This window comes from Streptomyces sp. NBC_01283 (assembly GCF_041435335.1).
In the GTDB taxonomy this organism is placed as follows: domain Bacteria; phylum Actinomycetota; class Actinomycetes; order Streptomycetales; family Streptomycetaceae; genus Streptomyces.
Genome location: NZ_CP108430.1, coordinates 7,716,908 through 8,637,629, shown reverse-complemented (window position 1 = coordinate 8,637,629; position 920,722 = coordinate 7,716,908). Strand labels below are relative to the sequence as shown.

Below are 920,722 nucleotides of genomic sequence, written 5' to 3'. Positions count from 1 at the left end.
CAGCGTAGGCGTCCGCTACGGGGCCTACGAGCGAGTTTCCCGGTGCGCACAAGCGCTCTTCCTGGTCACACACCCCTCGACGATCAAGCGGACCTGTGGTTAGGGTGCGCCGACGGATGAAGCGATGGGGAGGCTGGCATGGCCGGAACGGACGACGCAGTCGCCGCCGAGGACGACGCGCTGTACGTGCTGACCGCGGTGCTGCTGACACCCGCGAAGTTCCCGAGTGTGCTCGGTGACGACTATCCGGAGGCGTGCGCGGCCCTGGGGCTCTCGCCACTCGCCGACGGGTACGGCCTGGTGCTCGGTCAGGACGGTGAGGGCGCCCGGTGGACCGTCGTCGTCGACGACGTGTCGCTGGTCGCCGTCGCCATCGCCTCCTGGGACTGCGGCATGGAGTACGACCTGTCGCCCGACGAGCGTACGGTGGTCGCCGCCCTGCCCGGCTGGCCGCTCGCGGTAGCCGTCGCGGCGCCCAACGTGCCCGCGCCGCACGATCCCGAGCCCGAGGAAGCGGATGAAAAGCCGCTCTCACCTCCTCAGTCCGACACCTGGGGCCCTGCTCAGCGTCGGCTCGGCGCCGACGAGATCGCGCTCCAGTGGGCGGCGTGGCGCGAGCAGATCGACGACGCCGACTTCTTGGCCGACAGTGCCGGGGCGGACGCGGCGCAGGAGAGCGAGGACACCGGCCCGGAGAACGGCGACGCCTCCAAGGCCGGTGCCGATGCCGACGGCGACGCTGAAGCCGCTCAGGCTCCCCTCACGGGCGTACGGCGCGTGCTGGCGGAAGCGCGGGCGTATGTGAGCACCCCTCCGCCTCTTGGCCGCGTGCGGTCCTCTTTCGCCTCGGGGGAGGCACGCATCCTTCGTGCCGACGGCCCTGGCTGGTCCATGGTCGCCAGGACCGACGACATCGCGTTCGTGCTTCTCGACGAAGAGCCGGGCGAGGTGCTGCCGGTGGGCCGCGGCCCCGAACTCCCCTGGCTCCTGGACGCGCTCGACAAGATGGCCGTACGCCCCTCCTGACACCCCTGGCGGCCCTGGCCCTCTGGTCCAGGGTCACGTCATGGATGCTGCTCGGAGGCGAGGAGGAACGCGGCGATCGCCGTGTCGTGGTCCGGGTGATCACGCAGTGCCGCCAGCTCGTCGCGCCAGGTCTCGTCCCAGCACGTGGCCCGGCCACCGACACGCACCAGCGCGAGCGCCATCACTCCGGCCGCCGGGGTCCCCCGCTCGCGCAGCAGACGAGCGGCCGCGAGCAGGGCGCCACGCGCACGTGGCGTCGGGGCATCGAGATGGAATCCGCTCCCCAGGGGCAGCCGTTCGGGGCGTTCCTCGATGAGATCCAACAGCCGCTCCCAGCGCGCCGCATGATGTACGCCGTGGCGCACGGCAGCCAACGACGTGTCCCATGTCAGGGCCGCCGCGTCGGCGTACAGGCCCACCGCGTGCAGCGACAGGGCCAGGGCGTCGGCGATGAGGAGCGTCCGGGCGGAGCCCTGACGGACGCGGATGGCCTCAGCGACGCCGGAGAGCCGACGGAGCCCGTCAGCGCGCGCCCGCGGATCCGGCGTGACGGCGAGTTCCTGAAGCCGCCGGATGACGTCCTTCAGGATGGGGCCTCCGACCGGCCCGAGGGGGAACCAGGCCAGCTGCTGTGCGGCCGCCTCCCACGCCCGTCGACGGCGCCCGGGGTCCGTCGCGACATCGGCGACGGCCCGCATGGCGTCGGCTGATTCCGGTGTGAACCAGGCGGGCAGGGCGCGGCACGCGGCGACCACGGTCTCTTCGTCGCCGTCCCTCACCAGCCGGGCCAGGAAGTCCGCGTAGGCCTCCCGCGCGGATTCGCTCACGGGCTCCACGCGCGCGTGGACCACCGCTTCCCGTACGGCGGGTTCGTCCGCCGCCCGAGCCAGCCGGTCCGCGATGGCGGGACGGTCGATCGCGGCAAGGAGGTGGCGCGCGACGACGGCGCGTACGTCGCGGTGTTGCCGCGGCGTGTCCCAGGCAGCCACCAGGGCGTCGAAGGCCGCGGCGCCGCTGAGCACGCCCAGGGCTCGGACGGCTTCCTTGCGGGAGCCGACGGGCGCATCCGCCGCACAGGCCACGGGCGCGAGCAGGGCGCATGCCTCCCGGTCCGGCACCGCCTCCAGGAGTCGGCGGACGGATGACATGGCGGCCCTTCCCCGGACGCCGCTCGTCGCGGCGTGCCGCAGCAGGGCGGCCAGGAGTGGCTCGGTGGCGGGCGGCAGGCCGTCGTGAGCCGCACCGAGGACGTCGCCCAGTGCGCCAAGTGCCGCCGCGGCGACGGGCTGTGGCGCTGATTCCGCGAGCCTGGTCAGCAGCGCGGGTTCGCGTACCCGCGCTGCCGCATCGGCGCGGGTACGCAGGGGAGCCAGCTCGTCCGCTGCCACGCGCGCGTGGTGTTCGTTCCACGCATGGCGTTGTTCGGGCAGCCAGCGGCCGGTGATGCCGCTGTGCAGCCCTGCGGCCCAGGCGACGGCTCGGGGGCGTGCCCGGCCGCTGAGCCCTTCCCTGGCGGCGAGCAGCACCGGGTCAAGCAGGTCGGTACGCCGGGTGACGATGGTGCGCAGGATGACCGGCACCAACGCGAACGATGCGTCATGGCTGATCAGTTCGGCGCTGCGTCGCTCCCGCAGTTCCGCGGGACCCGCCCAGGCGGCTGCGGCGCGGGCGGCGATCTCCGGATCGTCGGACTCCCATGCCGTGGCTCGCACCAGGGCGTCGAGGTCCGGCAACGCGGTGAGGTACGGCGCGAGGAGTTCCGCGAGGGCGGTGTGGAGATGGGGGTGCGCCGGTGTGCCCGGCGACGACGCGGCGGACCAGACGGCACGTGCCGCCTCCTCGCCGATGCGCAGCGGCGTGACTGTCGTGCGGGAGCGCGGGTCGGACACGACGTGGCAGAGCAGGTCCGTCGTGTAGGCCGCACGGTCCAGCCTGCCGGTCGCCGCGGCGCTCTCCGCGGCACGGCGGAGCAGCTTTTCCACTGCGGCCAGGGTGTGGCTGGTCGAGTCGCGGGACTGGACGGTGGTCAGTGCCGCGTCGCGCAGGACCCGGTCGGGCAGCGCCGCGAGAAGACGCGGGGGCGCCCCCGCGAGCTGTTGGAGGGCGGCCCTGCGTACCTCCTCCTGGTCGTGCCAGGCCCGCTCGCAGTCTCCCGCGATCCTGGCGAACTCGGCCGGGTCGCCTTCGAGTTCCGCGCAGGCGAGCAGCGCGGGCCACCCCATCTGGCGCTGGTGGATGCGGTGTTGCCCGGCCATGTCGCGCAGCACCGGCTCGCCCAGGGCGAGCGGGAGCCCGACGGCAAGGCGGCTCAGTGTCCATTCGTGACGTGCGAAGCGCTCCACCCAGGGCATGACGAGCGCCGCCCTGTCGGCCGGCTCCAGGGCCGTGAGTGCGGCCGTGGGCAGGCTCCGCACCGAGCGGGGTCGGGCGGTGCGTTCTTCGACGAGGAGACGGCGTTCCGGTGCGGGCAGCAGCGCCAGGAGGCCGTCGGGTTCTATGTCGTGCCGCCCCGGCCCTCGGTGGCGTGGCTGCGTCACGGGGCATCGGCGGGCGAGCTCCACCAAGTCCGCGGGCGGGAGTGCGCGCAGGGACCGCCTTGTGGCGGGCGGCAACACCCCCACGCAGATCCGTAGTTCGCGAGGAGATCCATCGGGGCCGGGTCGGGCCGCGCGCAGGGTTTCGAGGACCGCGGCCGGACGACGCAGCAGCGTGCGGGCCGCTTGCGGGGTCAGGAGATCCGGGGCCCGCGCCAGGAGCAGCAGCCCTGCTTCCGGGTCTTGTTCGGCGGCCGCGCTGGCGAGCGCACGGTCGCGGCCCGTGAAACGCGAGCGGTCGCGGGCTGCACGCCTCTCTCCGCGGGTGACGAGAAGTTGGGCCACGGCGAGCGGCGCGGTGCGGGTCAGCGCGCTCAGGACGCCCACGGGCGGATCGAGGCGGAGGAGCCATGCGCCGACCGTCTCGGCGGGGCATGCGGGCAGAAGCCGGGCGGCAGTCCCGTGCGCCGAACCGTTCGTGGACCTCGGGCAACAGACGTGCGGCGAGGGTGTGCCGCCGACTCAGGCGCAGGACGCGGTAGGTCTCGTGCCGTGCCGCCCCGATGTCGCTCAACGCGAGCTGTTCCAGGGCTGCTTCCGGCACGGGTAGCCGGATGGCGGCCGAGAGGGCGCGGCGGCGCAGGAGGGGATCGGCGAGGGCTTCGGCGATGGCGGTCAGGTCGCGCCGGGCAACGGCCAGGAAGAGGCCGATGTGCCGATCGTCAGGGGTGCCGACGGCGAGAGCCGCACGGAGTGTGCCGTACGCGTCCTCGGTGAGCGCACGGGCGTAGCAGGCGAGGGCGCTCATGCGGGCCGGGAAGGGCAGGGGGCCGAAGTGGGCCTTCAGCCAGGCCGACGTCAGCGGCGCGGGAGTGGGCTGCGGCTGGGGGGACGGCGTCCGCGACGCCTCGTATGCGGCCATCAGCGATCACTGTGGGATCGCCGGGCCTCCTTTCGGAAAGTCATGTGCGCCATGGTCGCCGCCGAACTTCTGGGGCGCAATGGGTTTTCCGCTCGCGGTGCCGCCATGGCAGGACCGCGAGCGGAGAAGCCGTCAGCCGCTCCGTGCCGAGTGTCCGCTCATCGGTGTGGTGCCCGCTGCGCGGTGCCGGGTCAGTGGCCGAGCTCCTTGCGTGAGACGCGGCGCAGCCTGCGCCGCTGTCCGGGGTCGAGGGACAGATAAGCCGCTGCCGGGACCCCGAGCACGATCAAGAGGGCGGCCCACCAGGGCAGCCAGATCAACAGGATGAGGCCGGCCGCCACACCTCCTGCGGCGATCTTCGCGTTCTTCGACATGTGTGTCGCCTCCTTCGCGGCTGCTGCCGCTCTCTGTCTTGAGAAACGGGCCCGGACCGCTCACGGTTCCAGATGCTCCCCTGATAGATCCCTGAGGGGCGACCCTGACGTAACCCTGAGGAACGCGGCGCGTCCGTGCGGCTACTCGACCCTCAGCGGCTCGCCGACCTCGTACATGTGGCGCAGTACCTGGCGGTAGGAGTCGATGAATCCGGCCTCGGTGTACGGCATGCCCAGCTCGGCGCAGTGGGCGCGGACCAGGGGCTGGGCGCGCCGCAGGCTGGGGCGGGGCATGCTCGGGAACAGGTGGTGCTCGATCTGGTAGTTGAGTCCGCCCAGGAACCAGTCGGTCAGCGCGCTGCCACGGATGTTGCGCGAGGTGAGGACCTGGCGGCTGAGGTGACCCCATCGCTCCCCGTCGGGGTCGGGCATCTCCATGCCCTTGTGGTTGGGCGCGAAGGCCAGTCCGAGGTGCAGGCCGAAGAGCGCCTGATGGATCGCGGCGAAGGCGAGGGCGTGGCCCACCGGCATGGTGACGAGCAGGAGCGTCAGGTATCCGACGAGGTGCGCGACCAGCAGGAAGCCCTCAAGGACGCGTTCGCGCGGTGCCTGGCGGCGCAGGTCCTGGAAGCCGTAGATCTTCATGGCGATGCCCTGGAGCAGCGTCAGCGGGAAGAACAGCCAGGCCTGGTTGCGGGTGAGCCAGCGCTGGAAGCCCACACGGACCTTGGCCTGCTTGCTGGTCCAGACGAGGACGTTCGCTGCGACGTCGGGGTCCTTGTCCAGGTGATTGGGGTTGGCGTGGTGGCGGTTGTGCTTGTCGTTCCACCAGGCCGAGCTCATGCCGAGCAGGAGGTTGCCGTGAATGAGCCCGATGGCGCGGCTCACGCCGCGGTCGCCGGTGATCTGGGAATGGCCCGCGTCATGGCCTATGAACGCCGTGCGGGCGCACAGGACGGCCAGGACGGGCGCGAGGAGCAGCACCCACCAGGTGCCTCCGACGAGGAACATGCCCGTCACCACGGCGGCCAGTGCCATGGCGTTGATCGCGATGGTGCGTGCGTACCAGCCGGTGCGGCGGCCCAGGAGCCCCTGCTGCCTGACGGTGCGCAGGAGAGGCGCGAAGTCGCTCCCGGCGGTCTGCCGTGTGGAGGTGCCTGGGGAACGCTCCGCGACTGCTGCGGCGGCCTGGGACATGGTGAGGTCTCCGGTCTCTGACTGGATCGGGCTGACGTGGCACAACGTATGAGCCCGTGACCTGGGGCAACCATGGCGCCTTCACCCCTCTTGAGAGGGGGCCAGCACCGGCCGGAAGGGGGGTTAACTACACCCCCCGGGTCGAGTGAGGTGGATCACTCCACGATCGCTCACGTCTTGGGTGCGACGTGCTGTAATCTCGGCCGCTCCAGACCCAGTAGTCAAGTTTGAGGAATGCGCCATCGCCGTGCCCAGGCCCTCTGCCGCGTCATCTTCCGAGATCTCTGAACTGTCCCGCTGCTCCGTCCTGTTCGTATCCGCCGACCCGGCACGCACCGCCCGGGTCGCCTTCTGGCACCCCGAGGGGGACGCGCCGCCCTCCTGCTCCGCGGGCACCGTCGAGGAGCTGACCGTCGCGCTGCCCGGCGACGACGGCGCCCGGCTCGGCGACGTATCCGCAGTGGTCCTTCCGATGCGCGCGGCTCTGCCGGTCCTGACACGCGCGCGTGCGTCGGCGGGCGTACACCCGACGGCCGCCTTCTGGGGCACGGCGGGCCTGCTGGCGCTGCAACTCGCCGCGCGCGGACTGCTGTTGCCCGGACTGACGCCGAGCGATCACGACGCATGGCGCTCGGGTCCGCTGGGCGCCGACGATCTGCGACGCCTGCGCGACCTCGCCGCCGCGATGCCCCCCGCCGCGCACGCCCTTCCTTTGGAGGGCGGCTCCGAGCCGCTGCGGCTGCCGGAACCCGAGCGACTGCTGCGCCAGTTCCTGGACGCGGTGGCCGACACGCTGCCGCGCTCCCCCGCCGCATCGCTGGCCGCGGGCGCTCCTGCCTTCGCCTCTCCCCAGCCCCAGCACATCCCCGAGCAACGCCCCTGGGCCACCGATGTCGCCGCCGGGCACGACGCCGGCGTACGGATCTCGTTGCGCATCGAAGTGCCCGGCCTGGTGTCGGACACCTCCGACGGGTCCCGGCTGCCGTTCCGTGCCGTGCTGCAGATGCACAGCGTCAGCGACCCCTCGCTCGTCGCCGACGCGGCCGAGGCGTGGGCCGGTGCCGGCCCCTCGGGACCGGCCTTCGGGTCACGATCGCGGATGGACGCCCTGCTCGCACTGCGACGCGCCACGCGTGCGTGGCCGCCCCTCGCCCCCCTGCTCTCGGCCACCGTCCCCGATGCGATCGAGCTCGCCGACGAAGAAGTCACCTCGCTCCTGGGCGAGGGCGCCCGCATGCTCGCCACCGCGGGTGTCGACGTGCACTGGCCCAGGGAGCTGGCGCGCAATCTCACCGCGCGCGCGGTCATCGGCCCGCCCGACGACGAGACCAAGGAGCCCGACAAGGCGTCGTCGGGCACGCCGTCGTATCTCTCCGCCGACGCGTTGCTCACCTTCAACTGGCGGTTCGCGCTGGGGGGTCAGCAGCTGTCCCGCGCAGAGCTCGACCGTCTCGCGGAAGCCAACCGTCCCGTTGTGCGCCTGCGTGACCAGTGGGTGCTCATCGACCCAGAAGAGGCACGGCGCGCTCGCGACCACCAGGACCACAAGGTCACGCCGATCGACGCCCTGAGCGCCGTCCTGACGGGCACCACCGAAGTGGCCGGGCGGCAAGTGGACGTCCAGCCGACGGGCTGGCTCGCCACCCTGCGCGAGCGCCTCGCGGACCCCGAGGGCATGGAGCCCGTCGGCCAGCCCGAAGCGCTCGCCGCGGACCTGCGCGACTACCAGCTACGCGGCCTGAACTGGCTGGCCCGGATGACCTCCCTCGGCCTGGGCGGCTGCCTCGCGGACGACATGGGCCTCGGCAAGACGATCACGCTCATCTCCCTGCACCTGCACCGGCAGACCGACAGCGAGACCGCGGGACCCACCCTCGTCGTCTGCCCCACGTCCCTCATGGGCAACTGGCAGCGCGAGATCGAGAAGTTCGCCCCCGGCACCCCCGTACGCCGCTTCCACGGTGCTCAGCGCAGTCTGGAGGACCTTACCGACGGGGAATTCGTGCTCACCACGTACGGCACGATGCGACTCGACGCGGACAGCCTGGCGCACGCTCCTTGGGGCATGGTCGTCGCCGACGAGGCCCAGCACGTGAAGAACCCGTACTCGGCCACGGCCAAACAGCTGCGCACCATCGGCGCACGCGCGCGCGTGGCGCTCACCGGTACCCCCGTGGAGAACAACCTCTCCGAGCTGTGGGCCATCCTCGACTGGACGACACCGGGCCTGCTCGGCAAGCTCGGCACCTTCCGCACCCGCTATGCCCAGGCCGTCGAAAGCGGCAAGGACCCGGCAGCCGCCGAACGGCTCGGCCAGCTCGTACGGCCCTTCCTCCTGCGCAGGCGCAAGTCCGACCCGGGCATCGCACCCGAACTGCCGCCCAAGACGGAGACCGACCGCGCCGTGTCTCTCACCACGGAACAGACAGGTCTCTACGAAGCCGTGGTGCGGGAGACGCTCGCCGAGATCTCCGGCGCCGATGGCTTCACCCGACGCGGTCTGATCGTCAAGCTGCTCACCGGTCTCAAGCAGATCTGCAATCACCCCGCGCAGTACCTCAAGGAGGACAAGCCGCGGATCGAGGGCCGTTCCGGCAAGCTGGAACTCCTCGACGAGCTGCTCGACACGATCCTCTCCGAAGACGCGAGCGTGCTCATCTTCACGCAGTACGTTCAGATGGCGCGCCTCATCGAAAAGCACCTGGCAGCCCGTGGCACCCCGACCCAGTTCCTGCACGGCGGTACGCCCATCGCGGCGCGCGAGGCAATGGTGGAGCGCTTCCAGGACGGCGAAGTCCCGGTCTTCCTGCTGTCGTTGAAGGCGGCGGGAACCGGTCTGAATCTGACGCGGGCCGAGCACGTCGTGCACTACGACCGCTGGTGGAACCCCGCCGTCGAAGCACAGGCCACCGACCGGGCGTACCGCATCGGGCAGACGCAGCCGGTGCAGGTGCACCGGCTGATCGCGGAGGGGACGATCGAGGACCGCATCGCCGACATGCTGCTGCGCAAGCGGGAGCTGGCCGACTCGGTGCTCGGTTCCGGCGAGGCGGCGCTGACGGAACTCACCGACGCCGAACTGTCCGATCTGGTGGAGCTGCGAGGGGGGACTCGATGAGCGACGACCTGTACGACGAGCCGAACGGCCAGAGCCATGGGGACGGCCGTCACGAGGAAGGCGTGGGCGAGCACGAGCGCACCTTCGCCGCGCTGCCGGCCACGCACGGTCGTGGGTTCGCGCAGAGCTGGTGGGGCCAGGCCTGGCTGAAGGCACTTGAAGACACGGCGCTGGACCTCCAGCAGTTGAAGGCCGGACGCAGGCTCGCGCGCGCGGGAGCGGTGGGCGCGGTCTCGGTGCGCCCCGGCCGCATCACCGCGGTCGTCCAGGACCCTGACGGCACCGCGCACCGCTCCGATGTGCTGCTGCAGCGGCTCAGCGAGGACGAATGGGACCGCTTCCTGGGCATGGCCGTCGAGCGGGCCGGGCACATCGCTGCGCTGCTCGACCGTGAGATGCCGCCGCACCTGGTGGAGGACGCGGCGGCAGCGGGTGTCGAACTCCTTCCCGGCATCGGCGATCTGGAGCCGGAGTGCGACTGCGACGCATGGGACCACTGCGGTCACACCGCCGCGCTCTGCTACCAGGTGGCCCGGCTGCTCGACCAGGATCCGTTCGTGCTTTTCCTGATGCGTGGCCGTGCGGAGCGCGGGCTCCTTGACGAGCTGCAGGTACGTAGCGTGGCGCAAGCGGAGGCCGAGGAGACGCCCGCCGAGGATCAGGAAGGGGCCCAGGAGGGCGTGTACGCCGACGAGGCGTACGCGGAGGGGAGCATCCTGCCCCCGTTGCCCGACCTGCCGCCGCTGCCGCCTGAGCCGGGCCTGCCACCTTCACTCGACACGGAGGCGGAGCCCGCGCCCGGCCTCGATGTGGCGGCACTTGAGTTCCTTGTGGCGCAGGCAGCCGTGGAGGCGCACCGGATGCTGGCCGAGGCGCTCTCCCCAGGGCACGAACAACAGCCGATAAAAGGCGAATTGACGCCGGATGAGGATGCCGTGCGCCTCGCCGCCACGGCTCCGGCGTCGGTGACCGCCCGCCTCGCGACCGCCGCCGGCCGCGGCAAGGACGGCCTCGCCATGGCCGTGCGGGCGTGGGGGTACGGAGGTCCTGCCGCACTGTCCGTCCTGGAGGAGGAGTGGACGCCTGAGGCAGACGCGCTGGCACGCGCGCGAGCGGCGCTGGACGCTGCCTGGGACGACGGGGAACGTCCGCAGCTGCGGGCTGCCCGCAATCGCTGGACCGTGGTCGGTGGCGATGCCCAGCTGCGGCACAGCGCGGATGGCCGCTGGTGGCCCTACCGCAAGGAGCGCGGTCGCTGGACCCCAGCAGGCCCCGCGGCCCACGACCCCGCGACGGCCCTGGCCGTGGTGACCGGCGGCGAGTAGTGCGGACAGGCCCGGTGCGAGCGTTCCACACGCCCGCACCGGGCCCGGGCTCAGCCCTCTCACCAAGCTGCCCGAAGTCGCTCGCTCCCCGACACGTGAACGCCCCCCTGCACCCTTCCACGCGGCCGGAATGCGCGCGGCGGTCACCGGCGTATCCACGCCGCTCACGCACGCGCCGGGAACACCGGCGCGTGCACTCCCCCTGACCAGCGATTGAGCGCGGGCATGACACCCGGGAGGGTGGATCACACCGGTTCCGGGGGATCCGACCGCGACTGGCATCCCCCGGCCCGCAGGGTCCCGGAGTGATGGAGTACGTCAGCGCGATCCAGCCGAAGGGGGACGACAGGGCCAGGCGCCCAACTGCCGCTGACCGGCCCGTGGGTGCCGGCGGCGCCTCCCACCCCTCGCGGGAGGCGCCGTCAGCACGCCCCCTCACGTTCACCTTCCTGCCTCCCTGTGTTCGCGGCGACGGCGAAGTCTGATCGCTGTCACCGAACACTTGCGCCCCTGGAGGCACCCATGTCCCCGCACGCCGCCCGTAAGCGTCGCGTCCGCCGATCCGTTGCCGCGGGTGTGCCGATCGCCGTGCTCGCCGCGATCGCGGTGACCGGAACCGCCATGGGCACCCAGAGCGGCGGCAAGGAGAAGGCGCCTCGGATCACCTCGACGGCAACGCTGGGCGACATACCCCTGGGGACGTTCAGCAACTCCCTGCTGCCCGACACGGTGAGCGACGACCGCGCTGTGGATCTCGGCGGTATCGGCAGTGACGTCTACCCTGCGGGCCGCAAGGGCGAGTTCTGGACGGTCACCGACCGCGGGCCGAACGGTCAGATCAAGGTGGACGGCAAGAAGCGACGCACCTTCCCCGTCCCCGGATTCGACCCGGCGATCGTGAAGATCCGCGTCTCCGGTGACACGGTGAAGGTCATCGACGCGCTCCCGCTGACGACCTCCTCCGGGAAGCCCGTCACGGGACTGCCCAACCAGAAGGGGCGCGATGAGGCGCCGTACGCCTACGATGCCAAGACGGCGCTGCCCTATGACCCGAACGGCCTCGACACCGAGGGCATCGTGCGGGCGCACGACGGCAGTTTCTGGCTGGTCGACGAGTACGGCCCTTCGCTCGTCCACGTCTCCGCGCGCGGGAAGGTCCTCAAGCGCTACGTCCCCGAGGGCCTGAAGCTGTCGGGCGCCGACTATCCGGTCGTCGAGGCGCTTCCGGGCGTCCTGCTGCACCGCAAGGGGAACCGCGGCTTCGAAGGGCTCGCCCAGCTCCCCGGCGGGGATCTGGTGATGGCACTCCAGAGCCCTCTGTCCTTGCCGGACGAGGATGCGGGTGAGGCGTCGCGGGCGACGCGGCTGCTGCGCTTCTCGCCGAAGAAGCAGGCGGTCACCGCCGAGTACGCGTACCGCTTCGACGCGGTGGACGTCGTCGACCCGGACGAGGACGACACGTCCGAGCTGAAGATCTCCTCCGTGGTCGCCGTGGGGCGTGACCAGCTCCTGGTCGAGGAGCGGACCGACAAGGCCGCGCGACTGCAGACGGTGAAGCTGGACCGCCGCGCAGACATCCTCGGCGACCAGTGGGACGACGCGGCCACGAAGCCTTCCTTGGAGCAGCTCGACGACCCGGCGGCCTCCGGAGTGCCCGTCCTGAAGAAGCGCCTGCTGGTCGACCTGGGCGGCATCGACGGTGTACCCGACAAGATCGAGGGTGTGGCCCGCGTGAACGGTCACACCCTCGCTCTGATCAATGACAACGACTTCGGGATGACGGACGGGGCGGAGGCGTTCGACAAGGAGGGCCGACTCGTGGACAGCGGCGTGGAGACCACGGTGACGTACGTGCGGCTGCCGAAGGGCATCTGATTGCGCGCCCACTCCCGTTGCAACGCGACGATCAGGACTCCGGGTTGATGACGTCCGCCCTCAGGAAGTAGTAGGGCGCTTCATTGCCCGCAGCGTCCGCGCGTGAGGGGACCAGCGAGTCGAGGCCGCTCGGCAGTTCACTCGGCAGATTGCTGGGCAAGTCCGACGGCAGGCCGCTTGGCAGGTTCGAGGGCACCTCCGTGGGCAGCTCGGAGGGGATCTTCGACGGGATGCTCAGCGACGGGGTGGGCTTGCCGTCCGAGCTCTTGCTGCTCTCGGAGGGGCCCTTCTTGTCTCGGAGCCGTCGCCGCTGGTGACCACCAGGACCACAGCGACGACGGGTCCGATCGCGAGGAGCACCGCAAGCAGGATGAACGGCCCGCCCCGCCGCCCTGACGGCCCACCTGGCGGCGGAGTGGGCGGGAATCCGCCTCCGCCAGGGGGCACACCGCCGCCTCCCGCAGGAGGCCATCACCCGCCGCCCGGTGGCGGGCCGTACCCTCCGCCGGGCGGTCCGTAGTCGCCGTCGCCCGGAGGGGGGGCGAGTCACCCGGCGGAGGGGGAGGCGGTGGCGGTCCGGGCGGCATGGCCATACCGTCAAAATTCGCCTCGAAAGGGTCAGAATGCGGCCCCTGTGCGGAAGTTGCTCCCTCCGGAGTCGAGGCGGAGTCGAAGTCTCCGGTCAGCCCCGCGCCCCAAGAAGATGGTCCATGGCCAGCTGGTCGAGGTGTTCGAAGGCCATGCCACGGTCCGCGGCTGCCGTCACGTCGAAGTCCTCGAAGGCACCGCGGTCGGCGAGCAGCCCGGAGAGGCCGTCCTCGGCGGTCGGCAGGGACAGCTCGTCCAGGCGGGATGCCCGCAGGGCCTCCCGGACCTCCGGGTCGGCGCGGAACGCGGCAGCGCGCTCCCGAAGGATCAGGTAGTTGCGCATGCAGCCGGCGGCCGACGCCCACACACCCGCGTAGTCCTCCGTGCGCGGCGGCTTGAAGTCGAAGTGCCGCGGCCCTTCGTAACCGCCCCTCTCCAGGAGGTCGACCAACCAGAAGGCGCTGCGCAGATCACCCGCGCCGAAGCGCAGGTCCTGGTCGTACTTGATGCCCGTCTGGCCGTTGAGGTCGATGTGGAAGAGCTTGCCCGCCCAGAGCGCCTGGGCGATGGAGTGCGGGAAGTTGAGGCCGGCCATCTGCTCATGGCCCACTTCGGGGTTGACGCCGAACAGCTCGGAACGCTCCAGGCGCTCGATGAAGGCGAGGGCGTGGCCGACGGTGGGCAGCAGGATGTCGCCGCGCGGCTCGTTCGGCTTGGGTTCGATCGCGAAGCGCAGGTCGTACCCCTGCTCCGTCACGTAGTCGCCGAGCAGGTCGAAGGCCTCCTTCATGCGGTCGAGAGCCACGCGTACGTCCTTCGCCGCACCGGACTCCGCGCCTTCCCTGCCGCCCCACGCGACATAGGTGCTGGCGCCGAGCTCCACCGCGAGGTCGATGTTGCGGATGGTCTTGCGCAGCGCGTAGCGGCGCACGTCCCGGTCGTTGGCGGTGAATCCTCCGTCCTTGAAGACGGGGTGCGTGAAGAGGTTCGTGGTCGCCATCGGCACGACGAGGCCCGTCGCGTCGAGCGCCTGCCGGAAGCGCTTGATGTGCGACTCGCGCTCGGTGTCCGTGGCCCCGAAGGGGATCAGGTCGTCGTCGTGGAAGGTCACTCCGTAGGCACCCAGTTCGGCCAGGTGCCGCACGGAGTCGGCCGGGTCGATGGCCGCCCTGGTCGCGTCGCCGAACGGGTCCCTTCCCTGCCAGCCGACGGTCCACAGGCCGAAGGTGAACTTGTCCTCAGGAGTGGGCTGGTACGTCATGTGCGGCTCCCTGGATGACTGGTGCACGGCTGTATGGCCGAGTCGGGCACGACTGCGTGCCCATGTATGGCTGCCGCGACTATTTCGTCATGGCACTTAACAAATTAGTATCCGAAGGCATCCCTGGGAAGGTCGGACGGAAAGAAGTCCGGGCGCGCCCGGAAAGAGCCGCGGGAACGGAGACCCCCGATGTCATCAGCGCCAGCAGCCGACGGGCCCCTCGTCGTCGGCGTGGACAGCTCCACGCAGTCCACCAAGGTCCTGGTCGTCGACGCCGCCACCGGCAAGGTGGTGGCCAGCGGTCAGGCCCCGCACAGCGTCAGCTCGGGGGCCGCCCGCGAGAGCGACCCCGAGGAGTGGTGGAACGCCCTGTGCGCGGCCCTGGACCAGTGCGGCGGCGCGGCGCGCGAGGCCGCCGCGGTATCCGTCGGCGGCCAGCAGCACGGGCTCGTCACACTGGACGCGCATTCCAGGCCGGTACGTCCCGCGATGCTGTGGAACGACGTGCGCTCGGCGGCGCACGCACGCTCGCTGGTGGACCGCCTGGGGGGCCCGAAGGCGTGGGCCGAGCGCGTCGGCAGCGTGCCGGGCCCCTCCTTCACGGTGACCAAGTGGGCCTGGCTCAGCGAGCACGAACCCGAGGCCGCCCGCGCCACCGCGGCCGTGCGGCTCCCCCACGACTACCTCACCGAGCGCCTCACGGGATGCGGCACGACCGACCGGGGCGATGTCTCCGGTACGGGGTGGTGGGCGTCGGCGACAGAGGCGTACGACGAGGAGATCCTGGGGCTCGTGGGTCTGGACCCGCAGCTCCTGCCGCGCGTGGTCCGCCCGGGTGAGGTCGCGGGCACCGTACGCGGGAGCGGCGAACTTCCCTTCTCCAAGGGCACGCTGGTCGCTCCGGGGACCGGCGACAACGCGGCGGCGGCACTCGGGCTCGGCCTGCGCCCCGGCACCCCGGTGCTGAGCCTGGGAACGTCGGGCACCGTGTACGCGGTCTCCACCCGGCGCCCGGCGGATCCGACGGGCACGGTGGCCGGCTTCGCCGACGCGCGCGGCGACTGGCTCCCGCTGGCCTGCACGCTCAACTGCACCCTGGCCGTGGACCGGGTCGCCGCACTGCTGAGCCTCGACCGTGAGGCAGTGGAGGCGGGCGGCGCCGTCACCCTGCTGCCCTACCTGGACGGGGAGCGCACCCCCGACCTGCCGCACGCCTCAGGGCTGCTGCACGGGCTGCGGCACGACACGACTCCGGGGCAACTGCTGCAGGCGGCCTACGACGGCGCTGTGCACTCTCTGCTGGGCGCCCTCGATCTGGTCCTGGACACGGACGCGGACCGCTCGGATCCGCTCCTGCTCATCGGCGGCGGAGCACGTGGCACGGCCTGGCAGGACACCGTACGTCGGCTCTCCGGGCGGGCCGTTCAGGTGCCCGAGGCCAAGGAGCTGGTCGCACTCGGTGCCGCCGCGCAAGCCGCGGGCCTCCTCACGGGCGAGGATCCCGCGGCTGTCGCCCGGCGCTGGGGCACGGCCGAGGGGCCCGTGCTGCCCCCTGTGGAGCGGGACGAGGCGGCGCTGGCGCGGATCGCCGGGGTAGTCTCCGACGCGGCGCCGCTGCTCGACGCCAGGGGCCACGAGGACGTACGGCCGTGAGGACGGAAGAACAGGGACTGACGGGGGTATGACCGCACCACCGCACGACGCGCACCGGGGCACGTCCGGAGTTCCGCTGCCCGACACCCAGCGGGGGATGCGCCGCCGCAACCTCTCGCGCGTCATGCACGCCGTCGCGGCGCACGGGCCGCTCTCCCGTGCCGCCGTGGCCACCCGGGTCGGTCTGACACGGGCCGCCGTCTCCACCCTGGTGGACGAGTTGATCCGGTCCGGGCTTCTGGACGAGCTGGGCCCAGAGCGCCCCGGCAAGGTGGGGCGCCCCGGATCCGCGCTCGCGGTCAGCGGAAGCGGACCGGCCGGCATCGGAGCCGAAGTGGGCGTCGACCATCTCTCGGTGTGCGCGGTCAACCTGCGCGGAGAGGTACGCGCGCGTGCCGTGCGGCAGGGAGACAACCGGGGGCGCGCCCCCCAACCCGTTCTGAAGGAACTCATCGCACTGGTGCGGCAGGTGAGCGACGAAGCCCATCTGGCAGGACTGCGCCCGGCGGGACTGGCTGTGGCGGTCCCGGGCCTCGTCGCCCGCGGCACAGGGGTGGTGGTGCGTGCCCCCAACCTCCACTGGCACGACGTCGACCTCGGCGCGCTGCTGCCGGGCAGTCTGCCGCTGACGGTGGACAACGAGGCCAACTTCGGCGCCTTGGCAGAGCTGTGGCTCGGCGACGAGGTACCCCAGGACTTCCTCCACGTGTCCGCGGAGATCGGCATCGGCGCCGCACTGGTCGTCGACGGGCAGCTCCTGCGCGGGACACGCGGCTTCGCGGGCGAGCTGGGCCACGTGCCGGTGTGGCCGGACGGTCCGGAGTGTCCGTGTGGCGGCCGTGGCTGCCTGGAGCAGTACGCGGGCGAGGAGGCGGTGTTGCGCGCGGCAGGCCTTGACCCCGGTGCGGACCGCGTCGGACTTCTCGCGGAACGCGCCGAGCGGGGCGACGAGGACGTACGAAGGGCACTGCGCGGCGCGGGCGCCGCCCTGGGCATCGCGCTCACCGGTGCGGTGAATCTGCTGGACCCGCGTTCGGTGGTGCTCGGCGGAGCCCTGTCGAGGCTCGCGCCGTGGTTGCTGCCGTCGCTGGAGGTCGAGTTGGGGCGCCGCACGGCGGACACGGCGTGTGCTGTCGCTGTGTCAGGTCTGGGCCCGGATGGCCCGTTGCTGGGGGCGGCGCACTCGGTCGTACGGGCTGTGCTCGATGATCCGGCAGGAGCGGCGGCATAAGGGCCGCTGCCCCCTCGGAGAGCGCTGGATGGATCGACAGCCACTTCCCTCCTGCCTGCCGTTTCCTTGTTGCCTGCCGCCGCCTTGTCAGCGCCACTGCGGTCCCCCGACGAAGTGCACGTCATACCTGTCATGCAGCTCATCCATGCTGTCCCACTCCGCCTCGCCTCGCGCGATGCGCCCCAGCTGCCGGAAGTACCCGAACCGTTCGATTCCTGGGGTGAGCACGGCGAAGAACTCCGCCGGGCCCTCGGCCGCCGCTCCGAAGGCGTGCACCATGCCGGGCGGCACCACGATCAGGCCGCCCTTGTCCACGGCCGTCAGGGCGCCGTCGATCAGGAACTCCATGGTGCCGTCGAGCACATAGAAGAGCTCGGTGGACAAGCGATGGTGATGCGGGCGCGTGCCGTCGGCGCCCGCCGGCAGCACGAGCCGGTTGGCCCCCAGGAGCCCACAGGTCGCCCGGCTGTCCTCCAGCAGTCGGAACCGGCCGCCTCCGGGCAGGGGCACTTCCTCCGCGTCTTGTGCGTGGACGATCAAGGGCTGTGGGTTGCGGGGCACGTCGTACTCCTCGGGCACGGTGGGTGGTCTTGAGCACCAGTCCATCGCGGGAACACAGCGCGTCCAAGAAGCTGTTCATGAAGGCAGTGATCACCTGAGCCGATGAATGCGCACGGGTGGACCGGATACGGGAGGGGCGACGACGGCTGTGGAGCTTCGGCAGCTCGAGTACTTCGTGGCGGTCGCGGACGAAGGCGGCTTCGGGCGGGCGGCGGTGCGGCTGCACGTCGTACAGGCCTCGGTGAGCCAGCAGGTTGCCCGTCTCGAGCGGGAGTTGGGCCTGCGCCTCTTCGACCGGACCACCCGTCGAGTGGGGCTGACAGCGGCCGGGGAGCGGCTGCTTCCGGAGGCGCGGGCCGCGCTCGCGGCCGCTGCACGTGTGGGGCACGTGGCTGCCGAGATGCTCGCCGCCGGTGAGGGCATACTGCGGCTCGGCACCACCAGGGCGTTCGCGGAGCGCGTGTATCCGGCCCTCGACGTGCTGGCGGAACATGTTCCGGGCCTTCGGGTCCGGTTGGTGCAGGAGGCCCGTGAGCGGCGTATCGGGGCACTGCGGAGCGGAGAGTTGGATGCTGCGCTCGTCCGGGGAGGCGGACCGCTGCCGGGCCTTGAGATGCTGACGGTCTGGGACGATCCGCTGATCGTCGCACTGCCCGCGAACCATCCGCTGGCAGCCATGCCCCGTCTCGAACCGGCCGATCTCGCGGGCCTGCCGCTGCGGTTGGCGCCACGGGAGCGCAACCCGGCGTTTCACGATCTGGTGACGGGCTTGCTGCGGACATCGGGCATCGACATGCCGGCCGGACCGCACTTCACCACCTTGCAGGAGACGCTGGCAGCGATCGCCACGGACTCAGATTGCTCGATGAGAGGGGCGGCCTCCTGGACGGTCTTCGACCTTGTGGGTGATCTTCCCCCGGCCCGCCGTATCGCCTTCCGGGCGCTGCTCGGCGCGCGCTCGCCCGTCAGCCTTGCCGTGCGACCGGGGCCGCTGTCCCCCGCGATCCGCCACCTGCTCAACGCCCTGGGGGCCACGCGTGCGCGTGCTCAGTAGGTACTGGACTCCATCCCCATGGCTGACGCGGCTTGAGTCTCCAGTAGGGGGAGACACGAAGGTGGGGTCATGAACGGCGACACGCTCTACTCGATCGGTGATCTGGCACGGCGGACCGGCCTGACCGTCAAGACCGTCAGGTTCTACTCCGACGCGGGGATCGTGCCGCCGGCCGACCGCAGCCCGGCCGGCTACCGCCTGTACGGCACCGACGCCGTCACCCGCCTCGACCTCGTACGCACCCTGCGCGACCTGGGTCTTGACCTCCCCACCATCCGGAAGGTCGTGGACCGGGAGGTCTCCCTCCCCGAGGTTGCCGCAGCACACGCGGACGCGCTTGAGGTGCAGATCCGTGTGCTGCGCCTACGGCGAGCGGTGCTGACAGCGGTGGCCAAGCGCGGTTCCACCCCTGAGGAGTTGGATCTCATGCACAAGCTGGCCAAGCTCTCCGAAGACGAACGCCAACGTCTGATCGACGACTTCCTGGGCACCGTATTCGACGGCCTTCACGACCACCCTGCCTTCGCGGCGGTCACCCGCTCCCTCACGCCCGAGCTACCGGACAACCCCGAGGCCGAACAGGTCGAGGCTTGGGTGGAGCTTGCCGAGCTGTTCCAGGATCCGGGGTTCCGCTCCACCATGCAGGGCATGGCCAGGGATCTGGCGGCCGACCGCGCCCAGGACGACAGCACCGGCCTGCCACGCATCCTCGCCGAGGCTGTACGCGCGCAGTTCGCCCCGGCCTTGGCGGCAGGCATCGATCCAGCCTCGACCGAGGCCGCATCGATGGTCTCGGCGCTCGCGGCCCACTACGCGCACATCCTCGGAGTCCCCGACGACACCGCCCTCCGCCGGCGCCTGGTGTCCCGCCTGCAATCCATGGACGACCCCCGACGCGACCGCTACTTGACGCTGCTCGCGGTCATCAACGGGTGGCCCGCGCCCGAGAGTCTGGCGCCTGCGCTCGACTGGGCCATCGCGGCCCTGCGCGCACGACTGCCTCAGTAGTGGGCCGGGAAAACGCGGTCTGCACCGACGCCCTCACCGTGCCGCCGGAGCAGACCGAGCCAGCGCCCCGGCGATTCCTCGGCGCCTACCGGCGCCTGAAGGACGTACCCGGCTTCTGGCGACTCGCCTCGATCGGCATGGCGTCGAAACTGCCGTCCGGCATGGTCGGCCTGAGTCTGCTGCTCCTGGTCGCCCGGGATCACACGTACGGAACCGCAGGTCTTGCGGTGAGCGCCCTGGCAGTGGGCCAAGGAGTCACCGCTCCCCTGCGTGGCCGTCTCGTCGACCGGCTCGCACCGTGCCCGGTCCTGTTGGGTTTTCTGACCGCATACCTGATGGCCTCTGCCCTGCTGGTCCTGGTGGTGAGCGGCGGCGGGTCCGTCGGCGCGATCTTCGCGCTCGCCGCAGCCATGGGGGCGAGCGCGCCTCCTGTCGGCGTCATGATGCGCTCGGTCTGGCACCGCTCCATGAGCAGTTCCTCGAACGCCGGGTTGCTGGCGACGGCGATGGCCCTCGACTCGTCGATGATGGGAGCCGCGCTGATCAGCGGTCCTGTGCTCGCCAGTTGGCTCAGTCTGTCGGTCTCACCGGTCGCCCCGTTCGCAGTCGTGGGGCTGCTGACCGCCGCTTCAGTCGGCCTCCTGATCAACTCGCCGGGTCCGCCTTCACGTTCCGCTCCGCCCACACAGTCCGCTCGGTTCGGGCATTGGCTCGGTCCCCTGACGTCCGCCCCCTTGCGGCGCCTGCTGGCTTCGGACGCGCTCTTCGTCATGGCGGTGACCGCGGTGGACGTGGTGCTGCCGATCTACGCACGGGAGTACCACGCGGCCGGGTTCACCGGCCTGTACCTGGGGATCCTGTCCATCGGCAGTGTGCTGGGCAGCCTCGCTCTGGGCGCCGTTCCGACTCTCCTGTCCCACGACCGCAAAGTCTCCGTACTCCTCTGTGTCTTCGCAGCCGGGGCCGGCGCGCTGACGTTCGCCTCAGGCTTGTCGCCTCTTGCGGTGCTCCTGGCCTGCCCGCTGGCCGGGCTGGTGATCGGATGCACGTTCGCAGCACTGCGTACGACCGGCGGCGACCTCGCCCCCGAAGAACGCATCACCGAGGCGATGTCCTGGTTGAGCAGCCTCGACATGGTCGGCGGCGCGCTGGGCGCGGCGTTGTTCGCACACATCGCGGCGGACCAGGGAAGCCGAGTCGCCCTGCTGCTGGTTCCAGCGGCCGCCTTGCTCGCCGCAGCGATCGGGTGGAACACGCGTGGTCGGCAACCGTGACGGCTCCGGGAAACCGAACCGCCGTAGCTCGCCCAGCAGTATGACGTTCCGGTGAACCGAGCATCGCCCTCATGTCCCACGGGCAGAAATCGCCAGACTGGACTGGCTGTACTGACCGAACCAGCCGGACTGACTGACTGACTGACTGGACAGGGTGGGCAGGGTGGACAGGGTGAACCGGAATCGGGTGCTCCCGAGAGGCCGGGCAGATCTGCGGGAGAGGCGACAGCGATGGAAATTGATCGGCATGCCCACATCCTGAGTGGCACCAGCGACGAAGCCGCGCGTCACTACGAACGAGCGCTGGACGCACTGTTGTTCTTCCGTAGCGAGGTTGCTGACGAGGCGCAGGCAATGGTGGCAGCCTCTCCGGATTCCGCGATGGCGCACGTCTTCGGCGCCTACCTCGGGCTTCTCGGCACCGAGGAGAAAGAAGCGGCCGATGCCCGTCGTTCCTTCAGCGCCTTTCGAGGTGCGGTCGATCCTGCCGGGCTCTCGCCTCGCGAGAAGATGCACGCGGCCGCTGCCGAGACGTGGCTGGAGGGAGACATGCTGCGGGCCGGGGAGATCCTCGGCGAGATCAGCACCGAGTTCCCCCACGACGCCCTAGCCCTGGCCGTCGGTCACCAGATCGACTTCTTCACCGGGGACGCGCAGCGGTTGCGTGACCGGATCGGTGGCGCACTCTCCGCATGGGACGGTGATGACCCGCACTTCGGTCCGCTGCTGGGGATGTACGCCTTCGGGCTCGAAGAGGCCGGGCACTACGGCCACGCGGAGGAGATCGGACTACAGGCGGTCGAACGTCACCCACGGGATGTGTGGGGCATCCACGCGGTCGTCCACACCTACGAGATGCGAGGGCTGTTCGGCCAGGGGATCCGCTACATGGACGCGCGGGCCGAGGACTGGGCCGACGGCAACTACCTCTCCGTGCACAACGCGTGGCACTACGCCCTGTACGCGCTCGAGGCGGACAGCATCGAACGGGTCCTCGGCGTCTACGACAGCACTCTCCACAACGAGGCGTCGGAGGCCATCGCCATGGAACTCCTGGACGCCTCCGCCCTGCTGTGGCGGCTGCTCCTGGTCGACACCGACGTCGAGTCCCGTTGGACTGCCCTCGCCCAGGCTTGGGCCGGGCGCGATGACGGCGCCTACTACGCCTTCAACGACGTCCACGCCGTGATGGCGTACGCGGGGGCGGGGCGGCTCTCGGATGCCGAGCGACTGGTGAAGGACCGCGAGCAGTGGCTCGCCCGGACCGACACCTCGGTGTCGAATCACGCGATGACACGCAAGATCGGCATCCCGGTGTGCCGTGCCCTCATCGCCTACCGGCAGCGGCAGTACGCCCGCGTGGTCGAGTTGCTCGTCCCCATCCGCTACCACCTCAATTCCTTCGGCGGCAGCCACGCGCAGCGCGATGCCATCCAGCGGACGCTCGTGGAGGCGGCCATCCGTTCCGGCCGTCACGACCTGGCGCGGACTCTGCTCAGCGAACGGATCAACTTGCGCCCCATCTGTCCCTACAACTGGCGGGCACGTGCCAGGCTGGCCGACCGGCTCGGAGACACGGCTCAGGCCGCGACCGCCCGCGCCCGTGCGCAGGAGCAGGCCGCTGCGGGTGCGGCTGCCTTGAGCTGAGTACGGCCCGGGCATCCCCTCGGCACCCTCGGGTTTGTCGTCCTCGCGGCACCCTCAAGAGTGACCGCGTTATCCACAATCACGGTGCTGTACACAGATTCAGTCGCTGCTCTTCCGACGCAACCGGCCGTCGCCGTAACGTAATTGACGCGGGACACCATCGCCCTGACGGCGTTTCACGTCCCTGCGGATCGGGGGATTCAGGTGGCGGGAGCAAGCCGTGCTGGCTGCGTCGCGGGGCCATCGGGCCGCACGAGGTCCCGAGATCCCCACGGAACGACAGAGGAGAGCAGCCCAGCCATGAACCAGCCCCGGATCCTGACCGTGCGGCCCGAGCCGGGCGAGTACGCCTGGACGTCCGGCGGTGCGCCACCCGTGGCGCGAATCGCTCCGGGTACGGTGCTCGACCTGTACACGGAGGACTGTTTCGCGGGAAAAGTGCGCTCGAAGAACGACCTGGTGTCCGAGTTCTGCCAGTTCCCGTTCCTGAATCCGCAGACCGGCCCCTCCCACGTCGAGGGGGCGGAACCGGGCGACACCGTAGCCGTGCACTTCGTGTCGATCGAACCGGCCCGCGACTGGGCGGCGTCCACCACAGTCCCGCTCTTCGGGACGCTCACCTCCACCCACACCACCGCATCGCTCCAGCCTCCGCTGCCCGAGACCGTGTGGATATGGCAACTCGACCGGGACCGGCGCACCGCACATTTCAGCGCACATGACGGCGACTTCGAGATCGTGCTGCCGATGGATCCGATGCACGGCACGGTCGGCGTCGCACCGGCCAATCTCCAGGTGCGCTCGGCCCGCGTTCCCGATGCTCACGGCGGCAACATGGACATTCCCGAGATGCGGGCAGGCGTCACCTGCCACCTCGGGGTGAACGTGGAGGGCGCGCTCCTGAGCCTTGGTGACGGACACGCCCCGCAGGGCGAGGGAGAAACCTGCGGAGTCGCCGTCGAGTGCGCGATGAACACAGTCGTGATCGTCGAACTCCTGAAGGGGATCACCACACCCTGGCCGCGCCTGGAGTCCGACACCCACATCATCTCCACCGGCTCGGCACGTCCGCTCGAGGACGCCTTCCGAATATCCCAACCCGACCTGTTGCAGTGGCTGGTGCGGGACTACGGCTTCAGCGAGCTCGACGCGTACCAGTTCGCGACCCAGACCGTCGAGTCGCCGCTCACCAATGTCTGCGACACCAACTACACGTGCGTGGCCAAGCTCCGCAAGGAGTGGCCGCCCGCGCGCGAAACTCACCGGGGGCTGCACGCGCGGCTGCGAGAGGCGGCCGTGCTGTTGCCCCACTGAGAATCCAGCGGTTCCCCCCACCGAGAGGCAGGCCAGCCATGGATCGAGCAAGACGTTTCCCCAGCAGGCGCAGGCTGTTGCAGGGAGCGGCCCTGGCCGCTGTCCCCACCGCGCTCCTCCCCGCCACCCGCGCCACGGCCCGGCCTCAGGCGGTCGACTATCCGCTCGCCGAGTGGGTTCCGGCGAGCAGCTCCAACTACACGGCCGCCAACCGCCCCAGCACCTACCCCATCGACTACGTGATCGTCCACGTCACACAGGAGACCTACGCCGACACACTCGCCATCTTCCAGAACTCGGCGAAGAAGGTTTCATCCCACTATGTGGTGCGCTCCAAGGACGGACACATCGCCCAGTGCGTCCGCGAACGCAACGTCGGCTGGCACGCGGGCAACTGGAACTACAACACCCGAAGCATCGGCATCGAACACGAAGGATGGGTGGATCAGCCCGAGTATTTCACCGACGCGATGTACGAGCAGTCCGCGCTGCTGACCTCGGCCATCTGCGATACGTACGACATCCCCAAGGACCGCAAGCACATCATCGGGCACGTCGAAGTGCCCGGCACCGACCACACCGATCCAGGGGTGCACTGGGACTGGACGCGATACATCCGCCTGGTCAACTCTGCCTGACCTCGGCCGGCTCGAACCGCGGCGATCGCTGAGGCGCTTGTCGGGCTCGCGTCAGGGCGCGTGCCGCAGCGGTTGTCGGGACACGCTCGCGGGGCGACCATGGCTGCACCCCATCGCCGTCCCGGGAGGCCGAGTTGACCGAAGCATGGGTGGCGCCGGAAGCCGGTGCCGATCCTGCCGAGCGGGTGCGGGTGCTGCGGCGCGCCCACGAGAGGTTCACCGAGGCGGGGACGCTCACGCAACCGGTGCGTTCCGTGGTGGCCGAGTCGTGGCGGCGCTCGGCCAGGGCGAGGGTCAGCCCGGAGGACACCGGCGCGGCGGTCGAGCTCACCGACGGGGATCTCGGTTCGTATCGGGCCGAGCACCCCCTGGCCGGCGTGATGCCGCTGTTCCGTGAGCTGATGGGCACGTTCGCGATGGACGGTGAGCATCTCCTAGCGGTGTGCGACGCACAAGGCAGGCTGCTCTGGGTCGAGGGACACTCCGCGACCCGGCAGAAGGCGGGGCGGATGAACTTCGTGCCGGGTGCGCGGTGGGCGGAGTCCGCGATGGGGACGAATGCTCCGGGGACGGCGGTGGCGGTGGACCGGCCGGTGCAGGTGTTCGCGGCCGAGCACTTCATCCGGCGCGTCCAGCCGTGGACGTGCGCGGCGGCCCCGGTGCACGATCCGCGGACCGGGCGGCTCCTCGGAGCCGTGGACATCACCGGGGGCGACGGACTGGCGCATCCGCACAGCCTCGCCTTCGTGCAGGCGGTCGCTCGGGCGGCGGAGTCTCAACTGGCCCTGCTGTCACCGCCGATGGCGAACACGGAGACCGTGGGTCTCACCGCGCTCGGCCGTGACGAGGCGCTGCTGCTGACCGGCGGTCGCAAGGTGCGGCTGAGCCGCAGGCACAGCGAGATTCTCGTCCTGCTCGCCCGCCACCCGGACGGCCTGACCGGCGATGAGCTGCTGTGCGCGCTGTACGAGGACGAGTCGGTGACGCCGGTGACGCTTCGGGCCGAGCTGGCGCGGCTACGGCGGCTTCTGGGGCCGGAGCTGCTGAGGTCACGCCCCTACAGGATCTCGGTGCCGGTCGAGTCGGATGTCGACGCCGTCGAGCGCCGGCTCGGTTCGGGGGCGGTCACCGCGGCCGCCGCCGCGTACGCGGGTCCGCTCCTGCCCGCTTCGCAGGCGCCTGCCGTGGCCCGGCTGCGGCGCAGGCTCGCCGATCAGCTGCGAGCTGCCCTCATCGCACGCCGCGACCCGGATCTCCTGGCGGACTGGGTGCACTCCCCGTGGGGGGAGGACGACCTTCCGGTCTGGCGAGCGCTGGCGCAGATCCGGGCGACGCCACCGGTGCTGGCGCGGCTCAGGGAGCTGGATGCGGAGCTGAAGAACGTGAGGCAGGGGGTGGGGATCGAACCTGCCGGGCGCATGCCTGCCGGTCCGACGCCTGCCTGAGGGGCGGGGGCGCAGTGTGTGGGTGCGGGGTTTCCTGGCAATCGAACCGACGGTCAGCTTCCGCAACGTACCTGCAACGTCCGCGCTCCTACTCTCCGGGGCGAGAGCTGCCCAACGGCGGGCAGCCTTCCCCGGGAGGCCAGCAAGATGACCCGTTACGCAGCGCCCGGCACCGATGGCGCAGTTGTCTCCTACCAGGCCCGCTACGACCACTTCATCGGCGGCGAGTACGTCGCGCCCGCCCGTGGTCAGTACTTCGAGAACCCGAGCCCGGTCAACGGCGAGCCCTTCACCGAGATCGCCCGCGGCACGGCCGAGGACGTGGAGCGTGCCCTGGACGCGGCGCACGCAGCCGCACCCGCATGGGGCCGCACCTCAGCGACCGAACGCTCCGACATCCTGCGGAAGATCGCCGACCGCATGGAGGCGAACCTCGAACAGCTCGCGGTGGCCGAGAGCTGGGAGAACGGCAAGCCCGTACGCGAGACGCTGGCCGCCGACATCCCGCTCGCCATCGACCACTTCCGGTACTTCGCGGGGGCCATCCGCGCGCAGGAGGGTTCGCTGAGCGAGGTGGACGAGGACACCGTCGCGTACCACTTCCATGAGCCGCTCGGTGTTGTCGCGCAGATCATTCCGTGGAACTTCCCGATTCTGATGGCGGCATGGAAGCTCGCACCCGCCCTCGCGGCGGGCAACGCGGTCGTACTCAAGCCCGCGGAGCAGACTCCGGCTTCCATCCACTACTGGATGAGCCTCGTCGCCGATCTGCTGCCGCCCGGTGTCGTCAACATCCTCAACGGCTTCGGCGTCGAGGCGGGCAAGCCCCTGGCCTCCAGCCCACGCGTCGCGAAGGTCGCCTTCACCGGTGAGACCACGACGGGGCGGCTGATCATGCAGTACGCCTCGGAGAACATCAAGCCGGTGACGCTGGAGCTGGGCGGGAAGTCGCCGAACATCTTCTTCGACGACGTGTGGGACCACAACGACGACTTCCGTGACAAGGCGCTCGAGGGCTTCACGATGTTCGCCCTCAACAACGGAGAGGTGTGTACCTGTCCGTCGCGTGCCCTCGTCCAGCAGGGTCACTACAGCGAGTTCATGGAGGCGGCGGTCGCCCGCACCGAGCAGATCGTGCCGGGGCACCCGCTGGACACCGACACGATGATCGGAGCCCAGGCCTCCAACGACCAGTTGGAGAAGATCCTCTCCTACCTGGACATCGGCCAGCAGGAGGGCGCCAAGGTACTGACGGGCGGTCAGCGAGTGACGTATGAGGGCGAGTTGGCCGGGGGCTACTACGTCCAGCCGACCATCTTCGAGGGTGACAACCGCATGCGGATCTTCCAGGAGGAGATCTTCGGCCCGGTCGTCTCCGTCGCGTCGTTCAACGACTTCGACGACGCCATCAAGACCGCCAACGACACGTTGTACGGCCTCGGCGCCGGGGTGTGGACGCGCGACATGAACACTGCCTACCGGGCGGGCCGCGCGATCCAGGCGGGCCGGGTCTGGACGAACTGCTACCACGCCTACCCCGCACACGCGGCGTTCGGCGGCTACAAGCAGTCCGGCATCGGCCGCGAGACGCACAAGATGATGCTGGAGCACTACCAGCAGACGAAGAACCTCCTGGTGTCGTACTCGCCGAAGAAGCTGGGGTTCTTCTAGGGGTACGAGAAGAGGCGCCTGACGGCAGGCCGGCGTCCGAGTTCCGGCGTTGCCGCCCCCGCGCCCACTGACACCCCCTACATCGTGGTTGCCGTGGGGCGGCGCTTCAGCCCCAGGCATCCGAGGCAGAGCCGCAGCTGTGCAGGTCGTCGCGGCCCTTCGCATAGGGTCGGACCCACGATGAACAGCAACGATCCGTCCGCCGCGCCGTCCAAGGCCGACAAGGCGACCGTACGGCGGCACAACCTGAGCCTGGTGCTGCGCACGGTCCATGACGCGGGTGAGGCGACGCGCGCCGGGGTTGCCGCGCGGGTGGGGCTGACCCGGGCCGCGGTGTCCTCGCTCGTGGATCAGCTCCTCACCGAGGGGTTCCTCACCGAGTGGGGCAAGACGTTCAGCGGACAGGCGGGGCGGCCGGGTACGGCACTGCAGGTGGCGCGGACCGGGCCCGCCGGGCTCGGGGTCGAGATCAACATCGACTACGTGACGGTGTGCGTGATCGACCTCGCCGGCACCGAGCGCGTACGCCTGGTGGAGCGCACCGACAACCGGGGCGCCCCGCCCGCCGCGGTCCTGGCGCGGGCGGCGCGGCTCGCATCACGGGCCATCGAGTCCGCCGCGGAGCAGAAGCTTCGCCCCGTCGGTGCCGAACTGGCACTGCCCGCCCTGGTCTCCGGTGGTTCGGTGCGGCAGGCGCCGAACCTGGGCTGGAACCGGGTGGCCGTGGAGGGGCTGTTCGCGCAGGCGTTGACGGCGCTGCATCCCACGCACCGCGCACTGCCGGTCAGCGCCGACAACGAGGCGAACCTGGCGGCCATGGCCGAGCTGTGGTTCGGCGACAGCGACGACCGCGTGACCAGCTTCATCTACCTGACCGGCGAGATCGGTATCGGCGGCGCCCTGGTGATCAACGGTCAACTCCTGCGGGGCGCCCACGGGTTCGCCGGCGAGATCGGGCATGTGGTGGTGGAGCCGGACGGTCCCGAGTGCCGCTGCGGTGCGCGGGGCTGTCTGGAGCAGTACGCGGGGCAGGCGGCGCTGTTGCGGGCGGCGGATCTCGACGAGAGCGCGGGCCTGACCGGGCTCGCGGAGCTGGAGCGCAGGGCGCGTGAGGGCGAGCCGCAGGCCCGGCATGCGATCGAGGAGGCCGGGCGCCGGCTGGGCCGGGTTCTCTCGGGTGCGGTGAACCTGATCGACCCGGACGCGGTGATTCTGGGCGGTGTCTTCCGCGACCTCATGCCGTGGCTCGCCCCCGCCGCCGACGAGGAGCTGACCTCCCGTGTGGTGTCGGGCCTGTGGACGCCGGGCAGCAAGCGGCTGCGTGCCTCGTCCTCGTCCGGTGATGCGGCGCGGGGCGCGGCCGGGCGCGTGGTGCGCGAGGTCCTGGCGGACCCGGCGGCGTACGTGGAGCGCGTGGCGGACTGACGTCTCGGGCCGGTCGGAGGCCTGGCGCCGTCGGTCCGCCGCGCTCCGGGAGGGTGTCAGCCCCGGTGTGCCGCGATCAGCTGCCGATACCAGTGGTAGCTGTCCTTCGGAGTGCGTTGCTGGGTGTCGTAGTCGACGCGTACGATCCCGAATCGCTTGGCATAGCCAAGGGCCCACTCGAAGTTGTCGAGCAGCGACCAGACGTAGTAGCCGCGTACGTCGACGCCCGCGTCCATGGCGGCGCGCAGAGCCGTCAGGTGGCTGTGCAGATAGGCGACGCGGTCCGGGTCGTGGACGCCGCCGTGCTGGTCCACGACATCGTGCTCGGCCGAGCCGTTCTCGGTGATGTGGATCGGCGGCAGGGCCTCGCCGTAGGTGTCCTTCAGCGCGGTCAGCAGGTCGGTGAAGGACTCGGGCACCACGGGCCAGTTCATGGCCGTGCGCCGCACCTCCGGGTAGGCCATCTCCTGGTAGCGGTTGTCCGTGGCGACACGCTGGGCGGGGTCGGGCTCGCGGTAGGGGGCATCGGCGACGACGATCGGCCGGTAGTAGTTGATGCCGAGGAAGTCCAGCGGCTGGGCGATCAGATCGAGGTCCCCGTCGCGGCGGAAGTCCTGACGGGTGATCAGCTCGCCCCAGGTGTCCTGCTCGATCGCCGGATAGCGGCCCGCGAGGATCGGCTCCGTCCACACCAGGTTGTGCTGGGTGTCGGCGCGCACGGCGGCCGCGCGGTCGGCGGGCGTGTCGTTCGCGGGCACGTTGCGGTCGAGGTTGAGGGTGATGCCGGCCTCCCGGACACCGGCCGCGCGCAGCGCCTTCATCGCCAGGCCGTGGCCGACGAGCAGGTGGTGTGCGGCGGCCAGGGCGCCGGTGCCCTCCTGGGCGCCGGGGGCGTGACGGCCGACGGAGTAGCCGAGGAACGCGCTGCACCATGGCTCGTTGAGGGTGATCCAGCGGGGTACGCGGTCGGCGAGGTGCTCGGCGACGATCTGCGTGTACTCGCCGAAGCGTTCGGCGGTCTCGCGCACGCGCCAGCCGCCTTGGTCTTCCAGGGCCTGCGGCAGGTCCCAGTGGTAGAGGGTGGCGGCCGGTTCGATGCCGGCTTCGAGGAGTTCGTCGGCGAGCCGCGAGTAGAAGTCCAGGCCCTTGGCGTTGGCGGGACCGGATCCGGTGGGCTGGATGCGGGGCCAGGCGATGGAGAAGCGGTAGGAGTCGACCCCCAGGCCGCGCAGCAGGGCCACGTCCTCGGGGTAGCGGTGGTAGTGGTCGCAGGCCACGTCGCCGGTGTCGCCGCCGTCGACGCGGCCCGGGGTGTGGCAGTAGGTGTCCCAGATGGAGGGGCCGCGGCCGTCCTCGTGCGCGGCACCCTCGATCTGGTACGAGGCGGTGGCCGCGCCGAAGACGAAGCCGGAGGGGAAGACGGGCAAGTCACTCATGAATGGCCTTACTTGGTGTACGTGGCCTACTTGACGGATCCGCCGGTGATGCCGGCGGCGATGTACTTCTGGGCGAGGACGAGCAGCACCGCTGCCGGGATCGCGGACAGGACGGATGCGGCCATGACGGAGCCCCAGTCGCCGACGTGCGCGCCGATGTACTGGTAGATGCCGAGGGTGACCGGCTTGACGTCGTCGGTGGTGTTGAGAGTGAGCGCGAACATGAAGTCGCTCCACGCGTACAGGAAGGAGAACAGGCCTGCGGTGATCAGGGAGTTGCGGCTCATCGGGAGCACCACCTGCACGAAGGTACGCAGCCGGCCCGCGCCGTCGACTTCGGCGGCCTCGATGACCTCCCTGGGGATGGCCACCATGAAGGACCGCATCAGGACGATGGCGAAGGGGATGCCGAGCGAGGCGTCGGCGAGCATGAGGCCGAAGTAGGAGTTGACCAGGCCGAGATCGACGTAGGCACTGTAGAGCGCGTTGGCGATGACGATGCCCGGCACCATCTGGGTGATGAGCGTGCCGAAGACGATGGTGCGGGTGCCGCGGAGGCGGAACTGGGCGAGCCCGTAGGCGGCGGGGGCGGCGATCGCGAGGCAGATGGTGACGGCGCCGAAGGCGACGGCGAGCGAGGTCAGCAGGTGGCCGCCCTGCTCGCGGATCGCGGAGGTGAACCCGGACAGGTCCACCCCGTGCGGGACGGGCGAGACCTCCAGGAGGCCGGATGTGGGCTGCAGGGCCGTGTTGAGCATCCAGTAGAGCGGGAAGAGCATCACGCCCAGGATGAATACGCCGACGACGGTGGCACCCCAGCGGCGCTTCGCCCTGGTGGCAGGCGCTTGGGCGGCGGGTGTCTGGGTGACGGTGGTGGTCGCCATGCCGGTCACTTCCCCTCGGAGCGGTTGGCCCGCAGGTAGAACACCGCGAAGACAGCGGAGATCAGGATCAAAACGTTGCCGACGACGGCGCCCGCGCCGAAGTCCAGCTGCACGAAGGAGTTCTGGTAAGTGAGGGTGCCCAGGGTCTGGGTGGAGTCGGCCGGGCCGCCGTCGGTCAGGGCGAGGATCAGGTCGAGGATCTTCACCGTCGACATGAAGCCGAGGACCAGCACGACGGTGATGACCGGCTTGAGCAGCGGCAGCGTGATCGAGCGGAACGTGCGCCAGGCGGACGCGCCGTCCAGGGACGCGGCCTCGTACAGCTCCTTGGGGACCTCCTGAAGACCTCCGTACAGGATCACCATGTTGAAGGGGATGCCGATCCAGATGTTCACCAGGATGACGGAGAACAGGGCCATGCCGGGGCTGGTCAGCCAGGGTGTGGCGCCGCCCAGGCCGAAGGTGTCGAGGAAGGAGTTGAGGACACCGGTGTCCTGGTCCAGGATGCGGCGCCACACGATGCCGGAGACGACCATCGGGACGAGCCAGGGCAGCAGGATCAGCGAGCGCAGCACGCCGTTGAGCGGGAATCTCTTGGTGAAGAAGACAGCGAGCGCGAGGCCGATGCCGAACTGGCCGATCAGGGAGCCGATGGTGAAGACGACGGTGTGCCACAGCGCCTTGCCGAACAGGTCGTCCTGGAAGACCTTGCTCCAGTTGTCGGTGCCGTTGAACGGGGCCTTGCCGTCGAAGAAGGTGGAGGGCGAGTAGTCCTGGAAGCTCATCAGGACGTTTCGTACGAGCGGGTAGCCGAAGAAGAGCGCCATGAAGATGACGGCGGGCGCGATGAAGCCCCACTGGGAGAGCCTGCGGCGGCGCCGGGCGCGTGCCGGGCCGGGCTTCTTGACGGTGGTCGCCGGGTGATCGGCGGCGGGTGCGGTCGCGGAGGCTGTGGTGGTCGACATGTTCGTCACGTCACTTCCCGCTCGTGGCGCGCTGCTGGGCGCGCTGGAGCGCGGCCTCGCTGGACTGTCCGGTGAGGGCGGACTGGAAGGCGCTCTGCAGGGCGAGCGACACCGACGACCAGCGCGCGCCGACCTTGGCCGTGCGCGAGCGCGCGGTGGCCACCTGGTCGGCCAGAGCGTCGAGTTCGGGCACTTCCTTGCGCCAGACGGCGGCGGCCTTCTCGTTGGCGGGGACCATCCAGCTGTTGCGCGCGTAGCTGATCTGCTCCTTCTCGCCGGCCATGCAGTCGATGATCTTCCCGGCGGTCTTCTCGCGCGCGGTGTCACCGGTCTTGGGCACGGTCAGCACGGCGCCGCCGAGCGGGCCGACGGAGTCGCCCCCCGCCTTCGGCACCGGGATCCGGGCGATGCCCCAGTCCAGGTTCTTCTTGGTGTTGAGCGTCTCGACCTGCCACGGACCGTTGATCATCATTGCGGCGTTGCCCGCCATGAACTGGTCGTTGACGTCGGCCTGGGTCCAGTTGACGGTCGACTTGGACAGCGAGCCGTCCTTGATGAGGCTCTTCCAGTAGTCCAGCGCCTGGGCGACCTGCCTGCTCGCGAGATGCGACTCGTCACCGCCGTTGGACCACATGAACGGCGTGAACTGGAAGACGCCGTCCTCCGCGCCGCCCGCGCTCAGGGCGATGCCGTACTGCTTGCCCTGGGTGAGCTTCTTGGCGGTCTGCCGCATCTCGTCCCAGGTGGTGGGGACTTCGAGACCCGCCTTCTTCAAGGTGTCCTTGTTGTAGAACAGGGCGAGGGTGTTCACCGTGCGCGCGGCCCCGTAATACGTGCCCTTGTAGGAGCCGAAGTCGACGATGCCCCGCGGTATGTCCTGGGTGGACAGGCCCAACGTGCGCAGGTCGATCAGTCCGCCGGCGTCGGCGAACGTCGGCATCTCGGAGGCGTCGAACTGGATGACGTCCGGCAGTGACTTCGACGACGCCATGCGCAGCGACTTCGTCATGACCTGTGCGGCCGGCACGCTCTGCTGCTCGATGGTGATGCCGAGCCGCTTGCTGCAGCGGGACAAGGTGGCGGCGTCCCAGCCGTGATACGAGTCGTCGGTCGACGAGTTGAGGACGGTGTAGACGTCGTCGTCACGCTGCTGGCCGCAGCCGGCGAGTGCCGTGGTGGCCACGAGCGCGGAGACAACGGTGAGCGGGACCGTCGCCCGCCGACCGGCACGGCGGCGCCTGACACGCGCGCGCTCCGGTATGTGTGCTGCTGTCACGGTGGTTGCCCTTGCCTGGGAGGGGTGGCCGACCGGCGGGACGCCCGTGTCCCGCCGGGGGTGTTCGCAGATCCCGGTACGGCTCCGGCCTAGTCCGTACGGGCTCGATCGCGGGGTGCGGAGGTCAGCGCGCGCCGAGCAGGTGCTCCATGGCGAGCTGGTCGAGGCGTTCGAAGGCCATGGAGCGCTCGGCGGCGGCGTTCACGTCGTAGTCCTCGTACGCACCCTTGTCGGCCAGGAGTTCGGCCAGGCCCTCGGCGGCGGTGGGCTGTGCGAGCTGGTCGAGGCGGGAGTCACGCAGCGCCTGCCGCACCTGGGGGTCGGCCCGGAACGCGGCCGAACGCTCCTTGAGGAGCAGGTAGTTGCGCATGCAGTTCTTCGCGGACTCCCACACGCCGTCGACACCGTCGGTGCGCGCCGGCTTGAAGTCGAAGTGGCGCGGCCCCTGGTAGCCGGCGCTCTCAAGCAGGTCGACGAGCCAGAACGCCTGGCGCACGTCACCGGCGCCGAAGCGCAGGTCCTGGTCGTACTTGATGCCGGTCTGTCCGTTGAGATCGATGTGGAAGAGCTTGCCCGCCCACAGGGCCTGGGCGATGCCGTGCGGGAAGTTCAGGCCCGCCATCTGCTCGTGACCGACCTCCGGATTGACGCCCACGAGTTCGGGGCGCTCCAGGCGCTCGATGAACGCCAGAGCGTGACCGATGGTCGGCAGGAGGATGTCGCCGCGCGGTTCGTTCGGCTTTGGCTCGATCGCGAACCTGAGGTCGTAGCCCTGCTCGACGACGTACTCGCCGAGCAGGTCGAAGGCCTCCTTCAACCGGTCGAGCGCGACGCGCACATCCTTGGCACCGCCGGACTCCGCGCCCTCACGACCGCCCCAGGCGACGTACGTCGTGGCGCCCAGCTCCACCGCGAGGTCGATGTTGCGGATGGTCTTGCGCAGCGCGAAGCGGCGTACGTCGCGGTCATTGGCGGTGAAGCCACCGTCCTTGAAGACGGGGTGGGTGAACAGGTTCGTGGTGGCCATCGGCACCGCGAGCCCGGTCTCGTCCAGGACGGCGCGAAACCGCTTGACGATGGCCTCGCGCTCGGCGTCGGAGGAACCGAAGGGGATCAGGTCATCGTCGTGGAACGTCACGCCGTACGCGCCGAGTTCGGCGAGGCGGCGGACCGATTCGACGGGGTCAAGGGCGGGGCGGGTGGCATCGCCGAAGGGATCGTTGCCCCGCCAACCGACGGTCCACAGACCGAACGTGAACGTGTCTTCGGGGGTGGGGGTGAAGCGGTCGGACATGGTGCGGCCCTTTGCTGCGAGTTTGTTTTCTGACATGACTAATACGCCACGAAGCGCTTCGACGCTAGACCCCGGAGTCAACTTCACACCCTGCAAAGGCGTCGATACCTGGCGCCATCAGGAATCGAAGCGCTTCCGCGATCGCACCGAAAAGGGTCCTTGCCGTTTTGTTTTCTGTACGATCAAATGGCACGGGCAGCTGCTTCGCCTTCAAGATCGCAAGCCAGTCGAGGGGCTCCGCGCCACCGCCCAACGTCGTCGTCGGCAGGGGGAGTTCGCCGCGTTCCGCTCCACGGCAACACCCGGCCCGCCCCGTCCCTCTCGACCACGGACTCGACCACGGACTCGACCAGGGACTCGACCAGGGACCTGGGACCGGCCGCCCCTGCCTTCGACGGCTCCTTCGATCCGAACTTCCACCCCGCACCACCCTGAGGAAGATCATGAAGTTCACCGACGGCTTCTGGCTCATGCGCGACGGGGTCGAGGCCTCGTACGCGACCGAGGTCCGCAGTGTCCGAGCCGACGCCGACCGCTTCACCGCCCACGCCGCGATCAAGCGCGTCGAGCGCCGCGGCGACACCCTCAACTCCCCCCTGCTGACGGTCGACTGCTTCTCCCCCGCCGAGGGCGTCATCGGCGTCCGCACCACACACCTGGCGGGCAAGCGCCACCTCGGCCCGGAGTTCGGCCTGCCGGGCGCCGACACCGGGGGCGGCCAAGTGCGCCGCGACGGCGACATGATCGAGCTGACCAGCGGCCCCCTCACCGCACGCCTGGACCGAGCCGCGCCCTGGGCGCTGTCGTTCCATGACGCGGACGGCCGGGAGATGACATCGGCGGGCCGCAAGGGCACGGCCTTCTTCACCACCGGCGACGGCGCCCACCACATGGCCGGGCGGTTGGCACTCGGCGTCGGCGAACAGGTCTACGGCCTGGGCGAACACTTCACGCCGTTCGTCAAGAACGGCCAGGTCGTGGACATGTGGCAGGCCGACGGCGGCACGAGCAGCGAACAGGCCTACAAGAACGTCCCGTTCAGCCTGCACGTCTCCCCCGCCGGCGCCTACGGCGTGTTCGTCAACCACCCCGGCAAGGTGAGCTACGAGATCGGCTCGGAGTCGGTCGGCCACATGCAGTTCAGCGTCGAGGACCAGACGCTGGAGTACTACGTCGTCGCGGGCCCGACGCCCAAAGACGTCCTGCGCCGCTACACCGCGCTCACCGGCCGCCCGGCGCTACCGCCGGCGTGGTCGTTCGGACTGTGGCTCACCACCTCTTTCACCACGCAGTACGACGAGGAGACGGTGACGTCCTTCGTCGACGGCATGGCCGAGCGGGACATCCCGCTGAGCGTGTTCCACTTCGACTGCTTCTGGATGCGCGAGTACCAGTGGTCCGACTTCGAGTGGGATCCGGACGTCTTCCCCGACCCCGAGGGCATGCTGGCCCGGCTCAAGGGACGGGGCCTGAAGATCTCCGTGTGGATCAACCCGTACATCGCGCAGAAGTCCGCCCTGTTCGACGAGGCCGCCGCCGCGGGGTATCTGGTGAAGCGGACGAACGGCGACATCTGGCAGTGGGACCTGTGGCAGGCGGGCATGGCGCTCGTCGACTTCACGAACCCCGGGGCCTGCGCATGGTTCCAGGCGAAGCTGAAGGTGCTGCTCGACCAGGGCGTCGACTGCTTCAAGACCGACTTCGGCGAGCGCATCCCCACCGACGTGGTCTGGCACGACGGCTCCGACCCGGAGCGCATGCACAACTACTACACGCACCTGTACAACCGCACCGTCTTCGAACTCCTGGAAAAAGAACGCGGCACGGGCGAGGCCGTCCTGTTCGCCCGCTCGGCCACGGCGGGCGGCCAGCAGTATCCGGTGCACTGGGGCGGCGACTGCTGGTCGTCGTTCGGTGCGATGGCGGAGTCGCTGCGCGGTGGCCTGTCACTGTCGCTGTCGGGCTTCGGCTTCTGGTCGCACGACATCGGAGGCTTCGAGGGCACCCCGGACCCGGCCGTCTTCAAGCGCTGGCTCGCCTTCGGCCTGCTCTCCTCCCACAGCCGCCTGCACGGCTCCAGCTCCTACCGGGTGCCGTGGGAGTTCGGTGACGAAGCAGTCGACGTGACACGGCGGTTCACCCGGCTCAAGCACAGGCTCATGCCCTACCTGTACGGCGCCGCGGCCGAAGCACACCACACCGGCGTGCCGCTGATGCGGCCCATGCTCCTCGAGTTCCCCGAGGACCCCACCGCCCGCGTCCTGGACCGGCAGTACATGCTCGGCCCCGACCTGCTCGTCGCCCCGGTCTTCTCGGCCGACGGCGTCGTCGAGTACTACCTGCCCGAGGGCACCTGGACCCACCTCCTGACCGGCGAACACGTCCAGGGCCCGGCCTGGCGCCGCGAGAGGCACGGCTTCGACAGCCTGCCCCTGTACGTCCGCCCGGGAGCGGTCCTCCCGCTCGGCTCCGACACACAGCGACCCGACGGGGACTGGCTCGACGGCCTCACCTTGCTCGTCACCCCCGACGCACACCAGGTGACGGTCACCGTCCCCGACCACGCCGGCCGCCCTGCCGCCGCTTACCAGGTGACGCGCGAGGCGACCGACACGACGGTGACCGTAACCCCGCCGGAAGGACACGGCACTCCACACATGGTGGTGTCGGCCGACCTGTGAACCCGGGACCCAGGGTGATGCCTCCGTCATTGACGGGGGCATCACCAACCAAGGTGCAACCCTTGAGTTGACTTGGCGTACCGCCGGCCCTGCGCGTCCGAGTGCACCTCGTCGAGCCGGCCCCTGACGAATGGAGGTTCAGGCGATCGCGCGGCGAGTGGACGCGCAGGATCACAACACCCGTGCCGATGAAGCCTGTTGGCGGGGCCGACCGGGGGGGGGCGCGGTGGATGTACGAGGGCCCGCTCGCGCTGGACCGGACGGGGTCGTTCGGGTACACGGTACGAATCCTCCCGGCGCACCGACTCCTCTGCGAGGGAGCCGAGTTGAGGCTGGTGGCGGTGGAATTCGAGGGCACGAGACAGCAGGCGGGAGCACTGACGCGATGAACGCCCAACGGGCGGCGTCCGTTTCGGACGCCGCCCGTTACGTCACTGACCCGGGGCTACTTGACGTTGACGCCGGTCCAGGCAGCGGCCACGCGCTTGTACTCGGTGGAATTCGCGCCGTACAGGTCCTTGGCGGCTCTCAACGTGCCCTTACGGGCCGCCTTGTAGTCGGTGGTCGACGTGAAGTACGTCGTCAGGGCCTTGAACCAGATCTTCTCGGCCTTGCCGCGTCCGATGCCCAGCACCTTGGAGCCGTCGGCGGTCGGCGAGTTGTACTGGACGCCATTGATCCGCTTCTTGCCGCTCCCCTCGGACAGCAGGTAGAAGAAGTGGTTGGCGATACCCGAGGAGTAGTGGACGTCGACATTGCCCGCGTTGGCGTTCCACTTGTCCAGGGACTGACCGTCCTTGCTCGGCTTGTCCATGTAACGCAGCGGGGAACCATCGCCGTTGATGTCGATCTTCTCGCCGATGAGGTAGTCGCCGACGTCCTTGGGGTTCTTGGCCTTGAACTCCACGGCAGCGGCGAAGATATCGGAGGTGGCCTCGTTGAGGCCGCCGGACTCGCCGCTGTACTCCATGTTGCCGGTCGCCGAGGTGACACCGTGCGTCATCTCGTGGGCCGCGACGTCGATCGAGGTGAGGGGCTTCTTGTTGCCCTCTCCGTCGCCGTACGTCATGCAGAAGCAGCTGTCGTCCCAGAACGCGTTCACGTAGCCGTTGCCGTAGTGGACGCGGGAGGTCGCGCCCTTGCCGTCGCCATTGATGCCCTTGCGGCCGTGCACGGACTTGTAGTAGTCCCAGGTGAGCTGGGCGCCGTAGGCGGCGTCGACGGCGGCGGTCTGCGCGCTCGAAGGCTTGCCGTTGCCCCAGACGTCGTTGGCGTCCTTGAAGAGCGTGCCGCCGCCGCTCTCCGCGTGCTTCAGGTCGAAGGTGCGGTGACCGCCTCGGGCCTTGTCTGTCAGCTCGTAGCCGCTCGTGACCTTCTTGGAGCCGACCGTGACCTTGCCGCTGTACTGGCTGTTGCCGGTGCCGTTCTCGATGGCCTGGTACTGGTACAGCTTCTTCCCGCTCGCGGCGTCCGTGATGACGTGGAGCCTGCTGGGCGTGCCGTCCTTCTGCACGCCGGTGACAACGGTCTCGTACGCGAGGACGGGCTCGCCGGAGGCGGCCCAGATCACCTTGCGCGGGGCCTGCGCGTCGGCCTTGGCGGTCTTCGCCTTCGCGGCGGTCGACTCGGCGGACTTGGCGACGGAGGACCTGCCCAGCTTGGCGTCGGTGGAGGCGACCTTCACGGTGGCCTCGGTAGCCTTGGTGACGCCCTTCAGTTCGCCGTTCTTGGCGGTGTGGACGACGAGGTCGCCGCCGAGGACGGGCAGGCCTTCGTAGGTGCGCTCGTAGCGGGTGTGCGTGGTGCCGTCGGCGTCCTTGATGACGTCACGGACGACGAGCTTCTCCTTGGCACTGAGGCCGATCCGCCCGGCGGTCGCCGATCTCTCGACGCTCGCGTCCTGGAGGAGGTCCGCGCGGGCCGACACCGAGAGGGCGACGGGGGAGCCGGACGGCCCGGTCTCCTTGCCCGGCTGGGCGGAGGCGCCGGTGGTCAGTCCGGCGGTGAGCAGCGCTCCGGCGGCCACGGCGGTGGCGATCGCGAGTGTCGAACGCTTACGGGATATATCAGAGATCACGCGGGCTCCATCTGTGGGGGCCCGGGAGGCATGGAGGGCCGCCCGGAGCAGAAAAAGACGCGATGCGGGCGTGCAGCGTGTTGCTGTACGTGCAGCGTGTTGCGGGGGAGCGTGTCATTTGAACCAGGTACATGTCAGTCTTTTGGCTGGATGTTGGCCAGAAATAGTCCGTTGAACGATGGTCGACATACGCAATGCGAACAGATCATGAACATCGTCGGCCTTGGCAACACGCCAGCCACGCCGCAGAGTTGATTACCCGCGGCGGCGACGCGCCTCGGTAGGCGGAGCATCTGTGCGGGGTGAGAATTACGGACAAGCCATGTCAACACTTGATGTAGCCCGTGCCCCGCGCAGCCCTCGTGGCCCTGTCCTGCACCTTCAGCTTCCAGATGCCGTTGGCGGCTCGGACGAGGCGTTGACCGTGCAGGTCACCTTGACCTTGTCCGTGGGGTCCGAACTGCTGGTCCGCTTCAGCGGGTCGACCGTGCCGTCGGCGACCTCCAGGTCGACTTGGAGGTCACCGAGACGCTGACGTCCAGAGGGGCGAGGTCCGCGGCGTTCTCGGAGGTCTTGCCGCCGGGCTCCTCCCTGCCGGAGCGGGCACCGACGTTCCCGGCGGCCCAGACGTGCGCGACCCGCCTTGTCTTCGGTGCTGGTCGTTCCGTACAGCTCACCGGCCACCGCGAGCGTCCCGGTGCGGGCCGCCGCATCAGCGCGCACGACGAAGCCCCGCCGTCTGCTCGGCGGGGCTTCGTCGTGCGCACGGTCAGCCCACGCTGACCATCCGGGCCTTGCTCGGCACCCCGGCCGAGTTGAGCGCGAAGAGCAGATAGCTGCCGGGCAGCGCCACCCCCGGATCGGAGGGGACGTTGAGGGTGTACGAGGTCGCGCTGTCGCGGGTGAAGGTGAGCGGTACGCGCCGCTGGTCGTTGTCCGTGGAGTGGGTCGCCGCGCCCGCCCGCACCAGGACGAACGAGGTGACCGCCGAGTCAGCGGTCACGGGGACGGTCGCCCCGTTGGCCACGCGGGCGGGCACGGTACCGGTGATGACGGGCCGGGTGCGCTCGGTGCCGTCGGCGTTGAGCAGGTAGGGCGGGGTGAAGACGGCCCCGTCGGCGTGGTTGGTGGCGCAGTCGCCGCACAGGCCGCCGCCCCCGGAGAAGATGCGCCCGTCGGGCAGCAGGTTGGCCACGCTGTGGTAGTTGCGCGGCACGGCCATGCTCGCCATGCGGGTGAACTGCCCCGTCGCCGGATCCCAGATCTCCGGTGTGAGCGAGGAGGTCCCGTCGCTGAACGGAACCGGGTAGGACTGCCCGCCGAACACGGCGACCTTGCCGTCCGGCATGACCACGCTGTTGCTGAAGGAACGGGCGAAGTCCATGTCGCCGGTACGCGCGGCCACCGGAGTTCCGCCCCCGTTGAGGTCGATGGTGTACGCGCGTCGGGTGGCCGTCGTGTTCTCGTACGCGGTCGCACCGCCCAGTGTGAGGAGTTTGCCGATGTCGTACGCGACGGCGTTGCCGTTCATGGCGTCCGCGCTGTCGGCCCGCGTTCCGGCGGCGGTGACGGAGCCGTCCCCCTGGGTGGAGATCCAGTTCATCTGCTTGCTCGGCCCCAGCTGGAGGATCCGGCCGCCCGACGTCGCGTGCAGCCACTGGTGGTTGTCGGCCCGGTAGGGGCCCGCCGGGTCGGCTGTCATGGTGTTGGTCACCGGCACGCCGGGCAGTTTGCGCCAGGTGCCGGAGGACGGCGACCAGACCTCGCCGTTCTTGCCGCCCTGGCCGCCGCTCCAGGAGCCGCCGAGGACGAAGGCGTCGCCGTTGGAGAGCAGGGTCATGGCCTGGTAGCCACGAGCGATGTTCATGTCGCTGGTCGCCGACCAGGCGTCGGTGGCCGGATCGTAGATACTGGCCCGCTCGGCGTTGCTGCCGCCGGTGACCAGCACCCGGCCGTCCTTCAGGACCGCGATGCCGGGGCAGAACATGTCGTGGCGGGTGTTGTCGACCCGTCGTTGGGTGACGGTTCCGGTGCCGAGATCCATGATCGCGGTCTGGGTGTAGCCGTTGCTTCCCCCGAAGCGGTCGACGCCGTACGCGGACCAGGCGAGCAGCTTGTTGTTCGGCAGCAGGGCGGTGGCCACGGGAACCAGCGGGAATCCGGTGACCCGGCCCCAGGAACCGGCGGTCGCCGGGTTCGCCGGAGTGCTCAGACGCAGCTCCGCCGCCGAGGACCACGGCCCACGCCCGCCCGCCTCCGTGGTACCCGTCAGGCGTACGTACCGCGCGCTGACGGTGCGGGAGAAGGTGGCCCCCTTGACGGTGTCGTCGTCCTTCCAGGTGCCGCTCGCGACGGGTGCCCCGAACGTGGTGCCGTCCGTGCTGGTCGTGACGGTGTAGGCGCCGATCCGGCCGTTGGCTCCGGACCTGCGCGGCTGGTAGGTGAGAGCCGAGACGTCGCGGGCGCTCTTCATGTCGATGGTGATGCTGTGCGGCAGGGGCACGGCGGTACCGGAGTACCGGCTGTGCCAGAGGGTGTCCGGATCGCCGTCGAGGACGTTGGCGGCGGGGTTCGCCGAGGCGCTCACCTCCTCGTCGCTCGCCGTCGCCGTCCACCCGGCCCGCGGCAGGTCGACCACGGAGGCGGGTGAGCCGGGGTCGCCGAGGAGGTTGATCTCGGCTGCGGCCGACCAGGGGCCGCGGTTGCCGGCCTCGCTCGTCGCGGTGAGCCGCACGTAGCGGGCGCCCTTCGCGGCGAAACTCAGGGTCTTGGCGGTCGCGTCGTCGCCGAGGGTGCCGGAGGCGACGGCGGAACCCCAACTCGTGCCGTCGGCGCTCACGTGGAGGACATACGAACCCACCCTGCCGTTGGCGCTGTTGGTGCGCGGCTGGTAGACGAGTGCGGATACGACAGCCGTCCGGTGCATGTCGACGGTGAGGGTGTGCGGAAGCGGCGCGGCGGTGCCGCTCCACTTGCTGTGCCAGATGGTGGCGTTGCTGCCATCGAGCACGTTGACGGCGCGTCCGTTCTCGGACGCGGTCTCCTCGTCACTCGCGGACACGGTCCAGCCGTCCCTGGGCAGGACGGGTGCGGTGGGTTCCATGGCGTCGGCCGGCACCACGGGCTCGTGCGGCGCCGCCATCGGGTGCCGGGGATCGGGAACTCCGGCGGCGCCGGATCCGGCGGCCGCGATGACCGGGCTGCCTCCGGTCAACGGAAGCAGCCCGGCGATGACGGCGGCGAGCGCGAAGGCTATGAGGCCGGTGGATCTGAGTCTGGTGTGCGGAAAGGATGTGAACAGACGAGTCAGCATGAAGGCCCCCCGGGGATGCGCGACAGGCGCGCAGATGAGGGCATGACCATGCCAATAGGGTGCAGGGATGTAAAGGGCGTTCTCCCGCCAATCGGCTGATCTCCGCAGCCGCGCGGCGAGCGGGCGCACCCCTCGCCGCATTCACCGTCGTGGCCCGCCGTCCATCGAGGCGCCGCGCATGCTCGCGGAAGCGCACAGGCTGATGTGCCCTGATATCTCATCAGTAGGGGACACACACATAGGTGTCGTGCCCACAGCACTCCAAATGCGCTTGTGGAGGCAGAGGTTCATCGGAACCCGGCAGGTCGCGGGCGTCCACGCGGCAGGCGGGCCGCCGGCCGAACGCGGGCCCGGCACGGCCGCCGCTTGGACCGCCGCACCCAGGGCAGTCATGGGCACGACAAGGCCCCGGGCACGGTGACGGGCATTCTCGGTCGGCGCCGACCCAACGGTGGCGCCGACCCAACGGTGGATCCGGCACCGGTCGCCACGTCACGGGGCGTGTTCCCTGCTCGGCTCTCGACGGGAGAAGACCGTGACCGTATTACGCCATCGAAGACGCAGTCACTCACGGAGCGGACCATCGCCCCGCGCGGCAGGCTTCCTGCTGGCCCTGTCCCTCATAGGTGTCGTCCTGGTGTCTCCCGCGCAGGCGCGGGCGGACACCACCTTCTCAGCGAAGATCGACTTCGGTACCGCCACCACCGTGCCGGTGAGCGGCCACGCACTCGACTACGGACAGGCTTTCGGCGCCCGTACCGGCCCCGACCAGGGCACCGGCCTCACCTACGGCTGGGTGGGACTGTCCAACACCACCCCGCTCGACCTGACGGGCAACGGCCGGGACAGAGGCACCGCCGAGCCCGACCGGCTCCTCGCCACCCTCGTGCACATGCAGCTGCCCGCCTCGTCGGCCGGCGTGAAGACCCCGGGCCGGTGGGAAATCGCCGTACCCAACGGCACCTACACGGTGACGGTCGCCGTGGGCGACGCCACGAGCGTGGACAGCTCCCACGCGCTCCAGGTCGAGAACCAGAACGCGGTCGACGGGTTCGTCCCCACGTCCACCACCAAGTACCAGACCAGGACCGTTCAACCCACCGTGGCAGACGGCCGGTTGACGATCAGTCCGCTCGGGGGAAGCAACACGAAGATCGCGTACGTGACCGTCGCCCCGCTCGCCGACTCCGCCGTGCACCCGGAGGTCAGGACGGTGACCCCGACGAACACGGCGACCGGCGCGGCACCGACCGGCAGCGTCGTCGCGGACCTCCGCCTGGTGGGTCCCGGCGTCGACGCCGCGACCCTCACCGCCAGTACGGTCACCCTCAAGGAGTCGGTGACCGGGGCAGCCGTGCCCGCCCACGTGATCACCAGCGGCGGCGGCGACGTCATCAACCTGTCGCCGACGACGGGGCTCAAGGCGAACACCCGCTACCGCTTCTCGGTCACCAGCGGCGCCCGGGACCTGGACGGGCGGAGCTTCACGCCATGGAGCTCGGTGTTCACCACCGGGGCGGGCACCGGCACGGGCACCATCGCCTTCGACAAGGTGGCCACGTCAGCGACGGGCAGGAGTTTCGCCTCCGTGGTGAAGGGCCCCGACGGCAAGCTGTACGCGTCCACGCTCGACGGATACATCATGCGGTACGCGATCGCCGCCGACGGCACCCTGAGCGGGGCGGAGACGATCTCCACCGTGCGCACGGACGCAACGGCCCGCGGCCTGCCGGGAGCACCGAATCGTTCCATCATCGGGATGGCGTTCGATCCCTCCTCGACGGCGGCCAGCCCCGTGCTGTGGATCACCTCCAACACCATGTACGCCGGAGGCACCCCGAACGAGCCGGACTGGTCCAGCAGCATCGCCAGGCTGAGCGGTCCAGGCCTCGGCACGTACACCGAGGTGATCAGCCGTCTGCCCCGGTCCGTGAAGGACCACGAGACCAACTCCCTGGCCTTCGGCCCTGACGGCGCCCTCTACGTGACGCAGGGCGCCAACAACGCCATGGGCGCCGCCGACCCGACGTGGGGCAACCGCCCCGAGCACCTGCTCAACGCCGCCGTGCTGCGCCTCGACCCGGCCAAGCTCCCGGCGTCCGGCGCCGTCGACGTGCGGACCGAGAGCCCGGGAACGTACGACCCGTTCGCCGCCAACGCACCACTGACCCTCTACGCGACGGGCGTACGCAACGCCTACGACCTGGTGTGGCACACCAACGGCCACCTCTACACACCCACCAACGGGTCCGCGGCCGGCGGCAACACGCCCGCCACGCCCACACCGCTGCCCGCCGCCTGTTCCCGCCGGATCGACGCGGCGACGGCCGGGGCCTACACGGGTCCGACCGTGCCGGGGATCACGTCCAACCCCGTGGCGGAGACCGACTACGTCTTCGACGTGAAGAAGAACCGCTACTACGGGCACCCGAACCCGGCGCGCTGCGAGTGGGTGCTGGCCGGGGGCAACCCCACCTCGGGCACCAGTCCCTTCGAGGTCACCGGCTACCCCGTGGGCACCCAGCCGGACCGCAACCTGGACACGGCAGGAATGTACGACGCCGGGCTGCACGCCTCCGCCGACGGGGTCGTCGAATACCGCGGCAACGCCTTCGGGGGCGCACTCAAGGGCAAGCTCCTCGTGGTCCGTTACAGCAGTGGCCAGGACATCGAGGTGTTCGGCGTCGACGCGCAGGGGAAGCTGTCGGCGCCCACGACGGGCATCACCGGGTTCACCGGATTCCAGCAGCCGCTGGACGTCACGGAGGACACGGCCAAGGGCACCCTGTACGTCACAGAACAGGGCGCTTCGAAGATCACCCTACTCAGGCCCAGGGTGTGACGCCGACCGCGCGCCTCGATCCGGGCCAGGCGCGGACCAAGCATCGCCGAAAGGCATCAGCCCAAGGGCAGCTTCCGTCGCACTGCACCAGGATGAACACAGCGCACGTGCATCACCCGCAGGTGAACTGCCGCCCAGCGCATCAGGACGTCAGGGCCGCAGACCCCAGCCGCAGGACCAACGTGCGGGCACCCGGACCGGATCCGTGGTGGGTGGCCCCAGCGGCAGCAACGCCCCCTGCGGGCACTTGAGGCGTTCGCGGACACCTCAGGAACGCTGAGGCCCCCTGCCAGGACCTGCCCGGCGGGGGCCTCAGCGCCCATCACGTGTCACGACAGCCTTATGTCTGCCTCGGAGGCACAGTGACCAACATTCTGCGGGGCATCATGGATCGCCTCGGCGTCGACAGTCGCTTTCAGCTGGGTGTGGCCTTGGGGACGAGGATGATGGACAGCCGCACCCCGATGAGCGGACACGGTATGAACCCACCCGAGCCGGCGCTGCGACCCGGCCGGGCTGTCCCTCGTCCCTGATATCCGCCACGGTCTGTTGCCTTGGGCCGCAGAGACAGGCTTCTGATCGCCATCGCCCGCTGCTTGACGGTTCTGTTGCAGGTCGCGTTCCCGTTCATCTTGTTCGGGCGGCTCACATACCCGGTCCTGCGTCTGCTGTTGGGCATGCACCCGGGTATCGCCGTGCTCATGGGGCTTCCGCTCTTTTCCGGCGCGATGATCGTGGCGGACGCCGTGTTCCTGCCGGACCGCTTCGGCCGGCACCTGGGACAGCTAGTGCGGCGCGTCGGCCAGCGGGCCCAGGTCGGGAAGGCCCAAGCTTCGCCCCGCGGCGAGGTGGCACTCGTGCCGCCGCAGCCCGCACCGTCGAGCCGATGAGGGCTCTGCGGTAGCTCGGTGGTTGTCACCGGGGCCGGTCGCGGTGTGCGCCCCGGCAGATGGCCTTCGCCCGCGTCGCCGGGGGGGGTGCCGCTGCTGGGGCTACTTCTCGCAGCTCAGGTCCCGCGTGGGGAGCCGTCCCGTCCGCAGGTAGGCGTTGACGCGCTCGTTGACGCAGGTGTTGCCGTACTCACCGTACAGGCCGTGCTGGCGGGCGCCCTTGACGGTGAGCAGCCGGGAGCTCGGCCACTGCTCGCGCATGGCCTTGGCGTCGGCGTAGAGGGTCCGGGGGTCGCCGGTGGCGTTGATGAGCAGGGCCGGGACGTCGTTGTCGAGCACGGTCGGCGCTTCGGCGGGCTGGTCCCAGAACTCGCAGGGAGTGATGTTGTTGGCCAGCGGTCCGGTGAGGGGGAACTGTTCACGGGACTTCTCGACCGCGCGCCAGTAGTCGGCGACTCCGCGCCGCTCGGCCACGTCGCCGCAGATGATCGCGGTCATCTGACTGGCGGGGGCCGAGCCTGCCCCGGTCAGCAGGAACTCCAGCTGACCGGCCAGCCTTTCTGACGGTTCGACCGGTTCCCGGTCGGCGGCGCGTGCCAGGAGACGTACGGTCGTGGCCAGGGCGGCGCGCTCCTCGTCGAGGTCGCTGGCGAGGCCGCCGATGAAGAAGAAGGGAAGCGCGTGCTCGTCCAGCAGGTACGCGTCCCCGATCCGCAGCGGATTCCGTGCGGCGGCGTCGAGGATGTGTTTCACCGTCGCCAGGACCTCGGCGCGCGTGGCGCCAAGACCGTAGGTGGTGTGCCGTGCGGCGGCCCACGACGCCCACGCGCGCAGGGCCGCTTCGTTGGCCGCCTCGGAACCGCGCAGCAGGGTGTGGCTGTAGCGCTTCGGGGAATTGACGCCGTCGAGCACCATGCGGTCGGTTCTGCCGGGGAAGAGCTGTGTGTAGACCTCTCCGAGGTAACTGCCGTAGGAGTAGCCGAGGTAGGACAGGGTGTTCTCGCCGAGGGCGGCGCGGATGATGTCCATGTCGCGGGCGGTGTTGCGGGTGGTGACGTACGACAGCACGTCGCCGTGGGTACGTTTGCACCGCCCGGCCAGCTCGCGCGCGATGGAAACCTCCTCGCGGTATGCCGCCAGGTCGGCGCCCGCGGAGCGCAGGGGTGCGGAGCCGAGGTCCCAGCCGCAGTCCAGCGGGGTGCTCCGACCGACGAAGCGCGGGTCCATGCCGATCAGGTCGTAGCGGTCGGCGACCTCGCCCATCACCTTCGACTTGGTCACCGGCATCCGGAGGCTGGGGCCGGCCGGTCCTCCGTCGTTGAGCAGCAGCGGGCCGATGCGGTGGGCGGTGTCGGTGGCCTTCAGGCGGGATATGGCGACGGTGATGGTGCGACCGCCGGGGTCGGTGTAGTCGAGCGGCACGTTGATGTCAGCGCAGTCGGCGCCGGCGGCGTCCAGCTCCTGGCCCTCCTCGTCGTCGGCGCCGAGGGCGCAGGCGTGCCAGTCGACGTGCTGGTCGTGGAAGCGGGCGAACGGGCCCGGGGTGGCGGGGGCGGCGGCGGTCGTCGCGGTGGCGGCGGCGACCAACGTCACGCACGCTGCAAACACCTTGATGCGTCGGGAAGTTGGCATGCCCACACGCTAGGAGGGCGGACACCCCGGCACACTCCGGGAGAACCCCGAACCCAGGTGGGGTTGTCCCCCCCGGCTCCTTGAGGAGCGGCGGCGCGAAGGCGTACGCGGCGGTGGCGAGTTGTGCCAATCCTCCGGCGGGCTGCTGCATCTCGCCGAGCGACACCAGGCCCTGCCTGGATGTCACAACCTGTCAGGGCTTACGTGCCACCGCCCCGTACATGGCGATGGCCCGGTCATCGATGCTGTCCTGCTCGGAGCCCGGCTGCCACTTGTGAACCTGGGTGACGCCAGGGTCGACCAGGGACATCCCGTCAAAGAGGGAGGTAGCGGTCGGCAGGTCGCGCAGCGCCATGGGCATGCCCTGCTGGGCGTACTCATCGGCCACCCGGCCGACCTCCTCGGGCGCGAAGTCGGCGGTACCGATGGTCATCGCCAGGAAGCTGCCCGACGGCAGCGGTTCGAGCAGTCGCTGCACCAAACGCCGGTCGTCCGGCGGCAAGATGAAGTGCAGTATTCCGATGACCATCAAGCCGACCGGCTCGTTCACGTCGATCAGCGCACGGAATTCGGGACTGTCCAGGATGGCTTCCGGGTCGTGCATGTCAGCGTCGATGTAGGCGGTCGCCCCCTCGGACGAGCCCTGCAGGAGGGCGCGGGCGTGAGCCAGGACGATGGGGTCGTTGTCGACGTAGACCACACGGGACTCCGGTGCCACCTCCTGCACCACCTCGTGCAGGTTGGGGGCTGTGGGCAGTCCGGTGCCGATGTCGAGGAACTGCCGGACACCGCGTTCCTGGGCGAGGAAGCGCCCGGCACGGTGCATGAACCGCCGGTTCTCCAGCATGTGCACGGGCAGCGCCGGCCAGTGCCGGCACATGGCGTCGCCTGCCTCTGCGTCGACAAGGTAGTGGTCCTTGCCTCCCAGGATGTAGTCGTACACCCGCGCCGAGTGCGCGGTCGAGGTGTCAATCCGATCGCCTGCGCTGTGCATGGGCCCGCTCCGCTCTTCACCGCTGACAATGCGCTTCAAACGCTACAGCTGGTCGAACCGTGGCTCGACCAGCACGACACACCAGCACGGCGCACCAGCACGGCACCAGCAAAGGTCTTTCCCCACTTGGTTGGAGGTTGGACGAAGTGGGGGTCTGTGGAGGTCAGTTGCCGACGGCAGCGGTAGGGGCCACGAGGACATGGAGGTGCTCGTCGTGGAGCTGTCCGTCTCCGAACCGCTTGGCCATGGGCATCGTGTACGCGAGGTCGAATCCTGCCTTCTGGGCCACTCTGCAGGAGGCAGGGTTTTCCACACCGTGAGTCAGGGCGAGGCGCGTGAGTCCCAGATCGCTCAGGGCCCAACTGACGACGCTGCGCACGGCAGCCGTGGCCACTCCCTGCCCGCGTGTCCACGGGGCGATGCGGTAACCCACTTTGGCTCGCGCGTGCGCGCGGTCGATGCCATGCAGGGCGATGTTGCCGGCATAGCGTCCGCTGCCGTTGTCGATGATCGAGAAGGTTGCGTGAGTACCGTCCGACCAGTCCGCGCCGGCGAGACAGTCCCTGACCGCCGACGCCGCGTCGGTGATCTGGCAGCGAGGATTCCACAGCCGGACATCCGGGTCGACGCCGAGCGCGAGAACCTCCATGTGCTCATCCACACTCGGAGGGCGGAGCCGGAACTCTCCAGCGGTCAGAGTGAGAGGCTTCAGTCGATCGGCAGGCACCAGTTGATCATGCCAGGCAGTCGGAGAACCGGTGATGGCACCCTGCGCACGGCGGTCAGGGCAGCGTCGGCTCAGCGAGGTACTCCCCCACCGGCGGAAGCCAGGAATCCGCTCCGCCATCAACGACACCCACGCAGCCCCCGCGACCTCCAGCGGAGACGCCTCGCGGGACGCAGCCTGCTCGGCTGACTCCCCGAGCTTGATCTGCCCCGCCGGGAACTGCCACACCAGATCACCCTCCGGAACCCGGCGGCGGATGAGGAGCACCGTGCCCTGGTGCGCGACCACCGCACCCGCGATCACCCGATCCATCGGCAACCGCACCTCCCTCCCGAATAAGGGTTGTTCACGGCATGGCGCCGCCCGCGCGCGGACATCATGCCGCCATGAGCGACAGCGGCAACGGCAACGGCGCGAAGAAACTCTCCACCAAAGCCTGGGTGTGGGGCGGGCTCAGCACCGCCACGTTTGTCGCGCTCCTCGTCTGGGGCCCCTGGTGGATCGAAGGACACCACCTGAAGGACGGCGAAGGCGAGTTGGTCTCCGGCGCGGGAATCATCGTCACCGGGTTCCGCACCATGCTCATCGCCATCGCCGCCGGCGGCTTCACCGCCGCCGGGCTCTACTACACCCGTGAGAGGCACCGGCTTGAGCGCAACCAGTTCGAGCACGCCCAAGAGCAGTTCGCCGAGAGCCAGCAGCAGTTCCAGACCACGCTTCGCGAGACGCAGAAGCGCGACGAACAACAGGCCAAGCTCACTCGCGAAGGGCAGGTGACCAGCCGCTACGTCGAAGCGATCAAACTGCTCAGCTCACAGGATGACACGCAGCGGCTCGGTGCCATCTACAGCCTCGAACGCATCATGCGGGACAGCGAAGCCGACCATGACACGGTCGTCACCGTCTTAGCGGCCTTCATTCGCCAACACGCGGGGCTGGGCCTTGGCATACCGCGACCCGGCGAAGCCGTACAAGCTGCCGTCACAGTGATCGGGCGCCGCCCCAACCGGAATGAAGCAGCGCGGCTCGACCTGAGGCGGACTGACCTGACGGGGCTCGACTTCGAGCGCGGCAACTTCCGGCGCGCACGCCTGAGCGGAGCCGACCTACGGGCCGCCAACCTTCGCCGTACCGACCTTTCCGGCGCCTGGGCACCCGAGGCGGATTTCCGGCAAAGCTACGTAATCTCGACGACCTTCGAAGGCGCCAACCTGCGCAACGCTCACTTCTCGACAGGAAACATCCCGGTGGGGGTGCGCGAGTTCGACCAAGTCATCATCGATCCAGAGGCCGGAACCAACACTGCTCCCGAGGAAGAGCAGTCCTGAGAGTGGATCACACCGCCCCGGCGCCCAGCGTTCTGTGTCGCCTGTGGCAGCCGTCACTACAGCGAGTTTGCCGCCGTCGGATACATCTCGCTCGGCCTGGGCAAGCAGGCCGATCACGAGAGGAAGCGGGCGGTGGCGCGGTCCGCGTCCGGAGCGGTCCGGTGCGCGCCCCGTCCCGTCCCGCTCCCCCGCGGTTTGGCACCTTCCACAGGACACGCAGATCGATCTGAATGTTCGTTTACTGGGATCTCCGAGACGTCCGTTGCCGGCAGTAGACGCTCACGCCCTCCGGCGTGCGGCGTGCGGCGTGCGGCGTGCCACACAATCGGACCGAGTGAAAGCTCTTCGTCAGAAGCGCCAAACACACCACTATCCGACGTCGAAGTGACTCGTCGCCGGACAGGTCACTCTGATCAGCCGCCCCTCCGCCGTGCCGATCACCAAGTCTCCGTCAGGACCGGCGCTCAGGCAGGTCGGGGTGTAGACGTGCCCGCCGAGGGTGAGCGTCTCCCGCCGCATTACCGTGCCCTCCGCTGCTCGCAGCGTAAGCAGCTCGCAAGCCCCCGCACCGCCTCCGGCTCCGATCACGGCGTGGACGAGACCGCCGTGGACGTCGACCCCGGTGATCCGTGTGTCGAAGCGGTGGGCCCAGACCACGGCGCCGCCCGGGTATGCGCGTCGTACGAGGTGGGTTCCGTCGCGCGCCGTGCATGCGTGAACGAGTCCTGGGCCGGCGTCATCGTCGACGTATACGGCGGGACCGCCGCGCAGATGCGGGCCGAGAGTGTCGTTCCATGCGAGCGGGAACAACCGCTCGATGCCGTTGGGGTCGGCCCGTACGACCCACTTCTCCAGCAGTTCCGTCCGCACGTCCTCGCCTCCGACCCCGTAGAGGCAGAGCAGGTGGGGGGAGCGCCGCACCGGGAAGTCGTAGGAACTGTCGCTCTCCCCCAATGCCAACGTGGCCAGCTGTCGCCCGGAAGGCGTGAGCACGACACCCTCGTTCGGCGGCCAGCGCGGCCCGGGGAACAGCTCCCGCGAGTCCCGGGCCACCCAGGCGCCATCCGTGCGCGCGGTGACAGCGACCGGAAAGTCCAGGCGGAGTTCGGCGAGTTGAGTGCCGTCGGCGAGGGCGAACCGGTACAGCAGGGTGCGCCGGTCGCTGCTGTCGCCCTCCAGGACGGTGATCCAGGCGCTCTCCTCGTCCGGAGTGACGTACAGCCGACAGCCGTTGCGTTGGCGCCGGCTGTCGGGCAGCGGCACGGACCACCGCGGGGTGCCCTCCGCGGACCAGCACTCCAGCAGTGTCCCGGTGTGCGCCACGAGCATCCGGCCGTCCCGCAGCACCTCCACCACGGCTGTCCCAGGCCGCCGGGTCCATGCGCGGCCCTTCTCGGCCGCGACCTCGGCGAGGTATCGCTGAGGTTGGTCGATGTCCGGGCCTTTGATGCTGTCCCAGTCGACCTCCACCGACACCTGCGGCCAGGAGACCTGCGCCGCGAGCACCTCGGCAGTGGTGTGCTGCCAGTCGTCGTTCTCGGCGACGGATCGCGTGTACGTCACTCGGCCCAGGTCTTCGTAGTCGACGACCGGCCGGGCGAACGTCACCTCCAGGCGGCGCGCGTCCCGCCAGTGCAGGGCGGTGACACCGGCCCCGGCGACGGCCACGTCGGTACGGCGCCGGGTCTCCGGCTCGTACAGGTGGAGCCCGCCCCGCAGTTCGAACTCGTCGCCTTCCTCCGTGCCCACGGCGAGAACGGGCAGGTCGGGGTGGAAGACGAACCCCTCGATGCCCTGCTCCAGCACGACCTGGTCCCACAGCGCGAGATCGCTCGTCCGGTAGACGACGATCCGACCGAGGTCGCCACGTCCGCTCGCTTGACAGCTGACGGCGATCCAGCGGCCGTCCGCACTCACGTCGGTCGTGTAGGGGTGGCCGATCTCAGGGAACGGGCCGTCGGGTATCAGACGCATCGCAGGAGCGTACCGGTCCATGATCCCTGGCGATCGATCCGGTCGCCGTCACGTCCGGTCGCCGTCACATGCGGTCGCAGACCTCCCGCTTCCCGTCAGACCCGCCCAACACCGCCCGCCCCCTTGCCCGAAGCGCCTGCCACCCGGCCCTCCGCATGGTGGGCGACCGGGCACGTAGGCTCAACACCGGGGCAGCGCAAGGTACTTGAAAGGGGGGAACGTGAGGCGTGACGAGCTGATCCGGCCGGTTGCGGAGCTGTTGAAAGAGCACGCCGAGCGAGCGCCACGGCGGGTCGCCTTCGCGGACTCCTCGCGCCGCGTCACCTACGCCGGGTTGGAGCGTCGCACCCGTGCGCTGGCGGCACACCTCACCGGGACGGGGCTCCGTCGAGGCGATCGCGTCGCGATCTGCCTGGGCAACCGTGTGGAGATGGTGGAGAGTTGCTTCGCCGTCCTACGGGCCGGGATGGTCGGCGTACCGCTCAACCGCGCTCATCCGACGCCGAGCTGACCCGCTTCCTTCAGGACAGCGGCGCCGCCTACGTCATCACGGACCCCACGCACCTCGCGCAACTGCGGCACCTGGGGCCGCCGTACGACCGTCTGGGCGTCCTGGTCACCGGCACCGAGCCGACGCCTGACGGCGGTGGCCAGTTGTTCGAACGTGCGGCCACCACGAGTGAGCGTGCCGCGGAGGCGGAGATCGACCTGCTCGGGCTCGACGATCCGGCCTGGATGCTCTACACCTCCGGCACCACCCATCGGCCCAATGGCGTGCTGTCCACCCAACGGGCAGCTCTGTGGTCCGTGGCCGCCTGCTACGCCCCGCACCTCGGCCTCTCGCCCGACGACCGCGTGCTCTGGCCACTTCCGCTGTTCCACAGCGTCAGCCACTCGCTGGCGATCCTGGGTGTGACGGCCGTGGGCGCGAGCGCCCGGATCGCCGGCGATCCGGCGCCGTCCCGCGGTCTGCCGTCGCCGGGCGGTCTGCTTCCCGGCGTATCACCCGTCGTTCGCATCGGGCGGCGGAGACTCCCGGGCTTCCACGGCTCTTTCCACGGTGACCTGGACGTCCTGGAGTTCCCGCATCCCGGAATCGGCACCGGCGCGGCCGTACCGGAGGACCGCGTCGCGCTGGCGGTGCGCAGGCCGAGAGCGTGCTGCGGCACACCGGGGACGGGCCCTTCGTGATCGTGGGGCGTTCTGCGGGCGGGAACCTCGCGCATTTGGTGACCCACCACCTGGAGAGCACGGGCCGGGCTCCGACGGGCCTGGTGCTCCTGGACACCTACCGCATCACGCCGGCCAACAGCGGCACGGACTGGCTGCTGTCCCTGGCCGCCCCGCCACCACGCGCCCCCGGACGAAGCGTTCTCGCCACCGACCCCTCCGCCCGTCTCCGCACCGACTTCACCGGGGACGACGACGCCGCTCTGGCAGCGATGGGCGCCTACAACCGGATCTTCGTCGACTGGACCCCGAGCCGATCGCCACGCCGACGCTCCTGATCCGCGCCTCGCTCCCCACCGGCGACCGTCTGACGATGATGCGGGAGCACGCCACTACCACCGCGGCAGCGATCCGCGACTGGCTCGACGGACGAGCGACGAAGCGAGTCCGGTGAAAGGCGGGCCGGCTGGGCCGCCACGAGGGGCGCCCTAGGCATGTGGCAAGGCAAGCGATGAGTTCGGACGGCCGAGAGGGTCTGCCCTTGTATGACTCGGATCATCGCTGACATCTCGGTCTCGCTCGACGGCTTCGTCACCGGGCCTGACCCGGGCCCCGACAACGGTCTCGGCACCGGAGGCGAGGCCCTGCACACCTGGGCATTCTCCGACGACCCCGAGGACCTACGGGTGCTGCGCGAGGGGACTGCCCGCTCGGGCGCCGTCGTGCTCGGCCGCCGCCTCTTCGACGTGGTCGACGGGCCGAACGGCTGGGACGACAAGACCGGCTACGGCGCCGGTGAGGTCGGCAAGCCCGCGTTCGTCGTCGTGACGAGCTCACCGCCGGAGTCGACGCGGCTCACCTCCCTCGACTGGACGTTCGTCACCACCGGTCTGCGCGACGCCGTCGGCGCCGCGCGCGAGCGCGCCGAGGCGGCATCCAGGGCCAGCGGCAGGGATCTCGACGTAGTCCTGATGGGCGGCGGCGCCACCGTCGGATCCGCGCTCGATGCCGGGCTGGTCGACGTGCTGTCGCTGCACCTTGCACCCGTCGTGCTGGGCGCCGGGACGCCCCTGTTCACCGGCGTGGCGCCGCGCGGGCTTGTGCAGCGGAGCGTGACCTCGACATCGACCGCCACGCACCTGGTCTACGACGTCCTCTGACGGCCTCTTCCGACATTCACTGTGGTGGCGGCGCGTCCCTCTCCGCTCCAGCCCCTGCCGATGCGCGCGGTGTCGCGGGCAGTTCCACGGCGACGCGGACCCCGCCGGCAGAGCGCGGGGTGAGGGTGAGGGTGCCGTCGTGTGCCTGAGTGATCGTTTTGACGATGGCCAGGCCCAGGCCGACGCCCGCGTGGTCGGTATGTACGCGCTCGGTCCCGCGCTGGAAGGGTTCGGTGAGTGTCGAGACCAGCTGTGGGGTGAGCTTCTCGCCGGTGTTCTCGACAGTGAGCATCACAGTGCCGGGGCGGGTGCCGCGGGCGCTGGTGTTGACCCACACGGTGCCCTGCTTCGGCAGGTTGTGGACGATCGCGTTGTGCATGAGGTTCGTGATCAACTGCAGCAGGAGCGCCTGTGATCCGATCGTGGGGGTGATGTCGCCGCCGGTCTGGACCGTGACGCCGTGCTTCTCCGCGAGGGGCAGGAGTCGTTCGGCGGCTTCCTCTGCCATGAGGGACAGGTCGACGCGTTCACGGGTGAAGGACCGCTGACCGGCGCGGCTGAGCACGAGCAGCGCCTCGGTGAGGTCGATCGCCCGGGTGTTGACGGCATGGAGGCGCTCGATCACTTCACCGGTATCGCTGTCCGGGTCGGTGCGGGCCACGTCCAGAAGCGTCTTCGAGATCGCCAGCGGGGTGCGCAACTCGTGCGAGGCGTTGGCCGCGAATCGCCGCTGTTCGGCGACGTGGGCCTCAAGCTGTACGAGCATCGTGTCGAAGGCGTCGGCGAGTTCGCGGAACTCGTCATTGCGGCCCGGCAGCCGGATGCGGTGCGAGAGCGATCCGTTCGTGACCATGCGTGTCGCGTACGTGATGCGCGTGAGGGGGGCGAGCATGCGGCCGGCGAGGAGCCACCCTCCCAGAAGCCCGAACACCAGCAGGAACGTCAGCGCGACGGCGGCGATCGGGGCGAAAGCGCGCAGGACAGGTATGCCGTAGTCGGGCTCGAAGCTGAGCCCGACGTGTCTCACACGGGTCAGGAACACCCACGCGGCCACGAGCAGCATGACCCCTGCGACCATGACGAATCCGGCATAGCTGAGGGTGAGTTTGACGCGAACGCTCATTCCAGGCGTCCTATCCACAGTCGGCTCCCTCGTGTCCGGACTCCGGTTGCGTGTCGATGCGGTACCCGACGCCCGGCGTCGTGGCGATGATCCAGGGTTCGCCGAGACGCTTGCGCAGGGCCGAGACGGTGATGCGTACGGCGTTGGTGAACGGGTCGGCGTTCTCGTCCCACGCGCGTTCGAGGAGTTCCTCGGCGCTGACGACTCCGCCCTCGGAGGCGACGAGGACTTCCAGTACCGCGAACTGCTTCCTGGTCAGCGCCACATAGCGACCGTCCCGATAGACCTCCCTGCGGAACGGATCAACCCGCAGCCCCGCGATCTCTCGCACGGGCGGCCTGCTGTGGGCGCGTCTGCGGTCGAGTGCTCTGAGTCGGAGCACCAGTTCCCGGAGTTCGAAGGGCTTCGTCACGTAGTCATCCGCTCCGAGTCCGAACCCGGAGGCCTTGTCGTCGAGCCGGTCGGCCGCGGTGAGCATGAGGATCGGCATGCCGCTGCCGCCCTCGACGATGTGTTCGGCGATCTCGTCACCGGAGGGTCCGGGGATGTCGCGGTCGAGGACCGCGATGTCGTACGTGTTGATGCTCAGCAGTTCCAGAGCGGTGTCGCCGTCGCCCGCGATGTCGGCCGCGATCGCCTCCAGGCGCAGGCCATCGCGAATCGCTTCTGCCAGATAGGGCTCGTCCTCGACGATCAGCACACGCATGTCACCGATGTTATGAGTCGGCACATATCGTCCGCGTATCGAAAACCGCATACGTGGCGACAACACCAAGCTGCCTTGACTGGCAGCATGATTCGAACCCCGCCTTTAGCCTCGCCAGCAGCGCGAACAGCCCGACCAACGCGAACAACGACCCGCCTGATCCGCCGGGCCCTTGTCGTCGTCCTGATGGCCGTCATAGCAGTGATCACCGCGGTTCTCGGCTACCAGGTGTCGAAGTCCGCGCCCCACGCAGCCGCATCGCCCTCGCATTCCCTCGGCAGTGAGGGCCGTGGTGGGCTCGGTGCGGCCGACGGTGTCGTCCCCGACGGCGTGACGGTCTTCGATGACGCGGTTCCGGCTGTGGCCCGTCTCGACACGGATCTGCTCATGACCCTCCGCCGGGCTGCCACGGATGCCTCGGACGAGGGAGTCGAGTTCTACGTCAACAGCGGCTGGCGCTCCCCGGAGTACCAGCAGCAGCTCTTTCGCAAGGCGGTCGCCAAGTACGGGTCCGAGGAGGAGGCCGCCCGATGGGTGGCCACCACAGCGACGTCTCCGCACGTGTCGGGGGACGCGGTCGACATCGGGCGCTCCGATGCGACGGCGTGGCTGTCCCAACACGGCTCCGGATACGGCCTGTGCCGGATCTACCGCAACGAACCCTGGCACTACGAACTGCGCACCGACGCGATCACTGACGGCTGTCCGCGGATGTATGCCGACCCCACCCAGGACCCGAGGATGCACCAGTGAACGGCAGTGAACGAGGACAGACAATGACGCACGCGGACGCGGCGGAGACCGACTCGGGCAGCGTCGGCCGCCCTGATACCAGGCACTCGAATACCGGGCACTCCGATGCCGACCACCCGGAGACTGGTCACGGGATCTGGATCTGGCGCGCGCGCATCCGCCGGGCGCTCCGCATCGCCGGCCGGCCGGGGCCCTGGAAGCGGGGGCTCGTTCTTGCGGGGCTGGCGCTGCTGCTGGGCCTGCTCATGCTGACGCACGCGCGGATCACGGACCGCGGGGGCATCGGCAGCCTGGTGGAGACCTTCCTGCCGTGGTTCGGCCTGTTCGTTCCGGTGCTGCTGGCCGGGGCGCTGTGGCGCCGTTCCGCCTCCGCGATGATCGCGCTGCTGCTGCCGGTCGTGGTGTGGCTGAGCCTCTTCGGGGGTCTGCTCACCGACAAGTCCCACCCGGGCAGCGACCTCACCGTGGCCAGCCACAACGTCGGCGCCGAGAACGCCGATCCGGTCGGCACCGCCCGTGACCTGGCCGCCTCCAAGGCGGACGTGCTGGCCCTGGAGGAGATCACCGCGGAGGCGAAGCCGCTGTACGAGAAGGAGTTGGCCAAGACATACCCGCACCACAACGTGATGGGCACGATCGGCCTGTGGAGCAAGCTGCCGCTCTCGGACACCCGGCCGGTCGACATCAAGCAGGACGTCGGACCGCTGGCCGGCACCAAGCCGGAGGACGTCAGGATGGCCGACAGCCGGGCGCTGCGTACCACCGTCGCCACGGACCAGGGTCCGCTGGCGGTGTATGTGGCCCACTTGGGGTCCGTACGCGTGGTTCCCGGGGACGGCTTCGGGACGGCCGGCCGGGACCGCAACGCCAAGGCGCTCGCCGAGGCCGTCGCCGCCGAGCCGAACAAGCGGATGGTGCTGCTCGGCGACCTGAACGGCACCACGGACGACCGCGCTCTCGCCGGCCTTACCTCCCAGCTGCGGTCAGCCCAGGACACGGCCGGGGACGGCTTCGGCTACAGCTGGCCGGCAACGTTCCCGGTGGCACGGATCGACCAGATCCTGGTCCGCGATGTGGAGCCGAGGAGCTCCTGGGTGCTGCCCGCCACCGGCAGCGACCATCTGCCGGTGGCAGCCGGAATCAGTTGGTGAGTGCTCCTGCTTCGCCAAGGATTCGGCCTGCTTCGCCAAGGATTCTGGACGAGCCTCCCCTCGGACACTCCTCCCGTCCCTGGAGGCCACGTCCGGGTCACGGTTCCGTTGAGTGGGTGTACCGCGGTTGTGCCGAGCCCGGGGACGGCGGATTCTGTAGGGGATGAACGGGGCTGGTGTGGCGCCATGACGGCATCGAACGCGGAGCAGGAGGCTGACTTTCGTGGGCCCCTAGACGTCACCAGGGCTGCCACGGCGGTCGTCGACGCCCAGGACACGGTCATCGGGTGGAGCCCCGCGGCCGAACGGCTGCTCGGCTATCAGCCGCAGGAGATCGTCGGCCGGACCCTGGCCTCGTTCCTGTCACCCGGCCCCGCGCCCTCTTTCCTCCCTCTGCCTCCCGAGTTCCGCGGGCACGAGCTGCACGTCGCCCGGCACCGGGACGGGCGGGAGCTGATCGTCGCCACCGCGGTGTGTCCCCTGCCCGGCGCCGGGACGGCGGCGCGCGTCCTCGTCGCGACGGAACTGAAGGATCTGCGGCTGTGGGAATCCCGGCAGGCCCTGCTGCAGGGGCTCGCCACCCAGTCCCCCGTCGGCCTGGGCATCTACGACACCGACCTGCGTCTGACCTGGTGCAACACGGCGTACGAACGAGAGATCGGACGCCCGTTCGCCGAGTTCCGGGGCCTCCGGGCCGATCAGCTGTACGCCGGGGGAAAGTTCGTCACCAAGGGACATCCGCCCACGCTCGAAGCGGTCATGCGTCATGTGCTGGAGACCGGCGAACCCTTTCTGGACCTGCACTTCCAGGGCCCGCCGCCCAGCGACCCGGAAACGGACCACCTGTGGTCCTGCGCCTACTACCGGCTCCAGGACGCCGACGGACGCGTCATCGGCGTGTGCGAGGACGCGTTCGACATCACGGACCGCTACAAGGCGCAACGGCGCCTCGCCCTGCTCGTCGAGGCGGGCCGCGGAATCGGAACCGCCCTCGACGTGCGGGTCACCGCCGAGAAGATCACCGAGGTGGCGGTACCGGAGTTCGCCACCACGGTGACCGTCGACCTCGCGAAGGGGGTCCTCGAAGGCGAGGTGCCGGCCACCAGCGGCGCGGCGGCGACGTCTCTGGTGCGCGTCGCCCGCTGCTCGGCCGAGGAAGCCGGTGCCGAGCGAGCCGACGTCCGGGCAGCCGAGGAGAATCCCGGGCAGCAGCCCTCCCCTGCTCCCCCTGCCGAACACCACTCCGTGGAGTACCCACCTGGTTCGCCGCAGCATCGCAGCCTCGCCTCGGGTGGGCTCGTGCTCGACGAAACGGTCCTGGTCGTGCCACTGCGGGCCGGGAACAGCACGCTGGGCCTTGTCACCTTCATCCGCGACTCCGGCGGGGCCACCTTCGACAGCGGTGAAGTCGCGCTGGCCGACGAGCTGGTCGCCCGTACGGCCGTGTCCGTCGACAACGCCCGCCGCTTCACCCGTGAACGCACCGCCTCCCTCGCCCTCCAGCGCCAGCTGCTGCCCCAGCACGTGCCCGAGCAGTCAGCGGTCGAGCTGGCCCACCGCTACCTGCCCACGGACGATGTGACAGGGGTCGGGGGCGACTGGTTCGACGTCATCCCGCTCTCCGGAACCCGGGTCGGGCTCGTGGTCGGCGACGTGGTCGGCCACGGCCTGCAGGCAGCCGCCACGATGGGTCGGCTGCGCACGACCGTACGGGCCTTCGCGCAGATGGACATGGACCCGGTCGAGCTGCTCTCCCGCCTCGACGACCTGGTGGCGCAGTCGACGGAGGAGCAGCGCAGCGAGCTGGGCACACCCGACGGGACCTACGCCGATGTGACCACCGGGGCGACCTGCCTCTACGCGGTCTACGACCCGGTGTCACGGCGCTGCGTCATGGCCAGGGCAGGTCACCTGCCGCCCGCGGTCGTCACCCCGGACGGTGCGCCGACCTTCCCCGATCTGCCGGCCGGTCCGCCGCTGGGCCTGGGCGGCCTGCCGTTCGAGTCGTTGGAGATCGAGCTGCCGGTGGGCAGCCTGCTGGCGCTCTTCACCGACGGCCTGGTCGAGGCCCGCGACCGCGACATCGACCACGGACTCGACACCCTGGCAGACGTACTCAGCGACCGGCACGCCTCGCTGGAGGAGCTGTGCGACCGGGCCGTTGGACAGCTCCTGCCCAGCGGCTCGACGGCCGACGACACCGCCCTGCTGCTCGTCCGCACCCGCGAACTCGACACCTCGCAGGTCACCGAGTGGGAGCTGCCCCCGGAGCCCGTCGCCCCGGGCCGGGCCCGGGAGCTTGCGACCCAGCAGCTGCACGACTGGGGTCTGGAGGAGCTGTCGTTCGCGACCGAACTCGTCGTCAGCGAGCTGGTGACCAACGCGGTCAGGTACGCCGAGGGACCGATCCAGGTACGCCTCATCCGTGACCGCACCCTGCTGTGCGAGGTCGCGGACCAGGGCCACACCTCGCCCCACCTGCGCCACAGCGGCGACGAGGACGAAGGCGGGCGCGGGCTGTTCATCGTCGCGCAACTCGTCCAGAGATGGGGAACGCGCTACACCCGCTCCGGCAAGACCATCTGGACCGAACAGGCCTTCCCCGCCGAGCCGGGGTGAGAAAGGCGCCTGACGTGGCCTTGGCCCGTCAGGCGCCTTCTCCCGTTGCGCGCTCAGCCGTTGAAATGCTCAGCCGTTGAAGCGTTCCGGGTCGGGGCCGGTCCGCTCGTCGCGGTTCAGTGCCGAGATCTCACCGATGTCCCCCTCGCTGAGCTCGAAGTCGAAGAGGTCGAAGTTCTCCTCGATGCGCTTCTGGGTCACCGACTTGGGGAAGACGATGTCGCCGCGCTGGATGTGCCAGCGCAGGGTCACCTGTGCGGGCGACTTGCCCACCCGCTGCGCGATGCGGTTGATGGTCGGGTCGTCGAGCACCTTGCCCTGCGCGATGGGCGACCAGGCCTCGGTGGCGATGTCGTGCTCGGCGCCGAAGGCCCTGACGTCGTCCTGGGTGAGGTAGGGGTGCACCTCGATCTGGTTGACCGCGGGCACCACGTCGCTGCCCTGCATCAGCCGACGCAGGTGGTGGGGCTGGAAGTTGGAGACTCCGATGGCCTTGGACCGCCCTGAGCGGTAGATCTCCTCCAGGGCCTTCCAGGTCTCGACGAAGTCGCCCTTGCCGGGCAGCGGCCAGTGAATGAGGAAGAGGTCGAGGTAGTCGAGGCCGAGGTCGTCCATCGTGCGGTCGAACGCCTTGAGTGCGTCGTCGTGCGCATGGGCGTCGTTGTTGAGCTTGCTGGTCACGAAGATGTCGGCGCGGTCGATGCCGGAGTCACGGACTGCCTGGCCGACCTCCTTCTCGTTGCCGTACATCTCGGCCGTGTCGATGTGGCGGTAGCCGGCTTCCAGCGCGGCCAGCGTCGTCTCCCGGGTCTCCTCCGGCTCGATCTGGAAGGTGCCGAAGCCGAGCTGGGGGATCTGCACGGCGTTGTTGAGGGTGATGGCGGGTACTGCGGTCACGGTGGCTCCTTGCCTTGCTGGTTTCGCGATCAGCGGTCTGTTTGGTCAGCCGACTGTGCGTGCGGAGGCCTGTACGGGCACACGGCTGCACGTACAGAAGGCCGTACGTGCAGAGGGCTGTATGTCGATACGCCTCTCCGCTCACTCGGCCGCAAAACACACGTATGGTCAGTGTTTGTCCCGCCGCGGATGACCGGGTTCGCCAGCGGACCGGCGGGACGCGTTCGGGTCGTTCAGCCTGCGATTCCGCTCAGCTCCGCGTCGGGCGGCAGCACCGTGACGAGCTTGCGGTTCACGAACTCCTGCATGCCGAGCTTCGAGAGTTCACGCCCGTAGCCCGAGCGCTTGATGCCGCCGAACGGCAGGTCGGGCTGGGTCGAGGTCGGGTGGTTGACCCAGACCATGCCGGTCTCCACGCGCTCCGCCACCCGTCGGCCGCGCTCCACGTCCGCGCAGAACACGGAGCCGCCGAGGCCGTACTGGCTGTCGTTGGCGAGGGCGATGGCCTCGTCCTCGTCGGCGACGCGGTAGATGACCGCGGCGGGCCCGAAGAGCTCCTCGGCGTAGGCACGCATCCCCGGCTTGACGCCGGTGATGATCGTCGGCTCGACGAAGGCACCCGGACGGTCGATCCGGTGGCCGCCGGTGACCAGTTCCGCCCCTTGGTCCACCGTCTCGCGGATCTGGTCGGCCAGGTCCGATGCCGCCTGCTCGGAGGAGAGCGGGCCCAGAGTGGTCGCCTCGTCGGCGGGGTCTCCCGGGCGCAGCTCCTCGAACTTGCGACGCAGCCCGTCGACGAAGTCGTCGTACACGTCCTCCAGCACGATGAACCGCTTCGAGGCCACACAGCTCTGGCCGGTGTTCGCCATCCGGCCCGCCACCGCGGCCCCGATCGTGCGCTCGAGGCCCTCACCGTCGAGAACGATGAAGACGTCGCTGCCGCCGAGCTCGAGGAGGCTGGGCTTCATGTTCCGCCCGGCCCGTTCGGCGACCTTGGATCCGGCCCCCTCGCTGCCGGTCAGGGAGGCTCCGCGGACCTTCGGGCTGTCGATGATGCGCGAGATCTCCTCGTGGCTCACGAACAGGTTCGTGTAGACGCCCTCGGGGGCCTCCGCGTCACGGAAGAGCGTCTCCAGGGCGAGGGCGGACTGCGGGCAGATGCCGGCATGCTTGACCAGCACGGTGTTCCCGAGCACCAGGTTCGGCCCCGCGAAACGGACCACCTGGTAGAGCGGGAAGTTCCACGGCATGACGCCCAGCAGGACACCGAGGGGCTCGCTGACGAGGTACGCCTCCCCCTCCTCGACGTCGAGCGGCTCGGCGGCGGCGAAGTCCGGCCCGTGCCGCGCGTAGTACTCCAGGATCGACGCGGCGAGGTCCACCTCGCCGCGGGCCTCGGAGATGAGCTTGCCCATCTCCAGGGTGATGAGCTGGGCCAACTCTTCCTTGCGCTCCTTCATCAGGCCGGCGGCGCGTCCGACGAGGGCCGCGCGGTCCGCGATCGGGCGCTTGCGCCATGCGTCGAACGCGTCGCCCGCGGTCTCGACCGCCGCATCGACTTCTTCGCCCTCGATGGCCGGGAACTCCACGAGGGTCTCCCCCGTGTACGGGCTCACGGTCGCAAACGAACTTTTGCGCTGATCTGACATGAACTCTCCAGAGCGACGGGTGAGGGCGGTGCGGGCTCAGGACGGAACGCTGCGTTCCGGCCCCATCCCGGGGTACCCGACCTCACGAGGCGCAAACAGTTCATATGCCAAAAAGGGTGCGTAAAGCCCTCTGCGGGAGTCGGCCAGACGGTGCGCGCCGGACCTCACTCCCGGGTACCCGCCCGGGCCGCGGGACTCACATGAATCCGCAGGTCGCCGAACCGATGGGACGGCCAGTCACGCGCGTATCCCGGCGGCCCCTCCTCCTCCGTGGCGAGCGTGGCTGTTGGCGTCCGCCGTGCGGTCCGGAGGAAGTCCTCCCGGGTGGTGTTCGCGTTGTGCCCCTGGGTCTGGGCGGAGGAGCACCCGGCGTAGAAGGCGATCGGGAGCGCCTCATATCCGTTCAGGACGCAAGGCGGCCGTACGCCGAGCCGGTGCAGCTCGGCTGCCGTGCGGGCCCACTCCTGCCGCCCTGCGGTGGACCGGGCCACGGCGTCCTCCAGTACCACGTACTGCATGGCCAGATGCCCGGCGAACGCCAGAGCCGCCAACGTCACCGCCGCCGGACGCCAGGCCCGGGGCGCGGCGTTGACCAGGTGAACGAGGGCATCGGCGACCGGGATGGCGAGGAGCGCGTAGAACGGCAGCAGGAAGCGCGGCGCGGCGTATCCGATCATGAACAGGTACGGGATGCTCGCCGTCATGGCGCAGGCCAGCGGCAGGAGCGTGCGCGCGGTGCGCCGCCCCTTGACCGCGACGGCGAGAGCGACGGCGGCGAGCAGCGGCAGGGCGAACCACCACGCGATCAGCTGCGGGGCCGGGAGCGAGCTGTCGCACGGACGGCACAGGGTCTGGCCGCCCAGGCCGCGCAACTGGTCGAGGACGGCGATGTTCCAGCCGAGGCCGCCCTGGATCCGGGAGGCATCGGCCAGCCGCGCACCCAGGCCGCCGAAACTGACGTACGCCTCGGCCACCCAGCCGACGGCCCCCGACCCCAGGCCCACGACGAGGGCCGCCAGAAGGCGCGGGCGCCGCCACCGGCGTACGCACACCAGGAGTACGAACAGCGGGAGGACCACCCAGACGGCGTCGGTGGGCCGCATCCACGCCAGCAGCGCGGCGCTCGCCCCCGCACCCCACAGCGCCGCCCGGTCGTGGCGGTCGGCCTGGGCGCGCAGGAAGCAGCCGACTCCGGCGAGGGCGCCGATCGCGACCCAGTAGTTGGGCATGACCTCCGGGCCGTAGAACACCGTCACCCAGAGCGTCGCGAACAGGACGCCCGCCAGGACGACCACCCGTTCGGGGAACAGCCCCCGCCAGATGCGCAGCGCCAGGAAGAGGCCGAGGCCGGACAGGACGGCCAGATAGACCCGCAGGAGTGAGGTGGACGACGACCACGAGGCGATCGGCGCGGCGAGCAGGGAGATCCCGCGGGAACGGGGGGCGCTGAAGAACGCCGCCGGAGTGTGACCGCTGACCTGGCTGACGTACACCGCCTCGTCCCACCCGAGACCCATTCCGGGCCGTACGAGGACCAGTTGGAGCAGTGTGAAAGCCGCCGCCACGGCAGCCAACCCGCCCAGGCCTCCGACGCGGCGCGGAGTACGGACCGCCGGCGTCGGACCGCGGCTCTCCAGCCCGACGAGCGGGGCGTTCAAGGTCTTGACCATCGCCTGCCTTCCCCTACACGCAGCAGGGCTCCCCTTCCGGCCTGCAGGGCGCAGGACGGAAGACATAAGTAGGAAAAACGTGGACAAATTAACCCGGGTAGCTCGGGAGCGCAGCGCGAAGATCCGGTACGGGGACGACGGCGGGGACAGGACCGGTGAGGGCGGGCATGAGAAAAGGCGCCTGATCCAGGCCTCCGCCCGTCAGACGCCTGATGGCGTTGAGCACCCCCCCCCCCACGACCGACGGGGTGGCCTCCCCGAAGGGAAACCACCCCGTCGGCCATGGGCCGAACCTCACACCCTCACGGTGCTACAAGTGTCAGGTCGATAAGGCGACTCAGCGGCACAGCGCCGATTCCACGACCTTGTCGACGTGCGCCCTGCCCGCCTCGTCGTCCAGCTGCATGGTCACCGCGACGTTGGCGGCGCGGCCGTCGTCGGTGGCTCCGCCCCGGGTCTCGTATCCCGGGAAGCTGCCGCCGTGACCCCAGTAGAGGCCGTCACCACACGGGAGCGGCTTGCTCACGATCCCCAGGCCGTAGCGGGCACCGGGGCCGAAGGTGGCTTCCGCGGGGAGGGTGGAGCCGCGCATCTGGGCGAGCTGGGCCGCGGGGAGGAGGCCGCCGCCCAGGAGCTCGGAGTAGAAGCGGTTGAGGTCGGAGTTGGTGGAGATCAACTGCCCTGCGGCCCATCCCCAGGAAGGGTCGATCTCCGTGATGTCCTGGAGGGGCGCGTCGGCCGCGTCCCGGTAGTACCCGTGGGGATGGGGTCCCCGGATGGTCGTGTCGCGGCGGTCGGGGAAGTAGGTGTTGCGCAGCCCGATGCGCTTGATGATGCGCCGGTCCAGCTCCTCGGCGAGGGAATGCCTGGTGACCTTCTCGACGATCAGGCCGGCCAGCACGTAGTTCGTGTTGCTGTACTCCCACTTCTCTCCGGGATCGGACTCGGCCTTGTGCTGGAGTGCGATGTCGACGAGCTCGCGCGGGGTGAAGTACCGGGGTTCATCAAGGTACTTGCTGTAGTTGGGAAGTCCGCTTGTCTGCTGGAGAAGGTGGCGGACGGTGATGCGTCCTCCGTCGATGTTCTCCCCGCGGACGAGGCCCGGCAGATAGGTGTCGACCGAGGTGTCGAGGCCGATCTTCCCTTCGGCGACCAGTTGCAGCACGACCACCGCGGTGAATGTCTTGGTGTTGCTACCGATGCGCACCCGGCCATCCCTGGGCACCTTGGAGCCGGTGGCCAGATCGCCGACGCCTGCGGTGTAGTTGCGGGTGTGGCCCTTGCGGCCTTCGCCGTCCTTGACGCCGGCCAGCGCGGCGGGCAGGCCATCGGTGTGCACAAGCCCGTTCAGGCCCTGTTGGACGGTGTCGACGGTGTCCGGCCGCGCCGCGGACACCGCGGGCGGCGCCAGGGCACCCAGCGTCAGGACACCGACGGCCGCCGCGGCCACGGCCGGAACGGCCCTGCGCAGACCGCCCTGTCGCCTGGAGGTCTGCCGGGGGGACTGCCGGGGGACCTGACTGGAGGAACCCGACCTCTGCAATACCTGCTCACGCACGCGCCAACTCCTACGGGATCATGGGAAACCAGCGGCATTTCTGCCGGTCCCAGCATTTCCGGAAGCGCCGGTCCGGAACGATCCTGCTAGCCGCCCGGCCCGGGTGGGGCTATCCCCCGGTACTCCGGTCCTGTCTCGCGGCGCTCCCGCCCGGGTCCGGCGCTCGGCATCTCCCTCCCCCTCCCTCTCCCCCGCCGCTCAGCCCGCGATCGAGTCCAGCTGTTCGGCCGCGGGGCGCAGCGCCCACAGGTCCCCGCCGGGTGGCGTCTCCAGCTTCGGTACCGCCTTGCGGGCGGCCGCGTCCCCGGCGTCGGCCGCCGCGTGCACGACATCGCTGGCGGCGAACCGGTGGAAGTCCAGCTCGGGGTGCGGCCACCGCGCCGCCCCCGTCGCCGCGGGCAGGAGATAGCCGACGGCCTTGAACAAGCCCTGCCCGTCGGGGCCTTGGTGCGACCAGAGGTCCACACCCACGTGCCGGCCGATGGCGGCGAGCCGTGTGTAGGCGACCAGGTCGAAGGTCGAGTAGTGCCAGCTCCGCGTCCGGGCAAGCTCCTGCGGCTGGCTGCCGTCGCCCGCGATCTGGGGGTCGATGCGGCGGGTGCGGGCGTCGCTGACGGTGCGGCGTGCGAGCGCCGTGTCGCCGGTGGCGTAGGCGAGGGCGGCGACCTGCATGTCGTAGAACGTGCCGTGATTGTTCTGCGCGGCGTCCTCCTGCTTGCCGAAGTCGCTGTCGACGAGCCAGCCGAGGAAGTCCTTGTTCCACTTCGTCATCGCGGAGCGGTCGCTCCTGGACCAGCCGGGTGCGCCCGTGCCGAGGATCGCGATCGCGTCGACGACGCTCGTGTACGACTGCGAGAAGTCGATGATGCCGATGGCCCGGCCGTCGTACTTGCAGGGGATGAACTGTGCGTGGTCCAAGTTCGGGTTCATCTTCGTCGCCGGATCGAGGAACCAGGTCCGCAGGACGGAGGCCGCCTTCTCGGCGTACCGCTTCTTTCCCGTGTAGTACCAGGCCAGCGTGAGGTCGTACGTCGAGTCGAAGACCTTTTCCACGTCCTGGCGGTCGGTCCCGGTGTCGACCTCGGGGTTGCGCTGCCCGTCGCGCTGTTCGTACGGGCAGCCCCACGGGTTGTCGGCCGTCGGCGTCTGCGTGGGCCACCAGTAGGGCGCCTGACTCAGGTAGTCGTGCACGTCACCGCCAGGTGCGGGCTTCGGCTTGTCGACGACCGTCCAGGGTCCCTGCCCTATCCAGGCGTCGGCGCGCGCAGTCAAATCCCTTACGGATCGCTTGAGTTGGGGGTCGCCGTGCTCCAGGCGGAGCTTGGTCCACTGGAGCCGCTCACCGTCGAGAACGGCGGTTCGCGGGGCGTCCTCGCGGGCGGAGGCGTTCGCGACCGGCATCACGGCGGAGGCGAGGGCCGCCACCGCGGTGAGCAAGGCGCCGAACCGCACCCGGGATCTTCCGCGCATCACACACTCCAGTCACGAGCTACGAATGACGAATGACGAGCGGATCAGATATGTGAACAACGTTCGCCACCTGGACCGGGTGAGCGTAGAACCCGCGGGCCGCTCAGGCAACGGATGTGACACGACGGCTCGTTGGCGACTCACGGGGTACTCACATACGGCCGGCACCCTCGCTCGCTCACGCCCGGCGTCGAGGAACCGGCTTCCATATAGGACCTGTTCTGGCCTATATGCCTCTTAATGTGGTCCTGACCGGCGGGACAGGAACATCGGAAGGCGGAGACCATGACTTCGAACGAGCTGACCACCAACCCTGAGCCGACGGACACCCCGGCCGTCACCGGTGAGCGCGCCGAGTGGCTGGAGACCCTGGCCAAGCACCGGCACTTCCTGCGCTTCACCGCCCGCGACCTCACGGACGAGCAGGCCGGGCTGCGGACCACCGCGAGCGAACTGTGCATCGGCGGCCTGATCAAGCACGTCACCGGGGTCGAGCAGTCCTGGGTGGACTTCATCCTGAACGGACCGGCGACGATGCCGGACTTCACATCCATGACCGAGGCCGACTGGGCCGACCGGGCGGAGGGCTTCCGGATGCTGCCGGGCGAGACGCTGGCCGGTGTACTGGCCGACTACGAGGAAGTGGCCCGCAGGACCGACCAACTGGTGGCCACCCTCCCCGACTTGGACGTGACGTGGCCGCTGCCGAAGGCTCCGTGGTTCGAGGCCGACGCGCAATGGTCGGCCCGCCGGGTGCTGATGCACATCGTCACCGAGACCGCCCAGCACTCCGGCCACGCCGACATCATCCGTGAGTCCATGGACGGCGCGCAGAGCATGGCCTGAGGCGGGCCCGCCGACCGCGCTCTTTGACTGATTTTTCAGTGGCGCGGCGGTGAGCCACTCTCCTGCCGCGGCCAGGGCGGGCGCCGGGGCCGTCGGCTGCACCTGGCCGAGGAGGGCCGCCACCTCCTGCACCCACACCAGGGTTGCCCTGACGAGGGCCTCCCTCAGCGCCTCGCCGAAGACGGCGCTCGCCCGCGGCTCGCCCCAGGCGGTGCTGTTCTCCCTGACCACCTGGGTGTCCTGCAGCTCCAGGAGGAGGACTCGTCCAGCTCCGCACTCGGAGCGGCCGTTGACCTTTGACTGAATTTTCAGTCTGTGCCAGAGTCGTCGAACCGTCGAGTGGCCGCACCGTGCTCGGCGCGCGTCCTGCCATGTCGATGGATAGCTTGGTCCTCATCACGATGATCGGAGTTCACCGTGTCCCCCCTCGTCCCCTCCCGCCGCTCGGCCCTGCGCACGCTCGGCGGGATCGGTGCCGTCGTCCTGGGCGCGTCGGCCTGCGGTCCCGGTGACGAACTGACGGGGGCCGCGAGCACCGCCCGCGACACGGAGGCCGAGGGCCTGCGCATGGAGGCCGAGTGGGAGAACCACGCCCGCACCTTCATGTCCTGGCCCGCCCTGGAATCGGTGTGGGGAGAGGACCTGCCCTACGTGCGTGAGGACATCGCCCGCATCGCCCGCGCCATCGCGGAGTACGAGTACGTCGTGATGCTGGCCAGGCCCGACCAGCAGAAAGCCGCCCAGAAGGCCTGCGGGCGCGACGTCGAGGTCATCCCGCTGGCCGTCGACGACCTGTGGGCCCGCGACACCGTGCCCGTGTTCGTGGAGCACGACGGCGACGTCGTCGGCGTCGACCTCAACTTCAGCGGGTGGGGCAACAAACAGGAGCACACGAACGACGCACGCGTCGGCCGCACCCTCCTCTCGGCGTACGACATCCCGCGCAGGAAGGCGCCCCTGGTAGCCGAGGGCGGCTCCTTCGAGACCGACGGCGAGGGCACCCTCCTCATCACCGAGAGCTCGATCGTCAACGACAACCGCAACCCGGGTAAGAGCCGGGACCAGATCGAGGCCGAGATCAAGCGGACGCTGGGCATCAAGAAGGTGATCTGGCTGGCCGGCGTGCGCGGCGAGGACATCACCGACGCGCACGTGGACAGCCTCGTGCGGTTCACCGCACCCGGCGTGGTGCTCCTGGACCGGGCCTTTCCCGGCATGCCCGCCGATTCCTGGTCCCGCGCCGCCGACCAGGCCAAGTCCGTGCTCGCCAAGGCCACCGACGCCAAGGGCCGCCCCTTCGAGATCATCGACCTGCCGCAGCCCGACCTGGACAGGATCACCGGCGAGGGCGACGACTTCGTCTCGGCCTACGCCAACTTCTACATCGCCAACGACTCCGTCTTCCTGCCCAGGTTCGGCGACCACAAGGCCGACAAGCGCGCCAAGAGCATCCTGCAGGAGCACTTCCCCAAGCGCGACATCGTGCAGATCCCGATCGACACCATCGCCTCCGGTGGCGGCGGCATCCACTGCTCGACGCACGACCAGCCCGGCAAGCCCGTCGACTGAGACCCCGTCAACCGAGGGGGTGGCGTCAGCGACACCCCAGGTCCGGGCCTCAGACCTCCTGTCTCACGGCCCTCGTCGGCGCAGGCTTGCTCCCGTCACCAGCGAACAGTCCGGCGGTTTCCCCGCCGGTCACCGACGGGAACGGGGGGAGACATGATGACCGGTCATACGCGGCGGAGGATTCTCCAGGGGGCGGCGCTCGCGGCAGCGGGCAGCGTGGTCGGCGGGTACGGGCTCGGCCAAGAGGCCGCGGCGTCACAACGTCAGGCCGACGGCAAAAGCGGCGAAGGGTCTCTCCCCTTCCTGAAGGGCGCCTTCGCGCCGGTCACCGAGGAGTTGACCGCGTTCGACCTGAAGGTGACGGGCCGCGTGCCGCGTGACCTGGACGGCCGCTTCCTGCGCACCGGCCCGAACGCGCTGGGGCTGGAGGACCCGCGGGCCCATCACTGGATGCTGGGCGACGGCATGGTGCACGGGGTACGGCTGCGGGGCGGACGCGCCGAGTGGTATCGGAACCGGTGGGTGCGCTCCTCGCAGGTGGCGAAGAAGCTGGGCGAGAAGTACCCGGGCGAGGTCCCGCCGGACGACTTCGCGTGCAACACGCACGTGATCCCGTACAAGGGACGGATCCTGGCTCTCCAGGAGGGCGGGCCGCTGCCGTACGAGCTGGACGGCGAGCTCGGCACGGTGCGACCGTACGACTTCCGCTCCACGCTGCGGGGCGCGTTCACCGCGCACACCAAGTACGACGCGGCAGCGGATGAGCTGCACGCGGTGGCGTACTACCCGACCTGGGACCACGTCCGGCACATCATGATCGACCGGACCGGCCGGGTGGCGCGGAGCAGCAGGATCCCGGTGCCGGACGCGCCGATGATGCACGACTTCGCCCTCACCCAGAAGTACGTGGTGATCGTGGACGTCCCGGTCACGTTCGACGCGGCGGCGGCCGGGGCGGGGGCGGCGGTGCCGTACGTCTGGAACGAGCGGCACCCGATGCGCGTCGGGGTCGTGCCGCGGGCCGGCGGCGCGACCCGCTGGTTCGAGATCGACCCGGTCTTCTACTCGCACACCCTCAACGCGTACGACCAGGGCGACTCGGTGGTGGTGGAGTACACCAGCATGCCAGCCCCGTTCTACGTGGCCGGGCGGGGCAACGGCGGCCCGTTCACGACCGGCACGCCGACGCTGGACCGCTGGACGGTCGACCTGCGCGCGGGCCGGGTCCGCTGCTCTCGCATCGACGATCTGCCCCAGGAGTTCCCTCGCGTCAACGAATCCCTGGTCTCGCGCAGGCACCGCTATGGCTACACGGTGAGCGCGGCCGAGATGTGGCGCGCGTACGAGACGGTGGACGGGGTGCCGCCGGATGACAAGTTCAGCAACTGCCTGGTGAAGCACGACATGTTGCGCGACAGCAAGGAGGTGGTGCGCTTCCCGAAGGGCGCGGCGGCGAGCGAGCCGGTGTTCGTGCCGCGCCGGGGCGCGCGGGACGAGGACGACGGTTACCTCCTCTCCTACGTGCACGACCCCGACCGCGGCGCCACCGACCTGGTGATCCTCGCGGCCCAGGACTTCACGTCCCACCCGCTGGCCCGCGTCCACCTGCCGGGGCGGGTGCCGCTGGGCTTCCACGGAAGCTGGGTCGGGGAACTGTAGCCGCGTTTGAGCACTAGGGGCCGCGGGTCTCGGCCGGTCGGCCGCCGCCGACCGGCCGAGTCCGTCAGTTGCCGCCGGTGCCGATCGTCGCGCCGACCGCGTCCAGTGCGGTGGTCACGGGCTGGAAGAAGGTCTCGCCGCCCGCGGTGCAGTCGCCGCTGCCGCCCGACGTGAGGCCGATCGCGCTGCCGTCGGCGGTGAACAGTGAGCCGCCGCTGTCTCCCGGTTCGGCGCAGACGTCGGTCTGGATGAGGCCGCTGACGGTGCCTTCCGGATAGTTCACCGTGGCGTTGAGGCCGGTGACCACACCGTCCTGGAGGCCGGTGGTGCTGCCCATGCGGGACACCTCCTGCCCGACCGCAGCCTCGGCGGCCTGCGTGATCTCCACTGTCTGACCGTCACCAGTGTCGACCGTGCTCGGGGCCTCCGTCGCCGCATCGTCGTACGTGACCAGGGCGAAGTCGCCGTCCCCGGGGAACGTCGCGGCCTGGACGGTTCCGATGGCAGCGCCGTCCTGGGCGTCCGACCAGCTCTCGGCGGCCACCCCGCAGTGCCCCGCGGTGAGGAAGGCGGGGGCTCCGTCATCGGTCGTCACGTTGAAGCCGAGCGAGCAGCGTGCACCGCCTCCGAAGATGGCGTCACCGCCCGCGGCGAAGGGCTTGAACTCTCCCGCGGACTTCTGGATGCGGGCCATCCCCGAGCCGAGGGATTCGACGGTCGACTCCAGCTTGTCCCAGCGTTCGCCGGTGACGGTGCGGTCGGCCGTGACCACGATCCGGTTCGTCTTGGGGTCCGTGGCCCACGCGGTTCCGGCCATGGTGGCCCGGCTGCTCAGTGTCTTCGCGGCTGCTCCCAGTTCACCGGCGCTGTTGTCGACGCTCCGCGCCACCGCTCCAGCTCTCTTCACCTGCACGTTCACCGCGTTGTCGTCGCCCACGACGTTGACGACCAGCTGCTGCTTCGCCTCGTCGTAGTACGCCCCGGCGTACGCGTCACCGAGCTGCGAGGCCAGCGGCTCGACCAGTTTCGTCGCCGATGCCGCGCTGACCCTCTTGACAGCGGTCCCTGAGGCGGTCTCCGAACCGGACTGCGAGGCGTTGGCCTGTTGCAGCAGGACGGCCGTCGCGACCATGCCCATGGCCGCCGCCCCTGCCAGAAGGGCCTTCCGCTTGGGTATTCGCTTGTGCCTCAACTCGTCGCCTCCTGTGGGGGGTCCCGTGGGGGATTCCGCATCCGGTCACCGGCCGAAGCCGGTGACATGTCCGGCCCTAGATACGGGTGCGACGGGAGTTGTGTTCAGCGATGACCGTGGGAAGCCATGACCTCGGCAAGCCATGCCTCGGCGATCAGCCGGTGGCCGCGCGGACTCGGATGGACCCCGTCGGGAGCCAGGGCCGCCGCACCGCTCTCCTCGGCGGCACGGGGCAGGAGCAGGTCCGCGCGCACCAGTTGGGCGTCGTTGCCGCGCGCCGCGCGCAGGACGGCTTCGGTGCGGGGGGCCAGGTCCTCGTGCCAGCTCTCCTGCTCCGGGGTGACCGGGAGGAGGAAGGGGGTGATGACGACGAGCCGGGCGGACAGCTTCTGCCGGGTGTGCGTGAGGATGCGGTCCAGGCAGGCCTCGAACTCGGGGACCGGGCTGGGCAGTTGGTGGTCGTAGCGCCGCCAGGTGTCATTGATGCCGATCTTGACCGTGACCACGGTGGGCCGCGGGGCGATGACGTCGGTGGTCCAGCGGGATTCGAGGTCGTACACGCGGTGGCCGTTGACGCCTTTGTTGATGACCTCGGGCACGGCTCCTTCGCCGCCCGCCTCGGCGCGCAGGGCCTGCGCGATCTCGCGGACGTATCCGTTGCCGAGCGAGGTGGGATCCGTGCGGTCGCGGCCCGCGTCGGTGATGGAGTCGCCGATGAACAGGAGTTTGTCGTCTGCCGTGATGTGCATGTGCGTCTGCCTCCTCAGTGCGAGCGCCCGGCCGGTCTCGCCGGCCGCTCCGAGCGCCGGGCCACCGTACGTCGCAGTGTGTCGGCCTCACGCCTCAGCAGGGCGGGGTCGCTGCCGGGCACGAACTCCAGGAGGGCGTCGGGGTGCGGGTGTTGTTCGCTCAGGTGGCCGAAGACGGCCGTCCACAGCTCCTCGCGATCGGCCAGCGGCAGTCGGTGGTTCCCCGGCCACCAGGAGAAGACGTGCACCCCGCTGACCCGGTCCCCGAGTTCGGCGAGCCCGGCCAGCGCCTCCTCGTCGGGAGCGTCCAGCGGCGGCTGCCAGTACGTGCGCAGATTGGGGGCGCCCACTTCGTCCAGCAGCCGGAGGGTGGAGGCGACGGTGTCGGTCAGGGTCTTCGCATGGAACTCCAGGGCGAGTTCGAGGCCGTGGTCGGCCCCGATCCCGGCCGCCTCGCGCAGCCGGGCCACGGTCCCCTGCCGCTCGGAGGCCGTGACCTCCCGCGATCCGGTGCCGCCCGCCCAGACGCGCACCCGGGGCGCACCGAGGAGCACCGCGGCGCGGGCGAGCGCCGGGAACCCGGCCAACTCGCCCGCCCCCGCGCGGAAATACGAACCGTACGAGCAGCAGGCGAGCCCATAACGATCGGAGACATCACGGACAGCGCGGACCGTGTCCCGCTCCCGCGGAGGCGCGTGTACGTCCGCACCCCACTCCACGACGTCGAGCCCCGCGTCCGCGGCGCGGCGCGCGACCTCGGCGGCGGGCAGGTGCCGGAAGGTGACGGAGCAGAGCCCCAGCCTGCTCACGGCCGCGCTGTCCCCGCTCATGCCGCGTTCGGGCCCACGTCGGCCACCGTGAGGGGGCGGCGCAGTGGGGCTGTCGTCGCGTACTCGTCGGCACCGATGTCCCGTGTGCCGCCCCGCGGGTGCCCGTCGATGTCATCGGTCACGGCCGGGCTGCCGAGCGTCGCCTTGCCGATCGCCGGACTGCCCGCCGAAAGCCGGGACACACCGTCGGACTCCTTCCGCAGCAGCGGGTCGACCCGCGTGAAGCCGGCCGTGGGAATGTTGCCGTTGGCCGCACCGCCCCACAGGATGTTGCTCTGCCAGGTGAAGCCGGTGGTCTTCCCCATCGCGACCAGGCTGCCCGAGTCGCCCACCAGCAGGTTGTCGGCGATGACCACCTTCTGAGGCTCGTACTCCCGGGTCTCCCCCGCCAGGGTTTCGGCGTTGCCGACCAGCGTGTTGTGCACGATCACCGCGCGGTCGCACGCGTCGTTGCCGCGCCGCTCCTCGGGCGTCTCACCGGAGTTGTGGTCGCGGGTACTGCCGCTGCCGACCACCAGCGCGCGCCCGGACAGGCCCGCCACGAAGTTGTTGAGGACCACGTGGTCGTTGCCGTAGAGACGCAAGCCTTCCTTGCCGTCGAGGAGGTAGTTGCTCTCCACGCGGGTGCGATTGCCGTGGCGCAGGACGATGCCACCGGCGCTGTCGCGGATCGTGTTGTAGCGGACGGTGTTGTCCGAGGACTTCACCGAGATGGCCTCGGGGTCTCCGTCGCAGCGCTCGAAGAGGTTGTACTCCACGATGGCGTGGGCAGCGGAGAGCGCGCGGGGGCTGACGCCAAGGCGGATGGGCTCCCCTCCGTTCGCACCGGCGAAGCTGTGGTCGGAGAAGTGGTTGCGCAGGATGTGCACGCGCTGGGCCATGGCCGTGCTGCCGGAGCCCTCCACGCAGAGGAAGACGCCGAGGGTGGTCTTGCCGTGGAAGTGGTTGCGGTCGACCTTGCTGTCGTCCGCGCGCACCATCACCGAGTGCAGGCCCTCGATGTCGGCGAGCCGGAAGTCGTTGCGGGTCAGCCTGATGCGTGAGCAGTTCGCCGGTATCTCCAGGGTGGTGCTCTGGCGGAATGCGAAGCCGCTGACGGTGATGTTGCTGGAGTTGCTGAAGGCGAAGCCGCGCTCGCCGCGGAGCACAGCGCCGCCGCGGGACGCGGCGGAGATGGTGATGGGGGCGTCCTGGGTGCCGTTCTTGCCCGTGACGTTGATGGAGGTGCCGGACGGGACGGTGTAGGTGCCGTCGGCCAGGACGATGCGGGCGCCGGGTGCGGCGCTGTTGATCGCCTTCTGCAGGTCGCTCAGGGAACTGACCGTGGCGGACGTCCCGCTCTCGGCTGCGCCTGCCGTGCGCAGAGCGGCGAGCGGCACGGCGGTGAGCGCTGCTCCTAAGGCCGTGCCGGTGAGGAAGGTGCGGCGTTTCATGTTGCCTCCGTGGGGGGTGCTGGGTGGACAGGGACTTCACGGGTGGAAGGGAATCCGGGGCGGCTTCGGCCGACGAGCCGTCAGCCGGCCGCCACGGGGTCCAGATACAGCTCGATCACCGGCACGGGTGTGTCGGGGCGCTGGACCGGGAGTTGGAGGGTGAGGGTGCCCGCGGGCTGTCCGCCCATCTCGGTGTTGAGGGCGGGCTCGCCGGGGGCGATCTCGATCCGGGTGATCTCGGAAGCGTCGTTCAGGAGTTGGGCGTAGCGCACCCGTCCAGCGAGTCCCGGCAGGTGCAGATGGCGCAGGGGCCAGGAGAACAGGTGGACGTAGAGCCGGTCACCGCGCTGGGTGTAGCGGCAGTCGGCGGGTGCGGTGTACGGGGACGGGCCGCAGCCGCGGAACGCCCGCTCGTGCAGGTCCGTCCAGCGGCCGAGCTCGCCGAGGGTGCCGACCGCGCGCGGGTCGAGGTCGCCGCGGCCGGTGGGGCCGACGTTGAGCAGCAGGTTGCCGCCCTTGGACACGCCGTCCACGAGCATGCGGATCAGCAGGTCGGCGCTCTTGTGGTCGAGGTTGTCGCGGTCGTAGCCCCAGCTGCCGTTGAGTGTCTGGCAGGCCTCCCAGACCACGGGCCGCCCGTCCTTGGTCATCGGGCCCGCGGGCTGGTACTGCTCGGGGGTGACGAAGTCGCCGGGTAGTCCGGTCCGGTCGTTGACGAGGGTGTGCGGCTGGAGTTCGCGGATCATCTCCAGGAGCTTCGGCGCGTCCCAGTCGTCGGGGCCCTTGCCGCCCCACCAGTGGCGGCCCGCTTACGAGAAGTCGAAGAAGAGGTAGTCGACGCGTCCGAAGTCGGTCAGCAGCTCGCGGACCTGGCCGTGCAGATAGCTCCGGTAGTCGCGGATGTCACGGTCGGCGGTGGCGGCCTTGAACTCCTCGTCGTCGCGCTGGGGGTGGGTGCCGTCCACGGGGAACGACGGGTGGTGCCAGTCGATGAGCGAGTAGTAGAAGCCGACCTTGAGCCCCTCGGCGCGGCACGCCTCGACGAACGGCCGGACGAGGTCGCGGCCGTACGGGGTCTTGGTGGCCTTGTAGTCGGTGAGGGCGCTGTCCCACAGGCAGAAGCCGTCGTGGTGCTTGGTGGTGAGCACGACGTACCGCATGCCTGCGGCCTTGGCGGTCCGCGCCCACCGGACCGGGTCGTAGCGGTCGGGGTCGAAGTGGTCGAAGTACACCTGGTACTGCTCGTCGGAGAGCTGCTCCCGGTTCTTGACCCACTCGTGGCGGGCGGCGAGGGAGTACAGGCCCCAGTGGACGAACATGCCGAACCGGTCGGTGGTGAACCAGGTGGTGTCGGGGGCTTCGGTCGGGCTCACGGGGTGTCGCTCCTTGCGGTCGTGGGTGCTGCGGCGGACGGGTTGCCGGGGTGGCTCAGCCCTTCAGGGCTCCGGAGGACAGCCCGTGCACGAAGGAGCGCTGGAAGAACAGGAAGACGATCACGGAGGGCAGCAGGGCGAGCAGCGAGGCCGCGAGGACCACTCCGGGCGTGACGTCGGGGTCGATCCGCAGGGTGCGCAGCGCCAGCGGCAGCGTGTAGGAGGAGGAGTCCGTGGCGACGAGCAGGGGCAGCAGGTACTGGTCCCAGATCATCGTGAAGCCGAAGACCCCGATGACGCCCAGCGCGGGCTTGCACATCGGCAGAATGATCTGGGCGAAGATGCGCAGGTCACCGGCGCCGTCGATACGCGCTGCCTCTTCGAGCTCCTTGGGCACGTCCTTCATGAACTCGGTCATCACCAGGATGGAGAATCCCCAGGCGCCCAGCGGGACGATCATTCCCGCGAGGGTGCCGATGAGGTTGAAGTGGACGACCGGCAGATCGGCGAGGATCAAGGACAGCGGCAGGGCCAGGATCTCCTCGGGCAGCATCAGCGTGGCGAGGATCGCCACGAGGGCCACCGTCATCCCGGGGAAGACCTTCCGGGCCAGCGCGTATCCGGCCAGGACGGAGACGGCCACCTGGAGCAGCAGGCCGAAGCCGACCACGAAGAACGAGTTCAGCAGGTACGCCAGCACGCCCTGGTCGAAGGCGATCCGGAAGTTGTCCAGGGTGGCGCCCGAGGGGATGACGCTCAGCTGGGTGGGGTCCTTGACCTTGCTGAAGGCGCTGACGAGGAGGGCGAGCAGCGGTCCCGCGAAGACGATCAGGACCAGGAGGTACGTGACGGCCTTCAGGGCCCGCCCCGCGGTGCTCCGGCTCTCGGTCAGGCCGAGTGCGGTCTCGGTCGGCGCGTTCATTTGCTCTCCCTGCGGCGCACGAGGTGGACGACGATCGTCAGGATCAGCGTCATGACGAACAGCAGGACGGCTCCCGCCGCTCCGACGCCGAGCCGGTTCTGTTCGAGGCCGAGCTTGTAGATCAGGGTCATGACGACCTCGGTGGAGCCGTCGGGCCCGCCGTTCGTGAGCAGGAAGACCTCGGTGAACACCCGCAGTCCGCGGATCGCGGCGAGGATGAACAGGATCGAGAACACCGACCGCAGGCCGGGCACCGTCACGTGCCACACGCGCTGCAGCCTGGAGGCGCCGTCGACCTTCGCGGCCTCGTAGAGACCGCGGTCCACGCTCGCGAGCCCGGCGAGGAAGATCATCATGTCGTAGGGGGCCCCGCGCCAGATGCCGGTGAGCATGATCGACACGAGCGACGAGTCAGGGTCGTTGATGAACCCGGAGGGGCCGAACCCCACCAGGCCGAGGACGGAGTTGAGCATGCCGTCCTCGGTCGGGTGGTACATGATCCGCCACAGTTCGGCGACGACGGCGATCGGCACCACGACCGGCAGGAACGCCGCGGAGCGCACGATGCCGAGGCGGCGGCCCTGCCCCTCCATCAACAGCGCGAGCGCCAGGCCGAGGAGCATCGAGCCCGCCGTCTGCCCGGCGGCCAGGACGACGGTGTGCCAGGCGGCCTCGCGGAAGCCGTCGGAGCCGAGCACGGTGGCGTAGTTCTGGGTGCCGACCCACCGGTTCCCGAGGTAGGGCTGGACCTCCTGGAAGGACATCGTCAGGGCGTTGGCCATGGGGATGAACTTGAAGTACAGGAAGAGGAGGAGCGCGGGCGCCAGGAACAGCCACGGCGTCCACCACCGGCCGGCTCGGCGGCTGCGCCTTCGGCAGCCCGCGGCACCTGCGCCGCGGTCCGCGGGTCCCGCTGTGCGGGCGGTCCCCCCTCCGCCGCCGAACGGAGCGCGTTTCACCTGGTCGAGGCTCATGACGCGGCGATTCCCTGTTCCTGGAGGATGCCGGCGAGCTGCTTGTCGAGGTCGCGCAGCTCCTTCTCGGTGTTCAGGCCGCAGTCGGCCATCAGGGCGTTGATGGTCTCCGCGGTGGTCTGCCGGACGGCGGTCCAGTTCGGGATGGAGGGGGCGTACCGGCCCGAGGAGCGGTACACCTCGGCGTAGGTCTGCCAGCGGGGATCGGGGCGGACCTTGGAGACGTCCACCGTCTTGTTGACGGGCAGTTGTACGGTGAAGCCGGTCTCGCCCTTCATGCCTGTGCGCTGCCCCTTGGCGGAGACGGCGAAGTCGGCGAAGGAGTCCTGGCCTGCCCGGTTCGCGGAGCCCGCCATCAGATAGACGGAGCCGCCCTCGGCGAGCACGGTCGCGTCCCTGGGGCCCTTGGGCATCGGCACGACCTCGTACTTGTCCTTGCCGAGCACCTCGTCGAAGCGGGGCAGGAGGTAGGGGCCGACGGCGAACATGCCGGTCCGTCCCGCCTCGAACGTCTCGTTCGTGGGCGGGGTGTCCATGGTGACCGCGCCGGGCTGGATGGCCTTGCCCTCGCAGCCCAGGTCGCGGAACCACTGCACTGCCCGCACCGAGTTCTTCGTGGTCATGGCCGGCCGGTACTTCCCGTCCCCGGCATCGGCGATGAAGTCTCCGCCCGCGGCCCAGAGGAAGTTGGAGAAGTACCAGGAGGCGTAGCCGCGTTTGGTGGACAGCGGGGCGGCGAGGCCGTAGGTGTTCTTCTTTCCGTCGCCGTCCGGGTCCTTGGTCGTGAAGGCCTTGGCCATCGCGGCGAAGTCGTCCCAGTTCTGGGGGACTTCGAGCTTCAGCTTCTCCCGCCAGTCCTTGCGGATGAGCAGCCCTGTGGCCTGCGCCGAGTACGGCAGGCCGAACTGCTTGCCGTCCAGGCTCTTTCCGGAGTCGAGGCCTTGCGCGGTGATCTCACCGCTGCTCTTGATCTTGTCCAGGTCTATCTCACGGAGCAGACCCTGGCTGTGCATGGCGCCGAGCTGTGTCACGTCGTTCATGACGATGTCGGGGAGGTCCTTCTGCGCGGCCCGCTGCTGCAGCTTGGTCTCGAAGTCGTCGAAGATGGCCGTGACCTTGACCTTGAGGCCGGTGGACTTCTCGAAGGCGGCGGCCAGGGCGAGCGTGCCCTTCTCCCCCGGCCCGCCCGGTGTCGTCCTGGTCCACAGTTCGAGCGGCGCCTTGGAGTCCTGCTCGACGTCCGCTCCCGCGGGACCTGATGTACAGCTGGTGAGGATCAGTGCCGATGCGAGGAAACCCGCACCGATCCACCGCGATCTCTGCATCACAACTCCCGTTTCACTGCGTCACAGCCGCCCCTAGTAAGCGCTTGCCGGGGACGCTAACGGGGCGGCAAATCCCGGGTCAATACTCCGATGAATACAAAATTTCCTGATCGACCCACCGAACGCCGTACGCACACTCCCCCTGTACACCACCCCGCGGCGGACCACGCCGCCATAGGGGTGAGGACCTTGAACTCCCGCCCGCCGACTTCAGGTTCTCGCTGCACAGGGCATCGACCCCACGCGTTCACGGCGCGTACACGCGCTGCACGCTCCCCCGACAGGCCGTCCGGGGCGCAGACAACCTCGGTTTCTCCGGAGAGACTTCAGCCATCCACAGTCATCCGATGTATCGTCGCCCGGAGCGGCGAATTTTCGAAATTTCGAACAAGCTGCGCCAACCTCCCACACCCAGACGGACTTTTCCCCACAGGCCCACACGCCCCACCGGCCACCGCGCCGTGGAGCCATATAACTGATGGGCCGTCAGATCAGCAGCCGAGGAGCGTCATCGACATGGACGAGACAGCACGCCGACCGACAGCACTGCTGGTCATGGAGGAGGAACGGAGGGGTGACGTCTATCCGCCCGAGGTGCTCGCCGGCATCGACCTGCTCGTGGGCCGGCAGAGCCCACCGCTCACCCGACAGCAGCTCGAAGAGCACCCCGGCGTGCTGCGCGACACCGAGATCCTGCTCACCGGCTGGGGCGCTCCCGTCCTCGACGCCGCCTTCCTCGCGCAGGCCCCCGCGCTGCGGGCCGTGCTCGTCGCGGCTGGATCCGTACGGCACTTGACGACGCCCGCCTTCTGGGAGCGCGGCATCCCGATCGTCTCCGCGGCAGCCGCCAACGCCGTCCCGGTGGCCGAGTTCACGCTCGCGCAGGTCCTCCTCGGGCTGAAGCAGGTCCACCGCATCGGCCGCGACATGGCCGCCAGCCGCCGGTTCCCGCACGACCCCGAGGTGCCCGGCGCCTACCGGTCACGGGTGGGTCTGATGGGGCTCGGTCACATCGGCCGGCTCGTCGCGGCCCATCTGCGCCGCTTCGACGTGGACCTCCTCGCCACGGATCCCCTCACCCGCGAGGCCACGGCACAGGAGATGGGCGTACGGCTCGTCGGCATCGAGGAGCTCTTCGCCACCTGCCACGTCGTGAGCCTCCACGCGCCGCTCCTGCCCGAGACCCGCGGCTCCGTCGGAGCTCACCTGCTGAACTCCCTGCTGCCGGGGGCGACTCTGATCAACACGGCCCGGGGCGCACTCATCGACGAGGCGGCGATGACGGAGGTCCTGCACGCCAGGCCCGACCTCACCGCCGTCCTCGATGTCACGCACCCGGAGCCCCCGGCCGAGGACTCGCCGCTGTTCACCCTCCCGAACGCCGTCCTGACGCCCCACCTCGGCGGTGCGCTCGGGGCCGAACGCCAACGGCTCGGACACCTCGTACGCGACGAACTCAGGCGCTTCCTGCGGGACCAGCCCCTCCGCCACGCGATCGACCCCGCCCATGCCGCGTCCCTGGCCTGACCCCCGGACTGCCCGCAGGCTACGGGGCCGTCGACCCGGCCGACCGGAGTCTCTCCGCCAGTACGCGGCAGCGCTCGCCGAGTTCCGGCGGGTCCAGCACCTCGAAGTCGTGCCCCAGCAGGAGCACGTGCATGAGCACGGCGTCGAGGCGCTCGCCACCGCTCAGCACCTCGCAGCACCCGCTCCCCCGTGGTCGTACGACCGCGGCCGACGCCGGAATCTGCGCACGCACCGTGTCGGCCTGCGCGTGCACGAGGAAGCGCGCCTGATGCGGATAGACCCGGCTGGCCACCCCCTCCTGTACGTAGGCCGCCGCGTCGGGTGCCTCGCGCGGGCGGAAACGGAAGGTCCGTGCGGAGGCGTCGGTCATCCGGTCGACGCGGAAGCTGCGCCAGTCGTCCCGGTCGAGGTCGAAGGCGAGGAGATACCAGCGCCGGTCGGAGGCCACCAGGCGGTAGGGCTCGACCCGCCGCCTTCCCACCTCATCCTTGGAGGGGTAGTCGAATCCGGCCTCGACCTCGTCACGGCACGCCCTGGCCAGCATCATGAGCACCTCCGGGTCGACGGGCGCGCGGCCTCCGCCGAAGAACTCCACCGACTCGGAGAGCGCGCGTACCTCGTGCCGTAGCCGTGCGGGCAGCACCTGGTCGAGCTTGGTCAGCGCCTGGAGTGCGGCGTCTCCGGCACCGGCGACCGCGCCTCCCGCGCCGGCGAGCAGCGAGACCGCGGTGGCGATCGCCTCCTGGTCGTCGAGGAGCAGCGGCGGCAGGTCCCGCCCCGGGCCGAGCCGGTAGCCGCCGCCCACCCCCTGGCCCGCGTGCACCGGATAGCCGAGCGTGCGCAGCCGGTCGACGTCACGCCGTACGGTGCGCGCCGTGACCCCGAGCCTTGCGGCGAGCTCGGGGCCCGTCCACATCTGGCGTTGCTGCAGCAGACCGAGCAGCGTGAGCACCCGCTCCGTGGTGCCCAGTTCGTGGTCGCGTGCCCCGTCCATGCGCCCAGACTGCCAGGGATGGCGGACCGATGCTGTCCGCCATGGGTGTCACGGTGGCTCCATCAACGCAGACGGACTCAACTGGAACCGGACACCGCGCGAGCAGCGTGAGGCCCGCTTGAGTTGTCCGGCCCATTTGAACTGCCTGCCGCACCTGAACTGCCCGCACACGAATACCGCCGCGATCGGAGCAAGCCGATGAGCCGTCACATCCAGATCACCTTCGACGCCCATGACCCGCGGGCTCTGTCGTCCTTCTGGCGCGACGCGTTGGGTTACGTCCACCCCGGCCCGCCCGGCGTCGACCTTCCCGATGGCGCCGACCCGCTCGCGGCGTGGGGCGACTTCCTCGCGCGGATCGGCGTACCGGAGGACCAGCGCAATTCGAGGTCGGCCATCGAGGACCCGGCGGGGGACGGTCCCCGCGTGTTCTTCCAGCAGGTCCCGGAGGACAAGATCGCGAAGAACCGCGTCCACCTCGACGTCCGTGCGGCTCCCGGACTGCAGGGAGAGGAGCGCATGGCGGCACTGGAGGCCGAGTGCGACCGCCTCGTCGCACTGGGGGCGAAGCGGGTGCGCCGTGACGAGCCCGCTCCCCCGATGGGCGCCGGTCACATCGTGATGACCGACCCCGAGGGCAACGAGTTCTGCCTGGACTGACTCCGCCCTCCCACTCCGCCCTCCCCTCTGTCGTGACGGTGCGTGACGGCTGGACGGGCGAGGTCTCCTTCTCCCGCTTACGTTGAACACAGAGGCCCACACCGTCTGTGACACCGGTGGGCGCTGCACCGACAAAGGAGTGGTCATGGCTGACAAGGGCGGCATGGACAAGATGAAGGGCAAGGCCAAGGAGATGACCGGCAAGGTCACGGGCGACCGCGGCAAGCAGGCCGAGGGCAAGATGGACCAGGCGAAGGGCGACGCCAAGAAGGCCATGGGCGACGTGCGCGACCGGGCCGAGGACGCGCGCGACTCCATGAAGCGCCGCGACGACGCCTGACCTGACTTCACCGAAGCCCCCGCCCACTCCCGTGCGGGGGCTTCGGCCGTTGCGGACGGCTCCCACCACACGGCTCTCCCGGCAGGTGGTCCGGGCCTGCTCTAGGCCGCCACGATGAATCGCTCCGGTCGGCACAGCGTGTCGGACGCGACAGAACCGCCCTCCGGATGGGCGTGCGGCATCGTCGGCAGCGCTCGTACCCGCGGCGGATCACCGCCCAGGTGCGGGCCAGAAGACCGGCGGCCCGCGAAGGAGAGCAGATCTGGTGCGCGGTATGCGCGGAGCGGGACCGAGTGCGCTCGCGGTGGTGCTGCTCGCCCTCCTCGGCGGCTGCGGCAGTGTCCAGGAGCGCGCGGACTCCGCCTCTGCGGCGGTGGCCCGCTTCCAGGAGAACCTGCGTACGCCGGACACCACGCGGGGCTGCGCGGCGCTGGCCCCCGGGACCCGCGAAGAGCTGGAGGAGAACACCGAACTGCCGTGCGCACGTGCGCTGTCCGATGCGGAGCTGCCCGAGGCGGACACGGCGGACGAGGTGCGCGTCGTCGACGTGTACGGGCGTCAGGCCCGGGTCGTGACGAACCGCGACACGTTCTTCCTGTCGTCCTTCCCCGGCGGGTGGAAGATCACGGCAGCCGGGTGCACCGTGCGCCGGGAACTGCCGTACCGGTGTCTGATCAAGGGCGGTTGACGGGTGCGGGCATTGTTCACGCTGTATGTCCTGATGGTGACCGGAGGCCTCGCCTACTGCCTCACGCTGGGGCTGATGCAACGATGAGACGGTTCGGGCGGTTCCTGCGGGACAACGGGCTGACCTTGGTGTTCGGCGCGGGATTCGTGCTCACCCTGGCCGGCCAGGCCATCGCCGGGCACGCCGACTTCAACAACCATCTCGTCGACGAGCAACTACAGCCGGTGAGCTTCGGCGGCTATCTCCTCACCTCCGACTTCGCCGTGGACGTGACGGAGAACTGGCAGTCCGAGTACCTGCAGTTCTTCCTCTACATCTTCGGCACGGTCTGGCTGCTCCAGCGAGGGTCGCCCGAGTCCAAGAAGCTCGACAAGGCGGGACTTGAGGCGGACGAGGACCAGAAGGTGGGCCGGTACGCGAAGCGCGACTCCCCCCGCTGGGCAGCCGCGGGCGGCGCACGGCAGGCCTGGTACTCCCGGTCACTCGGCACACTCATGTGCACGTTCTTCCTGTTCTCCTGGCTGGCACAGTCCGTCACCGGCGTGGCCGCGTACAACGAGGAACACCTGCGGGAACTCCAGGCACCGGTCAGCTGGTTCCAGTACCTGGGCGCCGCGGACTTCTGGAACCGCACTCTGCAGAACTGGCAGTCCGAGCTCCTCGCCGTCGGGTCGATGGCCATCTTCTCCGTCTATCTGCGCCAACGCGGCTCACCGGAGTCGAAGCCGGTCGGCTCCGCCCATGACTCGACCGGGGTCGAAGGCGGCTGAGGCCGCCGGTGGCGAGCCCCGTCGATCAGTGCCGGCCGTCCGCCGGTGCGTAGGGCGGGATCGCCGCCTCGCCCGCTGCCGCGCGCAGGACGTCCTTGAGCATGTCCGGGGTCAGCCGGCCCGTGAACGTGTTCCGTTGGCTGACGTGGAAGCAGCCGTACAGGGTGACCGGGCCCTGGCCGGATTCCCCGGGTGTGCCGGCCGCCTCGGAGTGTCCTCCGGTTGCCTGCGCGTCCGCACGCTCCAGGGTCACCCGCGTGCCGTGCGCGAACCGCGGCCGCGGCTTCGGCACGCGCCACCCCGCCGCGGCGAACGCCGGCAGGGCGGCCTGCCAGCCGAACGCTCCCAGAATCACCGCCGACCGCAGCCGCGGCCCCAGCAGCTCCAGCTCCCGCACGAGCCACGGCCTGCACATGTCCCGCTCACCGGGGGTCGGCTTGTTCTCGGGCGGTGCGCAGTGCACCGGCGAGGTCACCCGCACCCCACGCAGCGTCAGGCCGTCGTCGATGGAGACAGCCAGCGGGCTCGAAGCGAGGCCCAGCTCGTACATCGCCTTGTACAGGACGTCTCCGGAACGGTCACCCGTGAACATCCGGCCCGTCCTGTTCCCGCCGTGCGCCGCGGGTGCGAGCCCGATGACGAGCAGGGAGGCGTCCGGCGGCCCGAACCCTGGCACGGGCCGGGCCCAGTACGTCCAGTCCATGAAGGCGGCCCGCTTGACCCGTCCCACCTCCTCCCGCCACGCGACGAGGCGGGGGCACGCGGCGCACCCCGCGATCCGGGCGTCCAGCTCGTCCAGCGCGTTCACGCGGACCCGAACAGCGCATCGTCGGTGGAACGGACGATGCGCGCCTGCATGTTCCGTTCCATCATCTGCAGCGCGGCGGCGGCGAGATCGCTGTGGATGCTCGCGCAGGCATCCTCGGCCACGACCAGATCCAGGTGCCTGATGTGGGCGTCGAGTGCCGAGTAGAGGATGCACTGCTCGGTCACCTGACCGCAGAGGAGCACGGAATCGATGCCGCGCTGGCGGAGCAGGTACTCCAGCGGGGTCTCGTAGAAGATCGAGTGCCGGGCCTTCACCACGAAGAGCGTGTCGCCGTCGGGGCGGATCGGAGCGACCAGCTCGGCGTGCGGGCCGCTCAGGACCATGTCGAGGAGCTCGTCGTGGTGCGAGCGCCATAGACCGAAATTGTCATTGGCGTAGATCACCGTGATGTCCTCGGCCCGCGCCCGCTCGATCAGCCTGCGGACGTTCGGCAGCACTTCCTTGACCGACCTGCGGAGGGTTTCCGCGTCGGGGTGGTCGTACATGTTGATCATGTCGACGACGATGAGAGCCTTCACAACCATGCCCCGAGTCCATCACGCGCCACACCCGTATCCGCGTTTGCCCCGCCTGAGGGCGCGGTGGCGTCTGCCTCACGGCTTCACCCGTAGACGGTGGGCGTACGTAAATGGTTGGCGCGGCATCCGGATTCGGCGGGATGCTCCCAAGTGTCCGGATCCTGTCGGGAGAGGGAGTTGTGATGACCGCTGGCATGTCGGAGCCGTCCGGGTCGCGGCCCGAAGTCCGTGTGGCGGGCGGAGCGGTGCGCGGACTGCGGGAGGCGGGGGTGTCAGTCTTCCGCGGCATCCCGTTCGCCGAGCCGCCGGTCGGCGGGCTGCGTTTCGCCGCGCCACGGCCCGTACGCGGCTGGGACGGAGTGCGGACGGCGGCGTCGTTCGGACCGCCGCCCCCGCAGGGCGGCCACTTCGGCATGGACGTGCTGGCCCGGGAGGTGGTGGGCGACGACTGGCTGACGGTCAACGTCTGGTCGCCGGAGCCGGGTCCGGGCGCGGGGCTCCCGGTGATGGTGTGGATCCAGGGCGGCGCCTACACGATCGGCATGTCCGGCCTTCCCGAGTACGACGGCGGCCGCCTCGCCCGGGAGGGCGGCGTCGTCGTGGTGACGTTCAACTACCGGGTGGGCCTTGAGGGTTTCGGGCAGATCGAGGGGGCGCCCGCCAATCGGGGACTCCTCGACCAGGTCGCCGCCCTGGAGTGGGTGCGTGACAACATCCGGGCCTTCGGCGGCGATCCGGACCGCGTCACGGTCTTCGGTCAGTCCGCGGGCGGCGGGTCGGTGGCCGCGCTCCTGGCGATGCCGCGCGCGACCGGGCTCTTCTGCCGGGCCGTGGCGCAGAGCGTGCAGGGCACGTTCTTCTCGCCGGAGCTCGCCGCCGACATCACCACGGCCTGCGCCGCCGAACTGGGGCTGCGGCCCACGGTGGAGGAGATGTCCACGGTGGATCCGGCCCGGTTGTCGGCCGCGGGTGACGCGGTCGGCGCCAAGATGGAGCAGTGGGCTGATCGCTGGGGTCCGGTGGCGCACCGGTCGATCACCTTCTCTCCGGTCGTGGAGGGGGATGTGCTGCCGGTGACGCCGTGGCAGGCACTGGCCGACGGCGCGGGACGTGGCATCGAACTCCTCGTCGGTCACACCCGCGACGAGCAGCGGCTGCTCACCGCACTCGACGGGCTGCTCGGTCAGGTGACACCGGAACAGGCGGAGACCGCTCTGCGTGTCTTCGGCCCCGGCGGCTCCGCCCTTGACGGCGATGACGGCGGTGACGGCGCACGTCGCTACCGCGACGCCTTCCCGGCCGCGGGCCCGGACGAGCTGCACGAACTGGTCCAGTCCGACTGGGTGTTCCGCATGCCGAGCCTCCACCTGGCCCAGGCCCAGAGCGAAGCCGGTGGCCGCGCCCACGTCTACGAACTGACGTGGTCCGCCCCGGGTATGGGCGGTGTGCTCGGCGCCTGTCACGGGCTCGACGTGCCGCTCGTCTTCGGCAACCTGGACCGCGGCCAGCCCGCCGCGCTCATCGGCGAGGGTCCGCCCCCGGAGGCGGCCGAGCTGTCCGCTCGTATGCGTGCCGCGTGGACGGGCTTCGCCACGAACGGCGACCCCGGCTGGCCCGCCTACGAAGCCGAGCGGCGTCTCGTGCGGCTCTTCGACACCCGGCCGAGTGTCACCACGTACCCGGAAGAGGCCTCGCGCCGGATCTGGCAGGACCACACGTTTCCGGTTCTGCGCCTCCTCTGAAGCCTCTGGGGCGGGGCGGCGACCGTTCGTCGCCGCCCCGCCCTTGCCGCTCACTCGTCGACGGCCGAGCCGAACGCCGCGCGGGTCGCCGGGGCGCCGAGGGCGGCACCGCCATAGGACCAGGAGCCGTCCGCCACCAGGCCCTTCGTGCTCGCGGGCAGCACCCAGACCGCTCCGTCACGCGTGTTCTCGCCGGGAGCCGCAGCGATCAGCTCGGAGCGGCCGTCGCGGTCGGTGTCGGCGAGGCGGATCTGCCCGCCCCACCCGTCGCTCTCCTCCACCACGCCGGGAACGTACGCGGTGTTCTGGTCGAAGGACTGCGCACCTGTGCCGGTCAGGCCCTCGGCCGAGCCCCGCAGCAGCCAGACGGCGCCCGCGTCCCGTACCGTCCCCACGTCCTCGCCGGAGGCGCCGACGGCCACGTCCGCGTAACCGTCGCCGTCGACGTCGTCCACGGACAGCTCGCCGCCCCAGTCGTCGCCCTCCTCGGCCGTGCCCGGAACACCCGGGGAGTCCTGCGTCCACCACTGGGGCGCGTTGTCCGGCTCCTGACCGACGGGGCCTTCCTCGCCGCCGTAATAGACGCCCACCAGACCTCCGTTCGCGCCCTGCGGCTGGTCGGCGGAGGTCTTCGACTGACCGACGACCAGGTCGTCGTACCCGTCGTTGTTGACGTCGCCCGACGCAGTGCCCAGGCCGCCGTTCAGGTCGCGCTGGTGGGTGACAGCGCTCTCGCCGCCCGCGAAGACGGACGACCAGCCCTGCTTGTAGCCGTCGTCCGGGCTGTAGCCGGAGATGACCAGCTCGGCGTAGCCGTCGCTGTCGTAGTCGCCGGTGGTCAGATAGCCGGGCTGGATGGCGGTTCCCGCGGGGTGCTCCGTGGTGTCGACCGAGTCGGTGTGGTGCAGCGTGCCCCCCTCGTAGGTGAAGAGCTGGGCGCCGCGCCGGTCGAGCACGGCGACCATGTCGTTGGGAGTGGTTCCGGTGAAGCGGGCCGCGGTGACGGACATCCCGAAGCGGGCGCCCTCCTCGGGGGATGCTGCGGCGAGGTTCAGCACACGGTCGGTACGCAGTCCGGTCTTCGAACCGAACAGGACCGTCACACGGCCTGCGTTCTCCGTCTCTCCCACGTCCTCGCCGGGAGCGCCGATGAGCGCGTCGTCATATCCGTCGCCGTCGAGGTCACCCGTGGCGACGGCCGAACCGAAGGAGTCGTACGTCTCCGAGCTGCCGGGCACACCGGCGGTGGACTGGCTGAACACGGCCGTACGGGCCTTGGGGACGCTGTTGTTGACGCCGATGCCGTTGGCCGCGCCGTACTGGACCGTGACGTACCCCGCGCCCTCCTTGCCGCTGACGGTGCCGTCGGGCGCGCCGATCAGGACGTCGTCGTAACCGTCGCCGTCGAAGTCGGAGTTGCGGTCGGCGGCGCTCGTGCCGCCCGGCACGCCTGCCAGGGCCGAGGGGGCCGCGGCGATGCTGACCCCCGTCAGGAGCAGGAAGGACGCGGCCGCGACGGCCGCGGACGTCTTGGTGCGGCGGGATCGGAAGGTGGTGCCGGTTCTGGTGCTCGTGTCGGTGCTGGCATCGATGCTGGTGCCGGTCTCGATGCTGGTGCCGATGTACGTGCTGGTCATGGCCTGCTCCCCCGAAGGTCTGATGACGCATGCATGAGCGCAAAGATCCGGGCATGTGGCGCTATCACTCGGTAAGTGCCCGTTCCTCACTGACGCCCAGTTCGACCTCGGAAGCCGTAAGGGAGTTGTGGTGCTCGCCGTGGGCGTGACACACCAGTGACATACGTTGCGAAACACGGACCTCAGGTCTCGGGCCTCGGGCCTCGGCGGCCCAACGGTCAATGGCCGCCGGTGAGTTCGCCGCTGAGCTTCTCGTGGAGCTGGGCACTCGGCCTGTTCAAGCCGATGATCTCCACCGTCTTGCCGCGCTGCGCGTACTTGGTCTCGATCGCGTCGAGGGCGGCGACGGACGAGGCGTCCCAGATGTGCGCGGCCGTCAGGTCGATGACGACCTGGTCGGGATCACCGGCGTAGTCGAACCGTCCGACGAGATCGTTGGCGGAGGCGAAGAACAGCTCGCCGGTGACGGAGTAGCTCACGCTGCCACCGTCAGGGGCAGTGACGGCGGTGACCTGGGCGAAGTGGGCGACGCGCTTGGCGAAGATGACCATCGCGGTGACCGAGCCCGCGACCACGCCGACGGCGAGGTTGTGCGTGGCGACCACGCACGCCACCGTGACGACCATGACCGTGATCTCGCCGGCGGGCATCCGTCGCAGCGTCTTCGGCGCGATGGAGTGCCAGTCGAAGGTCGCGAAGCAGACCATCACCATCACGGCGACCAGCGCGGCCATGGGAATGTCGGAGACGACAGGTCCGAAGACGATGCACAGGACCATCAGGAACGCGCCCGCGAGGAAGGTCGACAGGCGGGTACGGGCGCCGGACACCTTCACGTTGATCATCGTCTGGCCGATCATGGCGCAGCCGCCCATGCCGCCGAAGAAGCCGGTGACGATGTTGGCGATGCCCTGGCCGATGGACTCACGGGTCTTCGAGGAGCGGGTGTCGGTGATGTCGTCGACGAGCTTCGCGGTCATCAGGGACTCCATCAGACCGACCAGCGCCATGGCGAGCGCGTAGGGCGCGACGGTCGTCAACGTGTCCATCGTGAACGGCACATCGGGCAGGCCCGGCACCGGCAAGGAGGACGGCAGCTCGCCCTTGTCGCCCACGGTCGGCACCGCGATTCCGGCGGCGACCGTGATCACCGTGAGGATCACGATGGACGCGAGCGGCGCCGGGATCGCCTTGGTGATCTTCGGGAAGAACACCATGAGGGCGAGCCCGCCCGCGATCAGCGGGTAGACGGGCCAGGGCACGTCGTGCATCTCGGGGACCTGTGCCATGAAGATCAGGATGGCGAGGGAGTTGACGAATCCGACCATCACGCTGCGGGGCACGAAGCGCATCAGCTTGGCGACGCCGACCGCGCCCAGGACGATCTGGAAGACCCCGGCCAGGATGACGGCGGCGACCAGATAGCCGAGGCCGTGCTCGCGGTTGAGCGGGGCGATGACCAGGGCCACGGCGCCGGTCGCCGCGGAGATCATCGCGCGGCGTCCGCCGACGATCGAGATCGTCACGGCCATGGTGCAGGAGGCGAACAGGCCGATCGCGGGGTCGACCCCGGCGATGATCGAGAAGGAGATCGCCTCGGGGATCAGCGCGAGCGCGACCACCAGACCGGCGAGCACCTCGGTGCGCCAGACCTTCGGGTCGGACAGCCAGTCGGGGCGCAGGCCACGCAGCCGGGCGGCCGGGGACAGTGCGGACGTGGACAAGAGAGGTACCTGTCGTGCTCGGGCAGCGCCTGGCGTCACCCGGGGCGTGCGGAAAAAGAAGGGGGAGGACCCCAACGTTACGGTAGAGATTGAGGGTGGCCGCGACGGCCCCGATGACTGACGGGGAAGGCCGGGCGCGTGGGCAGCGAGCACCTGCAGACCGGTGAGGTCGCCGCACGGACCGAGCTGTCGCCGCGCACGATCCGTCATTACGAGGACGTCGGCCTGGTCATCCCTTCGGCCCGTTCCCAGGGCGGCTTCCGTCTTTACACCGAGGACGACGTGGCCCGCCTGGTGGTCATCCGCCGCATGAAACCACTCGGTTTCACGCTGGACGAGATGCGCGATCTGCTCGGCACCACCGACCACCTTGAGTGCGGCGATGAGCTGGCGCCCGCGCAGCGCGAGGAGCTGGTGGCGCGGATGTGTGATGTCGCCGCCCGCCCGGCCGGCGTAGGCGCGCACCAGGTCCGTCATCAACAGGGGCTGGGGATAGACGGAATGGCGGCCCATTCCTCGTGAAGCCCGCGCGGGGCCGCTGCTCGATGAAGTCTCTGGTCGCGCCGCGGAGGGCTCGGGAGGCGAGACGAGGCCCATCCGGGAATTATGACGCGGACACGACGAACCGTGAGACCGCCCCGGGCGGTGTCCGCGGATCCGGGCGGCGGGCATCGGATGTGGTGCGACAATCTGCCCGAGACCACACCCGTGCCTGATCACCGGGTGCGTCGGTCTCGTTGCGGGAGGCGCCGGTCACGGACGTCCCCGGGGCAGCGGCGCTCCGGCGGACCGGCGGTGGGGAGGAATCCATGGTGGTGGAGTGGCGGTACATCGCCAAAGGCGTGCGGGTCGTTCCCGAACCTGTGGCCACACCCTTCATCTGGACGGGAGCGTATGCGGGCGCCTTCGTCCTGGTGACCGTGCTCGATCTGCTCGGTGCGCTCGACCGCACCGGGATCGCGCTCGCGGCTCTCTCCGTTCTGGCCGCGCTGCTCGGACTGCGGGGCCGTTTCGTCGCGGCACCGGGGACGGCCCTGTTGTGCTGGGCGCTCCTCAATGTCTTCGCCACACACCCCACCGGGGAGATCTCCTGGGCCGGGCACCGCGATCCCCAGTGGATCACGTGCCTGCTGGCCGCGGCTCTTGTCGGCACGACGGCGGGACGCGTGCTGCACGCGCGCGCCGCGTACCGCCGCATCAGCCCGTACGACGCCACGGGCTGACCCGGACACCGTCCACGTATCCCGACCGGGGCCGTCGAAATCCGTTTCCCGCGGTGCCGCGATGCTCTTACTGTGGCGCGGTGACGACTCAAGTGATCGTTCTCAACGGCGGGTCCAGCTCCGGGAAGTCCGGCATCGTGCGGTGCCTGCAGGCGGTGCTGCCGGATCCGTGGCTGGCCTTCGGCTGCGACACGCTGGTCGACGCGATGCCCGCGTCCATGCGGACCGCGTCGGAGGGAATCGAGTTCGCCGCGGACGGCGAGGTCACCGTCGGCCCCGAATTCCGGACGCTGGAAGCGGCGTGGATCGAGGGGATCGCGGCGATGGCCCGTGCCGGAGCCCGGGTCGTGGTCGACGAGGTCTTCCTCGGCGGTGCGGCGTCCCAGGCCCGGTGGCAGAAGGCACTCGGTGATCTGGGGGTGCTGTGGGTCGGCGTCCGCTGTGACAGCGCGGTCGCCGCGGGCCGGGAGACGGCGCGGGGCGACCGGATCGCAGGGATGGCCGCCTCCCAGGCCGAGATGGTCCACCGCGGCGTGCTCTACGACATGGAAGTGGACACGACGCGCACCGAATCCCTGGAGTGCGCGCGGGCCATCGCCGCCCACGTCGACTGAACGACAAGCCCTGGCGGCGGTCATGCGCCCGTAAGCGCTGCGACGACCCGTTCGGTCATGTCCTCCCGGGCGTTCAGCGGGGTGGGGGTGTACGAGAGGACGAAGCGGCGCCGCTGATCGCGCGTGGAGAAGATCCGGGTGCGGTAGCCGTACCACTCGCCTGTCTTCCCCCAGAAGGTCACGCCGTTCACCGTGGCCTTCTGCAGTCCCAGGCTGTAGCGCGCCGGGCTGCCGTCCAGCATGCGCACGTCGACGGGTGGCAGGGTGAACAGCTTCTCCATGGCGGGTGACGGCAACAGCGCGCCGCGGAACAGTGCTTCCAGGAACCGGGACAGGTCGTCGACGGTCGAGACCAGCTCGCCCTCGCCCCAACTCGACGACGGATTGCAGACGGTGACGTCCCGCAGCGATCCGTCGGACATCCGCAGATATCCGCGCACGTGGGAGCCGTGCAGCCGTACGTCGTCGCCCGGTATCACCGTCCGTGCGAGCCCCAGTGGGCGCAGCACGCGCTCGTCGATCACGTCTCCGTAGCTCCGGCCGCACAGCCGCTCGACGAGCAGAGCCAGCAGGACGTAGTTGATGCCCCGGTACTCCTGCTTGGTGCCCGGCGCGAACTTGAGCGGACTCTGGGTGACTGTCCCCACCAACTCCTCCGGCGTCCACTGGTCGAATCTGTGCCGGAGGACCTCCTCAGGAGTGTCGGTCTCAGGCAGCCCCTGGTGATCGGGCAGCCCGCTGGTGTGGTTCAGGAGCTGCGCCACGGTGATGCGGGCGGACTCCCGTGGGAGCAGTCCCGGAAGATACCGCCCGATCGCGGCGTCGAGCTCCACCCGGTGCCGGGCGGCCAGTTGCAGGACGACGCAGGCGAGGAACACCTTGGTGATGCTGCCCGCGCGGATTTTGTCGTAGGCCTTCACGGCACGGCCACTGGCGAGGTCGGCCACGCCTGCGGAGCCGTGCCACGAGCCCTCCGAACCGGCGACCCACAACTGCGAGGACGTCGCCGGTGGACGGGTGAGATCGGAGACGGCCGCCCGCAGCCTGTCCGGATCGAGCGGCGGGAGCGCGGCGTCGTCGACGGTGCCGACCGAGCCGGTGGGCTTCGCGGCTGCCCGGGCCACGGTGGCCGGTGTCGCCGCGAGAAGCGCCCCGGCCAGGGCTCCACCGACCAAGGACCGGCGCGAGGGGGGATTCGATGTCATGGAGATCATCCTGTCGAAGCCGATCCCGCCCGCCATCAGGGATCACCCCGAATCCACCCCTGACTGCCCCCTGATCGCCCCTGCAGCGCTCTCTCGAAAGGCTGAGGCTGAATGGCTACAGATGAGGCCGACGGTAAAGCTGACACTGATTCGTATTCGATCCAGGGATTCGATGCCACAGTCCCGTAAATGCCGAATGGCGTCCGAGGCACTTGATGCCTCGGACGCCATTGGGGTCAGTGGGGCGGTGAATTCACGCCCCGGCGCGGGTCAGTGGCCCGGGCCCAGACCGCCGTAGTAGCCGCCGAGCTGGTCACGGTAGGCCGGGTCGCCCAGGTGCTTCTCCTTGTCGAACTCGGGCGCGTCCTTGATCTGGTCCTTGGTGCGCGAGACCAGGATCTTCCGCGCCTCGTGGTCGATGGCGGTGACGGTGCTCGCGGGCAGCAGCACCTCCTTGCCGAAGATCCACACTCCGGTGTCGACCACGATGTACTGGTTGGCGACCTCGTTCGAGTGCTTGTCGACCTTGCCGATGTGGCCGTCCGCGGCCTCGACCTTGTAGCCCGTCAGATCGGCGTCCGGGCCGTGCCCGGCGGTGGGAGCGTAGCTCCAGATTTCGTTGCTCATCGAGAACTCCTCAATTGGTTTTCCCTGAAACGCAGGGATTCGCATAGCGGGAGGAGATGATCAACCTCCAACGCATCGGGTGCCCTGCCGGAAAGGGGCCAAACAGAAACTTCCGGCCGACTCACCAAGTCCGGTTCCGCCGTGGCTTCACCTTGATGTCACAGCAAGTCGCGGGGCACCGTTTCATTCCAGGTGCGCGAGAAAACCCTCCGGTCACCCTCGTAACCGTCCAGGGTGGCGTCCACCCGGAACTGGTCCTCGTCACAGCTGAGTACCGTGCGGGTCTCCACCCGTACGTCCCAGTCGTCGCGCCGGAAGGACATCGTCCAGGCCGACTCGCCGGTGGCGGAGGTGAAGTCCTCGGCCAGCGAGGTGTAGCGCTCATAGGCCCGGCAGCCGACGTCGAGGCCGATGTCCTCAAGACGCACCGTCCCCCGGTCCTTGACGATCTCCAGCTCCGCGGCGTAATCGACCAGATCACGCTTGACCTGCCAGCGTTCCTCGGGGGCGACCAGCCGGACGGGGCTCCTGGGCCGCGTGCCCTCCGGTTCGTCGAAGGGCTGGTCCGGCAGCGCGTCGGGCTCCGCCAGCGGGCGGACCGGGAGCGTCAGGGTGCTCGACGTCTCGTACACGGTCAGGAGCACCGGCTTGGGCGGTGGCCAGGCCAGCGGCCAGTACGAGGTGGACAGGGACACGCGGATGCGGTGACCCGGCGGGAAGGCCTGGGCGACGCCGTTGAGCGGGATGACCGCGCGGTAGCGGCGCCCGGGTTCAAGGGGACGCGGATCGCTCTGCGTCTCGCTGCGGGTGAGGTTGAGCAGGCCGTAGCTGACGCGGGTGGCGCTGCCGTCGGGAGCCACGTCGGACAGGCGGGCCGCGACCATCGCGACGGGTTCGCTGACGCTCAGGTCGAGTTCGACGCAGGGCGAGCCGAGGATCTCCGTGCGCTCGGTCAGCGGCTCGGTCTGGAAGACCAGTGAGCCGCCGTCCTCCTCACGCTGGTCGTAGGGCAGGTCGGGGGGCGCGTTGTAGGAGGCCCACTTACCGCCGAACTGGCCCACGGAGAGCGGCGACTGGACGGAGAGCCCCTCGCCCGCACCCGCTCCCTCTTCCTCCGGCCCTTCCGGGAATTCGGTGTACTCGGCGGATTCGGGAGTCGTGTGGGTCTCGGAGACCGGGTCGGATAGACCGTGCCGGGTGAGGCGCCGCACGACGGAAGTGATGTGCGGCGAGGGCCAGGACGGCTCGCCCACCCAGCGTCCAGGACGTTCCTCGTACGACGTGGAGGGCGGCACGCTGTCCTGCATCCACGTACGCAGCATCGGTCCTTCCATGACGCCGTTGTCGACGCCCTTCAGCCAGTGGTCCCACCAGCGCACCACTTCCTGGAGATAGCCGATGGCGGGGCCCGGTTCACCGAGATGCGGGAACTTGTGGGACCAGGGGCCGATCAGCCCCTTGCGCGGCACGTCCAGATTGCCCAGGAGGCGCGTCACGGCGTTCGAGTAGCCGTCCGCCCAGCCGCTCGACGCGAGGACGGGGCAGCGTACGGCCTGGTAGTCCTCGCAGACCGAGGCGTGCCGCCAGTAGTCGTCGCGCCGCTGGTGCCGGAGCCATTCGAGCACCCAGGGGCGGGTGCCCTCCATGCGCTCGTGCCACATGTCGCGCCACCGGTCCCCCACCATCGCGGGGTCGGGCGGACAGGTGCCGTAGGCGAACATCGTGCCCGCCTCGGCGAGGTTGTCCGACAGGAGCGCGCCGCCCATGTAGTGCATGTCGTCGGCGTACCGGTCGTCGGTGAAGGACGCGATGACGATGGCGCGCAGGCTCTCCGGCTGCCGCGCGGCGACCTGGAGGGCGGCGAAGGCGCCCCAGGAGATCCCCATCATGCCGGTGGTGCCGTCGCACCAGGGCTGCTCGGCAAGCCAGGCGAGGATGTCCTCGGCGTCGGTCTGTTCCTGCTCCAGGTACTCGTCCTTGAGCACCCCTTCGGAGTCGCCGGTGCCGCGCAGGTCGACGCGTACGCAGGCGTAGCCGTGCCCGGCGATGTAGGGGTGGTGGATGGAGTCGCGCTCGGCGGTCAGGTCGCGCTGCCGGTAGGGGATGTACTCCAGGATCGCGGGGACGGGGTCCTGGTCGGAGGACGTCGGCCGCCAGATGCGGGCCGCGAGGCGGGTTCCGTCCGCCGCGGGGATGGAGACGTTCTCCTCTTCCTTTGTCTCGTACGGAAGGTCGCTCACATAGCGCAAGCCGGTTCGCTCCTTCGTGTTGCGGCGGTGCTTGGTTCAGTCGTTCTTCGTGTCGCGGCTGCCCGGTTCGGCCTCGTCGAAGGTGAGGCCCAGGGCCGCCACGCACTGGTCGTACTTGGCCCGCATGTCGTCCTCGTTCTCCCCTCCCGTGAAGATGTGGGCCAACTCGTAGCTGTAGCTGTCCTGGTCGCACACGTCCGACAGGCGCTGCCCCTCCTCGACGAGCACGTCGATGCGCACTCCGGGGATGCGGCGCTCGATGCTCTCGATGTCCTTGCGGGAGGGAACATCGTGGACGGTGGCGTCGGCGAACCAGCGGTAGTACCACTTGGCCGCCGTGTCGTACCCGCCCTGTCGGTGCGGCAGTGCGGGATCCCTTCCCAGTGCGAGGCTCAGCATGCAGTGGTGGTTGGGCACACCGTCCACGTATTCGAACATCTCCGCGTGGGACTGGGAGTGGCGCGGGTTGATCTCCAGCAGGTTGAGCTCGTCGGACCGTGGATCGTAGAAGTACTCGATGCTGAAGGTCGCCGCGTCCATGCCGATCTGCCGCATCACCCGCTCCGATACGTCGCGCAGCCGCTCAAGGACGGGCTCGGGGAGCCGGGACGGGTACTGGTGGCGCAGGAAGCACGACGAGTCGGGGTACTGGATCGAGTCGAGGATGCCGTAGACGGTGACCTGGCCCTCGTGGACGTAGCCCTCGACCGCGACCTGGATGCCGTTCAGCGCGCCTTCGGCCAGGCACACCTGCCCGCCGACGTCGGCCATCTCCGGGGGCAGCTCGACGCGGGCGAGTATGTCCTCGAACGGCCGCCCGATGCGCCCCATCCCCTCGCGGATGCGGTCGGCGGCCTCCGTGAACTCGGTCTGGTCCCCGACGCCGTAGGCGAGCTCCGATGAGTAGGACAGCGCCGGCTTGAGCCACATCGGGAAGTCCATGCCCTCGGGCGGCTTGGGATCGGCGCTCTCCATGTCGACGCGGCCGAACGGCGGATGCGCGTCGGTGACCCTCTGCTGCTCAAGCCGGCTCCAGTACTTGTGCTCGCACTTGACCACGGAGTCCAGACTGGTGCTGCGCGTCCCGTAGCGCTCGCTGAGGATCGGCACGAGCGTGCTGACGGGGAAGTCCCAATAGCCGACGATCGCGTCGATGTGGCCGTCGAACGCGTCGAGGATCCGCTCGGCCTCGGCGAGCAGCCCGGGGACCGACACCTCCCCGCTCTGCAGTTCGTCGACGGTGAGCAGGGGGTGGAAGACGTACTCCTGCGCGTTCGGCACGGCGCGCAGCGTCGGCAGATTGGTCTCGTCGAGGCCGAGAACGAAGATGTTGTACGGCATGGCGCCCTTTCGTTGGTTGGGGTGCCGACAGCTGTTCCGCTGGTGTGGCAGGCATGCCGCGTACCCACGCCGCGGTGGCGCAATCAGCGCCCCTCCGCGCCCCGGCGCCGCTCCCACGCCCGGCGGCCGCCCCACGTGTGCGTCACCGTTCGCAGGGCACCAGGGACGGACGACAGTCGCGGGAGCGAGCCCCGAGCACCAAAGGAACCCATGAGGCCAGAGAGGCAGGCAGTCGGTCCGGCACGTCACTGTGCGTCATCACCCGAGTGGTGGCGGGCGCGGGAACAGCGGAGGGTGGTGGGAGGGCGGAGCAAGGAGGGATTTCGCCCGGCCGGCCCCCGAGACGACCGGAGGAGCGTGATGATCGCCGATACGACCGCAGGTGCGGCCCCGGGACATCTGCTGACCCTTCCCGGGGTCTACGCGCCGCAGGACGACACGGGTCTCCTCGCCCGCGCACTGTGCCGCGAGGACATCGGTCCGGGCACGGATGTACTGGACCTCGGCACCGGCAGCGGTGCGCTGGCCGTCCACGCGGCGCGGCTCGGTGCCCACGTGACGGCGGTGGACATCGCCTGGCGTGCCGTCCTGACCGCCCGCCTCAACGCACTGGCGGCGCGGCAGCGCATCACGGTCCTGCGGGGCGACCTCACGGCCGCCGTTCCCGGGCGGTCCTACGACGTGGTGACGAGCAACCCTCCGTACGTTCCCTCCCCTTCCCGCCACCTGCCACGGCGCGGTCCGGCGCGGTCCTGGGATGCCGGGCAGGACGGCCGCGCGGTGGTCGACCGGATCTGTGACGCGGCTCCACGAGCACTGCGCCCCGGGGGCGTGTTGCTCATGGTCCACTCGGCTCTGTGCGGGACCGATGACACGTTGCGGCGCCTGTCGAAGGCGGGCCTGGAGACCTCGGTCGCCGACCGCACCGTGATTCCGTTCGGTCCGGTCCTACGCTCGAGGCTGGCCTTCTTGCGCCGGCAAGGGCTCATCGAGGGCGACAAGGACATGGAAGAACTGGTGGTCATCCGTGCCGAACGCACCTGAACCCACGCCGAACGCACTTGACCCCGCGCCGACCACACGGGACCAGCGGCCCCGCCGCGTCACCATCGACCCGGAGGGCCCGCTGCTCGTCGAGGGCCCCGTCGAGGTGGTCGCGGACGACGGCAGCGTCATCGCTTCCCGACGTTTCACCGCCGCGATCTGCACCTGCCGCCGCAGCCGGACCTACCCGTGGTGCGACACCAGCCACCGCCGCCGCGTACAGGCCGATGACGAGACCTCGCCCGAACACGCCGACCCGCATACCGACACCGAGGATGCCGAGAACACGACGGGGGATGAAGCACCCGATGTCCGTTGAAAGCGCCGCGAAGGCCGAGCACGCCGAGGACACAGAGAACGCCGAGAGCGCCAGGAGCCAGGCCGCCCCCGGCGGTGTCCGCGAGTCGCGCCGGGCGAGCCCCGCCCTGCCCGAGCCCCGCGGCCCGCTGTCCCGCCTCGTGATCAGCACGCTGCGTTCCGGCGGGAGTCCCGGTCCGCTCCCCCTCGACACGCATGACGCCGACCCCTACGGGGACGATCTCCAGCTCGCCCTCTACACCCTCTACGAGCTGCACTACCAGGGCTTCGACGGCGTCCGTGACGACCTCGAATGGGATCCCGAGCTGCTGGGCCTGCGCCGCGCGCTCGAAGGGCGCTTCCTGGGTGCCCTGCGCGCCAACTGCCGTTCCACGGACAGTGCCGAACGCGCCCTGGCCGACCTCCTGGTGGAGCCCATCGGCCACAGCCCCGCCAGTGTCAGCCACCATCTCCAGCGCGACGGCGAACTGTGGCAGCTGCGGGAGTACGCGGCGGCACGCTCGCTGTACCACCTCAAGGAGGCCGACCCGCACGCCTGGGTCATCCCCCGGCTGCACGGCCGGGCCAAGGCGGGCATGGTGGCCGTCGAGTTCGACGAGTTCGGTGCCGGACGCGCCGAGGACATCCACGCCCGGCTCTTCGCCGACCTGATGGAGGACCTCTCGCTGGAGACGGCGTACGGGCACTACCTGGACGCCGCCCCGGGCGAGGTGCTCGCGACGGTCAATCTGATGTCCCTGCTCGGCCTGCACCGGGCGCTGCGCGGCGCGCTCGTCGGGCACTTCGCCGCCGTGGAGGTGACCTCGTCCCCCGGCTCACGGCGCCTTGCCAAGGCCATGCGCAGGTGCGGCGCGGGGCGGGCGGCCGAGCGGTTCTACGACGAGCACGTGGAGGCCGACGCGGTCCATGAGCAGGTGGTGCGCCGTGACGTGATCGGCGGCCTCCTCGCCGGCGAACCCGGCCTGGAGTCCGACGTGGTCTTCGGCATCGAGGCCACGGGCTTCCTCGAGGACCGCCTGGGCGCACGGCTCCTGGCCGCGTGGCGCGACGAACGCAGCGCTCTGCGCACTCCGTTGACGGCAGTCGGCTGACCCAGGAGGACGACGGCGGGGGTTACCTCCCGCGGCCGGTCGTGGTCTCCCCGCACACTCTGCCGATCTGGGTCAGCGCCTCCCGCAGGCTGGTGGGCCGCAGCGCGCCGCGCACCGCAGGACCTGCCCACCCGGGCCCGCCGAGCATGACCACGGGACGGCCGCGGGCACCGCGCACCCCCCACCGGGTATCGGCGATGTGCCGGGCCAGCGGGACGCTCGCGGTGGAGCGGGCCTGTGCCCACAGCACGACGACGGGCGGGCCGGTCCTGCGCACGGCGGCCGCGACCGCCTCGACCGGCACGGCCGCGCCGAACATGCGCTGCGGGAAGCCCAGTTCGCCCAGCGCCGCGCTGAGCGCCTCCAGCGGGAGTGAGTGCTGTTCACCCGGTACGCAGGCCAGCACGAGGGGTGTGTTCGCGGCGGGCGAGCTCGGCGGGGCCTCGGCGACCGGGGCCGTGGCGCAGCGGTGCAGGGTGCGGGAGACGTGCCAGGACAGCAGGTGCTCGACCTCCACGTAACGGTCGCCGGCCTCTTCCCATTTGCGACCCACCGCGTGCAGCGTCGGCACCATCACCTCCTGCCACGCGGTGATCAGACTGTGGCTCGCCACGGCGTCGTCCAACAGGTCCTGCACGGCGGGCGCGTCGAGCCGTACGGCGGCGCGCGAGAGACCGCGCCGCCGGCGGACGAACGTGTCGGGTGACGGCGTCGCGGCGGGGCGTGCGGGCCGTCGCTGTCGCGGCACGCCGGCCCGCACGGGAGCGGGCTCGGCTCCGGTGTCCGGGGCGAGGCCGGCGCCGCTGCCGGATTCGAGCAGCTTGAGCGCCGCTCGGGCGGCCTCGGCCGGGGGCACCCCGGAGGAGGTGAGGCGGCCCATCTCCTCCACCATGGCGACGTCCCGCTCCGACCAGCGGCGGTGGTGACCGGCATCGCGCCGGGCGGGGCCCAGGCCGTACCTGCGGTCCCAGGTCCGCAACGTCGTCGGTGACACCCCCAGCCGCCGTGCCAGGGCACCGGTGGTGAGTCCGGTGCGGGCCGACTCGCTGTCCTGACCGCGGTGTTGCCCCTCGCTCATCCGGCCACGATACGACGCACAACCGATGCGAGTTGCCGTGCGTGAGCGGCTGTTCCCAGGATGACCGGATCGCGGCCACGACGACGGCGCGACTGCCCGTTTCCCTTCGGTCGTACGGCGATTGTGATCGCCAGAGGAGCTGACGAAGCGTCGATGAGCACACTGGTGCGACAGCCGGTGCGTTCCCCGGTCGGGGAGCGGGCCACGGATCTGGCCAGGGGCCTCGCCGGTGGAGACGAAGCGAGCCTCGCCGCGGTCTACCGCAGGTGGGGGCCGCTGGTGCATGCCCTGGCGCAGCGTGCGCTCGGCGACAGCCGTGACGCGGAGGACATCACGCAGCAGGTGTTCCTCGCCGCGTGGCGCGGCCGGGCGGGCTACCGTCCTGAACTCGGCAGTCTGGCGGGCTGGCTGACGGGCATCACGCGGCACAGGATCGCGGACGCGCTCAACGCGCGCACCCGGCGTGCGGCGCTCGTCGAGGGCGCGCAGGCGCAGTACACCGCCCTGGATCACCGCGCCCAGGCCGACATGGACTCGACGGTCGTCGACCGGACTCTGCTGGCGGAGGAGTTGGCGAGGCTGCCGGTGCCCCAGCGGACGGTGCTGCGCCTTTCGTTCTACGAGGACCTGACCCATCCGCAGATCGCCGCGCGGACCGGGTGGCCGCTGGGCACGGTCAAGAGCCATGCCCGGCGCGGCATCCACAGTCTGCGCGTCCGCCTGGAGGACGGAGGGGAAGACCGCTGAGAAATCTCGGGCTCCGGTGCATCCAGGCACCCGGCTACGACGGAAGCAGGTAGTAGGTCGTTGAGCCTGAGGTCGGCAGGATCGCCCAGACCCTGCATCCTGTTCGGCCTCAGCGGAGTCGGTGCCGCTGAGGCTGTCGCCGTCACCCCCGAGACGGCGGCCGAACGGGCTGTGGGCGGCGCATGTGTCGGTGGCGCCGCCCACAGCCGTCGCTCGCTGCTCCCTGCTCACCCCTCGCCGCTCAGGCGGCGTACCCCTTCGGCGGGATCAGGGTGGCGAGCTGGTCGAAGGAGAGCCAGTAGATCTGGTTGCCGCCGAACGACGCGGGGTCGGCGATGAGGACGGTGCGGTTCGCGTCGTCGTAGCCGATGACCGTGAAGTAGTGGTAGATCGTCTGGTCCGACGGGTAGCCGGGCGGCTGGTTGCCGGGCGGGGCCACGATGTTGGTCACCAGCGGGTAATTGTTGTCGATGTCCAGGACGATGTCGTTCCACAGCAGGTCCTTCTGGGCCTGGGTGGGCGGGTCGTTCGGCATCTCCTTGGTCTCGTACCAGCCGGTGCCGAGGTTGGCGTTGAGCACGCCGGTCACCTGGCTGATGTGATCCGTGCCGGCCTCGGTGGTGCCGAGCTGCGCGGCCAGAGAGCCTTGGCTCGGCGGGGCGATCCGTGCGGACAGGGCGATACGGGTGGCAGCGGGACCGCACCAGTAGCCGGTCTCCTGGACCTGGTAGTCGACCGGGAGCGTGTGTGCGCTCCCGGTCCGCGCACCGCCGACGCGGAGCCTGGTGCCGGGCTCGTTCTGTCCGCTGACGACGGCGGTCCCGGCCTTCGAGCCGTGACCGAGCACCGCTATGCCGTGCGGGCGGGCGGGGTCCGCCTGGGCGGCGGCCGGGGTGACGAGGGCACCGACCGCCGCCACGGCGATCGCGGTGGAGACAAGTCTCTTGCGCATACGGGCTCCTGGTGATGTGAGGGAAGTGTTCAGGGGTGTGCGAGAGGCGAGGCTTCCTGGTGTCTCTAGTGGGCCCCGTGGGGGTCAGGGGATCGGCGGGACCGTGGGCCCCTCTTGGGCGAGCAGGTCGCGGGCGAACTGCTCCCACTGCGCGTAGCGGTCGGGAAAGGCGGACACCTGGACGGCCTGGCAGACGTCGCCCGGGGGCATGGTCTGCCAGCCGTCGATCTGGATCAGCCCCGGGTTGCTGCCGAAGGGGGCCACTCCGTAGAAGGACTTGGATGAAGTGGCGACATCGGTGATCTGCTCCGGGGTGCCCCAGCCGGTGCTCGGGCGCTGCTGGAAGATCCCCAGGGAGTCGTGGTCCACCGGCGTCAGGTAATTGACGAACTTGGACTCCTGCATGGCGGTCATCAGCGCGATGACCACGCCCTGTTCGGGGATCTGCGCACCCTTGCCGACGCCGATGACGGTGCGTGCGTTGGCGAGTTCCTCGGGCCCGAGGTCGGCGGCCGTACGGAAGGTCCGGTGCAGTTCGGTGTCGGGCGCCTGCTGCAGGGCTCTGGCGGTCGGGCCGTCGACGGAGCCGGTCCGGGGCAGGCCGTGGCGCTCCTGGAACCATTCCAGACCGTGCCCGGCGGACACCTCGGAAGTCTCTGAAGCCGTGGGGGGCTCGGAAGCCTGAGCGATGCCGGGCACGGCACCCAGGGTGCAGGCCACGGCGAGCGAGGCGGCCACGGCCGCGCGGCGGGTGAGAGTACGAGTAGTGCGCAACGCCACTCCTTCATCGGATCGTCGATGCGTCCCCAGGAATCGCGCCGTGCGCGGGAGTTCGCACGTGGACGCGCGTTGAACGGCGCGCGCGGGGCGGGGTGTTGAGGACGCAACGCGGTGGGGGGATGCGTGTGCAACAGCCCGGCCAGCTTCCTTGCATGCCCATGCCAGGCGCAATCGATGAAAGCCCAGACTTACGAGCCGCAACTGCGCAGCAGTGCGCGCCCCTCCGCCGTTGCGACATGAAGCGACCGTCCCGCCCTGCGGACGGTGGTCAGCAGGCCGGCCGCGCGCAGCACCTTGACGTGCTGGCTGATGGCCGGGTGGGTGACCGCGAGGAGACGGGCGAGCTCGACCGTGGACGAACCGGTGCGGGCCGCCCTGAGGACCGCGGCGCGGGTGTGGCCGATGAGCGGCCCCAAGGCGCCGTCGTCCGGACGGACGGGGGGTGCGGGGTGGGGCGTGGAGTGGGTCCAGTCCATCGCGTGGTCGATGGGATACACCAGGACGGGCGGCAGTTCGCCGTCGGCGAGCGTGACAGGCGTGGGCCAGCAGAAGAACGAGGGCTGCAGGGTGAGCCCTCGGCCGTCGAGCCGCAGCTGATGGTCCACGGGATAGTCGGCCTCCAGCACCGGCGGGTTCCAGCGCAGTTGAGGCCCAAGGCCCGCCAGGAGCCCGTCCGTCCCGCCGTCGAGGAGGCTGTGCAGGCGAGTGATGCGGTCGGCGTCGATCTGGGCATGGATGCGGGGCCAGAACGGCGCGAGCGCCTCCAGGTGGTACGTATGGAGGGCTTGCCCCAACTGCCGCAGAGCGGCGGCGTCGCCCTGCGCCAGCGACTCCGTCCAGCCCGGGAGCCGGCGCGATGCGGCCACCCGTGTCAGATCAGTGCGCAGCCGCGGCCGGGGCGTGCGCACGAGCGTGTCGACCGCCGCGTGGAGCGTCTCGCCTGCTCCGTGGGTGGGCGTGAGGAAGTCCGGGGAGCAGCCGTGCGGCGGGAGGAGGGGCGAGAGGAGTCGGCAGCTGTCCGAGAGGCGCGGCCTCGCCCACTGCCGCCAGGCCCCGAACACCCTTGCTCCGTCGCGCCGTTGGAGCGTCTGCACACTGTTGCTGATCTCCCAGAGGAAGTCAGGGCCCGATGCGACCCGCACCCGCGCCAGGTCCTCGGCCGTGAAGTACACCCGCAGCATGGCCCGCCTCTCCCCCTGTGCCCGTGCCCGGTCCCGTGGTCGCCGCGTCGCCGCGCGGCAGGGCTCCAGGCGATCGCCGTGGGGCGGTTGCTGTCAAGAGAGGCGGCTGGTGCCGCGACCCTCAAGTTCTGCTCTGAAGCGGCGAGGGAGAGGAATGTGCGCTCCCGCCGTCGGGCACCACAGCCGAAGGACGGGTGCCCGGATGAGGGGGTGGGGGCATGCGGATGCACTTCGAGCGGGCCACGACGACGACAACGGCGGGTAAGCGAACGGCACTTGGCCTGTACGAGGTCGCCTATCTGGCGGGTGGGCCGCGGCGCGTGGTGGAGTGCGTGGTGATCGCGCTTGCCGAGCGCGAACTGGTCAGGCTCAGGGCCACACGCATACACGCCGTGGACGCCGTGGACGTGGAGTTGCCGGAGCAGCTGGTCGAGCGCGCCCTGGTCATGGCGTGCCCGAGCAGCCACAGCACGGCGTCCGTGTGCGCCGACCTCCGGAAGTCCCCTGAGGTGGCGGAGATCGGCGGCCGGCTCGCCGACCTGGGTCTGGTGACCAGGGTCCCGGCACCAACTGACCCGGGTCGGCCAACAGCGGCTCCGGACGGCGGAGGAGGACGAGAGCCTCCCGGCCTACGTGTTCGCCGGGGCCGGGGTCCTCCCCCAGGGCACGGTCCGACGCGACTGAAAAGCGCCGTGCCTACTGCGGCACGTTCAGGACGAAGTCGAAGTCGGCCTCCTTCGCGTTTCCGACGGTGCGTACGTTCATGAGCAGCCGGGCGTCGAAGATCGGGTCCGTGTTGTTGCGCGGCTCTCCGGGGAAGTACAGCTGGGTCGTGAGCACCGGGCGTCCCGGGGCCTGCACCTTGACGTGCAGGTGCCGCGTGCGGCCCGGGTAGAGGCCGGGCACGATCGTGGTGAGTTTGAACGCGCCGTTCGCGTCGGTGAACTGGTGGCCCCGGAAGCGGTACCCCGTGTTGTCGTACGTCCCGTAGGTGTCGGCCTGCCAGAAGTCCATCAGGACCCGGGAGACCGGCCGGCAGGCGCGCCCGAAGACGTAGCCGGTGACGGTGAGCCGTACGCCCGGGGTGCCGGGCTGGAGGAGCGAGGTGCGCTGGGGCGAGTTGGGTTTGAAGTACGGCCCCTCCATCTGCGGGGGTGTCGGGTCGTCGCCGTCGTCGCAGGCCGGGGTCGCCTCCGGCAGCACGCCCCGCTCGCCGGCGGTGCGGGCCAGTGCGGGGACGCCCATGAAGGCCACGGGCAGGGACATGCCCACCGCGGCGGCCGCTCTCAGGACGGTCTTGCGGCTGGGGCCGCCGCCGTGGGATCCCTTCGGCTCATCGGTCCCGCCGCCGTCTCCTATGCCGTCTCCGGTCGTGCCGATCTCGCGCTCCATCGCTCCTCCTGAGGGGGGTGGGGTGGGTTCCGGATCGGCTCCGAAGCTATGCGGACGGCTGAGCGCGGGCGATGGACTCAAGTCGGTGGTCGTGGTGAATATCGCCGCGGCCGCGCCGGAAGTCCCCGGGGCTCGCGCCGGTCTCGCGGCGGAAGAAGCGGCAGAAGTAGGCGGCGTCACCGAAGCCGATCCGGCCCGCGACCTGACGGACCGACAACTCCGTTCTCAGCAAAAGGCGTTTGGCCTCGTGCACGCGGGCCTGCCGGATCAGTTCGCCGGGCGTGCGGCCGGTGGACGTCTTCACCGCCTCGCTGAGGTAGCTCTCGGAGACGCCGAGGTGTCGCGCGCTCTCGCGCACGGACCAGAGAGGGCCCTCCGGGGCGCCGAGCAGGGCCACGAATGCGGCGGCGACGGAGCCGGGCCGGGTGTGCGGGGCCGGTGTGACGGCGTCCGGACGGTGTGCGGGCAGCCGCGCCGCGCGGACCACGAGTACGTGCAGCAGGGCCCGCAGCACGCTATGGAATCCGTCGGCCCCGGCACGGTACTCACCGTCCAGCTCGGCGACGAGGCGCGAGGTCCCGTCGGCGGTCTCGTCGCGGAGTTCGAGCCAGGAGCGCCGACCGAGCCCGCGCAGTGCGTGGCGGTCGGCGGGGTGGTCCAGGAGGAAGTCGTCGGTGAAGAGGATGACGCTTCCCTCCAGGCCGGTGACGTTCTCCCAGTGGTGGACCTGGCCGGGGGCGATGAAGAAGAGGTTCGGCGGCCGCAGGGCGAACCCGGCCAGGTCGACGACGTGCCTGCCGGTGCCGCCCGTGACGTGGACGATCTCGTGGAAGGTGTGCCGGTGCGGGAACGCCGCACGCGACATCGGCCCGATGGTGTCGAAGGTGCCGATGGCGAACGGCAGCGCGTTGGGCATCGGCACTTCCAGGCGGTGCGTCGGCATCCCTTCCTCGCCGGGTAATCCGCTGTTCCCCTCTCCGGGCAAGACCGTTGTGCCGCGCATGCGTACGCTCCTCACCACGACCGATAGCTGGTCCAGACCAGCTGGCTCCCCCACCATGGCACGCCCCGTCACCGGCGGGCAGAGGTCGGCCACGGTCCGCCACTGAGCCGGGAGCGGCTCCCGGCGTGACAATGGGGGTGCGGAACACGCCTGCCGTTGCGGAGAGGGGGTCCACGGATGCCGTACATCACTGTCACCGCTCTGAGCCACCCTGGGCTCGTACGCGATCACAACGAGGACAGCCTGGCCGTCGGCCCATGGACGCTGTGCGGGACGATGACCGAGAACCCGCAGACCCTGGGGTTCCCGCTCGGCAACCCCCTGGTCGTCGCGGTCGCCGACGGCATCGGCGGCCAGCCGGGCGGCGAGGTGGCCAGCGGCCTGGTCGTGCGGCAGCTTGCGGCCATCGGGCCGTCGCTGGACGGCGAGCAGGCCGTTCATGACGCACTGATCGCCTGCAATCACGCCGTGTACGCGGCTGCCGAGCGCGATCCGGAGCTGACGACCATGGGGACGACGGTCGCGGGTGTTGTCCTCCTGGGGAAAGAGCTGGTCGTGTTCAACGTCGGCGACAGCCGCGTGCTCGACGTGAGCCTCGGCCGCGAAGACGGCGCGCTCCGCCAGGTGAGCGTCGACGACAGCCCGCCGCCCGCGCCCGGCCGGCGCACCACGTCGATCGTCACCCAGGCGCTGGGCGGTGCGCTCCGGTTCAGCGCGATCACCCCACACGTCAGCACGTTGCCGCTCGTCGGGGGTGAACGTTTCCTGGTGTGTTCCGACGGCCTGACCGATCCCGTGCCCGAGGACACGCTGAACGAGCTGCTCACGGCCCACGACAGCGGCCGGGCGGTCTTCGAACTGTGGAAGGCCGCCATCGACGCCGGCGGCCCCGACAACATCACTCTCGCGCTGATCTCGGTCGTCGACGACGAGTGAGGCCGGGTCCGCCGAGAAGCCGCCGGTAAGCCAGGGACTCCTGATGCGATCACGTACGCTCGCCGGATGGCGAAGTATTTTGACGTGCACCCCGACAACCCCCAGTCGCGCAGCATCAGCACCGTGGCCGACAGCATCCGGTCCGGTGCGCTGATCGCGTATCCGACGGACTCCTGTTTCGCGCTCGGATGCCAGCTGGGCAACCGTGACGGCCTGGACCGGATCCGCAAGATCCGGAACCTCGACGATCGCCACCACTTCACCCTGGTGTGCCAGAACTTCGCGCAGCTGGGTCAGTTCGTGCACGTCGACAACGACGTGTTCCGTGCGATCAAGGCGGCGACGCCGGGCAGCTACACCTTCATCCTGCCCGCGACGAAGGAGGTGCCGCGCCAGCTCCTGCACCCCAAGAAGAAGACGGTCGGCGTCCGGATTCCCGACCATGTCGTCACGCAGGCCCTGCTCACCGAGCTCGGTGAGCCGCTGCTCTCCAGCACCCTGCTCCTGCCCGACGAGGAGGAGCCGCTCACCCAGGGCTGGGAGATCAAGGAACGCCTCGACCACGTCGTGGACGCCGTCGTCGACTCGGGCGACTGCGGCACGAGCCCGACCACGGTCATCGACTTCTCCGACGGCGAGGCCGAGATCGTGCGCCGCGGCGCGGGCGACACCTCGCGGTTCGAGTAGCCGCTCCGGGTCACCGCAGGCCGGTGACCCGCATCGTGATGTTCAGGCGGCCCGAGGTCAGTCCGGTGGCGGGGTCAGCGGTGCCCTCGTGGACCTTGGGCACGCCGTGGAAGACGTAGCGCGAGGGGCCGCCGAAGACGAACAGGTCGCCCGAGGCCAGTTCGATGTCGGTGTAGGGCTTGGTGCGGGTCTCCGTGTTGCCCACGCGGAAGACGCAGGTGTCGCCGATGGACAGGGACACCACCGGGGCCGACGACCGCTCGTCCTTGTCCTGGTGCATGCCCATCCTGGCCTGCCCGTCATAGAAGTTGATCAGCGCCGTGTCCGGGGTGTAGGTGTCCGGGGTGTAGGTGTCCGGGGTGTAGGTGTCCGGGGTGCGGTCGGCCGCGCCCGACGCGTCGCCGTACGCCGCCGTGAGCGCCCGGCGGCCCAGCTCGACCAGCCAGTCCGGGAACTCCGCGACGCGTCGGCCGTTCACGTCGTCGGCGGTCCGCGTGTAGCGGTACGGCTGCCAGTGCCAGCCCACGCACACCGTCTGCACGGACATCACCCCGCCGCGCGGCAGCTCGGTGTGGCGGATCGGCACGGGGCCGGTGGCCCACGCACGGCACGCCGTGACGAGTTCGCGCTGCTGATCCAGGGTGAGCCACTGCGGCACGTGCACCGCTCCGGGGGCGATCTCCGTGGTGGGCCGCGGGATCAGGGCGCTCACGGGGTCACCTCGGCGGGCAGCCGCGTGGTGACCCAGCGGTGGCGTACGTCCCAGGTGGCGCCGTAGGCGGTGGCGCCGCGCAGGCCGTGCAGGACGTCGTCCCCGGCGAGGGCGGGGACCCGGGAGTCGTGCAGGGAGGCGAAGGCGTAGCTGCGGGCCGGGTCCCAGTCGGTGGAGTGGCGCAGGCGGCGGGCCAGCTGGGCGAACCCGAGGGGGGCCGCGGCCAGTACCCAGGCGTCGGGGATTTCCGCGGTGAGCCGGTGCGCGGGGCGCAGCCAGGACGCGGCGGTCTCGGGCCAGCTCACCGTGGCGAGGACCGTGCCGCCGCGGGCCGTCCACGCGGTGGCGAAGGCTTCGGCGGCGGCCCGGGAGGCGGCGTCGCGGCTGTGGCCGACGGTGACGGTCTCGATCCGCGCCTTCGGGAGGGTCAACAGGCGGATGAGAGCGGCGAGTTCGGCTTCGGTGTGGGCGGCGGGCGCGGGCAGGTCCGCGTGGGCGGCCAGCTCGGCGGCGCCGATGAGGGGTGAGCGGGAGGACTCCCGCTCCTTCAGGATGCTCATGGTGTGCCGGTGCTTTCTGGGTCTGCTTTCCAGCGAGCGTACTGAGCGGGCAGACAGACCGCACAGGGGCGGTATCCGGCCGCGATCGCGGTGGCCTCGTCGGGGAAGAACACCCGGTGGGTGGCGTAGGGGCCGCGGGCGACGGCCCGCAGGGCGGAGGGGCAGTCGAGGCGGCCGTACAGGCGCCCTCGGCGGTGCCCGCCCAGGGTGCCGGGTATGCCGCTGGGGTACGGCTTCCCGTCCGGGCCGCACAAGGTGTACGTACGCGGGCCCGGCTCGCCGCTTGCCCGGGAGGGGTTCACGCCGCGTCGTGGAAGACCAGGCCCAGTGCGTGCCGGCGTCCGGAGCGGACGGTGCTCACGCCGTGCCGCATCGGCCCGGTCGACCAGCCGCGCTTCGAGGCGACGGGCCGGTCGCGGGTCGTGAAGACCAGCCCGTGCCCCTGCGGCAGGGTCGTGGACGATCCGCGGGACTGGGCGCGGGGACGCTGCTCGGTCATGATGAACTCGCCGCCGGTGAAATCGGCTCCCGGGGCGTCGAGTCCGACGACGACCTGGAGCGGGAAGAGCATCTCACCGAAGACGTCGCGGTGCAGGGCGTTCCAGTCGCCGGGTCCGTAACGGAGCAGGATCTGCGCGGACTTGGCCTGCCCGGCCGCATGGCACATCTCCACCCACTCCCCCAGTCTGTCGGGCCAGGGGGCGGGCTTGCCGAGCCGCGCGGCCCAGTCGCGGGCGATGGGCAGCAGCCGGGGGTAGAACGCCTCGCGCAACTCCCGTACGACATCGGGGAGGTCGTGGGTGAAGTAGCGGTACTGGCCGGAGCCGAAGCGGTAGCGGGCCATGTCGATGGTGGAGCGGAAGCGGTCGGTGTCGTCGTACAGGGCGGCGATGTCGCGGCAGGCCTCGGGAGTCAGGAGCCGGCCGGTGAGGGCGTGGCCGTGCTCGTCCAGCTCGGCGGCCAGCGCGTCCCAGTCCCCCGCCGCGACGCGTTCGCCGACGCGGCCGGCCGCCGGGTGAGCGGTGGTGTCGATCATGATGAGGACCCTTCGTGGTCGTGCGGGTCAGACGAGAGTGGGCTGCAGGGCGCCTTCGAGGGTGAGGAGCCGGACCTTGCGCTCCACGCCGCCCGCGTAGCCCCGCATGGAGCCGTCCGCGCCGATCACGCGGTGGCAGGGGCGCACGAGGAGCAGCGGGTTCGCGCCGATCGCGGCGCCCAGGGCCTGGATCCGGCCGCGGTCCACGCCGATCCGCCCGGCGAGTTCGCCGTAGGTGGTCGACGTGCCGTACGGGATCTCCTCCAGGGCGCTCCAGACGCGCCGCTGGAAGTCCGTGCCGCTCGGGGTGAACTCGATGTCGAACGAGGCGAGTTCACCGGCGAAGTAGGCGGACAGCTGTCGTGCGATGCCGGAGAAGCGGTCGCGGTCGTGGGCCCAACTGCTGTGCACGGCGGGTGCGTTCTTCTGTCCGGGCATGGACAGTGACGTCAGTGCCACGCCGCCGTCCGGTGTCGGTTCACCCACGAGCAGCAGTTCACCGAGCGGGCTGGTGATGGTCGTGTGGACGGTCATCATGACCTCCCTCTGCTTCCTTTTCCTGGCTTTCCTTGCACCTCAACAGTGCGGTGTCGCAGGCACGCATGCTGGCGGGATTCGGACATGGCGCCGGCGTCAGCGGGCGTTGTGGAAGATCACGCCGAGCGTGTTGCGGTGGCCGGACTCCACGGCGTTCGTGCCGTGCCGCATGGGGTGGCGGCGGTAGCCGTTCCGGCCGGGTACGGGCCGGTGGGGGAAGACGATGTCGCCGTAGATGTCCTGGTGCAGGCAGGCGTAGTCGCCCTCGCCGTAGTTCAGGATCAGCGGGGTGGGGCGCCGTTGACCGTTCGCCGCGCACTCGGCGCTCAGCTCGTCCAGCGTGGGCGGGAAGGTGCGCTCGCCGAGGCGCGGGGCCCATTGGTTGGCCATCCACGCCATCGGCGGACACCACGGTCGAGCGGAACAGGCCTGGGCTGATTCATGTTCCCGGTCCTTGGCGGGCCGGGGCAGGGCTGCCCCGGCCTACTCGATGCTCGCCGGATGCGCCTGCGGGCGCTGGCGGCATTCGGACGCGGCGTTCATGGTCGCCTGCGCCTTGGGTACCTCGGATGAACCCGGGGTCCCGGTCCGCTTCTGCCGCCGCGTCATGCCCACTCCGACGAGTACGACCGCCATCCCCGCGGCCACCCGGAAGCTGAAGGCCTCGTCGAGCACGATGGCGCCCAGCGCGACGGAGACCACCGGAAGGAGGTACCCGACGGTCGCGGCGTTGGTGGCGCCCTCGTCCGCGATGATCCGGTAGGTGAGGTGGAACGTGATGCCGGTGGCGAAGATCCCCAGGATGACGACGGCGATCAGGGCCGTGGGGTCGACGTGGACCGTCTCCAGGCCGCCGACCGGCAGGGCCAGCGCCGTCAGGCCCGTCGCCGCCATGAGCTGGGCCGCGGAGAGCGACAGCGTGGGCATGCCCTTCCCGACGAGGTGATGCCCCATGTAGGCGAAGCCGACGGCGTAGCTCGCCGCCGCCCCCACGATCGCGAGAGCGCCCCAGCTCGTCAGCCCTGACTGCTGCCACGGGGCGAAGATCAGCGACGTACCCGCGAACCCGATGAGGAGCCCGGCGAGACGTACGGGGCGCAGTCCTCGTTCCGTGCCGATGCCGAAGCCGATCAGGACGGACCACAGCGGAGTCGTCGCGTTCAGCGCCCCCGCCACCCCGGAGTCGACTGTCTGCTGCCCGATGCTGAACAGCCCGAAGGGCAGGGTGTTGCAGAAGAACGCGGCGACGAAGATGTGCTTCCACGTCGCGCGGCCCCGGGGAAGGCGCTTGCGTGTGCTGACGAGCAGGACCGCCAGGGTGGCCGCCCCGAGAGTGCAGCGCAGGAGTGTGACCTGGACGGGAGACAGGCCGTCCAGCGCCAGTTTGATCCACAGGAAGGTCGATCCCCAGAGGAGGGCGAGCACACCCACCCTCGCCGCTGCCCACGTTCTTCCAGGGACACCGTTCACTGTTGCTCTCCTTGTTCCTTGTTCGGGCCGTTGTCAGCCGACGTCAGGAACGATGCCGCCGACGACCTGAAAGAACAAGCAACAAGTTTTGAACATTCATTAAGCTCAGCTACATCCGTGGTGCCTACTTCAGGACGCTGACCCCGTTCGCCGTCACGATCGCCGCGATGGCCAGCCACTCCACCCAGCCCAGGGACTGCCCCAGGACGGCCATGCCCACCAGCGCCGCGAGGACCGGGTTGACGCTCATGGAGATCCCGAAGAAGCGGGCGTCGACCCGGCGCAGGGCGAGCAGATCGGTGAGAAACGGGACCGCGGAGGAGAGGATGCCCGCGGCGGCCGCGCAGCCGAGGGTGGAGGCCGTCGGCGGGTGGTGGGCGAGCACCACGATGCCGACCGGGAGATAGAGGAGCCCAGAGATTCCCGCCGCCGCTGCCGACCCCTCGACGCCGGGCAGCCGGGCCCCGACCGTGCGGTTGAGCAGGATGTACGAGGCCCAGCAGGCCGCGGCGAGCAGCCCGAGCGCGATGCCGGTGTAGTCCGTGCTGGGCTGCGGGCGGACCAGCGCCACCACCGCGGCCCCCGCCACGACCGCGCAGCCGAGGTCCACCGCACGGCGGGACGCGGCCAGCGCGACCGACAGCGGGCCCAGGAACTCCAGGGTCACCGCGAGCCCGAGACCCACGCGGTCGATCGCGGTGTACAGGGAGAGGTTCATGGTGGCGAAGACCGCCGCCAGGCACAGCAGCGGCCACCACTGCCGCCAGGTGAAGGCGCGCACCTTGGGCCTGCCCACCGCCAGGAGCACGGCTCCCGCGACCCATTGCCGTACGGCCACCACACCGGCGGGACCGATGACGCCGAACGCCAAGGCGCCCGTGGCGGCGCCGACCTGGTTGGACAGGCCGCTGCCGAACATCATCGCCATGCCTGGGAGGCGACTTCGTGAACTGCCCGTGGCCGCCGGGGCACCGGGAGCGGCCTCGACGCCCTGGACGACGGCGGGCACGGCATGGCTCTGAGACGTTCGCATGCACCGCAGGATGCGTCATCCACGTACATACGGAAAATGCATGCGCGTGCTCATCCATACGCTCTGGTTATCCATGCACGCCGGTCATCCCTACACTGCGGTCATGGATCTGGAACTGCGGCATCTGCGCTGCCTCGTCGCCATCGTCGACAGCGGCGGCTTCACTGATGCCGCCGCCGAGTTGGGTGTCTCCCAGGCGGCCGTGTCCCGCACCCTCGGCGGCCTTGAGGACGTCCTCGGGGTGCGGCTGCTGCACCGCACAAGCCGCAGCGTCACGCCGACGACCGCGGGAGTGCAGGTGCTCGCCCGGGCACGGCACCTGCTCGCGGAGGCCGATGACCTCATCCGGGAGGCGACCACCGGACACACCCGGCTGCGCATCGGCCACGCCTGGTCGGCGATGGGCCGCCACACCGCGGAGTTCCAGCGCCGCTGGGCCGCCGAACACCCGGACGTCGAGCTGTACTTGATCCGGACGAACTCGGCGACCGGTGGACTCGCCGAGGGCCTGTGCGACCTCGCCGTCGTCCGTACCGCCTTCGACGAGACCCGTTTCGCCAGCGCCGTCGTCGGTCAGGAACGCCGCTTCTGCGCTCTGGCCGACGACGACCCGTGGGCCGGACGACGGTCCATCCCCCTGGCCGACATACGGGAGCGGACGCTCCTCATCGACCGGCGCACCGGCACCACCACGGCCGAGCTGTGGCCCGAAGAGGCTCGCCCCCCGGTGGAGTACACCCAGGACATCGACGACTGGCTGGCCATCATCGCGTCCGGGCGCTGCGTCGGCCTCACCCCGGAGAGCACCGCCAACCAGTACCGCAGGGACGGTGTCGTGTTCCGCCCGCTGCGTGACGCCGACCCCATCGCCGTGCATCTCATCTGGCGCCGCCACGACCCGCACCCGATGACGCACGCCGCGGTGGCACTCCTGACCGATCTCTACCGCAAGTGAGGCGGCGGACCGTCCGTGCCGAGCTGCAGACCGGGCCGTCCCGCCACCACCGGACCGCCGTTGCCGGGTCCTGCAGGGGGGCTCCCCGCGAGGATCCGCTTCCCCGCGGCTCCGTACACGTGCTTGACGTGGAGCCGTATCACCAGGCGCCGCTCGCGCACCATGGCGGCGCGGAACCCCTCCCAGTCGGGGTGCTCGCCCTGGAACCCCCGGAAGACCAGGGCCAGTTCGTCGGCGACCGCGTCATGCGGATCGGTCACGACCGGCGTCAGTTCGGCGTCGCCCTCGGCAATCATGTACGAGAACCCCGCGCCGTCCGTGACGAGGAAGCTCGCGCGCGGATCACGGCGCAGATTGCGGGTCTTGGCGCGGCTGTCGGTGACCATGAGGCGGATGACGCGCTCGTCGGGGTCGTAGGCATAACCGACGTTGGAGAGTTGCGGGCGGCCGTCGCGTTTGAGGGTGACGAGCGTGCCGATGCGCTGCTCCTGGAGCAGTTCGAGCAGGGCATTGTCGTCGACTTTCCCTAAGTGCTCAGTCATGCGGCGAGAATACGGCGGGCCACGGCTGTCCAGACAGCGGAACCGTCCCTTCTCGAAAACGTGCTGAACCCCAGGGAAAGCACCGCAGGAAAAAGCGATGCCCTCGTCGCCCGCGGGGGATTTGGGCTGACGAAGGCACCGCGTCCGTGGGGTCACAGGTCTACGGGCCCTGGCTCTCTGCGTCCCGGATCTTGGGGCGTCATGTCGTGGCCAGCGCCTCCGTGGGAGGCAGCCTCGCCGCGCGGACCGCGGGATAGAAGCCGGCGAGTCCGCCGATGACCAGGGTCGCGCCGACACCGCCCGCCATCGCCCAGACCGGCACCACGGAGGGCCAGCCCTGATAGGTGGAGTAGCCGGAGGTGACGGCTATGCCGAGCAGGACCCCGCCCAGGCCGCCGAGCGCCGAGAGGAGTAGGGCCTCGCAGAGGAACTGCGTACGGATCTGGCCGCGGGTGGCGCCGAGCGAGCGGCGCAGGCCTATCTCGGAGCGGCGTTCCAGGACCGAGATGACCATGGTGTTGGCGACACCGACCCCGCCGACAAGGAGGGCGACCGCGCCCAGGCCGAGCAGCAGACCACTGAGGGTGTCGTCGGTGGCCTCCTTGGCCTCCAGGACGTCGGAGGGCCGCGAGACGTTCGCCTCGCTGGGGTTCTCCGGGTTGGCGGTGGCACCGAGCACGGACTGGACGTCGCTCACGGAGGATTCCTCGGCGCGGGTGTAGACCGTCGTCGGGTAGCCGTCGAAGTCCAGTTCCTTCTCCGCGACGGGCCAGCCGACCAGCGCGGCCGAGTCCAGGTCGGGAACGAGCTCGTTGGCCGCGAGGATCCCCACGACGGTGAACCACTGACCGCCGAGCCACACCTTCGTGCCGGGCCCGGCCCGGAAGACGCCCAGCTGTTCGGCGGCCTTGGGGCCCAGCACGACGGCCGGGTACCGCTGGTTCGCGGCGTTCAGCCAGCGGCCCTCGACGATCTCCGCGCCCGCCGTCTTCGGCAGGTCCGTACGGGCCGCGTAGACGTTCAGGCCGCCGGTCTCCTCCTTCTTGATGTGGTCGTTGCGGTAGACCTTGGCGCTCGTCTTGCCGATGGCGGAGACCGACTCGACGCCCTTGATGTTGCCGATCATGTCGACGGACGAGTCGGGCAGATGGGCCGCGTCACCGGCGAAGGACTGGCCGGGGGCGACGGTCAGGAGGTTGGTGCCGAGGGCGGCGAGGCGCCGGTTGAGGTCCTCGCTGCTGGAGGTGGAGATGCCCACCACGCCGACCATCGCCGCGATGCCGATGGCGATGCCGAGCGCCGAGAGGAACACCCGCATGGGGCGCGAGCGCAGGCCCGACCCGCCGACCCGCAGCACGTCGGCCGGGCCCATCCGGGCCGGCTTGGGGCGCGGCGGCGGGGCGAGGCGGGGTGGCTCGTGCGCCGGGCCCCGCTCCCCTGTCGTACTCAACTCCTTGGTCGGGCTCATCGCAGGGCCTCCTCGGGGAGCAGCTCGGCCACGTCGGCGGCTTCGGCGGCATCGGCTTCCATGCGGCCGTCCTTGATCCGGACCTCGCGCGGCAAGGAGCCCGCTATGTCCCTGTCATGGGTGATGACCACGACCGTGGTCCCCGCCCGGTGCAGTTCGTGCAGGAGCTCGATCACCACCGCGCCGGAACGGGAGTCGAGGGCTCCGGTCGGCTCGTCGGCGAGCAGCAGCGGCGGGTCGCCGAGGACCGCGCGGGCGATGGCGACGCGCTGCTTCTCGCCGCCGGAGAGCTGGTGCGGCTCGTGATACAGCCGGTGGCCGAGGCCGACCCGGCGCAGGGCCCGCTCGGCGAGTCCGCGCCGCTCGCCGCGCGGCCTGCCGCTGTAGAGCAGGCCGTTGGCGACGCTGTCGAGCGCCGGTACGCCGGGGGCGAGATGGAACTGCTGGAAGACGAAACCGATCGTCCCGGCCCGCAGCGCGGAGAGCTCCCGGTCGCTGAGGCGATCGACGTCGTGCCCGTCGATGTGCACGGTTCCGGTGGTGGGGCGGTCGAGGGTGCCCATGATGTTGAGCATCGTGGACTTGCCCGAGCCGGACGGGCCGACGACGGCGAGCAGCTCCCCGCGCCGGATGACGAGGTCGGCGCCCTTGAGCGCCTCGACCTCTCCGTACCTCTTGGAGACTCCGGCCAGTTCGACCACCGGGTGGGCGGCAGTGGTCACTTGGGGACCCCCACGACCGTGCCGTCGGTGATGCCGGTTCCGGACACCTCGACCATGCTGTCGGAGAACATGCCGACCTTGACCGTCCGCGTCTTCACGTCGCCGTCCGCCTCGACGACCTGCACGGCGTAGCCGCCACCGCGCTGCGCCACCAGGGCGTTGATGGGGACGACGAGCACGTCCTTGCGGGTCTCCGCCTTCAGGGAGATCTTCACGGCGGCGGCCTGGTAGCGGCCCAGGCCCTTCTGGTCCTTGACCTTCATCTCGACGGGCAGGGTGGGCTTGTCGTCGCCGCCCGACTGACCGCCGCCCGAGCCCCCGGAGCCGCCGTCCTGGGAGGGCGTGGTGGGGGTTCCGATGTCGGTCACCTCGGCCTGGACCGAGGTGTCGTCGGGGAGCGTGACCGTCGCCTTGGTGCCGTTCTCGACCATGTCCTCGAACTGCACGTCGAGGTCGACGGTGACGGTGCGTTCGGTGCCGGTCCAGGTGAGGACGGGCCCGTTCGACGGGGCTCCGACCGTGGCCTTCACCTCGGCGACGCGCCTGGCGCCGGGGGCGACCACGGCGTCCGACGGCTGCACGGTCCCGGTCTCCTGGCGGCCCAGGTCGTCCTGCCAGTCCCGTACGGCCCGGGCGGTCGCGGCGTCGTACGTGTCGTCGACGGTGAAGCCGGTGTAGCCGAGCGCGGCGAGGTTCTTCTCCAGAATCTCGACGTCCTTGCCCTCGGTGCCCGTCTCCAGCGGGCGGTAGAAGGGGGTGGAGCCGTAGAGCAGCGGGACCTTCTGCTCCTCCACCTTGTAGGCCGCCTGGCCTCGCTTGACGGTGTCGCCGTCGCCCGGCACCCAGGTGATGATCCCGGCGCCCGCCTTGGAGGGGGCCGGGGCCTGCACGGCCGTCGGATCGCCATAGCCGAGGTTCCCGTCCACGGACTCCGTGCGCGTCAGCGTGGTCCGCTCCACCTCGGCGGTCTTCGGCGGTGCGGAGGGAGCGGCACCCGACGTTCCGGAGCCGTCGTCGCCGAAGACGCCGGTGGTGGCGGCGCCCGCCGCGACGACCACGGCGATCGCCGCGACGACGATCAGCGACATCCGCAGGGGGCGGCGCCTGCGGCCGCTCGCCGGCGGGGGCGGCGTCCCTTCGTCGCCGCCGCCGTCCCCGCCACCGGCCTCGGGGGCGGTCTTCTCCAGGGACGCCTTCTCGAGGGCGGTCTTCTCGGGGTCGTTCTCTTCTCGCCCGGTGCCGACCGCGCCGGGGGGCCGCTCGGACACCTCTCCGGTCTTGTGCAGTTCCAGGGCTCCGGAGCCGTTGACCGCACCACGGACCGGCTCCTCGGCCTCGTCGAACTCCTCTGTCTCCGCGTTCCGTTCCCTCTCACGGGTCTCGTCCGGGGCGGTCATCAGGCGCCGCCGCCGGAGCCGGTGAGGCCGCCGCCGGGCCACTTGTCCTGGCAGGCGATCCTGGCCTTCTGGAACGCGTCACTGCCGGGGTCGATGCCGCTCGCGCCGAAGTCGAGCGACATGTTGCCGCCGTTGATCTCCGGGTCGGGCAGCTTGGGCAGGCCGTTCTCGCGCATGCACTTCGCCCAGGCCGCGACCTTGGCCGAGTCCAGCGCCTTGCCGCCGCCTCCGCCCCCGCCGAGCTGGCCGCCCTGGGGCATCTTGTCGCGGCAGGCCTCCGTGGCGGACTGGAACTCCGGCGAGTTGGGGTCGACGTCGCCGCCCGGCGTGAGCGCGATGCCGCCGCCCGCGTCCTTCTGCGGGTCGGGGAAGCCGGACACGCCGTTCTTGCGCATGCACTGGGAGAAGGCGAGTGCCTGGTCGAAGGGGCTGGTGGGCGAGGCGTCGGCCTTCTTCGGGCTGTCCGAGGACGCGGCCGACGAGTCACCGGAGCAACCGGTGAGGAAGACGCCGGCGACGAGCGCCGACGCCGCGAGCAGTGTCTGTGCGGTTCGCTTGTGTGTGGTGGACATGGGGCCAAGTTCTACGCGGGGACCGGTCACACGGCGGATACAAGCGGCGCCGTCCGTACAGACTCACCCGGCTGTCGGCCCGCCCGCGCGGAAGGCACCCCAACTCGCCTGCGAAGACGGGAACTTCACCGCGGAGGGCAAGGGGCGGGCTGTCCAGGCGGTCGAGGCTCGTCCAGTTCCCCCACCCCGGCGGCACCGCGGTCGAGGAGGTCCACCAGGGTGTGCCTGCTCTTGCCCGACAGTTCCCGCCCCCGCTCCCGGTCGGCGAGGTCGTACAGGGCGGCGACGACGCTGGAGAGATCCTCCTGGAGCCGGGTGAGGATGTCGGCGACCGCCGCCGCATTGGACTCGACGATGTCGCTCCACAGCCGGGAGTCACCGCGGGCGATCCGGGTCGTGTCGCGCAGCCCCTGCCCCGCGAGATGTGCGGCCTCCGGGGGCCCATCACCCAGGCGGGCCGCCATCAGGCTGGCCACCAAGTGGGGTGCGTGGGAGGTCAGCGCCACCGCGTCGTCGTGGGCGCGGGCCCGCATCACGCGGGGCACCGCTCCGCACAGCGCGATCAGTTCCAGGGCGCGGCCGAAGGCGGCCCGGGAGGTGAGGCGGGTCGGGGTGAGCACCCAGGGACGGTCCCGGAACAGCTCCGCGCGGGCGGCGAGAGGACCCGACCGCTCGCGGCCCGCCAACGGGTGGCCGCCGATGTAGCGGGACGGCTCGGGGGCGGTGTCCAGGATCTCCCGCTCGGCGAGAGCCTTGACGCTCGCCACGTCGGTGTAGCTCAACGCGAGCCCACGCGACTGGAGTTCGGCCAGGACGGGGGCGATCTGGCTGGGCGGCACCGCGAGGACGGCCAGGTCCACGGGGCCCTGCGGGGGCTCGGGCCGTCCGGCGCCGAGCACCGCGGCGGCGTGGAGAGCGGACTCGTCACGGTCGGAGAGGTACACGCTCACGCCGCGCAGACGGGCCGCGAGGGCCACCGAGGTGCCGATCAGGCCGGTGCCGACGACGGCCATGGTGCGGATCGTCACGCGACCTCACCATCCCCGTCCAGGCGCTCACGGATCAGCGCGGCGAGCCCGTCGAGGCCCTGCTCGATCCGCTCGTACGTCAACGTGCTGATCGCGAGCCGGAGTTGGCGGAACCCGGCCGTCGCGCCGTAGAAGTGGTGCATGGGCGTGAACAGCACGCCGTGGCGGCGCGCCGCGTACTCCAGGAGGGAGTCGTCGACGGTGAACGGCACGGTGAGCACGATGAAGAAGCCTCCCGTCGGCACGTTCCAGGTGACGTCGGGGCGGCTCCCGAGCCGCCGGTCGAGGCCGTCGAGGACCTGTCGCAGATTGCGCCGGTAGACGTCCGTCTCCTGCTGGTTGGCGGCAACGAGGCTGCAGTCGTGGGCGAGGAGTTTGCCGCCGATCACCGCCTGGGCGATCGGCGAGGTGTTCACGGTGAGCATGCTCTTGAGCTTCGACAGCTCATCGGCGAGCAGTACGTCACCACCGCCGCGGCCGGTCACCCGCTGGTCGGCGACCACGTAGCCGACGCGGGCGCCCGGCATGACGGTCTTGGCGAACGAGCCCAAGTAGACGACGCGTTGGTGCCGGTCGAGCGCCTTCAGCGTGGGCGGCCGGTCGGCGGCGCCGCTCAGGATTCCGTACGCGTTGTCCTCCAGGAGCAGCAGGTCCTCGGCGGCGGCGATGTCCAGGAGCCGCTGCCGGTCGGCGAGCGGCAGACTGACGCCCACCGGATTGGCGAAGTCGGGCGTCACGTAACAGGCGCGGACCCGCTGTCCGGCGGCGCGGGCCCGGTGCAGCTGGACCAGCAGGTCGTCGAGGTCGATGCCGTGCGCACCGGTGCGCACCGGCAGCACGGGCATGTCGGCGAGCAACGCGGCCCCCGTCAGGCCGACATAGGTGGGGCTGGGGGCGAGCACGGCATCGCGGTCGTCGGCGCGCAGCGCGCGCAGCAGCAGGAACATCGCCTCCTGGCAGCCGACCGTGACGACCACGGACGAGGGGTCGGCGTCGATGCCCTCGTCCACGGCGAGACCGCGCGCCACGAGGTCGCCGATGATCCCCTTCGTCGCGCCGTACTGGAACAGCATGCGTGCGGTCTCCGCCTCGCTCAGGCCGAGCCGGGTGCGCAGATGGTCGCAGAAGACCCGGAGGTGTTCGTGGATCTGGGTCACGTCGTAGAAGCCCTCATAGGGGCGCCCGGCCGCGAACGAGACCGCGTCCGGATAGGTGTCGGCGATCTGGTTGAGGAGGTTCATGGACTCCATCGACACATCGGCGAGCGACGCGTGCAGCGTGGCCGCGTTCAACTCCGCGACGGCGATTTCGGTTTGCAGGATTTCCATCACTTCAGCGTCTCCTGACAACAGATCCACAGCAATGGCTTGACAGGTGCGAGAACCGCGAAGGCGGTCGTACCATCGGGTCCGCAAAGAGAATTCCCGCCTCGCGCCTAATGCTGTTCCGGCATTCCGCGACCGGCGCGTCGCGAGCCAGGAATCCACATTCTTCTTCCCACGAGGACTCCGATGACGGATTTACCCGCAACGGCCCCCAACAGTGACCTCACGGATCTCGCGATCGACTATGTCGAGATGTACGTCGACGGCCTGGAGGCGGCGGTTTTCGCCTGGGTCGACAAGTACGCCTTCACGGTCGTCGGCACCGGCGGATCCGGCGAGCACCGCAGCATCGCCCTGCGCCAGGGACGGATGACCCTGGTGCTCACCGAGGCGACCGCGGGACGGCATCCCGCCACCACGTACGTGACCACGCACGGCAACGGCGTGGCCGACATCGCCCTGCGCACCGCCGACGTGTCCGCGGCCTTCGCCGCCGCGGTGGCGGGCGGCGCGCGTCCCGTGCGGCAGCCGACGCGGCACGTGGGCGATGGCCCCGCCGTCACCGCGGCCGTCGCCGGCTTCGGCGACGTGGTGCACACGCTGGTCGAGCGGACAGGGGGCGAAGGCCCCGGACTCCCGCCCGGCTTCGTTCCGGCGCTCGGCTCCCGCGAGGCGCGCACCAGCGAGGCGGGGCTCCTCGACATCGACCACATAGCGGTGTGCCTGAACGCCGGCGACCTCGAATCGACGGCCCGCTTCTATCAACAGGCCCTCGGATTCCGTGAGGTCTTCAAGGAGCACATCGTCGTCGGCGCCCAGGCGATGGACTCCAAGGTCGTGCAGAGCGCGGGGGCCGGAGCGGTGACGCTGACGCTCATAGAGCCCGATCCGCTGGCGCAGCCCGGTCAGATCGACGAATTCCTCAAGAGCCACCACGGCGCGGGCGTGCAGCATCTGGCTTTCTCCAGCAAGGACGCCGTCCGGTCGGTGCGCGCGCTGTCCGCGCGCGGTGTCGCATTCCTCCAGACACCGTCGACGTACTACGACCTGCTCTCCGAAAGGATCGGGCTCAAGTCCCACACCCTGAACGAACTGCGCGCGACGAACCTGCTCGTCGACGAGGACCACGACGGTCAGCTCTTCCAGATCTTCACCGCGTCGGCGCACCCGCGGGGCACGATCTTCTTCGAGGTCATCGAGCGGCAGGGCGCGCAGACCTTCGGCAGTTCCAACATCAAGGCGCTGTACGAGGCCGTGGAGCTGGAACGGACCGGGCAGCGTGTGGCGCGGTGATCCCGCGGCCGCGCGCGATCTGAGCGACGTCGAGCGCGCCGCGGCCGCGGCCCTGGCACCCGAGGTGTGGGACTTCATCGCGGGTGGCAGCGGCCGTGAGCGGTCCCTCGACGCGAACCGGGAGGCGTTCGACCGCATCTTCGTCGCCTCCCGGGTGCTCAGGGACGTCTCGGGATGCACCACCGACGCGACGCTGCTGAACCGCCCGGTGCGGATGCCGGTGGCGGTCGCCCCGGTCGCGTACCACCGACTGGTTGATCCCGAGGGGGAGTTGGCCACCGCTCGGGCGGCGAAGACGGCAGGTGTGCCGTTCACCGTGGCCACCTTGAGCAGTGTCCCCGTCGAGGAGGTCACGGCGGTCGGCGGCGCGGTGTGGTTCCAGCTCTACTGGCTCCGTGAGCGGCAGCGGTCCCTGGATCTGGCGCGCCGGGCCGAGGACGCGGGCTGCGAGGCGCTGATGCTCACCGTCGACGTGCCCTGGATGGGCCGCCGGCTGCGGGACGTTCGCAACGGCTTCGCGCTGCCCGGCCATGTACGGGCGGCGCATCTCGACGGCGGTGCGCCCTCGGCGGCGCACCGCTCCGGCACGGAAGGCTCGGCCGTGGCCGCCCACACCGCCGAGGCGTTCTCGCCCGCGGTGACGTGGTCCTGCGTGGAGGAACTGCGGGCGGCCACCCGCCTCCCGCTGATCGTGAAGGGCATCCTGGCCCCCGAGGACGCGGTGCGGGCCGTGGGCCTCGGCGTGGACGCCGTCGTGGTGTCGAACCACGGCGGCCGTCAGCTCGACGGCGCGCTGCCCGGCATCGACGCCCTTCCCGAGGTCGTCGATGCCGTCGGCGGCGCATGCGAGGTCATGGTGGACGGCGGCGTGCGCGGCGGCACGGACGTGCTCAAGGCGCTTGCGTCGGGGGCGGACGGGGTCCTGGTGGGGCGGCCTCCGGTGTGGGGGCTCGCCGCGGCCGGTGAGTCCGGCGTCCTGCAGGTCCTCGATCTGCTGGCCGCCGAGCTCCGCGACGCGCTGGGGCTCGCGGGCTGCGCCGGTGTCGCGGCGGCCAGGGAGCTGCGTACGGTGCGACTGCCTCAGTGACCGGCTGTGTCGTGTGCGCGTTCGCGATCGTGCTCGGGTCCGGGCTCGGATTCGTCCTCGGATTCGTGCTCGGGCCCGTGCTCGCTCTCGTGGAACGTGATCGCGCCGGACGGGCAGCGTGCGGCTGCCCTGCGCACGGCCCCCGCCACCTCGGGTCCGGGGGCCGGCACGTTCAGCAGAACCTTGCCGTCCTCGTCCGACTGGTCGAAGACCGCGGGGACCTGGGCCATGCAGAGCCCGGAACCCGCGCATCGGTGGCGGTCCACCCGTACGTCCATCTGCTCCTCCTCCGCGTTACCTTCCGCGTTCTCTTGCACCGGACGGCTCTTCACCAGGTCACCGGCAGCCGCTCCACCCCGTGGGCGAGCGCGTGCACGCGGAACGGCACCTCGTACTCGGGCACGGCGAGACGCAGGCCGGGGAAGCGCCGCAGCAGCGCCGGATAGGCGATCCGCAGTTCCATCCGGGCCAGTGCCGCGCCCAGGCAGTGGTGAATGCCGTGACCGAAGGCGACATGCGCCCCCGGCTCGCGTGTGATGTCGAAACGGTCGGGTTCGGCGACCAGCACGGGGTCACGGTTGGCCATCGGCAGCGAGCACAGGACGTGCTCCCCCGCGCTGATGAGCTGCCCGCCGACGGTGACGTCCTCCAGGGCGGTCCGTGGCGTCGGCGCGTGCGGCACCGACAGGTGGCGCAGCAGCTCCTCGACGGCACGGTCCACCGCTCCGGGGTCGTCGCGGACCGCGGCCAGCTGGTCGGGGTGGCCGAGCAGCAGCAGGGTGCCGAGGCCGAGCATGCCCGAGATGTTGTCGAGGCCTGCGAGCACCAACAGGACGCAGACGCCCCGCAGTTCCTTGTCGGTGACCTCATCGCCGTGGTCGCGGATCAGCATGCCCAGGAAGCCCTCGTCGGGATCCCTGCGCTGCCGGGCCACCATCGCGGCGACGTACCGCGAGAGCAGTTCCCCGGCCGCCGCCCGCCGCTGGCGCCCCCGGCCGGGGGCGAGGAAGGCGTGGCAGCGGCGCAGGAAGTCGGCGCGGTCGTCGCGCTCCACGCCGATCAGCTCGCACAGGGCCGCGCCGGGGACGGGGGAGGCGAAGGCCGCGACCAGTTCGGCGGGCGGGCCCGTGCGCTCCATGGCGTCGAGGTGCTCGGTGACGATGCCGGTGACGCCCGGCTCGATCCTGCGCATCCGGCGCAGGGTGAACTCGGGCGTGAGGATCTGCCGGAGCCGGGTGTGCTCGGGCGGGTCGTAGTCCATGAGCTGCCCGATGAGCTCGTCGGGCCGAGGCTGTTCACCCTGTCCCGACGAGGACCGCGCCGAGGCCGGTCCGAAGCGGCGCCGGGTGGAGAACCGCCGGTGGTCGCCGAGGACTTGGCGCACCTCGGCGTGGCCCGTGACGAGCCAGACGGGCACCCCGTCGGTGCCGGGGCCCACGTCGATCCGGGTGACGGGACGCCCCTCGGACAGCCGGCGCAGTTCCTCGGCCGGGCCGAAGCGTTCGCGGCGGGTGTGGACGAGTCCGGGCTCGGTCGTCGATGTCATCGCTCCCCTACCAGGTGACGGGCAGTGTCTCCACGCCGTACGGCGCCTGCGTCCGGAAGCGGATCTCCTCCGGCGGCGTGGCGGAGCGCAGCTCGGGAAAGCGGCGCAGCACCGCCAGATAGGCGCTCTTGAGTTCCATCCGCACCAGGGAGGCCCCGATGCAGTAGTGGATGCCGTGGCCGAGCCCCACGTGAGCGGTGGCCTCACGGGTGATGTCGAGGACGTCCGGCGGGGTGCCGGGCGGCCGGACACGGTTGGCCGCGAACAGCGAACAGGCCACCTGGTCCCCGGCCTTGATCACCTTGCCCGCCAGGGGTACGTCCTCGCGCGCGGTCCGCGGCGATGCGGTCGGGATGATCGACAGGTAGCGGATGAACTCCTCCACCGCCTGGTCGATCAGGTGCGGGCACTGCCTCAACAGACCCAGCTGATCGGGGTTTTCGAGCAGCGCCAGGATACCGAGGCCCAGCATGCTGGCCATGTTCTCGACGCCCGAGCCCATGACGAACGCGGTGAGTCCGACGAGTTCGTCGTCGTCGATGTCGTCGCCGTGCGCACGCACCAGCCTGCCGAGCAGGTCGTCGCCGGGCGCGCGCCGGTTGCGGGCCACGAGTTGGCCGACATACGCGAGATACGCGGCGCCCGCGGTCATCTGCAACTGCCGGCCGCGGAAGGCGGGGCGGCTGACCTTGAGCAGCCGCGCCAGCTCCGCGCGGTCGTCGCGCTCCACGCCGAACAGCTCGCACATGACGAGGCCGGGCACGGGCCAGGCGACGTGCCGCATGAAGTCGGCGGGCTGCCCGGCCTTCTCCATGGAGTCCAGGCAGTCCGCCACGACGGATTCGACGGCGGGCTCCAGGCCGCGCATGCGGCGCACGGTGAACTCCGGGGTGAGCAGCAGCCGGAGCCGGGAGTGGTCGGGCGGGTCGTACTGGATGAGGTTGCCCGCCTGGACCGGCCTGTTGCCGCCCGCGGGCGGGGCCGTGCTGAACCGCTCCGCGTCGCCCAGGACCGCGCGCACCTCGTCCTGGCCCGTGACGAGCCAGCCCGTCGACGAGCTCGCCCCGTCGACGAGTTCGACCTCGGACAGAGGTGCCCGCGCGCTGAGTTCGCTCAACTCGGGAAGCGGGTCGAGGCGGTCCCTGCGGTTGTGCATGGAGAGGTCTGACGGCCGCGCCATGCGCGGACCTCCTTCTGCTCGGCTTCTGCTCGGCTGCTTGTGCTCGGCTTCTGCTGCTCGGCTTCTATTCGGGTGGGCTCTGGGCGGCCACGGGCAGCTGCCAGAACATGCCGTCGGGAGACGGCACCAGACCGCCGCTGAACAGCGGGGCCTCCGCTTCGGCGTCCTCCCCCAGCAGGGCGCGCATCTGGACCTGGCCGCCCTCCTGCATGACCTCGCGCACCACCGACGACTTGAACAGCGGCACCATGCTTCCGTCCTGGCTGCCGGCGAGTTCGTCGACCGCGGCGGCGAACTCCTCGGAGTCCGAGGAGAAGCGCTTGGCGAGGATCTCGGCCTCGGTCAGGACGCGCTCACCGGAGGAGACACCGCCGATGAGCTCGACGAACGACTGGAGTTCGGGCCGGGCGGTTTTGGTGACCTTCTTGGCCTGCCAGAAGTACGAGTCCTCGTCGTGGTGCATGTCGTAGAAGGACAGGAGGAATTCGTAGAACACGCCGTACTCGCGCCGGTAGCGGGCCTCGAACTCCTTCAACGCCGGTTCCTCTTCGACGCGCTCGGACAGCACGCTGTTGATGGAGCGGGCCGCGAGCAGTGCGCTGTACGTCGCCAGGTGGACGCCCGAGGAGAACACCGGGTCGACGAAGCAGGCGGCGTCGCCGATGAGGACGAGGCCGGGGCGGGAGAAGGTCGTCTGGTGGTACGAGTAGTCCTTGCGGACGCGCAGTTGTCCGTACTGGCCGGTGGTGACCCGTGTGGCGTCCGCGAGGTACTCGCCGATCAGGGGGCACTCGTCGACGAGTGCCATGAGCGCCTTCTCCTGGTCGCCCTGGATCTTCTCGGCCATCTCGCGCCGCACCACGGCGCCGACGCTCGTCAGGGTGTCGCTGAGGGGGATGTACCAGAACCAGCCGCTCGGGAACGCGACCGACAGGATGTTGCCGGAGTTGGGCTCCGGGAGCCGCTTGCCGCCCTCGAAGTAGCCGAACAGGGCGAGGCTGCGGAAGAACTCCGAGTACTCGCGCTTGCCGCCCACGCGCTGGTAGACGCGGCTCTTGTTGCCGGACGCGTCCACGACAAACGTGGCGAGCGCCCGGCGTTCGTTGCCGTCGGCGTCGGTGTACGTGACGCCCCTGACCCGCTCGTCGTCGGCGATGACGTCGAGCACGGCGCAGCCTTCGCGGACCTCGGCGCCCACCTTGCGGGCGTGCTTGAGCAGGATGTCGTCGAACTTGGACCGCTCCACCTGGTAGGCGAACGACGTCGGCCCGCTCATGCGCGGGGAGACGGAGAAGGAGAAGGTCCAGGGGTCCGGGTTGGCCCCCCACCTGAAGGTGCCGCCGCGCTTGCGCGGGAAACCCGCCTTGGCCAGTTCGTCCGCGACACCGGTCAGCCTGCACACGCCGTGCACGGTGGACGGCAGCAGCGACTCACCGATCTGGTGGCGCGGGAAGAACTCCTTCTCCAGGACCAGCACGCGCCGCCCCTGCATGGCCACCAGTGCGGCCAGTGTCGACCCGGCGGGCCCTCCGCCGACCACCACCACGTCGAATTCCTCGGAATCCGGCAAGGTCATCCCTCCTCCCCTTTTCTCCCGGACGGGATACCGAATTGCACGGCACCCGACCGAGGAGCCCCATTTTCCCATTGGTACTGACGCTCAATTGAGTCTGAAATCGCCCTGCCCGGGCGTCAAGGCCGTCCATCCGTCAGCGCGTGGACGGCGTTCTTTTTCGGAGTGTTCCGCGTTTCCCGCTTGTGTCTGCGCCCTGTCAGGGACAACAAAGGCCCCGTCATAAAGGTGGTGATCAATGCCATGAGCACGAGGACGGTGAAAAGCGGCGGGCCTATGATGCCCGCGTTCAACGCGACGTTCAGGACGATCAGTTCCGTGAGGCCGCGGGTGTTCACCAGTGTGGCCACGGTCGCCGACCGGTAGGAGTCCATGCCGCTGATCCGTGCCGCCGCGTACGCCGGTCCGAGCTTGCCGATGACCCCCACGGCGAGGATCAGGAGCAGCAGGAGGCCGCCGTTCCCGTCCAGCGATCCGATGTTGAAGGACAGCCCCGTCGTCACGAAGAACAGCGGGAGCAGCAGGTCGGAAGTCTGTTCCATCGGCCGCAGCACGTCCGCGTCCGGCACACCGTCCCTGCGGGGCATCGTGAGCCCGGCCAGGAGCCCGCCGAACACGGGGTGCAGGCCGAGCTCCGCGGTCACCCAGGCGCTGCCCAGGGCGAGGCCGAGCGCGATCGTGAGCTGGTGGGCATGCAGCGCCCTGGAGCGCCGGAGCCACCACCCGAGCACCGGCCGCACCGCCAGGAACAAGGCGGCCACGAACAGGGCGATCAGGAGCAGCGTCAGCTGCCACGACCGGCCGGTGGCGTGCCCGGTGCCGGCGAGCGCGGCGGCCAGGACCAGCCACGCCACGACGTCCATGAGCCCGGCGGCCGTGGTGGCCACCGTGCCCTCGGGGGTGCCCGCGAGCCCCCGCTCACGGACGATGGCCGCGAGCACGGGAAGTGCGGTGACGGACACCGCCACGGCCATGAACAGCCAGAACGCCCTGCCGTCCGCGTGCCCCGGCTGGACCGCGTCGAACGCCCCGTGGAACACCCCGACCGCGCCCGCGCCCAGTCCGGCGGGCACCAGGAACGCGCACAGCGCCACGGTGGCCGCCGCTCTGCCTCCCTGGCGAAGCTGCCGCCAGTCCATCTCGTACCCCACCACGAACATGAAGATCACGATGGCGATCTGTGAGAGCACCGTCAGGAACGGCAGCACTTCCGGCGGGAAGAGCTTCGAGGTCGGGTCCCCGGGCAGGCGGCCGAGCAGCGTCGGGCCCAGGGCGATACCGGCGACGATCTGGCCGATGACCACCGGCTGGCCGCAGCGGCGGGCCAGCGCTCCGAGGAGACGGGAGACGATGACGATGACGGCCACGTCGCCGATCGCCACGGTCACCAGTGATTCGGTGTCCACCTACGACGCCGCCGTCCCGTGCCTGCTCATGTCCGCGACGAGGCTCTTGGGCCGCATGTCCGTCCAGTTCTCCTCGATGTAGGCGAGGCATTCCTGCCGGGTGCCCTCGCCGTGCGCGGAGGTCCACCCTTCGGGGATCTCGGCGAAGGCGGGCCACAAGGAGTGCTGTCCCTCGTCGTTGACGAGAACCAGGAAGGTGCCGTCTTCGTTGTCGAACGGATTGGTCATCGTTCAGTCCTTTTCGGTTGCTGGGTCGATGTGCGCCGGCCGGGATTCGTCGCGCCGAGTTTCTGGGCGACGACGCGCGTGACGCGCGACAGGGCTTCTGGTTTGAGCATGTCGTAATGGCCGACGGGTACTTCGTGCGATTCGATGTCGCCCTCGACGTAGGGGCGCCAGCTCGCGACGGCGTCCGCCACGGTCCGGTCCTCGGTCCGGTCGGCAGCCGCCACGAAGAGCAGCAGGTCGCCGCGGGAGGGGCGAGGCGTGTGGTCCGGCGCGAACCCCGACATGTTGCGGACGACCCTCTCCAGATTGGAGAGAGCCTGCTCGCTCATGCCCGACGACCGGTAGAGGGAGGCCACGTCGCCGCCCTCTCCCTGCCGCAGCACTCCATAGCCCTCCGACTCCTGTCCCTCCTCACCGCGGAACCGCGACTTGGCGGCCCCGCTGCCGGGATAGGCGTCCAGCAGCGCCAGGAGCGCCACTTCTTCGCCCAGTTCCTCCAGGCGGGCGGCGACGGCCTGGGCGATGGTCCCGCCGATGGACCAGCCCAGGAGGTGGTAGGGGCCGACGGGTTGGACGGTGCGGATCTCGTCCGCGTAGTCGGCCGCCATCTCCTCGACGCTGCCCGGCAGTTGATCGGGCCCGGCAATCCCCCGCGCCTGTATGCCGTACACCGGCTGGTCCTGCGGAAGGTGCGGCAGAAGAGCGGCGTAGGTCCAGCTCAGGCCCATGCCGGTGTGCAGGCAGAACAGCGGAGGGCGGCTGCCTATCGGCCGCAGGGGCAGCAGGACGCCCAGGTCGCCGCGGCTCCTGCCGAGGCGCCGCCCCGCGCCGGTGTCCCGCTTCCACGCCTGCTCTTCGGGCTGTACGGCGATGCGGCCCGCGTTCGTCCGCTTCGCCCGTTCGCCGGTACGGAACATGCGCTCGCCCGCGGCGCCGAAGGGGCACGCGACGAACCGTTCGCCCGAGCGTCCCGGGCCGTCCGCGTAGCCGCGGGCCAACAGGGCGCCCGCCAGGTACAGGTCGCCCGCGACACCCGGCGGCACCGGACGCAGGCGTTCGTCGAGCACGAGGGCGCGGGTGTTCAGGACCGGGCTGCCGGTGCGGGGCTCCCACACTCCGGTCGTCCCGGGGCCGGTCCGGTCCTCCAGCCAGACCCCGCCCGTCTCGGGCACTCCGTAGCCGCACACCAATGGCGCGGAGGGGTGCCGCTCCCGCCGCTCCCGCAACTGGTCCACGGTCCGCGGCTCGCCCGTCAGGTCGACGACCAGGGCCTCGGGGGCGCCTTCGAGCAACTCGGGGGTGGTGACCACCAGGATCCCGGGCTCCTCCGCCGCGAAGTCCTGACCGGGTGTGCCGAACCGCACGCTCCCTCCCGCGCAGAGTGCCGCGAGCAGTGGCGTCACGAGCGCCGCGAACGGGGCCCTCGCATCCAGCAGCGGTGTCGCTCCCAACGCCGGGGAGGCATGCATGCGGTACGTCGTGTGGGAGGCGAGCGTGCGGTGTTCCATGACGGCGCCCTCGATGACGAGAGCCGCGTGCCCCGGAAGGGCGGGCCGGGCAGAAAGGGTCTCCTCCGGCAGCCCGTCGGTCTCGTGCCGCGCCGGTTCGTCGAGGACCACGATCCGTGTGGTGGCGTCGGCGGGCATCGCCGCGGCGGACGCCTCGTCGCAGACCAGGATCCCGCCGGCCGCGGGAGCGCCCCCGGCCGAAGTGCTCGCGGGATCCTCGGCGAAGGAGACGGCCGCCCCGGCCTTCAGTACGCCGAGCAGCGCGACGGCCAGGGCGTTGCCGGTGGGCTGCGCCACGGCGACGACGCGCTCCGGGCCCGCCCCCCGCTCGGTCAGCCGCCGGGCGAGCCGCCCCGCGGCGGCGTCCAACGCCTCGTACGTCAGGGAGCCCTGAGGATCCGTGACGGCGACCGCGTGGGGCGTACGTGCCGTCTGCTCGGCCAGCATCTCCACCACGGTGCGTGCCGGAAGCCCGGCCGCGGTGTCGTGCTCGCTCGCCACGAGGCGGCGGGCCTCGTCGGCGTCGAGCAGGACGTCGACCGTGCTCAGGCTCCGCTCGGGATCGGCGGTCACCTGCTCAAGGACGCGGATGAACCGCCGCGCGAGTGCCTGCGCGGTTGAATCATCGAACAGCTCGGTGGCGTAACGGAGTTGGCCGTCGATGCCGCCGAGATCGCCGTCCGGCTCGTACCGTTCCGTGAGGCTGAAGGACAGGTCGAGCTCGGTGGATTCCGCGCCCACCTCCAGGCGGGCGGTGCGCAGACCGGGCAGCTCCCAGGGGTCCCACGGCTCGGCGACGCTGTCGTCGACTTCGAGGAGCACCTGGAACACCGGGTGGCGTGCGAGCGAGGGCGGCAGCTCCAGGGCGTCCACGAGGCGCTCGAAGGGCACGTCGCGGTGTTCGAGCGCCTCTTGATTGCCCGTCAGCACCCGGCCGAGCAGTTCGCGGAACGTGGGGTCGCCGGACGCGTCGGCGCGCAGGGCGAGCGCCCCGGCGAAGGGGCCCACCAGTGTTTCGAGGCCGGATTCGTCGCGGCGCGGGACCCGCGTACCGATGGTGACGTCGGTGCCCGCGCCGAGCCGGGCGAGCAGCATCACGAGGGCCGCCTGCACCACCATGAACGTCGTCGTCCCGTCATCCTCGGCCAGGTCGGCGAGGCGTCCGTGCGCCTCGGCGTCGAGGCGCAGCGGGACGGTGCCCGCCCGGTGCGAGGCGACGGCGGGCCGCGGTCGGTCGGCGGGCAGCTCGATCTCGGCATCGATGCCCGCCAACGTGTCCTTCCAGTAGGCGAGTTGATCGTTGACCAGGCTCTCGGGTTCCTGCTCGCCCTGGAGGAGTTGCCGCTCCCAGAGCGCGTAGTCGGCGAACTGGAGCGGCAGCGGGGCCCGTTCCGGTACGCGGCCCTCGCGGCGCGCGCCGTAGGCGGTGGCCAGGTCACGGACCAGGACGTCGAGCGACGCCTCGTCGGCGGCGATCCGGTGCACCACCAGGAGCAGCACATGATCGGATTCCGAAAGACGCAGGAGCGTCTGTGTCCACGGCGTCTCCTGGCCGAGGTCGAACGCGTGCCCGGCGCGGGCGGCCAACAGCTCCGGCAGCTCCGCCTCGGTCGCCCGCACCACGGCCGGCGCCGGGCGGGACACAGCGACGTCCAGGACGCGCTGCCGCATGGCGCCACCGCGCGCTCCCTCGAAGGTGGTGCGCAGGATCTCGTGGCGCGCGGCGACATCGCCGAGGGCCGCCCACAGTGCCTCCTGGTCCAGCTCGCCGCTGAGCCGCAGCGCCACCGGGATGCGGTCGGTTCCCGCCTCGTCGTCGAGCCGGGACATCAGCCACGTGCGGAACTGCCCTGCGCTGACCGGGACTTCGTCGCGGTTCTCGACCGGTTGCAGCACGGGCCGTGCCTTGGTGGCGAGCAGCCGGGCGACCCCCACCGGTGTCGGCGAGCCGAAGAACTGCCGGATGCCGAGCTCCGCGTCGAACTCCTCCCGGATCCTTCCCGCGAGGCGCATCGCGAGCCCCGAGTCGCCGCCCAGGTCGAAGAAGCTGTCGTCGGGTCCCACCCGCTCCAGGTCGAGCACCTCGGCGAACAGCCGGCACAGGGTTTCCTCGACCGCGGTCCGGGGCTTGCGGCCCGACACGCGCTCGGCGAAGTCGGGGGCGGGCAGGGCCTTGCGGTCGACCTTGCCGTTGCGGGTCACGGGCAGGGCGCCCAGGGCCAGCACGGCGGCCGGGACCATGTAGTCGGGCAGGATCTCGGCCGCGTGGGCGCGGACGAGTTGAGGGTCGATGGTCTCCGTCCCCTCGGGTACGACGTAACCGACGAGGCGGCGTTCGCCCGGACCGTCCTCACGGGCGACGACCACGGCCTGGGCCACGGCGGGGTGGGCTGCCAGGGCCGCCTCCACCTCACCGAGCTCCACCCGGAAGCCACGGATCTTCACCTGCTCGTCCGCGCGCCCGACGAAGAGCAGCTCCCCGCCCTCGGTCTCGCGCACCAGGTCGCCGGTGCGGTACATCCGCTCGCCGGGCAGGTACGGGCAGGCCACGAACCGTTCGGCGGTCAGGCCCCGGCCGTTCCGGTAGCCGTGCGCCAACCCGGCGCCCGCCACGTAGAGTTCGCCGGTCACGCCCGGCGGCAGGGGCCGGAGGAACGCGTCAAGGACGAAGGTACGACGGTGGGGCAGCGCGCTCCCGATGGGGAGTACGGAGCCCATCGCGTCGCCCGGACTCAGCACGTGCCAGGTCGCGCACAAGGTCGTCTCCGTCGGCCCGTACATGTGGCGGACGGTGACGTCCGGGCAGACCTCGCGCACCCGGGCCACCGATGCGGCCGGGACGACGTCCCCGCCGGTCAGCACCTCGCGCAGTCCCGCGAAGCAGTCGGGCCACTCCTCCGCGAGCACCCGGAACGACCCCGCGGTCAGATGCAGCGCCGTGACGCCGCCCTTCACGTGCTCGCGCACCTGCTGGGCATCCACCACGCCGGGATCGGCGACCACCACGCGGCCGGCCGCGACCAGCGGGACCCAGATCTCGAAGAGCGACGCGTCGAAGGCGTGCGGGGCGTGCATGAGGACCGCGTCGTCCGTGCTCACGGACCAGCCGCGCTCCCCCACCAGCGCCGCCACGCTCCCGTGCGGCACCTCCACGCCCTTCGGCTCACCTGTCGAGCCCGACGTGTACATCACGTACGCCACGTCCTGCGCGGCCACCTGGACCATCGGCTGGTCGGTTCCGCACTCCGCCGGCGTCGCCCGCACCTGAGGGTCGTCCAGGGCCACCGATCGCGCCGCGGCCCGCTCCGGCACCACGTGCCGGCTCTCCCGGGTGCACACCACGCGCACCGGAGCCGCGTCCTCCAGGACGAACGCCACCCGGTCCCTCGGCCAGCCCGCGTCCACCGGCACATAGGCGGCGCCCGTCCGCCAGATTCCCAGGAGAAGGGTCAGCAGGTCCGGCGACCGCTCGATCACCACCGCGACGCGGTCTCCGCGCCGCACCCCCATGCCCGACAAGTACTGGGCCCAGCGGCCGGACTCCGCCCACAACTCCCCGTACGAGAGTGCTCGTTCGCCCTGGACGGCCACCGCACGCGGCGACGAGACCACACGCCCGGCGATCAGCTCCGGCACCACCGCGTGCGGGGACCGAAGCACCGCACCGCGCTCGGCGGAGGCCATCGCCCCGACGCGTCCCACGACCACCGTTGGATCTGCGACCACTTGTTCAAGGATCCGCACCAGCGAGGCGAGCGCCGCCGCGGCGACACGTCGGTCGAACAGGTCCGGGCGGTACTCGAGCTTCAGGTGCAGGCGTTCGGCGGGGCCGACGACCAGTGTCAGCGGGTAGTGCGCGGCCTCGCGGGTGAACCCCGCCGGCCTGAGCGACAGACTGTCGCTGTCCGGCGACGCGGCGGCGGCCGGAGGCTGCGGGAAGCTCTCGAACACCAGGAGCGTGTCGAAGCCTGCTCCCGGGCCCGCCGCCCTCTGGATCTGCGGGAGGCCCAGGTGCTGATGGGGCATCAGAGCAGACTGCTGTTCCTGGAGGTCGTGGAACATCTCCACCACCGGTTGCTCACCGTGCAGTTGCACGCGCACGGGCAGCGTGTTGATGAGCAGTCCCACCATCGTTTCCACGCCCGGCAGCTCGGGAGGGCGGCCCGCCACCGTCGCGCCGAACACGACGTCCGTGCGCCCGGCCAGCCGCGCGAGGACCAGCGCCCACGCGCCCTGCACCACGGTGTTGACCGTCAGTCCGTTGGCGCGGGCCAGCTCCGTCACACCCCGCGTGGCCTTCTCGGGGAGGTCTTCGCCCACGTTCTCGGGAAAGACCGGGAGCCGGTCGGGGACGGCTGGTGCCACCAGCGTCGGTTCGTCGGTGCCCGCGAGTGCCGCCTGCCAGGCGTCCTGCGCGGCTGCCGTGTCCTGGCGGCCGAGCCACTTCAGATACTCGCCGTAGGAGGTCGTACGGCCGAGCCGGGAGGCGTCGCCGCCCGCCGCGTAGATCTCGGAGAGTTCACCGATGAGGATCGGCGCCGACCAGCCGTCCATCAGGATGTGGTGGCTGGTGATGACCAGACGGTGCCTGCGCTCGCCGACCCGGATCAGGAGGAGGCGCAGCAGCGGTGGCGCCGCCAGATCGAAGGCCTGGGCCCGCTCGCTCTCCGCGAGGCGTTCCAGCGCGGCCCCCTGTGCGGACCCGCCGAGGTCCGACACGTCCTCCGTACGCCAGGGCAGCGCCACGTCCCGCGCGATGACCTGCACCATCTGCGCGCCGCTCACCTGCCGGAAGCAGGCGCGCAGTGCGGCGTGCCGGGCCAGGAGCGCCTCCCACGATGCCCGCAACCGGCCCGCGTCCACGGGACCGTCGATGTCGAGTGCGGACTGCACGGTGTACACGTCCGGGCCCTGGTCGTCGAAGGCGGCGTGGAAGAGCAGTCCTTCCTGGAGCGGCGACAGCGGCCACACGTCCTCGACCGGTGATCGGGTCATCTCTTCTCTCCTCGGAGCTTCGTTGCCTCGGAGCCTCAGGGCTTCAGTGCGGACTTCAGTGCGGGTTGAATCCGGCTTCGAGCTCCTCGATCTGGCTCTGCGCGAGGCCGAGGAGGGGGAAGTCGGAAGGCGTGTGTCCACCGGCCGTGGGATCGGTGGTGTGGGCGGCGAGACCGCCGAGCATGTCCAGCCAGAGCTGTCCGATGCGTTCCGCCGCGGCGTCGTCGACGGCGCGGCCCGCCCAGCTGAGCGAGACGGTCAGCTCGGGCCCGTCAGCAGTGTCCACGATGGCCGCGCCCGCTTCCAGCGCGTGCATGGACGGCATGTCCGGATCGGCCGAGCCGCCGATCGCCGTGTCTCCGGCCATCTGCCAGGCCTCGACCGTACGGCCGCCGGACGGGTCACCGGCGGTGAACCGGCCCAGGTAGTTGAAGCCGATCTGCGGGCCGGGCAGGGCGGCGAGCACGGTGCTCGTCTCGGGGTTCAGGTGGCGCAGCAGGCCGTATCCGAGTCCGTCGCCGGGCACCGTCCGCGCCTGTTCCTTGACCGCCTTCAGGAGTGCTCCGGCGGCCGGACCGCCGTCCGCCGCTTCCGTCAGGTCCACGTCGGCGACGGCGAGGCGGAGCGGGTGCGTGCTGGTGAACCAGCCCATGGTGCGCGAGAGTTCGGCGCCTTCGACCGGTTCACGGCCGTGGCCCTCGATGTCGAGGAGCACGGGGCCGGGGAGTGCGGGGCCGGGGAGTGCGGCCCCGCCCTCGCCGCGCCAGTGCGTGACCGCGCCCGCGAGCGTCGCCAGGAGCACCTCGTGGACCCCGCAGTGGAACAGCGCGGGGGTGCGGCCCGCGAGCGTGGCCGCTTCCTCCCGTGGGACCTGCCAGGACGCGCGGCGCGTCGTCTCGGCGGTGTCCACCGCCGGGTCGAGCGCACGTCGGCCGATGAGCGGCTCGGTGCCGTCGAGGAGGGCTGTCCACGCGTCGAGCTCCGCCACGCGGTCCGGTCCCGCCGCCTGTGCCGGCAGGAGGTTCGCCCAGCGCCTGAAGGAGGTCCCCACGGGGTCGAGCACGGGTTCCTGTCCCGCCGCCGCGGCCTCGCAGGCGAGGGCCAGGTCGGGCACCAGGATCCGCCAGGACATTCCGTCCACGGCCAGGTGGTGGACCATCAGGACCAGTCGGCCGGTCCTTGCCGGGCCCGCGTCCACCCACACGACCTGGAACATCACGCCCGTCGAGGGGTCGAGGCGCCCGGCTGCCTCCTTCGCCGCACGTTCGGCGATCTCGTCCAGTGATCCGTCCGCCGCGTCCTCGGCGGCCACCCGGGTCACCACGTTCTCCGGGTCAACGGATCCCTGTTCGCCGACGACGAGCCGCGGTTCGGTCACGTCGCCGTTTGTGCCGTCGTCGGCCGCCGTGACCACGCGTGCGCGCAGCATGTCGTGGGTGTCGATGACCGCGCCCACACCGGTCAGGAGTGCGTCATGTCCGAGGCCTGCCGGGGCGCCGATGACCGCCCACTGCGCGAACCGCGGCCGGAGTGCGGGCTCGCCGAGCTCCCGCATCACCGGGGTCAGGGGCACCTCGCCGATGCCGATGTCCTCGACTGCGGTGCGGCCGGAGCCATCGCCCGTTTCCGCCACGGTGGCGAGGCGCTCCGGGGTCTTCTCCTCGAAGATCTGCCGGGGTGTCACCACGAGGCCGGAGCGCCGGGCGCGGGAGGCCAGTTGCATCGAGGAGATCGAGTCGCCGCCCAGCTCGAAGAAGCTGTCCGTGACACCGACCCGTTCCAGATTGAGCACCTCGGCGAACAGGCCGCACAGCAGGGCCTCGGTCTCCGTGCGCGGCTCCCTTCCCGAGACCTTCCCGGCGAAGTCGGGGGCGGGCAGCGCACGCCGGTCCACCTTCCCGTTCGCGGTGAGGGGCAGCCGCTCCAGCGGGACGAACGCGGACGGGACCATGGAGGCGGGCAGCCGTTCGGCCGCGGCGTCGCGCAAGGCGGCCATGAGCTGTTCGGTCCGCCACGCCTCCGTGGGGTCGGTGACGACGTACGCCACCAGCTGGTGCTCGCCGGCCCCGCGGTCGTCGCGCGCGACGACCACCGCCTGGGCGACCCCGGGATGCGCGGCGATGACCGCCTCGACCTCGCCCGGTTCGATCCGGTGGCCCCGCACCTTCACCTGGGCGTCCGCGCGCCCGATGAAGACGAGTTCGCCGTCGTCGGTCCAGCGCACCAGGTCGCCGGTGCGGTACATCCGCTCGCCGGGCACGTACGGGCACGCCACGAACCGCTCGGCGGTCAGGCCGGGCCGCGCCCAGTATCCGCGGGCCACTCCCGCGCCCGTGACGTACAGCTCGCCCGGCGTTCCCGGTGGGACGGGCTGGAGGAAGCGGTCCAGGACGTACACCTGGACGTTGGTCATCGGGCGGCCGATCGGCACCGCGTCCCGGGCCGTTCCCTCGTCCGCCGACAAGGGCGCACTCATGGCCGCGCACACCGTCAGCTCGGTGGGCCCGTACGCGTTCACCATGCGCCGTCCCGTGGACCACCGGTCGACGAGCGCCGGGGGGCACGACTCTCCGGCGACCACCAACGTCCTTAGTTCCGCGGGGAGTTCCTCCTCCACCGCGAGGACGCTCGGGGGCACCGTCACATGGGTCGCCCCCCAGGTGCGGGCCGCTTGTCCGAGCGGCACGTGGGGCGGCAGGGCGTCCGCGCCCGGAACCACGAGGGTGCCTCCCGAGAGCAGCGCCATGCACAGTTCGGAGACCGCCGCGTCGAAGCTCGGCGAGGCGAACTGGAGCACCCTCGCGTCCGGCCCCACCGCGAACCGCTCGATCTGCGCCCGCGCCAGATTGGCGAGCCCCGCGTGCGGCACGACCACGCCCTTCGGCGTCCCGGTCGAGCCCGATGTGTAGATGACGTAGGCCGCGTTGTCCGCACCCAGTGGTCCGGTGCGTTCCGCGTCGTCGACGGGTCCGGGCGTCTGCGCGGCGACTGCCGTGGTGACCTCCGGGTCGTCGGTGACGATCAGGTGACCCGCGAACCCGTCCGGCACCGAGGCCCGCGTCTCCCGCGTGCACAGCACCACCGCCGGGTCCGCGTCCGCGAGCACGAACGCCACGCGCTCGCGCGGGTATCCCGGGTCCACCGGCACGAAGACACCGCCCGCCATGGACACCGCGAGGAGGGCGACCACGGTCGCCGACGATCCCGGTGCCAGCACGGCCACGCGGCGCTCAGGACCCACGCCCGCCGCGATCAGACGGCGGGCCCAGCGTCCCGCTTCGGCCTCCAGCTCCCCGTACGACAGCGTCCGCTCGCCCGACACCAGCGCGACGGCGTCACGCGACCGCACCACCTGCCGCCGGAACAGCTCGGGCAACGTCTCCGCGGCCACCGGGACCCGCGTGCGGTTCCACTCGCCGACGACGAGCTCGCGGCGCGCCCCGCCCAGGACGCCCACCCGGGCCACGGGCGCCGACGGGTCGGCGGCCATCCCTTCGAGCACGCAGCCCAGTGCCGCCACCATCTCCTCGGCCCAGGCACGGTCGAACACGCCGGGCCGGTAGATGAATTCGCCGTGCAGGCGATCGCCCGGCACCGCGATCAGCGTCAGGGGGTAGTGGCCCGTGTCTTCCGGTGTGCCGCCGGGGAGGATGGACAGGGTGTCGGGCGAGGGCTCACGGAGCGGCGGGCGCGGGTAGTTCTCGTACACGACGAGCGTGTCGAACGCGGCGCCGGGGCCCGCGAGCCTGCGGATCTCGGAAAGGCCGATGTGCTGGTGGGACATGAGCGCGACCTGCCGCTCCTGGAGGCCGGTCAGCATCTCGGCGACCGACTGCTCCGCCAACAGATCGACCCGGACGGGGAGCGTGTTGATGAACAGGCCGACCATCGACTCCACGCGGGGCAGCTCGGCGGGCCGCCCGGCAGCCGTCGCGCCGAACACCACGTCCGTACGTCCGACGAGCCGGGCCAGGAGGAGCGCCCAGGCGCCCTGCACGACGGTGTTCACCGTCAGGCCGTGTCCGCGCGCCAGGCCGACGACACCGCGGGTGAGTTCCTCGCCGAACTCGAAGGGCACACGTTCGGGCACGGCCGGCGCGGCGGACGGATCCTCGGGCACCGTCAGCGTCGGTTCGTCCGCGCCCGCGAACTCCGTGCGCCAGGCCTCGCGCGCCGCCTCCTTGTCCTGGCGTTCCAGCCAGGCCAGGTACTCCCGGTAGGAGGTCGCGGCGGGCAGGGCACGGCCGTCGCCGCCTGCCGCGTAGATCTCGGACATCTCGGCGATGAGAACCGGCAGCGACCAGCCGTCGGTGACGATGTGGTGGTTGATGACCACCTGGGCATGACGGTTCTCGCCGAGACGTATCAGCAGCAGGCGCAGCAGCGGGGCCACCGTCACGTCCAGTCGGCGGGCACGCTCGTCCTCGACGATCCGGTCGAGTGCGGCGCGGGCGTCCGGTGCCGGGAGCGCCGACAGGTCGACCTCGTGCCAGGGGAGTTCCACCTCCCTGGCGATGGCCTGCACGGCCTGGCCCGACGCACGCCGGTGGAAGCTGGCCCGCAGGATCGGGTGCCGGGTGAGGATGGCCTCCCATGAGGCCCGCAGCCGGTCCACGTCCAGCGGACCCTCCAGGTCGAGTACGCGCAACCCTTCGTAGAGGTCCGGCCCCTGCTCGTCGAATCCCGCGTGGAACAGCAGCCCTTCCTGCAACGGAGAGAGCGGCCATACGTCGACCACATCCGGTACCGCCGCTTCGAGTTCGTCGACCTCGTGCTGCGCGAGATCGAGGAGCGAGAAGTCGGAGGGAGTGTGTCCGCCCGCGGTGGAGCCGGTGGCGGCATCGGGCGCGGGGGCGGTGGTGTGGGCGGCCAGGCCGGCGAGCAGGTCGAGCCAGAGCCGGGCGAGGTGTTCCGCCTCCGCCTCCTCGATCACACCGGTGGGCCACGTCAGCGTGACCGTCAGCTCCGGACCCTCGGGGGTGTCCTGCACGGCGGCGCCCGCCTCCAGGGCGTGCAGGGCGGGCATGTCCGGGTCGACCGAGCCGCCGATCGCCTCACCGCCTGCGAGCTGCCAGGGGGCGACCGGGCCCGCCGCTGTCTCCGCCGTGAACCGGCCGAGGTAGTTGAAGCCGATCTGCGGGGTCGGCAGGGCCGCAAGGGCCGGTGCGGTGTCGGGGTTCAGGTGGCGCAGGAGTCCGAAGCCGAGCCCGCCGCCCGGTACCGTCCGCGCCTGTTCCTTGACGGTCTTCAGGAGCGTTCCGGCCGCCGGGCCTCCGGTCCGCGCCTCGGCCAGGTCGATCCCGGCCGCGTCCAGGCGGACGGGGTGGGTGGTGGTGAACCAGCCGACCGTGCGCGAGAGTTCGGCGCCCGCGAGCGGCTCCCTGCCGTGGCCCTCCACGTCGAGGAGCACGGACCCGCCCGAGCCGCGCCATTGCGTGACCGCCCCCGAGAGCGTCGACAGGAGCACCTCGTGCACTCCGCAGTGGAACAGCGCCGGCGCGGCGCCCGCCAGTGTGCTCGCGAGGTGCGGCGGCACGGTCCAGGAACGGCGGCGCATGGTGGCCGCGGTGTCGAGTTCCGGTTCCAGTTCCCGCTTGCCGAGCGGGAGTTCGGCCGAGCCGAGCAGAGTGGTCCAGTCCGCGAGCTCGGCGGTCCGGGCCTCGCTGGTGGCTTCCGCGACCAGGACGTCAGTCCACTGCTTGAACGACGTGCCCACCGCGTCGAGCTCCGGCCGCTGTCCGGCCGCCAACGCCTCGCAGGCGGTCCGCAGATCGGGTACGAGGATGCGCCACGACAGTCCGTCGACCACCAAGTGGTGTACGACGAGAGCCAGTCGGCCGGTCCGCTCCTCACCGGCGTCCAGCCAGACGGCCTGGAGCAGCACCCCCGCCGAGGGGTCGAGACGCCCGGTGGCCGCACGGGCCGCCTCGTCCGCGAGCTCGTCCAGTGCTTCGGCCGGTGCGTCCGCCGCGTCGACGCGCGTGACCAGGGACGCGGCGTCGACGGAGCCACGTGGCCCCACGAACAGCCTGGGTCCGTCCGAGCCGTGCTCGTCGGCTCCACCGCCTGCCGTGGCGCGGGCCCGCAGCATGTCGTGCGTGTCGATGACGGCTCCCACGGCGCGGGCCAGCACATCCCGGCCGAGACCTGCCGGGGCGCCGACGATCGTCCACTGCGCGAACCTGCCGCGCAGGCCTCGCTCGCCCAGCGCCCGCATCACGGGTGTCCAGGGGACGTCACCGATGCCCGACGCCGCGGTGGCCGGCTCCGCGCCGACCTGCCGGGCCACGGCCGCGAGGCCCGCGGGAGTCTCGTGCTCGAAGACGTCCTGCGCCTTGAGGAGCAGGTTCGCGCGGCGGGCACGGGCGACCAGTTGCATCGACATGATCGAGTCGCCGCCCAGCGCGAAGAAGCTGTCGTCGGGCCCCACCCGCTCCAGGCCCAGCAACTCGGCCGTCAGCGCGCACAGGACCGCCTCGGCCTCCGTGCGCGGCTCACGCCCGGTGACCTTGCCCGCGAAGTCGGGGGCGGGCAGGGCAGCGCGGTCGACTTTGCCGTTGCGGGTCACCGGGAGGGTTTCCAGGGTGAGCACGGCGGTGGGCACCATGTATTCGGGCAGCGTCGCGGCGACATGGGCACGGACGAGCTCGGGGTCCGGCGGCGGGCCGCTGCCGTCCGGGACCACGTAGCCGACGAGGCGCCGCTCCGCCTGCCGGTCCTCGCGGGCGACGACCACGGCCTGGGCCACGGCGGGATGGGAGGCCAGGGCCGACTCCACCTCACCGAGCTCCACACGGTATCCACGGATCTTGACTTGCGCGTCCGCGCGCCCGACGAAGACGAGTTCCCCGTCCTCGGTCCAGCGCACCAGGTCGCCGGTGCGGTACATCCGCTCGCCGGGCACGTACGGGCACGCCACGAACCGTTCGGCGGTCGGGCCCGGGCGATCCCGGTAGCCCAGCGCCAACCCGGCGCCCGCGACGTACAGTTCGCCGGTCACGCCCGGCGCCACCGGCTGCAGGAACGCGTCTAGGACGTAGGTCCGCCGCCCCTTCATCGGCCGCCCGACGGGCAGTACGGAGTCCATCGCGTCGCCCGGCTCCAGCACGTGCCAGGTCGCGCAGAGGGTCACCTCGGTCGGGCCGTACATGTGGCGGACGGTGACGTCCGGGCAGGCCTCCCGCAGCCGCGCCACCGATCCCGCCGGGACGACGTCACCGCCGGTCAGCACCTCGCGCAGCCCGGTGAAACAGTCGGGTGTCTCCTCCGTCAGGGCCCGGAACTGGCCTGCCGTGGCATGGACGGACGTCACCCCGCGTTTCACGTGCTCGCGCATCCGCGGGGCGTCCACCACTCCGTGCTCGGCCATGACCACACGGCCACCGGCGGCGAGGGGAACCCACATCTCGTAGAGCGACACGTCGAAGGCGTGCGGGGCGTGCATCAGGACCGATTCGTCCGCACTCACGGACCAGCCGCGCTCCCCCACCAGCGCCGCCACGCTCCCGTGCGGCACCGCCACGCCCTTCGGCGTGCCCGTGGACCCCGACGTGTACATCACGTACGCCACATCGTGTGCGGTCACCGGAACGATCGGTCCGCCGGTTCCGTACGCCGCCAGCGCCGCCCGCGTCCGAGAGTCGTCAAGGACCACGACGGGGGCAGCCGCCATGTCCGGCAACCCTCGTCGGCTCTGCGACGAGCACACCACTGCCGCTGGTGCCGCATCGCCCACGACGAAGGCGACCCGCTCCGCCGGCCACCCCACGTCCACCGGCACGTAGGCGGCACCGGCCCGCCAGATGCCCAGGAGCAGCGACGGCAGGTCCGGCGACCGCTCCGTCACCACCGCTACTCGGTCGCCCCGGCCCACACCCAGCCCGGCCAGATGCGCGGCCCATCGGCCTGACTCCGCCCACAACTCCTCGTACGAGACCGCCCGTTCGCCCTCGACGACGGCCACCGCACCCGGCGACGACGACGCCACACGCCCGGCGATCAGTTCAGGCACGGTCGCGGGCGCTGCCACGCGGGATTCCTGTGCCCCCGTGGCGTTCCACTCCTCCACGACCGATGCGCGGTCGGCGGCGTCCAGCGGGGACACCTGTGCCACCAAAAGCGAGGGTTCCACTAGGAGTTGCTCAAGGATCCGCACGACCTGACGTGCGGTCCGAAGGGAGTTCTCCCTGGTGATCAGGTCGGGCCGGTAGGTCACCAGAACGCGGAGCCGGTCGGCGGGGACGATCCCGAGCGCCATCGGGTAGTGCGTCCCCGCCAGGGTGCTCAGCTGGGTGATCGTGACCTCGTCGGCCGCGGGACCGCCGCCCGGTGCGGGCAGCGTGGCCGAGTTCCGCGGGTAGTTCTCGAACATCATCATGGTGTCGAAGGTCGCGCCGGGTCCTGCGAGTTGCTGGATCTCCGAGAGGCCCAGGTGCTGGTGGGCGATGAGAGCGGACTGGCGCTCCTGGAGCCCGGCGAGCATCTCCAGGACCGGCTGACCGGCGTCGAGCCGCACACGTACCGGCAGGGTGTTGATGAAGAGCCCGATCATCGACTCGGCGTCGGGCAGCTCCGGGGGCCGCCCGGCCACGGTGCCGCCGAACACGACGTCCGTACGCCCGGCGAGCCGCGCCAGGACCAGCGCCCACGCGCCCTGCACCACGGTGTTCACCGTCAGCCCATGGGCGCGGGCCAGTTCGGTCAGCGCCCGGGTCCGCTCCGGGGAGAGCTCCGCGGAGCTCACTTCGGGCGCGACGGGTGGCCGGCCCGGGTCCGTGGGCGCCACCAGCGTCGGTTCGTCCGCTCCGGCCAGCTCCGCCCGCCAGGCGGCGCGTGCGGCCTCCGTGTCCTGCTGCTCCAGCCAGGCCAGATAGTCGCGGTAGGAGGCGGTCGGCTTCAGGTGCGTCGCGTCGCCGTTCGCCGCGTACAGCGCGGACACCTCGTTGAGGATGACCGGCATCGACCAGCCGTCCACCAGGATGTGGTGGCTGGTGACGGCGATGCGGTGCCGGTTCTCGCCGAAGCGGATGAGCAGCAGGCGCAGCAGCGGTGCCCTGGTCAGGTCGAAGCGCTCCGCCATCTCGCGCTCGGCCAGACGCTCGGCCTCGGCCTGCGCGTCGGCCTCCCGCAGACCCGACACGTCGGCCTCGCGCCAGGGGAGTTCCACTCGCCGGGCGACGACCTGCACCGCCTCGCCCGACTCCGGCCGGTGGAAGCTCGCCCGCAGGGCCCCGTGCCGGGTGAGGAGCGCCTCCCACGCGGCGCGCAGCCTGTCGACGTCCAGCGGCCCGTCCAGCGCCATGAGCCGCTGACTCTGATAGACGTCCGGGCCTTCCTCGTCGAACGTGGCGTGGAACAGCATCCCTTCCTGCAACGGCGACAGCGGCCATACGTCCGCCAACCGCGGTTCGGCTGCCTCCAGTTCCGTCACGTTGTGCTGCGTGAGGGCGAGGAGAGGGAAGTCGGACGGGGTGTGTCCGCCGGCCGTGGGATCGGCGGTGTGCGCGGCAAGACCTCCGAGGACCTGTTCCCACGCGCGGCCGAGCTCTGCCGCGTCGGCATCGTCGAGGAGCCCGCCGGGCCAGCTCAAGGTGACGGTCAGCTCAGGGCCTTCGGGGGTGTCCTGTACGACGGCGCTCGCTTCCATGGCGTGCAGCGCCGGTGTGTCGGGGTCGATCGAGCCGCCGATGGCCTCACTTCCGGCCAGTTCCCAGGGGGCCACCGTGCTCTTCGCCGCGTCGGCGGTGAAGCGGCCCAGGTAGTTGAAGCCGATCTGCGGGCGCGGCAAAGCCGCAAGGACCGGCGCCGTGTCCGGGTTGAGGTGGCGCAGGAGCCCGAAACCGAGCCCGTCGCCCGGTATCGCCCGCGCCTGCTCCTTGACCGCTTTCAGCAGCACCCCGGCCGCCCGACCACCCGCCGCCACCTGGCCGACATCAACGGCGCCGACATCGAAACGCACCGGATGCACGCTGGTGAACCAGCCGACCGTACGCGACAGATCCACCTCACCCACCTGCACACGGCCATGCCCCTCCACATCCACCAGGACACCCGGAGCCGCCTCCCGCCGCCACAGCGCCACCGCACCCACCAGCGCCGACAGCAGCACCTCATGCACCCCACAGTGAAAGACCGTCGGCGTCCGACCCACCAAAACAGCGGCCCGCTCAGCCGTCACGGTCCACGAACGACGGCGCATGGTCGCGGCGGTGTCCTGTTCCGACCTCAACCCCCGTGCACCCACGGGCTGTTCGGCGGTGCTGCCAAGCAGCACGGTCCACTCCGTGAGTTCGGCCGTCCGGCGTTCGCCGGTCGCCTCTTCCACCAGTGCTTCCGCCCAGGCCTTGAACGGCGTACCGGTCGGGTCCAGTCGCGGGTCCCGGCCTGCTGCCACCGCCTCGCACGCGGCGCGTAGATCCGGCAGCAGGATCCGCCACGAGACGCCGTCCACGACCAGGTGATGCACGACGAGGACCAGCCGTCCGGCACGCCCCGGGCCTGCGTCCACCCACACGGCTCGGACCATCACACCCGCGCCCGGGTCGAGCCTCTCCACCGCCTCGCGCGCCGCCCGTACCGCGACGTCATCCAGCGAGTCCGTCGGCGCGTCCTCCGCACCGACGCGGACGACCAGGTCCTCGACAGGGACCGCACCCCGTTGCCCCACCGTCAGCTTGGGGCCGTCGCCGCCGGTCGTCACGCGCGCCCGCAGCATGTCGTGCGCATCGAGCAGGGTACTCATGCCACCCGTCAGCACATCCCGGCCGAGATCCGCCGGGGCGCCGACGATCATCCACTGCGCGAACCCGCCGCGCAGCCCACGCTCCCCCAGCTCCCGCATCACCGGCGTCCAGGGGACCTCACCCACACCCGCGTCGCGCGCCCGCTCCACGGCCGGCGCGGCACCCCCGGCTTCCGCGACGAGGGCCAGCCGCTCCGGGGTCTTCTCGTCGAAGACCTGCCGAGGCGTCACCACCAGGCCGACGCGGCGGGCTCGCGCGACCAGTTGCATCGACATGATCGAGTCGCCGCCCAGCTCGAAGAAGCTGTCCTCGACACCGATCCGTTCCAGGCCGAGCACCTCGGCGAACAGGCCGCAGAGGGTCGCCTCGGTCTCCGTACGGGGTGCGCGCCCCGTGGCCCGTGCCGCGAAGTCGGGGGCGGGCAGGGCCTTGTGGTCGACCTTGCCGTTGCGGGTGACGGGAAGCTCGGTCAGGGGGAGCACGGCGGCCGGAACCATGTAGTCGGGGAGCGTCCTGGCCACATGGGCGCGGACGAGTTCGGGGTCCAGGCCCTCAGGGCTTTCGGGTACGACGTAGCCGACCAGTCGGCGCTCGCCGGGACCGTCCTCACGGGCGACCACGACCGCTTGCGCCACCGCAGGGTGCGCGGCAAGAGCCGCCTCCACCTCGCCGAGCTCCACCCGGAACCCGCGCACCTTGACCTGCGCGTCCGCACGGCCGACGAAGAGCAGCTCACCGGTGTCGGACCAGCGCACCAGGTCTCCGGTGCGGTACATCCGCCCGGCCGGTACGAACGGGCAGGCCACGAAGCGTTCCGCCGTCAGCTCGGCGCGGCCCCAGTACCCCTGGGCCAGGCCCTCGCCCGCCACATACAGCTCCCCGGTCACTCCCGAAGGGACCGGCTGGAGGAACGCGTCGAGGACGAACACCCGCCGGTTGCCCAGGGGGCGGCCGATGGGCAGCACCGACCCGACGGCGTCGTCCGGGCCCCAGAGCCGCCAGGTCGCGCACAGGGTCACCTCGGTCGGCCCGTACAGATGCCGTACGACCACATCGGGGCAGGCCTCGCGCACCCGGGCAACGGCACCGACGGGAACCACGTCCCCGCCCGTCAGGACCTCGCGCAGGCCGGTGAAGCACTCGGGCGACTCCCCTGCCAGTACGCGGAACGAACCGGCGGTCAGATGCACGGACGTGACCCCGCGGGCCACGTGCTCCTTCACCTGTTCGGCATCCACCGCGCCCGGCCCGGCGACGACCACACGGCCCCCGGCGGCCAGCGGGACCCACACCTCGAAGAGCGACACGTCGAAGGCGTGCGGGGCGTGCATCAGGACCGCGTCGTCCGCGCCCACGGACCAGCCGCGCTCCCCCACCAGGGCGACGACACTGCCGTGCGACACGGCCACACCCTTGGGCACACCCGTGGAACCCGACGTGTACATCACGTACGCCACGTCGTCCGCACCCACGAGCACCGGCGAATCGGCGGCAGCGGACGCGGCGCGCACGGCTCCCAGCACGCGCGGGTCGTCGACCACGACCGGCTCAGGACCGTGTGGAACGACGGGTCGGGTCCTCTCCGTGCACAGCACGACGACGGGGGCCGAGTCCTCAAGGACGAAGCCCACGCGCTCCGGCGGCGAGCCCGCGTCGACCGGCACATAGGCGGCGCCCGCCCGCCACACTCCCAGCAGGATGGGCAGCAGCTCGGCCGACCGCTCCATGACGACCGCGACGCGGTCACCGCGCCGCACCCCCGTGCCCGACAGATACCGGGCCCAGCGCCCGGACTCCGCCCACAACTCCCCGTACGAGAAGGACCGTTCACCCTCGACGGCCGGTGCGCCCGGCGCCGCTGCCACGCGTCCGGCCACCAGCTCCGGCACCAGGCCGCCCGGCACCTCACCCGCCGTGCCGCCCCATCCCTCCACGACCAGGCCGCGCTCCGGCGCCGCGAGCACCCCGATCCGTCCCACGAGGACGGCCGGATCCGCCACCACCTGTTCCAGCACCCGCACCAGCCACGCGAACACCGCGTCGGCGGTCTCGCGGTCGAACAGGTCGGGGCGGTAGTCGAGCTTGCAGAGCATCCGCTCACCGTCGGGCGCCACCACCAGCGTGAAGGGATAGTGCGCGGTCTCCTGACCGACGGCGACACGCACGCCGAAGGTGTCAGGGGACGGGGGCTCGGCGGGCGGGCTCGGATAGTTCTCGTACACCACGAGGGTGTCGAAGACCGCGCCTCCGGAGTCGGCGAGCCCCTGCACCTCGGGCAGCCCGAGGTGCTGATGAGCCATCAAGGAGGACTGACGTTCCTGCAGTTCGGCGAACATCCGGGCGACCGGCTGATCGGCGTCGAGGCGGACGCGTACCGGCAGCGTGTTGATGAACAGGCCGACCATCGACTCGACGCCCGGCAGTTCCATCGGCCGGCCCGCCACGGTGGCGCCGAACACGACGTCCGTGCGCCCGGCGAGCCGCGCGAGGACCAGCGCCCACGCGCCCTGCACCACGGTGTTCACCGTCAGCCCATGGGTTCGGGCGAACCGCACCAGGCCCCCGGCCAGTTCCGCGGGGAACTCGTCGATGAGGCTCTCCGGGGGAAGCGGCGAGCGGCCGGGATCCTCGGGCGCGACCAGCGTCGGCCCGTCCGCGCCATCCAGTTCCGCCCGCCAGGCGGCCCGCGCCGCCTCCTTGTCCTGGCGGCCGAGCCAGCCCAGGTACTCCCGGTAGGACGTCACGGGTGGGAGCCCCGAGGTGTCGCCGCCCGCCGCATAGGCCGCCGAGAGTTCACCGAGCAGCACCGGCATGGACCAGCCGTCCATCAGGACGTGGTGGCTCGTGACGACCAGGCAGTGCCGTTCGACGCCGATCCGGATCAGCAGGAGCCGCAGCAGGGGCGCCTTCGCCAGGTCGAACCGCTCGGCACGTTCCCGGCCCGCGAGCCGGTCCGCCTCGGCCGACGCGGCCTCTTCCGGGAGCCCGGAGAGGTCGGCCGCACGCCACGGCAGTTCGACGTCGCGCGCGATGACCTGCACCGCCTCGCCGGTCCTGCGCCTGCGGAAGCTCGCCCGCAGGGCGGCGTGCCGGGCGAGGAGTGCCTGCCATGAGGCCCGCAGCCGGTCCGCGTCCAGTGGGCCGGTCAGTTCGAGCAGCCGCTGCCCCTGGTAGACGTCGGGACCCTCGCTGTCGAAGGCGGCGTGGAAGAGCAGCCCTTCCTGCAGTGGCGACAGCGGCCACACGTCCTCGACAAGGGATCGGGTCATCGCTTCTCTCCTCAGAGCGAGTTGCTGCGTAGCGCATTGCTGCGTGCGGATTTGCGTGCGGATTCAGGGGCGGGAGTGGGACCGGGGCCGGGCATGACGGCTACGGGATGCCGTCGGCGAAACCGGCTTCGAGCTCGTCGACTTCGTCCTGCGCGAGGTCGAGGAGCGGGAAGTCGGATGACGTGTGTCCGCCCGCGGATGGGTCGGCCGTGTGGGCGGCGAGACCCCCGAGCAGGTCGAGCCAGAGCCGGCCGAGGCGTTCCGTCGCCGCCTCGTCGAGGAGCTCGGCGGCCCAGCCGAGCGTGAGGGTCACCCTGGGGCCCGCGGCCGTGTCGACGACGGCCGCGCCCGCTTCGATCGTGTGGGTGGCGGGCATGGCCGGGTCGAGTGAACCGCCGATCGAGGTTCCCGCCGCGTCGGCGGTGAAGCGGCCCAGGTAGTTGAAGCCGATCTGCGGGCGCGGCAAGGCTGCCAGCAGCGGTGCCGTGTCCGGGTTGAGGTGGCGCAGGAGCCCGAAACCGAGCCCGTCGCCCGGTATCGCCCGCGCCTGCTCCTTGACCGCCTTCAGCAGCACCCCGGCCGCCCGACCACCCGCCGCCACCTGGCCGACATCAACGGCGCCGACATCGAAACGCACCGGATGCACGCTGGTGAACCAGCCGACCGTACGCGACAGATCCACCTCACCCACCTGCACACGGCCATGCCCTTCCACATCCACCAGGACACCCGGAGCCGCCTCCCGCCGCCACAGCGCCACCGCACCCACCAGCGCCGACAGCAGCACCTCATGCACCCCACAGTGGAAAACCGTCGGCGTCCGACCCACCAAAACAGCGGCCCGCTCCGCCGTCACGGTCCACGAACGACGGCGCATGGTCGCGGCGGTGTCGCGGTCCGCGTCCAACTCCCGTTCTGCGAGAGAGGGTTCCCCCGGCTCCAACAGGGCCTGCCACTGAGCGAGTTCGGCGACCCGGGCCTCCTCGGCCGCCCGCTGGACCAGCAGCCTGGACCAGTGCCGGAAGGAGGTGCCCACCGGGTCGAGTCGAGGCTCCCGGCCGGCCGTCACCGCTTCGCACGCGGCCTTCAGGTCCGGCACCAGGATCCGCCAGGAGACGGCGTCCACCGCCAAATGATGCACCACGAAGGCCAGTCGGCCGACTCGGCCCGGCCCTGCGTCCACCCACGCCACCTGGAGCATGACGCCCGCCGACGGGTCGAGACGCTCTGCGGCTTCCTGTGCCGCCTCGTCCGCGATGTCGTCGAGGGTGCCTGCCACCGCATAGGTCGCGTTGACGCGGGTGATCAGCTCACCGGCATCCAGCGAGCCCGGCTCGTGCACGACGAGCCGCGGCCCCGCCTCGTCCGGGACCACCCGCGCGCGGAGCACGTCATGGGTGTCCACGACCGCGCCCAACGCGGCGGCCAGGACGTGCCGTTCGAGGCCGGAGGGAGCGCCCACGATCGCCCACTGGGCGAACTTCGGGCGGACGGACGACGCGCCGAGCTCCCGCATCACGGGCGTCCAGGGCACATCGCCCACACTCACGTCCGGCGTCGTGGGCGCAGCTTCCGCAAGTCCGCAGACTGCCGCGAGCCCGGCAGGTGTTTCGTGTTCGAAGACGTCCTGCGCCTTGAAGAGCAGGTCCACGCGGCGGGCCCGCGCGGCGAGCTGCATCGACATGATCGAGTCGCCGCCCAGCTCGAAGAAGCTGTCCTCGACGCCGACCCGCTCCAGGCCGAGCACCTCGGCGAACAAGCCGCACAGAGTCTCCTCGGCCTCGCTCCGCGGCTCGCGTCCCGTGACGCGTTCGGCGAAGTCGGGCGCGGGCAGGGCAGCGCGGTCGACCTTGCCGTTGCGGGTCACCGGCAGGGCGTCCAGGACGAGTACGACGGCGGGCACCATGTAGTCGGGCAGCGTCCGGGCGACGTCCTCGCGGAGGAGCAGGGGGTCCACTGCCCGGGGGGCTCCCGTCCGGGGGTCCGCCGTCCGGCCGTCCGGGACGACGTAGCCGACGAGCCGGCGCTCTCCCGGGCCGTCTTCCCGTGCGACGACGACCGCCTGGGCCACGGCGGAGTGGGCGGCCAGGGCTGCCTCCACCTCGCCCAGCTCGACGCGGTATCCACGCACCTTGACCTGCGTGTCCGCGCGGCCGACGAACAGGAGCTCACCGGCCTCGCTCTCGCGCACCAGGTCGCCGGTGCGGTACATCCGCTCGCCGGGGGCGTACGGGCAGGCCACGAACCGGTCGGCCGTCGCACCGGGGCTGTCCCAGTAGCTCTGCGCCAACCCGGCGCCCGCCACGTAGAGTTCACCGGTCACGCCCGCGGGCAGGGGCTGGAGGAACGCGTCCAGGACGAGTGTGCGGCGATGGGGCAGCGGGTGTCCGATCGGGAGTACGGCGTCCATCGCGCCGCCCGGCCGCAGCACGTGCCAGGTCGCACAGAGCGTCGTCTCCGTAGGCCCGTACATATGGCGGACCGTGACCGCGGGGCACGCCTTCCGGACCCTCCCCACCGATGCGGCCGGGACCACGTCACCGCCGGTCAGGACCTCACGCAGTCCCACAAAGCTGTCCGGGGCCTCCTCCGCGAGCACCCGGAACGAGCCGGCGGTCAGGTGCAGCGCCGTGACGCCGCCCCGCACGTGCTCGCGCACCTGCTGGGCGTCGACGACGCCGGGCCCCGCAAGCACCACGCGGCCACCGGCGGCAAGGGGGACCCACAGCTCGTAGAGCGACACGTCGAAGGCGTGCGGGGCGTGCATCAGGACCGCGTCCGCCGCGCCCACCGCCCAGCTCCGCTCCCCCACCAGCGACGCCACGCTGCCGTGCGGCACCGCCACGCCTTTGGGGATACCGGTCGACCCCGACGTGTACATCACGTACGCCACGTCCTGCGCGGCCACCGGTGCGGCGAACTCCGCGCCCTCAGCGGTGGCCAATGCCTCGGTGACCTGCGGGTCGTCCGCCACCACCAGGCTCCCGGCGGTCTTCTCCGGCAGCACGCGCCGGCTCTCCGTCGTGCACACCACCGCCGCCGGAGCCGCGTCCGCCAGCACGAAGGCCACCCGCTCCGCCGGTGAACCCACGTCCACCGGCACATAGGCGGCACCCGCCCGCCACACGCCCAGGAGCACGGCCACCAAGTCCGGCGACCGTTCCATCACCACCGCGACACGGTCACCCCGCCGCACGCCCAGGGACACCAGATGCGTCGTCCAACGGCCCGCGCGATTCCACAACTCCCTGTACGAGGTTGCCTGTTCGCCTTGCACGGCCACCGCGTCCGGTGACTCCGCCACCCGCCTCGCGATCAGCCGAGGCACCGACTCATCCACCGAAGGGGACACCGCGCCGGGCTCGGGCAGCGCGTCCGCCACACCGACGCGCCCGACCGCCACGGACGGATCCGTCACCAGGCGTTCCAGCACCCGTATCAGCAGCCCGCCCAGAGCGTCGCCCACCACGTCGTCCACCAGGTCGGGTTGGTACGTCACGTCCACCCGCAGGCGCTCACCGGGAGCGATGCCGATGGACAGCGGGTAGTGGGTCGCCTGGCGCGACGACTCCGTGGCGAGGGAGATCGCGTCGGGTGTGGGCGCCTCAGCGGGCGGGCGGGGGTAGTTCTCGTACACGAGGAGGGTGTCGAAGCCCGCGCCGGGACCGGCGAGCTGCTGGATCTCCGGGAGGCCGAGGTGCTGGTGGGCCAGCAGCGCGGACTGGCGGTCCTGCAGCTCGCGCAGCAGGTCGAGCAGCGGCTGCGAGCCGTCAAGACGGACCCGCACCGGCAGCGTGTTGATGAACAGGCCGATCATGGAATCGGCGCCCGGCAGCTCCGGGGGACGGCCCGCCACCGTCGCGCCGAACACCACGTCCGTGCGTCCGGCCAGGCGGGCGAGCACCAGCGCCCACGCACCCTGCACGACGGTGTTCATCGTCAGACCGTGGGCGCGGGCCAGGGCGGCGAGCGCCTCGGTCGTCTCCCCGGCGAGGTGGGCGGAGCGTTTCTTCGGAGGTGTGCCGGCGCGTGCCGGGTTCGCGGGGCCCACGACCTGTGTCGGGTCGTCCGCTCCGGCCAGCTCCGCCTTCCAGGCGGCGCGCGCGGCTTCCTTGTCCTGCCGGGAGAGCCAGGCCAGGTACTCCCGGTAGGACGTGGCGGGCCTGAGGCCCGAGGCGTCGCCGCCCGCCGCGTAGATCTCGGCGAGCTCGTTGAGCAGGACCGGCGCCGACCAGCCGTCCATCAGGATGTGATGGCTCGTCATCACCAGGCGGTGCCTGCGCTCGCCGGAGCGGATCAGGAGCAGCCGCATCAGGGGAGCCGCCGCCGGGTCGATCCGCTGCGCGCGCTCGTCTTCGGCCAGGCGTTCCGTCTCGGCCTTCGCCGCGGCCTCGGGGAGGTCCGAGACGTCGGCCTCGCTCCACGGCAGTACGACCTCGCGGGTGATCAGCTGCACGGCCTCGCCCGTCTTGCGCCGCTGGAAGCTCGCCCGCAGCGCCGCGTGCCGGGCCAGCAGCGCCTCCCAGGAGGCACGGAAGCGGTCCGCGTCCAGGGGGCCTTCGACCGCCAGGATGTTCTGGACGGTGTAGACGTCGGGCCCCTGGCCGGTGAAGTCGGCGTGGAACAGGAGCCCTTCCTGGAGGGGCGAGAGCGGCCAGACCTCCGCGAGCGCGGAGCCCTTGGCCTGCGGCGCCGGTCGAGGGGCGGCGGGCGCGTGCCCCGTGGCGGGGGTGGGGGTCTTCACAGCGAACGCCCTCCTTCGAGCTCTGCTGCCATCGCTTCGAACTGCTCGACCTCGTCCTGGGCGAGCTCCACGAGGGGGAAGTCGGACGGGGTGTGGCCGCCCGCCGCCGGGTCCGTGGTGTGTGCGGCCAGGCCCGCGAGCAGGTCGAGCCAGTGGTGGCCGACGCGTTCCGCGACCGCCTCGTCGAGGACCGCGCCGTGCCAGCTCAGCGAGAGGGTCAGCTCGGGCCCTCCGTCGGCGTCGCGGACGGTCGCACCGGCCTCCAGGGTGTGTGTCGCGGGCATGGCGTCGGCGGTGGAGCTCCCTATCGCCTCTTCGCCCGCCATCTGCCAGGGCCCGACGGCGTCCGTCCCGGCGGCCGCGGGGAAGCGGCCCATGTAGTTGAAGCCGATCTGCGGGCTCGGCAACGCGGCGAGCGCCGGTCCCGTCTCGGGGTTCAAGTGGCGCAGCAGTCCGTATCCGAGGCCGTCGCCGGGGACCGCCCGCGCCTGCTCCTTGACGGCCTTCAGGAGCGTGCCGACGGCGGGGCCGCCGGCCGCCGCGCCGGTCACGTCGATGCCGGACAGGTCGAGGCGGATGGGGTGCACGCTGGTGAACCAGCCGACGGTACGCAGCAGATCCGCGTCACCGACCGGCTTGCGCCCGTGTCCCTCGACGTCGATCAGGACCGCGCCGCCGGCGCCCCGGCGGGTCCGGACGACCGCTCCGGCCAGCGTGGCGAGGAGCACCTCGTGCACGCCGCAGTGGAAGAGCGCGGGTGTCGGTCCCGCGAGCGTCGCCGCCTGGTGGGCGGGCACCGTCCAGGTCCGGTGGCGCATGCCGGCCGCCGTGTCCCGTGCCGGGTCGAGGGCCCGTTCGCCGAGCGGTGGTTCTGCCCGGTCGCCCAGGAGGGCGGTCCAGCCTCCGAGTTCCGCGACGCGGTTCCCGCCGGTCGCTTCCTCGACGAGGAGCCTGGACCAGCGCCGGAAGGATGTTCCCACCGGGTCGAGCGCGGGCTTCTCCCCCCTGGCCGCCCCCTCGCACGCGGCGCGCAGGTCGGGGGCGAGTATGCGCCAGGAGACGCCGTCGGCCGCCAAGTGGTGCACCACGAGGACCAGTCGGCCGACGCGCCGCGGGCCCGCGTCCAGCCACACGGCCTGGACCATCACTCCGGCGAACGGGTCGAGCCGCAGGACCGCATCGCGCGCGGCGCGCCCCGCGAGCTCGTCCAGGTCGTACACGTCGTCCAGGGCGCCCGAGGCGTGCAGGGCGTCGGGATTGCCCGGGGCGGCCGTCAGTGCGTCCACCGCGTCGATCCGGGTGATCAGGCGCGCCGCGTCCACGGACCCCCGCTCCCCCACCACCAGGCGTGCCCCGGTGTCGCCGTCCGCCACGGCGCGGGCGCGCAGCATGTCGTGCGTGTCGAGTACGGCCCCCAGGCCCGCCGTGAGGACTTCGGTGCCGAGGCCCGCGGGCGTGCCCATCACGACCCACTGGGTGAAGCCGCCGCCGAGGGCGCGCTCGCCCAGGGCGCGCATCACGGGCGTCCAGGTCACCTCGCCCTCGGCCACGTCCGGCTCCGACACACGCCCGGCGCCGAGCCTGACCACGGGGGCGAGGCCTTCCGGTGAGCCGTGCTCGAACACGTCCTGGGCGCTGAAGAAGGCCCCCTCCCGACGGGCACGGCTCACCAGCTGCATCGAGCTGATCGAATCCCCGCCGAGCCGGAAGAAGTTGTCGTCGGCGCCGACCCGCTCCAGGCCGAGGACCTCGGCGAACAGGGCGCAGAGGAGCTCCTCCGCCTCGCCCTGCGGAGCCCGGCCCCTGACGTGATCGGCGAAGTCGGGGGCGGGCAGGGCCGGGACGTCGATCTTGCCGTTCGGGGTGACCGGCAGTGTGTCGAGGGTGAGCACGGCCGCGGGCACCATGTAGTCCGGCAGCGCCTTCGCGGCGTACTCGCGTACCGACGGTCCGTGCACCGTCTCCACATCGGCCTCGGGTCCGGACCGGGTGCCGGTGCCGACCACGTAGCCGACCAGGCGCCGCTCCCCCCGCCGGTCCTTCTTGAGGATCACCACGGCCCGGCCGACGGCGGGATGTCCGGCGAGGGCCGCCTCGATCTCGCCCAGCTCCACCCGGAACCCGCGCACCTTCACCTGTGCGTCGGCCCGGCCGGCGTAGACGAGGTCACCGGCGCCGGTCCTGCGCACCAGGTCCCCGGTCCGGTACATGCGCTCGCCGTGCGCGAACGGGCTGGCCACGAAGCGCCGTGCCGTCAGCCTCGTCCGCCGCAGGTAGCCGCGTGCCAGACCCGCGCCCGCCACATACAGCTCGCCCACCGTGCCCGCGGGCACCGGTCGCAGGAACGCGTCAAGGACGTGGGCGGAGGTGTTGGCGACCGGTCGGCCTATCGACGGTTCGTCGTGTGCGCCGAGGGCGCGGCTCACCGTCGAGGCGACCGTCGCCTCGGTGACCCCGTACTCGCTGTAGATCTCGCGGTTCGCCGACCACCGGCCGCGCAGTTCGTCGGAGACGGGTTCGCCGCCGATGACCAGGACGCGCAGCGCGGGCAGTTCCTCCGGCGGCAGCTGCGCCAGCAGGGTCGGGGTCATCGCGACGTGCGTCACCCGCTCCGCGCGCATCAGGCCGACCAGTTCCTCGCCGGTCGCATGGCGCCGTGCGGGCGGTGCGAGGACCAGCCGGCCGCCCGCGCACAGGACCGGCCAGATGTCCGACATGGAGACGTCGAAGCTGGGCGAGACGAGTTGGAGCACCGCGCTGTCCGCGCCGATGCGGTAGCGCTCGATGCGGTCGTCCACGAGGTTGCGCAGGCCCCCATGGGGGACGACCGCGCCCTTGGGGGTGCCGGTCGATCCGGACGTGTAGATCACGTACGCCGCGTGGGACGCGGTCAACGGTGCGCGCTCCTGCGCGTTTTCCGTCGGACCGTCCGCGTATGCGGCCACGGTCCGGACGACCGACGGGTCGTCCAGGACCACCAGTTGCCCTGGGTACTCGTCCGGCACCACGTCGCGGGTCTGGCGCACGCAGACCAGGACCGGCGGGGCCACGTCGTCGAGCAGCATGCGCAGCCGCGCGGCGGGGAGCCCGGGGTCCACGGGGACGTAGACACCACCCGCGGCCGACACCGCGATGAGCGCGGTCACCAGTTCCGCCGAGCGGTCCGCCAGGACGGCCACGCGCGTCTCCGACCCCACTCCCCTGTCCGTCAAGTACCGAGCCAGACCACTTGCTTGGACAGCCACATCGCGATACGTGAACGAGCGCCCGCCGTCCACCACCGCCACCGCGGCGGGTGTGGCCGCCGCCTGTTCGGCGAAGAGTTCCGGTGCCGTCATGCGGGGCGCGTCCGACGCGGCCGCATTCCGGTCCCTCGCCGCAGAATCGGCCCCTTCGGGCTCGGTGACGATGTCGAGCCGTCCCACCGGCGCCGACGGGTCCGCCACCATCTGCTCCAGGACGCGGCGCAGCGCGGTGATCACGACCTCAGCCCTGTCGCGCGCCACCACGTCCGGGCGGTGCACGAGGAGTCCCCTCAGACGGACGTCGGGGACCACGATCAGCGCCATCGGGTAGTGGCCCCTGTCCTCGGGCTCCCCGAGGGTACGGATGGCCAGGTCGGTGCCGGTTCCTGCGCTGTCCGACGTCTTGGGGAGGTTCTCGAAGACCACGAGCGTGTCGAACACCGAGCCCGGACCGGCCAGTTGACGGATCTCCCGCAGGCCCAGGTGCTGCCGGGCCATCAATGCGATCTGCCGCTCCCGCAGGTCCGCGAGCATTCCGGCGACCGACTGGTCCGCCGCCAGGCTCACGCGTACAGGCACGGTGTTGATGAACAGGCCGACCGCCGATTCGACGCCCGGCAGGTCCGCGGGCCGACCCGCCACCGGGGTGCCGAACACCACGTCCGTGCGTCCCACGAGCCTGGCGAGGATCTGGGCCCACGCGCCCTGCACGACCGTGTTGAGGGTCACGCCCTGGGAGCGCGCCAACTCCGCGACACCGCGAGTGAGTTCGGCGGAGAGTTCGAACGGCACGGGGTCCGGCGCGACCGGCGCCCCGGCCAAATCCTCGGGCGCCACCAGCGTCGGCTCGTCCGCCCCGGCGAAGGCCGCGCGCCAGGCCTCGCGGGCCGCTTCCCTGTCCTGCCGGGCGAGCCAGGTCAGGTACTCCTGGTACGACGCCGTGGCGGGCAGCAGCCGGCCGTCGCCGCCTGCCGCGTACACCTCGGACAGCTCGGCGAAGACGACGTCGGTGGACCAGCCGTCCACGAGTGAGTGGTGGACGGTGACGATCTGGTGGTGCCGGCCGGCACCCAGGCGTATGAGGAGCAGCCGCAGCAGCGGCGCCGCGCGGAGATCGAACTTCTCGGCGCGCTCGGCCTGGGCAAGGCGTGCCACCTCGGCGGGCACCTCGCCCTGCGGCAGTTCCGACAGGTCGGCCTCCCGCCAGCGCAACTCGACACCGTCCGCGATGACTTGGACCGTCTGCCCCGAGTCACGCTGGTGGAAGCTCGCGCGCAGCACCGCGTGCCGGGCGAGCAGCGTCCGCCACGAGATACGTAACCGCTCCACGTCGAGGGGGCCGTCGAGGGCCAGCGTCCGCTGGCTCGCGTACACGTCAGGTCCGTCCTCGGCGAAGGTCGCGTGGAAGAGCAGCCCCTCCTGCAACGGCGACAGCGGCCATACGTCCGTCATGCCGGGCACCGCGGCCCGCAGCCGGGCGGTCTCGTCCTCCGTGAGGTCGTCCACGAGCATCCCGGCACTGTGCACTTGGCCGGTGGTCTCCTGCTGCCCGGACCGGGCGACCGCGGCGAGGGCCTCCGGTGTCGCGTGCTCGAAGACGTCCTCCGCCCGGAAGAACAGGTGGACGCGGCGGGCCCGTGCGGCCAGTTGCATCGACATGATCGAGTCGCCGCCCAGCTCGAAGAAGCTGTCCTCGGTGCCGACGCGTTCCAGGCCGAGCAGCTCCGCCATCAGGTCGCACAGGAGCGCCTCGGTCTCGGTTCGGGGCGCGCGCCCGGTGACCTTCGCCGCGAAGTCCGGTGCGGGCAGGGCCTCGCGGTCGACCTTGCCGTTGCGGGTCACCGGGAGGCTGTCCAGGGTGAGGACGGCGGCGGGGACCATGTACTCGGGCAACGTCTCGGCGATGGTGTCGCGTACGGCGCGGGGGTCCAGGTCCTGCGGGGCCCGCGGGTCCTCGGGGACGACATAGCCGACCAGCCGGCGCTCGCCCTGCCGGTCCTCGCGGGCGACGACGACCGCCTGGGCCACGGCGGGGTGAGCGGCCAGCGCCGCCTCCACCTCACCCAACTCGACGCGGAATCCCCGCACTTTGACCTGGCTGTCCGCGCGCCCTGCGAACAGGAGCTCCCCGGCGTCGCTCTCGCGCACCAGGTCGCCGGTGCGGTACATCCGCTCCCCCGGCGCGTGGGGGCAGGCCACGAAGCGCTCCGCGGTCGGTCCGTACCGGTTCCAGTAGCCCTGCGCGAGGCTCGGCCCCGCCACGTACAGCTCCCCGACGGTGCCGACCGGCACCGGCCGCAGCTCCGCGTCGAGCACGAAGGCCTGCCGACGGGGCAGCGGGCGCCCGATCGGGAGCACGGAGTCCGCTTGGTCGCCCGGCCCCAGCACATGCCAGGTCGCGCACAGGGTCGTCTCGGTCGGCCCGTAGAGGTGGCGGACGGTCACGTCCGGGCAGGCCTCGCGCACACGGGCCACTGATCCGGGCGGCACGACGTCCCCGCCGGTCAGCACCTCGCGCAATCCGGTGAAGCAGTCCGGGGACTCCTCGGCCATGACGCGGAACGAACCCGCGGTCACGTGCAGGGCGGTCACACCGTTCCGCACGTGCTCGCGCACCCGGCGGCCGTCCACCACGCCCGGCCCGGCGATCACCACGCGCCCACCGGCGGCGAGCGGCACCCACACCTCGAACAGCGTCACGTCGAAGGAGTGCGGGGCATGCATGAGGACCGCGTCGTCCGGGCCGACCGCCCAGCCGTTCTCGCCCACGAGCGCCGCCACGCTCCCGTGCGGCACCGCGACGCCCTTGGGCACCCCGGTCGAACCCGAGGTGTACATCACGTACGCCGCGTCCCGCACGCCCACCGGCGTGTGCACGTCGCGGCCGTCGTACGCGGCGATCGCCGCCCGCACCCGCGGGTCGTCCACCATCTGCACGGCGGCGCCCTGCGGGAGCACGCTCCGGCTCTCCCGCGTGCACAGCACCACCGCGGGCGCCGCGTCCTCGATGACGAAGGTGACGCGCGGCGCCGGGGAGCCCGCGTCCACGGGGAGGTAGGCGGCGCCCGCCCGCCAGACGCCCAGGAGCAGCGCCACCAAGTCGGGTGACCGCTCCATCACCACGGCGACACGGTCACCGCGGCCGACACCGAGCGCGGCCAGATAGGCCGCCCACTGCCCCGACTCCGCCCACAACTCCCCGTACGACAGCGTCCGTTCGCCTTCGACCGCCACCGCGCCGGGCGTTGACTCCACCCGTGCGGCGATCAGCTCCGTCACCATCGACGACTCCACCGGTTCCCCCTTCAGGCAGGCGCTCAGCGCTCGTCCGGATCGGCACCGAGGCGCAGGATGTGATCGGCGCCGACGGCCGGCGGCGGCCCGCTGCCACCGAGCACGGGTCCGCTTCCGCCCAGGACGGGGCCGCCGCCGAGGACCGGCCCGTGCAGCACCCGCTCCTTGTGGGCGTCGGGGCCCGCTCCATTGGTGCTGGGGCGGTTGAACTGCGTGTGGTAGAGCTCGGCGTAGAGCCCTCCCGCCGCCAGGAGTTCGTCGTGTGTGCCGCTCTCGCGGACCTCGCCCTCATCGATGACGAGGATCTGGTCCGCCTCACGGATGGTGGACAGCCGGTGGGCGATCACCAGGGAGGTCCTGTCCCGTAACGCGGTGGTCAGCGCCCGCTGGATGGCCGCCTCGGACTCGGAGTCCAGATGTGCGGTGGCCTCGTCGAGCACCACGACGGAGGGAGCCTTCAGGAGCAGCCGGGCGAGGGCGAGGCGTTGTTTCTCGCCGCCGGAGAGCCGGTAGCCGCGGTCGCCGACCACCGTGTCGAGGCCGCTGGGCAGCGACCGGATCAGGTCGCCGATCTGGGCCGCGTCACAGGCGCGCAGCAGATCGCGCTGCGTGGCCTCGGGGCGTGCGTAGGACAGGTTCACGCGGATCGTGTCGTGGTAGAAGTGCGCGTCCTGGCTGACCACGCCGACGACGTCGCGCAGCGAGTCGAGGCTGACGTCGCGGAGGTCGTGGCCGTCGATGCGGACGCTTCCCGACGTCGGGTCGTAGAGCCGGGACACCAGATGGGTGGTGGTGGTCTTGCCGCCGCCCGACGGGCCGACGAGGGCCGTGAGTTTCCCCGCGGGCACCCGGAAGGTCATCCCGTGGAGCACCTCCGCCGTCTCCTTGGCCCGCTCGACCGCCGAGAGGGCGTTGGACTCCAGCGAGGCCAGGGACACGTCGCTGGCGCGCGGATACCGGAAGGACACCTGGTCGAACTCGATCTCCGGCGCGGGTCCGTCGCCCGGCGCGCTGAGGGCGGCCGGGTCCGGCTTCTCCTCGATGAGGGGCTTGAGGTCGAGGACCTCGAAGATCCGGTCGAAGCTGACCATCGCGGTCAGCGCGTTGGACTGCAGGCTGGACAGCTGGGTGATGGGCCCGTAGAGCCGGCCGAGCAGCGCGGCCAGGGCCACCAGCGTGCCGATGCGGAACACGTCGTCGAGCACCAGACGTCCGCCGACGCCGTAGACGAGGGCGGTCGCCAGGGACGCGAGCAGCGCCATGAAGACGAAGGACAGCCTGCTGTACACCGTCCAGACGATGCCGACCTGGCGCACCTCACCCGCCCGGGCCTCGAATGCGGCCGCCTCTTCGCGCGGGCGCCCGAAGAGCTTGGCGAGCATCGCCCCGCCCACGTTGAAGCGCTCGTTGATGATGCCGCCCAGCTCGCCGTTGGCCTGCATCTGCGCCCTGGAGTAGTACTGCAGGCGCCGCCCCACGTAGATGCCGGGCACGATGAAGACGGGGAGCATGGCGATGGCGATCAGGCTGATGAGCCAGGACAGATAGAACATCTCGGCGAGGACCAGGAGCACGGTCAGCACGCTGGTCGCGGAGACCAGCATCGTGGTGAGGGCCTGCTGGGCGAGCATGACGTCGCCGTTGAGGCGGCTGGCGAGCAGCCCCGTCTGGGTCCGGGTGAAGAACGCCATCGGCTGCCGCTGGACGTGCTTGAAGGCCTCGACCCGCAGATCGTGGCTCACGCCCTGCCCGATGCGCCCGGAGAAATAGCTCTGCACGAGCTGCGCGCCCGCGTCGACGACGGCGAGTCCCGCCACGACGAGGGCGACGGTGACGATGAGCCCCGAGTCGTCCTTGAGTATTCCGTCGTCGATGATCTTTTTGAGCAGCAAAGGCGTCGAAACGATGATGAGGGAATCCACCACGGTGGTCATCAGCAGAAAGGCGAACGCCAGCTTGTGCGGCTTCATGTAGGACATCGCCCGGCGCACTGATCCCGGCCGGAGCGATTGCTTCTGGGCCCCTGATTGGGGCCCTCCGACGGTAGGTCCACCAGGTCCTTGGGTGATCAACACGCGACGGAATCCTCCTGCCTCGGCATTACGGAATGGGGCCCGCTGGTAGGTCATGAGATGCACTCACCCGGAGGACGATACCTTTCTGCATTCCCGCCATCCAGGCCCTCAATTGGGCAGGGCAATGTCCGGGAACGGGCAGCACGGAAATCACGGAACGGGCAGCACGGAACTCACGACTTGGACAGGTAAAAGCTTTTGGACAGGTGAAAGCTCACCGAACGGGCACGGTGATGCTCGCATCAAGAATTTCCTTCGTGCACGGGACCGGCGTCCAACCGGGCAATCCGCTCGGTTGGACGCCGACGGTGTCCTACGCCGTCTCGGCGACCTTGCGCTGGACGCGCACCGCGACCTCCGCCCACATCTCCGCGCACTCGTTGGCCAGGTAGGCCACGATCCGGCCGCAGTGCGGCGGGGTCTTGTCGATGATCTCGTCCCACTCCTCCGCACTGATCGTGTGGATGTTGAGCAGCCGCAGCAGGGTGCGGCCCGTCTCGCTGAAGCGCAGCGCCGGGTCCGCGTTGAGGCGCTTGAGGACCGTGGCACGGTCCTGTCCCGCGTCGCGGTCGGGCACGGCGGTGGGTCCGCCGCCGTGCCTCGGTGCGCTCGCGAGGACTTCGCCGCCGCCCCGTTTCCCGCGCTGCGGCAGCGGGTCCTCGCCCCGCATCATCCGGTTGCGTACGTCGCGGACCGTCTCCGGGGAGATGGACGCGACGCGCGCGACCTGACGCAGGGACAGATGCGGCTTCTCGGCGATGAGTTCGCTCGCCACCCTGCGCCCCTCGGTCCCGTTGACCGGGCGCACCCGGCCGTCGTGGCCGATCCTGCTCGCTTCGCCGGCCTGTTGGGCCGGGGCCCGTCTGCGGATCTCCGCGACGGTCCCCGGTGCGATGCCGCTGACGGACGCGATCATCCGGTCCGACCACTGCGGATGCGAGGCGATGATGCGCCCGGCCGCGCTCTTCCTGTCCGCCGTGGTCAGCGGCAGACCGTGCGTGACGTTGGACTCGACGGCCAGCACGAACGCGTCGGCCGTGTCCCCTTCGAAGAACTTCACCGCGATCTTGCGCTGTCCTCGCAGCTCGGCGGCCCGCACGCGGTGCAGTCCGTCGATGACGCGCATGGTCGAGCGGTGCACGGTGATGGGCGGCAGTGGGCTCTGCACCACTGCGAGCGCCTCCACGTGTTCCTGGTCTATTCCGGAAATTCGCGGCGAGTCGGCCGTCGACAGTGAACCGATCTCCACTTCGACGACCATGAGTTGGTCGATCTGCGCATGCCCAGGTATTGCCAACTGAAATCCCCCTAGTGATCTGATGTCTCCCGTGCGCACTTGACCACCCGCCGGTCAGGATCGGCGCAGAGTTCGGGAGAGATCGACCATGAAGTGAAAGCTGACGCGCGCTCAGAAGGCTGGTTCGCCCGGTGTTCGGGCGAAGGACGAGGTACGCGGAAATACATCACCGCCACGCGGTGATGAGCCCGAGCCGCACATCTCTCGTCGCATCGCAGAATTACACCCGCACTCGGCGCCACTTCCCCTCCGTCGGGATTCCGCTCCGTTCCTGAGGTGGAACGAAATCCCGCTGGCCGAACCACGCTCACCCTAACAACGCGCTTATCGGCCTGGTACCCCTCACTAGCAGAATGGATCTAGGGCCGGGAACCCCTATTCACCCCTAGCGGGCGCCGGAACCGACCCCGGCGGCCGCCGCCGGCTGTGTGAGCGTGCGGCCCATCAGCGGCGACATGACCTGGGCGATGTTCGCGAGCTCGCCGATCTCCGCCCGGGTGACGGCCTGATTCCCGTCGCAGAGCGCCGTCTTGGGGTCGGGATGTACGTCGATCATGACGCCGTCGGCGCCGACGGCGAGGGCGGCCCGGGTGAGGGGGACGACGAGGTCCCGGCGGCCGCCCGAGTGCGAGGGGTCCACGATCACCGGCAGGTGTGAGAGGCGCTGGACGACCGGCACGGCGCTGATGTCCAGGGTGTTGCGGGTGGCGGTCTCGAAGGTACGGATGCCGCGCTCGCAGAGCACGATGTCGAGGTTGCCCCGCTGCGCGATGTACTCCGCGGCCATCAGCCACTCCTCGATCGTGGCGCCGAATCCGCGCTTGAGCAGAACGGGACGCCCGGCCGCGCCGACCGCCTGCAGGAGCGCGAAGTTGTGCATGTTGCGGGTGCCGACCTGCAGCATGTCCGCGTAGGGGGCGACCAGTTCGACGCTGGCCGGGTCGATGACCTCGGTGACGACCGGGAGTCCCGTCTCGTCCCTGACGTCGGCGAGTATCCGCAGCCCCCTTTCGCCGAGACCCTGGTAGGCGTACGGGGAGGTGCGCGGTTTGAACGCCCCGCCGCGCAGCAGCGCGGCACCCGCCGCCTTGGCCATGTGCGCGGCGGCCAGGGTCTGTTCGGGGCTCTCCACCGCGCACGGTCCCGCGATCACGGTCAGGGTGTCCGGTCCGATGGGCACGCCGCCGACCCTGATCACGGACCGGTCGGGGTGGTGCTCCCGGCTGACCAGTTTGTAGGGCACCGAGATCCGTACGACGTCCAGGACACCGCGGCGGTTGGACAGATTGAGGGCATCGAACGCCTCGACGTCTCCCACCAGGCCGACGATGGTGCGGGTCACGCCACGGCTGACGAACGCGTCACCGCCCGCCGCCCGCACCAGTTCGACGACCGCGTCCACGTCCTGCTGGGTGGCCTCGGGGGCCATCACGACGACCATGGGGGTTCCTCCCGTTGCTGGGGACAGCTCTGCCATGTCCGGCTGCCCATGCGGACGGGGGGATCCTTCAGGCGCCGCCACAACGTTAGGAGTTCGCGGTCCGCCGCTCAACGTATGACCGGGTCATCGTCCAACTGCTCAATTTCCAGAGCCCGTTGGGGTCGTTCCGTGCGGGGCGGGAAGGAGACCTCCACCACCAGCCCCCCGCCGGGGAGGGCGTGCGCCCCGATCACGGCATCGTGGGCGGTGGCGATGGCACGGACGATGGAGAGGCCGAGCCCGTGATGGCCGTCGCCCGCGGTGCGGCCCAGCCGCTGGAAGGGTTCGAAGAGCCGCTCCACCTGCTCCGGCGGCACCTCGGGCCCGGTGTTGGCCACGGCGACGACGGCCCGTCCCGCGTCGGTGCGAGTGGTGACCTCCACCTGCCCGCCGGGGGTGTTGTAGCCGGTCGCGTTGTCGACGAGATTGGCCACCAGGCGCTCGACGAGCGCCGAGTCACCCGACGTCTCGGCGGGCCCGATCGTGGTCTCCACGCGCAGCCCGCGCCGCCCGGTCTCCCCGCGCGAGGCCTCCACGACCTCCTCGGCGATCACCGCGAGGTCGAGCGGCTCGCGGTGGTCGAGGCCGCGCTCGCTGCTGGAGAGGGTGAGCAGCGACTCCAGGAGGCGGGCCTGCTGCTTGCTGATCTCCAGGAGCCGTTCGAAGTTCGACCGGAACGACTCGCGGGTGGCGTCGCGGTCGATGAGGGACTCCTCAAGGAGCGCGTGCTCCAGCGTCAGCGGCGTCCGCAGCTCGTGCGCGGCGTTGGCGACGAAACGCTTGTGGGAGTCGAGGGCGGTCTCCAGCCGGCCGAGGAGTCCGTCGACGGTGTCGGCGAGGTCCTTCAGCTCGTCGGCGGGGCCGACGACGGCGAGCCGCTCGTGCATGTTCCGGGCCGAGATGCGATGAATGCTGCCCGTCATCGTGCGCAGCGGACGCAGCACGCGCCCGGCGACCACCCAGCCGAGTCCGATCGCGATCACCGCCATGATCGCCAGCGCGATGCCCGACTGGACGAGGAGGTGGTCCATCTCGATCTCGTGCTGTCGGAGCGCCTGGTCGCGCAGTTGCTGCGTGATGTCGTTGAGCTGCACGGAGGAGTTGGACTCGGGGTAACCGAGGTAGAGGCGCCCGGCGGCGCCCGGGTCGAGGACGGGTTCACCGCCGCGGTTCTTGACGAGGACGAGGTTAGCCGGGGAGCGGGCGACGAGCAGATTGGTGATGGCGAGCAGGACCACGCCCGAGGCGACGAACAGCACTCCGTAGAGGAGTGTCAGACGGACGCGTACGCGCCGTGGCAGCAGTCGGCGGGCGAGCGCCGGCAACCGGGCGAAGAGCGTGAACGGGCGCATGGGCACCTCAAATCCGGTAGCCGCCCCGAGGAACGGTCTCGATCACGGGAGGGTCGCCGAGCTTCGGGCGCAGCCTGTTGATGGTCGCCTTGACCGTCGTGGTGAACGGGTCGGCGGCCTCGTCCCACACGCGTTCCAGCAGTTCCTCCGCCGACACGACCCGGCCCTGGGCGGCGAGCAGGTACTCGAGTACCGCGAATTCCTTGGGGGTCAGCGCCAGGCGCACCCCGTCCCGGGAGGCGATCCGCTGCGCCGGATCGAGCCGCAGGTCGCCCTGGACGAGGATCGGCGGCAGCGCCGGCTGCGAGCGCCGGGCGAGCGCGCGGATGCGGGCGACGAGTTCGGCGTACGCGAAGGGCTTGGGGAGGTAGTCGTCCGCGCCGAGGCTGAACCCCTCCACCCGGTGGGCGATCGTGCCGGACGCGGTGAGCATCAGCACCCGCGCGTGCATCGGCTGGGCCGCCAGCGCGACGCAGACCTGGTCCCCGTGGACTCCGGGGAGGTCCCGGTCGAGCACGACCACGTCGTAGTCGACGACCGTCGTGCGTTCCAGGGCGTCCGAGCCGTCGTAGACGACATCGACCGCCATCCCCTCGCGGCGCAGCACGCGCGCCACCGAATGCGCGAGCTCCGCATGGTCCTCGACCACCAGTACCCTCATCGCCCACCCCTCGCTCGGCACGTCACGATCGGCGGGGAGGGATCGCGGGGAAGGCCGCGGCAGAGGCTGATCATGCGGCACCACGTTGCCCGATCCCACGTCACACACCGGTCACAGCTCCGGCGACGGCCCCCCGTCGACGCACTCTCGTGTTCGACCTGCTGCTGTCGAAAGCGTACCGCCGCGGTGGCGGATCCTCCGGTCACAGATTCGCGGACCGCAGTGTGACCGCACGCCGCGTAGAAACGGAAGCGCATTCGGAAGCGACCGCACTCGGTCCGGGAGAGGAGATGCAGGCCGTGGTCATCAGCCCGCGCGGCGACCTGCACCTCCGGCTCCGGCTACACCACGCGCAGACGGTCCCAGGCCCCGCCGTCCTTCCGCCCCTCGCAGCGCTCTTCCCGGCGGCCCCCCTCCCGCCTGCCGGAGCGCGCGACGGGCACGGGACGGAGTTTCGCCGCCAGGTCAGCCCGACGCTGGACGGCGAGCTTGCGGTAGGCGCGGGTGAGGTGCTGCTCGACGGTGCTGATCGTGATGAACAGCTTGTCGGCGATCTGCCGGTTGGTGTGGCCGCGGGCCGCGAGCGTCGCCACGCGCAGCTCCGCGTCGCTGAGCTCGTCGGCCTTGCGGCGGACGCCGGACGGCCACGGCTGCTCGGCAGGAAGGGAGTTACCGGTGTCGGCGACCGGCAACGCCCGGGGGACGGGAACCCCGCACTCCCGTCCCAGCTGCTGCGCCTTGCGGGCCAGCGACCGCGCCTGGCCGCCGTTGCCGAGCTCGCGGTGGGCGCGGGCCAGCTCGTCCGTGGCGCGGGCCAGCTCCACGCGGTGACCGCGCTCCCGCAGGGTCTCGATGGCCTCGCCCAGGAGCACGAGCCTGCGCCCGGCGGGCTGCGCGCTGGCCAGCACCCGCAGCGAGACGCCACGCGTCCAGGCGTGTCCGGCCCGTCCCCCGCCGACGAGGGCCAGTTGTTCCTGGGCGAGCGTCGCTGCCCGGTCGTCGTCGCCGAGCAGCAGATGGGCCTCGGCCGCGTCCGTCCGCCACGGAACCAGCGCGGGCAGGTCGAAGCCCCAGCGGGTCATGAGGTCGCCGCAGGTGTGGAAGTCGTCGAGCGCGGCATAGGGGCGCCCGGCGGCGAGGTAGTAGTGACCGCGCGCCCTGAGGTAGATCAGTCCGTCGGGGGTGTGGAACGCCGTCTCCGGTATGGGGACGCTGAGTTGGGCCGCCGCCTCGTCGAGGCGGCCCATGGCGGTCCTGGTGGCCACCGAGGTGGCGATCGGCGAGGCCACGGCCACGCCCCAGCCCTCCGGCGGAACGAGTGTGAGCGCCAGGTGCGCCGACGCCTCCGCGGCGGCGAGCCCGCCGAGCCGGAGTTCGATGCGCGCCTTGGTCGCGGCGAGCAGGGCCTGCCACATGGGTGCGTGCCGCTCGGCGGCTTCCTTGCAGAGGGTCTCGCACCAGAGAGCCGCGGTGTCCAGACGGTCGGCCAGGACGAGGGAGTTCAGTGCGACGACGAGCGCTGTCAGCGTGCCGTCGTCGAGGCGGGTGCTCTGCAGGATCTGTTCCGCGCGGATCACCACGTCGTCGCCCGCCCCGTCGAGGACCGCCTTCATCAGGGTGGCCGCGCGCTGGTGGGGGCTGCGTGCGGGCGTTCGCGCGCGCCGCTCGTCGTCGCTGTGGCGGGCCCGGGCGCGCGCGGATCCGGGGAGCCCGGGAAATTCGTACGCCATCCAGGCCCGGACGCAGTCGAGCCGTCGCGAGGCTTCGGCGTCCGGATGTCCGCGGGCCTCGGTGCCTGCGCCGTCGCGCTCGGCGGCGCCGAGTATGTCCTGGGCCGGGTCGACCTGGCCGAACCAGAGCAGGTGGCCGACGAGTTCGATGGTCTGGCGGTCTCCGAGTTTGCCGTCGAGTGCGTCGGCGGTCAGCTCGGGCAGGTGCCGGGCGGCGGTCGCCGGGTTGAGCCGCCAGCCGGCCCGGGTCAGCGCCTCCCTGATCGCCACGGACTGCCGTCCGTCGGTGCAGGTGTCGCGCGCGGCGCGCAGGCAGGTGAGGGCCAGTTCGACCTCGTCGTCGGCGAGAGCGTGCTCGGCGGCCTCCAGGAGCGTGCTGAGCGCCCACGGGGCGTCGATCGGCTCGGCCGCGATCAGATGCCGCACCACCACGGTCGCCACCTCGCCGTGCTCGTGCAGCACTTGGGCGACGCGGGCCTCGAGGCGGGCGCGGTGTGCGGGCTCCATGCTCCGCAGGACCGCGGCCCTGCCCGCCTCGTGGCGGAACCAGCCGGAGTCGAGCAGCCCCGCGTCGTTCAGGGCGCGCAGGCTGCGGTGGACCGACTCCCGGCTGGTTCCCAGGACTTCCACCAGTTCGGCGAGCGGCACATCCGGGCCGACCACCGCAAGCGCCCATGCCGTGCGCCGCGTCGACGCGTCGCTGCGGTACAGGCCCGTGGCGACGGCGTGCGCGAAGGCTTCGCCCGGCACGAGGGCCCCGGAGCCGCAACCGCCGCCGTCCGCCACGTGGCGGTCCTCGATCAACGCACGGGTGAGGAGCGGGCTTCCGCCGCCCGTCCGGTGAAGGTCCGCGACCAGCTGGCGCGTCCCCCACCCCTCGCCGCCGAATCCGGAGATCATTTCAGCCACTCCATGCCGCTCGAGTGGCCCGAGCCTGATATTGCGGCAGCCCGGCAGACGCAGCAAGTCAACGTGTAATCGCGTATTTCCGGCCAGAAATCCGCTGTTCTCCCCCAGGACCACCAGAATGCGGCTGGCGTCGAGCCGACGGGCCAGGTACAGGACACATTCCAGGGAGTGGCCGTCGGCATGGTGCACGTCGTCGATGCTGAGCACCACCGGCCTTTCCCTCGCCTGTTCAAGGACAATCCCGCAGAGCTTGGGGACCTCATTCATCACGACGGCGGGCAACACCCCCTCGGCCCGCCGAATCTGCGCGGCCACCGCCATCAGGTCCACAAGGCGAGCCGCCCGCTTGGCGTCAGCGCCCGGCAGATCCGCGCCGAGCAGCAACTGCCCCATCACGCCAAGAGGCAGGTCGCTCTCCGCCTCCGACGCCGTGGCCTGCAGAAACAACGCCCCCGCAGCGGTTGCCCGTTCACCGAAAGCCTGCAACAGCGCGGTTTTCCCGCTGGCCACCGCGCCGCTTACCAATAGCACTCCGCCATGCCCCGCCATGCAGGCGTTGAGCATGCCGTCCATGATCGAGAATTCTTCCTCACGGTCCACCAAGTTCATGAGCCGACTTCTCCCCCGTGCCTGACGGCTGATCCCGGAGCGGCCGGACGGTCAGCCGGTTCTCACCTTTCGACTTGCCCGGTCACTTACTTGAAGACTCTGCCATATCTGAAAATCAACTACCAGCGTCATTTGACTCAATGATGTCGAATAACCGTCGCGAACGCGCCACTTGGCCGAAGACCGGACTTCCCTGTTCCATATCACTGGGAAACTCCTGCGGAATTGCCGATGGTGCGGAAACCGATGGAATTTCGGAAGGACGTCCGAGGTACGAACAAAGGGACGGCAGGGGCAGCGGGCAACGCCCGTGACGGCTGAACCGACAGGACTATTGGCGCATTCGGCACGGCCCGTCCACACGGGGTGTGACTCATTCACCGCCCTCCGCGCATCCGAGTGCCCCGCTCTCAACACCCCATGCCCGAGGTGATGTTGCTGTGGCAGACTGCGGCGATCCAAGCGTCCCGCCGCAGCAACGGAGTACGTCATGACCGCAGATGCGCCCATGCCGACGATCGACACCAGCAAGCCGCATCCCGCGCGTGTGTACGACTGGCTGCTCGGCGGCAAGGACAACTACCCCGTCGACGAGGCGGTGGGCGAGAACCTGCCGCCCGAGGCGAAGGACGCCGCACGTCAGAACCGCGCGTTCATGAACCGCGCGACCGCCTGGCTGGCCACCCAGGGCGTGGACCAGTTCCTCGACATAGGCACCGGGATCCCCACCGCGCCGAACCTGCACCAGATCGTCCAGGAGATCGTGCCGTCCGCGCGGGTCGTCTACACCGACAACGACCCGATCGTGCTGCGCCATGCTGAGGCCCTGCTGGTCAGCCGTCCCGAGGGGATGACCGACTACATCCAGTCGGATGTCCGCGAGCCGCTGGAGATCCTCGGGCATGCCCGCGGCCTCCTCGACTTCGAGCGTCCGATCGCCCTCTCCCTCATCGCGCTCATGCACTTCCTGTCCGACGAGCAGGACCCGTACGGGATCGTGGACACGCTGGTGGGCGCCTTGCCCTCCGGGAGCCACCTGGTGCTCTCGCACGCCTCGTCCGACATCTACCCGGAGCTGGCCGAGCAGGTCACCGCCGAGTACGCGAAGGGCGGCATCAAGCTCGGCTTCCGGAACCGCGCCGAGGTCAGCCGCTTCTTCGACGGGCTCGACCTCGTCGAGCCGGGCCTGGTGACGGCCACGGAGTGGTTCAGGGACACCACGCCGCCGGAGGCGGAGGGCAGCGGGATCTACGCGGCGGTGGCACGCATCCCCTAGTTGCTCGGCTGACGTATCAGCCGGGTACCCGTCCACGCCCCCCGAAAGGTGAGCAGCCCCACTCCCAGGAGCTTGATTGGGGATCAGCGGGGGCGGGCATCACCGTGGGGCAGGACCAGCCGCGCAAGACAGGGCGCGGCACCGGTGAGCGAATGCTGTAGCGAGCACGCCGGACGTCCCAGGGGAGGGAAGTGAGTCGCCATGCGTGCGCACCAGCACGCTGTACGTGCGCCCAAGCGGGTCCATCGGCGCGTCGCCCGTGTCGAGTACGTGCTGCCGCAGGAAGCCGCATCGGCCGGCCGGGCGCGGAAGCTGACCTCCGCGTTCCTGACCCGACCCCGCCGGCACCTGACGGAAGTGGACGCCGAGCGGGTGGACGACGCCACGCTGATCGTCTCCGAACTGGTCGCCAACGCCACCCAGCACGGCCGCAGTCCCTGCCGCCTGCGCCTTCAGGTGTCCGGCGACGAGGTGACCGTCGAGGTCCACGACGCGAGTCCTGTCGGCCCGCGCACGCTCAAGCCCAGCACCGAGCGGGAGAGCGGACGGGGCCTGGCGATGGTGCGTCACCTCGCCGCGCGCCTTGAAGTCGTCGGCAGCGGCCGCCACGGCAAGGCCGTCCGGGCGGTGCTCGCGTAGGGCCGTTCGGGCGGTTCCCGTCCAACGGCGCGGTGAGTCGGGGCGGTGCGTCACGGCCCCGGCTGCAACGTCCTCGCAACCTTGCCCGGAGTTGGCTGGGTCTCCCCCTCGACGGCAGCCCGGTGACCAAGGAGCGGCAGCCCATGACCGATACTCCACGCGTGGAGCTGACCCCTGACGCCGCCGGTCTGGTGCGGCGGCTGCGGGAGGCCCACGGCCCGCTGATGTTCCATCAGTCCGGCGGATGCTGCGACGGCAGTGCGCCCATGTGCTACCCCGCGGGTGAATTCCGCACCGGGAACTCCGACGTGCTTCTGGAGTCGCTGACCGTGGAGGGAGTGGCGGAACCGGTCACCTTCTGGATGTCGAAGAGCCAGTACGAGGTGTGGAGCCACACCCGCCTGATCGTGGACGTGGTGCCCGGCCGGGGCAGCGGCTTCTCCCTCGAAGCCCCGGAAGGCGTACGTTTCCTCATCCGTTCCCGTCTGGTCGGTACCTAGCCACCCACCCTGCACCCGTCCGGCGCTGCCCTCTGGTGCACTTTCTGACCGGCCCTCAGACTGGTGCGGTCGGACGGCCGGAAAGACTTCAGGGGGCATGGGTGGCATCACGGCACACGTACATCGTGGGACGGTTCAGAACGGCGAGAGCGGCGCTCTCGGTACTGACGGCATTCGGCACACTGGCCGGTGCGGCTCTGATGGGAGCGGCACCGGCCGGCGGCGTGGAGGCGGACGGAAAGGCCGCCGCGTCGCGGATCGCGCCTGGTGTGGAGTACTGGCAGTTCGACATCCCGGCCTCCCACGGCACGGCCCGCGCGCACGTGCTCGACGTCGACCTGAGCGATCCGCGCACGGGTGTCGACCTGCTCTATCCGGGTGCGGTGGGCGCGCGCTCCGTCGTCTCCGCGCTCGCGGACGGGGCGGGAGCGGTCGGCGGGATCAACGGCGACTTCTTCAACATCACCGAGACCCAGCATCCGGGGGTCGAGCCCACCGGCGCACCCGTCGGCCCGGCGGTCGCACGCGGCCGGGCCCTCAAGGCGGCGGTGCCGAACGGTCAGCGCTTCGGGCCCGCGATGCCTCCGGGCGTGACCACGGAAGCCGTGCTCGGCGTGGGCTTCGACCGCCGGGCCCGCCTGGACAACCTCCGCCTGGACGGTGAAGTGCGGACGCCGCAGGCCCGGCTGCCGCTCGGCGGGCTCAACCAGTACGCCCTCCCGGTGGGTTCCGTCGGCGCGTTCACCAGCGACTGGGGCAGCACCTCGCGGGTGCGCTCCACCTGCGGCACGGACACCAACCGCGGCGCTCCCTGCAGCACGGACACCCATGAGGTGGCGGTGCGCGGCGGCCGTGTCGTGACGTCCGTCGACACACCCGGCAGCGGTCCGGTGGCCCGCGGCACCACGGTCCTCGTCGGGCGCGAGGCCGGCGCACAGGAGCTGCGCAAGCTCTCCATCGGCGACCGGGTCCAGGTCAAGCACCGCCTGGTGGCGGCCACGTCGCACTCCCCCTTCCGCTTCGCGCTCGGCGGCTTCCCCGTCCTGCGCGGCGGCGCCCCGCTGCCCGGCCTCGACTCCGTCACCTCCGCCGTGCGGACGGCTGTCGGAATCTCCGACGACGGACGGCGCCTCCTGCTCCTCTCCTTGGACGGCTCCCCCGAATTCCGTACGGGACTGACCATCGCCGAAGTCGCCACCACGTTGCAGGGCCTGGGCGCGCGGGACGGCTTCAGCCTGGACGGCGGGGGCTCCTCCACCCTGGCCTCGTCCACCACCCTGGTCGCGAGGGCCCCCGGCGCCGAGGCCGTCACCGTACGCAACAACCCCAGCGGCGGCGTGGAACGTCCGGTGCCGAACGGCATCGGCGTGTTCTCCGGCGGCTGACAGGGCGCGAACGCAGGTGCGGGTTCCCGACAAGTACGGGGTGAGACCGCCGACCGACGGTACGGCTACGGAGGTCCCGTGACCACGGACCTGGACGACGAGGAGCTGCCGGCCCGCACCGCGCGGGACCCGGCAGCCTTCGAACCGCTGGTGGCGCGCCACTCGGCGGTTCTCCACGGCTACTTCGCACGCCGGGCCCCGGCTGCCGCGGACGATCTGCTCGCCGGACTCCCGCCCCCGGTGCCGACGAGCTGATCGCGGCGGGTCATGTCGCGCCGCCGCAGGCTGTTGGTCGCGGCCGTGGCCGTGATCGCCGCCGATGCCGGGGCGTATCCGGTGCTCGACCTGGGCGGCAGGCCCGCGGCCAGTGCGTCGGCCGCCCGGTTCCTGAACGACATGAAGGCCGGCAAGCTCAAGAGACACCCCCGGCGTGCGTCTGGTCGGTGACATGAAGGAGCAAGGGGTGCCCGGGAGTGGCGGTCGAGGTCACGCGGAAGGCCGGGTTCAGCACCGGACGGGAGAAGGGCGTGACGTAGTGGACGAAGGACCGCTGCACCTGGCTGGAGCTGGGCCCGGCCGATCGCGTCGGCTGAGCCCCGGCCCCTGCCGCGTGGGCGTGTTCACTCGGTGTCCCGCACCGCCACCAGACCGTTGAACACGCCCACGTACGCCGTTCCGTCCGGGCCGAGGGTCACCGGCGCCCAGTTGTTGTCGTACGCGATGCCCGTACCGGCGAGCCGCTTCCACTTGGTCGAGCCGGTGCGGAAGTCGACGGCCGTCAGGTACCAGGCATCGATGCCGAGGCTGTTGGGCTCCTTCGTGTAGAAGTACAACAGGCCGTTGGCGGTGGACAGTTTGGGCACGTTCGACGGTGCGCGGACGTCGCTCTCCCACACCGTGTCGCAGCCGCTGCCGTCGTCGCGTACGTCGATCCTGCTGACGCCGCCGACGACGCTGCGCCCGAAGGTGAGCGAGGTGATGTTCTCGTAGCCGTAGTTGTTCTCGACGACGAGGCTGTTGCCCCAGGTGATCAGCGAGTTGTCGGTGGTGGAGGCCCCGGAGCGGAAGACGGGGACCTTGCAGACGAGCCGCTTGTCGTCGGCGATGTCCTCGCCCCGGCGGTAGACGAGGACGTTCATGCGGTCGTCGGCGTTGTCGGTGATGGCCACGTAGTCGTCGTCGCCCTTGCCGAAGAGGTCGGGGGTGGTGCCCGAACCCTGGTTCACCGAGCCGGGTTTGGTGCCCGTCCCCCGGTCGTACGTCTGGCGCCAGACGGCCTTCGGGGTGCCGTCCGCGTCGGCCCGGAAGCTGTAGAGCGCATGGTCGGAGACGATCGACACGCCGTCCTCGGCGACGGAGAACGAGTTCTGGATCTCTTCGCCGTCGAGCCGGACGGAGCGGGTGTCGCCGGACTTGGGGTCGACGGTGCCGACGCGTCCTTGCCGGGTCACCCACCAGATGCGGCCCTCCCAGTCGGGCATCACCGACGTGACCGGGTCACATTCGCCACTCGGGTAGAGATTTGACCAGGTCACGCAGTCGTGCGGGACGTGCGCCGTCAGGTCCCAGTCCTTGTCGACGACGAAGCGCCAACTGCCGTCCGCCGTCTGTTCGTGCGCGAGCCGGACGATGTGCTGCCGGGAGTCGGCGAGGACGAGCCGGTCCTCGTTGTCGAGGTAGGAGTAGGCACCGCCCGAGGTGTCCTTGAAGATCTTCGAGAAGTCCAGGCGCGTGATGGCCTCGACGGTGGAGGGGCGCTGCGGCAGCTTGTACTCGGCGAGCGTCTTCATCGTGTCCGGGTCGAGCAGCTTGACCAGGAAGCCGGTGAACGTGCCGCAGACGGTGACGATGCGGCCGGCCTTGTCGAAGGTGACGGTGGCGCACTCACCCCCGAGCGCCGCCATCTTCTCGCTGCCGACCTGCGGCTTCTTCCCCAGGGGTCCGTTCCAGGGGTAGGTTCCGCTGCCCGCGGCGTCCGCGTGCATCCCGCTGCGGCCGTTGGCGGCGAGATACGGGTGCTGGGGCGGCTGTTCGCCGGGCAGCGGGCGGGCGTCGGCGGGGGTGCCGGTGTACTGGTCGACGAGCCGGTGCCCCGGCGCCTTCGGTATGTCGTCCGCCTGGGCGGGATACGCGAAGGACGCCGCCGAGACCGTGAGCGCGGTCAGGGCGAGGGCAGTGCTGAGGGTTCTGCGACGCGGCATGGGCCGAAGCTAGGGCCAGACCCTTGAAGTGTCCATGGAAAGGTGACAGTTGTTCATGAACACGCAACGATCATGGCTGCAGGCCGCTGACGATGTCCGCGGCGGCCGTGACCCCGTTGTGAATGGTCGGCGCCATGCTCGAACTCGCCAGATAGAAGCCGAGCAGCGCACAGACCAGGGCGTGCGAGAACTTCAGTGCGCCGTTGCGCAGAAAGACCACTGCCAGGATCACCAGCAGCAGCACCACAGAGACCGAAATGGCCATGGGGACAACCTCCTTCGCCGCGTCCACACCGCGGCTCTGGGCCGAGTGTGGCGCAGCGGAGGGACCGTCCGGGCGACCGGCATGTCCTCCGAACGGGTGTTATGTGCCGGGACGTTGCTTCGGCCGGTCCGTATCCGGGCCGGGGGCTACTGCCCGTGGGCGACGAGGAACGCCTCCAGGCCCGCCAGGTCGTCCGTGTTCAAGTGGTCGACGCCGGCGGCGAGGAGCTCGCCCCACACCGCGTCGCGCGCCGGGCCCGGCAGGTCGGGTGTCGCCCAGAAGCGGACGCGCTGCCCGCGCTTGTGGGCGGTGACGACGATGCCGCGCAGCTTGTCGCGCTCGGCGGCGGGCATCGCGCCGACGCCCTGCCAGCTGAAGTTGAGCGTCCAGTTGTCGCTGATCAGCGGGATGAGCGAGGCGGGCGCCGCGCTGCCCAGGTCGGCGAAGCGGCCGTCGTAGAAGGCGCGGCGCGTGCGCTGTGCCTCCATCGGGGCGCGGGCCGCCCGGTCGCCGGAGATCACCGCCGTCACGGGACCGCGGTGCACCTTGCCGTACGAGTACGTGGTGAACAGGTGCCGGTAGCGGCGCAGATGCCGGTCGAGTTCCAGGTACGTCGCCGCGCCCTCGGTCTTGATGTCGATCAGGAGCTGGAAGGGGGTGCGGTGGTAACCGCGGTACACGGAGCCGTGGTTGGCACGGACGCGCGCGGCCAGGGGGCCCAGGTAGAGCGATTCGAGGGTGCGGGTGGGGTCGAGGTCGACCGGGTCGTGCGCGACCAGGAGCTGCCCGTCGACGAGGTAGATGTCGGCCTCGACGCTGCCGAAGCGGTGGTCGAGCGCGTCGAAGAGGGGCCGGGGGTGTTCGTAGTCGTTGTGTGCGTGGGCCCGTATGAGGGGGCGGGGTCCGTGTCCGCGTTCGCTCGCCTGGGCGTACGCGGGGACGGCGGCGGTGCCGGCCAGCGCGGCACCGAGGGTGAGGGCTCTACGACGGGTGATGAGTGCCACGGAGACTCCCGGGAAGGGCGAGGGGACGACGAACGGGCCTCAGTGAGTATGAGGCCATGCTCGCGTCAAGAAACCCCTTCGGGACGGGAGTTGGCGCTATCGACTCCCTGCGTTAACTCCGGCAGACCCACGCCCCCGCAGGGCACCTCGGGCCGCCTCAGGCCACCTCGGGGGCCGCCTTGCGATCGGCTGCCGGAGCGGTCCCCGCCAGCTCGCTCCAGTGGACGGTCCGCTCGCACCACCGCTCAAGGAGCACCCGGTCGTGGCCGACCGCGAGCAGTCCGGCGCCGCTCTCACGCCGGTACTCCTCCACGGCCTGCACGAGTGCCGCAGTCGTCGAGGCGTCGAGCATCGCCGTCATCTCGTCGCAGATCAGCCAGCGCGGCCGGAGCACCAGGGCGCGGGCCAGGCAGGCGCGCTGGAGCTGGCCATCGCTGACCTCGTGCGGCCTGCGGCCCAGGAGGTCCTCGCCGAGACCGACCGTGGCCGCCAACTCGCTCACCCGCGCGGGGGCTTCGCCGCCGCGTCCGGCGGCTCGGAGCGGCTCCGCGATCAGGTTCGTGAGGGTCAGCCTGGGGTCGGCGGAGAGGCGGGGCTGCTGGAAGACGACGCCGAAGGCGGTGCGCTGGGCGCGGGGGGCCCGGTGTCGCCAGCCGCGGGCGGGCTCGCCGTCGATGATGACGCGGCCCGCGTCGGGCTTGTGCAGCAGGGCGGCCACCCGGGCCAGGGTCGACTTGCCGCAGCCGCTGGGGCCGAGCAGTCCGACGGAGGCGCCGGGCGCGATCGTCAGGTCCACGCCGCGCATGACGGGGGCGCGGCGGTCGTATCCGGCGGTGATGGAGTGGAGTTCAAGCACGGGGTGCCTCCAGGACGGCCGCCGTACGGGGATGGTGGCAGGCGACCCCGGCCACGGGCTGCGGCACGGTCCCGCAGGCCTCGTCCGCGCCGGCGCAGCGCGCGGCGAACGCGCATCCGCCCGGCAGTGCGGAGAGTTCTGGCGGCATGCCGGGGATCGGCGTGAACTCCCGCTCCGGGAGGGCGTTCAGGAGGCCGCGCGCGTAGGGATGCCGCGGCCCGGGGTCGCCGAAGAAGTCCTCGGCGTCGGCGAGTTCGACGATGCGGCTCGCGTACATGACGGCGACGCGGTCCGCGATGCGTTCGGCGGCGGCCAGGTCGTGGGTGATCAGGAGCAGCGCGCGGTCCTCGCCGACGTGCTTGCGCAGTTCGTCCACGGTGCGGTCGACGAGGTCGCGGTCGAGGCCCGTCGTCGGTTCGTCGGCGAGCAGCAGCGGTGCGTCGCCGATGAGCGCGAGCGCGGTGGCGGCACGCTGGGCGAGGCCGCCGGAGAGCTCGTGCGGGTAGCGGTCAAGGTGCCCGGCAGGGAAAGCGGCACGCTCGGCTGCCTCTTCGGCGGCCTTGCGCAGCTGCGGGCGGCGGACGTCCGCGAGCTCCCGCAGGGTCTCCTCCAGCTGGGAGCGGACCGTGCGTACCGGAGTCAGGTGCGCGGCCGGGCTCTGCGGAACGAGACCGACGCGCCGTCCACGGACCGTGCGGGCCAGGGTGCGCTCGTCGGCGGCGAGCAGGTCCGCGTCGCCGATGTGCGCGGACCCGGCCGTCTCCGCGTTCTGCGGAAGCAGCCCGAGCAGCGCCGACGCGAGCACGGACTTGCCGCAGCCGCTCTCGCCGACGAGGGCGAGGCACTCCCCCGCGGCGAGGTCGAAGGTGGCGTCGGTGACGGCGGAGACGAAGGTGCCCCCGCGCATGCGGAACCGTACGGAGAGTCCTCGTACGGACAGCACCGGAGGCGGGACGGGTTCGGTCACAGCAGTCACTTTGTGCACGGCGGTCACAGCATCAGCTCCGATCGGCGCCGGGGATTGATCCGTTCCCGCCAGGCGCCCGCGAGGCCCGCGATCGCCAAGGTGGGCACGATGATGAACAGGCCGGGGAAGAGGGTCGGCCACCAGTCCCCGGCGAGGAGCGAGCCGCGCGCGCTCTGCACGAGCGTGCCCAGGCTCGCCTGGTGGGTGGGGAGTCCGAGGCCGAGGAAGGACAGCGCGGACTCGTGCCAGATGGCGTGCGGCACCATCAGGACGGCCGCGAGTCCCGCCTGCGGGAGCACTCCGGGCAGCAGGTGGCGCACGATCACGCGCATCCGCGACGCACCGCCGGAGATGGCCGCGTCGATGTACGGACGCGACCGCAGCGAGAGGACCTCGGCGCGCACGATGCGGGCCGTGGACAGCCAGTGCGTGAGCGCCACCGAAACGACCACCGGCCATACGCCCGGCCGGAACATCGCCACGATGAAGATGCCGAGCAGCAGGTGCGGTACGGATGAGAAGACGTCCACGAGCCGCATCACGACCCGGTCGACCCAGCCGCCCGACGCGGCGGCGAGCGCGCCCACAGCCGTGCCGATGACGGTCGCGACGACGGCCGCCACCACGCCCACGAGGAGCGAGACCCGCAGCCCGTACACGCAGCGCAGGAGGAGGTCGCGCCCCACGTCGTCGGTGCCGAAGGGGTGCGCCAGGGACGGCGGTCGAAGTTTGGCCGCGAGGTTCACGGCCTGTTCGTCGAGGTTCACCAGCGGCGGCACGACCAGGACGGCGAGGACGACAGCCGCGACGAGCACCGCTGAGGAACGCACCCGCCACGCGCGCGTGGAGCGGCTCTTGGAGGCGTCCGCGAGGGGGGAACGCCACATCACGTCAGCCATCGAATCCCACCCTCGGGTCGGCGAGGCCGTACAGCAGGTCGGCCAGGAGGTTGCCGAGGAGCACCGCCGCCGTGGCGAGGACGGTGAGCGCGGCGAGCAGCGGGAAGTCCACGGCGGTCGCCGCCGACACCGTGGCCGCCGCGATGCCCGGCCAGCTGAAGACGGTCTCCACCAGGAGTGCCCCGGTGATCAGTTCGGGCACGCGGGAGCCGATCAGCGTGAGCACCGGCAGCATGCCCGAGCGCAGTGCGTGCCCCAGGAGGACGGTCCGTTCGGCGAGGCCACGCGCGCGTGCACCCCGGACGGGGTCGTCGCCGAGTGCGTCGCCGACTCCTTGGCGTACGTAGAGCACGAACCACGGGAGCTGCGAGATCGCCAGGACGGCGGCGGGCAGCACGAGATGGCTCGCGACCTGCCCGGCGGTCACGGCCGAACTCGCCGTGTCGGTGAGCCCGCCCGAGGGCAGTACGCCCAGCTTCAGGGCGAACAGCCAGACGGCGAGCAACCCGATCCAGAACGGCGGGGCGGCTTCGAGGGTGTACGCGAGCGAGGTCACGGCGCGGTCGAGCCAGCCGCCGGGGCGGCGCGCGGCGAGGACGCCGAGCGTGGTGCCGACGAGGATCGCGAGCAGGAACGCGGTGGCGGCGAGCAGCACGGACCAGCCGATGCGTTCGCCGATGACGTCGGCGACGGGCTGGCGCAGGGTGCTCGAATCCCCGAGGTCACCGTGCACGGCCGAGGTCAGCCAGTCCCACCAGCGCTGTACGAGCGGCTGGTCGACGCCGAGGTTGGCGCGCAGCTGGTCGAGGTTCTCCTGCGACGCGGTGAGCCCGGCCGTGCCCGCGTAGGCCTTGACGGGGTCGAAGGGGGACGCGGCGGCGATCGCGAAGACGCCGAAGGTCACGGCGAGCAGGACCGGGACGGCGAACAGGGCCCGCCGTCCCGTCATGCGCGCCATCGGCCCCCAGGGGAGCTTCCGGAGCGCTGATTTCACTGCTTCGGCTGCCAGTCCTCGACGTTCCACCACGGGCCCGACGCGAGGCCGTGGTCGTGCGGCTCGGTCTGGGTGGTCAGGTCGCCGAAGCGCTTGTCGACGACGTAGAGGTGGTCGATGTGGGTGAGGAAGGTGTAGCCCGGGTCCTTCACCAGCTCGCGCTGGATGGTGTCGTACGCGGCCTGCCGCTTGGCGTGGTCGCCGCTCTCGCGGGCCTTGTCGAGCGCCTTGTCGACCTGGGGGTTGTCGTAGTGGGCCATGTTGTTGAAGCCGTCACCGGCGAGCGAGGACTTCAGGAGCGTGTACTGGTCGAAGTCCGGGTCGGCCGGGGAGCCGCCGCCCGCGAGGACCGCGTCCTTCGGCATTCGCGGCTCGATGACCTCCCACGTACCGGCCTGCACCTCCACCTTGATGCCGAGCTTCTTGGCGTCGGAGGCGTAGGCGAGGGCGTGATCCTGGCGGAGCTTGTCTCCGGAGAGGTACCAGAGCGGGAACTTCGCCTGGACGCCGTCCTTCTCGCGGATGCCGTCCATGCCCGGCTTCCAGCCCGCGTCGTCGAGGATCTTCTTGGCCTTGGCCAGGTCGTGCCCCCGCTCGGTGCCCTTGGTGAACCAGGGGCTGTCGGTCGGTACGGGCCCGTAGGCCTCCTTGCCCGCGCCGTCCAGGATCGAGTCGACCATCGCCTTGCGGTCCACGCCGGTGTCGAGCGCGCGGCGGATTCCGATGTCGCCCGCGACCTTGTTGCCGGTGGGCAGGGTCACCACGCGGTAGTCGAAGGTCTTGGCGGCGTACGACTTCTTGTTGCTGTCGTTCTGGTACTTCTTCGCGAGGTTGGGCGGCAGGATCGCGCCGTCGAGCTCGCCGGCGTCGAGCCGGGTGGCGCGGATGTCGTCGTCCTTGATGATCGCCATGGTGAAGTTCTTGACCTTCGGCGCGCCGCCCCAGTAGCCGGGGTTGGCCTTGAAGGTGAGCTTCTCGCCCTTGGACCACTTCACCAGCTCGTAGGGGCCCGTACCGACCGGCTTGGTGGTGAACTCGCCGGTGTTCACGTCCTGCTTGCCGGCTATGTGCTCGGGCGCGATCGGCAGGACGGTGCGCTCGGCGAACGGCGCATAGGGGTACTTGAGGTGGAAGACGACTGTGTCGTCGCCCTTCGCCTCGACGTCCTTGACGGCGTCGAGCTCGGTCTTGGCGGCGTTGTTGGTCTTCTTGTCGAGAATCGTCTCGTACGTGAAGACGACGTCCTTGGACGTGAAGGGCTTGCCGTCGCTGAACTTGACGCCCTTGCGCAGCTTGAACGTGTAGGTGCGGCCGTCGTCGCCGACCTTGGGGAGCCCGGCGGCCAGCGCGGGCTTGAGCTTCATGTCGGCGTCGTGCGTGAGCAGACCGTCGAAGATCTTGGAGTTGCCGTCCTTGCCGTAGCCGAGGAGCGGGCTCAGGGTGTCCGGTTCGTACGCGATGCCGACGACCGCGGAATCCTCGGCTCCGCCCGCGTTCTTGCCGTCGCCCGGCGCCGAACAGGCCGAGGCGGCGACCGCCAGCGAGGCGGCCGCCGCCACCGCGCCCGTACCCCGTATCGATCGGGCCCTCATGCTCCACACCCCTACTGAAGATCAAACGTTATTGCGAACGGGTCGCAATTATGCCTCATGTAATGGGTGGGTAAAACGTGTGGTCCATACCGAGTGGATCACGGGGGCCCGGTCGACGGTCGAGGTCAGGGAGCCGGCAGGCTCACGCGCGCGGCCAGCTCCTCCCGGTGGCGCCCCACCGTGCCGAGCGCGATCGAGTCGGCCTTTGCCCGCTTGAGATAGAGGTGGACGGGGTGCTCCCACGTCATGCCGATGCCGCCGTGCAGCTGGAGCGCCTCCTCCGCGATGTGCACCACGGCCGGTGACGCGTAGGCCTGCGCGAGGGCCGCAGCGACATCGGCGTCCTCGCTTCCGGCGGCGAGGGTGTCGGCCGCGTTGCGGGCGGCGGCACGGAGGCTCACCACTTCGAGCCAGAGCTGGGCGAGGCGGTGCTTGAGCGCCTGGAAGGAGCCGACGGGCCGGTTGAACTGGTGCCGTTCCTTCGTATAGCGCACGGTCTCGGTCAAACACCAGTCCGCGACGCCCAGTTGCTCGGACGCCAGGAGCCCGGCCCCCGCCCGCAGACCACGCCGTACGGCGGTTTCGGATTCCGGACCGACGGCACGCGCGCGTGCGCCCTCGAAGGTGACCGTGGCGAGTGGCCGGGTGAGGTCGAGCGAGGTCTGCGGCGTGACGGTCACACCGGCGTCGTCCGCGTCCACCGCGAAGATCCCCGCACCCGTCGGCACGAGAAGGACGTCGGCGGCGACCGCGTCGGCGACACCGGACACGCTGCCGTGCAGGGCACCGCTCTCCGTGCGTACGTTGGGCAGGACGCCGCCCGGAGCGGTGCCGAGCGGCACGGCGAGCACGCCGACCGTGCGTCCCGAGGCGAGCGCGCCGAGGAGTTCCCTCGCCGCGTCGCTCTCACAGCCGAGCAGCGTCTCGGTCGCGATCACCGCACTGGTCAGATAGGGCACGGGGGCGACCGCGCGGCCCAACTCCTCAAGGACGACGGCGGCTTCGCGGTGCGTGGCGCCCTGGCCGCCGAAGTCCTCGGGCACGAGCAGGCCCGCGAGACCCATGCCGTCCGTGAGCGCCTTCCACAGGTCGTGGTCGTGCGGCTCGGCGGACTCCGTGCGGGTGAGCACGGCGGTGGCGTCGCAGTGGTCGGCGAGGAGGCCGCGCACGACCGAGCGCAGCGCCTCTTCTTCTTCGGAGTACAGCAGGTCGCGCGGCGCGGGCTGCGAGATCTGCGGGGGCTGCGCACTCATCGGGCGAGGTCCTTCCAGGCGACGTCCTTGTCGGTGCGCGGCTCGGAGGGGAGTCCGAGGACGCGCTCGGCGACGATGTTGAGCAGCACTTCGCTCGTGCCGCCCTCGATGCTGTTGCCCTTGGCCCGCAGATAGCGGTAGCCCGCGTCACGGCCGACGAAGTCGACCTTCGCGGGCCGCCGCATCGTCCAGTCCTCGTACAACAGCCCCTCCTCGCCCAGGAGTTCCACCTCCAGGCCGCTGATCTCCTGGTTCAGGCGGGCGAACCCGAGCTTCATGCCCGAGCCCTCCGGGCCCGGCTGTCCAGCGACGAGCTGCTGGCGGAGCCGCTCGCCGGTCAGCCTGGCGACCTCGGCCTCGACCCACAGCTTGAGGAGCCTCTGATGCAGGTCGTGCGTGCGCAGTTCGGGGCGCTCGCGCCAGGCCTCGACGACCGGGCCGATCATGCCGCCCTCGCGCGGGATGCGGGCGCCGCCGATGGACACGCGCTCGTTCATGAGGGTGGTCTGCGCGACCTTCCAGCCGTCGCCGATCTCTCCGAGCCGGTGCGCGTCCGGGATGCGTACGTCGGTGAGGAAGACCTCGTTGAACTCGGCCTCGCCGGTGATCTGCCGCAGCGGACGCACCTCGACGCCCGGGTCGGTCATGTCGCAGACGAAGTACGTGATGCCGCGGTGCTTGGGCACCTCCGGGTCGGTGCGGGCGATGAGGATGGCCCAGCGGGCGGCGTGCGCGCCGGACGTCCACACCTTCTGGCCGTTGACCACCCAGGTGCCCCCATCGTCGCGGACGGCGCGGGTGCCGAGCGCCGCGAGGTCGGATCCGGCGCCCGGCTCGCTGAAGAGCTGGCACCACACCTCGTCGCCGACCCACAGCGGCCGCAGGAATCTCCGCTTCTGCTCCTCGGTGCCGAAGCGCAGGATGGTCGGGGCCGCCATGCCGAGGCCGATCCCGATGCGGCGCGGATCGTTGTCGGGCGCGCCCGCGGCCTCCAGCTCGGCGTCCACGACAGCCTGCAGGGACCGGGGGGCGCCGAGCCCGCCGAGCCCTTCCGGGTAGTGCACCCAGGCGAGCCCGGCGTCGAAGCGGGCCTTCAGGAAGGCGGCGCGTTCGGTCGCCGCCGGCGGGTGCGCGGCGAGGAACTCCTGTGTACGGCTGCGCAGTTCGACGGCATCCGTCATGCGCCGGCCCCCTCGGGAAGCACGGCCACCCGCCCCGTGGTGACACCGTCGGCGACCCGCTGGACGGCCGCGGCGGCATCACTCAGCGGCACACGCTCGCTGATGAGCGGCTTGATGGCGCCCTTGGCCGCGAGCTGGGTGAGCTCCTCGTGGCAGCGGAGGACGGCCTGTGGGTCCTTGGTGTTGTAGAGGCCCCAGTGCAGGCCGAGGACCGCGTAGTTCTTCACCAGGGCGTGGTTGAGCGCGGGCGTCGGGATGACTCCGCTGGCGAAGCCGACGACGATGATCCGCCCCTCGAAGGCGACACACTTCGTGGACTGCGTGTAGGCATCGCCGCCCACGGGGTCGTAGATGACATCAGCGCCACGGCCGCCGGTGGCTTCCTTGACGGCGCCGATGACGTTCTCCGTACGCCGGTCGATGACCAGGTCGCAGCCGAGCTCGCGCGCGACCTCGGCCTTCGCGGCGCCGCCGACGACGCCGATGACCTTGGCGCCCGCCGCCTTGCCGAGCTGGACGGCCGCGCTGCCGACACCGCCGGCGGCAGCGTGCACCAGGAGGGTCTCGCCCTCCTGGAGGTGCGCGCGGCGGTGCAGGCCGAACCATCCCGTCTGGTAGCCGATGTGCAGCGCGGCGGCCTCTGCGTCGTCCAGGGCGTCGGGGGCGGGCAGCACGGTCGCCGCGTCCGCGAGCGCGTACTCGGCGAAGCCGCCGTACGGGAGGGCCGGGTTGGCGATCACCCGCCGCCCGTCCTCGGTCTCGCCGCAGATCTCCACGCCGGGCGTGAACGGCAGCGGGGGCGTGACCTGGTACTGCCCGCGGCAGAGCAGCGCGTCGGGGAAGTTGATGTTGGCGGCACGGACCTTGAGGAGCAGTTGTCCGTCGCCGGGCACCGGCCGGTCCACGTCTTCGAGGCGCATCACCGCGCTCGGCTCGCCGTTCTGGTGCACTTGCCATGCCTGCATGCGGGGCCTCCACTGGGGCTTTCGTAGACCGAGCTCGGTCGCATACTAAGCGGTCGCTTGCAGGCAGGGGAACCGTCTCGTCAGTCCGCTTTGCGCTTCTCCTGAGCGGGCCGCGCCCTTACGTGCATCCGCTCGCCCTGCGGCCCGAACAGGCTGAGGAATTCCGCGGGCCCCTCCCCCGTCGACCCGAACCAGTGCGGGAGCCGCGTGTCGAATTCCGCGGCCTCGCCCGCCGTGAGGATCACGTCATGATCGGCGAGCACGAGCCGCAGCCGCCCCGACAGGACGTACAGCCACTCGTACCCCTCGTGGGTCTGCGGATCGGGCTGGACGGAGCGGACGGGCTCGAGCACCTTGTACGCCTGGAGGCCGCCGGGCTGGCGGGTCAGCGGGACCATCGTCCGTCCGTTACGGACGATCGGCTTGGCCCGCACCCGGGGGTCGCCGACGGGCGGGGCGCCGACCAGCTCGTCCAGGGGGACCTGGTGGGCCCGCGCGATGGGGAGCAGGAGTTCGAGGCTGGGCTTGCGGTGGCCGGACTCAAGCCGGGAGAGGGTGCTCACCGAGATGCCGGTGGCGGCGGCGAGGCCCGCGAGGGTCGCACCGCGCTCCTTGCGGATGCGCCGCAGGCGGGGGCCGACCTCGGCCAGCACCCCGTCCAGGTTCGCACCGTCGTCGCCGCTGCTGTCCGCCGCAGCCGCCGCCTCTTTGCTTGCCGACCTGTTCTCTGCCTTGCGTTCTGCCTTGTTCTCTGCCATGGATCCATTGCAGTATCGGCAAAGTCGATTGTCAATAATGCACCGACATTGCGACGGTCGTCTCGGCGGGACGTCCGCATGAAGTCCGTACAAGCATGGAGCTTTGAAGCGTTACGCGGTATCGATGCCGCCATGACGGACCACGTGAGCGCAGGCGCGCCGCCGGGGCTCCCGGCACCCGCCCCGCACGGCACGAGCGCGCTGCCCGAGGGGACGTACGACGGGGCGGTCGTCCTCGTGACCGGCGGCGGCACCGGTCTCGGCAAGGCGATCGCCGCGGAGTTCGCGCGGCTCGGGGCGGATCTGGTGATCGCCAGCCGCAAGGAGGAGCGGCTGAAGGCGGCGCGGGACGAGCTCGCGGGCCTCGGCGGGCGGGTGGCGGCCGTGCCGTGCGACATCCGGGACCCGGACCGCGTCGCCGAGGTCTTCGACGCGGCGCAGGACGCGTACGGCCTGCCGGACGTCCTGGTCAACAACGCGGCGGCGAACTTCCCCGTGCCCGCCGAGGACATGTCCCCGAACGCGTGGCGCTCGGTCGTGGACATCACGCTGACCGGGACGTTCTTCATGACGCGGGAGTTCGCCCGCCGCCACCTCACGGCGGGCACACCCGGCTCCGTCATCAACATAGGGGCGTCGTACGCGTGGACGGGCGGCCCCGGTTTCGCGCACAGCGCGGCGGCCAAGGCGGGCGTGCACAGCCTCGTCGAGAGCCTGGCGGTGGAGTGGGGGCCATACGGGATCCAGGTCAACGGCCTGGTGCCGGGTCTGATGCCGCACGAGGACATGACCGCGGACATCCGCGAGAATCTCGACCGGGCCACGACCGCGGCTACGGCTGCGGAGGGCGGCGAATCAGACTCCCGCCGAAGGGAGTTGAGTTCGCGCCAGCCCGCCCTGCGCGTCGGCGCCCCGCGCGAACTGGGCTGGGCCGCGACCTTCCTCGCCTCGCCCTACGCCCGCTTCATCACCGGGCACACGCTGGTGGTGGACGGCGCGAACTGGCAGCGGCGGGGCCTGGTGAGCCCGGAGATGGTGACGGTGCGCGAGCAGCTGGGGCGAGGGCCCTTCGGCCGGTAGCGCCACTCCCGAGGCCGCGCCGGCCGCGACCCCAGGCCGTGGCCGTACCGCCTGCCTCCCACCCGCTGCTTCCGCCTACTTCCCCTTGAACGCAGCCGCCCTGCGCTCCCCCTTCGCCGCGTACCCGGCCCGCGAGTCCTCCGACGTCAGCGTGATCGCCGCGTTCATCGCGACCCGGTCGAGGGCAGCGTCCATCCCCGCGTCCGCGTACGCGTCGATGCCCCGCTTGATGCCCTGCACGGCGAGCGGCGCGTTCGCCGCGATCTCGCCGGCGATCTCGCGAGCCGCCTTGGTCAACTCGGCGACGGGAGTGATGAGTTGGACGAGCCGCAGCCGCTCTGCCGTGGCCGCGTCGATGCGGCGGCCGGTGAGCGAGAGCAGCTTGGCCCAGCCCGCGCCCGCGTCACGCGCGATGCGCAGATCGCCGCCCGCGTCCACCGCGACGCCGATCTGCGCCTCGGGCAGCGCGAACACCGCGTCGTCGGACGCGATCCGCACATCCGCCATCAGCGCGAGTTCGAAGCCGAACCCGAGGCAGTACCCCTGCACGGCTGCGACGATGGGCTGCGGAAGGCCCGCGAAGGTGCGGAAGCGCTCATGGACCCAGCGCAGCCCCTCGTAGTAGTTGCGCGTGCGCTCGGCGCCCGAACGGCCCCCGATCGCACCGCCGTTCTGGGCGGTTACGTCGATCCCGGCGCAGAACGCCCGCCCCTCCGCGCGCAGCAGCACTGCCCTGATCGAATCGTCGAAGCGGATCCGGTCGGCGAAGATGCCGAGCTGGCGCGTGGACTCCCAGCTCCACGCGTTGAGCTTGCGCGGGTGGCAGAGGGTGAGGATGCCGAGGCCGTCCTCGATGTCGAGACGCAGCCGCTCCTCGCCCTCCGGGATGTCCGTGCCGATGGTGTCGATCATCCAGCACCAGCTCCTGCCTACGTTTCTGACGGCCCGTCAGGCATGTGACGTACCGTCAGCGTAGTGGCGGTGGCTCAGCGGCTGAAGACCTCGAACGACACCGCGGGCCTACCGCCGAAGCGCGGTGCCACCCGCTGCGCGTTGCCAGTGAGGAACTCACGGCAGTACTTCTCGGGGTCCTCCTGGGTCAACACCTCGATGTACGTGCGGTGTTCCAGGAGCGAGCGCACGGAGCGTTCGAGACCGGCCGTCGCGTCCGCCGCGTGCGTGGGCGACGAGGAACCGGCGACGGCCACCCAGCGCACGCCGTTCCAGGGCTCAAGTGCGTCCTCCTCGATCAGCTCGGGGAAGATCCACCGGTTGCCCGCGTCCGCGACGGCGTCGAGGGTGGCGCGGCCGACGGCCACGTGGTCCGGGGTGTTCCAGGCGACGCCGCCCCAGGTGTCGCGGTGGTTGAGGGTGATCACAAGCTCCGGCCGGTGCCTGCGGACCGCGGCGGCGATGTCGCGGCGCAGCGCCGTCCCGTACTCGATCACACCGTCCCTGTGGTCGAGGAACTCCACGGTCGACACACCGACGACGGCCGCGCTCGCCCGCTGCTCGCGCTCGCGCAGCGGGCCGCACGTGGCGGGGTCGAGGGTGTCGATGCCCGCCTCGCCCCGGCTGGCCAGGAGGTAGGCGACCTCGCGGCCGCCGTCCGTCCAGCCGGCGATCGCGGCGGAGCAGCCGTACTCCAGGTCGTCGGGGTGGGCGACGACGGCGAGGGCCCGCTGCCAGTCCTCGGGCATGGGCGTGAGCTGGTCGTTCTCGTTCAACGGCTCTGTCATGCCCGCAGCCTAGCTTCGCGGGACCCCGTCGCGGAGGGGTCAGGCCTCCCCCCTGGCGAGAGCCAGGAGCCGGTCGAGGACGCGCGGTGATCCGACCCGCAGCCCGTCGTGCTCGTACTCGTCGGTGACCCAGGTCCGCAGACCGCGGATGGAGCGGGCGGTGCGCAGCGAGTGGCCGGTGTCGACGTACAGGTCGTCGTGGTAGATCGCGGCGGCGGCCGGCACCTCGTTCGCGGCGAGGCGAGCCGTGTCGTACAGGGGCGTCCATCCGGTGCGTGCGGCGAGCAGGTCGGCGGTCTCGCGCAGCGGGCGCAGGGCGGGGTCGCAGTCGAACTGCCAGCGCTGGACGGCTTCGCCGGTGAAGAGGAGCGGCGCGTCCCCGGCGAGCGCCTTGCCCGGGTCGAACTGCGGGAACTCGCCGCGCAGCCGCTGGGCCGACCAGTCGGTGGACCGATCGCCCTGGCCGTAGATCGTCTCGTGCAGGAGGGCGAAGAGCGGGTGACCCCAGTGCGAGAGTGCGGCCTGTACGCCTTCCTGGAACGCGTCGGAGAGCGTGTGTCCGGCAGGGGTCCGCACGAAGGCGTCCTCAAGGAGGAAGTGGAGGCGGTGGCTGCCGTCGCCCATGCCGAGCAGCATGCCGAGGGACTGGAACGCCTCGACGGTGAGCCGGTAGCCGCCGTTGAGCACCGGCTCGTGCTCGGCGAGGTGGGCGGCGATGCGGCGGGCGCGCTCGACGTCCTGGGGGTATCGGGCGTAGTGGGCCGCGGTCTTGCGCTCCATGCGCGGGTAGGCGGCGCGGTAGACGTCGTCCGCGTGGCCGTCGAGCGTGGGCAGGCCGCCGGTGATGATGGCGGTGTTCAGTCCCTCGGGGGCCGCCGAGAGGTAGTGGGTCGCGCAGAAGCCGCCGAAGCTCTGCCCGAGCACGGTCCAGGGGGCGCCGCCGGTCAGCTCGCGCCGGATCAGCTCGCAGTCGCGGACGATGGAGTCGGCGCGGAAGTGCGTGAGGTAGTCGGCCTGCTCACGGGGTCCGCCGCGCAGCGGGAGCGTCTGGCGCGTCGCCGGGGTGGAGCTGCCGGTTCCGCGCTGGTCGAGGAGGAGCACCCGGTAGTCCTGGAGGGCCCTGCCCAGCCATGCCTCCTTGCCCACGAACCGGTTGGCCCCGAATCCCGGGCCGCCCTGCAGATACACCAGCCACGGCAGGTCGCCTCCGTGGTCCCCGTGCGCGCTCGCCACGGCCTCGCGGGCGTAGACCTCGATCCGCTCCCCCGCCGGATCGTCGTGGTCGAGGGGCACGGAGAAGCGGTGGTCGGTGAGGACGACGCCGGGCTGGCGGTAGGAGGCGGTGGCGGTCAAGAGAGCTCCTGGGCGGCATGCGGAACGGGACACTTCGCCCCAGTTCAGCACACCCGTCGCGGACGCGGTCAGCGGGGCGCCAGGCTGGAGCGCCGCACCACGAGCTCCGGCTGGAGCACCACGCGCCGGTGATCGTGCGCCGCGGGGTCGGTGTCCGACTCGGTCTCCTCCAGGAGGAGTTCCGCGGCCATGGCGCCCATCTTGATGGCGGGCTGGCGCACCGAGGTGAGTGGGACGACGGCAGCGGCTGCGAACTCGATGTCGTCGTAGCCGACGATGGCGATGTCCTCGGGCACGCTCACCCCGGCCGCGTACATCGCCTGGAGCACCCCGAGGGCGAGCAGGTCGTTGGCGCAGAAGACGGCGGTCGGCCGCTCGGCGAGACCCAGGACGCGGGCGCCCGCGTCGCGTCCGGCGGCCACGTCGAGGCGTTCGGTGGGCAGTTCCCGCAGCGCCGACGCCGGCAGACCGGCCTCGGCGAGTGCCTGCAGCGCTCCCTGCCTGCGGTCCTTGACCTGGTTGAGGCCGGGCGGGCCGCTCACGTACGCGATGCTGCGGTGCCCCGCGTCGACGAGATGGCGCACCGCGAGCGCACCGCCCAGGACGTCGTCCACGGAGACGGAGCACTCGGTGGCGCCCTCGGCGACCCGGTCCACCAGGACGAACGGGATGGCGTGCCTGCGGAACGCCTCGATGTTGCGCCCCGTCGCGTCGGCCGGGGTCAGCAGCACCCCCCGTACCCGCTGCTCGGCGAAGAGCGCCAGGTATTCGGCCTCTTCGGAGGGGCTCTGTCCGCTGTTGCACATCATGACGCGGAGCCCCGCGTCGCGCGCGGCACGCTCGGCACCGCGCGCGACGTCCACGAAGAAGGGGTTGCCCATGTCGAGCACGAGCAGCGCCATGATGCGGCTCTGCCCCGCGCGCAGTTGCCGTGCGGACTCGCTGCGGACGTAGCCGAGCCGGTCGATCACGGACTGCACCCTGTGGCGTGTCTCTTCGGAGACGACGTCCGGGCGGTTGATCACGTTCGACACGGTGCCCACCGACACGCCGGCGTGCTTCGCCACGTCTTTGATGCCGACCATGCGTCCCCTTGTTCCGTTGCTCGGGCGGTGCCTCGTGCACCACCGCGTGCGATCCCCTCAGAATTTGTACTGGTCGATGTTCTTCTTGTCGAAGACGGTCGGCTCACCGAGATCGACGACGCCCTTGTCGCCGATGGTGAAGGTGCCCAGGTCGCCCGCCTCGAACTTCTCGCCCTTCTTGCCGGTGATCCGGCCGGACTCCAGCGCCACGGCGGTGTGCGCGGCCAGTGCGCCGAGCTTGGCCGGGTCCCACAGCTCGAAGCCCTCGACTGTGCCGTTCTTGACGTACTGGCGCATGTCGTTGGGCGTCCCGAGGCCGGTGAGCTTCACCTTGCCCTTGTACTTCGATCCCGAGAGATACTGGGCCGCTGCCTTGATGCCGACGGTCGTCGGCGAGATGATCCCGGCCAGCTTCGGGTGCTCCTGGAGGAGCCCCTGGGTCTGCTGGAAGGACTGCTGGGCGTCGTCGTTGCCGTAGGCGGTCTTGACCAGCTTCATGTTCTTGTACTTGGGCTTCTTCAGCTCGTCCTTCATGTAGCCGATCCAGGTGTTCTGGTTCGTCGCGGTCTGGGCGGCGGAGAGGATCGCGATGTCGCCCTTGTAGCCGATCTGCTTGCCGAGCAGCTCCACCTGGGTGCGGCCGAGCGCCTCGGCGCTGGACTGCGAGACGAAGACGTCACGGCACCCGGGGTTGGTGTCCGAGTCGTACGTGACGACCTTGATGTCGTTCTTCATGGCTTGCTTGAGGGCGGTGCACAGGGCGCCGGGGTCCTGCGCGGAGACGGCCATGGCGTCCACCTGCTGCTGGGTGAGCGTGTTGACGTAGGAGACCTGCCCGCTGGTGTCGGTGGCGCTGTTGGGTCCTGTCTCCTTGTACGACGACCCGAGCTCCTTGAGCGCCTTCTCGCCGCCCTTGTCGGCGACGGTGAAGTACGGGTTGTTGACCTGCTTGGGCAGGAAGGCGACCGTGAGGCCTTTCTTGATCGCCGCGCCCGGGTCGGCCTTGGCGTTCGACGCCTTGGCCGCGTCGTCGCCCTTCGAGGAGTCCTTGGTGGTGCCTCCGCAGGCGGTGGAGGTGAGGGCGAGCGAGGTGACGGCTGCCAGGGTCACGCAGGCGCGGGTGAGGGCAGTGCGGCGGCCGGAGCGGCGGACGGTTCGGCGGGGAGAGAGCATCGTTGGTCCCTTTCGGACTGCGGACTTCGGGAGGTACGAGGGGTCAGCGGGCGGGAGCCGCGGCGGCGCGGCGGCCCGCTCGGGCGACGGCGATCTGGCGGGCCACGCGCGGCCCGAGCACGGACACCACGAGCAGCACGCCGGTGACGACGATCTGCGACTGCGCGGAGACGTTGAGCAGGCTCATCGCGTTCTGCAGCGCACCGAGCAGGAAGACTCCGGCGATAGCCCCGCCGAGGGTTCCCTTGCCGCCGTCGAAGTCGATGCCGCCGAGCAGGACGGCGGCGACGACGGACAGTTCGAGGCCGGTGGCGTTGTCGTAGCGGGCGCTCGCGTAGTGCAGGGCCCAGAAGACGCCGGTGAGCGAAGCCATGAGGCCGGTGAAGACGAACAGCCACAGCTTGTGCCGCTTGACGCGTACGCCCGCGAACCGCGCGGCCTCCTCATTGGCGCCGATCGCGAAGAGCGAGCGCCCGAAGGGGGTGGCGTGCAGGACGACGACGGCGATGGCGAGCAGCGCGAGGAAGGGCAGGAAGGCGTACGGCAGGAAGGTGTCGCCGATGCGTCCGGCCGCGAAGTCCAGGTACTGCGAGGGGAAGTCGGTCACGGCGTCCGACCCGAGGACGATCTGTGCGATGCCCCGGTAGGCGGCCATGGTGCCGATGGTCACGGCGAGCGAGGGCAGCCCGAGACGGGTCACCAGGAGTCCGTTGACGAGGCCGCAGACGACTCCGAGGAGCAGCACGACCGGGATGATCGTCTCGATGGCCATGCCCGCGTTCCAGAGCGCGCCCATCACGGATCCGGAGAGTCCCGCCGTCGACGCCACCGACAGATCGATCTCTCCGGAGACGACGAGAAGTGTCATCGGGAGGGCGATCAGCGCGATGGGCAGCGTGTTGCCGATGAGGAACGACAGGTTGAGGGCGTTCCCGAAACCGTCGACAAAGGCGAACGACATCAGGAGGAGGACGACAAGGAGAGTGCCGACAACGGTGTCCCAGCGGACGGCGCGCGTGAGCGAGAGCCGGTTGGAGTCAGCCATGGCGTGCGTTCCTCTTCTTCAGGGCCTTGGCGACGCGCAGCGCGACGATCCGGTCGACGGCGATGGCCAGGACGAGCAGCACGCCGTTGATGGCGAGCACCCACACGGAGCTGACGCCGAGCGCGGGAAGCACGCTGTTGATGGAGGTCAGGAGCAGCGCGCCGAGTGCCGCGCCGTAGACGCTCCCGGAGCCGCCGGTGAAGACGACGCCGCCGACCACGACGGCGCTGACGACGGTGAGTTCGTAGCCGTTGCCGGTGGCGGAGTCGACGTTGCCGAAGCGGGCCAGGTAGAGCGCGCCGGCGAGTCCGGCGAGCGCCCCGCACGCGGTGTACGCGGCGAGGATGCGCTTGCGTACGGGGATGCCGGCGAGCCGGGCGGCCTCGGGGTTGGAGCCGAGCGCGTAGAGCTCGCGTCCGCCGCCGAAGTGCCGCAGGTAGTGGGCGACCACCACCAGGACGGCCAGCGCGATGAGCGCCAGGTACGGCACGGCGGAGATCCCGCCGGACCCGAAGTCGACGAAGCCGTCCGGCAGGTCGGATGCGGTGATCTGCCGGGAGCCGACCCAGATGGAGTCGATGCCCCGGATGATGTAGAGGGTGCCGAGCGTCACGACGAGCGCGGGGACCTGGCCGAGGCTGACGAGCGCCCCGTTGAGCAGCCCGCAGCCGACACCGAGCACGACGGCCAGGAGTATCGCGACCGTGGAGTTGCCGCCTCCCTGGAGGTAGTTGCCGGCGGCGAAGGCGCTGATCCCGAGGGTGGAGCCGACCGACAGGTCGACGTTGCGGGTGATGACGACGAGGGCCTGGCCGGTCGCGACCAGGACGAGGATGGTCGCGTTCAGGAGCAGGTCCTTGATGCCCTGCTCGGACAGGAACTCGCTGTTGCCCGCCTGGGTGATGCCGATCATCACCAGGAAGACAAGGAGGATGGCGAGTTCGCGCATCTTGAAGACGCGGTCCACCAGACGGGTGCCCGCGGCCTTCTCGGGGTCCACGGCGGGTGCCGGGCTCTGGGTGGTCACGCTCATGCCGTCCTCCCGGTGGCGGCCGCCATCACGGACTCCTCGGTGGCCCGCGCGCGCGGGATCTCGGCGGTGAGCCGCCCTTCGTGCATGACGAGGACCCGGTCGGCCATGCCGAGGATCTCGGGCAGATCGGAGGAGATCATCAGGACCGCGACCCCGTCGGCGGCGAGTCCGGAGAGCAGTCGGTGCACTTCGGCCTTGGTGCCGACGTCGATGCCGCGGGTCGGTTCGTCCACGATCAGCACCTGGGGTCGGGTGGCCAGCCACTTGGCGAGGACGACTTTCTGCTGGTTGCCGCCGGACAGGGTGCCGACGGCGTCGGCGATGCGCGCGTACTTCACCTGAAGTCGCACCGCCCAGTCGAGCGAGCGGCTGCGTTCGGCGCCGCGGTCCATGAGGCCCGCGCGTACCGTCGTACGCAGTCCGGTGAGCCCGATGTTGCGTTCGATCGACATGTCCATCACGAGGCCCTGGGCGCGCCGGTCCTCGGGGACGAGCGCGAGCCCGGCGGCCATGGCGGTGCTGGGGGCTCCGTTGGTCAGCGCCTTGCCTTGCACCTCGACCGTTCCGGCGTCCCACCGGTCGACGCCGAACACGGCCCGCGCGACTTCGCTGCGCCCGGCCCCGACGAGTCCCGCGAGCCCGACGATCTCGCCCCGCCGCACGTCGAAGGAGACGTCGGTGAAGACGCCCTCACGGGTCAGCCTGCGGACGCTCAGCGCGACGTCGCCCACCCTTGTGTCCTGCTTCGGGTAGAGCTCGTCGAGGTCGCGGCCCACCATGCGGCGTACGAGATCGTCCTCGGTCAGACCTTCGAGCGGCTCGCTCGCGATCAGGCCACCGTCCCGCAGCGTGGTGACGCGCTGGCACAGCTCGAAGATCTCCTCCAGACGGTGCGAGATGAACAGCACGGCGGCGCCCTGTTCGCGCAGGGTGCGGACGACGCCGAAGAGCCGGGCCACTTCGCTGCCGGTGAGGGCGGCGGTCGGTTCGTCCATGATCAGGACCCGGGCGTCGAAGGAGAGCGCCTTGGCGATCTCGACGATCTGCTGGTCGGCGATCGACAGGCCGCGCGCGGGCTGTTCGGGGTCGAGGTCCACGGCCAGGCGCTTGAAGAGCGCGTCGGCCGCGGCGTGCACGGCCTTGTGGTCGACGCGGCCGAAGGAGCGGCGTGGCTGGCGCCCCATGAAGATGTTCTCCGCGACGGAGAGGTCGGGGAAGAGCGTCGGCTCCTGGTAGATGACGGCGACGCCCGCGTCCCGGGCGTCGCCGGGGCCGTGGAACACGACCGGGGACCCGTCGAGCGACAGCTCTCCCGCGTCCGGCCGGTGGACCCCGGCGAGGGTCTTGATGAGGGTGGATTTCCCTGCGCCGTTCTCGCCCGCGAGGGCGTGCGCCTCACCGGCGTACAGCTCCAGGGAGACGTCGTGCAGGGCGCGTACGGCCCCGAAGGACTTGCTCAGGCCCTGCACGGCAAGGACGGGGGGCTCTCTCATGGGTAGCACCGATCGGTCACGAAGGGCATGCGGCTTCTGACTGCGGGAATCACCGGGCGGGCGTCATCGGGGGCACCCGCCGGACACCTGGGGTGAAAGGTTTCAATCAATTTTCAGGGAAGCTAAACCCGCGCCAACTGCCGCGTCAATGGGCATGACTTGAAAATCCTGTCGTGACTTGGTGCACCAAGGCTGAAGCAGCCAAGGGCTCTTGACAGCGGGCAGCGCGCTCCCTAGCTTCGCCTCTCGTGAAACGATTCATCGTCGAGTCGTTACGGAGCCGAATTGTGATCAGCAGAAGACGACTGCTCAGCACCACCGCCACGGCCGCCCTGGGAACGGCGATGGCCCCCGGGGCCGTTCCGGCGGCCGTCGCCGCCCCCTCCGCGGGGGGCCGGGCCCTCCGCGTGACCAGACCGACCGTGGAGTACGTGAGACACCCGCTCGGTCTCGACGTGCCGCGCCCGAGGCTGAGTTGGCCCCTGGCGTCCGCCAAGGAGGGCCAGGCGCAGACCGCCTATCAGGTGCGTGTGGCCACCGCGGCGAACCGCCTCACGAAGCCCGACGTCTGGGACAGCGGCAAGGTCACGTCCGGCGACTCCGTCCTGGTCCCGTACGCGGGCCCCGACCTCAAGTCCCGTACGCGCTACTACTGGTCGGTCCGCGTCTGGGACGCCGCGGGCGACGCGTCCGAGTGGAGCGAGGCCTCCTGGTGGGAGACGGGGCTCTCCGCGGCGAAGGACTGGACGGCGCGCTGGATCGGCGCGCCCGCCTCCCTCGTCGGCGCACCCGCCCTGGACGACGCCTCGTGGATCTGGTTCCCCGAGGGGGACCCCGCGACCAGCGCGCCGGCCGCCACCCGCTGGTTCCGTGGCCGCGTCGATGTCCCCGAAGGGGTCACCGGGGCGCGGCTGGTCATGACGGCCGACGACGGCTGCACCGCGTATGTGAACGGCACGCAGGTGGCGCACACCGAGGCGGACAGCGCCGCCGACAACTGGCGCCGCCCCGCCGTCGTCGACGTGACCGGGCAGCTTCGCGCGGGCACCGCGGTCATCGCCGTCTCGGCCACCAACGCCACGACCGGGCCCGCGGGTCTGCTCGGGCTCCTTGAGCTGACGACCGCCGACGGCAAGCGCACCGTCACCACCGACGGCACGTGGAAGACCACCGACAAGGAGCCCTCGGGCGACTGGGAGTCGGCGGGGTACGACGACGGCTCCTGGGCTGCCGCCAAGGTCCTCGCCGCCTGGGGCTCGGGCCCCTGGGGGAAGGTCGCCGCCAACCACTGCCCCGCCGCCCAACTGCGCCACGAGTTCCGCCTGCGGCCTGGCAGGACCGTCGCGCGGGCCCGCCTGTACTCCACGGCCCTCGGCCTCTACGACGCCTGGCTGAACGGCGAGCGCGTCGGCGACGACCGCCTGGCACCCGGCTGGACCGACTACAACAAGCGGGTCCAGTACCAGACGTACGACGTGACCAAGCAGCTCAAGCCCGGTGCCAACGCGCTCGGCGTGACGGTGGCGGTCGGCTGGTACGCGGGCAACGTCGGCATGTTCGGCCCGCATCAGTACGGCGACCGACCGGCGTTCCTGGCCCAGTTGGAGGTCACGTACACCGACGGCTCCACCGACCGTGTGCTGTCCGGCACCGACTGGCGCGCCGCCACCGGCCCGGTCACCGCCGCAGACCTCCTGTCGGGCGAGGACTATGACGCCCGCCTGGAGACCGCGGGCTGGACGCGCACAGGCTTCGACGACTCGAAGTGGGTCGCGGTGGACGCCGTCGAGAAGGTCAAGGCCGCCGTCGTGGCCCAGATCGACGGGCACACGCGCGTGGAGAGCGAGATATCCGCCCGGAAGGTGACTGAGCCGAAGCCAGGCGTCTTCGTCTTCGACCTCGGTCAGAACATGGTCGGCGCGGTCCGCCTCACCGTCTCCGGGAAGGCGGGCACAAAGGTCCAGTTGCGCCACGCGGAGGTCCTGAACCCCGACGGCACGGTCTACACCACCAATCTGCGGTCCGCCCGCGCCACGGACACCTACACGCTCAAGGGCGGCGGCAAGGAGACGTACGAGCCGCGCTTCACCTTCCACGGCTTCCGCTACGTGGAGGTGACGGGCTACCCGGGCAAGCCGCCGCTCGACGCGGTGACGGGGCGCGTGATCCACACGTCGGCGCCCTTCACGATGGACTTCAAGACGAACGTCCCCATGCTCAACCAGCTGCACAGCAACATCACCTGGGGCCAGCGCGGCAACTTCCTCTCCGTCCCGACCGACACCCCCGCCCGTGACGAGCGGCTCGGCTGGACCGGCGACATCAATGTCTTCGCGCCGACCGCCGCCTACACGATGGAGTCGGCGCGCTTCCTCACCAAGTGGCTCGACGACCTGCGCGACGGCCAGGCCGACGACGGCGCCTTCACCGACGTGGCACCGTTCGTCGGCACGGTCGGCAAGGGCGTGGCCGGCTGGGGCGACGCCGGAGTGACCGTGCCCTGGGCGCTGTACCAGGCGTACGGGGACGCCCGCGTCCTGGAGCAGTCCTGGTCCTCGATGCTGAAGTGGCTCGACTACCTGGAGAAGCACAGCTCGGGGTATCTGCGCCCCGCCGAGGGCTACGGAGACTGGCTCAACATCCAGGACGAGACTCCCAAGGATGTCATCGGCACCGCCTACTTCGCGCACAGCGCCGACCTGGTCGCGCAGGCGGCCGAGGCGCTGGGCAAGGACCCGGCCCCGTACAAGAAGCTGTTCGGCAGCGTCCGTGACGCCTTCCGCGCGGCGTATGTGAGCGACGGCGGGCGGGTGAAGGGCGACACGCAGACCGCGTACGTCCTGGCCCTGTCGATGGATCTGCTCGCCGAGGGCGACCGCGCACCGGCGGCCGCCCGCCTGGTGGAGCTCATCAAGTCCAAGGACTGGCACCTCTCGACGGGCTTCCTGGGCACACCCCGGCTGCTCCCCGTCCTGACTGCCACCGGCCACACGGATGTCGCCTACCGCCTCCTCGTCCAGAAGTCCTTCCCCGGCTGGGGCTACCAGATCGACAAGGGCGCCACGACGATGTGGGAACGCTGGGACTCCATCAAGCCGGACGGCAGCTTCCAGGACGCGGGCATGAACTCCTTCAACCACTACGCCTACGGCTCGGTGGGCGAGTGGATGTACGCCAACATCGCGGGCATCGCACCGGCCGACCCGGGTTTCCGCAAGATCCTCGTCCGCCCGCGCCCCGGCGGCGGCGTGACCGAGGCCCAGGGCAGCTTCGACGCCCTCTACGGACCGGTCACCACCCACTGGAAGACGGACGACGAAGGGTTCCGTCTCACCCTGACCCTGCCCGCCAACACCACGGCGGAGGTGTGGATTCCCGCGGAGAAACGCACGCAAGTGACGCACGACGCGGCGGAGTTCCTGCGGATGGAGGACGGCTGCGCCGTCTTCGCCGCCGCCTCCGGCACGCACCGATTCTCCAACTGACCCACCCCGACCGCTCTTTCGGAAGGCTGCGCGATGACCGCCGGAACCAGCAAGGAAGCCGTGAAAGCGGCACTCACCACCCAGGCCCTGGAGACCCCTTCCTGGGCGTACGGCAACTCCGGTACGCGCTTCAAGGTCTTCGCGCAGCCAGGCGTCCCCCGCACGACCCGGGAGAAGCTGGACGACGCCGCCCGGGTGCACGCCCACACCGGTGTGGCGCCCCGGGTGGCCCTGCACATCCCCTGGGACAAGGTCGACGACTACGCGGCCCTGGCGGAGTACGCCGCCGAGCGCGGCGTGACGCTCGGCGCGATCAACGCCAATGTCTTCCAGGACGACGACTACAAACTCGGCTCGGTCACCAATCCGGACCCGACGGTCCGGCGCAAGGCGCTCGACCACCTGCTGGAGTGCGTGGACATCATGGACGCGACGGGTTCGCGCGACCTGAAGCTGTGGTTCTCCGACGGCACCAACTACCCCGGGCAGGACGATCTCCGCGCCCGCCAGGACCGCCTTTCGGAGGCCCTGCGGACCACCTACGACCGTCTCGGTGACGACCAGCGCATGCTCATCGAGTACAAGCTCTTCGAGCCCGCCTTCTACGCGACGGACATCCCGGACTGGGGCACCGCCTACGCGCACTGCCTGAAGCTCGGGCCGAAGGCGCAGGTCGTCGTCGACACGGGTCACCACGCGCCCGGCACCAACATCGAGTTCATCGTCGCGACCCTCCTGCGCGAGGGCCGCCTGGGCGGTTTCGACTTCAACTCGCGTTTCTACGCGGACGACGACCTGATGGCGGGTGCCGCGGACCCCTTCCAGCTCTTCCGGATCATGTACGAGGTCGTCCGGGGCGGCGGCCTGAACTCGGACATCGCGTTCATGCTCGACCAGTGCCACAACATCGAGGCGAAGATCCCGGCGATCATCCGCTCGGTGATGAACGTGCAGGAGGCCACGGCGAAGGCCCTCCTCGTCGACGCGGACGCCCTGGCGGAGGCCCAGCGGACCGGCGATGTGCTGGCCGCCAACGCGGCGATGATGGACGCGTTCAACACCGACGTCCGGCCCCTGCTGGCAGAAGTCAGGGAGGAGTCGGGGCTCGACCCTGATCCCATGAGGGCCTATCAGCAGTCAGGCTGGCAGGAGCAGATCGTCAAGGACCGCGTGGGCGGCGAGCAGGCCGGATGGGGGGCATGAGCGACATGACACAGCACGCGCAGCATGCACAGCACGCACGGGTCGGGGAACTTCTCGACCGCGCCCACCGGTTGGGCGCCGACCCGCGCAACACGAATTACGCGGGCGGCAACGCGTCGGCGAAGGGCACGGCCCCCGATCCGGTCACGGGCGCGGACACCGACCTGATGTGGGTCAAGGGCTCGGGCGGCGATCTGGGCACCCTCACCGAGGAGGGCCTGGCTGTCCTGCGCCTGGACCGCCTCCACGCGCTCAAGGAGGTGTACGGCGGTCCGGACCGTGAGGACGAGATGGTCGGCGCCTTCGACTACTGCCTGCACGGCAAGGGCGGCGCGGCGCCGTCCATCGACACCGCGATGCACGCCTTGGTGGACGCGCCGCACGTGGACCATCTGCACCCGGACTCGGGCATCGCCCTGGCCTGCGCCGCGGACGGCGAGAAGCTGACGGCCGAGTGCTTCGGCCCCACGGTGGCCTGGGTGCCGTGGCGCCGACCCGGTTTCCAGCTCGGCCTGGACATCGCAGCCGTACAGGCGGCCAACCCCGAAGCCGTCGGCTGCGTTCTGGGCGGTCACGGCATCACGGCCTGGGGTGCCACGGCCGACGAGTGCGAGCGCAACTCGCTGCACATCATCCGCACGGCGGAGGCGTTCCTCGCCGAACGGGGAAAACCGGCCCCGTTCGGCCCGGCACTGGACGGGTACGCCCCCCTCTCCACCGCCGCACGCCACCGACGTGCGGCCGAACTGGCCCCGCGCATCCGCTCACTGGCCTCGCAGGACCACCCCCAGGTCGGCCACTTCACCGACACGGACACGGTCCTCGACTTCCTGGCCGCCACGGAACACCCGCGCCTGGCGGCCCTGGGCACCTCCTGCCCCGACCACTTCCTCCGCACGAAGATCAGGCCCCTGGTCCTGGACCTGCCGCCCACCACACCCCTCCACGAGACCGTCACCCGCCTCAAGGAACTGCACACCGCATACCGAGAGGAGTACGCGGCGTACTACACCCGCCACGCCGACCCGGCCTCACCCGCGATGCGCGGCGCCGACCCTGCGATCGTCCTCGTCCCGGGCGTAGGAATGTTCTCCTTCGGCAAGGACAAGCAGACGGCCCGCGTGGCGGGCGAGTTCTATGTGAACGCGATCAACGTCATGCACGGCGCCGAGGCCGTCTCCACCTACGCGCCGATCGATGAGTCGGAGAAATTCCGCATCGAGTACTGGCCACTGGAGGAGGCCAAGCTTCAACGCCTGCCTCGCCCCAAGCCCCTGGCCACCCGCGTCGCCCTCGTGACCGGCGCGGGCAGCGGCATCGGAAAGGCGATCGCGCACCGCCTGGTCGCGGAGGGCGCGTGCGTGGCGGTGGCGGACCTCGACGCGGAAAGCGCCGCAGCCGTCGCGGAAGAGCTGGGCGGCCCCGACAAAGCCATGGCCATCCCCATGGACGTCACCTCCGAGGAGCAGATCACGAGCGCATTCGCCGCCACGGCCCTCGCCTTCGGCGGAGTCGACCTGGTGGTGAACAACGCGGGCATCTCCATCTCCAAGCCCCTGCTCGACACCACGGCCCGAGACTGGGACCTGCAGCACGACATCATGGCCCGCGGCTCCTTCCTCGTCTCCCGCGAGGCGGCCCGCATCATGCGCGACCAGGCGCTGGGCGGCGACATCATCTACATCACGTCCAAGAACGCGGTGTTCGCGGGCCCGAACAACATCGCGTACTCCGCCACCAAGGCAGACCAGGCCCACCAAGTCCGCCTCCTCGCAGCCGAGTTGGGCGAACACGGCATCCGCGTGAACGGCATCAACCCGGACGGCGTGGTCCGCGGCTCGGGAATCTTCGCTGGCGGCTGGGGCGCGCAGCGCGCGGCGACGTACGGGATCGAGGAGGAGAACCTGGGCGAGTTCTACGCCCAACGAACCCTGCTCAAGCGAGAGGTACTCCCCGAACACGTGGCAAACGCGGTCTTCGCTCTCACAGCAGGCGACCTGACCCACACGACGGGCCTGCACATACCCGTGGACGCGGGCGTCGCGGGGGCGTTCCTCAGGTAACACCGCCCTCCCCCTCCGGCCATCAGCAGCGCACCCGCCCCGGAGGGGGCCGACCCAGCCAAGCGGGCCGCCGCCCGTCTACCCACCCACCCGACGGAAGGGAATGGAGCCGGCGAGGGGCCCGCCGGGGAGGGCCGCGCGGGTCCTAAGCCACCCCTGCGGCCGAGGGAGCCCCTCCGACTCCGGCCGAACAGGCGGTTGCGGACCGACGCGGCCCCAGGGAATCCCGGAAGCCTCTCCAACCCGCAGCCGCGGATCCGACCGGAGGGGACGTGGCGGTATGTCTGCCCGGAGCACGGCAAGAAGGACTCCGGGGCCGAAGCACCCATGCGCTCAAACCGAGATAGCGAGGACGGACATACCGGCGCGGCCCCGCCCCACGAGCCACGACGCGCCCACCGACTACCGGCACACGCAACCGCACCCGCCCCGTCCCCTACGTCCGCACCCGCACCCGCACCAACCTTCAACCCCTGCGAGCCCCCATGCCCAACCTCAACCTCAACCCCCAACCCGGCCAGCACCGCACCCCCCGCTCACCACACCGCTTCGCCGCCATCGACCTGGGTGCCTCCAGCGGACGCGTCATGGTGGCCGAGGCAGGACCCGACACCCTCACCCTCCAAGAGGCACACCGCTTCCCCAACCGCCCCGTCCGCACCGCCGGCACCCTGCACTGGGACGTCCTGTCGCTGTACGCCGGGATCATCGACGGCCTCCGCGCCGCAGGCTCCGGCTCCGGCTCCGCCACCCCCCTCACCTCCATCGGCATCGACGGCTGGGCAGTCGACTACGGCCTCCTCGACGCGGACGGCGTCCTCCTCGGCAACCCGGTGCACTACCGGGACTCCCGCACCGAAGGCATCGCCGCCAAAGCGTGGGCGACCGTCCCTCCCATCGACCTCTACGCCACGACAGGCATCCAGTACGCCCCCTTCAACACCCTGTACCAACTGATCGCCGCCCAGGAGTCCGCCCAACTGGCATCCGCAAGGCACCTGTTGCTGATTCCTGACCTCCTGACGTACTGGCTGACAGGCGAACTCGGCACGGAGCTGACCAACGCCTCCACCACCCAGTTGGTGGACCCCGGAACAGGCGACTGGTCCCACGAAGTGGCGACGCTCCTCGGCGTCGACCTGGGGCTGTTCCCTCCCCTGCGGCAGCCTGGCGCCCCGGCAGGCCACCTGCTCCCCCAGGTCCTCGACGACACCGGCCTCGCCTCGCCCGTCCCCGTGACGACGGTCGCCTCGCACGACACCGCGTCAGCCGTCGCCGCCGTCCCCGCCACGACCGACGACTTCGCCTACATCTGCACCGGCACCTGGTCACTGGCGGGCCTGGAGCTGCCCGCCCCCATCCGCACGGAGGAGAGCCGCGAAGCCAACTTCACCAATGAGCTGGGCATAGACGGCACGGTCCGCTACCTGCGGAACATCATGGGCCTGTGGCTCCTCCAGGAATGCCAACGCACCTGGGAAACCACCTCAACCACCAGCACAGCCAGCGGCACCGGAAGCCTCGAAGCCCTCCTCCGTGAAGCGGCCCGCTCCCCCGCACTCCGCTCCCTCGTCGACGCGGCAGACCCCGCCTTCCTGCCCCCCGACAACATGCCGCACCGCATCGCCCAGGCCTGCGAGGCCACCGGCCAGCCCGCCCCCCGTACCCCCGCGGAGACGACACGCTGCATCCTCGACTCCCTGGCCCTGGCGCACCGCCGGGCCATCGAGGACGCCCAGCGTCTCGCGGACCGGACCGTGGACGTGATCCACATAGTCGGCGGCGGCGCCCGCAACGCGCTGCTGTGCCAACTGACCGCGGACGCCTGCGGGCTGCCCGTGGTGGCGGGGCCCGCGGAGGCGGCCGCGCTGGGCAACGTACTCGTGCAGGCTAGAGCGCAGGGGCTCCTGCGGGACCGCCACGAGATGCGCGCTCTGCTGGCCCGCACCCAGCAGCTGACGCGGTACGAGCCGACCGGCGACACGGCGAGCCACGCGGCGTGGGACGAGGCGTCGCGACGCGTCCCGGCAGCATGACTCCCGCAAAGCGCGCGTAGCGCATACGCTGCAACCATCCGATGACCGACGAGGAGGAACCCGCGATGCGTGTCGCTCTGTTCCTGACCTGTGTCAACGACACGCTCTATCCCGACACGGGCCGCGCTGTGGTGAAACTGCTGACCAGGCTGGGAGTTGACGTCGACTTCCCGATGGCGCAGACCTGCTGCGGGCAGGCGCACTACAACACGGGTTACCGGCACCAGGCAGAGCCGCTCGCCCGTCATTTCTCCGATGTTTTCGGCTCGGAGGAGTACGACGCGGTCGTGACGCCGTCCGGTTCGTGCGGTGCGATGGTCCGCGAGCTGTACCCCCGTATGGGAGAACGGGCCCGTGCCGAGGGCCGCGGCGAGGGCCTGGCGACGACGTTGGCGCCCGTGGTGCCCAAGACGTACGAACTGACCGAGTTCCTGGTGGACGTCCTCGGTGTGACGGACGTCGGGGCGTACTACCCGCACGCGGTGACGTACCACCCGACCTGTCACGGTCTGCGCAGTCTCGGCCTCGGCGACCGCCCCACCCGGCTGCTCCAGGCGGTCAAGGGCCTGGAGCTGATCGAGCTCCCGGGCGCGGACGAGTGCTGCGGTTTCGGCGGCACTTTCGCGATGAAGAACTCCGATGTCTCGGCCGCGATGGGCACGGACAAGGTACGCAACGCCGAGTCGACGGGCGCCGACGCCCTGTGCGCGGCGGACAACTCCTGTCTGATGCACATCGGGGGCACGATGTCCCGCCTCAGGAGCGGCCTGCGCCCGGTCCACATCGCGGAGATCCTTGCGAGCACGGAAGAGGAGCCCCTCGTATGAGCGGCACGTTCGTCGGCATGCCCGCCTTCCCCACGGCGGCCCGCGAGGCGGTGGGCAACAAGACCCTGCGCGCCAATCTGCGGCACGCCACGCACACCATCCGCGACAAACGGGCCCGCGCCGTCGCCGAGTTGGACGACTGGGCGCAGCTCCGCGAGGCGGGCAAGCGGATCAAGGACGAGACGCTGCGCCATCTCGACCGCCATCTGGTCCGGTTGGAGGAGTCGGTCACGGCGGCGGGCGGCACCGTGCACTGGGCGGCGGACGCCGACGAGGCGAACCGCATCGTGACCGCGCTGGTCAAGGCAACCGGCGAGAGTGAGGTCGTCAAGGTCAAGTCGATGGCCACGCAGGAGATCGGCCTGAACGAAGTGCTGGAGGCCGCGGGCATTCACGCGTACGAGACCGACCTCGCAGAACTCATCGTGCAGTTGGGCAAGGACCGTCCCTCGCACATCCTGGTACCCGCCATCCACCGCAACCGCGGTGAGATCCGCGAGATCTTCGCGCGCGAGATGAGCGAGTGGGGCCGGCCCGCCCCCGACGGCCTCACCGACACGCCCGCCGAGCTTGCCGAGGCCGCCCGTCTCCACCTCCGGGAGAAGTTTCTGCGCGCCAAGGTCGGTGTCTCCGGGGCGAACTTCATGGTCGCGGAGACGGGCACCCTGGTCGTCGTCGAATCGGAGGGCAACGGCCGTATGTGCCTGACGCTCCCCGAGACGCTGATCTCGGTCGTCGGCATCGAGAAGATCGTGCCGACCTGGCGGGACCTGGAGGTCTTTCTCCAGACGCTCCCCCGTTCCTCGACGGCCGAGCGGATGAACCCGTACACATCAATGTGGACCGGCACGGCCGAGGAGGACGGGCCGAGCACCTTCCACCTCGTGCTCCTCGACAACGGCCGCAGCGACACGCTCGCCGACGAGGTGGGCCGCCAGGCCCTGCGCTGCATCCGCTGCTCGGCCTGCCTGAACGTCTGCCCCGTGTACGAACGGGCCGGGGGCCACGCGTACGGCTCGGTCTACCCCGGCCCCATCGGGGCGATCCTCAGTCCCCAACTCCGCGGCACCCAGAGCGAGATCGACGCCTCGCTCCCGTACGCGTCGTCGCTCTGCGGCGCCTGCTACGAGGTGTGCCCGGTGGCCATCGACATCCCCGAAGTCCTCGTCCATCTGCGGGAGCGGGTGGTTCAGGGCGGCGAAGTGACGCGGAACGGCACGAGGGCGACGCTGCGGCCCGCGAAGGGGCACGCCGCGGAGCGGGCGGCGATGCGCGCGGCGGGCTGGGCGTTCGGCCGCCCGGGGGCGCTGCGGGCCGGACAGCGGCTGGCGTCCGGGACCCGGCGGCTCCATCCGCGCACGCTTCCCGGACCGGGGCAGGCCTGGAGTGCGACGCGGGATCTGCCGAAGGTGCCCGCCGAGCCGTTCCGTGACTGGTGGCGGCGTACGAATGGCGGACGGGCCGAGGAGGGCGGCAAGAAGTGAGCAGCAGGGACCAGATCCTGGGCCGCGTCCGACGGGCGCTGGCGGACATCCCGGACGACAAGGAGACGTACGCCTACGAACGGGCCGTCCCGCGCGACTACCTGCGCGAGCACGGCGACCGCACCACGGAGCAGACCGTCGAGCTGCTCGCGGAGAACCTCGCCGACTATCGCGCGCTCGTGCACCACTGCACGGACGAGGAGCTGCCCGAGCTGCTCACCCGCCTGCTCGCGGCACGCGACGCGCGGACCGTGCTCGCGCCGCCCGGCCTGCCGCCGCACTGGCTCGCGGCCACCGACGCGACCAGCGTCCCCGACCGCGCCACGAGCACCCCGCACGAGCTCGACGACGTCGACAGCGTCGTCACCGGCTGCGCGGTCGCCGTCGCCGAGACCGGCACGATCGTCCTGGACGGCGGCCCCGACCAGGGCCGCCGGCGCATCACGCTCGTCCCCGATCACCACATCTGTGTCGTACGCGCCCCTGACCAGGTGGTCTCCTCGGTCCCGCAGGCACTCGAACGGCTCGATCCCGCCCGCCCGCTGACCTGGATCTCGGGACCGTCCGCCACCAGCGACATCGAACTGGACCGGGTGGAGGGCGTGCACGGCCCGCGCACCCTGGAGGTGGTGCTGGTGAGCGGAGTCTGAAGGCCGCGGTTAGCGTGAGTGCATGATCCGGTTCGAGCAGGTGAGCAAGCGCTACCCGGACGGCACGATGGCCGTGGACGAGCTGTCCTTCGAGGTCGCCGAGGGAGAACTGGTCACGCTCGTCGGACCGTCCGGCTGCGGCAAGACGACCACGATGATGATGGTGAACCGCCTCATCGAGCCGACCGCGGGCCGCATCTTCGTGAACGGCGAGAACATCGCGGACGTCGACCCGGTCCGCCTTCGCCGCCGTATCGGCTATGTCATCCAGCAGGTGGGGCTCTTCCCGCACCGGACGATCCTCGACAACACGGCGACCGTCCCCGCGCTGATCGGCTGGAAGAAGGCGAAGGCACGGGCACGCGCCGCCGAGCTGCTCGACCTGGTGGGCCTCGACCCGAAGACGTACGGCTCCCGTTACCCCGAGCAGTTGTCCGGCGGGCAGCGCCAGCGCGTCGGCGTGGCGCGTGCCCTGGCCGCCGACCCGCCCGTACTCCTCATGGACGAGCCGTTCGGGGCGGTCGACCCGGTGGTGCGCGAGCAGTTGCAGGACGAGTTCCTGCGGATGCAGGCGACGGTCCGCAAGACGGTTCTCCTGGTCACGCACGACATCGAGGAGGCGGTCAGGCTCGGCGACCGGATCGCGGTGTACGGGCAGGGGCGGATCGAGCAGTACGACACCCCCGGGGCGGTGCTCGGCACTCCGGCGACGCCGTACGTCGCCGGGTTCGTGGGCGCCGACCGTGGCCTGAAGCGTCTCTCGGTCACCGAGATCCTGCCGGAGGACCTGGAGCAGCCGACGGTGGTCCGTCTCGACGAGCCCGCCGCACACGCCGCGGCCCGGCTGCGCGAGGAGGATGCCCGCTGGGGCGTCGTCCTGGACACGGGCGGAGATCTGCACGGCTGGGTCGGCATCGACGAGGTGGCCCTCGCCGGAGAGGGCGGCAGAGTAGGCGACCTGGCCCATCGCATGAAGGCGTGGGTCCCGGTGGGCGCCCCCCTGAAGCAGGCGTTCGGCGTCATGCTCCAGCACGACGCGGGCTGGGTCGCGGTCCTCGACGGGGCCCGCTTCCTCGGCGTCCTGACCCCGGCGAAGCTGCACGAGGCCCTGCGCCGCTCGGTGGACGCGGACGCACAGGGCGTGCCCCGGGATCAGGTGGAGTTCGACTCGGTGGCCGACGCCTGAACCGGGGCGGCGGGCATCACAGCAGGCCCTTCTCCTCCAGGTAGGTCCGTGCCACGTCCTGGGGCAGCCTGCGCCAGCTGTCGACCTGTTCGTTCATGGAGGCGAGGTCCGCCGTCGTCAGTACGGAGTTGAGGCGGCCGAGTGCCTTGGACACGCCCTCGCTGCCCGCGCGGGAGCGGTTCACGACCGGGACGATGTAGTCGGCGTTCTGGAGTTTCTTGTCGTCCTTCAGCAGGACGAGGCCGAAGTTGTCGAGCGTGGCGTCCGTCGACGTGGTCAGGACCATCTGGTCCTGCCCGCTCTGCACAGCCTTCTTGGCCTGTGTCGTGCCCACGCCCTTGGGGTCGACGGAGGTGATGTCGATGCCGTAGACCTTCTTCAGGCCGGGTTCGCAGTACGGGCGTTGCACGCATTCGTCGCCCGCGGCGAGGCGTACCTTCAGGCCGGACTTGCCGAGGTCGCTCAGTGTCTTCAGGCGGTGCTGCCGGGCGTAGGACGCGGTGACGGCGAACGCGTTCTGGTCGACGGCGCTGCCCGGATCGAGGACGGTGAGGCCGCGCGGGGCGGCGAGGCCGCGCAGGGCCTTCATCGTGGCGTCCAGGTCGGGCGAGCCGACCGGCTTCGCGTCCGCGCCGTTCTTCTTGGCGTTCAGCCAGTCCGCGAACGTCGCCGCGTACTCGGGGACGACGTCGATCTGCCCGGATTCCAGGGCGGGTTCGTACAGCTCGCGGTTGGCCACGGAGAGGATCTCCGCGCTGTATCCGGCCTTCTCCAGGAGCAGGGAGTACATCTGGGCGAGCAGATCGCTCTCGGTGAAGCCGGCGGAACCGACCACCAGGTGATGGCTGTCCCCGGGCGGCGCCGTCACTTCGCCCCGGGTCTCCAGGGACGGTCCCGATGAGCAGCCGGCCAGCAGCAGCGCGAGACCGGCCGCGACCGCCGTACCCCGTCCCGCGCTCCGCCGCCTCATCCGGTCTTTCCTCTCCCCCGCGCCCATCCGGGGGCGAGCCGTTCGCCGATCTCGAAGAGCCCCTCGACGATCAGCGCGAACACGGCGACCAGTACGGCGCCCGCCACCACCTGCGGGGTGCTCGCCAGGTTGAAGCCCGCCGTGATGATCCGGCCGAGGCCGCCCCCGCCCGCGAGCGCCGCGATCGTGGCGGTGGCCACGAGCTGTACGGCCGCGATCCGCACCCCGCTCAGGACCAGCGGCATGGCGAGCGGCAGTTCGACCCGCCACAGCATCTGCCGTCCCGTCATGCCCATGCCGCGCGCGGCCTGTACGACGCTGCGGTCGACCCCGCGCATCCCGACGTACGCGTTGGTGAGCAGCGGCGGCACGGCGAACAGGACGAGCGCGACGACGGTGGGGCCCTCTCCCCACCGTCCGATGGGGGTCAGGAGCAGCAGTACGAGGACCGCGAAGGTGGGGACCGCGCGGCCGACGTTGGAGATGTTGACCGCGAGGGCGCCGCCCTTGCCGAGGTGGCCGAGCACGAGTGCGACCGGCAGCGCGATCAGGCAGCTGAGGATCAGGCACACCACGGTGAGGACGAGGTGCTGGGTGAGCCGGTGCCAGATGCCGTCGTCACCCGCCCAGTGCGCCGAGTCGGTGAGCCACTGCCAGGCATCGCTGAGGGTGTTCATGAGCGGACCGCCCTCGTCCACGGAGTGAGGATCCGCTGCACGCCGAGGAGCAGCAGATCGGCCAGTACGGCGATGACGACACACAGCACGGAGGCGGTCAGGACCTGCGCCTTGAAGTAGGTGTTCATGCCCGCATAGATGAGGTTCCCCAGGCCGCCGAAGCCGACGATCGCGCCGACCGTGACGAGGGAGACCGCGGAGACGGTGGCGATGCGCAGACCCGCCATGGCGGCGGGCAGGGCGAGCGGCAGTTCGACGGTGAGCAGCAGCCGGATCGGCCCGTAGCCCATGCCGCGGGCGGCCTGCCGGGTGTCTTCGGGGACGGCGCGCAGCCCGGCCAGGATGTTGCGGACGAGCAGCGTCAGTGAGTACAGGACGAGTCCCGCGACGACGAGGGACGCGGAGAGGCCGTACACGGGGAGCAGCAGCGAGAACATCGCGAGCGAGGGGATCGTGTAGAGGACCGTGGTCAGCGCCAGGACGGGGCCGGCCGCCAGGGCCCAGCGGCGGGCGACGACGGCGAGCGGCACGGCGATGACGAGCGCGATGAGGACGGAGACGGCGGTCAGCTCCAGATGCTGGAGGACCGCGTCGACGATGATCTGGCGGCGGGTGCTCAGATACTCACCGCAGATCCACTCGTTGCGCGCGAGGCAGTCGTCCGGGGGCGCGGTCACGTGTCCATTCCAGCGGGCGGCGGCGGGGGTCGGCGCGTTCTGGTGGCCCGTACGGGCGTAGGGCCGGTCCGCCACCGGTTCACCGCGGATTCGCCCGTACGAGCGCCGGGGCAGGCCCCGCAGCGGCAATCCCCGGATCGGGTGGTTCGATCCGCCAGAGTGAATCGAACGCAAGATCACGGCCTATCGGCCCACCGGCACGGGTCTCCAGCGGCATCATGGCGCGGCATCGAACTTTAGGGCGACACATCGCTCCCGCGTCACCGTTACGTACCACCACTCGGCGCGGTTTCCCGAGCGTCTGTCCGTACCGAAGCCGCCAGGGAGCCCCATTGGAACTGCACGCCAACATTGTCGGTGTTCACCTTGTGTTCGAGCGGGCGGGCAGGGTACTGCTCGGCCTGCGCTCGCCCTGCTCCGCCTACGCCCCCGGGACCTGGCACCTGCCGGCCGGCCATCTCGAACGGGAGTCCGCCACCGGGTGCGCAGTGCGCGAGGCGCACGAGGAGCTCGGCGTCACCATCCATGAGCAGGATCTCCGGCTCGTGCACATCGTCCACCACCGCGACGGCGACGACGGCCGGGCTCGGATGCAGCTCCTCTTCCACGTCCTCGCCCACACCGGCACCCCCGCGATCCGCGAGCCCGACCGCTGCACCGCCCTGGAGTGGTGGCCCTACTCCGCCCTTCCGTCCCCGCTCGTGGACTACACCGCGGTCGCCCTGACCGGCATCGCCGCGGGCCGCACGTACACGGAGATGGGGTGGTCGGCATGACCACACCCCGCAGGACGACGCCCCGGCCCGTGCCGGCCTCGCCCGCTCCCGTTCCGCCCCCTCCGGCAGAGCTCAAGTTCGAGGGGAACCCCGGCAAGAACCCGCTCGGCGAGGCCTCGTTCCGGCACATGTGCTCGCGGCTGCCGTCCGTCCTGGCCCGGACGGCCCGGATGGCCTGGGACACCGACCGGCGGGCCGTGCTCCTTCTTCTGGTCTGCCAACTCCTCGGCGGCGCGGGCGCGGCCGTGCAGCTCGCCTTCACCGCCGCGGCCATGCAGCCCCTCCTCGGCGGCGGTCCGGCCGCCGGCCGCCTGCGCTCGGCGCTCCCGGCCCTCGCGGTCATCGCCGTCGCCGCCGCCGTCACCCGCACCGCCACAGCGTTCTCCTCGTACGCCGACGGGCGCATCACCCCGCGCCTGACGACGGATGCCGACAGCGCCCTGGTCGAGGCGGTGTGCCGGGCCGAGGCGTCCGCGTACGCGCAACCGGGGTTCACCGACCGGCAGGAGGCGGCCGAGACGGGGGTGACCCGCAGCCACCTGATGGTGCAGGACGCGACGCGGTTCACGGCATCGCTGCTCCGCATGGTCACGGCGGGTGGCGTGCTCTCCGTGCTGCATCCGCTGATGTTCCCGCTGCTCGTCCTCGCCGTCGTGCCCGCCGGGGCCGGGGCGGTCCTTTCGGCACGCGTCACCTACGAGACGCACTACGCGAACGTCGGCGACCGCACCGTACGGCAGGTGATGCGATGGTGGTCGACCACCCCCAAGTACAGCGACGAGGTGCGCGCGAACGGGATGTCCGGGTACCTGCTGCACTGGTACCGGACCCTGTCCGCCCGTATCGACCGGCGCACGCTGACCGCCGCGCCCCGGATGCTGCGCATCGTCCTGGCCAGTTCGGCCCTGGGCGGGGTCTTCCTCGTCAGCACCTGGGCCGCCCTGGCCTGGCTCGCCGTGACGGGGCGCGTGGATCTCGCCGACGCGGCCACGGCGGTCGTCGCCGTGCAGACGTCGCTGGCCGCGCTCTCCCAGGTGGTGATCCACGGCGCTGCGATGTTCCACACCAGCCTCTACCTCGCCGACATGCGGTCGTTCCTCGACCTGGCCCACGGACTGGCGCCCCGGCGAGGGGAGTTGACGGCTCCGGCCCAGGTGGCGGAGGTCCGCGTCGATGAAGCGGTTTATCGCTATCCCGGCAAGGACACACCCGCCGTCGACCACGTCTCCCTCACCCTGCGCCGCGGCGAGATCGTGGCCGTCGTCGGCGAGAACGGCTCGGGCAAGTCCACCCTCACACGCCTGATCACCGGCATCTTCCTCGCCGACAAGGGGGCGGTGACCTGGGACGGAGTCGATCTCGCCGCGGCGGACCCGGACACCGTCTGGGCCCGCACGGGCCTGGTCCCGCAGAACTTCGCCCAGTGGCCGCTGCGGGCCAGGGAGAACGTCACGCTCGGCCAGCCCCGCACGGCCGACGACGGACCGGTGTGGGACGCCCTCGACACGGTCGGCATGCGCACCGCGATCGAGGAGCTGCCCGGCGGCCTGGACACCCTGCTGGCCCGCGAGCTCTTCGGCGGCTGCGAGCTCTCCGGCGGTCAGTGGCAGCGGCTCGCCTGTTCCCGGGCGCTCTACCGGCGCCCTCCCCTGCTGATCCTGGACGAGCCGACCTCGCAGATGGACGTCCGGGGCGAACGCGACGTCCTCGACGCGCTGAAGGCCACCGCCGCGGACCAGATCACGGTCGTCGTGACGCACCAGCTGGAGAACACCAAGGTGGCGGACCGGATCGTCGTCATGCGCGACGGGCGGATCACGGAGCAGGGGCCCTACGAGGAGCTGGCCCACGGAGGCGGCCTTTTCGCCGAGCTGCTCGCCCTCTCGAAGGACCGGTAGAGCCCCACATCCCCCATAACTACACATAAGGAAAAAATAAGAGCAGAATGGATATGCGCGACATCCCGCCGCGCGAGGTGATCAGGCCTGCACCAAGCAGAGGAGACGAGTCTCATGGCCGACGTCTCACACAGGGGAGACATAGCCGCTCACCCTGACGTATCCGAAATGCGGGATCGCTACGCCCGCGTACTCGGTGGACACGATGTGGCACTCGTGGACGGTCCTGTGTTCCTCACAGGTCTCTTCTGTGCCATCTCCCCATGGGTGGTCCACTTCACCGTGAACCAGCCCGTCCTCACGACCCACAACCTCATCATGGGCATCGCGATCGGGTTGCTGGGCCTCGGGTTCACCGTGGCTCCGGCCAGGATGTACAGCCTGAGCTGGGCCATGTGCGCCATGGGCGTCTGGATGATCGTGTCGCCGTGGATCGTCGGCACGAGCCCGGACATGGGCGTCATCCTCACCAACGTCATCATCGGCGGCCTCACCCTCCTGCTGGGCCTCGTGTGCACCGCCGCTGCGACGAAGGAAGGCCGAAAGCCGAACACGACCTGACCGAGGAAGGCGAAGAAGGCGAAGGAAGGCCAGGGAAGGCGGGGCAAGGACGCCGCAGCGGCCCCCGGATCGGCGGAGAGCCGGGAGCCGCTGTCGGCTGTGCGGATGTGAGGGATCGCGCGTACACGTCGAGCGTGCCCGCGTCGCGTCAGGCGGCGCGGCTCACGCGCCCCTGGTGGCCGCGGATGATGTCGGCATAGCGCAGACCGCTGCCCTTGACGGTGCGGCGCTGCGTCTCGTAGTCGACGTGCACCAGGCCGAACCGCTTGTCGTAGCCGTAGGCCCACTCGAAGTTGTCGAGCAGCGACCACGCGTAGTACCCGGCCAGCGGCGCTCCCTTGCGGGCGGCGCTCGCGCAGGCGGCGAGATGGCGGATCAGGTAGTCGGTCCGCTCCGGGTCGTCGACGGTTCCGTCGGGGCGTACGACGTCGGGGTAGGACGAACCGTTCTCGGTGACGTACAGCTTGCGCGCCCCGTACTCGTTCGTCAGACGCAGCAGGAGCGTCTCGATGCCGCTCGCGTCGATCTCCCAGTCCATGCCGGTCCGGGGCACTGACTCGCGGCGCACCTCGTGGGCGTAGGGCGCGGGACCCGCGGGGTCGTCGGAGACGACGGCCGGGAAGTAGTAGTTCAGGCCCAGCCAGTCCAGCGGCTGCGCCATGGTGCCCACGTCGCCTGCCTGCTCCGGGAGTTCGACCCCGTAGACCTCCCGCATGTCGGCGGGGAAACCACGGCCGTGGACCGGGTCGAGCCACCAGCGGTTGGTGTGCCCGTCCACGCGGCGGGCGGCGGCGACGTCCTCGGGGCGGTCGCTCGCGGGCTCGACCGTGGAGAGGTTGTTGACGATGCCGATCTGCGCGCCGGGCGCCGCGGCGCGAATGGCCTGGGTGGCGAGACCGTGCCCGAGCAGCAGGTGGTACGAGGCGCGGACGGCGGCGGTCAGGTCGGTCAGGCCCGGTGCCATCCGCCCTTCGAGGTGGCCGATCCAGGCCGAGCAGAGGGGTTCGTTCAGAGTGGCCCACTGGGTGACGCGGTCACCGAAGCGCTCGGCGGCGACGGACGCGTACGCCGCGAAGTGCTCGGCGGTCTCCCGCTCGGGCCAGCCACCACGGTCCTGGAGCACCTGCGGCAGGTCCCAGTGGTAGAGGGTCACCGACGGCGTGATGCCCGCTTCGAGCAGCCCGTCGATCAACTGGTCGTAGAAGTCGAGGCCCTTGGCGTTGGACGGCCCGTCCCCGCCCGGCACCACGCGCGGCCAGGCCAGGGACAACCGGTAGGCGTTGGTGCCCAGTTGTCCCATCAGCGCGATGTCCTCGCGCCAGCGGTGGTAGTGGTCGCAGGCCACGTCGCCGTGATCGCCGTTGTCGATCTTTCCGGGGGTGTGCGAGAAGGTGTCCCAGATCGAGGGGGAACGGCCGCCCTGCGTAACGGCCCCTTCGATCTGGTACGCCGATGTGGCCGTGCCCCACGCGAAGTCGCGCGGAAGTGCGGCAAGGTCGATGAGCTCGGACACGGACGTCCTCTCAGACGGGGATGTTGCGGGGTGATGGGTCACTTGACGGCTCCGGCGGTGAGGCCGGCGACCAGGTAGCGCTGGAGCAGGAGGAAGCCCGCGACCACCGGCACGCTCACGACCAGCGAGGCGGCCATGATCTGGTTCCAGTAGACGTCGTTCTGGGTGGAGTAGCCCTGGAGGCCGATGGCGAGGGTGCGGGTGGCGTCGTTCGTCATGACGGAGGCGAAGAGCACTTCTCCCCATGCGGTCATGAACGCGTAGACGGCCACCGCGACGATGCCGGGGATCGCGGCGGGGACGACGACCCTGAAGAGCGCGCCGATGGGCCCGCAGCCGTCGACGAGCGCCGCCTCGTCCAGATCGCGCGGCACCGAGTCGAAGTACCCGATCAGCATCCAGATGGAGAAGGGCAGCGAGAAGGTCAGATAGGTGAGGATGAGCCCGGCCCGCGAGCCGAACAGGGCGATCCCGGTGGCGTTGCCGATGTTGACGTACATCAGGAACAGCGGCAGCAGGAACAGGATGCCGGGGAACATCTGGGTGGACAGGACCGTCACCGTGAAGACGCGCTTGCCGCGGAACTGGTAGCGGCTGACCGCGTAGGCCGCGAAGACGGCGATCACCACCGAGCAGACGGTGGCCGCGCCCGCCACGACCAGCGAGTTCATGAAGTACTTCGCCAGCGGGACGGTCTTCCAGATGTCGATGTACGGGCGGATGGTGAGCCCGCTCGGCATCCAGCGGAACTTGCCCGACACGTCCTCCAGGGGCTTGAGCGAGCTGGACACCATCACGAACACCGGGAGGAGCACGAAGCCCGTGAGCAGGGTGAGGAAGATCCGCCGCGACCAGAGGAACGAGCGGGGTGCCGCCATCGGCGACCGGGGCTTCGCGGCCCCGCGAGGCCGCGAGGCCATGCGGACGCTAGACATGAGCGGACTTCCTCTCGCGCGACGTGACCCACAGATAGCCGCCCGTCACCGCGAGCAGGAACAGGAGCAGCAGGACGGACATGGCGGAACCGGTGCCGAAGTTCCAGGTGACGAACGAGGACTGGTAGATGTGGATCGAGACCAGGTCCGCTGCCTCGGGCGCCGATCTGCCGAACAGGACGTACGGCGTGTTGAAGTCGTTGAACGTCCAGAGGAACAGGACGAGCACGAGCACCTGGTTGACGGACTTCAGGGACGGCAGCGTGATGCGGCGGATCTGCTGCCACACGCCGGCGCCGTCGAGCGCCGCCGCCTCGTACATCTCCCTGGGGATGTTCTGCAGCCCCGCCATCATGATGAGGAAGGCGAACGGCCAGCCCTTCCAGACCGACACGGTGAGCAGCGCGAAGAAGCTGTTGTCGCCGATGAGCCAGAACGGCGCGCTGTCGGTGAGGCCCAACTGGTCGTGCAGCACATGGTTGATGAGGCCGTTGTCGCGCTGGAACATGAAGCCCCAGGTGATCACCGCCGCGTACACGGGCAGTGCGTAGGGGATCAGGAAGAGCGCCCGGAGGAAGCCCCTTCCCTTGAAGGCCTCCTGCAGATAGATCGCGGCGGTCGTCCCGATCAGCCAGCACAGGCCGACCGAGAGCACCGTGAACGCGCAGGTGACGAGGAACGAGTGCAGCAGCGCCTCGCCCACCGGCGCGTCGAAGTCCACCGACACCTTGTAGTTGTCCAGGCCCGACCAGGGCGCGGCGCCCCAGTCGCGGATGAAGAACTGGGTGAGCTCCTTGAAGCTCATCGAGATGCCGACGACGATCGGCAGCAGATGCACGAGGAGTTCGAGGAGGAGGGCGGGGAGCAGCAGGAGGTACGGGAGGCCGATGCGGCGGAGCCGTCCGGGACGGCGGCGCGGGCCGCGCCCCGGTTCCCGGGCGGCCCCGGACGGCTCCTTGCCACCCTGCACGGTGGTCGTGGTCGGGGTGCTCGGCGTGGTCGGTGTGGTGGGAGTGGTCACGGACGTGTCGCTCACTGCTTGGACATCTGCTGCTGAGCCTTGACCAGTTCGGCCTTCACCGACGCGGTGGTCACCTCACGGCCCGCGGCGGCGTTCGCGAAGAGGTTCTTGACGGCGGTGCCGACCGCGGTCTCGAACTGCGACTCGTTGGCGACCTGGGGCAGCGGCGCGGCGCTCTTGGCGAGGGTGTCGCGCAGGACCTTCAGCTCGGGGCGGTCGAACGCCGGGTCATCCTGCGCGGCCTTGACGGGCGGCACGGAGCCGTAGGACTCGCAGAGGATCTTCTGCTCGGCGTCGCTCGTCATGAACTTCACGAACTTCAGCGAGCCGTCGATGTTCTTGGTGTTCTTGAAGACGGCCATGTTGATGCCGGCGACCATCGAGTTGGTGGCCTTGCCCTGACCCGGCGCACCGGATGCGACGGGCACGGGCGCCACGCCCCACTCGTCGTCGCTCATGCCCTGTGACTTGAAGGTGGTGGCCGCGGCCTGCCACAGCACCATCGCCGTCTTGTCCTTGGCGAAGTCGCTCAGGGACTGGTTCTGGGCGTACTCGGCGTTGCCCGGAGCGATGATCTTGTCCTTGCCCATCATGTCGACGTACTGCTTCACGGCCGCGACCGCGCCGTCGGAGGTGAAGTCGGCCTTGCCGTCCTCGGTGAAGAAGTCGGCGCCGTGCTGCTTTCCGAGGGCGAAGATCTGGTGGATGTTGTTGGAGAGGTTCGCCCCCTCCGCGCCGAGGGCCCACTTGCCGCCCTTGGAGATCTTCTTGCCGTCCTCGACCAGCTCGTCCCAGGTGGCGGGCGGCTTGTCCACGCCGGCCTCCTTGAACATCTTTTTGTTGTAGTAGAGGGCGTACGCCATGGAGTACAGCGGCACGGCGGCCGGGTCCTTGTCCGCCGCCCCGGCCGAGCCGAGCGCGGACTCCACGAAGCGGTCCTTGCCGCCGATCTTGGCGAAGTTCTTCTCGTCCCAGGGCAGCAGGGCTCCGCTGGCCTGGAGCGACGCGCTCCAGGTGTTGCCGATGTTCAGGACGTCGGGTCCCTGGCCCGACGTCGTCGCGGTCAGGATCCTGTTGAGCAGCTCCGACCACGGGACGACCTCGAGCTTCACCTTGATGCCCGTCTTCTTCTCGAACTTGTCGAGTTCGGGCCTGAGGATCTTCTTGTCCGCCTCGACGTTGGGGCCTTGGTTCGACGCCCAGTAGGTCAGCGTCTTCGGCGAGTCGTTGGACCCCCCACCGCCCGTCGTCGAACCGCCGCCACAGGCGGAGGCGGTGAGGGCGAGCGAGAGGGTGGCGGCACCGACGGCGGCGGCTCGGAATCTGCGCATGGCTCCAGGTATCCCTTCCGGAGGGAGTCATGGGTCGGATGGCTCAGCGCCGGCTGGAGACAGCGCCGCGTTCAACTCCTGAATGACCTCATGACTTAATTTAGGACGTGAGTTAAACCGGCGGGGAAGATACCGTCAAGGGGTCGCACAGAACCAACTTCGAGGCAGAGCAGGCCGGAAGGAACCACATGGCTGGGCAGCGCAACGGGCGTACGGTGCACGACCTGCGGCGGGAGAACCGCGCCGCCGTACTGCAGCGGTTGTACTTCGAGGGACCGATGAGCCGCTTCGCTCTCGGCCCCGCCACCGGGCTGAGTTCAGGTTCCATCAGCAATGTCGTGGCCGAGCTGGTGACGGAGGGGTGGGTGGAGGAGGCGGGCAGCGTGGAGTCCGACGGCGGGCGCCCTCGCACGCTGCTGCGGGTCGCGCCCGGCCGCGGTCAGCTGATCGGGGTGGACGTGGGCGAGACCCGCGTACGCGTCGAGCTGTTCGACCTCTCCTTGTCCGAACTCGCGCGCGCGGAGCGGCCGTTGACGCTGAAGGGTCATGACGTCGGCGGCATCGCGGAGCTCATCCGCGACGGGATCGGCGAAGTGCTCGGCGCCGCGGGCGCCGCTGAGGAGGAACTCCTCGGGGTCGGGATCGGCGTGCCCGGAATCGTCGCGCGCGACGGCGAACTCGGTGCCGTCGTGCACGGCCAGACCATCGGCTGGAACGCGGTCCCGCTGGAATCACTGCTGCGGGAGACGGGTCGGGGGCTTGCCCAACTCCCGGCGTCCGTACCGTACTTCATCGACAACGGGGCCAAGACGCTCGGTCAGGCGGAGATGTGGTTCGGCGCGGGGCGCGGGACGCGCAACGCGGTGGTGGTCCTGTTCGGCTCGGGTGTCGGCGCGTGCGTCGTCACCGAGGACCTGGAGCAGGGCCGGGCCCTCGAATGGGGCCACCTCACCGTGCGGGTGCAGGGCAGACGGTGCCGGTGCGGGTCACTGGGGTGCCTGGAGGCGTACGCGGGGGCGGAGGCGCTGCTCGAACGGTGGCGGGAGGCGGGCGGGCGCCCGCCCGGGGCCCCCGGCGACACCGACGAGGAGAGCGCGCTCACCGCCATGCTCGACGCCGCCTACCCTCAGGGCGGCGGCGCGGCCGATCCGACGGCCCTCGCGGTGCTCGAGGAGACCGCCGAGTACCTGGGCGCGGGCCTCTCCGACCTGATCAACCTCTTCCAGCCGGAGCGGATCCTCGTCGGCGGCTGGGCGGGGCTCCAGCTCGGGCAGCGCTTCCTGACCGCGGTGAAGCGCCACATCCCCACCTACGCCCTATCGTACCCGGCTGGGCGGGTCACCATCGGCCTGGGGCGCCTCGGGCCGGACGCGGTGACGGTGGGCGCCGCGACGCTGCCGCTGGCCGACTTCTTCGCGCGGGGCGGGCGGCGCGCCGCGCAGGTGCGCGAAGCCGAACTTCCTGGGTGGCAGACCGCGTTGGAGGGGCGGCAGCCTTCCTAGAGGTGCGCTTGCGGGGTGGGGGCGGCGCTTGCGCGGCTCGCGTCACGCGGCCGGTCGGCGGCGGTCGCGGCCTGGCCGAGGAGGGTCACGGCTTCCCTTGACGATGAGCCGGGCTCGGTGACGGCGAGCACCAGGTGCTGGTCCTCCGCCTGGGGGAGGCTGAGGCTCTGCTGGGTGACCGTGAGCGTGCCGACGAGGGGGTGGCGCATCTCGTAACGGGCGAATGCGTAGGGGTTGACCCGGTGGCCGGTCCACATGGCGGCGAACTCGGTGCTCTTCACGGTGAGTTCGCCGATGAGCGAGGTCAGCAGCGTGTCGTCGGGGTGGCGCCCCGCGACCATCCGCAGATTCTCGACGATGGCCTTGGCCTTCGCCGTCCAGTCGGCGTACAACGCGCGGGTATGGGGGTCCAGGAAGAGCATCCTGGCGAGGTTGGGGCGCTCGGCCGCCCGCTGCGGGCTGTCGGGGCTTACGTGCGCCGCGAACAGGGCATGGCCCAGCCGGTTCCAGGCGAGAACGTCGGTGCGCCGGCCGCTGACCAGCGCCGGAACATTCTCCAGGGTGCTGAGCAGATGGAGCGTGGTGGTGCCGGCCTGCTCGGCCCGCGGCCGACGCGCCGGGGCACGCCTCCTGCCGGCGTCGGCGAGATCGTGCAGATGCCTGCGTTCCGCCTCGTCGAGGCAGAGGGCCCGCGCGACGGCATCCAGGATCTCCGGGGACGCCCCCACCGACTGGCCCTGCTCCAGCCTCGTGTAGTAGGAGGCGCTGACCCCCGCGAGCAGCGCGAGTTCTTCCCTGCGCAGGCCTGCCACGCGGCGCCGGTCGCCGTAGTCCTTCAGGCCGACGTCCGCGGGCCGCAGCTGGCCACGTCGCGCGTACAGGAAGTCGCCGAGCCGGCCTCGTTCACTCATGTCCCCCAGTCTGCACCGGCCCGTGGACGCCAGCCTGACCCTGTCCGGGGTAGGCAGCGGCGGGTCTGGCTGACCTGCGCGGACACGGCGACGGTGGTGGTGATCCGAAGCCCTTTACGCCCCGGCATGGAGCACCCCGATGGAACAGATGAAACACGTGGACGGCCTCACGCGGACCGACCAGACCGAGCAGACAGAGCAGACAGAGCGGATCGAGGAGGTTCGACTCGGAGACGTCACCGTCACCCGCGTCAAGGAGTACTACGGCCCCGTCGACATGACGCCCGAGCAGTTTCTCCCCACCGTCGCGGAGGATGCCTGGCGCGACGACGCCGCCTGGCACGCGCCCCACTTCCTCGACCCGCAAACGAACATCGTCAACTCCGCGGTCCAGAGCTGGCTGCTGCGCAGCGAGGGGAGGAACATCCTCGTCGACACCGGCGTCGGCAACCACAAGGAGCGCCCGTACTCCCCGGTGTGGAGCCACCTGCGCACCGACTTCCTGGGCGGTCTGGCACGGGCAGGCGTCGCCCCCGAGGACGTCGACCTCGTGATCAACACTCATCTGCACGTCGACCACGTCGGCTGGAACACCCGCCTGGACGGCAGGAGTTGGGTCCCCACCTTCCCGAACGCCACCTATCTGATGCCCAGGGACGACTACGACTTCTGGAATCCCGAGAACGGCCACCAGCCGCTGCTCGGCCGCGGCAACCAGAACGTCTTCGAGGACAGTGTCGCCCCCGTGCACCGCGCGGGACAGGTGCACCTATGGGAGGGCGGCCACCGGATCGACGCCAACCTGCGCCTCGACGCGGCCCCCGGGCACACCCCGGGATCGAGCGTTCTCACCCTCGTCAGCGGGACGGACCGCGCGGTCCTCGTCGGCGATCTGCTGCACAGTCCCGTCCAGCTCGTCGATCCGGACCACAACAGCTGCTTCTGCGAGGACCCCGTCGAAGCCCGTGCCACGCGCCGCCGAATCCTGGGCTGGGCCGCGGACCACAACGCGCTCGTCGTTCCCGCTCACCTGGGAGGCCACGGCGCCGCCGAGGTCGAGCGCTCGGGCAACGCGTTCGCCATCAAGGGGTGGGCGCCCTTCACTCCTTACGCCCGCCCGGAGCCGGAGACGGAGGAGGGACACGAGCGGCATCAGGGGTACGAGGGGCATGCGCACCCCGTGGCGCACGAGGGACAGGTGACGACGGCATGAGCACAGAGCACCCTCCAGGAACTTCCTCCGCCACCCCTACCGGAACCCGCACCGCCACCCCCACCGGAACCCGCACCGTGACCACCGCCCAGGGAGTCGTCGCCGGCGCCCGGCACGAGGGCTTCGCGGTCTTCCGCGGCATCCCGTACGCCGCGCCCCCGGCCCGCACCGGGCGCTTCGCCGCGCCGCAGCCGCACGCCCCGTGGCAGGGCGTCCGGGATGCGACGGCGGCCGGGCCGACCGCGCCGCAGGCCGAGCGGAACCTGGGCGGCATCGACATGTCGCCCTACTTCGGCCCCGGTTGGATCCCCGGGGAGGACTACCTCACCCTCGACGTATGGACGCCCGACCGCCCCGCCCCCGCAAGCCACAGCGGGGTTCAGGACCTCGACGGGCGTCACGCCGCACTGCCGGTCATGGTCTTCGTGCACGGCGGAGGCTTCGTGGCGGGATCGACCAGGGCGAGCCTGTACGACGGCACCGCCTTCGCGCGCGGCGGCGTCGTCCTGGTGACCGTCAACTACCGCCTCGGGATCAGCGGTTTCCTCGACCTCCCCGGAGCGCCGCGCAACCGTGGCCTCCTCGACGTCATCGCCGCCCTGCGCTGGGTACGGGAGAACATCGCCGCGTTCGGAGGCGACCCCGGCCTGGTCACGCTGTTCGGCCAGTCCGCCGGGGCGACCCTCACCGGTGCCGTCATCGCCGCGCCGGAGAGCAGGCGCCTCGTACGGCGGGCCATCGTGCAGAGCGGCAGCGGCCTGGGCGCCTTCTCGCCCGAACAGGCCGCCCGCGTGACGAAGGCGGCAGCGGACGCCCTGGGCACCGCGCCGCGTGCCGACGCCTTCGCGGCCGTCCCCGAAGCGCGCCTGGTCGAGGCCACGGCCCGGCTCGGCGGGATCGACCTGCGGACCGCGACCGCGTACGACCCGCTGGTCGGGCTCAGTCCCTTCAGCGTGGTCGCGGACCGCCAGCCCGCCGATGCCGTCGCGGCCGGGGCCGGCGGCACCGGCATCGATCTCCTCATCGGCACCAACGCCGAGGAAGGCAACCTCTACCTCGTCCCCTCCGGCGCACATGCCGCCTCGACGGCAGCCGACGTCCGGGCCGCGGCCGAACGCTCGCACCCCGAACCGGACTTGCTCGTCGACACGTACCGCGGGGCCCTCCCCGGGGCCACCCCCGGAGAGCTGCGCTCCGCCGTCATGGGCGACGCGCTGTTCGGCAAGGGGAGTTGGGCGCTGGCCGACGCTCACGCCGAGCGGTCGTCCGGCGCCACGTACAGCTATCGGTTCGACTGGCGCTCCGGCGCGTTCGACGGGCTGCTCGGCGCCACCCACACGATGGAACTCCCCTTCGTCTTCGGTCTCGACCCGGCCCGGCTGCGCGGCCCCGGCGCACTGCTCGGCCCCGGCAGCCCTCCGCCCGACCTGGCTCCCCGCATGCACGCCGCGTGGATCCGCTTCGCCCGCACCGGTGACCCCGGCTGGGCGCGGTACGACACCCGGCGCCGGGTCACCACGGTCATCGACCGTCGCTGGACGGTGCACGAGGACCTGCGCGGCGACGTGCGCAGGGCCTGGATGCGGTGATCGGTGAGTGTAGGCGGGGGCGTCGTGGGCGGACGCGGGTCGGGCGGTGGGCGTCGCCTGCCGAAGAAGCGATATGAACTCATTGCTCGACCGGGCCGCCGCCTTCCTCTTTCCCGACACCGAGGGCCACCACGGCGTGCTGCCCCCGCTGCTCGTCGTGCTGACCTTCGTCACGGGGCTCGTCGACGCCGTCAGCTATCTCGGCCTCGACCGCGTCTTCGTCGCCAACATGACAGGCAATGTGGTCTTCCTGGGCTTCGCGCTCGCCGGTGACGTCCAGCTCTCGGCGACCGCGTCGCTCCTGGCGGCCGGGGCGTTCGTGGCCGGTGCGTGGCTGGGCGGGCGGATCGCGCCACGGGTCGCGCGGCCGCTGCGGCTGTTCGCGCTGCTCGTCGGGGCGCACGCCGCGCTGGTGGCGGCGGCCCTGCTGCTCGACCTCGCCGTCGATGCCAGGCACGTCCTGATCGTCCTGCTCGCGCTCGGCATGGGCCTGCAGAACGCCGTGGTCGGCAAGCTCGCCGTGCCCGACCTGACCACCACCGTCCTCACGCGCACCCTGACCGGTCTGGCCTCCGACTGGCTCGGCCCGGCATCCGTCCGCAGGTCCGTGTCCGTCGCCGCGATGTTCGCCGGGGCCCTCGCGGGCGGGCTGCTCCAGCTCCACTACGGCACTTCCGCCGCGCTGGCGCCCGCGCTAGTGCTGCTCACCGCCGTCACCCTGGCGGCGGCCCTGCCCGGCGCGACGGCTCCGCGTGCGAGCTGAGCCGTCTACTCCGCGTCCTCGACCAGCCGGGCGAGGTTCGCCAGGGCCATGCGCGTCCCCGTCTCGTTGTCGGCGGCGGGCACGCTGTCGGGGAGCCCTTCGTGCACGATCAGGACATCGGTTCCGCCGTCCGCGTCAGTGAGCGTGGTCGTCATCTTCATGGTGCCGCCAAGGGCAGGATCCTCGGTCTCGAAGGCGAGCACCTCCACCACCTGCTCGTTCGGTACGAGCTTCGCGAAGTGGCCGTGGTACGTGTCGGTGTGCGAGGCCGACTTGCCGGTGCCCGACTCGCCGTCGTAGGTGAGCGAGACACGGAACCGGCCGCCTTCACGGGCGTCGAAGGCGTGCACATGACCGCTCATGCCGTCCGGGACGCGCCATCGAGCGATCGCGTCCGCGTCGAGAAGTGCCCGATAGACGGCCTCGCGGGGGGCGTTCACATGCCCGGACACCTGTGTCGAGTACATGAGAACCAATCTAGGACGACGCCCCCTCCACGCGCCGCCGCACAGCGGTGCTGTCCTCGCCCGGAAGGCGCAAGTGGACGGCCGGAAACCGCGGCGGCCGGCTCGCACGGAGTGCGGCCGGCCGGTGGAGCGGTCCCGGCCCGGACGGTCCGGGCCTCGCGGAAGCGTCAGGCAGCGGCGGGCGTGGCCTGCTCGGTGAGGCGGGAGACGACCTCGGTGAGGGCCGTGACGACTTCGGTGTCGTCGGCCGGGTGGAGCTCGGCGAAGCGCGTCAGGGAGGCGGGGATGGACAGCTTGACGTCCTCGACGACCACGGCACCGGCGATGCCCGCGGCCTTGCGGGCGTCATCCTGCGCCCACACGCCGCCGTACTGGCCGAAGGCGGTGCCGACGACGGCGACCGGCTTGCCGGAGAGCGCACCGGCGCCGTATGGGCGGGACAGCCAGTCGATCGCGTTCTTGAGCACGGCGGGCATGGTGCCGTTGTACTCGGGCGAGAAGAGAAGGAAGGCGTCGGCGTCACCGGCGACCTCGCGCAGACGGGCCGCGGCGGCCGGGACGCCGCCCTCGACGTCGATGTCCTCGTTGTAGAAGGGCACGTCCGCAAGACCCTCGAACAGCTCGACGTCCACACCCGCGGGCGCGTGCTTGGCGGCGGCCTCGGCGAGCTGACGGTTGTGCGAGCCGGCGCGGAGGCTGCCGACGAGAGCGACGATACGTACAGACATGGCGGGACTCCTGAAAAGTGCGGACGGAACTCACATACGGGATACGAATCAAGCGGACCGGGGTCCGTTTAAATTTGTACCACCCATCCGGACCGCGGTCCACTTATCTGCTCGAAGCGTTACGCTGCATTCATGACCGGCTCCGCTCCCCAGCCCCTCCCCTCGCCCGAGAAACCGGGCGAGGCGAGCGGGCTCACCCTCACCCCGGCCGGCGAACCGCCGTCGCTCAGGGCCGATGCCGCGCGCAACCGCACCCGGCTCCTGGAGGCCGCCTCGCAGTTGATGGCGGGATGCGGAGCCGCCCATCTGACCATGGACGCGGTGGCCACCGCTGCCGGGGTCGGCAAGGGGACCGTCTTCCGGCGCTTCGGCGACCGCACCGGGCTCCTCGTCGCCCTGCTCGACCACCGCGAGCAGCAGCTCCAGGCCGCCTTCCTCTCGGGCCCGGCGCCACTGGGACCCGGCGCCCCGCCCCTGGAACGCCTGCACGCGTTCGGGCCCGCGCTCGTCCGTCACGAACGCGACCACCATGAACTGATCCTGTCCTCGCGGACCGATCCGCTGCGCACCTACGCCGTCCCGGCCAACCGGCTGCGGGTCACGCACGTGACGATGCTGCTGCGCCAGGCGGGCGTCGCGGGCGATGCCGAGCTCCTCGCGCACACGCTGCTCGGATCCATCGACAGCGTGCTCGTGCACCACCTGACCGTCGAGCGCGGCATCCCGCTGGAGCGCCTGGACGCCGCGTGGCACGACCTCGTGACCCGGCTGATGACACGGCCTCCCTCACCGGCCTGACACGCGCGCCATCAAACGCCGATCGCGCCGTCGATCCGCTCACGGAGCAGGTCGGCGTGGCCGTTGTGCCGGGCGTACTCCTCGATCATGTGGATGAGGACCCAGCGCAGCGACACCGTGCCGCGCCACCCATCGGCGCCCTCGATGTCGAGGTCGGGTGCGTCCGCCACGAAGCGGTCGGCGAACGCCACCTCCGAGCGCCAGGCCTGCCACGCGGCGGCGATGACGGCCGGGTCCGGGACGGCGCCGTCGAAGTCCTGGTCGGGGTGCGTGTCGGAGCCGAAGAGGAGCGGCGCGTCCTGACCGGCAAGCACCTGCCGGAACCAGCGGCGCTCCACATCGGCGAGGTGCCGGACGAGGCCGAGCAGCGAGAGCGTGGAGGGTGCCACGGACCGCAGGGCCAACTCGGCTTCCAGGCCAGCACACTTCAGTTCGAGCGTCGTGCGCTGGGCCGCGAGGAAGTCGACGAGCATGCCTCGTTCGTCGCCGGTGGTGCGCCCGGCGAGCCGGCCGTCCCGCTCTTCGTCCACGAACAGTTCCGCGCGCCTGCGTCCGCTGGTCATGTCCACCATCCAACCCCGCGTGTCATGTCCGCGGCCAGCCATTTTCGGCGGGGCGGGCGATCACGCCGACGTCGCCAGGAACTGCGTCGCCGCCAGCTCCCCGTACAGCGGGTCGGCCGCCACCAGCTCCGCATGGGTGCCGGACGCACGGACCCGCCCCGCGTCCATCACCACGATCCGGTCGGCCAGCGTCACCGTCGAAAGGCGGTGCGCCACCACGAGGACCGTCACGTCCCGGGCGATCTCTGCGACCACGTCGCGCAGGGCCAGTTCGTTCACCGCGTCGAGCTGCGAGGTCGCCTCGTCCAGGAGCAGGAGGCGTGGCTTGCGCAGGAGCGCCCTCGCGATCGCCACGCGTTGGCGTTCGCCGCCGGACAGCTGGGAGCCGCGGTGACCGACCAGGGTCTCCAGACCCTCGGGGAGACGGTCGACGAGGGTGTCGAGGCGGGCGCGTACGAGCACGTCCCGTATCTCGTCGCCGGTCGCGCCGGGCGCCCCGAAGAGGAGGTTCTCGCGCAGGGTGCCGGCGAGGACGGGCGCGTCCTGCTCCACATAGCCGATGACGGAGCGCAGTTCGGCGAGCGGCCACTCGCGGACGTCGCGGCCGTCGACGAGGACCCGGCCGCCCGTGGCGTCGTAGAACCGCTCCAGCAGCCCGAAGACGGTGGTCTTGCCCGCGCCCGACGGGCCGACGAAGGCGGTCATGCCGGGGCCCGGGATGTCGAAGCTCACGCCGTGGTGGACGTACGGAAGGGTGTCCCGGTAGCGGAAGGTCACGTCATCGAAGACCACGGCGGCGGGACCGTGCCGCCCGGCGGGCGAGGCGGGGTCGGTGACGTCCTCCGTCTCCAGGCGTTCGGCCCGTACGATCCGCGCGATGGCCGCCGAGCCGACCTGATACTGCGAGACGCCCTCGACTAGGCGGGACACCGGGTCGATCAGGTAGAAGAGGAAGAGCAGGAAGGCCACGAGCGTCGAGACGGAGATGGCGCCGGACGCGACGCGGGCGCCGCCGATGCCGAGGACGGCGAGGAACGAGACCTGCACCGCGAATCCGACCGAACTCCAGGCCACCGCCTGCCACTTGGCGGACCGCACGCCGTGTCGCCAGGCCTCCTGCGCGGCGGCCCGCACCGCGGCGGTCTCGCGCTCCTCGGCGCCCGACGCCTTGAGGGTGCGGAACGCGCCGAACGCCCGCTCCAACGCGGTCGAGATCGTGCCGACCGCCTCCTGGGCCCGCTCCGTCGCCCGCGCGATCTTCGGCATCACCAGGGCCACGACGCCGCCGATGAGCACGATCACACCGAGGGTGACGCCGAGCAGGACGACGTCCATCAGGCCCATCATCACGATCGTCGCGACGAAGGTGAGTCCGCCCGCGACGGCGGACACCACGGACTGTGTGGTGACCGCGCGCAGCAGTGTCGTGTCCGAGGTGATCCGGGACATCAGATCGCCGGGCTGGGTGCGCTCCACCTCCGGTATGCGCAGCCGCAGCAGCCGCCCTATCAGGGTGCGCCGGGCCGTGAGCACCACGGATTCGGCGGTGCGTTCGAGGATGTACGCGCCGACGGACTCGATGGCGGTGCCGAGCACCACCAGCGCGGAGAGCAGCAGGATGATCCCGGCGATCGAGTCGTCGCTGCCGAGCCGGTCCACCAGGGCCTTCGCGGCGAGCGGCTGGGCGAGGCCGGTCGCCGCGCCGATCAGCGTGCAGAGGGCGCCGAGCGCGACGACCCAGCGGTGCGGGCGGAAGTAGCGGTACAGCGCCCGCCACGTCTCGCCGGCGGAGAGCCGCTCCTGCCCCGGTCTCTCTGACGTCGGTCTCTCGTGGGCGGCTTGCTCCGGCGCGTTCTTGGTCACGTCGAACAGGACGCCGGTGACGGCTGATCTGCCTGACTGATCTGCCTGACTGATCCGCCCGACCGACCGGTCCTTCGCCCCGTAACCCAGATCGGGACGCGGAGTTAGAAGATCTGTCGAATTCAGTGCAGTGACGATTCTGCACGGCAGTGTGGCGTGGGGCGGGCGGCAGGGCTCGCGGCATGGAAGGGCCCGAGCGTGAAGGGGATGACGGGGCGAGTGCGTGTGCGCGGGGGTGGCCTGATGGGCCGGGCCGAGGAACTGTCGAGACTCCGCCGTCTGCTGGCCCAGAGCAGGCTGGTGACGGTGACGGGAGGCGCGGGCGTAGGCAAGAGCACCCTCGCGGCCCACGCCGCGACGGCGATGGGCAGCCAGCTGACGGACGGCGTGGTCATCGTGCGGTGGTGGGACGGAGGTTCCGCGCGGGGGCAGTCGGTGGCGCGGGCGGTGGTCGAGGCGATGGACGGGGAGACGGGAGTGGGGGCGGGCGGGGGTGAGCTGGGTGCGCTTTCAGGGGGCGGGGGTGAGCAGGGGCCGCCCCTGGCCGTAGGTGCGGGCAGCGGTGGGGAGCTGGATGGTGGCGGTGAGGCGGAGCTTGTTCGGCGGCTTCGGGGACGCCGCGTGCTCGTGGTTCTCGATGACTTCGACCCCGTACGGGACGAGTGTGTACGCCTGGTGCAGTTGCTGCTGCTGCACGCGCCGGGCGTGCGCATTCTCGCCACGGGGCGGCAACCGCTGGGCCTCGGCCAGGAGTTGGTGCTGCATCTCGGGCCGCTCCCCGTCGACGCTCCGGGGACGGAGGAGGATCCAGGGCCCGCGGTACAGCTCTTCATGGAGCGGGCGCGCGGCCTCCGGCGCGGGGAGGACACGCGCACGGACGCAGCTGAACTGCGCGCCGTGAGAGACATCTGCGCCCAGTTGGAAGGCGTACCGCTCGCGGTGGAGCTCGCGGCGGCGCAGACCGCCCAGCATCCGCCCGCGCAGCTCGCGCGGATGCTGCGGCCCACCCAGGGGTGGCTCGGCAGACCGGAGGCACCCTTGCGGCGGCACCGGTCCTTACGGGCCGCCGTGGGCGCGAGTTACGCGCTGTGCGGGCAGGACGAGCGCAGCGTCTGGGCGCGGCTCAGCGTCTTCGCGGGCGAGTTCGACGAGGACGCCGCCGTCCACGTGTGCGCCGGCGGCGGACTCGACCCCGCGCGCGTGGCGTCCTGCCTGGCACGACTCGTCCTGGCTTCGGTGCTCGAACCGGTGCGTGACCCCGGCGGCGTGCTGCAGCCCCGCTACCGGCTGCCCGCTGCGGCCCGCGGCTTCGGAGCCGAACGCCTGGAATCCGCGGGCGAGTCCGCAGCGGCGGCCACCCGCCACCTCACCTGGTACCGCACCGTCGCCTCCAAAGCCCACCAGTTGTGGAGCACCGGGCGGCACGAGCAGGCGACCCTGCTGCTGCGCGACGAGGAGCCGGACCTGCGGGCCGCCCTGGAGCGGGGCCCGCACACCGCCGACCAGAGTGCGACGGCCCTCGGCATGGTCGTGGACCTGTGGTTCTGGTGGGCGGTGTGCGGACACGCCGCCGAGGGGCGCGAGCATCTGCGGCGGCTGCTGCCGCTCGGCCGCGCGGACACCCTGGGCTGCGGGCAGGCCCTGTGGCTGGCCGGCTGGCTCGCGGCGTGCACCGGCGCGCCGGAGGCCGAGGAACTTCTCGGTCAGGCCTGGCGCGTGGCCGTCCTCTCCGGGGACGACGCGACCATCGGCAGGGTCGCCCACGTACAAGGCGTCATCGCGCTGCGCAACGGCGAGACGGAGCGCGCCATCGAACATCTGCGGGAAGCCGCCCACACCGTCCCCACCCACGCCGACCACGGCCCGCCCGCAGCGGTCAGCTGGGCCGAGCTCGCCGTGGCGCAGGTACGCGTCCGCCCGGCCGACGCACTGCACAGTGTCCGCCGCGCGTCGGCCGGCACACAGACGCGGCACGACATATGGACGCGCTCCATGACGCAGTACGCGCACGCCCTCGTCGAGCATCTGCGCGGTCGGCGCAGCCGGGCGTGGCGCCGCGCGCACAAGGCGCTCGCCGGGGTCGTCTCGGTGGCCGGTCCGCTCGGCGCCGACTCGGTCCACCGGCTGATCACCGCGATCGAACAGGGCCCCGCGTTCGGCGGAGTCGAGTGGACCCCTCCGTACGGGTGGGACCCGCCGGGGACTTGAGGCACTCGGGTCAAATTACGTAAAAGACCTTAATCATCTGATTCGTTCATCTTTCCGCGGTCTACACATGGTTCGACCAGGAAGCGAGCGAACGGAGCGGGCATGCACTCGGTCGGCCGAAGGCGCGCGCTGGGGCTGGGACTTGCGGTGACGGCGGGCGTGGGTCTCGCCGGGTGTGGTGCGAAGGAGCGGGGTTCCGGGGATTCGACCTCCGCGTCTCCGTCCGGACGAACGCACGGGGGCGGACATCAGCACGGGGACGGACCTGAGGGAGAGGGCGGCGGCGGGCACGGCGCGCAGCGGAACGAGAGCCCCGCGAAGCCGATCGGCGATGGCTCGACCGCGTACACGGGGAAGCAGCCGAACCAGCCCGCCACGCCCGTCCCCCTGGAGCCGGGTGAGACGCCCCCGCAGTTCGTGATCTTCTCCTGGGACGGTGCGGGCGAGGTCGGCAACGGTCTCTTCCCGCGTTTCCTCAAGCTGGCCGAGGACCACGACGCACGGATGACGTTCTTCCTGTCGGGTCTTTATCTCCTGCCCGAATCGAAGAAACGGCTCTACGAACCGCCGAACAACGCCGTAGGTGCCTCCGACATCGGCTATCTGACCGACGGTCACATCAGAGAGACGCTGAAGTACGTGCGCCAGGCCTGGCTCGATGGCCATGAGATCGGCACGCACTTCAACGGACACTTCTGCACCGGCAGCGGAAGCGTCGCCCATTGGACGCCCGCGCAATGGCACAGTGAGATCGACCAGACCACCTCGTTCGTCAAGGAATGGCGCACGAACACCGGCTGGACCGATCTGGCGTCGCTGCCTTTCGACTACGACAAGGAACTCGTCGGCGGGCGCACGCCCTGTCTCCTCGGCCAGAACAATCTGCTGCCCGTCGCCCGCGAGCGGGGCTGGCGCTACGACTCCTCGTCACCCGGCGGAACACAGCGGTGGCCGGAGAAACGCCTCGGGGTGTGGGATCTGCCGCTCCAGCAGATCCCGTTCCCCGGACACCGTTTCGAGGTCCTGTCGATGGACTACAACGTCCTGGCCAACCGGTCGAAGAATGCGACACGGGCCCCCTCGTACCGCTATCCCGGCTGGCGCGCGCAGGCGACCCAGTCGTACCTGGCCGGTTTCCGGCGAGCTTATGAGACGAACCGCGCCCCCTTCTTCATCGGCAACCACTTCGAGGAGTGGAACGGCGGCATCTATATGGACGCCGTCGAGGCGGCCCTGCGGCGAATGGCAGGCAAGAAGGACGTGCGCCTCGTGTCCTTCCGGCAGTTCGTCGACTGGCTCGACGTCCAGGACCCGAAGGTCCTCGCCAGGCTGCGCCGGCTCGAGGTCGGCGAGCGGCCCCCGGGCGGCTGGAAAAGCTTTCTCGGCAGAGCGACCGAGCGAGGAAACAACAGAGAGATGGAGACAGGACGTTGACCGGTAACCGGTTGAAGCTGAAGTACGCGTCGATGAAGTACGTGTCGGTGGCGGGCATCGCGGCCCTCGCCGTTCTGACGGGCCCCGCGGCGGCCGGTGCCGGCGCAGTGAGCCCGCACACCTCGCACGAGCCCGGCATGGCTCAGACCGCGGCCCCTCGTCCGACGCTGACGGCGAAGTCGACCGTGAGCAGCGTGCGGGCGTGGCAGGACTTCCACGTCTACGGAGTCGCCCGCCACATGCGGGCAGGTACACGCGTCACGCTGCAGCAGAAGCAGGGCAAGCGCTGGGTGTCACTGCCCGCGTCGGTGTACACCGCGCGCAACGGGGCGTACAACATGCGGGTCAAGCTCGGCTGGAAGGGACGCAACTCCCTGCGCATCGTCGGCGGCGGCGCCGTCTCGCCCGTCGTCTATGTGACGGTGCGCTGAGCACGGACGCACGCACAAGAGGTGGGCCCTTCCGTCGAGCGGGAGGGCCCACCTCGTGTCATGCCGGGGCCGCGATCCTCTTCCCGAGGCCGGTCGTCGGCGCGAGCGCGAGCACGCCGACCTTTCCCGTGTGGCGGTTGGCCTGGACGAGGCGGGCGGCTTCGGCGGTGTCCTGGAGGTCGTACGTCACCGACAGGGCGGGCCGGATGTGCCCGAGGTCGAGGAGGCGGGCCACCGCGGCCTGTTCCTGGAGGTTGGCCCCGTGGCTGCCGATGACGCGCTTGAGACGCATCCAGAGGTAGCGGTTGTCGAACTCGTGGAGATAGCCGGTGCTCGATCCGCAGGTGACGACGGCGCCGCCGCGGCGGACCACGAAGACGGAGACCCCGAAGGTCGCCCGGCCGACGTGCTCGAACACGATGTGCGGGTCCTCCCCCACCTCGGCACGGATCCGCTTGCCGAGCCGTTTGCCGACCGCCGCCGGGTCGGCCGGAGCGGTGCCGGTCAGCCCGATCTCCGCGCGGTTGATCACCGCGTGGCAGCCGAAGGCACGGGCACGCTCGGCCTTCTCCTCGCTGCCGACCACGCCCACCGCGATGCCGCCGCCGTTGCGGACGAGCTGCGCGGCGTACGCGCCAAGGCCGCCCGCCGCGCCCCAGATCAGCACGATGTCGCCCTGGGTCATCCGGGCGCCGCGGTCGCTGACCAGCATGCGGTAGGCGGTGCCCGCGCAGAGCGGGTTGGCGGCTGCCTCCTCCCAGGTCAGCCGGTCCGACTTGCGCAGGAGCTGGCTGGCGCGGGCCACGCAGTAGTGGGCGAGGCCGCCGAAGTTGGTCTCGAAACCCCAGGCGAGCTGGCCGTCGCCGAGCATGCCGTCGGCGTGGGTCGCCGGTTCCTCGTCGTCGACGTGGGCGGGGGTGACCACGACCTCGTCGCCGATGTTCCAGCGGCGTACCCCGGCTCCCGTACGGACGACGACTCCGGCGGCGTCCGAACCCACCACGTGATACGGCTGGTCGTGCCGCGCGGCCCATCCTCCTTTCGCACCGAAATGCCGCAGAAAGGAGAACGTGGATAACGGCTCGAACATCGCCGACCACACGGTGTTGTAATTGATCCCGCTCGCCATGACGGCCACCAGGACTTCGTCGGGAGCGAGTTCGGGCATCGGCACGGAGCCGACGTGAAGTGTCTTCCGGACATCTTTGTCCGCCACCCCCCTGAAACTCTCCGCATCCTCCCTCCGCAGATGCGCGGCGGTGAATTCGGCGGGTACGGGAAGTCGGCGCAGGTCGTCCGCGCCGGCTCCCGCGACGACTGCCTCTGCGAGCACATCCATGCGGTTCCTCCTTCGGCTGTCCAATGGGTTGCACAGTGCGGCGGAACACCCGCCCCGCACAAGCGTTCGGCGTCAATTCACCAGGATCGCTAATCGACCCCTGGCTCCGTCATCACTTTCCGAGTAGAGGCCTCCCTATTTCCGTCGCTAATGTCCGGCTCACCCGCACTGGAAGGTGAGGAAATTTCATGACAGAAGAGAGCGCGAACGCCGCTTGGGGCGAACGCATGGGCACAGCCGACCGCGTCGTCGTGGGGGTGTTCGTCGGAATTCCCTTTGTCGCGGTGATCGCGTCCGTGATCGTGCTGTGGGGATGGGGGGTCACCTGGCACGATCTGGTGATCGGAGCGGTGATGTACGCCGTCGCCGTACACGGCATCACCATCGGCTACCACCGCCTGTTCACGCACAAGGCGTTCAAGGCCGCCCGCCCCCTCAAGATCGCGCTGGCGGTGGCCGGGACGATGGCCGTCGAGGGGGACGCGATCACCTGGTGTGCCGATCACCGCCGCCACCACCAGTTCGCGGACCAGCCGGGAGACCCGCACTCCCCCTGGCGGTTCGGCACCTCCGTGCGCGCCCTGCTCAAGGGCATGGCATGGGCGCACGTCGGCTGGACCTTCAACAACGACAAGACCAACAAGGAGAAGTACGTCCCCGACCTCATCGCCGACCGCGATCTGCGCCTGGTGGCGCGCTGGCAGCCGCTGATCGTGCTGTTCTCGTTCGGTGCGCCCGCCGTGGCGGGAGGCCTCTGGGGCGACGGCGGCTGGGACTCCGGCGCCGCCTGGTCCGCCTTCTTCTGGGCGGGACTCGTCCGCATCGGTCTGCTCCATCACGTCACCTGGTCGATCAACTCGATCTGCCACATCAGCGGGGCCCACCCCTTCCGAGTGCGGGACCGCTCGGGCAATGTGTGGTGGCTCGCGCCGCTCTCCGGCGGCGAGTCCTGGCACAACCTCCATCACGCCGACCCGACGTCCGCCCGGCACGGGGTGCTGCGCGGGCAGCTCGACTCCAGCGCCCGGCTCATCCGCCTGTTCGAGCTCGCCTCCTGGGCCAGTGCGGTGCGGTGGCCGGACGAGCGGCGGCTCGCCCGCCTCTCCACCGACGTCAGAGGGCCTGTGAGGGAAGCCCAAGGCCCGCCGCCAGCGTCGGCCACGAAGCCTTGAACTCACGCTGCCAGGAGGGCCAGGCGTGCGAGCCGCCACGGTAGAAGTTGACCGTCGCCGGGACTCCGGCGCGGTCCAGCTGCTTCGCGAATCCGTGTGCCTGGCTCCACAGCGTGCCCTCCAGGACCGCCCCTTCGAGGTTGCCGAAGTCGGTGCTGGGGATGCCGCTGCCCTGGGAGACGTAGAGCCGGGTTCCCGCCAGGCTCTTGGCGAGGGCGGCGGGATTGTGGCGGTTCCAGTTGTCCCGGTGTAGGAAGGGGCTGCCCCAGAGCGCGGAGGGGAACTGGAGCTCCCGGGCGACGATGGCGTTCATCACCGTCGGCATGCCGAGGGCCGTCGTGTCCAGGACTCCGCTGTACGAGGCCGCCGCGCCGAAGGTTCCGGGGTGCCTGGCGGCGAACGCCATGGCGCCGTAGCCACCGGTGGAGACTCCGGCGACGGCACGGGTGCCGTTCGCCCGGTAGGTGTCGCGCAGCAGCCCCGTCAACTCCTCGACCTGGAAGGTCTCGTAGTCGGGGGCGGTGGAGCTGCCGTGGTCCCACCAGTCGGTGGGGATGCCGGTGGGGCCCGACGCCGGGATCACGGTGAGGACGTCCTTGTCGGCGAGGAACTCCTCGACGTCCGTCTCGCGGGTCCAGGAGGTGTAGTCGTCGTGGGCGCCCTGGAGGAGGTAGAGCACGGGCCAGGTGCGGTCCGGCTGTTCCTTGAAGCGGGCGGGCAGGATGACGCGTACGGGGAGCTGTTTGCCCACGGCGGGTGAGTCCACGGTGAGGTCGACGGTGCGGGCGTCGAGCCACTTCTCCCCGACGACGCGCGGACCCTCGGCGGTTCGGGCCGCCGCCGGAGCCGCGGTGGGCGCTCCCAGGGCGGTGGAGGTGCCGAGGGCGCCGCCGGTGGCGAGGAGCGCGGTGGCCGTGGCGAGGGCGGCGAGCTTCTTGCGTGGTCTGCGGTGCTTCTGCGGCATGGGGGTCCTCTTCTCGGGCGGGCGGTCGGGCACGGGAACGGGCAAGGTGAACCGTCAGGCGTCGGGCAGGTCTCGCGTCAGGAGTTCCGCGAGGGTGTCCACGACCGGGGGATCGAGCAGCGAGAGGTGGTGGCCCGGCAGCGGGGTCACCGTGAGGTCGGTGCAGTGGGCGTCCCAGCCGAGGCCTTCGTCGTCCCGTTCGTAACGGGTGTCGCGCACGGTGTGCGGGGCCGGTTCCGTCGCCCGGTAGAGGAGGGTCCGGCCTGTGTACGGGCCGGGCCTGTGGCGTTCGCCGCTGCGGAGGTCGAGGGCCGAGGTGAGCTGGTGGTCGAGCACCGCCTGGGGGAGGTCGACGGCCTGTTCGAGGAGTTTCATGACCAGGGCGATCTGTTCGGCGTCGTCGAGCCGCGCCAGTTCCTCGTAGGGCAGGGCGAGTTGGGTGCGGTAGGTGCGGGCGATGTACGCGGCGAAGCCGGCATAGCGGCGGCGGGCTTCCGCCACGGGGGTCAACCCTGGAGGCACCGGCAAGGGCAGTACGGAGTCGAGGAGCACCAGGGCGCCGACGGTGCCGTGGGGCGCGAGGAGCCGCGCGGCCTCGTGGGCCAGCAAACCCCCGTAGGACCAACCACCCAGCAGCCACGGGCCGTTGGGGACCTTCGCGCGGATGCGTTCCGCGAAGTCCGCCGCGCGGGGCCCGACGTCCTCCGGGGCCGTCAGCCGGTCGAAGCCGTACACGGGGCGGGAGCCGGAGAGGCGTTCGGCGAGGCGTGCGTACACCTCGGAGCTGCCACCCGCCGCGTGGGCCAGGAAGAGGGGGGTGCCGTGGCCCGAGTCCGCCAGAACACGGAAGGGCCCTTCGACGGATGTCGTCCTGGGTTCCTCCCCCACCCAACCGGGAGCTCGGCCCCGCCCCTCGGAACGACGCTCCGGCAGGAGCTCCGCGACCTCTCTCAGCGTGGCCTGCCGCAGCAGCACCCCCGGGTCCATCTCCACCCCGAACTCCCGCTCCACCGCGGTCCGGATGCGCGCCGCGGTGAGCGAGTCGAGCCCCAGGTCGGTGAGCGGGGTGTCGGCGTCGATGCGGTCCGGGGTGTAGCCCATGACGTCGGCCACACAGCCGCGGAGGCGGTCGAGGGGGCCCGTGGCGCGTGCGGGGGCCGGTGCGTGCCGTGGTGTCTCCTGCGGGCCGGGTGCCTCCCCCGCCCAGAAGCGGCGGTGCCGCCAGCGGGGCGTCGGGACGTCGACGACGCGCGCATCTGGATGCAGGCCCTGAAGGGACGCGGGCCCGCCGACGCCTCGTACGAGCAGCGATGCCAGCGACGTACGGAAGGTGAGGGCGTCGTCGGTGCCGCGGCGCAGGGTCGGCAGGATCAGCGAGCCTTCGGCCCCCGCGTCCCGCAGTGTCTCGGTCAGCGGGTGCAACTGCGTGGGGTGCGGCGCCACTTCGACGAACAGCCGGTGGCCGTCCTCGGCGGCTGCGCGTACGGCCTGCGTGAAGCGGACGGGGCGCCGAAGATTGGCCAGCCAGTAGTCGGCGTCGCAGGGAGCGGGGTCGCGCGGGTCGGCGAGGACGGTGGAGTAACGGCGGCAGCCGGGCCGGGCGTGTCGCACGGCGCCGAGTTCCCGGGCGAACTCGCCGAGCAGCGGATCGACGTCGGGCGAGTGCCCGGCGCCGGTGACGCGCAGGGAGCGGGCGAAGCCGCCCTCCCTGGTGACGTGGTCGATGAGGCCGCGCACGTCGTCCGCGGAGCCGGTGACCACGCTCTGCGCGGGGGATGCGTGCACGGCGACCTGCAGCGTGCGGAAGTCGGCGGTCAGGGCCGCGATGTGCTCGCCGGGGCGGTCCACCACGGCCATGGCGCCGCCCGTGAGCCCGGCGAGGAGCCGCGAACGGATCGTGACGACGCGCGCGCCGGTGGCCACGTCGAGGGCGCCACAGGCCACGGCCGCGGCGATCTCCCCCAGGGAGTGGCCGATCACGGCCGCGGGCTCGAAGCCGTACGACCTCCACAGCTCGGCGAGGGCGACCTGCATCCCGAAGAGGGCGGGCATGACGACGGCCGTCGATGTCAGCTCGGCCCCGAGGTCCATGCAGTCCCGCAGGGAGATGCCGGCCTGCTCGCGCAGCAGCGGTTCGAGGCGGTCGACGGCCGCGGAGAACTCCGGCTCCGTGGCGAGGAGTTCGCTTCCCATGCCGGGCCACTGCGACCCGTACCCGGAGAACACCCACACCGCCCCGGGCCCGCCCCCGGACGCGGGCGCCCCCATCACCACCCGCCCGTCGGGCTCCCGTCCGGCCAGGCGGGCCAGGGCCGTGGTCAGCTCATCGCGGTCGCGGGCGACGACCGCCGCCTTGTGGCGGCCACGCCCCGCGCGGCCGGAGAGGGTGCGGCCCAGGTCCGCCGGGCGGACGGAGCGGCTGTCCGGTCCCGTCAGCCACTGGGCCAGCTCTCCCGCGTACGCGCGGACGCGGTCCTCGGTGACGCCGTCGAGCAGGGCCACGGCCGGGGCGGTGAACGCTGGGCGTGGGCCGCGCGGCACGCGGTGTTCGGCGAGGACCACGTGCGCGTTGGTGCCTCCGAAGCCGAACGCCGAGACTCCCGCCCGTGCCGTGCCCGAGTAGCGGGGCCACGGCTCGGGTCCCGTGACGACGCGCAGACCCAGCGCGTCGAGGTCGGCGTGCGGGCCCGGTGCGGTGAAGTGCAGGTGGGGCGGGATCTCGTCGTGGTGCAGGGCAAGGACCGTCTTGATGAACCCGGCGATGCCCGCCGCGGCCTCCAGGTGGCCGATGTTCGTCTTCACCGAGCCGATGAGCAGCGGCTGGTCGGCGGCCCGCCCCTGCGCCGCGCCGAGCGCGGCGGAGAGCGCGGACGCCTCGATCGGGTCGCCGAGCGCCGTGCCCGTGCCGTGCGCCTCCACGTAGTCCACCGAAGCGGCCTCGGTGGCATGGCACTGCTCAAGGAGTGTGCGCTGGGCGTCCGCGCTGGGCGCGGTGAGTCCGTTGGAACGCCCGTCGGAGTTGACCGCGGTGGCCTCGATGACCGCGAGGACACGGTCGCCGTCGCGTTCGGCGTCCGCCAGGCGCTTGAGGACGACGACCCCGCATCCCTCGCCGCGCACCATGCCGTCGGCCGACACGTCGAACGCCTTGCAGCGCCCGTCGGCGGCCAGCGCCCCCGCACGCTGGAAGCCGAGCGTCACCGCCGGGGAGAGGAGCAGGTTCACCCCGGCGGCGAGCGCCATGTCGCTCTCCCCCGCGCCGAGGCTGCGTACCGCGTGGTGCACGGCGACGAGCGAGGAGGAGCACGCCGTGTCGACCGCCATGCTCGGGCCACGCAGGTCCAGGAGGTAGGAGAGGCGGTTCGCGGCGATGCTCAGGGCCGCGCCCGGTGGGGTCCAGGCGCCGATCGACTCCGGTTCCGCGGTGGTGAGATGGGCGTATTCGTTGCCGCTGATGCCCACGAAGACTCCGGTACGGGTGCCCGCGAGGGACGGCGCGGAGAGTGCCGCGTGGTCGACGGCCTCGCGGGCGACCTCCAGGAGCATGCGCTGTTGCGGGTCCATGGCGGTGGCCTCGTCCGCGCCGATGCCGAAGAACTCGGCGTCGAAGCCCGCCACGCCGTCGATGCCCCCGTCACCGAGGAAGCCGCCGTGCCTGCTGAGGTCGTCAGGCAGGCTCCTGCCCTCCCGCACGAAGGGTGCCCAGCGGTCGTCGCCGACGGTGCCCACGGCGTCGCGGCCCTCGCTCAGGAGCCGCCAGAAGGCGGCGGGCGAGGTGACGCCACCGGGCAGCCGGCAGCCGACGCCGATGACCGCGACCAGCGCGTCGGCTTCCGCGGGCGGTGTGCCCGCGGCCCTCCGCACCGACGGCGACCCGCCGTGCTCCGGTTCGCCGCGCGCCACCCGCTCCGTGAGCGCACCGATCGTCGACGCCTCCCAGAGCAGCGTCGCGGGCAGCCGGGTGCCCGCGAGGTCGCTGAGGCGTGCCGTGAGGACGACAGCGTCGCGTGAGGTGAGACCCAGCTCCGCCAGCGGGCGGTCGTCGGCGATCTCGTCGGCCCCGAGGCCGTACCAGGTGCTCAGGCTGTCGACGATGGCGGCCCGGATCTCCGCCTGACCCGCCTGGCTCATCGCGCGTCCTCCGTGCCGCTCCGGCCGTCGTCGCTCCGGCCGCCGTCGCCGAACGCGCCGAGCAGGTAGCGCGCCCGGCCCGCGGCCCGCGCGACCTTGCCGCTGCTCGTCCTGGGCAGCGAGCCCGGCGGGATGAGGAGGAGTTCGGCGAGGCGCAGTCCGTGCCGGGCCGACACGGCTGCCGTGGCGGTGCGCAGGGCGGCGAGCCGGTCCTGTTCCGTGGGCTCCGCGCCCCGCCGGTGCTCCGCGACGACGACCAGGACGTCGGTCTCCGTGCCGGTCCAGGGCACGCAGAACGCGGCGAGCCGGTCCCTGCGCACGAGGCCGACGGCGGACTGCACGGTCTCCTCGACGTCCTGGGGGTAGTGGTTCCTGCCGTCCACGATGATCAGGTCCTTGAGCCGCCCGGTGACGTAGAGCCGCCCTTCGTGGAGCGCGCCGAGGTCGCCCGTGCGCAGCCATCCCGGCTCGCCGTCCCCGCCGGTGGCGTCGGGCGGTCGGAAGCCGAACACCTCCTCCGAGAGTCCGTTCCGTTTCCAGTAGCAGAGGCCGATGTTGGGGCCGCGCAGCAGGATCTCGCCGACCTCCCCCGTAGCCCGTGCGGCGCCGGTGGCCGGGTCGGCGATGCGCAGCTCCTGCCCTGCCGGAGTGCCGCAGGCGACCAGGTGCGTCACATCCGGGTCGGTCAACTCCCCTACGTCGAGGCGACCTTCGGACAGGGCCAACGGATCGCAGGCCAGGACGGTGGGCGGTGCGTCGAAGGTGTCCGTCGTGACGAACACGGTGGCCTCGGCGAGGCCGTACGCCGGGCAGTGCGCCGCGGCGGCGAGTCCCGCGTCGGCGAACGCGTCGCGGAAGCGGTCGACCGTGCCGGCGCGCACGGGTTCGCTGCCGTTGATGAGGACCTTGACCCGCCCCAGGCGCAGCTCGGCCGCCTCGTCCCTGTCGACCCTGCTCGCGCAGTAGTCGTACGCGAAGTTGGGGGCCGCGCTGATCGTCCCGGGGTATGCGGCGAGCAGCCGCAGCCAGCGCACGGGGTGTTCGAGGAAGGCGACCGGGTCCATGAGGACCGAGGGGAAGCCGCCGACGACGGGCGCGGCCACGCTCAGGACGAGACCCATGTCGTGGAAGAGCGGCAGCCAGCCGACCGTCGTGTGGCCCGCCGCCTCGGCCTCGAAGGCTTCGATGGCCTGCCGGGCGTTGGCCACCACGTTGGCATGGCTGATCACGACGCCGGCCGGGCTGCGCGTGGAGCCGGAGGTGTACTGGAGGTAGGCGATGTCGTCCGGTTCGAGCCGCTCGGGAAGGGCGAACGCCGGGGTATCGCCCGGCTGGTCGACCAGAACGACAGGCACCGGCGGCAGTCCGTGTGCGGCCATGAATCGCTCGACCCCGGGAGCCGTTCCCGCGTCGGCCAGCACACAGGACGGCTCGCAGTCGGCGAGGACCGCCGCCAACCGGCCCTCATGGCCGGGGAGTCCGGGGCTGAACAACGGGACCGCGATCACCCCCGCGTAGAGACAGCCGAGGAACGCAGCCGCGTAGTCGAGGCCCTGCGGGAGCAGCAGGGCCGCTCGTTCGCCGGGGCCCGCGATCGCCGCGAGCCGTCCGGCGATCGCGCGGGCGCGGACATCGAGACCCTGCCAGCCGAGGGTGTGGTGCAGGCCGGGGGACGACGGATCGGGGAACTCCACGTAGGTGAAGGCGCGTTGGTACGGCCGGTCGGCGGCCCAGTGCGCCAAGTGGTCGGTCAGCAGGGGACCTTCGGGCGGCTGAGGTGTCTGCGGGGCGGACATGGCGGCTCCAACTGGACAGCGCGGGGACCGGGACGGGCGGCGCGGGGACCTGCACGAGCGGTGCACCAGGTTCCGCCCCGGTGTGACCCGTGAGTAAGACGGGTTGCTGACAGATCGTCTGACAACCTCTGTCACTTCACTGACAAGGCGCCACACCGGATTCGGCGTCGCGGGCAGCAGCGACGGCAGCCGCGGGCCCGGAGAATCCGGCAGCGGAACCGCATCGCGATCGAGGGGAGCCGCACGTGGGCCGGGGCAGGCTGACCGCTCTTCTGGCGATGCTCGCCCTTGCCGGTTTCATCACGACCCTGGACAACACCGTCATCAACGTCGCCCTGCCGACCGTGCAGCGCGATCTCGGCCTGACGGTCACCGACTTGGAGTGGGTGGCCACCAGCTACGTGCTGAGCTTCGGCTCGCTCCTTCCGGCCGGCGGCAGGCTCACGGATCTGCTGGGCCGTCGGACGGTGCTCGCGGCGGGCATCATCGTGTTCACCGCGGCATCGCCGGCGGCCGCCCTCGCGGACAGCGGCGGGACGCTCATCGCGGCGCGTACCGTGCAGGGTGTGGGGGCGGCGCTCGTCATCCCGGCCTCGCTCGCGGTGGTCGCCGCCGATCTGCCCGCCCGCAGGCGCGCCGTGGCGGTCGGCCTGTGGACGGCGGCCCTGGCGGTCGCGCTGGCGCTCGGCCCTGTGGTGGGCGGGTACGTCACCGAACGGTGGGACTGGAGCTGGGTGTTCCTGCTCAACGTCCCCTTCGGCGCGCTCGCCCTGCTCCTCGTACCCGCCGTGCCCCGAGCCGTCACACCCGTGCGCCGCGGCCTGCTGCCGCTCCTGGACCTGCCCGGCGTCGCACTGTCCACGACCTCCCTCTTCCTCCTCACGTACGGCCTGGTCAGGGGCGGCGAGCACAGTTTCAGCACGCCGCCGGTGCCGCTCTGCCTCTGGCTCTCGGCGGCCACCGGGATCCTGTTCGTCGTCGTCGAGTCGCGCACGTTCCTGCCGCTGGTGGATCTGCGGCTGCTGCGCAACCGGTCGCTGAGCGGCGGCGCGGCGGCTCAGGTGCTGTGGGGCATCGGCGTCAACGGCGTGTTCTTCTTCACCGCGCTCTACCTCCAGCGCGTGCTCGGCTTCTCCCCCACCAAGGCCGGTCTCGCTTTCCTGCCGCTGGCGGGCGCACTGCTCGTGACGACGCCGTTCGCCGAGCGCGCGGCCAAGGCGGTGGGGGCGCACTGGTCGATCGCCGGAGGGCTCGTGCTGGTCGCGGGCGGCCTGGTGTGGGTGTCGGGCACGGGGTTGCACGCGCAGTACTGGGATCTGCAGCCGGGGCTGCTCGTGATCGGCGTCGGGTCGGCCCTGACGACTCCCCTGACGGTACGTTCCGTCGCCGATGTCCCCGCGACGCGCACCGGCATGGCTTCGGGTCTGGTGAGCGCGGCCCGTGAGATCTCCGGGGTGTTCGGGGTCGTCCTGGTCGGCGTGGTGCTGACCCGCACGGAACGCACCGCGCTGCGGGACGGCGCCGATCCCCGCAGCGCCTTCCTGGACGGCTACGACACGGGGTTGCAACTGGCAGCTCTCTGCGTCCTGTTGGGCGCCGCCGTCACCGCCACAACGCTCCGGCGCCCCGCCCGCCACCGGCGGTCAGGGACACCTTCCGGAGTCAGACCAACCTGTCCCCCGGTGCGCCAGTGACGCACTGATGCCGTCGCCCCCGAAGCGTCTGGCACGGCGTGGACCCGAGACAGGGCCGCGGGCCCAGCCACGCCGGTGCGATCCGCCCCTCTGCCTCCTTGACGACCCCGCTACCCCCTCGACGAGCCCGTGCCGCCGAGCACGGTCACATAGCCGTCCGGGCCCAGTACCGCGATGTCGCCCGTACGCAGCCACCCACCGGGCAGCAGCCGCCGCGCCGTCTCCGCCGGGTCACCCCAGTAGCCCGCGCACACCTGCGGCCCCCGCACCAGGAGTTCACCGGCGTGCCCCACGGGCAGCTCCACGCCGGGGGCGCCCTCCTGGCCGATGCGGATCTCGGTACCGGGCAGGGGCAGCCCTGACGTGCCGGGGCGGGCGTTGGCACCGCGCGGGTTGGCGAGGACGGCACCTGCTGCCTCCGGGAGGCCGTAGCCCTCGACGAGCACCGCGTCGACCGACTCGCGGACACGGTCGGCGGTCGCGGCGTCCAGCATCCCGGTCAGCCAGGTCCGCACCGTGGCGAGGGCCTCCAACTCGTGGGCCGGGCACCGGAGAAGGCTCCGACAGTCGGCGGGCTCGGCCGACAGGAGGGTCACTTTCCGGCGGCGCGCCGTGCGCAGGAGCGTCTGCGGGCCGGCGGTCGGCAGGAGGACGGTCCGCATCCCGGTGAGCAGCGGGGCGGTCAGGCCGAACAGCAGGCCGTGCGGACGCCACAAGGGCGTGACGGCCAGAGCGGTCTCCCGGCCGGCACGCAACTGGGGGTGCCACAGGGCCAGTTGCTGGGCCGCCGCGACGAGGTTCGTGTGCGTGAGCATCGCCGCGGGCCCGTCGGCGGCGACGTACGCGAGGGCGGCAAGGTCGCTGGGCTCCGGCCCGCGATGGCCTGACTCCGGCCCGCGACCTCCCGGCTTCGGCCTGGCCGGCTTCCGCAGGCGGCCGCCACGCGGCCACTCCCCGCCGGCCGGAACGGTGACGACATCCCGTACGTACGTGTCACCACGCACCGCGTCGATCCGCTCCCCCGCCGACTCGCCCGCGACCACCAACACGGCACCCGAATCGGCGAGTTGATGCCGCAGGGTCTGCCATGAGGCCTCCGGGTCGATCGTCACCGCAACCGCCCCGATCCGCAGCACCGCATGCCACGCCACCGCGAACCACGGACAGTTGGGCAGCACCAACGCCACCCGGTCACCGTGCCGGACACCCAGCGTCCGCAACGTATCGGCGCATGTGCCCGCAGCGCGGTGCAGCCCCCGGAAGCCGGACCGGCGGCCATGGCGCCGGGCCGCCGCTTCGAGCAGGCCGGGGAGCGTGACGTCGGGGACGCGCAGCCGGTGAGGTACCCCGGCGGCGTAGAAGCGGAGCCACGGTCGTGGGTCCGGGGCCGTCACCTGTGGCTCGGTCATGACCTGATCGTGGCGCAGGAGGGCGGGTTCCCACTTGTGCCCCGCGCACAGTTCCCGCCCGGCGGGCTGTGGCTCTGCTGACTATCGACGCCCGATCACCGCTCCGTAACTTCACGGCGTGCGCAGCCGTCCCCCTCGAACCCCTAGAACCCCTAGAACCCCTAGAAGCGAACTCGAATCGAACTCGAACCGACCGAAGGAGCACCCCGTGCACAGGCCACGAGCGAAACGGAAGAAGAGACTGCTCGCGCTGACCTCGGCCTTCGCCCTGGCGGGCTTGGGTCTCGGCGTGCCGACCCTGACGGCGGGCGCCGCCGCGGCCCCGGACGCCTCGGCGGCGTGCGACGCCCCGGACGAGCGGATCTACCAGGTGCCGGGTTCCGTCCCGAGTGATCCCGGCAGCGTCATCGCCTGCCGGACGACCGCGCTCCCCCACGTGCCGGGCAACATCCCGACGCACGCCTGGAAGGTCCAGTACAGCTCGAAGGACAACACGGGCACGCCGGTGGCGGTCTCCGGCACCGTGGCCGTGCCGGACGCCCAGTGGAAGGGGCGCGGCAGCCGTCCCGTCGTGGCCTTCAACCCCGGGACGCTGGGACTCGGTTCGCAGTGCGCGTTCTCCAAGCAGTTGGCGGGCGCCTTCCAGGACGAGTACGAGGGCGAGAACATCGCGGCGCTCCTGAAGGCCGGGTACGCCGTCGCCGCGACGGACGGGGCGGGCTACCTGGACGGCCAGACCCATCCGTACGTCTCCGGCGCCGACGCCGGGCACGCGCTCCTCGACATCGCGCGCAGCGCGTCCGCGATCCCGGGCAGCGGCCTCGACCCGAGGGCGAAGGTCGGCCTGTGGGGCTACTCCGAAGGCGGCGCTGCCAGCCTGTGGGCGGCCCAGCTCGCGGCTTCGTACGCCCCTGAGCTCGACGTCGTGGGCGACGCGTCCGGCGGTGTGCCCGGTGATCTGAAAGTGGTCGCCAAGGGGCTGAACGGCGGCCCGTTCGCGGGGTTCCTGGTCGACGCCGTGCTCGGTCTTTCGGCCGCACACCCCCGGATGCCGTTCGACGAGCTCATGAACGACCAGGGCCGGGAAACCCTGAAGAAGGCCAGGTCGCACTGTCTGGCGGGCACGATCTCGACCCTCGCGGGCCAGAAGATCGAGGACAACACCAAGGACGGTCTCAGCCTGGAGCAGCTCTACGCGCTCAAGGGCACGGACGGCAGGACGTGGGGACAGGTCGTCGACGCCCAGAAGCTCGGCGTCGGCATCGGGCGTCCCGGCTCCGGAGCCACGTACGAGATCGGCTTCCCGGTCCTGCAGTACCGCGGGGCGCTGGAGGAGGTCATCCCGGTCGAGACGGAGGACGCGACGCGCAAGGCGTACTGCAAGGGGAACATCACCACCCAGTGGAAGGTCTATCCGGGCGAGCATCTGACGACCGATCAACTCGCGAAGGACGACACGGTCAAGTGGCTCGGCGACCGGTTCGAGGGCAAACCGGAGTTCGGCAACTGCCTGCTGCCGTGAGTTGTTTCGCACTCGCTGCCTCTTGTCACGCGGGTGACAGGAGGCAGCATCATGTCTGTCCGTCCTCGGTGGGCCGCCACGGACCCGTGACGGTATCTTCACCAAACCTTTGTCCCCCGCGCGCAGAGGGAGCACCCCATGGTGAACGGTTCGACGCCGCCCGCCGGCATACCCTCGGCAGGCGCCCCCGCGTCCGCGGGCACCCCGGCAGAGGAGTCGTACGCCGCGTTCCGGGCCTTCCCCTCGGGCCTCCACGACCATGTGCGGCCGTTCCTCGACGACATCACGTCGGAGGTGGTGCGGGCGATCCGCACGGAGATACCGGAGTACGCCCGGCCGACGGACGACACGTACATGCATGTCGTGAACCGCGGTGTGGAGCAGGCCCTTGAGGGGTTCCTGGCCCGCATGGCCCACCCCGACACCGACTGGGAGTCGGTGAAGGCCACCTACCAGAACATCGGCAGGGGCGAGGCGGACGAGGGCCGCAGCCTCGACTCCTTCCAGTCGGCACTGCGCCTCGGCGCGCGCGTCACCTGGCGCCGGGTCAACGCCCTCGTCGACGCCGACCTGTTGCCGCACACCGTGCTTGCCGCCTTCGGCGAGGCGCTGTTCGTGCACCTGGACGAGATGGCCGCGGCGACAACGGCGGGCTACACCGAGGCCCGGCTGCACGCGGCGGGCGAGCTGCAGCAGCGCCGCGCGCGCCTCATCGACCTGTTGACCGCCGATCCTCCCGCGTCGGCGGAAGCCATCGCCGATCTCGCCCAGGCCGCCCAATGGCCCATCCCGCGCGAGGTGGCCGTCGTCGTCATCGACCACGTCCTCACCCCGGAGACCGTCAGCCCCATCGTGCCGCCGGAGTTCCTCGCCCGCTTCTCCGAGCAGCCCGGCTGCATCGTGGTGCCCGACCCGGAGGGTCCGGGCAGGGCCCGCTCGATCGCCGCCGCGTTACAGGGCCTGCGTGCGGTGATCGGGCCCACGGTCGCCCTGCACGAGGGCGCGCGTTCGCTGCGCTGGGCGCTGGACGCCCTGAGCCTGTCCCGGCGCGGCATCCTGCCCCGCGCGGGCCTGCTGCACTGCGCCGACCACCTGGCGACGTTGCTGCTCTTCCAGGACGAGGCACTGATCGACGCGCTCGCGCAGCGCCATCTGCTGCCCCTTCAGGAGGTGCGCTCACCGCAGCGTGAGCGCCTCGCCGAGACCCTGCTGTGCTGGCTGCGGTGCGGGCACAACGCGAGCGAGGTCGCCACACGCCTCGCCGTGCATCCGCAGACGGTCCGCTACCGCCTGCGGCAGCTGGACGAGGTGTTCGGCGACCGGCTGCACGATCCGGTGGCGCAGTTCGAGATGCAGCTGGCGCTGCACGCGTTGAGCCTGCGGCCCGCCGCCGAGTGACGCCCGCGTCACGTAGCACACGGCTCGCGCGCCTCCGGGCCGGTTTCCTTCTCGCACGAGGTCACAAGTACGCTCTGCGAGCGATGAGTTGGCGCCCTTGGTGGGGTCAGAACTCATACAAAGGGAAACCGAGACACACCGGGCCGCGCACAAGGTTCGCGACCCCCACCCGGAGGTACGACCATGTGCGCCCACCAGCCCCCTTGCCCGCCCGCCGACAGCGCCGACCACCTGGCCGCCCTGATCCTGTCCGCCCACCCCGAACAGGGCTGGAGCCTGCTGTGCAACGGCACCATCGTCTTCGACGACACCGGCGAAATCCTGCCGGACGGACGGGTGGTGGCGGTGTCACGACCGCTCGCTATGGCGGCCTGAGTCCGGTACTCCCGAACGCCCTGCCTACGAGTGCACGGGCGGCTGCCCCGCAGCGCCCGCTCGCCACGAGCGCTCGATCTCCCGCATCAGCGCCGGGTAGACGAGCCACAGGCGGAACGGCTTGATCGCGGCCATGTAGACGGCGCCGAACCGGCCGTTCGGCTTCACCAGGACCGTCATCCGGCCGCGGTAGCCGCCGGATTCGTCCGGTACCCAGCCCAGGTGCATGATCGTGTGCACCGTGCCGTTGGCCAGCTCCGCCGCCCACTCGTCCTTGAGCAGATACACCGGGGTGAGCGGGAACCCGGCGGACTCCGGACCCCTCGGGGCATCGCGCATCTCGTCCGACAGCCGGTCCCGGAGCGAGGCCACCCGCGTGCCCAGACCGGACTTCGGGCGGTCCCAGCCGAACACCGAGCCGATCTTCCAGCGGGCCGCCCACACCACGCGTACGAGAAGCGGCGCGCCCTCCGGGAAGTTGTCGCCCGAGACGGTCTGCTCCACCAGCCGCGGGAAGTCGTCGGGGCCGCCCGGTGTGGGCAGCGCCCACACGTCCTCCACCCGGAAGTCGGGGGCGATCTCATGGATACGCCAGGGGCGTGACGTGTGCGCGCTCTTCGGCAGCTTCATTCCTGAACCTCCGGTTTCATTCCTGAACAGCCGGCTTCGTTCCTGGATCTCCTTGCGGCAGGCCCAACAGGCCCCGCATCGCCCTCTCCACGAGTACGACGTCATGGGGAGCGTGTCCGGCGACACTGCTCACCAGGCCTTCGAGGGTGCCGATGTAGGCGAGCGCGACCTCCCGCGGCGGCGGTCCCGGGGGGATGGCGCCGCTCTCGCGCCCTGCGGCGATCCGGTCGACGCACCGGGTGGTGAGCCGGTCGATGACTCCGGCGAGCGCATGGCCGACCGCGTGATCCTGTCCGGCGAACTCGACGGACAGCGCCCTCATCACCCTGGCCACGTCACGGCGGCAGTACACGGCGTGCCCCCGCGCCATCGCCAGGAGCGCCGCGACGGGGTCGGGCTCCTCGTCCGCAGGCGCGCCGACCTCGGCGTTCCAGGTCTCCTCGACCCACCGCACCACGGCGAGCGCCAGGTCTTCCTTGTTGGCGAACAGGTGGTAGAGGGCGCCACGGGTGTAGCCCGCCTCCGCCGCCACCCGTTCGAGCGCCACGTTGCCGTATCCGTACGTGGAGAACCCTCGCGCCGCCGACTCCAGCAGAGCGCTCCTGGTCCGGGCCCGCCGGTCCGCCTGCTTCTCGCGAGGACGCGCCGGGCTTGCCGTCATCGCCGTGCGGTCCCAGAGGCGGATTCACATACAGACATGTATGTAGGTTACTCCGGGGCGATCGCACCGAGCAATGCCCGCGCGCACAGGTCCCGCACCTGCTCGCGCGGCAGTTCCGGCTCGTCCAGCCACTCCAGGCAGACGGTCACCATGAAGGCGAGCCAGCCGCGCACGGCCAGCCGCAGGGTGGGCAGTTCGTGCGGAGTGGTCGCCGTTCCGGGGTCCGCGGCGAGGGCGGCCAGGATCTGGTCCTCGTGGGCCGCGAGGCCTTCGCGGTAGATCCTGCGGACCGTGGCGTCCCCCGTCTCCTCCGCCCGGTGGAAGGCACGGAAGCCTTCGGCGTGCGACTCGACGTACGCGAGGAACGTGTCGAGCCCCGTACCGATCTGGTCGCGGACCGGGACCCCGGGGACGGCCGCCGTCAGCCGCAGCATGCGACGGCTCTCGCGCTGCACCACGGCGGCGAAGAAGTCGCTCTTGGTCGGGAAATAGTGGTACAGCAGGCCGCGCGACACCCCGGCGATCTCCGCCACCCGCTCGACCCACACGTCGTCGTACGGATTCTGGGCGAAGAGCCGCGCCCCTGCCGAGAGCAGCTGCTCCCTGCGCTCCTCCGTGCTGAGTCTGCGGCGCGTACGTTCCTGCGGGTTCGCGGCCATGAGCGCACTTTACTTGACGCGGATTCAATAGCGGGACCAGACTGGGATCCCTTATTGAATCCACGTACAACAGGCTCAACGGGTCTGCGGCACAAGGGAGATGGCACACATGGCGCAGGTGTCCCAGGCATCGCAGGTGACGGAGGGCGCCCCGCCCCCCAAGGGGTTCCGCAGCGCCGAGCTCGGCTGGCCGCGCCTCGACCTCATCCCGCATCCGCCGCGCCGTCTGCCCCTGATCGGCGACATCCTCGGCGCCCATGTGCGGACGCCCGTACAGGATTCGATGCGGATCGGCGGCAGCCTGGGGCCCATCTTCCGCCGCAAGGCGTTCGGCAAGGAGATCGTCTTCGTCTGGGGCGCCGCGCTCGCGGCCGAACTGGCCGACGAATCACGGTTCGCCAAGCATGTGGGCCTGGGCGTCGCGAACCTGCGGCCGGTGGCCGGAGACGGCCTGTTCACCGCGTACAACCACGAGCCCAACTGGCAGCTCGCGCACGACATCCTCGCCCCGGGCTTCAGCCGGGACGCGATGGCCGGCTACCACCCGCTGATGCTGGACGTGGCCCGGCAGCTGACCGACCGCTGGGACGCGAGTGAGACCGCGGGGCGCTCCGTGGACGTGCCCGGCGACATGACGAAGCTGACCCTGGAGACGATCGCCCGCACCGGCTTCGGCCACGACTTCGGCTCCTTCGAGCGGTCCCGGCCGCATCCCTTCGTGTCGGCCATGGTCGGCACTCTCTCCTACGCCCAGCGCCGCAACGTCGTGCCGCCCGGGCTCGCCCCGCTGCTGCTGCGCGGAGCCACCCGGCGCAACGCCGCCGACATGGCGTATCTCAACCGCACCGTCGACGACGTGGTCGCGGCCCGCCGCGCCGCGCCGGGTCCCGGCGACGGCGATCTGCTCGACCGGATGCTGGAGGTCTCACACCCGGAGACCGGCGAGCGGCTCTCCGCCGAGAACATCCGCCGGCAGGTCATCACCTTCCTGGTCGCCGGGCACGAGACGACGTCGGGCGCCCTGTCGTTCGCACTGCACTACCTCGCGCGCTCCCCCGAAGTCCTGGCCCGCGCCCAGGCGGAGGTCGACGAAGTCTGGGGTGACGCGCAGGAGCCCGCGTACGAGCAGGTCGCCAAGCTCCGTTATCTGCGGCGTGTCCTGGACGAGTCGCTGCGGCTGTGGCCGACCGCGCCCGGCTTCTCGCGCCAGGCCCTGCACGACACGACGATCGGCGGTGAGCACCCGATGCGCGAGGGTGCCTGGGCGCTCGTCCTCGCCACGCTGCTGCACCGCGATCCGGCGGCGTGGGGCGAGCGGCCCGAGGAGTTCGACCCCGACCGGTTCACCCCCGCGGCCGTACGGGCGCGGCCCGCGCATGTCTTCAAGCCGTTCGGCACGGGCGCGCGGGCCTGCATCGGCCGTCAGTTCGCGCTGCACGAGGCGACGTTGGTCCTCGGGCTGCTCCTGCGCCGCTACGACCTGCACGCCGACCCCGGCTACCGGCTGCGGGTCGTCGAGCGCCTCACGCTCATGCCGGAGGGCCTCACGCTACGGCTCACCCGCCGCGCCAGGGCCGCCTAGGGCCGATTGTCAGACCCGTGCGCAAGAGTGGAGGGTCCACCGGTGCCAGCCACCGGTCCTTCCGACCCCGCGCAGAGGAGCTCTCGACATGACCAGCACGCCGACCCCGGAACTGGCCGCCGCCCAGGCCTGCTTGCGGCTGCTGCACACCGCACGTGCCGCACTGTCCGGTCCCTCGCCGGCCGCGGCGGCCTCGCTGCTCGCCGGGCCCATGGCGGAGGCGGACGAAGCGCTGCGCCGCGCGGGCCTGACGGGCAACGAGGCCGAGCTCCTGAACAGGATCTACGACCTCGAGCCCGACCGCCCCGATCCCCGGGCGTGCCCCGCCTCGGCTGGTTCGGCTCCGTCCACTCCTTAGAGTCCTGGAGCTACTCCAGAGTCCTGGAGCTACTCCTTGGAGTCCTGGAGCTACTCCTTGGAGTCCTGGAGCTACTCCGGCCCCGTCGATCGCTTCTGATCCGTCGCTTGCGCGGGATCCGTCGCTTCCTTCGGCTTCCAGGTGAACTTGTCGCCGCCCACCCAGCGCACCAGATCCGGGTCGTCCACGTCGTGCACGACGAGACCCGCCTGAGCGGCCACCTCCAGGACGTCGACGAGTTCCCTGGCCTCGCCGACCACCTCGCCGTCGAGCTCCACGATGCGGAAGGGCGGTCGGCCGGGGTTGACGCCAAGGACCGTGATCCGAGGGTTCGCCATATAGAGGTACGCACTTTCGGTCATGGGTGCAGGCTTCCACGCCGCGGCTCCGTCATGACCTTCACGACCTGCCCGTTCGGCCGCTCGGGCTACGTACCGGTCGCCTCGGGGCGCCCCTGCAACGTACATCCCGAGGACATCCCGGAGACGAAGGCCGAGGTCGTGGTGGTGGGCGGGGAGGTGACGGTGGGGTAGCGCCGGGGCGCCGTTCAGCAGAGCTCCTCGACCGCCTTGACGACCTGACCGGCGCCGTCCTCCGCCCCCATCCGGCGGGCGACGGCACCGGCGGCCTTCCGGTACGTGGGCTCACTCACCGCACGCCGGATCTGTTCGGCGAGGCGCTCCGCCGTGAGCTCCTTGAACGGGACGGGCGCGGTGGCCGCGCCGAGAGCGGCGATGCGCGATGCCCAGAAGGGCTGGTCCGCCATGACGGGCACGGGAATCGCGGGCACCCCGGCCCGCAACGCCGCGGCGGTGGTCCCGGCGCCCGCGTGGTGGACCACGGCGGCCATCCGCGGGAAGAGGAGCGCGTGGGGCACCTCGTCCACGGTGAGGATGTCGTCGCCGCGCGCCATCAGCCCGGACCGTCCTTCCTGGAGGACTCCCCGCAGCCCGGCCCTGCGCAGCGCGGACACGGCCAACTCGCTCAGCCGCGCGCCGTCCCCCGCGGCCATGCTGCCGAATCCGATGAAGACGGGCGGCGGCCCGGCCCGCAGGAAGTCTTCGAAGGAGGCGGGCAGCGGGGTGTCCGGCTCATGGTGCGGCCACCAGTTGCCGACGACGTCGAGGCCCTCGCGCCAGTCCGCGGGCCGGGGCACGACGGCGGCGCTGAACCCGTGCAGGACCGGCCACCGGGCTGTTTCCTGTCGCCGCCGGGCGGCACCTCCGCTCTCCCGGGGCAGCGAGAGGCGTGCCCGCAGGTCCGCGACCGCGTCGGCGTAGACACGGTCGGCCATGCGCGAGGCGAAGCGGCCGAGCGCTCGGTTGCCGGGGCCGCCGAGCGACCTGCCGCCGCTCACCACCGGGGCGAACTCCCGTGTGGGGTGGGTGGGTTGCAGATAGACACCCAGGGCCGGCACGTCCATCGCCTCGGCGAGCTGCCAGCCCAGGGGCGCCGTGGTGGTCGAGAGCAGCAGCACGTCGGCGCCGGGCTCCGCGGCTTCCAGGAGCCCCGCGCCCAACTCCCGCACGAACGCGGCTGCCGTGCGCATCAGCTGCCGGTTTCCGCCGCGGCCCGCGCCGCCGGTATCGGCGGGCAACGGACGAAAGCCGAGCCCGGCCCCCCGCACCAGTGGCGCGAAGGACTCCTGGGTGGCCAGGGTGACATCGTGCCCGGCCTCGCGCAGCCGAGCACCGAGCCCGGTGTACGGGGCGACATCACCGTACGACCCGGCGGCCGCGACAAGGACCCTCATCGCTCCTCCACCCCGTCCGCGACCTGCCCCGCGTTGGCCCGTATCGCCGCATGCAGGAACTCGGCCAGGCCGGGGAGCTGCTCCGAAGGGGGGATGACGAGGGCGTAGGCGCGGGGGTCTGCCGCGTAGTCGGCGGCGATGCGCAGGTGCATGGCGGGTGGGCAGGGTGTGAACCAGCGGCTGATGTGCAGGCGGTGTTCCTCGGCGAGGGCCATGGCCCGCTTCCCCCCGGCGGGCTCGCCCTCGGCGAAGGCCTTGATGAGGTCGGTCCGCCAGGCCGCCGCCTCGCCCATGATCCGGGCCCAGTCCTCCTTGGAGTGGGCGGCGGCGCGGCTCATCGCTTCCCGGTGTCCCGCGCTGTTCTCCCACTTGAGCCCGGCCTCGGTGGCGTAGCTCAGGTCGAAGGTGATCTCGCCGAACACCTCGAACCGCTCCTGGGGGCCGAGCGGCACGCCGGTCTGCTGCACCTCCATGGCCCGCTCGGCCACTTCCACCAGGCGTCCCAGCTTGCCGATCTGCTCCACCAGCGCCTTGTGCCGGGCCCGTAGCTGGTCGAGCGCGTTGGCCTGCGGGTCCTCGACGATCTCCGCGATCTCCTCCAGGGCGAAGCCGAGTTCGCGGTAGAAGAGGATCTGCTGGAGGCGGGCCAGGTCGGCCTCACCGTACAGGCGGTACCCTCCCGGGCTCCGCTCGCTGGGCACGAGCAGCCCGGACCGGTCGTAGTGATGCAGCGTGCGGACGGTGACCCCCGCGAACCCGGAGACCTGCCCCACCGTGTAACTCATGGACCTCGCCTTTCGTCGCGTACAGCCTGCGGCCTGACGTGGCGTGAGGGTCAAGTCACCCGGGTTCGCCGCTCAGCCGCGCCCTCCGCATCGGCCGCGCTCTCCGCATCGGCCGTGCCCGACGATCAGCCGTGCTCGACGGCCGGCGGGGCGAAGGTGATCCGGGTCAGGGAGCCGTCGTCCGCCCACCTCACCTGCACGGTGTCCTCCGTCGCGTTCACCACTGTGGCCGCGTCCGCCAGCGGCTCGGGTTCCGGAGCCGCGGTGAGCATGGCCAGGGACGCGTACACGGCCGTGCCCTGCGCATCGGCCGTGAGGCGCGGCAGGCGGGCCCACCGGGTGAAGGCCGTGCCCTGGGGTGCACGCAGTTCGTCCTGGCCCGTCCAGCCGTGCAACGGGTGGAGCGCGGAGAGCAGGGGCTCCTCGGGGCCCGTCGCCCAGCCCGTGTGCGTGACGCGGGCGCCGGGCGGTGCGCCGACGACGCGGTGCGCGCGCAGTTCGTGGCGCCCCTTGACCACGGTGACGCTCTCCACGGACAGCCCCGGCACCATGGGCGGGCCGCTCACGAAGGCGGGGGTGTGCCGGGACGCGGCCCAGCCCCAGCCGTCGCCCTGCCCGGCGCCCAGCGGCTGGATGCGGGTGCGGGCGCTGCGGACTCCCGCCACCTCCACCGCGAAGTGGTTGTCCGGGGTATTGCCGGGTGCCGTGGGGCCGGTCCGTGTGGAGTAGGCGTGGCGGGCGTAGAGCGGATCCTCGTGGGCCGCCGACTCGGCCTCGTGCGGGCGCGCGTGGTCACTGCCGTGGTTGTGCAGCCGTACGATCCCGTCGGCGCGGGTGCTCTGTACGAGGAGGCCGGGTGCGGGCAGTGCGAGGACCGTGTCGCCGCCCTCGCTGGGGGCGGGTTCCTCCGTGGCGGTCCACAGCGGGTGGCCGGCCGGTGCCAGGAGGCCGACGAACGCCTTCGACGCCCAGTACGGCGAGGCGGGACCGGAGTAGGACTGGAGGGTCGCGTCGTGCGGGCCGTGCCAGCCGAGGCTCAGCAGACCGTCGGCGCCGACGGAGCCGCGGTCGAGGAAGTAGCGCAGGGAGCCGCTGAGGAGCCGTCGCGAGGCACCGGGTGTCAGGGGCGTGTGGCCGGTGAGCGCACCGAGGGCCACGGAGGCGCCCGCGGCGAAGCGGTAGGTCAGGGAGCGGCCGAAGTGGATCGGGGCGCCGTCGGCGCCGAAGAGGAGCCCGAAGCTCTCCAGGTGTGTGTGGAGGCGGGCGCCGTGGGTAGCCAACTGGTCTTTATCAGAGGCCAGTTGGGCGTCCAGCGTCGGGTACAGGTGCAGTGCCCAGCCGTTGTAGTGGTCGAAGGCGCGGCCGTCTCCGTCGGCGTACCAGCCCTGGCCGCGGTACCAGGTCTCCAGAAGCCCGAGTGCCCGCTCGCGCACCCTGGCCGTCTCCGCGTCACCGCGCCCCACCGACTCCAGGAACCCGGCCACGGTGTAGGGGAAGAGGTACCAGTTGTTGGGTGCGGGGACATGGCGTATCGCTCCGCGCAGCCACTCCTCCGCCCGGTCCTGTACGTCGGTGTCGAGCCGGTCCCACAGCCAGGGGCGGGTCAGCCGCAGGCCGAGGGCGACGGACGCGGACTCGACCATCGGCTGGCCCTGGACCTGGTGGTCGAGGATCACCGGCCAGGACTCGGCGTCGTCGCGGCCGGGCGTACGGGTGCCCGCGGCGAGCCCCGACGCGTACCGGTCGAGCCAGCCGTGCGGGTCCTTGCCCTCGGCGCCCGCCACGCGGAACGCGGCGGCGAGGAAGGTGCGGGCGTATCCCTCCAGGCCGTCCGAGCGCACGCCGGACGCGGAGGGGCGGCCCGGCAGGTCGAGCAGGGCGCCGCGGGGTGTCGCCCACTTCCAGGCGGCGCTCAGAAGGCCGTCGGCGACGGCCTCCCAGTGCTCGCGCGTATAACCGGTATGGGGGCTCAACTCCCGGTCGTCTTGAGGCAGTCCGGGTATTCCGGACGGTCCGGGGATGCTCATGCGAGGTAGGCCAGCCTTTCGCGTCGTACGGCATGGGCGAAACCGTCGCCCGCGGCCCAGCGGCCGAGCTCGGTGACGGCGAGATCGGCGAGGCGCCCCCACTCGTTGCCCTGCGAACCCGCCAGGTGGGGGGTGATCATGACGTGGTCGCACTCCCACAACGGGTGCTCGGAAGGCAGGACTTCGGGGTCGGTGACATCGAGGACGGCGCGGACGCGCCCGGCCAGCGCGGCTTCGGTGAGGGCGTCCTGGTCGAGCACCGCGCCGCGGGCCGTGTTGATGAGCACCGCCTCGTGGCGCATCGCGGCGATCAGCTCACGGCCGACCAGGCCGCGGGTGGCGGGCAGCAGCGGGGTGTGGACGCTGACGACGTCGCTGTCCGCGAACAGCTCCCCGATGCCGACCGGGCGTACCCCGAGCTCCAGGGCCTCCCCGTCGGAGACGTACGGGTCGTGCAGCAGGACCTGGAAGTCGTACGGGCGGAGGAGTTCGATGACGCGGCGGCCGATCATCGAGGCGGAGAGGATGCCGACCGTTCGGCCGTAGTTGCCCACGCCGTGCGACAGGCCGAGCCATGCGTCGCGGCGCCGGGTGGCCTTGAACTCCCGCGCCCGCTCCATGACGTGCTTCCCGCTGAGCAGGATCATGGCGACGGTGTACTCGGCGACGGGCAGGGCGTTGGCCGCCGCCGCCGACGACACCTCGATGCCCCGGTCCCAGCACTCCTCGGTGATGTGGCCGCGTACCGACCCCGCGGTGTGGACGACGGCCCGCAGCCGGGGCGCCGCCGCGAGCGCGGCGGCGCCCAGCGGCGGACAGCCCCAGCCGGTGACCAGGACCTCCACGTCGCGGAGCACGGAGCGCGCCTCTTCGGTGGTGAAGTCGTCCAGGACGGTGTCCGGCGCCAGATCGCAGACCTGGCCGAGTGCGGCCAGGGCATCGGGGCCGAGCACGGCCCGCGCCGCGTCCCGGGCCATGGCGAGCGCCGCGCGCGGACGGTGGGTGCCGTTCATCAACACATTCCCTTTCACATGGTCCACATCGTGCACACGGCTCACTTGACCGAGCCGGCCGTGAGACCCGACTTCCAGAAGCGCTGCAGCAGCACGAAGGCGAGGATCAGCGGCAGCACCGCGAGGAGCGATCCCATGATCACCACGGGGTAGTACTCGGGCGAGACGGTGGCCGAACTGTTCCACGTGTAGAGGCCGAGGCTCACCGGGTACAGCTTCTCGTCCGAAAGCATCACCATCGGCAGGAAGAAGTTGTTCCAGATGGCGGTGAGCTGGAAGAGGAACACCGTGACCAGGCCGGGGCCCAGCATCCGCAGGGAGACGCGCACATAGGTGGTGAGCTCCCCCGCACCGTCCACCCGGGCGGCTTCGAGAACCTCGTCGGGCACGTATCCCTGGCTGAAGATCCGCCCCAGATAGACGCCGAACGGGTTGAAGAGGACCGGGATGAACACCGCCCAGAAGGTGTCGACGACGCCCGTGGCCGATGCCATCAGGTAGAGCGGCAGCGCGAGCACCGTCTGCGGCACCATCACCGCCGCGAGCACCAGGCCGAAGGCCTTCTCCTTGTGCGGGAAGCGGTACTTGTCGAAGGCGTAGCCGCAGGCGACACTCACCAGTGCGCTGATCGCGGCGCCCAGGACGGCGTAGAGCAGGCTGTTGGTGTACCAGCGGCCGTAGAGACCGCCGTCCGTCGTGAACAGGTCCTGCAGGTTCCGCACGAAGGAGAAGTCGGCCAGCGAGAAGAAGTCGCTGCTGAACAGCGCGTCGCGGTTCTTGGAGGCGGCGAGCACCAGCCACAGGACGGGCAGCAGGGTGTAGAGCACCGCGATGCCGACCACGGTGTTGACGACGGTGCGGCCCAGGAGGCGGGGGCGGTGCGCGGTGAGGGTGTCGGCGCTCATCGTGCGGCCTCCTTCTGGGAGCGGTTGGTCCAGCGGGTGACGCCGTACGACAGGGCGACCGTGCACAGGAGCAGGATCACCGAGGCAGCGGCGGCGAGGCCGTAGTTGTTGCGGGTGAAGGCCGCGTCGTAGATGTACATGCTGGGCGAGAAGCGCGAGTTGATCATCGGGGACGACTGGCTGAGCAGCATCGGTTCGGTGAACAGCTGCATCGCCCAGATCAGGGTGAACATGGCGACCATGACGATCGAGGAGCGCACCAGGGGTGCCTTGACCTGGAGTGCGGTGCGCACCGCTCCGGCGCCATCGACCACGGCTGCCTCGATCACTTCGCGGGGCACGGCCTGCAGGGCGGCGTAGAAGATGACCACGTTGTAGCCGAGGTTGCTCCACAGGGCGATGTTCACGATCGACGGGAGCACGGTGTTCACCCCGAGGAAGTCGATGTGGATGTCGCCCTTGGAGAGCACGTCGACGACCGGGCTGAGTCCCGGCGTGTAGAGGTACAGCCAGATGAGGGCCGCGATGATGCCGGGCACCGCGTGCGGCAGGAAGAGCCCCAACTGGGCCCAGGCGCGCAGCCGTACGACGCCCGAGTCGAGCAGCAGGGCGAGGGAGAGTGCGCCGATCACCATCAGGGGGATGTAGATCAGGCAGTAGAGGGCGACCAGGCCGAGGCTGCCGAGGAAGGTCGGGTCGGTGAGGACGGCCGTGTAGCTGCGCAGGCCCACGAAGACCGTGCGTTCCGGGCCGAAGCCGAGGCCCGGCTGGTCGTCGCTGAAGAAGCTCAGCCAGACCGCGGTGCCGACGGGAATCAGGAAGACCGTCACCAGCAGGACCAGGAAGGGGGTCATCAGGACACCGCACGCCATGTGTTCACGGCGTCGCGCCCGCGTGCGGCCGCCGCGGGCGGGGACGGGAGCGTCGGCGGTGCGGGTGGCGCGGGCCGGGGGCGCGGTCGTGGTCATCGGGGGTCACCTGCCTCTCTGCTGGTGCTCGGGTACTCATCGGCGTACGGGTGTTTCGGTCGCGCCGGGGCGGCCGGGCCGATCATGTGCTGTGCTCGGTGATGGAGAGGCCAAGAGCCTTGAGGTCCGGCATCGTTCCGTCGTGCGCGGCGTGCACGGCGTCGATGAGCGAGCCCTTGCCGCCGCCGGCGCGGGCGAAGCCGTCCTGCATCACCCGCTGGGTGGCGGTCATCCGCGGGCCCCAGACCCAGCCGTCACGGATCGTCTCGGCCTGCTGCTCGAAGAGGCCGTAGATGTCCTGGCCCGAGTAGTAGGAGCGGTCGAAGGCCCTGCGGCCCACGGCGACCAGGTCGGGGACGGCCGGGTACTGGCTGCTGGTGCCGCTGGAGAGGCGGGCGCGCAGGGCCTCGGGGTGCGAGACCTGCCATTCGATGAACTCCATGGCGGCCTCGGGGTGTTCGCTGTCCTTGGTGACGGCGAACGTGGAGCCGCCGTGAGTGCCGACGACCGGGGCGTCGGGGTCCCACTGCGGGAGCGGGGCGATGGCCCACTGGCCCTTCTGGGCCGGTCGCGCGTTCATCTGCGAGCCCGCGTCCCAGGCTCCGCTGAGCCGGGCGAGGGCCAGGCCCTCACTGAGCTGCGAGTCGTAGTGCCTGCTCTCGGTGGCGTTGACGAAGAGGAGGTCGTCGTCGATGAGCCGCTGCCAGTACGCCGCGACCTTCCGGGTCGGACGGTCCGTCAGCGAGACGTTCCAGGCGTTGTCGCGGGTGTCGAACCACTGGGCGCCCGCCTGCCACGCCCACGCGGCGAACTGGGTGCCGCCGTCGGTGGGGAAGACCGCGATGCGCCGGTCGCCCGCCTTGTCCCGTACGGTGCGGGCGGCGTCGGTGAACTCGTCCCAGGTGCGCGGGACTTGGATGCCGTACCGGTCGAACAGGTCGGCACGGTAGTGCAGCACCATCGGCTCCACGTCGAGCGGGACGGTGAAGACCCGCTTCTCGAAGGTGGTGAGGCCGAGCGCCTGCGGCAGCAGCTTGGCGCGCAGCCGGTCGCTGATGAGTGAGGTGATGTCCCGGAGAACGCCGTCGATGGCGAAGCCGGGGACCTGGGGGTATTCGATGGTGGCCACGTCCGGGGCGTTTCCGGCCCGGGCGGCGTTGCTGAGCTTGGCGTATCCGCCCATGGCGCCGGACGGGATCTGCTGGAACTCGACCTGGATGCGGTCGTGGGTCTTGTTGAACGCGTCGACCACTTCCTGGCTTCCGCGCAGTGCGGACCAGAAGGTGATGCGTGTGGTGCCGCCCTTGCTGCTCGACGTACGGCCCGTGCTGTCCGAACAGGCGCTGAGCGCACCTGCCATGGGAACTGCGGCTGTCACGGCGAGCAGGGACCGGCGGCTCGGTCGACCAGGCATGGGTGCCTCCCGCGGTTCTTGTTCGGGACACGGGAATCCTGATCGCGTGAACGGTGCCGGTCAATAGACCGATCAAAAGAAACTGAAGCGGTCAAACGATCCTGATGTTCGTGGTGGACCCGCGGACCTTGAGCTCCGGCAGCAGCTGCACACGCTGGGCGGGCCCGGCGCCCGCTCCCGCCAACTCGTCGAGCCTGCGCAGCAGAAGCCCGGCCGCCGTCCGTCCCACCTCGTGCTTCGGCGGGGACACGGCGGTCAGCGGAGTGCTGCCGAGCGCGGCCACCACGTCGTCGTACGCCACCACCGAGCAGTCCTGCGGCACCCGCACCCCGCGGTCCATGAGCTGCTGGACGAGCATCAGGGCGTCGACGTCACCGTGCAGGACGGCGGCAGTCGCCCCGCGCTCACGGAGCCGCGCCGCGAGGTCCAGCGGCTCGCGCGCCCGGCCGGGGCCCGCGCCCTCGGCACTGAGCATGATGCTCCAGTCCTCGACGTCGGGCCGCGACGCGGCGATGTCGGCGAAGGCGACCCGCAGGGCGCGGGCCGTCGGGCTGTCGTCGCGCGCGGCCAGGACGATCCGCCGGTGACCGAGCCGGACGAGGTGGTCGACGGCGAGGTGGATGCCGTACCAGTGGTCGGTGCAGACCGAGTCCATGGCGTGCAGCGCACTGCCCGCGCGTGGCCGCCGCTCCATCAGGACGGTGGGCACGCCCGAAGCCGCGAGCCAGGCGTAGTCCGCCTCCTCCTCGGCCTCGGTGCGCCAGCGCGGGGCGATGAGCAGACCCCGCACCTCGTCGGCCAACACCCGCTCGACCAGCGGCCGTTCGGCGCCCTCCACCTGCGGCGCGATATGCAGGGCGACGCGCATTCCGGCCTCGCCGAGGACACCACGGGCGCCGTGCATCGTCTCGTACAGATAGGTGTGGCGCTCCGGCACCATCAGCGCCACGGCCCCGCCGCTCGCCACGGGTGCGGCGGGCGCGGCGTGGTGCTCCACGGGACCGACCGACCGCGCCACCCCGTGCCCGCGCCGCAACTTGCCCTCCTGAGCCAGGTCTTCGACGTCCCGGCGCACGGTGATCACCGAGACCTCGAGATCGTCGGCGAGATCACTCAGCCGCGCCTCGCCACGCGACTCCAAGACGGCGAGTATCCGCTGCCGCCTGACATCCCTCGGCTCCCGCATGCTGCCGGCCCCCTCGCGACGTACCCAACAGGTGTTCGTTTGAGCGTTTCGCTGGAGGATATCGATCGCGGCCCCGTCTGTGTCCAGGTCGGCGATGTTCGTCACTGGCGGCTGAGGGAGCGGGTGATGCCGGCCGCGACCGTGGTGACGAGCACCCAGCCCGTGGCGACCAGCACATACGAGAGCCACTGGTACCAGCCGTCCGGCGCGAAGGCCGGCTCCTGGCCGAAGCCGATGATCGGGAGGAGCAGGTCGAGCGTGTAGAAGACGGGATTGAAATCGGGGGCCTCGTCGGACTTCAGCGGTCGCGGATGGTGCAGAGCGAAGGCGAGCGCACCGGCGAGCAGCAGGACGAGCAGCCATCCGGCGGCGCGCATCGGCCGGAACCCGTAGCCCACCGTCACGTCCTGGAGGTGACCCCACACCCTCGCGTACGCCGGCAGGGTGCGCCGGTGGCGGCGGAGCTTGGCCAGCTGCACGGTGCGGGCGGCGGCCTCGTCGCCCACCGTGCGGTACGCGGCGGCCAACTGCTCGTAGCCCTGCGGGAGATAGCCGCCCGCCTCGCGTTCGAGGAGCGGCAGCCGCTGCTCGGCGGGCAGGTGCGGGGCCAGCCGCTGGTAGGCGAGGCCGTCGAGCTTGACCTGGCCCGGCCACACCTCCGGAGGGACGTGCAGCAGGTCGAGCTGGGAGCGGCGCAGGTTCACGGTGCCCTGGATCGGGGCGGCTTCCCGCAGCCACACCTCGCCGACGACGCAGCTGCTGGCGCGCAGGGCCGTGCCGCCGGGGTGGGAGAGGCGGGCGTGGGCGAGATTGACGTGCCGCGGGATCCTGGCGCCGCTCAGGTTGAGCGTGCCGTGGGCGCGCAACCGCATGGCCCGCAGATCGGTGCCGACCGACAAGGTCTCGGCGTGCAGGGCGGCTTCGCCGGGGGTGCGGGCGCTCAGTTCAGCGTCATCGAGGTTGACCAGTCCTCCCACGGTGGCGCCGTTCAGCCGGACCTGGCCATGGGCCACCAGGCCGACGGCCCATACGTCGGTGCCGATCACCGCGTGGTTCAGCTGCAGCACCGCTTCGGCGGCCTCCGCGGGGTCCGGGGCGGGCGGCTCGTCGGGGGCGGGGCCGAGCTCCGCCCCGTTGGCGAAGAACGCCCCGGCGATCTGGGCGCCCGCGAGCCGCACGGGGCCCGTTATCCGGCAGCAGGTGATCCGCAGGACGAGCTCCACCCGGAGGGTTCCCGCCCTCAGCCCCGGCAGGACCGAGTCGCTCAGGACCAGGGCGCGCATCTGCGCCCCGTACAGGTTCGGCGTCTCCTCGAAGTGACAGGACCGCAGTCGTACGGGGTGCTCGACCGTTCCGTACATGAGGTCGAGCCGCCCGGTGATGCGTGCCCCCTTCAGCTTCATGCCGGCTATCTCGCCGTCCCGCGTCGGCCCGTTGAGCAGCAGCGCCCGCAGCACCTCGGCGCGCACGGTCCGCTCGGGCCCCCAGGAGGCACCGCCCCGGGGGTCGTCGTCGGGGCCCTCGCGGAAGTCGACGCCCTCGCCGAACGTGAACGCCTGCCAGACGCGGTGCTCCGCCGGTGTCAAGTCGGTGATCTCCATCGGCGGGATGCTTTCGTGGGCGCTCCGGACTGTCAACTACGGCCTTGAGTCCGGTTGGTACGGATCGGCTCGGAGCAGTACCGGCCTTAATTAGTAATGGGATCCATTTTCATATAGCCTCGGTGTCGCACCGTCGAGAGAGGACCCGGACCATGGCCGTACCAAAGCGGAAGATGTCCCGCAGCAACACCCGCCACCGCCGAGCCCAGTGGAAGGCCACCACCCCGCAGCTCGTGCCGGTCACCGTCGACGGCTCGGCCTACCTGGTGCCCCAGCGGCTTGCCAAGGCGTACGAGCGCGGCCTGCTGCGCCCCGAGGGCTGACCACCGGCGCGCGCACGGCCCCACCCGCCTCACCGCAGCAGGCGCAGCAGCTGCGCGCAGGCCTCCCCCTCGTCCGCGTGCCGGGCGAGGGGGTGATGCGTTCCGCGTTCGTACGTTCCGGTCTCCCACGCCCCGCCGTCCCCGGTTCTCCGCAGGTAGACGAAGTCGGGAGGCGTGGGGGCCGGTTCGTGGACACCCTCGATCCAGTAGTAGCCGTCGGCGACACCGGCCTCGCGCAGTGCGGCGGGCAGTCCACGGATGTCCATCGGCGCGCTAGCCGTTAGCGGGTTCGAGGTAGCCGTGGTCGAGCAGCCACTTCACGTTCAGACGCTGCCCCTCGCCCGGGTCGAGGAAGACCGGGTCGAGCTTGATCTGCTGGCCGCCGCCGGGCTGCGCGAACCAGGGGGCGATACCGCCCTGCCAGACGGAGAACGGCTTGCTCACCTCGTAGACGCGGTAGTCGCAGGCGACGGCGGCGTCACGGGTGTTGAGGTTCTGCGGGGGTAGCGCGCGCTCGGCGTACGAGTCACCGGCGGGGGCCAGGAACGAGCCGAACTCCGATCCGAAGCGGTCGAGGAGCTCACCCTCCGCCAGCACCTCGGGGTGCTTGTCGACCCGGCCGTTGACCGTCTCGAAGCCGTCGTTCGGCGGGTACTTCCAGCCGCCCGATTCGGCCGGGCCTTCCCAGTACTTCTTCAGGAAGGACAACGGCGAGAGGCCACCCGTCCGCTTCCACCCCTTGAGCAGCGGGCCGACCGGCTGCTGCCACTTCTTGGGGAGCCACTTCGGGCCGAGGCGCGCGTCCTTGTGGAACTCTCCGGTGCAGGGCTCGTGCGGCGCCGACGACGCGGACGGCCCGGCCGCCGTCGCGTGCTGCTTCTGCTCCGCCGCCGTCGCCGTCGCGGTGGGTGCGGCCGCCATCGCGGCCGCCACTCCCAGCGCGGCCAGAACAGTACGTATGCGGATCACTGAACTGCGGTCCACTCGGCAACTCCTCGTATCACCACGGGAAATGACAAACAGCCCGCGAACCGTATCCGAGTGGTGGCTGTCAGTGGTCAACTTCCGGAACGGTGAGACAGAACCGGCCATCGGGTCCCGGTGGCGGTCCGGAGCGGGCCGGCGTTCCCCGCGAGCCGCCGTGAGAGTGGAAGTTCGACGGCTCCCAGGGGCGCGCGGGTGTGCCGCGCCAAGCCCGGCGGGAGGGTGTCGCAAGCTGCGGGCGAGGAGCCTTTCCTATCGCCTGAGGAGCTGGTAATCGACATGCTCGGACTGTTCCGCACGCACCGTGCCGGACGCCTGCTGACCACCTTGAGCTGTGCGTTCGCCGCCGCGTCCGTCCCGCTGTTCCCATGGGGGGACGCTTTCGCCTCGGCCGGGAACGGACCTGCCGACAAAGCCGTGGCCGCGCCGCTTCCCGGTGGACTCGGCCCCTGCGTACCGGGCACCTGCCCGCCGGGCCCGTACCCGCCCGTCACCAATGACCCGGTCAGATTCCGCGACAACGCGATCAACATCTTCGCGGGCGGCGATTTCCGGGTGCGCGGGAGTGCCGCGGAGGCCGAGGGGCGCGTCGTCGTCCTCGGTGATTTCGACCAGGACAAGGCGGCCGGTGCCAGCGCCATCTACAACATCGGCGAGGCGGGCGTCGGCTCCAAGGTCGCGCCTGACGTCGGCACCGACTGGCTCACCACCGGGGGCGACGTCACGATCGCCACGGGCGAGCGGCTTCTCGCGGAGGCGGGGGTCGTACGTCACGCCGGTACGGCGAGCGGCACGATCCTTGCCCAGCGCGTGGTCAAGGACCCGGACGCGGCGGCACCGTACGCCGGGCTGCGCGGTCAGCTCAACGCGGCCAGCCAGTGCTACGCGCACGGGGAAGCCGGCACGCGTACGGCGACCGGTACGGCCAAGCACGGCGGCGGCGAGACGCTGTTCACCGGGGACGGCACATCGGCGCTCCAGGTGTTCAACGTCGACTTCGACCTGGCCAGTGCCAGTGGCGGGCAGGAGGGCATCCGGTTCGCGAACATTCCGGACGGTGCGACCGTCCTGGTCAACGTGCTGGGCACGCGGCGTGTGCTCAACACGTACAGCGGCGGCATCGACGACGCGACGGACCCGCTCAACCAGCTGCGCGAGAGCCTGCTGTGGAACTTCCCCGACGCGACGGACGTGGAGATCAAGGGGACCGGGCAGTTCCAGGGCAGTGTGCTGATCGGCCAGAACTCGTCGGACACGACGGTCAGCGTGCCGGGCATCAACGGCCGGTTCTTCACCACCGGTTCGATCACGCACACCAGCTCGGCGAGTGGCGGAGGCGGCCAGGAGTTCCACAACTACCCCTTCGTCGGCGACCTGCCCGAGTGCGGGTCCACGCCGACGGTGACCGGCACGGTCGAGGTCGCCAAGAAGGACGCGGCGGACGGGAAGGCGCTGTCCGGAGCGGTCTTCGAGCTCTGGCGCGAGACCAACGGAGTCTCCGGCGTACAGACCTCCGGCGCGAACCCCGACACCCAGGTCGACGCCCCGTGCACCACGGACGCCCAGGGCAAGTGCCGCGCGGCGGTGCCGCTCGGCACGTACTACTGGGTGGAGACCAAGGCCCCGAAGGGGTACGACCTGCCCTCCCCGGCCACGTTCGGCCCGCTGGTCGTGACCGAGGCCAATGCGCGCCAGGGCGTCAAGGTGACCGCGAAGAACCAGAAGAAGCCCGCCCCGGAGAAGCTGGGCGCCCTGCACGTCGTCAAGAAGGACCGCACCAGCGGCCGACCGCTCGCCGGAGCCGTGTTCGAGCTGTGGCGTGAGACCAACGGCACGGCAGGCCTGCAGACCGCAGGCGCGAACCCGGACACCCGGCAGGGCCAGGGCTGCGCCACGGACGGCCACGGCCACTGCGACTTCCGCGACCTGCGCCTTGGCACCTACTACCTCAAGGAGACCGCCGTACCGGACGGCTACCGCCTGCCCTCCCCCGCTGTCACCGGCCCGTACCGGCTGACCGAGGACAACGCCACCAAGGGCGTCACCGTCCGGCTGAGCAATGTGCGGGACGACACGGACAAGAAGGGCCGCAGGCGCTGAGCCCCGAGTGAGGCCCGCGTACGGGCGGCTGACGGTCGCTCAGCCGCCGGTGCCGGGCTTCGTGCCCCAGACGTAGATCCGGTCGCCCTTGCGCAGCAGGTCGTAGAGCCTCTTCGCGTCCCGCACCGTCAGGTTCACGCAGCCGCCGGAGCCGGAGGAGAAGAGGTCGTGGCTGGTGCCGTGCAGGGCCTGACCGCCGTTGAAGAACTGGGCGTACGGCATCGGCACCTGGTAGATCGTCGAGAAGTGGTCCCGGTGCTTCCAGTAGATCCGGTGCCAGCCGCGCCGCGTCTCCAGACCGTCCCGGCCGCTGCGCATCGGCACCGGCGCGAAGACGACGCGCTGCCCCACCTGCACCCAGAGGATCTGCCGGGTCAGATCCACGCAGACCACTCGGTACGCGGGGGACGGACAGCCCCGGCGGGCCGCGGGGTCACGCCCCACCTTGTCGGCGACCATCGTCCGGTACGTGCGCAGCGACGCGCTGCCGTCGGCGGGCGAGATGCCGAGCCGCCGCTGCAGTTGCCGGATCGCCGCGCAGTCCTGTGGCGACTGGACCCCGTCGACCGGTCTGCGTAGCTCCCGCTCCAGCTCGCGCTGGTAGGGGGCGGTACCGGCGGTGCACGGGGGCTCGGGAGGGGCGGAAGCCGCGGCTGCGGGGGCGGCGGGCAGGGCGAGCAGCAGGACGGTCGCGGCCAGCAGGGGGCGTGGGAGCGCGCGGGGGCGAGGGCGCGAGAGGGTGACGGGACCAGGACCGGAGAGGGTGCGACTTCGGCGAATCATGTAATCAGATTTGCCGCTTGCTCCCTTTCTAGGCTGGTCTGTTCAGGTTTCCCTCACAGCCCTCGGGCGTGTCCAGAGCGGCGGGCATGACGTCCAGGACGGTGAAGCTGCGGTCGAGCCGCGTGATGCGCAGGACCCGCCAGACGCGCGGACTGCTGCGGACCAGCCGCAGGGTGCGCTGCTTCGAGAGAGTTCTGCCTTTGATGCGTACAAGGAGCCGCAGGCCACCGGCGTCCAGGAACGTCACCTGCCGCAGGTCCACCACCACGTCTGTGTCCGGCCGGTCCAGTAACTCCGCTATGCGCGGCGAGAGTTCCTGATCCGCCCAGGCGTCCAGTTCGCCGCGGAACGTCAGAATGATCGATCCGTCCACCACTCGGTGGTGCAGCCCAAAGCCCGGGTCGGGCGTGCCCATGGTCCACCCCCCATTTTCCCTACACCCCGCATACGAAGAGTTACGACAACGCGAGCGGCGCGGCCCCGAGGCCGGCGCCCGACGCCGCCGGGGTCTGGGGCGGCACCGCGAATGGCATCTACATCTTGCCCGCTCAGGGCCAGTTCATACCTCCGGGTGACATCACCGGCCACCCCGCGGCGCATATTCACGGTCCATCTACCGCAGTTACTCTCCGTATTTCACGCGCTGTGCGCGACACCGGTCGTGCGCCGCGCCGGAGGGGCGTAGACACCTGACGCGACGACCCGCTCCGACGAGAAGGGCCGGATCCGCTCCGTCCAGGGCCTCGGCGACAGCATGTCCGTGGCCCGGATCGCCGTGCCGGGGCCGGCGCAGGACGACGGTGAGCTGGAGGGGATCGCTGACAGCGCCGGAGAAAGACGGGGACGCGGAGCCTTCGCAGGGGCGGGCGAACGGCGGCGATCCTGCCGATGGTCGCGCTGATCACGCCGCTCGGGCGGACGATGCGGAAGCCGTCGGCGACTGCGGGGCGAGACCGGCGCGGTCAGCGGTCGGGGCGTCGATGAAGAGCGCACCGAGGATCAGAGCCGGGGGAAAGAACGGCGTGAATCAGTCGGCCAGGATCCGCGTGAGGGGGCCCGCGGGCCTGTCCGCCCCGCGCGCGCCCTCTCTCCGGCACCATCCTCTCGTTGCACAGAACGCAACTCGGGTTGCACCTCTTGATCGTGCGGAATCTGGGCATCACTCTGTCTGCCACAGACGTCACTACCGACACACTCAAGGAGCGGACATGACGGCAGGGACGAACAGCGGATCCGACGGCCGGTCCGACGGAGGGTCCGAGGGCCGGCCCGAGGCGAACGGCTGGGGCCGGCGCGGGTTCATCGGAGCCGTCGCCGCCACCGCTGCCGCCGCTGCCGTCGCCACACCCGCGCACGCCTCCGAGTCCGCCCTGCACCGCGAACGGCCACCGCGCCGCACCCGGCAGCTCTTCCTCGGCACGTACACCACCCAGTCCGGCGGCGGCAGCGGCGTCGGTCTCGCGACGTACGACGAGGCGACGGGACAGATCACCGGCACCGGCACGCTGACGGGCGTGCCCGATCCCTCCTACCTCTGCCTCCACCCCTCGGGCAAGACGCTCTACGCCGTCAACGAGCGGGAGCAGGGTGCCGTGTCCGCGATCGCGCTCTCGGCCTCGGGTCCCGAGGTCCTGGGCTCGCGTGGCACCGGGGGCGCGGGGCCCTGCCATCTGTCGGTGCACCCGAGCGGGCGCTGGCTGCTCAGCGCGAACTACGGCTCCGGAAGCGTGGCCGTCCACCCCGTCCAACAGTCCGGCGCGCTGGGCGAGTCGACCGATCTGGCCACCCACTCCAGCCCGCCTCCCGGCCCGGGGCAGGAAGGCCCGCACGCCCACCAGATCGTGACCAGCCCGGACGGCGGGCACATCCTCGCCGTCGACCTGGGCAACGACGCCGTCTACAGCTACCGCCTCGACGAGAAGAAGGGGAAACTCACCCAGGTCTCGTACGCCACGCTGCGGCCGGGCGCCGGGCCGCGCCACCTCACCTTCCACCCGTCGGGCCGCTTCGCCTATCTCGCCAACGAGGTCGACAACACCGTGGTCGTCTGCGCGTACGACCCCGGGAGCGGGCGGCTGACTCCCGGCGATCCGCAGTCCACCGGCACGGGCGAGGTCACCAGCTATCCGGCTCAGCTGCTCGTCACGTCTGAGGGCACCTTCGCCTTCCTCGCCAACCGCGGGCACAACAGCCTCACGCGGTACGCGATCGAAGCGGGCGGCGCCCGGCTGCGGCTGCTCGACACGGTTCCCGTCGGCGGGGACTTCCCCCGGCACCTCGCCTTCTCGCCGTCCCAGCGACTGTTGTTCGCGGCCAACCAGAAGTCGGGCTCGGTGAGCGTCTTCCAGGTCGGGGACGACGGCCGGCTGCGCCTGACGGGCAAGCCGTTCGCCGCACCGCTCGCGGTGTGCGCGCTGCCGCTGTAGCGGCCAGCCCCGCCTCCCCGCCTCTCCGATTGCGTCCCGTCGGGACAGGTGTCCCATTGGGACATCACGGGTGTACAGTCGGAGACATGAACAAGGCGACGGAATCCGGCCCAGGAACCCCGGCCACGGACCGGGGCGGCGAGGACCGCAGGCAGCGCAAGGCCCGGCAGACCCGGGAAGCGCTCGCCGACGCGGCCATCGACCTGATCCTGGAACAGGGCCTAGCGGCCGTCACCGTGGAGGCCGTCGCCGAGCGCGCCGACGTCACGCGCCGCACCTTCAGCCGCCACTTCGGCGGCAAGGAGGCCGCGGCGCTCGACTTCACCCGCGCCGACGGCGACCGCATCAACGCGGCCCTGCGCGTCCGGCCCGCCGACGAGCCGCCGTTCGCCGCCTACCGCGCGGCCGTGCAGGACTGGCTCGCCGACCCGGAGTCCCCGGGCCTGCACCGTCGGTCCCGGACGCGGGCGCTGCTCGCGCTCGTCGACACGGAGCCCGCCCTGTTCGCCGCGTACGAACGCGTCCGGGTCGACGCCCAGGACGAGTCCGTCCGGATCATCGCCGACCGGCTCGGCACCGACCCCGCCCGGGACCAGCGCCCGGCTGTCGTGGTCGGCGCCGCCGCCGGAGTCCTGACCGCGGCCCTGCGCAGCTGGGCGCGCGGCGGGCATGAGCACGACGAAGACCTCGCCGCACATGTGGAGCAGGCCTACGCCGTCCTGACCAGGGAGGCCGCCCTCGCGGCTCCCCACATCGGATGAGGAAAGTGAAGAGCACCATGAGCACCACCCCCGTCACCACCGTCCCCGACTACGCCACCGAGTTCGCGGGCAAGACCGCGTTCGTCACGGGCGCCGCCTCCGGCATCGGCCTGGCCACCGCCCGCCGTCTGGGCGCGGGCGGGGCGAACGTCGTCATCGCCGACTACAACGCCGACGGCGCCGAGAAGGCCGCCGCCCAGCTCCTCGCGGAGGGCATCAAGGCCGCCGCGGTCGCCGTGGACGTCACCGAGCCCGCGTCGGTCGAGGCCGCCGTGCGGTTCGCCGTCGACACGTTCGGCGGGCTCGACCTCGCCGTGAACAATGCGGGCATCGGCGGGGAGAGCAAGCCGACGGGCGCGTACGACATCGATGTCTACAACCGCGTCATACGCACGAACCTCGACGGCGTCTTCTACTCGATGCGCTATGAACTCCCGGTCCTGGAGGCCGCGGGCGCGGGCGCCGTCGTGAACGTCGCCTCGATCCTCGGTTCGGTGGGCTTCGCGGGCTCCCCCGCCTATGTCGCCGCCAAGCACGGCGTCGTCGGCCTCACCAAGACGGCCGCCGCCGAGTACGCCGCGAAGGGCATCCGCGTGAACGCGGTCGGCCCCGGCTTCATCGAGACGCCGCTCCTGCAGAACATGGAGAAGGAGGCGTACGACGCCCTTGTCTCCCTGCACCCCGCCGGCCGCCTCGGCCACTCCGAGGAGGTCGCCGAGCTGATCGTGTTCCTGCTCTCGGAGCGGGCCTCGTTCATCCACGGCAGCTACCACCTGGTGGACGGCGCGTACACCGCCCGCTGATCCCCACCCGCCGGCCTACGGCTTGGTGAAGTCGACGTCCTGGGCCCTCGCGACGATCTCGACCTCGTCGCCGAGGGCCCATTCGGCCACCCGGGACACCGTCGCCGCCGGGACCATGTCGCTGATGCCCGCGGCGGCGGGGATGTCCTGCGTCGCGTGCGCGTCGTGCGGCAGGACCACACGGAAGTCCAGGTCGAGGGCCGTACGCGCGGTCGCCGACACGCACATCTCGGACATCACCCCGCAGATGGCGAGATCGCTCACGCCCGCCTCGGCGAGGAGTTCGCGCAGCGGGGTTCCCTCGAAGCCGTCGTCGACGGTCTTGCGGATGACGACCTCGCCCCGGTCGGCGTCCACCGGCAGGTGGATCTCCCAGCCGGGCGTGCCCGGTTCGTCGTCGGCTCCCGGCTCACCGTCGTTCTGGAGCTGGACGACCAGCGCACCTGCGGCGCGGGCCCGGGTGATCAGGTCGGTCGTCCGGTCGAGGACGCGGGCCGCTTCGGGGACGGCGGTGTCGCCCGTGACGAAGGCGGTCTGCATGTCGACCACGATCAGCGCCTGGACGGGGGGTATGGGGCGTGACGCACTCTCACTCATGGTCCACCATCTTGCCGTTCGCCATGATCAGCCGTACATCCCCGAGGGCCGCGACGTCCGCGAGGGGGTCGCCGTGCACCGCGATCAGGTCGGCGCGGTATCCGCCGGCCAGGCGTCCGACGTGGTCGGCGATGCCCAGGGCGTCGGCGGCCTCCGTGGTCGCCATGTCGACAATGCGGTGCGGTTCGATGCCCAGGTGCTGATAGAAGCCGAGGCTCTGGGCGAGGCCGTCGCAGCCCGCGCGCTGGACGCCCGCGTCCGTGCCGGCGATCAGCCGCGCGCCGTGCTCCGCCATCGTGCGGACCTGGTCGAACATCGCCTTGGCCCGTTCCTCGCCGAAGAACATCGGCAGCATCCGCCAGTTCGGGCTGATGGTCGGGCAGATCCGGATGCCCTTGGCGACGATGGTGTCCAGGACGTCCTCGCGCAGGTCGAAGCCCTTGCGCGTCATCCAGGTGCAGTGCTCGATGGTGTCGACGCCCGCCATCACGGCGGCCACGATTCCCGCCGTGCCGTGTCCGTGGGCGGCGACCGGCAGTCCCGCCCGGTGCGCCTCACGGACGATGACGCGCAGCTCCGGGGCGTCGAACTGTCTCTGCCAGGTGGCGGGGCCGCCCCGGGTGAGGCCGCCACCGGTGGCCATGACCTTGATGACGTCCGCGCCGAGCTCGGCGTTCCGCCGGACCAGGGCGCGGATCTCGCCCTCGCCCTCGACCTCACCTCCCAGGAACCAGCAGTGGCCGCCCTTGGTGGTCAGCGGCGTCGTGGCGGCGACGATGCGTGGGCCCGGCACCCGGGACGCGGCGATCTCCTCGCGCAGCCGCAGGGTGAGGCGGCCGCGGTCACCGAGATCGCGCACGGTGGTGACACCGCTGCGCAGGAACTGCAGCGCTCGCTCCTCCATGGCCGCCATGAGGGTGGTGTCGCTGTGCGCGTCCAGGACCGCGACGGGGTCCTTGCTCGCGTCGAAGACCAGGTGGACATGGGCGTCGATGAGGCCGGGCAGCACCGTGGCGTCGGGCAGTGCATACCGCTGCGCCACGCCGCGCGCCAGGGGCTCGACCTCGGCGCGGGTGCCCACAGCGACGATGTCCTGGCCCTCGGTGAGCACGGCGCCGCCCATGACGTGCCGGCCGTTCGGCCCGGTCAGAACCCGCCCTGCCGTGATCAGCGTCTGGCTCGTCTGGCTCATCTCTGCCTTTCCGGAAAGGAGTTGGAGGAGCTGGCGGTGGTGCCGGTCTCCATCGTCCTTCATCGGAGGGCGGAAAGTCCGTCATGAGAGGGCATGAGGGGGGACGGTATGTTCGCGCGGCGTCCTGCGGGTACCCATAGCCTGGGCCGAGTGCCCGCACAGGACGTCGCGGGTCGTCGCAGAACATTGCATAACGTCGCAGAACGTCGCAGGACGGAGGTCAGGGTCTGATGAGCACGGAAGTCACGGTCCTCCTTGTTGCCGCCGCGGTGCTGGTGGCCGCGACGCTCGCGGTCGCGATCGCGCTGCTCGTACGTCTGGTCCGCACGCGCCGCACGCTGCGCGCGGCGGGGCTTCCGGTCGAGCGCCAGTGGGTGTTCTGGGGTGCGGTCGCCTATCTCGTCCTGCCGGCCGATCTGCTGCCGGACCCGGTCTTCCTCGATGACATCGGGGTGCTCCTGCTCGCACTGCGGTCCATGAAGCCGGCGAGTTCAGGCATCGGGGGACGTGGGGCGGAGTAGGGGGCGGCGCAGGTGCCGGGCCTTCGTGAGCAGGATGTGCATGCGTTCGGTCACCTGGGCGACGTCCTCGACGGGCTCGTCGAAGGCGAGCCGGACGTCCGCCTGGCTGCGGGCCTTCTCCAGGCGCAGGGTGAGGGCGTAGCGGTCGATGGCGAGCGGGCGTACGCGGACCACGCCGTGCAGGCTGTCCGCGCACACGAGCCGGGTGAGCTGCTCGACGGCGTCCTCGTGCGCGTCGGCGAGATGGGTCAGCAGCCGCGCCTCGGCCTCGGCCAGCGGATCGGGGGCGGCCAGGGCGAGTTCGTCGAGGTCGATGCCGACGCGGCCGCCGGTCGCGTCGTGCAGCACGGCACAGGTCGGCGCGAAGATGAATCCCTCCCCGTCGGGTACGAGTGACCCCGAGAGCCACAACCGCGCCCGGATCCGGTCCCTGACCGGCACCGGGGAGACGTCGGCGAACTCCACCAGGGTGGACGGTTCACCGCGCGGCGCGCAGATCATCGCGGTGGCCAGCGCGCTGTCCGGGGGCGGCGACAGCAGGAGGATGCCCTCCGGCGTGACGCTGTGCGCGCCGACGAGTTCATCCCTGCCGATCTCCGTGGTCACCGCGCAGGACCACGCGGTGGTGAGCAGGGAGCGAGCGCGTGCCGCTGCAGTGGGCACAGTCGTGCTGGCGTGACGGACACCCATTCTTCAACCTCCATTAGGTAAGCCTTGCCTAACTTATCGGAGATCGCGGAACAGGGCCAGTACGCGAATGACCCCGCGCGGCGAACCACGCGGGGTCATTCGGATGCACCGGGCAGAGCCCCGGTCACGTATGTCAGTTGGCGTCGTCGGCGCGGTCAGTGACCGCGGGCGATCCACTCCGCCAGGTGCGGCGCCTCCGCGCCCACGCTGGTGCTGTCGCCGTGGCCGGTCCGCACCTCCGTCTCCGGGGGCAGCGTGAGAAGCCGGTCCCTGATCGAGTCGACGATCGTCGGGAAGTCGCTGAACGACCGGCCCGTCGCTCCGGGACCGCCCGCGAAGAGCGTGTCGCCGGTGAAGACCGTGCCCAGGGCGGGGGCGTAGAGGCTGACCGCGCCCAGACAGTGGCCCGGGGTGTGCAGGACCTTCAACTCCGTGCCCGCCACGGTGAGTTCCTGTCCGTCGGACAGCTCACCGTCGGGGGTGCGGTCGGGGTGGGTCTGCTTCCAGAGCTCCGCGTCGGCGGGGTGCAGCAGGATCGGCGCGCCGGTGCGGGCGGCGAGCGCGGGGGCCGCGTCGATGTGGTCGTCGTGCGCGTGCGTGCACACGATCGCGACGACCCGGCGCTCCCCGACCACGGCCGCGATGGCGTCCGCGTCGTGCGCCGCGTCGATGACGACGACCTCGCTGTCGTCCCCCACGATCCATACGTTGTTGTCGACGTCCCAGGTGCCCCCGTCGAGGGAGAACGTGCCCGAGGTGACCAGGTGGTCGATGCGCGCGGCCATCAGAAGACCACCACCGAACGCAGGACATCCCCGTGGTGCATCCGCTCGAACGCCTTCTCCACGTCGGCGAGCTCGATCGTCTCCGTGACGAACGCGTCCAGGTCGAGCCTCCCCTGCTGGTAGAGGTCGATCAGCATCGGGAAGTCGCGGGAGGGCAGGCAGTCGCCGTACCAGCTCGACTTGAGCGCGCCGCCGCGCCCGAAGACGTCGAGCAGTGGCAGATCGATGCGCATCTCCGGTGTCGGCACGCCGACCAGGACGACCGTGCCCGCCAAGTCACGGGCGTAGAAGGCCTGTTCATACGTCTCCGGGCGGCCGACCGCCTCGATGACGACGTCGGCTCCGTTGCCGTCGGTCAGCTCGCGGACCGCCTCGATCGGGTCCGCCGAACGGGAGTTGACGGTGTGCGTGGCGCCGAGGCTCTTCGCGGTCGCCAGCTTCTTGTCGTCGATGTCGACGGCGATGATCTTCGCGGCTCCGGCGAGCCGCGCGCCCACGACCGCCGCGTTGCCGACGCCGCCGCAGCCGATGACGGCGACCGAGTCGCCGCGGCCCACGTTGCCGGTGTTGATGGCGGCGCCGATGCCGGCCATGACTCCGCAGCCGAGGAGACCCGCGGCGGCGGGCGAGGCGGCCGGGTCGACCTTGGTGCACTGCCCGGCGGCGACGAGGGTCTTCTCCGCGAAGGCACCGATACCGAGGGCGGGCGAGAGCTCGGTGCCGTCCAGGAGGGTCATCTTCTGCTTGGCGTTGTGCGTGTCGAAGCAGTACTGGGGGCGGCCGCGCTTGCACGCGCGGCACTGGCCGCACACCGCACGCCAGTTGAGGATCACGTAGTCGCCGGGCGCGACCTCCGTGACGCCGTCGCCGACCGACTCCACGATGCCCGCCGCCTCATGGCCGAGGAGGAAGGGGAAGTCGTCGTTGATGCCGCCCTCGCGGTAGTGCAGGTCGGTATGACAGACCCCGCAGGCCTGCACCTTCACCACGGCTTCCCCGGGCCCCGGGTCCGGCACGACGATCGTCTCGATCCGTACCGGCTCGCCCTTCGCGCGCGCGACCACGCCCTGTACCTGCTGCGCCATGAGGTCAGCCCTTCTTTCTTCCGGCGTTACTTGCTCGTCCGGCATCGCATGTTCTTCCCGCATCCTCACAGACCGGGCCCGCTCACGACGACCCCGGACGCACGAGTCCCGATCACCGGTTCCGCCGGGCCCCGATCCACGCGGCGCCACGCCGCCTAGGGTGGGCGGGTGCGCGATCTCGCTGCTCAGGCCCTGCTTCCGGTCAACGCGACGCTCGGCGTGGCGCTCCTCGTGCTGCTGCTCGCCGCGGCCGCCGCGGCGGCCGTGTTCCGTCTCTCCCCCGACGGCTCGTACGGCAGGGCGCGGGAGATCCTCGTGGCCGGGGCGCGGGCGACCGTGCAGCTGGGCGTGGTGTCCCTGGTGATCGGCTGGGTGATCCACCACGTCGGGGCGCTTCTCGCCTTCCTGCTCCTGATGTTCGCCGTCGCCGCGCGTACGGCGGGGCGCCGCATCACCGCCAACGGCACCTGGTGGTGGGCGGCGCTGCCGGTCGCGGCCCCGGTCGTCCCGGTGGTGGCGGGACTGGCCCTGGCCGGTCTGCTGCCGGTGGACGGCATCGCCATGATCCCCGTGACGGGCATCCTGATCGGCGGCGCACTGACCGCGACGGCGCTCGGCGGGCGCCGCGCCCTGGATGAACTCCACTCCCGCAGGGGCGAGTTCGAGGCGGGACTGGCCCTCGGCCTCCTTGCCAGGGACGCCCGCCTGGAGGTCATACGCCCCTCCGCGTCCGACGCCCTGCTCCCCGGACTCGACCAGACCCGCACGGTGGGCCTGGTCACCCTGCCCGGAGCTTTCGTCGGCATGCTCCTGGGCGGCGCGTCCCCCGTCCTCGCGGGCGCGGTACAGCTGTTCGTCCTGTTCGCCCTGATGGCGGTCCAGACGATCGCGGTGGCGATGACGGTGGAGCTGGTGGCCTACGGCCACTTGAACCGGACGGGGCCGGAGTGATCGGCCCGGTCCGGGTGATCGGCGCGGCCCCGTGAAGCGTAGGCTCCGGATCATGTCTGTTTACGAAGATGCAGAGATCGGCGCCCTACAGGGCGGCTCGGCGGACCTGGGCCAGTACCTGGGCAAGGCCGTCCTGATCGTCAATGTCGCCTCCAAGTGCGGGCTCACCCCGCAGTACGCGGGCCTTGAGCGCCTGCAGGAGCAGTACGCGGCCCGTGGCTTCACGGTCCTCGGGGTGCCCTGCAACCAGTTCATGGGCCAGGAGCCCGGTACGTCCGACGAGATCGCCGAGTTCTGTTCGGCGACGTACGGCGTGACCTTCCCGATGACCGAGAAGGTCGACGTGAACGGCGCCGACCGGCACCCGCTTTACAAGCATCTGGTGGACGCGGCGGACGCCGAGGGGCACACCGGTGACATCCGCTGGAACTTCGAGAAGTTCCTGACGAACGCCAGTGGCGACGTGGTGGCCCGGTTCTCGCCGCAGACCGAGCCGGACGCTCCCGAGGTCATCGCCGCGATCGAGGCGAACCTGCCGAAGTAATCCAGGCGCGCGCAGACTAGGCGCGGCACCCCGGCGACCGCCGCGGTGCCGCGCCTTTGTCGTTCCGGGGCAGTGGAGCAGTGGTGGTGGATCAGTGGTGGTGGCCGGCGCGGGCTTCCGCCGTGGTCTTCAGTGCTCCCACCCACCCTTCGAGGCCCTGGGCAAGGATCTCGGTGGCGGCGGGAATGTTCGCCTCGACCTGATCCCCGGCGTGGGTCTCCTCGGTACGGACGAGGACGCCGCCCTTGACCTTGGTGAAGGTCCACACGTGGACGCCCTCGATGCGCAGGCCCTCACCGATCGCCGGGCCGGTCCAGCGGATGCACGCGTTGCGCTTGAGCTGCTTGACGGTGGAAGTGATGTCCAGGCTGGTGGCGGGGGTCGCCGGGTTGGGCGGGATCGGCGTCGTCCAGCGGAACGCCGAGCCCTTGCGGAAGGGGTCATGGTCCAGGCGTTCCACGGAAGTGACCGGGCTCTGCCAGGAGGGCCAGCGCTCCACATCCGTCTGCAGCTTCCAGATCGTGCTCAGCGGCGCGTGGATCACGGTCTCGGTCCCGTGGCGGACGACGGCCTTGGGGTCGACGCCCTCTCCCCGACAGGTGAGGGACTTGCCGTGGCCGGGCTGCGGGGCGGCCCCGGCCGGTATTGCTGCGGTGCCGAGGACGCCGGCGACGGCGAGCGGGACGACGAACAGGGCGGCGCGGACGCTGCCGCTGCGGACACTGGTGCTGCGGATCGCGGGCATGGCGTTCTCCTGGCCAATTGGTGTGCGGGCAGGGCGAATTGAGTGTGGTTGTTCGTCGAGATGACTTGAGTGACCGCTAGAGGCCCCTGCGTTCGTTAGAAGGTATAACGCAATGAGGAGCGGGTGGTCAACAGGTTCAGTGATAGCCTCTAACTAAATCTTGAGCGTGTAGCCCTATGAGTGCCCATGGACGGGGAAGGTGGCGGGCCATGGCGAAGACGGACACGAACACCCCGCGCGAGCGCTATCGCACCCAGGTGCGTGCCGAGGTCAAGGAACATGCGTGGGAGCAGATCGCCACGGCGGGCGCGTCCGCGCTCTCGCTCAACGCGATCGCCAAGCAGATGGGCATGAGCGGCCCCGCGCTCTACCGCTACTTCGCCGGCCGCGACGAGCTGATCACCGAGCTGATCCGGGACGCGTACCGAAGCCTCGCCGACACCGTGCAGGCGGCATCGGCCGACGGCGCCGACCTGGCCGGCCTCGCGCACGTCCTGCGCCGCTGGGCCCTGGAACACCCCCAGCGGTACTTCCTCATCTACGGCACCCCGGTCCCCGGCTATCACGCGCCCGAGGACATCACCGGCATCTCGTCCGAGATCATGGCCACCCTGCTGGACGCCTGCGCGCAGCTCGTACCGGACAGCCCAGCGACACCGTTCGGCGCCCACCTGGAAGACCACCGGGAGTGGGCGCAGGGCCACCCCGCCCCGCCCGCGGCCCTCCACCGGGCCGTGTCCTTCTGGACCCGGATGCACGGCGTGCTGTCCCTGGAACTGTCGGGCCACTTCAGCGGAATGGGCTTCGACCCTGCCCAGCTCTTCGCGGCCGAACTCGACGATCTGCTGGCCGGGTCCTAGGCCTGGCCGACTCCTAGGCGGAACACTCCGAAAGCTTCCGGTCGAGTGCCGCGAGCGCGTCGGCCTCCGCACTGCCCTTCTCGGCGCTGAACACATGCACCACCAGGCCCGTCTCACCGGGCGCGGCCGGCACGTGCAGGGTCTCGAAGTCCAGGGTGAGCAGCCCGGCCGCCGGGTGCCGCAGGCGCTTGCGGCCCGCCGCGCACATCACGACCTCGCCGCTGTCCCAGATGCGCCGGAAGTCGGCGCTGTCCGCGGCCAGCTCGGTGATGAGCGCGGTCAGCTCCGTGTCGTCGGGGTAACGCCCCGCCGCCACCCGCAGCTGGCCCACGGCCTCCGCCGCCCTGTCCTCCCACTCGGGGTGGACGGCGCGTGAGGCGGGGTCGAGGAAGAGGAACCGCGCGTTGTTCCGGTCGCGGCGCCGCGGCTCGGCCAGGCCTCCGATCAGCTCGGAACCGAGGCCGTTCCAGGCGACCACCTCGAGGCGGTGGTCCGTCGCGAAGGCCGGGAGCTCGGCCATGGAGTCCATGATGCGCCCCAGCATGGGGCTGACCCGGGCCGTGGGCGCGGGCTCGCGCCGGGCGGCGGCAAGGGTGGTCAGGTGCCCGCGCTCCGCCGCGTCGAGGCCCAGCGCCCGGGCGAGCGCGTCGAGCACCTCGGGGGACGGCTGGGTGGCCCGGCCCTGTTCGAGACGTACGTAGTAGTCCACGCTGATCCCGGCGAGCTGGGCCAACTCCTCGCGGCGCAGTCCGCGCACCCGGCGGCGACGGCCACCGGCGATGCCTACGTGTTCCGGCGCGACGCGCCCCCGGCGGGCGCGCAGAAAACCGCCGAGTGCCCTCCGGGTGTCGCCGATCCCGTCACTGTTCGTCATCTGGTCCGCGCCGTCCATGGACCAAGTATGCGTGGCCCTGGCAGTACCAGGATCGGCGTTCCGACGGTCGAACAGGGTGCTGGCTGCGCCGCCCGCGCCGGGAGAGCGTGGCGTCATGAACGAAGCCGCTCCGCAGCAGCCGAAGAAGATCCTCGTCGTCAGCGCCCATCCGGAACCCCGCTCGCTCAACGCGTCGCTCGCCGCCTTCGCGGTCGACGAGCTGCGCGCGGCCGGGCACGAGGTGCGGGTGTCCGACCTCTACGCGATGAAGTGGAAGGCGACGGTGGACGCCGACGACTTCCCCGGCCACACCGCGGACCGGCGTCTGCACGTGATGGCCGCATCCGAGCGGGACACCCTGGCCGACCGTCTCTCGCCCGACATCGCGGCGGAGCAGGAGAAGGTGCGCTGGGCGGACGCGGTGATCCTGCAGTTCCCGCTGTGGTGGTTCTCGCCGCCCGCGATCCTGAAGGGCTGGATCGACCGCGTCTTCACCAGCGGCTTCGGCTACGGACCGAAGGTCCCACCGCCCTACAGCGAGGGCATCCTGGCGGGGCGGCGTGCGCTGGTGTCGGTGACGCTCGGCGCCCGGGAGTCGTCGTTCTCCGACCGGGGCATCCACGGGCAGCTGACGGACGTCCTGTATCCCGTGCAGCACGGTCTGTTCTGGTTCACCGGCATGGCGCCCCTGGAACCCTTCGCGGTGTACTCGGCGAACGAGCTGCCGGAGGATCAGTTCGCCGCGGCCAAACGGGAGTACGCGCGCCGCCTCGACGGTCTCTTCACCGACGATCCGATCCCGTTCCGCTCGCTCGTCGGCGGCGACTACGACCACGGGATGCGGCTGCTGCCCGACGTGGAGGCACCCGGGACGACGGGCCTGGGTCTCCACGTCAGGCCGCGCGACTGAGCGACGGGCGACGGGCGACGGGCGACGGGCGACCCGATCGTCACCGGTGTCGCGGCCGTCACCGACGTCGCGAGCCCTACTTGAAGGCGGGCGTGTTCCGGGCAGCCCACTCGGCGAACGCGCGGGGCGGACGCCCGAGGACGCGCTCGACGTCGGGGCTCACCCGCTGCTCCTCGGGGTACGGCGTGCCCAGGAGAGCGAGGGTGGAGTCCACGACCTGCTCGGGCATGAACCGCACCATCTGGGCCCGCGCCTCCGCAGGGCTCTGCTCGACAAAACGCACCGGCTCGCCCAGCACGTGCCCGATCGCCGCCGCCTGCTGCCGGGGCGAGACGGGCACCGGCCCGGTCAATTCGTACGTGGCGCCGCCGTGGCCGCCGGCGCGCAGCACGGTGGCCGCGACCTCCGCGATGTCGGCCGGATCGACGACCGGCAGCGCGACGTCCCCGAACGGCGCGGTCACCTCCCGCCGTTCCCGGACCGATTCGGCCCACTGGAAGGCGTTGGAACCGAAGCCTGCCGGGCGCAGCACCGTCCACTCCAGGCCCGACCCCTTGACGGCGCTCTCGAACTGCGGAGGGTGCCGCAGCGATCCGACGCCCTGCGAGGACAGCAGGACGACCCGCCGGACACCACAGGACCGCGCGGCTTCGAGGGCGCCGTCCACGTTTCCGCCGCCGAGCATCAGCTCGCCGGAGGTCAGCAGGAACAGTGCGTCGGCCCCTTCGAGTGCCGGCTCGAGGCCGACCGGGTCGCCCACATCGGCCTGCCGATGTCGTACTCCCTCCGGGGCATCAGGTGCCGCTGTCCCGCGTGACACGGTCGTGACCTGTTCACCTGCCGCGACGAGGGCCCGTACGAGAGGCCTGCCGACATTGCCCGTAGCTCCGGTCACCACGATCATCTTTTCGCTCCCTGAGTCGAACTGAGTCATTCTGAGTCGCTGTGCGCTGACTCCACGGAAGCTACCGGCGCGGGGATAGTAGGTACCTAGAGGAAAGTAACGGGGAGAGGGGTCATTCGTGACCGACCTCACAACTCCTCTGCTGGACAAGCCTCTTCGCGCGTCCCTGCGCAGGCCTCTTCGCTGGTCTCTTCGTCCGGGGCCTTCGAGGCCGGCGCACCGGACTATCCGTACGTCTTCTTCCAGCGCGCCCGGTGCCGGACATCACCCTGGCCCGCGTCGCTCACGCCGAGCAGCGAGCCGAGTGCGGCCCCGCTGTTCCACAGGCCCACGTGGTCGCGGTGCAGGGTGGCGATGCCGTTCTGCTCCGCGAAGGCCTGAGCTGGGCGGCTGAACCGCGCGGTGGTCACACAGATCGCCAGGTCGGCCCCGAAGTGCACGCGGGAGCCCAGGAGATCGCGCAGGTCCCAGCCCGCGACGGCGCGGTGCGGCGCGTACCGCTTGCACTGGATGATCATGCTCCGGCCGTCCGGGAGCCGCCCGGTCACGTCGACGCCGTTGTCCCCCGCCCCGCCGACCCTGCGGACGTCGGCGCAGCCGTCCCTGCGGCACAGCCCGGCGACCAGGTCCTCGAACTCGGTGCCGGTCATCGCGTCCGCCCGCGCGAGCGACCGGAGCCCCGCCCGCACCGCGTCCTCCTCCCGCCACGCGCGATCGCGGTCGCGCGCCATGCGGTCCGTGCGCCACAGCCACCACAGCACGGCCCCGACGATGCCGAGGAGCAAACCCCCTGCCGCGAAGGGCCGGAGGGGCGACCAGATCAGGATCAGCTCCAGGAGCAGGACGGCGCCGCACACCACCCACGGCTTCCACCGCTTCCAGGACCTCCCGCGCCGCTTCCGCAGCGCCGTGCGCCGTCCCCGCCGAGCGGTCATCAGAGCCCCCTCCGCCGTCCTTGCACAGCAGTGTGGGCAAGGGTGGGCGGGTTCGGGAAGAGGGCACACATACCCGGCCGCCCGCCACCCCCGTACATCCAGCCGGACCAAGCTGACCTGCGGGCTTCGGGCGGCGCTCGTACGGTGACTGAATGGTCATCAGGTACCTTCCGCGCTCCTCATCCGTCCGCACCGCGGCCCTCGCGGCAGCCGCTCTGGTCCTCCTGCCCACACCCGCCGCGGCGGCCACCGAGGAGCCCACGCCGCCCAAGCCGGGCCCCGCGTACTCCTCGGACCTCCTCGACCGTCCGGGCGTCCAGGTCCGGCCGGGCGCCGGGGCCCCTGCCGTGCCGAGCGACGTCTCCGCCCTCTCCTGGGTGGTGGCCGACGCCCGTTCGGGCGAAGTGCTCGCGGCCCATGACGCGCACCGTCAACTGCCGCCCGCCTCCACCCTGAAGTCGCTCTTCGCCCTGACGGCCCTGCCCCATCTGGACGCGGTCGCCCGGCACCGGGTCACCCAGGGCGAGCTCGCCGAGGTCGGGGACGGCAGCAGCCTGGTGGGGGTCGAGGCGGGCCACAGCTACACCGTCGCCGACCTGTGGCGCGGCGTGTTCCTCAGTTCCGGCAACGACGCCGTGCACGTGCTGGCCAACCTGAACGGCGGCTGGCAGCAGACCGTCCGTCAGATGCGTGCCAAGGCACGCGCCTTGGGCGCCCAGGACACCCATGTGGTCTCCCCCGATGGATACGACGCCGCTGGGCAGGTGTCATCGGCGTACGACCTGGCGGTCTTCGGCCGGGCGGGGCTCGCGGACCCGCAGTTCGCCCGCTACTGCTCGACGTCGATCGCCAAGTTCCCGAACGGCAACTGGTCCTACCCCATCCAGAACACCAACCGGCTCCTCACCGGAGCGGACGGCGTGGCACGTTACCCCGGCCTGCTGGGCATCAAGAACGGCTACACCAGCAACGCGGGCAACACGCTCATCAGCGCGGCGCAGCGCGGCGGCCGCACCATCGTCGTATCGGTGATGAACCCGCAGGTGAGCGGCGGCTACCGCGTCTACGAGGAGACCAGGTCACTCCTCGACTGGGGGTTCAAGGCGGCGGGGCACGTCAGACCGGTGGGTTCACTGATCCCCGAGAGCGAGAAGCGGGGCACGGCGCAGGGGCCCGCGCACGCCGCCGAGCTCGCCGCCCACGCGACCGGCAGCGACGGCTCGGACTGGACCGCGATCCTTCTCGTCAGTGCTGGTTCGGCGGCTCTGGTGGCGGGTGCGGTGGTGGTGATCCGGCGGCGGTCGGCTCGCGCCCACCGCTTCTCGGGGCGCCAGTAGCCGAGTGCGTGCACGCGGTGCCTCGGGACCGAAAGGTCCTTGCGGACGTACGAGGTGAGGGCCCGGGTCGTCGTCATGTCGCAGGTGATCCACACATACGTGTCGGCGGGGTCATCGATCAGTGCGGGCAGCGCGGCCCTGACCTCGTCGACCGGATGACCGCCCGCTGCGCGCCGCTCCACCCGGTGCAGATCGTGCACGGCCGGGTCGAGGCGCAGGTCGAGGTCGTGGTCCGAGACGTGCTGCGTCCCCATCCAGAGGGTCGCGGGCACATGGGGCATGGCGGTCACGAGCGAGTTGACGGCAGGGACCGCCGCCGTGTCCCCGATCACCAGGAGCCGGGCGGGCAGCGGATCGGGCACGTCGAAGCCGGTGCCCTGCAAGGTGGCCTCGATCCTGTCACCCGGCCCGGCCTTGCGCGCCCAGTCGCTCGCGCGGCCGTCGTGCAGGGCGAACTCCAGGCTGAACGTCCCGGCGGCGGGATCGGGGTCCACCAGCGTGTACGCGCGCTGATGGTGCCGGCCGTCCGCCCGGTCGAACCACAGGCGCCCCCGCATCGTGGGGTGCACGCCGGTCAGCGCGAGCATGCCGCCGTCCGTGCGCTCAGACCCCGCCGAGCAGCCGGGCGAGATCCTGGTCCAGATCGAGCCGCGCGGCCTCGCGCCCCGCCCCCACCACGGCGTACGTACGGAGCAGGAACCGCCGCAGCGCGACCCTGTCGAACTGCACGAGGGCCAGCCCCCGCGGCGCGTGGAACTCGAGCACCGTGCGCGCCCGGCCGCACGGCCAGATGTGCACGTCGCCGCCGCCCGCCGGGGCGCGGAGCCCCTCCTCCAGGAGCTGACGGCCGAAGATCCAGGTGACTTCCGCCCCGTCGAGGGAGGCCTCCGGCGGGAAGACGATCTGGACGGCCAGCGGGTCGGCCGCCGCATAGCGCAAGGTCACGGGCAGCACACGCTCGCGCCCTTCGGGAGTGACCAGGCAGGCGCGGGCGGGCTGCTCAAGGGTGACGGCCATGATCGGACTCCTGTTCTGGCGCAGCTGACGCTGCTCGCGCTGCCTTCTTCCGTATCTGTTCGAGTCCGCGGAGGGGCGGTTCATTACGCGACACACGAGCCGAAACTTGTGACTTACGTCACGGCTGCCTGTTTCAGGAAGGGGCCCGATCGGGGAAAGGACAACGCATGCTCCTAGCCCGCCTCGCCCACGTCTCGGCCACCGTGGCCACCACCTCCGCCCGCTCGCAGAAGATCGCCCTCCTCGCCGATCTCTTCCGCGCGGCCGGCCCCGCCGATGCGCCCATCGTCATTCCCTACCTCGCGGGCCGCCTGCCGCAGGGCAGGCTGGGCATCGGGTGGAGCCTGCTGAAGGAGCCGCCCCCGGCCGCCGTCGAGCCCACCCTCACCGTCCAGGACACGGACAGCGCCCTGACCGCCATCGGTGCCGTCTCCGGGCAGGGATCCCAGGGCGAACGCAAGCGGCTCGTGCGGGAGCTGATGGGTGCGGCCACCGAAGAGGAGCAGCGGTTCCTCGTCGGGCTGCTCACCGGGGAAGTCAGGCAGGGTGCGCTCGACGCCATCGCCGTGGAAGGGCTCGCCCGGGCGACCGAGGCTCCGGCGGCCGCCGTGCGCCGCGCGGTGATGCTGGCGGGAGCGGTGACTCCCGTCGCCGAGGCCCTGCTCGCGCGGGGGCCGAGTGCGCTCGACGAGTTCCGGCTCAGCGTCGGGCGGCCCGTGCTGCCGATGCTCGCGCACGGCGCCACGTCCGTCACCGAAGGCGTCGCCAAACTGGGCGGGCCGTGCGCCGTCGAGGAGAAGCTGGACGGCATCCGCGTCCAGGTGCACCGCGCCGGGGACGACGTGCGCGTCTACACCCGCACCCTCGACGACATCACCGACCGGCTGCCCGAACTCACCCGTGCCGCAATGGAGTTGGCGGGGGATTCCTTCATTCTCGACGGTGAGGTCATCGCGTTCGACGGTGACGGCAGACCCCGGCCCTTCCAGGAGATCGCCGGGCGGGTCGGATCCCGCGTCGACGTCACCACCGCCGCCGCCGAACTCCCCGTCTCCCCCGTCTTCTTCGACGCCCTGTACGCGGGAGGGCAGGATCTGCTCGATCTGCCGTTCGCCGAGCGGCACGCCCAGCTGGCGCGACTCGTCCCGGAGCCGATGCGGGTGCGGCGCGCCGTCGTCGCCGACCCCGCCGACGAGGCGGAGGTGGCCACCGCGGAGGAGTTCTTCGCCGACACCCTGCGCCGCGGCCACGAGGGCGTCGTGCTCAAGGCCCTCGACGCCCCGTACATCGCGGGGCGCCGCGGTGCGAGCTGGCTGAAGGTCAAGCCGGTGCACACCCTGGACCTCGTCGTCCTCGCCGCCGAGTGGGGGCACGGCCGGCGGACCGGCAAGCTCTCCAACCTCCATCTGGGCGCCCGGCGGCCGGACGGGACGTTCGCCATGCTCGGGAAGACCTTCAAGGGCATGACCGACGCGATGCTCGCCTGGCAGACAGAGCGGCTGCGGGAGCTCGCGGTCGACGACGACGGCTTCGTCGTGACCGTACGCCCGGAACTCGTCGTCGAGATCGCCTACGACGGGCTGCAGAAGTCCACCCGCTATCCGGCCGGCGTGACGCTCCGCTTCGCCCGGGTCGTCCGCTATCGGGAGGACAAGTCGCCCACGGAAGCCGATTCCGTCGAGACGGTGTTGGCGGAGCGCGAGCCATAGCCCCGGAGCGGGACCTCTACCACCAAGTTCTGGCAAAGAACGGGCCTATAGGGTGACCTTAACGCCGTATTGACGCCCACCAGCCAATCAGCAACTAGGGGAAGAGCTGTGTCCGCTTCACGTCTCAGCCAGACGCCACTCCCAGGCATCGGCATCCGGTACGACCTGACCACCCGAGAACATCGCCAGCTCTCGGTCGTCGCGCACCGGGACGGTGCGCGCACCCTCAGCGCCTACCGTGCCGACGACCCCGACGAGTGCGCGCTCTCGCTACGGCTGAGTTCGGGCGAGGCGGACGCGCTGATCGACGCGCTGATGCCCTCGCACCACAGCCCGAACCTCCTGCACACCACCGACCTCGGCCTCGTCGCCGAGCGCATCGAGGTGGCGGGCTCCTCGCACTGGAACGGGCGGGTGCTCGGCGAGACGCAGATGCGCACCGAGACCGGTGCGTCCATCGTGGCCGTGCTGCGCAGGGCCGAGGCCATTCCGTCGCCCGCGCCGGACTTCCGCCTCGCGGGCGGGGACACGCTCATCGTGATCGGCACCCGCGAGGGTGTGGAGAGCGCCGCCGCGATACTCGGGCGGGAGTGATTCGATGCACTCCGCTGTCTTCCTGATCGAATTCGGTGCGATCATTCTCGCGCTCGGACTGCTCGGCAGATTCGCCGGACGGTTCCGCTTCTCCCCGATCCCCCTCTATCTGCTCGCCGGGCTCGCGTTCGGCGAGGGCGGGCTGCTTCCCCTGGGCGCCAGTGAGGAGTTCGTCGCGATCGGCGCCGAGATCGGCGTGATCCTGCTGCTGCTGATGCTGGGGCTCGAATACACCGCGAGCGATCTGGTCAGCAATCTCAAGACGCAGTACCCGGCCGGTCTCGTCGACATGGGGCTGAACGCCGTGCCGGGCGCGATCGCCGCACTGCTGATGGGCTGGGGTCCCGTCGCCGCCGTCGTGCTCGCGGGCGTCACCTGGATCTCGTCGTCCGGGGTCATCGCGAAGGTCCTGAACGACCTGGGCCGCCTCGGCAACCGCGAGACACCCGTCATCCTCAGCATCCTGGTCCTCGAAGACCTGGCGATGGCGGTATATCTGCCCATCATCACCGCCCTGCTGGCCGGTGTCGGCTGGGCCGCGGGCAGTCTCACGCTGGGCATCGCGCTCGGGGCGGCCGGTCTGGTCCTCTTCCTCGCCGTGCGCTACGGCCGCGTCATCTCGCGCTTCGTGTCGAGCGACGACCCCGAGAAGCTGCTCCTGGTCGTCCTCGGTCTGACGATCCTGGTCGCCGGCATCGCGCAGCAGCTCCAGGTCTCCGCCGCCGTCGGGGCGTTCCTGGTCGGCATCGCGCTGTCCGGCGAGGTCGCCGAGGGCGCGCACAGCCTCCTCGCGCCGCTGCGGGACCTGTTCGCCGCCGTCTTCTTCGTCTTCTTCGGCCTGCACACGGATCCTGCGAGCATTCCGCCGGTGCTGCTGCCCGCGCTCGCGCTCGCCGTCGTGACGGCGTGCACGAAGATCGCCACGGGGTACTGGGCGGCCCGCCGCGCCAAGATCTCCGTCAAGGGACGGTGGCGGGCCGGTGGTGCGCTGGTGGCGCGCGGCGAGTTCTCCATCGTCATCGCGGGTCTTGCCGTCACCGCGGGCATCGAACCTTCGCTCGGCCCGCTGGCCACGGCGTACGTCCTGATCCTGGTGATCGTCGGCCCACTGACCGCACGCTTCGCACAGCCGGTGGCCGCACGGCTCTCCCGAAGCCGCAGAGCCACGGCGACGGTGTCTGTGCCGCCTCAGCGGGAGCCGGTCCCGGCCACGGAGGATTCACTCGACGGGCAGGGCACGGGCGGCCGTTCCTGATTCGGGCACGGTGGACGCCGAGGACGGCCATGGCCCGATCCTGTCGGGCGTTGGCCGTCCGCCCTGCTTCCAAGACCGGGACCGCCGCCGAGGATGAAGCTCCGAAGAGTCCAGTCCAGGGGGAACGATGGCGTTGGAGATGCGGGACCGATGCGAGAAGGCGGCCCTGCCCCTCGACGCGCCGGCGCGTATCTGCTCCTACGAGTGCACGTTCTGCGAGCCGTGCGCCCTCAGCATGCGGCATGTCTGCCCGAACTGTGGCGGCGAGCTGGTGCGCCGCCCCACTCGCGCATCGGCGTGACGGCACCGCGGGGCTGAGGGGCACGCACCCCGGGGAGGCTCCGGCCGTGTTCGGCCGGAGCCTTTTCGCGTCGGTCTCACCGCCCCACGGCGTACCCCTGCATCCCCCGCGGGTTGGCCGCCGCCGAGAGCACCCCGGTCCGCGGGTCCCGCGCCACCGCGCACAACCGCCCCTCCGACCAGGGCTCGCCGACCGTCACGTCGTGCCCGCGCCGCCGCAGCTCCTCGATGACCGCCTCGTCCATGCGGGACTCGACCGTGACGTTCCCCGGGCGCATGCCGCGCGGGTAGAAGGAGCCGGGGAAGCTGTCGTTGTGCCAGTTGGGGGCGTCGATGGCGCCCTGGAGGTCGAGGCCTCCGCGGACGGAATCACGCAGTGCCACCGCCAGGAAGAAGTGCACCTGCCACTGGTCCTGCTGGTCCCCGCCGGGCGTGCCGAACGCCATCACCGGTACGCCGTCCCTGAGGGCGAGGGACGGTGTCAGCGTCGTGCGCGGACGGCGGCCCGGCGTGAGGGAGTTGGGTAGGCCCTCCTCCAGCCACGCCATCTGGAGGCGCGTGCCGAGCGGGAAGCCCAGCTCGGGGACGACCGGGTTGGACTGCAGCCAGCCGCCGCTTGGCGTGGCCGCGACCATGTTGCCCCAGCGGTCGACGATGTCCAGGTGGCAGGTGTCGCCGCGGGTCGCGCCGTCCGCCGAGACGGCCGGTTCGCCGGGCACCGGTGAGGTGCCGCTCTTGGCGACGGTCGGCTCTCCGGCGCCCGCTCCGGGCAGGCCGAGCGCGTCGAAGCCGGGCTCGCCCGCGGCGACGGCGCTCGCGTGGGCGGAGAGCTTCGCGGTGCGCCCGCCGGGGCTTCCGGGGCGCAGGTCGTGCGAGGCCTTGTCGTCGATGAGCGTCCGCCGCTCGTCGTTGTAGGCCGCGGACAGCAGGTCGGCGACAGGGACCGTGCCGGCGCCGTCCGCGTCGCCGTACCAGGCCTCGCGGTCGGCCATGGCCAGCTTGCAGCCCTCGATCAGCAGGTGGACGTAGTCGGCCGAGCCGTACGCGGGCAGGTCCGCGAGCGCCGAGGGGAGCACGGCCAACTGCTGGAGGAAGGCCGGGCCCTGACTCCAGCCGCCCGCCTTGCACAGCGTCCAGCCGTTCCAGTCGTACGTCGCGGGGGCCTCGTAGGTCGCCTCCCAGCCGGCGAGATCGGCGGCCGTCAGCGTTCCGGTGTGGCGGGTTCCGCTGGTGTCCATCGTGGGGACGGCAGCCTGGCGTATCAGCGCCTCGGCGATGAACCCTTCGCTCCAGATCTTCCGCGCGGCCTCGATCTGCTCGGTGCGCGAACCGGTGCCGGCCTCCTCGATCACGCGGCGCCAGGTCGCGGCGAGCGCCGGGTTGCGCAGGAGCTCTCCGGGACGGGGGGACTGGCCGCCCGGCAGATAGACCTCGGCCGACGAGGGCCATTCGGTCTCGAAGAGTTCGCGCACCGTCTCGACGGTCTCGCCCACGCGCTCCACGGGTGCGTGGCCGTCCTCGGCGTATCCGATGGCGTACTTGAGAACATCGGCGAGGGACTTCGTCCCGTGGTCGCGCAGAAGCACCATCCACGCGTCGAAGGCGCCCGGCACGGCGGCCGCGAGCGGCCCGGTGCCCGGCACCAGGTCGAGGCCGAGGGAGCGGTAGTGCGCGACGGTCGCTCCGGCGGGTGCGACCCCCTGCCCGCACAGGACGCTTACCTCTCCGTCGGCGGGGGCCACGATGATCGGCACCTCACCCGCCGGGCCGTTGAGGTGCGGCTCGACGAGGTGCAGGACGAAACCGGCGGCGACCGCCGCGTCGTAGGCGTTGCCGCCGTCCTCCAGGACGGCCATCGCGGACTGCGAGGCGAGCCAGTGGGTGGAGGAGACCATGCCGAAGGTGCCCTGGAGAGTCGGCCTAGTGGTGAACAAGAGAGCTGCTCCTAGCGTGCGGTGCGGGTACTGGGGATCGTACGGAGGGTCGGGGCGGCGGCAGCGTCCGGAGCCGTGCCGTCGTCCGCGACCAGGTGGCAGGAGACCTCGCGTCGGCCGTCTCCGCTTCCGGGGAGTTCGCGCAGCTCGGGCACCTCGGTACGGCAGCGGTCCACGGCCAGCGGGCAGCGCGTGTGGAAGCGGCATCCGGGCGGCGGGGCGAGCGGGCTGGGCAGTTCGCCGCTGAGGACGATGCGCTCGCGGGTGCGCTGGAGTGCCGGATCGGGCACGGGCGCGGCGGAGAGCAGCGCCTGGGTGTACGGGTGCTTGGGGTCGGCGAACAGCTCGGCGGTCGGTGCCTGTTCGACGATCTGGCCGAGATACATGACCGCGATGCGGTCGGCGAGGAACTCCACTGCGGCCAGGTCGTGCGTGATGAACAGGCACCCGAAGCCGCGGTCGCGCTGAAGATCGGCCAGCAGATTGAGGACCGAGGCCTGGACGGAGACGTCGAGCGCCGATGTGGGTTCGTCGGCCACCAGGAGGTCCGGGTCGACGGAGAGCGCGCGGGCGATGGAGATGCGCTGGCGCTGTCCGCCGGAGAGTTCGTGCGGATGCCGGTCGGCGTGCTCGGGGCGCAGGCCGACCTGGCCGAGGAGTTCGGCGATACGTGCGCGTGCCGCGTCGCCCTTGGCGATGCCGTGCAGACGCAGGGGTTCGGCGATGATCTGCCCGACGGTCATGCGCGGGTCGAGCGAGGACGAGGGGTCCTGGAAGACGAGGTGGAAGTCCTTGCGCAGCGGGCGCAGGGCGCGCCGCGAAAGGCGGGTCACATCGGTGCCGTTGATACGGACGGTGCCACCGGTGGGTTCGTCGAGCCGCACGGCGCACCGCCCCACCGTGGACTTGCCGCTCCCCGACTCCCCCACGAGGCCCACGACTTCGCCTTTGCCGACGGTGAGCGTGACGCCGTCGGCGGCTCGTACGATGCCGCCGGGGCTGGCGAAGTGCCTTTCCAGGCCGCGCAGTTCAAGAACGGTGGCCGCGTGGCCGTCCGGCGTACGCGGTGGCTGCGTGGGGATCACTGTCCGGCCTCCTGTGGGGTGGGCGTGAGCACGGCGGCGTCCTGCGGGTGCCAGCAGGCCGCACGGTGGGCGGCATCGGCCCCGGCGTCGCGGGAGACCGCCTTGAAGCCGGGCCTGCCCGTCGTGCACCGGTCGTCGGCGTGCGCGCAGCGCGGGGCGAAGGTGCAGGCGTCGGGTTGCGCGTCGAGGCTCGGCACCAGGCCGGGGATCTCGGGCAGCCGCCGCTTGCCCTCGCCGCCGGGGCGGAGGACCGCGCCCAGCAGGCCGCGGGTGTACGGGTGGCGCGGCTCGGCGAACAGCTCGTGCACCGGGGCCTGTTCGACCGGGCGGCCCGCGTACATGACCAGAACGCGGTCGGCGGCGTCGGCCACCACGCCCAGATCGTGGGTGATCAGGACGATCGCGGTGCCGAGCCGTTCCCGCAGGGACTGCAGGACTTCGAGGATGCCCGCCTGGACAGTGACGTCGAGCGCGGTGGTCGGCTCGTCGGCGATGAGGACCGACGGGTCACAGGCGACCGCGATGGCGATCATGACGCGTTGCCGCATGCCGCCGCTGAGCTGGTGGGGGTACTCGTCGACGCGCTGGGCGGGGGCGGGGATGCCCACCAGGTCGAGGAGTTCGACGGCACGCGCGCGTGCCTCCTTCTTCGACAGGCCCTGGTGGCGCCGGAGCACCTCGCCTATCTGCCGGCCGATGGTCAGGACGGGGTTGAGGGAGGTCATCGGCTCCTGGAAGATCATCGCGATGTCCTTGCCGCGGACCCGCCCGAGCTCCTTCTCGCTCGCTCCGGCGATCTCGCGCCCGCCGAGCCTGATCGATCCCTCGATGTGCGCGGTGGGCGGCAGGAGGCCCATCACGGCCATCGCCGTCACGGACTTGCCGCAGCCCGACTCGCCTACCACCGCCAGCACTTCGCCCGGTGAGACGTCGTACGAGAGATGGTCGACGGCGTGCACCGTGCGGGTGTCGGAGCGGAAGGAGACCGACAGGTCGCGCACGCTCAGTACGGGGTGGGTCATCGGGTGGCTCCTCGGGGGTCGAGGACGTCCCGCAGGCCGTCGCCGAGCAGATTGAACGCCAGGGTGGCCGCGACGACCGCGAGTCCGGGGAAGACCGCCATCCACGGTGCGGGCGCGAGGAAGGACTGGGCGCCGGAGAGCATCACGCCGAGGGACGCCTCCGGTGGCTGCACCCCGAGGCCGAGGAAGCTGAGCAGTGCCTCGCCGATGATCGCGGCGGGGATGCCGACGGTCGCCTGAACGGTCAGTGCGGAGGTGGCGTTGGGCAGGATGTGCCGGAAGAGGACGGTGGCGTCGCCGCCTCCGTTGGCGACGGCGGCGGCCACGTAGTCGACGTGCCGCAGCCGTAGTGTCTCGGCGCGGGTGATGCGGATGACGGCCGGGATCTGCGAGATCCCGATCGCGATGGTCGCGTTGGTGAGCGAGGGGCCGAGCACCGCGGCGAGCCCGACGGCGAGCACCAGGAAGGGAAAAGCCAGCATCGTGTCGGTGAGCCGCGAGACCACACTGTCGGTGAACTTGCCGTAGTAGCCCGCGAGCAGGCCGAGCGGCACACCGACGACGAACGCGAGCACCACCGCCACCACGCCCACCTGCATGGATGCCCGCGCCCCGTACACGACTCGGGAGAGCTGGTCGCGGCCCAAATCGTCCGTGCCGAGCCAGTGCGACCAGCCGGGTGCGGCAAGGGCGTTGGCGAAGTCGGGTCGTGCGGGGTCGTACGGAGCGACCAGCGGCGCGAAGAGCGCGGCGAGGACGAACACGGAGGCGATGATGCCGCCGGTCATGGCGAGCCGGTTCTTGCGCAGGGCGCGCAGCTTGCCGCTGTCCGCGCCGGCGGAACGTATCCGCCCGAGTGTGCTGAGCACCGCTGTCGTCACCGGGCACCTCCGAGCCGGATGCGCGGGTCGATGACCGAATACGCCACGTCGACCAGCAGGTTGATGAGGATGTACGCGGCGGAGGTGCACAGCACCACGCCTTGCAGGGTCGCGTAGTCGCGGGTGAAGACGGCGTCGATGGTGAGCTTGCCGAAGCCGGGCAGGACGAAGATCTGCTCGGTGACGACGGCGCCCGAGATGAGGTGGCCGAGCTGGAGTCCGAGCACGGTCACGACGGTGACCAGGGAGTTGCGCAACGCGTGCCCGCCGATGATCTCCCGCCGGGAGAGGCCCTTGGCCCGCGCGGTGCGTACGTAGTCGGCGGAGAGCGAGTCGAGCATCGCCGCCCGCGTCTGGCGCATCACGACGGCCGCGAGCCCGGAGCCGAGGACGATCGCGGGCAGCACCATGCGGCGCAGGTTGTCGAGCGGATCGGTGCCGAAGGGCACGTATCCGGAGGCGGAGAAGACCGGGACGGCGATGGCGAAGCCGAGGACCAGGACCATGCCGAGCCAGAAGGTGGGGACGGAGAGCCCCAGCAGGGCGAGGGCGTTGGCGAGCCACTCCTCGGGCCTTCCGCGCCGCACGGCGGCGACGATGCCCGCGCCGATGCCGACGACGACCGCCAACAGCAGGGAGAGGGTGGCCAGTTCGAGGGTGATGGGCAGCGCGGCGGTGATCGCGTCGGAGACGGGGAGGCCGGTGCGGGAGGAGGTCCCGAGGTCTCCGGTGATCGCGTGCCCGATGAAGCGCCCGTACTGGACGACGATGTTGTCGTTCAGGCCGTAGCTCTCGCGGATGGCGGCGAGCGCCTCGGGGCTGCGCTCCTCACCGGCGAGGGCGAGCGCCGGGTCGCCGGGCAGCGCCCGGATGCCCGCGAAGACGACCATGCTGACGAGGACGAGCGTGATGAGGGACTGGCGGACGCGGGTGAGCAGATAGGACGTCATCGGGCGTACCCCGCAGCCGTGACGCGGACCAGGCCGTCTCCGTAGACGCGGACTCCCGCGACGTCCTTGCCGGTGACGATGTAGTTCTTCTGGCGGTATAGGTAGATGAGCCCGCGCCGCTTCTGTGCGTGTCGCGTCAACTCGTCGTATATCTTGGCTCGTTCGTCCGGGTCGGCCTCGGCGCGCCCGCGCTCGACGAGCCGGTCGATGGCCGGGTCCGAGAGCCCGTAGGCGTTCATCGCGCCGCGCGTCTGGAGGAAGCTGGCGATGTTGCCGTCCGGGTCGAGCCGCCCCGACCAGCCGCTGGTGAAGGCGTCGTAGTGTCCGGAGTCGGTCTCTTCGAGCATCGTGGCGTACTCGGTGGGGCGCAGCGTGACCGCGAACCCCGCCTCCTTGGCCATGGCCTGCACGACCTGCCCGAGGCGGCTGGATTCAGGCGTAGTGGAGACCTTCAGCTCGATGCTCACCGGCGTTTTCACCCCGGCCTCCCGCAGGAGCTTCTTGGCCGTGGCCACGTCCCGCTGGGGGCACTGGGACGCCTTGACGCCCGGGGCGATGGCCGACTCGGGCGAGACGGGGCCGCAGGCGGGCTCGTACATGCCCTGGAAGACGACCTTGTTGATGAGGTCGCGGTCGATGGCGAGCTCGAAGGCCTCGCGGACGCGCGGTTCACGCGCGAGGGGCGTGTCGACGCGGCCGGGCTTCTCGCCGAGGCCCTTCACGTTCCCTACGTTGAAGCCGATGCCCTGATAGCCGAGCGAGGGCGAGTTGAAGAGCTGCAGACCGGGCTCGGTGAGCGCGCTGCGCACGTCGACGGGGGTCATCTGGTCGCCGACCTGGATGTCTCCGGAACGCAGGTTGGCAAGCCGGACGTTGCCGTCGGGTATCGGCTTGTAGATCACCTTGTCGAGGTGGACCTGGTCGGCCGCGTAGTAGTTCGAGTCCTTGGCGAGCACGATGCGGTCGCCGCCGACGCGTTCCACGTACTTGAACGGGCCCACGCAGGAGGGGTGGTTGGTGAAGTTCTTGCCGTACTTCTTGAGGGCGACGGGTGACATCACCATGCCGGAGCGGTCCGCGAGGACGGCCGTGAGAGGCACGTAGGCCTGCTTGAGCGTGAGCTCCACCGTGTACGGTCCGGTCGCCTTCGCCCCGGCGAGCGGGGCGAGTTCGGTGGCGCGCGCCGAGCCCGCGAGGTCGCGGTGGCGCAGCAGCGAGGTGACGGCGGCGTCCGCGTCAAGCCTGGTGCCGTCGCTGAACCTCAGGCCCTTGCGCAGGCCGAAGGTGACGGTGCGGCCGCCCTTCGACGTCTTGGGCAGGGCGGTGGCGAGCTGCGGGATCACGGCCCCGTGCTCGTCGATGTCGTAGAGCTTCTCGCACATCCCGGCGAAGACGGTGCGGCCCACGAGGGTCTGCGCCAGGGTCGGATCGAGCTTGTCCGGGTCGGCGTTGAGGGCGACGGTCAGGGTGCCGCCGTCCCGCACGGGTCGGTCGTCGGTCATGCGCTCACCGCCGACCTCGGTGGCCGAGGACTGCAAGGAGCCGCAGCCCGCCGTCAGGGACATCACCAGGGCAACTGCCGTGAGGGCAACCGCTTTTCGGCGCACGGGTAGGTACCTCCGCCAGGGTGGTTCCGGGCTGATCGTGGACGATCAAGGAATACGGCAGAACGTATTTCGCATACAGTCCGCACACAAGAGGCCCGTCCGGATGCCGGACCGGATTTGATGAAGATTGAATAACCAGGCGCGACAAACAGCCGGGGGCGCCATTGAGCGGACATTCGGCGGACTTTCCGTCCATCGGCGGGCTTTCCGTCCATCAGGGGACGACGCGCCGCGGGCCGGAAGCGGATCGTCTCGCCGGGCCGTTGTCAGTGCGCCGCGCTAGTCTCCGCGCATCTGACCGTTCCACCCCGTTCCGGGAGGTTTTCATGGTCTCGCGCCTCAACCCGTATCTCAGCTTCGGCGGCGATGCCCGCCAGGCCCTTGAGTTCTACAAGGAGGTCTTCGGCGGCGATCTCGCGCTCAACACCTTCGGCGAAGCCGGCCAGCAGGGCACCCCGTCCGCCGACAACATCATGCACGGCATGCTGGAGGCGCCGAACGGCTTCACCCTGATGGGCGCCGACACCCCGCCGGGCATGGACCACACCCCGGGCAACAACTTCTCGGTGAGCCTCAGCGGGGACGACGACGCCGAGCTCCGCGGCTACTGGGAGAAGCTGTCCGCCGGCGGCTCGGTGGCCGTGCCGCTGGAGAAGCAGATGTGGGGCGACGTGTTCGGCATGTGCACGGACCGCTTCGGCATCCCCTGGATGGTCAACATCAGCCAGCCGCAGAGCTGACCGGCCACCCACGGCGCGGCGGGGCCGGACGGGTCCCAGCAGGCCTCGCCGCGCCCCGGTCGCGGGCTCTGAGCAGCACGTCTACGGTGTGACGGGGATGTCTTGTGTGGCGGGGGACGTCTGGAGGCACCGATGGACCGCTCGCCCGCGCCCGAGCCCTTCGAGGCGCTGCAGACCGCAGGATCGTCCGCCTCCGCTCCCCCGCATCCGAGCGGCGGAAGCCATGAACACCGCTGGCTGATCCTCGGCGTCGTCGGCATCGCCCAGCTCATGGTGGTCCTCGACGCGACCATCGTGAACATCGCGCTGCCCTCCGCCCAGCAGGACCTCGGGTTCAGCGACGGCAACCGCCAGTGGATCGTCACCGCGTACGCACTCGCCTTCGGAAGCCTGCTGCTCCTCGGTGGGCGCATCGCCGACCTGGTGGGCCGCAAGCTGGTCTTCCTCGCCGGGCTCGCCGGTTTCGCGCTCGCCTCGGCCCTCGGCGGCGCGGCGACCAGCTTCACCATGCTGGTGGTCGCGCGCGCCCTGCAGGGCGTGTTCGGCGCGCTCCTCGCGCCCGCCGCGCTGTCCCTGCTCACCACGACGTTCACCGACCCCAAGGAACGCGCGAAGGCGTTCGGCATCTACGGCGCCATCGCGGGCGCGGGCGGCGCGGTCGGACTGCTCCTGGGCGGCGTCCTGACCGAGTATCTGGACTGGCGCTGGTGCCTGTACGTGAACCTGATCTTCGCGGTGTTCGCCATGCTGGGCGGCGCCCGGCTGCTGCACGGCGGCAGGCCCGTGGACCGGCCGAAACTGGACGTCCCCGGCACCTTGCTGGTCTCCGCGGGCCTGTTCTGCATCGTCTACGGCTTCTCGAACGCCGAGACGCACGCCTGGGGCGACGTCCGGACCTGGGGCTTCCTGGTCGTCGGCGCCGTCCTGGTGGCGGCCTTCGCCTGGTGGCAGACGCGGGCCGCGCATCCACTGCTCCCGCTGCGGGTCGTGCTCGACCGGGACCGCGGGGCGTCGTTCCTCGCGATGTTCATCTCCGGCGCGGGCATGTTCGGTGTCTTCCTGTTCCTGACGTACTACCTCCAGCAGATCCTCGGCTACACACCGGTCAAGACCGGGCTCGCGTTCCTGCCGATGGTCGCCGTGATGGTGGTGATCTCCGTCGTCACGACCAACGTGCTCGTACCGCGGTTCGGCCCCATGCCGATCGTGCCGCTCGGCATGGGGCTCGCTGCGGCCGCGATGGCCTGGCTCACCGCCCTCGACGTGCACAGCGGTTACGCGGCACACGTGCTGCCGCCGCTGCTCGTCGCCGGTCTCGGTCTCGGCCTGGTCTTCGCGCCGGCGATGAGCATGGCGACCGCGGGCGTCGCCGCGCATGACGCGGGCGTGGCGTCGGCGATGGTCAACACCAGCCAGCAGGTGGGCGGTTCGATCGGCACAGCCCTCCTCAACTCCCTCGCCACGAGCGCCGCGGCCAATTACCTCGTGGGCAAGCAGCCGACGCCCCAGGTGAAGGCCCAGTCCGCGATGGAGAGTTATTCGACCGCCTATACATGGTCGGCCATCTTCTTCGCGGTCGGGCTGATCGTTACGGTCGTGCTGTACCGCAGGGGAGCCCCGGTCCACTCCGAGGCGGACGGCGGCGCGGTACACATGTAGGACGGGAGGGGCGATGGCAACGGCATCCGAGGCTTCACCGACAAAGGACGCGGACGGCGGCGTCGCGCTGGCGTCGGCGCGGGGCCGCTGGGTGCTCGCCTGCGCCGTCCTCGCGTCCGGCATGGCGATGCTGGACGGCACGGTGGTGAACGTCGCCCTGCCCACTCTCGGCCGCGACCTGGACACGTCGATCGCGTCCCTGCAGTGGGTCGTCAACTCCTACATGCTCACGCTCTCCTCGCTGCTGCTGCTCGGCGGGGCGCTCGGCGACCGCATCGGACGACGGCGCACCCTGGTCATCGGCGTCGTGTGGTTCGCCGTCGCCTCGGCCCTGTGCGGGCTCGCACAGGACGCGGGGATGCTCATCGCGGCGCGGGCGTTGCAGGGCATCGGCGGCGCGCTCCTGACGCCGGGCTCGCTCGCCCTGGTGCGCACGTCGTTCCGGCCGCAGGACCAGGCACGTGCGGTGGGCGCCTGGTCGGGGCTCGGCGGGGTCGCGGGCGCGGTGGGGCCGTTCCTGGGCGGCTGGCTGATCGACGGGCCCGGCTGGCGGTGGATCTTCCTGATCAATGTGCCGCTGGCGGCGCTCGTGCTCTTCGCGGTCCGCCATGTGCCGGAGAGCCGGGCCGAAGGCGCCGCGGACAAGCCGTTCGACGTGACGGGGGCGTGCCTGGCGGCGCTGTTCCTGGCGGGCATCAGCTTCGCGCTGATCGGCGCCGCGGGGGACTCGTCGAGGGCGGCCGCGGTCCTGCCGGGGCTCGGCGGGCTCGCGGCGGGTCTCGCCTTCGTCATGGTGGAGCGCCGCCGCCGCAACCCGATGCTGCCGCTCTCCCTCTTCCGCTCCCGCCTGTTCAGCGCGGCCAACGTCATGACGCTGTGCCTGTACGCGGCCATCGGCGGGCTCTTGTTCATGCTGCCGGTGCAGTTGCAGACGACGCTGGGCTACGACGCGCTGCAGGCGGGCACGGCGACGCTGCCGATCACGGTCATGATGCTGCTGCTCTCGGCGTCGGCGGGCGATCTGTCGCGGCGGATCGGCCCCACGGTGCCGCTGGTCGCGGGCCCGTTGATCGCGGCCGCCGGGGCGCTCCTGATGCTGCGGATCGAGCCCGGCGCCGCGTACGCCACGGAGGTCCTGCCCGCGGTGGTGGTGCTCGGCCTGGGGATGAGCCTGTTCGTGGCCCCGCTGACGGCGACGGTCCTTGCCTCGGTGGACGCGGGGCGCGCGGGTCTTGCGAGCGGCGTCAACAACACCGCGGCGCGGGTGGCCCAGATGCTCGTCGTCGCCGCACTGCCCCTAGCCGTGGGCCTGTCCGGTACGGCGTACGCGGATCCGGACCCGCTGAACACGGCGTTCGGGAAGGCTGCCGTGGGCTGCGCGGGTCTGTTCGTCCTGGCGGCGGCAGCGGCGGCGGTCTTCATCCGCCCGCGGCCCGCTTCCTGGCACGAGGACGCGGGGAACAAGCCGCGCTGCAAGTCCCATCTGGGCGTCAACGCACCGCCGTTGGAGCCGGGCAAGGACTGCGCGGGATGAGGACGAGGGCAGGGTGAGGGTGGCTGTGGCCCTCAGGCCAGCGCGTCGGGTGCGTCGCGTACGAACAGCGTGACCGACACGCTCTCCTCGAAGCCGTTGCGCCGCATCAGCGCGGCGGACGCGGTGTTGCGCGACTCGACATCGGTCACCACGGCGGTGGCACCGGCGGCGGTCAGCGTCGCGCAGCAGGCCTGCACCAGATGGCTGGCGACGCCCTGCCCCTGATAGGCGGGGGCGATGGCGATCCACTCCAGGTTCCCCCAGTCCGTACGCTGGTCGAACCCCATCGAGCCGAGGACGAAACCGGCGAGGGCGTCGCCGTCGAGCGCCACCCAGCACGAGGAGGCATCGGCGTCCAGGTGCCGGGCGATCGCCGAGAGCGACCAGGACGTGTACGGCTTCACCGAGGTGTCGTACAGCTCACGCCCCAGGGCGAGGACGTCGGCCAGATGGGTGGCAGCCATCCGTTCGAGGGCGATCGGGGACCGCTGGTGGGCGGCTGCGGCTGACATGGGACCTCCCGGGTGGCGGACGCCGGGACCTGCGCGGGTGCGGGACGGTGACCGGCTGCTTCTCACGCTATGAGGGGCCGGGGCGTCGCGCACGCCAGGACTCACGCCGGGACGCGGCCGGGGCGAACGTCAGAACGTACGCAAGGGGCGGCCGCCGCCGAGTCCCTTGCCGAACCCGAGGAGCCTTTTGGCGGACTGCTGTTGCGACCGCCTATCGTGGTGCGCATGTCCGCTCCTGAGCTGATCCGCATCGTCTCCCGTTCCTCCCCCATGGCGCTGGCCCAGGTGGAGCGAGTCCGCGCCGAACTCGCCGCGCTGCACCCCGGGATCCGCACCGAGGTCGTGCCGGTCACGACCTCGGGTGACAAGTGGATGGGGGACCTCGCGAAGCTCGGCGGCAAGGGTGCCTTCACCAAGGAGGTAGACGCGGCGCTGCTCGCCGGTGAGGCGGATCTCGCGGTGCACTGCGTCAAGGACGTGCCTGCGGACCGGCCGCTCCCGGCGGGCACCACCTTCGCCGCGTTCCTCAAGCGGGACGACATCCGCGACGCGCTCATCCACCCCGGCGGGCGCACACTGGACGAGCTGCCCGCGGGCACCCGCATCGGCACGTCCTCGGTGCGCCGCATCGCGCAACTGGCGGCGTCCCACCCGGAGTTGGAATGCGTGCCGATGCGCGGCAACGCCGGGCGCCGGATGGAGAAGCTGGCCGCGGGCGACGCGGACGCGCTGCTGCTCGCGGTGTCGGGGCTCGAGCGCATCGACCGGATGGACGTGGTCACCGAGGTCCTTTCGGTGGAGACGATGTGCCCGCCGATCGGCGCGGGGATCCTGGCCCTGCAGTGCCGCGAGGAGGACACGGAGACCATCGACGCCGTGTCGGGCCTCGGGGACCCCGAGGCCTGGCGGGAGGCCACCGCCGAGCGCATGTTCCTGCACGTCCTGCAGGGGCACTGCAACTCCCCCATCGCCGGGTACGCCCGCTGCGAGCGGGGCGGCGACCTCTCGCTGCGCGCCCGGGTGTTCACCCCGGACGGCAAGACGGTCCTCAACGCCCACGAGTGGGCCGGGCCGCTCGACCCGGCGACGCTCGGCACGTCCGTTGCGGTCACGCTCCTTCGTCAGGGCGCGCGCGAGCTGATCGACTCCATCGCGCACTGACCCCGCTCGGCCGACCATGATCAGACGGCCGTGATCAGACGACCGTGACCCGCACGCCGTCGGCGGCGATGGCGTCGAGCTCACCCCCGGGCGCCCCGCCGTCGGTGACGAGGGTGTGCACGCCGGCCGTCGGGCAGATCCTGGCGAACGTCGCCCTGCCGATCTTCGTGTGGTCGGCGACCACGACGGTGCGACTGCTGTGGCCCGCGAAGGCACGGTCGGTGGCGGCCTCCAGCTGATCGTGCGTGGTGCACCCGTGGACGGCGCTGATGCCGTCCACGCCGAGGAACGCGATGTCCGTGTGGTGGTCGGCGAGGGTCTTCTCCGCGATGGGGCCCACCAGTTCGTAGCTCTCGCTGCGGGCGGTGCCGCCGACCACGATCAGCGTGACGGTCGGGCGCAGGACGAGGGCCGCCGCGATGTTCACGGCGTTGGTGACGATCGTGACGGGGCCGCGGTCGGCGAGCAGCCGGGCCACCTCCGTGGTGGTGCTGCCGCCGGTGAGACCCACCACCGCACCGGCGGGCACCAGTCCGGCGGCTGCCTGCGCGATGGCCTGCTTCTGCGGGGAGCGCTGATCGATCCGGTGCTGGAGCGGCACCTCGATGCTCAGACCGCCGAGGACCGCGCCGCCGTGCGTGCGCTCGAGCAGCCGCTGGTCGCTCAACTGGCGCAGGTCGCGGCGCACGGTGGCCTGCGACACCCCGAGCAGCCGGGACAACTGCGTGACGTCCGCGCTGCCCTGGGCGGCGACATGCTCAAGTATCCGCGCATGGCGGTCGCTTCTCAGCACGGGGCGAGCATAGCCCCCGTACACCGTTACGAGCAGACTCCCGCAGAAATACTGCGCGTTTCTGCGCGACTGCGCCAAGTGCTCCTCAGTCCCTTTCCCTTGACATGACCGAAACTGCTCGCTTAACTCCCTGGCACGCCGATGCCGAGCACTCGGCGCAGAGGTACGCCTAGCCGGTAGTTGGCCTTGGCCATGAGCCCGGACTGAGTCGCCAGGACCCTTCCGTGTCCGAGGCGGGGACGTGCCCTCAGACATCTGGAGCTCTGAGATGAGCCTCAATCGTGTTCTGCGCAGGGGTGTCGCCGCGTCCGCGGCGCTCACGGCCACCGTGGCCGCCTGCCTGCTCGTCCCGTCCACGGCATCCGGCGCGACCGCCGCCGAGCTGCCACCGGCTCACGCCGGGTTCGACTACCAGATCGGCGGCTCGTACACGCCGCCCGCCGGGGTCGGGACCGTCAGCCGGGACCGGACGGCAGACCCCGCACCCGGCCTGTACAACATCTGCTACCTCAACGCCTTCCAGGTCCAGCCGGGGGCCGAGGGGGACTGGGACCCCGACCTGCTGCTGCGGGACGCCGACGGCGAGGTCGTGTACGACGGCGACTGGGGCGAGGCCGTCCTGGACATCCGCACCGCCGGCAAGCGCGAGCGGATCGCCGCCAAGGTCGGCGGCTGGATCGACGGCTGTGCCGACAAGGGCTTCCAGGCGGTCGAGCCGGACAACTACGACACCTTCACCCGCTTCCCGGACCTGCTGACGGCCGACCAGGCCATGTCCTACGTCTCGCTGCTCTCCGCACACGCCCACCGACAGGGCCTGGCCGCCGCGCAGAAGAACACTCCCCAGCTGGCCGGTGAGCGCGAACGGACCGGGCTCGACTTCGCCGTCGCCGAGGAGTGCGGCGCGTACGACGAGTGCGGCGACTACACCGCCGCGTTCGGCGACGACGTCCTGGTCATCGAGTACACGGACGACGGTCTGCGCAAGGCCTGCGCGGGCTTCGGCGACCGGCTGAGCATCGTGCGCCGCGACGTCGGTGTGTCGCCCGCGGGCGGCGACGGATACGTCCGCCGTACCTGCTGATCCGAGGCCCTTCCCGGCCTCCGCTCCGCGCGGGGTTCCCCCGCGCGGGGTTCGCCCGGAGTCGGGCCTACCGCTTCACCTCCCTGCCATGGACGTTCCGTCCCATGGACCTTCCGCGCCGCAGGCGCACCCGATTCCCTGGAGGCAGTGATGACCGCAGGACCCCGAGCGCCGGGAGGCCCCTCGCGGCGCGGCGTGCTGCGCGCGGGCGGCGCGGCGGCGATCGTGGCGGGCGGTGGCACGCTGGCGGGCTGCGGCACGGGGCCCGCCGACGGGGTCGGCCCCGACGGCCGGGTGACCATCCAGCTGTGGCACGGCCAGACGGACACCGCCGCGAAGGTCATCAAGGGGCTGGTCGCCCGCTTCCAGGCCGCCCATCCGGACATCCGCGTCGACATGGGCGGCGGCGTGCTCGCCGACGCCATGCTGCAGAAGATCACCGCCGCGCTCGCCGCGGGCTCGTACCCCGATATCGCCTACGTCTTCGGCTCCGACCTGGCCAGCGTCGCCCGGAGCCCCGAGGTGGTCGACCTGACCGACCACGTGCGCGAGGGGCCGACACCGTGGCGCAACTTCTGGGCCCCGGCCCGGCAGGCCGTCACCATCAACGGCCGGGTCCGTGCGATGCCCGCGCTCCTGGACTGCCTCGCCGTGGTCTGCAACAAGAAGCTGTTCGCCGAGGCCGGACTCGATCTGCCCGAACCGGGCTGGACCTGGGACGAGTTCACCGACACGGCGCGCCGCCTGACCGATGCCGGCAAGGGGCGCTTCGGCACCGGCTGGCCCGGCACCGGCGACGAGGACACCGTGTGGCGGATGTGGCCGATGGTGTGGGACCTGGGCGGCGACGTGATCGCCGACGACGGGCACGGCATCGGCTTCGCGAAGGAGGGCGTACGCGCACTGGAGGTCGTACGGGACCTGGTGCGCGACAAGAGCGTCTACGTCGACCCCAAGCCCGGCAGCGAGCAGATGTACCAGGTCTTCCTTTCCGGGCGGATGGGCATGGTGCCCACCGGCCCCTGGCAGCTTCCGGACATCACCCAGGCCAAGGTCGATTACCACGTGGTGCCCCTGCCCAGCTTCAGCCGCCGCCCCGTGACCATCTCCGGACCCGACACCTGGACGGTGTTCGACAACGGCACGGCCCGGAAGAGGGCCGCCCGCACCTTCGTCACCTGGCTCAACCAGCCGGGGCCGGACAGCCGGTGGGCCGTCGAGGCGGGCAGCCTGCCGCTGAGCCGCCGCAGCCAGGACCGCCCGGCCTGGCGCGAGCACGCCGCCGACATGCCCGGCCTGCCGGTGTTCACCGACGCGGTCACCTCGGCGCGGGTGCGCCCCGTGCACGCCGCCTACCCCCGCGTCTCCCAGTCCCTCGGGCAGGCGGTCGTCTCCGTCCTGCTCGGCCGCAAGAGCCCCGCCGACGCGGTGCGCACGTGCGCCGAAGAAGCCAACGCCGCCCTGCTGATACCGCGTTGAGGACCGACATGCCGCCACTTCCCCGCCCCCTGACCCTGTCCCCGGACGCCTCCGGCCAACGCGCCCTGCGCCGCCGGCGCCGCAGCGAGACCGTCACCGCCTGGGCCTTCATCTCCCCCGCGGTGCTTGTCATCCTCGGCCTGAGCGTCCTGCCGGTCGTCTGGTCGCTGCTGCTGTCATTCCAGGCCAACGACCTCGTCACGCCCAGCCGTTGGGTCGGCCTCGACAACTACCGGGCGCTGTCCCAGGACCCGCATTTCAGCCAGGCCGTGCGCAACACCCTGCTCTACACCGTCCTGTACGTGCCCTTGAGCATCGTCATCGGACTCGCACTCGCCCTGGCGCTGAACCGGCGGATTCGCTTCGTCGGCCTGTACCGCACCTTGTTCTTCGTGCCGTTCGTCATCTCGGCGACCGCCCAGGGCGTGCTGTTCTCGTTCATCCTCGACCCCGAGTTCGGGGCGGCCAACTCCGTCCTCCACCATCTGGGGATCTCGCCGCAGGGCTTCCTCACCGACTCGTCGCAGGCGCTGTTCGTGCTGGTCGCCATCACGCTGTGGAGCGGCACCGGGCTGTGCACCGTCATCTACCTGGCCGCGTTGCAGGACGTCGATCAGTCACTGATCGAGGCGGCCCGCCTGGACGGCGCGGGGCGACGGCACCTGCTGCGGCACGTGACGCTGCCCGCGCTCTCCCCGGTCAGCGTGTTTCTGCTGCTGTGGCAGACCATCCAGGCCCTTCAGGTCTTCGACCTGGTCTATGTGACGACCAAGGGCGGACCACTCGGCTCGACCACGGTGATCGTCTACTTCATCTGGGAGCAGGCGTTCAAGAACTTCACCGCCGGGTACGGCGCCGCGGCCGCCTACGTCCTGGCGCTCGCCCTGTTCGTCGTGGCCGTCGTGCTGCGCGTGGTCCGTGGCCGTGAGCGCACCCTTCGTACGAAAGCAGCCGCCTGATGACCGCGACCACCACCGTACCCAAGGCCACCGCACGCCGGGCCACCGAGCCCGCCGCTCTGCGCCGGCGCCGCTTCCGGCTGGCCTTCAGCGCCTGGCACGTGCTCCTCGCCCCGCTGGCGCTGCTCTTCGCCGTGCCGTTGATCTGGCTGCTGCTCAGCTCGGTGATGACCAACGCGGAGATCAACCGTTTCCCGCCCGCGCTGTGGCCTTCCGGCATCGATCTGGGCGGCTACCGCTATGTGCTGGGCAACGCCATGTTCCCTCGCTGGCTGCTGAACTCGGCGATCGTCTCCGCCGTCGCCGTCGCCTCCAACCTCGTCTTCGGCGCGCTCGGCGGCTACGCGTTCGCGCGGATGCGCTTTCGCGGCTCACGGGCGCTGCTCGTGCTGATGCTGGCCACGATGGCGGTTCCGTTCCAGCTGACGATGATCCCCACCTTCCTGGTCATGAAGAAGCTGGGCCTCATCGACACCCTGGGCGCGCTGATCGTGCCCTCCCTCGTCACGCCGTTCGCGGTGTTCCTGCTGCGGCAGTTCTTCCTCTCCCTGCCCAGGGAGCTGGAGGAGGCCGCCTGGATCGACGGCTGTTCGAGGCTGCGGGTCCTCTGGTCGATCGTGCTTCCGCTGGCGCGGCCCGCGCTGGCCACGGTGGCGGTACTGACCTTTCTCACCACGTGGAACGACCTGACCTGGCCGCTGATCGCGATCAACCACGACACCCAGTACACGCTGCAGCTGGGTCTCACCACCTTCCAGGGGCAGCACCACACGCGCTGGTCCGCGGTGATGGCGGGCAACGTGCTCACCGTCCTTCCGGTGCTGGTCGCGTTCCTCTTCGCGCAGAAGGCCTTCATCCGCTCGGTCACCTCCAGCGGCCTGAAGGGCTGACCCTCCCCGCTTTCCTCGCTCCTCCCCTCCCCTCCCCTCCCCTCCCCTCTCCTCCCTCCTGTCTCCAGTACGACCCGAAGGAACTCGATGCCACCCTCGTACGACCTACTCGTCATCGGGGACGCCAATCCCGATGTGATCGTGGGCCCGCTGACCGGACCGCTCGCTTTCGGCCAGCGCGAACAGCTCGTCGACGCGGGGTCACTCACCCTCGGCGGCTCGGCCGCGATCATGGCGTGCGGGGCCGCGCGCCTGGGCCTGAAGGTGGCCTTCGCCGGCCGTGTCGGCGACGACGAGGCCGGGCGCTACATGCGCGACGCGCTCAACGCCCGCGGCGTCGACACCCAGGCCCTGCGGGTGGACGCCTCCCGGCCGACCCCGCTCACCGTCGTGCTCACCCAGGGCGACGACCGCGCCATCCTCACCTCTCCGGGCACCCTGACCGCCGTCAGCGGCGACGATGTCCCCGCGGAGCTCCTCGCCGACACCCGGCACGTCCACGCCGCCTCGTACTTCCTGCAGCCCCGGCTTGCCGCCGACCTGCCCCGGCTGCTGCGCACCGCCCGCTGGCACGGCGCGAGCACGTCGCTCGACACCCAGGACGACCCCTCGGGGCGATGGGACCCGGCAGCCCTCGACGCCGTCCTCGGCGAGACCGACATCCTGCTGCCCAACGCCCAGGAGGCCCTGCACCTGGCCGGACTGCCGGCCGGCACCCCGCAGCGAGCGGCCGAACTCCTCGCCGCTCGCGTCCCGTTGGTGGCCGTCAAGAACGGCGCCGATGGCGCCCTGTGCCACAACGGCCACACGCTCCTGACCGCTCCGGGCCTTCCCTCGGCCCCCGTCGACACCGTAGGCGCCGGAGACAGCTTCGACGCCGGGTTCATCGCCGCTCTCCTCGATGAACGGCCCCCGTACGAGGCACTGCTGTTCGCCGTCGCCTGCGGGTCGCTGTCCACCCGCGCGCGCGGCGGCACCCCGGCCCAGCCCACGCGGGACGAAGTCCTCGCCCACACCACCCCGAGCGGAGCGCACGCCTCATGACCCACCCCAAGATCGCCTTCATCGGCGCCGGCAGCGTCGTCTTCACCCAAGGCCTGCTGGCCGACCTCTTCGCCTTCCCCGAGCTGAAGGGCGCCCACATAGCCCTGCACGACATCGACGCCGAACGCCTGACCACGGCACAGGCCGCGGCCGACTACATCTCCGGACACCTCGGCGCGCACGCCACCGTCACCAGCCACGCCGACCGGCGCGAGGCCCTGGCGGGCGCGGACTTCGTCATCAACATCGTGCAGGTCGGCATGGGCGAGGCCACCCGCACCGACTTCGAGATCCCGGCCCGCCACGGCCTGCGCCAGACCATCGGCGACACCCTCGGCGTCGGCGGCATCTTCCGTGCGCTGCGTACCTTCCCGCTCCTGAAGGCACTCGGCGAGGACATCGCGGAGCTGTGCCCCGACGCCTGGCTCCTGAACTACACCAACCCCATGGCCATGAACATCCAGTACCTGACCCGGGCGACCGGCCTGACCAAAGTGGTGGGCCTGTGCCACTCGGTGTACTGGACCATGCGGGACCTGGCCGAACTCGTGGACGTCCCGTACGAGGAAATCACCTACCGGGCGGCGGGCGTCAACCACCAGGCGTGGGTGCTGCGGTTCGAGCACCAGGGCCGTGACCTCTACCCCCGGCTCGACGAACTGATCGCTCAGGACGCGCAGTTGAGGCGCCGTGTCCGCGTCGACATGTACCGGCGGCTCGGCTACTACCCCACCGAGACCAGCGAGCACTCCTCCGAGTACGTCCCCTGGTACCTGCACCACGACAGCGAGATCGAGCGCCTGCGCCTGCCGGTCGGCGCCTACCTCGGCATCGTCGACGAGAACGTGGCCGCCTACCACCACACCCGTGACGCCCTGGCCGCCGGTGAACCGCTCACCGTCGAGGGCACCATGGAGTACGCCCCGCAGATCATCCACAGCATCGTGACCGGCACCCCGCGGACCGTCTACGGCAACGTCCCCAACCACGGCCTGATCGACAACCTCCCCGACCACGGGGTGGTCGAGGTGCCCTGCCTCGTCGACGCCTCCGGCATCCAGCCCACCCGCGCGGGCTCCCTGCCCCCGCAGCTGGCGGCACTCAACCGCACCTACCTCAGCATGAACGACCTGGTGGTCCGCGCCGCCCTCGACGACGAGCCCCGCCACATCCGGCACGCGGCGATGACCGATCCGGCCACCGCGGCGGCCCTGACCGTCGAGCAGATCTGGCGGCTGTGCGACGACATGGTCGCCGCCCACTCGGCCCGTCTGCAGCCGTCCCTGCGGCGCCTGCTGGGCGACCGAACGATCCACTGACCGGTTCTCCGACCAACCGATCCGGCTCCCCCGAATCGATCCGGCTCCCCCGAACAGAGAAAGCACCCTCCATGTCGCTCACACGCCAGGAAATCGACACTCAGCCGCAGTGCTGGGAGTACGCGCTGAAGCAACTCCCCGAGTACGCACAGGCGTTGCCCGCCAAGGGTGAGCGGGTCGCCGTGATCGGCTGCGGTACGTCGCTGTTCATGGCCCAGGCCTACGCCCACCTGCGCGAGGACCTGGGGCACGGACCCACCGACGCGTTCCCCGCCTCCGCGGCCCGGCTGCACCGCCCGTACGACCGCGTCCTTGCCCTGACCCGCTCCGGCACCACCACCGAGATCCTCACCGCCCTCGGGACGGCCCTCCCCACCACACGGATCACCACCCTCACGGCGGTGCCGCGGTCGCCCGCCGCGGCCGCCGCCGACGACGTGATCATCCTCGACCACGCCGACGAGCAGTCCGTGGTGCAGACGCGCTATCCGACCACGCAACTGGCGCTGATGCTGGCCCACTTGGGCCACGACCTCGACCGGGCGCTGACCGACGTGTCCACGGCGCTGAGCGCACCGCTGGATCCGCAGCTGATCGCGGCCGAGCAGATCACCTTCCTCGGGGAGGGCTGGCATACCGGGCTCGCGCACGAGGCGGCGCTCAAGGTGCGGGAGGCGGCGGCCCATTGGACCGAGTCCTACTCGGCGATGGAGTACCGCCATGGTCCCATCGCGGTGGCCGGCCCCGGACGTGCGGTCTGGAGCCTGTCCCCGCTGCCGACGGAGCTCGCCGCCCAGATCGAGGCCACCGGCGCGTACCTCCGGAGCCCGGTGCTCGACCCTCTCGCGGAACTGGTACTCGCCCAGCGGCTGGCCGTGCGGCTCGCCGAGGACGCGGGGCGCGACCCGGACCGGCCGGCGCATCTGACCCGCTCGGTCGTCCTGGCCTGACCGTCGCCCTCACTCGGCCTGGCGCCTGGATTCCGGGGGCTCGGCCGACGTACGTAAGATCGACATCGCGTCACATTTCGATACTTCGACACTTCGATACTTCGACACAAGGACGGGCTGCTCCCGGGCCCGTCCTTGGTCGGCGGAGTCCTTCGCCGGCCATCGCCCCGAACGAAAGCCTCCGATGCACCGCCCGTACCGCCCGTACCACCTGTTCCGCTCGCGCCCGGGCCGGCTGGCCGCCTGTGCCGCCGCCCTTCTCCTGGCCACCGCCTGCTCCACCGACGACGGCAAGGATGCCCCGGCCACGGACCGGTCGGACACCGTGCGCGCACCGGAGGCCGACGCCGTCTTCGACTACCAGCTCGGCGGCCCCTACTCGCCCGCCGACGCCGTAGAGGCGGTCTCCCGCGACCGCTCCGCCAAGCCCGCCAAGGGCCTGTACAACGTGTGCTACGTCAACGCCTTCCAGGCCCAGCCAGGCGACGCCATCGCCTGGTGGAAGAAGAAGCACCCCGACCTGCTCCTGAAGGACGACGGCGGCTCCCTGGTGATCGACGACGACTGGGAGGAGCCGCTCCTGGACATCTCTGCACCTGGCAAGCGCCGCGAGCTGATGAACATCGTCGGCCCGTGGATCGACGGCTGCGCGAAGTCGGGCTACGACGCCGTCGAGCCGGACAACCTGGACTCGTACGAGCGCTCCGACGACCTGCTCACGCCCAAGCATGCCGCCGCCTTCGCCAAGTTGCTGGCCGAGCGGGCCCACAGCCGCGGCCTGGCCATCGCCCAGAAGAACACCACCGACCTCCTTCCTGATCGCGGCCGCATCGGCTTCGACTTCGCCGTCGTCGAGGAGTGCGCGGCGTACAAGGAGTGCGGCGACTTCGCCGACGCCTACGACGACAAGGTCTTCGCCGTCGAGTACACGCGCAAGGACTACCGCAACGCCTGCGACGCCTGGGCCGATCGCCTCTCGATCACCCTGCGCGACCGCGACGTCAGCCCCGAGGGAACGAAGGGGTACGTCTTCGCGCAGTGCTGACCGCCCGGCGAACGGTTGCCCGCTCCTGCCCGTTTCCCCCCTCGCCGTGTCCGAAGAGGGCTTTCGCGGTGCCCGAGTCTCCTCAACTCCCCGTACCCGCAATGGAATTCGAGATTCCATCCACGGGTATGGACCGGAGCCACTACACAGGAAGGTGATGTGCCCACGCCAGAAATGGAGGTATCCGTATGGCGATACGGAACAAGCACCGCAACCGTTTGACGGGGGCCGTGCTGGCCCTCACCACGGGCCTGGTCTGCACCGTCTCGGCGCAGTCGGCCGGGGCCGACGAACCGTCCGACGCTGGACCCGCAGCGCGGCACTGCGTTCTGGACGCGTCCACCGGTGAGCGGGCCTGCTTCGGCACGTTCACCGAAGCGATGGACCGGGCCACCGACGGACGCGTTACCGACGCACCGGCCACCCCACGGGCCGCCGCCACCTCGTCCGCGTTCCGAGCGGAGACCGAGGCCGAGGCCAAAGCCGGGGACGTCATCCAGGGAACGTTCTTCAGCGATCCCGGCTTCTCGGGTGACACGCTCACCATCAGCGGTCCCTCGCTGTGCGAGAAGGACGGCTGGGTCAACTGGCAGTACGACCTCGGCGACGACTGGAAGAACCGCATCTCCTCAGTCCAGCCCTGGGGCAACTGCGCGATCTGGCTCTACCCGGAGCCCGATCTCGGCGGCGACCGCGACGGGCCGTTCGACGAGAACACCGCCGATGTCGGCCAGATGATGAACGACCGCACGCAGTCGATCGGCTTCAGCTAGACCGTTTCCGCGGTCCAGCGCCCGCCGTACCCCCCACCAGCTACACCTTCCCCCCACTGGAGATCACACATGATCACCCGTACCCGTCTGACCGTCCTGATGGCGGCGATGGCCACCGCGGGCGGCCTCGCCCTCGCGCCCGCCGCGCAGGCCGACGAAGAGCCCCCCACCATCCGCGAACTGCTCGACAAGTGCGACAACGGCACCGACTCGTGCGTCTTCCACCCCGACGGCCCCGGCACCGATTCGATGGGCGAGGCGCACCAGGTGGGTGACAGCGCCTACAACTGCACGCAGGACCTCCAGCGTTCGAGCATCTCCTGGGCCGACACGACCGGCGAGTCCAACAGCGTCGGAGTCTCGCTCAGCGCGGAGTACGGCTTCGCCGAGGTCTTCAAGGTGAGCATCGAGACCTCGTACGGGCACACCTGGGAAAGCTCGCACACCGAGACCGACACGACCAACGTCGACGTCCGCCCCGGTGAGGTCGGCTGGGTCACACGTGAGTCGCAGTTGCAGCGCGTCAAGGGCACCTACGAGCTGCACTTCGAGGACAAGTTCCACGGGCACTACATCTGGTACGCCCCCTTCGACGCGACCGGCCCCAAGCCGGACGCACCGAGCACCAAGACACAGCACACCCGCCCCATGACGGAGCAGGAGAAGTCCGAACACTGCGCCTGACGCACGCCGCCCCCACCCCGCACGAGGAGCCCTCAGCCAGGGAGGTGGCTGAGGGCCCGACGATGCTGCACTGACCATCGACAGCGTGTAGTTGAGGCTCGTCTCGTCCGACGACTCAGCCGTCTCGATGACCGGCCCGGACGCGTCGTCGTGCGGCACCCACGGCGGACAGTAGGGCAGTGGCTGCCGAAGAAGCCCACACCCCTGGCTGCTGGCGACTGACGCTGCTGCCCCTATGGCCTCCGCGTGACTCCAGCGCAAGGCCGGTACTTCGCCTCGGAACCGTACGCCTGGTCTCCCGGCGGTCGGCCAGGGCGGGCCGGGCCGAGTCTCCAGCAGCCGATGGCAGGGCTCAGTTCGTGCAGGCGCAGCCGGAAGCCGTCTTGGCCTCGCTGGCCGTGATCCCTGGGGTGGTGGTCTGTTCCGCGGGGGTGCAACAGGCGGTGACTCCACAGCAGGCCTCGGCGGGCGCGTCGGTCCGCCCGGCATCTTGCCGGGTGGCGGTGGTGGGTTTGGTGGCGCGGACGATGGCGGAGTGCATGCCGTCGGCGACCGCGTGGGTGGGGGTGATGTCGATGTCGGTGAACCCCGCGGCCTCCAGGCCCGCGCGGTATTCGGCGAAGGAGAGGGCGCCTGCGATGCAGCCGACGTAGTCGCCGCGCTCGGCGCGCTGCGCGGGGGGCAGCTCGTCGTCGGCGACGACGTCGGAGACGCCGACGCGGCCGCCGGGCGTGAGGATGCGGAAGGTCTCGGCGAAGACGGCGGACTTGTCGGTGGACAGGTTGATGACGCAGTTGGAGATGACGACATCGATGGTGTCGGCGGGCAGCGGGATCGCCTCGATGGTGCCCTTGAGGAACTCGACGTTGGTGGCGCCCGCCTTGCGCTGGTTCTCAAGGGCGAGGGCGAGCATCTCCTCGGTCATGTCCAGTCCGTAGGCCTTGCCGGTGGGGCCGACGCGGCGGGCGGACAGCAGGACGTCGATGCCACCGCCGGAGCCGAGGTCCAGGACCCGGTCGCCTTCGTTCAGTTCGGCGACCGCGATGGGGTTGCCGCAGCCGAGCGAGGCGGCGACGGCTTCGGCCGGCAGGGCGGCGCGTTCGTCGGCGGCGTAGAGGGTGGAGCCGAAGTTCTCGTCGACCTCGATGGCCTGCGGCCCGCAGCAGGCGGTGCCGCCCTCGGTGACCTGGACGGCGGCCGCGGCATAACGCCGGCGGACGGTCTCACGCAGGTCGGTGTCCTGTTCGCTCATGACGTTGACTCCTCGGTGACTGGGTCGGCGGTCCCGGCCCTGACGCTGCTACATTGATGTTCTTCGATGCAACCTTGCGCCCTGAATCGAATGATGTCAATATAGAAGAATGTCAAAACAAGAGCTCGTGGTGCTCGGGCAGGACGCCGAGGGGTGCTGCCCGACGCTGCTCGGCGCCCCGCTGGACGAGGACCAGGCCGCCGAGCTGGCGCCGGTCTTCAAGGCCCTGGGCGACCCGGTGCGGCTACGGCTGCTGTCGATGATCGCCTCGCGCGATGGCGGTGAGATCTGCGTGTGCGACCTGACCCCGGCCTTCGACCTGTCGCAGCCGACGATCTCTCATCACCTCAAGCTGCTGAAGCAGGCCGGTCTGATCGCCTCCGAGCGTCGGGGGACGTGGGTGTATTACCGGTTGCTGCCGGAGAAGACGGACCGGCTGGCCGCGATCCTGACGCGCCCGGACACCCAGTCCTCCCCGTCCCGTGACGAGTCGGTCGGGGCCGCAACGTGAGCGAGGGATCGGCTTCCCCGTCGGGGTCGGTGACCGGACGGCTGTCACTGGTGGACCGCTACCTGGCGGTGTGGATCCTGATCGCCATGGCCGCCGGCCTCGGACTCGGCCGGCTGGTCCCCGGCCTGGGGGACGCACTGGCGAAGGTCACCGTCACCGGTGTCTCCCTGCCGATCGCGCTGGGCCTGCTGGTGATGATGTATCCGGTCCTGGCCAAGGTCCGCTACGACCGTCTCGAATCCGTCACGCGCGATCGCCGCCTGCTGATTCCCTCGCTGGTCCTGAACTGGGTGCTGGGTCCGGCCCTGATGTTCGCCCTCGCCTGGATCCTCCTGCCGGACCTGCCGGAGTACCGGACCGGCCTGATCATCGTCGGGCTCGCCCGGTGCATCGCGATGGTCATCATCTGGAACGACTTGGCCTGCGGCGACCGCGAGGCCGCCGCCGTCCTCGTCGCCCTCAACTCCGTCTTCCAGGTCCTGGCGTTCGGCCTGCTCGGCTGGTTCTATCTGTCCGTCCTGCCCGGCTGGCTCGGCCTTGCGACCACCGGCCTGGACGTGAGTGTGTGGGAGATCGCCCGATCGGTGTTGATCTTCCTGGGGATCCCGCTGGCTGCTGGGTTCGCGACCCGCAAGCTCGGCGAGAGAGCCAAGGGACGCGCTTGGTACGAGTCGGAGCTGATCCCGCGGATCGGCCCGTTCGCGCTGTACGGGCTGCTGTTCACGATCGTGGTGCTGTTCGCCCTGCAGGGCGAGGCGATCACCTCGCAGCCCCTGGACGTGGTGCGGATCGCGCTGCCGCTGCTTGTCTATTTCGCCGTGATGTGGGCCGGTTCCATGGCCCTGGGCAGAGCGGTCGGGCTCAACCATCCGCGGGCGACCACGCTGGCGTTCACCGCGGCGGGCAACAACTTCGAGCTCGCCATCGCGGTGGCCATCGCGACGTTCGGCGCGACCTCGGGGCAGGCGCTGGCCGGCGTCGTCGGACCGCTCATCGAGGTGCCGGTGCTGATCGCCCTGGTCCATGTCGCACTCTGGTCCCGCCGCTTCTTTGCCCACTCCCCCAGTCGGCAGGCCGACAACCCCCAGGCCGAGTCGACCACCGCCCAGGAGGATGCCACCCGTGTCTGACGCTCCCAAGCCGTCCGTACTGTTCGTGTGCGTGCACAACGCCGGACGCTCGCAGATGGCCGCAGCCTTCCTCACCCATCACGGCCAAGGGCGTATCGAGGTCCGCTCGGCGGGCTCGGCCCCGGCCGCCGGCGTGAACCAGGCTGTTGTCGCGGCGATGGCCGAGGTCGGCATCGACCTGTCCGCCCAAGTGCCCAAGGTCCTGACCCCGGAGGCTGTGCAAGCCTCCGACGTGGTGATCACCATGGGGTGTGGAGATGCCTGCCCGGTCTTCCCCGGCAAACGGTATCTGGACTGGCGTCTGGAGGACCCTGCTGGTCAGGGTGTCGAAGCCGTTCGCCCCATCCGTGACGAGATCGAGGGCCGGATCCGGGGGCTGCTGGCCGAGCTGCTGCCCCGGGGGTGACAGCAAGCCGTCCCGTCTCGTGGCGGCGTACTGGTTCCGCACGACCTCGCGATGGCCGAGGGCGATCCGGCTGGCTGCCGCTGATCGGGTCGAAGCCTGGATCGCATCGGTCGTGGCGGCACGTGACAAGCGTCCGGCTTCACGGGAGCCCGCTTTCACCCGCTTCTCATGAGGGCCGGGCCCGTCGATACCCATGGGCCGCTGAGGTTTCCCCACGACGACCAGGCCGCCCGCTAGCGGGAGTTGCACCTCCCCATCTGTCCACGCCCGCCCGCGTACATACCTCCCCCGCCGCCCCCTCACGGACAGGAAATCACCTGTGCCGCATAGCTGAGCCCCGCGCCGAACCCCATCAACAGGATCGGGTCCCCGGGCCGCACCTGGCCGAGGTCGATCAACCGCGACAGCGCCAAGGGCACCGACGCGGCCGAGGTGTTGCCGGTCTCCACGATGTCCCGTGCCACTGCGGCGTTGGTGGCACCGAGGCTCGTTGCCAGGCGCTCGATCATCCGCAGGTTCGCCTGGTGCGCCACGAAGCCCTTGAGGTCGGCCGGTGCGATCCCGGCGCGCGCACAGGCCGCCGCCGCCACCGCGGCCAGCTCCGAGGTCACCCAGCGGTAGACCGCCTGGCCCTGCATGGTCACGCTGCCGCGCCGGTCGGGGATGGCGACGAGACCGGCCTTGTCACCGTCCCCGCCCCACTCCACCGGGTGGATTCCCGCCCGCTCCGCGGCGACGACCACCGCGGCACCGGCTCCGTCGGCGAAGACGGTGGCGGTGTCCACGTCCTGCTGGTCCACCCAGTCGGTCATCCGCTCGGCCCCGATGACCAGGGCGCAGCGGCTGGTGCGGGCGCGGATGAGGCCGTCGGCGACGCCGAGGGCGTAACAGAAGCCGGCACAGGCCGCGTTGACGTCGAAAGCGGCGATGTGCGGGACGCCGAGGAGAGCCGCGACGGACGCCGCGCCGCTCGGCATGGGCGACGGCATGGAGCAGGTGGCAAGGACCAGCAGGTCGACGTCGGCGGGGACGAGACCCGCCGCCGAGAGCGCCTTCGCCGCCGCGCCCGCCCCCATCCCCGTGACGGTCTCCTCCGGTCCGGCGAACCGCCGCTCGCGGACACCCACCCGCCGCTCGATCCACTCAGCCGTGACGCCGAGGCCCTCGCCCAACTCCGTGTTGCTCACGACCCGTTCCGGGCGCACGCCGGCGACGGCCGCGATCCTGGATCCGGTTGCGGCGCCGACTCCGGTTGCGGCGCCGACTCCGGCCAGAGCAGATGAATCGGTCAACATACGGTCACCTCGAGCTGTCGGCGGCGGAGGAACCGGTGGGCACCGAGAATTCAGCCCTCCGGATCCCTGAATGAGGGGCGGTCCTTTTACACGGAGTCGTCAATTCCACTTGGTGAAGATTTTCCCTCGCCTCCGGCCGACTCGATACACGGACGCGAATCGAGAAGGGTGAGCGAATAGAAGGATCGCACTGCGGTTGCATTTCGCCATCCCTGCAAAGGATTCCGCGCAAGCACGGAAACACGCATGCCCGCACCTCGGCGACCACCACCGCGAGACCGGGCCGGACAGCTCCCCTCCTCGCCACGAACGCCCTTGTCAAGACAGGGCGTTGAGCGATCAACTAGTTACGATCGCGATCACTGGAGCTGCCGTCAATAGCGTGAACGGGCTACCGTCACGCCATTCCCACCCCTGGGCGTACTGACGTACATGCGCGTTGAATGCGGTTCCGACAAGCGGCCCCACTGTGGGAGTAGAGTGCGGGACAGGCACGTTCCAACGGCGACCGGCCAGTTCGGACGCTGCCTTATTTACTGTCGAGTCAACGGGGGATTGGCGGTTGCATCAAATAAATCGATCCGATTCCTCCCACGGTGACGACTGGCTCAAGGAGTTGGAGAGCGCATGCACGGGGACATTCAGGTCGGCGGAGGCGTCGAGAGACCAATAGGGGTCGGGGGCGGCCGCCTGGCATCGATGGAGCGGTCCGCTCTGCGGGTGCTGACGCCGAGGGAGCTCGAAGTGTTCGGCGTGCTGCCGGACGGCGAGGGGAACCGGGAGCTCGCCCGTCGGCTCGGCATCGCGGAGCGGACGGTCAAGGCACATCTGACCAGCATCACGAGGAAGCTGGGGCTGCGGTCCCGGGTGGAGGCCGCACTTCTCTCGGCGGAGTGGTCCGACGAACTCCGGGCCGGTCCGAAGGGCCTCGACAAACCGTAGTGACACCCTTAATGACTGATTCCCTTCCGGTGGGGGCGGCGGACGGGCCGCCCGGTCCTCATGCCGGTGCCACGGGCGATCCGCTCGACGCGGCGGACAAGACCGACCTCGTCGACGTGTGGACGCTGCGGATACCGGACCAGGCGGCGGCTGCCGCCGCCCGCGCCGGGATCCTCGACGCCGAAGAGACGGAGCGTGCCGCCGGGTTCCAGGACCCGGCGGCTCGTACGCGCTTCGTCACGTCTCACGTGGGGCTGCGCGTGCTGCTCGGCGCTCGTCTCGGGACCGCGCCGCAGGACATCGTCCTGATGCGCGAGCGGTGCGGAATGGCCGACTGCGAGAAGCCGCACGGGCGTCCCGCCGTCGCCGGTCGCCACGGGGTGCACTTCTCTCTCTCGCACTCCGGCGACTTCGCGTTGTACGCGCTGGCCGCATCGCCGGTCGGGGCCGACATCGACTCCGTGGACGTTGCCGGTGCCGGTCTCGAACGGATGGCCCGGCGCCTGCATCCCGACGAGACGCAGGCCCTCGACACCCTGCCCGCCACGGCGCGGCAGGAAGCTCTGCTCGGCTGCTGGGTGCGCAAGGAGGCCTTCCTGAAAGGCATCGGCACCGGGCTTCCCGCCGGGATCGGCGCTCATCACGTCGGCCTCGCCGAGGCAGTGGCCCCGCCCTGGGCACCGCCGGTGCCCGCCGGCTGGGCGCTCTTCGACGTGCCCGCGCCCGTCGGCCACCACGCGGCTGTCGCCCTGCGTCTCCAGGGCCCCGCCGGACGGAGTCGGCTCCCCACCATGCGTGCCTCCCGACTGCTGCTGGAGTGACTGGACGACAGACGAGGGCCGCGGATCTGCCGCGGCCCGTCGAGCCGGTGGACCTACTGCTCCGCCGCCGACTTGACCACTTTGTTCAGCCGGTGCATCCGGGTCGCCAAGCTCATCCGGCCCTCCAGGCGGAAAGCCGGCGGCTGCCGTCCGTCCACGTCGGCAAAGCCGTACTCGACAGCCAGGTCGCCCGTGCTGAGCACCTTGCCCGTGCGCTCCATCACCTCCGGGTCCGCGAGCAGGGCCGCGATCGCCCTTCCCACGTACTCCGGGGAGTGCACCACCGACGCGGGGCCGTCGCCCATGGCCTCCCAGGCCGCCTCCACCCGTTCCGTGCGCACGAAGCCCGGGTGCAGGGAGAGCGCCGCGACGCCCTTCTTGCGCAGGTCGGCGGCGAAACCCCGGCACATGCGGTCGGAGCCCGACTTGAACACGTCGTAGCCGACCTGGCCGAGGTAGATGTCGCCGTCGGAGAAGCTGATGCCGACGACCAGGCCGCTCTGCTGCGGCAGCATCAGCGGGACGAGCCTGCGGGTGACGTCGTACTGCGCGCGCAGCGACGTCTCGAACAGGTCGTACCGCCACATCGGCTGGTCCCAGAAGGGCGCGTCGAAACGGACCTCGGAGGAGCGTTCGTAGCCTCCCCAGGCGTTGTTGACCAGCAGGTCCAGCTTGCCGTGGTCGGACTGGACGCGGGCGGCGAGCGTCTCGTTGTCCGCGGCCGATCCGTGGTCGCAGCGCACGGCGATGCCCTTGCCGCCGCGCCGGGTGACCTCTTCGGCGGTGTCGTCCACCGTGCCGGGCAGTCCTTCGGTGCGCGCGCCGTCCCGAGTGCTGCGGCCCGTGACGTACACGGTGGCCCCGGCGGCGCCGAGCGCGAGCGCGATGCCGCGGCCCACGCCACGGCTGGCGCCCGTGACCACGGCCACCTTGCCGCCCAGATCCGGCGAGTTCCATTCCTCGTTCACAGCACTGTCCTTCCGTTCGTCCTAGCCGAGGTGCTCCGCCGCGTACTCCAGGCTCGTCAAGTACGCCGTGGTGTCGTCGACTTGTGGAATGCCGTAGCGCTCACGCAGCTCGGGCATGGAGGTGGGCAGCACACCGCCGCTGCACCGGGTGACCTCACTGACATCCCGCAGGACGGCCAGGAAGGAGCGGGTGCGCGGAGCCGTGTTCTCGATGGTGCCCGGGGCGAGCTCGTCGGCGTTCACCACCGGCGGCAGCGTCAGTGCGCGCCCCCGCCCAGCGGCGTGCTTGGCCAGCACCCGCAGACAGGCGTCGATGTCCATGGCCTCCGGGCCGTACGTCACCCAGAACTCGCCCGCGTCGTCGCCCAGTTCGATGGCGCGCAGCACCGACTTGGACAGCAGGTCCTGGGGGACGAAGTCCATCCGGATGCCCGGGTGGGCGGGGATGAAGGGCGCCTTGCCGCGGCCCAGCCAGTCCGACATCAGCTGGACGATCTGACCCTGCGAGGTCCAGCCCGTGGTGGAGTCGCCGATGAGGTTGGTGGGGCGGAATACCGTGTGCCGCACCCCGCTGTCCCGCAGGATCTGCTCCGCCCGCCGCTTGGAGCTGATGTAGTTGCGGCAGACGTTGTCCGCGCCGAGCGGTACGGGCGCGCCGTCCGCGAGGGCGGCGACGAACGCCGTGCTCATGAAGTGGACGGTGGCGTCCGCCCGTTCGGCGAACTCCGCGACCCGCCGGGTGCCCTCGATGTTGATCGGGAGGTACGCCTCGGCAGGCAGGCCCCACTCGGTCAGGCCCGCGGAGTGGATGACGACATCGACCTCGGCGGCGAGCGCCGCGTAGCTGTCCTCGTCGAGACCGAAGCGTTCCGCCGACATGTCCAGGCGCACCGATCGCCCGTCACCCGCCTCCGGCACCGGCGTGCTGTGGGTGGCGACGACGAACCGCGGGCCGTTCGGCTCCCGCAGGAGTGAGCGTCCGACCACTCCGGACGCGCCGGTCAGCAGGACGGTGGGGCGGTCGGCGCCGCTCCCCCCGCTAGGGGTTCGGCTCATGCGCGCGAATCCTTCCAGTCCATCAGCCGTGCCACGGCACGGGCTCCGGCGTACAGGACGGGGTCGGGCGGGAAGGAGGCGGGCGGCTTGCGCCGCTCGTCGTCGACGAACAGGAGCCGCGAGTGATCCGTGTCCTTGCCGAGCGTGAGGTCACGCAGGACCTTGCCGCCGGTGTGGGTGGCCGCGATGCCGTTGCCGCAATAGCCGTACCCGTACAGGATGTTGCCGCCGCCGAGCCTGCCGAAATGCGGGGCGAAGTCACGCACGACATCGGCGGTCCCGCCATAGGCGTAGCTGAACTCCACGTCGCCCCACATCGGGAAGAACCGCATGAACTCGCGGTGGATCTCCCGGTAGACCTCGGGCCGGTTCATGTTCCGCTGCCGCTTGTCCCTGCCGTAGTAGTACGGGGCCGGGCCGCCGGCGAACATGATGCGGTTGTCGTGGGTGAAACGGGCGCAGGTGAGCAGCGACTTGGCCTCGACCAGGCCCTCGCGCCCCTCCCAGTTCACACGTCCCAGCTGCGCTTCGGTGAGCGGCTCGCTCACCATCGCGTACGTCCAGATGGGGATGACCTTCCTGCGGAACGGCGGGAAGGCGTCCATGTGGACGTTGGTGGCCAGGACGACCTTGTCGGCCGTGATCTGTCCGCCGGCGGTCACGACGGTCGGCCGCACACCCGGTTCCACCCGCAGGCAGGGGGAGTTGTCGTAGATCGTCACGCCCTTCTCGCGCACCACACGGGCAATGCCGCGGGAGAGCTTGAAGGGGTTCACAAGCGCACCGCCGGTCCGCATGCTGCCGAGAACCGCGGGCGATCCGATGACGGCACGGGACTCCTCGCGCGGGAGGATCTCGGCCTGTGCGGCGCCCATGCGTTCGGCGAGAGCGCGGTCGTGCTCAAGCCGTTTGAGCTGGGCGGTGTCGGTGGCCACCATGAGGTAGTCGTTGGCCTCGTACTCCGCGTCGACGCGGTTCTTGCGAGCGAACCTGCCGATCTCCAGAATGGACCGGCCGACCGCCTGCGACGCCTCGAGCGCGCGCTGGAGACCGAATTGCTCCACCAGGGCCTGGATGTCTTTGCCGATGGTCGGCGTGACGAAACCATCGGCGCGACCCGAGGCGCCGTAGCCGGAGTAATTCGCCTCGACTATGCGGATGTCGAGTGCGGGCTCGGCCTCTTTGAGGAAATAGGCGGTCCAGAGTCCCGTGAACCCGCCGCCGACGATGCAGACATCGCAGTCGGCTCGTTCCCGGAGGGGGGCCTCGACGCTGACCTTTTCGGTGTCGTGCCAATAGACGACGTGCTTGTACGCGTTCAAATGAGTGCTCCTCGAGAGGACCCGCCGGTGGAGCTTTCGGTCACACGGCTTCGAGGATGATCCTCGACAGGCCCAGATGACGGTTCCTGAAGTGGCCGACCGTGGAGCTCAGATACCGCTCGTAGTGGGCGACGGTTTCCTCGCCGGCCACCTTCACGGCCTGGTCGCGGTTGGCCCGCAGCCGGTCGAACCATTCCTGGCAGGTGCGGCTGTAGTGATCCGGGTCGTTGCGCAGATGGACGACGTCAAAGCGCTTCTCGCTCGATTCGAGTACCTCGGAGAGCGCCGGAATTTCAGACTCCGGGAAGATGATGTCCATGATGAAAAGCAGGTCCCGCACGGTCTGCTTGTCCATCTGGACGTTGTTTCCCTTGATGTTCGTCTGGAGCGCGAGCCTGCCGCCCTTGGGCAGCCAGGCGCGGCAGCGCTCGAAGAACTCGCGGTACGCGGCGACTCGCTCGGCCCGGGACAGGCCGGTGCGCGCGAAATGCTCGAAGGCGCCGATCGAGATGATCGCGTCGTACTGCTCGGCGGGCTCGTGGTCGAGCCAGTTCTCCACCCGCACCTCGGTGCGCTCCAGTGCGAGTTCCCGCAGGTGGTCCGCTTGGCTGTCGCTGAGGGTGAGGCCTACGGCCTGCTCCACGCCGTACGTACGGACCAGCCGTTCGAGGAGGCTGCCCCATCCGCAGCCGACGTCGAGGACACGGCGCGCGCCGGCCGCCCGCGCGCCCTCGATGAGGTGGTCCAGCTTGCGCTTCTGGGCGCTCTCAAGCGTGTCGCCCTCGTCCCACAGCGCGCAGGTGTACGTGAGGTCCTTGTCCAGCCACAGCGCGAAGAAGTCGTTGGAGACGTCGTAATGGTGCTTGATGGAATCCGCGGTGGCGCCCTGGTAATCAAGGACCGTCACGCGGCTGCGCTGCCCTGCTTGGTCTCCTCGGCGAGCTTCACCAGGTCCGCGACCGTCTTCACGCTCGCGGCCCTGCTCTCGTCGAATTCGATCTCGAGGTCGTCCTCGATCGTGTAGACGATGTCGGCTATCTGCAGGCTCGACAGGCCCACGGAGTCAAACGCGGTGTCCTCGTTCAGCGTGTACGAATTCGCCTTGCTGCCGAGCTTCTTGGCAATGCGGACACATACTTCTTCAGCAGTGATCACGGGGCAGCCTTTCCGATGCGCGGTGATGAGATGACCGAGGTCGAGTGAGCCCGCGATCCGGCCGCCGGGCCAGGGGATCGAGAGCGCGATTTCGAGGTGACAGCCTCCGAGGTGCGATCTGAATACGCACGGCTCACCTCGCCCATGCACTCGTCCTTCACCTTGCGGCGGACGGCTCCGGCACGGGAGTTGCCAAGGTACCCACGGAGCCGCCGGACGGCCATTGCCCTAAAGGGCAATGATCATTCTGGGTCGAGTTGTTGCTGGCGAAAAAGGGTCTGAGATGTTTTGCTTACCCCGGCTCACCCACCCGAGCGGCTGCCACACCGCCCAACTGGGCAACCAGAGTTGCGTCCGGTACGAGCGTCCCTTCGCGACCCCCCGAATCTGTAGAGTTCCGAGGAGATGTGAAATGGCTGAGGTAGACCTTTCGGCTGGCACGGTGGAGTATCAGGACACCGGCGGCGAAGGGCCGGTCGTGGTCCTGCTGCACGGCGTCGCGATGGACGGTTCCCTGTGGCGGAACGTGGTGGCGCCTCTGCGGTCCGAATTCCGTTGTGTGGTACCGACGTTGCCCCTGGGCGGTCACCGTCGGCCGATGAAGCCCGACGCGGACCTGTCGATCGCGGGCGTGGCCCGGCTGGTGGCGGAATTCCTCGACCGGCTCGACCTGCGCGACGTCACGCTGGTCATGAGCGACTGGGGCGGCGCGCAGGCCCTGGTCGCGGAGGGCAGGGACGAGCGGATCGGGCGCCTCGTCATCACCTCGTGCGAGGCGTTCGACAACTTCCCGCCGGGCGTGCCCGGAAGCAACCTCCACACCTCGGCGAAGCTGCCGGGCGGCATCAACTTCGCCTTCAAGTCGCTGAAGTGGAAGCCGATGCGCCGACTGCCCATGACCTGGGGCTGGATGAGCAAGCGCCCGGTCCCCCACGAGGTGATGAACGCCTGGTTCGAGCCGCTGTGGACGTCCAAGGAGATCCGCCGCGACCTGCGCAAGTACGTGCTCGGGGTACCGCCGAAGAGTGAACTGCTCGGCTGGGCCGACAAGTTGCGCGACTTCGACCGGCCCGCGCTCGTGGTGTGGGCCGCCGAGGACAAGGTCATGCCGCCCGAGCACGGGCGCAGGCTCGCCGCGCTGCTGCCCAAGGGCCAGCACGTCGAGATCGAAGACAGTTACACCCTCATTCCCGAGGACCAGCCCGAAAAGCTCAGCGCACACATCCGCTCCTTCCTCCTGACGGGCACAGCCGCCTCCTCGTAGGAGGAGCCCCTGGAGGAGTGCCTCCCAGCAGGAGGACGGCATCCCACCAGGGCGGACGACGGAACTCTGTGGCCGCATCCCACTGCCCGGGAGCGGCGGCGAGGCGTGGGGGCGCAGGGAGACGACGTGGAGGACGGCATGGCTGACCCGATGGACGGCAAGACCCGGCGAGCAGCACCGGCCGAAGAGACGCGGGCCGAAAAGGTGCGGGCCGAAGAGGTGCAGGCCGGGGAGTCCGGTTCTGCGGGAGGCTTCGCGGAGCGCCTGGCCGGGCTGCCGCCCGGCCGCCGCCCGGCGGCCCTTCTCGACCTGGTCCGCGAGGAGACCGCGGGCCTGGCGGGGACCGACCCGCTGGACGTCGACCCGGAGCTGGCCTACCGCGACTACGGGTACAACTCTCTCGCGGCCGTGGAGCTGACCAGCCGGCTGAGCCAGGCCACCGGCCTCGAACTGCCCCTCACCCTGCTCTTCGACCACCCGACCGCGGCCGCCGTGGCGGAGCACCTGCTCGACCTGTTCGGCTTCGCCCACGCCGAGGGCGACGCGCCCAAGACGGAAGCAGCGGACGCCGGCGCGGAGCCGGGCCCCGACAACGACCCGATCGCCGTCGTGGGCATGGCGTGCCGCTACCCGGGCGGCGTGACGTCCCCCGCCGACCTGTGGGACGTGGTGGCCGCCGGGCGCGACGCCGTATCGGAGTTTCCGCGCGACCGGGGATGGGACCTCGGCGGTCTCTTCTCCACCGACCCCGAGCAGCCCGGCACCAGCTACGCCCGCACCGGCGGATTCCTGGACCCGGTGGCCGACTTCGACGCGGAGTTCTTCGGCATCGCGCGCCGCGAGGCACTCGCGATGGACCCCCAGCAGCGGCTGCTCCTGCAGACCGTCTGGGAGTCCCTGGAGAACGCGGGCATCGACCCCGGCCGCCTGAAGAAGTCGCGGACCGGCGTGTACGTGGGCAGCAGCGGCCAGGACTACGAGAACGTGGCGCGCTCCGGCCCCGGCGAACTGGAGGGCTACTGGGGCATCGGCTCCGCGGGGAGCGTCCTGTCCGGCCGGGTCGCCTACGCCTTCGGCTTCGAGGGCCCGGCTCTCACCGTCGACACCGCCTGCTCGTCGTCCCTGGTGGGCGTGCACCTTGCCGTGCAGGCACTGCGCCGGGGCGAGTGCACGCTCGCGGTGGCGGGTGGCGCCACCGTCATGGCCACGCCGAAGGTCTTCACCGAGTTCAGCAGGCAGCGCGCCCTCTCGCCGGACGGCAGGTGCCGTTCGTACGCGGAGGCCGCCGACGGCACCGGGTGGGCCGAGGGCATCGGCGTCGTCCTGCTCGAACGCCTCAGCGAGGCCCGCCGCAACAACCACCGCGTCCTCGCCCTCATCCCGGGCACGGCGGTCAACCAGGACGGCGCAAGCAACGGCCTGACCGCCCCGAACGGCGGCTCCCAGCAGCGCGTCATCACCCAGGCGCTCGCCGACGCCGGGCTGCGCCCCCGCGAGGTCGACGCGGTCGAGGGGCACGGCACCGGCACCACCCTCGGCGACCCCGTCGAGATCGACGCCCTCGCGGCCGTCTTCGGCCAGGACCGTCCCGCCGGGCAGCCGCTGCGGCTCGGCTCCCTCAAGTCCAACATCGGGCACAGCCAGGCCGCCGCGGGCGTCGGCGGCCTGATCAAGATGGTGCAGGCGCTCCGTCACGAGGTACTCCCCCGGACCCTGCACGTCGACCGGCCCACACCCAAGGCCGACTGGTCCGACGGTTCGGTGTCCCTGCTGACCGAGGCCGCCCCGTGGCCGCGCGGCGAGCGGGTCCGCCGGGCCGGGGTGTCAGCCTTCGGGGTGGGCGGGACGAACGCTCACGTTCTCGTGGAGGAGTCGCCCGCCGCACAGGCGGAGACGCCTGCCATACAGACAGATACGCCCGCGCCCGAGAGCCGGACCTCATCATCTGAACTCCCCTCCCCCTCCCCCGCCTTCGCGACATCTCCCGTGGTGCCGTGGGTGCTGTCCGCCAAGACACCGGCCGCTCTGCGCGCCCAGGCCGGACGCCTGCACGCCCACCTCACCACCGCACAGCCGGAGGCCACCCCCACCCAGGTCGGCGCCGCCCTCGTCCACACCCGCGCCCATTTCGACCACCGCGCCGCCCTCACCGGCACCACCCGCGCCGAACTCCTCGCCGCGGTCGCCGCGGTGTCCCGGGGCGATGAGGCGGACCAGGTGACCCGGGCCCGCGCCCGTACCGGAAAGACCGTCTTCGTCTTCCCCGGCCAAGGCTCCCAGTGGATCGGCATGAGCCGTGAACTCGCCGCCGCCCACCCGGTGTTCGCCGACGAGCTCAGCGCATGCGCCGACGCGCTCGCGCCCTACACCGACTTCTCGCTCGGCGATGTCCTGAGCGGGGCGGCGGGCGCTCCTTCGCTGGAGCGGGTGGAGGTCGTGCAGCCCGCGCTCTTCGCGGTGATGGCGGCGCTCTCCGCGCTCTGGCGCCGGCATGGCGTCCACCCCGACGCCGTGGTCGGGCACTCGCAGGGCGAGATAGCCGCCGCGTACGTCGCCGGGGGTCTCTCGCTCCAGGACGCCGCCCGCGTCGTGGCGCTGCGCAGCAAGGCCATCGCCGAGATGGAAGGGCGCGGTGGCATGGCGTCGGTGACGGCGTCGCCCGAGCGGCTGCTGCCGCTCCTGCGGGACTGGGACGGACTCATATCCGTCGCCGCCGTCAACGGCCCGTCGTCCCTGACGGTTTCGGGGGAGTCCGACGCGCTGGACGCGCTGCTCGCCCGCTGCGCCGCCGAGGACATCTGGGCCCGCCGCGTCCCCGTCGACTACGCCTCGCACTCCCCCCAGGTCGAATCGCTGAAGGAGCGTCTGGCGGACGTTCTGGCACCGATATCGCCGCGCTCCGGCGAGGTGCGCTTCCTCTCCACGGTCACCGCCGACGAGTTCGACACCAGCGGCCTCGACGCCGACTACTGGTACCGGAACCTGCGCCGGACCGTGCGGTTCGAGGAGGTCGTCCGCGCGCTGCTCGACCAGGGGCACACCACGTTCATCGAGATCAGTCCGCACCCGATCCTCACCTTCGCCGTGGAACAGACGGTGGAACAGACCTTGGTGGAGGCAGGCGGAAGGGAGAGCGGTCCCGGCCGGGGCGGTGCGGTCGTCCTCGGCTCGGCCCGGCGCGAGCAGGAACAGGCGCAGTTCACCGCCTCGCTCGCCGCCTCGCACGCCCACGGGGTGCCCGTGGACTGGGATGCGGTGTTCGACCCGGCCACCGCGCGCGACATCGAACTCCCCACGTATGCCTTCGAGTCCACGCGGTACTGGGCGGCGCCCCGGCCAGCCACGGGCGGCATCGGGGAAGCGGGGCTGCACCCCACCGGGCACCGGCTCCTGGCCGCCGGAGCCGAACTCGCCGACGGCAGCGGGTGGGTGTTCACCGGGCGCGTCTCACGGGACACACATGGCTGGCTTGACGACCACGCGGTTTACGGCACGGTCCTGCTGCCGGGCACCGCCTTCGTGGACATGGCCGTCCTGGCCGCCTCGTACGCCGGGTGCGACGTGGTCGAGGAGCTGACGCTGGAGGAGCCGCTGGTGCTGCCCGATCAGGGCGCCGTCGACCTCCAGGCATCGGTCGGTGCTCCGGACGCCCAGGGGCGGCGGGCGGTGGCGGTCCACTCCCGGCCGGCCGACGCGACGGGCGACGAGGCATGGACGCGCCATGCCGGCGGCTTCCTCGCGCCCGCACCGGCTCAGGGCGACAGCTCTCCCGGCCCCGTCTCCTGGCCACCGAAGGGCGCCGAGCCGCTGGACGTCGACGGCCTCTACGACCGGCTCGCCGACCGGGGCTTCGGATACGGCCCCGTATTCCGCGGACTGCGTGCGGCCTGGCGGCACGACGGTGTCCTCCTCGCCGAGGTGGACGCCGCGGCGGCCGGGGGCAGCGCGGATGCCGGGGGACGTACGGATGCCGGGGGCAGCGCGGATGCCGAGGGGCATGGGGTGCACCCCGCCCTGCTCGATGCCGCGTTCCACGCCCAGCTGACGGAACTGGCCGGTGCCGACGGGGCGTCCGGGCAGGCCTGGCTGCCGTTCACCTGGTCCGGTGTGCGCGTCCTGCGGCCGGGCGCCACACACCTGCGGGTGTCCCTCACCCCGCTCGGCGAAGGCACCGTACGCATGTCCGCGGTCGACGCCGCGGGCCGCACCGTGGTCACCGTCGACTCGGTCGTGGCCCGCCCGGTGGATCCGTCCCGCCTGGCCGGTACGCGCGGCCCCGCCGACTGCCTCTACCGAGTGGACTGGCAGGCGGCACCAGCCCCCGGCCCGGCCGTCACGTCCGGGAATTGGGCAGTCCTGGCCGAGGACGGGGCGACCATGGCGCGCCCGGATGACGTGAGCGGTCCGGGAGTTCCTGCCCCGCGGCTTGCCACCTACCTCTCCCTGTCTCACCTGGCCGATGCGGTGGACGCAGGCGGAGCCGTGCCGGACACCGTCGTCGCGTTCGTGCCCGCGGCGCACGGCACACCCACCGCGGAGGCGGCTCGCTCCCGTGCCCACCACACCCTGGCGCTGTTGCGCGGCTGGCTGGCCGACCAGCGGTTCGCCGACGCGCGCCTGGTGCTGGTCACTCGGAACGCCGTGGCCACCGCTCCCGGCGCGGCCGTCGCCCCCGACCTCGCGCCCCTGTGGGGACTGGTGCGCACCGCGCAGTCGGAGCACCCCGGCCGTTTCATGCTCGTCGATCTCGACGACGCCTCCGGCGATCCGGCACGCGTCCTGCCCCTCGCGCTCGCCGTCGAGGAGCCCCAGGTCGCCCTGCGCGGCGGCGCGCCCCATGTACCCCGTGCCGTCCGGGTCCGCGGCGCCCTTGGCGAAGCGCTCCCCTTCGCCCCGGACGGCACGGTACTGATCACCGGAGGCACCAGCGGACTCGGCGCCCAGCTGGCCCGGCACCTCGCCGCCGAACAGGGCGTCCGGCATCTGCTCCTGGCCAGCCGCCGCGGCCCGGACGCCGATGGCGTGCCGGAGCTGACGGCGGAACTGGCCGGTCTCGGCGCCCAGGTCGCCGTCGCGGCCTGCGACATCACGGACCGGTCGGCGACAGCGGCGCTCCTCGCATCGATCGACGCCGCACATCCGCTGACCGCCGTCATCCACTCCGCGGGCACGCTGGACGATGGTCTCCTGGAGGCGTTGACGCCCGAGCGCCTGGATCACGTGCTGCGGCCCAAGGTGGATGCCGCCCTGCACCTGCACGAGCTGACCAAGTCCCTGCCCCTCACGGCGTTCGTGCTGTTCTCCTCGGTCGCCGGAACCATCGGCGGCTCGGGACAGGGCAACTACGCGGCGGCCAACACGTTCCTGGACACCTTCGCGCAGTGGCGGCGCGCCCAGGGGCTGCCCGCGCTCTCGCTGGCGTGGGGCCTGTGGGCGGAAGCGAGCGACATGACCAAGCACCTCGGGGACGCCGAGGTGGCCCAGTTGAGCAGGTCGGGGCTCGCGCCGCTCGGCACCGCCGAAGGGCTGCGCCTGTTCGACGCGGTGCACGGCACGGAAGACGCGTTGCTGCTGCCCGCCCGGCTCGACCTGGGCGCCCTGCGTGCCCAGTCCCGCGAAGGCTCGCTGCCCGCTGTTCTGCGAGCCCTGGTACCGGCCGCGCAGGGACCCGCCGTCCGGCCGGGCGGGGAGCTGGTCGCGCGTCTCGCGGCCGCCGTGCCCGAAGAGCGGGGCGCGCTGGTGCTCGCGGCAGTCGCCACGGAGGTCGCCGTGGTCCTCGGGTACGAGGGCTCCGGCGCCGTCGACCCGGAACGCCCTTTCAAGGAACTGGGCCTGGACTCCCTGGGCGCGGTGCGGCTGCGCAACCGGCTGAGCCAGGTCACCGGCCTCACCCTGCCGTCCACCCTGGTCTTCGGCCACCCGACGGTTCCCGCTCTCGCCGCGCACCTGGCCGCACTGCTCGACGAACGGGCCGCCGGGGACCAGGCGGAGGGGGCGTCCGGTGTGCACGCGGATCTGGACCGCCTCGCCGAGCTGCTCCCTTCGGTCGCCCAGGCCGAGGTGTCGGCCGTCCGCACCCGGCTGCGGTCCCTGCTCGCGACGCTCGACGACCAGGGCGGCGAGTACGGCGAGTACGGCGACGACAGCGGCGGCCCTCGCAGGGATCGCATCGACGCGGCATCCGCCGACGACCTGTTCGACCTGATCGACAACGACTTGGGGGTGGGGTGAGCCATGTCCGACGATGACAAGACACTGCGGTACCTCAGGCGTGTCACCGCCGAACTGCAGGACACCCGTGCGCGGTTGCGGCAGGCCGAGCAGCGCGCGTACGAGCCGGTCGCCGTGGTCGGCATGGCCTGCCGCTATCCCGGCGGCGTGAACTCTCCCGACGCCCTGTGGGACCTGGTCGCGGCCGGGCGCGACGTGGTCGCGGACTTCCCCGGGGACCGTGGCTGGGACCTGGAGCGGCTCTTCCACGAAGACCCGGATCACCCTGGCACGACGTACGCCAGGGCCGGCGGATTCCTGGAGGGGGCGACGGAGTTCGACGCGGAGTTCTTCGGCATCGGACGCACCGAGGCCCTGGCCATGGACCCGCAGCAGCGGCTGCTCCTGCAGACCGCCTGGGAGTCCCTGGAGGACGCGGGCATCGGCCCGGGAGACCTGCGCGGCTCGCGGACGGGTGTGTTCGTGGGGACGACGGGCCAGGACTACGCGCAACTGGCGCGTACGGGGCCGGACGAGCTGGAGGGCTACTGGGGCATCGGCTCGGCGGGCAGCGTGCTCTCCGGCCGTGTCTCGTACGTCCTGGGGTTCGAGGGACCGGCCCTCACCGTGGACACGGCCTGTTCGTCGTCACTGGTGGGCGTGCACCTGGCGATCCAGGCGCTGCGCCACGACGAGTGCTCATTGGCTCTGGCGGGCGGCGTGACGGTGATGTCCACGCCGGGCGTCTTCACCGAGTTCAGCAGGCAGCGCGCCCTCTCGCCGGACGGCAGGTGCCGTTCGTACGCGGAGGCCGCCGACGGCACCGGGTGGGGCGAGGGGGTCGGCATCGTCCTGCTCGAACGCCTCAGCGAGGCCCGCCGCAACAACCACCGTGTCCTGGCGGTCATCGCGGGCTCCGCGGTCAACCAGGACGGCGCCAGCAACGGCCTGACCGCCCCGAACGGCGGCTCCCAGCAGCGCGTCATCACGCAAGCCCTCGCCGCGGCACGGCTGCGTCCCGACGACATCGACGCGGTCGAGGGGCACGGCACCGGCACCACCCTCGGCGACCCCATCGAGATCGACGCCCTCGCGGCGGTGTACGGACGCGAGCGAACCGCCGACCCGCTGCGACTGGGCTCCCTCAAGTCCAACATCGGGCACAGCCAGGCCGCCGCGGGCGTCGGCGGCCTGATCAAGATGGTGCAGGCGCTGCGGCACGAAGTACTGCCCCGGACCCTGCACGTCGACCGGCCCACGCCCAAGGCCGACTGGTCCGGCGGCGCCATCTCCCTGCTGACCGAGGCCACCGCATGGCCGCGCGGCGAGCGGGTCCGCCGGGCGGGGGTGTCCTCGTTCGGCATCAGCGGCAGCAACGCGCACATCGTGGTGGAGGAGGCACCACTCGACGGATCCCTCGATGCCGGGACGGGCCCCGAACCGGAGACCCTCCCCGTGGTGCCGTGGGTGCTGTCCGCCAAGACGCCGGCCGCCCTGCACGCCCAGGCCCGCCGCCTGCACACCCACCTCACCACCGCACAGCCGGAGGCCACCCCCGCCCAGGTAGCCGCCGCCCTCGCCCACACCCGCACACACTTCGACCACCGCGCCGCCCTCACCGGCACCACCCGCGCCGAACTCCTCGCCGGGCTCGCGGCGTTCGGCGCGGGACACCTGCCGGGCAACGCCGTCCTGGGGACAGCGGCGCGAGCGCGCAAGACCGCCTTCCTGTTCTCCGGGCAGGGGTCCCAGCAGGTCGGCATGGGCAGCGAACTCGCCACTGCCCACCCGGTGTTCGCCGATGCCCTGGACGGGGTCCTCGCCGAGCTCGACCGGCATCTGGAGCTGCCCCTGCGCCAGGTGATGTCGGCCCCCGACGGCACCCCCGAGGCGGAGTTGCTGCACCGCACGGGCTGGACGCAGCCGGCCCTGTTCGCCCTGGAGGTGGCGCTCTACCGCCTCCTGGAGTCGTGGGGTTACACCCCGGACTTCCTGATGGGCCACTCGGTCGGCGAGCTGTCCGCCGCGCATGTGGCCGGGGTCCTGTCCCTGTCCGACGCGAGCACCCTGGTCGCCGCGCGCGGCCGGCTCATGCAGGCCCTGCCCGAGGGCGGTGCGATGGTCGCCCTGGAGGCGACGGAGGACGAGGTACTGGAACACCTGCGCGGCCACGACCACCTGGCCGTCGCCGCCGTGAACGGGCCCCGCTCGGTCGTCGTGTCCGGCGCCGCCCGTCCCCTCGCGGACTGGTTGCGACCATGGCAGGAGCAAGGCCGCCGCACCCGCCGGCTCCACGTGAGTCACGCCTTCCACTCCCCCTTGATGCGGCCCGTGCTGGACGAACTGGCCGCCGTGGCAAGCGACTTGAGCTACCACGCGCCGACCCTGCCGATCGTCTCGAACGTGACGGGCGACCTCGCCGACGCGTCCGCTCTGGCCACACCCGGCTACTGGGTGCGTCACGCCGAGCGCCCCGTCCGCTTCCACGACGGGGTGCGCCGCCTGGAGGCCGCGGGGGTGACGGCGTTCCTGGAGCTCGGGCCGAGCGGCGTACTGACCTCGATGACCCGGCACGCCCTGCACGACCCGGCCGCCGCGGTGCTCGCTCCCGCTCTCGACGGGCACGCGCCCGAACCCGCCGCGCTCATGACGGCGCTCGCCGAACTGCACACGCACGGCGCCTGCGACCTGCGGGCCCTCCTCTCCCGGTCCGCGGCCCGCCAAGTGCCCCTTCCCACGTACGCCTTCCAGCCGCGCCGCCACTGGATCGACGTGCCGCAGACCGTACGGAACACGGATCCCGGCCCCTCGACGGACCAGGTGCCCTCGGCGCCGCCCGCACAGGAGCAGCCGTACCCCGATACGCCGGCGCACCAGGAGCAAGACGTCCTCGACCTGGTCCGCACCCAGGCGGCCCTCGTCCTCGGCTACGAGGACGGCGGGTGCATCGACCCGGACCTGACGCTGCTGGAGCTCGGCATCGACTCGCTCGGAGCCGTCCGCTTCCAGCGGCGGCTGGCTTCGGTCACCGGCCTCGACCTTCCTGCCACCCTCCTGGTCGACCACCCCACCACGGGGGCCCTCGCGGAGCATCTGCGGCCGCTGCTCGCTCCGAGCGACACGAGCGGAACGAGCGGCACGAGCGGTCCCGCCGACACGAGCGGTCCCGCCGACCTGCTCAGGGATCTGCATCAGCGAGGACGGCTCACGGACGCGGTGCCGCTGCTCCAGGCGGCCGCCGCGGACCGCCTCGCCTTCAGCAGGGCCGAACGGCCCGGGAGCCCGCAGGATTCGGTGCTGGTGGCCCACGGCCCGGCCGCGCCCATGGTGGTCTGCGTGCCGTCCTTCCTGGCCGGATCGGGCCCCCACCAGTTCGCGCGGTTCGCCGCCGGGTTCGCCCGCCGTCCGCGGATGTCGGCGCTCACCCTGCCCGGCCTCGGCGCATCGCCGCTGCTGCCCGGCTCGTGGCGGGCGGCGGTCGACAGCCTGGCCACCACCGCCCTGCACACGGCGGACGGCGCCCCTCTCGTCCTCGTCGGGCACTCCATCGGCGGCGCCCTGGCGCACGCCGCCGCCGCGTCGCTGGAACGCGCGGGACACCGGGTCGAGGGGGTCGTGCTGATCGACACGTACGAGCCCGAACCCGCCCAGCAGCAAGCGGTGTTCGCCTGGGCGATGGGCCGCATTCTCGACCGGGACGGCGCGCCCGCCGAACTCGGCGACGACGGCGTGCTGGCCATGGGCGGCTATCTGCGGCTCTTCGACGACTGGACGGCCGACCGGCTGACGGCTCCCGTGCTGCTCCTGACCGCAGAGCAAGGGCCCGACGCTCCCGACAGCGCCGCCTGGCGGTTCTGGCAGTCCGCGAACACCGTCATGCCCGTCAGCGGCGACCACTTCTCGCTCCTCGAGGAGCACGCCGCCCACACGGCACGCACCGTCGAGGACTGGCTTCGAAAGGAACTTTCATGCAGCCCGTCGGCATAGTCGACTTCGGGAGCCATCTGCCCGAGAACGTGGTGGGGCCAGAGTTCTTCCTGAACGAGAACGCCCCGGTTGACCCACTCGCCAACACCCCCTTGTTCCGCGTGCCCCCGACCCGGCACCACGTCGCCCCCGGCGAGCGGGCCGCCGACATGATCGCGAAAGCGGCCCGGCCGGTCTTCGAGCGCCTCGGCAAGGAGCCCGCGGGCCAGGTCGACGTCCTGCTGACGAACGTGCTGCTGCCGGACGAGCCGTTCATGGGCGTCGGCGCCCAGGCCGCGCACGCCCTCGGCATCGATCCCGAGTGGATCGTGGACCTGCACAACGGCGGCTGCGCCTCGTTCCCGTACATGCTCTCGCTCGCCCAGAAGATCATGGCTGACGGAGGAGCACGCACCGCGCTGGTCGCCAACGTGCAGAACACCGCGGGCCAGATGTTCGCCCAGTCCGAGGTGCGCAAGCTGTCGCACGCACCGATTCCCGGAGACGGCTGCGGAGTGGCCTACCTGGAGGCCGGCGCGGGCTCGCCGATCCTTGGCGTGCGGACCCGCAGCATCCCGGCGTACTCCGTGGACCTCGGCATCAAGACCCCGGACGGGCGCAAGTACTGGGAGCCGGGCGAGGGCCAGATGGACATCGGCTTCGACGCCGGCAAGGCGGCGGAGATTCTCCAGCGCGGCAACACCCTGGTGCCCGAACTCGTCGGAAAGCTCTGCTCCGATCTCGGGGAGCAGCCGTCCGACATCGACGTACTCGTCACGAACCAGCCCAACCGGATCTTCCTGAAGAACTGGCGCCAGGCCCTGAAGCTGGACGCGTCACGGCACCTGGACACCTTCGACCGCTACGGAAACCTGTACGGCGCCGCCGTGCCCGTCACCCTCGACCGGGCGGCCCGCGCGGGAACACTGCGCGAGGGCGACCTCGTGGTGATGTCAGGGTTCGCGCACGCCGGGGACTTCGCGGCTGCCGCGGCCGTGCGCTGGAACGGTGCGTCATGAGCCGGCACTCCGAGCGGGCCGGGCAGCCCGGCGAGAGCAAGCCGTCCGACGCCAGGGAGACGTTCGCCCACGTTCAACGCCCCAGCGGAAGCGCGGAGTTCGACGTGATCATCGTCGGCGCGCGCTGCGCGGGAGCCACACTCGGCGCGCTCCTCGCGCGCCGCGGTCTGCGAGTCGCCGTGCTCGACCAGGCCACCGAGATCCGCTCGACCCTCTCCTCGAACATCCTCCAGGCCGACTCCCTGGCGTTCCTCGACCGCCTCGGCGTGATGGGGCAGCTGCGTGCGGCCGGGGTCACCACCATGAGCCACGTCGACATGCGCCTGGAGGAGTTCCGCTGCGTCGCCGCGTTCCCGCAGGAGCCCGGCGACGCGGGCGGCGCGGCGTGCATTCGCCGCGAGGTCCTCGACCCGGTCCTGGTGGACGCGGCCCGCGCATCCGGTGCCGAGGTACGGCTGGGCACCCGGGTGGTCGGGGTGATCCGTGAGGGCGGCCGGGTGACGGGGGTCCGGGCCGTGTCGGGGGGCGTCGAGACACCTCTGAGAGCCCGCCTGGTGGTCGGCGCGGACGGCCGGAACTCGAAGGTCGCCGAGGCGTGCGGCGCGCGCATGTACCACGTGAGCCCCGGCGAACGCAGCTACTACTGGACGTACTTCAAGGAGGCGGCCACCGGCCCCCGCCCGACGTTCGTCTTCCACCGCTGGGGCGATCGGCACATGCTGGGCGGCCCCGCCGACAACGGCCTCTACATCGTGGGGGTCTCCCCGCAGCAGCACGAACGGGAGAGCTTCCGCGCCGACCTGGACGGCTCCCTGCGGGCCCACGCGATGCGCTGCGCGCCGATCGCCGAGGCCGTCTCGGGAGCCACCAGGGCTAGCAAGATCTACGGCATCCGGCGCTTCTTCGGCTACTTCCGTGAAGCGGCGGGCGCCGGCTGGGTACTGCTCGGCGACGCCGGGCACTTCAAGGACCCGGCGGGCGGGCGCGGCATCGGTGACGCCTTCCACCAGGCGCAACGGCTCGCCGACGCGGTCGGTGACGCCATCGGATCGGGCGTCCGGCTCGACCGCGCCGTCGCGGAGTTCGGCCGCTGGCGGGACAGCACGTACGCCGAGTACTACGGCCTGGCGGCGGACCTCGGTGTGGCGGGACCCATCGCGGGCCTCGTCCCGCGGGTCGTGCGCGGGCTGCACGCGCACGGCAAGGTCGACGGAGTCCTCAACCTGCTGAGCCACCGTGCCTCCGTCCTGGAGGTCCTCACCCCCGCCCGGGTGCTCGGCGCCACGGGCGGGCACCTGCTGCGCGCCCCAGGCCAACGTCGCGCCACCCTGGGCGAGTTGGGTCGCCTTGCGACCACCGAGATCCGCCGCCGCGGCGCGATGCGCAAGCCCGTCTTCCAGAGCGGCCCGGTGCCGCGCCCCGTACAACAAGACACGCCCGAACCGGAGCTGAGCCGATGACCAGCACGATCCCGCACACCGCCGCGCGCGGCCAACTGCCGCCCCCGGGCGTCGAGCTGGCCTTCGAGCAGACGGTACCCCGCTCCCTCGCCCACCGCCGGCAGGTCGGCGAGGTGTTCGTCACCGACTCCGCCCAGGGGTCCGACGACGACTTCCACCTCTCCTTCCAGATCCCCCGCGCCCACAGCCTCTGGTCGGACCAACGGTCGGGTTTCCACGACCCGTTGGCGTCCGCGGAGGCCGCGCGCCAGTCCATCTTCGTGCTGCTGCACCGCCATGTCGGGGTGCCGGTCGGCCTGCCCTTCAGCCTCCAGCGGATCACGCTGCGGGTGACGGATCCGCAGGCGTACGCCACCGACGGGACCTCCGCGCTCCAGGGTTACCTGCACTACCGGGTCGCCGAACGTCAGGGGAAGGGCTCCGACGTGGTGAGCATGGTCCTCGAAGGAGTCATGGAGATCGGCGGACGCCCGGCGATGACCCTGAGCGCGGTGCTCGCCTTCATGTCGCAGGACGACTACGACATCTTCCGGGCCTTCCAGCGGGCTCAGAAGCCGGTGGCCGACGCCCGGCTGACACCCGTACGCCGGCTCGAAGCCCCCACAGTGGGGCGCGAGAACCCGCGCAACGTCGTCATCGGCCTGCCCGAACGCGAGGCACGGACACTCGACAGCGCATTCAGCTTCCTCCTGGCGGCCGACCCCCACCACCCCGCCTTCTTCGACCACGAGTACGACCACGTGCCGGGTCCCCTGATGGTCGAGGGCATGCGGCAGGCCGCTGTCGCCGCGGCCTGCCGGGCCGGGGCGATGGCCACCCCGCACGCCCTCGCCGTCGGCTGCGAGGCCGCCTTCCTGGACTTCGCCGAGTTCGAGGGCGACCTGGTGCACGAGGCGGAGGTCGGCGCCCCCGGCGCGGACGGCCGCATCCCGGTGGCCGTGGTCCTGCGGCAGTTCGGCAAGCCGGTCGTCGAAGGCCGCATCGACCTGCTTCCCGACGCGGCCCCGCGTCCCCAATCGACCGCGCGAGCTCACGGAGTCTGATCCATGGCTATGGCACACACAGGTGATTACTCAAGCCGGCGGCGGCGCGTGGCGGTGGTGGGGTCCGGCATCTCCGGCCTCACCGCGGCGCTCCGCCTCGACCTCCTCGGCTACGACGTCGAAATCGTCGAGGCGGAGCGGACCCTCGGCGGCCGCTTCGGCCTCGACAAGCTCGGCGACCGGCAGGTCATGACGGGCGGAAAGAACATCGGCCGCCGGTACCACACGTTCCGCTGGTTCACCTCGGAGCTCGGCGCGGACGCGTACGAGTCCTTCGGTTACAACGCGTCCCGCATCAAGGACGGCGAGGTCCTGACCATCGACAGCGAGCGGCGGGGCCAGACCCTGAAGAACATCCGCCGGATGGGATCGGCCCGCGACTTCGCGCGGATGGCGGCGATGGCGGCACGCATCCGCGCCGACGACCGCAACCGCTTCCTGGGCTCGCGCTACTTCAGCGGCGTGTCGGCCCGCCACGACCACGCCCCGCTCAGCTCGTTCTTCGGGCGTGAGATGACGGACATGCTGGTGCGGCCCATGGTCATCCGCAACAACGGGGCCGAGCCCGACGAGGTCTACCCCGGCACCTTCGGCACCAACCTGTCGATGCTGATGGACCATTACGACCAATTGTCCGGTGGCATCCAGCCGGTCCTGGACGCCTTCGCCAAGCGTGTCCCGGTGCGGCTCGGCGCCACGGTGGAGGGCCTGGAGGTCCGCGACGGCAAGGTCACCGGACTGCGTATATCGGAGGACGGGGCACCCGCGCGAACCAGCGACTACGACGGCGTGGTGCTGGCCACCCCGGCCTACGCGACCGCCGAGATCGTCCGCTCCGCGCGGCCCGCCCTCGCCCGGCGGCTCTCGGACGTGACCTACTTCCCCTCCACCGTGGTGCTGGTCGAGTACGACCGGCCCGTCTTCGGCCACGACGTACGCGCGCTCACCATGGACGACGGGCCGTGCAGCAACGCCGGTTCGTACGGCATGGAGGAACGGCACATCGTCCGCTACACCTACAGCGGGCGTGAGGGCCGCCTGACCGACCTCAGCCCGGAGAACATCGACCGGCTGACCGGTGAGACCGAGGAACGCCTGGTGAAGTACCTGGGGGCGCCGCGCGCCGAGCGCGTCAACCTCCTGGTCAAGCACTGGAAGGCGGCATACAGCGGCTACCTTCCGCACCACGCCGACTTCCTCGCCGAGGTGCGGGAGAGCGTCGCGGGCGTAGCAGGACTGGAACTGGCGGGCGACTACATCCAGGGCGTCTCCATCGAGGCGTGCGCCCGGACGGGCCGTGCCGCTGCCGGCAGGATCGCCACGCACCTCATCTCGCCGTCGGCGGCGGCGTGAGCGGCCCGGCCGACTGGGCGGTGGTCACCGGAGCCTCGTCCGGCATCGGCGAGCACCTCGCCCGGGGCCTGGCAGCCCGCGGGTACGGGCTGTGGCTCGTCGCCCGTTCCACCCACGCCCTCGAACTGCTCGCCAAGGAACTGCGCGACCGTCACGACGTACCGGTGCACGTGCGCACCTGCGATCTCGCGGACTCCGTCGCCCGGCAGGAGCTCGAACAGGAGCTGGCCGGGCAGCCGGTCTCCGTGCTCTGCGCCAACGCGGGCTTTCCCACCTGCGGGCCGTTCAGCGAGAACGACCCCGCCCAGGAGAGTGCCGAGGTCCAGGTCAACGTCGTCTCGCTGCACGCTCTGACGCAGGCGGTGCTGCCGGGCATGCTGGAGCGGCAGAACGGCGGGATCCTGGTCACCGGCTCGACCGCGGGCTGCCAGCCCGTGCCGACGGCGGCCACCTACTCGGCCAGCAAGGCGTTCGCGAACACCTTCGCCGAGTCGCTGCACGTCGAACTGCGCGGCACCGGAGTGAGCTGCACCCTGCTCGCCCCCGGGCCCGTGCGCACCAACTTCTACGCCGTGGGCGGCATGTCACGGCTCCAGGACCGCGCGTTCCTCGCCTGGCTGACGCCCGAGCGGGTCGCCGAGGCGGGCCTGCGCGGCCTGGCGCAGGGGCGCCGTGTGGTGGTCCCCGGGCCCGTCGCCAAGGCCCAGTACCTCGCAGGGCGCCACACGCCGCGTCCCCTGCTCTTTCCCGTGCTGCGGGCGGCCGTGCTGCCCGTCTTCCGCAGCGCGCGGACCAGCTCTCGTCCCCACCCGTCAGTCGGCAGTCCCACCTTCCGCAAGTGAGAGGCACAGGTACATGGACGGCAGAAAGCACCGTTGGTTCATACTCGGGGCGTCGTTGATACCGCTGGTCGCGGTGTTCGGCGCCATGACCCTGCTGTGGAACGAGATCTTCGGCTGGTCGGACGTGGTGGTCCTGGTCATCATGTACGCGGTGTCCGGCTTCGGTATCTCGGCCGGCTACCACCGGATGCTCACCCACCGCTCGTTCGAGACGTACAAGCCCATCCGCGTCGCCCTTGCCACGGCCGGTGTGATGGCCGGTCAGGGTCCGCCGCTGATCTGGGCGGCCCACCACCGCAAGCACCACCGCGTCGCCGACAAGGCAGGCGACCCGCACAGCCCCCACCTGGACTTCGAGCCGGGCTTCAAGGGGACGATGGCCGGTCTCTGGCACGCCCACCTGGGGTGGCTGTTCGACGTCAGCCTCACCTCCGACCCGATGCGCTACTGCCCGGACCTGGTCCGCGAGAAGCCGCTGCGCTGGCTCAGCGAGAACCTCCTCCTCGTCACTGCCTCCAGCGTCGTGCTGCCCGGTCTCATCGCCTACGCCATCACCGGCGGCGACTGGCAGGCCGGCCTGACCGGCATGCTCTGGGGCGGCCTGGTCCGCATCTTCCTGATCAACCACATGACCTACGCGGTCAACTCCGTCGGCCACGTCTTCGGCCGCCGCCGCTTCGAGACCACCGACCAGTCGCGGAACGTCGCCTGGCTCTCGATCCCCTCCTTCGGCGAGGCCTGGCACAACAACCACCACGCGTTCCCGCGCTCCGCACGGCACGGCATGAAGTGGTACGAGATCGACCTCTCCGCGATCCTCATCTGGAGCCTGGAGAAGACCCACCTCGCCTGGAAGGTCGTGCGCATCGACCCCGAGCGCATGGAGATGCGCGAAGCGGGCGTCAGTCGCGTCAACGCGGGCTCGGTGGACAAGAAGGAGCTCCTGGAGACCCAGCAGAACATCGCGCCCATGGCGGAACGCCGCCGCGAGACCCGTGAGGCCGACGCCTCGCTCGTGGACGTGGAATAGCGCGGACGTCGGCCGAGCGGACGAACAGACGGGGATCACATACATGGAGTTCTTCAACGCCCTGACCAACGGGGCTTCGCACGGCGTGCTGCACGAGTGGACGGGCGAGGAGTTCGAGCACACCCCCTGGCGCGACGTCGTCAGGGACGCCCACGGAATGGCCGCCGAGCTCCGCGCCCTCGGCGTCGGGCCGGGGACCCGGGTCGCCGCCATCCTCACCAACACGCCCGACACGGTGCGCGGTCTGCTGGCCGTCTGGCTGGCCGGCGGCGCGGTGGCATCGCTGCCCCTGCCGACCCGCGGCCAGAGCCATGAGGCTTACGGCGAGCAGCTGGTGGCGCTCTCGGCGCGACTCGACCCGACGCTGCTCCTGGTCGACGACTGGCTGACCGCCATGGTTCCCACGGAGCTCAGCAAGGAGCTTCCGGCCCACGGCTGGTCGACGCTGCGTGGCGGGGGACGCATCGAACCGAGCCCGCCGGGCCGGGACGACGTGGCCTTCATCCAGTACTCGTCCGGATCCACCAGCACGCCCAAGGGCTGTGCGCTGACCACCCGCGCCATCGAACAGCAGTTGCAGATCATCCTGCATCTGACCGGCGGTCGCCCCGGCGCCGACACCGTCGCCTCCTGGCTGCCCCTCTCCCACGACATGGGCATGTTCGGCTGCCTGCTGTACTCGTGGGCGTACGACTTCGACTTCGTGCTGTCGTCGCCGGAGCGGTTCGGGATGGCCCCGCGCACGTGGTTCCGGGACATGTCGGAGTACGGGGCGACGATGACGGCGGGCACGAGCACCGCCGTGTACCTCTCGGCCCGTGCGCAGGGCCGAGGGAGCCTGCCCAAGGAACTGAAGCTGCGGGCGGCCGTGATCGGGGCGGAGCGCGTCGACTGGGACACGCTGGCGGCGGCGACGGAGAAGTTCCGGCCGTTCGGTCTGTCCGACACCGCGTTCCAGCCCGCCTACGGAATGGCCGAGGCGACACTCGCGGTGTCCGGCAAGCCGTGGGCCCAGGTGCCCAAGGCACTCGCCTTCGACGGTCCTGCGCTCGTCGAGGGCTCGGTGATCGAGGTGGCACCCGACCATCCGAAGGCGGCCCGCCTCGTCTCCAACGGCCTGACGCTTCCCGGTGTTTCGGTCCGGGCGGGGGGCGGCGGCGGAATCTCGGAGATCCTGGTGTCGTCACCGAGCCTGGCCAAGGGCTACTACGCGGACCCCGACCGCACGGCCGACCGCTTCCAGGAGGGCTGGCTGCGCACCGGCGACCTCGGCTTCGTGCGCGACGACGAGTTGTACGTCCTCGGCCGGGCCGACGACATGCTCTCGGTGGGCGGCCGGAAGATCTACGCCTCCGAGATCGAGTCGGCGGTCGACTCCTTGAAGAACGTCCGCAAGGGCTGCGCGGCCGTCGTCGACGCGGGCGCCTCGGGCATGTCCCGGCTCGTGCTGATGGTGGAACCCCAGGGCAACCCGAAGGACTTCCGCCCGATCGCCGAGGAGGCCGCCTCGCTGGCCCTGGAGAAGGCCGGCGTCGCGCTCGCGGAGTGCCTGTTCCTGGCGCGCGGCGTGCTCCCGAAGACCCCCAGCGGAAAGATCCAGCGCTTCCGCTGCCGCGCACTGCTGGACGAGGGGCGCCTCGAGCCCGTGGCGCGGGTGACGTTCGCCTGACCGCTCCGTCTGGCCTGGGGGAAAACCCCCAGGCCAGACGGAGGAAAACCGCGTTCCGGCGGGTCCTCGCCGAGGCCTAACGTGAGGGTGTCCGGCCCCACCAGGTCTGCAGCAGGAGTTGTGATGATCGAGGCTCAAGGTCTCACCAAGCGGTATGGACCCACCGTCGCCGTCGCCGCGCTGACCCCGCGCGAAGTAGGGGCACTGCTCGAGGCCCGTACGTTCCATCCGGGACGCACCGAGGCCTCCCCTCTGGCGGCGTTGGCCGCCGCGGGCGGCGTCGCGCGCTCCCTGGTCGCCGGTCGCGGGTGGCGCACGCTGGCCCGCCGTGATGGCTGACAGGACACTGGTCTCCATGCACGTCACACGCCCGCGGGTCACCGCCGCCGCTGCCGGCGCCACCACCTCAGGTGCGCCGGAGCACCCCGGGACGCCGCCCGCCGCACCAGGGGCGCGCGCCCTCGCACGCGCTGTGGGGCGCGCCCCCCTCACCCGGCGGGCGTGGGGCGAGGCCGCGTACTGCCTGATCGGGTTCCCGCTGGGGCTCGCGGGCGGGGTGCTTCTCGCGGTGGCGCTGGCGCTGGGCGCGGGGTTCACCGTGTCGGTGGTCTTTGCCGTGCTCGGCGCGCTCCTGTTCATCACTGGGCTTCAGCTGGCCAGGGCGCTGGGCGGCGTCCATCGTCGCCTCGCGGCAGTGTTCCTGGGGGATCGGACGACCGCGCCGCCGCCGCTGCGTCCGGAGGGGCGGTTGGTCAGCCGCCTCGACGCCCGGCTGTGGGACGGGACCGGCTGGCGGTCGGCGGCCTATGTGCTGGCGAAGCTGCCGGTCGGCTGTCTGGGGGCGTATGCCGTCCTGTGGTGGCTCACGGGGCTCATCGACCTCACGGCTCCGCTGCGGTGGGCGGCGTTCGGGCAGCAGCCCGAGCCCGGGTCCCCGGAAGGCATGCCGGTGCTCACGCCGGTTCCCTTCGGTGGCCTGGACGCGGACACCTTCGCCGGTACGTTCCTCGCGGTGGCCATCGGTGTGGCCACCCTGCTGGGTGCGCCCTGGGTGACGCGCCTGGTGACCGACGCCGATCGGTGGCTCATCGGCGCCCTGCTCGGCCCGGGTCAACTGGCCGATCGCGTGCGCGACTTGGAGGAGACGCGAGCCCTGGCCGTCGACGACTCGGTGGCGCTGCTCCGCCGCATCGAGCGCGATCTGCACGACGGGGCGCAGGTCCGTCTCGTCGCGGTGGCGATGAGCCTCGACATGATCAGGCAGCGGCTCAACGCGAGCGAGAGCGGGAGCACCGGCGACGGTGGCGGGCCGAGTGGCGGAGCACTGGATGTCGCTCGTCTGCGTCAACTCGTCGACGGAGCGCACCACAACGCCACCGAGGCTCTCACCGAACTGCGCGATCTGGCCCGCGGCCTGCATCCCCCGGTCCTCGACGACGGTCTGCCGGACGCCCTCGCCACGCTCACCGCGCGCAGCAGCATCCCCGTCGACCTGGTGACGGACATACCCGAACGCCCGACCCCGGCCATCGAGACCATCGCGTATTTCTGTGCCGCCGAGCTGCTCGCGAACGTCATCAAGCACAGCGGGGCCCGGCGGGCCTCGATCACGGTGGCCCAGCTGGACGGGCGGCTGCTCCTCCAGGTCGGTGACGACGGGCATGGAGGCGCGGACACCGGTGCGGGGAGCGGCCTGACGGGACTCGTGCAACGCGTACGTACGGTCGATGGGCGGATGGATGTCAGAAGTCCCGAAGGAGGGCCGACGGCGGTCACCGTCGAGCTGCCGCTGCACGCGTGAGAGCATGCCGCCATGCGTGTCGTGATCGCTGAGGATGCCGCGGTGCTGCGGGAGTTGTTGGGCCAGATGCTCGTGGAGCGGGGGCACGAGATCTGTGCGTCCGTGAGCGACGCGGACGCGCTGCGGGCCGCCGTCGCCGAGCACCGTCCGGACGTCACGGTGACCGACATCCGGATGCCGCCGACACACACGGACGAAGGGCTCCGCGCGGCCATCGACATCCGCCGCGACCACCCTGGCACGGGAGTGCTGCTCTTCTCCCAGTACGTGGAGACGAAGTACGCCACGCGGCTGCTCGCCGCGGGTTCGGCGGGCGTCGGTTATCTGCTCAAGGACCGCGTCGCGAACATCGCGGAGTTCACCGACGCCCTGGAGCGGGTGGCCGCGGGCGGCACCGCACTGGACCCCGAGGTCGTCACACAGCTGGCCGGGGCCGGTCGCCGCGCGGAGGAGCTCGCACCCCTCACCGACCGGGAGCGCGAGGTCCTCTCGCTGATGGCCGAGGGCCGGTCCAACGCGGCGATCGCACAGAGCCTCGTCGTGTCGGCGGGCACCGTCGAGAAGCACGTGGCCGCCGTCTTCGACAAGCTCGGACTGCCCGCGTCACATGACCACAACCGCCGCGTTCTGGCTGTTATTCGGTACTTGCGCGGGTGATCGGGACCGAGCCGTCGGAACATATCGTTCCGAAGGACATAGACATATGCCAGAAGCACCCACGCGTCGTGTGTTGCCAAATCCCTTACGAGCCACCCCCCGCTGTGCGAAAGTCATTAGCGGTCCTTCCCGCCCGTTTGGTCGCACCGCATCCTCAACGGAGCACCTCATGCCGTCCCATGTCTTCGCGGACCGCCCTTCCGCCCAGCCGCCCGAGCGCGGCTCGGTCGAAGCGCTGATCACGCAGACGCGCCGGCTCCGCGGCGAGGTCGACGCGGTGCGCCGTGATGCCGAGCCCGACCAGAGTGACCCCCAGGGGCGCTGGCAGCGCGCCCTCTGCGACCTGGCGGTCCATCAGCTCAACGACCTGGACGAACACCTCGCGCAGTTACGGGACGGACCCGTGCCGTCGGCCGTCGAGCCCACCGCTCCGGCCGTGCCCCCGCCGCTCGAACCGCAGCGCGGCTCGCTGCTCAGCCGGGTGGGCAGCGCGGAGTGGAACCTCCTGAACGACGAGGCGAGCTGGTCGGGCGAGCTGTATCAGATCCTCGGGCGGGACCCGGACGCTCCCCCGCTCTCCCTCGACGAACTGCCCTCCCTGGTGCACGTCGACGACCAGCCGATGCTGACGGCCATGGTCACGGACTGCCTGGTCGACGGAAAGCCGATCGACGGCGAGTTCCGCATCGTGCGCCCCGACGAGGGCGTGCGACAGGTGCACATGATGGGCGAGCCCGTGCTCGCCGCTGACGGCAGCACCGCCTCGATGTGGGCGGTTCTGCGGGACGTCAGCGAGCTGCGCCGCAGCCAGCGGGCGGTGCGCGAGACCCGTGACTCGCTGCAGCGCCAGCGGCACATCGCGCAGACGGAGCACCGGCTCGCGGTCGAACTGCAGGAGGCTGTGCTGCCGCCGTGGCGCGGCTCCCTGCGGTTCCCGCACGGCGGACCCGCGGCGCTCGACCTCGCCGCGCACTACCTCCCTTCCTCGACGAGCTCACTGATCGGCGGCGACTGGTACGACGCGATGGAGCTGCCCGACGGGCAGTTCCTCCTCAGCGTCGGCGACCTCACGGGACATGGCGTCACCGTCACGTCGGGCATGGCGATGCTGCTCGGCGCCGTCCGCGGCATGGCGGTCGCCGGAGTGCGCCCCGCCCAACTGATGGGCTGGCTCAACCAGTTACTGGACAACACCGCACAACCGGCCCTCGGCAGCGCGGTCTGCTGCCAGTACACCCCCGCCACCCGCACCCTCAGCTGGGCGCAGGCGGGGCACCCCGTCCCACTGCTGTTCCGCGCAGGGACAGGGCGCGCGCTGACGCCACCGGCTGGAGTGATCCTCGGGGCGACCTCCGGAGCCACGTACGGACAGGCCGAAGAGCACCTCGAACCCGGTGACCTGCTGTTGCTGCACACCGATGGACTGGTCCCCCGGCGTACCAGGGACGCGGCCACGAGCCGGCTGCTCGCGCTCGCGCCGCGCTTCACGGACACGCGGGGTGCGCAGGACTGCGTGCGGACGGTCATCGAGGAGTTCGGCGTGGCCCCGCGTGAGGACGACGCCTGCCTGTTGATCGCGCGGATCAACTCCTGAGATCAACTCCTGAAGCGGATCAGCTCCTGAATCCGATGAATCCGACTGACCCGTGCCCCCGCTCTGCCGGTCCCTATGCCCGGGCCCGGCTGCCACCTCCGGTCTTGGCCGCCGCCTTGGGCAGGGCCAGCTTGATCTCCTCACGCAGGTCCTGGATCTTCGGGTAGCCCGAGTACTGAGCGGTCAGGCGGTACATCTCGCGCAGCCGGTCCCAGGTGCGGTGCGATGAGTTCGATCCCATCGACACCAGCGCCAGCCGTGCGTACCGGTCGGCCTGTTCGGGGTCGTCGGCGATGAAGCAGGCCGATGCCAGCGAGATGTAATCGAAGATCTGCGAGCGGTCGCGGCCCTTGGACCGCAGGTCGATCGCCTCCCTGGCATGGCGCTGGGCGGTGTTGGCGGCGGACGCGTCGTGATCGGCGAGGGTGCGGAAGGCCAGGGCCTGCATGCCGTGCATGTCCGCCTCGTCGAACATCTGCATCCAGCTCGGCGGGGGCACGTCCCCCTTGTCGGACACGAACAGATCCTCCGCGATGCCGAGGGTGCGGCGCATCGCCTGCCCCTTGCCCATAGACGCCTGTGCCCAGGCCTCGATGGTGTAGAGCATGGCCTGCGTGCGCGGCAGCATCTCCTCGCCCGAGCCCGACTGGGCGAGCTTCATCAGGTCCAGGGCGTCGTCGGGACGCCCGAGATGCACCATCTGCCGCGCGGCCCGGGACAGGGCCTCGCCGGCGCGCGGCCGGTCGCCGCCCTCGCGGGCCGCGTGCGCGGCGATCACGAAGTACTTCTGTGCCGTGGGCTCCAGGCCGACGTCGTGCGACATCCAGCCCGCGAGAACGGCGAGATTGGCAGCGACGCCCCAGAGGCGGCGCTGGAGATGGTCGGGGTGTCGGTAGGCGAGCATGCCGCCCACTTCGTTGAGCTGGCCCACCACAGCCTTGCGCTGCAGCCCGCCGCCGCGGGCCGCGTCCCAGGCCCGGAACACCTCGACAGAGGTCTCCAGTTCCTCGATCTCCTGCGACCCGATGGGGGCGGCCTCATAGCGGTCGAACCCAGCGGGGTCGGCGTGCAGGGGATGGTTGGTTCGGGGAGCGTCGGCAGCGAGGGCCGGATCGGTGTGCAGCCAGTCGTGCATGGCGCTGCTGAGTGCGGAGCCGGCGGCGAGCGCGGCACCCGCGCCCACCAAGCCGCGTCGGTTGAGCATGAGGTCCATTCCCGTGAATTCGGTGAGGACCGCGGCTGTCCGTTCGGGCGCCCACGGCACGCCGTCGGGGTGCTCCACACTCCCGTCGGCCCGCCGTTTCCCCACGCGCCCGTGCCGGACCAGACCAAGATCCTCAATGGTCACGACACGGCCGAGACGCTCGGTGAACAGAGCCGCCAATACCCGGGGAACGGGATCGCGGGGGATTTCCCCCATGTCGATCCAACGCCGTACCCGCGAGGTGTCGGTGGCCAGTTGCGGATGGCCCATGGCCGCCGCCTGCCGGTTCACCAGTCTCGCGAGCTCCCCCTTGGACCAGCCTGTCAGGCCGAAAAGGTCCGACAGTCGGGTGTTGGGTTGTCCGTTCACGTCAAGCCCCCAGGTTCTCGGCTGAGTTGACAGTAACCCTCTGTCAGTTGCTGGGCGACTATTCGCCAGGGTTCGCCAGGGTGCGCCACATGGTGTGCCAGGGGACGCCGGGTGTCAGGTAGGAATGCGCCACCCCGACCCGGCTCGCCGGGGGACATTCCCCAGGGTGCTCCCCGCGGGGCCGGGGCGGGAGGCGCAGCAATTCGCAGGCACACGAAGGGATCTGTATCGCCCATGTACACAGCATCGTCCTCCGTGTCCGCCCCGCCCCGGCCACTGCACAGCCGCCAGCCCGGCAGCGGCCCGTATCTGGAGCCCGCGCGCCCCGCGGCCGGGTCGCTCGGCGCCGGCCGAACGCGACGCGTTCCGGGGCCCGGCACGCAACCGCTCAGCGGGAGACTCGACTTGTCAGGCCCCCAGGGGGCGCAACTGCGCACCGCGATCGCCTCGGTGCACCGCATCTGTCCGGAGTTCAATCCGGTACAGGTGCTCCGCCGCAGCGGACGCACCGTACTGCTGGTGGGAACGACAGGGCGCAGCACCGCGATCGCCAAATGTTTACTGGACCACTCGCCCGTGTGGGCCGAGCGGATCCGGCACGAGATAGCGGCATACCGCTCGTTCGTACGGCACCGCCCTCCGGTCCGGGCCCCGCGGCTCATCGCCGCGGACCCCGAGGACTGCACGCTGGTGATCGAGCGGATGCAGGGACGCGTCGCCGCGCTGTCCCGCCACCCCGTGGAGCCGCCGCCGCGAGCGGACGTGCGACTGGCGCTCAACGCCATCCGCCACCTCAACCGGTGGCGTCCACCGCAGGAACTGTTCGGCAGGCCCATGGACTACGGCAAGCGGATCAACCGCTTCCATGAGCTGGGGCTACTCACCGACCGCGACATGGGCGACCTGCAGAAGCTGCTGCACGGCATCGCGCACTCGGCCGGGCAGCACGGCACGTGGCAGTTCTGCCACGGTGACGCCCTGCTGTCGAACATCCTGCTGTCCCCCGCGGGCCCGGTGTTCGTGGACTGGGAGCACGCCGGCTGGTATCTCCCCGGCTACGACCTGGCGACGCTGTGGTCGGTGCTCGGTGACGCACCGGTCGCGCGGCGCGAGATCAGTCAGCTGGCGCAGGAGCAGGGGCCGGCCGCGCGTGACGCGTTCCTGGTGAACCTGATGCTGGTGCTGACCCGCGAGATCCGTACGTACGAGATGGCCGTGCAGCGGTCGATGCACGATGCGGCACCGGCGGCACCGGGACCGGCCCACTCGGGCGCCGCGCCGTCCGGTGAGGAACAGCGGCTGCTGCTGAGGCGGCTGCACGACGACTGCCAGCTGGCCCGCAGGGCCGTGCGAGCGGCGGTCGGCACCCGCTGACGGGGGACGAGGTCCGCAGTGCGTCTTGGACAGCGGCGCACTGCGGCCTTGTCTATGCCCCCGGCTACTTCCGGGTGACTATGACGTGGTGAACTGCACCGCGTCTACGTCATAGGAGTACAGAGCAATGCGATGAGGCAGCTTTGGTCTGTCGCGGTCCCAAGCAGCCTCCTGCACATGGGAGTTGAATGGTGCCTTAGGTTGATCACCGAACAGCATCAGCCTTGTGAGCAGCCAAACTCGTCCCTTGCATTGCTGCCATGTCTGGAGCGCCGGATCACCCCGTTTCCGTACCGGCCTCACCCGGCGAAGTCCTTGCCCTGCTCCGTACGGGAGCGGCGGAGACCCGCGCCGACATCGCCCGTGTGACGGGGCTTGCGCGCTCGACGGAGTCGCAGCGAGTGGACGCGCTCATCGCGCACGGCTTCCTCACCGAGGAGCCGGACGGCGGCTCGACGGACGGGCGACCCCCACGGCGCCTTCGCCTGCGCACCCGCGAACACTCGGTCGCAGGAGTCGACCTGGGCGCCTCGCACTGCTGGGTCGCCCTGCTGGAACACGCACTGTCGCCGCGCCAGGTGGACCGGGTTCTGGCGGGCGCGGTCCGCTGAAGCACCGCCGGCCCCTCGGCACGCACGCCCCCCGCCCGCACCCCCGGTCCACGGAGACCGGACAAGCACCGTGCAACACCGGCCATAGCGCGAACTGCCCTGTACCGCAGGGCACTTGCGACCGTAACTTCAGGCTATGTCCCTCAATGACACACAGCAGATCGACCGCGCCAACGCCGCCCCCGAGCGCGTTCCGGTCGTGTTCGTGCACGGTCTGTGGATGCTGCCCAGCAGCTGGGACCTCTGGATGGACCACTTCGAGGCCGCCGGGTACGTGCCCGTCGCCCTGTCCTGGCCCGACGACGCGGACACGGTCACCGAGGCCAGGCAGCGCCCTGACGCCCTCGCGGGCAAGACCGTCGGGCGGATCGCCGATCACCTGGCGGGGCTGATCGACGGGCTGGAGCGCAAACCGGCCATCGTCGGGCATTCCGTCGGGGGGCTGCTCACGCAGATCCTCGCCGGGCGCGGTCTTTCCGCCGTCTCGGTGGCGATCGACCCCGTGCCGTTCCGCGGCATTCTGGCGGTGCCGGTGTCGACCGTACGCACGCTGCGCCCGGTGATCTCCAACCCGGCCAACCGGAAGCGCGCGCTGCCGCTGACCTTCGCGCAGTTCCGCTATGCCTACGCCAATGCCGTCAGCGAGCGAGAGGCCAGGGAACTCTACGAGAAGTACGCCGTTCCGGCCCCCTGCGCACCCCTCTTCCAGGCGGCCACAGCCAACCTCAACCCCCGGTCGGAGATGAACGTCGACTGCCGCAATCCCCGGCGCGGCCCCCTGCTGATCATCTCCGGCGAGAAGGACAACGCCGTGCCCTGGGTGCTCGCCAACGGCGCGTACAAGAAGCAGCGGGAGAACTCCGGCGTCACCGAGATCACGGAAATGGCGGGCCGGGATCACGCCCTGACGATCGACAGCCGCTGGCAGGAGGTGGCCGACACGGCCCTGGCCTTCGTGCACCGGTTCGTCTGAGCACCGCTCGCACCACCGCGCCCATCCCCCGAACAGGTGGACCGGACCTCTGACGGCCGGAGTGGTCCGCCCACCGGCCCGCGGCGGTGGCCGCGGTGTTCGTGCTGCTCATTGGTCCAATCCACTGACGCACCGCAGGCCGTGCGGCCTCCTGCGGCGAAACCCGCCGGGACCGGTGCTGACATGGGAAATCCCGTCCCCTGGGCATGATTGACGGATCGTCGGAGAGCCGGTACCACTGACGCACGCCCGGCCCCGCACGCCCCATCACGCTTCACCGTCCCAGGAGGCTGCATTGCGAGGATCCGCCACCGCCCGCACCCCTGCCGCGCACAGACGCGCCGTCAGGACCGCGGGCGCACTTGTCTCCGCCGGTCTGCTGCTTCCGCTGCTCGGTGCCGCCCCGTCCGCCTCGTCGCAGGGTGCTCCCGCCCGGGCGTCGTCGGACTCGCTGCAGGGCGCCTTCGCCGCCGCGGCCGCCGAATACCGCGTACCGCAGAGCGTGCTGCTCGGAGTGTCCTATCTGCAGTCCCGCTGGGACGCGCACGGCGGCGCGCCGAGCGTGACCGGCGGGTACGGCCCGATGCACCTCACCGACGCGCGCACCGCCGTCGCCGGCGCCCCGCACCACAGCGAGGGCGCGGAGGATCCGCGCGGCGACGACTCGCGGGGCGTCCTCAAGCCGAAGGAGTTCACGGCCAAGGTGCCCGAGAACTCCCAACTGCCTGCCCGGCTCAAGACGTTGCCCCGCGCCGCCGAGCTCAGCGGGCAGTCCGCCGAGCGGCTGCGCACGGACCCGGCCGCGAACGTACGCGGCGGCGCGGCTCTGCTCGCCGCCGCGCAGAAGAAGCTCGGCAAGCCGCTGAGCGACGACCCTGCCGACTGGTACGGCGCGATCGCCCGCTTCTCCGGAGCCGACGACCAGGCCACCGCGGCGACGTACGCCAATGACGTCTTCGCCGTCATCCACGACGGGCAGGAGCGCACCACGGACTCCGGGCAGCACGTGACGCTCCCGGCGGTCGGCGGACTGAAACCGGATGCCGCGCAGGTGCGGGGCATGGGGCTGCGTAAGGCGCCGAAGGGCGAGACGGAGTGCCCCTCGACCGTGTCGTGCGAGTGGATCCCGGCGCCGTACGAGGAGTTCAAGGACCCGAACGGCAACGACGACTACGGCAACCACGACCTGGGGAACCGGCCCAAGAGCCAGAGCATCGACACGATCGTCATCCATGACACCGAGGGCCGCTGGGAAGGCGTCCTGAACCTGGTGCAGGACCCGACGTACGTCTCCTGGCAGTACACCCTGCGCTCCACCGACGGGCACATCGCCCAGCACGTGAAGGCCAAGGACGTCGCCTGGCACGCGGGCAACTGGTACGTGAACTCCAAGTCGATCGGCCTGGAGCACGAGGGCTTCCTGACGGCGCCGGACACCTGGTACACGGAGGCGATGTACCGCTCGTCGGCGCGTCTGGTGAAGTACCTGGCCAAGAAGTACGGCATCCCGCTGGACCGCCAGCACATCATCGGCCACGACAACGTCCCGGGCACGCTGCCCTCGACGATCGCGGGCATGCACACCGACCCCGGCCCGTACTGGGACTGGCAGCACTACTTCACGCTGATGGGCAAGCCGTTCAAGCGCACGGCGGGTCCGAGCGGCGGTCTGGTGACGGTGGCGCCCGACTACGCCAAGAACCGGCCGGTGTACACGGGTTGCGTCAAGGCGGGCGACACGTGCCCGTCGCACGGTTCCGCGGCCGTACGCGTCCACACCGAGCCGCGTGACGACGCGCCGCTCATCAAGGACATCGGGCTGCGCCCCGGCGGCGGCGACTCGACGACCGGCGTGAACGACACCGGCGCGCGCCTGTCCACCGGCCAGCAGTACGCGGTCGCCGACCGGCAGGGCGACTGGACCGCCGTCTGGTACCTGGGCCAGAAGGCCTGGTTCAAGAACCCGAAGGAGCAGCCGACCGCCGTCGACGCGAAGGGGCTCGTGGTGACGCCGAAGGGCGACGCCACGGAGGTCCCGGTGTACGGACGCGCCTACCCGGAGAAGGAGGCGTACCCGGCGGGCGTCCCGGTGCAGGCGGTCACGCCGCTGCCGTACAAGCTGCTCGCGGGGCAGAAGTACGCGGTCGGCGACAAGGTGCCGGGCGAGTACTTCTACGCGCCGACGTTCGACACGGCACCGCACAAGGTGGTGCGCGGCAAGGACGTGTACTACGAGGTCCAGTTCGGGCACCGCGTGGCGTACGTACGGGCGGCCGACGTGCAGGTGGCGCGCTCGGGTTCCTAGAGCAGTCGAGGTCGGTCGGGGCCGGGTCCGCGTGAGGGCGGGCCCGGCCCCGACGTAGGAGGGCGTCGGCTCAGTCGAAGACGTACCGCTGTCCTGCCCGCGCCTTGAAGGTCTTCTCGCCGCCCTTCAACAGGCTGCTGCGCACGGTGAGTTCGCGGGTGCGCGTGGCGGTGAGCACGATGCGCGTGGCCCGTCCGCCCGACCACTCGACGTCGAGGCGGGCGCCGCCGCGTGCGCGCAGGCCGCGCACCGAGCCCTCGGGCCAGCTCGCGGGCAGTGCGGGCAGTACCTCGATGACGTCGAACTGGCTCTGCAGGAGCATCTCCACGATGCCCGACGTCGCGCCGAAGTTGCCGTCGATCTGGAACGGCGGGTGGGTGTCCCAGAGGTTCGGCAGCGTCGAGGACTTGAGCTGCTCGCCGAGCATCTTGTGCGCGTGGTCGCCGTCTCGCAGGCGTGCCCAGAAGTTGACCTTCCACGCCTTGGACCAGCCCGTGCCGCCGTCGCCGCGCGCGGTGAGGGAGACCTTCGCCGCGTCGGCCCACTCGCTGCCCGGCCGGATCTGGCGTCCGGGGTGCAGGGCGTAGAGGTGGGAGACGTGCCGGTGGTCGTCGGTCCTGGAGTCCAGGTCGGCCTTCCACTCCTGGAGCTGTCCCCAGGAGCCGACGCGCAGGCCCGGGTCGAGCTTGCCGAGGGTCTTCTCCAGCTCGGCGCGGAAGGCCGCCGAGTCACCGAGCACGCGGGCGGCTTCCAGGGTGTTGGTGAGCAGGTCGTGGACGATCTGCTGGGCCATGGAGTCGCCCGCGGTGAAGTCGCCGTGCTCGGGCGAGTAGCTGGGGGTGACGACGAGGGTGCCGTCGCGAGGGTCGGTGCGGAGGTTGTCGAGCCAGAACTCGGCGGCCTCCTTCATCGCGGGATAGGCGGTGGTGCGGAGGTACTCCGTGGAGCCGCCGAAGCGGTAGTGCTCGTAGAGCTGCGCGGTGAGCCACGCGGCGGCCTCGGGGAACCAGAAGGCAGTGGACCAGTCGTGGACACCGGTGAAGCCGTAGGGGTTGGTCTCGTTGTGCACGACCCAGCCCCGTGAGCCGAACATCTCCTTCGCCGTACGCCGCCCCGGCGCGCGCAGTGCCTCGACGAAGCGGTCGTAGGGGGCGGTGGTCTCGGCGAGGTTGGCGGCCTCGGCGAGCCAGTAGTTCATCTGGAGGTTGATGTTGGTGTGGTAGTCGGCCGACCAGGGCGGGGTCGTGCTGTTGTTCCACACTCCCTGGAGGTTCGCGGGCAGCGAGCCGGGCCGGGACGAGGCGATGAGGAGGTAGCGCCCGTACTGGAAGAAGAGGGCTTCGAGGGCGCGGTCGGCCGGGCTCGCCCCTGCCCCGTATCCCTTGAGCAGCTCGTCGGTGGGGACGTCGGCCGGGGTGGTCTGGCCGAGGTCGAGGGCGACGCGCTCGAACAGGTCGCCGTGGTCGCGCAGATGGCGTGCGCGCAGCGCGGCGTGTCCGCGGGCGACGGCCTGGTCGACGGTGCGGGTGACGCGTGCGTGCGGGTCGTCGCCGCGGTAGTCGGGGTAGGTGTCGGCGTAGTCGGTTCCCGCGGCGAGCGCGAACCAGACGTGGTCGGCTCCGGTGACGGTGATGCTGCCGTCCGCGTTCGCCGTGCGCGTGCCGCCTTGGTGGGCCACGCGCAGCTGGGCCTCGAACGTGAGGCCGTTGTCGGCGAGTTCACCGCGTACGGCGATCCGGTCGCCGTCGGCCTTCACGGTGAAGTCGGCGCGGGGTGAGGTGTGGCGCACGGTGCAGGTGACACTCGCGGGGCGGTCGGCGCCGAGCCGCCCGACGAGCACGCCGTCGGGGTGGGAGGCGAAGAACTCCCGCTCGTGGCGCACCTTTTGGTGGGTGTACGTCACGGTCGCGAGGCCCGTGCGGAGATCGAGGGCACGGCGGTACGTGGCGTCGGGCGCGGCCGGGGCGCCCGGGATGTCGAGGTGCAGATCGCCGAAGGTCTGGTGGGCGCCGTAGCCGCGGCGGGACTGGCCGAGGCCGGCCGCGACCGCGTCGGGGGTGAGGGCGCCCTTCTCGTCCAGCTCCTTGCGCACCGCGTCGAGGGCGTCGGGGCGGGGCTCGCGCCAGTTGCCGAAGTCGTAGCCCTCGCGGGAGCCGGGGCCGCCGGTCCACAGGGTCTTCTCGTTGAACTGGAGCCGCTCCGAGGCGAGGGTGCCGAAGATCATGGCGCCGAGGGCCCCATTGCCGATGGGGAGGGCCTCGCGCTCCCAGTCCGCGGCGGGCTTCGCATACCAGAGCAGCGATTCATCGGAGGTGTCACGTCGCTTATGTCCTCCGCCATCCCCTCCGTCGACTGCGGACGCGGTGCCGGCGAGCACGCCTCCACCCGATGCCAGGACGGCCGCTCCGCCTACGGCGGACTTCATCGTGGTTCTTCGCGAGATCCCGGGAGTCATGACCGGTCACGTTAAAAGTCCGATGACTGGCCTGGCAAGGCGCATGACAAAACCCACCCCTTCAGCAGATGGTCCGGCAGAAGGGGTGGATGCGTGGCCTGCGGTGGTGCCGGGTGTGTCAGCCCTGCTGGAAGAGCTCCGCGGGCAGCGGCTTCAGAAGGGCGTACAGATCGTCGGTGATCGGCCGGTCCCAGGCGGCGATGGTGACGAGGACGCCGTCGCTGCGGTCGAACTGCACGCAGGAGATGCGGGTTTCGGAGAGCTTGAGGCGGCGCACGATGAGGAGGTTGTCGCCCTGCATCACCGGCATGTCCTCGGTGCTGACGACGGTGACCTCCTCGTCGTTCTCCAGCGCCTGCAGCAGCTGGGCCACCTCGAAGGGCACCTCGTCGTCAGCCGTCTCGCGCGCCGGGGAACCCTCGGGCAGATTGCCGATGATCATCGCGGGGCCGCGCCCGCCGAACAGGTCGTAGCGCAGGAAGACGCCCTGGCAGCTGCCGTCGGGGGCGGGGAGCAGGCCCGCGCCGAGGTTGCCGGGCCAGTCACCCGGGTCCATGGCAAGGACATCGAAGTCCGGGCCGGCGGGAGTGGCGGCGCTGCGGCGGCGGAGGAAGGACATGCGCCAATGGTACGTGTCCCGCGGTGCTTGTCGGCGCGGGGGCGGCGCCGGTCCGCGCGGGGCGGCCGACGGGTGGACGGGTGTTCAGGGCGAGGTCAGCGGGGGTGGTGGAGCGCGAGCGCGGCGGCAAGACCGGAGTGGTCCGTTCCCACTTTCCGGTAGACGGCGGAGAGCAGCCGGACGACGGCCGGCTCGTCGGTGTGCATCTCCTCGGCGATGCGGGCGGCGGACGCGCCGCGGACGGAGAGCGTCGCGGCGGTGCGCTCGCGCGCGGTGAGCGTGTCCGTCTCGGTGCCGTGCAGCAGCCGGGGGCGCAGGCCGGCCGCCGCCAGCTCGTCACGGGCCTGCTCCACCAGGCCGTCGGCTCCGCACTGGACGGCCGCCTCCAGCCCGCGGTAGAGCGGGTCGGCGGCGTCCTTGGGGCGGCCGGAGCGGCGCAGTTCGGCGCCAAGACGGACCAGCGCGCAGGCGAGTTCGTACGCCGCGGGCGATCGCTCCAGGTGGCTGACGGATTCCTCCAGGAGCTTGATGCGCGCGGAGCCCGATGCGACGTCGGCGGTGATCCTCAGCGCCTGCCCGACCGCCGACGCGGTGGCGAACCTGCGGGCCCGGCGGACCGCTTCGTACGCGGTGGCGAGCGCGCGCCCGGGGGCGTCGTCGGCCTCGGCGAGCGCGAGGTGGAGCTGCCAGGGGCACCAGGCGGGGTTGCGCATGCCGCGCGGGTCGAGGCGGCGGCCCGCAGCGGCGAGTTCGGCAGCCGCGTCCCGGGTGAGGCCGCGGGCGAGGAGCAGTTCGCCGTGCACGGCCTGGGCGTCGGGGAAGACGACGGCCGCCGGGAAGGGCTCCCCGAAGCCGTACTCCTCGGCGGTCCGGGTGGCCTCGGCGACGCGGCCACGGGCCAGCAGGATCTCGATGAGGATGCCGACGGCGTACCAGTGGGCAGGCGTTCCCGAGCCCACCCGCTCGGCGATCCGCAGCCCCGCGCGCACGAAGTCCTCGGCTTCGGCGAGGCGCCCGCGGCGGAAGCGTACGTACCCGAGAAGCGTGTACGCGAACGACAGGTGGGCGCCGCGCCAGCCCTGCCGCTCGAAGTCGGCGATCCCGGCCGCGAAGAGTTCCTCGGCCCGCCCCGGCCGGTCGGCGTACAGGAAGGTGAGCGCGACCAGGACGGGGACCTCGAAGCCCCGCCCCTCCTCGGCCCAGCCGAGCCCGCCGACCAGGGCGCGCTCGGCGTTGCGGACGGCGGTCTGGGCGGGTTCGGCGCGCAGCGTCGCGTCCCAGGCGCGGAGCCCGATGATGTACCGCTCGGTGAGATCGCGGCCGGGCAGCCGGTCGGCGAGGCGGGCCAGGCGCCGGGAACGGGCGGGCGAGTCGGGTTCGTCGGCGCGGAAGGCGTCCCACATGAACTGCTCGGCGTGCATCCGGATGCGCACCCGCGGATCGCTGGTGAGGCGGATCTCGCGGGCGAGGGCGTCGGAGGCCTCTTCGAGCCGGTCGGTGTGGGCGAGGACCTGGGAGAGGCGGTAGACGATGCCGTGCCGCAGGACGGGGTCGGTGATGGGCTCTTCGAGCGCGGCGCGCAGGTGGTTGACGGTCGTGGCCGGTTCGGTCAGGAGGGACGCGCAGCCGAGTTCGTAGAGGACCGCGGCGCGGTCCTCCCAGGGCGGGGGTTCGCGCAGGGCGCGGGCGAGATAGCGGCGGGCCGCGTCGGGGGCGCCCGCGCGGACGGTCTCGCGGGCGGCGGCGCGCAGCTGCTGCACGACCCAGGTGTCGCCGTCGGGGTGGACCTCGAGGAGGTGGCGTGCGGCGGCGGAAGCGCCGAGCCCCGCGTTGATCACGGACCATGCGGCCTGCCCGTGCAGGGCGACGCGCACGCCGCCGGGGATGGCGCGGTAGACGGCGGTGGCGATCAGCGGGTGCACGAACTCCAGGGTGTCGGCGCCGGTCAGGACCCGGGCGCGGCGCAGGCGGTCGGCGCAGTCGGCGGACTCCCGCTCGCCGATGCCCGCGACGGCCGCGGCGAGGCCCGGGGAGATCGAGGTGCCCAGGACGGCGCAGGCCCAGGCGAACCGGACGGTGGAGGTGCCGAGCCGCTCCAGGCGGGCGACGAGGCCGTTGCCCTTCACGGCGGCGGCGAGATCGCGCAGCAGATGCGCACCGGCCTCGTCGGGGGTCAGCCCGCGGTCGCGCACCTTCGCGGTCAGTTCCACGGCCTCGAACGGGTTGCCCGCGGTGACCGCCCAGCATTCGCGGCAGAACGCGTCGTCGGCGCGGGCGCCGAGCGTGTCCCGTACGAGACGGGCGACCGCGGTGGCGCTGAGCGGTTCGAGTCCGATGGGCCGCTGCCCGGCACGTCCGGGCAGGCCTCTGAACTCCTCGGCATGGGCGGGAAGTTCCTCGGGCCGGTAGGCGACGACGAGCAGCAGCGGGAGGGATTCCGCGCGGGGCGCGAAGGCGGTGAGCCAGCTCAGTGATTCGGCGTCGGCCCAGTGCGCGTCGTCGACCATGACCACCAACGGAGCGCGCTGCACGGCGAGATGGGTGAGCACCCAGTCGAGCCCGTCCCGCAGCCCCTGCGGGTCTGGGGGCGCGTCGTCCGGCGCCGCGCAGAGCCCGAGGGCGGGGCCGACGATGGCGTACCAGCTGCCGAGGACGTCCCGCAGCTCCGCGTCGGGGACGGAGGCGAGCAGCGGCTGCACCAGCTGCCGGGCGACGTGGAAGGCGACCCGCTGCTCCTGGTCGCCGCCGCGGGCCGGCGCCACGGTGCAGCCCTTGGCGACGGCGCGGCGCCGCGCCTCGGCGAGCAGGGAGGTCTTGCCGAGACCCGCACGGCCCGCGAAGGCGATGAGCGCGCCCCGGGACCGGTCCGGGGGCTCCGACCCGTCTTGCGACAGACCGCACAGCTCGGTCAACGCCTCCTCGACCGACGCGAGTTCGCTCTCTCGCTCGAAGAGGATCCGCCTTCCGTGGGTGACGTGATGCACCATGGGACACCCTCCGCCACGGTGATGCGCCGGGCGCCTCCCGCGGCGCGTGTCTTGGCCTTCAGGCACTTCAGATTACGCCCGCGGGGCCCGCCCGGAGCCGATTCGGCAACAGCGGTGAAAAAAGGGGGCATGGTCATCCCACGGCCACCCGCTCCGGACGAAGGGACCTCACGTGACGGTCGGTACCGAGAACGTACTCAACTACTGGCACGGCGGCCTGAGCGAGGTTCCCGACGCGGTGTGGCACCACCCGTCCCTGGAGGTCCTGCTCCTGCCCGACAACGCGCTCACGCGGCTCCCCGCGCGGATCGGCACCCTGGCCTCGCTGCACACGCTGGACCTGGGCCACAACCACCTGACGGAGCTCCCGCCGGAGCTCGGGGACCTGACGTCCCTGAGCCGCTTCCTCTACGTCCACGACAACCGCCTCACGTCGCTGCCGGACTCCCTGGGCAACCTGAAGCGGCTGGCGTACCTCAATGTGGGCGAGAACCGGCTGACGGCGCTTCCGGACACCCTGGGCTCACTCGACGCCCTGGTGGAACTGCGCGCCCAGCGCAACCACCTGACCTCGCTCCCTTCCTCGCTCGGCGCCCTGACCGCGCTGCGCGAACTGTGGCTGCGCGGGAACCGCCTCACCTCGCTCCCCACCTCGCTCCACGGCCTCGCCGACCTGCGCGAACTGGAGCTGCGCGAGAACGAGTTCGCGACGGTGCCGGAGGCCCTGCGTGGCCTGCCCCGCCTGCGGAGACTCGATCTGCGGGCGAACCGCCTGCGGGAGCTCCCGCCGTGGATCGGCGACCTGCCCGCGCTGGAGAAGCTCGACCTGCGCTGGAACGAGGTCGCCGTGCCGGATGAGCTGCTGCGGAGGCTGGAGGGGCGGGGGTGTGTGGTGCTGCGGTGAGGCAGGGCGGCCGGGCGGTACGTGCGGGGTTGCCGGGCCGGCGCGTGCAGGGCGGCCGGACAGACCTGTGTGCTCGGCGGTTTCTCTACCGGGGCTCCGGCGGCACCACGGCCACCGCGCCCTGCGCGTGCAGCAGCACGGCGTTGGTCACCGATCCCATCAGCCTCCCCAGCGGCTTCCGGTGCTGGTGCCTCCCCACCACCACGAGCTCCGCCTCCCGCGACGCCTCCACCAGGATCCCCGCCGCGTCCCCCGGCAGGACCTCCCTCTCGACGCGCACCTTCGGATACCGCTCCTGGAAGGGCGCGAGCTGCTCGCCCGCCAGCTCCGTGTACTGCGCCGCGGTCGCCGCGTCCGCCTCCGCCGAAGTCACGAAGTCACCGGTGGCCGTGTAGACGAGGACGGGCCCGGGATAGGCGCAGACGACCCGGAGCGCCGCGCCCCGCAGCGCCGCTTCCGCGAAGGCGAAGCCGATCGTGTCGTCGTGCGGGGAGAGCGCGTCGAGCCCGAGCACCACGCGCGGCCCGGCCCCCGGCGTGAGCCCTTCGTCCGGCCGCACCACGACTACGGGGCACGCCGCGTCCCGCGCGCACGCAAGGCCGTTCGAGCCGAGCAGCAGACTGGTGAATCCGCCGCGCCCGCGCGATCCGAGTACCAGCAACCGCGCCCCGTCGCCGAGCCGCGGGATGTCCCTCCCGGCGGTGCCCTCCACGACCTCGACGGTCAGTGGCGGCAGGTCCGTCCGTCCCTCCAGGGCAGCCCGCACCCGGTCGACGACCGGGTCGGCGTCCGATCGGTGATCGATGGTCGGCATGTACGGACCGTCGGCCAGCGGCATCGCGTACTGCCGCACGTGCACGACGCGCAGCGGCGCGTTCCGCAGCCGCGCGGCGGTCAGTGCCCATTCCAGGGCGTGGTCGCTGCCTGCCGACCCGTCGACGGCCACGACAACAGGTCCATCGACGGCGGCAACGGCTTCAACGGGCGCTTCGTCACTCATGGCTTCCTCGTCTCCGGCACTGGGCCAAGGTCGACCGGCTCCGCTCCCGGTCCCGGCCTCGTCCAGGAGGCGGGCCGGGGGCAGAGTCCAAAGTCACCAGGTCAGCACGGCGGAAGCCGCGAGCGGCCGCGACAGCCGGAGGCGGGGTCCACAACGCCCCGCACGGCCTACGTCGGACGGCCTACGTCAGATCGAACTCCCCCGCACGCGCGCCGTGCACGAACGCGCCCCACTCCGCCGGAGTGAAGATGAGGGACGGACTCTCGGGACGGCCCGCGTTGCGCATCGCGATGAAACCCTCGACAAAGGCGATCTCCACATCACCCCGCCCGTCGCTGCTCGATTGCCAGTCCGCTGTGCTGAGGTCGAGCTCCGGCTTGTCCCAGCCCGCGAGCGGGCGCTGCTGACCTGCGAGCGGATGCTGCTGAATGGTGCTTTCGGCCACGTCCGTGCTCCTCCCGATGCGTCGTCCGCCCGCCAGCCTAGCTTTCGGTTCCGGTGCCGGACAGGCCGCGGAAGGAGGACGACCGCCCGTCCGGCCCGGCACGCCCGTCACGTCGTGGGCTGCTCCGCGCCGACCAGCCACATGGAGAAGAACTGCGAGCCGCCTCCGTAGGCGTGTCCGAGCGCCCTGCGGGCCCCGTCGATCTGGTGCTCGCCGGCCTGGCCGCGCACCTGAAGTGCCGCTTCGGCGAAGCGGATCATGCCCGAGGCGCCGATGGGATTGGTGGACAGGACACCGCCCGACATGTTGACGGGCAGATCGCCGTCCAGCTCCGTCACGCCCGACTCGGTGAGCTTCCAGCCCTCGCCCTCCTCGGCGAAGCCCAGGTTCTCCAGCCACATCGGCTCGTACCAGGAGAACGGCACGTACATCTCCACGGCGTCGATCTCGCGCCGCGGGTCCGTGACCCCCGCCTGCCGGTAGACGTCGGCCGCGCAGTCCTTGCCCGCCTGCGGCGAGACGAAGTCCTTGCCCGCGTGCAGGGTCGGCTCGCTGCGCATCGCGCCGCCGTGCATCCAGGCGGGCGGCCGGGGCGAACGGGCCGCGCCCGCACGGTCGGTGAGGATCATCGCGCAGGCCCCGTCGGATGACGGGCAGGTCTCGGAGTAGCGGATCGGGTCCCAGAGCATCGGCGATGCCTGGACCTTCTCCAGGGTGATGTCGTGCTCGTGCAGGTGCGCGTAGGGGTTCTTCAGGGCGTTGCGGCGGTCCTTGTAGGCGACGAGCGAGCCGACCGTGTCGGGGGCGCCGGTGCGCCGCATGTAGGCGCGCACGTGCGGGGCGAAGAAGCCGCCCGCGCCCGCGAGGAGAGGCTGCTGGAAGGGGACGGGCAGGGAGAGCCCCCACATCGCGTTGGATTCCGACTGCTTTTCGAAGGCGAGGGTCAGTACGGTGCCGTGGACGCGGCCCGCGATCAGATTCGCGGCGACCAGCGCCGTGGAGCCGCCGACGGAGCCCGCCGTGTGGACGCGCAGCATCGGCTTGCCCACGGCGCCGAGCGCGTCGGCGAGGTACAGCTCGGGCATCATGACGCCCTCGAAGAAGTCCGGCGCCTTGCCGATGACCACGGCGTCGATGTCGGCCCACGTCAACTCGGCGTCCGTGAGAGCCTGTTGGGCCGCCTCCCGGACGAGCCCCGCGATCGAAACGTCCTGCCGGGCGGCGACGTGCTTGGTCTGGCCGATTCCGACGACGGCCACGGGCTCCTTGTTCACCCCACCGCTCACCCCACTCATCACGACTCTCCTTCGAGGACGGCGACCAGGTTCTGCTGGAGGCAGGGGCCGGATGTGGCGTGCGCGAGGGCGCGGTCCGACTCGCCCCGGTGGATGCGGGCCGCGGCCTCGCCGAGCCGGATCAGACCGGCGGCCATGACGGGGTTCGCGGCAAGGGCGCCCCCGGACGGGTTCACGGAGACGTCGTCACCCAGCTTCAGTGCCTTGCGCAGGACGATCTCCTGGGAGGTGAACGGCGCGTGCAGCTCGGCGGTGTCCACGGGCCGTTCGAAGGCACCGGCCCGTTCGGCGGCCAGGCGGCTGGAGGGCGAGTCGGTGAGGTCGCGCACGCCGAGGCTGTGTGCCTCGATGCGGTGGTCGATGCCCCGGATCCACGCGGGCCGCTCGCACAGCTCACGGGCCCGGTCCCCCGCCGCGAGGATGACGGCGGCGGCACCGTCCCCGATGGGCGGGCAGTCGCCGGCGCGCAGGGGGCGTACGACGTAGTCACCCTGCGGCACCGAACCGCTCAGCTGGGCATGGGAGTTGGCGGCGGCGTCCCCGCGGCTGCGTGCGGCGACCCCGGCGAGTGCGGGCTCATCGGCGTCCCCGGCGTCGATGAGGGCCTGCGCCTGGAGGGCGGCGAGGGCGACCGAGTCCGGCCAGAGGGGCGCCACGTAGTACGGGTCGAGCTGCCGGGTCAGTACGTCACGCACCGATCCCGGGGACGACTTGCCGTAGGAGTACACGAGCGCGGTGTCGGCGTCGCCGGTGAGGAGCTTGGTCCACGCCTCGTACAGCGCCCAGGCCCCGTCCATCTCGACGTGCGACTCGGAGATCGGCGGCCAGGCTCCCACCCCGTCCAGCGCCATGGTGAAGGAGAAGGCGCGGCCCGCGAGATAGTCCGACGAGCCCGAGCACGTGAAGCCGATGTCGCTGGTCTTCAGGCCGGTCGAGGCGAGGACCTGGTGCAGGACCGGCATGAGCATCTCCACCTCGGAGAGCTCGTCGGTGGAGCGCAGATGGTCGGTCTGCCCGAAGGCCACGATGGCGATGTCCCGGACGGACCGCATCACCGACGGCTTCGCGGACGTCTTCGCGGGCGGCATCTACACCAGCTCCTTGTACGTGTCGTAGTCGGCGTCCGGCTCACCCGTGGGCCGGTAGTGGTCGGGGAAGCGGGCACCCTCGGTCCACACCGGCTCGACGCGAAGACCCATCCGCACCTGGTCGTAGGGGATGCCCGCGATGCGGGCGTGCAGGGCGAGGTCGGCGCCGTCGAGGGCGATGTGCGCGTACACGTAGGGCACTTCGATGTCGAGGTTCTTCGCCTTGATGTTGACGATGCAGTACGTGGTGACGGTGCCGCGGGGGCCGACTTCGACCCGGTCGGTCGTGGCGACGCCGCAGGTGGGGCAGGCGCCGCGGGGCGGGACGTAGACCTTGTGGCAGGAGGGGCAGCGCTCGCCGACGGTCCGCTGCTCGGAGAGGGCATTGATGTAGGCGGTCTGCGCGCGGCCGGGCGCGTAGGTGTAGTCGAGGCGCGCGGGGGCGACGATGCCGGTGACGGGGTCACTGAACTCCCCCTCGTGCGGGGCGGCTTCGCCGCCTTCCGGCCCTTCGTACGCCTCGAAGCAGGCGATGTCGGTGATGGCGCCGGTGCGCTCGGCGGCCCAGCGGATGCGGACCCGCATGCCGGTCCTGACCTCTTCGGGGCCCGGCGCGTCCAGGGCGTGCAGCAGGGCGGTGTCGGCGCCGTCGAGCTTCACCAGGACCCAGGCGAAGGGCCGGTCCAGGGGCTGCCCCCTGCGGGGTTCATGGTTCCAGGCCCAGGTGGCGACGGTGCCGGTGGCGGAGACCTCGACCAGGTCACGTATCTCGTCGGCGGTCACGGGGTCGTACTCGACGGGCGGGACGAGCGTGCGTCCGTCGGTGGTCCTGACCCCGAGCACGGTGCGCTCGCGCAGCCCGGTCAGAAAGGCGCTCTGCACGGGCCCGAGGGACCGGGTGAACGGAAACTCGACCACGAGAGGCGCACGCAGCACTTCGGGTGAGGGGGCGGATGCCATGAGCAGAACTCCGTTTCTAGGCGATTGGAGCGCCCCGAAGGGGCGCGGGGCTGTATCGATGTGCGGCTCCGCCGCGCGGGCGCGACCAGCCACAACGGCCCCGCAGGCAAAAGAGGAGACCTATGCGCGCCGGAACACCGGGGGCCGTTTCTCCGCAAAGGCTCTGGAGCCCTCCTTCGCGTCAGCGGTGTCAAAGATCGGCCACCCCCTCTTCAACTCCGCCGCCAGGCCGTCCGTCTCGGACATCTCGGCGGCCTCGTACACGGATGCCTTGACCGCCTCGACGGCGAGCGGCCCGCACGCGTTGATCTGCCCGGCGATGGCGAGGGCCTTCTCCAGGGCAGTGCCGTCCGGCACGACATGGCCGATGAGGCCCACGTCCGCGGCCTCCCGTGCCGAGTAGGGGCGCCCGGTGAGCAGCATCTCCAGGGCGTGTGTACGGGGAATCTGGCGCGGGAGGCGCACGGTCGAGCCGCCGATGGGGAACAGGCCGCGCTTTACCTCGAAGAGGCCGAACGTCGCGGACTCGCCCGCGACGCGGATGTCCGTGCCCTGGAGGATCTCCGTGCCGCCCGCGACGCAGTACCCCTCGACGGCGGCGATGACGGGTTTGCGGGGGCGGTGGTGGCGCAGCATCGCCTTCCAGTGCAGATCGGGGTCGGCCTTCATCCGGTCCCGGTACTGATCGCCGTCCATGCCCTTGCCCGCGAGGGCCTTGAGGTCCATGCCCGCGCAGAACGCTCCGCCCGCTCCGGTGAGCACGACGGAACGGATCTCGTCGTCCGCGTCGGCGGCGACCCATCCGTCGTAGAGGCCCACCAGCATCGGCAGCGACAGCGCGTTCTTCGCCTCCGGCCGGTTGAGCGTGAGTATCAGTGTGGCGCCTTCGCGCTGCACAGCGAGATGTTCCGTCCCACCCATGGCCGTCCTCCTTCTTGCCGTCGGCTTCGGACCTGGAACAGGTTGCAGTAGGCGGGGAGCCAGTTCAATAGTTTTCTGACAGTCAGTCAGATTTCTTGAACGAGGGCCCTTCCCACTTGTGGGTGCCTCTGCTCTGATGACCGCCAGAAGAGATGACGCCGGGGTCAGGAGGAGCGGTGGAGTACAACCTTGCCGACCTGTTCGAGTCGGTCGTCGACGTGGTCCCCGACCGCGAGGCGCTCGTGTACATCGATCACCCGGGCACCGGGGCGGAACGCAGGCTGACGTACGCCGAGCTCGACCGGGCCGCCAACCGCCTCGCGCACCACCTGATCGACAGCGGTCTGAAGCCCGGCGAGCATCTGGGGCTCCATCTCTACAACGGCGTCGAGTACCTCCAGACCGTCCTTGCCTGCCTCAAGGCACGCCTCGTGCCGGTCAACGTCAACTACCGCTACGTGGAGGAGGAGTTGGTCTACCTCTACCGCGACGCGGATCTCGCCGCGCTCGTCTTCGACGCGGAGTTCACCGAGCGGGTCGCGGCGGCGCTGCCGCGCACGGAGAAGCTGCGGCATCTGGTGCGGGTGGGGACCCCGCCTGCCGACGCGCCCGCGCTCGACGTGGTGGCCTTCGCCGACGCCGAGGCGGCGGGTTCGCCCGAGCGCGGGTTCGCGGCGCGTTCGGCCGACGACCTGTTCATCATCTACACCGGCGGCACCACCGGCATGCCCAAGGGGGTGATGTGGCGCCAGGAGGACCTGTTCTTCGCCGGGCTCTTCGGCGGTGAGCCCGCGGGTGAGCCGGTGAAGCGGCCCGAGGAGCTGGCGGAGCGCGTCGCTGCGGGCGGCCCCGGCCTCACGTTCTTCCCCGCTCCCCCGCTGATGCACGGCACGTCGACGCTGACGTCGTTCATCGCCTTCAACTACGGCCAGCGGGTGGCCATCCACCGCAAGTACGTTCCCGAGGAACTGCTGCGCACGATAGAGCGCGAGAAGGTCTCCAGCGTGTCGCTGGTGGGCGACGCGATGCTCAGGCCGCTCATCGACGCCCTGCACGGACCGCTCAAGGGCACCGACCTGTCGTCGCTGTTCAGCGTCTCCTCGTCCGGGGCGATCATGTCGGAGACGGTGCGCGCCCAGTTCCAGGAACTGGCCCCGAACGTCCTGCTCCTGAACAACTTCGGCTCGTCCGAGTCCGGTTCCAACGGCAAGGCGACGGACGACTCTGGCCCGGAGAAGGGTTTCCGCCTGGAGGTCAACGAGCGCACCCAGGTGGTGGACCTGGTCACGCACGAGCCGGTCCCGGTGGGCGAGCCGGGCCGCCTGGCCCAGCGCGGCCATGTGCCGCTCGGCTACTACAACGACCCGGCGAAGACCGCCGAGACCTTCTTCCAGAAGGGCGAGGAGCGCTGGGTCCTGCTCGGCGACATGGCCACCGTCGACGAAGAGGGCATCGTCACCGTCCTCGGCCGGGGCTCGCAGTGCATCAACACCGGGGGCGAAAAGGTGTATCCGGAGGAGGTCGAGCAGGCACTGAAGTCCCATCCGGACGTGTACGACGCGCTGGTCGCCGGAGTCCCCGACGAACGCTGGGGCAACCGCGTCGCCGCCGTCGTCCAACTCCGCGACGGGGCTGACCCGTTGGACCTGGAGGCGGTCCAGACCCACTGCCGCACCCGCCTGGCCGGCTACAAGATCCCCCGCGCGGTGGTCTTCACACCCCAGATCCAGCGCTCCCCGAGCGGCAAGGCGGACTACCGGTGGGCGAAGGCGGTGGCGGCGGGCGGCTAGCGCTACGGGGCAATCGGGTGGGTGGGAAAGGATTCGTCGCGAAGCGGCGGGGCAGAGAGGCCGTCAGTCCGCGCAGACCGACCGAAGCGCCCGTCCCAGGGCCACCGTGTGCAGCACGTCAAGCTGCCGCTCACCACGCACCCGTACGCCCGCCAGAACCACGAACCCACGGCAAGACGGCATGGACCGCGCCGACGGCGAGGCGGCGATCCCCCGCACCAGCTCCCCGTTCACCCGGTTGATCTCCTTGCGGACCTCCGCGAGATCGGGCCGCTCCGACGGCGCCTGCGAAGGGTCCGCGTCCCAGCGCCGGTGCAACTCCCGCTGGACCACCTTGTTGGCCTCGATCTGGTCCCGGAAGATCCGCACGGTCGCCTCGGGATCGGCACCCAGCTCCCGCGCCTGCCGCGCGACGTCGTCGAGCACCTGCTTCTCGCGGGCCGGGTCGTCGATGGGGCTGTCCGTGCCGTACTTCGCGGCGGCGACGAGATCGGCGGTGGCCAGGCGCCGGGCAGCGAGATCGGCCAGGGTGTGGAGCCGCGCGTACGCCCCCGCGTGGGCGACCGACGAGGCGGCGACCGGCTGCCGGGCCGGGGCGGCGGCGGCCACCCCGCTCCCGGCCACCCCGCTCCCGGCCAGCAGAGCCGCCGTCACGGCACCGGCGGCGAGCAGACGGCCCGCGGAGGACGAGGCAAGACGCACGGCGATTCCCCTGGTGGTCGGCTGCTCGGGCGGCGACAGCGAAGCGCCGCGGGCCATCGTACGATCACCCGTCGGCCACGCCCTAGTCCTGCGCGAGGAACCCCGCCACCCGCCGCGCGAACCACTCCGGGTCGTCCAGCCACGGGAAGTGCCCGCCGCCGGGCTGCACTTGACGTACACCGCGCGGGAAGAACCCGGCGAACTCCGCCGCGTGAGCGGGGTTGGGGGCACCGTCGTACTCCCCCGCGAGGACGAGCACCGGCGCGGTCAGCTCGGCCAGTGCCGCGCGCGTGACGGGCGGGTCGAAGGCGCCGTCGCCGTAGAACAGGGCGGCAGCCTCGGCGTTCTTCTCCCGCGCGCTCGCCGCCTGGTGCGCCCGCGCCGCGGCGTCCCAGCGCCCGTAGGCGAGGGGGACGATCGCGTCCCACACCTCGGCGGGGTTACGTCCGGCCGCGATCTCCTTCAGCGCGGCCTCGGCCGCCGGGTACCAGGGCTCTCCCCGGTGCGCCGACGCGGCGTCGAGGTGGTCCCGGGCGCCCAGGGTGAGGCCGAGCGACTGGGTGGCCGGGGTGACCAGGACGAGGCGGCGGATCCGCTTCGGGTGGCGCGCCGCGTACAGCGTGGCGATATTGCCGGCCGCCGAATGGCCGAGCAGGTCCACCTGGTCGAGACCCAGGTGCTCGCGCAGCGCCTCGACATCCTCCACGAGCCGGTCGCAGCGGTACGTCGCCGGGTCGGCCGGCACCGCGGAATCGCCCGTACCGCGCAGGTCGAGCAGGACCAGGCGGCGGTGCGCCGTCAGGCCGCCGAGATCGCCGAAGTAGGCGGACGCGCGCATGGGACCGCCCGGCACACAGAGCAGCGGCTCGCCGTCCCCCTTCTCGTGGTAAGCGAGCTCGGTCCCGTCGTATGCGGTGAATGTCGGCATGGGGTGATCATCACATCTCACGCCGCACCCGGACAATGCCGTTCGGCCGCAGCGCCCCAGCTCAAGGCGGCACTGTGCGATCTCTTGACGGCCGCCCCCGGGGCTGGATTACTGACCTTGACGGAAGATCGACGACCGAATGATCGGTCGCCCGTTTGGGACGGGAGAACGGCATATGACGGCCATGCTTGACGCGGCGGAACGCCTCGGACGCGAGGAGCTCGAGGCCCTGCAACTGGAGCGCCTCCAGGACACCTTGCTGCACGCGTACGAGAACGTGCCCTTCTACCGGGCGGCCTTCGACAAGGCGGGCCTGCACCCCGACGACTGCCGCGCACTCTCCGATCTGGCCCGCTTCCCGCTGACGGCCAAGTCCGACCTGCGGGACAACTACCCCTTCGGGATGTTCGCGGTCGAACAGTCCGAGGTGCGGCGCCTGCACGCGTCCAGCGGCACCACGGGGCGGCCCACGGTCGTCGGCTACACCGAGCAGGACCTGTCGATGTGGGCGGACGTCGTCGCCCGCTCGATCCGCGCGGCGGGCGGCCGTCCCGGACACAAGGTCCATGTGGCGTACGGCTACGGCCTGTTCACCGGCGGCCTCGGCGCGCACTACGGCGCGGAGCGGCTCGGCTGCACGGTGATCCCCGCGTCCGGCGGCATGACGGCGCGCCAGGTCCAGCTGATCCAGGACTTCCGCCCCGAGATCATCATGGTCACCCCCTCGTACATGCTCACGCTCCTGGAGGAGTTCGAGCGGCAGGGCGTCGACCCGCGCACGACGTCCCTCAAGGTCGGCATCTTCGGCGCGGAGCCGTGGACGGAGGAGATGCGCCGCGAGATCGAGGAGCGGTTCGCGATCGACGCGGTCGACATATACGGGCTCTCCGAGGTGATCGGCCCCGGTGTCGCCCAGGAGTGCGTGGAGACCAAGGACGGCCTGCACATCTGGGAGGACCACTTCTATCCGGAGGTGGTGGATCCGATCACCGGCGAGGTGCTTCCGGACGGCGAGCGCGGCGAGCTGGTCTTCACGTCGCTCACCAAGGAGGCCATGCCTGTCATCCGCTACCGCACCCGCGACCTGACCCGGCTCCTGCCCGGCACCGCACGCGTCTTCCGCCGGATGGAGAAGATCACGGGCCGGTCGGACGACATGGTGATCCTGCGCGGCGTGAACCTCTTCCCCACACAGGTGGAGGAGATCGTCCTGCGGACACCGGGCGTCGCCCCGTACTTCCAGCTGCGCCTGACCCGCGAGGGCCGCATGGACGCGCTGACGGTGCGGGCCGAGTCCCGCGCGGACACGACTCCCGAGCGGCGCGAGGCGGCGGCACGGGAGATCGCGTCGGCGGTGAAGGACGGCATCGGCGTCTCGGTGGCGGTCGAGATCGTCGATCCGGAGACGATCGAGCGGTCGGTGGGCAAGTTCAAGCGGATCGTGGACCTGCGCGACAAGTAGTGCCCAGGCAATGGGCGCCTACGCGCTGAAGCGGTCCCGCAGCTCCCGCTTGAGGATCTTCCCGCTCGCGTTGCGCGGCAGCTCGTCCACGAAGAGGACCCGCTTGGGTGCCTTGAAGTGGGCGAGCTTCTCGCGCGCGTGGTCGATGAGTTCGGCTTCGGTGACGTCTCCGTTGCGTACGACGACGGCGGTGACCGCCTCGATCCATCGCTCGTCCGGCAGCCCGATCACGGCTGTCTCCGCGACCCTCGCATGGGTGTAGAGCGCGTCCTCGACCTGGCGCGAGGCGACCAGGACGCCACCGGAGTTGATGACGTCCTTCACCCGGTCGACGACCGTGAAGTAGCCCTCCTTGTCCCGCACGGCGAGGTCCCCGGAGTGGAACCAGCCGTCGCGGAAGGCCTCTTCGGTCTCCTCGGGCCTTTCCCAGTAGCCCTCGCACAACTGCGGCGAGTGGTAGACGACTTCGCCCTGTGTGCTGTCGGGCACCTCGCGGCCGCGCTCGTCCACGACCCGCGCCTCCACGAAGAGGACGGGCCGCCCGCAGGAGTCCATCCGCCCCTCGTGCTCGTCGGGTCCGAGGACGGTGGCGAGCGGGCCGATCTCGCTCTGCCCGAAGCAGTTGTAGAAGGCGAGCGCGGGCAGGCGTGCGCGCAGGCGCTCCAGGACGGGCACCGGCATGATCGACGCCCCGTAGTAGGCCTTGCGCAGGCCCCCGAGGTCGCGGGTGGCGAACCCGGGGTGGTTCGAGAGGCCGATCCACACGGTGGGCGGCGCGAAGAGGCTGTCGGCGCGGCCCGCCTCGACCAGCTCGAAGATCCGCTCGGCGGCGGGCGCGTCGATGACCGTGTTCTCGGCGCCGACCGCCAGGTACGGCAGCAGGAAGACGTGCATCTGCGCCGAGTGGTAGAGCGGCAGCGCGTGGACGGGCTTGTCCGTCTCCTTGAGGTCCAGGGCGGTGATGGCGCTGACGTACTCGTGGACCAGGGCGCGGTGCGTCATCATCGCGCCCTTGGGGAGGGCGGTCGTGCCGGAGGTGTAGAGCAGCTGGGCCAGATCCTCCGCTCCCGGCCCCTCCCCGTCGTACGCCTGTGTTCCGGCGAGGCGCGCGAGCAGGGAGTCGTCCGCGTCGCGCAGGGTCAGGACGCGTACGTCGCCGGGCAGTCGCGGGGCGAGGTCCGGGTCGGCCAGTACCAGGGAGCTGCCCGACTGGCCCACGATGTACGCCAGATCGTCGCCGACGAGGTTCTGGTTGACCGGGACATGGACCAGACCCGCCCGCGAGCAGGCCAGGAAGCCGATCAGATACGCGTCCGAGTTGTGGGCGTAGGCGCCGACGCGGTCGCCGGGGCCGAGCCCCTCCTCGCGCAGCACCTGAGCGGCACACGAGACAGCCGCATCCAACTCCGCGTACGTCCAGGCCCGCTCGCCGTAGCGCAGGGCCACCCGCCCCGGCACGCGCCGCGCACTGCGCGTCAGGACGTCGTCGACCGTATTGCTGCGTACACCCGTCATGGCGTGATCCTGTGCCGCGCGTGTCGCGGCGGTCAAGGCTCCGTACGGGGCACGAACCCGGCCGGTCGCGGTACTCGATCAACTGACATACCGGTTGGTACGCTCAACCGCCCTCTTCCTCAGAGCAGTTGGGAGGCTCCATGCGTACCCGCATCAGACGCCTGACGGCCCTCGGCATCAGCCTGCTGACCGCCGCGGCTTTCCTGCCGTCGTCCGCCGCCACCGCCGGTGCGGCCGAGGCCCGCGACGCCCGCCCGTCGGGCCACGGCCTGTCCGCGACCGTCCGCTACACCCAGTACGGCATTCCGCACATCCTCGCCAAGGACTACGAGAACCTCGGCTTCGGCACGGGCTGGGCGCAGGCCGCCGACCAGGTGTGCACCCTCGCCGAGGGATATGTGACCGTGCGCGGGGAGCGGTCACGGTACTTCGGCCCTGACGGCAAGCCCGACGGCTCGCTGTCCTCGGCGACGACGAACCTCTCCAGCGACCTCTACTTCGGCGGCGTCCGCGACACGCACACGGTGGAGAAGCTCCTCAGGCAGCCCCCACCGGCGGGGCCGAGCGCCACGTCCAAGAAGCTGATGCGCGGCTTCGCGGCGGGCTACAACGCCTGGCTGAATCAGAACCACGTCACCGACCCCGCCTGCAGGGGCGCCAAGTGGCTGCGCCCGATCACCTCCCTGGACGTGGCAAGGCAGGGCTTCGCCGTCCAGGTCCTGGGCGGTCAGGGGCGCGGCATAGACGGCATCACCGCCGCGCAGCCACCGGCCGCGAGCGCCCCGGACCGCGCTCCTGACCCCGAGCGCACCGCGAAGGAGGCACGCGAGCTCTTCTCGGCCGACGAGGCCGTCATGGGCTCCAATGCCGTCGCGTTCAGCGGGAAGACCACCGCGAACGGCAGGGGTCTGCTGCTCGGCAACCCGCACTACCCCTGGCAGGGCGGCCGTCGCTTCTGGCAGTCGCAGCAGACCATCCCCGGCGAGCTGAACGTCTCGGGCGGTTCGCTGCTCGGCACGAGCGTGGTGAACATCGGCTTCAACGGCGATGTGGCGTGGAGCCACACCGTGGCGACCGGCGTGACCCTCAATCTGCACCAGCTCACGCTGGATCCGGCCGATCCGACCGCCTATCTGGTGGACGGCAAGCCGGAGAAGATGACGAAGCGGACGGTCGAGGTGCCGGTGAGGGGCGGTCCTCCGGTGACGCGCACCCAGTGGTGGACCCGGTACGGACCGGTCACCACCGGCCTCGGGGCGCAGCTCCCGCTCCCGTGGTCGGCGAAGACGGCGTACGCCCTGAACGACCCCAACGCCACGAACATGCGCGGCAGCGACACCGACCTCGGCTTCGGCAAGGCCCGCTCCACGGACGGTGTGCTGAAGGCATTGCACGACACGCAGGGCCTGCCGTGGGTCAACACCGTCGCCGCGGACCGCGGGGGCCACTCGCTCCTCAGCCAGTCGCAGGTGCTGCCCCGCATCACGGACGACCTGGCCGCGCGCTGCTCCACGGATCTGGGCAAGGTGACGTATCCGGCGTCGGGTGTGGCCGTGCTCGACGGTTCGCGCGGTGACTGCGCGCTCGGCTCCGACAAGGACGCCCTCCAGCCCGGCATCTTCGGCCCGTCGAAGATGCCCACCCTCAAGGACGCCCCGTACGCGGAGAACTCCAACGACAGCGCCTGGCTCACCAATGCCGACCGGCCGATCACGGGCTACGAGCGGGTGTTCGGAACGATCGGCACGCAGCGCTCCATGCGGACGCGCGGTGCCATCGAGGATGTCGCGGCGATGGCGGACAAGGGCGGCCTGACGGTCGAGGACCTGCAGAAGCACCAGTTCGCGAACCGTGCCCCCGCGGGCGACCTCGTCGCCGCCGACGCGGCACGCGCGTGTGCCGCGCTGCCCGGCGGCACCGCAACAGGCAGCGATGGCAAGGCGGTTGACATGCGCGAGGCCTGCGCCGCACTCAAGGGCTGGGACCGGACCATGAACACGGACAGCAGGGGCGCCCTGCTCTTCGACCGGTTCTGGCGCAAGCTGGTCGTCGCCGTGCCGAACGCCCAGCTGTGGAAGGTGCCGTTCTCCGCCGCCGACCCGGTGCGCACCCCGAACACCCTCAACACGGACGCGCCGGGCTTCGCGACCGCGCTCGCCGACGCGGTGACGGAGCTGAGTGGGGCGGGCATAGCGCTGGACGCGCCGCTGGGTAAGAACCAGTTCGTCGTACGGGGCCCGGAGCGGCTGCCGGTCCACGGCGGCACGGAGTCGATCGGCGTGTGGAACAAGGTCGAGCCGGTCTGGGACGCGAAGGGCGGCGGCTACACCGAGGTCGCGCACGGTTCGAGCCACATCCAGGCGGTCGGCTGGGACAAGGGCGGCTGCCCGAAGGCACGCACGCTCCTGACCTACTCGCAGTCGTCGAACCCGAACTCGCCGCACTACAGCGATCAGACGCGGCTGTACTCCGGTGAGCGCTGGGTGACGTCACGGTTCTGCGAGAAGGACATCATGCGCGACCCCCATCTGAAGGTGGTGAAGGTGCGCGAGCGCCGCTGAGCCCTCGCCCACCGCCCCACCCGAAACCGGCCGGGAACGTCCTGGAAGGAGCCCCGTGCTCCCTGGGCGGCCCCGGCCGGTTCCGTTAGAAAGATGGGGACGTGTCTCAGGTGGGACCGTCTCTCAGGGGAGGATCCATGGTGAAGCCATCCGCGTTCCTGGACCGCAAGCTGTCCCGGCGGTTCGCGACGTACGACGACGACGGCGACGGGTTCATCGAGCGCACGGACTTCGAGACGTCCGTGGCCCGGCTCGGCGAGGCCTTCGGCCACGGGCAGGACTCCAAGGCGGTGGCACGGCTGCGGGAGCTGTCCCTGGAGCTGTGGGAGCACCTCGCGCGGGTCGCCGACGTGGACGGGGACGGCCGCATCAGCGAGGCCGAGTACAAGACCGCCTTCGCGGCCGGGCTCCTGGAGACGCCGGAGTCCTTCGACGAGGGGTACCTGCCGTTCCTCGACGCGATCATGGACATCGCCGACACGGACGGCGACGGCAAACTGACCCGGGACGAGCAGGTGCGCTGGTCCGGGGCCCTGATGAACCTGCCGGAAGCGGACGCGCGCGAGGTCTTCGGCCGCCTGGACACGCATGCGGACGGCGCGGTCGGACGAACCGAACTCCTCGAAGCCATCAGGGAGTTCTACTTCGACGACGACCCGCATTCGGCCGGATCCTGGCTCCTCGGCCCGCTCGACGCGTCCTGACGCGACGCCTCCGCCGGCGCCGATCCGCGGCGCCGGCGGGCGGTGAGCGGTGAGCGGTTAGAGCGCGCGCTCCCGGCCCTCCCAGTACGGCTCCCGCAGCCGTCGCTTGTAGAGCTTGCCATTCGGGTCCCGTGGCATGACCTCGATGAAGTCGACGCTCTTCGGCCTTTTGTAGCCCGCGAGCTGGCGTTCGCAGTGGTCGAGGATCTCGGCGGCGAGGGCGTCGTCCCCCGTGTGGCCCTCCGCCACCTCCACGACCGCCTTGACCTGCTCGCCCCACTCGTCATGCGGGATGCCGAACGCGGCGGCGTCCGCGACGGCGGGGTGGGTGAGCAGCGCGGACTCGATCTCGGCGGGGTAGATGTTGACCCCGCCCGAGATGATCATGTCGATCTTGCGGTCGCGGAGGTAGAGGTAGCCGTCCTCGTCGAGGACGCCGAGGTCGCCGACGGTGAAGAAGTCGCCGATGCGGTTCTTCTTCGTCTTGGACTCGTCCTTGTGGTACGAGAAACCGCCGGTGCTCATCTTCATGTAGACGGTGCCGAGTTCACCCGGTGGGAGCGGGTTGCCGTCGTCGTCGAAGACGGCCAGTTCGCTGATGGGCCAGGCCTTGCCGACGGTGCCCGGCCGCTTCAGCCAGTCCTGCGCGGTGGCGAAGGCACCGCCGCCCTCGCTGGCCGCGTAGTACTCCTCGACACATTCGCCCCACCACTCGATCATCGCCCGTTTGACGTGGTCGGGGCAGGGCGCGGCGCCGTGGATGGCGTGCCGCATCGACGAGACGTCGTACGCCGCCTTCGTCGCGTCCGGCAGTGCGAGGAGGCGGTGGAACTGGGTCGGCACCATGTGGGTGTGCGTGCACTTGTAGGTGTCGATGAGGCGCAGCATCTCCTCGGGCGTCCACTTGTCCATCAGGACCAGCGGGTGGCCGATGTGCAGGGCCGCGCCCGCGAACTGGAGGACCGCCGTGTGGTAGAGCGGCGAGCAGACGAGGTGCACATTGCCGTCGAAGGGCTTGATGCCGAAGATGCCGAGGAAGCCGCCGAGGTACGACTCCTCGGGGAGCTTGCCGGACAGGGGGCGGCGAATGCCGCGCGGGCGTCCCGTCGTGCCCGAGGTGTAGTTCATGACCCAGCCGAGCGTGCGGTCGGCGGGGGGCGACTCCGGCTGCCCCGCGAGGAGTTCGGCGTACGGGCGGAAGCCGGGAACCTCGCCCACGGAGTAGCGGTGCGTGGCCGGGAGCTTCGCCTCGTCGGCGGCGTGGGTCGCGGCCTGCGCGAACCGCTCGTGCGCGATCAGTACCTTCGCGCCGGAGTCGGAGACGATCCAGGCGATCTCGGGGCCGACCAGGTGATGGTTGACCGGGACCAGATAGAAGCCGGCCTGTGAAGCCGCCAGGTACGCGGTGAGGAACTCCACGCCGTTGGGCAGCACGACGGCGAACGCGTCGCCGCGCTCCAGGCCCGCCGCGCGCAGCCCGTGGACGAGCTGATTGGTCGCCGCGTGCAGGCGCCGCGCGGTCCACTCCTCGCCGTCGGGCGCGGTCAGGACCACGCGGTCCGGGTCCGCTTCGGCCTGTGCCCAGAAGCCGTTGGGGGGCGTGCTGCCCGGCATGCTGCTCATAAGGACCTCTCCTCCGTCGTCTCGTCAGTCGCGTCCGGCGATGCGGTTCACCCGGTCGATGGCCCGCTCGAAACTACGGGTCAGGTCGTCGAAGACCGCCTGGACGCTGCGTTCGCTGTTCATGCGGCCGACGATCTGCCCGACGGGCGTGCCGAGCAGCGCCTGGACCTCGTACTTCTGGATCCGTGAGACCGCCTCGGCGACCAGGAGCCCCTGCAGCGGCATGGGCAGCGTGCCCGGCCCGTCCGGGTCGTCCCAGGCGTCGGTCCATTCGGTGCGCAGCTGGCGTGCGGGTTTGCCCGTCAGGGCGCGCGAGCGGACGGTGTCGCCCGACCCCGCCGCCAGGAGCTTCTCGGTGAGCGCCCGCGAGTGCATGTCGGCCTCGGTCGTGGTGAGCCAGAGGGAGCCGAGCCACACGCCCTGCGCGCCGAGCGCGAACGCGGCGGCGATCTGGTCCCCGCTGCCGATGCCGCCCGCCGCGAGCACCGGCAGTGGCGCGACGGCCTCGACGGCCTCCGGCGTCAGCACCATGGAGGCGATCTCGCCGGTGTGGCCGCCCGCCTCGTAGCCCTGCGCGACGACGATGTCGATGCCCGCTTCGGCGTGCTTGCGCGCGTGCCGGGCGCTGCCCGCGAGGGCAGCGACGAGTACATCGTGGTCGTGGGCGCGCTGGATGACGTCGGCGGGCGGCGAGCCCAGGGCGTTGGCGAGCAACTTGATCGGGTAGTCGAAGGCCACGTCGAGCTGGTTGCGGGCGACCTGTTCCATCCACCCGGTGATGCGCCAGCCGGACGCCTCTCCTTCGGCGAGTTCGGGCACGCCGTACTTGCCGAGGGTGTCCTTGACGAACTGCCGGTGGCCCTCGGGGATCATCGCCTCGACGTCGGCCTCGCTCACCCCCTCGACCTTCTTCGCGGGCATCACGACGTCGAGGCCGTACGGCTTGTCGCCGACGTGCTCCTGCATCCAGTCGAGATCCCGGGCCAGCTCGTCGGGTGCCGTGTAGCGGACCGCGCCGAGCACACCGAATCCGCCCGCCCTACTGATGGCGGCCGCCACCGCGGGGAAGGGCGTGAAGCCGAAGATGGCGTGCTCGATCCCCAGTTTCCTGCTCAGCTCTGTCTGCATGGGCGCAGGATGCCGCAGCCGCCCGGACGACGGAAGAGATTTTCTGATGCAGTGTCAGATCTTTGCCGGGCGCCCGTGGTTGACAGAGCCGGGCACTGACATGAAAGTTTCAGCAGTCTCTTGTGATCCCGAAAGATAATTTCAGCCCAGGACAGTTTCAGGAGGGGAACAGTCATGGCCGAAGGCAGCGGGGCGGCGTCGGACAGATCGGGTGGCGGGCTGAGCCGACGCCAACTGGGCGCGCGGGTCGTGGCGTTGGGCGGGGCGCTAGCGCTGGTGCCGTTCCCCGCGGGGCCCGCCGCGGCGGCGGAATCCACGACCGGCGACCGGCATCCGACACTGCGGCCCGGCACCCCCGAGCGCGCCGGGCTGCTCGCCGGGCACCTGCGGCAACTGGTCGCCGACGCCGAGCAGTTCCTGGGCCCATCGCCCAAGCACCCCTGGTACGCGGGCGCCGTCCTGCTCGCGGGCCGCGGCGGCACGGTCGCGCTGCACCACCCCATCGGCAAGGCGGTGCGCTACTCGGCGTACGACGAGAAGACCGACACCGGCATCGAGCTGCCTGCCGACCGGCAGATCCCGATGGCCAAGGACACGGTCTTCGACCTCGCCTCCGTCTCCAAGCTCTTCACCTCTCTGCTGGCGGTGCAGCAGATCGAGCGGGGCAAGCTGGGGCTGGAGGCGAAGGTCGCCTCGTACCTCCCCGACTTCGGGGGCGCGGGCAAGCAGGACATCACCGTCCGCCAGCTCCTCACCCACACCTCGGGTTTCCGCGCCTGGATCCCCCTCTACAAGGAGCCCACGCGCGAGGGGCAGTTGCGTCTGATCTGGAACGAGGCACCGCTCAGCCCGCCGGGCACCAAGTACCTCTACTCGGACCTGAACCTGATCTCGCTCCAGCTGGTCCTGGAGGAGATAACGGGCCGCCCCCTGGACGCACTGCTCCGCGACGAGATCACCGCTCCCCTCGGAATGCACCGCACCCGCTACAACCCGCCCGCGTCCTGGCGGCCGAAGACCGCCGCCACCGAGGACGCCCGGCTGCCCTGGTCGGGCCTGGACCGCGGCATGGTGTGGGGGGAGGTGCACGACGAGAACGCCTTCGGCCTCGGCGGGGTCGCGGGACACGCGGGGGTGTTCTCCTGCGCCTGGGACCTCGCGATCCTCGGCCGTACGCTCCTCAACGGCGGCATCTACGGCCGCTCCCGCGTCCTCTCCACCGAATCCGTGAAGCTGATGTTCACCGACTTCAACACCGCCTTCCCCGGCGACGAGCACGGCCTCGGCTTCGAGCTCTACCAGCACTGGTACATGGGCGCGATGGCCACCCCGCGCACCGCGGGCCACACGGGGTTCACCGGCACCTCGCTCGTCCTGGACCCGACCACCGACTCCTTCCTCGTCGTCCTCGGCAACTCCGTTCACCCGGTGCGCAGTTGGCGCTCCGGATCGGCGCCCCGGGTGGCGACGGCCAACCGCATGGCACGCGCCGTCCCCGTACGTCCGGCCCACGGACGCAACGCGTGGTTCTCCGGCATGGCGAACTCGGCATCGGCCACCCTGACCCTGCCACCGCTCACCCTCACCACGGACCGGGGAGAGCTGCGGTGCTCCCTGTGGTGGGACACCGAGCCCGGCTCGGACCAACTGCGCCTGGAGGCGTCCCGCGACGACGGCACGACCTGGCAGCCGGTGCCCTTCACCACGGAGCACAGGGGGTCGGACCCCAGGCAGCACCCCGACGGCACCGCGTCCGGCTGGTCGGGCCGCGTCTGGCACCGGCTGACCGCGGACCTCGCGCGGTGGCGGGGCGAACAAGTGCGCCTGCGCTGGCGGTACGCGACGGACCAGCTCTATGTGGGACGTGGCGCGTACGCCGACGGACTGCGGGTCGAGGACGGCCGCCGTACGGTCTTCGACGAGGCGCGGCCCGCCGACGCGGCGCGGATCGAGGCGGTGGGCTGGACCACCTCGACGGACTGAGGACGCCGCGCCGGGCGGGGCCGGGCGGTGTCCCCCCTGCCCCCGTCACTCGCCCAGAGCCGCCATGGCCGCGTTGTGCCCAGGGATGCCGCTGACCCCGCCGCCGCGCACGGCACCCGCCCCGCACAGCAGGACGTTCGCGTGCCGTGTCTCCACGCCCCAGCGGCCGGTGTCCTCCTGTGCGTAGGGGAAGGCGAGGTCGCGGTGGAAGATGTTGCCGCCGGGCAGGCGCAGGTCGTGTTCCAGGTCGAGCGGGGTCTTGGCCTCGATGCAGGGGCGTCCTTCGGCGTCGGTGGCCAGGCAGTCGGCGATCGGCTCGGCCAGGTGCGCGTCCAGCTGCGCCAGGGTCGACTTCAACAGCTCGGCCCGTACGGCGTCGTTGTCGTGGGCGAAGAGGCGGGCCGGCGTGTGCAGGCCGAAGAGGGTGAGGGTCTGGCAGCCGCGCTCCACGAGTTCGGGGGCGAGGATGCTGGGATCGGTGAGGGAGTGGCAGTAGATCTCCGAGGGCGGCGCGGCTGGCAGCTCACCGGCGGCAGCCTGGGCGTAGGCCGTCGCCAGCTCGCCGTACCCCTCCCCGATGTGGAAGGTCCCGGCGAAGGCCTCGTGCGGGTCGACCGACGTGTCGCGCAGCCTCGGCAGCCGTTCGAGCAGCATGTTGACCTTGAGCTGGGCGCCCTCGGCCGGGGTGGGCGGGGCATCCCCGACGAGGGCGGCGAGTTCCTGCGGTGAGGCGTTGACCAGGACGTGCCGCGCGGCGACGGTGGCTTCGCGCTCGGGCGTCCGGTAGGTGACCTCGGCGGTCCGTCCGTCCGAGTCGACACGGGTGACCTCGTGGCCGGTGGCGAGCTCGGCGCCCGCCGCGCGGGCGGAGGCCGCGAGGGCTCCGGTGAGCGCGCCCATGCCGCCGACCGGGACGTTCCAGTCGCCGGTGCCGCCGCCGATGACGTGGTAGAGGAAGCAGCGGTTCTGCCGCAGGGACGGGTCGTGGGCGGCGGCGAACGTTCCGATGAGGGCGTCGGTGAGCACCACCCCGCGTACCAGGTCGTCGGCGAACCGCTCCTCGATGGCGGCGCCGATGGGCTCCTCGAAGAGCGTGCGCCAGGCCGTCTCGTCACCGATCCGCTCGCGCAGGGCGTCACGCGTGGGCAGCGGCTCGGTGAGCGTGGGGAACACCTGCTCGGCGACGTGGCCCGTCATGGCGTAGAACTCCCGCCAGGCCTCGTACTCGCGCGGACCGCCGGTGAGCCGCGCGAAGGCGTCCCTGGTGCGCGCCTCGCCCCCGCCGACGAGCAGTCCCGCCGGGCTCCCGTCGCGCTCGGTCGGCGTGTAGGAGGAGACGGTGCGGGTGCGCACCCGGAAGTCCAGGTCGAGGTCCCTGACGATCTTCCGCGGCAGGAGGCTGACCAGGTACGAGTAGCGCGAGAGCCGGGCGTCGACGCCCGCGAAGGGGCGGCTCGACACAGCGGCCCCGCCGGTGCCCGCCAGCCGCTCCAGGACCAGGACGGAGCGTCCGGCGCGGGCGAGGTAGGCGGCGGCCACGAGTCCGTTGTGACCACCGCCGACGATGACGGCGTCGTATCGATCGCGAGGAGGCATAGCCCTTGGTAACACGCGGGCGCCCCGTGAGTCAGCGCGGCCCGGCGGCACACCGCGTCCCCGCGCGTCAGTGCCCGCCGGACGCCCGCTGCTGGCGCAGGGCCGCCACCCGGCGGTAGAGCTCGACCGCCTCGGTGCCGCGGCCCAGCTGTTCCAGGCAGTGCGCCTCGTCGTTGCGGCTGGCCAGGGCGTCGGGGTGATCGGCGCCCAGGACCTGTTCGCGGGCGGCGGCGACGCGGCGGTACTCGGTGAGGGCGTCGGCCCAGCGGCCGAGCCAGCCCAGGCCCACGGCCACCTCGCGGCGGCTGACCAGGGTGTCCGGGTGGTCGCCGCCGAGGACCCGTGCGCGGATCGCGCAGACGTCACGGGCCTCGGCCAGGGCTTCCTCCCAGCGGCCCTGACGGCCGAGGTTCACGCCGAGGCCGTGCCGGGCGCGCAGGGTCTCCGGGTCGGCTGGGCCGTTCACGCGGGTGCGGTCGTCGATCAGGTCGCGGTACAGCTCCAGGGCTTCGCCGCTGCGGCCGAGCCTGCCGAGGCTGATGCCCACCTCGTAGCGGGCGGCTAGGGTGTCGGGGTGGTCGGCGCCGAGCGCCCGCGTGCGCGCGTCGGCGACCTCGCGGTACGTCTGGAGCGCCTCGGGCCAGCGGCCCAACTGGCCGAGCGCGTAAGCGACTTCGTAGCGCGTCACGAGGGTGTCGGGGTGCGTGGCACCGAGGACGCGCGCGCGGGCCGTCGCCACGTCGCGGGCCAGTCGGTAGGAGTCCTCCAGGCGGCCCAGCCTGGAGAGGTTGTACGCGAGGTTGTGCCGGCAGCGCAGGGTGTCGGGGTGGTCGGCGCCGGCGGTCCGCTCCCGGACGGCAAGGACCGACGTGTACATCTGGTGGGCCTCGAAGTGCCGCCCCAACTGCCCCATGACGTATGCCATTTCCTGCCGTGCGGCCAGCGTGTCCGGGTGGTCGGGGCCGAGCGTGCGTTCCCTGCCCTGGGCCACGCGCCCGTACTCGCGCAGGGCGTCGGCCGCCCGGCCGGTGCGGCTGAGCGTGAAGCCCACCTCGTAACGGCTCGCGAGCGTGTCCGGGTGGTCGGGGCCGAGAGCGTGCTCCCGCTCGGCGACCACCGCGCGGTGCACCTCGCCCGCCTCGGCCCAGCGGCCCAGACGTCCCAGGCTCAGGCCCGCGTTGTGCCGGCTGACGAGGGTGGCGACCACCTCGGGGGACGGCGTGGGCCGTTCGGGGCGGCGCGGGGTCGCGGCCCGGCGTGCGTCGGTGCGCGGGATCCACTCGCCGGTCAGGCCCGCCGCCGCGTCCGGCGGCGTCGTGCGCAGCTCGGAGGCGCCGTTCGCCTTGTGCCCGGTCGTCATGCCCCGGGTCCACGAGGGCAGCCGCGGCTCGCGCGAGGGCGGCTGCTCCGGACGGTGCACGGGCGGGGTGACGACGGTCGGGACGTACGAGGGGACCGCGCGGCCGGTGACGATGCGGCGCCCCAGTTCGCGCGCGTCGCTGGGCCGCTCGTCCGGTTCCTTGGCGAGCAGGTCGAGGACGATCCTCTCGAAGTACTCGGGCAGCTCGTCGCGGTGCCTGCGCGGCGGCTCGGGCGCCGTGTCGCGGTGGCCGACGAGCACCGCCCAGGCGTCCTCCAGGTCGAACGGCGGCGCCCCGGTGGCGATCTCGTACAGCACGCACCCCAAGGAATAGAGGTCGCTGCGCTGGTCGACCTGGGCGCCGCTGATCTGCTCGGGCGACATGTAGTGCGGCGTGCCCATCGCGATGCCGGTGCCGGTCAGGCGCGAGGTGAAGCCGATGTCGTGGCCGAGCCGCGCGATCCCGAAGTCGCAGATCTTCACCGTGCCGTCCGTGAGCCGCATGATGTTCGCGGGCTTCAGGTCCCGGTGCACGATGCCCTGTTCATGGGTGTACGCGAGCGCGGCGGAAACCTGGTCGGCGATCTCCACGACGTCCGGGACGGGCAGCGGATGCTGTTTGTTGTCCTCAAGGAGCTGGCTGAGGTTGCGTCCTTCGAGCAGCTCCATGACCAGGTACAGGACACCGTCGTGCTCGCCGAAGTCATGGACGACGGTGACGCCGCGGTGCTGCAGCGCTGCCGCGACGCGCGCCTCGCGCCGGAAGCGCTCGCGCAGCACGCGGGTGAAGGACTGGTCGTGTTGTGGCCCCATGGGCTTGAGGCACTTCACGGCGACCCTGCGACCGAGGGACTCGTCGCGGGCACGCCACACCTCGCCCATGCCGCCGCGTCCGATCAGGTCCAGTAGCCGGTACCGGCCCTGGATCAGCCTGGTGTCCGCCATCTCCCGCCGTCGCCCCCGTTGAATCGCTGCGCCCTCCCCGGCCCGTCCAGTATGGCTGGCCGCCTGTCGAGTTTGTACGGGGCAGGCCGTGCGCCGGGCCCGAGCCTGGCCATGGCCCGCAGAATGTGCTTCGGGGGAAGTTGCCAGCGTAGACGTGCGGGAACGGTGCGCAGGATGGTGCCGGTGGTGACGAGCCGCCGGGTCACGGTGGCCGGTGGCGGGGCCGACCTGCCGTACAGCTCGTGGGCGTACGTCGGCAGGGAGGCGTACGCCAGATTCGCCACGCGCCGCCACAGCAGGGCGCGCGCCGGAACCAGGAGGAAGTGCGTCGGCGGGCGCTGGAGGAAGTCGTCGACGTCGCGCGCCTCGGGACCGGCGGCCAGTTCGGGGCGCACCCGCTCGAAGTAGGCGGCGAGTTCGGCGGTCGACGCCGGTATGCGGGCGGGATCGAGACCGACGAGCCGGCCGCTCTCCCGGTGTTCGGCGACATAGCGGTCGGCGAGCTCGTCGGTGAGGCGGAACCCCGACCGGCGTGCGACGTGCAGATAGGAGTCGATCTCGGCGCAGTGCACCCACATCAGCAGCTCGGGTTCGTCGACGCCGTACCGCTCCCCCGTGTCGGGGTCGGTGACCTTGATCATCGTGTGGATCTTCCGCACCCGCGCGCCCGCGTGCTCGGCGACCTCGGTGGTGCCGTACGTGGTGGTGCCCACGAAGTTCGCGGTCCGCATGAGACGGCCCCAGGCGTCCTTGCGGAAATCCGAGTTCTGCATGACGCCGCGTACCGCGCGGGGGTGCAGGGCCTGCAGGTAGAGGGCCCGGATCCCGGCGACCCACATCATCGGGTCGCCGTGCATCTGCCAGGTCACGGACGAGGGGCCGAAGAGCCCCGGGTCTGCCGCCACCGGCTGCCCCGATGAGGATGCCTCGCGCATACAACCACCTCCTGGGCGCAGGCTACGCCGCCGGTGCGCGCGGGCGGCACCGAGGTGATGGTGGTAGCGACCCGCGATCAGTGAGGCGTCAGCTCCGGTCAGTGCCGGGGAGATCCGAGGTCAGGTAGGAGATGACCATGTCCCCCAGCATCTTCCGGTAGTGCTCACGGCGAGGCTCCTCGGTGAGGTCGCGGCCGAAGAGCGCGCGGAAGGTGTGCCGGTTGGAGACCCGGAAGAAGCAGAACGAGCTGATCATCGCGTGCAGGTCGACGGCGTCCACCTCGGCCGTGAACACCCCCTGCTCGCGCCCGGTCTGAAGGATCGAGGCGATGACGTCGATCGCCGGAGAGCTGAGGGAGGCGAGACTCGGTGAGGCACCGATGTGCTGCGCCTCGTGGATGTTCTCGATGCTGACGAGGCGGATGAAGTCCGGGTGCGCCTCGTGGTGGTCGAAGGTGAGCTCCGCAAGGCGGCGGATCGCGGACACCGGGTCCAGATGCCCGACGTCGAGCTGCTGCTCCTCGTGCCGGATGACCTTGTACGCCCGCTCGAGGACCGCCGTGAACAACTGGTCCTTGCTGCCGAAGTAGTAGTAGATCATCCGCTTCGTGGTCCGCATGCGGGCGGCGATCTCGTCCACCCTGGCCCCCGCATAGCCCATGCGGGCGAACTCCTCGGTGGCCACATCGAGGATCTCCCCCTGCGTACGGGCCGCGTCCCGGGTGCGCTTTACGGGCGGGGACGGCGTGGGGACCTCGGCGGCCATGCGGCTCCTCAGGGCGGACTCTTCGGCGCCGGTCAGTCTAACCTCGGGCCGCCCTGGGGCTTTTGTGGCTGAACGAGGGGGCCGCACCCCTGCTTCACACCCCCTGCTGGTGACCGTGCTGGGCGGCGAGCCGTACGGCCGCGTTGCGCGCCCCGTACCCCCGGTAGCCGCCCGTGCGCTGCACCAGTTCGAAGAAGACGCGCCCGACAGTGGCGGTGTAGCAGTGCAGGAACTCCCCGTTCTCGTCCCGGTCGTAGAGGATGCCGAGGTCCGCCAGGGTGGCCAGGTGCTCCGGCTCGAGCTCGTGGCGGGCGTCGAGGTCGTCGTAGTAGTTGGCGGGGATCGGGAGGAGGCCCGCGCCCCGCTCGCGGACGCGCCGGGCGGCGGCGATGATGTCGTCGGTGGCCAGCGCGATGTGCTGGAGGCGGCTGCCCCGGGCGTCCGGCGCGGGCGCGATGTTGAGGACGAGGCGCACACCGCCGTCGGGGGACGCTACGGCCCGGCTGCGCACGAGGCCGTAAGGGTCGGCCAGGTCCAGGCTGTCGTCCGCCTCCAGGCCCAGCACGCCCCGGTGGAACAGCGATGCCTCGTCGAACTGGTGCCAGGGCTGGGTGAGGGCGATGTGGTCGATGCGGCGAACGGCTGGCGCGGTCTGTTCGCCGGACCGCTCCCCCGGCAGAGCGCGCGAGGGCACCTCGGTGAAGTCACCGGTCCAGCTGGGGTGGTCGGACCGTTCCGTGCGGCAGAAGAAGAACTCCGTGCCGTCGGGTGCGGCGACCGCGTCGAGCGGTGCGTCCTGCCGGGCCCGTCGCCTCGGCACCACGGGGGCGAGGACCTCCTCGGCACGCCGTGCGGCCCGCTCCGGGTCGGGTGTCTCCACGCCGATGGCGGTCAGCGCGGGGCCCTGACGAGGGCCGCTGACACCGGTGTTGAGCAGGATGCGGGCGTCCCCCTGGGTCCACAGTTCGACCGGCTTCCAGTGGTGCCGTGCGGTGTGCGCGAAGCCGAGGGACTCGAGGACTCCGCGCAGCGGTTCGGTGTCGGCCGCGGTCAGCTCGGCGAAGGCGAAACCGGAGGGCACGGCCGCGGCGGGGAGCGTGGACAGTCCGGCCGACTCTTCGAGGAGCAGCAGGGAACGGAGCGCGTCGACGGCGGTGGAGGCCGCGCCCGCCTGCCGGAAGACGTCGTTGAACACTTCGAGCGACAGCGGTCCTTGGTATCCGGCTCGTACCGTGGCGGCCACCAGAGGGGCGAGGTCGAAGCCGCCCTGGCCGGGGAAGCAGCGGTAGTGCCTGCTCCATTGCAGGACGTCCATCGCCATCAAAGGTGCGTCCGCCAGTTGAAGGAAGAAGATCTTCTCGCCGGGGATGTCCGCGATGCCCTTGGGGTCCGAGCCGCGGGAGAGGATGTGGAAGCTGTCGAGGCAGGTGCCGAGGGCCGGATGATCCGCCTGCTCGACGATCCGCCAGGCATGGTCGTACGTGCTGACGTGCCGGCCCCAGGCCAAGGCCTCGTAGGCGATGCGGATGCCGTGGGCCGCCGCCCGGTCGGCGAGCAGCCGCAGTTGCTCGGCGGCGAGCCCGTCGTCGTCGACCGACTCGGGGGCGACGCTGGAGCAGACGAGGAGCAGGTCGGCGCCCAGGCGCTCCATCACGGCGAACTTGCGTTCCGCGCGCCGCAGATTGCGGGCGAGTACGTCGGCGGGGACGGCCTCGAAGTCGCGGAACGGCTGGTAGAGGTCGATGCCAAGACCCAGGTCCGCACAGCGCAGCCGCACCTCCTCGGGGCTGAGCGGGCCGCCGAGCAGGTCGTTCTCGAAGATCTCCACACCGTCGAATCCGGCGGTGGCGACAGCGGTGAGCTTCTCGGACAGCGGGCCGCTGAGCGAGACGGTGGCGATCGATTTGCGCATGGTGTTTCTCCTGTCGAGCCGGTGTCAGGCCGCTGCTCGGCCCGCTGTTCGGGGCTGGTGGCAGCCCGGCGTCGGACCGCTGTTCAAGCCGGGAAGGCGGCCAGATCGCCGAGGTCGGCGAGCATCGGCCCGGTGTGCGGTTCGAGCCCGGTGAAGAGCCGGAAGGCGTCGGCCGCCTGGAAGACGGCCATGCCGCCGCCGTCGAGGGTGCGGCAGCCGATGGCGCGGGCCTCGCGCAACAACTCGGTCTCCAGCGGCCGGTAGACGACTTCGGCCACCCAGAGTCCGGGCCTGAGCAGCCCGACCGGCAGCGGCAGACCCGGGTGCGCGACCATGCCGGTCGGTGTGGCGTGGACGAGCCCGTCCGCTGCGGCGAGGCGCTCGGCGACCGCCCCGGTGGGCGCGGACACCGCACGGCCGGGCCCGAAGCGCGAGACCAGTGCGGCGGCGAGACCGGCGGCGCGGGCCGGGTCGGTGTCGACGAGGGTGACCCGGTCGACACCGAGGTTCAGCAGGGCGTGCGCCACCGCGGCGCCCGCCCCGCCCGCGCCGAGCTGCACGACGTCGCCGGTCGGCGCGTCGGCCAGGCCGCGGGCGAAGGACTGGGCGAAGCCGGTGGCATCGGTGTTGTGCCCGATGGCGCGGCCGTCCCTGAAGACGACGGTGTTCACGGCTCCGAGCTCGGCCGCGTCGGGGGCGAGTTCGTCCAAGTGCTCGATGACCAGCTGCTTGCAGGGGTGGGTGATGTTCAGCCCGTCGAAGCCGAGGCGGCGGGCGGCGTGCACCAGTTCACCCACGGCCTCGGGCGCGACACCCAGCGCGTCGATGTCGAGGGTGCGGTAGACGAGGCGCACACCGTGCCGGTCCGCCTCGCGTTCGTGCAGGGCGGGGCTCAGGGAGGGGCCGATACCGGCGCCGATGAGGCCGGTGAGGTACGAGGTCATCGAAGGTTCCTGTGGGTCGGCTGGGCGGGGTCGGTCACAAGGCCGCGGCGGGCGGGGCCCGTTCAGAGGGCGGCGGCCTCGGACGTCGTCACCGTCGGCGCCTTCGCCTCCCCGGCACGCAGGCCCAGCTCGGCGGTGGGCACGCGGTGGGTCTCGCGGCCCGTGGCCACGGCGATGGCGCAGATCGCGCAGAAGGCGGCGGTGAAGATCGCGACGCCGACCCAGCGATCGCCGTCGGGGCCGTCGATCTGGGCCGCGAAGGTCACCGCGAACCCGGCGACGGCAAAGCCGATCTGGGTGCCGATGGCCATGCCGGACAGCCGGACCCTGGCGGGGAACATCTCGCCGTAGAACGAGGGCCAGATGCCGTTGGCCGCGCTGTAGACGACGCCGAAGAGCAGCACTCCGGTCACGAAGACCAGCGGGTAGCTGCCGGTGGAGATCGCCCACAGATAGACGAAGATCATCACTCCGCTGCCCAGCGCTCCGACGAGAAAGACGGGCTTGCGGCCGATCCGGTCCGAGAGCCTGGCCCAGAGCGGGATGGCGAGCAGAGCCACCGCGTTGGCGCTGCCCGCGACCCAGAGCATGCCCGTCTTGTCGAGGCCGACCGCGTCGCTCGTGGCGTACGAGAGGGCCCAGACGGAGAAGATCGTGCTGACCGTCGCGATGAGCGCAGCGGCGACCACCCGCAGCACGTCGGCCCAGTGGTTCCTGAGCAGTTCGGCCAGCGGCATCGTGGCCACCGCCCGCTCGGCCGTGGCCTGCCTGAAGACGGGGGTCTCCTCAAGGGTGCGGCGGATGACGTACCCGGCGACCGCGACGGCAGCGCTCAGCAGGAACGGAATGCGCCAGCCCCAGCTGTAGAGCTGCTCGTCCGGCAGCGCGGCGACCGGCAGGAACACCAGGGTCGCGAGGAGCTGACCGGCCTGGGTCCCGTTGAGGGTGAAGCTCGTGTAGTAGCCGCGCCGGTGTTCCGGGGCGTGCTCCAGCGTCATCGCGTTGGCGCTGGCCTGCTCACCAGCCGCGGACAGGCCCTGGAACACCCGCATCAGCACGAGCAGTACCGGAGCGAGGGTGCCGACCTGCGCGTACGTGGGCAGACAGCCGATGAGGAAGGTGGAGAGCCCCATCAGGACCAGTGTCCAGACCATGATCTTCCGGCGGCCGAGCCGGTCGCCGAAGTGGCCGAGGACGAGGGCCCCCAGGGGGCGGGCGGCATAGGCGACGCCGAAGGTCGCGAGCGAGATCAGGGTGGCGGTGGCCGGGTCGTCCGGGTCGAAGAAGACCTTGGGGAAGACCAGGGCGGCGGCACTGCCGTAGATGAAGAAGTCGTAGTACTCCAGCGCGCTGCCGATCCAGGCGGCGAAAGCGGCCTTGCGTGGCCTGCCCTGGGGCGGCCCGGCCGACGTCCTGTCGGCCTGCGGGTGAGCGGACACGTGAACTCCTCGGGGAGAACAGCAGCCTCTGGCTGGGCGGCTGCGAGGGTGACGATGCTGTTAACGCACTAGGTAGTTAATTAACTTGCGAGAGATGCTGGCCCGCGCCCGGGGCCGTGTCAATACATCCGGCGGAGACAGCGAGAAGCGGCGGGCCGGGCGGCACGCCGCTTGTTTTCGGGAAGGTGCGGACGAACGGATGCCGTCAGCGCCGCACGCGCGGCATCCCGAGGCCGATCCAGGAGATGATCTCGCGCTGGATCTCGTTGTTGCCGCCGCCGAAGGTGAAGATGACGGCGCTGCGGTAGCCGCGTTCCAGCTCTCCGTGGAGGACCGCGCCCGCGGAGCCCTCCTTGAGTGAGCCCGCCGAGCCGACCACTTCCATGAGCCAGGCGTACGCGTCCCTGCGCGCCTCGGAGCCGTAGACCTTCACGGCGGAGGCGTCCTGGGGGGTGAGGGTGCCCTCCTGGACGGCGTTCACCATCTGCCAGTTGAGGAGCTTCATCGCGTCCAGCTTGGTGTGCGTCCTGGCCAGGCGCTGGCGGACCCAGCCGAGGTCGATGACGCGGCGGCCGTCGGCGAGCTTGGTGTCGGCGGCCCAGCGCTGCACGTTGTGGAAGGCGCGGATGGCCATGGTGCCGTGGGCGGCGAGCGTGACGCGCTCGTGGTTGAGCTGGTTGGTGATGAGCCGCCAGCCCTTGTTCTCCTGGCCGACGCGGCGCGATGCGGGGACGCGGATGTTCTCGTAGTAGCTCGCCGTGGTGTCGTGCGAGGCCAGGGTGTTGATGATGGTGCAGGAGTAGCCGGGGTCGCTCGTCGGCACGAGGAGCATGGTGATGCCCTTGTGGGGCGGGGCGTCCGGGTCGGTGCGCACGGCGAGCCAGACCCAGTCGGCGGTGTCGCCGTTGGTGGTCCAGATCTTCTGGCCGTTGACCGTGTAGTGGCCGGTCTCCTCGTCGCCCTCCCGGACCGCCTTGGTCTTCAGGGCGGCGAGGTCGGTGCCCGCGTCCGGCTCGCTGTAGCCGATCGCGAAGTCGAGTTCGCCGGAGAGGATCTTCGGCAGGAAGTACGCCTTCTGCTCGTCGGTGCCGAACTGCATCAGGGTCGGGCCGACGGTGTTCAGGGCCATCAGGGGCAGCGGGACGTTGGCCTGTGCGGCCTCGTCGAAGAAGATGAACTGCTCCATCGGGGAGAGCCCCCGGCCGCCGTACTCCTTGGGCCAGCCGACGCCGAGCCAGCCGTCGGAGCCGAGGCGCCGGATGGTCTCCCGGTAGAACCGCTTCTGCGCGGCGGGGTCGGCATAGCGGGCGTACGCGTTGTCGGGCACCAGCTCGGCGAAGTACGTGCGCAGCTCGGTGCGCAACTGCCGCTGCTCAGGCGTGTATTCGAGGTGCACGGCGCCTCCTGCTTCCGCTGGCTCCCGGGCTCGGGCTTGACGGCGCACACAGTAGAACGCGTTTCAGAAATAGGGAATGGCGGTGACGCATGCCGATGCTCCTGAACAGATCCGCCCCGGCAGCCGAATGCGCTGCCGGGGCGGATCTGTGCCGGCCGAGTCACCTCGGCCGGGAAGGCTGTCTCAGCCGAGGAGGGCGAGAGCCTTGTTCAGCGTGGCGGACGGGCGCATGACGGCGCCGGCCTTGGCATCGTCGGGCCGGTAGTAGCCGCCGATGTCGGCGGGCGAGCCCTGGACCGCGTTCAGCTCGTCGACGATCGTCTGCTCCTGCTCGACCAGGGTCTTGGCGAGCGGGGCGAACGCCTCGGCGAGCTGGGCGTCGGCGGTCTGCTTGGCCAGCTCCTGGGCCCAGTACATGGCCAGGTAGAAGTGGCTGCCGCGGTTGTCGATGCCGCCGACACGGCGGGTCGGCGACTTGTCCTTCTCCAGGAAGGTGGCCGTCGCGCGGTCCAGGGTGTCGGCGAGCACCTGGGCGCTCGCGTTGTCCGTGGTCTGCGCGAGGTGCTCGAAGCTGGAGGCCAGGGCGAGGAACTCACCCAGGCTGTCCCAGCGCAGGTAGTTCTCGCGGACCAGCTGCTGGACGTGCTTGGGGGCGGAGCCGCCCGCGCCCGTCTCGAAGAGGCCGCCGCCGTTCATGAGCGGAACGATGGAGAGCATCTTGGCGCTGGTGCCGAGCTCCAGGATCGGGAACAGGTCCGTGAGGTAGTCACGGAGCACGTTGCCGGTGACCGAGATGGTGTCCTCGCCACGGCGGATGCGCTCCAGGGAGAACGCGGTCGCGTCGACCGGCGACATGATCTCGATCTGCAGGCCGTCGGTGTCGTGCTCGGGCAGGTACGCCTTGACCTTCTCGATGAGCTGCGCGTCGTGCGCGCGGGTCTCGTCGAGCCAGAACACAGCCGGCGAGCCGGTCGCGCGGGCGCGGTTGACGGCCAGCTTGACCCAGTCGCGGATCGGGGCGTCCTTGGCCTGGCACATGCGGAAGATGTCGCCGGTGGAGACGGCCTGCTCCAGGACGGCGTTGCCGGCCTTGTCGAGCACGCGCACCGTGCCGGGCGCGGCGATCTCGAAGGTCTTGTCGTGGCTGCCGTACTCCTCGGCCTTCTGCGCCATGAGGCCGACGTTGGGCACCGAGCCCATCGTCGCCGGGTCGAAGGCGCCGTTGGCGCGGCAGTCGTCGATGACGACCTGGTACACGCCGGAGTAGCTGGAGTCCGGCAGGACCGCGAGGGTGTCGTGCTCGCCGCCGTCCGGGCCCCACATGTGGCCGGAGGTGCGGATCATCGCGGGCATGGAGGCGTCGACGATGACGTCCGACGGGACGTGCAGGTTCGTGATGCCCTTGTCGGAGTCGACCATCGCGAGCTCCGGGCCCTCGGCGAGCTCGGCCTCGAAGGACGCCTTGATCTGCTCGCCCTCGGGCAGCGCGCCGAGGCCGTTGAGGATGCCGCCGAGACCGTCGTTCGGGCTCAGGCCCGCACCGGCGAGCGCCGCACCGTACGCGGCGAACGTCTTCGGGAAGAAGGCGCGCACGACGTGGCCGAAGATGATCGGGTCGGAGACCTTCATCATCGTGGCCTTCAGGTGCACGGAGAACAGCACGCCGTCGGCCTTGGCCTTGGCGATCTGCGCGGTGAGGAACTCACGCAGCGGACCCACACGCAGGACGGAGGCGTCGACGACCTCGCCCTCGAGGACCGGTACGGACTCGCGCAGCACGGTGGTGCTGCCGTCCTCGCCGGTGAACTCGATGCGCAGCGTGTCGGCCTCGGTGATGACGGTGGACTTCTCCGTGGAGCGGAAGTCGTCGACGCCCATGGTGGCGACGTTCGTCTTCGAGTCGGCCGTCCAGGCACCCATGCGGTGCGGGTGCGCCTTGGCGTAGTTCTTCACCGAGGCGGGGGCGCGGCGGTCGGAGTTGCCCTCGCGCAGGACCGGGTTGACGGCGCTGCCCTTGACCTTGTCGTAACGGGCGCGGATGTCCTTCTCCGCGTCGGTCTTCGGGTCGTCCGGGTAGTTCGGCAGCGCGTAGCCCTGCGACTGGAGCTCGGCGACGGCCGCCTTCAGCTGCGGGATCGAGGCCGAGATGTTCGGCAGCTTGATGATGTTCGCGCCGGGCGTCTTGGCCAGCTCGCCGAGCTCGGCGAGTGCGTCGTCGATGCGCTGGCTCTCCTCGAGGAACTCGGGGAAGAGAGCGATGATGCGCCCCGCCAGGGAGATGTCACGGCTCTCCACGGCGACCCCGGCCGTCGAGGCGTAGGCCCTGACCACCGGCAAGAACGAATACGTCGCGAGGGCCGGGGCCTCGTCTGTCTGGGTGTAGATGATGGTCGAGTCAGTCACCGGGTGCTCCGCTCCACGTCTGCAACATTGCTCGACATCAAGATATCTCGTGATCGCCTCCTGCCACGAAGCGGCCCCGCTTCCCGGCCGCCACGGAACGTAGCGGCCGTCACGGAGCGTGATATTCGTTCAGCAGGCCGAACACTCAGCGGGTGAGCAGCAGTGCGTCGCCCACCGCACGCTCGGTACCGTCCGACGGCGAGTTGATCACCTTGCCGTTCACCGCCATGGCGACGGAGCCGCCGCCGTCCAGGGCCATGGCCCGCACCGCGCCGAGCGACTTCATCAGCTCCGCGCCCTCGCCCAGGCCGAACCCGTCGCTGACACCGGGCTGCCGTCCGTCCGCGGCGACCAGGAGCATGCGGCCCTGCCGGTCCACGCCCAGGAGCATGCGCGGATTGCGCTTGATGCCCCAGGTGTACGCGAAGGAACGGTCACCGGCGCGCTCGATGCCGTCCGCGCCGTAGTTCACCGCGACCTTGCCGCCGCGCACCAGCTCGGGGCCGCCGTTGACGATGTCGTCCTGTGGGCCGAGCCCGAGCTCCTTGCCCCGTTCGTCGAGGATCCTCTGGCTCACCTTCAGGGCGCTGCCCGGCGTCGCGTGCGTACGCAGCCAGGTGGCGCCCGCGCCGATGCCCGCGAGGACGCTGCCGCCGTCCGGGACCACGCCGCCGCGCGCCCGCACCTCCCGTACGCGCCCGCTCGCGTCGAGCACCGCCTCCGCCCCCTCCCCCGCCGGGGTGTGCGCGCCGAGTTCGTCGGTGAACCGCACGATCTCGTCGGGGTCGGTGCAGGTCACATCGTGCTGCGGGCGCTCGGTCGGGGAGTCGCCGCCGACACCGCCGCAGTTGCGGATCAGGCCCGGCACGCGGTTGATGCCGTCCACGACCGCCGACGCCGCGCCCGCGCGGACCCGCAGGTCCGTCCTGAGCTTCTTGAACTCCGGGTGCAGGCCGTCGCCGCGCAGCACCGCCGCGATCCGTCCGTTGGTCGCCGCGCTCTGCAACTCCCCGTCGTACGCGGCGATTCCGGCCGCCGCGCCGGGCACGCCGTCCTTGCCCTCCATGACGAAGAAGCCCGCGTTGACACCGAGCAGGGCGCCGTCGGCCGAGGCCATGCCGCTCACCGTCTCGCGTCCCGCGACACCCGTTCCGTACGTGCCCTTCATCGCACCGCCGTAGCGCTTCGGGTCGACGATCGCCACCTTGACCCGGGCGACTCCGGTGCCGGGCACGCCGTCGGCGCCGGTCCACTCACTCACCGCGTCGAACCCGGCGGCGGCCAGGGCCTTCCGCCGGGTGTCGGCCTCGGCCCGCGTGCCGTACTCCCCCACCCGTACGCGCACCCCGACCACGCCCTGCCGGTCGGAACCCCGCGGCCACGCGACCGCCTCGGCACGCGCGCCGAACCCGGCCCCGCGCACCCGCTCGGCCAGCGCCCGCGCGTCCGGCCCGGTGGAGAGGTGAGCGCCGTTCGCGCGCACCGTGACCGTCCAGTGGTCGGCGCCGGGACGGCCCGAGATGCTCCCCTGGTACAGATCGGCCCCGGCGGCGAGCCGCTCATGCTGCCAGCCGGCGATCGGCCCGGGGACAGCGGCAGTTGACGCGGCTGCCGCGGTGTCCCCGTAGCGGTCGACGACGACACCGGGGGCGAGCAGACCCGCAGCGGCGACGGTGACCACCGTCGCCCTCGCGGCGGCTCCGAACGGTCGGCGGGCGGGACGGCGGACGGGGCGGCGGGCAAGGACCACGAGGACTCCTGGATCGCGTAGGGACACCTGCGGGCACCTGGACGCACCCGCGCGCACGGGTACGGAGCGCTCAGGACACGCGTCGACACGCAGCGAACGCGAGCGCGCGGACGCCGGTCGATCCCAGGAGTGAATATCAGAAGTCCGGCCGGAAAACAGGCCCCTGACCCCGTCTGCGGGGGTGGATTCAGCCGTCCCGGCCCGTGGAGCGCGCCCGGTGCCTGCGGACCGCGTCACGGTTGGCGCACCGCTGGGAGCAGTAGCGCTGCCGCCCGGTGCGCGAGGTATCGGCGAAGATCGTGGCGCACTCCGTCACGGCGCACCGCCGGAGCCGGTGCATGCCGCGCCCGGCCAGGTGCAGCGCCGTGCCGACGGAGATCAGCTGGAAGAGCAGGGCGCCGAGCGGCTGCCGGTCGTCGCGGTAGTGCAGATGCCAGCCCGAACCAGCGTGGTCGGTGAGCCGCGGATGGGCGGCGGATGCCGCGAGCATTCCGTTGAGCAGCTCGGCGCGCTCCTCCTCGTCCGTGGCGTCGACGACCTTCTCCCAGTCGTCCAACGCACCCTGGGTGCGGTCGAGGTCCTCCGGCGTGACGGGGCGTTCCAGGACGAGTCCGGCGGCACGGCAGCGGTCCGCGAGTTCAACGGCGGTCTCCGGGCGCCGGTTGGCGAGGTCGGCGGCCAGATTCACGACCTCCTCACCGTAAGGGTTGAGATGCATAAGACCATTACATCAGTCTGATCGGCATGTCACAACGCACCGGAGACCACATCACCGCCGTACGCCCGGCGACAGGAGCCGTACGTCCTGCGGCGCGGGACGACGTCGCGGAGCTCGTACGCCTGCGGGCGCTGCTCTTCGAGCACCTCGGCGGCGACTACTTCAACCCGGCATCGGGAGACACCGGCTGGCAGGACGCCCTGGCACTGGTCCTGAAGGGCCAGTTGGCCTCGGGAGCCATGCGGATCCTCGTCGTGGACGGCGACGACGGGAGCCTGGCCGCGTGCGCCATCGGCACGGTCGAACAGCGGCTGCCGGGCCCGCACCTGCGCAACGGCCGGGTCGGTCTGGTGATCGGCGTGGTCACCGACCCGGCGCACCGGCGGCGCGGGCACAGCCGCGCGCTCATGCGGGGCCTGCTCGACTGGTTCCGGGAGCGCGGGGTGGCCCGCGTGGACCTGTACGCCTCCCACGAAGGCGAACCCCTCTACCGCGACCTCGGCTTCGTGAACCACCCGGACCCCGCCCTGTACTGGCGCCCGTGACGGCCGTCGCCGGGGTGGCGCACAGCGCGTGGCGGTACCGGTGGGCCGTCCTCGGCATCGCCACCTTCACCCAGGCCGCGGCCGGGTTCTTCGTGCAGGGCATCGGGGCGCTGGGCATCCATCTGCAACGTGACCTGCACCTGAGCACGGCCCAGTTGGGTCTGCTGGTCTCGGCGGCGCAGCTGGTTCCGCTGGTCGGGCTGCTGGTGGCCGGGGAGCTGCTCGACCGGTGCGACGAGCGCTGGGTCGTCGGAGCGGGCGCCGCGGTGGTCGGCGCGGCGCTGCTCGCGGGAAGCGCCGCACCGGGATATGGGTCCCTGCTCCTCGTACTGCTGCTCGTCGGCGCGGGGTACAGCACCGTTCAGCCCGGCGGCAGCAAATCCGTCGCGTCGTGGTTCGACGCCTCCCAGCGGGGTCTGGCCATGGGCATCCGTCAGGCGGGGCTGCCGCTGGGCGCCGCGCTGGCCTCGGCGGCGCTGCCGTTCGTCGCCGGGGCCTTCGGCTGGCGGGCCACGCTGGTGACGGGCGGAGTCGTCGCGCTGCTGGGGGCCGGAGTCTTCATGGGCTTCTACCGCAGGCCGCCCGTCCCCGCCGCGCCCCGGGGCCACCGGCCTCGGGCCTCGCTCAGGGCGGAGCTCGGCGCACGTCTGCGGATGCTCCGCGAACCGGCCATGGTGCGGATCATGCTCTCCGGGTCGAGCCTGATCTCGGTGCAGTGCGGCGTGGGCATCCTGACGGTCCTTCACCTGCACGAGAGGGCGTCCGTCGGAGCCGGTCCCGCGGCGCTTGTCCTGGTGGCGGTGCAGGGCGCGGGCGTCGTCGGCCGTGTCGCCCTGGCGGCCTGGAGCGACCGCGGCGGTTCCGGGCGGTACGGATCGCTCGTCCTCTGCATGGCCGCCGTGCTCGCGGGGATGGCCGTCCTGATGACCCCGCCGGGCCGGTCGCCCGCGGTCGCCTGCTGCACGCTCGTCTGGCTCGGCTTCTTCGGCTTCGGCTGGTACGGCCCCTGGGTCGCCCACGTGAGCGAATCGGCTCCGCCGGACCGGACGGGCTTCGCCCTGGGCCTGGCCATGTCCGTCAACCAGATCGCCATCGTGGTGATGCCGCCGGTGCTCGGCCTGCTCAAGGACCTCACCGGCAGCTTCGTACCGGTCTGGGGGCTCCTGTCGGCGATGACCGCCGTCGCGCTGGCCGTCTCGGCCCGGGTGCGGCCGGGCAACCGGCCCCGCCCGTGTGGCCGACCCGGCCGCGGCGGTCCACCGTGAAGCCGTAGGAGGTGTACGAGGTGTTGCCGCGAGCACGACGGGTAGCTGCGCCTCCGCACCGGAAACCGCCGCGAGAGCGCGCGGTACGACGGAACGAGAACTGGAGGGATCACCGTGAGCGAGGAGCTGCCCGAGACCCGGGGCGAGGACGAGACGCCCGTACCGAGGGATCTGCCCGATCAGCAGGCGTCGGACGAGGAGGACCACTGGGAGTTGGACGACGATTCGGCCACCACGGGCAACGCCCCGGACGCCGACGACGACGTACCGGACACGGACGAGGCGGGCACCGGCAGGCGCGGCGCACCGCACTCCGGTGGCGTACGCCCGGACCAGCCGGTGCCGGACGAGCCAGCCGACTGAGCCGGAGTCCGCACGCTCAGCGGGCTGCCCTCGGCTCGGCGGACACGGCGAGGATGAACGAGTGGCCTGCCGGGTCGCTGTAGGTCCGGGTGTCCCGGGGCCCGGAGTTGTCCTTGGTGTCCACGGGCCGGGCGCCCAGGCCGATGGCCTCGCGCTCCGCCTCGTCCATGTCGCCGCGGTCCACCAGGATCCTGAGGTGCGCCTGCTGCGAGTCATCGGGGCGCGGCCAGCTCGGCGGCGCGTAGCCGTAGTCGCGGTGGATGGCCACGCAGATGCCCTCCCCGTCGGACACCTCGACGAAGTCGGGGTCGTTGCCCATGCGGGACGTGCCTCCGAGCAGTCCCGCGTAGAACTCCGCGAGCTCCTCCGGTTTCGCACAGTCCAGGACGAGGACGGCGGTCTTCTTCACACCCATGGGGTCCCTCTTCTGTCGCTTCCGTCGGCATAGGGACGGGCAGCCGCCTCAGCCGGCCGTCCCGCGACGGACCGAGTGCCCCGCCAGGACCGCCTCAATCGGCGTCCGCCCGAGGGCGCACGGGCGCCCCTTCGCAGGCGACACTGGGGTCATGCACCTCGTCCACCAGTACCCGCCCCCTTCCGTCTACGGCCGTCTACGCGTCGAGCGGAGCGACCTGACGCCCGCCCGCTGGCTGGAAGAACGCCCGCCCCACGACGACGGATTCGGCACGGTCGCCGGTGTCTGCGCGCCCGGCTTCGAGGCGTACGCGCGAATCCTCCACCCGGCCTGGCTCGGCGATGAACCGGTGCGGTGGGACCAAGTGGCCGCCGTCTACGGCCGGTCGGTGGCGGCGGAAACGCGCTGGCACGAGCTGATCGGCCTCGGCGACCGCCTTCTCTACCGCAACGACGACACCCCGGCCGTCCCCGGCGTCTGGGACGAGCACCCCGACGAGGGCCCGACCCCCGCAGGTGTCGCCCGCGCCCTGATCTCCGTGCTGTCCCGGCACACCCGCACCCCCGACCGCTGCTGGTACGGACTCTGGGAGGGGTACGGCCAGTACAACTGGGACGGGTATCCCGTGTTCCACACGCCGGGCCGCGACGAGATCCTGCTCTCCGGACCGCTGGACGACGCCGACTCACCCGCGTCACCCGAGCGGAGTCCCGATGAGGGGGTGCCCGAGCTTCCGGACCTGTGGTGGCCCGAGGACCGTGCCTGGTGCGTGGCCGGTGACGTCGATCTGGTGAGCACGTACGTCGGCGGTACGGCGGCCTGCGTCGCGGATCTCCTCGCGGCTCCGGGCCTGGAGGCGTACGAGATCGCCGAGACCTCGGCGGTCGACTGACCCACGGCGTCATCGTCGGCGTGGAGTCGAATGCGTCGAGTCGTCCGCGTGGAGACGACCGCATGGAGTCGAACTCCACTATCACGGCACCGTGTTCGAGGAGTCAGATCACGACGAAAGCCCCGCCGAGGAGACCTGTTCAGACTCCGTGTCCTACAGGCCTCGCGGGATGACTAGCATGGCGCCATATATGGCCCGGAAGATCGCCGTCCCCTTTGGCGTTCCCACCGGGCCCGCGACCGATGCGTGCATCGGTCGGCTCGTTGCTCACCTGCAATCAAGGACCGAGGGACCGCTGAATGCCCGTGCCTGCTCCTCCCAGCCCGCACCGAATAGCGAAGGCGCGTCGGCCCGCTTCGGCCCTGCCCGTGGTCGTGCTGGTGGTGACCGCCGCGGTCGGTGCCGTCGCGGGCGTCATGGCACCGGACAACGCCCGGGTCTGGACGGTGGCTTCGGTCCTGGCCGGCTGGCTGTGTCTGGCGATCGCGCTCGTGAGCAGTTCCCTGCTCGTCAAGCGGGTCCGCGGGGCCGCCGCCGCGGACCATGCCGAGGCCGGCTCCCTCAAGGCTCAGCTCGCGCGCCAGGGTGCCGAGTCCGCGCACCTGGTGAACGTCACGCTGCCGACCGTGGTGAAACGATTGCGCGACGGGGCGAGCGCCAGTGAGACCTTGGCGCAGACGGCTCCGCCGTCGGATCCGCAACTGCGTCAGGTCGTCCAGGTGTTCGCCACCGTGGTGGAGGAGACCGTGCGGCACGCGGCCGACATCGAGGCGCGCCGCGACCACGCCCAGGGGCAACTCGCCCAGGCCGCCGAGGAGTTGGACCACCTGACGGCGGTGACCCTGCCCACCGCGATCGAGCGGCTGCGCGAGGGCTCCTCCGCGGACACGGTCCTCGCCGGACTCGATTGGCCGCGCAACCCCCTGCTGCGGGTTCCCGCCGAGTCGTTCGTACGGGAGCTCGCCTACAGCGAGCGGCGTGCCGCGGCGGCGCAGGCGGCCTCCGCGAAGGCCCTGAGCCGCGTGCAGGCCAAGTCGGTGAGCATGCTCGCCGATCTGCGGGACATGCAGGAGCGGCACGGCGTCGAGGTCTTCGGCGATCTGCTGCGCCTCGACCACGGCACCTCCCAGCTGGGTCTCATGACCGACCGCCTCGCCCTGCTGATGGGCGGCCGTTCCAGCCGCGCATGGAACAAGCCGATCGTCATGGAGAGCATCCTGCGGGGTGCGGTGGGCCGGATCTCCGCGTATCAGCGGGTGCGGCTGCACTGCTCTTCGACCGTGGCGATCGCCGGGTTCGCCGCGGAGGGCGTCATGCACGTCCTCGCCGAACTCATGGACAACGCGGCGAACTTCTCCCCGCCCATCGACGAGGTGCACGTCTATGTGGAGGAGCGCAGCGCCGGGATCGTCGTGACGATCGAGGACAGCGGTCTGAAGATGGCCGACGCGGCGATGCGCCGTGCGGAGGAGTCGGTCTCCGGGCACGTCACGGACCTGGCCTCGCTGCAGGGCACGCGCCTCGGTCTCGCGGTGGTCGGGCGCCTCGCCGCCAAGTACGGCATGAGCGTCAACTTCCGTCCTTCCTCACGCGGCGGCACGGGCGTCGTGGTGCTGCTGCCCCCGCAGCTCCTGGCCCAGCAGCGGGACCCCGCTCCCCAGCAGCTCGCCCCCCGCAGTGTCGAACCGGCGCCCGCGCCCGCTCCGGCGGTGCCCGCACCGGCGCCGGCACCCACGGAGATCCCCGCCGCTCGGGAGCACCCTGTCGCCCCCGTGCTGCCCCCGGCCGCCGCACAGGAGCAGCCCCGCCCCGAGCACGCCCGCCCCGCGGCGTCCACGACGAACGGCCTGCCCGTGCGCGCCCCCGGCCGCACCATGGCCGAGGCGGAGCGTGAGCGCGAGCAGCGCAGGGCGGCGTCCGACGCCGCGGCCGGGTCCGGTGCGCTCTCCGGTGACGCGGGGCTGCCGCCGCGTGACGCCGGTTCGCGTTTCGGAGCCTTCCACCGGGGGCGGCGGGGTGCGGGCGAGGTGCCCGGCTCCCCCGCGGCACCCGAGTCCCCCGCCGATTCCGGGCCGCCGCCCGCCGAGTAGACGAAGCCACCCGCACGGCGCCCGGGCTCTGGCGCCCCCTTCCCCGCTCGAAATCGTGAGATTGGAGGGACGGGCAGGTGACCGGACGACCCGCGCATCTCGCCCCGCCTACCATGCAGACCACTGACAACAGCCTGACCTGGCTCCTGCAGAGCCTCCTGAAGCGCACCCCCGGTACACGGCACGCCCTGGTGCTCTCCCGGGACGGCCTGAAGCTGTGCTGGAGCGAGCATCTGACGCTCGACCAGGCTGACCAGCTGGCGGCGATCTGCTCCGGCATCCAGGCGCTCGCCCAGGGCGCTTCCATGGAGTTCGGCGACGGTACCGGTGGCGTCCGGCACTCCATGACCGAGTTCCACGGCGGGCTGCTCTTCATCGTCGAGGCCGGACTCGGGGCGCACCTCGCGGTCGTGGCCGAGGAGAACGCCGATCCCGGGGTGGTGGGCCATCAGATGACGGAACTGGTCGAGCAGATCGGGGAGCACCTGCGCGCCGAACCGCGCGCCCAGACCGAAGGCAGCGGCTCCTCGTGACGCCGCGCAGGCCCGTGGACATCGGTGATCCGGACCGGCTGTACACGGTCACCGGTGGCCGCAGCCGCGCCGACGACGATTCGTTCGACCTGGTGACTCTGGTGGTGAGCGAGTGCGAGCCCACTGCCGGGATGCAGTCGGAGCACGTACGGATCCTCGAACTGTGCCGGCATCCGACGGCCGTGGTGGAGATCGCCGCGGAGATGAAGCTGCCGATCACGGTGGTGCGGATCCTGCTCGGTGACCTGCTCGCGATGGGCCGGATCACCGCCCGCCATCCCCGCGCGGCCGGCTCGGCCGCCGCGATCCCCGATTCCGCCCTTCTCAAGGAGGTGCTCCATGGGCTCCGCAACATCTGAGCTGCCCTCCCGTACGCCCCTGTCCGACACGGCCGAGACCGGCCTGAAGATCGTCGTCGTGGGCGGCTTCGGCGTCGGCAAGACCACGCTCGTCCGGTCGGTCAGCGAGATCCGTCCGCTGAACACCGAAGAGGTGATGACGCAGGCCGGCATAGGCGTCGACGAGACGTCCGACGTGGCCGCCAAGACCACGACGACGGTAGCGTTCGACTTCGGCCGGATCAGCCTCAACGAACGCGTGGTGCTGTATCTGTTCGGCGCTCCCGGGCAGGAGCGCTTCTGGTTCCTGTGGGACCGGCTCTTCTCCGGCACGCTCGGCGCGGTCGTCCTGGTCGACACGCGGCGCATGGACGATTCCTGGTACGCCATCGACCGTCTGGAGCACCACAAGACGCCGTTCGTGGTGGCCGTCAACCGGTTCGACGACGACACCGCCACGCACTCCCTGGAGGAGATCCGCCAGGCCCTCGCCCTGCCCGGCCATGTGCCGCTGATCGACTGCGACGCACGGGTGAGGTCGTCGGGCAAGGACGTCCTGATCACCCTCGTGGACCACCTCTACGCACTGGCCATGGCCCAGGAGATGACACCGTGACCGAGCCCTCCCCCTTCGAGCAGAGCCCGCCGCCCGGGTGCCCGGCCCACGCGGGTACGGGCGCGGTGCGCCTGGGCGGTCTGGAGTACCAGCAGTCGCCTTCGCAGCTCTACCGCAGCCTGCGCCGGGAGCACGGCGCGGTCGCTCCGGTGCTCCTCGACGGTGACGTGCCCGCGTGGCTGGTGCTCGGCTACTCCGAGGTCAGCTATGTGACCGGCCACGACGAGCTGTTCGCCCGTGACTCGCGCCGCTGGAACCAGTGGGAGAACATTCCCGCCGACTGGCCGCTGATGCCGTTCGTCGGCTACCAGCCGTCGGTCCTGTTCACCGAGGGCGCGGAGCACCAGCGGCGGGCCGGTGTGATCACCGAAGCGCTTGAGGGGGTCGACCAGTTCGAGCTCGCCCGGGACAGCGGCCGGATCGCGGACCGGCTGATCGCCGAGTTCGCCGGCAGCGGCCAGGCCGAGCTGATGGACTCGTACGCCCATGCGCTGCCCATGCGCGCCGCGGTGCAGATGTGCGGCATGCCGGACGCGAGCACGGACACGCAGCAGCTCGTGGACGACCTGCGGATCTCGCTCGACGCGCACGAGGGCGACGACCCCGTGGCGGCGTACACGCGCGTCGGTGAGCGCATCCAGCTCCTGGTCAAGGAGAAGCGGGAGAAGCCCGGCGCGGACGTCACCTCGCGGATGCTGCGGCACCCGGCGGGTCTCACCGACGAGGAGATCGTCCAGGACCTGATCTCCATCATCGCGGCGGCGCAGCAGCCGACGGCCAACTGGATCTGCAACACGCTGCGGTTGATGCTGACCGACGAGCGGTTCGCCCTGAACGTGTCCGGCGGGCGGCTGAGCGTGGGCGAGGCGCTCAACGAGGTGCTGTGGCTCGACACCCCGACCCAGAACTTCATCGGCCGCTGGGCGGTGCGCGACACCCAGCTCGGCGGTCGGCAGATCCGGGCGGGCGACTGCCTGGTGCTCGGCCTCGCGGCGGCCAACACCGACCCGCAGATCTGGCCCGAGTCGCACGTCGGCCCGGAGAACTCCGCGCATCTCTCCTTCAGCCACGGCGAGCACCGCTGCCCCTACCCGGCTCCGCTGCTCGCCGATGTCATCGCGAGGACGGCGGTCGAGACGCTCCTGGAGCGGCTGCCCGACCTCGTCCTCGCGGTGGAGCCGCACGAGCTGACCTGGCGCCCGTCCATCTGGATGCGCGGTCTGGCCTCGCTGCCGGTGCAGTTCACGCCCGTGGCGCACTGAAACGCTGCCGGGGCGCCGCTTTCGGGCGGCGCCCCGGTGGGTCCAGGCGGTGGGGTGTCAGGCGGTGGCAGGGGTGAAGACCACCGGCAGCGACTGCGGTCCGCGGGTGAACACGCCTTGCTCGACGGGGTCGAAGCCCTCGGCGAGCCGTACGTCCGGCATCGCGTCGAGGAGTTGGCTGACGCCGATCTCCACCTCGGCCTTGGCAAGCAGCGCGCCCACGCAGAAGTGCCTGCCGAGGGCGAAGGAGAGGTGGTCGGCGGCGGCGGAGAACGCCGTCGTCGTGGTCAGGTCGTCCCGGAAGATGTCGAAGCGGTCCGGCTCGCGGTAGCGCTCCTCGTCACGGTTGGCCGAGCCGATGAGGCAGGTGACGGTGGCCCCGGCGGGGATGGTGCCGCCGCTGACCTCCACGTCGGTCGCCGACTGCCGCATGATCATGTGCACGGGCGGCGTGTACCGCAGTGTCTCGGCGAAGGCGCGGGCGATCAGGGTGCGGTCCTGCCGGACGGCCTCGAGCTGCTCGGGGTGCATCAGGAGGTTGGCGAAGATGCTGGCGATGGCCTTGTCGGTGGTCTCGCCGCCCGCCGCGAGCAGCAGGCTGCAGAAGGCCTTGATGTCCTCGTCACTCATGCGGACGCCGTCCACCTCGGCGGCGCACAGCGTGGAGAGCAGGTCGTCCCCGAGGTTGTCGCGGCGCTCCCGGATGATCGGGATCATGTACTCGGCGAACTCCACCCGGGTGCGCTCACCGGCCGCCGCGACCTCGGCGTCGCCCGCGAGGTTGCCGAGGAAGGCGATGACGGTGGTGTACCAGCCGTGGAAGCGCGCGTGGTCGGACTTGTCCAGGCCGAGCATGTCGGCGATCACGTTGACCGGGAAGCGGGTGGCGTAGCCCTCCACCAGGTCCACGCTGCCGGTGTGCCGGAAGGTGTCGATGAGTTCGCGGGAGTTGCGTTCTATGACGGGCAGGAACTTCTCCTGCAGGTCGCTGCCGCGGAACGCGGGTGCGACGAGCGCGCGCCGCACGGAGTGTTCCCTGCCGCTGAGCTGGAGGATCGTCTTGCCGTGGACGGGCTCGATCTGCCAGTCGTAGTTGTCGGTGGTGAACTGCGAGCCCTTGTCCTTGAATACGCGCTCGACATCCGTGTACCGGGAGATGATCCAGCTCCGCGTCGCCTCGTGCCAGAACAGCGGCGCGCTCTCCCGCATCACTCGATAGGCCGGGTACGGGTTCTCGGCGAACTCGGGCGAGAGGATGTCGGGGACCTGCTGCGCGGTGGACATGTGGCTCCTAGGTCGGAAACAGGCAACCGCACCAGGCTATTGATCACTTACGGAGCCAACCAGCCCCTCCCGGCCGACGGTTGAGCGTTGCACTAATGTTGGCCGAAAATCACCCCTTGCCCCGCCGGGTCGAAACCGGCGGGGCGAGGGACACGGATGCCCGGCTGCCGGGGGACGGTCAGCAGCTGAGCTTGTCGCCCGTGGCGACGTCGAGGATCCCGGTGAACCGGGTGTAGTTGTTGATCCGGCTCTGCACCTGCTCGGGGTTCTTCCCGTCGCACTCCAGGCTCCCGTTGATGCTGCGGATCGTCTCGCCGAATCCCGCGCTGTTGACCATGGCGTTGTGCGGCGTCATGGTCCCCGGGCCGTTCTGCGTGTTCCAGTACCAGAGGCCGGTCTTCCAGGCCACGGCCGGATCGTTCTGCACGAGGTCGGGGTTGTTCAGGAGGTCGATGTTCAGGGCGTCGCCCGCGGCCTTGTAGTTGAAGTTCCAGCTGAGCTGGATCGGGCCGCGGCCGTAGTACTTGTCGTTGCCCGCCGGACATCCGTAGGGCTGGGACGTGTCGCAGTAGTGCGGGTAGTTCGCGGTGTTCTGCTCGACGACGTGGACCAGGCCGCCCGTCTCGTGGCTGACGTTCGCCAGGAAGGCCGCGGCCTCCTGCTTGCGCACGGTGTCGCTGCCGGTCCCGGTGAACTCGGGGTAGGCGCTGAGCGCCTCCGTGAGGCCGCTGTAGGTGTAGAAGGAGTTCCGGTTCGGGAACATCTCGTTGAACTGGGCCTCGCTGACGATGAATTCGGCCGCCGCCCGCTCCCCCGTGTCCGCCTTATCGGCAGAGGCGTTGGGGGCGAGGGTCAGGAGGGTGAGCGTGGCGGCGGACGCGGTCGCGGTCAGCGCGGCAAGGACACGAAGACGCATGGGGGATCACTCCTCGACGGGTCGGCGCATGCGCGAGCACGGCCACCCGTCACGTGGTGGGGGGGGGAAGAAGTGGGGACCGTCTCTTGAGCGCACGGGGGGTGGGAGGCGCGAAGAGACGCGACAGGACCCACCAGTGATCACACCGGCGCACCGGGAGCTGCAGCCACCCGGAATGGCTCCTACCGTTGGACTAGACCATACCGAGTGACACGTCCACGTCAATACCTCATCGACCCGCCGCAGTGGGGCGGGAGTTGGGGCCGGGGACCGCCGGGCGCGTTCCGGCACGTCAGCGGCGAGCCGGCGCCGACGTACACTGAAGCGGTGTCGGGCAGGTCCCTGCTCCGCCCGGCCATCTGTGCTCAGCCCTCCACGACCCGGATCCGGTTCTCGGCGACCGGTCGCCGTGCGGCGCACAGGTAGCGTTCCTCGGCCGTCTTGGCCCTTCGGCCCGTACGCAGATATCCCCCTGTGGGGCCCGCTCGCCTTACGCGTATCACCGCGGATTCCGGCTCGCCGTCGCCCTGCCCCCCCCTGGGGCCGGGCGTGCGCGGTGTGCCGTGGACCGCCTTCGAGGGGACTGTTGTGAAGCTCAGCGCACTGCTCGACGGGCACGACCACGAGATTCTGCACGGCGACCCGAGAGCCCCCGTCACCGCGGGCATAACCTTCGATACCCGAAATGTGACACTCGGATCGCTGTACGTCGCCGTTCCCGGCCATGAGGAGGGCGGCCCCGGGGGCATCGGCCTGGCCCTGGAACGAGGGGCGGTGGCGGTCCTCACCGAAGGCGGCGCACCGCCCGGCACGGAACCCGCCGGGCAGGTGTGCGTGGTGCGGGTGACGGACGCCAGGGCGGCCGCCTCGCTCATCGCCTCCCGGTACTACGGCGAGGCCGGCCGTGCGATGGACGTCGTCGCGATCACGGGGACGAACGGCAAGACCTCCGTCTCGTACATGGTCGAGTCGGCACTCAGACTGGCCACGGGCGCGAAGGTCGGGGTGATCGGCACCTCGGGAAGCCGGATCGGCACGGAGCGGATCCCGATGCCGCGGTCGGTCCTGAGCACCCCCGAGTCACCCGACCTGCACTACCTCCTGGGCCACATGCGCGACCGGGGCACGAGCAGTGTGGTCCTGGAAGCCACGTCCATGGGCCTGCTGCAGCGCCGCCTCGACCACGTGCCCGTGGGCATCGGTGTCTTCACCAATCTCACCCAGGACCACCTGGACGACCACGGGACGATGGAGCACTACAAGAACGCCAAGCTGCGGCTCTTCGCGGGGCTGTGCGACCGGGCCGTGGTCAACGCCGACGACCCCGTCGGCGCCGAGATCATGGCCCTGATGCCGGGCGCGGTCACGACGTACGGCCTGGACGCACCGGCCGACTACCGGGCGAGCGACCTGGTGGTGGACGCGGCCGGCACCCGCTTCACGCTTCACCACGACGGCCGCAAGTACCCCGCCGCGATCCCCATACCGGGCCGCTTCTCCGTGTCCAACGCGCTGGCCACCCTCGCCACCTGCCATCTGCTGGGGCACGAACTGCCCTCCCTCGTCGAGGCCTTGGACCGGATGCCGCCCACGCCCGGCCGGCTCGAACAGTTCACCACCGCGCAGGGCGTCTGCGTGATCGTCGACTACGCGCACTCGCCGGACTCGCTGGAGAAGGTCCTCGCCACGATCCGCGGCTTCGCGACCGGATCGGTGATCACCGTCTTCGGCTGCGGCGGCGACCGTGACATCACCAAGCGGGCCCTGATGGGCGAGATCGCGGGACGCCACTCCGACCGGTGCGTCCTCACGTCGGACAATCCCCGTGACGAGGACCCCGAGGCCATCCTGGACCAGATCGTTCCCGGTCTGACGTCCACCGGGACCCCCTTCGAGCGGGTGGCCGACCGCCGCGACGCGATCTCGCGTGCGCTGTCCGCCGCGCGGCGGGGTGACATCGTTCTCGTCGCGGGCAAGGGAAGCGAGCCGCACCAGATCGTCGGCGAACAGCTCATCCCCTTCGACGACATGACAGTGGTCCGCGAACTCGACGCGCTCTGAGGACGAGGACGAGCCGCGGGTGGCTGTGCGATTCATCCATCGCCCCGGCGTGCGCAGTGCGAATCGGGCACTGGTGCGGTGGGGCGCACGGCGTTTACGGTCCCTGCATTTCCGCCACAGCAACACGTACCCCGTGGTGCTGTCACCCAGGGAGCCGCCTGTGCCCAAGGAGCCATCTCCGTCCGTCATCGAGGTCGAGACGCACGGAGTCGAACGCATCCCGGACGCGGACCGCACGGCGGGGCCGCTCGATCTGTTCCGGCTGTCGTTCGGCGGCGCCAACACCTTCGCCACCTGTGTGCTCGGAGCGTTCCCGATCCTGTTCGGACTCTCCTTCCTCCAGGGGCTCGCGGCGATGCTCGCCGGGCTGCTCGTCGGTTCGCTGCTGCTCGCCCCGATGGCGGTGTTCGGGCCGCGCAACGGCACGAACAACGCCGTATCGTCGTCGGCGCATCTGGGCGTGCACGGCAGGATCGTCGGTTCCTTCCTCTCGCTGCTCACCGCCGTCGCGTTCTTCTCCCTGTCGGTGTGGAGCTCGGGCGACGCGCTCATCGGCGGGGCGCACCGGCTGCTCGGTGTGCCGGAGAGCGATGTCGCCTATGGCTGCGCGTACGCGGTCTTCGCCGCTCTGGTGCTCGCCGTGTGCGTCTACGGCTTCCGCTTCATGCTGCTCGTCAACAAGATCGCGGTGGTGGCGGCGACCCTGCTGTTCGTCCTCGGCCTCGCCGCCTTCGCGGGGGACTTCGATCCCTCGTACGCCGGTGTCTTCACGGCGGACGCCGACCGGGCGACGCAGGACCTCTTCTGGCCGTCCTTCATCGGCGCCGCGCTGATCGTGCTGTCCAACCCGGTCTCCTTCGGCGCCTTCCTGGGTGACTGGGCGCGCTACATTCCGGCCTCCACGCCGCGCCGCAAGGTGATGGGAGCGGCCTTCCTCTCGCAGCTTGCCACGGTGCTGCCGTTCGGCTTCGGCCTGGCGACGGCGTCGATCATCGCCGAGCGGGCGCCCCGGTACATGGACCCGGACGCCCCCAACTTCGTCGGCGGGCTGCTGGCGATCGCGCCCGGCTGGTACTTCCTGCCGGTCTGCCTGATCGCGCTGATCGGCGGCATGTCGACCGGGACCACCGCGCTGTACGGCACCGGCCTGGACTTCTCCTCGGTGTTCCCCCGGCTCAGCCGCGTGCGGGCCACCGTCCTGATCGGCGTCCTGTCCATCACGTTCATCTTCGTGGGCCGCTTCGGCTTCAACCTGGTCCAGGCGATCTCCACCTTCGCCACGATGATCATCACCTGCACCGTGCCGTGGATGATCGTCATGATGCTTGGCTACGTCACCCGGCGCGGCTGGTACGACCCCGAGGCGCTGCAGGTCTTCACGCGCCGGCAGCACGGCGGCCGCTACTGGTTCGCCCGCGGCTGGAACTGGCGCGGCATGGCGGCCTGGTGGACCGGTGCGGTGACCGGCGTGCTGTTCACCAACATTCCCGGACAGTTCGTCGGGCCGCTCGGCGACCTCGCGAACGGCGCCGACATCAGCCTCCCGCTGGGAGCGGCCGTCGCCGCCGTCGTCTACTTCGGCCTGCTCGCGGCGTTCCCGGAGCCGCGCGGGGTGTACGGGCCCGAGGGGCCGCGCTGGGTGCGCGCGGCGGACACCCCGATCGCCCCGATCACCGGGCCGCCGGGCGGCGCCCGGGAAGACGCCTCCGCGACGGCGGCGAGGTAGGCATAGGCGCAGGCGCAGGCGTCCCGGTCAGCGTGCCGTTTCGAGCTCCCGCTTGAGGTTCTTCAGCGTCCGGTCGATGTTGCCGACCTGGAAGACCGCGAAGGTGCGCCCGCCCGTGGCGAGCCGGTCGAAGGCGTTGGCCACGAAGGTGGGCCAGGAACGCCGGTCGTCCGTCCAGGTCTCGGTCACCTTGGTCGCACCGCCGCTGTCCTCGAACCGGTACTCCCAGCTGGCGATGGGCGCGCGCAGCCGGGGGCGCTTCACCCCGATCGCGTGCACGCGGAAGGCGAAGCGCTGCCCCGGCTCGGCCTTGGTCACCGTGCAGCGGGTGGTCCAGCGGAACGGGCCGCGCTTGTTGTGGCCCTCGAAGACCAGGCCGACACTTGCGGGAACGTCACCTCCCGGCACGGTCGCCCCGAGGTTCTCGGGGCTCCAGCGCCCCATCAGAGCGGGCTGGCTGACCTGCTCGTACACCGACTGCGGGGGCGCCTGGACCAGGATGCTTCGTGACACTGTGAACGTGCGGGTCATGACAACTCCGTTCCTCGACCCGCGACCTTACTCATCAGTAGCTCGAAAGTCAGCCCCCGCACCACGCCCTTCGGCGGAGTGCGGGGGCTGATGCGAGGGCTCAGACGAGTCCGGTGACCGTGACCGCGATCCCGGGCGCGGCCGGCTCCCCGGTCACCAGCTCGACGGCCTTCGCCGCGGCCGAGCGCACCTCTCGCGTCACGTCCAGGGTCCGCCGTCCCCGGTGGACGACGACGTACACGTCCACGCTCCAGTCCCTGCTGCCCTTCTCGCGCCGCACCCGTACACCGGCGGAGCCCGTGGGGGTACCGGGGAGCCCCCGTCGCAGCACGGCCGACGACCGCAGGAGGTCCACCAGGCCCGGCCGCAGGAAGGCGACCCCGGGCGTGGCCAGAACCGCCTCTATGACGGCATCCGCCAGCACGCGCGAAACGTCTCGATCGCTCACCGCTGCCGCCCTTCCGTGCTCTCGTCCGCTTGATCGTCGCCATCGCCGTCGTCGATGAGGTCGCTGATCGTCACGTCGACGACCGCGACCGGCATGCCCAGCTCGTCGTCCACCGCCTCGATGACCCGGTGACGCACCCGGTCCGCGACCTCCGGCAGGTTCCACGTGAACGGGACCTGCACCTCGACGCGGATCCTGACCGGCCCGCGCGGGAGCCGCCCCGAGGGTGCGGGAGACTCGGGCTCCTCCAGCGGGCCGATGCGGCAGCTGCCCGCACGCACGCCCGGCAGCGATTCGGCCGCGGCCCGGACCGTTCTGGCCGCGGCGGCCTCCACGATCCACGCGTCCTCGTCCTCGTCGCCCAGGGGCAGCGTCCGGCCCGGCCGCAGCTCCAGACGCACCACGTCCATGACACGGGCGGCGAGCGCGGAGGTGTCCTGCTCCCGCTCCGGCGGCGCCGTGTCGCGCGCCTCCGTGACCACGCCCTCCAGGAGCCGCAGGGCGTCCAGGGCCTGCGCGCAGTGCGGGCAGCCGTCGGCGTGGGGATCGGGCGCGCCCGCCTCCCGCTGTTCCCACACATACGACAACTCGCGCCCGCAGGGCAGCAGTTCGTCCTCAGGCAGCACTCCGAAGCCCGCCTCCCGCTCGTCGTCCGGTACGGACTCTCCGTTCAACGCCATGCGGCCATCGCCTCCGTCAGATAGCGCCGCGCCCGGAAGACACGGCCGCGGACCGCCTCCGGACTGATGCCGACCGTCTCGGCGATGGACTCGTACGGCGCGCCGTCCAGCTCGCGCAGCACCCAGCACACCCGCTGCTCCGGCGAGAGCCCCTCCATCGCCCGCGCCAGGTCCGCCACGGCGGCATGCCCCTCGGCCACCCGCGCGGGCGACACCTCGTGCTCCGGCGCGGCCGGCTCGGGCAGCCCGTCCAGGGCCACGACCGGCCGCCGCGCACGCAGCAGGTTCAGGCAGCGATTGGTGACGATGCGATAGATCCACGTGCCGAACTGTGCGTCCCTGCGGAACTCCGGCAGCTTGCGCCAGGCGCTGACGAAGGAATCCTGCACGGCGTCCTCCGCCTCCGGGCGGCTCCCGAGCAGACGCGTGGCAAGACGCAGCGCCATGGGCGCGTGGCGGTGCACGAGGGTTTCGAAGGCCTCCTCGTCACCCTCCGCCGCCCGCACCGCGAGCAGTCCGTCGTCACGTCTCGACGACGCGTCCGCTTCATCGGCTGTTCCGCCCCGGTCGCCCGGCACACGCGGCTCCTCTCACTTCGGTGATGCTCCTACGACACACGAAGGGACCGCCGCGTTACGCGGCCAGGGAACGCTACACGCCGGGCGGGAAAATTCCCGCGAGGCGCGTAACGGACCCGGGGTACCCGGGTCCGAGCAAGAGAAGGGACAGCCACCGAGAAACCCCCGACGACGAGGAGATGCCACCATGACGACACCTGACCTCACTTCGAACGCTGCCGCGACCGGCAGCACCGAGAAGCACCTCACCGGCGAGGCCCGCAGGAGCACCCCGGGAGCCATCACCGTCAGCGGAGCCACCGGCGCGGCCCAGCCGGCGGCGACGCGGGGCAAGACGTCCATCGCGGATGTCGTGGTGGTGAAGATCTCCGGCATGGCGGCCCGCGAGATCCCCGGCGTGTTCGACATGGGCGGCGGCCTGTCCCGCACCATCGGCGCCGTGCGCGACCGCGTTCCCGGCGGGCGCCCGAACGTCGGCCGCGGGGTGAAGGTCGAGGTCGGCGAGCGGCAGACGGCCATCGACCTCGACATCGTCGTCGAGTACGGCGTGCCCATCACGGACGTCGCCCACGACGTGCGCGAGAACGTCATCTCGGCGGTGGAGCGCATCACCGGCCTCGAGGTGGTCGAGGTGAACGTCGCCGTCAACGACGTCCACCTGCCCGACGACGACACCGCGGACTCCGGCGGCGAGACGCGCGTCGAGTAACACTCCCGCCCCACGCGGGCTCAGCCGTGACGTCCCCTTCTGTGGTGTGAGGTGAGTGGTGAGCACAGCTCTGGTCGGCCTGATGACGGGCATGGCCCTGGGATTCGCCGGGTGGTTCGGCGGATTCGGCGCGTTCCTGCTGGTCGCCGCGCTCGGCGCGGTCGGCTTCGTCCTGGGACGCCTCGCCGACGAGGGCACGGACCTCCGCGCCTTCCTCGGCGGGCGTGACCGGGAGCGGCGATGACCACGCCCGCGGCCGAGCGCGGCAGGACGACCGTCGCGGACCGCGCGGTGCGCCGCATCGCGGAGCGCGCCGCGACGGAGGCACTGGCGCCCGGCGCGGTGGAGGTCGGCGGCGGATCGGCGGCCGTGCGCGGCCGCCGGGCCCGGGTCGGTGTCACCGTGACCCTGCCCTACCCCGCCAAGCTCGACGAGGCGGGCGAGAGCGTGCGCTCGCACGTCGCCGAGCGCACCGCCCGGCTCACCGGCCTCACGGTGCCCTCGGCGCGGATCCGCGTCCGGGGCCTGTCACGCCACGGTCTGTCCGGTGGGCAGCGGCTCGCACCACCGGTGGCCGCCACCGAGGCGGCCGGGCCGCGCGCTCACCGGCCGTGGGCCCAACGCCGCCTGCCCGTCGCGGTGTTGACCCTGCTCGGCGCCGCGGTCTGCGGGCTACTGCTGTACGACGTGGTGTCCGTGCACGCCGCCGGGCACGCTCCCGCGCGGTGGCGGGCCGAGGTGATGGAGTGGCTGTCCACGCACGGCCCGGACAGCGGGACGGCCATGGGCGTCCTCGCGGCGGCCGGAGTGTTCCTGCTCGGTGTGTGGCTGCTGGTCCTCGCCGTCACGCCGGGCCGTCGCGATGTTCTCCCGATGAGGCCGCCGCTGCCGGGTGTGCGCGCGGTCCTGGACCGCCGGGCGGCGGCGGCCCTCCTGCGGGATGCCGTGACCGACGTGCCGGGCATCGGCGAGGTCCGGGTCAGGGTCGGCCGCCGTACGGCACGGGTGCGGGCCGGGCTCGAGTTCGGCGGTCTGGAGGGTGCGCGGCGGGCTGCGGAAGAGGCTGCCGAGGCGGCGACCGCCGGGCTCGGTCTCGCCGGGCCGCTGCGGCTGCGCGTACGGCTGAACACGGAACCCGGCTGGCGCGCCCCGACGGACTCCGGCTCCCGGCCGGATACCGGGAGCAAGCCTGCCGCGATGGAGAGGAGCACCCCTGATGAGCCGACTCCGTAGCGGCACGAACCGCTCAACTCTGTTCTGCGCGGCGGCAGTTCTCCTGTTCGCGGGAGCCGTACTGGCTTCCGCGGCCACGCCCGTCCGCGAACGGCTGCCGTCGACCGTGCCCCGTGTCGACGCCGACCGGGTGTGGCTGGACGAGGAGCTGCTCGGCCGGTGGCGTGATCACGGCTGGTGGCCGCCCGTCGTGATCGCCGCGCTGGCCCTCGGCGCCGTCCTGTTCCTGTGCTGGGCCGCCGCCCAGTTCCGCGGCGGCCGGCTGCGCGAGCTCCCGCTCGGGCAGCCCGGCGTCACTCTCTCCGCCAGGGCGCTGGCCTCCGCGATGGCCGAGCGCGCCCGGGGTGTCGACGGCGTGGCCCGCGCCCACGTACGACTGCTCGGACACCCCCGGCGGCTGCGCGCCCGCATCACGCTGGTCCTGGACCCCGACGGCTCCCCGGAAGCGGTGCTGCGCGAGCTCGCCCGGGACACCGTCGCCGAGGCGCGGGCGGCGGCAGCGCCCCGCGTCCTGGAGGCGGACGTGCACCTCACCACCCGGCGGCACCGGGCGCGCCGCATCCACTGAGCGGCGCCCCCCCACCCCGGCGGCCGGCCCGCGGCTACAGGGCTTCCAGCGTGGTGCGCAGGTCGGCGGCGCGAGGGCGGTTGTGAGGCAGCCTGCCGAGGACGGCGGCCATGCCGCAGGTGTCGGTGACGGCGGAGTAGACGAGGCCCGCCCCGACGCCCGCGGCCAGCCAGCGCGCGGCCCGGAAGCGGGTACCGGCCGCGAGGCCGATGACCACCAGGGACCCGGCGGCGAGCCGCACCTGGCGCTCCATCGGCCAGGCCGTCGGTGCGCCCTCCGAGGGGTGCAGGGGGTGGCCCTGTTCGGCCCAGGCGGTGGTGCCGCCGGCGAGGGTGGCGGCGGGGATGTCGGCGGCGGCCAGCTCGTCGCACGCGGAGGCCGAGCGATTTCCGGAGGCGCAGACCATCAGGAGTGCACCGCGGGCGGCGGCGGCCTTGAGCTCCGGCAACGCCATGTGCAGATGGTCGACGGGGATGTTGAGGGCCCCGGGAAGGTGACCGGAGGCGTACTCGCCGGGGGTGCGTACGTCGACGACGGTGTAGCGGTCGAGACGGGCGGCAGCCTCGGCGGGCGCCAGATCGGTGGGGGGAGTCATGTGGAGGTGTCCTTTCGTTGATCCAAGGCTCTCACTCCAGCAGGCTACAATACCCCCAAGGGTATTTACGGAGGTGGGTGGCGTGCAGCTGGAGATGGCGGCAGACGAGCTGAAGTCCGTGCTGAACCGGCTGCGTCGGGCACAGGGCCAGATCGCCGGGATCATCAAGATGATCGAGGACGGCAGGGACTGCGAGGACGTGATCACGCAGCTGGCCGCGGTCTCCCGCGCACTGGACCGGGCCGGGTTCGCGATCATCGCGACGGGACTCCAGCACTGCATGGCCGAGGGCGAGCGGTCCACCGGCGACCGCGATCAGATGCGGGCCCGCCTGGAGAAGCTGTTCCTTTCCCTGGCCTGACCGCCGAATGCCTGTGCCGCACCCGGACGGATGCGGCACAGGCATTCGGCGGTGTCCGTCAGCTCTTCGGCATCAGGACCGTGTCGACGATGTAGACCGTGGCGTTGGCCGTCGGGACGTTGCCGCAGACGACGTTCGACGTGTCGTTGACCTTGTACTCGGTGCCGGAGCCCGCGGTGGTGAGCTTGCTCTTCTCCAGCGTCTCGAAGGAGCCGTTCTCCAGCTGCTGCGGCTTCAGCTTCTGACCCACCACGTGGTACGTGAGGATCTTGGTCAGCTGCGCCTTGTCGTTGAGCACCTTGTCCAGGTCGGCCTGGGGAATCTTGGCGAAGGCGTCATTGGTCGGCGCGAACACCGTGAGGTTCTTCGCGTTGTTCAGGGTGTCGACAAGACCGGCCTTCTTGACCGCGGTGACCAGGGTGGACAGGTCCGGGTTGTTCGACGCGGCGGTGGCGACCGGGTCCTTCGCCATCCCGTCGAAGGAGCCCGCGCCGCTCTTCGGGACGGACGAACAAGCGGGTCCGAACGGCTCGTTCGCCTTCATGGCGTCGTCCGACGTGCTCGCCTTCGCGCTGGGCGTGGAGTCCGCGGCCTTGGTGTCCTTGTCGCCGCTGTCCGAGCACGCCGTCAGCGCGATCGGCAGCACGGCCGCGGCGGCGACGGCGACCGCGGCACGGCGGATTCGGGTGGAGTACATGGACATGGGGTTCTCCTTGCGTCGTTGCATGACATGCGTTGGGGGTGGCTGGGAGCGGACGGCATCAGGGCACGGGAGCCACCACCCGGTACCGCCCAGTGGCGCCGTCGGAAGCGGTCCCCGCGCCGTCGGCACCGGGCTCCGGGCTGGGCGGCCGTGCGCTCCGCCCCCTCGTCTTCCGTTCTTCGCTCACACAGGGAATTCGTCACCCGGCGTGCCGCGGATTGGTCACAGGTGCACATTCACCCGGTCGGGCACTCAAGCCCCTCCGGTTGCCGGGCGCCCCTCGGCCCGTCAGGCGCCGCGGGCCTGCTCGAAGCGGGCGCGGGCCTCGGCCAGTTCGACGACCGGTTCGGGGTAGTCGACGTCCGCCCGGTCGTCGTCCGGGAGTTTCCACGGCTCGTGGACGTACCGGTCCGGTACATCGGCGAGTTCGGGCAGCCAGCGGCGTACGTAACGGCCGTACCGGTCGAAGCGCTTGCCCTGGACGACGGGGTTGAGGACCCGGTTGGGCCGGGTGTCGGTGCCGGTGCCCGCCGCCCACTGCCAGTTCATCTGGTTGTTGGCGACGTCGCCGTCCACCAGGAGACTCAGGAAGTGCCGGGCACCCACGCGCCAGTCGACGTACAGGGTCTTGGTGAGGAAGCTCGCCACCACCAGGCGCCCCCGGTTGTGCATCCAGCCCTCATGGCGCAGTTGTCGCATCGCCGCGTCCACGAAGGGGTAGCCGGTGCGCCCCTCGGTCCAGGCGGTGATCTCCTTCTCGTTCGTGCGCCACCGGTCACCGTGCGAGCGGTAGTCGTGGGCCGCCGCGTCCGGGCGGGCCGCGAGGACCTGGTGGTGGAAGTCCCGCCAGGCCAGTTGCCGGACGAATGCCTGCGCCCCCGGGGAGCCCTCGCGGTTCGCCCCGTGGATGACTTCGGCCGCCGACAGGGTGCCGAAGTGGAGGTGGGGCGAGAGGCGGGACGTGGCATCGCCCGCGACGTCGTCCTGGCCGTCCTCGTACCCCTCGACGCCACCGTTCAGCCAGGCCCGCAGCCGCCGCCGTCCGACGCTCTCGCCGCCGGCGTCGAGTCCCGGTGAGACGCCGGTGATCTCCGCACGCTTGAGCACCGGCTCCGACTTCACGTCCGCGACCCGCACCTTGCGGGGAGCGGTCAGGAGATCCCGTACGCCTTCCGCCGCCCAGCGCCGGTAGTACGGGGTGAACACCGCGTAGTGGTCCTTGCCCGCGGGGAGCACCTCCCCCGGAGCGACCGCCGTGACCACCGCGTCGTGCACGGCCAGTTCGCAGTCGGTGTCGTCCAGCGCGGCCCGCAGCCGCTCCTCGCGCCGCGCCGCGAACCGGCTCACCCCGGCCGCGACATGCAACCGCTCGGCCCCGGTCTCCTTCACCACCCGGCGGACCTCGTCGACGACATCACCGCTGCGGACCACGAGGTGGCCGCCGCGCTTGCGCAGCCCCGAGTCGAGATCCTCCAGGCAGTCGGCGAGAAAGGCACGCCGGTTCGGGACGGCGAAGCCCGTGGCCCGCAGCCCGTCGTCGTACACGAACAGCGGGACGATCCGGTCGGCTTCGTTCAGCGCGGCCCGCAGCGCGGGGTTGTCGTGCAGGCGCAGATCGGACGTGAACAGGACGATCGATACGGTCACTTGCTGCGGCTCCTCATGCCGTGGGGAAGTTCATCAGGGCCACCGGGTCGGACGTCGGCTCCTTCGAGCCGCCGGTCGGCTCCACGGTGATGCCGATGCCGGACGCCTGGTCCACCGGGCCGTCCAGGAGCACGGCCTCGGTGCTGCGGGCCGGATCCATCAGACCGGCCGAACGCATCGATCCGTCGTCGTTGAACCAGAGCTGATAGACCTTGCCCGACGGCGGCTCGGGCATCTTGGCCGCCACGAAGGCCGCTTGGTTGCGGCTCTTGGCGACCACGACCGTGCCGGTGGCGCCGTCGGTGAGCCGCGCGGTCGCGGCCTTGGCGTCCGGCGCGGCGAGCACCTGGGCCAGCTGTTCGCTCTGCCGCTGTGCCTCCTGTGCGCGTTCGCCCGCCTCGTCGGCCCGCTCGTGCTGCCATACGGCGATTCCACCGAACCCCGCGGCGGCCGCCAGGCACGCGGCGAGGGCGAAGCGGGAAAGACGCCGTCCACGGCCGCTGCCGCCGGTTGCCTTCCCCTGCGTGGGCGTGTGCGGCGGCAGTTGGCGGACCGTGGCGATGCTCCGCAGCACCTCGGTCTTCATGGTCGCCGGCGGGGTGACCGAGACGGCGCGGGCGAGACGCCCTGCCGTGGCGGCCAGTTCACGCACCTCCTGGGCGCAGGCCTCGCACTCCCGCAGGTGCCGCTCGAAGTCCGCGCGCTCCTCGTCCGAGAGGGCGTGCAGGACGTACGCACCCGTCAGGGTGTGCAGATCGGCGGAGCTCATGCGCTCACCCCCAGGCAGTCGCGCAGCCGGATGAGACCGTCGCGCAGCCGGGTCTTGACCGTCCCGAGCGGCACGGAGAGGAGCTCGCCGACCTCACGGTAGGTCAGCCCCCGGTAGTAGGCCAGGGTCACCGACTGCCGCTGGAGTTCGGTCAGGGTGCGCAGACAGCGGCGCACCTGCTCGCGCTCCAGGCGTGTCTCGACCTGCTCGCTCACCTCGTCGAAGGCCGGCGTGCGTTCGAGCAGCGCCGCCTTGTGGTCGCGCTCGGCCGACGCCTGCACGGACCGCACCCGGTCCACCGCCCTGCGGTGGGCCATCGTGAGCACCCAGTTCATGACGCTCCCCCGCTCCGGCCGGTAGCGGGCGGCGCTGCGCCACACCTCCACCAGCACTTCCTGAGCGACCTCCTCGGACTGGGCCGGGTCGCGCAGCACCGTGCGCACAAGTCCCAGGACGGGAGAGCAGACGACGTCGTACAGCGAGGTGAAGGCCTCCTGATCGCCGCGGGCCACCCGGCTCAACAACTCGGCCGGATCGGGTCCCGCGGAGGGAGCCCCGCTGATGTGCACCACTTCATTCACCCGGTGATCCTCCTGGACGCTGGTCGCCTTCAGAGGTGATTCGGAGCCGGTGCGTCGCCGGATTGCCCGTGGGTCACGATTTCCCGGAGGTTTTGGCGGTGCGCTGTTCGGCCGTCCGTGTGATGTTGCGCGCCATGCCGCCGAAGACGAGCGCGTGGAACGGCGAGACGCTCCACCAGTACGCGTGGCCAAGCAGGCCGTGCGGATGGAAGAGCGCCCGCTGCCGGTAGCGGGTGCGGCCCTTGTCGTCCTCTTCCGCGTACATCTCCAGCCAGGCCAGACCCGGCAGCCGCATCTCGGCCCGCAGCCGCAGCAGCCGTCCCGGTTCGATCTCCTCGACCCGCCAGAAGTCCAGCGGGTCCCCCACCCGCAGCCGCTGGGCGTCACGGCGTCCCCGTCTCAGGCCGACCCCGCCGACGAACCGGTCGAGCCAGCCGCGCACCGCCCAGGCGAGCGGGAAGGAGTACCAGCCGTTGTCGCCGCCCACGCCTTCCACGACGCGCCACAGGGCCTGCGGCGAGGCGTCCACGGTCTGTTCCCGCTGGTCGCTGTAGAGGCTGCCGCCCGCCCAGTCGGGGTCGGTGGGCAGCGGATCGCTGGGGGCGCCGGGCACCGACGCGGACGACCACCGGGTGCTGACCTGGGCGTCCTTCACGCGTTCGAGGGCCAGGGCGAGCGCACGGTCGAAGGCGATCGGGACGCCGGGTGCGTCGGGCACGTACCGGGCGATGTCGTGTTCGTGGCAGATGACTTCGTAGCGCAGCGATTCCGCGAGCGGCCGGGCGATCGAGGCCGGTACGGGGGTGATCAGGCCCACCCAGTGGCTGGAGAGACGCGGGGTCAGCATGGGCACCGGCAGGATGAGGCGGTGGGGCAGCTTCGCCACGGCCGCGTACCGGCTCATCATCTCGCGGTAGGTGACGACGTCGGGGCCGCCGATGTCGAAGGCACGGTTGACCTCGTCGGGCATGGTGGCGCTGCCGACCAGGTAGCGCAGGACGTCGCGCACGGCGATCGGCTGGATCCTGGTGCTCACCCAGCTCGGCGTGACCATGACCGGCAGGCGCTCGGTGAGGTAGCGCAGCATCTCGAAGGACGCGGAGCCGGAGCCGATGATGACGGCGGCGCGGAGCATGGTGGTCGGCACGCCGGACTCGATGAGGATCCGGCCCACCTCGGCCCGTGACCGCAGGTGTGGCGAGAGCTCCTCCTCCGGGACGTCGTCGGGAGTGAGTCCGCCCAGGTACACGATGCGCCGCACACCGGCGGCGCGGGCCTGCTCGGCGAAGATCCGGGCCGTCTTGCGGTCCGTCTCCTCGAAGCCCGATCCGGTGCCGAGCGCGTGGATGAGGTAGTACGCGACGTCGATGTCCCGCATGGCCGCGCCGACGGACCCGGCGTCGGACGCGTCGCCGCGCACCACCTCGGCCCGCCCGGCCCAGGGGTAGTCGCGCAGCTTCTCGGGCGAGCGGGCGAGGCACCGCACCTGGTGCCCCGCGTCGAGCAGCTCGGGGACGAGCCGCCCCCCGATGTATCCGGTCGCCCCGGTCACCAGGCAGCGCAGCCGCCGCGCGCCTTCGCCGCTGTCGCTGCTGCCGCCGTCGCCGTTGTCGCCGCCGTTCATGGGAACCTCCGGCCTCGCACGATGTCCTTGCCCTGTCCACCTTCCCCCGGTTGTGGCCGGTAGCGCGCGATCAGCGGACTCAGCGGGAACCGGCGGGAGGGCGTGCGGTGCTCTGGCGCAGGACGAGCCGCGTGGGCACGAGCGTGGTGCCGCGCTCGGGCGTGCTCTGCCGCATCTGGCGCAGGACGCCCTCGACGCAGCGGCGTCCCACTTCGGCGAAGTCCTGGTGGACGGTGGTCAGGGGCGGCAGGAACGAGCCGGACTCGGGGATGTCGTCGAAGCCGATGACGCTGACGTCCTGCGGCACCTTGCGGCCACGCTCGTGCAGGGCGCGCAGCAGGCCGAGGGCCATCTGGTCGTTGGCCGCGAACACCGCCGTGCAGTCCTCGCGGTCGGCGATGCCGAGCCCCGCCCGGTATCCCGACTCCGCCGACCAGTCGCCGCGCACGAGGGGCGGCGGGGCGCACCCGGCCTCTTCGAGCGTCGCCCGCCAGGCGTCGGCGCGGCGTTGCGCGGCATAGGAGTCCTCGGGCCCCGCGAGGTGCCAGACGGTCCGGTGGCCGAGGTCGAGGAGATGCCGGACGGCGTCGCGCGTGCCGCCCGCCTGATCGGTGTCGACCACGGTGTAGCGGTCCCCCGCGTCCGAGTCGGCCACGACGACCTGGACGTGGGGCGGCAGGGAGAGGGCCGCCGCGTCGAGGAGGTGCTTCTCCATGATGACGATGACCGCGTCGACGGCGAGTTCCCCGAGCCGGGAGAACGCGCCCCGCACCTCGTCCTGGGTGGGGACTGCGACGGGGAGCAGGGTGACGGCGTACCCCTCCTGTGCCGCGGAGGTGGCGATCGCGTCGATGGTGCGTACGTTGCCGGTGGTGGAGAGGGTGAAGGTGATCAGGCCGATCGTGCGGAACTCACCGCGCTTGAGGGCGCGGGCCGCGCTGTTGGGCCGGTAGCCGAGTTCCTTCATGGCGGCGAGGACCTGCTGCCGGGTCTCTTCGTTGACGCCCGGAAACCCGTTGGAGACACGGGAGACGGTCTGCGAGGAGACGCCGGCGAGGCGGGCCACGTCGGCCATGGACGCGCTCTGGCCGCGGCGCGCGGCCCCTTCCCGTTCGCCCTGGACCCGCTCCCGTTCCCCGCGGGTGCCGCTCGCCGACGTATTCCCTGGTGCTCCCGCTCGTGCTTCCACTGTCTCCCTCGCCGCGTCCGCATCAGTCTTCTCCGACGACCCTTGACCGTCGCCATCGGGGCAGTGTAGACATTCCGCCACTGAATGTTTACGTAAACATAACACCCTGCGGCACTCGGCCAAGGCCCTTGTCACACCGCGATGTTTACGCAAACATCGCGCCACGTGACGCCGGCTCCGAGATGGACGAGCGAGGAACGACATGACGACGCTTCACCTGCAGGGGGTCGCGAAGCGGCGTCCCGCCCGGCCCCCGGCACCGGGGAACCGCCGTTCCTGGACGGGCTGGGGATTCATCGGCCCCTTCGTGGCGGTCTTCGCCCTGGTCTTCCTCGCTCCCCTCGCCTACTCGGTCTACCTCAGCCTCTTCCGCGACCAACTCATCGGCGGGACCACGTTCGTGGGCCTCGACAACTACCAACAGGCCCTGACGGACGCCCAGTTCTGGGCCTCGCTCGGGCGCGTCTCGCTGTTCCTCGCGGTCCAGGTCCCGATCATGCTGGGCATCGCCCTGCTCGTGGCCCTCGCCCTGGACAGCGGCCGCCTGTACGGCAAGGACTTCTTCCGGATCTCCGTCTTCCTGCCCTATGCCGTGCCCGCCGTGGTGGCCTCGCTGATGTGGGGCTTCATGTACGGCACCCGCTTCGGGCTGGTGGGTGACATCAACGACGCGCTGGGCGTCTCGCTGCCCGACCCGCTCTCACCCGGCCTGGTCCTCGCCTCGATCGGCAACATCGTCACCTGGGAGTTCGTGGGCTACAACATGCTGATCTTCTACTCGGCGCTCCGCGTCATCCCGCACTCCCTGTACGAGGCCGCGGAGATCGACGGCGCCGGTCAGCTGCGCGTCATCACGGCCATCAAACTCCCCGCGATCCGCGGCGCGCTGGTCATCGCGACGATCTTCTCGATCATCGGCAGCTTCCAGCTCTTCAACGAGCCGAGCATCCTGCAGAACCTCGCGCCCAACGCCATCACCACCGACTACACCCCGAACCTCTACACGTACTCGCTGTCCTTCTCGGGCCAGCAGCAGAACTACTCCGCGACGGTCGCCATCGTCATGGGCCTGATCACGATGGTCATCGCCTACGTCGTCCAGCTGCGCGGCATGCGCAAGGGAGCGTGACCCGATGACCGGACCGAGCAGCCCCGTCACCACCGCTCCCCCGACCGTCCCCGCACCGGCCCGCGCCACGGGCTCCGCACCCCGGCTGCGGACACCGCGCGTCCGCACGTCCCGCCGGCACACCGCGGGCCGCCCCCGGCGCAGCGTCGCGCTCACCGTGCTCACCGGCCTCGTCCTGCTCTACAGCCTGATACCGCTGGTGTGGCTGGTCATCAGCGCCACCAAGACCCAGCAGGGGCTCGCCGGTTCGTTCGGCCTGTGGTTCGACGGGGACTTCGCCCTGTGGGACAACATCAGCGCGACCTTCACGTACGACGACGGCGTCTTCACCCGCTGGTTCCTGAACACCCTGCTGTACGTCGTGGTCGGGGCCGGGGGTGCCACCTTCCTGGCGGTCCTCGGCGGCTACGCCCTCGCGAAGTTCGACTTCCCCGGCAAGCGCGCCGTCTTCGCCGTCGTCATCGGCGCCGTCGCCGTGCCCGGCACGGCCCTTGCGGTGCCCACCTTCCTGATGTTCAGCAAGATGGGCCTGACCGACACCCCGTGGGCCGTCCTGATCCCCTCGCTCATCTCGCCCTTCGGCCTCTATCTGATGTGGGTGTTCGCCACCGAGGCCATCCCGGCCGAGCTGATGGAGGCCGCCCGCATCGACGGGGCGAGCGAGCTGCGCACCTTCTTCCAGGTCGCGCTCCCGCTGCTCGCGCCCGGCACCGTGACCGTCCTGCTGTTCACGATGGTCGCGACCTGGAACAACTACTTCCTGCCGCTGATCATGCTCAAGGACCCGGACTGGTATCCGCTGACGCTGGGCCTGGACAGCTGGAACGCCCAGGCCGCGACGGCGGGCGGCGATCCCGTCTTCCATCTCGTGATCACCGGTTCGCTGATCACCGTCCTGCCGCTGATCGCCGCGTTCCTGCTGCTCCAGAAGTACTGGCAGTCCGGACTCGCCGCCGGAAGCGTCAAAGAGTAATACCTGCCTGCCAGTTGCCCCCTTGTCGACCACGAAGAAGTGGAAGCGTCGCCATGCCCCAGAACACCCGCCGCCTGCTGCGCGGCATAGGTCTCGTCTGCGCCCTCACCCTGGGGGCGACCGCCTGCGGCGGCTCCGACGACGAAGGCTCCGGTCAGAAGCAGGTCTCGTCCGCGGACATCGAAGCGGCCCTGAAGAAGGGCGGCAAGGTCAAGGTGTGGGCGTGGGAGCCCACCCTCAAGAAGGTCGTCACCGACTTCGAGAGGGAACACCCCAAGGTCGACGTCGAGTTGGTGAACGCCGGCACCAACAAGGACCAGTACACGGCCCTGCAGAACGCCATCTCGGCGAAGAAGGGCGTCCCGGACGTCGCGCAGGTCGAGTACTACGCACTGAGTCAGTACGCCCTGACCAAGTCCATCACCGACCTGACCCCGTTCGGCGCGGACAAGCTCAAGGGCTCCTATTCGCCGGGCCCTTGGAACGCGGTGAAGTCCGGTGAAGGTGTCTACGCCCTGCCGATGGACTCAGGACCCATGGCGCTCTTCTACAACAAGAAGGTCTTCGACAAGCACAGGATCAAGGTGCCGACGACCTGGGACGAGTACCTCCAGGCGGCCCGCAAGCTGCACAAGGCCGACCCCAAGGCCTACATCACCAGCGACACGGGCGACGCGGGCCTCACCACCAGCCTGCTGTGGCAGGCCGGTTCGCGCCCGTACAAGGTCGACGGCACCAAGGTCGGCATCGACTTCTCCGACAAGGGTGCCCGCGCCTACACCGGGACCTGGCAGAAGCTCATCGACGAGAAGCTGGTCGCACCGGTCAACCCCTGGACCGACGAGTGGTACAAGGCCTTCGGTGACGGCACCATCGCGACCCTGCCCACCGGCGCCTGGATGCCCGCCAACTTCGCCTCCGGCGTGAAGGAGGCCGCGGGCGACTGGCGCGCGGCTCCGCTGCCGCAGTGGACCGCGGGCGACAAGGCGAGCGCCGAGAACGGCGGCAGCTCGCTCGCCCTGCCGGAGCTCGGCAAGAACAAGGAACTCGCCTACGCCTTCGTCGAGTACGCCAACTCCGGCAAGGGCGTGCAGACCCGCATCAAGGACGGCGCCTTCCCGGCCACCACCAAAGACCTCGAGTCCAAGGCGTTCCAGAACACCGAGTTCCCGTACTTCGGCGGCCAGAAGGCCAACAAGGTCTTCGCCGAGTCCGCGGCGAACGTCGCCGACGACTGGAAGTACCTGCCCTACCAGGTGTACGCCAACTCGATCTTCAACGACACCGCGGGCAAGGCCTACGTCTCCGGCACTCCCCTGTCCAAGGGCCTGAAGTCCTGGCAGGACGCCTCCGTCAAGTACGGCTCCGAGCAGGGCTTCAGCGTCCGGAAGTGACGCGGCGCGACCCTGCCTCCCTACATCCCGAGCACCACACCGGAAGGACCACCATGCCCCCCACCCTCCCGTCCCGGCTGCTGCGCGGACCGGACGGTGCCGTGACCCCTGGGCTCGTGTACGGCGCCGACTACAACCCCGAGCAGTGGCCGCGCACGGTCTGGGAGGAGGACGTCCGGCTGATGCGCGAGGCAGGCGTCAACATCGTCTCGCTGGGGATCTTCTCCTGGGCGCGCATCCAACCGGCCCGGCACGCCTGGGACTTCAGCTGGCTCGACGAGATCATGGACCTGCTGCACGCGGGCGGCATCGCGGTCGACCTGGCCACCGCGACCGCGTCCCCGCCGCCCTGGCTCACCGCGGCCCACCCGGAGATCCTTCCGGTGACCGCCGCCGGTGAGACGGTGTGGCCGGGGGCGCGGCAGCACTGGCGGCCGACCTCGCCCGTCTTCCGGGAGCACGCGCTGCGCCTGGTGCGGGAAATGGCCCTGCGCTATGCCGGCCATCCGGCCCTCGTGGCCTGGCACGTCTCCAACGAGCTGGGCTGCCACAACATCTACGACTACTCCGACGACGCCGCCCGCGCCTTCCGCGACTGGCTGCGCGCCCGCCACACCACCCTCGACGGCCTCAACCACGCCTGGGGAACGGCATTCTGGTCGCAGCGCTACAGCGACTGGGAGCAGATCCTGCCGCCGCGGCTCGCGGCGTCGCACCCGAACCCCACCCAGCAACTGGACTTCAAGCGGTTCTCGTCGGACGCGCTCAAGGAGTATCTGCGCGCGGAGCGCGACGTCCTGCGCGAGCTCACCCCGGAGGTGCCCGTCACCACGAACTTCATGGTGATGGGCGGCACCAAGGGCATGGACTACGCCGACTGGGCGGGCGAGATCGACTTCGTCTCGAACGACCACTACGTCGTGCCCGGTCCGCAGGCCAGGGACGAGCTGTCCTTCTCCGCCAGCCTCACCAGCTCCGTCGCGGGCCACCGCCCGTGGTTCCTGATGGAGCACTCCACCAGCGCCGTCAACTGGCAGCCGGTCAACCTGGCCAAGCGCGAGGGCGACCTCGCCCGCGACTCCCTGCTGCACGTCGCGCACGGCGCCGACGCCGTGTGCTTCTTCCAGTGGCGCCAGTCGGCGGCCGGTGCCGAGAAGTACCACTCGGCGATGGTGCCGCACGCCGGGGCCGACAGCGAGGTGTTCCGTGCGGTGACCGGCCTGGGGCGGACCCTGAAGGCGCTCGCGCCCGTCGCGGGGACCGGGCGCGAACCGGCCCGCGTGGCCGTCCTCTTCGACTGGGACTCGTGGTGGGCGAGCGAGCAGGACTCCCACCCCACCTCCCTTCTCGACTACCACCAGGAAGCCCTCGACTGGTACTCCGCGCTCCTCGCCCTCGGCATCCGCGCCGACGTCGTGACCAAGCGGACCGAACTCGCCCCGTACGACGTCCTGATCGCGCCCGTGCTGCACGTGGTGCCCGAGGCGCTCGCCAAGGACCTCACGCGGTACGTCGAGGGCGGCGGCCACCTGGTCACGACCTACTTCTCCGGCATCGTCGACGAGAACGACCACGTGTGGCTCGGCGGCCATCCAGGGGCACTGCGTGAGCTGCTCGGCATCCGCGTCGAGGAGTTCGGGCCGCTGCTCGCCGACGACACGGTGGCGCTGGACAACGCCACCACGGGCACGGTCTGGACCGACCGGATCACCGTCACGGGGCCGGAGGTGGAGGTGCTCGCCCGCTACCGCACCGGTGCGTACGCCGAGCGCCCCGCCGTCACGCGCCGTGCCGCGGGCCGCGGTTCGGCGGCGTACGTCTCCACCCGGCTCGGCACGGACGGCCTCACCGTCCTGCTGCCGCAGCTCCTCGCCCCAGCCGGGGTCAGCAGCGAACTGCCCGCCCCCGCGCGGGGACGCGTCGAGCTCGCCGTGCGCCGCGACGCGGACAGCCGCTATCTGTTCCTGGTCAACCGGACGGACGACACCGTGCCGTTGCCCGGACTGACCGGAGAGGTCCTCGTCGGCGGCGCCCCGGATGCCGCCGGCGGCGGTCTCGTCCTGCACCCCAGGGACGTCGCCGTCCTGCGACAGCCCACCCCCTGACACCCCCCTCCTGTACAGCGCCACCCCGTCCGCGGGGCGTGCCGTCCTGCCCTGATGCGGGACGGCACGCGCCCGAAGCGCACCTACGTTGGGAGCACACGTTGGCACCTCGAACCCGCACGAGAAGCCGCACGGGAAGCGGCACGCGAACGCGCACGCGACGGCTCATCGGCCTGGTCGGCAGCACCGCCCTGGCCACCGGGGCCGCCCTGCTCACCGCCCCTGCGCAGCAGGCCGCCGCCGCGTCCGCCGCCGTCACCGTCCGGCCCGACCCCTCCTACGGGCACGAGAAGTTCGAGGGCTGGGGCACGAGCCTGGTCTGGTTCGCCAATGCCACCGGCGACTACCCCAAGGAGATACGCGAGAAGCTCGCCGAGCTGCTCTTCGGCGACGACGGTCTCGGCCTGAACATCGCCCGCTACAACATCGGCGGCGGCAACGCCCCCGACGTCAAGGACTATCTGCGCCCCGGGGGCGCGGTCGACGGCTGGTGGAAGGCCCCCGCGGGCACCACGCGCGAGTCCACCGACTGGTGGAGCGCCACGGACCCGGCCGACTGGAACCCGAAGGCGGACGCCACCCAGCGCTGGTGGGTCGACCGGATCAAGGGCGACGTCGACCACTGGGAGACGTTCAGCAATTCACCACCCTGGTTCATGACGAAGAGCGGGTATGTCTCGGGCGGCTTCAACGCGAGCGAGGACCAGCTCAAGACCGGGTCCGTGGACGATTTCGCCGCCTATCTGGCGGGCGCGACCGAACGTCTGGAGAAGGCGCACGGCATCAAGGTCGACACCCTCGACCCGTTCAACGAACCCAACACCGACTACTGGGGCACCCGCCTGGGAGCGGACGGCGAGCCGGTCGGCGGCCGTCAGGAGGGAGCCCACATCGGCCCCGAGCTCCAGCAGAAGGTGATCGCCGCGCTCGATCCGGCGCTCAGGAAGTCCCGGAGCGGCGCGAAGATCTCCGCGATGGACGAGACCAACCCCACCACCTTCACGCGGAACTGGAACTCCTACCCGCAGGAGGTCAGGGACGCCGTCGGCCAGATGAACGTCCACACCTACGGAACGGACGGCCGCACCAGCGTGCGTGACCTCGCCAAGGCGGCGGACAAGCCGCTGTGGATGAGCGAGGTCGAGGGCGACTGGGGCGACGGGCAGGACTTCGACGACATGCGGCCCGGCCTCGGCCTGGCCCAGCGGATGGTCGACGGCCTGCGTGAACTGGAGCCGAAGGCCTGGGTGTTCTGGCAGCCGGTCGAGGACTACGACAACATGAAGCCGGGCGGCGAGTCCGCCAAGGGCGGCAACTGGGGCAGTATCCAGCTGCCGTTCAGCTGCACCTCCGAGGACACGCTGGAGACCTGCCCCATCCGTACGAACACCAAGTTCGACACGGCCCGCAACTTCACCCACTTCATCAGGCCCGGCGACCGGCTCGTCAAGGTCGACGACACCTCAAGCGCCGCCGCCGTGTCCCGCGCGGGCGACGGGGCGACGGTCGTCCACGTCAACGGCACGACCGCCGGGCGTACGGTCACGGTCGACCTCTCCAAGTTCGGTCACGTGAGCGGGAAGGCCACGGTCACGCCCGTGGTGACCAGCGCCGACGGCGAGCTCGAACGGCACGAGGCCATCAACGTACGCGGCGGGACGGCCACCTTCGAGGTACCCGCACAGTCGGTGACGTCCTTCCTCGTCAAGGGGGTCTCCGGTGTCGCGAAGGACGCCGCCCTGCTGAGGAAGGACCACACGTACGAACTGACCGGCGTCCAGAGCGGCAAGGAACTCACCGTCGCCGACGACGGCACCGGCCTCGTCATCAAGTCGGCCTCGGACACCGCGGGTCAGCGGTGGCGGCTGCGGCAGATCAGCGGTGACACCGGCAACAAGCGGCGGTACGTGTTCACCAGCCCCGCGGAAGGAAAGCGGCTGGCCGTCCGTGACGGCGTCCCCGTGGTCGAGGCCGACACCGGCCCTCGTGGCAAGGCCGCCCAGTGGATCATGTCCACGACCGGTGACGGCACATGGACCCTCGTCAACGCCGGCACCGGCCGGCTCCTGGAGGTCGGCGGCCAGGCCACGCACGACGGGGCGGCCGTCACGGCGTGGACACCGAACTCCGGCGCCAACCAGCGCTGGCGGGTGACCGACGTGACCTGACCCCGGAACCACCTCTCACCAGGTCTTATGACGCACCGCAACTGTTCGATATGCGCAGGGTGACTGCTCGTGCCACGCTGAGAAAACCAATTCGGCCCTCACGAGGAGTGAACTCATGGGCAAGCAAAAGCGGTCCGTCGATCCGTCCCGCCAGGCCCCCGCCCGGCAGGAGCCCCCGCAGCGGGGCCGTCGCGAGCAGGACCCGGCGCAGCCGGGTCGGCGCCGCGAGCAGGAGCGCGAGCAGGGCGACGCGCGCACCCAGCAGCGGCAGGGCATGGACGACGACCTGGTCTGACACACGGACCGCGCATGCCCCGAGGGGCGCACCCAAGCGCTTGGGTGCGCCCCTCGGCAGTACGTGAGACGCGGACATCCGAACACCGAGATGAGACTCCTCGACCGGGGTACCCGTCCGTGTCAGCGCCGCAATGACCACGGACCGGTCCCAGGAGAAGACATGACCACGCAACGCCGGACAGTTGACGAGTCGTACTGGATCGCGACCACGCCCGACACCGGGTACCCGACTCCCGACACGGATCTGACGGCGGACGTCGCGGTCATCGGCGGCGGCATCGCCGGGCTGTGCACCGCCTGGGACCTGGTCCGCGCCGGTCTCGACGTCGTCGTCCTGGAGGCGGACCGGATCGCCGCGGGCGTGAGCGGATACACGACTGCCAAACTGACCGCCGCGCACGGCATCCGCTACGCCGCTCTCGAGGCGAAGCACGGCGCCGACGACGCGCGGCTGTACGCGCTCTCGCAGCAGGAGGCGGTCGAGCGGACCGCGGCCCTCTGCGCCGAGCTGGACATCGACGCCGAGCTGGAGCACGCCCCCGCCTTCACCTACGTACAGGACCCCGCACGCGTCGACGAGCTGCGGCAGGAGGCAGCCGCCGCACGGCGGGCCGGACTCGACGCGTCCTTCACGACCGAGACGGAGCTCCCCTTCGACATCGCGGGCGCGGTACGCGTCGAGGGCCAACTGCAGTTCCATCCACGGAAGTTCCTGCTTGCCCTGGCCGAGCACATCACCCGGGCAGGCGGACGCATCTTCGAACGTGCCCGGGTCACCGGGCTGCACGACGGCGCCCGCTGCCGGCTGACCACGGAGTCCGGCAGCACGGTCGAGGCACGCGACGCGGTCATCGCCACGCACTATCCGGTCTTCGACCGCACCCTGCTCTTCACCCGGATCAAGCCCCGGCGTGAGCTGGTGATCGCGGCGCCCGTGCCGTCGGACGCGGCGCCCGCGGGCATGTACATCACCCCGGAGGGCGGCACCCGTTCGCTGCGCAGCGCCCCCTACGACGACGGGCGGCGGCTGCTCATCGTCACCGGGGAATCGTTCGAACCGGGCGCGGGCGGCGTGCGCGGACGGTACGACCGGCTCGAAGCCTGGGCACGCGAACACCTGCCGCACTTCGCCGAGAAGGGCGAGACCTACCGGTGGGCGGCGCAGGACAACGACTCCGCCGACCAGCTGCCCTACGTCGGCCATGCCCACCCCGGCACCCAGCACCTCTTCGTCGCCACCGGCTTCGGCGGCTGGGGCATGAGCAACGGCGTGATGGCGGGGCACCTGCTCACCGCCCATATCGCGGGCGGACCGCGACCGGCCTGGACCGATCTGTACGACCCGCGGCGGCTGCCACCGATCCGCGACGCGGGCCAGGTCGCCTCCTACCAGGCGTCCGCGGCGAAGCACTTCGTCGGCGACCGGCTGCACACCAGCCACGTCGACGCGCTGACCGACATCCCGCCCGGCAGCGGAGCCGTCGTACGCCTGGACGGGAAGCGGTGCGCGGTCTACCGCGACGAGAGCGGGCACGCCACCGCGCTCTCCGCGCGCTGCACCCATCTGGGATGTCTGGTGCAGTTCAACGACGCGGAGCGGGCCTGGGAGTGCCCCTGTCACGGCTCGCGCTTCGGGACGGACGGCTCGGTCCTGCACGGCCCCGCCACGCGTCCCCTGGAACCGCGCGAGACCCCCGATTCCCCGGACGATCCGGGTACCCCGGCCTAGGAAAGGGCGTCGCTTTGGTGGACCTGGTGGACATGGACGTCTTCACCGACCGGCTCGACTACCCGATGTACGTGGTGACAGCGGCTGCCGACGGCGTGCCCGCCGGCTGCCTGGTCGGATTCGGCTCGCAGTGTGCGCTGGATCCGCCTCGCTTCGTGGTGTGGCTCTCCAAGGCGAACCACACGTATCTGGTGGCCCGGAACGCCGCGTACCTCGGCGTGCATCTTCTCCGGCGCGATCAGCACCAGCTCGCCCGGCTGTTCGGCGGCGAGTGCGGTGACCGTGTCGACAAGTTCGCCGACGTCCGGTGGGAGCCGCGCACGGGCGGGGCCCCCGTGCTCACCGACTCCTGCGCCTGGTGGGTCGGCAGGATCGAGCGGCACGCCGACTGGGGGGATCATGTGGGCTTCCTCCTCACCCCGGTGGAGGCGGGCGCGGACCCGCCGCCGTACGAGGAACTGATCCGCCTGAGCGACGTCACCGACCTCACCCCGGGCCACCCGGCATGATCCGGGCGGGGCGGGGCGGCAGGACTATCCTGGAGCGTGACAAGGACCAACGGCAGCCTGTGCCCTCCGCTGCTGGAGGTGGCCATGGAAGGCGAACGCCCCGGACCGCGCGCCGAGCGTCAGCCGGGCGAGCCCCCGTCGCCCACGCACCGCGCCCATCGCCTGCGCCACCTGCTCACCTACGTCTACACACCGCTCTTCCTGGCCCTGGCCGTGCTCTTCGGGGTGTGGGCGACCCAGTCCGTCAGCGGCGACCCGCCCAGCCCCTGGGCGCTGGCGGGCCTCGCGATCCTCTTCGCGATCCTGGCCCTCCTGGCCCTGGCCGTGCACTCGGCCCTGCACCACCGCCACCGGGACCACACGGGACGGCGCCACTGACACGGGAGGGGCAGACATGACCGGCCGGCAGGCTGTGATGCGGGAACTGCTCGCATCCTCCGGACAGACGTACGCGGCCGAGGCGGGCATCCGGCTGGCCGACACTCCCCAGCCGCTGTACCGCACGCTCGTCCTGTCCTGCCTGCTCAGCGCCCGGATCCGGGCATCCGTAGCGGTGGCGAGCACCCGCGCGCTGTACGAGGCCGGGATGCGGGGTCCCCGGCAGATGGCCGACGCGTCCTGGCAGCAGCGGGTCGACGCACTGGGGCGCGGCGGCTACCGGCGCTACGACGAACGGACGGCGACCCAGCTCGGCGACGGCGCCCGGCTGGTCCTCGACGAGTGGGGCGGAGACCTGCGCAGGGTGCGCGAGCAGGCCGACGGCGACGCGGCGGCCCTGAAGCGGCTGCTGCGCCGGATGCCGGGCCTCGGCCCGACCGGCGCGGACATCTTCCTGCGCGAGGTGCAGGACGTATGGACCGAGTACGCGCCCTGCTTCGACGCCAAGGTGCTCCAGGGCGCCGAGCGCCTGGGGCTGCCCCGGGACACGTCCGCGCTGCTGCGGCTCGCGGGCGACGAGAAGCCGGGCGTGACCGCCGCGGCGCTCGTCCGCGCCGCCCTCGGATCACGGCGCTCCGCGTCCCGCGCCGCTCACCCCTGACAGAGGCCCCCGTCAGTTCGCTGACGGGGGCTCCCTGGCTCAGTGGCTCCGGTCCGCCGCCTCCCGCCGGCGCGAGACCGCGCGCCGTACCGCCTCGTCGATGTCGGGGAGCGCCGTCTCCAGGTCGCTGAAGACCACGTACTCGACCGTTGCCACCGCGTGCAGTCCGCGGACGAGGAACGCGTACTCCTGGCCCTCCTCCAGCAACAGCACGATCGGTTTGTCGAAGGCGCTGGCCCAGCCCATCTCGATGTGCGTGCCGGGAGAGGCGGGGAGTCCGGGGAAGCCCACGAACACGTCGGCCTTCCGGATCTCCTCCTGGTCGAGCGGGGTGCACTCGGCGGGCGCCATCAGTTCGGCGCCCCACGCCTCACGGCGGTGTGCGTTGTGGACGCTGAACCCGTGCCCCTCGAAATGCTCGATCAAGGAGGCGAAGGGTGCCCGCGTTCCCGACGGCATCTCGCCGGTGGCCGGATCGAGCAGCTGGAGGAAGGGCCCGGCGAGGAACAGGGTGTTGACGCCGAGCTCACCTGCGAGCTCACGGGCGGGAGTCATGGTCATGCGGAGACCTCCTGGTCGGCAGTGGAACGGGGCCATCGGCACAGCATCATCCGGCGGTACAGGGGCGGGAGTTCGTCGAGCAGCTCACGGTCCGTACCGGCCTCGAAGGTCAGTTGACGGTGCAGCTCGAAGAGCCCGGTCACGTCCTGCCAGTAGCGGGGCAGGTCCAGGGCGCGCAGCGCGGCGGGGCCGAGCCGGAGCCGGTTCGCGCGCAGTTGTGCCTCGATCCGCAGCACGTCGCGCACGTGCGGCCAGTTGTCCCCCGCGGGCATCGTGGGGAAAGGCTCCGGGCCGGTGTCGTCCGCGCCCTCCCGCAGGACGCGTTCCACGAGCGGGGCGTCGCTGTCGTACACATGCAGGGAGCCCACCTGGTGGACGTAGCTCCCGACCTCGGCACCCAGCTGCCTGGCGAGCATCTCCAGGAGGAAGGTGAAGGAGAAGACGTCGCTCACCATGCCGCGGTAGGCGTCGTTGGCGCGCATGTAGCCGACGGCGTGCAACTGCCCCTCACGGAGCATGAACTGCAGGGCGAGGGTGCACGCGACGTCGATGTTGTCAGGTTCGCGCAGCTCGCCCGGGTGGAAGATCTGCACGACCGCGCGTTTGCTGTCGGGGTCGTCGGCCAGGACGTCGATGACGCTGCGCCACTGGTCGAGGCCCGTCCCCCGGTAGTCGAATATGCGGGGTCCGTAGGCGGTGCCGGTCAGGGTGACGCCGTCGGACGAATACCTGCGGATGCTCGGCGCGTAGTGCGCGACGAGGTCGAGGCCGGCCGAACCGGACAGGTACCAGAGGGCTTCGGCGAAGTTGAAGACCAGGTTGGATCTGCGCCCCGGCAGCGCGACGTGCCGCTGGACGGGGTGCCGGACCTGGAATCCGGCGCCCAGTCGCTCACGGGACGGGAAGCCGCGCGGGGAGTTGCGGAACTCGGCGGAGAGATAGGTGCTCCGCAGCTCCGTCAGGTAGGCGTCCTCGACGGTTTCATAGGTGCTGTGCACATGGCCCCCCGTCAGTCCTTGTAGAAGCACTGGATGTACGCGTCACCCGTGGTGCCGTAGGTGTACTCGGTGGTGTCGTACGCGGTGTACGGGTGGCGCTCCACGTGGATGGTGCGGAAGTGCTGGACGTACTGCCAGCGCAGCTCGGGCTTGGTGCTGAAGAAGGGGATGAACACCCCGCCGGGGCGCAGCGCGCGGACGACCTCGGGCATGGCCCTGCGCCACAGCTCCTCGTCCTTCCACACCTCCATGTCGAGGGCGGGGTCGAAGAACATCCCGTCGATGCTCTCCGACTCCAGCTCGAAGACGCGCTCGAAGAAGTTCCCCCGCTCGATGGAGAGCGTGCCGGGCAGCTTCGGGTGGCTCTGGCGGAAGAGGTCCTCGACCTCTCCGAAGAGTTCGAGGACCCGGTGGCTGCGGGTGGCGGGGTTCTCGGCGATGCGCAGGGCGGAGAGGCCGAGGCCGAGCCCCACCTCGTAGAAGTCCTTGCCGTGGCGGCAGAGCATGTCGGCGCTGGCCCACATCAGGTCGCGCTCCCAGGCCTGCATGGCCTGTTCGCCGCCGATGCTCAGTGTCACCTCGCCGTCGCGGTCGATGAGCTCGATCTCCGGTGCGGGGGTCTTCTCCATGACATCCGTCCTTCGTCCGGCCGGTGTTCCGTCCGGTAATGGGGGTCGGGTGGGCGGGTGTGGGTGCCGGGGTGATGGCGGCGCTGTCTCAGTCATGGCCGGGGACGACTCCGAAGTGCCGCCGTGCGGTCGAGACAGCGAGGTCCTGCACGGCGAAAACCGTGAAGTAGTAGGCCTGCGGTGCGGTGTCGGGCGCGAACCGCACCGTGAACACGACGTCCCTGGCCCGGTCGTCCGAGGCACGGACCTTGACCCGTGCCGGTTCCACCGTGGTGTCGTCGCGCAGATAGCTCGGCAGGAACAGACCGAGCCGTACGGGTCCGGGGCGCGCCGCGGTGAGGGAGGCGCGCACTTCGAGCACCCCGCCCTGTGCCACCTCGTCGGCGGCGTAGGCGAGCAGCTGGGGCGCTTCGGGGACACGGAAGGTCACGTCGCCGCAGCGCATGCACACCACGCAGAGCGTGTCGAGGATGTGCGGGAGCAGTCCTCGGCGCACGAACTCCTGGGCGGGGCGGCCGCAGTGGCAGACCACTTCGCGGACGTCGGGGTCCAGTGAACTGCGGTCACCGAAGTGGGCGGGGTAGTTCATGATCTCGTTCTCGGGGTTCTCCGAGACCTGTCCGGCGATCACATGGTCGAGGGACTGGAGGTCCGCCGAGAGGGACGAGCGGATCTCCTCGGGCGACTGGTCGGCGAGGTGGGTGGGCCGGGCCACCAGGAGGTCCACCTTGCGGGCGAGTTTGCCGAGGCGGGGCCGCAGGGGGTGGTTGTGCGGCAGCAGCTCCGAGGTGAGCAGCGCGGAGAGCCGGCGGCCGACCGTGAGGACGAGCGGGTCGGGCGCGTGGTCGGAGGGGGGCGGGGGCGCCGGGGTGTCCTCCGGCTGTCCGGGCAGCCCGAAGCGCATGAACGCGGGGTACGGGTGCGAGCCCGCCAGGCTGGCGTTGAGGGTGTCCACGGAGTCCGCGCCGGTGGCGGCGGCGAGCATCCAGGCGACGTTCTCGGGCCGGTCGGAGTCGTGCACGGAGACGGCCGACACGATGGTGCGGGCGGGGCTGTCGAGGGCGTTGAGCAGGAGTTGGTACTTGGGGTCGTAGAGCGCCAGGTCGGCGAGCGGGCCGCTGTTGCAGGCGCTGAGGACCAGCTCCGTCGCCTCGACCTTGTTGAGGGGGACGAGTTTGTCCTCGGGTTTGTAGCAGGGCAGTCCGTAGGCGCACCGGGGGGCGAGGACGCCCGGCAGGGCGGTCGCGGACTCGTTGAGGCCGCAGATGGTGAACTCGCCGAGGTTGATGCTGTCGTCCTTGCCGTGGCCCTGGAAGACCACGCGGCGCCACTGGGTGCCGAGGATCTCGGCCTGGATGTCGTGGCGTTCGAAGTCGCGGTCGTCGAAGACCTTGACACCGGGGAGCCGGGGCGGCCGGTCGGTGTCCGTGAACAGGCCCAGCGCGTCGAGGTCCTCGGGCAGTTGCGCGTACTGCTTGGCGATGTTCCAGGCCACCGATGCCCCGTCGCGGCCGCTCAGCAGGGAGAGGCCGCGACGGGCGTCCCGGTAGGTGGCCAGGAGCAGCGGGCGCACCGGGGCGAGGTTGAGCCGGGCGTAGGTGCCCACCAGCAGGAGTGTCCCCGGGGGCCGGTCGTGGAAGGTGTCGAGGTCGTCCTCGGTGAGCCACTCGCGTGCGAGCGGCCGGGCCAGGTCCACGACACCGTCGGCCAGTTCCGGCCGACCGAGCACGACGCCGAAGTCCAGGGGGGCCGGCCGGCGCACACCGGAGTAGAGGCGCGATGCCAGTGCCACACTGTGGACGAGATCGTCCCTGCCGTCGACCGGGACGGGGATCGGCGTCCGGTCGGGTGCGTCAAGGAACTCCCTTACTGCCGGGGCGAGATCGCCGTACTCGACCGGACTGAACAGCGCGGTGTCCGGTCGGGGGTACGGCGGCTCGTGGCTCTGTCGGGAGACGGCTGACTTCATGAAGCGTTACCTCGTGTTCTTACGCTGGCCCTGCGAGGAGTGACGTGTCGGGCGGATGACGGTTCGGGGACTGCTGGCCGGGCGAGGGCGGTGGTGGCGGGCGGGCCGCCCCCTGCCCGCTCACCGGCCACTCGCGTCGGCGGGTTCGGGGGCGGTGGCCGCGCGGCCCATAAGGCCCCGGCAGGCGAAGGCCACGCAGGCGGCGAGCAGTGACATGCCGAAGGCCGCGGCGAACACGCCCCGCGGGCCTGCCGGTTCCATGAGGAGCCCGCCCGCCTGCTGGCCCAGGGCGTCCCCCACCACCGTGGCCAGGGAGGCCCAGGTGAAGGCCTCCGTGAGTGAACTGCCGTCCGCCAGCAGGCTGACGAGGGTCATCTCGCCGGCGGAGACGAGCGCGATGGGAACGCTGCCGACGGCGAGCGCGAGGGCGAGGGTCAGCTGGTCCGTGGCGAGCAGCGGGAGTCCGGTGCCGACGGCGAAGGCGAGCACCAGGCGCGGGAAGCGCAGGTGTACCGCGACCTCGGACTGGGAGCGTCCCAGCCATACGGCTCCCAGGGCGCTGCCGATGCCCCAGCAGGCGTACACCAGGCCGGTGCTTCCCTGTGAGCCGTGGTCGTCGACGAAGGCGGGGATGGCCAGCGTCATCAGACCGACGGGCACGCTGCTGAGCGCCATGACGGCGGTCAGCGCGAGCATCGGCGACGACCGCAGGGGGCCGAGGAAGCTGCCGCGGCCGGTCTCCTTCCCCGGCTCCTTGCCCGCCGCCCGCGCCGCGCCTTCGGTGCCTTCGGGCACCCGCGTGAAGGCGAGGCCGATCGCTCCGACGCCGCCGATCACCGAGACCGCCGTCAGGGCGGTCCCGGCGGATCCCGTCAGCATCAGCGCGGCGAGCATCAACGGCGCCCCGATGACCAGGACTTCGGTGAGCAGCGCCTCCCACAGGTAGGCGGTCTCGCGTTCGTCGTCGCGCAGCGGGAGGCGCGCCCACAGCGACCGCATGCAGGCGTTCGCCGGAGGCAGGGCGATGCCGGCGAGCACCGCCAGGGCCGGCTGCGCCCAGTCGCCCGGCTCTGTCGTCCACACTAGCGCGGCGAGCGCCGCCGGGTAGATGACGCCGGTCAGCACCAGGACGGTCCTGCGGCCCCGCCGGTCGATCCGGCGGGCGATGAGCGGGCTGCCGAGCGCCATGCCGACGGTGTAGAGCGCGGAGACCAGACCGGCCTGGGCGTAGCTGCCGCCCTGTTCACGCACCACGAGCACCATGGCGAGGGACATGAGGTAGACCGGCAGCCTGGAGACCACGCTCCACCAGGCGGGTCCCGCGACCTGCCGGCGGGTGAGCAGGGCGGCGAGACGGCGGGCAAGACCGTTCGGCTTCACTTCCATGGTTCCTGTTCCGTGGTGGCCCGTTGCGGGCGTGCGGGTGCCGGCGCGCGCGGTGCGCCGGAGCGGGGCGGGCCGGTGAGGGTGCGGCTCAGTGCTGGAGCGTTCTGGCCGCCTGCGCCTGGGTGATCACTTCAATCGTGAAGGCGTCGAGCACGCCGCGCATGCGCTTTTCCACCTCGGCGATCGAGCCTCCGGTGACGTGGACGTATCCGGACGCGTTGTGCGAGGCACGGCGTGCTTCCACGAGGTCCCCTTCGCGGTATCTGAGGACGCTCTTGACCACCCCGGGCAGGCGCAGGAGTTCCTCCTCGGGCGTGATGCGCTGCACCGTCCCCGAGCCCGGCAGCGGCAGCAGCAGGTCGCCCGCGCAGCGGCGCCCGGAGTATTCGAGGGCGGGGCGGCGGCCGAGGTAGACGTCCAGCGTGGCGCCGAACACGTCGAAGCCGTAGGCGTACCCGTGGTTGGCGGTTATCTCGCAGCCCGCGAGGCGGACCCCGATCTCGCCCGCGTACACCTCGTCGCCGACGAGGAAGAACTCCATGTGCACGTATCCGTGGTCGATGCCCATGCCGGTGGCGATCCGCTGGAGCATGCCGCGCAGGTCGACCGGCGGCCCCTCGTCGGTGGCGACGCTGATGTTGGCGTTCATCGCGCCGTCGACGATGTCCAGCGGGCGGCACGGCATTGCGCTCGGCCACGCGTCGAGGACCTCGCCCCCGTGGATGAGCGCGCACACCTCCCACTCCGTGCCGCCCAGATGCTCCTCGACCAGCCAGGACCGGCTTTCGAGAGCCACGTCGGCCAGTTGCTCGGGGCCGGTGAGCCGGAAGGTGTCGACGCAGGCGAAGGAGTCCACCGGCTTCAGTACGACGGGCCAGCCGCACCCCGCGGCGAACTGCTCGATCTCGTCCGCCGTGGAGACCCGCGCGTACCGGGCGGTGCGCAGGCCCAGCTCGCGGAACCTGTCCTTCATGGCCGCCTTGTCGCGCACCCACCGCACCTGGGTCTGCCTGAGGTGTGGCAGACCCACCAGGGAGGCGAAGCGCTGGGCGATGTCCTGGCGCGGCTCGGAGGGGTTGCAGAACCGCGAGGGCGGCGCGGGCAGTTCCGCGGCCCAGGCGCGGTAGCGGGCCGCCTCGTCCGCCAGGGGCAGCCGTTCGTTCACCCAGAACGCGGGCAGGTGCGCGGTCTGCCGCAGGTACGCGTCGGTGAGGTCCTGGCGTGCGGAGGCGAACCGCAGCAGGACGAGGCGGCCGGGCAGGGCGTCCACCGCGTACCGGGTGAAGGTGGAGGCGCGGTCGTCCGCCATCAGGAGCACCGGCGGCCGCGCGTTCACGCGGTCTCCAATGCCTGCCGGACCGACTTGACCGCGAGGACCTGTTCGGCTTCGGAGAGCTCCGGTGAGAGGGGCACGCACAGGGTGCGGTCGAGGAGGTCCCGGGTGCGGGTGAATCCGTCGCGGCTGAGCGCGAGCGGCTGGTCGGGGGCGAGGTTCCAGGGGAAGCCGTCGGCGTAGAGCGAGCGCCGCCCGGCGACCACGGGGTGGTCGGGCAACAGGTATTTGTTGAGCGTCCAGTTGGCGATGCCCCGCTCGGTGAGGGCGGTCACGGCGGCGTCGCGCAGCTCCCGGCTCTCGCAGCGGAAGCGGAGGCTGATCTTCACGTCGCCCGCCGCCCGGGGCAGGATGTCGAGGCCGGCGCGGTCGGGCAGTCCCTCCATGGCGATGGCGTGGTGGCGTTCCAGGCCGGAGAGCACCTCGTCGAGGTGGCGGAACTGCTGGTACTGGATCGCCGCGACCTCTTCGCTGGTGACCAGGTTCTCGCCGTAGTAGGCGTCCTCGTTCCAGGTGGGGTAGCGGCCGGGCACCCGCGCGGAGCCGTGGTCGTGGTAGCAGCGCATGGTTTCGTACGCGGCCGGGTCGTTGGTGACGAGGAGGCCGCCCTCGCCCGAGGTCAGCACCTTGTTGTGGTGGAAGCTGAAGGTGCCCGCGTAGCCACGGGTGCCGGTGTGCCGCCCGTCGGGGAAGGTGGCGCCGAGCGCCTGCGCGCTGTCCTCGATGACGTACGGGACGCCCTCCGGCAGGGGCGCGACGGTGCCCTCCATGTGGGCGACGATGGCCCGTTGGGCACCGTCCGGGATCAGCGAGGTGTCCATGGAGAGCGATTCGTCGACGTCCACCAGGACCGGGATGAGTCCGCTGGACAGGACGGCGCCCGCCACGGCGATGAACGTGACCGCGGGTATGTGGACGACGTCACCGACGCTCGGGCGGGTGGACACCAGGGCGAGCCGCAGCGCCTCGGTGCAGTTGTGCACCGCGAGCACGTGGCCCGCGCCGAGCCGTTCCCCGACCCGCTGTTCGAGACGTGAGGCGACGCTCTCGGTCTCCGTCTGGTAGCGGAAGAGGACCCCGTGCTCGATCGCGGCACGCAGCTCGTGCATGTCCGGCCAGTCGAGGTAGTTGGCGCCGTACGGGAGGAACCGTAATCCGAGCCTTTTGTCGAGGGTCATGTCGCGTCAGCCTCCGTGATCGGGTGCACCGAGGAGTCGACCACCATCTCCTGGCCTCGGTAGTTGCGGAGCAGCAGGCCTTCGGGGGTGGGGGTGAAGTAGGGCTGGGCGATGGGGATCTTGCCGATCTTCGTCGTCAGTACGTACTGCGGTACGCCGAAGCCGGTGATGTGTCCCTGCAGGCCCTCCATGATTTCCCAGCCCTTCTCGATGGAGGTCATGAAGTGGGACACGCCGGTGACGTTGTCGCAGTGGTAGAGGTAGTAGGGCCTGACCCTGATGCGCAGCAGCTCGGTCATCAGCGTGCGCATCGTCGTGACGTCGTCGTTGACCCCGCGGAGCAGGACGGTCTGGTTCCCCACCGGGATGCCGTGGCGCAGCAGGCGGTCGACCGCGGCGGCGGACTCGGGGGTGATTTCCTTCGGATGGTTGAAGTGCGTGTTCAGCCAGACCGGGTGATAGCGCGAGAGCATCTCGCAGAACTCGTCCGTGACGCGCTGGGGCAGCAGGACCGGGAAGCGGCTGCCGATACGGATGATCTCCACGCTGGGGATCGCCCGCAGACCGGAGATGATCTCTTCCAGTTTGCCGTCGCGGTACGAGAGCGGGTCGCCGCCGGTGAGCAGCACGTCCCGGATCTCGGGGTGTTCGGCGATGTAGCGCAGGTCCTCGTCGAAGGACTCGCCCTCGTCGTCCCGGAAGTAGCTGCCGTCGACGTCGGTGGTGTGGAACTTGCGGGTGCAGTGGCGGCAGTAGACCGGGCAGGCCTCGGTGATCAGCATGATCACGCGGTCCGGGTACTTGTGCACCACCCGGTTGGTCCTGCGGTAGAACATGTCGCCGACGGGGTCGACCTCGGCGCCGCTGAACTCGGCGAGTTCACCGAGTGCGGGGACGGCCTGCTGCCGGATCGGGCAGGTGGGGTCGTCCGGGTCCATCAGGGACGCGTAGTAGGGGGTGACACTCCAGCGGTACTTGCCCGCCGATTTGTCGATGGCCCGTTCCTCGTCGGGGGTGAGGTTGATCCACTGCCGTGCCTTGTCGACGTTGGTGACACGCTTGCGCATGTGCCAGCGCCAGTCGTTCCACTCCGCTTCGGTGATCTCCGGCCGGTCCGGAACGGGGTGGCGGTCCGCGTCTGTGGCTCCAGGAGTGCGGGACATGGTGTCTCCAGGTTCAGCGGGGGGTGGGTGACCTGTCACAGGGGTGCGAGGGAGAGCTGGCGCAGGGTGCGAGCGACGCGCTGTGCGCCGCGCAGGTCGTCCGCGGCGGGGTCGAGCGCGGACCACGGGTCCGGTGCGCCCGCCTGCCCCGCGGCCCAGAGGGCCGGATCGCGCGGATCGGTGGCCACCGGGACCGGCACCACCTGGGTGACCCGGTCGGCCAGGTCACGCTGCCCGTCCCCGAGCGGTGGCAGGAAGGCGAGCGGCGCGCCCCGGGCCTGGGCGAGCGCCACCGCGCCCAGGGTGGGGGTGGCAAGGAGCAGTTCGGTGCCTGCGTGCAGGGCGTCGATGTCGGTGTCGGCGGCGCGTCGGACGCGTACGCCCTCCAGCGCTTCGAGCGTGTCGCGCACGCTCTCGACGCGGGTGTCGCAGACCACCTCGCAGCGCTGTGTGCGGCGCACCGCCTCGGCGGCGAGCTGCCGGAGCGGCCCGGAGACGAAGGCATCCGCCTCCCCTGCCGGGGCGTCCCAGAAGGAGATCAGGAGCAGGCTGCCGCCGCGTCTACGCCCGCGGGCCGTCCGTGCGGGCGCGAGCAGCCCGGTGGTGCGCGCGCCGCCGGGTGTCGCGGGCCACGGTCCCGGGAGCCAGCCGGGGCGGTGCACTCGGTGCAGTGCCCCGTCGGCCACGGGGTCGACGGAGGCCCGGTGTCCCGAGGACAGCCGCACGAGCGGCACCCCCAGGCCGAGGAGGCGGCGGGTGGCGGCTTCGTCGTCGCAGACCAGTGCCACGTCCGGCGGCGGCCCGTCGTCACCGGGCCCGCCCTCGCCCTCGCACTGCGCGAGTTCGGCCAGGTGCGCGGCGATGCGCCGCCCGGCGAGCAGCGAGTCGAGTTCCTCGTCCCGCGACACCAGGAGCACTCTGCGGCTCAGTACTGCCATGGTGCCGCCGTCCCGAGCCGGGCGACGTCGTCGCTGTAGCCGGCTGCCGTGGTGGAGCAGCCGCCGCACATGTCGGGTCCCCGCTCGCGGAAGAAGTCAGCGTGGGTCCGGAAGACGGGCGTGTCCAGGTGGATGGCGCCGCCTTCGCGCAGCGGGGCGCCGCCCAGGTCCTCGCCTTCCCGGTGCGGGAGACAGCTGCAGGCGTACATGCGCCCGTACTTGCCGTCGATGTAGATGACGTCGTCCACGACGTGGCACAGGGGTGCCGAGGCCCTCGGGGTCAGTGACTCCGAGAAGTAGCGCTCCTGCTCCTCGCGGGTGTCCCCGTAGAAGCGCTTGCCGAGCGGCACGAGGAGGGTGCCGGGATCGGCGTCGTAGATCGGGTCGCAGACCGCGCGCACATGGTCGGGGTCGGGGTAGGTGATGGAGCGCTCCAGCTTCAGGGCGGAGAGCTCCCACTGCTTGACGCCCGCCTCGGTGAGGACCTTCTGCAGGTCGGGCATCTCGGTGTAGTTGTGCGGTCCGACCACGGTGTTGACGCGGGGCAGGACACCGAGGGCCGCGGCGTCGCGCAGCCCCTGCAGGCCGTTGTCGAACATGCCGGGGGAACGCCGGTAGACGTCGTGCGTGGCGGCGGATCCGCCGTCGAGGCTGACGATCACCTGGGCGAGCCCCGCCTCGGCGAGGCGCGCGGCCTTCTTCGGCAGCATCATTCCGTTGGTGATCATGGACATCTTCATGCCTGCGTCCGTGCCCGCACGCACCAGTTCGACGACGTCCTTGTGCATGAGCGGTTCGCCGCCGGTGAACCGTACGTAGGCCACTCCGGCGTCACGGGCCTTGGGCAGCAGCTCGTTGAAGTCGTCGAGCGAGAAGCGGAACGTGTCACGGGAGAGCGCGAACTCGCACATGAAGCAGTCCGCGTTGCAGGCTTCCAGGATCCTGATGAAGAGATAGCGCTGACGCTCAGTCATGTACGTCGATGCCTTCCTGGAAGGTACGCGGAGCCCGGTCCCCGGCGGGGCCGGGCAGCGGCTCCCCGTCGAGTACGTCGAGCAGGATCCCGGCCACCTGTGCGGCGCCGCCGGTGCCGACCCGGGTGGCGAGGCCGCCCCATTCGGCGCCGGCCGACGCGCGCCGCAGCGCCTGGAACACGCCGTCGCGTACGGCGGCCACCGAGTGCGGCAGGTTGCGCTCCAGGGCAGCGGCGGTGATCCCCCCGTAGATGACCTGAAGGGCCGCCTCCTCGCCCTGCGACCGGCGGGCCAGGGCCTCGTCCTCGGCGAAGACCGTCGACGGCCAGACGACTCTGACGTCGGCCAGCACGGCCCTGCTGTGGAAACGGCCGTTGAAGATCTGGCTGAGGTTCTGTGGCGGCAGGCAGACCGTAGGCACCGAGAGGCTGCCCGCTTCGAGCAGGGTGGTCAGCCCCGGCGAGGTGAGCAGCAGATCGCAGGTGTCGAGCCGCTGGAGGAACTCGCCGTGCGACAGCGGTCCCGCCGTGATGCGGAGGGCGGCGTCGCTGGCCGCACAGAGCCGCGCGGCCAGCTCCGCGGGCAGGTTGCCCGCCACGTGCACCTCACGGACCCCGTACGTATCGAGGGCTTCGAGCACCGCGGGCACGACGATCTCCGGATAGCGCGTCCAGTCGGCCAGGTCGGGGGCGCGCAGGCCGCCCAGGTTCACCAGCGCGCGCCGGAACGGCTCCGGACGGCTCCGCCGGGGCTCCGGAGGGCCGGCCGGTGACACGGGCGGGGCGGCGATCACGGCTTCGACCCAGCGCAGTTCGCGTACGGAGCCGAGTACGCCGAGGCACTCCTCCGGTAACTCGACGCACTGCTGCGCGCAGTAGACGGAGACCTCCAGCGGGAGTTCGGGCAGGTCACCCTCGGTCCACAGGAACGGCAGGCTGTCCACGAACACGGTCGGCACACCCGCCGTCTCCAGGGCCACGGCCGCCGGGCCGTCGAGCACGACGACGGCCGCGTCGATCCGCTCCGCCTCCACGACCTTCGCCACGGCGTCGGCGCTCTCCTTCGCGGGAGCCCCGGCAGGCAGGTCGTACCAGCGGTCGATCGCGTGCTGGTCCAGCAGCGGCCGTCCGAGGCCGGACGCGAGACCGACGAACCTCAGCGGGCGAGGGGAGCGTTCGCGCAACGCGGCGAGGACGGCGCTCAGCTTGCCCGAGCTTCCCCAGCCGAACTCGGAGCCCGCGACGGCGACGGTGGCCCGTTCGGGTCCGGCGGTCGCGACGGGTGTGCCCGGGGCGGGGACGGGTTTCTTCCGGGCGTCTCGCGGTGACGGGGGACGTACACCATGCATCGTTCTGTCCAACTCCCTTGCTGGGGCCGGGGTGTGGCCCCGGTCGGGTGACTGCGGGGAGGGAAGTCACGTCGGGATGAAGGTGCATTCGAGCCGCGCTGCGGCGGTCGGCAGCGGCAGGATCGGGCGGGTCCTCGCGAGGACCACGGTCAGGCTGCGGGCAGGCTCTGGTGGAGCGAACCCTGCAGGAGAGGGGGCCACTCCGCTTCCCACACGATCACCCCTGCCCCCAGGTGACGCAAAGGCCACCCGGTCGCCTTCTGGCCATCGGAAAGTAATTGCTAACCGATCGCAATAAGACGCCCGCACGCCTCGCCCCCGCTCACCCGAATGACACGCCCCAAACCCCGGCACCCCTAGGGCACACGGACCGCGCACGTGGCCGCGGAGGGAGCCGGGACCCTCTCCAACAAGCCGTTTCCGAATCCGGAGACCCATGGAAGTACGACACGCAACAACGGCCGAAAGAGGCCACTGGCACATGCCCCGGCCCGGCCGCTCCGGTGTGTGATCCACTCGGCCGACGGGCACCTTCGTGCGAGGTTCGCGCATCCTGACGCCCCTGCCTTGATACTGGCCTCGGGACCGCGGATCCCAGCGGCGCCCAGCCTTGCCGATGTCACCAGGAGGTACCCGTGAAGATGCTGATCAACGTCGCGGAGACGGTCGTAGCGGACGCGCTGCGGGGCATGGCGGCCGCACATCCCGAGCTGACGGTCGACGTCGAGAACCGCGTGATCGTACGCAGGGACGCCCCGGTCGACGGGAAGGTCGCCCTCGTGTCCGGCGGGGGATCCGGCCATGAGCCGCTGCACGGCGGATTCGTGGGACCCGGCATGTTGTCGGCGGCCTGCCCCGGTGAGGTATTCACTTCCCCCGTGCCGGACCAGATGGTGCGTGCCGCGGCCGCCGTGGACAGCGGTGCGGGGGTGCTGTTCGTCGTGAAGAACTACACGGGGGACGTCCTCAACTTCGACATGGCCGCCGAGCTCGCCGAGGACGAGGGCATCCAGGTCGCCAAGGTCCTCGTCAACGACGATGTGGCCGTCACCGACAGCCTGTACACGGCGGGACGGCGCGGCACCGGCGCGACGCTCCATGTGGAGAAGATCGCCGGGGCCGCGGCCGACGAGGGCATGCCGTTGGAGCGGGTCGAGGCGATCGCACGGCAGGTGAACGAGAACGCGCGGAGTTTCGGGGTCGCCCTGAGCGCCTGCTCCACGCCCGCCAAGGGCAGCCCCACCTTCGATCTGCCGTCCGGCGAGCTGGAGTTGGGCGTCGGCATCCATGGGGAGCCCGGACGTGAGCGGCGCCCGATGATGACGTCGAGCGAGATCGCGGAGTACGCCGTGGACGTGGTGCTCGAAGACCTCCGCCCCCGGAACCCCGTGCTCGTGCTCGTCAACGGCATGGGGGCCACTCCCCTCCTCGAGCTGTACGGCTTCAATGCCGAGGTCCAGCGTGTTCTCGCCGAGCGCGGCGTCGTCGTGGCGCACACGCTGGTCGGCAACTACGTGACCTCGCTGGACATGGCGGGGGCCTCCGTCACCCTGTGTCAGGTCGACGAGGAGCTGCTGCGGCTCTGGAACGCCCCGGTGCGTACAGCGGGGCTCCGCTGGGGTATCTGATCTTCATCAGGTCCCCCGCCGTCACCACGTATCACTCGCGTCACCTTTCCAACTGTTCTACCGCGCAAGGAGTTTCCGTGCTCGATGCCGCATTCTTCCGTCAGTGGCTGACCTCGGCCGCCGCACTCGTCGACCAGGAGGCGCAGCGGCTCACCGAGCTGGACTCGCCGATCGGGGACGCCGACCACGGCAGCAATCTGCAGCGCGGGTTCGCCGCCGTGGTGACCACGCTGGAGAAGGACGGTCCTGCCACGCCGGGGGCCGTGCTCACCCTGGCTGGGCGGCAGCTCATCTCCACCGTGGGGGGCGCCTCCGGGCCGCTCTACGGGACATTGCTCCGGCGTACCGGCAAGGCTCTCGGTGGCGCCGCCGAGGTCAGCGAGCAGGAGTTCGCCGACGCGCTGCGCACCGGCGTCGACGCCGTCAGCGCGCTCGGTGGTGCGGCGCCCGGCGACAAGACCATGCTGGACGCCCTCGTGCCCGCGGTCGACGCGCTCGCGGAGTCGTTCGACGCGGCACGCGCCGCCGCCGGCGAGGGCGCCCTGGCCACGACGCCGCTGCAGGCTCGCAAGGGGCGGGCCAGTTATCTGGGCGAGCGCAGCATCGGTCACCAGGACCCCGGGGCGACCTCGTCGGCGCTCCTCTTCGACGCGCTCGCGCAGACCGCGGAGGCCCGCCGTGGCTGAAGAGAAGCTGGTCGGCATCGTCCTCGTTTCGCACAGCGGCCCCGTCGCCGAATCCGTCGCCGCCCTCGCGGTGGGGCTCGCGGGCGGCGGGACGACCGCGCCCGTGGCCGCCGCGGGCGGCACCGAGGACGGCGGCCTGGGCACCAGCTCGGAGCTCGTCGCCGCGGCCGCCGCGAAGGTGGACGGCGGTGCGGGCATCGCGATCCTCACCGACCTGGGCAGCGCGGTCCTGACCGTGAAGGCCCTGATCGCCGAGGGCGACGAGCTCCCGGAGGGCGCCCGCCTGGTGGACGCGCCCTTCGTGGAGGGCGCGGTCGCGGCGGTGGTGGCCGCGTCGGCGGGCGCCGACCTCGCGGCGGTGGAGGCCGCGGCGGCGGAGGCGTACTCCTACCGGAAGGTGTGAGCGGTCAGTTCTGCCGGAGGAACTGCCGGGCCAGCGCGTCACCTCGGGTGACCGCGGCCCGGTGGTTCTCGATGGGGGACGCCTTGGGGCCGTTGAAGACGATGTAGGTGACGCCCGCGGCGGTGCCGCCCGACCTGGGGTCGGGGCTGATGCCGAGCGACTTCGCCGCCGCGTAGGACGCCTCGCCGATGAGTTCGGTGGGCCCGGTGTCGCCGACGACGGCGTACAGGACCTTGCCCCGGTAGATCACGGCGGCCACCGAGCCGCCCGTGATGCCGTGCTTCGCGTGGCTCCAGCGGCGGCTCGGGCCCGGCACGACGACGTACGGCAGGCGCTCCGCGCTGAGCTGGCGGCCGTTGGACTCCTGGAACGCGGTGGCGTCGAGGAACAGCGGGTCCGTGCGCCGGTTGCAGGCCCTGCCCGGCCGGCCGTCGCAGTCGATGTCCATGTCGGCCTTCCAGAACACCGCGCCCCGCTTGCCGCAGACGGGGATGTTCGCGCGGGCTCCGTCGTCCGTACGGTACTTGCCGCGCGAGACCTGTTTGCAGGATCCGGTCTTGGCGAGGAGTGCGGCAGCGGACACGGACCCCTCGTGGACGGCCGGAGCAGCTGAACTCCCGTTGATCCGGGACGGCTTCCTGCCTGGTTCGCTCTCCTGCGGGTATGCCGTGGCGGGCAGGCACACGGGGGCGAGCAGGGCGGCTCCGGTGGCGACGGCGAGCGCCACGGTTCTGGTGCGCACGAGAAAAATACCTTCCCTCAGGGGCAACTGACGGCCGGTCGGCCGAGTGGCGGCCGACGGCCTGAAGCACGTGACCAGACATCCCAAGCCGTCCCGGGTCCTACACCTCGACATCGCCCAAGATCCCGACGAACGCACGCCGCACCCCGCGATCCGCACGCGTACCTCTTGATGTGCACCCGACACCTGTGTCAAATAGGTCCGGACCAATGCCGCCCGAACGGAAGGCACGCCCGTGCGACGGACCCCCCACCTGTCTGCCCTCCTGGCCGTCACCGCCTGCACCCTCACCGCCTGCGCGTGGGGCGGCGGCCAGGACGCGAAGGACGTGCGGCCCCCGGCCGCCCCCAGAGGCCTCACGGTCCAGGCGGGCAGCGCCACCACCGCCCACGTCATGTGGAACCGGGCCACGGACGACACCGGAGTCACCGGATACGACGTGTACCGGGGCGCCACCCGCGTCAAGCGCGTGCCGGGCGACAAGCACATGGTGGACGTCGTCGGCCTGAAGCCGTCCACCACCTACACCTTCACGGTCCGCGCCCGCGACGCCGAGGGGAACATCGGTCCGGCCGGCACGAAGCTGACCGTCACCACGCCCGCCGCGGCCACCGCCGACCGCAAGCCGCCCTCCCGGCCCGGCTCACCGCGCGGCACGGTCGAGGGGAGCCGGGCGGTGACGCTGTCCTGGGGAGCGTCGAAGGACGACCAGGGCGTCGCCTCGTACGAGATCTATCAGGGCACGTCGAAGATCCACAGCGTGACCGGGAGCGAGCACCGGACCCTTGTCACGGGGCTGCGGCCGGGCACCGACTACCGCTTCACCGTCAAGGCGCTCGACGCGGCCGACAATGCCTCCCCCGCGAGCCGCTCCGTCCGCCTGACCACCGCGGCGGGCCGGGACGACGGGCGGGGCACGGCGCCGACGGACTTCCGCGCGACGACCCGCCGCGCCGACGGGGCGTACTACATCGACCTGGCGTGGACGCCGCCGGACACCGGCGGCGCGGTGGCGGAGTATCAGATCCACCTCGACGGGAAGAGCGCCACCTCGCTGGTGTTCGGCGGCACGGCGCCCCGCAAGAAGGCCACACACAGCTTCTACGTCGGCAAGAAACCGGGCGACACCCACCGCGTGAAGCTCCGGGCCAAGCTCCCCGACGGGACGTGGGGCGGCTACTCCCCCGAGCGGACGGTCACCACCGGCCGATGACCTTGACACCGGGTCAGCTGTCGGCCGTACGAAGGATTCCGTCACCTGCCCGGTGGCTGTCCGCATGCGGCATCGGCGAACGGCACGTTGGCTCGTCGTCAGGTAGCACGGGCGCTTCCCTACCCTCGGCGGCGCACGGGACGTACCGCCTCCCGTGCCACCGGAGGGCAGACTCATGCGCACCACCCAGATATTCGTCCGCACCGGCCTGACCATCGCCGCCGCGGCTGCGCTTCCGCTGGCACTGACCGCTCCGTCGGCGTTCGCCGCCGCCGGAGGGATCACGGTGACCGCCACGGGATCGACGGTCACGGTGACCACGGCCGCCTGCCCCGACGGAGGCAACGCCTCGCTGTTGAGCAACGGCGAGGCGGACTTCGCCCAGGGCAGGCAAATGGAACTGACAGGCGGCAGCGCCTCCTGGCAGAACGTCAGCACCGGCGTCCATACGGTGGCCGTGATCTGCGAGGACGGCACGACGGCCGGCTCGCAGTCGGTCACCGTCGGGGCGTCGCCGACCACCTCGTCCACGAGGTCGCCGGCGCGCGGCGTCAGAGGCGGTCTCGGCGGCGGCAGCGAGGACTACGGCACGACCACCCTCGTCGCGGGCGGGGCCCTCGTGGCCCTGGCCGCGGGCGGTGGCGGCGCCTGGTACCTGCGTCGCCGCGGCGTGCGGCAACGGCTCTGATCCGGGGCCGCTGAAGCGGCTGCCGCCGGCCTCACGTCGGGCCGGCGGCAGCCGTCGTTCGCCCCGGTGGCCGTGTCAGGTCTCCGGGGCTCCGAGCTCCTCCAGCGTCTGCTCGAGCCACTGCGTCCAGAACGTCTCCAGGTCGATCCCGGCCCGCAGCACCACATGCCTCAGCCGGTCCTCCACCGCATCCTTGCCCGGCGGGAAGTCCCGCTTCTCGATCTCCTCGTACTCGGCCAACTGCTGCCGGTGCAGGGTGAGATGGCGGCGCAGGTCCGCCTCGATGCCGTCCGTGCCGACGACCGCCGCGGCCCGCAGGCGCAGCAGGAGCGTGTCCCGCAGCGGCTTGGGGTCCTGGCTGGCGGCCGTCCAGCGGGCCAGCTCGGCGCGGCCCGCGGGCAGGACCTCGTACTCCTTCTTCTGCCCGCGGGTCACCTGCTGCTGCTCCAGGGCGCGGATGGCGCCGTCCCGCTCCAGTTTCCCCAGCTCGCGGTAGATCTGCTGGTGCGTGGCCGACCAGAAGTAGCCGATCGACTTGTCGAACCTGCGGGTCAGCTCGAGCCCCGACGAGGGCTTCTCTAGCAGAGCGGTGAGGATCGCGTGCGGGAGTGACATGGCGGCCATCCTAGGTACGGCGTCCGGAGCGGGCGCCCGGTGTCACAGTGCGGCGGCCAGCTCCGTGCCCTGCTTGATGGCCCGCTTGGCATCCAGCTCGGCCGCCACGTCCGCGCCCCCGATGAGGTGCGCGCTGTGCCCGCCGGCCAGCAGCTCCTCGTACAGGTCGCGGCGCGGGTCCTGGCCCGAGCAGAGGACGACCGTGTCGACGGGGATGACCGTGGACTGTCCGTCGACCGTGATGTGCAGGCCCGCGTCGTCGATGAGGTCGTAGCTCGCGCCGGGGACCATCGTGACGCCGCGGTGGCGCAGCTCGGTGCGGTGGATCCAGCCTGTGGTCTTGCCGAGGCCCTGGCCGACCTTGGACGTCTTGCGCTGCAGGAGGTGCACGGAGCGCGGCGGGGTGGGGCGGTCGGGCGTGGTCAGGCCGCCGCGGTCCTTGTAGTCCATGTCGACGCCCCACTGACGGAAGTACGTCGCCGGGTCCAGGCTCGCCTTGTCGCCGCTGTCGGTGAGGTACTCGGCGACGTCGAAGCCGATGCCGCCCGCGCCGATGATCGCGACCCGCTCCCCCACCGGCGCGCTGTCGCGCAGCACGTCGAGGTAGCCGACCACGCTGGGGTGGTCGATGCCGGGGATCTCGGGAATGCGAGGGCTGACTCCGGTGGCGACGACCACCTCGTCGTATGCGGCCTTCGCGAGCTCTTGCGCCGTGGCCCGGGTGTTCAACCGGACATCCACGCCGTGCAGTTCGAGCTGGGTGCGGAAGTAGCGCAGGGTCTCGTCGAACTCTTCCTTGCCGGGCACCTTGCGGGCGACATTGAGCTGGCCGCCGATCTCGGACGCCGCGTCGATGAGCGTGACGTCGTGGCCGCGCTCGGCCGCCGACACCGCGAAGGCGAGCCCGGCCGGGCCCGCGCCGACGACGGCGACGCGCTTCTTGGTGCGGGTCGGCGCGAGGACGAGCTCGGTCTCGTGGCAGGCGCGCGGGTTCACCAGGCAAGAGGTGATCTGCAAGTTGAAGGTGTGGTCCAGGCAGGCCTGGTTGCAGCCGATGCAGGTGTTGATGGCGTCGGACTGCTCGGCCCGCGCCTTGGCGACGAAGTCCGGGTCGGCGAGGAGCGGACGGGCCAGGGACACCATGTCGGCGGCGCCGTCGGCGAGCAACTGCTCGGCGATCTCCGGGGTGTTGATGCGGTTGGTGGTGACGAGCGGGACAGAGACCTCGCCCATCACCTTCTTCGTGACGAAGGTGTACGCGCCGCGCGGCACCGACGTCGCGATGGTGGGGATGCGCGCCTCGTGCCAGCCGATGCCGGTGTTGATGATCGTGGCGCCCGCGGCCTCGATCTCCTTGGCGAGGTGGACGACCTCTTCGAGGGTCGAGCCGCCGGGGACGAGGTCCAGCATGGAGAGGCGGTAGATGAGGATGAAGTCGGCGCCGACCCGCTCGCGGATGCGGCGGACGATCTCGACGGGGAAGCGGATGCGGTTCTCGTAGGCGCCGCCCCAGCGGTCCTCGCGCTGGTTGGTGGGGGCCGCGATGAACTCATTGATCAAGTAGCCCTCGGAGCCCATGACTTCGACGCCGTCGTAGCCCGCGAGCTTGGCCAGCTCGGCGGCACGCACGAAGTCCTCGATGGTCTGCTCGACCTCGTCGTCCGTGAGGGCGCGGGGCACGAAGGGGCTGATCGGCGCCTTGATGGCGCTCGGCGCGACGAGGCCCTCGTGGTAGGCGTACCGCCCGAAGTGCAGGATCTGCATGGCGATCTTGCCGCCCGCGGCATGCACGGCCGCGGTGACCCCGGCGTGCTTCTCGGCCTCCGCCTCGGTGGTCAGCTTGGCGCCGCCGTCCCAGGGGCGGCCGAGCTCGTTCGGGGCGATGCCGCCCGTGACGATGAGGCCGACACCGCCGCGCGCGCGGGTCGCGTAGAACTCCGCCATCCGCTCGAAACCGTTCGGCGCCTCTTCCAGGCCCACGTGCATGGATCCCATGAGGACCCGGTTGGGCAGGGTGGTGAAGCCCAGGTCGAGCGGGTTCAGCAGGTTCGGGTAGCGGCTCATGCGGGCCCTCCGTACGCGATGGTCGTCAGGACTGTTGTAGACGACGCGCCACACCTTGTGCAACTAGTTGCATAAAGAGTGAGAGGCAGGCCACGTGACGCCTCTGCGCCCGCTATGCCGCTTTCGCCGGAAGATTCACGGTGCGCAACAGGGGATTGACCATTCAACGAAGCACTCCTACGCTCCCCTCACCCCCGCAGGTATATCGATTAACCTCTGGTCGTCATCGCCCTGGTTGGAGACATCCCGCTGTGCGCTCAACGATGAGTCGGCGCGGCTTCCTCGCCGCAGGTTCCGGCCTGGCCGCCGCCACCGCCCTGCCCGCCCTCGCCGGCTGTTCCACGCTGGCATCGGCGGATTCCGATCCCGACACGCTCGTGGTGCACAGCCAGCTCGGCACCACCGCCCCGGGCTCGCCCACGTACCTGTCCGCCCTGAACACCTTCCGGGACGAGAACCCGGGCCTGAAGGTGAAGAACCTGGTCAACGGCGACGACCTCGCGCAGGTCTACGAGACCTCACGGCTTGCCCGCAAGGAGCCGGACGTCGTCATGGTGAACCTCTACGACAAGACGCTGGCCTGGACCGACGTCGGGGCCACCGTCGACGTCAAGGGGTACATGGACGACTGGGGGCTGCGAAAGCGCGTTCTGCCCGTCGCCCTCGACGCCTGGACCGACGGCAGGGGCCGCCTTCGCGCCTTCCCGTACTTCGCCACCAACTGGCCGGTCGCCTACAACACCGCGCTGCTCGACAAGGCCGGGGTCGACGCGATCCCCACCACCGGCGACCAGCTGATCGCCGCCGCCCGCAAGCTCCGCGCCAGGGGCATCGCGCCGGTGACCGTCGGCGGCAACGACTGGACGGGGCAGAAGCTCCTCGCCCAGATCATCCAGACCTTCCTCTCCCCCGACGAGGCGCGGAAAGTCTTCACGAGCGGCGACTTCAGCGGCAGCCGGGGCGCCCGCGAGGGCATCGAGTACTTCGCCGCCCTGCGGGACGCGGGTGTCTTCGCCGACAAGGCGCAAGGCCTGACCTCGGACACGATGACGACGCAGTTCAACACTCAGGCCGCCGCCATCGAGTCCGCGATGTCCTCCGCGCTCGCCAAGGTCCCGGAGAAGGTCGCGCGGCACACCGAGGTCGGCGGCTGGCCTCTCGCGCCGGACGCCGCGCACGCCAAGCCGACCATCCTGCGGACGTACACCCTCATCGGTTTCTGGATCAGCCCGAACGGCACGAAGAAGCTGGACGCCGTCGAGAAGTTCCTGCGCTTCATGTACCGCCCGGACACCGTCGCGCGCTTCATCAGGGAGAGCGGCCGGGACATGGCGCTGCGCTCCGACACCCTCAGCACGGACTTCCCGCTGGTCGCCGCGGCGCAGCGGCTCGGCACCGACGTCAGCCAGGCCCTGCTGCCCGATCTGTACGTGCCGCCGGCCGCGACGCAGCCCCTGATCACCGCGACCAGCACGGCGTTCACCCGTGGCACGAGCCCCGCCAAGGTGCGCTCCGTGCTCGAAGCCGCGTACCGCACCGCATGAGCCGCCCACCCGAGCCGTCCGAGCCGCCCGAGCCTTCTGGGAGTCACCCGAGATGACGACGCCGACGATGTCGACGAACGTGCCGCCGGGCGGGACCGAGGTCCGCCCCGCACCGTCGAAGCCCCCCGTCCGCAAGCGCCGCCAGGAAGGCGGCACGATCCTCGCCGTCCCCGCCCTGGTCTGGTACCTGGTCTTCATGGTCGGCCCGATGATCGCGATCTTCGTGATCGCGGCCCTGCACTGGCCGGGCATGCTCCAGCCGGTGTCGTTCGCCGGGTTCGACAACGTCCGTACGGTCTTCGGCGACCCGGTGTTCTGGGACGCCGTGCGCAATACGGCGGTCCAGCTCGCCGTCGCCCTGCCGGTCATGATCGTGTGCGCGTACATGCTGGGCTACTACGTGGCGCAGAAGCCGCCGGGCCACCGCGCCCTGCGTTACCTCCTCTTCATCCCCGGCCTCATCTCCACCCCGGCCAAGGCGATGGTGTTCTACGCGGCCCTCTCCCCCGACGGTCTGGTCAACGGCGCGCTGAAGTCGGTGGGCCTCGGTTCGGTGACCGACGCCTGGCTGGCCTCGCCCTCGACGGCGCTCGCCTGTCTCATCATGCTCGACATCTGGGGCGGCATCGGCTTCACGGCCGTCCTGTTCGCGGCGCGGCTCGGCAGTGTGCCCGAGGAGATCGGCGAGGCGGCGCAGCTGGACGGCGCCGGGCACTGGCGGACGATGTGGGGCGTGCACTTCCCGGTCATCCGCGAGTACGTGGGCGTGGTGACGATGCTCCAGTTCCTGTGGACGTTCTTCGGGTCGGCGCAACATGTCCTGCTGCTCACGCAGGGCGGGCCCGGCAGTTCGTCGACCACTCTTTCCTTCCTCGTCTACCAGAAGGCGTTCATCGCGGCCGACCTCGGCTACAGCCAGACCGTCGGCGTGATCCTCTTCCTGGTCGGCCTCGTCGGTCTGCTCAGCATCCGCCGCGCGTTCCGCCAGAACTACTGACGCCGCACGCCCCCGATGGACCCCCGATTGGAGCCGGTCACCTTGAAGCACGGAAAGTCCTGGCTGCCCGCGCACATCCTGGCGTGGGCGTACGCGGCGCTGCTCGTCGTCCCCCTCTACTATCTGCTCGCCTCGGCCTTCAAGACGAACGACCAGATCTTCGCGAGCCCCTTCTCCCTTCCCACCTCGCTGTCCTTCGGCAATTTCCGTACGGCTTTCGAGAGCGCCGATCTGGGGCTCGCGGTCTTCAACTCGGCGCTGGTGACGGCCTTTTCGCTCGCTCTGACGCTGGCACTCGCCATTCCGGCGGCGTTCGCCATCGCCCGCGCGACCGGGCCGCTCGGCGCGTTCGTCGAGAAGGTCTTCTCGCTGGGCTTCCTCATCCCGACGTTCGCCGCGCTCTTCCCGACCTTCCTGCTCGCGGCGGCCACGGGGCTCTTCCACACCCGCCTGTTCATGGTGCTCTTCCTGCCCGCCACCGCGATGCCGCTGTCCGTCGTCATCCTGGTGCAGTTCATGCGGACCATCCCCAGGGAGATGGAGGAGGCGGCGCGAATGGACGGCGCGTCGACGTTCGCGGTGCTGCGGCACGTGTACACGCCGATGTGTCTGCCCGGCATCGCGACGGTGCTGCTCCTGAACTTCCTGACGTTCTGGAACGAGTACCTGTACTCGCTCGTCATCATCGGCCCCGACCCGTCCCAGCGCACCGTGCAGGTCGCCCTGCCCACCCTCAAGTCCCTGACGGGGACGGATTACGGGGTACTGACCGCCGGTACGGTACTGACTCTCGTACCGGTATGGGCCGTCTACACGGTGCTGCAGAAGCGGATGCAGCAGGCCCTCGTCAGTGGGGCGGTGAAGATGTGAACGGGTCGAAGACATCGGGCAGGGACAGCGGCGGGCGTCCCACGATCAAGGCGGTCGCCGCAGCGGCGGGGGTCTCCACGGCCGCCGTCTCGCAGGCCTTCAACGCCAAGGGCCGCCTCTCGGAGCCCACCCGGCGCCGCATCCTGGACGCCGCGGCCAACCTCGGCTGGTCGCCCAGTGCGACGGCCACGGCGCTGCGCAGCGCGCGGACCCGCACGCTCGCCCTCGTCGTGCGCCGCCCCACGGACGTGCTCGGCGCGGACCCGCACTTCAGCGAGCTGATCACCGGCTTGGAGGGCGAGCTGGCGCCGCGCGGCTACGGCTTGCTGCTCCACCTGGTCACGGACGTGGCCGAGGAGAGCGCGCTGTACGAACGTCTCGCCGCCGAGGGCCGCGTCGACGGCGCCGTCCTGACCGACGCCCGCACCGACGATCCGCGCCCGCCGCTCCTGCGCGGCCTGGGTCTGCCCGCCGTGCTGCTCGGCGCGCCCCACCCGGACGCGCCCGTGCCCACCGTGGGCCTGGGCAACCAGGGCGCCGGCATACACGAAGCCGTCGACCACCTCATGGAACTCGGCCACCGGCGCATCGCCTATGTGGCGGGGCCCGGCGAGCTGCGGCACACGGGGCTGCGCCGGGCGGTCTTCGAAGAGACCTTGGCCCTCCGGGGGCTTGAGCCCGCCGCGCTGCTGAGCACCGACTTCTCCGAGGCCGCAGCCGTCGCCGCCACCGAGGAGCTGCTCTCCATGGCGGAGCGTCCCACCGCCGTCATGTACGCCAACGACTCCATGGCGGTCTGCGGCATCGGCGCGGCCCAGCGCGCCGGGCTGCGCGTCCCGGACGACCTGTCCGTCGTCGGCTACGACAACCTCCCGATCGGCCGCTGGCTGCATCCGCGCCTGACGACCGTCGACCAGCAGGTGCAGCGGGTCGGCGCGGCAGCCGCGCGTGCGCTGCTCGCGCAGTGCGGCGAAGACGTGCCGCCCGTCGCCCTGGACGATCGCCCGCGTCTTGTCATCCGGGAGTCGACGGGGCCCGCCTGACCGCCGATCACCTTTTCACCCTCGTACGGAAAGACCTGAGTACCACCATGCGACGCCACAGCGCCCAGCTCACCCATGACTCCGCCGTCCTGCCCTGGATCGGCGCCAACTTCTGGTCCCGCACCGGCGGTCCGCTGATGTGGCGGAACTACGACCCGAAGACGGTCCGCGAGGAACTCGCCGTGCTGCGTGAGCACGGCATGACGATGACCCGCTCGTTCTTCTACTGGCCGGACTTCCACCCCGAACCGCACCGCATCGACGAGGAGTTGTGCGAGCGCTTCCGCGACTTCCTCGACGCGCACACCGAGCTGGGCATGGGCACGGTGCCCACCTTCATCGTCGGGCACATGTCCGGCGAGAACTGGGACCCGGTGTGGCGCGGGGACCGGGACCTCTACGAGGACGTGTGGCTGGTCGGCCGCCAGGCGTGGTTCGTGTCGCAGATGACGCGCCGCTTCAAGGACCACGCGGCGGTCACGGGGTGGCTCATCACCAATGAGATGCCGGGCTACGGCCGCATCTACCAGGTGGATCCGCCGTCGAGTGATGTCGTCACCGCGTGGGCGCAGTTCATGTGCGACGCGGTGCGCGCGGCGGGCGGCACCCAGCCGGTGTCGCTCGGGGACGGCGCGTGGGGCATCGAGGTGACGGGCCGCGACAACGGCTTCTCGCTGCGGGACACGGCCGAGTACGTCGACTTCGTGGGCCCGCACGTCTACCGCTCCGACACGGACCGCGTACGGCAGCACTACCGCGCCGCCTTCGAGTGCGAGCTGGCCGCGGTCACCGAACAGCCGGTGGTCCTCGAAGAGTTCGGCCTCTCGACGGACACCGTGTCGGCGGAGAACGCGGGCATCTACTACCGCCAGACCCTCCACAACTCCCTCCTCGGCGGCGCGACCGGCTGGATAGCCTGGAACAACACCGACTACGACGACCTGTGGGACCAGTCGCCGTACGACCACCACCCCTTCGAGATGCACTTCGGCATCACGGACAGCACCGGCGCCCCGAAGACTCCGCTCATCGAACTCGCCTCGTTCTCCCGGGTATTGGAGCAGGTCGACTTCGCGCACTGCCGCCGCGCGGACGCGGACGCGGCGCTCGTGGTGCCCGCGTTCCTGGAGCGCGGCTACCCCTACAGCCGCCCCGCCGACCGTCCGCTGATCTTCACCTCCCTCCACCAGGGGTACGTCGCCGCGCGCGGGGCCGACCTCCCGGTGGGCCTCACGCGGGAGGCGGACGGGCTTCCCGGTGACGCGTCCCTCTATCTCCTGCCGTCCACCCGGCAGTTGACGACCCGCACCCGGCGCGAGCTGGAGCGGCGGGCCCGCGAGGGCGCCACCGTGTACCTGTCGTTCTGCTCCGGCGAGCACCCCGGGACGCGCGGGCCGTGGTTCGACGACCTGGACGGGCTCTTCGGCGTCGAGCTCCAGCTCTCCTACGGGGTGGCCGAGCCCATCGAGGACGACGTCCTGGAGCTGACGTTCACGGAAGACTTCGGCGGCATCGTGGCGGGCGAGACACTGCGCTTCCCTGTCGCGGGCAACGAGGACAGCCGCGCCTATCTGCCGGTCGTCCCGACAGGGGCGCGGGTCGTGGCGAAGGACACGCACGGCCGCCCCGCGCTCCTGGTCAACGAGACGGGCCAGGGCCGTACGGTCCTGGCGACGTACCCCTTGGAGCACATGGCCGCGCGCACGGCCCGCGTCAACCCGGAGCAGACGCACCGGCTGTACGCGGCACTGGCCCGACTCGCGGGCGTGGAGCGTCCGGTGACCGTCGACAGCCCCTACGTGTCGGCGGACGTCCTGGTGCACGAGGACGGGCGGCGGTTCGTGTGGCTGGTCAGCCAGTCGGACGAGGAGCTGGCGGTGCACCCGGCGGTGGCCGGTTCGCTGCACGACCTGGAGACGGGTGCGGCGGTGGCGGAGGTGCGGCTCGCCCCGTTCGGCGTGCGCGTCCTCGAACAGCGATGAGCGCGCCGCTGTACCGGGAGGCGGCTGCCCCGGCCGCCGACCGGGTGCGCGACCTCCTCTCGCGGATGACGCTGGCCGAGAAGGTGGGTCAGGTCAACCAGCGGATGTACGGCTGGCAGGCGTACGAGCGGACGCCCGACGGCCACCGCCTGACGGACGCGTTCCGCACCGAGGTCGCCGCGTTCGACGGGATGGGCGCGCTGTACGGACTCCAGCGCGCCGACCCGTGGTCGGGGGTGACGTTCGCGGACGGCATCTCCGCGGCGGACGCGGCGCGGGTCGCCGACTCGGTGCAGCGGCACGTCATGGAGAACACCCGGCTCGGCATCCCGGTCCTCCTCGTCGAGGAGGTCCCGCACGGCCACCAGGCCCTGGAGGGCACGGTCCTGCCGGTGAATCTCGCGGTGGGCGCGACCTGGGACCCGGATCTCTACGAGGCCGCCGCGGCGGGCGCCGCCGCCGAGCTGCGCGCCCGGGGCGGTCATGTCGCCCTCGTCTCGGCGCTCGACCTGGTCCGGGATCCTCGCTGGGGCCGGGCGGAGGAGTGCTTCGGCGAGGACCCGTATCTGGCGGCGCGCTTCACCGGGGCGCTGGTGCGGGGCATGCAGGGCAGCGGCCCCTCGTACGCCCCGGACCGGGCGGCGGTCGTGCTCAAGCACTTCGCCGGGCAGGGCGCGACGCTCGGTGGCCGCAACAGCGCGGCCACGGAGCTCGGCCCGCGCGAACTCCACGAGATCCACCTGGTCGCGGCGCGGGCGGGGATCCGCGCCGGGGCGGCGGGCGTGATGGCCGCGTACAACGAGTACGACGGCCTGCCGTGCGCGGCCAACCGTGAACTGCTCACCGGCCTGTTGCGCGGGCGCTGGGGGTTCACCGGTCTGGTCATGGCCGACGGATGCGCGCTCGACCGTCTCGTACACCTCGCCGGTGACCCGGTGGCGGCGGGCGCGCTGGCCCTGGACGCGGGCACGGATCTGAGCCTGTGGGACGGCTGCTTCCCGCGGCTCGCGGAGGCGGTGGAGCGCGGCCTGGTCTCCGAGCAGGCCCTGGACGCGGCGGTGGCCCGCGTCCTGACGCTGAAGTTCCGCCTGGGTCTCTTCGAGCGGCCCTACGTCGGCGAGGGGCGTGCGCACTCCCCCGCACTGGCCGAGGTGAGTGAGCGTCTGGCCCGTGAGTCCGTCGTCCTGCTGAGCCATGACGGAGTAACTCTCCCCTTGCTTCCCATGCTCCCCTCGGGGAACCCGTCCCGCGTCGCCGTCATCGGCCCCAACGCGGACTCGCTCCCCCAGCAGCTCGGCGACTACACCGCGCCGCAGCGCCCCGGCACGGGGCTCACCGTCCTCGACGGGATCACGGCGGTCGCGCCGCCGGGCGTCGAGGTGACGTACGCACGCGGCTGCGAGCTGGTCGGCGACGACAGCGGCGGGATCGCGGACGCGGTGACGGTGGCCGCCGCTGCCGATACGGCCGTACTCGTGCTCGGCGGGTCCAGCGCACGGGAGGCCGACACACGCTTCGACAGCAACGGGGCCGCGGTCGTCGGCCCCGGCGCCCCGGTGGGCATGACATGCGGCGAGGGCGTCGACCTAGCCGAACTACGCCTGCCAGACGGGCAGTTGACGCTGCTTGATGCCGTTGCCGCCACCGGCACGCCCGTCGTCGTGGTCCTCGTCCAGGGGCGGCCGCATGCCGTCTCGGAGCTGTCCGGGCGGGCCCGCGCCGTGCTGTCGGCGTGGTATCCGGGGCCGTGGGGAGGGCGGGCCGTGGCCGACGTGCTCTTCGGGCACGCGGAGCCCGTGGGGCGGCTCCCCGTCTCCGTGCCGCGTTCGGCCGCCCAGCTCCCGGTGTTCTACAACGCCAAGGATCACGGCTACCGGGGCTACGTGGACCAGCCCGCCGACGCGCTGTACGCCTTCGGCCACGGCCTCTCGTACACGACCGTCGAGTACGGGGAGCCGCGGCTCTCCCGCACCCGGGTTCCGGTCAGCGATCCGGCCCTCACCTGCACGGTCGGCGTGACGAACACGGGTGCGCGGGCCGTGCGGGAGACCGTGCAGCTCTACGTGCGCCGGGTCGCGGGGTCCACTTCCTGGCCGCGCGTGCGTGAGCTGCGCGGCTTCGCCCGCGTCGACCTGGCCCCCGGCGAACACGCCGAGGTCGCCTTCGTCGTCGAGGCGGATACCCTGGCCTCGCTCGACCGTGCTCTGGAGTACGCCGTGGAGCCGGGTGAGCTCCTGCTGGAGACCGGCCCCTCCTCCGACCGCACGAACGGCGCCCTCCTGGCCGTGACGCCGACGTGAGCCTGACGCCCTCGGGAGCGCCACGTCCGAATCCCGCCAGCCGCGTGCCCGCGGAGCCCGCAGACTTGTGGGTGTCACTGGGAAAGAGGGAGCAACTGATGACCAAGGTCATGGCCAAGGCCGTCTACACGACCGTCGACAGCCCGCTGGGCGAGCTGCTGCTGGTCGGTGAGGAGTCGGCCACCGCGAACGGCGGCACCGCACTGGCCGCGCTGTCCCTGCCGGGGCAGAAGGGCGGCGCCGTCGTCCAGGACGGGTGGGTGCGCGACGACGAGGCCTTCGCCGTGATCGCCGGGCAGCTCCGCTCATACTTCGACGGGACGCTCACGCACTTCGACATCGAGTACGTGAGCGGCGTCGGGACCGACTTCCAGGAGCGGGTCTGGCACGCCCTCGACACCCTCCCGTACGGCACGACCACCACGTACGGGAAGCTCGCCGAACAGCTCGGCATCTCGCGTGCCGCGGTCCGCGCCCTGGGCACGGCGATCGGGCGCAACCCCCTGCTCGTCGTCCGCCCCTGCCACCGGGTGATCGGGGCCGACGGCTCGCTGACCGGGTACGCGGGCGGCCTGGAGGCCAAGCAGCGGCTGCTCGACCTGGAGTCGACGCACTAGCGTCCACTAGCGACCCCGGTGGCCCAGCCGCTCCGAGAGGTCACCCGCGCCCTTGGCGGCCAGCTCGGCCAGTTCCTGCTCACGCTGCTCGCTCCAGCGGATCATCGGCACGGAGATGGACAGCGCCGCGACGACGTTCCCGGCACTGTCGCGGACCGGGGCGGCCACGCAGCTGACGTCGGGGTTGGACTCGCGGTGTTCGGCCGCGACCCCGCGCTCCCGGATGCCGGCGAGCGCGGCGAGCAGCGCGTCCGGCTCCGTGATGCTGTTCTGCGTCATCGCCACCAACTCCCTTCCGGACAGCCGGGTTTCGAGCTCGGCGGGGGGCAGCGAGGCGAGCAGCATCTTGCCGACCGACGTGCAGTGGGCGGGCAGTTTGCGGCCGGCGGCGGAGACCATCCGGACCGCGTGCGTGGAGTCCACCTTGGCGATGTAGATGACGTCCGTGTCCTCCAGGACCGCCACATGCACGGTCTCGTCGCAGGTCTCGGCGACCTCGCGCGCCACCTGCTGCCCCTCGGCGGCCAGGTCGAGCTGCTCGGCATACCGGCTGCCGAGCTGGTAGGCGCGTACGCCGAGGCGGTAGCGGCCCGTCTGGTCCGGGATCTGGACAAGGTAGGACCGGGCGGCGAGGGTGGTGAGGAGCTCGTGCACGGTGGTGCGCGGCAGCTGGAGTCTGCGGGTGACCTCGGGGGCGGACAGCGTGCCGTCGCCCTCCAGGAACAGCTCCAGTATGTCCAGCGCCCTGGTCACCGCTGGCACCAGTCGTCCCATGGTCGGCCTCCCACCCCGTGCGTCCGAAATTGCACCCACGGCAGGCCCGCGGATGCGTCCGAAACTTCGGTCAACGATCGATATGACGAACACAGGCTAGACACAGCGGCGTTCGACGCGCAACGGCCCGGGGGCACCCCGGGAGTCCAAGACCGTTTCGCACAACCCATTGACACCCTGCCGCCTGCGTGAATACGGTCACGCCAACATTTCGAACGTGTGACGAAATACCGAACAACCAAGGGGCAACTGCCTTGCGTATTACGGGAATCAGCACGCACGTGGTGGGGACGCCGTGGCGCAATCTCACCTACGTCCAGGTCCACACCGACGAAGGTCTCACCGGAGTCGGCGAGACCCGCATGCTCGGGCGCACGGACGCGCTCATCGGCTACCTCCGCGAGGCGGCGGCCAACCACATCGTGGGGTCCGACCCGTTCGCGGTCGAGGATCTCGTGCGGAAGATGAAGTACGGCGACTACGGCCGGGCCGGCGAGATCGTCATGTCGGGCATCGCCTGTGTGGAGATGGCCTGCTGGGACATCAAGGGCAAGGCCCTGGGCGTGCCGGTCTGGCAGCTGCTCGGCGGCAAGGTGACCGACCGGGTCAAGGCGTACGCGAACGGCTGGTACACCACCGAGCGCACCCCGGAGGCCTATCACAAGGCCGCCCGCGCCGTGGTCGAGCGCGGCTACCGCGCCCTGAAGATCGACCCGTTCGGGACCGGGCACTTCGAGCTCGACCAGGCGGGGACCTCGTACGCGGTCTCGCTGATCGAGGCGGTGCGGGACGCCATCGGCCCCGACGCCGAGCTGATGCTGGAGATGCACGGCCGGTTCAGCCCCTCCACCGCGGTGCGCCTGGCGCGCGAGATGGCGCCGTTCAAGCCGGCCTGGCTGGAGGAGCCGGTGCCGCCGGAGAACCTCAAGGCGCTTGAGAAGGTCGCCGCCAAGGTGGACATGCCGATCGCCACCGGCGAGCGCATCCACGACCGGATCGAGTTCCGCGAACTCTTCGAGTCCCAGGCCGCGGACATCATCCAGCCGGACCTCGGCCACATCGGCGGCATCCTGGAGACCCGCAAGCTGGCCGCGACGGCGGAGACGCACTACACGCTGATCGCGCCGCACAACGTCGGCGGCTCGGTGCTCACCGCGGCCTCGCTGCAACTGGCCGCCTGCACGCCCAACTTCAAGATCCTGGAGCATTTCAACGACTTCGCGGACGCGGAGATCAAGAAGGTGGTCAAGGGCGCGCCCCAGGTGGTCGACGGCTACTTCGAGGTGTCGCACGAGCCTGGCCTCGGCGTCGAGCTCGACACGGACGCGGCGGCCGAGTTCCCCCAGCAGCAGGCCCGGTTCGACCTGTGGGCCGAGGGCTGGGAGAAGCGCGCCCCCAAGGCGGCCGGGAAGTGAGCGGCGACTCACGCGCGATCGTCGTCGACCGGCCGGGCTCGCACCGGCTCACGGTCGGCGCACGCCCCGAACCCGGGCCCGGCGAGGTCCTGGTGCGGGTGGCCGCCGCCGGGATCTGCATGAGCGACCGCGAGGTGTACGACGGTCACCGGGACGCCGCCTATGTGCGCTACCCGGTGATCCCCGGCCATGAGTGGTCGGGGACGGTCGAGGCCACCGGCGAGGGCGTCGACCCGGCGCTCGTCGGGCGGAAGACCGTCGCCGAGGGGTTCCGCGCCTGCGGCACCTGCGAGCGCTGCCGCGAGGGCGAGACGAGCCTGTGCGGTGGCGGGTACGCGGAGACCGGGTTCACCGAGCCCGGCGCCTTCGCCGACCATGTGGCCGTCCCCGCGCGCCTGTTGCATCTCCTGCACCCGGACGCGGACCTGGCCGCCGCCGCCCTCCTGGAACCCGCCGCGGTGATCGCGGGCGCGGTGCGGACGGGACGGCCGAGGCCGGGCGAGCGGATCGCGGTGGTCGGCGCGGGCACCCTCGGGATGCTCGCGGTGCAGTTGCTCGCCGCGTCGTCGCCCGGTGAGCTCGTCGTGATCGACCCGCGGGCCGAACGCGGCAGCCAGGCGCTGCACTTCGGGGCGACCGAGAGCCTGACGCCCGCCGAGGCGGAGGCGTACCACGGCCGCTTCGATCTGGTCGTGGAGACCGCGGGCGCGCCCAGCACGGCGGCATCCTCCTGTCTCCTCGCGCGCAGGGGCGGCCGTGTGGTGCTGACCGGCATGTTCACTCCGGGCGCCGTCGGCATCGATCCGGTGCATCTCTCGCTGAGCCAGCTGGAGGTGCGCAGCGTCTTCGGCGCGCCGTCCTCCGCCTGGTCGGACGCGGTCCGCGCGTTCGGGCTCGGCCTGCTCGACCCGGCACCGCTCATCACGCACGAGTTCCCGCTTGAGCGGTTCGGCGAGGCGGTGGCGCTGGTCGGCGGCGGTGACCCGAAGACCGGGAAGGTGCTGCTTCGCCCCTGACCCCCGGGTGGGCACCGGCCCGTGCCGCCGTCCGCCCACCGAACCGGCCAACGTACGAAATATCGAACACAGCAGAATCCACTGCGTATGGGAGTCCCGTGACCAGCCCGTCAGCACCCCGCCGCCCCGGCGTCGACGCCCTCGCCCGCATCGGGCACCCCGTACCCGCCATCGACCCGGCCGACGCGTCCCCGCACGCGTTCCCCGACGGTGGCACCTGGCGCACCGAGATCCCCTCCGTGGAGGGGCCCGAGGCGCTGGCCGTCGTCCTCAAGGAGAGCTCGCGGCTCGACGTGCCGATCCACCGGATCAGCCAGGGCAGCGGCATCTGGATGCTCTCCGACGACGAGATCACCGAGATGGTGGAGGCCTGCGCAGAACGGGACATCGAGCTCTGCCTGTTCACCGGGCCGCGCGGCACCTGGGACATCGGCGCGGCGACCCGCACCGACTCCGGCGGCGGCGGCCTTCGTTCGCGCGGCCATGACGCGCTCGCCGGATGCGTCGAGGACGCCGTGCGCGCCACGGAGCTGGGGGTGCGCTGCCTGCTCGTCGCCGACGAGGGCGTGCTGTGGACGCTGCACCGGCTACGGGTCGCCGGTGTGCTCCCCGCCGACACCACCTTCAAGGTGTCGGCCCTGATCGGACCGGTCAACCCGGCCTCCTACGCGGTCTACGAGCGACTCGGCGCCGACTCGCTCAACATCCCGTCCGACCTCACCCTCGACCACCTCACGGAGATCCGCCGGGCCAGCCGCGCCCCGATGGACCTGTACATCGAGGCGCCCGACGACCTCGGCGGCTACGTCCGGATGTACGAGGCGGCCGAGCTGATCCGGCGCGGCGCCCCGCTCTACCTCAAGTTCGGCCTGAGCAAGTCCCCCGGCATCTATCCCTACGGTGCCCACCTGCGCGACCACACCCTGGACACCGCCCGCGAGCGGGTCCGCCGGGGCCGTCTCGCCCTCGACCTGCTCGCCCGGCACGGAGCGGACGGCGGAATGTCGCCGCTCGGCTCGCGCCTGCCCGGCGACCTCCAGCGCTTCCCCGTCCCGGAAGGGGACTGACCCATGAGCACCCGCACCTCCAGAAGAATACGTCTCACGGCGGCCGTGGCCACCGCCGTCCTGCTCGGCTCCCTGACCGCCTGCGGCCAGGAGGCCAAGGGCGGCAGCCGCTACCAGCCGGACGAGGGCAAGGGCAGCACCATCGGCCTCGCGATGCCCACCAAGGCCTCCGAGCGGTGGATAGCCGACGGCAACAACATGGCCAAGCAGTTCAAGAAGGCCGGATACAAGACCGATCTGCAGTACGGCGACAACAAGGTCGAGAACCAGATCGCCCAGCTGGAGAACATGATCACCAAGGGGCGCAGCCTCCTCGTGGTAGCCGCCATCGACGGCTCCGCGCTCAGCGAGGTCCTCCAGCGCGCGCACGACGCGGGCATCCCCGTGATCTCGTACGACCGCCTCATCCTCGGCACGGAGAACGTCGACTACTACGCGTCGTTCGACAACGAGCGTGTCGGCCGCCTGCAAGCCCAGTACATCGTCGACAAGCTGAAGCTGGGCAAGCCGGAGAAGGGCGGCGACACGCACAACATAGAGCTGTTCGCGGGTTCGCCGAACGACAACAACACGAAGTACTTCTGGAACGGCGCCATGAAGGTGCTCGATCCGTACTTCAAGAGCGGCCAGCTCACCGTCCGCAGCAAGCAGACGAAGATGAACCAGGCCACGACTCTGGACTGGGACGGCGGCACCGCGCAGAAGCGCATGGACGACCTGATCAGCAAGAACTACGGCTCGGCGAAGGTCGACGCGGTCCTCTCGCCGTACGACGGGATCTCGATCGGGATCATCTCCGCGCTGAAGAGCGCGGGGTACGGCTCCAAGAGCGAGCCGCTGCCGGTGATCACGGGGCAGGACGCGGAGCTGGCGTCGGTGAAGTCCATCATCCGGGGCGAGCAGACGCAGACGGTGTTCAAGGACACCCGCAAGCTGGCAGCGCGGGCGGTGTCCATGGGCGACGCGGTCCTGAACGACAAGAAGCCGAAGGTCAACAACACCAAGGACTACAACAACGGCAAGAAGACCGTGCCGTCCTTCCTCCTCGATCCGGTCAGCGTCGACAAGTCCAACACCCAACTCCTGGTCGACGAGGGTTACTTCAAGGCTGGGCAGCTCAAGTGAGCGCGCCCGTGCTGGAGATGCGCAACATCACCAAGACGTTCCCCGGCGTCAAGGCGCTCTCCGACGTGAATCTGACGGTGGGCCCCGGGGAGATCCACGCGATCTGCGGCGAGAACGGCGCGGGCAAGTCGACGCTGGTGAAGGTCCTCAGCGGCGTCCACGAGCACGGAAGTTACGACGGCGAGATCCACTTCGAGGGCCGGCGGATGGCCTTCAAGGACATCCGTGCCAGCGAGAAGCAAGGCATCGTGATCATCCATCAGGAGCTGGCGCTCGTCCCGTATCTGTCCATCGCCGAGAACATCTTCCTGGGCAATGAACAGAGCAGCCACGGCTTCATCGACTGGAACGACACGCTGCGCAGGGCCAGCGCCCTGCTCAAGCGGGTCGGCCTGAGCGAGAAGCCGCAGACCCCGGTGGCCGACATCGGCGTGGGCAAGCAGCAGCTCGTGGAGATCGCCAAGGCCCTGTCCAAGGAGGTGAAGCTGCTCATCCTGGACGAGCCGACGGCCGCGCTGAACGACGAGGACAGCGCCAAGCTGCTCGACCTCATCCTGGAGCTGCGCGACCAGGGCATCGCCTGCATCATCATCTCGCACAAGCTGAACGAGATCCGGGCCATCACCGACTCGGTGACGATCCTGCGCGACGGACGGACCATCGAGACCCTGACGGTCCGCGAGACCCCGTCGTCCGAACCGCAGGTGGCCGAGGACCGCATCATCCGCGGGATGGTCGGCCGCGACCTCGACCACCGCTTCCCCGACCGCACGTCCTACGAGGGCGAGGACGCGGGAGCCCTTGCCCTGTCCGTGCGGGGCTGGACGGTTCGGCATCCGGTGGACCACCAGCGCAAGGTCGTCGACGACGTGTCGCTGACCGTGCGACGCGGCGAGATCGTCGGCATCGCGGGCCTGATGGGCGCGGGCCGCACGGAGCTCGCGATGTCCGTCTTCGGGCGTTCCTACGGTCAGTACGTGGCGGGCACGGTGTCCGTCGGCGGGCGCGAGGTCGTGACCAAGACGGTGCCCGCTGCCGTCGACGCCGGGATCGCGTACGTCACCGAGGACCGCAAGCAGTACGGCCTGAACCTCATCGACAACATCAACCGCAACATCTCCCTCGCCTCACTCTCGGGCATGCGGCGCCGGGACGGCTTCGTCGACGAGCACCAGGAACGCTCCGTGTCCGAGCGCTACCGCAAGTCGATGAACATCAAGGCCCCCACCGTCTTCGAGCAGGTGGGGCGGCTCTCCGGCGGCAATCAGCAGAAGGTCGTCCTGAGCAAGTGGATCCACGCCGACCCCGAGGTGCTGATCCTCGACGAGCCGACGCGCGGCATCGACATCGGCGCCAAGTACGAGATCTACACCGTCATCGACAAGCTGGCGGCCTCGGGCAAGGCGGTGCTGTTCATCTCCTCCGAACTGCCCGAGCTGCTCGGGATGTGCGACCGGATCTACACGATGGCCGAGGGCCGGCTGACCGGTGAGGTCGACCGCGCGGACGCCACCCAGGAACTCCTGATGCGCCACATGACCAAGAACAGAAGCTGAGGCATCCGTCATGACCACCACGACCACGCCGCCACGTGACACCTCGTCCACGCCGCCCGCCAAGGAGTCCACGGGAGCTCTGCTGATGCAGAGCGTGCGCTCCAACATGCGCCAGTACGGCATGCTCGTCGCTCTGGCCTTCATCGTCGTCCTGTTCCAGATCTGGACCGATGGCACGCTGCTGCTGCCGAACAACGTCTCCAACCTGATCCAGCAGAACGGCTACATCCTCATCCTGGCCATCGGCATGATGATCGTCATCATCGCCGGGCACATCGACCTGTCCGTCGGCTCACTGGTCGCCTTCGTCGGCGCCATGTCGGCGGTGATGATGGTCAAACACGACATGCCCTGGGTGCTCGCACTCGTCCTTTCTCTCCTCATCGGCGCGGTCGCGGGAGCGTGGCAGGGCTTCTTCATCGCCTACGTCGGCATTCCGTCGTTCATCGTGACCCTGGCCGGCATGCTGCTCTTCCGCGGTCTCACGCAGATCGTCCTGGAGGGCCAGTCGCTCTCACCGTTCCCCGAGGGCTTCCAGAACATCGCCAAGGGGTTCATCCCCGAGATGGGCCCGTACACGCAGTACCACAACCCGACCCTTGTGCTGGGCCTCGTGACGGTCGCGTTCCTGCTCTTCCGTGAGTGGCGCAGCCGCAAGCAGCAGCTTGCCTACGACCTCGACGTGACACCGACGGGCCTGTGGGTGGCCAAGCTGGTAGCGATCTCCGCCGCCGTCATCGCCTTCACGCTGACCCTCGCGAGCTTCCACGGCGTACCTGTCGTGCTGCTCATCATGTGCGGCCTGCTCATCGCCCTCGGCTATGTGATGCGCAACGCGGTCGTCGGCCGCCACATCTACGCCCTCGGCGGCAACAAGGCGGCGGCGAAGCTGTCCGGCGTCAAGGACAAGCGCGTCACCTTCCTGATCTTCGTGAACATGGGCGTGCTCGCCGCGCTCGCGGGCTGTGTGTACGCGGCACGGCTGAACGCGGGCACCCCGCAGGCGGGTCTGAACTTCGAACTGGAGGCGATCGCCGCCTCGTTCATCGGCGGCGCGTCGATGAGCGGCGGCGTGGGCACGGTGATGGGCGCCGTGATCGGCGGCCTGGTGCTCGGCGTCCTCAACAACGGCATGTCCCTGGTCAACATCGGCACCGACTACCAGCAGGTCATCAAGGGCCTGGTGCTGCTCGCCGCCGTCGGTTTCGACGTCTGGAACAAGCGCAAGGTCGGTCGCTAGTCCTCTCCCCAACTCATCTGTCTGGAGCCGTACATGGAAACGAGCAGACGCACCGTCCTGGCATCGGCCGCCGCCGTCGGACTCACCGCCGGCGTCGCGGGCACCTCGTACGCCTCGGCGGGCCGCACACCCACCAAGGAGCTCTTCGGCAAGCTGGCCGACGGCACCAAGGTGTACCGCTGGTCCCTCGCCAACGGCGGCACCCGCATGAAGGTGCTTTCGTACGGCGGCATCGTGCAGTCCCTGGAACTCCCGGACCGGCACGGCCGGTACACCAACGTCTCCCTCGGCTACGACACCATCGAGGCCTACGTCGCCGGGACGACGTTCTTCGGCGCCCTCATCGGCCGCTACGGCAACCGCATCGCCAAGGGCCGCTTCACCCTGGACGGCACAACCCACCAGCTGTCCGTGAACGACGGCGAGAACAGCCTGCACGGCGGGGCCAAGGGCTTCAACACACGCGTGTGGGACGTCGAGCCGTTCACGGACTCGACCGGCGTCGGCCTGCGTCTGCACTACACGAGCGTCGACGGCGAGATGGGCTACCCCGGAACGCTGCGGGTGACCGTGACGTACACGCTCACCGCGCGCGGCGACTGGCGCATCGACTACAAGGCGACCACGGACAAGGCCACCGTGGTGAACCTGACGAACCACACGTACTACAACCTCGCGGGCGAGGGCAGCGGCGACATCCTCGGCCATGAACTGGCCCTGGCCGCAGCCCGGTTCACCCCTACCGACGCCGGTCTCATCCCGACGGGTGAACTGGCGAAGGTGGCGGGCACGCCCTTCGACTTCCGGCGCGCGAAGACGGTCGGCGAGGACATCCGGGTCTCGCACGAGCAGCTGGTGACCGCCAAGGGCTTCGACCACAACTGGGTCCTGGACAAGGGCATCACGAAGCGCCCGGAGCACTTCGCGACGCTGCGGGACCCGGAGTCGGGGCGCACCCTGAAGATCGCCTCGACCGAGCCGGGCGTGCAGTTCTACTCGGGGAACTTCCTGGACGGAACCCTCACCGGGCCCTCGGGGCGCACCTACCGGCAGAGCGACGGTCTCTGCCTGGAGACCCAGCACTTCCCGGACTCCCCCAACCAGCCGAAGTTCCCCTCGACGGTGCTGCGGCCCGGCGAGACATACCGGTCCAGCACGGTGCACAGCTTCTCGGCGCGCTGAGCCGTGCGCACCAGGATTCTGATCCCGCTCCTTGCCCTGATGGTCGGTCTGCTCGCAACACCCGCGCACGCAGGGCCAACCCATGCCAAGCAGAAGTACGCGGGCTATCTGTTCAGTTACTTCACCGGCGAGGGCACCGCGGACGGCGAGCAGATCCGTATGGCCCTCAGCCGCGGCAACGACCCCACGCGGTACCAGGAGCTGAACGGCGGCAAGCCCGTCCTGACCTCGCAGCTCGGCACGAAGGGGCTGCGCGATCCGTTCATCATCCGCTCCCCGAAGGGCGACAAGTTCTATCAGATCGCCACTGACCTGCGGATGTACGGCGGCAGTGGCGGCAGCTGGGACCAGGTGCAGCGCACCGGCAGCAAGTCCATCATGGTGTGGGAGTCCACCGACCTGGTCCACTGGACCGACCAGCGCCTGGTGAAGGCCGCCCCGGACACGGCGGGCAACACCTGGGCCCCGGAGGCCTATTACGACGAGAGGCTGAAGGCGTACGTCGTCTTCTGGGCCTCGAAGGTCTACGGCGCCGACGACCCGGACCACACGGGATCGACGTACAACAAGATGCTGTACGCGACGACGAAGGACTTCCGCACCTTCGGCAAGCCCAAGGTGTGGAACGACCCGGGCTATTCGGTGATCGACTCCACGGTGGTCAAGGACGGGCGGGACTACTACCGCTTCACCAAGGACGAGCGGGACCCAGCCTCCGGCACCCCCTGCTCGAAGTTCATCACCGCGGAGAGGTCCAGGAGCCTGACGGACACGTCGTACGACTTCGTGGGCGACTGCATCGGCAAGGGCGTGATCGACCGGGGCGAGGGGCCGGCGGTCTTCAGGTCCAACACCGGGGACAAGTGGTACATGCTCATCGACGAGTTCGGCGGGCGCGGCTACGTCCTCTTCGAGACGACGGACCTCGCGTCGGGCAAGTGGACCGAGACGAAGAACGCCGGCCTGCCCGCGGGCGCCCGGCACGGCACGGTCCTGCCGGTGACCCAGGCCGAGTACGACCGGCTGCTCGGCACGTGAGCGACTGACACAGCAGTGCGGCACGGCCCGTGGGGGGTCGTGCCGCACTGCTGTGTGCCGTTACTTGTAGCTGATGTCCGCAGCCGTGAACTTGCAGTACTTGCCGTCGGGGCCCGAGCCCGTCTTGGGCGGCTCGGCGCCGGTGTTGTTGCCGGTGAAGCGGTCGCAGGTGGCGATCTTCTTGTTGCTGTCGCCGTGGATGCGGATGTTGCGCAGCGCGGCCGTGTCGCCGTAGTTGGTGTTGATGCCGACGATCGACTTGCCGGGGGCGGTGATGTCGACGTCATTGACGATGATGTTCCGCTGGTACTGCTTGGAGCAGTTGCCGCAGGCGCGCACCAGCTTCCCGAAGTCGGAGACCTGGAACTTCGTGACGACGAGCTTTCCCGCACCGTTGAACTGGAAGACCTTGTCGTCGGCCTTCTTCGCGCCGCCGCCGTAGACGGTGTAGGTCGAGCCCGCCGACGTTCCCTTGAAGGTGGCCGCGTCCTCGCCGACGTCCTCCCACCACACGTTCTGCAGCGTGCAGCTGCCCTGGCAGTGGACTCCGTCCGCGGCCGGGGAGCCGAGGATGACGTTCTTCAGGACCGCACCGTCCTTCAGCTTGAAGATCGGGTCCTGGCCCTCGTCCTGGCCGTCGCCGCCCAGGTCTCCGGTGCCGTAGTGGCTCTTGAGACCACCGTCGTAGGTGCCGGACACCTCGATGGTCTTCGACGTCGGCTTCTCGCCCTTCGCCTGGGGCCAGGCGCCGGCCGCGCCCGCGGTCGACATCATCGTGCTGGTGAGGAGGGCGGCGCCGGTCATGCCGAGCGCGGCGACGCCGCCTATGACGGCACGGCGCTTGGTGAGGCCTCGGCGATGACGGATGCGCTTGTTCGCTCGTGGGGTCATGTTCCCGAATCATTCCTTCGGTGGTGAACGGCTTACATGTCCTTGTCGCCGCCGCTCGCCGCAGGGTTGCCGCTCGGATCCGGCCAATCCGCCACCGTACGGAACGTGAAGGCGCGATCGCTCCCCTCCGCGATAACCCGGACGCCGGCGCCCTCCCGTACGGCGCGGAAGACCACCGCGGGCCGGCCCTCCAGATCGGGCACAGTGGCCTCCGTGCCGTCCTCCGCGCCCGGCGCGACCAGGATCGTGAGGTCCTGGAGCCAGTCGCCGTCGGGGCGCCGGCCGTCGGCGCCGAGGGGGAGCAGAGCGCCGGGGCGTACGTACAGGGGGAGGCTGTCGAAGCCGTGGGTCTCGCGCCGCCATCCCGGGCCCCGGACGGTCTCGCCGGTCAGGAGGTGGGTCCAGGTGCCTGCGGGCAGGTAGAACTCGACGTCGCCCTCGGCGGTGAAGACAGGGGCCACCAGGAGGTCGGGGCCGAGCATGTACTGGCGGTCCAGGGTGCGGCAGGCGGGGTCGTCGGGGAAGTCCAGGAGCATCGGGCGCATGACGGGGACGCCCGTGCGGTGGGCCTCGACGGCGGCCGCGTACAGATACGGCATGAGGCGGTGCTTGAGCCGGGTGAACTTCCGGGTCACGTCGACCGCTTCGTCGCCGAACGCCCACGGCACCCGGTACGAGACATTGCCGTGCAGGCGGCTGTGCGTGGAGAGCAGGCCGAAGGCGAGCCAGCGCTTGTACACGGCGGGGTCCGGGGTGCCCTCGAAGCCTCCGATGTCGTGGCTCCAGAAGCCGAAGCCGGAGAGCGAGAGGGAGAGGCCGCCGCGCAGCGACTCGGCCATGGCACCGAGCGAGGCGTAGCAGTCGCCGCCCCAGTGCACCGGGAACTGCTGGCCGCCGGCCGTCGCGGAACGGGCGAAGAGGACCGCGTCCCCCGGGCCGCGTTCCTTCTCCAGGAGTTCGAAGACCGTGCTGTTGTAGAGCTGCGCGTAGTAGTTGTGCATGCGCTCGGGGTCCGAGCCGTCGTGCCAGACGACGTCGGTGGGGACACGTTCGCCGAAGTCGGTCTTGAAGCAGTCGACGCCCTGGTCGAGGAGAGTGCGCAGGTGGTCCGCGTACCACTGGCGTGCGGCCGGGTTCGTGAAGTCCACGAGGGCCATGCCGGGCTGCCAGAGGTCCCACTGCCAGAGGTCGCCGTTCGGGCGCCTCACGAGGTACCCCTCGGCCGCGGCCTCGGCGAAGAGCGCGGACTTCTGCGCGATGTACGGGTTGATCCACACGCTCACCTTCAGGCCGCGTTCGCGGAGTCTGCGCAGCATGCCCTCGGGGTCGGGGAAGACATCCGGGTCCCAGCGGAAGTCGGTCCACTGGTACTCGCGCATCCAGAAGCAGTCGAAGTGGAAGACACCGAGCGGGATGTCGCGCTCGGCCATGCCGTCGACGAAGGCCGTGACGGTCTCCTCGTCGTAGGGCGTGCAGAAGGAGGTCGTCAGCCACAGGCCGAAGGACCAGGCGGGCGGCAGCGCGGGGCGGCCGGTCAGCGCGGTGTAGCGGCGCAGGACGTCCTTGGGTGTGGGTCCAGCGATGACGTAGTACTCGATCGACTGGTCCTCGACGCTGAACTGGACCTGGCCGACGGACTCGGAGCCGATCTCGTAGGAGACCTTGCCGGGGTGGTTGACGAAGACGCCGTAGCCGCGCGAGGAGAGGTGGAAGGGGATGTTCTTGTAGGCCTGCTCGCTGCTGGTGCCGCCGTCGGCCTGCCAGATCTCGACGTTCTGGCCGTTCTTGACGTATGGGGTGAAGCGTTCACCGAGGCCGTAGATGTACTCCCCTACGCTGAGGGCGAGTTGGCCGATCATGTGATGGCTTCCGTCGGGTGCGGTGGCGAAGCCGGTGCCTCTGCGTTCGACGGCCGTCAGCCGCTGTCCGTCGGCGCCGACGAATTCGAGGCCCCAGGGTTGGTCACTGTCCAGACGTACGGTGAGCGGGCCGCTGGTGAGCTCGGTGACGGTGCCCTCGCGGTGGAGCCGACCCACGCCCTCGGTGGTGTACAGGCCGAACTCCGGTCCATGGACGGCCTTTCCCGCGTGATGGGTCGCCCGGACACCGATCACGCCTTCGGCGGGCGAGAAGCATTCGACGGTGATGAGTGGGGTGTTGAGGGTGTCGCCGCGCTCGCGGACCCGGTGGACGGCCGCGTATGCGGTGAACCGCCCTTCGCCTTCCCTCACCTCGCGCACGTCGGTCGCGTACGAGGCGCGCACCCCGTCGCGCATCAGCCAGAAGCCGTCGGTGAACTTCATGCGGTCTCCTTCGGCCGGTCGGTGGCGGTGAAGGTGAGCCGTGCGAGCCGCAGGGGCCCGCGCAGCCGCACGCGCAGATCGCCTACTCCGGAGACGCTGAAGCCGGAGGAGTGCGGGGCGTAGTCGTAGACGCCGCCGGTCGCCGGGACGGTGATGGTGGTGGCGGTGCTGCCCGAGATGAGGTCGACGGCGCCCTCGCCCGCCACCTCGACCGAGACACCACGGACGCCTTGTTCGCCGCCACCGAAGTCGCATGCGCGGAAGAGCAGTTCACCGACGCTGCCGTCCAAGGGGCGCACGGCGTCTCCGGTCGTCCGGGAGAGGTCGACGATCTCGGTTCCGGTCTGTTCGTCATAGCAGGTCGCCGCCAGACCCGCCCTCCGCACCGGCCTCGAGGCGATCGGAGCGCCCTCCACGTCGACGGTCGCGGCCAGCCGGATGTCGACGCTGGAGGCCCCGGCAAGAATCTCGTACGCGCCCGGTGTCACGGCCCAGCGGCCGTGGCGCACGTCCCAGAATCCGAGGTCGGCCAGGGGTAGTTGGAACTCCAGGCGGCGGGATTCTCCGGCCGCGAGGTGGACGCGGCGGTGCGCGCCGAGCCGGCGGTGCGGCAGGGCGAAGGCCGCTGCGGCGTCCCGAGGTGCCCGGGTGTAGAGCTGGGCCACCTCGTCCGCGGCGACGGGCCCGGTGTTGGTGACGGTGAATGCGATGTGCAGCCGTTCCCCGTCGCGCGCGGCCACCAAGTCCTCGTACGCGAAGGAGGAGTATCCGAGGCCGTACCCGAAGGGGTAGAGGGGGGCGCCGTCGAAGTAGAGGTAGGTCTGCCGGGAGCCGATGATGTCGTAGTCGAGCAGGTCCGGGAGGTCGGTGTCGGCGGTGTACCAGGTCTGCGGGAGGCGTCCCGCCGGGGAGACGTCGCCCGCGACGACCCGGGCGAGCGCGATGCCTGCGGCCTGTCCGCCGTGCGCGGTCCACAGCAGCGCGGGAAGCTGGTCGTGGGCGTCGGCGACCGCGTAGGGGTAGGCGGAGACCAGGGCCAGGGCGGTGCGGGGGTTGGCGGCCCGGGCCGCGCGCCACAGCCGGTCCTGGTGGGGCGGCAGGGCGAGCGTGCTGCGGTCCTCGGTCTCGCGGCCGTTGATGTGGGGGTCGTTCCCGGCGACGACGATCACTGCGTCGGCCTCCGCTGCGGCGCGGGCCACGGCGTCCTCGCCGCGTTCCAGGACGTCGAGGGTGAAGACCTCCGGCTCGTCGGCAACCTTCACGCCGTCGGCGGCGACAGAGACGTATCCACCCGTCCCTGTGTGCTCGATGAGGTACCCGTCCCCGTGGCCGATCAGCGCGAACGTCTCCTGTACGACCCAGCCGCCGGGCTGGTCGGCCGACGCGCGCACGAAGCCGTCGTCGGCCACCGAGAGATAGCGGCCGTCGGGGGCACGCAGCGTCCACGTGTCGTCCCCCCAGTCGACGAGGGCGAACTCGGCGGGCTCGGGGCCGCAGGTCAACGGTGCCAGGTCGGTGCGGCCCGCGAGCAGCGCCGGATCCAGTGCGACCTCGGCGTCCCGGGCCCGGCCGTCGCCCTCGGAGTGCGGCACCTGGAGCCATCCGGCCGCGCACTTCAGGCGTACCCGGTCCGCGCCTTCGGTGAAGGTGACGCGGTCGGTGCCGAATCGCTCGCGCAGTCCGTCGAGGGGGGTGCTGCGGTGGATGAGGGTGCCGCTGTACCAGTCGGTCTTGCACGCGTCGGCCAGGAGTCCGACGACCGCGATCCGGGTGCCTTCGGGCACCGGGAGCAGGCCGTCGTTCTTCAGCAGGACGACGGCCTGCTCGGCGGCCTCCTGGGCCAGCGCGCGGTGCGCGGGGGTGTCGAAGGCGTGCGATGCCGGGTCGGCGTACGGCCCCTGGCCGGGGTCGAACTCGCCGAGCCGGAAGCGGACGGACAGGTGACGGCGGGCCGCCGTATCGATGTCCGCTTCGGTCAACAAACCTTGGTCCAGGGCGCGTTGGATGCGTCCGACAGTGATGCTCGCGTCCGTGCCGTGGTCGGTGAAGCTGTCCACGCCCGCGACGATCGCCGCCGCGGCGGCCTCCTCATGGGTGTCGAAGTACTTCTCGGAGTCCACGAGGTTGCTGGGCGCGCCCGCGTCGGAGCAGACGAGCAGCTCCTGGCCGGTCCAGGTGCGCAGATGCTCGCGCAGGTAGGGCGAGAGGTGGTTGGGGCGGCCGTTGACCAGGTTGTACGCGGGCATCACCCCGGCCACGGCGCCCGCCTCGACGGCGGCGCGGAAGGCCCGCAGGTCGTACTCGTGCAGGACGCGCGGGCGCACGGAGGCGGACGACGTGTCCCGGTGCGTCTCGTTGTTGTGCGCAAGCCAGTGCTTGAGCACGGGTGCGGTGCGCCAGTGATCCGGATGGTCACCGCGCAGGCCCCGCGTGTACGCGACGGCGATCGCGGAGGTCAGCCGGGGGTCCTCCGAGTAGCCCTCCTCGTTCCTGCCCCACAGCGGGTGGCGCAGGAGGTTGACCGTGGGCGCCCAGAGGTTGAGGCCGACGCGGTCGTCCCGTGCGCGCATGGCGCGGGCCTCGGTGGCGACGGCCTCGCCGATGCGGCGGACGAGGTCGTCGTTCCAGGTGGCGCCGAGGCCGACGGCCTGCGGGAAGACGGTGGCGGGGCCCATCCAGGCGACGCCGTGCAGGGCCTCCTGTCCGGTGCGGAACGGGGCGATGCCGAGGCGCTCGACGGCGGGCGCGAACTGGTGCAGGAGCGCGACACGTTCGGTGGGCGTCAGGCGGGACAGCAGGTCGTCCACGCGCTGGTCCAGGGGCAGTTCGGGGTCACGGAAGGGCAGCGGTTCCGGGTCGCGGAGCGGTGGCGGGCTTGCGGTCACGTGCGGATCCCCTTGGCGAGCGGCGGGCGACGGGCGACGGGCGACGAACAGCGTGCGGCGGGCGCGGAGGAGCGACTCATTCTTCGAAGCGCTTCGATGCTCTGTGCCACTCAGGGGTCATGTCAAGGAGAGGAACACGAGGTCCCCGCGATCCAGGCAAAGTTGGCGTTTTCGCGCAACCTCCGGGCCGCCGCGAGTAATTCAGAACCGAGTCTTGTGAGGACCCATGCCTTCACTTAACCTCGCAGCAACATCGAAGCGCTTCGAATGCCGACCGGCGGTGACCGCCGTGTGTCCGGGCACGCGCCACGAAGGGTTGACGCCATGACGCCGAACTCCCTCTCCGACAGCTCCCGTTCGAGCCGGAGATCTTTCCTCGCCTCCTCGGGCCTGGCCGCGCTCGCCGTGGCCGGCGGGGCGCCACTGCTCGCGGCCTGCGGCGGCAGCGGGTCGAAGAACGAGGGCACCACGACGGGGAAGCAGCTCAAGGACCTGCTTCCGGCGTACGCCGCGTCGGACCTGGCGAGCCCGGACATCCCCGCCAAGAACGGTTCGGCGGCAGGCTTCACCAAGGCCCTGCCCGCGTCAGAGCTGAAGGTGTCGGTTCCCCAGAAGCTGGGCAAGGGCGGCGGGTTCACCGTCATGGCGCCGATCTGGGGCAACGTCCCCAAGCAGGGCAATCCCTACTGGATGGCGATGGACAGGGCCGCCGGTGTCCGCGTCAAGTGGCAGAACCAGCAGGGCGACACGTACGGCCAGAAGCTGGGCGCCGTCCTCGCGTCCAGCGGTGTGCCGGACGCCGTGGTCGTGCCCGGCTGGGAGCTGACCGGCAAGATACCGAGCGCCATCGCCAACAAGTTCGCCGACCTGGGCCCGTACTTGAGCGGCGACAAGGTCAAGGAGTACCCGAACCTCGCGGCGATCCCGAGCGGCGCCTGGCAGCGCTCCATCTTCGGCGGCAAGCTGCGCGGCCTGCCGATGCCCTCCGCCACCACGCCGAACATCGCGCCGTTCCACCGCACCGACCTCTTCGAGAAGGAGGGGCTCGAAGCGCCCACGAGCGCGCAGGAGTTCTACGACCTGTGCAAGGAGCTCAACGCCCCCAAGAGCAGGGTGTGGGCGTGCGGCGACATGACCTGGGCGGCCTGGAACATCTTCGGCGTACTGCCGGAGAAGCCGTACTACTGGAAGCTCGTCGACGGCAAGCTCGTCAACCGCTACGAGACCGACGAGTATCTGGAAGCCCTGGAGTGGTCGCGCAAGCTCTACTCGGCGGGCTTCGTCCACCCCGACGCGAAGGCCGAAACAGGCAACATCGGCGACCTGTGCGCGGCGGGCAAGGTCTGGATGTACTGCCAGGACCTCTCCGACTGGTACGGCAAGGCGGCCGTGCAGCGCGTGGACAACAAGAAGTTCCGCATGGAGGCCTTCGACTACTTCGCCGCCGACGGCGGCGCGCCCACGCTGTACGCGCGTCCGCCGGCCGACATCTGGACGTTCATCAGCGAGAAGGCCGACGAGAAGACCGTCCGCGACATCCTCGCCCTCGCCAACTACACGGCCGCTCCCTACGGTTCGAAGGAGCAACGCCTTCGCATGTACGGCGTCGAGGGTGTCCACCACACGTTCAAGGACGGCGTCCTCACCAAGAACGGCAAGGGCAACAACGAGGTCTTCTCGACGTACGAGTACCTGGCATCGCCCGCGCCCTTCGTCGCCTACCCCGATCTGCCGGACGTCACCGAGGGCATGGTCGGCTGGCAGCAGCGCCAGGGAGCGCACACGAAGAAGCCGCTCTTCCACGGCATGATGATCATCGAGCCGACCCGGTACACCGAACTGAACGCCGAGTTCGAGGACCTGGAGAAGGACATCGTGCGCGGCCGCAAGAAGGTCGGCGACATGCAGCAGGCGGCTTCGGACTGGAAGTCGGGCGGCGGCGACAAGCTGCGCGACTGGTACAAGAAGCTGCTCGACGAGACCGGGGCTTCCGGCGACTCGGCGTCCTGACATGGCCCAGAGCACGACTCACGCGCGCGACACCGCCTCGCGGACAGCACCGCCCGCAGCACCCGCCGCCCCCGCGCCCCGTACGAAGAAGGCCGCGGCCCGCGTCCCGCTGCGGCACCGTCTTCGCCGCGACCGCGTCCTGCTCCTGATGGTGCTGCCCGCACTGCTGCTCCTCCTCGTCTTCAACTACGTGCCGCTGATCGGCAACGTCGTCGCCTTCCAGGACTACGACCCCTACATCGCCGACAACGCGTTCCAGGCGATGACGCAGAGCCCCTGGATCGGCGTCGAGCACTTCCGGCACATGGCCGAGGACCGGCTGTTCTGGCAGGCGGTCAGGAACACGTTCGCGATCTTCGCGATCCAGCTGACGCTGTTCTTCCCCCTGCCGATCGCGCTCGCGCTGTTCATCAACAGCTTCGTGCGTCCCCGGGTGCGGGCGGTCGCGCAGGCGATCCTCTATCTGCCGCACTTCTTCTCCTGGGTCCTCGTCATCACGGTCTTCCAGCAGATGTTCGGCGGGGCGGGGCTCGTCGCGCAGGTCCTGCGGGACCAGGGGCACGAGGGCTTCGACCTGATGACCGACCCGGGCCTGTTCAAGTTCCTGGTCACCTTCGAGATGGTCTGGAAGGACGCGGGCTGGGGCGTCATCGTCTTCCTCGCCGCGCTCGCCGCCGTCAGCCCGGACCTGTACGAGGCCTCGGCGATGGACGGCGCGAACCGCTGGCGCCGCATGTGGCACATCCAGCTTCCCGCGCTGCGTCCGGTGGTGGCTCTGCTCCTCGTGCTCCAGGTCGGCAACGCACTCACGGTCGGCTTCGAACAGATCCTGCTCCAGCGGACCGCCGTGGGCCCCACGGCCTCCGAGGTCCTTGACACCTATGTGTGGAACACCGGCCTGGACAACGGCAACTTCGGCTACGGCGCCGCGATCGGCATCGTCAAGGGCGTCTTCGGCCTCCTGATGGTGCTCGGCGCCAACAAGGCCGCCCACCTCATGGGCGAGCAGGGGGTGTACAAGCGATGAAGCCAAGTGACGCACGAGCGCCGGGCCTGCTCAGCTTCGGCATCAGGCCGGGCAGCCGCACCGGCCTGCGCCCGGTGTGGGAGGAGCCCCCGACCCGGGCGGGACTCGCGACCAAGGGCGTGGCCCTGACCCTGGTCTGTCTGGCGGTCGTCTTTCCGGTGTGGGTGGTGGTCGTCACCAGCCTCTCCTCGGTCGCCACCATCACCAAGACGGGCGGCCTGGTGGTGATCCCCCGGGGCGTCACCTTCGTCCACTACCAGGAGCTGCTCGGCGGCGGCCAGGTGTCGCGGGCCACGCTGGTCAGCGTGGGCGTCACGGTCGTCGGCACGCTCTTCAGCATGGTGGTGTCCGTCCTGTGCGCATACGGTCTCTCGCGGCCCGGGTCGGTCCTGCACCGCCCGATCCTGCTGGTGATCGTCGCCACGATGTTCTTCGGCGCCGGGCTCATCCCCACCTACCTGGTGGTGCAGGGCATCGGCCTCACGGACACCTATCTGTCGCTGATCCTGCCGAGCGCCCTGAACGTCTTCAACATCCTCGTCCTGCGGGCGTTCTTCATGGGCACGGCACAGGAACTGATCGAGAGCGCCCGCATCGACGGGGCCGGCGACCTGCGCATCCTGTGGCGGATCGTGATGCCCCTCTCCCGCGCGGTGATCGCGGTCATCACCCTCTTCTACGCGGTGGGCTACTGGAGCGCGTGGTTCAACGCGTCCATCTACCTCAGCGATCCGGACATGATGCCGCTGCAGAACGTCATGCAGCAGCTGGTGATCAAACAGCAGAAGCCGACGGGCCTGGCCCAGGCGATCAACACCGGGCATCTGTCGCCGCTGGCCATCCAGATGGCCGTGATGGTCCTCGCGCTCCTGCCGGTCGCCGTCCTCTCGCCGTTCGTGCAGCGGCATTTCAAGCAGGGCATGCTCACCGGCGCAGTGAAGGGCTGACCCCACCGATGCCTTCCCTCGACGACACCACCCGCGGCCGGATCCTGTTCGGCGGCGACTACAACCCCGAGCAGTGGCCCGAGGAGGTCTGGCTCGACGACGTACGCCTGATGCGCGAGGCATCGGTCAACTCCGTCACCGTCGGGGTCTTCTCCTGGGCGCGGCTCGAACCTCGCCCGGGAGAGCGGGAGTTCGGCTGGCTGGACCGGCTCCTTGATCTGCTGCACGAGCACGGCATCGGTGTCGTCCTGGCCACACCGACCTCCGCTCCCCCGCCCTGGCTGGGGCGACTGCACCCGGAGACGCTGCCACGGGACGAGAACGGGCAGGTGGAGTGGTGGGGCTCGCGCCAGCACTTCGCGCACTCCAGTGCCGTCTACCGCGGGTTCGCCGCCGCCATCACCGAGGATCTGGCGGCCCGGTACGCGCACCACCCCGCGCTCACGATGTGGCACATCAACAACGAGTACTGCACCTACGACTGGGGTGACGAGGCCGCGGTCGCGTTCCGCCGCTGGCTCCGGGCGAAGTACCCCTCGATCGGCGCGCTCAACTCGGCCTGGGGGACCGCCTTCTGGGGGCAGTGCTACGACAACTGGACGGAGATCCTGCCGCCCCGGCGCGCCCACTATCTGAAGAACCCCGCCCAGGTACTCGACTTCAAGCGCTTCACCTCCGACGCCCTGCTGGAGTGCTTCCGCGCCGAGCGGGACATCGTCACGGCGCACAGCCCGCACGTGCCGGTCACCACCAACTTCATGCCGCTGTGGCCGGGGCAGGACGCGTGGATGTGGGCCGCGCAGGAGGACGTCGTCTCCGTCGACCTCTACCCCGACCCGAGGGATCCGCTCGGGGCCCAACAGGGCGCCCTGGTACAGGACATGACGCGTTCCCAGGCGCGCGGCGGCCCATGGATGCTGATGGAGCAGGCGGCGGGGCCGGTCAACTGGCGCGGCGTGAACCACCCCAAGCCGCGCGGCCTGAACCGCCTCTGGTCCTGGCAGGCGGTGGCGCGCGGCGCGGACGCCGTCTGCTACTTCCAGTGGCGCCAGTCCCGGCAGGGCGCGGAGAAGTTCCACTCCGGGATGCTGAGCCACGCGGGGGAACAGGGCCGCACCTTCCAGGAGGTCAAGGAGCTGGGCGCCGAGCTGGCGCTGGTGGGGCCCGAGATCACGGGCACCCGCGTCACGGCCGATGTGGCCGTCCTGCACGACTGGGACTCCTGGTGGGCGAGCGGGCAGGAGGGCCAGCCCTCCGCCCTGGTCGACCACGCGGAGGTGCTCGGCGCCTGGCACCGCGCCCTGTGGGAGGCGAACACCGCCGTCGACTTCGCCCACCCGGAGCACGACCTGTCCCCGTACCGCATGGTCGCCGTCCCGCACCTCTACCTCCTCACCGACGCCGCGATCGACAACCTCCTGTCGTACGTGCGCGACGGGGGCACCCTCGTCTGCGGTTTCCTCACCGGAGTGGCCGACGCGGACGACCGGGTGCGGCCCGGCGGCATGGATGCCCGGCTGCGCGCGCTGTTCGGCATCCGCACCGTGCACGAGTGGTGGCCGCTGGAGGCCGGGGAGCACGTGGACTGCGGGGAGTTCACCGGCACGCTCTGGTCGGAGGAGCTGCAGGCCGACGACAGTGCCGAGACGGTCGCCGCCTACCGGGGCGGCGAGCTCGACGGGCTGCCCGCGCTGCTGCGCCGCGACCGCTCCTGGTACCTGTCCACGCTCCCCGAGCCCGGGGCCCTGCGCGACCTCCTCGCGCGCGTGGCCGCCGAAGCAGGCGTACGGCCTCCGCTCGCAGGCCTCCCCCGCGGAGTGGAGGCCGTACGCCGCGGCGCTCTGCTGTTCCTCCTGCACCACGGCCGCGAGCAGGTGACCGTGCCCGTACCGGGCAGGCACCTCGATCTGCTGACCGGCACATCGGTCGAGGGTGCGATCACCCTCGGCCGCCACGGTGTGGCCGTGCTGCGCCACGCCACCGACGACCGCGGGCCCACCCCGGGTCCGCGGCACCCCTCCCCCCACCCTGGAGACGACACATGACACGACACCCCCGCCGCACCCTGACCCGCCTGCTGCTCGCCCCCGCCCTGGCGGCGGGCGCGGCGCTCGGCCTCGCATCCGCCCCCGCGCAGGCCGCCGTCTGGAGCTCCTGCGACCAGTGGGGCAACACCTCCCTGAACGGCTACACCCTCTACAACAACATCTGGGGCTCCGGAGCGGGCAGCCAGTGCATCTCGGCGGACTCCGGCACGAAGTGGAGCGTGCACGCCAACCACCCCGACACCAGCGGGATCAAGTCCTACCCCAACTCCACGAAGGTCATCGGCAAGCCGGTCGACTCGCTGTCCTCGCTGAAGAGCTCATACGACGTCAAGGTGCCGTCGGCGGGCGACCACAACTCCTCGTACGACATCTGGGACACCGACCACGACTACGAGATCATGCTCTGGGTCAACTACAACGGGAACGTCGGTCCCCTCGGCACCGCCCAGGGCACCGTCAGCCTCGGCGGCCACACCTGGGCGGTCTACAAGGGCACCAACGGCGCCAACGAGGTCTTCTCGTTCCTGCGCACCTCCGACTCCTCGGCCGGGACGGTCGACATCCTCCCGATCCTCAAGTGGATCAAGAACACCAAGGGCTGGATGGGCAACGAGACCATCGGCGACGTGCAGTTCGGCTACGAGATCAGCGGCGCGGCCGGAGGCCTGGACTTCACCACCAACTCCCTGACCGTGTCGGGCGGTTAGCCGGGCAGCTCGTCGCCGACCAGGGCGAGGTTCTGGATGGCGGCGAGCCCGAAGAGCGCGGTCTCGTTGGTGTTGATCCGCCGGTTCTCGTAGCCGGGCTCCAGTGCGGCCGGGCCCTCCAGGTCCGTCGTCGCCCAGCTCATCGTCCTGGTGTAGCCGTCGCTGTCGTGGAACTTCCGCCAGGCGCGCGCCGCGAGCTTCTCGTCCTTCGACCGGGCGGCGGCGTAGGCGTCCTGGCGGGAGTGCCCCTGGAAGAGCAGCAGGCTGCCGAAGTCCTTGCCGTAGCGCTCCTTCTGCTCCGCCTTGGTGGCGTTGAAGTAGCGGCAGTAGTCCAGCCACGCCTCCTCGAACTTCGGCTGGTCGACGAGGCCGATGAGCTCGGCGCACATCTCGACCAGGCCGAACATCGCGGAGAGGTGGGAGACGTTCACGGCGGGCTCGGCGGCCACCGCGAACTTTCCGGTGTCCAGGTCGTACAGGCCGCTGCCCTGGACGAAGCCGTTGGGCTGGGCGGCGATGGTCTCCATGGTGGAGCGCAGGCGGGCCTCGGCCTTGGCCGCCTTGGGGCCGCCGCGCTCCCATTCGGTGAGCCAGGCCGCGGCGAGGCCGCTCCAGTCGGTGCCGAAGCCGATGGACAGGGCGTTGCGGTCGGGCTCGTACGGCTCGGTGCGGATCTTGCGCAAGGGGTCGAGGACGAGGAAGGTCTCGTCGGAGTCGACCAGGGCGTGCATCAGGTCGCCGACGCGCTCGTCGGCGGTGAGGAAGTAGTAGGGACGGCGGTAGACGGCCGTGGAGATCCGCTGCTGCTTGGCGCTGTCCGCGAAGTGCTGCACGCCGTGCCGGGTGCCGAGGCCCGCCCATTTTCCGAGGTGGTAGGAGTCGACCTCGCCGGTGTGGCGGGTCATGGCCTCGGCGAAGCGGAAGATGTCGGCGCGGCCCGAGCGCAGATAGGCGTACCACAGCCACAGGTCGGGCGAGAGCTCGGAGTTGTCCCAGGCGTAACCGCCGACGTCGTACCGCCACTGGTGCCGGTCCTCGTCGTAGGTGTGCATGATGTCGCCGTAGTCCCAGAAGCCGTACCAGCGGCGCTGTTCGGCCTGGTCCTTGTAGTAGGCGAAGAGGAAGTCGAGGTGGTCCTCGATCGTCGCCCTGGCGGGCGTGGAGCGGTCGACGGGCGAGAAGAGACCACCGAAGACGCCCGCCCGCACCACATGGGCGGGTTCGGCTGCCAGTTGGGGCGGGGTGCGGACGGCGGCGGCCTGGTCGACGAGGGTGGCGGCGGTCGGGGTGGAGGCGTTCGCCCAGAACATCAGCTCGCTCGTGCGGGCGATGCCGTACGGCGTCCCGAAGCCCGGTTCGTAGTCCTCGTAGGTGATGTTGAGGCCCTCGATCTGCTCGGGGTAGGTGTCCTGTCCCATGCCGTCGTGGTACGTGCGCAGGTCCATCGGCTGGGCCTCCGGCGACCAGAGCCAGAGCGTGACCTCGGCCGTGTCACCGGCGGCGCCCCGGATGTCGAGCTGTGCGGGATGCGTCTCCCAGAAGTCGCGAAGGCCGAAGGAGAACCCGCCGCCGGCCCCGCCGACGTACCCGAATCCGGTCGCCCGGCCGCCGCCGCCTGCCGTGATCCAGGTGTGCCCCGGCTTGGTCCGCTTGCGCAGGGTGAAGCCGTCGGCGGAGAGCTGGGCGAGGGTGTAGTCCCCCCAGGTGGGGATGTACTGCAGCCGGGTGGTGACCCGCTGGTCCCAGGTAGCCGGGTCCGGCAGCTTCTCGCCCTTGACCTGGGCGGTGCGGATCGCGGCGCCCGGGTCGCGGCGAAGGCCGGTGATGCCCTTGACCGCCTCGGTCAGGAATCCCTTGCCCTCGCCGGCGATACGGATGTGCCGGTCGTACGCCGCGTCGCGCATCGGCACGCTGAACCGGACCCCGAGACCGCGGATGAAGTCCTTCTCCGCGTCGCCGTCGTAGGTGATGGTGTGCACCATGCGGAAGGAGTCGGCGCCCGCGTAGAAGTAGAGGCGCACGCTGAAGGGCAGCCAGCTGCGGCTTCCCTTGCGGTGCTTGCCGTCGATGCGGACCACGGCGCGCACCGGCCCGTCCTGCTCGACCTTCGCGCCGCTGATCTCACCGTCGAACCGTTCCCACTTGGCGTTGCCGTGGTCGCCGTCGTCGAGGTCGCCCTGGCGGAGCAGCACGAGCTTCCCGTCGGCGGCGATCCTCACGCCGTCGCGGGTGACGGACTCGACGAGCCGCTCGCCGCCCTTGGCGATGACGGCCTTGACGACGCCGGTGTCGACGGTGACGGCTTTGCGGGTCTCGGTGACAGCGACCTTCTTGCCCTTGCCGGGGCCGGCGGGGTTCCCCGCACTGAGGCGGAACTCCTCGGTGCCCGCGGCATAGGGTCCCACCGCGTGTGCGGTCCACTTCACCGAGCCGTCGGGCCAGTGGGCGGTGGTCCAGGTCTGTACGGGGACGTCCTTGCCGTCTGCGGTGGTGAGGGCGAACTCCTGCCCGGCGGGGTGGGCTCCCTTGGGCCAGGGGACGCCGAAGGTGGACCCTGGTGCGGCGCCGAGCCCGCCCTTCTCCAGCCAGCCGATGCCGACGGGGCCGTCGTCCGCCGCCGCACGGGGAGCCGCTTCGGCGTCACGGCGGCCGAGCACCCAGCTGAACTGTGCGGCGGCACCGGCCACGGCGGCGGCCTTGAACAGGGACCTGCGGGGGATCGGAGGCATCTTGATCCTTTCCATTGCATGGGCGCGGACATGGTGGGTGTAAGGGGCATGACAGAACGAGAGGCGCAGTGCAGGCGGCACCGGCATCAGGTGTGCCGGCGTCAGGCCGTCACGCCGCGCCGTTCGACGGCCAGTGCCGCCGCCGCGACCATCCCCAGGGCGGGCGCCGCGAGCGGCAAGGCGAACCACGCGGACGCCACGACCACGGCGAACCCGCACACGATCACCAGGGAACCGGCGGGATCGCGCAGCGTGCGGCGCACCGACGCGGCCAGGAGCGCGCGCCACGACGCGCCGGGCCGCCAGACGGCGGCCGCCCGCAGCCCGGCGACGACCAGGACGAACAGGGCGAGCACCCCGACCGCGCCGACGAACGTGCCGCCGGGAAGCCCCGCCCGTACGAACGCGATGTCGGCGAGGAGCAGGGCCAGCGCCGCCCAGCCTCCGAGGCCCACCAGCCAGCCGCGCCGTACCGCCGCCCGCAGATCGGCGGTGAACTCCCGCCAGCCGGAGGTCTCCTGGGAGAGGTGCCGGTCCAGGTGGCGGGACCCCGCCGCGAAGGCCGCGGGCAGGGTGACCAGGGGCAGGGCGGCGAGTGCGATCCACACCCCGGTCAGCAGGCATTCGGCGAAGGCGCCGTAGCGGTCCATGAAAACGGATTTGCCGCGCGCGCTCACGCGGCCTCAGCCCTTCAGACCGGAGGTCGCCATACCGTCGATCAGGTACCGCTGGAAGGCCAGGAAGAACGCGAGGACGGGCAGCAGCGCGACGAGGGACATGGCGATCATGCCGCCATAGTTGGCCAGGCCCTCCTGGTCGACGAACATCTTCAGGCCGAGCGAGACGGTGTACTTCGAGGGGTCGTTGAGATAGATCAGCGGTCCCATGAAGTCGTTCCAGGAGTTGATGAAGGTGAAGATCGCGCTGGTGATCAGCGCCGGCCTGCACAGCGGAAGCACGATCGACCAGTAGATCCGCAGGTGCCCGCAGCCGTCGAGCCGCGCCGCCTCGTCGAGTTCCTTGGGCAGGTTCCGCATGAACTGCACCATGAGGAAGACGAAGAAGGCGTCGACCGCCAGGTACTTGCCGAGCAGCAGCGGCGTATAGGTGTTGATCAGACCCATCTTCTGGAACAGGACGTACTGCGGGATCAGGAGCACGTGGTACGGAAGCAGCAGGGTGCCGATCATCAGCGCGAACAGGAGGTTGCGGCCCGCGAACCTGATCCGCGCGAAGGCGTACCCCGCGAGGGAGCAGGAGATCAGCACCCCCAGCACCGAACCGAGCGCCAGGAAGAGGGAGTTGGCGAAGAAGGTGGAAATGGAGATGTCGGCGATGCCGTCGGCGAGTCCGGCGTAGTTGGCGACGATGGGGTCGGCCGGGAAGAGGTCGAGGCTTCCGACGATCTCGTCGTTCGGCTTGAAGGAGCCGCCGATCGCCCAGATCACGGGGTAGAGGACCACGGCGAGGACCGCCAGGGAGCCGATGTGCCAGGCCAGTGAACCGGCCCCGCGGCGTCGGCCACGGGTGGGCGGGCTGGTGTGAGGGCCGCGTGCTGCGCTGCTCATCGGGATGCCTCCTCGTAGTGCACCCAGCGCTTCTGGGACCAGAAGAGGACCGCCGTCACCAGTGCCACCGCGAGCAGCAGCATCCAGGCCATGGCGGAGGCGAGGCCCATCCGGCTGTTCTCGAAGCCCTGGACGTAGAGATAGCAGGTATAGACGAGCGATCCGTCGGCCGGACCGCAGGCGTTGCCGCCCGCACCGCCGCCGACGATGTACGCCGAGGCGAAGATCTGGAAGGAGTGGATGGTCTCCAGGAGGACGTTGAAGAAGAGGACCGGGGAGATCATCGGCAGCGTGATGTTCCAGAACCGCCGCCAGGTGCCCGCGCCGTCGACCTCCGCCGCCTCGTACAGCTCGCGCGGCACCTGTTTCAGACCGGCCAGGAAGATGACCATGGGTGCGCCGAACTGCCAGACGGTGAGCGCGATCAGACTGTAGATGATCCACTGCGGGTCGCCGGTCCAGCCGCCGACGTCCATGCCGAAGATCGCCCGTTGCGTCCGGTCGACGATGGCGTCGTCGGAGAAGATCGCCTTCCAGACGACGGCGATCGAGACGCTGGCGCCGATCAGGGACGGCGCGTAGAACGCGGCCCGGTAGAAGGCCTGTCCGCGCCGCTTCTGGTTGAGCAGCAGCGCCACGCCGAGGGCCGCGGCCAGCTTGAGCGGGGTTCCCACGACGACGTACCAGAGCGTCACTTCCACCGACTTGCGCCAGCGCGGGTCACCGAACATCTCGGTGAAGTTGTCGAGGCCGATCCACTTGGGGGCGTCGAAGAGGTTGTAGTCGGTGAACGCGAAGTAGAGCGAGGCGACCATCGGCCCGGCCGTGAGCAGCAGGAAGCCCGCGAGCCACGGCGACATGAAGAGGAACCCGGCGATGTTCTCGCCCCGCCGTCGGCGCCGGGCCGCGTCGGGGAGGCGCGTGCCGCGCGGCGGCCTCGGTCTCCCGGGCCCGGCCGGGGCCAGGGATGTCTGCGGGGGCGCTGTCGTGCCGCCCATCAGGAACCGAGCGCGGTCTTGCACTCGGTGAAGAACTGCTTCACCGCTTCGTCCACCGACCGCTCCCCCAGGGCGAGTTCCTCGGCGATGCGCAAGAACGCCGCCTCGCAGACGTCCGCACCCGCGGGGTGCGGTGTGATGTCCTCCAGGACACCGGCGTCGACGAGCTGCTCCTCGTACGCCGCGATCTCCTTGTTGACCTCGGCGATCACCTTGTCCTTCTCGTCGGCCGGCTTGTACGCCTCGTACTGCGCGGTCGTGGTGGGCACCCCGCGGTCGTATCCCATGATCTTGGCGACCTCGGGGTCGTGCACCATGAAGTCGATGAACTGCGCGACTTCCTTGGGGTGCTGGGTGCGCCTGGAGCCGCTGAGCATGAGGGAGCCGAGGTACTGACCGGTCTTCTTGCCGTCGGTGGTCGGGAGCGGCGCGAGACCGTACTTGCTCTTGCCCTCGGCGGAGTAGCGGACGGTGAAGTTGTCCCAGGTGAACTCGGAGGCCGCGATCTCGGCGGCCACGGCCGACTTGGGCTTGATCTGGGCGACCTTCTTCGGGTCGGCGTAGATCCCCGACTTCACCCCGGCATACCCCTTGGTCCACCACTCCTTGAGGTCCGCCTCGTCGAAGCCGAGGCCGTCCTCGGTGAAGAAGGCCTTGCCCCGCTGTCGGAGGTAGGGGTCGTAGAGGTACATGACGCCGTAGAGGCCGCTGTCACCCGCCCTGCCCCCCTTGTGGATCTTCTCCATCGCCGTGTGGAAGTCGTCCCAGGTCCAGCCCATCCTGGGGGTGACACCGGCCTTCTCGAAGACCGGTTTGTCGATCACCAGGGCCATGGAGTTGGAGCCGACCGGGACGCCGAGCAGCTTGCCGTCGACCTCGCCGAACGTGTCGAGTCCGGCGCGGAAACCGTCGAGGCGCAGGTTGCCCGCCTTGGCCTGTGCGTGCAGGTCGAGCAGGACGTTGCGCTGGTCGTACTTGCGCAGGAAGCCGATCGCGTTCTGGAAGACGTCGGGCGGATTGCCGCCGGAAGCCTGCGTGTTGAACTTCTTCCAGAAGTCGAGGTAGGGCTGGAAGTCCGTCTTCACCTTGATCTTCGGGTACTTCTTCTCGAAGAGCTCGATGGTCCGGTTGATCCGCTTGGCGCGGTCGTCGGAGCCCCACCACGCGTACCGGATGGTGACGGTTCCGTCCCCCGATCCGCTTCCGCCGCCGCAGCCCGCCGCGGTCAGTCCGAGGGCCGCCAACGAGCCGCCGGCCAGTTTCAACAGGCCGCGCCTGTCAACTTCCCCATTCGTCGGCACAGTTCGTCCTCCGTCACGCGATTGAATCGTTTTAGGAAAGCGCTTGCCGGGACAAGGTAGGGAGCCGGGCCGAGTACGTCAACGGTTCGGGCAGGAACGGTCGAAGCGCTTCGAGTCCGCGCACCCCAACTCCGATATGTCGAACGAGTTTTCCTGCGCGAAACGTTGACGCGGGCCGGTCCGCGCCCTAGCTTCATCGCGTCGTACTTCGTACGTCATATATGAGACGCGATACGCGATGGCTGCCCGGCGACCGACCGCACGACGACTGAGAGCACCGATGAACTTTGCGCCCCACCCCATCCCCTCGCGCACGCAATATGTGCTCGAAGCGGTCAAGCACCGCATCCTCACCGGTCAGTTGGCGCCCGGCCAGCCACTCGTCGAGACCGAGCTCGCCGCCCAGTTCGCGGTCTCCAAGACGCCCGTACGGGAGGCGCTCAAGACACTCGCCGGGACCGGGCTCGTCGTCATGAGCCAGTACAAGGGCGCCACCGTGCGCACGGTGGACGCGGCCATGGCGCAGGAGGTCTACGACGTACGCCTGCTGCTCGAACCGGAGGCTCTGCGGCGCACGGTCCGCAACGGCGCTCTCCTGGAGGAGGCGCGCGACGCCCTGGAGCGGGCGGACACGGCGGTGGACGCGGCCGAACGCTCGCTGGCCAACCGGGAGTTCCACCGCGCGCTGTACGTCCCGTGCGGCAATCCGCTGCTGTCCCGGATGCTCGACGACGTGCGCGACCAGGCGGCCCTGGTGTCCGCCGTCGCCTGGGCGACGCTGCCCTCCTGGGAGCGGGAGGCCGCCGAGCACCGGGAGATCCTGCGGCTCGCGCTCGCGGGGGAGGCCGACGCGGCGGCGCGCGGACTCCATGACCACATCGCCTCGTTCGTGCGGCGGGCGTTCCCGGAGGGGGAGCTTTCATGACCGGACCGATCCCCGGCTCCCGCTTCGGCGCGCTGCGTTCCGCGCTCGCCGATGTGGTCGCGATCCCCGTGACGCCGTTCGCCGAGGACGGCTCCGTGGCGCGGGACACCTACCGCACCCTGGTCAGGCGTCTCACGGACGGCGGCGTGCGCACGCTCACCCCGAACGGCAATACCGGCGAGTTCTATGCGCTGGACCCCGAAGAGCGGCGCCTGGTAACCGAGTTGACCATGGAGGAGGCGGGCCGCAGCGGCGCCTTCGTGCTCGTCGGCGTCGGCCATGACCTGCCGACGGCGGTCGCCGCCGCCCGGCACGCGCGGGACGCCGGGGCACACATGGTGATGGTCCATCAGCCGGTGCATCCGTACGTGTCGCAGGACGGCTGGGTCGACTACCACCGCACTGTCGCCGATGCCGTGCCCGAGCTCGGCGTCGTCCCCTATATCCGCAATCCTCGCCTCACGGGTCAACGCCTCGCGGATCTCGGGGAGTTGTGCCCCAATGTGATCGGCGCGAAGTACGCGACACCAGACGCCGCCGCCTTCGCCGCGTTCGCACGGGACGCGGGTCTCGACCGCTTCGTGTGGGTGGCGGGGCTCGCCGAGCTGTACGCGCCCGCGTACTGGGCCGTCGGCGCCACCGGCTTCACGTCGGGCCTGGTCAATGTCGCGCCCGAGGTGTCCCTGAGCATGCTCGAAGCCCTGCGGGCGGGCGATTACCCGGCGGCCATGGACGTCTGGGAGCGGATCCGGCGCTTCGAGGAGCTGCGGGCCGCCGACCAGTCGGCGGACAACGTCACCGTCGTCAAGGAGGCTCTCGCCGCGCTCGGTCTGTGCCGCCGCGAGGTGCGCCCGCCGAGCCGCGTCCTGCCCGTCGAGCGGCGCGACGAGATAGCGGCGCTTGTGAAGGCGTGGGCGATATGAGGCCGGACGAGCTGCGCAGCCACCAGTGGTACGGCACGGACGGGCTGCGGTCCTTCAGCCACCGGGCGCGCACCCGGCAGCTCGGGTATCTGCCCGAGGAGCATCTGGGCAAGCCCGTCATCGCGGTCCTGAACACCTGGTCCGACATCAACCCCTGCCACGTCCACCTGCGCGACCGCGCCCAGGCCGTGAAGCGCGGGGTATGGCAGGCGGGCGGCTTCCCCCTCGAATTCCCCGTCTCCACGCTGTCGGAGACGTTCCAGAAGCCGACCCCGATGCTCTACCGGAACCTCCTCGCCATGGAGACCGAGGAGCTGCTGCGGTCGTATCCCGTGGACGGCGCCGTGCTGCTCGGGGGCTGCGACAAGACGACGCCCGCCCTGCTCATGGGCGCCGCGAGCGCCGACCTGCCGGCCGTCTTCGTACCCGCCGGGCCCATGCTCCCGGGGCACTGGCGCAACGAGGTGCTCGGTTCCGGCACCGACATGTGGAAGTACTGGGACGACAAGCGCGCCGGCCTCATCGGTGACTGCGAACTGGCCGAACTGGAGAGCGGGTTGGCCCGCTCCCCCGGCCACTGCATGACCATGGGTACGGCGTCCACGCTGACGGCGGCGGCCGAGGCGCTCGGGGTGACGATGCCCGGTGCCTCCTCCATCCCCGCGGTGGACTCCGGGCACGACCGGATGGCGGCCGCGTCCGGGATGCGGATCGTCGAACTCGTCCACCAGGACCTGAAGTTGTCCCGGCTGCTCACTCCGGAGGCGTACGAGGACGCGGTCGCCACCGTGCTCGCGCTCGGCGGCTCCACCAACGCCGTGATCCACCTGATCGCCATGGCGGGCCGCAGCGGCGTACGGCTCACGCTCGACGACTTCGACCGGATCGCGCGGACCGTGCCGGTGCTCGCCAACTTGCGGCCCGGCGGGCAGTACCTCATGGAGGACTTCCACTTCGCGGGCGGACTCCCGGCGTTCCTGGCCCAGTTGACCGACGTGCTCCATCTGGACCGGCCCACCGTCGCCCACGACACGTTGCGCGAGCAGCTCGCGGGCGCCACCGTGCACAACCCCGAGGTCATCCGGCCCCGCACGAAGCCCCTGACCGACGAGGGCGGGGTGGCGGTGCTCCGCGGCAACCTCTGCCCGGACGGCGCCGTCATCAAGCACATCGCCGCCGAGCCCCGTCTGCTGCGCCACACCGGCCCCGCGGTCGTCTTCGACGACTACCAGCAGATGCAGCGCACCATCAACGACCCGGCGCTCGGCATCACCGCCGACCACGTCCTCGTGCTGCGCGGCTCGGGGCCCAGGGGCGGTCCCGGCATGCCCGAGTACGGCATGCTCCCGATCCCCGACCACCTGCTCAAGCAGGGCGTGCGCGACATGGTGCGCCTCTCCGACGCACGCATGAGCGGCACGTCGTACGGCACATGTGTGCTGCACATCGCGCCCGAGTCGCATGTGGGCGGGCCGCTCGCCCTCGTCCGCACGGGAGACCTGATCAGCCTGGACGTCGAGGCGCGCTCGCTCCATCTCGACGTGTCCGAAGAGGAGTTGACACGGCGACGGGCCGCGTGGACGCCGCCGCCCGCACGCTTCGGGCGCGGCTACGGCGCGCTGTACGACGAGCAGATCACCCAGGCCGACACCGGCTGCGACTTCGCGTTCCTGGCCCGCGACGGCGAGGTCCCCGAGCCCTACGCGGGCTGAGCTCCACCGCTCCCCCCTCCGTACGAGCGTACGAGTACGAGCCGTATGCGTCGCACGAGAGCCCTCTTCATGTGTACGAGATTTCGAACAACGTCTGCGAAGCGCTTCCTCTCGCCGACTGTGTGCCGCCCATGAGAACGGAGAAGCAGACATGGCCTCAGCCGTGGCGAAAGCGCCACCGCAGCCACCGCCCCGGCGCCGCATGCCGGGTGCGCACCGGCGCCGAACGGGAGCGACCCCGCGCCGCCTCCCGTATCTGCTGATCGCGCCGGCCGGACTCCTGATGGTGGGCTTCATCGCCTATCCGGTCATCAGCGTCTTCTACTACAGCCTGCGCCACTACAACCCCACCAAGCCCTGGCGCGACGGCTTCGCGGGCCTCGACAACTTCGTCACCGCGTTCACCGAGGACCCGCAGTTCTGGCAGACGCTCGGCTTCAGCCTCCAGTGGGTGGTCGTCGAGGTCGTCCTGCAGCTGCTCCTGGGCCTCGGCCTCGCACTGATCGTCAACCAGACCTTCATCGGCCGTGCGATGGCCCGCGCCCTGGTCTTCTCGCCGTGGGCCGTGTCCGGCGTGCTCACCTCGACGATCTGGCTGCTGATCTTCAACTCGCAGACGGGCATCACCCGTTACCTCGCGGACATGGGCATCGGCTCGTACGGAACGTCCTGGCTTTCGGACACCGGCACCGTCTTCCCAGCCGTCGTCATCGCCGAACTCTGGCGCGGTGTCCCCTTCTTCGCGATCCTCATCCTCGCCGACCTGCAGTCCGTCTCGAAGGACCTGTACGAGGCGGCGGAGGTGGACGGCGCTAGCCGCTTCCGGCAGTTCTTCCACATCACGCTGCCGCACCTGAAGGACGCGATCATTCTCTCCACGCTCCTTCGCGCGGTCTGGGAGTTCAACAACGTCGACCTGCTCTACACCCTCACCGGTGGCGGACCCGCGGGCGAGACGACGACCCTGCCGCTGCGCATCGCGTCCATCGCCGTCGACTCGCACGACTTCGGGTACGCGTCCGCGCTGACCTCCATCGCGTTCGTGATCCTCCTCTTCTGCTCGATGGTCTATCTGCGGCTGAGCAAGTTCGGGGGTCAGGACAAGTGAGCGCCACACAGCACCTGGACAGGGAAGCCGCCATGGCGGACACCACCGCACCCGCCGAGCCCCGCGCGGGCGGCCCGCGCACACCCAAGCGGCGCCCCTGGGACGAGGCCCCCCGCTGGCAGATATACCTCCCGCTCGGCCTCTACCTCCTCTTCACGCTCATCCCGTTCTACTGGATGCTGCTCTTCGCGATCCGCCCTGCGGGCTCCACCTCGCTGCTCCCCTGGCCCATCACCTTCGAACACTTCGACAAGGTGTGGACCGAGCGGAGCTTCGCGCTCTTCTTCCAGAACAGCCTCATCGTCGGCGTCCTTTCGATGCTGATGACGACGCTCGTCGCCCTCGCCGGCGGTTACGCCCTCGCCCGCTTCGACTTCAAGATCAAGCGCGGTTTCATGCTGGCGCTGCTGTGCTCGCAGTTCATCCCGGGCGCGCTGATGCTGGTGCCGCTCTTCCAGATCTTCGCCAACCTCCAGATGATCAACTCGCTCGGCAGCGTCATCATCGCCGAGGCCGTCTTCCAGCTGCCGCTCTCGATGATCCTGATCAGCGGGTTCATCAAGAACGTGCCGTACTCCCTGGAGGAGGCCGCCTGGGTGGACGGCTGCGGACGCTTCCGCGCTTTCTGCGCCGTCGTCCTGCCTCTCCTGCGGCCCGGTCTGATCGCGGTCGGCTCCTTCGCCTTCGTGCACAGCTGGAACCACTTCCTGTTCGCCCTGATGTTCCTCTCCAACCAGGACAAGCAGACGATCCCGGTCGGCCTCGCCACCCTGATGGGCGCCGACAGCGTCGACCTGGGCGCACTCGCCGCGGGCGGCGTCATCGCCGCCCTGCCCGTCGTGATCGTCTTCGCGTTCATCCAGAAGTGGCTGGTCACGGGGTTCAGCGCCGGGGCGGTGAAAGGATGAGCCCCGGACCGGGGCAGCCCGCGGCGCCCGGCACCCCGCTGCCGCTGGTCCTGGCCGGTGCGCGCGGGCACGGCAGATGGCATCTGCAAAACATCCGGCGCCTCCAACAGGCCGGTCTCGTACGCCTCGTGGGGGTCTGTGAGCTGACGCCGCTGACCGGCGCCGAACTCGACGGGCTCGGCGAACCCGCGCAGTCCGCGGACTTCGCCGGTCTGCTCGATGCCACCGGAGCCGCCGTCGCCGTCGTCTGCACGCCCATCCCCAGCCACGCGGACCTGGCCGTGGCCGCCGCCGCGCGGGGCGTGCACCTGCTCCTGGAGAAGCCTCCCGCCCCTTCGTACGCCGAGTTCCTGCGGATCACCGACGCGGTGACCGCCGGGGGTGTGGCCTGCCAGATCGGATTCCAGTCGCTCGGGTCGCATGCCCTTCCCGCCATCCGTGCCCTGGTCGCCGAGGGGGCCGTCGGGGAGCCGATGGGCGTCGGCGCGGCGGGCGCCTGGGCGCGTGACGAGGCGTACTACCGGCGGGCGGCCTGGGCGGGCAGACGCCGCCTGGACGGCGTGGACGTCGTGGACGGGGTCCTGACCAACCCCCTCGCCCACGCGGTCGCCACCGCCCTGGCGGTGGACGGGTCCCGGCGGGGCGAGGATGTCACGCGGGTGGACACGGAGCTGTTCCGCGCCAACGACATCGAGTCCGACGACACCTCCTTCGTGGGGATCACCACCGAGCGCGGTGGCCGCGTCGGTGTCGCGGCGACCCTCTGCGCCGAACGTCCCGACGAGCCGTACGTCGTCGTCCACGGCACCCAGGGCCGCATCACGTTCTGGTACAAGCAGGACCGGGTGCTCGTGCAGCGCTCCGGGCACGGGCCCGAGGAGGTCCTTCACGGGCGGACGGACCTCCTCGAGAACCTCGTCGGCCATCTCACGGGCCACGCCGAGCTGCTTGTTCCGCCGGCGTCGACGGGTGCCTTCATGAAGGTCGTCGAGGCGGTCCGCCGGGCGCCCGATCCGCTCCCGCTGCCGGTCGAGGCCTGGCGTGCCGTGCCCGGCGAGCACGAAGGCGTGCGGCGCCGGGTCGTGCACGGCATCGACGGGCTCGTCGCGGCGAGCGCCGACACGCTGTGCGGCTACGCGGAGCTCGGCACGTTCTGGGCGCTGCCCGACCCGCCGCCCGACGCACGGTCCGCCGGCCCGCGGGCCCCTCGCGCCCCCGCACCCTCCGCCTCTCACTCCCCCGTCCCCGAGACCCCACCGAGGTGAGAACGCCATGAACAGAACCGCGACCGACACCGCGCTCATGCTGCGCTGCTCGGGCCGCCCCGTATGCCGCTACGTCATCCACCCCTCGGCAGGACGGCGGCTCGCGCCCCGCCCCTACCTCCACCCCGTCCGCACTTTCGGCGGCCTGGCCGTCACCGAGTACGGTCCGGCCGACCACCCGCACCACCTCGGCGTGGGCATCGCCGTGCCCGACGCGGCGGGCCGCAACTTCTGGGGCGGGCGCACCTACGTACGCGACCAGGGGCCGACCGAGCTCGACAACCACGGTGAACAGCGCCACCTGGAGTTCAAGCTCCGCGACCCCGACGGCTTCGTCGAGGAGATCAGCTGGCTCGACGGGGAGTGCGAGCTGCTGCGCGAGCGCCGCACCGTCGCCGTCACGCCCCTGACCACGTCCGCCTGGGCCCTCGACTTCACGTTCTCCCTCACCAACCCGGCCTCCTCGGAGATCTCGATCGGCAGTCCCGCCACCAACGGCCGCCCCGGCGCCGCCTACGGGGGCTTCTTCTGGCGTGCCCCCAAGGAGACGCTGGCCCCCGAGGTGTTCACCGCGGACGCCGAGGGAGAGGCGGCGGTGCACGGCACCACCGCCGACTGGCTGGCCCTCGTGGGCCAGGGCTGGACGCTCGTCTTCGCCGGGGCGACGGCAGAGACGCGACGCGACCCGTGGTTCGTGCGAACCGCCGAGTATCCGGGCGTCGGCTCCTCGCTCGCGCACGCGCGGCGCCTGCCGATCGGCCCCGGCGAGACCGTCGTACGCCGTGTCATCACCGTCGTCTCCGACGGCCGCCCGAGCCGGTCCGAGGCCGCGGGGCTCGTCCGCAAGGCGGTGACCGCGTGAACGCGCCCCCAGTCGTCCGCACCGGTGACCTCGGTGACGGGACCTACCGCAATCCCGTCCTCGCCGCCGACTGGTCCGATCCCGACGTCGTCCGGGTCGGCGACGACTTCTACCTCACCGCGTCCAGCTTCGGACGCGCGCCCGGCCTGCCACTGCTGCACTCCCGCGACCTGGTGAACTGGACCCTCGTCGGGCATGCCCTTGAGCGCCTGGAGCCCGCGGAGTCGTTCGCCTCGCCGCGGCACGACTGCGGGGTGTGGGCGCCGTCGATCCGGCACCACGACGAACGGTTCTGGATCTTCTGGGGCGACCCCGACCACGGCGTCTTCCAGGTCAGCTCCCCCGACATCCGGGGCCCTTGGAGCGCCCCGCACCTCGTCAAGGCGGGCAAGGGGCTCATCGACGCCTGCCCGCTGTGGGACGAGGAGCGCGGCGAGGCGTATCTCGTGCACGCCTGGGCCAAGTCGCGCTCCGGCGTCAAGAACCGGCTCACGGGCCACCGCATGAGCCCGGACGGGCGCGAACTGCTCGACGAGGGGCGGGTGTTGGTGGACGCCGACCAGCTCCCCGGCTGGTTCACGCTGGAGGGGCCCAAGCTGTACCGCCACGACGGCTGGTTCTGGATCCTCGCTCCCGCGGGCGGGGTGGAGACGGGCTGGCAGGGCGCCTTCCGTTCGCGGACCTTCCACGGCCCCTACGAGGAGCGAGTCGTCCTGGAGCAGGGCGGCACCGGCGTCAATGGCCCGCACCAAGGCGGCTGGGTGCGCACCCCGTCCGGCGAGGACTGGTTCCTGCACTTCCAGCAGCGCGGCGCGTACGGCCGGGTCGTCCACCTCCAGCCGATGTACTGGGGCACGGACGGCTGGCCGGTGATCGGGGACGACGGCGCCCCCGTCGACATACACAAGAAGCCGAGCCTGCCTCCGCAGCCCGCTTCCGCGCCCGCCACCGACGACGACTTCCCCGGCGGGCGCCACGGCCGCCAGTGGCAGTGGTCCGCCAACCCCCTTGAAGGCTGGGCGACTTCGCACGCGGCCGACGGTCTGCGGCTGACCTGCGTCCGGTCCGCGGACGCCCACGACCTGCGCCGCCTGCCGCACGTCCTGACCCAGCGGATACCGCTCGCGCCCTGCACCGTCGAGGTCGGCCTGCGGCTGGACAGCACCGCGGCCGACGCCAGGGCCGGGCTCGCCGTGCTCGGCGACGCCTTCGGCTGGATCGGCCTCGAACGCGGCGACGACGGGACGGTACGCCTCGTCCACCGGTTCGCGGAGCCGGTCGCCGAACGCGAACGCGATGCCGCGCGGCCGCGGCCCGCCCCCGACGGCACCGCACGGCTGCGGATCGACGTCACAAACGGCGCCCGCTGCCGCTTCTCGGCCGACACCGGCGACGGCTTCCGCCCCTCGGGCCAGGTCTTCGCCGCGACGCCGTGGCGCTGGGTGGGCTCGCTCCTCGGCCTGTTCGCCACGGCCCCGGCGGGGCGGGACGGGGCCGGGACGGCGTTGTTCACGCACTTCCGGATCACCACCACCGGCTGAGGCAGTCCCGCCCGACCCCAAAAAACCTCGTACGACCCCTACATCCGACGAAGAGAGCCGACGATGAACATCATCATCCGTGGAAACAGCAGCGGAGACAGAAGCAGAAGCAGAAGCCGTCGCGCGGTGGCCGCCGTCGCCTTCACCGCCGCGTTCGCGCTGACCGCCACCGCCTGCGGCGACGACGGCAGTGGAGCCGGCGGGGACAAGGGCAAGGAGGGTTCCGGAAAGGGTGAGATCACCTTCTGGGACAACAACGGCGGTGTCCGCACCGACGTATGGAAGGAGATCATCAAGGACTTCGAGGCGAAGAACCCGGACATCCACGTCAAGTACGTCCCGATCCCCGCGGAGAGCGTCCAGTCGAAGTACGACACGGCCATCCAGGGCGGCGGCCTGCCGGACGTCGGCGGCGTCGGCGCCGCGATGCTCGCCGGGATCTCCGCGCAGAACGCCCTGGAGCCGCTGGACGACCGGCTGAGCGGCAGCTCCCTGGAGGGCAAGCTGAATCCGGGCATGATCGACAGCGTCCGGGCGGCGGGTGGCGGCAACCGGCTCTTCACGGTGCCGACGTCGGCGAGCAACGGCGTGCTGTACTACCGCACCGACCTGTTCGAGGCCGCGGGCCTGGACGCCCCCACCACCTGGGGCAAGTTCTACAAGGCGGCCGACAAGCTCACCGCCAAGGGCGACAACAAGTTCGGGTACACCATTCGCGGCGGCGAGGGTTCCATCGCGCAGGCGCTCGACGCGGCCTACGGCCAGTCCGGCATCGGGTCGTTCTGGGACGGCGATGAGACCACCGTCAACGACCCGAAGAACGTGGCGGCATTGAAGAAGTACGTCGCGCTGTACAAGAAGAACACCCCCGAGGCCGACGTCAACAACGACTTCAAGAAGATGAACGCCCAGTGGGACACGGGCCAGATCGGCATGCTCAGCCACAACCTCGGTTCCTACACGGACCATGTGAAGGCGCTCGGCGAGGACAAGTTCCGCGGCCTGCCCAACCCGACGACCGACGCGGGCATCCGCGTCCAGGTCTCCAACCCGGTCGACGGCCTCGGCCTGTTCAAGTCGAGCAAGAAGAAGGCGGCGGCCTGGAAGTTCATCGAGTTCGCCGCCTCGCACGAGTCCAACAGCAAGTGGAACAAGTCCGCGGGCGCCATCCCCGCCAACACCGCGGCCTCCAAGGACGCCTGGGTGAACGAGGCCGAGCCCACGAAGCTGGCCGCCGCCGCGCTCAACGACGGCTCCCTGAAGATCGTGCAGCTGCCGTACTACCTGCCCGACTGGAACACCATCAGCAAGGCCGACAACGAGCCGAACTACCAGAAGGTCCTGCTCGGCAAGATGTCCGCGAAGGACTTCCTCGACACCCTCGCCGAGCAGCTCAACAAGGCTCAGGCCGAGTGGAACGAACAGAACAAGTGACGGCGCGCCCCACGCACGGCGTCGGGCGACGCCGTGCGGTCGCGGCTCTCGCGAGCCTTCCGCTCGCGGTGGCCGCGGCCCCGGCCGCCCTCGCCCGCCCGGCGGGATCCACTCCCGCCGGCACCCTCTACATCGCCGGTGACTCCACCGCCGCGCAGAAGTACGCGGACGCGGCGCCCGAGACCGGCTGGGGCATGGCTCTCCCCTTCTTCCTCCACGACCGCCGCCTGAAGGTCGCCAACCACGCCATGAACGGCCGGAGTTCGAAGAGCTTCTTCGACGAGGGCCGCCTCGCCGTGATCCTGGAGGCGATCGGCCCCGGCGACCTTCTCCTCGTCCAGTTCGCGCACAACGACGAGAAGAGCGCCGACCCGGCGCGCTACACCGAGCCCTAGTCGACGTACCAGGACTACCTGATGCGGTACGTCGACGGGGCTCGCTCCCGTGGCGCGCGGCCGGTGCTCGTGACCGCCGTGGAGCGCCGGAAGTTCGGCACGGGCGGCACCGCGCTGCCCACCCACGGCGAGTACCCGGCGGCGATGCGCGCGCTCGCCGCCGCCGAGAGGGTGCCGCTGCTCGACGTGCAGGCCCTGTCGCTCGCCCTGTGGCAGAAGCTCGGCGTCGAGGAGACGAAGGCGTACTTCAACTGGACCGCCGCCGAGCAGGACAACACGCACTTCAACCCGCCGGGGGCGATCGCCGTGGCCCGTCTGGTGGCGGCGGAGCTGCTGCGCCGCCGGGTGCTGGCCCCGCGTGACGTGCGGCGGCTCGGCGACGCGATACCCGAATCCTGGATCACCTGGCCGGAAGGACCGTGACGATGAGGACCACGAGGACCACGCGCATGACCGTACGAAGATCTCTCGCCGCACTCGCGGGGTGCACCGCCCTGGTCGTGGCCGTCACGGGCACGTCGTCCGCGTCCGCCACCGGGGGTGGCTCGCCTGACGTGCTGCCGCCCCGCGACGGATGGGCCTCGCTGGACGGCGGGACCACCGGCGGTGCCGGAGCCGATGCCGCGCACACCTACACGGTCACCACCTGGGAGGAGCTGCGGGCCGCGCTCGCGGACAGCGGCGACGCTCCCCGGATCATCAAGGTCAAGGGCACGCTGAACGCGACGGCCGAGGGCTGCGGCGCGTTCGAGGCCGACGGCTACGACTTCGACCGGTACCTCGCCGACTACGACCCCGCCGTGTGGGGACGCGACACACCTGTCTCCGGAGCGCAGGAGGACCTTAGGGCGGCATCGGCGGCCCGGCAGGGCGCGGCGATCAAGGTGAAGGTCCCGGGCGACACCACCATCGTGGGCGTCGGCAAGGACGCGGGGATCGTGGGCGGCAGCCTGCAGATCCAGGGCGTGGACAACGTAGTGGTCCGCAACCTCACCCTGGAGAGTCCGCTGGACTGCTTCCCGCAGTGGGACCCGACGGACGGTGCCACCGGGGCCTGGAACTCGGAGTACGACAGCATGGTCGTGTACGGCTCGACGCATGTGTGGGTCGACCACAACACGTTCACCGACGGCGAGCACCCCGACAGTTCGCTGCCGTCGTACTACGGCGAGGTGTACCAGCAGCACGACGGCGAGCTGGACGTCGTGCGCGGCGCGGATCTGGTCACCGCGTCCTGGAACGTCTTCGCCGACCACGACAAGACCCTGATGATCGGAAACAGTGACAGCGCGGGCGGCACCGACCGGGGCAGGCTGCGGGTCACCCTGCACCACAACGTCTTCCGGGACATCGTCGAGCGGGCACCGCGCGTACGCTTCGGCCAGGTCGACGCGTACAACAATCACTACGTGGTTCCCGTGGGCGGCTATCAGTACTCGTTCGGCATCGGCCAGGAGTCTCAACTCGTCGCCCAGAAGAACGCGTTCACGCTGCCGGCCGGGGTCAGTGCCGCGAAGATCCTGAAGAAGTGGAAGGAGGCGCCGGTCACCGCCGACGCCAACTACGTCAACGGCAAGCGGGTCGATCTCATCGCCGTCCACAACGCGGAGATGCCGGAGGAGACCCTCACGTCGGGTGCGGGCTGGACACCGGGTCTCCGGACGCGGGTGGACGACCCGCGCACGCTGCCGGGAATGCTCGCGCGCCACGCGGGGGCGGGCAAGCGCCGCTGAGTGCCTGGACCAGGGCGGCCGTGGCTGCCCTGGTCCCACCCTGGTTCAGCGGCCGGGCACCCTCCGGAGCCACAGCCACAGGGCCGCTGCGGCGAACTGGAACGCGGCGATGCCCAGCATCAGCCCGTCCGCGCCGAGCCGGCCCGCGAACACCCCGGTCAGGGCCGCGCCGCCCGCCGACGCGCCGATCTTCAGGCTGCCGCCGGTGGTGTTGACCTGGCCGAGCCGGTCCGGCGGCGACTCGCGCTGGCGGAGCATCAGCGTGGCGGCGAACAGCGGCCCCTCGGCCACGCCCGCCGCCACGCAGACGGCCCACGCCCAGGGCAGCGACGGCACCAGCGCCAACGCGGCGAGGGCCGCACCGAACCCCAACAGCCCGGCCACCACGACCCGTTCGCACCGTCCGGGCGTCAGCCACCGCGACGAGGCGAGGGCCCCGATGAGGGAACCCAGGGCGAAGCAGGCCAGCAGTTGTCCGCCTGCCCCCGCGCCCGCCCCGATGTCCTGGCCGAGCAGCACCGCCGCCACCGCGAACCCGCCGAACCCGAACCAGGCGAATATCGTCGACGCGGTCAGGGCCCGAAGGACCCGGTTGGTCCCCAGGACCGAGAGCCCGCCCGCCACGACCTGCCCGACACCCGCCCGCGTCCGCTCCGGCCGGGCCTCCGGGGGCGGAATCCGCAACAAGGGAAGAAGGAGAAGGCCGAGCACGGCTGCGGCCACGGTCACGATCCCGGTGTGCCCGCCGCCCGCGAAGGCGGCGACCATCGCGGCGAGGCCCGGCCCGGCGACAGCCGCGACGGTGTAACTCGACGCCTCGAGGCCGTATGCCCGCGAGAGGCGTTCGGGAGGCACGAACCTCGGCAGCAGACTGGTGAGCGCCACCACGACCGGTTCGACGCAACCGATCACGGCGGCGACCATCAGCACGAGCACCAGCGGCGCGCGCCCCGCCGACACCATGAGCAGCGCGGTCGCGACGGCGTATCCGCAGGCCAGCGCGGTCACGAGACGGCGCGGCCGGCCGGTCCGGTCCAGCGCATGCCCGATGACCGGCCCGCTCAGCACATACGGGAGCAACATGGCGGCCTGTACGAATCCGGCGCTCGCCGCGTCTCCGGTACGCGCCTGGACGGTGAGCACCAGGGCGGTCGCGGCTCCCTCCGCGGACACCCTGAGCAGCGTGGCGGCCGTCAGATGAAGCCGAAGCAAGCGGACCCTCCTGAACACGCGATCAGTGAGCCCCGACTCAATCACCCACCGCCGGTGCCAGGGAGAGGTTCCAGAAATCGGCGTGACGGCCGGCGTGACAGCGGCGGGCCACCGATGACCGAAAACGGGCGGTCACCGGTGGCCCGGCACGACGGCCCTACTGGTAACTGATGTCCGACGCGCTGTACTTGCAGTACGTCCCGTCAGGGCCACTGCCCGTCTCGTCGGGCTCGTCGCCCGAACTGTTGCCGGTGTAGCGGATACAGGGCTTGATCTTCTTGCTGGAGTCGCCGTGGATGCGGATCTTGCTGAGGGTCGCCGTGTCGCCGTAGTTGGTGTTGATGCCGACCAGGGACTTGCCGGGCGCGGTCACGTCCACGTCGTTGATGGTGATCGTGCGCTTGTACTGCTTGGAGCAGTTGCCGCAGGAGCGCACCAGCTTGCCGAAGTCCGAGACCTGGAACCCGCTGATGTTCAGCTTGCCCGCGCCGTTGAACTGCAGGACCTTGTCGTCGGCCTTCTTCGCACCGCCACCGGTGACGGTGTACGTCGAGCTGCTGGATGTGCCCTTGAAGGTGGCCGCGTCCTCGCCGACGTCCTCCCACCACACGTTCTGGATGGTGCAGCTGCCCGAGCAGTGCACGCCGTCGGCGGCCGGCTTGCCCAGCACGACGTTCTTCAGTACGGCGCCGTCCTTCAGCTTGAAGATCGGGTCCTGGCCTTCTTCCTGGCCGTCGCCGCCGAGGTCTCCGCTGCCGTAGAAGCGCTGGAGTCCGCCGTCGTAGGTGCCGGACACCTCGATGGTCTTCGTGACGGGCTTGTCGCCGGTGGGGGTCGGCCAAGATGCGGCCGTGGTCGCCGCGCCCGCCGGGGAGAGCAGCGCGTTGGCGCCGAGGGTGGCACCGGTCAGCAGGAGCGCGCCGCCCGCCGCGCCCACGGCGCGGCGGCGGGTGAGGCGGCGCTTGCGGCTCTTGCGCAGTTCGGCTCGTTGCGTGGTCATGGGGACCGCTCTTTCGCTGGGGGGATGACCTTGCGTCTGCTGGTCTCCGCCCGCGTGCGGAAGGTTGCCGCCCCGCGAGGAATTCCTCCCGCGCCCTAAGAGGTGCGGGCGAAGTTGCCCCGTACCGCGGCCTTTTGAGCCTGCTGGCCCGATGCGGTGGCCTCCGCCGCGTAGGTGTCCTCGCCCGCGTCCCTGCCGCCCTCCGCGTGGTTGTACTGGCCCGCGAAGACGTGCTCACCCGCGGGAACGGTGCGGCCCGCCTTCAGCGTCCAGCGGTAGACCAGCTCACCGCCCGACTTCCGTACGGAGACGGTGAAGTCGTCGGCGGGCAGGGAGCGCCAGTTGCCCGTGTCGGTGACTCCGCCGGTCTGCGCGACACGCAGTTCGACGGTGAGCGCGGTGAGCGGTTCGCCCGTCTTGAACGTGAGGGTGCTCTGCGCCCAGAAGTCGTTGCTCTGCGGCTCGATGGAGCCGTCGCTCCAGAGGTAGCCGTCCTCGACACTCTTGGCGTCCGGGGCCACGCGCCGCGTATCGGGCGGGAGGTCGGACTCCTTCGGCGGCCGGCTGGTGTCCTGCCCCTCGCCCTTGCCCTTTCCCTTGTCCGGCGTGCCCTTCGTGGCCTTGCCCGACGGGTGCGCGGGCTCGGCGGGCGAGCTGGGCCCGGCCTTCCCGTCGTCCGGTGCGGAGGCGGATGGGCTCGGACCGGACGGGGAATCGGGGGCGGCCGGGGTGCCCACGGTGCGGGGCGGCGGGTCCTCGCCCTGGACGGCGGAGGCGACGGCATAGCCGCCGAGCGCGAAGACTCCGGCCACGGCGGCCGTCGCGCCCGCGATCCGCAGCCAGGGGGCGGGCCGCGGCAGCCTGCCGCGGGACGAGGCACCGGGTTCGACGGCGTCACGCTCCATGCCGCGCTCTACGCGGGCCAGCATCCGTTCCCTGTCAGGGCGGTGCTCGGCCGCGGCATCGCGCAGCTGCTTGCGTACGTCGTCCATCACTGCCTCCCTCCCACGAGTTGCGACGCTGCCCGGTCACCGAGGAGCCGTTGCAGCTCCGCCATTCCCTTGGACGTCTGGCTCTTCACCGTACCGACCGATATGCCGAGGGTGAGCGCGGTGTCCTTCTCCGACAGGTCGAAGGCGTGCCGCAGGACCACACAGGCCCGCTTACGGAACGGCAGCGTACGCAACGCCTCCTGGACGTCGACGACCGCCGGTACGTCGGGGTCGTCGACCCCCTCCGGGCGCTGCCCCCAGAACAGCGCCACGCGGCGGCGTTCGCGGACGGCACTGCGGATGCGGCTGCGCGCCATGTTGGCGACGACTCCACGGGCGTACGCGCCCGGGTGGTCGGCGGCCCTGACCCGGTCCCAGCGGTTCCAGAGCGCGACCAGGGCGTCCGCCGCCAGATCGTCCGCGGCGTCCTTCTCGCCGGTCAGCATGTGCGCGAGGCGGGCGAGTTCGTTGTAGTGCCGCTCGAAGAAGTCATGGAACTCCGCGGCGGCTGCGTCGTCGACGGCTGTCCCCACGGGTGACCTCTTTCTGTGCTCGCGCGCGGCTCTTCCCGCGCGCCGGGTGGCCCCCGTGCCGCCGCAACGCGATGCGCGAGCATAGCAACGTCTGTACGAGAGATCGAACAACGTCCGGAATCCCAGGCGTATCTGAGCCAAACGGCATGCGATCGGATCCAACGACGCCCCCACCCCGCGGGGTGGGGGCGTCGCCTGAGCCGGTGTCAGCAGGTGCCTCGCTCCCAGTTGTGCCACTTGCCGTGGTGGAACACGTTGGCGTACACGGTGTTGCCGGCCCACACGCCGACGCAGCGGTAGCCGGGGCCCTTTCCGACGCCCCACATCCGGTCCGCCCGTCCTCCGCCGGGCATTTCCTTCCAGCCGCCCGCGTTGGCCCAGATGTGGTAGATCCCGCGATTCGTGCCGATCACGAAGGTTTCGTCCCTGGAGCCGTTGCCGTCCCAGTCGACGTCGAGGCCGGTGTTCGAGCCCTTCATGCAGCCCCAGTGGCCCCAGCGCTTGATGGGGTGGGCACATGCCTGGGCCGACGCGTCAGCGGTCGCGGACCTGACCACGGTGGCCGTCGGGTCGGCTGAGGCTGCCGGTGCCGGTGCCGGTGCGGCACTGGCGGATGGCACAAAGGCGCCGGAGAGTGCGGCCAGCGCCGCGGTTGCTCCGAGCGCCGCCTTCTGCATGGTTCGCATGCTGTTTCCCCCTGTACTTCGGGTTTTCCCCTGTATTTCGGGCTGTGCGGTCACCACAGAAGCTAGGGGTCCGAGGGCTCGGCGCGCGTCGTGCGGTGGTTTGGTGTGGCCGTCCACCGAGCGCGCCAGCCGGGTAAACCTGCGCGGTAGGCGGCGTTTGTCGTCCACCCGGCGCGGCAGCCTCGTCGGCCGGGACCCGCCCACCGGCGGGCCGGTAACTGCACCTGACCGGGCGGCAACCTTCCGCGCTCCCCGCGGCGACTCAGGCGAGGCACTGTCCCTCTCCCCGCAATCTCCCCGCAGGAGCACCCCATGGCCCAGGAACACCCCATGGCCGAGAACCCGTACGGCGACCGCCTCCGCCCCAGGCGCCGAAGAGCACGGCGGGCCCGCGGCCGGGTTCTGCTCACCGCCGTCGTCGCGGGCGCCCTCGGCGCCGGTGGGCTAATCGCCCTCTCGTCCACCTCGTCGGCGGCGACCACCCGCCAGGCCGAGGCGCTGGACCGGGGCGTGGTCAGCGTGCACACCGACGCCGGGAACCTGGTCAGCTGGCGCTGGCTCGGGACCGATGACGACGACGTGGCCTTCAACGTCTACCGAGGGGGTACGAAGGTCAACTCCTCCCCGGTCACCGGCTCGACGAACTACTTCCACGCGGGCGCGCCCAACAGCGCCGACTACACGGTGCGCGCGGTGGTCGACGGCACCGAGCAGGGCGACTCCGTGCACGCGGTGCAGTTCCGCGCCGGATACAAGGACGTGCCGATCACACCGCCCGCCGGGGGCACGACCCCGGACGGCGTGGCGTACACGTACGAGGCGAACGACGCGTCCGTGGGCGATCTCGACGGGGACGGCGCCCTGGACTTCGTACTGAAGTGGCAGCCCACCAACGCCAAGGACAACTCCCAGTCCGGCTACACCGGCAACACGGTCATCGACGGCATCAGGCTGGACGGCACCCGGCTGTGGCGGATCGACCTGGGCAGGAACATCCGCTCGGGCGCGCACTACACGCAGTTCCAGGTGTACGACTACGACGGGGACGGCAGGGCCGAGGTCGCCACGAAGACGGCGGACGGCACGAAGGACGGCGCGGGCAAGGTGATCGGCAGTTCCTCCGCCGACCACCGCAACTCCGGCGGCTACGTCCTCACCGGACCCGAGTACCTGACGATGTTCGACGGCCGCTCCGGCGCCGCGCTCGACACGGTGGACTACGTCCCCGCGCGCGGCAGCGTCGCGGGCTGGGGCGACAGTTACGGCAACCGCGTGGACCGCTTCCTCGCCGGGACCGCGTACCTCGACGGCAGCAGGCCGTCCCTGATCATGGCGCGCGGCTATTACACCCGGTCGGTCATCGCCGCCTGGGACTGGCGGAACGGGGCATTCACCCGGCGCTGGACCTTCGACACCAACTCCTCGACGAACGCCGGCAAGGGGTACGACGGCCAGGGCAACCACAGCCTGTCGGTCGCGGACGTCGACGCCGACGGCAAGGACGAGATCGTCTACGGCGCGATGACCGTCGACGACAACGGCAGCGGCCTGTGGACGACCAAGCTCGGGCACGGCGATGCCGGGCACGTCGGTGACCTCGATCCCTCCCGCGCGGGCCTGGAGTACTTCAAGGTCTCCGAGGACAGCTCCAAGCCGGGCTCCTGGCTGGCCGAAGCCCGCACCGGGCAGCGCCTGTGGACCACGGCGTCCGGCTCCGACAACGGCCGGGGCGTGTCCGCCGACATCTATGCCGGTTCGGCGGGCGCCGAGTCCTGGTCGGCGGCCGACAGCACCCTGCGCTCGCCGTCCGGGGCGTCGGTCGGCCGCGAGCCCTCCAGCGTCAACTTCGTGAACTGGTGGGACGGCGACACCACCCGCGAACTCCTCGACGGCACCCGCATCGACAAGTACGGGACGGGCGGCGAGACCCGGCTCCTGACCGGGGCGTCCGTCGCGTCCAACAACGGCACGAAGGCGACCCCGGCGCTCTCGGGCGACATCCTCGGCGACTGGCGCGAGGAAGTCGTGTGGCGCACCGCGGACAACAAGGCGCTGCGGATCTACTCCACCCCGCACGAGACGAGCACGAAGATCACCACGCTGCTCCACGACATCCAGTACCGCACGGCACTGGCCTGGCAGAATACGGCCTACAACCAGCCCCCGCACCCGAGCTTCTTCATCGGCTCCGGCATGGCAAAAGCACCACGCCCGGTGGTGTCAACTCCCTGAGGGGGCACCTGAATACCCGGGGGCAGGGCCCGTGCTGGCTCGCACCGTCAACTCCGGTGCGATCAGGGTGACTTCGGCCGCGCTCTGCCCCCGCAGCTTGGCGACGACGCGTTCCACTGCCTGTCGGCCCATCTCCTGGGCGGGGATGGCGACGGAGGTGAGCCGGACCGAGGCCTGGGTGGCGACCTGGTCGGGGCAGACGGCGATGACGGAGACGTCTTCCGGTATGGCGCGGCCCTGCTGACGCAGGAGGCTCAGGAGTGGTTCCACCGCCGACTCGTTCTGGACGACGAACCCCGTGGTCCCCGGGCGTTCGTCGGAGATCCGCGCCAGGGTCGCGGCAAGCGCGTCGTACGTTCCCTCACAGGGGCGGTGCAGCACCCGGACGCCGAGCTCCTGTGCCCGCGTGCGCAGCCCGTCCAGGGTGCGTTCCGCGAAGCCGGTGTGCCGCTCGTACACCGCGGGCGCCTCGCCGATCACGGCGATCTCCCGGTGGCCGAGCCCGGAGAGGTGCTCCACGCACTGGGCGCCGGTCGCCACGAAGTCGAGGTCCACGCAGGTCAGGCCCGCGGGGTCGGCGGGGAGGCCGATGAGGACCGCGGGCCGGTCGGTCTCGCGGATCAGCGGGAGACGCTCGTCGTCCAGCTCCACGTCCATCAGGATCATCGCGTCGGCGAGTGCGCTGCCCTCGATGCGGCGGACCGCCTCGGGGCCCTCCTCGCCGGTCAGGAGCAGCACGTCGTACCCGTGGGTGCGCGCGGTGGTGGCGACGGCGATGGCGATCTCCATCATCACCGGCACGTACATGTCGGTGCGCAGTGGCACCATCAGGGCGATGATGTTGGACCGGCTGCTGGCCAGCGCGCGGGCGCCGGCGTTCGGGTGGTAGCCGAGCTCCCTGATGGACCGTTCGACGCGGTCCTTGGTGGAGGAGGAGATGGACCGCTTGCCGCTGAGCACATAACTCACCGTGCTGGCCGAGACTCCGGCGTGGTGGGCTACCTCGGCGAGGGTGACCATTCAGCTCTCCTAGACGGGCTCGGACAGGTCGTGAGGCGGCGGCGAAGCGCTTCGACGGGGGGCCGTCCTGACCTTAGAACGACACCCGTACGCTGTCCATAGATGTGTCGAAGCGCTTCGACTGGCCTGGCTGTCCAGTTGAGTTGAGGTGCGCTATCCCCGCCCGGCGGTCTTGGCCGTGTCCCCGTAAACGATGCCACGGCCGTTCGTGGACACGTACACCCGCCCGTAGATCCGGGGGTCGCCGGTGATGGCCGCGCCGGTCCAGCCCCACTGGTGGGTGTCGTCGTTGACGCGCACCCAGTGCTCGCCGGCGTCGGTGGAGCGGAAGATGCCGCGCACCCCGCCGACCTTCGCGCTGGTGAAGAGCGTCTGGTGCCCTGAGCCCGGCGCGGCCTTGCCGAAGCCGATCGAGTCGGCCTCCTCGACGCCCTGGACGCGGGTGAAGCTCGCGCCGGAGTCGGTCGAGTGCCACAGGCCGTACGTCCCGCCCGCCTTGCCGCCCGCGAGCCAGATGTCGCCCGCCTCCCCCGGGACGGCCTTGAAGCGCACCGCACCCTCCGCCGGGAGACCACTTGATGCCTTCGCGGTGAAGGTCGCCCCGCCGTCCGTGCTGACGTAGAACGTCCCGGACTTGAAGCCGTAGAACGTCTTGGGGTCGGCACGGTCGGACTCGACGATCGCGCCCGGCGGGATACCGATGGACGCCGTCCACGACGTGCCCCGGTCACCGCTGGTGTGCACGCCCGTGCCGTCCGGGCTCCACACGAAGCGGCTGCCGTCGGCGGACGCGGCGACGGTGCCGCCGCCCGAGACCCCCGAAGGCTCCTTGCCCGCAGCCCAGTTGGCGCCGTTGTCCGCGGAGAACGCGATGCGCGGCCCGCTGTCGAGCTGACCGACCCGCACCACCGTGTCCGGATCCGACTCGGCGTGGTCGAGGCTGGTCGTGGTGGTGAAGTTGGGCCCGGTGTACATCAGGGGCGGCACCTTGGTGACGTCCGTGTGCCGGAAGCCATCGATGTCGCCGAGCGCGCTGAGCAGCGGCGCCCCGGAGGCCGGTGCGGCGAGGTCGTTGACGGCCGTCTCCTCCAGGCCCTTCACCATCGGGGTGATGGTGAACTTGCCGCCGCCGTCCCACTGCCGGAGGTTCCTGGTGCCGTAGACGGTGGCCCCGGTGCCGTACATCATCCGGTCGGAGTCGAAGGGGTCGATCTCCAGGGCCTCCGTCATCCAGCCCAGCTTCGGGGCCTGTTCGGGCGGCGACGGGTTCGCGCCCCACGACAGCCAGGGCGCGGACGAGACGTCCATGGTGTAGCGGTTGGTGCGCTCGGGATAGGCGCCGTAGCTCCAGGCGCCGGTCCAGTTCGCGCCGCTGTCGGTGGAGCGGAAGATCTGTGTGTCGGGGAACCAGGAGCTGTACCCGGTGACCATGACGGTGCCCGGATGCTGCCGGTCGACGCTCAGTCCGCTGAAGCCGTAGTACGTGTCGGCGTCGGTGGCGGGACTGATGTTCTTCCACTCACCGGTGCGGGTCGCGTACCGCCACACCTGCCCCTTGCCGCCGTCGTAGGGGCCGCCCTTGTCGCTGTAGGCGAGGTAGAGGTAGCCGTTCTCCGCGTCGAGCACGCCCTTGTGGGCGAGGAGCCCGGTGGGCTGGCCCCCGAGCCGGGACCAGGTGGCGCCCGCGTCCGTCGAGCGGTAGACAGCGTTGTCCTGGTCGGCGACGCCCACGTAAAGGGTCCTGGTGCGTGAGCCGGAAGCCCCCGTGGACTCGTCGAAGGTGACCCAGGCGATGCCCTGGTTGTCGGAGGCGTAGCCGGTCGAATCCCCCGGATCCTGCCGGTAGTTGCCGGGGTTGGGGAACGCGGTCACCTTCGACCAGGTGACGCCGGAGTCGGTGGAGCGCCACAGGCCGTTGCCGCTGGGCGCCCCGAGGTACAGCACACGGTTGTCGTGCGGGTCGACGGCGAGGCGTTCGCCCATGCCGCGGCCGGGCATGTTGCCGCCGAGCTTGAAGGGCAGGTCGGCCTTCTTCCAGGTCCTGCCCCGGTCGGCCGAGCGCATGACGGCGCCCTTCCCGGGGTCCCAGTCGTTGGTGTACGTCCCTACGGCGGCGTACACCTTGTCCGGTGCGACGGTGTCGGACGCGATGCTGACGACCCCGGTGTGGCCCCAGTCGTCCCAGCCCACCGAGTCGAGCAGCGGCTTCCAGGACTGGGACGACTCCTGCCAGCGGTAGGCGCCGCCGATGTCGGTGCGCGCGTAGGCGAGGTTCTTCTCGGTCCGGTTGAAGACGATGCCGGGGACGAAACCGCCGCCGTCGATGCGGACGTTCTTCCAGGTGTACGCCGCTGTCGCCTTCTCCTTGGCGTCATCCGCCCCGGACGAGGGGGCGGCCACGAGCAGCAGCCCCGGGATCAGGCCGAGGGCGCCGAGCAGTTTGCCGGCGCGACTCCTGCGGGCGGTCACCGCGACCCCAGCCCCGGTTCGAGGAGCTCCGCGTACGCGCCCATGGCGAGCGCGATGTCGGCCTGCGCCCAGAAGCGGTGGTACGTGAACCGGGGTGCCGCTCCCCCGGCGAGGTAGGCCTGGACCTTCGGCCAGTCGGGGTCGTCGCGGTAGAAGGAGCGGATGGAGGTGAAGTCGGAGCCGGAGTTGACGGGGTCGCCGTTCGGCATGGTGCCGGTCCAGCCGTCCGGGACGTACACCGCGTCGTCGAACCGGTCGTAGTCGGCGCGAGTCTCGGGCACGGCGATGCCGAGGGGGTCCTGGTGGTGCTGCCACATGCCGTCGAGGAGTGCCTTGGCCGTCCTGGCGGCTTCGGTGTGCCCGGTGGCCGCCGCGTAGTAGATGAGGGTCTTGGCGTAGGCGGCGGCCACGCCCACGTCGTTGGTGCGGTCGACGACGGAGACGTGAAGTCCCGTGTTGGCGGCCGGGCTTGCGGGGTTCCAGGGGTCGGGCCGGCCGGACCACTTGAGGGTCGAGGGGATGGCGTACGTGCCGTCTGCGGCGATCTTCGTCTCGGAGAGGGCCCACGTGACCCACTTGTCGATGACGGTCTTCGCGGCGGGGTCGTCGGTCTCGTGGAGGTACTCGGCGACGCGCTCCATCGACCAGGCCTGGAAGCCGAACCACTGGTTGGACGGCGGGTCGTGGTAGACGGGCTTCTCGTCGTAGGCCATGCCGTAGAAGGTGGGGGTGCCGGCCGGGGGCTCGGCGTAGCGGCCCTGCCAGCTGTTGGTGGCGCCGCCCGCGATGGCGCCCTCGGCGGACTGCAGCCAGCGGTAGAACTCGATCTGCCGGGTCAGGCTCTTGGCCCAGTCGGCCTTGCCCGACGCCGATTTGGGGGCGAGCGGTGCGTAGGCGCTGAGGGCGAAGGCGGCCAGGGGGTTCTGGTAGCCGCCGTGGCTGTGGCTCGATCCGATGCGCCAGGCCCAGCCGGCCGAGGCGTCGGTGGCTCCGCCCCAGGCGTAGTACCAGGAGAGCAGGTAGTGCGCGCTGTTCTTGCCGCTGCCGGGCGCGCAGCCGGACGGGTCGGTGCAGTCGCCGATGGTCTTGAAGTACTTGTCGAACAGGGCGTAGCGCAGGTAGTCGCCCATCTTGGCCGCCTTGGCGACCGTCGCCGCGACCTCGGACTGCTTGCCCTGGGCCGAGGCCCAGACGTGCGCCCAGTAGGCGGCCTGCACCGCGCGGGCGTCGGCGTCGGGGGCGTTGGTGTACTTCCACTGCTTGGCGTAGGTGGAGTCGCCGGTGAACAGGTCGAGGTAGCCGTTCTTGCCGCCGTGGGTGAACTCGTCGCGGGTGGGGTGCGGGACGGTCTCCCAGACCGACTCCTGGGGGCCGCGCTGGAAGGTGTTGATGTGGACGGGGCCCGCGGCGCCACTGCCGTAGCCGTAGACGTCGTCGACGTCCTGGAGCCAATGCATGCCGTAGATGTCGTCGCTGCCGTACGCGCTCTTCAGCTCGGCGGCGATCGGGTCGGCGCCGGCCTGGACCGCGGGGTCGAGGCGGGCGGGGTACTGGGACGGCAGATCGTGTTCGGGGGCGTACGTGGCTGGTTTCGCCGCATTGTAGAAACTGTTCGTCGGCTGGTCGGCATGGGTCGGGATCATGAATTTCTCCATGGTTTCCCAGGCCGCGTTGAAACGTGTCCAGTCGCCGCTGACCTTGCCGTACATGGCCTGCAGCCAGAGCAGATAGCTGTATGCCTCGGATGTCGTCTCGTGCCCGTGGTCGGGGGCTTCGACAATGAGGGTTTCCACCGAGTGGTACGGAATACCGTCCGGCGAGAAATAGCCGTTCGCCGAATCGGTGATCTTCGCATAGAGGTCGAGGAAGCGCTGCTCGTACTCGGTGGCAGCAGTCGCGGCATAGGCGCTGTGACCTGCGGGGTTGAGCGCCACGATGATGGGGGCGAGCGCTGCCCCGGCACCGAGGGTCAGCAGGTTGCGGCGGCTGATTTCAGGTCTGGAGGGGCCGGAGCGGGAAGATGGGGGGAATGCGGACATGCGGGGATGTCTCCTGACGGCTCGATGGGGGGCGAGCTCAGCTCGGGGAGCTGGGTAACTGGGTTGGAGCACCAGTTTGCGTACCAGTGGGTGCACAAGTGGGAGCGCTCCCAAAATTCAGGCGGACGGGCCCGATGTCAAGAGCCCGCACACGAAAGGGAGTTGTCGAATGAATTCGACAGCGGCAATCCAGGGATTCTGGGAAACTCGCCAACCTTTCTGTTCTCGGCGGCGACTTCCTGCTAGCTTCCACGACACCAGTGGGAGCGATTCCGGTTCAATCCGAGGAGTCGCCCATGCCCCGCCCCTTCCGGCGCAGAGCCCTCGTCGCGCTGCCCGCCGCCGCCCTGCTGGCCCTCGTCCCGAGCAGCGCGACCGCCTATCCCAACCCGGGCCGGGTCACCGGCGACATCGTCGTACATGACCCGACCCTGGCCCGTACCTCAGCGGGCAAGTACCTGCTCTACTCGACCGGCGACGGCCTGCAGCTGCGCACCTCCACCGACCGGATCGCCTTCGGGCGCAGCGGCTCCGCCTTCCCCACCCGGCCGAGCTGGTGGAACAGCTACAACTCCACCGGGGACGTCTGGGCGCCCGACATCTCGTACCACGGCGGCAAGTACCTGATGTACTACTCCGTCTCGTCGTTCGGCTCGAACAAGTCGGCCATCGGCCTCGCGGCCTCCGCCACGGGCGAGCCCGGCTCCTGGACCGACTACGGCGCCGTGTACACCTCGACCACCTCCAGCGACTACAACGCCATCGACCCGAACCTCTTCGTGGACGACGACGGCAAGTGGTGGCTGTCCTTCGGCTCCTGGTGGACCGGCATCAAGATGATCCGGGTCGACCCCTCGACCGGCAAGCAGTACGCGGGTGACACGGCCCGGCGCTCGCTCGCCTCGCGCCCCACCGGCACCAAGGCCGTCGAGGCGCCCTACATCGTCAAACGGGGCGGCTACTACTACCTCTTCGCCTCGTACGACACGTGCTGTGCGGGCACCAGCTCCACCTACAAGATCAAGGTGGGCCGCTCCTCCAAGGTCACCGGGCCGTACGTCGACAAGAACGGCGTCGGCATGACGAACAACGGCGGAACGCCGGTCCAGGAGAGCCACGGCCGCTACATCGGCCCCGGCGGCCAGTCGATCATGAAGGACACCGACGGCGACCTGCTCGTCTACCACTACTACGACGGCCAGGACAACGGCACCCCGAAGCTCGGCGTCAACCTCCTCGACTGGAGCTCCGGGTGGCCCGTCGCCCGCTGAACGTGCCGGTGTGTCAGCCCAGCCGGATCACGTTCCATGACAGCGGCTCCAGGACGGCGCGCAACGCACCGTCCTGGAGTACGGTACCGGTGACGCCGTGCGGGATGACGCGCTCCGGCTCGGCAAGGGTGTTGCGGGCGTCCGGGTCCGCGTCGGCGAGGGCACTGTGCTCGATGACGTCCGTCAACTCAAGGCCATGCAGGGCGACTTCGATGGGTAGCGGTTCACTCTGGCTGCGGTTGACCGCGAAGACGGTGACGGTGCCGTCCTCGGCGCGCACGGCGGTCGCGTGCAGCAGGGGCACCTCGCCGAACTTCGCCGTCCCGTGCGCGGGTGAGTCCACGCGTACGTCGAGGACCTGGCCGCGGCCGTGCCGCGAGGCCTGCGCGAAGGGGAAGAAGGTGGTCTGCCGCCAGGCAGGGCCGCCCGGCTCGGTCAGGATCGGCGCGATGACGTTGACCAACTGGGCCAGGCAGGCGACGGCCACCCGGTCGGCGTGCCGCAGGAGGGCGATCAGGAGGGAGCCGACGACGACCGCGTCGGTGACGGTGTAGTTGTCCTCCAGGAGGCGCGGGGCCTCGGGCCAGTCGCGCAGGCTCTCCTCCACCTCGGGGTGCGGCCGGGACTGGTACCAGACGTTCCACTCGTCGAAGGACAGGTTGATCTTCTTCTTGGACTTCAGGCGGGCGCCCACGTGGTCGCAGGTGGCGACGACGTTCTCGATGAAGGACTCCATGTCGACGGCGGAGGCGAGGAAGGAGTCACGGTCGCCGTCGGTCTCCTCGTAGTAGGCGTGCAGGGAGATGTGGTCGACGAGGTCATACGTCTCGGCGAGGACCGTGGCCTCCCACACGGCGAAGGTCTCCATGGACTGGCCGGAGCTGCCGCACGCGACCAGCTCGACGTCCGGGTCTGCCTGGCGCATGGCGCGCGCGGTCTCGGCGGCCAGGCGTCCGTACTCCTCGGCGGTCTTGTGGCCGGTCTGCCACGGCCCGTCCATCTCGTTGCCCAGGCACCACATGCGTATGCCGAAGGGGTTCTTGTCGCCGTGCGCGGCACGCAGGTCGGACAGGGCGGTGCCGGCGGGGTGGTTGGCGTACTCCTGGAGTTCGAGGGCTTCTTCGACACCTCGCGTGCCGAGGTTGACCGCCATCATCGGTTCGGCCCGCGGGCCGATCTTCCGCAGGAAGGCGATGTACTCGGAGAGCCCGAAGCGGTTGGTCTCGGTGGAGTGCCAGGCCAGGTCGAGGCGGCGCGGCCGTTCGTCGGCGGGGCCGACGGAGTCCTCCCACTTGTACCCCGAGACGAAGTTCCCGCCGGGGTAGCGCACGGCGGTCACGCCGAGCTCGCGGATCAGGTCGAGCACATCGGTGCGCAGCCCGTCCTCGTCGGCCGAGGGGTGGCCCGGTTCGTGGATGCCGGTGTAGACGCAGCGGCCGAGGTGTTCGACGAAGGAGCCGAAGAGCCGGGGGTCGACGTCACCTACGGCGAAGGCGGGGTCGAGGGTGAAGCGGGCGGTGCGGGGGGCCATGCGGAACCTTTCGACTGGGCTGCTGGGCAGGGGAGTCAGGGGCGTTCGGCGGCCTACTGGCCGGCCAGTCCCGTGTGGGCGACGCCGCTGACGATCTGGCGCTGGAAGAAGACGAAGACGACGATCAGCGGCAGGCCGGCCATGAGGCCGCCCGCCATGAGCTGCGCCCACTGGATGCCGTAGGAGTTCATGACGGTCGCGATCCCGTTCGGCATCGTCATCAGGTCGGGGTTGTTGGTCACCATGTACGGCCACAGGAAGTTGTTCCAGGACGCGATGAACGTGAAGATCCCGACGGCCGAGAGCGAGGGCCTGGACAGCGGCAGGACGATCGTGAAGAAGACCCGCCAGCGTCCGGCGCCGTCGATGTACGCGGCCTCCTCCAGCTCGTGCGGGATCGCCTGGAAGAACTTGTAGAGGATGTAGACCATCGCGGCGGGCGCGCACTGCGGCAGGATCATGCCCCAGTAGGTGTCGACCATCCCCATGGACTGGACGGTCGTGAAGAGCGGCACGCCGAGCACGGCGGGCGACACCATCAGGCCCGCCATGACCAGGCCGAGCAGCAGGTTCTTGCCCCGGAACTCGGTGCGCGCGAAGCCGTACCCGGCGAGCGCGCTGACGAACACCACGACGAAGGTGACACAGACCGAGACGACGAGCGAGTTCACGAACCAGTTGGTGATGTTGCCGCTCTCGAAGAGCGCCTTCCACGCCTGGCCCGTCCACTCCTCGGGCACCCAGTGGGTGGGCACCTCGACGGCCTCGGTCTCCGACTTCAGGGAGGTGAAGAGGGCCCACAGAAGCGGCGTCATCCACAGCGCGGAGACGAGGACGCCGAGCGCGGTGAGAACGATCTGGCCCGCGGTCCACTTTCTCTTGCGTACGTTCTGCTTGCGTACGTTCTGCTTGCGTACGGCAGCTTCGTTCAGGGCGGTGGCGCTCATCGCACGCCCTCCTCACGCTTGCCCAGGAGCCACATGCGGCCGAGGGCGACGGCCGCGATGAGGATGAAGAAGATGATGGAGACCGCCGAGGCGTAGCCCACGCGGTAGGCGGTGAAGCCCTCTTCGAGGGTGTACTGGACGAAGGTCCGGGTGCTTTCCTCGGGTCCTGGGCCGAAGTCCTGCATCACCACGGCCTGGTCGAAGACCTGGAGCGAGGCGAGTATCTGCAGGGTGATCACCAGGCCGGTGATGTTGCGCAGCATCGGCAGCGTGATGTGCACCATCCGCTGCCAGGCGCCCGCGCCGTCGAGCTCGGCGGCCTCGTACAGATGGCGCGGGATGTTCTGCAGGGCCGCGAGGAAGAGCAGGAAGCTGAAGCCGACCGTCCACCACAGGGTGGTGATGACGACGGCGAGCATGGCGGTGGACTTCTGGGTCAGCCAGGGCGTGTCGAGGCCGAAGACGTGGTCGATCATTCCGGTGCCCGGGTTGAACAGCCACTGCCACAGGTTTCCGGCGACCGTCGACGGCAGCAGGAAGGGGGCGAAGAAGCACAGCCGCCACAGCCACTTGGCGCGCTCGATGTGGTGGGCGAGCATCGCGAGGAGGAACGCGAGGACGACGATGCAGGGCACCACGAGCAGGGTGAAGTACGCGCTGTGGCCCAGGGAGTCCCACAGGAGGGGGCTGTCGAGGGCTTCCCGGTAGTTGTCCAGGCCCACGAAGCGTGCGTCCGTGCCGGAGATGTTGGCGTCGGTGAAGCTCAGCCACAGACCCCGGCCGATCGGGAGCAGCACGAACAGCGCGAAGAGGACGAGGAACGGGGCGACGAACCAGCCGCCGTGCTGCACGCGGCGGGTCAGCCGGGCCCGGAGCGAATCGGCGTCCGCCGCCGGGGCGGCCCGTACGGCGGCCGGGGCGACCGCGGTGTCGACTGCGCTCATGCGGCGGACCCTCCCTCGGTGGCGGATCTGCCTTCCATCGGGTTCTTCATGGCGACCAGCTTTTCGAGTACGCCCTTCATGCGGCGGGCCGTGGCCTCGGGCTTGGCGGAGCCGACGTTGGAGGAGGCGATGACGGGGCCGATGCGCTGGGCGAGGAGTCCGGTGGATCCGGCGAACCAGGCGGCCGGCTCGACGGCCATGTGGTCCATGGCCGAGACGTATTCGGACTGCGGCCTCAGTGCCAGGTATTTCTTGTCGTCGAGCGTCGGCAGGTAGGCGGGGATGTGGCCGCCGCGCGCCCACGCGGTGGCGTTCTTGACGACGTACGCGGCCAGTTGGTGCGCGCCTTCATTGGTGGCGCCGCCGCGCTGCGACTGGTGCGGCAGGACGAAGCAGTGCGACTCGGTGTGCGTCGCCGGTCTGCCGAAGACGGGTGGCAGCGGGGTCGCGCCGTACGTGAGCTTCGCGCCGCTGAAGACGGGCACCGACCAGTTGCCCTCCCAGGTGAAGGCGGAACCGTTGACGAACGCCTCACCGTCGGCGACGCCGATCGCGGTGGAGTAACCGTCGGTCAGGTGCCGGCGCAGGAACTCCAGGACCTGGGTGGCCTTGCCGGTGTCGAAGGTGACGTCCCGGCCGTCGGCGCTGAGGCAGGTGCCGCCGAGCTGGGTGTAGAAGGACAGGAAGAACCACCAGGAGAAGTTCGGTTCGTCGGCCTTGATGCCGATGGTGTGGACGTCCCCCTTGACGGCCTTCTTCGCGGCCTTGAGTGCCTTGAACCAGTCCTCGGTCGAGGTGACCTCCGCAAGGTCACCGCCCGCGTCGAGCAGCCCCGCCTTCCCGCACACGTCCCGGCGGTAGAAGCAGAGCTGGGCGTGGATGTCGAGGGGCAGGCCGTACAGCTTGCCGTCGACCACGGCGCGCTTCCACAGCACCGGGTCGAAGTCGGCCTCCCGCAGTCCGTGCTTGGCCAGGAGCCGCACGTCCCACGGGTCGAGGAGCTGTCCGGGGGCGAAGCCGGGTATGCGGCCCAGGTGCATCACCGCGAGGTCGGGGGCGCGGTTGCCGGACGCCGCCATGGCGAGTTTCGTGTAGTACGGGTTGCCCCACTGGAGGGTCGAGTCCTTGACGTCGACGCGGGGGTTCGCGGTGCGGAAGGCGTCCAGCATCGCGATCATGTTGGCGCCGTCGCCGCCGGAGAACAGATTCCAGTAGCGGACCCGGACGTCCGCGTCCGACGCGATCGCCGACGCGCTGCGATTCGCGGCAGCGAGTCCGAAGCTGCCCGTGACGGCGAGCGCTCCGATGGAGCCGAGCACTCCTCGTCGGCTCGGGAGGGGTGGTGACATTGCGGCTCACTTCTGTTCGATATTTCGAATGCTGCTCGCAACTTCGAACGGGACCGTAAGGTCGAACACAGGGCACGTCAACGGTTCGGACAGACTCGGCGGCGAAGTCCCGTGAATCCCTTGGAAGTTGTTCGACATCACGAACCCCGGGACGCACCTCGGTCACTTCCTGCGCAATGCGTTGACGTGCCGCTCCCCGCTGCCTAGGTTTCCGTTCGACCCGCTGATCGTCGTTCGATATACCGCACAGAAACTGGGGTACGCATGGCACGCAGACGATGGAGACTCGGACTCGCCCTGGGGGCCCTGCTCACCGGAACGCTCGCCGCGGGACCCACCGCCGCGGCCGAACCCACCGACTACACCATCGACGTCGACCCGGCCCGCACCGGCGCGAAGATCGACGACTCGATGTACGGCGTCTTCTACGAGGACATCAACCGCGCGGCGGACGGCGGCCTCTACGCCGAGCTCGTCCAGAACCGCTCCTTCGAGTACTCCACCGCCGACAACGCCGCCTACACGCCCCTGACGTCGTGGGACACGTCCGGTTCCGCCAAAGTGGTGAACGACGACGGCCGTCTGAACGCCCGCAACCGCAACTACCTCTCCCTGGACGGCGGTTCAACCGTCACCAACTCCGGCTACAACACCGGCATCGCCGTCGCCAAGGGCAAGCGCTACGACTTCTCCGTCTGGGCGCGCACCGGTGGCACGAGCAAGGCACCCCTGACCCTCACCCTGCGCGACGCCTCCGGCGAACTGGCCCCGGCTCGCCGCGTCACCGCGCGCGGCGGCTGGGCGAAGTACAAGGCCTCCTTCACCGCTGGCCGGACCTCCGCCGACGGTCGGCTCGCGGTCGCCTCGGATGCTCCGGTCGCTCTCGACGAGATCTCCCTCTTCCCCCGCGACACCTACAAGGGCCGCGCGAACGGCCTGCGCCAGGACCTCGCCCAGAAGATCGCCGACCTGAACCCCGGCTTCCTGCGCTTCCCCGGCGGCTGCCTGGTCAACACCGGCTCCCACGAGGCGTACGACGAGAGGTCCGGCTGGCAGCGCAAGCGCTCCTACCAGTGGAAGGACACCATCGGGCCCGTCGAGCAGCGCGCCACGAACGCCAACTTCTGGGGCTACAACCAGAGTTACGGCCTCGGATACTACGAGTACTTCCAGTTCGCCGAGGACACCGGCGCGATGCCGCTGCCCGTCGTGCCCGCCCTGGTGACCGGCTGCGGCCAGAACAAGGCCACCGACGACCCGGCCCTCCTCAAGCGGCACATCCAGGACACGCTGGACCTCATCGAGTTCGCCAATGGCCCGGCGACGAGCGAGTGGGGCAAGAAGCGGGCGGCGATGGGCCACCCCAAGCCCTTCCGCCTGACCCACCTGGAGGTCGGCAACGAGGAGAACCTCCCGGAGGAGTTCTTCGCCCGCTTCAAGGAGTTCCGCGCGGCCATCGAGAAGAAGTACCCGGACATCACCGTCATCTCCAACTCCGGCCCCGATGACAGCGGTTCGACGTTCGACAAGGCCTGGCAGCTCAACCGTGACGCGGACGTCGCGATGGTCGACGAGCACTACTACAACAGCCCGCAGTGGTTCCTGGAGAACAACGACCGCTACGACTCCTACGACCGCGAGGGCCCGAAGGTCTTCCTCGGCGAGTACGCCTCGCAGGGCAACAAGTTCTCCAACGCCCTGTCCGAAGCGGCCTTCATGACCGGCCTTGAGCGCAACGCCGACGTCGTCAAGCTCGCCTCGTACGCCCCGCTGCTCGCCAACGAGGACTACGTGCAGTGGAAGCCGAACATGATCTGGTACGACAACGACCAGTCATGGGGCTCGGCCAACTACGAGACGCAGAAGCTCTTCATGCGCAACGTCGGCGACGAGGTCGTGCCGTCCACCGCCTCCGGCGCCCCCGCCACGTCCGGCCCCATCACCGGCGCCGTCGGCCTGTCCACATGGGCGACCAGCGCCTCGTACGACGACGTGAAGGTCACCGGCGAGGACGGCGGGACGCTCCTGGCCGACGACTTCTCCGGCGGTGACGGCCGGTGGAGCAAGGCGGCCGGCAAGGGCACCTGGACCGTCCAGGACGGCGCGTACGTCCAGTCCGACGAGGCCGCGGAGAACACCCTGGTCACGGCGGGCGACAAGGCCTGGCAGAACTACGACCTGAACGTGAAGGCCACCAAGAAGTCCGGCAAGGAGGGCTTCATGGTCGCCTTCGGGGTCAAGGACACCGGCAACTACTACTGGTGGAACCTGGGCGGCTGGAACAACAGCCAGTCAGCCGTCGAGAAGACCGCCGACGGCGCTAAGCAGACCATGGTCCAGGACACGACGACCATCGAGACGGGCCGCAGCTACGACCTGCGCGTCGAGGTGCGCGGACGCCAGGTGACGCTCTTCCTCGACGGCAAGAAGTGGGGCTCCTTCACGGACGACAAGCCCGCCGAGCCGTTCCGCCAGGTCGTCACCCGCGACAAGGCCACCGGAGACCTCATCGTCAAGGTCGTCAACGCGCAGGGCTCGGATGCCCGCACCAAGGTCGGCATCGGCCCGGGCACGAAGGTGCGGCCGGCCGCGAAGGTGACCACGCTCGCCGCCGACCCGACCGCGGAGAACACGAAGGACGCGACACCGGTCAAACCGGTGACGTCGACGTTCAAGGGCGTGTCCGACACCTTCTCGTACACCTTCCCGGCGAACTCGATCACCTTCATGAGGATCAGGACCGGCTGAAGAAGATCGTTTCGCACCGCGCACATGTCCGGTACAAACACCATCATGCCTGGTCAAACGAGGTGCGACGGGTTCTTTGGGGGGTTCGGTTGGCGAGCGGGGACAGGGCAATGACAGGATGAGGACCATGACAATCAAGGCTTATTTCGACATCACCATCGACGGCAAGCCCGAAGGCCGCATCACGTTCAACCTCTTCGACGACGTCGTGCCGAAGACCGTGGAGAACTTCCGCGCGCTCGCCACCGGCGAGAAGGGCTTCGGCTACGCCGGCTCGAAGTTCCACCGCGTCATCCCGGACTTCATGCTCCAGGGCGGCGACTTCACCGCCGGCAACGGCACCGGCGGCAAGAGCATCTACGGCGCGAAGTTCCCCGACGAGAACTTCCAGCTCAAGCACACCAAGCCGGGCCTGCTCTCGATGGCCAACGCCGGCCCCGACTCGAACGGCTCGCAGTTCTTCATCACCACGGTCGTCACGAGCTGGCTCGACGGCAAGCACGTGGTCTTCGGTGAGGTCGCGGACGAGGACAGCATGGCCCTCGTCAAGAAGATCGAGAGCTTCGGCTCGCAGTCCGGCGCCACCAAGGCCGAGGTCGCCATCGCCGCCTCCGGCACGCTCTAACACCGGGCGCACCTGGCACGAGCCCCCGCCGCACCCGGCGGGGGCTCACCCATGCCCGGATCGCCTCGCGCGCCGAGGCTTCAGGCCAGGCCGGTCACGTACCTCAGGCCGCCCAGGAGGTGCGCACGGAAGGCCGGGTCCCGGTAGGCCTCGTCGGCGTGGCCGAGGGCGGTGTAGAACATCGGGCCGCCGCCGATCTCGTGGCACCACACCAGGGGGTGGTCGGCCCCCATCGCGCCGCCTTCGTACGAGGACTCGTCGGCCGATGCCAGGACCCGCACCGCGCCGCGCGGCGACGCCCGGAAGTCGTACCACTCATCGGTGAACTCCCAGCTGGCGGGGAGGTGTTCGGTGGCGGGGTGCGCGTGGTCCTCGACGGTCAGGCGGCCGGGCTGGAGGGCGGGGTGCCGGGCGAAGCGCGCGCCGAGCAGTTCGCCGTAGTACGGCCAGTCGTACTCGGTGCAGGCCGCGGCGTGGACGCCCATGAAGCCGCCGCCCGCCGACCGGTGCGCGCGCAGCGCCGACCGCCCGGCCGGGGTGAGGACGTCGCCGCTGGTGGAGAGGAAGACGATCGCCGTGTAGCCGGAGAGGTCCTGCTCGAAGGCGGCCGGGTCCTCGGTCGCGTCGGCCGGGCAGCCGAGTCCGGCGGCGAGCTCGCTCAGGGCGGTGACTCCGACGGGGATCGACGCGTGCCGGTATGCGGTCGTTCGGCTGTAGATCAGCAGGCGGGGGCTCATGGGCCCCGATCGTATGAGCCGCGGCCGGCCAGGGACGTACGTGAGATGAGGGTGCCGGATGCGGCCGACCTCTCCCCTGGGCCCGGCTGCCCACGGTAGCGTCGGCGGCGTTAGCAGATTTCCGAACGATGTTCTAGATATCGAACGCACATGGCACCGAGGAATGGCACGCATGCCCGATCTCACGCCCTCGCTCCAACCCACTCCCTCGCCCCAGCCCACAGCCACAGCCACAGCCGCAGCCGCGCCTCTGGGACCGATCCGCCTTCGCTCCCACGCCCACACCGCCCTGCGCCCGGCCGCCACCGCCCGGATCACCGGCGGCTTCTGGGCCGCCCGGCGGCACATCAACGCCACGGTGAGCATCCCGCAGGGGCCTGAGCGCCTCGAAAAGGCGGGAAACCTTGCCAACCTCCGTACGGCGGCGGGGAGTTCCGAGGAATCGGAGGAGTCGGAAGACCCGGAGGGTTCGGACAGTGCGGGAGCCTTCAGCGGGGACTTCCCGTTCCAGGACTCCGACGTCCACAAGTGGCTGGAGGCCGCATCCTGGCAGCTGGCCGACGATCCCGGCCACAGCGGACTCGCCGCAGAGGTGCGACGGCTGGTGTCACTCGTCGCCACGGCCCAAGGACCCGACGGCTATCTCCAGACCTACTACCAGGTCGCCCACCCCGACCGGCGCTGGAGCGAGCTCGACTGGGGCCATGAGCTGTACTGCGCGGGACATCTGATCCAGGCAGCCGTCGCCCACCACCGCGCCACCGGCCGCCGCGAACTCCTCGACGTGGCGCTCCGGTTCGCCACGTACATCGACTCCGTCTTCGGGACGGACGGGACGGACGGGACGGACGGCGCGGACGGGACGGACAGGTCAGACGGGAAGAGCGGCGGGATCTGCGGGCACCCGGAGATCGAGACCGCTCTGGTGGAGCTGTACCGCGAGACCGGTGAGCGACGCTTCCTCGATCTCGCGGGCGACTTCACCGACCGTCGCGGCCACGGGCTGCTCGCGGAGGGCGTCGACCGCGCCCGCGATCCGGGCCCGGCGTACTGGCAGGACCACCTCCCCGTACGGGAGGCGCCGACCGTCACGGGGCACGCCGTGCGTCAGCTGTATCTGCTGGCCGGGGCCACCGACCTGGCCATGGAGACCGGCGACGAGGCACTGCGGGAGTCCCTGGAGCGGCTGTGGCACGCCATGGCCGCCACCAAGACCTACCTCACGGGCGGCGTCGGCGCGCGCCACGAGGGCGAGGCGTTCGGTGAGCCCTTCGAGCTGCCGCCGGACCGGGCGTACGCGGAAACCTGCGCGGCCATCGCCTCCGTGCAGTGGTCCTGGCGGATGGCTCTGCTGACGGGCGAAACCCGGTACTCCGACCTCGTCGAGCGCACCCTCTACAACGGTTTCCTGTCCGGCGTCGCCCTCGACGGCGACCGCTGGCTGTACGTCAACCCGCTCCAGGTGCGTGACGACCACGAGGACCACCCCGGCGACCGGACGGCCCGCCGCACACCGTGGTTCCGCTGCGCATGCTGCCCGCCCAACGTCATGCGCCTGCTGGCCTCGCTCCCCCACTATGTGGCGAGCGGCGATGCGGACGGCCTGCAGCTGCACCAGTACGCGACGGGTTCGTACGCGACGGACCCAGCGGACACAGCCGGGGGCGGAGCGGTCACCGTGGAGACGGACTACCCGTGGAAGGGCCGCGTCACGGTCACCGTCGACGCGGCACCGGCGGACCGCGACTGGACGCTTTCGCTGCGCATCCCTTCCTGGTGCGCCGAGTTCACGGTGGCCGCACCGGACCGGCAGAACCGCACGGAGGCGGACGGGGGATGGCTGCGGATACGCCGCCGCTGGCTGCCGGGCGAGCGCGTCGTCCTCGACCTCGCCCTCGACGTGCGCCTCACGGAGCCCGATCCACGGGTGGACGCCGTGCGCGGCTGCCTCGCCATCGAGCGCGGGCCCCTGGTGTACTGCCTGGAGAGTGCCGATCAGCAGGCGGGCCTGCGCCTCGACGAGGTGACGCTGGTCCCCGCCGCACGCACGGTCGCCGAGCACCGGCCGGACCTCCTGGGCGGCGTCACGGTCGTCACCACCACCGGCCACCGCCGCTCGGACGGGGCGCCCACCCCGCTGACTGCGGTGCCGTACCACGCGTGGGCGAACCGCGAGGACGGGGCCATGCGGGTCTGGATTCCACGGGAGGTCCCCGGCTGACGGAAGCCGACCGGTTCTCGCGCGGGAGACGACGGCTGTTCGGGCGGGTGACGAAGGCTGTCACGCGGCTGACGAAGGCTGTCGCGCACCTCACCCGCCCCTCTTGCCCCGCCGGTTGAGCGCACCCTCACCCACGCACGTATGTACAGGAGACACCACCCTCCCCGACCCGGAGGCCTCCCATGGCAGACGCGGGCAACGTCACCGCCCTCTTCCGCGCGTCCACCGCGCACACCCCCTCGTACTCCGCGCTGAACAGGGCGGCGGCGGACAGCGGGCAGCCGCTCGTCGACTTCTGCGTCCCGTGCAATCCGTACTTCCCCACACCCGAGATGTACGAGGAGCTCGGCGGACGGCTGCGGGACATCCTCACGTACTACCCGAGCGGCGCGGACACCATCACCGCCGAGCTCAGTGCCGTGCTCGGCCTCAATCCGCAGACCGTCGTGATGGGCAACGGCTCGACCGAACTCATCACCTGGATCGACCACTTGCTCGTGCGCGACGCGCTCGCCGTGCCCGTGCCGACGTTCGGGCGGTGGACCGATCAGTCGATGGAGACCGGCAAGCGCGTCGACATGTTCCTGCTTCCGGAGGCCGACGGCTTCGTGCTCGATCCGGGAGCCTACGTCGACTTCGTACGCGCCCGGGGTTCCCGCACGGCGGTCATCTGCAATCCCAACAACCCGGACGGAGGCCTCCTTCCGCGCCGCTCCGTGCTCGCGCTGCTCGACGCGCTGCAGGATCTCGACCTGGTGGTCGTGGACGAGTCGTTCCTCGAGTTCGCCGACGCGGGCCCCGAGTCGAGCGTCGCCGACGAGGCGGTGCTGCGGCCCAATGTCATCGTGCTGCGCAGCCTCGGCAAGAACTTCGGGCTGCACGGCGTCCGCTTCGGCTACCTCGTCGCCAACCCGGGCCTGGCCGGCAGGGTGCGCGCCGCGCTGCCGAAGTGGAACCTCAACTCCTTCGCGGAGAGCGTGGTGTTCATGCTCAAGCAGCACCGCCACGCCTACGACCTGAGCCTGCGTCAGGTCCGCCGCGACCGTCAGGAGATGATCTGGCACCTCGGCCGGCTTCCCGGACTCACCAGCTACCCCTCACAGGGAAACTTCGTGTACGTACGGCTGCCCGACGGCGTCGACGGAGTGGTCCTGCGGGACCGACTGCTGGCCGAGCACGGCATTCTGGTGCGCGAGTGCGGCAACAAGATCGGCAGCTCAAGCCGCTTCCTGCGCCTGGTGGTCCGCCCGCCGGTCGACGTGCAGCCCCTGATCGGCGCCCTCGAACAGGCGCTGTACGCGACCGGGGACGCCGGACTCCTGCCCGTCCCCTACGGTTCGGGGAACCCCGCGGTGGACCGCCTGGTGATGCGAGCCTGAGACCGGCGCTTCCGGAGCCCCGACGTGCTGTCCGAAGTCGTATGGTCGTGACCATGAACGCAACGGGGGCAAGGTCCGGGCTTACTGTCCGCGGCCGTGAGGGAGGGACCCGAACATGACTGACGCCTTGGCCACCGGCCGGGACGGCGCCGTGACCAACTGGGCCGGGAACATCACCTTCTCGGCCCGTGAGCTGCACCGGCCCGCCTCGCAGGATGCCCTGCGGTCGCTCGTCGCGGGCAGCAGACAGGTGCGGGTGCTCGGCAGCGGCCACTCGTTCAACCGGATCGCCGACGTGGACAGCGACGCCGCGGGCACGGCCCTGGTCTCCCTCTCCGCGCTCGAACCGTCCGTCGACGTGGACACCGCGGCGCGCACCGTGCGCGTGTCCGGTGGTGTGCGGTACGCCGAACTGGCCCGGCATGTCGCCTCGTTCGGGCTCGCGCTGCCCAACATGGCCTCCCTGCCGCACATCTCGGTGGCCGGATCGGTCGCCACCGGAACGCACGGCTCGGGCAACGGCAACCGGTCGCTGGCGGAGATCGTCCGCGCGGTAGAGCTGGTGGCCGCCGACGGCGAGACCCGCGTGCTGAGCCGCGGCGACGACGGGTTCGACGGCGCCGTGGTCTCGCTCGGCGCACTCGGCGTCGTCAGCGCCCTCACCCTCGACCTGGAGCCCGACTACTCGGTCAGCCAGCACGTGTTCGGCGAACTCCACCTGAAACGTCTCGACTTCGACGCCGTGACATCGGCGGCGTACAGCGTGAGTCTGTTCACGGACTGGCGCGGGCCACGCTTCAACCAGGTGTGGCTCAAGCAGCGCGGCGACGCCCCCGTCGACTTCCCGTGGGCGGCGCCCGTGAGCGAGCCCCGGCATCCCGTACCGGGCATGCCCGCCGCCAACTGCACCGAGCAGCTGGGCGTGCCGGGCTCCTGGCACGAGCGGCTGCCGCACTTCCGGGCCGAGTTCACGCCGAGCAGCGGCGCCGAGCTCCAGTCGGAGTATCTGCTGCCGCGCGAACACGCCCTGGCCGCTCTGCACGCCCTGGCCGCCCTCAGGGAAGAGGTGGCCCCCGTCCTCCAGGTGTGCGAGGTGCGCACGGTCGCTGCCGACGCCCAGTGGCTCAGCCCCGCACACGGCCGGGACACCGTCGCGTTCCACTTCACCTGGGTGCCGGAGGCGGCTGCCGTGCTTCCGGTGATCGAGCTCGTCGAGGGGCGCCTGGCGCGGTTCGCGGCCCGGCCGCACTGGGGCAAGGTGTTCGCCGCCGACCCGGCGGATCTTGGCGACCGTTATCCGCACGCGGCCGAATTCACGGAGCTGGCCCAACGCCTCGATCCACAGGGGAAGTTCCGCAACGCCTTCGTGCGCTCGTTCATGGCCCCCTTCCTCTCGCCCGATCGCTGACCGGGGCGTTCACGCCCCGGCGGCATCGGCGACGGGGACACCGAAGTCCGGGGTGCCGTCCGCCTTCCAGCCGAGCTTCTGGATGCGGGTGTGGCGGTTGGGGTCGTGCAGGGGGTCGCCGACGATGTCCTTGTACTGGCGGGCGTGGTAGACGAGGACGTCGGTGCGACCGTCCTCGGCGACGGTGAAGCAGTTGTGGCCGGGGCCGTACTGCTTGGTCGTGTCGTTGCTCGTGAAGACGGGGGTCGGCGACTTGGACCAGGACGCGGGGTCCATGAGGTCATCGCGGGCGTCGGCGGTGAGCAGCCCCATGCAGTAGTTGAAGTCGGTCGCGGACGCCGAGTACGAGAGGAAGACGCGGCCGTTGCGCTGGATGACGGACGGTCCTTCGTTCACCTTGAAGCCGACGCACTCCCAGTCGTACTCGGGTGTGGACAGCCGTATCTGAGGTCCCGTCAGGGTCCAGGGGTTCGCCATGCGGGACAGGAAGACGCCGGTGTTGTTGTCCATGCCTGGCTCATACTGCGCCCAGGCGAGGTAGCGGCTGCCCCGGTACGTGAAGGTGGTGGCGTCGAGCGAGAAGGTGTCCCAGGCGGTGGTGAGCTGCCCCTTCTCCGTCCAACTGCCCTTGAACGGGTTGGGGTTGGAGTTCTCCAGGACCCAGATGCGGATCTTCCACACGTCGTCGGCGGGGGCCGCGGCGAAGTAGATGTACCACTTGCCGTTGATGTGGTGGAGTTCCGGCGCCCAGATGTGCGCGGCCATGTCGCCGCTCGTGTGCCGCCTCCAGATGACGGACTCGTCGGCCCGCGTCAGACCCGTCAGGGTGCGGGAGCGGCGCAGGATGATGCGGTCGTACTCGGGGGACGTCGCCGTGAAGTAGTAGTGGCCGTCGGTGTGGCGGTGGATGTGCGGGTCGGCGCGCTGCTCGACGAGCGGGTTGCGATAGGCGGCGGCCCGCCGGGAGGCCGCGTGGGCGGGCGCCTGTGCGAGGGCCGGTGCGGCGGCGAGGGCTCCGGCGGCCAGGGTGGTGCGCAACACGGTTCTGCGGCTGGGTACTTCACTGTGGTTCATGCGGCTCCGTAAGGCATCGGGGCGGGTTGGAGGGACGAGCGTCCCCTCACACCGAACGTTCGTTATTTCGAACGTCATTTGATACTCCGAACGCCGAAACGCTAAGGGGGAGCCGGGGCAAGGTCAACGGTTGCGACGAGATGCGCCCGAGGGGTCACGCCGGGCCTGCCCGAGCGCCTCCCCGCACGCCTTGATGTACGCGCTCACCAGCGGGCGGCGGTCGTCGCCCACGCGCCAGGCCAGGGCGAACCGGCTCGGCGTGATGCCGCGCACCGGGCGCGTGACGACGCCGCCCAGCGTGATCAGGGGTGCGTTGCCCGCGGCGACCAGGCAGATCCCGCGGCCGTCCACGAGCGCCTCGTACGTCTCGTCGGTACTTGCGATCTCGGCGCCGATGCGGGGCGGGCCGCCTGCGCGGGCATCCAAGGCGAGCCAGTAGTCCCGCAGTGCGCCCGCGCTCTCGGGCAGCGCGAGGAAGGGTTCGTCGACGAGGTCGGCGAAGTCGACCTCGTCCCGGCCCGCGAGGCGATGAGTCGAGGGAAGGGCGACATGACGCGGCTCCTCGGCGACCACCACCCACGCATAGCGCTCCAGGTCCTCAAGCGGCAGCCAGACGAAGGCCACGTCCGCCGTCCCGTCCGCGAGCCCCGCGCTGGCGTCCTCCCAACTCACCTGCCGCAGCCGGATCGTGGCTTCTGGATGCGCCTCGCCGAAGCGGGACCGTACCGCCGGGAGGAGCCCGCCGCGGGCCGGTCGTGTGCTCATCCCCACGGAAAGCGTCGACCGCTCCCCGGCCTTCGCGCTCTCCACCGCGTCGACCGCCGACTGCCAGTGTTCGAGCGCCTGTTGCGCGTGCGGCAGGAGCGCGGCGCCCACGGTGGTGAGCCGCACACCGCGGTGATCCCGCACGAACAGCTCCGCGCCCAACTGCCGCTCCAGTGCTCGTATCTGCTTGCTCAGCGCGGGCTGCGACACGAAGAGTCGCTCGGCGGCCCGCGTGAAGTGCAACTCCCGCGCCACCTCGACGAAGTAGCGGAGATCCCTGCTGTGCACGTCCCTGCCGTGTCGGTCCATAACCATCAGCTATCACGTCATGTCTTGGACGGGCCAACCGATTGGGCCGCAGGCTGATCCGCAGAGCCCGGAACAAGTGAACCGGCCGCCTCTTAAAGGGAGTTCGAGATGACGAAGGTATGGCTCGTGACGGGTGCGTCCAGCGGCTTCGGACGGGCGATCACCGAGGCGGCCGTCGCCGCGGGCGGCGTGGTCGTGGCCGCCGCCCGCAACGCGTCGTCCCTGGACGACCTGGTCGCGGCCCACCCCGACCAGGTCGAGGCCCTCACCCTGGACGTGACGGACACGGCCGGCATCGAGACCGCCGTGCGTGACGTCGCCGACCGGCACGGGCGCATCGACGTCCTGGTGAACAATGCGGGCCGCAGCCACGTCGGCGCCCTGGAGGAGGACTCGGACGCCGGACTGCGTGCCCTCTTCGACGTGCACGTCTTCGGCCCGACCGCGCTGACCCGCGCCGTCCTTCCGCACATGCGGGCGCGGCGGTCGGGAGCGATCGTGCAGATGAGCAGCATGGGCGGGCAGATGTCCTTCGCGGGCTTCTCGGCGTACAGCGGCACGAAGTTCGCCCTTGAGGGCATGTCGGAGGCGCTGGCGGCCGAGGTGGGCCCGCTCGGCATCAAGGTCCTGGTCGTGGAACCCGGCGCGTTCCGCACCAGCCTGTTCGGCAACACCAGCGCGAGCCCCGTCGAGATCCCGGACTACGCGGAGACGGCGGGCGCCACCCGCGCGATGGTCGCGGGCGGCGACGGCACCCAGCCCGGCGACCCGGCGAAGGCAGCCGCGGCGATCATCGCCGCGCTCGACGCCGACGAGACCCCGCTGCGGCTGCCGCTGGGCGAGGACGCCGTGGACGCGGTCGTCGGCCACCTCGACTCGGTCCGCGCGGAGATCGCCGCCTGGGAGAAGGTGACCCGGGCGACCGCCTTCGATGCCTGAGGCGGCCGACGCGGGACGTACGGAGGGCGACGGGCGGTGTCAGCGGTTGCGCTTGACCGCTCGCAGCACCACGAACTTCGGGTCGGAGGCGACGACTTGGGAGTTGCCGAAGAGCTTCCGCAGCTTCACGTGGTACTGCAGGTGGCGGTTGCCGACGACCCACAGCTCGCCGCCGGGCCGCAGCGCCGCCCGTGCCCCGCTGAACATCCGCCAGGCGGTCGCGCCGGAGGTCGCCTGGTGGCTGTGGAAGGGCGGGTTGTTCAGGACGAGGTCCACCGAACCCGCCGGGACGGCCGCCAGCGCGTCGCCCGCCACGAACTCCGCCTTGGTGGAGTCGGCGGCGTTCGCGCGGAACGTGGCCTCCGCCGAGGCCACGGCGGGATACGACTCGTCGATGAAGGTGACCGTGGCCCCGGGATCGGCGACTGCGGCGGCCGTGCCGAGCACGCCGTTGCCGCAGCCCAGGTCCACGATGTGCGCGCCGCTCTTGCCGGTGGGCAGATGGCGCAGGAGGAAGCGGGTGCCGATGTCGAGACGTTCGGCGCAGAACACACCCGCGTGATTGACGACGGTCAGCCCTGATCCCGCGCCGGAGTCGGCGTCGAGCACATAGCTGCGCGGCCACGGGCTGGGGCCGACGGCGCGCTCGGGGTCCGGCGTGCTGAAGATGAGCCGCGCCTTCTGCCGGGCGAGCGATGTCCGCGTAGGGCCGATGATCCGCTCGAAGAGGTCGAGCGTCGAGGTGTGGATCTCGGTGACCATGCCGGTGCCGACGACGACCGTGCCCGCGTGCAGGGCGGGCGCGACCCGGTGCAGCTGGTCCTCCAGGAGCGCGAGGCTCTTCGGCACGCGGACCAGGAGTACGTCGATCCGGCTCGGCGGAGCGTCATCGGTCGTCGCGAGGCGCACCGCGTCCGGCGCGAACCCGGCACGGGCCACGTTGGCCCGGGCCGCCTCCCGCGCGAGGAACGAATCGGTGATCATCGTCGGCCCGTGCTCGGCGAGCGCGGTGGTCAGCGCGCCCCAGCGGTCACCGACGACGGCCACGGTGCCGGACAGGTCGACGGGCCTGGCCTCCGCACCTGCCTCGCCCGCATCGCCTGCCTCACTCGTCCCGCCCGCCCTGCCTGTCTCACCCGTCTCACCGGCGAGGTGCCGCAGCAGGTAGGCGTCGGCGGCGGACCAGGCGCGCAGCGGGTCGCGAGGGTCCTCGGGAAATCGTGTGAGGTCGTACGCGCCCCATGACGTGATCAGCCGGTTCATCGTGCCTTCAGGCTATCGGAGTGGCGGCGCACCCGATCTTCCGGGACGCCCGGTCCCACGCGGGCGGACGGGGCACGTGCGCCGAATAGCGGCTCTTGGGGTGCGGGCGTGGCCGGCACTCCATAGCGTCCATTCGTGGAGCACCCGCGCATCCCATCCCCGAGGAGCCGTCATGCCGGAGCTTTTCATCGGCGGAACATGGACCACCGCCGCGGACGGGCAGACACGGGAGATCCGCTGCCCCGCGGACAACACCCTGGTCGCGACCGTCGACGAAGCCGGGCCCAAAGACGCCGCGGCGGCGATCGCCGCCGCGCGTGAGGCCTTCGACAGCGGACCGTGGCCCGGCACCCCGGCGGCCGAACGCGGCCGGCTGCTGCTGCGCGTGGCCGACCTCCTCGAACGCGACAAGGACGCACTCGCCCGCGCCGAATCCCTGGACACCGGGAAGCGGCTCGTGGAGAGCGAGTACGACATGGACGACATCGCGAACTGCTTCCGCTACTTCGGCAACCTGACGGCGGCGGGCGGCACCGACCGGATCGTCGACGCCGGCAGCCCGGAGGTGGACAGCCGGGTGGTGCACGAACCGGTCGGGGTGTGCGCGCTGATCACGCCGTGGAACTATCCGCTGCTGCAGACCGCCTGGAAGGTCGCACCGGCGCTCGGCGCGGGCAACACCTTCGTCCTCAAGCCGAGCGAGCTGACGCCGCACACCTCCATCATCCTGATGCGCCTGCTCACCGAGGCCGGGCTGCCCCCCGGCGCCGCCAACCTGGTCCTCGGCGCGGGCCCCACCGCGGGCGCGCCGCTCAGCGAGGACCCGCGCGTCGACATGGTGTCGTTCACCGGCGGGCTCGTCACCGGGCGCCGCATCATGGCCGCCGCGGCACCCACGGTGAAGAAGGTCGCCCTGGAGCTGGGCGGCAAGAACCCGAACATCGTCTTCGCGGACGCCGACTTCGAGGCGGCCGTCGACTACGCCCTGATGGCGATCTTCCTGCACTCGGGCCAGGTCTGTTCGGCCGGTGCGCGGCTGCTCGTCGAGGACGGGCTGCACGACAGGTTCGTCGACGAGGTGGTCGAGCGCGCGCAGCGGATCCGCCTCGGCGGGCCCTTCGACGACGACGCCCGCACCGGTCCGCTGATCTCGGCGGCGCACCGCGACAAGGTCGAGGCGTACGTGGCGGCGGGCATCGCCGAGGGCGCGGTCCTCCGCTGTGGCGGCGCCCGCCCCGACGACCCGGCGCTCGCGGACGGCTACTACTACCCGCCGACCGTCCTGGACGAGTGCGCCCCCGGCATGTCCGTGGTCACCGACGAGTCGTTCGGACCGGTACTCACCGTCGAGCGGTTCCGGGACGAGGACGAGGCGATCGCGCTCGCCAACGACACCGTGTACGGACTCGCGGGCGCCGTCTGGTCGCAGGACAGCGGCAAGGCGCACCGGGTGGCGTCCCGGATGCGCGCGGGAACCGTATGGATCAATGACTTCCACCCCTATGTTCCGCAGGCCGAATGGGGTGGAATGAAGCAGTCCGGATTCGGCCGCGAGCTGGGCCCGGCCGGCCTCGCCGAGTACCAAGAGGCCAAACACATCTGGCGCAACCTCGCACCGACTCCTCAGAGGTGGTTCGAATGAGTACGGATCCCGGCAAGGGTGCCGAGGCCGCCGACGCCGCCCGGCGGCAGCACCAGGACGACGACGACGCGCTCGGCGAGCTCGGATACCGTCCCGAACTCAAGCGCACGCTCGGCAACTTCCACACCTTCGCCGCCGGGATCAGCTACATCTCGATCCTGACCGGCACCTTCCAGCTCTTCTACTTCGGCGTCAGCTTCGGCGGTCCCGCCTACTGGTGGTCCTGGCCGATGGTCTTCGTCGGCCAGCTGATGGTGGCCCTCTGCTTTTGCGAGCTGGCCGCCCGCTTCCCCGTCGCGGGGTCCGTCTACAACTGGGCCAAGCAGCTCGGCGGCCCGCACGTCGGCTGGCTCGGCGGCTGGATGATGCTGACGGCCACCATGGTGTCCCTGGCGGCGGTCGCCCTCGCGTACCAGATCACGCTGCCGCAGATCTCCGACACGTTCCAGTTCATCGGGGACGGCAGCGGGACGACGGACGCGGCGAAGAACGCGGTGCTGCTCGGCTCGGTGCTCATCCTGTTCACCACGCTGGTCAACGCGTTCGGCGTCAAGCTGATGGCCCGGATCAACTCCGCGGGCGTCCTGATCGAGCTGATCGCGGCCGTCGTCCTGATCATTCTGCTCGCCGCCCACATCACCCGCGGCCCCAGCGCCATCATGGAGACCGGAGGCATCGGCCAGGGCCAGAACCTCGGCTACTTCGGGGCGTTCCTGACGGCCTCGCTGGCATCGGCATACGTGATGTACGGCTTCGACACCGCGTCCTCACTGGGCGAGGAGTCCCTCGACCCGAGCCGCAACGCCCCGCGGGCCATCCTGCGGGCGCTCGTCTTCTCGTTCCTCATCGGCGGGCTCATCCTGCTGTTCGCGCTCCTGGCCGTGCCGGATCTGCACGCGAAGGAACTGTCCGTGGACGGCCTGCAGTACGTGGTCCTGAGTACGCTCGGCTCCACGATCGGCGAGATCGTGCTGTGGTGCGTGGTCGTCGCCATCACCGTCTGCGAACTCGCCGTGCAGGCCGCGGGCATCCGCCTCGCGTTCGCCATGGCCCGCGACAACTGCCTGCCCGCGTCCTCGCTGCTCGCCAAGGTCAGCCCGCGTTTCAAGACCCCCGTGCTGCCCGCGATCATCATCGGGCTCGTCGGCGTCGGCATCCTGGTGATCAACATCAACCAGCCGCAGATCTTCTCGGTGATCACGAGCATCGCGATCATCATGATCTACCTGGCCTATCTCCTCGTCACCCTGCCGATGCTGGTCAGGCGGCTGCGCGGCCAGTGGGAGCCCGCCGAGGGCAAGTTCTCGCTCGGCAAGTTCGGCCTGCCCATCAACATCCTCGCCGTGCTCTGGGGCGCGGCCATGTCCCTCAACCTGGCCTGGCCCCGCGCCGAGGTCTACAACGCGACAGGAACCCAGCACTGGTACCTGCGCTGGGGCGCGTTCCTCTTCATCGGCATCGTGGCCTGCGGCGGCTTCGCCTACTACTGGTTCGTGCAGCGGCACAAGGCGGGCGTACTCGCCGAGCACCGCTTCGAAGAGGCCGTCGACCCCACCACTCCCCCGTCGCCCCCGGCCGCCCCCTGAACCCCGCTGATCTGGAGTCGTCATGCCCGCAGAGAGTCCCCAGGCCGAGTTCGACTACGTGGTCGTCGGCGGCGGTACGGCAGGCGCCGTCGTCGCCGCGCGGCTGACCGAGGACCCGGACGTCACCGTCTGCGTCCTCGAGGCGGGTCCTTCGGACGTCGGCGACGACAACATCCTCCGACTGGACCGGTGGATGGCCCTGCTGGAGTCCGGTTACGACTGGGACTACCCGGTGGAGCCGCAGGAGAACGGCAACAGCTTCATGCGGCACGCCCGCGCCAAGGTGCTCGGCGGCTGCTCCTCGCACAACTCCTGCATCGCCTTCTGGGCACCCGCCGAGGACCTCGACGAGTGGGGCTCCCTGGGCTGCACGGGCTGGAGCGCCAAGGACTGCTTCCCGCTCTACCAGCGCCTGGAGACCAACGACGCACCCGGCGACCACCACGGCCGCTCGGGCCCGGTGAACATCATGAGCGTCCCGCCGAACGACCCCTGCGGATCGGCCCTGTTGGAGGCGTGCGCCGCGGCTGACATCCCCACCACGCCGTTCAACACCGGCAGGACGGTGGTGCGCGGCGCCCACTGGTTCCAGATCAACTCCCGTACGGACGGCACCCGTTCGTCCGCATCGGTGTCGTATCTGCACCCGATCATCGGCAAGCGGCCCAACCTTGAGGTGCGTACGGGGCTGCAGGCCAAGCAGTTGCTGTTCGACGAGAACCGGCGCTGTACGGGCGTCGAGTACCTGCAGCCCGACACCATCCACAGCGGTACGGTCTCGGCGCGCCGCGAGGTGATCGTGTCCTGCGGGGCGATCGACTCGCCGAAGCTCCTGATGCTGTCGGGGATCGGTCCCGCCGGGCAGCTCCGGGAGTGCGGCGTCGAGGTGCGGGTGGACTCCCCCGGAGTCGGCGCCCACCTCCAGGACCACCCCGAGGGCGTGATCATGTGGGAGGCGAAGCAGCCGATGGTCACCTCCTCCACCCAGTGGTGGGAGATCGGCATCTTCGCGGACACCGAACCGGGCCTCGACCGCCCGGACCTGATGTTCCACTACGGCTCGGTGCCCTTCGACATGAACACCTACCGGCGCGGCTATCCGACCACCGACAACGCCTTCTGCCTCACCCCGAACGTCACCCGGGCCCGCTCCATGGGCACGGTGGAGCTGCGCAGCCGCGACTTCCGGGACAAGCCGAAGGTCGACCCCCGCTACTTCACGCACGAGCACGACATCCGCGTGATGACGTACGGGCTCCGGCTCGCCCGCGAGATCGCGGCGCAGGCCCCGCTGGCGGACTGGGCGGGCGCCGAACTCGCTCCCGGCCCGGACGCCACGACCGACGACGAGCTCTTCGCGTACATCCGCCAGACCCACAACACCGTCTACCACCCGGCGGGCACCGTGCGGATGGGCGCGACGGACGACGCGGGCTCGCCGCTCGACCCCGAACTGCGGGTCAAGGGCGTCACGGGTCTGCGCGTCGCCGACGCGTCGGTCATGCCGTTCCTGCCCGCGGTCAACCCGTGCATCACCACGATGATGATCGGCGAGAAGTGCGCCGACATGATCAAGGCGACCTGAGCCGGACCCCGTCCCCCTCAGCTGCGGTCGAACCAGGTGGGCTGGTCCTCCGCCATGGCCTGCTTGATCCGGAAGACCCCGTGCTCGTGCACGTCGGGCAGCGCGTCCAGGGCGAACCAGCCCACTTCGAGCGACTCGTCGTCGTTGACCCGGGCCTCGCCGCCGACGGCGCGGCAGCGCACGGTGATGTCCATGAACTGGCAGGTGTCGCCGTTGGGGTACGTCACCGGCTCCAGGGCCTCGACGAGCACCACGCGCTCGGCCACGACGTGCACCGCGGTCTCTTCGAACACCTCGCGCACGGCGCAGGCCGCGGGCTGTTCCCCCGGATCCGGAATGCCGCCGATGACGGACCACTTGCCGTTGTCGGAGCGCCGCCCGAGGAGCACTCTGCCCTCGTCGTCGAAGACGATGGCGGTGACCCCGGGGAGCCACAACAGCTGGTGGCCCGCGTCGGCCCGGATCGTGTGGATGAAGTCAGGAGTTGCCATGCCTTCGACCCTAACTGCCCTGCCCGGCGCGCTTGGCCCGGACGCCCGCGGTCACCGCCCAGCCGAGACCGGCGGCCGCGATCAGCACGAGGATGCCCTCGGGGAGTACGCCGGACCGGGTGGCCGGTGTCTGCGACGAGCGCAGCGGCACCTCCTCGACGAGTGAGTCGGCGGTGAACCACTTCGTCTTCTGCGAGACATGGCCGTCCGGCATGATGATCGCGCTGACGCCGCTGGTCACCGGGACGGTGACGGTGCGGCTGTGCTCGACGGCGCGGATCCGCGACATGGCGAGCTGCTGGTAGGTCATCTCGCTGCGGTCGAACGTCGCGTTGTTGCTCGGCACCGAGATGAGCTGCGCGCCGTGGGTGACGGTGTCGCGCACGGCCCAGTCGAACGCGGCCTCGTAGCAGGTGGCGAGGCCGACCTTCGTGCCCGCCATGGTGAAGACGCCGGGCTTGGTGCCGCGGCTGAAGTCCTGGCGCACCATGCCGACGTCGCTGCTGAAGAAGCCGACGAGGCCGCGCAGCGGGATGTACTCGCCGAAGGGCTGGATCTGCCGCTTGTCGTAGGTGTCCGTGGGGCCCTTCTTCGGGTCCCACAGGATCTGCTCGTTGAAGAGCTTGCCGTCCTTGGTCTCGACGACTCCGCCGACCGAGATGGGGGCGCCGATCGCCTTGACGGCGCGCTCGATCGCCTCGCGGGCGTCGGGGTTGGTGAACGGGTCGATGTCCGAGGAGTTCTCCGGCCACAGGACGAAGTCGGGCTGCTTCGCCTTGCCCGCCTTCACCCGGTCCGCGAGCCGCTGGGTCTCGCGCACATGGTGGTCGAGCACGGCACGGCGTTGGGCGTTGAATTCCAGGCCCGCCTGCGGGACGTTGCCCTGGATGGCGGCGACGGTCGCGGTGCCGTCCTCGGCGTCGTCGCTGACGAGCGGACGCGCGGCGAAGGCACCGGCGACCGGGACGAGGACGCTGAGCAGGGCCGCTGCCGCCGCACCACGGCGCAGGCCACGGGTGCTGTGCCCGTCGCCGCCGTCGCGCACGGCGCGGGCATCGCGCACCTGCCGGACGATCTCGTACAGGCCGAAGCCGCACAGGACCACCGCGAATCCGAGCACCGGGGTGCCGCCGAGCGCGGCAAGGGGCAGGAAGACGCCGTCCGCCTGCCCGAAGGCGATCTTCCCCCAGGGGAAGCCGCTGAACGGCACACGCGCCCGTGCCGCCTCACCGGCGACCCAGAGGGCAGCCGCCCAGAACGGATATCCGGGCAGCCGGGAGACGGCGGTGATGCCCGCTCCGACGAGGGCGACGAACATCGCCTCGATGGCGGCGAGCGCCAGCCACGGCCCCGGCCCGACCTCCACTCCGGTCCACACCAGGAGCGGCAGCAGGAAACCGAGCCCGAAGAGATAGCCGAGCCCGAGGCCCGCCTTCCAGCTGCGGCCGTGCAGACACCAGGCGAACACCGCGAAGGCCGGCAGGGCCAGCCACCACAGGGTGCGTGGCGGAAAGCTGACGTAGAGCAGCACTCCGGAGAGTGCCGACGCGGCGGCCGGGACGAGCGCTCGCAGGAAGCGGGCCTTGCGCGATGCGGGCTCCGGACGCGGCCCGAGCTGCTCCGACTCGTCTACGGAGGTGGTGGTGGCGGTCACTCGGGGAGTGTACGGCGCGTCACGTGGACACGGACAGGACGGTCGTGCCCGGCCGCCGCGCCGTCGCCCGGCACCCCTGCGCCCCGGTCGCCGGAAGGCGCTGCCGACACGATCAGGCGGATCGTTCCTTCGCAAGATGTCCACATCTCACCGTTCCAGGGGCTACGGTGTGCCCGAGTCCCTGACCTGCGGCCGGATCAAGCCACAGCGTTCGGGGCCCGTCATACGGCGGGGGGCGACGGGGTGGGGACAACGGGGATGGCCGCGACGGCCGGGCCACCAGGGGCGTACGAAAGACGCAGCACGTCCGACGCGACGGGCTGCGCGCTGCTCGGCGTGTGCGCGGCCTGGACCTTGATCACTGCCGGTGTGCAGGGCGGGCAGCCCGAGGGCGTGCTCCTGGCGGTGCTCGCCGTGGCCGCCGGGTACGCGGGCGGGCGGATCTGCGGTGCGCTGCTGCCGGTCGCCGCGCCCTGCGCCGGTGCGCTGGTCGGAGTGGGGCTCGCGGCGGCGGCCCCGGAGCTCTCGCCGGATCCCGTCAGCGCGGCGCCGCTCGGCCACACCGGAGCCACGGCCGCGCTCCTGATCCTGGCATCGGGGGCGGCCTGCTCGGCGGCGTGGGCGGCCCGCAGTCCGGCGACGCGGCTCGCGATGCGGCTCCTCGCCGTGGGGATCGGGGTGACCGCCCTGGTGCTCGGCTCGATGGCCGGGGCCGTCGCGTGCACCGGAATCCTGCTCTGCTCGCTGGCGACGGCCCTGATGCGGCGCAGGGTGCCCGGCCTCGCGGGACTCGCCCTGGCCACCGTCGTGGTGACCGGCCTGACCTGGGCGATCGCCGACGACACGCTGCCGGAGGGGCTGAGCGCGTCGCTGAAGGGCCAGCTCGACGGGTACCGGGTCGAGCTGTGGCAGGACGCGCTCGCGCTCACGGGCCAGGAACCGGTGCTCGGGGTGGGGCCCGGCCGATTCGCCGACTCCAGCCCCACGGTCGCCGAACAACTGCTCACGGACGGCAAGCCCCATTCGGCGCTGTTGCAGCAGGCGGCCGAGCAGGGCCTGGTGGGTGTGATCCTGCTCGCGGCGGTCTTCTGCTGGCTGCTGTACGCCCTGTACCGCTCGCCGCGCTCCACCCAGGTCGTCCTGTCGGCGGGCGCTGCCCTGACGGCGCTCGCCGCCGTGGCCTCGGTCGGCAACGCGCTGAGCCTCACGGCGGTGACGACGGGTGCGGGGTATCTCGCGGGCATCGCCACGGCGCGACCGCTGGGCGACGAAACAGTGCAGGTCAGGCCGCCGGGCGCGCCGCCATGGACAGCCGGGCGCGAATGATCCGGACGGCCGCTTCGGCGTCGTCGACGGTGATGGTGAACTTGCGGCCGTCGCCCAGGCTGAGGACCAGGCCCTCACCGCGCCTGACCACGACGGCGGTGCCGATGTCGGGCCGCGAGCGGTAGCCCCAGCCGCCCCACTGCCGGGGGCTGACGGCCTGCGCGAAGTCGGCGCCGACCACGTGGGAGAGGGGAATGCGGCGGCGCGGCAGGCCCATATGGCCGCAGCGCACCTCCAGGCAGTCCTTGTCGACCTTCACGGCGACATGGACGAAGGCAAGGGTGCCGAAAAGGATCAGCAGCCCGGCGGCGATGCACCCCACGACGGACATGGCGAGGGCGGCGATCCCGGACGTCCACATGCTGTCGACGGCGAGCTCGATCCCCAGCGCCAGGCAGAGAGCGCCGGCCAGCGCCAGCAGCCACTGCACGCGGTTGGTCGCGCTGCCGGTCCAGACGTCCGGCGGGGCTTCGGCCGTACTGCCCCGCTCACTGTGGGTGTCGTCCCTCATGCGACCGAGAGTACCGACGTTCCCGTGGGAAGGCACCGCATCGCGGAGCGTTACGGCCAAGGGTGGACGGACGGGGCCCTTCTGTACGCGGGCTCGGCAGGAGTCCGCCCGCGGATCCGGCATGCGTCCGTACGGGAGTCAGCCATGCGTCCGTACGGGACTCAGCGCGCGGGAGTGGCCGCCGCGAGCAGTCGGCCTTCGGCGTACGTGTGGGCGGCGAGGGGAAGCTCGGCCGCGCGGCCGCTCAGGATGACCGTCAGGCCGCCCTCCGTGCCGGTGCCCGGTCCCGCGAGTTCTCCGGTCCTGCGCAGCGCCTGGGCGGCGACCGCCCCGGCGGAGCCGTGCAGGACCAGGGGCGGCAGGTCCGGCTGCTGCACGGCCGCGCGGATGCGCTCGCCGACCAGCTCGTAATGGGTGCAGCCCAGGACCACGGCCCTTACGTCACGCGGGGTGAGGGCCGCCGCCGCGGCGACCGCCCTGTCGATGGACGCCTCGTCGGCAGACTGCACGGCGTCCGCGAGACCGGGGCAGGGCACCTCGGTGACACCTACGCCGCCGGCGAACTCCTCGATGAGGGCGCGCTGGTAGGGGCTTCCGGTGGTGGCGGGGGTGGCCCAGATGGCGATGGGGCCGCCGCCCGCCGCGGCCGGCTTGATCGCCGGTACGGTCCCGATGACGGGCAGGTCGGGTTCGAACCGGGCGCGCAGGGCGGGCAGGGCGGACACGGACGAGGTGTTGCAGGCCACGATCAGCGCATCGGGGTGGTGCGCGGCGGCGGCCTCCGCGATGGCGAGCGAGCGCTCCGTGACGTCCTCGGCGGTGCGCGGCCCCCAGGGCAGCCCGTCGGGGTCCGACGACAGGATGAGATCGGCGTCCGGCCGCAGACGGCGTACCGCCACCGCGGCGGGGAGCAGGCCGATACCGGAGTCAATGAGCGCGATCTTCACCCGGTCACCATAGTCGATCGCCCTCCGGCGCCCCGTGCCGTGGGGCAGACTGCGGCGGATGAGCGCCGTTGTGTGGACCGCCGCCGCATCGCTTGCCGCCTGGCTGTGGCTGCTGTTGGGGCAGGGCTTCTTCTGGCGCACGGACCTGCGGCTGCCGCCTCGCCGCGATCCGGACGCCTGGCCCTCGGTCTGCGTCGTCGTCCCCGCCCGTGACGAGGCCGCCGTACTGCCCGAGAGCCTGCCCTCGCTGCTGGCCCAGGACTATCCGGGGCGGGCCGAGATCTTCCTTGTCGACGACGGGAGTTCGGACGGCACGGGCGAGCTGGCCCGCGCCCTGGCCGATCGCCACGGAGGCCTCCCTCTGACCGTCGGCTCACCAGGAGAGCCGCCGCCGGGCTGGACCGGCAAGCTGTGGGCCGTGCGGCACGGCATCGGCCTGGCACGCGCGCGTGCACCCCGGTATCTGCTGCTCACCGATGCGGACATCGCCCATGAACCGGACAGCCTGCGGGAGTTGGTCGCGGCGGCGGAGACGGCCGGATTCGACCTTGTCTCGCAGATGGCGCGGCTGCGCGTCGCGAGCATCTGGGAGCGGCTCGTCGTCCCGGCGTTCGTGTACTTCTTCGCGCAGCTCTACCCGTTCCGCTGGATCGCCGAGAAGGGCTCGCGCACGGCCGCGGCCGCCGGTGGCTGCGTCCTGGTGAGCACGGCGGCGGCCGAGCGCGCGGGGATCCCCGACTCCATCCGGCACGCGGTGATCGACGACGTGACGCTGGCCAGGGCGGTGAAGCGCTCCGGCGGCCGCATCTGGCTGGGGCTCGCGGAACGCGTCGACAGCGTGCGCCCCTACCCCGGGCTCGGCGACCTCTGGCGGATGGTCTCGCGCAGCGCCTACGCCCAACTGCGCCACAGCCCCCTGATCCTGCTCGGTACGGTCCTGGGGCTCGCCCTGATCTACCTGGTCCCCCCTGTCGCCCTGTTCGGCGGCCTGGCCACCGGCAGCACGGTGCCCGCCGTGCTCGGCGGGACCGCGTGGCTGGTGATGACGGCGACGTACATCCCGATGCTGCGCTACTACCGGCAGACGCTCTGGCTCGCTCCCCTGCTGCCGTTCACCGCTTTCCTCTACCTCCTCATGACGGTGGATTCGGCGGTGCAGCACTACAGGGGGCGGGGAGCGGCGTGGAAGGGGCGGACGTACGCCCGACCCGATCCCGCTCCCGAACAGCGCTGAAGGCGGGTTACTTCCTGCCTGGCGTCCAGTTCATGCCCCAGCCGTACGCGTAGTCGATGGTGCGCTGCGGGCTCACGCCGCGCTCGGGCACCAGGTAGCGGGCCTCGCGCTGGACGAAGAGGTCGCCGTTGTTGTTCGTGATCAGCGCGAGCGCGCAGACCGTGGAGGGCACCGTGCACTCGTCCAGCGAGAAGTCGATGGAGGCGCCGTGCTGCGGCTGCAGGGTCACGGTGGCGTTCAGGTCGGCGAAGCTGCGCGCGCCTTCGTAGATCGTCACGAAGATGACGATGCGGCGGAAGTCGTTGATGTGGTCGAGATTGACCGTGAGGTTCTCGCCGCTTGCCACGGCGCCGGTGCGGTCGTCGCCGTCGAGCAGCAGGTAGGGGGGCTGGTCCAGCGATCCGAAGGCGTTGCCGAGCGCCTGGACGACACCCTTGCGGCCGTCGGCCAGTTCGTACAGGGCGCACAGGTCCAGGTCGAGGTCCGCGTGCATCGCCACGGCCCGGCCCAGCTTGCTCGCCCAGCCCTTGAACTGCTTGCGCACCTCCCAGTTGAGGTTCACGCGCATCGCGCCGGAGGTGCCGCCCTGCTTGGTGAGCGAGACGGACGGGGCGTCCTTGGTGAGTGTGACCTTGGAGAGCCGCACGGGCGGGCCCGCGGGAGCGGGGGCCTGGGCGGGCGGCGGCGGGGCCTGGACAGGGGCCGCGGGAGCCACCGGAGCCGGGGCGGGCGTCGGTGCCTGCTGCGGTTCGTCCACCGAGATCCCGTAATCGGTGGCCAGGCCCTGGAGTCCGCTGCCGTAGCCCTGCCCGACGGCGCGGAACTTCCACGCGCCCTGGCGGCGGTAGAGCTCGCCGAGGACGAACGCCGTCTCCACCGTCGCGTCCTCGCTGTCGTAGCGCGCGATCTCGGCGCCGTTCGCCGCGTCGACGACCCGGATGAAGAGGCCCGGCACCTGCCCGAACGTGCCGCCGTCCGTCGAGGCGGCCAGCACCACGGTCTCGACGGCGGGCTCCACGCGCGCGAGGTCCACCACGAGCGCGTCGGTCACCCGGCCGCCGTCGGTCTTCTTGCCCTCGTGGCGCACCGCGCCGGAGGAGTGGACCGCCTGGTTGTAGAAGACGAAGTCGTCGTCCGAGCGGACCTTTCCGGATGTGGCGAGCAGCAGGGCCGACGCGTCGGCGTCCGGCACCCCGGCCCCTGAAGCCCAGCCCAGTTCGACGCGCACGGCAGGTGCCGGCACGGGAACATTTGATCCTTTAGGCATTGTCATGTCCGCCCCCATCGCAAGTTCACGTCCGGCCCGCCGCCGTCCCGTTCATGACCAACCTATTACCCGGACGCCCACGAGGCCCATGGCCACCGCGGACACCCCGGCGCACGGGACGCACGTCAACCGTGCGTCAACCGCCGGTAACCCGTACGGAGCTCGGCTTTTACAGGATCCCTACGCCGCCGCGCGACCGATTTTTCCTAAGTTCGCTCGCATTGGGGATGTCAGGTCACTACCGACACGTAAAACAACCCTCTTATCGGTCTCCCCAACCAGCACATCAAGGGCTTAACTTATGTGTCATGACCTCCCCCCGCTCCACCTATGGCGGCGGTTACTACTCCGCGCCGTCCTTCCCGGACACTCCGATCTACGACTCCCTTGTCGCCGAGCGGGGTACTCCTCAGATCGCCCCGATCCGGGTCCCCGCCATGTACGACACGGGCAGTCACCACCTGCCCGCGCTCCCGGCCGCCCTGCCCGCGCTGCCGGCTGCCCCGTCCCACCACAACCCCTCGTACGGCTACGCGCAGCAGCCCGCACCGCTGCAGCAGGCGCCGGCGCCGTACATCCCGCAGCAGCCATCGGCGCCGCGCGGATACCCGGGCCCGCAGCAACAACAGCGTCCCCCGGCCGGTACGGGCTACGAGGCCATGCGCCCCGCGGCACCCCGCCCCGCCCCGGCGACGTACGAGGATCCGTACAACCGCCCCTACCGCGGCTACTGATTCGCCCGCACGCGTCCCTGTCGGCGGCTGCTGGCAGGATGACGGCATGCCGAATCCAGCGCTGCACTCGATCCACTTCTACCCGCTCAAGGCGGTCGGGGGACACGCACCGCGTGAGGCCGTCGTCGAGCCCTGGGGGCTCGCGGGTGACCGACGGTGGATGCTGGTCGACAGCGCGGGACGACTCGTCACGCAAAGGACTCATCCGAGGCTGGCGTTGGCCGCCGCCGAGCTCCTGCCCGGCGGCGGCATACGCATGTCCGCGCCCGGCCAGGAGCCGCTGACGGTCGCCGTGCCACCCTCCGGCGAGACGGTCACGGTGGAGATCTGGAAGGACAAGGTGCGGGCGGAGCCCGCCGACGCGGCGGCGCACGCCTGGTTCAGCGCCTACCTCGGCACGGACATCCGGCTCGTCCACCTCGCCGACCCCGCCACCCGGCGCCCCATCGATCCCGCGTACGCCAAGGACGGCGAGACCGTCACCCTCGCCGACGGGTATCCGCTGCTCCTGACCACCCTCTCCTCCCTGGACGCCCTGAACTCACTCATCGCGCAGGGCGATCACCCCGACGAGGGTCCGCTCCCCATGAACCGTTTCCGGCCGAATGTGGTCGTGGACGGGACGGCGCCCTGGGCCGAGGACGACTGGTCGCGCGTCGCGATCGGCGAGGTCACCTTCCGGGTGGCCAAGCCGTGCGGTCGCTGTGTCGTGACCACCACCGACCAGCGGAGCGCCGAGCGCGGCAAGGAGCCTCTGCGGACGCTCGCCAAGCACCGGCGGTTCGGGGACCAGCTGGTCTTCGGCCAGAATCTGGTGCCGGAAACGACCGGATCGGTGCGGATCGGTGACCCGTTCACCGTCCTCGGCTGAAAGATCGGTTGAAGGCCTCCGACGAGGGGAACTCGAAGGCCGGGCATGGTCGTTGAGCGTGCAGGATGAAGGGTGATGTCCCTCTCTCTTCTTCCCGTCGGCGCATGGGCCGTGCCGTTCGTGGTGATGACGGACGCGGAAGGGGGTGCAGGACTGTGCGAGCACTCGTCGGACTCTGGCGCTGGCGGCACAATCCGCTGCGCCGGAAGACCGACCTCGTCGAAGCCTGGGTGGCCTGCGTGGCCGTGTTGCTCATCGCCGTCGCCGCGCCACTGGCCGGCCTGGCGATCGGCGGCGCCTCGCGGGACGCCCTGCTGCAGTCGGTCCGGGAACAGCACAAGGCGCGTCACGAGGTCGCGGGCACGGTGATCAGGAAGGTGTCGAGACCCCCGGTCGACCCCGACCCCGAGACGTCCTCCGCACGTGACAGACACAGCCGTGTGCTCGCCGAATGGACGGCTCCGGACGGCACGGCGCGCTCCGGCACCGTGGTCGCCGCCCTCCGGTCCCCCGACCCGGGCGACCGCTTCCGGCTCTGGACGAACGAACACGGCCAGGTGGTCGGCCGCCCGCTGGACGACGCGACCGCGAGCACCCACGCGGCACTGGCCGGGATGGGCGCCGCCGTGGCCGTCGCCGGACTCGTCGAGGGCGTCAGGCGCATCGTCGTCTGGCGGATCGTCCTGCGGCGCTACGACCGCTGGGACCAGGCCTGGGACAGGGCCGGACCGGACTGGGGACGGACCGGCACCGGCTCCTGAGGCACCGGACGCCGGTCTTCCGAGCCCTTCCGCGACCGGCTGAGCCCGTAAGAGACCGGCGATGACCAGGTGAGAGCCTGGCGATCGGGTCAACTCGCCCTCGCCGCGCGCGCTACGGTGGACCGGCCGAACTCTTCGGCGCCTTGCGCGAGGTCGTGAGGTCCCGCGTACGACAAGGTGGGGGCAGAGCAACTCCATGGCACAGGGCACGGTCCAGGTGACGCACACCGGCACCTCGCGATGGCGGCGCCGCACGGGCGACTACGCATCGCTCGCTGCCGCCTTGGAGGCCGCGAGCGACGGGGACGTGCTCACCATCGCCCCCGGCACGTACCGCGAGAACCTCGTCGTCCAGCGGGCGGTGACGCTGCGCGGCCCCGAGGGCTCCCCCGGCTCCGTCCGCATCGCACCCAGCGACGGGGTGCCGCTCACCGTCCGCTCGTCCGCCGTGGTGCAGGACCTGCACGTCGAGGGGCAGGACTCGGCGGCGCCCGCGCTGCTCGTCGAGGACGGGGCGCCCGAACTCATCGACGTACGCGTGGTGACGCGTTCCGCGGCCGGCATCGAAGTGCGCGGCGGAGCACGCCCGACCGTCCGCCGCTGCACGGTCGACAACCCCGGCGGCATCGGCATCGCCGTCCTCGACGGCGGAGGCGGTGTCTTCGAGGAGTGCGAGGTCGTCTCGGCCGGGCAGTCGGGCATCGCCGTCCGCGGCGGCGCGCATCCCCGTCTCGAACGCTGCCGGGTGCATCACGCATCCGGCGCGGGGCTCTCGGTGACCGGTGAGCACTCGGGGCTGGAGGCGATCGGCTGCGAGGTGTACGAGGTCAAGGGCTCGGGCGTGCAGATCACGGGGCGCGCTGCGGCGCATCTGACGGACTGCGACGTGCACCGCACGACGTCGGACGGCGTCACGCTCGACACGGACGCCGTGCTCACGCTCGCCGACTGCCGCATCCACGACATCCCGGAGAACGCGATCGATCTGCGTTCCCGCTCGGTCCTGACCCTGACCCGTTCCACCGTGCGGCAGTTCGGGCGCAACGGCCTCTCGGTGTGGGACCCGGGCACGCGCGTGGACGCCAACCAGTGCGAGATCCACGACAGCACGGGCGACTACCCCGCGGTGTGGGTCAGCGACGGCGCGACGGTCGTCCTGGAGTCCTGCCGGGTGCACGACGTACCGGACGCGCTGTTCGTCCTGGACCGCGGCTCGCGCGCCGACGTCGTCGACAGCGACCTCTCCCAGGTGCGCAACACGGCGGTGTCCGTGAGCGACGGCGCGACGGCGCAGCTCGACGACTGCCGGATCCGCGAGGCCGCCACCGGCGCGTGGTTCCGCGATCACGGCAGCGGCGGCACCCTGGCCAACTGCACGGTCGACGGCGTCCAGACGGGCGTCATCGTCACCAAGGGTGCCGACCCCACCATCGAGCGCTGCACGGTCACCTCACCCGCGGAGGCCGGCTTCTACGTCTCCGCGGGCGGACGCGGCAGCCTGCACGGCTGCCGCGTGAACGACAGCGGCGGGTACGGCTTCCACGTCATCGACGGATGCCGTACGACGCTGAAGAAGTGCCGTACGGAGCGGTGTGCGCGCGGCGGCTTCGAGTTCGCCGAGGACGGTCCGCTGGTCGAGGACTGCACCAGCGACGAGAGCGGCGGGGTCCGGGCCGCGGCGACGGCGGCGACGGCGGCGACGCCTCAGGGGGCCGCCCCGCAGACGGCCAAGCAGTCCGTGGGGCTGCTCGGCACGATCCCCGGTCAGCGCACGGACCCGGAGCCCGCGAAGGCCACGGCCCCCGAGCCGCCGTCCCGCTCGTCGAAGGACGTGCTCGGTGAACTCGACAAGCTGGTCGGCCTGGACAGCGTCAAGCGCGAGGTGCGCGCCCTCACGGACATGATCGAGGTCGGGCGGCGCAGGCAGCTGGCCGGGCTCAAGGCGGCCTCGGCACGCCGCCATCTGGTGTTCACCGGCTCCCCCGGCACCGGCAAGACGACCGTGGCGCGGCTCTACGGCGAGATCCTGGCGTCGCTCGGCGTCCTGGAGAGCGGGCATCTCGTAGAGGTGTCCCGGGTCGACCTGGTGGGCGAGCACATCGGGTCGACGGCGATCCGCACCCAGGAGGCCTTCGACCGGGCGCGCGGCGGTGTGCTGTTCATCGACGAGGCGTACGCCCTCTCGCCCGAGGATTCCGGGCGTGACTTCGGCCGGGAGGCCATCGACACGCTGGTGAAGCTGATGGAGGACCACCGCGAGGCGGTGGTGGTGATCGTCGCGGGCTACACCGCGGAGATGAAGCGCTTCCTTTCCGTCAACCCCGGTGTGGCGTCCCGCTTCTCACGGACCATCACCTTCGGCGACTACGCCCCCGAGGAGCTGCTCCGGATCGTGGAGCAGCAGGCCGAGGAGCACGAGTACCGCCTCGACACGGGGACGGGCGAGGCCCTCCTGAAGTACTTCACGGCACTTCCGAAGGGCCCCGCGTTCGGCAACGGCCGCACCGCCCGCCAGACGTTCGAGGCGATGGTGGAGCGGCACGCGGGGCGGGTCGCCCAGTTCGAGGAGCCGAGCACGGACGATCTCACCCTGCTGTATCCGGAGGATCTGCCGGAGCTGCCATGACCGGTGCGGCGGGCCCGGCGGTTTCATCGGCCTCGTCGGCCTGAGGGCGCGGCGCGGGCACGGCGGGCTTGAGCCGGGCGAGCAGCCGGGCGCGCTCCTCGGCGAAGGCGGGGTCGGCCTGGTAGTCGGAGTGGCCAAGGATCGGTGCGGGCAGCGGGTGTTCCTCCGTGCGGCCGTAGACCAGGGGGTCCTTGAGCTCGTCGCGGTCGACCTGCGGTCCTTTGTCGCCGGTGACGACCCGGACGGGGCCGCCGATCGGGTCGGTGGCGCGGTGCAGGTTGCGCCAGCAGTCGACCTCGCGGTGCAGCGAGCCGAGGGCGGCCGGACCGAAGTGGGCCGGGAACCACCGGCCGTAGAGGCGCTCCAGGGGTGAGCCGTACGTGAGGAGGGCGACCCTCTTGCGGACGGAGGGCCACAGCTGCCAGGCGGCAGCGGCGGCCAGGACGCTGCCCTGCGAGTGGCCGGAGATGACGAGCCTGCCGCCCGTGGCGCGCGTCGCGCGGGTCCAGGTGTGCATGCGCCAGGTGAGGTCGGGGACGGCGCGCTCGGCGTAGCACGGCGGAGCGAAGGGGTGGGCGGCGCGCGGCCAGAAGGTGCCGACGTCCCAGAGGATGCCGATGGTGCGGCGCGCGGACTTGTCGCGGTAGGCGCGGCGGCCCCAGGTGACGAACAGTATGAAGCCGAAGCCGATCAGCCAGGAGCCCAGCGCCTGCGAGGTCTCGACCGCTCCCTCGAAGAAGAGGGGCAGTCCCTGCGCGGCCTCGCTCGGGACCTTCTCGCTCACCCAGGCGCCCACCAGCGCTCCCGCACCGAGCAGCAGCGTCACCGCCGAGGTGATGCCCACCAGGAGCGGGGCCCGGTCGGTGAGGGCGGCACGCGCGCGCGTGCCCGCGATGCGGCGGCTGCGGGCCGTGTCCTTCGGCTCGCCGGGGTACTCGAGCGGGATGGTCGGCCGGTCGCGGCGTGCCCGCCGCCAGGTGCGGATACCGAGCCAGCCGCAGAGCGCGGCGACGACCACCAGGAGGGGCGGGATGACGGACGCCTGCCAGGTCAGGAGTACGGGCGGGCCGTCGATGGAGCCGCCGGAGCCGGGCTCCCCCGCGCCGTCGAGCCAGTCGGCGACGCGCTGGGCGCCGCCTCCGGACATCACCCCGCCGAGCGCGCAGGCCAGCATGGCGACGGCGGGGCCCGCGAAGCCCCGCAGGGCGGTGCGCGGGTCGGGGGCAGTCCGGTAGAGGACGCGTGCGACCACCGCGAGGGCGATGACCAGGAGCCCCTGGACGAGGGCGATGCCACCGAAGGTCGCGTTGCCCGGCAGCCTGCCCTCCGAGGTCCAGTCGGGGCGTGACCACCCGGCGTACAGGAGAGTCAGGACGAGCAGGGCGAGCGCGCCCAGGGGCAGCCTGCGGATCAGCTTCTCGTCGAGGTGCCGGTCGAGCTTGTTCTCGCTGCGGCCCCTGCGCCAGACCACCAGGACGACGATGCCGCCGCCAAGAACCATCGCCACGTCGAGGATCCAGCCGATGGCGTCGAGCAGCGCGGGCCCGCCGGTGCGCCGGTCGTGGCGCGTGGCCGACGCGCCGACCGCGGCGGCCACCGTGAGGAGCCCGGCGGCCGTGTGCGCGGCGCGCAGGCGCGCCACCAGGCGGCGTCCGTACCAGAAGCCGGGCTTGCCGAGCGCGGTGCGTCCGGGCTCCTCCTCGGGGTCGGCCTGGTGAGGCAGCGGCGTCTGGGACTCGTACGCGCTCCAGGTGCGCTGGGACAGGTACCAGAGCAGGCCGGTGAGTGCGGCGGGCAGGACGGCGGCGAAGGCGAGGCGGCGGCCCGGCTGGCTCCACCAGCCGCCGTGCCCGGAGGCGTCGGTCGCGAGGAAGCCGAGCCAGGAGCGGTCGGCGGCGCACGCGGGGGTGCCCGCGCACTGCCATGCGGTCAGGTCGATGGCGACCTCGCAGGCGGCGGCGACGAGCAGGACCGTGAGGGTCAGTCCGGTCAGGCGCACCAGGAGGCCGTAGAGCCGGACGGTCCTGCGCATGCGCCTGGACGTCGGGCGCATCCAGTGCGCGAGGTTGATCACCATGAACGGCAGCAGCAGCAGCCAGAGCGCCCGCGAGCCGTTCCCGGAGGTGAGGTTGCACCAGACGTACGCCTCAGGGACCGGCTTGCCGCGGTAGTCGTCCGGGCGCTTCTCGGCGTCGGCGTCCTCGGTGCGGCGGAACACGGCCGCCGTCTCGTCGCCGGAGACCCGGACGGTCCTGGGATCGCCCAGCATCTCCTCGGGTGTGGTGCCCCCCACTCCATGGACGAGGAGTTCGAGAGCCGTCTCTTCTCTTTGGTCAGCTGCCACTGTTCGCTTCCCCCGATGTGCGCGTGGTCAGGCCTCAAGGATCTCCGCTCCCGGCCTCGCCCACACCTGCCATCACGTAATCTCCCCGTTCCGGGTGAGCGCACGGAATCGGGCGGTGGGCCGTCCGCCGGCGGCGCATGCGAGGATGAGGCAGCGCGATGGACGGGCGCGACGGGTGTGACGAGGCAGAAGGGCCGGGACGGACGTGAGTGAGAATCAGAACCTCCTCGCGGAGCAGCGCCGCGCCTTGATCCTCGATGAGGTACGCCGCCGGGGCGGGGTCCGTGTCAATGAACTGACCCGCAAGCTGGGTGTGTCGGACATGACGGTCCGCCGCGACCTCGACGCCCTCGCCCGCCAGGGAGTCCTGGAGAAGGTGCACGGCGGCGCCGTCCCGGTCGTCGAGGCGAGCACGCACGAGCCGGGGTTCGAGGCCAAGTCGGGCCTGGAGCTGAACGCCAAGGAGGACATCGCGCGCACCGCGGCCTCACTGGTGGCGCCGGGCACGGCGATCGCGCTCTCCGGCGGCACGACGACGTATGCGCTGGCCCACCATCTCCTGGACGTGCCGGACCTCACGGTGGTGACGAACTCGGTGCGGGTCGCGGATGTCTTCCACTCCGCGCAGCGCACCTCGGGCCAGCGTCAGGGCGCGGCCACCGTCGTCCTCACGGGCGGGGTGCGCACTCCGTCGGACTCGCTGGTCGGTCCGGTCGCCGACCAGGCGATCGGCGCGCTGCACTTCGATGTGCTCTTCCTGGGTGTGCACGGCATATCGGCGGAGGCCGGTCTGTCCACGCCGAACCTCGCGGAGGCGGAGACCAACCGGCGTCTGGTGCAGTCGGCGCGGCGGGTCATCGTGGTCGCCGACCACACCAAGTGGGGCACGGTGGGGCTCAGTTCGTTCGCCTCGCTGGAGCAGGTCGACACGCTCGTGACGGATGCGGGTCTTCCCGCGGAGGCGCGGACGGAGATCTCCGAGCATCTGCGGCGCCTGGTGGTCACGGGCGAGCCCGAGGAGCCGGGGGCCGACGAGCAGGGCGAGCACGGCGAAAGTGTCGGGCGGGCGGCGAACGCCGGTAGCACCGCAGACATCTGACGGTCCGCCAGCTATGGTGACGGTCCCGGTCAACGACCTGATTCCGCTTGGGGGCTGAGTTCGATGGCACGCCGACTGAGGCCCGTGGGGCTGGAGTTCGCCGAGTCCGCTCCGTTGCGTCTGGTCTTCGCACGTGAGGTGAGCGCGTCCCCGGAGACGGTGTACCGCGCCCTCGCCGACGACACCGCCGACTGGCCCGAGTGGTTCTCGGCGGTCACGCTCTGCCGGCCCACCGACGGCGCGGAGGGCGGCAAGGGCCGCGAGGTCCGGCTCAAGGGCGGCACGCGCTTCTGGGAGACGATCGTCGCCGCCGAGGCGCCGCAGCGGTACGCCTACCGCGTCGACGAGTCGAACACCCCGGGCCTGCGCGCCCTGCTGGAGGAGTGGCACCTCACCCCGGCCGGGACCGGCACCCGTGTGCAGTGGACGTTCGCCGCGGACGGACCCGCCGCGCTGCGCCTCGCCCTGAAGCTCGGCAGGCCGGGCCTCGGCCGCGCGTTCCGTGACGCCGTCACCGCCCTCGAACGCCGCCTCGCCGCGGCCAACACCTGAGCCCTGAAAAGGCGTTGGGGCCCTAGGTCCAGGTGCCGTTCGCGAGGAGCGACTTGATGGCGGCCGCGTACGGCGTGATGTCCAGCCCCTGTTCGGCCAGCCACGCGTCCGAGTAGTACTTGTCCAGATAGCGGTCGCCCGGGTCGCAGATGAGCGTGACGACACTGCCGGTGCGGCCCTCGGCCACCATCTCGGCGACGATCTTCAAGGAGCTCCACAGGCCGGTGCCGGTCGAGCCGCCCGCCTTGAGGCCGATCGCCTGCTCCAGGGCTCGTACGGCGGCGACGCTCGCCGCGTCCGGCACCTTCATCATGCGGTCGATGGCGCCGGGCACGAAGCTCGGCTCCATCCGCGGCCTGCCGATGCCCTCGATGCGGGATCCGCAGTCGCTGGTGGCGTCCGGGTCGTGGTTGGTCCAGCCGTCGAAGAAGCACGAGTTCTCGGGGTCGGCGACACAGATCCGGGTGTCGTGCTGCATGTAGTGGACGTAACGGGCGATGGTCGCCGAGGTGCCGCCGGTGCCCGCCGTGGCGACGATCCACGCGGGCTCCGGGTAGCGCTCCAGCTTCATCTGCTGGTAGATCGACTCGGCGATGTTGTTGTTGCCCCGCCAGTCGGTCGCCCGTTCCGCGTAGGTGAACTGGTCCATGTAGTGACCGCCGGTCTCGACGGCGAGGGCGGCCGACTCGGCGTACATCGTGCGTGAGTCGTCCACGAAGTGACACTGGCCGCCGTGGAATTCGATCAGTCGGCACTTCTCGGCGCTCGTCGTGCGGGGCATCACCGCGATGAAGGGCACGCCGATCAGCTTCGCGAAGTACGCCTCGGAGACGGCCGTCGAGCCGCTGGAGGCCTCGATGACCGGGCGCCCCGGCCGGATCCAGCCGTTGCAGAGGCCGTAGAGGAAGAGCGAGCGGGCGAGACGGTGCTTGAGGCTGCCGGTCGGATGGGTCGACTCGTCCTTGAGATACAGGTCGATGCCCCACTGTTCCGGCAGCGGGAAGCGCAGCAGATGCGTGTCGGCGGAACGATTGGCATCGGCCTGCACTTTGCGTACGGCTTCTTTGAGCCAGGCCCGGTACTCCGCGTCGCTGCGGTCCACATCGAGCGTGGTCGTCGGCTCGTCGGCTTGATCCTGCTGTGTGGTGCTCACCGCGCGGCTCCTTGGTGTCAACCTGGCCGCGCTCGGAGCGGGCCGGACACCTCGATCATAAGCACCTTTCGCACGCTTCTCACCTGCATAAACACGCCTTTGAGCACCTCAAAGGCACACCTGGCGCAGCCGACTGACACAGCGACACGGCACACTGGGAAGGGGACCGCGTCCACTCATGACCACGTCTTCATACGCACTGGTGCTCGACGTCAGGTGCGTGCAGACTGCACCGCACGGGGAGGCGGTCCCGTACGGAACGATTCACCGAAGCGCTCAAGGGGGCGGAACGTCATGGCGGAGCCGGAGTTCACGGCCACAGGCGTGCGGATCGGACGACGGCTGCGCTCTCTCACCCGGGCGGGTCAAATCCGTATCACAGACGGCAGGTTCGAGCTACTGACCAGTTATGGCAGGGAGATCGACAGCGCGCCCGTGCAGACCGTCCGGGCCGGCAAGCCATGGTTCGCCGCCGACGACCGGGCCCTTGCGGAACTGAACGGCACGCGCTACCGGCTCACCCTCGCCGATCATGAACCGGCGCCCGGCAAAGCAGGTCCGCCCACGGTGCGCAAGTTCATCGACGCGGTGCGCCGGGCCGGAGGCCGCATGGCAGGCGCCTGAGGAGCTCTCGCGGTCCCGGCCGGAGCGGTGCGAGTTGCACGCCCGCACCCCCTGAGTCACTCTGGTCTCACATCACTCTGGGTTCACCGGCGATGACGCTGCGAACCAGCCCGCCGGCCACGAACAGCAGCCGGCAGACCCCGCAGCCGCTGCTGGATCCGATCGTCGCCTTCTTCCGGACCGCAATTCGGGGAGTCGCAGCCGTGATCAGCCAGCCAAGCAGATATTGCACGGTAGAGCTTCAGGCCCTGCCGTCCCGGATCGGCCAGGTGCGCAGAATCGTATCGGCACAGTTGCGCTACTGGCATCTCGATCCGCTGATAGACCAGGCCGCGCTCGGTGTGACCGAGCTCCTGACCAACGTGCACCGGCACGCACAGCCGGACAAGGTGTGCACCGTGGAGATCGAGCTGCTGCTCGACCGCCTCACGGTCTCCGTGCACGATCACGACCCCCGTCTGCCCGAGGTGCACGACGCGGAGCCGTTCGAGACCGGCGGTCGCGGGCTCGCCATGATCGCCGCGGTCAGCGAGAGCTGGGGCGTACGCCCCCATGGCGACACCGGCAAGGTCGTCTGGTTCACCCTCCCGGCCCCTACGTCCACCGTCGCCCTGCCGCCCGCCTACCCGGCGTACGGCGCGGCCACCGCGGGTCCCTTCGCGGACCTGGGTATCGGGCCGAAGTCCCTCGCCGACGGGCATGCGCCCGGACACACTCCCGCCCGGTCGGCCGTTGCCGGCTGACCGGGCGGTGACAGGCTCCGCGGAGCGGGCGGCCTTCGTCACTCGGTGGCGATGGCACGCAGCACGTCCAGGCGTGCGGCCCGCCGTGCCGGACGCAGACCCGCGAGGGCTCCCGCCGTCAGGCCCACCAGGACGACCACCGCCAGCTGTACGGGCGGCACCGCGAACGCGAAGGCACTGCTCGTCGCGCCGTCCGACGCCTTGACGAGCACCCAGCCGAGGAACCCGCCGAGCACCAGGCCACCGGCCGTGCCGAAGGCGGCGACCAGCACCGACTCCCAGCGGACCATGGCCCGCAGCTGCGCCCTGGTCTGTCCGACGGCACGCAACAGACCCAGCTCACGGGTCCGTTCGTGGATGGCGAGGGTCAGCGTGTTGGCGATGCCGAGCAGGGCGATCAGGACGGCGAGCGCGAGCAGGGCGTAGACCAGCGTGAGCATCATGTCGATGCCGCCCGCCGCGGACTGCGCGTACTCACCACGCGTCTGCACATCCGGATTGCCGTACTCCTGGGTGACCTTGGAAACCGCGGCCTTGCCGTCGGCCGCGCTCACACCGTCCTTGAGACTGACGGACACGAGACTGTCGGCGTCCTGCATGCGGTGCGGCGCCCAGGCTTCGCGGGTGATGACGTAGTCCCCCGCGAGCTCCGACCGGCCGTACAGCGCGCGGACCGTGAACGTGGCCTTCTTGCCGTCGGCGAAGGCGAACTCGGTCGTCGAACCGACCTTCAGGTCCTGCTTCTCGGCCTCCTCGCGGGTGATCGCGATGCCGTTGGTGCCGAGGCCGTCCAGCGATCCGTCGACCGTACCGAGGTCGAAGGACTTGGCGAAGGGGCCGGGGTCGGTGACCGTCAGGGCACGCCCTTCCCCGTCGACCTCCGCCGCGCCCCTGCCGAGCCCGACCGCGGTCGAGACCTCCGGCCGCTCGGCGAGCGCGGGGGCCAGCTTGGGGCTGAGTCCGCTGCCGCCCGCGCCGAAACCGGGGGTGCTGATGGCGAGGTCACCGGCGAAGGACCGGTTCACCGTCTGGTCCATGGTCGCCTTCAGGGAGGCGCCGAAGACCGTGAAGAGCGAGACGACGGCGACGCCGATCATCAGGGCGCTCGCGGTGGCGGCGGTCCGCTTGGGGCTGCGCAGGGCGTTGCGCCGGGCGAGTCCGCCCGTGACGCCGCGCAGCCGGTCGAGGGGCTCGCCGAGAATGCGTACCGCCCGCGAGGACGCGACCGGCCCCAGCACCACGAACGCGACGAGCGCGAGGACCGCACCGGCCCCGGCCAGCCACACGGACGGGCTGACGAGGACGCCGGTCAGCGAGAGGCCGACGGCTGCGAGTGCGAGGACCGCGCCTGCGACGGCTCGGTTGCGTGAAGCCCCGGAGCGGTCGACCGCGGTTTCGCGCAGCGCGGCCAGGGGCGCGGTGCGCCCGGCGCGTACGGCGGGCAGCAGCGCGGAACCGAGACAGACCACGATGCCGACGGCCGGCGGCAGCAGCATCGACAGGCCGCTGATCACCAGGTCGCCCTCGGGGAAGGGGAATCCGATGGCGGGGAAGAGCGCCTGCAGCCCGGCCGCGATCCCGATGCCGCCCGCGAGGCCCGCCACCGACGCGGCCACGGCGACCACGCTCGCCTCGATCAGGGTGGCCGCGGTGACCTGGCGGCGCGAGGCGCCGAGCGCGCGCAGGAGGGCGTTCTCGCGGGTGCGCTGGGCGACGACGATCGCGAACGTGTTGTGGATGCTGAAGGTGGCGACGAGCAGCGCGATCCCGGAGAAGACCAGCAGGAAGCTGGTGAAGAGCGTCAGGAACCGGCCGGAGATGTTGTCCGTGTTCTCCGCCGCCGACGCCTCACCGGTGATCGCCTCAACTCCCTTGGGGAGTACGGGACTCAGCGCGTCGACCAGTTCCTGCTCGCTCACGCCGGGCCCGGCCCGCACCTGAATGGACGCGGCCTCGCCGGGCTTCGGCGTCAGGTACTTCTCGGCGTCGGCCTGCGTCATGCCGGTGAAGGTGGTCTGCGCCATGCCGTCCTCGCCGCCGAAGGCCGCGAGGCCCACGATCGTCACCTGCACGGGCTCGGGGGTGCGCAGCGTCGTCGTGTCGCCGGTCTTCAGGTCACCGGAGTCGGCGGCGCCGCGGTTGACGACGACCTCCCCGGACTTGGCGGGGGCGCGCCCCTCGGCCAGCTGATAGGCGTTCAGCTCCGTGTCGCCGATCCAGTTGCCGGCGAGGGTGGGCGGGCCTTGACCGCCGATGGGCTCCTTGTCCTTCCCCAGGAGCTGGCCCGCGCCCTGAATGCTGGGCGCGGCGGCGGCGACTCCGTCGGTCCGCTCGATCTTCTCGACGAGCGAGGTCTTGACGGGCTGCCGGGTGCCCTGGCTGTCGTCGGGCGTGGTGATGGTGTCGGCGCTGCGGACGACGGCGTCGGTGCCGCTGGTCGCGTTGCCGAACATCGTGTCGAAGCTGCCGCGCAGGGTGTCCCCCATGACGAGCGTGCCCGCCAGGAAGGCGACACCGAGCATGACCGCGAGGAACGTACCGGCGAAACGGCGCTTGTGTCCGCGGAGGGAGGAGAGGCTGATGCGGGCGGTGGCGGTGGCGGAGGCGGAGGCAGCAGCGGTGGGTGTGGTGCCGGAACTCATGATGGCGCTCCCTTGGTGTGGGGCGTGGCACGGGGAGTGGTTCCGGCGGCCGCGTTCGTGGCGGATCGGGGTTCAGCCCCGGCGGCCGCGCCCGTGGGGGTTCGGGCCTTGGTCCCGGCGGCTGCCTTCGTGTCGAAGGCCTTGAGCCGGTCGAGAACCTTGTCGGCGGTCGGGTCCGTCATCCGGTCCACGAGACGGCCGTCGGCGAGGAAGACGACCTCGTCGGCGTGGGCGGCGGCCACCGGGTCATGGGTGACCATGACGACGGTGCGGTCCATCTGCCGTACTGCGCGGCCCAGGAGGCCCAGGACCTCCTCGCCGGAGCGCGAGTCGAGGTTGCCGGTCGGCTCGTCGGCGAAGACGACGTCGGGCCGGCCCGCGAACGCCCTTGCCACGGCGACGCGTTGCTGCTGTCCGCCGGAGAGCTCGGCGGGCCGGTGGTGAAGCCGGTCGCGCAGCCCCACCACATCGATGAGGGCATCGATCCACTCCGCTGACGCCCCGTCGGCACGGTCGGTGCGGGCGGTGCGGGCGGTGCGGGCGGCGCGTCTTCCGGCGAGGTCCATCGGGAGCGTGATGTTCTCGGCCACGGTCAGCGTCGGCACCAGGTTGAACGCCTGGAAGACGAAGCCGATGCGATCGCGGCGCAGCAGTGTGAGGCGGCGGTCGTCGAGCGCGCCCAGCTCGGTGTCGCCGATGTAGGCGGCTCCCGAGGTGAGGTTGTCGAGGCCCGCGGCGCAGTGCATCAGGGTGGACTTGCCCGAGCCCGACGGGCCCATGATGGCGGTGAAGCGCCCGGCGGGAAACCCGACGCTCACCCCGTCCAGGGCCCGCACGGCGGTGTCGCCGCTGCCATAGACCTTGACGGCATCGGTGACGCGGGCGGCATCGACGGTGGTGGCGTCGATGCCGCGGGTTCCGGTCGCGGTGGTCATGCCGCACCGCCCTTGGAGGCGCGGCCGAACTCCTCGTTCAGAACGGACAGTCGCCGCCAGTACTCCTCCTCGTCGATCTCGCCGGAGGCGAAGCGACGGCCGAGCACGGCGATGGGCGACTTCTCGTCGATGCGTACGTTCCGCTCGCCGCCGTCCCGCTGCCACGGCGCCCGGCGGCCCCGCCACACGGTGCGGCGCAGGAGGGTGATGCCGCCGATCACGACGGCCGCCCAGATGAGCGGGAAGAACAGGATCCACGGGCCGGGCCCGCCGTCGAAGTGAGCCAGGGTGTTCATGGTGTCCATCTCCTCGGGAGCGATGTCTGCGGGGTTTTGGCGTGTGGCTTGTGCGAGGTCTCGGCGTGTTGCTCGGGCCGGGTCTCGGCTCGGTCTTGCCGAACCGTCCGCGGTGGTTTGTGCGATGTGTCGAGACTCGCGCTCCAAGGGGTTCGAGTCGTCGTACGGCCAGCGGCAGTGCGCGTACCACCCGGGGAGTACGTGGGGGCTGCGGGGCTGCTCCCGGGACCGCTCCCGGGACCGCTTCCGGGGCGGGCTGAGCTGCGGGACGCGGCGGGGGTGGCGGTGAGGGCGGGGCTTGTAGCTACTGGTATGTACGGCGCGGCGCGGCCATCAGGGAGGGGGTCTGGGTTGTACATACTGGTACGTACAACCCGCACCTCGCCCCGATCGGGCCACCGCAGCTCCCCCTCGGAGCCGCCGCCTAGACTTCTGTACCTACTAGTATGTACAGTACTTTCATGAGCACCCCGGAGCGTCTGATCGAATCCACTCGCGAACTGCTGTGGGAGCGCGGCTACGTCGGCACGAGCCCCAAGGCGATCCAGCAGCACGCGGGCGCCGGCCAGGGCAGCATGTACCACCACTTCACCGGAAAACCTGACCTTGCGCTCGCCGCGATCAGGCGTACAGCGGACGAGCTGCGCGCAACCGCCGAGGGCGTGTTGGGCGGCACCGGGTCGGCGTACGAACGTGTCGAGGCGTATCTGCTGCGCGAGCGCGACGTGCTGCGCGGCTGCCCGGTCGGGCGGCTGACGATGGACCCCGACGTCATCGCGAGCGACGAACTGCGCGCGCCCGTCACCGAGACACTCGACTGGTTGCGGGACCGGATCGCCGGAATCGTCGAAGAGGGCAAGCAGCGCGGCGAGTTCGCGGCCACGCTCGACGCACAGGCGATCGCGGCGACGGTCGTCGCGACGGTCCAGGGCGGCTACGTGCTCGCCCGCGCCTCGGGATCACCCGCGGCCTTCGATACCGGCGTGCGCGGATTGCTCGCCCTGCTGTTTGCCGCCACCAACCCTCCCGCGTAAAGGACTTGAAGAGACGTGCACATCACGCGCAACCGCCCGGACAGTCAAATGGGCCCCACCGAGAACTTCACCGGCACGGTCTGGCTGGACGAGATCGCCGCGCCGCCGTCCCCCTCCCGGCTGCGCATGTTCAACGTCCACTTCGCCCCCGGGGCCCACACCGCCTGGCATCGACACCCGCACGGCCAGGTCCTGCACGTCCTGGAGGGCGAGGGCCTTGTGCAGCGCAAGGGCAGTGCGGCGGAGACGATCCGGGCGGGCGACACCGTCTGGATCGAGCCGGACGAATGGCACTGGCACGGCGCCGCGCCCCGCACCTTCATGACACACCTGGCAGTGGTCGAGGCAACGGACGACGGTACGACCACGCACTGGGACGCGCACGTGGCCACGGACGAGTACCCGACGCCTTGAGCGCGAGGACGCCAGGACACGAAGACGCGAAGACGCGAGGAGCGGACCACCATGCACGCGATGCAGTACGAGATCACTCTGCCGGCCGACTACGACATGGGAATTATCCGCAACAGGGTTGCCGCCAAAGGCCATTTGCTGGACAAGTACGCAGGCCTCGGGGTCAAGGCCTACCTGATCCGTGAACGCGGTGCAGACAATTCCCCCGTGAACCAGTACGCGCCCTTCTACCTCTGGAACACCCCGGAAGGCATGAACTCCTTCCTCTGGGGCCCCGGATTCCAGGGCATCGTCGATGATTTCGGGCGACCGGAGGTGCAGCACTGGGGCGGGTTGGCGTACGCGGAGGGGACTGGATCGCCGGGAGCTACGTCAGCCACGTCGGCTACGTCAGCCACGCCTGTTACGCCGGTTACGCCTGTCACGCCGGCCTCCTCAGCCCCCACCGCGAAGGCTGCGAAATCCGCGATACGGCATCGTATGCGCATCCCTGCCCGCACCCCTCTAGGTGCCTTCGCCACCGAACTCACCGCCGAGACCGAGCGGTTGGCTCGCCAGGACGGGGCGATCTTCGCGGCCGTGGCCATCGACCCGCGAACGTGGGAGGCGGTGCACTTCTCTGTCTGGGACCACGAATCACCCAAGGAGGAGGGCGAGGTCTTCCAAGTCCTCCACCTGTCCGCTCCGGAGCGCGAGCTTCTCCCGCAGGGACGGCAGTGGTGAGCGCGGTCCGCACCGTACTCGGTGACCTCGCGCCCACGGACCTCGGTATCTGCGACGCCCACGATCACCTCTTCCTGACGAGTCCTCAACTCCCGGGCCAGGAGCTCGACTCGACCGACCTTGCGGCACAGGAGCTGGCCGCCTTTCATGGGGCCGGCGGGGAGAGCGTCATCCAGTGGACGCCTCACGGCATGGGACGCCATGCGAGTGAGCTCCCCGGACTTTCCCGGGCGACGGGTGTGCATATCGTCGCCGCGACGGGGTTGCATCAAGCACCCAATTACGCACCGGAGTTGCTGACGCGACTGCGCGCCGAAGGGCTGGCGCGCGTCTTCGTACGAGAGCTGACGGAAGGCATCGGCGGCACCAGCGTTCGGGCAGGGATGATCAAGGTGGCGGGCGGTTTCCACGGCCTGGACGCGCACGCCCGCTGGACGATGGAGTCGGCGGCCGAGGCCCACCGTGCGACGGGCGCACCCATCGCCGTCCACTTGGAGCTCGGCACGGGCGCGTTGGACGTACTCGACTTGTTGTGCGGGGAGTTGGGAGTGCCGTCGGGCAAGGTGATCCTCGGGCACCTGAACCGCTCCCCCGACCTGACCGCCCACCGCGAGGCCGCCCAAGCCGGGTCCTACCTCGCCTTCGACGGCCCCTCACGCTCCCATCACGCCACGGACTGGCGCATGCCGGAAGCCGTACAGGCCCTGGCCGAGGCAGGCTTCGCGGGCAGGCTGCTCCTCGGCGGCGACACAACGACTGCCGGTGCGCGCGCGGTCAACGGGGGCCCCGGGATGCCGTATCTGCTGCGCAGGGTCCGGCCTCGGCTCGAACTGGCCGTAGGGAAAGCCGTGGTGGAGCAGATGCTGACGGTCAATCCAGGGCAGGCGTTCGCGGTGGAGTGGGAGTAGCGCTCACTTCAAGGGCGCGGCGACGATCAGCGATGGCCGCCGACCCTCAGGTGACTGGCTGCCGGAGGTCCGTCGTCAAGTGCGACAGCAGCCGGGCCGGGGCATCGTCCTGGATGGTGTGGCCCGCGCCGCCCACCCAGATCAGGTCTGCGTGCGGGATCCGGGCCCGCGGGAAATCGGCGAACTCCGTTGGGAGCAGGCGGCCTTCGCGGCCCCAGATGATGCGGGTCGGTACGGTCACCTCGCCGAGGAGAGGTTCGAGCTCGTCCGTCTGGGACTGCGCGAACTGGCGGTGCTGGCGGTAGAACGCCGCCTGGCCCGCCGGTCCGCGCCATGGGGCGACGTACGCGTCCAGGACACCCGGCCCGTAGCCGATGTGCGTGGCGTGACGGAGGTGGCTGGCCACCAGCGTCTCGTGGGCGTAGCCGGGAAGTTGCTCGAAGACGCGCGCGTTCTCACGGATGAGCTTGAAGTAGCCCGTCCCCCACGCACCACCGCCGACCGCGTCCACCAGCGTGAGGTCCCCGTACTCCGCGCCCTCCAGGAGCAGCGCCCGCAGTGCCACCGCCCCGCCCACATCGTGTGCGACGACGCCGGGGCGGGACAGGCCCCAGTGCGCGAGCAGGCCGCGGCGAAGATCCTCTCCTGCGCCGCCAGGCCGACGTCCTGCCCCTCCCGCTGCTCGGACTGCCCGAAGCCGAGCAGGTCCCAGACGTAGACCTTGCGGGTCCGGGCCGGGGCGGGGGCGATCTAGCGCCAGACGCACGACGAGAACGGCGACCCGTGCAGGAGGACCACCGGGTCCCCCTCCCCGAACGATGCCCACCTCACGTAACCGTCCGGCGTCTCGAACTTCTCCGCCAAATGCCAGGTGCTCGCGTACGTCACTGACTGCCTCCCGCTGCCGCCCGGGCATCGCGTCTCACCTTGCCGATCGACGTTACCAGTAGAGCCATGTAACAGGTAACCGACGAGAAGAGGGACTTGATCCATCCACGTATTGCACTGGGCGTTCCAAAATCGGTACGGTACCGACATGGCCCGACCGAGAACCTTTGACGAGGAACGGGCCCTGGACGCGGCGATGCACGCCTTCTGGGTGAACGGCTACGAGGCCACCTCGACCCAGGACCTGTGCGACGCCACCGGCCTGGGCCGCAGCAGCATCTACAACACCTTCAGCAGCAAGCACGAGCTGTTCCAGCGAGCGCTGGCCCGCTACATGGACTCCATGACGTCCGTCCAGGTCGAGATCCTCGACGACACGGAGCGCACTCCGATGGAGCGCCTTCGCGCCCTCTTCGCCCGAATCGTCGACTCCGAGTTCGAGTGCCGCAAGGGCGGCGGAAGCGGCGGGCACAGCATCGGCTGTCTGACCGTCAATACGACGGTGGAGCTCGCCGGGCGCGATCCGGAGGCCGCCGAAATGCTCGCCCGCGACCTCGCGGTGCGGCTGGCCGCCATCAGCGCCGTCATCCGTGCAGGACAGGGCAGCGGCGACATCGCCTCCGAGCGGGACCCGGGCGACCTGGCCCGTTTCCTGAACGCCGTCATCGGCGGCATGCGGATCGCCGCACAGGGCGGGGCCGACCGCGAAGCCCTGAAGGTCATCGCCGATACCGCCCTGGACGCGCTGACCCGCTGAGCTGCTGCCCCGCTGCCCACTGACCGCTGACCGCTGACCGCTGAGCCCCTCCAACCCACCGACTCACTGACGCGTCACCCGGACGCCGCGCCCGCCGGACCCGCCCGACCTCGTCAGCAACACGATGACCCCTATCGGCTGCCCCTACCCCCGCACGCTCTCATTTTGTACTGACCAGTTCATAACCCAACGCTCACTCACCCCCCTCACCACCCAACGCAACCCCTGACAGGAGCCCCCATGCCCCGCGCCGTCTACCTCCTGGCCCTAGGCATCTTCGCCATGGTGACCAGCGAATTCGTGGTCGCCGGTCTGATGCCGCAAATGGCCGAAGGACTCGACGCCACGATTCCGGAGATCGGGTACCTGATCACCGCCTTCGCCGCAGCGATGGCGTTCGGCGGTCCCTTCCTCACCATCGCTCTGCTGAAGATGCGTCAGAAGTCAGCGCTGCTCGTCCTGTTCGGAATCTTCCTGGCGGGCAACGTTCTCGCCGCCCTGGCCCCGGATTACCGCACCATGCTGGTGGCCCGCGTCATCACCGGCATCGCATCGCAGGCCTTCTTCGGTGTCTCCATCTCCATGTGCGCAGAGCTCACCCGCCCCGAAGTGCGGGGCAGGGCCATCGCGGTGGCCCTCAACGGGCTCATGCTCGGCACCCTCCTCGGACTGCCGCTCTCCACCGTCATCGGTGAACACCTGGGCTGGCGCGCGGCGTTCTGGGCCATCACCGGCCTGACCGTCCTTGCCGCGCTCGCCACCCTCGCCGGGGTGCCGCGCACCGAGCGCGCCGACGACGGCAGCGGCGCAGGCAGCAGCGACGGTTCCGGCGGACTGCGCGAGGAACTGGGCGCCTTCCGCAACCCCCGGCTCTGGCTGACGCTCACCACCAGCACCTTCGTCATCGGCGCCACGTTCTCCGCCTTCAGCTACCTCAACCCGATCCTCACCGAGGTCACGGGCTTCTCCACGGGCACCGTCCCGCTGCTGCTCATCGCGTACGGAGCGGCCACCGTGATCGGCAACACCGTCGTCGGTCGGTTCGCCGACAAGCGCACCGTGCCGGTCCTGCTCACCGGCCTGCTGCTCAACCTGGCGTTTCTTGCCGGCTTCGCCCTGCTCGCCCAACTGAGTGTGGCCGCCGTGGTGTTGATGATGGGCATCGGCCTGGTCGGAGTAACCATGAACCCGGCCCTGGTGACCCGCGTCCAGCGCACCGGCAACGCCCGGCCGCTGGTCAACACCGTCCACTCCTCGTTCATCACCCTCGGCATCATCATCGCGACGTCCGTGGGCGGACCCGCCATCGATACGTTCGGCCTGCGGGCACCGCTCTGGATCGGCGCCGCCCTCGCCGCGCTCGGTCTCGTCACACTGCTGCCCGACCTGAAGCGGCTGCGTGAGGGGCGAACCGCTCCCGAGACAAGGGACTTTCACCCCCAGGACGCTACGACGCCCCACTCCCAGACGCCGACGCCGACACGGACCACCCCCCGCATCAAGGCCTAACCCAGCGCCCCGAGGTCTACCCCAGCGCCCCCAGGGGGTCATCGAGCACCGGCTGCCAAGCCAGCTCGGCGGCCCCCACCAGGCTGTTGTGGTCCAGCGTGCAGGCCAGGATCGGTACGCCGCCGCTGCGCCCCCACAGGCTCCGGTCGGCGACGACGGCGCGGAGCCGCTCGGGATCGACTTCGAGGAGCGCGCGGTGCAGGCCGCCCAGGATGATGCGGTCCGGGTTGAGGATGTTCACCAGGCCCGCGAGCCCCAGGCCGAGGCGGTCGATGAGCTCCTCGGCCGCCGCGCGGACCGCAGGTTCGCCGCCCGCGTCACGGAGCAGTTCGCGGGCCTGCAGCAACAGCCCCTCGGGGCCGGGTTCACGGCCCGCCGCGGTGAGGAAGGCCAGCGGGTCCGTCTCGACGTCCAGGCAGCCCCGGCTTCCGCAGTGACAGGGGCGGCCCTCCGGATTGACGGTGAGGTGGCCGACCTCCAGCGCGAGGCCCGAACTGCCCGTGTGCAAACGCCCGTCGAGGACGAGCGCACCGCCGACCCCCCGGTGCCCGGTCGCGACGCACAGCAGATCGCGGGCGCCACGCCCGGCGCCGTGCCGGTGCTCGGCGAGCGCGGCGAGGTTGACGTCGTTGGCGGCGAACGCGGGACCGGCGATGCCCGCGTCCCGTACGCAGTCGGCGAAGATCTGGCGGACCTGCGAGCCCGCGGGCCATGCGAGGTGCAGTGGGTTGAGCGCGGTGCCCTCCGGTTCGGCGACGGCCGAGGGCACCGCGAGGCCCGCGCCGACGCACCGCCTGCCGGTCTCCCGCAGCAGTTGGGCACCCGCGTCGATGACCGAGCCGAGCACCTGCGCCGGGTCGGCGTCAATCGTCTCGCAGCCGGGCGCGGTGGCGACGATCCGGCCGCCGAGCCCGACGAGCGCGGCCCGGAAGCCGTCGGAGTGCACCTGCGCGGCAAGCGCGACCGGACCGTCCTCCGCGATGGAAAGACCGTGCGAGGGGCGGCCCTGGGAACCCGCGGGCGCGCTCGGCCTCGCGTCGATCCTGATCAGGCCGAGCGCCTCGAGCTCGGCGGCGACGGCGCCCGCCGTGGCGCGGGTGACGCCGAGTTCGGCGGTGAGCACGGCACGGGTCGGGGCGCGCCCGGTGTGGACGAGTTCGAGGGCGGGACCGAGCGCGCCGCGCCCGCGCTCCAGGCGCGTACGCGTGGACAGATCCCCCTCGGCGCGGGGGGCAGCCTTGCCGTTCATGAGGGCGAGTCTCCCATGATCCGTACGCCGCCTCGCCGTTCAGCCGTCATCCGCTCGTACACCACTCTTCCGCTGCCCTTCCCCTGCTGCCCCACAAGAACCTCCCACCAACCCGTGCCGCCCCCCCCCACCGGCCCACACCGGCCCGTGTCGGTCGCCTCACCCGAACCATCTGCCCATCGGTGACCCCCGCCTCACAGGAACTGTCTTGTACGCCACGGGGGCACACCTCTACTCTGACTTTGTGCCGCTACTAAACAAAACCACGTCCGCAGCGTCGCGGGCCACTCCCCCGGGCCTCGCCCGGCTCCGTGTCGCACTCACCGTCTTCTTCGCGCTCGACGGCTTCATCTTCGCTGGGTGGGTCGTCCGCATCCCCGCCATCAAGGAACAGACCGGCGCCTCGGCGAGCGACCTAGGGCTCGCACTGCTCGGGGTCTCCGCCGGTGCCGTGATCACGATGACGCTCACGGGACGGCTCTGCCGCCGCTTCGGCAGCCACCCGGTGACCGTGGCCTGCGGGGTCCTGATGCCGCTGAGCATCGCCCTGCCGCCGCTGACGCACTCGGCGCTCTCGCTCGGCCTCGTACTCCTGGTGTTCGGGGCTGCTTACGGCGGCATCAACGTGGCGATGAACAGCGCCGCCGTCGACCTGGTGGCCGCCATGCGGCGCCCGATCATGCCCAGCTTCCACGCCGCGTTCAGCCTGGGCGGGATGGTCGGCGCCGGGCTCGGCGGCCTGATAGCGGGCTCCCTCTCCCCCACGCGCCACCTCCTGGGCCTCACCGTGATCGGCCTGCTCGTCACCGCCGTCGCCGGACGCACCCTCCTGCGCCTGGAGCCCCCCGCACCCCCCACGCCCCCCGCCGACCGGCCCGGCACCGAGGCCGCCCCGCGCCGTGCGGGCTCCCACACCCGCGGCCTGGTGATCGTCTTCGGCCTCATCGCGCTCTGCACCGCGTACGGCGAAGGAGCACTCGCCGACTGGGGCGCCCTCCACCTCGAACAGGACCTCGCAGCCCACCCCGGCATCGCAGCCGCGGGCTACTCCTGCTTCGCCCTCGCCATGACCATCGGCCGCCTCAGCGGAACCACCCTCCTGGAGCGTCTCGGCCAGACCCCGATCCTCGTGGGCGGCGGCGCCACAGCCGCCGCCGGCATGCTCCTGGGCGCACTCGCCCCCTCCGTATGGCTCGCTCTCCTCGGCTTCGCCATCACCGGACTCGGCCTCGCCAACATCTTCCCCGTCGCCGTCGAACGCGCCGGCGCCCTGGCCGGACCCAACGGCGTCGCCACCGCCTCCACCCTCGGCTACGGCGGCATGCTCCTCGGGCCACCCGCCATCGGCTTCATGGCCGACTGGTTCACCCTCCCCGCCGCCCTCACCAGCGTCGCGGTACTGGCCGCCCTCGCAGCCGTCATCGGCTACACGACCCGCCGCTGAGGCGTGCGGGCAGCGAAAGCCGCCCTTCACGCGAAGCTGGACCTCACTGGCGAAGCTGGAGCTCACTGAGCCGTCAAGCCCGCGGGCGGAGCCGTAACCCCTCGGCTGCCGACATCGGATACCGTCTTCACCCGACGCCGGGTGTCCCGCTGACGAGGAGTTGTGAATGAGCACTCCACCCGCGGCCGCGAGCACCCCCCACCTGAAGCGACGGCTCGGGACTCGCGACGCAGTGGTGATCGGCCTGGGGTCGATGATCGGGGCGGGGATCTTCGCCGCGTTCACCCCCGCCGCCCGCGCCGCCGGCTCGGGCCTGCTCCTGGGTCTGGCGGTGGCCGCCGTGGTCGCCTACTGCAACGCCACCTCATCGGCCCGGCTCGCCGCCCGTCACCCCGCCTCCGGTGGGACCTATGTCTACGGTCGCGAACGTCTCGGCGAGTTCTGGGGGTTCCTCGCGGGCTGGGCATTCGTCATCGGCAAGACCGCGTCCTGCGCGGCCATGGCCCTCACTGTGGGCGCGTACGCATGGCCCGGACACGAACGCCCGGTCGCGATCGCCGCCGTGGTCGCCCTGACCGCGGTGAACTACGTCGGCATCCAGAAGGCCGCGTGGCTGACGCGCACCGTCGTCGCCCTCGTCCTCGCCGTGCTCGTCGCCGTCGTGGTCGCATCCCTCACCAGCAGTCAAGCCGACGTCGTCCGGCTTGAGTTGAGCGACGACGTGAGCGTGAGGGGCGTGCTGCAGGCCGCCGGGCTGCTGTTCTTCGCCTTTGCCGGGTACGCACGCATCGCCACCCTCGGCGAGGAGGTCCGCGACCCCCGGCGCACCATCCCTCGCGCCATCCCCCTCGCCCTGGGCATCACGTTGCTGGTCTACGCGGCGGTCGCCACCGCCGTCCTCGCCGTACTCGGCCCCGGCGGCCTGGCCGACGCGACCATGCCCCTCGCGGACACGGTGCGCGCGGCCGGGGTACCCGCCCTGGCGCCGGTGGTGCGGTTCGGCGCAGCCGTCGCCGCGCTCGGCTCGCTGCTCGCCCTGATCCTCGGCATCTCCCGCACCACTCTGGCCATGGCGCGCGACCGTCATCTCCCGTACGTGCTGGCCACCGTCCACCCACGCTTCCATGTGCCCCATCGGGCCGAACTCGCCGTCTGTGCCGCCGTAGTGGCCCTGGTCGCTTTCGCTGACCTGCGCGGCGCGATCGGATTCTCGTCCTTCGGGGTGCTCGTCTACTACGCCATCGCCAATGCCTCCGCCTGGACCCTGACAGCGGACGAGGGCCGACCCTGGCGAGTCGTCCCCGTGGTGGGCCTGGCCGGCTGCCTGCTCCTGGCCTTCAGCCTCCCGCTCTCCGCCGCTCTCTCCGGCGCCATCGTTCTGGCAGTCGGCGCGGGCGCATATGTCGTACGCAGGGCAGCCAGGTCCCGTGGCTGATCAGACCTGACTGCCGTGCCGGGCCCGCCCCCGGCCGCCGGTCCAGTGGGCGACGCTCCTACCGCTGTGACCCACGACACAGCCCGCTCCTGTCAGGAATCGGGGCGCTGTTCCGCTCAAGTCACCGGGAACAAGCGAACCGACAAGGAGCAACTCATGAAGCACCGCATCGTCGTCCTCGGCGCCGGCTATGCCGGGTCCTACGCGGCCGGGTCCTTGGCCCGCCGGCTGTCCCCGGCGAACGCCGAGATCACCGTGGTCAACGCCGCGCCGGACTTCGTTCAGCGGCTGCGGCTGCACCAGCTCGCGGCCGGTCAGGAGATCGAGGCCCCGCAGCTCACCGAGGTGTTCGCGGGCACGGGGATACGGCTGCGCGTGGCACGCGTCACCGCCGTCGACCCCGAGCGCCAGATGGTCGCCGTGGCCGACGCCGACGGTGGCGGCGAGGTCGGCTACGACACGCTCGTCTACGCGCTCGGCAGCCACGGCGCCGACGGCGGCGTCCCGGGCGTGGCCGAGCACGCCTTCGACGTCGCCGCCCGGCCCGCGGCCCTGCGCCTGCGCGAGCGTCTGGGCAGCCTGGACGTGCGAGGTGAAGGCGGCAGGGTGCTGGTCGTCGGCGACGGCCTGACCGGTATCGAGACCGCCACGGAGATCGCCGAATCCCGGCCCGGTCTGGCGGTGACGCTGGTCGCCCGCGGTGAGCTGGGAGCCCCGCTCTCCGTCGGAGCCCGCAGTCATCTGCGCCTGGCCTGCGACCGGCTGGGCATCACCGTCCTGGAGCACACCGAGGTCGCAGCCGTCGAAACGGCGCGGGTGCTGTGCGCCGACGGCACCGTCCTGGCGTCCGACGCGACGGTGTGGACGGCCGGGTTCGCGGTCAGCCCCATCGCCGCCGCCGGCGGTCTCGAGGTCACCGAGAGCGGTCGGATCGTCGTCGATCGCACCATGCGGTCGGTCTCGTACCCGAACGTCTACGGCGTCGGTGACAGCGCCCGCGCGATCGGCGACAACGGACGCCCGATGCCGATGTCCTGCGCTTCGGCCGGCTACACCGGACGGCAGGCCGTGGACACGATCGTGGGACAGCTGGCCGGCCGCGAGATCGCGAACACCAAGCTGGAGTACGTGGGCAACCACATCAGCCTCGGACGGCGGGACGGGATCCTGCAGTTGGTCGACGCGGAAGGCCGGGCGAAGCCCAAGTACATGGGGGGCCGGAAGGCCGCGCGGCTCAAGGCGGGCATCCTCAGGATGTCGCTCTGGGCCAACTCGCACCCGACGTTCGGCCTGCCCAGGCGCAAGCACCACCTGACCGCCGCGGCCACCGCACCCACCGTGCGGGATGCCTCCGCCGCGAAGACCGAGAGGACGGCCGCGTAGTCGGTCAAGGCCTGCCTAGGGTGACCCGCATGGACAGCATCACCGTCGATCGCTTCGACATCGGTCGCTTCGAGGCCGGCCGGAACCGGCTGGCCTCGCTGGCGTACCGGCTGCTGGGTTCCGCCACCGACGCCGAAGACGCCGTACAGGATGCGTTCTTGGCCTGGCAGGCCGCGGATCGGCAGCGGATCGAGGTGCCGGAGGCGTGGCTGACCAAGGTCGTCACCAACCTGTGCCTCGACCGGCTCCGCTCGGCACAGGTCCGCCGCGAGCGCACCGCCGGCGCCTGGCTCCCCGAACCGCTCCTCGGCGGCGACCCGATACTCGGCCCGGCCGACACGTTCGAGCAGCGCGAGTCGGTCTCCCTTGCCGTACTGACCCTCATGGAGAGGCTGGCCCCCGTCGAACGGGCCGTCTACGTCCTGCGCGAAGCGTTCTCCTACGGCCACGCCGAGATCGCCGGGATCCTCGACATCAACGAGTCCGCGAGCCAGCAGCACCTCCACCGGGCCCGGCGCCGCATCACCGCCGCGCGGCGCGGCGGCAGCGAAGTCGACCCGGCGTCCGCCCGCAGAATCGTCGAGGAGTTCCTCGCCGCTGCCGTCTCGGGCCGCACCGACCGGCTGGTGGCACTGCTCACCGACGACGCGACGGCGATCTCCGACGGCGCGGGCGGCCAGGCCGAGAAGCTGTTGCGGTACGACACCCCGCAACGCGTCGCCGCCGTCGTGCGGACCGGCTTCAGGCCGACCCCCGCCAAGCACCGACTGGCCGGCGGCACCCCCGCTCTCCACTACGCGCTCCTCAACGGCGCCCCCGCCATCCTCTTCGTGGTCGGCGACCAGGTCATCGGCTCCATGACGTTCGACATCGCCGACGGCAAGATCGCATCCATGTGCGGGATCGCCGCCCCCACCCGGCTCGCCCGCCTCACCGAAGCCTGGCGGCAACACGAACCGGACACGCCTCTCCTCCCCCAGTGGTGACCCGGCCCACGGCGGGAATGTGAGGTGCGTTGGTCTTTGCGGTGCCGCTCGTCAGGGAAGGGCGCGCTGCAGGTCGTCGAGCAGGGATTGCGCCCACTGGGCCCCACCGGTCCCAGCGCCCGTCGCGGCTCCGGTGACCGCCCCGGCCGTGACCGTGGCCAGGACGTTCCTGACCCGGGCCACCAGACGGCTCAGTCGCCCCTCGTCCGGTTCCTCGCTCGCCACCTCCGCGAGGACCGCCCGGGCATCCTGGCGCAGGGCTGTCGCCTGCGCGGCGGAGAGTCGCAGGACGTCCACGGTGGCGAGCAACGCCGTCAGGGTCGCGGCGAGTTGCTGACCGGCGGTGTCGGGCGCGGCCGTGGTGGCGTACTGGTTCTGCACCACCTCGCGATTGCCGATGGCGATCTGGCTGCCGGTGATCGGGCCGAAGAACTGCGCTCCGTCCGCCCGCGTCATGGCTGCACCGTCCCCACGGTCGGGAGGGCGCGCACCTGACCCCGCACGTTCCTGATGCTCTCCGCCACGGTCGCCCTCTGGCCCGTCGCTGCGCCGCCGGTGTGCCTCGCCCTGGTCAGAGCGTCGAGCATGCTGCTGAGGTTGCTGCCTACGCGCAGGGGATCGCTTGTGGGGCGCTGCAGTTCGGCGTCGATCTCGGCGGCGGCCTGCCTGACACGCTCCTGGGCCGGCCGGTCGAGGCCCAGGTCGGGGAGCCCGGCCAGAACCATGTCCACGGTGTCCCGCACACTCTGCAGGACCAACTCGCGGTGGCGGCTCAGGCCCGAGTACGCGCCATCCCGCGGTGCGGGATGGAACGACGGTGGGTCAGGTCGAGGAGTGTGCCGTGTGTTCGGGAAGGCCTCGCGGACGAACGTTTCCAGGTCCCCGTCAAGTTCCGCACGGAATCTACCGGCCGCTCGTTCCAACTCGACCTGGTGCTGCGACTGTTTCACTGTGCCGTTGTTCACGGCCACATTCGATTGGTGCGCTGTGATGTAGTAGTTGTTCTGGGTGAATGGCGGGGAAACACTCTCAGTCGGGAGGAAAGTCGCGGGTGGTTCCTGAGTGTTTCCCGGGGTTTCGAAGGAGCTTTCGGACGAGGTAGCGGCGGGTGTGCTGCCCAGTGTCCTCGCAGGCGTCCTATAGCCCTCGCCAGAAGCAGATTCCTCCTCGGCCCTGGCCGCCGGAGCACTGTCCACCCGTAGCGGCATGGCCTTCTGTCGTGTCTCGTAGCGCATCAAAATGTCCCCCGCTTTCGATTACTCTGAATCGTAGCGAGGGACCCATGAAGAGCAATCGACTTTCACAGAATGTGACGCACAGAATGTCACCGAGGCGCATCGTGTGAATCGCGTGAAAGGTGACTGGGGAATGGGATCAGAGTGAATTCAGGGGCCCCGCGCACCGTCGGCTGTCCGGCGCGGTCGGAGCGGAGGAGGCCGACCCGGCCGGGGGAGGTCCAGGTCGGCCCCGTCTGGGGATGGTGCTCTGCGGCTCAGCGGCATTCCGGACCAGCGGAAAGCCGCGCCGTCAGGTGGTGCGGCGCGTGCGGGAGAGAACCATCCCGCTGAGGACCAGGGCGATCAGTGCGATCACCAGGGCCACGACGGCTCCGCCTCGTCCGTTTCCGCTGCCCACTCCACCGTCGGATCCGGTCAGTTGCATGACACCGATGACCATGCCGATCAGCGCCACCACCGGGGCCACCATGGCACTGCTTCGTCCGTTGCCCGTGCCGATGCGTCCGGCGGACTGGGCCAGCGCCACGCCGCCGATGATCACACTGATCAGCGCGACCAAGAGGGCCACCATGGCGCCGCCTCGCCCGGAACCGCCGTCGTCGGCGGCGACCGAGACCTGCGCGGCTGCCGGTGTGGCAAGCACCAAGCCCCCGAGCACTGCGGCTGCGGTGGCTGTGAGCAAGTGACGGACGGACATCGAGGACCCCTTCGGTTGCCTGGCAGGTACAGGCAGAGCGTATGGATCTACGGGGTGTCCGGTCGTCCTACAGGAGGTGCCAATAGGCGCTACCGCCGGGGCAGTAGGCGCTCGGCCGGGGCCTGCTTTCACAGCAGTCGTGTACCGCGGTCGCAGCAACCCGGCCCCGCCCTGCGCTGCTTCTCGCTTCTCTGTGGCCGCTCTCTGCGGCCGTGGGGAGTGGAGGTGGCTCAGATCCACCCGGCACGCGAGGCGGCATGCACGGCGCTGATCCTGTTCCCCACCTTCAACTTGTGGATGGCCGAGTGAATGTGATTGCGGACCGTTCCCGGGCTCAGGTGCAGTTGAGAGGCGATGGCGCTGAGCGGGCGGCCGTCCTCGGCCGCCTTCAGTATCTCCGCCTCACGGGCCGTCAGCGGGTTCTCGCCGACGGCCAGCATCTCGGTGACCAGCTCGGCGGGTATGTGCCGTCCCCCAGCGTGCACCTCCCGGATCACCCTGCTCAGCTCCCGGATCGAGGTCTCCTTGGTGAGGATCCCGCGCACTCCGGCCTTGAAGGCACGCTGCAGATAGCCGGGCCGGGCGTCGCAGGTCAGGATCACGACCGGGAAGCCGGGCCGTTGCCTGTTCAACTGCTCCGCGACCTCGATCCCGTTCCTGCCCGGCATGTGCACATCGAGGAGCGCGAGCCCGGCCTGATGGCCGTTCACCAGCCCCAGCACCCTGTCGCCCCGCCCCGTATGAGCGACGACCTCGATGTCTCCGGGCAGTTGCAGGAGTTCAGCGAGCGCCTCCCTGGTGAGGGCTTCGTCCGCGGCCAGCACAACCTTGATCGCCATGTTCGCTCCCCCAGTCACTCCGGCTCAACGGCGTCGTCGCTTCCACGCGACAGGTGAGACCGGGGCCCGCACCGCTGCCGAGCGTGCGACGACGGCGCACAGTCGCGCCGACGGACCGGCGAGCCCCCCTGCTTCGCTGTGATGAATGGTGTCGCCGGCCGCCACCCGCCCGTACGCCGGACGCCCCGGCCCGCAGCACATCGCGACACCGATCCTGCTGATCAGGTGCGGTCAATCCAGCGCCCTGTCCGATGGCGACTGCGCTGGCCCCGTAGGGCGCATTCCGGTCATCTGCCGTAGGCACGTGTCCACGTGGTCCGGAGAGAGACCGCCGAATGCGGGATCCGATCCCGTCACATCAGATAAAGGGCACCTTGATGGAAGCGCTTGAAAGATCATTCTGTGAATCCCCCGTCATGCGATCGAGCCGCAAGCGTGCACTGTAGCTCCCCCTTCTCAACTCTTCTACCCTTGATCTTTCGCTAGAAGGCGCTATATGAGTCACTGCCCTCCGGGTTCGCCGCCGGGCAAGGCTGGCTGGTCAGAGGCTTTGTGAGCGTTCTCCGGCCGGATTCAGGCAGCGCGTCGACCAGCGGCGCACAACCGAGGAAACTTCGCGCAGAGCCGAACAGACGACAGCCGGCTGCCCGGCAGAGCCAGCGGCTCTGCCGGGCAGCCGGCAGCAGAGGCGGGGAAGTTCAGCTCCCGTTCAGCTTGTGCTGGACGAAGTCGTAGCTCAGGTCGCCGATCTCCGGCGCGTACTGACGCGATGCCTCAATTGCGGAAGGGAAGTTCTCACCGGCCCAGACCCTGCTCTCGCCACAATCGTTCGCGAAGTCCGTCCAGTTGCTCCAGCGCAGTGTGGTGTCGGCGGCGGGAGTGACCCCCGGTTCGACGAGGGAAGATCCCTTGGCCGTGGGGACGGCTATGTCGATCTTGTCGGTTCCGGTGAACTTCCGCACTTGCTGGGCGAATGCAAGGCAGAGCGCGGAGGTGACGGAGGGGTATTCAGGACTGTCGGCAGAGTTCGTGCTCAGATAGCTCCGCCATTCGTTTCCGGTGATGTCGCTGACGGTGCCCTTACCGACACCGCCCCATGCCGTCACCTTCTTCTTCCCGTACACGTGGCGAATCGCACTGAACGGCCGCACCGAGTCGTACTTGCGCTTGAAGTGCCACGTGGCGATGGTCGCGTCGACGAAGGCGACATCGGACGTGGTGATGTACTGCACCATCTTCTCCGTGTCGTACTTGCCTCCGGTGACCACTGGAGTGCCGGCGACGGCACCGAAGGTGATGACCTTGTCGTTGAAGAGTTCGGCGCTCATCTTCTGGCGGTCATTCAGGTTCGCCGAGGCCTTGAGGACCTCGTCGGCCTGGCTCTTGTAGGCCTTCCGGTTGTGGTGGTTGCTCTTGGTCGGAGGAGAGACCTTGAACCGGGTGGGGCTGTCGTACGAGAACGGCCGCACGCGACCGTACTGAGGTGTGGCGAACTGCTGAGACCTCAGAACGTTGTTCGTCGAGGTGGCGTTGGGCTGCCAGCGGGACGGATTGCGCAGCTCGTCCACGGTGTTGACCGGCTTGTAGCCCGTGTAGTCGGCGTAGGGCTGCCGGTTGTACTTGCGCCCGCCCTCATCGCCGTCACGGTTGGACCCGTCCCCCACGCGCGCTGCCATGGCGCTCTTCGCGGCGAGAATTCCAATGCCGCTCGGGGTGGTCGGGTCCTCCTTGGTGTCGTTCGGATCGAGCCCCGCCGACTCCATCATCTCGAGCCAGCGCGACTTGTACTGCGGGAGGACCTCGTTGAGCGAGGTGAAGGCCGAGTAGATGACCGCGATGTTCTTGTTGCGGACCGTGCGTTCCTCTTTCGGGCGACGTCCCAGGTCCGAGAAAATGCCTTTCGCCGTCGGATGGTAGGGAGCTATGGCGTCGAACCACGGCATCTCGATCAGAATGGCGTGGTCCACGGTCAATGACACGGAACGGCCCGAGCTCTGCTCGCGCGACACCCTCTGGAACTTCGGATACACGACCTCGATCAGGGCGTTCCCGTGATCAAGGTCGATGGCGGCCGCCTTGCGCGGGGCCGCGGGCGCGGCACTGTTCAGCGATCCCACCAGGACGAACGCGGTGGCAACGGCCACCACCCCCGCCAGGCGCCGACTCCGCAGCCGCCTCAAATTCGTCACCGGAAATTCTCCTTCTGATCGGGCTTGCCACTCGCGTGCCGCCAAGTATTGCCAGCTCAACCACCGCACCACTACTGCTCGATCGAGTAGTACTGACTACCTACGCTGATGCCTTGGCAGGTGTTGCCCGCAGTGCGAACCGTTGGCGATGATGCCGGGCGGAGGGCTTGTCGCTTTCCGGGGAACGGAGTATTCCGTACGCGCACACTAACAACTACCTATCGACGGGTGAGTGTTCGGATGTGGAGCAATATGCAGGACTCGGCAACATTGGGCACGGCAACCCCGGTTTCGGTTCCGATATCCTCGCTTCTTCCCGGTGATTCACCTCGAGTGGCCGGGGAGAACCTCGAACACGTACAACTGCTGGCCACGACGCGGGACCTTCCGCCGATTCTTGTGCACATGAGCACGATGCGGGTGATCGACGGAATGCACCGGCTGCGGGCCGCGCAGCTCCGGGGCGATGAGACCATCTCCGTCACGTTCTTCGAAGGTGACGACAGAGAAGCCTTTCTCCTCTCTGTCAATGCCAATATCAAGCACGGTCTTCCGCTGTCGCCGGCCGATCGCGAGGGGGCGGCCCTCCGTATCCTCACCGAGCACCGGCACTGGTCGGACCGGGCCGTCGCGAGCGCCGCGGGACTGTCCCCGACGACGGTGAGCGCGATCCGGCAGCGCTCCTTCGAACCGGTTGAGCCGGGGAGCGGGCGCGTGGGGCGAGACGGACGCGTACGCCCCGTCGACGGTTCGGCCGGCAGGCTACGGGCGAGCGAGGTGATCGCCAGGACCCCAGACGCTCCCCTGCGGGCCATTGCCCGGGAGGCCGGCGTCTCGGTAGGGACTGCGCGGGACGTGCGCGAACGCCTTCGAGCGGGCCGGAGCCCGGTGTTGTCCCCCCGGCGGGGCACCGCCCAGGAGCACCAACCCTCCGTCGCCGACGCGCTGGTGGCACAGCGGCAGGGAGAGCCGTCCTCGGAGCGGCAGAGCACGGGGACCGCGCGGCAGAACATCGACTGGCCGTCGGTGCGTGGCGATCTGAGCAGGGACCCCGCGGTGCGGTACGCGGAGAACGGCCGCGCCTTCGTCCGGTGGGTCGACGGCCATTTGATCGACCCGGTCGAATGGGGCGGGCTGATCGATGCCGTGCCGCCGCACTGGCGGAACTCCGTGGCCGGGCTGGCCCGCTCATGCGCCGCAGCCTGGCTGGAGCTGGCCCAGGAACTCGAACAGCGGGCGGGGTCGCAGCCTGAACTCGCGGTGACCGTGGACATGGTGACGACGGCCACCGTTCCGCACGGGGCCACGAGCTCCTGAACGCGGAACCGGCCAGGACCCTGGTGGCAGGTGCGCGGGCGCGGCCGCGGGGCACCGTCAGGAGCGGTCCGCAGCGGCCCCTTTGGCCCATGCCTCGATGAGCTCGACGGCCTGGTCGGCGTTGAGCCTCGGATCGCACAGCGAGGTGTAGTGACGCTGCAGGTCGGCCTCGCTCTCCACTGATCCGCCGATGCATTCCGTCACGTCGTCCGCCGCGACCTCGATGTGGAGCCCGGCCGCGTGCTGCCGGTTCGTCTCGAGGATGTCGCGGAACCGCAGCGCCTCGGTGATCACGTCGTCGAGATGACGTGTCTTCAGGCCGAGCCGTGTCTTGACGGTGTTGCCGTGCATGGGGTCGCTCAGCCAGACCACCGGGTGTCCGGCATTCACCACACGACGGACGATGGGCGGCAGGGCTTCCTGGATCCGGTCCCGGCCCATCCGCGGAATCAGCACGAGGCGGCCGGGCTCTCTGTGCGGGTCGAGCGCCTCGCACACGCGCAGTACGTCGTCCGGGTCCGCGGTCGGCCCGATCTTGCACCCCACCGGATTGACTACGGCGGAGAGCAGGGCGACATGTGCGTCGGCCGGCCGGCGCGTCCGCTCCCCCACCCACGGCAGATGCGTCGACGCCAGGTACAGGTCTTCCGTGTCCGGGTCGCGACGGACCAGTCGGGACTCGTAGTCGATCACCAGGGCCTCGTGGCTCGACCACGGCCCTTCCGTCGCCGGCAGGCGGTATCCCCCCTGGCGGTGCCTGCGCAGCGCCCGCTGCACTTTGTCGCTGGCCTCATAGGCCCACAGCATCCGCCGCGGGTTGGCCTCGCGGGTGACCGGCGAGGCGATCTCGGAATTGATCAAGTGCCCCTGGAAGGAGGGGATGGTCAGCGCGCCGTGCCGTTCGGTCGGCTGCGACCTGGGTTTGGCGAACTGCCCGCCCATGCGGCCGACACGTATGACGCTCCGGCCGGTGAGCTCGCTGAACCGATCACCGAGACGGTCGATGACACGCAGCTTCTGCGCGATGTGCCTCGGCTCGCATTCGTAGAAGCTCTCGGCGCAGTCGCCCAGTTGCAGGAGGAGTGCCTCCGTCGTCACCAGTCTCGACAGTGACTGCCGCAGCCGCCGGATCTCCGCGGCCCCCACCAGGGGCGGAGCCGACGCGAGGCCGTCGCGGGCCTCGCGGTATTCGGCGTGGTCCCGCCAGTCCGGTTGCTGGGCCGCCGGCATGTCCTCCCACGGCCCGAGTCTGGTGAAGTCCACCGCGGAGCTGGATGGCTGCATGAGTGCTCCCGTCGAGAGATCGGCGCTACGTGCTTCGGGGAATCGCACATGGCCTCACACGGCGCCTCGTATGCGCCGGATCACGGCGGCCGGATCCGGGTGGGCCTTGTCCCCACGCCAGGCCACATGGTGGTCGGGTCTGAGAAGTACGAGGTCTCGCTCCCAGGCCCTGCGGGCGCCGGTGTTGCCGGTCAGCACCGCGTGGCGGACCGGCAGGCCTTGAGCTTCGGCCTCCTGGAGGAGCGTGTCGGCCCTGCCGTCGCCCACGAAGTCGACGAGCGTGAAGGACGGGCCGAAGCGGTCGTAGACCGGCGTTCCGTCGTCGAGGAGGAGACTGGGCGGGCGGCTTCCCGGCCAGGTCGTCGGCCGGTACTGCCGGGGGCTCCACGGGGGTTCGGGCGCATCCTCGTGGCAGACGACGGGCGAATCGGTGTAGCGGTAGCCCAGCTCGATGCCCCTGTACTCGTTCTCGCCCCGTTCGGCGTCGAGGAACGCCGCGATGTCCTTCAACGAGGCGCCCTCACGCAGGAGTTGGCCTGCCTGGAGGTGTACGCCGAGGTGGCGGTGCGAGGTGTGCATGTTGCGCAGGCCCACCGGGCGGCGCTCGGCCTCGTAGCTGTCGAGCAGTGCGGGGCCGCCGAAGCCCTTGACGGCTGCGGCGATCTTCCAGGCGGCGTCCATCGCGTCGCCGATGCCCGTGTTCATTCCGTAGGCACCGGTCGGGAACATGCGATGGGCACTGTCGCCCGCGAGGAGGACCCGTCCGGCGCGGTAGCGGTCGGCGATCATGAAGCCGGGGCGCCAGCGGGACGTCAGCAGCACCTTGTCGATCTTCAGGTCCGCCTGCATCGTGTCGAGCAGGAAGGCGGCCGGATCGGCCGGCGGGGTGTCGAATTCGGAGGGATCCATGCCGTTGACGTGTGCGGTCCAGGTGTCCACCTCGTCCTGGGCGATGAGGACGTACCTGAAGGCGAAGTAGTGCCAGAACCGGCCGTGCCGGTGCAGGGTCTCCAGGTCGCGGCTCTTGAAGTGGACCATGAAGGCGCCCGGCAGTCCGGGTACGTCGAAGCCCTGCTGGCCGATGCCCACGGCGTCGCGGACCCGGCTCGACGCGCCGTCGCATCCGATGACGTACCGGGACCGGATCTCGACCCGGTCGTCGGTCATCACCTCGGCCAGGTGGCCGGTCACCCCCTCGTCGTCCTGGGTGAGGGATTCGAGCCGCAGTCCGCAGCGCAGATCGATCAGTGCGCTGCGTCGGCAGTGGGCCCGCAGGACCGGCTCCAGGTCGATCTGTGAGATCCGCTGGCCGGGTTCGGTGGGCTGGGTGCCGTCGTTGTGCTCGGCGATGCGTCGCCACTCCTCGGCCACCGAGGGGAGTTCCCATGACGTGATCGGCTCGCCCGCGAGGCCGGTCGACCAGATCACGTCGGCGGGATGTTCGGGCCCGACACCGGCGGACCGGATGTCATCGGCGATGCCGAGTTGCCGGAAGAACTCCATGCTGCGGGAGTTGACGTAGTCGAGCTTCGGATGGACGGACGTCTCGAAGTCCCGGTCGACGAGCACGCAGTGGACGCCTTGGCGTGCGAGCGCCAGCGCGGTGACCATGCCGACGGGGCCTGCGCCCACGACGAGAACCGGTGCCGGATCCACGATTACCTCCCCAGGGGTGTGGGGCGGTTCGGACCGCCCCACACCGTTCGCGGTTGTTCAGTGCGCTTCGCTGGGCGTCCGGCTCTCCGGATCGCTCTTGACCGTGACGCCGCTGGGCGGGGCTTCCTCGCGAGAGGGAGCCGCGGCACCCGTGAGGGCGCGGACCTGCAGCTCGGCGAAGCCGGCGTCGTTGCGCTCCTTGCTGAGGAGCGTGCCGATGTAGCCCAGCAGGAAGGCGACCGGCACCGAGATCATTCCGGGTTCGATGTCGACGAACTTGAAGTCGGCGCCGGGGAAGATCGCGTCCTCCTCGGCCGACACCCCGTTGGAGAACACGACCATGAACATGGTCACGGCGATTCCTCCGTAGACCGTCCACAGCAGTCCGGAGGTGTTGAACCGCCGCCAGAACAGCGCGTAGACGACGGCCGGGAGGACCGCGGCGCCCGCCACGTCGATCGAGGTCGGGATGAAGATGTGGGTCCGCACCGGCAGCATCGCGACGCCGCCGACGACGGACGCGATGCCGATGATCTTCACGTTGCGCCGGATGTCGCGCAGTTCGGCGACCGGGTCCAGCCGCCGTCCCCGCACCACGTTGATGTCCCTGGTGACGGCTGTCACCGCGTTGATCAGGAGGGCCGCGAAGACTCCGACGATCGTCAGCAGTGCGATCACGGCGAGCACGCCGACCATCAGTGGCCCGCCGAGGTCGTCCGCGAGCTTGGGCAGGCTGATGTCACGGTGGGGCTTGATCACGCCGATGTTCTCGCCGCCGAGCACCGCGACGGCGCCCAGGCCGACGACGGACATGCACAGGTAGAACGCCACGACCATCATCGACGCCCAGCCGGCCGACTTCCGCGCGTCCTGTCCGCTGGTGACCGCGAAGTTGCGCATGAAGAGGAACGGGATCGCCGCGACCCCGACGACGATGCAGAAGAGCTTCGACAGGTGGATCCACCGGTCCGAGCCCTCGCCGAACAGGCGTCCGGGACCCAGCAGGTCGTAACCCGCCTTGTGCGCCACGGCGTTGGCCTCGGCCTCTTCGAGCAGGCTGAGGGGGTTCATGTTGAACTTGGCGAGCACCAGCGTGGTCAGCACCGCCACCACGGCGAAGGCGAGAGCGGCCTTGAACACCAGGATCCGGGTGACTCCCGCCATGCCGCCCACGTATACGTACAGCACGGTGACCAGGCCGACGACGGCGACCATGAGGGCCAGGACGACGAGGGCGTCGAGACCGAACCACCGGTTGAAGATGAAGGCGACCGCGGCCATGCTGATGATCGTGAACATGGTGTAGATCAGCAGGATGACGACGGCCGACGCGATGCGCGCCGGACGTTCACGGGCCCGCAGCGCGAAGAGGTCGCCCAGCGTGCGTACACCCAGGTTGCGCATGGGCGAGGCGAAGATCAGCACTCCGAGCATCATGGACATCGTGAAGGCCGTCAGCAGGAGAACGGCGTCGTAGCCGCTCAGTGCGATGTGACCGGTGATGATGAACATGGTCGAGTACATGATGGGTGCGGAGGCCAGCGCCACGGCGTTCTGCCCCGGGCCGATCTTCCGGTCGTCGAGCAGGAAGCCGTCCGGGCCGCTTGTTCTGCGGCCCACCGCCTTCACCAGGAAGAACACCAGGACGGCGACGGCGATGGTGAGAGGGATGGCAACGGCGGGAGCTGCCCACGTGTTGTCGACCGGGGGTGGTGGGTCGGCGAGGAAAATGGTGCTGCTCATCGGAGGTCTCCTTCCAGGTCCGCCCGGATCCGCTCGCTGAGGGGATCCAGTCGTGTACGGGCGTATCGCAGGTACACCGCAGAGGTCGTCACCACGAAGGCGAACGACAGCAGCACGAACAGCAGGCCCAGGTTCATGGGGCCGCCGATCCCTTGCCGGAAGAAGTCCGGGGCGAAGGTGGCGAGCGCGCACCCGAGGAACCACCACCCGAAGAAGATGACACTCGCCCAGAGGATGAAGGCATTGGACTGCCGACGCAGGGTCTTGAACTGGGCGCTGCCATGTACGGCGGCATAGCGGTCATCGTCCGCCGGTGAGTTCATCGTGCCCATGACACCTCTTCCTGTATGAGTTCGCCGTCGTCACGACGTCGTGACGTGGCGGTCAGAACGGCAGTTTCGGCCACCAACCCCCGCGCGGACATGGCTCATTCACGGGATTACCGGACCGCGGTGGAGAAATGGCGTGGCGCCCCGGCCGAACCGCGTGAACGTGTGATGTCCGGCGAGGACGGGGACGCCGATGGTGTCCCCATGACATCGGCACCGGAGAAGAACGTCTGGACGTACGACGATTTCACCAGCCGCGAGCTCGATTCCGCCCGCTGGCAAATCATGGCGATAAACGGGGCCGACGGTGAACGGCACCAATATCAGGACCGCAACGCACGGATGCGCATCGATGAGGGCCGGTTCGAGGTGACCGTCAACCCGTTCACCCGCTTCCACGACACGGACCCGCGGCAGAACAACGCCAAGCAGATGTACCAATCGGTGCGGCGCTTCCCCGTGCCGGCGGCGGGCGACCTGACGTTCGAGGTCGAGATGGGGGTGCGGACCTACGGCCAGATTCCCCATGACCCGCTCGACGCCTTCGGCACGGTGAACCTCTTCGACCTGGACACCGGCGTCGTGCTCAATGCCGCGGCCACCAACGACACCCTCTACGCCCTGGTCGAACGCCTGGTGATCCCGGGTGTGACGCTTCCGCACGAGCACTACATCCACCGGGTGGTCCTGGACGTGCCGACGGAACCGGGTCTCGAGCACCGCTATGCCGTCACCTACCGGGCCGAGACGTCGAAGGTGGAGTTCCGCGTCGACGGCGAACCCGCCTACTGGGCGCGGCTTCCCGTACCGGTGACGGGCTTCCACGCGGGCATGGCCCTGTTCTCGGCCCGTGATCTCTCCCGCTACGCGCGCGCGGAGCGGGAGCACGGGCAGGGCGCGACCGGCCGCTGGGGGCCGTGGCAGATCATGACAAGCGTCAGATGAGCACGTCGCCGCCGTCGATGTTCAGGTTGATGCCGTTGATCGAGCGGTTCTCCAGCAGAAAAGAGATCGCCTCGGTGCAGTCCTGCATCGTCACCGGCCGCTTGGTCAGCGCCCGCGTCGCCGCGGCCTCGCGGGCACCGGGCTTGTCGCTCCAGAACGGCGTGTCGGAGACGATGCTCGGGTGCAGGGCGTTGACCCGGATCGGCGAGAGCTCCACCGCAAGCGTTCTGACCAGCGCGCTGATGCCGCCGTTGGCGGTCGTCACGGTCGTGGAACCGGGGTAGGGCCGGTGACTGGCCAGGCCGCCGAGCAGGACGGCCGCGGCATCCTCGGGCATGCGCGGGGCCAGCGCGTGCAACACCGCCGTATAGCCGGTGAGTTTCACCGTCAGCAGGCGCGTCGCGTCGGTCGGACGGTAGTCGCGAACCGTGTTGTGGTCCCGGTTCACCGCCGCGAGCACCAGCCGGTCGACACGCCGCACATCGGCGAGGCCGGCCTCGATCTGCTCCGGATCGGTCAGGTCCAGTGCGAGTCCACGTGTCCGCCCACCGATTTCATGGGCGACGGCTTTGGTCCGATCCTCCGTACGGCCGGTGATGACCACATCGTTTCCTCGCTCGGCACACGCCTGGGCGAAATGCCGCCCGAGTCCCGACGTTCCGCCGATGACAACGACTTGAGTGCGATCGGACATTGATGTGTCCCTCTCTGCATTCGATATCACGGCCGGATGACCGGTCGGCCGACCGTATCCCGGCCCGGTAAGGGGAATTCACCGCGCATTCACGCTATTTCGACAGGCGCCGACTCGGGCTCCAGGTCGGCCAGCACGTCGGCCACGGACAGCGGCACCGCGCAGCGATCCGCGGCATAGCGAAGCGCCATGAGGTGGTCGTCGAGCGTGAGGTCGGCCAGTGCGTCGGCCACGAGGAACGGCTGTATGTCGCGGCTGTACGCGTCGCAGGCGGTGATGAGGCAGCCCATGTGCGCATAGACGCCGCAGACGATGAGCTGGTCCCGTCCCGCGCGTCGCAGCCGTTCCTCCAGGTCGCTCCGGAAGAACGCGCTGTAGCGCCATTTGGTCAGCACCGTGTCGCCCGGCTCGGGGGCCACCTCGTCGGCGATGCCCCGGTCGGATTCGTCGGCGCTCATGCCGGGGCCCCAGAAGTCGTTCAACAGCCCGCGGTCCTGCGCGTTCATGCCCCCCGGCTGTGCCGTGTACAGCACGGGCACCCCTGAGGCACGTGCCGCTGCCAGGAGCTTCGCCACGTTGGCGACGAGCTCGCTCCGTGGGGACTCCCCCGCCGGGAACGGGCGCAGGAAGTACCGCTGCATGTCATGCACCAGTACGACCGCCCGGTCCGGACGCGGGCGCCAGGGCACCGCCGCGCTCGGCAGATCGCCGTCGCCCGGCATGCGGTAGGGCGCGATCGGGGTCATGGCCATGGTTCGCCTCCTGGGTCCGTCCGCTCGTCCGTTGACTCGTCCGTCGACCTCATACGTGCAGGGCCGCGCCACCATCGACGTACAGATCGTGCATCGTGACGTGGCCCGCCTGGTCGGACACGAGGTACGCGACCGCCTCCGCCACGTCCCGCGGCTTGGCCACCTTCCGCAGGGGGATTCCGACGCGATAGGCGGCGGGCGATCCCTCGATCGCCTGCCGCGGATCGGTGCCGTCGCCGAGCATCGAGCGCAGCATGGGAGTGTCGGTCGAGCCGGGCGACACGATGTTGCACCTGATCCCGAAGTCGGCGAGCTCAAGGCCCAGGCACCGGGTGAACTGCGCGGAGGCCGCCTTCGACGCGGCATAGGCAGCCATGTCCACGCGCGGCACGCCCGCGGCGTTGGACGCCACGGTCACCATCGCGCCCCGGCGGCGGCCCATCATCCGCCGGGCCACCGCTCGCGACATGTGGAACACGCCGCCCGCGTTGACCGAGAAGATCTCGTCCCACTGGCCGTCGGGCAGATCGACCACCCGGCCGGTGTGCAGGACACCGGCCGCGTTGACGAGGATGCCGATGGGCCCCTGTTCGTCCTCGACCCGCCGCACGAGCGCGTCCACCGCCCGGCTGTCGCACACGTCCACGGCGTAGCCGCGCACGGACACGCCCTCGGCCTCGAGTTTGGTCACGACGGTGGCGAGCGCCTCGGCGTTGCGGTCCACGGCCGCGACCTGTGCTCCCGCGCCTGCCAGGGTGCCGGCCACCGCGGCACCGATTCCCTGGGCCGCACCGGTGACCAGTGCGACCGTCGACTCGATACCGGTCAGTTCCATTGAGGGCTCCTGCTGGTCGTGGCGGCTTCCTCGGCGTCGTACCCGAACAGCCATTGCTGATGGTCCAGGCCCGACGAGGCCCGGGCCGCCGCGTCGCGGCTGTGCTGCTCGTCCCCGTCGTCCAGGTGGAAGGTCCTGGCGTTGTCGCGTGACTGGTGCTGGATCCGTGTGACACGCGGCAGACGGATCCGCTCGTAGCGGCGCAACGCCCCTTCCAGGCCGCCCGATCCCGCCCCGGCCAGACAGACAGCGAGTACGACGGCGTCCTCGACCGCCTGGTTCGCGCCCTGTGCCTGGAACGGCAGCATCGGGTGCGCGGCGTCACCGATGACGGTCACCCGCCCCGAACTGAGCCGGTCGATGCTGTCGCGATCGTGCAGCGCCCATCTGCTGACCGTGTCCGCCGCACCGATGAGCCGCACGACATCCGGGTGCCAGCCCTTGTACGCGGCTGCCAGTTCGGCGACGTCACCCCGCGCCGACCAGGACTCCTCCCGCCAGTCCGATGCGGCCACGGTCGCGCCGAAACTCACCTGCCGTCCGGCTGACACCGGGTAGCACACGCAGTGCTGGTCCGGTCCGAACCACAGCCGCACACACGGCTCGTCGAGCAGGTGGCGCACCCGCTCGGCCGGAACCAGACCCCGGTAGATCGTCTGCCCGGAATAGCGCGGCCGGTCGGCCACGATCTGCTCCCGCACGAGCGAGTGAATGCCGTCGGCGCCCACGACGAGGTCCGCAGCGACGACCGTGCCGTCCGACAGGTGCAGCCGGGCCGCGTCCTGGTCCTGCGACACGGCGGCACAACGGGCCCCGAGGTGGATGCGGTCGGGCGGAAGGAGCGCGAGCAGGCTGCTGTGCAGGTCCGCACGGTGCACGGTGTAGTACGGCGCTCCGAAGCGGCGGCGGCACGGTTCACCCAGCGGAGTCCGCTGCAGCAGCGTGCCGTCGTCCCAGCGGCGCATCTCGATCGCCTGCGGTGCGACAGCGATGCTGCGCAAGCGGTCTCGCAGGCCGAGGCGGCGGAGAAGCCGGCTGGCGTTGGGCGCCACCTGGACCCCTGCGCCGACCTCGGTCAGATGTTCCGCCTGCTCATAGACGTGGCAGTCGATGCCGGCCCGGCGGAGCGCGACGGCCAGGACGAGGCCGGCGATTCCGCCGCCGGCCACGGCCACCCTCATCTGCGGCATGTCGTCGTCCTCCTCAGTAGTAGAGGAGCGCTTTGCCCCAGTCCTCGTCGGGCCCGAAGAGGCTGCGTGGTTTCACCACATCAGGCATGGCGGTCAGCGCCTCGTGGGGTATCAGAGTCCCCGGGGCCAGGCCGGTGACCTCGCTGCTGACGCCGAGCACGGCGCGCACCGAGGCCTCCAGTTCCGCCTGGGCGGCGGCCCGGTGCTCCTCGGGCACCTCGATCTCGATGCGCAGTACGGTCGGTTCCGCCCTCGCCCGCCAGAACAACACCTCGTAGGAGTCCGGCAGGGAGAAGACGAGCTCCTCGAGCTTGTGCTGGGTGATCGTCGCGCCGCCGACCTGGTGGCCGAACGCCGCTCTGCCGAGCACCTGGACCGTGGGCAGGCCCCACCCGCAGGCGCAGTCGTCGTAGGAGACCGACACGTTGTCCTCAAGGTTGTAGCGCAGCAGGGGCATCGCCTCGCGGAACAGGGGCGTGACCACGAGTTCGCCCTCGCCGTCCGCGCTGACCGTGCCCGTCCGCGGGTCGTACACCTCGAACAGCGCCCGGTCGGCCCACAGGTGCATCCGGCCGTGCTCGCACTCCCCGGCGAGGCTGCCGGTCTCCGTGGAGCCGTACTCCTCGATCACCGGTACCCCCCACAGCCGGCTGATCCGGCGGCGGCGGGCGGAGGTGAGCGGCTCTCCGCCGACGAACAGCGCACGCAGTCCGGGGAAGTCGGTGTCCGGCCGGTGCCCGGCCGCTTTCGCCGCGGCGGCCCAGATGAGGCATTCGGTCGGTACCGACCAGGTCAGCGATACGTCCAGGTCGTGCATGACGCGGACCACGCGGGCGTACGGCATGGCCAGCGACCGGTTGTCACCGGGCACCACCGTGGCGCCGTGCAGACGGCCGGCGGCATGCGCGAGATGTCCCGTCAGAAGCAGCGCGTACGGCGTGCGGACCAGGAAGGTGTCCGCGCCGGAGATCCCTATCCACTTGCGGGCGAAGCGCTCCGCCAGGTCGGCCCAGTCCTCTTGCGTGTAGTACGAGGGGGTGGGGTGCCCGGCGGTCCCGCTCGACTCGTGGTAGGTGGCCAGCCGTTCCTTCGGGACGGCGAGCATGCCGAAGGGGTAGTTGTCGCGCAGGTCCTGCTTGGTGGTCAACGGCAGCGCGGCGAGGTCGGAGGGGGTCGTGGGCAGGGCTGTGCCGTTCAGCCGCCGACGGTAGAAGGGTGAGCGGGCGGCCCAGGTGACGGTTTGCTGGAGCTGTTTCTCCTGCAGGAGCCGCAGCTCCTCCGGGCCGTTCCACTGGCCGAGTCGAGGCAGGCTCGCGTGGGGGTCGGTCACTGCTGTTCCTCTCCCAAGAGTCGGTGCGCGTTGTCCCAGGCGATCTGCCGCCACTGCTCGGGCGGCAGCCGCAGCACCTGGAACTTGGCAAGCTCCACGGCCGGGTGCTGGAGCGGATACTCGGAGCCGAACACCACGCGCTCGGCCCCGAGGCGGCTCACCGCCGCCTCGGCCACGCAGGTGTAGCCGCCGGAGGTCTCCAGCACGATGTTGAGCTCGTCCCGGATCAGGGTGAGCGCGTGGAAGTCGATGTTGCCGATGCCGCTGTGCCCGAGCACGAAGTTCACCTGCGGGAACCGGCGGGCCACACCGACCAGGTCGGCGACGCCCGCCCCGGGCCGGGACAGGCACACCACATAGACCGGGTGGCCGAACTCGGCCGCCACACCGACCAGTTCCTCGACACGGGGGTCGGCCAGACCGATGCCGTGCACGGCGGGCGAGACCTCCAGGCCGCGGAACTCGGCGGCCCTGGAACGGTATTCCTCGCTCGGGCGGTGCGGGTTGGCGAAGTAGAACGGCACCAGGCGCCCGTCCGTGTCCGCGCAGGTCTTCAGCACCGTGTCGTTGTCGGCATCGGTCTCGACGTACCCGCCCTCGACGAGCTGGCGGGCCAGGCGGTCCAGGTCGATGGTGCCGCCGGCGCACACCACGGCCCGCTCCAGCCCGCTGTCGTCCATGGCCGACAGGAGCCGCTCCCCGGCCCCGGGCCGGGGAGCCAGACGTACATGGAAATCCAGCACGGGTCGAGCGGTCATCGCGGCCACCGCTCGCCTCGCCTCGCTGCCGTCGCTCACTTCTCGATGCAGAACTCGTCGATCGGGTAGCCGACGTGCCGCTGCTCGACCGGCAGGTGGCCGAGCACCTTCGTGCCCGGCGTCAGGTCCGTGACGTTCAGGACCGTGCCGCCCGGACCGAGCACACGTACATGCCAGTCGTCCTGGACGATGAGGTTGACCTTCACCCCTGAGGCCGCGACCAGGTCGATCGCGAGCAGCGGACGCGTCTCGATCTTGACCCTGCCCACGGTGACCACCCGCGACTTGCCCTGCGAGTCGACAGCCAGCACCCGGCCGCCGGAGACGAGTTCACTGAGGTAGTTGGTCCGCCCCTCGGCCGACAGGGTGTACGAGTGCAGCGCACCGGCATTGACCCGGAACGGCCGTGTCGGCATGTACGGCAGCGGGTGCGTCTCGCTGCAGCAAAGGATCATGCCGGTGGAGTGCGAGCCGACGAGAATGCCTTCGTCGAGACGGAAGTTCGTGCAGGTGTCGACGCACGCACGCTCCCCCATCCCCACACGCCGGATCCCGGTGACCTCAAGCTCCACCAGCGGCAGGTCCGCCGCCTTGCTGACCGCGGCGGCCTTGAGTTCGGTCGCCTCCCCCACCGTGCGGGGGGCGAGCATCACGCCGTCGGAGCCGTGTTCGAGGACGCCGAAGACGATCTCTCCCTCCTCGACGTCGGCCACCTGCGTGATGATGCTGCCCTCCGCTCCGGCCGCGGCGGCCAGCACGATCTCCAGCGGGATCTTGGTGGGGTCCCGGAAGTAGAGGAGGCTCCACTTGTCGAGGCGCGCGGCGCGGCAGGCGTCCTCGAGACTGTCGGCGTCCGTGATCTCCACGTAGCGGCCGAACTCCACGTCCGGGTACTGATGCGCCAGTTCGGCGGGCTCCCCGTGGCGGGCCGGGTCGACTATGACCAGGTCAGCGGGTTCCAGCTTCTCCGGCAGCGGCTGGTTCTGCGGGAACAGGACCTTCTTCACCGTCGGGGGAAGCGGCTCCAGGTCAGCCGGATCGGCCGCGACGATGGCGTCCACCCGCTGGTGGACGGCTTCCTCGACGATGGCTTCCTTGGCTCCGTTCGCGCTACGGATGTCCAGCCAGCACAGCTTCACAGATGTCTCCTTGAAGAGCGGTCAGAGAGTCAGGACGTAAGGGCAAGCCGGTTGTCGACGCCGTCCCGGTCAGGGAGGCGCCGTGATTCGTGCACCAGCCGGGCGATCGACGCCGCCATCCAGCCGGGCCGGTCGGCCTGGAAGACGTTGCGGCCCATGGCCACACCGGACGCGCCGCCCTGCAGTGCGTCGGACACATGGGCCAGTACGACGTCGGTCTCGGCGGAGCGCGGGCCGCCGGCCACGATGACGGGGATCGGACAGGCCGCCACCACCTCGGCCATCCGCTCGGGTGTGCCCGCGTAGTCGGTCTTCACGATGTCGGCGCCGAGGTCGGCCGCCAGGGACGCGGCGTGCGCCACGAGCTCCGGGGCCCGCGAGTCACTGATCTGCGGTCCGCGGGCGTACACCATGGCGAGCAGCGGGACGTTCCAGCGCTCGCACTCCCCCGCCACGGCCGCCAGATCCGCGACCTGCCGGGCCTCTTGGTGCGATCCCAGGTTCACGTGCACGCTGACGGCATCGGCTCCCAGCCGCAGCGCCTCTTCCACGTGGGCGACGAGATATTTGGCGTCCGGATCCGGGGCGTGCCGCGTGCTCGCATTCAGATGCATGATCAACGACATGTCACCGAACCAGCCGTGATCCACGTGCCGGAGACTGCCCTTGTGCAGCACCACGGCGTCCACGCCCGTGCCGGCGAGCTCCCCGAGCAGGGAGTTCAGACCGCCGCGAGGCAGTGGCCCGTCGGTGACGGAATGATCGAGCGGCACCACGAGCAGGCGCCCGTCGCCATGGCGGAACAGACGTCGCAGGCGGAGATCGCGAGCGAACGAAGCGTTGTGTACAGCAGCCACTGTGTCCTGCCTCTCTCAGACGGATGCGGAACGGCCGGAGTTCGCGGACGCGACGCCTGTCGGCTCATCCCGGTCGAGCTGGAACTCGTGATGCAGGGTCTCGACCGCTTCGACGGTGCGTTCTTGAGGCACGATCACGGACAGCCTCATCTGGGACGTGGACATCCAGCTCGTGGGAATGCCGGCCGCGGCGAGCGCCGCCATGAGCCTGGCCGTGTACTCCGGGCGGCTGAGCAGCCCCATCCCGACCACCGAGACCTTGCCGACGTTCTCGTCGAAGTGCACACCTCCGTCGAAGGCCGCCGTCAGCTCGTGCAGCGCGGCCCGCACCGGGCCGGCCTGGCTGCGGCGGATCGTGAACCCCATGCGGAACTCGCTCTCGTGCGGCCCGGACCTGGCAACCAGATCCACCACCGTTCCCTCGGCGGCCAGCGCGTCGAACACGTCGGGGGCCAGGTCCCGGCGGATGTCGCGGCAGTGCACCAGGACGCGGGCGACATCGGTGTCGTGCGTCACTGCCATGACAGCCCGCCGGGTCTCCAGCGGGCGACTGTCCTGGCGTCCCGCGACGGTGGTTCCGGGTGCCTGCGTCGACGCGTTCCGAACGTGCACTTCGACCCCTTCCATGGCGGCCAGTTCGATGCAGCGGGTGTGCAGCACCCGAGCGCCCGCGAATGCCATCTCCGCCATGACGCCGGGGTCGATCCACGGCAGGCAGCGAGCTGCGGGCAGGATGCGGGGATCTGCGCTGAACACTCCGTCCACGTCGGTGTAGATCTCGCAGGCGGAGGCCCCGAGCCGAGCCGCGAGCGCCACGGCGGTCGTGTCCGAGCCGCCCCGCCCGAGCGTGGCGACGTCCCCGGCCTGGTCGACCCCCTGGAAGCCGGTGATCACGGCGACCTCGCCACCGTCCATGGCCGCGCTCACCCGGGCCGGGTCGATCCCCGCGATGAGTGCGTCGCCATGCCGGTCGGTGGTCCTGATCCCGGCCTGATGACCGGTCAGCGACACCGCCGGCACGCCGAGGCCGTTCAGCGCCAGAGCCATCAGCGCCGCCGACTCGCACTCGCCCACGGCCAGCAACTGATCCAGTTCCCGGGACGAGGCCGAGGCGCCCACGTCTGCCGCAAGGCGCAGCAGAGCATCCGTTCTGTCGCCGCGCGCGGAGACCACCACGGCCATCGACGATCCGCGACGCCGCGCCTCCGCGATGCGCAGGGCGGCGTGACGAACGCAGTCGAGCGTCTGCAAAGAGGTACCGCCATATTTTTGGACCAGCACATCCACAGTCGTTTTCACCGCTCTCGTCGACCCGGTATGCCACGACAGTAATTGCGCCGCACCTGCCCGCCCACTACCTGCGTGAGTAGTGCACGGCATTCAGATATTTACGCCATGCCGTGCCGCGTTACCGGAAACACGCGATGGCGGCTTCACGTCATTGTGCGAGGCTTTTCGCCGCCGCAGTATCCAGAGGGGTGATCTGATCTCACGCAAAGGGGAGCGAAATGTACGGGACGGATGCGAGCACGGCCGGCCCCTCGCACTCTCTGGCCGGACTCGGCGACGACGGGCGTCCCTTCGCCCTGCTCTACCGGCCGGGCTCGGCGTCGAACGCGCTCGTGGAGGTCCTGACCGGCGAGGTCCAGGCGTTCGAGAGCCTCGCCGAACTGCCCCTGCCCGCGGGGCCGGCGGGCGGCGCGCGACATGATCTGCTCGTGGCGGTTCCGTACCGGCAGATCACGGAACGCGGCTTCGACTGCGTCGACGACCAGGCGCCCCTGCTCGCCATGCAGGTCCACGAGCAGAGCGAACTCACCCTGGAACAGGCCCTGATGGGCCTGCCCGAGCAGAGCGTGCAGGTGTCCGACTCCGGATTCGACATCAGCGACGAGGACTACGCGGGGATCGTCGAGCGGGTGCTGGCGGACGAGATCGGGCAGGGCGCCGGGTCCAACTTCGTCATCAGACGTTCGTTCACCGCGCGGCTCGACGACTACTCGGTCCGTACGGAGCTCGCCGTCTTCCGGCGGCTGCTGACCGGTGAACTGGGGTCGTACTGGACGTTCTTGTTCCACACCGGCGCGGGCACCTTCATCGGCGCGTCGCCGGAACGGCACGTCAGCAGGGACGCCGACGGGACCGTCTCGATGAACCCCATCAGCGGGACGTACCGGCACCCTGCGACCGGCCCGGACATTGACGGTCTCCTCGAGTTCCTGAACGACCCGAAAGAGGCCAATGAACTCTATATGGTCGTCGACGAAGAACTGAAAATGATGGCCCGTATGTGCACATTCGGCGGGCAGATTCAAGGACCATTCCTGAAGGAAATGGCGCGCCTGACCCACTCGGAATACATCCTGACCGGGCACAGTGATCTCGACGTACGCGACGTGCTGCGGGAGACCCTGCTCGCGCCGACCGTCACCGGCAGCCCCCTGGAGAACGCCTTCCGGGTCATCCGCCGTCATGAGACGACGGGCCGCGGATACTACGGCGGCGTCCTCGCGGTGATCGGACACGATGCGGCGGGTGGCCGCACCCTCGACTCCGCGATCATGATCCGGACCGCCGAGGTCGGCGGCGACGGCCGTCTGCGCCTGGGCGTCGGTGCTTCGCTCGTCCGGGACTCCCGCCCCAATTCCGAGGTGGCCGAGACCCGGGCCAAGGCCGCGGGCATGCTCAAGGCGCTCGGCCTCGTGGGAGGAGGCACCGAGGAGGACGCACGCACTCCGGTGGGAGCCCGCTCCTCACCGGCCACCCATCCTCAAGTGCGCCAGGCGCTGAAGTCCCGCAACAGGACGCTCTCGCGGTTCTGGCTCGACGGCGCGCACCAGAGGAGACCGGACCCGGCGCTGGAGGGGCGGCGCGTCCTGGTCGTGGACAACGAAGACACCTTCACGGGGATGCTCGGCCATCAGCTGCGCTCCCTCGGCCTGCGGACCACCCTGACGCGGTTCGACGAGCCACTCGCCCCGGCAGGATTCGACCTGGTCATCGTCGGCCCCGGCCCCGGCGATCCCCGTGACACCACGGACCCGCGCATGGCCACGCTGCGCGTGCTCACCCGTGACCTCCTCGCCGGCAGCGTCCCGTTCCTTTCGATCTGCCTGGCTCACCAGATACTCGCCCGCGAGATCGGGCTCGACCTCGTACGGCGCGCGGTGCCCAACCAAGGCGTACAGAAGCGGGTCGACCTGTTCGACCGATCCGAACTCGTCGGCTTCTACAACACCTACGCCGCCCGCACCGAACACGACTTCCTTCCTGGGACCGGCCGGCGCAAGCCCGTCGACATCAGCCGGAACCCCCGGACGGGCGAAGTGCACGCCCTGCGCGGCGCGGGCTTCCAGTCCGTGCAATTCCACCTCGAATCCGTCCTCACACAACACGGCCCGCAGATCCTCGGCGATCTGCTCGCCTCATTGCTGGACAAGAACTGGAGGCTCTGATGAGCGGGCTGCTGAGAACAGCGGGTGCCGGATCGGGCCGGACCACGGTCATCGCCCTGTGGGTGTCCCAGGCACTCCTGACCTTGGTGTTCCTGGCCGCCGGCACCGCGAAGCTCGCGGGCGCCGAGCCGATGGTCGAGGCCTTCGACCAGATCGGTGCAGGCCAGTGGCTCAGGTACTTCGTCGGCTGCCTCGAACTTCTCGGTGTTGTCGGCCTGTTGGTGCCGCGCCTGGTCGGCCTGGCCGCGCTCGGGCTGGTCAGCCTGATGGTCGGGGCGGTGATCACCAACCTCGTCATCGACGCGTTCTCGCTCCTGGCGGTGATCCTGCTCCTGCTCGGCACCGTGGTCGCGTGGGGGCGGCGGGACCGCACCAAGGCCCTCTTGCCGCGGCAGCAGTAGAAGCGGCGAAGCTACTGCGCGTGCGGTAGTGGATCGTTCGTCCCCGAGAGCGACTCCCGCCGGACAAGGTCCGGTTAAGGTGCGCGTATGACCACAGGACTGTCCAGAGTCTGGGCCCGGACCAAGGACTGGGTGATCGCGATCGGCGTGACGGGGACACTCCTCATCACCGCGCTGGCCGAGGATCACTCCGCCACAGATCTCGACTCACTCGGCTACGCGCTTGTCGTGGCGAGCGGCCTGGCGCTCATCGCCCGCAGGCGAACTCCGCTCGTGGTCCTGGTCGTTACGGGGCTGTGCGTCGCGGGCTACAACGCGGCCGGCTTCGAAGTACCCGCTGTCGCCTACCTGTTCGCGGTGTACGCGGCCGTACGAGCGGGGCATCGCCTCGTCACCGTGCTGACTTCCGTGGCCCTGCTGATCCTGCTGCCGCTCGCCGTTCTGGCCTCGCCCGGCGGCGAGGCGACGGCAGAAGCGCTGGCACAGGCCCGCAGCGTGCTCGAGATCGCCTGGCTGGTCGCCGCCGGTGCCGCGGGTGAGGCACTGCGGCAGGCGGAGCGGCGGGCCGACGAGGCCGAGCGCACCCGTGAGGAAACCGCTCGGCTGCGCGCGACGGAGGAGCGGCTCCACATCGCACGGGAGTTGCACGACTCGCTCACCCACCAGATCTCCATCGTCAAGGTGCAGTCCGAGGTCGCCGTCCACCTGGCCCGCAAGCGCGGCGAGCAGGTGCCGGAGGCGCTCCTCGCGATCCAGGTGGCCGGCCGCGAGGCGACACGGGAGCTGCGAGCGACGCTGGAGACCCTGCGCGACGACACCGTCCAGCCGCTGTCCCACGGGCTCGATCACCTCCCCGAACTGGTGCAACGGGCCCACGGGATCGGTCTGAAGACGACGCTGACGATCGAGGGCCAGCGACACGACGTGCCGGATGCGGTGGACCGCACCGCGTACCGGATCGTCCAGGAGTCGCTGACCAACACCGCCCGCCACGCGGCGGCCGCCACTGCGTCGGTCCGCATCGACTATCTTCCCGACGCCCTGTCCATCCAGGTCGACGACGACGGGACGGCCAAACCGGGTGCCGCGCCGGTACCCGGCGTCGGACTGCTCGGGATGCGCGAGCGCGTCGCCGCGCTGGGCGGCCGATTGCGCGCGGAACCGCGTACCGGTGGCGGCTTCACCGTCCAGGCCGAACTCCCCGTGGCGAGGATTTCATGATCCGTGTACTGCTCGTCGACGACCAGCCGCTCCTGCGCAGCGGCTTCCGCGCACTGCTAGACGCCGAGGACGACATCGAGGTGGTGGCCGAGGCCGCCAACGGCAAAGAAGGCCTGGCCCTTGCCAGAGAGCACATGCCCGACCTCGCCCTCGTCGACATCTCGATGCCGGTCATGGACGGCATCGAGACGACCCGGGAGGTCGCTGCGGACCCGGTGCTTGCCCAGATGCACGTCGTCATCCTGACCAACTACGGCCTGGACGAGAACGTGTTCAACGCACTGCGCGCCGGCGCCGCCGGATTCCTCGTCAAGGACATCGTGCCGGAGGACCTCCTGCACGCGGTCCGCGTCGCCGCCCGCGGTGACGCCCTGCTGGCGCCCTCCATCACCAAAATGCTGATCAACCGGTATGTCGCGCAGCCACTCGGCACAGAGGCCGGCACCGGGCTGGAGGAGCTGACCAACCGCGAACGTGAGGCCGTCACCCTGGTCGCGCAGGGCCTGTCCAACGACGAGATCGCGGACAGCATGGTCATCAGCCCGCTGACCGCGAAGACCCACATCAACCGGGCCATGAGCAAGCTCCAGGCCCGCGACCGCGCCCAACTCGTGGTCCTGGCCTACGAGTCGGGCCTGGTGTCCCCGCGCAGCCGCTGACGCGGTGCCTCTGCCCAGGACCACGGGGCGGCCGGCTCAGATGAAGTCCATCGCCCCCGGCTGCCACTTGTAGTGGGACTCGATCTTGAAGTACTCCCCTTCGGGGGACGAGGCCACGCCGTAGACGAACTTCCGGTCGGCTCCGCCATAGGGAACGCTGCGCACGAACTGCTCGATCTCCGGCTCTATCCTGACCGGGAGCGTCGCCAGATCCGTGGTGGTCACCGCAAAGCAGATCCGCTCGATCGCCGAGGACTCCCAGTTCAAGGTCACGTAGAGTCCGAAGGCTTCCCGGCCGAGTCCCAGCAACTGCTCGCTGGGGTCCGGCATACCGAGGTCGGCGAGCATCGACGCGATGGTCTTCGGCTCGAAGCATGCGGTCGGTACGTCGTTGAAGTAGATGTTCACCGTGCGGTGCGGGTAGTCGACACCGATCACGCCGACCCGGTCGTCCAGGCCATGGCGGGAGAAGAAGTCGGCGTTCGCGGCCAGGCCGGGCGGCATGGACGGAAGGTCGGCGATCTTTGACAGCTCCTGCAGGTCATCGGGGGTGAAGAACGCGTAGACCTTCTTGAACCCGCCGACCACTCCGAAGTCGATGCCGTAGCTGTCGACGGGGCAGCGTCCCTGGACGTCCGAGAGCACCGCGCCCACCGGATGCTCCGTCGTCGCGGTAAGGCCGTTCGACAGCGCGACGGCATAGGGGTCCTGGTCCTTCGGGTACGTCGTGAAGCGGCAGTCGAGCTCGCCCACGTGGCGCACGGCGGTCGCCACCCTGAAGGCGACCACGGTCGCGTCGTGCGCGAGTGCGTCCCCGTACGCGGTCAGGACGGGCAGGACCGTGTCCCGTGCGCAGGGAACCTCCAGCAGGCGCGCGGATTCCTCGATGGCCGCATAGAGCTCTGCCACCTCAGCGGTTTCGGACATGCATCCTCCAAGTGTGTGTCTCTGTACGGGTTCTGACGATCCGGAGGCCGGAGCGGCAGCGGACTTAGCGGGGCTCGTAGATGCGCTTGTGACCGGAGATTCCGGCCAGCCGGTACGGGCCTGTGGTTTCCCGTGGCAGGGGATGGTCCCCGCCGTCGACCGGAAAGGCCTGCTCGTGGAGCGCGCGGTACTTCGCGTAGTCGATGTCCTCGCGCCGGGCGACCGCCTCGCGATGCATGGCGGAGCGCAGGTGGGAGCGGTATCCCGGCACGACGGTGCCGGCGAAGAATTCCGCGACGCTGCCGGACCCGTAGCTGAGGAAGCCGACAGCCTGATCGGTGAGGTCGTCGGCGTGGTCCAGCAGGGAGGCCAGTGCGAGGTACACCGACGCGGTGTAGCTGTTGCCGACATCCATGTTGTAGGCCGTCGTGGGCCCGACGCAACGGGCGATCTCGGCCTGGTCGGTGTCGTGCCCGCCGTGTTCCAGCAGGTGACGGTGCGCCTTGTACGCCATCTTCGTGAACGGCTGGTGGTAGCAGAAGGCGCTGAACTCCGTGAGCGCACGGCCTCCTTGCTCGGTGTAGTCCTTCCACGTCCCTTCCACCGCCTGGAGGTAGGCGGAGATGGACTCCTGCCCGTCGACCAGGGCAGTGGTGCGGTAGTTCGGCCGCCAGAAGTCCATGATGTCGGCGGTGAAGACGCCCGAGGGGTCCTCGATCCGCACCAGGGCGGGATCAGCGCTGACCAGCATGGCTACCGCGGCGGCTCCCTGGGTCGCTTCACCGGGGTTGCCGAGCTCGTACTTCGAGACGTCGCTGGCGATCACGAGCACCTGCTGGGTGCGGTCGCGGTGGACGAGGCCGATGGCGAACTGCAGGGCTGCCGTGGCGCCGTAGCAGGCCTGCTTGAGCTCGACGACACGGGTGGCCGACGGCAGGCCCAGAAGCGAATGGACGTGTATGCCGGCCGCTTTCGCCTGATCGACGGAGGTCTCCGTCGCGAAGACGACCGTGCGGATCCGTTCGGCGCCGTGCCGGGCGATGACGGGAGCGGCAGCGGCTGCCGCCATGGTCACGATGTCCTCGTCGGCGGCGGGCACGCTCATCGACCGCTGGCCGATACCGGCGTGGTACTTGGCGATGTCGGTGCCGTTCTCGGTGGCCAGCGTCGTGTGCGTCAGGACGTACTGAGTCGTCGCGAACGAAAGGTCGTGGATTCCGATGGTGGGGTCCCCCGACATCACTGACATCACTGACCTCCGACCTTCGTGGTCTCGTTCTTGCGCTCCAAGTGGACGTGGGCCCGCATCAGCTCGCCCGGGTTCGTCTGTGCCGCCAGGAGCGACAGTTCGCCACACAGCACCGTCGCGGCCGCTATGACCGCGAGGCGGCGCGCGTTCTCGCCGGGTTCGCGTGCCGCCCGGCAGCCGAGCCGGGTCAGGTTCTCCTCGACGAACTGGAGGCCCTTGCCGTTTCCGACCGTCCCCATGATCAGGTTGGGCAGGGTGCAGGAGAAGTAGAGGTCGCCGTCGCGGTCCTCGGCCACGGTGAAGCCCTGGGAGCCCTCGACGATGTTGGCCGCGTCCTGGCCCGTGGCCAGATAGAACGCGAGCAGCATGTTCGCGTAGTGCGCGTTGGCCGAGCGGATTCCGCCGGCGAGCGCGGTACCGATCATGTTCTTGTGCACGTTCAGTTCCGCTATCGCGGCCGCCGACGTGTGCAGCACCTCGTGGACGACGGCGCGCGGCACCAGCAGTTCCGTGACCACGTTCTTGCCGCGCCCGAGGATGCCGTTGATCGCGGTGGCCTTCTTGTCGGTGCAGTAGTTGCCCGAGATCGAGCCGTACGTGATGCCCGGAATGGTCTGCAGGATGTGTGTCAGGAGCGCATCGGCGGCCAGCGTCGCCATGTTGTGTCCCGATGCATCACCGGTGGTGAACTCGAACCGGAGGAACAGCAGGTTGGCGGTGATCTCGTGACGGAACCCGATCAGTTCGGTGAATCTGCTGCACTTGCGCACGATCTCGCGGAGTTCGTCGAGACGGGCGTCCACCTCCAGTGCCGCCAGGTATGCGGTCTGCGCGTCGTCCGCCTTGACGTAGACCGAGCGCGTCATGCGGTCGTCGACCAGCGTGGCGACGATGCCGTTCTCGACCAGCATCGACAGCTTGGCGCCCCGTCGGACGGAGGGCCACAGGGGCGACTCGTAGGTCGCGAGCGGCACGTCCGTCTCGGTCGTCGCCGTGTTTCCCGAGATGCGCAGGGGCCCCACCCATCTCATGGGAACGCCGGCGATCGCGTGAGTGTCGTTCATCGGGTGTTTCCAATCGTCTCGTGAGTGGTGCTGTAGGAGCTGGAGCGGGTGGCCAGTCGACGGGTCTCGATGCCCCGGTCGACGCAGAACGTCCGCAGGTCGCCCCGGACGAGCACGTCGCAGCGGGTCAGGTCGGCCGGGGTGTGCGCGCCCAGTACGGTCATCAGGGCTTCCAGTTGATCGAGCCACGCGGAGATCTGCGAGATCAGAGCGGGCACGCCGCCGTCGAGCACCGTCTTCAGGAACTGCCCGGACGCTCCGACGCCCGCGGCGCCGAGGGCCAGTCCGCGCGCCACGTCGAGCGGATTGCGGACACCGCCGGAGGCGAGCACCGGGAGCCCCGCACCGTGGACGTCCAGCAGGCATGCGGGAGCGGACTGTCCCCAGCCGTTGAGGTAGGAGTAGTCGGCACGATCGCGCCGGTCGTTCTCGATGCGCGCGAAGTTGGTGCCGCCGCGGCCCGCGACATCGGCCGCGCGCACGCCCATCTCCTGCAGCATCAGGACGGTCTTGCGGCTCAGTCCGAAGCCGACCTCCTTGACGATCACCGGGACGTCGACGCCGGCCACGATCTCTTCGATCTGCGGGCCCCAGAAGGAGAAGGACCGGTCGCCCTCCGGCATCACCGTCTCCTGGATGGAGTTGAGGTGGATCTGCAGGGCGTCCGCGCGCAGCAGTCCGACGGCCCGTCGTGCCTTCTCGACCGAGGCGTTCGCGTTGATGTTCGCCATGATGAAACCGTCCGGGTTCTCACGGCGCATCACGCTGAAGGTGTCCTCCACCGATTCGTCGGCGAAGTACGCGCTCATGGACCCTGTCGCGATGGCGACGCCGGTCTCGCGGGCGGCGATCGCCAGATCCCGGTTGATGGCGCCCGTCTTGGGGCTGCCGCCGGTCATCGCGTTGATGTACAGCGGCACCTTCCAGTCGATGCCGCCGAACCGCGTGGCCAGCGAGACATCGGGCCGGTCGATGCCGGCGAGGGCGTGATGGACGAAGGACACGTCGTCGAACTGATTGTGTCCCCCGAGGTGGCGTTGCTGCTCCGCAGCGAATCGGACATGGTCGTCCTTGCGATCCGCGATCATGATGCGCTCCCTTGTGTCGGCTTCGCCGGCTGGACATGAACCGGCAGGGGAAGCACCCCTGCGGCGCCCCACCCCTCCCGCAGTTGCGCGATCTCCTTCTCCGCCCCGGCATCCAGCAGCGCGATGCCGCAGTCGCCGCCCCCCGCCCCCGACGGTTTGGCCGCACCGCCGAAGGACTCGGCGGTGTCGCACAGGGCCGTCAGCTCGGGGGTGAAGATGCCCAGATGGGCTTCGCCGTCCAGATCGGCGAGCATCCGGCGCGCGTCCCGGATCCGTCGCAGCAGCTCGTCGTCGTCTCCCTGCCCGAGCGCGCGGATCGAGGCGCCCACACACTCATCGCTGCGGGCCAGGAAGTTCCGTTGCGACGGACTGCCCCGCCAGTCGCCCGCTCCCAGGCGACCGGCCAACGAAGTGCTGCTGGCCGGTCGTCCGGTCCAGCCCACCTCCAGGACGAGCCGGCGGGGCGGCGGCAACCGCCGCAGCCCGAAGCCCGGCCACGGCGCGCGGAGCGTCTCCGCGATGCCGCTGCGCCGCGCCATGTCGAGCACGGCAGTGCGATCGGGCGCCTGGTACGCGATCCAGCCGCCCCAGACGCTCGCGGCGAGGTCGCCGCCCGAGGACTGGGGGGCGAGGCGCGCCGTCGCCAGCATCGCGAGCCGAAAGCGCGCGTCGGGCGAGAGATCGATGCCGCAGTACGCGGCCACGGCGTCCACCACGGCGACCGTCACCGCGCCGCTCGACCCCAGGCCGATCTTGGTTCCGTCGTGGTGCAGACCGCTCCTGATCGAGAGGTGCAGCGGGGGTACGGTCAGCTCCCGCTCGGCCAGCAGCGCTTCGATGACGTCGATCGCCGACACGACATGGGTGAGCCCGGCCCGTGCCTGTCGTTCGTCGTCCGCGCCAAGGCCGGTGAGCCCGCCGTCCCCTCGCCCCAGGTGTGTCTCTCCGGGGCAGAGATCGGAATCGATCACGGCATCGGCGCCTTCGGCTGCCGACACGGTCACGCTGATCTGCCGGTCGACCGCGACCAGGATCGCCGGGTGGCCCGGCTCCAGCACCGCGTACTCTCCGGCGATGAACAGCTTGCCGGGCGCATGCCGGACGACCGTTCTGCGGCCGGTCACCGCTCCGCCCCGGTGACGAGACGAGCGCCCGGGCCGCGCCGGGCAGTGATCGCGGAACATGCGGGCACGGCGTCGCGCACCGTGTCCGCCACCCGGGCGGCGTCCGCGTGGTGGCAGAGCACCTTGACGTTCGGTCCGGCGTCCATGGTCGCGTAGGCCGGTACGCCGTCCGCCCTGAGCTGCAGAACGCTGTCGAGCACGGCCAGGGTCGCGGGCGAGAGGTAGCGCACAGCCGGTCGCGCGGCCAGCATCGTCGCGTGCATCCCGAGGGCGTTCCGCTCGGCGATCTCTCCGACTCCTTCGAGATCGCCGCGGCTCAACGCCGCCCGCATGTCGGTCAGATCGGCCTTGCCCGAGATCGCCCACGCCTTGTAGAGCGGCGAGGTCTCCACCGTGCGACGCATGGCCGCACGGCTGGACACGGTCTTGGGGCCGGCGTTGACCAGCGCGATCACCAGGGCCGGGTCGAAGTCCGGCACGGACACCGGCTCCGCGTAGGAGCTGAGGTCCGCGGTCGCGCCGATACCCCGGCCCGCGTGGCAGACCGCGAAGCCGCCGAACACCGACCGGGATGCCGACGCGGATCCGCGCCGTGCCAGCCGCGACAACGCGGTGGGATCGAGTCCGACCCCGTATGCGGCGGCGCCTGCGAGGGCCAGGGCCGCGAAGCCGCTTGCCGAGGAGGCGAGGCCCGCCCCGGTGGGGACCGTGTTGCGGGTGTCGACGGCTGCTCGTTCGCTTCGGCCTGCCATCTCCCGGATCAGCTCGAGGAAGGCGGTGATGCGCTGCCTCTGTTCGCCCGTCGCGGGCTTGCCGTCGAGGGTTACCGTGTCATCCCTGACCGCCGGGGTGAGCCGAACGGTGGTCGTCGTCGGGAGAATGTCCAGGGTCATCGACAGGCTGTCGACGCACGGGATGACGAGTCGCTCGTCGAGCTTGCCCCAGTACTTGATCAGCGCGATGTTCGGATGGGCGACGGCAGTCGCGCCGCCGTCGAGAACACTCTCGGGCAGAGCGGCCGGCTCCGTCTCGCGATCAATCGGCATGACTCACAAACCTCCCCGTGGGCACGACCCAGGTCCGTATGGCGCCGGTCTCGCGCAGGCTTCGAACGACCGCCCGGGCCCGGCGTGGCTCTCCGGCCAGGGCGATCATGCAACCGCCGAGCCCACCGCCGCTGATCTTGGCGCCCAGACCGCCCGCCGCGACGGCGGCATCGACCAGCGCATCGATCACGTCCGTGCTGAGCCCGATGTCACGGAGCAACCTGTGGTTCTCGGTCATCCGCGCCCCGAAGTCGCCGCATCGGCCGTGGGCGAGGTCCTCCGCGGCACCGTCGGTCAGGCTCGACACCCGGCATACGAAGTCCGTCTGAGCTGCCGGGTCGCGCTCGAACTTGCGCCTGAGCATCCTCACCGCGTCCTTGGTGCTGCCGCCGACACCGCTGTCCCCGATGACGAACACCCCGTCGAAGCCGCGGTGTCCGCTCCGTTCCGGTGGGTGTGGTGGGCCGGAACCAGGCACCGGAACGGGCAACTCCCGTGCGCTCCCCGAACGGAAGAGGAGGGGAGACGTCGAACCCGTGGCGAGGGCGTCTATGCCGCTGGCCCTGCCGTGCGCCACCTTCTCCGACGTCTGCACGAGATCGAACACCTCCTGGGCGTCGAGCCGGTGGCCGAAGAGATCCGCGAAGGCCAGTACGGCCGCCCGGGCGCACGCGGCACTGGAGCCGAGCCCACGGCCCTGCGGGATCGAGCAGTCGATGAGTACGTCGACGCACATGCGGCCGGTGACGCCGGTCATCTCCTTGAACTCCGCCACCAGGCGCCGCAGGCCGTCCGTGGCCAGCGGCGTCGCCGCCGCGGACCCTGATCCCGTCAGCGAGAAGGAGACTCTGTCCGCCCCGTTGCCCGGGCACGGAAAGCGGGTGGCCTTCGCCGTGGCCGTCAGCTGCGGAACCGGAATGGCCAGTGCCGGAGCGCCGTACACGACGGCATGCTCCCCCAGCAGGATGGCCTTGCCGTGGGCGTTTCCGACACCCGGCCTGCCGCTTCCGCCAGCCGGGCCCCCCGCGGGGTATTCGTGGCCGGCGCGAGTGCGCGCGTTCGTCGATGCCATCAGCTGGCCCGCTGCGTCGCCTTGACCGCCATCGCGGCGAGCTCATTCCTGGCGGGGGCCGTGGCGTCACTCGAGTCCAGCACGGCCATGGCCCTGTCGGTGCGGAGGGAGATGAGACGCTCCACGTGGTCCACGGCACCGCAGTCGACGAACACGGCGCGTACGGAGGCGACTTCCTCGTCGGAGAGGTCGGTGCCGATCACCTTGCGGAGAAACCTCGCCGCTGCCGGGTCGCGTTCGTCCGCGCGCTCCAGTGCCGACGCGAGCAGCACCGTCCGCTTGCCCTCGCGAAGGTCGTCGCCCGATGGTTTGCCCGTCACCGCCGGGTCGCCGAAGACGCCCAGCAGGTCATCTCGGAGCTGGAACGCGATGCCGATGTCGGCACCGAACGCCCGGTATGCCGCGACCAGTTCGGTCCCGGCGCCCGCGATCGCGGCACCGAACTCCAGGGGGCGTTCCACCGTGTACGAGGCCGTCTTGTACTGATTGACGCGCAGTGCCGCTTCGATGCCTTCGTCGCCGCCCGCCTGATTGGTCAGGTCGAGCAGCTGCCCGTACAGGACCTCCGAACGCACCGCGGACCACACCGGCCCGAGCCGGGCCTGCGCGTCCGTCGGCAACCCGGACGCGCGGACCATGCTGTCGGCCCACACATGTGCCAGATCCCCGACCAGGATGGCGGTGTTCACGCCGAAGGCGTCGGGATCGCCGGAGAAGCGCTCCGCCCGGTGCCGGTCGGCGAACGTCACGTGCGCGGCGGGATGGCCGCGGCGCGTCCGTGACGCGTCGATGATGTCGTCGTGGATCAGGGCCGACGCGTGCAGCAGTTCGAGCCCCGCGCAGGCGCTCAACACCGATGTGGCGATCGGGTCGTACTGGTCACCGCCCGCACCGATCCAGCCGAGCCAGGCGAAGACGGGCCGGACGCGCTTGCCGCCGCGCAGAACGTAGCTCTCCAGCTCGGCGATCGTGTCCGCGAAGCCCGCGCCGAGCACTTCGACTTCAGCTCTGCGCTCGGCAAAGAAGTTTCCGATCGCGGCATCGAAGGCAGCCGGGGCTGCTGCTGCCGCAAGGTAACTGACGGTCATGCTTGCCTCTCCCGATCAAGGCGAAGGCCACTCGCATTCCCCTGCATCTCGGACTCCCATGAATTCGCTGAGGACACGTCACTTCGGGCGTTGGGCTTTCCGGCCCGAGATGAATGCATCAGAGCATTCTCAAGTGGGTAATGCCGATCCCGAAAGCAGTGCATGCACGTTCTCCGCACTTCTCAACATCGAACCGGCATGGCACGACAGTATTCACAACGCGCCGTCCTGCCCACTACTCGCGCGAGTAGTGCCGCCTCATCCACGCATTCACGCCAGTGTCCAACTGCCCAGTCCGGACAGTCGAACGCTCGTTGAACATTCATTGCCATGCCCACGGCATGCGTTGAATAATTCCGCGGAGGCATACACGGGGGGTAAATATGAATGCACTGGTAGGGCGAGAACACGCACTGTCCACTCTGGGCAGCCATTTGGATGCGGCCGCGCGTGGTTCCGGCAGTTGCGTGATCGTCGAGGGTCAGTTCGGCACGGGAAAGACGCGGCTGTTGAAGGCCACGGCCCTGGAAGGGGCCGACCGGGGCCTCACCGTGATCGCCGGGCAGGCCAGGGGGACCGATCAACCGCTCCCTCTGCAGTGGCTGATCAACCTCGTTCGGCATGTGACGCCCGGTGCGGCCGGCTTGGGTGATCTGGCCCGCCCGGACAGGAACCCCTTCTGGCTCATGGATCGCCTGGGCGAACTGCTCGAGAGCGCGGCGCGCAGGCACCCCCTCATGATCGTCCTGGACGACACCCAGCGGATCGACGACGTCAGCGGCCTCGCGCTCCGGGGACTCGTGCAGTCCCTCGCCCCCTCGCCCGTGCTGTGGCTGCTCGCCCGCAGACCGGTTTCCACCCGGTCCCTCGCCCAGCACGCCATCGGCTGGCTCGCCGATCACTCCGCCGTGCGGCTGCACCTGGGGACGCTGGACGACGAGGCCGTGGCCGAGATGTGCACGAGGACCCTCGGAGCCAAACCCGATGCGTCCGTGCTCAGTTGGGCCGCTCGCTGCGGAGGCAATCCCTGGCTGGTGGAAAACCTGTTCAACGCGTTCATCGACGCGGGGCAGGTGGTCATCATGGACGGCACCGCGTCGGTGCTGGCCGAGCGCCTGCCCGCGGACGTCCATGCCGCTGTCGGACGTCTGCTGGGTCAGATGCCGGCCGCGACGCGGCGTCTGCTCGTGTGCGGCAGGAAGATCGGTCAGGCCTTCACCGCCGAAGAGGCGTCGGTCCTGCTCGAGTTCCCGGCCGCCGAATTGTCCGCGAGCGTCGACGATGCGGTGCAGGCGGGCCTGCTGCACAAGGACGGCGGGAAGCTGACGTTCGCCCATGAGGTGATCGGAGAAGCACTGCGGCAGGCCGCGTTCCAGGAGGAACCCGCCGGGGCCGTGGTGGCCACCGCGACCTCGGCCACGCCGGTTCCCGCGCCCGTCGACGACACTGTGGCGCCCGCCAGTGATCCTCGGGTACAGCCCGTCGGCCGCATCACCGCTGCCGCGGCGATGCACCGGTCCCCGGACGGCGCGACGGGCGGATGCGGCTGCGACGAGCTGACGGCTCGCGCCATGTCGACGCTGGGAGAGCCGTTCGACGAGCTGCCTCGAACGCTGGCACCTGCTGTACGTCTCCTTGCCGCAGCGGGACGGAGCGCCGAAGCAGGACGCCTCGCGGCCATCGCCGTACGCCCCGGCATCAAGGCGGCGGCCGAAACCCACCTGTCGCTCGAACTGGGGCAAGGGCTGCGGGACGCGGGACGCCACGACATGTCGGCCGAGTTGCTGCAGCGCACGCTCGCGCGTCACGACATCTGTGAGCTGGACCGCGCCAAGTTGAAGGGCGCCATCACGGGCACCACGAAGCGCGTGAGCGGTCTCCCCGGCTCGGTCCCGGCGCCGTGGCGCGGGCAGCCGGTGAGCCTCGCACCGCCGCTCACCTCCGGCCGGGACGCGGTGTCGCACAGCGCCACTGCCCCGACCGCCGAGTCCTTCCCGGCTACGGAGCCGGGCAAGGCGGCCCAGCACGGCTGCGGCGGATGCGGACGCCCGCTGTGGGCGTGGCTGCTCAGGGCCCTCATCGCCGCCGACCGGTGGGAGGAGGCGACAGCCGTCTGCACCGCCGTCAGGCAGGAGGCGGAGAAGCTCGGTACGTCATGGCCGCGGTCGCTGTGGCACGGCCACCACGCCCAGCTCCTCGCGGCGACGGGACGGCTGGAGGAAGCGCGGGCCGAGGCCGAGGCCGCGCTTCGCCCGACGGACCGGACGGCACCGGAAGAGTCCGTACCGGCACGCATCGTGCTGGCGCGCATCAGCATGCTTCGTGGCGATCTCGCCACTGCCAGCGAGCAGTTGAGGACGGCCGAACGGCTGGTGACCGAGGAGTCGGCACCCGACAAGGTCGCCCTGGACTGGGTACTCGCGCAGTTCCATGCGGCCAGCGGGCGGCCGGAGATGACGGTCCAGACGCTGATCAACGTCGAGGGGCAGGTCACGCCGGGCCCGCTGCTCTTCGCCGAGGCTCCGACGGCCGCGGCGACGCTCGTACGCCTGGCCAAGCAGGTGGGGCTCGCTGCGGAGGCCGAGCAGACGGCTGACTTCGCCCGGCGTATCGCCGAGCGCAACCCGACCGTGCAGTCGCTGGCGGGAGGCGCCGAACACGCGGAGGGAACACTGCGCGGCGACCCAGCCGCTCTGCACCGGGCGGTGGAGCTCTACCGGCTCGCCGGACGCCCTCTCGCGGCGGCCGGCGCATTCGAGGACATGGCACAGGTGGAGCAGAGCCTGCGGGACCGGCCACGGGCGGTTCGGCTCCTGGAGTCCGCCAAGGAGCTCTATCTGGACTGCGGTGCGCAGCGGGACGTGGCCCGGGTGCAGAAGAAGCTGCGTCATCTCGGCGTGCTCAACGTGCGCGGCCTGGGCGCCGACCTGCCCAAGTCCGGCTGGGCGAGCCTTACGAGCGCGGAGCTCCGCGTCGTACGGGCGATCGTCGACGGCAGGACCAACAGGGAGGCGGCGACCGCCCTCTTCCTGTCACCCCACACCGTCGACAGCCACCTGCGGCGCGTGTTCTCGAAGCTCGACATCAAGAGCCGCGTCGAACTGACCAAGCACTTCATCGCGAACGAGTCCCACTCACCCGTGCTGTCCGCTTCGCAGCAGCACGGCTCGGCGGGCTGAAGTGGGGGTCAGAAGGCTTCCCCTCCGGGCCTGCCGGATCCCCCGTGCCCCTCGTCCTCCATCGAATAAATGGCTGCCCGACTCGAATAGAGTGCGGCTCCGCGCGCCAGTTCGACACGGGTATTGATACCCAGCTTCTTGTAGACCTTCCTGAGGTGGTAGTTCACCGTATGCGCCGACAGGTGAACCCGACCGGCAATCTGACGGTTGGTCATTCCCACACTCACCAAATACGCGATGCGCCGTTCCATGTCGGAGAGGCTGGCCCAGCACATGGCCTTCTGCTGCGCGCCCGCCTCGTCGGAACCCGCGGGCTGCGAGGCCCGGTAGATCGAAGGCGCCTGCCCTCTCCTGAGCGGAGTCTTCGCGGCATAAAGCTTGGCGAGCTCCTCCGTCGCCAGAGCGACCGAGATGGGATCGGGTGACTGCGCGACAATGCGTGCCAGCGCGGTCGGATCACTGTTCGCCAGGGCGTACGCGTGCATGGCACCGAGGCTGATGACGGAGATGCCCGGGTTATCACCCGCGAGGCCGTCCACCGTCTCCAGCACGCGGTGCAGAAGGTTGGTGTCGCCCACGTCGAGCGCGAGCCGGACCAGGAATGCGGCGGCGCCCGGATCCTCGATGTACAGACTCCGCTGCGTCGGAAGGTGGCTGTATTTGTCCGACAGCAGATCAATGGCCGCCTGGGGCCCTTCGGTCTTGACTGCGATCCGCAACTCCGTCCACGCGTACTGCGCGGAGTGGAACACCACCTCGTCGCCGGCCAACTCATCCTGCACCCGCTTGAGATACTCGGCAGCCGTGGCCAAATCCCCCACATACAGGCAAACGGCGCTGAGCACGGAGTGCGCGAGGGGCCTGAGTACGGGGAAGGCCTCCCCCTCGACTGCGGCAGTCGCCAGTTCCGCCTGACGGCGGGCGTCTCCGAACCGTCCGGCCTGCAGGAACATCCGGGATCGCATGGCCGCGGGCGCGGCCGTCCAGACCTGCGTGGGCAGACTGCGCAGGCCGGTTTCAGCCTCGTTGATCAGCGGCTCCGCCTTGTCGAACTCCCGGAGATTCGCGTGCTTTCCGGCCAGCGCGAGCCGGAAGTGAAGTCGCCAGACCGGATCGACGTCTTCGCTGTACCGCACCGCGGTACGACCGAGGCTCAACCCCTCGGCTAATTCCCCGGATCTCCAGCGAGCGTTGGAGAGGGTCGTCAATGCCATCAACGCGGCGATATCGCCTTGCCGCGTCCCTCGCTCCCGCAGGATCCGTACGGAATGCTCATCGGCCTCTTGCTTGCCGAGCAGAGAGTAACCCAGAATGACGGACGCTTCCGCGTCGAGTCGGTCCGCCGCCGAAGCAGTCGGACCGGAGAGTATTCGCTCCGCGACACGTATGCCTTCTGCCGCATTCCCGTTCACGATGAGACTGTGCGCCCTTGAGCACGTGCCATCGACTTCCTCTTTGAAACGTACGGACGGTTCGGGCTTGCGCTCGGTGACCCAGAATTGCTGATCATGGGCCTGCACCCGCTTCCCGGAATGCCCGAGCGCCTCGCGTTGCAATGCGCCACGGGCCGGAACCGGGATTGACTCGATGACCCCCTGGAAGAGAAAATCACTGTGGAACGCAAATTGATGTTCGGCGGCAATGATGAAACCTGAGGACATTGCCTCTTCCAGGGGTGGGAGCAAGGTGGCAGAAGACTGATCCAGCATTCTGGAGACATCCTCCAGCATGAAGGATTTTCCCAACATCGCCGCGACCTTCAGAAACTGCTGACAGTTCGGACTCAAATCGGTCAGCCGATTCTTCACGAACGTCAGCACGCGAAGCGGAACCTGCGGTCCGGTCAACCTGACCGTGCCGTTTTGTTCCTTTATGAGCCCTTCTTCCACGAGTCCGAGTACGAGTTCGGCGAGGAGTCGAGGGTTACCGCTGGCGCCGGCGGCGAAGTCGAGCAGCCCGTCGTCCGCATCGGCCGCGAGGAGGCCCCGCAAGGGCGCAGCTACTGAATCTTGCTTCTCTATCGTCGGTCTCATTGCCATAACCCCACTCAGATTATGCTCGTGCGACTGGATAGAACGCTCGAAACTTGATCGACTACAGACCGTCTAACGCATGGAAACCCGATCGCCTGTCGCAATTGTCAACACGGCCGGCCCTGCGATAATCCCACCGGAGCTTTCCAGTCAGCATAGCGAAATCATGGCCTGAATTTTCGGGCGTTTCCATAGAATTTTTGTCATGGCATGGGGGTGTGGTTCTCATGGTTTCCAGTATTACTTTCTACTGGTGCGGACCATGACATACGTAATGGGTGGCCGACGGAACTGCTGTCCAGGTACGGTGTGGCCAACGGCGCACTATGCGGCAGGGCATAGCGGACAAATGGCCGCCGCCTCATCTCAATTCGAAAGCCCCTGTTCACCGGGAACAGGGGCAGAGAATGGGATTTTCGAAACCACGGAAAGAAGTGCGGGAAACCCTGTTTTCCACGGGCTTCCCGCACTCCGGCTCAGGTAGGGGTCAGACCCTGGCTTCTTCCTCGACCCCGGCTCGTGTGGCCGGGGTCGTCTTCGACGCCCGTCCCCCGGGCATCCACCAGTTGGCCTTGCCGCACAGTTCCATCACGGCGGGTACGAGGACCATCCGGATGATGGTGGCGTCGATGAACACCGCGACGGCCATGCCCAGACCGATCTGCTTGATCGAGACGTCAGGGCCGAGCAGGGAGGTGGTGAAGACGGCGATCATGATGGCGGCCGCGGCCGTGATGACCTTGGCGGTACGCGCCAGGCCACGAGTCACGGCGATCCGGGTGTCACCGGTGCGCTCGTACTCCTCACGGACCCGCGAGATCAAGAAGACCTCATAGTCCATGGACAGCCCGAACAGGACCGGGAACATCATCATCGGCACCCAGGTCGTGATCGGCATCTCCGTGGGGAAACCGAGGGCGGAGCCGAGCCATCCCCACTGCACCACCGCGACCAGCACCCCGTAGGCGGCACCGATCGACAGCAGGTTCATCACGGCGGCCTGCAGCGCGATGGTGACCGACCGCACCAGCGCGATCAACAGCAGCAGGGACATCACGATGACGATCGCGATCATGAAGGGGAGGCGCGAGCTGGTCTCGTCGGCGAAGTCGATGGCGCCGGCGTTCGGACCGCCGACATAGACGTCTTCGCCGTCGGGTGCCTTGGACAGCACGTCGTCGCGGAGCTCGTGCACCAGGTCCGCCGTTGCCTCCTCCTGGTACCCGGTCTTGGGGAAGGCCATGAAGGTGGCAGCCTGCCCGTCCTTGCTCACTCGGGGTTGCGTGGCGTAGGCGATGCCCTCGGTCTTCCGCACCGCTTCGACGACGGGCTGCAGATCGGCGCCCTTGGAGTCGATCTCGGTGGCGAAGATCAGCGGCGCGCCGTAGCCGGGGCCGAATCCCTCGGAGACGATCTCGTACGAGGTGTAACTGCTCCTGTCCCGGGGCTGGACACTGGCGTCGGGCAGGCTCAACCGCATCGACAGCGCGGGAGCGGCCAGCACCAGCAGACCCGTTCCCGCCAGCACCGCGGCGATCAAGGGCTTGCGCTGCACCACGCCGGCCCAGCGCTCGGCCGGCGTGCGGCGCTCCCGCGAGGGGACACCGGCGGGCTTGTTCTGGTTCCTGCGGGACGTGCGACGAGGCAGGCGCAGCGAGTTGATCTTGTGGCCGGTGAAGCCGAGGAAGGCCGGCAGCAGAGTCACGGCGGCGATCATCGTGACCAGCACCGTCAGCGACGCGCCGATGGCCACGCCGGTCATCAGCCGCTGTCCCATGGTGACCAGGCCCAGGAGCGCCAGCACGACGGTCGTGCCCGCGAACAGCACGGCGTGACCTGCGGTCGTGATGGCCTTGACCGTGGCGGCCTCGGGCTCATCCCCCTCCTGCAGGCTCTCCTTGTAGCGCGTCACGATGAACAGTGCGTAGTCGATGCCGACGCCGAGCCCGATCAGGGCCGCGACGAGCACGGTGAAGTCGGGCGAGGGAACCAGGTGCCCGACGAGCTTGATGAGGGCGATGCCTCCGAGGATCGCCATCAGTGCGGTCACGATCGGCAGGCCCATCGCCACCAGCGAACCGAAGGCGATGAACAGGATCACCGCTGCCGCCAGGACACCCACGCTCTCGGCCGGGCCCTGCTTGGGGGTTTCGGCCTTCTCGGCCTTGTCCCCGCCGAGCCCAAGGATCACCCCGTCACCCGAGGCGTCCTTCACCGTGTCCACCAGGGGCTTGACGTCGGTCTTCGGCACGTCCTGGTCGGTGAGCGGGATCGTCGTACGGGCGATGCGCCGATCCTCCGTCACCAGATCCTTGTCCTCGTACGGCGAGGTCACCGGTCCCGTGACGGAGGAGTCGGAGAGATCTGCGACGACCTTCTCGATCTTCTTCCGCGCGGCCGGGTCGTCGATTCCCTTCTCCGCCTTGATGGCCAGAGTCAGCGTGTCGCCCTGCTGTTCGGGAAAGTGCTTCTCGACCAGGACCTGCGCCTTGGCGGAGCCGGAGTCCCCACCGGTGAAGTCGTTGTCGGACGCGGCACCGAAACCGAAGCCGACGAACGCGAGAGCGATCACACCGACGATCCAGGTCAGGAGGACCAGTCGGCGACGCCGGTAACAGAACCGGGCCAGTCCCGCCAGAGCCCCATCCGTGCGGGGAGTCTCGGTTGGCATCGTCTTCTCCTCGAGTCATTGAGCGGTGCGCTCAATCCTCGTGATCAGACTCAGCCGAGTCGACGTACGTATGCAGGCACTATTCCGCTTCCACTACCACGGGCGCGGTACTCCGTTCGCGGTACACGCAGGAGTTCTCTACGCGGCGTCCCCGGCGTCGTTCCCTTCGCGCATCCGTCGGCTCACGAGGGAGAGCAAGTGATCCGAGTCGACCGGCTTCGTCACGTAGTCGGAAGCACCGGACTCGACAGCCCGCTCGCTGTCGCCCTTCGTGGCCTCCGTGGTGAGCGCGATGATCGGGAGTCCGGCGAACTGGGGGCTTCTGCGGATCGTTCTGGCCGTCGTGTGCCCGTCCGGCCCCGTCATGTCCAGCAACAGGACCCTCACGTCGTCGTACTGTTCGAGGATCTCGATGCCTTCGCGGCCGTCCTCCGCGTACAGCACGGACAATCCTTGCCACTCGAAGACGCTGGTGAGCGCGAACACGCTCCGGATGTCCTCGTCGACGATCAGTACCTTCTCGCCCTGAAAGGTGGGTGCGGACGGCTCCGGACCCGTCCAGCCGAATGAGTCTGCTCCTTGTCGCGGATTCGCCGCCCTCTGTATGTCCTCGCGTCGGGCCACCGCCGAGGCAGGGGCGCTCCGTTGCGGATACCGGACCGGCAGTGGCTCTGCGAAGTCCTTCGGCAAGTACAGGGTGAAGGTGGAGCCGTGGCCCGGTTCGCTCGCCGCGTGGATCTCGCCGCCGAGGAGGCGTGCGATCTCCCGGCTGATGGACAGCCCGAGGCCCGTGCCGCCGTACTTCCTGCCGACCATGCTGCTGCCCTGTTTGAACGCCTCGAAGATGATCTGCATCTTGCTTGCCTCGATACCGATGCCGGTGTCGCTCACCGAGAAGGCGATCAGATCCGCGTCCGCGTCCCGCAGCGATCCGGCCTCCAGGAGCTGTTCGCGGATGTCATGGGGCACATCGGCGTTGGCGTACCTGAGCACCAGATCGACCGCTCCGGAGTCGGTGAACTTCACCGCGTTGGACAGGAGGTTGCGCAGCACCTGGAGGAGCCGCATCTCGTCCGTGTGCAGCGTCTCGGGCAGCTCCGGAGACACATGTATGGAGAAGTCGAGGCCCTTCTCCTCGGTCAGCGGCCGGAACGTGGCCTCTACGTAGTCCACCAGCTGCACCACGGCGATCCGCGTCGGGGAGACATCCATCTTGCCCGCCTCGACCTTCGACAGGTCGAGGATGTCGTTGATCAGCTGCAGCAGATCCGAGCCCGCACCGTGGATCGTCTCGGCGAACTGCACCTGCTTGGGAGTGAGGTTCTCGTCGGCGTTGGTCGCGAGCAACTTGGCCAGGATCAGCAGGGAGTTGAGCGGCGTCCGCAGCTCGTGCGACATGTTCGCGAGGAACTCGGACTTGTACCGCATCGAAATCGCGAGCTGCTCGGCGCGCTCCTCCAGGACCTGCCTGGCCTCTTCGATCTCGGTGTTCTTGACCTCGATGTGGCGGTTCTGCTGGGCGAGCAGCTCGGCCTTCTCCTCCAGCTCCGCGTTGGAGCGCTGCAAGGCCGCCCGATGCTCCTCCAACTCGTGCGAGCGCTGCCGCAGTTGCTCGGTCAGCTCCTGTGACGCACTGAGCATTTGTTCGGTCTGCTGCTGCATCATGATCTCTTGGCGGCTGCCTTCGATGAGGCGTGTGACCGGCTCGGGGATGTCGTGGGCGCGTTCACCAAGCCATCGGTCGGCTTCCGCGAGACGAGTGGCGGACAAGAGGTCGCCCTCCCCCGCCCGCTCCTCGATGACGGCGAGCCACTGCTGGAAATCGGCGTCGTCCTCCACCCAGGTCGCCAGCCTGGCCCATTCCCGGATCAGTGCTTCATGCGCGATTTCCGCGGTGTCGGGCCCCTCCGGACCAAGGACGACCAGCCTCTGTTCGGGGTCCGCGAGAAGCTGCGCTATGTACCAGTCCTTGCCGAGGTGGGAGCGGTGGGCGGTGACGCGGACCGCGCTTGAGGCGCCCCCGCGGGCGCGGACCATGGACAGCAGCACACGGCGGATTCGGGACTCATCCAGCTGTTCGGACAGCGTGCGGAACACCTTCTCCGCATGCTGGTTCAGTGCGCCGGACACACCGCCGAGGCCGTGGTAACTGTCAAAACTGACGCGCCTGTCGTGCTGCAGGGGCCACAGTTCCGTAAGGGTGAACTCCAGCAGCGGGAGGCTGCCCGCCGCTCTGCTCGCCTCCGCCGCGATGGTCTCCGCCAGACCGGGTGTGAAAGCGACGCCCGTCACTGCGGCCGGCTCTACGATCACGCGGGTCAGGGCCAGTTCGTCCAAGGGGGACACGTTCAATTGGCGGTCCTGGAGGCGGGGCCCGATGTCGGGCATCTCCAACAGGTCGGGGAGGAAGTCCGCGCGCAGGGTGCACACCAGGCGTACGTTCGGGTCCTGCGCCTCGTCCGGGGGCGGAAGGAACTGCCGCAGGAAACCGAGGGGCTCCTGCCGGTCCGAGCCGCTGCTCAGCACCTCCTCGAACTGGTCGCCGACCAAGGCCAGTCGGCGCCCCGTCAGCACCGCCAGCCTTGAGGCGACCGTCCAGAACCCCTCCTCCCGCACGGCGCGAGCACGGTGTTCCAGTTCCTCCAGGCTGTGATTCCGCCGTGGGTGCTCGAGCTCCAGCAAGGCGCGGGCGACGGACTCGTAGGGAGCCATGCCCGGCCGGAACGAGGCCACTGACCACCCGTCCGCGGCCAGCTCGGGCTCCAGCCCGGCTGCCACCAGCGACGACTTCCCCACCCCGGACGGCCCCGTGACCATGACCAACGGCTGGGCCTTCACCATGGCCCGGAGCCTTTCGACCTCCCTCTCCCGCCCCACGAACACACCGGCCGAGGCGTCATCGGCACTGAACGCCTGCAGCCCTCGGTAGGGGCAGGGCGGGAGGACGCTCCGGCCCAGGAATTCGGGCCATGCGGCAGACACCTCCGACAACGGCACGGCGTACGCGTCACCGGCGGAGCCGTCGCGGCTCGCGAGCGAGAGCATGCCGACGATCGCGTCTCCCCAGCGGTCCGCGGCAACGACCGGCGACCCGCTGTACCCCGGTTGCGCCCGTAGAGCGGACTCGCTGTCTGCATCCAGCTGGATGAGTCCTCCACCGACCGCACCGCGCAGCACACACATACTCCAGGCACCGTTGGCCGTACGGGGCGGGTTTCCGGGATAGCCGAAGACCTTCACCTCGGCATCGCCGACAAGGCCCATGCGGGCGTCGAGCAACCGGGCAGCCCCCGCACCAACGGGAAGAGTGTCCCCGCCGACCAGCACAAGACCCGCCACATCCCGGCCCAGGCGGCCGACCCCGGGCGGTGGATCCCAGGAACTGACCCGGCAATGCCGCAGAGGCGCTCCTTCCGCATCCCCCAAGAGCACGAACTCGACCTGGATACGCGCCTCTCCGGCAGGGCAGTCCACGCAGTCCTTCGTCCGCCCCAGGGCGACGTTGACCACGTGGGCACAGGTCACGATCTGCTTGTCACCGACGACGAAGCCGACACCGATGGGCGCACCCGATGTGCCGGCGCGGATCTTGACGATGAATCCCTCACGCTGCGCGCCCATTGCTTCAGGGGCGATTCCACGTCAGGCGTACGGCGAAATTCACTTCCGCCGTTCCTTTGGCGATGATGACACCCGTCTCACCGCCCATCTTCAGGCCGAACTCCACCTCTGCCTCGTCCGGCCCCAGCTCCCGAAGTGTCTCGGCGACCATGGCCAGAGTGGGCTTCACCTGCTCCAAGGCCTCATGGAACGACGTCCGCGTGCGCGCCAGCATGCCGTTCCCGGCTGCCAATTCCAGATCCGCGCCGTCCGGATCGGCGTCGGTCTCGAACACGGCAACTACCTCGCTGCTGTCACCGAGCATCATCGTCAACTGCTGTGACAAAGCACGTCCCCCTGGCCCCTGGTCTACGCTCACGCCGCTGTCGCGGCCCCCTCCATCCTCGGGGACGCCACCCTCACTGCGCAGCAAGAAGCACAGGTTCGGGTGACGGCGCTCACGGTGCGCAGGAGTCCGGTGGCCTTGTGTTCGACGGAGTGGATGACGGTGAGGGCTCGGGCGACCCCGTCGGGGAGGGAGACGGTGAGGGGGAGGGCGAAGGTGAAGGGGGTGGGGTGTCGGAGGGGGGCGGGTCGTCTGACGGGGACGACGGGGATGACGGGGTGGGGCAGCCCGGGGTGGGACCGGGGGTGGAAGGTGCGGGGCTTGTTCCGGGAGGAGGAGTGGAGGGGCGTGGGCCGGGGTGGGTCGGGCCGCCCGGAGACGCGGAGTCGCCCGGCCGTGGGCGCGACGGATCCGACGGGTTCGACGGGTTCGACGGGTTCGACGGCTGCGGGCCGACGACCACGCCTCCTCCGCCGTTCGGCCGGGTCGCGGGGGTCTTGCCGCCCGGCCCGGGACTGGTCGGCAGCGGGCCGCGGCCGTCGGGCACCTCGTGGACGCCACGGCGGTAGAAGTCCAGCCAGGCCAGGACCGTGCGCAGATAGGCGGCCGAATGGTTGTAGCTGAGGATCGCCCGGTCCAGGTCCGCCTTGATCGCGAGGTCGCGGTCGCCCGCGCACAGGTAGCGGCCGGCGGCGAGTGCGGCGTCGTGGATGTTGTGCGGGTCGGCACGGCCGTCGTCGTTGCCGTCGGCGCCCCAGCGGACCCAGGTGGAGGGGATGAACTGCATCGGCCCCACAGCCCGGTCGTAGGTCGTGTCGCCGTCGTACGCCCCGCTGTCCGTATCGGAGATCCGGGCGAATCCGCTGCCGTTGAGGACGGGTCCGAGGATGGGGCTGAGTGTCGTGCCGTCCGCGTCGACCCGGCCGCCGCGGGCCTGCCCGGACTCCACCTTGCCGATGGCGGCGAGCAGTTGCCACGGCAGGCGGCAGCCTGGGTCGGTCGCGGCGAGGGCGGCCTCGGCCCGCCGATAGGCGGTGAGGACCGTGGCCGCGATCCCGGACTGGGTCCGCACCTCGATGTCCTCGCTCCCGCCGCCGCCCGGTGCGCTCTTCCTGCTCCGCAGGGGCGGGAGTTCGGTGTGGTACGCGTCCGCCGAGGGGCCGGCAGGGGGGATCCACCCGTCGTTCCCGGTGACGCTGTCCGGGGCTGCTCCGCGTCGGGGCGCGGCGAGCGGGCTGCCGGGCGCGCCCGATGCGGTCAGCCCGGCCATCGCGACGGCCGCGACGACCGTACCGGCCAGGCCCCGACGGATGCGGCAACTACCCTTCTTACGATGTCTGTTGCCCGTGGACATGACTCACCTCTCGAAGTGGGGTGGCGGGGGCGCGGCGGCGTTCGCGAGCGCGGCGGTCAATTCCCTTGGGACGCGTGGTGGTTGACGACTGCATGGCCGGAACCGCCCCGCGCCCGCACCCCCAGCTGGTTGGTCGCCGCCGGTCGTGACGGCTGCACCCGGCTATATCTGCAGTCCCTGCCATGGGTTCTCCTGCTCAGCGGCGACGAGCTCTTCGAGGCGTGCGGCCGCTGTCGGCGCTCCGCCCGCCTCGCGAAAGGAGCGGCTGACGCGGCGCGCGGCCGCGGCGAAGTGAGGGCGGCCGAGCACGGCCTCCAGCGCGGATCCGACAGCCTTGGCATCCCTCCGGCCGAACCGCACCCGCACGCCCGCGCCCACGGCAACGACCTGGGCGGCGACGACGGGCTGGTCACCGCGGACCGGGGCGACCACCAGGGGGACGCCGTGCCACAGGGCCTCGGTGACGGAGTGGTGCCCGGCGTGGCAGACGATGGCGTCCGCGCGGGCCAGGAGCTCGAATCGGGGCACGGCGGGGTGGATCAGTACGTCGTCGCCGCACGGCGATCCGAGGATGCCGCAGGGGTCGGCGACCACCGCGCGCAGTTCGCGTGATCGGGCGCGTACGCCGTCGACGCACTGGGCGAGGAAATGGGCGCCCACTACGGGGTCGGCGGGGTCGGCAGGGTCGAGGGAGACCAGGACCAGCGCCCGGTCGTCGTCCCGGTCGACCCACCCCCACGGAAAGCCGTCGTCGGGGGCATCGGCGCGAGAGCCGAGCACCGGTCCGACGAAGCACACCGGGCCGCGGTCCGGCACCTGTGGGCCGGTGAGTTCGCTGGTGGAGAAGACCAGCGTGAGCCGTGGCGAGAAGCGCGGGTCGTAGCGGGCGGACGGGTCACCGAGGCGCAGCCGAAGCCCGTCGAGGAGATCGGTGAGCCACTGGTCGGACTGCGGCACGGCCCCGGCGATGGGACTGCCCGGCAGCTCCGTGGGAACCGTCGAGGAGGTGACGTAGGGGACGCCGAGCCGCTCCGCCACGAGCGCGCCCGCGACCGCCTGCTGGTCGACGACGAGCAGGTCGGGCCCGAACTCCATGACGGCGGCGGTCACTCCGGGCGCCATGGCGTACGCGAGTGGCGCGAAGAAGTCGCCCCACAGGAACCGCAGGCCTGCCGCGCCGCGCGGATCGCGGGGTCGGGCGTCGCCGGGCGGCACGCTCGCGCAGGGGAAGACGGGGCTGTCGGCGGACGCCAGGCCCTCCAGCGCGGCAGGCTGCCCGGCCCAGGCCACCTCGTGCCCCCGGCCCGCGAGTTCGGCGGCGACGGCCGAGGCCGGGTGGACGTGAGGGGCGAGCGGCGGCACCACGAAGAGGAAGCGACTCATCGGGCCCCGGCCCCGCCCAGCGACCACGTGCGGCCGTACTCCGGTGCGGGAGGGCACGTCGGTGACGGGAACCCCGCAATGCCCAGGGCCGGTTGGGCATTGCGGGTGTCGGGGAGCACCGGTCGTATGTCCGGGCGGCCGGAAGGGATCAACCCCGGGACCGCGTCCGGGATTGCCTCGCAAGACAGCATCAGAACTCCGACCGCTCGGCGACACAGGAAATTGCGTTGAATTGACGATCGAGCCGAGAGCGGAAGCTAGTCGCGCCTCGATAAGCCGGTCAAGAGCAGTTTCGTCACGCACCGAGGATCTGTTGCGCGGTGAGCAAGGAGCCGGAAGGAGTTGTCACCCGGACTCATCGGGATCGCGTAGAAAATTTGGCACCGATGTACGAGTCCGCATTGCTTGTTAGTCACTCGCGGATGAAGAAGCCCCCGAATGCGGGCAGTTGAATTCCTCTGGTAATCGACACCTTGACCGCCCGACTACCCGTCAGTAGTTTACCGATCCGAAACAGGGCCGTATCTGGCGAAGATAGCGACATGTACGGCCATTCTTCCTTCACCCGTTCTGCTCGTTCACGCAGTACGAGAGGCAGCTCATGAGAGCTAATCGAAAGAGATCCGGGGTGCGCGGCGCCCTGGCCGCGGTCGCGACCGCCGGCCTGGTAACCGGCATGCTCACCCTCACGGGAGGCACCGCTTCCGCAGTTCCGCTGCAATTGGATCAGAAGTACACCTGCAAGTTCCCGATCATCAACAACGACCCGATCGAGATCCGAATCTCCGCGGACATGCCCACCTCCATGAAGGTGGGCGAGACAGTGCCCGAGTACGACATCAAGGCCGTCACCAAGGTCAGCGCGCGGGCCGCCCAGGGCCTCGGTGTCATGGGCGCGGTCACGCTGGAGGGCAAGGCCACCGCGGACGTGGTCGTCGCGCTGCCGGGCGGCGAGGGCACACTGCCGATCAAGGTGGTCAACACCGTCGCCAAGGCCAACATCCCCAATCCCGCAGCCGCGTTCGAGGTCGACGCCACCGGCAAGTCCCCCGGCGACCTGCTGACCTGGGCCAAGCCCGGTACCGCCAAGTTCGACGTGACCGGCCTCAAGCTGCACAACATGATCGCCCGGGACGCCGAGGGGAAGCCCGTCCAACTCCCGCCGTTCGGCGACGAGTTCGACACCGCATGCACGCTCGGCGCGGACCAGCCGACGCTCCTGCACACGATGGAGATCCTGGGTGACGATCCCGGCCCCGGCCCCGGACCGAATCCCACGACCGGCAAGCAGAACGTGAACACCAAGGTCACCCCCAAGCAGGGCGGCGGCCAGCTCACCATGGCCCAGGCGGGCGACACCGTCGCGCTGTCCCCGGTCGAGGAGGGCACGGCCGGCAGCTCGACGGGCGACCTGCAGAAGGTGACCGTCAAGGACGCCCGTAACGGCGCCACCGGCTGGTCACTCACCGGGAAGGTCACCGACTTCACGGGCAACGCCGGCACCATCGGCGCGGACAAGCTCGGCTGGACGCCGTCCTGCGCGACGGCTCCCGGGTCGGCAAGTACCTGTGTGCCGGGCACAAAGGGGCCGGTCGGCGGGGCGGGCGCCACACTCGCGAGCGCGCCCGACGGGGCGCAGACGGGCGGCGAGTTCACGGTCGGCGCGGGCCTCGCGCTCGACGTTCCGGCGACCGCGGCCGCCGGTGACTACGCGGCCGTTCTCACGCTCACTCTGACCTGATCCCGCACTCCGCCAGGTGGGCCGGCCGTCGTACGGCGACCGGTCCACCTCTTCGGCGTTACCCCGCCCTTCCCGTTACATCTCTTCGCATCACTTCGCTCTGGGGGCCGCATGAACCTCGCCCGTACGCAGCTCAGGCATCACAGATACGCCGCCGTAGTCATCGCCGCCCTGACCCTCGCACTGGGCCTGCTCACCGCGAGCCCACCACCGGTCGCGTACGCCGCCGACAACGGCCGCTGGTCCGTCTTCCCCGCCGAGAAGGCCGACAAGGCCGACAAGGCCGGGAGTCACCGGGCGTACTTCCGGATGAAGGCGGATCCGGGCCGCACCGTGCAGGACGAGGTCACCGTCTCCAATCTCGCCAAGGAACCGGTGACCTTTCTGCTCTATGCCGCCGACGCGTACAACACCCCGCGCGACGGCGGCTTCGCGGTGCGCGAGCCCACCGAGAAGCAGCGGTCCGTCGGCGTGTGGACGCGCCTCGAACGTACGGAAGTACGTGTTCCGGCAGGCGGCAGGGCCACCGTGCCGTTCACCGTCGCCATCCCGCGCACCGCCTCGCCCGGCGACCACCCCGGTGCCGTCATCGCCCTGGACAAGCGCGTCGCCCGCGCTAAGGGCACCGGCGTCGGCGTCCGGCAGGCCGTCGGGGCCCGGATCTACCTCCAGGTCAACGGCGAGCGGAAGCCAGGCCTGAGCGTCCAGGACGTGACGTTCGACTACGACGTACCCCTGCTGCCCGGCCTCGGCAAGGACGCCTCGGTCACGTATACGCTGGTCAACAACGGGAACGTGCAGCTGGAGCCGAGGGTCGACCTCAAGGCGAAGGGCCTGTTCGGCCGGACGTCCTTCGACAGCGCGGGCAACAAGCTGCCTGCCGAGCTGATGCCGGGCCAGCGGGTACGGATCACTCAGAAGTGGGCCGCGCCGCCTCCGCTGGACTGGGGCAGCGTCGAACTGACCGCGAGCGACAAGGGCGGTGAGCTGGTGGAGAGCGGGAGCACCGCGTATCGCACGGTGAACTGGGGCGTCCTCGTGACGCTCGCCCTGGTGGTGGTCTTCCTGGCCATGGGGGTGACGGTGCGGCGCCGCAGGGCCCGTTCCGCCGTGCCGAGTTGACTCCTTCGACACGACGACACATGGCCGCCGAGGGCCCGGAGCGCCGTCGCGCTCCGGGCCTTGTGCTGCCGTACGACGCCGCCCTGGAGCAGCGGCTTCGTGGGCTCGGAGCCTCAGACCGCCTCGTCGTCCCTCCTGAGCCGCCGTGGCAGATAGTGGAAGGCCGCGATGCCGGCGGCACCGAGGCCTCCCGCGGCCGCCACCATCAGGCCGACGCCCGACATTCCGGTGGCCGCGAGCGCGCCCGAGCCGCCGGTCACCTGAGTGTCCAGCTGAGTGCCGGAGGATCCGGAGCCGTCACTCGAACCCGCGCCACCCGTGCCGCCCGAGGGGCCGGAGTCGCCGCCCGAGGAACCGCCGGCCGTGGCGCCGGGGGCGGACGGGTCCGTGGGATCGGAGGGGTCCGTCGGCGGATCCGTCGGCGGATCGGTAGGCGGGTCGGTCGGCGGGTCCGTGGGCGGATCCGTCGGGTCCGTGCCGCCGTCGCCCGTGATCGTCATGGTGTGCAGGAGTGTCTTCTGACCTGAGTCGAGAGTGCACTCCGCGGTGAACTCGTCGCCGTTCGGCGGGAGTTGCACGGGCTTGCCCGCCGCGTCGCGGGCGATCATGTTGTGCAGCTTCAGGCCCTTGACGTCGAAGGCCGCATCGCCCGCCTTGCCCCACGTCAGCAGCCCGCCCGGCGACTTTCCGGTCGCCGTCACCTCGAACGCCGCGGCGGGGTTGGGGATCTCGGCCTTGGCGACCGTGTTGACGACCTTGATGGGCAGCGTGCCGTCGCCGCCGGGCTGGGTGACGACGACATCGGCGGTGGCCCTGCCCTCCAGCGTGACCGCGCCCATGACGCCTAGGCCCTGGGCGGCCCGCGCGCTGACCTTGGTGACGGCCTTGATGTCGTACTCGGGGACCGTCTCGCCCACCTTCATGGTGTTGGGCATGTCCGTGGTGATCGCGGCCTCGATGGCGTCATTGCTGATGATCGGGAACTTGCAGGTGTATTTCTGCGTGAGCGACACCGGCTCGGCCGAAGCACTGCCACCACCACCGGTCAGCGCGAGCAACACCCCGGCAACCCCGGTCAGGGCCGATCCCCGCGCCCACCTCGCCGTGACTATTCCTGGTCGCTCCCCCCTGCCCTTTCCCTTACCCTCTCCCCTGCGGTTTCCCATACGATCTCCCATGTGCGGCCCCACTTCTGAGAATTGGCACAACCCAGAAATGAGTACTGACAGCCAAGGCGCCCGTCAACCCGATAGGCGCAGTCCGACGAAGTCCGACGCAGTCCTGCGACACGGGTCCCACAATTTGTCATCCACGCACCATCACGTACTCACCGCGGCCACAAATCTGCCCGATCGCCACCCCCTTTCATCGTCAGGTTGAAGCAGACCTTGACCGCCCAACTACTCATCAGTAGTTTGCGTATTCGAAACACCGCCGTATTGCCCGCAGCAATTCTGTCGGCAGATTCCTCGCGACGGCGCATTTCGCCTCTCCGATTTCCCTGGACGGCTGGGCCGGCGAGTCCGGAATCGCAGAGGTGGCACCGACGTTCGTTCGTGCCCATTCACGTAGCCCGAGAGGTAGTCCATGGGAGCGCACAAGAGACAAGTCAGGGCACGCACCGCCCTGAGCGCGGTGGCGGCCGCCGGCCTCGTCACCGGCCTGGTCACCCTGAGCGGCGGTTCCGCCTCCGCCGACCCGGTGAAGCTCACCCAGAAGTACACCTGCAAGTTCCCGATCATCAACAACGACCCGATCGAAGTTGAGATCACCTCGGACATGCCCACCACCATGAAGGTGGGCGAGACGGTCCCCGAGTACGACATCAAGGCCGTCACCAAGGTCAGCGCGCGGGCCGCCCAGGGCCTAGGCGTCATGGGCGCGGTCACGCTGGAGGGCAAGGCCACCGCCGATGTGAACGTGACCCTGCCGGGCGGCAGCGGCAACCTTCCCATCAAGGTCGTCAACACCGTCGCCAAGGGCGACATCCCCAACCCGGCGGCAGGATTCACCCTCACCGCCAACGGCAAGTCGCCCGGCGGGCTGCTGACCTGGGAGAAGGAGGGCACGGCCACGTTCGACGTGACGGGCCTCAAGCTGCACAACATGATCGCCCGGGACGCCGAGGGGAAGCCCGTCCAACTACCGCCGAACGGCGACGAGTTCACCGCGGACTGCACCCTGGACGCGGGCCAGCCCACCGCGCTGCACACGATGACCGTGAACGGCGGCGGCACGGACCCCACGGATCCGCCGACGGACCCACCGACCGACCCGCCCACCGATCCCCCGACCGACCCCCCTACGGACCCGCCCACCGACCCGCCGGGCGATGACCCGGTGAAGCTCAACTTCGACATCAAGGGCACGTCGTCCATCAAGGCCGCCAACGGCAACGCGGCACTGGCGGGCGGCATCGACACCCGCTACGACCTGAGCAAGGGCACCTTCGACGCCGACCTGAGGCTCGACCCGACCAAGGGCAAGTTCACCATCATGGGCTTCCTGCCCACGACCGCGGACATCGCCTTCGAGCAGACCGGAAAGACCACCGGCACGCTGGACACCGCCGGCGCCCTGAAGTCGAAGTCCGAGATGCTCGTCAGGCTCTCCAGCGTCAACGCCTTCGGCATTCCCATCGGCGGGGGCCCCGACTGCAAGACGGTCGCGCCCGCCAAGATCGACCTCGCCAGCGAGGGCCGCTTCCAGCCGTACACCGGCGGCAAGCTCAAGGGCACCTACACCCTGCCCGGTCTGAAGGGCTGCGGCGCCCTCAACGACATCATCAGCACCTTCATGGCAGGTCCCGGCAACACCATCGACATGGACCTCACCTACAAGAAGTAGCAAGGACCAGTGTGGGTCCGGGCGGCATGCCGCCCGGACCCACACTCATCGAGCCGTCAGGAGCCCTGGCGGCTTCAGCGGCGCATCAGCGACGCATCAGCGCGAAGACCCCCCAGCCGAGGTATTCACGCTCGTAGCGCGCATAGCGGGCGGGATCGGTGGTGAGCTCGGCCCGTACCTCGGCGGCCAGCTCGTCATCGGGGTTCCCGTCCAGCCAGCGGCGGAGGTTGAGCCACCGTGCCGCCCGGTACCGGTCCCAGCTGTCCTGATCGGCCAGCACCATTTCCACGACGTCGTACCCGAGACCGCCGAACTGCTCGATCAGCTCCGGAAGTGCCAGGAAGTCGTCCTTGCCGCCGGCGTGGCAGGCTTCCGCGGTTTCCTGGTCCGGCGCTTCCCGACGCCAGTACGGCTCGCCGATCAGCATGAGGCCCCCGGGGCGCAGGCTCCCGCCCAGGAGCTCGACGGAGCCGGCGACGCCGCCCCCGATCCAGGTGGCGCCGACGCACGCGGCGAGATCGACCGGCTCGTCCGCGACGAAGCCGGAGGCATCGTCGTGCACGAAGGTGACCCGGTCGGCGACGCCGAGTTCGGCGGCACGGGCGCGGGCCTTCTCGGTGAACACCGTGCTGATGTCCACCCCGGTCCCGGTGACGCCGTGGTCACGGGCCCAGGTGCACAGCATCTCGCCCGATCCGCTGGCGAGGTCGAGCACACGCGTCCCGGGTGTCAGGTGCAGGGCCTGGCCCAGGGCGGCGACCTTGCCGGGGGTGATCGGGTTGTGGAGGCGGTGGCTACTTTCGCGAATGGTGAAGATGCGTGGAAGATCCACGAGAGGTGTTCCTTAGGTTTGATGCGGTCACGGTGTACGCGGGAGACAGCCGACCGGAGTCGGCAGCCGTTGCTCGGACCGTCATCAAATGCACCTCATTCGAACGCATGGATCTTGAGCCTGGTCAGCCTATGGCTCCCAAGGTTCCCCCTCAACTGCATTTCTCCAGGAGCAGGGCGGCGCCCCGCCCTTACCCTGCCGACGGCGCCGAGCCTCCGGCGCCGGGCAGGTTCGCGCACTGCGGTGCCTTCTCGAAGGCCTGCTTGAGTGCGGGGTCGGCGCGGAAGTCATGGGCGGGGCCCTGGTAGGCACTGGCCTGGTCCATGCCCTTGCCGGCCTTCTTCAGCGCCGCCTTCAGGGACTTCTCGTCGGTGACCTTGGCTTTCTTGAGCTCGGCGGTGGTACCGGCGAGGCTGCTGCGGGCGTTGCGGAGGTTGGCGAGCGCCGTCTTGTACGCGGCGTCGCCACCCTCGACCGGCGGTGCGCCCTCCTGCCGCATCTTCGCGTCCAGCGCGCCGAGTTGGCGACCGAGCGCGTCCATGAAGGTGACGACCTCCGCGTGGTATTTCTTGGCGTCCCTGCTGTCCGCGGTGGGCACCGTCAGCTTGGACCCGACGTCCCGCACGCTGTCGCAGACGTCCGAGGCCCAGTCGACCTTCGGGTCTTCGTCGACACGCGAACTGCATCCCGACACCACCGCCGCGACCGCGACCCCCAAGGCGGCGGACATGAGCGCGGCGGTGTGCCGCTTCCGTCTCGTGATCTCCATGCCTGACTCCCCTACGACTCTCATCTGCTGAACGTGTCGATGTTCGCGATGCGCCAGGTGCCGCCCCGGTAGACCACGTCCACGGCGAACATCGCTGCCGCGTGGCTGGCCGAACCACCCTTGGCGGTACTGGTGTTGCTCTGGTCGGCGAACACCAGGGCCCGGGCCCGGTCGCCGTCGATGGCCTCGACCGCGCTGTGCGTGACGGTGGTGCTGAGGACGAGCTTCTGCCGCTCTCCCTGGGCGCGGACCTGCGCGAGCATCTCCCGGTGCTGGCCGACCGCCTTGCCGGTGAGGTGTGCGCCCGCGGCCTTCTCCGTCCGGCCCGGGTCGTTGTGGTCGTAGGAGAAGACCGCGTCGACGGCCTGGCCGACCGAGCCCTTCACCTCGCTGGTGCGGGAGGTGTCGGTCAGCGCCGCATTGCGCAGGGCAGGTACGTCACGCAGGCCGTCGGCCCGGTGGTGGGCGAAGACCGCGAAGGCCGTGGCCAGTACGGCGAGCAGAGCTAGCAGCAGAGGCCAGGGGACGGGTCCCCGCGCGGTCCGGGCAGGCCCGGACCGGCGCAGCCGGGAGTTCGGGCGCGGGGCTCGCGGTGCGGGCGCGGGTACCTCGCGGGCCTTGACCGCGGCCAACCGCCTCTGTCGGTTGACCATATGGCGTGTCGTCGACATGGATCAGTCCCTCAGTCGGACGGAGTGTCGGTGGGCGTCTCGCCCGCGGGGGCCTGGCCGAGCCCGCTCAGCTTCCAGCCTTCGCCGGTACGGGTGAGCTCGCCGAGCAGTCGGCTCTCCTTGGTGCTCGGCTTCTTCTTCGGCGGGTCGACGGTGATCCGTATCGCGATCATCACGCCTGCCCTGCCCTCACGTTCGTCCAGTTCGGTCACGGCCCCGGACAGCACCTCGGCCGTGGTGACCGTGCGCGCGGTCCGCACCTGTTTCTCGAACTCGGGCCTGCCCTTGCGCAGTTCATCGAGAAGGCTTCCGGTGGCGGACCGCTCCCAGGCGTCCAGGCCGTGTGCGAGGTCGCGGTGGTCGAGGGTGTTCAGGTTCAGGGCGGCCTGTTCGCCCGCCGCGAGGACCTCGTCCCGGGTCTCCGCGAAGCGGGCGGAGTCGTCGTGGGCCGCCGCGTACCAGGACGAGCCCGTCCAGCCCGCGAAGCCCAGGGCGAAGGCGGCCGCCGCTGCGGCGAGCGAAAGTCTCGTACGGTGCCGGGCTGTCGTACGTGCCATGTCCCTCTCTCCTAACCGGACCGGCCGGCCTAGTGGCGTGAGCACCCTGGCGGGCCTAGCGGGCCGTGATGTCGGTGATCGTCCAGTGGCCGTCGTCCAGGCGCGCGGTGACCGAGAGCTGGGCGGCCGCGGTGGTCGCCCTGGCGCCCTTGCGCTTGGCCCGCTGGTCGAGAAAGACCAGTAACCGCGCGCCGTCACCGCTGAGTTCGACGGCTCCCGCCCGGACCACCTGAGTGGTGAGCGACAACTGCTGCTTGCCGACCTGCCTGCGGAGCTTGCCGAACAGGGCGCGGTAGTCCTTCGCCGCCTGGCCCCGCAGCACATCGCGGGCGCGTCGCTCGGTGGTGGCCAGGTCGTGGGGCGTGTAGGTGAAGACCACGGCGAGGGCGTCGCTGACGTCCGCGATGACCCGGCGGGTCCGCTCGCCGTCGGTCAGCGCCTGGTTGGCGGCTCCCGGTGTGTTCGCGGTCCTGTCGGTGAGGACGAGGAGCGTGCCGCCGGTGAGAAGCAGCGCGGCGAGGACGAGGGCGACCAGCGTGCGGCCTCCGCGGCCACCGCGGAGACGGCCCGCGGGCAGCGCCACCTTCGTGTCGACATCGCCGTCGACGGCATCGGACGCCGCCGCACGCTGGGGTTTCAGTCCGGCGCTCATCTACGACCTCTCATGTTGCTGCGTCCCCTTCCGTTCCGCGCCATTCCCCTGCATTCCGATTCATTCCGCCGCGACCGGCACCGCCGTCAGCGAGCTGAGCTTCCAGCCCGCACCCTTGTCGTCGAGGCCCGCCTCGAAGCGTTTGCGGTCCGTGGTGGACTTGCCGCCGCGTTCGGTCACCTCGACGCGGACCGTGGCGATGACCTTCGCCGTGCCCGCCCGGGTGTCCAGGGCGACGACCGCCGCATCGGTGACCGCGGCGCGGGTGCTGGTGCCCTCCTGTTCGAGGGCCTTGGCGCTGTCATCGCCCGTACGCCGCAGCTCGTCCGCGAGCGGCCCCTCCGCCGCATTCGTCCAGGCACGCAGCGAGGCCCGTACGTCCTTGCCGTCCATGGTGTTGAGCAGCGCGATGTGTCTGCGCGCGGCAGTCAGTGCGCTGTCACGGGCGCGGGCGTGGGCCAGATCGCCGTCGGCACGTGTCTGCGCGTAGGTCCATCCCGAGAAGCCGCAGAACAGCGCTCCCGCAAGCAGCGCCGCCCACCACGCGTGCCGGCGCCTCACGACTCCCCCATCCCGAGCAGCCCGCCCAGGTCGGTCGGGCTTCCGGACGGCTCCTGGCCGTGCCCGAGGCCGCCCGCCGCGGCCCGTGCGGGCTCGGGCACGCCGCCGCGCGGTGCGTTGGCGGAGCCGCGTACGTTCTGGCCGCCGGCGGGGTTCGCGGTGCAGGCCGCCTTGGTGTTGGCGGGGGCCGGTGAGGTGTCGAGGCCGTTGCGGTAGGGGGTGGCGCCGTATCCGGCGGTGCAGGGCAGCGGCTTGAAGAACGTGGTGGTCATGCCGAAGCGCACTCCGTCGGGGCCGACGGCGGTGGCTCCGGTGGCTGCGACCTGCGGGATGCGCACCATCAGTTCGCGGGTGCCGCGCTGGCGGGTCACCAGGAGCTCGGAGGTGGTGACGAGGTTGGCGAGCACGACGCCGAGCCCGGGGTCGGTGTCGCGCAGCAGCGCTGTGAACTGGGTTGCCGCGTCCGGTGTTTGGGCGATGAGGCGGCGCAGATCGGGGTCGGACCTCTTGAGCTGCGCGGCCAGTTCGGCGGCACCGCTCGCGAAGGATTTCAGGGCGTCGGACCGCTGGTTCTGGGTGCGCAGGACGGTCTCGCCGTCGATGAGGAGGCGGGTGGTGGCGGGCAGTGCCTTGTCGGCAGCACGGATGAATTCGCTGCTGGTGTCGATGAGGATCTGCAGGTCCTGTCCACGTCCCTCGAAGCTCTTGCCGAGCTCGTCGACGACCGTGCGCAGTGCGGCAGTGTCCACCGAGGAGGCGAGCCGATCGACGCTGGCGAGTACGTCGGTGACCGGCGCGGGAGTTCGCGTGGCCCCGCGCGGGACCACGGAACCGTCGGCGAGGTAGGGCCCGTCGACGGTGCGCGGGCTCAGATCGAGGTACTGCTCGCCGACCGCCGAGAGGTGCGCGACCTTCGCCTCCAGGTCGCTGGGGATCTTCGGCGCCGATTCCTTGATGCGGATGCGGGCCTCGACTCCGTCGGGGGTCAACTCGACGGCCTCTACGCGGCCGACGTCGACGCCCCGGTAGGTGACGTTTCCCTGGCTGAACAGGCCGCCGGTCTCGGCGAGTTCGACCCTGACCGTGTAGTGGTCGCGGGCGCCCACGTACCGTCCCAGGTCGGCGTACGTCGTGGCGATGTGTGCGAGGACGACCACGCCGAGGACGAGAAAAGCGATGTTCTTGAGGTGGGTGGAGAGGGTGAGCACTAGGAGCCGCCTCCTGACGTTCCGGTGACCGCGGGCAGCGGCAGGGACGAGCGCGTGGCGGTGCCACCACCGCGGATCGGCGGCACGATCTGCGTGCCGGGGGCTGCCGCGATCTTCAGATAGACGTTGAGGTAGTCGCCCTTCACTCCGGTGAGCACCTCGTCGGTGAACGGATAGGTGAACATCACCTGCAGCGACTCGGGCAGGTCGGCGCCCGCGTCGGCGAGGTTCTTCAGGACCGGTGCGAGGGCCTTGAGGTCGGTCACGAGGTCGTCCTTGGTGCGGTCGACGGTGTCGACCGCGACGGTGGAGAGCGAGTCCAGGGCGCGCAGCATGCCGACGAGGGAGGAGCGCTGGTCGCTGAGGACCTTCAGTCCGGGCGGCAGTTCACGCAGGATCTCGCCGATCTTGCGGTCGCGGGTGGCGAGGGTGGTGGAGAGCCGGTTCATGCCGTCGAGGGCGGCGGTGATGTGCTTCTTGTTCTTGTCGAGGCTCTTCGCGGTGGTGTTGATCTGCCGCAGCACGGAGCGGACTTCGCCCTCGTTGCCGCCGAGTGCCTTGTTGAGTTCGCTGGAGATGGTCTCGATCTGCTGGACGCCACCGCCGCCGAGCACCATCGACAGGGCGCCGAGGACCTCCTCGACCTCGGGGTTGCGGTTGGTGCGGGCGACCGGGATGACGGACCCGTCGCGCAACCGGCCCCGGTCGTCCGCGTACGCCGCCGTGGTGCCGGTCCTGGTGTCCTGGAGGTCGGGGCGGGCCCGCATGTCCTTGGGGGCGACTAGTTGGACGTACTTCTCGCCGAGGACGCTGGACTGCTCCAGGTTGGCGTAGGCGTTGGCGGGCAGCCGTACGCCGCCGTTGACCTTGAGGGTGACGCGGGCGGTCCAGCCGTCGTCGGCGAGGGAGATCCGGGTGACGCGGCCGACCTCGACGTCGTTGACCTTGACCGCGGAGTGCGGGAAGAGACTGACGACGTCCCGGAACTCGGCGGTGATCTCGTACGGATGGTCGCCGAGGTCGGCGCCGCCGGGCAGCGGCAGGTCCTGGAGGCCCTCGAAGTCCGGGAGGCCGCCGGAGCCCAGGGCGAGGCCCGTGAGGGTCACGGTGAGGCAGAGGCCCAGCGCGATACGTGCGGTGCGGTTCTTCACGGTCGGCCTCCCCCGGCATCGCCCGGCGAGCCGTACACGGTGCCGGCCGGTGGCAGCGGCAGGGCGGGCAGGTTCTTGATCCGCTTTTCGGGGACGGCGATGAGATCGTCGGTGTCGCCTTTCCCGGCGCCCGTCGTCCCGGCCAGTTCGTTGATGTCGGCGCGGCCGTCGATGGTGCGGGTGCGCGGGTTGTACGCCTGGTCGAGGTTGCCGGCGGCCAGCGGCAGCACGTCCAGGGCCTCGGCCACCGAGGACCGCTGGTCGACGACGGACCGGGTGAGGCCCGCCAGCTTGTCCACGTTCGACTTGAGGCGGCCCCGGTTGTCCCTGATGAAGCCCTTGACCTGACCGAGCGCGGTGCCGAGGTCCTTGAGGGTGGCGGCCAGGTCGTCCTTGTCCTCGGCGAGGAAGCCCGCGACGTCGGCCAACTGGGTCTCGGCGCGGCGCACTTGGCCGTCCTTGCGCTTGAGCAGGGTGATGAACTGCTGCAGCTGCTCGACGGTCCGGACGAGGTCGCCGCTGTTTCCGTTGAGGACGGCGGACGCGCCGCCGAGCTGGTGGATGGTGTCGCCGATGTTCTTGCCGTTGCCGTCGAGGTTCTTCGCTCCGGCCTTGACGAGCCCCGCCAGGGCGCCGTCCTTGTTCGCACCGTCGGGGCCCAGCGCGTCACTCAACTCGGTGACACTCTTGAGGAGTTCGTCGACCTCGACGGGGGTCGCCGTGTGCTCGGCGCTGATGACGGCGCCGTCGCGGATCTGCGGGCCGCTGCTGTAGGCGGGGCTGAGCTGCACGAACCGCCCGGACACCACGCTGGGGGCGACCACGACGGCCTGGACCCGGGCGGGCACCTTCACTCCTTCGTCGAGGGAGAGCCGTACCCGTACCTGCGTGCCCTGGGGCCGGATCTCGTCGACGCTGCCGACGCGGACCCCGAGCACCCTGAGGTCGGACCCTTCGTGGACGGCGACGGCCCGGTCGAAGTAGGCGGTGATGTGTTTGCCGTCCCCGCTCCGGGCGAGGGCCGCCACACCGGCGATCCCGGCCGCCGTGAGCAGGGCGAGGGCGACGAGGACGGCCACGAGGCGTCCCAGGCCGCGTGCGCGTGCGCGTGCAGGCGCTTGTATACGGGCCATCAGCGGACGCCTCCCTGCTTCTTCGGCGGCATGCATCCGCTGTCCGGCCCCGTGCCCGTCGGCAGGTAGTCCTTGGGGACGAGGCCGCACAGATAGCCGTCCATCCAGCGCCCGTTGCCCAGGGTGTTGCCGACGAGCCGGTAGTACGGTCCGGCGGCGGCGAGGGCCTTGTCGAGGTTCTTCTTGTTCTTGGTGAGGACACCGGTGACCCGGTCGAGCGCGGCGAGCGCGGGCCCCAGCTCGTGTTCGTTGTCGTCGACGAGGCCGCTGATCTCCGTGCCGAGGTCGCGGGCGCCGGTGAGCAGCGCGTGGATCGCCTTGCGGCGGTGGCGTACCTCTTCGAGCAGCAGATTGCCGTTGTCGATGAGCCGCTCGATCTGGGTCTTCTTGCTGTTCACCGACGTGGTGAACCGGGCTGACCCGTCGAGGAGTTCGGCCAGGTCGTCATGGCGCTTGGCAATGGTCCGGGAGAGCGCGGACAGACCCGTGACGGCCTTGCGGACGTGCGGCGGCGTGTTCTCGAAGGCCCCGGAGATGGCATCGAAGCTCTTGGCGAGCTGGTCCTCGTCCAACTCGCCGGTCGTGCGGCTCAGGCCGTTGAAGGCCTCCATCACGTCGTACGGAGAGGTGGTGCGGCGGTCGGGGATGCGCGTGCCGGGGTCCTGCTCGCGGCTGCCGAGCGGGTCCACGGCCAGGTATTTGGCGCCCAGGAGGGTCTTGATGGCGATGCCGATGGTGCTGCGGTCGCCGATCCAGGCGTCCTTGACCTCGAATGTCACCTTCACCTTGGGGCCGTCCAGGGTGACGTCCTGCACCTTGCCGACGCGTACACCGGCGATCCGCACCTCGTCACCGGCCTTGAGCCCCACCGAATCCCTGAAGTCGGCGGTGTAGCGGGTGCCGCCGCCGATCACGGGCAGCGATTCGGCGTGGAAGGCGAGCAGCCCGACGAGGGTCAGGGCCAGGAGCCCGGCCATGGCGACGGCCACCGGGTTGCGCTCGCCGATGGGCTTGAGGCGGGGGCGCCGCGGTCGGGGCAGCTTCATGCCCTGCACCTCGCGTCCTTGAGGGCGAGTCCGGTCGGCGGCGGGCTGTCGTCGTAGGTGGAGACGCCGCTCAGCTTCGCTTCGCAGAGGTAGAGGTTCATCCAGGAGCCGTACGACGTGATCCGGGTGAGGGCGGTCATCTTCTGCGGGGTCTTCTCCAGGAAGTTCTCGACGAGCGGCGTGTTGTCGGCGAGGGTCCTGGACACCCGCCCCACATCGCGGATGCCGTCCTTCAAGGGCGCCCGGCTCTCCTTGAAGAGACCCGCCGTGCTCACGCTGAGCTTGGCGAGCGAGTCGACGGACCGGCCGACGGTCTTTCGGTCGTCGGCGAAGCCGGAGACCAGCTTCTCGACCGTGCCGATGAGTTCGGTGAAGCCCTTCTGCCGGGTGTTGACCGATCTGAGGACCCGGTTGAGGTTGGTGATGACCTCTCCGATCACCTGGTCCTTGGCGGCGACCGTGGTGGTCAGTGAGCCGACGGTTCGCAGCAGGCTCTCGACCGTGCCGCCCTCGCCCTGGAGGACCTGCACGATCGATGCCGTGAGCTGATTGGTCTCCTTCGGGGCGAGCCCTTGCATCAGCGGCTGGAACCCGTTGAAGAGCTGGGTCAGGTCGAGCGCCGGGGTGGTGCGGCTCAGCGGGATGGTCTGCCCCGGTCGCAGGGTGCCGCCGACCGGTCCGGGGCCGCGGCGCAGATCGACGAAGCGCTGCCCGATCATGTTCAGGTACTTGATGGACGCCGTCGCGGAGGCAGGCACCCGCCGTTCTCCTTCCAGTACGAACTCGACCTGCGCGTAACGGTGTTGGACGATCTCGATCGACGACACCTGGCCCACCTCGACCCCGGCGATGCGCACCGAGTCGCCCTCGTTCAGACCGGTGGCATCGGTGAACCACGCCTTGTAGCCGCGGGTCCCGCCGACGTCGGTGCCCGCGACGCTCAGAGCGAGCACGGTGGTCGCCAGGGCGGTCACCACGATGAAGATCAGCGATTTCACGGCGGGACCGGTCAGGCTGCGCTGTCCGCTCACCTCAGCTTCACCTCCGCCCCGCGGAAGGCCGGTCCGGCGAGCACGCTCGTCCAGTCGGGCAGGGATGCGTGACGTTCCTGGTCCGGTGCGGCGAGGAGTTCGGTGACCAGGTCGTTCTCCTGGGGCGAGTTGGCGACACCGAGACCGCCGGACACGCCGCTCAGGGTGGTGGCCGTGCTCTGCGGCGCGGCGTACGAGCCGCCCGTGTAGGGGACGGGATAGCAGCGCGGCCCGCGGTCCGCGTCGTAGCGGGGCGTGTCCCGGCCCGGCACATAGGCGCCGCGCGAGGGGACGACCCGGACATCGACGCGCAGGCCCGGCCGGTCGGTGCCCTTGCCGAGGGCGGCGTCCATCGCCGGCACGAAGTCGGCGACCGTGCGCAGGGTGCAGGGGAACGCGGACGCGTACCGCGCGAGGATCTCCAGGGTCGGGCGGCTGGTCGCGGTCAGCCGGATGAGGTTGGCCCGGTTGCCGCGCAGCCAGCTGCCGGTCTCCTGGGAGCTGCTGGTGACGGAGGCGTACAGCGTGGACAGTTCGGCCCGCTGCGCGGCGATGGTGGCGCTCGTGGTGGTGGCGTCGTGCAGTGCGTCGACGAGATCGGGCGCCGCGTCGGCGTAGGTGTCGCTCAGTTCGACGAGTTCCTCGATGTCGCGGTTCAGGGACGGCAGATGGGGGTTGAAGTCCTTCAGGTAGCCGTTCAGGGTCACCAACGCGTCGCCGATCTTCTCGCCCCGCCCTTCGAGGGCCCGGGCGAGGGCGGACAGCGTGGCCGACAGTTCCTGGGGCCGCACGGCGGTCAGCAGGGGCAGCAGGTTGTCGAGCACCTGCTCCAGTTCCACGGCGCTGCGGCTGCGGTCCCGGGGGATGACGCTGCCCGCGGCGAGCGGACGGGGCGAGGGATTCTCGGGCGGTACGAGGGCCACGTACCGCTGTCCGAAAAGGGTGGTCGGCAGGAGTTGGGCGCGGACGTCGGACGGGACCCGGCCGATCTTGTCGGGTTGGAGGGCGAGGGTGAGACGCGCGGCCCGGCCGCCCGTGTCGATCCTCTCGACCTCGCCGATGACGACGCCGCGCAGTTTGACCTCCGCGCGCGGGTGCATCTCGCTGCCGGCCCGCCCCGTCTCGACGATGACGGTCGCCGAGTCGGTGAACTCCTTGTCGTACACGGCGATCGACAGCCACACCAGCAGGGCGGGCACCACGAGGTACACGACTCCGGCTAGCCGTCTGCGGCGGGCCAGAGCGCTCTCCGTGGGGCGGGTGCGCGCCACCGGTACGGCGGCCGTCGTGCGGGCCCGGGTCTTCGGCGGGGCGCTCATCCGGCCACCTTCACCGTGGTCGTGGCGCCCCAGAGCGCCAGGCTGAGGAAGAAGTCGGTGACGCTGATGAGGACGATCGCGGTCCGCACCGAGCGGCCGACGGCCACCCCGACTCCCGCCGGTCCGCCCGAGGCGCGGAAGCCGTAGTAGCAGTGCGCGAGGATCACGAGCACGCTGAAGACCAGCACTTTGAGGAAGGACAGGAGCACGTCCGTCGGGACCAGGAAGAGCTGGAAGTAGTGGTCGTAGGTGCCTGTGGACTGCGAGTTGAACAGTACGGTCGTCGCCCGCGAGGCCAGATAGGAGCCGAGCAGACCGATGCCGTACAACGGGATGACCGCGAGCGCGCCGGCCACGATGCGGGTGCTGACGAGGAAGGGGGTGGAGCGCACGCCCATGCTCTCCAGGGCGTCGACCTCTTCGTTGATGCGCATCGCGCCGAGCTGTGCGGTGAAGCCCGCGCCGACGGTGGTGGACAGGGACAGGGCGGCGACGAGCGGGCCGATCTCGCGGGTGTTGAAGTAGGCGGAGACGAATCCGGTGAACGCGTCGGTGCCGATCTGGCTGAGCGCCGCGTACCCCTGAAGGCCGACGACCGTGCCGGTGAAGACGGTGATGCCGATCATCACGCCGACGGTGCCGCCGATCACCCCGAGCCCGCCGCTGCCGAAGGCGACCTCGGCGAGGAGCCGCTGGATCTCCTTGGGATAGCGGCGCACCGCGCGCGGAATCCAGATCAACGCCCGCACGTAGAAGAGGAGTTCGTCTCCTGGCCGGTCCAGCCAGGCGAAGGCGCGGCTCTTGCCGCCGCGTTCGGTGAGGGCCATGGGTCACAGCCCTTTCGGGGGGACGAGCTGCAGATAGACGCCCGTCAGGACCATGTTGACGAAGAAGAGGATGAGGAAGGTGAAGACGACGGACTGGTTCACCACGTCGCCCACACCCTTCGGTCCGCCCTTCGGGTTGAGTCCGCGGTACGCGGCGACGACACCGGCGATGAAGCCGAAGATCAGCGCTTTCAGTTCGCTGATGTAGAGGTCGGGCAGCTGGGCCAGCGCGGAGAAGCTGGCGACGTACGCACCCGGGGTGCCGTTCTGCATCACGACGTTGAAGAAGTAGCCGCCGAGGGTGCCGACCACGGAGACGAGCCCGTTGAGGAGCACCCCGACCAGCATCACGGCGAGCACCCGGGGGACGACGAGACGCTGGACGGGCGAGACACCCATCACCCGCATGGCGTCGAGCTCCTCACGGATGGTGCGCGAGGCGAGGTCCGCGCAGATCGCGGACCCCGCGACGCCCGAGATGAGCAGGGACACGATCAAGGGGCTCGCCTGCTGGATGATGACGAGGACGCTGGCGCCGCCGGTGAAGGCCTGGGCGCCGAACTGCTCGATCAGAGAGCCCACTTGGAGTGCTATCACCGCTCCGAACGGGATCGTCACCAGCATCGCGGGCAGGATCGTGACGCTCGCGATGAACCAGAACTGCTCGACGAACTCCCGCCATTGGAAGGGCCGCTTGAGGATCAGCCGGACCACACTCACGGCGAGCGCGAACAGGTGGCCGATCTCGCGCAGCACGCCCAGGCCCGGCAGCGGCGGACGGACCGAGGGAGGGGCGGTCATGCGCCCGCTCCCCGGCTGATGCGGGGCTCGGCACGGCCGGGCCCGTCGAGGGTGGGGGCGGCGAGCTTGGGTGTGTCGGGCCTGGGTGCGTCGGGCCTGGGTGCGTCGAGCGTGGGTGCGTCGTCGTCCCGCAGGCTTGCCTCGATGGCGCGGCGGGCCGCGGGCGGCAGCTCGTGCAGCATGGCCCGGACCCGCTCCCGGCGCCGGCGCACCGCCCGGCGCTCCGGCAGCCCGGGGGTGGGCGCCAGCTGCGGCACGATGGTCCGCTCCATGGCGGGCCCGGCGACGATGCCGCGCGCGGCCTCCCGGTCCAGGGTGGCCTGGTCCTTCTCCTCGGACATGCCGATGGGGCCCGCCCTGCGGGCGGTGAGGAACTGCTCGACCACCGGCTCCTCGCTGGTGAGGAGCACTTCGCGCGGCCCGAAGGTCACGAGGTGGCGGCGGAACAGCATCCCCATGTTGTCCGGGACGGTCGCCGCGATGTCGAGGTTGTGCGTGACGATGAGCATCGTCGCGTCGATCTCCGCGTTGATGTCGATCAGGAGCTGCGAGAGATACGACGTGCGCACCGGGTCGAGCCCGGAGTCCGGCTCGTCGCAGAGGATGATCTGCGGATCGAGCACCAACGCCCGCGCCAGGCCCACGCGTTTGCGCATCCCGCCCGATATCTCGCCGGGCAGCTTCTTCTCGGCGCCTGCGAGGCCGACCAGATCGAGCCGCTCCATGACGATCCGGCGGATCTCCGACTCCTTCTTGCGGGTGTGCTCGCGCAGCGGGAACGCGACGTTGTCGAAGAGGCTGAGAGAGCCGAAGAGCGCGCCGTCCTGGAACATCAGGCCGAACAGCTTCCGGGCCTCGTACACGTCCCGTTCGCGGCTGTTGACCATGTCCACGCCGTCGATGAGGACGTGCCCCCGCTCGGGGCGGACCAGGCCGACGATCGACTTCAGGAAGACCGTCTTGCCGGTGCCGGACGGGCCGAGCATCACGCTGACCTCGCCGCGCGGCAGGGTGAGCGTCACGTTCTGCCAGATGTTCTGCTTTCCGAACGACTTGGTCAGCCCTTCGACGACCACTTCGACTCCCATCGCACCTCCTTGCTCAGCGTTCGGGTTGCTCAGCGTTCGGGTTGCTCTCGGTCCAGGAGCCGGCCGTCTCCTTTCGGCCTCGTGCGCGGCTCGCCCGGCGGTCAGAGGCCGGGGAGTTCCGGGATCCCGCAGGTCGATCCGGCGCCGCAGACGCGCCCCTGGCGGAATTTCAGTGGGTTGCCGGGCCCGGAGACCGCGCCGGAGAGCAGCGGGTCCAGGTCCTCTCCGTTCGCGCCGCACCCTTCGAGCGGCGGAATGTCCAGCTCGCCCTGGAGCAGCCCGCCCTCGCTCACGGGATAGCTGCCGGTCAGCTGCGTCTCGACGGGCCGCGAAGTGCGACACCGGGGTCCGACATCGAGGGGCACGCCATTGATCCGTACGTCGTACAGGCGCAGATACTGGCGGTAGCCGACCTTGGTCACCGGCGGCTTGCCCGGCCGGATGATGTTGACGATGGTCGCCGGCTCGGGCTCGAAGCGGACCTTGGCGGTGGTCGGCTGAAACCCGAAGGTGAGGAACGTGCCCTCGGTGTCGGGGAGTTGCATGATCCCGAGGTGGTCGTACTCCACGTAACCGGGCGCCCTGACCTCACGCATCCGCATGGCGAGGCGCATGAGGCCGACCCGGTGCCCGCGCGGGTCGTTGACCAGGGCGGAGCTCTTCAGTTTGCGCAGGGTGGCGAAGCCCACCGGCACCGCGCACATCGAGGTCGCCTCCAGCTCTTCGGCCGCACCGCCCGGGGGCACCGGCGGCAGCCTCTTCGGGTCGAGCTTGCCCTGGGGCGGCTCCGCGGGGCACTGGTCCAGGGCGGCGCGGGGCCGTGGCCCTGCGTGGATGCCCGGGGAAGCGCCGTCCGGGGTGTCGCTGTCCGGGGTCTTGCTGTCCGGGCCGCTGGGGTCGTCCGGCGGCGCCGAGGTCGTCCCTGAATCGGCCGCCACGACAGGGACCGTCGCGAGCAGGGTGTCCGCGCCCCGGGCCGGGGCGCAGGCCAGCCGGGCCGGGGCGGGCTTCGCCCCCTCGGCGCCGGTGACTCCCGGGTCGATGGTGACTCCCGGCCCGCCGCTGGCCGAGGCAGGGGCGGCGGCCAGTGCGAGGCCCAACTGCCCCACCCTGAAGGTGACATCGCCTTCGGAGCCGACGGTCACATACGGCACGCCGCCGCTGAAACCGATCTCGACGGCGCCCCGCGCGGGCAGTTCCACCTCGGCGGAGGCCAGGTCCGCCCATTCGGCCCTCGCCCGGTTCCGTCCCTGGGCGACCGCCGTGGTGAGCGCGGCCGTCCCCGCGACCGAAGCCGTCCCCTCGGGCAGCAGATCCGTCACGTCCTGCCGCGGCAGGCTCACCCGTACGCTCACCGACGCGGGCCGGATCGGCTTCCCGACCGCACCGCGCGCGGGAAACATGGCATCGAAGGCGACCTCGACCTGCCGAGCACCCGAGGGCAGTGCGCAGTCGTACGTGGCGGTGAGCCGGGCCTCTCGCTGATCCCGCGCGGCGGAACCGGAGCCGGGCAGCAGGCCGAGCACGCAGGAGGCGGCGACGACCGCGGCCAGTCGCACGCCGCGCCTGCCGCTCGTGGCTCCGGTCATCGCTGCTCTCCGATCAAGGGGGGACCCCGCGGCAGGGGGGCCGCCACGGGGTCGATGGAGGGGGTACTCACGTGGGCCGGGGAGAGCCGGGACCCCGTGCACGAAGGGGCGACCGCACCCGGGAGGGCCGGAGCAGACCCCGGAAAAGACCTTCCGACAAAGCCTGTTCTGCTTCCCGTCCAGCTTGCGATCCGGACCTTACGCACGAGTAACCGAACGGCGCAACGGCCGAATTGGAAAAGCGCCCGGGACCGAAATCACCAGGCATTTCCTTGTCCCTCGGACAGTAATTCCAGGAGCGGCTTCGTACGCAGATGAGTACTCCGCGCCCAACCTCTTGACGACGGGCGGTTCCGGCTCTCCTCACGCGATCACGGCCGGAGGCGGCACCCGCTTTTGTCACCCGAACAACAACACATGGAAGAGGTTCATCCCCGGGTGAGCATTCTGCTCCCGACCCCTTGACGGACCCCGCTTCGACAGGGCGCCCTGAACACGTCACCAGTGGAACGGGGTTGTCCGAAAGAGAGTCATGAGCAGGGTGCACACCGGCTGTCCATGGTCTACCGTGCCAGGGGTTCCAAAGCGCCGAGATCAATCATGACCCGCCGCCAGCCGACGACCACCGAGGTCGTCCGGGACCGGTTCCGTCCCCATCACGGCCGGTCAGCGGTTTCGATCACGGGCGGAGTAAGGGGAGTTCCATGACAACTGCGTTAAGGGCGGGGGATGCGGGACATCCGGCGTCCGTTCTCCCCCGCGAGTTCGCCGCGGTCATGCGGCCCGAACTTCCCGGACTCATCCAGGAAGTCATCGAGGAGATCCGTCGCTCCTACCCCGAATACGCGGAAGTTCTCGACGGTCCCTATTCCCGGGCCGTGCATCTCATCGTCGAGCACAATCTGACCAGCTTCGTGGATCAGGTCGCGGCCCCGGACACCTCCACCGTCCAACGCGACAAGGTGTGCCGCATGTTCGGCCGCTTCGAGGCGTACGAGGGCCGGAGCCTGGACACCATGCAGGCGATCTTCCGGCTCGGGGCGCGGCTCGCCCTCAACCGGGCCAAGGGGGTGCTCCGGCGGCTCAACCTGCCGGCCGGTCTGATGCTCTCCTTCGCAGAGGCCCTGCTGGCGTACGTGGACAACCTGATGGAGGTCTCCCGCGAGGGCTACCAGGAGGCCCGGGCGGAGATGGAGCAGGGCCAGGACATCCAGCGGCAACGGCTGCTCAGGCAACTGCTGTCGGACGTCGCCGTCCCCCGGGCGACCCTCGTGGAACTCGCCGAGCGCGCCAAGTGGCAGTTGCCCGACGAGGTCACCCCGATCGCGTTCAGCGCGGACGGCAGACCGGACCGGGGCGCGATCTCCGAGGACGTCCTGGTCGACCTGGGCTCCCCGCTCCCGCACGCCCTGATGCCCGGTTCCGTCGACGAGCACCGCCGCGCCTTCATGGACGCGGCCCCGCACACCACCCGCGCGGCCGTCGGCCTGACCGTGCCGCTCGCGGACGCGGCGGAGTCCCTGCGCTGGGCCCGAAGAGCCTTGAGCCTCGCGGAGGCGGGCATCCTGGAGGACGCCCCGTACATCCACTGCGAGGACCACCTCGTCACGCTCTCCCTCTTCGCCGACCCCGGCCTCATCACGGCGCTCGCCAAGCAACAGCTCGCTCCCTTGGCGGGCCTCACGTCCAATCAGCGCGACCGGCTCATCCACACCCTGCGCGCGTGGCTCGACACCCGGGGAAACGTCCTGCGGATGGCCGACCAGCTCCATCTGCACCCTCAGACGGTCCGCTACCGGATGCGCAACCTGGAGAAGGTCTTCGGCGACCTGCTGGCCTCGCCGGACCACCGTTTCGCCACGGAACTGGTCCTGCGCGCCCTGGAGTTGCGCTCCCGCCGGACCCGCCCGGCTCACCGCCCGGGCCTGCCGTCCGTCACGGGCTGATACGCACGGCCGCGGCGCGGCGCGATCACCCCTTTCGGGGGAATTACGCGGAAGCCCTGTTGTGCGCTGTGACGGGCCCTGCGGTGGGTGCCGTGGCCGATGCCGGTCGCTGATGTGCCGCGTCGGATCTGCTCGGAAGCACCGCGGCCCGTTCCGGCGCTACTTGTCCTGCAGCAGGGTCAGTTCGGCGTCGATGGCCCCCCGCATCAGGTCACGCGCGCGGTCGACCGGCAGCCCGCCGCTGAGCCAGCGCATGCTCAAGCCTTCCAGGAGCGCGGTGAGCCGCTCCCCTGCCGCGGCCAGCGCGGGCGCCGGGGCCATCGGCTGCACCTGCCCGAGGAGCGCCGCCACTTCCTGCACCCACACCAGGGTGGCCCTGGCGAGATCTTCCCGCAGCACCTCGTCGAAGACGGCGCTCGCCCGCAGCTCGCCCCAGGCCGAGCTGTTCTCCTTGACCACCACGGTGTCCTGCAGCTCCAGGAGAAGAACCTCGTCGAGCTCCTCGCGGGGAGCGAGCGGCAGGGCGTCGGGGTCGCGGTCCGTGGTGTAGCGCTCCGCGCGGTCGTTGATGAACTCCAGCGTGTGGCGCAGGATCCCGGTGCGGTCCTTGAAGTGGTAGTAGATCAACCCGGTCGATACGCCTGCCTCGGCGGCCAGCTCCTCGACACGGAGGCCGCGGACGCCGCGACGGGCGATCAACCGGGCGGCGGCTTCAAGGATCTGAGTTGTGCGGGGCGCCATGGCTCCGAACCCTACCGGGCCGGTCCGGGCCCCGAGATCGCGGGCCGTTCGGCATCCGACCGGTCGGACTCAGTATCCGATCGATCGGTCGTCGACGGATCGACCGCCGTGCAACGCACGGACGGCGGGGAGTTGCCGCGAACCAATTCGACCCTCAGCGCCATGCCCAGGGGGGCCTCCAAGGCACCCCGCGATCACGCGGTACCGGCCGGCCGCTCACCTAGAGGTCACCAGAGAGGTCACCAGTAAGGGCATCGAGCTGGGCGGCGAGATCCGGGTGGGCGCGCTTCACGTATGGGCGGGCCGCGATCAGCGGGTCGATCAGGGCCGCCGGGTCGTCGTCGGCCAGAGCCGCGTCGACACGGCCGATCGCGGCCCGCGCTCGCGGCGGAAGACCGGTGAGGGCCGTGACCTGGCCCGCGAGGCGACGCAGGTCGCCGGCGTTGTCCCGCGCCCAGGCGGTGCGGGTGCGGTCGGCGGCGCGGCGCTGGCGCGTGGCCTGCACGCGCTGCTCGCCGGTGCTTCCGGTCGGCCCGGGGCGCTGGCGCAGATAGCGGCGTTCGGCGGCCTGGCGGCTCGCGACCCCCAGAGGCTGGGCCAGATCGGCCCAGCTCGCACCCGCGTGGCGGGCCGTCTCGATCAGGCCCGCTTCCCACGCGGCGAGTTGTTCACGCACCTCGCGCAGCAGCAGGAGCGAGGCCAAGGCCTGCTCCGGGTCGGTGCGGCCGGCGAGTGGGGCGTCCGCGTCGTCCTGCCGGGCGACCCGCATGGCGTCGCGGATGGCCTCCAGGGCAGAGGCGGCGGCCGGGAAGGACGCGGGATTTCGGTCTTCGGCGTGGGGTGGTTCCGGCGGGCCGGTTGCCTCCATGAGGGCCTCCTTCGTCAGTGTCATCGCATGGACGACATCAAACTTGTCATCCATTGGACGACATGCTACAACCGAAGGCAGGTGAAGCGCATTGGCGGGTACAGCCCGAACCTTCAGGAGGTGTTTCGCGATGTTGATGCGCACTGATCCCTTCCGCGAGCTCGACCGCCTCGCCCAGCAGCTGGTCGGCCCCGGCACCGGGTCACGACCGTCCGCGATGGCCATGGACGCCTATCGCGAGGGAGACGAGTACGTGGTGGCCTTCGATCTGCCCGGCGTCACCGCCGAGGCGATCGACATCGACGTGGAACGGAACATGCTGACCGTCAAGGCCGAGCGCCGCCCGGTCGCCAAGCCCGATTCCGTCCAGTTGGAACTGTCCGAGCGGCCCTTTGGCGTGTTCTCCCGCCAGATCGTGCTGGCCGACACGCTGGACACCGAGCGCATCGAGGCCTCGTACGACGCGGGTGTGCTGACCCTGCGCATCCCGATCGCCGAGCGCGCCAAGCCCCGCAAGATCTCCATCGGGAACGAAGCGTCCCGGAGGGAGATCCGCGCCTGAGCCGGAGCCGCACGACGAGTGGTGCGGAGGACGGGCTGATGCCCCCCCTGTGGCCCCCTTTGCCATGGCCCCCATGGCTCCGCCCTCCGCACCTGATGTACGCCCCCGTACAGACAGCACCGGTATCGACACCCACACTCACCCACACCATCCCCTCCGCGACGAGAAAGGCGCGCACGCAGCGATGTTCGAACGACCTGAACCCGCCCGCCCCCTCCCTGTGATGACGTTCCGTCAGATGCTGGAGAAGGTGCGCTACGAAGGCGCGTACCCCACCAGGGAGCGGGCCGAGGAAGCCGTTCGGCTGGTACTCGGCGGCCTCGGCAGGCAGCTGACCGGGGATGAACGCGTCGAGCTCGCGGCGCGTCTGCCCGTGGAGGCCGCCCGCATCCTCACCGCGCAGGTCCCCGCCATCGAGCCCCTCACCGGTTGGGGCTTCGTCAAGGATCTCGCCACCCGGGCCGGGGCAAGCCCCGCCACCACACGCTGGGACACCGGCGCCGTTCTGGCCGCCGTCGCAGCCCTGGCGGGCCCCGAACTCCTGACCCGGATCCTGGGCCAGCTCCCCTCCGGCTATGCCCTCCTGTTCGGCCGTGCCGAACTCATCCAGGCCGCGTAGGCCACCGGCCGCGGTGGCACAGCGCGGGGAGATTTCACGCGCACGCCCGTGCCCGGTTCGGCGTCAGGGCCCGCATCCCGGGTAACGGCGCCCCCAAACCCCGCGGGCGTGCGGCTCACGTCACAGCGCCGGGTGGCGTCCGGCGCTCCCTCGTGGGCACACTGATTTCGAGGTCAGGAAGCGGCCGTGCCCCAAAGCCCCCGCCTCCACGGAGCGAGTGTCGTTCTTCCTCAACCGCCGTCCCGCATCCTGTCTCGCGCACGGTGGTGGTGGACAGGCACGCGCCGGCAGTCACCTCGCCCGCTCTTCATCTGCCGTCGGCCCGCGCGCGCACACGTGCACGCACGCCTGGGCGGCCAAGCACCCCCGCACCACGGCCCGCTGAGGGCTGCGTCACCCCGTTGAAAGCAAAGGAGACCTGCCGTGCTGATGGCCGACCCGACGATACTGCGCGAACTGGTGGAGCAGTACGAGACTTTGAGCGCGCCGCATACGCCGAGCATGGCTCCCGAGACCCGGCAACGGATCGAGGACATCGCCTACACCCTCTGCGTCTCCACCGGCACCCGCAAGGTGCGGTCGGCGCTTGCCGCCGCCCGTCGGCAGTTGGCCATGGCCGATGGCGCGTCGGAGACCCCGCAGCCCGTGTGACAGGAGTGGGGCCGGCGGCGCCTCGCCCGGCCGCCGGCCCGCCGACAGCGTGAAGCACGCGCACGGCCTGGACCGGCCTCGCTCAGATCGCGGACCTCGCCCAGATCGCGCACCTCGCTCACGGCGCCGCGATGAGGGCCGCGATCAGCCCGTCCAGGTCCAGCGCCGCGCTCTCCTCAGAGGCGGGCAGCAGAGCGTACGTCTCGCGGATGAACGCCTCGATCGGCGCCCGCTCGAGTTCCCCCCGGACACGTCCACCGGGGGACGTGAGCGTCACCAGCACCGTGTGACACCCCCGCGGCCGGATCACGACATCACCCTCGCCCACCTGCGCCCGGAGTCCCGACGCAAGGAGATCCCTGGAGAGCACCCAGACCGTCGGGGCCTGCTCGGCCTCGGACCGCGGAAAGGTGAGGGTCACGGCCAGCGGGTCCTTGGTGCTGTACGTCAGGGTCAGCTCGGCTTCGAGCACGAGGTCGAGGGCGTCGACGCGCAGGTGGGACGCGATGGGGCAGGTGAGGCTGGATTCCATGCACAACGGGGTTCCCGGTAGTCGCCCATGCATGCGGAGAATGCGCAGACCGGGTGACACGCGTGCGGCAGGCTGACGTCGCATTCCTCGCTGCGGGCGATGCAGGAATCGCGTTTCAGGCGGACAGGCGGGCGTCGTCCTGCGAGAGCACGCCGGCGAGTTGGGCGCGGGCCCAGGCCACGGCTGCCTCGGGAGTCCGCGTACCGGTGGAGACGCACAAGGTGTACGACACATCGTCCAGCCGCTGCCTGACCTCGGCCGAGTCCTCCCGGCCCTGCTGGTCCAACAGCGAGGAATAGGTTTCGAGCAGGGTGTGCAGGAACGTGGGGTGGGGCCTGAGCACGGGGTGCTCCTTTCCTGGGGCGCGGTGAACCGTCGTTGACTGCCTCCTGGTGCCCGCCGGGGCGATCGGTATTCACAAACCTTCACAAACCTTCGGTACGCCCCAGGCCCCGACCGGGCCCTGGGGCCACGGCCGGTGCCGTCGGGTCCGCCTACGGCATGGAGCGCCCGAAGTACGTGGACGCCGGGGACGCCGGACAAGTTCTGCGTGACGATCTGCGTGCGGTCGACCGAGATCCCGCCGGAAGCTCCGCTGTTCACGACGATCGCCCCGGCGTCCGAGGCACCCGGCACGGAGGCTCCGGAAGCGGTGACGAGGTCGCCATAGCCGTCTCATAGCAGGACATGCAGCGCAGGCAGGGCATGACACCGGCGGCATGGACGAGACCCACCCGTGAGTCGAAAAGTTGTACGAGAGGAGGGCGAAAATGCAGCTCACCGGGGAGCCGCATCCGGCACAATCCCCCTATGGAGATTGCCGAGCACCTTCACGTCCTCGACGCCGAAGGCCAGTTGCTGGCCCGCGCCGCCGAAGCCGCCGGGACCGACGCCAAGGTCGCCACCTGTCCCGACTGGACCGTACGCGATCTGCTGCGGCACACCGGGGCGGTGCACCGCTGGGCCGGCGCGCATGTCGCCGAGGCACACACCTCGCCGCACCCCATCGGCGATCCGCCGGACCTCGACGGCGCGTCCCTGATCGACTGGTACCGGCAGATGCACGGCGACCTGGTCGACACGCTGCGTGCAGCGGCGCCCGACCTGCAGTGCTGGACGTTCCTGCCCGCGGCGTCCCCGCTCGCGTTCTGGGCGCGGCGGCAGGCGAACGAGACAACGATCCACCGCGTGGACGCCGAGTCCGCGCAAGAGGGCACACCTTCCCCGATCGGCACGGAGTTCGCCGCGGACGGGATCGACGAGTTGCTCCGCGGATTCCACGCGCGCTCGCGCAGCAGGGTGCGCACGCAGGAGCCCCGGGTCCTGCGCGTACGGACGACGGACGCGAATGCTGATGCGGTCGCGAATGGTGATGTGCAGGCGGATGCCGTGTGGACCGTGCGCCTCTCTCAGGAGCCGCCCGTCACGGTGCGGGGCGACGAAGGCCCGGCCGACTGTGAACTGTCTGGTCCCGCCGAGCACCTCTACCTGGCGCTGTGGAACCGCGCGCCTTTCCCGCACGTCACCGGCGACACCGCGCTCAGCGCGTTCTGGAGCGAGACGTCCGGCGTATAAGGCGCACGGACTACTGGGAGTCCGCCCGCTGCAGCGTCCGCTCAAGCACCGCACGCTGCAGCGGCCGCACCTCCGCGTGCAGTCGGCGGCCCTTGTCGGTGAGCACGACCCGCACCCCGCGCCGGTCCTCGCTGCACATCGCGCGCTCCACCAGGCCGTCCTTCTCCAGGCGGCCGATGAGTCGGGAGAGTGCGCTCTGGCTCAGGTGCACCCGGCCCGCGATGTCCTGCACGCGGTAGGCGCAGTCGCCGTCGGCCGCGGCGCCCTCGGACAGCACGTCGAGGACTTCGAAGTCGCTCGCCCCGAGGCCGTGTTCCCGCAGGGCGTTGTCGAGTTCGCACAGAGTGCGCGCGTGCACCGCGAGGATGTCGCGCCATTGGTCCACGAGCCCTTGCTCGGCCTTCTTCGCCGCCATGACATCGCACGTTAGCAGAGAACACCTCTTTGTTGCATCAGAATTAAATGCACTTGCACTCAATGCATGTGCATGTACTGTGCTCCGCATGACTTCTCCGCTCACAGCTGTCTCCGCGTCCCCGGAGCGCTGGTCCCCGCGTCTGTGGGGCACACTCCTCGTGCTCTGCGCCGCGATGTTCCTCGACGCCCTCGACGTGTCGATGGTCGGCGTCGCCCTGCCCTCCATCGGCTCCGAACTGAACCTCTCCACCTCGACCCTCCAGTGGGTCGTCAGCGGCTACATCCTCGGCTACGGCGGCCTCCTGCTCCTGGGCGGCCGGGCCGCCGACCTGCTCGGGCGGCGCCGCGTCTTCCTGATCGCGCTGGCCGTCTTCGCCGTCGCCTCGCTGCTCGGCGGGTTCGTCGACTCGGGCCCGCTGCTCATCGCGAGCCGCTTCATCAAGGGCCTGAGCGCCGCGTTCACCGCGCCCGCGGGCCTTTCCATCATCACCACGACGTTCGCGGAGGGCCCGGTCCGCAACCGCGCGCTCACCATCTACACCACCTGCGCCGCCACCGGCTTCTCCATGGGCCTCGTCCTCTCCGGGCTGCTCACCGAGGCCAGCTGGCGCCTGACGATGCTGCTGCCCGCGCCCATCGCCGTCATCGCGCTGATCGCCGGACTCAAGCTGATCCCGCGCAGCGCCCGCGAGAAGAACATCGGCGGCTACGACGTGCCCGGCGCCATCACCGGCACCGCCGCGATGCTCCTTCTCGTCTTCACCGTCGTCGAGGCGCCGGAGGCCGGCTGGGCGTCGGCCCGCACCCTGCTGTCGTTCCTCGCCGCGGCCGTGCTGCTCGCCGTCTTCGTACGCATCGAGCTGCGCACCGCGAGCCCGCTGATCCGCCTCGGGGTCCTGCGCTCCGGACCTCAACTCCGGGCGCAGATAGGGGCGATGACATTCTTCGGCGGCTACGTCTCCTTCCAGTTCCTGGCCACGCAGTACTTCCAGACGCTGCTCGGCTGGTCCGCCCTGGAGACCGCGCTCGCCTTCCTCCCGGCGGGCGCCCTGGTCGCCCTGTCGTCCACGAAGGTCGGCTCGGTGATCGACCGGTTCGGCACACCACGGGTCATCGTGGCGGGCTTCGTCCTGCTCGTCGCCTCGTACGCGCTGTTCCTGCGCGTCACCCTCACGCCGTCGTACGCGTCCATGGTGCTGCCGTCGATGATCCTGCTCGGCTTCGCGTGCGCCCTGGTCTTCCCCTCGCTCAACATCCAGGCCACCAATGGCGTGGACGACGACGAGCAGGGCATGGTGTCCGGCCTGCTGAACACCTCGATCCAGGTGGGCGGCGCGATCTTCCTCGCCGTCGTCACGGCCGTGATCACCGCGTCCTCGCACGGCGCCGACGCCTCACCGCAGGCCGTGCTCGACAGTTACCGCCCCGGCCTGGTCGTGGTCACCGCGATCGCCGTCGCTGGGCTCCTGATCACCCTCACCGGGCTGCGCACGCGTCGTACCCAGGAGACGATCCTGGTCGTGAAGTCCGTGCAGCGAGAGGCCGACGAGGAGCGGGTCGCCGTACACGACTGACCGGACGGCACGAGACCCATCGGCCGGACCGTACGAGACCCATCGGGCCGCGCCTCAACACCCAGCCTCCGGCGGCCAGTTCCCTGCCCCCGCCGGAGGCCCGCCGGTGGCCTGAGAGAACGGACGCGCGGGCGCGTCAGCCCAGCCAGCCGGGGCGCACCAGGCCCGACTCGTAGGCCAGCACCACCAGTTGGGCGCGGTCACGGGCGCCCAGCTTCACCATCGTCCGGCTGACGTGCGTCTTCGCGGTGAGCGGGCTGACGACCAGCCGCCGGGCGATCTCCTCGTTCGACAGACCGATGCCGACCAGCGCCATCACCTCCCGCTCCCGCTCGGTGAGTTCGCCCAGCGGCGCCGCGCTCGCGGGCTCCTTCGAGCGGGCCGCGAACTCGGCGATGAGGCGGCGCGTCACGCCGGGCGAGAGCAGCGCGTCGCCGTCGACCACCGCGCGGACGGCGCGCAGCAATTCTTCGGGCTCGGTGTCCTTGACGAGGAAGCCCGAAGCCCCGGAACGGATCGCCTCGAAGACGTACTCATCCAGCTCGAAGGTGGTCAGCATGACCACCTTGACGTCGTTCAGGTCCGGTTCGCCGGTGAGCTTCCGGGTGGCGGCGAGCCCGTCGAGCACCGGCATGCGGATGTCCATCAGGACGACGTCGGGGCGCAGTTCGCGCACCTTGCGCACCGCCTCCTCGCCGTCCGCCGCCTCGCCCGCGACCTCGATGTCCCGCTGGGCGTCGAGCAGCGCCTTGAAGCCGGCTCTGACCAGCGACTGGTCGTCGGCGAGCAGTACGCGGATCACTGGTCCTCCTGGGGTGCCGTGCGGGTGGGCAGTACGGCGGTGACGCGGAAGCCCCCGTCCGGGCGCGAGCCCGCCTCGATCGTGCCATTCAGGGCGGCTGCGCGCTCCCGCATCCCGGCGAGACCGTTGCCGCTGCCGCCCGCGTCCGCGCCGGTCGCGGGGCCGTCGTCGTCCACCCGCAGGGTGAGCGCCGCGGCCTCGTACCGCACCAGCACGCGCGCGTGCCGCGATCCGGAGTGGCGTACGACGTTCGTGAGGGCCTCCTGGACGATGCGGAAGGCGGCGAGGTCGACGCCGGGCGCCAGCTTCACGCGGGACCCCCGCGTGTCGACCTCGACGGTGAGTCCCGTACTGGCCGCCTGCTCCACGAGCTCGGGCAGCCGGTCGAGCCCGGGGGCCGGGGCGCGCGGCGCGTCGCCGGGCGTACGCAGCGTGTCGAGGACCTGCCGGACCTCCCCCAGGGCCTCCTTGCTCGCGGCCTTGATGGTGGTCAGGGCGGTGCGGGCCTGCTCGGGGTCGGAGTCGAGCAGCGCGAGGCCGACGCCCGCCTGGACGTTGATCACGGAGATGCTGTGCGCGAGGACGTCGTGCAGCTCGCGGGCCATGCGCAGCCGCTCCTCGTCGGCCCGTCGCTCTGCCGCCCGCGCGCGCTCCGCACGCTCCTTCATCCACTGCTCACGTCGTACGCGGGCCAGCTCGGACACGGCGATGATGGCGACGACCCAGACGGCGACGACGGTTTCCTGGCCCCAGGTCCGGGCGCCGTCGCCGTCCGGCGGCAACCACCGGTAGAGCCAGTGCGCGACCAGCAGATGCCCCGCCCACAGCATCGCGACGGCGCCCCACGCGGCGCGGCGGTGCCCGGCGACGACCGCGGCGAAGCAGCCTACGGCGACGGTGAGCAGGACCGGGCCGTACGCGTACCCGGCTCCGAGGTAGACCAGCGCGGTCCCCGCGGTGAAGTAGGCGACCGGGACCGGATACCGGTGGCGCAGCAGCAGCGAGGCCGTGCCCGCGAGCAGCAGAAGCCGGGCATGGACATCGAGCGGCTCCCGGTCGAGCTGACCCTCGGCGGCGTACTTCGAACCGATCTGCACGAACACGGTGATCGCGAGCGTCGTCAGCCACGGCAGCCTGGTGACGTCCCCCGTCTCGTGGCGCTGGTTCCACCAGGGCGGCCCCTGCCGCCACGCCGACGGTCCGCCCCAGGGCAGGGGCGGACCGCCACGCCTGCGTTCGCGCTGCTCATCCATGACGGCAACGCTAGACCGCGCGGTCGGCGGCGGGCGTCCGCCGTGCGTGGCGATCACGCGTACTCCCGCTGGAGTACCCCGACGGGGTGGGTGTCCTCGGCGGCCAGGCCACAGGGCCGCGCGCCCTACGCTCCGAGCGGGCGCGGGCCACCCGGGCGCGCGCGAGCTGCGCGAAGGCTTACTTCTGCTCCAGCAACCCTACCCCGTGGGCGAGTTGAGTGACCGCGTACGAGAAGAACCCCGCACGGTCCTCGACGACGCGGTTGAACTGCCCGAAGACCTCGAAGCCCACGAGCCCGAAGAGCTGGGCCCACGCCGCGACCATCGCGGTGATCACCGCCGGCGGCAGATCGGGCGCGAGGTCGGCGGCGATCCGCTCGGCCTCGGTACGCAGCCCGCCCGGCAGCGGCCGTACGGCGACGCCACGCCCCTGATGGGCGTCACGCACGATCCCGATGAGCAACTGCCCGACGCGCGCGGCGGCTTCGACCGTGGAGGCGGGCGCGCTGTAGCCGGGGACGGGCGAGCCGTAGATGAGGGCGTACTCATGCGGATGCGCGAGCGCCCAGGACCGCACGGCCTCGCACACGACCGTCCAGCGCCGCACCGTTTCGGCGGGCGCGACCTGGGCGTGCGCCTTCTCCGCGGCGGCGCCGAGGGAGTCGTAGGCGTCGATGATGAGCGCGGTGAGGAGGTCGTCGCGGCTGGGGAAGTAGCGGTAGAGGGCGGAGGACACCATGCCGAGCTCGCGGGCAACGGCGCGCAGCGAGAGCTTGGCGGCGCCGTCGGCGGCCAGCTGTCTGCGCGCCTCGTCCTTGATGGCGGCGGTCACTTCGACTCGGGCGCGGGCCCTGGCCCCGCTGGTGGCGCTACTCATGCAAGCAGTGTGCCACGAGTCCGGAGCAGTGCACCAAAACGAGATCGGCGCACTGGAACGTGAGCGGCGCACAAATTAGAGAGCACTGCTCTTGTAATGGAGCACCTGTCTCGTGCACACTGCTCTCAAGCGAGAGCAGTGCTCTCGGAAACTCTTCCGACTCAGGTGGTCACCATGTCTTCGTCCCCTTCCGACGCCTCCTCGTCGTCGTCCCCCACCCCCTACTACCTCAAGGGCAGCCCGCTCGCCGTGCGGCTCAACAGCGTGGTCGGCTGGCTGGCACGGCGCGGCATCAGCCTGATGGGGTCGGCCGAGCTCTCCGTCCGGGGACGCAAGAGCGGGCAGATGCAGCGCATCCCGGTGAACCCGTTCACGTACGAAGGAGCCCAGTACCTGGTCTCGGCGCGCGGGCACTCGCAGTGGGTGCGCAATATGCGGGTGGCGGGCGGGGGCGAGCTGCGCGTGGGGCGCAAGACACGCGCGTTCACGGTCGAGGAGGTCCCGGACGCCGAGAAGCTGCCGGTGCTGCGCGGCTACCTGGAGAAGTGGGGCTGGGAGGTCAACCAGTACTTCAAGGGCGTCACCGCCAAGTCCACGGACGCGGAGATCGAGGCGGCCGCAGGCGACCACCCCGTCTTCCGCGTCACCCTCACCAAGTGACACCACCGGCCGCCCCGGAGCGGCCCCGCTGCTCTACCGGCTCTACCGGTCGAGCGCGCTCAGTGCCCGTCCCGCCAGCGGATGGTTCCGGACCAGCTCGCCGAGCGTCGTCGAGCCACGGGTGATCCTCGCGAACGCGTTCCACGCCGGCCTGAAGCCGGTGATCGCCGCGTGCAGCGTGCCCGGACGGCGCTCGAAGAGGGTGAGCATGCGCCGCCCGACGCTCATCTCGACACCGAGGCCGGCCTTGATCGCGAAGGCGTAGTTCAGCGCCTGGCGGCGGGCGTCGACCGCGTCGTGCGCCTCGCCGATCCGCACCGCCCACTCCCCCGCGAGCCGCCCCGAGCGCAGCGCGAAGGAGATGCCTTCGCGGGTCCACGGCTCGAGCAGCCCCGCCGCGTCACCGCACACCAGGACCCGGCCGCGCGAGAGCGGCGAGTCGTCGCTGCGGCAGCGCGTCAGATGCCCGGAGGAGATGCTCGGCTCGAAGCCCGCGAGCCCCAGGCGTGCGATGAAGTCCTCCAAGTACCGCTTGGTGGCGGAGCCTTCGCCGCGGGCGGAGATGACACCGACGGTGAGGGTGTCGCCCTTGGGGAACACCCATCCGTAACTGCCCGGCATCGGGCCCCAGTCGATGAGCACCCGGCCCGCCCAGTCCTCGGCGACGCTCTGCGGCACCGGGATCTCGGCCTCCAGACCGAGGTCCACCTGGTCGAGCTTCACCCCGACATGTGCTCCTATGCGGCTCGCGCTGCCGTCGGCCCCGACGACCGCGCGGGCGAGCACCGTCTCGCCGCCCTGCAGGACCACCGCGACCGTCCGCCGGTCGGGCACCGAGGAGCCGTGCTGCTCCACGCGCGCGACGGTCACCCCCGTACGCAGCTCGGCGCCCGCCTTCTGCGCGTGCTCGACCAGTTGCTGGTCGAACTCGGGGCGGTTGATCAGCCCGAAGAGCATCTGCTTCGAGCGGCGGGTGCGGGAGAACTTGCCGTCCAGGGAGAACGTCACCGCGTGCACCCGGTCCCTGAAGGGCAGTTCGAACCCGGGCGGGAGCGAGTCACGGGAAGGGCCGATGATGCCGCCGCCACACGTCTTGTACCGGGGCAGTTCGGCTTTCTCCAGGATGAGGACGCTGCGTCCCGCGACTGCCGCCGCATATGCTGCCGACGCCCCCGCGGGCCCTGCTCCCACCACGACGACGTCCCACACGTACTGCGCGTCGTCCGCTGAGTTCTCGCTGCTCACGTTGGTCTACCGCTCCCGATCCAGCTGTTGGCCGCGCTTTCCAAGGCATCCTACGGCGGGCACCTCGGGCACCCTCCTGTGGGAGGATCACCGCACCCGCATATGTACAACGTCGCACCTACGAGGAGCGTGCCCATGTCGCCGAATCCGATCGCCGAGACCGTCGCCTCACTCATGCCGAGGGCGAAGGCGGAGCTCACCGAACTGGTGGCCTTCGAGTCGGTGGCGGACTTCGACCAGTTCCCCAGGAGCGAGAGCGAGGCTGCCGCGAACTGGGTGGCGGACGCACTGCGCGCCGAGGGGTTCCAGAACGTGGCCCTGCTCGACACCCCGGACGGCACCCAGTCCGTGTACGGCGTGCTGCCGGGCCCCGAGGGCGCTCCCACCGTGCTGCTCTACGCGCACTACGACGTGCAGCCGCCGCTCGACGAGGCCGCGTGGACCACCCCGCCGTTCGAGCTGACCGAGCGCGACGGCCGCTGGTACGGACGCGGCAGCGCCGACTGCAAGGGCGGCGTCCTGATGCACCTGCTCGCGCTGCGCGCCCTGAAGGCGAACGGCGGCGTCCCGGTGACCGTCAAGGTGATCGCGGAGGGCTCGGAGGAGCAGGGCACCGGCGGTCTCGAGCGGTACGCCGAGCAGCACCCCGGCCTCCTCGCGGCCGACACGATCATCATCGGCGACGCGGGCAACTTCCGGGTCGGCCTGCCGACGGTCACCGCCACGCTCCGCGGCATGACCCTGGTACGCGTCCGCATCGACACCCTTGAGGGCAATCTGCACTCGGGACAGTTCGGCGGCGCCGCACCCGACGCGCTCGCGGCGCTGGTGCGGGTGCTCGACTCGCTGCGCGCGGAGGACGGCTCGACGACGGTCGACGGGCTCACCGGCGACGAGGTGTGGGACGGGCTTCAGTACGAAGAGGGCGACTTCCGGAGGGACGCGAAGGTCCTCGACGGCGTACAGCTGATCGGCGAGGGCACCGTCGCCGACCGCATCTGGGCACGCCCCGCGGTCACGGTGCTCGGCATCGACTGCCCGCCGGTGGTCGGCGCGACGCCGTCCGTGCAGGCGGGCGCGCGGGCACTGATCAGCCTGCGGGTGCCGCCGGGCGTGGACGCGGCCGAGGCGACCAAGCTCCTGCAGGCGCACCTGGAGACGCACACCCCCTGGGGCGCGCAGGTGACCACGGAGCAGATCGGGCAGGGCCAGGCGTTCCGCGCGGACACCACGAGCCCGGCGTACGCGGCCATGGCGGAGGCGATGGGCGAGGCGTACCCGGGCGAGGAGATGCAGTACGCCGGGCAGGGCGGCTCCATCCCGCTGTGCAACACCCTCGCCGCGCTCTACCCCCGCGCGGAGATCCTGCTGATCGGGCTGAGCGAGCCCGAGGCGCGGATCCACGCGGTCGACGAGAGCGTGTCGCCGCAGGAGCTGGAGCGGCTCTCGGTCGCGGAGGCGCTGTTCCTCCAGAAGTACGCGGCGAGCTGAGCCACCGCGCGGGCCGAGCTGTACCTCCTGCGCTCCCTGTCGGGCAGGCCTGATCGCAGTCAGTCACTGGCGGCCGACGGGGACCCCGGCCTCCAGGTAGAGGGCGACCCCGCGTTCCCGCGCGCGCAGGGCCCAGCGCAGCCGTTCGTAGCGCACGGAGGGCAGCAGCAGGGCCGCCTCCTCCTCGGTGACGAAGCGGCAGTCGCGGAGTTCGGGGCCGGGCAGCAGCATCTGCCGCGCCTCACCGCCGTCGAGGCTGCCGCCGTCGAAGAGGAACCGCATCCCTCCGTAGCCGGGCGGTCGGGGCGGCTCCCAGTCGATGACGAGGAGCCGGGGGGCGTCGGCGAGTTGGATGCCGGTCTCCTCGGCCACCTCGCGCATGCCGGCGCGCGCGGGCGCCTCGCCCCGTTCGACGACACCGCCCGGGAACTCCCAGCCGGCCTTGTACGTCGGGTCGACGAGCAGCACCCGGCCCTGCTCGTCGAAGAGCAGTACCCCGGCCGCGAGTGTCTCGGCGGTGGGCTCGGGGGTCTGCACGATGTCGCAGACGGATGCGGCCCCGGTGCGTATGGCGGCGGCGATGCGCTCGGCGGACTCGCAGGGGGTGAGCGCGCCGGTGTCGATGCGGTGGGCGTCGGCGCCGAGCCAGCCCGCGAGTGCCGTGCGGTACGGCTCGATGTGGTCGAACGACCACTGCCGCACGCGTGTCTCGCCGTTCGGGAGGTCCGGGGCCGGGCGTCCCGATATTCGTTCGCGCAGGATCGTTTCATCCGGGGTCAGGACGACGTGTCGTACGGCGATCCTGCGCGAGGCGAGGCCGCCGAAGATCTCATCGCGGTAGTCCTGCCGCAGCAGGGTCATGGGCACCACGAGGACGCCACCGACCTCGGCGAGCAGGGCTGCCGCCGTGTCCACGACGAGCCGCCGCCAGAGCGGCAGATCCTGGAAGTCGCTCACCTCGGCGAGGCGCTTGGGCGGCAGCAGGTCGCGCAGTCCGCCGCCGATGACCTCGGGGTCGAAGAGTGTGCTGTTCGGGATCAGCTCGATCAGTTCCCGTGCGGCGCTGGTCTTGCCCGCACCGAACGCGCCGTTGATCCAGACGATCACGGTTCCCCCCTCTTCTGTTGGCCCCCTGTGGCTTGCCCGCAACACCCTGCCACGGAAACCAGGTCCTGATGGGGCGACCGTTCCCTGGATCGAAAGGTGCTGCGGCATGTCAAGCGTTTCGCATCTACTTCACCCCATCGGGTGGCAGTCACCCTGCATGAATCGTTCCCTCACTGCGGGGCGGGCCCTCCCCCGCTAGCGTGATCCGCCAGGCGCCCCAGCCCCTGGTGACCTCCTGAATCCGGCTCTTCCGACGCACCGCGCTCGCGCGAGGGCCCGGCCGATGTTCAACGCTGGGGGAACACGTGCAAACCGATGCACTGAACGAATTCGCCTTCGAGGACTCCGACCAACAGCCGCGCGTGTACGGACACAACGGCGCGGTCGTCGTCGAACTGCACGGCGAGGTGGACCTCTTGGCCTGCCAGCGGATCGCACCGCTCCTCGACCCCATCACCGGTGGGACAGCGACAACCGTGGTCATCGATCTGACCCACACCACGTTCTTCGACTGCTCCGGCCTCAGCCTGCTGGTCCGCGCGCGCCGCCGTACGAAGGCACGCGACGCCCGCTTCTCCGTGGTCTGCACCCACCCCCTGACGCTCCGCATCCTGCGCCTCACGGGCCTCACGCCCTTGCTGTTACCGGTCTCCACCCTGAAGGAGGCCCTGCAACAGAAGTGAGCCCGCGCCGCCGACGGGCCCAGGGGCCGCGGCGGCGGCGCTGGGGGCTGAGGGGGTGCTGGGGGCTGAGGGGGTGCTGGGCTGCTGGGCTGCTGGGAGTGCGGGGGTGCTGCGGGGTCCGGGCAGCACCAACAGCCTGCCCCGTAAATGCCGTTACCGGGAGTAGGCGCGCACGATGCATATATGCATTCCGTTCACACCCCGTGTGAATCGCGTACTCACCGTGGTTTCGACGCGGACCGCCGGGCGGTGCGGACACGGTTGGGCCACCTGGTGCGGGTGTACGCGTGGAAGTGGTCGCCGGCGTGGTCCTGCCCGAGGGTGCAGTGCAGGACGTCACCGGGCCTCTCGTCCCAGCACAGGCCGGGAATTCCACGCGCGTACTTCGGGGCTTTCATGCGGTGCGCTCCGTCTGCCGGGGGTCGTCGGTGGCCACGCCCCGACGATCTCAATCCGGCTGGTCAGCCCCGAACATGACAGCCCATGACACGACCCGGATCATGCGGACGGCCCCTTGCCTCACCTGGCGGAAATCGCACGCAGCGCGTTGCCTCCGTCGGCGTGACGCCCGCTGTCACTAGATGCCGGGAAGGCTGAGGGAGCAGATGCCGTACTCGCGTCACTGGTCGCGGTGGCCGGCCGCCACGGTTCTGTCACTCAAATCGCATAAGTCCTGCCAATTGGATCGTTCCCCCGATACGGTCGTCCTCCTCTAAACGCCTGGGGGACTCATGTCGCACAGTCAGCCACCGCCGTACCAGCCGCCGGCCGCCGACCCAGCTCCGGCGCCGCAGATGCGGCCGAAGTGGGCGCGGAAACGCGTCGCCATCCCGGCCGCCGCCGTCATCATGCTCGTAGGCGTGGGCATCGGGGCCGCCGGCGGCGAAGATCAGAAGAAGACGAGCACCGACGCGAAACCGCATCCGACTGTCACCGTGACGAAGACAGCCGCAGCGAGAGAAGCCAAGGCCAAGAGGAAGCCCCAGCCGACCAAGACCGTCACCAAGACCCCGAAGCCCAAGGCAACCAAGAAGCCGGCCGAGGACAAAGCTCCCGAGGGCAAGGTCGTGTTCAAGGTGTGGGGTTCCGCGTCCTCCGGCGTCGACGTCAACTACGGCAGCGACAGTGACAGCCGCCAAGGGGCGGGACTGCCGATGACGAAGACGCTGACACTGGACTCAGAGGCGCTCTACTACAACGTGTCGGCGCAGCTGAGGGGCGGCGGCGACATCAACTGCTCGGTGACCGTGAACGGCCAGACGAAGAAGGGCCACGCATCGGGCGGCTACAACATCTGCTCCGCGCAGCTCAACGGGGGAATCACCGGCGGCTGGGAGTAGAACCGGGCCAGCGACGAGCAGGATGCCGTGCTCCCCGGTTCCACGGCATCCTGCCGCGATGGGACACCTCGACCTCGTAGAACTTCTCCCCCTGGGGTCAGCAACGCCGCGCCCCCTCACCCCTTGCTGGACCCCAGCGTCAGCCCCGCGATGAAGTGTCTCTGCAGGAGCAGGAAGACCAGGACCGTGGGGAGTGCTACCAGGACCGAGCCCGCTGCCAGAAGGTTGTAGTCCGTGAAGAACTGGCCTCTCAGGTTGTTCAGGGATGACGTGATCGGGAGTTTGTCGGGGTTGGAGATGAAGATGAGGGCCCAGAGGAAGTCGTTGTAGATCCAGGTGAATTCCAGGGTGCCGAGCGCTGCCAGCGCGGGTCGGCACAAGGGGAGCGTGATGCGCCAGAATTGCGTCCATACTCCCGCGCCGTCCACGATCGCCGCCTCCAGGATTTCCTGTGGCAGCGTCCGCATGAAGTTGGAGAGGACGAAGACGCAGAAACCTACCTGGAAGCCGATGTTGACGATGATGATCGCCCAGTACGAGTCGTACAGGGTGAGGGAATCGGACATCCACCAAGGGAGGGGGATCTTGAGGAAGAGGACGTACAGGGGGGTGACAAGGACCTGGGGCGGCAGCAGGTTTCCTGCCGTGAAGAACATCAGGAGGATCATTCCGCCGCGGATGCGGAGGCGGGACACGGCGAATGCCACGAATGCCGCCAGGAAGAGGGTCACCAGGACCGCCGGTACCGCTATGAGCAGCGTGTTGGTGAAGTACTTGCCCATGCCGGAATCGCTGTAGGCCTGGCGGTAGTAGTCGAACGACAGGTGCTCGGGGAACGAGAAATAGCCGTGCTGCGCGGTTTCCTCGTACGGGCGCAGTGAGGCGTAGACCGCCAGGAGAAGTGGTGCCAGGAACGCCAGAGTCACCGCCATCAGGAAGATGTGTACCCCGAAGCGGCCGGGTCGGCGGTTTCGGGCCGGTCGCTTCTCGGTGGAGGGGGCGGGGGTCTTGCCGAGGGGTGTGGTGCGGATGTCGGCGGTCATCGGTCTCGCGCACCTCGCAGTTCTTGGACCAGGAACGTCACGATGAATCCGAGCGAGACGGTCAGGAGTACGACCGCGATGGCGGAGCCGAATCCGATGCGGCTCGCCTCGCCGATGATGTTGTCGGTGATGAGCACGGAGAGCAGTTCCAGGCCGTTGCGGCCCTTGTTGACCGCGTAGACGATGTCGAAGGCGCGCAAAGCCTCGATGACCGTGATGACACCGACGATGACATTCACGGGGCGCAGGGTCGGGAAGACGACGCGGAAGAACGTCTGGCGGGCGTTCGCGCCGTCTATCTGCGCGGCCTCTTTCAGGGCGGGGTCGACGGATTTGAGCCCGGCCAGGTAGAGGATCATGACGTAACCCGTGTGCCGCCAGCTCGCGGCCAGCATCATCATCCAGAGGTTGATGTCGGAGTTCCCGAGCCAGTCGATCGGGTCTTGTTGGTTGTTGAGGATCGTGTTGACCACGCCCTGGTCGGTGCCGAGGATCAGCTGGGCCATGAAGCCGACCACGGCGAGCGAGAGCACCACCGGCATGTAGAGCACGGACTGGTAGAAGCGGCTGAAGCGCACTCCGCGGTCGATGACGACCGCGAGGAGCAGGCCGAACGGCGTGGCCACCAGGCCGAGGAAAGCAATCCACAGCAGGTTGTGGCGGACCGCCGGCCAGAACGCCGGGTAGTTGTCGACCAGGTTCCCGTAGTTCTTTCCGCCCACCCACTCGATGTCGCCTATGCCGTCCCAGGACGTGAAGGACAGGCCGACGGAGGCCAGGGTCGGGCCCCAGATGATGAAGATGTCGAGGAGGACGGGTATTCCCAGAAGCACGCCGAGCACGGCGATGTCACGGCGTGTGAAGCGCCGTGGTCCCCGCCGTCCGGCGCGCCGCGCGGTTTTCTGCGGCACGGGGCGCGATCCCTCGCTACTCAGCTGACGTCGGAGGAGAAGATGTCCTTCTTCTGGCGTTCGATGCTGTTGACCAGGCCGTCGACATCATTGGGGTTGTCGATGAAATCCTGCAGCGCCTTGATCATGACGGTCTGCGCGAAGTCGGGCCGGGTGTCGCGGTCCAGGAACTGCGATATCTGCTTGGCCCCGGAGACGAGTTCAGCCGACTTCTTCTGCAGGGGGCTGTACTTGCTGGTGTCCGCGCCGTCGTTGACGGCGACGTTGTTGGGGTCACCGGCGAGGTAGATGTCCTCGGCCTTCGGTGTTCCCAGCCATTTCAGGAGTTCCTCCGCGCCGTCGACGTTCTTCGACTTCTTCGCCACCAGGAATCCGTCGATCGGCGCCTCCACGGCGTCCTGACCGTACGCCGGATCGATCTCGGGGAAGGCGAAGAAATCGATGTCGTCGCGTTCGTCCGCCGGGAACTGCTGGCCGGGGTGCGGCATTCCGAAGACGGCCATGGCGGTCTTGCGCTGCTGGAGCCCCTGCCCCGCCTCTTCCCAGGTACGGCCGAGCGCGCCCTTCTGGTAGTACGGCATGAGTTCGCGCCACAGGTCGAAGACCTTCTTGACCTTGGTGTCGGTCCAGGCTTCCTTGCCGGACATCAGGCTCTTGTGGAAGTCGTATCCGTTCAAGCGCATGTTGATGTAGTCGAAGGTGCCCATGGCGGGCCAGCCGTCCTTGTCGCAGAAGGCGACCGGTGTGCCGTCCTTGCTCATCTTCTTGGCGAGCGCGATGAACTGGTCCCATGTCTTGGCCTGTTCGTAGCCCTGTTTCTCAAAGAGGCTCTTGCGGTGGAAGACGGCCCATGGGTAGTAGTAATACGGCACGAAGTACTGCTTGCCCTCGTGGGTGGACTGGTCCCGCAGCGCGTCCGAGAAGCCCTTGAATCCCTTCCACACGTCGCTGATGTCGATCAGCAGGCCCTTCTCGGCGAAGTACTGCATGCGGTAGCCCGCGAACCACATGAAGACGTCGTCCGGTGTGCCCTGCAGATAGCGCGTGATGTTCTGCTGGAACTCGTTGTGCTCTGTCGTGTTGACCTTGACGGTCTTCCCGGACTTCTTCTCATAGGCGTCAAAGGCGGCGGCGAACGCCTTCTTGGGCACCGCGTCCGAGGAATTGGACCCCATCGAGACTTCGTCCTTGTTGCCGCCCGGACCGTCACCGCAGGCCGTGAGCAGGGCCGGAAGGGTGACCGCTCCGGCTCCGGCGGCGGCACCACGCAGGACATTCCGTCGGGACATCCGATGTCCTGACATGCTGCGAGGCGTGGCAGGACCCATGAACGATGACTGTGCCATGTCCCCCTCCTCGGGGTGCAAACGAACACAACCGAACGCAAGGGTTGCGATCCCACTCCCAAGCGCCACCACAGTCAAGGGTTTCGGCGTCCGGGTGCTCGAACCGTTACGGCTCCTCTTCCAACAGAGTCCAACACGGCCTACCGTAAGCGCGCACCTCTGACACGTACATGCAGCCCCCAACTTCTGCGAGTACGGAGGAATGTAACGATGCGTCATCTCTCACCCCGCACCACCCGGCGAAGAGTCGTCGGGTCGCTGGCCGCCGCGCTGCTGTGCGCCGCCGGCCTCGCGGCACCGGCGGCGGCACGCGACACGGGCGGCGCGGGTAGCGCGAAGGACACCGGCGACCGGAGCGCGGCCGCGAGCGCGAGGCCCTCCGCCGCCGACGTGAAGCTCCCCGGCGGTCTCGCCCTCACCCCGCCCATGGGCTTCAACAACTGGAACTCCACCCACTGCAGGGCCGAGTTCGACGAGTCGATGGTCAAGGGGATCGCGGACCTCTTCGTCGAGAAGGGCCTCAAGGACGCGGGCTACCAGTACGTCAACCTCGACGACTGCTGGGCGCTGCCGCAGCGGGACGCGAACGGCAAGCTGGTGCCCGACCCCAAGCGGTTCCCGGGCGCCATCAAGGCAGTTGCCGACTACGTCCACTCCAAGGGGCTCAAGCTCGGCATCTACACCAGCGCCGGCACCAAGACCTGCAGCGACATCGGCTTCCCCGGGGCGCTCGGCCATGAGGTCAGCGACGCGCGGCAGTTCGCCGACTGGGGCGTCGACTACCTCAAGTACGACAACTGCAACAACCAAGGCGTCGACGCCAAGAAGCGGTACATCGCGATGCGTGACGCGCTGAAGGCCACCGGCCGCCCCATCGTCTACAGCATCTGCGAATGGGGCGAGAACAAGCCCTGGGAGTGGGCAGCCGACGTGGGGCATCTGTGGCGCACCACCGGCGACATCAGCGACAACTGGTCCTCGATGCTGGCGATCATGAAGCAGAACCTGCCGCTCGCCAAGTACGCGGGCCCGGGTCACTGGAACGACCCGGACATGCTCGAGGTCGGCAACGGCGGCATGACGGCCACCGAGTACCGCACGCACTTCTCGATGTGGTCGATCATGGCATCGCCGCTGCTCATCGGCTCCGACCTGCGCAAGGCCACGCCCGAGACCTTCGACATCATCGGCAACAAGGAAGTCATCGCCGTCGACCAGGACCCGCTGGGCAAGCAGGGCGACGTGCTGTCCTCGGAAGGCGGCCGCTGGGTCGTCGCCAAGGAGATGAAGGACGGCAGCCGGGCGGTCGCGCTCTTCAACGAGACGGGCACCGCGCAGTCGATCGCCACGTCGGCGAAGGCCGTCGGGCTCCCGGACGCCGACGGATACACGCTGCGCGACCTGTGGAAGCACAAGAGCTACAACACGGCGGGCAAGATCTCGGCGACCGTCCCCGCGCACGGCACCGTACTGCTGCGGGTCGCGGCGGACGGCAAGTGGGCCAAGAACCCGCCTGCCGTCGAACTCGGCCTGACTGGCGCCCCGTTGGTGGAGGCGGGCAAGCCCGCGAAGCTGACGTCGAAGGTCACCAACCTCGGACGCACCCCCGCGCAGCAGGTGTCCGCCACCTTCACGGGGCCCTCCGGCTGGCGGATCAAGGCCACGTCGCCCTCGACCGCGAGCTCCCTGCGTACGGACAAGTCGCTGAGTACGTCGTGGACGGTGACCGCACCGCGGGGCGCGGCGCCGGGAGCGTACGACCTCACGCTGAAGGCCGCCTACCGCTCCCCCGGCGGCACCCGCGCCGACAGCGTGCTGCCGCTGACGGCGCATGTCGTCGTGGCGCCGCCCGCGGGCAACTCGGCGGTCAGTGACCTGCCGTGGATGTCGACGGTCAACGGCTGGGGCCCCGTCGAGAAGGACACCAGCAACGGCGAGAGCGCGGCGGGCGACGGCAAGCCGATCACCATCGGCGGAGTGGTCCACGCCAAGGGTCTGGGAGTGCACGCCGACAGCGCCGTCGAGTACTACACCGGCGCGTCCTGCGAGAAGGTCACCGCGCAGGTGGGCGTCGACGACGAGAAGGACCCGAAGGGCACGGTCACCTTCGAGATCTGGGCGGACGGCAAGAAGGCCGCGTCGACCGGCGTCCTGACCAATGCTGATGCCGCACAAGGGATTTCGGCCGACGTGTCCGGCGCCCAGGTCGTACGCCTCGTCGTCACGGACGGCGGTGACGGCAGGGACTCCGACCACGCGGACTGGGCGGACCCGGTGCTCAGCTGCTGAGAGCGGGACTCCCGGCGGCTGAGCCGACGAGGCTTCGCGCGGCCGGTCCGCCGAGCCGAGCGTGGACCATCGACTGCGGGCCGGGCTGAAGCACTTCAGCCCGGCCCGCTATCAGACGAAGCCCCCGGGTCCCGCAGTCGTCAACTCCCCACAACAGGACGCAAGTCCACAGACCTGTCCTCCTGGCTGAGCGCGGCCGCCGCGGCCCCCACCAACCCGGCATCCGTCCCCATCAAGGCCGGACCCACGGTCAGATGACGTACGAACGAGAGCGTGGCGTAGTCCCGCAGAGCCCGGCGCAGCGGGTCGAAGAGCACGTTCCCCGCCTTCGCCACCCCGCCCCCGATGACGGCGATGTCGATCTCGACGAGCGTCGCCGTGGCGGCGATGCCCGCGGCGAGCGCCTGCGCCGCCCGTTCGAAGGAGGCGACGGCCACCGGGTCCCCGGCCCGCGCGGCGAGGGCAACCGCGGCGGCGGACGTGTCGCCGTCGGCCCCCGGACGCCATCCGCCCTCAAGGGCGCGTCGCGCGATGTTCGGCCCGCTCGCGATGCGCTCCACGCACCCGCGCGCCCCGCACGGGCAGGCGTCACCGTCCAGATCGACGCTGATGTGCCCGATGTGCCCCGCGTTCCCGGTGGGACCGGGGTGCAGCTTGCCCCCGAGGATCAGTCCACCGCCGACTCCGGTGGACACCACCATGCACAGCGCGTTGTCGTGCCCGCGCGCCGCGCCCTGCCAGTGCTCGGCCGCCGTCATCGCGACGCCGTCCCCGACCAGCTCGACCGGCAGGCCGCCGGTGGCCGCGCGCACCCGCTCGACCAGCGGGTAGCCGCGCCACCCGGGAACGTTGACGGGACTGACCGTCCCCGCCGACGCGTCCACGGGGCCCGCGCTGCCGATGCCGACGGCGTGCGCCCTGCCCCACAGCGGGGAGCGCGTGAGCTCACCTATGACCGCTTCGACCGCCCGCATCACGGTGTCGCCGTCCTCGCGCGCGGGCGTGGGCCGCTGGGCGCGCAGCAGGATCCGGCCGTGCCCGTCCACCAGGGCGCCGGCGATCTTGGTGCCGCCGATGTCGAGAGCGGCGACGAGGTCGGTGTGCATCAGTCTCAGATCTCCTGGTGAAGGGGCAGGCTCCCCTGGTGAAAGGGCAGGCCGGAGAATGTGATGGACAGTCTCTCTTGCATCTGACAACGTTGTCCAGGTTCTATGCTCGACGCCACATCACTTACGCACCACTTTCAGCTCACCTTCGTCGACGACAGGACAGCGCACCGTGGCCGAGACCGCCAGCCGACCCGAGCGACCCGAACCCCGCTACGGCAACCGTCCGACCATGAAGGACGTCGCCGCCCGCGCCGGAGTCGGCCTCAAGACGGTCTCCCGTGTCGTGAACGGCGAGCCGGGCGTCACCCCGGACACCGAACGCCGCGTGCAGGAGGCCATCGACGCGCTCGGCTTCCGGCGCAACGACAGCGCGCGCGTGCTGCGCAAGGGCCGCACGGCCAGCATCGGCCTCGTCCTCGAAGACCTCGCCGACCCCTTCTACGGGCCGCTCAGCCGCGCCGTGGAGGAAGTGGCGCGCGCCCACGGCGCGCTCCTCATCAACGGTTCGAGCGCCGAAGACCCGGACCGCGAGCAGGAGTTGGTGCTCGCGCTGTGCGCGCGCCGGGTCGACGGACTCGTCATCATTCCGGCCGGTGACGACCACCGCTATCTGGATCCGGAGATCGCCGCCGGAGTCGCGACCGTCTTCGTCGACCGGCCCGCCGGGAAGATCGACGCCGATGTCGTGCTCTCCGACAGCTTCGGCGGCGCGCGCGACGGCGTCGCCCATCTCATCGCCCACGGCCACCGCCGCATCGGCTTCATCGGCGACCAGCCGCGCATCCACACCGCCATAGAGCGGCTGCGCGGATACCGCGCGGCGATGGAGGACGCGGGCATCCCCGTCGAGGACGAGTGGATGTCCCTCGGCCCCACCGCCCCGGACCGCGTGGAGCAGGCCACCAGGACGATGCTGGGTGGCTCCGATCCCGTCACGGCCATCTTCGCGGGCAACAACCGCGTGACGGTGACGGTCGTCCGCGTCCTCGCCGGGCACTCCCGGCCCGTGGCCCTCGTCGGCTTCGACGACATCGAGCTCGCGGACCTGCTGCAGCCGGGCGTGACCGTCGTCGCCCAGGACGCCGCGCAGCTGGGCAGGACCGCCGCGGAGCGCCTGTTCCGTCAGCTGGACGGCGCGTCCGACGCTCCGGAGCGCATCGAACTCCCGACGCGGCTCATCCAGCGCGGCTCGGGCGAACTGCCGCCCGCGGGCTGACGGCCGGCGGGCCGCAATGCGGGCTGCGGTGCGGGCGCGGTCAGCAGACCGGGAGGCCGGGCAGCGGCTTGTCGTTGTCGCCGCCCTTGATGTAGACGTCGCTGATGAAGACGCCCGTGTTGCCGCTGTCGTCGTCCGTCTTCGCCCACCAGACGTTCGTCCACTCGCCGTGCGTCTCGCGACGGCCCAGGTTCTGCTGGCAGTAGAAGTAGTTCGTGCCCGCGTTCAGTACGCCCGCCTCGGCGCCCGATGCGGTGTACGACGTCGACGAACGCCAGACCGAGCAGTCGTACTTGCCGCCGCCCGCGGAGTGACAGGCCGCTTCGGGGGCCGGGTCGCCGCCGCCCGCCGTGCCGCCGGAGCCGTCGGAACCGCCGCCTGTGGTGCCGCCGCCCCCGGTGGGCTCGGTCGACGGGTCGTCCTTGGACTTGGGGGCTTTGGGCGCCTTGAGGGCCTTGGAAGACGTGGCGTCGTCCCGGTCGGCTGAGGGCTTCGCGTCCGGCTTCCGGGTCTTCTCGTCGCCCTGCTTCGAGGGCTTGGGCGCGTTCGCGCCGTCGAGCGCGCCGCGGCTGGCGCCGGCCGCGGGCTCGGCCGTGTTCCCGGACGCGGAGCCCTGAGCCTGGCTGTCGCTGTCTTCTCGGCCGTTGAGGAGGGCCACGGTGACCCCGGTCGCCGCCAGGACGACGACGACAGCCACCGCTGCGAGCAGCGCCCTGCCGCGGCGCGGGCGGTGCGGGGAGGGTGGCGTGGCCGCGGGCCCGGCGACCGGCGCCACCTGCGGGGACACCGCGGCGAGCGGCGGACCGAAGCCCGGCGGAGGTCCGCTCGGGATGCTCCGCTCCGTGGGTTCCCTCGGCCGTGGCTCGGGCTCGCGCAGAGCGGCGGTGACCGCGCCGCCCGCCGCGTCGGCGAGGATCAGCGCCGCCTGCTCCGCGTCCGGCCGGGCCAGCGGGTCCTTGTGCATGAGCTGTCGCAGCACGGGGATGAGGGGTCCCGCCCGCTGCGGCTCGGGCAGCGGGTCGGTGACGATGGCGGTGAGCGTGGACCACGTCGACGTACGGCGGAACGGCGATGCGCCTTCGACCGCCGCGTACAGCGTGGCGCCCAGGGCCCATACGTCGGATGCGGGGCCGGGGTCCTGGCCCTGGGCGCGCTCGGGCGCCAAGTAGTCCAGGGAGCCGACGAGTTCGCCGCTACGCGTGAGGTGTGTGGCGGAGCCGTCACCCGGGTCATCCATCGTGGCGATGCCGAAGTCGGTCAGGACGACGCGTCCGCCGGTCTCCAGGAGGATGTTGCCGGGCTTGACGTCGCGGTGCAGGACTCCGGCGCGGTGGGCGGCGGCGAGCGCCTCCATCACCTTGGCGCCGACGGCCGCCGCTTCGCGGGGGTCCAGGGTGCCGCGATCGCGCAGTACGTCGTCCAGGGAGGGGCCGTCCACCAGCTCCATGACGATCAGGGGCCGCCCGTCGACCTCCGCCACGTCGTGCACGGCGACGACCCCGGGGTGGCGCACCCGGGCGGCCGCGCGGGCCTCGCGCTGCATCCGCACCCGCAGGTCGGCCAGCTCGGGCCCGGCCGCGTCCGTGTACGTCCGCAGTTCCTTGACGGCGACCTCGCGGCCGAGCACCTCGTCGACGGCGCGCCACACGACGCCCATGCCGCCGCGTCCGAGCTGCGCGGCCACGCGGTAGCGCCCGGCAAGGAGCCTGCCGACACCGCCCGTCTGTTCCTGATCCCCCGAAGTCACCGCTGCCCCGTTCCTGTGCCACCACTTTTCGTGGCTCACAGACTACGGGGCAGGGGTGACAGGGCGTGCCGGGAGTTACTTGCCGTGCGGTGTGAGGTCGCCTCGGCGCGGGCCCGAGAAGCTCTGCAGGCGGGCCAGCGTCAGGCCGGTGAGCCGGGTGACCTCGCCGACGTCGAGGGCGCCGCAGTCCAGGCCGCGCAGCAGGTAGCCGGCGAGCGCCTTGGCCGATGCCGGCTCGTCCGCCACGTCGCCGCCCTCGCGGTGGGCGGCGTACGCGGACAGGCGCGCGGCGGCCTGCTCGAAGCCCTCGCGGTAGAAGGCGAACACGGCGGCGTAGCGGGTGGGGATGTGGCCGGGGTGCATGTCCCAGCCCTGGTAGTAGGCGCGGGCCAGGGCGCGGCGCGTGAGGCCGTAGTGCAGGCGCCAGGCGTCGTGGACCTTCTCGGTGGTGCCGATGGGCAGGACGTTGGTGGAGCCGTCCGAGACGCGGACGCCGGTGCCGGCCGCGGCGACCTGCATGATCGCCTTGGCGTGGTCGGCGGCCGGGTGGTCGCTGGTCTGGTAGGCGGCGCTGACGCCGAGGCAGGCGCTGTAGTCGAAGGTGCCGTAGTGCAGGCCGGTGGCGCGGCCCTCGGCGGCGCCGATCATGCGGGCCACGGTGGCGGTGCCGTCGGTGGCCAGGATGGACTGGCTGGTCTCGATCTGGATCTCGAAGCCGATACGGCCCGGCTCCAGGCCGCGCACCTTCTCGAACTCCTCCAGGAGGCGCACCATCGCGGTGACCTGCTCGGGGTACGTCACCTTGGGCAGGGTCAGGACGAGGCCGTCCGGGAGACCGCCCGCCTCCATGAGGCCGGACAGGAAGATGTCGAGGGTGCGGATGGCGCGGTCGCGCACGTTCTCCTCGAAGCACTTCATACGGATGCCCATGTACGGGGCCGCGGTGCCGTTCTTGTAGGACTCGGCGACCAGACGGGCCGCGCGGGCGGCGTCCTGGTCCTCGTCCGCGCCCTTGTAGCCGTCCTCGAAGTCGATGCGCAGGTCCTCGACGGGCTCGCGCTCCAGCTTGGCGCGCACGCGGTCGTAGACCGGCGCGGCCAGGTCGTCGGCGAGGCCGAGGACGGCCGCGAAGGAGGCGGCGTCCGGGGCGTGCTCGTCGAGGGCCTTCAGTGCCTGGTCGCCCCACGTACGGATGGTGTCGGCGCCGAAGAGCTCACCGGGTACGTACACGGTGTGGACCGGCTGGCGGGTGCCCGGGTCGCCGGGGTAGCGGCGCTCGAGCTCCGCGTCCACCGGGGCGAGGGAAGCGCTGATGCCCTCGCTGACCGCGCCCGCGAGACTCGTTGCCACCTTCTCTTGCTGACCCATTCCTGCACCCTCCACACACTCGGGACCACACACTCAGGACCACTCAGGATTATTCAGAACTTCCGCTTCACGGAATCAACAATCCGCATGGCGAAGTTATCCGGCGACCTTCCCGCTGGTCAACACCCTCTCGTCTGCCGGACCACGTCCGTTCACCCATGTCTCAGATCCTGCTTCCGCACTCGCGCGCCCGCACCTCATCCTGACCGTCACCCCCTGAAGGAGACCGCGTGCCGAATGACACCCGAGTAACGCGCCGCTTCGGCCTGCAGACCGCGCTCGCCGCGGTGGCCCTGCCCTTGTTCACCACCGCGCTCGCCGCCTCGCCCGTCCACGCGGTGGAACGCGCGGGGCGCCGCCTGGAGGTCATGTCGTTCAATCTCCGTTACGCGGGCACCACGCCGCCCAACACCTGGGCCGACCGCCGCCCGGTGACCCGGGAACTGCTGCGCCGCGCGCGCCCTCACGTCATCGGCACCCAGGAAGGCCTCTACCAACAGGTACGGGACATCGCCCAGGACCTGGGCCCGCACTACGACTGGATCGGCACCGGCCGTGCGGGCGGCAGCCGGGACGAGTTCATGACCGTCTTCTACGACACCCGCAGGCTCGCGCCGATCGAGTACGACCACTTCTGGCTCTCCGACACCCCGGACGTCATCGGGTCGAACACCTGGGGCGGCGGTTCCATCCGCATGGTCACCCGGGTCCGCTTCCACGACCTGCGCACGGACGGCGAGCTGTACGTCCTCAACACCCACCTCGACAACGCGAGCCAGTACGCACGCACGCGTGCCGCGAGTCTGATCTCCGATCGGATCGCCGCCCTCGACCGGTCCGTGCCGCTCCTGGTCACGGGTGACTTCAATGTCGCGGCACACAAGAACGCGGTCTACGACACGATGCTGGGCGCCGGTCTCGTCGACACGTGGGACGCGGCGGACGAGCGCAGCAAGGCGTACGCCACCTTCCACGGCTACAAGCCGCTGGTGCCGGACGGCGACCGGATCGACTGGATCCTGGCGACGCCCGGAGTGCGGGTCCACTCGGCGGCCATCAACACCTTCTCGCAGGGCGGCCAGTTCCCGAGCGACCATCTGCCGGTGCAGGCCTCGCTGACCCTGTGAACCGGCACCGTGAACTGACCCTGTGACGCGGCGAGGCCTTCGCCGCCGCGTGTGTGCGGTGGCGAAGGCCTCGTACAGGTGCCGCTGGTCCTGCCGGGGGTCAGCCCTTGCGGGTGTTGACCTCTTCGGTCAGGGCGGGGACGACGTCGAAGAGGTCGCCGACCACGCCGTAGTCGACCAGGTCGAAGATCGGGGCTTCGGCGTCCTTGTTGATCGCCACGATCGTCTTGGAGGTCTGCATGCCCGCCCGGTGCTGGATCGCACCGGAGATGCCCGAGGCGATGTACAGCTGCGGCGAGACGCTCTTGCCGGTCTGGCCGACCTGGTTGGAGTGCGGGTACCAGCCCGCGTCCACCGCGGCACGCGAGGCGCCGACGGCCGCACCGAGCGAGTCGGCCAGCGACTCGATGAGGTGGAAGTTCTCCGCGCCGTTCACACCACGGCCGCCGGAGACCACGATCGCGGCCTCGGTCAGCTCCGGACGCCCGGTCGACTCACGCGGCGTACGCCCGGTCACCTTGGTGCCGGTGGCCTGCGCCGAGAAGGACACGGCCAGCGCCTCGACAACGCCGGCGGCCGGGGCGGCCTCCACGGCCGCGCTGTTGGGCTTGACCGTGATCACCGGAGTGCCCTTGGAGACGCGGGACTTGGTGCTGTAGGAGGCGGCGAACGCCGACTGCGTGGCGACCGGTCCCTCCGCGGAGGCCTCCAGGTCGACCGCGTCGGTGATCAGACCGGCCTCGATACGGACCGCGAGGCGCGCCGCGATCTCCTTGCCCTCGGCGGACGACGGCACCAGCACGGCGGCCGGGGACACGGCCTCGTAGGCGGCCTGCAGCGCGTCCACCTTCGGTACGACGAGATAGTCGGCGAACTCGGCGGCATCGGCGGTCAGTACCTTCACCGCGCCGTGCTCGGCCAGGACACCGGCGGTCTCCGCGGCGCCGTTGCCCAGCGCCAGCGCGACGGGCTCACCGATCCGGCGGGCCAGCGTCAGCAGCTCAAGAGTGGGCTTGCGGACGGCACCGTCCACGTGGTCGACATAGACGAGAACTTCAGCCATGACTCTTCCAGTTTCCTTGAGGTGTCAGCGAATCGGGGGAGGGGGACTAGATGAACTTCTGGCCCGCGAGGAACTCGGCGAGCTGCTTGCCGCCCTCGCCCTCGTCCTTGACGATCGTGCCCGCGGTGCGCGCGGGACGCTCGGTGGCCGAGTCGACCTTCGTCCAGGCACCCTCCAGGCCCACGTCCTCGGCCTCCAGGTCCAGATCCGACAGATCCCAGGCCTGAACCGGCTTCTTCTTGGCGGCCATGATGCCCTTGAAGGACGGGTAGCGCGCCTCGCCCGACTGGTCGGTGACCGACACGACGGCGGGCAGCGCGGCCTCCAGCTGCTCGGATGCGGCGTCGCCGTCCCGGCGGCCCGTGACCTTGCCGTCCGCCACCGACACCTCGGAGAGCAGCGTGACCTGCGGCACGCCCAGACGCTCGGCCAGCAGCGCCGGGACCACACCGGCGGTGCCGTCGGTGGACGCCATGCCCGAGATCACCAGGTCGTAGCCTGCCTTCTCGATCGCCTTCGCCAGCACCAGCGACGTACCGATGATGTCCGTGCCGTGCAGGTCGCCGTCCTCGACGTGGATGGCCTTGTCCGCGCCCATGGACAGCGCCTTGCGCAGGGCGTCCTTGGCGTCCTCGGGACCGACGGTCAGCACGGTGATCTCCGCGTCGTCCGCCTCGTCGGCGATCTGCAGGGCCTGCTCGACCGCGTACTCGTCCAGCTCCGACAGCAGGCCATCGACGTCATCCCGGTCGACGGTCAGGTCATCGGCGAAGTGCCGGTCGCCGGTGGCGTCCGGCACGTACTTCACGGTGACAACGATCCTCAAGCTCACGCCGGCTCTCCTACTGCATCGTCTTTACTGGGCTGCTGCCTTGCTCTGGCCACTGCCTTCCTGCAGGCAGCATAGGCGCCCGCAGGGGCGGATCCCGGTCGGGGCGGCCCGCGCTCCGACCAGAATATTACTCGCCAGTACACCTATGTCATTCCCACTAAGCAAGCGCTTTGAACTGTGACCTTCCCAACGCTCTGTAATCGGCTTCGGGAAGGCCACCCGGGAACTTTCAGTCGCGCAGAGCGTTGAAGCGCCCCTGGTGATAGAGCAGCGGCCGACCGGCGCCCGCGGGGTCGCCCACCACGGCCTCCGCGAGGACGATCCGGTGGTCACCGGCAGGTACCCGCGCCGCGACCCTGCACACCAGCCACGCCAGCGTGCCGTCGAGCACGGGGACCCCCTCGGGCCCCTCGTACCAGCGGGTGTCCGCGCCGAAGCGGTCGGCGCCGCTGCGCGCGAAGGTCGTGGCGAGTTCGAGCTGGTGCTCGCCGAGTATGTGGACGCCGACGTGTTCGGCCTCGGAGACGGCGGGCCAGCTGGAGGCTCCCGTACCGATGCCGAACGAGAGCATCGGGGGCTCGGCGGAGACCGAGACGAGCGAGGTGGCGGTGAAGCCGACCGGCCCTGAGGGGCCCTGGGCGGTGATCACGGCGACCCCCGCCGCGTGCTGCCGGAAGACGGAGCGCAGGAGGTCGGGGGAGGCGAGCTGGGGAGTGCGGAGATCGGGCGTGGCCGTCATGGACTTGTCCTTCTGCAGGAGGTACGAGCGGTTCCGTGGCTGCTCAGCAGCCCGGACAGCGCGCACTTGCATGACGGGCGAGGTCCACGTGGACGCGCTCGTAGAGAAGGAGCTCCGGAGGCATGGGAGCAGGCTGGCGATAGATGCGGGGTGCAGTCAAGTCCGTTCCGCGATGTGAAAGACGTCCCTGGGTCATGGCCCTCCTCCCCCGCACCCGCGGTCTCACACGCACCCGCGGTCTCACACGGCCTTGCCGAGGGCGGCGATCACATCGACCCTGCGCGGCTGTCCGGTCGCGCGCCGCACGACCCGTCCGTCCGCGTCGAGCACCAGCACCGTCGGCGTCTTGAGGATGCCCAGTTCCCGTACGAGATCGAGTTCGGCCTCGGCGTCGATCTCCACGTGCGCGACACCGGGGACCATTTCGGCCACCTCGGCGAGCACCCGGCGCGTCGCGCGGCAGGGCTGGCAGAAGGCACTGGAGAACTGCACGAGCGTGGCGCGCTCACCCAGTCCGTGTCCTGCCCATGTGCCCGCCGCCGGAGCCTCGGGCCGGTCCCCCGCCTCGCGTATCCGCACGTCAGCCTCCCGCCCCTGCGTCATGATCCAGCTGTCCCCGACTTCAGCGTCCGGGTGCCCGCGAACATTCCCAACGTGACGAGAATCTCGCGCTCCCCGGGCACGATGGGTGGTCAGCGGTCCGTTCTTGGGGCACGATCTGCGCAACGCCGAAAAACCTACGGCTGCGTAACTTCCCGCCGGGAACCCCCTCCCCAGGCAGAAACGAAGGGTCATCCCCACCCATGGCAGAGCTTGTCTACCGTCCGGTCATCGGTGCCGCGAAAACCCTGTTCAAGGCATGGGACCTGAAGATCGACTGCAAGGGGTCGGAGAACATCCCCCGCACCGGTGGCGCGGTGCTGGTCAGCAACCACATCAGCTATCTCGACTTCATCTTCGACGGCCTCGCGGCGCTGCCGCAGAAGCGTCTCGTGCGTTTCATGGCCAAGGAGTCGGTGTTCCGGCACAGGATCTCCGGTCCGCTGATGCGCGGGATGAAGCACATCCCCGTCGACCGCAAGCAGGGTGAGACGGCCTACCAGCACGCGCTCGACTCGCTGCGCTCCGGGGAGATCATCGGCGTCTTCCCCGAGGCGACGATCTCGCCGTCGTTCACGCTGAAGTCCTTCAAGTCGGGCGCCGCGCGCCTGGCGCAGGAGGCCGGCGTGCCGCTGATCCCGATGGCGCTGTGGGGCACCCAGCGTCTGTGGACCAAGGGCCAGCCGCGCAACTTCAAGCGCAGCCACATCCCGATCACGATCCGGGTCGGCGAGCCCATTGAGGCTCCGAAGGACCAGTTCGCGGGCGCGATCACCCGCCGCCTGCGCGAGCGCTGCCAGGAGCTCCTCGAGGCCGCGCAGCGCGCCTATCCCGTTCGCCCCAAGGGCCCGGACGACACGTGGTGGATGCCGGCGCACCTCGGCGGCACCGCGCCGACTCCCGCCGAGGTGAAGGCCGCCGAGGCGAGCTGAATCGATTACTCCGCGCGGTCGGACGGGCTCCCGGACGCCCGCTCCGGCGCGCGGACGGTGAGCTGCGCGCCGGGGCTGAACTTCGCGAGGAGTTCGGCCAGTTCCGCGCCCGCTTCCTCGACGCCGGAGTCCGGCCCCATCCCCTCCAGCAGGAAGATGGCGTTGACCGACTCCTCAGTGAGGCGGGTGCGCGGCCCCTGGCGCCAGTTCCAGCGGCGGCAGGTGACGCCCTCGTCGTCGCACCAGACGACCTCGCCCGCGTCCGGGTGCTCGACGGCCTGCTCCCCCGCGGCCATGGTGACGAAGTCCTCGGTCCCGTCGGCCCGCACCAGGCGCATGCCGCCCTTGATGTGGTCCAGGTCCTCGCCGCCGACCGGGATCAGGTGGGCGACGCTGATCGCGTTGTAGACGTCGACGAGGGTGTTGATCCGCGGCAGGCCGCCGTCGGCGAGGGCGCGCTTGGCCAGCGCCTCGGCGGAGTTGCGGGTGCGGGACGGCTTCGCGCCGAAGGCGGTGTAGGCCGCGCGCCAGGCCACCATGTGCGGGTCCTCGTGCGGGGCGCGGCCGTCGAGCCGCTCGGCGAGGCGGCGTGCGGCGTCGTCGAGGAGGGCCGAGGTCTCGTCGGTGCTCGGCCCGTTGACGAGCCCGTGGGCCTCGATGGCGACGTGGGTGAAGCCGGGCGCGATGGCGCGCACTTCGTCGGTCACGGTGATCTGGAAGGTCATCGTCTGCCTTGCGTTCAGAGTGTGTCGGGGAGGTGCTCCCACAGGTACGGCCGGTCCGGAGCGTCTCGCAGGGCGCGCAGGACCGCCGGGTGCGGTGCATCGCAGAGTACCGGATAGTCCATCTCACTGGACTCAACATCCACGGTGAAGGCCAGCCGCTCGCCATCGAGGGAGAACTGGGCGTCGACTCCGGGCTTGTTCCCCCGGGGGTCCTGCCGGTGCCAGGCCCCCCGGAAGCGGACGGCGACCAGACCGTGCAGGACGTACCCCGTACCCGCGTCGTGTGCCAGCCGCTGATAGCAGAGGGCGGTCGGGATGTCCTCGGCACGCAGCAGCGCGGCCAGGGCGTGGGACTTGGCGTGACAGATGCCGGTGCGCTGCTCGAGCACGTCGGAGGCGCGCCACGTCACGCGGAGACCGCCGCTGTCGGCGGAGTGCGGAATGGCGTCCCGCACGAATTCGTAGGCCGCGCGAGCGTATGCATATGAATCATCGACCTGCGCGGCGAGGCGCGCGGCCGTCTCGCGTACGAGCGGATGACAGTGGTCGATGACCTCGTCGGCGGCCAAATAGGCGGACAGGTCGGGGTTCTGCTGGATCAGCTGCATGCCACGGGAGCATAGAAATGCGACCGACCGCGAGTCAATGCTTTTACGGTCGATCGCATATCTATGCAGCCATGGAGACGATTCGGCTAGCGTGCCATCTCTTCCTTGAGGGCCGCGACGAAGCCGTCCACGTCCTCCTCGCGCGTGTCGAACGCGCACATCCAGCGGACGTCGCCCGCGGCCTCGTCCCAGAAGTAGAAGCGGTACTGCTTCTGCAGCCGCTCGCTCACGTCGTGCGGCAGCCGCGCGAAGACCGCGTTGGCCTGCACCGGGTAGAGGATCTCCACGCCGTGGACGGCGCGCACCCCCTCGGCCAGACGCTGCGCCATCTCGTTCGCGTGCCGGGCGTTGCGCAGCCAGAGGTCCTTGGCGAGCAGCGCCTCCAACTGCACCGACACGAAACGCATCTTGGAGGCGAGCTGCATGGACAGCTTGCGCAGGTGCTTCATGTGGCTGACGGCGTCCTGGTTGAGGACGACGACGGCCTCCCCGAAGAGCGCGCCGTTCTTCGTGCCGCCCAGGGACAGGATGTCCACGCCGACCGCGTTCGTGAACGTCCGCATGGGGACGTCGAGGGACGCGGCGGCGTTCGATATGCGCGAGCCGTCGAGGTGCACCTTCATGCCGAGCTGGTGCGCGTGGTCGCAGATGGCGCGGATCTCGTCGGGCGTGTAGAGCGTGCCCAGTTCGGTGTTCTGCGCGATGGAGACGACCTGCGGCATCGCCCGGTGCTCGTCGTCCCAGCCGAACGCCTGCTTGTCGATCAGCTCGGGCGTGAGCTTGCCGTCGGGCGTGGGCACCGTGAGCAGCTTCAGGCCGCCCATGCGCTCGGGGGCGCCGCCCTCGTCCACGTTGATGTGCGCGGACTCGGCGCAGATCACCGCGCCCCAGCGGTCGGTGATCGCCTGGAGCGCGACGACGTTGGCCCCGGTGCCGTTGAAGACCGGGAACGCCTCGGCCGTGGGGCCGAAGTGGCCGCGGATGACCTGCTGGAGGTTGGCCGTGTAGTCGTCCTCGCCGTACGCGATCTGGTGACCGCCGTTGGCGAGGGCGATGGCGGCGAGCACCTCCGGGTGGGCGCCCGCGTAGTTGTCGCTCGCGAACCCCCGTACGTCCGGGTCGTGGTGGCGGCGCGCGTCGGTCTTCGGAGGGTTCACGGGCTCTCTGTCACGGGTGTCGCGAGCGGTCACGGCTTCTCGGTCAGCCACAGGCGGGTTCCGTTCACTTCTCCGGCGGGCCGCTCCCAGACTCCGGCGATGGCCTCGGCCAGCTCCTTGACGTCCGTGAAGCCCGCGAACTTCGCGTTGGGCCGCTCCGCGCGCATCGCGTCGTGCACCAGCGCCTTGACCACCAGGATGGCAGCCGCCGATGTCGGGCCCTGCTCGCCCCCCGCCTTGCGGAAGGCGTCGCCGAGGGCCAGGGTCCAGGCCTCGGCGGCGGCCTTCGATGCGGAGTACGCCGCGTTGCCCGCCGTGGGCTTGGAGGCGCCGGCCGCGCTGATCAGGAGATAGCGACCGCGGTCGCTGCGCTGCAGGCCCTCCTGGAAGGCGAGCGTGGTGTGCTGCACGGTGCGGATCAGGAGCTGTTCGAGCAGGTCCCAGTCGGCGAGGTCGGTCTCGGCGAAGGTGGCGCTGCCGCGCCAGCCGCCCACGAGGTGGACCAGGCCGTCGATCCGCCCGAACTCCTTCTCGGTGCGGGCGGCCCACCCCTTGGTCGCTTCGAGGTCCAGGAGGTCGACCGTGTCGCCTATGACGGTGGCGCCGCCGTGCGCGTACCGGGCGGCGTCCACGGCCTCCGCGAGGCGTGCCGCGTCGGCGTCGGACGCCACGACCGTGGCACCGGCCTCGGCGAGCCGCAGCAGCGTGGCACGGCCTGCCGGACCGCCTGCCCCCGCGACCGCGATCACGGCTCCTTCGAGTGCGGACATGGTCCTCGCCTCCTTCGTGCGGTCGCTCATGCGGCGACCCGCTCGGCGCCGGCCGCGGTGATCCCCTTGGTGGAGGCGATCACGTGCTTGAGTTTCTTGGAGAGCGCCTCATAGAACATGCTGAGCGGAAACTCGTCAGGAAGCACGTCGTCGACGAGTTTCCTGGGCGGAAGCTGCACATCCAGGGCGTCGGGGCCCTTGGCCCAGCGCGATCCGGGGTGCGGGGCGAGGTACTGGGACACCAGGTCGTACGCGGCGAACCAGTGCACCAGCTTCGGGCGGTCGATGCCCGCGCGGTAGAGCTCCTCGATCTCGGCACACAGCTGGTTGGTGACCTGCGGCGCGCGCTCCCAGTCGATCTTGAGCTTGTTGTCGGTCCAGCGGACGACGTCGTGCTTGTGGAGGTACGTGAAGAGCAGCTGGCCGCCGAGCCCGTCGTAGTTCTTGACGCGGTCGCCCGTGACCGGGAAGCGGAACATCCGGTCGAAGAGGACGGCGTACTGCACGTCACGGGCCTGCGGGACGCCCTCGGCCTCCAGCTTCACGGCCTCCTTGAAGGCGGTGAGGTCGCAGCGCAGCTCCTCGAGGCCGTACATCCAGAACGGCTGGCGCTGCTTGATCATGAAGGGGTCGAAGGGCAGGTCGCCGTGGCTGTGGGTGCGGTCGTGGACCATGTCCCACAGGACGAACGCCTGCTGGCAGCGGTCCTGGTCGCCGATCATCTCGCGGATGTCGTCGGGCAGTTCGAGCCCGAGGATGTCCACGGAGGCCTCGGTGACGCGGCGGAAGCGGGCCGCCTCGCGGTCACAGAAGATGCCGCCCCAGCTGAAGCGCTCGGGAGCCTCGCGCACGGCGATGGTCTCCGGGAAGAGCACGGCCGAGTTCGTGTCGTACCCGGCGGTGAAGTCCTCGAACGTGATGCCGCAGAACAGCGGGTTGTCGTAGCGCGTGCGCTCCAGCTCGGCCAGCCACTCCGGCCAGACCATGCGCAGCACGACCGCCTCGAGATTGCGGTCCGGGTTGCCGTTCTGCGTGTACATGGGGAAGACCACGAGGTGCTGCAGGCCGTCCTCGCGGTGCGCCGCGGGCTGGAAGGCCAGCAGCGAGTCCAGGAAGTCCGGCACCTCGAAGCCGCCGTCGGCCCAGCGCCGCAGGTCCGCGCCGAGCGCCTGGTGGTACGCGGCGTCGTGCGGCAGGAGCGGGGCGAGCTGGTCGATCGCGGATATCACGCGGTCGACGGCGAGTTCGGCCACGGACTTCGCCGGGGCGCCCTCCGCGTCGAAGTCGATCGAGCCGTCCGCGGACTGCCACGGGCGGATCTCTTCCACGGCGTCCTTGAGCATCGGCCAAGCCGGGTGCTCCACGACCCTTCCCATGGGGGCACCCCCACTCACGGGAGGAACCGACCCTTCCGTAACCCTCTGCACAAGAATTTCCGTCACTTGTCAACCTCCACGGGAGAACCTCGCGTTAGAACACCGTATGCGTGCGAGGTTCTCCACCACAAGAGGGGGCTCGGGAAATTATCCTGTGGTACCCCCAACATCACCGCTGATTTTCCTGCCGGATACCGTTGAGGCGACTGCTTCTGCCACTTCCGCCACCGCGGCCCGCGCATCGTCCAGGAGCCGCGGGAAGCCCAGGAACCCGTGGAACATCCCCGGATGGTGCCCCCGCGTCACCGGAACCCCCGCCAGACGCAGTCTGACCGCGTACGCGGTGCCCTCGTCGCACAGCGGATCGCAGCCCGCCGTGACGATGTGCGCGGGCGGCAGAGCGGTGACGTCCGCGCCCAGCGGAGAGGCGTAGGGGTGGGTGGCGTCGCCGTCCGGGCCGATGTACTGCTCCCAGAACCAGCGCATGTGCGCGGCCGTGAGGAAGTAGCCGGTCGCGTTCGACGTATACGAGTCGCTGCCCTGCCCCGCGTCGAGCACCGGGTAGATCAGCACCTGGAGCGCCACAGCCGGCCCACCCCGGTCCCTTGCCATCAGGGCCGCCACGGTGGCGAGGCCGCCCCCGCTGCTGTCCCCTGCCGTCACCACGGCGCCGGGGTCGCCGCCGAGCGCGCCCGCCCGGGTCTCGGCCGCGGCCCAGCACAGAGCCGCGTACGCGTCCTCGGTGGCCGCGGGAAAGCGGTGCTCGGGGGCGAGACGGTAGGCGACGGAGACCACGACGGCCCCGGACTCCGCGCAGAGGGTGCGGGCCGTGGCGTCGTGGCTGTCGAGGCCGCAGAGGGTGTAGCCGCCGCCGTGGAAGAAGACGACGGTGGGGCGGGGGCCGCTCTCCCCCTCGGGGCGATAGATCCGTACGGCCAGGTCGGGGGCGCCGACGGGTCCGGGTACGGCCCGCTCCTCCACCCCGCCCACCGGCACCGCGGCCTGCCCCGCGGAGGGCGTCGCGGCGAGGATGCGGCGGGCCTCCGCCGCGTCGGTGACGGTGCCACCGAGGTCGGGAAAGGCGGCGCTCAACGCGTCGACGAGGGGCCGCGCGGCCGGGGCGAGGCGCTCGCCGTCCATGCCCGCCGCCCTCACTCCGCCTCCTGCGCGCGGAAATACGGGATGACCTTCTCGCCCCACTGCCGCAGGGTCTCCATGCACGCCTCCTGCGGGACGGTGCCCATCTGGATGAGGCACATGATCTCGTCGGCGCCCGCGTCGCGAAGCCGTTCCACGTACGCGATGGCGTCGTCGGCGGTCCCATAGGCGTGATCGGCGTTGAAGGTGGCCGTGGACGTGGGCCGTACCGGAATGTTGTGCTCGTGCAGCCGCGCGACGACCTGCTCGGCGGCCTCACGCATCGCGGCCGCCTCGTCGGCCCCTTCGACCACGGCCTCGTCGGGAATTCCGGCGCCGCCGTACCAGTGCCCGATGGACTGCGCGAAGAACCGCTGCCCGCGGATGCCGACGCGCTGGGCGGCCTCCCGGTCGTCGAGCACGATGGTCGGACAGAGCACGGAGAAGTGGTCGTTGACGACGCCGGACACGAAGCGCGCTTCGCTGCGGCCCGCGATCGCCGTGTCGTACGCCGCACGCATCTCGGCGATCGACTCGGGCCCCGCGAAGCCCATCACCAGTGCGCCGATGCCGAGTTCGGCGGCCTGCTTCAGGGTCTCGGTCCTGCTGCAGGCGAGGAAGAGCGGGGGGTGGGGGGTCTGGTGGGGCCGGGGCAGGATGGGGTGCGGATCGATGTCGAGCAAGGCGCCGTGATGCTCCAGCTCCTCGCTCGCCCAGGCCTTCCCGATGATCTGCAGCGCCTCTTCGACCTCCTGGGTCGTACGTTCCTTGTCGACGCCGCAGAGTGAGGTCTCCTGGAGCGTCCCGCCGCGCCCCGCCCCGAGGTCGAGCCGCCCGCCGGACAGCAGGTCGAGCATGGCGGCGCGTTCGGCGACGCGCGCCGGGTGGTTGAACCGGAACGGCATGCACACCACGCCGTGGCCGATGCGGATGGTGCTGGTGCGCGCGGCCACCCAGGTCAGGAAGATCTCCGGGGCGCTCATGTGGGCGTACCACTTCAGGGAGTGGTGCTCGACCGCCCAGATGCGGTCGAAGCCCATCTCCTCGGCGAAGACGGCCTGTTCGACGCTGTCGTGGATGAGTCGGTGCTCGCGCTCGACGGTGGGGTCGGCGAGCTGCGCTTCGAATATGACGGAGAACTTCACGTGCCCTCCAGGGAGTTGGGCCGCTGAGCCACTCAGCCGCTGCGGGGCGGGCGGCACTGTTTCGATTAGCCATATGACTAGTCGTCAGGTGCTGAAGTAGCAAGGGCTTCCGCGAAGGCTCTTCGGAGTCTCTTCACAACAGAGCCGGGGCCCGCACCATGAGGTGCGGGCCCCGGCTCGGGCGCTGAAATCGCCGCTGATGTCGCCTGTGATCAGAGGCCGAACTCCTGCGGGGAGAGGTTGAGCGCCGCGCACGCCTCGCGCAGGACCTGCTCCTCGGCCGGGGCGATGTACCCGTCCGCTCCGGCGACGACGAACCCGGTCTGCACGACCGCCTTGGCCTCCACCGGCTTCTTCGCCGCCTTGGCGATCTCCTGCATGACCTCGGTCCTGCCCTGCTGGAAGTTGAACGTCAGCTGGTCGACGTGCTTGTTGAACCGCTGCTGGAGCTGCTCGGGCGGGAAGTTCCTCAGGACGTCGTTCTGCAGGATCAGTGACTCGACGTGCTGCCGCTCGGCCGGGTCGACCGAGCCGTCGGCGGCGGCGACCAGCGCGCACATGGCCATGCTCGCGTCACGGTACGAACCGCTCTTGAGCTCCGTCTTGAGGGAAGCGAGCTGGGACTTGAGCACGCCCACGAGCTGCGCCTTCGACCCCCCTCCCGACCGTGACCCCGATCCCTGACCCGGCCGTCCCTGACCGCCGGAGCCGCGTGCCCCCTGCGACTGCTGCAGACCCTTGGCCTGGTCCTTGATCCGGTCCCACATCGCCATCCGTGCCACCTCGGCTACCTGTTAGCTCGTCCGCGCGCATTCCGCGCGTCCTCCTGCCAACGCCTCCCCGCCCCTCGAAGTTCCGTCGCCGACGGCGGCAGGAGAGGAACCGATCAGGAATGGAGAAGCACCGGAGGCCCTGCCGTACCTAGCGTGATGGGCATGGCAAACATCGCATCCGTCACCCTCGACGTGGCCGACCCCACGGCCGCCCACCGCTTCTACAGCACGGCCTTCGGCCTGGACTCGCAGATACGTCTGCGGGCCTCGGAGGAGCCCACCACCGGCTTCCGCGGCTTCACGCTGTCGCTCACGGTCTCCCAGCCCGCCGACGTCAACAGCCTCGTCGATTCCGCCCTCGACGCGGGCGCCACGTCCCTGAAGCCCGTCACGAAGTCGCTCTGGGGCTACGGCGGAGTCGTACGGGCCCCGGACGGGACGATCTGGAAGGTCGCGACCTCGGCGAAGAAGGACACCGGTCCCGCCACCCGGCGGATCGACCAGCTGGTGCTCCTGCTCGGAGTCGCGGACGTGACCGCGAGCAAGCGGTTCTACGTCGAACAGGGCCTCGCCGTGGCGAAGAGCTTCGGACGCGTGTACGTCGAGTTCGAGGGCGGGACGGGCCCCCTCAAACTGGCCCTCTACCGGCGTCGCGCCCTGGCCAAGGACGCCGGTGTCACGCCCGACGGCACCGGATCGCACCGCCTCATGATCGGCGGCGACGCCGGGCCCTTCACCGACCTGGACGGGTTCGCCTGGGAGGCCGCGGCTCCGGCATCCCTGTCCTGACTCGACGCGTAGACCACCGCGCCCCCGGAGAGAATCAGGGACACGTCCGATCCCGTCTGCCGGCAGGAGCCACCCATGTCCATTCGCCGGGCCATGCCCGATGTCCGGTCCGAAGCCATGGAGGAAAGCCGGGACTTCTACGGCCTTCTGGGGTTCGAGGAGGTCATGAACCTCGGCTGGGTCATGACGCTCGGCTCTCCCTCCAACCCCACGGCCCAAGTCACTTTCATGAGCCACGACAAGACGGCACCCGTCGTGCCCGACATGAGTGTCGAAGTGGACGACGTGGACGCGGTGCACGCGGCGGTGCTCAAGAGCGGCGCGGAGATCGTGCATCCCTTGCAGGACGAGGAGTGGGGGGTGCGGCGGTTCTTCGTACGTGATCCCAATGGCCGGGTCATCAATGTGGTGAGCCACCAGTGAGGTCATGAGCCATCGCTGATCCCACCTCGCCGTCACGCGTCGTCGTTCACGTGTCGTCGTTCACGCGTCCAGGCCTCCCCGCTTGACCAGCTGGCTCGCGATCACGTTGCGCTGGATCTCGTTGGTGCCTTCGCCGACGATCATCAGCGGGGCGTCGCGGAAGTAGCGCTCCACGTCGAACTCGGTGGAGTAGCCGTAACCACCGTGGATGCGCACCGCGTTGAGGGTGATCTGCATGGCCGTCTCGGAGGCGAAGAGCTTGGCCATGCCGGCCTCCATGTCCACGCGGCGGCCCGCGTCCGCCTCCCGGGCCGCGTACAGGGTGAGTTGGCGCGCGGCGGTCAGCGATGTGGCCATGTCGGCCAGGTAGTTGCCGATCGACTGGTGCTTCCAGATCGGTTCGCCGAAGGTCTCGCGCTCCTGGGCATAGGCGAGGGAGTCCTCGAAGGCGGCCCGGCCGACCCCCAGTGCGCGCGCCGCGACCTGCAGCCTTCCGGTCTCCAGACCCTTCATCATCTGCGCGAAGCCCTTGCCCTCGACCCCGCCGAGCACGGCGTCGGACGGCGCCCGGTAGTCGTCGAACGACAGCTCGCAGCTCTCCACACCCTTGTAGCCGAGCTTGGGCAGATCACGCGAGACGGTCAGGCCGGGGCCGTGCTCGACGAGCAGGATCGAGATGCCCCGGTGGGCGGGGCTCGCGTCCGGGTCGGTCTTGCACAGCAGGGCGATGAGCCCGGAGCGGCGGGAGTTGGTGATCCAGGTCTTCGACCCGTTGACGACGTACCCGCCTGGGTCCGTGTCCTTGTCCCCGCTCTTCCCCTTGCGGGCGGAAGTCCGTATGGCCTGGAGGTCGGAGCCGCCGCCCGGCTCGGTGAGCGCCATGGTCGCCCGGATCTCGCCGGTGGCCATCTTCGGCAAGTACCGGCGCTTCTGGTCCTCCGTACCGAAGTGGAGCAGCAGCTTCGCGACCACGGTGTGGCCGCCCATCGCACCGGCCAGGCTCATCCAGCCGCGGGCGAGCTCCTCGGTGACGAGGACGTAGCAGGACGTGGAGACCGGTGTGCCGCCGAATTCCTCGGGGACGGCGAGGCCGAAGACGCCTAGGCGCTTCATCCGCTCGATCAGGGCCTCGGGGTAGGTGTCGGATTGCTCCAACTCGTGGACGACCGGCTTCACTTCGTTGTCGACGAAGTCCCGCACCGTGCTGACGACGAGCTGCTCGTCCTCGGGGAGGATGTCCGGAGTGCTCATGCTGTGACGCTCCTCGGCGGCTCTCGAAGTGCCTCTGCAAGTGCGTCCGTGGCCGCTCACGACAAAGGCAAGGAGCGTCCGCACTCCTTGCCTTTCTCAACTTATAGCTGATGGGGGGCCTTGCGGCAAGGCCCGGGTGCTGCCGCAGAATCATCGGCCTGAGCCGGAATCCAGCGAAATGAGAACGATGATTGACGTGATCGTGGTCGGCGGCGGACCGACCGGTTTGATGCTGGCGAGCGAGCTTCGGCTGCACGGTGTGCACACCGTCGTCCTGGAGAAGGCGGCCGAGCCCACCGCGCAGTCGCGCGGGCAGGGCCTGCACGCGCGCAGCGTCGAGGTGATGGCCCAGCGCGGGCTCCTGGACCGGTTCCTCGCGGTCAACGAGAAGTTCCAGGCCGGCGGCCTGTTCGGCGGCATCGTGAAGCCGTGGCCGGACAAGCTGGACACGGCCCACCCGTACGGGATCGCCACCCCGCAGCCGGTCACCGAGCGGCTGCTGTACGAGCGCGCGGTCGAACTCGGCACCGACTTCCGGCGCGGCTGCGAAGTGGTCGGGCTGAGCCAGGACGAGGACGGGGTGACCGTCACGCTGACGGACGGCACACACCTGCGCTCGCGTTACGCGGTCGGGTGCGACGGCGGTCGCAGTGCCGTGCGCAAACTGCTCGGCGTCGAGTTCCCGGGCGAGGCCGCCAAGGTCGAGACCCTCCTCGGCGAGATGGAGGCGACCGAGGACCCCGCGACGATCGCCGCCGCCGTCGAGGAAGTCCGCAAGACGCAACTGCGGTTCGGCATCAGCCCGGGCGAGGGCGGGACGTACCGCGTCGTCGTCCCCGCCGACGGGGTGGCCGAGGACCGTGCAACCGAGCCGACCCTCGACGACTTCAAGCGGCAGTTGCGGGCTCATGCGGGCACCGACTTCGGTATGCACTCGCCGCGCTGGCTCTCCCGGTTCGGCGACGCCACCCGGCAGGCCGAGCGCTACCGGGTCGGCCGGGTGCTGCTGGCGGGCGACGCGGCGCACATCCACCCGCCGACCGGCGGACAGGGGCTCAACCTCGGCGTGCAGGACGCGTTCAACCTCGGCTGGAAGCTGGCCGCGGCGGTCGCCGGCTGGGCGCCGGAAGGGCTCCTCGACAGCTACCACGACGAACGGCACCCGGTGGGCGCCCGTGTCCTCGACAACACCCGCGCACAGATCACGATGCTCGGGACCGATCCGGGTGCGACGGCGCTGCGGGAGCTGTTCGCCAAGCTCATGGACTTCGAGGAGGTGAACCGGTACGTGACCGGGATGATCACCGCGGTCGACGTCCGCTACGACTTCGGCGAGGGCCACGAACTGCTCGGCAGGCGGCTGCGGGACGTGGAGTTGAAGCAGGGGCGTCTCTACGAGCTGATGCACGACGGCCGGGGGCTGCTGCTCGACCGGACCGGGAAGCTCTCGGTCGCCGGGTGGGCCGACCGGGTCGATCACGTCGTCGACGTCAGCGAGGAGCTGGACGTGCCCGCCGTGCTCCTGCGGCCCGACGGCCACGTGGCGTGGATCGGTGAGGACCAGGAGGATCTGCTGGGCCGGCTGCCGACGTGGTTCGGCGCACCGGGCCACGACACTGCGGCCAACAGCACGCCACCGTCGGCGACATGAGCGGTTGAGCCTCCCGGACCTCAGCCGACCTGCATGTGGAACTGCACGAGGCGTTGCTGGACGAGGTTCACCGTGCCGCGCTGACGGCCCGGCACGCGGCGCCGCAACGCGACCAGGGCCGGGCCGAGTTCGCGGACGGTGTCCGGGTCGCGGACCTGCTCCCACTGGTGGTGGGCCAGGTCCGCGGCGGCCTCGACATCGGGGGCGTCGGGGGCCTGGCCCGCCGTGATCCGGGCGGAGACCACGGCCAGCCAGATCTCGCAGCTGCGTCCCGGGTCCTTGGCGAAGATCGCCAGGTGTCCGCGGACCTCCATCCAGTGCACCACCTCGGGCGACGAGGGCCCGTACGTACGCAGTGCCTCCTGCTCCCAGGCCGCCGCCATGGCCGCGGCCTCCCCGTGCCGCCCCTCCTCCACGGCCTTGGTGATCGCCGCATGCGGGTCCGCGCCGTCCGTCCGCGGCGCCGTCGAGGGGGGCGCGACGGAGGCGGGAGCCTGCTGCTGGGCGGGCACCGGCGCCTGCCGGGTGGCGGGCTCCGGTGTCCCGTTGCGGGTGGCTCCGGGGCCGCCGCCGGGGAAGGGCGCCACGGCCGGTCCTGTGGAAAGCAGCATGTTGTCGGCGCCGCCCTCCTCCACCGTCTGGGCCGCGACGTGCTGGTGCAGGTCAGGGAGCGGCGGCCGGTGCCCGCTCCGCAGGACCGTCGCGAGCGCCTTCATGTACGAGGGTGCGGCGACGGCACGCCGGCCGGGCGCCGGAGCGATCCGCCCGTACAGCGCCACGCCCGGCCCCACGTCCAGGGGGCGCTGCGCGAGCTGCTGCCAGCTGTCCGTGTCCGCGTGCAGGTCGGCGATGACGGTCGTGCTGCCCGGCGGGCGCAGCCGCAGCTCCTGGGCGATCCAGTGCCAGGGGAAGCCGGTGTAGCGCACCGTCGCCGCCGTGGTCCGCGCCAGCGCCACATGCTGCAGCCGCTGACGGCGGTCGAGATGCAGTTGCCCGACCAGATACACCGTCAACGGCCCCGGCGCAAGCGCGGCCGCACGCAGCCGCGTGAGCACGGTCTGCGGATCGAGCGGGTCCGCGAGCTCCACGACACTCGCGGTCGCGGTCCCGGCGAGCACCGCCGGCGACACCGCCGCGAGTACGGGCAGCACGGAGGCCGCATCCACCATTCGGGCCTTGCCGACCGGCGCCGCCGCAATCAGCAGCGCGGTCCCAGGCACCGTCCCCTCCCCAACAGTCACCAGAGCACCGTATCCGCTGCTCACCTCGGGGGCGGCAGCGGCGGCCCCCCTTTCACCCCGACCGCCCGCTCAACAGCACGGTTCTCACGGTCCGGTGCCTTCAACATCCTCACAAGTGCCCCATGGGGCGGCGGGTGTGGGGCCGCGGGGGTGTCGGACCGTGGAGGACGGGTACGCGGGGTGTGGTCAGGGCAGTGGTCGGTGCAGCCGGAGCCCGCGGCCGCCGCCGGGTTCAGCGGCGGCGGCCGCGACGCTCCCGGGGGCAGGCTCCCCCTGGTACCCCAGGAGCGGGTGTCCGCACCGGTCGGCGGCAGGGATCCGCGGGAGTGGTCCCCTGACGCGACAGCCGGCGGGACGGGCCGGTGTCCATGCGTCCGCTGCGAGGAAGTACGGACCCGGCAGCCTTGGTCTTGGTCGCCGGCATGCCTGCCGCGCGGCGACGCAGCACGAGCCGCGCGGTCGGGCCGACCGGGGGCTGGGGAGGGCCTCGGCGTCAGGGTAGAACGAACGGGCGGAAGCGGACAATGCCTTCCGGCCTCCTGGGGGCCGCCGCTGCATGGGCTGAGGATGACCGATTACTTTCCGAGTGGACCGCGGTCAGTACCTCCGTACCCGTGAAGATGAGCAGCGACGAGCAGCACACGACCAGGAGATATTCAGATGCGTACATTGATCAGCACCGCTTTCGTCTCGCTCGACGGTGTCGTGGAGGCTCCGGGCGGAGAGCCCGGTTACCGGAACTCCGGCTGGACCTTCAAGGACGTGGAGTTCCTCCCGGAGGCTTTCGAGATCAAGGGCCGGGAGCAGCAGGAGGCCGCGGCGATGCTGCTCGGCCGGGTCAGCTACGAGGCGTTCAGCCCCGTCTGGCCGGGCATGGAGGACTTCGCCGACTACAAGGACATGCCGAAGTACGTCGTCTCCACCAGCCTCACCGAGGGCGACCTGGTGTCGGGCTGGGGAGAGACCACGATCCTGCGCTCCCTGGACGACGTGGCCGCCCTGAAGAAGACCGAGGGCGGCCCGATCATCATGCACGGCAGCGCCACCCTGAACCGGAACCTCTCCGACGCCGGTCTCATCGACCGCTACCACCTGCTCGTCTTCCCCTTGCTGCTCGGCGCGGGCAAGCGCCTGTTCAGCGACACGGACAAGGACGCCCAGAAGCTGCGGCTCGTCGAGCACGAGGCCTACGCCAACGGCCTGCAGAAGAACGTCTTCGACGTCGTCCGCTGAGGCGAGGCCGCGCGGGGCGGACCGCGCGGACCGGCCACGCCACCGGTCGTTGCCGTCGCTAGCCGCCCCGTACGACGCAGTCCTCCGGCTGCGGCTTTCCGGTGGGCCAGGCCAGGGCCACGTAGTCCAGCGTGCCCGGCCCCGCCTTGGTGCCGGGTTTGAGGGCCACGACGGCGAGCGGCTTGTCGTACGGGTTGCCCGCCTTGGTGAGGCAGATGCGGCCGCTCGTGCCGTTCACGCGGTTCTTGGACTGCATCGTGGCCCAGCGGTTGCCCACCTGCTCGGCGGAGGGGACCGCCTCTCCGGTGGGCTTCGCACCCCGGATCGCCTCGACCGCGGTGTGCACCCCGTCGTGGACCATCATGGTGCGGGAGTCGCCCAGTTCCACGTCGCCGATGTCGCGGCCCGCCGATTCCAGCGCGGTGATCGTGGCATCGAGCCGGTTCAGCTCGGCCAGCGGATCACGCAGTGAGCCGGGGGCCTTCGACGCGGGCGGCCTCTTGCCGGTCCCGTCCTCCTCGTCGTCCTGCCAGCGCCGAATCTCGGTGCGCCAGGAGTCGGGGTGGGCCGGTGCGGCGTACTGCACGGTCATGCGCGGTTTGCCGGAGCTGTCACGGAGATCGGCCCAGTCCTCGTCCGTCATACGGTTGTTCAGCGAGGCCGCGTCCGAGCCGGACACCACGGTGAACTTCCGGTTCTCGCAGGCCTCTTGGGCCAGGCGCTTCAGGAAAAGACGCAGGTGCGTGGAGCGGCCCGCGAAGTAGACGGTGTCCGCGCCCGAGTTGCAGATCGTGTTGACCGTCGGCCTGAACTGGTTGTCGACGTCGCCCGGGTCGGCCACGCCGGGGGACGTGAAGGTCATGTCGTCGGGACCCGGCGGGCCGTCCTCCGGGAGCCCCTGGAAGGCGCGCGCGAGGGAGCGGACGTACGGGTCGGGGCGGGTGTCGCGGACCAGGACGGTCCGGCGGTCCTTGCGGCTGCCGTTGAAGGCGGCGAGCGCCCGGGCCTGTTCCTCGTTGGTGGGGATGATGCGGGCGAGACCCTTGAAGTCGTACGTCCCGTCCTTGCTCTCCTCGTTGGCCAGGGAACTCGCCGAGGCCCGCGCCACGAGCACCGGCACCTGCTGCCGGGTGAGGCTGCGCACCGCGTCCCTGGTGGCGTCCAGGGAGAGGTTGAAGCCGGTCACCGCGCGCAGGTTGTCGCTCCCGGAGCGTGCCATCCGCACCAGGTCCGGCACGACCTCGTCCTGTCGGAGGTAGTCCTTGCCGGGGTTGGCGAGCACCAGCCGTATCACCGGCTTCCCCGGCTCCCGGTTGGCCCGGTACTGCGCCAGGAAGGCGCCCTGCAGCTCGCTGCGCAGCTGCCGCCGCTCTGCCTTGGAGTCCGGCTGCAGCGGGAGCATCATCGCCACGGTGACGTGCGGCCGTTTGTCGACGCGGCGGTTCTCCTCGGCGATGCGGGCCGCGACCGGTGCGATCAGGGGCTCCCCGAAGTCATAACCGGAGCCGTTGACGCCGATGCACTCGCCGCCGGACTCGGTGACGCCCTCGGCGCAGTTGTCCGCCTCGTCGGTCAGCTTCGAGACGAGGCCGTACGCCCCGACGGCGAGGGCGGCCGCCACGGCACAGGTGATGATCTTCTTCAGGAGCGTGTTCCACAGGTGCTCGTGCAGCCAGTCGGCGGTGGTCCGGAACATCAGCTCAGCTCCCCTCTCCGATGTGGGCCGTGCAGGAACAGGACTGCAGGGGCTGCCGGTTGCGGGCCCTGCGGTCCCACACACCGGCCCGTGCGGCGAGCACCGGCGCGGCACCGGCATACTCCCGGGCGAGCTCCCGCAGCAGCTGCGCCATGCGGTCCGCGGCGGCGATGTCCGGCGGGCGGGTGCGCTCCTCGCAGAGCCACACGGCGTGCAGCAGCTCGTCCAGTTGGCGTTCGAGCCTGGTGCCGTCGACCCGGGCCACCGTCATCCGGGCGTGCCGCTCGTCGTGGCCGCCGGGTGCGGGGGCCTGGGCGAGCGCGAGGAGTTGGTCGCACCACTCCTCGGCGCCCGCTCCGTCCGCCGGGAACCGGGCGGCGAGGTGGTGCACGGCGCGCTCGGGGCCGTTGGCGACCAGGTCGTGGTTGAGGCCGTGGGCCGCGGTGGTGCCGAAGGCACGGTCGGGCGCCTCGGCCCTGCTGCGGTAGTGCGTGTGCAAGAGGCTGTGGTTGCGGCGCCATTCGGCACCCGCTTCGGGCGGTCCGTGCAGCCTGCTCATCAGGAGCTGCCGGAGGCCGAAGTCACCGATGAAGTGCCGCTCGCAGGGGAGCCAGCCGCTCTCCAGGAGATACCGCCCCACATCGTCCGCGCTGAGCCCGCCGGCCAGCTGTTCCAGCTCGGGGCTGCGCAGCAGGGCGCGGGCGCAGTCGCCGGTGTGCGCGACCGAGAGCTGCGTCAGCAGGTCGAGCCAGCGGTCGGTGTGCTCGACGGGCAGCCGCTCGGGCAGCTGCCTCAGCACCAACTCGGCCAGCAGGACGTCCCGTACGGCGCGGGACTCCCCGTCGAGGCCCGCGGGCTGGTCGAGGAGCTCCCGGTCGTTGTCCAGCTCCGGCAGCTCCCCGGCCGCCTCGACCAGCCGCTGCACCGTCCGGGGACGGTGGCCCGAGAGGCGGTGCACCGCGCTCTGCGCCCGGCGCAGCCGCGCCGCTTCCGGGGCGCCGCCGGTGTGCTGCTGCAGCTCCTTGTGGATGTGTTCCGTGGTGAGCAGCGGCATCCGCAGGAGCAGCACGCCCTGCCCCAGTCGGCCGCGGGCGGGGAGCCGTTGCCAGCCGGGCGGCTCTTCCTGGTCCGGCCGGTAGTCGGCGGGGTCCTCGGTGCGTGGCTCGTCGGCCAGGAACAGCGGCTCCGCCATCCGCTCGCTCGCCACGACCACCGTGCGCTCGCGGTGGCCGTCGGCCCGGTCGCCGAGCGCGGCCGCCAGGAGTACGCGGCCGACGGGCCAGTTGGCGTGCTGCAGCAGTACGGCGGGGCGGCCGACGCGGGTGAGTGCGGCGCCGATTCCGGTGTAGGCGGCGTCCAGGTCCTCGCGCAGGGCGCGGAAGAGGAAGCCCTCCGCGAACCTCCTTTCCTCACCGCCCTGTTGGAAGTCGTGGGCGAGCAGCCGCAGTCCGGTCCCGGCGCTTCCGGCGGCGCCGGGATAGTCGCCGTAGGTGGCGCGCACCGGTTCGGCGCCGGTGCGCGCCAGCTTCTCCAGGAACTCCGTCAGCGCGGCGCCCACGAGCGGAGCCGCCGCGGGGGCGACGACCCCGGCGAGCGCGGACAGATAACCGGTCAGCACATTGCGGACGAACCGGCCGAGCCCCTTCTTCGTCTGCAACAGCGCGCGGTAGCGCTCCAGTTCCTGTTCCAGTTCGCGCCGCCGCAGCCGCGCGCCCGCCGCCACCGCCGCCATCCCGGCGAAGAAGCGGGGGGTGGGGAGCGCTCCCCCCGGGCCCTCCCATTCACTCATCCGCAGGGCGACGTCGTACATCGCTTCCGTCGCCTCCGAGCGGCAGGAGGGGCGCCGGGCGGCCTCTTCCGCGAACCGCGCGTCCGCACAGTCCACGTGCGCCACCGGCACCTTGGGCCCCAGCCGGTCCCGCAGCAGTTCAAGGAGCCGCTGCTTGCCCATGCCCGGCCCGCCGGTGAGCAGCACGACGGGCAGGTCGGGCCCGTACAGCAGCTTCTCGTCGCGTCCTCTGGCGTTCCGGCCCAGCAGCCTGGGAAAGAAGCCTTCGTCGTCGATGAGCCCCTCGAAGCCCAGTTCCCGGCCCATCCGGCTTACCCCCGTGCCGTGCGTGGCCGCTGTGCGGCGAGTGGTCAATGTCGCACGGAGCGTACTGGGCACGCCTTCCGAATACATCAACTTTTCGGCATGAAAGGTCGGTTGGCGTATTCGCTGGACACATCCTGGATACCGGCCCGGCGGCCGCTATTTGACCGTGATCCGTCCGACCGGGTCGGGACCGGCGGTCAGCGCGTCGCGCTCCGACTGCCAGGCGGAGTCCCCGGGGCGGAGTTCGCTGCGGAGGTATGCGCTGGTGAGCCGCTGGACCGCGGCCACCCGGCCGGGGTTCTCGTCGGTGGTCTCGGCGACGTCGTATCCGGAGATTCCGCCGAGCCCGTGCTCCGCGCCGAACAGGGTGAGCAGGGACTTGGGGCCCGGGGCGAGGACGTACGGATCGGCGTGCCAGTCCGCGCCCGCGACCGTCATGTGCGCGGACTCGTCCTTGTCGCCCGCGACGACGAGCGTCGGTGTCGCCATCGTGGAGAAGTCCGTGGTCGAGAAGAAGGGGTAGTTCTTGGCCACCTCATCGGTGAGGGCGTCACCGCCCCTGCCGGGTGCGGCGAGCAGGACGCCCGCCTTGATGCGCGGGTCGGCCAGGTCCACCTCCGTTCCGTCGTCGGGATCGGTGAGCCGCGCGCCGAGGAGCAGGCTCGCGGTGTGCCCGCCCATCGAATGCCCGGCCACGGCGACCTTGCTCCGGTCCAGGCGCCCGCCGAGCTGCGGGACGGCGGACTCGATCACGTCGAGCTGATCGAGGATGCGCCGCATGTCCTCGACGCGCGACCGCCAGTGCAGGGGCGCCCCGGGGGTGTCGGGGGCCAGGCTCAGCGTCCGCGAGCTCAGATGGGTGGGCTGGATCACGACGAAGCCGTGTGCCGCCCAGTAGTTGGCGAGGGGGGCGTAGCCGTTCAGCGAGGAGAGGTGGTTCGAGAAGCCCTGGCCGTGCGAGACGAGGATGACCGGCAGGTCGCTCCCGGTCATGGGCACGGAGACGCGCACCTCCAGGTCGACGGCCCGGTCGGGGGCCGGCAGGACCACGGGGCCGACCGAGAGGACGGGACTGGGCGAGGAGACGGGGCCGGGCGAGCCGGAGATGCCGGGCGCGGAAGTCGGTGTACTCATGATGCGCGTTCCCCTTCGATGGCCTCCGCTGCCGGTCTGTCGCGATCGGCAGCCAAGGAGGCGGGACAGTGTGGGAGGCAGAGCAATGTGAAACGTCGCGCTTCAGATATGCTGCAAGCGGAACGCTGTTCCGATTACGATACGGAACCGCGTTCCGCTTTGTCAACGACCGCTGGAAGGAGCGCGTGATGCCCGCCGCAAGCAACTCCGGAGAGGTGCCGGCCCGCAGCAAGCGAGCCGACGCGCAGCGCAATGAACAGACGCTGCTCACCGCCGCCGCCGCGGTGTTCGTCACCTCCGGTGTCGACGCGCCGATCCGCGAGATCGCGGCCAGGGCGGGCGTCGGGGTGGGGACGATCTACCGCCACTTCCCCACCCGGGCGGATCTCGTCGTCGCCGTCTACCGCCACCAGGTCGAGGCGTGCGCCGAGGCCGGCCCGGCCCTGCTGGCGGACGCCGACTCGCCACGTGCGGCGCTGCACCGGTGGGTCGGCCTCTTCGTCGATTTCCTGGTCACGAAGCACGGCCTCGCCAACGCGATGCAGTCGGACAGCAGCGGCTTCGAAGCGCTGCACACGTACTTCCTCGACCGACTCGTGCCCGTCTGCGAGCAGTTGCTCGACGCCGCGGTCGACGCGGGCGAGATCGAGCCCGGCACGCGCGCCTATGAACTGATGCGCGGCATCGGCAACCTCTGCATCGGGCATGACAGCGACCCCGGCCGCTACGACTCCCGCCGTCTGATCGAGCTGCTCCTGCGCGGCCTGCGGCAACCGCGGTCACACTGACAACCGCGCCCGCACTTCTCCCGTACCCCTCCCCCAGCCCACCCCTGTCCAGGAAGGGAATCCTGTGCCGGTCATCGACGCGTGGATGCAGCACCCGACGCTCCGCCACTCCAACCACGAGATGTTCGAGTCGTTGCGCCGATGGACGGGGATGGAGCTGCTGGACGAGCCGTTGCCGGTCGCGGCCACCGTGGCCGCGATGGCCACGGCCGATGTCGAGATCGGCCTTTCGGCTGCGTGGTACGGGCCCCAGGGCCCGCTGATCAGCAACGACGAGGCCGCCGATTTCGTCGCCAGGTCCGACGGGCGGCTGCGCGGAGTCGCCGGGGTGGACCTCACCCGGCCGGTCCGGGCCGTGCGGGAACTGCGCCGCGCGGTCGACGAACTCGGCTTCGTGGCCCTGCGGATCGTGCCCTGGCTCTGGCAACTCCCGCCCACCGACCGGCTGTACTACCCCTTGTACGCCGCCTGCGTCGAACTCGGCGTCCCGTTCTGCACCCAGGTCGGGCACACCGGTCCACTGCGTCCCTCCGAGACCGGTCGGCCCATCCCGTACATCGACCAGGTCGCGCTCGACTTCCCCGAACTGCCCATCGTGTGCGGCCACATCGGCTACCCGTGGACCACGGAGATGATCGCGGTGGCCGACAAGCACGCCAACGTCTCCATCGACACCAGCGCCTATACCGCCCGCCGTTACCCGCGCGAACTGGTCGACTATCTACGCGGCCGGGGCCGCCGGAAGGTGCTCTTCGGTACCAACTACCCCATGATCACGCCAGCCAAGGCGCTGGAGCACCTGGCCGAACTGGACCTGGACGAGGAGACCACCGAGCTGTTCCTGTCCGGCAACGCACGCCGGATCTTCCGCCTCTGAGGTCCCCGGCCGCCCGAAGGGGGTGGGGCTGGCACCACCGTCGAGGTAACGCCTCGGGGTCGTGCGTCCGATGCCCGCGTTGGGTGACGCCCGGATCAGATGTTGCGGCCGTGTTCGCTCACCGCGATGCGGGCCAGCTTTGTCAGCATCATGCCGTTGCGGACCGCGACGACGTAGTCCACGGGGAGGCCGTGCATGCGGGTGCCGGGGCCCCGGAGCGGGTGCCAGTCGAGGATGAGGAGAGTGTGCTCGCCCCAGGGGATCAGGTTCATGGCGATGCGGGCCGCTCCGAAGGGGCCCGCCTTCGCCTCCAGCTGCAGGCGGCTCTCCGGTTCGCTGATCCGTACGACGCAGATGTCGTCCAGGAGCAGCGGACCGACCCCGACCCGGACCTTCAGGCGGGCGCCCACCGCCGGCCAGTGCGCGTCCGCGGCGAGCACCTCCTGGGTTCCCGTCACCCACTCCCCGTACCGGTGACCGTCGGACAGCAGGCTCCAGACCTCGGTCGGCGAGGCCAGGATCAGACGGCGGTTCCGGGACACGCTGCCCACACTCCTCCTGGGGGGTATGGCACGATTTTTGCACCTCGCCACCTCAGGCGCCTTCCGAGGCACCGCTGCCGGGCAGCACGCCCTGTGCGAGGGTGACGGGGAGGGTGATCTCCTCCCCCGTATGCCCCGAACGTAAGGAGCCTCATGCCCACCGCAGCGAGCCTCGCCCTGGACCTCACCTCCGGGGTGAAGACGCGTGACATCGAGGCGCTCTACCAGGACCTGCACCGCCACCCGGAGCTCTCCTTCCAGGAGCACCGCACGGCCGGGGTCCTCGCCGAACGGCTGCGGGGCGCCGGGTACGCGGTGACGACCGGAGTGGGGCGCACCGGCGTCGTGGGCGTCCTGGAGAACGGCGACGGGCCCGTGGTGTGGCTGCGCGGTGACATGGACGCGCTGCCGGTCACGGAGACCACGGGGCTCGCGTACGCCTCCACCGTGGACGGCGTGATGCACGCCTGCGGCCACGACATGCACATCACCTGGCTGACGTTCGCCGCCGAGGCGCTCGCGGCCGCCCGGGAGACGTGGACCGGCACCGTCGTGGTGATCGGGCAGCCCGCCGAGGAAGGGGGCGGCGGAGCGGAGGCGATGGTCGCCGACGGGCTGCGAGAGCGGTTCCCCCGCCCCGACGCGGTCTTCGGCCAGCATGTCGCCCCCGGCCCCGCGGGCTTCGTCTCGCACACCCCGGGGCTGATCATGTCGGCTGCCGACGACCTGCACATCGTGGTGCCCGGGGTCGGCGGCCACGGTTCACGGCCCGAGGCGACCGTCGATCCGGTGGTGACCGCCGCGTACATCGTCACGCGGCTGCAGACCATCGTCTCCCGCGAGGTGTCCGCGGCGGAAGCGGCGGTGCTGACCACGGGACAGTTCAACGCCGGGCAGCGGCCCAACATCATCCCCTCGGAGGCCCGGCTCGGGCTGAACCTCCGTACGCAGGACGCGAAGGTGCGCGAGCGCGTCCTGGCCGCCGTCCGCCGCATCGTCGAGGGAGAGTGCCAGGCCGCCGGGTGCCCGACGCCGCCCGAGGTGAACGCCGGCGCGAGTTTCCCCGCCACGGTCAACGACGCGGCGCTGGACGCGGAGATCGCGGCCCTGCACGGCGAACTGTTCGGCACGGACCGCGTGGTCGACTTCGGGCCCGCGATGGGCAGCGAGGACTTCTCCCTCCTCGTGCCCGCCGGGGTGCCCTACGACTTCTGGTTCGTCGCCTCGACACCGGAGGCCACCTGGCACGAAGCCCCGGGGCAGGGGCTCGGCGAGAAGATCACCGGGGTGCCGGGCAACCACAGCTCCCTGTTCGCCCCGGACCTCGCGGTCCTGCTGCCGGGCGTACGGACGCTGGTGGGCGCCGCGCTGCACCGGCTGGGCACCTGAGACGGCACCTGAGACCCCGGGGAGACGTCAGGGTTCCCGCGGAGGGGCGAGCAAGCGGTCGATGTCCGCTTCCTCGTAGCCGTGTTCGGCGAGTACGACCCGGCTGTGCAGGCCGAGCGTGGGAGGCGCGGTGCGCACGGCGGGGCGTTCGCCGCGGAAGCTGACGGGGAAGGCGACCTGCTGGAGCGGGCCCACATCGGGGTGGTCGACCTTGTGGACCATGCCGAGCGCCGCGGTCTGCGGGCAGTCGTAGACCTCGTCGAGGGTGCGGATGGGGGCGACGGGCACGCCGCGCGGCTTGAGCAGCGCGCACCAGTGGGCCACCGTCTCGTCGACGAGTACCGCCTCCAGCTTGGCGTTGAGGGCCCTGCGGTGGGTGACGCGGGCGCGGTTGGTGGCGAAGCGCGAGTCGTCGGCCCACTCGGGGTGGCCGAGTGACTCGCTCAGCCGCCGGAACAGTCCGTCGCTGCCGACGGCGATCACGAAGTGTCCGTCCGCTGCCGCATAGGCCTGGTACGGGACGAGGCTGGGGTGGCCCGAGCCGAGGCGGGTGGGCCGTTCCCCGGTGGCGAAGTAGCCCGTGGCCCAGTTGATGTGCAGGGCGAGCTGCGACTCGTAGAGGGAGGTCGTGACGTACTGGCCGCGTCCCGTGCGCTCGCGCTCGACGAGGGCCGAGGTGACGCCGATGAGGCCGAAGAGGGCCGCGCCGAGGTCGCCCATCGCGTAACCGGCCTTGACGGGCGGTCCTTCCGGCTCGCCGGTGAGCGACATCAGACCGGCGCTCGCCTGCGCGACCATGTCGTACCCGGGTTCGTCGCGCAGCGGTCCCGTGTCGCCGAACGCCGAGATGTGGAGCAGGACGAGGCGGGGGTAGCGCTCGCTGAGGGTGCGGTAGTCGAAGACGTCGGCCAGGGAGCTGCCGGGGCGGAAGTTCTCCACCATCACGTCGGCGTCGGCGAGCATCCGGTGCACAGCCTCCTGCCCTTCGGGGGACTTGAGGTCCAGGGTCACCGAGCGCTTGTTGCGGTTGGCCGCGAGGTAGTAGGTGGCGTCGGGGCCGTTGAAGGGCGGGCCCCAGGCGCGGGTGGGGTCGCCGCCGCGAGGGTGCTCGACCTTGATGACGTCCGCGCCCAGGTCGGCGAGGGACATCGTGACGTACGGGCCGGCGAGGATCTTCGAGAGGTCCACGACCTTCAGGCCGGCCAGGGGTGACGCGGGGCGGGGTTCGTCGGGCATGTACGGCGGCCTCCTTGGCCGTGGCGAACGCGGACCCGTCCATCGTCGGCCAGGGCCGGGGCCCGCTGCCGGGCAGGGGTGCACCGGGCGGTGGCGGGGCGGCCCGCTCCGGCCCGGTGGCCATGTCTACACCGTTAATTCGCCTGATCGTCTTCCTCTGTCCGCGCCGGTATGGGAGAACGCTCTGATGTGCGATGACGAACTGATACCGCCCCGGGCGGACTTGACCGAGAAGCAGTGGCTGCGGGCCGACCCGCCGCTGGCCCGGGACCTCGCCGACACGTGGGGGCCGCAGGCCGTCGCCCTTGGCCGGCGCACGCTGCTCGGCGGTGCCGCCGCCGGGGCCGCGCTCGCCGTGCTGCCGTTCGGCGCGCCGCAGGCCACGGCGGCGCGGGCCACGGCGGCCCGGGGCGTCACGAAGTTCCCCTTCCCCGACGCGCCGAACCGGAAGGGGGAGTTCGCCGTCCTGGTGACCGGGGACTCCGGCACCGGCGGCGAGGAGCAGCTCGCCGTGACCGAGGCCGCCCGGCGGGTATGCCGTGCCGAGGGCATCTCGCTGGCCGTCGGGCTCGGCGACAACATCTACGAGAACGGGCCCGAGTCCGACCACGACTCCGAGTTCCGGGACAAGTTCGAGACGCCCAACACCGGCATCGACGTGCCCTGGCTCATGGTCCTCGGCAACCACGACTGCTCCGGCCTGATCCCGGGCAGCGGTGGTGACCCCTCGCGCGGCGACCGCGAGGTCTCCTACGCGGCCACCTCACCGCGCTGGTACATGCCGAGCCGCTACTACAACGTCGCCCTGCCGTCGTCCGGGGACGCGGGGCACGGCGACCCGGTGGTGGAGTTCTTCGCCCTCGACACCAACCCCGTGGCCTCGACCGTCGCGCAGACCTCGGCCCACTACAAGTGGGACGGCCCCTACATGCGCGCCCAGCGCCAGTGGCTCGACGCCTCGCTGGCCGCGTCCCGGGCCCGCTGGAAGGTGGTGCTCGGCCACCACCCCTACCTGAACAACGGGAAGCACGGCAGCGCCGGTTCGTACGACGGATTCCTCATCGGCCACTACACGCGCGGGATCCACCTCAAGGAGCTGTACGAGCAGGTGGTGTGCGGCAGGGCCGACCTGATCCTGTCCGGGCACGACCACACCCTCCAGGTCCTGGAGCCCACGACCCGCACGGCCGGCACCCGCCAGATCGTCTGCGGGGCCGCCGCCAAGTCCGGTGACGGCAAGGCCCACTTCGACCACCCCGCCGCCTGGCAGAACTTCTCCGACGTGGGGTTCATGGTCCTGAAGGTCTCCGAGCGGGCCATGACCGTGGACACGTACACGGTCGACGTCCCCACCCGCACCGCACGCCTGGCCCACACCACGACGACCTCCACCGCGGTCGCGGGCCGGAACAGCGCGGTGGGCTAGCGGGCCAGGACTCAGCCGCGCCGTGACTCCGCCTGCCCCGCCATGTTCCTCGCCCACAGCACGAGCGGAACCTGGAGCGGCAGGCGGCCGAGCGCCGCGGCCCTGAGCGGGGCGGGGCGGCACCGCCAGTCCGCCGCCATCCGCACGTTGGCGGGGAACACCCCACGAAGAAGGCCGCCGTGGCCGGCGCGGCGGTGCGCCGGCCCGGCCAGCAGGCCGGCCAGGAGCATCGGGGAACGGAACACCGGCGGCATGCTCTCTCCTCCGGGGGGCGAGAGGAGGCAGACCTTACTCGACAGTAACCCTGGGGTCAGCGGGTCCCGTGCGTCAGACCGTCCAGCAGGAGGTCCAGCAGGCGTTCGGCCTGCTCGCGCTGTTCGGGCCTGGCCGAGGTGAGCGCGATGCCGGCCAGCGCGGCGAACAGGTCGGCCGGCCGGAGGTCGGAGCGGATGACACCGGCGGTGACCCCCGCCTCCAGGAGCGAGGAGAGCGCCCCCTGGATCATCTCACGGCTGTCGGCGTAGGGGTCACCCCCTGAGGCGACGACGGCCCGCAGCGCTTCGGCCATGCCGAGCTTGGCGGTCGCGTAGTCGACGAAGCGGCGCATCCAGGCGTGCAGGGCCTCCCGGGGCGGCAGCGTCGCCAGCAGCTCGGGGACGGCGTCGCAGAGCCGGGCCACTTCGTTGCGGTAGGCCGCCTCGATCAGCGCCTCCCGCGTCGGGAAGTTCCGGTAGAGGGTGCCGGTCCCCACGCCCGCCTCCCGGGCGATGCGCTCGAAGTGCGCGTCGAGCCCCTCCTCGGTGAACATCCGCACCGCGGCGGCCAGGATCTTGTCCCGGTTGCGCTGCGCGTCCGCCCTCAGCGGGCGGCCTGCCTCTCGGCCCATCAGTGCTCTCCCCTGCCGTACGCCGTCGGCTGCCGTCCATCGCCGCCTCCGCCATCCTCCCCTGTCCCCGGCTGCCGTCACTCACCCCCTGCTTGCTAAGTGGAGGCACCTCCGCTTAACGTGAAGACGCGAAGTGGAGGAGCCTCCACTTTACCTCCGGGGCACAGGACTGCCCTGCCCTCCGCCCTCACGGAGGACCTCTCTTGAAAGGACTGCCGATCATGTCGGGAATCGCGGGAACCGAGGGAATCGCGGGAAAGGTCGTGGCGATCACGGGTGCCAGCAGCGGCATCGGCGAGGCGACCGCTCTGCTCCTTGCCGAGCGCGGCGCGAAGGTCGTGCTCGGCGCACGTCGCCCGGAACGTCTCAAGACGCTCTCCGCCCGCATCGAGCAGGCGGGCGGAGAGGCCGCCTGGGTGCGCACGGACGTGACACGGAGCGCGGATCTGAACGGCCTCGTCGAGCTCGCGCGCGACCGCTTCGGCAGGCTCGACGTCCTCGTCAGCAACGCCGGCGTCGGTCCGATCTCGCCCCTCGACGACCTCCGCGTCGCCGACTGGGAACGGATGATCGACGTGAACCTGAAGGGCGTCCTCTACGGGATCGCCGCCGCCCTGCCCGTCTTCCGTGAACAGGGCTCAGGACACTTCGTCAACACCGTCTCCACCGCCGGGCTGCGCATCGTTCCGCTCCAGTCGGTGTACGCCGCCACGAAGAACGCCGTCCGCACCCTCTCGGAGGGCCTGCGCCAGGAGGCCGGTGACAGCCTGCGCGTCACCGTCGTCTCCCCCGGCTTCGTGCGTACGGAGTTCGCGGACCACATCGACTCCGAGGTGAAGGCCCAGATCCTCGACTCCGTGGACGCGTTCGGGCTCTCACCGGACGCGGTGGCCCGCGCGATCGCCTTCGCCGTCGAGCAGCCGGACGGTGTCGACGTGGGCGACATCGTCGTCCGCCCCACCGCGCAGGCCTGAGCCGCCGCCCCTCACCTCACAGCAGCCGTGCGCCGCGCTTCGCGAGGTACCTGACCGGGTTGATGTCCGATCCGTAGCCGCGGCGCGACCGGATCTCCAGGTGGAGGTGGGGGCCGGTGGCCCGGCCCGTCGCCCCGCTGCTGCCGAGCCGGTCGCCGGTGCCGATGCGGGCCCCCTGGCGCACGGAGATGCGGGAGAGGTGCCCGTACACCGCGTAGTGCCCGTCCCGCAGCCGCACCGTCACCGCCTTGCCGTACGCGCCCGACCAGCGGGCAAGCACCACGGTGCCCGCGCCGACGGCGTGCACCGGGGTCCCCGTGGGGACGGCGAGATCGATGCCGGTGTGGTGCCCGGCGATCCAGTTGCCGCGCACGCCGTAGCGGGCGGACACGCGGAAACCCCGGCGCAGCGGCAGGGCGAACTTGCGGCGAGGTTTCTCCGGGGCGAGCGCGCGGCTCTCCGGGGTCGCCTCGTCCGCCTCGGCGAGGGCTTCCTCGAACTCCTCGTCGTAGCCGAGTCCGCAGCCGCCGTCGGACTCCTCGGCGGCGTGCGCCGCCGGGGCCGCGGGGGCCGCCACCGTGAAGGCGCCGCCGGCCAGAAGGACCGCGGCGACGCTCAGTACGTCGCGTCGTGTGGTGCCCGCTTCACGCGGGCTGTCTATGTCGTAGCCCATGAAGGCCAGCACACTGGCGACGGCCGCCACGCGCACTCCGAGTGCTCCGCTTGGCGTAACGCCTCCGGTGACCGCGTCGCGGTCAGTCGAAGGTCGGCCGGTACACCGTGAGCGCTTCGGGGAGCTTGTCGAGGATCAGCGCGGCGGGCGCGGGGGCGAGTTCGCCGTCGTACGCCATCTGTGTGCCCTCGGGAAGGTCCGAGATGATCAGGCGCTGGGCCTTGGCGGACGCGTACAGGCGGGTCTTGGTGAGCTGGCCGACGATCGCCGCGGCCAGCAGGCGGCTGCGCGCGAAGCGCCCGCCGTGCGCGATACGGACGTCGAGCAGCCCGTCGGCCAGGTCGTGCCTGCGCACCGGTGCGATGCCGGAGCTGCGGTAGGCGCCGTTGCCCGCGAAGAGGAGCCACATCGATCGGGCCTTGCCGTTCACCACCGCGCTCAGCGGGCGCCCCGTGTGCACGATCTGGGCGACGCCGAGCAGGGCGGCGGGCGGACCGCCGACCTTCGGGGACCATTCCTCCCTGATGCGTACGAGCTCGGGGTAGGCGCCGAGGCTGAACGTGTTGAGGAAATACACCGGCTCGGCGTACGTCGTGCCCTCAGGACCGGTCCCGGCCAGGGGCTTGATCCGGCCGACGTCGGCCCGTACGGCACTGCCCTCGGCGAGGGCGACGCAGGCGTCCGCGACCGTGTCGACGCCCAGGTCCGCGGCGAAGTGGTTGAACGTTCCGCCGGGCAGCACCATCAGCGGAACGTCGAAGCGCAGGGCCGCGCTCACGGCGGCGTTCACCGTGCCGTCTCCCCCGCACACGCCGAAGACGCCGCCGCGCCGGGACGCGTCCCTGGCCGCTTCCTCCAGGACCTTGGGCAGCGGCCCCGCTTCCTGCTCGTACAGGATCACCTCCGCACGGGGCAGGGCCGTCTTCAACTGCCGGACGGGGTCCATGAGTTGCGGCTGGGCTCCGGACGAGGGGTTCACCACCACGACGAGGCCCTCGCCGTCCGGGAGCGCGGGTGCGTCCGTACGGGGCCGGGCGGGCGGCGGCAGCTGCGCCCTGGAGGGCACCATGCCGCGCACCGCGTAGGCGGCGCCCACGCCGAGGGCCGCGCCGACCAGGACGTCGCTGGGGTAGTGCACGCCGGTGTAGACACGGGAGAAGGCCACGGACGCCGCCACGGGGGCCACGACCGCGCCCAGCCCCCGCGACTCCAGGGCCACACCCGTGGCGAACGCCGCCGCCGACGCCGAGTGCCCGGAGGGGAAGGAGCTGGTGATCGGCTGCCGGGACAGGTGCCGTATCACCGGCACCGTGTCGAGCACCGGGCGCTCGCGGCGCACCGCGCTCTTGCCCAGGGTGTTGACCGTGGCCGACGCGAGGGCCAGCGAGGCGACACCGCGCACCGCGGCCCGCCTGCCCCGCGCGCCGCCGAACGCCCACATCCCCGCCGCGATGCCGAACCACAGCAGCCCGTGGTCGGCGCTCCGGCTCAGCCGTGGCAGGACGGGCTGCGCCGCCGGCCAGGAGCGGGCCGCCACGCGGTGGAACGCCAGGCGGTCGGTGGCACCGAGCAGTCTGCGGATGTGCGGCGTCGGAAGATCACTCATGAACCCCCTATACCCCAGTACGTCCTTCGCACCGCACACATCTTGCGCCGGCGCTGTGACGTTCACTTCAATCAGTCATATGGCAGCCCCTGGTCCCACTTCACCGCAGCGCCCCAGCTCACCGCGGGGGCCGCTGCCGCCCACCGCCTGGGCCGTGCTCGGTCTGCTCTCCTTCCCCGGGGAGCGGACGGGGTACGAACTGAAGAAGTGGGCGGACGCCTCGCTGCGCCACTTCTACTGGTCGCCCGCCATCAGCCAGATCTACGCCGAACTGCGCCGTCTCGAAGCGCTCGGGTACGCGTCGTCGCGGCGCTCGGGACCCGAGGAGCCCCGCGCGAAGCGGTCGTACTCCATCACCGCGGAGGGCCGCGCGGCGCTGATCGGATGGGCCGGGGGCACTCAGGACGCGGGACCGGCCGTCCTGAAGCACCCGCTGCTCCTGCGGGTCTGGCTCGGGCATCTCGCGTCGCCGGAGCATCTGCGGGCCCTGGTGACCGAGCACATCGCGCACACGCGGGGCGAACTGAAGGAGGTGCACGACGCGCTCGCCCGCACGGACGGGGAGGCGGCCTGGACGCATCCGCAGATCGCGCTCCGCTGGAGTGGGCGGCGGCTCGAGGCGGAGATCGGGCTGGCGGAGGCGATGCTCGCGGATCTCACCGAAATGGCCGCGCCGACGCCCGTACCGCCCGCCCGGACAGCCGGCCCGGCGCCCGCCGGGCCCACCGAAACGGACGTCTCCGCTCTCCCCGGTCAACCCACCGAGGACTCGCCCACCCACGGGTGACGTGGCTCGCGGCGCGGGGGCCCCAGCCGGTAGGACGGGCGGGGTCAGCCGACCCCGCCGTTTGGAGCAGTGCGCCTGTGACCACCCGTGCCGTCCTTGTCGCCGCCGTCATCACCGGGCTCCTGCTCGGGATCGTGGGAAGCAGAACGGACGACTCCGATCACGCGGGGCACCCGCGTACGGGCGGTTCCATCGCGGAGGCGGGCCGTTAGGCTGCGACATTGCCGCGTGGCACCCCGTCCTCGCCGCGTGGCTCCGAGCCGCCGTCGACGGAAGCGAGTGAACCTTGAACTTCCTCACCATCGGTCATCGCGGGGTCATGGGTGTCGAACCCGAGAACACCCTCCGGTCCTTCATCGCCGCGCAAGCCGCAGGCCTCGATCTCATCGAGCTCGATCTGCATCTGAGCAAGGACGGCGCCCTCGTCGTCATGCACGACGCCGACGTGGCCCGTACGACCGACGGCAAGGGACCGATCGCCGAGAAGACCCTGGCCGAGCTGCGTGAGCTGGACGCGGGGCGCGGAGAGCGCATCCCCGTCTTCGAAGAGGTCCTGGACGCGGTCAAGGCGCCGCTGCAGGCCGAGATCAAGGACGTGGCCGCCGCCCGCGCCCTCGCCGACGTGATGCACCGCCGCGATCTGGTGGGCCGGGTCGAGGTGATCTCCTTCCACGACGAGGCGATCGCCGAGATCGCCCGCCTCGTCCCCGGCGTACGCACCGCGCTCGTCGCGAGCCGCTTCGGCACGGATGTCGTGGAGCGTGCCACGGCGGTCGGGGCCACCACCCTCGTCCTGAACATCCGGCGGCTGACGCTGGAGATCGTCGAACGGGCCAAGAAGGCCGACCTGCGGATCATCGGCTGGGTCGTGAACACGCAGGACGACCTCCGGCTCGTCCGCGCGCTGCAGTTGGACGGGGCGACCACGGACTATCCGGAGATCAAGCGGACAGGCCGGTTCACGGCCTGACCCGGCGCGCACCGACCGCGCCGGTGCTCAGCCGAGGGGCTTGACCAGCAGCTCGAACTGCAGGTCGTCCCGCTGCGGAATGCCGAACCGCTCGTCGCCGTACGGGAAGGGAGTCATCTTTCCCGTACGGCGGTAGCCGCGCCGCTCGTACCAGGCGATGAGGTCGTCGCGTACGGAGATCACGGTCATGTGCATCTCCCGCACGCCCCACGCCTCGTGGACGGTCCGCTCGGCCTCCGCCATGATCAGCTTCCCGAGGCCCGCGCCCTGGAGGGCCGGGCTCACCGCGAACATCCCGAAGTAGGCGTGCTCCCCGCGGTGTTCGAGCTGGCAGCAGGCGATGATCTCGCCGTCGCGCTCGACCGTGAGCAGCTTGCCGGCAGGCGCCTTGATGACGTCGACGACACCCTGTGGGTCGGTCCGCCGGCCCTCCAGGATGTCCGCCTCCGTGGTCCAGCCGGTCCGGCTGGAGTCACCGCGGTACGCCGACTGGATCAGCGTGACGAGCGCGTCGACATCCGCTTCGGTGGCGTCCCGGAAGGTGAGGTCGCTCGTGCTGGGGCGCGGGGCGGTGTCCATGGGGCGGGTTCTCCGATCTCTCTGGCCCACCGCTGTCGGGCGCGGCGTGGGCGAGGCACCGTCGAGCGTATCCCCCCACTAAGGTGCGGCTGCATGGTGCATGTTCTGAGCAGCAGGATCCTCCTCCGCCCCACCGACCCCGAGCGTTCACGCGCGTTCTACGGCGATGCCCTGGGCCTCGCCGTTTACCGCGAGTTCGGTACGGGCCCCGAGCGCGGCACGGTCTACTTCCTGGGCGGCGGCTTCCTTGAGGTGTCCGGCCGCTCGGAGGCCCCGCCCGCACCCGGCCTCCAGTTGTGGCTCCAGGTGGCGGACGCGCGGGCCGCGCACGCGGAGTTCGTGGCCCGGGGGGTGGCGGTGGTGCGGGAGCCGGTGAAGGAGCCCTGGGGGCTTGTCGAGATGTGGATCGAGGATCCGGACGGCGTCAAGATCGTCGTCGTCGAGGTGCCGGAGGACCATCCCATCCGGTACCGGCCGGGGATCTGACCGGTCTCCCGCGCGTCGGGGAAGAGCGCATGAAGCGGACGGACTATCTCCGGCTCGCCGGGGCAGGGGGCTGGTTCGACGGTTCGGAAGTATTCGTCCGACGGTCCGGGGTACTCGGGTTCCTCGCCCGGCGCACCCGAGGTGCGCCGGACGGCCCCTCGTCGGAGGATTGACCGGACCCCTCGCCCAACCCTGGAGCGATCTCGTATGCAACGTCCCCGGATTCTGATCATCGGCGGTGGCTTCGCCGGTATGGAGTGCGCGCACAAGCTGGAGCGGACGCTCAAGGCGCAGGACGCCGAACTGCGGCTCATCAGCCCGCAGGACCACCAGCTGTATCTGCCCCTGCTTCCCCATGTCGCGTCGGGTGTGCTGACCCCGCAGTCGGTCGCGGTGCCGCTGCGCCGCATGCTGCGCCGTACGGCGATCGTGCCGGGCGGGGCCATCGGCGTGGACCCGGCCGCGAAGGCCGTGATCGTACGGAAGATCAACGGCGAGGAGGTCGTGGAGCGCTACGACTACCTCGTCCTGACCCCGGGCAGCGTGACCCGGCAGTTCGACATTCCCGGCGTCGACCAGCATGCCGTGGGCGTGAAGACGCTGGCCGAGGCCGCCTGGATCCGCGACCACGTGATCTCGCAGCTCGACCTGGCGTCGGCGAGCTCCGACCGGGCCGAGCGTGAGTCCCGGCTGCAGTTCGTGGTCGTGGGCGGCGGATACGCGGGGACGGAGACGGCGGCGTATCTGCACCGTCTGACGAGTGCCGCGGCCAAGCGGTATCCCGGCCTCGATCCCTCGCAGATCAAGTGGCATCTGGTCGATGTGGCACCGAAGCTGATGCCCGAACTGGGCGACCGGCTCGGGGAGAAGGCCCTGGACATCATGCGGCGGCGTGGGGTCGAGGTGTCGCTCGGGGTGACGGTGGACAAGGCGACCGAGGACACCGTCACCCTCACCGACGGGCGCGCGCTGCCCTGCCGGACGCTGATCTGGACCGCCGGTGTCGCGCCGAGCCCGCTCATCGCCACGCTGGGGGCCGAGACCAACAAGGGCCGCCTGGTCGTCGACCCGGAGCTGACGGTGCCGGGCATGGACGGCGTGTTCGCGCTCGGCGACGCGGCGGCCGTCCCCGACCTCGTCAAGGGCGGCGGCGCGATCTGCCCGCCGACCGCGCAGCACGCGATGCGCCAGGGATGGGCCGCAGCGAAGAACGTCACCGCAGCCCTGCGGGGCGCGGCCCTGACCCCCTACCGGCACAAGGACATGGGCCTGGTCGTGGACCTCGGCGGCATCCAGGCCGTGTCGAAGCCGATGGGTGTGCAGTTGACCGGGCTGCCCGCCCAAGTCGTCGCGCGTGGCTACCACTTGGGGGCGCTGCGCACCGTCACCGCCCGCTTCCGTACGGCCGCGAACTGGGGGCTCAACGCGCTCGCGGGCGACGACTACGTACGCACCGGGTTCCAGTCCCAACGTCCCGCCACGCTCGCGGACTTCGAGAAGACGGACGTCTATCTCTCGCCGGAGGAGATCCACGCACGGATGACGTCGGACGTGGCAGCGCGTTCGATGGCCCCGGAGAAGCCGCTGTTCCCGTAGCAGGGTGGCTGCGGAGGCCGGTGCCCGCGAACGGCGGGCGCCGGCCTCCGCGCGGGTGCACGACCGGATGATGTGCGCACGCCGGGGCAGCCGACAGCCCCCTGGTCGTGCGGGCGGGCGGCGACTGCCAGTGGTGGGTAGGCGCCGTTTCGACATGTCGAGGTCCTTGGCTCGGGGGACGAAAGGGCCGATGTTCGCCGATGTTCATAGGCTCCGGAATACCGTGGCCGTCGTCTGACGGTCGATGGGTCGATGCCGCCGTCGGACGGCCGGGACGCCCCGGAAACCGCCGTCCCGCCCGCCTGATTGATCACGGCGTGCGTCACGTCCGTACTACGCATCACCCGACTGTCGCCTCACGAAGGACTCCACCACCATGCGTATCGGCATCGATGTCGGTGGGACCAACACCGACGCCGTCCTCCTCAGGGACGACGACCGCGTGCTCGCGGCCGCCAAGTCACCGACCACCCCCGACATCACCTCCGGGATCACCGCCGCGCTCCAGGACCTCGCCCCGCCCGTCGAATCCGTCACCGCCGTGATGATCGGCACCACGCACTTCATGAACGCACTCGTCGAGGGCGTCCGGCTCACTCCCGTGGCCGCCGTGCGTCTCGGCCTGCCTGCCACCGCCGCCCTGCCGCCCATGGCGGACTGGCCCGCGCGGCAGCGCGCGGCCGTCGGCGGGCACGGCTATCTCTGCCACGGCGGACGGGAGTTCGACGGGCGGCCGCTGTCGCCGCTCGACCCCGACGAGCTGCGGCGGACGGCCGCGGACATCGCCGCGCGCGGTCTCACCTCGGTCGCCGTGTCGTCGGTGTTCTCGCCGGTCGCGGAGGCGGACGAGTGGCGCGCCGCCGAGATCCTGCGGGAGGAACTGGGCGAGGGAACGCACTTCTCGCTCTCGCACGACCTCGGCCGGGTCGGGCTGCTCGCACGGGAGAACGCCACGATCGTCAACGCGGCGCTGCGGGATCTGGCCACCGTCACCGTCGAGTCGTTCGGCAAGGCGCTTGCCGAGATGGCGATCACGGCCCCGTTCTTCCTGTCGCAGAACGACGGCACGCTCATGGACGTCGACTTCGCACGCTCGTGGCCCGTCGCGACCTTCGCGTCGGGGCCGACCAACTCGATGCGGGGCGCGGCGCTCCTCTCCGGGCTCGGCGACTGCGCGGTCGTCGACGTGGGCGGCACGACGGCCGACATCGGCGTCCTGGCCGGGGGCTTTCCGCGCGAGGCCGCGGGCGAGAGCGAGGTCGCGGGCATCCGCACCAACTTCCGCATGCCTGACGTCCTTTCGCTCGGCATCGGCGGCGGATCCCTGGTGTCGCGCGACGGCGAGGCGGGACCGCGGTCGGTGGGCTACCGGCTCACGGAGGAAGCGCTCGTGTTCGGCGGTACGCGGCTGACGGCGACGGATCTCGCGGTGGCGGCGGGCCGTGCGGACATCGGGGACCGCGATCATGTCGCCCATCTGGGGCGGGAGTTCACCGAGCGCTCCCTGCACCGCATCGCCGAGCGGCTCGCCGAAGGCGTCGACCGGATGCGGACGTCGTCGGCGGTGCTGCCCGTGGTCGTCGTGGGCGGCGGCTCCATCCTCGTGCCCGAAGCACTGCACGGCTACACCGATGTGCGCAGGCCGGGCCACTTCGGCGTGGCCAACGCGGTGGGTGCGGCGATCGCGCAGGTCAGCGGTGAGACCGACCGGATCTTTCGCGTCCCCGAAGGCCACCGGGACGCGGTGCTCGCCGGGGCCCGCGAGGAGGCCGTCGGGCGGGCGCGGGACGCCGGGGCGCGCGCCGGCAGCGTACGGGTCGTCGACGTCGAGGAGGTGCCGCTCGCCTATCTGCCCGGCGGTGCGACGCGCATCCGCGTCAGGGCCGTCGGCGATCTCGACCTGGCGCGTCTCGGTGCGGCCACCGCGCCCGACGCCGAAGCGATCTCCCATGCGTGAGATCACCCTCGACGACCTCGACGACATCGCCCTGGGCGCCGGTATCCTCGGCACGGGTGGCGGCGGCGACCCCTACATCGGCAAGCTGCTCGCCCGCGAGGCCATCCGTGCGCACGGTCCGGTGCGGCTCACCCCCATCGACGAGGTCGACGCCGACGCGACCGTCGTCCCCATCTCCGGCCTTGGCGCGCCCACCGTCCTCCTGGAGCGGGTGCCCAACGGGCGGGAGTACCTGGCCGCCTTGCGTGCCCTGGAGAGGCACCTCGGGCGCCGTGCCACCCACCTCACGCCGCTGGAGGTCGGCGGGGTCAACTCGATGCTGCCGATCGTGTGCGCCGCGCGCGCCGGGCTCCCCCTCGTGGACGGGGACGGGATGGGGCGGGCGTTCCCCGAGGCGCAGATGGTGCTGCCCGGCCTCGTCGGGATCACCAATTCGCCGATGGCGCTCGCCGACGACAAAGGCAACACCGTCATCGTCGAGGCCGTCGACAATCATGCCGCCGAGCGGATCGCCCGCGCGGTGTGCGTGGAGCTCGGCTGCCAGATCAGCTGCGCGGACACCGTGCTGCGCGGCGATCAGCTCGCCGACGGTCTGGTCCCGGCGACGCTGACGCTCGCCGGGCGGCTCGGCACGGTGGTGCGCGAGGCGCGCGCCGCGCACGGCGATCCGGTGGCGGCGGCGCGGGCTGCGCTGGACGGCATCCCCCTCCTGACGGGCAAGGTGGCCGACGTGATCCGCCGTACGGAGGGCGGCTTCGCGCGCGGCCACGCCCGCGTCGACGGCACGGGGGACGACACGGGCCGGGTGCTCGAACTCGGCTTCCAGAACGAGCACTTGATGGCCACGCGCGACGGGGTGGCCGTGGCGACCACGCCCGACCTGATCTGCGTCCTGGACAGCGAGACCGGTGCCCCGGTGACCACCGAGGGCCTGCGCTACGGCCTGCGCGTCAGCGTCATCGCCGCCCGCTGCGACCCGCGCTGGATCACTCCGGGCGGCCTCGCGCTCACCGGTCCCCGCTACTTCGGGTACGAGGTGGACTACCTGCCCTTCGGATCGGCCGCCTGAGCCCGCGTGGCGGACGGTCGCAGCGTGATCGTCCGCCGCGTGTGCTTCTCCACGGCCTCCCGGGAGTAGAGGAGCGGGAAGGAACCGTCGGCGGCCCAGCTCGCGAACAGGTCGTCGTAGTGCGGGCTGCCCGGAACGCCGGACTGCCCCGGCGAGTTCATCGCCACGGATTCGTCCCAGGAGCCGACGTCCACGACGATCCGGAAGGTGGCCCCCGCGGTCTGCCGGAACCCGGGCCCGTAGGCGGCGGCTCCCACGGTGTCCCCGCTGCCGCCGCGCGGGACGGGGCCCACGGAGGCCCACTCCGGGGCGGGCCCGTCCAGCAGCGCGGCGATGGGGTGGTGCGGGTGGGCGTGGTGCAGGGCGCCCCAGGACCAGGTGGCCGGGTCGGGTCCCAGGAGCCCGGTGAGTTCACCGACGGCGTCGGAGAGCGTGCCGAGGAGCAACCGCGGGTCCGGCTCCCCGTCCAGGAGCTCCAGGTCGACGCGGGCGTCCGCCGCGGCGTCCTCGGCGGGCAGGACCCGCGCCAGGGCCCGGTCACGCTGCTCGTCACCCACGATCCCGTCGAGGGCCCGGGTCAGCAGGGCGGGGCGCAGGTGGCGCCGGTACCAGACCTCGAAGAGGGCGGCGGCCGGTGAGCCGGCGGTGAGACGGGTGTCCCAGTCGCGGAGGAGGGTGAGGGCGGTGGTGAGGGGGTCGCCGAGGACGGTGGGGCGACCGGATTCGGCGGCGCCGGTCGCTGTGCCGGCACCGTCACCCGTCGCTGCGTCGGCACCGTCACCCGTCGCAGCGGGCGCGGACGAGCCATCGCCGATCAGGCCGGTCTCGACGGTGCCCTCACCGGGCACGCCATGGCCGAGCGCAGAGGCGTCCGCCGCCGCGTCGCCGGGCGCGCGAGCCCCGGACACCGCGCCCCCACCCCGCAACCCCGCGAGCAGCGCCTGCACCCGCCGTCCCGGAAGGCTCACGTAGTCCGTCTGCAGGCGTACGCAGTCCTCGACCGTCCAGGCCCTGTGCGCGCCGAGTTCCTCCGAGATGCGGTCGTGGCGGGTCGGTGCGTACCAGTCGTACGTCACCGTCTTCTCCGCGTTCGGGTACGTGGGCGGCAGGTTCAGCTGGTTGGCCGTGGCGAACCAGCCATGGGCCGGGTCGCGGACGGAGGGGAGTTCCTCCACGTCCAGGAAGCCGTCCCATTCGTAGCGGCCGTCGCCCGGCACGGGGAGGGTGCCGTCCCAGTTGGGGCGCACGGGCACGCGGCCTGCGGGCCGCCAGCCGATCGTGCCGTCGGGGGACGCGTAGACCTGGTTCTCGCCGGGTGCGCCCCAGCGGCGCATCGCCGCCACGAAGGCGTCGGGGGTCGCCGCCCGCATGTAGTCCATGCTGCCCAGGTAGGGCGCCATGCCGGGGCCGAGCCAGGCCGCACGGACCGCGAACGCGGCGTTCCGCTCGGGAAGTTCTCGGATGACCGGGCCGTGCCGGGTGAACCACAGGTCGGCCGTGACCGTGTCGCCACCGCGCACAGGGATCGCTTCCTGGACGCACGTCATCGGCTCCCAGCGGTCCTGATACCAGTACTCGTGCGGGTTGGCCGGGTTGGTGCGGTAGACGTACAGGTCCTCCTGGTCGATCGGGAAGATCGTCAGGCCGAAGGCGACCCGGCCGTTGTGGCCGATGGAGATGCCGGGCAGGGCCGGTTCGCCCGCTCCGACGACGTCGATGCCGGGTGCCGAGAGGTGTGCGAGGTAACGCAGCGCGGGCAGGGCGATCCCGCGGTGCGGGTCGTTGGCCAGGAGGGGGCGGCCGGTGGCCGTACGGGACGGGGCGATGACCCAGTTGTTGGAGCCGTCGAGGCCCTGCCGGGGCGCCGCGCCCGCCGCCCAGGGGGGCGTGGTGGCCATCTCGTACACGCGCAGGACGTCGGACGGGATGACGGACAGGTCGAGGCCTTCGGGGACGCGCAGCCGGTGCGGTGCGGGCTCGCGTCGGCGACGCAGGTCCTCCGCCCCGGGGCCGTGGTCGCGCAGGGTGAGGGCGCGGGCGACCTCGTCGTGGAGGTTGTACTGCAGGCCGTGACTGCGGATGCGGGCCACGTCGGAGGGCTGCCAGTACGCCGGTTCGTAGTCCAGCAGGGCGAATTCGGGAGGAAGTTGGGATGCATCGGCGCGGCAGAGGGAGACGTACGCGTTGATGCCGTTGGCGAAGGCCGTCGTCACCCGTTCCGTGTCGTCGCCGTACGCGCGCCACTCCTCGGCCATGTCGCCGCGGTAGAGGAACAGCCGTGCCGCGCGGTCGTGTTCGGCGTACTCCTCACCCAGCACCTCGGCGAGCAGGCCGAGTCCGCGCCGCCGCCACAGGTCGAGCTGGAAGAGGCGGTCGCGGGCGGCGTTGAAGCCCTGGGCGAGGAAGAGGTCGTCCTGCGAGGCGGCGTACAGGTGCGGGACGCCCCACCGGTCGATCCTGATCTCCACGGGCTCCTGGAGACCCGGCACCTCGAAGACGTCCCTGTCATCCATCAGCGGGCCTCCTTCACAGCGGTGGACCCCGCTGAGCTCTCGTCCGGTACAGCAGGGTTGGTGGTCCCGACGGCGGCAGGTCCGGGCCCCGGTGCCAGCCACACGACCGCGAGCAGCACGACGAGGTTGGCGGCGAGCGCGATGATGCCGCCGTTCACCCCGTGGTACGGGTCGTTGTCGGTGGCCCACAGCGCGGTCATCACCGCGAGCCCGGTGAGCATTCCGGCCACGGCGGCCCGCGCGGTCAGCCGCCGCCAGAACAAGGCGAGGAGCACGACGGGCACGAGCTGCGCGAGGCCCTGGTACGACAGGACGGAGAGCTCGACGAGGGTGTTGGGGTAGAAGAGGCTGCCGGCGAGGGCGATCAGTCCCGCGATGACGCAGACCAGTTGGGAGAGCCGCTTGGCCCGCATGTCGTTCGCGTCGCCGGTCTCGCCCCGCACGCGGCGGCGGGCCCGTGGATCGGCGCCGTTGCCGCCGCCGAGGACCGTGCGGCCCCACAGCGTGCCGATGGACAGCATGAAGACGCTCATCGGCACGATCGCCGAGAGTGCGCCCGCGACACCGATGAGCGCGACGACGGGTGAGGGCAGCGAATCGGTGACGAGGCTGAAGAGGGCCAGGTCGGGATTGCCCAGGGTCGGCATCACGAACAGGGCCGTCGCGCCGACCACCATCGGGACGAACAGGAGCAGTTGGTACCAGGGCAGGAGCAGCGCGTTGCGGCGCAGGGCGTTCGGGCTCTTCGCGCTGAGGTAACCGGCGACGGTGGTCGGGAAGATGGTGATCGTCACGGCGTTCAGGACCACGGTGCTCAGGAACCACATGGCGTTGCGGCCGCCGGACTCATGCCCGGGGAAGGTCAGCCACTCGGGCTTCTCGGTCACCATGCGCTGCATGAAGTCGCTGAAGCCGCCGAGGTAGTGCATCGGGATGTACACGGCGAGGAACACGACGGCGACGATCACCAGCATGTCCTTGAGCGCGCTGACCCACGCCGAGCCGCGCAGGCCGGACACGAGGATGAACACCTCGGCCACGACGAAGGAGATGACGGCGGCGACCTTGAGGTCGACGCTGCCGTACGTCATCGCGTTCACGACGACGCCCATGCCCTGAATCTGCACCTGGATGTAGGGGACGATGAAGACCGTCGCGACGACGGCGACGAGAATCCCCACCGGCCGCGACCGGAAGCGGAACTCGGCGATGTCCGCGATGGAGATGAGGCCGTGCCGGGACGCGTACGTCCAGAGGGCGGGCCCGACGATGTACGCGACGGCGAAGCCGACGGTCAGATAGGCGACCAGGTAGAGGATCGGCGCGCCGAAGGAGTACGACCAGCCCGCGGTGCCGAGGAACGAGAAGCTCGTGTACGTCTCGCCGGCCATGAGCAGCCAGATGAACAGGACGCCGAGTCCGCGGCTGGAGACGGACCACTCGGCGAGCCCCTTGGACCGGCCGCGGGCGCTCCACACGCCGATCCCGATGGTGGCGACCATGGCGAGCCCGAAGACGGTGGTGGCGACGGCTGCTGAGCCGTTCATCGGCTGCCCCCTTCGGTGCCGGTGCCCATGAGGTCGTCGGCCGGGAGGGGTTCGACGGCGTTCGTGCGGTACGCCGGGTCGAGCCGGGCGGCGAGCCAGATGGCCAGGGGGCTGATCACCGTGGCGGCGATGACCCAGGCCAGGAGGAAGGGGATGCCCAGGATGCGCGGCTCGATGCGGTTGGCGACGAGCGGGGCGAGTCCGTAGAGCACGACGGGGACGAGGAGCAGCCAGAGGGAGGGGCGGGCCACCCCGCGGACGGTGGGGAGGCCGTCCAGCGGCGAGACCGCGGGGTCCGGTGGACCCTGCTCGCCGCTGTCTTCGGCTGTGGGGGGCATGAGGGGGCTCCTTGGGGAGGGGCGGGGAGGGTCACGCGGTCACACGAGACACGCGGGTCGGACGAGTCACACGGTTCAGACGGAGGGGTCGTAGCGGCCGTCGACCGCCGTCCAGCCGCCGTCGACGCTCAGCACCGTGCCGGTGACGAAGGTGGACGCATCCGACACGAGATAGGCGACGGCGCCGGCGAGTTCGTCGGCGCGGGCCCACCGCTTGAGCGCGGAGGCCTGGGCGTAGGCATCGAACCATGCGGGGTCGGCGGCGATCTGATCGGTGAGCGGGGTACGGACGACGCCGGGCGCGACAGCGTTGAACCGCACGCCCTGCGGCCCCCATTCTGAGGCCGCCGTCCGCAGCAATTGGATCAGGCCCGACTTGGATGCGGCGTACGGCCCCTGCCCCGGCTCCACCTGGAAGGCGCGCATCGAGGCGAACCCGACCACGCTCCCCCGGCCGCGCTCGGCCATGCCGGGGGCGACGGCCTGGACGAGCGTGAGGTAGGAGCGCAGGTTCAGCGCGATGACGCGGTCGAACTCGTCGAGGCTGTAGTCGGCGAGGCGCTTACGCACATTGGCCCCGACGGTGACGACGAGCCCGTCGAGCGGCCCCCAGTCGGCGACGGCGGCACGGACGGCGTCGGGGTCGAGGACGTCCAGTGGGTGGGCGACGGCGGTGCCGACGCGCCCCGGCGCAGCCTCCTCCTCCACGGCGAGCGCCGCCGTCCGGGCCGCCCCCTCCGTGTCGCGGTCGGCGATGATGACATGTGCGCCCTGGGCGGCCAGCGCGCGGGCGGCCTCGCGGCCGATGCCACTGGCGCCGCCCACGACCGCGACGCGGCGGCCGTCGAGCCGGAACAGGTTGGCGTAATCCATGGTGATGCTGCCTCTCTTGCCGGGGGCCCCGGCTGCACGGGGCCGGGGTGGGGCGACAGGTCCTACGGCCGGGGCGACAGGTCCTACGGCCGGATGACGACCATGCGGGTCACCGTCAGCTCCTCGATCGCGAACCTGGGGCCCTCGCGGCCGATGCCCGAGTCCTTGACTCCGCCGTAGGGGGCGATGTCGCTGCGGTAACCGGGGACTTCGTTCACCACGACACCGCCGGCCTCAAGGCGGTCCGCGGCTCCCAGCGCGGCCCGCAGGCCACGGGTGAAGACGGCCGCGTGCAGGCCGTAGCGGCTCGCGTTGACGAGGTCGTACGCGGTGTCCAGGTCCGGCGCCGTGCGCAGGCAGACGACCGGGCCGAAGATCTCCTCGTCCCAGGCGGGTTCGCCGTCGGGGACCTCCGCGAGGAGGGTCGGCGCGATGCACCGGCCGCCCTCGGCACGGGCTCCCCCGGCGACCAGCCGGGCACCTGCCGTACGCGCCCGGCCGACCCAGTCGAGCACCCGTTCCGTGGCCGCCTCGTCGATGAGCGCCGAGACGCGGGTCCCGGGATCCCGGGGGTCGCCGACCGCCACGTCCGGCAGCCGCTCGGCGAGCCGCTTCTCGAACTCCTTCGCGACGTCGGCCACCACGATGACCCGCTGTACGGAGATGCAGGCCTGCCCCGACGCGTAGAACCCGCCCCGCAGCACCGCGTCGGCGGCGGCGTCGAGATCGGCGTCCGCGGCCACGACGAGCGCCGCGTTGGAGCCGAGTTCGAGGACCACCTTGCGGGGTGCCGCGTCGCGCGCGATGCGGTGGCCGACGGCGGCGGACCCGGTGAAGGAGACCGCGGCGACCTCCGGATGCGTGGTGAGCGTACGGCCGACCTCGGCGTCCCCCGTGACGAGTTGCACCGCTCCGGCGGGCGCACCCGCCGCCACGAGCTGCTCCCGTACGAGATGGACGAGCCGCAGGGTGGCGAGCGGTGTCGCCGGTGCGGGCTTGACGATCACCGGGCAGCCCGCGGCGAGCGCGGGTGCGATCTTGTGGGAGGCGAGCAGGACCGGGTAGTTGAAGCCCGCGATGCCCACGACCACGCCGACGGGCCGCCGCGTCCAGTAGCCGAAGAGGCCTTCCCCGGACGGCTGGAGGTCCAGCGGCACGGTCTCCCCGTGCAGATGGGCCACCTCGTCGGCGGCGGACTGCCAGGTCGCCACGGACCGCCGCATCTCGACCTCGCAGTCGACCCGCGGCTTCCCGGTCTCCAGGACGAGCAGGTCCACCAGCTCCGGCACCGCTTCGGCCAGCGTCGCGGCGACCCCGGTGAGCACCTGCCGCCGCACCCCGGCGGTCAGCCTGCCGACCCTCACCCGCACCGCGGCGGCGTGTTCGACCGCGCGCCTCGCGAGATCTTCGTCGCCGATCGGCGCCGTGCCGATCTCGCTCCCGTCGTACGGGAAGCGGACGGGGCCGGTGGCGGGCGCTGACACCCAGCCGTCCCCGACCGGCAGCCCTTCGGGACAGGTCACCGCGCACCCCCTGTGCCGTCGGCGGTCCCAGTGCCGTCGGTCCCGGTGGCGCCGTTCAGGAAGGCGTGCGCCGCGGCGGCGTACACCCGTGTGTACTCGACGATCTCGCGCACCTCCACGAACTCGTCCTTCTGATGCGCGATCCACTTCCCGCCGGGTCCGTAGACGACCGTCGGCAGACCGGCGTCGCGGGTGAGGATCGTCCCGTCCGTGGTGCCGGGCACGGCCCCGAACGGCGGTGCTTCTCCGTGCACTTGACGGTGGCCGTCGACGAGGGCGGTGACCACCGGATGGTCCTCGGGAAGCTCGATGGCGGGCCGGTCGTCGACGACGGTGAGCGCGACGCCCACCCCCACGCTTCCGGCCGCCTCGACCGCGAAATTCCTTACGCGCTCGATGAGTTCGGCGTGATCGGTGCCGGGAATCGTGCGGACGTCGATGCCGACGAACCCATGGGCGGGGATGACGTTGAGCTGATCCGGGTCGCCGCCGTGCAGGACGGTCGGCGTGACCGTCACGCTCCCGGCGTGCGGATGGGTGCCGAACCGCACCTCGGCCCAGGTCTGGGCGCGGTCGAGCGCCTCGACGATGCGGGCGCCCGCCACGATCGGGCTCTTGGCCTCCTGCGGCATGGCGCCGTGGGCCATCACCCCGTCGAGGTCGAGCCGGAGGCGGATGCCGCCACGGGCGGAGGTGCACACCTCGTACCCCTCGGGCTCGCAGACGATGACGCCGTCCACCTCACGGGCGAGCGGGGTGGCGGCGAACGCCTTCGCGCCGAGCATCAGGCCTTCCTCGTCGCAGAGCACGCCGAGGACGATGCGGCCCGGGAAGGGCCCGGCGAGCTGCAGGGCGCGCACTCCGTAGATCATCGCGGCGACACCGGACTTCATGTCGGCGGAGCCGCGCCCCCACAGCTTGCCGTCGCGGATCTCGGCCCCGTACGGATCGACGCTCCAGTCCGCCGGGTCCCCCTCGGTGACGACGTCGATGTGCCCTTCGAACATCAGGGTCGGCCCGGCACCGCCGCCGCCCTCGATGACGGCGACGGTGTTGGGCCGCCCGGGCGCAACCTCCATCACGTCGTACGTCCAGCCGAACTCGGTGAAGAGCCGGGCGACGAGTTCGGCGGCGGGCCGCTCGACCTCGGTGGCTCCGGCCGCGTTGACGGTACGCAGCCGGACCAGATCCTGGGTGAAGGCGACGACGGCGTCGGAGTCGATGTCCGGGACGGCGGCAGGCGTGCTTGGGCTGGTGTGCATGGAACCTCCAAGTCGGCCGACCATGAGGCCAGTCGACTGGTCAGACCAGTTGAGTTCCCGTACTCTGCCTCCACGTTCACGGCCGGGTCAACCATCAGATCTTGGTTTTCCCGCGCCGGCATCGCGTGTCCGTCACATACCGTGGAGGGGGCGGGCCGATGGCCGCCGACGACGCCGACCTGTTCCGGCCGGTCACACCGGTCCGCGCCTATCAGCGGGTGGCCGAGCAGATCGAGGAGCGCATCCTCAGCGGTGATCTGCCGCCCGGCTCCCGGCTGCCCGCCGAGCGCGAGCTGGTCAACCGCTTCGGCGTGGGGCGCTCCACGGTCCGCGAGGCGCTGCGCGTGCTGCAGTCGGCGGGTCTGATCCGCTCCCGCCCGGGCGACCCGCTGGGCGCCGAGGTGCTCGGCGTCTCGCCCGACAACCTCAGCCGGGCCCTGGGCCGCCTGACCCGCTCCAGCGTGGCGACGCTCGGCGAACTGGTGCAGTTCCGCATGGTGTTGGACGCCGAGAGCAACAGTCTGGCCGCGCGTCTGCACGGCGCGGACGACCTCGCCCGGATGCGCGAACAGATCACCCGCATGGAAGCGCTCAGCAGTGGCGGCCCCGCCTCGCTGCACGCGTTCAGCGAGGCGGACGCGCTCTTCCATCGCGCGATCGCCGAGGCGAGCGGCAATTCCCTCCTGGGCCTGTGCGCACGCGCCGTGCACGAGGCGGTGGTGGAGGTCATCGAGAAGAAGATCGCGGGCGTGGCGGACACATCGGCTTGGATGGAGCGCTCCATAGCCCATCACCGTGAGGTCCTGGCGGCGATCGAGGCGGGTGACGGGCCACTGGCCGCCCGCCTGGGCCGCACGGCCCTGCACGAGTACTACGCGGATCATGTGGAGCCCGAGACACGGGAGTTGCTCGCGGCGTCGGTCGAGGGTCACTGAGCGCCCGCGGCGCCCGTCACCCCCGGAACCCCGGTGAAAGGCCGAGCCGCCCCTCCAGCTGTCGCAGCAAGTCCCCCAGCAGTGCGCTGAGTCGGGCCTGTCCGTCCTCGTCGACGCCCGCGAGGACCACCGTCTCGTAGGCGAGCTGATCGGGCAGGAGCGAGTCGACCAGGTCGCGGCCCGCGTCGGTCAGGCCGACGTGCGAGACCCGGCGGTCACGGGTGTCCGCGCGCCGGTCGACCAGGCCGCGCTCCTGGAGCTGCTTGAGCCGCTTGGTGACGGCCGCGCCCGAGGAGAAGGTCTCGCGGGCCAGTTCGCCGGGGGTCAGTTCGTGGCCGGTGCGGCGCAGCGCGCCGAGGAGGTCGAACTCGGGGCGGGTCAGGCCGACCCGGCGCAGCGGGGCGTCCTCGGCCTGCTGCAGGAGGGCCGCGCAGCGGTTGATGCGGCCGATGACCTCCATCGGCCCGGTGTCGATGTCCGGCCGTACCGCCTGCCACTGCCGCACGACGGCGGCGACGGTGTCGCGGGGCGCGCCCGGGGCACCGCCCGTCGCTCGCGCGGCGCCGCCCGCGCCGCCGTCTCCCGCACGGGCCGCGGCTTCCTCCGCCGCACCCCGTTCGTTCCCGTTGCTCATGCGCCCCTGTCCTCGACCTTCCGCTCGGCCCGGCTCGTCACACCCGTACGCGCTCGCCGTGCTCCGTGCCGCGTACCGTCGCCGCGAGCGTACGGTGTCCGGCCTGCTCGGCGACCAGCACCCGCTGCTCCGGCAGGGCGCCCTGCCACCATTCCCCCGCCGCCACGTCATGCGCCGCGCGCAGGTCGACCAGCGCGGCGGTCAGGCCGCGGCGCGCCGGGCGCAGGGTGCCGGGGGTGGCGCGCGGGGCCGCCAGGGCCTGCTCGGCGCGGGCGCGGGCCCGGTCCGTGGCGTCGATGGCCAGCTCGATGTGGTCGGCGGCGCGCCGGTTGGTGACGGCGATCGCCGCGACGATGCCGAGCAGCGCGCCGACGAGTGTGTCCACGACCCGGTCGAGGATCAGCTCTCCGGGTTGCTGGAACCGTGCGAACTCGGTGACGAGGAGCGCCATCGGCGTGACGCACACGCTGCCCAGCCAGTAGTTGCGGCCCATCAGCGCCTCCGCCCCGAAGGCGAGCGCCAGGCAGCAGAGGATCAGCGCGGCGTGGCTGAGATGGGCGAGCGGGGCGATCGCGGCGAACGCGAGCACGCCGACGAGGTTGCCGACCACGCGCTGCACTCCCCGGTTCCAGGTGAGCGTGACGTTGGCCTGGTAGAGGGATGCCGCCGTGACCAGCGCCCAGTAGGGGCGGCCGACGCCGAGGGCGAGCGACGCGTATCCCGCGAGCGCGCAGCCGACGGCCGTGCGCAGGGCGATGGGCAGCAGCGGCGAGCCGGGGCCGAGGCGCCGCCACAGGGGGCTCTTCGCCGGGGTGGCGGCCGACTCGGCTTCCACGCCGAGGAGTTCGTCGTCCGCGCCGGGCCGTACGCCGCCGGGGCGGGGCACGGCACTCGTGCCCCGCAGGCCCGTCGCCCAGGAGCGCAGCTGGGCGGGGTCCGCCGCCGACGGTGCCGCCAGGGCTTCCTCGGCGCGGACGACCAGGCGTTCCAGGGCGCGGCGCGCCGCCGTGCGGGAGCCCGTGGCGAGCAGTGACTGCCAGGCGGCGTGGACGGCGGCTGCCGCCCCCGGGCGGGCGCGCTCACGGCCGGGGCCCGAGGCCTCGGCGTACGCGGCTGCCGCGCGCAGGGCCCGTGCGGTGGCCCGGCGCTCGGGGCCGTGCGGTCGCACCAGGGCGGGGGCCATGCCGATCAGCCAGGCCACGGCGCCCGCGCCGAGCGTCAGGGCGAGGTGGCCCGGGACCTGCCCGATGGCCTGCGGCGCGAACAGCGTGGCGGAGCTGATGAACGTGAAGATGAGGTGGCCGGGCGGGCCGATGCGGGTCGCGTCGCAGAGCGTCTTCTGCGCGGCGGCGAGCAGCGCCCCCACCGCCACGAGGACCGCCGCCGACGTGGTGAGCGAGGCGGCGACCATCGCGATCCCGACACTGGCGAGCATGCCGAGCACGACCCCGGCGAGGGCGTGGGCCCGCGCGGCGTACGGGAGGTTGTGGGCGTAGAGGGCACAGAAGGATCCGGCCATCGTGTACATGATCAGATCGAGGCGGCCGAGCGCGAGCAGCGTCAGATTCGGTATCGCGGTGGCGACGACCACGCTCGACGCGGGCTTGAACCAGATGTCGGTCGGCTTGCCCGTACGCAGCACACCGGCGAGCGGGAGTCGACGGACACGGGACGGGCCGGAGAGGCCGGGCGGGGGTGGTGGTGTGCTGCTCATACCTAGAAGGTTAGCAAGTGTTTTACTCGAAAACGATATAGCCCGGCGTCGTCCGCTCCCCCTCCGCGCTCCCCGCGTACACCCATGCGCTCGCGTACGACGCGCCGTGCGAGGGCATCGACCCGACGACACCGTCGATCGGGGAGGTGTGCGGTGCACGGACCGGCGCAGGCCGGCTGGCTGCTCGTCGCGCTGTGCGCGGCGACCGGGTCCTACTGCCTGCTGCGAATGCGCAGCAGGATCGAGGCACAGCGCCGCACGGCGGGCGGAGAGGCGCTCATGGGGTTCGGGATGGCGCTGATGGCCCTGCCCGCGGCCGTCCTCGCCCCGCCCCGGTGGGCGTGGCTGGGATACGCGGCCGTGTTCGGCGCGGCGGCGCTCCGCACGCTCTGGGCGGCCCGCCGGAACCGGCACCACCTGCATCACCTGGTCGGCGCCTGCGCCATGGTCTACATGGCGGCGGCCATGGCGGCGACACCCACCGCGCACGCGGGCCACGGGGGCGGCGGGGGCACCCCGGCGCTCACCGGAGCCCTGTTGCTGTACTTCGCCGGGTACGTGCTGGTGTCGGGCGTCCGCCTCCTGCCCGCACCGGTGCTCGCGACGGCGGAAGGAGGCGGGGGCGGGACGGTCACGGGGTGGGCGGACCGCGCGGAACTGGCGATGGTGTGCCGCCTCTCCATGGGGATCGCCATGATCGCGATGCTGCTGACGCTGTAGGACGACGGGGGCGACTCGCGGGGCAGCGGGGCCGTAAGGGGTGATATCCCGCGATCGGCCGTGGCGTGCGTCACTTGAGGCGATAGGCCATACCCTCCGACAGCGCCGCCCTCATAGTCTTGACGCATGTTGCTCCCCGTTGCGCTGTTGCTGCTGGGCGCCCTCACCGCCGTCGTCGCCCCGCGCCTCCTCGCACGCGCCGACTGGCCGGAGCGCGAACCGGTGGTCGCGCTGTGGGCGTGGCAGTGCGTCGTGGCGGGTGTGCTCATGTGCTGCGCCCTGTCGATGACCGTGAGCGCCGCCGCCGCGTGGCAGGCCGTGCGCGGCCATGTCTTCGCTCCCGCGCCGCACGACGTGGTCGAGGCGTACGCACTCGGGGCGGGCGGTTCCTGGGCGCCCGCGACCGCCGTGGCGCTGGCCCTGGGCGGCGTGTGGACCGCCGCGATGCTGACCCGGGAGATCGTCCGGGCCCGGGCCAGGCGCCGCAAGGGGCGCAGTGAACTCCTGCTGCGCGCGCCGCTGTTGCCCGGCGAGGAGCCCGGCGCCGACCGTCTCGTCGTCCTTGAGGGTGAGCGTCCCGACGCCTGGTGGCTGCCGGGTTCCGCTCCCCAACTGGTCATCACCACCGCCGCGTTGCGCCGCCTGAAGGGCCGTCAGCTGGATGCCGTGCTCGCCCATGAGCAGGGGCACGCGCAGGCACGGCACGACTGGCTCCTGCACTGCTCGGGTGCGCTGGCCACGGGGTTCCCGCAGGTGCCGGTCTTCGCCGCGTTCCGGGACGAGATGCACCGCCTGGTCGAGCTGGCCGCCGACGATGTCGCCTCGCGGCGCTTCGGGCGGCTGACGATCGCCCTCGCGCTGGTCGAGCTCAACGAGGACCGGGGCGTGTTCGGCCCCTGCCCGACCCCGCAGGCACACGTACCGCAGCGGGTGCACCGGCTGCTGTCCGCGCGGCCACGGCTCACCGCGGGGCGGCGGCTGCGGCTGACGGCTGCGGCGGCGCTGGTGCCGGTGGTCCCGCTCCTGGTGACGTTCGTTCCGGGCCTGCGCGCACTGGGATAGCGGCCCGCGCCTGAACTCGCGGCCACACGCCACGGGCCGCGCCCCGGGATGGCCCCGGACCCTGTCCGTCGGCGAGGATCTCTCCATGCACCCCGCCGCACCCATCGACTCGCCGCCCGGCTCGCACCGTCCGCGCAAGCCCCGCGCGCCGCTCGTCGCCGCCCTCCTGTCCGTCCTCTCTCTCGTGCTGATCCTCCTGGTCGAGCTGGAGTGGGGGCCGCTCGGCACCGTCGACGGCGACATCGCGCGCACCACGCATCGCTGGGCCGTCGCGCACGACGGCCTCACCCACGCCAGCCGCATCCTGAGCGACTGGGTGTGGGATCCGTGGACGATGCGCGCGCTGATCACCGTGGCCGTGGTGTGGCTGGTCTTCCGCGGGGAGCGCCGGCTGGCCCTCTGGCTCGCCGTCACCTGCGCGGTGGGCACGCTGCTGCAACAGGGGCTCAAGGCAGCGGTCGACAAGCCCCGTCCCGTCTGGCCGGACCCGGTGGACTCCGCCCACTTCGCGGCGTTCCCCTCGGGCCACGCCATGACGGCAACGGTCGTCTGCGGCCTCCTCCTCTGGCTGCTGCGGGTGTACGGGGTCGGCCCCGCCGTATGGCGCACAGGCGTGACCATCGCCGTGGTCTCCGTCATCGGGGTCGGCGCGACCCGCATCTGGAACGGCGTGCACTGGCCGTCGGACGTCGTCGGCGGGTGGCTGCTCGGCGCCCTGATGGTCGCCCTCGCCGTCGCCACGTACACCTACCGCCCAAGCACCCGACCGCCGGAGACCACCTGACGACTGCCGTCCGGGCGCACCCACCGGCCGGACCCCCGCACAGACGTAGCCGCACAGCATTGCTCGCGTCTCCCGGACCGCCTCGTCGGCCTCGCCATCCGGCACCGTGATCCGCAGGTCACCCGGAGTACCAGCGTGCCATCGCGGCGTGCAGACACCGCTGCCCGTCGAAGGTGACCGTGAGGTGCCGCCCTCGGTACGGCTTGCCCCGCTCGGCGCCCATCCGCGACTAGGCCGAGGAAGGTGGGCCGGATGCGCCACCGCTCATGAGCGGTAGCCCTCGACCTCGGCGGCCGGACGCACCCGCGCCGCGTCCGGGTTCTCGCCGAACTCCGCCTTCGCGCGCCGCTGGCGCAGCAGGTCCCAGCACTGGTCGAGTTCACGTTCCAGCACGCCGAGCCGCGCGCGCTCCGTGGCCTCGTCGATCGCGCCCGACGCCAGTGATTCCCGCAGGGTCCGCTCGTCGTCGACCATCGACGAGATCCGGGACAGAATCTGCTCTTGATCCATCTCAGTACGCCTCCTCGGCCCCCCGGCCCACTGTAAGGAGGGTTCGGCCGATCGGCACCCGTGAGCAGGCAACACTCCCCCGCGGTGTTGCCTGCTCCAGGTCGCACCGGACCGTGAGACGACCACCGAAGGCCCTGGCCCGTGACACACTGAGTATACTGGCTCTGAGCCAGTCAACGCAGGAGTTACAGGATGTCCCCGCGTAGCGCATCGGTCAATGAAGAGTTGCGAAGGCGTTCCAGGGAACGGCTCCTCCAGGCCACGGTCGAGCTGGTGAGCGAGCGCGGCTACGAGGCGACGACTCTCGGCGACATCGCGGACCGCGCGGGCTCGGCCCGCGGCCTGGTGTCGTATTACTTCCCCGGAAAGCGCCAACTCCTGCAGTCCGCGGTGCACCGGCTCATGCACCGCACCCTGGAGGAAGCACTCGAACGGGAGCCGCGCAGCTCGGACGGGCAGGAGCGCCTGGCCCGCGCCATCGACGCGATCCTCGGCCTGGCGAGGGATCAGCCCCTCCTCATGCGCACCCACATGGCGGGGATCCTCCAGGCGGACGGGTTCGTGCGCTGCCCGGAGCAGCAGCATCTCGCCGAACTGCTCCGCGACACCGTCGTACGCCATGGGTCGCCCGACGTGGACACCGATTACCCCCTGCTGCGCGCCCTCCTGATGGGCGCGGTCTTCGCGGTGCTGCTTCCCGGGGTGCCGATGCCCGCGGGCGCGCTGCGGGCCGAGCTGTTCCAGCGGTACGGGCTGGCGTGGGAGCTCGGTGTCCCGCCGGGCGACGAGCCGCCCGGCGGGACGCATGGTCGAGCCGACGAGCAGGGCGCGCAGGAGACGCGGCCCGCTCAGGGGTTCACACCGGGGTCCGCTCAGTCGAAGTAGTCCGGCTGGGTCTGGACGTTGAGCTCACGGACGCGGACCCGCTCGGCGGGATCCGTCCGCTTGTCGTCGATCTTCAGGACGTCGAAGCCCTTGGCGATGTCGTTCGAGTAGATGTATCCGTTGTAGTAGTACGCCGACCAGGAGCCACCGAGCTGGAGCGTGTCGGCGGACAGCGGGCCGCGCTCGAAGTAGCCGATCTCCTTCGGCTTCGAGGAGTTGGTGAAGTCCCAGACGGAGACGCCGCCCTGGTACCACGCCTGGACCATCAGGTCCTTGCCCTTGACCGGGATCAGCGAGCCGTTGTGGGCGACGCAGTTCTCGGTCGCGGCCTGGTGGCGCGGGATCTTGTAGTAGCTCTTGAAGACGAGCTTGCGGTGATCGCCCTTGCCCTGGATGTCGTAGATGCCGTTGGCACCGCGCTCCGGGCCGGTGGCCTCGTCGCAGGTGGCGCCGCCACCGCCGCCCAGCTCATCGGTGAAGACGACCTTGTTGGCCTTCTGATTGAAGGTCGCCGAGTGCCAGAACGCGAAGTTCTTGTTGTCCTGGACCTGGTCGATGACCTTGGGCTTCTCGGGGTTCTTGATCGAGAAGAGGATGCCGTCACCCATGCAGGCGCCGGCCGCGAGGTCCTCGGAGGGCAGCACGGTGATGTCGTGGCAGCCGGTGGTCTTGGAGACGCCGGGGTTGGTGGGCCCGCCCGGGTTGCCGCCGCCGTCGGGGCCCTCACCCGGGAAGAGCACGGGGAAGTCGACGACCGCCGCCTTCTGCGGGGCCTTGCGCGGCACCTTGATGACGGAGATGCCGTCGTGCGGCGGCTGGCAGTCCGGGAACGTCGCGCTCGGGGAGTACGAGGAGACGTACACGTAGACGTTCTTCTTCTCCGGCACGAGTGTGTGCGTGTGCGAGCCGCAGGCGGTCTCGACGGCGGAGACGTACTTCGGGTTGGCCTTGTCGCTGATGTCGAAGACCTTCATGCCCTCCCACGACGACTTCTCGGTCGCGGGCTGCGTGGTGCTGTTGCAGGAGCTGTCGTTGCGCGAGGAGTCGGTGGAGAGGAAGAGCAGGTTCCCGGAGACGGAGACGTCGTTCTGCGAGCCGGGGCACAGGACCTGGGAGACGGTCCGCGGTTTCTTCGGGTTGCTGATGTCGTAGATGCGGAAGCCGTCGTAATTGCCCGCGAAGGCGTACTTCCCCTGGAAGGCGAGGTCGGTGTTGAACCCCGGCAGCGCGTCCTTGGGGATGTTCGCGAGGTGCTTGATGTTGTCCGAATGCACGATCTCGTCGGGCGCGGGTATCTCGCCGCTCTTGATGGCCGCCCTCGCGTCGGCGGCGTCACTCTTCGACACGCTCTTGGGCGCGGCCGGCGAGTCGCCCGGATCGGGCGTCGCTCCGGCGGGCGCCGCGCTGAACAGGGCCGCGATCAGACCGAGCGCTGCCGCGCCGACGCCCAAGCGTCTGCGCCGAGTTCGGGGGTTGTCCAACAGGGTCACTGCGTCCTCCCTAGTCGCCGTAGTCACCGTTCATGGTCGAACGGTTCACGGACACCCCGCAGTATCGTGCTCATCATGCACAGATCAACAGATGGCAACGCATCTGTAATGAAAGTTTTTGATCACCACCGCGCGCAAGCGTGCTAGGACGGTCCTCAACTCCCCGCGCGCCACAGGAGGCAGCCGTGCTCCACCGTCGTACGCCCGCCGTCGCCGTGTTCCTCACGGCCGCCGTTCTCGCGCTCGGCGCCTGTGATTCAGGCGGTTCCGACGCCGGTTCGGAACCGGGCAAGAAGGCCGCGCCCGGCCCGTCGGTGATCGCTCCCGGCAAGCCGGGCGAGACGGCCGCGACTCTGTCCGCCGAGGACGCGGCCAAGAAGAGAACCGACGACGACTCCCCCAACTCGGCGGACTTCACCTACACGCAGATGATGATCACGCACCACGGCCAGGCCCTGACGATGACCGAACTCGCCCCGAAGCGCACCGAGTCCGAGAAGGTCAAGCGTCTCGCCGACCGCATCGCCGCCGCGCAGCGGCCTGAAATCGGCGCCATGAAGGGCTGGTTGAAGAGCCACGGCGGTGCGAGGAAGCAACCCGGTCATGACCACGGGACGATGCCGGGCATGGCGACCGAGGGGCAGCTCAAGCAGTTGCGCGCCGCGAAGGGCAAGACGTTCGACGAGCTCTTCCTGAAGCTGATGATCACACACCACGACGGCGCGGTCACGATGGCCACGGACGTGCTCTCCGACGGCAACAACATCCAGGTCGAGGAGATGGCCAACGACGTGATCGCGCAGCAGACGGCCGAGATCACGCGGATGCGCAAGATGTGAGGCGCGTGGCGCGGGATGTCAGCCGCCGGTCCGGGCGGCGGCGTCCCGCCCGTCGTGCGGCTCGTGCGGCTCTTCCGGCGCGTGCTCGCGTCGTGGCAGCAGCAGCGGGGTGGCGAGGATGAGGACCCCGGCGATCCCGACCGCGGTGCGCGGTCCCGTGACGCCGGCCAGCAGCCCCCACAGGCCGGTCATGGCGGCGATGGAGAGCTTGCTGGTGACCGACCAGGCGGACAGGGTACGGGCGACGCGGTCGGCCGGGGTGTGGTCGAGCCGGTAGGTGGCGAACACCGGGTTGAACACGCCGGAGCAGGTGATCAGGCCGAACTCGACGACCATGACGAGTACGAGCCCGGCGACACCGGGGCCGATGAACGCGAGGCCGATGAGCCAGCACGCCCGCAGCGTCCCGGCGGTGAGCAGGACCCGGTGCCGCCCGAACCGTTCGACGAGCGGCCGGGCCAGCCGCGAGCCGATCAGGCCGCCCAGGCAGGGCACGGCGAAGGCCAGTCCGTACTGCCAGGGCGCGAAGCCGAGCTCGCCGACCATCAGGACGATCAGGAGCGGCGAAGTGGCCATGATCAGGCCGTTGTTCAGCAGCGTGTTGAAGAAGAGCGGGCGCAGCGCCGGGCCCGCCAGGATGAAACGCCACCCGTCGAGCAGGTCGCCCGCCCGGAAGCGGGCCGGCGGCCCGGTGCGCGCTGGGTGCGGCTCCTTGCCACCGATCGCGCGGACCCCCAGGGCCGAGAGCAGATAGCTGACCGCGTCGGCCACCACCGTCACCACCGGGCCGAAGACTCCGATCACGGCCCCGCCCAGCGGCGGCCCGAGCATCAGGGCGGTCCAACTCGTCGACTCCAGGCGGCCGTTCGCGACGAGCAGGTCATCGGGCCGTACGAGCTCCTTGAGGCACGCGCCGCTGGCGGAGCTGAAGGCGATGTCGGCCGCGCCGACGACGACGGCCACGAGCAGGAGCTGCCCGAAGCCGAGCAGGCCGAGGGCGTACGCGGCGGGGATGCTGAGCAGCGCCGCGCACCGGACCAGGTCCATCGCGATCATCACCGGCCGCTTGCGGCGGAACTCCACCCACGGCCCGAGCGGCACCGCCACCACCGCGCCCACCGCGAAGCCCGCCGCGGCGAGGAGCGACACCTGTGCCGGCCCGGCGTCCAGGGCCAGGATCGCGATCAGGGGGAACGCGTCGAACGCGATCCGCGTGCCGAACGTGCTGACGGTGTAGGCCGCCCACAGCCATCCGAACGGCCGCCCGAGGGACCTCCTGGCCTCCATGCCGGTGCCACCCCTCGCCTCGCGCTCGAACCGTCCCGATCGACCTGCGGCATCCAAACCGGCGACGGGTCCGCAGGTCAAACAACCGCGGCGGCCGGGCAGCCACAACCACCGGTTGTGCTCCTAGGATGACCTGCGTGGATCTTCATGCCGTGCGCACCTTCGCCGCCGTCGCGGACGCCGGGCAGTTCCAGGCGGCCGCCGGTGCGCTCGGGGTGACCCAGCAGGCCGTCTCCAAGCGTGTCGCCGCGCTGGAGAAGGGTCTCGGCGTGCGGCTGTTCACCCGTGGCGCGCGCGGAGTCCGGCTCACCGTCGACGGGCAGGCGTTCCTGCCGCACGCCCGTGATCTCCTGCGGGCCGAGGAGCGGGCGGCGGCGTCGGTGCGGCCCGGCCGCCGGGCGCTGCGCGTAGACGTGATCGGGCGGCGGCTCGCGCCCGCGGGGCTGCTGAGCGGCTTCCGCCGGGCGCATCCCGGGACCGAGCTCGACGTCGTGACGCTCTTCGACGCCGACGCGGCCCTGGCCGCCGTCCGCTCGGGCACGATCGACGCGTCCTTCCGCGCCCTCACCGGGCCCGCGCGGGAGCTGCCCGAGGGCATCGAGGCCGCCCGGGTCTTCGACGAGCGCGTGCAGCTCCTCACCGGGCCCGCCCACCCGTTCGCGGCCGCCCCCGAGGTGACCCCCGCGCAGCTCGCCGGGCACCGGATCTGGATGCCCGGCCTCGTCGCCGGTACCGAGTGGGCCGCCTACTACGAGGCGCTCGCCGCCGCGTTCGGGATCAGCATCGAGGCGACGGGGCCGGACTTCGGGACGGAGCCGCTCCTCGACACGATCGCCGGGTCCGCCGTCCTCGCGACCTTCGTCGGCGAACGGACCCGCCTCATCTGGCCCGCCGAAGACGACCTGCGGCGCGTCGCGGTGCACGGCCCGACGCCGGTCTACCCGCACTCGCTGATCTGGCGCCGGGACAACCCGCACCCCGCGCTCACCGCCCTGCGCGACCACCTCGCCGCCGCGCGGCCCGGCCACGGCGACGCCGGGACGTGGACACCGGCCTGGGCGTGGTGAGCGGCGCGGCGGCCGGGAGGCCCTAGCGGCGGTTGTGGCGTGCGGGCAGGGCGCCCGCGTCCCGGGCGGACGCGATGAGCTTCAGGGACCTGCGGCGGCTGCGGCCGGTCGCCTGCATCACCGCGAGCACGGGATCCCGCCCCTCGGCCTGCGCCGCGCGGTACTCCTGAGCCACCATCAGCCGCCCCTCGCGCCCGCGGGGCCATGACGGGCGGGCGCGCCGTGCGGGAGGCGGGTCCTGCGGGAGCGGATCCAGCCGCGGAGGCGTGTGCGCCTGCTCGGATCGGGCCGGACGGGCGTGCAGGCCCTCCAGGGTGATCCGCCCTTCGGACACCACGGCCCGTGCGTCGACGGCGGCTCCGTCACCGAAGGTCAGCCGTACGTGGAACGAGGGCGAGGACGGGGGCGGGGGCGGGGGTGAGAATGAGGGCGAGCCAGCAGCATTCGGTCGATAGTGATCAGAAACGCCAAGAAAGGGGCTCTCAAGCACAATCAAAAGGTAGCCGTGCGATCGCATTAGGTCACGAACGGCACGCAGAACCCGCGCGGCGCCCGGCCCTGGAGCGGGACACCCGGGTCAACGCGCCCCTCACGGCGTCTCCCCCTTCACGCACGCGGGTGCCATGCTGAAGGCATCCCCCGAGGCCGCCTCGCGGAAGGAGCACCGCCGTGCTGCAGGTCGCCGTCGTCGGATCGGGCCCGAGCGGGGTCTACACCGCGCAGTCCCTCGTCCAGCAGGACCAGGTGCCGGGGGTGCGCGTCGACGTCATCGACCGGCTGCCCTGCCCCTACGGCCTCGTCCGCTACGGCGTGGCGCCCGACCACGAGAAGATCAAGTCCCTCCAGAACAACCTGCGCACGGTCCTCGAACACGACCGTGTCCGCTTCCTCGGCGGCATCGAGATCGGCCCCGGCGGCTTTCCCACGGCGCGGCTGCTCGACCTCTACCACGCGGTGGTCTACTGCGTGGGCGCGGCGGCGGACCGCAAGCTGGGCGTGCCGGGCGAGGACCTGCCGGGCAGCTATTCGGCCACGGAGTTCGTGTCCTGGTACAGCGCGCACCCGGACACGACTGCTGACGGATTCATCGGTGGCGTGGAGTCCGCCGTGGTCATCGGCGTCGGGAACGTCGCGGTGGACGTCGCCCGGATGCTGGCGCGCGGCGCGGCCGAGCTGCGGCCCACCGACATGCCGCAGGCGGCGCTCGGCGTGCTGGCCGGGAGCCGCGTGCGCGAGGTCCACATGGTGGGGCGGCGCGGCCCTTCGCAGGCCCGCTTCACCACCAAGGAGCTGCGCGAGCTCGGCTCGCTCCCGAACACCGAAGTGATCGTGGATCCCGCGGAGTTGGCGCTCGATCCCGCGTACGCCGACCCCTCCGGCCTGCCCGCGGCGGGCCGCCGCAACATCGAGGTGATGCGCGGCTGGGCCGAGCGACCTCCGCAGCGCCTGCCGCGCAGCATCCGGCTCCGCTTCTTCCTGCGTCCGGTGGCCGTACTGGAGGCGTCGGGGCGCGTGGGCGGGGTGCGGTTCGAGCGGACGCTGCCGGACGGCCTCGGCGGAGTGACGGGTTCCGGGCGGTACGAGGACGTCGCGGGGCAGCTCGTCCTGCGCTCGGTCGGCTACCGCGGGGTGCCCATCGACGGGCTGCCGTTCGACCCCGCGCTCGGCACGGTGCCGCATGCGGCGGGGCGGGTGCTGCGGGAGGGCGCCGCGTCGCCCGGCGAGTATGTGGCGGGCTGGATCAAGCGGGGGCCGACGGGCGTCATCGGGACCAACCGCCCGTGCGCCAAGGAGACGGCGCTCTCACTGCTGGAGGATGCCCCCGCCCTCGTACGGAAGGGGGTGCCAGAGGATCCGCTGGCCGCCTTGCGTGACGCCGGGCTGCACCCCGTCGAGTGGCGGGGCTGGCAGTCGATCGAGCGTGCGGAGGCGGCGCTCGGCGTGTCCCTGGGCCGGGGGCCGGTGAAGATCCCGGACTGGCCGGGGCTGCTTGCCGCCGCGCGGGGCGGCGAGCAGTGACCTGGGGCGTGCTTCGTCTGCGGGTCCGTGAGGGCTGGGCGCGCGGTTTCCCGCGCCCCTGACGGGCCGTCCTACGGGGCGCTCGTCCGCTCGGCCTGTTTGGTGGCCGCCGCGAGGACGCTGTCCAGAAGGCCCGGGAACAGTGCGTCCAGGTCCTCCCGGCGCAAGCCGTTCAGTTTGGCCGTGCCTCGGTAGATCTGCTGGATCACGCCACTCTCCCGCAGCACCCTGAAGTGGTGGGTGCTCGTGGACTTCGTGACGGGCAGGTCGATCTGCGAGCAGGAGAGCCCGTCGAGGCCGGGCTCGCACCCGGCCAACTGCCGCACGACGCGCAGGCGCATCGGGTCCGACAGCGCGTGGAGCACGCCCTCCAGCCGGATCTCCGTACGCGCCGGATGGTCGAGCGCACGGCTGCTGATCGGTGCGGCGGTCGTCATGACGGCTCCACTTCGTCCGGCTTCACGTCTGGGCCCCGGGTCCGGGCTCCACGTCTTCTCGAAGGCCTCCATAGTACGAGAGTCATCGTAGTTTGACATCTGCCGTACTACGAGGTCTATCGTACGAGCCGTACCGAAGCCCATGACGAATGGAGCCCGCCGTGAGCGCGCTGTTCGAGCCCTACACCCTGCGATCGCTGACCGTCCCCAACCGTGTGTGGATGGCGCCGATGTGCCAGTACTCGGCCGAGGTGTTCGGGCCGAACGCGGGTGTGGCCAACGACTGGCACTTCGCCCACTACGGGGCGCGCGCCACGGGCGGCACCGGCCTGATCCTCGTCGAGGCGACGGCCGTGAGCCCCGAGGGCCGCATCAGCCCCGCGGACCTCGGGATATGGAACGACACGCAGGTCGAGGCGTTCCGTCGCATCACCGGCTTCCTGAAGACCCAGGGCACCACTCCGGGCATCCAGATCGCCCACGCGGGCCGCAAGGCGTCCACCGAGCGCCCCTGGAAGGGCGGCGGACCCGTCGGCCAGGAGGAAGGCGGCTGGCAGCCGCTGGCGCCCAGCGCGCTCCCCTTCGACGAGGGCCACCACCTGCCGCACGAACTCAGCACGGAGGAGATCCGCGACGTCGTCGGCCAGTTCGCCGACGCGGCCCGGCGCGCGCTGGACGCCGGCTTCCAGGTGGTCGAGATCCACGGCGCCCACGGCTACCTCATCGGCGAGTTCCTCTCGCCGTTCTCCAACCACCGCACGGACGAGTACGGCGGCTCCTTCGAGAACCGCACCCGGCTCGCCCTTGAGGTCGTCGACGCCGTCCGCGCCGTGTGGCCCGAGGAGCTGCCCCTCTTCTTCCGGATCTCCGCGACCGACTGGCTGACGGAGAACCCCGAGGACGAGCGGGAGGGCTGGACGGCCGACGACACGGTCCGGCTCGCGAAGGAACTGCACGCCCACGGCGTGGACCTCCTGGACGTCTCCACCGGCGGCAACGCCCCGCGGGCGCGCATCGAGGCGGGCCCCGGCTACCAGGTCCCGTTCGCCGCGCGGGTGAAGGCGGAGACGTCGCTCCCCGTGGCGGCCGTCGGCATGATCACGGACCCCGGGCAGGCCACGAAGATCCTCGCCAACGGCGAGGCCGACGCCGTGCTCCTGGGCCGCGAACTCCTGCGCAACCCCTCGTGGGCCCGCCACGCCGCGAACGACCTCGGCGGCGATGTCGCCACGCCCCAGCAGTACCACCGGATGGTCTGAGCCCCACGGGCCGGGCCCACTTCGCCGCAGCAGCCTTGGCCAAGGGTCGGGGACTGGGGTCATCCCTAGGTGACTCCCCGAAGCGACGGCCGGGCCGGGGTTCGTACCGTGGCGCTGTCGCGATGTGTCACGGTTCGGGGCCCGTACCGGCCCTCGGGAGGGCGTTGTGCGCTACGTCATCGAGGTGTTCCGCTCCCCCGGGGGCGTGCACGGCAATGTGGTGGGTGAGGGCTGCGCTGAAGCGGACGGGGGCCCGGGCCACCGCACGCCGTTTCATGGCTGGCTCGAACTGCTCTCGCTGCTCGAACCACCACCGGACCCCGCGTCCACGGAGCCCGGAGAACGCGCTTGCGCGGCGGGGGACGACTCCTGTGACGCCTGATGCCGCCTCGCGCGAACCGGCTCCCCGGGTGTGGGGAATCGGCTTGTACCGAGAGCGGTTTCGGCATCATCGTGGACGTTCAGGGCCATGCGCCCGGCACGGGTCACCGTCACAGTCGTGGGTCCCGTACCGGGTGCCGACATGTGGGGGCGGTGATGACGTCCGGCGACATTCTGAACAGCCATGTCCACGCACCGGCGCCCCATGAGGCGTTCTCCGGCCGTACACGCGAACTCGCGGCGCTCCAGGAGGAGTTCCGCCAGGCGCGCGAGGGTGCGCCGCGCCTCGTCCTGATCGACGGGCCCGGCGGTATCGGCAAGTCGGCACTGGTGCGCAGGTTCCTGGACACCGCGGGCGACGCCTGCGTGCTCCAGGCCAGCGGCGACGAGAACGAGAGCGCGCTGCCCTGCGGGGTGCTCGCCCAGTTCGTCGGCCAGAGCCCGATCCCGCTGCCGGACTGCCTGGGCTCCCTGGTCCGCACGCCGCGCTCGGCGCCCGGCACCCTGCCGCCGCTCGCGGCCGGCTTCGGACTGCTCGACCTGCTGAGCGAGCTGCAGGACAAGGGGCCGGTCATCCTGGTGCTCGACGACGCCCACTGGGCCGACTCCGCGTCCCTGAACGCGCTGACGTTCGCGCTGCGGCGGCTGCGCGTCGACAAGGTCCTCGCGATCGTGACCGCGAGGGACCCGCAGGCGCCCCAGCTGCCGGAGGGTATCCGCAGGCTGCTGGCCGACGTCCGTACCCGGCGCATCCCGCTGCACGGGCTCACGCCGGACGAACTGGGCTCCCTCAGCGCACAGATGGGCGGCAACCGGCTCCCGCACTCCGCGTCCGTACGTCTGCGGGACCACACGCACGGCAATCCGCTGCACGCCCGCGCGCTCCTCGACCAGGTGCCCGCGCACGTCCTGCGGGACGTCACCACACCGCTGCCCGCGCCCCGTTCGTACGCCATGCTGGTGCTCGCCAACCTCGCGGAGTGCGGGCCCCAGGCGCTGCGGCTCGTCCAGGCGGTCAGCGTGCTCGGGCTCTCCTGCCCGCTGATCGTGGCGGCCTCCCTCGCGCGCGTCACCGCACCGCTTCCCGCGCTCGAACGCGCCGTCAAGGCAGGGCTGTTGAAGGAGACACACCCGGGCGCCGCGCCCGAGATCGCCTTCCCGCACCCCCTCGTCCATGCCGCGGTCTACCAGGACATCGGCCCCGCGCACCGGGCCGATCTGCACACGCGGGCCGCCGCCCTGGTCGAGGACGACTACGCGAGCCTGCGCCACCGTGTGCTGGCCGCCACGGGCCCCGACGAGCATCTCGCCGCCGCCCTCGCCGCCTGCGCGCGGCGTGAGGCGGCCACCGGGCAGTGGGCGGTGGCCGGCACCCATCTGAGGCACGCCTCACGGGTGGCGACGACCGACCTGGAGCGCGACCGGCTCGCCGTCGAGGCGGTCGAGGCCCTGCTGCTCGACGGCCGTGTGCACGAGTCGGCCGAGCTCGCGGCGGGTCTTCCGGCCGGCGCCAACCCGGCGTTGCGCGGCTACGTACGCGGCTATGTGGCGCGCGTCCAGGGCCGCATGGAGCAGGCGCAGACGCTGCTCGTCGACGCGTGGAACCAGTGCGACCACGAGAGCGATCCCTCCTTGGCGGCGCGCGCGGCCGAGCAGCTGAGCTATGCCGCCGTGATGCGCGGGCGCTCATCCGATGCCGCCCAGTGGGCGGAGCGCGCCCAGCGGCTCTCCACCCTCCAGGGGCCGAGCCGGATGCTGCGCTTCAACCACCTCCTCGCGCTGGGCCTCAGCGGGTTCGCCAAGAAGGGCATCGAACTCGCCGGTGACCTTCCCGATCCGCTCCTCGTCCCGCCCGCGAGCATCGATCTGCTCCTCGCACGCGGTCAGTTGAGGCTCTGGTCGGACGATCTGCTGGGCGCGCGTGCCGACTTGCAGGGTGCCGTGGCCAACTGCCGCAGGGGAACGGTGCCGTTGCGGCTGCTCTCGGCGTCCGCGCTCGCCCAGACCCTTCACCGGCTCGGCGACTGGGACGAGGCGCTGATCCACGCCGAGGCGTCCGCCTCGATAGCGGACGACACCGAGCAGTCGTGGCTGAAGCCCGTCACGCACGCCATCGCGAGCTGGATCCTCTCGGCCCGCGGCACCTGGGACCGCGCGTCGGTGCACCTGCGGCTGGCCCTGGACGCGCCGGGCTGCGACGAGACCGCCCTCGCCTACGCGTACGCGGCGACGGCGCACGGGGCCTACGCCGAGGCCCGCGCCGAGCCGGAGCGGGTCGTCGAAGCGCTGCGGCCGCTCCTGGGCTTCGCCACGCACGACGGGGTGAACGAACCGGGCGTGGTGTCCTGGCGTGAGCTCCTGGTCGACGCGCTGATCCAGCTCGGTGAGCTGGCGGAGGCCGAGGCGGTCCTGCTGCCCTTCGAGGAGCGGGCACAGGCCCGCGGGCAGCACGGGGCGCTGTCCGCCGCGGCACGGGTGCGCGGCAATCTGCACGCGGCGCACCGGGAGACGGACCGCGCCCAGGCGTCGTACCTGCGTGCGCACGACCAGGCGGCGCAGCTCCCCTCCCCGTTCGGCCGCGCCCGGGTCCAGCTCGACCACGGGGCGTTCCTGCGCAGGATCGGCCGGCGCTCGGTCGCCGTGGCCCAGCTGCAGGCGGCGTACACGACGATGAGCCAACTGGACGCCGCGCCCTATCTCGCCCGGTGCGAAAGGGAGTTGGACGCCTGCGGGCGTGCGGCGCCACCGCGGCCCGCGCACGACGCGGCGGACGCCGGCTCCGCCGCCGAAGGGCTCACCCCGCAGGAGCTGGCCGTCGCGCGCCTCGCGTCACAGGGCTTCACCAACCGGCAGATCGCCACCGCGCTCGCGCTGAGCGTCAAGACCATCGAGTACCACCTGGGCCACACGTACACGAAGCTCGGCATCACCTCGCGGATCGGGCTCGTGCACCACTTCGCCCCCCAGGACCGGCGCACGTCCTCCTAGCCCTCCCCTGGCCGGAGCCCCGGCACACCGGGGTTATCCCTGGGCGGTTCCCTGAGGCACCCCTGCCGCGCCCGGCGTAGTTTCTTGCCTGGTCAGGGGATGGGATGCACAACTGGGGGTGTTCAGATGGCTGTCACGGACCGTCCGGGGGTACGCGGCGACGCGCCACCTGCCCTGCGTCTGCGGCTGCTTGGGGGATTTCACCTCAGCCGCGGCGAGGGCGACGGCGGCGGGCAGGTCGACGTGTCCGCCAGCGGGCAGCAGCTGCTCGCACTCCTCGGGCTCCGCGGCCCCGTGACCCGGTCGGCGCTCGCGGGGACCCTGTGGCCCGACGTCACCGAGGAGCGTGCGCGGGCCTGCCTCCGTACCGCCATCTGGCGTCTGAACGACGCGAGTTCGGCCGTCGGCGCCCCTCGGCCCGGGGTGCTCGCGCTCAGCCGGTGCGTCCGGCTCGACATCCAGGACTTCACCGCCACGGCACACCACATACTCGCGGCCCCGGCCGAGGGAACCGGGGCCGCGTGCTCCGCGCTGATGGGCATGGGTGAGCTGCTGCCCGGCTGGCACCAGGACTGGGTGGTGTTCGAGCGCGAGCGGCTGCACCAGCTGCGGCTGCACGCGCTGGAGGCCCTCTCGGCGCGGCTCGTCGTGCGCGAGCAGTACGCCCCCGCCCTGGAGGCCGCGCTGGAGAGCACCCGGATCGATCCGCTGCGCGAGAGCGCGCACCGTGCGGTCGTGACGGTGCACCTCGCCGAGAACAACCTCGCGGAGGCGGTACGCCACTTCAAGGCGTTCCGCGGGCTGCTCCGCACGGAGCTCGGCATCGAACCCTCGGAGCAGTTCCGCACGATGGTGCGGCGCGCGCTGACCTGACGGGCGTTACGGGGAGGCGGGGCAGCCATGGTGAACGGGACCGCGGGGGTTCCTCAAGAACGGGTGACGCACCACCACGTCACCGCCGGCCTGTCCGTCCGTGCGCGCTCGGGGGCGCACGGGCCGCAGGTCGATCCACCCACCCCTGCCGGCCGCGTTGGGGGACGCGGCCGGCAGGCCACCGACGTTCCGCCACGCACGGTCACGGGGGTGCCGAGCGCGGCAACGGGGGCAGGGACGTCGGACCCGGCGGCGGCCGGGAGGCACTGTGCCTCCCGGCCGTCGCCGTTCCCCCCGGTCATTCCCCCTGCGGGTGCGCGGGCCCGTCGTGTGGGCTCCTGAGCTCCTTGATGGCCGTGTCGACCGCCTTGTGCGGCAGCCCGGTCCTGCGCGACAGGTCCTTCGGCTCCATGCTGCTCAGTACGTCGTCGACGCTCTTGTCCTCGACGCTCGCGATCTCCCACACGTAGCGCTGGACCCGGTCGACCGGATCGGCGGCCCGGGACCGCACCGCCGCACCGGCGTTCCCCGCCACAGGCGGGACGATGCCGGCGCGTGCCGCGATGCCCGGCCGGGGCTCCTGTTCGAGCCAGGTCGTCCAGACGCCGCGCCCGACCAGGTGTCCCGCCGCGCTCTCGGCCACCGAACCGTCCTGGAGGATCCCGGGGTCGGCCGAGTCCGCCCGGACCAGGAGGCGGCAGGAGGCCGCGAGCATGGGCGGTGACGCGACCGGCGGCACCGGCTCGTCGAGCAGGGTGCACAGCGCGGCGATGTCCGGCTGGACGGGGGCGTAGTGGACGAGCCGCTCCAGGAGGCTGCCGATCCGCCCCAGGTCGGGGTTCTGGTGCAGCAGCAGGGCATGGGCGCCGATGATGCCGAGGAAGGGATTGACGTTCCGCGCGTCGAGCAGGCCGAGCAGCTGCCGCGTCGACACGAGGTCGATGCCCTGCCGGAGCCCGGAGAGCGCGGCCTCCATGGCTAGGTCCGGGGTGCGGTCCGTCGGCTGCCAGCCGACGCCGTGGGGCACCATCTGGATCGAGGCGAACTGCGGTTGCGGGCCCTGGGGTCCGTTGCTCACGAACACCAGGGTCGTCCATCCGTCGAGCACGTGCAGCGCCTGCGCGAGGGGCAGCCCGTCGGCGGGCTGCCTGCGGGTCCTCAACCGGTAGCCGCCGGGCGGCAGTTCGCCGCTCCAGGCCGACCACTCCTGGCCGCCGGACGGCTCCCAGCCACCGGCACCGCCGTCCACGGGCCGACCGTGCTCGTCGGCGATCTCCAGGGCGAACGGGTCGAGCTGCCAGCCCCTGCGCAGGTTCCGGACGAGGACCATCAGGGTCGGCGGGCCCCCGCCGTGCGTCGCCTCGGTGCTCCAGCGCATCGCGGCCGCGCGATGGTCCTCTCGGGTCGTGGGGGTGCCCTCGACCGGGGTGGCCGTGGGCATGCGGGGCAGCGCGAGCCGCTCGACGAACGGTTCCGTGCCGACCTCGACGAACCGGCTCTCCACCTCTCCGCCGAACCGCTGCTCTATGCGGTAGATGCCGGGCGGCAGCGTGGTGTCGATGGTGCCCATAGCGTGCGCCACCTCACGGAACGCGGAGTCCGTGACGGTGACGAGGACCGACGGGGTGTCCGGTATCACGACGAACGGCACGTGTTTCGCCGTCTCCTTCCGTACGCGCCGCCGCTCTTCCCGTGCGCGCCTCCGCTCCTCAGAGCTGGACACCATTCCCACCGCCTGTCATTACCTCGAAGAATCCACCGTTGCGGAAGTCGTCCGCCGCCCAGCTCTCCGGCGTCACCCGGTACAGGCCCGGGGCGAGCCTCTCGACGCGTTCCCCGTCGTCGACGAGCAGCCTCAGGGGTTCCTCGTCGGGGTCACCGCCGCGCAGTTGCACCCAGCCCCGGAAGCCGTCCGGGAAGCACAGCGTCACGGACGGCATGCCGTCCTCCACGTCACGGGCGAAGACCATCGGGGCGCTCCCCTTGACGAACCTGGGCTGCTGCGGGACCAGCAGGTGTCTGGTGCGGTCCTCCACATGCCGTACGACGTAGTCCGCGAGGCTGTCGGAGGTGATGAGCCCCTTGCGGTCGGCGCTGCGGCCGCCGAGACCGTCGAGGAGCGCGGTCGTGAAGTGCCCGCGCGCCAGGTCGGGGTCGGCGTTCTGTTCCTCGTAGGCCGGGTCTCCCTGCGAAGTGGCGTACCCGACGAAGCAGTCGACCTTCTCCAGCGCGCCCACCGTGGTGGTGAAGGGCGGCCCGAAGGGGAACATCGAACCGTTGCCGCTGCTCGTACGGCAGCAGTCGGCGAAGCAGACGATCTCGCGGAACGGCGACGAGGACTCGTACCAGTCCAGGTACTGGCCCACCGCGAGGTGATTGCCGAGCAGGTCGAACGCGGCGTTGGCCATCAGCAGCGCGGTGCTGTTGGGCGGCGTCATGAAGCCGTGCCCCGCGAGGAAGAAGTAGAGCCTGGTGCGCTGCCTGGACGCCTCCCATTCCTCCTCGGGCCGGTCCTCTATGGCCCGCTGGACCGCGGTGTTCGCCCGGTAGAGCGCCTGGTCGACGTTCTCTCTGGTCGGTACGGCGCACATGAAGTCCGCGGTGCGCTCCTGCTCCTCGGTGGCGGTCACCAGCGTGACGTTGCCTTCGGGCACATCGCCTCCCCCCGGGTCGACGAGCCAGTCCCGGAACCGGACCGCATCACCCCGCGCGGCCTGCAGGTCACTGATGGCCGGATAACGGTTGATGCCGACGACCACGGCGTAGTGCAGGTCGTTCATCGGACTTCTCCCCCTACGTTCAGTCCTCGTGCCGTCAGTCCGCGAGCATCGCCGCCACGCTCGCGAGGACCTGCGGGTCGTCGTCGAACGCGATGTGGCTCCGCGCCCCCGAGCGCAGGCCGGGGCCGCCGTCCCCGGGCGACCACACCGTGCGCGCGGGGTCCGCCCGCAGGAAGCCGCGCAAATCGTCGGAGTCGGGCCCCGTGGCGGCGGGGTCGAGGTACCAGTGCTGCATGCCCGCGACCGGCGTGACGGCGGTCTGCAGGGACGGCCCGCGTTCCAGGACCCCGGAGATGAAGTAGAGCAGCGACCTCGGATACAGGAACGGCACCAGGTGGTCGGCCTGCTCCGCCCTGTCGGTCATGGTGAACATCCGCAGCCGGTCGAAGAGTTCGGACTGGCGGCGGACCACGGGTGCGAGCTGCGCCACCGTGCAGGCCGGCGCGAGGAGCACCACGTCCCGCAGCCGGAAGTCGGCCGGAAGGGGATCGTCGGCGGCGGCACGCCTGCGCACGAGGTCGTCGAGCAGGTTGCCGATGAACACGGCGCCCGCGCTGTGGCCGACCACGGTCACCTGGGGGCGGGTGCCCGTGGAGAGCAGCTCGGCGAACCGGTCCAGGAAGTACCGCCCGGCGCGGACCTCGTCGTCGTCGGCGGCGAAGGTGTCCGCGGTCTGCTGCTTCATCGCGTCCCAGATCGCGGCGCCCACGTTGGCGAGGTAGAACTCACGGAGGATCTCCTCGACGACCGTCGGGTAGAGCCCGTGGTCGTTGCGCTGCCGGTAGCGGCCGACGACGGCCGCCACTACGCGCACGGTCTTGCGCACCATCAACGCGGTGCTCACCAGGGCACGTTCCCCCGTGCCCGCCCTGGCCACGAGGTCGGCCACGACCTCCGGTGACATCAGTGTGGTCGCCGCGGCACGCCCCCCGATGACGTCTCGCGCCGCGGCGACCGGCTCTGTGGTGCTGCTCCCGGCCCGTGGCAGCACCGAGTTCACGATCTCCCGGGTGCGTTCGGCCAGTTCGGTGTCCGCCGAGAGTTCGGCGGCGATCTGCCGCTCCTCGGTTTCCTTCAGCGGCGGTACGTCCGGCGGTGCGCTCAGCCGGGCGTAGGGCTCCTGGCCCGCCCGTACCTGGGCGAGTTCCGCTTGGACGGCCCTCGGGGTGGGAGTGGCCACCACCCCGAGAGCACGCTGCCCCGGCTCCTTGAAGACCAGGCCCGTGGCGTAACGAGTGACCCTGTTGAGCAGCGTCCTGAAGACGCTCTCGTTCAGGATCTGCGGCAGGTTGCCCCGCAGGGTCTCCAGGAGGCCGCTGCTCCACACGAAGAAGACGGGGTCGGCGCCCGCCGCCTCGTACACGGGCGCGAGCCGGTGGGCGGTGGCGAACCCCAGCGTGTCGTCGATGAGCCCGCCGTGGAAGTGGAGCACCACGCGCGGCCGGTCCTTGAGCCCGGCCACGAGCTCGTCGATGTCGGCGGTGGTGGTCGAGGCGAGCCGACCACCCTGCCGGGTGTGGATGCACCGCTCACGGAAGGAAGCCATGCCCAGGAAGGTAGGGCGGCGCCACCGCCCCGGCATCGGGGGCCATCTCAGGGAAACCCCTGACTAGGAACCCGAGGGGGCACCCATCCACTCGGCCTCGTACCCCGCGTACGTCCCGTCGTGCGTCGCGAGGTGCGTGAACTGGTCGACGTACTCCTTGAACGGCTCGTCCCCGCGCGGCAGCGCGTAGGCCTTCTCCGAGAAGGTGAAGGGCTTGTCGGGGTGGAGGGAGCAGAGCTCGGGGTGGATCTTGGACTGGTAGCGGGTCTCGCTGGCGTCCGTCATCATCACATCCGCGCGGCCCGCGACGATCTCCTGGAAGATCGTGGTGTTCTCGGGGTGCAGCTTGATGGCGGCCTGCTTGATGTTCTCGCGCGCGAACTGCTCGTTCGTGCCGCCGGGGTTGACGATGACGGTGGTGCCCGGCTTGTCGATGTCCTTGAGCGTGCCCTCGCCGAACTCGTCCTTGTCGGCGCAGCGCACGATCGGCGTCTTGCCGTCCTCGCGGGTCGGCTCGCTGAAGTAGACCTGGCGGGCGCGGGGCAGGGTGATGGAGACGCCGCCGACCGCGATGTCGCAGCGGCCGGCCGCGACGTCCTTGGTCAGGTTCGCCCAGGTCGTCGGCACGTACGAGGGCTTCGCGTCGAGGCTCTTCGCCAGGTCCTCGGCCATCTTGATGTCCACGCCGCTGTACGTTCCGTCGGCTGGGTCGAGGTGGGTGAAGGGGCGGTAGTCGCCGGTCGTGCACACCTTCAGGACGCCCGACTTCGGCACGGAATCGAGGAGGCTTCCGTGGTGGCGGTCCTTGCCGCGCCCGGTGTCGGGCGACGCGGGCGCGGCAGCCGTGACGGCGAGCAGACAGACCAGGGCGGACAGGGTGGCGGCACGCTTCACGGGGGCTCCTCCGGACGGGTTCGCGGCTCGAAGGGATCACCTTCGCAGAAGCGATCTGGGCGGTGAAGCCCCTTCTCATCAGGCGAGCGGCGCCAGTTGGGTCGCCGTCAGGTCCGGGCCCGCCCCGGTTTCGTGGGCGTCCTCGTCGAACGGGTAGAGCGGGCGCTCGACCCGGTGGTGGCCGAGCCGCAGCAGGTCCTGGTCGACGCCGCCCGGGGTGAGGGCGAGGAGCCAGTCGGCGGCCATGTCGTAGAGCTCGGGCTCCAGGTAGCCGATCTTGACGACCACGAGGTCGAAGGTGCGCGGGTCGATGCCGAGGCCGCCGTCCGCCGGGCCCATGAAGTCCGCGAGGGTGTGGAAGGGCTTGCGGCGCTCGACCAGGATCACGGTCACTCCGCCGGTGCGCACCGCCGCCATGTCGACACCCCGGTCGTACGCGCCGCCTTCCGCGCGGTCCTTCTGCTCGGTCGCGCGCTGCAACGCCACGACGGTGCCGGTGAGTTCGTACGGTCCACCGTGGTTCGCGTCGACCTTGCCGCCCACGCTCAGGGTGACCTCGGCACCCACTCCGGCCTCGAAGCAGCGGGCGACGGCCACCGGGTCGGTGATGCCGGGGTGGACGGCGGTGACCTTCCCGGAGCGGATGGAGTCGTTCTCCAGGAGCTTGCTCAGCATGTACGCGAGGTCGCCCGCGCCGCCCGCCGTGGGGTTGTCGCCGGAGTCGCTGATCAGGAAGGGCCGCTTCTCCGAGGCCACCGCCTTCGCGACGCACTCCTCGGCACCGCCGGTCGGGCCGACGAAGACGAAGTCGCGACGCGCGTCCCAGTAGCGGCGGGCCAGCTTCCCGGCCTCCGCGGCGGCCAGTTCGGCGTCGTCGCCGGTGACGACGATCGCGGCCTTGCAGCGCGGTTCGTCCGCCCAGGCGTAGCCGACCCACATCGCGGCGTCGAGGATGCCGGGCAGCTTCTCGATGTCGGCGAGCGAGGCGTAGAGCGACTTGGCGGGCTCCAGGCGGGTGCTGGTCTTCTCGCCGGGCAGCAGCACGGGCACCTGCACCCAGGCGCGGTGCGGCCTGACTCCCTCGCGCAGGCAGCGTACGAGGTTGCGTGCGGCGCGCTCGCGGGTCTCCCAGGCGTCTTCGTGCGGGGCGAGGCGGTGGGCGGTGAGCAGGTCGATGGGCTCGGCGAACCGGCGCGAGACGTTGCCGTGCAGGTCCATGGCGGTCGACATCATGGGGCGGCCGCCGTCGGGGGTGCCGACGGAGTCGAGCGCGGCGCGGACGGCTTCCGTCAGGTCGGCCTCGGCGTCGGTCAGGCCGACGACGCTCATCGCGCCATGGATGTCGTGGACGAGACCGTCCAGGGGGCCCGCCTCCCGTATGCGCGTGACCAGTTCGTCCTTGAGGATCAGGTACGACTCGGCCTCGACCGGACCGCCGGGCAGCGAGGTCGCGTGCAGGAGCGGCACCCATTCGACCGTGTTCGCGAGGTCCGATCCGGGCCGGGTCCAGGTGTAGCGGTCCAGGAGGTCCTGGCCGCGGGTCTGGCGGAAGTCGTCCGTGGTGGAGCGGTGCGGGCAGAAGGTGGAGGACTCGATGCCGATGCCGCCGATGCCGATGCGCAGGCGGCGCTGGTTCGATGCGGGGGTGGTCATGCTTGGACGCTCTCTTCCTGGGACGACGGGTCCTGTGGGGCCGGGGTGGTCGGCAGGTTCTGGCGCAGGGCGGTGAGTCCGGCGCCGAGGAGGCCGGCGTCGCGGCCCGTCACGGTGGTGGTGATCTCCAGGTCCGCGGTGGCCAGGGGCAGGCAGCGCTCGTAGAGGACACCGCGTACGGCGGCGACGAGCGGTTCGGCGGTGGCGAGTACGCCGCCGAGGGCGACGGCCTGGGGGTTGAAGAAGTTCACGACGACGGAGAGGACCGTGCCGATGTGCCGTCCCGCCGTGCGGACCAGGGTGGTGGCCTGCGGGTCGCCGTCGGCGACGAGCCGCAGGAGCTCGGTGGTGTCCGCCACCTCTACGCCCTGCTGAGCGAGTTCGCGGATGAGCGCGGCGCCGCTCGCCACGGTCTCCAGGCAGCCGATGTTGCCGCAGCTGCACGGGCGGTCGCCCGCCGCCTCGATGCGCACGTGGCTGATGTCGCCCGCGGAGCCGCCCGCGCCGTCGTGCGGGCGGCCCGCCACGATGACACCACTGCCGATGCCGCGGCCCGCCTTGACGACGACCATGTGGTCGAGTCCGGGGCGTGCGGTGCGGTGTTCGCCGACGGCCATCATCGTGGCGTCGTTGTCGACGGTGACGGGGATGCCGAGGCGTTCGGCGAGGACGTCGCGCAGCGGGTAGCGGTGCCAGCCGGGCATGCGGGACGGGCTCAGGACGCGGCCCTCGGCGGGCTGCACGGGGCCGGGAAAGGCGACACCCAGGGCGCGTACGGTGCGGCCCGACTCGCGCTGCCGGGCGCCCAGTTCGGCGACCTGCCCGCAGAGCCAGTCGACGGCTGACTCGGGCCCCGCGGTGATGTCGTGCGGCAGGTCGACGGCGTCCAGGACGGTGCCGCCGAGGTCGACGACGCCGATGCGCGCGTGGTGGCTGCCGAGGTCGGCGGCGAGGGCGACGCCGCCCTGTGCGTGGACGCGCAGGAGGCGGGGGCGGCGGCCACCGCGTGACGCTCCCTCGCCGGATTCCGTGAGCACGCCGGCGGCGACGAGTTCCTGCACCCGCAGCGACACCGTGGAGGGGGCGAGCCCCAGCTCCCGTACGAGATCGGCCCGCGAGGAGGCGGCGCCCGAAGAAACCAGCTGCAGGATGTGCTGGGCCGACCCCGGTTCGCCGTGCGGTGTTCCGGCCATGCCGCCCCCAGTTGCTTCGATCAGTTCTTTCGACATCGGGACGAACACTAAGTCCCTTCAAACCAAGTTGGCCAGACCCTCCCAATTTTGAGACTTCTTGCCGAACGAAGCTCTTGACTTGATTTTGTCGCCAGATCTAGCGTTCAGGCGCCGCCCGCCGATCTCCGGCACGGTCCGGCTCTCGCATCCTTGGAGGCCCTTCGCCATGCGCTCTAGGCGATCACGTCCCCGCGCTCGGCGCCGCGCGCTCATAGCGGCGGCGGCAACCGTTGCCGCGCTCGCCCTCACGGCAGTGACCGGCTGCACGCAGGAGGGCGGCCGCGTCGACATGGGTCCCACCGGCGGCACTCCGGTCGAGGGCGGCACCGCCACGATGGCCCTGCCGCCCGCCGCGACACCGAACTGGATCTTCCCGATCGGCGCCCCCGGTTACGGCGCCTCGTACAACTACGGGATCCAGTCGCTGCTCTTCATGCCGGTGTACGACGCCGTGCAGGAGAAGGGCGAGCTGACCACGCACGGCCCGAGCACGCTGGGCCGGGAGCCGAAGTTCAGCGACGCCAACAAGACGGTGACCGTGCCGCTGCGCGAGGGCGTGAAGTGGTCCGACGGAGAGCCGGTCACCTCACGCGACATCGAGTTCTGGTTCAACCTCGTCAAGGCCAACAGGACGAGCTGGGGCAACTACTCGGTCGGCACGATGCCCGACAACGTCAAGCGGTTCGAGGCCGTCGACGACCACACCGTGCGCCTGCACCTGAGCCGCGCGTACAACCCGGACTGGTTCACCGCCAACCAGCTCACGCTGATGCGGGCCCTGCCCCAGCACGCCTGGGACGCCAAGACCGAGGGCGGAAAGATCGGCGACTGGGACCGCACGAAGGACGGCGCCAAGACCGTCTTCGCGCGGCTCACGCGGCACGCCAAGAGCCTTGGATCGTACGGCTCCGACCCGCTGTGGAAGACGGTCAACGGGCCCTGGAAGCTGGCGGGCTGGCGCGACAGCGGCCAGGTCACCATCGTGCCCAACGAGAAGTACACCGGCCCGAAGTCGCAGCGTCCGCACCTCGACAAGGTCGTCTTCAAGCCCTTCACCACCGCCGACTCCGAGTACAACGTCCTGCGTTCGGGGGGCGTCGACTACGGCTACATCCCGCCGTCGGTGGTGGCGCAGAAGGAGAAGTTCCAGGAGAAGGGCTACCGTGTCGATCCGTGGGAGGGCTGGGCGGCGACGTACATCGTCTACAACTTCAACTCCACGCACGCGGGCCCGATGATGGACCAGCTCTACATCCGCCGGGCGATGCAGCATCTCGTCGACCAGAAGGCGATGAGCGACGTCATCTGGCAGGGCAGCGCGACGCCGACGCTCGGTCCGGTGCCGGTGACGCCGAAGAGCCAGTACCTGTCCAGGGCGATGGAGAAGAACCAGTACCCGTTCGACGTGCGCGAGGCCCGGCGGCTCCTCACCGCGCACGGCTGGCGGACCGAGGACGGCACCGCCCGCTGCGTACGCCCGGGGACGGACGCCGACGAGTGCGGCAAGGGCATCGCGGGGAACGCCCCGCTCGAACTCACCCTGCTCTCCCAGTCCGGATCCACCGAGACCACGAACATGATGCAGGAGCTCAAGTCCTCGCTCTCCAAGGCCGGGATCGACCTGACCGTGCGCCAGCAACCGCTGAACTCGGTGCTCGGCAACTCCGTCCCCTGCACGGCGAAGGACCCCGGCTGCGACTGGGACATGTCGTTCTTCGGCACGGCCGGCAGCTGGTACTACCCGCTCAACCCGAGCGGTGAGCAGCTCTTCTCCACCGGCGCTTCGGCCAACTTCGGGAACTACAGCGACAAGAGGGCCGACCGGATCATCCGCGGCGTGCAGTACTCCCCCGACATGAAGGCCGTGCACGAGTACGGCGAGTACCTGGCCGAGCAGCTGCCGGTGATGTGGATGCCCAACCCCGCCTACCAGGTCTCCGTGATCCGCAACGACTTGCGGGGCATCAGCCAGAACCCGACGGTCACCTTCGCGCCGCAGGACTGGTACTACGTCAAGAAGAAGGGAGCCGACAAGTGACCGGCTTTCTGGTCAAGCGCTTCCTTCAGGCGCTGGTCGTGCTGTTCCTGGTCTCGATCATCGTCTTCACGCTGCTGCACATGCTGCCCGGCGGCCCCGCGCGCGCCATCCTCGGCCCGAAGGGCACCCCGCAGCAGATCGAGACCTTCAACCACCAGCAGGGATACGACCGTTCCCTGCCCGCGCAGTACGTGATGTACCTGAAGCGGCTGTTCACCGGCGACCTCGGCGAGTCCTTCAAGCTCAACTCCCCGGTCTTCGACCTGCTCAAGCAGCGGCTGCCGAAGACCCTGCTCCTGACGGTCCTTTCCACCGCGCTCGCCGTGGTCATCGCCGTCCCGCTCGGCCTGCTGCAGGCCGTGCGCCGCGGCAAGGCGTCGGACTACGCGATGACGGGCATCGCCTTCCTCCTGTACGCGACGCCGGTGTTCTTCCTCGGTCTCATCATGATCATCCTGTTCGCGCAGGTGATGCCGATCCTCCCGGCAGAGGCACCCCAGGGCGAGAGCGTCGGCGAACTCCTGGGCGACTTCACTGGGTTGGTGCTTCCCGTCGTCACCATGGCGTTCGGCATCGTGGCGATGTTCAGCCGCTACATGCGCTCCGCGGTCCTCGACAACCTCACCGAGGAATACGTCCGTACGGCGATGGCCAAGGGCCAGTCGAGCCGCCGGATCATGGTCCGGCACGTCCTGCGCAACGCCCTGATCCCGCTCGCCACACTGCTCGGCCTGTATCTGCCGACGCTGTTCAGCGGTGCGCTCGTCGTCGAGTCGATGTTCAACTACCCCGGTATGGGGCTGCTGTTCTGGAACGCGGCGCAGGGCTCCGACTTCCCGGTGCTGCTCGGCGTGACGCTCGTCGTCGGCATCGCCACCGTCGTCGGCTCGCTGCTCACCGACATCCTGTACGCCGTCCTCGACCCCCGGATCCGGAGCGTGGCATGAGTACCGCGACCGCACCTGTCAGCCCGGACGCCGCTCCGGGCAACGAGGCGGCGGCCCAGGCCACGCCCTCCCTCGCCCGCCGCACGCTCCAGGTCTTCACCGGCAACAAGCTCGCCCTGACCGGCGTGGTGGTCCTGGTCCTGCTCCTTGCCTTCAGCTACCTCGGGCCGCTCCTGTACTCCACCGAGCAGACGCACACCGACCTGTCCCGGGCGAACCTCGCACCGGGCAGCTCCGGCCACCTCCTGGGCACCACCGACCTCGGCTACGACATGGTCGGCCGGCTGATGGTCGCCGGACAGACGTCCCTCGAAATCGGCCTGGCGGCAGGCCTGTTGGCCACGCTCTTCGGGACGGTGTACGGCGCCGTCGCGGGCTACTTCGGCGGTTGGGTGGACGCGGCCATGATGCGGATCACGGACGCCGCGCTCGCCATCCCCGCGATGTTCCTGCTCGTCGTGGTCGCCGCGATCATCACGCCCAGCAAGGGCGTCCTCATCGTGATCATCGCGTCGGTCGCCTGGCTCTCCCCCGCCCGCCTGGTGCGCGGCGAAGCGCTCTCGCTGCGCGACCGCGAGTACGTACAGGCGATGCGGATGATGGGCGGCGGCGGCGCGCGGGCCGTGTTCAAGCACATCGTGCCGAACGCGATCGGCACGATCATCGTCAACTGCACCTTCCAGATCGCCGACGCCATCCTCTACGTCAGCTATCTGGCCTTCCTGGGCCTGAGCATCCCGCCGCCGTCGGCCGACTGGGGGTCGATGCTCTCGGCCGGCATCACCTACACCCAGAACGGCTACTGGTGGCTGATCTTCCCGCCGGGCATCGCGATCGTCCTGGTCGTCGCCGCGTTCAACTTCATCGGTGACGGGCTGCGGGACGCGTTCGAAGTACGGCTGCGGAAGTAAGGGAGAACCGACAAGATGACCGAGCCTCTGCTCAAGACCGAGCCCCTGCTCAAGATCGACGATCTGCGGGTCGACATCACCTCGCGCGAGCGCACCGTCCACGCCCTGGACGGCATCTCCCTCGAACTCGCCCCGGGCGAGGCCCTGGGCATCGTGGGCGAGTCGGGCTGCGGCAAGACGATGACCGCGCTCAGCGTCCTCGGACTGCTGCCGCCCGGCGGCGAAGTCACCGGCGGGCGCGTCCTGTTCGACGGCCGGGACCTGGCCGCGGCACCCGCGCCTGTCCTCCAGGACGTACGGGGCAACACCATCGGCATGGTCTTCCAGGACCCGCTCACCTCGCTGAACCCGACGATGACGATCGGGGCGCAGGTGGCCGAGCCGCTGATCCTGCACCGCCCCGAGCTCAGCAGGAAAGAGGCGTGGGCACGGGCCGAGGAGATGCTGCGCCTGGTCGGCATGCCGCAGCCCGCGGAGCGCATGAAGGCCTATCCGCACCAGCTGTCGGGCGGCATGCGCCAGCGCGTGGCGATCGCCATGGCGCTGGTCTGCGAGCCGAGACTGCTCATCGCGGACGAGCCGACCACCGCCCTCGACGTGACGACCCAGCACCAGATCCTGGAGCTGATCGACGGCCTGCGCGAACGCCTCGGCATGGCGATGATCCTGGTCACGCACGACCTGGGCGTCATCGCCAACCGGGTCGACCGGGTCGCGGTGATGTACGCGGGCAAGGTCGCCGAACAGGCCGATGTGCGCGGCCTGTTCGCAAGACCCCGGCACCGCTACACGGAGGCCCTGTTCGCCTCGCTCCCCGAGCGGGCCGCGGACAGCGGCACCGCGCTGCACACGATCCCGGGCCTTCCGCCGAACCTGGCGGTGCGCCCGACCGCATGCCGCTTCGCGCCGCGCTGCACCTTCGCCACGGACGAGTGCCGTACGACGGAGCCGCCGCTCACGGACGACGAAGTGCGGGGCGGCGAGCACCGGTTCGCCTGCTTCCACCCCGTGCCGGACCATGCCTCGGAGGAGGAGGTCGTGGTCCCGCCGGCCGTGCCCGCCCCGCGCGCACCCGGTGACGTGCTCCTCGAACTCGACTGTCTGGTCAAGGAGTTCCCCCTCAAGGGCGGTACCTTCTCGCGCAGCCGTGGCACGGTGAGCGCGGTCGGCGGGGTGTCCCTGACGGTCCGCAAGGGTGAGACGTTCGGCATGGTCGGCGAGTCCGGCTGCGGCAAGACGACCCTCGGGCGGATCGTCGCGGGCCTGGAGGAGCCGACCGCCGGGCACGTGACGTTCGAGGGGCACGACCCGGCGCGGATGTCACGGGCCGAGCGGCGGGCACACCGGCGGCGCGTGCAGCTGATGTTCCAGGACTCCACGGCCGCCATGGACCCCCGGATGCGGGTGGGCGAGATCCTGCGGGAGCCGCTCGTCATCCAGGGTGTCGGCAGCCGCGCCGACCAGGAGAAGCTGATCGCCGAGCTCCTGGACGCGGTCGGCCTGCCGCGCGGCGCCGTGCACCGCTACCCGCACGAGTTCTCCGGCGGCCAGCGCCAACGCCTGGGCCTGGCACGGGCGTTGACGCTCTCCCCGGATCTGGTGGTCGCGGACGAGCCGGTCTCCGCGCTGGACGTCTCCGTGCAGGCGCAGATCCTGAACCTGATGCGGGAGCTGCAGCGGGAGCGCGGCCTGACGTATCTGTTCATCTCGCACGACCTGGCGGTGGTGCGCCACCTCGCGGACACCGTCGGCGTGATGTACCTGGGCAAGCTGGTCGAGTCGGGCCCCGCCGAGCAGGTGTACGCCCAGCCACTGCACCCGTACACGCGGGGGCTCCTGGACACGGTCAACCTGCCCGACCCGCAGGCGGCGGACGGCCTGGACCGGGCTCCTCTGGAGGGCGAGACGCCGTCGGCGGCGAAGCCCCCGTCGGGCTGCCGCTTCCGCACCCGCTGCCCGGCGGCCCAGGACGTCTGCGCCACCACGGAACCGCGGGTGAGCACGCCGAACGGCCCGGGACACCAGGTCGCGTGTCACTTCCCCCTGTCCGCGCCTCGGCTAGCGTCGGCAGTGTGAAACTCGCGGAAGCACTGACCCGGCGCCCGCTCGTGCTCGACGGCGGCCTCTCCAACCAGCTGGAGGCCGCCGGGCACGACCTGAGCGATGCCCTGTGGTCGGCGAGGCTGCTGGCCGACGAGCCGGAGGCGATCGCGGCGGCGCACCGCGCGTACTACGAGGCAGGCGCCGACATCGCCACCACGGGGAGCTATCAGGCGACGTTCGAGGGCTTCGCGCAGCACGGCATCGACGCGCTGAGCACTGCCGAACTGCTGCGCCTGAGCGTGGAGCTGGCCCGCGACGCGGGAGCGGACGCGGGCCGCGAGGTGTGGGTGGCCGCGTCCGCGGGACCGTACGGGGCGATGCTCGCGGACGGCTCCGAGTACCGGGGCCGGTACGGCCTGACGGTGGCCGAGCTCGAACGTTTCCACCGCCCGCGCCTGGAGGTCCTGGCCGACGCGGAGCCGGACGTGCTCGCCCTGGAGACGGTGCCGGACACGGACGAGGCGCGGGCCCTGCTGCGGGCCGTGCGCGGCTTGGGGGTGCCCGCCTGGCTCTCGTACACGGTCTCCGGCGGCTACACGCGGGCGGGCCAGCCCTTGACGGAGGCGTTCGCGCTGGCCGCCGACGCCGAGGAGATCCTCGCGGTCGGTGTCAACTGCTGCGACCCCCAGGACGCGGACGCTGCGGTGCGCCTGGCCGCGCGGATCACGGGGAAGCCGGTGGTGGCGTACCCGAACAGCGGCGAGACGTGGGACGCGGCCGCCAGGGCGTGGCGGGGCCCCGCCCACTTCACCGCGGGCCGGGTCGCGGGCTGGCGGGACGCGGGGGCGCGGCTGATCGGAGGATGCTGCCGGGTGGGGCCGGAAATGATCGCGCGGGTGGCTGCGGAGCTGTCCGGCAACGGCTGACCCGGGCGTGCCGCGAGGGGCCTGCGGCACACCCGCCGCACCCAGCCCGACCTGCGGGAACGCCGCGTCCGGGGGTGACTGTCAGTGCCGGGGTGCAGACTGAGCCATACCTGAGACAACGACGTCCCGGAGGTGGCCGTGATGGCCGAGATCATCCTGACCGTAGGCACCCGCAAAGGCCTCTTCATCGGTCGCAGGCGCGGCGGCTCGAACACCTGGCGGTTCGACGACGGCCCGTACTTCAACGCCCAGGCCGTCTATTCGGTGGGCATCGACACCCGCGGCAGTACGCCCCGCCTCCTGGTGGGCGGCGACAGTTCCCATTTCGGCCCGTCCGTCTTCCACTCCGACGACCTCGGCAAGACCTGGACGGAGCCGCCCGAGGCGGCCGTCAAGTTCCCGAAGGACACCGGGGCGTCCCTGGAGCGGGTCTGGCAACTGCACCCGGCCGCCGCCGAACCGGACGTCGTGTACGCGGGCACCGAACCGGCGGCCCTGTACAAGTCGCGGGACCGGGGCGAGACCTTCGAGCTCGTGCGGCCGCTCTGGGAGCACCCCACGCGCGACCGGTGGGTGCCGGGAGGCGGCGGCGAGGGCCTGCACACCATCCTGACCGACCCGCGCGACCCCGACGCGGTGACGGTCGCCGTCTCCACCGCCGGTGTCTTCCGCACCCTGGACGGCGGCCGGAGCTGGGCGCCGTCGAACAACGGCGTCTCCGCGGCCTTCCTGCCGGACCCGAACCCGGAGTTCGGCCAGTGCGTGCACAAGGTCGCGCGGGACGCCGTCGACCCGGACCGCCTGTATCTGCAGAACCACTGGGGCGTGTTCCGCAGCGACGACTCGGGCGGGCACTGGACGGACATCGGCGAGGGCCTGCCCTCCGACTTCGGCTTCACCGCCGTCGCCCACCCGCACCGCGCCGACACGGCCTACGTCTTCCCGATCAACGCCGACATGGACCGCGTCCCCGCCGACCACCGGTGCCGCGTCTACCGCACATCCGACGCGGGCAAGAGCTGGGAGCCGCTCAGCGCGGGCCTCCCGGCCGACGACCACTACGGCACGGTGCTGCGCGACGCGATGTGCAGCGACGGCCAGGATCCCGCGGGCATCTACTTCGGCAATCGCAACGGCGAGGTGTACGCGTCGGCGGACGACGGGGACAGCTGGCGGGAGTTGGCGTCCCACCTGCCCGACGTACTGTGCGTCAGGGCGGCGGCCATCGGTTGATCGACGCCCCCGTTACGGCAGTAGGGTGACGCCGTGGCATCACGACCTTTGCATGAAATCGTCGAGGCGGGCTGGGCGAAGGCCCTCGAACCCGTCGCCGGGAAGATCTCCGAGATGGGCGACTTCCTGCGCGCGGAGATCGCCGCGGGACGCACCTACCTCCCGGCCGGGCCGAACGTCCTGCGCGCGTTCCAGCAGCCGTTCGACGAGGTGCGGGTGCTGATCGTCGGCCAGGACCCCTATCCGACCCCCGGGCACGCGGTGGGTCTGTCGTTCTCGGTCGCGCCCGAGGTGCGCCCGCTGCCCGGCAGCCTCATCAACATCTACCGCGAGATGGGCTCCGACCTGGGCGTCCCGCAGCCGTCGAACGGCGATCTGACGCCCTGGACGCAGCAGGGCGTCCTGCTGCTCAACAAGGCGCTCACCACGGCCCCGGGGCGTCCCGCCGCGCACCGGGGCAAGGGCTGGGAGGAGGTCACCGAGCAGGCCATCAAGGCGCTCGCCGCCCGCGGCCGGCCCCTCGTCTCCATCCTGTGGGGACGTGACGCCCGCAATCTGCGGCCGCTGCTCGGCCCGCTGCCGTCGGTCGAGTCCTCGCACCCGTCGCCGATGTCGGCGGACCGCGGCTTCTTCGGCTCGCGCCCCTTCAGCCGGGCCAATGACCTCCTCGTCCAGCAGGGCGGGCAGCCGGTGGACTGGCGGCTTCCGTGACGGACGCCCCGTGCGTCCTCGGCGTCGACTCGGGCGGCTCCGGCATGCGGGTCGCCCTCGGCCTGCCGGGCGGGGCCGGCCGCCCGCCCCCGGTGAGTTCGAACAAACCCGTGCGGACGGGTGCGCGCGGAATCGACGCCGGGCACTTCATCGAGCAACTCCTGCCCATGGCAAGGGAGTTGCTCGCACGGTCAGGTGCCGGACAGGTCACCGCTGTCGCCGTCGGCGCGGCGGGCATGGCGACGCTCGGCGACGATCTGCGCGCACAGTTGCCGGGCGCCCTCCACGAGGCTCTGGGCGTACGGCGCCTGGCGCTCGCCGCGGACGCCGTCACCGCGTACGCGGGCGCGCTCGGCGACCGCCCCGGCGCGGTCGTCGCCGCGGGCACCGGCATGATCGCGATCGGCACTGACCTGGCGGCCTGGCAGCGCGCCGACGGCTGGGGGCATCTGCTCGGCGACTGCGGCGGCGGCGCCTGGATCGGCCGCGCGGGCCTCGATGCGGCGATGCGGGCGTTCGACGGCAGACGCGGCGGCTCGAAGGCGCTGCTCGCCCGCGCCGAGGAGCTTTTCGGCCCCGCGCCGGGACTGCCCGGCGAGCTCTATCCCCGTACGGACCGGCCCGCGATGCTCGCCTCGTTCGCACCCGAAGTGGCGCACTGCGCCCCCGAGGACCCCGTGGCCGAAGCGATCCTGCGGGACGCCGCCCGGCACATCGCCGAAGCGGCGGCGGCCGTCTGCCCGGCGTCCGACGTGGCGGGTCAGGGGGTGCAGCCCGAAGTCGCCCTGACCGGAGGCCTGTTCAAGATGGGCGACGCACTGCTGGGCCCGGTGCGCGCGGAGCTGAAGGACCTCCTGCGGCATGTGCGACTGGTCACAGCCGCCGGTGATCCGCTGGACGGCGCCCTGCTCATCGCCGCCGACACCGGCGCGGACCGCCTGCGTCTGCCGCTCGACCCACGCATGCTCACCTTGCACACCGAATACGACAGTTGACCACCCAGGATGACCACTCCGTAATGTGACAGTCGTCCTCTACGTAACTCATAAGACAAAAGCGGACTTATACCGCCCACCTGTACCCTCCCCGAACAGCGAAGCCCCCGAAACCAGTAGCATGCGGCGCCATGAGCTCCTCCACTGGGCCCGCATCAGGCCTGCCCGTACGAATGCCGCGACCCCGCCAGCCCGGGCGGCACCGCCGCCCGGAGCCCGTGGCGGCTCCCGAGAACGCGCCCGCGCTCGTTCTCGCCGTACCGGGCGTACCCAGCAGCGCCACGCGCAGCCTCGCCGAAGAGGTCGTGAGCATCGCACGCTCCGAGCTCCCCGGCCTCGACGCCCGCATCGGGTACCTCGACGGGACCGAGGACGCCACGGTCACCTCGTTCCCGGAGTTCCCCTCGCTGCACTCCGTGCTCGCGCACGCCGTCAACGAACGCACCGCACGCTTCGAGCAGGCGCGCGCCGCGGGTGCGGACGTCGCCGAGCCCGACGGCCCCGTGGCCGTCGTGGTCCCCCTCCTCGCCGGTCCCGACAACGCGCTGATGCGGCGCGTGCGCCAGGCCGTGATGGACAGCCGCGCCCCCGCCGAGCTGACGGACGTCCTCGGCCCGCACCCGCTGCTCGCCGAGGGACTGCACGTGCGCCTGTCGGAGGCCGGTCTGGCCCGTGCCGACCGCGCCCGGCTGTTCACGGTGGCCACCGCGGCGGACGGCATCGTCCTCGCCACGGTCGGCGGCGAGGAGGCCGTGCAGGCCGCCGGGATCACCGGCATGCTGCTCGCGGCCCGCCTCGCGGTGCCGGTGATGGCCGCCGCGCTCGACCAGGAGGGCGCCATCGCGAACACCGCCGAGGAGCTGCGCGGCTCCGGCTCCACGCAGCTGGCGCTCGCCCCGTACCTGATCGGTCCCGAGATCGACGGCAGCCTCCTCGACGCGGCCGCCAAGGAGGCCGGCTGCGCGGTCGCCGAGTCGCTCGGCGCCTACCCGGCGATCGGCAAGCTGGCCCTCTCCAAGTACACGTCGGCGCTCGGGATCGCCCCGCAGCAGCCGTCGGGCGCGCCGGTCCACTGACCGCAGCGCGCCGGCAGACCTGATGCCGTCACGCCGATGGGCCCGCCCCCTGATACAGGGGGCGGGCCCATCGGCGTACGCGGGTCCGGTGGCTCAGTTGAAGATCACGCAGGAGGCGGCGGGAGCCTCGATCGAGCCCGCGCGCCGGGGGATGCCCGTCTCCGGGTCCACGGCGAACCAGGTCACGTCGCCGGAGCGCTCGTTGGCCGCGTACAGGAACCGGCCCGACGGGTCGATGGCCAGGTCACGCGGCCAGTGGCCGCCGCACGGCACGGTGGCGGTGAGCCGCGGCCGGTCGCCCGCCTCGTCGAGGGCGAGCACCGAGATGACGTCCTGACCGCGGGTCGCGGTCCACAGGAAGCGGCCGTCGGGGGCCACGACGACCTCGGAGGGGAACGCCTCGCCGTCGCCGTCCGCGGGGCCCGGCAGGACGGCCGCCTCGCCGAGCGGCCTGAGTGCCCCCTCGGAGGCGTCCCAGGCGCAGATCGTGAGGGTGGGGGCGAGCTCGTTCAGGACGTACGCGCGATCGCCGCGCGGGTGGAACACGAGATGCCGGGGTCCCGAGCCGGGCCGCAGCGCGATCTCCCGGTGCAGGGTCGGCTCGCCCGCCGCCGAGAGCTCACAGACGCGTACGGAATCGGTGCCGAGGTCGACGCTCACCACCCAGCGGCCGCTCGGATCGGGCAGCACCTGATGGGCGTGCGGGCGCTGCTGGCGCTGCGGATGGGGTCCCGCGCCGGTGTGCGCGAGGACGCCCGACGGTGCGGGTGCGAGGCTGCCGTCGGAGCGCAGGGGCACGGCGGTGACGCTGCCGGAGCCGTAGTTGGCGGTGAGGACGTGGCCGGCGTGCAGGGCGAGATGCGTGGGCGCGTCCCCGCCGACCGCGACCGGCGGCCCGGCCGGTTCGGGCTTGTCGCCGTTCAGGCGGTACGCGGCGACGGCCCCGCCGGACGTCTCGCTGACGGCGTAGAGCGTGTCGCCCGCAGCCGACAGGGCGAGGTACGAGGGGTCCGCGAGACTGTCCGTCCCGCCGAGCACGGTCAGCGCACCACTGTCCGGGTCGACGGCAGCGGTGAGGATCCCGGGCCCGCCCGCCGCGGTGAAGGACCCGATGTACGCCCGTTGACTGTCGCCGTGCCTGCCGACCACTGCGTTCCCCTCTCGACTCTGGACCGAGCACCATGTCCAGGGGGCACTCGTGCGGCAGACGCTAGCAGGGGGTCTAGACCAAGGCGCTGCAGATCGGGAGCGGGGTCGGCCGTCCAGCCGTCAAGGAGAGGTTGCCGCGGCCGTGGGCCGCGCGGTGTCCTTGATGGCGGGCAGGGCGAGGGCGCCGGCCAGTTCGGCCAGTTCCTCGTCGGTCGGGCGGACGGGCCCCTCGGCGCCGTCCTGCGCGAAGGCCCGGATGCGCGGGGTGCGGATCCCGGTCTTGTCAGCGATCGCCTGCGGCGTCAGATGACGGCGGCGCATGGTCTGTTGGAGTAGCTGAGACAGGTCGTCCATTGGTGCCTCCTGCCCCGCCCGCGCGCTCTCATGCCGTACGCCTGTCACGCGGCGTCCGCCGCACGGCGCTGCGGGCGGCTTCGTCACCGGGGCAGCACGGCCCGGATGGTCTTGCCGTTCGGTCCCCTGGTCACGGTGACCGTCTTCGCCATGTGCTGGACCATGGGCCAGCCGAATCCGCCGGTGCCGCCCGCCAGATCGGGCGCCCGCTCCTGCGGCGGTCGCGGATCGGCGTCACCGACCGTCACCGCGATGCCGTCCGGCTGCGCCTGCAGACGCAGGGAACACGAGGTCCCGCGCGCGTGCCGTACGACGTTGGTGACGAGCTCGGACACCGTGAGTTCGACACTCACGACGTCCTGGGAGCCCACGGGCGGGTGGAGCCCGTCCACGAAGGCGCGGGCGAAATCCCGCGCGTGGGCGACGGCCTCCGGCCGCTTGTCGAAAACCGCTCCGTCCGACGCTCCGGTGTCCAGCTCGGCCGGTCCGGTGTCCAGTCGCGTCCTTTGCGTCCTCATGAGCCCTCCTCGTTCAGGGTGGCCTCTGTCCGAATAGGGGATGGCCGCTGTCCAAGCTGACCACTTGCCCGGAATGCGGGGCGCGTAACGCCCCGGCGGACAACGGATCTTGTTGCGGAGTGACACGCATGAAGTGCCGCCGTGCGGGTACGTGCGCTTCACCGGCCGGTCGGGGGACGACGGAGGGCCGGCGGACTGGGGAGGGACATCATGACAGCGGCCACCGGTACATCCACGGACACGCGCCTCGCGGAACTGCCGGAGATCGTCTCTCCTCAGGAGGTCGGGCCGCAGGACGCCCGCGACCTGTCGAAACTGTTCTTCACCCGGCTCGCCACGCTCGAAGAGGGCACGCCCGAGTACCAATACGCCCGCAACACCCTCGTCGAGATGAACATGTCGCTGGTCAGGTACGCCGCCGGGCGGTTCCGCCACCGCAGCGACGACATGGAGGACATCGTCCAGGTCGGCACGATCGGCCTGATCAAGGCGATCGACCGCTTCGAGCTCTCCCGCGAGGTCCAGTTCGCCACGTTCGCCGTGCCGTACATCGTCGGCGAGATCAAACGTTTCTTCCGCGACACCTCCTGGGCCGTGCACGTTCCGCGCCGCCTCCAGGAGGCCCGCGTCGAACTCGCCAAGGCCACCGACGAGCTCAGCACCCGCCTCGGCCGCTCCCCCAAGGTCAGCGAACTGGCCGAGCTGATGGACCTCACCGAGGAGGAGGTCATCGAGGCCCGCATGGCCGCCAACGGCTACAACTCCACCTCCCTGGACGCGACCGTCCACGGCGACCGCGACGACAGCGAGGCGGCCCTCGCCGACTTCATCGGCGCGGAGGACCCCGCCATGGAGCTCGTGGAGGATTTCCACGCCCTGTCCCCGCTGCTCGCCCAACTCGACGAGCGCGACCGGCAGATCCTGCGGCTGCGGTTCGTCGACGAACTCACCCAGTCACAGATCGGCGAACGCCTCGGGGTCTCCCAGATGCACGTCTCGCGCCTGCTCTCCCGCACCCTGGCCCGGCTGCGCGAGGGCATGCTCACCGCACACTGAGCCCCCGGCCGGGCAACGCGACGGAAGGCGGGATTCCGGCCGCTCGCGGGCGTTAGCATCAGTGCACCGCTGATGTCCGATCGAGAAGGCGACTTCCCCGCGATGGCCGACGACGCATACCTCTTCCTCCTGACCGACCGGCACCCCCGCCTCGGGACGGCGCTGGCCGCCGTCGGCGCCCTGGAGTGCGCGCAGACCCCCGCCGTCCACGGCTGGCTGCAGGCCCACGACGTGTCGGCCTCGTCCGAACTGGTCCGGATCCTGCCCGCCGAGGCTCAGTCACTCATCCCCGAGGACGCCGAGCGCCTGCCCGTCCCGCTGAGCGAGGAAGAGGCTCTGCGGGTCCAGCAGGAGTGCGCACCCCAGTCCGTCACGGACCTGGAGGGCGAGCTGCTGGACTTCCGGGAGACGACCCAGGACTGGGAGGCGCTGGTGCACCGGGCGCTGGCCGCGGGCATTCCAGCGCCGCGCATCGCCCGGCTGACCGGCCTCGACCCGCAGGACATCGGCCGCCTCACGGTGTGACCGGTGTCAGGGGGCCGGGGTCCGGGTGACTAGTCGGCGGCGGCGGTGGACCGCTTCGTGAAGCGGTGCCACCAATGCCGGCGGCGAGGGTGCACGGCGCGGCCCAGCCTGCGACCGATCAGCAGGTAACCGAGCACGGCTCCCGTGGTGTTGAGCAGCACGTCGTCGACGTCGAAGGCCCGTCCGGTGACGAGGAAGCCTTGGGCAAGCTCGACCAGCAGCATCACCAGTGCCGTGACGGCCGTGACGCGTATGAGCCCCCGGGCCCGTGGCACGAGCACCGGCAGCAGCATGCCGAACGGCAGGCCGAGCACGATGTTGCCGCCGAGCTGCTTGACGGTGTCGCGGAACGCGGGCTGGGCGAGATAGTCGTGGATCGAGTCGCCGGGCCGGAGATTGCTGTGCGTCAAGGGCACGGACGCGGCAGAGGGTTCCAGCGTCAGCCGGGCCAGCAGCACGGCGAAGACCACCGTCCCCGCGAAGGCGAGCAGCATGGCCATCGCCCGCGCCCACCCGGAGAGCGGAGGCGTGCCGGGAGCGCTCCGGCGCCCTGCTGCCTTCGGGGACTTCGGGGTCTGCGTGGCCTCCGGGGTCTTCGTGGCCCCGGTGGTCCTGGCGGTGCTGGTCCTGCTGGTCCTTGCAGCCCTGCTGGTCTTGCCCTGCGGAACTGTCCGTGCCATCACGAGCCTCCATTCAGGGGGTGTTGTGTCTCCGTCTTCCCGCGCCCGCGCGATGGATCCGCTTCCGCTCCGGGTGGTTCACGTGGGGTCCGTGCGGCCGAACAGACCGGCGTGGCCCGGCGGAAGCTGCGTGAGTATGCGGCGCAGCAGCGCGTCGTCGGCGACCTCCGCGACGGTGGCGAGGACCGCGGTGACGGCGCGGCGGGCCTGCCCCGCGTCGACGCCGACGCGTGCGCCCACCGCCGCGACGAAGGCCGCGGGCGTCAGGGGTTCGCTGGCCGGTGAGCCCTCGGTGAGGAGCGGAGCGCACGGGCGGGGCAGCAGCCGGGCGAGATCGGTGCGGTCGTCCCCCACCAGGTGCTCCCCCAGGATCTCCAGGACGCTCTGCACCGCTCCGGCGGCCTCCTGCCGCTCCGCGTAACCCCCGCGTTCCCGGACGCGGTCAAGCAGCACTTCCACGGGCTCGGTCATGGCCGCTCATCCCTTCGGACTCGTCGTCGTGGTGGGCGAGGGACGGCTGCAGGACGGTGTCGGCCACGTCGAGCAGCGAGACACCGTCCCGCGCGCTCACCTCCTGGAGCCACGCAAGACCCTCGGCGACGGCGCACTCCTGACGGGCGGCCACGTAGTCGGCCGCCTGGTGGATGCGCTCCCAGCGCGCCGCCCGCGTGCTGGTGGTCCACACCGGGCGCCGACAGCCGGTGCCCGCGTCGTGCACGGGCCGCCAGCGCAGCAGCGCGTCGAGTGCGAGGGAGGCGGCACGCTGCGCGTGGGTGATGTGTTCGGGGGTCACGTCGGTGCGCTCGGTGTAGTAGAGACACAGCACGCCGACCGGTTTGTGACGGTCGTGCAGCGGGAGCGCCAGCACGCGCCGGGTGCCCGGCAGTTCCTCGGACAGCGGCGGCCCCGTCCGGCAGGGGTAGTCGCGCAGGTCCGGCACGAACACGGGCTGCATCCCCAGTGCCGCACTGACCGAGGGGCCGTCGGCGCGGGTGAACTGTGCGGCCTCGGCCTGCAGGGCGGGTTCGTCGGTGGCGTGCAGCAGTTGCCAGTGTTCGAGCCGCGGCAGCCAGGAAAGGGCCGCGCGCTGCGCGCCCGTCGACTGCGTGAACGCGGTGCAGAGCCGGTTCGGCAGCGCGCGTCGCCCGACCGCTGCCGCGACCGACACGTCATGCACGATCGACGGTGATTCCTCCGTCATGGTCAGCATCCCTCTCAGTCGCGCGCCTCACGGTCCGGCAGCACCCTCCGAGCGGAGGCGCACGGCTGGGCCCGGCGCCCGGAGGAGCGGGAGTTCGTCTACCACGCGATGAACCACCTCATGTGTGATCGGCCGGAGTCATCGATTCGTATGACCGGTCCGGCTTCGCTCCACCGAGGGGGTCGGGCCTGCTCAGGCCCCGATCAGAGGCGTACGAGTGGGACTGCGCAGCGGCACGGCCAGCTCGACGAGGGCCTTCTCCAGACCGTGCAGATGGGCCAGCACGGGTTCGTGGGTGGCGGGATGCGGCAGGGCGACGGTGTCGGTGGCCGGGCCGTGCGCGGCCTCCGGCGCGGTGAGCGCCTCCACGGCGGCCTCCACGCGCCAGCAGGCGGCGGCGAGCCGGTCGTCGTGCGAGGCCTCGGGGTCCGCCGCGATCGAGGCGAGCCCGCGCACCTCGCGGGCGCAGGCGTCGAGCAGCGCGAGCACCTGACCGGCGCGCTCCTTGCGGGCCCGCAGCGGGCTGAACGGATGCACCAGCGGCGCGAGCGAGAACCGCACCTTGCCGAGGAGCTGCTCCAGTTCGGCGACGCGCGGCGCGGGGTCGGCGCTCGCGGAGCCGGCGAGCCGGGCGGCTGCCTCCTCCGTGCAGGCGTGCACGCACCGCAGGGCGCGCTCGATCCAGGCGTTCGTCGTGGCGTGCGTGGTGACGGGCAGGACGAGGAGCACGGCGATGACGGCACCGAGCGCCCCGACGCCGGTCTCCGCGACCCGCAGGGCGAGCAGCCCCGGGTTCAGCACCCCGAGCAGTCCGTAGAGCACCCCGGCCATCACGGTGACCGCGAGCATCATCCAGGTGTAGGAGACCGCCGCGGTGTAGAAGATCCCGAAGATGCTGACGGCGACGACGATCGCCGAGGGGACCGGCGCACCGTGCAGCGGGACCGCGAGGACGAAGCCCGCGCCGATGCCGATGACCGTGCCGAGCACCCGCCGGAAGCTGCGCACCAGCGTCTCCCCGCGCGACGCGGTGTTCACGAACACCCACCAGGTGGCGCCCACGGCCCAGTACCAGCGCTCGTGCGAGAGGACCTGCCCCGCCGCGAGGGCGAAGCCGCCGCCGAGCATCGCCTGGACCGCCTGCCGGGTGGTCGTCCTGGCCAGGCCCCTGCCCGCGGGCGGTGCGGGCACGACCGCGGGCGGCAGGCGGCGCTCGTAGCACCAGAGCCCGAACCGTACGGCCGACGAGGCGCACAGCGACAGCAGGATGGCGGCGAACAGCTCGGGCAGCTGTCCCGGCACCGTGTGCAGGAACTGCGTCGCGAAGAACATCATGAACGCGAACACCCCGAGCGAGTGCCCGCGCGGCCCCCACCGCCGCGCGTACACGCCCGCGCCCATCACGGCGAGGAAGGCGACGTCCCGCGCCACGGGCACGTCGTGCAGCACCGCGGCGAGTGCGAGCACGGGAAAGCCCACGGCGGGCAGCAGGGCCGTGGTGACGGCCTGCCCCTTCACCGTCGTGTCGCCCACGGTGAAGAGAGCGAGCAGCGCCGCGAGCCCACCGGTGATCGCCGCGGCGAGGGAGTGCCCGGCCAGACCGCACACGGTCACCGCGAGCGCGATGCCGATGACGGCCCGCGCGGCGAACCGCAAACGCACCCGCCCCGGATCCGGCGCCACGAACACCCTCTTCAGCACGGCTTCCCCGCCCCTTCCCCGGCCATCTCGACCTGCCCGCATGAAAAAGGCGCCGCGGGGATCCGCAGCGCCATCGACAGACTCATCGAACCATCCGAAGCCCTGCTGGCTCAACCCGCACCCGATTCACTGAGCCATTGGCCCACCTCGCCGCCCTCATGCCGTACCACCAGAGGGCCAACGGATCAATCCGGAGGGTGTGACGCGCGCGGCAGCGTCCGCGGCTCCTCGCGTAAGTGCCGTCGACCGGGGTACGCGCCGAGGACCCCGTCATAGGCTGGCAGTTCTCACGACTTAGGAGTCGGCATGCCCGGAGTCATCAACCGCATAAAGCAGTTCGTCCGGAGCCCCGAGGGAAAGCGCACGGTCCGGCAGGTCCGCCGGGCCTCGGCCGACCCCAAGAACCGGGCCCAGGCCAGGCGGGTGCTCGGCAAGTTCCGAGGGCGTCACTGAGGCCGCTCAGGCATCCGCGCTCCGGCCTCCCGGTGCGATCAGTCCGGTCTCGTAGGCGAGCACGACGGCCTGGACACGGTCGCGGAGGTCCAGTTTCGACAGGATGCGGCCGATGTGCGTCTTGACCGTGGTCGGGCTGAGGAACAGGCGGTCCGCGAGCTCGGCGTTGCTGAGTCCCGTCGCGAGCAGGCGGAGCACCTCCAGTTCGCGGGGCGTCAGGCCGGACAGGTCGCGGTGGAGCGTGGGCGCCGCGCTCTCCTCACGGGTGGCGAAGCGCTCGATGAGCCGGCGGGTGATCGTGGGCGCGAGCAGGGCGTCCCCGGACTGCACCAGGCGTACGGCGGCCACCAGATGCTCGGGGGTGACGTCCTTGAGCAGGAAACCGCTGGCGCCCGCGGTGAGCGCCGCGTACACGTAGTGGTCCAGGTCGTACGTCGTGAGGATGATGACCCGGGTCTCGTGCGGGCCCTCGCCGCCCAGGATCCGCCGGGTGGCCTCGATGCCGTCCATCTGCGGCATGCGGATGTCCATGAGCACGACGTCGGGCCGGGTGCGCCGGACGGCGGCCACCGCCTCGGCGCCGTCGGCCGCCTCGGCTGTCACCTCGATGCCGTCGGCGGCCAGGATCATCCCGAAACCGGTGCGCACGAGGGCCTGGTCGTCGGCGATGACGATACGGAGCGGGGGCCAGGTCATGCGGTGCGCCAGGGGATGAGGGCCATGATCCGGAAGCCGCCCGCGAGCGTGGGCCCGGCGGTGAGTTCGCCGCCGTAGACCGCGAGGCGCTCGCGCAGTCCCATCAGGCCGCGGCCGTTGCCGTCCGCGGGCGGTGCGTCCCGCGCGGCGCCGGTGTCGATGACTTCTATCTCCAGATGGCCGTCCGCGCAGCCGATGGTGACGGCGGCGTCGGCGCCGGGCGCGTGCTTGATCGTGTTGGTCAGCGCTTCCTGGACGACGCGGTACGCCGCGAGGTCCACGCCGGGCGACAGCGGCTCCGGCGGCAGGTCCACCGTGATGCCGACCGGTGTCCCCGCGGCCCGTACCCGTTCGATCAGGGCGTCGAGCTGACCGAGGCCCGGCTGCGGCTCCAGGCCGTCCGCCGGGGTGTCGTTCCTGCCGGTGTCCGGAGCCGCCAACAGGCCCATCACGTGCCGGAGTTCGGCCATCGCCGCCCGTCCTCCGGCCTCGACGGCGAGGAGTGCCTCCTTCGACCGCTCCGGCGCCGCGTCCATCACTTTGCGTGCCGCGCCCGCCTGGATCACCATCACGCTCACATTGTGGGTCACCACGTCGTGCAGTTCGGCGGCTATGCGGGATCTCTCCTCGTCCACCGCCCGGCGCATGGCCTCGCCCTGCGTCTGCTGCAGCTCCGCGTACCGGTCCCGGCTCGCCGTCAACTGCCGTCGCCAGAACCGGACCAGAGCGGCGAGGACCCCCGCGACGAGGAGGACGACCGCCGGGCTCGACCAGCCGGGAAGGACGGGTGCCGTGCCCCGGAACGCGATGCCCGCAAGAACGGCGGCGCACAGCAGCGCCACCATCGCCCCCATCCGGTAACGGCTGTACATGACGGCGGTATAGGCACCGATGACGCAGGTCAGCACGTTGATCCAGGAAGTCCTGTCCTCGCCGATGGCAAGCGCCGCGAACAGCACCACGGTGAACGCGGCCAGCGGATACCACCGCCGGATCGCGAGCGGCAGCGCCGAGAGCACGACGAGCGGCCAGGGCGCCGCGTAGATCTCGGGGTCCCGTATGCCGGGCCCCGGAGGCGGCGGCGCGGGCCTGGCCGGGGGCTCCGGCCCGTACGTGACCGGCCCGCTGTCGGGGTAACGCGCCGCCACGATCAGGGCGACGACGGTCAGCAGGACCGCGAGGGCCACGTCGCTGCGCACCGCACGACGCGACAGCGGTGCGGGCCTCGGCTCCGGCCGGAACGCGTCACGCAGTTGCTGCCGCGGTCCGCGCCGCTCTCCCTTGTCCACCGGCTCATTGTGCGACCCGCCCGCCGCGTCCCGCATCAGCCTGAACGGCCGGGGTGCCGTCCCGGAGGAGTACGCCGCGGTGATGACCCCGTGGCGCGGTCCTTCGCGGGGAGGGCCGGATGTCGGTGCCGCGGCCGACGCGCCCCGACCGCGCCCGCTCCTAGGTTCGCTGGGCCAGGCACCGCAGGAGCCATCGACCGACGGGACGGAACCTCTCATGACTCACGTGATCGAGCTGGAGGGCGTTGCCAAGCGCTACGACAGTGCGGGCGCGCCCGCGCTCGGACCGCTGGACATCGGCGTCGCCCAGGGCGAGGCGCTCGCGGTGACGGGACCGTCCGGCAGCGGCAAGTCCACGCTCCTGAATCTTGTCGCGGGTCTGGACAAGCCGACGGAGGGCGCGGTCACGGTGGCCGGCCGTCGGATCGACCGGCTGAGCGAGCACGCGCTCGCGCGCTTCCGCCGCGAACAGATCGGCATGGTCTTCCAGTTCTTCAACCTGCTCGACGACCTCACCGTCGCCGACAACATCCAACTCCCCGCCCAGCTCACCGGGACGGCACGGAAGAAGGCGGCCGCCCGCACCGACGAGCTCATGGAGATCCTCCGCATCCAGAAGCACGCCCGCGCCTATCCCGGCCGTCTCTCCGGCGGCGAACGCCAGCGCGTCGCGGTCGCCAGGGCACTGGTCAACCGCCCCGCACTGCTCCTCGCCGACGAGCCGACCGGCGCGCTCGACACCGCGTCGGGCCATGACGTACGGGAGTTGCTCGTGGACCTGCATCGCGGCGGGCAGACGATCGTGCTCGTCACGCATGACCTGGCGCTCGCGGAGGCCTGCGCGAGCCGCACCATTCACCTGGTCGACGGCCAGGTCGCCCTCGACAGCCGTGCGCAGGTGCTCCGATGAGCCGCATCGGCACCGGCGCGCTCGGCCGGGTCGTGCGCTCCGGAGTGGGCAGGCGGCGGGTGCAGACGCTCGTGATCGCCGTGGCCACGATGATGGCCGTGGCCTCGGCCGTGGTCGCCGGGTCCCTCATGGTCGCCGCGGACGCCCCCTTCGACCACGCCTTCGCGCAGCAGCACGGGGCGCACATCAGCGCCCAGTTCGACCCGGCCAAGGCGAGTACGGCGCGGATCGAGGCCACCGGGCGGCTGGACGGCGTCACGGCGAGCGCGGGACCGTACCCGCTCACGACGATCCACCCGGTGGGCCGGGACGGCGGTCATGTGCCCGCCACGACGCTGGCCGGGCGGTCCGGTCCGGACGCCGCCGTGGACGACCTGGACCTGAAGTCCGGCCGGTGGGCGGCGAAACCGGGCGAGGTCGTCCTCGACTCGTCGTTCACCGGGCCGGCGTTCAGGCTCGGCTCCACCCTGAAGACGTCGGACGCGGCGGACGCCGCGACCCTCACGGTCGTCGGCCTCGCCACGTCGGCCGGCAAGACGGCCGCCGCGTGGGCGACGCCCGCGCAGGTAAGGGCTCTGGCATCGAAGGACACTCCGGTCACGAGCCAGCTGCTCTACCGCCTGCAATCGGCGGACACGAAGGGGCAGATCGCCGAGGGCCGCAAGAAGCTCGCAGCCGCGGTGCCGTCCGGTGCGCTGCTCGGCACCGAGTCCTATCTGGACGCCAAGCGCGCCGCCGATCAGGGCGCGGCGCCGACCGTCCCGTTCCTGATCGCGTTCGGTGTGCTCGGCATCGCGATGTCGGTGATCATCGTCGGCAGCGTGGTCAGCGGCGCGGTCGGCACCAGCCTGCGCAGGATCGGCATCCTCAAGGCCGTCGGCTTCACGCCGCGCGAGGTCGTGCGCGCCTATGTGGCCCAGGCACTGATCCCGGCGGGCGCCGGCATCGCGCTGGGGGTCGTGCTCGGGAACCTGCTGGCCGTGCCGCTCCTCGACGACACCGAGCAGGCGTACGGCACTGCCTCGCTCTCGGTGGCCTGGTGGGTGGATGTCGTGGTGCCCCTCGCCGCGCTGCTCGTCGTCGGCGTCGCGGCGCTGGTGCCCGCGCTGCGGGCCGGGCGGCTGCGGACGGTCGAGGCCATCGCGGTGGGCCGGGCGCCGCGCACGGGGCGCGGCCGGTGGGCGCACCGGGCCGCAGGGCGGCTGCCGTTGCCGCGGGCGGTGACCTACGGTCTCGCGAGTCCCTTCGCGCACCCGGTCCGCGCGGTCGCGATGCTGCTCGCGGTGGCCTTCGGCACGGTCGCGGCGACGTTCGCGGTGGGTCTCACCGCCTCGCTGGACGCGGTCGGTACCGCCTCGGACCCCGAGGAGCGCGCCGCGGTGACCGTGCTCGCCGGCGGGCGGACCGCGGGCCCGGGGCAGCCTCCCCCCGCGACGGACGGCTCGGCGGACGGCACGGCCGCCGACACGGCGAAGGTACGCGCCGCCGTCGAGGCGCAGGCGGGCACCGCCTCGTCCTACGGCCTGACGCGGAGCGAGGTCACCGTGGGCGGGATCTCCGGCACGGTCCGGGCCAGCCTCTACCAGGGCGACACCGAGTCGGGCGGCTACGAAATGATCGCCGGGCACTGGATCGACGGCGCGGGCCAGCTCGTGGTGTCCACGCGCTTCCTGGAGCGGACCGGCTCCGAGATCGGTGACACCGTGCGGGTGACCCTCAAGCAGCAGAAGCGGACCCTGCGGATCGTCGGCGAGGCCTTCGACACCTCGGACGACGGCCTGCATCTGCACGCGGACATGGGCACCTTCCCCGGGACGGCGCCCCAGACGTTCCTCGTCGACGTGAACGCGGGCGTCTCCCCCACCGCGTACGCCGAGAAGCTCTCCGCGACGCTCGAACCGCTGGGCGGCGATGCCATGGCGAACGACCCGTCCGACCAGGAGGGCATGATCCTCATCCTGAACGCGATGGCGGCGCTGCTCACCCTGATGCTGGTCTCCGTGGCGGGCCTCGGCGTGCTCAACTCCGTCGTCCTTGACACCCGGGAGCGCGTCCACGACCTGGGCGTCTGCAAGGCGATCGGCATGTCACCGCGGCAGACCGTGGGGCTCGTGCTGGCTTCGGTGGCGGGGATCGGTGTGGTCGGCGGCCTCGTGGGCGTGCCTGCCGGGTTCGCGCTGCACGGCTTTGTGCTGCCGGTGATGGGGCACGCGGCGGGCACCGGCCTGCCGCCGTCGGTCCTGGACGTGTACGAGGCACCGCAGCTGGTCCTGCTGGGCTTCGCCGGGGTCGTCATCGCGCTGCTCGGCGCGCTGCTCCCCGCGGGGTGGGCGGCCAGGGCGCGCACGGCCACGGCACTGCGCACGGAGTAGCGGCCGCGTGGTGCGGCCGGCGGGGGCCTATGCCTCCGTCGGCGGCCACAGGGGGCGCTGGTCGTCCGGGAGGGACTGCAGGGCCTGGCCGACCGTGCGGTAACCGGGGAGCAGTTCCGTGCTGCCGGTCAGGGCCAGCATCTCCGAAAGGCGGCGTCCCGCCCCCGCGAGCAGCAGTTTTCCCTCGCGGCGTGCGAGCAGCCACCGCACGGCGAGCAGGCAGTTCAGGCCGCGCGAGTCGCAGAACATCAGCGCCGTCACGTCCAGGACCAGATGCCGGTGCCCGGCCTCGACGGAGGCGCCGAGGGTACGCAGGAAGAACTCCTCGCAGGACTGGTCTAGCTCGCCGCTGACCCGCAGCACCGCGGAGTCGGAGCAACTCGCGAGCTCGGTGATGGTCAGGCGATGGGTCTCAGTGGACATCACACCCCCATGAGCCATCGTACCGAGAGCAACCCAGTGGCCTCTCCCGGAACAGCTCCGCACGGCGTGCGCCCCGCTGCCGCTACCTCTTGTCGAGGAGCTTGCCCCGCAGGCGTCCGAGGGTCCTGCTGAGGATGCGTGAGACGTGCATCTGGGAAATGCCCAGCTCCGCACCGATCTCACTCTGCGTCATGTCGGCGGCGAAGCGCATCCCGAGGATCTGGCGTTCGCGTTCCGGCAGCGCGGCGATGAGCGGCTTCAGGGAGTGCAGGTCCTCGACCTTGTCCAGCTCCGGATCGCGGTAGCCGACGTGGTCGGCCAGCGTGTCGTCGGAGTCGACGCCGTCGGCGGGGAAGTCCAGGGAGGCCGTGGTGTAGCCGTTGGCCGCGGTGAGACCTTCGCTGATCTCGGCCTCGTCCAGGTCCAGGTGCTCGGCGAGTTCGGCCGTGGTCGGGGTGTGCCCGTTCGTCTGCTCGAGATCGGTGGTGGCCTTCACCAGGTCGATGCGGAGCTCCTGCAGCCGGCGGGGAACGCGCACGGCCCAGGTGGTGTCGCGGAAGAAGCGCTTGATCTCGCCCATGATCGTCGGTAGCGCGAAGGTGGTGAACTCCACGCCCCGCTCCAGCTCGAAGCGGTTGATCGCCTTGATCAGACCGATCGTGCCCACCTGGACGACGTCTTCGTACGATTCGTCGCGCGGGCGCATCCGGTGCGCCGCGTACCGCACGAGGTTGAGGTTCAGCTCCACCAGCGAGTTGCGTACGTAGGAGTGCTCCGGCGTTCCTTCCTCCACGGCGTCCAGCCGGGCGAACAGCGTCTTGGAGAGGGCGCGGAGGTCGGCCGTGCGGCGGCTGATGTCGGGGTCGGCGGTATGTCGTTCGGCGTACGACATCGTGGGTCCTGGGCTGCTGGTCGTCGAGGCCACCGTCGTCACTCCCGAAACAGATGGCACCCTCCGGGCGAGAGCGCGCTGTGCACGGGCTCTTACCCACCATCTCCCGTTACATTCCCGTGACTTGACTCGCCGTATAGAAAACCCCTTCCGGGGAACTCGGGTCACCCGCGGGATGACACGGGAGGTGGACGGCTGTGATCTGGTGGATGTGGCTGGCCCTGGTACTGGTCGCACTGCTCCTGCTGGCCGGTGCGGTCCTCGGGACCCAGGCACGGCGCCGTGGCGGCGGCGCGATCGTGGTCCGGCGGGGTCGCCGCGCGGGCGGCGGGAGGATCCGGTGAGCACGCTGATGCTCGCCGCCGAACTGACCAAGCGGCCCGTGGTCACGCTCGGCGGGGAAGCGGTGGCCCAGGTGAAGGACACCGTCTTCGACGCGGCGGGCGCACGGATCACCGGTTTCACGCTGGCGGGCCGCGGGCTGCTGTCCGGTCCGCTCAAGCAGAGCCTGCCCTGGTCCGGGGTCCACGCGCTGGGGCCGGACGCGGTGATGATCCCGTCCACCGAGGTCCTACAGGCCAGGGACGCGGTGGTGGACAGGGGCGAGGCCGACACGGGACAGGTGCGTGGCGCCCGGGTACTGAGCGATGCGGGGCTTGAACTGGGCACGGTGCTGGACGCGGTGGTCGAGGGCGGCACGAGCGGGCGGGTGGTGGGCTTCGAGATCACGACCACCGAGGCGATGGGCCGGCACGAGCGCAGGGCCTTTTTGCCGACGCACGGTCAACTGGCGATGACCGGGGACACGTTGGTGATCCCGGCGCGGCTGGCCGGGCAGGCGGTGGACGACCTCGACGCGCTGGCCGCGGACCGGCAGCGGACGCGGACCGCGGGTGAGACGGGATTCCGGAAGGGGAACGGCCGATGATGCTGCTCAGCCAGGTCCTGGGTCATCCGGTCATCAGCGCCGAGGACGCGCGCCCCGCCGGGGAGCTCGCGGGACTCGGCATCGATCCGCTGACCCGCCGGATCACGGAGCTGTACCTGCGGGACGCCAAGAGCGGCGGCGACAGCGTCCCTTGGGCGCGGGTGCGCGGCATGGGGCCGGACGCCGTGATCATCGACACCGGCGGCACGGACGCGACGGAGGCGGGTCACGGCGGCTCGCACTCCCGCGCGCACAAGAGGCTGCTGGGCAAGCGGGTCCTCACCGAGTACGGCGAGGACATCGGCACGCTCACCGAGGTCACCTTCGACCCGGACACCGGCAGCGTGGGCGATCTCCACGTGGGGCGCGAGCAGGTCCCCGGCAGCCGCCTCGTCGGCATCGGCCCCTATGCCCTGGTCGTCGGGGCGGGGCAGCATCCCACGGCCGCGGGCTGATCCGGTTCCGCCCCACCGGACCGGCCACCCGATCGGGGGAGTGTGCGGCCGCGGGCGCTGGGCAGCGGGAGCTCCATGCGAGTCATCAGCCTGATCGAGCACACCATGGAGCGTTGGACGACCACCGTGTGGACCCTGCTGTCGCCGCCCAAACAGCAGCGCGGGGAAGTGGTCGCCATACTGCGCAGGCAGTGCGACGACAGCGCGTTGATCCTCGGGCGCGAGCGCGTTCTCGTGCCCAATTCGTTCGTCATCGACCTGCCGCCGGAGAGCCACCGCCGGCTCACCACCACCAGCACCGAGCTGAGCCGCTACCTCGCCGCCCAGGTGCACCGCCACGCCGCCGAGCAGGGATATACGTTCGCGGGTCCGGTGGCGGTCAGCCTGCGGTCGGCCGGTGGTGAAGCGGTCGGCAGGTTCCGGATTCACGGCCATATCGCCCCGCAGAGCAGGGGGTGATCCCCGGGCCCTGCCCCCTGCCGCAGAAACGCTGCGTTTCGAGCGAACCAATATGTGCGCCGGCCGTGAGAGAAATCAGCGCCAGGCGCTCTGAGGGTTTCTCGTGCGACGCCCGGAAGGGACTTTTTCACCACCCGGAGCAGGCCACACCGTGCTACTGTCGATCTCAGTTGCAGTTGTGGTTCCCAAAAAACTTCAAGTGCCCTCACCGCCTTTCGGCCGGTGGGAGCACTTTTGTATTTCCGGTCATTTCCGGCGGGGCAATCATCGCGGCGACACGGAGTCCGCACAATGCGACTCCGGGCACTGCACCCGAAGGAGATATGACATGGCTATTGGCACCGTGAAGTGGTTCAACTCGGAAAAGGGCTTCGGCTTCATCGAGCAGGACGGCGGCGGCCCCGACGTCTTCGCCCACTACTCGAACATTGCCGCCCAGGGTTTCCGTGAGCTCCAGGAAGGCCAGAAGGTGAACTTCGACATCGCCCAGGGCCAGAAGGGCCCGACGGCCGAGAACATCGTTCCCGCCTGACGCTCACGCGTACTTCGTAGCTGGGGCCCGCACCTTGGGGTGCGGGCCCCAGCTCGTGCATTTCCCGCATCACCCAGGGTCATGAATTCTGGCGCGCATATCCCTTCGATTTTCTTTTCGTCGGTCTCGCGCTCGCCGTGCCCCTGTCGGAACGTCACTCGTTCCCGCGCATCCGCCGCCCGCAGAACGCTGCCGCCGGCCGGATTCGCTTCACGCATTTCATCCGGCCCGTTCTCGCGATTCTCCGCGCTGCGCTACTCGCTGCGGAATTTCCTTGGTACGTGCCGCATCGAGGAAGGTTCCGCATGAACCGCGCACGCACGAACGACCGCTCTTCCCGCAGCCGCTCCGGCTCCGGCGGCTACGGCTCCGGATCGGGCTCCAGCAGGAGCGGGGGCAGCCGCTACGGCGCCCCGTCCTCCGGCCGCTCGGGTGGCCCCGGCCGTTCCGGTGGCTACGGCCGCCGCCCCTCCGCGCCCCAGGGCGAGTTCGCCCTGCCGGTCACGGTCACCCCCGCGCTCCCGGCCGTCGAGGCCTTCGCCGATCTCGCGATGCCGGCTCCGCTGCTCGCCGCGCTCGGCCGTGAAGGCATGAGCGTGCCGTTCCCGATCCAGGGCGCGACGCTCCCCAACTCGCTCGCGGGCCGTGACGTCCTGGGCCGTGGCCGCACCGGCTCGGGCAAGACCCTCGCCTTCGGCCTCGCGCTGCTTGCCCGTACGGACGGCCAGCGCGCCGAGCCGCGCCAGCCGCTCGCCCTGGTCCTCGTCCCCACCCGCGAACTGGCCCAGCAGGTCACCGACGCGCTCACGCCGTACGCCCGCGCCCTGCGGCTGAAGCTCGCCACGGTGGTCGGCGGCATGTCCATCGGCAAGCAGGCCGGTGCGCTGCGCGCCGGTGCCGAGGTCGTCGTCGCCACGCCCGGCCGCCTCAAGGACCTCATCGACCGCGGTGACTGCCGGCTGAACCAGGTCGGCATCACCGTCCTCGACGAGGCCGACCAGATGGCCGACATGGGCTTCATGCCCCAGGTCACCGCCCTGCTCGACCAGGTGCGCCCCGAGGGCCAGCGGATGCTGTTCTCGGCGACCCTGGACCGCAACGTCGACCTGCTGGTCCGCCGCTACCTCTCCGACCCGGTGGTCCACTCCGTCGACCCGTCCGCCGGTGCCGTCACCACGATGGAGCACCACGTCCTGCACGTGCACGGCGCGGACAAGCACCAGGCCACCACCGAGATCGCGGCCCGTGACGGCCGGGTGATCATGTTCCTGGACACCAAGCACGCCGTCGACCGGCTGACCGAGCACCTGCTGAACAGCGGTGTGCGTGCCGCTGCCCTGCACGGCGGGAAGTCCCAGCCGCAGCGCACGCGGACCCTGTCGCAGTTCAAGACCGGTCATGTGACGGTGCTCGTGGCGACCAACGTCGCCGCACGCGGCATCCACGTCGACAACCTCGACCTGGTCGTGAACGTCGACCCGCCGACCGACCACAAGGACTACCTCCACCGCGGCGGCCGTACGGCCCGTGCCGGTGAGTCCGGCAGCGTCGTCACCCTGGTGACGCCCAATCAGCGTCGCGACATGAGCCGCCTGATGGCCGCCGCGGGCATCACCCCGCAGACCGCCCAGGTGCGCTCCGGCGACGAGGAGCTGAGCCGCATCACCGGCGCCCAGGCTCCTTCGGGCATCCCGGTCACCATCACCATGCCCGCATCGGAGCGCCCGCGGCGCGGCAGTGCCGCCTCCTCCCGGGGCCGCCGCAGCCGCAGCGCCCAGGACCGGCGCACCGACCGCGCTCCGCGCCGCCCCGCTCAGGGGCCGTCGTCGGCCTCGAGCTCGGCGGCCTAGTACCAGGGCCTTCGCGACCGCCAGGCTCACCCATCCCTGCAGGAGGCACCTTTGACACCGGTTCAGACACAGCCACGCCCGGCGGATTCCGCCATCGTCTCCATGCCCGACAGCGCCGGATCCTCCGAGTGCGCCGGCGGCCTGGACGTGAGCGGACCGCAGGTCCGTGACGACATGACCGTCGAGCTGGCCCTGTCGGTCATGGCCGGCGCGGGCGCCGGCCATCTGTTCCTGTGCGACGAGGACGACCAGTGCACGGGCCTGATCACCCGGGCCCGGCTCATCGAGGTCCGCGAAAGTCACGCCTACACGGACCAGGTCCGTCTACGGGACGTTCTCGCCCTCACGCGCTGAGCGCCCCACCTCTTCCAGCCGCCCCATCTCCTCACCTGTGAGGCATCATGCGCTGCGTCATCGCCCGTTTCCCGTTCGACCTCACCAAGGCCGGGGTGCTGGACACGATGAAGGGGGTCAAGCCCGAGCCCATCTCGGGTGACTCCGTCATCATCGGCCGCCGTCACTACCCCATCAAGCAGGTGGGCGCGGTGATCACCCGGCAGGACCGTCGTGACTTCAGCGCCGGGGAAGTCACCCGCGCCATGAGGGCTCTCGGCTTCACCTGCCGCACCCCGTCCGAGGACGCCGCCCCGAGCGACCTCACCCCGCTCCAGACGGCGTCGGCCCTGCTCGGCGCCCCCACTCCCGTATAGCGGGACACGGGAGACACGGGAGACGACACCCGAACACCGAAGAGGGCCCTGCCGGCACACGCCGGCAGGGCCCTCTTTTTGCGTTGCCCGCCCGCGCCCATGGGTCCATGCGGCAGCGCACAAAATCTATGCTCGCCAGGGTAGACATTGGGAGACCGCATGATTAGGGTTTCTCTCGTAGCTATAGACCCAGAGGAAGAACGGAGGGAGCAGACGCCATCAGGATCGCCCGGCCCGAGATCGATTCGGCCCGGGTACCGCAAGACCCCGGAACGGAAGGTGGTCCTCGGTCACGCATCAGCGATCCCCGCGATCCCGCCCTCTTGCAGGGCCGGACAGCGGAAACAAGAGGCCGGCGCAGCAATAAGGCCGGCAGATGGTGTTGAATTTCCTTCGGGGCCCTGGTGCCGTACGGCACCAGGGCCCCTCGACGCGTTCGCATAACGAGGTGACATGACAGCAGATACCCCGCTCAGTGGTCGTCTGGACGACGACGACTACCCCGCCTACACCATGGGGCGGGCCGCCGAGATGCTCGGCACCACTCCCGGTTTCCTGCGGGCCATCGGTGAGGCCCGACTGATCACGCCGCTCCGCTCGGAAGGCGGGCACCGGCGGTACTCCCGCTACCAGCTGCGGATCGCGGCCCGCGCCCGCGAACTGGTGGACCAGGGAACCCCGGTCGAGGCGGCGTGCCGCATCGTCATCCTCGAGGATCAGCTCGAGGAGGCACAGCGCATAAACGCCGAGTACCGCCGCACGTCGGCGAAGTCGAGCGAACACCCGAGCTGAGCCCCGCCTCCTCCCGGGAGGGGCCTCCGCCGGCAGGCCCGGTTCACGCGACCGGAGGCCACACTCCCGGAGTGAGAACCCCCAGCGCGTACGCCCGCGCCACCAGTTCCGTCCGGTTCGACGCGCCCCATCGCGCGGTCAGGCGGCGCAGATGGTAGGTGACGCCGTCCGTGGTGAGGCCCGTTCCACGGGCGGCCTGAGCCGTGGTGGCGCCACCGGCCAGCAGGGCCAGGATGCGGGCCTCGGCCGGTGTGGCGGCCTCGACGGGTTCCGCGGCGGGGGCGTGTTCCTCGCCTAGGACGCGGAGCAGCACCAGCAGGCCGGGGACCTCGTCGGCCGTTTCGCTCACCGGCTCCGCCGTCAGCTCGCCGTGCCGCCGCATCCCGTCGGCCGCCTCCCAGCGCACCGCGACCGGATAGCGCGAGCGGCGCCCCAGCCGTACCGCCTCGGCGATCCGGAGGACCTGTGTCTCCTCGTCGGGCCGGAACAGCTCCAGTACGCTGCGGCCTCGCAGAGCGCCGGAGGTCTCGCCCCATTCCGCCGTCATGGCCGGGTTGGCGAGGATGATCGCCCCGCTCGCGTCGCACACCGCGATCGGCATGGGAATGCGGGCGAACAGGTTCATGGCGCGGTTGCGCCAGATCACGGTGTCCGTGGAGTCGGCGAATTCCACGGGGTGACTCCTTCCGGTCGGCGCAGTCGAGAGCGCCGCAGTCAAGGGTGCGGTGGCGTTCGCCACTACACAATCATGTAGTGGTGCGGCACGGACCCCTGGGGGCCGAGGACCAAGCTGGTGAGCAGTGACTTCCGTACGGCGAAAGGCAGTTGTCACGCCATGCCCCCCACCACCACCGCACCGCTCCCCCAGGACGTCGGCCCCGACGTCGACGGCGTACCGCTGATCGACATTTCCGCCACCGGGCCGGGGCCCGCCCCCGTGCAGCAGGTCATGGAACTGCTCCGCCGCCACGGGCCCGTGGTGCGGCGGCGGCTGCACGACCGCGAGGCGCTGTTCGTGAGCGATCTCGATCTCGTCACCGAGCTCGCCGACGAGACCCGGTTCGCCAAGTACATCGGTCCCGCCCTGCAGAACGTGCGCGAATTCACCGCCGACGGACTGTTCACCGCGTACAACGACGAGCCCAACTGGGCCCGCGCGCACGACATCCTGATGCCCGCGTTCGCGATGGGTTCGATGCGTACGTACCACCCGATGATGCTGCGCGTCGCGCACCGGCTCATCGAGTCGTGGGACCGGGGCGCGCGGGACGGGCGCCCCGTGGACGTTCCGGGTGATATGACCCGGATGACCCTGGACACGATCGGGCTCGCCGGGTTCGGCTACGACTTCGGTTCGTTCGAGCGGGCCGAGCCGCATCCCTTCATCGGCTCCATGGTCCGCTGTCTGGAGTGGAGCATGACGCGGCTGAGCCGTACGCCGGGCAGTGACCATTCGGCGGCGGACGCGGCCTTCCGGGCCGACGCCGATTATCTGGCGCAGGTGGTCGACGAGGTCATCGCCGCGCGGTCGGGCGGCGCGCCCGGCGCGGGGCCCGCCGAGGACCTGCTGGGGCTCATGCTCAGCGCCGCGCACCCGGGCGACGGCACGAAGCTGGACACCGCGAACATCCGCAACCAGGTCATCACCTTCCTGATCGCGGGGCACGAGACGACGTCCGGCGCGATGTCGTTCGCGATGTACTACCTGGCCAAGCACCCCGCCGTCCTCGACCTCGTACGGCGTGAGGTCGATGCCCTGTGGGGCGACACGGCCGACCCCGAGCCGACGTTCGACGAGGTCGGGCGGCTCACGTACACCCGGCAGGTCCTCAACGAGGCGCTGCGGCTGTGGCCGACGGCCGCCGCGTTCGGCAGGCACGCCCGCGAGGACACGCTCCTCGGCGGCCGGATCCCGCTGCGTGCGGGGCAGGGCGTCACCGTCATCGCGCCGATGCTGCACCGGCAGCCGGTGTGGGGCGACAATCCGGAGCTCTTCGACCCGGAGCGCTTCACCGCCGAGGCGGAGGCCGCGCGTTCCCCGCACGCGTTCAAGCCGTTCGGCACCGGTGAACGGGCCTGCATCGGGCGGCAGTTCGCGCTGCACGAGGCGACCATGCTGCTCGGGATGCTGGTCCACCGCTACCGGCTGCACGACCACGCCGACTACCGGCTCACCGTCAAGGAGACGCTCACCCTCAAGCCCGACGGCTTCACGCTCACGCTGACGCCGCGCGCCGCCGCCGACCGCGTGCACGGCGCACTGCCGGGCGTGGCAGCGTCCCCGGCAGCGGCGGAAGCCGCCGCCACTCCCCTGCCCTCGCGTGTCGTGCCCGGCACCCGTGCGCTCTTCCTGCACGGCAGCAACTACGGAACGTGCCGGGACTTCGCCGCGCAACTCGCCGACGAGGCAGCTTCGGTGGGCTGCGAGACGGAGGTCGCGCCGCTGGACGAGTACGCGGGGGCGCTGCCCGCCGACCGTCCGGTCGTCATCACCGCCGCCTCGTACAACGGCCGGCCCACCGATGACGCCACCGTGTTCGCCTCCTGGCTGGAGGGAGCCCCGGCGGCCACCGCCGAGAACGTCGCCTACGCGGTCCTCGGTGTGGGCGACCGCAACTGGGCCGCCACCTATCAGCACGTCCCGACGCGCTTCGACGAGCGGCTCGCGGAGCTCGGCGGCACCCGGCTCGTGCCGCGTACGGCGGCCGACGCATCGGGCGATCTCGGTGGCACCGTAAGGGAGTTCACGGACCGGCTGCGGACGGCTCTTCTGGAGCGGTACGGCGATCCGGACGCGCTGGAGGGGCCGGACCCTGCCACTCCCCCGGACGCGTACGAGGTCCGCGAGGTGACCGGTGGCCCGCTGGACGCACTGGCCGCGCGGCACGGGCTAGTGCCGATGAAGGTCAGCGAGGCGTACGACCTCACCGCACCCGGCCACCCCCGCACGAAGCGTTTCCTGCGGCTCGCCCTGCCCGACGGCATGACCTATCGCACCGGCGACCATCTCGCCGTGCTGCCCGTCAACGACCCGGCGCTCGTCGACCGGGCCGCCGCCGCGCTGGGCGTGGACCCGGACGCCGTGCTCGACATCCGCGCGAGCCGCCCTCGGCGCGATGGTCTCGCCGTGGACCGCCCGCTGACGGTGCGCCAACTGCTCAGTCACCACGTCGAGTTGCAGGACAGGCCCACCGCAGGTCAGCTTGCCGTGCTCGCCGCGGCCAATCCCTGCCCGCCGGAGCGGGCCGAACTCGACGCCCTCGCGTCCGATGCCGAGGCCCGCGCGGCCGACGGGCGCACGCTGCTCGAAATCGTCGAGGCCTGTCCTGCCCTGCGCGGGGCCCTGGAGTGGCCGCGGCTGCTCGACGTGCTGACGCCCCTGCGGCCCCGCCACTACTCGGTGTCCTCCTCGCCGGGCGTGCACCCCGGCCACGCCGACCTGATGGTGTCCCTCCTGGAGGCCCCGGCCCGCTCGGGCAGCGGGCGGCTGTACCGCGGGACGGGCTCCGGCCACCTCAACGGGGTACGGCCGGGCGACACCGTCCTGGCGCGGGTCCAGCCGTGCCGCGAGGTCTTCCGCATCGACCACGCGGACACCGCGCCCGTCATCATGGTCGCCGCGGGCACCGGTCTCGCCCCGTTCCGCGGCACCATCGCGGACCGTGCGGCGCTGGTGGCCACGGGAGCGCAACTCCCGTCCGCTCTCTGCTACTTCGGCTGCGACGCACCGGAGGCCGACTTCCTGCACGCCGAGGAACTGCGTGCGGCGGAGTCCGCGGGAGCGGTCTCGCTGCGCCCCGCCTTCAGTGCCGCCCCCGTCGACGGGGCGGCCTTCGTCCAGCACCGCATCGCGGCGGAGGGCGACGAGGTGTGGGAGCTGCTGGCCGCCGGGGCCAGGGTGTACGTGTGCGGCGACGGCTCACGGATGGCACCGGGCGTACGGGACGCCCTGCGCACGCTCCACCGGGACCGCACGCCGGGGGCCACGGCCACCGACTCCGAGCGGTGGCTGGCCGGGCTGACCGCCGAGGGGCGTTACGTGGAGGACGTGTACGCGGCCGGGTGAGGAAGGCGAGCGGCTCACGCCGGGCCGGGCGCACCGGGCCCGGCGAGCGAGCCGACGCCGAACAACTGGCCAAGGGCGCGCACCGTTTCACCGCTGTGCAGGTGGTGCAGGCCCCGGATGCCGAGCCGGGCCGCACCGCGCAGATTGTGTTCCAGGTCGTCGATCATGACGCAGTCGGACGGTTCGACGCCGAGGCGGTCGCAGGCCGTCCGGTAGATGCGGCGGCCCGGCTTGCGGGAGCCGATCCGGCTGGAGATCACGACGGTGTCCGCGAGCGCGTCCAGGTCGTATCCCTGGTAGCAGTCGTCGCCGAGCGCGTTCGACACGACGGCCACCGGAATGCCCCGGGCGCGCAGCTCGCGCAGGGCCGCGAGCATCGTCTCGTCCGGGCGCATCCCCGCGCCGATCGCGGCGACGAGGCCCGCGGGTTCCACGACCACGCCCTTCTCGCGCAGCCGCCCCGCGATGCCCCGCTCGAAGCCGGCCTCGCTCAGGCGCCCGCACTCGTGCTCCACCAGGAGCGCCGAGGCCTCCGTGTCCTCCCGGAACAGCCGCTCCAGCAGCAGCGGGTCGTCGCCGGCCCCCGTGGACCAGGCGCGGAACGAGTCGAGCACGCTGGTGGTCAGCACCCCGCCGAAGTCGGTGAGCACCGCCCGCGGTGGCCCGTCCGGCCGTGCCTCGATCGCTTCAGGCACGTCGCCCACTGCTGTCTCCTCACGTCCCGCCCTGGTCGGCGTAGTTCAGTCGTCGGTCGAGGATCTCGAGGACCTGTTCGCCCCAGCGCAGGTTCGACTCCTCCAGGGACCTGCCCGCCATCAGCGTGAGGTAGGGGCCGATGCGCTCGGCGTCGCGCAGGTACACCTCCTCCTCCCGGTCACCCAGGAGGTGGCGGCGCAGCCGTTCGTACCGGGCCAGTTTGCCGCGCGACCAGGCCATGCGCTCCTCGATCAGGGCACGGGTGGCGGCCGGGTCGCCGCCGTCCATGGCCTGCACCTTGACCATCAGCTCGTCCCGGATGGCGATGGGCCGGGGCGGCTCGGCGGCGAAGGCGTGCAGTTCCCGCAGGCCCGTGCCGGTGAGCGTGAACATCCGCTTGTTCGGCCTGCGTTCCTGCTGCACCACACGTGCCTCGATCAGGCCGTCGGCGGCCAGTCGCTCCAGCTCGCGGTAGAGCTGCTGGGGAGTCGCGGACCAGAAGTTCGACACGGAGACGTCGAAGATCTTGGCCAGGTCGTAGCCGGACGACTCGCCCTCCAGGAGCGCCGCGAGCACCGCGTACTTGAGAGACATCTGGACACCGTACACCGATGTGATTACTCTCCATCGCACCTACTCAACAAATTGACTATGAGCACCCAGTGAGGTGAGGGCATGCAGGCTTTCCGCAAGGCCGTCGAGGCCGACGATCACGCGGCGATGGAGGCGCTCCTGGCCGAGGACGTCGTCTTCTCCAGCCCGGTCGTGTTCCGCCCGTACCCGGGCAAGGCCACGACTGCCGCGATCCTGCGCGGCGTCACGCGGGTCTTCGAGGATTTCCGGTACGTACGCGAGATCAACGACGCCGCCGGGCGTGATTCCGCGCTCGTCTTCGAGGCACGGGTCGGCGACCGCCAGATCACCGGCTGCGACTTCATCCACGTCGATGAGCACGGGCTCATCGACGAGCTCATGGTGATGGTCCGCCCCCTGTCGGCCGCACAGGCACTCGCGGCGGCCATGGGCGCCCAGTGGGACGAGATCACGCGGGATGCGGCGGGCGCCTAGCAGGGACGCGGCTACCAGCCGCGCGCCGACCGGATCAGGTGGTCGCGTACGAGGGCGACGTGCGGGTTGTCCGCGGACCCGGGGCGCTGCACCAGGAAACCCGTGTTGATCGGGGCGTCCTCCGGGTCGTGGAGGAGGGTCAGGGTGCCCGCGGCCAGGGCGTCGCGGCAGAGATAGCGGGGCAGCACGGAGAATCCGGCGCCCGCGACGACCGCGGAGAGCACTCCGCGCAGGTCGGGGACCGTGACGGAGGCCTCGCAGGTCAGCCGCTTGCCGAAGACGTGCCGCCAGTAGCGGCGGGCGATCGGCAGATCCTCGGCGTAGGTCACCAGCGGGACGCCGAGCAGCACCCCCGGGCCGTCCGCGGCGATCCGCGCGTCGCCGCCGATGCGCTCGGCCCACGAGGGGGCCGCGACCAGGACGAACTCCTCGTCCGCGAGGGGCACGGAGCTCAGGGAGCGCCCGCGGGGGCGGGCCGTGGCGATCACCAGGTCGTGCCGCCCCGCCCGCAGCCCGTCGAGGAGCCGGTCCGTCAGGCCTGTCGTCACACGCAGCCTGACGCCCTTGTCGACCAGTGGTGCGAGCGCGGGCAGCGCGCAGTGGCAGAGCATCTCCGCCGGGCCCGCCAGCTGGACGGGCTCCGCGGGGGCGCCGTCGAGGGGGCCGCCGTGTCCGGTGACCGCGGCGAGGGCGTCGAGCGGGTCGACGACACGGGCGGCGAGCGCGTCGGCGTACGGCGCGGGGGCCACGCCTCGCGGCAGCCGCTCGAACAGCTCCCGGTCGACCTGCCGCTCCAGGGCCCGGATCTGCGTGGTGACGGTGGGCTGCGAGAGGCCGAGGAGACGGGCCGCGGCCGTGAAGGAACCCGACCGGTACACGGCCAGGAACGTACGCAGCAGGTTCAGGTCGAGCGGACCGGCCGCCGCGGTCCCCGCGCCTATTCCCGCAGACCCATCGGAATTCCTATCTTCCACATGGAGCAGCCTATTGGATTTCGTTGGGTGCACCCCCCTACCTTCGAGGACAGCACCACCTGACGTTCTGAGCACAGAACGTCAGAGCTTCCACCCTCGGAGAGACACCATGGCCAAGATTCTGTTCGTCGTGACCGGCGCCGATCACTGGACGCTGGCCGACGGCACCCAGCACCCGACCGGCTTCTGGGCCGAGGAGGCCGTCGCGCCGTACGAGGCGTTCAAGGCCGCCGGACACGAGATCGTCGTCGCGACACCGGGCGGCGTCGTGCCGACCGTCGACCAGGCGAGCCTGGCGCCCGAGTTCAACGGCGGCCAGGAAGGCGCCGAGAAGGTCGCCACGACCCTCGCGGAGATCAGCGAGTTCCTGCGCCCGGTCAAGCTGGCGGAGGTGGACCTCGCCGACTACGCAGCGGTCTTCTACCCCGGTGGCCACGGCCCCATGGAGGACCTCGCCGTCGACGCCGAATCCGGCAGGCTCCTCACCGCCGCCCTGGAGTCAGGCAAGCCGCTCGGCGTCGTCTGCCACGGCCCGGCCGCGCTGCTCGCCGCCACCAAGGAGGACGGCTCCAACGCCTTCGCGGGGTACGAGCTGACCGGCTTCACCAATGTCGAGGAGACTCAGTCCGGTTTCGCGGAGAAGGCCAAGTGGCTGCTCCAGGACCGGCTCGTCGCGGCGGGCGCCGACTTCAAGGAGGGCGAGCCCTGGGCCCCCAAGGTGGTCGTCGACCGCAACCTGATCACCGGTCAGAACCCGGCGTCCGCAGCTCCGCTGGCCGACGAGCTGCTCGGGAAGCTGGTCTGACCCTGATGGGCACCGACCGGCTCGACGAGGTCCTCGACGCCACCTACGACTCCCTCACGCGGTACGGCGTACGGCGCACCACGATGGACGACATCGCCGCCACCATGGGCGTGTCCCGGTCAGCGGTCTACCAGTACGTACGCAACAAGGACGACGCCTTCCGCAAGCTCGCCGAGCGCCTGCACTCCGAGGCGCTCGCGCGGGCCCGGCAGGCGGCTGCCGAGGACACCTCCGCCGCCGAACGCATCCGGGGCGTCCTCGCCGCCAAGCTCGACCTGGTCCTGCGCCTGGCCGGGGACTCGCCGCACTCCGCCGAGCTCCTCGACGCGAAGGCCCGCGTCTTCGGCGACATCTGCCACGGCTTCACCGGCTCGCTGCGGAGCCTGCTCGTCGAGCTGTTCACCGAGGCGGGGACCCCGTCCTCGGTGGAGCCCGCCGAGGCCGCCGACATCTGCATCGCCCTGGTCATAGGCCTGGAGTCCGCGCCCGACGGCCGCCGGCTCTTCGGCCCGGCCACCGACGCGCTCCTGACCGGGCTGCTCGGCTCGCCGGTCACCACGCCGACACCCCGCTGACGCACCCCTCGCCCACTCCCCCCATGCCCAGCCGCACCTGAGAACTCCCGAGGAGACCCCTCATGCACCACCCCGAAGCGCCCGCCCCCGAGGCGCTCGACCCCGAAGCCCTGGTCGCCGGGCTCCGCGCCACGTTCGCCACCGGCCGCACCCGGCCCCTGGCGTGGCGCGAGGAGCAGCTCACCCAGTTGCGCTCCCTGTTCACGGAGCACCGCGAGGACATCGCGGACGCCCTCCACGCCGATCTGCACAAGCCGCGCACCGAGGCGTACACCGCCGAAGTCGACTTCCCCGTAAGGGAGATCGACCACACGCTGGCCCATCTGGAGGAGTGGCTGCGCCCGCAGCCGCTCGCGCCCGGCGCCCTCGCGGGACTGCCCGAAGGGTCCACCGCCGGTACGCAGTACGAGCCGCTCGGCACCGTCCTGATCATCGCGCCGTGGAACTACCCCGTGCAGCTCCTGCTCGTCCCCCTGGTGGGCGCCCTGGCGGCGGGCAACACGGCCGTCCTGAAGCCGAGCGAAGTCACCCCGGCCACCTCTGAGCTGATCGCCCGGCTCGTCCCCCAGTACCTGGACACGGACGCGGTCGCCGTCGTCGAGGGCGGCGTACCGGAGACCACCGCGCTGCTCGCCCAGCGGTACGACCACATCTTCTACACCGGCAACGGCGCCGTCGGCCGCATCGTGATGCGCGCCGCCGCCGAGCACCTCACCCCCGTCACACTCGAACTCGGCGGCAAGTCACCGGTGTTCGTGGACCGGGGAGTCGATCTGGCCGCCGTGGCCACCCGCCTGGCCGAATCCAAGTTCCGCAACGCGGGCCAGACCTGTGTCGCCCCCGACTACGTCCTGACCGACCCGGAGACCGCGCCCGCGCTGGCCCGGGAGCTGCGCACGGCCGTGGAGCGGGCGTTCGGCGCGGACCCCAGGTCCTCGGAGACGTACGGCCGCATGGTCAACGAGCGGCACTTCGACCGCGTCTCGGCCCTCCTCGGCTCCGGGACGACGGCGTTCGGCGGGCAGCGCGACCGCGACGACGTCTACATCGCGCCGACCGTGCTCACCGACGTGAAGCCCGACGAGCCGGTGATGCGGGAGGAGATCTTCGGTCCCGTCCTGCCGATCGTGAACGTCGACGGGCTCGACGAGGCCATCGCGTTCATCAACGACCGCGACAAGCCGCTCGCCCTCTACGGCTTCACCGAGAGCGAGACGACGCGGCAGCGGCTCGCCGCCGAGACGTCGTCGGGCGGCCTCGGCTTCGGTCTTCCGATGGCCCATCTCCGGGTCCCCGAGCTGCCGTTCGGCGGAGTCGGCGAGAGCGGTGTCGGGAATTACCACGGGCCGCACTCCATCGCGACGTTCAGCCACCGCAAGGCCCGGCTCGACGTTCCCCTGGGCTGATGCCCGGCCGGTCCCCGCGGTGGCTGACGTACTCCCGGATCCGTGGGGCCGTCAGGGCCGGGGCGAAGCGGATGTGAACTCCCCTGCGTCCAGGGCGGGTTCCGGTGCCTCGGTGGCGCCGGAGCCCGCTGCCGCGCGCCGGGCGGGGAATCCGTGCCGGTGGGCGGCGGTCACCACGACGAGGACCGGCACCAGGAGGGCGAGCACGCTCCAGGGGAAGGACTCCGCGCCGAGCTGTCCGAGCAGGATGCCGCCGACGACTCCGCCCCCGGCCATCGCCGCGTTCCACAGGGTGACGAGCATGGCCTGCGCGGCGTCCGCCTCGTCGCCGGCGGCGTCGCCTGCCGCGGTCTGCAGGAGGGTGGGCGCGCCGCCCCAGCCGAGCCCCCACAGGGTCACCGCGAGGTAGACGAGGGCGGGACTGTCGGCGAGGACCGCGAGGAGGGCGGCGGCCACGGCCACCAGGAGGGCAGCGGCGATGGTGAGCGCGCGCAGCCTCCGGTGGATGTGCGCGCCCACGATCCAGATGCTCACGAGGGACGCGGCGCCGAAGACCAGGAGGACGACGTCGGTCGAGCCGCCCATGCCCAGATGGTCGAGGTACGTGGCGATGTAGGTGTACAGGATGGTGTGGGCGAGGACGAAGACCAGGGTGACGGTCAGGACCGGGGTCACGCCGGGCAGCCGCAGGGTGCGCAGGACCGGGGTGCGGCCTTCGCGCCGCCGGCCGGGGTGGTCGGGGACCGACGCGGTGATCCAGGCGAGGAGCACCACGGTGAGCACGGTCATGAGCAGGAACGCGACGCGCCAGCCGAACGCCTTGCCGAGGAAGGTTCCCGCGGGCACACCGAGCGAGAGGGCGACCGGGATGCCCGCCATGGCGATGGCGATGGCCTTGCCCTGGAGGTGGGCGGGGGCCAGTCGGCGGGCGTATCCGGCGAGCAGCGCCCAGGCCAGGCCCGCCGCGACTCCGGCGACGAAGCGGGCCACCATGGTCAGGGGGTAGTTGCCGGAGACCGCGGTGACGGTGTTGGCGACGGCGAATCCCGCCATCGCGGTCAGCAGCAGCCGCTTGCGCCGCCATCCGGCGGTGGCCGCGGTCAGGGGGATCGCGGTGAGTGCGGTGCCGATCGCGTAGATGGTGACGGTCTGGCCCATCGCGGACTCGCCGACGCCCAGGTCGGCGCTCATGGCGGGCAGCAGGCCCGCGGGCAGGGTCTCGGTCAGGCTGGTGATGAAGACGGCGGTGGCAAGGGCGAGGAGTGCGGCCAGGGGCAGCTTCCGGTCCCCGGATCCGCCCCGGGAACCCACGAGTTGTGCGGTGTGGTTGGTCATGTCGCCTATGCTCGAACCCTCACATGGATGTGAAGGTCAAGCGAGAGGCGCGGGGGAGTTTCGGATGCGGATCGGAGAGCTGTCGGAGCGCACCGGGACACCCCGGCGACTGCTGCGCTACTACGAGGAGCAGGGCCTCATCATGGCCGAGCGCGCGGCGAACGGCTACCGCGAGTACGACGAGCGGTTCGTGGACCGGGTCGCGCAGATCAGGGGCCTGCTCGACGCGGGCCTGCCCACCCGCATCATCAAGCAGATCCTGCCGTGCCTCGACAAGCCGCGGACCATCTACTTCCCGGACGCGACACCGGAGATGATCGCCACGCTCGAGGAGCAGCGGGACCGCATGTCCGAGCGCGTCGAGTGCCTGACCCGCAACCGTGACGCCATCGCGGAGTACCTCGACGCGGTGCGCGACGGCAACCCTCCGGACCGGGCGCCGTTGGAGCCCGCGGGGTCATGACCCGAGCAACGCGTCGAGGCCCGCGGCCAGTTGCTCCTGCCCGCCCTGCCCGTCCAGGGCGATGGCCATGGCCCGCAGCCGCGGGAACTCCTGCGCGGGCATGCGGTGCAGACCGAGCCGGAAGGCCGGGTCCGGTTCGCCGGGCTCGTCGTCCATGGCCCGCAGTTCGACGAGGAGATAGCCGAGCAGCCACGCCGTGAAGGCGCGGTGCACCTCCACCGTGCGGCGGTCGCCCAGACCGGCGCCATGGAGCAGGGCCAGGACGCGTTCGTCGCCGCGCAGCACGGCGGCGGGGCGGCGGGCCAGCGGGGTGGACAGCAGGCGGGTGGCGAGCAGCGGGACCATGTTCGGGTGCCGCTGCGCGACTCCGTGGGTGGCGAGCGCGATGCGTTTCAACTCCCGCCGCCAGTCATGGCCTTGAGGGTGCCGCTCCTCCTGGGGCTTCGCCGTCAGGTCTTCCTCCAGCTCCTGGTAGAACGCCTCGACCAGGCCGTCGAGGAGAGCGCCCTTGCCCGCCGCGTAGCGGTAGAGGGCCATCGCCTCCACGCCCAGTTCCCCGCCGAGCTTGCGCATGCTCAGGCCGGAGAGCCCGTCGCGGTCGACGACCTCCAGGGCCGTGGCCAGGACGCGCTCCCTGCTGAGCCGCCCATAGCGCCCACGGTCACTGGCGCGCCGGCCCTCGCCCGGGTCCGTCTCTTTCCCCTTCGGCATGTCCGCCACCTCCGCCTCACTGGCCCCCTTGACCTCAGAGAGCATCGGGTGCAAAGTCGTACATATACGACGTAAACGTACGTAGTCAGCGTACAGCGTCAGACCCCTCAGGAGCGTCGCGCCATGACGCACAGCGAGCCGATGTCGGCGGATCTGGTCCAGGTGGAGCTCGACCTCGCACGGATGTCGGACGGCAACGTCGTCCGCGTCACCGCGGGCGGCCCCGTCTTCGGACATCCGTTCCCGGTGCGCACCGTCCGGCCGACGACCTTCCTGCCCGCACTCCCCCGGCGCGACAGGGCAGCCCTCATGGCCATCGCCGCGGGCTGGGCGCTGAGCTTCCTGTGGTTCTGGTCCTGGTGGCTGCAGCCGGAGCACCGGGTCGGCTGGGCGGGGCTGATCATCAACAGCGCCCTGCTGCTCTACCTCACCGGACTCCCCTGCTACTTCTTCGTCACCGCCCTCCGGCTGCGCCGCGTCAACCCGGAGCTGCCCGTCCCACCGCTCCCGGTCGCCTTCGCCGTGACCCGCGCCCCGTCGGAGCCGTGGCCCATGGCCCGGCAGACGCTCGAGGCGATGCTGGCCCAGGACTTTCCGCACCCGTACGACGTGTGGCTGTGCGACGAGGACCCGACCGACGAGATCATCGCCTGGTGCCGCACGCACCGGGTGCGGATGTCCTGCCGCCGCGGCGTGACCCCGTACCACCGCAGCGACTGGCCGCGCCGCACCCGCTGCAAGGAGGGCAACCTCGCCTACTTCTACGACAGTTGGGGCTATCGGCGGTACGACGTTGTCGCACAGCTCGACTGCGACCACGTGCCCGCGCCGACCTACCTCGCCGAGATGGTCCGCCCCTTCGACGACCCCGCCATCGGCTATGTCGCCGCACCCAGCATGTGCGACGCCAACGGCGCGGCGTCCTGGTCGGCCCGGGGGCGCCTGCACCGCGAGGCCGTCTGGCACGGCGCGGTGCAGCTGGGGCACAGCGACGGGCTCGCGCCGATGTGCATCGGCTCCCACTACGCCGTACGCACCCGCGCGCTGCGGGACATCGGGGGCCTCGGCCCCGAGCTCGCCGAGGACTTCTCCACCACCTATCTGCTCAACTCGGCGGGCTGGCACGGGGCGTTCGCCATCGACGCCGAGGCGCACGGGGACGGGCCGCTCACCTTCGCCGACATGATCACGCAGGAGTACCAGTGGTCGCGGAGCCTGACCACGATGCTCCTCGGTCTGCTGCCGCGCCATCTGCGCCGACTGCCCCTGGTGCTGCGGCTGCGCTTCTCGTACGCCCTGGCCTACTACCCGCTCCTCGGCCTGATGATCATCGCGGGCCTCACGCTCCCGCCGATCGCCGTCCTCACCGGCCTGCCGTGGATGAACATCGACTACGTGGACTTCCTGATCCACTTCTGGTCCATGCCCGTGTGGCTGCTCCTGACCCTGTACCTGATGCGCCGCCGCGGGATGCTGCGCCCGCGCAACGCCCCGGTGATCAGCTGGGAGACGTGGCTGTTCGCGCTCGCCCGCTGGCCGTTCGTCATCCTGGGCCTGTTCGGCGCCGTCGCGCAGAAGCTGAGCCCGCGGCCGGTGACCTTCAAGGTCACACCCAAGGACACCGGCGGCCCCCGGCCGCTGCCCGCCCGGCTCACCCTTCCGTTCGTCGTGCTGGCCGCCGTCCTGTCGTCCGTCGCCCTGGTGGGCGAGCTGACGAGCCCGTCGGCCGGCTATGTCTTCCTCTGCCTCCTCGCCGCCACGACCTACGCGGCCGTCGCCGTGGCCGTCCCCCTGCTCCATGTGCGCGAAGCGGCGCGGGCCGCGGACGTCCGCTTCTCCCACGCGCTGTCGACGGCGCGGCTCCCGGTCGCCCTCGGCCTTCTGGTGTCACTGCCGGTCGCCACCGCCCTCGTCTTCTACCCGGCGTACGTCGCCGCCGTCCTGAGCTGGTGAACGGCCATGAGCGCACCCTCCACCATCCTCGTCACCGGCGGCGCGGGTTTCATCGGGAGCCACACCTGCGTCGAACTCCTCGACCACGGCTACGAGTTGATCGTGATCGACGACTACTCCCACAGCACCCCGCAGGTCTTCACGCGGGTGGAGCGGATCGCCGACCGCTTCGTCGGCGCCGTCTATGAGCTGGACATCCGTGATCGGCGCGCCCTGTCGGCCGTCTTCGGCCGCCACTCCGTGGACGCCGTCGTGCACTTTGCCGCGCACAAGGCCGTGGGCGAGTCGACGCGGATGCCCATCGACTACTACGACACCAACGTCGGCGGCACGACCGCGCTGCTGCGGGTCATGCAGGAACACGGCGTGCACCAGCTGGTGTTCTCCTCGTCCTGTTCGATCTACGGCGACGCGGGGCGCGGTCCACTGGACGAGTCGACGCCCGCCCGGCCGACCAATCCGTACGCGGCGTCCAAGTGGATCTGCGAGCAGGTGCTCGCCGACGTGTGCGCCCGCCGCCCGGAGTTCACCGTGCTCGCCCTGCGCTACTTCAACCCGGTCGGCGCCCACCCCAGCGGGCTCCTCGGCGAGGACCCGGGCGGCGTCCCCGACAATCTGATGCCGTACGTGGCGCAGGTCGCCGTCGGGCGGCGCGAGCGGCTGCCCGTGTTCGGCGACGACTACGCCACGCCCGACGGCACCGCGGTCCGCGACTACCTCCACGTCATGGACACCGCCGAGGCCCACCGCATCGCCCTTGACCACCTCGCCGACGGGCCCGGCATGCGGGTGTTCAACCTCGGTGTGGGCACAGGCCGTTCGGTCCTCGACGTCATCGCCGCGTTCGGCGCTGCCTGCGGCAGGGCCATCCCCTACCAGATCATGCCGCGCCGTCCCGGAGACGTGCCCGAACTCGTCGCCGACGCAGGGGCGGTGGCCCGCGCGTGGGGCTGGCGGCCCACCCGCGGACTGCCCGAGATGTGCCGGGACGCCTGGCGCTTCCAGCAGCTCAACCCCCATGGCTACGCCGGTCCCGGCCGACGTTCGAACAGCAAGCAGCAGGCCCCGTGAGGCCCGACCCGTAAGGAGCGACGTCATGCGGATGACAGTGATCGGCACCGGATACGTGGGAACGGTGCACGCCGCGTGCATGGCCGACATCGGCCACCAGGTCCTCGGCATCGACATCGACGCCGAACGGATCGCCTCCCTGGCGGCGGGCCGGGCGCCCGTCCACGAGAGCGGCCTCGACGAACTGCTCGCCAGGACGGTCGCGTCGGGCAGGCTGCGCTTCTCCACCTCGCTCGCCGAGGGCGCCGCGTTCGCCCGGGCACACTTCGTGTGCGTGGGCACCCCGCAGCGCCCCGACAGCCACGCCGCCGACCTGCGGTACGTGGACGCCGTCGTGGACGGTCTCGCCCCGCATCTGCGGCCCGGCAGCCTGGTCGTGGGCAAGTCGACCGTGCCGGTCGGCACGGCGGCCCGGCTCGCGAAGCACCTGGCCGCGACGGCCCCGGGCACGGAGGTCGCCTGGAACCCCGAGTTCCTGCGCGAGGGATCCGCGGTCCACGACACCATGCGGCCCGAGCGGCTCGTCGTGGGCGTGACGTCGCGGCACTCCGAGGGCGTGCTGCGGGCGCTCTACGCGCCGATGATCCTCGCGGGGGTGCCGTTCTTCAGCACCGATCCGGCCACCGCCGAGCTGGTCAAGGTGGCGGCGAACTCCTTCCTCGCCACCAAGATCTCCTTCATCAACGCCATGGCCGAGGTGTGCGACGCCGCGGGCGCCGACGCTTCCGTCCTGGCCAGGGCCATCGGCGCGGACTCGCGGATCGGCCCGCGCTTCCTCGAACCGGGGCTCGGCTTCGGCGGCAGCTGCTTCCCCAAGGACATCCGGGCCTTCGCCGCCCGTGCCGAGGAGATCGGCGCCGGCGAGGCGGTGGCGTTCCTGCACGAGGTCGACCGGATCAACACCCGGCAGCGCTCCCGCGTCGTCGACCAGGCACGCGGGCTCCTCGGCGGCTCCTTCTCCGGGCGCAGGATCGGAGTGCTCGGCGCGGCGTTCAAGCCGGGCAGCGACGACGTCCGCGACTCGCCGGCGCTGGTCGTGGCGGCGGCCCTGCACCGGCAGGGCGCCACGGTCCGCGTACACGACCCGCAGGCCATCGACAACGCGCGCGTCGCCCGTCCCGAGCTGGTCTACGCCCTGGACGTGGACAAGGCGTGCGAGGACGCCGACCTGGTGCTGCACCTCACCGACTGGCCCGAGTACCGGGACATCGACCCCGCGGCGCTGGCCGCCCTCGTACGCTCCCCGGTCCTCCTGGACGCCCGCAACAGCCTCGACCCCGAGCGCTGGTCGGCGGCGGGCTGGGCCGTGCACGCCCCGGGCCGCCCGCAGCTGTCCACGGCCGCGCCTTCACCGGCCAAGGTGGCCGCGCTCGCCGGAGGTGCGTCATGAGGGTCGTGGTGACAGGCGGCGGCGGCTTCGTGGGCTCCCATCTGTGCGAGGCCCTGCTGCGCAGGGGCGACACGGTCTGCTGCCTGGACAACTTCTGCACCGGTGAACCGGAGAACGTCGCCCACCTGCGCGGCACGCCCCGCTTCCGGCTGGTACACGCCGACGTGACGGCGCCGTTCGACGTGCCCGGCCCCGTGGACGCCGTGGCCCATCTCGCGAGCCCCGCGTCACCGCCGGACTACCACCGGCTCGCCGTGGAGACCCTGGCCGTCGGGAGCCGCGGCACCGAGAACGCCCTGCGCCTGGCCCAGCGGCACGGCGCCCGCTTCCTGCTCACCTCCACCAGCGAGGTCTACGGCGACCCGGAGGTCCATCCGCAGCCCGAGGAGTACTGGGGCCACGTCAATCCGGTCGGCCCGCGCAGCGTCTACGACGAGGCCAAGCGGTTCGCTGAGGCGCTGTCCATGGCCTACCGGCGCAGCCACGGCGTCGACGTGGGCATCGTCAGGATCTTCAACACGTACGGTCCGCGGATGCGGCCGCACGACGGACGCGTGGTCTCCACGTTCGTCCGCCAGGCCCTCGCGGGCAGGCCGCTGACCCTCTACGGCGACGGCAGCCAGACGCGTAGCTTCTGCTACGTCGACGACCTCGTCCGGGGTTTGCTCGCGATGCTCGACAGCGACCTCGGCGGTCCGGTGAACCTGGGCAACCCCAGCGAGCGCACCGTCCGTGAACTGGCTGAGCTCGTCCTGCGCCTCACCGGATCGCCCTCCCGGATCGCCTACCGCCCGCTGCCCGTCGACGACCCGGCCCGCCGCCGCCCGGTGATCAACCGGGCCGTGGAGCAGCTCGGCTGGATGCCCCGCGTGCCCCTCGACGAGGGCCTGCGGCACACCATCGCGTGGTTCACCGCACGGTCCGCACCGCGGCGCGCGCGGGTGCCGGTGGAGGCCTGATCCCCATGACCCCCGTGCGCAGGAACGCCGTCCCGGCCGCCGTCGGGCGCCGCACCGCCCCTGCCGTCCTCACCGCCGCGCTCGTGCTGCTCGGCGCGAGCGGCTGTGCGGCCACGCCCCACTACGCGCCGTCGGCCAGTACGTACTACGTCAGCTCGCGGGGCGACGACCAGAACGACGGTTCATCGCCCGGTCAGGCCTGGCGTTCCCTCGCCCGCGCCGAACGCGTGGCGCTCGAACCCGGCGACCGGCTGCTCCTGGAGGGCGGCGCACGGTTCACCGGCACCATCACCCTCAACGGCGACGAGGCGGGACGTGCGGACCGGCCCGTGGTGGTCGGGTCGTACGGCGAGGGCCGGGCGACGGTCGAGGCCGAGGGCTCCCCCGGCATCTCCGTGCACAACACCGCGGGCGTGCAGATCCGCGATCTCACCGTCAAGGGTGACCGCGCCGCCTACGCCCACGACGGCGGCATCAACCTCTACGCCGACCGACCGGACGGCGGGAAGCTGGACCGGGTCTCCGTCTCCCACGTCCGCGTCTCCGGTTTCCGGACGGGCATCGCGGTCGGAGGCGCGGAGAAGGGCAACGGATTCAAGAACGTGACGATTCATGAGGCCACGTTGTACGGCAACAAGGACGTCGGTCTCCTGACGTACGGCCCTGAGTTCAACCCCCGTCAACCGACCTACGCACACGAGGAGTTCGAGGTCTCGGACGTCGACGCGTACCGGAACACCGGTGATCCCGGCGCGGACGACCGCCACACCGGTGACGGCATCATCCTCGGCGCCGTGCGGCACGCCACGGTGCGCGACTCCAGCGCCCACGACAACGGATCCAGGTCGTCCGGCGAGGCGCCCTCGGGGCCGGTGGGCATCTGGGCGTACGACGCCAAGGACGTGGTCCTGGAGCACAACACCGCCTACCGCAACCACACGGGCTCCAAGGTCGACGGTGCCGGGTTCGGCTTCGACGAGAACGTCTCGGACTCGACGATCCAGTACAACCTCGCGTTCCACAACGACGGCCCCGGCTTCTACGCGTACACGCGCAAGACGAACGGCGCGCACACCGACAACACGATCCGCTACAACATCACGTCCGACGACGGCCGCAAGCTGCCGCGCTTCGGCGGGCTCGCCGTCTACGGCCACGACGTGCGCAACCTGCGGATCTACCAGAACACCGTGGTGATGACCGCCCTTGAGAACGGGAGGAGCGGCCCCGCCCTGCGCCTGATGGACGGCGAGAAGGGGGTCACCGTCCGCAACAACCTGTTCGTCACCGACGGCTCCCCGCTGGCCCTCACGGACGGGGGGCTCAGCACCAAGAACGTCCTGCTCCAGGGCAACAACTACCGTGCCCCGCAAGGACAGTGGGCGCTGCAGTGGGGCGACCACGCCTTCACCGGCATCGGTACCTGGCGCAAGGCGACCGGCCAGGAACGCGTCGACGGACGGCCGTCCGGCCTGACCGTCGGCCCCTGCTTCACCGGAGGCGCGCTTCCGGCCGTCACGTCCGCCGCCGACGCCCGCCTGTTCGCCCCGGACTGCGACGCCCTCGCGGACAAGGGCCTCGACCTGCGCAAGCTGTTCGGCATCGACCCCGGTTCCGTCGACTTCTTCGGGCAGAGCGTCGGTACGCCCCCGCCGGTCGGGGCCGCGCTGCCCGAACCGGACTGAGCCCGGCTGGAGATGCGGGTCCCGGCCGCCAGGGCCTACGATCATTGGAGCGAGACCCCAGGTTGACGCGTGATTCGCGGCCGGGTGTCCCTGCCAGGCAGGGAGGCGCTTTGCCATTGTTTCGGGCTTTCTCCCGGGATCAACCACGGGCGCATCGGCTCATGGCCGGCTACGTCGTCCTGGTCGCCGCTCTCACCGCCGTCTACATGACGGTGCCCGGCCTGCGCGCCCCGCTCTGGGCGCTCATCGGCCTCGGTGGCGTCGTGGCCGTCCTCGTCGGTGTACACGTCCACCGGCCCGCGCACCGCTGGCCGTGGTGGGTGCTGGCGGCCGGGCTGCTCGCCTTCGCCGCGGGCGACACGTACTACAACGTGGTCGAGGAGTACTTCCAGGCGTCGAACCCGTTCCCGTCCCCGGCCGACGCCGCCTACCTCGCGGTGTACCCGCTGCTCGCCGCGGGCCTCTTCGGTCTCGTGCGCTACCGCTGGGCGGGCCGCGACCTGCCGAGTCTCCTCGACGCGCTGATCATCACCGCCGGGCTCGCGCTGCCGGTCTGGGTCTACCTCGTCCAGCCGCTGACCGAGGTCGAGGGGCTGACCTGGACGCAGCGCGCCATCAGCATCGCCTACCCACTGGGCGACGTACTGGTTTTGGCCCTCCTGGCCCGGCTGCTCACCCCGGACTTCGAGACCGGCCACAATCCCGCCGTACGTCTGCTCGTGCTCGGCACGTTCACCCTGCTCGCCTTCGACATCGCGTACGGGATCCTGCAGCTCAACGGGTTGTGGCAGGCGGGCACGCTCCTGGACACGGGCTGGATCGTCTTCTACACGGCGTGGGGCCTTGCCGCACTGCACCCCTCGATGGTGGAGCTGACCGCGTACGCGCATCAGCGCCAGTCCCTGCTTCCGCCGACGCGCAGACTCGTGCTGCTCGCCGCGGCCACCCTCATCGCTCCGGCGATCCTGCTCATGGAGGGCCTCCTCGACGGCGCCCATGACGCGGCCGTGATCGCCGCCTTCTCCGGCGCCCTGTTCCTCCTGGTGATCCTGCGGCTCGCCGACATGGTCGTGGCGCACCGCAAGGCCATGGACCGCGAGCTGGCACTGCGCGGGGCGGCCGCCTCGCTGGTGGCGGCGATCACGACGGAGGAGATCACCGCGACCTGCGAGACGACGGTCGCCGCACTGTCCGGGCCCGGGGCCCTGCCCGCGACCCTGCTCCTGGAGGCGGACGACTCCCCGCCGGTCCCCCACGCGGCCCTCGACCTGCACCGCACGCATCTGGTCCGGGCCGCCGACCTCGGCCCGGAGATCGCCGCCCGGTTCGACGCGTCGCAGAGTGCGCTGGTGTGCCCGATGATCCAGCGTGACCGTCCGGCCGTGGACGAGCCGCCGGGTGTACTGATCGCGACCGGCTCCGAGCGGCAGCTCACGGAGATCCGTGGCTCGCTGGAGATACTCGCCTCGCACGCGGGCCTGGCGAAGGCGCGCATCGCGCTCCGCGAGGAGATCATCCGACGGGAGAGCGAGGCGTACTTCCGTACGTTGGTGCGCAACGCCTCCGACGTCATCCTCATCGTCGACGACGACAACGCCGTCCGGTACGCGAGCCCGTCCGCCCAGGCCGTCTTCGGGGACGTCCGGCTGGTCGGGGCGGAGCTGCCGGAGCTGGTGGACCAGCGGGACGGCCACCGGGCGGCGCAGGTGCTCACGGCCATGCGGGCCGGTGGGCAGCGGGAGCCCCACGACTACTGGTGGATACCGCGGGACGGCGGGCGCATCGAGGTGGAGGTGCGGTGCAGCGACCTGCGCCGGGACCCGACCGTACGGGGACTCGTCGTCACCCTGCGGGACGTGACCGAGCAGCGGCAGCTGGAGCACGAGCTCACCCAGCGGGCCTTCCACGACGCGCTGACCGGCCTTCCCAACCGCACGCTGCTCCTGGAGCGCATCGAGCGCGCGCTGCTGCGCGGCCGCCGCGAGTCGACGCTGACCTGCGTGCTCTTCGTCGACCTCGACGACTTCAAGGTCGTCAACGACACGATGGGGCACTCGGCCGGCGACCGGCTCCTCGTCGCCGTCGGCGCCCGTCTCTCGCGGACGCTGCGCCGCAGCGACACCGCCGCCCGCCTCGGCGGCGACGAGTTCGCCGTCCTGATGGAGGACGCGAAGGAGCCCGCCGACGCCGAGATCCTGGCCGCGCAGGTGGTGCAGGCGCTCAGCAGGCCGTTCCAGCTGTCCGGCGACAGCGTGAGCGTCTCCGCGAGCGTCGGCGTGGCCACGGCCGGGGACAGCGCGGGCGCCGAGGAGCTCCTGACCCACGCCGACCTGGCGCTGTACGCCGCCAAGGCCGCCGGGAAGCGTCAGTGGCGCCGCTTCCAGCAGCGGCTGCACGTGCGCATGCTGGAGCGGCACGATCTGCAGGCGAGCCTGGACCGGGCGATCGCCGACGAGGAGTTCGCGCTGCGCTATCAGCCCGTCGTGGACATCAGCGGGAACGGCGGCCCGGCGAGCGGGGCGGCGGGCGATGGTTCAGCGGGCGGTGGTGCGGCGAACGGTGCGCCGCACGCCGCCGACATCGTCGGCTTCGAGGCGCTGGCGCGCTGGCCGCACCCCCGGCGCGGCCTCGTCCCGCCGCAGGAGTTCATCCCGCTCGCCGAGGAGACCGGGCACATCACTCCGCTCGGCGCCTGGGTCCTCGGCAGCGCCGCCGCGGACATCGCCGGACTGCAGGGCGTGGGCGCACCCTCGGACCGGCGCCCCTACATCAGCGTCAACGTGTCCGCGCGGCAGTTCCGCGACCCGGGCTTCCTCGGCGAGGTGCGCGGTGCCCTGGAGACACCCGGACTCGCCCCGGGGTCACTGCAGTTGGAGCTCACCGAGTCGGTGCTGATGCGGGGTGACGGGCAGATCCAGGCGGTCATGCGGGCGTTGAAGGATCTCGGGGTACGGATCGCGGTCGACGACTTCGGCACGGGATTCTCCTCGCTGCGCTACCTCCGCGAGTTCCCCGTCGACGTACTCAAGATCGACAAGTCGTTCATCGACGACATCGCCGACGACCCCCGGCAGCTCGCCCTCGTCGAGGGCATCGTGCACCTCGCCGACACGATGGGTCTCCAGGTCATCGCCGAGGGCATCGAGGAGCCCGCGCAACGGGATCTGCTGGCCCAGATGGGCTGCGGGTTCGGGCAGGGCTACCTCTTCGCGCGGCCCCTGACAGCCGAGCAGGGGGAGCGGCTCCTCCGCGGACGCCGGGGACACAACGGTGCCGCCCACGCCTCCCGTGTCGCCCCTGCCGTCCCTGCCATTTCTCGCGCCGCCGCCGCTGTCGTCGCCCCGCCCACCGCGCCTGCCCCCACCCCTTCGGAGAGGGAGAGCACCATGAGCGAACCGGACACCGGACTCCTGGGGGACCGGCGCGATCCGCGCTGGGGCGATCTCGACCACCTGCGGCGCACCAGCCCGATGACCGACTGCGTCCTGGACGAGGTCCGCGGCCGGCACATCCGCAGCGGGGACCACTGGCTCATCGACTTCGCCTCCTGCAACTACCTCGGCTTCGACGGCGATCCCGAGATCATCGACGCCATCGAACCCGCCGTACGCCGCTGGGGGACACACCCGAGCTGGTCCCGGCTCCTGGGCAGCCCCCGGCTCTATCCCGAGATCGAGGAACGGCTCACCGCGCTGCTCGGGGCGCCGGACACCCTGCTGCTCCCCACGGCCACGCTGATCCACGCCTCGGTCATCCCCGTCCTCGCCGACAAGGGACACGTCTTCGTCGAGGCCGCAGCGCACCGCACCGTGTACGACGGCTGCGTCTCGGCCCGGGGGCAGGGCGCGACGCTGCGGCGGTTCCACGCGGACCGCCCCGACGAACTGGCCGCCATGCTGCGGTCGGTGCCGAGCGGCTCGCCCCGCCTGGTCTGCCTCGACGGCGTCAACAGCATGAGCGGGAACATCGCCGACGTGCCCGAACTGGCCGGTATCTGCCGCGACGTGGACGCCACGCTGTACATCGACGACACCCACGGGTTCGGCGTCATCGGGGAGCGCGGCGCAGCCGAACCGTGCCCCTACGGCTCCCGCGGCAACAGCGTCGTACGGCACACCGGCGAGACGTACGACAACATCGTCCTGGTCGGCGGCTTCTCCAAGGCCTACTCGTCGCTCCTCGCCTTTCTCGCGCTGCCGTCCTGGCTCAAGGACCACCTGAAGGTCGCCGCCGCCCCCTATCTGTACTCCGGGCCCTCGCCCACGGCCTCCCTCGCCACCGCGCTCGCCGGTCTGGAGGTCAACGACCGGCGGGGTGACATCATCCGCGCCGATCTGCACCGCAAGACCGTCCGGGTGCTCGACCACGTGGCCGGGCTCGGTCTTCGGACGCTCAACTCCGATGAGCTGCCGATCGTGGAGATCCCGCTGGCCGACGCCTCGGACCTGGACGCGGTCGCCGGGTTCCTGTGGGAGCAGGGCATCTATGTGACCCTGGCCGCCTATCCGCTCGTGCCGCGCGACCGCGTCGGTTTCCGCGTGCAGCTCACGGCCCTGAACTCCGACGACGACATCGACCGGCTCAACGCCGCCCTGACCCGCATGTCCGAACGTTTCCCGCTGCGGCCGGGGAGCTGACCGCCATGGCTCCGACCCGCAACGACGACGTCGACTGGGACAGCTGGCCCGTCCAGGACTATCTCGGCGAGAACTACCGCGAGCTGCATCCTTCCGATGCCGCGGTCATCGCCCACCACTCCGCGTTCTACCGGCGGTTCGGCCGAGGGAGCGCCGCGTGTTCCGTGGAGTTCGGGGCCGGGCCCAACCTCTATCCGCTGATGCTCGCCGCCGCCGCGAGCCGCCGCATCGACGCCGTCGAGGCGAGCGCCGCGGGCGTCGCCTATCTGACCCGGCAGCTCGAACAGGCGCCAGACGACAGCTGGTTGCCGTTCCACGCGCTGTGCCGTCGGCTCAACCCCGATCTGCCGTCCACGCTTCCCGGGGCGCTCGCGGGCGTGCGGATCGTCCACGGCGACATCCGGGCGCTGGTGCCCGGCACGTACGACATCGCGTCGATGAACTTCGTCGCCGAGGGCGTCACCGAGGACTTCGCGGAGTTCACGGACTTCTGCCATCGCTTCGTGCGCTCCGTCGCCCCGGGCGGCCATCTCGTCGCGGCGTTCATGGAGAACATGCCGACGTACCGCATCGGGCCCGCCTCGCGGTGGCCGGGCTGCCCGGTGAACCCGGCTGTCGTCACCGAGGTGTTCGCCCCGCTCACCGAGCGCCTCGCGGTGACCCGGATCGACGCCGACCCGACGCTGCCGGACTACGGCGACTCCGGGATGGTGCTGCTCACGGCGGTGCGGCGCGGGGAGTGACCGGGGTGTGGCCACCTCTCCGGGGCAGCGCTTTCAAGGGCCCGCCTCCTGCAGCGCGAAAGCCGTCTCCACCAGCGCGATATGACTGAACGCCTGGGGTGCGTTGCCCAGTTGGCGGTGGCTTTCCGGGTCCCACTGCTCCGCGAGCAGGCCCACATCGTTGCGTACGTCCAGGACGCGCTCGAAGGTCTCCTTCGCCTGCCGGAGGCGGCCGGTCGCCGCGAGCGCGTCGGCATACCAGAGGGAGCAGGCCACGACCGTGCCCTCGGAGCCGCGCATGCCATCGACGCCGTGCGTGCCCCGGCCGTCGTGGGCGTACCTCCGCACGAATCCGTGGTGGTCCAGGGCCCGCATGGCCCGGACGGTGTCGCGCACCCGGGCGTCGCCGGCGGGCAGGAAGCCGACCTTGGGGATCAGCAGGGCCGACGCGTCCAGGGCGGACGATCCGTAGGACTGCACGAACGTCCGCCGCCCGCCGTCCCACCCCTCGCGGCACACCTCCCGGTGCACCGCGTCCCGCATGGCCCGCCACTCCCCCGCGGATTCGTTCCTGCCGAGCATCTCGCCCATCCGCAGGGCGCGGTCGGCGGCGACCCACGACATGACCTTGGAGTGGACGAACTGCCGCCCGGCGCCACGGACTTCCCACAGCCCCTGGTCCGGTTCACGCCAGTGGCCGCACAGATGACTCATGAGGGATTCCACCAGGCTCCACAGATGGGCCTGCATCGGGATCCCCGCCCGCAACGACAGATAGAGCGTGTCGAGGACCTCGCCGTAGACGTCGAGCTGGAGCTGATGGGCCGCCGCATTGCCGAAGCGGACGGGCCGCGACCCCTGATAGCCCGGCAGCCAGGGCGCCTCGGCCTCCGGCAGCCGCCGCTGGCCCTCCACTCCGTACACCGCCTGGAGATCGGCGGGGTCGCCCGCCACGGCCCGCACCAGCCAGTCGAGCCAGGCGGTCGCCTCGTCGCGGTAGCCGCTGCGCAGCAGGGCGGACAAGGTGAGCGTGGAGTCGCGCAGCCAGCAGAAGCGGTGGTCCCAGTTGCGTTCGCCGCCGACGCACTCGGGGAGCGAGGTGGTCGGTGCGGCGACGATCCCGCCCGTGGGCGCGTAGGTGAGGGCCTTCAAGGTGATCAGTGAGCGGGTGACGGCCTCACGCCAGGGGCCCTGGTAGCGGCACTTGGCCGTCCAGCGCCGCCAGAAGTCGCCGGTGGCCTTCAGTGCCGTCTCCGCCGGGACCCGCAGGGGCTCGGGCGGTTCCGGCAGGTGCGAGGGTGCCCACACGAGTTGCAGCGTCAGGCGCTGGCCGGCCGAGACGGTGAAGTCCAGGGCGGAGGAGTCGCGGACGGCGGGGTCATGGGCGGTGGAGTCGTGGATGCCGGTGCGGATCTCCATCGGGCCGTCGGCGCTCAGCCAGAGCGAGTCGGGCCCGGCCACGGCGACCGTGCAGTGCTCCTCGGCGCGCACCCAGGGCAGGACGCGGCCCTGGTTGAAGCGCGGGTGCAGTTCGCTGCGCATGGCCACGGCGCCGGAGAGGCCCTCGACGATGCGCACGATGCAGGGCAGCCCCGCACGGGGCGGCATGAAGTCCGTGACGCGCACGGCACCGGTCGGGCACTCCCAGCGGGAGTCCATGATCAGCGTGTCCTGGCGGTAGGCCCGCCCTGTGCAGGGTCCCGCGCCGACCGGGGAGACGCGCCAGAAGCCGTTGTCCGCCGTGCCGAGCAGCGCGGCGAAGCAGGCCGGTGAGTCGAAGCGCGGCAGGCAGAGCCAGTCGATCGACCCGTCCCTGCCGAGCATGGCAGCGGTTTCCAGGTCGCTGATGAGGGCGTAGTCCTCGATGCGAGCGTTCATGATCGAGTCACGCCGTCGTGCACATTGCCGCCCTTTTATTGTACGGCGGACCCGCTCGCCGGGCTTGGGCTCAGACCCCGGGACCTATGGCCATGGACAGCTCCGGAGCGGCTGTGATCTTATCCGTCCGGGCGGATCGATCGACCTTCGGCGTGGATCGATGGACCTTCCACGCTGATCAGCGGGCGATCCCCGCACGCAGCATGTGACCGGCCACCACCGTCCTGGCCCGCGCGCCCGTGGGCCGGTCATTGCACGCCTCCGCTCAGGCCCGAAAGACCCCCACACATGCAGAAGACCAAGTCCGCGCTCTGGGAATTCCTCCAGGGCCTCGGCAAGACGTTCATGCTCCCGGTGGCCCTGCTCGCGTTCTGCGGCATCATGCTGGGCATCGGCTCGTCGCTCTCCAGCGAGGCCGTCACCGACAACCTGACCTTCCTCCGGGGCGAGGGCTTCCATCTCGTCTTCACGTGGATGGCGAGCACCGGCCTCGTCGCCTTCAAGTTCCTCCCCGTGATGTTCGCGATAGCCATCCCCCTCGGCCTCGCCCGCGAGGACAAGGGCGTCGCGGCCTTCTCCGGCTTCGTCGGCTTCGCCGCGATGAACCTGGCGGTGAACTTCTACCTCACCGCCAAGGGCGTGGACCTCGACGACGAGAAGGCCATCTCCCACTACGGGATCGCCGACGTGATCGGCATCCAGTCCATCGATACGGGACTGCTCGGCGCCGTCGCTGTTGGCATCGTTGTCAGCGTCCTTCACCAGCGCTTTCGTGCTCAGCGGATGCCTGACGCACTCGCCTTTTTCGGTGGTCTGCGGTTCGTGCCGATCATCTCGACGCTCGTGCTCAGCCTGCTCGGTCTGCTGATCCCGCTGGTGTGGCCGACGTTCAACGGCTGGATCACGGACCTCGGGCGCGCGATCGGTCACGCGGGCGTCTTCGGCCCCTTCTTCTTCGGCATGGGAGAGGTGCTGCTGCGCCCGATCGGCCTGCACCACATCCTCGTAGCGATGTTCCGCTTCACGGATGTCGGCGGCTCCGGCGCGGTGTGCGGCGACCACGTCTCGGGTGCGCTGAACCTCTTCTACGCCCAGCTCAACTGCTCGAACCCGCCCGGTGACGCGGTCACCAACGCCACCCACTTCCTGTCCCAGGGCAAGATGGCGGTCTACCTCGGCGGGCTTCCGGGTGCGGCCCTGGCGATGTATCACTGCGCGGACAAGAAGATGCGCCCGGAGATCAAGGCGCTCCTCGTCTCCGGTGTCGTCGCGTGCGTCGTCGGCGGCATCACCGAACCGCTCGAGTTCCTTTTCCTGTTCATCGCGCCGTGGCTGTACCTGATCCACGCCGTGCTGGTCGGCCTCGGATTCCTGACCGCCGCGGTGCTCGGGGTGTTCATCGGCAACACCGACGGCAACGTCATCGACTGGCTCGTCTTCGGCGTCCTGCAGGGCACGACCACGAAGTGGTACCTGATCCCCGTCATCGCCGCGGTGTGGTTCGCCGGCTACTACTTCCTCTTCCGCTGGGCCATCACCCGCTTCGACCTCAAGACGCCGGGCCGCGAGGAGCCCTCGCCGGAGGGGGCCGGTGCGGAGGGAGCCGACGAGGAGGGGTCGTCATCCCCGGAGGAGGCGACGGCCCCCCGCGAACTGATCGCGGGGAAGTACGACGCCGTGGCGATCCTGGAGGCGATCGGCGGCGCCGAGAACATCCAGACCCTCGACAACTGCATCACCCGCCTTCGCATGACGGTCGCGGACGCCGAACGGGTCGACGAGCCGCGGCTGAAGAAGCTCGGTGCGGTGGGTGTCATCAAGCTCGACGCTCACAACGTGCAGGTGATCATCGGTCCGCAGGTGCAGTCGGTGAAGGACGCGATGGCGTCGATGGTCCGGGTGGGCTGAGCGATGGACCGCCCTTTCCAGCACCACCCCTTCGACTTCGACACACCCGTCGACCGGCACGGCACGTGGTGCACGCAGTGGGACTACGTAGAGGACCGCTTCGGCGTCCCGGACCTGCTGCCGTTCACCATCTCGGACATGGACTTCGAGACGGCGCCCGCGGTCCTGTCGGCGCTCCGCGGCCGGCTCGACCACGGCGTGCTCGGCTACTCCCGCTGGCGCCAGGCCGACTTCCTCTCCGCGATCGTGGACTGGTACGGCGAACGCCACGCGACCGAGGTGGCGCCGGAGTCGATCGTCTACGGCCCCTCCGTGATCTACCAGGTCGCCCAGCTCCTGCGGCTCTGGTCACGCCCCGGCGACGGCGTCGTCGTCCACACGCCGACGTACGACGCCTTCCCCAGGACGGTCGCCGCGCACGAACGACGGCTGCTGCGCTGCCCGCTCGGCGACTGGGCCGAACTGGAACGGCTGCTGGCCCTCCCCGACACGGCCGTACTGCTGCTGTGCTCACCCCACAACCCCACCGGCCACGTGTGGACGGAGGCGGAGCTGGACCGCATCGCGGAATTGTGCGGGCGGTACGGCGTCGCGGTGATCAGCGACGAGATCCACTCGGACCTGGCCCATCCGCCCTACGTCCACCGCCCGTGGTCCCTGCACGGCGCCCGGGAAGGCCGCTGGGCGATCGTGACCTCGGCCTCGAAATCCTTCAACATCCCTGCCCTGACGGGCAGTTACGGCATCATCGGCGACCCGGCGACACGCGACGCCTACCTCCACCACCTCAAGGAGGCGGACGGCCTGTCCTCCCCCGCGGTGCTCTCACTGGTGGGACACATCGCCGCGTACCGAGAAGGAGCCCCCTGGCTGGACGCCCTGGGCACCTACCTCCGCGCCAACCTCCACCTGGTCGCCGACCGCCTGAACACGGCATTCCCCACCCTGAACTGGACCCCACCCCAGGCCGGCTACCTCGCCTGGATCGACATCACCGCTCTGGACGTGGACGACGAGGCTCTCCAACGCGAACTGATCAACACCCAAAAGGTGGCGATCATGCCAGGCACGGCCTACGGCTCCCCCGCCCACCTACGCCTGAACGCCGGCTGCCCACGCACCAAGGCCGAGCGGGGCGTCACAGCGCTGGTGGACGCACTGCGGACGCTCCACCGAGGAGCGGAGGCCGGCTGAGGGACGGGTCAGTATCCGCAGGTCAGACCCGCCTCCCTGCGGCTGCTGACCGTGCTCCATTGGTACAGTCGCGAGGTTCGTCCCTCGTACCCGGGAGATCCGTGCCATGGCCGTCGACGAGCTCGACACCCGCATTCTGCGGCTCCTCCTTGAGCAGCCCCGCACCAGCGTTCGTGAGTACGCGCGCGTGCTCGGTGTCGCTCGTGGCACGCTGCAGGCCCGGCTCGACCGGCTGGAGCGGGACGGGGTGATCACCGGGACCGGGCCTTCGCTCTCGGCCGCCGCGCTCGGGCATCCCGTGCTCGCCTTCGTGCACATCGAGGTCACGCAGGGGCATCTGGACGAGGTGGGTGACGCGCTCGCCGCCGTGCCGGAGATCATCGAGGCCTTTTCGATCACCGGTGGCGGTGATCTCCTGACCCGGGTGGTCGCCCGGGACAACGGCCACCTTGAGGACGTGGTCCAGCAGCTGATCCAGATGCCGGGCGTGGTCCGCACCCGGACGGAGATGGCCCTGCGCGAGCGCGTCCCGCACCGCCTGCTGCCGCTCGTCGAGTCGATCGGCCGGGCCTCCGCCGAGCAGCGGTGATCTGCGGCTTTGGCATGCTGGAGTACATGAGCACCTTTGGCGGCACCTCGGTCATCTTCGATCTCGACGGCACACTCGTGGACAGCGAGCCCAATTACTACGAGGCGTCGCGCGAGCTGCTCGCCGAGCACGGCATCGAGTACACCTGGGCCGACAACGAGCAGTACGTGGGCATCGGCACCCAGGAGACCCTCGCCACGTGGAAGGACCGGTACGGCATCGGCGTACCGGTGGCCGAACTGCTCACGGAGCTCGACCGCCGCTATCTCGCGCTCGCCCGCGCCGACACGCACGTCTTCCCCGAGATGCGGAAGTTCGTGGAGCGGCTGCACGGCGCCGGGGTGCCGATGGCCGTGGCCTCCGGGTCGTCCCGCGCCGCCATCGAGGCGATCCTCTCCGGCACCGGCCTCGACGCGCTCCTGACCACGGTCGTCTCGGCCGACGAGGTCGCCCACGGGAAGCCCGCGCCCGACGTCTTTCTGGCCGCCGCCGCGCTCCTCGGCGCCGACCCCGCCGACTGCGTGGTCCTGGAGGACGCTGCCCCGGGCGCGACCGCGGCGATCGCGGCGGGCATGCGCTGCATCGCGATCCCCTACGTCGCCGCCCACGCGGACGAACCGGCGTTCGCGTCGGCGGGACTGCTGCTGCGGGGCGGTCAGGCCGAGTTCACGGCCCAGGCCGCTTGGGACCACCTGGACCACCTGGCCTCGCTGCCCCGGTCGTAGGCGTAGGCGTACAGCTCCTCAGTCTGAGTGATGGACTCCTAGCAGGTGCAGGAACATGGCCGTCACATCGCGCACGGCAGCGTCGTACGTCTCCGGGGCGGATGCCGTGAGGCGGGCGAACTGGATGCTCATGCCGCCGACCGCGCGGGCCACGGAGAGGGGATCGGCGACCGGCCGGGCCCTGCCCTCGGCCGCGAGCCGACGGATGTAGCGCGCGGAGCGGTGGACCGGGCGCTCCTGCGTCTCCTCCCACAGGGCCCGCACGTCGCCGTCGGTCTGCGCCTGCTGCTCCAACAGCCGCAGCAGAGGCAGGTGTTGGGAGTACGCGGCGATGAAGGCGGCGGTGGAGGCCCCGGCCACCTCGCGGGGGTCGTCCCGGTCGACGCCCGGCACGTCCTGCGCGGCGAGGAACGCGTCCCGTACCCGCACCGCGAGGACGCGGAAGATCTCCTCCTTGGACGCGAAGTACACGTAGAAGCCCGCCCGCGAGACCTCCGCCTCCGCCGTGATGTCGGCGATGGTCGCCGGGCCGTATCCGCGCCGCGCGAATACGGCTTCGGCCGCGTCGAGGAGCCGCCCGCGGGCCGGGGCGTCGGTGCGGTCGCGGGCGGTGCGGGTCGCCCAGGGCTGCTGATGTCGTGCCACGCGGCGAGCTTATTGACGTTGACGCCAGTGTCAATGAGCATGGCGGCGCCGGATACTTCAGGAGGGCTTCATGGGTTCCGCCGCCGTGCTCGTCGCCAACCGCGGGGAGATCGCCGTCCGCCTCCTGCAGGCCGCCGCGGAGGCCGGACTGCGTACGGTCGCCGTGTACGCCGACGACGACGCCGCCGCGCGGCACGTTCAACTGGCGGACGAAGCAAAGCCGTTGGGGGGCACGGGTCCGGCCGCCTATCTGGACGCCGACGCGGTACTCGCCGCGGCCCGGCGCTCCGGGTGCGAGCTGGTGCACCCCGGCTACGGATTTCTGAGCGAGGACGCGGACTTCGCGGAGCGGTGCGCGGAGGCCGGACTGCGGTTCGTGGGGCCGTCCCCCGAGGTGCTCGGCCTGTTCGGGGACAAGGCACGTGCGCGTGCGCTCGCCGGGCGGCTCGGCGTCCCCGTCCTGGCGGGCACCCAGGGCCCGACGAGCCTGGCCGAGGCCGCCGATTTCCTTGCCGGGCTCGGCCCTTCGGGCGCGGTGATGGTGAAGGCCATCGGTGGGGGCGGCGGGCGCGGCATACGGGCCGTACGGCACCCGGACGAGCTGGCCGACGCCTGGGAACGCTGCCGCTCCGAGGCCCTGCAGGGCTTCGGGCGCGCGGAGTTGTACGTGGAGGAGCTGCTGACCGGTGCCCGCCACATCGAGGTCCAGATCCTGGGCGACGCGACCGGCGAGGTCACCCACCTCTGGGAGCGCGACTGCAGCGCCCAGCGCCGTCACCAGAAGCTCGTCGAGATCGCTCCGGCGCCGGGCCTTGACCCGGCTGTGCGGGAACAGCTCGTGTCCGCGTCCCTCCGGATGGCCCGCGAGTGCGGCTACACCGGCATCGGAACCTTCGAGTTCCTGCTCCGCGGTGCGGAGTTCCACTTCATCGAGGCCAATCCGCGCCTTCAGGTCGAGCACACGGTCACCGAGCAGGTGACGGGCGTCGACCTGGTCCTGACTCAGCTACGCCTGGCGGCAGGCGATCCACTCTCGGCCCTCGGCCTCGCGGGGCCGCCGCCCGAGCCGCGCGGCTACGCGCTCCAGGCGCGCGTCAACGCCGAGTCCCCGGCGTCCGACGGAACCGCACTCCCTTCCACGGGCACACTCATCCGCTTCGACGTGCCGACGGGGCCGGGGATACGCGTGGACACCGCGGCGCGCAACGGAGCGGAGATCGGGGCGCGTTACGACTCGCTGCTCGCGAAGGTCATCACGCACACACCGCACGGCGACTTCGCGGCGGTCTGCGAACGCGCGTCCCGCGCCCTGGCGGACTTCGCCGTCGAGGGCGTACGCACCGGGATTCCTCTTCTCCGCGCGCTGCTCGCCCATCCGGGTTTCACCGCGGGCGGCGCGCACACGGACTTCGTGGCCGAACACATCGCGGAGCTCCTGCCCGATGACGCACCGCAGGTGCTCGCGGGTGACGACTCGGCCATCACGGCACCCATGACGGGGGCGGTGGTCGCCGTCGACGTGTCGGTAGGCCAACACGTCGCGGCAGGACAGCAGTTGCTCGTTCTCGAAGCGATGAAGATGGAACACGTCCTGCGCGCGGACGCCTCCGGAACCGTGACGGCCCTGCACACACGCGTGGGCGACACGGCGGCGGAGGGCCACCCCCTGGTGACGGTGGACGCGTCGGCTGCGGGCGAGGCGACCACGGCACACGCCGAGGAGGCCGCCGATCCGGACACCATCCGCCCCGACCTGGCCGAGACCCTGGCCCGGCACGCGATCGGCCTGGACGCCCACCGCCCCGAAGCCGTCGCCAAACGCCACCGCATCGGACGCCGCACGGCCCGCGAGAACATCCAGGACCTGTGCGACGACGGCACGTTCACGGAGTACGGCGCGCTCGCGATCGCCGCCCAGCGGCGCCGCCGCTCGCTGGAGGACCTGATCGCGTCGACCCCCGCCGACGGCATGGTGACCGGGACGGGGCGGATCGACGGCGTGCGGTGCGTGGCGATGTCGTACGACTACACCGTCCTCGCCGGCACCCAGGGCCTGCAGAACCACCGCAAGACGGACCGGATGCTCCAGCTGGCCGGGGAACGGCGGCTGCCCGTGGTGCTGTTCGCGGAGGGCGGCGGCGGGCGTCCCGGGGACACCGACACGACGTCCGTCGCCGGGCTCGACGTGACGACGTTCCATCAGATGGGGCGCCTCAGCGGACGGGTCCCCCTGGTGGGCGTCGTGTCGGGGCGGTGCTTCGCGGGCAACGCCGCCCTGCTCGGCTGCTGCGACGTGGTGATCGCGACGCCGGAGGCCAGCATCGGGATGGGCGGCCCCGCGATGATCGAGGGCGGCGGCCTCGGCGTGTACCGCCCCGAGGAGGTCGGCCCTCTGTCCGTCCAGGTGCCGAACGGCGTGGTGGACATCGCCGTCGCCGACGAGGCCGAGGCGGTGCGGGTGGCGCGGAAGTACCTCGCCTACTTCACGTACGAAGCGAACGCCCGTGATTTTGGCGGCAGTTGGGAGGCACCGGACCCTCGGCTGCTGCGGCACGCCGTCCCGGAGAACCGGCGCCGCGCCTACGACGTACGTTCCGCGGTCGAGGGCATCGCCGACACGGACTCCGTGCTGGAACTGCGCCGCGGGTTCGGCATCGGCATCATCACGGCGCTCGTACGCGTCGAGGGCCGGCCGATGGGGCTGCTCGCCAACAACCCCGGGCACCTGGGCGGGGCGATCGACCGTGACGCGGCGGACAAGGCGGAACGGTTCCTGCGGCTGTGCGACGCGTTCGGGCTCCCCGTGGTCTCGCTCTGCGACACCCCGGGCTTCATGGTCGGCCCGGACGCCGAACGGACCGCGACCGTACGGCACTTCTCGCGGCTCTTCGTGACCGGCGCCCAGCTCCGCGTCCCCCTGGTGAGCCTGGTGCTGCGCAAGGCGTACGGGCTCGGCGCGATGGCCATGATGGGCGGCTCCACACGCGCCCCCGTGGCCACGGCGGCGTGGCCCAGCGGCGAGTTCGGGGGCATGGGCGTTGAGGGCGCCGTCCGTCTCGGCTACCGCAAGGAGCTGGCCGCGATCGCCGATCCCGGGGAGCGGCAGCGGGCGTTCGACGCCCATGTCGCCGAGTTGTACGAGCACGGCAAGGCGGTGAATGCCGCGGCCGCGCTGGAGATCGACGCGGTCATCGACCCAGCGGAGTCGAGGAGTTGGATCCTGGCGGCGCTGGAGGGGGCAGGCGGGGCACAGGGGTGACCGGCGCTCCGGGGGTACACACGCCGTTACGCACCCGCCCCCGTCAGTACATGATCCCGACGAGGCCGTCCCCCTGTTCGGCGCAGACGAGTCCGCCCGCACAGCAGGCGCCCCAGCTGCCGGAGCCGGGCCCGAAGAGAGTCACCCTCTCCCAGTGCTCCGCCGCGGGCCTGGCGCGTGACAGGCGGAGGCCGAGCTCGTCCACGGCCAGCTCGGCCGGCGGCGGCCCGCCGGGCTCCGCGGTGGCCCCGGGCAGCACGGCCACGATCTCCGCGGCGGGGTAGCCGAACAGGTCGATGTCGTCCCAGGCCACCGGGGTGGCTTCCGGGCGGTCCGGCTCGGCCCGCGCCTGGATCTCCACGCGGGCAAGCCGGTCGGTGACCCCGGGCCCGCCACCGCCGAAACCCAGGACGACGCCGTCGAGCTCGGCGTCGAAGCTCCACTCGGGTTCGAAGAGCAGGCCGCCGAGCCAGGCGTCGTGCGCGTGCCGGAGCTCCGCGTACTGGCCCAGGGTCAGCCCCATGCACTGCCGGTGGTGTGTGACCCTGTCGGGCGGCAACAGTTCCAGGACCTCGCCGGGTGTCATCCCGAACTTCAACAGCCCAGCGCCGCCCGGCAGTTCCACGCCGACTTCTCGCAACAACTCCAACATTGCACCATTGTTCACCCGTTGACCCAGGTGGCAAGGCCGTTGACGAGATCACACAGAAACCGGTTGCGGGGGCCGTGGTCAGCGGCAGTCAGGACTGGGGACGACTGCCGTGGTTGGCCGGGTGCTTACGGCGCGCCTTCTTCTTGCGACGTCGCTTCGATGACATGCGATTCCCCTCTCACCAGGTTCGCCATGAGTGGCATTTCATCCGTTTTCCACCGTTCCATACGGGGACCCACCCGGCGACCGCACCACCATCCAGGCGACCCAGATGCCTCATGGAGGCATGCAAACAGTTTGTTCACAACGAACCGTTGACAGCGTCACGTGTGTCATCGATGCTGACCCCATGACCACTCCGGAGCAGCAGCCCGTCGAGACCGACCCCTTCAGCCCCACGCACCCGGACCAGGTGCGCGCGGGCCGCGCTCCCGCCTCCCTGTTCCGCATCGCCGAGCGGCACGCGGCCACCGACGAGCAGCGGCGCCGACAGGTCCACGCCACGGTCGTCGGCCCGTACGAGGCGGCACGCCTGGTGACGTTCCTGCTGACCGGGATCGCACAGCCCGCGGACGGCGAGCCGGAGGTGGACCACGCGGACATCACCGCGGCGCTGACGCTCATGCCGATGGCGCGCCGCGAGATGGACGAGGTGGAGTCCGCGCTCCTTCAGATGGCGCGCGGACGCGGCATGACCTGGCCGGAGATCGCCTTCGGCCTCGGTCTGGGCACTCCGCAGGCGGCGAGGCAGCGCTACGAACGGCTGGTGGGCCGTACGGCGACGGTCGACCCCGAAGCCACCCCGGAAGCCAAGCCTTCGAACCAGTGACAGCGCCTCAAAGCGCCCCCGCCGCCCCCGCCGCCCCTGCTCCCGCCCCCGCGTCCCGGAGCCACACATAACTGACAGGCTGCGGAGCGTTCCACTCCGCTGCCAGAGCAGGGTTCACGGGCAGGAACCCGGCCCGGCGGTAGCAGCGCAGGGCGGCGGCGTTCTCCGGGTGGACGCGCATGAAGATCTCCGCGTACCCGGCCCGCAGAGCCACCCCGGCAAGCCCCCGCACCAGCCGCCGCCCGGCACCCCGCCCCCGGGCATCCGGCGCCACGATGATCCGGGCGAGTTCCGCCTCACCCTCGTCCTCGTCGCACCACACCTCCCCGTAGCCGAGGAGGGCCTCCCCCTCGACCAGCACATGACCCCGCGTGTCCGGGTCCAGCTGCCATCCGGCGACCACCCGCGCGGTCACCGGGAAGTCCCGCAGTCCGCACCACATGGCCACCTCACCGGCGGAGACGGGCCAGCGCGGCACGGTGGCCGCATCCGCAGGGGCGAAGGGTCGAAGGTCCATGTACGATCGCTCCCGCCATGCAGATGAATGCCAACTACACCAGTCTCGTCGCGGTCGGCGACTCCTTCACCGAGGGCATGTCGGACCTGCTGCCCGACGGCAGCTACCGCGGCTGGGCAGATCTGCTCGCCGCCCGGATGGCTGCCGCCTCCCCCGGTTTCCGGTACGCGAACCTCGCGGTGCGCGGGAAACTCATCGGTCAGATCGTGGCCGAGCAGGTGGACGTCGCGGCGGCCATGCAGCCCGATGTGATCACCCTGGTGGGCGGCCTCAACGACACGCTGCGCCCCAAGTGCGACATGGTCCGCGTACGCGACCTCCTGGAAGAGGCCGTCGAACGCCTCGCCCCCGCCTGCAAGCAGCTCGTCCTGATGCGCAGCCCGGGCAGGAACGGCCCCGTCATGGCGCGTTTCCGCCCCCGCATGGAAGAGCTCTTCGACCACATCGACGAGCTGGCGGCCCGGCACGGCGCCACGGTCGTGGACCTGTACGGATCGGGCGCGCTCGGCGACCAGCGCCTCTGGGACGTGGACCGGCTGCACCTGACCGCCGAGGGCCACCGCAGGGTCGCCGAAGCGGTGTGGCAGTCCCTCGGCTACGACGCCGAGGACGACTGGCGGTCCCCGCTCCCGGACACGCCCCCGCCGAGCTGGACGGCACGCCGCGTGGCCGACGTCCGCTTCGCCAGGCAGCACCTCGCCCCCTGGATAATGCGCCGCCTCACAGGCCGCTCCTCCGGCGACGGCCTCCCGGCCAAGCGCCCTGATCTGCTGCCGTACGAGGATCCGCGGGTCTGAGCGAGCGCGACATGCGACGGCGCGGGCGCGCCGCCCCTCAGGGGGCCCGCCCGCGCCGGTCGGTGGTGCGGGTTACTCCTCCACCTCGTCCTCGAAGTGCAGGGCGATGGACTGCAGTACGTCCGCCGACGTGACGTCGGTGCGGCCTTCGTCGTGCGCCTCTGCCAGTTGCGCGAAGGAGAAGGCGAAGGCCGACGTGATCTGCTCGATGACCGGGCTCAGTTCCCGGCCGACCACCTCGGCGACCTCGATGGCGGTGGCGTCGGCGGGGATTTCGATGCGCGGCAGCATCTCTTCGAGCATCGCGCCGACCGCGCCACTGGGTTCGACCTCGCCCTCCGGGTTCTCCCGTACCTGTCGGCGCATCTCGATCGCCTCGGTCAGGATGCCGACGACTCTTTGGATGATCTCGCGCTGCTCCATGCCGTGAAGCCTAGACGTAGGCGGATCAACGGGAGTTGTGGCAGTGCCGGTGACCGGCCGTTGTCAGTGCCCGGTGACACGATGCGCGGACCTCGACAAAGCCGGGAGCGCGCAGGGGTATTTGGGAGATCTGGACCGTGTGCTGCTCGGGGACTCGGAGCTGCTCGATGTGTGGGCGGAGTCCGGCGGGGAGCCGTGGCGCGGGGGGCGAGGCCCTGCGGCAGGTAATGCGGACGCCTCGCGAGTAAGGTCCGCCAGGGCGGGTGGCCGGACCCCGCGCCGCGTGCAAGGCCCTGGATGATGCTCCAATGCGCCTGCGCTCCGCGGACTGTACGGACGGTCAAAGAGCAGGTCGGACGGCAGGTAAACTCCGTACACGTGACTGTCGCGCCTGCAAAGCCCCGTATCCCGAACGTCCTCGCCGGGCGTTACGCCTCCGCCGAGCTCGCCACCCTCTGGTCGCCCGAGCAGAAGGTCAAGCTGGAGCGTCAGCTCTGGCTCGCCGTTCTGCGGGCGCAGCAGGACCTGGGGATCGAGGTCCCGGACGCCGCCCTCGCCGATTACGAGCGGGTCGTCGACGACGTCGACCTCGCCTCGATCGCCGAGCGCGAGAAGGTCACGCGCCATGACGTGAAGGCCCGCATCGAGGAGTTCAACGCGCTCGCCGGGCACGAGCAGGTCCACAAGGGAATGACCTCCCGCGACCTGACCGAGAACGTGGAGCAGCTGCAGGTGCGGCTCTCCCTGGAGCTGGTGCGCGACCGCACCGTCGCGGTGCTCGCGCGCCTCGGCAAGCTGTCGGGCGAGTACGCGGAGCTGGTCATGGCCGGCCGCTCGCACAACGTGGCCGCGCAGGCGACGACGCTGGGCAAGCGCTTCGCGACGACCGCCGACGAGCTGCTCGTGGCGTACCGCCGTGTCGACGACCTGCTGCGCCGCTACCCCCTGCGCGGCATCAAGGGCCCCGTCGGCACGGCCCAGGACATGCTCGACCTGCTCGGCGGCGACGCCGACAAGCTCACCGACCTCGAGCAGCGGATCGCCGGGCACCTCGGCTTCGACCGCGCCTTCACGTCGGTCGGCCAGGTCTACCCGCGCTCCCTCGACTACGAGGTCGTCACCGCCCTGGTGCAGCTCGCCTCCGGGCCCTCCTCGCTGGCCAAGACGATCCGTCTGATGGCCGGGCACGAGCTCGTCACCGAAGGCTTCAAGCCGGGCCAGGTCGGCTCGTCCGCGATGCCGCACAAGATGAACACCCGCTCCTGCGAGCGCGTCAACGGCCTCACCGTCATCCTGCGCGGCTACGCGTCGATGACGGGCGAGCTGGCGGGCGACCAGTGGAACGAGGGCGACGTCTCCTGCTCGGTCGTACGCCGTGTCGCCCTGCCGGACGCGTTCTTCGCGCTCGACGGGCTCCTGGAGACCTTCCTGACGGTGCTCGACGAGTTCGGCGCCTTCCCGGCCGTCGTCGCGCGTGAGCTGGACCGCTACCTCCCCTTCCTCGCCACGACCAAGGTCCTGATGGCCTCGGTGCGGGCGGGCGTCGGCCGCGAGGAGGCCCACGAGGCCATCAAGGAGAACGCCGTCGCCTCCGCGCTCGCCATGCGCGAGCAGGGTGCCGAGCGCAACGAACTCCTCGACAAGCTCGCCGCCGACTCCCGCATCCCGCTGGACCGAGCCGAGCTCGACGCCCTCATGGCCGACAAGCTGTCGTTCACGGGAGCGGCGAGCGACCAGGTCGCCGCCGTCGTCGCGCAGATCGAGGTGCTCATCAAGGAGCACCCCGAGGCCGCCGCCTACGCTCCGGGCGCCATTCTCTGAGTGCCCGTCCGGGCCACGCCTAGCGCCTCGCGCGGTGCTCGCCCTTTCCCGCCCTGCGGACCCGCAGGACGACGAAGGCGAGCACCGCGAGAGCGACGACGGCGAGAACTCCCTTGGAGTAGAGGCCGACCAGATCGGTGACCTGGTGCCAGCGGGTGCCGAGAGCATGGCCGATCAGGACGAAGACGGCGTTCCAGATGAGGCTGCCCGCGGTCGTCAGGGCAAGGAAGACGGGCAGGGGCATCCGCTCGACACCCGCCGGGACCGAGATCATGCTGCGGAAGATCGGAATCATCCGGCCGAAGAAGACCGCCTTGGTGCCGTGCCGTGCGAACCATTCCTCCGTGCGGTGGATGTCGGACGCCTTCACCAGCGGGAGGCGGGCCGCGAGGGCGACGGTACGGTCCCGGCCGAGCAGCGCGCCGATCGCGTAGAGCGCGAGCGCGCCGATCACGGAGCCCGCCGTGGTCCAGAACAGGACCGCCACCAGGCCGAACCTGCCCTGGCTCGCGGCGAATCCGGCAAGCGGCAGGATCACCTCGCTGGGCAGCGGCGGGAACAGGTTCTCCAGGGCGATGGCCGCTCCGGCACCGACGGCGCCGAACGAGTCCATGAGGTCGGCGGCCCAGCCCGCCACACCGCCGGCCGGGGTTTCGTTCGCGGCGGCGGAGGCTTCGTACGCGGCAGTGAGGATCATGCGCCCGACGCTAGGAAACCGCGCCGCGCGAGGGTATGAGGGCGGCCGCAGAGCTCAGGTGCGGTGGACCGCAGGAAAGCATTGTGGTTTTCCGCAGTCCCCGCGAACCGGCCGCTGGGCTAGCGTTGCCGATCATGCGTACGCATCTGAAGCGCTGGCTCAGGGTGACGGTCGGCGTCCTCGCCGGTGCCGTCACCGGCCTCGTCGAGCTGGCCTTCGCCCTGGTGGCCGGGCTGTGGCTGCTCGCCACGCTCGGACGGCGCACCGGACGCGGCGCCGAGGCCCGGATCGTGACCGGTGCCCAATGGCTCGCCGAGGTGGAGCGACGGCGCATGGCCACCTTTTTCGGCACCGAGCCGGCCACGCCGGTGACCGGCCTGTCCGCAGTGAACTACATCGCGTCGCGCTGGGCCGTCGGACTGCTCGGCGGTGTCGTGCTCGCCTGCGCGCTGCTCGGGGCGGGTTACGCCTCGCTCGCGGTGTGGGGCTGGTTCGTCGCCGACATCCGCTCCCCCGGCACCCTGGTGCTCTCCTCGGTCGGCGGCCTCTTCCTGCTCTATCTGTGCGTGCAGGGGACGTACGGCGTCGCCCTCGCGGACGAGCGGCACGCGCGCCGCTTCCTCGGCCCGAACGACGGGCGGCTCATGGAGCGCAGGATCGGCGAGCTCGTCGCGAGCCGCGCCGGGGTGGTGGAGGCCGTGCACGACGAGCGGCGCCGCATCGAACGCGATCTGCACGACGGCGTCCAGCAGCGGATCGTGGCGCTTGGCATGCTCCTCGGGCGGGCCCGCCGCGCCGCCGAGCCGGAGAAGTCCGCGCGGCTCCTCGCCCAGGCGCACGAGGAGACCCAGCAGGCCCTGGTCGAACTGCGCGAGGTCGCCTGGCGCGTCTACCCCGCGGCCCTGGACGAGGGCGGTCTTGCCTCCGCCCTGGAAACGGTCGCCGAGCGGGCCGCCATCCCCGTACGTCTCGACTGCACCCTGCACGAAACCCCGCCCCCGATCGCGCACGCCGTGGCGTACTTCGTCGCCGCCGAAGCCGTCACGAACGCCGTCAAGCACTCGGGCGCCACGCTTGCCACCGTCCACGCCGAGCGGCGAAGTGCCGTGCTGCACCTGCGCGTCGAGGACGACGGGCAGGGCGGCGCCGACCCGTCCGGCAGCGGGCTGCTCGGGCTCGCCCGGCGCGTGGCCGCCCTGGACGGCACCCTCACCGTGGACAGCCCCGCCGGTGGGCCCACCCTCATCACCGCGGAGCTCCCATGCGCGTAATGCTCGCCGACGACTCGACGCTGCTGCGGGAGGGGCTTGCACGGCTCCTCGCGGACGAGGGCCACACCGTCACGGCCTCGGTCGGCGACGCGCGGGCGCTGCTCGCCGCCGTAGCGGAGGACCCGCCCGACGCCGCCGTGATCGACGTACGCATGCCGCCCACGCACACCGACGAGGGGCTGCGGGCCGCGCTGGAGATCCGCGAGAGGTGGCCCGGGACGAGCGTCCTCGTGCTGTCGCAGTACGTCGAACGCCGTTACGCCACCGAGCTGTTGACCACCGCGACCGAAGGCGTGGGCTATCTGCTCAAGGACCGGGTCGTCCAGGTCGACGAGTTCCTGGACGCCCTGGAGCGGGTCGCGTCGGGGCAGACCGCCTTCGACCCGGAGGTCGTACGGCAGTTGCTGACCCTCAGCAGCCACACCGACCCGCTCCAGCGCCTGACGCCACGGGAGTGCGACGTGCTCGCCAAGATGGCGCAGGGACACACGAACGCGGCGATCGCCGGGCAGTTGTACGTCTCGCAGAGTGCCGTCGAGAAGTACATCAACGCCATCTTCGACAAGCTGGAACTGACCGGGACGACCGGTTACAGTCGCCGCGTGCTCGCCGTCCTGCGCTATCTCGGCTCCTGAAACCGGCCGCCCGCTAGAGGCCCACGTCCCTGCTCCGGAAGTCGTCGAGGGACTCGCGCCGCACCAGGAGCCGCGCGTGTCCGTCGGCGACGGCGACCACGGGCGGGCGCCCGACGAGGTTGTAGCCGGACGCCATGGACAGGTGGTACGCCCCGGCCACCGGCACGCCCAGGATGTCTCCCGGCCTTACGTCGCCCGGGAGTTCGCTGTCGGAGGCGAGCACGTCGCCCGCCTCGCAGTGCCGCCCGACGACGGTCACCGGCGCGGAGGGAGCCGTGGAGTGCCGGCCGATCAGGCGCGGCGCGTACCGCACGCCGTACAGGGCGGGCCGTGGGTTGTCGCTCATCCCGCCGTCCACGGCGACGAACGTGCGTCCGCCGGTGCGCTTGACGGCGAGGACGCGGTAGAGGGCCACTCCGGCGGGGCCCGCGATGGCGCGCCCCGGTTCGATGAGCACCTTGGGCACGGTGAGCCCGGCCGCCGCGCAGCTCTCGATCAGGGCGGCGCGCACCTTGCGGGCGAGGGTGGTGATGTCGAGCGCCTCCTCGCCGGGCCGGTAGGCGATGCCGTGACCGCCGCCGAGGTCGAGTTCGGGGAGGGTGACGCCGTGCTGGTCCTTGACGCGGGCCATCAGGCCGACCAGGCGGCGTACGGCGGCGAGGAACGGCTTGTCGGTGGTGATCTGCGAGCCCAAGTGGCAGTGCAGGCCGGTCAGTTCGAGGCCGGGCTGACCGATGATGCGGGCGATGGCGTGCTGCGCCGAGCCGTCGGTGATCGACAGGCCGAACTTCTGGTCGTCGGTCCCGGTGCGGATCTTGGCGTGGCCGCCGGCCGCGATGCCCGGCACCACCCGGACCATCACCTTCTGCCGACTGCCCGGCGGCACGGCGGCGGCGAGCCGCGCGATCTCGGACGCACTGTCGATGACGATGCGCCCGACACCGAGCCGCAGCGCTGCCTCCAGGTCGTGCGGACTCTTGGCGTTGCCGTGCAGCACGATGCGCTCGGCGGGGAATCCCGTGGTGACGGCGAGCTCCAGCTCCCCGGCGGAACAGACGTCGAGCCCGAGCCCTTCCTCCGCCACCCAGCGGGCCATCGCGCGGCACAGGAACGCCTTGGCGGCGTAGTGCACTTCGGCGTCGGGGAAGGCGTGCAGATAGGTGCGGCAGCGGGTCCGTACGTCGGCCTCGTCGATGAGGTACGCCGGGGTGCCGAAGCGCTCGGCGATCCGGGTGAGCGGTACGCCGCCGACGGCCAGATCGCCGTGGGCCAGACGCGCGGTGGACCCGGGCCAGACGGACAGGTCGTCGTCGGCGGTGGCGGCCGGGGTCAGGGGGTCGTACAGGGTGGTCATGGGCAGTTCTCTCTTCGCCTCGTCCGAGTCCTCTTGCGCTTGCGCTTGCCTGCGCTCGTCTGCGGCTGCCGCGTCCTCAGCCGATCCAGGCGGTGAGGGCGCCGACCAGCGCGGCGGCCCCCGTGACGCGGAGTGCGCCGACCGCCTGCGGGTGCCACTCGCGCCAGGCGGGAGTGGGCCGCTCGGGCGGGCCGACGGGGTGCGCGGCGAGCCGTGGGTCGACGGTGACCTCGCGGACGCCGAGCGGCTCGATGAGCGCCCGCAGTGCCGGCTCCGAGAGCCTGACCCAGGCCTGACGGTCGCCGAGGGCGGCACCGAGCCGCTGGGGAGTGGTGAAGGCGACGGCGGTACGGCCACCCACGGGCGTGCGGAACAGGCGGGCGACACAGCCCGCGGGTCCCGGCCGGACGGGGACGAAGAACGGCCCGGCCGGGCCCGGTTCGGAGGGCTCGGGGTCCTCGCCGCACTGGAGCTCTGTCATGGGATTCCTCCTCGAGGATCCTGTTCGGTGAACGGCGGCTCCCGGGGCCGGGGGAAGGAACCCGGGGGCCTCCACCGACGCTATGCCCGGCACCGGGTGCCACTCGGCGTCCATGACGGGACGTTGACGGGTGAGCGGCCCGTGTTGACGAGGGCTTGACGTGACATCGGAAGGCCCTTGAGGGCCGTGCGCACCAAGGCCACCCGCGGCTCGGTCCGGTACGCCCCTCAGGCCGCCGTGAAGGCCCGCACAGGCCCCCGCGTGACGCTCTGGCCTGGGATGACTCCGGAGCGGGCCATCGCGGGGCCAAGCCCTCGCCACGCCGTAGCCGTCCACTCGTACGAGATCAAGAGCGTCGGGGAGAGGCCAAGGTCACAGCCCTGCACGGCCCCGAGTGCCAGGGGTTCCGCCCTAGCATCATGCCCATGACGGTCCTGCCTGACGACGGGCTTTCCCTGGCCGCCGAGTTCCCTGATGCGACCCATGAGCAGTGGCAGCGCCTGGTGGAAGGCGTGCTGCGCAAATCGGGTAAGGACGTATCGGGGCCGGCCGCGGAGGAAGCGCTGTCCACCGCACTCGAGGACGGGCTCAGCACCCGCCCCCTGTACACCGCCCGGGAAGCCGCGCCTGACGCCGGATACCCGGGTTTCGCCCCCTTTGTCAGGGGCGGCACCGCCGCGGGCAGTGCCGCGGCCGGCTGGGACGTACGGCAGCGGATCGCAGCCACGGACCCGGCGGGCGCGAACGAGACCGCGCTCGCGGACCTGGAGAACGGCGTCACCTCGCTGTGGCTCGGCGTCGGCCCCGGCGCACTCCCGGTCTCCGGCATCGAGCGCGCCCTGGACGGCGTCTTCCTCGACCTGGCGCCCGTGGCCCTCGACGCGGGCAGCGAAGTCGGCCCGGCGGCACGCGAGTTGTTCCGCCTCTACGAGGAGCGGGGCATCCCGAGGGACGCCGCGCACGGCACCCTGGGCGCCGACCCCCTAGGCCACGAGGCCCGCACCGGCGAGCGGCTCGACCCGGCCGCCGCGGTCGAACTGGCGCGGCTGTGCGGGCAGGAGTACCCGAACCTCCGCGCGCTGACCGTCGACGCCCTGCCGTACCACGAGGCGGGCGGCTCGGCCGGGCAGGAGCTCGGCGCCTCCCTCGCCACGGCGGTCGCCTACCTGCGCGAGCTGACCGAGGCGGGGCTTACGGTCGAAGAGGCCTGCGTCCAGCTGGAGTTCCGGTACGCGGCCACCGCCGACCAGTTCCTGACCATCGCCAAGCTGCGGGCGGCCCGGCGGCTCTGGGCCCGCGTCGCCGAGATCTGCGGCGCCCCGGACGCGGGCGCACAGCGTCAGCACGCCGTGACCTCGCCGGTGATGATGTCGCGCCGCGACCCGTGGGTGAACATGCTGCGGACGACGGTGGCGTGCCTCGGCGCGGGCGTCGGCGGCGCCGACTCCGTCACCGTCCTGCCCTTCGACCACTCGCTCGGCCTGCCGGACGCGTTCGCGCGCCGCATCGCCCGCAACACCTCGACGATCCTCCTGGAGGAGTCGCACCTCGCCCGCGTGATCGACCCGGCGGGCGGTTCCTGGTACGTGGAGCGGCTCACGGACGAACTCGCCCACGCGGGCTGGGAGTTCTTCCAGGAGATCGAGCGCGCGGGCGGCCAGGCCGCGGCCCTGCGCTCCGGTCTGATCGGTGAGCGTCTCGCCGCCACCTGGGCCGAGCGCAGCGAGAAGCTCGCCAAGCGCCGTGAACCGATCACCGGTGTCAGCGAGTTCCCGAACCTGACGGAGCGTCCGGTCGAGCGCGTCGCTCCGCCCGCCGAGGCATCGGGCGGCCTGCCGCGCGTCCGTCGCGACGAGGCGTACGAGATCCTGCGCTCCCGCTCGGACGCGCATCTCGACTCCACGGGGGCCCGCCCCCGGGTGTTCCTCGCCGCGCTCGGCCCCGCCGCCGCGCACACCGCGCGGGCCTCCTTCGCGTCGAACCTCTTCCAGGCGGGCGGCATCGAGGCCGTGCACGACCCGGTGACGGTGGACGCGGCTACGGTCGCCGAGGCCTTCAAGGCCAGCGGCGCCACGGTGGCGTGCCTCTGCTCCAGCGACGCACTCTACGAAGAGCAGGCCGCCGAGGTCGCCGAGGCGCTCAAGTCGGCGGGCGCGGGACGGGTGTTCCTCGCGGGACGGCCCGCCGATCACCCCGGTGTCGACGCGTACGTCTTCGCGGGCTGCGACGCCGTGTCCGTGCTCTCCTCCACCCTCGACCACATGGGAGTGGCGTAATGGCGATCCCCGACTTCTCCGGCGTCGGCCTGACGTCCGACTCCGCTTCCGAGGTCTCCAAGGACCAGTGGCGCAGCGCCGTCAAGGAGTCCACGGGCAGGGCCGACGACGACCTCACGTGGGAGACCCCGGAGGGCATCGCGGTCAAGCCGCTCTACACGGGCGCCGACCTCGAAGGCCTCGACTTCCTGGAGACGTACCCCGGTGTGGCGCCGTATCTGCGCGGCCCCTACCCGACGATGTACGTCAACCAGCCGTGGACGATCCGGCAGTACGCGGGATTCTCCACCGCCGAGGAGTCCAACGCCTTCTACCGCCGCAACCTCGCGGCAGGCCAGAAGGGCCTCTCGGTCGCCTTCGACCTGCCGACGCACCGCGGCTACGACAGTGACCACCCGCGGGTGACGGGTGATGTCGGCATGGCGGGCGTGGCGATCGACTCGATCTACGACATGCGTCAGCTCTTCGACGGCATCCCGCTGGACAAGATGACCGTGTCGATGACGATGAACGGCGCCGTGCTTCCCGTGCTCGCGCTCTACATCGTGGCCGCCGAGGAGCAGGGCGTAGCTCCCGAGAAGCTGGCCGGGACCATCCAGAACGACATTCTCAAAGAGTTCATGGTCCGCAACACCTACATCTATCCGCCCAAGCCCTCGATGCGGATCATCTCCGACATCTTCGCGTACACCTCGCAGAAGATGCCGCGCTACAACTCCATCTCGATCTCCGGCTATCACATCCAGGAGGCGGGCGCGACGGCCGACCTGGAACTCGCGTACACCCTCGCGGACGGTGTGGAGTACCTGAGGGCGGGTCAGGAAGCGGGTCTGGACGTCGACGCGTTCGCGCCGCGGCTCTCCTTCTTCTGGGCGATCGGCATGAACTTCTTCATGGAGGTCGCCAAGCTCCGCGCGGCGCGCCTGTTGTGGGCGAAGCTGGTCAAGCAGTTCGACCCGAAGAACCCCAAGTCGCTCTCGCTGCGCACCCATTCACAGACGTCGGGCTGGTCGCTGACCGCGCAGGACGTGTTCAACAACGTCACGCGTACCTGCGTCGAGGCGATGGCGGCGACGCAGGGCCACACCCAGTCGCTGCACACGAACGCCCTCGACGAGGCGCTCGCCCTGCCGACCGACTTCTCCGCGCGCATCGCCCGCAACACCCAGCTGCTCATCCAGCAGGAGTCGGGCACCACGCGGACGATCGACCCGTGGGGCGGCAGCGCGTACGTCGAGAAGCTGACGCACGACCTGGCGCGCCGCGCCTGGCAGCACATCGAGGAGGTCGAGGCGGCGGGCGGCATGGCGCAGGCCATCGACGCGGGCATCCCGAAGCTGCGCGTCGAGGAGGCCGCGGCCCGCACGCAGGCGCGGATCGACTCCGGGCGCCAGCCCGTGATCGGCGTCAACAAGTACCGCGTGGAGACCGACGAGCAGATCGACGTCCGCGCGGTCGACAACTCCTCGGTGCGCAACCAGCAGATCGCCAAGCTGAAGCGGCTGCGGGAGGAGCGCGACGAGGCGGCCTGCCAGGACGCGCTGCGGGCACTGACGGCGGCGGCCGAGCGGGACCCCGGCCCGGGCCTGGAGGGCAACCTCCTCGCGCTCGCGGTCGACGCGGCCCGCGCGAAGGCCACGGTCGGTGAGATCTCCGACGCCCTGGAGGCCTCGTACGGGCGGCACGCGGGCCAGATCCGTACGATCTCCGGTGTGTACCGCACCGAAGCAGGCTCGTCCCCGTCCGTGGAACGCACCCGCACCCTCGTCGAGACCTTCGAGGAGTCCGAGGGGCGCCGGCCGCGCATCCTGGTCGCCAAGATGGGCCAGGACGGCCACGACCGCGGCCAGAAGGTCATCGCCACCGCGTTCGCCGACCTCGGCTTCGACGTCGACGTCGGCCCGCTCTTCCAGACCCCGGCGGAGGTCGCGCGCCAGGCAGTCGAGGCGGACGTGCACATCGTGGGCGTCTCGTCGCTTGCCGCCGGGCACCTCACCCTCGTACCGGCGCTGCGCGCGGAGCTCGCCGCCGAGGGGCGCGAGGACATCATGATCGTCGTGGGTGGCGTGATCCCGCCGCAGGACGTGCCGACGCTCCTGGAGATGGGCGCCGCGGCCGTCTTCCCGCCCGGCACGGTCATCCCGGACGCCGCGTACGACCTGGTGAAGCGGCTGGCGGCCGACCTCGGCCACGAGCTGTGAGCATGGCGGCGCCGCGGATCGACATCGACGCGTACGTCAAGGGCGTACTCGACGGGAAGCGGGCGCAGATCGCGCGTGCCATCACGCTCGTCGAGTCGACCCGGCCCCAACACCGGGCCCTCGCGCAGGAGTTGCTGACCCAGCTGCTTCCGCACAGCGGGCGGGCGCGGCGGATCGGCATCAGCGGGGTGCCGGGCGTGGGCAAGTCCACGTTCATCGACGCGCTCGGCACGATGCTGACCGGCCTGGGGCATCGGGTCGCGGTCCTCGCCGTCGACCCGTCGTCCACCCGGACGGGCGGCTCGATCCTCGGCGACAAGACGCGGATGGAACGCCTGTCGGTGGACCCGGCGGCGTTCGTGCGTCCCTCGCCCACCGCGGGGACGCTCGGCGGGGTCGCGAAGGCGACACGCGAGTCGATCGTGGTGATGGAGGCGGCGGGTTACGACGTGGTGCTCGTGGAGACGGTGGGCGTGGGCCAGTCGGAGACGGCGGTCGCGAACATGGTCGACTCGTTCCTGCTGCTGTCCCTCGCCCGCACCGGCGACCAGCTCCAGGGCATCAAGAAGGGCGTCCTCGAACTGGCGGACGTCCTGGCCATCAACAAGGCGGACGGCCCGCACGAACGCGACGCGCGCTCGGCGGCGCGTGAACTGGCGGGCGCACTGCGGCTCATGCACCCTGCGGACGCCGCGTGGACGCCGCCGGTGCTCAGCTGCAGCGCACGGGAGTCCAGCGGACTCGACGATGTCTGGGACCGTCTGGAACAGCACCGCTCGCTCCTGGACTCCACGGGCCGCCTCGCCGCCAAGCGACGCGACCAGCAGGTCGACTGGACGTGGACGATGGTGCGGGACGAACTCCTGGACCGGCTGCGGGGGCACGCGAAGGTCCGGGACCTCGCTCCTGACCTCGAACAGCGGGTGCGCGAGGGCACGTTGACGGCCACGTCGGCGGCCGTGCGGATCCTGGAGGCGTTCCAGGGGCACGAACGGCGGGACTGACGAGGGCTGCGTCCGAAACCCCTTACGAAAGTAGGGGGTTGCTCCGCACCTTCGTCAGTGCCGGGCGCTTTCCGCGGTTCATACGCTCCAGTACATGATCAGAAACCGCGCACGGCGCAGCGCCGTCACCGCCCTGCTGGCCCTCTCCCTCCTCACCCCGACCGTCGCGGCCTGCGCCGAGAACGGCGGCCCGTCGGCGGCTGGGCAGGCTTCCCCGTCGGCACCAACGGAAGCCGGGCTCTCCCTCCCCCGCCCGTCCGGGTCCTACGAGATCGGACGCGACACCCTTCATCTCGTGGACGACGAGCGCCGTGACCCGTGGGTGCCGTCGGCGGGGCCCCGGGAGCTGATGGTGTCCGTCTTCTACCCGACCGGGCGCGGTAGCGGTGGCGGTGGTGGCAGCGCCCGCGCGCCCTACCTGAGGGCCAAGGAGGCCGAGCTGCTCCTGAAGGGGCAGAAGCTGGACAAGCTCTACGACGCCGAGCAGCTGACCTCCGTACGCACCAACGCCCGCTCCGCCGCCCGCCCGGCCAAGGGCAGGCACCCGCTCGTCGTCCTCTCCCCCGGCTTCACGCTGCACCGGGCCACCCTCAGCGCACTCGCGGAGGAACTGGCCTCGTACGGCTATGTCGTCGCGGTCGTCGACCACGCGTATGAGTCCTTCGGGACGGAGTTCCCGGGCACGAAGGACTCCTCGCGCATCCGCACCTGTGTCGCGTGCGAGAAGGTCGAGGACGCGCCGGGCGGTGACGCCGGGGAGAGGAAGATGCTGGCCAAGGCGGCACGAAACCGGGCAGCGGACATCTCCTTCGTCATAGACGAGTTGACCGGACACCCCCGTGCCGCCGACGGGCGCCACCCCGACTACGCGGCGCTCATCGACCCCCGGCGGATCGGGGCCGCCGGCCACTCGCTGGGCGGAAACGCGGCGGCCGTGGCCGCCGGAACGGACCACCGGATCCGCGCCGCCGCCAACCTGGACGGCACCTTCTTCGCACCGGTCCCGTCCGCCGGTACCGGCCGCCCCGTCCTCATGCTCGGCACCCGCGAGGGTCACAACCCCCGCGCCGAGGACGTTACCTGGCCACGCCAGTGGCACCATCTGCACGGCTGGAAGCGCTGGCTCACGGTCGCGGACTCCGGGCACCTCACCTTCACCGACCTGCCGATACTGGGCGGTCAGCTCAACAGGACCGACCCGTCGGCACCGCTCTCCGGCGAGCGTTCGGGCCAGATCACCGCCGCTTACGTCACGGCCTTCTTCGACCAGCAACTCCGTGACCGGCACCGCCCCCTGCTGGACGGCCCATCGAAGGCCAACCCGGAGGTCACCTTCCACGCGCCCTGAGCGTGTTCTGAGCGTGTCCTGGCCCCCGCCGCCGCTCGCCATGGGCAGGACGTAGATTCGATCCGTGCGGGCGCAGCCCGTCACGTGCCGGTCGAACGCGTCATCCGCCGCCGAAGGAGCCACCTGCCCCATGCCCACCGCTGACTCCGACGAAGCTCCCGTCCTCCTGCGCACCCACGGCCGCGCGGGGCACATCGTCCTCAACCGGCCCCGCGCCATCAACGCCCTCAATCACGCCATGGTCCGGCTGATGGACGACGCTCTGGCCGCATGGGAGCGGGACGACGCCGTCGCCGCCGTCGTCCTCACCGGGGCCGGTGAGCGGGGGCTGTGCGCCGGGGGCGACATCCGGTCCATCCACGACGACATCCGTGCGGGCGGCGGGGCCGCGTCCGTGGCCTTCTGGCGGGACGAGTACCGGCTCAACGCCCGCATCGCCCGCTTCCCGAAGCCGTACGTCGCCGTCATGGACGGCATCGTGATGGGCGGCGGGGTCGGTGTGTCGGCGCACGGCAGCGTGCGGATCGTCACCGAGCGCTCCCGGATCGCCATGCCGGAGACGGGGATCGGCTTCGTACCGGACGTCGGCGGCACGTATCTGCTGACGCGGACGCCCGGCGAACTCGGCACCCACCTGGCGCTGACCGGCTCCGCGGTGGGCGCGGGCGACGCGCTTCTGTGCGGCCTCGCCGACCACTACGTGCCGTCGGAGCGGCTGCCGCAGTTCACGGCGGCGCTGGCCGAAGCCGACGTGGACGAGGTGGTCGCGGAGTACGCCACCACCGCACCCGAGGGCGAACTCGCCGCCCACCGCGAGTGGATCGACTCCTGCTACTCCGCGGACTCCGTGGAGGAGATCGTCGACCGGCTGTACACCTCCGGCGACCGCGCGGCGAAGGAGACGGCCGAGACCATCCTCGGCAAGTCACCGACCTCCCTCAAGGTCACTCTGGCCGCCCTGCGCCGGGCCCGCGCCCTCGCCTCTCTGGAGCAGGTGCTCGACCAGGAGTACCGCGTGTCGGCCACCGCGATCACCGCACCGGACATGGTCGAGGGCATCCGCGCCCAGGTCGTCGACAAGGACCGTGATCCGCACTGGTCCCCCGCCGGGCTCACGCAGGTGAGCGACGCGGAGGTGTCCCGCCACTTCGCGCCGCGCGACGGCGACGAGCTCGGCCTGGCCCCGGGGACGGATCCGCGGTGCCTCTGATCCAGACGCCCCGCCTCGTCCTGCGGCGCTGGCGCGACGCGGACGTCACCCCCATGACCGCCATCAACTCCGACCCCGAGGTGATGCGCTGGATCGGCGACGGCTCCGTCCACGACGGGGAGGAGCAGACCCGGTCCACCATGGCGATGTGGGAGCGGGGGTGGCAGAGCGAGGGGTTCGGGCTCTTCGCGGTGGAGGTACGCGCCACCGGTGAGCTCGCCGGGTTCACCGGTCTCTCCGTGCCGCACTACCTCCCCGAGGTACTGCCCGCGGTGGAGATCGGCTGGCGGCTCGGGCGCTCCTTCTGGGGACAGGGCATCGCCACCGAGGCGGCGCGGGCCGCTCTCGACTTCGGCTTCACCGACCGGGGTCTGGAGCGGATCGTCAGCATCGTCCAGGTGGGCAACCACGCGTCGGAGCGGATCATGGGCAAGCTCGGCATGCGCGTGGAGCGCGGCTCCTTCGACCCGCACTGCGGACGCGCCATCCGGATCCATGCCCTCGACAGTCACGCCCATGAGGCGACCGTCACGGGGGATCGATCTCCGTGACCACGGCGAGGAGCTGGAACGGCAGCTCCTTGTCCCACTGGGAGACGCCGAGCGCGATCCACAGCCCGTCGACCCGCCACAGGTGAAGGTCCGGCACCGAGGAACTCAATGAGTCCCACGGCTCCGGTATCTCCTCGCCCGTCTCGCCCTCACCGTCGTCGGCAAAGCGGTCCTCGTCGTCCATCTTCCGCTCGAAGAGGCTGTGGAGGCTGAATATCTGGGGCTCTCCCCAGCGCTCGGCGAGCAGCACCGTCAGGCCGTCGCGCTCCGCGTCGTACTGATCGGAGGTCGCCTCCCACTCCGTGCCGTCGTCCTCCCAGAAGTCGCCACTCGTCATTAACTCGGCGATGTGATAGCCCGGACCGCCGACGCCGGAGTGCGACCTGCCGTGCTCCGCGGGGAACTCCCGTGAGCGCAGCAGGTCGATCGCGGCGAGATGCTCTGCGGTACTCATGGCATCCAGTAAAGCGGCCGGCACTGACAACTGGGCTGCCGTCAGGCCCCCGGCGTCACCATCCGGACATCCGCCTCACGCGTCCCGCCGCCGCACCGCCCACCAGCCCGCGAGCAGCGCGGCGGCCGCCCACGCCGCCGTGACGGCAAGTCCCGCCCAGGGGCCCAGCGTTCCCGTCGGGTTCTCGTGGAGCACCTGCTGCCCGGCCTGGTCCGGCAGGAATTCCGCGACTCCGCTCGCCATGTCCCCGATGACGAAGGAGACGATGAGCGTGAACGGGATGAGGATGCTCAGTACGGCGACTCCGCTGCGCAGCAGCATGGTCAGGCCCGCGGCGAGCAGCGCCATGAGCGCGAGGTAGATGCCTCCGCCGACGCAGGCCCGGAAGGCACCGTCATGGCCGAGGCCGATGGCGTACTCCCCGAGGAAGGCCTGACCGGTCAGGAAGCCGGCGAAGCTGGTGAGGAGCCCCACGCCGAGGGCGAGGGCGCCCACCACGGCGGCCTTCGCCCCGTAGAAGAGCCCTCTGCGCGGCACCGCGGAGAGGGAGATCCGCAGCGCGCCGTTCAGGTATTCGGAGGACATCGCCGTGGTGCCGAAGCTGATGGCCGCGATCTGGCCGAAGTTGAGCGCGTAGAAGGCGCCGAAGAGCGGTTCGTAGCCGGCGTTGTCCGCCTCCGCGGTGCCGACGGTGGCGAACGCGAGCAGCGTGATGGCGACGGTGGCCACGAAGACGGCGATGAGCGAACCAAGGCTGGCACGCACCGACTTGATCTTGATCCATTCCGAGTGGAGTACGGCGGTCGTCGACATGGTCAGGCCTCCTGGCGGGGCTTCGAAGGGGCGGCGGCGAACTCGGCGTCGTCGGCCGTGAGGGCGAGATAGGCCTGCTCCAAGGAGGCCTGCTCGTCGGCGAGTTCGAGGAGGGGGATGCCGTGACCGGCGGCGATGGCCCCGATCTCCCCGGCCTTCGCACCGTCCACCGTCCAGCGGCCGTCGTCCCCCGCCGCCATCGCGTACCCCTTGTCCTCCAGGAGGCCGCGCAGCCGGTCGCTCTCCGGAGTGCGCAGCCGCACCCGCGGGCTGCTGTGCGCGGCGATGAAGTCCGGCATCGAGGTGTCCGCGAGCAGCTTGCCCCGGCCGAGGATCACCAAGTGGTCGGCGAACGTGGCCGTCTCGTTCATGAGGTGGCTGGACACCAGGACCGTCCGGCCCTCGCGGGCGAGGCGGCGCAGGAGTTCGCGGATCCAGATGATGCCTTCGGGATCGAGGCCGTTGGACGGCTCGTCCAGCATGATGATGCGCGGGTCGCCGAGCAGCGCCGCCGCGATGCCCAGGCGCTGGCGCATGCCGAGGGAGAACGTCTTGATCCGGCGCCCTGCCACGGAGGCGAGTCCGGCCTCTTCGAGGACCTCTTCCACGCGGCGTGCGGGGATGCGGTTGGCGGCGGCGAGGGCGAGGAGGTGGTTCCGCGCGGTCCGTGATCCGTGCGCGGCCTGGGCGTCGAGCAGGGCCCCCACGTGGCGCAGGGGTTCGTCGATGGACGCATAGGGGCGTCCGCCCAGCGTGGCGGTGCCCGACGTGGGCCGGTCGAGGCCCAGGACGAGGCGCATGGTGGTGGACTTCCCGGCTCCGTTGGGCCCGAGGAACCCGGTGACCTTCCCCGGGCGGACGGTGAACGTCAGTCCGTCCACCGCGCGGGTGGTGCCGTACTCCTTGGTGAGGTCTTGGACGTCGATGCTGGTCATGGGCCCAGACTCGCGGCCGGAGGGGTGGGGGGTCTTCCCCCGCCCGGGGAGTCGCTCTCCCCCTCACGGGGGAGCCGTGCGGCCCGGGCCTGCTGGCACGATGACGTGATGCCCCGCTTCCTCGGACCGCTCACCCATGCGGTCACCTACACGCGCTGGCTGCACCTGCTCATCGGCGCGGCCGTCCCCTTGATGGGCGCGTTCATCACGCCGGGGCTCCGCAGTCCCTCCCTCGTCGACTGGCTGCAGATCGCGCTTCAGCCGATCCCGCTGGTGGTGGCGGCCTCGCTGCTGCTGCCCTCGCTGCGCAGGGCGGAGGGTCTGCAGGCGCGGCTGATGCTGTTCCCGGGGCAGCACGCGCGCGTGCCGGGCGACCAGGACGACTCCGGCATCTCCGTGGCTCCCTCCGCGTCGTGGCGTGACCGGGGCAGGACCGCGCTGTGGGCCGTGTTGCGCCTGGAGGCCGGCTGCGCGGCGGGCTACGTCACGGTGCAGTTCCTGGGGACGGCGCTTGCCCTGGTGGGAGCGGCGTCGTCGAAGCCCACCGAGGACCCCGGACTGCTCCTTCCGCTGCCGGGACCGAACCCGGCGAACGCGCTGCTCGTGCCGGTCCCGGTCCTGGTGCTGCTGGGGGTGATGGTGGTCGCGGGCCGGCTGATGACGTCGGCGGCCCAGCGGCTGCTCGGCCCCTCCCCCGTGGAGCGCCTCGCCGCCCTGGAGGAACGCACCGAGCAGCTCCTCGAACGCAACCGCATCGCCCGCGAACTGCACGATTCCATCGGGCACGCGCTGACCGTCGCCGTCGTCCAGGCGGGCGCCGCGCGGGCCGCGGCCGACCCCGGGTTCACCTACCGGGCGCTCGGCGCGATCGAGGAGACGGGCCGGGCCGCCCTGGAGGACCTGGAGCGGGTCCTGCGCGTGCTGCGGGAGGACGGGCAGCCCGCGAGCAGGCGCCCCACCCTCGCCGACGCCGGCCAACTCCTGGACTCCGCGCGGGCTTCGGGGGCGAAGGTCGACACCGAGGTGACGGGCCCCTTGGAGCGGCTGCCGGGGCCGGTGTCCCGCGAGGCCTATCGCATGCTCCAGGAGGCCCTCACGAACGTGCTGCGGCACGCCGGTCCCGTGCCGGTACGGGTGCGGCTCGCGGTCGACGGTACGGCCCTTGAGGTCGACGTACGCAATGCCCTGCCGACGGGAGGAGAGGTCACCGGGCGTGGCGGCAGCGGGCTGCGCGGCATCCGCGAGCGGGCCACGCTGCTCGGCGGCCGGGCCACCACGGGCCCGCGCGACGGCGAATGGCAGGTGCACGTCGAGCTGCCCCTCGGGTGATCTAGGCTGACCGGATGCCGGTCACCGTCCTCCTCGTCGACGACGAACCCCTCGTACGCGCGGGCCTGCGCGCCGTCCTGGAGGCACAGCCCGACATCGAGGTGGTCGGCGAGGCGGCAGACGGCGCCGCGGTGATTCCGCTCGTGCGCCGACTGCGGCCCGACGTGGTCGCCATGGACGTCCGCATGCCGCTCCTGGACGGCATCGAGGCAACCCGCGCGGTCCTGCGCACCGTGCAGGACCCCCCGAAGATCCTGGTCGTGACGACCTTCGAGAACGACGAGTACGTGTACGAGGCGCTGCGCGCGGGTGCCGACGGCTTCCTGCTGAAGCGCGCCCGTCCCGCGGAGATCGTGAACGCCGTCCGGCTGGTCGCGGAGGGCGAGTCGCTGCTGTTCCCGGCGGCGGTGCGGCAGCTGGCGGGCGAGTACGGGCGACGGCCCGGCAACGCGGCGGCCAGGGACGTCCTGGACCGGGCCGCGCTGACCGAGCGCGAGGCGGACGTGCTGCGCCTCATGGCGCGCGGCCTGTCGAACGCGGAGATCGCGGCTGAGCTGATCGTCGGTGCCGAGACCGTCAAGTCGCATGTGAGTTCCGTGCTGGCGAAGCTGGGGGCCCGCGACCGGACGCAGGCGGTCATCGCCGCGTACGAATCCGGTTTCGTGGCGCCGGGCTGAACATGACGGCCGATCGGCACTCTCTGTCACAGGTGGGCCCGGCACTCGCAGGGGTCGGCCCCGGCGAGTACGATCCGCCCATCATGCGCACGAGCTGGGAGGACTGACGTTGGGGCGGCTGACCGGCGGGGATCCCTCTCTGCTGCGGCGGATCAACTCCGCGGTGGTGCTGCACGCGCTGCGTGCGGCGGACTTCGCGACACTCACCGAGGTCACCCGGGTGACGGGGCTTTCGAGGCCGACCGTCGAAGGCGTGGTCGAAGGGCTCATCGAGGCCGGACTCGTGGTGGAGACCGCCGCCGAGGAAGGCGCGGCCAGACGCCAGGGAAGGCCCGCGCGGAGGTTCCGCTTCCGGGCCGAGGCGGGGCACCTGCTCGGCCTGGAGATCGGCCCGCACCGGGTGGCCGCCGTCCTCTCGGACCTGGACGGCCAGGTCCTCGGCACGACCGCGAGGGCCGTGGACGAGACGGCCCCTGCGGACGAACGCATCGAGCGGCTGCGCACGGCGGTCGCCGATCTGCTGCGCCGCGGCGGAATCGCCCGCAGCTCACTGCGCGCGGTGGGGGTCGGCAGCCCCGGCATCGTGGAGGCGGACGGCACGGTCCGGCTGGGCACGGCCCTGCCCGAGTGGACGGGGCTCCCGCTGGGCGAGCGCCTGCGCCGGTCCTTCAAGTGCCCGGTCCTGGTGGAGAACGACGCGAACACGGCGGCGGTGGCCGAGCACTGGAAGGGCGCGGCGACCGAGTCGGACGACGTGGTGTTCGTCCTCGCGGGCCTCAGCCCGGGAGCCGGGGCGCTGATCGGCGGCCGGCTGCACCGCGGTTACGGCGGCGCCGCCGGGGAGATCGGCGCGCTGCATCTCCTCGGCCGTGACGTGACCCCGGAGACGCTCCTATCGACCACGGACGAGCCGCTGCACCCGCTCGACGAGCAGGCGGTGGCGGAGGTGTTCGCGCACGCGCGCGAGGGTGACGAGCGGGCACAGCAGGCCGTCGAGCGGTTCATCCAGCGCCTGGTGCACGACGTGGCGGCGCTGGTGCTCGCCCTGGACCCCGAGCTGGTCGTCGTGGGCGGCTGGGCCGCCGGTCTGGACGGCGTACTGGAGCCGCTGCGCCGCGAGTTGGCCCGCTACTGCCTGCGGCCGCCCCGGGTCGCCCTGTCGGTGCTCGGTGAGGCGGCTGTCGCGACGGGCGCGCTGCGGCTGGCCCTCGACCATGTCGAGGAGCAGCTGTTCGCGGTCGAGGGGACGGTCACGGCGCGGCGCTGAGGCGACGCACTGAGGCGCCGCGCCGAGGGGACGCGCCGAGGGGACGCGCAAAACCGGCGGCCGGTGTCAGGAAGCCCGGCGCTCCGGGCCGTGGTGGATCTCGACGCCGCCCGCGTCGCCGAACGTGAGGCGGCAGGTGTCCGCGCGGTACGTCGCCACGGATACCGCGGCGGTGCGTCCCTCGGCGAAGAAGCGGGTCGTCACGACGAGGACCGGGGCTCCGGGGAGCCGGTCGAGTGCCTTGGCGTCGTCCGCGCGGGCCGAGCCGAGCTCGACGGCGCGGTCCTGCCCTTCGAGGCCGAGCCGGTGCAGCTCGCGCAGCACGCCGCGCGCGCGTGCCGGTCCGGACGGGGCGTCGATGGCGGAGAGCTCCGGGACGGACGACGTCGACACGTACAGCAGCTCGGCGGCCACGGGCTGGCCGTGCGAGACGCGCGTACGACGCACCACGTGCACCTGCTCGTCGGGGTCCGCCGCCAGCATGCGGGCCACCTCGGCAGGCGGGACCGCCGGTGCGCAGTCGGCGGGCTGCCAGGCGTCGCCGACCTCGCCCGGCCAGGTGCCTTGTGCGGATCCGACGGCCACACCCACCCGCGGCGGGGCGACGGTCGTACCGACCCCGCGGCGGCGCTGCAGCCTGCCTTCCAGCTCGAGCTGCTCGAGTGCCTGACGGAGCGTGGCACGGGCCACGCCGAAGCGGGCCGCGAGATCACGTTCGTTGGGCAGGATCTCGCCGACGGCGAACTCGGAGTCGAGTGCCTCGCTGAGCACGGTCTTGAGGTGCCAGTACTTCGGCTCCGGCGCCGTTTCCAGCTGCGTGGTCCCCACCCTGTCCTCCGCAATCGCCGTGTGCCGGCGGCTTTTCAGCGCCTTGTTTATTAAAGGTTCCTGCACTATCTCTGCGACGATAGAACGGCACCCACCCTTGGTCAAGACCAATCCTCGATCCGTTACAGGGTGCACAGGGACGATGCCACAGAGCATTCATGCGATGTTGATGTCGCGTCTCGCACGCGTCGCGAACAAGACAAAGCCCCCGCCTTGCGAGGGCGGGGGCCTGTCACCTGCGGCCTAGGAGGCGAGCCCGACCAGCTTGTCCGGGTTGCGGATGATGTAGACGGACGTGATCTCTTCGTCGGCGACGTCCAGTTGGAAGAGGGAGTGCGGCTTGCCGTCGACGAGGATCAGCACGGAACCCGCACCGTTGATCTCCAGGAAACGGGCTTCCAGCTCCGCCCCCTCCGGTACGCCCCTGCGGGCCGCGCCGCCGAGGAAACGGCCCACCTTGTCGGCCGTCTCGATGATCCGCAGCGGGCCCTTCGCCTTGCCGCCGCTGTCGCCGACGAGGCGCACGTCCGGGGCGAGCAGGGACATCAGGCCGTCCAGGTCACCGCTGGTCGCAGCGGCGAGGAACCGCGCGGTGAGGTCCTTGCGCTCGTCCGGATCCACCGCATAGCGCGGCCTTCCCTCGTCGACGTGCTTGCGGGCCCGCGCCGCGAGCTGCCGCACGGCGGGCTCGCCGCGGTCCAGCGTGAGGGCGATCTCCGAGAACGGGAACCCGAAGGCCTCCCGCAGCACGAACACCGCGCGCTCCAGGGGCGACAGCGACTCCAGGACGACGAGGACGGCGATGGACACGGAGTCGGCGAGCACGGCCTGCTCGGCGGTGTCGGGGACGGTCGGTCCGTAGTCGGTGACGAGCGGTTCGGGCAGCCATGGGCCCACGTAGGACTCGCGTCGTGACTGCACGTGGCGCAGCCGGTCGACGGCGAGCCGTGTGGTGACCCGCACCAAGTAGGCACGCGGTTCGCGCACGTGCGCCCGGTCGGCCGCCGACCAGCGCAGCCAGGACTCCTGCACCACGTCCTCCGCGTCGGCCACCCGGCCGAGCATGCGGTAGGCCACGCCCATCAGGACGGGCCGGTGCTCTTCGAAGACGTCGGTCAGGGTGTCGGTCGCCACCTCTCCATCCCAGCCGAAGCGCCACCCGGTGTCCAGGTGATTCGAGTGCGGCGCACCCCACACCGGCCCGGCGGTCCTCACACCGTCGCCTTGCACCCACCCGCCCCCTTGAACTGGAGGCTACTGAGCGGTAATTGTTGCTGACAACGTGTCTAAGGTGTCTGAGACCGTCGCCGGGCGGCGGGGACTGGAGCAGCAATGGCCGCAGAGGTGTCCTTCAGCGTCGAATCTCCCGGCGGCCCACGGACGGTGTCCGTCGCCTACGAACGCGCGGGCAAGGGCGAGCCGCTGCTCCTGCTGCACGGCATCGGGCACCACCGCCAGGCGTGGGACCCGGTGTTCGGCATCCTGGCCGCCGAGTACGACGTGATAGCCGTGGACCTGCCGGGCTTCGGGGAGTCCCCCGCCCTGCCCGACGGGATCCCGTACGACATCGCGACGGTGGTGTCCGTGCTCGGCGCTCTGTGCGAAGCCCTTGAGGTGGACCGCCCGCACGTGGCGGGCAATTCGCTGGGCGGTCTGCTCGCCCTGGGACTCGGCCGGGAGAAGCTCGTCCGCTCGGTCACCGCGCTGGCCCCCGCGGGTTTCTGGACGCCCGGGGAGCGGCGGTACGCGTTCAGCACCCTGCTCGCCATGCGGCACGGTGCGCGGCTCCTTCCGTTGCCGCTGATCGAACGGCTCTCGCGCTCCGCGGCCGGCCGCGCGGCACTGACCAGCACCATCTACGCCCATCCCGGGCGCCGTTCACCGGAGGCCGTCGTCGCCGAGACGCTCGCGCTGCGCGACGCCAAGGGGTTCGAGCAGACCCTCGCCGCCGGGCGTGGCCTGCTCTTCGCCGACGACGTGCCCGGGCTCGCGGTCACCGTCGCGTGGGGCGCCCGTGACCGGATCCTGCTGCGCCGTCAGGGCATCCGTGCGAAGCACGCCGTTCCCGAGGCCCGCCTGGTGCGCCTGCCCGGCTGCGGACATGTCCCGATGAACGACGACCCGGCTCTCGTCTCGCGCGTCGTCCTCGACACCTGCCGCCGCGCGCAGGCCTCGTAGCACGCCGGAGCCGATGGCCACCCCGGCGCCGACGAGCGCGCTGCCCACCGCCTGCGGAACGCCGTAGGAGCCGGTGCCGACCAAGGGGGCGGTGAAGGCCGCGGCGACCGGAATGAGTCCGGAGAAGAGGGTGGCCCGCTCGGCGCCGATGCGCTGGATGCCCGAGTACCAGCAGACGAACCCGATGACGGTGACGATCGCCGCCTGCCACAGCAGGGCCGCCGCCTCGGTGGTACCGGGCACCCGCAGCCAGCCCCCGCCGTCGGCCACGACTCCGATGACGGCGGACTCGGCGGCGGCGATGCCGCAGACCGTCGCGGAGAGCAGCTTCGGGCCGAGCGGGCGCAGCACGGGCACGGCGAGGACCGCGAAGCCGACCTCGCCCGCGAGCGCGCCCACCGAGAAGACGATGCCGAGCACGTCCGTACGGCCCCACCCCTGCACGGTGAAGGCTCCGGCGGCCACGATCAACGCCCCGTACATGACCGCACGTCGGGGCTGCCGCCCTTCCAGGAGCGGCACGATGACCGCCACGACGACCGGGGCGCATCCTACGAAGACACCCGGTACGGCAGGTTCCGCCGTGCGTTCGGCGGCGAGGATCGCCAGGTTGAAGCCGACCATGCCGACGGCGGCGAGGACCGCGAGGCGCCCCCACTGGCGCCGCGTGAGGCGGCGGAGCGGCGCTGTGCCGCCCCGGCCCAGCAGCGGCAGGAGCAGCAGGCAGGCCAGGCCGTAGCGCAGGAACTGGCCGCCCGCGTAAGGGTAGTCGCCGAGGAGGCTGTTGGCGGTGAAGGAGCCGCCGACAAGGAGGCAGGCGAGGGCGGCGAGGAGGGACCCGCGGGTGAGGTTCGCATTCATGTCCCTGACGTTAGGAACGGACGCGGACCGGTTTAAGGTCCACTTCCGGGGCTCGTTCGGGGACCACTTCGCGCGGCCCCGGCCATCCCCCGTCACGCTCAGGAGGCGCATCCGGGTGACATCAGGTTCGGGACAGGCACCCGGGACCGCCGCTTGGGAGCTGCTGCTCCCCGCCGCCTCCGCCCCCGCCCGCAGCCGTGGCCGCAGCCTTCGGTCGGCGCTGCGCGAGGCGGTCAGGGCCGGTCGGCTCGCGCCGGGGACGCGGCTGCCGTCGAGCCGTGAGCTGGCCGCCGATCTGGGTGTGTCACGGGGGCTCGTCACGGAGGCGTACGAGCAGTTGACGGCCGAGGGGTATCTGCGCAGCGACCGCGGCGCGGGGACCTGGGTGGGCGGCGCGGCGCGGAAGGCCGCACGAGGCGCCCGCGATCTGGCGCCGCGGCCCGTCCACGCGCGCGTGGACTTCATCGCGGGGACCCCCGACCTGTCCCTGTTCCCGCGCGCCGCGTGGGCGGCGGCGCACCGCGGCGTCCTGGCCGAACTCCCCCACGACGCACTCGGCTACCCGGACCCGCGCGGCCTGCCCCGGCTGCGTACGGCCCTGGCCGAACTGCTCGTACGCCGCCGGGGCGTGGTCGCGGACCCGGAGACGGTCGTCGTCTGCTCCGGCGTGGCACAGGCCATGGCGCTGATCGGCTTCGTGCTGCACGCGCGCGGGGTGCGCGCCGTCGGCGTCGAGGACCCCGGAAGCCCGCAGCACGGCGAGCTGTTCGCCTCGGCGGGCGTGACCACGGTGCCGGTGCCGCTCGACGACGAGGGCGTCGTCACCGGCGTACTGCGGGAGCGCGGGCTGCGCGCGGTCGTCACCACGCCCGCCCATCAGTTCCCCCTGGGCATCGGCTACTCGGCGCGGCGGCGCACCGAACTCCTTGACTGGGCACGGGCCGTGGACGGCCTGGTCATCGAGGACGACTACGACGGGGACTTCCGTTACGACCGCGCCCCGGTGGGCGCCCTGCAGGGGCTCGACCCCGAACACGTCGCGTACGCGGGCTCGGTCAGCAAGTCGCTCGCTCCGGGGCTGCGCCTGGGCTGGCTGCTCGTGCCGGAGTCGATGACCGATGAGGTCGTCGCCCGCAAGCGCATGATGGACCTGGGCAATCCGGCGCTCGACCAGGCGCTGCTCGCGCGCTTCGTCGAACGCGGGGACTACGACCGCCAGTTGCGCCGCTGCCAGCGGGCCTACCGGGAGCGCAGGGACGCCCTCGTCGCGGCGCTAGACGAGCACTTTCCCGGCACGGAGGTGACGGGCATCGCCGCCGGACTGCACGTCATCGCCCGGCTGCCCGAACACACTGGAACGCAGGTGGACTTCCTGCGGCGGGCCGCCGCGGCCGGGGTCGCGGTGCGGCCGCTCAGCGACTACGCCTCGGCGGACGGGCCAGGGCTGCGGCTGGTGCTCGGTTACGCCCACCTCACGCCCGCCCGGATCGCCGAGGGGGTGCGGCTCCTTGCCGGGGCTGCTGACTCCCGGGCCCGGTGACGCGACCGCGACGTTCCGGTGACAGCGCCTCATTAGGGTCAGGCCCGCCCGGTGACCGTGAGAGAGCCGCTCGGACGCGGTGCCGGACGTGCCCGGGGGGCAGATCCATGACCGAGGCCGAAGTCATCGTCCAGCTCCGAACCCCACCGCGCCCCGCGACCGCGGGCACCGCGGACGCCCAAGACGTACGGGGTCTTCTGGAGCGGCGGTTCGGCGTCACGGCGGAGCCGTTGCACCCGGGAGCCGACGACCCGTCCCTCATCGGATGGCGACGGGTCGCCGTCCCCGCCGGTGTGGACGCCGAGGCCGTCGCCACGGCCCTGCGCGGTCACCCGGCAGTCGAGGCCGCCTATGTGAAACCACCGGCGGACCTTCCGTAACGTGGTGAAGGAGTCAGCTGTGCCACAGCGATCAGGTGCGGGGAACAGCCGGGGGAACAGCCGCCCGGCTCCAGGATTCGGACCACTCTTCGGACGCCCTGAGCTGGTGTGCGTCACGCGCGCCGACGCCGGGGTACAGATCACCCCGACCGGCGCGACCGCCGCGGCGGACATCTCCGTGAGCGCCCTCGACGCCGTGGCGGCCCGGGAGGACGTCACCATCAGGCCGCTGTTCGGCGCCGACCAGGAGAGGCTGCGCGCTCAGGCGGGGGTGCCCTCGGAGCACTCCGGGGGCGACGACGCCACGCTGGAGACCGTCGACCGGATGGCGCTCTTCTTCCATGTCGACGCGCCGGAGGACCAGTTGGACGAACTGGCCGAGCGGCTCCGCGCGTCGGACGCCGTGGAGGGCGCCTACGTCAAGCCCGCCGCCGCGCTCGCCGTGCCCGACGTCGTCCCGAAGAAGAAGGGCGAGGAGAGCGAGGGGGCCGCGCACGCACCGCTCAACGACATGCGGCCGCTGGGCGCCGACGCGCCGCCCGTGACCCCGGACTTCACCGCCCGGCAGGGCTATCTCGACGCGGCTCCGGGCGGCGTCGACGCCCGCTACGCGTGGACCCTGGCCGGCGGGCGCGGCGCCGGTGTCCGGGTGATCGACTGCGAGTGGGGCTGGCGCTTCACCCACGAGGACCTGCGGCTGAACCAGGGCGGCATCGTCTCCGGCACCGGGAGCACGGACACCGATCACGGCACCGCGGTGCTCGGCGAGATCGGCGGCGACGTCAACGCGTTCGGGATCACCGGGATCGCGCCGGACGCCGTCACCAGCGCGTCCGCCTTCTCCATCCCCACGGCCACGGCGATCCGCAACGCCGCCGACCGGCTCGGCCCCGGCGACATCATCCTGTTGGAGATCCACCGCGCGGGGCCGCACGCGACCGGGGTCGGCCAGCAGGGGTACATCGCCGTCGAGTGGTGGCCGGACGACTACCTGGCCATCCGCTACGCCGTCAACAAGGGCATCACCGTCGTCGAGGCCGCGGGCAACGGGGCGGAGGACCTGGACCACGCCGACTACGACACCCCGAGGGCGGGCTTCCCCGCCTGGTGGCGCAACCCCTTCCGGCGCACCGCGCTGGACGCGGGCGCCGTGCTCGTGGGTGCCGGAGCGCCGCCGCCCGGCACCCACGGCCGCCAGCACGGCCCCGACCGCTCCCGCCTCGACTTCTCCAACTACGGCGCCTGCGTGGACGCGCAGGGCTGGGGACGCGAGGTGACCACCACCGGATACGGCGACCTCCAGGCGGGCGCCGACCAGGACTTCTGGTACACGGACCAGTTCAGCGGGACGTCAAGCGCCTCGCCCATCGTCGTGGGCGCCCTCGCCGGCACCCAGGGCGTCCTGCGCGCGGCCGGCCGTATCCCGCTGTCGCCCGCACGCTCCCGGGAGCTGCTGCGCGCCACCGGCTCGGCACAGCAGGACGCGCCGGGCCGCCCGGCGACCCAGCGCATCGGCAGGCGTCCGGACCTGCGGCAGCTCATCCCCGCGGCACTCCAGACGAGCAGCTGGGTCGGCGTCCAGTTCCGGGGCACCCTCGCCGGGAACCGCACCGGCCGCTGGTTCACCTTCAACTGGCCCGCGCACTGGCATGTGGTGTGGACCGTCGTCCCGACGAGCCCGCGCACCGGCGCCCCGCAGATCGGCTGGAAGGTCCGGGTCGAGCGGGCCAACGACACCTACGCGACGTACTGGATCGACGTGACCAACCTCGTGGCCGACTCGGTCGACTTCGAGGCCCGGTTCGCGGTCCTCGGATGGTGATTCGCGGTTCTCGCGGTTCTCGGATGGTGAGAGGAAAAGAACGATGCGAGTAGGCACACAGTTCACCGGAACACTCAACCCCGGACAGACCGGGCGCTGGTTCACCTTCAACTGGCCGCAGGGCTGGCACGTCATCTGGTACTTCATGCCGACGACGCCCCAGACGGGCAGCCCGCAGATCGAGTGGGAGACCGAGGTCGAGCGCGCCTCGTCGACGACGGTCACGTACTGGCTGACGGTGAAGAACATCGGCAGCACCCAGATGAACTTCGAAGGCCGGTACGCGGTCCTCAACTAGCGGTCCTCAACTGGACGAGGGGAACGGCCATGAAACTGCACATCACGATCGCGGAGGACGCGGGCGCGGCCCCAGGGGCCGTGGTGCCCGGGGCGCCCGCGGCGGACCGGCAGCTCCCCGTGCCGCGAGCCGCGGACGCGACGGGCGCCGTCGACGCCGGGCCCGCCGCGGAGTCCGTCACGAGCGGCTACTCCGCCGCCCCCGGCACGGAACCGGCGCGTACGGCAGGAGCCGGGACCGTCATCGACGGCGGCGAGGCGCCGGGCTGGCTCACCGAGCTCGTCCGGCTCGCCGACGCCGGAGAGGTGGCCCGCCCCGGTGAGGACGGGGCGGACGGGGCGGACCGCCCCGGCGGGGACGCCGGGAGCGCGGCACCGGTTTCGGGCTAGCCGCCACTTCCGTGCATTCCAGGAGTGGGGAGCACGCTCGCGTGGTTCAGGAGTTGGACCACGCGCGCGTGCAGAGCACCAGGCGGTAGCCGTCGGGGTCCTCGACGGTGACGCCCCACTCGTTCCAGTACGGGTTGGGTGACAGGACGCGCTTGCCGCCATGTGCCTCCAGGCGGGCCACCAGGTCGTCCGGCACCGGCTCGTCGAGATAGATCACGAGCAGGTCCTCCTCCGTGGGGCGGGGCAGGACCGGCTCGTCCGCGTCGTGGACGAGTTCGAGATGCCAGGAGGCGTCCGGCCAGCCCGCCATGAGCAGGTCGTGCTCACCGGGAACAGCACCGCCCCGCGAACGCCACACGACGTCCAGGCCGAGACCCGTCACCCAGAAGCGCTCCGCCGCGGCGAGGTCGCGGGACGGACGGGCGATACGTATGTGGCTCTGACCGTTGACCGGCGGCATGAGGCTCCCCCTCAGGACGAGCGCGCTCGACCGCGCGCCTCTGCCGGAGAGCGTAGACAGCGAACGATCACCAGGCATCGGCCGCCCGGCCTAGGTCGTACGACCGGGACGCCTGCGCCTGTGCTTCCGCCTCCAAAAACGACACAGCGTTCGCACACTGGTTCCCCTGCACCCATGGGCAGTTGTTCACTTGGGGTTTGTGTGTGCGCCGCCGCGCACCACTAGTTGTGGCCCTGCACACTGGTCGGACCTGTCACTGGAGGCGCATCCATGTCACACCCTCAGCCGAGCCCGTCCCCCCGCCGCCGCAGTGTGCTGCGCGGCTCGCTCGCCGTGCCGGCGGCGCTGGCCGTGCCGTCGCTCGCCGTGGCCGCTCCGGCGTTCGCCCGGTCGGGACGTCCGCGGGCCGAGTGGGGCGTGCAGGCCGGTGACGTGACGGCGCACGCGGGCCTGGTGTGGGTACGTTCCGACCGGCCCGCCCGCATGATCGTGGAGACCTCCGCCACGGAGTCGTTCCGCAACCCCACCCGCTGGAAGGGGCCGGTGCTCGGCCCGGACACCGACTTCACCGGGACGACCCGGCTGCGCGGGCTGCCCGCCGGCGAGCAGATCCACTACCGCGTGATCCTGGCCGACCCCGACGACCCCAGACGCACGGGAGAGCCGGTCACCGGCACGTTCCGTACGACGCCCAAGGGACGCAAGGAGGGGGTGCGCTTCCTGTGGTCGGGTGACATCGCGGGCCAGGGCTGGGGCATCAACCCGGACCGCGGCGGATACCGCGTCTTCGACGACATGCGCCGCAGGAACCCGGACTTCTTCCTGTGCAGCGGCGACAACATCTACGCCGACGGGCCGATCCTGCCCAGCGTCACCCTGCCCGACGGCACGGTGTGGCGGAACGTGACCACGGAGGAGAAGTCCAAGGTCGCCGAGTCGCTCGCGGAGTTCCGTGGCGCGTTCCGCTACAACCTGCTCGACGAGAACCTGCGGCGCTTCAACGCGCAGGTGCCCTCCATCGTCCAGTGGGACGACCACGAGGTGCACAACAACTGGTACCCGGGGCAGATCTTGGCCGACGCCCGCTACACCGAGAAGAACGTGGACGTCCTCGCCGGGCGTTCCCTGCGCGCGTTCAGCGAGTACTTTCCGGTCTCCACGCTCCCGCCGGGCGACGAGGACGGGCGGGTGTACCGCGTGCTGCGGCACGGACCGCTGCTCGACGTGTTCGTCCTGGACATGCGCTCCTACCGCAACGCCAACTCCCCCGGCAGGCAGCCCGACGACACCACCGGCATCCTGGGCGCCCGCCAGCTGCAGTGGCTGAAGCGCGAGCTGTCGCGCTCCCGGGCCACCTGGAAGGTCATCGCCTCCGACATGCCGCTGGGCCTCGTCGTGCCCGACGGCTCGGCGAACTTCGAGGCGGTGGCGCAGGGCGACCCCGGCGCGCCGCTGGGCCGCGAGCTGCAGATCGCCGAACTGCTTCGGCACATCAAGCACCGCAAGGTCACCGGGACGGTGTGGCTGACCGCCGACGTGCACTACACGTCGGCGCAGCACTACGACCCCTCGCGCGCCGCGTTCAAGGACTTCGCGCCGTTCTGGGAGTTCGTGTCGGGGCCACTGGCGGCGGGTGGTTTCCAGGCCCTCAAGCTCGACGGGACGTTCGGCGCCGAGCAGCGCTTCATCAAGGCGCCGAACCGCTCCAACACCTCGCCGGCCGAGACCCCGCAGTACTTCGGGGAGGTCGACATCGACGGCGGCAGCGGAGAGCTGACCGTGCGGCTGCGCCAGGAGGGCGGTGGGGTGCTGTTCACGAAGGTGCTGCAGCCGGGACAGGTGGGCCAGCAGTGATTCCGCCCCCGAACGCGCAAGGGCAGGTCGCGTCCGGACACCGCGAAAGACCAAAGATGAACTAATCGGGCAGAAGGCATCTTAACTCGTCAGTCACAGAACGTTCGCGATCACGCAACACCCTTCATCCACAGTGACTGTATGAGTGCTGACATGTCTGATGTGACGCGAACCAAACACGGCCGTCCCGTTCACCACTGGCGGCGGGATCTGGTGGAACTCGCCGCCCTCTTCACGGCCGTGGCCGTGGCGGACGCGGTGGCGAACATGATCGGGCACGGCCCCGACGGCCCCGCCCTGCTCGTGATCTCGGCCGTGGCGCTGCTCGCCACGGTCGGGTTCCACACATGGTGGGCGCGCCGCCACAACCACGCACCCCCGGCGGCGGACGATACGGGCGCCCGGCCGCGCGCCGCCGGGCAGCGGACCGGGCCCATGACGGCCATGGAGCAGGCCGGGACCATCGCCGCGGAGTCGTCCGCGGGGGCGACGGCGCTGTGGCGGATGCGTACCACGGTGCGGGACGAACCGGGCTCGCTCGCCGCCCTGTGCACGGCACTGGCCCACGGCAAGGTCGACATCCTGAGCCTCCAGGCGCACCCGCTGGCCGAAGGCACCGTCGACGAGTTCCTGCTGCGCGCCCCCGCCGACCTGCCTGCGGCCGAGATCACCCGGGGCGTCGCCCACGCGGGCGGCTCGGGCACCTGGATCGAGCGTGCGGACGCCCACGACCTGGTGGACGCCCCCACCCGCATCCTGGGCCTGGCCACCCGCACCGCCCTGGACGCCGCGGAACTCCCGCTCGCACTGCGCCAGTTGCTGGGCCGCTGCACGATCCGGTCGCTGCCCGCGAAGACGCAGGGCGCGTCCGGACCGCGGGCCGACAAGCCCGCCGACGGCGCACCCGTCGAGGGCGCGCTAGAAGGTGAGGGGACGGTGCTCCGGCTGCGGGCCCCGGAGGGCGAAGTGATCACCGTGGAGCGGCCGTATCTGCCGTTCACGCCCACCGAGTTCGCCCGCGCGCGTGCCCTGGTCGAGCTCGACACCCGGCTGGGCCCGCGCATCCCGCGCAGCCAGGACGTACTGACTCTCGCCGAGGGCAGCTCCATCACCGTGAGCCGGGCCGACACCGCCGACGTCGACGCGGCCAAGGCCATGCACGAACGCTGCTCGCAGCGCACCCTCGGCATGCGCTACCACGGCCCCGTACGGGACGCCGACCGCTATCTCAAGCACCTGCTCAGTCCGCGGTTCGGCCGCACCCTGGCGGTGCGGACGGCGTCCGGGCGGATCGTCGGCATCGGCCATCTCCTCTGGGACGGCGACGAGACCGAGATCGCCCTGCTCGTCGAGGACGACTGGCAGCGCCGCGGCATCGGCAGCGAGCTGCTCGGCCGCCTGGTGACGATGGCGATCGAGGCGGGCTGCGAGAGCGTGTACGCGGTGACGCAGGCGTCCAACACGGGCATGGTCGCCGCGATGCGCGGACTCGGGCTTCCCCTCGACTACCAGATCGAGGAGGGCACGCTGGTCATCACCGCGCGCCTCGAAGCTACGCCGGTGAGCTCACGACTGCCGTACGACCAGCCGCAGGGGCGGGCGGAGCGGCACTGACGCCGAGGGCGTGGTCGAGGTCCTGCCACAGGTCCTCGACGTCCTCTAGACCGGCCGAGAGGCGCAGCAGCTTGTCGCTCACGCCCGACGACCGCCGGTCCGCCGGGTCCACGACGCGGTGGCTGATGGACGCCGGATGCTGGATGAGCGTGTCGACGCTGCCGAGGCTGACCGCCGGGGTGATCAGACGCACCCCGGCGGTCACCGCGTGCGGGTCTCCTTCGACCTCGAAGGCGACCATGGCGCCGCCGAGCCGCGGATAGTGCACGCGGCGCACGCGCGGGTCGGCGGCCAGGCGCCGCGCGAGTTCCGCCGCGTTCGCGGAGGCGGCACGCACCCGCACCGGCAGCGTGGACAGGCCGCGCAGCAGCAGATATCCCGCGAGCGGATGCAGCACCCCGCCGGTGGCGAACCTGACCTGCCGCAGCTGCCGCGCGAACTCCTCGTCGCAGGCGACCACGCCGCCCAGTACGTCGCCGTGTCCGCCGAGGTACTTGGTGGCGCTGTGCAGCACGAGCCGCGCGCCGCTCTCGACGGGCCGCTGCAGGACGGGTGTGGCGAAGGTGTTGTCGGCGAGCAGCGGCACCGTGCCGCAGGCGTGGGCCACCGCACGCAGATCGAGTTCGGCGAGGGTCGGGTTGGCGGGCGACTCGACGAGGACCAGACCGGTGTCGGGGCGGATGGCGTCGGCTATCCCCGCGGGGTCGACCCAGGTCACCTCGGAGCCGAGGAGCCCCGCCGTGAGGAGATGGTCGCTGCAGCCGTACAGGGGGCGGACGGCGACGACATGGCGCAGGCCCGCCGCGCCTCGTACGAGGAGGACCGCGGTCAGCGCCGCCATACCGCTGGCGAAGGCGACCGCGCTCTCCGTGCCTTCGAGCCGGGCCAGGGCGGTCTCGAAGCGGGCGACGGTGGGGTTCGCGAGGCGGGCGTAGACGGGCGGTCCGTCGTCCAGGGTGCCGTCGGCGGCGAAGGCGTCGATGCGCGCGGCCTCGCCCCGGGTGTCGTACGAGGGGTAGGTGGTGGACAGATCGATCGGGGCGGCGTGCAGACCGAGTCCGGCGAGGTCGTCGCGTCCGGCGTGCACGGCCTCGGTGGCGAGGGCCCGGGGTGCGGGCGCTACGGTCGGCGCCGGCGCCGGGTCCTGGTGGCCGGATCCGGTGCGGGGTTCCGTGTTCGTCTCCATGCCCCACAGCCTGAACAAAGGCCGGTGCCGGGTAGTTGAACCCCGTGCTACGTTCGGCAAGTGGCTGATTCTGTCGTACTGGACCCGGTGGATCTCCGCATACTGCGGCTGTTGCAGAACGATGCCCGGATCACCTACCGCGATCTCGCGGCCCAGGTCGGCGTCGCGCCGTCGACCTGTCTCGACCGCATCTCCCGGCTGCGCCGCTCCGGCGTGATCCTCGGACACCAGCTGCGGCTCGATCCGGCGAAGCTCGGGCGCGGCCTGGAGGCGCTGCTCTCCGTTCAGGTGCGCCCGCACCGGCGGGAGCTGGTCGGGCCGTTCGTGGACCGGATCAGGGCGCTGCCGGAGTCCCGCTCGGTGTTTCATCTCGCGGGTCCCGACGACTATCTGGTGCATGTGGCGGTGGCCGACACCGCGGACCTCCAGCGGCTCGTCCTCGACGAGTTCACGGCGCGGCGTGAAGTGGCGAGCGTGGAGACGCGGTTGATCTTCCAGCAGTGGGAGTGCGGCCCCCTCCTGCCACCGGGCCCGGGCGCCGATGACCAAGGAGCGCCCTCCGGCCAATCCTGATGACGGGGGCGCCTCCCGCGTACGAGGATGTCCGCATGTCAGACACGAAGATCACGAACACGAGCGACAGCGGGAGCCCGCTGCTGCCCCGCCAGGTCGCCGACGCCTACGTCGACGAGCTGATCGCCCTCGACCCCATCAACGGCACGTACCTCGGCGTCAAGGCGAGTCACGGCAAGCTCCCGGACACCTCGCCCGCGGGCCAGGAGGCCGTCGCGGAGCTGGCCCGCACGACGCTCGCCCGGCTCGACGCGGCGGAGCGTCTGCCCGGCGCCGGCAGTGACGCCGAACGTCGGTGCGCGCGGCTGCTGCGGGAGCGGCTCACCGCCGAACTCGCCGTGCACGAGGCGGACGAGGGTCTGCGCGCGGTCGGCAATCTGCACACGATTCCGCACGCGGTGCGCGAGATCTTCACCGTGACACCGATGGAGACGGACGAGGACTGGGCGGCGATCGCCGAACGGCTGCGTGCCGTGCCCGCCGCGTACGAGGGTTACCGCGCCTCGCTCGAACTCGGCCTGGAGCGCAAGCTGTTCGCGGCTCCCCGGCCCACGGAGATCTTCATCGGACAGCTCGGGGAGTGGGCTGGCCCCGGCGGCGGCGAGGGCCGCGGCTGGTTCGAGGAGTTCGCCGCGGAGGGCCCGGAGTCGCTCCGCCCCGAGCTGGACGCCGCGGCCCGCGCCGCCACCGCTTCGGTCGTGGCGCTGCGCGACTGGATGCGGGACGTGTACGCGCCGGCGATCGAGGGCGCCCCCGACACGGTGGGCCGCGAGCGCTACGCCCGCTGGTCCCGCTACTTCAACGGCGCCGACCTGGACCTCGACGAGGCGTACGCGTACGGCTGGTCCGAGTTCCACCGGCTGCTGGGCGAGATGCGCGCCGAGGCCGAGAAGATCCTGCCCGGCGCGGAGACGCCGTGGGTGGCGCTCGCCCACCTCGACGAGCACGGCACGCACATCGAGGGCGTGGAGGAGGTGCGGGTCTGGCTCCAGGAGCTGATGGACGAGGCGATCGAGGCGCTTGACGGCACGCACTTCGAGCTCGCCGAGCGGGTACGGAAGGTGGAGTCCCGCATCGCCCCGCCGGGCGGCGCCGCGGCCCCGTACTACACGGGCCCGTCGGAGGACTTCTCGCGCCCCGGGCGGACGTGGCTGCCGACGATGGGCGACACCCGCTTCCCCGTGTACGACCTGGTCTCCACCTGGTACCACGAGGGCGTGCCCGGCCATCACCTCCAGCTGGCGCAGTGGGCGCACGTCGCGGAGAACCTCTCCCGCTACCAGGCGACCATCGGCATCGTCAGCGCCAACGCGGAGGGCTGGGCGCTGTACGCGGAGCGGCTCATGGACGAGCTCGGCTTCCTCAAGGACGCGGAGCGCAGGCTCGGTTATCTGGACGCGCAGATGATGCGGGCGCTGCGGGTCATCGTCGACATCGGTATGCACCTGGAGCTGGAGATCCCGGCGGACTCGCCGTTCCGCCCGGGCGAGCGCTGGACGCCCGACCTCGCGCAGGAGTTCTACGACGCGCACTGCAGCCGTCCCACGGATTACGTGGCGAGCGAGATGACCCGCTACCTCTCCATCCCCGGCCAGGCCATCGGCTACAAGCTGGGCGAGCGGGCCTGGCTCCTGGGGCGCGAGAACGCGCGGCGGCGGCTCGGCGAGGCGTTCGACGCGAAGGCGTGGCACATGGCCGCGCTGTCGCAGGGGTCGCTGGGGCTCGACGACCTGGTGGACGAGTTGTCGGCGCTCTAGAGCTCCCGCACCGGTCATCTGCCCCGCGGGCACGGCGCGGCCCCGCGGGGCCGCGCCCGGCTGTCAGCAGCCGCAGTCCTCCGCGTCCAGCGGGGCCGTCAGGCCGTCGGGAGTGCGCCGCTCGCTGCCCTCCCAGGTCTCGAAGCCGAAGCCCTCGCGGGCCCAGTACTCGAAGCCGCCGAGCATCTCCTTGACCTGGAAGCCCAGTTGGGCGAGGGCCAGGGCGGCGCGCGTCGCGCCGTTGCAGCCGGGGCCCCAGCAGTACGTGACGACCGGGACGGACTTGTCGAGGAGTTGCTCCGCCTGCTCGGGAATGAGCGCGGTGGGGAGGTGGATCGCGCCGGGTATGTGGCCCTGGTCCCAGGAGGCCGTCGAGCGGGAGTCGACCACGACGAAGCCGGGGTCGCCGTCGGCGGCCAGCGCCGAGGCCACGTCGGACACGTCGGCGTGGAAGGCGAGGCTCGCGCCGAAGTACGCGGCGGCGGCAGCCGGGGAGGCGGGGGCCGCCCGCAGGACGGCATTGGGGGCGCTCGCGGCGGCGTCCGGAGTGCTCGCGGCGGTCATCTGCTCTGCGTTCGTCACTGTGCTCATGACCAGAAATCTACGGGCGGAGCCGCCGGCCCAGAAGAGACGATCACCGGCGTACCTCTTGATCAGCCGGGGATTCCCCTGTTACCTCTCAGGCATGACCGGTTATTCCACGGACGCCACCGACTGGCGCATCCTCGATGTCCTCCAGCGCGAGGGCCGCGCCAGCTACGCCGAGCTGGCACGTGCCGTCGCGATGTCCCCGAGCGCCGTCACCGAACGAGTCCGCCGCCTGGAGGAGGCGGGCGTGATCCAGGGGTACGCGGCCGTGGTCGACCCGGAGCGGCTGGGCCTGCCCATCCTGGCGTTCGTGCGCCTGCGCTACCCGAACGGCAATTACAAGCCGTTCCACGACCTGGTCGAGGTGACCCCCGAGGTCCTGGAGGCGCACCACGTCACCGGCGACGACTGCTTCGTGATCAAGGTCGCCGCGCGCTCCATGGGCCACCTCGAGGAGGTCGCGGGGAAGATCGGCGCGCTGGGGTCCGTGACCACCAGCATCGTCTACTCCTCTCCCCTGCCGAGGCGCCCGCTGGGCCGCTGAACCGGGCCCTCACACCCCGCCCCGCTGCCGTACGACCGAGCCCGCGCGCCCCTTCTCGACCTCCAGCTGCGCGTGCACGCGGCGCCGCAGGTCCGCGACGTGGCTCACGATGCCGACGCTGCGGTCCCGCTCGCGCAGTGAGTCAAGGACGTCGAGGACCTCGTCGAGCGTCTGGTCGTCGAGGCTGCCGAAGCCCTCGTCGATGAAGAGCGTGTCGAGCCGTACGCCGCCCGCCTCGTCGGTGACGACGTCCGCGAGGCCCAGCGCGAGGGCGAGCGAGGCGAAGAAGGTCTCGCCGCCCGAGAGCGTGGACGTGTCGCGCTCACGGCCCGTCCACGCGTCGACGACGTGCAGTCCGAGGCCGGAACGGCCGCGTCCCGTGCGGTCGTCGGAGTGGACGAGGGTGTAGCGGCCCGACGACATGCGCCGCAGCCGTGCGGTCGCCGCCGCCGCGACCTGTTCGAGGCGGGCCGCGAGAACATAGGACTCCAGGCGCATCTTGCGGTCGTTGTCCGCCGAGGTGCCCGCGGCGAGACCCGCGAGGCGTGCCACGCGGTCGTACGCGCCGCGCAGCGGCGCGATCCGCCGGGCTCCGGCGGCCGACCGCTCGGAGAGCCGGTCGAGTTCGGCGCAGCGCCGTGTGGCCGCGTCGAGCGCGGAGGCGGCCACGCGGGCCCGCCGGTCGGCGTGCTCGGCGGCTTCCTGCGCGGCCCGCAGGTCGGCGGGCGGCTGCTGGGCGGCGGCGACCGCGTCCGGCTCGGCGAGCAGGGAACGCACCGCCGCCTCTTCGTTCTGCCACTCGTCGATACGGTGCTGCAGCTCGCGGTGGTGCGCGTCGTCGAGGAGGGCTCCGGCCGCGTCCCCCGGCGTGTCGAACCCCGCGCGGAACGCGGCGTCGGCGAGTCGCGCGTCGGCGTCCTTGAGCCGCTGGGCGGTGTCGTCGGCGACACGTGCGGCTTCCGCCGCGTCGGTCAGGAGCGCGGCCTGCCGCTCCAGCTGCGCGGCTCGGGCGGCGACGCTGCCGCTGGCGCCCCGCGCGCGGGTCAACTCGACGTCCAGGGCTGCCCGTTCGCGGTCGAGGGTGTCCCGCAGGGTGGTGCGGGAGGCGGCCCGCACGGCGGCTTCCTGCTGCCCGGCGACCCTGCGGTCGTGCTCACGCTCGGCCTGGGCGAGTGCTTCGCGTGCGGCGTGCAGACCGGAGGCGCGGCTGCGGGCCTCGGCGTGTTCGCCCCGCAACTCCTCGACCAGTGCGGCGAGTTGCTCGACCGAGGGCGCCTGCGGGGCGGTCTCCGGCTCCTCGGAGGCCGGGTCCGCGCCGGAGGATCCCAACGCGGCGGCCCCGGCCGCCGCCAACGCCTCGCGCACCTCCCCGAGGTGCCGATCCTGCCGCGTGCGCGCCTCCTCCGCCTGCTGGTAGGCGGCGAGCGCGGACTCCTCCGCGGCACGGTCGACATGACCGGCGTTCTTGGGTGCGGGCGCGGGATGTTCGGTGGCTCCGCAGACCGCGCAGGGGGCACCGTCCGTGAGGCCCGCGGCGAGTTCCGCCGCGATGCCGTTCAGGCGCTGTTCCTTGAGGGTGAGCCAGTGCCCGTGGGCCGCGGTGGCACGCTCCCGGGCCGCGAGGGCACGTTCGTGCGCGGCAGCCGCCTCCTGGGTGAGCCGGTCGCGTCGCCGAGCCGCGTCCAACCTGCTCTGCGTCGGCTCCAGTTGGCCCGCGAGATGCTCGGCGCGCGTCGCCGCCTCCTGGGCGGACTCGATGCGCTCCTGGAGCGCGGTCCGGGTCGCTTCCCACCCGTCGAGCCAGCCCGCGGCCTCGCGCAGCAGCTCGTCGTCGGCGCGCTCCTCGCGCTCCAGGGCAGCATGCTCCGTGCCGAGTTCGGCGAGGCGCTGCTCGGCGCGCCGGGCGGATTCGAGGCCGCCGAGTTCTTCGGCCGCCTTGCGCGCGGCGGCGGCGAGGCCCGACGCGCCGGAGTCCGCGAACGTGGCGGGCAGGTGTCCACGCGCGCGTGCCTCGTCGGCGGACGCGCGCCGGTGTTCCTCCTCGGTGGCCCGGCGCAGCCCGAGCGCGGGGGCGACCGTCTCGGCCTTGCGGGCGCGCTCCATACGGGTCTGCCGCTGCCGGTGCTCCTGGGCACGCTCCTGGAGGCGACCGGACCGCTCCCGCGCCTGGGCGAACCGCGTCTGCAGCCGGTCGAGTTCGCGTACGTCGTCGAGGCGGCGCGCGGCGGCGGCCTGCGCGGACTCGGCGGCCGTGAGGGCGCACCCGGCGATCGTGCGCCGTTCGCGGGCGCTGGTACGGGCGACGGCCGCCCAGGCCAGGACGGACTCGGCGAGCCCCGGATCGCCGGGCGAGAGGTCGGGCAGCGGCGACTCGGCGTCCTCAAGGACCCCCTCGGCGGCCTGCTGCATCCGGTGCGCGTCGGCGAGGAGTTCCCGGTCCCCTTCCCGCACCGCGCCTTCGGCCTCGCGCCGCTGCTCGGCGAGCCGCGCCTCGACCGCCGCGAACCTGCGCGTGTCGAAGAGCCGGCCGAGCAGTTTGCCGCGGGCCTCGGCGTCGGCCCGCAGGAAGCGCGCGAAGTCGCCCTGGGGCAGCAGCACCACCTGGCAGAACTGCTCCTTGCTCATCCCGAGGAGCTGGGTGATCTCCTCGCCGATCTCCTGGTGGGAGCGGCTGAGGTCCTTCCACGCCCCGCCCCCGTCACCGGCTTCGTGCTCCCGCAACCAGCTCTGCGCCTTCTCCATGGTCGTGCCGGTGCCGCGCTTCTTCGGGCGCTCCCATGGCGGCTGCCGGGTGACCTCCAACCGGCGTCCGGCGACGGTGAGTTCGAGGCACACCTCCGTGCGCACCCCGGGCTGCGCGTGGTCGCTGCGCAGCGTCACTCCCTGGCCGCTGCCCTGCCGGGGCCCTGGCACCGAGCCGTACAGGCCGTAGCAGACGGCGTCCAGGACGGACGTCTTGCCCGCGCCGGTCGGTCCGTGCAGCAGGAAGAGCCCGGCGGCGGAGAGGTCGTCGAAGTCGATGTCCTGGGTGGTGCCGAAGGGGCCGAACGCGGTGATCCGGAGCCGGTGCAGCCTCATCGGGCCACCTCATGCAGCGTGTCGTCGGTACGGACGGTGTCGAACGCCGCCCGCAGCACCGCCTGTTCGCGTACGTCGGGCCCCGCGCCCCGCACATGGGTCACGAAGTCCTCCGCGATCTGCTGGTCGCTGCGGCCCTTCAGGCGCTGGGCGTACGAGACGTCCGGGTCCTCGGGGGCGCGTTCCGGGTCGAAGACCAGGCTGAGGGTGTGCGGGAAGCGCTCGCAGAGGCGGGCCATGGGGTCGTCGGGGCGTACGGGGTCGGTGAGGGTGGCCTCGACCCACGCCTCCTCGTGGCGTGCGAGCTCCGGGTCGGCGAGCAGCGTGCCGAGATCTCCCCGGATCCGTGCGAGGGCCCTCGGCACCGGGCAGTCGATCCGCTCGGCCTCGATCTCCCCCGCGGCTCCGAGGTCGACGAGCCACATGGTCTTGCGGTGCGTGGACTCGGAGAACGAGTACGGCAGCGGCGAGCCGGAGTAGCGCACGCGCTCGCTGATGGCCTGGCTGCCGTGCAGGTGGCCGAGCGCCACGTAGTCGACGCCGTCGAAGACCCCGGAGGGCACGGCGGCCACCCCGCCGATCGTGATGTCCCGCTCGCTGTCGCTGGCCTCGCCGCCGGTGACGAAGGCGTGGGCGAGGACGACGGAGCGGGTGCCGGGCGTCCGGGCGGCCAGGTCGGCGCGCACCCGGTCCATGGCGGCGCCGAGCACCGCCTCGTGGCCGGCCCGCTCCACCCCGAACTCGCCCTTGACCAGGGCCGGTTCGAGATAGGGAAGGCCGTAGAACGCCACGTCCCCGTGGCCGTCGGCCAGGACCACCGGGTCCGCGCAGGCGGCGGGCGCGGTGCGCAGGTGGATGCCCGCGCGGCCGATGAGTCCGGCGCCGACGCCGAGGCGGCGTGCCGAGTCGTGGTTGCCGGAGATCATCACCGTCGGGACGCCGAGGTCCGCGAGGCGGTGCAGCGCGTCGTCGAAGAGCTCCACGGCGGCGAGCGGCGGCACCGCCCTGTCGTACACGTCCCCGGACACGACGACGGCGTCCACCTCGCGCTCACGCGCCGTGGCGACGAGGTGGCCGATGAAATCGGCCTGGGCGCCGAGCATGTTCACGCGGTGGAACGCCCGGCCCAGATGCCAGTCGGACGTGTGCAGAATTCTCAAGACGCCGCTCCGGCCCGCATGGTCGCTTTCCCCTCCTACGCTCCGGATCCAGCACCGCCCCAGCACGGGCCTCGCCGACAGCACCCACCACGCTAGCGCCTGTCGGCACCTGCTCGATCACGAACCTCGATCTGTCACGGGGAGGACTGCGGCTGCGCGGACTGCGACGCGGGCGGCTGCTCCTGTTCCGTGGACGGCGGCTGCGACGCGGACGAGGAGGCGGGCGGGGATGAGGGTTCGCCGGAGGAAGGGGATGCGGAGGAGGATGAAGGGGAGGCGGAGGAGGACTGGGAAGGCGAGGGGGAGGCGGAGGGGGAGGGCTGGTGCGCGGGCGGCCGGGTCTTCGTGTCCCCGGCGCCGGTGTCGCCCTTGTCACGTTCGAACCAGTCGCCGCTCTCGGGGTCGTACATGACGAACACGTTCACGGTCTGCGCGGCGGGTGCGACGACCACGACGTTCGAGGACCGGTAGCCGGGCCAGGCGTCGCCCGTCCGCTTCGGGGAGCTCTGCGCGACAGGGGGCAGCAGCGGATTGCCGCAGGCGCAGCGCACGCGCGGCACGCCGCGGTCGTCGACGAGTACGGCGGTCCCGGCCTGCAGGACGGCCTGATAGGCGGTGGGGGCGCCGTCGCGGTAGCCGTGGTTGGTGACGCGGGTGTCCATGCGCAGCTGTACGGGGGTGAGGGCCCGCAGATACGCGGGGACGGCGGAGGCGTCGATGTCGAGCACCGATGCGAACGCCTTGTTCTTCGCCGGGTCCTTCTTCAGGGCGCCGACCTGCTTCTCCACGTCGCAGCTGCCGACCTTGCGGGTCCCGCCGTAGAGGCCGGGAGCGGCGCCGTCGACGCCGCGCGTCACGTTGGCCGACGCCGAGGAGCTCGGCAGGGCGCTCGGGGACGGCGGTGTGGAGTCGTCCCGGGCCGTCGACTCGGTGAAGGGGTCAGGTCCTTGCTTCCCCGCGGGCTGGAGGGCGACCTCGCCGCCGGATTTCGAGGTGCCGTCGGGCCGCGTGAGGACGACGGTCAGCACCACCGCGGCCACGAGCACGAGGGAGATCGCCGCCACGCGGGGCGCCGACTTCCACCAGGGGCGGTCGGGCTTCTCCGGGCCCTCGCCGGAGCCCCCTCCGGGGCTCGCACCGCCCGGCGGGCCCGGTGAGTCCGGCGGGGGGCTCGGGGGGCCACTCGGGGGACCGCCCTGCGGGCCGGAGAGCGGGCCGGACGGGGGTCCTGTGGGGCGTCCTGACGACGGCGGTTCGGCGCTCACGAAGACTTCTTCCCTGCGTAGGGGATCCACGACGCGAAGACCGTTGACACGCACTTTCCTGCGGTCTGCACGCCTTTTTCCGTTACGCGCCTATTGTGTGTCCCGCTTCCCGGGAGCCCGCAAGCCGACGCGGTCGGCCCTCCCGAGGGGCGGACCGCCCCGGCGCTGCTTAGCGTGGCAACGTGAGCGACCAGACACGGCCCGCGCGGGCCCCCCACGGCTGGATCCACGCCTTCCTGGCCGTGCTCGCCGCGCTGGTGGCCATGGCCGTCGCCGCCGCGCTCGGCCTGTGGGCCGCCGGTGCCGCGGATCTGCCGGGCGGTGCGTTTCCCGCCGTCGTCGCGGCCGTCGTCGTGATGGCGGTCGGCGGTTCCGTCGGGCTCTCCGGCGACGCCGGGGCGATCGCCGGGGCGGACGCGGGGCTCTCGGTGCTCCCCCTCTCGGTCACCCTGGCCGGAGCGCTGGTGCTCGCCGCGGGGTTCCTCAGGCCGCTGCGGCACCGGGCGGTCGCCGGCACCAGGGAACTGGCCGGATGGGCCGCGCGGATCGCCGTGCTCTGGGTGCTGCTCCTCGTCGGCCTCGGCCTGCTGGCCCGCCACCGGTTCACGATCGGGCTCGGGGAGGGAACCGCGGCCGACATCGGCGATCTCCTGGGCGCGTCGCCCGAGGTCGGCTTCGAGACGGATGTACCGCTGACCGTCCTCTTCGGGCTGCTGTGGCTCGCGGGTGTGCTCGCCGTGGCGCTGCTGGTCTCGCGCGGGGCCCCGCTCCCGGGCCGCCTGCTGCGCTTCCAGGAGTCGGTGCGGCCCGCCGCGTACGCCATGGTGGTGCTGCTGCTCGCGTACGTGGCCCTGGGGCTCGTCATCGGAGTGATCGTGGCGGTGACCCGGGGGCATGCCGCCGAGACGCTCGCCGTGCTGCTGCTCGGGCTGCCCAACCTCGTCTGGCTCGCCTTCACCCTCGGGCTCGGCGGCTCCTGGGAGGGCCGCGTGGACGGGCCGTTCGGGCTGCCCATGCCGAAGGTCCTCGACGACGTGCTGCGCACCCCGGACGACTCCACGCTGAACCTGCACACGCTCTCCGAACACGACGGGCGGGTGTGGTGGCTCCTCGTGGTCGCGGCGGTCCTCGTCCTGGGGGCCGCGTTCCTGATGGCGGCACGCTCACCGGCCCGGATGCGGGCCTGGCAGCACGCCGTGCACATGGCGGTGGCGCTGGCCCTCACGGTGCTGGCCGTCAGTCTGCTCGCCCGTGTCTCCGCCCACTACGGCCTGTCGCTCCTGGGCATCGGGGACCTGGGCGGCGGCCTGTCGGGCCTCGTGAAGCTGGACCCGAAGCTGGGGACCGCGCTGATCCTGGCCGTGGCGTGGGGTCTGGTCACCGGTTTCATCGGCGGTCTGCTGGCGCGGCGGGTCCACCGGCGCGGTGAGGTGGAGCGGGACGGTCCACGTTCCTAGCCGGGCAGCCGCCGGAAGACGGGCCGGGCCCAGGCGGGCGGCTCCGGGGGACTGCCCGTCTCCGCCGCTGCTCCGACGACCCGGAGGTCCACCTGGGTGGGGGCATGCCCCTCGGCGCTTCCCGTGGCCGCGGCGCGCAGGGCGGCCGCGAATTCGAGGCAGGAGCCGTAGCGGTCCTCGGGGCTCTTGGCGAGGGCCTTCGCCAGGACGCCGTCGAGGGCCGCGGGGACCTCGGGGCGCGTCTCCGTGAGGCGGGGCGGCTGGTCGTACTGATGGGCCCAGAGCAGCGCCATGTCGTCGTCGCGCTGGAAGGGCGGCCCGCCGGCCATGGTCTCGTGGACGACGCAGGCGAGGCTGTAGACGTCGCACCGGCCGTCCACGGGGCGTCCCGAGATCTGCTCCGGCGCCACGTAGTCGAGGGTGCCGACGAACTGGCCCACGGTCGTGAAGCCGGTCAGCGAGAGCGACTTCTTCGTCAGACCGAAGTCCGTGAGGTAGACGTGCTCCGGGTGGTCGCTGTCCGTGCCCTTGGCCACGAGGATGTTGCCGGGTTTGACGTCGCGGTGCACCAGGCCGTGGTCGTGGGCCGCGTCCAGCGCGGAGGCGACCTGGGCGGCGATGCGAAGGGCGGCGCCAACGGGGAGCGGGCCCGAGTCGTCGAGCAGGTGCCGCAGGTCGAGCCCGGGTACGTATCGCATGGCGATGTAGAGCACCCCGTCGGTCTCGCCCGCCTCGAAGACCGGCACGATGTGCGGGTGCTCGATCGCGGCGGCCACGCGTGACTCGTGCGTGAAGCGCTGCCGAAAGGTGTCGTTGCGCGCGAGCTCGGGGGCGAGCAGCTTCAGGGCCACGGTCCGCTCCAGCCGCAGATCCTTGGCCCGGTAGACGACGGCCATCCCGCCCCGCCCGATCTCCCCCTCGACCCGGTACCCCGCGATCCGCTTCCCGACCAGGGCGGACGGCCGCCCGGAGTGAACACTCGCCCCCTCCGCCTCCTCACCCCCCATCCCATCCCCCATCACCCGTCACCGCCTCGGTCGACCGTGATGGGCGGGATACGACGGGTGGGCGCCCCGGCGGACGAATCGGGACCGAGGCCTTCGGACTGCGCGACGGGGTTCTGGGCGGGGCCTTCTCGACACACGTCCCCGGGGTCGGGCACGGACTCGACGACCTGAGTCGGCTGCGGACCTCCGGCGCCGTCCGGGACCAGGCGCCCGGCGCTCGCGGGCGGCGCCCGGTGGGTGGGGGTGCCGCCGTCCTGAGGCTCGGACGAGCTCGCTCCGGTGACCACCACCTGGGTTGCTTCCGGGCCTCCGATGCCGTCCGGAACCGGGCTCCCAGCATTCGTGGGCGACTCCCGGTGGATGGAGGCTGCGTGGGGCTCGGACGAGTTCGTTGCGGGATCCGCCGCCTGGGTCGGTTCCGGGTCTCCGGTGCCGCCGGGAATCAGGCGCCCGGCACTCGCGGCCGACTCCCGGCGGGTGAGGGCGTCGCCGTCCGCGACCTGAGCCCCGGACGGGCTCGTTGCGGGAGCCACCACCTGAGTCGGCTGCGGGCCTCCCGCCCCGTCCGGAGCCAGACCCCCGGCGCTCGCGGGCGGCTCCCGGTGCGTGGGGGTGTCGCCGTTCATGGACTGGAGCTCGGATGGACTCGTTACGGGGGCCGCCTGGCGTGGTTCCGGGCCTCCCGCCCCGTCCGGAGCCAGGCCCCCAGCGCTGGCGGCCGGCGCCCCGCGGGTGGGGGTGGCGCCGTCCCCGGCCTGGGGATCGGGCGGACTCGTCTCGGGGATCGCCTGGGTTGGCTCCGGGCCTCCCGCCCCGTCCGGAGCCGGACCCCCGGCGCTCGCGGGCGGCTCCCGGTGCTTGGGGGTGGTGGCGTCTTCGGCCTGGGGATCGGACGAGGTCGTTTCGGGGGCCGGCTGGGTTGGGTCCGGGGCTCCGGCCAGTCCTTGGACGCTCGGGGGGCCGGTCGTCGCGTACGTGCTCAGGCGGGTTCCGTCGCAGTACACCCAGCGCTCGTGTTCGGCGTCGTAGAGCCATATCGACTCGCCGTCCACGATCACGCCCGCCCGCAAGCCCCGCGTCCGGCCGCGGAAGGACTCGGCGTCGGTGTCGCCGGATGCCAGTTGCCCGGCCGCGTGACGGTAGCGGCTCAGTGCCTCCTCCGTCCTGGCGAGGAGCGGGGCCGGGTCCGCCGTGCGGGTCAGGGGGTGGCCCGCCGCGGGCGGGTCGGCCGGGACGGCGATCAGGAGGCGGCCGTCGACCCAGGCCGACCAGTCGTTCGCGCAGACGATCCTGGCCCAGTCGCCCAGCCGGTCCACCAACTGGACGGGCAGCAGCGCGTCCAGCGGCGCGGTCGGGCGGTTCACGTCCGGCGCCTCCCAGGCGGGCAGCCCGTCCTGGGGGACGACATGTGTGGGCCGGAAGTCCGCGGTTGTCATCGGTTCAGCTCCTGCTCCTCGGCTCTTCCCGACGCCCGGCGCTCAGCGTCCGGCTCCCGCTACTTCCGCATCACCGCGGGCTCATGCCGTCTCAGCAGCCTCGCGACCGCGTAACCGAACACGACCGAAAGGGCCACCAGCATGCCCATGTTGAGCAGCCACACCCCCGCGGAGTGCCGGAACAGCGGATCGGCGGTCAGCTCCCCCGGCACGATCCTGCCGAGGCCGATGGTCCCCGCCATCGCGCCCAGCGCCCAGCGCGATGGCACGAGCCACGCCAACTGCTCCACCCCGGGAACCCCGTGGAGTTTCAGGAGCGCCCCGCAGAACACCACCTGGACGATGGCAAGCAGCACGAGCAGCGGCATCGTCACCTCTTCCTTGCGCACGAGCGCCGAGACCAGGAGCCCGAGCATCATGGCCGTGAACGCCAGCAGGGCCACCGCCACGGTGATCTCGACCAGGGGTGGGAGCAGAACCCCCTCGCCACCCGGCGCGTTGAGGTCGACGCCGAGCAGCGCCACCAGGGTCAGCACGACGGCCTGCAGCACGGTGATCGTGCCGAGTACGACGACCTTGGACATCAGGTACGCGGATCTGGAGAGGCCCACGGCGCGTTCGCGCCGGTAGATGACCCGCTCCTTGACCAGTTCCCGCACGGCGTTGGCCGCGCCGGTCAGGACTCCGCCCACGCAGAGGATGAGCAGCGCGTTCATCGCCGTCTCCTGCGTCAGCCTGCTCCCGGCCAGCGCGCGGGCCATGGCGCCCATGACGAACGGCAGCGCGATCATGATCGCGAGGAACGTCCGGTCGGCGCCGAGAGCAGCCGCGTACCGCCGCACCAGCGTCCGCAGCTGGGACCCCCAGCTCTGCGCCTTGGGCGGCGGGGCGAACGCGGCGACCGGTCCCGCGCCGCCCTGCGGCAGGGGCGGCTGCGCCGAGGCGTTGACGATGTACTGCTGGTGGAACGGTGACCGCTGGTACTCCCCCGCCCAGTCCCGGTCGCGGTCCCCCTCGAAGGCCTCGAACGCCTCGGGCCACTCCTCGAAGCCGAAGAACGGGAGCGCGTCCCGCGGCGGCCCGTAGTAGGCGATCCGGCCGCCCGCGGCGAGCACGAGCAGCCGGTCGCACCCGTCGAGGCTGAGCACGCTGTGCGTGACGACGATGACCGTACGGCCGTCGTCGGCGAGACCGCGCAGCATGTGCATCACGGAGCGGTCCATGCCGGGATCGAGTCCGGACGTCGGTTCGTCGAGGAAGAGCAGGGACGGCTTCGTCAGGAGTTCGAGGGCGACGCTCACGCGCTTGCGCTGGCCGCCGGAGAGGCTGTGGATGGGCTGGTCGACGCGCTGTTCGAGACCGAGTTCGCGGATGACCTCGTCGACCCTGGCCCGGCGTTCCGCCTTCTCGGTGTCCTGGGGGAAGCGCAGTTCGGCGGCGTATCCGAGGGCCCGGCGCACGGTGAGCTGCGCGTGCAGGATGTCGTCCTGCGGCACGAGGCCGATGCGCTGCCGGAGTTCGGCGTAGTCGCGGTAGAGGTCGCGGCCGTCATAGAGGACCGTGCCGTCGTCGGCGGGGCGCAGGCCGGTGAGGGCGTTGAGGAGGGTCGACTTTCCCGCGCCGCTGGGGCCGACCACGGCGAGCAGGCACTTCTCGCCGACGGGGAAGGAGATCCGGTCGAGGAGCGTCTTGCGGCCCCGGTCGACGGCGACCGTCAGCTCCTGCACGTCGAGCGACACCTCGCCGGTGTCGACGTACTCCTGGAGCTGGTCGCCGACGAGGCAGTACGCGCGGTGGCCGACGCCGACGATGTCGCCGGACGCGACCGGGGCACGGCCTACGGGCTGGCCGTTGAGGTAGGTCCCGTTGTGGCTGCCGAGGTCGACGATCTCGTACGTGCCGTCCGCGAGGACCCGCAGTTCGGCGTGGCGGCGTGAGACGACCAGGTCGTCGATGACCAGGTCGTTGTCGGCGGCACGGCCGATGCGGACGGTACGGGAGGGCAGCGGGCGCACGGTGGTCGGCTGCCGGAAGGTGCCGGTGGCCGAGGGCGTGCGGACGGCCGAGGGCCGCTCGGGAGCGGCGGGGGCGGGCGTAGGCGGTGCGCGGCCCACGAGCACCGCGCGCGGGCCGTCCGCGACGCTGCCGAACCGCAGCACGCTGCCCGGTCCGACGCCCCGCTCCTGGACGCGCTGTCCGTCGGCGTAGGTGCCGTTCGTGCTGTGCTCGTCCTCGATCGTCCAGTGGTCGAGCTCGGCGTGCAGGACGGCGTGGTGCCAGGAGACGCGGGCGTCGTCGATGACGATGTCGCTCAGTGGATCGCGCCCGACGTGATAGTCCCGGCTCGGACTCATCACCGTGGAACCGGCGTCGGTCTCAAGGACGAGTTCGGGCGCAGTCGGCGCTACAGGCCGCTCTCCCATGCCCGAATTCTACCCATTTGCCAGCGTCTGCGCCTGCGCGCGGACGCCGAGCCCGGACGCCCACCAGGCATCAGGCGTCCCCGTACGCCTCTCCACCGAGCTCGAACACCGCACTGCCCGCGGTCGCGTCCGCCAGCCAGGCCGTGAAGCCCTCCACGTCGGCGTCGGGAAGACCGATCTCGATGGTCACCTCGTCCCCGTACCGCACATCACGCACCGCGCGCCCCGCCGACCGCAGATCGTTCTGGATCTTGCCGGCGCGCTGGTGGTCGACCGTGACCGTGGCGAGCCTGAAGCGCCTGCGGGTCAGCGTGCCGACCGCGTCGAGCGCCTCGCCGACGGCGCCTCCGTAGGCCCTGATCAGCCCGCCGGCGCCGAGCTTGACCCCTCCGTAGTAGCGGGTCACGACGGCGACGACGTACCGCATGTCGCGGCGCAGCAGCATCTGGAGCATCGGCACACCGGCGGTGCCGCCGGGCTCCCCGTCGTCGCTCGCCTTCTGGACCCCGGCATCGGCCCCGATGACGTACGCGAAGCAGTTGTGCGATGCGGACGGGTGCTCCTTGCGGATGCGCGCGACGAAGTCCTGGGCCTCCTCCTCGGTGGCCGCGGGCGCGAGGGCGCACAGGAAGCGCGAGCGGTTGATCTCGGTCTCGTGCACGGCCTCGCGGGCCACTGTGCGGTACTCGTCGTGCATCACGCCAGGGTAGGCCCCCGTTCAGGGCGCGGCCCCGGTACGGTGATCCGTTGTGACGACACCCTCGAATCCCGTGCGCCAAGTCCCCGGCGGTACCGACGTGTTGGCGTCGCTGCTCGGCGCCGCGCCCGTCATCGTCGCGGAGACCCGCGCGGACCCGGCCGATCCCTTCCTGTTTCCCGAGGAGGTGGAGGCCGTGGCGCGGGCCGTGGACAAGCGGCGCACCGAGTTCGCCACGGTCCGGCAGTGCGCACGCGCGGCCCTGGCCGAGCTCGACGTGCCGCCCGTGCCGATCCTGCCGGGGCTCAAGGGCGCGCCGCGCTGGCCCGACGGCATCGTCGGCAGCATGACGCACTGCGCGGGCTACCGTGCCGCCGTCGTGGCCCGCGCCTCCGCCGTCACGTCCCTCGGCATCGACGCGGAGCCGGCCGCTCCGCTCGCCGACGCCGACGTCCTGCGGCTGGTCTCGGACGAGACGGAACGCGCGGCCCTCGCCGAACTGGGCATCCGGCATCCGGACGTCCCCTGGGACCGGCTGCTCTTCAGCGCCAAGGAGTCCGTCTACAAGACGTGGTTCCCGCTCATGGGCAGCTGGCTCGGATTCGAGGACGCGCGGGTGGCGTTCGCCCCGGACGGCACGTTCACCGCGGCGCTCCTCGTCCCCGGTCCTGTGGTGGCGGGGCGCGAGCTCACGGGCTTCGCGGGCAACTGGCTCATACGGGACGGCATAGCGGTGACCGCCATCGTCCTGCCCCTCACTCCTCCCCCGGCCGGTACGTAGGAACTCCGCCGAGCCAGGTGCCGAGCACCCGCACCTGCCGGATGGCCATCGGGTCCACGGTGCGCGGATCCGCGGAGAGCCGGACCAGATCCGCGGGCGCCCCCGGCACGAGCGCGAGGCGGTCGTCCGCGCCCGCCTGGTGGGCGACACCGCTGGTGGCCGCGGCGAGCGCCTGCTCCACGGTGAGCCGCTGGTGCGGGGTCCAGCCGCCCTCCGGCGCCCCGTCGAACGTACGCCTGGTGACGGCGACCTGGATGCCCTCCAGCGGCTCGTACGAGCTGACGGGCCAGTCGCTGCCGAAGGAGAGCCGCGCCCCGTCGCGTGCCAACTCCCCCATCGGATACTGCCGGTCGGAGCGTTCGGCGCCGATCCGCGGCATCGACAGATCGGTCTGGAGCGGGTCGGGCTGCGCCCACAGGGGCTCGAAGTTGGCGATGACGCCGAGTGCGGCGAAGCGCGGCAGGTCGGCCGGGTCGACGAGCTGCACATGGGTGATCACCGGCCGCCGGTCCCAGGCCGCATTGGCGAGGACCGCGGCCTCCACCGCGTCGAGCGCGGCCCGTACGCCCGCGTCGCCGATGGCGTGGATGTGCGTCCGGAAGCCGTCGGCGTCGAAGGCGCACACCGCTTCGGCGAGCGCGTGCGGCTCCCACACGGGCATGCCGCAGCTGTGCGGCGCGTCCAGATAGGGGTCGAGCAGGGCGGCCGTACCGCCCTCGATCACACCGTCGCTGAAGTACTTCACCGTGCGCGCGGACAGCAGCGGGCCGCCCTCGGCGGTCACGCGCCCGCGCGTCGCGTCGAACTCCTTGCGCTGCTCGCGCCAGCGGTCGGGGTCGGCGCGCTGGGCCAGGTCGACGCGGACGCTCAGCGCGTCGTGCCGGACCGCCGCGAGATAGGCCTCCGCCATCTCCGGCTCCACCCAGGCGTCCTGTACCCAGGTGATGCCCGCTCGCGCGTACGCCCGGCCCGCGCGGCGCACGGCCTCGACCAGTTCGGCCTCCTCGCGAGCGGGCACCTGATCCAGCACCAGATCGCAGGCGTGCCACTCGCGCAGGGTGCCCATCGGTGAGCCGTCGGGGCGCCGGACGATCCAGCCGAGGCGCGGGTCGGGCGTCGAGTCCCGTACGCCGGCCCGGCGCAGCGCCTCCGTGTTGCACCACACCGTGTGGTAGTCGTGGGCGCGCAGCACGACGGGCCGTTCCGTCACCGCCGCGTCCAGCCACCGGGCGTCGAACTCGCCGTCGGGCGCGAGCGCGGGGTCGTAGGACGCGCCGACGATCCACTGCGCGCCCGGGTGCGCTTCGGCCCACCGCCCGACCTCCGCGACGATCGCGTCGACCGATGCGAGGTCCTTGATCTGCGGGCCGAAGCTCTCCAGGCCTCCGAAGAGGGGGTGGGCGTGGCCGTCCCCGAAGGCGGAAAGGAGCAACCCGTCCCCCAACTCGACGACCTCGTCCGCCACTTCGGCCAGTGCGCGGGCCTCGTCCCCGAGCGCGATGACACGTCCGTCGCGCACGGCGAGTGCCGTCGTGTCCCCGTGGATGCCGCTTCCCGTACGGACCGCCCCCAGGAAGACCCGCGTCGCCGTCTCGTCCGCCATGCTGTCCCGCCCCTCCGTCACACGCTCTCCGCGTCCACCGTCGTCAGCCGTTCGTACGCCCGCGGCGCACGCCGTCGGATCCGCAGGGCCAGCGCCGCGCCCGCCACGAACAGCACGGGCAGCGGCGCGATGAGCGCCGCGTTGACGCCGCCCGAAGCACCCGTCAGGAGATCGAGGTTGGCACACACCAAGGCGATCAGTACGGCCAGGCCGGCGCACGCGGTCAGCGGGGCCGCGACCACCCGCCAGGCGGGCATGCCCCTGCGGTCGCGCCGGAAGAACCCGTACACCGCGAGTGCGGCGACCGCCTGCATCAGCATCACGCCGAGGATGCCGGAGCCGTTGCTCCACAGGAAGGTGACGGTGTACGGATCGGCGCCGCCTGCGACGGTCACGGCGACGACGGCCAGCGCGACGGCCGACTGGGCCACGACAGCGGCTGCGGGCGCCCTCGTCCTCGGGGACACCGTGCCGAGCCCGCGCGGCAACAGGCCCTCGCGGCCCAGGGCGTAGAAGTAGCGGGCGGCGCCGTTGTGGAAGGCGAGGGTCGCGGCGAAGGCGCTGGTGATGATCAGTACGTGCATGGAGTCGGCGGCCCAGGCTCCCGCGAACCGCTCGGTGGCCGTGAAGACCATGTCGGCTCCGCCGTCCCCCTCGGCGACGGCCTGAGCACGCTCCGGCCCGTACGCGTTGATGACCGTCCACACCGTGAAGGTGTAGAAGAGCGCGAGGAAAGCCACGGCGACGTACGTGGCGCGCGGCACCGTGCGTTCCGGGTCCCGCGCCTCCTCCGCGTAGATGGCCGTCGCCTCGAAGCCGACGAACGCGCCGACGGCGAGCACGAACATGCCGCCCACTCCCGGCCCGCCGAGGTGTTCCGGCGAGAGCGTGCCGAGTTCGAATCCCCGCGGCCCGCCGCCGTGCGCGACCACTCCGGCCTCGAACACCAGCAGCACGAGCACCTCGAGGACCAGGGCGACGCCGAGGACCTTGGCGCTGAACGTGACCTTCAGATAGCCGAGGACGCCGATCGCGACGAGCCCGGCGAGCGCCCAGATCCACCAGGCGACGCGCACCCCGGTCAGGTCGTCGAACCCGGACTCGGTGAACCAGCCGAAGGCGACGAGGAGTCCGGCCTCGATGGCGTTGTACGAGTAGAGCGCGACGTACGCGGAGCCGGCTCCCACCGGGCGGCCGACCCCGCGGCCGATGTACGCGTAGAAGGCGCCCGCGTTGCGGACGAAGCGGCTCATCGCGGTGAATCCGGCCGCGAAGACGATGAGCAGCAGCCCCGACACGAGGTAGCCGAGCGGCGCCGCCCGGCCCGCCATGCCGATGGAGAGCGGGGCCACTCCGGCCATCACGGTCAGCGGCGCGGCGGCGGCCACGACGAAGAAGACGAGGTCACCGGTGCCGACGGCACCGCCGCTCAGTCCCTTGGCGGGGCGGGAGGAGGTGGGTGCGGTCACGCGGGTACTCCCGAGATCAGGTGCCCGGCGCCGGGCGGCCCTTCTCGACCCTGTGCCCGGCGTCCGATGTGGTCAGAGGCTGTGCGCCGGGTCGGCGAGCGTCTCCCAGAACATCGCCTCGTAGCGTTGCAGCAGTTTCCCGTGGCGCAGGGCGGACCCGGTCGCGTCGAGGCCCCGGTCCATGCCCGCGCGCACCGCGGCGAGCGCCTGCCGCTCCAGGTCGGGCGCGGGCTCGGCGAAGAAGGCGAAGAATCCGCAGGCCTCCTCACTGAAGCCGTAGTGCGTCGGCAGCGCTTCGGCGAGCGTCGCGCAATAGGCGCCCCAGGAGGCGAAGTTGGCGGTCAGGGCGAGGACCACGTCGGCGGGCGAGCCGTTCAGGGCGAGCCAGGCCACGTAGGCCGGATAGGCCTGGCAGCCCGCGCGCGGCTCGTACGCGTCGGCGTCGGTCTTGCCCACTCCGCACGCCTCGACCAGGGCGCCGAGCCGGTCGAGGGCGAGCATCTCGCCTTCGGCGAGGGTGCGGAAGAAGGCGGCGCACTCGGCCTCTCCCGCGTCGGCCGAGCGCTCGGCCAGGTGCAGGAAGGAGCGGCGGTCGGCCGGGATCACGGAGCGCTGCTCCAGAGCGAGAGCAGTGATCACGGAAGGGTTCGCGGTGCCGTCCGCGAGGCGCGGGACGAGCGGATTGGCCGCCGGATCGGGCGCGAGCTGCGCCACCACGCCGTCGAGCAGTTCCTGTGCGGTCCGTGTCATCGTCCGTCCTCCCTGCCTTCGGCGGAACTTCTCGGCCCGCCTGCTAGTTTCTACATTGCTGTAGAAACAAGAAACCAACGTACGGAGCTCTCATGGCCCTGTGGGACCGCGTCAAGGAATCCGCATCGACGATGCAGACCCAGCTCACGGCGAAGAAGAACGACCTCAAGAGCGGCGCCTTCCGCGACTCCAGTATGGCGATGTGCGCCCTCGTGGCGGCCGCGGACGGCACGATCGATCCGTCCGAACGGCAGCGCGTGGCCCAGCTCATCGCCACCAACGAGGTGCTGCAGAACTTTCCCGCCGACGACTTGCGGCGCCGCTTCGACGACTACCTCGACAAGCTGACCGCGGACTTCGCGTTCGGCAGGGTCAGCGTGTTGCAGGAGGTCGCCAAGGCGAAGAAGAAGCCCGCCGAGGCGCGTGCCGTGGTGCAGATCGGCATCGTCATCGGCGGCGCGGACGGCGACTTCGACGCGACGGAGCGGGCCGTCGTACGAGAGGCGTGCTTCGCGCTGGACCTGCCGCCGCACGAGTTCGACCTCTGATTGCCGGACTGCGACTCGGGCGTCAGGCCTCTCGCGGGGCGGGCGGGGCCACTTGAGGGTGCCGCCCGCCCCCGAGGAGCCCGCGCGGCATCCGCTCGTCGTCGGGCGACAGCGTGGTGACGAAGCCGGCGAGCACGGCCCCGCGGTCACTCTCGCCGTCGAGCACCTTGCGCATCCGCAGCGCGGCGAGGCCCGCCGACACGTTCCCGCACCCAGGCCGCGCCCACCGGGCCGGGCGCGCCGTGCAGCGCCGTGAGCACCTGCGCCTCCAACTCGCCCTGCGCGCGCCGCCGGAGGCTGGGCTGCTGCCGCGCTGCGCGTTCATGCCGCTCCACGCCCGCACCCCTCCTGCCGTGACGGCTCTCGCGACCGCACTCCCGACGGCGCTGTTGACGGCGCCCTTGACGGCTCATCGAGGAGCGCCACATCGTAACGGGACGCGGTAGCGGGGGGACGCCACCCCAGCGACCATCATTTCTACAGTGCTGTAGATTTTACGTTCCGGTCCTGACCACGGCCGGTACGCATTCACCTCAGGACTTCAGGAGGACATCGTGGGAGTTTCCCTGGCCAAGGGCGGCAATGTCTCGCTCAGCAAGGAGGCCCCCGGCCTCACCGCCGTCCTGGTCGGCCTGGGCTGGGACGTCCGCACGACCACCGGCACGGACTACGACCTGGACGCCAGCGCACTGCTCTGCGACGACTCGGGGAAGGTCGTGTCCGACCAGCACTTCATCTTCTACAACCAGCTCAAGAGCCCCGACGGCTCGGTCGAGCACACCGGCGACAACCTCACGGGTGAGGGCGAGGGCGACGACGAGGCCGTGAAGGTGAACCTCGCCGCGGTCCCGGCCACGATCACGAAGATCGTCTTCCCGGTGTCCATCCACGACGCCGAGAACCGCGGCCAGAGCTTCGGCCAGGTCCGCAACGCCTTCATCCGCGTGGTCAACCAGGCCGACAACGCGGAGATCGCCCGCTACGACCTCTCCGAGGACGCCTCCACCGAGACCGCCATGGTCTTCGGCGAGCTCTACCGGCACGGCACGGAGTGGAAATTCCGCGCGGTCGGCCAGGGTTATGCGAGTGGGCTGCGCGGCATCGCGTCGGACTTCGGCGTCAACGTCTGACGTACGAGCTGACGTCCGTGTCTGACATACGTGTCTGACATACGTGTCTGACATACGTGTCTGACCTACGTGTCTGACGTACCGGTCCGACACGGACGCGCAGTCATCCGACCACCGGCGGCAGAAGGAGCGGGACGTGTACGGCGATCCGGCAACAGTGCGCAAGATCCTGACGGAACTCGGGGACACCTGGGCGGTCGTGGGCCTGTCCACGAACGAGGAGCGAGCGGCGTACGGGGTCGCGGGCGTCCTGCAGCGCTACGGAAAGCGGATCGTCCCGATCCACCCGAAGGCGGAGACGGTGCACGGCGAGAAGGGCTATCCGTCCCTCTCCGCCGTGCCCTTCAAGATCGACGTCGTCGACGTCTTCCTCAACAGCGCCCTCGCGGGCCAGGCCGCCGAGGAAGCCGTCGCGATCGGGGCGCAGGCGGTGTGGTTCCAGCTCGGCGTCATCGACGAGGCGGCGTTCGAGCGGACGCGGGCCGCGGGCCTGGACATGGTGATGGACCGCTGCCCGGCGATCGAACTCCCCATGCTGTGACGCTCCGCCGGTAGCGGCTCTCGCCCTGCGGGCCGGGGGCTCCATCCCGCGGGCCCGGATGGAGCCCCCGGGGCCCGATGGGCGTCCACTTGGCCCGGTTGCACGTCCCCCTCGGCCCGGGGGACGACCGGCGGGCGCGAGTGAAGTGCCTGCGGCCCGGCGGGGAAACCCCCACGGCCCGTTGGACGACCTGCGGGCCCGGTGGGGGCTGGTCGCGCGGTTCCTCGCGCCCCTTACGGGGCAGCCCGTCACACAAACCCCGCGCCTTGACGGCATCCGTCACCCACACACCCGCACCCCGGCAGGACCCTTCACCCCAGCTCCCGCACACCCCTGACAGGAACCCGTCGAGCAAGCCTCGCGCCCCGTGGCGGGGTCCGTCGAGACCCCCGCGTGCCTTGACGAGAACCCTCCGCCCAAGCCCCCCACCCCCCCTTGACCGCCACCGTCGCCCAGCACCGCACCCCCTGGCCAAACCCGCGGCACCTCACCCCACCCTCTGCAACGCCCTCTCCCGGCGTCGTGCCACGTGGGAGCCCGACTCTCTGCGGGCCATGCGGCGCAGTACCGTCGGGGCCACCAGCAGGCCCAGTGCGGCCCAGAATCCCAGGGCGCCGGCCGTCTCCCAGTGTCGCCAGGAGGCGGCGATCTCGATGGTGGCCGCGTGGTCCGGCAGGAGGGCCGAGCGCATGCCCAGGCCGAGCCAGTAGATGGGGAACGCCTGGGCGACCCATTGCAGCCAGTCCGGCAGGGCGGTGACCGGGTAGAAGATGCCGGAGATCGCGATCATGCCGAGGACCGGCAGCTGGATCAGGCCCTGGCTGCGCGCGCTGGTGAACACCGAGCCCAGGATCGCCCCGATGGGCAGCGTCGCGATCAGCCCGAGGACGAGCACCCAGGTCAGCGTCAGCCAGGAGCCGGGGCCGCCGATCGCGAGACCCCCGACGATCAGCATCCCGGGGATCAGCAGGATCGCGAGGTCGGCCAGCAGACCGCCGGCCACGGAGACGACCTTGCCGATCAGATAGCCCGGCATCCCGTTCGGCGTGGCCTTGGCGCGCAGCAGGGTGCCGTCCTCGCGTTCGGCGGTGAGCGCCTGGCTCATGCTCACCATGCCCATCGCCGCGTTCATGCCGAGGATGCTCGGCAGGGCCAGGGTGCCGAGCAGGAGTCCGCTCGTGCCGAACGCCGTGTCCCTCATGAAGAACATGACGGTCAGCATCAGCACCGGCCAGAGCAGGTGCGAGAGCACATCGCCGCCGTTGGTGAACGACTGCCGCAGTTCGATCAGGCCACGGCTCCAACCCGCCCTGACCGCAACGCTCGTCGCGTTCACCGGGCCACCACCGGCGCCTCCGCGGGCTGGATCGCGGTCCCGTTGCCCGCGGCCTCGCCCTGGCGGCGTACCAGTGCCAGGTAGGTGTCCTCCAACGAGGCCCTGCGGACCTCCAGTTCGTCCACGGCGTCGCCGTACTCGAGGAACAACGCGCGGACGAACGCCGTCGATTCCGGCGTCGACCTCACGAAACGCTGTCCACCGCACGTCCAGCGGACCTCGTCCTCCCCAGCGATCCGCCGCGCCAGGCCGTCCGGCGAACCGTCGGCGATGATCCGTCCCCCGGAGAGGATCATGATGCGGTCGGCGAGCTTGCCCGCCTCGTCCAGGTCGTGCGTGGTGAGCAGGATCGTGGTCTCGTGATCGGCGGCGAGCCGGTGGACGAGGTCGTGGAACTCCTGCCGGGCCTCCGGATCGAAGCCCGCGGTCGGCTCGTCCAGGAACAGCACTTCGGGGCGGCCCACGATGCCGATCGCCACGTCCAGCCTGCGCCGCTGTCCGCCGGACAACGTCTTGATCTTCTTGCCCGCGTGCGCGGTCAGGCCGACCGCGGCCATGAGTTCGTCGGTGTCCCACGGTCGCCGGATCGCGCCGGTGGAGTAGGGCGCGTAGTACGTCCCGAGGTGCGCGAGCAGCTCCCGCACCCGCCACTTGCCATGGTCGCGCCAGGACTGCAGGACGACCCCGATCCGCGCACGCCATGCCTCGGTGCCGAGCGCCGGGTCCGTTCCGAGCACCTGGACCCGGCCCGCCGAGCGCATGCGGAACCCTTCCATGATCTCGATGGTGGTGCTCTTGCCCGCCCCGTTCGGCCCGAGCAGGGCGAGCACCTCGCCGTGCCGCGCCCGGAACGTCACGTCACGCAGCACCTCGGCCGTGCCGTAGCGCATGCGCAGCCCCTCGACATCGAGCACGACGTCCTCGCTCGTCGTCGTCACTTCGCCTCCTCCCCGTATCCCTTCAGATCCCCCTGAGGTCTCTTCAGATATCGGCGAAGTTACGTTGCGTTCAATTCCCCTTCAATGGATAACTGGACGGACGGGTACTCCCGTTGGGGTATTTGGCCGCTTCATTGCAATGGACTTGCCGATGAACGCAAACCGTTGAACCCGAGGAGAAGGGAGGCCGACGCTCATGCCAGGGGGCAGGCTGACCCACCAGGACCGCCGGCACATCGGCGCGGGCCTCGCCGAGGGGCTCGGGTACGCCGAGATCGCCCGGCGCATCGACAGGCCGACATCGACCGTAAGCCGCGAGGTGTCGCGCAACGGCGGGCCCGAGGGATACCGCGTCGACCACGCCCACCTCGCCACCGAACGGCGCGCCCGCCGGCGCAGGCGGCTGCCGCGCCGGGATCCGGCCACCCCTCGCGACGACGCGTACGGACGCGACCCCGCTGCCGTACGCGACTTCGCCGAGGAGCTCGCGGCGCTCATGGTCAGGACCGGGGTGCCCCGCATGGCCGCGCGGGTGCTCGCCCGCCTGATCACGGACGACTCCGGAAGTCTCACCGCCGCCGACCTGGTCCAGCGGCTGCGGGTCAGCGCCGCGTCGGTGTCCCTGGCCGTCGGCTATCTGGAGAGCCTTGAGGTCATTCGGCGCGTACGGGAGCCGGGACACCGTCGCCAGCGGTACGTCATCGACGACGACGTATGGCTCCAGGCCTGGCTGACGAGCGCTCGGAAGCACGCGATGTGGGCGGAGACCGCGCAGCGAGGCGTCGATGTCCTCGACGCGGCGACGCCTGCCGGGGCCCGGCTCGCCCAGATGAGCCAGTTCTTCGCGACCCTGAGCGACGACATGAACGGCGAGATGGGCGGCGAGATGAGCAGCGGCCCGAGCGGCGACCCGGGCGGTGGCTCCGGAGCCGTCGACGACGCGTTGACCGTGCTGGCCGCGCTGCGCCACGTGGGCGCCCCTCTCCCGGCGGACCGGCTCGCGACCGCGCTGGGCTGGCCCGCGGACCGCGTGGCCGACGCCCTGGGCCGTGCCGGGCCGGAGCGTCTGACTCCGGCCCAGCTCGCGGCCTTGGGGCGCCCCGCCCCGTAACCCCTACGGGATGTCCGCGCGGAACTTCTTCGTCAGGTCCGCGACCCGGATCACATCACCCGAGTGGTACTTGAGCCCCCAGGCGTCGATCACCGAACCGTCGGCGAACATGCAGGCGGCGATGGCTTCGAGGGGTCGGTCTCGCCCTTCTCGGCCCAGCCTCCGCCGTCCGTGGCCTTCCCTTCGGGCCGTATATGGCCGTTCCGTTGATGGACTCGCAGTAGCCCACCAGCAGGCCGTGGACGAGGTGCGGGCGGCGCACGCGGAGCTGGCCGCCCGCGCCGGCTGACGGCCGCCCGGCAGCAAGCCGGACGGCCGGGCAGAAGAGCGGCCGAGCGGCCGGTCAGCGCGTCAGGCAGCGGCGCCCACCGGCGCCGGGCGTTCGGCCTCCCGCAGCCGCTCCATCAGAGCGATGCGGGCCCGCGCCACCCGCGAGCGGACCGTGCCCACCGGACAGCCGGTGAGCAGCGCGGCCTCCGCATAGGGCAGCCCGAGGAGCTGGGTGAGGACGAAGGCCTCACGCCGTTCGTCGGGCAGCGTCGCCAGCAGGTCGGCGAGGACCACGCCGTCGTCGAAGCCCGGCAGACCCCTCGGCTGGGCCCGCTCCGCGGCCGACTGCCAGTCGTCCGTGTCGCAGAGGCGGGGCCTGGCCGCAGCGTGCCGCAGGCTGTCGATCACCGCGCGCCGGGCGATGGACAGCAGCCACGTTCGGGCGGACGAGCGCCCTTCGAAACGGTGCAGGCTGCCGAGAGCCCGCAGGAACGTGTCCTGCGTCAGGTCGTCGGCGGCCTGCGGGTCGCCGCCGAGGTACGTCACGTACCGGCGGACGTCCCGGTGCAGGGCGCGTACGAAATGCTCGACCGCTTCGGGGTCCCCGGCGCGGGCGGCGAGCGCCCAGGCCGTTATCGACTCGTCGGGTGAGCTGGGCAGGGCAGGAATGATCACCTGGTGTCCTTCTCGCGAATCCGGAGATCCGGGCCCCGGACGCACCTGCGTACGCAGGTGCGTCCGGCGGGTCCGGTGAGGGGGGTACGGCCGCACACGAGTGCGTACGGCCGATGCCCGAGCCGTCGGGACGCGCGACGTGGCGCACGGGAACGGCGTCGGGGAACCAGCTGTCAGGCGACAGCGGTCCCGGCGGGCGGACCCCGAGAAGTGATGGCGTGCACGAGGAGCAACTGCCGCGGCCGGCCCGCCGAACGGTGGCGGTGGGGCCGGATGCGGGGCCGGTGCGCGGGCGTGGGCAACGCGAGAGGCACTCGCAGCGGGGCGACGAGCCACCCGGCGAAGGCACGCGCGACGCGGAAGGCCGCGCGTTCGCCGTGCGCGAGCCAGAGGCCGCAGAGGAGCGCGGCGAGAAGGTGGGCGGCGAGCATGCCGGTCGGCGACATGCCGCCCATGTCGTGGCCGCCGCCCATGTGATCCATGTGCTCCATGGAGGAGGCCATCGACGACGTGGGCATGGCGGGCACGGGAGTTGCTCCCGACCCGGGCGCCGGCGCCGACATGGCCGAACCCTGGCCCCTCCCCATGGCCCCCATGGAGTCGGGGCCCATGGGTGCGGCGCAGAGCATGTGCCGCACCCAGCGCCGCACCAGCGGCACCCCGCCCGCGGGCCGCGCGGCGGCCTGGGCCAGGGAGAACCCCGAGTGCAGGGCGGCCTGGGCGGCCACCGCGAGGGAGACGACCAGGGGCAGTCCCCGCTCGCGCCCGGCCAGCAGCCACGCCGTGCCGCCGACGCCGGCGGCTCCGGCGCCCAGCGTCCACCAGGGCAGCGGAGTCCCCGACATCAGCACGTGGCCCAGGGCAGCGAGCAGCACACAGGCGGCCGCGAACACCGCAGCCCGTACCGCGCGAGAACACCACCCAGCAGTCATGGCGGGGCCATCCTTGCATTCGCGCCACTCGTTTCACGGACGGGTACGCGAAATGCACCCGGCCCGCTCAGCCCCACCGGACATGTGAGCCACGGCACATCGGCCCGCAGGAACTGGACGGCCCGCCACCCCGACCCCTGAGGGGGGAGAACTAGCGCGCGGAGTCCGCGAGCAGCTTCAGTGCCAGGGCCTCCGTCTCCGCGTCGGCCTTCTCGGGACTGCCCGTGTCGTACGGCGGGTCCGGGTCGTACTCGACGGCCAGCTGCATCGCCATGGCGACCTTCTCGTCGGCGAGGCGGGACGCGAGGTGCAGGCCCATGTCGATGCCCGCGGAGACACCCGCCGCCGTGATGATCTTCCCTGCCTCGACGAAGCGGCCCGGGGTGTAGACGGCGCCGACCTTCTCCAGGTACGGGCGCGACGCCCAGTAGGTGGTGGCCGGGAGTCCCCGGAGCAGGCCCGCCGAGCCCAGGATCAGGGAGCCGGTGCAGACCGAGGTGGTCCACGTGGAGTGGCGGTGGATGCGGCGGATCCACCGGTGGGCGTCGGCGTCCTCCATCATGGCCGTGACCCCGCGGTCGCCGCCGCCGGGCACCAGCAGTACGTCGGCCCGGGTGATGTCACGCGTGGCCCGTTCGGCCACCAGCGCCAGTTCGCCGGTGTCGGTACGGACCGGTCCCTCCTTCCGGGCGACCGTCGTCACGCGGACGCCCGGCACGCGGCAGAGCACTTCGTGCGGCCCGACGGCGTCGAGGGCGGTGAATCCGTCGTAGAGCAACAGGGCGACACTCAGCGAACTCGCGTCCCCCTCGCCCCGCCCGGGGTCCCGCCCGGGAGCGTCACGGTCCGCCGGGTACGCCGAGTGGTCCGAGGCTGCGGCGAGTCCGGCCGCGCCCAGCGTCCCGGCCACCGCGCCCCGCAGCAGGCGGCGACGGCCCGCGCCGATCCCGGTCTCTCCGGACCCGTTCATCGGCCGCCTCCGGAATGCATGCCGCCCATGTCGCCGCCGGAGTGCATGTCCTCCATGTCGCCGCCGGGATCCTTGTTGGTGTCCAACTCCGTCTCCGTCTCCGTCTCGGTGCGCTGCGTGCCGGGTGCGGCCGGTCCGACGGCCGCACCCACGGCGTACGACACCGCGAAGATCACCGCCAGCAACGCGAGGAACCCGCAGAGCAGGGGCAGTTGGGTGCGATCGCTCATGGCCGCTCTCCTGACACTCGTGAACCGACACTCGTGAACGCCACGGCGCGGAACCGTCGCGCCCGCGCCGGTTCAGGAGTCGGCCGTGGAGGGGCCCGAGTTCCCGTGACGCACGCCGCACTTGACCTCAATCACGCTTCAGGTACGAGCCTTCGCACATGAACCGGACATCAGAAGCAACCACCGAAGCAGTCACCGAAGCGGCAGCCGACTGGCTGGACCGGCACGCTCACCCCCTCGATGCATCCGATCCCCTCGGCGAGTTGGAGGATCTGCGCCCGCTCGCCGGCGCGGTGGCGGGTGCCGAGATCGTCGCGCTCGGCGTGGGGTCCCGCGCCACGCGTGAACTGTCCGTCCTCCAGCACCGGATGCTGCGGTTCCTGGTCGAGGAGCAGGGGTTCCGTTCGCTCGTCCTCGAAGGGGAGGACCCGGCACGGCTCGGCCTCGACGCGTACGTCCTGACCGGGGCGGGCGACCCCGAAGCCCTGCTCTCCGAAGCCCGCTCCTTCCTGCGGACCCAGGAAATCCTCGGCGTGCTGCGCTGGCTGCGCGCCCACAACGAACGCAACCCCCACGACCCCGTCCAACTGGCCGCGCTCCCCATGCGGTCGCTGCCGCCCGGCGGCGGTCTCGCGGAGATCGAGCGGGCCCTGGCCGACGACACGATCCGGTGGTACGAGCGCACCCGGCAGAAGACCGTCTACTGGGGCGGCCTCACCCACACGGCGGTCGGCAACCCCCGGACGGTGTCCTCGCCCGCTCCTCAGACACACCGCAACGCGGGCGGTTACCTGCGTGAACACTTCGGCGACGGCTACGCCTCCATCGGGCTGACCTTCCACCACGGCACTGAGTACCCGGTGCCGCCGGCGGACTTCGCCGAAGCGATGCTCGGCGCGACCGACCTGCCCGCGTACTTCCTGGACCTGCGCGACCTGCGCGACCTGCGCGCGGGGCGCCCCGCATCCGTCGACGCCTGGCTCGGTGCCCCCGCAAGGACCCGGCTCGTGGGCCCCTTCTACGACGCCCGCGAGGACGCGGACCACCACCTGTCGGGCGGTTCCCTCGCGGAGTGGTTCGACGCCGTGGTGCACGTCCGCGAGGTGACGCCGGTCAGAGCTCTGACGGACACCGTCCGCCGGGGGTGACCTGGCGTACGCGCAGTCTGCGGACCGACTCGACTCCGGCGACGACCACCAGCGCCAGGACGAAGGCGAGCCCGAGCCCCTTCACCGGCTCGTCGCCGAAGCTCGCCCCGCCGACCAGCCCGACGGCGGTACTGCTGACCGCCCAGAGGCCCGCCCCCGCCGCGTCCAGGGCGACGAAACGGCGGAAGGGGAAGCCCAGGCTGCCGGTGGACAGGCCGGCCACCACGCGACCGCCGGGCAGGAAGCGCCCGGCGACCACCAGGGCCACGGCGTGCCGTTCGACCATCCCGCGGCCCCACTCGTAGCGCCGTCTGCCCCGCTCGCCCCGCATCAGGCGGGCCACCGCCCGTGGTCCGAGCCACCGCCCCACGCCGTGGCCGAGACAGTCGCCGCACAGCGCGCCCGCCGTCGCGACGGCGGCGAGCAGGGCGAGGCGAGGGAGTTCGGGGCCGATGAGCACGGCCACCATCACGACGGTCGTCTCGCTCGGCATCAGGGGCAGCAGCGCGTCCAGGGCGGCCACGAGGAAGACGATCAGCCAGAGCAAGGGCGAGTCGAGTCCGGCCTGGAGCAGGACGGCCAGGCGGCCGAGCGGCTCAGACATGCGCGGGCATCTCATGGGCCCCGACCGCCGCTTGGGCCGCGGCGGCCAGCTCGCGGCGGTCCGAGCCACGCAGCGGGGCGTGCGGGGTGACCCGCACGGCCAGTTCCCGGGCGCGGGCCACGCGGTGCAGCGACGCCCCGAAGGTCTCGTCGCCGAGGAAGGCGGCCGTGGTGCTGCGGACGCCGTGCCGGTAGTAGCGGATGGTGACCGGGCGTACGGGCGCGCCCGCGTCGGCCGCCGCCTGGAAGGTGGCACGCCGGAAGCGGCCACCGGCCACGGAACACCAGGTCGTGGCCTGCGGGAAGACGAGGACGGAACGGCCCGAGCGCAGGGTCGACGCCAACTCGGCCACCACCCGCGGGAGTTGGCGCAGCCCGTCGCGGTCGATGAACTGGGACCCGGCTCGCCGGGCGAGCCCGCCGACGACCGGCCACCGGCCCACCTCCCGCTTGGCGAGGACTGTCACCGGTTCGACGGCGAGCAGGCTGACGACGTCGAGCCAGGAGATGTGATTGGCGACGATCAGGGTGCCGGGGCTGCCGGGGCGGGCACCGGTCACCGTCAGCCGCTCCGGCCCCGCCTCAAGGCGTACGCCCAGCGCGCCCAGGATGCCCCGGGCCCGCGTTCGCAGCGCGCGCGGTTCGGCGAGCCGCTCACCCTGAGCCACGCTGACACCGATCTCGTACGCCAACGCGGCGTACCTGCGGGCCAGTTCGCCCGGTGGGACCTCCGGCGCCGAGCGGGTGACGCAGGCCGGGGTGCATAGCGCTGCCGGGGCCGCCGCGGAACTCATGGCGTGTCCCCGGCTCATTGCGTGTCCCCGAGGAAGTAGCGGCGGTAGCGGTCGCCGAGCCGGTCCATGTCGAGGAGGACGAAGAAGTCGGCCACGTCGAACTCGGGGTCGTGCGTGGGCGCCCCGCACATCCAGGCGCCGAGGCGGAGATACCCCCTCAGGAGCGGCGGCAGATCGGCGTAGGAGGGCCGCTCGACCGGCGGCTCGGTGGGCACCCAGGGGCGCCGGGGCTGCACCCGCAGCTCGGGCGGCGACGCATGCTTGGACGTGCCGAGCAGCCAGGCGCTGGACGCCGCCCTGCCGCCGTCGGACAGCGGCACCGAGGCACAGCCCGCGAGGTAACGGTGGCCGGAGAGCAGGACGTAGCGGGCGAGCGCCGACCACATCAGGTTGATCACCGCACCGGAGCGGTGGTCGGGGTGCACGCAGGAGCGGCCCGTCTCGATCGTGGCGGACCGCAGCTCCGCCAGCGAGCGCAGGTCGAACTCGCTGTCGGAGTAGGACCGCTCGGCCCGGCCGGGCGGGAGCAGGCGGTAGGTGCCGACGACCTCACCGGTGGAGGTGTCCGTGACGATCAAGTGGTCCACGAGGTCGTCGAAGGCGTCCACGTCGTGGCCGGGCAGGGAGGTGTGGAGCGTGGCGCCCATCTCCTCGCCGAAGACGCGGTACCGCAGCCGCTGGGCGGCGCGGATCTGCTCCTCGGAGTCGGCGATGGAGGTGACGTACAAGCTTGAGACAGCGGGACTGGAGACGGTGGGGGCGGAGGACGTCGAAGAGGTGGACGTCAGAGGGGAAGCGGGTGTCGAGGGCATGACAGATCCGGTCTCCGTTCGGGGAGGGACGGTCGTGAGACGGTCATGGGCTGAGGAGGGCCGAGGAGGGCTGAGGAGCGCGGAGGAGAACTCAGGAGGTCTCAGGCGTCGCGGCGCCCGAGAATCGCCGTGGCCAGGGTCGGGGAGGCGGCCGTCCGTGCCGCGAGGAGCAGCAGCACGAACAGCACGGTGCTGGCCCCGGCTGAACTGCGCACGATGGCCGCGAGGCCGATGGTCAGGACACTCATGAGCATCAGATGAACGGCGATCGCAAACACCCGGCCCGCCCCTTGTACGAAGTCGGCCCGACGCGGGGTGCTCCGGGCGTGAGCATCGCCCCCACCTCCTCCAAGTCCTTCTCGGTGCCCGCGCCTTCGGTGGCACGGGCGGTGACAAGAGCGACGCTACGAAGCGGTGCGGGCGGGGGCAGGGGACCTTGGTCAGCGCCTGCCCCCGACTTTCGTAAGGGCCCTGGCGGCCGGGGTAGCGTGCTCGCATGATCCGAGTGCTGCTTGCCGACGACGAGGCGATGATCAGGGCCGGGGTGCGGGCGATCCTCGGCACCGCCGAAGGCATCGAGGTCGTCGCCGAGGCGGCCGACGGGCGCGAGGCGATCGATCTGGCGCTCGGGCACCGCCCCGACGTCTGTCTCCTCGACATCCGGATGCCCCGGCTCGACGGCCTCCAGGCGGCGGCCGAGCTGCACAAAGTGGCCCCCGGCACGGCGGTGGCGATGCTCACCACGTTCTCCGAGGACGAGTACATCGCGAGCGCGCTCGGCTCGGGAGCGGCCGGATTCCTCCTCAAGTCCGGCAATCCGCGCGAGCTGATCGCCGGGGTGCAGGCCGTCGCCGAGGGCGGCGCGTACCTCTCCCCGTCGATCGCGCGGCGCGTCATCTCCCACCTCGGCGCGGGGCAGCTCGGCAAGCAGGCCACCGCGCGGGCCCGCACCGACGAACTGACGGCGCGCGAGCGCGAGGTGCTCGCGCTGGTCGGGGCCGGTCTGTCGAACGCGGAGATCGCCGGGCGGCTGCACGTCGTCGAGGGCACGGTGAAGGCGTACGTCAGCCAGGTCCTGGCCCGCCTCGGCTTCAAGAACCGGGTGCAGGCCGCGATCCTCGCGTACGAGGCAGGACTCGTCGGCGGGGAGTGAGCTCCCCAGGACGCGCCACGGAGGCAAGCGCTCCCGGGAGACCCCCTACTTTCGTGGGGCGCGCGGGCCGGGCGTGATCGGCGATGCTGGGCCGATGCGCGGCATACACGGCTGGCTTCCCCGGCTCTTCGACATCGGGCTGTGGCTCGTGGTGTGCGCGCCACCGGTCTCGCTCGCCCTCGGCCTCGACGGACGTGACGCGGTCGTGGCGGCCGTGGGGGTCCCGCTGCTCGGGGGCGCCGTGGCGTTCAGCAGGCGGTGGCCGCTCGTCGCGCTCGCCGTGCCCGTGGCCCTGAGCCTGATGACGGACCCGGAGATGCTGACGCCCGTGTACTGGGCGGCCCTCGCCGTCTTCGGGTACCTCGCCGGCAGCCGTACGGTGGCAGTGCGCCCCGCGCTGTGGTTCTTCGGGGCGGCCGCCGTGGCCGGGCTAGTGCTCTGCGCGTTCGTGTCGAACGATCTGTGGGGCTGGCCCACGATGCTCCTGACGCTGCTCATCGGCGTGGTGCTGCCCTGGCTGCTCGGCCGGTACCGCCGTCAGTACGCCGACCTCATGGCCAACGGCTGGCGGCTCGCCGAGCGCATGGAGCACGAGCAGCAGGCCGTCGCCGACCGCACCCGGATCCGTGAACGGGCCAGGATCGCGGGCGACATGCACGATTCGCTCGGCCACGACCTGACGCTCATCGCCGTCCGGGCGGCCGTCCTCGAGGTCGATCCCACCCTCGACGCCCGCCAGCAGGCGGCCGTCGGCGAGCTGCGCGAGGCGGCGGGCGCGGCGACCGAACGGCTCCGGGAGATCATCGGCGTGCTCCGGGCCGACGACGAGGTGCCGCCACGCGCGCCGTCGGAGGAGAGCGCGGACGCCGTGGTCGAACGCGCGCGGGCCTCCGGCGTCGAGGTCACGCTCGAACGGTCGGGGGCCACGGAGAACCTGCCGCCGATGGTCGGGCTCGCCGTCCACCGCGTGCTCCAGGAGTCCCTGACGAACGCCGCCAAGCACGCGCCCGGAGCGGCGGTCCGGGTCCGCCTCACTCGGGACGGCGACACGCTGCGCCTGACGGTGGTGAACGACCCGGCGCCGGCGGGCCGCCTGCCCGGAGTGGCATCGGGCGGCAGCGGACTCGTGGGCCTCGACGAACGGGTGCGCCTTGCGGGCGGCACGCTGCGCGCGGCCCCCACGGACGACGGGGGCTTCGAGGTGAGCGCCGAACTCCCCGCGGCGGGGGCCGCCCCGCGCGCCGTCGGCACACCCCGGCCGACCACGTCCGCCCGTGAACTGGAGCAGGCCAGGCGGCAGATCAGACGGCGGCTCGCCCAGGCGGTCCTGGCCCCGCTCGCGGTCCTCGCCGGAATCCTGCTGCTCATGATCCCCCTCAGCCTGATCAGTTCCGTCTTCTCGGTCCTCGACCGGGAGGTGTACGAGGGCCTGACGGCCGGTGAGCCGCGCGACGAGGTGGAGTCCCGGCTGCCGGACTTCACCCGGGACGGCCCGCCGGACGGCGCGCCCGCGACGCCGCGCGGCCAGGACTGCGCGTACTACAGCACGCGCTTCATGTCGGCCGACGGCTACCGCCTCTGCTTCGCCGGCGGGCGGCTCGTGTCCAAGTCGGTCGTGGGCGAGGGCGACTGACGGACGGCACCCACCGGTCGGCGCGGGCCCCGCGGTCCGTGCCACCGTGCAGACTCGGACTCGGAATCGGATCCAGACTCAAGCAGCACCCGCGGAACGAAGAAAGAAACGAAAGGCAGTCATGGCGACGACGCACCACGAACCGGCCGGTCAGCTCCCCCTGGAGGGCATCACCGTCGTCAGCCTGGAGCAGGCCGTCGCCGCTCCCTTCGCCACCCGCCAGCTCGCCGACCTCGGCGCCCGCGTGATCAAGGTCGAGCGCCCCGGGGGCGGCGACTTCGCCCGGCGCTACGACACCACGGTGCACGGCCAGGCCAGCTACTTCGTCTGGCTCAACCGCTCCAAGGAGTCCCTCACCCTGGACCTCAAGTCCGCGGAAGGCAGGGAGATCCTGCACGAACTCCTCGCGGGCGCCGACGTGTTCGTGCAGAACCTCGCCCCCGGAGCCGCCGACCGCCTGGGCCTGGGCGCGGACGAACTCCAGGCCCGCTACCCCTCGTTGATCCCGTGCACCGTCAGCGGGTACGGCACCAGCGGCTCCTGGGCCGAGCGGAAAGCGTACGACCTGCTCGTGCAGTGCCAGACCGGGCTGCTCTCGCTGACCGGCACACCCGACGAGGCGGTGCGGGCGGGGATCTCGGTCGCGGACATCGCGGGCGGGATGTACGCCTACAGCGGCATCCTCACCTCGCTCCTCACCCGGGCGACCACCGGGCGCGCACCGGCCGTCGAGGTGTCCCTCTTCGACGCGCTCGCCGAGTGGATGAGCCAGCCCGCGTACTACACGCGCTACGGCGGCACGCAGCCGCCGCGCGTCGGCGCCCGGCACGCGACGGTGGCACCGTACGGCCCGTTCACCGCGTCCGACGGCAAGGACGTCCTGCTGTCCGTGCAGAACGAACGCGAGTGGGCCGCTCTGTGCGAACAGGTCATCGGGCGGCCCGAGTTGACCGGCGATCCACGGTTCGCCACCGGCTCGGACCGGGTCGCGCACCGCGACGAACTCGACGCGATCATCTCGGCACGCTTCGCCGGACTCGGCAGCGACGAGGCGATGGAGCTGCTCGATCGCGCCAACATCGCCAACGCGGGCGTCAATTCGGTCGCCGAGTTCCTCGACCACCCCGCGCTCACCGAACGCGACCGCTGGCGGCAGGTCGCGATTCCGGGCGCCCCGTCCCCCGTGCAGGCGCTGGTGCCGCCCGCGAACCTGAAGGGCGTGGCCCCGCGCATGGATCCGGTGCCGGCCGCGGGCGAGCACACCGAGCGGATCCTGGGCGAGCTGGGGCGCGGGCCCGACGACATCGCCCGGCTGCGTGAGGGAGGGGTCTGCGGGTGAGCGGGGCCTGAACCCGTCCGGGTCGGGCGACCGGAGCCCCGCCCGCGTCAGGCGGCGCCGAGCCCTTCGAGCACCACCGCGTTCGGCAGCTCGGCGAACGCCTTGCCGGGCACGATGAGCTTGCCCCGGCGGCTGCCGCTGCCGACCAGGGCGTACGGCAGGTCGACGACGGCGGCGTCCACGAGCAGCGGCCAGTCGGCGGGCAGGCCGATCGGGGTGATGCCGCCGTACTCCATGCCGGTCTCGCCGGTGGCCGTGTCCATCGGCGCGAACGAGGCCTTGCGGGCGCCGAGTCGGCGGCGCACGACGCCGTTCACGTCGACGCGGGTCGTGGAGAGGACCAGGCACGCGGCGAACGAGGTCTCGCCGCCGCGCTTGCCCGCGACGACTACGCAGTTCGCGGACCGCTCAAGGATGTCCTGGCCGTAGTGCTCCACGAAGGTGGTGGTGTCGGCCCACGCCGGGTCGGTGTCGACGTGCAGGACCTGCTCGGCGGGTACGGTCCCGCTCCATCCGCGCACGGCGTCGGCGACGGGCGCGACCAGCAGGCCGAGGGCCTCGGGCGCGGGGCGGACGTCGTCGAAATCTCCCATGGGTGCACGCATGGCCGCACGCTAACAGGCCGCGGAAGGCGTCAGTACGACGAGGCGTGGGCCGGCGGCACCGACACCGACATGGTCATCTCGACCGGCTCGGCACCCTTGTTGTGATAGCCGTGCCCCACGTTCGCCTCGAACGACGCCGCCGATCCGGCGGGCACGAGATGCTCCACGCCGTCCACGACGAGCGTCAGTTCGCCCGCCGACACGTGCAGCAGCTCCATCGTCCCCGGCGGGTGCGCGTCCGAGTCGCTGCCGTCCCCGGGCATCAGCTTCCACGCCCACAGCTCGAAGGGCCCGCGCGCCTCGGTCCCGACCAGGAGGGTCGTACTGCTGCCCGCCTCCGTGGACCACATGCGCACCGCCTGCTCCGGCGGCACGAGCCGGACGTGCGAGCCCTGCTCGTAGTCGAGGAGCGTGGTGATGCTGATGCCCAGGGCGTCGGCGAGCTTCACCGTGATGCCGACGCTGGGGTTGGTCCTGGCCTGCTCGATCTGGATGATCATGCCGCGGCTGACGCCCGCGCGGGCCGCGAGCGCATCGAGCGTGAAGCCCCGTTCCGAACGCCATCGCTTCAGGTTGCGGGCGAGCGACTGCGTGAGCTGATCAAGGTCAGACACATTCCATCCAATATTTTGAATGACAGAGTTTACGATACTGAACTACGGTGTGGTGCACCTAAAGGTTCACCACACTGTACTGCGAGGATCTTCGATGACAGCACTGTTCGCTCTGGCCACCAGCCTGATGTACGGCCTTGCCGACTTCGGCGGCGGACTGCTGACCCGACGCATCCCCGCGCTCACCGTCGTCGTCGCCTCGCAGACCATCGCCGTGCTCGTCCTCGGGGTCATCGTCGTCGCCACCGGCGGCTGGACCGAGTGGGGGCCGCAGCTGTGGTTCGCGGTGGCCGCGGGCCTGCTCGGGCCGGTGGCGATGCTCGCCTTCTACAAGGCCCTGGCCATCGGTCCGATGAGCGTGGTCTCACCGCTCGCCTCCGTGGGCGTCGTCGTGCCGGTGGCGGTGGGGCTCTTCCTGGGCGAGCGGCCGGGAGTCCCGCAGTTCGCCGGTCTCACGGTCGCCATCGTGGGCATCGTGCTCGCGGGCGGCCCCGAGCTGCGCGGCGCTCCCGTGCAGCGGCAGGCGGTCCTGCTCACGCTGCTCGCGGCCTTCGGCTTCGGCGCGGTACTCGCCCTCATCTCCGAGGCGTCGAGCAACCTCACCGGGCTGTTCCTCGCGCTGTTCGTGCAGCGCGTGACGAACGTGGCGGCGGGCGGGGCCGCGCTGTTCGTCTCAGTGAAGCGGGGCGGCCCCGCACTCCCCGAGGGCACGGGCATGGGGCTCATCCGGGCGGCTCTCCCGGCGCTCGCCTTCGTCGGCCTGGCCGATGTCGCGGCCAACGGCACGTACTCCCTGGCCGCCCAGAACGGCCCGGTCACCCTGGCCGCCGTGCTCTCCTCGACCTACCCGGTGATCACCGCGCTCGCGGCACGTGCGGTGCTGAAGGAACGGCTGCGGGGCGTGCAGGCGGCGGGCGCGGGGCTCGCGCTGGTGGGCACGGTGCTGCTGGCCAGCTGACCGGAGCCGCCCCGCGTCAGACCTGCTCGCCCAGGTCGAGATCGTCCAGGTCGAGATCGCCCAACTCACCCAGGGCGATCAACTGTTCCGGCGTGACCCCGTCAGGAATAGGCACCGGCGCGGGCGTCCGCAGCGGCGGCTGCCACCCCTTGTCCGCGTCCCACGTGCGCACGACGCGGGCAGGGGCTCCCGCCACCACGGCATGGTCGGGCACGGAGCCCCGCACGACCGCGCCCGCGGCCACCACGACGTTGCGCCCGATCCGCGCCCCCGGCAGGATCACGGCGTTCGTGCCGATCCAGCAGCCCGGCCCGATCTCGACGGGCTCCATGCGCGGCCACTGCTTGCCGATGGGCGTGTGCGGATCGTCGTACGAGTGGTTCGTGGACGTCACGTACACCGTGGGCCCGAAGTAGCAGTCGTCGCCGATCGTCACCGTGGTGTCGGCGATGACATGGCTGCCGCGGCCGAGCACGACGCCGTTGCCGATGCGCAGGATCGGGTCGGGGCCGAGGTCGAGGTCGGGCATCATCCCGGCGGTGAGGGTGACCTGCTCGCCGATGATGCAGTGGTCGCCGATCCGGATCCACGGCTCACCGAAGACGGTCCCCTGCGGGAACGCGAGCTTCGTGTGGTCGCCGAGCGCACCGAACCGCAGCCGCCCCGGCCGCTGCGCGGTGACGGCGCCCGTCCGCTGCACCCAGGCCCAGCCCGCGTGCACGGCGCGCTGGGTCGCGCGGCGCCGCCAGTCGGCGACCGCGGATGAGAACGTGTTCCTGTTCTTCGGCACGCGCTCACGTTACTCAGCCCCGCGCCGCCCGGCAGGCCCGGCCCCCTGTGATCTTCACCCCACAGGGCGGCGGACCCACCCCCGTCCCGTACGGTTCCGCCAGGCGCGCGTCACGTACGAATGGAGAAATCCGATGGGCCACGAGGCACTCATCACCGGGATCGGCGGCAAGGACCCGAAGATCGATCAGGACGCCTTCACCGCGCCCACCTCGGTCGTCATCGGCGAGGTGACGCTGCACGCGGGCGCGAGCGCCTGGTACGGGGCGGTGCTCCGCGCGGACGGCGGGCCGATCGTCGTCGGCGCCGACAGCAACATCCAGGACAACTGCAGCCTCCACGTCGACCTGGGGTTCCCGATGTCCATCGGCGAGCGGGTCTCGGTCGGCCACAACGCCGTCCTGCACGGCTGCACCGTTGAGGACGACTGCCTGATCGGCATGGGCGCGACGGTCCTCAACGGCGCGGTGATCGGCGCCGGTTCGCTGGTCGCGGCGCAGGCGCTGGTTCCGCAGGGGATGGTCGTGCCGCCTGGTTCACTCGTCGCGGGCGTGCCCGCCAAGGTGCGCCGCCCGCTCACCGACGAGGAGCGGGCGGGCATCACCCTCAACGGCACGATGTACGTCGAGCTGGCGAAGGCCCACCGGGACGCCCACGCCAAGTGACGTCAGTCGGCGGCCGGGACGGAGACCGGATCGGCCGCCGACGGCGCACCGCTCCCGGTTTCCTCCGAGGAGCGGGCCGCCGCCGCCTTCTTGGCGCGGCGCTTGACGAGCAGCATGGAGCCGACGCCGATCAGCACGGCGATGGCCAGGCCGAAGTACGAGAACCGCTTGAGCCAGTCCTCGGCGACGACACCGATGTAGTAGATGACGGCGGTGGTGCCGCCCGCCCAGATGATGCCGCCGAGGACGTTGGCGATGAGGAACTTCCAGTACGGCATGCGCAGCACGCCCGCCAGGGGTCCCGCGAAGATCCGGAGCAGGGCGACGAAACGGCCGAAGAAGACCGCCCACATGCCCCACTTCTGGAACGACTGCTCGGCGCTGCCGACGTTCGCGGCGCTGAAGTGCTTGGGGAACTTCCGTTCCAGCCAGGCCAGGAGCGGCCGGCCGCCCTTGCGTCCGATCGCGTACCCGATGGAGTCGCCGATGATGGCGCCCGCGGTGGCGCAGATCCCCAGGACGACGGGGTTGAGCTCGCCGTGCTGCGAGGAGAGCAGCGCGGCGGACACGAGGACGATCTCACCCGGCAGCGGGATGCCCAGGCTCTCCAGACCGATGACCACGCCCACCAGCGCGTAGATACTGACGGCCGGTACGGTCTCCAGCCATTCCTGGACGTGCAAGGCCGGTTCCTCCTGTGCTGGTGTGTCTGTACCCGGCGTGCGCGCTCCCCCCAGGGCCGCGCACGCCGGGCAGCCTACCCGCTCACCCGGCGTCGGCCGGGGTCGCACCCTCGCGGTCCCAGAGGTCGCACCGGTGCTCGCGCGCCACGGCGGTGCTCAGCTCGTTGCCGCCGGCGGACGCGGTGCGCAGCGAGAGCACCTGGCCGGGCCGCGTCCGCTGGTCGGGCGCGGCGGGCTGACCCTCGGCGCGCGGCGCACCGCCGTGGATGAAGGAGCCCCAGTACTGGACCATCTGCCGGGCCAGGATCCGCTGTTCGGCGTTGAGCGGCGACGCGAGGCCGAAGTGCTTGAAGAGGTACTGCACTTCGTTGACGTGGGTCGCCCCGAAGTCGAACGTCTTTCCCGCGTCGCGGATCGAGGCGAAGGGCGGCGAGGTGCGGTCGGCGAACTCGTAGGCGTAGACGGGCCCGCGGCCCGCGAGCGACCTGTCCATGCGCAGCGCCGAGCAGGCGAACATCTGGTCGCCCTGGGTGGCCGCGTACGCGTGCGTCGGCGAGGCGTGGCCGGAGAGCGGATAGCGCTTGAGGGCCTTCGCCCCGAGCTCCGCGCCGTAGGTCCGGGTGAGCGCGCCCGGGTACTGCGCCTCCGTGAGCGGCTTGCCCTGCCCGTCGAACTGACCGTAGGCGAAGAGCCGTCCTTCGTCGCTGTTCGCGCCGTTCAGGACCGGCACGCGGGATGCGGTCCCGTCGCGGTACGCGTCCTCCGGCTGGGCGGGCAGGAAGTCACCGCCCGCGACCGGACCCCAGTCGAACCCGGTCTGCGCCGCGAGGATCTCCGCCGCGGGTTTCTTCCGCAGGCAGGCGAGGGCGGTGGCCCGGTCCGGGCAGCCCGCCTTCTTCGCGAACGCCGCGCCCTGCGTGAGCGCCTCCGCTCGCTCGCGGGCGGCGCAGTCCCCGTAGGCGCCACTCTGCACGATGCCCGCACGGTAGAGGCCCTTGGCGGTGGGTGAGGCGAGCTGGGTGCAGACGGAGCGGCCACCCGCCGACTCGCCCGCGATGGTGACGCGCTGCCGGTCGCCGCCGAACGAGCCGATGTTGGCGCGCACCCAGCGCAGCGCGGCCTGCTGGTCGAGCATGCCGTAGTTGCCCGAGACGTGGTCGGACGCCTCCTTGTCGAGGCCCTTGCCCGCGAGGAAACCCATGGCGCCGAGGCGGTAGTTGACGGTCACTACCACCGTGCCGGTGCGCCGGGCGAAGGCGTCGGGCACGATGTCCTCCCCCGCGCCCGCGGTGAGCCCGCCGCCGTGCAGCCAGACCATGACGGGACGCGGCTCGCGCTTCCCCTCGGGGACATAGACGTTGAGGTCGAGGCAGTCCTCCGTGTGGCTGGGGTTCTCGTAGCCGGGGTCCCAACTGGCCGTCTGTACACAGCGGTTGCCGAAGGAGGTCGCGCCGCGCACGCCGTGCCAGGACTTGACGGGACGTGGCTCCTTCCAGCGGAGGCCGCCGACGGGCTGCTGTGCGTACGGGATACCGAGGAACTGCCGCCCCTCGGCGGTGGATTCACCGCGCAGCCAGCCCGCATCCGTACGGACGAGCGTGCCGTTGCCGGGAGCGGCCTGCGCGGTGTGCGGGGTGAGCAGGGCCGCGGCGGCGGCCATGACGACGAAGGCGGACGCGCTGCGTCCCGTTCTTCCCGTTCTTCTCCTGCGACTCATGCGGCGACTCCCCTGAACGACGTCGACCCACTGGCGGCGGGAAAACTATGACGGTCACTGACTCGTGTCAATGAGTTGAACAGAAGACCGGTGGGAACGGCGGGAATTCAGGGAGGGGGAACGGCGCCGCGCCGGTCGGGACCCCCGTGACCCGGCCGACGCGACGCCGTGTGTTCAACGAACGTACGGAAGCGAACGCCCGTACGCGACTCAGTTATTGGGGCGCAGCGTCCAGACGACGGTCATCTCGCCGGTCACGGCGCCGTCCTCGCGCTGGATCGCGATCGCCACCGGGAATTCGGGGCGCTGCCCCGCGTCCAGCTCGGCGACGACCTCGGCGGCCGGGCGGCCGAGGGTCGCGGTGGCGGTCACCGGCCCCATGGCGAGCTTCTTGTACGCGATGTCGGCGCGGACGGCGAGGGGCACGGCCCGCGAGAGCTGCTCGCCGAACGCGGCGAGCACGATCGCCCCGCTCGCCGACTCCCCCAGCGTGAACATGGCTCCGGCGTGCGGCCCGCCGACGTGATTGTGGTATTCGCTCTGGTCGGGCAGGGCGACCACGGCCTTCTCGGGCGTGGTCTCACGGAACTCGAGGTTCAGGGTCCGGGCCATCGGCACGGTGGCGGCGAGCATCTCGCCGATCGACATCTGGTCAGCGCTCATGACCGGGATGTTACCCACGAGTAGCGTTCTTGACCAGGAGCGTGCTCGGCGTGGATCGCGGTCACCTAGGGTTGCTGCCCATGTGGCCAGGAGAGCAGCAGCCCGGGGGCGGGCCGAACCAGCAGCCGAATCCGTACCAGCAGCCGGGGTATCAGCAGCCCGCGCCGTGGAACGCGCCCACCGTGCCCGGTGGCCCACCCCAGGCGCCGCGAGGAAACGGCGGGGGCGGAGCAAGCGGCGACGGCAGGACCAAGGTCATCGCCGTCGTCGCCGCGGCCGCGGTCGTGGTGGCCGCCGCCGTCACGGGCTTCGTCGTGCTCGGTGGTGACAAGGACGACAGCGCGAAGCCGGACCCCGCACAGTCCTCGTCCGCGGCTCCCACCAGCTCCGAGGGTTCGGAGCGCGGCAAGGACCGCGGTCCGAAGCCGACGATCCCGGGCTGGCAGACCGTCGTGAACCCCAAGCGCGGCATCGCCTTCGACGTGCCCCCGGGGTGGAAGCTGAAGTCGGCCGACTGGGCCGGCTGGGTCGCGGAGGCGGACGACCCCGAGGAGAAGCCCATCGTCGCCTTCGCCGCACCGGCGTACCTCAAGGAGAAGTGGTGCGGGGCCGACGAGGACAGGGACGGCACCACGGACTACTCGCCCCTCGCGGCGGCGGGCACCAAGGGCAACAACGGGGCCAAAAGCACCGAGGAAGCCGCGAGCAAGGACGCCGGGCTGTGGGTCTACGGCGCCTTCACCCAGCCCGACAAGAAGAAGGTCAGCACCGGGGCCGCCGAGCCCTTCACCACGAAGTCGGGCCTCAAGGGCAGTGTGGTGAACGCCTCGTCCTCGGGCGTGGAGAAGAAGGGCAAGTGCGACTCGGACGGCAAGGCCACGGTCTTCGCGTTCAAGGACTCCGAGGGCGCGTTCGCCTCCTGGTCCTTCCACGGAGCCACCGGCGTGAGCGGCGAGGTCCCGGATGCGACCGTCAGGAAGATGCTCGGCACGGTGCGTGAGATGAAGCAGCCGAAGTCCTGAACGGCCGGGCCGTCACGGCCGCCTCACCTCCCGCGCGACCGTGACGTGTCCGCTCCAACACCCCGTATCGTTTCCGGCCATGTGGCCAGGACAGCAGCCGCCCGGGGGCGAGCAGAACCCGCAGGACCAGAATCCCAACCCGTACCAGCAGCCGGGGTACCAGCAGCCCAACCCGTACCAGCAGCCGGGTTATCAGCAGCCCAACCCGTATCAGCAGCAGGGCCAGTGGAGTGCGCCGACCGCGCCGATGGGCGTGCCGCAGCAGCCCGGCGGTGACGGGGGCGGCGGCAACGGCGGCAGGACCAAGCTGGTTGCCGTCGTCGCGGCGACGGCGGTCGTGGTGGCCGCCGGTGTCACCGGCTTCCTGGTGTTCGGCGGCGACAAGGACGACGAGGCGGACGCCAAGCCGTCCAAGTCCCCCGCGGAGTCCGCCCCGAAGAAGCCGGAGACGGACCCGGCGACCGGTGGCGGCGGCTCCGAGCGCGGCACGGACAAGGGTCCGAAGCCGGTGGTCAAGGGCTGGCAGGTCGTGGTGAACCCCAAGTGGGGCACGGCCTTCGACGTCCCGGCCGACTGGGAGGTGCAGACCCCCGACACCCTCATCGGCTTCGAGGACGCCAGTAAGGGCGCCGACGCCAAGCCGCTCATCACCATGTCGGCGCCCGCGTACTACAAGTCGAAGTGGTGCACCTCCGACGACGACAAGGACGGCACGAAGGACGACACCGCCCTCGGCGCCGTCGGCACGAAGGGCGCGAACGGCGCGAAGAGCACCGACGAGGTCGCGGTGAACCAGGTGCCCTGGTGGGTCTTCGGCGGGTACACCCAGCCCGACAGGAAGAGCCTCACGTTCGACAAGAAGGCGGAGCCCTTCACCACCAAGACCGGCATCAAGGGCAGCATCGCCCGCGCCCAGTCGAAGAACACGCCGCAGAACGGCAAGTGCGACTCGGACGGCAAGGCGATCACGTTCGGCTTCAAGAACTCCGACGGCGAGTACGTCGCCTGGAGTCTCTACGGGGCGACGGGCGTCAAGGACGAGATTCCGGAGGCGACGGTGATGAAGATCCTCAACACGGTCCGGCTGTCCGGGGATCCCACGGAATCCTGAGGCGTTTCGTACCCCACCGGGGCTTGTGACCCGATGTGCCGTTCCCCCAGGGGGGCCAGCGATGACATCAGGCCACAAGCCCCTCTATGGTTACTGCCCATGTGGCCAGGACAGCAGCCGCCCGGGGGCGAGCAGAACCCGCAGGACCAGAATCCAAACCCGTACCAGCAGCCGGGGTACCAGCAGCCGAACCCGTACCAGCAGCCGGGATACCAGCAGCAGCCGCACTCGGGCGCCTTCTCGCAGCCGGAGCAGCCGCAGTGGGCCGCGCCCACGCCGCCTCCCGTGCCGCCCCAGCCGGGCGGCGGCCGTGGCGGGGACGGAAACAAGACGAAGGTCACCGCGATCGTCGCGGCGCTTGCCGTCCTGGTGGCCGCCGGTGTGACGGGCTTCCTGGTCCTGGGCGGCGACAAGGACGACGAGGCGGACAAGAAGACTCCCGCCAAGTCCGCCGCACCGAAGCCGACCCCGAGCCCGACGGACGACGGCGGCAGCGAGCGCGGCACGGACAAGGGCCCGAAGCCGACGGTCAAGGGCTGGCAGGTCGTCGTGAACCCCAAGTGGGGCACGGCCTTCGACGTCCCGGCCGACTGGGAGGTCGACACCCCGGACACCTTCATCGGCTTCGAGGACGAAGAGAAGGGCGACGGCAGCGCGCTCATCGGCATGTCGGCGCCCGCGCACTACAAGTCCAAGTGGTGCTCCTCGGACGACGACAAGGACGGCACGAAGGACGACACCGCCCTCGGTGCCGTCGGCACGAAGGGCCAGAACGGCGCCAAGAACACCAAGGATGTCGCGCGCAACGACTCCGCCTGGTGGGTCTTCGGCGGCTACACGGGCCAGAAGAAGGCCGACAAGAAACGCATCAAGATCGGCAAGGTGGAGTCGTACACCACCGCGTCGGGCATCAAGGGAAGCGTCGCCACCTCCACGACCTCCGGCGTCGTCAAGGAGGACAAGTGCGACTCGGACGGCAAGGCCACGACGTTCTCCTTCAAGAACGCCGACGGTGAGTACGTCGCGTGGTCGCTGTACGGCGCCAAGGGCGTGAAGGACGAGATCCCCGACGCGACGGTGAAGAAGATCCTGAGCACGGTACGGCTGCAGGGGGACCCCTCCGAGTCCTGAGCGGCCGAGCCTTCGGCGGGGTTCCGGCCCCGTACGGAAACGGTTTGGCAAGTCGGTGTTCCGGCGGGGATAGTCCCCTGGTGACCAAACCCGCCGCCGTGCGCCGCCCCTCCTGGGCAGGGCGCAACTACAGCCTGCTGACCGCCGCCGCGATCGTGACCAATCTGGGCAGCCACGGCGCCCTGATCGCGGCGGCGTTCGCCGTGCTCGACTCGGGCGGTGACGGCGGGGACGTGGGTCTGGTGGCGGCGGCCCGCACCCTGCCGCTCGTGCTGTTCCTGCTCATCGGCGGCGCCGTCGCCGACCGGCTGCCGCGCCACCACGTGATGGTCGCCGCCAACGCCCTCAACTGCCTCTCCCAGGCGGTCTTCGCGGTGCTCGTCATCTCCGGCACTCCCCCGCTGTGGTCGATGATGCTGCTCACGGCGCTCGGCGGCACCGGCCAGGCGTTCTTCGGCCCGGCCGCCGAAGGCATGCTGATGTCGACCGTCAGCGGCGAGCAGGCGAGCCGCGCCTTCGCGCTGTACCGCATGGCGATGCAGGGGGCGGGTCTCGGTGGCGCGGCCCTCGGCGGTCTGATGGTCGCCGCGCTCGGGCCCGGCTGGGTGCTCGCGGTGGACGCGGTGGCGTTCGCGGTGGCCGGATCTTTGCGGTCGTTCCTTGACGTGAGCCACATTCCGCTGCGCGCTCCCGGCGGCGGGCTGCTCTCCGATCTGCGGGAGGGCTGGCGGGAGTTCATCGGCCGGCCGTGGCTGTGGGCGATCGTCGCGCAGTTCTCCGTGGTGGTGGCGGTGGTCGGCGCCGCCGAGGCGGTCTTCGGGCCGCTGGTCGCCCGGGACGAGCTCGGCGGCGCGGGACCCTGGGGGCTCGCGCTCGGCGCGTTCGGCGCGGGCACGGTCGGCGGCGCGTTCCTGATGATGCGGTGGAAGCCGCGGCGCCTGCTGCTCGCGGGCACCCTCTGCGTCTTCCCGCTCGCCGCGCCGTCGGCGGCGCTGGCGGTGCCGTTGCCGGTGTGGGGGCTCGCGGCGGTGATGTTCGTCAGCGGCGTCGCGATCGAGGTGTTCGGCGTCTCGTGGATGACGGCGATGCATCAGGAGATCCCCGAGGAGAAGCTGTCGCGCGTCGCCGCGTACGACTGGTTCGGCTCGGTCGCGATGGTCCCCCTCGCCACGGCGCTCGCGGGCCCGGCGGAGACCGCCTTCGGGCGTTCGGCGTCGCTGTGGGGCTGCGCGGCGCTGGTGGTCCTGGTGACGGCGCTGGTGCTCTTCGTGCCGGATGTGCGCAATCTGACGCGGCGCGCGTCGTCGAAGGAAGTCGCCAAGGCGGCCACGCCCCTGGTGGAGCCGTCGGCCGAGCTGGCGGCCGGGCTTCCGGTCGAGCCCTCGTCCGCTCCCGCGGACGGGCCCGCGACCGAGCCCGCGGGCGGTCCCTCAGCCGATGCTGAAGGCTCCGTCGGGCGGCTCGGGTGAGGCGACCGCGTCCTCGTCCCGCACCGGCTTCGCGCCACCGGTGAACAGGCTGAGCGCCGCCCCGTGCTCGACGCGTGCCGGGAAGACGTCGGCCGCCGTCCGCCGGGCCAGCGCCTCGACCTCGATGGCCTCGTGCGAGGCGACGAGCACCGCGTTGCCGAAGCGCCGGCCGCGCAGCACGGTCGGTTCGGCGATCAGCGCGACCTCCCCGAACACCTCGGCGAACGTGGCGAGCTGGGAGCGGAGGAAGCCGAACGGCGCCCCGTCGGCGAGGTTCGCCGCGTAGAGGCCGCCGGGCCGCAGCACCCGGTCCGCGGCGCGCGCGTAGGCCACCGACGTCAGATGGGCGGGCACCCGCGAGCCGCCGAACACATCGGCGACGAGTACGTCGGCGCTGTCCGGGGCCGCCGCCTCCAGCCACTGCCGGGCGTCCGCGCCGTGCACGGTGATCCCGGAGCCTTCGGGCAACGGCAGCCGCTCGGTGACCAGTTCGAGCAGCCCCCGGTCCGCTTCGACCACGTCCTGCCGGGAGCCGGGCCGGGTCGCGGTGACGTAGCGGGGCAGGGTGAGCGCGCCGCCGCCGAGGTGGATCACGTCCAGCGGGCGGTCGGGGTCGCCCGCGGTGTCCAGGACGTGGGCGAGCCGCTGCGCGTACTCGAACTCCAGGTAGGTGGGCTCGTCCAGATCGACGTACGACTGGGGTGCCCCGTCGACGGTGAGCAGCCAGGCGTGCGGCCGGTCCACGTCGGGCATCAGCTTGGCCGTGCCGTGATCGACGTCCTTGATGACGGCCATGGGCTCGTCCGCGCGTTCGTCCTCTGTCACCGCTCCATTGTGCCCGCCTCCCCCGGGGGTGGATCCCCCGCGGGAGGCGGGCGTCGGACGTCAGCCGACCTCGGTCACCGTGCCCGCGCCGACGGTGCGCCCGCCCTCGCGGATCGCGAAGCCGAGGCCCGTCTCCAGGGGCATGTCGCGGCCGAGCTCGACCGTCATGGTGACGGTGTCGCCGGGCCGGGCGACGGCGGCCCCGCCGAGGTCGACGTCGCCGACCACGTCCGCGGTGCGGAGGTAGAACTGCGGCCGGTATCCGGTCGCGATCGGCGTGGACCGGCCGCCCTCCTTCGTCGACAGGACGTACACCTGGGCGGTGAAGCGGCGGCTGGGACTGACGCTGCCCGGCTCCGCGACGACGTGCCCGCGTCGTACGGCGTCGCGTGGCACCCCGCGCAGGAGCAGCGCCACGTTGTCGCCCGCCTGCGCGGACTCCATGGGCTTGCCGAACGTCTCCAGGCCGGTGACGACGGTCTCCGTCTCCGCGCCGAGCACCTCCACCCGGTCGCCGACGCGCACCGTGCCGCGCTCGACGGCACCGGTGACGACGGTTCCGCGCCCGGTGATGGTGAGCACGTTCTCCACCGGCAGCAGAAAGGGCGCGTCGACGTACCGCTCGGGCATGGGCACATAGGTGTCCACCGCGTCGAGCAGCGCCTCGATGGCGGCGGCCCACCGCGGGTCGCCCTCCAGCGCCTTCAGCCCCGAGACCCGTACGACGGGGACGGTGTCGCCGCCGTACCCGTGCGAGGAGAGCAGCTCGCGCACCTCCAGCTCGACGAGGTCCGTGAGCTCATCGTCACCGGCGTCGGCCTTGTTGAGCGCGACGACGATGTGGTCGACGCCGACCTGGCGGGCGAGCAGGACGTGCTCGGCGGTCTGCGGCATGATCCCGTCGAGCGCGGAGACGACGAGGATCGCCCCGTCGAGCTGCGCGGCGCCGGTGACCATGTTCTTCACGTAGTCGGCGTGGCCCGGCATGTCCACGTGCGCGTAGTGCCGGGTGTCGGTCTCGTACTCGACGTGCGCGATGTTGATGGTGATGCCGCGCTGCGCCTCCTCGGGGGCCCGGTCGATGCGGTCGAAGGGCACGAACGTGCCGGTGCCGCGCTCGCTGAGGACCTTGGTGATGGCGGCGGTCAGGGTGGTCTTGCCGTGGTCGACATGGCCCATCGTGCCGATGTTGAGGTGGGGTTTCGTGCGGATGTAAGCCGTCTTGGGCATGGCGGTTCCTTCTTCGGAACTCGAAGCTGAAGTCCTGGGCGCACGGCGTCGCGTGCGCGCTCGGGACGGGGACCCCGGGGCCGTACCGACCCTCCCCCTATGGGGTCCGCCGGAGTGTCCGGGGAGGGTCAGCGTCGGGCGCCGTCGACGGGAAATGCGGCGCAGAGGAAAACGGCAGCCTTCGCGGCGTCCGCGACTGCGGACGTGTCTGCGTGAAAGGCGTACCGGAACATGTCGCAGATCATTGCGGACGGGCCGGGGTTCGTCGAATGGTTTTCACCCGTACGACCTGCGGTGTGACGGCTGGGGCGGTACGTGAAGTGCGGGGCGCTCAGAGGTTCTTCAGGGCCTCGCGCACCGAGAGCGGCGCGAGGCGCCCGCGTTCCCGCTCGACGAAGCCGCGTACGGCGTCCGGATCGGTCTTGGCGTACTCGCGCAGACACCAGCCGATGGCCTTGCGGATGAAGAAGTCGGGGTGCCCCGACTGGCGCAGGCAGTAGGCGAAGAGGCGCTCGGCGTCGGTGGTGTCCTTGTAACGGAGCTGGTGGAGGAGGGCGGTGCGGGCCACCCACAGGTCCTCGTCGCCGATCCAGGCGTCCATCGCGGCCCTGAGCTTCGGGTCGGCGGCGACCAGGCCGCCCACGACGTGCGCGGCGAGCGCGTCGACGGTGTCCCACCAGGACACCGTCGTCACGAGGTGCCGGGCGACCGGCAGGAAGCCCGACGAGAGACGCTTCACGTGCCGCCGCAGATGGTCCACCGCGAAGTACGCGTACTCGCGCTCCGGCAGCTCCCAGCAGCGCAGCGCGATGGCCGCGCAGTCTGCCTCGTCCGGGCGCGGGAGTCCGGCGAGGACGGTGCGGGACAGTTCGCGGCGCAGGGGTGTGGGCAGGCCGAGGAAGGGGGCGATGTCCTTCATGTACGCCTGTGCCTGCGCGGCCCGCGCCGGGTCGGCCGACGCCGCGTACGTCGCGGTCAGCCGCTCCATGACGGTGTCGGCCAGGGGGCTGTGCGGAACTGTCACGCTCATGGGACGC

The 920,722-nt window shown here is 71.1% G+C and carries 776 protein-coding genes and 16 pseudogenes; 366 read left to right on the top strand and 426 right to left on the bottom strand.

The annotated features are described in order from the left end of the window. Positions 1-138: 138 nt before the first annotated feature. Entirely contained in the window at positions 139-1,026 is an 888-nt protein-coding gene (locus tag OG302_RS39005; RefSeq protein ID WP_371749474.1) for a hypothetical protein, read from the top strand. Between the two features lie 38 nt (positions 1,027-1,064). On the opposite strand, the gene OG302_RS39000 is transcribed toward OG302_RS39005, so the two are convergent. The 3 genes from OG302_RS39000 to OG302_RS38990 all read right to left on the bottom strand — a co-directional run bounded on the left by OG302_RS39000 (position 1,065) and on the right by OG302_RS38990 (position 6,053). Beyond that, positions 1,065-3,947 (bottom strand): hypothetical protein, encoded by a 2,883-nt coding sequence (locus OG302_RS39000; RefSeq protein WP_371749473.1) that lies wholly within the window; start codon positions 3,945-3,947, stop codon positions 1,065-1,067. 726 nt (positions 3,948-4,673) lie between these two features. Then, complete coding sequence (locus tag OG302_RS38995) at positions 4,674-4,856, bottom strand: hypothetical protein (protein WP_361841325.1); 183 nt, start codon at positions 4,854-4,856, stop codon at positions 4,674-4,676. A 141-nt stretch (positions 4,857-4,997) separates the two neighbouring features. Further along, positions 4,998-6,053: a fatty acid desaturase gene (locus OG302_RS38990; protein WP_371749472.1), complete on the bottom strand. Its 1,056-nt coding sequence runs from the start codon at positions 6,051-6,053 to the stop codon at positions 4,998-5,000. A 247-nt stretch (positions 6,054-6,300) separates the two neighbouring features. On the opposite strand from OG302_RS38990, the gene OG302_RS38985 reads away from it, so the two are divergent. From OG302_RS38985 to OG302_RS38975, 3 genes are all read left to right on the top strand, one after another. Continuing rightward, positions 6,301-9,171, top strand: a complete 2,871-nt coding sequence (locus OG302_RS38985; protein WP_371749471.1) for a DEAD/DEAH box helicase — start codon at positions 6,301-6,303, stop codon at positions 9,169-9,171. Continuing rightward, positions 9,168-10,496, top strand: a complete 1,329-nt coding sequence (locus tag OG302_RS38980; protein WP_371749470.1) for an SWF or SNF family helicase — start codon at positions 9,168-9,170, stop codon at positions 10,494-10,496. The genes OG302_RS38985 and OG302_RS38980 overlap by 4 nt, the downstream gene beginning before the upstream one ends. Positions 10,497-11,018: 522 nt before the next feature. Further along, positions 11,019-12,371, top strand: coding sequence for an esterase-like activity of phytase family protein (locus OG302_RS38975; protein ID WP_371749469.1), 1,353 nt, complete (start codon positions 11,019-11,021; stop codon positions 12,369-12,371). 31 nt (positions 12,372-12,402) lie between these two features. Here the strand turns inward: OG302_RS38975 and OG302_RS38970 are convergent, their stop codons facing one another. After that, positions 12,403-12,531, bottom strand: a complete 129-nt coding sequence (locus OG302_RS38970; RefSeq protein ID WP_371749468.1) for a hypothetical protein — start codon at positions 12,529-12,531, stop codon at positions 12,403-12,405. A 522-nt stretch (positions 12,532-13,053) separates the two neighbouring features. Continuing rightward, complete coding sequence (gene xylA / locus OG302_RS38965) at positions 13,054-14,220, bottom strand: xylose isomerase (protein WP_371749467.1); 1,167 nt, start codon at positions 14,218-14,220, stop codon at positions 13,054-13,056. A gap of 189 nt (positions 14,221-14,409) precedes the next feature. Between xylA (OG302_RS38965) and xylB the strand changes: the two genes are divergently transcribed. Together xylB and OG302_RS38955 are read left to right on the top strand one after the other, a co-directional pair. Further along, complete coding sequence (gene xylB / locus OG302_RS38960; RefSeq protein WP_371749466.1) at positions 14,410-15,873, top strand: xylulokinase; 1,464 nt, start codon at positions 14,410-14,412, stop codon at positions 15,871-15,873. Between the two features lie 28 nt (positions 15,874-15,901). Beyond that, positions 15,902-17,104 (top strand): ROK family protein, encoded by a 1,203-nt coding sequence (locus OG302_RS38955; protein WP_371749465.1) that lies wholly within the window; start codon positions 15,902-15,904, stop codon positions 17,102-17,104. A gap of 87 nt (positions 17,105-17,191) precedes the next feature. Here OG302_RS38955 and OG302_RS38950 read toward each other — a convergent pair whose 3' ends face one another. Next, positions 17,192-17,665 (bottom strand): cupin domain-containing protein, encoded by a 474-nt coding sequence (locus OG302_RS38950; RefSeq protein WP_371749464.1) that lies wholly within the window; start codon positions 17,663-17,665, stop codon positions 17,192-17,194. Between the two features lie 148 nt (positions 17,666-17,813). On the opposite strand from OG302_RS38950, the gene OG302_RS38945 reads away from it, so the two are divergent. From OG302_RS38945 to OG302_RS38905, 9 genes are all read left to right on the top strand, one after another. Beyond that, positions 17,814-18,719 (top strand): LysR family transcriptional regulator, encoded by a 906-nt coding sequence (locus OG302_RS38945; RefSeq protein ID WP_371749463.1) that lies wholly within the window; start codon positions 17,814-17,816, stop codon positions 18,717-18,719. Positions 18,720-18,788: 69 nt separating this feature from the next. After that, entirely contained in the window at positions 18,789-19,727 is a 939-nt protein-coding gene (locus OG302_RS38940) for a MerR family transcriptional regulator (protein ID WP_371749462.1), read from the top strand. Continuing rightward, positions 19,727-21,001 (top strand): MFS transporter, encoded by a 1,275-nt coding sequence (locus tag OG302_RS38935; RefSeq protein WP_371749461.1) that lies wholly within the window; start codon positions 19,727-19,729, stop codon positions 20,999-21,001. The genes OG302_RS38940 and OG302_RS38935 overlap by 1 nt, the downstream gene beginning before the upstream one ends. 231 nt (positions 21,002-21,232) lie before the next feature. Next, complete coding sequence (locus tag OG302_RS38930) at positions 21,233-22,648, top strand: tetratricopeptide repeat protein (protein ID WP_371749460.1); 1,416 nt, start codon at positions 21,233-21,235, stop codon at positions 22,646-22,648. Positions 22,649-22,948: 300 nt separating this feature from the next. Further along, positions 22,949-23,962: an acetamidase/formamidase family protein gene (locus OG302_RS38925; RefSeq protein WP_371749459.1), complete on the top strand. Its 1,014-nt coding sequence runs from the start codon at positions 22,949-22,951 to the stop codon at positions 23,960-23,962. Between the two features lie 38 nt (positions 23,963-24,000). Beyond that, positions 24,001-24,600, top strand: coding sequence for an N-acetylmuramoyl-L-alanine amidase (locus tag OG302_RS38920; RefSeq protein WP_371749458.1), 600 nt, complete (start codon positions 24,001-24,003; stop codon positions 24,598-24,600). 134 nt (positions 24,601-24,734) lie between these two features. After that, complete coding sequence (locus tag OG302_RS38915; RefSeq protein WP_371749457.1) at positions 24,735-26,045, top strand: GAF domain-containing protein; 1,311 nt, start codon at positions 24,735-24,737, stop codon at positions 26,043-26,045. 147 nt (positions 26,046-26,192) lie between these two features. After that, positions 26,193-27,716, top strand: coding sequence for an aldehyde dehydrogenase family protein (locus OG302_RS38910; protein WP_371749456.1), 1,524 nt, complete (start codon positions 26,193-26,195; stop codon positions 27,714-27,716). Positions 27,717-27,896: 180 nt separating this feature from the next. After that, positions 27,897-29,141 (top strand): ROK family protein, encoded by a 1,245-nt coding sequence (locus tag OG302_RS38905; protein ID WP_371749455.1) that lies wholly within the window; start codon positions 27,897-27,899, stop codon positions 29,139-29,141. A 56-nt stretch (positions 29,142-29,197) separates the two neighbouring features. Here the strand turns inward: OG302_RS38905 and OG302_RS38900 are convergent, their stop codons facing one another. The 5 genes from OG302_RS38900 to xylA (OG302_RS38880) form a co-directional block, all read right to left on the bottom strand. Continuing rightward, positions 29,198-30,577, bottom strand: a complete 1,380-nt coding sequence (locus tag OG302_RS38900) for a GH1 family beta-glucosidase (protein ID WP_371749454.1) — start codon at positions 30,575-30,577, stop codon at positions 29,198-29,200. A 26-nt stretch (positions 30,578-30,603) separates the two neighbouring features. Beyond that, positions 30,604-31,461 (bottom strand): carbohydrate ABC transporter permease, encoded by an 858-nt coding sequence (locus OG302_RS38895; protein ID WP_371749453.1) that lies wholly within the window; start codon positions 31,459-31,461, stop codon positions 30,604-30,606. A gap of 5 nt (positions 31,462-31,466) precedes the next feature. Continuing rightward, on the bottom strand, positions 31,467-32,426 hold the full coding sequence (locus OG302_RS38890) for a carbohydrate ABC transporter permease (RefSeq protein ID WP_371749452.1): 960 nt from the start codon (positions 32,424-32,426) through the stop codon (positions 31,467-31,469). Between the two features lie 10 nt (positions 32,427-32,436). Then, a complete protein-coding gene (locus OG302_RS38885; protein WP_371749451.1) occupies positions 32,437-33,702 on the bottom strand; it encodes a sugar ABC transporter substrate-binding protein in 1,266 nt (421 codons plus the stop codon). Positions 33,703-33,826: 124 nt separating this feature from the next. After that, positions 33,827-34,996: a xylose isomerase gene (gene xylA / locus OG302_RS38880; RefSeq protein WP_371750366.1), complete on the bottom strand. Its 1,170-nt coding sequence runs from the start codon at positions 34,994-34,996 to the stop codon at positions 33,827-33,829. Between the two features lie 443 nt (positions 34,997-35,439). On the opposite strand from xylA (OG302_RS38880), the gene yicI (OG302_RS38875) reads away from it, so the two are divergent. Further along, entirely contained in the window at positions 35,440-37,677 is a 2,238-nt protein-coding gene (gene yicI, locus OG302_RS38875) for an alpha-xylosidase (protein WP_371749450.1), read from the top strand. Between the two features lie 445 nt (positions 37,678-38,122). Here yicI (OG302_RS38875) and OG302_RS38870 read toward each other — a convergent pair whose 3' ends face one another. From OG302_RS38870 to OG302_RS38860, 3 genes are all read right to left on the bottom strand, one after another. After that, complete coding sequence (locus OG302_RS38870; protein ID WP_371749449.1) at positions 38,123-39,754, bottom strand: M4 family metallopeptidase; 1,632 nt, start codon at positions 39,752-39,754, stop codon at positions 38,123-38,125. A 381-nt stretch (positions 39,755-40,135) separates the two neighbouring features. Continuing rightward, on the bottom strand, positions 40,136-40,477 hold the full coding sequence (locus OG302_RS38865) for a hypothetical protein (RefSeq protein ID WP_371749448.1): 342 nt from the start codon (positions 40,475-40,477) through the stop codon (positions 40,136-40,138). A gap of 46 nt (positions 40,478-40,523) precedes the next feature. Further along, the gene (locus OG302_RS38860; protein WP_371749447.1) at positions 40,524-43,067 is read right to left on the bottom strand and encodes a discoidin domain-containing protein; all 2,544 of its coding nucleotides are present in this window, start codon (positions 43,065-43,067) and stop codon (positions 40,524-40,526) included. Positions 43,068-43,704: 637 nt separating this feature from the next. On the opposite strand from OG302_RS38860, the gene OG302_RS38855 reads away from it, so the two are divergent. Then, positions 43,705-45,909: an Ig-like domain-containing protein gene (locus OG302_RS38855; protein ID WP_371749446.1), complete on the top strand. Its 2,205-nt coding sequence runs from the start codon at positions 43,705-43,707 to the stop codon at positions 45,907-45,909. 572 nt (positions 45,910-46,481) lie between these two features. Beyond that, positions 46,482-46,799: pseudogene (locus tag OG302_RS38850) on the top strand (HTTM domain-containing protein); the annotation flags it as partial. Between the two features lie 102 nt (positions 46,800-46,901). On the opposite strand, the gene OG302_RS38845 reads toward OG302_RS38850, so the two are convergent. The 3 genes from OG302_RS38845 to OG302_RS38835 form a co-directional block, all read right to left on the bottom strand. Beyond that, a complete protein-coding gene (locus OG302_RS38845; protein ID WP_371749445.1) occupies positions 46,902-48,431 on the bottom strand; it encodes an alpha/beta hydrolase in 1,530 nt (509 codons plus the stop codon). A gap of 193 nt (positions 48,432-48,624) precedes the next feature. Then, positions 48,625-49,425 carry an SAM-dependent methyltransferase gene (locus tag OG302_RS38840; RefSeq protein ID WP_371749444.1) on the bottom strand — a complete coding sequence of 267 codons (801 nt, stop codon included), beginning with the start codon at positions 49,423-49,425 and terminating at the stop codon, positions 48,625-48,627. 163 nt (positions 49,426-49,588) lie between these two features. Beyond that, positions 49,589-50,464, bottom strand: coding sequence for a GNAT family N-acetyltransferase (locus tag OG302_RS38835; RefSeq protein ID WP_371749443.1), 876 nt, complete (start codon positions 50,462-50,464; stop codon positions 49,589-49,591). A gap of 74 nt (positions 50,465-50,538) precedes the next feature. On the opposite strand from OG302_RS38835, the gene OG302_RS38830 reads away from it, so the two are divergent. Continuing rightward, positions 50,539-51,480 carry a pentapeptide repeat-containing protein gene (locus OG302_RS38830; protein ID WP_371749442.1) on the top strand — a complete coding sequence of 314 codons (942 nt, stop codon included), beginning with the start codon at positions 50,539-50,541 and terminating at the stop codon, positions 51,478-51,480. 369 nt (positions 51,481-51,849) lie between these two features. Here the strand turns inward: OG302_RS38830 and OG302_RS38825 are convergent, their stop codons facing one another. Beyond that, a complete protein-coding gene (locus OG302_RS38825; protein WP_371749441.1) occupies positions 51,850-53,454 on the bottom strand; it encodes a hypothetical protein in 1,605 nt (534 codons plus the stop codon). 220 nt (positions 53,455-53,674) lie between these two features. On the opposite strand from OG302_RS38825, the pseudogene OG302_RS38820 reads away from it, so the two are divergent. The 3 genes and pseudogenes from OG302_RS38820 (at position 53,675) to OG302_RS38810 (ending at position 55,784) form a co-directional block, all read left to right on the top strand. Next, positions 53,675-54,645, top strand: a pseudogene (locus OG302_RS38820) (AMP-binding protein). Then, complete coding sequence (locus tag OG302_RS38815; protein ID WP_371749440.1) at positions 54,612-54,962, top strand: thioesterase domain-containing protein; 351 nt, start codon at positions 54,612-54,614, stop codon at positions 54,960-54,962. The pseudogene OG302_RS38820 and the gene OG302_RS38815 overlap by 34 nt, the downstream one beginning before the upstream one ends. Before the next feature lie 207 nt (positions 54,963-55,169). Further along, entirely contained in the window at positions 55,170-55,784 is a 615-nt protein-coding gene (locus tag OG302_RS38810) for a dihydrofolate reductase family protein (protein WP_371749439.1), read from the top strand. 16 nt (positions 55,785-55,800) lie between these two features. On the opposite strand, the gene OG302_RS38805 is transcribed toward OG302_RS38810, so the two are convergent. Continuing rightward, positions 55,801-56,907 carry a sensor histidine kinase gene (locus OG302_RS38805; RefSeq protein WP_371749438.1) on the bottom strand — a complete coding sequence of 369 codons (1,107 nt, stop codon included), beginning with the start codon at positions 56,905-56,907 and terminating at the stop codon, positions 55,801-55,803. A 10-nt stretch (positions 56,908-56,917) separates the two neighbouring features. Next, a complete protein-coding gene (locus OG302_RS38800) occupies positions 56,918-57,613 on the bottom strand; it encodes a response regulator transcription factor (protein WP_371749437.1) in 696 nt (231 codons plus the stop codon). A 186-nt stretch (positions 57,614-57,799) separates the two neighbouring features. On the opposite strand from OG302_RS38800, the gene OG302_RS38795 reads away from it, so the two are divergent. From OG302_RS38795 to OG302_RS38785, 3 genes are all read left to right on the top strand, one after another. Then, the gene (locus tag OG302_RS38795; RefSeq protein ID WP_371749436.1) at positions 57,800-58,366 is read left to right on the top strand and encodes a M15 family metallopeptidase; all 567 of its coding nucleotides are present in this window, start codon (positions 57,800-57,802) and stop codon (positions 58,364-58,366) included. A 23-nt stretch (positions 58,367-58,389) separates the two neighbouring features. After that, the gene (locus OG302_RS38790) at positions 58,390-59,517 is read left to right on the top strand and encodes an endonuclease/exonuclease/phosphatase family protein (protein WP_371749435.1); all 1,128 of its coding nucleotides are present in this window, start codon (positions 58,390-58,392) and stop codon (positions 59,515-59,517) included. A 186-nt stretch (positions 59,518-59,703) separates the two neighbouring features. Continuing rightward, positions 59,704-62,136: a SpoIIE family protein phosphatase gene (locus tag OG302_RS38785; RefSeq protein WP_371749434.1), complete on the top strand. Its 2,433-nt coding sequence runs from the start codon at positions 59,704-59,706 to the stop codon at positions 62,134-62,136. 69 nt (positions 62,137-62,205) lie between these two features. Here OG302_RS38785 and OG302_RS38780 read toward each other — a convergent pair whose 3' ends face one another. From OG302_RS38780 to OG302_RS38760, 5 genes are all read right to left on the bottom strand, one after another. Beyond that, a complete protein-coding gene (locus OG302_RS38780) occupies positions 62,206-63,033 on the bottom strand; it encodes an aldo/keto reductase (protein WP_371749433.1) in 828 nt (275 codons plus the stop codon). Between the two features lie 233 nt (positions 63,034-63,266). Next, positions 63,267-64,682, bottom strand: a complete 1,416-nt coding sequence (locus tag OG302_RS38775; protein WP_371749432.1) for an NAD-dependent succinate-semialdehyde dehydrogenase — start codon at positions 64,680-64,682, stop codon at positions 63,267-63,269. A gap of 164 nt (positions 64,683-64,846) precedes the next feature. After that, positions 64,847-66,352 (bottom strand): hypothetical protein, encoded by a 1,506-nt coding sequence (locus tag OG302_RS38770; protein ID WP_371749431.1) that lies wholly within the window; start codon positions 66,350-66,352, stop codon positions 64,847-64,849. A 337-nt stretch (positions 66,353-66,689) separates the two neighbouring features. Further along, the gene (locus tag OG302_RS38765; protein ID WP_371750365.1) at positions 66,690-67,823 is read right to left on the bottom strand and encodes a serine hydrolase domain-containing protein; all 1,134 of its coding nucleotides are present in this window, start codon (positions 67,821-67,823) and stop codon (positions 66,690-66,692) included. Between the two features lie 285 nt (positions 67,824-68,108). Next, positions 68,109-69,380, bottom strand: a complete 1,272-nt coding sequence (locus tag OG302_RS38760) for an alginate lyase family protein (RefSeq protein ID WP_371749430.1) — start codon at positions 69,378-69,380, stop codon at positions 68,109-68,111. 285 nt (positions 69,381-69,665) lie between these two features. On the opposite strand from OG302_RS38760, the gene OG302_RS38755 reads away from it, so the two are divergent. Further along, on the top strand, positions 69,666-70,226 hold the full coding sequence (locus OG302_RS38755; protein ID WP_371749429.1) for a DinB family protein: 561 nt from the start codon (positions 69,666-69,668) through the stop codon (positions 70,224-70,226). 41 nt (positions 70,227-70,267) lie between these two features. Here OG302_RS38755 and OG302_RS38750 read toward each other — a convergent pair. After that, positions 70,268-70,487, bottom strand: a pseudogene (locus tag OG302_RS38750) (TetR family transcriptional regulator); the annotation flags it as partial. Between the two features lie 156 nt (positions 70,488-70,643). Here OG302_RS38750 and OG302_RS38745 point away from each other — a divergent pair. Both OG302_RS38745 and OG302_RS38740 read left to right on the top strand, forming a co-directional pair. Next, a complete protein-coding gene (locus OG302_RS38745) occupies positions 70,644-71,795 on the top strand; it encodes an agmatine/peptidylarginine deiminase (RefSeq protein WP_371749428.1) in 1,152 nt (383 codons plus the stop codon). Between the two features lie 156 nt (positions 71,796-71,951). Beyond that, positions 71,952-73,454: a carotenoid oxygenase family protein gene (locus OG302_RS38740; RefSeq protein WP_371750364.1), complete on the top strand. Its 1,503-nt coding sequence runs from the start codon at positions 71,952-71,954 to the stop codon at positions 73,452-73,454. Positions 73,455-73,518: 64 nt separating this feature from the next. Here the strand turns inward: OG302_RS38740 and OG302_RS38735 are convergent, their stop codons facing one another. The 8 genes and pseudogenes from OG302_RS38735 to OG302_RS38700 form a co-directional block, all read right to left on the bottom strand. Next, positions 73,519-74,646, bottom strand: coding sequence for a S1 family peptidase (locus OG302_RS38735; protein ID WP_371749427.1), 1,128 nt, complete (start codon positions 74,644-74,646; stop codon positions 73,519-73,521). A gap of 104 nt (positions 74,647-74,750) precedes the next feature. After that, positions 74,751-75,395 carry an SGNH/GDSL hydrolase family protein gene (locus OG302_RS38730; protein ID WP_371749426.1) on the bottom strand — a complete coding sequence of 215 codons (645 nt, stop codon included), beginning with the start codon at positions 75,393-75,395 and terminating at the stop codon, positions 74,751-74,753. Between the two features lie 14 nt (positions 75,396-75,409). Then, the gene (locus OG302_RS38725) at positions 75,410-76,225 is read right to left on the bottom strand and encodes a sugar phosphate isomerase/epimerase family protein (RefSeq protein ID WP_371749425.1); all 816 of its coding nucleotides are present in this window, start codon (positions 76,223-76,225) and stop codon (positions 75,410-75,412) included. After that, positions 76,222-77,658, bottom strand: coding sequence for a chondroitinase-B domain-containing protein (locus OG302_RS38720; RefSeq protein ID WP_371749424.1), 1,437 nt, complete (start codon positions 77,656-77,658; stop codon positions 76,222-76,224). The genes OG302_RS38725 and OG302_RS38720 overlap by 4 nt, the downstream gene beginning before the upstream one ends. 80 nt (positions 77,659-77,738) lie before the next feature. Then, a pseudogene (locus OG302_RS38715) lies at positions 77,739-78,977 on the bottom strand (alpha-L-fucosidase). 109 nt (positions 78,978-79,086) lie between these two features. Then, on the bottom strand, positions 79,087-79,953 hold the full coding sequence (locus tag OG302_RS38710; RefSeq protein ID WP_361839403.1) for a carbohydrate ABC transporter permease: 867 nt from the start codon (positions 79,951-79,953) through the stop codon (positions 79,087-79,089). Then, positions 79,950-80,927, bottom strand: coding sequence for a carbohydrate ABC transporter permease (locus OG302_RS38705; protein ID WP_371749423.1), 978 nt, complete (start codon positions 80,925-80,927; stop codon positions 79,950-79,952). Before OG302_RS38705 ends, OG302_RS38710 begins: the two co-directional genes overlap by 4 nt. Then, positions 80,924-82,252 carry an extracellular solute-binding protein gene (locus OG302_RS38700; protein ID WP_371749422.1) on the bottom strand — a complete coding sequence of 443 codons (1,329 nt, stop codon included), beginning with the start codon at positions 82,250-82,252 and terminating at the stop codon, positions 80,924-80,926. Before OG302_RS38700 ends, OG302_RS38705 begins: the two co-directional genes overlap by 4 nt. Before the next feature lie 516 nt (positions 82,253-82,768). Between OG302_RS38700 and OG302_RS38695 the strand changes: the two genes are divergently transcribed. Next, a complete protein-coding gene (locus tag OG302_RS38695; RefSeq protein ID WP_371749421.1) occupies positions 82,769-83,779 on the top strand; it encodes a hydroxyacid dehydrogenase in 1,011 nt (336 codons plus the stop codon). 19 nt (positions 83,780-83,798) lie between these two features. On the opposite strand, the gene OG302_RS38690 is transcribed toward OG302_RS38695, so the two are convergent. Then, on the bottom strand, positions 83,799-84,773 hold the full coding sequence (locus OG302_RS38690) for a helix-turn-helix transcriptional regulator (RefSeq protein ID WP_371749420.1): 975 nt from the start codon (positions 84,771-84,773) through the stop codon (positions 83,799-83,801). Positions 84,774-84,971: 198 nt separating this feature from the next. On the opposite strand from OG302_RS38690, the gene OG302_RS38685 reads away from it, so the two are divergent. The 4 genes from OG302_RS38685 (at position 84,972) to OG302_RS38670 (ending at position 87,231) form a co-directional block, all read left to right on the top strand. Further along, positions 84,972-85,433, top strand: a complete 462-nt coding sequence (locus OG302_RS38685) for a VOC family protein (protein WP_371749419.1) — start codon at positions 84,972-84,974, stop codon at positions 85,431-85,433. 145 nt (positions 85,434-85,578) lie between these two features. Further along, positions 85,579-85,773 (top strand): CsbD family protein, encoded by a 195-nt coding sequence (locus OG302_RS38680; RefSeq protein ID WP_371749418.1) that lies wholly within the window; start codon positions 85,579-85,581, stop codon positions 85,771-85,773. A 274-nt stretch (positions 85,774-86,047) separates the two neighbouring features. Beyond that, positions 86,048-86,461, top strand: a complete 414-nt coding sequence (locus OG302_RS38675) for a hypothetical protein (RefSeq protein ID WP_371750363.1) — start codon at positions 86,048-86,050, stop codon at positions 86,459-86,461. A gap of 83 nt (positions 86,462-86,544) precedes the next feature. Further along, positions 86,545-87,231 carry a DUF6766 family protein gene (locus tag OG302_RS38670; protein WP_371749417.1) on the top strand — a complete coding sequence of 229 codons (687 nt, stop codon included), beginning with the start codon at positions 86,545-86,547 and terminating at the stop codon, positions 87,229-87,231. A 25-nt stretch (positions 87,232-87,256) separates the two neighbouring features. On the opposite strand, the gene OG302_RS38665 is transcribed toward OG302_RS38670, so the two are convergent. Together OG302_RS38665 and OG302_RS38660 are read right to left on the bottom strand one after the other, a co-directional pair. Beyond that, entirely contained in the window at positions 87,257-88,039 is a 783-nt protein-coding gene (locus OG302_RS38665; RefSeq protein WP_371749416.1) for a uracil-DNA glycosylase, read from the bottom strand. Further along, on the bottom strand, positions 88,036-88,584 hold the full coding sequence (locus OG302_RS38660; protein ID WP_371749415.1) for an isochorismatase family cysteine hydrolase: 549 nt from the start codon (positions 88,582-88,584) through the stop codon (positions 88,036-88,038). The genes OG302_RS38665 and OG302_RS38660 overlap by 4 nt, the downstream gene beginning before the upstream one ends. A gap of 176 nt (positions 88,585-88,760) precedes the next feature. Here OG302_RS38660 and OG302_RS38655 point away from each other — a divergent pair, with 176 nt between their 5' ends. Next, the gene (locus OG302_RS38655) at positions 88,761-90,320 is read left to right on the top strand and encodes a carboxylesterase/lipase family protein (protein ID WP_371749414.1); all 1,560 of its coding nucleotides are present in this window, start codon (positions 88,761-88,763) and stop codon (positions 90,318-90,320) included. Between the two features lie 50 nt (positions 90,321-90,370). On the opposite strand, the gene OG302_RS38650 is transcribed toward OG302_RS38655, so the two are convergent. Then, positions 90,371-91,957 carry an esterase gene (locus tag OG302_RS38650; protein ID WP_371749413.1) on the bottom strand — a complete coding sequence of 529 codons (1,587 nt, stop codon included), beginning with the start codon at positions 91,955-91,957 and terminating at the stop codon, positions 90,371-90,373. Positions 91,958-92,175: 218 nt separating this feature from the next. Next, on the bottom strand, positions 92,176-93,681 hold the full coding sequence (locus tag OG302_RS38645) for a SulP family inorganic anion transporter (RefSeq protein WP_371749412.1): 1,506 nt from the start codon (positions 93,679-93,681) through the stop codon (positions 92,176-92,178). Between the two features lie 138 nt (positions 93,682-93,819). On the opposite strand from OG302_RS38645, the gene OG302_RS38640 reads away from it, so the two are divergent. The 3 genes from OG302_RS38640 (at position 93,820) to cpt (ending at position 95,518) form a co-directional block, all read left to right on the top strand. Next, positions 93,820-94,203, top strand: coding sequence for a MerR family transcriptional regulator (locus OG302_RS38640; RefSeq protein ID WP_371749411.1), 384 nt, complete (start codon positions 93,820-93,822; stop codon positions 94,201-94,203). Between the two features lie 287 nt (positions 94,204-94,490). After that, entirely contained in the window at positions 94,491-94,904 is a 414-nt protein-coding gene (locus tag OG302_RS38635; RefSeq protein WP_371749410.1) for a hypothetical protein, read from the top strand. Between the two features lie 80 nt (positions 94,905-94,984). Then, entirely contained in the window at positions 94,985-95,518 is a 534-nt protein-coding gene (cpt, locus tag OG302_RS38630; RefSeq protein ID WP_371749409.1) for a chloramphenicol phosphotransferase CPT, read from the top strand. A gap of 20 nt (positions 95,519-95,538) precedes the next feature. Here the strand turns inward: cpt and OG302_RS38625 are convergent, their stop codons facing one another. The 4 genes from OG302_RS38625 to OG302_RS38610 all read right to left on the bottom strand — a co-directional run bounded on the left by OG302_RS38625 (position 95,539) and on the right by OG302_RS38610 (position 100,940). Further along, positions 95,539-96,723: a serine hydrolase domain-containing protein gene (locus OG302_RS38625; RefSeq protein ID WP_371749408.1), complete on the bottom strand. Its 1,185-nt coding sequence runs from the start codon at positions 96,721-96,723 to the stop codon at positions 95,539-95,541. Positions 96,724-96,993: 270 nt separating this feature from the next. Next, a complete protein-coding gene (locus tag OG302_RS38620) occupies positions 96,994-97,350 on the bottom strand; it encodes a PRC-barrel domain-containing protein (protein WP_361839446.1) in 357 nt (118 codons plus the stop codon). Positions 97,351-97,508: 158 nt separating this feature from the next. After that, complete coding sequence (locus OG302_RS38615; RefSeq protein ID WP_371749407.1) at positions 97,509-99,599, bottom strand: CocE/NonD family hydrolase; 2,091 nt, start codon at positions 99,597-99,599, stop codon at positions 97,509-97,511. Between the two features lie 36 nt (positions 99,600-99,635). Further along, positions 99,636-100,940, bottom strand: a complete 1,305-nt coding sequence (locus tag OG302_RS38610; protein WP_371749406.1) for an acetyl-CoA carboxylase biotin carboxylase subunit family protein — start codon at positions 100,938-100,940, stop codon at positions 99,636-99,638. A gap of 360 nt (positions 100,941-101,300) precedes the next feature. Between OG302_RS38610 and OG302_RS38605 the strand changes: the two genes are divergently transcribed. The 3 genes from OG302_RS38605 to OG302_RS38595 all read left to right on the top strand — a co-directional run bounded on the left by OG302_RS38605 (position 101,301) and on the right by OG302_RS38595 (position 103,393). After that, positions 101,301-101,984, top strand: a complete 684-nt coding sequence (locus OG302_RS38605) for a HemK2/MTQ2 family protein methyltransferase (RefSeq protein ID WP_371749405.1) — start codon at positions 101,301-101,303, stop codon at positions 101,982-101,984. Positions 101,985-102,048: 64 nt separating this feature from the next. After that, a complete protein-coding gene (locus OG302_RS38600; protein WP_371750362.1) occupies positions 102,049-102,303 on the top strand; it encodes a CDGSH iron-sulfur domain-containing protein in 255 nt (84 codons plus the stop codon). Then, positions 102,293-103,393, top strand: coding sequence for an iron-containing redox enzyme family protein (locus tag OG302_RS38595; RefSeq protein WP_371749404.1), 1,101 nt, complete (start codon positions 102,293-102,295; stop codon positions 103,391-103,393). The genes OG302_RS38600 and OG302_RS38595 overlap by 11 nt, the downstream gene beginning before the upstream one ends. Before the next feature lie 22 nt (positions 103,394-103,415). Here OG302_RS38595 and OG302_RS38590 read toward each other — a convergent pair whose 3' ends face one another. Beyond that, positions 103,416-104,471 (bottom strand): MerR family transcriptional regulator, encoded by a 1,056-nt coding sequence (locus tag OG302_RS38590; protein WP_371749403.1) that lies wholly within the window; start codon positions 104,469-104,471, stop codon positions 103,416-103,418. A 153-nt stretch (positions 104,472-104,624) separates the two neighbouring features. Between OG302_RS38590 and OG302_RS38585 the strand changes: the two genes are divergently transcribed. Then, positions 104,625-105,218, top strand: a complete 594-nt coding sequence (locus tag OG302_RS38585) for a sigma-70 family RNA polymerase sigma factor (RefSeq protein WP_371749402.1) — start codon at positions 104,625-104,627, stop codon at positions 105,216-105,218. A 241-nt stretch (positions 105,219-105,459) separates the two neighbouring features. Here OG302_RS38585 and OG302_RS38580 read toward each other — a convergent pair whose 3' ends face one another. From OG302_RS38580 to OG302_RS38570, 3 genes are all read right to left on the bottom strand, one after another. Continuing rightward, positions 105,460-106,170 carry a C39 family peptidase gene (locus tag OG302_RS38580; protein WP_371749401.1) on the bottom strand — a complete coding sequence of 237 codons (711 nt, stop codon included), beginning with the start codon at positions 106,168-106,170 and terminating at the stop codon, positions 105,460-105,462. A gap of 84 nt (positions 106,171-106,254) precedes the next feature. Further along, complete coding sequence (locus OG302_RS38575; RefSeq protein WP_371749400.1) at positions 106,255-106,944, bottom strand: peptidoglycan-binding protein; 690 nt, start codon at positions 106,942-106,944, stop codon at positions 106,255-106,257. Positions 106,945-107,138: 194 nt separating this feature from the next. Continuing rightward, on the bottom strand, positions 107,139-108,131 hold the full coding sequence (locus OG302_RS38570) for an ArsR/SmtB family transcription factor (protein ID WP_371749399.1): 993 nt from the start codon (positions 108,129-108,131) through the stop codon (positions 107,139-107,141). A 218-nt stretch (positions 108,132-108,349) separates the two neighbouring features. Between OG302_RS38570 and OG302_RS38565 the strand changes: the two genes are divergently transcribed. Continuing rightward, positions 108,350-108,898 (top strand): TIGR04222 domain-containing membrane protein, encoded by a 549-nt coding sequence (locus OG302_RS38565; RefSeq protein WP_371749398.1) that lies wholly within the window; start codon positions 108,350-108,352, stop codon positions 108,896-108,898. Here OG302_RS38565 and OG302_RS38560 read toward each other — a convergent pair. Together OG302_RS38560 and OG302_RS38555 are read right to left on the bottom strand one after the other, a co-directional pair. Further along, positions 108,831-109,523, bottom strand: a pseudogene (locus tag OG302_RS38560) (dioxygenase); the annotation flags it as partial. The gene OG302_RS38565 and the pseudogene OG302_RS38560 sit on opposite strands and share 68 nt — an antisense overlap. A gap of 46 nt (positions 109,524-109,569) precedes the next feature. Then, positions 109,570-110,526, bottom strand: a complete 957-nt coding sequence (locus OG302_RS38555) for an AraC family transcriptional regulator (RefSeq protein ID WP_371749397.1) — start codon at positions 110,524-110,526, stop codon at positions 109,570-109,572. Between the two features lie 177 nt (positions 110,527-110,703). Here OG302_RS38555 and OG302_RS38550 point away from each other — a divergent pair, with 177 nt between their 5' ends. Then, positions 110,704-111,462, top strand: coding sequence for a PP2C family serine/threonine-protein phosphatase (locus OG302_RS38550; protein ID WP_371749396.1), 759 nt, complete (start codon positions 110,704-110,706; stop codon positions 111,460-111,462). Between the two features lie 66 nt (positions 111,463-111,528). Then, positions 111,529-112,149 carry an L-threonylcarbamoyladenylate synthase gene (locus OG302_RS38545; RefSeq protein WP_371749395.1) on the top strand — a complete coding sequence of 207 codons (621 nt, stop codon included), beginning with the start codon at positions 111,529-111,531 and terminating at the stop codon, positions 112,147-112,149. 10 nt (positions 112,150-112,159) lie between these two features. Here OG302_RS38545 and OG302_RS38540 read toward each other — a convergent pair whose 3' ends face one another. The 8 genes from OG302_RS38540 to OG302_RS38505 all read right to left on the bottom strand — a co-directional run bounded on the left by OG302_RS38540 (position 112,160) and on the right by OG302_RS38505 (position 117,497). Beyond that, a complete protein-coding gene (locus tag OG302_RS38540; protein WP_371749394.1) occupies positions 112,160-112,861 on the bottom strand; it encodes an alpha-ketoglutarate-dependent dioxygenase AlkB in 702 nt (233 codons plus the stop codon). After that, positions 112,858-113,421: a hypothetical protein gene (locus OG302_RS38535; protein WP_371749393.1), complete on the bottom strand. Its 564-nt coding sequence runs from the start codon at positions 113,419-113,421 to the stop codon at positions 112,858-112,860. The genes OG302_RS38540 and OG302_RS38535 overlap by 4 nt, the downstream gene beginning before the upstream one ends. Continuing rightward, a complete protein-coding gene (locus OG302_RS38530; protein WP_371749392.1) occupies positions 113,418-113,723 on the bottom strand; it encodes an Ada metal-binding domain-containing protein in 306 nt (101 codons plus the stop codon). The genes OG302_RS38535 and OG302_RS38530 overlap by 4 nt, the downstream gene beginning before the upstream one ends. Further along, positions 113,720-114,457, bottom strand: coding sequence for a 2OG-Fe(II) oxygenase (locus OG302_RS38525; protein WP_371749391.1), 738 nt, complete (start codon positions 114,455-114,457; stop codon positions 113,720-113,722). Before OG302_RS38525 ends, OG302_RS38530 begins: the two co-directional genes overlap by 4 nt. 27 nt (positions 114,458-114,484) lie before the next feature. Further along, positions 114,485-114,991 carry a methylated-DNA--[protein]-cysteine S-methyltransferase gene (locus tag OG302_RS38520; protein ID WP_371749390.1) on the bottom strand — a complete coding sequence of 169 codons (507 nt, stop codon included), beginning with the start codon at positions 114,989-114,991 and terminating at the stop codon, positions 114,485-114,487. A 99-nt stretch (positions 114,992-115,090) separates the two neighbouring features. Beyond that, positions 115,091-115,384, bottom strand: a complete 294-nt coding sequence (locus OG302_RS38515) for a 2OG-Fe(II) oxygenase (RefSeq protein ID WP_371749389.1) — start codon at positions 115,382-115,384, stop codon at positions 115,091-115,093. Between the two features lie 93 nt (positions 115,385-115,477). Then, positions 115,478-116,464, bottom strand: a complete 987-nt coding sequence (locus tag OG302_RS38510) for a DMT family transporter (protein WP_371749388.1) — start codon at positions 116,462-116,464, stop codon at positions 115,478-115,480. A 124-nt stretch (positions 116,465-116,588) separates the two neighbouring features. Further along, positions 116,589-117,497: a DMT family transporter gene (locus tag OG302_RS38505; protein WP_371749387.1), complete on the bottom strand. Its 909-nt coding sequence runs from the start codon at positions 117,495-117,497 to the stop codon at positions 116,589-116,591. A 103-nt stretch (positions 117,498-117,600) separates the two neighbouring features. Between OG302_RS38505 and OG302_RS38500 the strand changes: the two genes are divergently transcribed. Continuing rightward, entirely contained in the window at positions 117,601-118,452 is an 852-nt protein-coding gene (locus OG302_RS38500; protein ID WP_371749386.1) for a LysR family transcriptional regulator, read from the top strand. Between the two features lie 110 nt (positions 118,453-118,562). On the opposite strand, the pseudogene OG302_RS38495 reads toward OG302_RS38500, so the two are convergent. From OG302_RS38495 to OG302_RS38465, 7 genes and pseudogenes are all read right to left on the bottom strand, one after another. Continuing rightward, positions 118,563-118,994 (bottom strand): annotated as a pseudogene (locus tag OG302_RS38495) (PPOX class F420-dependent oxidoreductase); the annotation flags it as partial. A 199-nt stretch (positions 118,995-119,193) separates the two neighbouring features. Further along, positions 119,194-120,462: an ABC transporter permease gene (locus tag OG302_RS38490; protein WP_371749385.1), complete on the bottom strand. Its 1,269-nt coding sequence runs from the start codon at positions 120,460-120,462 to the stop codon at positions 119,194-119,196. Further along, positions 120,459-121,184, bottom strand: a complete 726-nt coding sequence (locus OG302_RS38485; RefSeq protein WP_371749384.1) for an ABC transporter ATP-binding protein — start codon at positions 121,182-121,184, stop codon at positions 120,459-120,461. The genes OG302_RS38490 and OG302_RS38485 overlap by 4 nt, the downstream gene beginning before the upstream one ends. Then, positions 121,181-122,581, bottom strand: a complete 1,401-nt coding sequence (locus tag OG302_RS38480) for a peptidoglycan-binding protein (protein WP_371749383.1) — start codon at positions 122,579-122,581, stop codon at positions 121,181-121,183. Before OG302_RS38480 ends, OG302_RS38485 begins: the two co-directional genes overlap by 4 nt. After that, positions 122,581-123,153 (bottom strand): hypothetical protein, encoded by a 573-nt coding sequence (locus tag OG302_RS38475; protein WP_371749382.1) that lies wholly within the window; start codon positions 123,151-123,153, stop codon positions 122,581-122,583. The genes OG302_RS38480 and OG302_RS38475 overlap by 1 nt, the downstream gene beginning before the upstream one ends. Before the next feature lie 125 nt (positions 123,154-123,278). Continuing rightward, positions 123,279-124,181, bottom strand: coding sequence for a prephenate dehydrogenase (locus tag OG302_RS38470; protein WP_371749381.1), 903 nt, complete (start codon positions 124,179-124,181; stop codon positions 123,279-123,281). Further along, a complete protein-coding gene (locus tag OG302_RS38465; RefSeq protein ID WP_371749380.1) occupies positions 124,178-125,509 on the bottom strand; it encodes a PLP-dependent aminotransferase family protein in 1,332 nt (443 codons plus the stop codon). Before OG302_RS38465 ends, OG302_RS38470 begins: the two co-directional genes overlap by 4 nt. Before the next feature lie 183 nt (positions 125,510-125,692). On the opposite strand from OG302_RS38465, the gene hppD reads away from it, so the two are divergent. Together hppD and OG302_RS38455 are read left to right on the top strand one after the other, a co-directional pair. Continuing rightward, a complete protein-coding gene (gene hppD, locus OG302_RS38460; protein WP_371749379.1) occupies positions 125,693-126,799 on the top strand; it encodes a 4-hydroxyphenylpyruvate dioxygenase in 1,107 nt (368 codons plus the stop codon). Beyond that, entirely contained in the window at positions 126,786-127,886 is a 1,101-nt protein-coding gene (locus OG302_RS38455; RefSeq protein ID WP_371749378.1) for an alpha-hydroxy acid oxidase, read from the top strand. Before hppD ends, OG302_RS38455 begins: the two co-directional genes overlap by 14 nt. Here OG302_RS38455 and OG302_RS38450 read toward each other — a convergent pair. The 16 genes from OG302_RS38450 to OG302_RS38375 all read right to left on the bottom strand — a co-directional run bounded on the left by OG302_RS38450 (position 127,880) and on the right by OG302_RS38375 (position 175,729). Further along, complete coding sequence (locus OG302_RS38450) at positions 127,880-128,203, bottom strand: ferredoxin (protein WP_371749377.1); 324 nt, start codon at positions 128,201-128,203, stop codon at positions 127,880-127,882. The genes OG302_RS38455 and OG302_RS38450 overlap by 7 nt on opposite strands. A gap of 11 nt (positions 128,204-128,214) precedes the next feature. Further along, the gene (locus tag OG302_RS38445) at positions 128,215-129,432 is read right to left on the bottom strand and encodes a cytochrome P450 (protein WP_371749376.1); all 1,218 of its coding nucleotides are present in this window, start codon (positions 129,430-129,432) and stop codon (positions 128,215-128,217) included. A gap of 7 nt (positions 129,433-129,439) precedes the next feature. Beyond that, on the bottom strand, positions 129,440-130,612 hold the full coding sequence (locus tag OG302_RS38440; RefSeq protein WP_371749375.1) for a cytochrome P450: 1,173 nt from the start codon (positions 130,610-130,612) through the stop codon (positions 129,440-129,442). A 64-nt stretch (positions 130,613-130,676) separates the two neighbouring features. Then, complete coding sequence (locus tag OG302_RS38435) at positions 130,677-132,188, bottom strand: tryptophan 7-halogenase (protein WP_371749374.1); 1,512 nt, start codon at positions 132,186-132,188, stop codon at positions 130,677-130,679. Positions 132,189-132,304: 116 nt separating this feature from the next. Further along, positions 132,305-133,591 carry a cation:proton antiporter gene (locus OG302_RS38430; RefSeq protein ID WP_371749373.1) on the bottom strand — a complete coding sequence of 429 codons (1,287 nt, stop codon included), beginning with the start codon at positions 133,589-133,591 and terminating at the stop codon, positions 132,305-132,307. After that, positions 133,592-133,819: an MbtH family protein gene (locus OG302_RS38425; RefSeq protein ID WP_371749372.1), complete on the bottom strand. Its 228-nt coding sequence runs from the start codon at positions 133,817-133,819 to the stop codon at positions 133,592-133,594. Next, positions 133,816-140,322 carry an amino acid adenylation domain-containing protein gene (locus tag OG302_RS38420; protein WP_371749371.1) on the bottom strand — a complete coding sequence of 2,169 codons (6,507 nt, stop codon included), beginning with the start codon at positions 140,320-140,322 and terminating at the stop codon, positions 133,816-133,818. Before OG302_RS38420 ends, OG302_RS38425 begins: the two co-directional genes overlap by 4 nt. Positions 140,323-140,377: 55 nt before the next feature. After that, positions 140,378-154,333: an amino acid adenylation domain-containing protein gene (locus tag OG302_RS38415; protein ID WP_371749370.1), complete on the bottom strand. Its 13,956-nt coding sequence runs from the start codon at positions 154,331-154,333 to the stop codon at positions 140,378-140,380. A 100-nt stretch (positions 154,334-154,433) separates the two neighbouring features. Further along, complete coding sequence (locus OG302_RS38410) at positions 154,434-159,077, bottom strand: amino acid adenylation domain-containing protein (RefSeq protein WP_371749369.1); 4,644 nt, start codon at positions 159,075-159,077, stop codon at positions 154,434-154,436. Next, positions 159,074-165,616: an amino acid adenylation domain-containing protein gene (locus tag OG302_RS38405; protein ID WP_371749368.1), complete on the bottom strand. Its 6,543-nt coding sequence runs from the start codon at positions 165,614-165,616 to the stop codon at positions 159,074-159,076. The genes OG302_RS38410 and OG302_RS38405 overlap by 4 nt, the downstream gene beginning before the upstream one ends. A gap of 23 nt (positions 165,617-165,639) precedes the next feature. Then, entirely contained in the window at positions 165,640-167,586 is a 1,947-nt protein-coding gene (locus OG302_RS38400) for an ABC transporter ATP-binding protein (protein ID WP_371749367.1), read from the bottom strand. A gap of 418 nt (positions 167,587-168,004) precedes the next feature. After that, on the bottom strand, positions 168,005-168,952 hold the full coding sequence (locus OG302_RS38395; RefSeq protein WP_371749366.1) for a ParB N-terminal domain-containing protein: 948 nt from the start codon (positions 168,950-168,952) through the stop codon (positions 168,005-168,007). A gap of 421 nt (positions 168,953-169,373) precedes the next feature. Further along, entirely contained in the window at positions 169,374-170,429 is a 1,056-nt protein-coding gene (aroF, locus tag OG302_RS38390) for a 3-deoxy-7-phosphoheptulonate synthase (RefSeq protein ID WP_371749365.1), read from the bottom strand. A gap of 107 nt (positions 170,430-170,536) precedes the next feature. Beyond that, complete coding sequence (locus tag OG302_RS38385) at positions 170,537-171,820, bottom strand: sensor histidine kinase (RefSeq protein WP_371749364.1); 1,284 nt, start codon at positions 171,818-171,820, stop codon at positions 170,537-170,539. Between the two features lie 7 nt (positions 171,821-171,827). After that, positions 171,828-172,481 carry a response regulator transcription factor gene (locus OG302_RS38380; protein WP_371749363.1) on the bottom strand — a complete coding sequence of 218 codons (654 nt, stop codon included), beginning with the start codon at positions 172,479-172,481 and terminating at the stop codon, positions 171,828-171,830. Positions 172,482-172,822: 341 nt separating this feature from the next. Continuing rightward, positions 172,823-175,729, bottom strand: a complete 2,907-nt coding sequence (locus OG302_RS38375) for an AAA family ATPase (protein WP_371749362.1) — start codon at positions 175,727-175,729, stop codon at positions 172,823-172,825. A 490-nt stretch (positions 175,730-176,219) separates the two neighbouring features. Here OG302_RS38375 and OG302_RS38370 point away from each other — a divergent pair, with 490 nt between their 5' ends. From OG302_RS38370 to OG302_RS38345, 6 genes are all read left to right on the top strand, one after another. Further along, complete coding sequence (locus tag OG302_RS38370; protein WP_371749361.1) at positions 176,220-177,005, top strand: SAM-dependent methyltransferase; 786 nt, start codon at positions 176,220-176,222, stop codon at positions 177,003-177,005. A gap of 201 nt (positions 177,006-177,206) precedes the next feature. After that, a complete protein-coding gene (locus OG302_RS38365; protein WP_371749360.1) occupies positions 177,207-177,644 on the top strand; it encodes an ATP-binding protein in 438 nt (145 codons plus the stop codon). A 143-nt stretch (positions 177,645-177,787) separates the two neighbouring features. Beyond that, positions 177,788-178,144 (top strand): DUF779 domain-containing protein, encoded by a 357-nt coding sequence (locus OG302_RS38360; RefSeq protein ID WP_371749359.1) that lies wholly within the window; start codon positions 177,788-177,790, stop codon positions 178,142-178,144. A 200-nt stretch (positions 178,145-178,344) separates the two neighbouring features. Then, complete coding sequence (locus tag OG302_RS38355; protein WP_371750361.1) at positions 178,345-179,529, top strand: phosphodiester glycosidase family protein; 1,185 nt, start codon at positions 178,345-178,347, stop codon at positions 179,527-179,529. 78 nt (positions 179,530-179,607) lie between these two features. Continuing rightward, complete coding sequence (locus tag OG302_RS38350) at positions 179,608-179,784, top strand: hypothetical protein (RefSeq protein WP_371749358.1); 177 nt, start codon at positions 179,608-179,610, stop codon at positions 179,782-179,784. Between the two features lie 12 nt (positions 179,785-179,796). Beyond that, positions 179,797-179,976 carry a hypothetical protein gene (locus OG302_RS38345; RefSeq protein WP_371749357.1) on the top strand — a complete coding sequence of 60 codons (180 nt, stop codon included), beginning with the start codon at positions 179,797-179,799 and terminating at the stop codon, positions 179,974-179,976. Between the two features lie 173 nt (positions 179,977-180,149). Here OG302_RS38345 and OG302_RS38340 read toward each other — a convergent pair whose 3' ends face one another. From OG302_RS38340 to OG302_RS38285, 12 genes are all read right to left on the bottom strand, one after another. Then, positions 180,150-181,730 carry a hypothetical protein gene (locus tag OG302_RS38340; protein ID WP_371749356.1) on the bottom strand — a complete coding sequence of 527 codons (1,581 nt, stop codon included), beginning with the start codon at positions 181,728-181,730 and terminating at the stop codon, positions 180,150-180,152. Positions 181,731-181,800: 70 nt separating this feature from the next. Further along, on the bottom strand, positions 181,801-181,995 hold the full coding sequence (locus tag OG302_RS38335) for a hypothetical protein (RefSeq protein ID WP_160503040.1): 195 nt from the start codon (positions 181,993-181,995) through the stop codon (positions 181,801-181,803). Between the two features lie 146 nt (positions 181,996-182,141). Further along, positions 182,142-182,999: a phosphatidylinositol-specific phospholipase C/glycerophosphodiester phosphodiesterase family protein gene (locus tag OG302_RS38330; protein ID WP_371749355.1), complete on the bottom strand. Its 858-nt coding sequence runs from the start codon at positions 182,997-182,999 to the stop codon at positions 182,142-182,144. A 157-nt stretch (positions 183,000-183,156) separates the two neighbouring features. Beyond that, the gene (locus OG302_RS38325) at positions 183,157-183,855 is read right to left on the bottom strand and encodes an ABC transporter ATP-binding protein (protein WP_371749354.1); all 699 of its coding nucleotides are present in this window, start codon (positions 183,853-183,855) and stop codon (positions 183,157-183,159) included. Then, a complete protein-coding gene (locus OG302_RS38320) occupies positions 183,848-184,831 on the bottom strand; it encodes an ABC transporter ATP-binding protein (protein ID WP_371749353.1) in 984 nt (327 codons plus the stop codon). Before OG302_RS38320 ends, OG302_RS38325 begins: the two co-directional genes overlap by 8 nt. 14 nt (positions 184,832-184,845) lie before the next feature. Beyond that, a complete protein-coding gene (locus tag OG302_RS38315) occupies positions 184,846-185,721 on the bottom strand; it encodes an ABC transporter permease (RefSeq protein WP_371749352.1) in 876 nt (291 codons plus the stop codon). Next, positions 185,714-186,679 (bottom strand): ABC transporter permease, encoded by a 966-nt coding sequence (locus OG302_RS38310; protein WP_371749351.1) that lies wholly within the window; start codon positions 186,677-186,679, stop codon positions 185,714-185,716. Before OG302_RS38310 ends, OG302_RS38315 begins: the two co-directional genes overlap by 8 nt. 32 nt (positions 186,680-186,711) lie before the next feature. Continuing rightward, complete coding sequence (locus OG302_RS38305) at positions 186,712-188,307, bottom strand: ABC transporter substrate-binding protein (RefSeq protein WP_371749350.1); 1,596 nt, start codon at positions 188,305-188,307, stop codon at positions 186,712-186,714. A gap of 125 nt (positions 188,308-188,432) precedes the next feature. Further along, the gene (locus tag OG302_RS38300; protein WP_371749349.1) at positions 188,433-189,560 is read right to left on the bottom strand and encodes an acyl-CoA dehydrogenase family protein; all 1,128 of its coding nucleotides are present in this window, start codon (positions 189,558-189,560) and stop codon (positions 188,433-188,435) included. Then, positions 189,557-190,741: an acyl-CoA dehydrogenase family protein gene (locus tag OG302_RS38295; protein WP_371749348.1), complete on the bottom strand. Its 1,185-nt coding sequence runs from the start codon at positions 190,739-190,741 to the stop codon at positions 189,557-189,559. Before OG302_RS38295 ends, OG302_RS38300 begins: the two co-directional genes overlap by 4 nt. Then, the gene (locus OG302_RS38290; RefSeq protein WP_371749347.1) at positions 190,738-191,706 is read right to left on the bottom strand and encodes an NADPH:quinone oxidoreductase family protein; all 969 of its coding nucleotides are present in this window, start codon (positions 191,704-191,706) and stop codon (positions 190,738-190,740) included. Before OG302_RS38290 ends, OG302_RS38295 begins: the two co-directional genes overlap by 4 nt. A gap of 80 nt (positions 191,707-191,786) precedes the next feature. After that, positions 191,787-192,464: a helix-turn-helix domain-containing protein gene (locus OG302_RS38285; protein ID WP_371749346.1), complete on the bottom strand. Its 678-nt coding sequence runs from the start codon at positions 192,462-192,464 to the stop codon at positions 191,787-191,789. A 132-nt stretch (positions 192,465-192,596) separates the two neighbouring features. Here OG302_RS38285 and OG302_RS38280 point away from each other — a divergent pair, with 132 nt between their 5' ends. Further along, entirely contained in the window at positions 192,597-193,544 is a 948-nt protein-coding gene (locus tag OG302_RS38280) for an SDR family oxidoreductase (protein WP_371749345.1), read from the top strand. Between the two features lie 75 nt (positions 193,545-193,619). Here OG302_RS38280 and OG302_RS38275 read toward each other — a convergent pair whose 3' ends face one another. From OG302_RS38275 to OG302_RS38240, 8 genes are all read right to left on the bottom strand, one after another. Beyond that, positions 193,620-194,456, bottom strand: a complete 837-nt coding sequence (locus OG302_RS38275; protein WP_371749344.1) for an enoyl-CoA hydratase/isomerase family protein — start codon at positions 194,454-194,456, stop codon at positions 193,620-193,622. Positions 194,457-194,530: 74 nt separating this feature from the next. Continuing rightward, positions 194,531-195,283 carry a PIG-L deacetylase family protein gene (locus OG302_RS38270; protein ID WP_371749343.1) on the bottom strand — a complete coding sequence of 251 codons (753 nt, stop codon included), beginning with the start codon at positions 195,281-195,283 and terminating at the stop codon, positions 194,531-194,533. A gap of 39 nt (positions 195,284-195,322) precedes the next feature. Continuing rightward, positions 195,323-196,636 (bottom strand): alpha/beta fold hydrolase, encoded by a 1,314-nt coding sequence (locus OG302_RS38265; RefSeq protein WP_371749342.1) that lies wholly within the window; start codon positions 196,634-196,636, stop codon positions 195,323-195,325. Positions 196,637-196,704: 68 nt separating this feature from the next. Then, a complete protein-coding gene (locus OG302_RS38260) occupies positions 196,705-197,721 on the bottom strand; it encodes a LacI family DNA-binding transcriptional regulator (RefSeq protein ID WP_371749341.1) in 1,017 nt (338 codons plus the stop codon). Positions 197,722-197,778: 57 nt separating this feature from the next. Then, positions 197,779-198,894, bottom strand: a complete 1,116-nt coding sequence (gene rhaS, locus OG302_RS38255) for a rhamnose ABC transporter substrate-binding protein (protein ID WP_371749340.1) — start codon at positions 198,892-198,894, stop codon at positions 197,779-197,781. Positions 198,895-198,937: 43 nt separating this feature from the next. After that, positions 198,938-199,939 carry an ABC transporter permease gene (locus tag OG302_RS38250; RefSeq protein ID WP_371749339.1) on the bottom strand — a complete coding sequence of 334 codons (1,002 nt, stop codon included), beginning with the start codon at positions 199,937-199,939 and terminating at the stop codon, positions 198,938-198,940. Next, positions 199,932-200,972 carry an ABC transporter permease gene (locus OG302_RS38245; protein ID WP_371749338.1) on the bottom strand — a complete coding sequence of 347 codons (1,041 nt, stop codon included), beginning with the start codon at positions 200,970-200,972 and terminating at the stop codon, positions 199,932-199,934. Before OG302_RS38245 ends, OG302_RS38250 begins: the two co-directional genes overlap by 8 nt. Then, positions 200,969-202,465, bottom strand: a complete 1,497-nt coding sequence (locus OG302_RS38240) for a sugar ABC transporter ATP-binding protein (RefSeq protein ID WP_371749337.1) — start codon at positions 202,463-202,465, stop codon at positions 200,969-200,971. Before OG302_RS38240 ends, OG302_RS38245 begins: the two co-directional genes overlap by 4 nt. Before the next feature lie 287 nt (positions 202,466-202,752). Between OG302_RS38240 and OG302_RS38235 the strand changes: the two genes are divergently transcribed. The 8 genes from OG302_RS38235 (at position 202,753) to OG302_RS38200 (ending at position 215,399) form a co-directional block, all read left to right on the top strand. After that, on the top strand, positions 202,753-205,950 hold the full coding sequence (locus OG302_RS38235) for an alpha-L-rhamnosidase (protein ID WP_371749336.1): 3,198 nt from the start codon (positions 202,753-202,755) through the stop codon (positions 205,948-205,950). Between the two features lie 33 nt (positions 205,951-205,983). Beyond that, positions 205,984-207,153: an L-rhamnose isomerase gene (rhaI, locus tag OG302_RS38230; protein WP_371749335.1), complete on the top strand. Its 1,170-nt coding sequence runs from the start codon at positions 205,984-205,986 to the stop codon at positions 207,151-207,153. A gap of 5 nt (positions 207,154-207,158) precedes the next feature. Further along, entirely contained in the window at positions 207,159-209,216 is a 2,058-nt protein-coding gene (locus OG302_RS38225) for a bifunctional aldolase/short-chain dehydrogenase (protein WP_371750360.1), read from the top strand. Between the two features lie 485 nt (positions 209,217-209,701). Continuing rightward, on the top strand, positions 209,702-211,252 hold the full coding sequence (locus OG302_RS38220; protein WP_371749334.1) for a rhamnulokinase family protein: 1,551 nt from the start codon (positions 209,702-209,704) through the stop codon (positions 211,250-211,252). Between the two features lie 65 nt (positions 211,253-211,317). Then, the gene (locus tag OG302_RS38215; protein WP_371531116.1) at positions 211,318-212,079 is read left to right on the top strand and encodes a (Fe-S)-binding protein; all 762 of its coding nucleotides are present in this window, start codon (positions 211,318-211,320) and stop codon (positions 212,077-212,079) included. Next, a complete protein-coding gene (locus OG302_RS38210) occupies positions 212,076-213,563 on the top strand; it encodes a lactate utilization protein B (protein WP_371531114.1) in 1,488 nt (495 codons plus the stop codon). Before OG302_RS38215 ends, OG302_RS38210 begins: the two co-directional genes overlap by 4 nt. Beyond that, complete coding sequence (locus tag OG302_RS38205) at positions 213,560-214,213, top strand: lactate utilization protein C (RefSeq protein ID WP_371531112.1); 654 nt, start codon at positions 213,560-213,562, stop codon at positions 214,211-214,213. Before OG302_RS38210 ends, OG302_RS38205 begins: the two co-directional genes overlap by 4 nt. A 22-nt stretch (positions 214,214-214,235) precedes the next feature. Next, positions 214,236-215,399 (top strand): ABC transporter ATP-binding protein, encoded by a 1,164-nt coding sequence (locus tag OG302_RS38200; RefSeq protein WP_371531110.1) that lies wholly within the window; start codon positions 214,236-214,238, stop codon positions 215,397-215,399. A 16-nt stretch (positions 215,400-215,415) separates the two neighbouring features. Here OG302_RS38200 and OG302_RS38195 read toward each other — a convergent pair whose 3' ends face one another. Genes OG302_RS38195 through OG302_RS38185 form a run of 3 tightly spaced genes read right to left on the bottom strand, consistent with a single transcriptional unit; the run spans position 215,416 to position 217,723 of the window. Next, positions 215,416-216,369, bottom strand: a complete 954-nt coding sequence (locus OG302_RS38195; protein ID WP_371531108.1) for an ABC transporter substrate-binding protein — start codon at positions 216,367-216,369, stop codon at positions 215,416-215,418. Then, positions 216,366-217,046 carry an ABC transporter permease gene (locus OG302_RS38190; RefSeq protein ID WP_361839661.1) on the bottom strand — a complete coding sequence of 227 codons (681 nt, stop codon included), beginning with the start codon at positions 217,044-217,046 and terminating at the stop codon, positions 216,366-216,368. Before OG302_RS38190 ends, OG302_RS38195 begins: the two co-directional genes overlap by 4 nt. Then, positions 217,043-217,723 carry an ABC transporter permease gene (locus tag OG302_RS38185; protein WP_249591883.1) on the bottom strand — a complete coding sequence of 227 codons (681 nt, stop codon included), beginning with the start codon at positions 217,721-217,723 and terminating at the stop codon, positions 217,043-217,045. Before OG302_RS38185 ends, OG302_RS38190 begins: the two co-directional genes overlap by 4 nt. A 332-nt stretch (positions 217,724-218,055) precedes the next feature. Here OG302_RS38185 and OG302_RS38180 point away from each other — a divergent pair, with 332 nt between their 5' ends. The 3 genes from OG302_RS38180 to OG302_RS38170 all read left to right on the top strand — a co-directional run bounded on the left by OG302_RS38180 (position 218,056) and on the right by OG302_RS38170 (position 220,958). Beyond that, positions 218,056-218,499 carry an NUDIX domain-containing protein gene (locus OG302_RS38180; RefSeq protein ID WP_371531106.1) on the top strand — a complete coding sequence of 148 codons (444 nt, stop codon included), beginning with the start codon at positions 218,056-218,058 and terminating at the stop codon, positions 218,497-218,499. Continuing rightward, complete coding sequence (locus OG302_RS38175) at positions 218,496-220,397, top strand: ATP-binding cassette domain-containing protein (RefSeq protein ID WP_371531104.1); 1,902 nt, start codon at positions 218,496-218,498, stop codon at positions 220,395-220,397. The genes OG302_RS38180 and OG302_RS38175 overlap by 4 nt, the downstream gene beginning before the upstream one ends. 114 nt (positions 220,398-220,511) lie before the next feature. After that, a complete protein-coding gene (locus OG302_RS38170; protein ID WP_371531102.1) occupies positions 220,512-220,958 on the top strand; it encodes an SPW repeat protein in 447 nt (148 codons plus the stop codon). Positions 220,959-221,106: 148 nt separating this feature from the next. Here OG302_RS38170 and OG302_RS38165 read toward each other — a convergent pair whose 3' ends face one another. From OG302_RS38165 to OG302_RS38150, 4 genes are all read right to left on the bottom strand, one after another. Next, positions 221,107-222,471 carry a GH1 family beta-glucosidase gene (locus tag OG302_RS38165; RefSeq protein WP_371531100.1) on the bottom strand — a complete coding sequence of 455 codons (1,365 nt, stop codon included), beginning with the start codon at positions 222,469-222,471 and terminating at the stop codon, positions 221,107-221,109. Between the two features lie 38 nt (positions 222,472-222,509). Continuing rightward, on the bottom strand, positions 222,510-223,406 hold the full coding sequence (locus OG302_RS38160) for a carbohydrate ABC transporter permease (RefSeq protein ID WP_371531098.1): 897 nt from the start codon (positions 223,404-223,406) through the stop codon (positions 222,510-222,512). Next, complete coding sequence (locus tag OG302_RS38155) at positions 223,399-224,376, bottom strand: carbohydrate ABC transporter permease (protein ID WP_371750359.1); 978 nt, start codon at positions 224,374-224,376, stop codon at positions 223,399-223,401. Before OG302_RS38155 ends, OG302_RS38160 begins: the two co-directional genes overlap by 8 nt. A 62-nt stretch (positions 224,377-224,438) precedes the next feature. Continuing rightward, complete coding sequence (locus OG302_RS38150) at positions 224,439-225,758, bottom strand: sugar ABC transporter substrate-binding protein (RefSeq protein WP_371531096.1); 1,320 nt, start codon at positions 225,756-225,758, stop codon at positions 224,439-224,441. A 188-nt stretch (positions 225,759-225,946) separates the two neighbouring features. Between OG302_RS38150 and OG302_RS38145 the strand changes: the two genes are divergently transcribed. Continuing rightward, entirely contained in the window at positions 225,947-227,260 is a 1,314-nt protein-coding gene (locus OG302_RS38145; protein ID WP_371531094.1) for an ROK family protein, read from the top strand. On the opposite strand, the gene OG302_RS38140 is transcribed toward OG302_RS38145, so the two are convergent. Beyond that, positions 227,257-228,171 (bottom strand): helix-turn-helix transcriptional regulator, encoded by a 915-nt coding sequence (locus OG302_RS38140; RefSeq protein WP_371531092.1) that lies wholly within the window; start codon positions 228,169-228,171, stop codon positions 227,257-227,259. The genes OG302_RS38145 and OG302_RS38140 overlap by 4 nt on opposite strands. Positions 228,172-228,382: 211 nt before the next feature. Between OG302_RS38140 and OG302_RS38135 the strand changes: the two genes are divergently transcribed. The 3 genes from OG302_RS38135 to OG302_RS38125 all read left to right on the top strand — a co-directional run bounded on the left by OG302_RS38135 (position 228,383) and on the right by OG302_RS38125 (position 231,736). After that, positions 228,383-229,384 (top strand): MBL fold metallo-hydrolase, encoded by a 1,002-nt coding sequence (locus tag OG302_RS38135; RefSeq protein WP_371750358.1) that lies wholly within the window; start codon positions 228,383-228,385, stop codon positions 229,382-229,384. Next, positions 229,381-230,973, top strand: coding sequence for a carboxylesterase/lipase family protein (locus OG302_RS38130; RefSeq protein ID WP_371531090.1), 1,593 nt, complete (start codon positions 229,381-229,383; stop codon positions 230,971-230,973). Before OG302_RS38135 ends, OG302_RS38130 begins: the two co-directional genes overlap by 4 nt. 73 nt (positions 230,974-231,046) lie before the next feature. Further along, positions 231,047-231,736: a YoaK family protein gene (locus OG302_RS38125; protein WP_371531088.1), complete on the top strand. Its 690-nt coding sequence runs from the start codon at positions 231,047-231,049 to the stop codon at positions 231,734-231,736. A gap of 5 nt (positions 231,737-231,741) precedes the next feature. Here OG302_RS38125 and OG302_RS38120 read toward each other — a convergent pair whose 3' ends face one another. Further along, positions 231,742-232,203: an SRPBCC family protein gene (locus OG302_RS38120; RefSeq protein WP_371531086.1), complete on the bottom strand. Its 462-nt coding sequence runs from the start codon at positions 232,201-232,203 to the stop codon at positions 231,742-231,744. Positions 232,204-232,370: 167 nt separating this feature from the next. Then, positions 232,371-232,931 (bottom strand): NAD(P)H-dependent oxidoreductase, encoded by a 561-nt coding sequence (locus tag OG302_RS38115; RefSeq protein ID WP_371531084.1) that lies wholly within the window; start codon positions 232,929-232,931, stop codon positions 232,371-232,373. Positions 232,932-233,063: 132 nt separating this feature from the next. Between OG302_RS38115 and OG302_RS38110 the strand changes: the two genes are divergently transcribed. After that, positions 233,064-233,729 carry a TetR/AcrR family transcriptional regulator gene (locus OG302_RS38110; protein ID WP_371531082.1) on the top strand — a complete coding sequence of 222 codons (666 nt, stop codon included), beginning with the start codon at positions 233,064-233,066 and terminating at the stop codon, positions 233,727-233,729. Positions 233,730-233,740: 11 nt separating this feature from the next. On the opposite strand, the gene OG302_RS38105 is transcribed toward OG302_RS38110, so the two are convergent. Both OG302_RS38105 and OG302_RS38100 read right to left on the bottom strand, forming a co-directional pair. Further along, positions 233,741-234,292, bottom strand: a complete 552-nt coding sequence (locus OG302_RS38105) for a DinB family protein (RefSeq protein ID WP_371531080.1) — start codon at positions 234,290-234,292, stop codon at positions 233,741-233,743. Positions 234,293-234,352: 60 nt separating this feature from the next. Then, positions 234,353-236,059 (bottom strand): ABC transporter ATP-binding protein, encoded by a 1,707-nt coding sequence (locus OG302_RS38100; RefSeq protein ID WP_371750357.1) that lies wholly within the window; start codon positions 236,057-236,059, stop codon positions 234,353-234,355. A 303-nt stretch (positions 236,060-236,362) separates the two neighbouring features. Here OG302_RS38100 and OG302_RS38095 point away from each other — a divergent pair, with 303 nt between their 5' ends. The 3 genes from OG302_RS38095 (at position 236,363) to OG302_RS38085 (ending at position 240,228) form a co-directional block, all read left to right on the top strand. Continuing rightward, positions 236,363-238,363, top strand: a complete 2,001-nt coding sequence (locus OG302_RS38095) for an AAA family ATPase (RefSeq protein ID WP_371531078.1) — start codon at positions 236,363-236,365, stop codon at positions 238,361-238,363. 102 nt (positions 238,364-238,465) lie between these two features. Next, complete coding sequence (locus OG302_RS38090; RefSeq protein WP_371531076.1) at positions 238,466-239,797, top strand: hypothetical protein; 1,332 nt, start codon at positions 238,466-238,468, stop codon at positions 239,795-239,797. Further along, a complete protein-coding gene (locus OG302_RS38085) occupies positions 239,794-240,228 on the top strand; it encodes a hypothetical protein (protein ID WP_371531074.1) in 435 nt (144 codons plus the stop codon). The genes OG302_RS38090 and OG302_RS38085 overlap by 4 nt, the downstream gene beginning before the upstream one ends. 58 nt (positions 240,229-240,286) lie before the next feature. On the opposite strand, the gene ccrA is transcribed toward OG302_RS38085, so the two are convergent. Next, entirely contained in the window at positions 240,287-241,567 is a 1,281-nt protein-coding gene (ccrA, locus tag OG302_RS38080) for a crotonyl-CoA carboxylase/reductase (protein WP_371531072.1), read from the bottom strand. A 188-nt stretch (positions 241,568-241,755) separates the two neighbouring features. On the opposite strand from ccrA, the gene OG302_RS38075 reads away from it, so the two are divergent. Beyond that, entirely contained in the window at positions 241,756-242,739 is a 984-nt protein-coding gene (locus OG302_RS38075; RefSeq protein ID WP_371531071.1) for an acyl-CoA desaturase, read from the top strand. Here OG302_RS38075 and OG302_RS38070 read toward each other — a convergent pair. From OG302_RS38070 to OG302_RS38060, 3 genes are read right to left on the bottom strand one after another with little or no spacing between them, the layout of a single operon-like run. Next, the gene (locus OG302_RS38070) at positions 242,681-243,703 is read right to left on the bottom strand and encodes an alpha/beta hydrolase (protein ID WP_371531069.1); all 1,023 of its coding nucleotides are present in this window, start codon (positions 243,701-243,703) and stop codon (positions 242,681-242,683) included. The genes OG302_RS38075 and OG302_RS38070 overlap by 59 nt on opposite strands. Positions 243,704-243,757: 54 nt before the next feature. Then, positions 243,758-247,834: an acyltransferase domain-containing protein gene (locus tag OG302_RS38065; RefSeq protein WP_371531067.1), complete on the bottom strand. Its 4,077-nt coding sequence runs from the start codon at positions 247,832-247,834 to the stop codon at positions 243,758-243,760. Then, positions 247,831-249,630 (bottom strand): fatty acyl-AMP ligase, encoded by a 1,800-nt coding sequence (locus OG302_RS38060; protein ID WP_371531065.1) that lies wholly within the window; start codon positions 249,628-249,630, stop codon positions 247,831-247,833. Before OG302_RS38060 ends, OG302_RS38065 begins: the two co-directional genes overlap by 4 nt. Positions 249,631-249,875: 245 nt before the next feature. Between OG302_RS38060 and OG302_RS38055 the strand changes: the two genes are divergently transcribed. Continuing rightward, on the top strand, positions 249,876-251,324 hold the full coding sequence (locus OG302_RS38055) for an MFS transporter (protein WP_371531063.1): 1,449 nt from the start codon (positions 249,876-249,878) through the stop codon (positions 251,322-251,324). A gap of 110 nt (positions 251,325-251,434) precedes the next feature. Here OG302_RS38055 and OG302_RS38050 read toward each other — a convergent pair whose 3' ends face one another. Beyond that, positions 251,435-252,733, bottom strand: coding sequence for an AMP-binding protein (locus OG302_RS38050; RefSeq protein ID WP_371531061.1), 1,299 nt, complete (start codon positions 252,731-252,733; stop codon positions 251,435-251,437). 208 nt (positions 252,734-252,941) lie between these two features. On the opposite strand from OG302_RS38050, the gene OG302_RS38045 reads away from it, so the two are divergent. From OG302_RS38045 to OG302_RS38035, 3 genes are all read left to right on the top strand, one after another. Next, positions 252,942-254,255: a lipase family protein gene (locus OG302_RS38045; RefSeq protein ID WP_371531059.1), complete on the top strand. Its 1,314-nt coding sequence runs from the start codon at positions 252,942-252,944 to the stop codon at positions 254,253-254,255. A gap of 138 nt (positions 254,256-254,393) precedes the next feature. Next, on the top strand, positions 254,394-255,653 hold the full coding sequence (locus OG302_RS38040) for a helix-turn-helix domain-containing protein (protein ID WP_371531057.1): 1,260 nt from the start codon (positions 254,394-254,396) through the stop codon (positions 255,651-255,653). Between the two features lie 183 nt (positions 255,654-255,836). Beyond that, entirely contained in the window at positions 255,837-256,028 is a 192-nt protein-coding gene (locus OG302_RS38035; RefSeq protein WP_371531055.1) for a DUF5999 family protein, read from the top strand. Between the two features lie 24 nt (positions 256,029-256,052). Here the strand turns inward: OG302_RS38035 and OG302_RS38030 are convergent, their stop codons facing one another. From OG302_RS38030 to OG302_RS38020, 3 genes are read right to left on the bottom strand one after another with little or no spacing between them, the layout of a single operon-like run. Then, positions 256,053-256,658 (bottom strand): DUF2867 domain-containing protein, encoded by a 606-nt coding sequence (locus OG302_RS38030; protein WP_371531053.1) that lies wholly within the window; start codon positions 256,656-256,658, stop codon positions 256,053-256,055. Positions 256,659-256,674: 16 nt separating this feature from the next. Next, positions 256,675-257,319: a TetR/AcrR family transcriptional regulator gene (locus tag OG302_RS38025; RefSeq protein ID WP_371531051.1), complete on the bottom strand. Its 645-nt coding sequence runs from the start codon at positions 257,317-257,319 to the stop codon at positions 256,675-256,677. 47 nt (positions 257,320-257,366) lie between these two features. Continuing rightward, a complete protein-coding gene (locus OG302_RS38020) occupies positions 257,367-257,978 on the bottom strand; it encodes a TetR/AcrR family transcriptional regulator (RefSeq protein WP_371531049.1) in 612 nt (203 codons plus the stop codon). Between the two features lie 100 nt (positions 257,979-258,078). Here OG302_RS38020 and OG302_RS38015 point away from each other — a divergent pair, with 100 nt between their 5' ends. Beyond that, positions 258,079-259,560, top strand: a complete 1,482-nt coding sequence (locus OG302_RS38015) for a cytochrome P450 (protein WP_371531047.1) — start codon at positions 258,079-258,081, stop codon at positions 259,558-259,560. An 88-nt stretch (positions 259,561-259,648) separates the two neighbouring features. Beyond that, a complete protein-coding gene (locus OG302_RS38010) occupies positions 259,649-259,918 on the top strand; it encodes a hypothetical protein (RefSeq protein WP_371531045.1) in 270 nt (89 codons plus the stop codon). 71 nt (positions 259,919-259,989) lie between these two features. Here OG302_RS38010 and OG302_RS38005 read toward each other — a convergent pair whose 3' ends face one another. Next, positions 259,990-260,280: a hypothetical protein gene (locus OG302_RS38005; protein ID WP_371531043.1), complete on the bottom strand. Its 291-nt coding sequence runs from the start codon at positions 260,278-260,280 to the stop codon at positions 259,990-259,992. Positions 260,281-260,310: 30 nt separating this feature from the next. Between OG302_RS38005 and OG302_RS38000 the strand changes: the two genes are divergently transcribed. Continuing rightward, positions 260,311-260,451, top strand: a complete 141-nt coding sequence (locus OG302_RS38000) for a hypothetical protein (RefSeq protein WP_371531041.1) — start codon at positions 260,311-260,313, stop codon at positions 260,449-260,451. Positions 260,452-260,465: 14 nt separating this feature from the next. On the opposite strand, the gene OG302_RS37995 is transcribed toward OG302_RS38000, so the two are convergent. The 9 genes from OG302_RS37995 to OG302_RS37955 form a co-directional block, all read right to left on the bottom strand. Next, positions 260,466-261,671, bottom strand: a complete 1,206-nt coding sequence (locus tag OG302_RS37995; RefSeq protein ID WP_371531039.1) for a glycosyltransferase — start codon at positions 261,669-261,671, stop codon at positions 260,466-260,468. Continuing rightward, complete coding sequence (locus tag OG302_RS37990) at positions 261,668-262,456, bottom strand: MerR family transcriptional regulator (RefSeq protein WP_371531037.1); 789 nt, start codon at positions 262,454-262,456, stop codon at positions 261,668-261,670. Before OG302_RS37990 ends, OG302_RS37995 begins: the two co-directional genes overlap by 4 nt. Before the next feature lie 125 nt (positions 262,457-262,581). Beyond that, positions 262,582-264,483 (bottom strand): DUF2264 domain-containing protein, encoded by a 1,902-nt coding sequence (locus OG302_RS37985; protein ID WP_371531035.1) that lies wholly within the window; start codon positions 264,481-264,483, stop codon positions 262,582-262,584. Further along, entirely contained in the window at positions 264,480-265,496 is a 1,017-nt protein-coding gene (locus OG302_RS37980) for a hydroxyacid dehydrogenase (protein ID WP_371531033.1), read from the bottom strand. The genes OG302_RS37985 and OG302_RS37980 overlap by 4 nt, the downstream gene beginning before the upstream one ends. Before the next feature lie 41 nt (positions 265,497-265,537). Then, positions 265,538-266,401, bottom strand: a complete 864-nt coding sequence (locus tag OG302_RS37975) for a carbohydrate ABC transporter permease (RefSeq protein ID WP_371531031.1) — start codon at positions 266,399-266,401, stop codon at positions 265,538-265,540. After that, positions 266,398-267,369 carry a carbohydrate ABC transporter permease gene (locus tag OG302_RS37970; protein ID WP_371531029.1) on the bottom strand — a complete coding sequence of 324 codons (972 nt, stop codon included), beginning with the start codon at positions 267,367-267,369 and terminating at the stop codon, positions 266,398-266,400. Before OG302_RS37970 ends, OG302_RS37975 begins: the two co-directional genes overlap by 4 nt. A gap of 82 nt (positions 267,370-267,451) precedes the next feature. Further along, positions 267,452-268,783, bottom strand: coding sequence for an ABC transporter substrate-binding protein (locus OG302_RS37965; protein ID WP_371531027.1), 1,332 nt, complete (start codon positions 268,781-268,783; stop codon positions 267,452-267,454). Positions 268,784-268,874: 91 nt separating this feature from the next. Then, a complete protein-coding gene (locus OG302_RS37960; RefSeq protein ID WP_371531025.1) occupies positions 268,875-269,969 on the bottom strand; it encodes a substrate-binding domain-containing protein in 1,095 nt (364 codons plus the stop codon). A 101-nt stretch (positions 269,970-270,070) separates the two neighbouring features. Beyond that, positions 270,071-271,570 carry a membrane-associated oxidoreductase gene (locus OG302_RS37955; RefSeq protein ID WP_371531023.1) on the bottom strand — a complete coding sequence of 500 codons (1,500 nt, stop codon included), beginning with the start codon at positions 271,568-271,570 and terminating at the stop codon, positions 270,071-270,073. Between the two features lie 152 nt (positions 271,571-271,722). Between OG302_RS37955 and rpmF the strand changes: the two genes are divergently transcribed. Next, on the top strand, positions 271,723-271,893 hold the full coding sequence (rpmF, locus tag OG302_RS37950) for a 50S ribosomal protein L32 (protein WP_160503106.1): 171 nt from the start codon (positions 271,723-271,725) through the stop codon (positions 271,891-271,893). Positions 271,894-271,922: 29 nt separating this feature from the next. Here rpmF and OG302_RS37945 read toward each other — a convergent pair whose 3' ends face one another. Continuing rightward, positions 271,923-272,159, bottom strand: coding sequence for a hypothetical protein (locus tag OG302_RS37945; RefSeq protein ID WP_371531021.1), 237 nt, complete (start codon positions 272,157-272,159; stop codon positions 271,923-271,925). A 7-nt stretch (positions 272,160-272,166) separates the two neighbouring features. Beyond that, positions 272,167-272,862, bottom strand: a complete 696-nt coding sequence (locus OG302_RS37940; protein WP_371750356.1) for a TNT domain-containing protein — start codon at positions 272,860-272,862, stop codon at positions 272,167-272,169. A gap of 294 nt (positions 272,863-273,156) precedes the next feature. On the opposite strand from OG302_RS37940, the gene OG302_RS37935 reads away from it, so the two are divergent. After that, positions 273,157-274,977 carry a choice-of-anchor A family protein gene (locus OG302_RS37935; RefSeq protein WP_371531019.1) on the top strand — a complete coding sequence of 607 codons (1,821 nt, stop codon included), beginning with the start codon at positions 273,157-273,159 and terminating at the stop codon, positions 274,975-274,977. Positions 274,978-275,016: 39 nt separating this feature from the next. Here OG302_RS37935 and OG302_RS37930 read toward each other — a convergent pair whose 3' ends face one another. Beyond that, positions 275,017-275,760 (bottom strand): L,D-transpeptidase family protein, encoded by a 744-nt coding sequence (locus OG302_RS37930; protein ID WP_371531017.1) that lies wholly within the window; start codon positions 275,758-275,760, stop codon positions 275,017-275,019. Positions 275,761-275,788: 28 nt separating this feature from the next. Further along, positions 275,789-276,175, bottom strand: a complete 387-nt coding sequence (locus tag OG302_RS37925) for an STAS domain-containing protein (protein WP_371531015.1) — start codon at positions 276,173-276,175, stop codon at positions 275,789-275,791. Positions 276,176-276,968: 793 nt separating this feature from the next. Here OG302_RS37925 and OG302_RS37920 point away from each other — a divergent pair. The 3 genes from OG302_RS37920 to OG302_RS37910 all read left to right on the top strand — a co-directional run bounded on the left by OG302_RS37920 (position 276,969) and on the right by OG302_RS37910 (position 279,750). After that, complete coding sequence (locus OG302_RS37920) at positions 276,969-278,186, top strand: lactonase family protein (protein ID WP_371531013.1); 1,218 nt, start codon at positions 276,969-276,971, stop codon at positions 278,184-278,186. Between the two features lie 86 nt (positions 278,187-278,272). Then, a complete protein-coding gene (locus tag OG302_RS37915; protein ID WP_371531011.1) occupies positions 278,273-278,947 on the top strand; it encodes a TetR/AcrR family transcriptional regulator in 675 nt (224 codons plus the stop codon). Positions 278,948-278,964: 17 nt separating this feature from the next. Next, positions 278,965-279,750, top strand: coding sequence for an SDR family NAD(P)-dependent oxidoreductase (locus OG302_RS37910; RefSeq protein WP_371531009.1), 786 nt, complete (start codon positions 278,965-278,967; stop codon positions 279,748-279,750). 15 nt (positions 279,751-279,765) lie between these two features. Here OG302_RS37910 and OG302_RS37905 read toward each other — a convergent pair whose 3' ends face one another. Next, positions 279,766-280,347, bottom strand: coding sequence for an isochorismatase family protein (locus OG302_RS37905; RefSeq protein WP_371531007.1), 582 nt, complete (start codon positions 280,345-280,347; stop codon positions 279,766-279,768). Next, the gene (locus tag OG302_RS37900) at positions 280,340-281,539 is read right to left on the bottom strand and encodes an amidohydrolase family protein (protein WP_371531005.1); all 1,200 of its coding nucleotides are present in this window, start codon (positions 281,537-281,539) and stop codon (positions 280,340-280,342) included. Before OG302_RS37900 ends, OG302_RS37905 begins: the two co-directional genes overlap by 8 nt. 230 nt (positions 281,540-281,769) lie before the next feature. On the opposite strand from OG302_RS37900, the gene OG302_RS37895 reads away from it, so the two are divergent. Beyond that, positions 281,770-282,060 carry a DUF1232 domain-containing protein gene (locus OG302_RS37895; RefSeq protein WP_371531003.1) on the top strand — a complete coding sequence of 97 codons (291 nt, stop codon included), beginning with the start codon at positions 281,770-281,772 and terminating at the stop codon, positions 282,058-282,060. Here the strand turns inward: OG302_RS37895 and OG302_RS37890 are convergent. The 3 genes from OG302_RS37890 to OG302_RS37880 all read right to left on the bottom strand — a co-directional run bounded on the left by OG302_RS37890 (position 282,031) and on the right by OG302_RS37880 (position 284,620). Continuing rightward, a complete protein-coding gene (locus OG302_RS37890) occupies positions 282,031-282,750 on the bottom strand; it encodes a DUF2470 domain-containing protein (protein ID WP_371531001.1) in 720 nt (239 codons plus the stop codon). The genes OG302_RS37895 and OG302_RS37890 overlap by 30 nt on opposite strands. A 155-nt stretch (positions 282,751-282,905) precedes the next feature. Continuing rightward, complete coding sequence (locus OG302_RS37885; RefSeq protein ID WP_371530999.1) at positions 282,906-283,535, bottom strand: MBL fold metallo-hydrolase; 630 nt, start codon at positions 283,533-283,535, stop codon at positions 282,906-282,908. After that, entirely contained in the window at positions 283,535-284,620 is a 1,086-nt protein-coding gene (locus OG302_RS37880; RefSeq protein ID WP_371530997.1) for an S-(hydroxymethyl)mycothiol dehydrogenase, read from the bottom strand. Before OG302_RS37880 ends, OG302_RS37885 begins: the two co-directional genes overlap by 1 nt. A 168-nt stretch (positions 284,621-284,788) precedes the next feature. Here OG302_RS37880 and OG302_RS37875 point away from each other — a divergent pair, with 168 nt between their 5' ends. Next, positions 284,789-285,571 carry an ABC transporter permease gene (locus OG302_RS37875; protein WP_371530995.1) on the top strand — a complete coding sequence of 261 codons (783 nt, stop codon included), beginning with the start codon at positions 284,789-284,791 and terminating at the stop codon, positions 285,569-285,571. Between the two features lie 52 nt (positions 285,572-285,623). After that, positions 285,624-286,115, top strand: a complete 492-nt coding sequence (locus OG302_RS37870) for a glutathione peroxidase (RefSeq protein ID WP_371530993.1) — start codon at positions 285,624-285,626, stop codon at positions 286,113-286,115. A 91-nt stretch (positions 286,116-286,206) separates the two neighbouring features. Here the strand turns inward: OG302_RS37870 and OG302_RS37865 are convergent, their stop codons facing one another. After that, the gene (locus OG302_RS37865; protein ID WP_371530991.1) at positions 286,207-286,860 is read right to left on the bottom strand and encodes an SRPBCC family protein; all 654 of its coding nucleotides are present in this window, start codon (positions 286,858-286,860) and stop codon (positions 286,207-286,209) included. Positions 286,861-287,069: 209 nt separating this feature from the next. Between OG302_RS37865 and OG302_RS37860 the strand changes: the two genes are divergently transcribed. After that, positions 287,070-287,720, top strand: coding sequence for a TetR/AcrR family transcriptional regulator (locus OG302_RS37860; protein WP_371530989.1), 651 nt, complete (start codon positions 287,070-287,072; stop codon positions 287,718-287,720). A 13-nt stretch (positions 287,721-287,733) separates the two neighbouring features. On the opposite strand, the gene OG302_RS37855 is transcribed toward OG302_RS37860, so the two are convergent. Further along, positions 287,734-288,612, bottom strand: a complete 879-nt coding sequence (locus tag OG302_RS37855; RefSeq protein ID WP_371530987.1) for a helix-turn-helix domain-containing protein — start codon at positions 288,610-288,612, stop codon at positions 287,734-287,736. A gap of 97 nt (positions 288,613-288,709) precedes the next feature. Here OG302_RS37855 and OG302_RS37850 point away from each other — a divergent pair, with 97 nt between their 5' ends. Continuing rightward, on the top strand, positions 288,710-289,504 hold the full coding sequence (locus OG302_RS37850) for an NAD(P)H-dependent oxidoreductase (RefSeq protein WP_371530985.1): 795 nt from the start codon (positions 288,710-288,712) through the stop codon (positions 289,502-289,504). A gap of 76 nt (positions 289,505-289,580) precedes the next feature. On the opposite strand, the gene OG302_RS37845 is transcribed toward OG302_RS37850, so the two are convergent. Both OG302_RS37845 and OG302_RS37840 read right to left on the bottom strand, forming a co-directional pair. Next, positions 289,581-290,408: an NAD(P)H-binding protein gene (locus OG302_RS37845; RefSeq protein ID WP_371530983.1), complete on the bottom strand. Its 828-nt coding sequence runs from the start codon at positions 290,406-290,408 to the stop codon at positions 289,581-289,583. Positions 290,409-290,632: 224 nt separating this feature from the next. Further along, entirely contained in the window at positions 290,633-291,343 is a 711-nt protein-coding gene (locus OG302_RS37840) for a restriction endonuclease (RefSeq protein WP_371530981.1), read from the bottom strand. A 152-nt stretch (positions 291,344-291,495) separates the two neighbouring features. Between OG302_RS37840 and OG302_RS37835 the strand changes: the two genes are divergently transcribed. After that, positions 291,496-292,680 (top strand): D-alanyl-D-alanine carboxypeptidase family protein, encoded by a 1,185-nt coding sequence (locus OG302_RS37835; RefSeq protein WP_371530979.1) that lies wholly within the window; start codon positions 291,496-291,498, stop codon positions 292,678-292,680. Here the strand turns inward: OG302_RS37835 and OG302_RS37830 are convergent. Then, positions 292,668-293,279, bottom strand: a pseudogene (locus OG302_RS37830) (siderophore-interacting protein); the annotation flags it as partial. The gene OG302_RS37835 and the pseudogene OG302_RS37830 sit on opposite strands and share 13 nt — an antisense overlap. Before the next feature lie 4 nt (positions 293,280-293,283). Then, positions 293,284-293,697, bottom strand: a complete 414-nt coding sequence (locus OG302_RS37825) for an SsgA family sporulation/cell division regulator (protein ID WP_371530977.1) — start codon at positions 293,695-293,697, stop codon at positions 293,284-293,286. Positions 293,698-293,864: 167 nt separating this feature from the next. On the opposite strand from OG302_RS37825, the gene OG302_RS37820 reads away from it, so the two are divergent. From OG302_RS37820 to OG302_RS37805, 4 genes are all read left to right on the top strand, one after another. Then, positions 293,865-295,406 (top strand): ATP-dependent DNA ligase, encoded by a 1,542-nt coding sequence (locus tag OG302_RS37820; protein WP_371530975.1) that lies wholly within the window; start codon positions 293,865-293,867, stop codon positions 295,404-295,406. Positions 295,407-295,514: 108 nt separating this feature from the next. Beyond that, complete coding sequence (locus tag OG302_RS37815; RefSeq protein ID WP_371530973.1) at positions 295,515-296,000, top strand: cation:proton antiporter regulatory subunit; 486 nt, start codon at positions 295,515-295,517, stop codon at positions 295,998-296,000. 4 nt (positions 296,001-296,004) lie between these two features. Further along, positions 296,005-297,255 (top strand): cation:proton antiporter, encoded by a 1,251-nt coding sequence (locus tag OG302_RS37810; RefSeq protein WP_371530971.1) that lies wholly within the window; start codon positions 296,005-296,007, stop codon positions 297,253-297,255. Positions 297,256-297,382: 127 nt separating this feature from the next. After that, a complete protein-coding gene (locus OG302_RS37805; RefSeq protein ID WP_371530969.1) occupies positions 297,383-297,556 on the top strand; it encodes a DUF1272 domain-containing protein in 174 nt (57 codons plus the stop codon). Between the two features lie 76 nt (positions 297,557-297,632). Here the strand turns inward: OG302_RS37805 and OG302_RS37800 are convergent, their stop codons facing one another. The 6 genes from OG302_RS37800 to OG302_RS37775 are packed head-to-tail and all read right to left on the bottom strand — an operon-like array spanning position 297,633 to position 305,034. Further along, positions 297,633-299,489 (bottom strand): gamma-glutamyltransferase family protein, encoded by a 1,857-nt coding sequence (locus OG302_RS37800; RefSeq protein WP_371530967.1) that lies wholly within the window; start codon positions 299,487-299,489, stop codon positions 297,633-297,635. A gap of 11 nt (positions 299,490-299,500) precedes the next feature. After that, positions 299,501-300,571 (bottom strand): ABC transporter ATP-binding protein, encoded by a 1,071-nt coding sequence (locus OG302_RS37795; RefSeq protein WP_371750355.1) that lies wholly within the window; start codon positions 300,569-300,571, stop codon positions 299,501-299,503. Then, positions 300,571-301,596, bottom strand: a complete 1,026-nt coding sequence (locus tag OG302_RS37790; RefSeq protein ID WP_371530965.1) for an ABC transporter ATP-binding protein — start codon at positions 301,594-301,596, stop codon at positions 300,571-300,573. Before OG302_RS37790 ends, OG302_RS37795 begins: the two co-directional genes overlap by 1 nt. Continuing rightward, the gene (locus OG302_RS37785) at positions 301,593-302,465 is read right to left on the bottom strand and encodes an ABC transporter permease (RefSeq protein ID WP_371750354.1); all 873 of its coding nucleotides are present in this window, start codon (positions 302,463-302,465) and stop codon (positions 301,593-301,595) included. Before OG302_RS37785 ends, OG302_RS37790 begins: the two co-directional genes overlap by 4 nt. Before the next feature lie 8 nt (positions 302,466-302,473). Next, the gene (locus OG302_RS37780; protein ID WP_371530963.1) at positions 302,474-303,427 is read right to left on the bottom strand and encodes an ABC transporter permease; all 954 of its coding nucleotides are present in this window, start codon (positions 303,425-303,427) and stop codon (positions 302,474-302,476) included. Then, entirely contained in the window at positions 303,424-305,034 is a 1,611-nt protein-coding gene (locus OG302_RS37775; RefSeq protein WP_371530961.1) for an ABC transporter substrate-binding protein, read from the bottom strand. The genes OG302_RS37780 and OG302_RS37775 overlap by 4 nt, the downstream gene beginning before the upstream one ends. Positions 305,035-305,360: 326 nt before the next feature. Between OG302_RS37775 and OG302_RS37770 the strand changes: the two genes are divergently transcribed. From OG302_RS37770 to OG302_RS37760, 3 genes are all read left to right on the top strand, one after another. Further along, positions 305,361-305,774, top strand: coding sequence for a VOC family protein (locus OG302_RS37770; protein ID WP_361839890.1), 414 nt, complete (start codon positions 305,361-305,363; stop codon positions 305,772-305,774). Between the two features lie 132 nt (positions 305,775-305,906). Beyond that, positions 305,907-307,433 carry an MFS transporter gene (locus OG302_RS37765; RefSeq protein ID WP_371530959.1) on the top strand — a complete coding sequence of 509 codons (1,527 nt, stop codon included), beginning with the start codon at positions 305,907-305,909 and terminating at the stop codon, positions 307,431-307,433. Between the two features lie 13 nt (positions 307,434-307,446). Continuing rightward, positions 307,447-308,967, top strand: coding sequence for an MFS transporter (locus OG302_RS37760; protein ID WP_371530957.1), 1,521 nt, complete (start codon positions 307,447-307,449; stop codon positions 308,965-308,967). Positions 308,968-308,999: 32 nt separating this feature from the next. Here the strand turns inward: OG302_RS37760 and OG302_RS37755 are convergent, their stop codons facing one another. Beyond that, positions 309,000-309,479, bottom strand: coding sequence for a GNAT family N-acetyltransferase (locus OG302_RS37755; protein ID WP_371530955.1), 480 nt, complete (start codon positions 309,477-309,479; stop codon positions 309,000-309,002). A 225-nt stretch (positions 309,480-309,704) separates the two neighbouring features. Here OG302_RS37755 and hemC point away from each other — a divergent pair, with 225 nt between their 5' ends. After that, positions 309,705-310,640, top strand: a complete 936-nt coding sequence (hemC, locus tag OG302_RS37750) for a hydroxymethylbilane synthase (protein WP_371530953.1) — start codon at positions 309,705-309,707, stop codon at positions 310,638-310,640. Positions 310,641-310,674: 34 nt separating this feature from the next. Here the strand turns inward: hemC and OG302_RS37745 are convergent, their stop codons facing one another. Beyond that, complete coding sequence (locus OG302_RS37745; RefSeq protein WP_371530951.1) at positions 310,675-311,433, bottom strand: DeoR/GlpR family DNA-binding transcription regulator; 759 nt, start codon at positions 311,431-311,433, stop codon at positions 310,675-310,677. A 268-nt stretch (positions 311,434-311,701) separates the two neighbouring features. On the opposite strand from OG302_RS37745, the gene OG302_RS37740 reads away from it, so the two are divergent. From OG302_RS37740 to OG302_RS37695, 10 genes are all read left to right on the top strand, one after another. Further along, a complete protein-coding gene (locus OG302_RS37740; protein ID WP_371530948.1) occupies positions 311,702-312,517 on the top strand; it encodes an endo alpha-1,4 polygalactosaminidase in 816 nt (271 codons plus the stop codon). A 150-nt stretch (positions 312,518-312,667) separates the two neighbouring features. Next, complete coding sequence (locus OG302_RS37735; protein ID WP_371530946.1) at positions 312,668-313,996, top strand: ABC transporter substrate-binding protein; 1,329 nt, start codon at positions 312,668-312,670, stop codon at positions 313,994-313,996. An 8-nt stretch (positions 313,997-314,004) separates the two neighbouring features. Next, positions 314,005-314,955, top strand: a complete 951-nt coding sequence (locus OG302_RS37730; RefSeq protein ID WP_371530944.1) for a carbohydrate ABC transporter permease — start codon at positions 314,005-314,007, stop codon at positions 314,953-314,955. After that, positions 314,955-315,845: a carbohydrate ABC transporter permease gene (locus OG302_RS37725; protein WP_371530942.1), complete on the top strand. Its 891-nt coding sequence runs from the start codon at positions 314,955-314,957 to the stop codon at positions 315,843-315,845. The genes OG302_RS37730 and OG302_RS37725 overlap by 1 nt, the downstream gene beginning before the upstream one ends. A gap of 87 nt (positions 315,846-315,932) precedes the next feature. After that, positions 315,933-316,889, top strand: a complete 957-nt coding sequence (locus tag OG302_RS37720) for a carbohydrate kinase family protein (RefSeq protein ID WP_371530940.1) — start codon at positions 315,933-315,935, stop codon at positions 316,887-316,889. After that, the gene (locus tag OG302_RS37715) at positions 316,886-318,208 is read left to right on the top strand and encodes an alpha-glucosidase/alpha-galactosidase (RefSeq protein ID WP_371530938.1); all 1,323 of its coding nucleotides are present in this window, start codon (positions 316,886-316,888) and stop codon (positions 318,206-318,208) included. Before OG302_RS37720 ends, OG302_RS37715 begins: the two co-directional genes overlap by 4 nt. A 71-nt stretch (positions 318,209-318,279) precedes the next feature. Continuing rightward, positions 318,280-319,158: an SIS domain-containing protein gene (locus OG302_RS37710; RefSeq protein WP_371530936.1), complete on the top strand. Its 879-nt coding sequence runs from the start codon at positions 318,280-318,282 to the stop codon at positions 319,156-319,158. A 184-nt stretch (positions 319,159-319,342) separates the two neighbouring features. Then, complete coding sequence (locus OG302_RS37705) at positions 319,343-320,203, top strand: endo alpha-1,4 polygalactosaminidase (RefSeq protein ID WP_371530934.1); 861 nt, start codon at positions 319,343-319,345, stop codon at positions 320,201-320,203. A 188-nt stretch (positions 320,204-320,391) separates the two neighbouring features. Beyond that, positions 320,392-320,976: a hypothetical protein gene (locus OG302_RS37700; protein WP_371530932.1), complete on the top strand. Its 585-nt coding sequence runs from the start codon at positions 320,392-320,394 to the stop codon at positions 320,974-320,976. Between the two features lie 69 nt (positions 320,977-321,045). Beyond that, complete coding sequence (locus OG302_RS37695; protein WP_371530930.1) at positions 321,046-321,660, top strand: hypothetical protein; 615 nt, start codon at positions 321,046-321,048, stop codon at positions 321,658-321,660. 352 nt (positions 321,661-322,012) lie between these two features. On the opposite strand, the gene arsM is transcribed toward OG302_RS37695, so the two are convergent. After that, a complete protein-coding gene (gene arsM, locus OG302_RS37690; protein WP_371530928.1) occupies positions 322,013-322,912 on the bottom strand; it encodes an arsenite methyltransferase in 900 nt (299 codons plus the stop codon). A gap of 109 nt (positions 322,913-323,021) precedes the next feature. Here arsM and OG302_RS37685 point away from each other — a divergent pair, with 109 nt between their 5' ends. The 3 genes from OG302_RS37685 to OG302_RS37675 all read left to right on the top strand — a co-directional run bounded on the left by OG302_RS37685 (position 323,022) and on the right by OG302_RS37675 (position 324,959). Further along, entirely contained in the window at positions 323,022-323,423 is a 402-nt protein-coding gene (locus OG302_RS37685; RefSeq protein ID WP_371530927.1) for an ArsR/SmtB family transcription factor, read from the top strand. A gap of 86 nt (positions 323,424-323,509) precedes the next feature. Then, complete coding sequence (gene arsB, locus OG302_RS37680) at positions 323,510-324,553, top strand: ACR3 family arsenite efflux transporter (RefSeq protein ID WP_371750353.1); 1,044 nt, start codon at positions 323,510-323,512, stop codon at positions 324,551-324,553. Beyond that, positions 324,537-324,959: an arsenate reductase ArsC gene (locus OG302_RS37675; RefSeq protein WP_371530925.1), complete on the top strand. Its 423-nt coding sequence runs from the start codon at positions 324,537-324,539 to the stop codon at positions 324,957-324,959. The genes arsB and OG302_RS37675 overlap by 17 nt, the downstream gene beginning before the upstream one ends. A gap of 299 nt (positions 324,960-325,258) precedes the next feature. On the opposite strand, the gene OG302_RS37670 is transcribed toward OG302_RS37675, so the two are convergent. Next, complete coding sequence (locus tag OG302_RS37670) at positions 325,259-326,254, bottom strand: beta-ketoacyl-ACP synthase 3 (RefSeq protein WP_371530923.1); 996 nt, start codon at positions 326,252-326,254, stop codon at positions 325,259-325,261. Positions 326,255-326,881: 627 nt separating this feature from the next. On the opposite strand from OG302_RS37670, the gene OG302_RS37665 reads away from it, so the two are divergent. Then, on the top strand, positions 326,882-327,196 hold the full coding sequence (locus tag OG302_RS37665) for a helix-turn-helix transcriptional regulator (RefSeq protein WP_371530921.1): 315 nt from the start codon (positions 326,882-326,884) through the stop codon (positions 327,194-327,196). 11 nt (positions 327,197-327,207) lie between these two features. Further along, positions 327,208-328,017, top strand: coding sequence for a 4'-phosphopantetheinyl transferase superfamily protein (locus tag OG302_RS37660; protein WP_371530919.1), 810 nt, complete (start codon positions 327,208-327,210; stop codon positions 328,015-328,017). Between the two features lie 53 nt (positions 328,018-328,070). Here the strand turns inward: OG302_RS37660 and OG302_RS37655 are convergent, their stop codons facing one another. The 5 genes from OG302_RS37655 to OG302_RS37635 are packed head-to-tail and all read right to left on the bottom strand — an operon-like array spanning position 328,071 to position 332,518. Further along, positions 328,071-328,985 (bottom strand): SDR family NAD(P)-dependent oxidoreductase, encoded by a 915-nt coding sequence (locus OG302_RS37655; RefSeq protein WP_371530917.1) that lies wholly within the window; start codon positions 328,983-328,985, stop codon positions 328,071-328,073. 21 nt (positions 328,986-329,006) lie between these two features. Then, positions 329,007-330,041 (bottom strand): SDR family oxidoreductase, encoded by a 1,035-nt coding sequence (locus OG302_RS37650; RefSeq protein WP_371530915.1) that lies wholly within the window; start codon positions 330,039-330,041, stop codon positions 329,007-329,009. Then, positions 330,038-331,363 (bottom strand): NAD(P)/FAD-dependent oxidoreductase, encoded by a 1,326-nt coding sequence (locus OG302_RS37645; protein ID WP_371530913.1) that lies wholly within the window; start codon positions 331,361-331,363, stop codon positions 330,038-330,040. The genes OG302_RS37650 and OG302_RS37645 overlap by 4 nt, the downstream gene beginning before the upstream one ends. Before the next feature lie 40 nt (positions 331,364-331,403). Beyond that, the gene (locus OG302_RS37640) at positions 331,404-332,270 is read right to left on the bottom strand and encodes a class I SAM-dependent methyltransferase (RefSeq protein ID WP_371530911.1); all 867 of its coding nucleotides are present in this window, start codon (positions 332,268-332,270) and stop codon (positions 331,404-331,406) included. Further along, positions 332,267-332,518 carry an acyl carrier protein gene (locus OG302_RS37635; RefSeq protein ID WP_371530909.1) on the bottom strand — a complete coding sequence of 84 codons (252 nt, stop codon included), beginning with the start codon at positions 332,516-332,518 and terminating at the stop codon, positions 332,267-332,269. Before OG302_RS37635 ends, OG302_RS37640 begins: the two co-directional genes overlap by 4 nt. A gap of 412 nt (positions 332,519-332,930) precedes the next feature. On the opposite strand from OG302_RS37635, the gene OG302_RS37630 reads away from it, so the two are divergent. The 14 genes from OG302_RS37630 (at position 332,931) to OG302_RS37565 (ending at position 356,426) form a co-directional block, all read left to right on the top strand. Next, positions 332,931-333,782, top strand: coding sequence for an alpha/beta fold hydrolase (locus OG302_RS37630; RefSeq protein ID WP_371530907.1), 852 nt, complete (start codon positions 332,931-332,933; stop codon positions 333,780-333,782). Positions 333,783-333,920: 138 nt separating this feature from the next. Beyond that, positions 333,921-340,013 (top strand): SDR family NAD(P)-dependent oxidoreductase, encoded by a 6,093-nt coding sequence (locus OG302_RS37625; RefSeq protein ID WP_371530905.1) that lies wholly within the window; start codon positions 333,921-333,923, stop codon positions 340,011-340,013. Positions 340,014-340,016: 3 nt separating this feature from the next. Next, complete coding sequence (locus tag OG302_RS37620) at positions 340,017-343,979, top strand: type I polyketide synthase (protein ID WP_371530903.1); 3,963 nt, start codon at positions 340,017-340,019, stop codon at positions 343,977-343,979. Further along, on the top strand, positions 343,961-344,977 hold the full coding sequence (locus OG302_RS37615) for a 3-oxoacyl-ACP synthase III family protein (protein WP_371530901.1): 1,017 nt from the start codon (positions 343,961-343,963) through the stop codon (positions 344,975-344,977). The genes OG302_RS37620 and OG302_RS37615 overlap by 19 nt, the downstream gene beginning before the upstream one ends. Further along, the gene (locus OG302_RS37610; protein ID WP_371530899.1) at positions 344,974-346,437 is read left to right on the top strand and encodes an NAD(P)/FAD-dependent oxidoreductase; all 1,464 of its coding nucleotides are present in this window, start codon (positions 344,974-344,976) and stop codon (positions 346,435-346,437) included. The genes OG302_RS37615 and OG302_RS37610 overlap by 4 nt, the downstream gene beginning before the upstream one ends. Continuing rightward, a complete protein-coding gene (locus OG302_RS37605) occupies positions 346,434-347,480 on the top strand; it encodes an AfsA-related hotdog domain-containing protein (protein WP_371530897.1) in 1,047 nt (348 codons plus the stop codon). Before OG302_RS37610 ends, OG302_RS37605 begins: the two co-directional genes overlap by 4 nt. 3 nt (positions 347,481-347,483) lie before the next feature. Further along, positions 347,484-348,833, top strand: a complete 1,350-nt coding sequence (locus OG302_RS37600; RefSeq protein WP_371530895.1) for an NAD(P)/FAD-dependent oxidoreductase — start codon at positions 347,484-347,486, stop codon at positions 348,831-348,833. Then, positions 348,830-349,675 carry an SDR family NAD(P)-dependent oxidoreductase gene (locus OG302_RS37595; protein WP_371530893.1) on the top strand — a complete coding sequence of 282 codons (846 nt, stop codon included), beginning with the start codon at positions 348,830-348,832 and terminating at the stop codon, positions 349,673-349,675. Before OG302_RS37600 ends, OG302_RS37595 begins: the two co-directional genes overlap by 4 nt. Positions 349,676-349,688: 13 nt before the next feature. Next, on the top strand, positions 349,689-350,705 hold the full coding sequence (locus OG302_RS37590; RefSeq protein WP_371530891.1) for an acyl-CoA desaturase: 1,017 nt from the start codon (positions 349,689-349,691) through the stop codon (positions 350,703-350,705). Positions 350,706-350,748: 43 nt separating this feature from the next. Beyond that, the gene (locus OG302_RS37585; RefSeq protein WP_371530889.1) at positions 350,749-352,374 is read left to right on the top strand and encodes an AMP-binding protein; all 1,626 of its coding nucleotides are present in this window, start codon (positions 350,749-350,751) and stop codon (positions 352,372-352,374) included. 123 nt (positions 352,375-352,497) lie between these two features. Continuing rightward, entirely contained in the window at positions 352,498-352,713 is a 216-nt protein-coding gene (locus OG302_RS37580) for a hypothetical protein (protein ID WP_371530887.1), read from the top strand. Between the two features lie 16 nt (positions 352,714-352,729). Next, positions 352,730-354,175, top strand: coding sequence for a sensor histidine kinase (locus OG302_RS37575; protein WP_371530885.1), 1,446 nt, complete (start codon positions 352,730-352,732; stop codon positions 354,173-354,175). A gap of 12 nt (positions 354,176-354,187) precedes the next feature. Next, the gene (locus OG302_RS37570; RefSeq protein ID WP_371530883.1) at positions 354,188-354,832 is read left to right on the top strand and encodes a response regulator; all 645 of its coding nucleotides are present in this window, start codon (positions 354,188-354,190) and stop codon (positions 354,830-354,832) included. A gap of 169 nt (positions 354,833-355,001) precedes the next feature. Continuing rightward, on the top strand, positions 355,002-356,426 hold the full coding sequence (locus tag OG302_RS37565; RefSeq protein ID WP_371530881.1) for a PP2C family protein-serine/threonine phosphatase: 1,425 nt from the start codon (positions 355,002-355,004) through the stop codon (positions 356,424-356,426). A gap of 73 nt (positions 356,427-356,499) precedes the next feature. Here OG302_RS37565 and OG302_RS37560 read toward each other — a convergent pair whose 3' ends face one another. Next, complete coding sequence (locus OG302_RS37560; protein WP_371530879.1) at positions 356,500-357,999, bottom strand: hypothetical protein; 1,500 nt, start codon at positions 357,997-357,999, stop codon at positions 356,500-356,502. 234 nt (positions 358,000-358,233) lie between these two features. On the opposite strand from OG302_RS37560, the gene OG302_RS37555 reads away from it, so the two are divergent. The 4 genes from OG302_RS37555 (at position 358,234) to OG302_RS37540 (ending at position 363,262) form a co-directional block, all read left to right on the top strand. Then, a complete protein-coding gene (locus OG302_RS37555) occupies positions 358,234-359,373 on the top strand; it encodes an aminoglycoside phosphotransferase family protein (protein ID WP_371530877.1) in 1,140 nt (379 codons plus the stop codon). 260 nt (positions 359,374-359,633) lie between these two features. Then, positions 359,634-359,984 (top strand): helix-turn-helix domain-containing protein, encoded by a 351-nt coding sequence (locus tag OG302_RS37550; RefSeq protein ID WP_371530876.1) that lies wholly within the window; start codon positions 359,634-359,636, stop codon positions 359,982-359,984. A 136-nt stretch (positions 359,985-360,120) separates the two neighbouring features. Next, a complete protein-coding gene (locus OG302_RS37545; RefSeq protein WP_371530875.1) occupies positions 360,121-360,957 on the top strand; it encodes an alpha/beta hydrolase in 837 nt (278 codons plus the stop codon). Between the two features lie 295 nt (positions 360,958-361,252). Further along, positions 361,253-363,262, top strand: a complete 2,010-nt coding sequence (locus tag OG302_RS37540; RefSeq protein WP_371530874.1) for an N-acetylmuramoyl-L-alanine amidase — start codon at positions 361,253-361,255, stop codon at positions 363,260-363,262. 70 nt (positions 363,263-363,332) lie between these two features. Here OG302_RS37540 and OG302_RS37535 read toward each other — a convergent pair whose 3' ends face one another. The 3 genes from OG302_RS37535 to OG302_RS37525 form a co-directional block, all read right to left on the bottom strand. Next, entirely contained in the window at positions 363,333-365,687 is a 2,355-nt protein-coding gene (locus OG302_RS37535; protein ID WP_371530873.1) for a glycoside hydrolase N-terminal domain-containing protein, read from the bottom strand. Positions 365,688-365,835: 148 nt separating this feature from the next. Beyond that, positions 365,836-366,336 (bottom strand): hypothetical protein, encoded by a 501-nt coding sequence (locus OG302_RS37530; RefSeq protein WP_361839959.1) that lies wholly within the window; start codon positions 366,334-366,336, stop codon positions 365,836-365,838. A 95-nt stretch (positions 366,337-366,431) separates the two neighbouring features. Beyond that, the gene (locus OG302_RS37525; protein WP_371530872.1) at positions 366,432-369,323 is read right to left on the bottom strand and encodes an AAA family ATPase; all 2,892 of its coding nucleotides are present in this window, start codon (positions 369,321-369,323) and stop codon (positions 366,432-366,434) included. Positions 369,324-369,495: 172 nt separating this feature from the next. Between OG302_RS37525 and OG302_RS37520 the strand changes: the two genes are divergently transcribed. After that, complete coding sequence (locus OG302_RS37520; RefSeq protein ID WP_371530871.1) at positions 369,496-370,227, top strand: leucine-rich repeat domain-containing protein; 732 nt, start codon at positions 369,496-369,498, stop codon at positions 370,225-370,227. 85 nt (positions 370,228-370,312) lie between these two features. Here the strand turns inward: OG302_RS37520 and OG302_RS37515 are convergent, their stop codons facing one another. The 6 genes from OG302_RS37515 to OG302_RS37490 form a co-directional block, all read right to left on the bottom strand. Further along, entirely contained in the window at positions 370,313-371,227 is a 915-nt protein-coding gene (locus OG302_RS37515; protein WP_371530870.1) for a universal stress protein, read from the bottom strand. Positions 371,228-371,408: 181 nt separating this feature from the next. Beyond that, the gene (locus OG302_RS37510) at positions 371,409-371,672 is read right to left on the bottom strand and encodes a DUF397 domain-containing protein (protein WP_361839971.1); all 264 of its coding nucleotides are present in this window, start codon (positions 371,670-371,672) and stop codon (positions 371,409-371,411) included. Between the two features lie 107 nt (positions 371,673-371,779). Then, positions 371,780-372,946, bottom strand: coding sequence for a thiolase domain-containing protein (locus OG302_RS37505; RefSeq protein ID WP_371750352.1), 1,167 nt, complete (start codon positions 372,944-372,946; stop codon positions 371,780-371,782). Positions 372,947-372,966: 20 nt separating this feature from the next. Further along, positions 372,967-374,055: a thiolase domain-containing protein gene (locus OG302_RS37500; RefSeq protein WP_371530869.1), complete on the bottom strand. Its 1,089-nt coding sequence runs from the start codon at positions 374,053-374,055 to the stop codon at positions 372,967-372,969. Further along, on the bottom strand, positions 374,056-375,015 hold the full coding sequence (locus tag OG302_RS37495; RefSeq protein ID WP_371530868.1) for a Zn-ribbon domain-containing OB-fold protein: 960 nt from the start codon (positions 375,013-375,015) through the stop codon (positions 374,056-374,058). It abuts the gene before it with no gap. Between the two features lie 120 nt (positions 375,016-375,135). Then, a complete protein-coding gene (locus tag OG302_RS37490) occupies positions 375,136-375,936 on the bottom strand; it encodes a crotonase/enoyl-CoA hydratase family protein (protein WP_371530867.1) in 801 nt (266 codons plus the stop codon). Between the two features lie 176 nt (positions 375,937-376,112). Between OG302_RS37490 and OG302_RS37485 the strand changes: the two genes are divergently transcribed. Beyond that, positions 376,113-377,726 carry an acyl-CoA synthetase gene (locus OG302_RS37485; protein ID WP_371530866.1) on the top strand — a complete coding sequence of 538 codons (1,614 nt, stop codon included), beginning with the start codon at positions 376,113-376,115 and terminating at the stop codon, positions 377,724-377,726. A 63-nt stretch (positions 377,727-377,789) separates the two neighbouring features. Here OG302_RS37485 and aroQ read toward each other — a convergent pair whose 3' ends face one another. Continuing rightward, positions 377,790-378,485 (bottom strand): gamma subclass chorismate mutase AroQ, encoded by a 696-nt coding sequence (gene aroQ / locus OG302_RS37480; protein ID WP_371530865.1) that lies wholly within the window; start codon positions 378,483-378,485, stop codon positions 377,790-377,792. Positions 378,486-378,510: 25 nt separating this feature from the next. Further along, positions 378,511-379,356 (bottom strand): alpha/beta fold hydrolase, encoded by an 846-nt coding sequence (locus tag OG302_RS37475; protein ID WP_371530864.1) that lies wholly within the window; start codon positions 379,354-379,356, stop codon positions 378,511-378,513. 175 nt (positions 379,357-379,531) lie between these two features. On the opposite strand from OG302_RS37475, the gene paaK reads away from it, so the two are divergent. After that, entirely contained in the window at positions 379,532-380,818 is a 1,287-nt protein-coding gene (paaK, locus tag OG302_RS37470) for a phenylacetate--CoA ligase PaaK (protein ID WP_371530863.1), read from the top strand. A gap of 18 nt (positions 380,819-380,836) precedes the next feature. Here the strand turns inward: paaK and OG302_RS37465 are convergent, their stop codons facing one another. Next, positions 380,837-382,333 carry an acyl-CoA synthetase gene (locus tag OG302_RS37465; RefSeq protein ID WP_371530862.1) on the bottom strand — a complete coding sequence of 499 codons (1,497 nt, stop codon included), beginning with the start codon at positions 382,331-382,333 and terminating at the stop codon, positions 380,837-380,839. A gap of 140 nt (positions 382,334-382,473) precedes the next feature. Between OG302_RS37465 and OG302_RS37460 the strand changes: the two genes are divergently transcribed. Both OG302_RS37460 and OG302_RS37455 read left to right on the top strand, forming a co-directional pair. Continuing rightward, a complete protein-coding gene (locus tag OG302_RS37460) occupies positions 382,474-384,894 on the top strand; it encodes a penicillin acylase family protein (protein ID WP_371530861.1) in 2,421 nt (806 codons plus the stop codon). A gap of 137 nt (positions 384,895-385,031) precedes the next feature. Continuing rightward, positions 385,032-385,598, top strand: coding sequence for an EF-hand domain-containing protein (locus OG302_RS37455; protein WP_371530860.1), 567 nt, complete (start codon positions 385,032-385,034; stop codon positions 385,596-385,598). Positions 385,599-385,655: 57 nt separating this feature from the next. Here the strand turns inward: OG302_RS37455 and OG302_RS37450 are convergent, their stop codons facing one another. Beyond that, on the bottom strand, positions 385,656-387,212 hold the full coding sequence (locus OG302_RS37450) for an acyl-CoA synthetase (protein WP_371750351.1): 1,557 nt from the start codon (positions 387,210-387,212) through the stop codon (positions 385,656-385,658). A 33-nt stretch (positions 387,213-387,245) separates the two neighbouring features. Further along, the gene (locus tag OG302_RS37445; RefSeq protein WP_371530859.1) at positions 387,246-388,349 is read right to left on the bottom strand and encodes an NAD(P)H-dependent flavin oxidoreductase; all 1,104 of its coding nucleotides are present in this window, start codon (positions 388,347-388,349) and stop codon (positions 387,246-387,248) included. A gap of 174 nt (positions 388,350-388,523) precedes the next feature. On the opposite strand from OG302_RS37445, the gene OG302_RS37440 reads away from it, so the two are divergent. Next, entirely contained in the window at positions 388,524-390,332 is a 1,809-nt protein-coding gene (locus tag OG302_RS37440) for a serine hydrolase (RefSeq protein WP_371530858.1), read from the top strand. Between the two features lie 45 nt (positions 390,333-390,377). Here OG302_RS37440 and OG302_RS37435 read toward each other — a convergent pair whose 3' ends face one another. The 11 genes from OG302_RS37435 to OG302_RS37385 form a co-directional block, all read right to left on the bottom strand. Continuing rightward, a complete protein-coding gene (locus tag OG302_RS37435; protein WP_371530857.1) occupies positions 390,378-391,928 on the bottom strand; it encodes a phytoene desaturase family protein in 1,551 nt (516 codons plus the stop codon). A gap of 67 nt (positions 391,929-391,995) precedes the next feature. Then, a complete protein-coding gene (locus OG302_RS37430) occupies positions 391,996-394,233 on the bottom strand; it encodes a tetratricopeptide repeat protein (protein ID WP_371530856.1) in 2,238 nt (745 codons plus the stop codon). After that, the gene (locus tag OG302_RS37425) at positions 394,215-395,168 is read right to left on the bottom strand and encodes an oxygenase MpaB family protein (RefSeq protein ID WP_371530855.1); all 954 of its coding nucleotides are present in this window, start codon (positions 395,166-395,168) and stop codon (positions 394,215-394,217) included. The genes OG302_RS37430 and OG302_RS37425 overlap by 19 nt, the downstream gene beginning before the upstream one ends. 88 nt (positions 395,169-395,256) lie before the next feature. Next, positions 395,257-395,934 carry a TetR/AcrR family transcriptional regulator gene (locus OG302_RS37420; protein WP_371530854.1) on the bottom strand — a complete coding sequence of 226 codons (678 nt, stop codon included), beginning with the start codon at positions 395,932-395,934 and terminating at the stop codon, positions 395,257-395,259. A 94-nt stretch (positions 395,935-396,028) separates the two neighbouring features. Further along, a complete protein-coding gene (locus OG302_RS37415) occupies positions 396,029-397,846 on the bottom strand; it encodes a bifunctional sugar phosphate isomerase/epimerase/4-hydroxyphenylpyruvate dioxygenase family protein (RefSeq protein WP_371530853.1) in 1,818 nt (605 codons plus the stop codon). Between the two features lie 83 nt (positions 397,847-397,929). Beyond that, positions 397,930-398,790 (bottom strand): shikimate dehydrogenase, encoded by an 861-nt coding sequence (locus tag OG302_RS37410; RefSeq protein WP_371530852.1) that lies wholly within the window; start codon positions 398,788-398,790, stop codon positions 397,930-397,932. Positions 398,791-398,852: 62 nt separating this feature from the next. After that, entirely contained in the window at positions 398,853-400,229 is a 1,377-nt protein-coding gene (locus OG302_RS37405) for an MFS transporter (protein ID WP_371530851.1), read from the bottom strand. Positions 400,230-400,434: 205 nt separating this feature from the next. Continuing rightward, positions 400,435-401,625, bottom strand: a complete 1,191-nt coding sequence (locus tag OG302_RS37400) for an acyl-CoA dehydrogenase family protein (protein ID WP_371530850.1) — start codon at positions 401,623-401,625, stop codon at positions 400,435-400,437. A gap of 183 nt (positions 401,626-401,808) precedes the next feature. Then, positions 401,809-404,028 (bottom strand): NADP-dependent isocitrate dehydrogenase, encoded by a 2,220-nt coding sequence (locus tag OG302_RS37395; protein ID WP_371530849.1) that lies wholly within the window; start codon positions 404,026-404,028, stop codon positions 401,809-401,811. A 145-nt stretch (positions 404,029-404,173) separates the two neighbouring features. Further along, the gene (locus tag OG302_RS37390) at positions 404,174-405,778 is read right to left on the bottom strand and encodes a phosphodiester glycosidase family protein (protein ID WP_371530848.1); all 1,605 of its coding nucleotides are present in this window, start codon (positions 405,776-405,778) and stop codon (positions 404,174-404,176) included. A gap of 187 nt (positions 405,779-405,965) precedes the next feature. Beyond that, positions 405,966-406,496: a CGNR zinc finger domain-containing protein gene (locus OG302_RS37385; RefSeq protein WP_371530847.1), complete on the bottom strand. Its 531-nt coding sequence runs from the start codon at positions 406,494-406,496 to the stop codon at positions 405,966-405,968. Positions 406,497-406,522: 26 nt separating this feature from the next. Between OG302_RS37385 and OG302_RS37380 the strand changes: the two genes are divergently transcribed. The 3 genes from OG302_RS37380 to OG302_RS37370 all read left to right on the top strand — a co-directional run bounded on the left by OG302_RS37380 (position 406,523) and on the right by OG302_RS37370 (position 408,669). After that, a complete protein-coding gene (locus OG302_RS37380) occupies positions 406,523-407,041 on the top strand; it encodes a GNAT family N-acetyltransferase (protein WP_371530846.1) in 519 nt (172 codons plus the stop codon). Continuing rightward, the gene (locus OG302_RS37375; protein ID WP_371530845.1) at positions 407,038-408,306 is read left to right on the top strand and encodes an MFS transporter; all 1,269 of its coding nucleotides are present in this window, start codon (positions 407,038-407,040) and stop codon (positions 408,304-408,306) included. The genes OG302_RS37380 and OG302_RS37375 overlap by 4 nt, the downstream gene beginning before the upstream one ends. Before the next feature lie 114 nt (positions 408,307-408,420). Beyond that, a complete protein-coding gene (locus OG302_RS37370; RefSeq protein WP_371530844.1) occupies positions 408,421-408,669 on the top strand; it encodes a hypothetical protein in 249 nt (82 codons plus the stop codon). A gap of 16 nt (positions 408,670-408,685) precedes the next feature. On the opposite strand, the gene OG302_RS37365 is transcribed toward OG302_RS37370, so the two are convergent. Continuing rightward, the gene (locus tag OG302_RS37365; protein ID WP_371530843.1) at positions 408,686-409,084 is read right to left on the bottom strand and encodes a VOC family protein; all 399 of its coding nucleotides are present in this window, start codon (positions 409,082-409,084) and stop codon (positions 408,686-408,688) included. A 151-nt stretch (positions 409,085-409,235) separates the two neighbouring features. Here OG302_RS37365 and OG302_RS37360 point away from each other — a divergent pair, with 151 nt between their 5' ends. From OG302_RS37360 to OG302_RS37335, 6 genes are all read left to right on the top strand, one after another. Next, positions 409,236-409,976: a hypothetical protein gene (locus OG302_RS37360; RefSeq protein WP_371530842.1), complete on the top strand. Its 741-nt coding sequence runs from the start codon at positions 409,236-409,238 to the stop codon at positions 409,974-409,976. A gap of 299 nt (positions 409,977-410,275) precedes the next feature. Beyond that, positions 410,276-412,066, top strand: a complete 1,791-nt coding sequence (locus tag OG302_RS37355; RefSeq protein WP_371530841.1) for a sensor histidine kinase — start codon at positions 410,276-410,278, stop codon at positions 412,064-412,066. A gap of 113 nt (positions 412,067-412,179) precedes the next feature. Beyond that, entirely contained in the window at positions 412,180-412,599 is a 420-nt protein-coding gene (locus tag OG302_RS37350; protein ID WP_361840049.1) for a roadblock/LC7 domain-containing protein, read from the top strand. Further along, entirely contained in the window at positions 412,596-412,958 is a 363-nt protein-coding gene (locus OG302_RS37345) for a DUF742 domain-containing protein (protein WP_371530840.1), read from the top strand. Before OG302_RS37350 ends, OG302_RS37345 begins: the two co-directional genes overlap by 4 nt. Then, positions 412,939-413,553 carry an ATP/GTP-binding protein gene (locus OG302_RS37340; protein WP_371530839.1) on the top strand — a complete coding sequence of 205 codons (615 nt, stop codon included), beginning with the start codon at positions 412,939-412,941 and terminating at the stop codon, positions 413,551-413,553. Before OG302_RS37345 ends, OG302_RS37340 begins: the two co-directional genes overlap by 20 nt. Beyond that, positions 413,550-414,815 carry a cytochrome P450 gene (locus OG302_RS37335; RefSeq protein ID WP_371530838.1) on the top strand — a complete coding sequence of 422 codons (1,266 nt, stop codon included), beginning with the start codon at positions 413,550-413,552 and terminating at the stop codon, positions 414,813-414,815. Before OG302_RS37340 ends, OG302_RS37335 begins: the two co-directional genes overlap by 4 nt. Before the next feature lie 57 nt (positions 414,816-414,872). Here the strand turns inward: OG302_RS37335 and OG302_RS37330 are convergent, their stop codons facing one another. Both OG302_RS37330 and OG302_RS37325 read right to left on the bottom strand, forming a co-directional pair. Then, entirely contained in the window at positions 414,873-416,099 is a 1,227-nt protein-coding gene (locus tag OG302_RS37330; protein WP_371530837.1) for a cytochrome P450, read from the bottom strand. 178 nt (positions 416,100-416,277) lie between these two features. After that, on the bottom strand, positions 416,278-417,015 hold the full coding sequence (locus OG302_RS37325) for a chitinase (protein WP_371530836.1): 738 nt from the start codon (positions 417,013-417,015) through the stop codon (positions 416,278-416,280). A 588-nt stretch (positions 417,016-417,603) separates the two neighbouring features. Here OG302_RS37325 and OG302_RS37320 point away from each other — a divergent pair. Beyond that, the gene (locus OG302_RS37320; protein ID WP_371530835.1) at positions 417,604-419,076 is read left to right on the top strand and encodes a UDP-N-acetylmuramoyl-L-alanyl-D-glutamate--2,6-diaminopimelate ligase; all 1,473 of its coding nucleotides are present in this window, start codon (positions 417,604-417,606) and stop codon (positions 419,074-419,076) included. A gap of 160 nt (positions 419,077-419,236) precedes the next feature. Continuing rightward, on the top strand, positions 419,237-420,802 hold the full coding sequence (locus tag OG302_RS37315) for a cytosine permease (RefSeq protein ID WP_371530834.1): 1,566 nt from the start codon (positions 419,237-419,239) through the stop codon (positions 420,800-420,802). Positions 420,803-420,829: 27 nt separating this feature from the next. On the opposite strand, the gene OG302_RS37310 is transcribed toward OG302_RS37315, so the two are convergent. From OG302_RS37310 to OG302_RS37295, 4 genes are all read right to left on the bottom strand, one after another. After that, the gene (locus tag OG302_RS37310) at positions 420,830-421,333 is read right to left on the bottom strand and encodes an SRPBCC family protein (protein ID WP_371530833.1); all 504 of its coding nucleotides are present in this window, start codon (positions 421,331-421,333) and stop codon (positions 420,830-420,832) included. Positions 421,334-421,433: 100 nt separating this feature from the next. Beyond that, positions 421,434-421,781, bottom strand: coding sequence for an Asp23/Gls24 family envelope stress response protein (locus OG302_RS37305; RefSeq protein ID WP_371530832.1), 348 nt, complete (start codon positions 421,779-421,781; stop codon positions 421,434-421,436). After that, positions 421,778-422,461, bottom strand: coding sequence for an Asp23/Gls24 family envelope stress response protein (locus OG302_RS37300; RefSeq protein WP_371530831.1), 684 nt, complete (start codon positions 422,459-422,461; stop codon positions 421,778-421,780). Before OG302_RS37300 ends, OG302_RS37305 begins: the two co-directional genes overlap by 4 nt. Beyond that, entirely contained in the window at positions 422,452-423,039 is a 588-nt protein-coding gene (locus OG302_RS37295; protein WP_371530830.1) for an RNA polymerase sigma factor, read from the bottom strand. Before OG302_RS37295 ends, OG302_RS37300 begins: the two co-directional genes overlap by 10 nt. A gap of 187 nt (positions 423,040-423,226) precedes the next feature. Between OG302_RS37295 and OG302_RS37290 the strand changes: the two genes are divergently transcribed. From OG302_RS37290 to OG302_RS37275, 4 genes are read left to right on the top strand one after another with little or no spacing between them, the layout of a single operon-like run. After that, positions 423,227-423,748: an Asp23/Gls24 family envelope stress response protein gene (locus OG302_RS37290; protein ID WP_371530829.1), complete on the top strand. Its 522-nt coding sequence runs from the start codon at positions 423,227-423,229 to the stop codon at positions 423,746-423,748. 58 nt (positions 423,749-423,806) lie between these two features. Then, positions 423,807-423,992, top strand: coding sequence for a hypothetical protein (locus OG302_RS37285; RefSeq protein ID WP_371530828.1), 186 nt, complete (start codon positions 423,807-423,809; stop codon positions 423,990-423,992). After that, complete coding sequence (locus OG302_RS37280; RefSeq protein ID WP_371530827.1) at positions 423,989-424,981, top strand: DUF6286 domain-containing Asp23/Gls24 family envelope stress response protein; 993 nt, start codon at positions 423,989-423,991, stop codon at positions 424,979-424,981. Before OG302_RS37285 ends, OG302_RS37280 begins: the two co-directional genes overlap by 4 nt. Then, positions 424,965-425,549 (top strand): alkaline shock response membrane anchor protein AmaP, encoded by a 585-nt coding sequence (locus tag OG302_RS37275; RefSeq protein WP_371530826.1) that lies wholly within the window; start codon positions 424,965-424,967, stop codon positions 425,547-425,549. Before OG302_RS37280 ends, OG302_RS37275 begins: the two co-directional genes overlap by 17 nt. Before the next feature lie 34 nt (positions 425,550-425,583). Here the strand turns inward: OG302_RS37275 and OG302_RS37270 are convergent, their stop codons facing one another. Beyond that, on the bottom strand, positions 425,584-426,144 hold the full coding sequence (locus OG302_RS37270) for a rhodanese-like domain-containing protein (RefSeq protein ID WP_371530825.1): 561 nt from the start codon (positions 426,142-426,144) through the stop codon (positions 425,584-425,586). An 82-nt stretch (positions 426,145-426,226) separates the two neighbouring features. Here OG302_RS37270 and OG302_RS37265 point away from each other — a divergent pair, with 82 nt between their 5' ends. Further along, complete coding sequence (locus tag OG302_RS37265) at positions 426,227-426,505, top strand: metal-sensitive transcriptional regulator (RefSeq protein ID WP_371530824.1); 279 nt, start codon at positions 426,227-426,229, stop codon at positions 426,503-426,505. A gap of 58 nt (positions 426,506-426,563) precedes the next feature. Here OG302_RS37265 and OG302_RS37260 read toward each other — a convergent pair whose 3' ends face one another. From OG302_RS37260 to OG302_RS37235, 6 genes are all read right to left on the bottom strand, one after another. After that, positions 426,564-427,202: a fasciclin domain-containing protein gene (locus OG302_RS37260; RefSeq protein WP_371750350.1), complete on the bottom strand. Its 639-nt coding sequence runs from the start codon at positions 427,200-427,202 to the stop codon at positions 426,564-426,566. A gap of 294 nt (positions 427,203-427,496) precedes the next feature. Beyond that, positions 427,497-428,855 carry a deoxyribodipyrimidine photo-lyase gene (locus OG302_RS37255; RefSeq protein WP_371530823.1) on the bottom strand — a complete coding sequence of 453 codons (1,359 nt, stop codon included), beginning with the start codon at positions 428,853-428,855 and terminating at the stop codon, positions 427,497-427,499. Between the two features lie 13 nt (positions 428,856-428,868). Beyond that, positions 428,869-429,624, bottom strand: a complete 756-nt coding sequence (locus OG302_RS37250) for an anti-sigma factor domain-containing protein (RefSeq protein WP_371530822.1) — start codon at positions 429,622-429,624, stop codon at positions 428,869-428,871. Then, positions 429,621-430,205 carry a sigma-70 family RNA polymerase sigma factor gene (locus tag OG302_RS37245; RefSeq protein WP_371530821.1) on the bottom strand — a complete coding sequence of 195 codons (585 nt, stop codon included), beginning with the start codon at positions 430,203-430,205 and terminating at the stop codon, positions 429,621-429,623. The genes OG302_RS37250 and OG302_RS37245 overlap by 4 nt, the downstream gene beginning before the upstream one ends. Before the next feature lie 73 nt (positions 430,206-430,278). Next, complete coding sequence (locus OG302_RS37240) at positions 430,279-431,829, bottom strand: SDR family oxidoreductase (RefSeq protein WP_371530820.1); 1,551 nt, start codon at positions 431,827-431,829, stop codon at positions 430,279-430,281. A 79-nt stretch (positions 431,830-431,908) separates the two neighbouring features. Then, complete coding sequence (locus OG302_RS37235) at positions 431,909-432,904, bottom strand: LacI family DNA-binding transcriptional regulator (protein ID WP_371530819.1); 996 nt, start codon at positions 432,902-432,904, stop codon at positions 431,909-431,911. 316 nt (positions 432,905-433,220) lie between these two features. Here OG302_RS37235 and OG302_RS37230 point away from each other — a divergent pair, with 316 nt between their 5' ends. From OG302_RS37230 to OG302_RS37185, 10 genes are all read left to right on the top strand, one after another. After that, positions 433,221-434,147, top strand: a complete 927-nt coding sequence (locus OG302_RS37230; RefSeq protein WP_371530818.1) for a carbohydrate ABC transporter permease — start codon at positions 433,221-433,223, stop codon at positions 434,145-434,147. 4 nt (positions 434,148-434,151) lie between these two features. Continuing rightward, the gene (locus tag OG302_RS37225) at positions 434,152-435,120 is read left to right on the top strand and encodes a carbohydrate ABC transporter permease (protein ID WP_371530817.1); all 969 of its coding nucleotides are present in this window, start codon (positions 434,152-434,154) and stop codon (positions 435,118-435,120) included. Positions 435,121-435,173: 53 nt separating this feature from the next. After that, positions 435,174-436,514, top strand: coding sequence for an ABC transporter substrate-binding protein (locus OG302_RS37220; protein WP_371530816.1), 1,341 nt, complete (start codon positions 435,174-435,176; stop codon positions 436,512-436,514). A gap of 53 nt (positions 436,515-436,567) precedes the next feature. Continuing rightward, the gene (locus OG302_RS37215) at positions 436,568-438,619 is read left to right on the top strand and encodes a beta-galactosidase (RefSeq protein WP_371530815.1); all 2,052 of its coding nucleotides are present in this window, start codon (positions 436,568-436,570) and stop codon (positions 438,617-438,619) included. Between the two features lie 101 nt (positions 438,620-438,720). Further along, the gene (locus OG302_RS37210) at positions 438,721-440,787 is read left to right on the top strand and encodes an RICIN domain-containing protein (RefSeq protein ID WP_371530814.1); all 2,067 of its coding nucleotides are present in this window, start codon (positions 438,721-438,723) and stop codon (positions 440,785-440,787) included. 115 nt (positions 440,788-440,902) lie between these two features. Then, entirely contained in the window at positions 440,903-441,082 is a 180-nt protein-coding gene (locus OG302_RS37205) for a hypothetical protein (protein WP_371530813.1), read from the top strand. A gap of 162 nt (positions 441,083-441,244) precedes the next feature. Then, complete coding sequence (locus OG302_RS37200; RefSeq protein WP_371530812.1) at positions 441,245-442,813, top strand: FAD-dependent oxidoreductase; 1,569 nt, start codon at positions 441,245-441,247, stop codon at positions 442,811-442,813. Between the two features lie 23 nt (positions 442,814-442,836). Then, positions 442,837-443,322 carry a flavin reductase family protein gene (locus OG302_RS37195; RefSeq protein WP_371750349.1) on the top strand — a complete coding sequence of 162 codons (486 nt, stop codon included), beginning with the start codon at positions 442,837-442,839 and terminating at the stop codon, positions 443,320-443,322. A 36-nt stretch (positions 443,323-443,358) separates the two neighbouring features. Next, positions 443,359-443,700: a hypothetical protein gene (locus OG302_RS37190; RefSeq protein ID WP_371530811.1), complete on the top strand. Its 342-nt coding sequence runs from the start codon at positions 443,359-443,361 to the stop codon at positions 443,698-443,700. Between the two features lie 16 nt (positions 443,701-443,716). After that, positions 443,717-444,361, top strand: a complete 645-nt coding sequence (locus OG302_RS37185; RefSeq protein WP_371530810.1) for an endonuclease — start codon at positions 443,717-443,719, stop codon at positions 444,359-444,361. 39 nt (positions 444,362-444,400) lie between these two features. Here OG302_RS37185 and OG302_RS37180 read toward each other — a convergent pair whose 3' ends face one another. The 11 genes from OG302_RS37180 to OG302_RS37130 all read right to left on the bottom strand — a co-directional run bounded on the left by OG302_RS37180 (position 444,401) and on the right by OG302_RS37130 (position 456,838). Then, on the bottom strand, positions 444,401-444,922 hold the full coding sequence (locus tag OG302_RS37180; RefSeq protein WP_371530809.1) for a hypothetical protein: 522 nt from the start codon (positions 444,920-444,922) through the stop codon (positions 444,401-444,403). Beyond that, positions 444,919-445,920 carry a thymidylate synthase gene (locus OG302_RS37175; RefSeq protein WP_371530808.1) on the bottom strand — a complete coding sequence of 334 codons (1,002 nt, stop codon included), beginning with the start codon at positions 445,918-445,920 and terminating at the stop codon, positions 444,919-444,921. Before OG302_RS37175 ends, OG302_RS37180 begins: the two co-directional genes overlap by 4 nt. 11 nt (positions 445,921-445,931) lie before the next feature. Next, on the bottom strand, positions 445,932-446,549 hold the full coding sequence (locus OG302_RS37170) for a class I SAM-dependent methyltransferase (protein ID WP_371530807.1): 618 nt from the start codon (positions 446,547-446,549) through the stop codon (positions 445,932-445,934). Positions 446,550-446,637: 88 nt separating this feature from the next. Beyond that, positions 446,638-448,518 (bottom strand): hypothetical protein, encoded by a 1,881-nt coding sequence (locus OG302_RS37165; protein WP_371530806.1) that lies wholly within the window; start codon positions 448,516-448,518, stop codon positions 446,638-446,640. Positions 448,519-448,638: 120 nt separating this feature from the next. Next, positions 448,639-449,904 (bottom strand): MFS transporter, encoded by a 1,266-nt coding sequence (locus OG302_RS37160; protein ID WP_371530805.1) that lies wholly within the window; start codon positions 449,902-449,904, stop codon positions 448,639-448,641. A gap of 88 nt (positions 449,905-449,992) precedes the next feature. After that, complete coding sequence (locus tag OG302_RS37155; RefSeq protein WP_371530804.1) at positions 449,993-451,240, bottom strand: ATP-dependent carboxylate-amine ligase; 1,248 nt, start codon at positions 451,238-451,240, stop codon at positions 449,993-449,995. Further along, positions 451,237-452,415, bottom strand: a complete 1,179-nt coding sequence (locus OG302_RS37150) for a DegT/DnrJ/EryC1/StrS family aminotransferase (protein ID WP_371530803.1) — start codon at positions 452,413-452,415, stop codon at positions 451,237-451,239. Before OG302_RS37150 ends, OG302_RS37155 begins: the two co-directional genes overlap by 4 nt. Beyond that, on the bottom strand, positions 452,412-453,578 hold the full coding sequence (gene blsG / locus OG302_RS37145; RefSeq protein WP_371530802.1) for an arginine 2,3-aminomutase: 1,167 nt from the start codon (positions 453,576-453,578) through the stop codon (positions 452,412-452,414). The genes OG302_RS37150 and blsG overlap by 4 nt, the downstream gene beginning before the upstream one ends. A gap of 35 nt (positions 453,579-453,613) precedes the next feature. Further along, positions 453,614-454,516: a CGA synthase-related protein gene (blsF, locus tag OG302_RS37140; protein WP_371530801.1), complete on the bottom strand. Its 903-nt coding sequence runs from the start codon at positions 454,514-454,516 to the stop codon at positions 453,614-453,616. Continuing rightward, positions 454,504-455,490, bottom strand: a complete 987-nt coding sequence (gene blsE / locus OG302_RS37135) for a cytosylglucuronate decarboxylase (protein ID WP_371530800.1) — start codon at positions 455,488-455,490, stop codon at positions 454,504-454,506. The genes blsF and blsE overlap by 13 nt, the downstream gene beginning before the upstream one ends. Next, complete coding sequence (locus tag OG302_RS37130) at positions 455,483-456,838, bottom strand: hydroxymethylcytosylglucuronate/cytosylglucuronate synthase (RefSeq protein ID WP_371530799.1); 1,356 nt, start codon at positions 456,836-456,838, stop codon at positions 455,483-455,485. The genes blsE and OG302_RS37130 overlap by 8 nt, the downstream gene beginning before the upstream one ends. 635 nt (positions 456,839-457,473) lie before the next feature. Between OG302_RS37130 and dhaK the strand changes: the two genes are divergently transcribed. From dhaK to OG302_RS37115, 3 genes are all read left to right on the top strand, one after another. Beyond that, positions 457,474-458,466, top strand: coding sequence for a dihydroxyacetone kinase subunit DhaK (gene dhaK, locus OG302_RS37125; RefSeq protein WP_371530798.1), 993 nt, complete (start codon positions 457,474-457,476; stop codon positions 458,464-458,466). A 77-nt stretch (positions 458,467-458,543) separates the two neighbouring features. Continuing rightward, positions 458,544-459,152 carry a dihydroxyacetone kinase subunit DhaL gene (dhaL, locus tag OG302_RS37120; protein ID WP_371530797.1) on the top strand — a complete coding sequence of 203 codons (609 nt, stop codon included), beginning with the start codon at positions 458,544-458,546 and terminating at the stop codon, positions 459,150-459,152. Then, on the top strand, positions 459,145-459,555 hold the full coding sequence (locus tag OG302_RS37115; RefSeq protein ID WP_371530796.1) for a PTS-dependent dihydroxyacetone kinase phosphotransferase subunit DhaM: 411 nt from the start codon (positions 459,145-459,147) through the stop codon (positions 459,553-459,555). The genes dhaL and OG302_RS37115 overlap by 8 nt, the downstream gene beginning before the upstream one ends. A 4-nt stretch (positions 459,556-459,559) precedes the next feature. Here the strand turns inward: OG302_RS37115 and OG302_RS37110 are convergent, their stop codons facing one another. Further along, the gene (locus tag OG302_RS37110) at positions 459,560-460,297 is read right to left on the bottom strand and encodes a glycoside hydrolase family 75 protein (protein WP_371530795.1); all 738 of its coding nucleotides are present in this window, start codon (positions 460,295-460,297) and stop codon (positions 459,560-459,562) included. Positions 460,298-460,532: 235 nt separating this feature from the next. Here OG302_RS37110 and OG302_RS37105 point away from each other — a divergent pair, with 235 nt between their 5' ends. Further along, positions 460,533-461,510 (top strand): fibronectin type III domain-containing protein, encoded by a 978-nt coding sequence (locus OG302_RS37105; RefSeq protein ID WP_371530794.1) that lies wholly within the window; start codon positions 460,533-460,535, stop codon positions 461,508-461,510. Between the two features lie 175 nt (positions 461,511-461,685). Next, positions 461,686-462,198: a hypothetical protein gene (locus tag OG302_RS37100; protein ID WP_371530793.1), complete on the top strand. Its 513-nt coding sequence runs from the start codon at positions 461,686-461,688 to the stop codon at positions 462,196-462,198. A gap of 75 nt (positions 462,199-462,273) precedes the next feature. On the opposite strand, the gene OG302_RS37095 is transcribed toward OG302_RS37100, so the two are convergent. Both OG302_RS37095 and OG302_RS37090 read right to left on the bottom strand, forming a co-directional pair. Then, the gene (locus OG302_RS37095; protein WP_371530792.1) at positions 462,274-462,813 is read right to left on the bottom strand and encodes a PadR family transcriptional regulator; all 540 of its coding nucleotides are present in this window, start codon (positions 462,811-462,813) and stop codon (positions 462,274-462,276) included. Between the two features lie 42 nt (positions 462,814-462,855). Then, positions 462,856-464,877 carry an FAD-dependent oxidoreductase gene (locus OG302_RS37090; protein ID WP_371530791.1) on the bottom strand — a complete coding sequence of 674 codons (2,022 nt, stop codon included), beginning with the start codon at positions 464,875-464,877 and terminating at the stop codon, positions 462,856-462,858. Positions 464,878-465,128: 251 nt separating this feature from the next. Between OG302_RS37090 and OG302_RS37085 the strand changes: the two genes are divergently transcribed. The 7 genes from OG302_RS37085 (at position 465,129) to OG302_RS37055 (ending at position 474,230) form a co-directional block, all read left to right on the top strand. Beyond that, entirely contained in the window at positions 465,129-466,421 is a 1,293-nt protein-coding gene (locus OG302_RS37085; RefSeq protein ID WP_371530790.1) for an ABC transporter substrate-binding protein, read from the top strand. A 52-nt stretch (positions 466,422-466,473) separates the two neighbouring features. After that, positions 466,474-467,418: a carbohydrate ABC transporter permease gene (locus OG302_RS37080; protein ID WP_371530789.1), complete on the top strand. Its 945-nt coding sequence runs from the start codon at positions 466,474-466,476 to the stop codon at positions 467,416-467,418. Between the two features lie 42 nt (positions 467,419-467,460). Then, on the top strand, positions 467,461-468,288 hold the full coding sequence (locus OG302_RS37075; protein ID WP_371530788.1) for a carbohydrate ABC transporter permease: 828 nt from the start codon (positions 467,461-467,463) through the stop codon (positions 468,286-468,288). After that, a complete protein-coding gene (locus OG302_RS37070; RefSeq protein ID WP_371530787.1) occupies positions 468,285-469,331 on the top strand; it encodes a LacI family DNA-binding transcriptional regulator in 1,047 nt (348 codons plus the stop codon). Before OG302_RS37075 ends, OG302_RS37070 begins: the two co-directional genes overlap by 4 nt. Positions 469,332-469,378: 47 nt before the next feature. Then, positions 469,379-471,313, top strand: coding sequence for a cellulase family glycosylhydrolase (locus OG302_RS37065; RefSeq protein ID WP_371530786.1), 1,935 nt, complete (start codon positions 469,379-469,381; stop codon positions 471,311-471,313). Continuing rightward, a complete protein-coding gene (locus tag OG302_RS37060; RefSeq protein WP_371530785.1) occupies positions 471,310-473,613 on the top strand; it encodes a glycoside hydrolase family 3 N-terminal domain-containing protein in 2,304 nt (767 codons plus the stop codon). The genes OG302_RS37065 and OG302_RS37060 overlap by 4 nt, the downstream gene beginning before the upstream one ends. Positions 473,614-473,711: 98 nt before the next feature. Then, entirely contained in the window at positions 473,712-474,230 is a 519-nt protein-coding gene (locus OG302_RS37055; protein WP_371530784.1) for a methylated-DNA--[protein]-cysteine S-methyltransferase, read from the top strand. Positions 474,231-474,236: 6 nt separating this feature from the next. Here the strand turns inward: OG302_RS37055 and OG302_RS37050 are convergent, their stop codons facing one another. Further along, positions 474,237-475,004, bottom strand: a complete 768-nt coding sequence (locus OG302_RS37050) for an IclR family transcriptional regulator (RefSeq protein ID WP_371530783.1) — start codon at positions 475,002-475,004, stop codon at positions 474,237-474,239. Between the two features lie 254 nt (positions 475,005-475,258). Between OG302_RS37050 and OG302_RS37045 the strand changes: the two genes are divergently transcribed. The 8 genes and pseudogenes from OG302_RS37045 to OG302_RS37010 form a co-directional block, all read left to right on the top strand. Continuing rightward, on the top strand, positions 475,259-476,419 hold the full coding sequence (locus tag OG302_RS37045; RefSeq protein WP_371530782.1) for a mandelate racemase/muconate lactonizing enzyme family protein: 1,161 nt from the start codon (positions 475,259-475,261) through the stop codon (positions 476,417-476,419). Then, positions 476,416-477,435 carry a zinc-binding dehydrogenase gene (locus OG302_RS37040; protein WP_371530781.1) on the top strand — a complete coding sequence of 340 codons (1,020 nt, stop codon included), beginning with the start codon at positions 476,416-476,418 and terminating at the stop codon, positions 477,433-477,435. The genes OG302_RS37045 and OG302_RS37040 overlap by 4 nt, the downstream gene beginning before the upstream one ends. A gap of 98 nt (positions 477,436-477,533) precedes the next feature. Continuing rightward, positions 477,534-478,502 (top strand): hypothetical protein, encoded by a 969-nt coding sequence (locus OG302_RS37035; RefSeq protein ID WP_361840214.1) that lies wholly within the window; start codon positions 477,534-477,536, stop codon positions 478,500-478,502. A gap of 3 nt (positions 478,503-478,505) precedes the next feature. Beyond that, positions 478,506-479,627, top strand: a complete 1,122-nt coding sequence (chvE, locus tag OG302_RS37030) for a multiple monosaccharide ABC transporter substrate-binding protein (protein WP_371530780.1) — start codon at positions 478,506-478,508, stop codon at positions 479,625-479,627. 17 nt (positions 479,628-479,644) lie between these two features. Further along, positions 479,645-481,183, top strand: a complete 1,539-nt coding sequence (gene mmsA, locus OG302_RS37025) for a multiple monosaccharide ABC transporter ATP-binding protein (RefSeq protein WP_371750348.1) — start codon at positions 479,645-479,647, stop codon at positions 481,181-481,183. A gap of 10 nt (positions 481,184-481,193) precedes the next feature. Then, positions 481,194-482,423 carry a multiple monosaccharide ABC transporter permease gene (gene mmsB, locus OG302_RS37020; protein WP_371530779.1) on the top strand — a complete coding sequence of 410 codons (1,230 nt, stop codon included), beginning with the start codon at positions 481,194-481,196 and terminating at the stop codon, positions 482,421-482,423. A gap of 33 nt (positions 482,424-482,456) precedes the next feature. After that, a complete protein-coding gene (locus tag OG302_RS37015; RefSeq protein ID WP_371530778.1) occupies positions 482,457-483,605 on the top strand; it encodes an aldose epimerase family protein in 1,149 nt (382 codons plus the stop codon). Positions 483,606-483,644: 39 nt separating this feature from the next. Next, positions 483,645-484,634: pseudogene (locus tag OG302_RS37010) on the top strand (glycoside hydrolase family 43 protein); the annotation flags it as partial. Positions 484,635-484,703: 69 nt separating this feature from the next. Here OG302_RS37010 and OG302_RS37005 read toward each other — a convergent pair. The 3 genes from OG302_RS37005 to OG302_RS36995 are packed head-to-tail and all read right to left on the bottom strand — an operon-like array spanning position 484,704 to position 490,722. After that, positions 484,704-485,534: a pectate lyase gene (locus OG302_RS37005; RefSeq protein WP_371530777.1), complete on the bottom strand. Its 831-nt coding sequence runs from the start codon at positions 485,532-485,534 to the stop codon at positions 484,704-484,706. Between the two features lie 32 nt (positions 485,535-485,566). After that, positions 485,567-487,837, bottom strand: a complete 2,271-nt coding sequence (gene yicI / locus OG302_RS37000) for an alpha-xylosidase (protein WP_371530776.1) — start codon at positions 487,835-487,837, stop codon at positions 485,567-485,569. Next, the gene (locus tag OG302_RS36995; RefSeq protein ID WP_371530775.1) at positions 487,834-490,722 is read right to left on the bottom strand and encodes a glycoside hydrolase family 3 C-terminal domain-containing protein; all 2,889 of its coding nucleotides are present in this window, start codon (positions 490,720-490,722) and stop codon (positions 487,834-487,836) included. The genes yicI (OG302_RS37000) and OG302_RS36995 overlap by 4 nt, the downstream gene beginning before the upstream one ends. Positions 490,723-491,046: 324 nt before the next feature. Here OG302_RS36995 and OG302_RS36990 point away from each other — a divergent pair, with 324 nt between their 5' ends. The 5 genes from OG302_RS36990 to OG302_RS36970 are packed head-to-tail and all read left to right on the top strand — an operon-like array spanning position 491,047 to position 497,461. Then, positions 491,047-492,732: an extracellular solute-binding protein gene (locus OG302_RS36990; RefSeq protein ID WP_371530774.1), complete on the top strand. Its 1,686-nt coding sequence runs from the start codon at positions 491,047-491,049 to the stop codon at positions 492,730-492,732. A 1-nt stretch (position 492,733) separates the two neighbouring features. After that, complete coding sequence (locus OG302_RS36985; protein ID WP_371530773.1) at positions 492,734-493,759, top strand: ABC transporter permease; 1,026 nt, start codon at positions 492,734-492,736, stop codon at positions 493,757-493,759. After that, a complete protein-coding gene (locus OG302_RS36980; RefSeq protein WP_371530772.1) occupies positions 493,756-494,706 on the top strand; it encodes a carbohydrate ABC transporter permease in 951 nt (316 codons plus the stop codon). Before OG302_RS36985 ends, OG302_RS36980 begins: the two co-directional genes overlap by 4 nt. An 8-nt stretch (positions 494,707-494,714) precedes the next feature. Continuing rightward, entirely contained in the window at positions 494,715-496,751 is a 2,037-nt protein-coding gene (locus OG302_RS36975) for a beta-galactosidase (protein WP_371530771.1), read from the top strand. Next, on the top strand, positions 496,748-497,461 hold the full coding sequence (locus OG302_RS36970) for a hypothetical protein (RefSeq protein WP_371530770.1): 714 nt from the start codon (positions 496,748-496,750) through the stop codon (positions 497,459-497,461). Before OG302_RS36975 ends, OG302_RS36970 begins: the two co-directional genes overlap by 4 nt. Here OG302_RS36970 and OG302_RS36965 read toward each other — a convergent pair. From OG302_RS36965 to OG302_RS36945, 5 genes are all read right to left on the bottom strand, one after another. Beyond that, positions 497,458-500,190, bottom strand: a complete 2,733-nt coding sequence (locus OG302_RS36965; protein WP_371530769.1) for a Tat pathway signal sequence domain protein — start codon at positions 500,188-500,190, stop codon at positions 497,458-497,460. The two genes, OG302_RS36970 and OG302_RS36965, sit on opposite strands and share 4 nt — an antisense overlap. Positions 500,191-500,291: 101 nt before the next feature. After that, the gene (locus tag OG302_RS36960) at positions 500,292-500,840 is read right to left on the bottom strand and encodes a hypothetical protein (RefSeq protein WP_371750347.1); all 549 of its coding nucleotides are present in this window, start codon (positions 500,838-500,840) and stop codon (positions 500,292-500,294) included. 33 nt (positions 500,841-500,873) lie between these two features. Then, on the bottom strand, positions 500,874-501,758 hold the full coding sequence (locus tag OG302_RS36955; protein WP_371530768.1) for a carbohydrate ABC transporter permease: 885 nt from the start codon (positions 501,756-501,758) through the stop codon (positions 500,874-500,876). Continuing rightward, positions 501,755-502,756: a carbohydrate ABC transporter permease gene (locus OG302_RS36950; RefSeq protein ID WP_371750346.1), complete on the bottom strand. Its 1,002-nt coding sequence runs from the start codon at positions 502,754-502,756 to the stop codon at positions 501,755-501,757. Before OG302_RS36950 ends, OG302_RS36955 begins: the two co-directional genes overlap by 4 nt. Next, positions 502,756-504,057 (bottom strand): ABC transporter substrate-binding protein, encoded by a 1,302-nt coding sequence (locus OG302_RS36945; protein WP_371530767.1) that lies wholly within the window; start codon positions 504,055-504,057, stop codon positions 502,756-502,758. Before OG302_RS36945 ends, OG302_RS36950 begins: the two co-directional genes overlap by 1 nt. A gap of 280 nt (positions 504,058-504,337) precedes the next feature. Between OG302_RS36945 and OG302_RS36940 the strand changes: the two genes are divergently transcribed. From OG302_RS36940 to OG302_RS36890, 11 genes and pseudogenes are all read left to right on the top strand, one after another. Further along, positions 504,338-504,982, top strand: coding sequence for a GntR family transcriptional regulator (locus OG302_RS36940; protein WP_371530766.1), 645 nt, complete (start codon positions 504,338-504,340; stop codon positions 504,980-504,982). Then, entirely contained in the window at positions 504,979-505,905 is a 927-nt protein-coding gene (locus OG302_RS36935; RefSeq protein WP_371530765.1) for a dihydrodipicolinate synthase family protein, read from the top strand. Before OG302_RS36940 ends, OG302_RS36935 begins: the two co-directional genes overlap by 4 nt. Continuing rightward, positions 505,902-507,617 (top strand): L-arabinonate dehydratase, encoded by a 1,716-nt coding sequence (gene araD, locus OG302_RS36930; protein WP_371530764.1) that lies wholly within the window; start codon positions 505,902-505,904, stop codon positions 507,615-507,617. The genes OG302_RS36935 and araD overlap by 4 nt, the downstream gene beginning before the upstream one ends. A gap of 151 nt (positions 507,618-507,768) precedes the next feature. After that, entirely contained in the window at positions 507,769-508,725 is a 957-nt protein-coding gene (locus tag OG302_RS36925; protein ID WP_371530763.1) for a carbohydrate ABC transporter permease, read from the top strand. Positions 508,726-508,757: 32 nt separating this feature from the next. Then, positions 508,758-509,633 carry a carbohydrate ABC transporter permease gene (locus OG302_RS36920; protein WP_371750345.1) on the top strand — a complete coding sequence of 292 codons (876 nt, stop codon included), beginning with the start codon at positions 508,758-508,760 and terminating at the stop codon, positions 509,631-509,633. Beyond that, positions 509,630-510,898, top strand: coding sequence for a Gfo/Idh/MocA family protein (locus OG302_RS36915; protein WP_371530762.1), 1,269 nt, complete (start codon positions 509,630-509,632; stop codon positions 510,896-510,898). Before OG302_RS36920 ends, OG302_RS36915 begins: the two co-directional genes overlap by 4 nt. Positions 510,899-510,905: 7 nt before the next feature. Then, complete coding sequence (locus OG302_RS36910; protein WP_371530761.1) at positions 510,906-511,760, top strand: PmoA family protein; 855 nt, start codon at positions 510,906-510,908, stop codon at positions 511,758-511,760. Then, on the top strand, positions 511,757-513,301 hold the full coding sequence (locus tag OG302_RS36905) for a family 43 glycosylhydrolase (RefSeq protein WP_371530760.1): 1,545 nt from the start codon (positions 511,757-511,759) through the stop codon (positions 513,299-513,301). The genes OG302_RS36910 and OG302_RS36905 overlap by 4 nt, the downstream gene beginning before the upstream one ends. A 63-nt stretch (positions 513,302-513,364) precedes the next feature. Then, a complete protein-coding gene (locus tag OG302_RS36900; RefSeq protein ID WP_371530759.1) occupies positions 513,365-514,735 on the top strand; it encodes a sugar ABC transporter substrate-binding protein in 1,371 nt (456 codons plus the stop codon). Next, positions 514,732-515,553, top strand: a pseudogene (locus tag OG302_RS36895) (rhamnogalacturonan acetylesterase). The gene OG302_RS36900 and the pseudogene OG302_RS36895 overlap by 4 nt, the downstream one beginning before the upstream one ends. A gap of 26 nt (positions 515,554-515,579) precedes the next feature. Further along, positions 515,580-516,863: a polysaccharide lyase family 1 protein gene (locus OG302_RS36890; RefSeq protein WP_371530758.1), complete on the top strand. Its 1,284-nt coding sequence runs from the start codon at positions 515,580-515,582 to the stop codon at positions 516,861-516,863. A gap of 45 nt (positions 516,864-516,908) precedes the next feature. Here the strand turns inward: OG302_RS36890 and OG302_RS36885 are convergent, their stop codons facing one another. From OG302_RS36885 to OG302_RS36865, 5 genes are all read right to left on the bottom strand, one after another. Further along, positions 516,909-518,075, bottom strand: coding sequence for an MFS transporter (locus OG302_RS36885; protein ID WP_371530757.1), 1,167 nt, complete (start codon positions 518,073-518,075; stop codon positions 516,909-516,911). Between the two features lie 157 nt (positions 518,076-518,232). After that, positions 518,233-519,075: a pectate lyase gene (locus OG302_RS36880; protein ID WP_371530756.1), complete on the bottom strand. Its 843-nt coding sequence runs from the start codon at positions 519,073-519,075 to the stop codon at positions 518,233-518,235. A gap of 95 nt (positions 519,076-519,170) precedes the next feature. After that, the gene (locus OG302_RS36875; RefSeq protein ID WP_371530755.1) at positions 519,171-520,067 is read right to left on the bottom strand and encodes a hypothetical protein; all 897 of its coding nucleotides are present in this window, start codon (positions 520,065-520,067) and stop codon (positions 519,171-519,173) included. Then, on the bottom strand, positions 520,067-520,600 hold the full coding sequence (locus OG302_RS36870; protein WP_371530754.1) for a SigE family RNA polymerase sigma factor: 534 nt from the start codon (positions 520,598-520,600) through the stop codon (positions 520,067-520,069). The genes OG302_RS36875 and OG302_RS36870 overlap by 1 nt, the downstream gene beginning before the upstream one ends. 206 nt (positions 520,601-520,806) lie before the next feature. Then, complete coding sequence (locus OG302_RS36865; RefSeq protein WP_371530753.1) at positions 520,807-521,286, bottom strand: hypothetical protein; 480 nt, start codon at positions 521,284-521,286, stop codon at positions 520,807-520,809. 330 nt (positions 521,287-521,616) lie between these two features. On the opposite strand from OG302_RS36865, the gene OG302_RS36860 reads away from it, so the two are divergent. Further along, positions 521,617-523,518 (top strand): rhamnogalacturonan lyase, encoded by a 1,902-nt coding sequence (locus tag OG302_RS36860; protein ID WP_371750344.1) that lies wholly within the window; start codon positions 521,617-521,619, stop codon positions 523,516-523,518. On the opposite strand, the gene OG302_RS36855 is transcribed toward OG302_RS36860, so the two are convergent. The 3 genes and pseudogenes from OG302_RS36855 to OG302_RS36845 all read right to left on the bottom strand — a co-directional run. Continuing rightward, entirely contained in the window at positions 523,507-524,538 is a 1,032-nt protein-coding gene (locus OG302_RS36855; protein ID WP_371530752.1) for a LacI family DNA-binding transcriptional regulator, read from the bottom strand. The genes OG302_RS36860 and OG302_RS36855 overlap by 12 nt on opposite strands. Before the next feature lie 153 nt (positions 524,539-524,691). Further along, the gene (locus tag OG302_RS36850; RefSeq protein ID WP_371530751.1) at positions 524,692-527,007 is read right to left on the bottom strand and encodes a xyloglucanase; all 2,316 of its coding nucleotides are present in this window, start codon (positions 527,005-527,007) and stop codon (positions 524,692-524,694) included. Further along, positions 527,004-528,887 (bottom strand): annotated as a pseudogene (locus tag OG302_RS36845) (glycoside hydrolase family 48 protein); the annotation flags it as partial. The gene OG302_RS36850 and the pseudogene OG302_RS36845, both read right to left, overlap by 4 nt. 455 nt (positions 528,888-529,342) lie before the next feature. Between OG302_RS36845 and OG302_RS36840 the strand changes: the two are divergent. Beyond that, entirely contained in the window at positions 529,343-530,317 is a 975-nt protein-coding gene (locus OG302_RS36840) for an arabinan endo-1,5-alpha-L-arabinosidase (protein WP_371530750.1), read from the top strand. Positions 530,318-530,330: 13 nt separating this feature from the next. On the opposite strand, the gene OG302_RS36835 is transcribed toward OG302_RS36840, so the two are convergent. Genes OG302_RS36835 through OG302_RS36820 form a run of 4 tightly spaced genes read right to left on the bottom strand, consistent with a single transcriptional unit; the run spans position 530,331 to position 535,088 of the window. Further along, positions 530,331-531,848, bottom strand: coding sequence for an alpha-N-arabinofuranosidase (locus OG302_RS36835; RefSeq protein ID WP_371530749.1), 1,518 nt, complete (start codon positions 531,846-531,848; stop codon positions 530,331-530,333). 53 nt (positions 531,849-531,901) lie between these two features. After that, positions 531,902-532,795 (bottom strand): carbohydrate ABC transporter permease, encoded by an 894-nt coding sequence (locus OG302_RS36830; RefSeq protein WP_371530748.1) that lies wholly within the window; start codon positions 532,793-532,795, stop codon positions 531,902-531,904. Beyond that, positions 532,792-533,739: a carbohydrate ABC transporter permease gene (locus OG302_RS36825; RefSeq protein WP_371530747.1), complete on the bottom strand. Its 948-nt coding sequence runs from the start codon at positions 533,737-533,739 to the stop codon at positions 532,792-532,794. The genes OG302_RS36830 and OG302_RS36825 overlap by 4 nt, the downstream gene beginning before the upstream one ends. Further along, positions 533,736-535,088, bottom strand: a complete 1,353-nt coding sequence (locus OG302_RS36820; RefSeq protein WP_371530746.1) for an extracellular solute-binding protein — start codon at positions 535,086-535,088, stop codon at positions 533,736-533,738. The genes OG302_RS36825 and OG302_RS36820 overlap by 4 nt, the downstream gene beginning before the upstream one ends. A gap of 264 nt (positions 535,089-535,352) precedes the next feature. Between OG302_RS36820 and OG302_RS36815 the strand changes: the two genes are divergently transcribed. Further along, positions 535,353-537,836, top strand: coding sequence for an alpha-L-arabinofuranosidase C-terminal domain-containing protein (locus OG302_RS36815; protein WP_371530745.1), 2,484 nt, complete (start codon positions 535,353-535,355; stop codon positions 537,834-537,836). 127 nt (positions 537,837-537,963) lie between these two features. Further along, positions 537,964-538,461 (top strand): peptidylprolyl isomerase, encoded by a 498-nt coding sequence (locus OG302_RS36810; RefSeq protein WP_371530744.1) that lies wholly within the window; start codon positions 537,964-537,966, stop codon positions 538,459-538,461. 80 nt (positions 538,462-538,541) lie between these two features. Here the strand turns inward: OG302_RS36810 and OG302_RS36805 are convergent, their stop codons facing one another. Further along, positions 538,542-539,198, bottom strand: a complete 657-nt coding sequence (locus OG302_RS36805; RefSeq protein WP_371530743.1) for a ThuA domain-containing protein — start codon at positions 539,196-539,198, stop codon at positions 538,542-538,544. Between the two features lie 172 nt (positions 539,199-539,370). Between OG302_RS36805 and OG302_RS36800 the strand changes: the two genes are divergently transcribed. The 3 genes from OG302_RS36800 (at position 539,371) to OG302_RS36790 (ending at position 544,206) form a co-directional block, all read left to right on the top strand. Beyond that, on the top strand, positions 539,371-541,419 hold the full coding sequence (locus tag OG302_RS36800; RefSeq protein ID WP_371530742.1) for a glycoside hydrolase family 127 protein: 2,049 nt from the start codon (positions 539,371-539,373) through the stop codon (positions 541,417-541,419). 182 nt (positions 541,420-541,601) lie between these two features. Continuing rightward, a complete protein-coding gene (locus tag OG302_RS36795) occupies positions 541,602-542,798 on the top strand; it encodes a histidinol-phosphate transaminase (protein ID WP_371530741.1) in 1,197 nt (398 codons plus the stop codon). Between the two features lie 115 nt (positions 542,799-542,913). After that, positions 542,914-544,206, top strand: coding sequence for a D-arabinono-1,4-lactone oxidase (locus OG302_RS36790; RefSeq protein WP_371530740.1), 1,293 nt, complete (start codon positions 542,914-542,916; stop codon positions 544,204-544,206). Positions 544,207-544,215: 9 nt separating this feature from the next. On the opposite strand, the gene OG302_RS36785 is transcribed toward OG302_RS36790, so the two are convergent. Together OG302_RS36785 and OG302_RS36780 are read right to left on the bottom strand one after the other, a co-directional pair. After that, positions 544,216-545,280 carry a family 43 glycosylhydrolase gene (locus tag OG302_RS36785; protein ID WP_371530739.1) on the bottom strand — a complete coding sequence of 355 codons (1,065 nt, stop codon included), beginning with the start codon at positions 545,278-545,280 and terminating at the stop codon, positions 544,216-544,218. A 123-nt stretch (positions 545,281-545,403) separates the two neighbouring features. Continuing rightward, positions 545,404-546,354, bottom strand: a complete 951-nt coding sequence (locus OG302_RS36780; RefSeq protein WP_371530738.1) for a LysR family transcriptional regulator — start codon at positions 546,352-546,354, stop codon at positions 545,404-545,406. A gap of 108 nt (positions 546,355-546,462) precedes the next feature. Between OG302_RS36780 and OG302_RS36775 the strand changes: the two genes are divergently transcribed. After that, the gene (locus tag OG302_RS36775; RefSeq protein WP_371530737.1) at positions 546,463-547,293 is read left to right on the top strand and encodes an oxidoreductase; all 831 of its coding nucleotides are present in this window, start codon (positions 546,463-546,465) and stop codon (positions 547,291-547,293) included. 39 nt (positions 547,294-547,332) lie between these two features. Here the strand turns inward: OG302_RS36775 and OG302_RS36770 are convergent, their stop codons facing one another. Next, positions 547,333-548,556 (bottom strand): methyltransferase, encoded by a 1,224-nt coding sequence (locus tag OG302_RS36770; protein WP_371530736.1) that lies wholly within the window; start codon positions 548,554-548,556, stop codon positions 547,333-547,335. Positions 548,557-548,728: 172 nt separating this feature from the next. Here OG302_RS36770 and OG302_RS36765 point away from each other — a divergent pair, with 172 nt between their 5' ends. Genes OG302_RS36765 through OG302_RS36755 form a run of 3 tightly spaced genes read left to right on the top strand, consistent with a single transcriptional unit; the run spans position 548,729 to position 553,369 of the window. Further along, on the top strand, positions 548,729-550,198 hold the full coding sequence (locus tag OG302_RS36765; protein WP_371530735.1) for an aldehyde dehydrogenase family protein: 1,470 nt from the start codon (positions 548,729-548,731) through the stop codon (positions 550,196-550,198). Beyond that, positions 550,195-551,784 carry an APC family permease gene (locus OG302_RS36760; RefSeq protein WP_371530734.1) on the top strand — a complete coding sequence of 530 codons (1,590 nt, stop codon included), beginning with the start codon at positions 550,195-550,197 and terminating at the stop codon, positions 551,782-551,784. The genes OG302_RS36765 and OG302_RS36760 overlap by 4 nt, the downstream gene beginning before the upstream one ends. A gap of 22 nt (positions 551,785-551,806) precedes the next feature. Then, positions 551,807-553,369, top strand: coding sequence for a GMC family oxidoreductase (locus tag OG302_RS36755; RefSeq protein WP_371530733.1), 1,563 nt, complete (start codon positions 551,807-551,809; stop codon positions 553,367-553,369). Positions 553,370-553,386: 17 nt separating this feature from the next. Here the strand turns inward: OG302_RS36755 and OG302_RS36750 are convergent, their stop codons facing one another. Continuing rightward, the gene (locus OG302_RS36750; RefSeq protein ID WP_371530732.1) at positions 553,387-553,860 is read right to left on the bottom strand and encodes an NUDIX domain-containing protein; all 474 of its coding nucleotides are present in this window, start codon (positions 553,858-553,860) and stop codon (positions 553,387-553,389) included. Between the two features lie 10 nt (positions 553,861-553,870). After that, positions 553,871-555,514 (bottom strand): apolipoprotein N-acyltransferase, encoded by a 1,644-nt coding sequence (lnt, locus tag OG302_RS36745; RefSeq protein WP_371530731.1) that lies wholly within the window; start codon positions 555,512-555,514, stop codon positions 553,871-553,873. A 258-nt stretch (positions 555,515-555,772) separates the two neighbouring features. Here lnt and OG302_RS36740 point away from each other — a divergent pair, with 258 nt between their 5' ends. Next, complete coding sequence (locus OG302_RS36740) at positions 555,773-556,840, top strand: O-antigen ligase family protein (protein ID WP_371530730.1); 1,068 nt, start codon at positions 555,773-555,775, stop codon at positions 556,838-556,840. On the opposite strand, the gene OG302_RS36735 is transcribed toward OG302_RS36740, so the two are convergent. Together OG302_RS36735 and OG302_RS36730 are read right to left on the bottom strand one after the other, a co-directional pair. Continuing rightward, complete coding sequence (locus OG302_RS36735) at positions 556,797-557,351, bottom strand: hypothetical protein (RefSeq protein WP_371530729.1); 555 nt, start codon at positions 557,349-557,351, stop codon at positions 556,797-556,799. The genes OG302_RS36740 and OG302_RS36735 overlap by 44 nt on opposite strands. 161 nt (positions 557,352-557,512) lie before the next feature. Next, positions 557,513-558,298, bottom strand: coding sequence for a glutamate racemase (locus OG302_RS36730; RefSeq protein ID WP_371530728.1), 786 nt, complete (start codon positions 558,296-558,298; stop codon positions 557,513-557,515). A gap of 58 nt (positions 558,299-558,356) precedes the next feature. On the opposite strand from OG302_RS36730, the gene OG302_RS36725 reads away from it, so the two are divergent. Beyond that, positions 558,357-559,532, top strand: coding sequence for a glycosyltransferase (locus OG302_RS36725; protein ID WP_371530727.1), 1,176 nt, complete (start codon positions 558,357-558,359; stop codon positions 559,530-559,532). Positions 559,533-559,539: 7 nt separating this feature from the next. Here OG302_RS36725 and OG302_RS36720 read toward each other — a convergent pair whose 3' ends face one another. Beyond that, positions 559,540-560,817, bottom strand: a complete 1,278-nt coding sequence (locus OG302_RS36720; RefSeq protein WP_371530726.1) for a TerD family protein — start codon at positions 560,815-560,817, stop codon at positions 559,540-559,542. Between the two features lie 290 nt (positions 560,818-561,107). Here OG302_RS36720 and OG302_RS36715 point away from each other — a divergent pair, with 290 nt between their 5' ends. The 4 genes from OG302_RS36715 to OG302_RS36700 all read left to right on the top strand — a co-directional run bounded on the left by OG302_RS36715 (position 561,108) and on the right by OG302_RS36700 (position 565,791). Then, positions 561,108-561,533, top strand: a complete 426-nt coding sequence (locus OG302_RS36715; protein WP_371530725.1) for a DUF6643 family protein — start codon at positions 561,108-561,110, stop codon at positions 561,531-561,533. A 46-nt stretch (positions 561,534-561,579) separates the two neighbouring features. Further along, positions 561,580-562,404 (top strand): MOSC domain-containing protein, encoded by an 825-nt coding sequence (locus tag OG302_RS36710; RefSeq protein WP_371530724.1) that lies wholly within the window; start codon positions 561,580-561,582, stop codon positions 562,402-562,404. A 155-nt stretch (positions 562,405-562,559) separates the two neighbouring features. Further along, complete coding sequence (locus tag OG302_RS36705) at positions 562,560-563,165, top strand: hypothetical protein (RefSeq protein WP_371530723.1); 606 nt, start codon at positions 562,560-562,562, stop codon at positions 563,163-563,165. Positions 563,166-563,361: 196 nt separating this feature from the next. Further along, on the top strand, positions 563,362-565,791 hold the full coding sequence (locus tag OG302_RS36700; RefSeq protein WP_371530722.1) for a right-handed parallel beta-helix repeat-containing protein: 2,430 nt from the start codon (positions 563,362-563,364) through the stop codon (positions 565,789-565,791). On the opposite strand, the gene OG302_RS36695 is transcribed toward OG302_RS36700, so the two are convergent. Further along, complete coding sequence (locus OG302_RS36695) at positions 565,751-568,060, bottom strand: hypothetical protein (protein WP_371750343.1); 2,310 nt, start codon at positions 568,058-568,060, stop codon at positions 565,751-565,753. The two genes, OG302_RS36700 and OG302_RS36695, sit on opposite strands and share 41 nt — an antisense overlap. A 280-nt stretch (positions 568,061-568,340) precedes the next feature. Here OG302_RS36695 and OG302_RS36690 point away from each other — a divergent pair, with 280 nt between their 5' ends. Continuing rightward, positions 568,341-569,234 carry a DeoR/GlpR family DNA-binding transcription regulator gene (locus OG302_RS36690; protein WP_371530721.1) on the top strand — a complete coding sequence of 298 codons (894 nt, stop codon included), beginning with the start codon at positions 568,341-568,343 and terminating at the stop codon, positions 569,232-569,234. 63 nt (positions 569,235-569,297) lie between these two features. Continuing rightward, complete coding sequence (locus tag OG302_RS36685; protein WP_371530720.1) at positions 569,298-569,786, top strand: SRPBCC family protein; 489 nt, start codon at positions 569,298-569,300, stop codon at positions 569,784-569,786. A 22-nt stretch (positions 569,787-569,808) separates the two neighbouring features. On the opposite strand, the gene OG302_RS36680 is transcribed toward OG302_RS36685, so the two are convergent. Next, a complete protein-coding gene (locus tag OG302_RS36680) occupies positions 569,809-570,939 on the bottom strand; it encodes a PLP-dependent cysteine synthase family protein (protein WP_371530719.1) in 1,131 nt (376 codons plus the stop codon). 294 nt (positions 570,940-571,233) lie between these two features. Between OG302_RS36680 and OG302_RS36675 the strand changes: the two genes are divergently transcribed. Then, complete coding sequence (locus tag OG302_RS36675) at positions 571,234-571,563, top strand: hypothetical protein (protein WP_371530718.1); 330 nt, start codon at positions 571,234-571,236, stop codon at positions 571,561-571,563. Positions 571,564-571,630: 67 nt separating this feature from the next. On the opposite strand, the gene OG302_RS36670 is transcribed toward OG302_RS36675, so the two are convergent. Then, on the bottom strand, positions 571,631-571,795 hold the full coding sequence (locus OG302_RS36670; RefSeq protein WP_371750404.1) for a hypothetical protein: 165 nt from the start codon (positions 571,793-571,795) through the stop codon (positions 571,631-571,633). Between OG302_RS36670 and OG302_RS36665 the strand changes: the two genes are divergently transcribed. Next, on the top strand, positions 571,767-572,306 hold the full coding sequence (locus OG302_RS36665; RefSeq protein ID WP_371530717.1) for an ATP-binding protein: 540 nt from the start codon (positions 571,767-571,769) through the stop codon (positions 572,304-572,306). The genes OG302_RS36670 and OG302_RS36665 overlap by 29 nt on opposite strands. 38 nt (positions 572,307-572,344) lie before the next feature. On the opposite strand, the gene OG302_RS36660 is transcribed toward OG302_RS36665, so the two are convergent. Genes OG302_RS36660 through OG302_RS36650 form a run of 3 tightly spaced genes read right to left on the bottom strand, consistent with a single transcriptional unit; the run spans position 572,345 to position 576,179 of the window. Further along, a complete protein-coding gene (locus OG302_RS36660) occupies positions 572,345-574,948 on the bottom strand; it encodes an ABC transporter permease (protein ID WP_371530716.1) in 2,604 nt (867 codons plus the stop codon). After that, positions 574,945-575,883 (bottom strand): ABC transporter ATP-binding protein, encoded by a 939-nt coding sequence (locus OG302_RS36655; RefSeq protein WP_371530715.1) that lies wholly within the window; start codon positions 575,881-575,883, stop codon positions 574,945-574,947. The genes OG302_RS36660 and OG302_RS36655 overlap by 4 nt, the downstream gene beginning before the upstream one ends. Next, entirely contained in the window at positions 575,880-576,179 is a 300-nt protein-coding gene (locus OG302_RS36650; RefSeq protein WP_371530714.1) for an SHOCT domain-containing protein, read from the bottom strand. The genes OG302_RS36655 and OG302_RS36650 overlap by 4 nt, the downstream gene beginning before the upstream one ends. Positions 576,180-576,640: 461 nt before the next feature. Here OG302_RS36650 and OG302_RS36645 point away from each other — a divergent pair, with 461 nt between their 5' ends. The 4 genes from OG302_RS36645 to OG302_RS36630 are packed head-to-tail and all read left to right on the top strand — an operon-like array spanning position 576,641 to position 579,258. Then, a complete protein-coding gene (locus OG302_RS36645) occupies positions 576,641-577,213 on the top strand; it encodes a TetR/AcrR family transcriptional regulator (protein ID WP_371530713.1) in 573 nt (190 codons plus the stop codon). A gap of 15 nt (positions 577,214-577,228) precedes the next feature. Then, entirely contained in the window at positions 577,229-577,627 is a 399-nt protein-coding gene (locus tag OG302_RS36640) for a cupin domain-containing protein (RefSeq protein ID WP_371530712.1), read from the top strand. 51 nt (positions 577,628-577,678) lie between these two features. Beyond that, entirely contained in the window at positions 577,679-578,350 is a 672-nt protein-coding gene (locus OG302_RS36635; RefSeq protein ID WP_371530711.1) for a DUF4865 family protein, read from the top strand. Then, the gene (locus OG302_RS36630) at positions 578,347-579,258 is read left to right on the top strand and encodes a phosphotriesterase (RefSeq protein ID WP_371530710.1); all 912 of its coding nucleotides are present in this window, start codon (positions 578,347-578,349) and stop codon (positions 579,256-579,258) included. Before OG302_RS36635 ends, OG302_RS36630 begins: the two co-directional genes overlap by 4 nt. 46 nt (positions 579,259-579,304) lie before the next feature. Here the strand turns inward: OG302_RS36630 and OG302_RS36625 are convergent. Then, positions 579,305-580,146, bottom strand: a pseudogene (locus tag OG302_RS36625) (alpha/beta fold hydrolase). Between the two features lie 148 nt (positions 580,147-580,294). Here OG302_RS36625 and OG302_RS36620 point away from each other — a divergent pair. Together OG302_RS36620 and OG302_RS36615 are read left to right on the top strand one after the other, a co-directional pair. Further along, the gene (locus tag OG302_RS36620) at positions 580,295-580,903 is read left to right on the top strand and encodes a TetR/AcrR family transcriptional regulator (RefSeq protein WP_371530709.1); all 609 of its coding nucleotides are present in this window, start codon (positions 580,295-580,297) and stop codon (positions 580,901-580,903) included. A gap of 240 nt (positions 580,904-581,143) precedes the next feature. Then, positions 581,144-582,412, top strand: coding sequence for an MFS transporter (locus OG302_RS36615; RefSeq protein ID WP_371530708.1), 1,269 nt, complete (start codon positions 581,144-581,146; stop codon positions 582,410-582,412). 16 nt (positions 582,413-582,428) lie between these two features. Here OG302_RS36615 and OG302_RS36610 read toward each other — a convergent pair whose 3' ends face one another. Beyond that, positions 582,429-583,661, bottom strand: coding sequence for an ROK family protein (locus OG302_RS36610; protein WP_371530707.1), 1,233 nt, complete (start codon positions 583,659-583,661; stop codon positions 582,429-582,431). Between the two features lie 244 nt (positions 583,662-583,905). On the opposite strand from OG302_RS36610, the gene OG302_RS36605 reads away from it, so the two are divergent. The 4 genes from OG302_RS36605 (at position 583,906) to OG302_RS36590 (ending at position 588,909) form a co-directional block, all read left to right on the top strand. After that, on the top strand, positions 583,906-585,105 hold the full coding sequence (locus OG302_RS36605; RefSeq protein ID WP_371530706.1) for an MFS transporter: 1,200 nt from the start codon (positions 583,906-583,908) through the stop codon (positions 585,103-585,105). Positions 585,106-585,271: 166 nt separating this feature from the next. Beyond that, positions 585,272-586,540, top strand: a complete 1,269-nt coding sequence (locus OG302_RS36600; protein ID WP_371530705.1) for an APC family permease — start codon at positions 585,272-585,274, stop codon at positions 586,538-586,540. A gap of 156 nt (positions 586,541-586,696) precedes the next feature. Beyond that, positions 586,697-587,923 carry an NAD(P)/FAD-dependent oxidoreductase gene (locus OG302_RS36595; RefSeq protein WP_371530704.1) on the top strand — a complete coding sequence of 409 codons (1,227 nt, stop codon included), beginning with the start codon at positions 586,697-586,699 and terminating at the stop codon, positions 587,921-587,923. A gap of 29 nt (positions 587,924-587,952) precedes the next feature. Further along, positions 587,953-588,909: a sigma-70 family RNA polymerase sigma factor gene (locus tag OG302_RS36590; RefSeq protein WP_371530703.1), complete on the top strand. Its 957-nt coding sequence runs from the start codon at positions 587,953-587,955 to the stop codon at positions 588,907-588,909. Positions 588,910-588,960: 51 nt separating this feature from the next. Here the strand turns inward: OG302_RS36590 and OG302_RS36585 are convergent, their stop codons facing one another. From OG302_RS36585 to OG302_RS36565, 5 genes are all read right to left on the bottom strand, one after another. Beyond that, positions 588,961-589,365: a hypothetical protein gene (locus OG302_RS36585; protein WP_371530702.1), complete on the bottom strand. Its 405-nt coding sequence runs from the start codon at positions 589,363-589,365 to the stop codon at positions 588,961-588,963. Further along, positions 589,362-589,652 carry a hypothetical protein gene (locus OG302_RS36580; RefSeq protein WP_371530701.1) on the bottom strand — a complete coding sequence of 97 codons (291 nt, stop codon included), beginning with the start codon at positions 589,650-589,652 and terminating at the stop codon, positions 589,362-589,364. The genes OG302_RS36585 and OG302_RS36580 overlap by 4 nt, the downstream gene beginning before the upstream one ends. Positions 589,653-590,436: 784 nt before the next feature. Further along, positions 590,437-590,844, bottom strand: a complete 408-nt coding sequence (locus tag OG302_RS36575) for a DUF6223 family protein (RefSeq protein WP_371530700.1) — start codon at positions 590,842-590,844, stop codon at positions 590,437-590,439. Between the two features lie 230 nt (positions 590,845-591,074). After that, the gene (locus OG302_RS36570; RefSeq protein ID WP_371530699.1) at positions 591,075-591,683 is read right to left on the bottom strand and encodes a response regulator; all 609 of its coding nucleotides are present in this window, start codon (positions 591,681-591,683) and stop codon (positions 591,075-591,077) included. A 698-nt stretch (positions 591,684-592,381) separates the two neighbouring features. Beyond that, on the bottom strand, positions 592,382-593,872 hold the full coding sequence (locus tag OG302_RS36565) for a DUF6851 domain-containing protein (RefSeq protein WP_371530698.1): 1,491 nt from the start codon (positions 593,870-593,872) through the stop codon (positions 592,382-592,384). A 405-nt stretch (positions 593,873-594,277) separates the two neighbouring features. On the opposite strand from OG302_RS36565, the gene OG302_RS36560 reads away from it, so the two are divergent. Beyond that, on the top strand, positions 594,278-595,189 hold the full coding sequence (locus OG302_RS36560) for a ParB N-terminal domain-containing protein (protein WP_371530697.1): 912 nt from the start codon (positions 594,278-594,280) through the stop codon (positions 595,187-595,189). Between the two features lie 57 nt (positions 595,190-595,246). Here OG302_RS36560 and OG302_RS36555 read toward each other — a convergent pair whose 3' ends face one another. The 4 genes from OG302_RS36555 to OG302_RS36540 are packed head-to-tail and all read right to left on the bottom strand — an operon-like array spanning position 595,247 to position 600,204. After that, the gene (locus tag OG302_RS36555; protein ID WP_371530696.1) at positions 595,247-596,473 is read right to left on the bottom strand and encodes a 3-deoxy-7-phosphoheptulonate synthase; all 1,227 of its coding nucleotides are present in this window, start codon (positions 596,471-596,473) and stop codon (positions 595,247-595,249) included. A gap of 54 nt (positions 596,474-596,527) precedes the next feature. Then, positions 596,528-598,129, bottom strand: a complete 1,602-nt coding sequence (locus tag OG302_RS36550; protein WP_371530695.1) for an FAD-dependent monooxygenase — start codon at positions 598,127-598,129, stop codon at positions 596,528-596,530. A 57-nt stretch (positions 598,130-598,186) separates the two neighbouring features. Then, positions 598,187-599,872, bottom strand: a complete 1,686-nt coding sequence (locus tag OG302_RS36545; protein ID WP_371530694.1) for a cation acetate symporter — start codon at positions 599,870-599,872, stop codon at positions 598,187-598,189. After that, on the bottom strand, positions 599,869-600,204 hold the full coding sequence (locus tag OG302_RS36540; RefSeq protein WP_371530693.1) for a DUF485 domain-containing protein: 336 nt from the start codon (positions 600,202-600,204) through the stop codon (positions 599,869-599,871). The genes OG302_RS36545 and OG302_RS36540 overlap by 4 nt, the downstream gene beginning before the upstream one ends. Before the next feature lie 201 nt (positions 600,205-600,405). Between OG302_RS36540 and OG302_RS36535 the strand changes: the two genes are divergently transcribed. Then, a complete protein-coding gene (locus tag OG302_RS36535; protein WP_371530692.1) occupies positions 600,406-601,146 on the top strand; it encodes a DUF6081 family protein in 741 nt (246 codons plus the stop codon). On the opposite strand, the gene OG302_RS36530 is transcribed toward OG302_RS36535, so the two are convergent. The 9 genes from OG302_RS36530 to OG302_RS36490 all read right to left on the bottom strand — a co-directional run bounded on the left by OG302_RS36530 (position 601,139) and on the right by OG302_RS36490 (position 609,982). Beyond that, entirely contained in the window at positions 601,139-601,840 is a 702-nt protein-coding gene (locus tag OG302_RS36530) for an SDR family NAD(P)-dependent oxidoreductase (RefSeq protein ID WP_371530691.1), read from the bottom strand. The genes OG302_RS36535 and OG302_RS36530 overlap by 8 nt on opposite strands. 89 nt (positions 601,841-601,929) lie before the next feature. Beyond that, positions 601,930-602,592 carry an isochorismatase family protein gene (locus OG302_RS36525; protein WP_371530690.1) on the bottom strand — a complete coding sequence of 221 codons (663 nt, stop codon included), beginning with the start codon at positions 602,590-602,592 and terminating at the stop codon, positions 601,930-601,932. Positions 602,593-602,641: 49 nt separating this feature from the next. Beyond that, a complete protein-coding gene (locus OG302_RS36520; protein ID WP_371530689.1) occupies positions 602,642-603,427 on the bottom strand; it encodes a 2,3-dihydro-2,3-dihydroxybenzoate dehydrogenase in 786 nt (261 codons plus the stop codon). Further along, the gene (locus OG302_RS36515; protein ID WP_371530688.1) at positions 603,418-604,617 is read right to left on the bottom strand and encodes an FAD-dependent monooxygenase; all 1,200 of its coding nucleotides are present in this window, start codon (positions 604,615-604,617) and stop codon (positions 603,418-603,420) included. The genes OG302_RS36520 and OG302_RS36515 overlap by 10 nt, the downstream gene beginning before the upstream one ends. A gap of 13 nt (positions 604,618-604,630) precedes the next feature. Next, positions 604,631-605,947, bottom strand: coding sequence for a phenylacetate--CoA ligase family protein (locus tag OG302_RS36510; protein WP_371530687.1), 1,317 nt, complete (start codon positions 605,945-605,947; stop codon positions 604,631-604,633). After that, the gene (locus OG302_RS36505; protein ID WP_371530686.1) at positions 605,944-606,705 is read right to left on the bottom strand and encodes an amidohydrolase family protein; all 762 of its coding nucleotides are present in this window, start codon (positions 606,703-606,705) and stop codon (positions 605,944-605,946) included. Before OG302_RS36505 ends, OG302_RS36510 begins: the two co-directional genes overlap by 4 nt. Before the next feature lie 35 nt (positions 606,706-606,740). Next, positions 606,741-607,844 carry a 3-dehydroquinate synthase II family protein gene (locus tag OG302_RS36500; protein ID WP_371530685.1) on the bottom strand — a complete coding sequence of 368 codons (1,104 nt, stop codon included), beginning with the start codon at positions 607,842-607,844 and terminating at the stop codon, positions 606,741-606,743. 29 nt (positions 607,845-607,873) lie between these two features. Then, entirely contained in the window at positions 607,874-608,701 is an 828-nt protein-coding gene (locus OG302_RS36495) for a 2-amino-3,7-dideoxy-D-threo-hept-6-ulosonate synthase (RefSeq protein ID WP_371530684.1), read from the bottom strand. 15 nt (positions 608,702-608,716) lie between these two features. Next, the gene (locus OG302_RS36490) at positions 608,717-609,982 is read right to left on the bottom strand and encodes an aspartate kinase (RefSeq protein ID WP_371750342.1); all 1,266 of its coding nucleotides are present in this window, start codon (positions 609,980-609,982) and stop codon (positions 608,717-608,719) included. 227 nt (positions 609,983-610,209) lie between these two features. Here OG302_RS36490 and OG302_RS36485 point away from each other — a divergent pair, with 227 nt between their 5' ends. The 4 genes from OG302_RS36485 to OG302_RS36470 all read left to right on the top strand — a co-directional run bounded on the left by OG302_RS36485 (position 610,210) and on the right by OG302_RS36470 (position 614,437). Beyond that, entirely contained in the window at positions 610,210-612,156 is a 1,947-nt protein-coding gene (locus OG302_RS36485; RefSeq protein WP_371530683.1) for an anthranilate synthase family protein, read from the top strand. Continuing rightward, positions 612,156-612,557: a DoxX family protein gene (locus OG302_RS36480; RefSeq protein ID WP_371530682.1), complete on the top strand. Its 402-nt coding sequence runs from the start codon at positions 612,156-612,158 to the stop codon at positions 612,555-612,557. Before OG302_RS36485 ends, OG302_RS36480 begins: the two co-directional genes overlap by 1 nt. A gap of 87 nt (positions 612,558-612,644) precedes the next feature. Then, positions 612,645-613,778, top strand: a complete 1,134-nt coding sequence (locus OG302_RS36475) for a sensor histidine kinase (protein ID WP_371530681.1) — start codon at positions 612,645-612,647, stop codon at positions 613,776-613,778. Next, entirely contained in the window at positions 613,775-614,437 is a 663-nt protein-coding gene (locus OG302_RS36470; protein ID WP_371530680.1) for a response regulator, read from the top strand. Before OG302_RS36475 ends, OG302_RS36470 begins: the two co-directional genes overlap by 4 nt. Before the next feature lie 36 nt (positions 614,438-614,473). On the opposite strand, the gene OG302_RS36465 is transcribed toward OG302_RS36470, so the two are convergent. From OG302_RS36465 to OG302_RS36430, 8 genes are all read right to left on the bottom strand, one after another. Continuing rightward, complete coding sequence (locus OG302_RS36465; protein WP_371530679.1) at positions 614,474-615,364, bottom strand: aromatic prenyltransferase; 891 nt, start codon at positions 615,362-615,364, stop codon at positions 614,474-614,476. Between the two features lie 64 nt (positions 615,365-615,428). Further along, positions 615,429-616,613: a hydroxymethylglutaryl-CoA synthase gene (locus OG302_RS36460; RefSeq protein WP_371530678.1), complete on the bottom strand. Its 1,185-nt coding sequence runs from the start codon at positions 616,611-616,613 to the stop codon at positions 615,429-615,431. Continuing rightward, positions 616,613-617,677, bottom strand: a complete 1,065-nt coding sequence (locus OG302_RS36455; RefSeq protein ID WP_371530677.1) for a hydroxymethylglutaryl-CoA reductase — start codon at positions 617,675-617,677, stop codon at positions 616,613-616,615. Before OG302_RS36455 ends, OG302_RS36460 begins: the two co-directional genes overlap by 1 nt. After that, positions 617,674-618,765, bottom strand: a complete 1,092-nt coding sequence (gene fni / locus OG302_RS36450; RefSeq protein ID WP_371530676.1) for a type 2 isopentenyl-diphosphate Delta-isomerase — start codon at positions 618,763-618,765, stop codon at positions 617,674-617,676. The genes OG302_RS36455 and fni overlap by 4 nt, the downstream gene beginning before the upstream one ends. Next, positions 618,762-619,889, bottom strand: coding sequence for a phosphomevalonate kinase (locus OG302_RS36445; protein ID WP_371530675.1), 1,128 nt, complete (start codon positions 619,887-619,889; stop codon positions 618,762-618,764). Before OG302_RS36445 ends, fni begins: the two co-directional genes overlap by 4 nt. Further along, positions 619,886-620,935, bottom strand: a complete 1,050-nt coding sequence (mvaD, locus tag OG302_RS36440) for a diphosphomevalonate decarboxylase (RefSeq protein WP_371530674.1) — start codon at positions 620,933-620,935, stop codon at positions 619,886-619,888. The genes OG302_RS36445 and mvaD overlap by 4 nt, the downstream gene beginning before the upstream one ends. Further along, positions 620,925-622,007 (bottom strand): mevalonate kinase, encoded by a 1,083-nt coding sequence (mvk, locus tag OG302_RS36435; protein ID WP_371530673.1) that lies wholly within the window; start codon positions 622,005-622,007, stop codon positions 620,925-620,927. The genes mvaD and mvk overlap by 11 nt, the downstream gene beginning before the upstream one ends. Beyond that, positions 622,007-623,095, bottom strand: a complete 1,089-nt coding sequence (locus tag OG302_RS36430; RefSeq protein WP_371530672.1) for a polyprenyl synthetase family protein — start codon at positions 623,093-623,095, stop codon at positions 622,007-622,009. Before OG302_RS36430 ends, mvk begins: the two co-directional genes overlap by 1 nt. A 383-nt stretch (positions 623,096-623,478) precedes the next feature. Between OG302_RS36430 and OG302_RS36425 the strand changes: the two genes are divergently transcribed. Beyond that, a complete protein-coding gene (locus tag OG302_RS36425) occupies positions 623,479-626,274 on the top strand; it encodes a BREX system ATP-binding domain-containing protein (RefSeq protein WP_371530671.1) in 2,796 nt (931 codons plus the stop codon). Between the two features lie 8 nt (positions 626,275-626,282). Here OG302_RS36425 and OG302_RS36420 read toward each other — a convergent pair whose 3' ends face one another. From OG302_RS36420 to OG302_RS36390, 7 genes and pseudogenes are all read right to left on the bottom strand, one after another. Further along, on the bottom strand, positions 626,283-628,307 hold the full coding sequence (locus tag OG302_RS36420; RefSeq protein ID WP_371530670.1) for a LuxR C-terminal-related transcriptional regulator: 2,025 nt from the start codon (positions 628,305-628,307) through the stop codon (positions 626,283-626,285). A gap of 487 nt (positions 628,308-628,794) precedes the next feature. Then, a complete protein-coding gene (locus tag OG302_RS36415; protein WP_371530669.1) occupies positions 628,795-630,978 on the bottom strand; it encodes an MMPL family transporter in 2,184 nt (727 codons plus the stop codon). Between the two features lie 138 nt (positions 630,979-631,116). After that, positions 631,117-632,760 (bottom strand): annotated as a pseudogene (locus OG302_RS36410) (hybrid sensor histidine kinase/response regulator); the annotation flags it as partial. 63 nt (positions 632,761-632,823) lie between these two features. Beyond that, positions 632,824-634,599: pseudogene (locus OG302_RS36405) on the bottom strand (AAA family ATPase); the annotation flags it as partial. A gap of 4 nt (positions 634,600-634,603) precedes the next feature. Further along, entirely contained in the window at positions 634,604-634,873 is a 270-nt protein-coding gene (locus tag OG302_RS36400) for a CU044_2847 family protein (RefSeq protein ID WP_371530668.1), read from the bottom strand. A gap of 163 nt (positions 634,874-635,036) precedes the next feature. Next, positions 635,037-636,278, bottom strand: a complete 1,242-nt coding sequence (locus OG302_RS36395) for a lytic transglycosylase domain-containing protein (protein ID WP_371530667.1) — start codon at positions 636,276-636,278, stop codon at positions 635,037-635,039. A 162-nt stretch (positions 636,279-636,440) separates the two neighbouring features. Further along, positions 636,441-637,661: a glycosyltransferase gene (locus tag OG302_RS36390; protein ID WP_371530666.1), complete on the bottom strand. Its 1,221-nt coding sequence runs from the start codon at positions 637,659-637,661 to the stop codon at positions 636,441-636,443. A 601-nt stretch (positions 637,662-638,262) separates the two neighbouring features. On the opposite strand from OG302_RS36390, the gene OG302_RS36385 reads away from it, so the two are divergent. Together OG302_RS36385 and OG302_RS36380 are read left to right on the top strand one after the other, a co-directional pair. Beyond that, a complete protein-coding gene (locus tag OG302_RS36385) occupies positions 638,263-639,402 on the top strand; it encodes a DUF6801 domain-containing protein (RefSeq protein WP_371530665.1) in 1,140 nt (379 codons plus the stop codon). A 111-nt stretch (positions 639,403-639,513) separates the two neighbouring features. Continuing rightward, positions 639,514-640,524, top strand: a complete 1,011-nt coding sequence (locus OG302_RS36380) for a WxL protein peptidoglycan domain-containing protein (protein WP_371530664.1) — start codon at positions 639,514-639,516, stop codon at positions 640,522-640,524. A 113-nt stretch (positions 640,525-640,637) separates the two neighbouring features. Here the strand turns inward: OG302_RS36380 and OG302_RS36375 are convergent, their stop codons facing one another. Beyond that, positions 640,638-641,585 (bottom strand): DUF6801 domain-containing protein, encoded by a 948-nt coding sequence (locus OG302_RS36375; protein ID WP_371530663.1) that lies wholly within the window; start codon positions 641,583-641,585, stop codon positions 640,638-640,640. A 526-nt stretch (positions 641,586-642,111) separates the two neighbouring features. Here OG302_RS36375 and OG302_RS36370 point away from each other — a divergent pair. Beyond that, positions 642,112-643,371 (top strand): DUF6801 domain-containing protein, encoded by a 1,260-nt coding sequence (locus OG302_RS36370; RefSeq protein ID WP_371530662.1) that lies wholly within the window; start codon positions 642,112-642,114, stop codon positions 643,369-643,371. Between the two features lie 85 nt (positions 643,372-643,456). Here the strand turns inward: OG302_RS36370 and OG302_RS36365 are convergent, their stop codons facing one another. The 16 genes from OG302_RS36365 to OG302_RS36290 form a co-directional block, all read right to left on the bottom strand. Beyond that, positions 643,457-644,203: a cyclopropane-fatty-acyl-phospholipid synthase family protein gene (locus OG302_RS36365; RefSeq protein WP_371530661.1), complete on the bottom strand. Its 747-nt coding sequence runs from the start codon at positions 644,201-644,203 to the stop codon at positions 643,457-643,459. A gap of 190 nt (positions 644,204-644,393) precedes the next feature. Further along, entirely contained in the window at positions 644,394-644,972 is a 579-nt protein-coding gene (locus OG302_RS36360; protein WP_371530660.1) for a hypothetical protein, read from the bottom strand. A 20-nt stretch (positions 644,973-644,992) separates the two neighbouring features. Then, positions 644,993-645,643: a hypothetical protein gene (locus OG302_RS36355; RefSeq protein WP_371530659.1), complete on the bottom strand. Its 651-nt coding sequence runs from the start codon at positions 645,641-645,643 to the stop codon at positions 644,993-644,995. Positions 645,644-645,654: 11 nt separating this feature from the next. Further along, a complete protein-coding gene (locus OG302_RS36350; protein WP_371530658.1) occupies positions 645,655-646,200 on the bottom strand; it encodes a hypothetical protein in 546 nt (181 codons plus the stop codon). Between the two features lie 55 nt (positions 646,201-646,255). Next, positions 646,256-646,852, bottom strand: coding sequence for a hypothetical protein (locus OG302_RS36345; RefSeq protein ID WP_371530657.1), 597 nt, complete (start codon positions 646,850-646,852; stop codon positions 646,256-646,258). 60 nt (positions 646,853-646,912) lie between these two features. Continuing rightward, entirely contained in the window at positions 646,913-647,413 is a 501-nt protein-coding gene (locus tag OG302_RS36340) for a hypothetical protein (protein ID WP_371530656.1), read from the bottom strand. Then, entirely contained in the window at positions 647,410-648,621 is a 1,212-nt protein-coding gene (locus OG302_RS36335) for an MCE family protein (RefSeq protein WP_371530655.1), read from the bottom strand. Before OG302_RS36335 ends, OG302_RS36340 begins: the two co-directional genes overlap by 4 nt. Continuing rightward, positions 648,621-649,772, bottom strand: coding sequence for an MlaD family protein (locus OG302_RS36330; protein WP_371530654.1), 1,152 nt, complete (start codon positions 649,770-649,772; stop codon positions 648,621-648,623). The genes OG302_RS36335 and OG302_RS36330 overlap by 1 nt, the downstream gene beginning before the upstream one ends. After that, positions 649,769-650,905: an MCE family protein gene (locus OG302_RS36325; protein WP_371530653.1), complete on the bottom strand. Its 1,137-nt coding sequence runs from the start codon at positions 650,903-650,905 to the stop codon at positions 649,769-649,771. Before OG302_RS36325 ends, OG302_RS36330 begins: the two co-directional genes overlap by 4 nt. Next, the gene (locus tag OG302_RS36320; protein WP_371530652.1) at positions 650,905-651,951 is read right to left on the bottom strand and encodes an MCE family protein; all 1,047 of its coding nucleotides are present in this window, start codon (positions 651,949-651,951) and stop codon (positions 650,905-650,907) included. The genes OG302_RS36325 and OG302_RS36320 overlap by 1 nt, the downstream gene beginning before the upstream one ends. After that, the gene (locus OG302_RS36315) at positions 651,948-652,982 is read right to left on the bottom strand and encodes an MCE family protein (protein ID WP_371530651.1); all 1,035 of its coding nucleotides are present in this window, start codon (positions 652,980-652,982) and stop codon (positions 651,948-651,950) included. Before OG302_RS36315 ends, OG302_RS36320 begins: the two co-directional genes overlap by 4 nt. After that, entirely contained in the window at positions 652,979-654,301 is a 1,323-nt protein-coding gene (locus OG302_RS36310; protein WP_371530650.1) for an MCE family protein, read from the bottom strand. The genes OG302_RS36315 and OG302_RS36310 overlap by 4 nt, the downstream gene beginning before the upstream one ends. Beyond that, positions 654,298-655,128, bottom strand: a complete 831-nt coding sequence (locus OG302_RS36305) for an MlaE family ABC transporter permease (protein ID WP_371530649.1) — start codon at positions 655,126-655,128, stop codon at positions 654,298-654,300. Before OG302_RS36305 ends, OG302_RS36310 begins: the two co-directional genes overlap by 4 nt. 3 nt (positions 655,129-655,131) lie before the next feature. Next, entirely contained in the window at positions 655,132-655,929 is a 798-nt protein-coding gene (locus OG302_RS36300) for an MlaE family ABC transporter permease (RefSeq protein ID WP_371530648.1), read from the bottom strand. Further along, positions 655,926-657,017: an ABC transporter ATP-binding protein gene (locus OG302_RS36295; protein ID WP_371530647.1), complete on the bottom strand. Its 1,092-nt coding sequence runs from the start codon at positions 657,015-657,017 to the stop codon at positions 655,926-655,928. The genes OG302_RS36300 and OG302_RS36295 overlap by 4 nt, the downstream gene beginning before the upstream one ends. 101 nt (positions 657,018-657,118) lie before the next feature. After that, complete coding sequence (locus OG302_RS36290; RefSeq protein WP_371530646.1) at positions 657,119-658,606, bottom strand: DUF6801 domain-containing protein; 1,488 nt, start codon at positions 658,604-658,606, stop codon at positions 657,119-657,121. A 704-nt stretch (positions 658,607-659,310) separates the two neighbouring features. On the opposite strand from OG302_RS36290, the gene OG302_RS36285 reads away from it, so the two are divergent. Further along, a complete protein-coding gene (locus OG302_RS36285) occupies positions 659,311-660,552 on the top strand; it encodes a helix-turn-helix domain-containing protein (RefSeq protein WP_371530645.1) in 1,242 nt (413 codons plus the stop codon). Between the two features lie 159 nt (positions 660,553-660,711). On the opposite strand, the gene OG302_RS36280 is transcribed toward OG302_RS36285, so the two are convergent. After that, positions 660,712-661,293: a TetR/AcrR family transcriptional regulator gene (locus OG302_RS36280; protein ID WP_371530644.1), complete on the bottom strand. Its 582-nt coding sequence runs from the start codon at positions 661,291-661,293 to the stop codon at positions 660,712-660,714. A 220-nt stretch (positions 661,294-661,513) separates the two neighbouring features. Continuing rightward, positions 661,514-662,185 (bottom strand): type III effector protein, encoded by a 672-nt coding sequence (locus OG302_RS36275; protein ID WP_371750341.1) that lies wholly within the window; start codon positions 662,183-662,185, stop codon positions 661,514-661,516. A gap of 106 nt (positions 662,186-662,291) precedes the next feature. Here OG302_RS36275 and OG302_RS36270 point away from each other — a divergent pair, with 106 nt between their 5' ends. From OG302_RS36270 to OG302_RS36260, 3 genes are all read left to right on the top strand, one after another. Next, positions 662,292-662,723 (top strand): Hsp20/alpha crystallin family protein, encoded by a 432-nt coding sequence (locus OG302_RS36270; protein ID WP_371530643.1) that lies wholly within the window; start codon positions 662,292-662,294, stop codon positions 662,721-662,723. Between the two features lie 184 nt (positions 662,724-662,907). After that, positions 662,908-663,342, top strand: coding sequence for a DUF2267 domain-containing protein (locus tag OG302_RS36265; RefSeq protein WP_371530642.1), 435 nt, complete (start codon positions 662,908-662,910; stop codon positions 663,340-663,342). A 429-nt stretch (positions 663,343-663,771) separates the two neighbouring features. After that, positions 663,772-663,993 (top strand): DUF5133 domain-containing protein, encoded by a 222-nt coding sequence (locus OG302_RS36260; protein ID WP_371750340.1) that lies wholly within the window; start codon positions 663,772-663,774, stop codon positions 663,991-663,993. Positions 663,994-664,111: 118 nt separating this feature from the next. On the opposite strand, the gene OG302_RS36255 is transcribed toward OG302_RS36260, so the two are convergent. Both OG302_RS36255 and OG302_RS36250 read right to left on the bottom strand, forming a co-directional pair. Next, entirely contained in the window at positions 664,112-664,525 is a 414-nt protein-coding gene (locus OG302_RS36255) for an SsgA family sporulation/cell division regulator (RefSeq protein WP_371530641.1), read from the bottom strand. Positions 664,526-664,640: 115 nt separating this feature from the next. Beyond that, positions 664,641-664,868 (bottom strand): DUF5133 domain-containing protein, encoded by a 228-nt coding sequence (locus OG302_RS36250; RefSeq protein ID WP_371530640.1) that lies wholly within the window; start codon positions 664,866-664,868, stop codon positions 664,641-664,643. Between the two features lie 467 nt (positions 664,869-665,335). Between OG302_RS36250 and OG302_RS36245 the strand changes: the two genes are divergently transcribed. Beyond that, the gene (locus tag OG302_RS36245; RefSeq protein ID WP_371530639.1) at positions 665,336-666,100 is read left to right on the top strand and encodes a maleylpyruvate isomerase family mycothiol-dependent enzyme; all 765 of its coding nucleotides are present in this window, start codon (positions 665,336-665,338) and stop codon (positions 666,098-666,100) included. Between the two features lie 10 nt (positions 666,101-666,110). Here the strand turns inward: OG302_RS36245 and OG302_RS36240 are convergent, their stop codons facing one another. Then, positions 666,111-666,515: a MarR family winged helix-turn-helix transcriptional regulator gene (locus tag OG302_RS36240; protein WP_371530638.1), complete on the bottom strand. Its 405-nt coding sequence runs from the start codon at positions 666,513-666,515 to the stop codon at positions 666,111-666,113. An 88-nt stretch (positions 666,516-666,603) separates the two neighbouring features. Here OG302_RS36240 and OG302_RS36235 point away from each other — a divergent pair, with 88 nt between their 5' ends. Beyond that, on the top strand, positions 666,604-668,091 hold the full coding sequence (locus OG302_RS36235; protein ID WP_371530637.1) for an MFS transporter: 1,488 nt from the start codon (positions 666,604-666,606) through the stop codon (positions 668,089-668,091). A gap of 136 nt (positions 668,092-668,227) precedes the next feature. On the opposite strand, the gene OG302_RS36230 is transcribed toward OG302_RS36235, so the two are convergent. The 3 genes from OG302_RS36230 to OG302_RS36220 all read right to left on the bottom strand — a co-directional run bounded on the left by OG302_RS36230 (position 668,228) and on the right by OG302_RS36220 (position 671,023). Continuing rightward, the gene (locus OG302_RS36230) at positions 668,228-668,893 is read right to left on the bottom strand and encodes a response regulator (RefSeq protein ID WP_371530636.1); all 666 of its coding nucleotides are present in this window, start codon (positions 668,891-668,893) and stop codon (positions 668,228-668,230) included. Beyond that, a complete protein-coding gene (locus tag OG302_RS36225; RefSeq protein ID WP_371530635.1) occupies positions 668,890-670,146 on the bottom strand; it encodes a sensor histidine kinase in 1,257 nt (418 codons plus the stop codon). Before OG302_RS36225 ends, OG302_RS36230 begins: the two co-directional genes overlap by 4 nt. A gap of 178 nt (positions 670,147-670,324) precedes the next feature. Continuing rightward, entirely contained in the window at positions 670,325-671,023 is a 699-nt protein-coding gene (locus tag OG302_RS36220) for a TetR/AcrR family transcriptional regulator (protein WP_371530634.1), read from the bottom strand. A gap of 174 nt (positions 671,024-671,197) precedes the next feature. Between OG302_RS36220 and OG302_RS36215 the strand changes: the two genes are divergently transcribed. Then, entirely contained in the window at positions 671,198-671,683 is a 486-nt protein-coding gene (locus tag OG302_RS36215; RefSeq protein ID WP_371530633.1) for a nitroreductase family deazaflavin-dependent oxidoreductase, read from the top strand. 42 nt (positions 671,684-671,725) lie between these two features. Here the strand turns inward: OG302_RS36215 and OG302_RS36210 are convergent, their stop codons facing one another. Further along, positions 671,726-672,928: a geranylgeranyl reductase family protein gene (locus tag OG302_RS36210; protein ID WP_361840463.1), complete on the bottom strand. Its 1,203-nt coding sequence runs from the start codon at positions 672,926-672,928 to the stop codon at positions 671,726-671,728. A 135-nt stretch (positions 672,929-673,063) separates the two neighbouring features. On the opposite strand from OG302_RS36210, the gene OG302_RS36205 reads away from it, so the two are divergent. Next, on the top strand, positions 673,064-674,419 hold the full coding sequence (locus OG302_RS36205; RefSeq protein ID WP_371530632.1) for a dipeptidase: 1,356 nt from the start codon (positions 673,064-673,066) through the stop codon (positions 674,417-674,419). A 63-nt stretch (positions 674,420-674,482) separates the two neighbouring features. Here OG302_RS36205 and OG302_RS36200 read toward each other — a convergent pair whose 3' ends face one another. After that, positions 674,483-675,526: an NUDIX domain-containing protein gene (locus OG302_RS36200; protein WP_371530631.1), complete on the bottom strand. Its 1,044-nt coding sequence runs from the start codon at positions 675,524-675,526 to the stop codon at positions 674,483-674,485. A gap of 305 nt (positions 675,527-675,831) precedes the next feature. On the opposite strand from OG302_RS36200, the gene OG302_RS36195 reads away from it, so the two are divergent. Then, positions 675,832-676,209: an STAS domain-containing protein gene (locus OG302_RS36195; protein ID WP_371530630.1), complete on the top strand. Its 378-nt coding sequence runs from the start codon at positions 675,832-675,834 to the stop codon at positions 676,207-676,209. Positions 676,210-676,427: 218 nt separating this feature from the next. On the opposite strand, the gene OG302_RS36190 is transcribed toward OG302_RS36195, so the two are convergent. Further along, entirely contained in the window at positions 676,428-676,607 is a 180-nt protein-coding gene (locus OG302_RS36190; protein WP_371530629.1) for a hypothetical protein, read from the bottom strand. Between the two features lie 333 nt (positions 676,608-676,940). Between OG302_RS36190 and OG302_RS36185 the strand changes: the two genes are divergently transcribed. Then, positions 676,941-677,549, top strand: a complete 609-nt coding sequence (locus OG302_RS36185) for an MmpS family transport accessory protein (protein WP_371530628.1) — start codon at positions 676,941-676,943, stop codon at positions 677,547-677,549. A gap of 116 nt (positions 677,550-677,665) precedes the next feature. On the opposite strand, the gene OG302_RS36180 is transcribed toward OG302_RS36185, so the two are convergent. From OG302_RS36180 to OG302_RS36170, 3 genes are read right to left on the bottom strand one after another with little or no spacing between them, the layout of a single operon-like run. After that, positions 677,666-678,592 carry a carbohydrate ABC transporter permease gene (locus OG302_RS36180; RefSeq protein WP_371530627.1) on the bottom strand — a complete coding sequence of 309 codons (927 nt, stop codon included), beginning with the start codon at positions 678,590-678,592 and terminating at the stop codon, positions 677,666-677,668. Further along, positions 678,589-679,503 carry a carbohydrate ABC transporter permease gene (locus OG302_RS36175; protein ID WP_371530626.1) on the bottom strand — a complete coding sequence of 305 codons (915 nt, stop codon included), beginning with the start codon at positions 679,501-679,503 and terminating at the stop codon, positions 678,589-678,591. Before OG302_RS36175 ends, OG302_RS36180 begins: the two co-directional genes overlap by 4 nt. A 20-nt stretch (positions 679,504-679,523) precedes the next feature. Further along, positions 679,524-680,792, bottom strand: a complete 1,269-nt coding sequence (locus OG302_RS36170) for an ABC transporter substrate-binding protein (RefSeq protein WP_371530625.1) — start codon at positions 680,790-680,792, stop codon at positions 679,524-679,526. Between the two features lie 267 nt (positions 680,793-681,059). Between OG302_RS36170 and OG302_RS36165 the strand changes: the two genes are divergently transcribed. Continuing rightward, entirely contained in the window at positions 681,060-683,138 is a 2,079-nt protein-coding gene (locus OG302_RS36165; RefSeq protein ID WP_371530624.1) for an NPCBM/NEW2 domain-containing protein, read from the top strand. 140 nt (positions 683,139-683,278) lie between these two features. Here the strand turns inward: OG302_RS36165 and OG302_RS36160 are convergent, their stop codons facing one another. Beyond that, entirely contained in the window at positions 683,279-684,244 is a 966-nt protein-coding gene (locus tag OG302_RS36160; protein ID WP_371530623.1) for an ROK family protein, read from the bottom strand. 172 nt (positions 684,245-684,416) lie between these two features. Between OG302_RS36160 and OG302_RS36155 the strand changes: the two genes are divergently transcribed. Then, positions 684,417-685,463 (top strand): LacI family DNA-binding transcriptional regulator, encoded by a 1,047-nt coding sequence (locus tag OG302_RS36155; RefSeq protein ID WP_371530622.1) that lies wholly within the window; start codon positions 684,417-684,419, stop codon positions 685,461-685,463. Positions 685,464-685,503: 40 nt separating this feature from the next. Here OG302_RS36155 and OG302_RS36150 read toward each other — a convergent pair whose 3' ends face one another. Continuing rightward, the gene (locus OG302_RS36150; protein WP_371530621.1) at positions 685,504-687,210 is read right to left on the bottom strand and encodes a serine/threonine-protein kinase; all 1,707 of its coding nucleotides are present in this window, start codon (positions 687,208-687,210) and stop codon (positions 685,504-685,506) included. A 75-nt stretch (positions 687,211-687,285) separates the two neighbouring features. After that, on the bottom strand, positions 687,286-688,578 hold the full coding sequence (locus OG302_RS36145) for an aldolase/citrate lyase family protein (protein WP_371530620.1): 1,293 nt from the start codon (positions 688,576-688,578) through the stop codon (positions 687,286-687,288). A gap of 230 nt (positions 688,579-688,808) precedes the next feature. Between OG302_RS36145 and OG302_RS36140 the strand changes: the two genes are divergently transcribed. Continuing rightward, on the top strand, positions 688,809-689,705 hold the full coding sequence (locus tag OG302_RS36140) for an endonuclease/exonuclease/phosphatase family protein (protein ID WP_371530619.1): 897 nt from the start codon (positions 688,809-688,811) through the stop codon (positions 689,703-689,705). Positions 689,706-689,805: 100 nt separating this feature from the next. Here the strand turns inward: OG302_RS36140 and OG302_RS36135 are convergent, their stop codons facing one another. From OG302_RS36135 to OG302_RS36120, 4 genes are all read right to left on the bottom strand, one after another. Then, entirely contained in the window at positions 689,806-690,768 is a 963-nt protein-coding gene (locus OG302_RS36135) for an electron transfer flavoprotein subunit alpha/FixB family protein (RefSeq protein ID WP_371525927.1), read from the bottom strand. 46 nt (positions 690,769-690,814) lie between these two features. Beyond that, entirely contained in the window at positions 690,815-691,600 is a 786-nt protein-coding gene (locus OG302_RS36130; protein ID WP_371530618.1) for an electron transfer flavoprotein subunit beta, read from the bottom strand. A gap of 229 nt (positions 691,601-691,829) precedes the next feature. After that, positions 691,830-692,339: a flavin reductase family protein gene (locus OG302_RS36125; RefSeq protein ID WP_371530617.1), complete on the bottom strand. Its 510-nt coding sequence runs from the start codon at positions 692,337-692,339 to the stop codon at positions 691,830-691,832. A gap of 240 nt (positions 692,340-692,579) precedes the next feature. After that, positions 692,580-692,942: a thioredoxin family protein gene (locus OG302_RS36120; RefSeq protein ID WP_371530616.1), complete on the bottom strand. Its 363-nt coding sequence runs from the start codon at positions 692,940-692,942 to the stop codon at positions 692,580-692,582. Between the two features lie 200 nt (positions 692,943-693,142). On the opposite strand from OG302_RS36120, the gene OG302_RS36115 reads away from it, so the two are divergent. Continuing rightward, positions 693,143-693,871, top strand: coding sequence for a lysophospholipid acyltransferase family protein (locus tag OG302_RS36115; protein WP_371530615.1), 729 nt, complete (start codon positions 693,143-693,145; stop codon positions 693,869-693,871). Between the two features lie 5 nt (positions 693,872-693,876). Here the strand turns inward: OG302_RS36115 and OG302_RS36110 are convergent, their stop codons facing one another. The 8 genes from OG302_RS36110 to OG302_RS36075 all read right to left on the bottom strand — a co-directional run bounded on the left by OG302_RS36110 (position 693,877) and on the right by OG302_RS36075 (position 701,562). Further along, positions 693,877-694,596: a B3/4 domain-containing protein gene (locus OG302_RS36110; protein ID WP_371530614.1), complete on the bottom strand. Its 720-nt coding sequence runs from the start codon at positions 694,594-694,596 to the stop codon at positions 693,877-693,879. A gap of 14 nt (positions 694,597-694,610) precedes the next feature. Next, positions 694,611-695,204, bottom strand: a complete 594-nt coding sequence (locus OG302_RS36105; protein ID WP_371530613.1) for a transglutaminase family protein — start codon at positions 695,202-695,204, stop codon at positions 694,611-694,613. An 86-nt stretch (positions 695,205-695,290) separates the two neighbouring features. After that, complete coding sequence (locus OG302_RS36100; RefSeq protein WP_371530612.1) at positions 695,291-696,361, bottom strand: low specificity L-threonine aldolase; 1,071 nt, start codon at positions 696,359-696,361, stop codon at positions 695,291-695,293. Between the two features lie 29 nt (positions 696,362-696,390). After that, positions 696,391-697,161 (bottom strand): SDR family NAD(P)-dependent oxidoreductase, encoded by a 771-nt coding sequence (locus OG302_RS36095; protein ID WP_371530611.1) that lies wholly within the window; start codon positions 697,159-697,161, stop codon positions 696,391-696,393. Next, complete coding sequence (locus OG302_RS36090) at positions 697,158-698,573, bottom strand: DUF6421 family protein (protein WP_371530610.1); 1,416 nt, start codon at positions 698,571-698,573, stop codon at positions 697,158-697,160. The genes OG302_RS36095 and OG302_RS36090 overlap by 4 nt, the downstream gene beginning before the upstream one ends. An 81-nt stretch (positions 698,574-698,654) precedes the next feature. Next, entirely contained in the window at positions 698,655-699,647 is a 993-nt protein-coding gene (locus tag OG302_RS36085; protein ID WP_371530609.1) for an alpha/beta hydrolase, read from the bottom strand. Positions 699,648-699,658: 11 nt separating this feature from the next. Continuing rightward, the gene (locus OG302_RS36080; protein ID WP_371530608.1) at positions 699,659-700,789 is read right to left on the bottom strand and encodes an LLM class flavin-dependent oxidoreductase; all 1,131 of its coding nucleotides are present in this window, start codon (positions 700,787-700,789) and stop codon (positions 699,659-699,661) included. A gap of 212 nt (positions 700,790-701,001) precedes the next feature. Beyond that, on the bottom strand, positions 701,002-701,562 hold the full coding sequence (locus tag OG302_RS36075) for a tellurite resistance TerB family protein (protein WP_371530607.1): 561 nt from the start codon (positions 701,560-701,562) through the stop codon (positions 701,002-701,004). A 162-nt stretch (positions 701,563-701,724) separates the two neighbouring features. On the opposite strand from OG302_RS36075, the gene OG302_RS36070 reads away from it, so the two are divergent. Continuing rightward, positions 701,725-702,351, top strand: a complete 627-nt coding sequence (locus OG302_RS36070) for a glyoxalase (RefSeq protein ID WP_371530606.1) — start codon at positions 701,725-701,727, stop codon at positions 702,349-702,351. Between the two features lie 75 nt (positions 702,352-702,426). Then, a complete protein-coding gene (locus OG302_RS36065; RefSeq protein ID WP_371530605.1) occupies positions 702,427-702,774 on the top strand; it encodes a VOC family protein in 348 nt (115 codons plus the stop codon). A 60-nt stretch (positions 702,775-702,834) separates the two neighbouring features. On the opposite strand, the gene OG302_RS36060 is transcribed toward OG302_RS36065, so the two are convergent. Then, positions 702,835-704,025 (bottom strand): acyl-CoA dehydrogenase family protein, encoded by a 1,191-nt coding sequence (locus OG302_RS36060; RefSeq protein WP_371530604.1) that lies wholly within the window; start codon positions 704,023-704,025, stop codon positions 702,835-702,837. A gap of 187 nt (positions 704,026-704,212) precedes the next feature. Here OG302_RS36060 and rox point away from each other — a divergent pair, with 187 nt between their 5' ends. Continuing rightward, positions 704,213-705,676 carry a rifampin monooxygenase gene (gene rox, locus OG302_RS36055; RefSeq protein WP_371530603.1) on the top strand — a complete coding sequence of 488 codons (1,464 nt, stop codon included), beginning with the start codon at positions 704,213-704,215 and terminating at the stop codon, positions 705,674-705,676. A 20-nt stretch (positions 705,677-705,696) separates the two neighbouring features. Here rox and OG302_RS36050 read toward each other — a convergent pair whose 3' ends face one another. Beyond that, positions 705,697-706,896, bottom strand: coding sequence for a hypothetical protein (locus tag OG302_RS36050; protein WP_371750339.1), 1,200 nt, complete (start codon positions 706,894-706,896; stop codon positions 705,697-705,699). Between the two features lie 681 nt (positions 706,897-707,577). Here OG302_RS36050 and OG302_RS36045 point away from each other — a divergent pair. Further along, positions 707,578-708,150 (top strand): dihydrofolate reductase family protein, encoded by a 573-nt coding sequence (locus OG302_RS36045; RefSeq protein ID WP_371530602.1) that lies wholly within the window; start codon positions 707,578-707,580, stop codon positions 708,148-708,150. Positions 708,151-708,208: 58 nt separating this feature from the next. Here OG302_RS36045 and OG302_RS36040 read toward each other — a convergent pair whose 3' ends face one another. The 3 genes from OG302_RS36040 to OG302_RS36030 form a co-directional block, all read right to left on the bottom strand. Further along, a complete protein-coding gene (locus OG302_RS36040) occupies positions 708,209-709,846 on the bottom strand; it encodes an ABC transporter substrate-binding protein (RefSeq protein ID WP_371530601.1) in 1,638 nt (545 codons plus the stop codon). 4 nt (positions 709,847-709,850) lie between these two features. Continuing rightward, positions 709,851-711,941: a hypothetical protein gene (locus tag OG302_RS36035; protein WP_371530600.1), complete on the bottom strand. Its 2,091-nt coding sequence runs from the start codon at positions 711,939-711,941 to the stop codon at positions 709,851-709,853. 156 nt (positions 711,942-712,097) lie between these two features. Continuing rightward, a complete protein-coding gene (locus OG302_RS36030) occupies positions 712,098-713,075 on the bottom strand; it encodes an alpha/beta hydrolase family protein (protein ID WP_371530599.1) in 978 nt (325 codons plus the stop codon). A gap of 188 nt (positions 713,076-713,263) precedes the next feature. On the opposite strand from OG302_RS36030, the gene OG302_RS36025 reads away from it, so the two are divergent. Then, on the top strand, positions 713,264-713,863 hold the full coding sequence (locus OG302_RS36025) for a TetR/AcrR family transcriptional regulator (protein ID WP_371530598.1): 600 nt from the start codon (positions 713,264-713,266) through the stop codon (positions 713,861-713,863). 64 nt (positions 713,864-713,927) lie between these two features. Further along, entirely contained in the window at positions 713,928-714,740 is an 813-nt protein-coding gene (locus tag OG302_RS36020; protein ID WP_371530597.1) for an amidohydrolase family protein, read from the top strand. A gap of 95 nt (positions 714,741-714,835) precedes the next feature. Here the strand turns inward: OG302_RS36020 and OG302_RS36015 are convergent, their stop codons facing one another. Then, a complete protein-coding gene (locus OG302_RS36015) occupies positions 714,836-715,282 on the bottom strand; it encodes an SRPBCC family protein (protein WP_371530596.1) in 447 nt (148 codons plus the stop codon). A gap of 153 nt (positions 715,283-715,435) precedes the next feature. Here OG302_RS36015 and OG302_RS36010 point away from each other — a divergent pair, with 153 nt between their 5' ends. Beyond that, positions 715,436-716,671, top strand: coding sequence for an amidohydrolase (locus tag OG302_RS36010; protein WP_371530595.1), 1,236 nt, complete (start codon positions 715,436-715,438; stop codon positions 716,669-716,671). 27 nt (positions 716,672-716,698) lie between these two features. On the opposite strand, the gene OG302_RS36005 is transcribed toward OG302_RS36010, so the two are convergent. Beyond that, the gene (locus OG302_RS36005) at positions 716,699-717,907 is read right to left on the bottom strand and encodes a CaiB/BaiF CoA transferase family protein (RefSeq protein WP_371530594.1); all 1,209 of its coding nucleotides are present in this window, start codon (positions 717,905-717,907) and stop codon (positions 716,699-716,701) included. Between the two features lie 187 nt (positions 717,908-718,094). Between OG302_RS36005 and OG302_RS36000 the strand changes: the two genes are divergently transcribed. Continuing rightward, positions 718,095-719,333 (top strand): metallophosphoesterase, encoded by a 1,239-nt coding sequence (locus tag OG302_RS36000; RefSeq protein WP_371530593.1) that lies wholly within the window; start codon positions 718,095-718,097, stop codon positions 719,331-719,333. 11 nt (positions 719,334-719,344) lie between these two features. Here OG302_RS36000 and OG302_RS35995 read toward each other — a convergent pair. Both OG302_RS35995 and OG302_RS35990 read right to left on the bottom strand, forming a co-directional pair. Then, positions 719,345-719,535 (bottom strand): annotated as a pseudogene (locus OG302_RS35995) (hypothetical protein); the annotation flags it as partial. A gap of 108 nt (positions 719,536-719,643) precedes the next feature. Beyond that, positions 719,644-720,219 carry a TetR/AcrR family transcriptional regulator gene (locus OG302_RS35990; RefSeq protein WP_371530592.1) on the bottom strand — a complete coding sequence of 192 codons (576 nt, stop codon included), beginning with the start codon at positions 720,217-720,219 and terminating at the stop codon, positions 719,644-719,646. Between the two features lie 221 nt (positions 720,220-720,440). Between OG302_RS35990 and OG302_RS35985 the strand changes: the two genes are divergently transcribed. Further along, the gene (locus OG302_RS35985) at positions 720,441-721,193 is read left to right on the top strand and encodes an SDR family oxidoreductase (protein ID WP_371530591.1); all 753 of its coding nucleotides are present in this window, start codon (positions 720,441-720,443) and stop codon (positions 721,191-721,193) included. A 16-nt stretch (positions 721,194-721,209) separates the two neighbouring features. Here OG302_RS35985 and OG302_RS35980 read toward each other — a convergent pair whose 3' ends face one another. Both OG302_RS35980 and OG302_RS35975 read right to left on the bottom strand, forming a co-directional pair. Next, entirely contained in the window at positions 721,210-721,896 is a 687-nt protein-coding gene (locus tag OG302_RS35980) for a M23 family metallopeptidase (protein ID WP_371530590.1), read from the bottom strand. A gap of 52 nt (positions 721,897-721,948) precedes the next feature. Beyond that, positions 721,949-723,472, bottom strand: a complete 1,524-nt coding sequence (locus OG302_RS35975; protein ID WP_371530589.1) for a bifunctional phosphatase PAP2/diacylglycerol kinase family protein — start codon at positions 723,470-723,472, stop codon at positions 721,949-721,951. Between the two features lie 79 nt (positions 723,473-723,551). Here OG302_RS35975 and OG302_RS35970 point away from each other — a divergent pair, with 79 nt between their 5' ends. From OG302_RS35970 to OG302_RS35960, 3 genes are all read left to right on the top strand, one after another. Then, complete coding sequence (locus OG302_RS35970) at positions 723,552-724,259, top strand: PadR family transcriptional regulator (RefSeq protein WP_371530588.1); 708 nt, start codon at positions 723,552-723,554, stop codon at positions 724,257-724,259. A gap of 77 nt (positions 724,260-724,336) precedes the next feature. Continuing rightward, a complete protein-coding gene (locus OG302_RS35965; RefSeq protein WP_371530587.1) occupies positions 724,337-724,471 on the top strand; it encodes a hypothetical protein in 135 nt (44 codons plus the stop codon). A gap of 74 nt (positions 724,472-724,545) precedes the next feature. Further along, positions 724,546-725,229, top strand: coding sequence for a glycerophosphodiester phosphodiesterase family protein (locus OG302_RS35960; RefSeq protein ID WP_361841132.1), 684 nt, complete (start codon positions 724,546-724,548; stop codon positions 725,227-725,229). A 27-nt stretch (positions 725,230-725,256) separates the two neighbouring features. Here the strand turns inward: OG302_RS35960 and OG302_RS35955 are convergent, their stop codons facing one another. Then, positions 725,257-725,808: a GNAT family N-acetyltransferase gene (locus tag OG302_RS35955; RefSeq protein WP_371530586.1), complete on the bottom strand. Its 552-nt coding sequence runs from the start codon at positions 725,806-725,808 to the stop codon at positions 725,257-725,259. Positions 725,809-725,901: 93 nt separating this feature from the next. Between OG302_RS35955 and OG302_RS35950 the strand changes: the two genes are divergently transcribed. The 4 genes from OG302_RS35950 (at position 725,902) to OG302_RS35935 (ending at position 730,916) form a co-directional block, all read left to right on the top strand. Next, positions 725,902-726,294 (top strand): VOC family protein, encoded by a 393-nt coding sequence (locus tag OG302_RS35950; protein ID WP_371530585.1) that lies wholly within the window; start codon positions 725,902-725,904, stop codon positions 726,292-726,294. Between the two features lie 207 nt (positions 726,295-726,501). After that, positions 726,502-727,890, top strand: coding sequence for an NAD(P)/FAD-dependent oxidoreductase (locus OG302_RS35945; protein ID WP_371530584.1), 1,389 nt, complete (start codon positions 726,502-726,504; stop codon positions 727,888-727,890). 376 nt (positions 727,891-728,266) lie between these two features. Continuing rightward, positions 728,267-729,847, top strand: coding sequence for a hydantoinase/oxoprolinase N-terminal domain-containing protein (locus OG302_RS35940; protein WP_371530583.1), 1,581 nt, complete (start codon positions 728,267-728,269; stop codon positions 729,845-729,847). Then, on the top strand, positions 729,840-730,916 hold the full coding sequence (locus OG302_RS35935; protein ID WP_371530582.1) for a DUF917 domain-containing protein: 1,077 nt from the start codon (positions 729,840-729,842) through the stop codon (positions 730,914-730,916). The genes OG302_RS35940 and OG302_RS35935 overlap by 8 nt, the downstream gene beginning before the upstream one ends. On the opposite strand, the gene OG302_RS35930 is transcribed toward OG302_RS35935, so the two are convergent. The 6 genes from OG302_RS35930 to OG302_RS35905 all read right to left on the bottom strand — a co-directional run bounded on the left by OG302_RS35930 (position 730,889) and on the right by OG302_RS35905 (position 738,972). Further along, a complete protein-coding gene (locus OG302_RS35930; RefSeq protein ID WP_371530581.1) occupies positions 730,889-733,429 on the bottom strand; it encodes a penicillin acylase family protein in 2,541 nt (846 codons plus the stop codon). The genes OG302_RS35935 and OG302_RS35930 overlap by 28 nt on opposite strands. Beyond that, positions 733,429-734,976 (bottom strand): sodium:solute symporter, encoded by a 1,548-nt coding sequence (locus OG302_RS35925; protein WP_371530580.1) that lies wholly within the window; start codon positions 734,974-734,976, stop codon positions 733,429-733,431. Before OG302_RS35925 ends, OG302_RS35930 begins: the two co-directional genes overlap by 1 nt. After that, on the bottom strand, positions 734,973-735,314 hold the full coding sequence (locus tag OG302_RS35920) for a DUF3311 domain-containing protein (RefSeq protein ID WP_371530579.1): 342 nt from the start codon (positions 735,312-735,314) through the stop codon (positions 734,973-734,975). The genes OG302_RS35925 and OG302_RS35920 overlap by 4 nt, the downstream gene beginning before the upstream one ends. Positions 735,315-735,389: 75 nt before the next feature. Beyond that, a complete protein-coding gene (locus OG302_RS35915; RefSeq protein ID WP_371530578.1) occupies positions 735,390-736,187 on the bottom strand; it encodes an SDR family NAD(P)-dependent oxidoreductase in 798 nt (265 codons plus the stop codon). 83 nt (positions 736,188-736,270) lie between these two features. After that, entirely contained in the window at positions 736,271-737,710 is a 1,440-nt protein-coding gene (locus OG302_RS35910; RefSeq protein ID WP_371530577.1) for an aldehyde dehydrogenase family protein, read from the bottom strand. Further along, positions 737,707-738,972 (bottom strand): M20 family metallopeptidase, encoded by a 1,266-nt coding sequence (locus OG302_RS35905; RefSeq protein ID WP_371530576.1) that lies wholly within the window; start codon positions 738,970-738,972, stop codon positions 737,707-737,709. Before OG302_RS35905 ends, OG302_RS35910 begins: the two co-directional genes overlap by 4 nt. 158 nt (positions 738,973-739,130) lie before the next feature. On the opposite strand from OG302_RS35905, the gene OG302_RS35900 reads away from it, so the two are divergent. Beyond that, entirely contained in the window at positions 739,131-739,907 is a 777-nt protein-coding gene (locus tag OG302_RS35900) for a FadR/GntR family transcriptional regulator (RefSeq protein ID WP_371530575.1), read from the top strand. Between the two features lie 16 nt (positions 739,908-739,923). Here OG302_RS35900 and OG302_RS35895 read toward each other — a convergent pair whose 3' ends face one another. Both OG302_RS35895 and OG302_RS35890 read right to left on the bottom strand, forming a co-directional pair. Beyond that, positions 739,924-740,541: a MarR family winged helix-turn-helix transcriptional regulator gene (locus OG302_RS35895; RefSeq protein ID WP_371530574.1), complete on the bottom strand. Its 618-nt coding sequence runs from the start codon at positions 740,539-740,541 to the stop codon at positions 739,924-739,926. A 37-nt stretch (positions 740,542-740,578) separates the two neighbouring features. Beyond that, positions 740,579-742,255 (bottom strand): FUSC family protein, encoded by a 1,677-nt coding sequence (locus tag OG302_RS35890; RefSeq protein ID WP_371530573.1) that lies wholly within the window; start codon positions 742,253-742,255, stop codon positions 740,579-740,581. Positions 742,256-742,408: 153 nt separating this feature from the next. Between OG302_RS35890 and OG302_RS35885 the strand changes: the two genes are divergently transcribed. The 3 genes from OG302_RS35885 to OG302_RS35875 all read left to right on the top strand — a co-directional run bounded on the left by OG302_RS35885 (position 742,409) and on the right by OG302_RS35875 (position 744,821). After that, positions 742,409-742,975: a DUF5134 domain-containing protein gene (locus OG302_RS35885; protein WP_371530572.1), complete on the top strand. Its 567-nt coding sequence runs from the start codon at positions 742,409-742,411 to the stop codon at positions 742,973-742,975. Positions 742,976-743,101: 126 nt separating this feature from the next. Then, positions 743,102-744,037, top strand: coding sequence for a M56 family metallopeptidase (locus OG302_RS35880; RefSeq protein ID WP_371530571.1), 936 nt, complete (start codon positions 743,102-743,104; stop codon positions 744,035-744,037). Positions 744,038-744,122: 85 nt separating this feature from the next. Continuing rightward, entirely contained in the window at positions 744,123-744,821 is a 699-nt protein-coding gene (locus OG302_RS35875; protein WP_371530570.1) for a phosphatase PAP2 family protein, read from the top strand. Between the two features lie 264 nt (positions 744,822-745,085). Here OG302_RS35875 and OG302_RS35870 read toward each other — a convergent pair whose 3' ends face one another. Further along, positions 745,086-745,331, bottom strand: coding sequence for a DUF2630 family protein (locus tag OG302_RS35870; protein ID WP_371530569.1), 246 nt, complete (start codon positions 745,329-745,331; stop codon positions 745,086-745,088). Positions 745,332-745,523: 192 nt separating this feature from the next. On the opposite strand from OG302_RS35870, the gene OG302_RS35865 reads away from it, so the two are divergent. Then, positions 745,524-746,216, top strand: a complete 693-nt coding sequence (locus OG302_RS35865) for a TetR/AcrR family transcriptional regulator (RefSeq protein ID WP_371530568.1) — start codon at positions 745,524-745,526, stop codon at positions 746,214-746,216. On the opposite strand, the gene OG302_RS35860 is transcribed toward OG302_RS35865, so the two are convergent. Then, entirely contained in the window at positions 746,204-747,706 is a 1,503-nt protein-coding gene (locus OG302_RS35860) for an LVIVD repeat-containing protein (RefSeq protein WP_371530567.1), read from the bottom strand. The genes OG302_RS35865 and OG302_RS35860 overlap by 13 nt on opposite strands. 185 nt (positions 747,707-747,891) lie before the next feature. Between OG302_RS35860 and OG302_RS35855 the strand changes: the two genes are divergently transcribed. Beyond that, positions 747,892-748,545, top strand: coding sequence for a DUF305 domain-containing protein (locus OG302_RS35855; RefSeq protein ID WP_371530566.1), 654 nt, complete (start codon positions 747,892-747,894; stop codon positions 748,543-748,545). An 18-nt stretch (positions 748,546-748,563) separates the two neighbouring features. On the opposite strand, the gene OG302_RS35850 is transcribed toward OG302_RS35855, so the two are convergent. After that, positions 748,564-749,832, bottom strand: a complete 1,269-nt coding sequence (locus OG302_RS35850; protein WP_371530565.1) for an MFS transporter — start codon at positions 749,830-749,832, stop codon at positions 748,564-748,566. 137 nt (positions 749,833-749,969) lie between these two features. Here OG302_RS35850 and OG302_RS35845 point away from each other — a divergent pair, with 137 nt between their 5' ends. Further along, positions 749,970-750,899 carry a LysR family transcriptional regulator gene (locus tag OG302_RS35845; protein WP_371530564.1) on the top strand — a complete coding sequence of 310 codons (930 nt, stop codon included), beginning with the start codon at positions 749,970-749,972 and terminating at the stop codon, positions 750,897-750,899. Between the two features lie 22 nt (positions 750,900-750,921). Here OG302_RS35845 and OG302_RS35840 read toward each other — a convergent pair whose 3' ends face one another. After that, positions 750,922-751,389, bottom strand: coding sequence for a DUF6214 family protein (locus OG302_RS35840; RefSeq protein ID WP_371530563.1), 468 nt, complete (start codon positions 751,387-751,389; stop codon positions 750,922-750,924). A gap of 179 nt (positions 751,390-751,568) precedes the next feature. On the opposite strand from OG302_RS35840, the gene OG302_RS35835 reads away from it, so the two are divergent. After that, positions 751,569-752,918 (top strand): FAD-dependent oxidoreductase, encoded by a 1,350-nt coding sequence (locus OG302_RS35835; RefSeq protein WP_371530562.1) that lies wholly within the window; start codon positions 751,569-751,571, stop codon positions 752,916-752,918. Between the two features lie 71 nt (positions 752,919-752,989). On the opposite strand, the gene OG302_RS35830 is transcribed toward OG302_RS35835, so the two are convergent. Next, the gene (locus OG302_RS35830; RefSeq protein WP_371530561.1) at positions 752,990-753,355 is read right to left on the bottom strand and encodes an ArsR/SmtB family transcription factor; all 366 of its coding nucleotides are present in this window, start codon (positions 753,353-753,355) and stop codon (positions 752,990-752,992) included. Between the two features lie 161 nt (positions 753,356-753,516). Between OG302_RS35830 and OG302_RS35825 the strand changes: the two genes are divergently transcribed. The 4 genes from OG302_RS35825 to OG302_RS35810 all read left to right on the top strand — a co-directional run bounded on the left by OG302_RS35825 (position 753,517) and on the right by OG302_RS35810 (position 758,856). Continuing rightward, complete coding sequence (locus OG302_RS35825) at positions 753,517-754,614, top strand: NADH:flavin oxidoreductase/NADH oxidase (RefSeq protein WP_371530560.1); 1,098 nt, start codon at positions 753,517-753,519, stop codon at positions 754,612-754,614. 166 nt (positions 754,615-754,780) lie between these two features. Further along, on the top strand, positions 754,781-754,996 hold the full coding sequence (locus tag OG302_RS35820) for a hypothetical protein (RefSeq protein ID WP_371530559.1): 216 nt from the start codon (positions 754,781-754,783) through the stop codon (positions 754,994-754,996). A 155-nt stretch (positions 754,997-755,151) separates the two neighbouring features. Then, on the top strand, positions 755,152-757,983 hold the full coding sequence (locus OG302_RS35815; RefSeq protein ID WP_371530558.1) for an AAA family ATPase: 2,832 nt from the start codon (positions 755,152-755,154) through the stop codon (positions 757,981-757,983). Positions 757,984-758,109: 126 nt separating this feature from the next. Beyond that, positions 758,110-758,856: a BTAD domain-containing putative transcriptional regulator gene (locus OG302_RS35810; protein ID WP_371530557.1), complete on the top strand. Its 747-nt coding sequence runs from the start codon at positions 758,110-758,112 to the stop codon at positions 758,854-758,856. Positions 758,857-759,154: 298 nt separating this feature from the next. Here OG302_RS35810 and OG302_RS35805 read toward each other — a convergent pair whose 3' ends face one another. The 6 genes from OG302_RS35805 to OG302_RS35780 all read right to left on the bottom strand — a co-directional run bounded on the left by OG302_RS35805 (position 759,155) and on the right by OG302_RS35780 (position 766,958). After that, positions 759,155-760,507, bottom strand: coding sequence for a hypothetical protein (locus OG302_RS35805; protein WP_371530556.1), 1,353 nt, complete (start codon positions 760,505-760,507; stop codon positions 759,155-759,157). Positions 760,508-760,565: 58 nt separating this feature from the next. Beyond that, positions 760,566-761,636 (bottom strand): caspase domain-containing protein, encoded by a 1,071-nt coding sequence (locus tag OG302_RS35800; RefSeq protein WP_371530555.1) that lies wholly within the window; start codon positions 761,634-761,636, stop codon positions 760,566-760,568. Between the two features lie 34 nt (positions 761,637-761,670). Further along, a complete protein-coding gene (locus OG302_RS35795; protein ID WP_371530554.1) occupies positions 761,671-763,182 on the bottom strand; it encodes a hypothetical protein in 1,512 nt (503 codons plus the stop codon). Between the two features lie 63 nt (positions 763,183-763,245). Beyond that, the gene (locus OG302_RS35790) at positions 763,246-764,076 is read right to left on the bottom strand and encodes a transporter substrate-binding domain-containing protein (RefSeq protein ID WP_371530553.1); all 831 of its coding nucleotides are present in this window, start codon (positions 764,074-764,076) and stop codon (positions 763,246-763,248) included. Positions 764,077-764,154: 78 nt separating this feature from the next. Further along, positions 764,155-765,729 carry a M81 family metallopeptidase gene (locus OG302_RS35785; RefSeq protein WP_371530552.1) on the bottom strand — a complete coding sequence of 525 codons (1,575 nt, stop codon included), beginning with the start codon at positions 765,727-765,729 and terminating at the stop codon, positions 764,155-764,157. Further along, positions 765,726-766,958 (bottom strand): ROK family protein, encoded by a 1,233-nt coding sequence (locus tag OG302_RS35780; protein WP_371530551.1) that lies wholly within the window; start codon positions 766,956-766,958, stop codon positions 765,726-765,728. Before OG302_RS35780 ends, OG302_RS35785 begins: the two co-directional genes overlap by 4 nt. Before the next feature lie 169 nt (positions 766,959-767,127). Here OG302_RS35780 and OG302_RS35775 point away from each other — a divergent pair, with 169 nt between their 5' ends. From OG302_RS35775 to OG302_RS35735, 9 genes are all read left to right on the top strand, one after another. Then, the gene (locus OG302_RS35775; RefSeq protein ID WP_371530550.1) at positions 767,128-768,999 is read left to right on the top strand and encodes a peptide ABC transporter substrate-binding protein; all 1,872 of its coding nucleotides are present in this window, start codon (positions 767,128-767,130) and stop codon (positions 768,997-768,999) included. Further along, a complete protein-coding gene (locus OG302_RS35770; protein WP_371530549.1) occupies positions 768,996-769,946 on the top strand; it encodes an ABC transporter permease in 951 nt (316 codons plus the stop codon). The genes OG302_RS35775 and OG302_RS35770 overlap by 4 nt, the downstream gene beginning before the upstream one ends. Next, positions 769,943-770,857 carry an ABC transporter permease gene (locus OG302_RS35765; RefSeq protein ID WP_371530548.1) on the top strand — a complete coding sequence of 305 codons (915 nt, stop codon included), beginning with the start codon at positions 769,943-769,945 and terminating at the stop codon, positions 770,855-770,857. The genes OG302_RS35770 and OG302_RS35765 overlap by 4 nt, the downstream gene beginning before the upstream one ends. Positions 770,858-770,872: 15 nt before the next feature. Then, positions 770,873-772,933, top strand: a complete 2,061-nt coding sequence (locus tag OG302_RS35760) for a dipeptide ABC transporter ATP-binding protein (RefSeq protein ID WP_371530547.1) — start codon at positions 770,873-770,875, stop codon at positions 772,931-772,933. Then, on the top strand, positions 772,930-773,826 hold the full coding sequence (gene mmuM / locus OG302_RS35755; protein WP_371530546.1) for a homocysteine S-methyltransferase: 897 nt from the start codon (positions 772,930-772,932) through the stop codon (positions 773,824-773,826). Before OG302_RS35760 ends, mmuM begins: the two co-directional genes overlap by 4 nt. Positions 773,827-773,967: 141 nt before the next feature. Continuing rightward, positions 773,968-775,059 (top strand): WD40/YVTN/BNR-like repeat-containing protein, encoded by a 1,092-nt coding sequence (locus OG302_RS35750; RefSeq protein WP_371530545.1) that lies wholly within the window; start codon positions 773,968-773,970, stop codon positions 775,057-775,059. A 33-nt stretch (positions 775,060-775,092) separates the two neighbouring features. Next, positions 775,093-775,770, top strand: a complete 678-nt coding sequence (locus tag OG302_RS35745) for a uracil-DNA glycosylase (RefSeq protein WP_371530544.1) — start codon at positions 775,093-775,095, stop codon at positions 775,768-775,770. Then, positions 775,767-776,765, top strand: coding sequence for an N-acetylglucosamine kinase (locus tag OG302_RS35740; RefSeq protein WP_371530543.1), 999 nt, complete (start codon positions 775,767-775,769; stop codon positions 776,763-776,765). The genes OG302_RS35745 and OG302_RS35740 overlap by 4 nt, the downstream gene beginning before the upstream one ends. A gap of 131 nt (positions 776,766-776,896) precedes the next feature. Beyond that, complete coding sequence (locus OG302_RS35735) at positions 776,897-777,841, top strand: sirohydrochlorin chelatase (RefSeq protein ID WP_371530542.1); 945 nt, start codon at positions 776,897-776,899, stop codon at positions 777,839-777,841. A gap of 93 nt (positions 777,842-777,934) precedes the next feature. On the opposite strand, the gene OG302_RS35730 is transcribed toward OG302_RS35735, so the two are convergent. The 3 genes from OG302_RS35730 to OG302_RS35720 all read right to left on the bottom strand — a co-directional run bounded on the left by OG302_RS35730 (position 777,935) and on the right by OG302_RS35720 (position 779,862). Next, positions 777,935-778,990 (bottom strand): lactonase family protein, encoded by a 1,056-nt coding sequence (locus OG302_RS35730; RefSeq protein WP_371530541.1) that lies wholly within the window; start codon positions 778,988-778,990, stop codon positions 777,935-777,937. Positions 778,991-779,110: 120 nt separating this feature from the next. Then, a complete protein-coding gene (locus OG302_RS35725; protein WP_361841010.1) occupies positions 779,111-779,344 on the bottom strand; it encodes an XRE family transcriptional regulator in 234 nt (77 codons plus the stop codon). 83 nt (positions 779,345-779,427) lie between these two features. Further along, positions 779,428-779,862: an ATP-binding protein gene (locus tag OG302_RS35720; protein WP_361841008.1), complete on the bottom strand. Its 435-nt coding sequence runs from the start codon at positions 779,860-779,862 to the stop codon at positions 779,428-779,430. Positions 779,863-780,072: 210 nt separating this feature from the next. Between OG302_RS35720 and OG302_RS35715 the strand changes: the two genes are divergently transcribed. Both OG302_RS35715 and OG302_RS35710 read left to right on the top strand, forming a co-directional pair. After that, the gene (locus tag OG302_RS35715) at positions 780,073-780,918 is read left to right on the top strand and encodes an RNA polymerase sigma factor SigF (protein WP_371530540.1); all 846 of its coding nucleotides are present in this window, start codon (positions 780,073-780,075) and stop codon (positions 780,916-780,918) included. A 72-nt stretch (positions 780,919-780,990) separates the two neighbouring features. Continuing rightward, positions 780,991-781,443, top strand: a complete 453-nt coding sequence (locus OG302_RS35710) for a DUF6003 family protein (protein WP_371530539.1) — start codon at positions 780,991-780,993, stop codon at positions 781,441-781,443. A 29-nt stretch (positions 781,444-781,472) separates the two neighbouring features. Here the strand turns inward: OG302_RS35710 and OG302_RS35705 are convergent, their stop codons facing one another. The 4 genes from OG302_RS35705 to OG302_RS35690 all read right to left on the bottom strand — a co-directional run bounded on the left by OG302_RS35705 (position 781,473) and on the right by OG302_RS35690 (position 785,025). Beyond that, positions 781,473-782,123: a VanZ family protein gene (locus tag OG302_RS35705; RefSeq protein WP_371530538.1), complete on the bottom strand. Its 651-nt coding sequence runs from the start codon at positions 782,121-782,123 to the stop codon at positions 781,473-781,475. Between the two features lie 78 nt (positions 782,124-782,201). Continuing rightward, the gene (locus OG302_RS35700; protein ID WP_371530537.1) at positions 782,202-782,594 is read right to left on the bottom strand and encodes a DUF2267 domain-containing protein; all 393 of its coding nucleotides are present in this window, start codon (positions 782,592-782,594) and stop codon (positions 782,202-782,204) included. Continuing rightward, positions 782,566-783,324, bottom strand: coding sequence for a GAF domain-containing protein (locus OG302_RS35695; protein ID WP_371530536.1), 759 nt, complete (start codon positions 783,322-783,324; stop codon positions 782,566-782,568). The genes OG302_RS35700 and OG302_RS35695 overlap by 29 nt, the downstream gene beginning before the upstream one ends. Positions 783,325-783,516: 192 nt before the next feature. Then, positions 783,517-785,025, bottom strand: coding sequence for an FUSC family protein (locus OG302_RS35690; protein ID WP_371530535.1), 1,509 nt, complete (start codon positions 785,023-785,025; stop codon positions 783,517-783,519). A gap of 306 nt (positions 785,026-785,331) precedes the next feature. Between OG302_RS35690 and OG302_RS35685 the strand changes: the two genes are divergently transcribed. After that, positions 785,332-785,478: a hypothetical protein gene (locus OG302_RS35685; protein WP_371530534.1), complete on the top strand. Its 147-nt coding sequence runs from the start codon at positions 785,332-785,334 to the stop codon at positions 785,476-785,478. Between the two features lie 6 nt (positions 785,479-785,484). Here OG302_RS35685 and OG302_RS35680 read toward each other — a convergent pair whose 3' ends face one another. Both OG302_RS35680 and OG302_RS35675 read right to left on the bottom strand, forming a co-directional pair. Further along, positions 785,485-786,174, bottom strand: coding sequence for a response regulator (locus OG302_RS35680; RefSeq protein WP_371530533.1), 690 nt, complete (start codon positions 786,172-786,174; stop codon positions 785,485-785,487). Beyond that, positions 786,171-787,463: a sensor histidine kinase gene (locus tag OG302_RS35675; protein ID WP_371530532.1), complete on the bottom strand. Its 1,293-nt coding sequence runs from the start codon at positions 787,461-787,463 to the stop codon at positions 786,171-786,173. The genes OG302_RS35680 and OG302_RS35675 overlap by 4 nt, the downstream gene beginning before the upstream one ends. Before the next feature lie 217 nt (positions 787,464-787,680). Between OG302_RS35675 and OG302_RS35670 the strand changes: the two genes are divergently transcribed. Together OG302_RS35670 and OG302_RS35665 are read left to right on the top strand one after the other, a co-directional pair. After that, the gene (locus OG302_RS35670) at positions 787,681-788,373 is read left to right on the top strand and encodes an ABC transporter ATP-binding protein (protein ID WP_371530531.1); all 693 of its coding nucleotides are present in this window, start codon (positions 787,681-787,683) and stop codon (positions 788,371-788,373) included. Continuing rightward, entirely contained in the window at positions 788,370-790,745 is a 2,376-nt protein-coding gene (locus tag OG302_RS35665; RefSeq protein WP_371530530.1) for an FtsX-like permease family protein, read from the top strand. Before OG302_RS35670 ends, OG302_RS35665 begins: the two co-directional genes overlap by 4 nt. 27 nt (positions 790,746-790,772) lie before the next feature. Here the strand turns inward: OG302_RS35665 and OG302_RS35660 are convergent, their stop codons facing one another. Both OG302_RS35660 and OG302_RS35655 read right to left on the bottom strand, forming a co-directional pair. Next, positions 790,773-791,168 carry an STAS domain-containing protein gene (locus OG302_RS35660; RefSeq protein ID WP_371530529.1) on the bottom strand — a complete coding sequence of 132 codons (396 nt, stop codon included), beginning with the start codon at positions 791,166-791,168 and terminating at the stop codon, positions 790,773-790,775. 82 nt (positions 791,169-791,250) lie between these two features. Continuing rightward, positions 791,251-792,060, bottom strand: coding sequence for an RNA polymerase sigma factor SigF (locus tag OG302_RS35655; protein WP_371750338.1), 810 nt, complete (start codon positions 792,058-792,060; stop codon positions 791,251-791,253). A 197-nt stretch (positions 792,061-792,257) separates the two neighbouring features. Here OG302_RS35655 and OG302_RS35650 point away from each other — a divergent pair, with 197 nt between their 5' ends. The 9 genes from OG302_RS35650 (at position 792,258) to OG302_RS35610 (ending at position 797,786) form a co-directional block, all read left to right on the top strand. Continuing rightward, the gene (locus OG302_RS35650) at positions 792,258-792,404 is read left to right on the top strand and encodes a hypothetical protein (protein ID WP_371530528.1); all 147 of its coding nucleotides are present in this window, start codon (positions 792,258-792,260) and stop codon (positions 792,402-792,404) included. After that, positions 792,401-792,988: a PRC-barrel domain-containing protein gene (locus OG302_RS35645; RefSeq protein WP_371530527.1), complete on the top strand. Its 588-nt coding sequence runs from the start codon at positions 792,401-792,403 to the stop codon at positions 792,986-792,988. Before OG302_RS35650 ends, OG302_RS35645 begins: the two co-directional genes overlap by 4 nt. Then, complete coding sequence (locus OG302_RS35640) at positions 792,985-793,443, top strand: PRC-barrel domain-containing protein (protein ID WP_371530526.1); 459 nt, start codon at positions 792,985-792,987, stop codon at positions 793,441-793,443. Before OG302_RS35645 ends, OG302_RS35640 begins: the two co-directional genes overlap by 4 nt. Before the next feature lie 75 nt (positions 793,444-793,518). Continuing rightward, positions 793,519-793,902, top strand: a complete 384-nt coding sequence (locus tag OG302_RS35635; RefSeq protein WP_371530525.1) for an FhaA domain-containing protein — start codon at positions 793,519-793,521, stop codon at positions 793,900-793,902. 328 nt (positions 793,903-794,230) lie between these two features. Then, complete coding sequence (locus tag OG302_RS35630; RefSeq protein WP_361840963.1) at positions 794,231-794,434, top strand: cold-shock protein; 204 nt, start codon at positions 794,231-794,233, stop codon at positions 794,432-794,434. Between the two features lie 305 nt (positions 794,435-794,739). Then, positions 794,740-796,284, top strand: coding sequence for a DEAD/DEAH box helicase (locus OG302_RS35625; RefSeq protein WP_371530524.1), 1,545 nt, complete (start codon positions 794,740-794,742; stop codon positions 796,282-796,284). Between the two features lie 102 nt (positions 796,285-796,386). After that, the gene (locus tag OG302_RS35620) at positions 796,387-796,638 is read left to right on the top strand and encodes a hypothetical protein (RefSeq protein WP_371530523.1); all 252 of its coding nucleotides are present in this window, start codon (positions 796,387-796,389) and stop codon (positions 796,636-796,638) included. Positions 796,639-796,685: 47 nt separating this feature from the next. Beyond that, positions 796,686-796,994 carry an SCO5918 family protein gene (locus tag OG302_RS35615; RefSeq protein WP_361840954.1) on the top strand — a complete coding sequence of 103 codons (309 nt, stop codon included), beginning with the start codon at positions 796,686-796,688 and terminating at the stop codon, positions 796,992-796,994. Positions 796,995-797,447: 453 nt separating this feature from the next. After that, the gene (locus OG302_RS35610) at positions 797,448-797,786 is read left to right on the top strand and encodes a MerR family transcriptional regulator (protein ID WP_371530522.1); all 339 of its coding nucleotides are present in this window, start codon (positions 797,448-797,450) and stop codon (positions 797,784-797,786) included. A 43-nt stretch (positions 797,787-797,829) separates the two neighbouring features. On the opposite strand, the gene OG302_RS35605 is transcribed toward OG302_RS35610, so the two are convergent. Further along, on the bottom strand, positions 797,830-798,411 hold the full coding sequence (locus OG302_RS35605; RefSeq protein ID WP_371750337.1) for a PAS domain S-box protein: 582 nt from the start codon (positions 798,409-798,411) through the stop codon (positions 797,830-797,832). Positions 798,412-798,621: 210 nt separating this feature from the next. Between OG302_RS35605 and OG302_RS35600 the strand changes: the two genes are divergently transcribed. Then, the gene (locus tag OG302_RS35600; RefSeq protein WP_371530521.1) at positions 798,622-801,852 is read left to right on the top strand and encodes a bifunctional cytochrome P450/NADPH--P450 reductase; all 3,231 of its coding nucleotides are present in this window, start codon (positions 798,622-798,624) and stop codon (positions 801,850-801,852) included. Positions 801,853-801,866: 14 nt separating this feature from the next. On the opposite strand, the gene OG302_RS35595 is transcribed toward OG302_RS35600, so the two are convergent. After that, positions 801,867-802,556 (bottom strand): HAD family hydrolase, encoded by a 690-nt coding sequence (locus OG302_RS35595; RefSeq protein ID WP_371530520.1) that lies wholly within the window; start codon positions 802,554-802,556, stop codon positions 801,867-801,869. 10 nt (positions 802,557-802,566) lie between these two features. Continuing rightward, complete coding sequence (locus OG302_RS35590) at positions 802,567-803,142, bottom strand: PadR family transcriptional regulator (protein ID WP_371530519.1); 576 nt, start codon at positions 803,140-803,142, stop codon at positions 802,567-802,569. An 81-nt stretch (positions 803,143-803,223) separates the two neighbouring features. Here OG302_RS35590 and OG302_RS35585 point away from each other — a divergent pair, with 81 nt between their 5' ends. Beyond that, the gene (locus tag OG302_RS35585; protein WP_371530518.1) at positions 803,224-803,616 is read left to right on the top strand and encodes a nuclear transport factor 2 family protein; all 393 of its coding nucleotides are present in this window, start codon (positions 803,224-803,226) and stop codon (positions 803,614-803,616) included. Between the two features lie 11 nt (positions 803,617-803,627). Here the strand turns inward: OG302_RS35585 and OG302_RS35580 are convergent, their stop codons facing one another. Beyond that, the gene (locus OG302_RS35580) at positions 803,628-804,590 is read right to left on the bottom strand and encodes a LysR family transcriptional regulator (protein WP_371530517.1); all 963 of its coding nucleotides are present in this window, start codon (positions 804,588-804,590) and stop codon (positions 803,628-803,630) included. A gap of 109 nt (positions 804,591-804,699) precedes the next feature. Here OG302_RS35580 and OG302_RS35575 point away from each other — a divergent pair, with 109 nt between their 5' ends. From OG302_RS35575 to OG302_RS35565, 3 genes are all read left to right on the top strand, one after another. After that, positions 804,700-805,395, top strand: a complete 696-nt coding sequence (locus OG302_RS35575; protein WP_371530516.1) for a type 1 glutamine amidotransferase domain-containing protein — start codon at positions 804,700-804,702, stop codon at positions 805,393-805,395. A gap of 5 nt (positions 805,396-805,400) precedes the next feature. Beyond that, positions 805,401-805,970 carry a TetR/AcrR family transcriptional regulator gene (locus OG302_RS35570; RefSeq protein WP_371530515.1) on the top strand — a complete coding sequence of 190 codons (570 nt, stop codon included), beginning with the start codon at positions 805,401-805,403 and terminating at the stop codon, positions 805,968-805,970. Positions 805,971-806,032: 62 nt separating this feature from the next. Further along, on the top strand, positions 806,033-807,376 hold the full coding sequence (locus OG302_RS35565; RefSeq protein ID WP_371530514.1) for an aldehyde dehydrogenase family protein: 1,344 nt from the start codon (positions 806,033-806,035) through the stop codon (positions 807,374-807,376). Positions 807,377-807,427: 51 nt separating this feature from the next. On the opposite strand, the gene OG302_RS35560 is transcribed toward OG302_RS35565, so the two are convergent. Further along, positions 807,428-808,711, bottom strand: a complete 1,284-nt coding sequence (locus OG302_RS35560; RefSeq protein WP_371530513.1) for an MFS transporter — start codon at positions 808,709-808,711, stop codon at positions 807,428-807,430. 64 nt (positions 808,712-808,775) lie between these two features. Between OG302_RS35560 and OG302_RS35555 the strand changes: the two genes are divergently transcribed. After that, on the top strand, positions 808,776-809,174 hold the full coding sequence (locus tag OG302_RS35555) for a MerR family transcriptional regulator (protein WP_371530512.1): 399 nt from the start codon (positions 808,776-808,778) through the stop codon (positions 809,172-809,174). Here OG302_RS35555 and OG302_RS35550 read toward each other — a convergent pair. Further along, positions 809,169-809,885, bottom strand: a complete 717-nt coding sequence (locus tag OG302_RS35550; protein ID WP_371530511.1) for a TetR/AcrR family transcriptional regulator — start codon at positions 809,883-809,885, stop codon at positions 809,169-809,171. The genes OG302_RS35555 and OG302_RS35550 overlap by 6 nt on opposite strands. 123 nt (positions 809,886-810,008) lie before the next feature. On the opposite strand from OG302_RS35550, the gene OG302_RS35545 reads away from it, so the two are divergent. The 7 genes from OG302_RS35545 to OG302_RS35515 all read left to right on the top strand — a co-directional run bounded on the left by OG302_RS35545 (position 810,009) and on the right by OG302_RS35515 (position 822,323). Beyond that, positions 810,009-811,838, top strand: a complete 1,830-nt coding sequence (locus OG302_RS35545; protein WP_371530510.1) for a glycosyltransferase — start codon at positions 810,009-810,011, stop codon at positions 811,836-811,838. A gap of 6 nt (positions 811,839-811,844) precedes the next feature. Further along, a complete protein-coding gene (gene galE / locus OG302_RS35540) occupies positions 811,845-812,909 on the top strand; it encodes a UDP-glucose 4-epimerase GalE (RefSeq protein ID WP_371530509.1) in 1,065 nt (354 codons plus the stop codon). 25 nt (positions 812,910-812,934) lie between these two features. Continuing rightward, a complete protein-coding gene (locus OG302_RS35535; RefSeq protein WP_371530508.1) occupies positions 812,935-814,299 on the top strand; it encodes a UDP-glucose/GDP-mannose dehydrogenase family protein in 1,365 nt (454 codons plus the stop codon). Continuing rightward, positions 814,296-815,258 (top strand): UDP-glucuronic acid decarboxylase family protein, encoded by a 963-nt coding sequence (locus OG302_RS35530; RefSeq protein WP_371530507.1) that lies wholly within the window; start codon positions 814,296-814,298, stop codon positions 815,256-815,258. Before OG302_RS35535 ends, OG302_RS35530 begins: the two co-directional genes overlap by 4 nt. Positions 815,259-815,263: 5 nt before the next feature. Beyond that, positions 815,264-816,943: a right-handed parallel beta-helix repeat-containing protein gene (locus tag OG302_RS35525; protein ID WP_371530506.1), complete on the top strand. Its 1,680-nt coding sequence runs from the start codon at positions 815,264-815,266 to the stop codon at positions 816,941-816,943. A gap of 161 nt (positions 816,944-817,104) precedes the next feature. After that, complete coding sequence (locus tag OG302_RS35520) at positions 817,105-821,580, top strand: aminotransferase class I/II-fold pyridoxal phosphate-dependent enzyme (RefSeq protein WP_371530505.1); 4,476 nt, start codon at positions 817,105-817,107, stop codon at positions 821,578-821,580. A 5-nt stretch (positions 821,581-821,585) separates the two neighbouring features. Then, a complete protein-coding gene (locus OG302_RS35515) occupies positions 821,586-822,323 on the top strand; it encodes a class I SAM-dependent methyltransferase (protein ID WP_371530504.1) in 738 nt (245 codons plus the stop codon). 33 nt (positions 822,324-822,356) lie between these two features. Here the strand turns inward: OG302_RS35515 and OG302_RS35510 are convergent, their stop codons facing one another. Continuing rightward, positions 822,357-824,180, bottom strand: a complete 1,824-nt coding sequence (locus tag OG302_RS35510; protein ID WP_371530503.1) for a glycoside hydrolase family 15 protein — start codon at positions 824,178-824,180, stop codon at positions 822,357-822,359. A 288-nt stretch (positions 824,181-824,468) separates the two neighbouring features. Between OG302_RS35510 and malX the strand changes: the two genes are divergently transcribed. The 4 genes from malX (at position 824,469) to OG302_RS35490 (ending at position 828,596) form a co-directional block, all read left to right on the top strand. Beyond that, a complete protein-coding gene (malX, locus tag OG302_RS35505) occupies positions 824,469-826,088 on the top strand; it encodes a maltose/glucose-specific PTS transporter subunit IIBC (RefSeq protein ID WP_371530502.1) in 1,620 nt (539 codons plus the stop codon). Positions 826,089-826,091: 3 nt separating this feature from the next. After that, entirely contained in the window at positions 826,092-827,282 is a 1,191-nt protein-coding gene (locus OG302_RS35500; RefSeq protein WP_371530501.1) for a MalY/PatB family protein, read from the top strand. Between the two features lie 106 nt (positions 827,283-827,388). Then, positions 827,389-827,871, top strand: coding sequence for an Lrp/AsnC family transcriptional regulator (locus tag OG302_RS35495; RefSeq protein ID WP_361840899.1), 483 nt, complete (start codon positions 827,389-827,391; stop codon positions 827,869-827,871). A 26-nt stretch (positions 827,872-827,897) separates the two neighbouring features. Beyond that, positions 827,898-828,596, top strand: coding sequence for an HAD family hydrolase (locus tag OG302_RS35490; protein WP_371530500.1), 699 nt, complete (start codon positions 827,898-827,900; stop codon positions 828,594-828,596). 18 nt (positions 828,597-828,614) lie between these two features. On the opposite strand, the gene OG302_RS35485 is transcribed toward OG302_RS35490, so the two are convergent. Continuing rightward, positions 828,615-829,241, bottom strand: coding sequence for a TetR/AcrR family transcriptional regulator (locus OG302_RS35485; RefSeq protein ID WP_371530499.1), 627 nt, complete (start codon positions 829,239-829,241; stop codon positions 828,615-828,617). A 70-nt stretch (positions 829,242-829,311) separates the two neighbouring features. Between OG302_RS35485 and OG302_RS35480 the strand changes: the two genes are divergently transcribed. Beyond that, positions 829,312-832,500, top strand: a complete 3,189-nt coding sequence (locus OG302_RS35480) for a carboxyl transferase domain-containing protein (RefSeq protein ID WP_371530498.1) — start codon at positions 829,312-829,314, stop codon at positions 832,498-832,500. A gap of 43 nt (positions 832,501-832,543) precedes the next feature. Here OG302_RS35480 and OG302_RS35475 read toward each other — a convergent pair whose 3' ends face one another. Then, on the bottom strand, positions 832,544-833,152 hold the full coding sequence (locus OG302_RS35475) for a hypothetical protein (RefSeq protein ID WP_371530497.1): 609 nt from the start codon (positions 833,150-833,152) through the stop codon (positions 832,544-832,546). 349 nt (positions 833,153-833,501) lie between these two features. On the opposite strand from OG302_RS35475, the gene OG302_RS35470 reads away from it, so the two are divergent. Continuing rightward, positions 833,502-833,981: a DNA-binding protein gene (locus tag OG302_RS35470; protein ID WP_371530496.1), complete on the top strand. Its 480-nt coding sequence runs from the start codon at positions 833,502-833,504 to the stop codon at positions 833,979-833,981. Positions 833,982-833,988: 7 nt separating this feature from the next. On the opposite strand, the gene OG302_RS35465 is transcribed toward OG302_RS35470, so the two are convergent. Beyond that, a complete protein-coding gene (locus tag OG302_RS35465) occupies positions 833,989-834,498 on the bottom strand; it encodes a GNAT family N-acetyltransferase (RefSeq protein WP_371530495.1) in 510 nt (169 codons plus the stop codon). 17 nt (positions 834,499-834,515) lie between these two features. On the opposite strand from OG302_RS35465, the gene OG302_RS35460 reads away from it, so the two are divergent. Then, positions 834,516-835,295: an SGNH/GDSL hydrolase family protein gene (locus tag OG302_RS35460; protein ID WP_371530494.1), complete on the top strand. Its 780-nt coding sequence runs from the start codon at positions 834,516-834,518 to the stop codon at positions 835,293-835,295. Between the two features lie 72 nt (positions 835,296-835,367). Here the strand turns inward: OG302_RS35460 and OG302_RS35455 are convergent, their stop codons facing one another. Further along, positions 835,368-835,718 carry a hypothetical protein gene (locus OG302_RS35455; protein WP_361840885.1) on the bottom strand — a complete coding sequence of 117 codons (351 nt, stop codon included), beginning with the start codon at positions 835,716-835,718 and terminating at the stop codon, positions 835,368-835,370. Positions 835,719-836,096: 378 nt separating this feature from the next. On the opposite strand from OG302_RS35455, the gene purB reads away from it, so the two are divergent. Next, positions 836,097-837,539, top strand: coding sequence for an adenylosuccinate lyase (gene purB / locus OG302_RS35450; protein WP_371530493.1), 1,443 nt, complete (start codon positions 836,097-836,099; stop codon positions 837,537-837,539). Positions 837,540-837,558: 19 nt separating this feature from the next. Here purB and OG302_RS35445 read toward each other — a convergent pair whose 3' ends face one another. Further along, positions 837,559-838,236, bottom strand: a complete 678-nt coding sequence (locus tag OG302_RS35445) for a DedA family protein (RefSeq protein ID WP_371530492.1) — start codon at positions 838,234-838,236, stop codon at positions 837,559-837,561. 134 nt (positions 838,237-838,370) lie between these two features. Between OG302_RS35445 and OG302_RS35440 the strand changes: the two genes are divergently transcribed. Beyond that, positions 838,371-839,507, top strand: coding sequence for a sensor histidine kinase (locus OG302_RS35440; RefSeq protein ID WP_371530491.1), 1,137 nt, complete (start codon positions 838,371-838,373; stop codon positions 839,505-839,507). Then, positions 839,507-840,142: a response regulator gene (locus tag OG302_RS35435; RefSeq protein ID WP_371750336.1), complete on the top strand. Its 636-nt coding sequence runs from the start codon at positions 839,507-839,509 to the stop codon at positions 840,140-840,142. Before OG302_RS35440 ends, OG302_RS35435 begins: the two co-directional genes overlap by 1 nt. Before the next feature lie 13 nt (positions 840,143-840,155). Here the strand turns inward: OG302_RS35435 and lysA are convergent, their stop codons facing one another. Continuing rightward, positions 840,156-841,496, bottom strand: coding sequence for a diaminopimelate decarboxylase (gene lysA, locus OG302_RS35430; RefSeq protein ID WP_371530490.1), 1,341 nt, complete (start codon positions 841,494-841,496; stop codon positions 840,156-840,158). A gap of 76 nt (positions 841,497-841,572) precedes the next feature. After that, positions 841,573-841,977: an SAV_915 family protein gene (locus tag OG302_RS35425; RefSeq protein ID WP_371530489.1), complete on the bottom strand. Its 405-nt coding sequence runs from the start codon at positions 841,975-841,977 to the stop codon at positions 841,573-841,575. Positions 841,978-842,402: 425 nt separating this feature from the next. Here OG302_RS35425 and mutA point away from each other — a divergent pair, with 425 nt between their 5' ends. From mutA to OG302_RS35395, 6 genes are all read left to right on the top strand, one after another. Next, positions 842,403-844,253, top strand: coding sequence for a methylmalonyl-CoA mutase small subunit (gene mutA / locus OG302_RS35420; protein ID WP_371530488.1), 1,851 nt, complete (start codon positions 842,403-842,405; stop codon positions 844,251-844,253). Then, complete coding sequence (scpA, locus tag OG302_RS35415) at positions 844,253-846,454, top strand: methylmalonyl-CoA mutase (RefSeq protein WP_371530487.1); 2,202 nt, start codon at positions 844,253-844,255, stop codon at positions 846,452-846,454. The genes mutA and scpA overlap by 1 nt, the downstream gene beginning before the upstream one ends. A 2-nt stretch (positions 846,455-846,456) precedes the next feature. Then, a complete protein-coding gene (gene meaB / locus OG302_RS35410; protein WP_371530486.1) occupies positions 846,457-847,458 on the top strand; it encodes a methylmalonyl Co-A mutase-associated GTPase MeaB in 1,002 nt (333 codons plus the stop codon). A gap of 94 nt (positions 847,459-847,552) precedes the next feature. Beyond that, complete coding sequence (locus OG302_RS35405) at positions 847,553-848,806, top strand: alpha/beta hydrolase family protein (RefSeq protein ID WP_371530485.1); 1,254 nt, start codon at positions 847,553-847,555, stop codon at positions 848,804-848,806. Positions 848,807-848,936: 130 nt separating this feature from the next. Continuing rightward, positions 848,937-850,016 (top strand): enoyl-CoA hydratase/isomerase family protein, encoded by a 1,080-nt coding sequence (locus tag OG302_RS35400; protein WP_371530484.1) that lies wholly within the window; start codon positions 848,937-848,939, stop codon positions 850,014-850,016. Then, positions 850,013-850,567 (top strand): GNAT family N-acetyltransferase, encoded by a 555-nt coding sequence (locus tag OG302_RS35395; RefSeq protein ID WP_371750335.1) that lies wholly within the window; start codon positions 850,013-850,015, stop codon positions 850,565-850,567. The genes OG302_RS35400 and OG302_RS35395 overlap by 4 nt, the downstream gene beginning before the upstream one ends. Here OG302_RS35395 and OG302_RS35390 read toward each other — a convergent pair. The 3 genes from OG302_RS35390 to OG302_RS35380 form a co-directional block, all read right to left on the bottom strand. Further along, positions 850,545-851,021 carry a hypothetical protein gene (locus OG302_RS35390; RefSeq protein WP_371530483.1) on the bottom strand — a complete coding sequence of 159 codons (477 nt, stop codon included), beginning with the start codon at positions 851,019-851,021 and terminating at the stop codon, positions 850,545-850,547. The genes OG302_RS35395 and OG302_RS35390 overlap by 23 nt on opposite strands. 75 nt (positions 851,022-851,096) lie before the next feature. Beyond that, on the bottom strand, positions 851,097-851,834 hold the full coding sequence (locus tag OG302_RS35385; RefSeq protein ID WP_371530482.1) for an ABC transporter permease: 738 nt from the start codon (positions 851,832-851,834) through the stop codon (positions 851,097-851,099). Between the two features lie 2 nt (positions 851,835-851,836). Next, on the bottom strand, positions 851,837-852,769 hold the full coding sequence (locus OG302_RS35380) for an ABC transporter ATP-binding protein (RefSeq protein ID WP_371530481.1): 933 nt from the start codon (positions 852,767-852,769) through the stop codon (positions 851,837-851,839). Positions 852,770-852,877: 108 nt separating this feature from the next. On the opposite strand from OG302_RS35380, the gene OG302_RS35375 reads away from it, so the two are divergent. The 3 genes from OG302_RS35375 to OG302_RS35365 all read left to right on the top strand — a co-directional run bounded on the left by OG302_RS35375 (position 852,878) and on the right by OG302_RS35365 (position 856,042). Continuing rightward, positions 852,878-854,098 (top strand): sensor histidine kinase, encoded by a 1,221-nt coding sequence (locus tag OG302_RS35375; protein WP_371530480.1) that lies wholly within the window; start codon positions 852,878-852,880, stop codon positions 854,096-854,098. A 14-nt stretch (positions 854,099-854,112) separates the two neighbouring features. Beyond that, positions 854,113-854,775, top strand: coding sequence for a response regulator (locus tag OG302_RS35370; protein WP_371530479.1), 663 nt, complete (start codon positions 854,113-854,115; stop codon positions 854,773-854,775). Positions 854,776-854,884: 109 nt separating this feature from the next. Further along, positions 854,885-856,042 (top strand): ROK family transcriptional regulator, encoded by a 1,158-nt coding sequence (locus tag OG302_RS35365; RefSeq protein ID WP_371530478.1) that lies wholly within the window; start codon positions 854,885-854,887, stop codon positions 856,040-856,042. Between the two features lie 66 nt (positions 856,043-856,108). On the opposite strand, the gene OG302_RS35360 is transcribed toward OG302_RS35365, so the two are convergent. Both OG302_RS35360 and sigJ read right to left on the bottom strand, forming a co-directional pair. Continuing rightward, positions 856,109-856,870, bottom strand: a complete 762-nt coding sequence (locus OG302_RS35360) for a GntR family transcriptional regulator (protein WP_371530477.1) — start codon at positions 856,868-856,870, stop codon at positions 856,109-856,111. Between the two features lie 243 nt (positions 856,871-857,113). Further along, positions 857,114-858,004, bottom strand: coding sequence for an RNA polymerase sigma factor SigJ (gene sigJ / locus OG302_RS35355; RefSeq protein WP_371750334.1), 891 nt, complete (start codon positions 858,002-858,004; stop codon positions 857,114-857,116). Positions 858,005-858,202: 198 nt separating this feature from the next. Between sigJ and OG302_RS35350 the strand changes: the two genes are divergently transcribed. Next, positions 858,203-859,048 (top strand): alpha/beta fold hydrolase, encoded by an 846-nt coding sequence (locus tag OG302_RS35350; RefSeq protein ID WP_371530476.1) that lies wholly within the window; start codon positions 858,203-858,205, stop codon positions 859,046-859,048. 24 nt (positions 859,049-859,072) lie between these two features. Here the strand turns inward: OG302_RS35350 and OG302_RS35345 are convergent. Continuing rightward, positions 859,073-859,909: pseudogene (locus OG302_RS35345) on the bottom strand (DMT family transporter); the annotation flags it as partial. Positions 859,910-860,024: 115 nt separating this feature from the next. Here OG302_RS35345 and OG302_RS35340 point away from each other — a divergent pair. The 5 genes from OG302_RS35340 (at position 860,025) to OG302_RS35320 (ending at position 864,338) form a co-directional block, all read left to right on the top strand. Then, on the top strand, positions 860,025-861,449 hold the full coding sequence (locus OG302_RS35340; protein WP_371530475.1) for a PLP-dependent aminotransferase family protein: 1,425 nt from the start codon (positions 860,025-860,027) through the stop codon (positions 861,447-861,449). Between the two features lie 107 nt (positions 861,450-861,556). Then, a complete protein-coding gene (locus OG302_RS35335; RefSeq protein WP_371530474.1) occupies positions 861,557-861,829 on the top strand; it encodes a hypothetical protein in 273 nt (90 codons plus the stop codon). A gap of 106 nt (positions 861,830-861,935) precedes the next feature. Next, positions 861,936-863,651, top strand: a complete 1,716-nt coding sequence (locus OG302_RS35330; protein WP_371530473.1) for a S8 family serine peptidase — start codon at positions 861,936-861,938, stop codon at positions 863,649-863,651. A gap of 43 nt (positions 863,652-863,694) precedes the next feature. Next, complete coding sequence (locus tag OG302_RS35325) at positions 863,695-863,949, top strand: hypothetical protein (RefSeq protein WP_361840816.1); 255 nt, start codon at positions 863,695-863,697, stop codon at positions 863,947-863,949. A 29-nt stretch (positions 863,950-863,978) separates the two neighbouring features. Further along, positions 863,979-864,338, top strand: a complete 360-nt coding sequence (locus OG302_RS35320; RefSeq protein WP_371530472.1) for a hypothetical protein — start codon at positions 863,979-863,981, stop codon at positions 864,336-864,338. Between the two features lie 46 nt (positions 864,339-864,384). Here OG302_RS35320 and OG302_RS35315 read toward each other — a convergent pair whose 3' ends face one another. After that, positions 864,385-864,798, bottom strand: a complete 414-nt coding sequence (locus tag OG302_RS35315; protein ID WP_371530471.1) for a VOC family protein — start codon at positions 864,796-864,798, stop codon at positions 864,385-864,387. Positions 864,799-865,068: 270 nt separating this feature from the next. On the opposite strand from OG302_RS35315, the gene OG302_RS35310 reads away from it, so the two are divergent. Beyond that, positions 865,069-866,652 carry an alkaline phosphatase gene (locus OG302_RS35310; protein ID WP_371530470.1) on the top strand — a complete coding sequence of 528 codons (1,584 nt, stop codon included), beginning with the start codon at positions 865,069-865,071 and terminating at the stop codon, positions 866,650-866,652. A gap of 153 nt (positions 866,653-866,805) precedes the next feature. Further along, the gene (locus OG302_RS35305) at positions 866,806-868,266 is read left to right on the top strand and encodes a GNAT family N-acetyltransferase (RefSeq protein ID WP_371530469.1); all 1,461 of its coding nucleotides are present in this window, start codon (positions 866,806-866,808) and stop codon (positions 868,264-868,266) included. Here the strand turns inward: OG302_RS35305 and OG302_RS35300 are convergent. Beyond that, positions 868,205-869,452, bottom strand: coding sequence for a PLP-dependent aspartate aminotransferase family protein (locus OG302_RS35300; RefSeq protein ID WP_371530468.1), 1,248 nt, complete (start codon positions 869,450-869,452; stop codon positions 868,205-868,207). The genes OG302_RS35305 and OG302_RS35300 overlap by 62 nt on opposite strands. Before the next feature lie 60 nt (positions 869,453-869,512). Here OG302_RS35300 and OG302_RS35295 point away from each other — a divergent pair, with 60 nt between their 5' ends. Both OG302_RS35295 and OG302_RS35290 read left to right on the top strand, forming a co-directional pair. Further along, on the top strand, positions 869,513-870,025 hold the full coding sequence (locus OG302_RS35295) for an Lrp/AsnC family transcriptional regulator (RefSeq protein ID WP_371530467.1): 513 nt from the start codon (positions 869,513-869,515) through the stop codon (positions 870,023-870,025). A 35-nt stretch (positions 870,026-870,060) separates the two neighbouring features. Further along, the gene (locus tag OG302_RS35290) at positions 870,061-871,782 is read left to right on the top strand and encodes a DUF885 domain-containing protein (protein WP_371530466.1); all 1,722 of its coding nucleotides are present in this window, start codon (positions 870,061-870,063) and stop codon (positions 871,780-871,782) included. A gap of 63 nt (positions 871,783-871,845) precedes the next feature. Here OG302_RS35290 and OG302_RS35285 read toward each other — a convergent pair whose 3' ends face one another. After that, on the bottom strand, positions 871,846-872,346 hold the full coding sequence (locus OG302_RS35285; protein WP_371750333.1) for a rhodanese-like domain-containing protein: 501 nt from the start codon (positions 872,344-872,346) through the stop codon (positions 871,846-871,848). A gap of 121 nt (positions 872,347-872,467) precedes the next feature. Here OG302_RS35285 and OG302_RS35280 point away from each other — a divergent pair, with 121 nt between their 5' ends. Further along, the gene (locus OG302_RS35280; protein ID WP_361840798.1) at positions 872,468-872,914 is read left to right on the top strand and encodes an Lrp/AsnC family transcriptional regulator; all 447 of its coding nucleotides are present in this window, start codon (positions 872,468-872,470) and stop codon (positions 872,912-872,914) included. Positions 872,915-872,923: 9 nt separating this feature from the next. On the opposite strand, the gene OG302_RS35275 is transcribed toward OG302_RS35280, so the two are convergent. The 3 genes from OG302_RS35275 to OG302_RS35265 all read right to left on the bottom strand — a co-directional run bounded on the left by OG302_RS35275 (position 872,924) and on the right by OG302_RS35265 (position 878,417). Further along, entirely contained in the window at positions 872,924-875,992 is a 3,069-nt protein-coding gene (locus OG302_RS35275) for an AAA family ATPase (RefSeq protein ID WP_371530465.1), read from the bottom strand. After that, positions 875,989-877,152 carry an exonuclease SbcCD subunit D gene (locus OG302_RS35270; protein WP_371530464.1) on the bottom strand — a complete coding sequence of 388 codons (1,164 nt, stop codon included), beginning with the start codon at positions 877,150-877,152 and terminating at the stop codon, positions 875,989-875,991. The genes OG302_RS35275 and OG302_RS35270 overlap by 4 nt, the downstream gene beginning before the upstream one ends. A gap of 134 nt (positions 877,153-877,286) precedes the next feature. Next, positions 877,287-878,417, bottom strand: a complete 1,131-nt coding sequence (locus OG302_RS35265) for a DUF6777 domain-containing protein (protein WP_371530463.1) — start codon at positions 878,415-878,417, stop codon at positions 877,287-877,289. A 263-nt stretch (positions 878,418-878,680) separates the two neighbouring features. Here OG302_RS35265 and OG302_RS35260 point away from each other — a divergent pair, with 263 nt between their 5' ends. Further along, positions 878,681-879,874: a streptophobe family protein gene (locus tag OG302_RS35260; RefSeq protein ID WP_371750332.1), complete on the top strand. Its 1,194-nt coding sequence runs from the start codon at positions 878,681-878,683 to the stop codon at positions 879,872-879,874. Here OG302_RS35260 and OG302_RS35255 read toward each other — a convergent pair. From OG302_RS35255 to OG302_RS35240, 4 genes are all read right to left on the bottom strand, one after another. Next, entirely contained in the window at positions 879,871-880,881 is a 1,011-nt protein-coding gene (locus OG302_RS35255; protein WP_371530462.1) for a serine/threonine-protein kinase, read from the bottom strand. The genes OG302_RS35260 and OG302_RS35255 overlap by 4 nt on opposite strands. 11 nt (positions 880,882-880,892) lie before the next feature. Then, positions 880,893-882,317, bottom strand: a complete 1,425-nt coding sequence (locus OG302_RS35250; protein WP_371530461.1) for a hypothetical protein — start codon at positions 882,315-882,317, stop codon at positions 880,893-880,895. Positions 882,318-882,376: 59 nt separating this feature from the next. Further along, positions 882,377-884,740 (bottom strand): FHA domain-containing protein, encoded by a 2,364-nt coding sequence (locus OG302_RS35245; protein WP_371530460.1) that lies wholly within the window; start codon positions 884,738-884,740, stop codon positions 882,377-882,379. Positions 884,741-884,810: 70 nt separating this feature from the next. Continuing rightward, entirely contained in the window at positions 884,811-885,437 is a 627-nt protein-coding gene (locus OG302_RS35240) for a YigZ family protein (RefSeq protein WP_371530459.1), read from the bottom strand. Positions 885,438-885,510: 73 nt separating this feature from the next. Between OG302_RS35240 and OG302_RS35235 the strand changes: the two genes are divergently transcribed. After that, the gene (locus OG302_RS35235; protein WP_371530458.1) at positions 885,511-886,218 is read left to right on the top strand and encodes a 4'-phosphopantetheinyl transferase; all 708 of its coding nucleotides are present in this window, start codon (positions 885,511-885,513) and stop codon (positions 886,216-886,218) included. Here OG302_RS35235 and OG302_RS35230 read toward each other — a convergent pair. The 3 genes from OG302_RS35230 to OG302_RS35220 form a co-directional block, all read right to left on the bottom strand. Continuing rightward, a complete protein-coding gene (locus OG302_RS35230) occupies positions 886,193-887,821 on the bottom strand; it encodes an amidohydrolase (protein WP_371530457.1) in 1,629 nt (542 codons plus the stop codon). The two genes, OG302_RS35235 and OG302_RS35230, sit on opposite strands and share 26 nt — an antisense overlap. Before the next feature lie 17 nt (positions 887,822-887,838). Continuing rightward, entirely contained in the window at positions 887,839-889,290 is a 1,452-nt protein-coding gene (locus tag OG302_RS35225; protein ID WP_371530456.1) for an APC family permease, read from the bottom strand. Positions 889,291-889,362: 72 nt separating this feature from the next. Beyond that, positions 889,363-890,040, bottom strand: coding sequence for a transcriptional regulator (locus tag OG302_RS35220; protein WP_371530455.1), 678 nt, complete (start codon positions 890,038-890,040; stop codon positions 889,363-889,365). Between the two features lie 92 nt (positions 890,041-890,132). On the opposite strand from OG302_RS35220, the gene OG302_RS35215 reads away from it, so the two are divergent. Then, a complete protein-coding gene (locus tag OG302_RS35215; RefSeq protein ID WP_371530454.1) occupies positions 890,133-890,588 on the top strand; it encodes a tellurite resistance TerB family protein in 456 nt (151 codons plus the stop codon). A 22-nt stretch (positions 890,589-890,610) separates the two neighbouring features. Here the strand turns inward: OG302_RS35215 and OG302_RS35210 are convergent. After that, a pseudogene (locus OG302_RS35210) lies at positions 890,611-890,923 on the bottom strand (hypothetical protein). A gap of 219 nt (positions 890,924-891,142) precedes the next feature. Here OG302_RS35210 and OG302_RS35205 point away from each other — a divergent pair. Together OG302_RS35205 and OG302_RS35200 are read left to right on the top strand one after the other, a co-directional pair. Continuing rightward, a complete protein-coding gene (locus tag OG302_RS35205; protein WP_361843358.1) occupies positions 891,143-891,718 on the top strand; it encodes a TerD family protein in 576 nt (191 codons plus the stop codon). Between the two features lie 136 nt (positions 891,719-891,854). Then, positions 891,855-892,259, top strand: coding sequence for a CoA-binding protein (locus OG302_RS35200; RefSeq protein WP_361843361.1), 405 nt, complete (start codon positions 891,855-891,857; stop codon positions 892,257-892,259). A gap of 487 nt (positions 892,260-892,746) precedes the next feature. Here OG302_RS35200 and OG302_RS35195 read toward each other — a convergent pair whose 3' ends face one another. Continuing rightward, positions 892,747-893,595 (bottom strand): ABC transporter permease, encoded by an 849-nt coding sequence (locus OG302_RS35195; protein WP_371530453.1) that lies wholly within the window; start codon positions 893,593-893,595, stop codon positions 892,747-892,749. Beyond that, positions 893,592-894,485: an ABC transporter ATP-binding protein gene (locus OG302_RS35190; RefSeq protein ID WP_371750331.1), complete on the bottom strand. Its 894-nt coding sequence runs from the start codon at positions 894,483-894,485 to the stop codon at positions 893,592-893,594. Before OG302_RS35190 ends, OG302_RS35195 begins: the two co-directional genes overlap by 4 nt. A gap of 244 nt (positions 894,486-894,729) precedes the next feature. Between OG302_RS35190 and OG302_RS35185 the strand changes: the two genes are divergently transcribed. Then, a complete protein-coding gene (locus OG302_RS35185; RefSeq protein WP_371530452.1) occupies positions 894,730-895,644 on the top strand; it encodes a helix-turn-helix domain-containing protein in 915 nt (304 codons plus the stop codon). Positions 895,645-895,995: 351 nt separating this feature from the next. Here OG302_RS35185 and OG302_RS35180 read toward each other — a convergent pair whose 3' ends face one another. The 4 genes from OG302_RS35180 to OG302_RS35165 form a co-directional block, all read right to left on the bottom strand. After that, positions 895,996-896,589: a sigma-70 family RNA polymerase sigma factor gene (locus OG302_RS35180; RefSeq protein ID WP_371530451.1), complete on the bottom strand. Its 594-nt coding sequence runs from the start codon at positions 896,587-896,589 to the stop codon at positions 895,996-895,998. A 173-nt stretch (positions 896,590-896,762) separates the two neighbouring features. Then, entirely contained in the window at positions 896,763-897,521 is a 759-nt protein-coding gene (locus OG302_RS35175; RefSeq protein ID WP_371530450.1) for a hypothetical protein, read from the bottom strand. 151 nt (positions 897,522-897,672) lie between these two features. Continuing rightward, positions 897,673-898,491 (bottom strand): DJ-1/PfpI family protein, encoded by an 819-nt coding sequence (locus tag OG302_RS35170; RefSeq protein ID WP_371530449.1) that lies wholly within the window; start codon positions 898,489-898,491, stop codon positions 897,673-897,675. After that, on the bottom strand, positions 898,488-898,721 hold the full coding sequence (locus tag OG302_RS35165) for a hypothetical protein (RefSeq protein ID WP_371530448.1): 234 nt from the start codon (positions 898,719-898,721) through the stop codon (positions 898,488-898,490). The genes OG302_RS35170 and OG302_RS35165 overlap by 4 nt, the downstream gene beginning before the upstream one ends. A 158-nt stretch (positions 898,722-898,879) precedes the next feature. On the opposite strand from OG302_RS35165, the gene OG302_RS35160 reads away from it, so the two are divergent. Next, complete coding sequence (locus OG302_RS35160; protein WP_371530447.1) at positions 898,880-899,869, top strand: erythromycin esterase family protein; 990 nt, start codon at positions 898,880-898,882, stop codon at positions 899,867-899,869. Here OG302_RS35160 and OG302_RS35155 read toward each other — a convergent pair. The 4 genes from OG302_RS35155 to OG302_RS35140 all read right to left on the bottom strand — a co-directional run bounded on the left by OG302_RS35155 (position 899,835) and on the right by OG302_RS35140 (position 902,326). Next, complete coding sequence (locus tag OG302_RS35155; protein WP_371530446.1) at positions 899,835-900,473, bottom strand: DedA family protein; 639 nt, start codon at positions 900,471-900,473, stop codon at positions 899,835-899,837. The genes OG302_RS35160 and OG302_RS35155 overlap by 35 nt on opposite strands. Continuing rightward, entirely contained in the window at positions 900,466-901,266 is an 801-nt protein-coding gene (locus OG302_RS35150; protein WP_371530445.1) for a lysophospholipid acyltransferase family protein, read from the bottom strand. Before OG302_RS35150 ends, OG302_RS35155 begins: the two co-directional genes overlap by 8 nt. A 14-nt stretch (positions 901,267-901,280) precedes the next feature. Beyond that, the gene (locus OG302_RS35145) at positions 901,281-902,078 is read right to left on the bottom strand and encodes a GNAT family N-acetyltransferase (RefSeq protein ID WP_371530444.1); all 798 of its coding nucleotides are present in this window, start codon (positions 902,076-902,078) and stop codon (positions 901,281-901,283) included. A 101-nt stretch (positions 902,079-902,179) separates the two neighbouring features. Beyond that, positions 902,180-902,326: a hypothetical protein gene (locus tag OG302_RS35140; RefSeq protein ID WP_371530443.1), complete on the bottom strand. Its 147-nt coding sequence runs from the start codon at positions 902,324-902,326 to the stop codon at positions 902,180-902,182. A gap of 248 nt (positions 902,327-902,574) precedes the next feature. Here OG302_RS35140 and OG302_RS35135 point away from each other — a divergent pair, with 248 nt between their 5' ends. From OG302_RS35135 to OG302_RS35125, 3 genes are all read left to right on the top strand, one after another. Next, positions 902,575-903,231, top strand: coding sequence for a response regulator (locus OG302_RS35135; protein ID WP_371530442.1), 657 nt, complete (start codon positions 902,575-902,577; stop codon positions 903,229-903,231). 94 nt (positions 903,232-903,325) lie between these two features. Then, positions 903,326-904,864, top strand: a complete 1,539-nt coding sequence (locus OG302_RS35130; RefSeq protein WP_371530441.1) for a sensor histidine kinase — start codon at positions 903,326-903,328, stop codon at positions 904,862-904,864. A 121-nt stretch (positions 904,865-904,985) separates the two neighbouring features. Then, positions 904,986-906,203: a CaiB/BaiF CoA transferase family protein gene (locus OG302_RS35125; RefSeq protein WP_371530440.1), complete on the top strand. Its 1,218-nt coding sequence runs from the start codon at positions 904,986-904,988 to the stop codon at positions 906,201-906,203. Positions 906,204-906,250: 47 nt separating this feature from the next. Here OG302_RS35125 and OG302_RS35120 read toward each other — a convergent pair whose 3' ends face one another. Beyond that, the gene (locus tag OG302_RS35120) at positions 906,251-906,808 is read right to left on the bottom strand and encodes a YbaK/EbsC family protein (RefSeq protein ID WP_371530439.1); all 558 of its coding nucleotides are present in this window, start codon (positions 906,806-906,808) and stop codon (positions 906,251-906,253) included. Between the two features lie 29 nt (positions 906,809-906,837). Continuing rightward, complete coding sequence (locus tag OG302_RS35115; protein WP_371530438.1) at positions 906,838-907,422, bottom strand: helix-turn-helix domain-containing protein; 585 nt, start codon at positions 907,420-907,422, stop codon at positions 906,838-906,840. Positions 907,423-907,516: 94 nt separating this feature from the next. On the opposite strand from OG302_RS35115, the gene OG302_RS35110 reads away from it, so the two are divergent. Beyond that, the gene (locus tag OG302_RS35110; protein WP_371530437.1) at positions 907,517-908,380 is read left to right on the top strand and encodes an EamA family transporter; all 864 of its coding nucleotides are present in this window, start codon (positions 907,517-907,519) and stop codon (positions 908,378-908,380) included. 16 nt (positions 908,381-908,396) lie between these two features. On the opposite strand, the gene OG302_RS35105 is transcribed toward OG302_RS35110, so the two are convergent. After that, the gene (locus OG302_RS35105; RefSeq protein WP_371530436.1) at positions 908,397-909,170 is read right to left on the bottom strand and encodes a DapH/DapD/GlmU-related protein; all 774 of its coding nucleotides are present in this window, start codon (positions 909,168-909,170) and stop codon (positions 908,397-908,399) included. A gap of 133 nt (positions 909,171-909,303) precedes the next feature. On the opposite strand from OG302_RS35105, the gene OG302_RS35100 reads away from it, so the two are divergent. Next, positions 909,304-909,834, top strand: coding sequence for a gamma carbonic anhydrase family protein (locus tag OG302_RS35100; RefSeq protein ID WP_371530435.1), 531 nt, complete (start codon positions 909,304-909,306; stop codon positions 909,832-909,834). 2 nt (positions 909,835-909,836) lie between these two features. On the opposite strand, the gene OG302_RS35095 is transcribed toward OG302_RS35100, so the two are convergent. The 3 genes from OG302_RS35095 to OG302_RS35085 form a co-directional block, all read right to left on the bottom strand. After that, positions 909,837-910,517, bottom strand: coding sequence for a DedA family protein (locus OG302_RS35095; RefSeq protein ID WP_371530434.1), 681 nt, complete (start codon positions 910,515-910,517; stop codon positions 909,837-909,839). Positions 910,518-910,599: 82 nt separating this feature from the next. Then, positions 910,600-912,234 (bottom strand): carboxylesterase/lipase family protein, encoded by a 1,635-nt coding sequence (locus tag OG302_RS35090; protein WP_371530433.1) that lies wholly within the window; start codon positions 912,232-912,234, stop codon positions 910,600-910,602. 210 nt (positions 912,235-912,444) lie between these two features. Beyond that, positions 912,445-912,897: a DUF4442 domain-containing protein gene (locus tag OG302_RS35085; RefSeq protein ID WP_361843415.1), complete on the bottom strand. Its 453-nt coding sequence runs from the start codon at positions 912,895-912,897 to the stop codon at positions 912,445-912,447. 80 nt (positions 912,898-912,977) lie between these two features. Here OG302_RS35085 and OG302_RS35080 point away from each other — a divergent pair, with 80 nt between their 5' ends. From OG302_RS35080 to OG302_RS35065, 4 genes are all read left to right on the top strand, one after another. Then, on the top strand, positions 912,978-913,919 hold the full coding sequence (locus OG302_RS35080) for a hypothetical protein (protein WP_371530432.1): 942 nt from the start codon (positions 912,978-912,980) through the stop codon (positions 913,917-913,919). A 79-nt stretch (positions 913,920-913,998) separates the two neighbouring features. Further along, the gene (locus OG302_RS35075; RefSeq protein WP_371530431.1) at positions 913,999-915,030 is read left to right on the top strand and encodes a hypothetical protein; all 1,032 of its coding nucleotides are present in this window, start codon (positions 913,999-914,001) and stop codon (positions 915,028-915,030) included. Positions 915,031-915,129: 99 nt separating this feature from the next. Continuing rightward, complete coding sequence (locus OG302_RS35070) at positions 915,130-916,161, top strand: hypothetical protein (RefSeq protein ID WP_371530430.1); 1,032 nt, start codon at positions 915,130-915,132, stop codon at positions 916,159-916,161. An 80-nt stretch (positions 916,162-916,241) separates the two neighbouring features. Continuing rightward, positions 916,242-917,630: an MFS transporter gene (locus tag OG302_RS35065; protein WP_371530429.1), complete on the top strand. Its 1,389-nt coding sequence runs from the start codon at positions 916,242-916,244 to the stop codon at positions 917,628-917,630. Here OG302_RS35065 and OG302_RS35060 read toward each other — a convergent pair. From OG302_RS35060 to OG302_RS35050, 3 genes are all read right to left on the bottom strand, one after another. Next, positions 917,592-918,425 carry a spermidine synthase gene (locus tag OG302_RS35060; RefSeq protein WP_371750330.1) on the bottom strand — a complete coding sequence of 278 codons (834 nt, stop codon included), beginning with the start codon at positions 918,423-918,425 and terminating at the stop codon, positions 917,592-917,594. The two genes, OG302_RS35065 and OG302_RS35060, sit on opposite strands and share 39 nt — an antisense overlap. Positions 918,426-918,515: 90 nt before the next feature. Then, positions 918,516-919,685, bottom strand: coding sequence for an elongation factor Tu (gene tuf / locus OG302_RS35055; RefSeq protein WP_371530428.1), 1,170 nt, complete (start codon positions 919,683-919,685; stop codon positions 918,516-918,518). Between the two features lie 331 nt (positions 919,686-920,016). Continuing rightward, on the bottom strand, positions 920,017-920,715 hold the full coding sequence (locus OG302_RS35050; RefSeq protein WP_371530427.1) for a DNA alkylation repair protein: 699 nt from the start codon (positions 920,713-920,715) through the stop codon (positions 920,017-920,019). Positions 920,716-920,722: the final 7 nt, after the last annotated feature.

Excerpts from the sequence above, each read along its gene's own strand:
- OG302_RS39005 (WP_371749474.1), top strand. The coding sequence starts at position 139 with ATGGCCGGAACGGACGACGCAGTCGCCGCCGAGGACGACGCGCTGTAC.
- OG302_RS38995 (WP_361841325.1), bottom strand. The coding sequence starts at position 4,856 with ATGTCGAAGAACGCGAAGATCGCCGCAGGAGGTGTGGCGGCCGGCCTC.
- OG302_RS38990 (WP_371749472.1), bottom strand. The coding sequence starts at position 6,053 with ATGTCCCAGGCCGCCGCAGCAGTCGCGGAGCGTTCCCCAGGCACCTCC.
- OG302_RS38980 (WP_371749470.1), top strand. The coding sequence starts at position 9,168 with ATGAGCGACGACCTGTACGACGAGCCGAACGGCCAGAGCCATGGGGAC.
- OG302_RS38975 (WP_371749469.1), top strand. The coding sequence starts at position 11,019 with ATGTCCCCGCACGCCGCCCGTAAGCGTCGCGTCCGCCGATCCGTTGCC.
- xylA (WP_371749467.1), bottom strand. The coding sequence starts at position 14,220 with ATGACGTACCAGCCCACTCCTGAGGACAAGTTCACCTTCGGCCTGTGG.
- xylB (WP_371749466.1), top strand. The coding sequence starts at position 14,410 with ATGTCATCAGCGCCAGCAGCCGACGGGCCCCTCGTCGTCGGCGTGGAC.
- OG302_RS38955 (WP_371749465.1), top strand. The coding sequence starts at position 15,902 with ATGACCGCACCACCGCACGACGCGCACCGGGGCACGTCCGGAGTTCCG.
- OG302_RS38940 (WP_371749462.1), top strand. The coding sequence starts at position 18,789 with ATGAACGGCGACACGCTCTACTCGATCGGTGATCTGGCACGGCGGACC.
- OG302_RS38930 (WP_371749460.1), top strand. The coding sequence starts at position 21,233 with ATGGAAATTGATCGGCATGCCCACATCCTGAGTGGCACCAGCGACGAA.
- OG302_RS38925 (WP_371749459.1), top strand. The coding sequence starts at position 22,949 with ATGAACCAGCCCCGGATCCTGACCGTGCGGCCCGAGCCGGGCGAGTAC.
- OG302_RS38920 (WP_371749458.1), top strand. The coding sequence starts at position 24,001 with ATGGATCGAGCAAGACGTTTCCCCAGCAGGCGCAGGCTGTTGCAGGGA.
- OG302_RS38910 (WP_371749456.1), top strand. The coding sequence starts at position 26,193 with ATGACCCGTTACGCAGCGCCCGGCACCGATGGCGCAGTTGTCTCCTAC.
- OG302_RS38905 (WP_371749455.1), top strand. The coding sequence starts at position 27,897 with ATGAACAGCAACGATCCGTCCGCCGCGCCGTCCAAGGCCGACAAGGCG.
- OG302_RS38900 (WP_371749454.1), bottom strand. The coding sequence starts at position 30,577 with ATGAGTGACTTGCCCGTCTTCCCCTCCGGCTTCGTCTTCGGCGCGGCC.
- OG302_RS38895 (WP_371749453.1), bottom strand. The coding sequence starts at position 31,461 with ATGGCGACCACCACCGTCACCCAGACACCCGCCGCCCAAGCGCCTGCC.
- OG302_RS38890 (WP_371749452.1), bottom strand. The coding sequence starts at position 32,426 with ATGTCGACCACCACAGCCTCCGCGACCGCACCCGCCGCCGATCACCCG.
- xylA (WP_371750366.1), bottom strand. The coding sequence starts at position 34,996 with ATGTCCGACCGCTTCACCCCCACCCCCGAAGACACGTTCACGTTCGGT.
- yicI (WP_371749450.1), top strand. The coding sequence starts at position 35,440 with ATGAAGTTCACCGACGGCTTCTGGCTCATGCGCGACGGGGTCGAGGCC.
- OG302_RS38860 (WP_371749447.1), bottom strand. The coding sequence starts at position 43,067 with ATGCTGACTCGTCTGTTCACATCCTTTCCGCACACCAGACTCAGATCC.
- OG302_RS38845 (WP_371749445.1), bottom strand. The coding sequence starts at position 48,431 with ATGCCAACTTCCCGACGCATCAAGGTGTTTGCAGCGTGCGTGACGTTG.
- OG302_RS38840 (WP_371749444.1), bottom strand. The coding sequence starts at position 49,425 with ATGCACAGCGCAGGCGATCGGATTGACACCTCGACCGCGCACTCGGCG.
- OG302_RS38835 (WP_371749443.1), bottom strand. The coding sequence starts at position 50,464 with ATGGATCGGGTGATCGCGGGTGCGGTGGTCGCGCACCAGGGCACGGTG.
- OG302_RS38830 (WP_371749442.1), top strand. The coding sequence starts at position 50,539 with ATGAGCGACAGCGGCAACGGCAACGGCGCGAAGAAACTCTCCACCAAA.
- OG302_RS38825 (WP_371749441.1), bottom strand. The coding sequence starts at position 53,454 with ATGCGTCTGATACCCGACGGCCCGTTCCCTGAGATCGGCCACCCCTAC.
- OG302_RS38810 (WP_371749439.1), top strand. The coding sequence starts at position 55,170 with ATGACTCGGATCATCGCTGACATCTCGGTCTCGCTCGACGGCTTCGTC.
- OG302_RS38805 (WP_371749438.1), bottom strand. The coding sequence starts at position 56,907 with ATGAGCGTTCGCGTCAAACTCACCCTCAGCTATGCCGGATTCGTCATG.
- OG302_RS38800 (WP_371749437.1), bottom strand. The coding sequence starts at position 57,613 with ATGCGTGTGCTGATCGTCGAGGACGAGCCCTATCTGGCAGAAGCGATT.
- OG302_RS38795 (WP_371749436.1), top strand. The coding sequence starts at position 57,800 with ATGGCCGTCATAGCAGTGATCACCGCGGTTCTCGGCTACCAGGTGTCG.
- OG302_RS38790 (WP_371749435.1), top strand. The coding sequence starts at position 58,390 with ATGACGCACGCGGACGCGGCGGAGACCGACTCGGGCAGCGTCGGCCGC.
- OG302_RS38785 (WP_371749434.1), top strand. The coding sequence starts at position 59,704 with ATGACGGCATCGAACGCGGAGCAGGAGGCTGACTTTCGTGGGCCCCTA.
- OG302_RS38775 (WP_371749432.1), bottom strand. The coding sequence starts at position 64,682 with ATGTCAGATCAGCGCAAAAGTTCGTTTGCGACCGTGAGCCCGTACACG.
- OG302_RS38770 (WP_371749431.1), bottom strand. The coding sequence starts at position 66,352 with ATGGTCAAGACCTTGAACGCCCCGCTCGTCGGGCTGGAGAGCCGCGGT.
- OG302_RS38760 (WP_371749430.1), bottom strand. The coding sequence starts at position 69,380 with ATGCGCGGAAGATCCCGGGTGCGGTTCGGCGCCTTGCTCACCGCGGTG.
- OG302_RS38755 (WP_371749429.1), top strand. The coding sequence starts at position 69,666 with ATGACTTCGAACGAGCTGACCACCAACCCTGAGCCGACGGACACCCCG.
- OG302_RS38740 (WP_371750364.1), top strand. The coding sequence starts at position 71,952 with ATGACCGGTCATACGCGGCGGAGGATTCTCCAGGGGGCGGCGCTCGCG.
- OG302_RS38730 (WP_371749426.1), bottom strand. The coding sequence starts at position 75,395 with ATGCACATCACGGCAGACGACAAACTCCTGTTCATCGGCGACTCCATC.
- OG302_RS38725 (WP_371749425.1), bottom strand. The coding sequence starts at position 76,225 with ATGAGCGGGGACAGCGCGGCCGTGAGCAGGCTGGGGCTCTGCTCCGTC.
- OG302_RS38720 (WP_371749424.1), bottom strand. The coding sequence starts at position 77,658 with ATGAAACGCCGCACCTTCCTCACCGGCACGGCCTTAGGAGCAGCGCTC.
- OG302_RS38710 (WP_361839403.1), bottom strand. The coding sequence starts at position 79,953 with ATGAACGCGCCGACCGAGACCGCACTCGGCCTGACCGAGAGCCGGAGC.
- OG302_RS38705 (WP_371749423.1), bottom strand. The coding sequence starts at position 80,927 with ATGAGCCTCGACCAGGTGAAACGCGCTCCGTTCGGCGGCGGAGGGGGG.
- OG302_RS38700 (WP_371749422.1), bottom strand. The coding sequence starts at position 82,252 with ATGCAGAGATCGCGGTGGATCGGTGCGGGTTTCCTCGCATCGGCACTG.
- OG302_RS38695 (WP_371749421.1), top strand. The coding sequence starts at position 82,769 with ATGGACGAGACAGCACGCCGACCGACAGCACTGCTGGTCATGGAGGAG.
- OG302_RS38690 (WP_371749420.1), bottom strand. The coding sequence starts at position 84,773 with ATGGACGGGGCACGCGACCACGAACTGGGCACCACGGAGCGGGTGCTC.
- OG302_RS38685 (WP_371749419.1), top strand. The coding sequence starts at position 84,972 with ATGAGCCGTCACATCCAGATCACCTTCGACGCCCATGACCCGCGGGCT.
- OG302_RS38680 (WP_371749418.1), top strand. The coding sequence starts at position 85,579 with ATGGCTGACAAGGGCGGCATGGACAAGATGAAGGGCAAGGCCAAGGAG.
- OG302_RS38675 (WP_371750363.1), top strand. The coding sequence starts at position 86,048 with ATGCGCGGAGCGGGACCGAGTGCGCTCGCGGTGGTGCTGCTCGCCCTC.
- OG302_RS38670 (WP_371749417.1), top strand. The coding sequence starts at position 86,545 with ATGAGACGGTTCGGGCGGTTCCTGCGGGACAACGGGCTGACCTTGGTG.
- OG302_RS38660 (WP_371749415.1), bottom strand. The coding sequence starts at position 88,584 with ATGGTTGTGAAGGCTCTCATCGTCGTCGACATGATCAACATGTACGAC.
- OG302_RS38655 (WP_371749414.1), top strand. The coding sequence starts at position 88,761 with ATGACCGCTGGCATGTCGGAGCCGTCCGGGTCGCGGCCCGAAGTCCGT.
- OG302_RS38650 (WP_371749413.1), bottom strand. The coding sequence starts at position 91,957 with ATGACCAGCACGTACATCGGCACCAGCATCGAGACCGGCACCAGCATC.
- OG302_RS38635 (WP_371749410.1), top strand. The coding sequence starts at position 94,491 with ATGGTGGTGGAGTGGCGGTACATCGCCAAAGGCGTGCGGGTCGTTCCC.
- OG302_RS38625 (WP_371749408.1), bottom strand. The coding sequence starts at position 96,723 with ATGACATCGAATCCCCCCTCGCGCCGGTCCTTGGTCGGTGGAGCCCTG.
- OG302_RS38620 (WP_361839446.1), bottom strand. The coding sequence starts at position 97,350 with ATGAGCAACGAAATCTGGAGCTACGCTCCCACCGCCGGGCACGGCCCG.
- OG302_RS38610 (WP_371749406.1), bottom strand. The coding sequence starts at position 100,940 with ATGCCGTACAACATCTTCGTTCTCGGCCTCGACGAGACCAATCTGCCG.
- OG302_RS38605 (WP_371749405.1), top strand. The coding sequence starts at position 101,301 with ATGATCGCCGATACGACCGCAGGTGCGGCCCCGGGACATCTGCTGACC.
- OG302_RS38595 (WP_371749404.1), top strand. The coding sequence starts at position 102,293 with ATGTCCGTTGAAAGCGCCGCGAAGGCCGAGCACGCCGAGGACACAGAG.
- OG302_RS38590 (WP_371749403.1), bottom strand. The coding sequence starts at position 104,471 with ATGAGCGAGGGGCAACACCGCGGTCAGGACAGCGAGTCGGCCCGCACC.
- OG302_RS38585 (WP_371749402.1), top strand. The coding sequence starts at position 104,625 with ATGAGCACACTGGTGCGACAGCCGGTGCGTTCCCCGGTCGGGGAGCGG.
- OG302_RS38580 (WP_371749401.1), bottom strand. The coding sequence starts at position 106,170 with ATGCGCAAGAGACTTGTCTCCACCGCGATCGCCGTGGCGGCGGTCGGT.
- OG302_RS38570 (WP_371749399.1), bottom strand. The coding sequence starts at position 108,131 with ATGCTGCGGGTGTACTTCACGGCCGAGGACCTGGCGCGGGTGCGGGTC.
- OG302_RS38565 (WP_371749398.1), top strand. The coding sequence starts at position 108,350 with ATGCGGATGCACTTCGAGCGGGCCACGACGACGACAACGGCGGGTAAG.
- OG302_RS38555 (WP_371749397.1), bottom strand. The coding sequence starts at position 110,526 with ATGCGCGGCACAACGGTCTTGCCCGGAGAGGGGAACAGCGGATTACCC.
- OG302_RS38550 (WP_371749396.1), top strand. The coding sequence starts at position 110,704 with ATGCCGTACATCACTGTCACCGCTCTGAGCCACCCTGGGCTCGTACGC.
- OG302_RS38545 (WP_371749395.1), top strand. The coding sequence starts at position 111,529 with ATGGCGAAGTATTTTGACGTGCACCCCGACAACCCCCAGTCGCGCAGC.
- OG302_RS38535 (WP_371749393.1), bottom strand. The coding sequence starts at position 113,421 with ATGAGCATCCTGAAGGAGCGGGAGTCCTCCCGCTCACCCCTCATCGGC.
- OG302_RS38525 (WP_371749391.1), bottom strand. The coding sequence starts at position 114,457 with ATGATCGACACCACCGCTCACCCGGCGGCCGGCCGCGTCGGCGAACGC.
- OG302_RS38520 (WP_371749390.1), bottom strand. The coding sequence starts at position 114,991 with ATGACCGTCCACACGACCATCACCAGCCCGCTCGGTGAACTGCTGCTC.
- OG302_RS38515 (WP_371749389.1), bottom strand. The coding sequence starts at position 115,384 with ATGGCCAACCAATGGGCCCCGCGCCTCGGCGAGCGCACCTTCCCGCCC.
- OG302_RS38505 (WP_371749387.1), bottom strand. The coding sequence starts at position 117,497 with ATGCGAACGTCTCAGAGCCATGCCGTGCCCGCCGTCGTCCAGGGCGTC.
- OG302_RS38500 (WP_371749386.1), top strand. The coding sequence starts at position 117,601 with ATGGATCTGGAACTGCGGCATCTGCGCTGCCTCGTCGCCATCGTCGAC.
- OG302_RS38490 (WP_371749385.1), bottom strand. The coding sequence starts at position 120,462 with ATGAGCCCGACCAAGGAGTTGAGTACGACAGGGGAGCGGGGCCCGGCG.
- OG302_RS38480 (WP_371749383.1), bottom strand. The coding sequence starts at position 122,581 with ATGACCGCCCCGGACGAGACCCGTGAGAGGGAACGGAACGCGGAGACA.
- OG302_RS38475 (WP_371749382.1), bottom strand. The coding sequence starts at position 123,153 with ATGTCCACCACACACAAGCGAACCGCACAGACACTGCTCGCGGCGTCG.
- OG302_RS38465 (WP_371749380.1), bottom strand. The coding sequence starts at position 125,509 with ATGGAAATCCTGCAAACCGAAATCGCCGTCGCGGAGTTGAACGCGGCC.
- hppD (WP_371749379.1), top strand. The coding sequence starts at position 125,693 with ATGACGGATTTACCCGCAACGGCCCCCAACAGTGACCTCACGGATCTC.
- OG302_RS38445 (WP_371749376.1), bottom strand. The coding sequence starts at position 129,432 with ATGACATCGACGACCGAGCCCGGACTCGTCCACACCCGCCGCGAACGC.
- OG302_RS38440 (WP_371749375.1), bottom strand. The coding sequence starts at position 130,612 with ATGGCGCGGCCGTCAGACCTCTCCATGCACAACCGCAGGGACCGCCTC.
- OG302_RS38435 (WP_371749374.1), bottom strand. The coding sequence starts at position 132,188 with ATGACCTTGCCGGATTCCGAGGAATTCGACGTGGTGGTGGTCGGCGGA.
- OG302_RS38425 (WP_371749372.1), bottom strand. The coding sequence starts at position 133,819 with ATGACCAATCCGTTCGACAACGAAGACGGCACCTTCCTGGTTCTCGTC.
- OG302_RS38420 (WP_371749371.1), bottom strand. The coding sequence starts at position 140,322 with ATGACCCGATCACCGGTCGAGGACGTGTGGCCGCTGTCGCCGCTCCAG.
- OG302_RS38415 (WP_371749370.1), bottom strand. The coding sequence starts at position 154,333 with ATGACCCGATCCCTTGTCGAGGACGTGTGGCCGCTGTCGCCACTGCAG.
- OG302_RS38400 (WP_371749367.1), bottom strand. The coding sequence starts at position 167,586 with ATGAAGCCGCACAAGCTGGCGTTCGCCTTTCTGCTGATGACCACCGTG.
- OG302_RS38395 (WP_371749366.1), bottom strand. The coding sequence starts at position 168,952 with ATGGTCGTCGAAGTGGAGATCGGTTCACTGTCGACGGCCGACTCGCCG.
- aroF (WP_371749365.1), bottom strand. The coding sequence starts at position 170,429 with ATGGTCGTCGTGATGGCCCCCGAGGCCACCCAGCAGGACGTGGACGCG.
- OG302_RS38385 (WP_371749364.1), bottom strand. The coding sequence starts at position 171,820 with ATGCGCCCGTTCACGCTCTTCGCCCGGTTGCCGGCGCTCGCCCGCCGA.
- OG302_RS38380 (WP_371749363.1), bottom strand. The coding sequence starts at position 172,481 with ATGAGGGTACTGGTGGTCGAGGACCATGCGGAGCTCGCGCATTCGGTG.
- OG302_RS38375 (WP_371749362.1), bottom strand. The coding sequence starts at position 175,729 with ATGAACTTGGTGGACCGTGAGGAAGAATTCTCGATCATGGACGGCATG.
- OG302_RS38370 (WP_371749361.1), top strand. The coding sequence starts at position 176,220 with ATGACCGCAGATGCGCCCATGCCGACGATCGACACCAGCAAGCCGCAT.
- OG302_RS38365 (WP_371749360.1), top strand. The coding sequence starts at position 177,207 with ATGCGTGCGCACCAGCACGCTGTACGTGCGCCCAAGCGGGTCCATCGG.
- OG302_RS38360 (WP_371749359.1), top strand. The coding sequence starts at position 177,788 with ATGACCGATACTCCACGCGTGGAGCTGACCCCTGACGCCGCCGGTCTG.
- OG302_RS38355 (WP_371750361.1), top strand. The coding sequence starts at position 178,345 with ATGGGAGCGGCACCGGCCGGCGGCGTGGAGGCGGACGGAAAGGCCGCC.
- OG302_RS38345 (WP_371749357.1), top strand. The coding sequence starts at position 179,797 with ATGTCGCGCCGCCGCAGGCTGTTGGTCGCGGCCGTGGCCGTGATCGCC.
- OG302_RS38340 (WP_371749356.1), bottom strand. The coding sequence starts at position 181,730 with ATGCCGCGTCGCAGAACCCTCAGCACTGCCCTCGCCCTGACCGCGCTC.
- OG302_RS38335 (WP_160503040.1), bottom strand. The coding sequence starts at position 181,995 with ATGGCCATTTCGGTCTCTGTGGTGCTGCTGCTGGTGATCCTGGCAGTG.
- OG302_RS38315 (WP_371749352.1), bottom strand. The coding sequence starts at position 185,721 with ATGGCTGACGTGATGTGGCGTTCCCCCCTCGCGGACGCCTCCAAGAGC.
- OG302_RS38310 (WP_371749351.1), bottom strand. The coding sequence starts at position 186,679 with ATGGCGCGCATGACGGGACGGCGGGCCCTGTTCGCCGTCCCGGTCCTG.
- OG302_RS38305 (WP_371749350.1), bottom strand. The coding sequence starts at position 188,307 with ATGAGGGCCCGATCGATACGGGGTACGGGCGCGGTGGCGGCGGCCGCC.
- OG302_RS38300 (WP_371749349.1), bottom strand. The coding sequence starts at position 189,560 with ATGAGTGCGCAGCCCCCGCAGATCTCGCAGCCCGCGCCGCGCGACCTG.
- OG302_RS38295 (WP_371749348.1), bottom strand. The coding sequence starts at position 190,741 with ATGACGGATGCCGTCGAACTGCGCAGCCGTACACAGGAGTTCCTCGCC.
- OG302_RS38290 (WP_371749347.1), bottom strand. The coding sequence starts at position 191,706 with ATGCAGGCATGGCAAGTGCACCAGAACGGCGAGCCGAGCGCGGTGATG.
- OG302_RS38285 (WP_371749346.1), bottom strand. The coding sequence starts at position 192,464 with ATGGCAGAGAACAAGGCAGAACGCAAGGCAGAGAACAGGTCGGCAAGC.
- OG302_RS38280 (WP_371749345.1), top strand. The coding sequence starts at position 192,597 with ATGACGGACCACGTGAGCGCAGGCGCGCCGCCGGGGCTCCCGGCACCC.
- OG302_RS38275 (WP_371749344.1), bottom strand. The coding sequence starts at position 194,456 with ATGATCGACACCATCGGCACGGACATCCCGGAGGGCGAGGAGCGGCTG.
- OG302_RS38270 (WP_371749343.1), bottom strand. The coding sequence starts at position 195,283 with ATGACAGAGCCGTTGAACGAGAACGACCAGCTCACGCCCATGCCCGAG.
- OG302_RS38260 (WP_371749341.1), bottom strand. The coding sequence starts at position 197,721 with ATGGTCGGCATCAAAGACGTGGCGAAGCACGCCGGCGTGTCGGTGGGC.
- rhaS (WP_371749340.1), bottom strand. The coding sequence starts at position 198,894 with ATGCTCTCTCCCCGCCGAACCGTCCGCCGCTCCGGCCGCCGCACTGCC.
- OG302_RS38250 (WP_371749339.1), bottom strand. The coding sequence starts at position 199,939 with ATGGCTGACTCCAACCGGCTCTCGCTCACGCGCGCCGTCCGCTGGGAC.
- OG302_RS38245 (WP_371749338.1), bottom strand. The coding sequence starts at position 200,972 with ATGAGCGTGACCACCCAGAGCCCGGCACCCGCCGTGGACCCCGAGAAG.
- OG302_RS38240 (WP_371749337.1), bottom strand. The coding sequence starts at position 202,465 with ATGAGAGAGCCCCCCGTCCTTGCCGTGCAGGGCCTGAGCAAGTCCTTC.
- rhaI (WP_371749335.1), top strand. The coding sequence starts at position 205,984 with ATGACCGCCGGAACCAGCAAGGAAGCCGTGAAAGCGGCACTCACCACC.
- OG302_RS38225 (WP_371750360.1), top strand. The coding sequence starts at position 207,159 with ATGACACAGCACGCGCAGCATGCACAGCACGCACGGGTCGGGGAACTT.
- OG302_RS38220 (WP_371749334.1), top strand. The coding sequence starts at position 209,702 with ATGCCCAACCTCAACCTCAACCCCCAACCCGGCCAGCACCGCACCCCC.
- OG302_RS38215 (WP_371531116.1), top strand. The coding sequence starts at position 211,318 with ATGCGTGTCGCTCTGTTCCTGACCTGTGTCAACGACACGCTCTATCCC.
- OG302_RS38210 (WP_371531114.1), top strand. The coding sequence starts at position 212,076 with ATGAGCGGCACGTTCGTCGGCATGCCCGCCTTCCCCACGGCGGCCCGC.
- OG302_RS38200 (WP_371531110.1), top strand. The coding sequence starts at position 214,236 with ATGATCCGGTTCGAGCAGGTGAGCAAGCGCTACCCGGACGGCACGATG.
- OG302_RS38195 (WP_371531108.1), bottom strand. The coding sequence starts at position 216,369 with ATGAGGCGGCGGAGCGCGGGACGGGGTACGGCGGTCGCGGCCGGTCTC.
- OG302_RS38190 (WP_361839661.1), bottom strand. The coding sequence starts at position 217,046 with ATGAACACCCTCAGCGATGCCTGGCAGTGGCTCACCGACTCGGCGCAC.
- OG302_RS38175 (WP_371531104.1), top strand. The coding sequence starts at position 218,496 with ATGACCACACCCCGCAGGACGACGCCCCGGCCCGTGCCGGCCTCGCCC.
- OG302_RS38170 (WP_371531102.1), top strand. The coding sequence starts at position 220,512 with ATGGCCGACGTCTCACACAGGGGAGACATAGCCGCTCACCCTGACGTA.
- OG302_RS38160 (WP_371531098.1), bottom strand. The coding sequence starts at position 223,406 with ATGTCTAGCGTCCGCATGGCCTCGCGGCCTCGCGGGGCCGCGAAGCCC.
- OG302_RS38150 (WP_371531096.1), bottom strand. The coding sequence starts at position 225,758 with ATGCGCAGATTCCGAGCCGCCGCCGTCGGTGCCGCCACCCTCTCGCTC.
- OG302_RS38145 (WP_371531094.1), top strand. The coding sequence starts at position 225,947 with ATGGCTGGGCAGCGCAACGGGCGTACGGTGCACGACCTGCGGCGGGAG.
- OG302_RS38140 (WP_371531092.1), bottom strand. The coding sequence starts at position 228,171 with ATGAGTGAACGAGGCCGGCTCGGCGACTTCCTGTACGCGCGACGTGGC.
- OG302_RS38130 (WP_371531090.1), top strand. The coding sequence starts at position 229,381 with ATGAGCACAGAGCACCCTCCAGGAACTTCCTCCGCCACCCCTACCGGA.
- OG302_RS38125 (WP_371531088.1), top strand. The coding sequence starts at position 231,047 with ATGAACTCATTGCTCGACCGGGCCGCCGCCTTCCTCTTTCCCGACACC.
- OG302_RS38120 (WP_371531086.1), bottom strand. The coding sequence starts at position 232,203 with ATGTACTCGACACAGGTGTCCGGGCATGTGAACGCCCCCCGCGAGGCC.
- OG302_RS38115 (WP_371531084.1), bottom strand. The coding sequence starts at position 232,931 with ATGTCTGTACGTATCGTCGCTCTCGTCGGCAGCCTCCGCGCCGGCTCG.
- OG302_RS38110 (WP_371531082.1), top strand. The coding sequence starts at position 233,064 with ATGACCGGCTCCGCTCCCCAGCCCCTCCCCTCGCCCGAGAAACCGGGC.
- OG302_RS38105 (WP_371531080.1), bottom strand. The coding sequence starts at position 234,292 with ATGACCAGCGGACGCAGGCGCGCGGAACTGTTCGTGGACGAAGAGCGG.
- OG302_RS38095 (WP_371531078.1), top strand. The coding sequence starts at position 236,363 with ATGACGGGGCGAGTGCGTGTGCGCGGGGGTGGCCTGATGGGCCGGGCC.
- OG302_RS38090 (WP_371531076.1), top strand. The coding sequence starts at position 238,466 with ATGCACTCGGTCGGCCGAAGGCGCGCGCTGGGGCTGGGACTTGCGGTG.
- ccrA (WP_371531072.1), bottom strand. The coding sequence starts at position 241,567 with ATGGATGTGCTCGCAGAGGCAGTCGTCGCGGGAGCCGGCGCGGACGAC.
- OG302_RS38075 (WP_371531071.1), top strand. The coding sequence starts at position 241,756 with ATGACAGAAGAGAGCGCGAACGCCGCTTGGGGCGAACGCATGGGCACA.
- OG302_RS38070 (WP_371531069.1), bottom strand. The coding sequence starts at position 243,703 with ATGCCGCAGAAGCACCGCAGACCACGCAAGAAGCTCGCCGCCCTCGCC.
- OG302_RS38065 (WP_371531067.1), bottom strand. The coding sequence starts at position 247,834 with ATGAGCCAGGCGGGTCAGGCGGAGATCCGGGCCGCCATCGTCGACAGC.
- OG302_RS38060 (WP_371531065.1), bottom strand. The coding sequence starts at position 249,630 with ATGTCCGCCCCGCAGACACCTCAGCCGCCCGAAGGTCCCCTGCTGACC.
- OG302_RS38050 (WP_371531061.1), bottom strand. The coding sequence starts at position 252,733 with ATGACCGAGCCACAGGTGACGGCCCCGGACCCACGACCGTGGCTCCGC.
- OG302_RS38040 (WP_371531057.1), top strand. The coding sequence starts at position 254,394 with ATGGTGAACGGTTCGACGCCGCCCGCCGGCATACCCTCGGCAGGCGCC.
- OG302_RS38035 (WP_371531055.1), top strand. The coding sequence starts at position 255,837 with ATGTGCGCCCACCAGCCCCCTTGCCCGCCCGCCGACAGCGCCGACCAC.
- OG302_RS38030 (WP_371531053.1), bottom strand. The coding sequence starts at position 256,658 with ATGAAGCTGCCGAAGAGCGCGCACACGTCACGCCCCTGGCGTATCCAT.
- OG302_RS38025 (WP_371531051.1), bottom strand. The coding sequence starts at position 257,319 with ATGACGGCAAGCCCGGCGCGTCCTCGCGAGAAGCAGGCGGACCGGCGG.
- OG302_RS38020 (WP_371531049.1), bottom strand. The coding sequence starts at position 257,978 with ATGGCCGCGAACCCGCAGGAACGTACGCGCCGCAGACTCAGCACGGAG.
- OG302_RS38015 (WP_371531047.1), top strand. The coding sequence starts at position 258,079 with ATGGCACACATGGCGCAGGTGTCCCAGGCATCGCAGGTGACGGAGGGC.
- OG302_RS38010 (WP_371531045.1), top strand. The coding sequence starts at position 259,649 with ATGACCAGCACGCCGACCCCGGAACTGGCCGCCGCCCAGGCCTGCTTG.
- OG302_RS38005 (WP_371531043.1), bottom strand. The coding sequence starts at position 260,280 with ATGACCGAAAGTGCGTACCTCTATATGGCGAACCCTCGGATCACGGTC.
- OG302_RS38000 (WP_371531041.1), top strand. The coding sequence starts at position 260,311 with ATGACCTTCACGACCTGCCCGTTCGGCCGCTCGGGCTACGTACCGGTC.
- OG302_RS37995 (WP_371531039.1), bottom strand. The coding sequence starts at position 261,671 with ATGAGGGTCCTTGTCGCGGCCGCCGGGTCGTACGGTGATGTCGCCCCG.
- OG302_RS37990 (WP_371531037.1), bottom strand. The coding sequence starts at position 262,456 with ATGAGTTACACGGTGGGGCAGGTCTCCGGGTTCGCGGGGGTCACCGTC.
- OG302_RS37985 (WP_371531035.1), bottom strand. The coding sequence starts at position 264,483 with ATGAGCATCCCCGGACCGTCCGGAATACCCGGACTGCCTCAAGACGAC.
- OG302_RS37980 (WP_371531033.1), bottom strand. The coding sequence starts at position 265,496 with ATGAACGGCACCCACCGTCCGCGCGCGGCGCTCGCCATGGCCCGGGAC.
- OG302_RS37975 (WP_371531031.1), bottom strand. The coding sequence starts at position 266,401 with ATGAGCGCCGACACCCTCACCGCGCACCGCCCCCGCCTCCTGGGCCGC.
- OG302_RS37970 (WP_371531029.1), bottom strand. The coding sequence starts at position 267,369 with ATGACCACGACCGCGCCCCCGGCCCGCGCCACCCGCACCGCCGACGCT.
- OG302_RS37965 (WP_371531027.1), bottom strand. The coding sequence starts at position 268,783 with ATGCCTGGTCGACCGAGCCGCCGGTCCCTGCTCGCCGTGACAGCCGCA.
- OG302_RS37960 (WP_371531025.1), bottom strand. The coding sequence starts at position 269,969 with ATGCGGGAGCCGAGGGATGTCAGGCGGCAGCGGATACTCGCCGTCTTG.
- OG302_RS37955 (WP_371531023.1), bottom strand. The coding sequence starts at position 271,570 with ATGGAGATCACCGACTTGACACCGGCGGAGCACCGCGTCTGGCAGGCG.
- rpmF (WP_160503106.1), top strand. The coding sequence starts at position 271,723 with ATGGCCGTACCAAAGCGGAAGATGTCCCGCAGCAACACCCGCCACCGC.
- OG302_RS37945 (WP_371531021.1), bottom strand. The coding sequence starts at position 272,159 with ATGGACATCCGTGGACTGCCCGCCGCACTGCGCGAGGCCGGTGTCGCC.
- OG302_RS37935 (WP_371531019.1), top strand. The coding sequence starts at position 273,157 with ATGCTCGGACTGTTCCGCACGCACCGTGCCGGACGCCTGCTGACCACC.
- OG302_RS37930 (WP_371531017.1), bottom strand. The coding sequence starts at position 275,760 with ATGATTCGCCGAAGTCGCACCCTCTCCGGTCCTGGTCCCGTCACCCTC.
- OG302_RS37925 (WP_371531015.1), bottom strand. The coding sequence starts at position 276,175 with ATGGGCACGCCCGACCCGGGCTTTGGGCTGCACCACCGAGTGGTGGAC.
- OG302_RS37920 (WP_371531013.1), top strand. The coding sequence starts at position 276,969 with ATGACGGCAGGGACGAACAGCGGATCCGACGGCCGGTCCGACGGAGGG.
- OG302_RS37915 (WP_371531011.1), top strand. The coding sequence starts at position 278,273 with ATGAACAAGGCGACGGAATCCGGCCCAGGAACCCCGGCCACGGACCGG.
- OG302_RS37910 (WP_371531009.1), top strand. The coding sequence starts at position 278,965 with ATGAGCACCACCCCCGTCACCACCGTCCCCGACTACGCCACCGAGTTC.
- OG302_RS37905 (WP_371531007.1), bottom strand. The coding sequence starts at position 280,347 with ATGAGTGAGAGTGCGTCACGCCCCATACCCCCCGTCCAGGCGCTGATC.
- OG302_RS37900 (WP_371531005.1), bottom strand. The coding sequence starts at position 281,539 with ATGAGCCAGACGAGCCAGACGCTGATCACGGCAGGGCGGGTTCTGACC.
- OG302_RS37895 (WP_371531003.1), top strand. The coding sequence starts at position 281,770 with ATGAGCACGGAAGTCACGGTCCTCCTTGTTGCCGCCGCGGTGCTGGTG.
- OG302_RS37890 (WP_371531001.1), bottom strand. The coding sequence starts at position 282,750 with ATGGGTGTCCGTCACGCCAGCACGACTGTGCCCACTGCAGCGGCACGC.
- OG302_RS37885 (WP_371530999.1), bottom strand. The coding sequence starts at position 283,535 with ATGGCCGCGCGCATCGACCACCTGGTCACCTCGGGCACGTTCTCCCTC.
- OG302_RS37880 (WP_371530997.1), bottom strand. The coding sequence starts at position 284,620 with ATGGCGCAGCAGGTACAGGGCGTGGTCGCGCGCGCGAAGGGCGAGCCG.
- OG302_RS37870 (WP_371530993.1), top strand. The coding sequence starts at position 285,624 with ATGTCTGTTTACGAAGATGCAGAGATCGGCGCCCTACAGGGCGGCTCG.
- OG302_RS37865 (WP_371530991.1), bottom strand. The coding sequence starts at position 286,860 with ATGCCCGCGATCCGCAGCACCAGTGTCCGCAGCGGCAGCGTCCGCGCC.
- OG302_RS37860 (WP_371530989.1), top strand. The coding sequence starts at position 287,070 with ATGGCGAAGACGGACACGAACACCCCGCGCGAGCGCTATCGCACCCAG.
- OG302_RS37855 (WP_371530987.1), bottom strand. The coding sequence starts at position 288,612 with ATGGACGGCGCGGACCAGATGACGAACAGTGACGGGATCGGCGACACC.
- OG302_RS37850 (WP_371530985.1), top strand. The coding sequence starts at position 288,710 with ATGAACGAAGCCGCTCCGCAGCAGCCGAAGAAGATCCTCGTCGTCAGC.
- OG302_RS37845 (WP_371530983.1), bottom strand. The coding sequence starts at position 290,408 with ATGATCGTGGTGACCGGAGCTACGGGCAATGTCGGCAGGCCTCTCGTA.
- OG302_RS37840 (WP_371530981.1), bottom strand. The coding sequence starts at position 291,343 with ATGACCGCTCGGCGGGGACGGCGCACGGCGCTGCGGAAGCGGCGCGGG.
- OG302_RS37835 (WP_371530979.1), top strand. The coding sequence starts at position 291,496 with ATGGTCATCAGGTACCTTCCGCGCTCCTCATCCGTCCGCACCGCGGCC.
- OG302_RS37825 (WP_371530977.1), bottom strand. The coding sequence starts at position 293,697 with ATGGCCGTCACCCTTGAGCAGCCCGCCCGCGCCTGCCTGGTCACTCCC.
- OG302_RS37820 (WP_371530975.1), top strand. The coding sequence starts at position 293,865 with ATGCTCCTAGCCCGCCTCGCCCACGTCTCGGCCACCGTGGCCACCACC.
- OG302_RS37810 (WP_371530971.1), top strand. The coding sequence starts at position 296,005 with ATGCACTCCGCTGTCTTCCTGATCGAATTCGGTGCGATCATTCTCGCG.
- OG302_RS37805 (WP_371530969.1), top strand. The coding sequence starts at position 297,383 with ATGGCGTTGGAGATGCGGGACCGATGCGAGAAGGCGGCCCTGCCCCTC.
- OG302_RS37790 (WP_371530965.1), bottom strand. The coding sequence starts at position 301,596 with ATGACCCACCCCGTACTGAGCGTGCGCGACCTGTCGGTCTCCTTCCGC.
- OG302_RS37780 (WP_371530963.1), bottom strand. The coding sequence starts at position 303,427 with ATGACGTCCTATCTGCTCACCCGCGTCCGCCAGTCCCTCATCACGCTC.
- OG302_RS37770 (WP_361839890.1), top strand. The coding sequence starts at position 305,361 with ATGGTCTCGCGCCTCAACCCGTATCTCAGCTTCGGCGGCGATGCCCGC.
- OG302_RS37765 (WP_371530959.1), top strand. The coding sequence starts at position 305,907 with ATGGACCGCTCGCCCGCGCCCGAGCCCTTCGAGGCGCTGCAGACCGCA.
- OG302_RS37760 (WP_371530957.1), top strand. The coding sequence starts at position 307,447 with ATGGCAACGGCATCCGAGGCTTCACCGACAAAGGACGCGGACGGCGGC.
- OG302_RS37755 (WP_371530955.1), bottom strand. The coding sequence starts at position 309,479 with ATGTCAGCCGCAGCCGCCCACCAGCGGTCCCCGATCGCCCTCGAACGG.
- hemC (WP_371530953.1), top strand. The coding sequence starts at position 309,705 with ATGTCCGCTCCTGAGCTGATCCGCATCGTCTCCCGTTCCTCCCCCATG.
- OG302_RS37740 (WP_371530948.1), top strand. The coding sequence starts at position 311,702 with ATGAGCCTCAATCGTGTTCTGCGCAGGGGTGTCGCCGCGTCCGCGGCG.
- OG302_RS37735 (WP_371530946.1), top strand. The coding sequence starts at position 312,668 with ATGACCGCAGGACCCCGAGCGCCGGGAGGCCCCTCGCGGCGCGGCGTG.
- OG302_RS37730 (WP_371530944.1), top strand. The coding sequence starts at position 314,005 with ATGCCGCCACTTCCCCGCCCCCTGACCCTGTCCCCGGACGCCTCCGGC.
- OG302_RS37725 (WP_371530942.1), top strand. The coding sequence starts at position 314,955 with ATGACCGCGACCACCACCGTACCCAAGGCCACCGCACGCCGGGCCACC.
- OG302_RS37720 (WP_371530940.1), top strand. The coding sequence starts at position 315,933 with ATGCCACCCTCGTACGACCTACTCGTCATCGGGGACGCCAATCCCGAT.
- OG302_RS37715 (WP_371530938.1), top strand. The coding sequence starts at position 316,886 with ATGACCCACCCCAAGATCGCCTTCATCGGCGCCGGCAGCGTCGTCTTC.
- OG302_RS37710 (WP_371530936.1), top strand. The coding sequence starts at position 318,280 with ATGTCGCTCACACGCCAGGAAATCGACACTCAGCCGCAGTGCTGGGAG.
- OG302_RS37705 (WP_371530934.1), top strand. The coding sequence starts at position 319,343 with ATGCACCGCCCGTACCGCCCGTACCACCTGTTCCGCTCGCGCCCGGGC.
- OG302_RS37700 (WP_371530932.1), top strand. The coding sequence starts at position 320,392 with ATGGCGATACGGAACAAGCACCGCAACCGTTTGACGGGGGCCGTGCTG.
- OG302_RS37695 (WP_371530930.1), top strand. The coding sequence starts at position 321,046 with ATGATCACCCGTACCCGTCTGACCGTCCTGATGGCGGCGATGGCCACC.
- arsM (WP_371530928.1), bottom strand. The coding sequence starts at position 322,912 with ATGAGCGAACAGGACACCGACCTGCGTGAGACCGTCCGCCGGCGTTAT.
- OG302_RS37685 (WP_371530927.1), top strand. The coding sequence starts at position 323,022 with ATGTCAAAACAAGAGCTCGTGGTGCTCGGGCAGGACGCCGAGGGGTGC.
- arsB (WP_371750353.1), top strand. The coding sequence starts at position 323,510 with ATGGCCGCCGGCCTCGGACTCGGCCGGCTGGTCCCCGGCCTGGGGGAC.
- OG302_RS37675 (WP_371530925.1), top strand. The coding sequence starts at position 324,537 with ATGCCACCCGTGTCTGACGCTCCCAAGCCGTCCGTACTGTTCGTGTGC.
- OG302_RS37670 (WP_371530923.1), bottom strand. The coding sequence starts at position 326,254 with ATGTTGACCGATTCATCTGCTCTGGCCGGAGTCGGCGCCGCAACCGGA.
- OG302_RS37665 (WP_371530921.1), top strand. The coding sequence starts at position 326,882 with ATGCACGGGGACATTCAGGTCGGCGGAGGCGTCGAGAGACCAATAGGG.
- OG302_RS37660 (WP_371530919.1), top strand. The coding sequence starts at position 327,208 with ATGACTGATTCCCTTCCGGTGGGGGCGGCGGACGGGCCGCCCGGTCCT.
- OG302_RS37650 (WP_371530915.1), bottom strand. The coding sequence starts at position 330,041 with ATGAGCCGAACCCCTAGCGGGGGGAGCGGCGCCGACCGCCCCACCGTC.
- OG302_RS37630 (WP_371530907.1), top strand. The coding sequence starts at position 332,931 with ATGGCTGAGGTAGACCTTTCGGCTGGCACGGTGGAGTATCAGGACACC.
- OG302_RS37625 (WP_371530905.1), top strand. The coding sequence starts at position 333,921 with ATGGCTGACCCGATGGACGGCAAGACCCGGCGAGCAGCACCGGCCGAA.
- OG302_RS37620 (WP_371530903.1), top strand. The coding sequence starts at position 340,017 with ATGTCCGACGATGACAAGACACTGCGGTACCTCAGGCGTGTCACCGCC.
- OG302_RS37615 (WP_371530901.1), top strand. The coding sequence starts at position 343,961 with ATGCAGCCCGTCGGCATAGTCGACTTCGGGAGCCATCTGCCCGAGAAC.
- OG302_RS37610 (WP_371530899.1), top strand. The coding sequence starts at position 344,974 with ATGAGCCGGCACTCCGAGCGGGCCGGGCAGCCCGGCGAGAGCAAGCCG.
- OG302_RS37605 (WP_371530897.1), top strand. The coding sequence starts at position 346,434 with ATGACCAGCACGATCCCGCACACCGCCGCGCGCGGCCAACTGCCGCCC.
- OG302_RS37600 (WP_371530895.1), top strand. The coding sequence starts at position 347,484 with ATGGCTATGGCACACACAGGTGATTACTCAAGCCGGCGGCGGCGCGTG.
- OG302_RS37590 (WP_371530891.1), top strand. The coding sequence starts at position 349,689 with ATGGACGGCAGAAAGCACCGTTGGTTCATACTCGGGGCGTCGTTGATA.
- OG302_RS37585 (WP_371530889.1), top strand. The coding sequence starts at position 350,749 with ATGGAGTTCTTCAACGCCCTGACCAACGGGGCTTCGCACGGCGTGCTG.
- OG302_RS37580 (WP_371530887.1), top strand. The coding sequence starts at position 352,498 with ATGATCGAGGCTCAAGGTCTCACCAAGCGGTATGGACCCACCGTCGCC.
- OG302_RS37575 (WP_371530885.1), top strand. The coding sequence starts at position 352,730 with ATGCACGTCACACGCCCGCGGGTCACCGCCGCCGCTGCCGGCGCCACC.
- OG302_RS37570 (WP_371530883.1), top strand. The coding sequence starts at position 354,188 with ATGCGTGTCGTGATCGCTGAGGATGCCGCGGTGCTGCGGGAGTTGTTG.
- OG302_RS37565 (WP_371530881.1), top strand. The coding sequence starts at position 355,002 with ATGCCGTCCCATGTCTTCGCGGACCGCCCTTCCGCCCAGCCGCCCGAG.
- OG302_RS37555 (WP_371530877.1), top strand. The coding sequence starts at position 358,234 with ATGTACACAGCATCGTCCTCCGTGTCCGCCCCGCCCCGGCCACTGCAC.
- OG302_RS37550 (WP_371530876.1), top strand. The coding sequence starts at position 359,634 with ATGTCTGGAGCGCCGGATCACCCCGTTTCCGTACCGGCCTCACCCGGC.
- OG302_RS37545 (WP_371530875.1), top strand. The coding sequence starts at position 360,121 with ATGTCCCTCAATGACACACAGCAGATCGACCGCGCCAACGCCGCCCCC.
- OG302_RS37535 (WP_371530873.1), bottom strand. The coding sequence starts at position 365,687 with ATGAAGTCCGCCGTAGGCGGAGCGGCCGTCCTGGCATCGGGTGGAGGC.
- OG302_RS37530 (WP_361839959.1), bottom strand. The coding sequence starts at position 366,336 with ATGTCCTTCCTCCGCCGCCGCAGCGCCGCCACTCCCGCCGGCCCGGAC.
- OG302_RS37525 (WP_371530872.1), bottom strand. The coding sequence starts at position 369,323 with ATGGTGCATCACGTCACCCACGGAAGGCGGATCCTCTTCGAGCGAGAG.
- OG302_RS37515 (WP_371530870.1), bottom strand. The coding sequence starts at position 371,227 with ATGAGTGACGAAGCGCCCGTTGAAGCCGTTGCCGCCGTCGATGGACCT.
- OG302_RS37500 (WP_371530869.1), bottom strand. The coding sequence starts at position 374,055 with ATGCCGCCCGCGAAGACGTCCGCGAAGCCGTCGGTGATGCGGTCCGTC.
- OG302_RS37495 (WP_371530868.1), bottom strand. The coding sequence starts at position 375,015 with ATGGCATCCGCCCCCTCACCCGAAGTGCTGCGTGCGCCTCTCGTGGTC.
- OG302_RS37490 (WP_371530867.1), bottom strand. The coding sequence starts at position 375,936 with ATGGGTGGGACGGAACATCTCGCTGTGCAGCGCGAAGGCGCCACACTG.
- aroQ (WP_371530865.1), bottom strand. The coding sequence starts at position 378,485 with ATGGCCCGCGGCGCTTCGCTGTCGCCGCCCGAGCAGCCGACCACCAGG.
- OG302_RS37475 (WP_371530864.1), bottom strand. The coding sequence starts at position 379,356 with ATGCCGACATTCACCGCATACGACGGGACCGAGCTCGCTTACCACGAG.
- paaK (WP_371530863.1), top strand. The coding sequence starts at position 379,532 with ATGACGGCCATGCTTGACGCGGCGGAACGCCTCGGACGCGAGGAGCTC.
- OG302_RS37465 (WP_371530862.1), bottom strand. The coding sequence starts at position 382,333 with ATGACGGGTGTACGCAGCAATACGGTCGACGACGTCCTGACGCGCAGT.
- OG302_RS37460 (WP_371530861.1), top strand. The coding sequence starts at position 382,474 with ATGCGTACCCGCATCAGACGCCTGACGGCCCTCGGCATCAGCCTGCTG.
- OG302_RS37455 (WP_371530860.1), top strand. The coding sequence starts at position 385,032 with ATGGTGAAGCCATCCGCGTTCCTGGACCGCAAGCTGTCCCGGCGGTTC.
- OG302_RS37450 (WP_371750351.1), bottom strand. The coding sequence starts at position 387,212 with ATGCCGGGCAGCACGCCCCCCAACGGCTTCTGGGCACAGGCCGAAGCG.
- OG302_RS37445 (WP_371530859.1), bottom strand. The coding sequence starts at position 388,349 with ATGCAGACAGAGCTGAGCAGGAAACTGGGGATCGAGCACGCCATCTTC.
- OG302_RS37440 (WP_371530858.1), top strand. The coding sequence starts at position 388,524 with ATGGCCGAAGGCAGCGGGGCGGCGTCGGACAGATCGGGTGGCGGGCTG.
- OG302_RS37435 (WP_371530857.1), bottom strand. The coding sequence starts at position 391,928 with ATGCCTCCTCGCGATCGATACGACGCCGTCATCGTCGGCGGTGGTCAC.
- OG302_RS37430 (WP_371530856.1), bottom strand. The coding sequence starts at position 394,233 with ATGGCGGACACCAGGCTGATCCAGGGCCGGTACCGGCTACTGGACCTG.
- OG302_RS37425 (WP_371530855.1), bottom strand. The coding sequence starts at position 395,168 with ATGCGCGAGGCATCCTCATCGGGGCAGCCGGTGGCGGCAGACCCGGGG.
- OG302_RS37420 (WP_371530854.1), bottom strand. The coding sequence starts at position 395,934 with ATGGCCGCCGAGGTCCCCACGCCGTCCCCGCCCGTAAAGCGCACCCGG.
- OG302_RS37415 (WP_371530853.1), bottom strand. The coding sequence starts at position 397,846 with ATGCGCAAATCGATCGCCACCGTCTCGCTCAGCGGCCCGCTGTCCGAG.
- OG302_RS37410 (WP_371530852.1), bottom strand. The coding sequence starts at position 398,790 with ATGACCTCGTACCTCACCGGCCTCATCGGCGCCGGTATCGGCCCCTCC.
- OG302_RS37385 (WP_371530847.1), bottom strand. The coding sequence starts at position 406,496 with ATGCATCTCAACCCTTACGGTGAGGAGGTCGTGAATCTGGCCGCCGAC.
- OG302_RS37380 (WP_371530846.1), top strand. The coding sequence starts at position 406,523 with ATGTCACAACGCACCGGAGACCACATCACCGCCGTACGCCCGGCGACA.
- OG302_RS37365 (WP_371530843.1), bottom strand. The coding sequence starts at position 409,084 with ATGGGTGTGAAGAAGACCGCCGTCCTCGTCCTGGACTGTGCGAAACCG.
- OG302_RS37360 (WP_371530842.1), top strand. The coding sequence starts at position 409,236 with ATGCACCTCGTCCACCAGTACCCGCCCCCTTCCGTCTACGGCCGTCTA.
- OG302_RS37355 (WP_371530841.1), top strand. The coding sequence starts at position 410,276 with ATGCCCGTGCCTGCTCCTCCCAGCCCGCACCGAATAGCGAAGGCGCGT.
- OG302_RS37350 (WP_361840049.1), top strand. The coding sequence starts at position 412,180 with ATGCAGACCACTGACAACAGCCTGACCTGGCTCCTGCAGAGCCTCCTG.
- OG302_RS37340 (WP_371530839.1), top strand. The coding sequence starts at position 412,939 with ATGGGCTCCGCAACATCTGAGCTGCCCTCCCGTACGCCCCTGTCCGAC.
- OG302_RS37330 (WP_371530837.1), bottom strand. The coding sequence starts at position 416,099 with ATGTCCACCGCGCAGCAGGTCCCCGACATCCTCTCGCCCGAGTTCGCC.
- OG302_RS37325 (WP_371530836.1), bottom strand. The coding sequence starts at position 417,015 with ATGCGTCTTCGTGTCCTTGCCGCGCTGACCGCGACCGCGTCCGCCGCC.
- OG302_RS37310 (WP_371530833.1), bottom strand. The coding sequence starts at position 421,333 with ATGACCCGCACGTTCACAGTGTCACGAAGCATCCTGGTCCAGGCGCCC.
- OG302_RS37300 (WP_371530831.1), bottom strand. The coding sequence starts at position 422,461 with ATGGCGTTGAACGGAGAGTCCGTACCGGACGACGAGCGGGAGGCGGGC.
- OG302_RS37290 (WP_371530829.1), top strand. The coding sequence starts at position 423,227 with ATGACGACACCTGACCTCACTTCGAACGCTGCCGCGACCGGCAGCACC.
- OG302_RS37280 (WP_371530827.1), top strand. The coding sequence starts at position 423,989 with ATGACCACGCCCGCGGCCGAGCGCGGCAGGACGACCGTCGCGGACCGC.
- OG302_RS37275 (WP_371530826.1), top strand. The coding sequence starts at position 424,965 with ATGAGCCGACTCCGTAGCGGCACGAACCGCTCAACTCTGTTCTGCGCG.
- OG302_RS37270 (WP_371530825.1), bottom strand. The coding sequence starts at position 426,144 with ATGACTCCCCCCACCGATCTGGCGCCCGCCGAGGCTGCCGCCCGTCTC.
- OG302_RS37260 (WP_371750350.1), bottom strand. The coding sequence starts at position 427,202 with ATGTACTCCACCCGAATCCGCCGTGCCGCGGTCGCCGTCGCCGCCGCG.
- OG302_RS37250 (WP_371530822.1), bottom strand. The coding sequence starts at position 429,624 with ATGAGCTCCGCCGATCTGCACACCCTGACGGGTGCGTACGTCCTGCAC.
- OG302_RS37240 (WP_371530820.1), bottom strand. The coding sequence starts at position 431,829 with ATGAACGGCGGCGACAACGGCGACGGCGGCAGCAGCGACAGCGGCGAA.
- OG302_RS37235 (WP_371530819.1), bottom strand. The coding sequence starts at position 432,904 with ATGGCCGACGTGGCCCGCCTCGCCGGCGTCTCCTCGCAGACCGTCTCC.
- OG302_RS37230 (WP_371530818.1), top strand. The coding sequence starts at position 433,221 with ATGACGACGCTTCACCTGCAGGGGGTCGCGAAGCGGCGTCCCGCCCGG.
- OG302_RS37225 (WP_371530817.1), top strand. The coding sequence starts at position 434,152 with ATGACCGGACCGAGCAGCCCCGTCACCACCGCTCCCCCGACCGTCCCC.
- OG302_RS37220 (WP_371530816.1), top strand. The coding sequence starts at position 435,174 with ATGCCCCAGAACACCCGCCGCCTGCTGCGCGGCATAGGTCTCGTCTGC.
- OG302_RS37215 (WP_371530815.1), top strand. The coding sequence starts at position 436,568 with ATGCCCCCCACCCTCCCGTCCCGGCTGCTGCGCGGACCGGACGGTGCC.
- OG302_RS37205 (WP_371530813.1), top strand. The coding sequence starts at position 440,903 with ATGGGCAAGCAAAAGCGGTCCGTCGATCCGTCCCGCCAGGCCCCCGCC.
- OG302_RS37200 (WP_371530812.1), top strand. The coding sequence starts at position 441,245 with ATGACCACGCAACGCCGGACAGTTGACGAGTCGTACTGGATCGCGACC.
- OG302_RS37185 (WP_371530810.1), top strand. The coding sequence starts at position 443,717 with ATGACCGGCCGGCAGGCTGTGATGCGGGAACTGCTCGCATCCTCCGGA.
- OG302_RS37180 (WP_371530809.1), bottom strand. The coding sequence starts at position 444,922 with ATGACCATGACTCCCGCCCGTGAGCTCGCAGGTGAGCTCGGCGTCAAC.
- OG302_RS37170 (WP_371530807.1), bottom strand. The coding sequence starts at position 446,549 with ATGGAGAAGACCCCCGCACCGGAGATCGAGCTCATCGACCGCGACGGC.
- OG302_RS37165 (WP_371530806.1), bottom strand. The coding sequence starts at position 448,518 with ATGAAGTCAGCCGTCTCCCGACAGAGCCACGAGCCGCCGTACCCCCGA.
- OG302_RS37160 (WP_371530805.1), bottom strand. The coding sequence starts at position 449,904 with ATGGAAGTGAAGCCGAACGGTCTTGCCCGCCGTCTCGCCGCCCTGCTC.
- OG302_RS37150 (WP_371530803.1), bottom strand. The coding sequence starts at position 452,415 with ATGACCCTCGACAAAAGGCTCGGATTACGGTTCCTCCCGTACGGCGCC.
- blsG (WP_371530802.1), bottom strand. The coding sequence starts at position 453,578 with ATGTCCCGCACTCCTGGAGCCACAGACGCGGACCGCCACCCCGTTCCG.
- blsF (WP_371530801.1), bottom strand. The coding sequence starts at position 454,516 with ATGGCAGTACTGAGCCGCAGAGTGCTCCTGGTGTCGCGGGACGAGGAA.
- blsE (WP_371530800.1), bottom strand. The coding sequence starts at position 455,490 with ATGACTGAGCGTCAGCGCTATCTCTTCATCAGGATCCTGGAAGCCTGC.
- OG302_RS37130 (WP_371530799.1), bottom strand. The coding sequence starts at position 456,838 with ATGCATGGTGTACGTCCCCCGTCACCGCGAGACGCCCGGAAGAAACCC.
- OG302_RS37100 (WP_371530793.1), top strand. The coding sequence starts at position 461,686 with ATGCGCACCACCCAGATATTCGTCCGCACCGGCCTGACCATCGCCGCC.
- OG302_RS37095 (WP_371530792.1), bottom strand. The coding sequence starts at position 462,813 with ATGTCACTCCCGCACGCGATCCTCACCGCTCTGCTAGAGAAGCCCTCG.
- OG302_RS37090 (WP_371530791.1), bottom strand. The coding sequence starts at position 464,877 with ATGAGCCGCTACCCGAACCTGCTGAACCCGCTCGACCTGGGCTTCACC.
- OG302_RS37080 (WP_371530789.1), top strand. The coding sequence starts at position 466,474 with ATGACGACGCCGACGATGTCGACGAACGTGCCGCCGGGCGGGACCGAG.
- OG302_RS37065 (WP_371530786.1), top strand. The coding sequence starts at position 469,379 with ATGCGACGCCACAGCGCCCAGCTCACCCATGACTCCGCCGTCCTGCCC.
- OG302_RS37060 (WP_371530785.1), top strand. The coding sequence starts at position 471,310 with ATGAGCGCGCCGCTGTACCGGGAGGCGGCTGCCCCGGCCGCCGACCGG.
- OG302_RS37055 (WP_371530784.1), top strand. The coding sequence starts at position 473,712 with ATGACCAAGGTCATGGCCAAGGCCGTCTACACGACCGTCGACAGCCCG.
- OG302_RS37050 (WP_371530783.1), bottom strand. The coding sequence starts at position 475,004 with ATGGGACGACTGGTGCCAGCGGTGACCAGGGCGCTGGACATACTGGAG.
- chvE (WP_371530780.1), top strand. The coding sequence starts at position 478,506 with ATGAGCACCCGCACCTCCAGAAGAATACGTCTCACGGCGGCCGTGGCC.
- mmsA (WP_371750348.1), top strand. The coding sequence starts at position 479,645 with ATGCGCAACATCACCAAGACGTTCCCCGGCGTCAAGGCGCTCTCCGAC.
- mmsB (WP_371530779.1), top strand. The coding sequence starts at position 481,194 with ATGACCACCACGACCACGCCGCCACGTGACACCTCGTCCACGCCGCCC.
- OG302_RS37015 (WP_371530778.1), top strand. The coding sequence starts at position 482,457 with ATGGAAACGAGCAGACGCACCGTCCTGGCATCGGCCGCCGCCGTCGGA.
- OG302_RS37005 (WP_371530777.1), bottom strand. The coding sequence starts at position 485,534 with ATGACCCCACGAGCGAACAAGCGCATCCGTCATCGCCGAGGCCTCACC.
- yicI (WP_371530776.1), bottom strand. The coding sequence starts at position 487,837 with ATGAAGTTCACCGACGGCTTCTGGCTGATGCGCGACGGGGTGCGCGCC.
- OG302_RS36990 (WP_371530774.1), top strand. The coding sequence starts at position 491,047 with ATGACGCCGAACTCCCTCTCCGACAGCTCCCGTTCGAGCCGGAGATCT.
- OG302_RS36985 (WP_371530773.1), top strand. The coding sequence starts at position 492,734 with ATGGCCCAGAGCACGACTCACGCGCGCGACACCGCCTCGCGGACAGCA.
- OG302_RS36980 (WP_371530772.1), top strand. The coding sequence starts at position 493,756 with ATGAAGCCAAGTGACGCACGAGCGCCGGGCCTGCTCAGCTTCGGCATC.
- OG302_RS36975 (WP_371530771.1), top strand. The coding sequence starts at position 494,715 with ATGCCTTCCCTCGACGACACCACCCGCGGCCGGATCCTGTTCGGCGGC.
- OG302_RS36970 (WP_371530770.1), top strand. The coding sequence starts at position 496,748 with ATGACACGACACCCCCGCCGCACCCTGACCCGCCTGCTGCTCGCCCCC.
- OG302_RS36965 (WP_371530769.1), bottom strand. The coding sequence starts at position 500,190 with ATGCCTCCGATCCCCCGCAGGTCCCTGTTCAAGGCCGCCGCCGTGGCC.
- OG302_RS36960 (WP_371750347.1), bottom strand. The coding sequence starts at position 500,840 with ATGGACCGCTACGGCGCCTTCGCCGAATGCCTGCTGACCGGGGTGTGG.
- OG302_RS36955 (WP_371530768.1), bottom strand. The coding sequence starts at position 501,758 with ATGAGCAGCGCAGCACGCGGCCCTCACACCAGCCCGCCCACCCGTGGC.
- OG302_RS36950 (WP_371750346.1), bottom strand. The coding sequence starts at position 502,756 with ATGGGCGGCACGACAGCGCCCCCGCAGACATCCCTGGCCCCGGCCGGG.
- OG302_RS36940 (WP_371530766.1), top strand. The coding sequence starts at position 504,338 with ATGAACTTTGCGCCCCACCCCATCCCCTCGCGCACGCAATATGTGCTC.
- OG302_RS36935 (WP_371530765.1), top strand. The coding sequence starts at position 504,979 with ATGACCGGACCGATCCCCGGCTCCCGCTTCGGCGCGCTGCGTTCCGCG.
- araD (WP_371530764.1), top strand. The coding sequence starts at position 505,902 with ATGAGGCCGGACGAGCTGCGCAGCCACCAGTGGTACGGCACGGACGGG.
- OG302_RS36925 (WP_371530763.1), top strand. The coding sequence starts at position 507,769 with ATGGCCTCAGCCGTGGCGAAAGCGCCACCGCAGCCACCGCCCCGGCGC.
- OG302_RS36920 (WP_371750345.1), top strand. The coding sequence starts at position 508,758 with ATGGCGGACACCACCGCACCCGCCGAGCCCCGCGCGGGCGGCCCGCGC.
- OG302_RS36915 (WP_371530762.1), top strand. The coding sequence starts at position 509,630 with ATGAGCCCCGGACCGGGGCAGCCCGCGGCGCCCGGCACCCCGCTGCCG.
- OG302_RS36910 (WP_371530761.1), top strand. The coding sequence starts at position 510,906 with ATGAACAGAACCGCGACCGACACCGCGCTCATGCTGCGCTGCTCGGGC.
- OG302_RS36900 (WP_371530759.1), top strand. The coding sequence starts at position 513,365 with ATGAACATCATCATCCGTGGAAACAGCAGCGGAGACAGAAGCAGAAGC.
- OG302_RS36890 (WP_371530758.1), top strand. The coding sequence starts at position 515,580 with ATGACCGTACGAAGATCTCTCGCCGCACTCGCGGGGTGCACCGCCCTG.
- OG302_RS36880 (WP_371530756.1), bottom strand. The coding sequence starts at position 519,075 with ATGACCACGCAACGAGCCGAACTGCGCAAGAGCCGCAAGCGCCGCCTC.
- OG302_RS36875 (WP_371530755.1), bottom strand. The coding sequence starts at position 520,067 with ATGGACGACGTACGCAAGCAGCTGCGCGATGCCGCGGCCGAGCACCGC.
- OG302_RS36865 (WP_371530753.1), bottom strand. The coding sequence starts at position 521,286 with ATGCGAACCATGCAGAAGGCGGCGCTCGGAGCAACCGCGGCGCTGGCC.
- OG302_RS36860 (WP_371750344.1), top strand. The coding sequence starts at position 521,617 with ATGGCCGAGAACCCGTACGGCGACCGCCTCCGCCCCAGGCGCCGAAGA.
- OG302_RS36855 (WP_371530752.1), bottom strand. The coding sequence starts at position 524,538 with ATGGTCACCCTCGCCGAGGTAGCCCACCACGCCGGAGTCTCGGCCAGC.
- OG302_RS36840 (WP_371530750.1), top strand. The coding sequence starts at position 529,343 with ATGCCCCGCCCCTTCCGGCGCAGAGCCCTCGTCGCGCTGCCCGCCGCC.
- OG302_RS36835 (WP_371530749.1), bottom strand. The coding sequence starts at position 531,848 with ATGGCCCCCCGCACCGCCCGCTTCACCCTCGACCCCGCCTTCGCCGTA.
- OG302_RS36830 (WP_371530748.1), bottom strand. The coding sequence starts at position 532,795 with ATGAGCGCCACCGCCCTGAACGAAGCTGCCGTACGCAAGCAGAACGTA.
- OG302_RS36825 (WP_371530747.1), bottom strand. The coding sequence starts at position 533,739 with ATGAGCGCAGTCGACACCGCGGTCGCCCCGGCCGCCGTACGGGCCGCC.
- OG302_RS36820 (WP_371530746.1), bottom strand. The coding sequence starts at position 535,088 with ATGTCACCACCCCTCCCGAGCCGACGAGGAGTGCTCGGCTCCATCGGA.
- OG302_RS36815 (WP_371530745.1), top strand. The coding sequence starts at position 535,353 with ATGGCACGCAGACGATGGAGACTCGGACTCGCCCTGGGGGCCCTGCTC.
- OG302_RS36810 (WP_371530744.1), top strand. The coding sequence starts at position 537,964 with ATGACAATCAAGGCTTATTTCGACATCACCATCGACGGCAAGCCCGAA.
- OG302_RS36805 (WP_371530743.1), bottom strand. The coding sequence starts at position 539,198 with ATGAGCCCCCGCCTGCTGATCTACAGCCGAACGACCGCATACCGGCAC.
- OG302_RS36800 (WP_371530742.1), top strand. The coding sequence starts at position 539,371 with ATGCCCGATCTCACGCCCTCGCTCCAACCCACTCCCTCGCCCCAGCCC.
- OG302_RS36795 (WP_371530741.1), top strand. The coding sequence starts at position 541,602 with ATGGCAGACGCGGGCAACGTCACCGCCCTCTTCCGCGCGTCCACCGCG.
- OG302_RS36790 (WP_371530740.1), top strand. The coding sequence starts at position 542,914 with ATGACTGACGCCTTGGCCACCGGCCGGGACGGCGCCGTGACCAACTGG.
- OG302_RS36785 (WP_371530739.1), bottom strand. The coding sequence starts at position 545,280 with ATGAACCACAGTGAAGTACCCAGCCGCAGAACCGTGTTGCGCACCACC.
- OG302_RS36780 (WP_371530738.1), bottom strand. The coding sequence starts at position 546,354 with ATGGACCGACACGGCAGGGACGTGCACAGCAGGGATCTCCGCTACTTC.
- OG302_RS36775 (WP_371530737.1), top strand. The coding sequence starts at position 546,463 with ATGACGAAGGTATGGCTCGTGACGGGTGCGTCCAGCGGCTTCGGACGG.
- OG302_RS36770 (WP_371530736.1), bottom strand. The coding sequence starts at position 548,556 with ATGAACCGGCTGATCACGTCATGGGGCGCGTACGACCTCACACGATTT.
- OG302_RS36765 (WP_371530735.1), top strand. The coding sequence starts at position 548,729 with ATGCCGGAGCTTTTCATCGGCGGAACATGGACCACCGCCGCGGACGGG.
- OG302_RS36760 (WP_371530734.1), top strand. The coding sequence starts at position 550,195 with ATGAGTACGGATCCCGGCAAGGGTGCCGAGGCCGCCGACGCCGCCCGG.
- OG302_RS36755 (WP_371530733.1), top strand. The coding sequence starts at position 551,807 with ATGCCCGCAGAGAGTCCCCAGGCCGAGTTCGACTACGTGGTCGTCGGC.
- OG302_RS36750 (WP_371530732.1), bottom strand. The coding sequence starts at position 553,860 with ATGGCAACTCCTGACTTCATCCACACGATCCGGGCCGACGCGGGCCAC.
- OG302_RS36740 (WP_371530730.1), top strand. The coding sequence starts at position 555,773 with ATGGCCGCGACGGCCGGGCCACCAGGGGCGTACGAAAGACGCAGCACG.
- OG302_RS36735 (WP_371530729.1), bottom strand. The coding sequence starts at position 557,351 with ATGAGGGACGACACCCACAGTGAGCGGGGCAGTACGGCCGAAGCCCCG.
- OG302_RS36725 (WP_371530727.1), top strand. The coding sequence starts at position 558,357 with ATGAGCGCCGTTGTGTGGACCGCCGCCGCATCGCTTGCCGCCTGGCTG.
- OG302_RS36720 (WP_371530726.1), bottom strand. The coding sequence starts at position 560,817 with ATGGGGGCGGACATGACAATGCCTAAAGGATCAAATGTTCCCGTGCCG.
- OG302_RS36715 (WP_371530725.1), top strand. The coding sequence starts at position 561,108 with ATGACCTCCCCCCGCTCCACCTATGGCGGCGGTTACTACTCCGCGCCG.
- OG302_RS36710 (WP_371530724.1), top strand. The coding sequence starts at position 561,580 with ATGCCGAATCCAGCGCTGCACTCGATCCACTTCTACCCGCTCAAGGCG.
- OG302_RS36700 (WP_371530722.1), top strand. The coding sequence starts at position 563,362 with ATGGCACAGGGCACGGTCCAGGTGACGCACACCGGCACCTCGCGATGG.
- OG302_RS36695 (WP_371750343.1), bottom strand. The coding sequence starts at position 568,060 with ATGCTGGGCGATCCCAGGACCGTCCGGGTCTCCGGCGACGAGACGGCG.
- OG302_RS36685 (WP_371530720.1), top strand. The coding sequence starts at position 569,298 with ATGGCACGCCGACTGAGGCCCGTGGGGCTGGAGTTCGCCGAGTCCGCT.
- OG302_RS36675 (WP_371530718.1), top strand. The coding sequence starts at position 571,234 with ATGGCGGAGCCGGAGTTCACGGCCACAGGCGTGCGGATCGGACGACGG.
- OG302_RS36660 (WP_371530716.1), bottom strand. The coding sequence starts at position 574,948 with ATGAGTTCCGGCACCACACCCACCGCTGCTGCCTCCGCCTCCGCCACC.
- OG302_RS36655 (WP_371530715.1), bottom strand. The coding sequence starts at position 575,883 with ATGACCACCGCGACCGGAACCCGCGGCATCGACGCCACCACCGTCGAT.
- OG302_RS36650 (WP_371530714.1), bottom strand. The coding sequence starts at position 576,179 with ATGAACACCCTGGCTCACTTCGACGGCGGGCCCGGCCCGTGGATCCTG.
- OG302_RS36645 (WP_371530713.1), top strand. The coding sequence starts at position 576,641 with ATGAGCACCCCGGAGCGTCTGATCGAATCCACTCGCGAACTGCTGTGG.
- OG302_RS36635 (WP_371530711.1), top strand. The coding sequence starts at position 577,679 with ATGCACGCGATGCAGTACGAGATCACTCTGCCGGCCGACTACGACATG.
- OG302_RS36620 (WP_371530709.1), top strand. The coding sequence starts at position 580,295 with ATGGCCCGACCGAGAACCTTTGACGAGGAACGGGCCCTGGACGCGGCG.
- OG302_RS36615 (WP_371530708.1), top strand. The coding sequence starts at position 581,144 with ATGCCCCGCGCCGTCTACCTCCTGGCCCTAGGCATCTTCGCCATGGTG.
- OG302_RS36610 (WP_371530707.1), bottom strand. The coding sequence starts at position 583,661 with ATGAACGGCAAGGCTGCCCCCCGCGCCGAGGGGGATCTGTCCACGCGT.
- OG302_RS36600 (WP_371530705.1), top strand. The coding sequence starts at position 585,272 with ATGAGCACTCCACCCGCGGCCGCGAGCACCCCCCACCTGAAGCGACGG.
- OG302_RS36595 (WP_371530704.1), top strand. The coding sequence starts at position 586,697 with ATGAAGCACCGCATCGTCGTCCTCGGCGCCGGCTATGCCGGGTCCTAC.
- OG302_RS36590 (WP_371530703.1), top strand. The coding sequence starts at position 587,953 with ATGGACAGCATCACCGTCGATCGCTTCGACATCGGTCGCTTCGAGGCC.
- OG302_RS36585 (WP_371530702.1), bottom strand. The coding sequence starts at position 589,365 with ATGACGCGGGCGGACGGAGCGCAGTTCTTCGGCCCGATCACCGGCAGC.
- OG302_RS36575 (WP_371530700.1), bottom strand. The coding sequence starts at position 590,844 with ATGTCCGTCCGTCACTTGCTCACAGCCACCGCAGCCGCAGTGCTCGGG.
- OG302_RS36570 (WP_371530699.1), bottom strand. The coding sequence starts at position 591,683 with ATGGCGATCAAGGTTGTGCTGGCCGCGGACGAAGCCCTCACCAGGGAG.
- OG302_RS36560 (WP_371530697.1), top strand. The coding sequence starts at position 594,278 with ATGAGCACGATGCGGGTGATCGACGGAATGCACCGGCTGCGGGCCGCG.
- OG302_RS36555 (WP_371530696.1), bottom strand. The coding sequence starts at position 596,473 with ATGCAGCCATCCAGCTCCGCGGTGGACTTCACCAGACTCGGGCCGTGG.
- OG302_RS36545 (WP_371530694.1), bottom strand. The coding sequence starts at position 599,872 with ATGAGCAGCACCATTTTCCTCGCCGACCCACCACCCCCGGTCGACAAC.
- OG302_RS36540 (WP_371530693.1), bottom strand. The coding sequence starts at position 600,204 with ATGGGCACGATGAACTCACCGGCGGACGATGACCGCTATGCCGCCGTA.
- OG302_RS36535 (WP_371530692.1), top strand. The coding sequence starts at position 600,406 with ATGACATCGGCACCGGAGAAGAACGTCTGGACGTACGACGATTTCACC.
- OG302_RS36530 (WP_371530691.1), bottom strand. The coding sequence starts at position 601,840 with ATGTCCGATCGCACTCAAGTCGTTGTCATCGGCGGAACGTCGGGACTC.
- OG302_RS36525 (WP_371530690.1), bottom strand. The coding sequence starts at position 602,592 with ATGGCCATGACCCCGATCGCGCCCTACCGCATGCCGGGCGACGGCGAT.
- OG302_RS36520 (WP_371530689.1), bottom strand. The coding sequence starts at position 603,427 with ATGGAACTGACCGGTATCGAGTCGACGGTCGCACTGGTCACCGGTGCG.
- OG302_RS36515 (WP_371530688.1), bottom strand. The coding sequence starts at position 604,617 with ATGCCGCAGATGAGGGTGGCCGTGGCCGGCGGCGGAATCGCCGGCCTC.
- OG302_RS36505 (WP_371530686.1), bottom strand. The coding sequence starts at position 606,705 with ATGACCGCTCGACCCGTGCTGGATTTCCATGTACGTCTGGCTCCCCGG.
- OG302_RS36485 (WP_371530683.1), top strand. The coding sequence starts at position 610,210 with ATGTACGGGACGGATGCGAGCACGGCCGGCCCCTCGCACTCTCTGGCC.
- OG302_RS36480 (WP_371530682.1), top strand. The coding sequence starts at position 612,156 with ATGAGCGGGCTGCTGAGAACAGCGGGTGCCGGATCGGGCCGGACCACG.
- OG302_RS36475 (WP_371530681.1), top strand. The coding sequence starts at position 612,645 with ATGACCACAGGACTGTCCAGAGTCTGGGCCCGGACCAAGGACTGGGTG.
- OG302_RS36470 (WP_371530680.1), top strand. The coding sequence starts at position 613,775 with ATGATCCGTGTACTGCTCGTCGACGACCAGCCGCTCCTGCGCAGCGGC.
- OG302_RS36465 (WP_371530679.1), bottom strand. The coding sequence starts at position 615,364 with ATGTCCGAAACCGCTGAGGTGGCAGAGCTCTATGCGGCCATCGAGGAA.
- OG302_RS36460 (WP_371530678.1), bottom strand. The coding sequence starts at position 616,613 with ATGTCAGTGATGTCGGGGGACCCCACCATCGGAATCCACGACCTTTCG.
- OG302_RS36455 (WP_371530677.1), bottom strand. The coding sequence starts at position 617,677 with ATGAACGACACTCACGCGATCGCCGGCGTTCCCATGAGATGGGTGGGG.
- fni (WP_371530676.1), bottom strand. The coding sequence starts at position 618,765 with ATGATCGCGGATCGCAAGGACGACCATGTCCGATTCGCTGCGGAGCAG.
- mvaD (WP_371530674.1), bottom strand. The coding sequence starts at position 620,935 with ATGCCGATTGATCGCGAGACGGAGCCGGCCGCTCTGCCCGAGAGTGTT.
- mvk (WP_371530673.1), bottom strand. The coding sequence starts at position 622,007 with ATGGCATCGACGAACGCGCGCACTCGCGCCGGCCACGAATACCCCGCG.
- OG302_RS36430 (WP_371530672.1), bottom strand. The coding sequence starts at position 623,095 with ATGACCGTCAGTTACCTTGCGGCAGCAGCAGCCCCGGCTGCCTTCGAT.
- OG302_RS36425 (WP_371530671.1), top strand. The coding sequence starts at position 623,479 with ATGAATGCACTGGTAGGGCGAGAACACGCACTGTCCACTCTGGGCAGC.
- OG302_RS36420 (WP_371530670.1), bottom strand. The coding sequence starts at position 628,307 with ATGAGACCGACGATAGAGAAGCAAGATTCAGTAGCTGCGCCCTTGCGG.
- OG302_RS36415 (WP_371530669.1), bottom strand. The coding sequence starts at position 630,978 with ATGCCAACCGAGACTCCCCGCACGGATGGGGCTCTGGCGGGACTGGCC.
- OG302_RS36395 (WP_371530667.1), bottom strand. The coding sequence starts at position 636,278 with ATGTCCACGGGCAACAGACATCGTAAGAAGGGTAGTTGCCGCATCCGT.
- OG302_RS36390 (WP_371530666.1), bottom strand. The coding sequence starts at position 637,661 with ATGAGTCGCTTCCTCTTCGTGGTGCCGCCGCTCGCCCCTCACGTCCAC.
- OG302_RS36385 (WP_371530665.1), top strand. The coding sequence starts at position 638,263 with ATGAGAGCTAATCGAAAGAGATCCGGGGTGCGCGGCGCCCTGGCCGCG.
- OG302_RS36380 (WP_371530664.1), top strand. The coding sequence starts at position 639,514 with ATGAACCTCGCCCGTACGCAGCTCAGGCATCACAGATACGCCGCCGTA.
- OG302_RS36370 (WP_371530662.1), top strand. The coding sequence starts at position 642,112 with ATGGGAGCGCACAAGAGACAAGTCAGGGCACGCACCGCCCTGAGCGCG.
- OG302_RS36360 (WP_371530660.1), bottom strand. The coding sequence starts at position 644,972 with ATGGAGATCACGAGACGGAAGCGGCACACCGCCGCGCTCATGTCCGCC.
- OG302_RS36355 (WP_371530659.1), bottom strand. The coding sequence starts at position 645,643 with ATGTCGACGACACGCCATATGGTCAACCGACAGAGGCGGTTGGCCGCG.
- OG302_RS36350 (WP_371530658.1), bottom strand. The coding sequence starts at position 646,200 with ATGGCACGTACGACAGCCCGGCACCGTACGAGACTTTCGCTCGCCGCA.
- OG302_RS36345 (WP_371530657.1), bottom strand. The coding sequence starts at position 646,852 with ATGAGCGCCGGACTGAAACCCCAGCGTGCGGCGGCGTCCGATGCCGTC.
- OG302_RS36325 (WP_371530653.1), bottom strand. The coding sequence starts at position 650,905 with ATGGCCCGTATACAAGCGCCTGCACGCGCACGCGCACGCGGCCTGGGA.
- OG302_RS36320 (WP_371530652.1), bottom strand. The coding sequence starts at position 651,951 with ATGAAGCTGCCCCGACCGCGGCGCCCCCGCCTCAAGCCCATCGGCGAG.
- OG302_RS36310 (WP_371530650.1), bottom strand. The coding sequence starts at position 654,301 with ATGAGCGCCCCGCCGAAGACCCGGGCCCGCACGACGGCCGCCGTACCG.
- OG302_RS36305 (WP_371530649.1), bottom strand. The coding sequence starts at position 655,128 with ATGGCCCTCACCGAACGCGGCGGCAAGAGCCGCGCCTTCGCCTGGCTG.
- OG302_RS36300 (WP_371530648.1), bottom strand. The coding sequence starts at position 655,929 with ATGACCGCCCCTCCCTCGGTCCGTCCGCCGCTGCCGGGCCTGGGCGTG.
- OG302_RS36295 (WP_371530647.1), bottom strand. The coding sequence starts at position 657,017 with ATGGGAGTCGAAGTGGTCGTCGAAGGGCTGACCAAGTCGTTCGGAAAG.
- OG302_RS36290 (WP_371530646.1), bottom strand. The coding sequence starts at position 658,606 with ATGACCGGAGCCACGAGCGGCAGGCGCGGCGTGCGACTGGCCGCGGTC.
- OG302_RS36285 (WP_371530645.1), top strand. The coding sequence starts at position 659,311 with ATGACAACTGCGTTAAGGGCGGGGGATGCGGGACATCCGGCGTCCGTT.
- OG302_RS36280 (WP_371530644.1), bottom strand. The coding sequence starts at position 661,293 with ATGGCGCCCCGCACAACTCAGATCCTTGAAGCCGCCGCCCGGTTGATC.
- OG302_RS36275 (WP_371750341.1), bottom strand. The coding sequence starts at position 662,185 with ATGACACTGACGAAGGAGGCCCTCATGGAGGCAACCGGCCCGCCGGAA.
- OG302_RS36270 (WP_371530643.1), top strand. The coding sequence starts at position 662,292 with ATGTTGATGCGCACTGATCCCTTCCGCGAGCTCGACCGCCTCGCCCAG.
- OG302_RS36265 (WP_371530642.1), top strand. The coding sequence starts at position 662,908 with ATGTTCGAACGACCTGAACCCGCCCGCCCCCTCCCTGTGATGACGTTC.
- OG302_RS36260 (WP_371750340.1), top strand. The coding sequence starts at position 663,772 with ATGGCCGACCCGACGATACTGCGCGAACTGGTGGAGCAGTACGAGACT.
- OG302_RS36255 (WP_371530641.1), bottom strand. The coding sequence starts at position 664,525 with ATGGAATCCAGCCTCACCTGCCCCATCGCGTCCCACCTGCGCGTCGAC.
- OG302_RS36245 (WP_371530639.1), top strand. The coding sequence starts at position 665,336 with ATGGAGATTGCCGAGCACCTTCACGTCCTCGACGCCGAAGGCCAGTTG.
- OG302_RS36240 (WP_371530638.1), bottom strand. The coding sequence starts at position 666,515 with ATGGCGGCGAAGAAGGCCGAGCAAGGGCTCGTGGACCAATGGCGCGAC.
- OG302_RS36235 (WP_371530637.1), top strand. The coding sequence starts at position 666,604 with ATGACTTCTCCGCTCACAGCTGTCTCCGCGTCCCCGGAGCGCTGGTCC.
- OG302_RS36225 (WP_371530635.1), bottom strand. The coding sequence starts at position 670,146 with ATGGATGAGCAGCGCGAACGCAGGCGTGGCGGTCCGCCCCTGCCCTGG.
- OG302_RS36220 (WP_371530634.1), bottom strand. The coding sequence starts at position 671,023 with ATGAGTAGCGCCACCAGCGGGGCCAGGGCCCGCGCCCGAGTCGAAGTG.
- OG302_RS36215 (WP_371530633.1), top strand. The coding sequence starts at position 671,198 with ATGTCTTCGTCCCCTTCCGACGCCTCCTCGTCGTCGTCCCCCACCCCC.
- OG302_RS36205 (WP_371530632.1), top strand. The coding sequence starts at position 673,064 with ATGTCGCCGAATCCGATCGCCGAGACCGTCGCCTCACTCATGCCGAGG.
- OG302_RS36190 (WP_371530629.1), bottom strand. The coding sequence starts at position 676,607 with ATGAAAGCCCCGAAGTACGCGCGTGGAATTCCCGGCCTGTGCTGGGAC.
- OG302_RS36185 (WP_371530628.1), top strand. The coding sequence starts at position 676,941 with ATGTCGCACAGTCAGCCACCGCCGTACCAGCCGCCGGCCGCCGACCCA.
- OG302_RS36180 (WP_371530627.1), bottom strand. The coding sequence starts at position 678,592 with ATGACCGCCGACATCCGCACCACACCCCTCGGCAAGACCCCCGCCCCC.
- OG302_RS36170 (WP_371530625.1), bottom strand. The coding sequence starts at position 680,792 with ATGTCCCGACGGAATGTCCTGCGTGGTGCCGCCGCCGGAGCCGGAGCG.
- OG302_RS36165 (WP_371530624.1), top strand. The coding sequence starts at position 681,060 with ATGCGTCATCTCTCACCCCGCACCACCCGGCGAAGAGTCGTCGGGTCG.
- OG302_RS36160 (WP_371530623.1), bottom strand. The coding sequence starts at position 684,244 with ATGCACACCGACCTCGTCGCCGCTCTCGACATCGGCGGCACCAAGATC.
- OG302_RS36145 (WP_371530620.1), bottom strand. The coding sequence starts at position 688,578 with ATGGGTCAGCAAGAGAAGGTGGCAACGAGTCTCGCGGGCGCGGTCAGC.
- OG302_RS36135 (WP_371525927.1), bottom strand. The coding sequence starts at position 690,768 with ATGGCTGAAGTTCTCGTCTATGTCGACCACGTGGACGGTGCCGTCCGC.
- OG302_RS36125 (WP_371530617.1), bottom strand. The coding sequence starts at position 692,339 with ATGACGGCCACGCCCGATCTCCGCACTCCCCAGCTCGCCTCCCCCGAC.
- OG302_RS36120 (WP_371530616.1), bottom strand. The coding sequence starts at position 692,942 with ATGACGCAGGGGCGGGAGGCTGACGTGCGGATACGCGAGGCGGGGGAC.
- OG302_RS36115 (WP_371530615.1), top strand. The coding sequence starts at position 693,143 with ATGGCAGAGCTTGTCTACCGTCCGGTCATCGGTGCCGCGAAAACCCTG.
- OG302_RS36110 (WP_371530614.1), bottom strand. The coding sequence starts at position 694,596 with ATGACCTTCCAGATCACCGTGACCGACGAAGTGCGCGCCATCGCGCCC.
- OG302_RS36105 (WP_371530613.1), bottom strand. The coding sequence starts at position 695,204 with ATGCAGCTGATCCAGCAGAACCCCGACCTGTCCGCCTATTTGGCCGCC.
- OG302_RS36095 (WP_371530611.1), bottom strand. The coding sequence starts at position 697,161 with ATGAGCGACCGCACGAAGGAGGCGAGGACCATGTCCGCACTCGAAGGA.
- OG302_RS36085 (WP_371530609.1), bottom strand. The coding sequence starts at position 699,647 with ATGGACGGCGAGCGCCTCGCCCCGGCCGCGCGGCCCCTCGTCGACGCG.
- OG302_RS36075 (WP_371530607.1), bottom strand. The coding sequence starts at position 701,562 with ATGGCGATGTGGGACCGGATCAAGGACCAGGCCAAGGGTCTGCAGCAG.
- OG302_RS36070 (WP_371530606.1), top strand. The coding sequence starts at position 701,725 with ATGGCAAACATCGCATCCGTCACCCTCGACGTGGCCGACCCCACGGCC.
- OG302_RS36065 (WP_371530605.1), top strand. The coding sequence starts at position 702,427 with ATGTCCATTCGCCGGGCCATGCCCGATGTCCGGTCCGAAGCCATGGAG.
- OG302_RS36060 (WP_371530604.1), bottom strand. The coding sequence starts at position 704,025 with ATGAGCACTCCGGACATCCTCCCCGAGGACGAGCAGCTCGTCGTCAGC.
- rox (WP_371530603.1), top strand. The coding sequence starts at position 704,213 with ATGATTGACGTGATCGTGGTCGGCGGCGGACCGACCGGTTTGATGCTG.
- OG302_RS36045 (WP_371530602.1), top strand. The coding sequence starts at position 707,578 with ATGCGTACATTGATCAGCACCGCTTTCGTCTCGCTCGACGGTGTCGTG.
- OG302_RS36040 (WP_371530601.1), bottom strand. The coding sequence starts at position 709,846 with ATGTTCCGGACCACCGCCGACTGGCTGCACGAGCACCTGTGGAACACG.
- OG302_RS36035 (WP_371530600.1), bottom strand. The coding sequence starts at position 711,941 with ATGGGCCGGGAACTGGGCTTCGAGGGGCTCATCGACGACGAAGGCTTC.
- OG302_RS36030 (WP_371530599.1), bottom strand. The coding sequence starts at position 713,075 with ATGAGTACACCGACTTCCGCGCCCGGCATCTCCGGCTCGCCCGGCCCC.
- OG302_RS36025 (WP_371530598.1), top strand. The coding sequence starts at position 713,264 with ATGCCCGCCGCAAGCAACTCCGGAGAGGTGCCGGCCCGCAGCAAGCGA.
- OG302_RS36010 (WP_371530595.1), top strand. The coding sequence starts at position 715,436 with ATGCCCACCGCAGCGAGCCTCGCCCTGGACCTCACCTCCGGGGTGAAG.
- OG302_RS36005 (WP_371530594.1), bottom strand. The coding sequence starts at position 717,907 with ATGCCCGACGAACCCCGCCCCGCGTCACCCCTGGCCGGCCTGAAGGTC.
- OG302_RS36000 (WP_371530593.1), top strand. The coding sequence starts at position 718,095 with ATGTGCGATGACGAACTGATACCGCCCCGGGCGGACTTGACCGAGAAG.
- OG302_RS35990 (WP_371530592.1), bottom strand. The coding sequence starts at position 720,219 with ATGGGCCGAGAGGCAGGCCGCCCGCTGAGGGCGGACGCGCAGCGCAAC.
- OG302_RS35985 (WP_371530591.1), top strand. The coding sequence starts at position 720,441 with ATGTCGGGAATCGCGGGAACCGAGGGAATCGCGGGAAAGGTCGTGGCG.
- OG302_RS35975 (WP_371530589.1), bottom strand. The coding sequence starts at position 723,472 with ATGAGTGATCTTCCGACGCCGCACATCCGCAGACTGCTCGGTGCCACC.
- OG302_RS35970 (WP_371530588.1), top strand. The coding sequence starts at position 723,552 with ATGGCAGCCCCTGGTCCCACTTCACCGCAGCGCCCCAGCTCACCGCGG.
- OG302_RS35955 (WP_371530586.1), bottom strand. The coding sequence starts at position 725,808 with ATGGACACCGCCCCGCGCCCCAGCACGAGCGACCTCACCTTCCGGGAC.
- OG302_RS35950 (WP_371530585.1), top strand. The coding sequence starts at position 725,902 with ATGGTGCATGTTCTGAGCAGCAGGATCCTCCTCCGCCCCACCGACCCC.
- OG302_RS35945 (WP_371530584.1), top strand. The coding sequence starts at position 726,502 with ATGCAACGTCCCCGGATTCTGATCATCGGCGGTGGCTTCGCCGGTATG.
- OG302_RS35940 (WP_371530583.1), top strand. The coding sequence starts at position 728,267 with ATGCGTATCGGCATCGATGTCGGTGGGACCAACACCGACGCCGTCCTC.
- OG302_RS35935 (WP_371530582.1), top strand. The coding sequence starts at position 729,840 with ATGCGTGAGATCACCCTCGACGACCTCGACGACATCGCCCTGGGCGCC.
- OG302_RS35930 (WP_371530581.1), bottom strand. The coding sequence starts at position 733,429 with ATGGATGACAGGGACGTCTTCGAGGTGCCGGGTCTCCAGGAGCCCGTG.
- OG302_RS35925 (WP_371530580.1), bottom strand. The coding sequence starts at position 734,976 with ATGAACGGCTCAGCAGCCGTCGCCACCACCGTCTTCGGGCTCGCCATG.
- OG302_RS35920 (WP_371530579.1), bottom strand. The coding sequence starts at position 735,314 with ATGCCCCCCACAGCCGAAGACAGCGGCGAGCAGGGTCCACCGGACCCC.
- OG302_RS35915 (WP_371530578.1), bottom strand. The coding sequence starts at position 736,187 with ATGGATTACGCCAACCTGTTCCGGCTCGACGGCCGCCGCGTCGCGGTC.
- OG302_RS35905 (WP_371530576.1), bottom strand. The coding sequence starts at position 738,972 with ATGCACACCAGCCCAAGCACGCCTGCCGCCGTCCCGGACATCGACTCC.
- OG302_RS35900 (WP_371530575.1), top strand. The coding sequence starts at position 739,131 with ATGGCCGCCGACGACGCCGACCTGTTCCGGCCGGTCACACCGGTCCGC.
- OG302_RS35895 (WP_371530574.1), bottom strand. The coding sequence starts at position 740,541 with ATGAGCAACGGGAACGAACGGGGTGCGGCGGAGGAAGCCGCGGCCCGT.
- OG302_RS35890 (WP_371530573.1), bottom strand. The coding sequence starts at position 742,255 with ATGAGCAGCACACCACCACCCCCGCCCGGCCTCTCCGGCCCGTCCCGT.
- OG302_RS35880 (WP_371530571.1), top strand. The coding sequence starts at position 743,102 with ATGTTGCTCCCCGTTGCGCTGTTGCTGCTGGGCGCCCTCACCGCCGTC.
- OG302_RS35875 (WP_371530570.1), top strand. The coding sequence starts at position 744,123 with ATGCACCCCGCCGCACCCATCGACTCGCCGCCCGGCTCGCACCGTCCG.
- OG302_RS35870 (WP_371530569.1), bottom strand. The coding sequence starts at position 745,331 with ATGGATCAAGAGCAGATTCTGTCCCGGATCTCGTCGATGGTCGACGAC.
- OG302_RS35865 (WP_371530568.1), top strand. The coding sequence starts at position 745,524 with ATGTCCCCGCGTAGCGCATCGGTCAATGAAGAGTTGCGAAGGCGTTCC.
- OG302_RS35850 (WP_371530565.1), bottom strand. The coding sequence starts at position 749,832 with ATGGAGGCCAGGAGGTCCCTCGGGCGGCCGTTCGGATGGCTGTGGGCG.
- OG302_RS35830 (WP_371530561.1), bottom strand. The coding sequence starts at position 753,355 with ATGACGACCGCCGCACCGATCAGCAGCCGTGCGCTCGACCATCCGGCG.
- OG302_RS35815 (WP_371530558.1), top strand. The coding sequence starts at position 755,152 with ATGACGTCCGGCGACATTCTGAACAGCCATGTCCACGCACCGGCGCCC.
- OG302_RS35810 (WP_371530557.1), top strand. The coding sequence starts at position 758,110 with ATGGCTGTCACGGACCGTCCGGGGGTACGCGGCGACGCGCCACCTGCC.
- OG302_RS35800 (WP_371530555.1), bottom strand. The coding sequence starts at position 761,636 with ATGAACGACCTGCACTACGCCGTGGTCGTCGGCATCAACCGTTATCCG.
- OG302_RS35795 (WP_371530554.1), bottom strand. The coding sequence starts at position 763,182 with ATGGCTTCCTTCCGTGAGCGGTGCATCCACACCCGGCAGGGTGGTCGG.
- OG302_RS35785 (WP_371530552.1), bottom strand. The coding sequence starts at position 765,729 with ATGACCACCCCCGCATCGAACCAGCGCCGCCTGCGCATCGGCATCGGC.
- OG302_RS35780 (WP_371530551.1), bottom strand. The coding sequence starts at position 766,958 with ATGTCGAAAGAACTGATCGAAGCAACTGGGGGCGGCATGGCCGGAACA.
- OG302_RS35775 (WP_371530550.1), top strand. The coding sequence starts at position 767,128 with ATGCGCTCTAGGCGATCACGTCCCCGCGCTCGGCGCCGCGCGCTCATA.
- OG302_RS35765 (WP_371530548.1), top strand. The coding sequence starts at position 769,943 with ATGAGTACCGCGACCGCACCTGTCAGCCCGGACGCCGCTCCGGGCAAC.
- OG302_RS35760 (WP_371530547.1), top strand. The coding sequence starts at position 770,873 with ATGACCGAGCCTCTGCTCAAGACCGAGCCCCTGCTCAAGATCGACGAT.
- OG302_RS35750 (WP_371530545.1), top strand. The coding sequence starts at position 773,968 with ATGGCCGAGATCATCCTGACCGTAGGCACCCGCAAAGGCCTCTTCATC.
- OG302_RS35735 (WP_371530542.1), top strand. The coding sequence starts at position 776,897 with ATGAGCTCCTCCACTGGGCCCGCATCAGGCCTGCCCGTACGAATGCCG.
- OG302_RS35725 (WP_361841010.1), bottom strand. The coding sequence starts at position 779,344 with ATGGACGACCTGTCTCAGCTACTCCAACAGACCATGCGCCGCCGTCAT.
- OG302_RS35720 (WP_361841008.1), bottom strand. The coding sequence starts at position 779,862 with ATGAGGACGCAAAGGACGCGACTGGACACCGGACCGGCCGAGCTGGAC.
- OG302_RS35715 (WP_371530540.1), top strand. The coding sequence starts at position 780,073 with ATGACAGCGGCCACCGGTACATCCACGGACACGCGCCTCGCGGAACTG.
- OG302_RS35710 (WP_371530539.1), top strand. The coding sequence starts at position 780,991 with ATGTCCGATCGAGAAGGCGACTTCCCCGCGATGGCCGACGACGCATAC.
- OG302_RS35705 (WP_371530538.1), bottom strand. The coding sequence starts at position 782,123 with ATGGCACGGACAGTTCCGCAGGGCAAGACCAGCAGGGCTGCAAGGACC.
- OG302_RS35700 (WP_371530537.1), bottom strand. The coding sequence starts at position 782,594 with ATGACCGAGCCCGTGGAAGTGCTGCTTGACCGCGTCCGGGAACGCGGG.
- OG302_RS35695 (WP_371530536.1), bottom strand. The coding sequence starts at position 783,324 with ATGACGGAGGAATCACCGTCGATCGTGCATGACGTGTCGGTCGCGGCA.
- OG302_RS35685 (WP_371530534.1), top strand. The coding sequence starts at position 785,332 with ATGCCCGGAGTCATCAACCGCATAAAGCAGTTCGTCCGGAGCCCCGAG.
- OG302_RS35680 (WP_371530533.1), bottom strand. The coding sequence starts at position 786,174 with ATGACCTGGCCCCCGCTCCGTATCGTCATCGCCGACGACCAGGCCCTC.
- OG302_RS35670 (WP_371530531.1), top strand. The coding sequence starts at position 787,681 with ATGACTCACGTGATCGAGCTGGAGGGCGTTGCCAAGCGCTACGACAGT.
- OG302_RS35665 (WP_371530530.1), top strand. The coding sequence starts at position 788,370 with ATGAGCCGCATCGGCACCGGCGCGCTCGGCCGGGTCGTGCGCTCCGGA.
- OG302_RS35660 (WP_371530529.1), bottom strand. The coding sequence starts at position 791,168 with ATGTCCACTGAGACCCATCGCCTGACCATCACCGAGCTCGCGAGTTGC.
- OG302_RS35655 (WP_371750338.1), bottom strand. The coding sequence starts at position 792,060 with ATGTCGTACGCCGAACGACATACCGCCGACCCCGACATCAGCCGCCGC.
- OG302_RS35640 (WP_371530526.1), top strand. The coding sequence starts at position 792,985 with ATGATGCTGCTCAGCCAGGTCCTGGGTCATCCGGTCATCAGCGCCGAG.
- OG302_RS35635 (WP_371530525.1), top strand. The coding sequence starts at position 793,519 with ATGCGAGTCATCAGCCTGATCGAGCACACCATGGAGCGTTGGACGACC.
- OG302_RS35630 (WP_361840963.1), top strand. The coding sequence starts at position 794,231 with ATGGCTATTGGCACCGTGAAGTGGTTCAACTCGGAAAAGGGCTTCGGC.
- OG302_RS35625 (WP_371530524.1), top strand. The coding sequence starts at position 794,740 with ATGAACCGCGCACGCACGAACGACCGCTCTTCCCGCAGCCGCTCCGGC.
- OG302_RS35620 (WP_371530523.1), top strand. The coding sequence starts at position 796,387 with ATGCCCGACAGCGCCGGATCCTCCGAGTGCGCCGGCGGCCTGGACGTG.
- OG302_RS35615 (WP_361840954.1), top strand. The coding sequence starts at position 796,686 with ATGCGCTGCGTCATCGCCCGTTTCCCGTTCGACCTCACCAAGGCCGGG.
- OG302_RS35610 (WP_371530522.1), top strand. The coding sequence starts at position 797,448 with ATGACAGCAGATACCCCGCTCAGTGGTCGTCTGGACGACGACGACTAC.
- OG302_RS35605 (WP_371750337.1), bottom strand. The coding sequence starts at position 798,411 with ATGAACCTGTTCGCCCGCATTCCCATGCCGATCGCGGTGTGCGACGCG.
- OG302_RS35600 (WP_371530521.1), top strand. The coding sequence starts at position 798,622 with ATGCCCCCCACCACCACCGCACCGCTCCCCCAGGACGTCGGCCCCGAC.
- OG302_RS35590 (WP_371530519.1), bottom strand. The coding sequence starts at position 803,142 with ATGTCTCTCAAGTACGCGGTGCTCGCGGCGCTCCTGGAGGGCGAGTCG.
- OG302_RS35585 (WP_371530518.1), top strand. The coding sequence starts at position 803,224 with ATGCAGGCTTTCCGCAAGGCCGTCGAGGCCGACGATCACGCGGCGATG.
- OG302_RS35575 (WP_371530516.1), top strand. The coding sequence starts at position 804,700 with ATGGCCAAGATTCTGTTCGTCGTGACCGGCGCCGATCACTGGACGCTG.
- OG302_RS35570 (WP_371530515.1), top strand. The coding sequence starts at position 805,401 with ATGGGCACCGACCGGCTCGACGAGGTCCTCGACGCCACCTACGACTCC.
- OG302_RS35565 (WP_371530514.1), top strand. The coding sequence starts at position 806,033 with ATGCACCACCCCGAAGCGCCCGCCCCCGAGGCGCTCGACCCCGAAGCC.
- OG302_RS35560 (WP_371530513.1), bottom strand. The coding sequence starts at position 808,711 with ATGACCAACCACACCGCACAACTCGTGGGTTCCCGGGGCGGATCCGGG.
- OG302_RS35555 (WP_371530512.1), top strand. The coding sequence starts at position 808,776 with ATGCGGATCGGAGAGCTGTCGGAGCGCACCGGGACACCCCGGCGACTG.
- OG302_RS35550 (WP_371530511.1), bottom strand. The coding sequence starts at position 809,885 with ATGCCGAAGGGGAAAGAGACGGACCCGGGCGAGGGCCGGCGCGCCAGT.
- OG302_RS35545 (WP_371530510.1), top strand. The coding sequence starts at position 810,009 with ATGACGCACAGCGAGCCGATGTCGGCGGATCTGGTCCAGGTGGAGCTC.
- galE (WP_371530509.1), top strand. The coding sequence starts at position 811,845 with ATGAGCGCACCCTCCACCATCCTCGTCACCGGCGGCGCGGGTTTCATC.
- OG302_RS35535 (WP_371530508.1), top strand. The coding sequence starts at position 812,935 with ATGCGGATGACAGTGATCGGCACCGGATACGTGGGAACGGTGCACGCC.
- OG302_RS35530 (WP_371530507.1), top strand. The coding sequence starts at position 814,296 with ATGAGGGTCGTGGTGACAGGCGGCGGCGGCTTCGTGGGCTCCCATCTG.
- OG302_RS35525 (WP_371530506.1), top strand. The coding sequence starts at position 815,264 with ATGACCCCCGTGCGCAGGAACGCCGTCCCGGCCGCCGTCGGGCGCCGC.
- OG302_RS35520 (WP_371530505.1), top strand. The coding sequence starts at position 817,105 with ATGGCCGGCTACGTCGTCCTGGTCGCCGCTCTCACCGCCGTCTACATG.
- OG302_RS35515 (WP_371530504.1), top strand. The coding sequence starts at position 821,586 with ATGGCTCCGACCCGCAACGACGACGTCGACTGGGACAGCTGGCCCGTC.
- OG302_RS35510 (WP_371530503.1), bottom strand. The coding sequence starts at position 824,180 with ATGAACGCTCGCATCGAGGACTACGCCCTCATCAGCGACCTGGAAACC.
- malX (WP_371530502.1), top strand. The coding sequence starts at position 824,469 with ATGCAGAAGACCAAGTCCGCGCTCTGGGAATTCCTCCAGGGCCTCGGC.
- OG302_RS35500 (WP_371530501.1), top strand. The coding sequence starts at position 826,092 with ATGGACCGCCCTTTCCAGCACCACCCCTTCGACTTCGACACACCCGTC.
- OG302_RS35495 (WP_361840899.1), top strand. The coding sequence starts at position 827,389 with ATGGCCGTCGACGAGCTCGACACCCGCATTCTGCGGCTCCTCCTTGAG.
- OG302_RS35490 (WP_371530500.1), top strand. The coding sequence starts at position 827,898 with ATGAGCACCTTTGGCGGCACCTCGGTCATCTTCGATCTCGACGGCACA.
- OG302_RS35480 (WP_371530498.1), top strand. The coding sequence starts at position 829,312 with ATGGGTTCCGCCGCCGTGCTCGTCGCCAACCGCGGGGAGATCGCCGTC.
- OG302_RS35475 (WP_371530497.1), bottom strand. The coding sequence starts at position 833,152 with ATGTTGGAGTTGTTGCGAGAAGTCGGCGTGGAACTGCCGGGCGGCGCT.
- OG302_RS35470 (WP_371530496.1), top strand. The coding sequence starts at position 833,502 with ATGACCACTCCGGAGCAGCAGCCCGTCGAGACCGACCCCTTCAGCCCC.
- OG302_RS35465 (WP_371530495.1), bottom strand. The coding sequence starts at position 834,498 with ATGGACCTTCGACCCTTCGCCCCTGCGGATGCGGCCACCGTGCCGCGC.
- OG302_RS35460 (WP_371530494.1), top strand. The coding sequence starts at position 834,516 with ATGCAGATGAATGCCAACTACACCAGTCTCGTCGCGGTCGGCGACTCC.
- OG302_RS35455 (WP_361840885.1), bottom strand. The coding sequence starts at position 835,718 with ATGGAGCAGCGCGAGATCATCCAAAGAGTCGTCGGCATCCTGACCGAG.
- OG302_RS35445 (WP_371530492.1), bottom strand. The coding sequence starts at position 838,236 with ATGATCCTCACTGCCGCGTACGAAGCCTCCGCCGCCGCGAACGAAACC.
- OG302_RS35440 (WP_371530491.1), top strand. The coding sequence starts at position 838,371 with ATGCGTACGCATCTGAAGCGCTGGCTCAGGGTGACGGTCGGCGTCCTC.
- OG302_RS35435 (WP_371750336.1), top strand. The coding sequence starts at position 839,507 with ATGCTCGCCGACGACTCGACGCTGCTGCGGGAGGGGCTTGCACGGCTC.
- lysA (WP_371530490.1), bottom strand. The coding sequence starts at position 841,496 with ATGACCACCCTGTACGACCCCCTGACCCCGGCCGCCACCGCCGACGAC.
- OG302_RS35425 (WP_371530489.1), bottom strand. The coding sequence starts at position 841,977 with ATGACAGAGCTCCAGTGCGGCGAGGACCCCGAGCCCTCCGAACCGGGC.
- mutA (WP_371530488.1), top strand. The coding sequence starts at position 842,403 with ATGACGGTCCTGCCTGACGACGGGCTTTCCCTGGCCGCCGAGTTCCCT.
- scpA (WP_371530487.1), top strand. The coding sequence starts at position 844,253 with ATGGCGATCCCCGACTTCTCCGGCGTCGGCCTGACGTCCGACTCCGCT.
- meaB (WP_371530486.1), top strand. The coding sequence starts at position 846,457 with ATGGCGGCGCCGCGGATCGACATCGACGCGTACGTCAAGGGCGTACTC.
- OG302_RS35405 (WP_371530485.1), top strand. The coding sequence starts at position 847,553 with ATGATCAGAAACCGCGCACGGCGCAGCGCCGTCACCGCCCTGCTGGCC.
- OG302_RS35400 (WP_371530484.1), top strand. The coding sequence starts at position 848,937 with ATGCCCACCGCTGACTCCGACGAAGCTCCCGTCCTCCTGCGCACCCAC.
- OG302_RS35390 (WP_371530483.1), bottom strand. The coding sequence starts at position 851,021 with ATGAGTACCGCAGAGCATCTCGCCGCGATCGACCTGCTGCGCTCACGG.
- OG302_RS35385 (WP_371530482.1), bottom strand. The coding sequence starts at position 851,834 with ATGTCGACGACCGCCGTACTCCACTCGGAATGGATCAAGATCAAGTCG.
- OG302_RS35380 (WP_371530481.1), bottom strand. The coding sequence starts at position 852,769 with ATGACCAGCATCGACGTCCAAGACCTCACCAAGGAGTACGGCACCACC.
- OG302_RS35375 (WP_371530480.1), top strand. The coding sequence starts at position 852,878 with ATGCCCCGCTTCCTCGGACCGCTCACCCATGCGGTCACCTACACGCGC.
- OG302_RS35370 (WP_371530479.1), top strand. The coding sequence starts at position 854,113 with ATGCCGGTCACCGTCCTCCTCGTCGACGACGAACCCCTCGTACGCGCG.
- OG302_RS35350 (WP_371530476.1), top strand. The coding sequence starts at position 858,203 with ATGGCCGCAGAGGTGTCCTTCAGCGTCGAATCTCCCGGCGGCCCACGG.
- OG302_RS35335 (WP_371530474.1), top strand. The coding sequence starts at position 861,557 with ATGACCGAGGCCGAAGTCATCGTCCAGCTCCGAACCCCACCGCGCCCC.
- OG302_RS35325 (WP_361840816.1), top strand. The coding sequence starts at position 863,695 with ATGCGAGTAGGCACACAGTTCACCGGAACACTCAACCCCGGACAGACC.
- OG302_RS35320 (WP_371530472.1), top strand. The coding sequence starts at position 863,979 with ATGAAACTGCACATCACGATCGCGGAGGACGCGGGCGCGGCCCCAGGG.
- OG302_RS35315 (WP_371530471.1), bottom strand. The coding sequence starts at position 864,798 with ATGCCGCCGGTCAACGGTCAGAGCCACATACGTATCGCCCGTCCGTCC.
- OG302_RS35310 (WP_371530470.1), top strand. The coding sequence starts at position 865,069 with ATGTCACACCCTCAGCCGAGCCCGTCCCCCCGCCGCCGCAGTGTGCTG.
- OG302_RS35305 (WP_371530469.1), top strand. The coding sequence starts at position 866,806 with ATGTCTGATGTGACGCGAACCAAACACGGCCGTCCCGTTCACCACTGG.
- OG302_RS35300 (WP_371530468.1), bottom strand. The coding sequence starts at position 869,452 with ATGGAGACGAACACGGAACCCCGCACCGGATCCGGCCACCAGGACCCG.
- OG302_RS35290 (WP_371530466.1), top strand. The coding sequence starts at position 870,061 with ATGTCAGACACGAAGATCACGAACACGAGCGACAGCGGGAGCCCGCTG.
- OG302_RS35285 (WP_371750333.1), bottom strand. The coding sequence starts at position 872,346 with ATGACCGCCGCGAGCACTCCGGACGCCGCCGCGAGCGCCCCCAATGCC.
- OG302_RS35280 (WP_361840798.1), top strand. The coding sequence starts at position 872,468 with ATGACCGGTTATTCCACGGACGCCACCGACTGGCGCATCCTCGATGTC.
- OG302_RS35275 (WP_371530465.1), bottom strand. The coding sequence starts at position 875,992 with ATGAGGCTGCACCGGCTCCGGATCACCGCGTTCGGCCCCTTCGGCACC.
- OG302_RS35260 (WP_371750332.1), top strand. The coding sequence starts at position 878,681 with ATGGCCGTCGCCGCCGCGCTCGGCCTGTGGGCCGCCGGTGCCGCGGAT.
- OG302_RS35255 (WP_371530462.1), bottom strand. The coding sequence starts at position 880,881 with ATGGGGGGTGAGGAGGCGGAGGGGGCGAGTGTTCACTCCGGGCGGCCG.
- OG302_RS35250 (WP_371530461.1), bottom strand. The coding sequence starts at position 882,317 with ATGACAACCGCGGACTTCCGGCCCACACATGTCGTCCCCCAGGACGGG.
- OG302_RS35245 (WP_371530460.1), bottom strand. The coding sequence starts at position 884,740 with ATGGGAGAGCGGCCTGTAGCGCCGACTGCGCCCGAACTCGTCCTTGAG.
- OG302_RS35240 (WP_371530459.1), bottom strand. The coding sequence starts at position 885,437 with ATGCACGACGAGTACCGCACAGTGGCCCGCGAGGCCGTGCACGAGACC.
- OG302_RS35230 (WP_371530457.1), bottom strand. The coding sequence starts at position 887,821 with ATGGCGGACGAGACGGCGACGCGGGTCTTCCTGGGGGCGGTCCGTACG.
- OG302_RS35220 (WP_371530455.1), bottom strand. The coding sequence starts at position 890,040 with ATGACACGGACCGCACAGGAACTGCTCGACGGCGTGGTGGCGCAGCTC.
- OG302_RS35215 (WP_371530454.1), top strand. The coding sequence starts at position 890,133 with ATGGCCCTGTGGGACCGCGTCAAGGAATCCGCATCGACGATGCAGACC.
- OG302_RS35190 (WP_371750331.1), bottom strand. The coding sequence starts at position 894,485 with ATGCGCTACGGCACGGCCGAGGTGCTGCGTGACGTGACGTTCCGGGCG.
- OG302_RS35185 (WP_371530452.1), top strand. The coding sequence starts at position 894,730 with ATGCCAGGGGGCAGGCTGACCCACCAGGACCGCCGGCACATCGGCGCG.
- OG302_RS35175 (WP_371530450.1), bottom strand. The coding sequence starts at position 897,521 with ATGACTGCTGGGTGGTGTTCTCGCGCGGTACGGGCTGCGGTGTTCGCG.
- OG302_RS35170 (WP_371530449.1), bottom strand. The coding sequence starts at position 898,491 with ATGAACGGGTCCGGAGAGACCGGGATCGGCGCGGGCCGTCGCCGCCTG.
- OG302_RS35165 (WP_371530448.1), bottom strand. The coding sequence starts at position 898,721 with ATGAGCGATCGCACCCAACTGCCCCTGCTCTGCGGGTTCCTCGCGTTG.
- OG302_RS35160 (WP_371530447.1), top strand. The coding sequence starts at position 898,880 with ATGAACCGGACATCAGAAGCAACCACCGAAGCAGTCACCGAAGCGGCA.
- OG302_RS35155 (WP_371530446.1), bottom strand. The coding sequence starts at position 900,473 with ATGTCTGAGCCGCTCGGCCGCCTGGCCGTCCTGCTCCAGGCCGGACTC.
- OG302_RS35150 (WP_371530445.1), bottom strand. The coding sequence starts at position 901,266 with ATGAGTTCCGCGGCGGCCCCGGCAGCGCTATGCACCCCGGCCTGCGTC.
- OG302_RS35145 (WP_371530444.1), bottom strand. The coding sequence starts at position 902,078 with ATGCCCTCGACACCCGCTTCCCCTCTGACGTCCACCTCTTCGACGTCC.
- OG302_RS35140 (WP_371530443.1), bottom strand. The coding sequence starts at position 902,326 with ATGAGTGTCCTGACCATCGGCCTCGCGGCCATCGTGCGCAGTTCAGCC.
- OG302_RS35135 (WP_371530442.1), top strand. The coding sequence starts at position 902,575 with ATGATCCGAGTGCTGCTTGCCGACGACGAGGCGATGATCAGGGCCGGG.
- OG302_RS35130 (WP_371530441.1), top strand. The coding sequence starts at position 903,326 with ATGCGCGGCATACACGGCTGGCTTCCCCGGCTCTTCGACATCGGGCTG.
- OG302_RS35125 (WP_371530440.1), top strand. The coding sequence starts at position 904,986 with ATGGCGACGACGCACCACGAACCGGCCGGTCAGCTCCCCCTGGAGGGC.
- OG302_RS35120 (WP_371530439.1), bottom strand. The coding sequence starts at position 906,808 with ATGCGTGCACCCATGGGAGATTTCGACGACGTCCGCCCCGCGCCCGAG.
- OG302_RS35110 (WP_371530437.1), top strand. The coding sequence starts at position 907,517 with ATGACAGCACTGTTCGCTCTGGCCACCAGCCTGATGTACGGCCTTGCC.
- OG302_RS35100 (WP_371530435.1), top strand. The coding sequence starts at position 909,304 with ATGGGCCACGAGGCACTCATCACCGGGATCGGCGGCAAGGACCCGAAG.
- OG302_RS35090 (WP_371530433.1), bottom strand. The coding sequence starts at position 912,234 with ATGAGTCGCAGGAGAAGAACGGGAAGAACGGGACGCAGCGCGTCCGCC.
- OG302_RS35085 (WP_361843415.1), bottom strand. The coding sequence starts at position 912,897 with ATGAGCGCTGACCAGATGTCGATCGGCGAGATGCTCGCCGCCACCGTG.
- OG302_RS35080 (WP_371530432.1), top strand. The coding sequence starts at position 912,978 with ATGTGGCCAGGAGAGCAGCAGCCCGGGGGCGGGCCGAACCAGCAGCCG.
- OG302_RS35075 (WP_371530431.1), top strand. The coding sequence starts at position 913,999 with ATGTGGCCAGGACAGCAGCCGCCCGGGGGCGAGCAGAACCCGCAGGAC.
- OG302_RS35070 (WP_371530430.1), top strand. The coding sequence starts at position 915,130 with ATGTGGCCAGGACAGCAGCCGCCCGGGGGCGAGCAGAACCCGCAGGAC.
- OG302_RS35060 (WP_371750330.1), bottom strand. The coding sequence starts at position 918,425 with ATGGCCGTCATCAAGGACGTCGATCACGGCACGGCCAAGCTGATGCCC.
- tuf (WP_371530428.1), bottom strand. The coding sequence starts at position 919,685 with ATGCCCAAGACGGCTTACATCCGCACGAAACCCCACCTCAACATCGGC.
- OG302_RS35050 (WP_371530427.1), bottom strand. The coding sequence starts at position 920,715 with ATGAGCGTGACAGTTCCGCACAGCCCCCTGGCCGACACCGTCATGGAG.